The organism is Dietzia lutea (genome assembly GCF_003096075.1).
Lineage (GTDB): Bacteria > Actinomycetota > Actinomycetes > Mycobacteriales > Mycobacteriaceae > Dietzia > Dietzia lutea.
The window spans coordinates 2063557-2983659 of sequence record NZ_CP015449.1 but is presented as its reverse complement, the minus strand read 5'-3'; the positions used below and the strand labels follow the sequence as shown (position 1 = coordinate 2983659).

Here is a 920103-nt window from a genome sequence, read left to right as displayed (position 1 = left end):
CGGGCCAGGGGTTCCACAGCTATCCCGCGCCCCGGGCGATGGCCCGCGCCGCGCGCTGAGATGACCTCGTCGTCGTCGCCCCCGTCGGCCGCGCCGTCGCCCCCGTCACCCTCGGCGGTGACCCCGCCGCCGCACCTGGAACCCACGCGCGCCTCGTCGGTCCTGGGTTACCCACGCATCGGGCCGCGCCGCGAGCTCAAACGCGCGCTCGAGCGGTACTGGCACGGCGACGACACCCGCGCCGAGCTGCTCGCCACCGGCCGCCGCCTCCGAGAGGCAACGTGGCACGACCTGGGCGCCAAGGGCCTCACGCAGATCCCCGGCAACACCTTCAGCTTCTACGATCACATCCTCGACGACGCCCTGCTCGTCGGCGCGATCCCCGCCCGCTTCCGCGACCTCACCCGCGACCTCACGCCCGTCGACACGGTCTTCGCCCTGGCCCGCGGCCGCGCCGACGTCCCCCCGCTCGAACTGGTCCCGCTGCAGGGCACCTCCTACCTGTACCGCCAGCCCGAGTTCGACGAGGCCTCCGAGCTGGGGCTTCGGCCGGGCGAGCTGCTCGCCGAGATCGCCCGCGCGCGCGAAGTGGGGCTGGAGATCCGGCCCGTCATCACCGGCCCGGTCTCGCTCCTGCTGCTCGGCAAGGCCTCGCCCGACGCCGCACCGGGGTTCACGCCGCTCGACCTGCTCGACCGGATGCTCGAGCAGTACGAGGCGCTGCTCGGCGTGCTCGAGGAGGCGGGCGTAACGTGCGTGCAGTTCGACGAGCCGTGCATGACGATGGAGCGCACGCCCGCCGAGATCGACCGGCTGCGCGGGGCCTACGACAGGCTCGCCGCGGTACCGGCGAGGCCGCGGATCCTCGTCACCGGCGAGTACGGCGACCTCGGGGACGCGCTGCCCGCGCTCGCGGCCACGGGCGTCGAGGCGATCGGCCTGGACTTGGTCCACGGGCGGCGGACGGCTGCCGAGCTCGCCGCCGTGCCGGGACTGGCCGCCAAGCGCCTCTACGCCGGTGTGGTGGACGGCCAGAACGTCTGGCGCACCGACAAGTTCGCCACGCTCGACTACCTGCGCGAGCTGCGGGCCGTGTTCGCCGACGTGGTGGTGTCGACCTCGTGCACACTGCTGCACGTGCCGTACGACGTGCACGCCGAGACCGACCTGCCGGCCGAGCTCGTGGAGTCGCTGGCCTTCGCCGAACAGAAGGTCGCCGAGGTGGTGTCGCTGGCGCACGCGCTGGAGGACGGCCCCACGCCGCGCTGGCGTCCGCTGCCCGTGCTGCCCAGTGCGCGCCGCGAGGACGTGCGCGCGAGGACCGCGCGGGTGGACGACGACGACAAGGTCCGCGTCCCGTACGCCGAGCGGGCCCCCCGGCAGGCCGGCAGACTGGGTCTGCCGACGCTCCCGACCGCCACCCTCGGCTCGTTCCCGCAGACCGTGCAGATCCGGCGGGCCCGCCGCGACCTGGCCGAGGGGCGGATCGACTACGCCCGGTACTGCGACTACCTGCGGGCGGAGATCGCCTCGGTGATCCGGCTGCAGGAGGACATCGGGCTCGACGTGCTGGTCCACGGCGAGGTCGAGCGGAACGACATGGTGCAGTACTTCGCCGAGCTGCTCGACGGGTTCGCCGCCACCCGCAACGGCTGGGTGCAGTCGTACGGCTCGCGCTGCGTGCGGCCGCCCATCCTCTACGGGGACGTGGCGCGGCCCGCGCCGATGACCGCCGAGTGGACGGGCTACGCGCAGTCGCTCACGGACCGGCCGGTCAAGGGGATGATCACCGGGCCGGTGACGATGCTCGCGCGGTCGTTCTGCCGCACCGACCTCGCGCTGCCCGAGGTCGCCACGCAGCTCGCGCTGGCGGTGCGCGACGAGGTGGCCGATCTCGAGGCGGCCGGCACGGCCATCATCCAGATCGACGAGCCGGCCATCCGCGAACTGCTGCCGCGGCGCGGTGCCGACCGACGCGCCTACCTCGACTGGGCGGTGGACACCTTCCGCCTGGCCTCCGCCGGCGCGCGGCCCGACACGCAGATCCACACCCACATGACGTACTCGTCGCTGCAGGTGATGACCGAGGCGATCGAGGAGCTCGACGCCGACGTCACCAACATCGTGGCCACCCGCTCGATCGAGTGGGTGCTGGACGCCCTGACCGACCACACCCTGACCCGGCAGGTCGCGCCCGGCGTATACGAGTCGCGGTCCGGGTTCGTGCCGGACATCGACCTGCTGCACGAACGGCTGCTGCGCGCGGTGGACGCCGTGGGGGTGGAGAGGCTGTGGGCGGTGCCCGACGGCGGGCTCAAGAGCCGCTACACGTGGCAGCTGGAGCCCAGCCTGCGGAACCTGGTCACCGCGGCCCGTCGGATCCGACGGGCGGTTGCCCGGCAGGGGCCGGGATCTAATAAGATCGGGGCAGAGCAAGTCCCGGGACACGCGCCCGGGATCGGTAGTTGACGAAAGAGGACGACATCATGGCCGATCAGACGCTCGAGCACACTGGTGCCGCCATCGTCGAAGAGTACTACCCGGACTACGCGACGAAGGTCGCCCCCACCTACCCGCTGTACTCGACCGAGATCTACGCCGGTGCCGCCATCATCCTGCTGAGCATGAGCATGCTGGGTCTGCCCATCACCGCCATCGGCTACTACACGCAGGACGCCGGCGTCTCGCTCGGCATGGCGGTCGCCGCGGTCGTGGCCACCACCGTCGTGTTCCTCATCGGACTGCTCGTCTGCATGCACGGCTTCCGCAAGTACGGCCGCGAGGACTCACACTGACGCTCGACCCGGTGGTCGCCGCCGGGGGACCCGCGCTCAAGGCGGGTGACCCGGCGACCGACGCCGAGCGGAGGTCCGCCCTCCGTCGCATGAAACTGGTCGCGACGGGGTTCCTCGTCGTGGCCGGGGTGATCTACCTCGTCGCCGAATACGCGCTGCACAACGGCGCTCCCTCCTGGGTGGGATACGTGCGCGCCGCCGCCGAGGCCGGGATGATCGGCGGCCTGGCCGACTGGTTCGCCGTCACCGCCCTGTTCCGCCACCCCCTGGGCATCCCCATCCCGCACACCGCGCTCATCCGCCGCAAGAAGGACCAGCTGGGCACCTCGCTCGGCGGGTTCGTGGGGGAGAACTTCCTCGACCCCGAGATGGTGAGCGAGAAGGTCCGCGGCGCCCGCATCCCCGAGCGCGCCGGCGAGTGGCTCGCCGAGCCCGACAACCGCGCACTGGCCTCCGACCAGGCCGCCAAGGCCATCCGCTCGGTCCTGGCGGTGCTGCGCGACGACGACGCCGTCGCGATCATCGAACGCACCATCGTGGCCCGGATCGCCGAGCCCGAGTGGGGCCCGCCCGCCGGACGCATCCTCGCCGAACTCCTCGACGAGGGCCGCCACCTGCCGCTGCTCGACCTCATGGCCGACCGGGCCCACGAATGGGTCGAGGCCCACCCGGAGACGATCGACCGCTGGGTCCGCGAGAAGGCCCCCACCTGGGCCCCGCAGTTCGTCAACGAACTGCTCTCCGACCGCGCCTACCGTGAACTGCGCGAGTGGACGTGGCAGATCAAGGTCGACAAGCAGCACGCCGTGCGCCTGGCACTGATCGGGTTCGTCGAGGACTTCGCCCGCGACCTGCAGCACGACCCGTCCACCATGGCCAAGCTCGAGTCGTTCAAGCACGAGGTCATGAACCGCGAGGAGGTGCGCCGCGCCGCCGGGTCGGCGTGGTCGGCCGCCAAGCGGATGATCGTCGAGGCCACCGAGGACACCTCCTCCACGCTGCGGGTCAAGATCGACGACCTCCTGCGCCGCCTGGCCGGGATGCTCGTGGGGGACGAGCGGATGCGCTCCCGCCTCGACGACTACATGACCCGCACGGCGCGCTTCGTCGCCGAGAACTACGCCGGCGAGGTCACCTCGATCATCTCCGACACCGTCGAACGCTGGGACGCCGACGAGGCCTCCGACAAGATCGAGCTGCTCGCCGGCAAGGACCTGCAGTTCATCCGCATCAACGGCACGGTCGTGGGGGCCCTCGCCGGGCTCGCGATCCACGCCGCCACCGAGCTGCTCTTCTGACCTTCCGTGTGACCCACCCCACGAATTCGTCGTACACATAGCGCTTGCTGGAGTTAGCACGCGTTGCTAGCGTTGGGGGCAGCCGAGGAGAGACGAACGGCTTGGCCGCAACGGCGGAGGGAGGTGACTCCATGGCCGCACACGATGGTGCTGACCGCGGCGGACCCGCGCACGACGTCACGGGATCCGGCGGATCGGCCGACGAGCCGACAGCAGCCACCCTCGCACGCCGGAACAAGCCGACGGGTGAGGTGCCGCGTCACACGGATGTCACCGCACTCGTCGACGGCGACCGGCGTTCCTCCGACTCGCAGGACATCGGGTCGTTCATCCGCGCCCAGCGGGAGGCCGCCCAGGTGTCCATCCGGCAGCTCGCGGAGCGTGCCGGCGTCTCCAACCCGTATCTGAGCCAGATCGAACGCGGGCTGCGCAAGCCGTCCGCCGAGGTACTGGGCCAGATCGCCCGAGGTCTGAGGCTGTCCGCGGAGGTGCTCTACGCCCGCGCCGGGATCCTCGAACTCAAGCAGGGGAGCCCGGTGAGGGACGCGATCCTCACCGCCCCGGACCTCACAGAGCGACAGAGGGAGGTGCTCGTGGAGATCTACGAGTCGTTCCTGGCGAACAATGCGACCGCAGCCGACCAGGTCGTCGACGTCCCCTGACCCGGGGTCTGCCGACGGCGGCCCGCCGGGCCACGTGACACCGCAGATGAGAACACCGCACGACACGAACGAGGAGTCGACATGAGCAAGAAGACGACCGGCAAGAAGTCCACATCCAGGCCCGCGGAGACCCCCGCCGGCGCCTCCCGGGAACCCGCCGTCGGCGGCCCGCTCGGCCAGGCGATCGCCGCCGTCCGGACCCCGGTCTACGCCTACGTCGGGGCCAACGACCTCGCGATCCAGGCGGTCTCCGGGCTCGTGAACGACCTGCGCCGTCGCGCCGAGGACGCCGTCTCCGACGCCCAGTCCAAGGTCACCGAGCGCGTCTCCGACGTGCAGAACCGCATCACCGAACGCGTGACCGGCGCCCAGGAGCGCGTCAGCGAGGTGCCCGACCGCGTCCAGTCGCTGCCCGCGGAGGTCGAGGAGCTGGTCAACCGCTTCCGCCCCGACGAGCTGCGCAAGGTCGCCGACGCCTACGTGCAGGTGGCCGCCGGGATCTACGGCGGGCTCGCCGCCCGGGGCGAGGACGTCGTGAGCCGGCTCCGCGAGGAGAACCCGCAGCTCGAGGCCGGGCTCGCCCGCGTCAACGAGCAGGTCGCCCGCGCCGCCGACGCGGTCGAGGAGCAGCGAGAGCTGGGCGAGGAGGCCCTCGGCACGGTCGCACGCCAGACCCGGACGATCGGTGTGAAGGCCGCCGGCCGCGTCTCCAAGGCCGCCCGCCAGGCCGCCGAGTCCGCCGGCGACGCCGCCGACACGGCCGCCGAGCGCGTCGACGAGGCGGCGGATCGGGTCGATCAGACCGCCGACAAGGCCGCCGACCGTGTCGACGAGGCCGCCTCCACGGTCTCCGCCGAGGTCGCCCGCAGCACCGCCGAGGTCGAGGCCCGCACGACCCCGGCCAAGACGGCGCCCGCCAAGAAGGCGCCCGCCAAGAAGGCCCCGGCCAAGAAGGCGGCGGCGAAGAAGGCGCCCGCCAAGAAGGCCCCGGCCAAGAGCACGACCACCACGGCGGCCACCACCGCCTCGACCACCGACAAGCCGGTGGCCGCCAAGCCGACGGCCGATGAGTCCGCGGCCGCGAAGGCGGCGGCCAAGACCACCGCGAGCAAGTCCACCGCGAGCAAGTCGACGGCGACCAAGTCCACCGGCGGCAAGTCCACCGCCACCAAGTCGTCGGCGGCCAAGCCCACCGGCACCAAGCCGAGCGACTCGAAGCCGGCCAGCTCGGACTCGGACGCGCCCTCGCCGGTCGAGCTCGCCGACAACGACCCGGCGCTGACCACCGCGGACACGCCGTTGCCGCCCGCCGGCACCGATCGCCCCTGACGCCGATAGGCACACGCGCCCGGTCGCGATAGTCATCGCCCGCCCCGGCCCGCTCCCTCGGGAGTCGGCCGGGGCGTCGCTCGTTCGGATGGGCGTGAACATCGCCACGTGGTCGTGTCCGACCCGGCCACTACACTGGGACCCGTGATTGACACGCTTACCGGCACGTGGGGAACTGTCCAGCTCATCATCCAGGGCGCGCTCGTCGTGTGGGCGCTGGTCGGGCTCGTGCTGGCCGCGCTGCCGCCCGCCTCGGCCTACTCCGTCGAGGGGAAGTGGCCGAAGCCGGCCTGGATCGCCATCTGTGCCGTCGCCGCCCTGCTCTTCGCCATCCGGCCGCTCGGCTTCCTCGGCATCATCGCGATGGTCGCCGTGGGCGTGTTCTTCGCCGACGTGCGTCCCGCGGTCGGCGGTCGACGCAGGTGAAGACGCCGGAGGCCGGGCCGCTGCAGCGGATCGAGGAACTGGCCGAGGACTCCGGCACCACCGTGCGCAACATCCGCGTCTACCAGGAGCGCGGTCTGCTGCCCCCGCCCGTTCGCCGCGGACGCACCGCCTTCTACGGGCCGGACCACAAGCGGCGGCTCGCGCAGATCCTACGTCTCCTCGACCGCGGCTACACCTTCGCCACCATCGAGGAGCTGTTCATCGCCGAGCGGCACGGCTTCACGCTCACGGAATTGCTCGAGCTGGAAGCCGTCCGGCCCACACGCCGCTCCAACGGCGGACGCCGGCGCCTGCCGCGAGGGGGAGTGGACGCGGTCGCCGGGTTCGAACTACCGGAGCACCTGCTCGACCGGGGCGAGTCGATCGGCCTGGTCAGCGATTCGGCCGCGGCGGACCACTTCTTCGCCGACCGCTACATGCTGGAGCTGTTCCGCGAGCTGATCGTGCTCGGGGTCGGCCAGGAGGGGATCGACAAGATCGGCCACCAGTTCATGGGCGGGCAGAGCACCGCGGCCGAGGCGATCGATGTGCTCGTGCAGACCATGAGGGACGCCGGGATGGACCAGTCGACCATCGTCAGGCGGGTGACCGGCATCCTGCCGCGCGCCGGCGCGGCCGCCCGACTCATCTTCCTGTCCGCCGCCCAGACGCTTCTCGCCGACAGGCACGGCTTCCCCAGGAGCTGAGCGACACGAGCCCCGATCGGTCGGCCTAGGTGAACACGACGGTCCGGGCACCGTGCACCAGGACCCGGTCCTCCAGGTGCCAGCGCAGGCCGCGGGCCAGCACCAGCTTCTCCGCGTCGCGGCCCTGCCGCACCATGTCCTTCACCGTCGCCGTGTGGTCCACCCGGATGACGTCCTGCTCGATGATCGGCCCCTCGTCGAGGTCGGCCGTCACGTAGTGGCACGTCGCGCCGATGAGCTTCACACCCCGCACGTGCGCCTGGTGGTACGGGCGGGCGCCGACGAAGCTGGGCAGGAAGCTGTGGTGGATGTTGATCGCTCGGCCGGCCCACCGTGTGCACAGGTCGTCCGGCAGGACCTGCATGAAACGGGCCAGGACGATCGCGTGCGGGTCGATGTCGTCGATGAGTCCCGCGACCTGCTCGAACGCCGGGCCCCGCTCGGCGGGGTCGGCCGGGAACGGCACGTGGTGGAACGGCACTCCGTGCGCCTCGGCCATTCCCCGCAGGGTGTCGTGGTTGCCGACCACCGCGCGGATGCGGGCGGGGTAGTCACCGCCCTCGACCCGTCCCAGCAGGTCGTGGAGGCAGTGGCCCTCCTTGGACACGAGGATGACGACGTCCTTCGGCTCGGACGAGTCGGAGATCTGCCAGTCGGCCTCCGGTCCCAGCTCGCCGGCCACCCGCTCGAAGCGACGGCGGAGTTCGTCGATCTCCATGCCGATCGATTCGGCGTCGACGGACTGGCGGGTAAAGAACCAGCCGGTGTCCTCGTCCGCGTGGTACGCCGCCTCCATGATGGTCCCGCCCAGTTCGGCGAGAAAGGTGGCGATCCGGGCGACGATACCGATGCGGTCGGGGCAGCCCAGCGTGAGGACGAAGCGTCGTGACATGGGTGTCCATTGTGCCACCAGGGGCATCGGCCGCTCCCGCTAGGCTGGCCTGCATGGACGCCACTCCGACCGCTCAGCTCACCCGCGCCCGCGTCGCCTCGATGATCGACCACACCCTGCTCTCCCCCGACGCGTCCCGCGAGGACGTACAGGCCTGCCTCGACGAGGCCCGCGAGCTGGGCGTCAAGGCCGTGTGCGTGAGCCCGGCGATGCTGCCGGTGCGGCCCGACCAGCAGATCGTCGCCACGGTCGCGGGTTTCCCGTCCGGCAAGCACCACTCGCTGGTCAAGGCCATGGAGGGCCGGCTCGCGGTGGACCAGGGCGCCCGTGAGGTGGACATGGTGATCGATGTGGGCGCCGCCATCGCGGGCCTCGTCGACGAGGTGATGGCCGACGTGCTGGCGATGCGGGATGCCGTGCCGCCGCCGGTGGTGATCAAGGTGATCCTCGAGACCGCCGCCATCCACAAGGCGCTGGGCGATGAGGCGGGGGACGAGCGGATCGAGGCCCTGTGCCACGCCGTCGCGCGCGCGGGCGCCGACTTCGTCAAGACCTCCACCGGCTTCCACCCCGCCGGCGGCGCGAGCGTGCGCGCGGTCGAGGCGATGCACCGCGCGGTGGGCGGGAAGCTGGGCATCAAGGCGTCCGGCGGGATCCGCGACGCCGACACCGCCCGCGCGATGATCGCCGCCGGCGCCACCCGGCTCGGCCTCAGCGGCAGCCGCGCGGTGCTGGAGGGCTTCTCCGAGTAGCTTCCGGCGGCCGGCCTGCTCTCCCGCTCGAGCAAGCGAGGGACGGGCGGGTCCGGGGTACGAGGAGTACGTGCGGATCCTGTCGTGACCTCCGTATGCGGGGCGGAGCGTCTCCGCGGGCGCCTCTGGTGCGTCCGCTCGTGTGGTTGTAGCCCGGCCCACGCTTACGTAGCCTCGGCCGCAACGAGCGAGATGCCCTGGCGACGGACCGATGCGGGCCGCCAGACCCCGACCCGTACGGAGTGAGTGATGACGAGATCCGACAGAATCGCCACCCGACCGACGCCCTCACTCCGGGCATCACAGTGCTGCGATTCCGGCGGCCGATCCGGTAAAGCCGGATGACGACGTCGACTATGGCCAACCACGCCGCATCCGTCGATCCTGCGGTCCGCCCCGGTCAGAGGAGATGCCGATGCTCCTCGTGATCATGCTGGGCCTCCTGGCCGCCGCCACCGCAGCGCTGCCGTTCCTCGACCGTGTCTGGGGCCGGTCGGCGGGCTGGGCCGTCGCCGCGCTCTTCACCGCGCTGACCGGTGCGGTGCTGGCGGTGAGCCCGGCGATCGTGCGGGGCGAACCCGTGAGCTTCCGCGTGGAGTGGATCCCGGACCTCGGGGTCGACTTCGCGCTGCGCCTCGACGGTCTGGCGCTCATGTTCTCGCTGATGGTCCTGGTGATCGGCGCCCTGGTGAAGATCTACGGTACCAGCTACTTCCCGGAGGGGCGGCAGGGCGGCGTCTATGCGGTGATGACGCTGTTCGCCCTGGGCATGTTGGGCGTGGTGTTGGCCGACGACATCCTGCTGCTGTACCTGTTCTGGGAACTCACCACGATCTGTTCATTCCTGTTGATCGGGCGAGAGGGCAGTTCGGCCGCAGGACCCGCGATGCGAACGGTGATCGTCACGGCCGCCGGCGGGATGTGCCTGCTGGCGGCGGTGGCCGTGCTGTGGTCCGCCACCGGCACGACCGACCTGACGGCGATCCTCACCGACACGTCCTGGGCGAGCGGCGGGACGGGAACCGCCGTGGCGTTGTTGCTCGTCGCGGCGGCGGTGACCAAGTCGGCGCAGTTCCCGTTCCATTTCTGGCTGCCGGACGCGATGGAGGCCAGTACTCCGGTCAGTGCGTACCTCCACGCGGCGACGATGGTCAAGGCCGGGGTCTTCCTGCTGCTGCGCTTCAGCCCCGCGTTCGCCGAGAACCCGTTGTGGCAGATCCTTCTGATCGGATTCGGGCTCGTCACCGCACTGTACGCCGCGGTCATCGCCGTGACCCGCGACGATCTGAAGGAACTCCTCGCCTACTCCACGATCAGCCAGCTCGGGTTGATCATCGCCGCGATCGGAGTCGGCAGCCCGTCGGCGCTCATCGCTGCGGCCGTGCACACGCTCGCGCACTCCCTGTTCAAAGCGGCGCTGTTCATGGTGGTGGGGATCGTCGATCACGAGGCGGGAGCCAAGTCGTTGAGCGAGGTGCGCGGGATGGGCAGGCGGTTGCCGGTCACCGCGGGTGCCGCCGTGCTCGGGGCGACCTCGTTGGCGGGCATCCCGCCGCTGATGGGCTTCGTTTCCAAGGAGAAGATCTTCGCCGCGTTCGCCCACGCCTCGCTCCCCGCACCGTGGATCATCCTGACCGGTGGGGTCGCCGTCCTCACCAGTGCGTTGACCGTCGCCTACGCGTTCCGGTTCACGGCGGCCTTCTACGGGCCGGTCCGGTCGGCGACGGACGAACCCCGCGAGGGTGGCCCCGCCTTCCTGGCCGGGCCGGTACTGCTGGCCGTAGGCGGGCTCGCGCTCGGGGTGGGCGTGAGTTCGTTGACGCCGCTGTTCGAGGAGATCGGTGCCGACACCTCGGGGGAGCGGAAGGACCCGGAGCTGGCGCTGTGGCACGGGTTCAACGCCGAGCTGTGGATGTCAGTGGCGGCGCTCGCGCTCGGCGCGGTGCTGATCCTGCTGCGGCGGTCGGTCCATCACGTGCTCGCGATGCGGCGGGCACCGGTGACCGGCAGCGGCGTCTTCGATGACGCGTACCACGGGCTGATCAGAGCGGGCAAAGCCGTCGGAGGGTGGACGTCCAGCTACCAGCCCACCCGGCATGTGGCGGCCCCGGTGGTCGTACTGGTGGCGCTCGCGGTGGTCGCGACCTGGCTACCGTGGGACGCGGCCGAGCGGGTCGCCACCTCGGAGCCGCGGGACTGGACATTGCTCGCACTCGTCGTCGTCACCGTCGTCGGCAGCGTCCTCGCCCGGGCCCGGCTGGCGGTCCTCGGTCTGATCGGCGTCGCCGGTCTCGTCGTCGCGCTGTGGTTCTTCGTCCTCGGCGCGCCCCAGCTCGCGCTGGCTCAGATCCTGGTCGAGGTGCTCACCACCGTCATCGCGGCGGTGGCGCTGATCCGCATGCCGCGCGATTTCGCCCCCGTCACGCGTCGGCGACGGGTCGGGCTCGGCGCCATCGCCGTCGCGGGCGGTGTGATCGCCGCGCTGGCGGCGTTCTTCCTGACAGGACGCCGGGACCGCTCCGACGTCGGCGAGTGGTTCCTGGAAAACTCCGAGCAGGAGACCGGCGGCACCAACGTGGTCAGCACCATCCTCGTCGACTTCCGTGCGCTGGACACTCTCGGGGAGTTGGTGGTCCTCGCCGTCGCCGGCCTGGCGGTCGCGGTCGTGACCTCGCGCCGCGGCGCGCCCGCCGCGGAGGCGAGCCCGGAGCACGTCCCGGCCCACGAGGTGCCGTTGGACGACAGCGGACCGGCCGATTACAAAGCCGAAGCCACTCTGACCGACCAGGCCGAGGACAACACGCTGATCCCGCGGGTGGTAGGGCTGGCCATCGGCCCGGTGCTGGGCCTGCTCTCCGGTTATCTGCTGCTCCGCGGGCACAGCATGACGGGCGACGGGTTCACCGCCGGGCTGGTGGCCTCGATGGGGGCGGTGCTCGTCTACCTCAGTGCTCCCGAGGCGCGGCACGCGCGTCTGCGTATCGCCTACCCGCTGCTGATCGTCGCGGGCGTGGTGCTGCCGATCATTGCCGGTGCCCTGGGCTTTCTCCGGGGCTCGTTCCTCCACCCGCTGCACACGAAAATCGAGGCGCTCGATTACACCCTGTCCACGGTTCTCGTCTTCGAGGTCGGCATCGTGCTCGTGGTGGTGGGCACAGTGGTCGCCTCGCTCCGCAACCTGGGCATGCCGAATCCCGGCACCGAGGTCCCGGACCCGGGCGAGCAGGTCGACGAGATCGTCCGGGAACAGCAGACGACCGAGAGAGGTGGGTGAGCGATGGCTCTGTCCCTGGCGATCGGCGTCCTGACCGCCGGCGGCCTGTATCTGATGCTCCAGCGCGAGATGGTGCGTATCGTTTTCGGCTTCCTGCTCCTCAGCCACGCCTTCAATCTGATCCTCATCGCCGCCGGGGTCACCGACTACCGCCTGACTCCGATCGTCGGTATCGGTGATCCGGCCGCGACGGCCGATCCACTGCCGCAGGCCTTCGTGCTGACCGCCATCGTCATCGCGGTGGCCACGGCCATCTTCATGCTCGCCCTGGTGGTCGCCGGGCAGCGGGCCGATCCGGTCGACGACGCCGACCGGACGGACACCTCCGATCGGAAGCAGGAGGCGCGCGCGCAGGAGGCGGACGAGGCCGAGGCCGAGATCAAGGGCACGAGCGACAGCGGCACCGAGCTCGACGGCGGGCCTGACGACGAGCGGAGCTCCGAATGACCGGCATCCTGCTCCCGCTGGTCGTCGTCGCGCCGATGCTCAGCGGAGTCACCGGAGTCCTCGTCCGGGACCGACGCATCGTGTCGGCGTGGCTGCTCCTGGTCACCTCGGTGCTCATGCTGGTGGTCGGCATCGGACTGACCGCCGCGGTGGCGCGGCAGGGTGTCATCGTCCATGAGGTCGGCTTGTGGCCGGCGGGCATCGCCATCCCGCTGGTCGCGGACATGTTCAGCTCCCTGATGATCACCACGTCGGCGCTCGTCATCCTGATGTGTGCCGTCTTCGCGGTCGCCTCGGGGGAGAGCGCGCGGCCCATGTTCGCGCCGTTCCTGCTGATCCTGTCCGCCGGCACCTACGGCGCCCTCCTCACGGGGGACATCTTCAACCTGTTCGTCTTCATCGAGGTCATGCTCATGCCCTCGTACGCACTGCTCGCGATGTTCGAGCCACAGCGCGAACCAGCGGCCGGACGACTGTTCCTGATCACCAACCTGCTCGCGTCCATGCTGCTGCTGTGCGGGGTGGCGCTGGTGTACGGATCTGCGGAAACCACGAATCTGGGCGTCCTCGCCGGCGCTGCCCGAGAATCCCCGGACGTCGCGATCGGGGCCGGGGTGATCCTGGTGGCTCTGTCGCTGAAGGCGTCGGTGGTGCCGATGCACGGGTGGCTCGCGCAGACCTACCCGTTCACCTCTCCGGCGATCACCGCGGTGTTCTCCGGACTGCACACGAAGGTCGCGATCTACGCCATCTATCGGATCTACGCCGTGGTGTTCGACGGCGACGAGCGCTTTCTCACGCTCCTCCTCGTGGTCATGACGGCGACCATGGTGATCGGCGTGCTCGCCGCCCTCGGGCAGAACCGCGGGCGCTCGATCCTGTCCTTCCACATGGTCAGCCAGATCGGGTACATCCTGCTCGGGGTTGCTCTGTTCGGCGAGTTGGGGCTGGCCGCCGGGATCTTCTACATGATCCACAACATCGTGGTGAAGACCTCGCTGTTCCTCACCGTCGGAGCGGTCGAGACCCGGTACGGAACGGACGACATCCGGCTCGTCACCGGTCTGGCCCGAACAGAGTCGGCGGCCGCTATCGCCTTCGTCGTGGCGGCGTTGTCGCTGGCCGGACTGCCACCGTCCTCCGGGTTCGTGGCCAAGTTCCTCATCGTCAGCGCCGCCGTGGAGGAGCACCGGTATCTGGTCGCGGGCATCGCCGTGGCGGTCAGCCTCTTCACCCTGCTGTCCATGATGAAGATATGGAACGGCATGTTCTGGCGCTCGGAACGGCACGAGCCCGAGGGGGAGAAGAACGAACCGGTGCGCGTCGAGACCCGTATCAGCGGTGCGCTGGTGGCCCCGGGGCTGACTCTCGCCCTGGTGACCATCGGCCTCGGCCTGGGTGCGCAGTTCCTGCTGTCCCTGAGTGGCACAGCGGCGAGCGGGCTCGTGGACACCGGTGCGTACGTCGGGGCGGTGACGGGTCGATGAGGGGCCTTCTCTTCCGCACGTGGCACACGCTCGTGCTCGTCGGTTTCGTGCTGTGGCGATTGACGGCGGACTCCGTCAAGTTGGTGGCGGCCCTGGTGAACCCGCGGCACCGGTTCGCCCCGTACCTGGTGGAGGTACCGCTGCGGTGTCGAACGGATCGGTCCGTCGCCGTGCTGGCGAGCCTGGTCGCGCTGTCCTCCCCGCGGCAGGTCAGCGTGGGTGTGGAGACCGAGCCGCGACGGATGCTGGTGTACATGCTGGATGCCGCCGACGCCGCCACGGTGCGTCGGGACGCGGCCCGGCTGGAGACGCTGTTCCTGCGGGCGATCGGATCACCCGCTCGTGTCGAGGAACCACCGGAGGTGACGGAGTAATGGAACTGGCCGTGTTGGTGGTGCTGACGATCGTGCTGGTGCTGGCTGTCGTGCGGCTCCTGCTCGTCCGGGACATCGGCTCGCAGGCGATGATTCTCGAGTTCGGCTTCATGACGTTCATCGCGCTGCTCGTGACCCTGGGCAGTGCGCTACGTACCGGCGTTCTGTTCGACCTTCTGCTGGTCGCCTCCGTGGTCGGCTTCCTGTTCACGATCGGCCTGGCGCGTCTGCAGACGAGGGGGCGACGGTGATGGTGACCGACGCGATCGCGTGGCTCTTCCTGATCGCCGCGCTGATCATCTTCCTGTCCTCCGCGATCGGGATCTTCCGGGTGCACTCGCCGTACGAACTCCTCACGATCGTGACGTTGGTGGCCACGGCGGGGCTGGCCTGCGCCATTCTCTCGGCGATCTTCTTCCAGCCCAGCCCGGCCAACATCCTCAAAGGCCTCGCGGCCCTCGTCCTGCAACTCATCACGACGAGTGTGGGCAGCTCTGTCGCGGGGCGCGCTCTGCACCTGCGGGACAGCCCGGTGCGGACGGCGTCGGAGCAGCGGGAGATGGGACCCGGGGCCGATCCGGTCGAGGACTTCTGAGCGCGGCCGCCCGCCGGACGTGTCAGGCGGTGGTGAGCACCATCTTCCCTGTGGTGCGGCCCGTCTCACCCCGACGGTGCGCCTCGGCGGCCTGTTCGAGCGGGAAGACCTCCGAGGTCGTCGCCCGCAGCGATCCCTGCTCGACGAGGTCGGTGATCGAGACGAGGTCGTGGCGCGAGGCGTCGACCAGCATCCGGACCGCCCGCACCCCGAGCTGCTCGGCCTCGCGGTAGAGGTCGTCCGAGCCGACGGGCAGGATCGACACGACGATCCCGCCGGGCCGTAACGTGCGCAGCGACGCCAGCGAGGTGTCGCCGCCGATGGTGTCGAGCACGGCGTCGACGTCCGAGACGGCCTCCGCGATGTCCACCTCGCGGTAGTCGATCGGCTCGTCCACGCCGATCTCCCGCAGGAAGTCGTGTTTCTCCGAGCTGGCGGTGCCGATGACGTGAGCGCCGCGGGCCTTGGCGATCTGCACGGCCACGTGCCCGACGCCGCCGGCGGCCGCGTGGATCACCACACGCTGACCCGGCTGGATATCGGCGTTCTCGACGAGCGCCTGCCACGCGGTGAGCGACACCAGCGGGAGTGCGGCGGCCTGCACGTGGTCGAGCGAGGCCGGCTTGGGTGCGAACCAGGCGGCGGGGGCGGTGACGTACTCGGCGTGGGCGCCGTGGCCGAACGGGTACGAGAGCATGCCGAACACCTCGTCGCCGGGGGAGAACCGCGCGACGCCGATCCCGACCTCCTCGACCACTCCCGAGAGGTCCCAGCCGAGGACGAACGGCGGCTCGCCGATGAACCCGCCGGTGGCGCGGTGCTTCCAGTCGGTGGGGTTGACGCTGGCGGCCTCGACGCGGATGAGGACCTCGTTGGTCCGCGGCGTGGGGCGGGGGAGGTCGACGACGGCGAGGACGTCCGGCTCACCGAGAGTCTGCTGCTGCACGGCACGCATGGTGGCTTCGTTGGTCATGGTCTCCAGGGTGGCAGAACACGGCGTCCGCCGCCCGGCTCGTCCCGCCCGCCGCTCGGCCTGACGGCGAGGGGCCGCGGTCGCTACAGCGTGTGCAACTCGACGTCGCCCAGCGCGCCCTCGGCGATGGTGGCGGTCATGTACGTGTGGTGCGGCTGGCGCCGGCGGTCGGTGGGCGAGCCCGGGTTGAGCAGCCGCAAACCGCCCTCGCCGGACGCGCCCTCACCGGACGAACCCTTTCCGGACACACGCGGCGCGGTGGTGTCCCACGGGATGTGCGAGTGCCCGAAGACCAGGACGTCGGTGTCGGGGAAGGCCTTGGCCATGCGCCTGTCCCGTCCCGCGGAGGCGCCGGCCTCGTGGGTGACGGCCAGGCGCACGCCGTCGAGCGTCGCGCGGGCCACCTCGGGCAGGCGCTCGCGCAGCTCGGGGCCGTCGTTGTTGCCCCAGCAGGCGATGAGCCGCGCGGAGCGTTCCTCGAGTGCGTCGAGGAGGGCGACGTCCATCCAGTCGCCGGCGTGGATCACCACGTCCGCGGCGTCGACCTCGTCCCACACGCGGGCCGGCAGGTCGCGGGCGCGGGTGGGGACGTGGGTGTCGGAGATGATGAGCAGGCGCATGGGCCCAGTCTGCCGCGCGGGAGCGGGCGTCAGCCGCGGGCCGCGCGGCGGACCGCACCTAGCGGGTCGACTCCAGCACGACGTCGCGGCCGGCCAGGTCCACGGTCATCCCGCCGTCGACCACGCGGACGCCGGTGAGCTCGATCCCCTCGGGCAGGTCGGCCAGCGCGGAGTCCATCATCGAGACGGTTCCGCCCAGGATCTCCGAGGGCAGCTGGAACCCGAGGACCGAGGCCTGCTGAGGATCCATCTCGAGGTTTCCGTCGATGAGTCGCGGGGTCACCACCGCCTCGGCGAGCCCGCTGATCGACACGCGCAGGGTGCCGGCGGCGGGGTCGGAGACGATGTCCTGCACCTGGATCAGCCCGCCCAGCAGGCTGTCGCCGGCGCCGCCCGCGCCCTCGGACTGCGCGGCCGCGGCCATGGTCTCGTCGGACACGAACGCGGTGCCGGTGAGCGAGTCGATGCGCGAGGTCTCACCCTCGGACCGCACGCCCTCGGCGGTGATGTCGATCGCCGGGACCGGGCCGGTCGCGCCCTCGGCGGGCGCCCCGTCGGTGGTGATGCGGATCGTGCCGAGCGTGCCGGTGACGTACGACAGCAGGACCGGCTGGGGTCCCAGCTCCACCTCGGGCGTGGAGCCGAGCGTGGTGGTGATCTCCTCGCGGAGGTTGTCCTTGATGGCGCCGCGCATCCCGAACTCCAGGCCCACGGCGCCGGCCACCACCAGCACGATGAGCAGCACGGCGCCGATGACGATCCGGCGGCCCGTCCGACTCCCGCCCCGGGCACCGGCCGGCCCGCCCCCGCCCGGAGGGGGAGCGCCCGCGTCGGCGGGCCGGGCGGCGAACTGCTCGGTGGGAGCGTTCTGCACGCCCGGCTGATCGAAGGCGGGAAGTCGCTGGGTGTCTCTCGGCGGCTGCATCGCTTCCGATTGTCACCGAAAAGGCGTCGGCGTGCAGCACCCACCTCGCCGGGCAGGTGCGTACCGACGGTGGGTCAGCGGGCGGCGGCCCAGCGGTTGAGGTGTCGGTACTCGGCCTCGAACAGCCGGTCCAGGTGCGAGATCACCATCTTCTCGAGCGTGCCGCCGAGCAGCGGCACCGACACCTTGACCTGCCCGGACACCGACTCCTCCGCGGCGCCGTCCCGGTCCACGGCGGTCGCGTCGCCGCTGATGAGCCCGAGCCCGCCCGCCGCCTCGGCGCGCGCGGACCCGGTGAACGTCCGACCGTCGAAGCCCGAGTAGGTGCTGGTGCGCACGATGGTCAGCTCGCCCGGCAGGAACCTGCGGGCCGAGTCGGGGATGTCCTCTTCCGGGATGTGCTGCGTGATGGTCACGCGGATGCTGTCGGCGGAGGAGGCGAAGTCGTCGAGGCTGTCCTTGTCGGTCCCCACCGCCAGGAGTCGCTCGCGCCAGTACTCCTCGCTGCCGTAGGCCGAGTACACGGTCTCGATGGGGGCGTCGATGCGGGCGTTGTGGGAGAAGCGGGTCGCCATGGGGTCCGACCCTACAAGCGCCGGTTACCCTCGGGCGTGTGAACCCGCCCCCGTCCGACCCCGTGCACCCGGCCGCGCAGCGGTCCGCCGGAACCTCCGCGCCGCACCCCGCCGACCCGGTCGTCGCCGAGCTGACCCACATCGCCGGCGTCACCGCGACCACCGGCGCCCGGCTGGCCGACCTGACGACCCTGCGCATCGGCGGCCGCCCGCGTGCCCTGCTCGAGTGCGCGACGGCGGAGGCGGTGGTCGCGGCCGTGCGCGCCCTCGACGCCGCCGAGATCCCGGTGCTGGTGTTGGGCGGCGGGTCCAACCTCGTGGTCGCCGGTGGTGACCTCGACCTGGTGGTGGTGGCCGTGCGCAACCGGGAGGTCGAGTACCTCACCGGCGCCGACGATGACCGCCTCGTCGTGCGCTCCGGCGCCGGCCTGGCGTGGGACGACCTCGTCGCCGACACCGTCGGGCGCGGGTGCGGCGGCCTGGAGTGCCTGTCCGGGATCCCCGGGTCCGTCGGCGCGACACCCGTGCAGAACGTCGGCGCGTACGGCGTGGAGGTCGCCCAGATCCTGCACCGCGTGCGGTGGTACGACCGCGCGACCGGCGTCGACGAGTGGGTCACCCCGGAGGCCCTGGGGCTCGCCTACCGCACGTCGGTGCTCAAGAACACCGACCGCGCCGTGGTGCTCGAGGTGGAGTTCCGGCTCGACCCCGCGGGGCGCAGCGAGCCGATCCGGTACGCCGAGCTCGCCGGCCGCCTCGGCGTGGCGCCGGGCGAGCGAACCGACCCGTCCGTCGTGCGGCGTACCGTGCTGGAGCTGCGGTGTGGCAAGGGGATGGTGCTCGACGACGACGACGAGGACACCTGGTCCGCGGGGTCCTTCTTCACCAACCCGGTGATACGCGAGGACGAACTCCCCACGGTGCGGTCCCGGGTGGCCGCCCGTCTCGGGTCCGCGCCGGCGGAGCAGATGCCCGCCTTCTCCACGCCCGGCGGGATCAAGCTCTCCGCGGGCTGGCTCATAGAGCGGGCCGGTTTCGGCAAGGGACACCCCTCGTCGTCGTCCCCTGCCCGCCTGTCCACCAAGCACACGCTCGCGCTGACCAACAGGGGCGCGGCGACCTCCGACGACATCATCGCGCTGGCGCGCGAGGTGCGCGACGGCGTGCGGGAGGCGTTCGGCGTGGAGCTGCACCCCGAACCCGTGTGGGTGGGCTGCCACATCTGACCGGCCCGCGCCCCGCCACCCGCCGCCCGGCGCCCCGACACCCACCGCCCGCCGCGCGCCACCCGCGCCGCGGGGCTGCACCTGACACCCCGCCGCCCGCCCCACCGGTCGTTCCTGGCACGCTGGACCCAGGCCTTCTAAGCTCGTCACGCCCCCGTGCGCCCGCCCGGCGCCGCCGTTTTCCCTGGAGAATCGCCCGTGGACCTGTTCGCGTATCCGGTGTCACTCGTCATGAAGTTCTGGCACTGGGCGCTGGGCTTCGTGGTGGACCCCGACTCGGGCGTCGCCTGGGTGGGCTCCGTGCTCCTGCTGGTGGTGACCGTGCGCCTGCTGCTCCTGCGGTCCATGTGGCGCCAGCAGTACTCCATGCGCAAGATGGCGCAGCTCGCTCCCAAGATGAAGGAGCTGCAGAACAAGTACAAGGACCGCAAATCCCCCGAGGACCGCCAGGAGCAGGCCAAGGAGATGCAGGCCCTGTACGCCGACGCCGGGGTGAACCCCCTGGCCGGCTGCCTGCCGCTGCTCGTGCAGATCCCCGTGTTCCTGGGCCTGTACTACGTGCTGCTCAACTTCTCGCCTCCCGGAAAGTCCATCGAAGAGGCCTCACAGATGACCAACGGGGCGTTCGGCCCCGAGCAGGTGTCGTCGTTCCTCAACGCCGAGATGTTCGGCGTGCCGCTGGCGTCCTACATCCGCATGCCTCAGGAGGTCATGGACTCCCTGCACCCGGGGCTGGTGCGCGAGGACATTCTCATGCTGGCCGTGCCGCTGTTCGTGCTGGCCGGCATCGCCACGTTCATCAACATGTGGAACTCCTTCCGCCGGCAGAAGGCCGCGAAGGCCGCCGAGCAGGCCGCGCTGGCCCGCGTGGACGCCGAGGAGCGCGCCGGCGGCCCGGTCGTCGAGGGCGAGGTGCTCGAGGTCGATGGCGAGAAGCCCGCCGCCCCCACCCCCGCCACCACGGGTGGCGCGGCCGCGTCGGGTGCGAAGCCGGGCGACAAGCCCCAGGACTTCCAGTCCATGGCCGAGCAGATGACCGAGTCGATGAACCAGTCGATGAAGATCATGATGTACCTGTTCCCGTTCTTCCCGATCGTGGGCGCGTACTTCTTCAACTTCCCCATCGCGATCGGCCTGTACTGGCTCACCAACAACATCTGGACCGCCGTGCAGTCGCACATCTTCATGGAGAAGCTGGAGAAGGAGCTGCCCATGAGCAGCCGCGAGGGCCTTCCCCCCAGCGCCTTCATGTAGTCCGGCCCGCGCCAAGCCACCCCGCGCCGCGCGCCCCGCGATTGGATGTACTCAGCGCGGAAATGGACGTAACCATCTAGGCGATTTCGCCGAGAATCCGAGATGGCTACGACCAGAATCCGCCACGGCGAGGGCGCCAGCCCCGGCGACGCCGAGTGCAGCGCGCCGAAGCCGGTCCGAAGCCGCGCCGACGACGGGTGCGAGGGAGACCGAGGCCGCTCCACGACGCACACGCCTCCGAACCATTGCCGCCGCGGGCCCGCGGGCGTACTCTGCTCGGCGTACGTCGGCAGCTGCACGGCGCGACCCCGAGAGACCGGCGCCGCGAGGGGCACGGCCGAGAGCCCTAGACGAGGAGACCCGAGGACAGTGCTCGACTGCAGGTGAGACCCGGCCCATCCGCCACCTCCCTGGAGCACACATGTCATCCCTCGTCCTGTCGGACGTCGCGTACGCGTTTCCCGACGACACCCCGCTCTTCGACGGCTTCGACCTGAACCTCGGTCCCGGCCTCACCTCACTCGTCGGCCGCAACGGCGCAGGCAAGAGCACTCTGCTGCGGCTCATCGTCGGCGAGCTGCGCCCGTCGCGCGGGTCGGTCAGCATCGGCGGCGAGCCCCCGCGGCCGCCCGCCGTCGCCTACCTCCCACAGTTGCTCGCCGACGCGCCCGCGGAGCGCACCCTCGCCGACGAGCTCGGCGTGGGCGGGAAGCTGGCGGCGTTGGAGCGGATCGAGGCGGGGGAGGGCGACGACGACGACTTCGCCCGCCTCGCCGACGACTGGTCGATCGCCGAGCGGACGGGCGCGCTGCTCGCCGAGTTGGGCTTACCGACGGACCTGGGCAGATCAGTGCTCGACCTGTCCGGCGGGGAACGCACGCTCGCCGCGCTGGCGGGACGGCTTATCGGGCAGCCGCGGGTGCTCCTCCTCGACGAGCCCACCAACAACCTGGACTCGCGGGCGCGGGCGCGACTGTTCGCGTCGATCGACCGGTTCGTCGCCGGCGGGCAGCGCATCGCGCTCGTGGTCAGCCACGACCTTGGCCTGCTCGAGCGGGCCGGGACGACCGTCGAGATGCGGGCCGGCAGGTGTCGCGTGTTCGGCGGGTCGTACTCGCACTATCGCGAGGTGATCGAGTCCGAACAGGCCGCCGCGCTGCAGAGTCTGACCGGGGCCCGCAACGACCTGCGCGCACAGAAGCGGGACAAGGTCGAGGCGCAGGTGGTGCTGGCGCGGCGCGAGCGGTACGGCCGGAAGATGGAGGCGAACAAGCGCGAGCCGAAGATCGTCATGGGGATGCGCAAGCGGCAGGCCCAGGAGTCGGCGGCGCGCTACCGGGCCACGCACGCGAAGGGCGTGGAGCAGGCGCAGGAGCGGATGCGCGAGGCCGACGCCGCGGTGCGTCGTGAGGAGCTGTTGCGGGTCGACCTGCCCGATCCCGGGTTGCCCGCGGGGCGGGTCGTGCTGGACGCGGACGATCCCGTCGCCGGCCGGATCCATCTCGTCGGCCCGGCGCGCGTGCGGCTGGCCGGCCCGAACGGCAGCGGCAAGACCACGCTGCTGCGGCGCCTGTTCGGTGCGGGCGTCGCGGGGCCGGGGTCGCGCGGAACCGGCCGGGACGACGACGACAACGCCGCCCTCGTCCCCTGGGCCCTGCTGCCGCAGGATCTTCGCGTCGAGCATCCGGGGTGGTCGGTCGTCGACGCGATCCGTGCGGTCCGCCCCGAGGCGTCGGCGGAGGAGGCGCATGCCCACGCGGCGCGGCTGCTGTTCATCGGCGACGCGGGTGTGCGCGGGCTCGGGGAGCTCTCCGGCGGCGAGCGCCTTCGTGCGGCGCTCGCGGCGAGGTTGTTCGCGAGGCCGGTCCCGCAGCTGCTGGTGCTGGACGAGCCGACCAACAACCTCGACCTGGAGGGGGTGCAGGTGCTGACCGAGGCCCTCGCGCAGTGGCGGGGTGCGCTGCTGCTGGTGAGCCATGACGACGGCTTCTGCGACCGCGTGGGGGTGGACGACGTGATCACCCTGCGCTGAGTCTCCGAGCTGCCCGGGCCCCGCGCGAGCCGACCGCACGCGCGAGCCGACCGCCCGCGCGAGCCGGCCCCTTCATCGAGAAGACAGTTCCGCGCACCCTCCTCTCGGCGGATGTGTGCGAAACCGTCTTCTCGATGACGCGCGGTGGCGGCAATGGTGCGCAGCGGCGCGATGACGCGCGGTGGCGGCGAACGCGCCTGTCGGCGCGATGGCGCGCGGTGGCGCGGTGCGCCTGCGTCAGACGGCGCCGCCGGCCACCGACGGCGGGGTGCCGGTGTTCGTGGAGGAGTCGTTCTCGCGGGCGAGGTACTCCTCGATGCGGAACCAGTCGTCGGCCGCACGCTCGGCGATCGTGACCAGCGTGTTCATGTTGGCGACCTCCTCGACCTGCTCGCGCAGGAACCACAGCATGAACTGCTCGCCGAGCGGGTCGGACTCGGCGCGGGCGGCCTGGAACATGTCCTCGATCTGCCGCGTCACCTGCTTCTCCTGCTCGAGCGCGAGGCGCAGCGCGTCGGCGGGGCCGCTGAACCGGGCCTCAGGGGCGGGGACGGAGGGGATCGTGACGGGGATATCGCGGTCGAGCATGTACTGGACCATCATCATCGCGTGATTCCGCTCGCCGAGGCTGTGCGAGTAGAAGCGCCCGGCGAGCTGCGGCAGGTCCTGCGCGTCCGCCCACACTGCGATCGCGATGTACTGCTGGCTGGCGGCGAACTCGTGACCGACCTGAGCGGTGAGGAGATCGACGAAGGTGTTCTTGTTCCTGGCCATGGCAGGCCCCTTTCAGTAGGGGGCCAGACTATGGCGATCGCCGACGTTTCACCAGGTCAGAAAGCCTAACCTGCCTTTGGGTTGGACAGGCTCACCTACCGATGTCAGCTCCGGTGCGCGCGCGTCGCGGAGTGCTGATCGCGGGGCTTCACCACGATCTGATCCAGGTTGACGTGCGAGGGCCTGCTGGCCACGAAGCCGACGATCTCCGCCACGTCCTGCGCGACCATCGGGGTCAGCCCACGGTAGACGGCGGCCGCCTTGTCGTCGTCGCCGTCGAACCGCACGCGCGAGAACTCGGTCTCGACCATGCCGGGCGCGATCTCGGTGAACCGCACCGGCTGGCCGAGGTGCTCACCGCGGAGGGTGCGGTGCAGGACGGCCTGCGCGTGCTTGGCGGACGTGTAGCCGGAGCCGTTGTCGTAGGACTCGAACGCGGCGATCGAGGTGATGGTGACGACCAGCCCGTCGCCCGTCTCGACCAGCACCGGCATGAGCCCGCGCACCATGCGCAGCGTGCCGAGGACGTTGGTCTCCCACATCCAGCGCCACTGGTCCTCGTCGGCGTCCATCACGCTGGTCGTGCCCTTGGCGCCGCCGGCGTTGTTGACCAGCACGTGCAGCCGGGGGACGGCCGCGCAGAACGCCTCGCACGAGTCGGCGTCGGTCACGTCGAGCGGCATGGCCGTGCCCCCGATCTCGTCCGCCAGCGCCTGCAGCCGCTCGACGCGCCGCGCGCCGATCACCACGTGGAAGCCCATCCGCGCCAGCTCGCGCGCGGTCGCCTCCCCGATCCCGGACGACGCCCCGGTCACCACGGCGACGCGGGTCTCGGCGGGCAGGGCGGACAGGCGGTCTCGGGCGGCGGAGTGCTCGGTGCTCATGGCGACAAGAGTAGGCGGCGGTTCCGACACCGACCGCGGCATGCGTTCGTCGTGGGTGAAAAACGTGCGACGACGACGAGGACGACGCCCGGGGCCGACCGGTCGTCGAAAAGGATGTTCGGCACGTATCGCCCGAGTAGTTCTGTGCGAAACGCTCTTCTCGACGAGCGCCCGGCGGGCGGGGCCACCGCGAGACGGCGGGGGCCGGCGGGAGAGGTCGCCGGGTGGGAGCCGGCGGGGGTCGGCGGGAGAGGTCGACGACGACGAGGTCTAACGCCCCCGGCCGGTGGCCATCTCGAGGAGCCCGCGCACAGCGCCCTTGGCCATGTCGGCCTTGGAGAAGTAGTCCTGCCAGCCGCACACCCGGCCATCGCGGACCTCGAGGCGCCCGCACACCCAGAACCCGACCCGTAGCGGCCCGACGCCCAGGTAGTCGGTGCGTTCGGTGAGCACCACGACCGGGGCCTGCGGGTTGGTGGGGTCCGCGGGGGCTGACACGGCGAGGTGGTGGATGTCCACGCCGAAGTCGATGCTCCGGTTCATCGCGGAGATGGCGCCGACGACCGCGCGCTTGCCCCGCATGGTCGGCAGGCCGACGTTGGCCCACCAGACGTCGTCGGTGAGCAGGTCCGCGGCGGCCCCGGTCGAGCCGGCCATGAGGGCATCGAAGAACGTCCGGACGACCACGTCGGGATCGGTCCTGGTGCTGGTGACTGCCATCTCCACACGGTAACCGCCGCGGGCGCGGAGCGGGTGCTGATCGTATGCGGATGGCGGCGGCCCCGACCGCGTCGGCGAACTCGCTCGGGGCGGCGGGCCCTGCTCGCATCGCGACCGCCGCCGGGCCACGGCTGGCACGATGTGCCCTATGAGCTCCGACGCGACCCCCGCCACCACCGACGCCCTCTCCGGCCAGCCCGCGCACGGCCAACCCGCCCTGGGCCGGGCGTATGCCGCCGACCGGCCCGGCGCCCCGCACGGCGTCGCGTCGGCGGCGTCGTCCGACGGCACGACCATCGCGTACCGCGTGCTCGGCGACCCGGGCTCCCGGCCCCTCGTCCTGATCCACGGCTGGGCCCAGTCGAGCTCGAGCTGGGGAGCCGAGCTGCTGGGCGAGCTCGCGCAGCGGTTCCATGTGGTGGCAATCGACCTGCGCGGCCACGGCCACTCCGACGTCCCCGCCGCAGGCTACGACTCACCGCAGCAGTGGGCCGACGACGTCGAGGCGGTCCTCGACTCGGTCGGCATCGGCGAGGACGCGGGCGCGATCCTGCTGGGCTGGTCGTACGGTGGGGTCGTCGTGGCCGACTACCTGGCCGCCCGAGGGGAGGGGCGCCTGGCCGGGATCGTGCTGTGCGGGGCCGTGACGTCGCTGTCGCGCTCGGCCGGCGGCGCGATCGGGCCGGCCATGAAGGAGGTCACCTCCGGCGGCGCGTTCGAGGAGAAGCCGGCGCACGCCCTGGAGGCGTTCACGAGCTTCGGCAGGGCGATGATGGTCAACGGCGCCGGCGCCGACGGGCAGCGGATCCTCGGGCTGTCGCTGTCCACGCCGCCGGCGGTCCGGCAGGCGCTGCTCACCCGCCGCGTCGACAACGACGACACCCTGCGCGGCCTGACCCTCCCGGCCTTGGTCGTCCACGGCGCCCATGACGGCGTGGTACTGCCCTCGGCCGGTCAGGCCAACGCCGAGATGATCCCCGGCGGTCGCTACGTCGAATTCGCCGAGTCCGCCCACGCCCCGTTCCTCGAGGAGACGCCTCGCTTCCTCGCCGAGCTCGACGCCTTCGCCGCCGCTCTGTAAGCCCGCCGCCGGGTTCTCGCCCGTGGTGGCGGACGGGCCGGTCCCGCGCACGGGGCGACGGGCGGGCCGGACCGGCGTGGGACATCTCGTCGTCGTCGCCCCTGGACGGGAACCCGCCGCCCACCCGCCGCCTATCCGCCGGGGACCCGCTACCCACCAGCGGCGCACCCGGCGCCGACCCGCCCCCCAGCCGCCACGCACCCAGCCGACGTGCACGCCCGCGCGGGCGAGGGCACAATCGGTCGGGTGACCGTCTCCGAGCTCGACCGCGGCGCCGCGCACCCGCTGCCCCGACGCATCGCGGTGTTGTCCTTCCACACCTCCCCGCTCGCCCAACCGGGCACGGGCGACGCCGGCGGACTCAACGTGTACGTGCTGCAGACCGCCCGCCGGCTGGCCCGCCGCGGCGTGGAGGTCGAGATCTTCACCCGCGCCACCCACTCCTCCCAGCCGCCCGTCGAGGAGGCCGGCGACGGCGTGCTGGTCCGCAACATCGTCGCCGGGCCGTTCGAGGGCCTGCGCAAAGAGGACCTCCCCACGCAGCTGTGCCCGTTCGTCGCGGGCGTCATGCGCGCCGAGGCCGGGCACGCGCCGGGGCACTATGATCTCATCCACTCGCACTACTGGCTGTCCGGCCAGGCCGGGCTGGTGGCGTCCGAGCACTGGGGCGTGCCGCTCGTGCACACCGCCCACACGCTCGCCGAGGTCAAGAACGCGGTCCTCGCCGCCGGTGACACGCCGGAGCCCGAGTCGCGGCGGATAGGGGAGCAGCAGATCGTCGACGCCGCGCACCGCCTGGTCGTCAACACCGTCGGCGAGCGCGACGAACTCGTCCGCTTCTACGACGCCGACCCGGCCGACATCGACGTCGTCTCGCCCGGCGCCGACCTCGACCAGTACACGCCCGGCACGCAGCGCGGCACCGAGCGGGCCCGCCGCGCGCTAGGACTGGCGCAGAAGTCCGAGGTCATCGCGTTTGTCGGCCGCATCCAGCCGCTCAAGGCCCCCGACGTGATCGTCCGCGCGCTCGCCGAGATCGTGCGCACCCAGCCGCACCGCGACGTCCGCCTGCTGGTCGTGGGCGGGCCGAGCGGGTCCGGGCTCGAGCGGCCGCGGTCGCTCATGGAGCTCGCCGACGAGCTGGGCGTGGCCGACCGCGTGAGCTTCCTCGCGCCCCGCCCGCCGTCCGAGCTGGTGGACGTGTACCGGGCCGCGGACATCGTGGCGGTGCCGTCGTACTCGGAGTCGTTCGGGCTCGTCGCGCTCGAGGCGCAGGCGTGCGGGACGCCCGTGGTCGCCGCCGCGGTGGGCGGGCTGCCGACTGCCGTCGCCGACGGCCGCACCGGGCTCACCGTGGACGGGCACGACCCGCGTCGGTGGGCGGACGTGTTGGCGGGACTGCTCGACGACGACGAGCTGCGCCTGTCGATGTCGCGGGCCGCCCCGGTGCACGCCTCCGGGTTCAGCTGGGACTCCACGGCCGACGGACTGCTGGAGTCGTACGCGGGCACGACGGCCGCCTACCGGGCCCGGCGTGCGGAGGCGGCGGCGTCCTGACTGCGCGCGGCGCCATCCGCCGGGGCGCGGGCGTCGAACCCCCGGTGGGCGTCGTTCGAGTAGACAGAAGGTCGAGTAGACAAAGAGGACGACGCGCCCGACCGCCGAAGGAGCCCCACCATGAGCGACGAGACCCGCGAGCCCGACTTCGACCAGCCCACCGTGGACCGGATCCACGACTTCCTCGTGGAGCGGGAGATCGAGTCCACGCTGGCCGACGGCCACACCTTCGTCGTGCAGCTGCCGGGGGAGAAGCGGCTCAAAACGGCCTGCCATCTCACGGTGAACAAGGAGAGCGTGCGCGTCGAGGCGTTCGTGTGCCGCAACCCGGACGAGGACTTCGAGAAGGTCTACAAGTACCTGCTGCGCCGCAATCGTCGGCTGTACCAGGTGGCGTACACGCTGGACAACAACGGCGACATCTACCTCGTCGGCCGGATGCCGCTCATCGCGGTGACCGAGGAGGAGCTCGACCGCGTGCTGGGTCAGGTGCTCGAGGCCGCCGACCACGATTTCAACATCATCCTCGAGACCGGCTTCCACACGTCGATCCGCCGCGAATGGGAGTGGCGGGTCTCGCGGGGTGAGCCGCTGCGCAACCTCGACGCGTTCCGCCACCTCACCGAGGACCTGCCCCAGCCGGAGTAGGCGACCCCGCCCGGTGGGCGCGCCGGTCGACCGCGCCGGCCCCGCCCGCCGAGCCCCGCCCGACGGCCCCCGGCAGCGCGCTCGTCGAGAAGAGCGTTTCGCACATTTCCACTCGGGCGTTCTCAGGTGGCTAGCGCAACACCGGCGATTAGTTCGGTCATCTTCGCATGGGGACTGTGGAAGCCGTGGATGGCTCGGGGGCGGATGTTGAGGAGGCGTTCGGTTTCGGCGAGTTCGTCGTCGCTGATGGTGTTGAAGTCGGTGCCTTTGGGGTAGAAGTCCCGGATCAGTCCGTTGGTGTTCTCGTTGGATCCGCGCTGCCAGGGCGAGTGCGGATCGCAGAAGAAGATCGGGCAGCCGGTCTTGACGGTGAACGCGGCGTGCGCTGCCATCTCGGTGCCCTGGTCCCAGGTGATCGTGGATACCAGCCGGGAGGGCAGCGCCTCGATCATCTGGGCCAGTACATCGGTGACGGTGGCGCTGTCCCGGCAGCCGGGCAGGCGCCCGATCAGTACGTAGCGGGTGTGGCGCTCGACCAGGGTGACGATCCCGGAGTTGTTCGGCCCCACGACCAGATCGCCCTCCCAGTGCCCGGGCACGGCGCGGTCCTCCACCTCGGCCGGCCGGTCGCTAAGGCGAGCTCCTTGCAGCCACGGACGCGAGGTTCGCGGCGGCAGGGCGGACGTGGGCACGCGGCTCTTGCGCCCGGAGCGCAAGGCCTTTTCGACCTTGAGCTCGTGCCGCAGCGCGCCCTTGCCCTGGACGTATAGCGCCTGGTAGATCGTCTCGGGGGACACGTTCATCTCCGGCTGATCGGGGAACATCACCCGCAGCTCCCCGGCGACCTGCTCGGGTGAGAACCGCTGGTTTAACCGGGCGATGACCTCGCCGCGCAGCTGCGTGGCCTCCAGCTTGCCCGGCCGGCAGCGCTTGCGCTTGTCCAGGGCCAGCAGATGGGCCAACCGGGCGTCGTAACGCCGCTTGCCCCAGTGCTCGAACGAGTGGGCAGCCAACTCCCTCGAGATCGTCGAGGCGGCCACCTGCAGACCCCGGGCGATCGCCCGGACCCCGGCCGGGGTCGGCAGGTCGAACATGGCCTGGATGTAGACCCGGTCAAACAGGGTCAACCGGCGATAACTCGCCGACTCCTTCAGCGGCCGCTGGGATACGGCCGTTGCCACACCGGAGCCCACGCCGCCGCGTCGTCCCACCTCAAAGGTCATGCCCGCAAGCTTGGCCCACCTCCACGCCGTGGCCATGCTGACACCCCACAGCGTCGCCGCCTCGATCCCGGTCATGCCCTCCAGCAAGGACCGACACACACCCGCCCGCAGTCTCCAGTCCAGCTGTTTAGCCACCACACACCCCGATCAGTCAGGGTGTTGCGCTAACTCCTAGAGACCACCTCGGCCGATACGGGCGAAACTGTCTTCTCGATGACTGGTCGGCCTGCGGGTCCGGCCCGGCCTGCGGGGCCGGCGCGGGCGGGCGGTCAGGCGGTGATCTGCTCGGCGACCTTCTTGCGCAGGACCTTGCCCATCGGGTTGCGGGCCAGGTCGTCGACCTCGATGAACTCGCGCGGCACCTTGTACCCGGTCAGCGAGGCCCGGCAGTGCGCGCGGACCGCGTTGACGTCGAGCGTCGCCCCCGGCTCGAGCACCACCGCGGCCACGACCTGCTCGCCCCCGTCGCCGGCGGGACGACCCACCACGGCGCAGTCCGCGATGTCCGGGGCCGTGCGCAGGACCGCCTCGACCTCGGAGGGGTAGACGTTGAACCCGCCGGTGACGATCATCTCCTTGATGCGGTCGACCACGCGCAGGAAGCCGTCGGGGTCCTGCACCACGACATCGCCGGTGCGCAGCCAGCCGTCGTGGAACGTCGCGGCGGTGGCCTCCTCGTTGCCCCAGTACCCGCGGAAGACCTGCGGCCCCTTGACCAGTAGCTCACCGGGCTCGCCGCCCGGGACGTCCTCCGACGGATCGTCCTGATCGGCGATCCGGATGTCCGTGTCGGGGAAGGGCACGCCGATCGCGCCGGCCCGCCTCGCCGTCGACATGGGGTTGCCGACGATGATCGGCGAGGTCTCGGTCATCCCGTACCCCTCCACCAACAGGCCGCCGGTGGCGGCCTCCCACTTCTCGATGAGGTCGGCGGGCAGGCTCATGGCGCCGGAGAAGGAGAACCGCACGCCCTGCAGGGAGATCTTGCGCTTGGCCGACTCCTCGAGGATGCGGGTGTAGATCGGCGGCACGGCGGGGATGAAGGTGGGCAGGTTCTTGGCGAAGATCGGCATGACGAGGTCCATGTCGGGCGTCGGCACGAGTTGCAGCCGCGCGCCCTGGGCGATGCCGAACACCACGCACATCGTCACCCCGTAGGCGTGGAACATGGGCAGGGTCGCGAGGAAGCGCTCGCGCCCGGGTTCGAGGCCGGGAACCCAGGCGCGGCCCTGCGTGGCGTTGGCGACGAGGTTGGCGTGGGTGAGCACGGCGCCCTTGGGGGTCCCGGTGGTGCCGGAGGTGTAGAGGATGAGCGCGGCGTCTTCGGCGGCGGGCCGCGGGTGCGAGAAGTCGAGCTCGGGGCCGGTCTCGAGCTCGCCCCAGTCGAGCGTGCCGGGCGCGGACCGGGAGAGCTTGGCGCGGGAGGCGCGCAGCGCGGGCACGGGGAGGTGTCGCAGCGCGAGTCGCTTGGCGGTGGGGAAGGCGTCGAGAAGGTCGACGGCGAGGACGTGCTCGATCCGGGTGCCGGGGCGGTCCGCGAGGTCACGCACGACGTCGGCGACGACGTTCCACGTCACGACGACCTTCGCCCCGTGGTCGGTGAACGGGCCCTCGAGTTCGTCGGCGGTGTAGAGGGGGTTGTGCTCCACGACGATCGCCCCAATGCGCAGGGCCGCGTAGAAGACGGCGACGCCCTGGGGGCAGTTCGGCAGCAGCACCGCGACGCGGTCGCCGGGCCGGACGCCGAGGCGGCGCAGGCCCTCGGCGGCGCGGCGAACCCGGCGGCCGAGGTCGGAGTAGCTGGTCAGGCGGCCGAAGAACTCGGTGGCGGGCCGGTCGGCGTGGGCGGTGACGGCGGCGTCGAACTGGTCTATGAGGGTGGTGGTGCCGTAGTCGAGGTCGTGCGTCGTGCCCGGGGTGTAGTGCACGGTCCACGGCCGGTCGGGGTGTGCGGGGGTGTCGGCTCCGGCGTGTGCGGTCATGTCTGCACCGTAGTCCTCCGGCGGCAGGTCATAATGAGCGTATGGCTTACGGAACACTCGTCCTCCTGCGTCACGGGCAGTCCCAGTGGAACGCGTCCAACCAGTTCACGGGTTGGGTCGACGTCGACCTCACCGATCTGGGGCGAGAGGAGGCGGTTCGCGGTGGCAAGCTCCTCGCGGAGGCGGGGATCCTGCCCGACGTGCTGTACACCTCGCTGCTGCGGCGTGCGATCACCACGGCGAACATCGCGCTGGACGCGTGCGACCGCCACTGGGTGCCGGTCATCCGCCACTGGAAGCTCAACGAGCGGCACTACGGCAAGCTCCAGGGGCTGAACAAGGCGGAGATCAAGGAGGAGTTCGGCGACGAGCAGTTCATGCTGTGGCGCCGCAGCTACGACACGCCGCCGCCGCCGATCGACGCGGACAACCAGTACTCGCAGACGAGCGACGTCCGGTACGCCGATCTGCCGGAGGTGCCGCTGACCGAGTGCCTCAAGGACGTCGTGGACCGGTTCATCCCGTACTACGCCGCCGAGATCGCGCCCAAGCTCGCGGAGGGCAAGACGGTCATGGTCGCCGCGCACGGCAACTCGCTGCGCGCTCTCGTCAAGCACCTCGACGGCATCTCGGACGACGACATCGCGGGCCTGAACATTCCCACCGGCATCCCGCTGGTGTACCGCTTCGACGAGGCCGGTCTGGTCGCCAACCCGGGCGGCACCTACCTCGACCCGGAGGCCGCTGCCGCGGGTGCGGCCGCGGTCGCCAACCAGGGCGGCAAGTAGCGCGCGGCGGCGTCCCCGCACCCGGGGCGGCCGGACGGCCCGTCGCAGGTGAAGGCCCGGTGAACGGGCCGTGAACCCCCGTCCACCTGCGGACTTCCCGCCGGTGGACGGGGGTTCGTCGATTCGGGCGCGGGGGCGGGGCACCGTAGGATCGGGGCCGTGCAGGTCAGTCTGGGGATCTTCCTCGCGATCGTCGCCGGGGTCATCGGCTTCATCGTGGGCGGCTTCGTCGTCCCGCTGATCAACCGGCGCAACGAGCGTCGTCGAGCCGAGCAGACCGGGCCGAGCAGGCTGGAGGTGCTGCAGGGGGTCTACCTGCAGGCGCCGTACGCGCTCGCCGTGGTGGACCGCCACCAGGACGTGGTCCTCTACAACCGTCGCGCGGCGGAGCTGGGGATCGTCGACGACCGCCTCCTCGTGGAGCCGGTGTGGCTGGCCGCCCAGGCGACGTTCACGACCGGGGAGCCCACGCGCTTCGACCTGCCCGCCAAGCTCCTCACCGGCCGCCGGCGCATCCCCTCGGTGAGCGGGCGCAGCGAGATCCTCGGCGAGTACGACGAGCAGTTCGTGGTGGTGTTCGCCGACGACGACTCGGAGCACCGCCGCATGGAGGCCGCCCGCCGCGACTTCGTCGCCAACGTCTCCCACGAGCTCAAGACCCCGGTTGGGGCGATGGCCGTCCTCGCGGAGGCGCTCCTGGAGTCCAAGGACGACCCGGACTCGGTCGAGTACTTCGGCGGACGCGTGGTGAGCGAGGCCCAGCGGCTGGGCAAGATGGTCTCCGAGCTGATCGAACTCTCGCGGCTGCAGGGCGCGGAGCGGATCCGCGACCCCGAGCCGGTGGACGTGGACGACGTGGTGGACGAGGCCCTGCGCCGGTCCGCGTCGACGGCGGAGGCGGCGGGGATCGAGCTCATCACCGACGCCCCGTCCGGACTCGAGGTGAGGGGCGACCGGACCCTGCTGGTCACGGCGCTGACCAACCTCGTCTCCAACGCGGTCAACTACTCGCCGGAACGCACGCCGGTGTCGATCACCCGTGGCATCGACGGGGACACCGTGATGGTGCGCGTCACCGACCGCGGCATCGGCATCGCCCCCGAGCACCAGGCCCGCGTCTTCGAGCGGTTCTTCCGCGTGGACAAGGCACGCTCGCGGGCGACCGGCGGGACCGGCCTGGGTCTGGCGATCGTCAAGCACGTCGCGCAGAACCACAACGGAGCTGTCAGCCTGTGGAGCCGCCCCGGCACGGGGTCGACCTTCACACTCGAACTTCCGGCCCACGTGGAGCCGGGTGGCGACGGGACGACACCCGCCGCCGAGCACGCCACACAAGGAGAGGACCAGGTGCCGTGACCAGGGTGCTGATCGTGGAGGACGAGGATTCGTTGGCGGATCCGCTGGCGTTCCTTCTCCGCAAGGAGGGCTTCGAGGTCGGCGTGGCGGGGGACGGCCCGACCGCGCTGCAGAGCTTCGAGTCCGAGGGCGCGGACATCGTGCTGCTCGACCTCATGCTGCCCGGCATGTCCGGCACCGACGTGTGCAAGCGCCTGCGGATGACGTCGAGCGTGCCCGTGATCATGGTGACCGCGCGGGACAGTGAGATCGACAAGGTCGTGGGCCTGGAGTTGGGCGCCGACGACTACGTGACCAAGCCCTACTCGGCCCGCGAACTCATCGCCCGCATCCGGGCCGTGCTGCGGCGTGGCGCGGAGTCCGAGGCCGAACCGGTCGAGGAGATCGGCGTCCTGGAGTCCGGGCCGGTGCGGATGGACATCGAGCGGCACACGGTGATGGTCCGCGGCGCGGCGGTCACGCTGCCGCTCAAGGAGTTCGACCTGCTCGAGTACCTTCTGCGCAACTCGGGCCGGGTGCTCACGCGCGGGCAGCTCATCGACCGCGTGTGGGGCTCGGACTACGTCGGCGACACCAAGACCCTCGACGTGCACGTCAAGCGCCTGCGCTCGAAGATCGAGACGGACCCCGGCAAGCCCGTGCACCTGGTCACCGTCCGCGGGCTGGGCTACAAGTTCGAGGCCTGACCGCCCTCCCCGCCGGCGGCGCGCTCGGTCGCCGGGTGCACGGCCACGATGCCCAGCTGCCGCCGTCGCCCGCACGCCGCGGCGAGCACCTCGTAGGCCTCGGCGCCGAGGAGCTCGACCAACTCGTCGCGCAGGGAGACGTACACGGGCTCGGTGCCGACGTGCGCCTCGGGCGAGCCGGTGCAGTACCAGTCCAGATCGAGCCCGCCAGGGCCCCAGCCCCGGCGGTCGTACTCGCCGACACGGGTGTGGAGGATCTCCACCTCGTCCGCGCGGGTCTCGGTGTCCTGCGTGAGTCGGATCGGCAGCTGCCAACACACGTCGGGCTTGGATTCGGGGAGGCTACGCCCCGTCCGCGCGGCGAGGTGGTGCAGGGCGCAGCCCGACCCGGTCGGCCATCCGACGTCGTTGAAGAACACGCACCGCCCGTTATGGCGGCGTGTCCTGAGCGCGGGCTCCATCTCGCCGTCGTCGCCGGTCAGTTCGTCCTCCTCGAGCCACGACTCGAGGACGGTTCCCTCCTCGGACGCGGCGCGCTCGGCGGCCTCGCGGTGCTGCCACTCCTCGGGCCGGAGCAGGGCGACGTTGGCCCGCAGGCGGCGCCGGTCGGAGTCGTCGGCGAGGAACGCGCCGTGCGTGCAGCACCCGGAGTCGGGCTGGCCCGCCTCGATGCCGTGGCACGCGGGGGTGCCGAAGACGCACGTCCACGAGGACAGCAGCCAGGTCATGTCGGCGGAGATGAGGTGCTCGTCATTCGCCGGGTCGGGGAAGGTATACCACTCGCGGGGGAAGTCCAGGGGGACCTCGGGCAGAGGGGCACCCGGGTTCGAGGGGCGGTCGGTGGCGGTCACAACCTGCGACCGTAGACCGTTTAGGGTGGTCGTGTGAGATTAGGTGTCCTGGACGTGGGCAGTAACACGGTCCACTTCGTGGTGGTCGATGCCCACCGGGGCGGTCACCCGACCCCGATGAACGACTCCAAGACCCGGTTGCGGCTGATCGAGTACCTGGATGACGACAACAACATCTCCCGCACCGGCATCGCCCGGCTGATCGACGCGGTCAACGAGGCCGCCGAACTCGCGCGCGCCACCAACTGCCGTGAGGTCATGGCACTGGCCACCTCGGCCGTGCGTGACGCGGCCAACTCCGACGAGGTGCTGGAGAAGGTCACGAAGGAGACCGGGATCGAGCTGCGCGTGCTGTCCGGCGAGGACGAGGCACGGATGACGTTCCTCGCCGCCCGCCGCTGGTACGGGTGGAGTGCCGGGCGGATCGTCAACCTCGACATCGGTGGAGGCTCTCTGGAGCTGACCAGCGGGGAGGACGAGCTGCCGGAGCAGGCGTACAGCCTGCAGCTGGGCGCGGGCCGCCTGACGCACGACTGGTTCAAGACCGATCCGCCCGAGCGCAAGCGCATCAACCAGCTGCGTGACTACATCGACGCCGAACTCGATGGCCCCGCGCGGGCCATCCGCGCCGCGGGCGAGCCGGACCTGGCGTGCGCCACCTCCAAGACGTTCCGGACGTTGGCCCGGTTGACGGGTGCGGCGCCGTCGTCGGAGGGGCCGCGCGTGGAGCGGATCCTCACGGCGGCGGGCCTGCGGCAGGTGATCGCGTTCATCTCCCGCATGACGGCCGCGGACAGGGCAGAGTTGGAGGGCATCAGCTCCGATCGCTCGCATCAGGTGGTGGCGGGCGCGCTGGTGGCGGAGGCCGCCATGCGTGCGTTGGGGTTGGAAAGTGTGAAAATCTGTCCGTGGGCTCTGCGAGAGGGGCTCATCCTGCAGCGTCTCGACCGGGACGTGGGCGGCGACGGGAAGGGGAGCTGACGATGGCCGAGGATTCCGACGGTCAGCAGATCACCGTGGCGGAGCTGCTCAAGCGCATGGGCGCAGAGCAGCAGGCCGCGCCGGGCGGGCGTCGACGTCGCCGTGCGGAGGAAGGGGGCGTCAGCGTCTCCGAGCTCACCGGTGAGATCCCGCGCATCACCGACGACACCGTGCTCAGCAGCCGCGCCGCCCGCCGCCGTGCCCGCGAGGCCGAGGAGGCCGACGGTGGTGGCGAGGGAGCCGCGGGTGGCACAGGTGGCACCGAGGGTTCGGCCGGTGGCGCCGCTGGTGGCGGGGGGTCGGCCCCCGAGGCGGGAACCGGTCGGGCCGGCGCGCCGGAGGGCGCGGGCGCTTCGGCGGGCGCGGAGAAGACCCCGGGGGCGACGACGAGCCCCACCTCCACCCGATCCCCGCAGTCCGCGGCACCCGCGTCGGGGCCGTCGTCGGCGAGCGGCGGGACCTCGACGTCCGCGCCCGCCGGGTCGGCTGGTCGGACGGAGCGGGCCGGGCAGGGGCAGGCCGCGCCGTCGGCGTCGCAGCAGCCCACCACGCAGATGCCGGCCGCGACGCGGTCGCAGGGCGCGCAGTCGGCGTCCACCCAGACCCCGCCCGCGCAGCCGGCGTCGGCCCAGGCTCCGTCCGCGCAGACGCCGTCGGCGCCCCCGGCTCCGACCCCGCCGCCGTCCGCCGTCGCCGACGACGCCGACGAGCCCCAGAAGAAGGGCGGCCTGCGCGGGCTGTTCGGCCGCAAACGCAAGGATCCGGAGCAGTCCGAGTTCGATGCCCCGGCCGTCCGCCCGACCCCCGCCGGCCGTTCCGATGGCGATCAGCCCGCAGAGCCGGCCGAGTCCGCCGAGCCGGCCGTTCCCGCTGCCGGCCCGCTCGCCGACTCGGCCCCCGGCGGCACGGTCGGGAGCGCGGGCGTGACGGCAGTGGGCGCCGCCGGCGCGACCGCTGCTCCGGCCGGGTCCGGCTCGACCGGTGCCGACGCGAATGCGGTTACGACGCCGCAGCCCGCAGTGCCCCCAGCCGGCCCGTCCGTGGCCGACAAGACCCCTTCCGCGGGGGCATCCGCGACCGGCAAGACCTCGGCCGCCGGGGCTCCTGCTGCTGCCGCCGCCGCGCCCGCAGCGGGCAAGACCTCTACCGCCGCCGAACCGTCGGCTGACAAGGCCGCTGCCCGCGGTCCCGGCGAGGCAGACGCCGCCGAGGCCGGTACGCCGACGGCCGCACCGGCGGAGAGCCCCGAGTGGGGAGTGCCGTCGGGCAGCGGCTCGACCGCCCACCGCGCCCTCGAGGCTGCCGGCGAGCAGACCGGCGACACCGCCGCGACCGACACCACCGCGACCGGCTCCGAGACGACCGACTCCGATGGGCGTGACGGCGTCCTCGGCGCGGCGACCACTGCCGCGGCCGGCGGTGCGGGCGTGGCCGGGATGGCCGCCGCTGTCATCGGCGCCGGGACCGCCAACGCCCGGCCCGGGACCGACGAGGCGGCCGACGAGCAGTCGACCGCCCGGCAGCAGACCGCGCAGCCGGCAGGACAGTCCGTCGCCGACGACCGCGCGGCCGACCAGACGGACCCGGGATATCGCGACTTCGAGTACACCCCGGGTGGTGCCGACGCGGAGCGGTCGTCGGCGTCGCAGTGGCTGATCCTCGTCGCGCAGGTGCTGGCTTCGGCGGTCGCCGGCGCGGCCCTGTTCATCGGGTTCCAGCTGCTGTGGAACAACCTCACCTGGGTGGCGCTCGCGCTGGCGATCGTGGTGATCGTGGGGCTCGTCGCCATGGTCCGCGTGCTGCGCCGGTCGAACGACACGGTGAGCATCGCGCTGGCGGTGATCGTCGGCCTCGGAGTGACCTGCGGCCCGCTGCTGCTGAGGTTGGTCACCTAGGCCCTCCGCCTGCCCGGCGTGCTGCCCGACTCCGCCCGCACCTGCACCAGGTGCGGGCGGAGTCGTTCCTCGGCGCTCGCCCCTCGCGGGCTCTCCGTGTCCGGCGGTTTCCCGGGGCGCGAGCTCGGGAGTCTTCGGCGGCGCTGCAACTCACCTCTGGGTTTGCGCGCCGCCTATCGGATCACGCGCCACCTATGGGGTCCCACGGGCGCAGCGCAATCAGATAGGTGGCGTGGGTGCTGGGCCGGCCCGGCGCGGTCGGCCCGCCCCTCAGATCGCGGTATGCCCCACGGATTGCGATGTGCCCCTCGATCGGAGGCGAGGGGCCGCCCGGATGGCGTCGACATGCACCTCGGATCGCGACATGCCCCTCCGATTGCGACTCGCGCTGCGAGTTCCTGGGGCGGATCGCAATCCGAGGCGCGGATCGGCATGCGAGGGGCAGATCGCGAGCTGAGCGCACGGGTGGGCCGGCCCCGGGCGCCGCTGCATGCCGGGTGCGGGCCCGGCGCGACTGGATGGCGGGACGGCCCGGGCACGAGTCGACGGGAGGCGCGGCCGGCGCGACTGGATGGCGTCGGCGGCCCGCGCGCGAGTCGACGGGGGAGGAGCAGTCGGCGTACCGCCGGTCGACGGAGCACGCAGCCAGCCACCCGGAGCAGGCGGCCGAGTGTGGCACTGTAATGGGCATGACGAGAATCGCAGTGGTCGGCGGCGGACGCATCGGCGAAGCCCTCATCGCGGGACTTCGCGAATCGGGGACCGAACCGTCGGACATCGTGGTGGTCGAGGCCGTGCAGGCCCGCGCCGACGAGCTGGCCAAGAAGTACAACGTCCTCGCCACCGGCCTCGACATCGGTTGCGAAGGCGCCGATGTGATCGTGGTGGCGGTCAAGCCGCAGGACGTGCCCGCGGTGGTCGACCGGATCGGTGACGCCATCTCCGACAGCGTCCACGAGTCGATCGTCGTCTCACTCGCGGCGGGCGTACCCACGCAGGTTCTCGAGAACAAGCTCAGCGCCGGCTCGCCCGTGCTGCGGGTCATGCCCAATACGGCGATGCTCGTGGGGCACGGCGTCTCCGCAGTCTGCAAGGGCCGCTATGCGCGCGACGAGCACCTCGAGCAGGTGGTCACGATCATGGAGAGCGTGGGCCTCGTCGTCGTCGTCTCCGAAGCCCAGATGGACGCCGTCACCGCCATCTCCGGCTCCGGCCCCGCCTACTTTTTCCTCCTCGCCGAGGCGATGATCGACGCTGGCGTCGAACGGGGGCTGCCGCGCGACGTGGCGGTCAAACTCGCCACCGGCACGGCACTCGGCGCGGGCGCGATGCTCACCGGCGGCGGCGAGGGGCCCGCCGAGCTGCGCTACAACGTGAGCTCGCCGGGCGGCACCACCGCGGCGGCGATCCGCACGCTCGAGGCCAGCGGACTGCGCGCGGCCGTGGCGGACGCGGTGGAGGCGGCGGCGTCCCGATCGCGGTCCCTGGCGCAGGCGGCCACCTCCGACGACGACGACGACGAGAACGGCTGACCCCGCGCGGCGCCGCCCGTCGCCGATGCGGCCGGACGGGCCGCGTGTGCGCCTACCGAACCGACCCGCCGGAGCTGAGATCTCAGCCACCCGGCGGGTCGCGCTTTTAGCACAACCCCAGCTCAGAACGGGTGAGGGCGGGATTCGGCGGCGTGTCGTGGAAGTAATTCGCCCACTCCCGTCGCATTGATCACACCATTCACGCTAGGCTCATACCCAGCACGTGCGTGTCCGTACCGCAGGAGGGGAAGCCTGCGGCACGACGCGTGCCACGAAGGGTTGTGAGATGGCGACTTCCGACAAGACCGATGGCGGCTCGCAGGCGGCGGGGGGTTCTCAGTTCCTCACCGTTGCCGAGGTCGCCGCGCTGATGCGCGTGTCCAAGATGACGGTCTACCGACTCGTCCACTCGGGCGAGCTCCCCGCGGTGCGGGTGGGTCGGTCGTTCCGCGTGCACTCCAAGGCCGTGCACGAGTACCTCGACACCTCGTACTTCTCCGCGGGCTGACGCGCGTGGGGTGTGGGCCGCCGCGTGTGGTGGCCCGGCCCGGCGGGTGGCGCGGCGTATCGCACGGAATGTGCCGCGACATGTGGCCCGGTCCGGCGGGTGGGCCGGTAGATGGCCCGGCGCCCGGCCCGGTTTTCCCGGGGCGGGGCAGGCAGGTAGTCTGGACGGGTTCCGTCCCGGCTCCCGAGCCCCGATCGGACGCCGGAGCGTAGTAAGACCCGTGGCAGTACGGCCCGTGACAACGGCCCCAGACCAGTAGTCGACAGGTAGGTGACCCCCGATATGGGTTCTGTGATCAAGAAGCGCCGCAAGCGTATGTCCAAGAAGAAGCACCGCAAGATGCTCCGCCGGACCCGCGTGCAGCGTCGCAAGCTCGGTAAGTGAGTCTCGCGGCGCCCCGATAGCGCCCGGACTCACGCCTGTAGCGGATGCCCGTCACCAGCAGCGGTGGCGGGCATCGGTGTATTTCGGGAAGGGGTCGGCGGGCCGGGTCGCGCGACACCCGCAGGCGCTCCCGGGCCTGGCGTCTCGCCCCCGCGCATGCACGCGAACTCCCGCAGCCGCTCCCGCGGATGGCGTCTCGCCCCCGCGCATGCACGCGAACTCCCGCAGCCGCCCCTCGCCATGGCGTCTCGCCCTCCCCGCGGTGCGCGCCAGACGCCATCGTCGCGTGCGGCTGTCACCGGGGGCATCGAACCCGGCGGCGTGGCGACTGCGCCCATGGGGGACCGGTCCCGCCGCTAGACTCGGCCGGGTGAACACCGAAGCGCCAGCCAGTCGGCCGGCTCGCGCCGTCGCGGTCGTCGGCGGCAGCCGGTACCTCGGCGCGCACCTGGTGGGCATGCTGCTGCGCAACGACTCCGTCGAACGCGTGCTGGCGATCGACTCGGTCAAACCGTCGCCGCAGCACCGCAGGCGCATGCGCGACGCCGAGTTCGTACGCCTCGACCCCCAGTCGCCGCGTCTGCAGGGCATCCTGCGCGAGGCGAACATCGACACGGTCGTCCACGCCGGCCTGCACCACACCGACTTCGCGCCCGGCGGCCGCGCAGCCGTCAAGGAGTCCAACATCATGGGCTCGATGCACGTGATCGCGGCCTGTCGACGGGCCGCCTCGGTGAAGCGGTTCGTGCTCATCTCCTCGACGTCCGTGTACGGCTCCTCGGGGGTCGACCCGGCGATGTTCAGCGAGGACATGGCCGCGCGTCGCCACTCCAGCGGCGGCATCCCGCTCGACCACCTGTCGGTGGAGGGCTACGTGCGGGGCATGTCCCGCAAGCGCCCCGACATCGACGTCACCATCCTGCGCATCCCCGCGATTCTCGGCCTGCCCGAGCCCACCGTGGTCGGTGAACTGCTGCTGCCGTCGGTGGCGCCCGTGCTGGCCGGGTACGACCCGCGCATCCAGCTGTTGCACCCGCAGGACGCGCTCGACGCGCTGCTGCACGCCACGCTCGGGGCGACGCCCGGCACGTACAACATCGCCGCGGACGGGGTGCTCACGCTGACGCAGGCCATCCGGCGTGCCGGGCACATCCCGCTGCCGGTGATGCCGGCGACGTTCAAGCTCGCGGCGCGGCTGCTGTCGAGCCAGGGGCTGCGGGACATCGGCACGTCGCAGCTGCGCTACCTGCGGTACGGCCGGACGATGGACACCACTCGCATGCGCACCGAGTTCGGTTTCACCCCGCGCTACTCCACCGAGGAGGCGCTGCAGGCCTACCTGGTCGACTCCGGCGCCGAGCCCCTGGTCACCCGCGAGTCGGTCGAACGCAAAGTCGCCAAGGCCGCCGCCCTGCTCCCGGGGCCGGTGGCCGCCCGCCTGCGCGCGGGAGTGGACACCACCCTCGACGAGCTCGAGGCGATCGGCGCTCTGTCAGAACCGCTCGAGCCCGATCGCATCGAGGAGGAGGCGCCGTGAAGGGCCCGGAATTCGACCTGAGCCAACCCCTCGGCGGACCCCGCTGGGGAGAGGGCCGCCGAGACGCCCGCAGTGACCGGATGGTGGGGGAGGGCTTCCTCGGGGACACCACCGGCAGCGACGCCGCCGCCACGGAGATCGGCCGGATCGTCGACCGTTTCCTGACCTCCATGCGGTCGTCGATCGGGCAGATCGTGGACGCCCTGCCGATCGACGCCGAGGTCCTCGCTCCCGTGCGGGACCTCGCCCGCACCGTCGACACGATGCTCGCGACCGGCGATGTCAGCGCACTGAGCGGCCTGGCCGACTCCGTCAACGCCGCCGGTGAACTGCTCGCCACCCGCATCACCGGCGGGTACGAGGTCGACGAGTTCGGCTTCGACGAGCATTTCCACACCCACGTCTGGCTGCCCCTGTGGCGGCCGTTGTTCGAGCACTGGTTCCGCGTCGAGGTGATCGGCGCCGAGAACATCCCCGCCGAGGGCGCCGGCCTGCTCGTCTCCAATCACGCGGGCGTCCTGCCGCTGGACGGGATGATGACCACGGTCGCCGTCCACGACCACGCCGGCCGCGCCCTGCGCCTGCTCGCCGCCGACCTGGCGATGACCCTGCCGGTGTCCGCGCCGCTCGCCCGGCGGGCCGGCGCCACACTCGCCTGCAACGCCGACGCCGAACGACTGCTCGAGGCCGGCCACGTCGTGGCGGTGTGGCCCGAGGGGTTCAAGGGCCTCGGTAAGCCGTTCGCCGACCGGTACCGCCTGCAGCGCTTCGGCCGCGGCGGGTTCGTCGCCACCGCGTTGGCCGCCGGGGCGCCGATCATCCCATGCTCGGTCGTCGGTTCCGAGGAGATCTACCCGAAGATCGGCGAGGTCCCCGCGCTCGCCCGCCTGCTGGGCCTGCCGTACATGCCGGTGACGCCCGCGTTCCCACTGCTGGGCGCCCTCGGCGGGATCCCGCTGCCCACCAAGTGGACGATCGAGTTCGGCGAGCCCATCGAGACCTCCCACCTGGGGCCCGACGCCGCCGATGACCCGATGGTGGTCTTCGAGATCACCGACCAGGTGCGAGAGACCATCCAGAACACGCTGTTCCGCAACCTCGCACGGCGCGGGAGCGTGTTCTTCGGCTGAGACGCCGCCGTCGACTGACCGCGGGGGCGCGAGTCGCGCGGCGGGTCGCGCGGCGAGCTGAGAGGGCCCGGCGGGCTGGGGGCTCAGAACATCCGGCGCAGCGAGCCCGCCGCGCGCACGCCGTACGACGACCGCGCCGCCGCCCGCGCACCCGCCAGCCCGCCGACCGCCAGCACACCCGGCATCGCCTTCTTGGCCGCCTTGCGCACCGTGCGGAAGTCCTTGACATCCCAGCCGTTCTCCGAGGCGTACTTGCGCAGGCGCGAATCCGGGTTGATGGCCACCGGGTTGCCGACCATCGTCAGCATGGGCATGTCGTTGAAGCTGTCCGAGTACGCGTAGCAGCGGGACAGGTCGAACCCCTCGGCCTCGGCGAGCTTGGCGATCGCGTGCGCCTTGCCGGGCCCGTGCAGGATGTCGCCCACCAGGCGGCCCGTGTAGACGCCGTCGTGCTCCTCGGCGACCGTGCCCAGCGCGCCCGTCAGCCCAAGTCGCGTCGCGATCACGCGCGCCAGCATCACGGGCGTCGCGGTGACCAACCAGACCTGCTGCCCGGCGTCGATGTGCATCTGCACGAGCGAGCGGGTCCCGGGCCAGACCCGGTCGAGCATCGACGTGTCCACGACCTCCTCGCTCAGCTCGGTCAGCTCGGCGACGGTGCGCCCCTCGACGAAGCTCAGGGCCTTGTCGCGGCCCGCGGCGACGTCGTCGGCGTTCTCCTCGCCCGAGATCCGGAACTTGGCCTGCGACCACGCGAGCCCGGCGATGTCGCGCGCGGTGAAGAAGCGGTGCTTGGCCAGCCCGCGGGCCAGCAGGATGATCGAGGCGCCCTGGATCAGGGTGTTGTCGACGTCGAAGAACGCGGCGACGTGCGGGTCCGCGACGAACGGCTCGGCATCGGCGGCGGCCTCCGCGGCCGTGTCGGCGGCGGGCGGGGCCGCGGGGGCGGCAGCGGCACCGTCGGCGTCGGCGAGCGGGGGGCCGGGCTCGGCACCCGGCTCGAGCTTGACGGCGTGCTCTGCGGAGGCCTCGCCGGCGACCCGCTGGACCCGCGCGTCGCGGCGCCTCCACACGAGCCTCCCCAGCGCCGAGATCACGTCGGCACGACCGGGCAGTCGCCGGCGGCGTGGGGAGTCGGCGTGCTCGGCCGGTCCCGCGGAGGGGTCGGTGCCCTCGTCGTCGTACCGGTCGTCGCTGTGCTGGTGGTCGCCGTGCTCGTCGCTGGCGTGGTCGTTCTCCGGGTGGGAGTCGTTCACCGGGCGGGACCTCCTCGGGGGCTGCGACCCCATCCTAGGGGAGCCCGGGAGGGGTGGTGCACTATCGAGGCATGGTGCACACGGTGACCCTGTTGACCCGCGAGGGCTGCGGTAGCTGCGTCCGCGTTCACGGCCAGCTGCTGCCCCTGTGCGAGGGTGCCGGCGCGCGCCTCGAGGTCACCGACGTGGACCGCGCCGACGACGCCGACCTCGCCGCCGAGTACGGGGACCGCCTGCCGGTCGTGTTGGTCGACGGTGCGGAGCATTCGTGTTGGGAGGTCGACGACGACGAGCTGCTCGCCACGCTCGCCGGGCCCGACCCGTTCGCGGGATGGGACTAGAGCCGGACGGGCACAGTGAGCGACCGGTGACGGACCCCGCCCGGGGCTCAGGCGTCGGTGCGGAGGGCCCGCAGGATGGTCGCGTGCCGGAGCAGGAAGGCGCCCTCGTCCAGCTTCTTGCGCCGCAGCCACCCGGTGACCTCGCTGTTGTGCTTGCTCGCGTTGCACGAGGCGCAGGCCGGGACCACGTTCTCCAGCGTGTAGCGCCCGCCGCGGGAGATCGGCATGACACAGTCCCGCTGCAGGGCCGGCCCGACGGCGTGGCAGTAGGCGCAGCCGCCCCACGCGTCGAGGTCCGCGCCCACTGCGGGTCGGTGAGGTCGTTGTCGACCCGGGCGAGGCGCCGCTGACGACGCTTGGCGTACCGGGCGCGGGTGGCGGCGGACATCGTGGCGGAGGACCTGCGACGCGGGGGCACGCAGTCACCGTACTCGGGCGGTCGGCCTCCGGTCCGCGCTGTTCACGGGCGGTGTGAGGCGCTGCACGGACATAGCATCCGGTGCGGTGACGGTTTTGTCCCGGGGTGACATGCGGGTTACGGTGGATCCCGTTACGGGTCGTACGCAGGCTTGAGGGCCACGGCCGTCCCGGCAGAGTGTTCCCGATCCGGGAGTGCCCTGTGCACAGCCGTGAACACCGACAGGAGACGACCGACTGTGGACCAGCGTTCCGCGAGTTCGTCCGGCGGGGCTGCGTCCTTCTCCCGAGTGGTTTCTCCCCGAGTTGACGAGCTGGCATCCATTCTGGCATGGGCCCGTCAGGCCCTGACGTCCGGGGGTCGGTTGTGAGCATCCTCCTGGTGGGTGTGTCCCACCACAGCGCGCCGGTGGCGCTGCTCGAGGCCGTGGCCGTGTCCGAGGTCGACCGCGACGCGCTCACCGAAGAACTCATCGCCGGCGAGAACGTCGACGAGGCGATGATCGTCACCACCTGCAACCGCGTCGAGGTGTACTCGGCCGTGGACGCGTTTCACCCGGCGCTTGACGACGTCGTCAACCTCCTGTCGCGCCACTCGGGCCTGTCCGTCGACGAGCTCAGCCGGCACCTGTACATCCGGTACTCCGAGTCCGCCGCCGAGCACCTGTTCTCCGTGGCCTCGGGCCTGGACTCGATGGTGGTGGGCGAGCAGCAGATCATCGGCCAGATCCGCACCGCGTACCAGTCCGCCTCCGAGATCGGAGCGGCCGGCACCACCCTGCACCGCCTCGCCCAGCAGGCCCTGCACGTCGGCAAGCGCGTCCACACCGAGACCGGCATCGACTCCGCCGGCGCGTCCGTCGTCTCCGTGGCGCTCGACCGCGCGGCGGAGATCCTGAACGCGAGCGCCGACGCCGACGCCCCCGACGCCCCGGCCTCGCGCCGCCTCGACGGTCGGCAGGCCGTCGTGCTCGGCGCCGGCGCCATGGGCGGCCTGGCCGTCGCACACCTCGGCCGCGGCGGGATCTCCCGCATCGAGATCACCAACCGCACTCCCGAGCGCGCCGACCGTCTGTCCGAGATCGCCCGCGACTCCGGCACACCCGCCACCGCGTTCCCGCTCGACGAGCTCGCGACCGCCGTCGCCCGCGCCGACATCCTCTTCACCTGCACCGGGGCCGTCGGCACGGTCGTCACGCTCGGCGAGATCCACACCGCGCTGGCCCGCCGCGGCGACCGCGGGCCCCTGGTCATCTGCGACCTCGGAATGCCGCGCGACGTCGACCCCGCCGTCGCCGGCCTGCCCGGCGTGACCCTGCTGGGCATCGAGGCGCTCAAGGCCGACCCTGCCACGTCATCCGCCGCGGCCGACGCGGATGCCGCCCGCACGATCGTCGACGCCGAGCTCACCGCGTACACGCAGGCCGAGCGCATGGCCGGCGTCGGCCCGCTCATCGGCCAGCTGCGGGGCCGCGGCGGGCAGGTCGTGGCCGCCGAGATGCGCCGGCTCGAGTCGCGACTGCCCGACATGGACGACAAGGTGCGCGACGAGGTGGCCAACACCGTCCGTCGCGTGGTCGACAAGCTCCTGCATCCGCCCACCGTGCGGTTCAAGGAACTCGCCGCCCAACCGGACGGGGAGAACTACGCGGCGGTCGTGCGCACCCTGTTCGACCTGGATCGCGACGTGGACGAGGAGGCCTCATGAGCAGCAGGACCCTGAAGGTGGGAACCCGCGGCAGCACCCTGGCCACCACCCAGGCCGGGCACGTACGCGACGCCCTCATCGCCGCCGGGTACCCGGCCGAACTGGTGATCGTGCGCACCCGCGGCGACGTGGTGATGGCCCCCGTCGAGCGCATCGGCGTGGGCGTGTTCACCCTCGAACTGCGCGCCGCCCTCGAACGCGGTGACTGCGACATCGCCGTCCACTCGTACAAGGACCTGCCGACCGCGCGCGACGACCGGTTCGCCCCGATCGCCGTGCCCCCGCGCGTCGACCCGTCGGACGTGCTCATCGCCCGCGACGGGCTCACGATGGACACGCTCCCGCAGGGCGCCCGCGTCGGCACCTCCGCCCCGCGGCGGCGCTCCCAGCTCGCGGCCCTGCGCCCCGACCTGGACCTGCACCCCCTGCGCGGGAACATCGACACGCGGATGGGATACGTCACCAGCGGTGATCTCGACGCGGTCGTCCTCGCGGCCGCCGGACTCGACCGCACCGGGGCCGGAGAGCGCGCCACCCACCGGTTCGGCATCGACGAGATGCTGCCCGCCCCCGCCCAGGGCGCTCTCGCCGTCGAAGCCCGCGCCGACGACACCGAGGCGATCGAGGCCCTCGCCGTCGTCGACCACCTCCCGTCCCGCGTCCGCGTCATCGCCGAGCGTCGCCTGCTCGCCGACCTCGAGGCCGGGTGCACCGCGCCCGTCGGCGCGCGCGCCGAGTTCGACGACGCCGGACTCGACGGCGGCGGCGTGCTGACCCTGCACGCGGTGGCCGCCGCCCACGACGGCTCCACCGTCCTGCGCACCACCGGCACCACGACCCCCGCCGAGCATCCCGACGGGCCGGTCGCCGCCGCCGAGGAGCTGGGACGCCGCCTCGCGGCCGAACTGCTCGAGCGCGGCGCCCGCGACCTCATGACCGTCGAATCCCCCGAGCAACGAGCGCCGCTCGTACCCAAGGAATCCACGACCGCGCCCCCGACCGTCACGGATCCCTGACCCCCGAACTCCCATCTCGCGCGCAGCCAGCGCGCGACACCCACCGCACGGAGAGACGAACAATGACTCGAGCACGCACCACCCGCCCCGGAACCGTCCGCTTCGTCGGCGGCGGTCCAGGCAACGCGGGGATGCTCACCTGCCGGGCCCGCGAGGTCCTCGCCGGCAACGCGCTGGTCTTCGCCGACGCCGACGTGTCGGCCGACGTACTGGCACTGGTCGCCACCGAGGTCCCCGTACCGCAGGAACTGCTCGACGCGCGTCAGGCCGAGATCGACGCCGCCGTGGCCGCCGAGGACAAGGCCGAGGTCAAGCGCCTCAAGGCACTCCCGGCTCCCACCGCCGCCGACGTCCGGCCCGTGCTCGGTGAGCCCGCCGCCGTGGCCAAGCAACTCGTCGCCGAGGCCAAGAAGGGCCGCGACGTCGTCCGCCTCGTGACCGGCGACCCCATGACCACCGACGCCACCGTCGTCGAGATCGCCACCGTCGGCCGCACCGTCGTGCCGTTCGAGGTCGTCCCCGGTGTCGCCGAGGCCACCGCCGTGCCCGCCTTCGCCGGCATCGCGCTCGGCTCCGGCTACGTCTTCGCCGACGGCCGCGGCAAGGTCGACTGGGCGGCCCTCGTCGGCTCGCCGGGGCCCATCGTCCTGCGCACCACGACCCGGCACCTCGCCGAGGCCGCCTCCAACCTCGCCGAGCAGGGCCTCGCCGCCGGCACCCCGGTCACCGTGACCTGCTCCGGCTCTCTCTGTGCCCAGAAATCCGCCGACGGCACCCTCGCGACCATGGCCGAGGTCGGGCGCGACATGGAGGGCGACCTGGTGGTGACCATCGGCAAGTCCGCCGGTGAGCGGCACCGCCACCAGTGGTGGGAGTCGCGTGCCATGTTCGGCTGGAACGTGCTCGTGCCCCGTACCAAGGCCCAGTCCGCCGAGATGAGCGAGCGCATCGCCGAGCACGGCGCCGTGCCCGTCGAGGTGCCGACCATCGCCGTCGAGCCGCCCCGCAGCCCCGCTCAGATGGAGCGCGCCGTCAAGGGCCTCGTCGACGGCCGCTACCAGTGGGTCGTGTTCACCTCCTCCAACGCCGTCCGCGCCGTGTGGGAGAAGTTCGTCGAGTTCGGCCTCGACGCCCGCGCCTTCTCCGGCGTGAAGATCGCCTGTGTCGGCGAGGGCACCGCCGCCCGCGTCCGCGAACTGGGCATCCAGCCCGAGCTGCTGCCCAGCGGCGAGCAGTCCAGCCTCGGCCTGCTCGAGGTGTTCCCGCCGTACGACGACGTCCTGGACCCCGTCAACCGCGTCCTGCTGCCGCGCGCCGACATCGCCACCGAGACCCTCGCCGAGGGCCTCACCGCCCGCGGCTGGGAGATCGAGGACGTCACCGCCTACCGCACCGTCCGCGCCGCCCCGCCGGCCGCCGAGATCCGCGAGATGATCAAGACCGGCGGGTTCGACGCGGTGTGCTTCACCAGCTCCTCGACCGTGCGCAACCTCGTCGGCATCGCCGGCAAGCCGCACGCCCGCACGCTCATCGCCTGCATCGGGCCGCGCACCGCCGAGACCGCCGCCGAGTTCGGCCTGCGCGTGGACGTGCAGCCCGAGAACGCATCGGTGCTGGAACTGGTCGACGCCCTCGCCGCGCACGCCGACCACCTGCGCGCGGCCGGCGAACTGCCGCCCCCGCGTCGACGCGCCCGCCGGCGCTGACCCGGCACGTGTCACCGGCGCTCGGGTGCCCCTCGGAGAGCACCCGGCGCCGGTGACGGCGACTTTCGTACAGTGGGACACGTGATGACACCGCACGACGACACCGCTTCCGTCCCCGCGCCGCTGGTGCGTCCGCGTCGACTGCGCTCGACGCCGGCCATGCGTCGGCTCGTCGCCGAGGCCACGCTCGCGCCCCGTCAGCTGGTGCTTCCGGCGTTCGTCGCCGACGGGATCGATGCGCCGCGCGACATCTCGTCGCTGCCCGGGGTCGTCCAGCACACCGTCGACTCGGTGCGCCGCGAGGCCGTCGCCGCCGCCGAGGCCGGGCTCGGGGGGATCATGCTGTTCGGCGTCCCGCTCGACGCCGACAAGGACGCCACCGGGAGCTGTGGCGCCGACCCCGAGGGCATCCTCAACCGCGGCCTCGCGGCCGTCCGCGCCGAGGTCGGCGACGACCTCGTGATCATGGCCGACACCTGCCTCGACGAGTTCACCGACCACGGGCACTGCGGCGTCCTCGGAACCGACCCGCGCGGCGAACAGATCGTCGACAACGACGCCACCCTCGTCGCCTACAACGACCTCGCCGTGTCCCAGGCCGCCGCCGGTGCCCACGTCGTGGCGCCCAGCGGGATGATGGACGGACAGATCGCCGCCATCCGCGAGGCCCTCGACCGCGAGGGTCACCAGGACGTGGCCCTCCTGGCCTACAGCGCCAAGTACGCCAGCGCCTTCTACGGCCCGTTCCGCGAGGCCGTCGGCTCGTCGCTGCGCGGCGACCGCCGTACCTACCAGCAGGATCCCGCCAACATGCGCGAGTCCCTGCGCGAGGTCCGGCTCGACCTCGACGAGGGCGCCGACATGGTGATGGTCAAGCCCGCCATGTCCTACCTCGACATCCTGCGCCAGACCGCAGAGATCTCCGACGTGCCCGTGGCGGCGTACCAGGTCTCCGGCGAGTACGCGATGATCTCCGCCGCCGCCGAGCGCGGCTGGATCGACCACGACCCGGCCGTCATGGAGTCCCTCACCTCGATCCGACGCGCCGGCGCCGACATCGTCCTGACCTACTGGGCCCTTCACGCCGCCCGCCTGCTCTCCGAAGGCTGGGGCGCGCGGTGACACGCGCCAGCGGTCCCTGGCGACCGCCCGCCCGGCCCGAGCAGTCGGGCGCACCGGCCGGTCCCGTAGAACCCACCGAGCCCACCTCGCCCACCGAGCGCGCGGGGCCCCCGCCGGAGGAGATCCACACGGCGTGGGTGCTCTGGCTCGCCGCCGCCGCGTTCGGGCTCGTCGGCATGCTCCTCAACGCCGCGACCGCGAGCTTCGGCGACCTGCCGGCCGCCACCCGGGACGCGTTCCGCGACGCCGTCGCCGACACCGGAGCCGTCGACATCTCGGTCGAGGACATGTTCTCCATCTCCCTGGCGGTCGGTGCCGTGGTGGCGCTGCTCGCCGCCGCGGTCACCGTGTGGCTGGCCTTCCGCCTGCGGGCCGGGAAAGGTTGGGCCCGCACGATGCTCGACATCGTGGCCGTCTTCCTGATCGTCGACGCGGTGTCCGTGGTCGTCGGCGTGTTCGGCGGGGTCGCGGTCGCGGGGGAGCGGGGTGACGTGGTCAGCTTCATCGTCATCGCCCTGCAGATCCTGGCCGGGCTGTGCGCCGCCACCGCCGTGTGGCGCCAGCACACGGCCGAGGCCATGACGTTCACCACCCCGGGCGGCGGCGCGCGTGCCGGCAAGTGACGCGGCCGCCACACGGCCGGGCATAGAGCCCGAAGGCCCCATCCTGTACGCCGAGGACGGCTGGAGCTGGGCGTGGTTCCTCGCCGCCCCCGTGTTCTGCGCGGCCGCCGCGGCGTTCGAGCTGATCACCGGCGCCCCCGTGCACTGGATGATGCTGACCGTCTGTGCGGTCGCGTCCGCGCTCTGCCACGGCGTGATGATCGCCGCCACCCGCGTCCACGGCCGTGTCCGGCTCACCCCCGAGGTGTACATCCAGGGCACCGAGGAGCTCGGCCTGGACCGGATCGACGCGGTGCTTCCGCTGCCGGCCGCCGGTGCGCCCGAGGCCTCGTGGGAGACCGCCCGCACGCTCGGCGAGCTGCGGGAGGTCCCGCGCCGCCGCGGGGCGGTCGGACTGCGCCTGGACTCCGGCGCCGAGGTCCGCGCCTGGGCCCGCGACCGCGCCGCCCTGCACGCCGCCCTCAGCGGTGCCGTCGCCGCGGCCGAGGGCGGGGCGGGACGCGGCGGGTCGGACCCGGCGTGAGTTCGCGTCGCCTCGCGGTGGCCTCCGTCGTCACCGCCGCACTCGCCGTGCTGCTCTGGTGGCTGTCCCGGGACGTCGTCTTCGTCCAGCCGCCGGTGGTCGACCCGCCGGTCGAGGGGTCCATCGAGCGGGTGCGGACCGACACCCGGCTGCTGTTCGCCGCCACCGTCCTGGCCGGCCTGACCATGGTCCTCGCCACGCTCGCGATGCTCCGAGGCTCCCCCCGTCGCGGGGCGTGACATATCTACTTCTAGCTGGGGCTTTCCCGGTAACCCGGAAGTCCCGGTAACGATCGTGTGACGGTTCCCTGAGTCCGCACGGGGCTCCACCGCGTGGCGGGGGTCACGGGCTACATTTGTCGCGGTTCGGACGCATGTGACACTCGTGAAAACGAGCAGTCGCTGCGTCCGATTCGCCGGAGAGACACCTACAGCACATGGAATCGGGGATCGGTGCAGCCGTCTAGCACTTTTGTTGGCACCACGGCGGTCGTCGGGGCGATCGCACTTCTGGGAACCGGAGTGGCCTCGGCCACGCAGGTCGAATGGCAGGACTGCACCGAGATGCTCGGGATCGAGGCCGAATACGTGCCCGCCGGCCTCGAGTGCGGGACCGTCGAGGTTCCGGTCGACTACAACGCCCCCGACGCCGCCAAGACCAAGGTCGCCCTCACGCGGATCAAGGCCTCCTCCGGGCAGGCGCGCTCCACGGTGTTCGGCAACCCCGGCGGACCCGGCAACTACGCGCTCAACTTCTGGAACCCGGCCCCCGACGGCAGCGGCCCCGAGGGGCTCTACGAGAACCACGATCTCGTGGCCGTCCAGCCGCGTGGGCTGTTCGGCTCCAACCCGATGGTCTGCAACGTCGACTTCGTCGGCCCGAACACCGTCAACGCGCTCCACGACGCCTGCTACGGCACCGACCCCGAGTACATGGCGTCCATGACCACCGAGAACGCCGCCCGCGACATGAACGCGGTCCGCGAGGCGCTCGAGCTGGCCGAGATCGACTACGTGGGCGTCTCGTACGGCACCGCGATCGGCACCGACTTCGCCACCCTGTTCCCGGAGAACACCGGGCGCATGGTGCTGGACTCCAACACGCACCCCGACTGGCGCTGGTCGAAGCAGGCCGAGCAGGGTGCCCTGGCGCAGGAGCGGCGGGTCAACGACATCTTCGCCTGGATCGCCGAGCGTGACGACTACTACGGCCTCGGCGACACCCCGCTGAAGGTGTTCCACTCCTGGAAGTGGGTCACCGACCAGGAAGTGGGCGGCCCCGCCAACCTCACCCCGCCGCCCGCCGAGGCGCGCGACCTGCCCGTCGAGCTGCGCGGCACCCCGGTCGAGCGCCCCGCGCTGGACGTCATCAACGGCACCGCCCCCGCCCGCGCCCGCGTCGAGGGCTTCGCCCGGGCCGTCGCCCTGCAGGGGTTGACCAACAACGCCACCACCGGGCTCTACGACACCACTGTCGGCGCCACCTACTCCGAGCAGGCGTGGCCGATGCTCGCCCACATCCTCAAGTACTACAACGACGGCGGGAACATCGCCCGGGTCGACTACGAGACCGTGGGCCTGATGCTCGCCGCGCAGGAGAACCGCTCGCCCGTCTACCGCACGGACGTCGAGATGAACTCGATCATCACGTGCAACGAGACCGCGGCGCCGTCCGACCAGCTGGGCGTCATGTCCGCCAAGGTCGACAAGTTCACCGGCGGCAACCGACTCACCACCCGCGCCGCCGTCGAGGCCGCCGGGGACGACTGCGTGGGCTGGGAGCCCGTCGCGCGGACCATCAGCCCGAACGGTGACGCGCTCGACGAGAAGCCGCTCGTGCTGCACTCCGAGAACGACGCCATCACCCCCATCGCCGGCGCGCACCGCGTGGTCGAGGCGCTCGGTGGCGCCCTGGTCACCGTCGGCGGCGGCGACCACGGCACCTTCCGGACCGGCAACGAGGCCGTCGACAAGCTGGTGATGGAGTTCCTCCGCACCGGCGCCGCGACCCCGGGCCACGTCGACGGCAAGCCGTCGCCCGAGCCGCTGCCCCGCTGGGGCGAGGCCGAGCGCATCGCCGCCGCCCAGCAGGGCATGTCCGCGCCCGTCGCGGGTGCTGACGACTGGTACGGCACCCACCGCGACGCCGGCGCCGGCGCGGGCGTCACCGACGCTGCGGCTCTCGGCTCCGTCGGCGCCCCGGCGACCGGTTCCGTCGGCACCCCCGCGGACGCGCCCGCCCCGGCGACCGGATCCCTCGGCGCCCCTGCCGCGCCTGCCGCCGCACCCGCTGCGGTGCCGGCCCCCGCGCCGCTGCCCAGTCCGCAGCAGCTGCACCAGCAGGCGGAGAAGGCGGTGCAGGACTTCGCCGGGCAGGTCGACGCCGCCGCGAAGTCGCTGTTCGCGCCCTTCGTGCCGCCCGCCCCGCCCGCGCAGCCGCAGGTCTAACACCACGAGGGGGTACTCGCGGCCGGACTTTGAGACACTGGGGGAGTGACGTCTGCGAGTGATGCCTTCCCGACCCCGTCCGGCATGTCCGGTACCACCCGATCGGCCGAGCTCTTCGCCGAGGCCCGCGAGCTGATCCCCGGCGGAGTGAACTCCCCGGTGCGCGCCTTCAACTCCGTCGGCGGAACCCCGCGCTTCATCCGCGAAGCGCGGGGTTCTCGCATGACGGACGTCGACGGCAACACCTACATCGACCTCGTCTGCTCGTGGGGCCCCATGATCCACGGGCACGCCCACCCCGAGATCGTCGACGCCGTCCGCGACGCCGCCACCCGCGGCCTCAGCTTCGGCACCCCCACCGAGGGCGAGGTCGACCTGGCCCGCGAGATCATCGCCCGCACCTCGGTCGAAGAGGTGCGACTGGTCAACTCCGGCACCGAGGCCACCATGAGCGCCGTGCGCCTGGCCCGCGGGTTCACCGGCCGCTCCAAGGTCATCAAGTTCTCCGGCTGCTACCACGGCCACGTCGACGCCCTCCTCGCCGACGCGGGCTCCGGCCTCGCCACCTTCGCCCTGCCGGACTCGCCCGGCGTGACCGGCGCGACCGCCCACGACACGATCGTGCTGCCGTACAACGACATCGAGGCCGTGCGCGTGGCGTTCGCCAACCACGGGGGCGAGATCGCCTGTGTGATCACCGAGGCCGCCGCCGGCAACATGGGCACCGTCCCGCCGCTGCCCGGGTTCAACGAGGAACTGCGCACTCTGTGCTCCGAGAACGGCGCGCTGCTCGTGATGGATGAGGTCATGACCGGCTTCCGCGCCGGCGACCGCGGCTGGTGGGGCATCGAGGGCGTCGCCGGCGACCTCACCACCTTCGGCAAGGTCATGTCCGGCGGACTGCCCGCCGCCGCGTTCGGCGGCCGTGCCGATGTTATGGCCGCCCTCGCGCCGGCCGGACCCGTCTACCAGGCGGGCACCCTGTCCGGGAACCCCGTCGCGGTGGCCGCGGGCCTCGCCTCGCTGCGTCTGGCGGACCACGCCTGCTACTACACCCTGCAGACCAACGCCGACCGGCTCGAGGCCCTCATCGGTAACGCGCTGCACGGCGCCGGTGTCGCCCACACCATCCAGCGGGCGGGCACGATGCTCAGCGTGTTCTTCACCGAGGAGCAGGTCACCGACTATGCCGGCGCCAAGGCCGCCGAGACCTTTCGGTACGCGCCCTTCTTCAATACCCTGCTGGACCGGGGCATCTACGCCCCTCCGAGCGCCTTCGAGACCTGGTTCGTCTCCACGGCCCTCACCGACGACGACTTCCAGCACATCGCCGACGCCCTGCCCGTCGCCGCCGAGGCGGCCGCCGCCGCGACCGCCCCCGAGGACGGCCGATGAGCCGCAGCGGCCGCGGGCTACGGGGACGTCTCGCCGTCCCGGCGACCGGCCCCACCTCATTGCCGATCCCCCTGCGCGGAGACCATCCCGCCCCCGCCGCGGCGCCGCCGTCGTTGGGCGGGTCCGCGGCCGCCGCGGACCCGGCAGAGGCGCCCGTCGAGACGCAGCCCGAGGGGTCTGCGTCCTATGGCGCCGAGCCGGGGACGATCGCCGCTCCGGGTGAGCCGACCTCGTCGTCGTCGACCCCCCGGGACACCTCGGCCCGCGCAAACGAGACGCAGACGATCGTGCATCTCGTGCGCCACGGCGAGGTCCACAACCCCGAGGGCGTCCTCTACGGGCGGCTGCCAGGGTTCCGGCTGTCCGAGCTGGGACGCAGCCAGGCGGAGACCGTCGCCCGCGTCCTGGGGAAGGGGCACGACATCGTGTCGATCGTCGCCTCCCCGTTGCAGCGCGCCCAGGAGACCGCCGCCCCGCTCGCCGAGACCCTCGGGCTGCCGGTGGGGATCGACGCGGACATCATCGAGGCGGAGAACCGTTTCGAGGGGCGCAAGGTCGGCGGCCCCGGAGGCGCGCTCCGGGACCCGCAGTACTGGCCGATCCTGGTCAACCCGCTGCGGCCGTCGTGGGGCGAGCCGTACCTGCAGATCGCGCACCGCATGATCGGCGCCGTGTACTCGACCCTCGACACCGCCCGCGGGCACGAGGCCGTCCTGGTGAGCCACCAGCTGCCCGTCTACACCACGCGACGCTTCCTCGAGGGGCGGCGCCTGTGGCACGACCCGCGGTCCCGGCAGTGCTCCCTGGCCTCGGTCACCTCGCTGGTGTTCGAGGGCACCACGCTGCGGGACATCGTCTATTCCGAGCCGGCGGGCGAGTCCGACCCGACGCAGACTGGAGCATGACCCATGCGTAAGACCAAGGCCGCGCTCGGCGCGTTGCTGCTCACCGGTGCGCTCGTCTCCGGCTGCGCGACCGGCGACGACGCCGTAGTGGTGGGTCCGGAGACGTTCGAGTTCGTCAGCCCCGACGGCCAGATCGAGATCCACTACGACCCCCCTGCCGAGCGCAAGGCCGTCGCCACGATCGCCGGGCCCGACCTGCTCGACCCCGACCGCACGCTCACCGTGCAGGACGACTTCGCCGGGCAGGTGGTGATCCTCAACCTGTGGGGCCAGTGGTGCGGGCCGTGTCGCGCCGAGTCCGACGACCTGCAGCGCCTGCAGGAGGAGTACGAGCCCCGCGGCGCGACCGTGTTCGGCATCAATCTTCGCGACCCCAACCGGCAGAAGCCCGTCGACTTCGTCCGCGACAACGGCATCACGTACCCGTCGATCTGGGACCCGAGCAACGCGGCCGTCGCCGCCCTCCGAGGCTTCCCGACGTCGGTGGTGCCGGCGACGATAATCCTGGACAAGCAGCACCGGGTGGCCGCCGTGTACCTGGCCGAGATCACCGACGACGAGCTGAGTGAGACCGTCGACAGGATCCTGGCCGAGGAGGTCGAGCAGGTGTGACCCCCGAGGTGATCCTGCTCGCCCAGAGCGTCGGGGAGACCTTCCAGCAGACCGTGGCCAGCGGGCCGATCCTGCTGGCGCTGGGCGCGTGCCTGCTGGCCGGGCTCGTGTCGTTCGCCTCGCCCTGTGTGATCCCGCTGGTGCCCGGGTACCTCGCGTACCTGGCCAGCGTGGTGGGCGCCGAGCGCCCGCCGGTCACCGCGGCCGCCGCAGAACGGCAGCGCGCCGCCACCGCCACCCTGACCGTGGAGGAACGGCGCACCCGCCGCGCTTCCCGGGCCCGCGTGGTGGGCGCGTCCCTGCTGTTCGTGGGTGGGTTCACCGTCGTGTTCGTGCTGCTCAGCGCGATGGTGTTGGGGACCGTGCAGTACCTGGCCCCGCAGCAGGAGCTGCTGCAGCGGCTCGGCGGCGTGGTGACCATCCTCATGGGCCTGGTCTTCATCGGTCTTGTGCCCACCCTGCAGCGGGACACCCGCATGCAGCCCAAGGCGCTCTCGACGTGGCTCGGCGCGCCGATGCTCGGCGCCGTCTTCGCCCTCGGCTGGACCCCGTGCCTGGGTCCCACGCTCGCCGCCGCGCTGTCGGTGGCCGCCGGTACGGGCGTCGACGCGGTCCGAGGCGTCCTGCTGATCGTGGCGTACTGCCTCGGACTCGGGCTGCCGTTCGTAGTGGTGGCGTTCGGGTCCACCTGGGCGATGCGCACTGTCGGGTGGCTGCAGAAGCACACCCGGGCCATCCAGGTGTTCGGCGGCGTCATGCTCATCATCGTGGGCCTGCTGCTGCTCTCCGGCGGCTGGGCGCTGTTCATCGACTGGCTGCGCGACTTCGCCATCTCGGACACCACTCTGCCCATCTGACCCACTCGGGCTGGCCGGCGTCGCTCGCGCGGTCATGCGGCGATCCGGTTGTCGGTGAGGCGCTGCGCGATCGCTGTGTCGAGGTCGTGGAGAAGGGCGAACGGTAGGACTGGCGCGTGCAGCGGCGTCAGTGGTGGTGGGCCGGGTGTGGGTGGCGGTGGGTTGGTCGCGCGTGGGGTTCCGGCTGGTGGGATCCATCGGACGCCTTGGGGTGCGGTGCGGTCGGGGATGGTGGTCCAGCCGGTGTCGTGGATCATGGCGTGGCAGTCGGCGCTGGTCAGGGCCAGTTCGTTGATGTTGGTCAGCCCGCCGGCGGCCCAGAGTTTACCGGCGTGGTGGGCTTGGCAGTGTCGGGCGTCCTGGTCGCAGTCGGGGTGGGTGCAGCCGCCGTAGGCGGCGAACAATGCCAGGCGTTGGTAGTGGGAGGCGGTGCGGCGACTGCGGTAGAGCTTCAGGTCGATCTGCTCATCGCACAGGGCGAGGAACCAGTGGTTGCCGGCCGCCATGGCGATGGCCTGGTCGACGGGGACGCGGATGCCGCCGTCGGTGTGACCGCATCCGGCCAGGGTGGCCAGTTGGTCGAGGTCGATGCGCACGACGATCGCCGCCGCCGCGCCGGTCTTGCTCGCGTCTGTGGCCAGCGCGAGGGTCAGGGCGTGGACGAGGGCGTCGTGCATGCGTTGACCGTCGCTGCGGGTGTCCTTGTCGTCGGGGTCGGGCCACAGGCGTCCGGGTTGTCCCCAGCGGGCGTGGACCTCACGCATCAAGGCCGCCAGTTGGGGGTCCATGGTCATCGACGCCCGGGCCATCAGGTCCAGCCCCTGGCCGGAGCAGGTGACCGATCGACGCCTAGCCCGTTCGCCGGCGCCGCGTTCGGTGCGGCCCGGGTCGATCTGGTCCAGCAGGCGGTGGGCGTTCTCCTGCAGGCGGCGGGTCGTGCACTGTCCGGCGGCCAGGGCGATCAGCTCGGCCTCGAGGCGGCTACGCTCGTCGTCGTCGACCTCGTCCGGTAGCGCGGCCAGGGCGGTGGTGATGATCTTCAGGTGTCCGGCCGAGATCTTCCCGGCCGCGGTGGCGGCCATGCGGGCGGTGTCGGCGATCGCGGAGTCCTCGAGGCGGCCGCGCGCCTCGCCCGGCGCCAGGCCGAGGCCGCCGGTGAGCATCTGACGTTCGTTGATGTAGCCCATCTGCCTGGCGGCCCCGGCTCTCCGCGCGGCGGCCATGACGCGCGCCTGGGTGGCGCGGAGGCGCCGTTGGGCCTGCTCGAGCGCGACGAGCTCGGCGTGCAACTCAGCCGCCGCGGCCTCGGACCAGTCGCGGCGCAGGTGCGCATCGAGCGCGGACAGCACGGCGGCCATCTCACCGCCCGCCGTGGAGGCACTGCCCGCACCACTCACCCTGTCGCTCATGTGTTCGATTAGATCATCCGGGTACGACACGAACCCGTCTCCGCAGGTCACGCCGACTGGCGCGACGTGGCCGCGCGTCGGATGACCCATCCGCCGGCTTCGCTCAGCTGCAAAGATCACTGGCTGTGACCGCGCACCGACTCAATCATGCCCCTCATGACTCGCCGCAACGCCTCCGGTTCGAGAACTCAGGGCGACGGCGGAACCATTCGGCTGGGCGGGGCGTCGTACAGGTTGTGGGGAGAAGTAGAGCTTTGTGCGCCGCGCTGGTGGCGGCCGGCGTGGTGCTGTCCGGGTGTGCGTCGGCGGGCGGAGGAGAAGAGACGCCGACGACGACGAGATCTGCCGCCCCTGAAAAGTCCGGCAATCCGTGGGATCTGCCGGTCGAGCAGAGGCCCGCCCTTTTCGAACCGTGTGGTGAGATCCCGATTGAAGCCATCGAGGAAACTGTAGGTTCGCCCGTCCGGCTGGACGAAGGTCTTCGCAATCACGAGCCAGGCGACTTGTTCACGTGTGGGTGGAAAAACGACGAACTTCTTTTTGGTGTGATCTCCACCTGGAAAACGAAGCGTGCCCTAATTGGCGATCGAGGCTTCGGCTCCGTAGATACTGAATCGACGGTCAGCGGTCGCCCCGGATTCCGGGCGAGTGACGAGGGGCGCGAAGAGGACACCTGTTACCAAGCGTTCTTTACCTCGCGTGGAGCGGTACTGGTCAATGTGAATTTGCGTACGTCGCTCAGAACCTTTCGCGGTGAGCGGCCTTGGACGGCGTGCGACGTGCTTGACGAAGTAATTGAGCCGGTAGTGCCGTACATTCCGGGAGGGGATTACTGATGTCAGTTCATCTCGAACCAAGCTCCGCACAAGACTGCGTAACGGCGTGTGACCGATTCAAAGCTGCCGTGGAATACTTATCAGCGCTTGATCGATACACTGGCTTTTCTGCCTCTGGCGGATCGTTCGAGACCGCGCGGCAGATTGGAACGGTGTATTCGCTCTTCGCGGAAACCGACTTATCGACGCTTCTGGTGGGGTTCGCAAACCAAGCCGAGGCCATGTCTCTGCTCTTCGCCGCCGCGGGCGGGTTGATCGAGGCGCAGGATGAGGCGTTGGCGGGGGCGTTGTCGAAGGCGGCCGAGGAGCCGGCGGGGCTGCAGAGCCTGGGCCTGATTCATGCGAGTGAGGCGGATGGGTTCATCCTCGAGGACTCGTGCGTGATGGGCGGCTATGGGCGGGTGGGTCCGGAGGATGTGTCGGATTCGCCGTTGGAGCGGATCGCCCAGTGCGCGCAGGCGCTTGAGCCCGAGCAGTTCAGCCGGATCCAGCAACGGGCCGGCGAGGTCTCCGAGGCGCTGCACACCGCGGCGACGCAGCTCCAGTCCGATCTGAACAATGTGCTCGGGCATGGGTGGCAGGGCGAGTTCGCGGTGAGTGCGCAGGACTCGGTGCGGGGCCTTGTCGGCTCGGCGGTGAGGCTGTCGGGCGAGTTGGAGAAGGTCGCCGAGAAGGCCGGGCGCGCGCGCCAGGGGTTCGTCACCACGCGCACGAACGTGGCCGAGCAGGCGGCGCAGGCGCAGCTCGCGCAGCTGTCCGGGCGCGAGCTCGGACCGGCGGGACTGTCGGCGGCCGCCGCGTCACGGGCCCAGCAGGCCGCGGCGGAGGAGCAGGCGCGGGCTATCGTCAACACCGAGTACAGCCCCGCGGTGATGGACGCCAATCTCGACGATCTGGACTTCACCGCCGCGTACCGGGTGGTCTCCACGTCGGCGCTGGGTGGCCCGGACGGGATCGACATGGCGCGGGTCTGGAACACCGAGGGCATCGCGCGTCCGGCGCAGCCGGCCGCGCCGAACCCGGGCACGCTCGCCGCGCTCACCGGAGAGGTCGGCGCCACCGCGGGCGGGGCCGGAGGTGGTGTGGGTGTGTCGACGGCGAACCCGCCGGGCGCGGTGAGCGATGCCGCGACCGAGCAGGCGCTTCTGGCCGCGCGGACGGGCGCAGCCGACGGCGGCGGGACGGCCGCGGCGGGAGCGGGCCAGGCGGGCGCTGGGCAGTCGGATGCAAGGCAGCCGGTGGCCGGGCAGCCGGGTGCGGGCGGCGGGGTGAACGCGGCCACCACCGCAGCCGGCGCGCCGGTGACGCCGATGACCGGAGCGACCGGGCAGCAGGGCGCCCCGGCAGGCGCCGGTGCGGGCGGCATCCGGGGGATCCGTGGCGGGGCGAGCGGGAACGGCCGGGGCCGGGATCGCGGGTTCGGCTCGACCAGCGGCCTGCTCGGCGGTGGTGGCGCTGCCGCGGCCGGCGCGGGAGCGGGCGCATCCCGCATAGGCGGCGCCGGGACACTGGCGGGATTCGGTGCCGGCGGCGCGGCAGTCCCGGGCGGAGGCGGACTGTCAGCGGGCGCTCCCGGCGCCGGTCCCGCGCCCGGTGGGCCGGCGGGCCCGGGTGCGGGGGCGCTCTCGTCGTCGTCGACAGGCACGGCCCAGGCCGGGCGCGCCGGCGCGATGCCGATGGGCGGGGTGATGAGCGCGGCCAACGCCGGCCAGAACAGCGACCGTCGCGGCCACACCCCGGCGAGCTACCTGACCAACGCCACCAACACCACCGCCATCATCGGCGAACCCGTCAAGGTCGCCCCGGCGGTGCTCGGCCGCAAGCCGGCCGAGGAACCTGCGCCCACGAACGACGGCGCCGAGCCGTACCGCGGACGCACACTCGGCCGCGACTACACCGGCGGAGGCGCGACACAGGGCTAGTCCGGAACCGGCCTCACCAACAGCCCGCGCGGCGGTGAGCAAAGGGTTACCGATCCACACAACAGAGACACGGTCCGGACACACAGCGCGCCCAGACTCGACGCGGTACGACCACCCACCGCAGCACAGTTGGAGGCACCCGTGTCCTACGTCCAACCACCGGACTTCACCCGCGCGATGATCGACGCCGGGGCCAAGAAGGTCCACATGTCCACCCGCGACACTCTCATCCGCGGATTCATGGCAGGGGCGATCCTGGCGCTCGCGGCGGCCTTCGCCGTCACCGTCACCGTCCAGACCGGCAGCGCGCTACTCGGCGCCGTGCTCTTCCCCGTGGGCTTCATCCTCCTGTACCTGCTGGGATTCGACCTGCTCACCGGCGTGTTCACACTGGTGCCACTGGCCCTGCTCGACAAGCGCCGAGGCGTGACGGTCGGGGGCATGCTGCGCAACTGGGGTCTGGTGTTCGTCGGCAACTTCGCCGGCGCGCTGACCGTGGCATTCCTCATCGCGTTCATCACCACCTTCGGGTTCAACGTGGAACCGGACGAGGTGGGACAGCGGCTCGGAGAAATCGGCGAATCTCGGACGCTGGGTTACAAGGAGTATGGAGCGGCCGGGATGCTCTCCCTGTTCTTCCGCGGCGTGCTGTGCAACTGGATGGTCTCCACCGGCGTCGTGGCGGCGATGATGTCCACCAGCGTTAGCGGTAAGGCACTGACCATGTGGATGCCCGTGATGCTGTTCTTCTACATGGGCTTCGAGCACTCAGTGGTCAACATGTTTCTGTTCCCGACCGGGCTCATGCTGGGCGGCGACTTCTCCCTCGGCGACTACCTGGTGTGGAACGAGATCCCAACTGTCGTAGGCAACCTCGTCGGCGGGCTGCTGTTCGTGGGGCTCACGCTCTACGTCACCCACGCGCGCACGAAGGAGCGGCGGACGTCGGCGTCGGCAAGTGGCGCAGCCGCCACCACCGGGCCCGCCGCCGCTGAGCCCGTCGCCAGCACCGACCGCAGCGCCACCACCGGGCCCGCCGCCGTCCGCGACGAGCCCGCCGCGGTCTGAACCGCCCGCCCCAACCCACAATCCCGACACTCGAGAGGTCCATCAATGATCCCGATCATGTCCAAGAGCGAGGCCGCAGCCCACGTCGAGTCGGCTCGCATCCGCCAGGGCCGCACCTGGGCGGAGCTGGCTGAGCACCTGGGAACCCCGCTCGTGTGGACCACGGCCGCGCTGCTCGGGCAACACCCGATGTCGACCGAGCAGGCGAGGTCGGTGTGCGACCTGCTGGAGCTGGGCGATGACGTGGCGGAAGGCCTCGCCCTGCAGCCGGGGCGCGGCACGCCGGCGGAGGTGATGGCCGATCCGACGATCTACCGGTTCACCGAGGCGTTGTCGGTCTACGGGCCGGCGCTCAAGGCGCTGATCCACGAGGAGTTCGGCGACGGCATCATGAGCGCGATTAACTTCCAGGTGGACATCGCCCGCCGGCCCGACCCGGACGGAGACCGGGTGGTGATCACCCTGGACGGCAAGTTCCTCGACTACCGGTGGTGACGGTGGGGACAGTGGCGACGGTGGGGAAGTCGACGACGACGAGAACGCTCAGCCGGCCCGACCCGCGTACCGCTCGGCGGCCAGGGCGGCGAGTGTGCGCAGGAACCGCCGGAAGAGCAGGTTCATCACTGGCCGGACCACGGTGAGGGACAGGTTCGTCGGCGCGTTCCCGTGCAGCGCGAGCGTCCAGGTGAGGCGGCAGCCGCGGTCGGTGGGCTCGATGTCGTAGGCCTCCGCGAAGGCACGCACGGCGCGGAGCGAGCAGGCGGTGAATCGGAAGGCCATGTGCCGCCCGGTCTCCCAGGCGAGGAACTCCTCGTCGCCGACGAGCCCACCCAGCATGTGGACGGTGCGCGTGGTGCCCACACCGTGCGGGGGATCGCTGGTCCAGACGACCTTGGTGATCACCCCCGCCCACCGCGGCCACGCGTCGGCGTCGAGGAAGATCTCGAACAGCTGCGCCGGGGTGGCGGGAATGTCCACGGAGTTGGAGAACCGGAACCGCGCGGTGGCGGTGTAGTCGAGACCGACGGGCTCGCAGGGGTGCATGGTGGTCGCGCTGCTCCGGGTCATGGCCCGAGGCTAGAACAGCTCCGGGCTTCCGTGGTGGGTCACCGGGAGACCCCCGCCACACCCCGCCTGACCTCCCCGAGGACTGCCGTACGCTCCGCCGTGCCCGGCCCTACCCCGCCCGCACCCTGCCAGGTTCCGCTCAGGATCACAGGGCTAGCCTGGGTGCGACCGGCGCCGAGTCGCCTCGGCGCGCCGCGACCCGCAGATGGACCCCATGCCAGAGCCCAGAACTGCCGCTGCCCGCTCACCGCTGGGCACCGTCACCGCCTACCTCCGCAACGCCTGGCGCACCCTCACCGCCATGCGCACGGCGCTCATCCTGCTCTTCCTGCTGGCCGTCGCGGCCGTCCCGGGCGCGCTGTTGCCGCAGCGCAGCCTCAACGAGGGCAACGTCAACGAGTACATCGCCGAGAACGGCTGGCTCGGCGAGCTCTACGACCGCCTGCAACTGTTCGACGTGTTCTCCAGCTGGTGGTTCACGGCCATCTATGTCCTGCTGTTCATCTCGCTGGTCGGCTGCCTCACCCCCCGCTCGATCGACCTGGTCCGCCAACTGCGCACCCCGCCGCCGCTGACGCCGCGCAACCTGTCGCGCCTGCCGCACCACGCCGCCTACCGCACGACGGCCACCCCCGAGCAGGCCGCCGAGCAGGTCCGCCGCGAGCTCAAGGGTCGGGTCCGCCGCAACGACGGCGACGGCCGCGTCCCCGGCACCATCGAACTGTCCTCCGAGCGCGGTTACATGCGCGAGGTTGGGAACATCGTCTTCCACTTCGGCCTGCTGGCGCTGCTCGTCATGTTCGCGGCGGGCAAGTTCGTCTACGCGGAGGGCATGCGCGTCATCGTCGCGAACGAGGAGTCGCCGGCGTTCTGCAACACCACGCCCAGCGCGTACGACTCGTTCCGCGCCGGCCTGCTCGTCGACGGCACGGACCTCGAGCAGTTCTGCATCAAGGTCGAGGACTTCCGCGCCGACTACCTGCCCAACGGACAGGCCGAGATGTTCACCTCCAACGTGCGCTACAGCGAAGAGGTCACCACCACCGACCCGGACACGTGGGAGCCGTACGAGATGCGGGTCAACCACCCGCTCCGCATCGGCTCGACCCGCGTCTACCTGCAGGGCCACGGTTACGCGCCGACGTTCACGGTGACGTTCCCGAACGGCGAGACCCGCACGGACACGCAGCACTGGCAGCCGACCGAGCTGCAGACCTTCTTGTCGTCGGGCATCATGCGCTTCGACCCGCCCGCAGGCATGTACCCGGACCTGGCCGAGCGGCGCACGCAACAGATCGCGATTCAGGGTCTCTTCGCCCCGACCGCCCAGTTCGACGGCACGCTGCTCAGCTCCCGGTTCCCGCGGATGGACGATCCGGCGGTGGCGATCGACGTCCACCGCGGCGACGCCGGCCTCGACACGGGCCGCCCGCAGTCGATCTTCTCCCTGGACTCGGACCTCATCGAGTCGGGTGTCCTCAACCGCGAGGCGCGCGTCAACCTCAGGCCGGGCGAGTCCACCACGCTCGCCGACGGCACCGAGGTCCGCTTCGACGGCGCCGAGGAGTTCATCAACATCCAGGTCTCCTCCGACCCCACGCAGATCTGGGTGGGGGTGTCCGCCGCGGTCATGATGGGCGGGCTGGTGTTGAGCCTGATGGTGCGGCGCCGGCGGATCTGGGCGCGGGTGAGTGTCGACGACGACGAGGTCACCCGTGTCGATCTGGGAGGCCTCGCCAAGACGGACCGGTCCGGCTGGGGGAGCGAATTCGACGAGCTCCGCGATCGGCTGGTCGCGGCCTCGGCCGTCACACCCGTGTTGCCGGGTGGGGCCGATAAGGACCACACTTCATCTAGTCGCGGCACCGCCGGCGACGACGTGCGGAAGGACGACACCCGGTGATCACTTGGACCCTCGCGCAGGGACTGCCCGTCGACGAGACCCTGTCGACGTACTCGGACCTCGCCTTCCGGACGGCGTTCGGGATCTACGCCCTGGCGCTCGTCGCGTCGCTGATCTACTACGCGGGCTTCCGCGTCCCCAAGGTCTCGCACCAGCAGCTGGTCGCGGCCGGGCAGGGCGCAGCCGCCGGCGGGTCGGGAACAGTCGGTCGCTCGGACGTGGGCCTGACGGAGTCGAGGTCGCTCACCGACACCGGTGACGAGAACCGCGCCTCCGAGGGCAACGTGCGGTGGGCGCGGATCGCGCAGCTGTTCATCGTGGTGGCGTTCCTGTTCCACGCCGGGTCGATGGTCACGCGCGGGCTGGCGACGGACCGGTTCCCGTTCGGCAACATGTACGAGTTCATCCTCGGCACCACCCTGCTCGCCGTGGGCGCCGGGCTGGTGTTACTGCGCAAGCCGGCGCTGCAGACGGCGTGGCCGTTCGTGCTGCTGCCGGTGCTGGTGCTGCTGTTCTTCGGCGGGACCCACCTGTACTCGGAGGCCGCGCCCGTGGTGCCGGCGCTGCGCTCGTACTGGCTGCCGATCCACGTCACGATCATCTCGCTGGGCTCCGGCATCCTGCTCATCCCGGGTGTCGTGTCGATCATGTACCTCATCCGCGTGTGGCAGCCACAGGGCGAGGAGCGGGGCTGGGGTGCGCGCCTGGCGCGTCCGCTGCCCGCCGCGGAGACCCTCGACCGGCTGGCGTACCGCGCCACGGTGATCGGCTTCCCGATCTTCGGCGTGGGCATCCTGCTCGGCGCCGTGTGGGCGGAGAGCGCGTGGGGCCGCTTCTGGGGCTGGGACCCCAAGGAGACGGTGTCCTTCATCTCCTGGGTGCTCTACGCCGGCTACCTCCACGCCCGCGCGACGTCGGGCTGGGGCCCCAAGAAGGCGGCGTGGATCAACATCGCAGGCTTCGCGGTGCTGGTGTTCAACCTGTTCTTCATCAACATCGTGGTCTCGGGCCTGCACTCCTACGCCGGGCTGAACTGAGCGCCAGCAGCAGGCCGGGCTGCGACATGGACTGAGACTCTCCGGTCACGCCGCGGCCGCGCCCTGAGGCACATCGGAGGTCGCCGTGCGGACCAGCGCCTCGATGCGATCCGTGACCTCGAGAGCGTCCACGGCGGCAAGGGTCGCGGTGATGCGCGCGCGGTCGTCGGACACCGGAGTGAACTGCACGTTCTGTTCGCGCCGCGCCTGTTGGGCCCGGGCGTCGGCTCCGCCGCCCTGCGGAGGGTGAGCAGGGCACGGGTCGGGCGGGCCTGTCGACCTCGCTGCCGGCGCTGCAGATCACAGGCTCGTCGTTCCCCTCGGGCACGTACACGCTGCCGCACGTGCTGGAGGGGCTGCGGGAGTCGGGTGCTGTCGGGCCCGCCGGGCTGATGTCCGTGGCCGACGCCGTGCTCGGCATCTTCCGCCACACCGCTCTGACCTGCGGTGCCCTGAAACCCCCCTCCGAGGCAGCCCAGGTAATGGTGGTCCACTGGGTGGAGCGCTCGTCGAGGCACCGGACGGAGCGCCTACTCTGGCCGCGTTCGCGATGAACCGGGAGGGACTGTGCAGGTTGACGTGAGGAACCGAGTGCGCTCGGAATGCGTGTGCGCATGGTGAGTAGCGATGATCTGGAGCCGCAGAGGTTGCAGGCGGGAACTCCGCCGTACCGACGGCTGCTGACAGCGCTCTTCTTCATCGGGGTGGCTACGTTCGCGCAGCTGTACTCGCCCCAGGGACTGCTGCCGCTGATCTCGATTGACCAGCAGGTCAGTCCGGACGGGGCCGCGCTCATGATCTCCGCCGCCACTGCCGGGGTGGCGTTGGGCGTCATCCCGTGGTCCTACGTCGGGGATGCGGTGGGGCGTAAGCAGGCGATGCTCGCGGCGATCACTCTCGCCTGTGTCTGCGCGGTGCTGATGACGGTCATGCCCGGTTTCGCCTCGATGCTGGCCGTACGGTTCGTCGAGGGACTCATGCTCGGCGGGGTGCCGGCCCTGGCCATCGCGTACCTGAGCGAGGAGGTCAGCCCGAAGGTCGGCGCCATCGCCGCGGGCAGTTATGTCTCCGGCACGACCATCGGAGGCCTGTCGGGGCGGATCATCGCGGCGCCCCTGGGGGAGCAGTTCGGCTGGAAAGCCGGGATGCTCGTGGTCACGGGCGTCGCGGTGCTCTGCGTCCTGATCTTCCTGCGTACCGCGCCGAGGGCGCAGAACTTCACTCCGCGGGTCACCCGTTTGTCAGTGGCGATAGCGGCGCTCGTGGGCAACCTGCGGTCCCCGGCCCTGTGGGTGATCTACCTTCAGGGATGCCTGACCATGGGCGGGTTCGTCGCCGTCTACAACTTCCTCGGCTTCCACCTGATCGCTCCGCCCTTCTCGATGCCGGTCTGGTTGGTGTCGCTCATCTTCCTGGCTTACCTGGCCGGCACCTTCTCGGCTCCTCGGGCCGGTGTCCTGGCCTCGCGCTTCGGCCGCAAACCGGTGTTGATCGCCGGCAACCTGACGATGATGGCGGGCACCGCGCTCACCTTGGTTCCCGACGTGTGGGTCATCATCGCCGGGACGGTGGTTCTCACAGTGGGATTTTTCGCGTCCCACGCGGTGGCGTCCGGCTGGGCGGGGGCCTCGGCGGTCGCGGGACGTTCCCAGTCGGCGTCGCTCTACAACCTGGGCTATTACGGAGGCTCCTCGGTGTTCGGGTTCGCGGGCGGCATATTTCTGCACTGGGCGGGATGGCCGGGAACCATCGCGATGGTCGTGATCCTGACCGCCGTGGCGACGCTCTTGGTGGCCGTGGTCCTGCCGAGGAACTAGAGCAGCCGCGCGTCGCGGCAGGTCGCGACGCGCGGGAGGGCGCCGCTCAGACCCCGCGCAACTCCGCCATCCGCAGTGCGAGCCGCAGCTCGAGGGCCCGGTCGCCGCGCCGCCAGCCGGGCCCGAGGATCGTGTCGAGGCGGTCGAGCCGCTGGTAGACGGTGTTGACGTGCACGAACAGCCGGTCGGCGGTCGCAGACGGGCTGCCGTCGGCGGCGAACCAGGCCTGCAGCGTGTCGAGCAGGGAGGTGCCGCGGGCGCGGTCGGCGGCGCGAACCGGCCCGAGGTTGCGCTCGATGAACTGCCCCACGAACTCGCGGTCGGTCTCGCTGAACAGCAGCCCGTACAGCCCGAGTTCCTGGGCGGCGGCACCGGAACCGGCGCGGTCCAGCGCGATGAGGAGCCGCGCGGCCCGGCGGGCGCGTTCGACGTGATCGCCCACATCGGCGAGGCCGGTCACCCCGCCGACCGGCCCGGAGCCGCCGACGGTCGCCTGATGCGCGGCGAGCCGGGCGGCCACGTCGCGGGCGGTGGCCCCGGCGTCTGACCCGGGCAGCAGCATGACGGCGCGGTCGCCGTACGTGGTGACGAGCCCGGCGTCGGCGCGGGCGAGCGCGCGGCACTCGGCCTGCAGCGCGCGCGGCATCCGGTCCTCGGCGGGGGTGATGACCAGCGCGACGAGGTCGGTGTCGACGTCCACGCCGAGCAGCGCGGCACGCCGCCCGATCGCCTCGAGGTCGTGCTCGCCGGGCGCCAGCACCTCGGCCAGCAGCTCGCCGCGCACGCGGTTGTCGGCCTCGTCGCGCGCGCGGTGCCCCAGCAGGATCAGCGCGATCACCGAGGCCACGCGCCCGAGCGCCCGCCCGATCGCGGGGACGGGGCCCCGGCTGCCGAAGGTGACGTACCCGAGGTGGTCGGGCCCGGTGACGACCGGGGTGACGACGACGAGGTGGCCGTCCACCGACCGGGTGACGGGTCCGTCGGTCCGCTCGGTGTCCGCGGCGACGTCGTCGACGACCCGCCGCAGCAGGTCGAGCGGCGGTCCCTCGGGCGGGCACGCCCAGCCGATCTCCCGGTGGGCGAGGTCGAACACGGCGGCGGAGCCTCCGCCGATGTCCACCACGAGGTCGACGATCTCGGGGACGGTGGCCCCGGCCACGACCAGCCGGGTGAGGCGTTCGTGGAGGTCGACGACGCCGGCGAGGCGGGCGGACTCGGCGTGGGCCGCGTCGAGGGCGTCGAGGGTGGCGTCGAGTTCGCGGCGGCGTCGGGTGGCGCGTTCGGCGGCGGTGAGGGCGGCCGAGACCTGGTCGGCGAGCAGGGCGAGGAGGGTGATCTCGTCCTGGGTGAAGTCGCGTTCGGAGCGGTCGGAGGTGAACAACATCCCGGTGAGCCGGCCGAACGTGCGCACCGGGACACCGAGGATGGCTTTGACGCCCTCGTCGATGATGATCGGGTCGATCACGTGGGTGTACTGCTCGTCGGCGAGGTAGTTGCGGGTCCAGCGGGGTGCCATCGCCTCCGCGACCTGCCCACCGAGGCCGAGGCCCATGCCGAGGCGGATGGTGTCGAAGCGGGGGCTGGTCGCGCCCTCGGCCATGCGCATGTAGGTGTCGCCGCGCTCGGGGTCGAGCAGCATGACGTACGCCAGGTCGGTGCCCACGATCTGGCGGGCCCGCCGGATGGCGATGTGCAGGACGGCGTCCTCGTCCTCCGCCGAGGCGAGTTCGGCGGAGGCGTCGAGGACGTCGCGCAGGCCGAGGGCCAGGTCGACCGCCATGTCAGCGGCCGGTGAACTGCGCCTTGCCGGGGCCGTTGTCGATGAACGACTGCATGCCGAGTTCGCGGTCCTCGGTGGCGAACAGGGCGGCGAAGAGGGCGCGTTCAATGGCCAGGCCGGAGTCGAGGTCCACCTCGATACCGCGGTCGACGGCCTCCTTGACGGCCTGCAGGGCGATGCGGGGCCCGCCGACGAACTGGCGGGCCCACTCGAGGGCGCGTTCGGTGGCCCGGCCGTCCTCGACGACCTCCTCGACGGCCCGCAGCTCCAGGGCCTCGCCGGCGGTGAGGGTGCGGCCGGTGAGGCAGATGTCCTTGGCGACGGCCGGGCCGACGAGCCGGGTCAGGCGCTGGGTGCCGCCGGCCCCGGGGATGATGCCGAGGAGGATCTCGGGCTGGCCGAGCTTGGCCTTGGACTCGGCGATCCGGCGGTCGCAGCACAGGGAGAGTTCCATGCCGCCGCCCAGGGCCGCGCCGGTGATCGCGGCGACGGTGGGCTGGGGGATCGCGGCGACGGCCGAGAACGCCGACTGCAGGGAGCGGGCCTCGGTGACCATCTGCGCGTGGGTCATGTCGCGCATCTCCTTGATGTCCGCGCCGGCGGCGAAGACGCGCTCGCTGCCGGTGAACACCACGGCGTCGACGTCGTCGCGGCCCGAGACCTCGGCCGACACCGCGCGCAGTTCCTCCTGCATCGCGCGGGACAGAGCGTTGACCGGCGGGCGGTTCAGGGTGATGAGGGCGATGCCGTCGGTGACGTCGAGGGATAGGAATTCATACATGGTGAGGCTCCGAAGCTAGGGGGAATCTCCATTGTATGTGAACCAGGCCACTTCTACGGTCGAGGTATGCACCCTCAGGTAAGAGAGATCACACAGAGCCAGAAACCCTGGCGTCCGCCGCTGCGGCCCGAGGACTTCCGCTGGGAGATCCCGGAGCGATTCAACATCGGCGCGGCGTGCACGGACGCGCATCCGCCGGAAGCACCCGCGATCGTGGTGGACCGCGGCGACGCCCCGCCGGAGGTGACCACGTTCGGGCAGCTCGGCGAGCGGGCCCGCCGGCTCATCACGTTCCTGCGCGAGCGCGGGGTCGGCGAGGGCGACCGGATCGCCGTGATGTGCGCCCAGTCCGCGGAGACCGCGGTCGCGCACGTCGCCGCGTACCTCATGGGGGCGATCGCGGTGCCGCTGTCGGTGAAGTTCGGGCCAGAGGCCGCGTTGTTCCGCATGGGCGACTCCGGCGCGGTCGCGGCCGTGTTCGACGCCGACTGCTACGCCCGCCTCGCCGGCGAGCTCGCCGACCTGCCCGAGCTGCGCACCGTGCTCGTGACCGGCGACGCCGTGCCGGAGGCGACCTCGTCGGTGGCCGGGGCGATGTTCGCGGCGGGCACGGCGCCGGCGATTGACGAGTCGGGCGCCGGCGCGCTCACCGTGCTGCCGCTGGCGGTGGCCGAGGGGGCGGACCTCGCCGTCGTCACCCCTGACACCGGCCCCGACGACCCCGCGCTGCTCATCTACACCTCCGGTACCACCGGCCAGCCCAAGGGCGCGCTCCACGGACATCGCGTCGTGTTGGGGCACATGCCTGGCGTCGTGCGCGCGCTCGACGGGTTCCCGGGCGGAGCGGCGGGGCAGAGCGCCGCGGCAGGGGACAGCGCCGCGGCAGGGGAGAGCACCGACGTGTTCTGGACCCCCGCCGATTGGGCGTGGGCCGGTGGGCTGCTCGACGTGCTGCTGCCGAGCCTCTACAGCGGCGTGCCCGTGGTGGCCTCCGACCGGCGGCCGAGCCCGGAGAACGTCGAGCACATCCTCCGGCGTCACGGCGTGACCTGCTCGTTCCTGCCGCCGACGATCCTCAAGATGATGCGCACCTCCGACGTCGACTACTCGCGCACCGGCCTGCGCGCGGCGTTCTCCGGCGGCGAGGCGCTCGGCGAGGCCGTGGCCGAATGGGCCCGCGAGGCGCTGCGCGTGCAGGTCAACGAGATCTACGGCCAGACCGAGTGCAACCTCATCGTGGGCACGTGCCACGTCGAGTTCGACACCCCGCCCGGTTCCATGGGCCGCCCGACGCCCGGCTTCGACCTCGAACTGCTCGACGAGCTCGGCCAGACGGTCGGCGCGGGGGAGGTCGGCGAGATCTGCGTGCGCCTGCCCAGCCCGAACGCCTTCCTGCGCTACTGGAACGCGCCCGAGAAGACGGACGAGAAGACCGCCGGCGGTGTGCTGCACACCGGTGATCTGGCGAAGGTCGACGACGAGGGGAACTTCTGGTTCTCCGGCCGCAACGACGACTTGATCTCGTCGGCCGGCTACCGCGTGGGCCCCGGCGAGATCGAGGACCAGATCCTGCGCCATCCGGCCGTCGAGATGGTCGCCGTGATCGGCGTGCCGGACGAGCTGCGCGGAGAGTCGATCGTGGCGTACGTCGTCCCGTCCGCCGATGCCGACGCGGGCGACGAGTTCGCGCGCGAGATCCAGGCGTTCGTCAAGGAACGGCTGGCCTTCTACCAATACCCGCGGGAGGTCGTCTTCCTCGACGAACTGCCCACCACCAACACCGGCAAGATCCGCCGGGCGCAGCTACGTGCCTCGTTCTCCGCCGGCCAGACAAAGGACAAGTCGTGAACAATCCCGTCGTCATAGGCGTGGTGATCGCCTACTTCGTGCTGATGTTCGCCATCGGCGCGTGGGCCAACACCAAGATGAAATCGGCCAAGGAATTCCTCGTCGCCGGACAGTCGCTCGGCTTCTTCGTCATGGCCATCGCCAGCTTCTCCTCCATCCAGTCGGGCTGGGGCATGGTCGGCGGCACCGGGCAGACGTACTCGTGGGGCCTCCAGGCGCTCATCGCCGTCGGCCTCTTCGCGCCGTTCGGCTTCGCCGCGGCCTGGTTCCTCCTGGGCAGCCGGCTCAACTGGATCGGCAAGAAGCACAGCGTCTACTCGGTGCCCGACCTCATCCGGGTCCGCTTCCAGGACCGCACCTCGCACGCCACGATGTCGGTCGCGGTGTTCATCGCGTCGATCGCGTACATGACCGCGCAGGTCACCTCGATCGGCGTCATCATCTCCCTGCTGCTCGGCACCTCCGTGGCGACCAGCGCGTGGATCGGCTCGCTCGTCGTGGCCGCGTACACCATGGCCGGCGGCATGCTCGCCGCCGTGTGGACCGATCTCATCCAGGGCGTCCTCATGGTGGTCATGTCCGTCGGGCTGTTCTTCTTCGCCGTCCAGGTGGCCGGCGGGTGGGTGCCGATGCTCGGCACCATCTCCTCGACCAGTGCCGAACTGCTGGCGATCGACGGGGTGCAGTCGCCGACGTACATCTTCGCGTTCGGCCTGCTCATCTTCGTCGGCGCCGTGGGTCAGCCGCAGCTGCTCACCAAGTTCCTCATGCTGCGCGACATGACCCAGCTCAAGTGGGGCGCCGCGGTCGCCGGCATCGCCTACGCCGTGACCACCCTGTTCTCGGTGGGCATCGGCCTGGCCACCCGCTCCATGACGATCACCGGTGACGCCCCCGAGCTGGAGAACATCGACGACACCGCCATCTGGTTCCTCGACTCGGTGACGCACCCGATCGTCGGCGGCATCGCCCTGACCGGCCTGCTCGCGGCGATCATGTCCTCGGCCTCGAGCTTCATCACCATCGGCGCCTCCTCGATGATGCGCGACCTGCCCGGCGCCTTCGGCATCCGCGTGGTGCGTGAGGTGCTCTGGAGTCGGGTGTCGACCCTGACGCTGGTGGTGCTGTCGGTCCTGCTCACCCTGTTCCTCTCGCAGGTCGTGTTCCTGCTCGGCGCGCTGGGCTGGGCGGCGTTCGCCGCGGCGATCGTGGGCCCGGTGGTCATGTCGATCTACTGGGAGCGCGCGACCGCCACGGCCGCGACGGTCACGGTGGTCTTCGCGATCCTCGGCAACATGATCATCAGCTCGCTGGCCGCCCGCGACGTCATCTCCGTGCCCACCTACATGCAGGTCGGCGGCATCTCGCTGCTCGTGTCGATCGTGCTCTTCTACGTCGTCTCCCTCATGACGAGCAACCGCCACCCCGACGCGACCCTGGCGTTCCTCTACGGCGGCCCCGTCGCCCGGACCGACGGCTCGCTCGCCGCCACCTCGCCCGCCGCCTCCACCGAAAGGCCCGACCATGTCTGATCTCGCCGCCCTCGACCGCGCCGGCGCCCCGATTCCCGAGCACAAGCGCGCCGGCACCCTTATCCACGTGTTCGTCGGCGTGGCCGCGTTCGCACTGGTCGGCATGCTCTTCGACGTCTGGCAGATGGTCTTCCTGGCCGTCCCGCTGTTCGCGGTGGCCATGATGCTGCTCGGCTCGCTGCGCGCGAACGGGACCTGGGACCGCGCCTCGACGATCGGTATCGGCGCCTACTGCGCGGTCCTGGCCGTGCTGGTGGTGTGGTCGGTGATCGCCGAGGCCGGTGATGCGACCTTCTGGGGCCTCCCGATGTCGATGGGCGTGATCGTCTACCTCATCTGGCCGTACACGGCCGTCGGCGCCGGACTGCTGTACGCATTCGTCTTCGACCGCACCATCGACGAGAAGCGGCTGGCGGCCGTGGCTGAGTGACCTGGGGACCTCTGCACGGCCCCGTCAGGGCCCCGCAGGTCAGAGCGCTTTCCTTACAGTCGCGCGCAACCACTGCAGCCGCTCACGAATTGTCGTGAGCGGCTGCAGGTGTACCACGCGGTTGTCGCGCGGCCGGGTGAAGGCGCGCGTCGGAACTGATTGGGCTGGTCGCTCACAGACAATACTCAGCCTGGCAGTAAGTTCTGTTAAGATTAAACGCGTTATCGCACCTCAATTCTGGAGCATCATGGCTTTTCCGTCCCTCCGGCTCCCCGTGGCCGGCGCGCTCGCCCTCGCGCTTGCCCTCGGTGTCGCCTCCCCCGCCGCCGCGCAGCCCGAGCTGGACTTGTCAAGCCTCAGCGAGCAGCAGCTCGGGTCGATCATCGAGGGCGTCGGCTCCGTGCCCGTCGGCTCGACGGCCGACCTCCTGGGCGCTGTGGGTTCCGCCGACCTCCCGCTCACCGGCGAGGGCTCGTCGATGCCCGTCGAGACGCCCCGCCCGGTCGATCCGAGGATCACCACGAGCGAGTTCGTCGAGGTCGAGCGGACCGAAGGCGAATACCAGTACTGGCTGGTCCGCTCCGCGGCGATGCACCGCGAGGTGATCCTCGAGGTCGTGCCGTCGCGCGTGTCCGACAAGGCCCCCGTTCTCTACATGCTCGACGGCGTGGACGCGCCCGAGGGTGACAGTGGCTGGAACCACCGTGCCGACATCGCGTCCCGCATGGCCGACGAGAACGTGCACGTTGTCGCCCCGACCGGGGCCGGCGGTGCCTACTGGACCGACTGGGAGAACGCGGACTCCGCGCTCGGCTACAACAAGTGGGAGACCTTTATCACCGAGGAGTTGCCCGGCATCATCGAGCAGGGACTTGCCAGCATGGGCGAGTCCACCACCGGCAAGGCCGCCATCGGCGGCGCCTCAGCCGGCGCCCAGGCCGCCATGCACCTCGCGGCCACCTACCCCGAGCTCTATGACGGGGTCATGGCCTTCAGTGGCTACTACTCCACCATGGACGGCATCGGGTACCAGAACCTGCGGCTCGCCGTGGAGCTCCGCGGCGGCGACCTGGAGAACATGTGGGGGCCGTACCGCAGTGAGCGGTGGCGCGAGAACGACACGGTCTCGCACGTGGAGGGCCTGGCCGAGATGCCCGTGTACTTCTCCACCGGCAGCGGCGAGATCGGGCCCGACGACCTCGGTTACTACGGGGCCGACATGCTGGGCGTGGTCCTCGGCATCATCATCGAGCGCGGCTCGCTCGAGGGCGCCCAAGCGCTGGAGCGGGCGCTGAACGCCGAGGGCATCGATCACCGGGTCGACTACCTCGACACCGGGCTGCACAACTGGCCGACCTTCCTTGAGAACTTCGACGAGGCCTGGGAGTACATCGAGCCGTCACTGCAGCAGGCCTGAGGCGGTGTCAGCAGGCGCCAACGGCTAACACCTACTGGCGCCTGCTAACTGTGCTGATCGCGGTCAGAGCTGCGCGAGCTGCTCCTTCCACACGGGCCGCCAATAGCCGATGGCCTCGGCCGAGTCGAGCTTGCTGTGCACCAGTCCCACGGTGCACTTGCCGCCGGCCTTGTCGCTGAAGTTCAGGGCCACGCGGGATCCGTCTGCCAGCGGCACCCGCCAGTAGCGCCACTTCTCGGTGCTCGAGGTGGACGGCTCGGCCTCGATCTCGACCCCGCCGAACTCCTCGCGCTCACCGACGAGCGCCACCCACGCCTCGAGCGCCGCGTCCTTGTCGCCGGCCACGGTCTTCGAGGTGGACAGCTGAAAGTCGCCGTCGCAGGACTGCCCGGGGACTCGCAGCTCGGCGTGCTGCTCGTAGGCGACGGCGGCGTGCTGCGCCCACCATTCGCGCTGCTCCACCGACTCGGGCATGTGCTGCAACGTCAGCCGCGCGATGGCGGTGTGCTTGAGCTCGCGGGCGCCCTCGCGGTCGAGCAGCTCGACCCAGTCCTCCCACGAGCGGCCGGTGGCGGCGGCGACGGCGGCGGTACTCGACGACTTGACCATGCCTTCATGCTGCCCGACGCGCGGACCCGCGGTCGCCGTTCGCCTCACCGGGGTGGCCGCGAACCGCGCTGACCTGCGGCGCCCTGAAACCCCCGCCCAGGGCACTGCAGGTCAGCGACCAGGGAGACACGGCCGTCGCCCTGCGAGGGTTAGGGAGCGACGGCCACGACGACGAGCCCGCCCTCCGCCACGCCGGGCCACCGGGGGTGGGCGGCACCGGCGGAGTGGTGACGATTCCCGGCAAAGACCCGCCACCAGCAGGTGGGCCGGGGAACGATAAGGGTTCCGCGGCGAGAGGAGCGGCATGGAGGTCGAGCAACCCCGCGAGCGCGACGAGACCGAGGCCCAGCGGATCGACCGCAACTGGATCGAGCTGCTGCAGGAGTTACGCATCGTCCAGACCGGCGGCCAGGTCCTTACCGGCTTCCTGCTGGTCGTGCCGTTCCAGGAGCGTTTTGCGGAGCTCGGCGGTGGCGCCCGAACCCTTTACCTGGCGGTTCTGACGCTCACCTTGACCTCGTCCGTGATCCTGCTGGCGCCGGTGATGATCCATCGCGCGGTGTTCCGCTCCCACCGTAAGGACCGGGTGCTCTGGGTGTCCGCGAGGTTGGCGCGCGTGGGGCTGACGATCCTCTCTGTCGCGATGGTCGGCCTGGTCGCGCTCATCTTCACCTTGGTGATGGGGACGGTGTGGGGCCTTGCCGCGGCGGCTGTGATGGCCGCGTTCGTGGCCGTCATGCTGTTCGTGGTCCCCGCGAGGATGCGTCGACGTGCCCCGACGAATCCCTACGTCGCCGACTGAGGGGCGTGCGGCGGCGCGGCGACCGGCGATCGCTCTTCCGAACTTTGGTGTAACCATTGCGCTTTCCGGGCCGCTTTTTCGCAGTGGTGCCGACAAGCTTCCGGCCGCAGTCGCGAGGTGGGCGAGCCGCCGCCCGGCGCCGATCTGCCAGCGGTGCCCTGAAACCCCCGTCCAGGGCACTGCAGGTCAGCACCGCTACAAGTCCCCTGGCAGCTTGTCGCGGCGGATGTCGCGCCAGGAGGGTTGGCGCAAGTTGCCGTCGTCGGTGAAGCCCTGGTGGCGGACCTCCACGACGATCTTGGGTAGGACCCAGATGGCATCGCGGCGGGCGTCAGCGGGCAGCTGCTCCACGAAGGGGCTGGTCTTCCGGCGCAGGGGCTCGAGCTCGTCGAGCAGGGCGCGCGCCTGCTTGTCGGTGAACCCGGTGCCGACGCGCCCGATGTAGGCCAGCCCCGTCTCGGCGGGCACGCCCAGCAGCAGGGAGCCCAGCGAGCCGGAGCGTCCGCCCTTGCCGGGCCGCCAGCCGCCGACGACCGCCTCGGTGGTGGTGAGCAGCTTCTGCTTGAGCCACGCCTTCGACCGCCGGCCTGACTCGTACTTCGAGTCGCGACGCTTGGCGACGATGCCCTCCCAGCCGTACTCCTCGGCCTCGGCCAGGGCGCGGTCGCCGGGCCCGTCGAGGACGTCGGGCACGTGCACACGCTCGACCTCGGTCAACGCCGGGGCGAGCAGGTCCAGCACCTCGCGGCGACGCTCCCACGGCTGCGACTGCAGATCCACGCCGTCGACCTCGAGCACGTCAAAGACGAACAGCTCGACCGGCGGAAGAGACGAGTCCTTGCCCTCGGCGGCGGCCTGCTTGGCCAGCGAGGCGAAGTCGGGCACGCCGTTGGAGTCGAGGATGACGAGCTCCGCGTCGATCACGGCGGGCTTCTCGAGTGTCTCGGCCAGTCCGGGGAAGCCGTCGGCGAGCCAGTCCATGGAGTTGCCGTTGCGGCTGACCAGGCGGGTCTGCTCGCCGTTGGTCGCCACGGTCACGCGGTAACCGTCCCACTTGCCCTCGAACGCCCACGTGTCGTCGGGCAGCCCGGTGACCTCGGCGGCCGTGGGGATCATGGGGAGCGGGGGCGTGTCGGGGCGGGCGGCGCTGTCGGATCGGTCGGAGTCGTCGGAGCGGGACGCGCGGCCGGAACCTCCGGAGCCGCTGCCGCCGGAGCGCGACGCGGACTTGTCGCCTTCGGGATACCGCGACTTCGGGTTGTCGCGGCCGCCGTAGAAGGAGTCGGGCGACTGGTCCTTCATGTACTGCACGATCCACTGGTTCTTCTCGGCGCTCGTGCGGACGAGGACGTACCGGCCGGAGACCTTGTCGCCGTCGAGCCACACGATGATCTCGTCCTCGCGCCACTTCTCGCACTCGTAGGTGCCGCGGTCCCAGATGGTCATGTGGCCGGCGCCGTACTCGCCCTTGGGGATGGTGCCCTCGAACGTCTCGTAACCGAGCGGGTGGTCCTCGGTGTTCACCGCGAGCCGGCGGTCCTTGGGCTCGGTGGGCAGGTTCTTGGGCACGGCCCACGAGGCCAGGACCCCGTGGTGTTCGAGCCGCAGATCGTAGTGCAGGCGGCGCGCGTGGTGTTCCTGGATCACGAAGATGGGCCCGTCGCCCTCTGAGCGATCGGTCTCGACCTCGTCCTCGAACGGCTCGGGCGTGCGACGGCGATCCCGCTTGCGCCGGTACTCCGCCAGGCTCGTGACCACCGCGTCCTCGCTGGTGGGGGAGGCGTCGCAGCCCTCGGCCTCGGCGGCGCGGGTGTCCGCGCCGTCCGAGTCGGTGTCGCCGGTGGAGCCGTCGGTGTCGTCAGCGTCGGTGTCCGCGCGGTCGGGGTCCTCGTCATCCGACGACGACGAGCTCTTCTTGCCCCCGGACGACTTCTTGGCCCGCGACGCCGAGCCGGACGAGGACGCCTTCTTCTCGGCCGGGGTCTTCTTGGCGGGGGCCTTCGTGGCGGGCTTCTTCTTGGCGGAGCCGCCCTTCTTGGCCGTGCCCTCGAGGCCGTCGAGGAGGTCGCCGTCGGAGTCCAGTCGCTTGAGGACGTCGTCCCAGTGCAGGTGCGTCAGGCCGCCGTCGCCGAGTTCCTCCCACGAGCGGGGCGCGGCCACCCACGGCTCGGCCCGCCCGCGTAGGGAGTACGGCGCGACGGTGGTCTTGGCGCCGCTGTTCTGGCTCCAGTCGACGAACACCTTGCCGTCGCGGATGGAGCGCTTCATGGTGGCGGTGACCAGGTCCGGGGTCTGCTTGGCGAGGGACTGCGCGATCTCCTTGGCCACCTTGGAGGCGCTGGCGGCGGTGACGGCCTTGTCCAGCCGGGCGTAGAGGTGGATCCCCTTGGAGCCACTGGTGACCGGGAACGACTCGAGTCCCGCCTCGGACAGCAAATCTCGGACGCGCAGGGCGACCTTCGCCGTCGTATCCAGTTCCACGCCCTCACCCGGATCGAGGTCGATGACGATCCGCCGCGTCCTCCCCGGCTCACCGTTCGTGAGAGTCCACTGCGGCACGTGCAGCTCGAGGGCGGCCTGCTGGGCGAACCAGGCCAGGGTCGCGGGGGAGTCGAGCACCGGGTAACGGACGGTGCGCGAGGAGTGCTCGATGGTCACGCTCGGCACCCAGTCGGGCGCGTGCTGGGGCAGGTTCTTCTCGAAGAAGGAGTCGGCGTCAGTGCCGTCGGGCCAGCGCTTGCGGGTGACGGGCCGGTTGCCGGCGTAGGTCATGAGCAGCGGCGCGACGGCCGTGTAGTACTCCAGCACGTCGGCCTTGGTGGTGCCGGTGGCCTCGTAGAGCACCTTGTCGGGGTGGGTGAACCGCACGGTCCGCCCGTCGACCTTCACCGACTCCTTCTGCCCCTTAGTCGCCATGGGACCACTCTCGCATCCGACTCGGACACTGGCGACCGGCTCGGTGGGCGTCCCTGCCGAGGGTGGCTCATGCCTCGGCGGTGGTCACCGACGTCTCGACGCTGGGCTCGCTCGCGTCTGTGGTCGGGCTCGAGGTGGTCGCCGGCGCCGACGGGCTGGTCGTGGCGGTCACCTTAGGCAGCGGCGGCAGGTCGAACATCCACCCGGCGGTGCCGTCGGGTCGGAGCATGGCCTGCTGCGCGGAGTCGTCGAGCGCTATCGCGATGACGATCTCGTACTCCCGGCTCGCCGAGAGCGCTGCGATCCTGGAGTTGGTCGACTGATCACAGTCCGAGGTGACGGTGCCGGCCCTGCGGATCGACCCGCTGGGGCGGACCTCGGCGAAGTCGCCCGGGCCGATGGACGCCCACCGGTCGGGGCCCGCCTCGGCAGAGGTGCGGATGCTCAGGGTTAGCTCCGCTCCGCAGCCGGGCGTGCGGACGATATCGTCGATCCTTGCGGTGCCGAGCTCGAGGCCGTCGCGGGTGACCACTTCGAACTCCCGGCCGACGCGCACCGCCTCTGGGTTCTGCGGACCCTCGGGAACGGTGGTGGGCACGGTCGGCTCAGAAGTCGCCGGCTCCGACGTTGCAGGCTCTGAGTCCACAGTCTCCGGCTCCGCGGCGAGCGGTTCTGAGGACTGGGTCGGTTGCGGCGAGGCGGTCGGGCTCGGGGCCGCCTCGGTCGATTTGCCCTCCTCGTCTGTCGACGACTCGTCGTCCGCGACGTCCTCCAACGAAGGCAACTCCGTCTCGTCGACGTTGCCCGGGGGAGTTTCACTAGCCGGCGCTGCCTGGGTCTCTGTTTGCAAGACTTCGGCAGTCCGCATGGCAGATACCCGACCGAGTTGCTCTGGGAGCGGGCTGGGCCAAGAGGTGCTGGGGCGGGTTGGTGCACCAGTAAAGGAACTAGAAGCGCCACATTCGGCGTGGGCGAGAATTACATGGAAGGTCCAAGGGTCGGAGCCGAGAACGTTTCCTGATGCTTCGACGAAGAGTCGGAGTTGGGACAGGGCATAGCCGTTCTTTTCAACACTGTGATGCTGGAGGACTCCCTTGTACGTATACAGCCCGATGTTCCTGGTGAAGGAGACCTGACGGCCTTCACTGGGTATCGAAATTTGGTCACCAGAGTTCCAAAGAAATCCGCCGATCGTAATTGGAGAACCGGAAATCGAGGCATCGCCGTCCACGCCAGGAGCGCACGAAGCGGTAGCGGTGATCGGCGTGGAAGAAGTACGAACGAGAGGCACCCTCACTAACAGGGCCCAAGCTGTCGCCTCGAGATCCCTGGTCTGGGACACGGCGTAGCTAGTTCCGGGGCCATCCGGGAGATCTTCGAACTGGCACCCGTCAGGCTGCTGGTTTTCACGACGCGCGCACGTCCGAGTGTCAGCACTTGCCCGAACCGAGGTCCAGGCGTCGCCGGCGGACTCATTGCGCCAGTTAGAGGGCACTTCGTTGCGCGCGATCCAATGGGTGGGCGGAGCTACTTCGCGCTGAACCGACCCGAGGTTCCTCGCGCCGGAGAGCCAGGGCTTGAGGGAACCATAAGCCGCGGCGGACCTTGCGAAGTTCTGGCCAGCGATTTCGCTGGTCCCGAATTGGGAGGTCCCCATGACTCGGTCCTGCCACGTCGCCTCTGTAGGGCGAATGGTGATGGCGCTCAGGGCCACCGTGGCCATCAGCGCCAGGACACCGACGAATGCCAGGCTCAGACGAAGGATGCCGCGTGACCTACGCATCTCCGGACCTCTCGCTCGCGTCGTCCCCCTCGTCCTTCTTCGGCCAGAACGCCCACAGCACGCCGAGCGCGGCGATCAGGCTGATCCCGCCCAGGACGTAGGGGTTGCCGAACCACACGATCACCTTGGCGAGCTCGGGCACGGACCAGAGGACCTTGCGGACTGTCTCGACCCGATACATGCCCGGGTCGACGATGGGGTTGGCGTCACCCTTCATCTGCACGAGTGCCTCGCCGGGTGACTGCGTGTGCACTTCCACCACCCGGTGGGTGACGGGGAGTTGGCCCTCTTCGCGATCTACCGTGATGACGTCGCCCACGCGGATCTCGTCGGCGGAGATCTCCTTGACCACTGCGACGGACCCGGTGGGGATCGTCGGCGACATCGAGCCGGTCTTAAACATGATCAGCGAGATGTTCATCGACACCGCGAGGATCACCAGCGCGATGCACACCACGCCGCCGGCCGCGAGCAGGTTGCCGATGCCGCCGCCGATGTACGACCACACTGACCGGCCACGTGGCACTCGATGAGAGGCAACTGCCGAGACGGACGCCTCGGACGGGGAAGGCGCAGTCTGTGCGCTCATGGCGATCTCCTGACGAGGGCGGAGGTGAGGGGGGAGGGGAGGAGGAAATTGAGCGGGTGTCGGCGAGGGCGACGGCGGGTCACCCGCCGTCGCCTACGCGGCGCGGACTACCTGACGTTGGCCGGGCTGGTGGTAGCGGTCGGGGTGGCGGGTGCGTTCTTGGAGGTGGCCGCGAACTCCCAGAGAATCGGCTGGGACACCTTGTTGGAGACCGCCGGGGTGGCCTTGTCATCGAGGGTCGCGGAGAAGCACACCCAGCGGTAGCCATCCGCAGCGATGTCGGTGGTGAGCATCTGGGAGGCAGGCGCCCCGATCGTCACGGGTGCACCGAAGGTGGTGCCGGCTCCACACGCCGGTGCGGTCTCGCCGGTGCCGGCGTCGGCGACAGCGACCTTCACGACGTCCTTCAGCGCACTGGTGTCGGCATTGGTCCGCTTGAGGACGATGTCGGCGCCGAGATTCCCCTCAGCCTCGTGCAGTCCGACCAGCTGGTAAACGGGAACGCCGGGGATGAGGGCGTTGGCGTTCTGGGCGAAAGACATGGCTCCCGGCCCGTTGTCGCCGGTGCCGGTCGAGGAGACGTGCTCCTTCCAATCGGTGCCGCCGTCGAACGAGCCCTGGGTGTTGAAGGCGTTGCCCTCGGTGCCGAACGTGCCCGATCCCCACACGGTGTCCGACCACGCGGCAAGGGTCACGGCGGCGCCGATGCCCAGGACGAGACCGGAGGCCATGATCACGCGGGCCTTCTTCCGACGGTTCTGGTTCTTGGCGGCGGGCTGGGGCTGCGGGGCCTCGGGCGAGGTGCTCATCGGGATGCCTTTCTCGGAGGGGTCCTGCACCAACGCTCGTTGATGCGACACGTTTAGCATTCTTCATCTACTCGTCAGTAGCAACCGGAATGCTCGAAATTGTTGACTTATTCACACATCGATGTTTCTCGGGACAACCGCACTTTAGCAGGCACTATGAGGAAAACCTCGGCTTTTGCGGTGAGTGGCGTACCGGATAGAGCGTTCTGGTCGACTGACTTGGACACTCGATTTAGAAGATTGGAGATCCAAGCAAATGGCGACGACGACAACGTGCCCGCCACCCTCGTTCTGCCCCTGCTGGGGGCGCGGGACTGGCGCACTGGGCGGCGTATACGCACTGGCCACGGTGCGGTGGTGCCGCGAAGACCGTGCCGCGGGGGTGGCAGACCCGGCCTAACAGCGTTCGGGACTCGCGGCCGGTGCCTCAGTTCTCCTGGCCCGCAGGCGACCTCGCGGAGGTTGCTGATCAGTTGATCGAGCGTCCGAGGTGACCGGCGGCCGGGCCGATGGGATCCACCCGCCCGAGTGTCCGGCGCTGACGGGACTCGAAAGCTGCGGCGCCCGACGCGCCGGACAAGCAGTGGACGGCCCGGACGCTGCGCCAGCGTCCGAGCCGTGGTCCGTCTTCAATCGGCGCTGTGGCCAGGGCCTTGTTGTCTCTGTGCGACGCCAGCCATCAGCTGCCGAGACTGCCGAGACTGCCAAGGGCCGAGGAGCCGCCACCGTCCGGGCCGCTGCTGCGCTCCCATCCGGCGTAGACGGTGATGTCCTCGTCGAGGCTGGCGGCGGCGTCGGGATCGAATCGGGTGGCCAGGTCGGGCGAGGTGTACCAGCCGGTGAAGGTGTAGCCCGGCCGCGCTGGGGCGGGCGGCTCGAAGCCCTCGCCGGGCCAGATGGTCACCGGGTCCACGGCAGGACCGTCGCCGGTGTCGAAGAGGACGGTGTACGCGGGGACCGTGGGGTAGCCGTGCCACTCAGGCGTCGTGTAGCCCCCAACGTCCTGCTGATACCGCGCGGCGAACTCGACGATCAGGTCCGGAGATTCTGCGAGTGACGGCCCCGATTCCTCGGCGCCACTGATGCTTGGTGCGGGCCCGGTGAACCGGACGCGGGTCAACCCGGGGTTGTTCCAGAAAGCCAGCGGGCCGATCTCGGCGACCCGGGCGGGGATCTCGACCGTCTCGAGGCGGTTGTCCATGAAAGCGCCCCACTCGATGGCGGTGAGTCCCTCGGGCAGGGTGACCGACGTCAGCCGGTTGTTGGCGAACGCGTATCTGCTCACGGTGGTGAGAGCGTCGGGCAGAGTCACCGAGGTCAGCCTGTTGCTGACGAACGCAGACCGACCGATGCTGCGGACACCGTCGGGCCGCCTGACCGACGTCAACGCGTTGTTGGCGAATGCCCACTCGCCGACGCTGGTGACGGTGTCCGGAAGCGTGACCGACGTCAGCTGATTGTCGATGAACGCCCCGTCGCCGATGGTCGTGAGGCCGTCGGGCAGCGTCACGGCTTTCAAGAGGTTGTTGGCGAACGCATCGCGCCTGACCGCGGTGAGGGAGTCCGGCAGGCTCAGCGAGGTCAGCTTGTTGTTCTTGAATGCGTACTCGCCCAGGTGGGTGAGGTGCCGGGGCAGGGTCACCGTCGCCAGCTGATTGCTGACGAACGCCTCGTCGTCGATGCTCTCGAGAGAGTCCGGCAGGGCGACCGATTCCAGCGGGGCCATGGCGAACGCGCCTCTGCCGAGTAGAGCGAGAGCGAACGACAGTTGGCGGCGGGTCGCGGCGGTAATGGTGGGCAGTTCGGAGGGCATGGGAGAGCGTCCTGATGAGTCGGGCGCGCGCACCGTCCGACAGGGGCCGGCGGGAGACGCGTGGGGCAGGGGGTGCCACGCGGCACCGGGTGACCGGCAGGTATCGAACGACCGCGATGTGGTCACACGATAACTCTCCCATCGGCGGTTATGTGGACCTTCTTAGGAAAAAGCGTCACCGTAGGCGCGGGGTACCGACCCTAAGCGCACCACTCACGCCGGTGCCGCCCCACCCGCCAGCCCCGCCCGCGCATCTCCGCGTGAAGTCGATGACCAGTCGTCCGCGGGTGCCGCCGGCTTCGAGGCGCTCGTGGGCCTGCCACGCGTCCTCGGGCGCATAGCTGTCAGCGACGCGGAGTGTCACCACGCCGTCCTCCGCCAGCTGCCGCAGCTCGTCGAGCTTCTCCTGCTCTTCGGCCATGTCAGCCACGCTCACCGGATGGACCTGCAGGTCGTGCTGGCCGTCGCCCTGGTACCACCGCACCGTCGCGACGCCTCCGCCGGTCTTGACCGCGGGGAGGACGGCGGCTTCCTGCACGGATCCGTCGAAGAGGCCGTCGACGCCGTCGGGGTAGAGCTCGAGGATGCGGTCGGCGACGCCCTCGCCGCGCCGGACGATCTGATCGGCGCCGAGCGACCGGACGAGTTCCTCGTCCGCCTCGGACGCGTCGGCGACCACGACGAGGCCGTCATGCTTGGCCAGCTGGATGACGTATCCACCGGTCGAGCCCGCCGCCCCGGTGACGGCGAGGACCTGACCGGGCTCCAGCCCCAGCAGGTCGAGCGCACGCCGGGCGGTAAGGCCGTTCATCGGGAGCGTCGAGGCGGCGATGTCGTCGGCATCGCGGGGTGCGGCGGTTATCGAGCGTGCAGGCAGGACGATGTCCTCGCGGTACGCACCGTGATCGTCTCGCGGCACCACGATCCCCATCACCCGGTCGCCGACCGACAGGGAGGTGTTCGCGTCCTCGCCGACCTCGACGAGCGTTCCGGCGATGTCCATGCCCGGGACGTCTGCGGCTCCGCGCGGCGTTCCGGTCTTCGAGCGGGAACCGTTGCGCGTGTAGGTGTCGGTGGGGTTGATGGTCGCGGCGGTGACGCGCACGCGGACCTCGGTCGGGCCGAGTTCCTGCTTGGGGACTTCCACGACCTGCAGGGCGTCGGGGCCACCGTAGGTCGTTACTCCGACGGCGCGGACGGAGGCGGTTGAGACGGTCATTGTTCCTCTTTCCCGCGAACCCGGTCAGTGTGGGCCGGTCCGCTGGATTGTTGGCACGATTGACTGCTGTCTCGCAGCGTAACCACGCAGCCGTTCAGAAGATTCCGGCCAGGCCCCCGACGCCCCGCCCGAGCAGACTCAGCCGATCACGCCCGCCAATCCTCGCCCGAGCAGGCTCAGCGCGCCGACGGTGACCACGACGATCGCCACCTTCCGCCCCACGGCCGCGGGCACCCGCCGCGCGACCAGGCCGCCGATGACGATGCCGATCGGCACCATCGCCACGACCAGCGAGACAACGGCCAGCGGCAGTTCGGAGACCGGCGCGGCGCCGAGCCCGACCTTGACCAGGACGGATACCACGCCCATGGTCCCGAAGATCGGCTGCAGGGTCGCGGCGAACGACCGCTGCTGCCAGTTGGTCGCCTGCGCGTAGACCAGCATCGCGGGCGCGGCGACGCCGACGGCGGTGTTGAGGAATCCTCCGGCGGTGCCGGCCGCGGCGGCGGGGAGGCGTCCGCTCATGGGCGGGATCCGCACCAACGCGGTCGTCAGCAGCGTGCCGATCAGGGCGACACCGATGATCACCTCGAGCCAATGGCGGTCCGCGGCGCCGACCAGAAGCGCGCCGGGCACGGACCCCACGACGATCAGGGGAGCGAGGCGGCGGTAGCGCTGCCAGTCGATGTCGTGTCGCAGCGTGATCCCGATGAGCGCGGCGGAGACGACGGTCGTGATGTTGGTCAGCAGTACGCCGGTGACGGGCCCGAGCAGCAGCGCGAGCGTCGGCGAGACCACGAGCCCGACCCCCATCCCGCTGACCCGCTGCAGCACGGTCCCGAGGATGACGGCGGACGCCGCCACGAGCAGGAGCAGAGGCGCGACGTCGGCGGGCATGGGGAACAGCATTCCAGGTGCCTCCGGCGGGGCCGCTGGCCGATCGGTGGGGTGGCACCGCCCGGCACGTAGGTGAGGGTCGCCGTGACTATGTGACGACGACGAGGTGAGCGATCGCGGCCCTGATTCGCCGCCCGGTGGGCCGGTATTGCTGGCCGACAAGCTAGCAAGCTGGAGGAACAGCTGAGCGAGCCGCGCAGAGCACGGAGTAAGACCTCGAGACGGAACTGACAGTGCGCGTTGTGCTCTAGCGGCCCTCGAGTGGCATCTTCGGCTGAGTGTCTGTCGAACTCATGGCATAGGTTCCTCAGCGTCGCCCGATTCGCCTTCTAGTGCATCGACGGGCGAATTATCTGGGGCCTCACGAGAGAGTGTGACTCGAGAATCTCGTTCGTCGGGACTTACCGCACGATTCTCATCGGGGTAGAGCAGGTCGTCGATCGCGCCGCTCTCTCTGAGAGACGCGAATAGGGGCCATTGGAGCGCGTCGACTATTGAGAGTTTTTCTTCCTTGATTAGGGCCCTAACTCCCGCTTCGGCGTGACTAAGGTCGTCGAGAAGTGCCGCCTGGGCGACCTGATACAGGGGCGAAAGTGGGCCAGTATCCCAAGCTCGGACTTCTCCGCGAATCGATTCAACCCCGTGAAGTTCTTTCTCGGCCAGCCATGAATTCACGCGGACCTGCAGTTGGGCCGAAGCTTTGAGCCTATTGTGATCCAAAGCGTCACTTATTGCTTGGGTAACTGACGGATTCTTTGCGTCAAGAAACTCGACTTGCGCTGCGGTGGCCCATTGTCCAAGTTCGTCGTCATTGCTTGCGAGCCTTGACCACATTCGGAGCCCTAGCGTCAATCCGAGTTTAAGTAGAAGATCGAGCGCATTGTCGAGGTATTCTTCATCGACATCCAGTCTGTCGCCAACGGAGAGTTCGCGACTGAACTCGGTCGAGACTTTCGATAGGTACTGCGAACTTACCCTACATGATCGGTGAAGGACAAGGTTTCGGCGCTCGTAAATTTCACGGGCGGCCGCCCAATCTGACGATTTCAGCTTCCTGTCCAGCTCGATGGGGGGCTTGGAAAGCCATTCTCCCCAATCGTCAAAACCCTTCCGAGTAAACTGGTCCACTTCGCGGTCGATGAGGGTTTGCTGTGCCTCGTCAATTGATGAGAACGCTTGGATTTCCTTTAGAGAGAACGACTTCTCGCTTGAGTTAATTATTCCGGGATGCAGTTCGAGGTTTTTGCGATACAAATCTCCAATATATGACTCAAAGGTGCCAACGAGCATTGCCAGGAGTGATCTGCGAAGTAGCGTTTTGTGGGAGGGTCTGATTAGCCTACTCTGGAGTCCGTCGAAAGTGTCCATGACCGATCTGCGCAAATCTCGGTCGGTTCCTCCGATGGACAGCTCACTGCCGTCGAATTCAAAAGAGAGTCGATCGTCGATGGCATCGGCCTGGTCGACGACCCTCTTGACTTCCTCTGGATCTGCCGTGGTTAGGGCCTCCCATATGTCGATCGTGGCTACCACTGCGGAAATCGCTACCTTCTGCTTTTCGCGATCGAACAGTTCTATAGATTGAAGAACTCTTTTCTGGAATGGTGGCTCTTTTCGGAGCCTGTCGAGTTCGGGGGTCAGATTCTTGGAGAGTTCGCCGATGGCTATTACCTGCTCCTTGTAGCGTTCGACGATCGAAGAGAAGGAGGATGGCATTGCGTGTCACTCTGTCTATCTGTGAGAATTCTGGTAGATGTTAAGCAGTCTAAAGCACCCGGTATCATGGCCGTAAATAACGGGTCGGGTTCATGGCAGGTGAAAGATCGGATGCAGGGCACCTCTCGGGCGGGCGCAAGGCTCTAGGAGCATCGATTCCTGAATCGCAGACCCGGTCTCTCGAATATCTGGTGGCGATCGAACTGGTGCATCGCCTCGCGGCGGTCGGGCTTGAAAGCCATGCAACTACGCCCAACCACGCCCCCGCGTCCGGCTGCCGCCGCCCCCGATCTATCGCATACTCCCTATATGCGATCCATCTGGAAGGGCGAGGTCTCGTTCGGTCTGGTCAACGTGCCGGTCAAGGTGTACGCGGCGACGGAGGACCACGACCTGCACGCGCGGCAGGTGGACAAGAAGGACGGCGTCCGCATCCGCTACAAGAAGGTGCGGGACGACAACGGCGAGGAGGTCGAGTTCTCCGACATCGCCAAGGCGTACGAGTCCGAAGAGGGCGAGATGGTCATCCTCACCAAGGAGGACCTCGCCAGCCTGCCGGTGGAGCAGAACCACGAGATCGAGGTGACGGAGTTCGTCCCGGCGGATCAGGTGGACCCGGTGGCGTTCGACAACGCGTACTTCCTGGAGCCGGCGTCGCGATCCAACCGCGCGTATGTGCTGATGCGCGAGGCTCTGCAACAGACGGATCGCCTCGCCATCTGCACGTTCACGCTGCGTAACCGCACTCGCCTCTGCGCCCTCAGGGTCTACAAGGACGTGCTCATGCTGCAGACGCTGCTGTGGCCGGACGAGATCCGCCCGGCGATTCTGGAGGGGCTGGACAAGGAGGCGAAGGTCCGGCCGCAGGAGGTCAAGATGGCGGCGTCGCTCATCGAGACCATGGCCGCGGATTTCGAGCCGGAGAAGTACGAGGACGACTACCAGACTCAGCTCAAGGAGTTGATCGAGGCCAAGGCGGCCGGAGGTGAGGCGTTCACGGTGGAGGAAAAGGACACCTCGGGCGACGATGACGGCGACGACGACGTGGCCGATCTGCTCGCGGCGCTGCGGGCGAGTGTGAAGGACCGGGGCGGTAAGGCGGACGAGGCCGACGACCAGGACGACGACGAGGATTCCGGCTCCGCCAAGAAGGCCACTAGTAAGAAGAGCGGGAGTAGCTCGGCAAAGAAGACCCCGGCCAAGAAGACTGCGGCGAAGAAGGCGCCCGCCAAAAAGGCCGCGGCCAAGAAGTCGACTGCCAAGAAGTCGACAACCTCAAAGTCCACGGCAACTAAGTCGACCGCAAAGAAGACCTCTGCGCGTAAAACTCCGGCCAAAAAGTCGGCCTGACCGGAACGACCCCGGCCTCTGGGGTGATGTCCCGCCCCACCGAGCGCGCTCTGGATAGGTTCGTCTGGTGTTCTTCTTTGCGCTTGCCGTTGTGCTGACGATCGTCTCTGCTATCAGGATCGCATCGGAGCCACGGCGGCTGTCCAACGCTCTGATCGTCCTCGCCGCTCTACTCGCGTGGGTTTTGACCGCAGTGAGCGTGATGAACCTGTTGGAGCCTCGGGTGGAGGCTGCCGTGCTCGCCGTCATCGCGGTGCTTCTCTTCCTGACCGCGATCGGATTGATCGCAGCGGCAGCGGTGAACGGGGTGGTGGTGATCCGTCGCGAAGGATTCCGCCTCGCCACGGTCCTGCCGCTCGCGCTGGCCACGGTGACGATCCTCGGGGCCGGGTTGCTGTTCACGGTGGCCCGGGTGCTCGAGTCGCATCCCCTCCCGCTGTGGTTTCTGGCTCTGTTGTGGACCGGCGTGTTCTTCGCAGTGGGACTGGGCCTCCAGCTCGCAGCGTTCTCGGTGTATGCCGTGATCTACGGGCATCTGCGACCGCCGACGGGCAACGCGGCGGTGCTGGTGTTGGGGTGCGGACTGGGCGCGGGCGGCACTGTCACCCCGCTTTTGGCCAGCCGATTGGATCGTGCGCGCGAGGTGTACGACGCCGAGGTGGAGGCCGGACACAGGCCCGTCCTCGTGGTCTCGGGCGGGCAGGGCGTGGACGAGGCTATGGCCGAGGCCACGGCGATGAAGAACTACCTCAAGGACTACGGAATGTCCGAGGAGAACATTATCGCCGAGACCTCGTCGCGGACCACTCACGAGAACCTGGTGTTCAGCGCGGAGCTGCTGGACTCGATGGGTATCGAGTACCAGCCGATGATCGTCGTCACTAGCAATTTCCACGTCCTGCGAGCAGCCGCTTTCACCCGCGATGTCGGCCTGGACGCCCAGGTGACGGGGGCCCGGACCGCACGCTTCTACGCGCCGACCGCGTTCCTCCGTGAGTTCGTGGCGATCGTGCGCGGCTACTGGAAAGCCAATGTAGCCCTGCTCCTCGGCATCCTCGCGGCGGTCGTGCTGCTGCAGAATGTCGACTGACGGAGGGACGGGGACGGGCCACTCAGTTCACTGCGCGGCTGTGCATTGGAGCGAAAGCCTCCCTGCACGTGGTATCCACGCGGTGCCACAGAGCCCAGAAGGCGAGAGCAGTGAGCCCTGAGAATCCCGCTGCGAGTGCATGCGCACCGAGGTAGGCGGTGTAGTCCTGGGCTGCGTCCGGAATTGACAGATCCGTGCCGCGAAGATGTGGGATTCCCCAGAGGGCCGCCCCGAGGGCTAAGGAAATCGAGGTGAGCGCCGCGACGATCACCACATAGACGACCCTGCCTCGTCGGACGCCGCCCTGGTAATGGCAGAGGCTTCCCCGGCGGGCCAACCACCATGCCGCGAGGCAGCCACAGAGCAACGCGACGGCATCGGCGCCGATGGTGTCACTGAGACGGTGCCACTTCGCGGTTGTGGTGTATGCGCCGATACCGATCGCCCACGTGAGAACCACCAGGGCGGCGATTCCTCGCCAGCGGTGGGGGACAACGATGAAGACCGCGAACAGCACGGTCATAGCGATCGTTGTGTGCCCACTCGGAAAGCTGTTCTGGGTGTAGTTGCTGCTGACCTCGACCAGTTCTGGGCGCGGTAGGACAAATCGTTTGAGTGCTTGCGTGATTACCTGGCCCAACACGATCACGGCCACGCCCGCGATGGCCAGGTCCGGACGTCGCCGCACTAGCCCCACCAGCGCGATCAGAATCACCGCCACCGCCAACGTAGCGATGGTGATGTGGCCCAGGGCCTCCGAGGCTGCCGAGAAGTCCTGTTCACTGACCTGGTCGGCGCCTCTGAGCGCCGCGTTCTCGGTAGCTTGACCGCGGGTCGTCCATACCGCGCTCAAGTAGCTGATCGTCAGCACGAGAACGCTCGCTACCGCAGCGGCGATCCATCGAGTGCTCCGGATCGTAGGCGTGGCAACGGGAGCGCTCCCAGGTCGGTTATTTCCCATAGCTGGACGCTAACAAGGTCACGTGCTGATGCTGCAGACGTTTGTTGTGGCCGGATGAGATTCGCCCGGCGATCCTGGAGGGGCTGGACAAGGACGCCAAGGCCCGGCCGCAGGAGGCTAAGATGGCGGCCTCGTTGATCGAGACGATGGCGGCCGAATTCGAGCCGGAGAAGTACGAGGACGACTACCAGACGCAGTTCAAGGAGTTGATCGAGACCAAGGCGGCCGGCGGTGAGGCGTTCACGGTGGAGGTGAAGGACACCTTGGGCGACGACGAGGACGACGACGAGGACTCCGGCTCCGCCAAGAAGATCGCCAGCAAGAAGGGCGGAAGTAGCTCGGCAAAGAAGTCGACGGCTCGCAAAGCGCCGGCCTGACCGACTTCGCCGTGGGGTCAGATGCGGCCACATTGCCCATGACGCGTCGTCCGAGAAACTGCTCTTGCGACCACTCGGCGAGCCGGCGGCGCTCGACTACCTGAGCACCGGCCTGGTCAGCGGTTGACGAGTTTGAAGAAGGTGCTGCCCTCTCCGCTGGCCTTCTTCTCCTGGTACAGCAGGGCGAGCTTCTGCGAATCGAACTTCTCGAACCACTCGTCCCAGCTGATCTGCTCGAGTGCTTCGTCGCCGGCGCCGCCGGGGAAGTCGAAGCGCAGGACGCCGGGGTCGTCGCCGTCGCCGGTGTCGCGGACGCAGGCGGGCTTGCCGTCGTTGCTCTCGACCCACTGGCGGATCTCGTCGTGGTCGGTCGTGGTGGTGGACTCGGACGCCATGTCGGACACTCCTTCTGCTGTGAAGCGGTGGATCTTTTCGATGGCACCACCCGGGCCCACCACCTACAACCGGTCGGGCCCGGCTGCGGAACCAGCGGACTATGCGGGCGCCGGCACTAGGACCACATTCCGTGGAGCTGTACCGGCCGCAGTTCGTCAGCGACGAGCTGGAGTTCCCGCATGAACTGAGGTGGTGAAGGAGTTGATCAACATAAGGGTGGGCAGGGAGGGGTCGTACTCGGGGCCGAACCGGCAGCCGATGGTGGAGCCGCCGAGGTGCGGGTTGCCGATGGTCTGAGTGGTCATGGCGACCCTGAGGGCGGGGACCGAAAGGGTCTCCGACCATCGGACGGCCGCCGCCCCGCTATACCCCGAATGCCGCCGGATAACGGATGACTCCGCTCGGGACGGCGTAGGCGTCGTCGAGGGCCAGGGACATCATCGCGTCTTCGGGGGTCTCGAAGGGTGCGCGAATGCCGAACGCGGAGGCGCGGCGGAAGCCGAACCGCGGGTAGTAGTCGGCATGGCCCAGGACCACGACGAGCTTTTCGCCCATCGCTCGGGCGCAGGCCAGGGCTGCTCGGACGGCGGCGGAGCCGGCGCCGGTGCGTTGGAACTCGGGCAGGACCGAGCAGGGCGCCAGGGCGAGGGCGGGTTGGTCCCCGACGTGGCAGCGCGTGAGCAGTGCGTGGCCGACGGGGCGGTCGCCGGCGGCCGTGGCGATCACGGACAGCCCGGCGATCCACGCGGCCGGGTCGGCGCGGAGGGCGTCGACGAGGTCGGCCTCTCCGGCGGTGGGGAAGGCGCGCAGGGTGATGTCTCCGATCGCGGGGATGTCGTCGACGGTCTCGGGGCGGGTGGTCCAGGTGGTCATCCGGGTTCCGTTCTGGTGTTGGATGCTCAGCAGGTCGGCTAGTGGAACGCCTAGACGCACTCGACGGCAGCATGAGCAGCGTCGACACGAGTGCAACTAGGCCTCGACGGGAACGAAATGACGGATGTGACGCTACGCGTGCTCGGGTGGTGGGGCACTGCCTACCTGAGCGCCGAGCGCCCGGCCGTACAGGGAACGACGACGGCGATCAGAGCTCCCACTTCACCGGTTGGGAGATGATGTCCGCGAGATGCCGCCGGTAGTACCGGGCCGAGCGTTCCACGAACACTTGCATCGCGGCCTCGGCCGCGTCCGGGTCGCGGCGACGTAGTGACTCGAGAAGGTCGGACTGGAGTTCGGCCGCGTCCAGCCTGGTTGCAAGGGGATGCTCGCTCGGTTCGGCGTCGCGAACCAACAACCAGAGTGTTTCCATGACGATCCTCAGCGCCGGATTCCCGACCGCGTCGTAGATCGTCCGCTGGAACAGCGCGTTGTTGAGCTGGAATGCGTCGTGATCATGGGGGTCATCGACTATTCGGTCGAGTGCTCCCTGCATCACATCGAGCTGATGATCGGTGATGGTTTCTGCGGCGGCGCGGGCGACGATCGGCTCGAGCATGAGACGGACGTCGATGACGTCGCTGATGGTGGCGCCGTTGATCTGGAAGAACAGCTTCATCGTCTGGCCCAGCGACTCGAGTTGCGGCATCTTGGCGATAGGACCGCCACCGATGCCGGCCTTGACGGTGACGAGGTCTCTGCTCTCCAAGAGCCGGAGCGCCTCGCGGACCGTAGTTCGTCCTACGTCGTACTCCTCGATCATCTCTTTCTCTGTCGGGAGTCGGTGCCCTTCGACGAGGCCGCCGGAGAAGATCTTCTCGGCGATGAGATTCCCCACCCGCGCTGACATCTTGCGTCCTCGCGGGCGGGGAGCCTCAGAATCTCGTGCGGTCATTGTTCTCCAGATCAGGGAAAGCGCAGGTGGCTGATTACTCTACTCATCGGCCTTACGCTTGGACCTGGTGATGAGCCGCCGTGGTCAGCGCACGGGCGCGGTCTCGGGTAGCTGCTGAGTCTCCTCGGTAACCGCGGAGCCCTTGTACATCGCGCCGCGAATGGTCGCGAGGGTCAGACCGCCGACAACGCTTGCGCCGATGAGGAAGTAGGCCGGGGAGATCGGGTCGCCCGTTCGGTCGATGAGCCACGTGGCGATATACGCGGCGGTGCCGCCCGCGGCGACGGTAGCGAGGTTGAAGCCGAGCGCCACTCCGGTGAGACGCACCCGGGGATCGAAGAGCTCGGGGAACACCGGGGCGGTGCTGACCTGGATTAGCGGAGTGCACACGGCAAAGAACGCAAACGCGAGGCCAGCGATGAACAACCCGTGCCCGGTCATGAGAGACATCGCGGGGTACGCGAAGACGGCTGCCCACAGGAGGCCGACCGTCACCATGACGCGGCTGCCGAAGCGGTCGACGAGTAGGCCCGCAACCGGCATAAGTAGGGCAACGAAGACAATGACCGCGGCCGCGGTCCAGGTAACCGCAGTCTGGCTGTATCCGCCCTCGCGGACGAGGTGAATGCCGACGTAGGTGAGCACCATGTAGCCGGTGGCGTTCTGGGCGATGCCGAGGCCGAAGACCTGGAGGACCTGCAGCGGCTGGCGCGAGAGCAGCTCACGCACCGGCGACTTGGCGAGGTCCGCGGAGGCGGCCGCGTCCTCGAATTCGGGCGTGTCCTCAATGCGCGAGCGCAGCCAGAGGCACAGGATCAGCAACGGCAGGCCTGCGATGAAGGGGATCCGCCATCCCCAGCTCGACATCTGGACGTCAGAGGTCAGGGCGGATGTCGTCGCCACGACGATGGCGGCGAGCGCGAAGCCGGCGTTGGATCCGAGCGCGACGATCGATCCTCCAAGGCCGCGGCGGCGGGGTCCGACGATCTCGTAGACGTAGGTCAGGGCGCCGCCGAGCTCCCCGCCGGCGGAGAAGCCCTGGGCCAGGCGCGCGATGACCAGCAGGGTCGGGGCGATCACGCCGGCCGCGGCGTAGGTGGGCAGGAACGCCATGAGCAGCGTGGCGAACCCCATGAGGATGACGGAGACGAGCAGCGCGCGCTTGCGTCCGTAGCGGTCGCCGAGGCGGCCGAAGAACAGGCCGCCGATGGGCCGCATGAGGTAGGCGGAGGCGAAGACGGCGAGGCTGGCCAGCAGCGACGCGGTGGGGTCGTCACCCGGGAAGAACAGGGGGCTGACGACCACGGCGAGGTACGCGTAGACCGTCAGGTCGTAGTACTCGACGACCGTGCCGATCCCTGCTGCAGCGACCGACCTGCGCTGCTTGGGCTGGATTTTGTTCACTTCAGTCACCTTCCCGGTGAAGGGGGAGTTAGGGAGTGGACGCCTCTCGAAACATGTGCATATTTAGGGAGACGTGCGTTACTCTAGGTCGCGAGGACGAGGTCCGGCAAGCAATTCGTGAAGGAGTTGGTATGAGGCCCACTCGATTTCCAGACGAGCGCAGGATGGCGGCGTTCCGTGCCGAGGGGCACTGGCAGGACCGACCGTTGGACTACTTCACGGAACGGGCGGCGCGGCTCTGGCCGGACGCGGTCGCGGTGGTGGACGGCGACAGGCGACTGACGTTCGCACAGGTGTACCGGGACGCGCTTCGGTTGGCGGCCGCTCTCGTCGAGCGCGGCGTGCGGTCGGGGGACGTGATCTCGTTCCAGCTGCCGAACTGCGCTGAGGCGGTCATCGTCTATCACGCGCTGCACCGGATCGGCGTGGTCGCGAACCCGATCGTCCCCATCTACCGCGAGCGTGAGGTCCGGTTCATCGCGGCGCAGGCCCGGTCTCGCGCGGTGATCGTTCCGGGCGTGCATCGCGGGTTCGACTTCGTCGAGATGTACCGCTCTATCGCCGCCGACCTGCCCGATCTCGATCTGATCGTCACCACTGACCCGACACCGCACCAGGGGGCGGAGAGTCTCGCCTCGTTGATCGACGACGTGACAGATGAGCAGGTGGAGCGGGTGCGCGCGTTGCCGACGCCCGATCCCGACGATGTCTGCCTGCTGCTCTACACCTCCGGGACCACGGCCGACCCGAAAGGCGCGCTGCACAGCCACAACACGTTGGCGTTCGAGAACCGGTCGATGATCGACACGTTCGAGCTGACCGAGCAGGACGTCATCTTCAACCCCTCTCCGGTCACCCACATCACCGGCGTGAACTGCGCTCTGATGCTGCCGTTCGTCCTGGGCGCGCCGGTGGTGCTGCAGGACGTCTGGGACTCACGAGTGGCACTGCGAGCCATCCGCGAGGAGGGCGCGAGCTTCATGATCTTCGCGACGCCGTTCCTGCGCGGACTGCTGGAGGCTGCACGCGAGACGGGCCTCGAGACCCCGTCGATCCGCTACATCATCTGCGGCGGCGCGGACATCCCCGACGCCCTGGTGACGGAGGCCGATGAGCGGCTGGGCACTGTCACCCGGATGTACGGCGCGACGGAGGGGCCGTCGGTCACCTCGGCGAGCGTGGCGGACGGGCCGGACCTGCGTCAGCACTCGGACGGCCGGGTGCTGTCGCCGACGGAGGTCATCGTCGTGGACGAGTCCGGGCGCCAGGTGGAGACCGGCCAGGTCGGCGAAGCGCTGTGGCGGGGGCCGGACACCTTCCTGGGCTATCTCGACGCGTCGCTCAACGACGAGGCGTTCACGGATTCCGGGTTCTTCCGGACCGGTGATCTCGCGCGCTTCGACGAGCGCGGGGGTATCCACATCGTCGGCCGGATCAAGGACATCATCAATCGCTCCGGCGAGAAGATCAGCGCGTTCGACGTGGAGAACCAGCTCAGCGAGCACCCGGAAGTGGTCGAGGTCGCGGTCGTCGCCGGCCCCGACCCGGAGACGGGCGAGCGGGGCTGCGCGTTCGTCGTGACCCGCGAGCAGGTCGATCTCCCGCTGGAGGAGGTGCGCACGTTCCTCATCGGGCGTGGCGTCGCGATCCAGAAGGTTCCCGAGAGCGTCTTCGTGGTGGACAGCCTGCCCAAAACGGCGAGCGGGAAGATCCAGAAATTCGCGCTGCGGAACTACACGCGCGACCGAACCACCGCGCCCGAGCAGATGGCGACCACCAGCGTTGTGGCCGTCCACGAGAGGTGACACAGAAGATGACAACGACAACGACAACGACAACGGCGACGACGAGGACCGCGAACGCGGCCGACGTGCCACTGACCGTGACCGAAGCCCGCCCGGGCATCGCCGTGGTTGAGTTGGCCCGCGGCAAGGTGAACGCGCTGGACGGTGCTGCCTATCGCGCCATAGCCGAGGCGTTCGACCGGATCTCCGACGACGAGCGATTCCGTGCGGTGATCCTCACCGGCCGGGGGCGGGTCTTCTGCGCGGGGAACGATCTCCACGAGTTCCGGACGATGGACGGGTCCAACGGCGACGCGGCGATGCGGGACGCCCGGCGCGCATTCTTCGCGGTTCTGGAGTGCCGGCTTCCGGTGATCGTCGCGGTGAACGGGCCGGCGTTGGGTAGCGGCATGGGGCTGACCGCGAGTGCAGACCTGGTGGTCGCCTCCGATCGGGCGACGTTCGGGCTCCCCGAGATGCAGGTCGGCGTCTTAGGCGGTGGCCGTTTCGCCGCTCGGATGCTCCCCGAGCAGGCCATGCGACGGATGTTCTTCACCGCCGAGGCCGTCGATGCGGAGACCTTCCGGAGCTGGGGTGCACCGATCGAGATCGTGCCCCATGACGAGCTGATGGACAGGGCGCTGGAGCGCGCCGAGGTGATCGCGAGCAGGAGCAGATACGCGCTGACGCTGGCCAAGCAGTCGTTGAACGGCTGCGAGGGCCTGGACCTGCGTCGGGGCTACGAGCTCGAGCAGACCTTCACCGTCCGGCTGTCGGAGCACCCGGATTCCACGACGGCGGTCGAGCAGCGACTGGCAGCGATCGCCGGCACCGGCCGAGACGGGCGGGCCGACGAACGGAAGGGAACGAACCCATGACGGCAACGCAGGTGCCCGCCCCCCTGAGCAGCGGTGAGGTGGCGGCGTTCGAAGCGAGGTGCCGCGACTGGCTCGACGCCCGATTGCCCCGCAGGGACACGGCGGCGCGGGAGCCCAACTACGCGATCTTCCACAATCTCGGTCACGAGGAGGAGAAGGCGGTCATCGACGCCGGTCGCGCGTGGCAGGCCGAGCGGGTGGACGCCGGATTCGGCGCGATCGCGTGGGCACCGGAATGGGGCGGGCAGGGCCTCACGGCGAGTCACGAACGCGTCTATGCGGGCGTGGAACGCGAGTACCTGGCCCCTGATCGGCACGAGACGATCCTGGTGACGGTCGAACTGGTGGCGCCGACGCTGTTCGAGCTGGGCACCGACTGGCAAAGGGACTGGTTCGTCCGACCGTTCCTGCGGGCGGATGAGCTGTGCTGTCAGCTGTTCTCGGAGCCCGGGGCGGGATCCGACCTGGCGGGGTTGTCCACGAAGGCGGTCCGCGCGGGGGACGGGTGGCAGATCAACGGGCAGAAGGTGTGGAGCTCCGGCGCCCAGTTCTCCGAGTGGGGACTGCTCATCGCTCGGTCGGATCATGCCGCGCCCAAGCACCGCGGCATGACGGCGTTCATGGTCCCCATGGATCTCGACGGTGTCGAGGTGCGCCCTATCCGTCAGATGTCCGGCGGATCGACGTTCAACGAGGTGTTCCTCACCGACGTCGAGCTGCCGGATGAGTACCGGGTGGGCGAGGTGGGCGACGGCTGGAAGGTCGCGCTCACCACCCTGGGATTCGAGCGCCAGTCCAGCGCGGGAATCGTCAGCGCGGGCGGAAACACGACGGATCTTGTTCGACTCGCTCGATCGCTCGGGATCACGGACAGCGCCGAGGTGCGGAGTCGGATCGCCGAGTCGCACATCTACGAACGCGCCCAGGCGCTGATGGTGGCCCGGTACGCCGAGCTCGAGCAGGCCGGGGGAGTTCCGGGAGTCGAGGGGTCGATCGGGAAGCTGGTGTGGACGCAGAACCTCAAGCGCGTGGGGGATGCGGCGGCGTCCTTCCTAGGTCACCGCATCCTCGCGGACACCGGCGAGCCGGACACGTTCGCATGGGCGCAGCATCTCCTCGGCGCCCCGGGCTATCGGATAGCCGGCGGGTCGGATGAGATCCAGCGAAACATCATCGGTGAGCGCGGGCTCGGTCTTCCGCGCGAACCCCGTTAGGAGGACGGTATGCCCATCAACCTGACCGTTGAACAGAAGGACCTCGCGGAGACCCTCGGCGAGATGTGGGCGGGGTTCGTGCCGGGCGAGGACGCCTGGCCGTCGATCCGCGAGCTCGGGCTCACCGAGATCCCGTTCCCGGCCGCCGTGGGCGGTGCGGACGGCACGTTCAGGGACCTCGCCGTCGTGATGACCGGTCTCGGTCGGACGCTGGCGTCGGCGCCCTTCTTCTCGTCCGTGGTGATGGCCGGCCTCGCGGTGTTCGAGGCCGCCGATGACCGTACGCGCCGCGAGGTCCTGCCTGGCCTCGTGTCGGGGGCTCAAACTGCGGCGCTGGTGTGCGGTCCGACCATCGTGGACTCGTCGGTCTCGGCGTCGTCGGTCGATGCCGGGGACGCGGGTGGTCGAGAACTGATCCTGTCCGGCGTGCAGCACGCGGTGGTGGACGGCGCGAGTGCGGACCTCCTCGTCGTCGTCACGCATGGCTCCTCCGGGGTCCAACTCGCCCTCGTCGAGGGCTCGGCTGCCGGGGTGCAACGGACGGTCGGCGAGCAACTGGACGGCACACGCCAGCTCGCCACCATCGCGTTCCGCGGGGCGGTGGCGCAGCCCATCTCCGGGCCGGACGTCGCGGCGCGCCTCGCGGACGTGCGGTCTCGAATCCTCATCGCTCTCGCAGCCGAGCAGGTTGGTGCGGCGAGGACGTGCCTCGAGATGGCGGTGGACTACGCGAGGACTCGTCAGCAGTTCGGGCGGACGATCGGCTCGTTCCAGGGGATCAAGCACAAGCTCGTCGATCTGCTGGTCGCCATCGAGCTCGCCGAGGCCACGGTGCTCGATGCATCAGGGGAGGCAGGGCGTCGCGAGGGAGGGTCAGGCACTGCCGAGCTGGCCGACCGCGCGGCGGCGGCCCGAGTGCTGGCAACCCGGGCGGCGATGACGGCCGCGGAGGAGTCGATCCAGGTTCACGGAGGGATCGGCTTCACCTGGGAGCACCCGCTGCACCACTATTTCCGCCGCGCGAAGGCCAATCAGCTGTTGTTCGGCGACGACGCAGTCCATATGCAGGCGGTCGGACGGTCTCTCACGGCGAGCTGATCCAGGCCCTGACCGTGACAGCGCTCAGGCGTGAGCGTGGTCGGCCATGCCCTCCGGAGCGTCAGCCAGACGTGCCCGGTCCTTCACCGCGCCGATGACTTCTGCTGGTAGCTACCGGGACGCGGTCTCGCGCGGCGCGGTGAGTCGCCAGATTCCGGCCAACCACTCGCCGCACTTCGCGCCGGTGGAGGAGCCGACGCTGCTCACGGCGAGGCGGGCCCACGTGGTGGCGGCGCTGGCCTACCTGGGCGCCGAACGTCAGGCTGTGCAGAGAACGACGACGAGGTTTCGCTCCCTCACTACACCGCAGGCGCAGCGAAGGCGGAACCGGCGAGTGAGCTGCAAGCCGGGCGGAATTGCGACCGCGTCCGACTCCGCCTGCGGGAGTGGCACGCGGTGCGGTCAGGGGCCTACTTGACGCCGAAGAGGACTTTCGTCCCGCCCCTGAACTGAGCCACCATCGCATTCGCGTCGACGCCCTCGAGATGTACCTCTTCGCAACCTGCTCGATTGATCGCTGAACGTCGCGGCCGGAGCGGTTGCTGCTGCGCGCGTAATTCGTACGAGGTCTCGGTTCGCATCCTTCGCCAGCTTCGCGATTCCCTTCGCGAGTTCCTTCTCGTTGAACCTCGCATTCTCACCTCCTCTCATCGTTGCGCGCAGCGTAGAGGTGATCTACGACACAAAAATTCTGCGGTCGCCGGACGGGTCCTGGCCTAAACCGCACAGCGAATGGCGTCGAGACTGTCGAGGTCACGCCGCAGTGCTTCGCGGGCCAGCGCGGTCCTGTTCGGAACGCCGAGTTTCATCAGCGCGGACTCGATATGGGTGCGGACAGTGCGGACCGAGACTCCCAAGTGCTCGGCGATCGTGTCATTGGTCCAGCCACGTGACAGGAGCCCCACGACGTCCAGTTCGCGGACGGTGAGGCGGTCGTCCGGCTCAGTCCGCTCGAGCCGGATGAGGACCCCGTTCGCGGCGGAAGAAGTGTCTACTCGCCACCAGCGGCCGGCGGTATCGCGGTGCCGGAAGTGCAGGTCCCCGTTCGCGCGCCGGTGAAGTCGCTCAATCTGCGTGAGTCGCTTGGCGGGGAACGGGGAGTCAGTGAGCGTGCCGATTCGCGGTTCGATCCGGCTGTCGGACGCCCAGACCACGAGGTCTGCGGGGGAGCGGATTGAGTCAGGTTGCGGGTCGGTGAGCTTGGCGAGGTCGGGGGCGAGCATGGTGAGCGCGAGTCGGGCGTCGTCGGGAAGAGGTCGCCCGTGAAGGGAGCTGAGAGCGAGGAACCCTGGGCTGACCGCGCTCGGTCCGGCCGTGCCCTGTTGGCTCGCACCGAGGTGCAGCGCTCCGAGAGGCACGGTGAGGCCCTCGTGGAAGCCACAGGGTTCGAGCGCCTCCTTGTAGGTGCGCAGCGCGCGGAAGTCGTAGGGCAGGTCTATGAACCGACGCGCCACGCGGTGCTCGACGGCATAGCGGTGCGCGGGACATTGCATGGCGTAAGTGGTGGCGATGAAGTTGAGGGCCTCGCCGGGGTAGTCGATGTTCACCAGTACCGGATGGCCGGTTGCCAGGGGGCCGCCCTGGGAACGTTGCTCGCGCAGCCCGCCATGCCGCGGGCCCACGAGAGTCGCGCAGTCGAACCCCAGCCCGTCACGGATCATTCGGATGGGTTCGTCCACAGGCACGTCCCCGCGTCCGGCCGCGCGAACGCTGTCGGTGAGTCGGATCCACCAGGTCATGTCCATAGTCGTGCACTCCGCGAGCAGTCGCAGTCGTCGCGGCCGACAACGTCCGACCGGCGCGACGGCATCGGCCGATCGGCCGATGTGAGTCAGACCACATGGTGCCACTCTTGGGGCATCGGCGCGATGCGCCGACTGCGTACACCCCCGGAGCCGGTAGTGGCCGGGTACGCCGACCCCTTGGAGGAACCATGAATATCGAGGAGTACTCGTCTCAGGACGCAACCGGTCTGGCGGCGTTGGTCGCGGCCGGTGAGGTCACAGCCGATGAACTGGCCGCGCTGGCCACGGACGGTATCAACGCGGTGAACGAGCACATCAATGCCGTCGCGTCGGGTCCGTTCGATGCCCCGTTGGACTACGCGCAGGACGGCACGTTCGCGGGCGTGCCGTTCGTGATCAAGGACCTGGTCTGTCATGCGGAGGGGGTTCCCACGCGTATGGGCACGCGAATGCTGGCGGACGGCATGACGCCGCCGTCGGACACCCATCTGATGGAACGGTTCCGGGCGGCGGGGCTCGCGACGCTCGCCGCCTCCACGACGCCGGAGTTCGGATACAGCGCCAATACCGAGGCTCTCGTCTACGGTTCCACGCGAAACCCTTGGGACACGACGCGGAGTCCGGGCGGATCGAGCGGCGGGTCCGGGGCTCTGGTGGCAGCCGGGGCGGTTCCGATGGCGCACGCCAACGACGGGGGCGGGTCCATTCGCATTCCCGCCGCGGTCAATGGGCTCGTCGGGCTGAAGCCGAGCCGAGGCCGCGTCCCGCTCGGCCCGGACGTGGACGGGAATGCGCTGAGCGGTATGGCCATCGAATTCGCGGTGACGCGTTCCGTGCGCGACGCGGCGGCGCTGCTCGACGAGGCAGCGGTGAACTACCCGGGTGACCGCTTCATCATCGCTCCGCCCGAGCGGCCGTGGGCACAGGAAGTCGGGGCGGACCCGGGCCGGCTCCGCATCGCCGTGCACACGGAAGCATGGTCGGGGACATCGGTCGATCCGGAGGTAGCGGCCGCGGTGGAGCAGGTGGCCAGGACACTCGAGGAGGCGGGCCATCACGTGGAGTGGGCGACACCCACGTTCGAGTGGGAGCCGTTCCTGGAGGCCACTGCGAAGGCGTGGGCGGCGTTCCTTGCGGAGTCGGTGGCCGGGATCGAAGCGATGACAGGACGGACGGCGGGCCCAGACAACCTGGAGGCCACCACCTGGGCGTGTGTGCAGTACGGCCGAGACCTGTCGGTGTTGGAGATGGCGGCGGCCAACGCGACGTTCAACTCGATCTCCCGCGAGGTCGGCCGCTTCTTCGAGAGCCACGACGTCCTGCTCACGCCCACGACCAACCATCCGGCGATGAGGCTGGGTTACCTGGATGCGAACGCCGATCTGGACGCGTTGGGCTGGACTCGCCGGATCTTCGAGGCGTTCTCCTTCACTCCGCTGTTCAATACCACAGGGACGCCGGCGGTCAGTCTGCCCCTGGCCGAGTCGGGGGAAGGCCTGCCGATTGGGGTGCAGGTGGCGGGACCGATGTGCTCGGAATCGATGCTGCTCCGGCTCGCGTCGCAGCTGGAATCGGCGTTGCCGTGGGCGGAGCGCAGGCCCCGCGTCCACGTCACGAAGGTGTGACCCGGGCACCGCGGTACGTGCCCGCGTGACCGCCGACGCGGGAGGGGTCCGAGGAGGCGGCGGCGAAACGCCGTCGCATCCTCGGGCTTATCAGCCCCTCAGGCGTGCGCGGCGACGAGTTCGTCCATGGGGTCCCCGGTGTGCGCGGCCCAGCGGCTGAAGACCGCGGCTGTCATGGACGCGGCGGCGTAGAGGGCGGACGCCGGCCCGTGATCGCGGACCACGGTGCGGATGCCGGTGGCGGCGTCGCAGTCGAGCAGCACCGCGTCGGACAGCTCGGCCATGCCCTCCGGAGCGTCATCGAGACGCGCCCGGTCCCGGACCGCGCCAATGACCTCTGCCGGTAGCTGCGGCGCCAGCGTCTGGGCGAGCTGGGCGAAGCGCGTCGACACGGTCAACGCGTCGGGGATCGGCGGGGGAGTGGTCTCGGCGGTCAGCTCCAGCTCCTCGAGAAGCGCGCCGGCGGCGGAGATGTCGTCGCGGGCGTGGGCGTCCAGGACAGCGCGGACCCGGGCGACCGCAGCAGCGCGGCGCTGCTTGGCGCGCTCCATCCCGGCGTCGAGGTCGGCGACGGTCGCGGTCCACACATCGACGCCCTCGCGAGCCAGGAGAGGGGCGAGGAGCTCGAACTGTGCGCGCTGTTCCGGGGATGCCATGCACCCATTGTCTCCGGTCGCGCTGCCGGGGCGTGCCCGGCCGCCCCCGCCTGCCCGCTCAGCAGCCGGTGTGCGCGCAGCCGCCTCGCCAGGCCCCCGCGCACGGTCGCCCCGCCGGCGCGCGCCGCGCCGAGCCCGACCACCCAGCTAGCTCACCCCGCGCCGCCTCACATTGGCGAGGATCCGGGCCACACCGGCCAGGAAGTCCCGGCTGCGCCGCGCGGCCTGCTGCTCGAGGAGCAGCAGTTCCAGCGCCCGGATCACCGCGGCCAGATCGGCGCCGGCGGCCAACCGATCTAGAGCCACTGCCGCGGCAACCGCCTGCCCCTCATGGAACGCCAGATCCGGCAGCACCGCCTCGACGGCCCGGGACAGCTCGCCCGCGGGCCGATCGTCGAACGCCGTGCTCACGGAGACACGGTACTGCTCGAACCGGTCCCGGGCGGCGTCGAGCTCCTGGCGGAGGTTCGCGGTCGCAGACATGGTCGTCAAGCCTACGACGACGACGTGGTCACCCCGCCCTCACGGTCCCGCGGTCGCCGCGGCTGCGCGCGCGGTCACACCCCGAACGCCGCGGGATAGCGGATGACGCCGCCCGGGACGGCAGGGGAGTCGTCGAGGGGCAGGGCCATCAACGCCTCGTCGGGGACGTCGAACGACGCTCGGATGCCGAAGCTGGAGGCGCGGCGAAAGCCGAACCGCGGGTAGTAGCCGGCATGGCCAAGCACCACGACGAGTTTCTCGCCCATCGCCCGAGCCGCGGCCAGGGCCGCGCGGGTGGCGGCCGAGCCGGCGCCGGTGCGCTGGAAGTCGGGCAGCACCGAGCACGGCGCCAGCGCGAGGGTGGGCTCGTCCCCGACGTGGCAGCGGGTGAGCAGCGCGTGACCCACCGGACGCCCGCCGGCGGTCGCGGCGATCATCGACAGCCCGTCGATCCACGCGGCCGGGTCAGCGCGGAGCGCATCGACGAGGTCGGCCTCGGCGGCGGTGGGAAAGGCCCGCAGGATGATGTCGCGGATCGCGGGGATGTCCGCGTCGGTCTCGGCGCGGGTGGTCCAGGTGGTCATGCGGTTCCTATCCGGGGCGTGGTGGCGGTGCCGCCGGGGTACAGCTCGCCGTTCAGGGCGTGGGGGACGACGGCGACGTGGTCATACCAATGGATGACCGTCCCGTCCCCGGTCACGTACGAGACGCCGATGAGGGTCGTGGAGCCCAGCTCGTCGCCGACGTAGGTCGCGGTGAGGTCGACCAGGGCCCACTCGCTGCCGGCGGGCGGCGGGTCGCCCGAAGCGGTTGTCCCCATCACCTGCTCGGTGGCATCGCGGTGAAGGAGTTCACGACGATCTCCCAGTCGCCCACGGTGACGGTCTCGCCGGGCACGGCGGGATCCTCACGGCTCTCCGCTGCACCACCGGCCGTGGTGCTGCCGCCGGCCTCGCCCGAGGCGACCACCTCGTCGTCAGTCAGCACCGAGGTGGGGGAGACGCCGGTCGCCACGACAAAGGCGATCGCGGCGACGAGCACCCCGCCCAGGGAGGCGCCGATGCCCGCGATCGCGACGCCCGTGCGCTTGCGGGTGGAGGTGACGGCGACCAGACTCAGGACGAATGCGATCAGCAGCACGACCCAGCCGAGCGGCATGATGCCGGGCACGCACGCCAGGAGGATGCCGAGCCCGGCGAGCCACAACGCGACCATTCCCAGAGTGTTGCGCGGCGTCACCGGCGCCGGCTCGGTCGCGTTCTGCGGCCATCCCTGCGGGGGAGCGGGGTGGCGGTGGGGCGCCGGCCCGGCGTGCTGGTCGTGCGCGGGCGGACGTGCCCAGGGGGAGCGGTGAGGACCCGACATGCCCTCGACGATTTCACGCTCCCGGCGAGAAGAGTCGGGCGAGGTCGGGAACGCTGCGCCCGGGCGACACCGCTGGTCGCTGTCCGCGTCTCGGATCGTCGGAACAGCGGACAATGAAACACTTAGCCTTGCTCCGTATAACTGACGCTTGTGAACTGGCGCGGCCGATCCTATAGTGGGCCTCGTTGGCGAAACATGATCCCCCCTCATCTCGCCGACCCCGCCGCGTCGCGCGGAACACGCGGACCATCCCCGGTCGCGACCCGCGCGTCGTGCGATGGAATCGCCGGCGGTCGCTGACCCCCCTTCCGCGGCCGCTGGCGGTTCACTCCCGTGGAGCGCCGAGCACCGGGCCTAGAGGCTCAGCGATTGACGAGCTTGAAGAAGGTGCTGCCTTCTCCGCTGGACTTTTTCTCCTGGTACAGCAGGGCGAGCTTCTGCGAGTCGAACTTCTCGAACCACTCGTCCCAGCTGATCTGCTCGAGCGATTCGTCGCCAGCGCCGCCGGGGAAGTCGAAGCGCAGGATGCCGGGGTCGTCGCCCTTTCCGGTGTCGCGGACGCAGGCGGGCTTGCCGCGATTGCTCTCGACCCACTTGCGGATCTCGTCGTGGTCGGTCGTGGTGGTGGACTCGGATGCCATGTCGGACACTCCTTCTGACGTGAGGCGGTGTGTCCCTTCCGATGGCACCACCGGGGGCCGCGTTCGATCAACCGGTATGGTCTGACGGCCGAAGGGCGATGGCCAGCTCAGCAGCTCGGTTCAGCAGGCTGGCTTGAGAAACGCCTTGAAGTAGCCTCCAGTCTCGTGGAGGAGCGCATCCTTACGGGACTTCGACAGCGGCCGGGGTGTGTCGGTGACGTAGACGGGCCCGTCAAAGCACTGCTCGAAGTAGATGCGAACTCGCGAGACGTGCCCCCAGTAGGTCACCACCAGGAGCGAGTCGTACCCCCGCTCGCGTGCGATGCGAGTGGCGTCAGTTGCCTCGCCCTCGGTGGTACTGACGTCCGGCTCGAAACACTCGATCTGGATACGTCGACCGTCGCGGGCGACCACCGGACTGTTCGCGCAGTAGGCGTTGATCGAAGCTGAGTAGGATTTGTCGCCGCTGGGTGATGGCTGAGAAACCAGAACTCTGTCGGCGACTCCGGTCTCGGCCAGGTGTCTGGCGTAGACATAACGGTCATCCGCTGCGCCCGCTACCACCACGACGGCGTTGACCTGACCGGGCGAATCTACTTTTGGGTAGAGAACTGCTCGTGCGGCTGTCAGTCCAGCTACGGCGATGGTTACCAGGACGACCAGCACTACAACGAGAACAACTCGGCGACGACGAGAACGGGGCCTCACGGAGTCGACCGTACGGCTGCTCACCGGGATCTAGTGAATCCTGTAAGGAGTGAGGGTGCCCTCGTCTATAGTTCCCACTTCACGCGGCATGACGTCGGCGAGGTAGCGCCTGTAGTGCCGGAATAGGCCGTTCGGCGCACACCTTCATTGCGGCACCCGTGGCAGCGTTATCGCGGTGGCGCGCAACGCCCATATCCACCCTCGGCATCTCCCCGGCCCCGGTCCTCGCCGGCGATCGCTGCCCGCGGACAGTTGACCACTAACGCGGTAGCCAGGTGGGTGGTTGCACACATGGACGACTCTGGCAGCGTGATGATTACCGACGCCACAGTCTCCGACGTGTTGTCATTCGTCGGAGTCTTCGAGACCGAGCGGTTCGGGCACCGCACGCCTCGGTCGCTCAGATGGGGCCATGGATGAGCCACCCTTAAACCGCCTGTCCCGGTAGTGGTCACCGCTTCAGGCAATGAGCACGAACCGATCCAGCAGAGACTTGTCGCGGCGCATGCGCCGCGACTACAAGCGGAGGTGCACGTGTCGATTCGATAGGCCTCAGAGGTCGCGGTCTAAGGAGGAGAGGTCGCCTCGGCCGGGAACAGTGGGTCAAGTGGCAAGGAGGTTGTGTAGCAAGGGAGGACAATTCTGCAGCCGATCCGGTGCCCGGACAAGACTCGGCCGGCGAGTCTGTAGCGGTTGGAGAAGGAGGCGAAGGACCGTCCGCAGGAGGTCGAACTGCTGCGAGCGCAAAGGACCGCGGTGGTGACGCCGGTGCATACGAAGATGGCGAAGACGACGAGACATTTCCACCCCCGGCCGTGGGCTATCCGGGTGTTGGCAGTGAGTTCAACTTCGGTGCTGTCGACCTCGGGAGAAAAGCACTAAATCTCGACGCCCCGCCGATCGAGTGTGAAGCCAGGCCTAGCGGACCAGGAGGACTCGAGAGCAGGGACGGATCGCCCAGAAGACTCGCGCGGCCGGTCGATAAAACTGCGCCCGCCACCCCGTTTCGACCAGGTGGCGAACGGAATCGGTCGGCCATTCCTAGACCCCGCCACCACTACCAATGCGGCGACTCGCTCGGAAAGGCTGCATATGGGGTGGAGCACGGAGTTGGCGGGGGACAAACCCGCGCTCGCCGTACACGCAGGGAGCGGGTTCTAGAAGCGAGTATCAGCCAGTAGCGACGGGTCGGCGGTTGACGCAAACGAGACCGAGTAGCCCAACTACGAATGCGCAGAACCGCAGCGGACCCGCCGGGTGCCGTTTCGGTGAATCCATGTTCATCGTGTGAACGACGAGTGTTGAGGCGGCCCTCAGCAAAGTAGTGTCATCGTTTGACCCGATTCGCGTCCGCTGAACCGGGTCGCTTCCGTGTGACTGGCCTCAAGGAAAGGACCCTGGAGTGGATCTGCGGGATCTGTTGTCCGTACTCCGAGCCCGCTGGATCGTCATCGTGGCTGCAACGCTCATCGGGGGTTTCTTGGCGCTGGGCATGAGCTTGCTCACCCCTCCGAGCTATCAAGCGAAGGTCCAGTTCTACGTGACCGTCGCCGGCGGGGATTCCGCTGCGGCGGCCTACCAGGGTTCGCTCGGCGCTCAGCAGCGGGTGCAGTCCTACGCTGCGCTCGTCGAGAGCACGGACATCACTCAGCGGGTGGTGGACACCGCCGGAGCTGACCTCGCCCCTTCCCAGGTGGCGAGCCAAACTACCGCCACTGCCGATGCGAAGACCGTTCTGCTCAATGTCGCGGTCACGAATTTAGACCCGCAGCGCGCACTTCAGTTGGCGGAGGGCTTCGGTGAGGTCCTCCCCGAGGCCATCAACCGCCTCGAGACCCCGGATGGCGGCGGCCCGGCGTTGGCGAAGCTCACCGTGGTCAACCCGCCCGCGTTGCCGACTTCGCCCATCGCGCCTAAAACCGAGCAGAACGTGGCGATCGGCCTCGTCCTGGGACTTCTCGCCGGCATCGGCATCGCGCTCCTCATTAACGCTTTCGATCGCAGGGTCAAATCATCGGAGCAATTGGAATCAATCGCGGGTAAGCCAGTCGTGGGGTCGATTCCGTTTCGCAAGGCGGAGGACAAAGAACAGGACGCCGAGCATATCGTTCCGTTCCGTGAAGGACACTCTCCGGCGGCGGAGTCCTTTCGGCGGCTGCGGACCAACCTGCAGTTCCTAAACGTCGACAATCCCCCACGCGTCTTTGTGCTGACCTCATCTGTGGCCACTGAGGGCAAGTCTGAAACCGCAATTAATCTCTCCCTTGCCCTCGCCGAGTCCGGTAACCGGGTCCTGTTAATCGAGGCTGATCTCCGCCGCCCCCTAGTGGTCAACTACATGTCCATGCCGGACAAGGTGGGCCTGACCAACATCCTGTCGGGTCAGGCCAAGTTCGCAGAAGTGGTGCAGGAGACCCGACACGACGGAGTGGACCTGCTGGCATGCGGCCCGTTGCCGCCCAACCCCTCCGAGCTCCTCGCCTCCGATATGGCGCGGCACCTCCTCGACGAGCTGCGCAGCAAGTATGACTACGTGATCATCGACTCGCCGCCGCTACTCCCTGTAACGGACGGCGCGTTACTTGCCAGGATCACAGATGGCGCACTGCTCGTGGTCCGCTCACATCGGACTACCGCCGATCAGGTCGCGCAGGCAGTAGACAACCTGGCGAAGGCAGACGCCATCCTCCTGGGCATCGTGACGGTCGCTAACAAGCCCGTCAAGAAGGGCTCAGTTGGATACTACGACTCGTATTACTACTCGTCCAAGAAGACCTCAGCGGCTGGGAAAAGCTAAATGTTCAAGTTCCTTCCGGTAAAGAAGACTTGTAGCCCCAGGGAGGATGTTCTATGACCAGGGATGCTCAAGCCGAACGGCTCAGAGGGCCTTTTCGTCGCCCCATTGATCTCGGCATGTCCCAGTGGATCGTCGTCGATGCCATTTTGTGGGCGGCAATGTTCGTACTTGCCCTGTGGATGCGATTCGATTTTTCGGTGGACCGGCTGGCTCAATCCCTGAGGATTGGGAACGCGTACTTAGTGCTGGCTGCGCTCATCGTGCTGACGTGGATCGTAGGCTTGTTAGTAGGGTTGTATCGTGGTCGGTTCGTTCCTGGCAGCGTTCTGGAGACCAGTGTCGTCACTTTCGTATTTTCGGCGGTCACGTTCACGGTGTTCCTCGGTCATATCATCGGTGGGCGGTACGAGGGGGTCCCACGCTCCACGTCCATCGTGACCGGAGCCTTCACTATCCTCGGCGCGCTTGTCCTCCGACTGCTCGTGCGGCGGAAAAGGCTGTTCGGTGCAGGTGGGGCTAAGGATGCGGAGCGCGCGTTGGTCTTCGGCGCCGGTGACGGCGGTCTCCAACTAGTGCGCCAGCTTCGACGTTCCGAGGTCGCGCACTTCAATCCTGTCGGGATTCTGGACGACGACGCAGGAAAGCGCCACATGGTGATCGAGGGCGTGCGCGTGCATGGTGGACGCGAAAGGCTCGAAGAAGTAGCAAAGAAGACGGGGGCTTCCACTCTCCTGCTCGCAGTGCCGAGCCTGCCCAGCGAGGAGCTTATAGACATTCGCGACCGGGCAGAAGCTGCAGGATTGCATGTCCTGGTGCTGCCGCCGCTCGATTCAATGATGAGGGGCCGGGTCGCTGCGGATGAACTTCGTGAGATCAATGTAAATGATCTGTTGGGGCGCAAACCAGCCCAGCTGAATCAGACGCAGATCGCCGAGTACCTCCGTGGAAAGCGGATCATGGTGACAGGTGCTGGGGGATCCATCGGATCTGAACTCTGCCGCCAGATAAGCAGGTTCCGGCCTGCTGAACTCATGATGCTGGACCGAGATGAATCGGGTCTCCATTCAGTTCAGCTGTCTCTTCACGATCAGGCGATGCTTGACGGTGACGACACCATCCTCGCGTCGATCCGCGACCGAAGTTCGATCCTGGAGATCTTCGCCAATCGGAAACCCCAGATAGTGTTTCATGCGGCGGCCCTCAAGCACATGCCTCTCCTCGAGCACTATCCGCTGGAAGCTCTCAAGACAAACGTTCTTGGGACACTAAACTTGCTCGAGGCAGCCTCGATGAGTGGTGTCGAGACCTTCGTCAACATTTCCACAGACAAAGCAGCCAACCCTAGCTCGGCACTGGGCACCAGTAAACGAATAGCCGAAAGACTCACCGCGGCAGAAGCTGAAAAGAATGAGCGCGCCAAGTTCGTGTCCGTTCGTTTCGGCAATGTGCTCGGTTCTCGCGGCTCAGTATTGACGGTATTCGAGAAGCAGATTAAGGATGGCGGCCCCCTCACGGTGACCGACCCTGAGGTTGACCGCTTCTTCATGACTATCCCAGAAGCCTGCCAGCTGGTACTCCAGGCAGCAGCAGTGGGGTCGAGTGGTGACACGCTCGTCTTGGATATGGGCGAGCCCATCAAGATCGCACAAGTCGCCAAGACGCTCATCGAGCAATCGGGAAAGCCCCTCGAAATTGTCTATACCGGCCTCCGTGACAACGAAAAGCTGTCGGAGGAGCTTTTCGACGACACTGAAGAACCACGGATCAGTTCGAAGCATAAAGCTTTGTCGGAAGTTCAAGTGCCCCCCCTTAGCTTTGACCTTACGGAGGTCGATGCAATAACGAACCACGATCAGGCGAGAATCTGGTTGGAACAGCACGTATACCCGCCACACAAAGTCACATCTTTCTGAGAGCGAGAATCTGCGCAGATGAGAATTACAGTAGTCGGCCTTGGGAAAATCGGTCTCCCGCTGGCCGTGCAGTTCGCCCGATCTGGGCATCAGGTGTACGGCGCGGATGTCAATCAGAATGTCGTGGAGTTGGTCAATAGCGGTGCAGAGCCATTCCCAGGCGAGTCCCATTTGGCCGAGTATCTCGCGGAGGTTGTATCAGCAGGCCATCTTGTTGCTCAGACGGATACTGCCGCCGCCGTATCGAAAAGCGATGCCGTCGTGATCGTGGTGCCGCTATTCGTAGATGAGGAGGCGCGTCCGGATTTCGGATGGATGGATACCGCCACCAGTGACATCGCACGTGGACTGCGTTCGGAAAACTCGACCCTCGTAATCTACGAGACCACCCTGCCAGTAGGCACCACAAGGACCCGGTGGAAGCCGAGACTCGAACGAGAGTCCGGCCTGACCGAGGGAACAGATTTTCATGTCGTCTTCTCCCCGGAGCGGGTGCTCACCGGGCGGGTCTTTGAAGACTTGCGCAAGTACCCCAAGTTGCTCGGTGGGCTCTCCGAGGAGGGTGCGCGCCGTGCGGGAGAGTTCTACGAGCAGGTCCTCCAGTTTGATGACCGCCCGGACCTTGAGCGAGGTAACGGGGTGTGGGATCTGGGTTCGGCGGAAGCCGCTGAAATGACGAAGCTCGCTGAGACTACTTACCGGGACGTCAACATCGGACTGGCCAACCAGTTCGGTGTGTTCGCGGCGAAGAACGGCATTGATGTTTACCAGGTCATCGAAGCGAGTAACTCGCAGCCGTACAGCCACATACACCGACCGGGAATCGCCGTTGGCGGGCATTGCATTCCCGTGTATCCGCGGTTGTACCTGTGGAACGACCCGGATGCCACCGTGGTCCGTGCTGCGCGCGAGGCCAACGCGGCGATGCCGAGCTACTCCGTGGGCCTTGCCGTTGGTGCCGCTGGCGGATCACTTGAGGGTAAGAAGGCGGTTGTTCTCGGCGCCGCTTACCGAGGCGGGGTCAAGGAGACGGCGTTCTCCGGAGTGTTCGCCACAGTGGAGGCCCTTCGGAAGGCCGGCGCCCAGGTGAGCGTCCACGACCCTATGTACTCGGACGATGAGCTACGCGGCTTCGGGTGGGAACCGTACGCCATGGGGAGCTTCGTCGACGTTGCCGTTCTGCAGGCTGATCACGCATCCTACCGAGAGCTCTCCGCTGATGACCTGCCCGGGGTGAGCATCGTCGTGGACGGTAGACGGGTCCTCGACCCCGGCCTTTTCGATTCGGTCACTTTCCTCGTCGTGGGGCGCGCGGCCGACGGAGCTGACGACTGATGGCGGTACGTGTGATGGACTCCGCCGACGTTGCGGAAACGGCAACGATCGGCGACGGATCCTCGGTGTGGCACCTCGCCCAGGTGCGCGAAGAAGCGCGAGTTGGCGAGAACTGCGTCATCGGACGAGGCGCCTACGTAGGCACCGGGGTGACGATGGGAGACAACTGCAAACTGCAGAACTACGCGCTCGTCTATGAACCGGCCGAACTCGAGGATGGTGTGTTCGTCGGACCAGCTGCGGTGTTCACCAATGACCACTACCCGCGGTCGATCTCCCCGGACGGGTCCCTCAAACGGGCAGAAGACTGGGAGCCAGTGGGCGTTACGTGTCGGACTGGTGCCTCGATCGGGGCTCGCGCTGTGTGCATTGCCCCGGTCACCATCGGGCGTTGGGCGATGGTCGCGGCAGGGTCGGTGGTTACTAGAGATGTTCCCGATTTTGCTCTCGTCGCGGGAGTTCCAGCTCGCCGCATCCGTTGGGTCGGCCGGGCAGGGGTGCCGCTTCAGAACGCCGGAAATGGAGCTTGGACGTGTCCGGAGACAGACGACCGGTTCCGTCAGTCCGGAGATACTCTGATCGAGGAGACGCAATAATGGACTTCATTCCCCCCGCTAAACCGCTTATCGGTGATGAGGAACGCGCTGCGGTTGACCGCGTAATGCGTAGCGGCATGATTGCGCAGGGGCCGGAGGTTGGGGCGTTCGAGGAGGAATTCTCAGCCCACTTCGGCTTGGGTCGAGAGTGCGTCGCGGTGAACTCCGGTACCTCGGGCCTTCACCTCGGCCTGCTTTCCAGCGGGATCGGCCCCGGTGACGAGGTCATCGTGCCGTCTTTCACCTTCGCGGCGACCGCCAACTCCGTCGCGCTCACCGGAGCGACGCCGGTGTTCGCGGACATTGATCCCGGCTCTTTCTGCCTTTCTCCGGCAGCGGTCGAGGCCGCGATCACCGATCGTACCCGGGCGATCATGCCGGTCCACCTCTACGGCCATCCGGCAGACATGCCGACCTTCCTTCGCCTTGCAGAGTCCCGCGGCCTTGAGGTTTTCGAGGATGCGGCTCAGGCGCACGGCGCATCTCTTGACGGCACTCCGGTCGGGGCCTTCGGCCGGTTTGGCATGTTCTCGCTCTACCCGACGAAGAACATGACCTCTGGCGAGGGAGGCATGGTCTCGGTCGGGGACGCCGAAACCGGTCGAAAGTTGCGGCTATACCGCAACCAGGGCATGGAGAAGCAGTACCACAATGAGCTAGTTGGTCTGAACAACCGGATGACTGACATTCATGCCGCGATCGGGCGGGTACAGCTCACCAAGGTCGACGCTTGGACGGAGGCCCGTCGGGCGAACGCAGCGTACCTCGACGCAAACCTCGAGGGAGTCGTAGTGCCGCCGGTGGCGGCCGGCGCAAAGCACGTCTATCACCAGTACACGGTGAGAATCTCAGAAGATCGAGACGGTTTCGCTGCCGCGCTCAAGAACGAATTCGGCGTGGGGTCAGGGATGTTCTATCCGGTGCCGAACCACTTGCTCGCCCCGTTTGCTGCAGAGGTTGATCTGCCGGAGACAGCGTTAGCGGCGCGGCAGTGCTTGTCGCTCCCGGTGCACCCGTCGGTTGGCGTGGCGGAACTGGACAGGATCGTCACGGCAGTCAACAAGCTTGCAAAGGCAGGGAGCTGACATGGCGAAACTCAGAGCGGGACTCGTTGGCCTGGGAATGATGGGGCGTCACCACGCGCGTGTGCTCGGTTCGCTCGACGGTGTCGACCTTGTGGCTGTCGCCGATCCAGATGGAGACAAGTTCGGCGCCGCCAACGGGCGGCGGCTAGTTTCTTCAGTCACTGAGCTCATCGAGCAGGGCATCGACTACTGCATGGTTGCTGTGCCGACAGGCCTCCACGAGGAGGTGGCCTTGGAACTCGCAGAGGCGGGAGTCCACGCGATCATCGAGAAGCCGCTGGCGCATGACACCGCATCCTCTGAGCGCATCGTGGCGGCCTTTGAAAAGGCCGGACTTGTGGGCGGAGTCGGGCACATCGAACGGTATAACCCTGCGCTTCAGCAGGCGCGGTCTCGGATCGAGAATGGTGATCTCGGAGAGATTTACCAGGTTGCGACCCGCCGACAGGGTCCCTTCCCCGGTCGGATCGCGGACGTAGGAGTGGTGAAGGACCTTGGGACTCACGACATCGACCTCACTGCATGGGTGACGCAACGGCAGTATCTCAGTATATCTGCCCAGACGGGCTTCAAGTCCGGCCGACAGCACGAAGATCTGGTCGCGGCTGTCGGCAAGTTGACTGGCGGGGCAGTGACGAACCACCTAGTTAACTGGCTGTCTCCGCTTAAAGAGCGCACCACGGTCATCACTGGAGAGAAGGGTGCATTCGTGGCGGATACGCTCACGGCAGATCTTACCTTCTTCGCCAATGGGCAGATCGAGACGACGTGGAATGAAATTTCACAGTTCCGGGGCGTGTCGGAGGGGGACGTCATTAGGTACGCCTTCCCAAAGCCAGAGCCACTACGGACGGAGCACGAGAGCTTTCGAGATGCGATCCAACAAGGGGAGATGCGGAATATAGTCACCTTTGCCCAAGGGTTGGCAACTGTAAGGGTGGCGGAAGCGGCGCTAGAGTCGGCTCTCCGCAACGAGACGGTTGTAGTTGCGTAAGTGGAGAGGTGCTTAAGCAACTGTCGGACACTCGGACTACATCGTGAATAAAGCGAGAGAGCCTCTATCCAAGTCTGCTGGTTCCGTAAGCGACGAACTGAATGGCTTGGGGAAACCTAAGAGCACCGAAATCGCCGCAATGGTCGTTCTTTACCTCGCATTCGTAGCCGGCGATAACAAGCTTTCGTCCATAATTTCTGCTGCGCCCGACATCGAGCTTCGAGCGGTCGGAGTCGTTCTGGTCCTAATCCTCACTTTGGTTAGAGGGAATGGACGCTCCCGAATGGGCGGAGGCTATTGGCTATTCTTTAGTGCCGTGTGGCTGGGATACTTACTGCTCTCTACCCGGTGGGCGCCGATGAATGTTTCGAGCTATCGCAGCGCGACGGCTGAATTGCTCTGGCTGGCCGTAATGGCGTCTTTGGCGGTCCTTACAATTGGCCTCACTAAGTATGGCAGTCAAGTACATCTGTGGTGGAGCGCCTACGGAGTTGGCATTCTTTTTGCGCTTGCTGGTCTAGCTTCGGGAGCGGGCAGCCAAGGGCGTTTTTCGGCATTCGGCGGGGGGCCCAACACGTTTGTTCGGGTAGTCTTTATTGGCTTACTGGCGGCCGTAGTGCTCGCGATATATCGAGGCCAAGCACGGTATCTCATCCCAGTACCACTGCTCGTCGTGGCCGTGCTCTTGTCAGGAAGCCGCGGTGGGTTAGTAGCTTCGGCGCTAGCGACGCTATTTTTGCTTGGCGCGATTTACCGCAGGATCGGATTGCGCGCTATCGTATTATCAATCGCCGGAGTCGGCGCAGCGCTGGGACTGCTTGCCTTTGGCAGCCCACTGGGCAACGAGGTGAGGAAGCTTCTCGCGCAGCGAGTGGTTACCGAGGCAATCGGCGAGGGGAATCTCTCAGGTCGATCGGGGCTCTACGCCGAAGCTATTCGCGTTTTTCTTGAGAATCCGTTATTTGGGGTCGGCGCTTCCGGGTTCGCTCAAGTACAGACCGTCATCAGCGGGGAAAGCCACGCGCACAATCTTATTCTGTCGACTCTCGCCGAGGGCGGGGTTTTGGGAGGCGCCGTTCTCGCTCTCGCTTTTTACGCTTGCTCGCGCCGGCTCCAGTTCGGAGGTAAAGCGTCGATACTGGCGGTTGGCGCCTCGGCAGGGGCCGTATTTATTTTCGTAGCAGCGCAGTTTTCAGGGTATTACTTTGACTTCCGGCTTTTCTTCCTCTTTGTGGCGCTGGCCGGATCGTCGTCGATCGTAGCGAAAAGCGAATCGAGGAATGATGAAGCCGCGTAATCTCAGTGCAGCCGGGGGCCTCGTCGTAGGCTCACTGACCGCAGCGGCGGGCGCTTTCATCGTTAACATACTATCTGCGCGAATGTTAGGTCCCGAGTTGCGGGGCAGCCTAGCTTTGGTCCTGCAGCTCTCATACTTTATTTCGCCATTTCTTCTGCTAGGCGCCGAGAAAAGAATCCTGCGTTCCGGGAAAGACGCTTCACCGAAAGACGCGCCGCCTTACAACTCGATTCTGATCGTAGCGCTCATAGCGACGCCAGCGTGCCTTATTGCGGCCGGTCCGGGCGGCCTCTTGGCGGTCCCAATTTCCATTGTCGCAGTAATGTTCGCTTATGTAAGGGCTTGGAACGTTGCTAGAAGCGCGGTTCGATCTTACGTAATACCCTTTGTTTGCTACCAGGCTTCGGTGGTAATCGGCGCGTTAGCGTTGTTCTTTGGTGGCGTAGATCGTTGGGAAGTGTGGGCGGCTGTCTACATTTTGCCCGGCGTCTTCATTGCTGTTTGGAACGTGCGTAAACTCCTTTGGCGGTCCCGGAAGCCACTTGCCGGGCTATGGAGCACTCTTAGGGGCAATAAAAACTACATGCTTGCTTCAGTTAGCGTGATTGCTACTACTCGCTTCGAGCGACTGTTGCTACCTATTCTCGCTAATCCGCGCGAGCTCGGCCTTTATATTGTGGTAGCTACTGCTTCAGAGCCTCTATTCTGGTTTGCTCAGGCGCTTTCGGATATTCGGGTAGGAGCGGGAAAGGCAAGTGCGTTCTCGCGACGCGCGTTTGCAATAGACATTCTGCTATTCGGCTCGGTAGGTGCGATCGGCGGAGTTGCAATCAACTATTTATTGGTTCCGGTGTTCGGCGAAGCGTACGAAGAGTCTCGGGCGCTAATCGCACCCCTAATCTTGGCAAGTATTATCTTGGCGTTGTATAGACAGTTATCCGGAAAGGTGCTCCTCGGGCGGTCGAGCCGCGCCTTTGCAGCTTCGGAAGTAGTTACAGGCATTCAGGCAGTTATAGTTTATTCTTGTTTCTTGCTAGTCTTCCCGTCTGCGCTTGGTGCCGCTTGGGGAAGCGTCGCCGTATATAGCATAGCCATAGTCGTTCTGGCGATCTTTGGTTTTCGAAAACCGTCGACATAACCGCATTAGAGTGCGGATGTTTTGCGCCCGCCTCAAGGGGGCCGAATTTAAGATTCGGACATTCTGACGTTTAGCAGTTGGGGTGTCACGGCTTTTTATTTACTTGATTTGGAAGAAGTTGTCGCCGGAATAGGAGTACCCACTGGGACTATCTGACAGTCGACGACCACTCACGCCTGACCTACTCGGAAATCCGCCCCGTCGAAAAGCGCGCGACCTGCGCGAACTTCCTGCGCCGGGCCGCCGCCTACTTCGCCGACAAGGGCATCACGCGCATCGAGCGGGTCTTGACCGACAACGCCTTCGCCTACCGCCACTCAGCTGACGTGAAACGCGTCTGCGCTCCGGTACTTCGATTCCGGGGACTCGGTACTGCTCAGGATGGTCTGCTCGAGGTGAGGCGGCGCGACCGCGCCGTCTTTTCCTATTTGAGGAGGCTGAATGGCCGACTACCACGCCATCATGATGTTGGCGCTGGCCGGGCATAGCTACAGCGAAATCGTCGCCGCCGTCGGGTGCTCGCGGCGGGAGATCGCGGCGGTGAAGAAGACGATCACCGCGTACGGCATCACCGCAGGGCAGGCGGCGTCGATGAACCCGGCCGAGATCGCCGGGATGTTTCCCGACGGACGCAAGCGCATCTCGGAGGATTCGCCAAACCAGCTTTTGATCGGGTTCTGGCGTCGATGAAGTTCAACCGGCACTTCGCCATCCAACAGGCCTGGGGCAAGTACCTGGCCGACCCCGCCGGGGCGGGCAAGAAGTACGGGTACTCGCAGTACTGCGCCCTGTTCGCCGCGCATGCCCGCATCAAGGACGTCGTGGCCACGCTGCATCACGCACCCGGCAGAACGATGCTGGTCGACTGGGCCGGCGACACCCTCGACGTTCTCGACGCGGTCACTGGTCAGGTCACCAGGCTGTACTTGTTCGTGGCGGTGCTGCCGTACTCCGGTGCGGTGTTCTGCCGCGGCTTCACGGATATGAATATTCGTCTCACTGGGGGCCATCGCTATTGCCTTCGAGGGCCAGTGGCCGGAAACGTGGATATTGCGCTTGGGGGCCAGCAGTAGCGTCCGTGGGGGCCACCGGTCCTTAGGCTCCTTCCGCCGCGTGTAGAGGGCACGTGGCGGAAGGAGCAATCCGTGACTGTACGGAAGATCAGGGCGAAGCTTGTGTTGCAGCTTCGCTCCGAGGGACTGTCCGGGCGGGCGATCGCCGCCTCGCAGGGCATGTCCCGCAAGAGCATCACGGCGGTGCTGGAGGCCGCCGATGCGACCGAGACGAGCTGGGACGACGTCGCCGAGCTGACTGATGAGCAGGTGTACGCCCGCCTGTTCCCGGGCCGCGGGGAGCACGAGAGCGTGTTCGCCCAGCCGGACTGGGAGCAGGTTCACCGGGAGATGGCGCGGGTCGGGGTCACGCTGAAGCTCCTGCACAGCGAGTACACCGACCAGTGCAGCGCCTCGAAGGCACCGGCGATGGGATATGACCGGTGGTGCAAGACCTACCAGCGGCACGTGATGGTCACCGGCGCCGCTTCGCGGGTTGGCCACAAGGCCGCCCAGACGGTCGAGGTCGACTGGTCCGGTCCGACGATGGAGCTGACCGACCCGGTCACCGGCACGGCGACGAAGGTGTACCTGTTCGTTGGGTGCCTGCCGTTCAGCCGGTACGCGTTCGTCTATCCGGCGACCGATATGCAGCAGGACGCGTGGCTGCGGGCGCACGTGGCGATGTTCGAGAACTTCGGTGGCTCGGTACCGCGGATCGTGTGCGACAACCTCAAAACCGGGGTGGTCAAGCACCCCCGCGACGGGGAGATCGTCTTGAACGACGCGTACCGGGAGATGGCCGCTCACTACTCCGCAGCCGTTTTACCAGGGCGTATCCGGCGCCCCAAGGACAAATCTGGGGCCGAGAACACCGTTTTGCATGTGGCGACGTGGGTGATCGCCGGACTGCGGGACCGGAAGTTCGCCTCGCTGCCCGAGCTGGCTGCGGTGATCGGTGAGCGGATGGATGCCTACAACCGCGAGCCCTTCCAGAAACGCCCCGGCTCAAGACTCGGCGTGTTCACCGCGGAGGAGCAGCCGCTGCTGACGCCGCTGCCGGCGGTGGCGTACGAGATCAGCCGGTGGCTCTACGGCCGCCGCGTGGGCCGCAACGGGCACGTGGTGGTCGAGCGCAACTTCTACTCGGCCCCACTGGCGCATATCGGCACGAAGGTCGACGTTCGGATCACCGCCCGAACGCTGGAGATCTATCGCGGCACCGAGCGCCTCTCCTCCCACCTGCTGCTGCCGGAGAGCGCCTCGGGCCAGTACCGCACCAACGACGCCGACCTGCCAGCTGGCGAGCGGTACCAGCCGTGGGATGCGCCGCGGGTACGCCAGTGGGCCGAGCGGGTGGGGCCGGCGGCGGTGATCGTGGTCAACCGGATCTTCGAAGCCGTCCCGGTCGACGAACAAGGTCTCGACGCCGCCCTGGCGGTACTGCGCCTTTCTCGCCGTTTCTCGGCCGAGCGGGTCGAAGCCGCGTGCGCCCTGGCGCTGACCGGCCCGGTGCGCTCGCCCCGGTACGCGCACATCCAACCGATCCTGGTCACCGGTCAGGACAAGACCGCGGCCCTGCGACCAGCACAAGAAGCACCCGCTGAGGTCGGCGGCTACGTGCGCGGCGCCGACTACTACGCCGGAGGCACGCGATGAGCGCCATCGATATCGAGACCAAACGCAAGCTCCGCGAGATGGGCGCCCAGCCCCTGCTGGAGGCTATCGAGGCCCAACACGAGGACCACGTTCTCGGGATGAGCTTCCATGAGCGGCTGCAGCTGGTCGTCGACCACGCCCACGAGAGCTTCAACCACTCCAAAGTCGACGGCCTGATCCGGCGAGCAGGCCTTCGGTACCCGAGCGCTGACCTGCGGCGAGTGGACCTGATCGGCGAGCGCGGCCTGAACCGGGCCGTGCTCGCCCAGCTGGCCACCTGCTCATTCATCGATCGCCAGCAGAACGTCGTGTTCCAGGGGTTCACCGGCTCGGGCAAGTCCTACCTCGGATGCGCCCTGGCCAAGCAGGCCTGCACCCACCGGTACCGGGCGCACTACATCCGGATGCCCGACCTGGAAGAGGTCTGGGCGCTGGCGAAAGACCGACCGCAGGGGCAGACGAAGTTCCTGAAGAAGTACGCCGCCTTCTCGCTGCTGGTCATCGACGAATGGCTCCTCGACCACCCCGATGAGGCGATGCGCAGCATGCTGCTCGAACTGCTCGAGCGCCGCTACGACACCGGCTCCACCGTCTTCTGCACCCAGTACGCGAAGAAGGACTGGCACCAGCGGCTCGGCTCCGGGGTCCACGCCGACGCGATCATGGACCGCATCGTCCACAGCGCCATCTGGATCGACACCGGCACCCACAACATGCGCGAGCACGCCGCAGCGCACCAGTAGCGAAAACCCCGGCGGGGGGCCGGTGGCCCCGACAGTCGCGATCACCGGCCCCCAACGGCAATACTGCTGGCCCCCGAACGCAATATCCGGTGGCCCCCAACCCTCCAAATACTCAGATATGAAGTCGCCGACCTGGATCGATGCCCACGTGGCGGCTTTCTTGTTCTACGGCGGGGTTCCGCAGATGGTGGTGCCCGACAATCCGACGACCGCCACTCATCGGCAGAAGAAGGGAGAGGCGGCCCGGGCGGTCAACGTCCGCTACCAGCAATTAGCCGATCACTACGGCACGGCGAGCGTGCCGGCTCGGGTGCACAAACCCCGCGACAAGGCGGCCGTGGAATCGGCCGTGGAAGTGATCAACAAGCGCGTCATCGGCTACCTCGCCGAAGAGGTCTGGACCACCTTCGAGGCCCTAAACGCCGCGATTACCGAGCGAGTCGCGGAAATCAACACCGCGATCCGCCGGGCTGACGGGACGACTCGGTGGGAGCTGTTCGAATCCGACGAAGCACCGCTGCTGGGCGCCCTGCCTGACGATGGGTTCGCCACGGTGGAGTGGAAACAGCTCAAGATGGGACGGAACTATAACGTGTCCTGCGATTCGCAGTACTACTCGGTGCCGTACACCTTCGCCGGTCAGCTGCTGCGAGTCCGGTTGACCGCGCAGTCGGTGACGATCTTCGATGGCGATCAGGTCGTCTGCGAGCACCCCAGGCGCCACGGCCGCAAAGGCCAGTACTCCACGGTGCTCGCCCACGCCCCAAAGGCGCATCAGGGCATCGACTGGCTCTGGTCACGGAAGTGGTTCACCGATCGTGCTCGCGGGTTCGGCCCCGCCACCGAGCAGGTGATCGCCCAGATGCTAGATCGTCACGTGATCGAGGCGCAAGGATATCTGGACTGCCAGAACATCCTCGAGACCCTGGGCAAGCGCAGTCGCCAGCGGCTCGAGGCGGCCTGCCAAGTGCTCCTCAACCAGAACGGCGCCGGTAGTTACAGCGTGCTCAAACGCGTCATGGCCACCATCGACTCCGACGGCAAGGCGCCCCGGCCTGTGGTGCCAGCGGCGGCCACACGAAAACCCGCACCACCGGCCGGGGCCCGAAACGACGGCGCGATCCAAGTCCGCTCGGCTGATCACTATGCGCGCGGCCGTGCCGGCGGTGAGGCGTGATGCTCACCGAGATCGATCACCAGAAGTTCCGCAGCCTGCGCATCACGCACGTGGCCACCCGGTTCGAGGAGCTCATTAGCGATGAGGCCAAGGTGTCCGCGTACAGGGTGACGTGTCGTGCGGCGTACAAGCTCACGTGTCGGTGTCCGGCTGGGGTTTATGGTGCCGGTTCTTCGGCGGTGCTGACAAGGTCTGCCCGGTCTTTGAGCCGGTAGGACGGACCGTTGATGGCGATGACCTCGCAGTGGTGCAGGAACCGGTCCAGGATGGCGGTGGCCAGGACCTCGTCTCCCAGGACAGTGCCCCATTCGGCGAAGGTTTTGTTGCTGGTGATGATCGTCGAGCCCTTCTCGTAGCGGCGTGAGACCAGCTGGAAGAACATGTTGGCCTCTGCGCGGTTGAGTGGGAGATAGCCGACTTCGTCAATGACCAGCAGTGACGGTCGGGCCAGGCTGGAGAGTTGCTTGGGCAGGGTGCCGAGGCTGTCGGCCTTGCGCAGCTTGCGGACCAGGTCGTCGAGGGTGGTGTAGTAGATCGAGTGACCGGCCCGGCATGCAGTCACTGCCAGTGCCACGGCGATGTGGGTCTTGCCCACGCCGGGCGGGCCGAGCAGAGCGATGTTGGCTTTGCGTTCGACGAACTCCATCGCCGCGAGATCCTTCAAGCGCCTGGCATCGACGCCAGGTTGGAACGCGAAGTCGAAGTCTTCCAAGGTCTTGTGGTGAGGCAGCCCGGAGAGCTTGAGCGCGTTGCGGAACCGGCCCGACTCCCGGTGGGTGACCTCCTCCTCGAGCAGCTGGTCGAGAAAGTCCAGGTAGCCCAGTTGCGACTGCTCGGCTCGGGTCGCGGCGTCAGCGGCGCTGGCGGCCATGTGCGGCAGCTTGAGCCGCTGCGCGGCGGCAGTGATCCGACTGATGACGAACTCGCTCACGACGCCTCACTCGCCATCAGCTCGTAGGACGCCAACGGCCGCCGGATATCGGGAACCGGGTCCATCGAGGCCAGATAGTGCGCCAGCACCGAGGACGATTCCTCCGGCCTGGCAGATGCCCCGGCCCGGTCGGGCTCGGTGTGACAGACGGCGCGGCCGGCCCCGTCGGGCAGGCCGTCCCAGTGGGTGGGGTCGATGATCCACTCGTGGGACCGGCCGCCACGCCGATGGACCGCCAGCTCCTGGGCGGGGTCCTCCAGGCGGCAGACTGTGATGCGGTTGGCTGTGGCGCGGACCAGGACCTTCTGCCTCGCCGTCACCTGGGAGGCAGGAACCGAGTAGTGGTCGGACTCGAACGAGATCAGACAGTCCTTGCCCACCGTGCGCACGTGCTCATCGAAGATCTCGTACTCCGTAGCCGGAAGCGGGCCCAGTGCGGCGTGATCGGTTGCGGCGGCCTCGGCGATGACTTGCCCGTGCGTGCGATGGACTTGGCCGCGGCGGATCTTCACCCACCGGGCGAACGCGGCATCGGCATCGCCGACCGAGCGGAACCGGCGACCGGCCACGACGTGGTCACGCACGATATCGACCTGCCGCTCCACCCGGCCCTTGCCGGTGGGCCGGTAGGCGGCCAACACATCGATGTCGTACCCGTAGTGGCCGGCGAACGCGGTGGCTGCGGCGGTGACCGGGACTGCCTTGCCCGGGGCCACGTGGCGGCGCACCACGGTCTTGAGGCGGTCGTAGACGATCGCTGCCGGGACTCCGCTGAAGTGGTCGAAGGCCCGCCGGTGGCAGTCGAAGAACGTCGCGGCATCCATCGAGGTCACGAAGCAGCAGAACGGATCTCGCGAGTACGACAGCGTCATGTGGAACGAGTAGACGCGCACGCCGGTGCCCAGCAGGTCCCCCTCATCGCCCCAGTCGACCTGGGCCTGAGCCCCGGGCAGGGTGGCAATGCGCCGGTGCAGACTCCCCGCTCCGGGTTCGTCGAGGCCGAGCTCGGCGCGGATCTGAGGGCGGCGGGAGCGGCAGTAGGTTTTGACCCGCTGATAGTGCACATGCACGTCGTGCTCGTCGGCGAGACGCTCGCAGATCACGGTGGCCTTGAGGTCGATGCAGGCTCGCAGCATCGCATCGATCAGCGCTGCGATTACCTCGGTGATGGCCACCTTCTGCGTGCCCTTGCGCGAGGGCGCCGACGGGGGCGCCGTCGGGGAATCCTCGGCCAGGTACTTGCGTACCGTGCGCCAGTCACAGCCGCACTCGCGACCGATCTCGGCGTACGTCATGCCGGTGGCATGCAGCTGTTTGAAACGTCGGATATTCATCCAGGACTCCTGATCCAGGATCATGGGGGTGGGCCACCCTTCGGAAATCGTCAACTTGCCGGAAGACGACTCCAAGGGTGGCCCACCCACCTCGGCGAACAACTACGGAACACCGAACATCGACCTACATATGAACCTGTCCCCAAACCGACGTATCAAGGTGTACGCGGACAGCCAAGGCGAGCTCACCCCAGAGCAGATCTTCCTCACTGCCGTCGACGACGCCCTAGACCAGCGCCAAGCCCACCGGATCGACAAGCTCATCCGCGCCGCCAAGCTCCCGATCCCGCAGGCCTCGATCGCCGAGATCAACTACCAGGACGGACGCGGGATCACCCTGGTACGGATGAAACGCTACGCCGGACACCACTGGCGGCAACACCCCACCCACCTGCTGGTCCTCTCACCGACCGGCGGCGGGAAAACCTACCTAGCCTGTGCCATCGGCATAGCGGCCTCCCAGAATGGGCGGAGGCACCGGGGCGTCCTCGGGTACCGCGATCACGTTGCCCACAGTCTGCGAGGTGATGAGCCCATCCGGGATCGTGGGCATCTCGTCCTTGAGTAGATAGGACCAACTCCTGACCACAAGCGGGCGCCAGCTTGAGGAGGCCATCGCAGTGAGCGCCAAGACCCAACCAGCGATGACCGCGCCCACTGACGCGGCCGCCGAAGCCGCCATCAGTGCCGCGACCACGAGCCTGAGCCTGCCCGCCCATCCGTGACCAGGCGATCACGATGGCCGAAGCGGCCGCCAAGCAGTGTCTGATGAGTATTTGGAGGCTTGGGGGCCACCGGATAATGCGTTTAAGGGGCAGCGGTATTGCCGTTGTCGCCGGTGATCGCGTCTGTCGGTGCCGCCGACCCCTGCCGGTATCTACTTACTGATTCGCGGCGGCGTGCTCGCGCATGTTGTGCGTGCCGGTGTCGATCCGGAGGGCATCGTGGACCATCGCCGCCAACTGGGAAGAGCCCAACGAACCAGGACGCCGGAACAACGATTTCAATAAGCCGGACCCGAAACATCGACAAGCCCTATCGGGAATCTTGACAAAAGGCGAAATCGTCAGCAGAAGTTTGCTGTCCTTTGGCAAATGACGAGAGCAAAATGAAGTTAAGCCCTGGTCTTAGATAACTCGTTTAGCGCCGCAGCGAGTTTTCTGGCCAACACATCGAACGCGTAATTGCTTTCTAGTTCTTTGCGGCCGTTTGCCGCCATTTCAGCTCGCATTTCATGGGGCAGCCGTGCCATCGATTCAATGCCTCGCGCGATAGCGTTAGGATCTGACGCCTCCACGACAAAACCCGCTTCGCCTTCCGCAATGGGGTTGTTCGGGGCGCTCGAGGCCGAAAGAATAGGCCTGCCGGCAGCCATGTACATGAAGTACTTATTGAGGCTGACTCCGAACCTGTAGACGGGCAGATCCCGGAGGTTTGCGATCAAACAGTCGGCCTGGCGTGCGCGACAAATTACCTCCGAGCCCGGAATTCTGTCTTCGAAAGTTATCCGCTCATTGTGAGCCAGCGAGCGCGCGTGATTCTTGAGTTCGCCTTTTAGAGGGCCATCTCCGACGAGTCGAAGGCGTAGGTCGAGATCCGGAGCATTCGTGCACGCGGTCTCAAAAGCGTCCAAAACTCCTTCGAGGGCGTTGGCGCGGCCGTGCGCGCCAAGGTACATGAACGTGAAAGGTCTGCCGTCTGACCGTGGTAGTTCGCCCGGATCGGTCGTTGAGTCGTACCCATTGGCGATCCAGCAAAAAGGTTTGTTGGGAAAGCCCATCTCGGCCAAGTGCTGATCGACATAAGGTAGAGGGGAAAGGACGAGCGCCGCCCGGCTGATTAGCTTCTTATCCAACGCTGTGAGTAGGCGAGAAATTGGGGACTTCGGTCCGAGTCGACCCAATTCGAAAAGCGTTTCAGGCCAAACGTCCCGGATTTCGTAAACGAACGGCACGTTGTGGCGACGTGATAGTCGGTAACCGGCCCATGCCGCAATGGGGTGCACGGTGCTTCCGATAATTATGTTGGGTTGTTGAATGCCGCGCGTTGCACTCGGGCGAAGCAGGTTGGCCGTGAACGTGAACATGCCCAAAAAGCGCAGGGGGAGGCTTGAACCGTACGCATTACTGCGAATCCACAGGGCACGGACCCCGTTTTCTACCGTCAACTTCCTCGCCCGCCAGCCGCGCAGTGCCTGACTCCCATTAGAATGCCGGGTGCTTGCCACCAACAGCGTGGCTGTCCATCCATATCGTGGTAAAAGCTCGGCAAGCCTCAGGTGGCGAGCCCCACTGCCGTCTTTAGAGGGCAGCACCGCGTGGTGATTGATAACCCACACGTGCTTTGGCGTCGTTCCCGATTCCATATCGCTCCCAAAAACTTGGATCGTTCTAACGCTGCATCGCCGGCTTGTAGTTGCTGACAACACTCTTGCGTTTACCGGATGAGAGAACAAAACTCTCGGTAGTGAGCTCTACTTCGACGTTGGCGGAAGCGCCTACGATTTCCTTAAACCGGTGAATGACGTCAGCTTCGTCGTTGAATCCGGGTGAAACGTTCAGGCGCAGTAGATAGTCGGCGCGCCCCTTCTGTACGAGCTGGTACTGCCTAATCTCAGGGAAGCGCCACCAAAGGTTGTACATCACCATTGAAGTCAGCGGACGGTCGTCGGCGTCATAAACTTGATCAAGTTTACGGCCTTCGACTACTGCGAGTTTGGTGGTATCAAGGCGACCATGCTCGTCAACACGGAATGCCCCTAGATCACCGGTGTCGTACCGGATCAAAGGTTGCGCTCGGTTAATGAGCTCGGTTACTACAATTCGCCCAACCCGGCCAGGGGGGGCTGGCTCTGGGCTCGCATCCTCTAGAATCTCAACTACGACGGAAGAGGAGTTGACCCTGTAGTCGTTGTTTCCGTTTCGGGCTTGCTGACCGACTATCCCAATCTCCTCTAAGCCATACCGGCTTACCGGGTCGACTCCGAGATGCTCACGGAGAAGGCGCCGTGCTTCCGAAGGTAAATGCTCGGACTGCGCCACGATTGAAGCGATTCGCGGGAGAGGAGAACGCCGAGTTCCATTGAAAGTCTCGGACTCCAACGAACGAGCGAGTAGGTCGAGGCTTGAGGCGTACGATATAACCGACAGTGGTCGGTTGCGAGCCGCCGCGGTTAGCGCGGCGAGTATCTCCTCGCCAGTGAGCTTCGTGGTGTCGATGGGAATGATGTTCCGAAATCTGCGAGTCGCCGGCGTGATCCGGTTCCGGTCACTCCATACTTTTAGGTGAGCGAGCGGGAGCCCCAATTCGTAGCCTGCCTGGCGACCCCAGTAGATCGCATCCGCCGATACTCGGCGACGCTTGCGGCGGTCGTGCAAGATAGAAAACGGCGTGCCAGTTGAACCACTCGTTGATGCGGTTGTGCAACTCAGAATGTCAGTCCCGGTTGCAATAAATCGATCACCGGCCTCCTTGATAGTTGCTTTATTGACAACAGGAAACTCTTCCAGCTTGCGAATTCCTCTGAGATGTTCATAGAACGGCACGTTAGAGCCAGCATGTAGAAGCTGCGCCTCTAGCGCATCTTGTTGCTGTTTTGCCGACGGCTGGTTGACAGCAGCTTCTATTTCAAGTATTTCTCGTTTAATGTGGCCGCCGCGAGCGCGATCGAAGGCCCAGAAAACTGTTTCCCTAAGCGTCATCGGCTTCCCTTCCCCTTGCCAATGCTCGAGCGGGAGTCCCTGCCACTGTCGTGGAACTGAGAACGCTCTCGACTACCGTCGCTCCAGCCGCGATTGTGCTGAGCCGTCCTACCTCTATTCTGGGCAGAACAGAGCAGCTGCCTCCCAGGAAGACTGAGTCGCCGACGTTTACCTCCCCCATTATATTTACGGACGGGCTTAGCGTGGAAAACTCGCCTATTGTAGTGTCGTGTCCAACTGAGCAATTGAAATTTATGTGCACGTGTGGGCCAATGTATGCGTCTGCCGAGACTACTGTCCCGGGGCAGACTATTGCGCCTTCGCCCGCATAGACCCCGTGCGCTAAGACGGCTGTGTCGGCCACGAAAGTGTGGAATTTAGCTGCCCGTCGCGCTAGCAATTGGACGACAGTTCGGCGTACTGCTGGAGCGCCAATTGCGCATAGGATTCGGTCGTCCGGACTTGGTTGAAAATCCGATATTCGACCGACGTGCTCCGCATAAAGATGTTCGCGAGGTGGCGCGTCGTCTATGAAAACAATGTCCGTGACACCGCCTTGGGCGAGGTGCCGAGGCGAGCTGATCAGCCACGAATGGACGCCGCGCCCGAACCCGCCGGCGCCGGCGATTACGACACGGGTCACTGGGTGTCCTCGCGCCCTTGGAACGGAGCGCCAACTACGTGGCCAGTGGTAGCGATTCCCTCGCGCTTCAAGACCTTCTGAAAGGTCAGGGCAAGTATCTTCGCATCGAGCCGCCACGACCGATTATCTACATATTCTACGTCAAACTCGAATCGGGATTCCCAATCGAGCTGATTTCGACCGTTGACCTGAGCAAGCCCCGTCAACCCGGGTCTAACTTCATGACGACGGGCTTGTTCTGCGGTGTAAAGCGGTAGGTAGGTAGTTAATAGCGGCCGCGGGCCAACCAACGACATATCCCCAGTAAGAATGTTCCACAGACTCGGCAGTTCGTCTAGGCTCCAGTTCCTTAGCTTAGAGCCGAAGGCGGTCATACGATCTTCGTTTGTCTCGATGCCCCGGCTCGGATCTGGGTTTAACATCGTGCGGAATTTGACGAGTTCGAACACTTCGCCATGTTGACCCGGGCGTGCCTGGCGGAACAAGACGGGGCGGCCGAGTTTCACTGCGATGAGTACGCTGAGGACGATCGTTACCGGTGCCGTGACTATGAGGGCTAGTGAAGAAGCCAACACGTCGAAAGCGCGCTTGCTCCTGTCGAATAATGTTGGAGTCGCGGAAGGTCTTGAAGTCATCTTCAGGCGCTCCTATCGAGTGGCCTGGTCGCTCAGTGGGCTTTCGAAGTTATTCAGGAGTGCGGTTATTACGCGTTCAACCTCTGAATCCGTTAGAGCGGATCCGCTGGGCAAAGTAAGTCCGCGCGCAAATAGATGCTCGGATGCGCCGTTCGTGAACGCCCGCGCGTTGGCAAAGACGGGCTGGAGGTGCATTGGCTTCCACAGACGGCGTACCTCAATGCCTGCTTCACTCAGTGAAGCGACGATGTCGTCAGGTGATCTAGTGATCGAATCACCCAGCACGATTCCCGTGAGCCAGCAGTTTTCGATCTGTTCACCCTCGGTGTCGGCTGTACCGAGGAACCGGACATCTAGGCCGGAAAATGCCCTCATATATTGCTTGCGTATGTCTCGGCGACGGGCGATCATTTCGTCTAATCGGCCAAGCTGTGCACGTCCGATGGCAGCGAGGATATTCGACAGACGGTAGTTGTATCCTATCTCGGTGTGCTCATACCAGGCGACTGGCTGCCGCGCCTGAGTCGACAGATACCGAGCCCGCTCGAGCAGCTGTTCGTCGTTCGAGAGCAGCATTCCGCCGCCGGAAGTAGTCATGATCTTGTTGCCGTTGAACGACAACGCTGCGGCACGTCCGAACGAGCCTGCTGCCCGGCCCGCTATAGATGAGCCCAGCGACTCTGCTGCGTCCTCCAAAAGCGGTACACCTCGCTCCGCGAGTCCCGCCTCTAAGGTGTTGTAGTCGCATGTGCGCCCGATGAGGTCAACCGTCATTGCCGCGACGACTTCGGTCCCTTCGGCGTGGAGAGTGTCGATAGCGTCGAAAAGTAGTTCGGGATCAATGTTGCCATCGGTTTTTTGCGAATCGACAAAGACAGGCTCAGCACCGGTGTACGCGACCGCGTTAGCCGAGGCGGCGAAGGTCATTGAAGATACCACTACAGCTGTGCCCGGTCTCGCGCCAAGTTCGAGGAGCGCCAAGTGAAGTGCGGCAGTTCCTGAGGACAGTGCGAGCGCACCCTTCACTCCGACCCGGTCGGCGACTTCCAGTTCGAACGCGTCGACCTCGGGGCCAAGTGGCGCGACCCATCCGGAGCGGATTGCTCGGCGGACTGCTTCTTCTTCGGCGTCGGTGATATGCGCCTTAGACATAAAGATGCGATCGCTCATAGGACCTTCCGACTCGGTGTCACCCAGTCAGTGTAGGCCGCACCGGCGTTTTTTCTGATCGTCCAGTTGCTAGTAGCCCCGAATGGTCGTGTCCTTAAAGAAAAAATGTCAGATCTGGCTCCGGCCTGCTCGGCGGCGGCGCAGATTTGCTGGGGTGTGCTGGCGGGACCTCGCTGAGACTGGTACGTCTGCTTCAAACCGGAGCGGCGACGCGGTATTCGTCCGCCCTGAATGCGAGTCGAACGGGCTGGTTTCGGCCCAAGAGACGCTTCTCGATGGCGGTATGCGGAGATCTCCGGTTGTGCTCGCGTGCCGGTCCGGCACCATGGGAGACAAAGCCGGTCTGCGCGCAGAAACGCTCTTCGTGCACGTTGAACCGCAGGAGCCGGAAGCGATCCGAGTCTGCGTAGTGGATCCCCTCGCTGGTGGTTACCGCGCTGACGAACCCCGCGTCAGCGACCGCCGCGACGTCTGGGTCCAGTAAGTCCGACGGTCCGCCGTTCGGGTACGCGAAGTGCCTCGGGACCGCACCCACTTCGGCTGTGATCCGCTCCCAAAAGCCCCGGTGCCGCATGGTGTCGGCGTCGGCGGTGTAGACGGGGATGCCGGACTTCACCAGCAGGCGCTCCAGCGCCCGGGCTAGCGCCGCCAGGTCGCCCGGGGGTAGGGGCACGAGCAGCCCCGACTCGCCGTCGCGCACGGCCTCGCCCAGGTCGCCCATGTACGTGCTCACCACCGGACGCACGTGACTGAACGCCAGGTGGACGACCTCAGTCTGACTGGCCCGCAGGTACGGGGCGCCACCACTCGCGCGGTGCGAACGCCCCCGGGCACCTCGGCTGGTGCTGAATCTACTGGTCGGGCGCTGGCTGCTGTCGGCCCGCGTACGGTCGGGCTCATGACGACCCTGGTGTTCCTTCCCGGCCTACACGGCGATGCGCAGACGTGGTCCCCGGTCATCGACGCGCTGCCCGGCGGGCTGTGCGCCACGGCCCTCGACCTTCCGGCCGTGGCCGACCTCGACGCGCTCGTCGACGAGGTGGGCGAGCAGGTCGCGGCCGGCAGCGTGGTGGTCGGGCATTCCCTCGGCGGAGTTGTGGCCATGCACCTGGCCGAACGACACCCGGAGTTGCTGGCCGGGCTCGTGCTGGTCACCGCGCCGGTGGGGGCCGAGGACCCGGAGTCCGCGGCAGCGCGGGCCGCTCGGGCGGCGGGCCTGAGCCAGGAGGAGTATGAGGAGATCGCCCTCGACGGTATGGAGGCCGTCTACTACGGCGACCGCGGACAGGACCCGCAAGTCCGCGCCGAGCGATTGCGCGCTGCTCGGGTGTACGGGCCCGAGCGGTTCGCCGCGCACTCGGTGGCCATCGGGTCCCGGCCCGACCGCTGGGACTTTCCCGCGACGGCGTCGTGCCCGGTGCTGATCGTCGGCGCCTCGGACGATCAGGTGGTGCCCACCGACGAGCAGCGGCAGTGGGCGGAGAAGAACTCGGCGCCGCAGGTGACCTACGTGGAGATCGCGGAGACCGGACATATGCTGCCCGTGGAGGCGCCGGGTCAGCTGGCCGGCGTGCTCAGCGACTGGCTCAGCTCGCTCGAGGGCTGACCCCGCCGGACCCGCGGCCGTGTGGGGTTGCGGGTCGGCCGGGGGAGGTTGAGCTCGTCGTCGTCGCCCCTTCCCGCTGCTCACCCCTCAGACGGCCGCCGTTCGGGCACCCCGGCGAGAAGCGATGTAATAAAGGGGACGCGCGTAGGGGTCAGCGGTACAGGGGCGGTAGGTGCGGCAGGAGCTCCGGACACAGTGAGCGCACCGCCTCGGCGTAGAGACGCCTGAGGTGCTCCACCTGTTCCTCACTCGACAGACCGTCCGCGTCCATCCGCATCGCGACCCACGTCTTGCGGACCCCCATGTAGAAGCCGCCGAACCCGTCATAGTTCGGATCCCGGATGTCCTCGCATGCCCGCTCGCCGTACGCATACGCCTCGTCGATCGTGAAGGTCCACGGCGTCAGGTCTGCTGCCGCCTTCATCGCCACGGCCTGACCCGCCGGGGGAGAGGGGGACGGGGTCGCCTGCGCGCCCTCGCCGCCCATCCGGGCCAGATTAGCAACGGCGACCAGAAGGACGAGGACAGCGCACAGGGCGCCGACCTCGAGGCGGGCGATTCTCTTCAGACAGAAACCGCACAGATCGACGACGTTCCCGGGGCACGAGCCCAAGCCCAGCGACTCCGCGCCGCTGGAATCCGTCTGGCCGTTGACGACTTCGGTACCGGCTTCGGCTCGTTCCTCTACCTCAAGCACATGCTGTTCGACTACGTGAAAATCTACGGCCAGTTCGTCACCACCATGGACACCTCCTCGACCGACTGCACCATCGTCCGGTCGATCGTCGGCCTCGCCGGCCAGCTGCACATGCAGGTCGTCGCCGAGCACGTGGAAAGCGAGACCGTGATGGAGATGGTGCGCGCGGAGGACATCCACCTGGCCCAGGGGTTCGGGATCGTGCGGCCGTGTCCGGAGGGCGAATTCGTGGTCCGGTACCTGGCCGGTGGCGGTGCCGATGCCGGTCCAGGTGCCGGCGCCGGCGGCCGCGAGCCGGGCAGCGTGGTCGGCGACGGGCCCGGCGTCCGCAGGGGTTGACCCTGCCGGACCCGCGGCCGTGGGGGTTGCCGGTCGGTCGGGGGTGATGGGGCTAGTCGTCGTCGCCCCTTCCCGGTGCTTACCCGTCAGAGCGCGGGTGCGATCGGTTCTTTGCGGGTCGGGGTGGCGCTGGGGCGAACGGGACTCGGGGTGGCGATCGCGCCGATCGGCTCGGTCGCCGCAGTGGCGCGGTGATGGGTGGGGCTGGTCATCGTCAGCGCTGCCTCGTTGCAGGTCTGGGGGAGCGTCTCCTCGGCGTGGCCGACGTCCCGCTGGCCGGTGGTGGCCGGTGGCGTGGGCGGAGTGGGCGCGGAAGTAATCGTTGCCGTCCGGGCGGTAGAGCAGCGCCAGCACCGCGGTGCCCACGAGCGCCACCGCGAGGGAAGTGAGCGACATGAACGTGAGATGCACGGCGGCCAGGATGAGCTCGCCGCTGCCCAGCGCCGCAGCCTGAGGGGCCACCGCGCTCCACAGCCCGATGACCGTGCCGCCCGCCAGGAGTGCGGTGAAGACCGCCCGCCCGGCGCGAGCCGGTGAAGGTGCAGATCGCGATCGCCGCGGAGCAGGAGAAGCGTCAGCAACGCTGCCGATAGGGCCAGGACCCGCCATGGCCCGCGGCGGCTCACTTTCGCCGCTAATCGCTTCTTATGCACGTCCGTCAGTTCGAACCAGGAGCTCGACCGACTGTTTCGACCAGTGCTACCCGCCCGACCTGCCCTGTACCTGTGCGGACGCGAGACCGCTAGCAAGAATCTGGGGCGGCAAGTCCCTGCGCAACTCCATCGTAGTCGGTGAGTGCAGGCGGGCAGCGCAACAATCCACGTCGCTTTGTAACGCTGAGGTGTTGAACGGCGACAGAAGGTATGTAACGCTTTCTTCACTCGGCCTTCGGAGTCGCCATGTTCAATCCGTTTCGCTCTCGCGCTGGTCGAGACAGCCCGGAGGCGGCGCCACAGCCGCCCCGCGACGCCACTGACGCCGAGTACGGCCGGGCATGGGCCGACTACGTCGAGTGGTCTGGCCTTGACGAAGCCAAGCTCGACAGTTCGCAGAGCGACGAGCCACACTCCTAGCAGGATCTACCAGCGGTTTTGCCGCGCCACGCGGGTCCCGGGCATCGAGGCGACTCCCTATAGGATCCCCGCAGGCACACCGCGACAGGCCTTCCAGTCAGTCTTCGCAACGCATGCGACCACAGTCAGGCCCGCGGCTACAGCGATGAGAAGCGGCGAGATCTGGGGAGGCAAAACCGGGACCCCTCGCTAGGTTCGGTCGTCTCTCAGGCCGCGAGTTGGACGGCCTTCCATCGGCTCCTGCCGTTCGGGGAGACGATCACGTCGCTCGGGGAGTTGACGCACCAGTTCACGCGGGCGTAGCCGACTCGTCCCGCCGGCAGCTAATGATGCGGTTGTCGACGCCAGCGCAGGAAGAGGCCTTCAACGTGGCCGGTTCCGTTGCTTCAGCGGTACCCAGGTCCGCATCGCCTCCGCGACATCTCCACCGGACCGATCGAGATAGCTGCCGAAGCAATGGCCTCGACTTCTCGGCGATCCACTCTGACTCAACCACCCCATCACCTCTGAACAGACAGGTGTGTCGGTTCCGCGATACGCGTCTGGCGGGCACCTCCGGCACTTCGCCGAATGTGCCCGCCAGGCGGGTGGTGGGGTGAGGTCAGCCGACCAGGTTGCCGAGGCTGCTCAGGTTGTCTGTCCCGATGACGTCCATGGCACTGCCGAGGTCGAGGGAACCGAAGCTCAGGTCGATTTCGTTGGACGGCGGGCCGGGTTCATCGATCTCGATCTCGGAGGGCCTGACCGTCACGACGGTCGCGTCAGCGGTCTCGGACGGGGCGATCACCTCGTCCGTGCCGAATGCGCCTGAGTACTCCGCCGTGATGCGGTACTCGCCGCGCTCGGCGAACCGGTGGGTGAATACCGCGGTGGCCTCACCCGTGGCCGAGTTGATCACGACCGGTGCCGAACCGATTGCGTCGCCGTCCCGGAAGAACCACACGGAGCCGAGATCGTCGGTTCCGGCGTCGGTGAGGTCCCGCCCGTCCAGGCGGGACACCACGGCGGTGATGGTCACCTCGTCGCCGGCGGTGGCCACGGTCTGCAGCTCGATGGTCGTTTCCGAGTCCACCTCCGGCAGTGCCTCGACCGTCAGCCTGGCGGGAGCGGACGTCGCCATCAGGTAATTGGTGCCGTCGATCTGGGCGCCCTCGAACACCGCGACGATGTTCTTGTCCCCTGGGATGTCGAACTCGTGGCCGGCGAGGACGGCGTTGCCGCCGGCGTCAGTGGTGACGGTGCCGATGTCCCGGCCGTTGGCCCGGATGATCAGCTCGGTACCGGCCGGCAACGGACCGCCGTCGGCGGTCACCGTCGCAGTGATGTCGACCGCGCGCCCGATCAGGACGGTGTCACGGTCCACCGCCACTGAGACGGTGGGCGTGATCGCGGGCGCGACCTGCACCTCTACCGGGTCCGACGTGGCACCCCGGTAGATGGTGTCGTACGTTTCCGTCTCGAGGAGCCGGGCGGTGTAGGTGTACGTGGCCACCGTGGAGTAGTCCACGGTGTCGGTGTACGTGGCCGTGACCCCCTCGACGGGAATGGTGTCGACGACGACGCCGTTTCGCAGGATCTCGACCTGGGCGCCCTCCGGCAGGTCGAGGCCGTTGCTCGTGTCGATCTCGACGTCGAGCGCGACCGGGAGTCGGCCGTTCTCGGGCAGGCCGCGGGAGGCGGTGAGGCCGACGGTGCTCGTCACCTCGGACTTCGGTTCAGGATCGACCCGAACGGTGGTGGTCGACGTCGATGCGCCGAACCTCGGAGCGTCACCCGAGTAGCGGGCCGTCACGGTCTGAGTCACCGGATCGCGGTTGTCCAGCAGCGGAACCGTGTACGGCACGCTCGCCCGGCCATTGGCACCGACGGGCGCGGACCCGATGGAGACACCGTCGACCTCGAACACGATGTCGCCAGCGGTCACGACGTTGGTGCCGTGCACGGCGGACACGTCGGCGGTCAGGGTGGTGGTGGTGCCCTCCTGCGCGGTAGCGGGGCTGGCGGTCACCGAAGTAGTCGTTGCCACCGCTCCCAACGTGAATCCGACGACGTTCTCGGCGGTCGGGAACCAGTCACCGTTGGTCTCAAGGTGTGCACGAATCCCGAAGTTGTGTCGACTTCCGCCCTGGGCATCGGCCGGGATGTTGAACGAAAGCCAACCGGAGCGGGAACTGTCTCTCTGAACTGTTCGCATAGCGAAGTTACTGGGGTTTCCACCGAAGTAGCTGTGCTGACCGTGATCTCCGACGTTTGACATATGGTCGCCACCGCTGCCGCGGAGGGTATATCCGGTCGGAACGGTGAAACCATACGTGTTGAGGACGCGATTACTGGCGAGCCACACTCCGGTTCCGTGGGTGTTAGTGGCGGTGAGGTCGATCCGTACGTGCCCACCGGGGCGGAGCTGACTCTGTCCGGTGTTGATGGAGGCATTGAAGGTGAAGTCGCCGATGCGGACCGATCCGGTGTTCTGTGCATGTGCCGCTGGAGCGAGTCCCACCACCAGGGCGAGGGCAGCGAAGACGGCGAGAATTTTACGAATCATGATCTGTGTGTCCTTTTCCTGGCCGTCAGCTGCCGAGGGAGCCGGTCAGGCTCCCTGTATCGAGAGAGCCGGCGCCATCGCCCATGAGCGAGCCGAGGTCCAGCGAGCCGCTGCCGTCGCCGGGGCCGACGATGACGCCGTCGTCGCCGGTCCCTTCGCCAATGACAGTGACGTTGATCCCGCCGGAGACCCGCTCGGTCCCGTCGGCGGTGTGGTAGGTGAACTGGAGGAACTTGGCCTCCGGGTATCCGCTCGTCCAGGTGACGTCAACGTCGGCGACCCCCCGCGTCACGGCGATCCGAAGGGGTTCGCCGTCAGCACCCAGAACCGCCTCGCCGTTGTTGCTCACCGTGAGGTACCCGTTGAGGGTGGCCGGCGAGGTCAACTCGTCCTCGGGGAGTACCTCGACGCGGAACGCGGCGGACTCTCCCGGCGAGAGTGCGACCTCCGGGCCGGCCACCGTCAGGGTCAGAGCACCCACGTTCACCGCCGAGGCGGAGACCCGGATCGTGTGCACCGAACTGTGCGGGCGCACCACCCGGGGATGTGCGGGAGTGAACTCGACCGTGACCTGCCTGTCGGCAGAGATGGCCGGCGGAAAGGTGAGGTGGACTTGCCCCTCGCCGTCGATGATCGCCACATCGGTGGCCACCACGCGGCCGTCGATCCGCACGTCGGCGGTGCCGTCGGCCCCAGCGGGGCTCACGACGATGGTGTAGGGCGTGGCCTGCCCCGGCTCGATCGCGGACGGGCCGACGAGCTCGGAATCGGACGAGACGGCGTCAACGATCTGGAGCGTGCCGGAGTCCGACGCTCGGTTCTGACCCGTACCGGTCGGGTGGTAGGTCGCGGACACCTCCACGCCGCCGGCACGTCCGAAGGTGAACTCTGCGGTCGCCCGTCCGTCAACGACGTCGACGATCTGTGTCTGCGCACCGGCCACGAACTCGACCCTCCCCTGAGGATTCTCCGTCCCCTCGGCCGGGTTGATGACGGCCTCGAGGGTCAGAGGCTCGGCAACATAGCCCGGGGAGTCCAGACCGTTGAGGATCAGCGTGGTGTTGGTGCTCTCCTCGACGACGATCGACGTGGATGCGGTTGCCGACGCGTATGGGGACGCTGGGGACGGAATGAACACCGCCTCGACCTCCGTGGGTCCGACCTGGGTGAACGTGAGGCTCGTCGCGGCTCGCCCGTCACGGACGTCCACGGTGCGTTCCAGACCGCCGCCGGTGAAGGTGACAGTGCCGCGGGCTTCGCTCGGAAGGCTGACCGACAGGCTGGTCCTCGTGTTGGCGTCAGTTGTCTCGGGGGCCTGCAGGGTCATCTCCGTGGCGAGACGCTCGACCGTGATCGGCAGCTCGGAGACCGCCGTCGCGTATCGCGGATCGGTCGGGGTGAAGACGGATCGCACCGGCTCGTCCGGCTGTGCGGTGAATGTCAGCTCGGCCCGGGCCTCTCCGGCGGTCACGGGGACGGTGACCCGCTGGGCGCCGCTGACGAAGGTGACCTCACCGGCGATGTCGGGTTCGACGGACGCGACGAACTCGGCCGGGGTGCGCAGGTACACGGTGTCAGGTCCGGTGAGGGTGGATGAAGTGGGCAGACCGACGATCTGCACGGTCTTCATCGACGCCGCGCCCTGGTCAATGGGCGAGGCAGCCGATCCGCGGGGGCTGCAGTATCCGGGAACCCACTGAGTGCCCAGCAACGGGACACTCGCCGATGCGAGCATGGTGAGGAAGCTGGCGGGGTTGGGCCCGTAGCCGGCCGCTTGGCCCTGGGTACGGACGCCGATCGCGGCAGTGCCTGCACGCTCGGCCTCGAAAGTGAGGGTCACTCGCGGGAACTCGAAGGCCAGCGAGTTGGCGCCGGCAAGGCTCATGCCGAGGCCAGCGTGGCTGTTCTGCGAGGTGTTGCCGCCGTTCCCGATGGTGTTGTGACCCCTATTGGTCAGGCGCAGGACGTTGCCGTTGACGTCAGGGGCGCCGCTCTCGTTCACCGTGATGACCTGGGCGTCGGCGATGGGGATATTGCCGCCACTGAAGTTGTACCCGACCAGTCGGGTACCGGCGGGTCGCTGCAGGTCGAGCTTGAGTCGTGACGCCTCGCGGAGGCTGATTGCCCCGGGGAGGTTATCCAGGGAGACGTTGATCGGGTCGATGTCGAAGGTCACAGTGAACCTGTCGCCGACGTCGACCGCTTCAGGGGCGGTCACGTGGATCTGTACCGGGTTCTGGGGGGTGATGTCCATCGGCCCGCCCATGCCCGCGACACTCGGCGCAGCGATGTAGCAGGTGGTCGTGAAAGAAGCGGTGGACCGGGTCGTCTGAGCCGTGGCCACCGACGGGATGGTAGCCGCGCCGAACGTCACTGCAGCGGCGGACAACCATGCGATTACGCGGCGCATGAGATTCCTCGAAGAAGTTGGGTGGAGCGCCCCGAGAGCTGGACGCATGTCGAGTTAACTGACCCGAACTATATAGGTAATTCTCAGTCGCGCAAGACGCGGAAACGGAACGTTTATCTCGGTTCGTCAGCGGGGTTGGGTCGACTAGCGCTCGTTACCTTTTCCGCAACCTGGCGTATTTGTCCTGTTCACCGCGGCTCGTCCTCAGGTCCACCTTGCGATGTGCCGCCTCGGCGACCCTCTCGGGCCCCTCCGTGCGGCCCGGCTAAGGTCGAGCTAGCCGAACTCCCGGCCTACGAAAATGGGGCTTTACTTAATCTGCATGTTCACTAAGATGTGATGTTGTTCCGTCAACTGAGTCGCCGCATAAGCGCGTCGGCTGGCGGACGGATCCGAGATCCACCGGCCCCCGACACCTCCGTCGCCCAACCCCCGGAGCCTCCCGATGTCTGTTGACGCTCGCCCTGCCCGCCCGAGATCTGCGCTCTCCCCGTCGCGGATCGCTCGGGCCGTGACGGTGTTCCTTTCGGCGATCGCCCTCGTCCTTGGCTTGGCGCCTGCGGCGAGTGCGCAGACGGGAACCGCCCGACTAGGGAACTTTGACTTCACGGCGACGCTCGACACTGCGGCAAACGCCCGGGTACCCGGCGCTACGATCCGGATCAACATGCTCGCGCGAAACCACCAGTCCGGCTTCCCGTACACGCCGTCGGTGTTGAACACCTATGGCGTGACGATGCCCAACGGGTTCGAAGGTGTCGGCGGCGGCGGCAGTAATATGGAGAACGTCGGTGCCCACGGTCGAGCCCAGAACAATTTCTGGGGTGGGCAACCCAGTGTCACGGACAGGCCGGTGGCCCGTGGCAGCACTCGCGACGGCTGGCTCACCATGCGGATTCCCGAGAACGTACAGGGCGGCACCGTCTTCCAGTTCGGGATCATGGCCCACCTGGGCACTGGAGGCAGCTGGAACGGCCCTACCAACAACGTCATGCGATTCACCCTCCCGGCCGTGGCCACCACCACGCAGGCCGTTTCCGTCACCCCGTCGACCGGGCGTGTGGGCGAGGACGTCACGCTGTCCACGCGCGTGAGCGCCAACCACGGCACGAACACCCCGACGGGAACTGTCCGCTTCGACGTCGACGGCCAGACCCTCACGGCGAACGTCGTCAACGGGGTCGCCACCACCACGACGTCCTTCTCGACGACCGGCTCCAAGTCGGTCACTGCCACCTACATCCCCGCCAACTCCAGCCAGTGGAACGGCTCCTCACGCAGCGGGACGGTCACTATCCAGAGCGAGGCGACCCGCACCGACTTGACTCTCGACCCGGTTGAGGTCCTCGCCGGCGGGACCGTCCAGGCCTCCGCCAGCGTCACCCCCGCCGGCGCGGAGGGTGACATCGAATTCGCCGCGGGCGGCGACCCCGTCCGCGTGCCCGTCGGTGCCGACGGCACGGCCACGGCCGAGCTTCCCGCCGATACGACCGGCGAGATGACCGTGACCGCCACCTTCATCCCCGCCGACCCGCAGCGCTACACCGAGAGCAGCGACAGCCAGACCGTCGACGTGTTCGAGCAGACCGCCACGTCGACCGAGGTCACCGCGGATGCGGACCCGGTCCACGCCGGGCAGGAGACCACACTCACCGCCAGCGTCAGCCCGTCGAACGCGGCCGGGAGCGTCGAGTTCACCATCGGCGACCAGACCTACCCCGCGACTGTCACGGGCGGCATCGCCACGCTCGGCCACACCTTCACGTCTGCGGGCGAGCACGTCGTCGTCGTCGACTTCACCCCCACCAACACCGACCGCTTCGCACCCAGCACCGGCCAGGTCACTGTCACCGTCGAGGCCGAAGCCACCCAGACCGGTCTGACGCTCGACCCGGTCGAGGTCAGCGCCGGCGGTGACATCAGCGCAACCGCGCAGATCACCCCGGCCGACGCCGACGGCCGGGTGCGCTTCGACTACGGCAACCAGACCCAGACGGTCGACGTCACCGACGGCCAGGCCACCACCACCTTCACCGCCGGCAACGCCGGAACCGGCACCATCACCGCCACCTTCCTCCCCGCCGATCCGGCTCGCTATACGGGAAGCAGCGATACCCAGACGGTCGAGATCGACGCCGAGGCGACCCAGATCGGCCTCACGCTCGACGCGAACGACGTCATCGAGGGGGACATCATCCGCGCCTCCGCGATCGTCACCCCCGCCGGCGCGGAGGGCGCGGTCGAGTTCACCGCCGGGGACACCACCGTCAGCGTGCCCGTGGGTGCCGACGGCACCGCTACCACTGACCTCGAGGCTTCCGCCCCAGGAGCGATGACGGTGACCGCCACTTTCATCCCGGCCGACCCGGAGCGCTACGCAGGCAGCTCGGACATCCGTACCGTGACCGTGCTGGAGCAGGTCGCCACGGCGACCACGCTCGTCGCCGGAGCCGACCCGGTTCGCGCCGACGAGGAGATGACGCTGACCGCGACGGTCACCCCGGCGAACGTGGCGGGCACCATCACCTTCTCCATCGACGGGCAGGAGTACACCGCGACCGTCGAGGGCGGCGTTGCCACTCTGAATCACACCTTCGCCACCGCGGGCCAATACCCGGTCACCGCCGCGTTCGTCCCGACCGACTCCGACCGCTACATCGCAAGTGCCGGCCAGGCCACGGTCAACGTCGAGGTCGAGGCCACACAGACCGCCCTGACCCTCGACCCCGTCGAGGTCACCGCCGGTGGGGAGGTGACCGCCACCGCGCGCATCACCCCGCCCGAGGCCGCCGGCCGGGTCCGCTTCGACTACGGAAGCCGGGCCGAGACCGTCGACGTCGCCGGCGGTGAGGCAACCGCCACGTTCACCGCTGGCAACGCCGGAACCGACACCATCACCGCCACGTTCATCCCCGCCAACCCGCAGCGCTACACCGGGAGCAGCGACGCCCAGACCGTCGACATCACCGCGGAGGCCACGCGAACGGAACTGACCCTCGCTGCCACCGAGGTGGTCGAGGGCAGTACCTTCCAGGCTTCTGCCAGCGTGTCCCCTGCAGGTGCGGAAGGCGAGGTCCAGTTCACGATCGGCGAGATCACTGTCAGCGCTCCCGTCGACGCCGAGGGCACCGCGACCGCAGACCTGGAGGCCCCCCGCCCGGGCGAGGCGACCGTCACCGCCACGTTCGTCCCCGCAGACGCCACCCGGTACATCGGCAGCACGGACAGCCAGACCATCACCGTGATCGAGCAGATCGCCACGTCCACCTCGGTCACGGTCGGCACCGACCAGGTCCGCGTCGGCGAGCAGACCACGCTGACCGCGGCCGTCACCCCGGCGGACACGGCCGGCATCGTGACGTTCACCGTCGGCGGCGAGGAGTACCCGGTAGTGGTCGCCCAGGGAGTGGCCACGCTGGCCCACACCTTCGCCACCGCCGGCGACCACGGCGTCACCGCCGTGTTCACCCCGACAGCCGCGGCCCGGTACTCATCCAGCGGCGACGAGCTCACCGTGATCGTCGAGGCCGAGACCACCCAGACCGACCTCACCCTCGACGCCGTGGAGGTCACCGCAGGCGGGACGGTGCGAGCCTCCGCCACGGTCACCCCGGCGGGTGCCGCAGGAACCATCAGGTTCAGCGCGGGAGTGTCCAGCGTCAGCGTCAGCGTCCCCGTCGCCGGCGACGGCACCGCCACCGCCGAACTCCCGGTCGGAACGGCCGGGCAGGTGACCGTCACCGCCACGTTCATCCCCACCAACGCGGAGCGGTACACCGAGAGCAGCGACAGCCGGAGCGTCGACGTCGCGGCCGAGACCACGCGGACCGAGGTCACCGTGGACACCGACGTCGTCCGGGTAGGCGAGGAGGCCACCTTCACCGCGTCCGTCGCTCCCACCGGCGCGGCCGGGGCGGTCACCTTCACGATCGGCGACGACGAGTTCACCGCCGAGGTTACCGACGGCTCGGCCAGCCTCACGCACACGTTCGCCACGGCAGGTGAGCACGTCGTCGTCGCGGACTTCACCCCCGCCGACCCCGACCGATACGCCTCCAGCACCGGCCGGCTGACCGTCGACGTGGGAGTCGAGGCGGCCGCCGAACCCACCAGCGTGGAACTCGACGCGGGCACGGTCGAGACCGGCGAGGAGATCACTCTCACCGCCACGATCACCCCGTCCGGCGCCGAGGGGCATGTCCGATTCACCGTCGACGGCGACGAGCGCCTCGTCCCGGTGGTCGACGGCGTGGCCCCCCTGGCGTTCACCGCAGGCGAGCGCGGCACCTACACGGTTCGCGCCGAGTTCGTTCCGGCGGATCCCGACGCCTACGCCCCGAGTGCCGTCACGGAGACACTCACCGTGATCGACGACGACGACCCTGGCACCGACCCGGAGGAGCCGGCCACCGGTTCCCTGGGGCTGGTCGGACTGGTGGCGTCGATCGCCATCGGCCTGGGCAGCTCCGGGTCCCTCGGCTCGCTGGGGAGCTAGTCCCCCCGGCCCGTCCGGGCTACGACATCCATGTAGTACCACCCCACCCTGACAGGAGATCCCATGACCACCATCCGACTCGCCACCCGCGCCGCCGCGACAGTCGCAGCCTCAGCAGCCCTCATCGTCGGTGCCGCCGGAGTCGCCTCCGCTGCCACCGTCAGCCACAACGTGGAGGGCAACACCGTGTCCACCACCTTCAAGATCGGGCTCACCGACCTCACGGTCCCGGTCGACGGCTGCGTCGCAGTCGTCGCCGAGCGCGGAGAGGCCGACGGCGTGATCGACCGCATCAAGAACCTCGTCGACCTCGACAACATCGGCGAGACACTTCGGGGCGAGAACACCACGGTCCTGCGTGCCGCGAACGGCTCCCCGGTCGCCTTCCCCGCCGCGTTCGTCCCGGCGACGGTGTCGGCTGACGGTATCGCGGACGGTGTGCACTCGCTGATCACCTACTGCGCGACTGACCACGTTCCGGTGATGCGGACGATCGTCGTGGGGGACGCCCAGAACACCATGGGCAGCATCGTCAGCGACGGTCCCGCCCTCCTCTCTTCCGGAGTGAATCTCCTCTAGCCTTACACCGAGGCAAGCGCTCGCCTCGCTACCGCCCTCCGAAGTGGGCGCCTCGGACACCCGCTCTTCCCCATCACTCAAGGAAACTGGTGGACCGAAGACGTCGTGCTGGCCGTGACCTACGTGATACTCCAGGGCGAGCCGCTCGCCGAGACGGACCTGACGAACTGCGACCGGTGACGGCCCGGATCGGCCCGGGCCGGTGCCCGCGCGCGTACCGTCGAGTTCATGACCACCCTGGTGTTCCTCCCCGGCCTGCACGGCGACGCCCAGACGTGGGCCCCGGTCATCGCCGCCCTGCCTGACGGACTGAGCGGCACGGCGCTCGACCTCCCGGCCGTGGCCGACCTCGATGCGCTCGTCGACGAGGTGGCCGAGCAAATCGCGCACGGCAGCGTGGTGGTCGGGCATTCGCTCGGCGGAGTGGTGGCCATGCATCTGGCCGAGCGGCGCCCGTCATTGCCCACCGGGCTCGTGCTGGTCACCGCTCCCGTCGGCGCCGAGGGCCCGGAGTCCGCGGCGGCTCGGGCCGATCGGGCGGCGGGCCTGAGCCAAGAGGAGTACGAGGAGATCGCCCTCGACGGCATGGAGGCCGTCTACTACGGCGACTGTGGCCACGACCCGCAGGTCCGCGCCGAGCGCCTGCGGGCCGCGCGGGTTTACGGGCCCGAGCGGTTTGCCGCACACTCGGTGGCTATCGGGTCCCGGCCCGACCGCTGGGACTTCCCCGCGAAGGCCTCGTGCCCGGTGCTGATCGTCGGCGCCTCGGATGACCAGGTGGTGCCCACTGAAGACCAACGGAAGTGGGCTGACGCGAATTCTGCGCCGCATGTGAAGTACGTCGAGATCCCGCAGACCGGACACATGCTGCCCGTGGAGACGCCGGGCCAGCTGGCCAGCGTGCTCAGCGACTGGCTCAGCTCCCTCGAGGGCTGACGCGGCCAGACCCGCGGCCGTGTGAGGTTGCGGGTCGGTCGGGGGTGGTGGAGCTCGTCGTCGTCGCCCTTTTTCGACGCTCACCCGTCAGATCGCGGGTGCGATCGGTTCCTCGCGGGACGGAGTGGCGCTGGTAGGTGCGGGGCTCGTGGTGGCGGTCGTGTCGATCCGCTCGGTCGGGTCGGTGGCTCGAGGCTGAGGGGGATTGCTCATCGTGAGCGGTGCCCCGGTGCGGGTCTGAGGGAGCGTCGGCTCGAGGAGGTCGCGGTCCCGCTGGCCGGTGGTGGCGGGGGAGTGGGCGCGGAAGTAGTCGTTGACGTCGGGGCGGTAGAGCAGCGCCAGGATCGCGATGCCGACGAGCGCCACTGCGAGGGAGGTGAGCGACATGAACGTGGGATGCGCGGCGGCCACGATGAGTTCGCCGCTGCCCAGCGCCGCGGCCTGAGGGGCTACCGCGCTCCACAGCCCGATGACCGTGCTGCCCGCCAGAAGTGCGGTGAATATCGCCCGCCCGGCGCGCGAGCCGGCGAAGGTGCAGATCGCGATCGCCGCCCACGCCGTGGCAACCACGAACGAGGTGTCGATGATCCAGCCGGCCGATGACGCCGCTAGGCCCGCCGCCTCGTCGACCGCCGGCCACGAGTCGGTGAGGAAGCGGTTGATCGCCGTGGCCTGCACGACGCCGCGCAGCACGAGCAGCGCCACCAACGCCGCCGACAGCGCCAGGACCCGCCACAGCTGCCAGGGGCGGGAGGTCGGCGGTCGGGTGGGGACGGAGTTGCGGTCGCCGGGCGCGGGCTCGCGACGGATCGGGCCGCTGCGCGGCGCGGGATGGGTGGGGGAGACGGACGTCGGGCGGCTCATGGGGGACACCTCTCGGGACGGCGGCCGCACATCGAGGGGTGGGTCGCGCGGGGTAGGGACGAGGTGATCGTCCGTCGAGGGGTGGACGCGTCGATTGCGTGTAGCGCACCTGATTCTTGCGGCACTCCGGTCGATACGGATCGCGCTCGCGGTTGTTGGCCGGTCAGCCACAGGACGACGACGTCGGTTGGGAGTCCGCGAATGGGTCCTCGCGAGTAGAGCGGTCGCTCCACGGTGGCATATTCACCAAGGTTCAGAATGTCAGGTGAAGTGGCACGTCGTTTTAGGTCGTTTCGGGCAGGGCCATTCACGAACGCGGCAGCCAGGGAGGCGCCGTCGTTAGCTTGTCTGCTGCGCTGCTCGCAGCCGCAATCGCTTAACCGAGGCGGATTGCTCGCCGAATGGGGGCGCCGGGGACACGGCTGAGCTCCTCGGGTATCAGGTCGACTCGTCGCTCTGGCAGCTGATGCAGTGGATCGTACGACTTGTGGCCAGTCGTAGGCGCGCAGCTAGACGTAGGACGCGAACACCCGCGTGCGGAGTCGAGGGGCGCGATAAGCTGCTAAGGGGCAACCGCTGATGACATCGGTGCTTGCGGTTGGCATTTCAGAAATCCCCGCGACTTTCGAAGCTGGATCTTCTGCACGCTGTTAACAAGTGCTCGACCCGGTATAGGCTGCAATGATGAGCGTTGAGATTCTCGATTATGAAGCTGCATACAAGTGGGTTGACGGCACCCCTGCGAAGACCAAGCCGCATCTCTTGCTGGGAAATGGCTTCAGCGTCGCATACGACAAAGACCGGTTTTCGTACGGTGCGCTGTTGGAACATGCTCGGGATCGCCACCGAGTAAGCTCGATGGCGGAAAGCTTCTTCACGCGGTTCGAAACCTGCGACTTCGAAGTGGTTATTCGAAAGATGATGGACGCGGCGACAACGCTCGAAATGCTCGACGCTAGTCGCTACGCTATCGAGATCAGTGTTCTCCGTAAGGAATCGGACGCTCTGAAAGAGCTATTGGCAACTACGCTGGCAGAACTTCATCCAGAGCGGCCGAATAGAATCTCCGACGAAGCGTATAGCAGAGTGGTGGGCTTCATTAAACCGCACTCGAAGGTCTTCACTGCGAATTACGACCTCCTTCTCTACTGGGCGCTTATGCGCGCTGGCGAAGTGGGAAGTTTCGTGGAGAGCGACGACGGATTTCGCGGCCTGGAGCAGGGTGCTGAGTACGTCATTTGGGACTATTTAAATCCTCATAATCAGACGATCTACTACTTGCACGGGGCGCTGCATCTTTACCGCGACATCGCTAGTGCTCAGCTTCAAAAATTGACGTGGGTTCGTACAGACGTTGCGCTCATTGACCAGATTCGATACCAGCTCAGTCGAAATAATTTTCCGCTAATTGTCACCGAGGGAACTAGTACTGACAAGCTAGCTAAGATTCAGACGAGCGACTACTTGTCTAAGGGGCTTAGGTCGCTGGCTGCGGTCGGCGGCGGCCTGCTGGCCTACGGTCTATCGTTCGGGGAGAATGATGCACATATAACTAGTGCGATCGTGAAGTCTAATATCAAGAGAGTCGCTGTTTCGATCTTTGGGGATCCATCTTCTCCCGCTAACCAGCAGACAGTGAAGGCTGCTAACCGTCTTGTCTCTGATAGGAAGTCCGTTAAGCCGAATGTCTCGCTCGACGTTGCGTTTTACGACGCTGAATCGGCGCAACTATGGAAGTGAATATTTAGCTAGCTAACGCAGCTCAGTTACTCGATGGCCGCTCCGAGGTACTGCTCGTATATCTGCTGGTCAGAGTTACGCCCGACGCGCGCTATACAATTCAAACTGTTTCGAGAGGATTCGCGCTTCCTTGCCCGACACGGCTCCGGGAGACTGAAGAGGCGATCCGCCCGCAGAGTCCCCGTTTCGGTCGTAGCGTGATGCCATGGCTGGCATCAGCGCGCGGCGTGTGGTCGTCGCCCTCGACTGTCCTAACGCGCGTGAGCTCGCCGAGTTCTACGCGTCGATGCTCGGCTGGCGGATAAATGGCGGCGAACAGAACCCGGACTGGGTCGACGTCCTGCCGCCAGAAGGTGAGTCGGGCGCGCTCGCGCTCGCCTGCCAGACCGTCCCCGACTTCCGCGCGCCCACCTGGCCGGACGGCCCGGTCCCCGCGCAGGTGCACCTCGACTTCCACGTGAACTCGATCGTGGACTCGGAGCCATCTGTCCTCGCCGCCGGCGCGCGGCGGCACGATCACCAGCCCAGCCTCGACGGGCGCTTTGTGGTGTACCTCGACCCCGTCGGGCACCCGTTCTGCCTCTGCGAGGAGTGAGACCGCGCGGAGCGCGCCGGGCGACGCGGTGGCCCGGGCAGGCGGCACGTCCGGCGATCGCGGGGCTCCACGTCGATGACCCTCTCAGCACGTCCCGCCTCGGCGAGTGATGCGGGGCGCGGGTGGGGATGGCCTTGTCGTCGTCGTCCCGCGGTCTTCCCCCGCCACCCCACGGTGACCCCTCTCTTATCCGGCGACGCTCCGCCGTCCGCGCGGCGCTGCGTAAACCCGTAGCGCTACGGGTACCCGGGGCCGATCGGCGCCGAGACACTGGGCGGTGGAAGCACCAGTCACCAGGAGGGCACTATGACCAGCAGGATTCGACGGGCACTGGCGGGAGGGCTACTGGCCGCGGCCACGGCCACCGGCATCGCTCTGGCGGGAGCGGGCACGGCCAACGCCTATAACTTGCCGCCCGAGCCGACCCATCAGGGGACCGAGGGCGAGCAGGCCTACTACCAGGGCGGCGGCGACCCCACTATCCACCGCTTCACCTGGACCGGCGGCGCGTGGCGCTACGACGGATGCGTCGGCGTCGGCTACTACGAACAAGTGCGGTAATCGCTACTCCCGCAGCCTGTCCTGGGGTTTCGGCTCAGCGGCGGGGCGGGCGCTGATGCGCGCGGCTATGAGGGTGAACGCCCGTAGAGCCACCAGAGGATCGCGTCAGTGGTCCACTCACTGATGGGTTCTTCTCCGGTGGAGCCGTCGCCCCACCGCGGGAGATCCGCGGAACTCCTCGACCGCGGGCGCGGATTCGTCACGCTAGCAGTGAGGGGCGGCCCTCGGAGGGTGCCTCCGCTCCAGCGCGGGCTGACGCTGCTAGTCCCGCGGGCCCTGGGTTCGCGGGTCGGGTGGGGGTGGTGGCGCTCGTCGTCGTCGTGGTGGACCTCGACCCGGTCGGTCATCCGTCTTGTCTGTGTGAGGAGTGAGGCGCGGGCGCGCCGTAGGCCGCGGCGGGTTGCTAGCCAGTGCGACCCGGAGGCTCGACGGCGCGCTCCCTCGCTGCTGCCGTGAACCTCATCATCCGTCCCTGGAGTCAGAGCCTCCCTCCGACCCGGGGCGATCGGGGCCCCGGCGTCGCGACACCGCTACGTGCTCGAACCGCTCGCGCAGGCCGACGATGAGGTTGTCGAGTGCGAACTCGAAGCTCTCGTGGTCGACTTGTGCGGCACGGTCGGCTAGCTTGTGCGCCGATTCCAGGTGCGGGTAGCGGTCGGCGTACACCTGCGGGTCGTCGGCGAAGCCCAATGCGAACGACCCCATCGCTGCACCGAACACCAGGTACTTGCCCGCAGCGCCGATCATGGTCGCTTCCCGGGGCGGCCAGCCGTTCTCGACCAACCCGCCGTGCACCTCCTCCGCCCGCTGCAAAGAGTCCGCCCGGCGCCCCGGTGACGGAGAGATCACCGACACCAGCCGCGGATGAGCGGCGAGCGCCGCGCGCAACGAGCGCGTCCACGACCGGAGGCCGGCCTCCCATCCCAGCTCGAACCCGGAGGTATCGACGTCGGCGAGCACCTCGGCCGTGACCGCGTCGAGCAACTCGTCCTTGGTCGCGTAGTGGAAATACAACGAGGCCGGCGTGACGTCGAGCGCGGCGGCCAGCCGGCGCATGCTCATACCCTCGAGGCCCTCGGCGTCTACGAGGGCGAGCGCGGCGGCGCGGATACGTGGCTGGTCGAGTTTTGCCACGTGCGGTCGGCCCATCACCCTCTCCTTCGCGAATTTTCAGTGACCCAGCGCACAGTACTGTACCGTCGGCCTTAATCGAACGCCGTTTGGTTTGTGCGCCCGCCCCTCCGCACTGCGCGGGCGCGAAGAGAGGAATCAATGCTCCGCACCGTTTTCGACGACGATCACGAGTCGTTCCGCCAGACCCTCCGAGCCTTCATCGAGGCCGAGGTCGTCCCGAACTTCCAGGAGTGGTTCGACGCCGGCATCGTGCCGCGCGAGTTCTACTACAAGCTCGCCGATCTGGGACTGTTCGGCATCAACGTGCCCGAGGAGTACGGCGGCTCCGGGCTCGAGTCGCACAAGTTCGAGGCCATCCAGTACGAGGAGACCATGCGTGCCGGCGTCTCGTTCGGTGGCTCCGGTGTGCACGTGCTGCTGGCGCTGCCCTACCTCAAGATGCTCGCGACCGACGAGCAGAAGCAGCGCTACCTCCCCAAGTTCGTCGCCGGCGAGGAGATGTGGGCCCTGGCCATGACCGAGCCGGGCACCGGCTCGGACCTGGCGGGCATGAAGAGCTCCGCAAAGCTGTCCGAGGACGGCTCGCACTACGTCCTCAACGGCGCGAAGACCTTCATCACGGGTGGCGTCCACGCCGACCGCGTCATCGTCTGCGCCCGCACCGCGCCGCCGCGAGAAGACGACCGTCGCTTCGGCATCTCGCTGTTCGCCGTGGACACCCACTCGGAGGGCTACGCCGTCGGACGCAAGCTCGACAAGGTGGGTCTGCGCACCTCGGACACCGCCGAACTGTCCTTCACCGACGTCAGGGTCCCTGTCGAGGACCTGCTCGGCGAGGAGAACCAGGGCTTCTCCTACCTCGGCCGCAACCTGCCCTCGGAGCGCTGGGGCATCGCCTACGGCGCCTACGCCCAGGCCGCTGCCGCCGTGCGCTTCGCCACGGAGTACACGCAGCAGCGCGAGGTGTTCGGCAAGTCAGTCGCGTCGTTCCAGAACACCAAGTTCGAGCTCGCCGCGTGCCAGGCGAAGGTCGACGCCGCCCAGGCCGTCGCCGACCGGGCGCTCGAGGCGCTGGACGCCGGTGAGCTGACGGCCGCCGAGGCGGCCTCGGCCAAGCTGTTCTGCACCGAGGTGGCGGGCGAGGTCATCGACCGCTGCCTGCAGCTCCACGGTGGCTACGGCTTCATCAACGAGTACCCCATCGCGCGCCTGTACTCCGACAACCGCGTCAACCGCATCTACGGCGGCACCAGCGAGGTCATGAAGACCATCATCGCCAAGAACATGGGGCTGTGATGACGGCGCTCTCCCTTGTTTCCCTCCTCGCCGAACCGGCCCGTCGCCGACCCGACCACGTCGCGCTCGTCGAGGGGCACACCCGGGTCACGTACGCGGAGCTGTGGCATGACGCCCGAGGCGTCGCGGCGGCCCTCGCGGATCGGGGCGTACGCCCCGGTGACCGCGTGGCGCTGCTCGCCCCGAACGTGGTCGGCTTCGTGCGGGCCTATTTCGGCATCCTGGCCGCTGGCGCGGTCGTGGTGCCGGTGCCGACGCTCCTCACGGAACGTGAAGCCGCCCACCTGGTGCGCGACTCCGGTGCCGCCGCGGTGGTCTACCACGCAGCACTCGCCGCCACCGCGGCCGGCGTCGCCCGGGCTACCGGTGCCGAGGCGTACGACGTCGACGAGCTCGACGGGGCCAGCGAGCCCTTGCCGACCTTCATCACGCGACAGGCCGAGGATCTCGCCGTCGTCTTCTACACCAGCGGGACCACGGGAGCGCCCAAGGGCGCCATGCTCACCCATCTCAACCTGGTGATGAACGCGACCACCAACGCCTTCGACGGCAACGGGCTGTCGCCGGATGACGTCGTCATGGGAGTTCTGCCGCTCTTCCACATCTTCGGGCAGAGCGCCGTGATGGGCGCGACCTTCCGTGTCGGCGGCACGCTGATCCTACAGCCGCGCTTCGACGCCGCCGCGGCGCTGGAGATCATGGTGCGCGAGCGGGTGACCCGTTTCCTCGGCGTCCCGACGATGTTCATCCAGCTGCTCCGGGCTGTCGACGGAACCGCCGAGCTGCCGCGGCTGAGGTCGTGTACCTCGGGCGGCGCAGCGATGCCGGTGGCCGTTCTGGAGGAGGTCGAGAAGGTCTTCGACACCCCCGTCTACGAGGGCTACGGGCTCTCGGAGACGTCGCCGACCTCCGCGTTGAACCAGCAGATCTTCGGTACCCGACCGGGCACGGTGGGGCACGCGATCTGGGGGGTCGAGGTCGAGATCACCGATCCGACCGACCTCGATCGGGTCGAGCCGCTGCCGCCAGGAGAGCTCGGAGAGATCGTCGTCCGCGGGCACAACGTCTTCGCCGGCTACCTCGACCGCCCCGACGCCACCGCCGAGGTCATGGTCGACGGCTGGTTCCGCACCGGCGACATCGGTACCAAGGACCGCGAGGGGTTCGTCACCGTGGTCGACCGGAGTAAAGATCTCATCATCCGTAGCGGCTACAACGTGTACCCGCGAGAGGTCGAAGAGGTGCTCGCCCGGCATCCGAGTGTCGACCAGGTCGCCGTCATCGGCGTCCCCGATCCCGAGCGGGGCGAGGAGGTCTGCGCCGCCATCGTCCCGAAGCCCGGGAGCGACGTCGACTCCGACCAGTTCGTCGCCTGGGCCAGGGAGCACCTGGCCCACCACAAGTACCCCCGAGTGGTCCATCTCCTCCCGGAACTCCCGATGGGGCCTTCCCAGAAGATCCTCAAGCGGGAGTTGCGGGCCCGGCTCGCCCACTGAACTCGTCGTGCGCTGCCGGTGAACCGGGATCCCCGGCAGCGCACCGGGCGTCAGGCCCCACCCCTGCCGGAGGCCACGGCGAGGTCATGGGCGATGATCGCGAGCTCGAGCAACAGCCTGCCGCGCGGCTCCTGCAGGTCGCAGCCGGTCAGCCCCACCAGCTGACGGCTGCGATACATCACGGTGTTGCGGTGGCAGAACAGCTCCCCGGCCGCGGACGTGGCCGAGCCGCCGTGGCGCAGCAACGCCCGGAGGGTCTCCAGCAGCGTCGTGCGCTGGTGATCCGGCAACGCCAGTACCGGGCCGAGCACCTGTTCCTCGATCATCGCCCCGACCTCGGGGCTCGTCTCGAGCAGAAGCTCCGGCAGCCGGGCCGAGGCCCACACGAGACGCTGCTCGCCTGCCGAGAGCGTGGCCGCGGCGCGTGCGGCGAGCCGGAACGCGGCGGCGGTCCCCGCCATACCGTGGCGTGCCAGGGCCACGCCGACTCGGCCTGCGACCGCCGGGCGGAGCACATCAGTCAGCCACGCCTCGTCGACGCCCTGGAGAGTGACCACGCCGTAGAGGGCGCCGTCGCGCACGCCCCACCGGGAGGTCCCGCCCATCCGCTCGACGCGGTCCTCGGGGTGGCGCAGGGGTTCGCTGCGCGTGTCCTCCAGGATCGCGACGACGCACGCGAGGGGAACGTTGGGACGGATGCCCAGTATCTCCTCGGCCTGGGTGGCGAACTCCGGACTCGAGGCCCGGCCTTCGAGCAGGCCGGCGAGGTAGTTCTCCTGCCGACGCAGGTCCCGCAACTCCTGCCTGGCGACCTCACGGCGGTAGGCCTCGCTCATCACCTCGCTCTGGATCCCGAGGTCCCGCCACAGCCGGCGGCCTGCGGCCAACAGCTCCTCGGTGGAGACGTCGGCCCGACCCTCCCGCACACGCTCAGTCATGGCCTCCCACAGGGCCAGGTTTCCGGTGGTGTACGCGGACAGCACCGCCTCCAGGGGTACGCCCTGGCGCGCCCGCTCAATGCCTGTCGCCCGCCACACGTCGGCCACCCTGACCTCGCGCCCCGCGTCGTCGACCTGGCCGCCGAGCCGCTTCAGTCCCCGCCGGACGTGCTCGCGGATGCTACGCCGCAGCACGGCCCGCAACTCCGGGGTCGACCAACCGGAGACCGAGTCCTTGGCGACCATCGTGGCGGAGATCTCGTCCGCGATGCGGTCGGAATCCTCCAACATCTCGGCCCACGCCGCCTTGAGTCGATCCTCGCGTCCCGACTCGGCGAGAGCGTCCGTCGTCATCCCGTCCATTTCTCCAGAATCTCACGCGGCGCACAGGAGAGACCCCCTTTTGGGCCGCTCGCGCACCGGGTGCTCAACCAGATTTGTGCTCGGCGCCCATAGCGCCCGTGTGATCTGCAACACATACTGGGCGCGGCGTCCCTACCGCCGTCGAGAAACGAGCGCTCGGGCGGGCCCCCGGACGAACCACAAACGACCAGGAGTGCCGATTGAACACCGCCAGAATCGTCGAACCGGACATCCCCCGGACCGCAACCCATGACTCGCTCTTCAGCATGAGCGACATCGACGTGCGCTTCGGCGGGATCCGCGCCCTCAGCGGCGTCTCGCTCGACGTGCGACCCCGGACAGTGCAGGGCGTCATCGGCCCCAACGGCGCCGGCAAGACCACCCTGTTCAACGTCGCCTGCGGCTTCATCCAGCCGCAGGAGGGATCGCTGTCCTGGAAGGGGGAGCGGCTCGCCCGCCTCCGCCCACATCAATTGGCAGGGCTCGGTATCTCCCGCACACTGCAGGGCCTGGGCCTGTTCGAGAACATCACCGTGCTCGAGAACGTCATGGTCGGGCTGGACCGGCACGCCCGGTCCGGGTTCTTCGCGGGACTGCTCGGCGTCGGCCGCAGCAGCCGCGAGGAACTGGCCCTGCGCGAACGGGCCATGAGCATTCTCGAGGAACTGGGGATCGACGCCCACGCCGACCGGCTTCCGCCGTCGCTTCCCTATGCCATCTGTAAGCGCGTCGCCCTAGCCCGCGCGGTCGCGGTCGAACCGGAGTTGCTGCTGCTCGACGAACCGGCCTCCGGGTTGTCCAATGCGGAGATGGACGAGCTGGGCGACCTCATCCGCGCCCTCAGCGACCGGATGGCCGTGATGCTCGTCGAGCACCACATGGACCTCGTGATGGCCGTGTGCGACGAGATCGTCGTGCTCGACTTCGGCCGCCGGATCGCCCGCGGCACCCCGGCGGAGGTCCAGAACGACCCGGCCGTCGTCGCCGCCTACCTGGGCGAGACGGTCGGGGACGAGGGAACAGCCGCATCCTCCCCCGAGGACGGTGAGTGATCAGTGCTGACCATCGAGGACCTGACCGTCGATTACGGCCCCGCGACCGCCCTGCGGGATGTCGGCTTCACCGCCGAGAGCGGCCGGATCACCGCCGTGCTCGGCGCCAACGGCGCCGGCAAGACGACGCTTCTGCGCACCATCTCCGGGCTCGTGCGCGCCCGATCCGGACGGATCACCCTGGACGGAGAGGACATCACGAGGCTTCCGGTCGAAGCCATGCCCCCGCGTGGGCTCTCACAGGTTCCCGAGGGCCGCGGTGTCATCACGGAACTGACCGTCGACGAGAACCTCCGGCTGGGCGGGATGGGACGTGCTGACCGGTCGAAGCCCGCGGACATCGAGCGCATCTACCAGATGTTCCCCGTGCTGAGCGAGCGCAGAGACGCCCAGGCGCTCGTCCTCTCCGGAGGCGAGCGACAGATGCTCGTCATCGGACGCGCCCTGATGGCCACCCCGAAGATGCTCCTGCTCGACGAACCATCGCTCGGGCTCGCGCCGCGCATCGTCGCCCAGATCTTCGCGACTCTGCGCCGACTGTCCGTCGAGGAGGGGCTCACCGTCCTGCTGGTCGAGCAGAACGCTCGCTCCGCGCTGTCCATCGCCGACCACGGGGTGGTCCTCAACCTCGGCTCCGTCGTGGTTCAGGACGATGCCTCCGCCCTCGCCGCCGACAGCACACTCCGCCACGCCTACCTCGGTTTCTGACCGAGCGTGCCGGAAGCGACCATGAAAGACAGGAGTCTCACGTGCATCAGTTCGTGAACATCGTGCTGAACGGGTTGTCCCTCGGGATGATCTATGCGGCCTTCGCACTCGCGCTGGTCCTCATCTACCGCGCGACCCGGATCATCAACTTCGCCCAGGCCCCCATGGCCATGGTCTCCACCTTCATCGCCCTGACCGTGATCGAGGCGGGGGGCTCGTACTGGCTCGCCCTGGCGGTGGCCCTGGTCTCCGGCTTCGTGCTGGGGGCCGTCGTGGAGCGCGTGATCGTGCGCCCGGTGGAAGGCAAATCCCCCATCAACGCCGTCATCCTCACCCTTGGCCTCTTCACCGCACTGCATGCTCTCGCGGCCATCGTCTTCGGGTCGGACTTCCGCTCCTTCCCCGCGCCCTTCGGGATGCGGGGCTTCCAGATAGGCGAGCAGACCTATGCGCTGACGGGCTTCGGGATCTTCACGATCCTCTCCGTGCTCACCGTCATGGTTGTGCTCCTGCTGCTCTTCCAGCGCACCACGCTCGGTCTGAAGATGCGCGCCTCCGCCTTCAACCAGGAGATCGCCCGGCTGCTGGGAGTGCGGGTCGGGCGGATGCTCACCCTCGGTTGGGCACTGGCCGGCACGGTCGGCGCGCTCTCGGGAGTGCTCATCGCGGGCGGCAACTTCATCCACCCCGCCTATATGGACGCCGTCGTCGTCTACGGCTTCGCCGCCGCCGTGATCGGCGGACTCGACAGTGCCGTCGGCTCCGTGGTCGGTGGCCTCGCCCTGGGCATCGTCTTCAGCATCGTGGCCGGATACGCGGGCAGTCAGCTGCTACCGCTCACCGCCTTCGCGGTCCTCATCGCCGTCCTGCTGCTCAAGCCGGACGGCATCTTCTCCCGCACGGCCACGAGGAGGGTCTGACACATGTTGAAAGCCCGTACCCCCGCCCTCGCGCCCGTCCTGGGCCGCGCCCGGCATCGGCTGCGCGCCTCCCCCTTGCTGCGACATCTGCTGCTGGCTCTGGTCGGCCTGCTCTTGGTGGTCCTCGTGATCGAGTCCGTCAGCTCATTCCGGCAGGTTCAGCTGGCCACCATGGCCTACACCGGAATCGCCGCCGGCGGGCTGAGCCTGCTCCTCGGACTGTCCGGGCAGCTCTCCCTCGGCCACGGCGCCTTCATGGCGATCGGGGCGTACACCACTGCTCTGCTACTCCAGGACGCCGACCGGGCGCTGCCGCTGCCGGTGGTGCTGCTCATCGCAACCGCCGTCACGCTCGCCGTGGGCGCGGTGATCGGCGTGGCCGCCGCCCGGTTGCACGGTCCGTACGTCGCCGGCGTGACGCTGGCCCTGGCGGTCGCCGTGCCGGGCATCGCCCTCTACTTCTCCGACAGTCTCGGTGGCGACCAAGGCCTCAACGTCCGAGTCCCGGACGTACCGGCCTGGTTCGAGAACGTCATGTTCTTCATCACGGGTCAAGAGATCACAGGTTCCAAGTACGTCGCCTATGTCGGCTGGTTCGCGCTCATCGGGGTGTTCTTCCTGCTGGCCAACCTGGCCGCCAGCCGGACCGGTCGGCGGTGGCGGGCCGGCCGTGACGACGGCGTGGCGGCCGAACTCGCCGGGATCAACGTCGGTCGGGATCGGGTGATCGCCTTCGTGGTCTCGACCGGCTGCGCGGGCCTGGCGGGCGGTGTCATGGCTCTGGTGGTCCGGCTGACGGCACCCGCCGGGTTCGGCCTCACCCTCTCGCTCGCACTCCTGGCCGGCGTGGTCATCGGGGGGTTGGGCTCGCTCACCGGTGCGCTCGTCGGCGCCGCCATCCTGACGTTCCTGCCCCAGCTGACCACCAACGCCGGCCTCGGTCTCGGACTGTCCTCCCTGCAGGCGGCGGAACTGGCCACTCTCACCTACGGCCTGACTCTGATGATCGTGATCCTCATCGCGCCGCGCGGGATCGTCGGGTCGATCCGTGCCCGCCTGCGGTCGGGGCGAGAACGCCGCGCAGCCGCCGGCTGATCCCGGACCTGACCCGGTGATCACGACTCCGTCCGATTCGAACTCCACTTTCCGAACCCCCACACAAGGAGCACAAGTCCGATGAAACGTAGTTCTCGACTCGTCACCGCCATGACGAGCCTCGTCCTGACCGCAGGCATGGTCACCGCGTGCGGGGCCGGCGGACGTTCCGCCGACGGCGCCGGCGACGGCGCGACCGCCGAGACCGGGATCACCGAGGAGTCCGTCAAGATCGGCGGGCACTTCCCTCTCACCGGCGTGGCAGCACCCGGCTACAGCGAAATCCCCGTCGGAGCGACCGCGTACTTCGATTACGTCAACGCCAACGGCGGCGTCCACGGTCGGCAGATCGACTACCTCTACCGGGACGATGCCTACAATCCGACCAACACCAGCTCGGTCGTCAACGAACTCGTCCTCCAGGACGAGGTCTTCGCCATGGTCGGTGGCGTCGGGACCGCGACGCACGGCGCCGTGGTCGACTTCCTCAACGACGAGGAGGTGCCCGATCTCTTCGTCTCCTCGGGCTCCCTGCAGTGGGGCGACGATCCCGAGGACCGTCCCTGGACGTTCGGCTGGCAACCCGACTATGAGGTCGAGGCGAAGATCGCGGCCCAGTGGATCAAGGAGAACCACCCGGACGCCCGCGTGGGCATGCTCGTCCAGGACGACGACATGGGCCGCGACGGTGAGGCCGGAGTCCGGCGACTCATCGACGACCAGATCGTCGCGGTCGAGCGCTACACCTCGGGCAACACCGACATCGTGCCGCAGATGACCAACTTGAAGGCCTCCGGGGCGGACTTCGTCATCGGATTCACCGTGCCGGCCTACAGCGCCCTCAGCCAGCTCGCGGCCCAGCGCCTCAATTACGACCCCGAATGGTTCTACGCGTCCATCGGTGGCGACACCCAGCTCGTGGGCCAGCTGCTGTCCGAGTTCTCCGAGGGCGCGGTCCAGGACGGCTCGACCATGCTCGACGGCGCCTACACCGCCGACTACCTCCCGACGACCGAAGAGCCGGACAACGAGTGGACCCAGTTGTGGCAGAACGTGTGGGCCGAGCACGGCGAGGGCGAGCTGACGAACTACCACATCTACGGGATGTCCTACGCCTACACCTTCGTCCAGGCGCTTCAGGCCGCCGGCCCGGATCCCACCCGCCAGGGCGTCGTCGACGTGCTCAAGGAGCGCGGCAGCGAGTTCGAGGGCCCGCAGCTCGCCCCGTTCCGCTACTCCGAGGACTCCCACCTGGGCATCTCGGGCGTGGCGATCTCGGTGGTCCGCGGTGACGTCGCAGAGCCCATCACACCCACCTACATCACGGACATCGGCGATGCCCCGATCGAGGAGGTGGATGCGCCACACGCCCCGCCGCCGGCCAACGGCATCCCCGAAGCCGCGGAGTGAGACCGAGGTCCGCTGCATCCACGCACCTGACGGAGCGGGTCCCGGTGCGTGGGTGAGCGGGGCCGGTCGGGGAGTGACCGCGGCGATGTCGTCGGTGTGCCCACGGCGTCGCGGACGGCCGGTATTAGGGTGTGACCATGCTCGACGACGACAACGCCGAGTTTGCGGTTCCCGGGCTGGTGGATAGCGAGAAGCTCGGACACCAGCCGCAGACGGCTCGCGGTAAACGGACGAGGGACCGTCTCATTTCGGGTGCCCGTACCGTGTTCGAACGCGACGGATTCGTGGAGTCCAGGCTCGTGGACATCGTCACCGAGGCACAGTGCTCGATCGGCAGCTTCTACACGTGGTTCGACAGTAAAGAAGAGATCTTCGCCGCCGTGCTGCACGAAGCGCAGAACGATATGCTCCACCCGGGAACCGGGAGAATCGAGGAGGCCGACGACCCGGTCGCGATCATCCTCGCCAGCAACAGGGCGTACTTCGAGGCGTATGAACGGAACGCCAAGCTCAACCAGCTGCTCCATCAGGTCGCCGCGGTGGACCCGCGCTTCCGTGCGGTGCGGAAAGCGCGCTCCGACGCTTTCGTGTCGAGGAATGCGAGGGCGATCGCCGATCTGCAGAGGCGCGGATTGGCAGACGTCAAAGTCGATGCCAGGCTCGCCGCCATCTCGCTGTCCGCCATGGTGGGTCGGCTCGCGAGCGAAGCCTTCGTCTTCGGGATCGATCACGATATCGATGTATTGGTCGAGACCGCTACGCGACTGTGGACCAACGCGCTGGGCCTCACCGCTCCCGAGTTCGCGAGGCGGTCGGAGTGAGCGTCGCTTCCTAGCGGGTGATGTTGACCCCGCCGTCGACCACCAGGGCGCTGCCGACGACGTAGTCGCCGGCATCGGAAGCGAGATAGATCGCCGCGCCCGCCATGTCCTCGGGTTTGCCGATGCGACCGGAGGGGATTCCGGTCCTCACCTCGTCGGCGTTGTCCCGGGCGTTCTTGTTCATCTCCGACGCGAACGCGCCGGGCGAGATCGCGCTGACGATGATCCCCTCGGGCGCGAGTCTGACGGCCATACGCTTTGTCAGGTGGATCACCCCGGCCTTGCTCGCCTGGTAGGAGTACGTTTCCCAGGGGTTGAGGGACATTCCGTCGATCGAGGCGATGTTGATGACCTTCGCGAGGTGGCCTCCCCGGCGGTGGGCCTCGAGAAGCAGGTCATGTGCCTTCTGCGTCAGAAAGAAGGGCGCCTTGACGTTGAGGTTCATGACCTTGTCCCACCCGGACTCGGGGAACTCGTCGAACGGCGCACCCCACGCTGCCCCGGCGTTGTTGACCAGGATGTCGAGATGGTCTTCGTGTGATCGGAATGCGGAGAGCAGTCCCTCCATCCCGTCGAGTGTGGAGACGTCGGCCGGGAGGGCGACGCAAGGCCCGAACTCCGACAGTTCGCGCGCGGCGGTCTCCGCGGCCTCGGCCTTCCGTGCCGAGATGTAGACGCGTGCGCCCTGTCCGAGCAATCCCTCGGCGATCATGCGACCGATCCCCCGGGAACCGCCGGTCACCAGAGCGACGCGGCCTTCGAGTGAGAACAGGGACTTCGGATCCATAACCGTCCTTGGAGTCGGGGTGGCAATCGGCTCGCAGACGCGGCGCCGCGCAACACAGGGGACGCTAGCGGAACCTGAAGCCGGATTCAACAATAATGTGAATCCGGGTTCGGGTTGTTTGTTAGCGTCCGTGGAGACAGCCGACAGAGACATTTTCCCGGAGCCCCAGGAGTTGCCATGCCCACGTACTCGAAGGAAGTCCGACTAGCGCAGCGCCCCGAGGGTTATCCGGATAGCAGCACCTGGGACGTTGCCGAGGTGGAGGTGCCCGAGCCCGGACCGGGCGAGTTCGTCGTCCGAGTCGAGCTCATCTCGCTCGATCCGGCGATGCGGGGCTGGCTCAACGACGTTCGTTCGTACGTGCCGCCGGTAGGAATCGGTGAGGTGATGCGCGCCCTTGCCGCCGGAACGGTGACCGCCTCGAAGCATGACGGCTACGCGGTGGGCGACGTCGTCAGTGGCACGTTCGGCGTGCGCGAGTACGCCGTTTCCGACGGGGCCGGGGTGTCGCGGCTCGATCTCGACCGCGCGCCCATGGAGACGTGGCTCGGTGCGCTCGGGATGCCCGGGATGACGGCGTACTTCGGGCTCACCGACGTCGGTGCCGTCGCACCCGGCGACACGGTGTTGGTGTCCGCCGCCGCCGGTGCGGTCGGGAGCATCGTGGCACAGCTCGCCAAGGCCAGGGGGTGCCGGGTCATCGGCGTGGCCGGCGGACAGGAGAAGGCGGAATGGCTGCGCGGTCTCGGCCTCGATGCGGTCATCGACCGCCGCGAGGGAGACCTGCTCAAGCAGGTCCGGACAGCGGCTCCCGATGGCGTGGACATCTATTTCGACAATGTGGGCGGAGAACTCCTCGACGCCGCGCTGGCGAACCTCGCCCGCGGTGCACGCGTGGTCCTGTGTGGCGCGGTCTCCGCGTACAACGAGGAGTCCCTGCCCGAAGGTCCGCGGCGCTATATGTCGCTCCTGGTCTTCCGGGCGCGGATGGAGGGCTTCGTGGTCTTCGACTATCGGGACCGCTACGGGGAAGCCGTCGACGCGATCGCCGGTCTCATCGACGAGGGCCGGTTGGTCGCCGCCGAAACCGTTCTCGACGGGGGTGTCGAGGCCTTTCCCGAGGCCCTGCTCGGCCTGTTCGAGGGCGTCAACACCGGCAAGCTCCTGCTCAAGGTCTGAGCCGGTCCATTAGAAGAGAGGGGAGACCCCATGCGTGCTGTTCAGATCTCGACCCTTGACGGGCCCGACGCGGTCGAGGTGGTCGACCTGCCGGACCCTGGGGCGGACGATCAGATCGCCATCGATGTCAGAGCGGCCGGCGTCGCGTTCCCGGAGCTACTGCAGACCCGGGGGCTCTACCAGATGAAGCCGGACCTCCCGTTCGTCCCGGGGGCCGAGGTCGCCGGAGTCGTCACCCGGGCGCCCGAGGGTTCCGACCTCTCGCCGGGCGACCGCGTGGCGTCACTGTGCATGCTCGGTGGGTTCGCCGAAAAGGTCCTCGCACGGCCGGACCTGACCTTCAGGCTCCCGGACGACGTGGGCTTCGAGGAGGGGGCGGCGTTCCTGTTCAACTACTGCACGGCCTACTTCGCTCTGATCGAGCGCGGTGGCCTGCGGGCAGGGGAGTCCGTCCTGGTGCACGGCGCGGCGGGCGGCATCGGGACGGCGTCGATCCAGGTCGCCAAGGCGTTCGGTGCGGGCCGGGTCGTCGCGGTGGTCTCGACGGAGGCCAAGGGGGAGATCGCCCGACAGGCAGGCGCCGACGAGGTCGTGTTCGTGGACGGGTTCCGCGACGACGTGGGGCGCAGCATCGACGTCGTCGTCGACCCGGTGGGTGGTGACCGCTTCACCGATTCACTGCGGGTGTTGCGCGAGGAGGGCCGGCTCCTCGTCATCGGCTTCACCGCCGGCGACATCCCGGTCGTCAAGGTCAATCGCCTGCTGCTCAACAACGTGTCGGTGGTCGGTGTCGGTTGGGGCGCCTACGCGCTCCGCCGTCCTGGACACATCCGCACTGAATGGGAGGCACTCGAACCTCATCTGCGTAGTGGGGCGCTCACGCCGGTTATCGGCGGCACCTACCCCTTGAGTGAGGCCAGCGCGGCGTTGACGGCACTCGACACCCGGCAGGTGACGGGGAAGGTGATCCTGATCCCATGAGCGAGCCGACTACTCTGCCCGCGGCTGACCAGGTGGTCGCGGATCTCCCGGCCCTCGTCGACGAGGTCGCTCCGCCGGAGTGGGAGGACGGCAACGGCCACGTCAACGTCAGCCACTACTTCACCCTGCATCTTCGCGCGGCCGAAGAGTCGATCCGGTCGCTGGACCTGCACGACGAGTACCGCCGTGACGCCGGCGCCGGCACGTTCAGCATCGAGCAGCACATCCGGTTCCTGGGTGAGGTCCTCGTGGGGGACAGGGTCAGCGTTCATGTGCGGTGGATCGCGCGGGGCAGGAAGGTGGCTCACGCGGTGTCGCTCGTGGTGAACCACCGCACCGGAACCGTTGTCAACGTTCTGGAGATGCTCGAGGCGCACGTGGACCTGACGAACCGGCGCACGTCCGAGTGGGGGGCGGGGGCGGCCGAACGTCTCGATGCGCTCATCCGCGGCCATGGAGCGCTGGCGTGGTCGGCGCCGCTGAGCGGGACGATCCGGGTGAGGAGCTGACCCGGTCGGCATCCTCCGGTGTCCACGGGCGCCCGCGGACACCGGAGCGTGGTCAGTTGCCGAAGCGACTGATCGAGTCGGCGACGAGGATGGGCTTGTCGATGCCCTCGCCCTCGACCGTGAGCTTGATGACGACCTGCACCTGGCCGGGTGCGACCTCGTCCACCGTGGTCAGCTGGGCCCGCAGCCGGAGCCGCGAACCGACCGGCAGCGGGTGGATGAACCGCACACGGTCGTAGCCGTAGTTGAGGGCGTGCGCGAATCCGTTGACGGCCAGCAGTTCCTGCAGAAGGGCGGGCGTCCGCGAGAGGCTGTAGAGGCCGTGGGCGATGGTGGTGCCGAAGGGGCTCTGTGCCGCCTTCTCCCGGTCGACGTGGATCCACTGGTGATCGCCCGTGACGTCGGCGAAGGTGTTGATCGCAGCCTGGTCGACCTCGTGCCAGCCGGTCGGGCCGATCTCCACGTCCACGAGATTCTCAAGGTCCTCAACGGACGACGGACGGTGCTGTGGGCTTGCCATGGCAGAACTCCTCGCGGTCGGGGTCTCCGTTGCGAAGTTACTTGAAACTGAACCCGGATTCAATTATGGTGTGGTCCAGCTCACCCGCACACCCGAGGAGAAGCATGAACCCTGAACAGGGCCGTCGAGTCGCGATCGTCACCGGAGGCGCCAGGGGTATCGGCGCCGGAATCGCCACACGACTGGCGGCGGACGGGATGGCGGTGGCGGTGCTCGACCTGGACGAGGACGCCTGCCGCGCCGTCGCGGAAAGGATCTCTGTCGACGGCGGAGAAGCCCTCGGCGTGGGAGCGGACGTCACCGACCCTGCCCAGGTGGACGCCGCGGTCGAGCGGGTCGCCGAGGAGTTGGGCGCGCCGACCGTCCTCGTCAACAACGCCGGGATCATCCGCGACAACCTCCTGTTCAAAATGGACGTATCGGAATGGGACGCCGTGATGAACGTCCATCTCCGCGGCGCCTTCCTCATGACCAAGGCCTGCCAGGCGTACATGACCCGGGAGAAGTTCGGCCGCATCGTCAATCTCTCGTCGACCTCCGCGCAGGGAAACAGGGGTCAGGTCAATTACTCCGCGGCGAAAGCCGGAATGCAGGGCTTCACCAAGACGCTCGCCATCGAGCTCGGCAAGTTCGGGGTCACCGCCAACGCGATCGCCCCCGGGTTCATCGAAACCGAGATGACGGCAGAGACGGCCGAGCGGATCGGTGTCGAGTTCGAACAGCTGAAGAAGGCGGCCGCGGGTAAGGCCGCCGTGGCCCGGACGGGAAAGCCGGAAGACATCGCCCACACCGCCTCGTTCCTCGCCAGCGAAGGCGCGGGCTTCGTGACGGGGCAGGTCATCTACGTCGCCGGCTCGCCGTGCGATTGAGCCGATCGGCTGACGGGAGGAACTCATGGAGGTCCGGGACAAGGTCGCCATCGTCACCGGTGCCGCAGGGGGCATAGGGGCGGCACTGGCGCATCAGTTTCTGGAGGCCGGTGCCCGCGTACTGGTCTCGGATATCGACGACGACAAGGTGCACGCGACCGCCGGGCGACTGGAGCAGGTCGCCGGCGTCGGAACCGTCGCCGCGGTGGCGGGCGATGCCGCGGACCCCGGGACGATCGCGGAGATGGTGGCGGTCGCCGAGCGTGAGCTCGGGCCGGTGGACATCTTCGTGGCGAACGCGGGTGTGGGTGAAGCGGCGGGTCTGGCAGCCGATGAGGACCAGTGGCGTCTGGGACTCGAGGTCAATCTGTTAGCGCACGTCCGTGCCGCGCGCGTGATGGTGCCGGGCTGGCTCGAGCGCGGCAACGGGTATTTCGTGTCCACCGCCTCCGCGGCGGGTCTGCTCACGCAGATCGGATCGGTTGTGTACTCGGTGACCAAGCATGGCGCCGTGGCGTTCGCCGAGTGGATGGCCGTCACCTATGGCGACAAGGGTATCGGCGTGAGCTGCCTCTGCCCGATGGGAGTGGACACGGACCTGCTCAACGGAGGTCTGCAGGAGGATGCCCCGGGCGGCGGCCAGGCAGCCCGTGCGGTCACCGGCGCAGGCGTCGTCCTCGACCCGCGCACTGTGGCCGAGGACGTGCTGGTCGCGATCTCGGAAGAGAGGTTCCTGATCCTGCCGCACCCCGAGGTCCGCGAGTTCGCCAGACGCAAGACCGAGGACCCGGATCGGTGGATTCGCGGCATGCAGCGGTACGCCCGCACCCTCGCGGAGCACTGACCGTCACCGGGGCGCAGCCCAGCCGAGCGCGGTGCCCCACCGGTGAGTCAGAGAAGTACTGCCCCCGACATCAGGAGAAGCGACATGGACTTCGACTTCGATCCGACCACGCTCGAACTGAGAGAGCGATTGACCACCTTCATGGAGACCCATGTCTATCCGGCGGAGAGGATATTCGAGGAGCAGCTGGACAGCTCGCCGGACAGTTGGAACCCACCGCCGATCATCGAGGACCTCAAAGAGGAGGCCCGACGCCAGGGACTGTGGAACCTCTTTCTTCCGGGGGAGTCCGGTGCCGGACTGACGAATCTCCAGTATGCGCCGCTGTGCGAAATCCTCGGCCGGAGCCCGCACATCGCTCCGCTCGCGACCAACTGCGCGGCACCGGATACGGGCAACATGGAAGTGCTGCACATGTTCGGCACTCCTGAGCAGAAGAAGGAGTGGCTCGATCCGCTGCTCGACGGCTCGATCCGGTCGGCCTTCGCGATGACTGAACCGGCAGTCGCCAGTTCTGATGCGACGAACGTGGAGACCTCGATCGTCCGGGACGCGGACCACTACGTCATCAACGGCCGCAAGTGGTACATCTCCGGCGCGATGGACCCGAATGCCCGACTTCTCATCGTGATGGGGAAGAGCGATCCGGATGCCGACCGGCATCGCCAGCAGTCGATGATCATCGTCCCGCGGGAGACACCAGGCGTGGACATCCGCCGAGGGATGAAGGTCTTCGGCTACGACCACCGGGACCACGGTGGGCACGCCGAGATCGTTTTCACCGACGCCCGCGTGCCGGCGGAGAACATGATCTCCCGGGAAGGTGACGGGTTCGCGATCGCCCAGGCCCGACTCGGCCCCGGGCGCATCCATCACTGCATGCGACTCATCGGTATCGCGGAACGCAGCCTCGAACTGATGGTCACGCGTGCCTCCGGCCGGGAAGCGTTCGGTAAGCCGCTGGCCGATCAGGGCGTCGTCCGTGACTGGATCGCCGAGTCCCGGGTGCGGATCGAACAGATCCGACTGCTCACGCTCAAGGCCGCATGGCTGATGGACACCGTCGGCAACAAGGGTGCACACACGGAGATCCAGGCGATCAAGATCGCCGCACCGGCCACCGTGGAGTGGATCCTCGACAAGGCCGTGCAGATCCACGGTGCCGGAGGCGTGAGCCAGGACTTCCCCGTGGCGGCATGGTTCGCCCAGGTCCGTACTCTGCGCCTGGCCGACGGACCGGACGAAGTCCACAAGAACGCACTCGCCCGGAACGAGATCAGGAAGGTGAGAAGCCATGCCGGAGCTTGACGACAAGGTCCGCGACCTACTGTCCCACTATGACCCGGCCACCACCGACAAGGCCGAGTTCCTCGGGGCCCGGTTCGATGCGGGACTCGCGTGGGTGCACTTCCCCCGCGGCAGGGGCGGCCTGGGGGTATCGCGCGGTGAGCAGGAGCGAGTGGATGCCCTCTTGGCCGCGGCCGGCGCACCCGCACCCGATGTCGGCCGGAACTCCATCGGCATGGGGATGGCGGCTCCGACGCTGCTCGCCTTCGGCGACGCCGACCAGCAGGAGCGGTACCTCCGCCGGATCTACACCTGCGAGGACATCTGGTGCCAGTTGTTCAGCGAGCCCGGCGCGGGTTCGGATCTCGCGGCCGTCGCCACCAGGGCCAGGCTGGACGGCGATACGTGGATCGTCGACGGGCAGAAAGTCTGGACCTCGGGCGCGCACCATGCGCAGCGGGCGATACTCGTCGCGCGCACGGACTCCTCGGTCCCGAAGCACGCCGGACTCACGTACTTCGTCGTGGACATGAGCGACCCGGGTGTCGAGGTCCGACCCCTTCGACAGATCACCGGAGAGGCAGAGTTCAACGAGGTCTTCCTGTCCGGTGTCCGGGTTCCGAACAGTGACAGGATCGGAGACGTCGGCCAGGGGTGGAAGGTCGCGACGGCCACACTGAACAACGAGCGCGTCGCGATCGGCGCCGGTGCCGCGCGCGAAGCCGGCCAGATCGGGGTCGTCGCCGACCGCTGGCGTCGTGATCCCTCGGTCCGCACACCTGGCGCTCAGGCGGAACTGCTCGCCTGGTGGGTTGAGACGGAGGTGACGAGACTCGCCGGGGTTCGGCTCCGCCAGCAGCTCGAGGCGGGGGTTCCCGGACCGGAGAGCTCCGCGATGAAACTCGCGTTCGCCCGACAGGCTCAGGAGATCAGCGGACTCGCGCTCGAGCTCGCGCCCGAAGAAGGCTTGTTGTACGACGACTGGACCATGACCCGCACGGAGCGGCCCTCGTTCCTCGGCCGCGGACCCGGCTTCCGGTATCTGCGAGCGAAAGGCAACTCCATCGAGGGAGGGACGAGCGAGATCATGCGCAACGTCGTCGCCGAGCGTGTGCTCGGGCTCCCCGCTGACCACCGCCCTGACAAGGGCATCCCGTTCAAGGAAGTTCCCCGATGACCGATCTGCTGTACAGCGACGTGGAAGAGGCACTCCGGGACAGTGTCCGCTCGACGCTCGACCGCTTTATCGACGACGACTTCGTGAGCAGGATCTACGACGACCCTGACACGGACACCTCCCCGCTGCGGAGGGCTCTCTCAGATCAGGTGGGGTTGGCTGGCCTCCTCATTCCAGAGGAGCTCGGAGGATCCGGTGCGGGCCCGCGCGAAGCGGCGACAGTGCTCGAGGAGCTGGGGCGCACGGTAGCTCCCGTTCCGTTCCTGACGAGTGCTGTGATCGCGACGACGTGCCTCCTTCGTGTAGGGGACCGCGGGATCCTGTCGGAACTGGCCGAGGGACGGGCGACGGCCGCTCTGCTGGTTCCGTGGACCGCCCGCCGGGGTGCGTGGCCGACCGGGGAGTCCGTGATCGAGCCGGTAGCCGGAGCTATGGAGGCGGACTACTTCCTTCTTCCGGTGGATTCCGGTGACGGGACCGTCTCGCTGAACCTTCTTCGCCGCGTCGATGTGGACGTCGAGCAACTCACGTCACTTGACATGAGCAGGCCGCTCGCCCGCGTGGCTGTACGGGCGGAAGGCCACCCCCTCGCCTCCGGTGACGCCGCGGTGGAGGCCGTCGATGCTGCACTCGCTGCCGGGACCGCGCTGATGGCCTCCGAGCAGGTGGGCCTCGCCAGGGAATGCCTGCAGCGGACCGTCGAGTACACCCGCACCCGCGTGCAGTTCGCGCGGCCTATCGGGTCGTTTCAGTCGATCAAGCACCGCTTGGCCGACCTCTACCTGCAGGTCGTCCAGGCGCAGGCCGCGGCGCGTCACGCCGCCGCAAGCCTCGCAGAAGACGACGATGAGGCGCGCATAGCTCAAGCCGTCGCGGGATCGTGGTGCTCCGACATCGCGGTCCGTGCCGCCGAGGAAGCGCTGCAGTTGCACGGCGGAATCGCCATGACATGGGAGCACTGGGTCCATACCAGGCTCAAGAGGGCGAAATCTGACCAGCTGGCGCTCGGCACTCCGGACGCGCACCGGACGGATCTCGCCCCTCTTGTCGATCTCACCGCGTGACTCCCCTGTGTCGTGAACGGGTGTGACCGCGAGAGTGTGCGCCGTTGCAAGGAGAATGCCGCCACGGCGATCTGCGCCAGCTGCCAGGTCTCGGGGCCTGCAGGGGGTTCGCGATCGAGGGCGGCGAGCTCTACGGCGTCTGGGGTGGCATGAACGAATCGGACCGGCACAAGCTGGCCGGGCGGCGTCGGACGGGGTGAGTCCGCAGGTCCCTCGCCCCAGTGTGGAGTGAACGTCGCGCGCTACGACGGCGAACGCCCGTAGAGCCACCAGAGGATCGCGTCGGTGGTCCACTCGCTGATGGGTTCTTCGCCGGTGGAGCCGTCGCCCCACCGCGGGAGATCCACCCAGATGCGCAGCGGCGGCCCGCCGATCATGGGGATGTCGACATGGGCGAGTGGGCGCATCGTCGCGGCGAGCACGTCCCTCTCCTTGGTCCAGCAGTTGAGCTTGGGGACGAAGCCCGTCAGGCAGATGACCTCGTCGCGGGGATCCACCGGGGTCGCGATCCTGGTGCCGGGGACGGCCGCGTCCCAGAAGGCCGGGTCGGCCGGGCCCAGCACGTCAGTGACGCTCCCGGGCAGGCCGCGGGTCGCGGGAGCAGGCGCGGCGGGTGCGGCGTCGGCCGGGGCGGCGCCGGCAGCAGCGGATCCGAGGACGGTCGACGCGGCGGCGATCGCCAACGCGAGGTTGAACCTCCGCCGAGCAGGGCACATCAGGGGCACGGCGGAACTCCTCGTTCACTTGGGCGAACTCGTCACGCTAGCAGCGAAGGCAGCCCTTGGAGGGTGCCTCCGTTCCAGCACGGCCTGACACGGCCGGTCTCGCGGACTCTGGGTTCGCGGGTTGGTCGGGGGTGGTGGCGCTCGTCGTCGTCGCCCCTTCCCACGTGTGCCCCGTCGCGGCGCGGATGTGACCGGCACGGGGTGGACGGCACGAGCGAGGGGCTCGGTCACGGGCACTGTCCAGGCGGCCGGCGGTGGCTACACGAGCGAGCCAGCCGGCGGTGACTACACGAGCGGGGCGAGCTCCTCGCGGACCCAGCTGCGGAGTCTGGTCGGGGTGGTGGTGACGATCGAGCGGGCCTGTTCGGGTACGAAGTCGTCGCGCAGGCCGGTCGACATGCCGAGGAGTGCGTCCGCCCAGGCCGGCGGCATTCCCGCGCCGAGGTGCCGCTCGCGCATCTGCTCATCGGTGATGCGCTCGACGCGGACCTCGCGACCCAGCTCTTCCGTGACGATTCTCGCGACCTGGGCCCACGACAGGTCCTCGGGGCCGTGGACGCCCTGCACGCGCCGGCCGTGCCACCCGGTGTCGAGCAGGGTGAGCGCCACGACCTCCGCGATGTCGCGCGGGGCGACCCAGCTCATGGGCGCGTCGAGGGGCAGCACGGTCTGAAGCCGGCCGGCCCGCAGCGACTCCACCTCGAACAGCAGGTTGGTGAAGAAGTAGTCGCAGCGCAGGTGCGTGACGGCCGCGTTGGACTGGTCAAGGGCGACTTCGGTGTCCGCGAGACCGTCGATTTCGCCCGCGCCGTGGCGCTTCTCCGCCCCGACGCTGCTCTGGAAGACGACCCGGCCGATCCAGTTCGCCTCTATCGCGGCGACGATGGACTCGGTCGCGCGGCGGTAGTCGGTCAGCGGATCGGGGGACTCGGCGGGCGGGTCGACCCAGTAGAGGGCGTCGACGTCGGCCGTGGCGGCGATGACCTGGCCGGGGTCGCGGGAGTCGGCCTGCCTCGGTTCGGCGTGCTCGGCGACGTCGGCGGGGATCCGGTCCGGGTGGCGGGTGAGCAGCACCGGCCTGACCCCTGCGCGGATGAGCATGCGCGTCAGGTGGCGGCCCACGTTGCCCTGAGGGGTGGTGACGGCGATCTCCATGGGGTCCCTTCTGCCTGGCGCGCTCTTGTGTGCGCGTTTTCCCGTTCGTGGAGTGAGGCTACGAGCCGGTGCGGACCGGTTCTGTCCGCTTGGTGGTGAGTAGCGCCGCACCGAGTGGTCGCAAGTGCAGGTTCTCGGCGGCGGCGACCTGGGAAAACGTGGGCGTTTGCGACCCCTCGGCGTTGCCTGCCGGGGCGCGCTGAGGCCCCGCGGCGGCCAGCGCCCAGCGATAAGCGCCGAGCGCGGAATGGAAAATCGAGCGGGTTCTCATCAAAGTGGCGCGTGAGGTCAACGTCCGCTTCAGGGTGCTAGGCGTCAGTGCCCCCAACTGCGATCCGGTCACCGGCCCCGGTTGAGGGGTTCTGAGATCACGCCGCCTGCGCGGACGGACAGTCGCGGAATGCCAGTAACCGCAGTTCAGTAGCGCTCCCGTGCGATCAGGCGTCCCAAGCGGAAGGCGAAGATGAGGGCACCCTTTGAAGCGTTGGTCATTCGCTGACGGGAGTGCGGAGGAGGGGCCTGTTGTGGTGGATCTCTCGACTTGGGCGCTCCGGCTGTGAAAAGTCTGTGGGCGGCTCCATCCGGACCCTAGCGAGCTCTACCGGTGTAACCCCGCTGCTCACCGGGCCGATACCTAAGCACCTCACTCCGGAGGTCAGGCCTTAGTCGGCCATCGACAGAAAGGCACCATCATGCGCAAGACCATCGCAGCAGCCGCAATCGCCACCGGCCTCGCCCTGGCGCCCGCGACCGCGTTCGCCCAGACCCCCGAGACCGCCCAGACCACCAACACGGTCCAAGAGCAGGAGAGCGACAAGACGGGCCTGTGGGGCCTGGCCGGCCTCCTCGGTCTGCTCGGACTCGCCGGCCTCAAGCGCCGCGAGCCGGACCACACCGCCCACGTTCGACACGACGCCCGCGGGACGGGTCCGAACGCCGGCGGCCCCGCCGGGAACCCGCGCGTCTGATCGCGCTGCACTAGTTCTAGCAGCCCGCCCCCTCGCGAGGGGGCGGGCTGTTCGTTATCGCGGGCAGGGGCTGGGCGGTGCCGCACATGGAGTGACATCTGCGGGCGTGCTCCACGTCGGCGTCGATCGTGCCGACGTGATCGGTGAACGACCAGCTGGCGTGAAGCGCTTCGGCGGGTGGTCACGAACGCAGGTTCTTGTCGACGGCCACCTGAACCCGCCCTGGGGAAACGTGAACGAGTGCGACCACTCGGCGACGCCAGACCGAGGGAGCTGAGGCCCTGCGCCGGCGTTGCGGTCAGCTGCCGGCCACCCCGGCGAGGAGCTGGCCCACGTCGATCTGATTGATGAGGTCGGCGGAGAAGGTCGCGGGGCTGCCGGCGATCCCCTCCAGGGTGGTCGAGCCGGTGGTGAGCGAGCCCAGCCCCAAGCCCTCGAGGCTGCCCGCGACCTGCTCGGTCGCGTTCTTCTCACGAATTGTCACGCACGTGCCGATGGGATTGGCGACCTTGGTGCCGTTCGCCAGCGCGACCGTCATCCCCGCGCCGGTATCGAACACCTCGCCCGGGGTGGCGTCGTCGGGGACCCGGTAGGTGGTCTCCAGAGTCGCGTGCGCGCCGCCGGCCGTGGTCCATCCCGAGCTCTCCCGGTACACGGACGACGTCTCGGCGTTGGTGCGCACGTCATCCGTGACCGTGGTCCAGGTCTGCCCGCCGAAGACCTTCCACACGCTCTCGCGGGCGCTCACCGTGATGAAGCCCTGCGGATGGAAGTCCTCGATGCGGGTGACCAGCGCCCCGGCTCCGCTGACGGTCGTGCGGAACGTCACGGTCCCGCCCGGTGCCGCCGTGCCGTCGCCCACCACCTCCTTGGTGAGGTGGTAGTCGGTGCCCAGGCTGCCCGGCCAGCTGAAGGTCCGCGTCTGGCTGGTCGCGCAGGTGGCGGGGGAGTCGGCGGTCGGGGTGGGGTCGGCCGATGCGATGGCGGCGGTCGCGGGCAGGAGCGCGGCGGCGACCAGGGCGGCGGTGAGGGCCGGGACGGCGCGGGTCGAGGGCTGAGAGCGCATGGGAGTCCCTGGGGGAAGGCGATGGGCGAGGGGGTGACCACCGTTACAGTGGTGTTACTCGGCCAAGTTAACGTTTACGTTGCGAAGTGTCCAGGTTTTGGCGGATGTAGGGGCGTCGAGTCGGGTCGCTCGGGTAACCGCAGCTGTGGATCCGACCCTGTGAACTGGGCAGACGCGGGATGCGGCGATGTCGCAGGTGCGGGTCGGCGCGGTGGTCGGCGGATCCAAGCGGTGGCGGCCCCCTGGTAGACGGTTGTTCAGACTTTCCTTGGTGAGAGGAAGTCGCAGCGGCGATGGACCGGGCGGCATGGTCGGCTGTGGCGGCCGTTGACGAGGGCGTGGCGGGCCGGTCCCGCGCCACCCGGCGGCCGCGGGGCGGTCTGGGTGGGCGGGGCTCGTCGTCGTCGGATGTTCTTTCTTGGGGTCTGTTTGAGACGGGCGCGGCTCAGGCGAGGGCTCTCCGGGGAGGACGCGGAATGAACCGGGAGACCCGCTGCACGACCTGGCGGTAGTCCGGTCGTCGCTCGAGGCTGCGGCGCTCCATCATCGGGATGCTCACCGCCTGGAACATCGCCAGCATGACCGCCGCGCCCGCGAACACCCACCACGCGCCGGGTAGGGCCGCGAAGCCGAACATCGCCATCGACAGCCAGATGCCGCACTCGCCGACGTAGTTCGGGTGCCGCGACCACGACCACACGCCCGACTGCATGACCTCGCCCGGTCGGCGGGTGGCGAGGAAGCGGTGCATCTGCAGGTCAGCGATCGTCTCCAGCGTCAGCGCGGCGATACCGACGGTGAACGCCGCGGCGTCGAGCGGGCCGAGCGGTTCGCCCGGGCGGGTGGCGACGACGTAGACGGGGATGAGGCCCGCGAAGACGACGAGTGTCGGGAAGACGTGGATGCCGAGCAGGTCCGCGGGCAGTTCAAGGCGCCCGGCGCGCTTGCGGACCATCGGGTAGCGCCAGTCCTCGTGGTGCATGCCGGGGAACGTGCGGACCCAGTTGGCGGTCAGGCGTATTGCCCACGCGGCAAGGAGGGCGATCATGAGCCACCAGCGGGGGTCGTCGGTCGGGGCGCCTGTCGCGATCCACCAGTAGAGCGCGAGCAGCGGCGGGACCACCGACCAGTACGGGTCGTAGGTGCTCGAGTTGCCGTACGCCCGGCTGAACGCGAATACGACGAGCGTCGCGATGAGGTCGGCGATCAGGCCGTCCAGCCAGAGGTGGGCGGTGTCGGGGCCTGCGAGCAGCCACACCAGGCCGGCCGCGATGGCGACGACGTACGCGGTCGTGACTCGAAGGAGAGAAGCGCCTCGGCTCATGGCTGGAGGGTAGATCGGTGGGCGCGGAGCGTAAGGGAGAATGGGACGGACAGTTTACTTCGCCGACTCCTATCCCGGCGGAGTGCGGGTCTTCCGTCCGGGTGAGTAGATCGTCGCGGACTCCGGCGAGCCTCTCACCGAATCAGACCTGGCGCGATGCGGCGAATGACACTGTGCCTCACGACCGGAGATCCGGCTTGAGGCCGCTCCTGATGCCCCAGGTGACCGCCTGCGCGCGCGTGGTCACACCCATCTTCCGATAGGCCGAGCGGATGTAGGTCTTGACCGTGTTGGGCGAGAGGTAGCACCACTCGGCGATCTGGTCATTGGACAGGCCCTGCACGATCAGCGCGATCATCTCGGCCTCCCGTGGCGAGAGTCCTGCCTGCTTGGCGGGCCAGCGGTCGGGACGCATCGACTGGTCGGCCGAGTCCGCGTCGGAACCCGTCGCGGTCACCTGGTGCCCGGCGGCGATCTGTTCGATGCCGCTCACCAGATCGGCCGCATCCAGCGACTTCGAGAGGAACCCGCGAGCCCCGGCGTCGAGGCTGTCGCGGATCGCGACCGGGTCGGAGGCGAAGGAGTAGATGGCGACCGAGCCGATCGTCGGATCCTGCAGAAGCGCCTCGAGGCGAGTGCTGCTCCCCAACGGGGAAGCGAACGAGTCGTAGAGGGCCACGTCCACCTCGGTGGCACCGCTCGTGCCCCGTTGCCTGCTCACGATCTCGATCCGATCGGAGTACGGAGCCAGGAAGGCGGTTACCCCGGCGATGACGACGGAATAGTCGTCGACGACTGACACTCTGACCGGCATGGCCAAAGCGTAGTGGTAGACCACGCGGCCGAGACTTATACACCCCTAGGGGTGTGCCGCTCTACGTCTGCGGAGTGAGACGATTCGTCGCTGGCTTTGTGCATTTCCACAGCCAGCACCTCACCCATCGCGACAGGAGCCCGAGTGCCACGGTTCAGAAATCTCAAGCCCACGTCTGAGTTCTGGGGCTGGAGGGACGAAGGGGCGTGCCTCGGGCACAACGACCTTTTCTACAGCGCGGAGGACGAGCCCAAGAGCGTGCGCCGTCGGAAAGAGGACGCCGCCAAAGCGATCTGCGCGGGCTGCCAGGTGCTCGATATCTGTCGACAGTTCGCGATAGACGCGGGAGAGCTCTACGGCGTCTGGGGCGGGATGACCGAATCGGACCGACATCGGCTGGCCGGGCGACACCGGACGGGTTAGGGCGAACACGGCCGGCGCGAGCACGGGACTCAGTACGCGCCGGCCAGGATCTGCTCGGCCTGGCCGCGGCTGACCCCAGTGGTGGCGCCGCAGGCCGTGCACGTCGCCTCGTACGACGAGCCCAGCGGGATGATCGGGATGAAGAACAGTGAGAACGCTCGCTTCCGCCGATCCACCCGCTGCGCCGCCCGATTGCCGCACCGCGGGCAAGTGGCCTGCGCGAGCCCGAGGTTCCGGGACGAGTTCTTGAAGCCGAAGATGACGAGCATGCGTACAGCGTGACAGCGTGGCGGTCGGTCTGCAGCCGGTAGCGGGCGGGCGATCGCCGCGCGGCACTCGAGCCACCGCCTCAGCGCCGGAGCCCGATCTCCCCGCTCAGCCGCACCACGTGCGCGGGGGAGACGGGCAGCCGTCCCGGTAGTCGCACGCACAGGGTATCGCCGCGGTCGCTCACCTCAAGCGATTGCCCCGTCGAGACGAGCTGCGCCCGCGCGCCCGGGCTGGCGGTCAACCCGGGAAGGACCAGCTCAGTCGAGGTGGGCGTACCGAGGGTGATGACGTTGACGTCGCCGCTGGTGCGGGTGAACCGCACGGGAGTGCCGTCGCCGGCCACCGCCGAGGGGATAAGCCACGGGCGGCTACCCCGCACAGCCGAGCCGTTCTCGTGCAGCCAGCCACCGAGCGCGCGCAGCGGCGCCTGCTGCTCGGCCGGCACCGACCCGTCGGGCAGTGGCCCCACTCCGATGAGCAGGTTGCCGTTCTTGCTCACCACGTCCACCAGCATGTGGATCAGCTCGCGGGCGGTGATGATGTCGGCCGGGTCCTCGTTGCGGTTGGCGGCAAAAGAGTGGCCCACCCCGCGGACGGCCTCCCACTTGTCCTCGGCGATCTCGTCGAGGCGCGAGTATTCCGGCGTCGTGAAGTCATGGTGCGGCGAGGGGCGAAAGGCCAGCTCGCGGCTGTCCTTAGGCAGCCACCGCCACGCCAGCTGGACCAGACCACCCAGCCCGCGCAGCACCGCCTCCGACGCGCAGCCGCGCTTGGAATCGGCCCGGGCCCAGCGGTCGTTGACCACCCCGTCGGGTACGGCGGCGTAGTACTCCGCGAACACCGCCGGCAGGTCCGACGACGCCGGCCACCCGATGTCGTTCCACAGCACCGACGGGCGGTACCGCTCGACGAGCTCGCGGACGTGCCCCTCGACGTACCGCACATACGTCGGGTCGTCGGGCATCGCGAGCAGCATGTCGGCCGGGCCGGTGAGCAGCGCGTCGTTGTACGGCCAGTCGTAGCCACCCGAGTAATAGAGGCCCGTGCGCATCCCGCGCGCCCGCACGGCGTCATAAAGGTCACCGATCAGGTCCCGCTCGCTTCCGTAGCGGCCGAGCCGAGGATGCGGGTGCGCGGAGGGCCACAGGGTGTAGCCGTCGTGGTGCTTGGTCGTGAGCACCACGTACCCCGCGCCCGCGGCCGCGGCCAGCTCGGCGATCTGCTCCACATGCGCGTCGGCCGACTCGCGGCCGAACTCCTCGGCAAAGCGCTCGTACGGGTGGTCGGCGCCGTAGGTGCGGGCGTGGTGCTCGGCGGTCGGGCTGCCCGGGATCCGCATGGAGTTGAGGTACCACTCGGAGTACGGGTTCTCGCGCAGCATCCGGCGTGGGCCGCCGTCGCGGATCAGCCGCTGGATGTCGGGAACGCGCGGAGCCCACCGGGGCACCGAGTAGGGCCCCCAGTGGACGAACACGCCCAGTTTGACGTCGTCGTACCAGGTGGGCAGCTCACGCCCGGCGAAGCGCGCCCAACCGGGGGACTGACTCATGCGTGCTGCCGTCGCGTCGTCGTCGTCGATCCCGCCCCGGCCACCGGCACCGACGCCGCGCCCCGCCGCTGCGCGTCCAGGTACGCGGACGCGGACTCGCCGTACGCCAGGACCAGGGCGACGACGTTCGCGGCGACCAGCACCCACGCCGACCAGTCGGTGAGGTCGATCAGGGCGCCGACCAGCGCCAGGGCCGCGGAGATCGTGAGCAGCACGCGCGCCCAGCGCGCACCGTCGCGCAGCTCGACCGCGGCGACGACCTGGATGGCCACCGCGGCCATCGCGATGACGGCGCCGATCACGCCCGCCACGCCGATCACCTGGCTGGCCGCCAACTCCTCCTCGGTGCCACCGGCCCCCACGAAGACGGCGATGAACTCGGTCGCGAGCAGGATGTTGGACACGGCGACCGTGCCGAGCAGGGCGCAGCCGAGCCAGATCCACGAGGCGACGGAGACGGATGTGGGACGTTGCATGAGGACCCCTCCCGGGTCGAGGGCCGCACCCCGGCGGAGCGGTGGTGATCAGGTTTCGCTTGATGTTCATGGGCGCGCCCCGGCGGGCGATAGAGTGCGACACACCTGAGTTTTTTCCGTGACCGTGAGCTGCTGGTGCGAGCCGGCCGGACGGGAGTGAGATCGCGTGACCGCGTGGAGGAAGAGCCGTGCGGTGCTGCGGTCCGACACCGTCGCGCGCGCGGTCGCCCTGAGCGTGGACACCCGGCGCGGCGTGCTCATCGTGGGGCCGCCGGGCGCGGGCGCGAGTCAGTGCGCGGCCGACATCGCCGCCGGTCTGCGCGCCGCGGGCGTCGCGGTGGTGGTGTGGGACGACCTTGACCGCGCGGTGCCCGGCTCGGCGTCGGGCGGGGGTGCCCCACCCGCCGTGCCGGACGGCGCCGTGCTGGTGGCGTCCGCCCGGCTCGGGGCACCGTTACCGCCGGGGTACGACGACGAGGTGGCCGCCCGCACCACCCGCCTGCCACTGCGGAACCTCACGCGCGGCGAGTCCGAGGAGATCGTGTCCTCGGTCGTGGGCATCCCCCTGTCGGCGCGGCTCGTCGAGGCGCTGTGGACCTGCTCGTACGGGAACATGGCCGCGCTCCGCGCCACCTTCGACGACCTCGCCGGCCGCGGGTACATCCGCCGCACCCGCGAACGCATGGAGCTGACCGTGGATCCCGGGACGGCGATCGCCGAGGTCACCGTGGACCCGCGGCTGTGGGTGGGGGCGGACTCCGCGGCGTTCTCCGAGGCGCTGACCACTGCCGCGCTCGCCCGCCGCATCAGCCTGCCCGAACTCACAGACCTCCACGGCGACGACCTCGTCTGCGACCTCATCGCCCGCGGCCTGCTGACCGAGCGGCTCGAGGACGGCGTCGAGATGCTCACCGTGCAGCCGCCCGTCCTCGCCGCCGCGCTCCGGGCCGGTGCGGACCACCGTCGGCGTCGGGAGGTCTACGAGGCGGTCCTCGACCGGGCCGGGATCGCCGCTGGTGCCGGTGCCGGGGCGGGCGCGGAGGCCGGGGCTGCTGCAGGTGCCGGGGCGGCCGCCGCTCGGCCGGACCCGCGGATCGTGCTGTGGGCGCTCGGCCGCGCACGGCCGGTCGATGCCGAGGCGGTGCTGGCCGCAGCACACGCGGCGCTCGACGCCCACGACTACCGCACCGGCGGCAGCCTCCACGACACCGCTCAGCGCGCCGGGCTGGCGATGACGCCGATCCAGCAGGCTGAACTGGGGTTGGTCGCCGGCTCGTGCCTGCGCCTGCTCGAGCGACTGCCCGAGGCTGCGATCCTCTTCGACCAGGCGATGGTCACCCTGCAGCGGGGGAGTCGTGGAGCCGCCGCGGCCGGTTCCGGTGACCCCGCCGACCCGGCCGCCCTCAGCGACCCGGCGTCGGGCGAGTTCATCCGCGTGCTCATGGAGATCGTCACCGCCCGCGCCGACCTCGCGCACTACCGCGATCGCGGGCCCGACGCCGCGCTGCCGATGATCGCCGACGCCCACCGACTGCTCCCGCCGGGCCATCCGGCCCACACGGTGCTGGACGCGCTGACCGTGGTGCATCTGTCCTACTCCGGCCAGTACCGCGAGGCGGCCCGCGCGTACGACGCACTCGACGCGCCGCTGCCCGTCGAGTGGGAGCGGCGCCTCGAAGCGATTCACGCCCTGGCGCTCGACGCGCTCGGCCAATCCGACGCCGCGCTGTCTCTCCTGCGCAGGTTGGCCCGGCGCGCGCGGTCGATGGGGCACGTCGCGTGGGCGTCGGAGGAGTACCTCTCGGCGCTGCTCTGCGTGGTGCTGCACGGGTACGGGATAACCGCGTTGGGCGGCGAACTCTCGTCGTTCAGCGCGGCCGATCACGTGGAGTCGGTGCGCATCGACCACGGACTGCGCCGCGCTGCCGACGCGGAGATCGCGTTGTTCGCCGGCGACCTGCCGTCCGCCACGATCGCCGCAGCCGACGCGATCGACACCATCGAGGTCGACGGCCCGGAGGACTTCCTCCCCCGCGTGCTCTCCCTCCATGCACTCGCGCTGGCACTCTCCGGGCAGGCCGCGGGCGCGAAGGAGCAGTTGCGCCGGATGCGGGCACTGCCGAACCACACGAACTCGCCGGTCGGGCCGGAGACCCGAGCCGCCGAGGCGGGTGCGCTGTTCTGTGTGGGGGACCGCGACGCGGCGGGGCAGGCGGTGTGGGCGCTGGCGGAGGAGGGACTGCACGGTGCCGCGATCCGCGCCTCGATGCCCGGTCTCTTCATGGCCGACCGCGAGACGTGCCGGCTCGTCGGCGAGTTGGAGGTCGCCGGCGACCTGCCTGAGATGCTGCAGGAACTCGCCGCCGCCACCCTGGCGGAGAGCCCGCGGCGACTTCTGGACGTGACCCGCCGGGCCCGCGAGTTCGGTCTCATGGCGATGGCCGCGGCGGCAGCCGACCGCGCTCGTGCCGTCGCCTCGCCCGGCTCCCAGCACCACACCCTCGCCGAGCGGCTGCTCGCGACCACCGAGATCAGTAGCGCCCGCGCCGGGTTCGCGCACCTGAGCGGCGCGGCCACGTCCGGGGTGAAGCTGACCCGCCGCGAGTCGGAGATCGCAGACCTGGTGGGACAGGGGCTGACGAACGCCGAGATCGCCGCCGAGCTGCACCTGTCCAAGCGGACGGTCGAGGGGCACCTCAACCGGATCTACACCAAGACCGGTGCGCGACTGGCGGGCCGCGCCACCTGATCGCGCGCCGCGCGCACCGGCCCGCGCCATGCCGCGCCCGCCTGCGTCCGCCCGCGCCCGCTGTCGGACGCCGAGGCCACAATGGCGGTGACGGGCCAAGCGGCCCTCGGCATCAGAACCGCGAGGGGAAGGCGCCTCCATGACCACGCATCAGCCGCAGAGCCGGCTCACGACCTTTTGTGACGCACCGGCGGACTACATCATCGAGACGTACTTCGTGCTGCGGATCCTCATCGCGGGCGGGGCGCTCGTCCTCCCGCCGGCGCTCGTGGTGTGGGCGCTGGTGGATCCGCGCGTGGAGATGATGGATTCGCTCAGCGCGTTCTACTACACGCCGGCGCGCAGCTTGTTCGTCGGGATCCTGGTGGCGATCGGCGTCGCCCTGGTGGCCTACCGCGGATACACCCGCGGCGAGAACTTGCTGCTCAACCTCGCCGGTGTGCTCGCGGTGGTCGTCGCGCTGTTTCCCACCGCGGATCCTGCCATGCCCGGGGCGGCGCCGACGGCCTCGAGCGTGATCCACGCCGTGGCCGCCGTCGCGTTCTTCGTGTTGGCCTCGCTGTCCATCTTCTTCTACGGCCAGGAGACCCTCGACTCCGTGCGGGACCCGCGGGTGGGGCGGCGATACCGGGTGGCCTATCGCGTGCTGGTGGTGCTGGTGTTGGTCTTTCCGGTGCTGGCGCTCGTCGTGGCGTGGCTGGTGGAGTCGTGGGCGGTGCTGTTCGCGGTGGAGGCGGCGGCCCTGTACGCGTTCGCGGCGTTCTGGTTGGTCAAGACCTACGAGCTCGCCCGGTCGCAGACCCGGCTGCGGGTGGTGTGAGGCCGCAGCCCGCTGCCCACGCCGCGCGGTCACAAACGCTCACGTTTCCCGGGACCGGCGCCGCCCGGAGCGGGCATCTGCGACCACTCGGCGATTCGGGCGCTGCCGATTCGGTCGGCGCCCGTCTGCTCTGCGCGCGCTTGCGCGGCGCCCGTCCCGGAGGCGCGCGGCGCCAACACGAGGATCACCGCCACCGCGCCGACCGCGAGGCCCACGAGTTCTCCGAGGCCCGGCCGCTGGGCGAACATCGCCCACGCCCACACGGTGGTCACCGGTGGAGTGAGGTAGAGCAGGGCGCTGGTCGGCGAGGCGCCCAGTCGCCGGAGGCAGACGATGTACGACGCGTAACCGCCGACCCCGGACAGCAGGACCAGCCACGCCATCGCCCCGGCGACCCGGCCGTCGACCGGGATCATGATGTCGCCGAGTGCGATCGCTACCACCGTGAAGACACCTGCCGAGGCGATGATCTGCACCCCGAGGGCGGTCACCACAGGAGTCCGGGGCCGCCACGCGCGCTCGAGGAGGGCGTTGGCGGACAGCCCCAGCAGGGAGACCACCGCGAGGAGGTTGGCCGCGCCCCCGTCGACGGACGAGCCGCCCACCGACAGCGCCACCGCGACCAGCCCCAGCACCAACCCCACCACCTGGATCGGCCGGAAGGTGTCCTTCCAGACGACTCGGCCTGCGCAGGCGACGACCATCGGCTGCAGCGCGCAGATCAGCGCCGTGACCCCGGCGTTCGCCCCGGCGGCCGCGGCCGCGAAGACGCCGCCGAGGAAGAGCACGTGGCCGAGGATGCCGAGCACGGACTGCTGCCCGACCTCGAGCCGGCTCAGTCGCGGTCGGAGCACGCCGAAGAGGGCGAGGAACAGCGCCGCGGTGATGAGGTACCGCCACGCCAGCAAGCCGGCGGAGGGGAGCTCCTCGACGAACGCCGCGCCCACGAAACCCGAACTCCAGCAGACGACGAACGCCGCCGCCCACGCCACTGATCTCATGCAGACCAGCGAAGCATACCGATCGGTATACTGTCAGGGGTCAGAGGAGCGAAATGCACGGATCACCACCATGGGATGACGTCGACACCACGGCGGTGGGGGAGCGGATCCTCGCCGCCGCCTCGGAGCTGTTCTATCTCCACGGCATCACCGCCACGGGCGTGGAGCTCATCGCGGAGCGGGCACACACCACCAAGCGCACCCTGTACCAGCGGTTCGGCTCCAAGGAGGGCCTCGTGGCCGCCTACCTGCGACGACGAGCGCATCTGTGGCAGGTGGAACTCCACGAGAAGCTGAAGGATGCGGCGTCGGCGTCGGCGTCGGGCCGGCTAGACGTGGTGTTCTCCGCGGCGATCGACCGCGCCGCCTCCGCAACACGGGGCTGCGCCTTCGTCAACGCCTGGGCCGAGTGCGGACCCGCCGATACGGAGAGTGCCCGACTCATCGTGGGCGAGAAGCGGTGGATGGCGGACCTGTTCACCGGCATCGCGGGTGATGCGGGAAAGGGCCGGGTGATCCACATGCTCTACGAGGGGGCGCAGATCCGCTCCACCATCCTCGGTGATGACACCGCCCTGCCGCAGGCCCGCGACCAGGCCGAGGTGGTTCTGGGGCGTGACGACGCGTGAGCCCACTCGGGCGTTCTCACGCCTCGCAGGTCAGCGATTCGGGTTGGTCGCCGCCCCGTCGAGCCACAGTGTGTCGGAGGCGTCGGAATGCGAGCCGTCTGTGCCGACGTGCTTGTCGCTGATCTTCGGGCCCTTGGTGATGACGTGGACCAGCGCCATGCCGTGTCCGCGCCCGAGGTCGTGGTCCTCCTTGAGCCACGCCAGGATCGGGCCGGCCTGTGTTCCGGGGCCGAAGCCCTTCTCGGTGGCCTGATCCACGAGTTGGCGCGGCGTCAGACCGGTCTTCTTCTCGACGGTGTCGAGATACGCCTGGAACGACATGAGCTTCTCCCCGGGGTCGGCGCGACGATGGTGCGCTGATTATCGCCTGGCGCGTTCCGGAGAAACCCGCAAACGAAAGATGTCCCGGGCCATCGACGAACGATGATCCGGGACATCCACTCTGAGCGGATGACGAGATTCGAACTCGCGACCCTCACCTTGGCAAGGTGATGCGCTACCAGCTGCGCCACATCCGCATTGCATTCCGGCCCGCCGGGGCGTGCCGTGCTGCGAGAAAGAACAATAGCGCACGCCGTGGAGCGGTTTCACCCGGGGTCCCCGACCACGCCCTCGCTGCACCCGCATCGCTCCGCATGTCGAAATCCGTCGGACGGTTCCGTCCCCCTCGTGAAGCGGCCACACTGGGGCGCACGACACGAGGAGGAATCATGGCCAAGTACCTGTTGCTCAAGCACTATCGCGGCTCCGCGCCGGAGGAGCCCACCTATCCGCCGCTGGGAGAGTGGGCGCCCGAGGAGGTCTCCGCGCACTTTGAGTACATGGAGGATTTCGCCAACCGGCTCCGCGAGAGCGGGGAGTACGTGGACTCCCACGCGCTGTCGGAGTCGGGGACGTGGGTGCGCTACGACGGCGAGGGCAAGCCCCCGCTGACCGACGGCCCCTTCGCCGAGACCAAGGACCTCATCGCCGGCTGGATGATCATCGACGTGGCCGACTACGACCGCGCGGTCGAGCTGGCCGGCGACCTGTCCGCGGCGCCCGGCCCCGGCGGCGCGCCGCTCCGCGAGTGGCTCGAACTGCGGCCGCTGCTCACGGCGCCCACGGAGATCGAGGACTGACCGACCATGGACGGGCCCGATCCCGCGTCGAGGCCCGGCCCCGCGCCGGGCCCGCCGTCCGGCTCGGACCTGCGGGCGCTCATCCCGCAGGTGATCGGCGTCCTCGTCCGCCGCGGAGCCGACTTCGCCGCGGCCGAGGACGCCGTGCAGGACGCCCTCGTCGAGTCCCTGCGCAGCTGGCCCGCCGACCCGCCGCGCGACCCCCGGGCCTGGCTGATCGCCGTGGGGTGGCGCAAGTTCCTCGACGCCGCCCGCTCGGACTCCGCCCGTCGGCGCCGCGAGGACCTGGCGACGGCGGAGCAGGTGGTGGCCTCGTCGTCGTACTCTCCGCTCCTCCCGGGTGACCGGGGTGACGCGGGTGACCCACGCGCCCAGGGCGACCGACGCGACGTCGACGACACCCTCTGGCTCTACTTCCTGTGCGCGCACCCGGCGCTGCCGATGCCGTCGGCGATCGCGCTGACCCTCCGCGCGGTCGGCGGCCTGACCACGCGGCAGATCGCGCGGGCGTTCCTCGTCCCCGAGGCCACCATGGCGCAGCGCATCAGCCGCGCCAAACGTACGCTCGCCGGCCAGCGGCTCGACCGGCCCGGCGACGTGGCGACCGTCCTGCGGGTGCTCTACCTGGTGTTCAACGAGGGCTACACCGGCGAGGTCGACCTGGCCGCCGAGGCGCTGCGCCTGACCCGGCAGCTGTCGGCGGCCATCGATCACCCCGAGGTGCGCGGGCTGCTGGCGCTGATGATGCTGCACCACGCGCGCCGGGCGGCGCGGTTCGGGGGCGCGGCGCGAGGTGGGGCTGGCGGGCGCGGGTCCGGCCCGGGGAACGGGGGCGACGACGACGAGCTCATCCCCCTCGCCGAGCAGGACAGACGCCTCTGGGACGCGGACGCCATCGCGGAAGGGACCGCGATCCTGCAGGCAGCGCTCGCGCGCGACCAGCTGGGGGAATATCAGGCGCAGGCCGCGATCGCCGCCCTGCATGCCGATGCCCCGTCGACCGCGGAGACGGACTGGCTGCAGATCGTCGAGTGGTACGACGAGCTGCTGGCCCTGCGCGAGAGCCCGGTGGCGCGGCTCGGTCGGGCAGTCGCGGTGGGTCACGCCGACGGCCCGCACGCCGGGTTGGCTGCGTTGGCCGAGGTGCCCGAGACGCTGCCCCGGCACGCGGCGGCCCGGGCCTACCTGCATGAACAGGCGGGGGAGTCGGCGACGGCAGCGCGGCTGTTCGAGCGGGCCGCCGCAGAGGCGACCTCGATGGCCGAGCGCCGGTACCTCGCCCGCAAGGCCGCGGAGCTGGGTGAGCGGCGGTGAGCGGGGGAGCCCCTCCGGCCGCCGGCGCAGTCGCACACACTCTGAGACCCGCGCTGCCGCGAGCCCACTGACGCCCGCGCGCAGCCGCTCCCGGCGATGGCGTCTCGCTCCCGAGCCTGGCGTCTCGCGTGTGCGCCTGCATTCCCGCACGGAAGGCTCATCGCACAGCCGCTCCTGCGGATGGCGTCTCGCTCCCGCGGATGGACGAGATTTCTGCAGCCGCTCCTGAACATGGCGTCTCGCCCACCCCGCGGTGCGCGCGAGACGCCATGGCGAGGGGCGGCTGTGCAGCAGGCTGGAGCCGCCGCGGAATGTCGGTGTGGGCGGTCGCGCCGGGCGCACAGATGGCGACGGCGGCATTCACGCCGAGGGCACAGTGTCCGGCGTGGTTCACACCACGAACCGGTATCCGCGCCCCGGCTCGGTGATCAGATGGCGGGGCGCGGCGGAGTCGTCCTCGAGCTTGCGACGCAGCTGCGCCATGTACACCCGCAGGTAGTGGGTCTCCTTCTGGTAGCCCTCGCCCCACACGGTGCGCAGGATCTCCTGCTGGGTGACCAGCCGGCCAGGGTGACGGGCGAGAATCTCGAGCACTCCCCACTCGGTGGGGGTCAGGTGCAGGGCCCGGCCCTCGCGGGTGACCGTGGAGGCGCGCAGGTCGATCGTGAACCCCGGTGTCTCGATCACCGCCTCGCCCGAGGGTTCCGGGCGACTGCCCCGACGCAACGCCGCGCGGACGCGGGCCGCGAACTCGTCCATGGCGAACGGCTTGGTCACGTAGTCGTCCGCGCCCGCGTCCAGCGCCTCGACCTTGTCCGACGAGTCGGTCCGAGCCGACAGCACCAGGACGGGGGCCCTCGACCAGCCCTGCAGACCGTGCAGCACCTGAACGCCGTCCATGTCCGGCAGTCCCAGATCGAGGATGATGAGGTCTGGCGAGCAGTCCGCGGCGCGGGCCAGGGCGTCGGCGGCGGTCATCGCCGTGACCACGGTCATGCCGCGCGCTCGGAGAGTGATGCGCAGAGCGCGCAGGAGCTGGGGATCGTCGTCCACGACCAGCACCGTCGTCGTCATCGGCTCGCTCCCCGGCTCGGCGCGACTTCCGGGGCGGTCGCTGCGGCCGGTGAGGTCGGGGCGGTCGCTGCGGCGGGGGCGCCCGGGTCGGCCGAGGCGCTGACCAGCGACGTGGCGCACGCCGGGAGATCGACCTCGACGGTCGTTCCGCCGCCGGGTGTCTCGTCGATCGACACGGTCCCGCCCATCGCCTCGGTGAACCCACGCACGACGGACAGGCCCAGCCCGATGCCGGTAGTGGCGTTGGCGTCGCCCTCGCGGTGGAACGAGCGGAACACGGCCTCGCGGGAATGCCCGGGGATGCCGGGGCCGCTGTCGGCGACGGCGATCAGGGTGCGCGCCCGTCTGCTCGCGGCCCCGCCGGGATGTCCCTCCACGGCCTCGCCGGAGCGATCGTCGCGGGGCCCGGCGGAGTGCAGTGTGCGCGCGGTGAGCCGGACCTCCGACCCGGGGGCGTGGCGCAGGGCGTTGTCCAACAGGTTCCCCAGCACGCGTTCGAGCAGGCCGGGGTCGGCCCACACCGTGGCGCCGGCGGTGTCCACGCTGACGCGGGCGCGTTCGTCGGGGGTGCCGACCGTCGCGGCGAGCAGGGCGGTCACCGCGACCTCCTCCACGTCGACCTCGCGGGGCACCGGATGCACCGCCCCGGCCGCGAGACGGGAGGAGTCGAGCAGATTGTCCACCAGCGAGACCAGGTGATCGGCGGACTCCTCGATCGTGGCCAGCAGCTCTGCCGTGTCCTCGGGGCTGAAGTCGACATCGCCCGAGCGCAGCGAGGACACCGAGAGCTTGACCGCGGCCAGCGGCGTCCGCAGGTCGTGGCCGACGGCCGAGAGCAGGGACCGGCGCAGGCGATCGGCCTCCGCCACGGCCTGGGCGTCGGCGGCGATGCGCGTGAGCTCGCCGTGCCGGACGAGCGACGAGGCGTGGCCGGCCACCACGTCCAGGATCTGCAGGTCGTGGCCGGTCAGCTGCGGGCCGGACAGGAGCAGCTGCTCGCCGGCGCCGGTGCTCACGGTGGTGGTCGCCTCCTCCCCGCCGAGCGGAACCCTGGCGCCCGCCGCGGCCAGCACGCGCCCGTCGACGTCGACGAAGGTCACACCGTCCTGGCCGTACACGTCGCGGACCTTCTCGAGCAGGTCGTCCAGCCGGTGGGTGCGCAGCGCCGAGCGGGCGAACAGGGTGAGCAGTTCGGCGTCGCGGGCGGAGAGCGAGGCCTCCCGGTGCCGCCGCGCCGACAGGTCCACCAGCGCCGAGACGGCGATGGCCACCGCGACCATCGCCACCAACGAGACGAGGTTGCCGGCGTCGGCCACGGCCAGGCTCGCGAACGGGGGAGTGTGGAAGAAGTTGAGCACCAGCCCCGAGATCAGCGCGCACACCGCGGCGGGCCACACCCCGCCCAACAGCGACACCGCCAGCACGCCGACCAGGAAGAACCACCCCTGCGAGCTGGCGTCCCAGCGGGGGTCGACGAGCAACGTCAGGCCCAGGATCGCGGCGGGCACCACCACGGCACCCGCCCACGCCAGCACTCGACGGGTGGCCGGACGGGGCGGGGTGAGCGCGCGGCCGCCGGAGGACTCGGCGTGCGTGACCATGTGCACGTCGATCGACCCCGACTCCTGGACGACGGCCGAGCCGATGCCCTCGTCGAACAGCCGCTTCCACCTGCTGCGGCGGGAGGTGCCCAGCACCAGCTGGGTGGCGTTCACGCCGCGTGCGAACTCCAGCAGCGTGGTGCGGACGTCGTCGCCGACCACCACGTGCACGCGCGCCCCGCAGCTGGCGGCGATCTCCTTCACCTGCGGCATGTGGTCGCGCCCGGAGGCCAGCCCGTCGCCGCGCAGGACGTGCACCACCACCAGCTCGGCGGAGGAACGGGAGGCGATGCGGCTCGCGCGGCGTACCAGTACCAGCGACTCGGGGCCGCCGGTCACGGCCACCACCACGCGCTCGCGCGCCTCCCACGTGTCGGTGATGCGCTCGGTGTGCCGGTACCGGGCCAGGGCCTCGTCCACGCGGTCGGCCAGCCACAGCAGGGCCAGCTCGCGCAGGGCGGTGAGGTTGCCCATGCGGAAGTAGTTGCCCAGCGCGGCGTCGACCTGCTCGGCCCGGTACACCTGGCCCGCGGACAGGCGGCCGCGCAGCTGCTCGGGACTGACGTCGATCAGCTCGATCTCGTCGGCCGCCCGCACCACGGCGTCCGGGACGGTCTCCTGCTGTTCGGTGCCGGTGATGGCCGAGACCACGTCGTTCAGGCTCTCCAGGTGCTGGATGTTGAGCGTGGAGTGGACGTCGATCCCGGCGTCGAGCAGGTCGGCGATGTCCTGCCACCGCTTGGCGTGCTCGACGCCGGGCGCGTTGGTGTGGGCCAGCTCGTCGACCAGCGCGATCTGCGGCGCCCGCGACAGGACCGCGGGCAGATCCATCTCGCTCACGGCGGTGCTGCGGTAGTCGATCTCCCGCCGCGGGATCTGCTCGAGCCCGTCCAGCGCCGCGGCCGTGCCCGCGCGCCCGTGTGTCTCGACCAGGCCCACCACCACGTCGCGTCCGTCGGCGGCCAGGCGCTGCGCGCGGAGCAGCATCTCGGTGGTCTTGCCGACGCCCGGCGCCGACCCGAGATAGATGAGAAGCCGCCCGCGCCCCGCGCCCGACGAACCCCGCGCCGCGCCCAACACACCCCGCCCCGCGCCTGTCATGCGAGAAACCTACTCCCGCGCATCCCTACCCCGGTCCTGGCAGCCCGGAGCGATGAGCCCCAGCGCCGCGTTGAGCTCGGTCACGCGCACGCGCGGCTGCCCGAGGAACCCCCACTGCCGGCCGTCGGTGTGAGCCTCGACCAGGTCGCGGACCTCCTGCTCGGGCAGGCCCAGCACCCGGGCGACGCGCGGGGCCTGCAGCTCCGCGTAAGCGGGGGAGATGTGCGGGTCCAGGCCGGAGCCGGAGCCGCTGACCGCGTCCACCGGCACGCGGGCCGGGGTCACGCCCTCGCGCTCGGCGATGAGCGCGCGGCGGATCCCCACCCACTCGGCCAGCTCGGGGTTGGACGGCCCCTTGTTGGAGGGCAGGCCGGCGGCGCCGGGGGTGTCGGAGGCGGAGCCGCCGGGGGCCATGGCGGCGGCAACGCGATCGTCCTCGCTGCCGCCGCCCGCCGCGCTGCTGCCCACGACCCGCGCGTGGAAGAACGGGTCGGGCGCGCCGGGGGAGACCTGCGGGTCCACCGCGAGCAGCGCCGAGCCCACCGGGCAGCCGGCGGCGTCGTGGACGATCGAGCCCTCGGCCGAGGCGGCGTCCACACGGGAGACGGCCCACACGGCGGCCGGGTAGACCAGCCCGCACAGGAGGGTGAACACGGCCACGGCGATCAGCGCGGGCCGGAGTTGTCGGAGGAGCATCTGCACAGTGGTCATGTCAGGCGAGTCCCGGGAGGTGTCGGATGAGGAGGTCGATGAGCCAGATCCCGGCGAACGGGGCCGCGACGCCGCCCAAGCCGTAGATCAGTAGGTTGCGCCGCAACAGCGAGGCGGCCGAGCCCGCGCGGTACCGGACTCCGCGCAGGGCGAGCGGGACCAGCGCCACGATCACGAGCGCGTTGAAGATCACCGCTGAGAGGATGGCCGACTCGGGGCTGGCCAGCCGCATCACGTTGAGCGCCTCGAGCTGCGGGAACACCCCGGCGAACAGGGCGGGCAGGATCGCGAAGTACTTGGCCAGGTCGTTGGCCAGCGAGAACGTGGTGAGCGCGCCGCGCGTGATGAGCAGCTGCTTGCCGATCCCCACCACGGCGATGAGCTTGGTGGGGTCGGAGTCGAGGTCGATCATGTTGCCGGCCTCTTTGGCGGCGGTGGTGCCGGTGTTCATGGCCACGCCCACGTCGGCCTGCGCGAGGGCGGGGGCGTCGTTGGTGCCGTCGCCGGTCATGGCGACCAGCCGCCCGCCGGCCTGCTCGGCGCGGATGCGCTCGAGCTTGTCCTCGGGCGTGGCCTCGGCGAGGTAGTCGTCGACGCCGGCCTCGGCCGCGATCGCGGCCGCCGTCAGCGGGTTGTCGCCGGTGATCATCACCGTGCGGATGCCCATGGCGCGCAGCTCGGCGAACCGCTCCCGCATGCCGGGTTTGACCACGTCCGCCAGCTCGATGACGCCCAGCACCCGCGCCTCGCCGGCCGTGTCAGAGCCGCCGTCGGTGACGGCCGGGGCGTGGGCGTCGGCCTTGCCGTCCGAGCGTGGCGCGGTGGTGATGTCGACGACGACGAGGGGCGTCGCTCCCCGACGCGCCACGGACTCCACGACTTCGCGAAGGCCGTCCGGCTCGTGGCCGCCGAGACGCTGGACCAGCGCGAGGACCGAGTCGGCGGCACCCTTCCGGATGCTCTGACCACGCAGGCCATCGGGTAGGTCGATGCCCGAGACCCGCGTGCGCGCGGAGAAGGGGACCACCTCGGCGCCAGCCGGGAGTGGCGTTCTCGTCGTCGTCGTCCCGTCGGTCTCTCCCCGCGCGGCGGCGGGGTCTGCGGCGGTGGGGTACTCGCGCTCGCACAGCTCCACCACGCTGCGCCCCTCGGGCGTCTCATCGGCGAGGCTCGCCAGCAGCGCGGCGCGCGCGAGGTCCTCGGCGGTCACACCCTCGGCCGGGTGCAGGGCCACGGCGCGGCGCGACCCGAACGTGATGGTGCCGGTCTTGTCGAGCAGGAGGGTGTCGATGTCGCCGGCGGCCTCCACGGCGCGGCCGGAGCGCGCGAGCACGTTGTGCTGGACCAGGCGGTCCATGCCCGCGATGCCGATCGCCGAGAGCAGCGCGCCGATCGTGGTGGGGATGAGGCAGACGAGCAGCGCGATGAGGCGGATGGGGTCGATCTGGCCGCCCGAGTAGGCGGTCAGCGGGCCCAGCGCGACCACCGCGACGAGCAGCACGATCGTGAGCATGGCCAGCAGGATGTCCAGCGCGATCTCGTTTGGCGTCTTGCGGCGCTCGGCGCCCTCCACCAGCGCGATCATGCGATCGACAAAGGACTCGCCGGGGGAGGAGGTGATGCGCACGACGATTCGGTCGGACAGCACCACGGTCCCGCCCGTCACGGCGCTGCGGTCGCCGCCCGACTCGCGGATGACGGGCGCGGACTCGCCGGTGATGGCCGACTCGTCGACGGTGGCGATGCCCTCGACCACGTCGCCGTCGCCGGGGATCGTCTCGCCGGCCGCGACCTCCACCAAGTCGCCCACTTTCAGCTGGGTGGACGGGATGGTCTCGGTGCGCGGCCCGCGCCGCACGCGCGCGGTGGTCTCGCGGGTGACCTTGCGCAGGCTGTCGGCCTGCGCCTTGCCACGACCCTCGGCTACGGACTCGGCCAGGGCGGCGAACAGGACGGTGGCCCACAGCCAGGCGGCCGTGGCCCAGCCGAACACGGTGGGCTGCATGGCCGCGAGCACGGTGGTGAGCGCCGAGCCGACCCACACCACGAAGAGGACCGGGTTGCGCACCTGGTGGCGCGGGTCGAGCTTGCGCACTGCAATGGGCAGGGCGGCCGGCAGCGCGCGGACGAGGGTGGCCAGGCCCGCGCTGCGCGGGGCGGCCGGCAGCGTGTCCGGCGGCGTTGCGGTTGGGTCGGATCGGTCAAGGGTCGTGGTCACTGGAGGGCCTCCGCGATGGGTCCGAGAACGAGGGCGGGAAGGAAGGTCAGGGCCGCCACCAGCACGACCACGCCGGTGAGCAGTCCCGCGAAGAGCGGGCGGTCGGTGGGCAGGGTGCCCGGGCCGGGTGCACTGCGGACCTGGGCGGCAAAGGCGCCGGCCATGGCCAGCACCAGCACGATGGGCAGTAAGCGGCCGAGCAGCATGGCGACGCCCAGCGCGGCCTGGAACCAGTGGTCGGTGACGGTGAGCCCGCCGAACGCCGAGCCGTTGTTGTTGGCGGCGGAGGCGAAGGCGTAGAGGTACTCGCTCAGCCCGTGGGCGGAGTTGGGCGAGCCGGGCTCGCCGCCGTTGCCCTGGGCGGCCAGCGCGGAGGGCAGCAGGGCGGTGATCGCCACACCGGTCAGGACGAGCACCGGCATGACCAGCAGCGACAGGCTGGCGCACGTGATCTCGCGCCGGCCGATCTTCTTGCCCAGGAACTCGGGCGTCCGGCCCACGAGCAGGCCGCCCACGAACACCGCCAGCACGGCCAGCACCAGGATCCCGTAGAGGCCGGTGCCCACGCCGCCGGGCGCGATCTCGCCGAGCAGCATGTTGAGGATCAGCGCGCCGCCGCCCAGGGCCGAGTAACTGTCGTGCGACGAGTTCACCGCGCCCGTGGACGTGCCGGTGGTGGACACGGCGAACAGGGTCGAGCCGGGGATGCCCAGCCGGACCTCCTTGCCCTCCATCTGCCCGCCGGCGGCGGCGGCCGCGACGCCCATCGCGTGGTACTCGGCCCAGGTGACCAGCGCGAGCATGCCGGCCCAGAGCGTGGCCATCACGCCGAGGATCGTCAGCCCGTGCGCGCGCGTCCCGGCGCCCGACTGCGCGAGCATCGTGCCGAACGTGCGGGTGAGCGCCACCGGGAGGAGCAGCAGCGCGAGGATCGACAGCAGGTTGCTCGCCGGTGTGGGGTTGGAGAACGGGTGCGCCGAGTTGGCGCCGAAGACGCCGCCGCCGTTGGTGCCCAGCAGCTTGATGGCCTCCTGCGAGGCGGCCGGCGCGGCGGCGATGGTCTGCGCAGCGCCGTCGAGGGCGGTCACCGCGGTGCCGCTGCTGAACGACTGCACCACGCCCTGGGTGAGGAACAGTGCGGCGAGCACCATGCTCAGCGGCAGCAGGATCCGGACGACGGCGCGGGTGAGGTCCACCCAGAAGTTGCCGAGAGTCTCGCTACGCACGCGGCACAGGCCGCGCACCACCGCGATCGCCACACACATGCCCACGGCCGCGGAGAGGAAGTTCTGCACGGTCAGCCCGGCCATCTGGGTCAGGTTGGTCATCGTGCTCTCGGGCAGGTAGGCCTGCCAGTTGGTGTTGGTCACAAACGACACGGCGGTGTTGAACGCCATCGCCGGCTCTACAGCGGTCTGGTCGTTGCCCGCCGACGGCAGCACGTGCTGGAGTCGCTGCAGCGCGTACAGCGCGAGCAGGCCCGCGGCGGAGAAGACGAGCACGCTCAGCGCGTACACCCGCCACGACTGCTCGCGGCGCGCGTCGACCCGCAGCACGCGATACACGGCCCGCTCGACCCCTAGGTCGCGGTCACTGCTGAACACGTGCGCCATGTAGTCGCCGAGCGGGACGTACAGGCAGGCCAGCAGGCCGATGAGGACGGCGATCTGCAGCCCGGCCGCCACGGCCGGGGTCATGAGAACCGCTCCGGGTCGATGAGTGCGGCCAGGAGGTAGCCGAGGGTGATGACGGCGACGACGACGAGGACAACGGACGTCACGCCTGCGACGCTCACCGCTCGCTCTCCAGGGGTGCGGGGCCGGCAGCCGCGGCGGGTGACGCGGTCGCGGGCACCGGCAGATCGGACCGGGACAGCCGGTCGACGACCCCCGCGCAGGCGGCCACGCAGGCCAGCGTCAACGCGAGGTAGGCGATATCGAGCATCGCGGGCGGATCGCTTTCTCTAGGGTGAGCAGCGCGGCGGCGGCCGACACTGCTCGAGAAGCGTCCTGCGCTCGGGGCCCCGCCGGAAGAGGCGTTTACGGGTTCTTGACGCCGCGGTCGCCGATCTTTACCCGTCCCTGACAGCGTGCGTGGTCGGTGGTCGGCTCATCCGGCCCGGCGTAGCGTGCGGGCATGACCGATTCTCAGCAGACCCCGAGCAGTGACAGCGGATCCCGGAGCAACGATCCCGGTGACGAGACCCTCGGCGCCCCGGTCCCCGAGGGGCGGGCCACCGGCAGTGGGTCGCTGCAGCGTGACCCCGACGACTGGGTCACCGGCGACGAGCCCATGACCGAGGCGCAGAAGAGCTACCTCGACACCCTGGCCCGCGAGGCCGGCGAGGAGCTCCCGGCGACCCTGTCCAAGGCGGAGGCGTCCGAGCACATCGACCGCCTGCAGAAGGGCAACCCGCGCACCGACCAGTCGTAGGCGTCGGGCTCCGCGGGGGGACGCGTCCGCGCGGCACGGTCGCGGCGATTCCCGGAGTTCGACAGTGCGCGAACGGAAGTACCGCTAACATGATCGGTGGCCGTCAGGTGTGTACTCCTTGGCGGCGTCTACGTGGAGAGGATGCGAGGGGCGGAACGGCCCGCGATCAGCGCTCAGCGATCCCCGGGGCCGCGAGCGGGCCGCCCTCGCCGAAGGCGTGCCGGGCGAAGCGGGTGCCGATCACCTCGTGTGTCCCCGTGTCGGGGTGGAGCGCGTCGGGCAGGGGATGCTCTGCCGCGTCCTCCGCTCCGTAGAGCTCCGTGCCGTCGAGGTAGTGCAGGTTCTCATCGTCCCGGTGCGCGAAGACCGAGGACAGGGCGTCGCGGATCACCCGCAGTGTGAGACGTCCCTGGGCGGTGTCGCCGGTCTCGCCGGTGGCCTCGAAGAGGGCGCGCCCGGCGCTGAAGCTCTCCGCCGCGATCGCGCCGGGCCCCGGGGTGTCCTCGTGGATCCCGCAGTAGATCGGCGAGACGAGCAATATCGGCGTGGTGGGGTGCCCGTCGCGGATCGTGTCGAGGAAGCCGTGGACCGCGGGGACGAACGAGCGCAGCCTCATGGAGTCGGAGTTCACCACGTTGATGCCCAGCTTGAGGCTGATGACATCGGCCGGGGTGTCGCGCATGGCGCGGGCCGTGAACGGGTCGACCAGGGCGCTGCCGCCGAAGCCGAGGTTCCGTAGTTCGACCCCGCCGAGCCGGGCGGCCACGGCGGGCCAGATCCGCGCGGGCGTCGTGGCATTGGAGCCGTGGCTGATGGAACTGCCGTGATGGAGCCAGGCCCGCCGCGTGGTCGGCGCCGGGGTCAGCGGGGCGTCCGCGCGGAGCTTGACGATCTCGACCCGCTCATTGTGCGGCAGCCACAGCTCGACGAGCTTCTCGCCCGCGCCGATGTCCTCGAACCGCGTGAGGTGGGGCGGGCCGCTCACGAGCGAGGTGGAGCCGGTCTGGAGGTCGGTCTCGATGGCGTCGCCGCCGGTGAGCAGGTCGCTCGAGACGAGCTGCTGTTCGATCACCAGATCGACGCTGCCGCGGGGGCGCTCGATCCCGCGGTAGTCGATCCGCGTGGTGTGGGTGACGAGCTCGATGCTCTGCGCCTCGGTGACCATCGCCAGTCTCACGCCGGAGGGCTGCGCCTCCATGGAGGACAGCTGCGGGTCGGGGAACTGTGCGCCGACCCAGGCGGGGAGACGGTGCGGCAGCACCCCCCGCGAGGTGGTCTCCACGTGGTCGTGCCCGCGGAGCATCCTTGTGATGTCGGTGACGTGATTCATTCGGCGTCCGTCCTTGTCGTCTGCGCGGTGCGGTGTGACCGGCCAAGCCTGCAGCATACGGAAGACGCGCCGTAGCCCCCGCGCTAATTGAACGCGCGTTCATGTTGACGGACGCGCACGCGCGACGCTGAACAAAGAATGTATGCCACACAGGAAATTTTGAGCGTTCTCTCAGCGCGAACGGTCAATCCTCGCTGATGGAGTTCCCGCGAATTGACCTATCCTTAGGTGGTCTGTCAACATATGACTTGTGAAGGCGCGGGCCGGTTTCCGGCCGACAGACCATCACATTCCCCTCACCCCCTCGGGGTTCCGCTGTGTCGGAATCCACCAACCATCAAGGATGGAAATGAAGAAGACCACCAAGGGCGCACTCGCCGCCGGTGCAGCCGCTGTTCTCCTCGCCGGCGGTGCCGGAACCTTCGCCGCGTGGACCGAGAGCGGCGACGCCACCCCGGGCGCCAGCGTCCAGACCGGCAGCCTGGGTGTCACCCAGGTGGCGAACAGTGCGTCCTGGACCTGGGCCGACGGCACGGCATTCGATCCCAACTCGGACACCCTCGTCCCGGGCGACTCGATCGAGTTCACCGGCCGTTACCTCCTGGACGTCGAGGGGTCGAACCTCCGGGCAGAGCTGGTCGCCACCAGCGGCACCAGCGCCCTCCCGGCCGGACTGGAGTGGACGCCCAACTCGGGTAACACCCTGACCGATCTCTCCGAGGTGCCGGACGACAACACGGAGGTCACCGTCGGCGGCACCCTGACCTTCGCCCCGGGCGCCGACGCCTCGATGAACGAGACCATCACGGTCAACGAGCTGACTGTCACCATCAGCCAGACCGCGCCCGCGTCCGTGCCCGCGCCGACCGGGGACGCGTAAGCACCTCAGATGAAAGCCGGCGTCACGTGGACGCTCGTCGGGGCGTCGGTGGTGCTGCTCGGATTCGCGTCCGTGCAGCTCACCGACGCCGCCTGGCGGGATTCCGAGACGATGGGTGGCTCGAGCATCCGCACCGGCCACCTGAACATCACCGGCGCCGGCCAGGTCGACCTGGACCTGGCGGGCCTGGCGAAGGAGAACATGAACACCGGTGACCAGGTGCAGATCCCGTTGACAGTGGTCAACGACAGCACCGTGACCGTCGACTACCGACTCAGCGGGGTCGCGCCCGCGGCGGGCACCACCCCTCCGGCCCTGGGCCTGCGGGTCGCCCGGGTCGCCGAGGAGGCCGCCTGCCCCGCGTCGGGGTCTGACGGACTCCCGGGGACCCAGCTGTACTCGGGCTCGATCGCCGGAGCGAGCACGGTGAACACCACGCTCGCCGCGGACGCGTCCGACGTCCTGTGCCTCACCGCCACCGCCTCGGCTGTGGCCCCCGAGCAGGACGGGCGTTACGTCTTCACGTTCGAGGCGGCCCAGCAGTGACCGCGTCGGACTTGATGACGACGGCCTCTGACGGGGACGCCTCGAACAGCGGCGCCTCGAACAGGGACGCGGGCCATTCCGAGGAGGCGACCCCGCTCAGCTGGTGGGTGCGCACGATCGGCGGTTGGCTGCTGTTCCTCGTGGTGGCGGGCATGCTGTTGGCCCTGATCGTGGTACCGCGGGTCAGCGGGGCGCAGGCATACACGGTGCTGACCGGGTCGATGGAGCCGACCATCTCGCCGGGCGCGCTCGTCGTCGTCCGGCCCACTCCGGTGGAGGAACTGCAGGTCGGCGACGTCGTCACGGTCCAGCCCTACTCCGGGAATCCGGCGGTGGTCACGCACCGCGTCACCGGCGTCTATTACGACCCGTCGGGTCAGCCGCGCATCACCACGCAGGGCGATGCCAACAACACGCCCGACGACTGGTCGCTCGTGCCCGAGCAGGTGCGCGGCGTCCTGTGGTACTCCGTGCCGCAGCTCGGCCGCGTCAACCTGCTTCTCTCCGGGGACACGCGGGCGCTCGGCGTCGCCGTGGTGTCGGGCGGCCTGCTGCTCTACGCGGTGTGGATGCTCGGAAGCGGCGTCCGCGACCGCGCGCGGGACAGGCGCATCCAGCGGACGTCCGCGCCGGCCGGACGTGGCGGCAGGGTCGCCGCCCGGATCGGTGGGGGAGACGACGACGATGTGGGCCCGTAGCCGTCAGCTGTGGCGGGACTCCCGCTGGCGCGAGTCGGGCTGGACGCGCGCGAGGGCCCTGTTGGCTCTCGGCATGGTCGTCGGACTCGGTGCGGTCGGGACCACTGCGAAGTGGTCCCGCACCGTCACCGCCGAGACCGGCCTGTTCAGCACCGGATCGGTCGATCTGACGGTCAACGGTGCCTCGCCCACCTTCTCGTTCGCCCCGATGACCGATCTCGGCCCGGGGGACGCGTCCTCCCTCTCCGGGTCGATCACGCTCCGCAACACCGGCGAGATCGACCTGGCCTATCTCGTGGACCTGCGAGTCGACGCGCTGTCGACGGCGGAGACCACGCCCGGGTACGAACGCGGTGACGCCGCCGCGCTCGCCGACCATCTCACCCTCACCATGTTCGCCGGCGGGACGAGCACCGGTACCACCTGTTCAGGAGGAACCGAGCTCGCCGCCCCGCGGACCCTCACCGCCGACGGTGCGGACCGCACGCTGCTCACGGACCCGCGTGACATCGACGCGAGCGGTACCGACGACCTGTGCGTCACGATGGCGCTGGACGACGCGGCGCCCCGCGAGACGCGACTGGCGCAGATCGGCGTGACCTTCACCATCAACTCGGAGATCCGATGACAGCGCCCACGCGCACCCCGCCCCGGCGCGCGCGGGAGATCGCCCTCAACCTCGGCGCGGCCCTGGGACTGCTGTGTCTCCTCGCCGCGTCCGCGTCCCTGTTCCTGGGGATCACCCCGCTGGTGTTCCGCTCGGGCTCCATGGCGCCCACTATCCCCACGGGTGCCCTCGGGCTGGCCACCTCCGTGCCGGCCGTTGAGCTGGAGCCGGGCGACATCGTCAGCGTGGACGACGCCACCGGCGACCGGATCACGCACCGCGCGATCGACGTGGAACCACTGGCGGACGGCAGCGCGGCCGTCCGGATGCGCGGCGACGCGAACGATGCGCCGGACCGGGCACCGTACGTCGTCAGCGAGGCCGATCGCGTCTTCTTCCACGTCGACCATCTCGGCTATGCCGTCGCCTGGCTGTCCACCCCGGTGGCGATCTTCCTCGGCGGGATGCTGGCCGGCGGCGCGGCCGTGATCGCCTTCGGGCGCACCCGCAACACACAGGAAGGCGACCCGGCCGATGCGGACTCACCTGCGCTCACGGGAGCCGGCGACAACCGGTTCGCGCGCGACGAGGACGGGATCGGCCGTGGCTGAACCGGCATGGACGACGCGAGCGCTGCGGGCGCGTGCGCTGCCGACACGAGGTGCGCTGCTGGCCCGTCGGGCGCGTGCGTGGCGCGGTGCGGTCGCTGCCGCCGGAGTGGCCGCGGTCGCGGCCAGCATGACCCAGGTGGTCGGCACGATGGCGGCCCCGGCGGCCGTGCGGACGGCCACGGCGCCCATCTCCACGGCGAACTACTTCCCGACTCCGCTGCCGGACCGGATCGCGTGCTCCGACGCCACGTCCGACGCCGGGGACTCCGTGGTGGACATCGCGTGGGCGAGCGCCGGGCCGGGGATGACGTACCTCGTCCGAGTGACCCGCGCCGACACGGGCGACCCGATCACCGCCACCGTCACCGAGGAGACGTCCTTCCGGTACCGCGGGCAGGGCGCGGGCGCGACGGACCGAGTGTCCGTCTCGACCGTGAACACCGCCAGCGGGCCCACCGACGAGACCCGCGTCCGCTCCTCGGGCTCGGTGAGCCACCTGGTCTCTGTCGAGTCGGACGTCGCGACACGGTGCTCGGGCGGTCCGCTGTACGACGACCCGAACCAGCCGTGGGAGAACCAGGCGGAATGGACCCCACCGGCAGCAGCGGGCGCGCCCGCCCCTGAGGCGGAGGCGGCCGCCGACCACTACCCGGAGTCCACGTCCGCGGCGGAGGCGGCCGATGCCGCAGACGCCCCCGCGCCGGGCGACGCGGGAGAGTCGTCGACCACGAGCCCGTCTCCGACGAGCGCCGCGCCGACCCCGGCCTTGCCGACGACGACCGCCGCCCCGGCCCCCAGCACGTCGACCCCGGCCGGATCGCCATCGCCGACCAGCACGGCCTCGGCCGATGACGCGCCCGCGGCCGGGGAACCCGCGACTCGCGCCGTGCTCGGCGGCGACCCGATCACCGTGGGGGAGGTGCAGGTGCGTCTCGACGAGATCAACGGCGAGCCGCACGTCATCGTCGCCGCGGACGGAAGCCGGGTGTGCACTGCGGCGGTCCCCGGGGCCACCGCCATCGAGAACGTCGGCGGCGTCCTCACCGTCACCGGCGGCGGGCCGGACAGGACCGTGGACACCGCGACGTGTGAGGTCACCTGAGGCGTCGGGTCCGCACGAGCCATCAGCTTCTCACGAGCCGCCGGGGTCACGCGAGCCTTCTGGGTCACACAAGTGGGTCTCGCTCCACGGGCTGAACAGGTTGTAAAATTCCGCTCAAAAGGCGGGTGGTCGCGATGACTGTTCAGAATCGGGTGATGTCGCGGAAGGCCGTGTCGGGAGACCGCGCGGAGCGTGCACTGCGAGAGCTCGACGACCCGCTGTTCGCCGACCTCGTCGTGAAGGAACTCCGTCGGCGCAGCTCGTTTACAGGCGTCGCCGGACAGGTCGACGGGACCCTGCAGGCCGCGCGCTCACGGGCCGGGGATCCGCTCCGCGGGCCGGCGGGCGCGCCCGCCACCAGCCGCCGATCCGTCGTCCCCTGCGCACCGCGCAGCGCCGCGTTGCAGGTGCCCCACGTCTGCTCGTACGAGGCGGGCGAGATCCTCGTCCGGCGCGGCGTCCTTCCCGACTCCGCGCCCACCGATGCGCTGCGGACCTTCGCCCGCCAGGGCCGGCTCATCGTGTTGCGCGGCGACCGCAGGTGGGTCTACCCGCGGTTCCAGCTCGCCCACTTCGACCCCCGCCGAGCGGACGACATCGTCGCCGTGGTCAACCGGATGCTCGACGCCGGTCACGCCCCGGAGGCCGCCACCGTGTGGTGGACCACGCCGACCAGCTCGCTGCCCGGGCGGCGCCCGCCCATGGAACTGCTGGGTCAGGACCACGCCGCGCTCCGCGAGCTGGCCGCGGCCTACGTCATCGGCGCGGACCTCTAGCCCGACGCCGGGTGCCGCGCGCCCGTTCAGCGTGGTCGGCCGCTCGACCGGCGCCGGGTCGGCGCGACCTCGCGCCGCAGGTTCGGGTGAGGTCGGTCGCTCGCGGTCACTCCTGCGAGCCGCCGCTCCCTAGACTGCCCACATGATCGTTTCCGCTGCGTCGCCTTCGACCGACCCCTCCGCGGGGTACGACGGATTCATCGGCTGGGTCCTCACCCTCATGGAGACACTCGGCGAGATCGGCGTCGGTATCGCGATCCTGCTGGAGACCTTCCTGCCGCCGATCCCGTCCGAGGCCGTCCTTCCCGGCGCCGGCTTCCTGGCCTACGAAGGTCGGATGAACTTCTGGCTGGCCTGGGCGGCGGCGACCGCGGGCGCGCTGCTCGGCGCGTGGATCTGGTACGTCGTGGGCGCGGCGCTCGGGCGTGACCGCACCCGCCGCCTCGTCGGCCGGATCCCGCTGCTGGACCACGACGACTTCGACAAGTCGGAGGCGTTCTTCCAGCGCTGGGGCGGGGTCGCCGTGCTGGTGGGACGCTGTGTCCCCCTCGTGCGGTCGTTCATCTCCATCCCCGCGGGCATCGAGCGGATGTCGTTCACCCACTTCAGCGCCTACACGCTGCTCGGGTCCGGTGTGTGGAACGCCATCTGGATCGGCGCCGGGTACCTCTTCGGCCCCGCCATCCGGCCCGCGCTTGAGCAGTGGAGCGGAGCGCTGTCCAACGCGGTGGTGGCGGTGATCGCCATCGCGTTCGTGTGGTTCGTGGTCAAGCGCGTGCGCCGACTCGTGCGGTCGTCGGCCGGCGAGAAGAAGTCGGTCGGTAGCGACCACTGAGATGCGACCGCATGTGGGCCGGACCGGCCCACCGTGCGTCCGGCGGCGTGTCGAGCGCGATGGCCCTCGTCGTCGTCGCCTTGTCCATCCGGCCGGGACGGCGCTGTCCATCCGGCCGGGACGGCGCTCCGAAACCCTCGCGGTCGCCGGAACCACCGACGCGGCCCCTGACGCCACCCGCGGGCGCGGCGTACGTTGGGCCACACCCGCACCACACGACCAGAGGAGATCGCCCATGTCCGATGCGCTCTATACCGTCGAAGCCCTGTCGACCGGCGGCGGCCGGGACGGCCACGTGGCCACCGCCGACAAGGCCGTGGACCTGAACATGGCCCCGCCCAAGGAGCTCGGTGGCTCCGGCGAGGGCAACAACCCCGAGCAGTTGTTCGCCGCCGGGTACGCCGCCTGCTTCCACTCCGCCCTGCAGAGCGCGGCCCGGCAGAAGAAGGTGAAAATCGACGGCTCGTCCGTCGGCGCACGGATCTCGCTGGTGCGCTCCGGCGAGGAGAGCATCGACCTGGCCGTGCAGCTCGAGGTGATCATCCCCGGCCTCGAGACCGAGCAGGCCGACGAGCTAGCGAAGCTCGCCCACGAGATGTGCCCCTACTCGCGCGCCGTGGAGGGCAACATCGAGGTCAGCGTCTCGGTCGGCGAGGACTGAGCGTCCTTACCTCAAGGGGGCGTGTCAACAAAGATCTTTTATCCGGCCGTTAGCTGCGCTAGCGTTGCCGCAAGGTCGGCGTCCTCCCGTCGATCCGGGAAGTCACGGGGAGCCTTCCATGCGGAGTACAACGATCAGACGCGGCATCGTCCTGGCGGCCGGGGCTTTCGCGCTGGCCGCCTCGGCCTGCAGTCATGGTGAGGCGGAGTCCTCGGACGAATCGGCGATCGCGCCCCCACCTCCGCCCGCGTCGGCGATCGTCGGCACGCAGCCGGTCCTCGCCGTCGACATCGTGCAGGGGCAGCAGGATCAACCGGTCGACGTGCAGGTCGACGGCGACGAAGGCGTGGCGGTGACGTTCCGCGAGCTCACGATCGTCGCGGGCACCGGCACGGGGAGGCACTGCCACCACGGGCAGCTCATCGCCGTGGTGAAGCAGGGCGAGATCACCCTCTACTCCGACACCTTGCCCGGAGGCACGCGTACCTTCCGGGCGGGGGACTCGATCGTCGAAGGCGCCGGCTACCCGCACGAGGCGCGGAACGAGGGCACCGAGGACGTCGTCCTCATGGTGACGTACGTGACCCCGGTCGGGAAGCCGCTCGTCGAAGAGGATCTCTCGCAGTGTGAGTGATGGCGGGATCAGCGGTGGATCTGGCCGTCGTCGACCTTCACGACCGTCCCGGTGACCGCGTCCGAGGCATCGGAGACCAGGTAGAGCAGGGTCGAGTCCAGCTGATCCTGACGGCCGATGCGCTTGCGCGGGAAACCCGGGGCGATGTCGCCCATCCGCGAGAGCATGCCGTCCATCATCTCCGACTCGAACGCCCCCGGCGCGATGGCGTTGACGTTGATGAAGTTCCGGGCCCACTCCACGGCGAGCGTCTCCGTCATGCGGTTCACCGCCGCCTTCGTGGTGGCGTAGAGCGCGGCGGCCTCACCGGCGTAGTGGAATGAGTTCATCGACGAGATGTTGACGATCCGGCCCGGCGACTCGGCCGCGATCAGTCGACGCGCCACCCCGGTCGCCATGAGCCACGGGCCGCGGATGTTGGTGTCCAGGACCGCGTCCACGAGTTCGAGCGGCATCTTGTGCGCGCGCTGGGCGTCCGGGATGCCCGCGTTGTTGACCAGGATCTGCGGGATGCCGTACTTCTCGGTGACCTCGCTGATGCAGTCCTCGATCGACGCCGCATCCGCCACGTCGAGCCCGACGCCGTGAGCCGTACCGCCGCTCGCGGTGATCGACTCGACGACCTCCGTGGTCCGCTCGGTGCGACGCCCCGTCACGATCACCGTCGCGCCGGCCCCGGCCAGCACGTGGGCGAATCGCGCGCCGAGTCCGGCGGTCGATCCGGTGACGACGGCGACACGTCCGGCGAGGTCGACAGCGCTCATGGTGGGCTCCTTCTGGATGGCGGGCTGGGTGGCGGGCCGGGCGTGGGATGGGCGGCGGGCTGGTTATGGCCCGGCGCGGGTTAAGTGGCGGACTGGGCGTGGGCTGCCGGTCAGGCGAAGAGGTCGGGCAGCCCGTCGGAGACGCGGTCCGGGAAGTCCGGTTCCTCCTTGGCGAGGAACGCGGAGACCCCGGCGCGGATGTCTGCGGACTTGCCGCGGGTGTAGATCCCGATCGACTCCGCGCGGTGGGCGACCTCCGGGTCGGGTGCGCCGAGCATGCGCCACATCAGCTGACGGGTCAGTGCCGCCGACACCGGAGCCGTACCGCGGGTCATTTCGCGCGCGATCTCGATGGCGCGGGGGAGCACCTCGTCGGCGGGGAGCAACTCCCGGACCAGACCCCGCTCGAGGGCTTCGGCCGCCGGGATGGTCCGGCCACCGACCGTCCACTCGACCGCCGCGGAGATGCCCACCACGCGGGGCAGAAACCAGGTCGAACACGCCTCCGGAACGAGCCCGCGGCGGGTGAACACGAAGCCGAACTTGGCGTTCTCCGCCGCGATGCGGACGTCTGTCGGGAGAGTCATGGTGACGCCGACCCCGGCCGCTGAGCCGTTGATGGCCGAGATGATCGGCTTGGTCATCCGGTAGATCCGCAGCGCCACCTGACCGCCCGTGTCCGGCGGCGCTGCGCCCGTGTCGGCATCGGGTTCCGCGACGAACGTGTCTTCGCCACCCGAGAGGTCCGCCCCGGCGCACAACGCCCGACCCGTGCCGGTGAGGACGACCGCGCGGACGTCGTCGTCGGCGTCGCAGGTGTCGAGGGCGGCGATGATGTCCGCCAGGTTCTGCGACGTCACCGCGTTGAGCTTGTGTGGTCGGTTGAGCCGGATGACGGCGATCTCGTCGTGGCGCTCGAGAATGACTTCCGGCTGCGCGGAGTCGGTGTTGGCGGCCTGGTCAGGCGAGGTCTGCATATGTGCGGACGCTACCCGCGGGCGCCGCAGAGGATGGCGGATTCGGCGTCACCGAAGCGGCCCGGCCCGCGGCGTCTGCTCGGGGCGGCGTGGCGCGCGGAGCCCACCGCGAAGAGGAATTCGCACACCTGCTTCTCGGCGTTCTCAGGTGGCTAGCGCAACACCGGCGATTAGTTCGGTCATCTTCGCATGGGGACTGTGGAAGCCGTGGATGGCTCGGGGGCGGATGTTGAGGAGGCGTTCGGTTTCGGCGAGTTCGTCGTCGCTGATGGTGTTGAAGTCGGTGCCTTTGGGGTAGAAGTCCCGGATCAGTCCGTTGGTGTTCTCGTTGGATCCGCGCTGCCAGGGCGAGTGCGGATCGCAGAAGAAGATCGGGCAGCCGGTCTTGACGGTGAACGCGGCGTGCGCTGCCATCTCGGTGCCCTGGTCCCAGGTGATCGTGGATACCAGCCGGGAGGGCAGCGCCTCGATCATCTGGGCCAGTACATCGGTGACGGTGGCGCTGTCCCGGCAGCCGGGCAGGCGCCCGATCAGTACGTAGCGGGTGTGGCGCTCGACCAGGGTGACGATCCCGGAGTTGTTCGGCCCCACGACCAGATCGCCCTCCCAGTGCCCGGGCACGGCGCGGTCCTCCACCTCGGCCGGCCGGTCGCTAAGGCGAGCTCCTTGCAGCCACGGACGCGAGGTTCGCGGCGGCAGGGCGGACGTGGGCACGCGGCTCTTGCGCCCGGAGCGCAAGGCCTTTTCGACCTTGAGCTCGTGCCGCAGCGCGCCCTTGCCCTGGACGTATAGCGCCTGGTAGATCGTCTCGGGGGACACGTTCATCTCCGGCTGATCGGGGAACATCACCCGCAGCTCCCCGGCGACCTGCTCGGGTGAGAACCGCTGGTTTAACCGGGCGATGACCTCGCCGCGCAGCTGCGTGGCCTCCAGCTTGCCCGGCCGGCAGCGCTTGCGCTTGTCCAGGGCCAGCAGATGGGCCAACCGGGCGTCGTAACGCCGCTTGCCCCAGTGCTCGAACGAGTGGGCAGCCAACTCCCTCGAGATCGTCGAGGCGGCCACCTGCAGACCCCGGGCGATCGCCCGGACCCCGGCCGGGGTCGGCAGGTCGAACATGGCCTGGATGTAGACCCGGTCAAACAGGGTCAACCGGCGATAACTCGCCGACTCCTTCAGCGGCCGCTGGGATACGGCCGTTGCCACACCGGAGCCCACGCCGCCGCGTCGTCCCACCTCAAAGGTCATGCCCGCAAGCTTGGCCCACCTCCACGCCGTGGCCATGCTGACACCCCACAGCGTCGCCGCCTCGATCCCGGTCATGCCCTCCAGCAAGGACCGACACACACCCGCCCGCAGTCTCCAGTCCAGCTGTTTAGCCACCACACACCCCGATCAGTCAGGGTGTTGCGCTAACTCCTAGAGACCACCCTCGAGCGATGCGCGTGAATTCCTCTTCTCGGTGACTGGCGGCCGAGTCGGCGACCCGGTGCCGGCGGCGGAGACGGCCGATGGCCGCGCGGGCGGCGCCGGTGCTGACCGGGCCGGCCGCGCGGTTCCTACGGTCAGAGCATCTGCCGCAGCATGTACGGCAGGATGCCGCCGTGCTGGTAGTACGTCTCCTCAGCCGGGGTGTCGATGCGGACCTTCGCGGTGAACTCGATCGCGTCGTCGCTCTCGCCCGCGCGGACCGTGACCTCGCCCGGGACGGAATCCTGGCCGTCGAGTCCGGTGATGGAGAAGACCTCGTCGCCCTTGAGCCCGAGGCTGGAGGCGGATTCGCCCTCGGGGAACTGCAGGGGCAGCACGCCCATCCCGATGAGGTTCGACCGGTGGATCCGCTCGAACGATTCCGCGATCACGGCCCTCACCCCGAGCAGCTTGGTGCCCTTGGCCGCCCAGTCGCGCGACGAGCCGGAGCCGTACTCGGCGCCGGCGATGACGACCAGCGGCACGCCTTCCTCGGCGTAGCGGATCGACGCGTCGTAGATGCTGGTCTGCTCGCCGCTGGGGAAGTGCGTCGTGACGCCGCCCTCGGTGCCGGGCGCCAGCTGGTTGCGCAGACGCACGTTCGCGAAGGTGCCGCGGATCATCACCTCGTGGTTGCCGCGCCGCGACCCGTACGAGTTGAAGTCCGCCGGCTCGACGCCCTGCTCCTGCAGGTACTTCCCGGCGGGCGAGGAGGCCTTGATGGCTCCCGCCGGGGAGATGTGGTCGGTCGTCACCGAGTCGCCGAGAAGAGCCAGCACGCGGGCGTCGGTGATGTCCCCGATGGGCTCCGGCTCCGCGGACATGCCGTCGAAGTACGGTGGCCGCCGGATGTACGTGGAGTCCTCGTTCCAGTCGAACTTGTCGCCCTCCGGCACGCTCATCCCGCGCCAGTTCTCGTCGCCCGTGAAGACGTCGGCGTAGCCCTTGGTGAACATGTCGGCCTCGAGGTTGGCGTCGACGACCTCCTTGATCTCGGCCGAACTGGGCCAGATGTCGCGGAGATAGACCGGCTCGCCGTCGGAACCGGTCCCCAACGGGTCCTCGAGCAGGTTCTTACGCATGGTCCCGGCGAGGGCGTAGGCGATGACCAGCGGCGGGGACGCCAGGAAGTTCATCTTGACCTCGGGGTGGATGCGCCCCTCGAAGTTGCGGTTGCCGGACAGGACGGCCGCGACGTTGAGGTCCTTGTCGCCCACCGCCTTGCTGACGGCCGGCGTCAGCGGCCCCGAGTTGCCGATGCACGTCGTGCAGCCGTACCCGACCAGGTCGAAGCCCAGCTGCTCCAGGTACGGGGTGAGGCCGGACCGCTCGTAGTAGTCGGTCACCACGCGGGATCCGGGGGCCAGAGTCGTCTTGACCCACGGCTTGGGCTCGAGCCCCCTCTCGACCGCCTTCTTGGCGAGCAGCGCCGCGCCGATCATCACCGACGGGTTGGACGTGTTGGTGCACGAGGTGATCGCCGCGATGACGACGTCCGCGTGGTCGACGATCACGGGGGAGTCGCCGCCCAGCAGAACCTCCGCCGGGTCGCTGGGCCATCCGAGCTCGGCGTTGGCGGTCAGCTGCTCCTCCGAGTACTGGCGCGGCGGCTCGTTCTTGGCGGTGCTGGCGCCGGGGGAGACCGGGTCGCTGGCGGGGAACGAGTCCGCCGAGGCGTCGTCGACGCTGCCGTCGTCCGAACCCGAACCCGAGCGCTCGGCTTCCTCCGCCAGATTACTCAGGACGACCGCTGGCGCCTCGCCCAGCTCGATACGGTCCTGCGGGCGCCGGGGACCCGCGATCGACGGCTCCACGCTCGCCAGGGCGAGCTCGATGACCTGGGTGTACTCGGCAGGATTGTCCGGGTCGTGCCAGAGCCCCTGCTCCTTGGCGTAGACCTCGACCAGCTCGATCTGCTCCTCCGACCGGCCGGTCAGCCGCAGGTAGTCGAGCGTCTCCGAGTCGATCGGGAAGATCGCACACGTCGCCCCGTACTCCGGGCTCATGTTGCCGAGCGTGGCCCGGTTGGCCAGCGGCACGCTGGAGACGCCGGGTCCGAAGAACTCGACGAACTTGCCGACCACGCCGGTCTGACGCAGCAACTCCGCGACGTGGAGGACCAGGTCCGTGGCGGTCGTGCCCTCCCGCAGTTCGCCGGTCAGCTTGAGGCCGATGACCTCCGGGATGAGCATGCTCATCGGCTGACCGAGGAGAGCCGCCTCGGCCTCGATGCCGCCGACGCCCCAGCCCAGCACGCCGAGGCCGTTGACCATGGGCGTGTGCGAGTCGGTGCCCACCAGCGTGTCCGGGTAGGCCTGGATCATGCCCTCGGTGCCCTCGCGGGTGAAGACGACCCGGGACAGGTACTCGAGGTTGACCTGGTGGCAGATGCCCGTGTTCGGCGGGACCACGAGGAAATCGGCGAACGACTCCTGCGCCCACCGCAGGAGCTGGTAGCGCTCCTGGTTGCGTCCGAACTCGAGGTCGGCGTTGACCTGGAAGGCGTCCGGGCGGCCGAAGACGTCGGCGATGATCGAGTGGTCGATCACCAGCTCACCGGGGATCAGCGGGTTGATCTTCTTGGCGTCCCCGCCCAGATCGGTGATCGCGTCGCGCATCGCAACCAGGTCGACGACGCACGGCACTCCGGTGAAGTCCTGCATCAGGACTCGGGCGGGCGTGTACTGGATCTCTCGATCCACCTGTTTCCGGGGATTCCACTGCTGGAGCGCCTCCACCTGCTCGGCCGTCACCACGCGGCCGTCCTCGTTGCGCAGAAGATTCTCCAGCAGGATCTTCAGGCTGTAGGGGAGTGGTACCTCGGTGGACACGCGGTCGAGTCGGTAGATCTCGTAGTCGACGCCTCCGACTGCCAGCGCGTCTCGCGAATTGAAACTGTTGACACTCATGATCGGCCCCTTCCTAGGATGGCGCCGATGGAGCCGTGCGAGTGAGGGGCTCACCGGCGTTGAGCCCGACCCTACCCTGGTTCATGGAAAGTCATAGGCCGTCGCGCGAACCAGGGTTCGGGTTGAAACGCCCAGCGACGGGCGGGGTCTCAGGGACCTACGCCGCCAGCTCGCCAGAGCGACGGCTCAGGCGGGAGTCCCCGAGCGCTCGCGGGAGCGTGCGCGGCGCAACAGCGGCTCGAGCTGGGCATCCTCGTCTGGGGTGGCGATGTGGAACGGCGGCTCGGCCGGCGTCGGGAGACTTTGTCGCTCCTGCCCGCGGGTCGCCCGCAGACTCGCTACCACCGACACGGCGAGGATCGTCGCGATGACGGCCAGCGAGAGCGGGGTCGGGATGTAATAGACGTCGATCTTCAGCAGCATTTTCACGCCCACCCACATCAACACCAACGCCAGGCCGATCTTGAGGTACACGAACCGATGGACCAGATCGGCGAGTAGGAAGTACATCGCGCGCAGCCCCAGGATCGCGAACGCGTTGGCGGTGAAGACGAGGAACACCTCGTCGGTGACGGCGAAGATGGCGGGGATGGAGTCGACGGCGAATACGACGTCAGTCGTCTCGACCAGCACGAGCACTGCCAGCAGGGGAGTGGCCATGATCAGTCCGCCCTTGCGGACCAGCAGTCGCTGTCCGTGGAAGGTGTCCGACATGGGCACGACCCGGCGGAAGGCACCCAGCACGCGCGACTGGTCCGGGTTGAGGTGCTCGTCGCGCTGACGGATCATGCGGAAACCCGTGTACAGCAGGAACGCGGCGAAGATGTAGAGGACCCACGAGAAGTTCTGGATGAGTAGCGCGCCGCCCGCGATGAAGATGCCACGGAACACCAGCGCGCCCAGCACACCGAGGAACAAGACCCGGTGCTGGAACTGCGGCGGCACCGCGAAGTGGGCGAAGATGATCGCCCAGACGAAGACGTTGTCCACGGCCAGGGACTTCTCGATGAGGTAGCCGGCGAAGTACTGTTGGCCGAAGTCAGCGCCCCAGACGACCCAGACGATCACGCCGAAGCCGACTCCGAGCGCTATCCAGACCGCCGACCACGCGGCCGCTTCCTTGACGCCGATGACGTGTGCCCGGCGGTGTGCGACGAGGTCGATCGCAAGCATCACGACGATGAAGGCGATGACGGCGAACCAGAGCCAGAGCGGGGTGTCCATAACGGGGACCTTTCGATCAGTGGGTGATCGAAGGTCTCTCCCGGCCTGCTCGGCCCGCGTCGCCGGATCCGTGGACCGTAGTGACGACGACGCGTTGAGGGATACTCCCCTTCTGGTTGGGTCAGATTAGCGGCAGTGGTGAATCGCGCGCAACGGTGGCCGGCGAACGACCGAGGGGCCGCGGTGAACGCACGGCCCCTCGGACTCGATTGGTCGGCGGTCAGTCGACGTCGTCGTCAGACCCCTCCGCGTCGCCGTCGTCCGCGGGCAGCTCCAGGGCCTGCTCCGCGACATCGGCGGGATTCGCTTCCCGGAAGGGGTCGTCGACGGTCACCTCGGGCTCGTACTCCTCGGGAGCGGTGACCGAATCGGGGCCCGGCGTGTACTCGTCCGGGTCGATGGGTTCCTCGGTGATCATCTCGTCCTCCTCGTGGCGTGGGGGCGCGTGGACCTCCACGTCTAGCAGCCTCTCGCTGGCCGCGCCACTGGGCAGCGCGTCGGCCCGTGGACCAAGGGCCGAGGACTCAGCCCTTGTCGCATCCGATTCCACCGCCGTCACGGTCGGCTACCAGCGCCGCACGCAGGACTCGCCGCGCCCCAACCTCCCGCGAGTGGTCACAAATGCGGCGTGGTGGCGAAGCTGACCTGGGAAAACATGAGCAGGTGTGACCGCGCGATGGAGTGAGGGCGTTGCAGCAGGGGCCACGGGCCAGGGCCAGCCCGACGTCGCCGAGCCGCCCATAATCGGCGGTTACCGCCGTCCCGGCCTATAGACGAGGGGACAGAGGTACGGACTTTTAATCCGCAGGTCGTCGATTCGGGCCGCTCGTGGGCAGGCCGTAGCCGGTTGCCGCTCGTATGTGGCATTACGCCCCGCCCCGGTCGGTGGTCTCGGTCCGGGCGGAGACCGGCCACACGGACTCCGAGCTCCTCACCCCTCCAACCGCGTCACCACGCCCCGGTCTCCGTCCACGTGGACGCGGTCGCCGGTGCGCAGCGTCTGCGTGGCGACGATGGTGTTCACCACGCACGGCAGGCCGTACTCGCGCGCGACCACCGCACCGTGTGAGACCGGGCTGCCGATGTCGGTGACCAATGCCGCGATCACCGTGAAGTACGGCGTCCAGCCCACGTCCGTCACCGGCGCGACGAGCACCTCGCCGGGCCGGACCTCGCGGGCGTCGACGATCGAGCGCGCCACCCGCACCACGCCCTCGACCGTTCCGCGGCTCGCCGGTCGGCCCACGATCTCTCCGCCCGCGGCCTCCCGCGGCGGCCGCGCGATGAGCGGCACGGGCCGGCCGACGGAGACGTCCGGGAACTCCAGCGCGTCCTGGTAGGCCAGCGCCTCGCGGCGCTGTTCGGCGCGGGAGATCAGGGCGGCGACCGTCGCCGCGCCGGCCGCGCCCGCGCGGTCGCTGCCGCCGTCGAGCCCACTGCCGCTGCCGCGCCCAGCGCCGGCGCCGAGCTCGCCGAGACCGAGCCCGCCGGTGACGAGGTCGGAGTCACCGAGAACGCACGCCAGCTCGGGTCGGTCGAAGAAGAACACCAGGTCCGCATCGGGCAACCGCCCGTCCGCCGCGAGCACCTCGCCGAGATGTCGATAGCCGCGCTTGAGCGCGTGTGCCATCAGCGCCATCTTCGACTTGGTCTCCTCGCGACCCCGCGCGCCGCCCCGCGCCAGCCGGGCCAGCACCCGGATGGCCCGCGACCCCGGCTCGGGCCCGGCGGCAGTCGCCGAGGTCGCCGCGGTAGCCGCGGTAGCCGCGACCGCCGAGATCTGCCCACCCCGCGCCAGCGTCGACCGCACCATGGCCTGCATGATCGCGCCGAGGCCCTCGGGGTCGTCGGCCCACGAGGCGTCGCGCATGCACAGCTCGCGATACCCGCGGTGGCCGTGCCGGGCCAGGAACCGCCGCAAAGCCACGCCCCACGTGTCGGCCGACGCGAGCACCGCCGCGACCGCCGCCCCCGGGTCCGCGGCGAGGAACCGGTCGGTGGCGGGCTCGTCCGCGGCGAGCGCGCGCACCACCGACTCGAGCTCGGCCAGCATCACGGCGCTCTCCACGTCGTCCGCGCCGGCCATCAGCCGGGACGCCTCGGCGCGACCGTCGTCCTCGCTGCCGCCCGCGGCGACGGCCCGCCGCACCACCGTGCTCTCCAGGACGTTCGCCGCCACGGCCGCCCTCGACGACGACCGCACGTGCGTCAGCGTCACCGCGCAGTACAGGTCGACGCCCGCCTCGAGCTGTCGCCACACCTGTAGTGGGTCGCTGCCGCGGGGGATCCCCCAGCCGCTGATCTGCTCGCCGAGTCGTCGCACGGCGGGCCCGGCGGTGAGCGCGAACGTCGACAGCCGCACGGTGTTGCCGAGCCGCCGAAGGAACGGCTGCGGCGGTTTGGGCACGAGTTCGTCCACCACCCGCCCGCAGATCGAGGTGGAGAACTGCTCGAGCGAGTTGCCCAGCAGTCCGGAGCTCAGTGCCGTCCCCTCGGTGAGGTTGAGGAACATGTGCCCCGAGAAGTACCCGACCTGCAGCCACGATCGCTCGTAGGCCGGTTGCGCACGGGCGACCACCTGCACCATCTGCATCGCGTGGTCGATCGCGTACCCCGAGACCGACTCGGTGAGCGGGCAGAACGCGCCCGGCATCATCTCGCCGATGTTGCAGCGCGTGTACACGTGATCGGCGCCCGCGAGCGTGGAGTCCTTGTCGCCGAGGTCCGCGGGCAGGGTGGTGACGGGCCTCGCCTGCAGCCACCACAGTCGCCCGGCCCGGTCGATCGCCCACTCCAGGTCCATCGGCCGGCCCCAGTGCCGCTCGGCGCGCAGCGCTCCGGCCCGGATTGCGGCGATCTCCGCCTCCGTCACGACCGGCCCCCCGCCGACCTCGCGCACAGCGATCCGGCCGGCGGGATCCAGGACGACGTGGTCGGGGGAGGCGGTGCCGTCGACCAGGGAGTCGCCCAGTCCGGCGACGGCGTCGATCACCATGAGGTCGCGCCGCGCGGTGGTGGGGTCGGCGGTGAACACGACCCCGGCCGCCCGGGCGTCGACCATCTGCTGGACCACCAGGTGCATCGGGGCGGGGGAGCGGGTCTCGCCGCGGTAGGCCGCCGCGCGCCGCGACGCCGCCGACGCCACGCACGTCCGCACCGCGTCGGCCAGTGCCTCGGCCGAGTCCACGCCGAGCACCGTGTCGTACTGGCCGGCGAACGACTGCGCCGCGCCGTCCTCGCCCACCGCCGAGGAACGCACCGCGACCGGGGTGGCGCCGGCGTCGGCCATGCGGTGGAACCACCCGACCGCCGGTGAGGCGGGCGCGGTGGGCGCGGCGGGGACGGTGGTTGCGGTGGGTCCGGTGTCGACGACGACGAGGTCAGCCCCCGCATCCACGATCACGAAGCCCGGTGGGACGTCCAGGCCCAGTCGGATCAGTTCGGCCAGGCCTGCGGCTTTGCCTCCGTAGCGGTCGTCGGTGACCTGCTGGAGCTCGACGGTTTTCATGGCCGACCCGCCAGCTCGTCGACGATCTGCGCCAGCGCGTCGGTGGCGATCGGCCCGGTCTGATAGAGACACACGCGGCCGCCGCCGCCGCCCCCGCCGCCGCCGCTCCCGCCGGCGCTGCTGCCGCCCATCCCGCCGACGCTCTCCACGCGTTCGCGGATGTGCGCGGCGACCTCGGCCGGGGTGCCGCACGCGGCGATCGTGTGCAGGATCTCGTCGGTGATGAGCGACGACATCTCCTGCCATCGCCCCTGCTTGCTCATGGCGTTGAGCTCGGGCTGCAGATCGCCCCACCCGTGCGCGTCCAGCACAGGCTTGTACGCAGGCGTGGAGCCGTAGAACGCCAACAACCTGCGGGTGGACGCGTGCTCGTCGTCGTCCCGCGCGCCGCCACCGCCCCGACCGCCACCGCCCCGACCGCCACCGCCCCGACCGCCGCCGCCGGGCCCGGCGCCGGCGCCGGTGACCGACACGATCACCTCGGGCACCACCTCGAACCCGTCCTCACCGCGGCCGGCGGCCGCCAGGCCCGCCCGGACGTGGGGCATGGTGTGCTCGCGCAGGAACGTCGTCGTCCCGAATGGCATGACGAGCAGGCCGTCGGCGACCTCCGCGGTCGCGCGGGTGAGCCGCGGGCCGAGCGCACCGAGGTAGATCGGCGGCGGGCCGTGCGGCGAGGGCGGCGGGACGAACGTGGGCGTCATGAGGGTGTGTCGGTAGAACTCCCCGCGGAAGTCCAGCCTCTCGCCGGTGGCCCAGGAGTCGAAGATCGCCCGCAGCGCGCCGACGAGTTCGCGCATCCGCTCGACCGGACGGTCGAAGTCGGCGCCGTAGCGCTTCTCGATCTGGGCGCGGATCTGCGTGCCCAGGCCCAGGATGAAGCGGCCCTCGCTGAGCTGTTGCAGGTCGTGGGCCTGGTGCGCGAGCTGGACGGGGTTGCGCGGGAAACCGATCGCCACGTTGGACATCACATCCAGCCCGCGGACCTGCGAGGCCAGTACGAGCGGGGTGAACACGTCGTGCGGTCCCTCGAACGTGAACACCCCGGACGCCCCGGCCTCCTTGAGCTCCTGAGCGCGACGCACCGCGTCGGTGGGTCCGAACAGTGCGGTCATGACCTTCATCGGCGCGTCTCTCTCGCCGCGGCGGCGCCGGTCACGGCGCCACGTCCGTCCAGTCGGAGAAGCCGGACGGGTGATGCGGTCCCAGCACCCCGTGCTCGAACAGGCCCGCACCCTCACGGCGGGTGCCGTCGGCCTCGGTGCACACGGCGTGGCCGACGTGGTCGATGAGGCTGAACGCCGCACCGGCCATGACCTGCGGGTTCGTCAGGTCGAAGCTCATGCGTTCGGCGAAGTTCTCGCCCTTCCAGCTGCCGTGCGACCACGTCGGGTCGCCGCCGTAGCCCGAGCCGAACGCGATCGGCGAGAACAGTCGCGACTCGACCTCCAGCCGGATCCGCTCGCCCGCGCGGTTGAGGAACTCCACCCGCGCGCCGGTCGGGATGCGGGTGCCGGAGCGGTAGTCGATCTCCACCCGCACCCCGTCGAGTTGCTCGACCCGCCCGTCCCTCCACCGCCGCGTGCAGTCGTACAGGCTGCGGTGCCCATCGGGGTCCTCCTGAAGGATGAGGAACAGCTGGAAGTCGTCGAACGCGAGCGGCAGGTACAGCCACCACATCCCCCGGAACGAGTCGTCGGGCCTCCCGGGCGCCTCGGCCTCACCGACCGGACGGATGCCCCACGAGCGGTCCCGGGCGGCGACCGTGCTCCCGTGCGTCAGCTCCACCTTGTCGTCGTCGACCTCTATCCACCCCCCCACGTGCCGACCTGCGCGAACCGGCTCGCCTGGAGCGTCACCCGCCTGTCGGTGACCATCGAGTGCGGCTCCTCGAGCGCGGCGGGGAACAGGCCGCGCCACGTCAGGTCCGCCGCGACGCCCTCGGTGCGCTCGAGCGTCAGGCGCAGCTCGCGCAGCGGCTCGATCACCTGGAGTCGGTAGCCGCCGACGTGCGGGTTGAGGCGGTCGTCGTCGATCGCGTCGCTCAGGCGCAGCGCCGTCTGCGTGTCCCCGCGGCGGATCACGAAGTACGCGTCCTTCACGCCCAGGCGCGGGTAGTAGCCGATGCCGGTGAGCACCATGAAGCGGCCCTGCCGGTCCAGCACGTTGAAGTAGGAGCGGTCGTAGAAGTTGCGGTCCGACGTCGCGGGCCAGGTCAGCGGCGCGGGCGTCTGGTGGATGGGGTACTCGTCGAGCGGGCTCAGCTGCACGGCACACTCCCTCGGTGCGGGTCTCCGGGCGGCGCGCGGTGGACCCGGGCCGGGGCCCGACACGGGGGCCGGGTCGGCGGTCGGGTCGGCGGTGGGTAGATACGATGCGCGTCGCATCGGAACTAGGGTGAGACCATGACAGCAGACGGCGGCACCGCGCGCGGGGAATCGGCGAAGTCCGCGGGCCGACGAGGGCCCGGGGCCGCCGACGGACGAGCACCCGGGCCCGCCGGGGGACGGCCCCGCGACTCCCGGATCGACGCCGCGATCATCGCCGCCACCCGCGAGCTGCTGCTGGAGACCGGCTACCCGGCGCTCACCCTGTCGGCGATCGCCGCCCGCGCCGGGACGACCACCGCCGCGCTCTATCGACGGTGGTCGAGCAAGGCGCAGCTCGTCCACGAGGCCGTGCTGGAGGCGGAGGCGGTTCCCGGCGTCGTGCCGTCGGCCGACTCTAGCGAGCAGTCGGACATCCGCGCGCTGGTCGAGACGATCCGCTCGATGTTCGACCGGCCCGAGCTGCGCGTGGCGCTGCCCGGCCTCATCGCCGACACCGTCGCCGACCCCGAGCTGCACGCACGGATGATCGCGCGGCTGGCCGGCGACCTGCCCGCGTTCGAGTCGCGGTTCGGCCGCTCCCGCCGCGCCGACGACCCGCTGCCGGTACTCGCCGAGGTCGTCGCGGGCGCGGCGATCTTCCGGCTCCTCGTCAGTCAGGACGCCGCGCTGGACGAGCAGTGGGTCGACGAGGTGACCGCGCTCATCACCGAGCGGTGGCCGGGGCGCGTCAGGAGTTGGCGATCGCCAGGATGATCCACACCGGCAGCCAGAGCCCGAACGTCACGATTGTCAGGATCAGGTGCAGGGCGTGGTTGACCCGCTTCGCCGGGGCGCCGTGGACGTAGACCGTTTGCTGCATCGGCGGGTAGCCGAACTGCTGCGGGTACGGGCCCTGCTGGAACTGCGGCGGGGGCACGTGGAGGTGCTGCGGGATGTACGGGTCGCCGTACCCGTAGGGCGAGGGTGCCCCGTACGGCGCGGCCGGCGGCATGCCGTAGGGGAAACCGCCCTCGTGGGCCAGCGGCTCGGCCGGCCGCCCGTAGGGCTGGGGCTCGGCCGGTCGGGCGAACGGCTGCGGCTCGACCGGCCGCGGCCCGGCCGGCCGGGCGTAGGGCTCGGGCTCACGGTGCCCCGAGTAGCGCTCGACGCTCTCGGCGGTCGGCAGGCGCTCGGTCGGGAACTGCTCCGCCGGGTACCGCGCCGTGGGGAACTGCTCGGTGGGGTTCAGGTGGTCCGGCAGCGCCGAGCGGTCCCGGTTGTCGTGGCCGCCCTCGGTCCACGGCCCGTCCTGGCGCCGCGGGTACTGCTCGTTCATGGTGACTCGATTCGAGGCTCGGGGCAGGGTGGGACTCCCACCAACATAACCCCCACCGCCGCATGTTCACGCCGTGCGGACGGAAGATCCGGGTCAGGATCAGGGTCACCCCGACCCCCGGCACGCGCGCCTCGGGGAACATCCCAGGGACGCCCACCCATCCCGACGCGGGCGGACTCCGAATCTCTGGCAGACGCTGAGACGGAAGGCCCCACCATGAGCACCCTGACCACGATCACCACCTCGCTGACCGGCGCCGTAGCCGCAGCGGAACTGGACGCCGGCGCCGCCCTGCTCGCGAACACCACCTGGATGCTGCTCGCTCTCCTCACGCTCATGGTGTTCGTCGGCGTGGTCGTCGCGGTCCAGCTCATCGGCGGACCCGGCGCACGCCCCTTCACCGCCCGCGCCCGCGCTCAGGACCTGGCGCCCACCCCGCTGCCCGCCTCGTATGAACTCCGGGCCCCCGACCGCGCCGTCGCCGAGGCCACACGCGGACTGACCCGCTAGCACGACTTCTGAACCCTCTCCGGGGAGGTTGAGCTCGTCGGCGTCGCCACTACTGCCAACAGAGGCGTGGCGCGCGCCGCACGGGCCCGTCCGCCCCGGTCAGCCTCCGCAGGCGCCGTCGGTGGGCGCGGCCGGGCCGGCGTCGCCGTTCGGGCCCGACGTGGATCTGAGCTCGCCTGGCCCGGCGTCACCGCCCCCTCCGGTCCCGTCGCCGTCGACGGCGGGCAACGAGGCGGTGGCCGTGGGCGACGACGGCGCGCACGACCCGCCCGCCGAGCTGGTCGGCGTGGCCGGCACGGACGTCGACGCGCGGGCGGTCGGCGAGCCGGCGGTGACGGATGCGGAGGCGGTCGGGGCGGTGGCCCCCTGTTCCGCCGGACCGGTTGGAGCGGTCCGAGGCACCCGGATGGTCCACGGCGACGGGCGCTCGCCCGCGGCATCGGTGCCGTCGAGCCCGGCCTCCGGCGCCGCGTCGTCGGCGGGCAACGAGGTGACGACCGTGGACGACAGCACCCAGGTCTGCGGACTCGTCGACTCGAGTGGCGCATCGGGTTTCGTGGACGTGGCCGGATTGATGGCCGACGACGCGCCCCGCGGACCGAACGGGGCCAGCAGGAACATCAGCACCACCGCCGCGACCGCGACCATCGTCCAACCGAGCGCTGCGTGAGACGCCGAATCGGACGACGGGGAGGCGGGCGGCGGGCCGGTCACGCCGTCGCCCCGCGCGGTGTCGGCGGCGAGCGCATCGACGGCATCGCGGCGCACCTCCCCGGCCCGCCGTCTGTCGCCGGACCGCCAGAAACCGATCATCGTGCCCCCTCGCCAGGCACCCGCGCCGGTCGGCGGGGTGCTCATCCGGGAGACATCGAACCGTCCCTCTCCCGCGCTCTACATCGCCGCGCGTGCGGTAAGCGTTACCTCACTATCCGGCTGTGCTCGGGGCTGAACTGGGAGAACGTAAGTCGGCGGCCGTCCAGTACTGGTTAAGGTCGACCTCGTGGACAGGGTGTACGGGAACAGGCTGCCGACGGAGTACCGCTGGGGCGTGACCGCGCTCGCACTGGTCCCGTTGGTGGCGCTCCTGGCGGGGGCGCTGGCCGGACAGGTGGCTCTGCTGCCGGCGTTCGCCCTCTTCGCGCTGGGCGTGGCCGCCGTGTCGGTGTACTGGGCCGGTGGCACGACGATCTCCGCCGACGACGGGCTCGTCCGTATTGCGCTGTTCCCGCTGTGGCGCAGGCGCATCCCGGCCGAACAGATCCGGTCCGTTCGCGTGGAGGCGGTCGCGCCGATCGGCCGCGAATGGGGCACCCGCGGATCGCTGCGCCGCGACGGCGAGATCTTCATCGACGCCGGTCATTCCTCGACCTGCGTCGCGTTCCACCTCCACGACGGCCGCGTGATCCGGGCGGGAGTCGAGTCGCCGGAGCGTGGCCGCCGGATCGTGGAGTCGCTGGCGCGCGCCACGGGGCGCTGAGTCGGAGGGTCGGTCAGCCGATCGCGGCGAGGAGGTCAGCGCACGCCTTCTCGCACCGACGGCACGCCTCGGCGCACAGTCGGCAGTGCTCGTGCATGTCGGCGTGCTGCTCGCAGTCGTCAGCGCAGGCGGCGCAGGCGGTCCGGCACGCGCTGAGCTGCGCCTTGACCACCTCGAGGTTGCTGCCGGTCCGGCGGCTGAGCAGCGCCGCGGTGGCCGCGCAGACGTCCGCGCAGTCTAGATCGGTGCGGATGCAGTCGCGCAAGTCGGAGACCGACTCCTCGGCCAGGCAGGCATCGGCGCAGGACGAGCAGATCGACGCGCACGCCGCGGCCGCGTCCAGGGCCTGGGAGAGCAGCTCGACGTCGAGCCCGTCGGTCGGATTCGGATGGGACCTGATCATCTCGGAAGTGCTCATATGCCCAGGCTACCGTTGTGGGCAGCCGTGGCAAGGCAGAAAATCTCGGCGGAACATCCGCGAGATGAGGAGTGCGAGTGAAGCTGTCGATCGTCGACCTGGGAACCGTCACGCCGGGGAGCACGGAGACCGATGCGTTGGCCGACTCCCTCGAGACCGCGCGTCACGCCGAAGCGGCGGGGTTCCACCGGATCTGGTTCGCCGAACACCACCTGAGCCGATCCGGCTCCTCGCACCATCCCGAGTTGCTCATCGCCGCGGCCCGCCGACGGTCGCACGCACTGCTGGCCGAGGCGTTCGGTTGGCGGAAGCGATGGTGGACGGCCGGCTAGCGGAAGCGATGGTGGATCAGTCCACCTCCGGTGCCCACTGCACGCCGTTGATGTGCGCACCGCCGTCAACGAACAGGGTGTTACCGGTGAGGTAGCGGCTGGCGTCGCCGGCGAGGAAGGCCGCCACCGATCCGATGTCGTCCAGCGGGTCTCCCACGCGGCCCATCGGATTCGCGGCGGCGATGCCCGCCGCCATCTCCGGGTTCGCCTCGGCCACGCGCCGGTAGGCCTCGCTCTGCGCGCCGGGGCAGATGACGTTGCAGCACACCTGGCGCGGCGCCCACTCGCGAGCGGCGGTCCGGGTGAGGGCGCGTAGCGCCTCCTTGGCCGCATTGTACTGCACCGAGTACATGTGTGCGTTGACCCCGTTGAGCGAGCACAGGTTGATGACGCGCCCGGTCCCGTGCTTCTCGAGCTCCGGCAACGCGGCCTGCATGGCCCAGAATGCGGCCATCACGGCCATGTCGAAGCCAGATCGCAGCTTCTCGTCGGTCATGTTCTCCAGCCGGGCGAAACCGGAGCCCTTCCATGCGTTGTTCACCAGGACGTCCAGCCGGCCGAAGCTATCCACCGCGGTCCGGACCATGGCCAGAACCTGGCCCTTGTCGGTGACGTCGGTGCGGACGAACTCGGCCTGCGCGCCCCACTCGTCGCGCAGCCAGGCGGCGGTCTCGGTGCCGGCGGCCTCGTCGATCTCGGCGACCACCACCGAGGCGCCCTCCCGGGCGAGCGCGCCCGCGATCCCGCGACCGATGCCCATCCCGGCCCCGGTCACCACTGCCACGCGTCCGTCGAGAGTTCCCATACCCACCTCTAAGTCGGTTTCTTCATCGGCTAGAACAAGTTCTACTCGATAGCGGGGTGGGGCGTGCGGGGATCGCCGGTCAGGCACCGATTGGGACCCCGGCGACGAGTGAGGGGTAGGCGATCAGTCGAGGTCGGGGCGTCGGCGATTGCGCTTGATCTCGGCGCGTCGACGTTCGTGCTGGAGTCGTCGGTGGCGCGATCCGAGGGTGGGCCTGGTCGGCCTCCGCGGAAGCGGCGGCGCCACGGCGTCGCGCAGCAGGTCGGCGAGTCGCTGCCGTGCCGCCGCGCGGTTGCGCCGCTGGGAGCGGTTCTCCTCCACGGCCACCGTGAGGACGGAGCCCGACACTCTCGCGGCGAGCGACTGAAGGGCCCGGGCGCGCTGGGGCTCGTCCAGGGCCGTCGTCGTGGCGAGGTCGAGGCTGAGCTGCACCCGGGAATCGGCCGTGTTGACGTGCTGCCCGCCCGGGCCCGAGGACCGGGAGAACCGCTCGAGCAACTCTCCGGCCGGGATCACGAGACCGCGGGGAGCGCCGGGCCCCGGAGGTACTCGCAGGTCGTCCATGACGTCAGTGTCCCGCACCGGGGAGGGGGCGGTGGGGCCGCCCCGGTCTCACCGGGCTCCCGGGCAGCCGGCGCGCGGCGAGGCTCAGGAGTCGGGGTGCTCCACGTCCCGCGTGCGGGTTTCGTCGGGCAGCCGCGGTTCGACGCGCCTCTCCGGGTGGAAGCCGGCTTTGTCCGCGTAGAACTCGCGGATGCGGTCCATGTCCGCCGCGACGTTTCCCGTCAGCTCGATCGTCGGGCCCAGCCCGGTCGTCATGGTGGTCCGATCGACGTACCCGAGCGTCACCGGCAGGCCCGTCTCCCGCGCGATCCGGTAGAAGCCGGACTTCCAGTGCGAATGCCCGCTGCGCGTTCCGTCCGGCGTGATGACCAGGCAGAACGTCTCTCCGGCGTGGACCTGCCGGACCATGTTCTCGACGACCCGGGCGGGATTCCCGCGGTCCACCGGGACCCCGCCGAGCGCTCGCATGAGCGGCCCTCGCCAGCCGGAGAACAGGCTGTCCTTGCCCAGCCAGTGAACGTCGATGCCCAGGCGCCACGCGATGCCGAGCATCAGCACGAAGTCCCAGTTGGAGGTGTGTGGGGCACCGAGAAGGATCGTCGGCTGATCCGGGCCGGGGCGGGTGGACAACGTCCAACGGCTGAAGCGCCAGAAGAGGCGAGCGAAAAGGGCACGGATCACACCGCCACCCTAGGTGGCCGAGCGGGTGCGGGCCGAGGGGTGAGCCCCCGAGGTTCCGCACGCCGAACACCGAGCACGGACGAGTAGGGCGCGGCGCAGGGCGGGATGTAACAAAATCGATAACTCGGTACTGGAGAAATAACTATATGGCTATCTGATGTTGATCGCCGGCGTGATGCTCACCGTGATCGGGCTCGCGCTGTCCGCGGCGGGCGCCGTACTGATCGTGGGTCAGGAGTCGCAGCGGGACGGGCGGTTCGTCTTCACCGAGACCGAACGGTTCCGCGCGGTCGGCAACGCCCTCACGACCAGTCCGATAGCCGTCGATCTCGGGGAGGGGGACACGGTCGAACCCGGCGGACTCACGATCGACGACCTGATCACCGTCCGCCTCCGTGCGACCCCGGTCGTCCCGGACCAGCGGATCTTCCTCGGGATCGCCGACGCCAGCGCAGTGGACGAGTACCTGCGCGACGTGCCGCACTCGGTCCTCGGCGCCGACCCGTGGGACCACGGCTTTGGCGACGGGCCCTCGGCGTGGGGGGATGAGCCCCATCCCGACGAGGCGCTCCGCGAAGTTCCCGGAACCCGCACGCCCGCGCCGGCCGTCGAACAGCGGTTCTGGGAACACTCCACCACCGGCGCGGTCCCGCAGACGTTGGACGTGGGCCTGCGGTCGGGAAACTGGGTGGTGGTCGTGATGAACGCGGACGGCAGCCGCCCGCTGTGGGTCGACCTGCAGGTCGGTGCGCACACCGAGCTGTTCGGCCTGGTCGATTTCACCGTCCCGCTCATTGCCGGGCTCGTCGGGTTGGTGCTGGGCGTTCCGCTGGTGCTGTTCGGGGCAGCCGGGCTCGGACGCGACGTCGGGCGCGGCGGCGGAACAGGCCCCGGGGGACCCGGTCGCGGTGGCGGTACGGGGCCCGAGGGTCCCGAATCGAGGGCACGCTGCGTTGGCACTGGAGGGTCGGCTTCTACGCCTACGCCGTGCTCGGCACCGACCGCTACCCGCCGTTCGCACTGGGTCGGGCCGACTATCCCGGCGACCTCGGCGTGGTCTACCCCGAGCGACTGTCGCGCGGCCTGGTGCTGATCAAGTGGTGGCTCCTGATCCTGCCGCACCTGTTCGTCACCGCCCTCATCACCGGCGGCTGGGTGGCACTCGCCACCGCCTCGAGGAACGGCGACGGGGTCTCCTGGAGCTTCACCCTGCTCGGGTTGCTCGTGCTCATCGCCGCGATCGGCCTGCTGTTCACCGGCAGCTACCCGCCGGGTCTGTTCGCGCTCAACGTGGGCCTGAACCGCTGGGTGTACCGGGTGGCGTCGTACAGCCTGCTCCTGCGCGACGAGTACCCGCCGTTCCGCCTCGACCAGGGGCCGGAGGAGCCTGCGCCGGACAGGCTCAGCGCTCGCCGGTGACGACCCTGGCCAGCAGCTCAGCGAGGCGCTCGTCGATTCCGTCGCGCTCGGACTCGGGGATGTCGAGCGCGTCGAGCAGGGCCCCGCGCAACACCGGCCACCCGTAGACGGCCGTGAACACCAGCAGCAGCTCGACGTCACCGGCCGGCGGGGGAGAGGTCATCCGGCGCAACGCGGCGGCCGGTCGCTGCGAGGGGTCGAGCATCGGCGGGAACGCGGCCTCGCGGTCCAACGCCAGCCACGCCAACAGTCGACTGATCTCCGGGTGCGACGAGGCGCCGAGCAGCATCCCGCGCACGGCCTCGCCCGCGTCGTCGAGATTCTCCAGCCGCGCCGCGCCGAACCGGACCGCGTCCTGCATCACCGCCGTGATCAGCGCGTCCTTGCGACCGATGTGCCGGTGGATGAGCCCGAGGTTCACCTGCGCGGCATCCGCGATGTCACGCAGCGGGACGTGCGGCCCGCGCTCCGACAGCAGTCGACGGGCTTCGCGCAGGACCGCCGAGCGGACCTCGTCGCGACCAGTCGGGCGGGCAGCGGCGGCGTTCTTCCCGGTTTCCATTCCCGGACTGTACACAATTGACTACAGTCTGGGCAGAGCGCGCGCTCCGCGCGCCCCCACCCGTGCGAAAGGCCCTCATGACCACCACCGACCGCCGCGACGACATCGACGCCATCAAGGCCCTCAAGTACCGCTACCTGCGCTGCGTCGACCTCCGGCTGTGGGACGAGCTCGCCCAGACCCTCGCGCCCGAGGTCACCGCGTCATACGGCAAGCGCCTGAGCTACACCGGCCGCGACGAGGTCGTGGCCGGGCTGCAGAAGCAGATGACCGACGGTGTCATCACCGAGCACCAGGCCCACCACCCCGAGATCGAGATCGACGGCGACACCGCCGCCGGCCGCTGGTACCTGCAGGACCGCGTGATCGTGCCCGAGTACGACACCTTCATCTTCGGCAGCGCCTTCTACGACGACGCCTACGCCCGCGTCGACGGCCGCTGGGTCATCACCCGCACCGGCTACAAGCGCACCTATGAGGCCATGATCAACCTCAAGGACGTGCCGAGCTTCCGGCTCAACGACAACCACCTGGCCCCCGCCGACGAGAAGTGACGGCGGCGCAGACCGCCCGGATCGACAGCGCAGCCGACGGCCGTGACGGTGACGAGTGGACCTGATCGTCATCGCCGCGCTGTGTGTGGCCGCCGCCTCGGTGATCGGCGGCGCCACCGGGTTCGGCACCTCGCTCATCGCCACGCCGCTCATGCTCACCGTGGGCATCGGCCTCGCGGAGACGGTGGTGGTCAACCTGGTCGTCGCGCTCATCGCCCGCGTGGGCGTCACCGTGCAGTTGCGCGAGCACATCGACTGGCGGCGCGTCGCCGTACTGGGCGCGGCGTCCGTGCCCGGGGCCTGGCTCGGCGTGCAGACCGTCACGCTGCTCCCGGATCAGCACCTCAAGCCGGCCGCCGGCGCGGTCACCATCCTGTGCGGACTCGCCATGGCGCTGCCCACGAGGCACGGGGCCGGGCCGCCGTCGGCGGCGATCACCGCCGCGGTCGGCGCGATCGGCGGGTACTTCTCCACCACCACCTCGCTGAACGGCCCACCCGTCGTCCTGCTGCTGGGCCGCGCGAAGATCCCGCCGATGAGCTTCATCGCGGACCTCGCCGGCTATTTCGTCATCACGAGCATCGTCTCGCTCGCGTTGCTGTGGGCGGGCACGGGGATCGACCTGCCCGGCCTGTGGCCGCTGCTCGCGGCGTGCGTCGTCGCGGGGGTCACGGCCAACCAGCTGGGTATCGCGATCGCCCGACGCCTGCCCACCCACCTGTTCCGCTCGGCCGTGATCGTCCTCGTGGTGATCGCCGGCCTGCTCACCATCGTCACGGCGTGAGCGCCACCCACCCGTCACCGCACCACCCACGGAGGACCCCATGACCGACACCCCCCAGAACCCCGCACCCCAGGACGCCGGCGGCAGCGCGCCCCAGCAGCCCGCGCCGCAGGACACCGCGGCCCGCCTGGCCGGCAAGGTCGCCATCGTCACCGGCGGCGGGCAGGGCGTGGGCCGCGGCATCTCGCTCGGCCTCGCCGAGTCCGGCGCCGCCGTGCTGCTCGTCGGCCGCAAGATGCACAAGCTCGAGCGCGTCGCGGAGGAGATCCGCTCCGCCGGCGGCACCGCCGAATGCCTGGCCGCCGACATCATCGCCGAGGACGCCCCCGAGACCATCATCTCCACGGCGGTGGAGCGTCTCGGCGGCGTCGACATCCTCGTCAACAACGCCAACATGGCCATGCCTCTACCGCTGTCGGACTACCCGGACGACGACTTCCGCACCGCCTTCGAGGGCGGCCCCCGCGTCACGCTGAGCCTCATGAAGCTCGCCCGCCCCGAGATGGCCAAGCGCGGCGGCGGCACCGTCATCAACCTCGTCACCTCCGCCGCCGTGCGCTGGGACGCCGCCAACTACGGCATCTACGCCGCGGTGAAGGAGGCCGTCCGCGCCCTGACCCGCGCCGCCGCCTACGAATGGGCCGCCGACGGCATCCGCGCCCTCAACGTGGCGCCCCACGCCCACAGCCCCGGTCTCGACTGGTGGATGGACAACAACCCGGAGGAGGCCGCCGAGTTCATCGCCGGCATCCCCGCCGGCCGGGTGGGGGACCCCGTCGCCGACATCGGCCGCCCCGTCGCCTGGCTCTGCTCCGGCGAGGCCTCGTATCTGACCGGCGCGACCATCCCGCTCGACGGCGGGCAGTCGCGCTGGGGCTGACCTCGTCGTCGTCGCCGTCGTCCCCGACCCACCGCCGTCGCCTCACGCCCCGCACCGAAAGGCCCCCACCATGACCGACACCCCCGCCGCCACCGGCGGCACCGACACCCCCGTCGCCCCGGGCGGCTCCGATGCAGCCGGCCGCGACGCGCTCGCCCGCGACACCCCCGGCCGCGACGCGCTCGCCCTGGCCGCCGACATCGCCTCCGGCGCCACCTCCGCCGCCGAGGTGCTCGAGGACGCCATCGCCCGCATCGAGGCCCTCGACCCGCAGCTGAACGCGATGGTCGCCACGCGCTTCGACGCCGCGCGCGCCGAGGTCGAGGCCGGGCTCCCCGACGGGCCGTTGCGCGGCGTGCCGATCGTCATCAAGGCCCTCGGCACCGACGTGGCCGGCCTGCCCGCCGCCGACGGCTCGCGGCTGTTCGCCGACGTCGTGGCCGACGTGGACAGCACCGTGGTCCAGCGCTACAAGGCCGCCGGCATGGTGGTGCTCGGCACGACCAACGTGCCCGAGATGGGCAAGACCACCACCACCGAGTCGCTCCTGCACGGCCCGTGCCGCAACCCGTGGGACACCGCGCACTCCACCGGCGGGTCGAGTGGCGGATCGGCGGCGGCCGTGGCCTCGGGCATGGTCCCGGTCGCCCACGGCACCGACGGCGGCGGCTCCATCCGCATCCCCGCCGCCATGTGTGGGCTCGTGGGGCTCAAGCCGAGCCGCGGCCGCGTGCCCACGTGGCCGCACCCCGACGCGCTGTCCTCACCCTTGTCCTACCACCACGCTCTGACAACGAGCGTCCGCGACAGCGCCGCACTGCTCGACGCCGTGGCCGGCCACCGCCCCGGCGACGCCTACGGGGCCCCCACGCCGCCGCGCCCCTTCCTCGACGAGGTCGACGCCGACCCCGGCCGCCTCCGCGTGGGGATGCTGCGTGTCGCGCCCGGACCATTCCCCACCGACCCCGCGTGCACCGCCGCCGTCGACCGCACCGCCGCGCTCCTGGGGGAGCTGGGCCACGAGGTGCGCGAGGCGGAGATCGGCCTGGACGTCATGGAGGTGATGTCGGCGGTGGGTGCCATCATGGGCGCCCAGCTGCGCGCCACCATCGACGCGCGGCTCGCCGCGCTGGGGAGGGAGCTCGACGACGACGACATCGAGCCCTGGACCAAGGTGATCCTCGACAACGCCATGACCCACTCCGCGCCCGACGTCGCGCGGGCCCTGCAGACCGCCCACCGGACCGGCTGGCGCGTGGCCCAGCAGTTCGGGCCGGACGGCGTGGACCTGCTGATGTTGCCGACACTGCCCACGGCCACCCCGGAGTTGGGCTACCTCGACGTGACGGATCCGGAGTCGATGTGGACCCGGTCCTCGGCGTTCTCCGTGTGCACCAGCATGTTCAACCTGTCCGGGCAGCCGGCGATCTCGCTGCCCCTCGGCGCCGACGACCGCGGCCTGCCCGTGGGCGTGCAGCTGGTCGCCGACTACGCGCGCGAGGACCTGCTGCTGAGGCTGGCCGGGCAGCTCGAGGTCGCCGCGCCCTGGCAGCGCGTGGCGCCCGGGTACGCGGGGTGGTGAGTGGGGAGCGGGGTTCGCGGGTGAGCAGGGTGCGCGGGGCGTAGCCCGCGGCTGCGGCTGCGCTTGCGTCTGCGTTTGCGTTCGCGTTTGTGCAGCCGCTCCTGCGGATGGCGTCTCGCTCCCGCGGACGTACGCGATTTCTGCAGCCGCTCCTCAACATGGCGTCTCGCACACCCCGCGGTGCGCGCGAGACGCCATGTTGGCGTGCGGCTGTGGCTGGGTGGCTGAGGCAGGCTCCGCCCGGATAGACCTCGGCCCCGGATCCATGAGACAGAATCCGGGGCCGTCGGTTCTCGGGACTGGGTCAGTCCGCCAGGCGGGCGTCGATCACTCCTCGACGAACGCGCCGTCGAACAGCACCGTGCCGTGCAGGGTCGGCGAGACACCGCGGACGGAGTCGTCGACCACGACGTACTCCTGCGCGTTGGCCAGCACCGCGAACGGCACCACGCGGTTGTAGACCTCCTGCAGCTCGGTCAGCGCGGCCTTCTGCGCGTCGAGGTCGGCGGCCGCCTTGAACGCGGTGACGGCCTCGGTGAGCTCGGAATCGTCGACGCCCGGGATGTTGAGCGAGCCACCGGGGGTCATGGCACTGGCGAACGTCGAGGCCGGGTCGGCGTCCGAGGGGGACAGACCGCCGATGACGGCCTCGAAGTCGCCCGTGAACTGGCGCGCGACGACCTGGGCGACGGGCGCGCTCTGGATGGTGACGTTGAAACCGGCCGCGTCGAGCAGGGCCTTGACGGCCACACCGGACTCCATGTTCTCCGGGCTGTCGGCGACGAGCAGGGTGAGCTCACCGTTCCAGTCCGGGCGGTCCGCCTTGACCTCGTCGAGCAGCGCGGTGGCCTCCTCGACGTTAAACTGCGGCCCCTGCTGGCCGTCGTAGAAGCGCGACGACTCGGCGATGATCGCGGAGGTGGGCTGACCCAGTCCGCCGGTGAGGCGCTGGTCGATGAGCTCGCGGTCCAGCGCCTTGGCGAACGCCTGGCGGGCCCGCTCGTCGGTGAGGACCCCGTCGTAGCCGGCGTTGCCCGCGTTGAGGTTGACGATCGAGCCGGCGCTGGTGATCGTCTCGAAGCCCTTGTCGCCCGCGTCCTGGGCGGCGGTGACGGTCTTGGCGCCGCGCAGGAATCCGACCTGCACCTCGTCGGTCTGGAAGGCCTCGTAGGTGCCCTGCGAGCCGGGGATGCGGATGAACTTCAGAGTCGGGCAGACCGGCCCGCCGTAGTAGTCCGGGTTGGGCTCGAGCACCAGCTCCTGGTCCGGGACGTATTCGGCCACGGTGAACGCGCCCGCGCCGATGGGGTTGCGCGCCCACTCCTGCGGGTCGGCGGCCTCGTACGCGTTCTTCGGGATGACCTCGCCGCCGGCACCGGCCAGCAGGATCGGGAAGCCGGCCCACGGTTCGGCCAGGGTGAACTCCACGGTGAGCGGGTCCACGACACGCGTCTGCTCGACCTGCATCGCGTCGGTCATCGCGTTGGACACCGTCGCGGGGTCCTTGTGCAGGTCGATCGTGAAGGCCACGTCCTCGGCGGTGAGCGGGTCGCCGTTGGAGAAGGTCACCCCGTCGCGCAGCTTGAGCGTCCACACGGTGTTGTCCTCGGCGGACTCCAGCGACTCGGCGAGCTTGGGCTCGAACTCCGCGGTCTCGGGGTTCCACTGCATCAGACGGTCGTAGACGGCCGCCGACTCGGTGGCCCCGCGGACGCCGAACATGCCCTGGCCGGGCGCGAAGGACGGCAGCATCGCGTACTCGCCCATGGTGATCGTGCCGCCGACCCGCTCCTCGGTGCACCGCTCGGACTGGTCCGGGGCAGAGGCGCCGGAGGCGTTCGCGGCGGGGTCGGATCCGCCACCTCCGCAGGCGGTGAGGGCGAGCGTGGTCGCGGCGAGGACGGCCAGAGCGCTGGTGGCGCGGGTCATCTGTTCTCCTGATCGTGAGGTCACGGCGGGCCGGTCGGCACGCCGCGGAGTCGGTGGTGTCGGCAGAGAGGTGCCCCGGGCTCTCACCGGTGGGCGGGAGCCCGGGGCACGTCGGTGTCGTATGGAGGGCGGCGCCGACGGGTTCAGGGCCCGTCAGCGCCGCCGGGGCGGGATCACTCCGTCAGCGCCGCCGGGGAGGGATCACTCCGAGACGAGGACCGCCCGGGGCGGGATCACTCCCGGACGAAGGCCCCGTCGTAGAGGACGGTCGAGGACAGCGTCGGGGTGACGCCGCCGACCGTGTCGGCCACCGCCACGTACTGCTCGGCGTTGGCGATCACCGTGAACGGCTGCACTTCGTTGAACACCTCCTGCAGGCGCGTGAGCGCGGCCTTCTGGGCGTCGAGGTCGCCGGCGGCCTTGAGCTCGGTCACCGCGGCGGTGAGCTCGGGGTCGTCGATGCCCGAGAGGTTGGTCGCGCCGCCCGGGAGCATGCCGCTGGCGAAGGCGGCCGCAGGATCGGCGTCCGTGGTGGCCAGGCCGCCGATCACGATCTCGTAGTCACCCGTGAACTGACGCGCGGTGACCTGCGAGACGGGGGCGTTGTCGATCACGACGTTGAACCCGGCCGCGTCCAGCATCGCCTTGGCGATCACGCCGGCTTCGACGTTCTCGGGGCCGTCGGAGATGAGCATGCGCAGCTCGCCGTTCCAGTCGGGACGGTCGGCCTTGAGCTCGGCCACCAGGGACTTGGCCTTCTCGACGTCGTACGCGGGACCCTCCTGGCCGTCGTACAGGCGGGACGAGTCGGCGACCAGCGCGGAGGTCGGCTGGCCCTCGCCGTCGTAGAGGCGCTGGTTCCACAGGTCCCGGTCGATGGCCGCGGCGACGGCCTGGCGGGCGCGCTCGTCGGTGAGAATGCCGTCGTAGCCGGCCTTGCCGGAGTTCATGTTGAGCACCGAGCCGGAGCTGATGATCTCCTCGAAGCCGCGGACGCCGTCGTTCTGGGCCATGGTGACGAACTTGGCGCCGCGCAGGAAGCCCACCTGGACCTCGCCGGTCTGGAACGCGTCGTACGTGCCCTGTGAACCGGGGATACGGATGAACTCCAGGGTCGGGCAGACGGGCCCGCCGTAGTAGTCCGGGTTGGGCTCGAGCACGGTCCGCTGATCGGGGATGTACTCGCCGACGGTGAACGCGCCGGCGCCGATCGGGTTGCGCGACCACTCCTGCGGGTCGGCGGCCTCGTAGGCGTTCTTGGGGAACACCTCGCCGACGGTGCCGGCGAGGGTCACGGGGAACCCGGCCCACGGGTCGGAGAGCGTGAACTCCGCGGTGAGCGGGTCCACGGCGCGGACATCGGAGATCTGCATCGCCTCGGTCATCGCGACCGATCGGTTGGCGGGGTCCTGGTGCAGGCCGACGGTGAACACGACGTCCTCCGCGGTGAGCGGGTCGCCGTTGGAGAAGGTGACGCCGTCGCGGAGCTTGAGGGTCCACACGGTGTTGTCGTCGTTGGCCTCGAGGGACTCGGCGAGCTTGGGCTCGAACTCTTCGGCCTCGGGGTTCCACACCATCAACCGGTCGTAGACGGCCGCCGACTGGGCGCCGCCACGGACGCCGTACTGGCCCTGGCCGGGCGCGAAGGACGGGAGCATGGAGAACTCGCCGACCGTGATCGTGCCGCCGGCCAAATCCTCGGTGCAGCGCTCGGACTGGTCGGGCGCCTGGCCCTCGGCGCCGCCGGCGGCGGAGGTGGTCTCGTCGCCGCCTCCGCCACACGCGGACAGGGTGAGGGCGGCGGCCGCGAGTACGGCCATTGCGCCGGTGGTGCGCTTCATCGGTTCTCCTGGAGGGGGTGGTGGCACGCGACCTGGTGGCCGGGCGTGATGGTGGTGAGCGGGGGACGTTCGGCGGCGCAGAGCTCGGTGGCCCGGGGGCACCGGGTGCGGAACCTGCAACCGGACGGGGGGTTCAGCGGCGAGGGCAGCTCGGAGCTGGTCGCGGTGATCGAATCCTCGCCCAGCGTGTCGGCGAGCGTGCCGCCGAGCGTGGGGGCCGAGGAGATGAGCAGCATCGTGTACGGGTGGGCCGGGGCCCGGTACAGGGTCTCGGTGTCGGCGACCTCGCACACCATGCCGAGGTACATCACCGCGACGCGGTCGGCGATGTTGTGGACCACCGACAGGTCGTGGGAGATGAACACCATCGTCAGGTGGTAGCGCTCCTTCATCTCCTCGAGCAGATTGAGGATCTGGGCCTGCACGGAGACGTCGAGCGCGGAGACCGGCTCGTCGCACACCAGCACCTCCGGCTCCAGGACGAGCGCGCGGGCGAGGGCGATGCGCTGGCACTGCCCGCCGGAGAACTCCGACGGCCGGCGGTCACCGGCGTGGGCGGGGTCGAGCCCGACCGCCTCGAGGGCGGCGTCGACGCGGCGCCGGATCTCCTCGCGGCCGCCGTCGACGCCCTGGATCTCCAGGCCCTCGGCGACGATGTCGCGCACCCTGCGACGCGGGTTGAGCGAGGAGATGGGGTCCTGGAACACCATCTGGATCCGCTTACGCGCCTCCTTGAGGGAGGAACCGGACAGTGCGCACAGGTCCGTGTCGTCGACCATGACGCGCCCGGACGAGGGGCGGGGCAGCTGCAGCATCGCGCGGCCGAGGCTGGACTTGCCGCAGCCGGACTCGCCGACGAGGGCGAGCGTGGAGCCGCGGGGGACGTCCAGGGAGACGTCGGTGACGGCGTGCACCGTGCCCTTGCGGGTGTGGTACTCGACGGTGACGGCGTCGACGACGAGCTTGGCGTCGGCGGGCCGGTCCGCGGTCTCGGTGGCCGCCGGTCCGGCGAGGTCGGGGGGAGAGACGGTCATGATGCCTCGCTGGTGGTGCGCATGGGGGCGGGAACGGTCGGGTGCAGACAGCCGACGCGGTGGACGGAAAACTCCGGGGTGAGCCCGGGCGTGCGGGTGAGGTCTTCGAGCGGCGGATCCACGGCCAGGCAGTCGTCGGCCACGCGCGGGCAGCGGGGGGCGAACCGGCAGCCCGCGGGCATCTCCCGCAGGTTCGGCGGGCGCCCCTCGATCACCGTGAGCACGGTGTGCGGCGGCTGGTCCGGGCGCGGGATCGAGTCGAGCAGGGCACCGGTGTACGGGTGCGCGGGCTCGTCGAGCAGCGCGCGGGTGTCGCCGACCTCGAGGAACCGGCCGGCGTACATGACGCCGATGCGGTCGGTGTGCTGCGAGACCACGGCCAGGTCGTGGCTGACGAGGATCATCGCCATGTCCGAGTCGGTCTGCAGGCCGTGCAGCAGGTCGAGGATCTCGTGCTGCACGGTGACGTCGAGCGCGGTGGTGGGCTCGTCGGCGATGAGCAGCTTGGGCTCGCAGGACAGCGCGATCGCGATGCCGACGCGCTGACGCATGCCGCCCGAGAGCTGGTGCGGGTACTCGTTCAGCCGGGTCTTCGGCGAGGGGATGCGCACGCGGGTGAGCATCTCGACGGCGCGGTCGGCCGCGTCCTTGCGGCTCAGGCCCAGGTGGTGGCGCAGCGGGTCGATGATCTGCCGACCGATCGTCCGGATGGGGTTGAGCGAGGTCAGCGGGTCCTGGAAGACCATCGCGATCTCGCGACCCCAGAACTTCTGCGCGTCCCGGCGGGTGAGCGACAGGACGTCGCGGCCGTCGAAGCGGACCGTCGAGGACGGATCGACCTGAGCGGCGGACGGGGCGATGCCCATGATCGACCGGACGAGCATCGACTTGCCCGACCCCGATTCGCCCACGATGCCGATCGTCTCGCCGCGACGCAGTGAGATGTCGACCCCGTCCAGGGGCGTGATGCGACCCGCCGGGGTGTCGATGTGGGTGCGCAGGTCCCGGACCTCGAGCAGCAGGTCCGTGGTCCCGGGCCCGCTTGGTGGTGCGGCGGCGATGGCTGCCTCCTGGTGTGAGTACCGGCTCTAAGTCATGTACTTAGAACGTGTTGCTGTGACGAGTATCACGAACTAGTGTGGCTGCGTCAAGATGATTAAGTAACCGCCTCATGCGGTGACTGAACGAAGGGTCCTCCCCACGTGCTCAGGTTCATAGGCGAACGCGCTCTGCACGCGGTCGTCGTCGTCATACTCGCCGCGATCGGCGCGTTCTTCCTGATGGAGGCCGTCCCCGGTGACGCCGCGGCCTCGGCCGTCGGCTCGGGCGCGACCGAGGAGCAGTATCTGGCCGCCAGGGAGGAGCTGGGTCTCGACGATCCGCTGGCGGTCCGCTTCGCCGACTGGGCGGGCAGCATGCTCTCGGCCGACCTCGGCAACTCGCTCATCCAGCCCAACCAGCCCGTCACCGAGATGATCGGCAACGCCCTGCCGGTGACCATCCAGCTCGCGTTCCTGTCGATCATCCTGTCGCTGGCGATCGCCGTGCCGGTCGCGGTGTGGTCGGCCTACCGCCGCGGCGGGGTGTTCGACCAGGTGGCCTCGGTCGTGGCGTTCGCGTTCATCTCGGTGCCCAGCTTCGTGGCCGGTCTGCTGCTCATCTACCTGCTGGTGTTCAACCACTCGTTCGCCCAGCAGCTCATCCTCGGCCTCGCCGCCGTGGTCGGCCTGGCGGTGGCGTTGTCGCCGCTGGGCCGCAGAGGTGGTCCCGGGGCACCCGGCGTCATGTGGGGCAGGGCGCTGATCGCGGGCCTCGCCGTGGGCGGGGTGCTCACGTTGATCGCCACCTTCCTGCCCGAGTTCCCGCGCCAGGGCTACGTGCCGCTGGACGAGGGGCTGGGGGAGAACCTGCGCAGCATCGCGCTGCCGGCGCTCACGCTGGCGCTCATGGAGGTCGCGATCTTCACCCGCGTCCTGCGCACCGACATGATCTCGACGCTGCAGCAGGACTTCGTCCTCTCGGCGCGCGCCAAGGGCATGCCCACCGGGCACGTCCTGGTCAAGGAGGCCCTGCGGCCGTCGACGGTCTCCATCATCACCCTCGCCGGCATCAGCCTCGGTCGCCTCATCGGCGGCACGGTGGTGGTCGAGCGGCTGTTCAACCTGCCCGGGATGGGCACGATGATCGTCGACGCCGTGCAGAACGACAACCTTCCCGTGGTGCTCGGCGGCGTCATCGTCATCGCCGCCTTCTACGTCCTGGTCAACATGACCGTGGACGTCGCCTACGCACTCATCGACCCGAGGATCCGCCGTGGCTGACATCGACACCGCCCGTTCCGCCGCCACCGCCGCCGTGGTCGGCCCCGCGCGCCGCCGTCCGCGGCTGCCCAAGCTCTCCGGCCTCGGCACGTGGGTGGCGCTCGGCTGGACCGTCCTCATCGTGCTGGGCGCCCTGATCGTCGACTTCCTGCCCCTGGCGGAGGCCCGCGACCCCGCGCTCGCGCTCACGACGCCGTCCCTGCTGCCCCCCGACCTGGCCTCGGACTACCCGCTGGGCACCGACCGGCAGGGCCTCGACATCCTCGGCGGCCTGCTCTACGGCGCCCGGGTCTCCATCGTCGTGGGCATCGGCGGTGTGATCATCGGCGGCCTGATCGGCGGCACGCTCGGTCTCATCGCCGGGTACAAGGGCGGCTGGGCCGATCGCGTCGTGTCCATCATCAGCGATGTGCTGCTCGCGTTCCCGTCCCTGATCCTGCTCATCGCGATCATCACGGTCCTCGAGCCGACGCTGCTCAACGTCACGCTCGCGCTGGGCATCATGGTGGTGCCCTCGTACGCGCGACTCGTGCGCGCCAACGCCATGAGCTTCGCTGGCCGCGAGTTCGTCACGGCCGCCCGCTCGCTCGGCGCCGGCGAGATCCGCATCATGCTGCGCGAGGTGGCCCCGAACATCGTCGCGCCCGTGCTGTCCTACAGCTTCATGCTGGTCGCGGTGCTCATCGTGGCCGAGGCGTCGCTGAGCTACCTGGGGCTGAGCATTCCCCGCCCCGAACCGACCTGGGGCAACATGATCAGCGCCGGTCAGCCCGACTTCGAGCGGTATCCCTACCTCGTCGGGATCCCGGCGTTCGTGCTGTTCCTGACCGTCCTGAGCTTCAACCAGCTGGGCGAGGCCGCCGGACGGAAGTGGAGCCCCGGCGCGGCCAAGATCTGATCCGAACGGCCGGCCCGCCGGGGCCGGCCGACGCGGCCGTGACACAGTCGGTCGACCAAGAGGTGTAGAGGAGTGGGCCAGATGGGGCGGACGAACGAAGGCCCGGACGACGCCGGGACGAACGGCACCTCCCAGACCAGGGATGCCAAAGCGGCGATGATCGAGATCGCCGAGAAGTTGATCGGCGAGCGCGGCCTCGACCGCGTGTCGATGCGCGACGTGGCCACGGCTGCCGGGCAGCGCAACAACTCGGCGGTGCAGTACCACTTCGGGAGCAGGGACGGGCTCATCCGCCAGGTGCTACGGCGCAGGCTGACCGCCCTGGACACGGTGCGGCAGCAGCGCCTGGCCGAGATCGACGAGCAGGGCCTCGGCACGGACCTCGCCTCGCTGGTGCGGGTGCTGTTCGAGCCGATCGTCGAGTTGTTGCGGGCGTCGCCGGACGCCACCCACTACGCGCGCTTCCTGCAGCGGGTGGGCCCGGTGATGGGCCCGGAGGCGCCGGAGGTGCGGCTCCGGACCGCCACTGACGACGTGGTGGTGCGTCTCATCGACGTGTGTTCGCACCTGCCCCGGCGGGTCGCGTTCGAGCGGATCGACCTGGCCACGCAGATGTTCACCGGCGCGCTGGCGGTCTACGAGGACCGGCGCGACGCGAGCAGCACCGTGGTCAACACCGACTTCGAGAAGGTCGTGGCCCACCTCTACGACATGGTCGAGGCGGCGCTGCGGGCGGGGATGGGCGACCGCGGCCCGTCCGTGGTCGCCGCGCCCGGGGCGCCCGCCGCGCCCGGGGCGACCGGCGCACCCGCGGCGCCCGCAGCCTCAGACGCGACCGCGTAGGAGCTTGCGGAAGTACACGACGGGTTGGACGAACCGGTCGAACGCGTACGCCGTCCGCCGTGGCACGGTGACGTCGATCCCGCGTACCGAGGGCGCAGGCCGACCGTCGCGGTCGTGCTCGTCGAGCACCAGCCGGTTCCTGCTCACGGCGACGGGGATGACCGTGTAGCCGTCGTACTCCCGTAGCGCTCCACCGTCGCGGGCGGCGCGTAGGTTGTCGGCCACCACCCCGACCTGCGCGCGCAACGCGCCACCCGACGGGCGGGTGCCGACCGTCGCGGCGTCACCCAGGCCCCACACCGTGTCGACGCGCGTGTGCCGCAGGGTGCCCGGGTCGACGTCGACCAGGGCGGCGTCGTCGTCGGTGGCGAGCCCCGAGTCGGCGACGAACCGGGGCGCGCGGGTGTGCGGGGTGACGTAGGCCAGGTGGACGTCCTCCACGGTCGCGGGCACCGGGCCGGCGACCGACACCGTGCGGGCGTGGTGGTCCACGGCGTCGACGCGCGACTGCTCGTGAACGGTGATGCCGTACTGCTCGATGAACGGCCGCAGCCTCCGGTCGGCGTGCTCGAGCCCCAGGAGCCCGCGGAACGGGGTCACCAGGTGCACATCGATACGGTCGAGGACGTCTTCACGCCGCCAGCGGTCGCACGCCAGGAACATCGCCTTGAGCACCGTCCCGCCGCAGGAGGCGGGTTCCGGCGGCACCGAGAACACCACCGTGCCCTCACGGACCCGGACCAGGGCGGCGCACGCCCGGCCAGCGTACTCGGGCACGTGCGCAGACACCGCCCACCCGTCGACGTAGCCCTCCTGCAGTCCCGGGATCGCGTCCCAGTGCGGGGTCAGGCCGGGGCACAGCACGAGGTCGCGGTAGCCGACGGTGGCGCCCGTGTCGAGGGTGACCGTGCGTTCGGCCGGGTCGACGCGGGTCGCCGCCTGGGGGAGGAGTTCCACGCCGTCGGGGACGACGGTCGCCATGAGCCGTTCGTACCGGGACATGCGGGCCTGCCCGGCCGCCGCGTAGTTGAGCATCGGTCGGTACCGGTGCACGGGGCTGGGGTCGATGAGCGCGACGCTGCGCACGCCGTCGCGCCTGAGGCGGGCCGCCAGGGAGACCCCGGCGTTGCCCGCCCCGACGATCACGGTGTCGAAAGCGGCGGGCATGGCGTCAGAACACTTCGAACGCGTAGCCGACGAGGCCGATGACGACGAGGAGGACGACGACGGCGATGACCGCGATCCACACGTAGGCACTCTTGTTGCCCGGCTGGGGTGTCGGGCTCTGCTGTTCCACCGGGCCCTGCTTGTTGGTGGCGCTGTCCGACTGCAACGAGGTGGAGTCGGAGTCCGGCGTGATGCCGGCAGGGGCCGCGCCGTGGCTGTCCACGTCGGGGCTCTCGCTCGGGTCGGGGTCTGACGGTCGGGCGTTGGTCATTTCGCACCTCTCGATCGACTGGAACCCACAGGCTAGGGGCTCGGCTCGGGGCCTTCCACCGGTCGGCCGCCCGCGAGCACGACGACCCCCGGCCCGGCGCCGGACGCTAGGGCGCTGAGGACCTCCGCCACCGACCAGGCGGTGATCGCCGATGTGCGGCCGCCGGAGTCGGGGTCGACGGCGTTCTCGAACTGCAGCTCGTAGCGGCCCACCGGCGACTCCCACTCGACGACGTGGCGGGTGCGCCCGACGTGCGGGTCGGCGACCACGATCACCTCGGTCCGGTCGAGGCCGAGGGTGGCCAGCGCGAGGGCGACGGACGCGTTGGAGGTGCGCGGGAACTCGAGCGCCGCCTGGCGGGCCGAGCCGCGGAAGACCTCGCGGCGATCGGTGAGCTGCTCGTCGACGTCCAGGGCCGCGGGCCGTTTGATGGTGTAGTGGCGGACGCTGGCGTCGGCGGTCCCGGCGCGGGCGGCCGCCGCGAGGACGTCGAGTCCGCCGATCGCCCCGGCGGGCACGAGGACGCGACCGGCGCCCGGCCCACCCGCGAGGCGTTCGCGGGGGTCGTCGTGGCGGGCGAACACGCCGCACGAGCACACGACGACGTCCGTGCCGGTCGCGGTGACGCGCGGGATCAGGTCGTCGGCGGCGTCGACCGTGCTGGCCTCGACCACCACGTCGGCCGCGTCGATCGCCGCTGTGACCTCCTCCGGCGCGCTGCTCGAGCGCAGCACGGCGCCGAGCCTCGCTCCCGGGACCCGTCCCTGCTCCAGGGCCTCGATGACGGCGCCGCCGATCGCGCCGACGCCGACCACGGCGACCCGCAGTGGAGGCCGGTGGCTGACGGCTCCGGCGGTCGTGCCGCCCGAGCCGGCGGCGGGGTCGGAATCGGGGGAGTAACCGGCGGAGGAGGTGAGGGGAGGGGTCATGGTAGGCCCCACCGTAGCCAGCGCGCCGGGAGGGGGCGGGTGTCGCGGCGCCCGGCGTCGGCGTCGTCCGCCGCGGCGCGCGAGTATTGCGCACATCACAGCAAGCGTGTAACCCTGGTCACAACTTGACGCGGAGTCAAGTTTTCTCGACAGGCCGTCCACGCCCCTCGACCACGGGCGGCCTCCCGCTCGGCTAAGGACGCGATATGCCCTTCACCCTCCCCGAATCGAAGATCGACATAGACATCGACTTCGATCCAGCTCACCTCCGCCAGCGCTTCGAGGCCGACAAGCAGGCCCGCGAGCGCAAGGACCAACTGGCTCAGTTCCAAGGGCTCGACGATGTGCTCGAGGTCGGCGACAGCGACCCGTTCTCCGAGCCCATCACCCGTGAACCCGTCACCGAGGAGCTCGACGCCCTCGTGCTGGGTGGGGGCTTCGGGGGCCTGACCGCCGGGGCGTACCTCACGCAGAACGGCGTGGAGAACTTCCGGCTCGTGGAGTACGGCGGCGATTTCGGTGGAACCTGGTACTGGAACCGATACCCGGGCGTGCAGTGCGACATCGAATCGCACATCTACATGCCCTTGCTCGAGGAGACCGACTACGTGCCCAGCCAGCGCTACGCGGACGGTTCCGAGATCTTCGAGCACGCGCAGCGCATCGGCAGGCACTACGGCCTCTATGACAGGACGTACTTCCAGACCCGTGCCACTCACGCGCGCTGGGACGAGCAGGCCCAGCGCTGGGAGGTCACCACCGACCGCGGCGACCGCTTCCTCACCCGGGTGCTCCTGCGGTCCAATGGCGCGCTGACCAAGCCGCAACTGCCCAAGGTTCCGGGGATCGGCGACTTCGAGGGCAAGATCTTCCACACCAGCCGGTGGGACTACGACTACACCGGCGGCTCGGCGGCCGGCGACCTCGCGAATCTCCGGGACAAGCGCGTCGCGGTGGTGGGTACCGGTGCCACCGGCGTGCAGGTCGTGCCGTACCTCGCGCAGGACGCCAAGGAGCTCGTCGTGGTGCAGCGCACGCCGAGCGTGGTCCAGCCGCGCAACAACCGCAAGACCGATCCGGAGTGGGTGGCCTCGCTGAAGCCGGGCTGGCAGTACGAACGGCACGACAACTTCAACGGCATCATATCCGGCCACGAGGTGGAGGGAAACCTGGTCGACGACGGCTGGACGCACCTGTTTCCCGAGCTGACCGGCCAGCACCTGGTGGACGTGCCGGTCGGAGGGCTCCCCGAAGGCGACCAGGCGTTGGTGGCGGAGCTCGCGGACATGAAGCTGCTCATGAGCGCGCACGCGCGGGTCGACTCCATCGTCACCGACCCGGCCACCGCCGACGGCCTCAAGCCGTGGTTCGGGTACATGTGCAAGCGGCCGTGCTTCAACGACGAGTACCTCCAGGCGTTCAACCGCTCCAACGTCACCCTGGCCGCTTCTCCGACGGGCATCGACGGGATCACCTCGACGGGGATCGTCGTCGCGGGCACCCACTACGAGGTCGACTGCATCGTCTTCGCGACCGGCTTCGAGACCGGGTCCGGCCCGGCGGGTATCTATGGCTACGACGTGATCGGACGCGAGGGCCACTCGATGCAGGAGTACTTCTCCGAGGGGGCGAGGACCTTTCACGGGTTCTTCACGCACGGCTTCCCGAACTTCGTGGAGCTCGGGATGTCGCAGACCGCCTACTACGTCAACTTTGTCTACATGCTCGACCGCAAGGCGCGTCACGCGGCTCGGCTCGTGCGACATGCGCTGGACAACGGCATCGGGACCTTCGAGCCCACCGCCGAGGCCGAGGCGGAATGGGTCGCCGAGGTCCGGCGGTCCAATGAGCCGCGCGAGGCGTACTGGGGAGCCTGTACGCCGGGCTACTACAACGGTCAGGGCGAGGTGTCCAAGGCGGTCTTCCGCGACGTGTACAACTCGTCGGAGGTCGACTTCTGGAACATGATCGAGGCCTGGTGGAACTCGGGCCGGTTCGAGGGTCTGGTCTTCGAGCCCGCTCGTGACGCGGTCCCGGTGGCCTGATCACCCGCCGAGCTCCGGTGGCCGCCGTCCGGCACCTCGTCCGGGCGGCGGCCTCGCAGGCGTCACATTCCCGCCCGCCCCGCACGCCTGGCGGACCCCGCGTGCACCGACCCTAGGCTTCCGACCATGCCCCCGAGCCCGACAGCGCCAGCGACCACAGACCCCTCCGGTGGGAGCCGGAGGCGCGTCCCGCGGGGCGAGGTCCAGCGGCAGGCGATCCTCGACGGGTTCGAGCGCCTGCTCGACCGGATGCCGGCGCCGGACATCTCGGTCAAGGACATCACCGAGGCCGCCGGGATCAAACGACCCAACTTCTACTTCTACTTCGAGTCCAAGGCCGCTGTCCTGGGGGAGCTGGTCGGACGGGCGTGGGACGACTGGACGAAGACCGTCGGCAGCTACAACCGACTCGCGGGTGAGTCCCACGCCGCCTACTTCGACAGGCTCTTCGGCCAGTCCTACGCGGCATGGGTGGAACACGACCAGGTGATGGTCGCCGGCGTGCAGGCGACCGGGTACGACGACGAGGTGAGGTCACGCTGGTCGGAACTCGTCTCAGAGTTGAACCGTCACCTCTCGCTGCAGATGAGTCGGGATACCGAGGCCGGGCTGATCGCGCCGCTGTCCGATGACCACGGGGCGATCAGCGAGAGGCTGACCGACATGATCGTCATGGCCTTCCTTCAGGACCGGTCGGTCAGACCCGCCGAGGCCGAGTCCGCGCGGATGCTGGCGGCGCTCAAGGCGATCTGGCTCGGGGCCTGGGGTGTCCGCGATCAGGCGCGGTAGGCGGACCGCGACGAGTCCGACGGGCGGCGGCTCAGACCAGCGAGCGGCGGCTCACACCAGCCGGACCTCGTCGCCCTCCCGGATCGTGCCGGGCGAGAGCGCGCGGAGGTAGACGCCGAACTCCGCGCCGTTGTCGCGCGCGAGTGACCGGAGGACACTGCGGTCGTGGGGCAGATCCGCCTGCGGGAGGGTCACCATTCTGCAGCGGGAGATGCGCATGACGACCTCGCAGGTCACCTCGCCGATCGCCAGCTGGCGGCCGACCCAGTCGAACTCGGGATGCCCGTCGCCGCCGGGCTCGTGCGTGACGATGAGGTTCTTGCGGAACCGGCGCGGATCGATCGCCGCGTCCGGCACCGCGGCCTGCAGTGACGCCATCGCGGTACTGGTCAGGAGCGACAGCGGCATCGCGTCGAAGTAGGTCCCGCGCGGGGTGGCGTAGTAGCCGAGCTCGGTCAGCACGTCCTCGGGCATATCCGAGTATTCGGGGAACGGGTCGTCGGGCCCCAGGCCGAGCTGGGTGCGCAGGTCCGCCTCGTCGACGGCGCGACGGCGGTAGTGCTCGTGATCGTCGACCGGCCGACGCGGCCACAGTGTGACGCGCCGACCCAGCGCGGCCGAGAGCGCCTCGTGGACGGTGTCGTCATCGCTGCGCATCGACGAGCCGTCCGGGAAGTCGATCTCGATGGTCGGCGTCGCGTCGCCCTGCGGCTCCTCGACGTAGCGGGCGTGGAACTGCAACAGCTCCGCCCACTTCTTGGCGCTGCGGAGCTCGCCGGCGTCCTCGTCCCTGATCACCCAGCCCCGGTCGCCGGGCAGGCCCCAGCGCTCGGTCACCGCCGTCTCGGCCACGCGGTCGCCCCGCATCGACTTCACGGGGTAGCGCCACAGCTCCGAGACCGTTCCCACTCGCATGAACGCCACCTTAATTAGTGCGACTTATCGCGGTGACGGATCTGACGTTGTCCGGGGCCACCGGGACTGCCACTCTGGGGATCAGAGCCCCGGCCCGGGGCCTCCGGACGAGGGGCGCCGTACCCGGTGTGCGACAAGACGGCCCGTAGGAGGCTGTCATGGCATGGGTCGTGCTCGTTCTGTGCGGGGTGCTCGAGGCCGTGTGGGCCACCGCGATGGGCCGTTCGGAGGGGTTCACCCGGCTCTGGCCAACGGTGGTGTTCGGCGTCGCCCTGGTCGTGAGCATGGCCGGACTGGCCTACGCGATGCGCGAGCTGCCCGTGGGCACGGCGTACGCGGTGTGGGTCGGCATCGGAGCCTCGCTGACCGTGGTCTACGCCATGGCCACCGGGGCGGAACCCGCCTCGGCGGCGAAGGTGCTGTTCCTGGCCATGATCATCGGCGGTGTGGTCGGGCTCAAGGCCGTCAGCTGACCTGCCGGCCGTACACGAAGCGCCGCACGATGTCGGAGCGCGGTCGTACGGTGGGGTGAACCGCATCCGAGCTCGCCGCCAGGCCGAGTCCAACCGGAAGGTCCCACCTGACCATGACCGCCATCAGCACAATCGACCGCGGACCGCGCGTGGTCGCCCGCAGCGTCACCGTGAACGCGCCCGCCGACGAACTGTTCGCCCTCGTCTACGACCCTCGCAAGCACGGACTCGTCGACGGGTCCGGAACGGTCCGCGACAACGTCCAGGGGCCGGCCACCCTGCACCCCGGCGCCAAGTTCACCACCGCGATGCGCATGTACGGCGTGCCGTACCGCATCACCTGCACAGTCACCGAGCACCGCGACACCGCGACGGAAAAGGTGATCGAGTGGGCGCACCCCGCAGGGCACCGGTGGCGCTGGGAGTTCACCCCGGCCGGTGACGGGAAGACGAAGGTCGTCGAGAGCTTCGACAACCGGCCGTCCAAGCTCGGCAGGTTCTTCGAGAGCGTGGGGGTGTCCAAGCAGAACGCGGCGGGCATCACCGAGACGCTCTCGAAGCTGGCGGCCAGGTACGAGACCGCTGGATGACCACGGGATTGACCACGCACTGAGCGGATCGACGCGGGGAGCCGCCCGCCGTACCGGCCGGTGATCTATAGTGGTCCACGACACGGGGTGCTGCCCATCCGGGCGGCTGAGATCACACCCGTCGAACCTGATCTGGGTAGTTCCAGCGAAGGAATGTCGATACGGCCGCCGCCACCGCAACGGTGGTCCCGGTGCCGTCGCCGATCGGCCGCGCCCTGCGCTGCCGAGTGGCGGAGCCGCATCGTCACCCTCGCCGGGAACACCGGGAAGCGAGTGGCAATGGATATCGGCAACAGCGTGCGGATCGACGAGCAGGTCGTCCTCGTCACCGGCGGCGCCCGCGGGCTCGGCGCGGACATCAGTCGCGCCTTCTCCAGAGAGGGCGCTCTCGTCGTCGTCAACTATCACCGGAGCGAGGTGGCCGCCGCTGACCTCGTCCGTGAGCTCGGCGAGGACCGCGTCGTCGCACTACGCGCCGACGTCACCGACGACGACGAGGTGCACGCCCTCGTCGACGCCGCCCGTCGCCACTTCGGCGCGCCCGTCACCACGGTCGTCAACAACGCGCTCGTCGACTTCGAGTTCAACGGTGACGCCCGCCCGCGACCCGAGACGCTGACCTGGGACGACTTCGACTCGCAACTCCGCGGCGCGGTCAAGGCCACCCTCGCCACGACCCAGGCGACGCTTCCGGGCATGCGCGAGGCCGGCTTCGGACGGATCGTGAACATCGGCACCAACCTGTTCCAGCACCCCGTCGTGCCGTACCACGACTACACCGCCGCCAAGGCCGCCGCGCTGTCGCTGACCCGGACCCTCGCCACCGATCTGGGACCGGACGGCATCACGGTGAACATGGTCTCCGGCGGTCTGCTGCGCACCACCGACGCCAGCGCCGCTACGCCTGCAGAGGTGTTCGACCTCATCGCCTCGGGGACGCCGCTGCGGCGCGCGATCACCCCGGCCGAGCTCGCCGACGCGGTGCTGTTCTTCGCCTCCCCGTGGGCGCGCGCCGTGACCGGGCAGAACCTCATCGTGGACGGGGGACTGGTCAAGGGGTGAGGGCGCGGCGGCGCCGATCGCACCGCGCCCGCGCGCCCGCGCCCGCGCACTCGCGCGCCCGCGCACTCGCGCGCCCGCGCACTCGCGCGCCCGCGCACCCTCACACGTGCGCGGCCTCTTGCCGGTGCCGGTCGGGGTGGGGGAGGCTGGAGCCATGCAGTTCCCCTCGGTGATGTTCTCGCGGACGGCCGAGGGCCGCCGGATCGCCGAGGCCGAGGCCGCTGTCGCCGAACTCGACCAACGCCTCGCCGAATGGGACGAGCAACGAGCCCTCCTCGCCGCCGACGACCTCGGCAGCGATCCGCGCCGACACGTCCCGCGGACCTGGCCCACGGTCGCCGAGTCCGCGGCCTCAGCCGCCGGGCGCCTCGCGGCTCCGCTGTCACCCGCGGCGCTGGAGGCCGAACGCTCCGAACTCCGGTGGTCGGGCGTGGGGAGATTGATCGGGGCCGGCCTCTCGGCGGCGGTGCTCCTGGCTGTCCCGCTGACCCTCGTTCTCAACGCGGTGATGTGACATGCCGCTGATCCTCGCGCTGGTGGTGCTCGCAGTCCTCGCCGGTGTGGTCGCCTGGATCGCGTCGACCGGATGGCTCGTGCGCTCCGGCCTGGAGGATCTCGCCCGACACCGCCGGCTCAGCAGGGGGACCGACACGGCGCAGCTCACCGCCGAGCGCGCCGTCGACACCGCTCGCCGCACCCACGCGCTGGCCTCCGAGGCACTCGCCGCGACCCTCGACCGCTGGTATGAGCTCCGCTCCACGCTCGGCATCGGCACCCCGCTCGAAGCCGAGTACCCCGCCGTTCGAGACGCCCTTGACGGCGACCCCGCGTTCACCCAACTTCTGGAGCGGGCGAACGACGCCCTGGTCGACAGCACCACCAACCGTCCGAGCGGAGTCGCCGATCTCCTCACCGAAGCCGCCCGGCTGGACGCGCTGACGGTGGCCGTGCGCGACCACATCCACCGGGCGAGGCGCGCGCCGGGACGCGGGGATCGGGGTTGAAGGGAGACCGGGGCCGGACACAGAACTACTCCGCCCCGCCGCGCCCTTTCGGGCCGCAGCTGAGGCGGAGTAGCGATCGTGCGGGGTGTCGCCTGACTCGGTGTCGGAACGGCGTGCCCGATCAGGCGCGCAGAACTCGGATCAGGGGGTGCCGGTGCCCTCGTCGGCGGCGGGGGAGGTGTTGGTGCCGCCGTCGTTGATCTCGAATCGGGTCCACTTGCCGTCCATGTCGACCTCCATGGCGTACCCGAGCGCGTCATCGGGAACCTCGACCGTCTTGAACCAGTCGTACGCCTTGGTGTCGTCAGCGAACTCCTTCTCGTCGATCACGTTCTGGTCGGGGTCCACTACGCGGTAACGGGGCATGCTTGCTCCTTCGAATCGATGGAATCCGGTCGTATCCGCAGTGTGGGTGATCCGGCGTCTTCTCGCATCCGGTCACGGCGTCGGGCGGTCACCGCGCGACCGGCGGCGGCGGTGCGGGCGCCGAGGTGAGCGCGGTGTGCCCGGTGCGCAGGTACTCGACCACGGCGTCGTCGACGACCGTGTTGCCCTTCGCGACCTGCCCGTGATCACCGCCGTCGACGGTGACCATGTGTGCGCCCATCCGGTCCGCCAGCGCGCGGGCGCCGTGCAGCGGGGTCTGCGGGTCCGCCACCGAGTTGATCAGCAGCGGCGGAACCTCGAGCGCGTCACCGCTCACCTCGACCGGAGTGGCGACGGCGGGGGCTCCCGCACACGCTGCGCCCGAGCTGAACATCAGGCCGGTGGCGTCGAAGATGTCGCCGGTGACGAACTGGGTCCACAGGAAGCCGGGGTAATCCAGCGGCCGCGGGGCCACGCGGTTCTCGTTGCAGAGGATCGCCGACTGCATGTTCACCGCGATCAGCGCCTCCGCCGGCACGGCCGGCATCTCCGGATCGACCACTCCCAGCGGTGTGCCGTCACGCAGGGCCGCCGCCAACATCGGCCAGCCCTGCGACTGCGGCGCGAGGCTCCGCGTCGCGGCGAGCGTGATCGACTGCGACTGCATCGCGCCGGGGTTGCGCAGTTGCCGCGCGAGGCCCTCGAGCTGCGCCCGCGCCGGCCCGGTGAGCGTCGTACCGTCGATCCACGCCTGCGCCAGGGACTGCCACTCCGCCGGCACATCGCCCACGCGCGCGGGCGGCGGAGCAAGTGTCGGGGTCGTGCCGGCCTCGGCGAGCACCCGCTCCGTCCAGCGCTGATACACCTTCAGCGGGGTGTCGCCCAGGCCGTACGTGGCGTCGTTGGCCGCGATCCAGTCGAACATGTCGTGCACCCGCCGCTTGTGTGGCTCGTTCTGCTCGAGCAGCACCTGGTTCCACATCCAGTCCGGGTGAGCGCCCGAGTCCAGCACGACCTTGTCCGTGTGCTGGGGGAACAACGTCGCGTAGGTGGAGCCGAGCAGGGTGCCGTAGGACAGACCGTGGATTGAAATCTGCTCCTCGCCGAGCGACAGTCGCACCTGCTCCCAGTCGCGGGCGGTGTTCTCGGTGGTCAGGTGCCGCCAGTCGTCGCCGCTGACCGACTCGCACACCGCCCGGTGTGCTCCTCCGACGTTGGTCGCCAACATGAGGACGTCCGCCGGGTTCAGCGGAGCGCACTGCAGTGGCCCGGCGTGGGCGAGTCCCCGGGGCTGTACGCCGATCAGATCCCACTCGTCGCGCAGGGCATCGGGCCAGGTGAAGAGCTCGTTGTCGTCGAAGTAGGTCAGGGAGTCCCCGCCCGGTCCTCCCGCGTTGCCGAACAGCACCCCGCGCCGGGCGTCCGGGTCGCGGGCCGGGAGCTTGGACACGGTGACGTCGATGGTCTCGCCGTCCGGCCGCGAGTAGTCCTGCGGCACGGTCACCGTCGTGCAGACCGCGCCGGGGGTGGACACGGTGTCGGGGCACGTGCCCCAGGTGGGCGCCGCGTGCGCGGCCGGTGCGGTGGTGGCGGCACCCTGGACGACGACGAGTCCCGCTGCCACGAGCACCGAAGCCACTGCCGCGGCGACGTGACGAGCGGCGGACGGGCGGAAGGCTGAACGGCGGCTGTGCATGTCGCCCAGTGTCGCAGTTCGATCGCGGCGTACGGTCGAGTTCCCGACTTCCGAGGAGGCCTGCCGTGACCACCGATCCGAACGCCCAGCCGATCGCCGACCCCACCACCAAGTACGAGGTCGACATCCCGATGCAGTCCCAGCCGGTGCCGGGGCTCGCTTCCGAGCTCCAGCCGCCGGCCGATCACGGTGAGACGTCCTACGTCGGTCACGGCAGGCTCACCGGCCGCCGCGCGCTCATCACCGGCGGCGACTCGGGCATCGGTCGCGCGGTGGCGATCGCGTACGCACGCGAAGGGGCCGACGTGGCGATCGGATACCTGCCCTCCGAGCAGTCCGATGCCGACGAGGTCGCCCGGCTGGTCCGCGAGGCCGGCCGCACCTGCGTCCTGCTGCCCGGAGACGTCGGCGACGAAGAGGTGGCGCGGGGGATCGTCCGTGACGCAGTGGCCGGCCTTGGTGGAATCGATGTGCTGGTGCTCAACGCCGCCCGGCAGACCTATGTCGAGAACCTCGAGGACCTGAGCTCCGAGCAGTGGGCGGAGACCATGAACGTCAACATCTCGGCGCCGTTCTGGATGATGCAGGAGGCGCTCGGGCACCTACAGCCGGGGGCGAGTGTCATCTTCACCTCGTCGGTGCAGGCCTACACGCCGTCGCCGGGTCTGGTGGACTACGCGACCTCGCGGGCCGCGGTCAACACGATGTCCAAGGCTCTCGCGCAGCAGCTCGCGCCGCGGGGGATCCGCGTGAACGCCGTCGCGCCGGGCCCGTTCTGGACCGCGCTGCAGGTGACGGGCGGGCAGAAGCCGGAGAAGCTGCCGTACTTCGGGCAGAAGAACCCGCTCGGCCGGCCGGGGCAGCCGGTCGAGATGGCCGGCGCGTACGTGTACCTGGCCTCGGAGGAGTCGTCGTACACGACCGGCAACACGCTCTCGGTGACCGGCGGCGCGCCCACACCCTGACGCAGCCGCCCGGACCCAGCCGCGCGCGGGCATGGCGTCTCGTGTCACGATGCGCGGGGAGCACAGTCGCCCAGCCATAGCCGCCCGCCAACATGGCGTCTCGCGTGTCACGATGCGCGAGGAGCACAGTCGCCCGGCCACAGCCGCCCGCCAACATGGCGTCTCGCGTCTCACGATGCGCGGGGAGCACAGTCGCCCGGACCCAGCCGCCCGCCAACATGGCGCCTCGCGTCTCACGATGCGCGGGGAGCACAGTCGCCCGGCCCCAGCCGCCCGCCAACATGGCGCCTCGCGCACACCGAAGAGCAGGCGAGACGCCATGGTGAGGGGCGGCTGTGGGCTGGGCGGGCGGCGGCGGGAGCGAGACGCCGTCGGCTGGAGCGAGACGCCATCCGCGGGAGCGAGACGCCATCGGCGGGAGCGGCTGCCGAGCATCGGCGGGAGCGGCTGTGGGCTGGACCGGGAACAGCTGCCGGCTGACGCACCGACGCGCGCCGCCCAGGGGGTGAGGCGACGCGCGTCGGGGGAGGAGCCGATCATCGAGAAGGCGGGGGGCGCCGTCCCGCGGGGTCGACCGGCTCCGGTCTATGGGGGGTCTGCGGGAGATCAGGAGTCGTGGATGATCACGCCGCGCATGATCTTCCCGTCCTGCAGATCCTGGTAACCCTGGTTGACCTCGTCGAGCGTGTACGTGGTGGTGATGAGCTCGTCGAGCTTGAGCTTGCCCTCGTCGTACAGCCGCAGGAGCTTGACGATGTCGTACTGGGGGTTGGCGGAACCGAAGAGCGTGCCCTTGATGGTCTTGCCGAACAGGGCCATCATCGTGCCGTTGACCTGCACCGTCTTGTCGGTCATGCTGCCCATTCCGGTGATCACCACGGTGCCGCCCTTACCGATCACGTCGAAGGCGCTGGAGACGACCTCCTCCTCGAGCGTGCCGACGAGGATCAGCGCCTGATCGGCCATCTGGCCCCAGGTGAGCTTCTCGACCTCGGCGTGGGCCTCGGCCGCACTGGCGAACGCGTGGGTCGCGCCGAACTTCAGCGCCTCGTCGCGCTTGAACTGCACCGGATCCACCACCACGACATGGCGGGCGCCGGAGTGGACGGCGCCCTGGACCGCGTTGATGCCCAGGCCGCCGATGCCGTAGATCACCACGGTGTCGCCCTGACGGACGCCGCCGGCGTAGACCGAGGTACCCCAGCCCGAGGGCACGCCGCAGCCCACGAGCACGGCCTTGTCCAGCGGAAGCCAGTCGTCGACCTTGACCACCGAGTGCTGCGAGATGACCGAACGCTCGGAGAAGGTGCCGAGCATGCACATGGCGCCGAAGTCCTCGCCTCCCGAGTGGAAGCGGAACGTGCCGTCGGGCATGTGGCCGTCGAGGATCGTTGCGCCCATGTCGCACAGGCTCTGCCGGCCGGTCGAGCAGTAGCGGCAGACGCCGCAGTTGGGGATGAACGAGCACACCACGTGGTCGCCGGGCTCGACCTTGGTGACGCCCTCGCCGACGGCTTCGATCACCCCGGCGCCCTCGTGCCCGCCCACGATCGGGAAGCGGGGCGGCAGGGAGCCGTCGGACAGGTGCAGGTCGGAGTGGCACAGACCGGCGGCCGTGTACTTGATGAGCACCTCGCCGGGGCCGGGGTCGTCCAGGTCGAGCTCGATGATCTCGAACGGTTTGTTGGTGTCGAACAGTACGGCTGCCTTGGTCTTCACTGAGGTGGTCCTTTCGGGGTGTGCGGTCGCGACGAGGTGTGAGCGCGGGGGATGCGGGCACCACGCGGTGAGCGCGGGGCGGTGTGAATAAGGGTGGTGCGAATCGAGCGGGCGGGTAGGGAGGGGGAGTCGCCGGCGTCCCCGGAGTGGTCACGGGGACGCCGGGTCCCGGTCCGGGTGGGCCGGTCGTGTCAGAGCTGGATGTTGACCGAGCGGGTCTGCGTGTACAGGTCCAGGGCGCCGGCACCGAGTTCGCGGCCCCAGCCCGACTGCTTGAACCCGCCGAACGGCATGGCGGTGTCGAAGCCGTTGTACTGGTTGACCCACACGGACCCGGCCTGGAGTCGGCTGGCGACGTGGTGCGCCTTGGACAGGTCCTTGGTCCAGATGCCGGCGGCGAGGCCGTACATCGAGTCGTTGGCCTGGCGGACCGCGTCGTCGACGTCGGAGAACCGCAGGGCCGAGACGACGGGGCCGAAGATCTCCTCGCGCACCACGCGGTCCTCGGGCTTGACGTCCACGAACACCGTGGGCTGGATGAAGAAGCCGGTGTCGCCGTGACGGGCGCCGCCGGTGAGGGTGCGACCGCCGTCCTCGATGCCGGCGCGCAGATAGTAGGAGACCTTGTCGAACTGGTCCTGGTCCACGACGGGCCCGAGCACCGTGTCGGGGTCGAGCCCGTGGCCGATGGTGGCCTGCGAGGCGGCGTCGGCGACGGCCTGGGTGAACTCCTCGTAGATCGAGTCCTCGACGTACAGGCGGGTGCCGGCGGTGCACGCCTGACCGTGGTTGAACATCCACGCGGCGACCGAGCCGGCGACCGCGGCGTCCCAGTCGCAGTCGGCGAACACGATGTTGGCGCTCTTGCCGCCCAACTCGAGGGAGACCTTCTTGAGGTTGCCCTTGGCGGCGTCCACGATGAGCCTGCCCACCTCGGTGGAGCCGGTGAAGGCGACCTTGTCCACGTCGTCGTGGGCGGAGATCGCGGCGCCGGCGTCGCCGAACCCGGTGATGATGTTGACCACGCCGTCGGGCACGCCGGCCTCCTGGCAGATCTCGCCGAGCAGGAGGGCCGTGAGCGGGGTCTGCTCGGCGGGCTTGAGCACGAGGGTGTTGCCGGTCGCCAGGGCGGGGCCGAGCTTCCACGCGGCCATGAGCAGCGGGAAGTTCCACGGGATGATCTGACCGCACACGCCCACGGGGACGCGCTGGGTGTAGGCGTGGAACTGCTTGTCGCCGGCGAACGGCATGGATACGTTGACCGTGGAGCCCTCGATCTTGGTGGCCCAGCCGGCGTAGTAGCGGAATACGTCGGCGGCCCACGCCACGTCGACTGCGGTGGCGATCGCGACGGACTTGCCGTTGTCGAGCGCCTCGATCTGCCCGAACAGCTCGGCCTTGGCGTCGAGCAGATCGCCGATGCGCCAGAGGATCTGCTCGCGCTCGCGCGGCTTCATGGTGGCCCAGGCGCCGTCGTCGAACGTGCGGCGGGCGGCGGCCACGGCGCGGTCCACGTCCTCGGGCCCACCGTGGGCGACCCGGGTGATCTCGTTGCCGGTGGCCGGGTCGTGGGTGGCGAAGGTGCGGCCGTCGGCGGCGTCGACCCACTGTCCGCCGATGAGCAGGCGGTGGGGGCGGGCGAGGAACTCGCGGGCCTCGGCGCCCAGCCGCTCGTCGACGTGCGCGGCGGAGCCGGTGTCGCGGGAGAGTGTGCCGGTCATGATTACCTCCGAAAGTCCTACCGCCTCGGGTGTGAGGCCGGTCACAACCCATCCTGGGGGCGAGTCGACCCTCCGGAGTGTTCAGTTTCTGGACACGCGAGTGGACAGCGGTGGACGCGGCTGGACAGCGCTGGACGCGGTTGAACAGCGCCGGACGTGGTGGATGCGGTGGTCCGCGTCAGGACAGTCCGAACTCCCGCATCCGGGCGTACAGCGTCGTCCGGCTGATCCCCAGTCGCCGGGCGGCCCGCGAGCGCACCCCACCGCACTCGGTGAGGGCGGCGACGATCGCGTCGTACTCCCCGCGGGCCAGCTCCCCGGGCCGGGGCGGGCGCGCCGAGCGGGACCGCGACGGCAGCGCGTCCACGTCGAGGGCCACGGACCCCTTCTCCTCGAGCCTGGTCAGGCAGTCGCCGAGGATCGAGCGCATGGTCACCAGGCCGTTGGGCAGGTCGAGCACGCAGGCCGCTTCTACGAACCGCGACGTCACCGTGGGTGGCCGCATCCCGCGCCGCGCGGCCAGGTCGGTGACCATGCGGCGGACGATCTCCTCGCCCTCGGCGCCGCGCTCGTGCAGGGGGCGGACCACCGTCCGCCGGTCGCACAGGTCGAGCACCGCCGTCACCGCGGGGCGCGGGTCGTCGCGACTGGTGACGACGACGAGGTGGTCCCCGGCCGATTCCATGCGCGCGGCCAACCGGCGCAGATCGGCGTCGTCCAACAGGTCGATGTCGTCCAGGATCACCGGCCCGGAACGCTCGCGGAGTGCGGGGGCGACCATCTCCCGCCATGCCGTGGCGGCGTCATCCGCCTCGGCGAGCCGGAGATGGCGGGCCCCGGGGCCGGAGATCGCCCTCGCCGTCGTCGACCTCCCCGACCCCGACGGCCCCCGGACGGCGTGACTCCGCACCACCGTCGGCGCTTCCTCCGACGGCTCCGCATCCGTCGGGCCCGCGGTGCCGAGGGGGATCACCCGCGTCGTGGACGTAGCGGACGCGGACGCGTTGGACGGCCCGGGGAACGTCAGGTCCAGCAGGTGCCCGCGGCGCCCCACGCGGCTGGTGGCCACACCCACGGCGCCCACCGACAGTTCCACGACCTCACCCACCTCGTCGCGCTCGACCAGTCGGCGAAGGGTGACGAGGTCACTGGAGTCCAGTCGCTCGAGGCTCGAGTGCGAGGCCAGCACCACCTCGTCGCCGAACGCGCACGTCGCGGTGTCGGAGGACCGGGTGCGCTCGACGAAGCGGCGCCACAGCTCTCGGTCGTCCGCGCGGGCGGTGTCGACGTACCGGGCTTCGATGTCCGCGACGATCTTGCGGACGAAGGGGGCGAACAGGTGCGAGGCGTCCGCGCTCATTCCCGTGAGGTCGACCGCGCCCACCAGGCGCCGGGTGAGCGGGTCGATGATCGGGTGCCCGTAGCAGACGAAGTCGCGCAGGACCTCCGCGAAGTGCTGCTCGCCGTGGATGAAGACCCCGGCCCGCGTCTCGAGCGCCGTGCCGATCCCGTTGTTCCCCACGGCCTCCTCGGTGAGCGTGGCGCCGTCGTCGACCCCACGCTTGAGCAGCATGCGGGAGATCCGTGCGTTGTCGCGGACCGTCCGTATTACCCGGCCCTCGCGATCGGCCAGCAGGAGCGTGGCACCCGTGTCGAGCAGGACGGTGTCGAGGCCGTCCATCACCGGGCGCGCGGCCTCGGCCAGGCGGTGCGAGCGGGTGGCGCGCGGGTCGGGCGCACCCGGCCTCGCGCTCTTCGGGGTCAGGCCGCTCAGCTCGGACCGACGCCACGCCGTGCCCAGAGGGTCCGCGTCAGACGAGAAGGACGGGTGGGCGATCTGGGGCAAAGGGCACCTCCGGAGGGGCGAGGGGTGTGAGCCACACCATACGTGCGCGGTCACGTCCGCGTGGTCTCCCCGGAGACGGTGACTCCCGGTGCGGTCAGGGACGGCTCGCCGCGTGGGCCGGATGAACCAGGTGGGCGGGGAGCGCGGCCGTCCGCGCCGTGGGCGGGCGCGAGGCGAAGCGGGCGGAGACGGCGTCCGCACACTCGGTCACGGCCTCGACGGCACGGGCGACCGCGCGACCGGTCATCCGGCGGCCCGGCGCGACGGCCACGGATCCGACCGCCCGTCCGTCCGCCCGCAGTATGGGCGCCGCGACCGAGGCCACGGCCAGATCCGCGGCGGCGTCGAGTTCGGCGTCGGTCACGTCGATCTCCGACAGTTCGACGAACAGCTCGGACACCCGGTCGCGGACCAGGGCGCCGATGCCGGAGGTCTCCAGCGAGTCGGCCATCCGCAGCAGCTCGCGGCGGGCCGGGGTGAGCCGCTCGATCGACCAGCCGCGCCGCGCGATCTGGGGGAGCACCACCTCGAGCCGGTCGCGTGCGGCCGCCGTCAGCCCCGCCGAGTCCGCCAGCCACTGACGTTGCTCGCCCAGGGGCAGGCGGGCCGCCAGCTCGCGCGCGAAGGGGGCGCGCACCGGGACCACGTGGCCGACGGGCATCGCCTCGCGCGACGCGGTGCGCATGCCGGCGCCGACCGAGTCGACGACCTCCGCCATCCCGTCGCGGACCTCGAACACCACGGCCGCGATCCCGGTGGCGTCCGCCAGGGCCTCGAGCGGCTGGCGGGCGGCCCGGACCAGATCGACCTCCGCGGCCAACGCCGCCCCGACCTCACGCAGCTCCGGCCCGGCCCGCCATCCGCCCCCCGTCTTCTCCGCCCAACCCTGGGCGTCCATCTCCGCGAGGACCGCGTGGAGGGTGGAGCGGCTGGCCCCGGTCAGTCTCGCGATCTCCGCCAGGGGCAGGGGCGGGCCGTCGGTGGCCAGCGCGCGGAGAACCGAGAGTACGCGGTGGGTCGGTTCGTGTCGCATAGACGGCATTCTATGTCGCATATCCGACGGGTCGGGGGCGATTGGTCTCACCGAGATGGAAATCCGGGCGGGTCGGGCGCAGGATGGTCCGGACGCCCAAAGGTAGACAGATCGGTCTGCCCAGCTGTCCGGTTCGCCGGGCCAGCCCACGACACTGGAGGTCGCATGACGACGAGGTCGGCGGTGACGCTCTCGCATCTCGACGCGCTCGAGGCGGAGTCCGTCCACATCTTCCGCGAGGTAGCCGCGCAGTTCGAACGCCCGGGGATGCTGTTCTCCGGCGGCAAGGACTCGGTGGTGATGTTCCACCTCGCCCGCAAAGCCTTCTGGCCCGCGCCGATGCCGTTCCCGCTCATGCACGTCGACACCGGGCACAACTTCGACGAGGTGATCGAGTACCGCGACCGCGTCGTCGCGGAGACCGGCGTCCAGCTGCTCGTCTCCCACGTCCAGGACGACATCGACGCCGGTCGCGTGGTCGAGGACACCGGGGTGGGCGCGAGCCGCAACCGTCTCCAGACCACGGCACTGCTGCGCGGGATCCAGGAGAACCGCTTCGACGCCGTCTTCGGTGGCGCGCGCCGCGACGAGGAGAAGGCCCGCGCCAAGGAGCGCGTCTTCTCCTTCCGCGACGCGTTCGGCGCCTGGGATCCGCGCGCGCAGCGGCCCGAACTGTGGAAGCTGTACAACGGCAAGCACCGCAAGGGTGAGCACATCCGCGTGTTCCCGCTGTCCAACTGGACCGAGCTGGACATCTGGCAGTACATCGAGCGCGAGGACATCGACCTGCCGCCGATCTACTACGCCCACGAGCGTGAGGTCATCGAGCGGGACGGCATGCTCCTGGCCAAGACCCGATTCCTGGAGACGCTGCCGCACGAGGAGGCGCGCACCGAGCTCGTGCGCTTCCGCACCGTCGGCGACGCCACCTGCACGGGCTGCGTCGAGTCCGACGCCGCCGACAACGCCGCCGTCGTCGCCGAGGTCGCGGGCACCCGCGTCACCGAGCGCGGCGCCACCCGCGCCGATGACCGGATCTCCGAGGCCGGCATGGAAGACCGCAAGAAGGAGGGCTACTTCTGATGAGCACCCCCACCACGGCCACCGCGCCGGCCACCGCCGAGAGCGCCACCGAGCAGCTCCAGACCATGGCCGAGCACGCGCAGCTCCTGCGCATCGCCACCGCCGGCTCCGTCGACGACGGCAAGTCGACCCTCATCGGCCGACTGCTGTTCGACTCCAAGGGCATCTTCGAGGACCAGCTCGCCTCCATCGAGGCCACCTCTGCCAAGCGCGGCGACGAGTACACCGACCTCGCGCTGCTCACCGACGGGCTGCGGTCCGAGCGCGAGCAGGGCATCACGATCGACGTCGCCTACCGCTACTTCTCGACCCCGCGGCGCAAGTTCATCATCGCCGACACCCCGGGCCACGTGCAGTACACCCGCAACATGGTCACCGGCGCCTCGACGGCCGACGTGGCGATCATCCTCGTCGACGCCCGCAAGGGAGTGCTCGAGCAGACCCGCCGCCACGCCTTCCTCTCCGGCCTCCTCGGCATCCCGCGCCTGGTGGTGGCGGTGAACAAGATGGACCTCATCGACTATGACGAGGCCACCTTCGAGGCCATCCGCGCCGAGTTCACCGACTTCGCCGCCAAGCTCGAGGTCCACGACGTCACCTTCGTGCCGCTCTCGGCGCTCAAGGGCGACAACGTCGTGGAGCGGTCGGACGCCATGCCCTGGTACACGGGCCCGGCGCTGCTCGACCACCTCGAGAACGTGCACATCGCCTCGGACCGCAACCTCACCGACGTCCGGTTCCCCGTGCAGTACGTGATCCGCCCCCAGCGCGCCGACGGGTTGGATCACCGGTCCTTCGCCGGAACCGTCGCGGGTGGGATCATCAAGGTCGACGACGACGTGGTGGTCATGCCGTCCGGTCGGCAGTCCACCGTCAAGGCGATCTGGGGCCCGGGCGGAGCGGAGCTGGACGAAGCCGCTGCGCCCGCCGCGGTGACGATCGCGCTGAACGACGAGATCGACATCGTCCGCGGGGAGATGATCGCCCGGCCGGGCAACCGGCCCCACCAGGGCACCGAGCTCGAGGCCATGGTCTGCTGGTTCGCCGACGACACGACCCTCGAGACGAACAAGCGCTACATCGTCAAGCACACGACGCGCGAGACCAAGGCGATCGTGACGGGGATGGAGTACCGACTCGATGTCAACACGCTGCACCGGGACCCCGACTCGACCGAGCTCGAGCTCAACGAGATCGGGCGCATCGGCCTGCGCACGCAGACGCCGCTGATGTACGACCCGTACCGCCGCAACCGCGACACGGGCGCCTTCATCCTCGTGGACGAGACCACCGGCGACACGGTGGGCGCGGGCATGATCATCGGGCCCGCCACCACCGGCTCCAATGTGGTGTGGCACGCCGGGGCCGTCCAGCGCGGCGACCGCGGGCAGGGCCGCACGCTGTGGCTGACGGGCCTGTCCGGCTCGGGCAAGTCGACCATCGCCTCCGAGGTCGAGCGGCTGCTCATCGAGTCCGGGCACCCGGCGTACATCCTCGACGGCGACAACCTGCGCCACGGCCTCAACGCCGACCTCGGGTTCTCGGCCGAGGACCGGGCGGAGAACATCCGCCGCACCGCGGAGGTGGCGGCGCTGTTCGCCGATGCCGGCGTTGTCGTCATCTGTTCCCTCATCTCGCCCATGCGCGCCGACCGCGACGCGGCGCGCCAGGTCCACGCCAAGGCCGACCTGCCGTTCACCGAGGTCTTCGTGGACACCCCGCTGGCCGAGTGCGAGGCCCGCGATCCCAAGGGCCTGTACGCCAAGGCCCGCGCCGGCGAGATCCCCGAGTTCACCGGCGTCTCCGCGCCGTACGAGCCGCCGCTGACCCCCGACCTGCACGTGCGCCCCGAGGACGGGACCGCGGAAGAGGTCGCGCAGCGGATCCTCAGCTCCATCCTGGGAATCTGAGCCGGTGCCCGAGGCCCTGTGGACCTACGACTCGCTCGGCCTGCTGGTCGTCAGCGCCGTCATCGGCGTGGTGATCGGCCTGACGGGGATGGGCGGCGGCGCACTCATGACGCCGGCGCTCATCCTCGTGGGCATCCCGCCGACGGCGGCCGTCGCCAACGACCTGGTGGTCAACGCGGTCAACAAGGTCGTGGGCGCGGGCGTGCACTGGCGGCACGGCAAACCCAATCTCAAGATCGCGTTCTGGCTGATCATCGGCTCGGTGCCCACTGCGTACCTCGGCGCGTGGCTCGTGCACGCGATCGGGGCCGAGGACGTGCAGGGGATGCTCAAGAAGGCCATCGGCGCGACCCTCATCGTGGCGTCGACGGCCTACTTCCTGCGGGCGTTCTTCGAGATGTCCGGGCGTATCCGCGCCGGTGACGACCCGGACCCGCCGGTCAAGCCCGTGCTCACGCTGCTCGTCGGCGTGATCGGCGGTCTGATGGTGGGCATCACCTCGGTGGGCTCGGGGACCGTCATCATGATGTGCATCATGCTGCTCTACCCGACGCTGGCCGCGCTGCGGCTGGTGGGCACCGACCTCGTGCAGGCGGTCCCCCTGGTGATCGCGGCCGCGATCGGGCACGTCATGGTGACCGGCGTCGACTGGAACCTGCTCGTGCCGCTGCTCGTGGGCGGTGCGATCGGCACGTTCTTCGGCTCGAGGTTCGCCGGGCGCGTGCCGGGCGGGCTCATCCGCCGCGGCATCACGATCGTGCTCGCGGTGACGGCGTCGGCCATGCTCGGCGCGTCGCCGCTGCTGATCGGGATCATCACGCTGGTGCTGGTCGTGGGCGGCCCGCTGGTGTGGCGGATGCTCGTGCGCCGGTTCTCGGTGCACCTCGACAAGCCGGTGGAGCAGCGGCCCGGGGCATCGACTCACGCCTGAGTCGGGCGACACCGGGCCAGCCGCCCCGCCCACGCTGCCGCTCGCTGGGCTCAGCCGCACCCGCTACACGCAGCCGCACGCCAAGATGGCGTCTCGCGCGCACCGCGGGGTGGGCGAGACGCCATCGTGAGGAGCGGCTGTGTTGTGGGCGGGCAGGGGCTGGCGCGAGACGCCATCTTGGGGAGCGGCTGCGGCACGACGGCTGCGCGGCGGGCGCGTACTGCGGGGTGGGCGAGACGCCATGGCGAGGAGCGGCTGCGCCTCGGGCCGGTGCCGGCTGTGCTGTGAGCCGCGAGTCGGGCGGTGTCTAGCGGGCTTCCCAGGCGTCGGTGTCGAGGGTGAGCTCGTGGACCTCTCCCGGCAGGTGCCCGGCGGCCAGGTCGGCGATCGTCACCGCGTCCATCACCCGGCGTAGCGCCGCCCGCGACGCGATCCACACATGCTGCAGCACTGCCGCGCGCTCGTTGTAGACCACCGCCTCGGGCCGGACGTCGTAGACGCTGACCAGCGGCCCGTCGACCGCCCGCATGACGTCGGCGACCGTGATCTCGCCGGCGTCCCGGCCGAGGAACCACCCACCGGTCTTCCCCCGCCGGCTGGCGACCAGGCCCGCGCGCCGCAGGTCCGAGAGGATCGCCTGGAGGAAGCCGTGCGGGATGCCCTGCAGCCGGCCCAGTTCCTCCGCGCTGACCGGGCTGTCCCTGGGGTCCCGGGCGCGGTCGTCGCTCCGGGCCGCCGCGAGTTCGACGAGCGCGCGCAACGCGTAGTCGGACTTGGCGGTGACCCTCATGGGACACAGTCTCCCAGAGCGCCCGGCACACCGAGTGGGGGAGTGGCCGGGACCGGCCTGCACCACTTCGCCGTCCGTCCAGATGAACGAGCGACCAAGTGGCAGCGCCAGGGAGGCAGGCGTTGCACCCGCTCACATCTCAGGCGTGGACGGGAGCCGGTCCGGCGCTCGCGGACGGGGCGGGCCGGTCGGAGGTGCTGAACTCGTCGTCGTCGCCCCGGTTTCTCCTCTCGGCGAGCACGGCCCACGCGATCAGGCCGAACCAGACGGCGACCAGGGCGATGAGGACCGGGTTGGTGGCCGCGGCCGGCACCTCGGCCCAGAGCAGCAGGGTGCGCGCGTTGGTCACCACGATCAGGCCGCCGGCCGCGGTGCCGAGCACGCGCGCGGGCAGGTGCTTGACCAGCCACGCGGCGAACGGCGCCACGATCACGCCGCCGATGAGCAGCGCCAGCGCGTAACCCCAGTCGATCCCGGCGGCGCCCAGGCCGAGGAGGAAGCCGAGCGAGCCGCCCACGGCCACCACGAACTCGGAGGTGTCGATCGAGCCCACGACCTTGCGGGGTTCGACCCGGCCCGACGACAGCAGCGAGGTCGTGCCGACCGGGCCCCACCCGCCGCCCCCGAGCGAGTCGAGCGTCCCGCCGACGAGGCCGAGCGGCACGAGGAAGGCCGTCCGGACGCGCCCCTTGAACTCGGGGCGTCGGCCGCCGAGGGCGAGGAATCGGTAGAGGACGTAGAGGCCGAGCGCGAGCAGGATGGCGCCCACGACCGGTTTGGCCACGTCGGCCGGGAGGCTGCTGAGGAGGGTGGCGCCGGCGAACGCGCCGATCGCGCCCGGGACGGCGAGGATGCGCACGATCCGCCAGTCCACGTTGCCGAGCTTGTGATGGGAGAAGCCCGACGCGAGGGTGGTCCCGATCTCGGCGAAGTGCACGGATGCCGACGCGGCCGCGGGCGCGATGCCGGCCGCGACAAGGAGCGTCGTGGAGGTCACCCCGTAGGCCATGCCCAGGGAGCCGTCGATGAGTTGGGCGATGGCGCCGACGACGCCGAGAACGATGAGAGTCTTCACGGGCACCTCTGGGGTAGTGAATTGATTAAGTCGAGTGAGACAGTAGACATGAGAAGGCGGCTTTGTCTAGACCGATCTGTCTGTTCGCCCGACGCTGCCGACGCCCCACGGGCCGGGATCGGTCGGTGCGATGCACACGCACGACACCACTTCCGCCGATAAGAGATTTGTGACAATATAGGCGGACCGCGCTGGCTAGGGGGCCGGCGCCATGCTCGAGGAGACCCATGAACGAGGTCGGAGAGCGCGTGTGCTTTGTCGAGGAGACCGCGGACGGAGCCGTGTGGGGATGCCAGCGCTGCGGTGCTCGAAGTGGCACGCTGCCGTCACGGGGGGCGGCCCGGGTGGCGGCGGATGCGCACCGGTGCCCGGACCAGCCCGCCCGCGTGGTGCGCGAGTACGGACACGGTCGGCGCAGGGGACTCCGGTCGCGCTGGCGGTGAGCCTCCTAGGCTGGAGGCCATGACCTCCGCCACGCGCACCCCGGACCAGCAGCTCGCCGTCGACCTCGCCACGGACGCCGGCCGTCTGCTGGTGGAGCTCCGGTCCTCCGGACCCACGGGGCGCACGCTCGGCGACATCGGCGACCGTCGAGCCAACGAGCTGTTGCTCGAGCGGCTCGCCGACGCGCGTCCCGGCGACGCCGTCCTGTCCGAGGAGTCCAAGGACGATCTCTCCCGCGTGGACGCCGACCGCGTGTGGATCATCGACCCCGTCGACGGAACCCGCGAGTACGGGCTCGGCGACCGCCCCGACTGGGCTGTGCACGTGGCGCTGTGGGAGCGCGACGGGAACCCGGCGTCGTCACGGCTCACCGCCGCCGCGGTTGGACTACCGGCGCTCGGAGTGGTGTGTGGGGTCGACGACGACGAGATCTACGCCGCACCCGTGGGCAACGGCGGGGTCGACGGGGGAGGCCTCCTCCCGCCCCGCGTGGGCTCCCGGCCGCGGATCGTCCTCTCGGCCTCCCGCCCGCCCGCGTTCGCCCGTGCCGTGGCCGGCGCGGTGGACGGGGACCTGGTGCCGCTGGGCTCGGCCGGTGCCAAGGCGGCTGCCGTCGTTCGCGGCGAGGCCGACGCCTACATCCACGCGGGCGGGCAGTACCAGTGGGACTCCGCGGCGCCCGCCGGGGTCGCACTGGCCCGCGGGTTCGTGGCGGTGCGGATCGACGGCTCGCCGCTCGAGTACAACGTGGCGGAGACCTACCTACCGGACCTCGTCGTGTGCCGCGCCGACCTCGCCGACGCGATCCTCGGCGCGATCGCCGACGCCGACCGGGCCTGACCCGCGGACGCGGTCTGGCGCGCGGTCACGATCTGGCCGGCCGCCTCGGTCTGACCCGCAGCGGCTACGGCAGTCGCCGGACGTCGACCGCGCCGCCCCGGCACAGACCCGCCAGCGCGTCGAGCAGGGTCCGTCGGCGCAGTGGTGGTGACGTCCCGGCCCGGCCCGCGACGATCGCGTCGATCACCTCGCGTAGCGCCTCGTCCGCAGCGACCGTGGGGCGCCAGCCGAGCTCCGCGCGGGCGCGGGTGGTGTGCATGAGCGGGGCGCCGAACGCCAGATCGACCCAGCCGATGCTGATCGGCTGGAGGCGCAGCAGCCAGCTGATGTGGACGAGCTGCCGCAGCACGCGGTAGGGCAGGTGCACCGGCCGCGCGCCGAGTTCGCGGGCGAGCATGTCGAGGGTGATGGGCGGTTCGGCGGCGATGTTGAACGCGCCCTCCGCGCCGGACGTCGCGGCGGCCGCCAGGGCCGAGGCCATGTCGTCGCCGTGGACGAGCGGCACGGTGAGTCGGCGGTCCACCGGCAGGATCGGCAGCGCCCGGAGCAGTCGCGCGGGCGTGAGCGCCGGGGTGAAGTAGCGGAGCAGACCCGAGGCGGCCTCGGCGTGGACGATGAAGGCGGGCCGCATGCGGGCGATCGTCGGGGCGCCGGGATGCTTGCGCTCGTGCCGGTCCAGCAGCTGCTCGGCGGCCGTCTTGTGCCGGTTGTAGGCGGCGGTGGGCACTCCGCCGAGTTCGGCGTCCTCGCTGACCCGCCTGTCGACCGAGACCCCGGGTCCGCCGTCGGAGACGGGGGCGTAGGCGCCCACCGAGGACTGGTGCACCAGGTGCGGCACGCCCGCCAGCCGGCACGCCTCCACGACCGCGGCGGTCCCGCCGACGCCCAGCCGGTGATGGTGGTCCACGTCGCGGGTGGGCTGGAAGCCCCAGGCGAGGTGGATGACCGCGTCGGCGCCGCGGAAGATCTCCACCAGGTCGTGGGCGCTCGCGTACGACAGGTCGACGCGGTGCCAGGAGGCGCCGCTATACGGAGGGGTGGCGGGTGGGATGCGGCGACACAGGCCCACCACCTCGTGGCCGTCGGCGAGCAGCCTCCGCAACAGCGGGGTGCCCACGTTGCCGCTCGCGCCGGTGACGACGATCCGCATCCGGCGGGCCGGGGAATCTGGCTCCGGGTTCTGCGTCATCGCCCCATGGTCGGATACGCGCGCGGGCTTCGCATCCGGACCGCGTGGGCGCCCGGTCGCGGGACGGCCACGGCCCGGCGATAAGGGGGAGAACCCGGTCCGGTGGGACGAGCGACGGCCCGGTCCCGCGAAGACGGGGCCGGGCCGTGTACTCAGCGGTCGGGCAGGCGCTCATCACCGCGCCCGCCGGGCCGGAGCTCAGGAGTTGTCGACGACCAGCGCGCCGGCGATGGCGGCCATGAACGCGTCCTTGGCCAGGGACATGCCCTCCTGGCTGGGGCGGATGCCGTCGGACTCGGTCATCTCCGGGTTGCGGAAGTACATCGCCAGTAGGCCCGCCGAGAAGACGCCGAGGGCCGCGCCGGCGATCCGGCGGGGCACCACCGGGGTGAGCAGCGTGGCGCCGATGCCGATCTCCGAGTAGGCGACGAACTTGCCGAAGGTGTCCGGATTCATCTGGTTCACGGCGGGCACGCCCGTGGCGGCGAAACCCTGCAGGCCCTGCGCGGCCTCGGTGGGCATGCCGCGCTTGCTCAGGCCGGAGTTGAGGACGAAAGCGCCGGTGACGCCGCGGAGGATCGCGTTGGACAGGCTCATCGGTTTCTCCTTTGATCGTTGTCGCGTGTGCGTTCGTACACCACTTTGGTGACGTGACACAGAACAGAGTAGCCCAGCCGGGTCCGGACGCCACATCACAGGGGAGCCACCGTATCCCTCCGGGCGTGCGGGCGCACGGACACGCGCGTCCGGAGGGTGCGGGCCCCGGCACGGATGCGGAAGGGCCCCGGTGATGCCAGAGTTCAAGGTATGAGCACGACGAGCCGCGACATCACCGACAAACCCAGTTCGGATGCCGACCCCGATCACGGTAAGCCCGAGTCGCCCACCTCGCTGAAGGGCAGCGCGTGGAAGATCGGTATCAAGCGCGCCCTGTCCGAGTTCTCCAGGGACAAGTGCACCGATCTCGCCGCGAGTCTGACGTACTTCGCGGTGTTGTCCTTGTTCCCCGCCCTGCTCGCGGTGGTCTCGCTCCTCGGCGTGTTCGGCCAGGGCCAGGCCACGGTGGACGCGGTCATGGAACTCCTCGAGGGCGCCGCCCCCGAGGAGACCCTCGCCGCGCTGCGCGGGCCCATCGAGTCGGTCGTCAACACCCCGGCCGCCGGCATCGCCCTCATCACCGGTCTCGCCGGTGCGCTGTGGTCGGCCTCGGGCTACGTCGGCGCGTTCGGCCGGGCGATGAACCGCATCTACGAGGTCGAAGAAGGTCGGCCCTTCTGGAAGCTCAAGCCCGTCACGGTTCTGCTGACCGCGGTCCTGTTGCTCCTGGTCTGTCTCGCCGGGCTCATCCTGGTGGTGAGCGGACCGATCGCCGAATGGGCGGGGAATCTGATCGGTCTGGGGGAGACGGCCGTGACCGTGTGGGGGATCGCCAAGTGGCCGGTGCTCGTCCTCGTCGTCGTCGTCATCCTGGCCGTGCTCTACGGGTTCGCGCCCAACGTCAAGCAACCCAAGTTCCGCTGGATCTCGATCGGCGCCGTCATCGCGCTGCTCGTGTGGGCGGTGGCGACCGGCGGCTTCGTCTTCTACGTGACCAACTTCAGCAGCTACAACGCCACCTACGGCTCCCTCGCCGGCGTCATCATCTTCCTGCTCTGGCTGTGGATCACCAACAACGCGCTGCTGTTCGGGGCGGAGGTCGACGCCGAGGTCGAGCGTGCCCGCGAGCTGCAGGCGGGGATGCATGCGGAGGAGACCATCCAGCTCCCGCCGCGCGACACCACGGCGAGCGACAAGGCGGCCGAGAAGCACCAGCAGACCGTTGACGACGCGGCCGACGTCCGCCGCGAGGCCCAGGCGGAGGAGGCCCGCCGCCGCGACTGACCGCCGGAGACCTCCCAGCCTGGCCCGACGCGGCGCGCGGGTCAGGCCGGCGACGCCGTTATGTCGTGGTGGTACACCACCTGCAACGCCAGGTCCTGGTAGCGGCGCACGAGCTCGTCGACGGGTAGAGGGCCGGCGGGGTCGTACCAATGGGCGATCGCGTTGCACATACCGAGGATGGATCTGTACGAATCCTCGGGATATGGAGTGCGGAAATCTCCGGATGCGACGCCGTCCGCCACCGCTAGACGCAGCGGCTCACTGGATTGCCGTTGACGCTCTCTATACGCGTCGAGGTGCTCCGGCTCGAGATTTCGTGTTTCCGTCTGCACCAGCCGGGACTGTTCCTGTTCGAGTGTTCGGAATCGGACCAGGGAGGCCACGTACCCGAGTAGACGACCGGTGGGGGTGGGATCCTCGGCCTCGAATTCTGCGCGGACCCGCTGTTCGAAGGAGTCCATACCCGCGTTGAGCATTGCCGCGAGGAGTTCTTGCTTGCTGGCGTAGTGGTAGTACATGGCCGACAGGCTCACACCGGTCTTCTGGGCGATCGAGCGGATTGATGCGCCGCCGTAGCCCCGCTCGACGAACTCGCGGCGCGCGACCGCCAACAATTCGTTCTGAATCGTGCCACCAGTCATCGTGCCCCCTCATCCGGCTGCCGACTGCGGCCGACGATTCGCTCTGCCCGCCAGCGCATCTTCGCGGGCGTCTCTCGAGAACAATATCCTCATGAAGTTCTCCCTCTTTTTCTCGGACTACTCCTCTCCGGAGCACCGCGGTGATACAGCGCGCATGGTCGGGGGTTTCAGCGATCGCCCAGCGCAGTGGAAGCTCATTTCGGGGCCATGCGTATCGCGCCGTCGATGCGGATGGTCTCGCCGTTGATCATCGAGTTGTCGAGGATGTGCATCGCGAGCTTGGCGTACTCGTCGGGTCGGCCTAGCCGCGAGGGGTGGGGGATCTGTGCCGCAAGGCTCTCGACCAGCGCCGCCGGGTGCCGGTCAAAAATTGGTGTTTCAAAGATTCCGGGGGCGATGGTGTTGACGCGGATTTGGCGTCGCGCGAGGTCGCGAGCGGCGACGATCGTCATTCCGACGATCTCTGCCTTGGAGGCCGAGTAGGGCATCTGTCCGATCTGCCCCTCCCACGCTGCTACAGAGGCCGTCATCACGACCACACCGCGCTCCCCGTCCACGGGTTGGTTCTTGGCCATCTCGGCCGCGGCGATGCGCAGGACGTTGAACGACCCGAGGAGGTTCACGCGCACCACTGTTTCGAAGTCTTCCATCGAGCCGGGTTCGCCCTCCCTGCCCACAACCCGGACGGTTCGTCCGATGCCCGCGCAATGGATGACCGCTCTCAGCGGGGCTCGCTCTGTGGCCGCCAGCACGACACCGGTGCCTCCCGAACGACTCAGCCACCTGCTTCCCGTCCGAGGACGGGAGGTCCGCCAGGACTGTGGGGACTCCGGCCTCGACGAGCCGGGCCACTGTGGCGCGGCCGAGTCCTGAGGCCCCTCCGGTCACCAGCGCGCTCGCATCTGTGAGGTGCATCGGCACCGCCTTTCTCTGCAAGAGGGGTCAGAGCGCTTCGACGACGGTGGCGTTGGCCCTGCCTCCGGCCTCGCACATCGTCTGGAGGCCGTATCGCCCACCGGTTCGGTGCGGGTGGTGGATCATCGTGATCATGAGGCGGGCGCCCGAGGCGCCCAGGGGGTGCCCGAGTGCGATCGCCCCGCCGACGGGGTTAAGTTTGTCGTCGTCGGCACCCATCTCGTCCCTCCAGGCCAGCGGCACGGATGCGAAGGCCTCATTGACCTCGTAGGCGTCCATCTGCTCGAGAGTCATCCCGGCACGGCTCAGTACCTTGCGTGCGGCCGGGATTGGGCCGGTGAGCATGAGGACCGGATCGTCGGCGACGACGGCAGAGGCCACGATCCTCGCGATCGGGGTCAGTCCGAGGGACTGCGCGACATCCTCGTTCATGACGAGAATCGCAGCGGCGCCATCGGTGATCTGCGAGGAACTGCCGGCTGTGATCATCCATTCCAGCTCGGGGTACCGTCCTCGTGCCGGACTGGAATCGAACGCGGTACGAAAACCGGCCAGACTCTCGGCGGTGGTGTGGGGTCGAATCGATTCGTCGCCGTCGACCACATCCGCCGGCGTGGTGACCGGCACGATCTCGTCGTCGCAACACCCCGCTGAGCGCGCGGCGTCGGCTCGTGCGTGAGAGCGCGCGGCGTCGGCTCGTGCGTGAGAGCGCGCGGCGTCGGCTCGTGCGTGAGAGCGCGCGGCGTACTCGTCGATTCGCTCGCGGGACAGGCTCCATCTCGCCGCCACCAGCTCGGCGGCCACGCCCTGGTTGGTCAGGTCTGGGTACCGCTCGTGTACGGCCGGGCCGTTGGGGTCCATATCGAGCTTGTTGAGTCCCATGTGGATCCGGCTCATGGATTCGAGTCCGGCTGCGATCACGACGTCGTATCCGCCGGCGACCACCCCTTGGACGGCGAAGTCCACCGCCTGCTGGCTGGATCCGCACTTGCGTTCGACCGTTACGCCGGGGACGTGCTCCGGGAATCCGGCGGCGAGGGCGGCCTGACGGCCCACGGTGCCGGACTGCTCGCCGACCTGGCTGACGACCCCGACGATCACGTCCTCGACGGTCCTCGTGTCGAGGCCTGTCCGGTTCGCGAGTCCGGAGAGGACCTGGCCCAACAGATCGACCGGATGCAGGTCAGCGATCGCGCCGCCCGGTTCACCCTTGCCCATCGGGGAGCGGACGGCGTCGACTATGACTGCGTTGGGCACGGGTTCTCCGATTCTCGTGAGGAGTCGGGTGACGACTCGGGTGTCCGACGTCCGGCGGAGGCGTCCAGCCGATGCTTGACCAGCTTCCCGGTCTGGGTGCGGGGGATGAGCTCGGTGAACGCGACGCTCGCGGGGCACTTGTACCGGGCGATCTTGTCGAGGCAGTGCTGCTTGATCCGCTCGGCCACCTCATCGGTCGGAGGGACCCCTGGTGCCAACTGGACCACGGCCTTGACAGCCTGCCCCATCACGTCGTCGGGCACCCCGATCACCGCGACATCGATGACGGCCGGGTGCACGGCGATGCAGTTCTCGATCTCCTGCGGGTAGATGTTCACCCCGCCCGAGATGATCGTGAACTTGGCACGGTCGGTGAGGAACAGATAACCGTCCTCGTCGAGATGGCCGATGTCGCCGATGGTGGTCCAGTTCTCGTGATCAGGGTGCCGCGTATCGGCGGTCTTCTCTGGATCGTTGTGGTACTCGAAGCAATAGTCGTCCCGTTCGAAGTAGATCCACCCGTCCTGCCCGGTGGGGAGTACCTCACCCAGCTCGTCGCAGATGTGGACGATGCCGGAGGACCCCGGGCCGACGCGGCCCACGCTGCCTGGCTTGAGTAGCCACTCCGCTGGGGAGATTGTGGTGGCCCCGTTGGACTCGGTGGATGAGTAGTACTCGTAGATCACGGGACCCCACCAGTCGAGCATGGCCTGCTTGATCTCAACCGGGCAGGGTGCGGCGGCGTGGATCGCGACCTGCATCGAGGACACGTCGTAGGATTCGCGCACGCCCTGCGGCAATCTGAGCATCCGGATGAAGTGGGTGGGAACCCACTGGCTGTGCGTGACGCCGTACTTCTGTATCGCGGCCAGGGACCGCTCCGGGTCGAAGCGGTCCATGAGGATCACTGTCCCGCCGTGGGCCTGCGCACCCGTGGCGTACCGCAGGGGTGCGGCATGGTAGATCGGGGCGGGGGATAGGTAGACGGTGTGCTCGCCGAAGTCGTAGTTGCGCTTCATGCGCGCAGTGAGCGAAGGACCCGGCTCGTCGCCCACCTGAGCGCCGTCGAGTGCGGGCTTGATCCCCTTGGGCCGTCCGGTGGTGCCGGAGGAGTAGAGCATGTCCGCGCCACGTGGTTGGTCTGCCGGCGGTGCGGCGGACATCCCCGCCATGGTGGCCTCGTAGTTGACGTGACCGGGGACCTCGCCCGCGAACGCCAGGCGGTGCTCGACGTCCGGCGTGTGCTCGACGATCGCCGCACCGAGGTCTGCGAGAGGGCCGGAGACGAGCAGAACGCGGGCTCCGCTGTCTCCCACGATGTAGGCGACTTCCTCGGTGGTCAGATGGGTATTGACCATCGTGAAATAGAGGCCGCACCTCATAGCGCCCCAGTAGAGTTCGAAGACGCTTGCGTCGTTGACCGACAGGGCGGCGATGTGATCGCCGGGCTTCAATCCCTGGGCGAGGAGCCAGTTGGCAAACCGCACGGAGCGGGTCTCGAGATCGGAGAAGGTGACTACGCGCCCGGTGGCGTCCTCGATGACGGCCGGTTTGTCGGGGTGGGTCGCGGCGAATCTTCCGGGATACATGTCGTCCTCCTTCGGTGAGTCAGAGCCCGAGGCTCTTGGCGATGATCGACTTCATGACCTCGCTCGTGCCGCCGTAGATCCGGGAGACGCGGGTGTCGGCGTAGAGGCGGGCGATCGGGTACTCGGTGATGTAGCCGTAGCCACCGTGCAACTGCAGGCAGCGGTCGATCACCCGCGCGGCCATCTCCGTGGCGTGGAGTTTGGCTTTGGCGGCATCGGCGACGGTGAGCTCGCCGCGGTCGAGCAGCTCTAGGCACCGGTCGACGTACACGCGGGCCACCTCCACCTCGGTCGCGCATTCGGCTAGTACGAATTTCGTGTTCTGAAAGCTCGAGACGGGCTTGCCGAACACATTCCGGTCACGCGTGTAGTCGGCGGCGAGGCGAAGCGCGGCCTCGGACTGCGAGACAGCGTTGAGCGCGATGCTCAGGCGCTCCTGCGGAAGGTTGTGGGTGAGGTATGCGAATGCCGCGTCCTTCTCGCCTAATAGGTTCTCCGCCGGCACTTTGACGTCGGCAAATGACAATTCGGCGGTATCTTGCTGACGCAGGCCGATCTTTTCGAGCTTCCGTCCCACGGAGAAGCCCTCCGAGTCAGTGGGCACGCACAGGATGGACAACCCGTGGCGTCGGTTCTCGGGGTCGAATGGGGAGGTGCGGCAGATCGTCAGGATCATATCCGCGGTGACGCCGCCGGTGATGAAGGTCTTGGACCCGTTGACGATGTAGTGGCTCCCGTCGTCGCTGAGCTTGGCGGTGGTGGCGATGTTCGCCAGGTCCGACCCGGTGCCGGGCTCTGTCATCGCGATGGCGGTCATCAGCTCCCCGGAGGCGAACCCCGGCAGCCAACGCTCCTTCTGCTTCTGCGTCCCGTACTCGAGGAGGTAGGGGAGGATCAGGCAGCAGTGCACGGTGTACGAGCCGAAGGACACACCGGCGCGGGCGACCTCTTCGAACACGATCGCGCTGTATTTGAAGCTGGTTTCACCACCGCCTCCGAATTCCTCAGGGACCTGGACGCCGAGGATGCCCAGATCGCCGAGCTTTCGAAAGAACTCGCGTGGCGGACGCCCCAGCTCGTCCCACTCCTCACGATGCGGGGCCACCTCTTTGGCGATGAAGTCGCGTACCAGTTTGCGGAACTCGTCCTGCTCGCGGGAGAAGATCGTTCGCTGCATGCTTCACTCCAGTGTTGTGTGACGGTCGGTCGTGGGGCGCAGTTCGGGGGATCGCGACGCGTGGTCGGACGGTGTGGTCACTCTGCGGCGGAGGTCTCGGGTAACCAGAGGGCGATGTCGGGGAAGAAGATCAGGGCCACGAGGATGACCGCGCTGGTGACGACGAACCAGGACACGCCCTTGAACACATCTGACAGGCGGATCGTCGCCCCGCGGTTGACCTCCGGGTGGGACGCAATCCGGTGGATGATGTAGCTGAGCATGCCAATCGGAGGGGTGACCAGTGCGAGCTCGACCAGGATCACCATGAAGACGCCGAACCACAGGAGGCTGATGTCGAAAGTGGAGAGGACCGGCATCAGGATCGGCACGGTGAGCAGAATCATCGCAAGACCGTCCATGAACATTCCGAGGATGAGGAACGCGAAGATCAGGCAGATGAGGAACAGCGTCCGGCTCAAGCCGAGTGAGGAGATCGTCTCGGTGATCCAGTCCGCGACGCCGGACAGCGCGACCACTCTGGTGAGTACGTGCACGCCCATGAGGAGAAGGAAGATCGAGGCGACGCTGGCAGCGGTCTCGCGGAGAGAGGTCAGCACGGTCCGCACCAGGTGTCGGGCGGAACGGTCGTCGCCGAACAGCCAGCCCAGCAGTATCGCGGCGAGGGCACCGAATGCTCCTGCTTCCGTCGGCGTGAATACCCCGGTGTACATCCCGCCGATGATGAGGATCAGAATGAGTGTGACCGGAGTTACGTCCCAGAGGGAACGAAACCGCGCCCGCCAGGTGTAGCGGATGGTCGACCTGGGCCCCAAGGTCGGGTCGAGACTGCACCTGACCACGATGAGGACGCCGTACGCCAGGGCGGTGAGCAGGCCCGGGACGAGCGCGGCGAGAAGCTGGGGGCCGACGGGCGTCTCCGCGACACCCGCGTAGATCACGAGGATCACGCTCGGCGGGATGAGCATCCCCAGGGTGCCGGACATGGCTACAACACCGGTTGCCAGCGACGGCTTGTATCCGGCGCGGAGCATCTCCGGGACGGTGGTGCGACCGAGCGCGTAGGAGATGGCGATCGAACTCCCGCTCGAAGCCGCCAGGCCCGCGCCCGCGAAGTTGGTCGATACCGCGAGCCCTCCGGGAAGTCGGCCGAGCCAGGCCTGGGCCGAGCTGAACAGCTTTCCCGTGAGGTTGAACCGGCCCATCGTCACGCCCATAAGGATGAACAGCGGGATTACCGACAGGCTCCAACTGGCGGCGGCGGTGAATGGAACGTCCTCGAACGTCACTGCGACAGCGCCGGTGCCTGCCAGCTTCCACAGGCCCACGGCGCCGGCTCCCATGATGGCGATCCCGACATGGATTCCGGCGACCATTGCGACGATGGACAGAAGAACGGTCAGTATGCCGACGATCGTGTCGGGAAGGTCCGGAGTGAACAGAATTACCGCCGCGAGGACAAGGGCGAAGACGAAGTTCCCCCAGTAGGCACGGATGAGGTTCCGATTGGGTTCCGGGGCGCTGAGGTCTTCGGCCGTAGCGACGCCGGTGCGGTCGGTGACGAGGGTGGCGTCAGACATTGGACTTCCTCGTGCGGTCGTTGGTCACCAGACTGATGACCGACATCAGGAGCTGGAGTGCGAACAGGGCGAACCCGAGCGCGAGCACGATTTTCACCGGCCAGATCGGGATCGTGATCGCGCCGAGGGCGATCTGCTGGACCTGAACAGCAAAGATCGCCGCCAGGATCGAGTAGTAGGTGAGTGCCGAGACGAACAGAAACATCAGCAGTCTGACGATCAGGTCAGACCACCAGCGGGAGACTGGATCCAGGTACTGGGTGAGGATTGTGGCGTTGATGTGTTCGCCGATTCTCTCCGCGTAACCCATTGCCAACATCACGATCACCACCATCGACCAGTTCTGAGTGATCTCAAGGGTGCCTGGTAGGGGAGCGCCACCAAGATTGCGGAAGCCGACGTCCGCGGCGATGTGAACGCCCATTGCGAGGGTGGCGATACCGGCGATGACTGCACTGGCGTATAGCACCCGGGAGAGGGCCTTCTGGCCCGGGATGCGACGCTCCGCATCAGTAGCGGTGTCCATCGTGTCCTCCAACGGTTCGCGAGGGTTCAGGGCGTGGTGCGGGGAAAGAGCTCGGACCGGACCGTCTGCTGGTACGGAGCCAGGTCGATCTCGACGTTCTCGGGGTCGTCGGGGATCTCGGATAGAGACGGATCGTTGTAGCCCATGTGCTCCAGGCGGGCTTTCCAGTCGGCCATGATCAGGCGGTATCGCTCGACCGTGCCTTCTGGGTCCTCGAGGTCCTCGGGCGCGCGATCGGGGAGAGTGCGCAGCGACTGCTCCTGATGGGCCTCGAGGGTGTCCTTGATCTCGGGATCGGCGTCATAAAAGCTCACGCCCTTGTCGGCGCCCTCGGCGAGCAGCCGCTGGTGTAGAACGATTCCCTCCTCGCGGAGGTAGCCGTCGAACCACGTCAGCCGGGCCTCGTCGATCACCTGGCGAGCATCTTCGGGGAGCCTGTTCCAGACGTCCTCGTTCATGATCACGTACTGCGTGTAGCTGGAGAACGGGATGTCGGCGTAGTGCTTGGCGACCTCCCACAGTCCCAGAGCGATCATGATCTTGCCGTTGGCCAGTGAACAGTCGATCACTCCCCGCTGAAGTCCCTCGTAGATCTCGCCTGTCGGCAGCGTCACCGGGACCATCCCGAGGGCTTCGATCTCGCCGTAGTTGAAGGCACCCCCGCTTCGGACCCTCTTACCCCTCGCATCCGCGAGGCTGTTCACGGGCTCCTTGCACACGAGGTGGTAGTTGGTCGACGGGGTCCAGGTGAAGAGGAGTTTGATGTCCTGATCCGAGAACTGCTCCTCGATCAGCGGGTCCGTGAGGGCAAATTCGCTCCCTCCGGCGAAGGCCTGCAGCATTCCCAGCGGGTACTCCGGCTCGACGACGCTGGCCATCTGAGTTGTCCAGTCGGTCATCGGGAACTCCGACGGGTAGTAACTCGGGGTGAACATGCCCATGTCGACGATTCCCCCACGAACCGCCTGTGCCATCTCGGCACCCTTGACGAGGCTCCCGCCCCAGTATTCGTCAAAGGTGATCTTGCCCCCGGACTCGCGCTCCACCTGCTCGGCGAACGAGCGGAATGGACCCGCCGAGGACACCGTCGTGTAATCGCCGTAGCGGAGGGTGATCGGATCCATCGTCTGGAGGCTGTCGCCGGTGATGCGGTGCCCACCGGAGCAGGAGGTTGCTGCGAGCGCTCCGACCATCGTCAAGGCGAGCGCCGTGCGTCGCACCGCGTGGCCCTTGCTGGTGATGTTCATCGGGCTCCTTCATGACGGAGGTGACAGGTTCGAGCCCGAGGCGAAAGTAATTCACGTCACAGTTCGAACGTTCGTTAAGTTAGCTGCGCCCTGGCGTTGCTGTCAAGAAATGATCGTCATGAATTGGCTACTCCCTGTTTCCGTCGAGGGCGCACGCATCGCCGAGGATGGGACAGCAGATGGCGCGGCGCACGGAGCACTCCTTGTGCGGGGGCGACAATGAGTGGATGGCCAGCTCGCAACCCCTCGCCGCCCGTGCCCGACGCGGACTGCGCACCGTTCGCATGGTGCTCGTCCGTTCGGTGGCGGAGTTCCTCCGTGACCGTGGCCCGGACCTCGCCGGTTCGCTCACCTACTACGGGGTGCTCTCGCTGTTTCCGGCTGTGCTGGTGGTGGTGTCGCTGCTCGGTGTCTTCGGGCAGGGCTCCAGGACGGTGGACGCGGTGATGGACATGCTCTCCGACGTCGCGCCGTCGGAGGTGCTCGACCCGGTGCGCGGACCGGTCGAAGCGCTGGTCACGACTCCCGCCGCGGGTACCGCGCTCCTCGTGGGTACGGCGGTCGCATTGTGGTCGGCGTCGCGATACGTGCGTGCGCTCGGCAGGGCCATGAACGCGATGTTCGGCATCGAGGAAGGGCGGCCGCCGTGGCGACTGCTACCCGCGGGTCTCGCGCTGACGGCGCTGCTGATCGTCCTGGTCGCCGTCGGCGGGGTGGCACTGGCGTTCAGTGGCCCGGTGGCGGAGACGGTGGGCGACTGGATCGGACTCGGCGACACGGCGCTGGCCGTGTGGGGAGTGGCCAAGTGGCCGGCTGCCGTGGTCGCGGTGATCCTGGCGTTGGCGATCCTCTACCGGTTCGCGCCCAACATCTCCGGGCGCCGATTCTCGTGGGTGTCGCTGGGGGCCGCCGCCGCGTTGGCGATCATGGGCGTCGCCACGGCCGGTCTGAGCTTCTTCGTCTCTAACTTCGGCAATTTCAACCGCGTGTACGGCTCGCTGGCCGGCGTGATCGTCTTTCTCCTGTGGCTGTGGCTGGTCAACATGGCCGTGGTCTTCGGGGTGCGTCTCGATGCAGAGGTGCTGAGGGTCCGGCAGCTGCGGTCCGGCATCGCGGCCGAGGAGGTCATCCAGGTGACGCCGCGTGACACCCGGGCCTGCGAGTGGGAGAACCGCCGCCGCGAGAAGATGATCGCGGAGTACCGCACGCTCCGGCGCGAGCGCGATGACGAGACCGGTCGCGACGACGGTACGACTCCCGACGACGAGGCGAGTCGCGATAGCGAGGCCAGCGATCCGACGCCGAGCAGAATCGCCGGGACCGGCGAAGAGCAGCGCCGCGCCGAGTAGGGTGCGGGGCTGAACGCCGACCGAGGAGCCCGCGATGAGCGAGAACCGGCCCGCGCGCGACCGGCCTGCGCCCGACGTCCCCGCCACCGACGGCGCGCCGGAGATCTGGCGCCTCGACCATCCCGAGCACGGGGTCCTCGAGTTCGCGGTGGGTTCGCCGGAAGAACTCCGCACCGTCGACCCCGGATACCCGCTGCGCAAGCCGTCCAGAAAGGGGTCCGCCCCGGCGGCCGTCGCGTCCCCGGGTTGCGCACTGCTGCGTGACGGCGAGGTGATCGCGCGCGCCCGGCAGATCAGTGACCGACGCTTCTCGCTCACTGCGGATCCGCCGAAGCCGGGCGAGCACACCACCGCGCCGCCGATCTCGAGTCCGCGCATCCAGGTGCGCACCAACATGCTCGACACGGCGGTCCGCCAGGTGACGTTCCGCGAGGTTCGCGACGTCGTGTATTTCGACCCACCGCCCGGCTCCGCGGCCGAGGCCAGGCTGGAAGCGATCGCGTCGACGCCGTGGAAGCGTGCGGTCTACCCGGTCGCGGCGGGCATCGGCAGGTCGGGGTGGGCGATCGCGATGATCGTGCTGCTGCCCCTGATCGGCCGCCTTCTCGAACCGGTGCTCGACTGGATCCTCGAGCGCATCCCGGACATCGACATCCCGTGGCCGGAGTTCTCCCTGCCGAGCATCCCCTGGCCGGCCATCACGCTGCCGTCGATCAACCTGCCGGAGATCTCGATCCCGGGGTGGGTGGAGTTCTTGCTCGAGTACAGCAAGGTGTGGGTGCCGTTGCTGGCGGGCGTGGCTCTGGCGGTGGTGGCGGTGCGGCAGTCGCGCAGGTCGCGCGAGACCAAACGTCGATGGGCGGCGGGGCAACCCCGCGGCCACTCCGCCGAGCAGCCCGACGAGCCCGAGCAGCCCGACCACCCGGGCCCGCCCGAGCCGCCTGAGCGCGCCGAGCAGCCGGGGCGCCCTGCGGACCCTTCGCAGGGCGGCGACGAGTCGTCGGGCGGCGGTCCGGCCGGGCGGTAGGGTTGTGCCCATGCGCCTCGTCGTCACCGGGGGAGCCGGGTTCATCGGCGCCAACTTCGTCCGCTCCGTCGTCCGCGAGTACCCGCAGGCCCACGTCACGGTGCTCGACTCCATGACGTATGCCGCCAACCGTGCGAACCTGCACGGGCTTCCCGCTGACCGGGTCCGGCTGGTGGAGGCCGACTGTGCGGACGCCGCGATCACGGACCGGTTGGTCTCCGAGCTGACGGGGCCGCGCGACGCGGTGGTGCATTTCGCGGCGGAGAGTCACAACGACAACTCGCTCGCCACGCCGTGGCCGTTCGTGCACTCGAACATCGTGGGCACGTACACGGTCCTCGAGGCCTGCCGCCGTCACGACGTGCGCCTGCACCACGTCTCGACGGACGAGGTCTACGGGGACCTGGAACTCGACGATCCGGCCAAGTTCACCCCGGCCACGGCGTACAACCCGTCGAGCCCGTACTCGGCGACCAAGGCGGGCGCGGACATGCTGGTGCGCGCGTGGGTCCGCAGCTTCGGGGTGCGCGCCACGATCAGCAACTGCTCGAACAATTACGGGCCCTACCAGCACGTGGAGAAGTTCATCCCGCGGCAGATCACCAACATCCTCGACGGTCGGCGGCCCCGCCTCTACGGCAGTGGAGCCAACGTGCGGGACTGGATCCACGTCGGCGATCACAACTCGGCGGTCCTGCGCATCCTCGAGGCGGGCGAGCCGGGACGGACGTACCTCATCGGCGCCGACGGCGAGCGCTCCAACCTCGAGGTCATGCGGATGATCTGCGAGCTCATGGGCGTGACCGGCTCGGAGGACGGCGCCGTGGCCGGCCCGAACGAGCCCGGCGGTGCCGGCTCGGACCCGGGATTCGACCACGTCACCGACCGCCCGGGCCACGACCTGCGCTACGCGATCGACGCCTCCGCGACCCGCGCCGAGCTGGGCTGGGAGCCGCAGCACCAGGATTTCCGCGAGGGCCTGCGGCAGACCATCGAGTGGTACGCCGACCACCGCGACTGGTGGAAGCCGGTCAAGGAGCGGGTGGAAGCGAAGTACGCCCGGACGGAGAAGGTCCTGTGACGGCGAGGGTGGCGCAGTGAAGGGCATCGTCCTGGCCGGTGGCAGCGGCACCCGGCTGCGGCCGCTGACGTTGGCCACGAGCAAGCAGCTGGTGCCGGTGTACGACAAGCCGATGATCTATTACCCGCTGTCGACGCTCATGCTGGCGGGGATCCGCGACATTCTCGTCATCACCACGCCCGAGGACGCGGGGCAGTTCCGGCGGCTGCTGGGCGACGGCAGCCAGTTCGGGATCGCGCTGAGCTATGTCGAACAGGCCGCTCCGGAGGGGCTGGCGCAGGCGTTCGTGCTGGGCGCGGAGCACATCGGCGGCGAGCCGGTCGCGTTGATCCTGGGCGACAACATCTTCTACGGCCCGGGCATGGGTACGCAGCTGCGCCGGTTCGCCGACCTCGACGGCGGCGCGGTGTTCGCCTACCGGGTGGCCGATCCGAGCCAGTACGGGGTGATCGATTTCGACGCCGACGGCCGGGCGATCAGCCTCGAGGAGAAGCCTCAGAACCCCTCGTCGGACTTCGCCGTGCCGGGGCTCTACTTCTATAGCGCCGACGTGGTGAACGTCGCGCGCGGTCTGGCCAAGTCGGCGCGCGGGGAGTACGAGATCACCGACATCAACCGGCACTACCTCGAGCAGGGCCGCCTCCAGGTCGAGGTGCTGCCGCGGGGCACCGCCTGGCTGGATACGGGCACCCACGACTCGCTGCTGGACGCCGGCAATTACGTCCGCACGATCGAGGACCGGCAGGGCCTGAAGATCGGTTGCCCGGAGGAGGTGGCGTGGCGGATGGGGTATCTCGACGACGACGAGCTCACCGATCGCGCGAACGCCCTGCAGAAGTCGGGGTACGGCCGGTATCTGCTGGATGTTCTGCGCCGGGAGAAGGGGCGGGGACTGTGAACGCCGACGACGAGGGCGCCGCCGCCCGCCCGGACGCGCTGCCGCGCGTGTTGGTGACCGGCGGGCGCGGACAGCTGGGTACGCACGTGCGGCTGGCGCACCCGGGCGAGGTGCTCGCGCCGGGCCGCGACGAACTGGACATCACCCGGGCGGAGTCCGTGGCCGAGTACCGGGACCGGCACCAGCCGGCGGTGGTGATCAACGCGGCCGCGTACACCGACGTCGACGGCGCGGAGACCGACGAGTCCGGGGCGCACCTGGTCAACGTCGAGGGGCCGCGGATCCTCGCCGAGGCCTGCCGGGAGCGCGGGCTGCGGCTGGTTCACGTCAGCACCGACTACGTCTTCTCCGGCGAGGTGCCACGCGGCCACGGGGACGCAGGCCCGGGCGGTGTGGGCTCGGACGGGGCGGGGGAGCCCGATCCCGATCCCGCGACCGCGCCGGCGCTCGAGCCGACCGACGCCACCGACCCGGCCACCGTGTACGGCCGCACCAAGCTGGCCGGCGAGCACGCCGTCCTGGCCGCCCACCCCGAGGCGACGATCCTGCGCACGTCGTGGCTGTACACCGGGCCGGAGCGGGAGCGGTTGGCGATCCCCGGCGGCGACTTCGTGGCGACCATGGCCCGGCTCGAGCGGGAGCGGGACGTGGTCAGCGTGGTCGACGACCAGTGGGGCTCGCCCACGCACGCCCCGACGCTGGCGGCGGCGATCCTCGAGATGCTCGCCCGCGAGGCCGCCACCCGCGAGGCCGCCGTGCACGCGGGCACCGGGCCCGACACCGCCGCCCCCTCTGGCGATACCCCCGCCGTCGACACCCGCGGCCTCGTCCTGCACGCCGCCGGCTCCGGCCGCGCCACCTGGTACGAGGTCGCCCGCCGCACGTTCGCCTACCTCGGCGCCGACCCCGCCCGCGTCCGACCCTGCACCACCGCCGACTTCCCCCGGCCCGCCCCGCGTCCCGCGTTCTCGGTGCTGTCCGGGCGGGCCTGGGAGACCGCCGGCCTGACGCCGCTGCCCGACTGGGACGACAGCCTGCGCGCCGCACTCGGGGGCGGGCCGGGCGCCGGGGGAGGGGACACCTCGTCGTCGTCACCCACACCACGGTGACCCCGCGCCCCCGCCGCCGATCCCCGCGCCCACCCCGACCGCACCAGGCGGCACCGGGATCGCGCGCGCCCCACCGACGCGCCCGCCGCCGCGCCCTCCGCCGGGTCGCGGTCGGCGTCAGCGCGGCCGTGGTCGTCGCCGCGCTCGCCCTCACCGCCTGGGGAGCGTTCCTCCTGCAGCCCCACGGCGACGAGCCGGTGCGCGCCGACGCGGTCGTCATGCTCGCCGGCGCCGACGACGGCCGACACCTGTACGCCCGCGACCTCGTCGAGGCCGGCTACGCCGACACCCTGCTGGTGAGTAACCCCGGCGGCAACTCCGAGACCGTCGCCCGCCGGCTGTGCACGGGCATCGCCCGCCCCCCCGACGCCGAGGTGGTGTGCTTCTCGCCCGAGCCGCGGACCACGTGGGGCGAGGCGCTCGAGGTGGACGCGATCGCGCGGGCCCGCGGGTGGGAGCGCGTCCTCGTCGTCACCAACCGCCCCCACACACTGCGCGCCGGGACGTGGATGCGCAGCGCCACCGACCTGGACGTGCGGATGACGCCCATCGACCGGGTCGACCGCGCGATGCTGCCCGTGCACCTGGTGTGGGAAGTCGCCGGGTGGATCAAAGGCCGCGTCAACGGCCACTGGTGACCCGGGATCAGGCGGGCCGCCGGGCGGGGGCCGCCGAGCGGGGGTGCCCCGCCGGGCCCGGGGTCAGGCGCTCTGGGACCGCATCGACGACGGCACCGCGATCGGCGCGCGCGTGGTGAGCCGCGGCGAGGTCAGCCCCTCGTGCGCCCGGGCGATCCGGCCGAACACGGCGGTGCGGTCCATCGGGCGGTGCGGCAGATCCAACGCGCGCCGCACGTCCGACGGCACGAGGCTCGTGGCCGCGTCCACCACCGTCGTGCACGACCGGTGCGCCGTCACCGAGTTCTCCGACACGCCCCGACACGCCCGGGCGGTCTCCCGCAGCCGACGCGCCGCGCGACGCCCGGCGACCGTGGCGCGGGCACGGCCACGCGCGCCCCGCAGCAGCTGCTCGAGCTCACGCACGGTGGTGGGGAAGGCCCGGGCGCCCTGCAGCCGGGCCAGGCCTGCCCACTGGCACACGTACCGGTCCGACTCGGCCGGGGTGAGCGGCCGACCCGAGAACCGCTGGAACGCCGCGAGCAGCGCCCACGCCAGGGCCGCCTGCGCCCACTCGACCAGCGCCGGGTCCGAACCGTAGTAGTAGTCCCCGTGCTCGGTGGTGCCGTTGAACGAGCTGCGGTCGCGGTGCGCGTGCTCGATCGTCACCATCGCGTCGTCGACGGTGCCGAACGTCGAGATCTCCACCAGGTCGTGCAGGTAGTCGTCCATCGTCCACGGGTTCTCGTCCGCGCCGCACGCCACCATGACGGAGGCGTACGCGGGATCGGCGGACAGCATGAGCAGGCCGGTGGTGATGCCGATCGGCGTGGACGCGTCGCCGTGGACCCGCCAGACGGGGTCGCCGGGCTGGAACCAGCGGGGGCCGGGAATGTCGAGGATCGAGCACACCGGCGAGTCCGCCGTACCGCGTGGATCTAGTGGTGACATGCACACACCCCGGGGTAGTGACGCCGCCTGAGGGGGGGCGGCCGGATGGGACCTGTCGCAGACTCTAGCGTCCAGCCGCGCGCCAGAGAAGAAAAGACGGAGGGATCGCTGAGGAAATCCCATGAACGACCGACACACCGCTTACATCTAGGCTGGGCGGCGCACGCCACACGCTTTCCGACCCCGAGGAGACGGCCGTGACCGCCACCCCCCTTCCCGCCCCCCGCACCGGCCCCGTCGTGCCCGACCGCTTCGCCGGGCGCACCGCCCTCGTGACCGGCGCCAGCCGGGGGATCGGCCTCGGCATCGCCGGGCGGCTCCTCGCCGAGGGCGCGTCCGTGGTCATCACCGCCCGCGGCCAGGAGGGGCTCGACGCCGCCGTCGCCGAGCTCGGTGCGTCCGACCGGGTGCTCGCCGTGGCGGGCAAGAGCGACGACGAGGAGCACCAGCGCGAGGTCGTGGCCCGTGCCGAGCAGACGTTCGGGCCGATCGATCTGCTGATCAACAACACCGGCATCAACCCGGTCTACGGCCGCACCGTCGACATCGACCTCGCCGCGGCCCGCAAGATCACCGAGGTCAACGCCCTCGGCACCCTGTCCTGGACGCAGAAGGTCTACCACTCCGGCCTCGGCGAGCGCGGCGGCGCGGTGGTCAACATCGCCTCCATCGCCGGCCTCGCCCCGTCGCCCGGGATCGGCTGGTACGGCGCGACCAAGGCGCTCGTCATGCGCCTCACCCAGGAACTCGCCGTGGAGGTCGGCCCGTCGGTGCGCGTGAACGCCGTCGCACCGGGCGTGGTCAAGACCCGGTTCGCCGAGGCCCTGTACGAGGGCCGCGAGGAGGCGATGGGCGCCGCCCTGCCCACCGGCCGACTCGGCGTGCCCGACGACATCGCGGGCCCCGTCGCGTTCCTGCTGTCCGACGACGCCCACTGGATCACCGGCCAGACCCTCGTCGTGGACGGCGGCGCCCACATCGTCGGCGCCGGGCTGCAGGGCTGAGGCGGTCCGCACATGACCTCGATCCAGGAGTACTGCGCCTCCACCGGTCGCGCCCTCGAGGCGAGCCCGCCCATGGCCGTCGCCGCCCAGCCGCTGACGTGGGTGGACAGCCCGCCGTGGCAGCGCATCGAGTCGCCCGAGCCGTCCGCGGTGATCTACGTCGACCCGGGCGCCCACCGCGACGGCTTCTCGCCCAACGCCGTGGCGACCTGCGCCCGCGTCGCCCCCGCGATGGACACCGAGCAGGCGGTCGAGATGATCGTCGCCACCGCCGACGCACTCGCCGACTGGACCCCGCTCGAGCAGGTCGCCGGTGAGGGCGACGAGTCCGCCGGCGCCGTCACCAGCATCTACCGCTACCTCCGCGGCACCTACACCGCCGAGCCCGGTGAGATGGCCACCTCGAGCCTGATCGTGGGATGGAGCGACGACGAGGCCACCTACGTCTTCCAGTTCGTCGTCACCGGGTGGCGCGAGGACGCCTCCGTCCACGACGACGCGATGAGCTGCCTGCTGATCGGCGAGTGGACGGCCGGACAGATCGTCGACGCGATGCGCGGCTAGGGTGGTCGGCGCCACGAGTGGGCGCCCACGTCGGGCGGGGCCCGCGCTGGTGGGCGAGGCCTCGAGACGGGTCAGGATCGGCAACGGGAAGGCGGAACGGGCGTGCAGCTGCGCGAGCTCAGTGTGACGGGGGCGTGGGAGATCACCCCGCGCCAGATCTCCGACGATCGCGGGGTCTTCCACGAAGCCTTCACCGACCCCACCTTCCGCGAGATGACCGGCCACCGCTTCGACCTCGCGCAGGTCAACGTGTCCGTCTCCGGAGAGGGCGTGCTGCGCGGACTGCACTACGCCGAGGTCCCGCCCGGGCAGGCCAAGTACGTGATGTGCCCGTCCGGCACCGTCTTCGACGTCGTCGTGGACGTCCGCGTGGGATCACCGACCTTCGGCGAATGGGCCGGCGTCCTCCTCGACTCCGTCGAGCAGCGGGCCGTCTACATCCCCGAGGGCGTCGCCCACGGATTCCTGGCCCTCGAACCGCAGTCCACCGTGATGTACTTCTGCTCAGAGGGCTGGCGGCCCGGCGCCGAGCACGTCATCGACGCCTTCGATCCGAAGATCGCGATCGACTGGCCGCAGATGGCGCTCGACGGCACCGCGATCGAGCACGTCATGAGCGACCGCGACCGCGACGCGCCGAGCCTGCTCGACGTGGCCGCCGCCGGGCGACTGTCGCAGTGGGACGCCTGTCGGTCGCACGTCGAGCGGCTGCGGGAGGCCACCCCCCGCGTCGACGCCGAGTGGCGTCCCGCCGAGGCCTGACCTACCCTCGGCGATCTGCCCCCGCCGACCCGCGCACCGGCGACTCGTGCAGTGTCGACCTGTGCACCGGCGAACCGTGCGCTGGCAGCGCGGTCGGCCGATACCCATCCGACGATCGAGGAGATCCCCATGTGCTACCCCGTCAACTGCCCCGTCTGCGGCAAGACCACCTGGGAGGGCTGCGGTGAGCACGTCGACCAGGTCAAGGCGGCCGTGCCCGCCGAGCAGTGGTGCGACGGACAGCACCGCGCCGCCGCCAACTGACCCGGCGTGGGCTGATCCCCCAGGGGCGGGGCTTAAGCCCGTCCGGCGGGGCCGGGCCCGGCGTGAGTTGATCCCTCAGGGGCGGGACCGGCCGCGCCCCTCTGGCCGATCGCGTCTCTCGGGCCGATCGCGTCTCTCGGGGGAGTCCGCGCGCGGTCTCGGCCCGCGCGCGCCGATCGGACGGTAGAACCAGGGGAGGTACCCCTCACCCCTCACGGAGGCCCCCAGTGAGCACCCCGTACGTCCTCGTCGAGAACACCGGCCCGATCGCCCGCGTCACGCTCGACCGGCCCGAGCGCCGCAACCCGCTGTCCCTGCAGATGATGCGCGAGGCCACCGCGGCGATCCGCGCACTCGGCGATGATCCCGACTGCCGGGTCGTCGTGCTCACCGGTTCCGGGCCGGCGCTCTCGGCCGGGCACGAGATCAGCGAGATGGTCGAGCGCTCCCTCGAGCAGGAGCGCGAGGTCTTCACGGTCTGCGTCGACCTCATGGAGAGCATCCAGGCCATCCGCCAGCCCGTGATCGCCGAGGTCCAGGGCCACGCGGTGGCGGCCGGCTGCCAGCTCGTGGCGACCTGCGATCTGGCCGTCGCCGTCGACACCGCCCGATTCGGCACCCCCGGCGTGAAGATCGGCCTGTTCTGCTCGACGCCCATGGTGGCGGTTTCCCGCAACATCGGCCGCAAGCGCGCCATGCAGATGCTGCTGACCGGCGAGACGATCGACGCGACCACCGCCGTCGAATGGGGGCTGATCAACGAGTCGGTCCCCGCCGACCGGCTACGCGCCCGCGTGGACGAGCTCGCCACGCAGATCGCCGACGCGAGCCCGCTGACACTGGAGATCGGCAAGCAGGCCTTCTACCGACAGATCGACCTGCCGCAGGACGAGGCCTACCGCGAGATGGCCGAGACCATGGCCACCAACGCCGGGACGTGCGATGCGCAGGAGGGGATGAGCGCGTTCCTCGAGAAGCGCACGCCGCAGTGGCGCGGTGAGTGAGGTGCAGCTCGCGCGCGACTGCTGCCACGGGGTCGTGGCTCGCGTGATCGCTCCACCCCGCACCCGCGGGTAGCCGCTCCCGGCGAGGGCGTCTCGCTCTCGCTGATGGCGTCTCGCTCCCGGCGATGCGCGCCAGGGACATCGACGCTCCTGTCCATGGCGTCTCGCCTGCCCGCCGGGCGGGGCGAGACGCCATGTTCGCGCGCGGCTGTGGTGGACCGCTGGGCCAGGCGCCGTCGAGCGGGCGCGGATGCCGGTGGAGTGGAGGCGTCTTCGCCGCCGACTAGGATCGACGCATGGCGCTTTCCGTGATGACGGTCTGTACAGGCAACATGTGTCGTTCACCGTTGACCGAGCGACTGCTGGCCGCACGCGCCGCCGCGGCCGGACTCGACGTGACGGTCGACTCCGCCGGGACCCGCGCCGCCAACGGAGCGGAGATCCACCGCGAGACCCTGCGGGTGCTGCAGGGCTACGGCGGTGAGGCCGACGGGTTCGCGTCACGGCTGCTCACCGCCAAGCTGCTCACCGGGCGGGACCTCGTCCTCACCGCGACCCGCGCGCACCGCGACGCCGTCCAGGAGCTCGCGCCCCTGCTGTGGAAGAGAACCTACACGCTCCTCGAGGCCGCGCGGCTGGCCGACACGGACGCGTCCGTCACGCTGGCGGGCCTGTCGCGCGCGCGGCTGAACATCAACACCGACGATCCAGCGCTCGACGTGGAGGACCCGATCGGGCGGGAGCCCGAGGTGTTCGACCGCACGGGCGCACAGATCAGCGACGCGGTGGACTCCATCGTCCGCCTGCTGGCGCGTAGCTGATCAAGGCGCTCCACGCGGTCTGCGCGATCGGTGGGCCGTCGACCCGCCTGCGCCCGGGGGCGTCAGGGGTCCAGCGGTTTACGACGGTCCAGTTCCCGCAGGAATTCCGGATCGTCGTCGGGAGCTATGACGCGCGGGGGAGCCGGCCGTGAGCCTGGCCCGAAGGCCCGCCACAGCAGGATCGCCACTGTCACCACCCCGATGAGTGCGAAGAGCCAGATCACTCGAACCTCCTTTCCACCACGATACGTATCCTGGGGACCATGAGCGAGCGAGACGAATCAACACACCCCACGGACGGGTCGACAGTGCCGGCCACCACCCCGAAGGGGAGCTCGCCCGGTGCCCGCCTGGCCCGGAACATGGTCTTCTACACGATCGTCCGCCTGCTGCTGGTGCTGGCGCTGACCCTGGTGATCATCGGGCTCGGCAGCCTCGCCGGGGTGCAGATCCCGGTCCTGGTCGCGGCGATCATCGCCGTGGTGATCGCGCTGCCGCTGTCGATGGTGCTGTTCAGCCGGATGCGCGCGCAGATCAACTCCGACATCGCCGAGGTGGACGCCGGGCGTCGCGAGAAGCACGATGACCTGCGTCGGCGCATGAACGAGGCCTGAGCCGACCCCGGAAGGGGCGGCCCCGGCAGGGAGACCTGCAGCGAACGGGAGGCGCGCCGCGGCGTCAGCTGCGCGGGCCCGAGACGGGCGGGGGTGCCAGTGGCGCCGGGCCGAGCCGGCAGGCGGCGTCAGCTGCGCGGGCCCGAGACGGGCGGGGGTGTCAGCTGCCCGGGCCGCCGGGCCAGAACGACCCCGGCCAGCGGAAGCCCGGGATGCGCACGGAACTCGGCGGCTCGCCGGAGGCGTCCGAACCCGCGGACCCCAGCGATCCGGAATCGCGGGTCGGCGGGACGGACGTCTGCGGAGCCGGCGGCTGGTGTCGACTCATATCCGCCTCCGTGGGGACGGAGGTCGGATCGGATGAGCCCGTCGGAGTGGGCTCCGTCCCGTCCGGAGCGGCCGGGTCGGGCAGCCCGGGCTCGCTCTGGCCCGGCTCGGTCCCGCCCGGTTCGGTGCCGCCGGGATCCGTGGTGGGCGACGGCGACGGCGACGTCGGAGTCGTCCCACCGGGTGACGTCCCAGGCGTGGTGCTGCCCGGCTCGTCCGTGCCGGTATTCGGATCGTCGGTGCCGGGCTCGCCTGGCCGATCGGTGGTCGTCTCGTCGTCGAGAGTCTCACGGCTGTCGACGAGCTCGGTCTCGAGCGGATCGATGTCGGTGCGCGGCTGGGCGGGTGTCCACTGCTCGCCGGTCGGCTGAGCTGTCGCCGTCTCGCTCGGAGGCGCGTAGGTGCCGGCCTCCTCGTCCGGGACGTACAACGCCCCAGGCGCCGGCTGGACGCCGATGTAGTAGCGGCTCAGGCAGTGATCGGTGACGTCCTGGGACCCGTCGGTGAAGATGGTCATCCCCGGGGTGCCCCCGTCGGCCTCGGTCGCGCACCGGGCGATGAACTTTCCCGGCTGCTCGTCGCGGTCCGTGGTCGCGGTGGGCGACGTCAGCTCGGTCGCGGACGCGGAGCGTGGCGCCTCCGAGAGCACCTGCGGCTCCGGCTGCGCGCACGACGCCGCCACCAGCGCGATTGCGCCGGCGGAGAGGAGCACCCGATTTCGCATAACGATAGTGTCTCAGTTCTGTCAAAGGATGGCCACCGGATAATCCCGGCGGGATTGAATTCGCAGGTGGCTAGCTCGTCGTGACCCGGGTCCGCACCGCCCCGAGGGCGGCGACACCGGCCGCGAGGAGCGCGCCGAGCACACCGCCGACCCCCACCTTCACCAGATCGGCCACGGGCAGGTTCTCGTTACCGTCCACCCCGGCGGCGCCGGTCAGTCCGCCGAAGACGCCGCCCACGCCGCTGCCAGCACCGGTCAGGGCCTCCGCGCCCGCGGACCCGAAGGCCGAACCCAGCACGACGCCGAGGACGGCCGCGCACGCCGCGACCAGCAGCGTCTCCAGGACCAGCATGAGCCAGACACCGGTACGGGTCACGCCCACGCCGCGCAGCAGTGAGATCTCCCGCGTCCGCTCGCGGACGGCCAGCGTGAGCGTGTTGGCCACGCCGACCAGTGCCAGGGCCACCGCCACCGCCAGCAGCAGCGAACTCGACGTGAGCACGGTACGGACCGACGTGGCGATCTGCTCGCGGGAGGCGAAACTCTCGGTCACGGCCAGGTCGGGCGCGGCGTCCACCACGGCCGAGCGCACGTCCTGCAGGGCGGCGTCGAGCTGCTCGCCCTCGAGGGCGTCGTCCATCCGCAGCCACAGCTCGGTGCGGGGCACGAACTGGTCCGGCACCTCCACGCCCTCGGGCCAGGGCGAGCCGTCGGGCAGTTGCGCCGCGGGCCAGGCCGGCACGCTGTCCGGGGCGGCGAGGGCCCACTGGTCGCTCGTCCTGCGCACCACGAGGTCGCGGCCGTCGTCGTCGGAGAAGAACGTGAACCGCACGGTGTCGCCGTCGCGGGCGTCCGCGGCCACGGGGGAGGACTCGGGCAGCACGATCTCGCCCGGCCCCGGCAGGACCACGTCGCGGCGCATGACCTCGCTGATCCGTTCCGGGTCGGCCACCCGCAGCACCGTGCGCTTACCCTGCGGGTCCTCCGCGTACATGTCCGTCACGACGAGCGACTCGGCCACGCCCCCGGTGTCGGCCAGGGTCTCGGGCAGGCCGGCGGGCAGGAGACCGCCGGGCGCGGTCACGGCCACGTCCAGGGGGACCCTGTCGACGAGGCGGGCCTGGATGGCGGGCCCGAGCAGTGCGATGCCGGTGACCATCGTCGCGGTGAGCGTCACGCCCACCAGGACCGCGGACGAGGTGGCGGCGGTGCGCCGCGGGCTGCGGGCGGTGTTGCGCGCGCCGAGCAGCCCCACCGGGCCGAGCACCACGCCCACCACCGTCCCGAGAGCGCCGAGGAGGGTGGGCAGCGCCCCGGCGGCCACCCCGTGGACGCCGAGGAACGCCAGGACCCCCCACGCGCCGGCGGAGACCACGTCGCGCGCGGCCACCGCGGCCGACATGGAATGCCAGCCGAACGCCGCCACCGCCGCGCCCACCACGACCATCGCGAGTCGCCGCCACCACGGGTCGGGACGCACGTCCGCCGGGCGCATCGCCTCGAGCGGACTACCGGAGGTGGCCCGCCACAACGACGGCAGCGCGGTGAGCACCGTGACGCCCATGCCCACCGCGGCGGCGAGCAGGTACGCGCGGCCGGGCACGGTCACCTCCTGCAACGGGATGGTCACCCCGAGCCGCGGTGCCTCCCGGGACGCCAGCGAGACAGCGAAACGGCCCAGGGCCAGTCCGGCCGCGGTGGCCAGCGCGCCCACCGCCAGCGCCTCGGCGATGCCCGAGACCCGCAGCTGCCACCGGGAGGCGCCCAGGCACCGCAGCAGGGCCGTCTCGCGCACGCGGGCGGCGAACACCACCGCGAAGGTCGTCCCGATCACCAGCGCGGCCACCGCCACCGCCAGCACGGTGAACGCCAGCAGGGCGCGCGTGTAGTCGTCGCGTCCGCCCATGAACGACTCGGCGAGCGCGTCGGCCTCGGCGGCGCCGGTGGACACCTCCACCGCGGACGTGCCGGGCACCTCGGCCAGCCGCCGTTCGATCTCCGCGGCGAGTGCGGCGTCGGGCACGGTGCCTTCGGAGGCCACGCGCACGTCCCCGCCGGCGCCGCTCGGCGCCCACTGCTGCACCTGCTCGTCGGTCGCGTACAGCGGGAACGCCGACTTCATGTCGGGCTGGCCGGCCAGGTCGAACAGGCCCACCACCGTGACGGGGGCGGGGTCGCCGCCGCCGGTCGGCTGCACCTCGAACGTGGCGCCCACCGGCAGATCCGCGTCCGCGCGGATCGCCACCTCGCCCGGAGTGGCGGGAAGCCGCCCGCCCGCCAGCGGCTGCCAGCGCAGGCCGTCATCGGTGGCGAGCGCCGTCGTCGTCGTCATCTGTTGGGCGCGACCCTCCACCCGGACCCGCACGTAGGTCTGCGCGTCCACGGTCACCGCACGCACGCCCGGCGTGGCGGCGATGGTCTCCAGGCCGAGCCGCTGGGACTCGGCGGCCTCCTCCCGTGCGGCCTCGCTGCCCGCGGACGTCCGGTCGCCGAGGTTCTGCACGAGCACCGCGGTGTTCGCGTAGCGCATGCCGAAGGTGGCGTCGGCGCTCGCCGCCATCGTCCGCAGGACGCCCACGGAGGCGAGGACGAACGCCACGGCGACCGCGATCGCCAGCAGCGTGCCCAGGTAGCGGCCCGCGTGGGCGCGCAGCTGACCGAGGACCAGTCGGGCGCTCACGCGGTGGCCGGCCGGCGACCGGCGATCGAGTGCATGGCCGCGTCCACGGCCTCGACGGTGGGGGAGGCCACCTCGTCGGCGATCCGGCCGTCGGCCAGCACCAGCACCGTGTCGGTGTGGGCGGCGGCGTGCGCGTCGTGGGTGACCATGACAACCGTCTGACCGGTCTCGCGCGCACACGCGCCGAGCAGTCCGAGCACGGCCTCGCCGGACTCGGAGTCGAGGTTGCCGGTGGGCTCGTCGGCGAACACCACGTCGGGGCGGGGCAGCAGGGCGCGCGCGATGGCCACCCGCTGCTGCTGACCGCCCGACAGCTCATGGGGTCGACGTCTGAGGAGATCCCCGATCCCCAGCTCACCGACCAGGGCGTCCAGGCGCGCGCGGTCGGGTCGGCGGACCGCCATCCGCACGGGCAGCACGAGGTTCTCCCGCACGGACAGCGCGGGCACGAGGTTGAAGGACTGGAACACGAAGCCCACGCGGGTGCGCCGCAGGCGGGTGCGGCCGGCGTCGCGCAGGCGCGTGACCTCGGTGGAGCCGATCGTCACGGTGCCGGCGTCGGGGGTGTCGAGTCCCGCGAGGCAGTGCATGAGCGTGGACTTCCCGCTGCCGGACGGGCCCATGACCGCGGTCCACCGGCCCTTGTCGATGGCCACGTCGACCCCGTCCAGCGCCCGGACCGTCACCCGCCCGTGGGAGTAGGTCTTGCGCAGGCCCTTGGCCCGGATGGCGATCTCGGGGGGTGGGGTCACGTGGGTCCTTCCGTCGCGGCGTGGCGTCCGAGAGGTGAGTGTAGGGACCGCCGCGACGCGCCGAGAACGGCTCTGGCTCGTGTGACTGGTGTGACGTACGATGCGAGTGTGACTGGGCCGGACCCGGTCGTGCCCAGCTCCCGGACGACAAGGTGACCTCATGTTCCAGCGACGCTCGCACCGCACCGCCCCCCGTTCCCGCACGCTCGCCCTCGGTGGCGCCCTGGCCGCGCTCGCCGTGGTCGGTGGCGGCACGGTCGTGGCCGTGACCGACCCGACCGCCGTCGACGGCGGCGACATCCAGCTCGCGCAGAACGCCACCGATGAGGCCGCGGCGCAGGAGATGCCGCTCGGGACGGCCGTGAACCTCGACCTCGAGCCCGTCGTGGCCCGGGCCGCCGGCGGCACCATCCCGGCCGGCACCACCATCCAGGTCACCGGCCTGCCCGACGGCCTCACCCAGGACGGCTGGGTCATCTCCGGCACGCCCACCCGCGCCGGTGAGTACGAGGTCCTCGTGACCGTGTCCAACGGGGCGCTGTCCCAGTCGCAGAAGGTCGCCATCACCGTCGTCGACGGCGCCGGGGCGGCCGACGGGGCCGGGGCGGACGCGGAGGGCGAGACGGATCCCTCCACCACCGAGCCGTCCACCACCGAGCCGTCCACCGACGACACGCAGCCCGACCCCACCCTCTCGGCGGCCCCCGGTGATCCGAGCCTGGCCGACAGTACCCCGGGGGATGAGGAGGAGGACGGGGACGACGGCGAGGTCGGCACCAGCCCGGACCTGTGTTCGGTCCTCGGGGACGGCGAGCTGGACGGCGCCTCGCTGGCGCAGTTGCTGCCGCTGGCGACCGGCGACGAGGACGGCGCCTCGTCGGGCCTCGTGCTGATGCTGGTCAACGCGGTCGTGGGGCTGCTGCCGTCCGTCCTCGGCGACAGCGGCTCGCTCGAGGGGATCGGCTCGGCGGGCGAGATGCTCTGCACGATCTCGCCCGCGCTGCTCGGAGGCCAGTCCGCCGGCGCCGGAGACGACGCCACCACCGGTGGGGCCGCGGCCACGACCGGCGGGGCGACGACCACCACGGGGCAGGCGGCCGGTGCGGCCGGCCTCGCCGGCGACCCCACCGCCCTGCTGGGGCTCCTCACCGCGGGGGCGGGCAGCCTCGGACAGTGACGCCCGCCGCGTCCGGGGCGATGTCCACCCCGGGCGCCGGTCTCCGCGTTACAGTTCTCCCGTCGATGTCCGGCGCCCTCGTGGGGGACGCGGGGTTCGACCCCGTCCGCCGTCGTCGAAGAGGGTTCATCACACATGTTCACCCGCAAGGTCGTCACCGTCTCCGCCGCCGCGTTCGCGCTGGTCGCCCTCTCCGTCCCCGTCGTCAACGCGCAGGGTGACGCAGCGGCGCCCGACGCGGCGGGCGCGGGCAGCATCCCGCTCGGCAGCCTCGATTCCGCAGGTCTCGGCGCCGGGAGTCTGGCGGACGGCTCCGCCGACCCTGGTGGTGACGACGGCGAGGGCGACGACGACGGCGAGGGCGACGACGGCGGGGAGGACGGCGACCCCCGGGACGACGGGTCCGGCTCATCGGGCAGCGGCTCTCTGGGCAGCCTCGAGGACGTCACGGGCGAGGACTCGAGCGCCGGCGATCTGACGCCGGAGACGGACGCCGTCTGCGAATTGCCCGCGCTGGGCGGTTCGGTGGCCAAGTTCTATCCGCTGTTCGGGATCGACGGCGTGCCCACCGGGGTCCTCGACCTCATCACCACCGCCCTGGACTCCTTCCCCAACCTGCTCGACGTGGTGGCGGGGGAGGGCGGCGGAACGGCGTCACTCGAGCAGACCGGATCGTTCGCCGAGGGACTGTGCGACACCTTCCTCGGGGGCGAGATGGTCCTGCCGCCGGTCACGGTGATCGTCGACGGCGACGGCAACCCGATCAGCACCGTCACCGGGACCACCACTCCCAGCAGTTCGGCCGTCACCTCCACCCTGACGGTCGCCTCGGGGGCGGCCGACGATGCGGACGGCGAGGACTCCGGCACCGCCGCCGTGGCCGGCGCCCGCGCGGCCGTGAGCCCGGGCGCGTCCGCCAACGCGCCGGTCCCGACCTCCGTGCCCGTCCCCTGATGGCCTGACATCCCGAGTTCGCCGCGGCGGCCCGACCCCGATACGGGGCTCGGGCCGCCCGTCATTTGTGGTGCGGCGGTTGGGGAGCGCGCGCGGGATAAGCATCCGCCCATGGCTGAGTAGATACCCCCGGGGGTGTGTTACCGGTGTGAATGTTGTGCTGCTGGTGACTTATGTGACACCAGTAGACAGTTGGTGTGCATGTGGTTAGAGTGGCACGCGTAATGGTCTGCGCTCCCGTTCCGGGGAGTGAGCGATCTGAACCCCTCCGGAAGGAACCAGCCGATGCGTGCTCGCCTCGCCCGTCCTCGTCGTATCGTCCGGGGTCGACTCGTCGCCCCCGTCGCAGCTGCAGCCGCGGTCGCTCTCGTGGGCGGAGTCGTCGTCGCCGCTCCCGACGCCCCGACCGTCAGCGGCGACGTCCAGACCGTCGCCGGCTCGTCGTCCGCCGCGACCCCGCTGACCGTGACCGGCTTCACCGCCGGCGGCGCAGAGTTCTCGGTCGATATCCAGGGACTGGCCAGCGGTGTGCAGGCCGGGATCGAGATCGAGGACGTCGTGGGGCTGCCCGAGGGGCTGACGTACGCCGACGGCACGATCTCGGGTCAGACGGCGGTCGGCGGCACCTACAACCTCACCGTCAACGGCAACGTCAACGGCGCCCCCGTCAGCATCCCCGTCACGCTGGTGGTGAACAACGCCGACGGCTCCGCCCCCGACGGCGTCGAGGGCGGGTCCACGGCAGCGGTCGAGGGCAGCCTCGGCGGTCAGGCAGAGGCCGGCGGTCAGGTCACCACCGGCTCCGACGGCACCGACGCGATCCTCGGGGCCGTCGCGGGCATCGTGTCCGCGCTCGGCGGCGACGCCGGCTCGGTCACCGAACTCGCGGCCGGCTCGTCCGGGCAGGGCGGCGCCACCCCCGTGAACCCGGACGCCCCGGAGGGGCCGACCGGCCCGCTGGGCAGCGCCGCCAACGGTGAGCTCGGCCTCGGCAGCCTGTCGAACGGCGGTCCGGAGACCCCGGAGACCGACACGCCCGATACGGACGCGCCCGCCCCCGGTTCGCTCGGCCTCCCGGGCTCCTCGGCCACCGCCGAGGGCGAGGCGACCGGCGGCATCGACACCTCCAGCCTGGGCCCGCTGGCCCCGCTCGGCTCGCTGATCGACGCCGGCACCGAGACCGGATCGACCACAAACGGCGGCACCCAGCCCACCGGGTCCACGACGACCGGCGGGACCGGAGGCGAGCTGACCACGGCCGCCGAGCTGACCGGCGGCGGCGAGATCGCCATCCCGGGCTCGTCCTTCCCCGCCGACACCGGCTCGCTCGGTGCCCTGGCCCCGGGTCTGGCGCTCACCGGCGCGGCCATGCTCGGTCTGGCGGGTCTGACCCTCGCCCTCAACGGCGGGTCCTCCACCCCGGGCTCCACGGCGATCCTGCCGGCGCTGCCCGGGTCCAGCACCACCACGGGCGCGACCACGAACGGTGGCTCGTCCGGCTCCACGGCCCCGACCGTGGCCGCCGGCGCTCCGCGCACCGTTCAGGCGCCCGGCCCGACGGTCGCTAACGGCCGAGGCTGACCCCGGAACTCCCGGCGGTCGCGCAGGCCGTCGGTGACCACGTCCACCCCGGAAGCCCTCTCACATCGTGAGAAGGCCCCGGGGTGACGTGCTTTGGTGGGTTACCGTGGGTCGGTCGCGAGTCCGCGGCGGTACCCACGAAAGGCCTGTATGCGTATCTCCCGTCCTGTCATCGCTTCCGCCGTCGCACTCGCCGCCATGGCCGCGGTCGGGGCCGCGTCAGGACAGGCGGAGGCACCCGACACCGCGCCCGTCGTCGTCGAGGCCAGCGATGTGGCGCCCGCCGCCCTCCCGTCGCTCACCCTGCGTGTGGGTGAGTACATGGAGCGCCGGGTCAGCGACTACGTCACCCCGCCGCCCGGCGCCTCGATCCAGTTCCAGGGCCTGCCGCCCGGGCTGACCTACGACCCGGCCACCACCGCGATCAAGGGCACGCCCACCACCGCCGGCGTCTACAACCCCATCGCGACCGCGTACATCTTCGGCGTCCCGGTTCGTACCGAGACCACCACTGTCACCGTCGCGGGCGGCGACGGTGGGGGAGGGGGCGCGGCACCTGCCCCCGCCCCGGCACCGGCCCCCGCCCCGGCTCCTGCTCCCGTGCCGGCACCGGCGCCGGGCACGATCAACATCGCCGACATCGACGGGCTGCCCCTGCCCGAGCCCGTCAAGGACGCGCTTCGCGGCGCCGCCCTCGCGATAAACGACGGCATCCAGAACGCCTGGAACGCGGTCCCCGTCGGCTCGCTCGGCAAGTAGACCCGCCGGGCCGGCAGGCCCACGAACGACGGCGGCGGCCGGTCCCCGGTGAACGGGACCGGCCGCCGTTGTTCGCGCGGGGCGCGTCTACAGCGAGGCGATCACGAAGCCCGCGCTGACCAGCACGCTCCACGCGAGCATCGCCAGCCCGGCCGTCGCGAGAGCGGGGATCAGGCCGGCGCCCGTGGACCGCGCCCGCACCGGTCCGTTGGCCTTCCACGCCACCGGCAGCGCCAGGAACCCGAGCAGCGCCCACGGGGTGGCCGCGATGAGTGTGAGGGTCGCCAGCAGCGGGACGAGCAGCTCGAGCACGGCGTGCAGGCCGCGGGTCCGCGAATCGCCCAGGCGCACGGCGAGCGTGATCTTGCCGGCCTCGGTGTCCGAGGGGATGTCCCGCAGGTTGTTGGTGAGGTTCACCGCGCACGAGAAGCTGCCCACCGCCAGGGCCGCCACCACCGCGTACCAGGTCACCGACCCGAGCTGGGTGTACTGCGTACCGATCACCGCGACCAGCCCGAAGAACACGAACACCGCGACCTCGCCGAGTCCGCGGTAGCCGTACGGCGACTTCCCGCCCGTGTAGAACCACGCGGCCAGCACGCACGCCACGCCCACCAGGATCAGCCACGGCTGCGACGTCGCGCTGAGCACGAGCCCGGCCAGACCGCCCAGGCCGAGGAAGCCGAACGCGGCGCGCTTCACCGTCGCGGGCCGGGCCAACCCGGAGCCCACCAGACGCAGGGGGCCGACACGGTCGTCGTCGGTGCCACGGATGCCGTCGGAGTAGTCGTTGGCGTAGTTGACGCCGATGATGAACGACCACGCCACCACCAGAGCGAGCAGTGCCTGCCACCACACGAACCCGCCCGCGAGCGCCGCGGCCGCCGAACCGACGAGCACGGGGGCGAACGCGTTGGGCCAGGTCCGGGGACGCGCGCCCTCCAGCCAGTGGGAGAGCGTGGCACCGCCGGGCCCGGCGGCGGCGTCGGCGGCGGAGGGTGCGGGGTCGGTCTCGCGGCTCATTCCCCGATTGTCCCATCGACGAACCCGGCCGCGACGCCGCGCCGGTCGACCTTGCCGCCCGCCAGCACGGGCAGCGCGTCGAGCACGGCCACCCGAGCGGGGGCCGCGTGCTCGCCGAGGACCCCGGTGACGTGGCGACGCAGCTCGTCGGCCGTGGCGGTGGCGCGCAGGGTCACCGCCGCGACCGGCCGGGTCCCCAGCCGGGCGTCCGGGATCCCGACGACGACGACGTCGACGACCGCGGGATGCCGCCGAAGGGCATCCTCCACGGTCTGCGGGAGGAGCGTCAGCCCGCCCACGCTCAACGCCTCGTCCAACCTGCCCAGGACCCGGAGCCTGCCGTCCGGGCTGACCTGCCCCGCATCGTCGGTGCGGAACCACCCCGCCCTGGCGAACGCCGGATGATCAGGGGCGTTCCGGTATCCCTCTGCGAGCTGCGGGCCCGCCAGCCAGACGCGGCCCTCGTCGTCGTCGACCTCGACCCGTACCCCCGGCAGCGGTGCGCCGTCGTACACACACCCGCCCGCCGTCTCGCTCATCCCGTACGTCCGGACGACGCGGACGCCGGCGTCGGCGGCGCGCGCGAGCAGCTCCGGCGCGGCCGCCGCGCCACCTAGCAGGACGGCGTCCAGCCCGGCGAGGGCGTCGACCGCCGCGGGGGAGCCCTCGTCGAGGACCTTGGCCAGCTGGCCCGGCACGAGCGAGGTGTACGCCCGGTCGGCAGCGCGCCCGGCCCCCGCGCCCGTTCCCGCCCGGCACGCGTCCACCGCGGCGGGCAGCGTCTCGGGGCCGAACCCGCGCGTCACGTCCACCACCACCGGCTCGTGCCCTGCGCGCAGGGACCGCAGGATCACCTGCAGCCCGGCGATGTGATGCGCGGGCAGCGCGAGCAGCCACCGGCCGGGCCCGCCGAGGACGGTGTCGGTCGCGGCGGCCGAGGCGGCCAGCGCCTCCGCCGAGAGCATCGCCCCCTTGGGCGTCCCCGTGGAGCCGGACGTGCTCACCACCAGGGCGACGCGGTCGTCGATCGGCTCGCCCGGCCGCTGACTGTCGACGAGGATCCGGGTGCGCGCGGGGTCGTCGGCGGGCACCGGCAGCAGGGCGGGCCCGCGATCGGCGAGCACGTCCTCGAGCGCACCGAACGCCTCGGCGACCGCCGCGCCGCCTGGGACGGGCAGGGTGCGCAGCTCGCGGGTGGACGCGGAGTCGGCCATGACCGGACGGTCCGCCCGGCTCAGTAGTAGTAGGGGTAGTCGTCCCAGTTGGGCTCGCGCTTCTCGAGGAACGCGTCGCGGCCCTCCACGGCCTCGTCCGTCATGTACGCCAGCCGCGTGGCCTCGCCGGCGAACACCTGCTGGCCCATGAGGCCGTCGTCGGTGAGGTTGAACGCGAACTTCAGCATCCGCTGCGCGGTCGGCGACTTGCCGTTGATCTGCCGCGCCCACTCGATGGCGGTGTTCTCCAGCTCGGCGTGGTCCACGACCCGGTTCACGGCGCCCATCTGAAACATCTCCTCGGCGGTGTACGGCTGACCGAGGAAGAAGATCTCGCGCGCGAACTTCTGGCCCACCTGCTTGGCCAGGTACGCGCTGCCGTAGCCGGCGTCGAACGAGCCCACGTCGGCGTCGGTCTGCTTGAACCGGGCATGCTCCCGCGAGGCCAGGGTCAGGTCGCTCACCACGTGCAGGGAGTGCCCGCCGCCGGCGGCCCAGCCGTTGACCAGGCAGATCACGACCTTGGGCATCGTGCGGATGAGCCGCTGCACCTCGAGGATGTGCAGACGGCCGCCCTCGGCCTTGACCCGCGCCTCGTCGACCTTGTCCGCGGTCGCGCCGGAGACGTCCGAGTCGTGCTCGGTCGAGTACTGATAGCCGGACCGGCCGCGGATGCGCTGGTCGCCGCCCGAGCAGAACGCCCACCCGCCGTCCTTCGGGCTGGGCCCGTTGCCGGTGAACAGCACCGTGCCCACGTCGGGGGAGCGGCGGGCGTGGTCGAACACCCGGTAGAGCTCGTCTACCGTGTGCGGGCGGAACGCGTTGCGCACATCGGGCCGGTCGAACGCGATGCGCACGATCCCGTTGACGCGCCCCTCGCCGACGTGCCGGTGGTAGGTGAGGTCGGTGAGGTCGACGCCGCTGCGGAAGCCCTCGACCTCCCGCCACTGCGACGGATCGAAGGGGTTGGCGGTCTCGTCCTGCGCGGCACTGCCGGAACGGGTGCTGCTCTGCTCAGTCATGGCTTCGACGTTAGCGTGAACCCATGACATCCGTACCGGGCCCCGAGTCGATCGACGATCTGCTCGGGCGCGTCCACGTGGTGGCCCTGCCGATGCGGGTGCGGTTCCGCGGCGTCACCGAGCGCGAGCTCGTCCTGATCGACGGGCCCGCCGGGTGGGGCGAGTTCGGGCCGTTCGGCGAGTACCACGATCCCGAGGCCGCCCACTGGCTCGCCTCGGCGATCGAGATGGCGTGGCAGGGTCCGCCGCCGCCCGTGCGCTCGCGGGTGGCGGTCAACGCCACGGTCCCGGCGGTGGCGGCCGGCGAGGTCGGCGCGATCCTCGACCGCTTCCCGGGGTGCACGACGGTCAAGGTGAAGGTGGCGGAGAAGGGGCAGCAGCTCGTCGACGACGTCGCCCGCGTCGCCGCCGTCCTGCAGGCCCGGCCGGGGGCGCGGGTGCGGGTCGACGCCAACGGGGCGTGGTCGGTGGCCGAGGCCGCCCACGCCGTGCGGGTGCTCGACCAGGCGGTGCGCGCCGCCGATGTCTCCCGCGCCCCGGGCACCGGGCCGGTGTCGTTGGACGGGCCGGGGCTGGAGTACGTCGAGCAGCCGTGCGCGACCGTCGACGAGCTGGTGGAGCTGCGGGAGCGCCTCGCCGCCGACGGTGTATACGTGGACGTGGCCGCCGACGAGTCCATCCGCCGCGCCGAGGACCCCCTGCGGGTCGTGCGCGCCGGCGGCGCCGACCGGGCGGTGGTCAAGGTCGCGCCGCTCGGCGGCCCGCGGCGTCTGCTGGCGGTGGCCGCCGAGCTCGGGGTGCCGGTGACGGTGTCCAGTGCGCTCGACTCGGCGGTGGGGGTCGCCGCGGGCGTCGCGGCGGCCGCCGCTCTTCCGGGTGTCGGCGCGGGTGGCGGATCCGCCGCCGCGGGCGCGGGTGGGGTCGGCGGGTCTGCCGGCGCGGGCGCGGGTGGCGGGTCTGGCGCCGTGGGCGCGGGTGGCGGGTCCGGGGGCGACGACGACGAGATCCCCGCCGCAGGCCTGGGCACCGGCGGGTTCTTCGTCGAGGACATCGTCGACCCGGGCGTCTTCGCCCTGGAGGGCGGGCATCTACCGGTCCGCCAGGTGGCCCCGGACCCGGCGCGCCTGGAGGACCTGCGCATCGGCGGCGAGCGGCGCGACTGGTGGCTGGATCGCATCCGCCGCTGCCACGCCCTTCTCTGAACCAGCCCGTACTGAACGCACCCGCCTGCCGGCTCTTCAGAAGCGCGGGCCGGTCCGCACACAGCCGCTCGCAAGATAACAAGAGGCGCGGTCCCCGGTCCGCACACAGCCGCTCCTCAACATGGCGTCTCGCGCGCACCGCGGGGTGTGCGAGACGCCATGCCCAGGAGCGGCTGCAGAAATCGCGTACTTCCGCGGGAGCGAGACGCCATCCATGGGAGCGGCTGCGGGGCGCAGCCAGGAGCGAGACGCCATGTCGGGGTGCGAGGCGCCATCCCCGGGAGCGGCTGTGGGGTTGTCGGCTCTGCTGCGGGGCGCGGTCTGGGGCGAGACGCCTTGTCGGGGTGCGAGGCGCCAGGGCGGGGAGCGGCTGGGGGGGGGTTGCTGGCTCGGCTGCGGGGTGCTGACTCGAGGGCGCGGCCGTTGACCTGGGATCACGCGACGCGACTCGGGCCCCTGCCGAGGGACTCCTGAATCCTCATCGCCTCGCGGAGGGCGGGCACGATCCGGCCGCACTGATAGTCCTCCCACTGCCACCGCCGAACGATGTTGCCCAACGATTCGATGTCGTTCTGCCGTCTCTTCTCGTCGCGGAGCTTCTTGCGGACGTCCACCTCGCCGTCGTCGATCCCGTACTTCCCCGTCCCATCGGCCTCCCCGACGAGCCCCCACTGCTCCCAGTACATGTCCACGAAGGCCGACGTCCCGTCCGAGAGCATGAACTCCCGTTGGAGCTGGGGCATCGGCAGACCGGCGCGACTGATCGTGACCCTGCTGACCGACTCGAGGACCGACTGCGCGCCCTCATCCGCGAACGCGACCACGGCCCGCGCTCTGGCGATCCCCACCCTGCCGGCGGCGGCCTCGAGTTCGACCGCCAGATCGGCCGGGCTGCACAATTCGCGACGCAACGCCTCGTCCGCCGCACACACCGCGCCGGTGAAGGGACTCGTCCGCGCGACGTCGACGATCGTCCGCGCCGGCGTCGTGACCGGGATCCCGTCGACCGCGATCACGGCGCCCGCGAGATCGACGTTGTGGCAGATCGTGCTCTTTCCGCGCCTGCTCCCGCTGCCGGGTCGATGCCGGGTGGTGGTGACCCGTCGGGTGTCCATGTCGTGGACGGGCAGGCCGTGGAGGACGAGCGCCGACGTATGTGACAGGGCGGTCCCGGTACCGATGCTCTTCGCCGCGGCCCTCGATCTCATCTCGAGCATCGCCTCGGCCTTGTCGGCGCCGGTGGGGAGTTCCGAGGCGAGCGCGTAGATGCCATGGCGGACGCGGTAGAGCTGACCGGTGCGTTCCGCGTGCTCGCGCGCTCGGCGACTGTAGCCGCGGGCGAGGAGCTCGGCCGCGGTGATGACAACTGGACGGGACTGATCAGTGCTCATGGCCAGGCAGTATTGCCGTGATGGGCCGGCCTTTCCCGTCGCGGAGGCCGGTTCTGCGCCCGGCCTGTGGAGAGGGCCGGGGCTGTGAGTTTCCGGGCGGCTGCTCGGCCGCGGCTGCCGCAGGGTAGCCGCACGCAGCCGCTGGTGGGCGTTGGCAGGCGTCGGCAGCTGCCGCTGTTAGCCGTTGGTCGCGCCCGCTGTTAGGCGGTGGCAGCCGCCCCTCAGTTCAGCCGGGACGCCAGCCGCTCGCCAACATGGCGCCTCGCGCGCACCGCGGGGAGGGCGAGACGCCATGGCCGGGAGCGGCTGCCGCCGGGGCGTACTTCGGCGGGAGCGAGACGCCATGGCCGGGAGCGGCTGCTGGGGCGCGGCCGGGGGCGAGACGCCGGATTCGGGAGCGAGGCGCCAGGCAGGGGAGTGGGTGCGCCGTGGGCCGCGGCTGCCTCTGTGGTCCCCGGGCTATCTCCGAGGCCGGCGATAGCTCCGCGGCCCCGGACCTACTTCCGCGGCCGCGGCAACTCCCGGGTGCGCGGCGCGTAACCCCACTGGTGGCGGCCGAGCCGGGAGGGCGGCTGGAGGATGTCGAAGTCGGGGAGCCCGTCGTCGGCCATGATCTCCTCGTCGACGGTCACACTGACCACGCGACCGAGCAGCATCGCGCTGGTGCCCAGGTCGATCACGTCGTGACGCACGCACTCGAACGCAATCGGTGCCTCGGCGACCCGCGGTGGGGAGACGATGTCCGACGGGTCGGCGGTCAGTCCCTGCAGCTCGAACTCGTCGACCTCCGGCCCGACGGGCGCCGACGTGTCGTTCATCGTCTCCATGAGCGACTCGGTGCCGATGTTCACCACGAACTCGCCGGTGTCCATCACGTTGCGGTACGTGTCCTTGCGGCCGACGGAGGTCACGGACAGGATCGCCGGATCCGCGCAGGCGACGGTGAAGAACGAGTACGGCGCCAGGTTGAGGACCCCGTCAGCCGAGACCGTCGATACCCACGCGATCGGCCGCGGCGCGATCGAGGCGGTGAGCAGGGAGTAGAACCCCTTCGCGGGTGGGTCGTCCGGCGTGTGCACTATGCGCATCCGCCCATTGTGCCGCCGGGTGCGGCCATTGCGCGGTGGAGGATGTCATCACTGTTCTAGCGTGAGCCGCGAGGCGCCCCGGGTTCGAGGGGGCGGGCGCCCGGCAAGCGGGAGGAACGGAGCCATGGCGGCGACGGACGGTGCGACGGGCAGTGTGGCGGGCAGTGCGGCAGGCGGTGCGTCGGGCGGTCTGACGGACGGGGTGCGGATTCCGCTGCGCGACCAGCTCTGGCTGCTGATGGACCGACCGGACAACCTCATGTATATCAACTCGCTGATGTGGTTCTCCCGCGTGCCGGACTGGGACGCCGTCACCGAGGCGATCCGCACCCGCATGGTCGAGCCGTACCCGGTGTTCCGTCGGGTGGCCAAGCGCAGGGGTCGTCGGTGGTACTGGGTCGACGACCCCGACTTCGACCTGTCGAACCACCTGATCCGCCGGCGTCTGCCCGAACCCGGCGGACGCGCGGAGGCCGAGGCGCACGTCGCCGAGCAGATGGGCGTGCCGCTCCCCGGCGGCAGTCCGCTGTGGCGGGTCGAGTTCATCGAGGGGTACCACCGGGACAGCGCGGAGGAGGAGGGCGCGCTTATCCTGTTCCGCGTCCAGCACGGGGTGGTCGACGGGGTCCGGCTCACGCAGTTGGTCCTGGACCTGTGCGATCACGAGGACGACACCCCGCTGCCCTCGGTCGGCCGCGACCTGTCGCCGGGGAGGAAGGGCGTGCTCGGCGCGGTGAGCGCCGCCGGAGAGGCCGGCGTCGACGTGGTCAAGGACTCGTTAGGCATCGCCCGCGGCCTGACCGGTGCCGCGCTGAGGCTCCCGGAGACGCTCGGCCGACTGAGCCGTGACGTGCTGGCTCCGGGCCGCAGACTCTCGCGCGTGCCCACCCGCACAGTGGAATCCCTGACCGACGCCATCCGTCCGACCAATCTCATGGCCAACACCTACCGATCGGTGTTCCGGCTGCTGTTCGAGCCGCGATCCGCCGACCTGCCGTGGAGCGGCAAGGTCCACCGCGAGAAGAAGGTGGCGTGGGTCTCCGGTCTGGACCTCGCGGCGATCAAGCGGGTGGCGAAGTCGCACGACAGCACCGTCACCCCGGTGATGATCGCTGCCGTGTCCAAGGCGCTGACCGGGTATCTCGACGCCCATGGAGACCGCCGTGTCTCGGACATCAACCTCATGGTCCCGGTGTCGGTGGGCTCGGGCGACGACGAGGCGGGAGAGCTGGGCAATCACATCACGCTGGTGCTCATGCGGTTGCCGCTGGGGATCGACGACCCGGAGGAACTGCTCGACGCCATCACCACCTCGATGACGCGCGTGCGGTACTCGCTCGAGCCGCACGTGACGTTCGCGACGATCCTCACCGTGGCCGCGGCGCCCGGCCCGGTGGCGCGCGCGGTGATCGACCTGTTCGCCAACAAGACCGTCGGTCAGCTCACCTCGGTGCCGGGGCCGGCCGGTCCGGTCTCGTTGGGCGGGTCGACGGTTGACGGCATCCTCGGCTGGGTGCCGATGAGCGGCGACCAGGCGCTGGGGATCTGCATCTTCAGCTACGACGGCACGGTGACGGTCGGGATCGCCACCGACGCCGAACTCATCCCTGAACCGGGCGAGGTCGCCGGCCGGATCGAGGAGCAGTTCGCGGAGCTCGCGGGCCGAGCCGACGAGTCCCCGCCGGCGTAGACCCCGTCACCACTCCGGCGCGGGCACCTCGGGATGGGCGGCGAACCACTGCCCGATGTAGGACATGTCGATCCCCTGACTCTCGGCGATGAGCTCGTACATCGTCCGGCCGTCGATCGCCTCGCGGAGGATGTCGGCGTGCCCGGAGTGTCGCGCGATCTCGTTGAGCACGTGAAGGGCGGCCCAGCGCCCGTTGAAGGCGGGCATCCCCGGCGGGAACCAGGGCATCTCCTCGGGCACCGGGACGGGTGCGTCGAGGTCGGCCGCGCGAAGGTGGGCGAGCCCGGCCGCGCACCGCCGGTCGTACTCGGCGAGGATTTCCTCGGCGGCGGCGTCGGGGTCGACCCGGTTCACCGCCTCGGCCCAGGCGAACTGCTCGGGCAGGGACCGTCCGGTCTCGGGCGCGTGCGGCGCGGCGGCGGCGCGGCCGAGCCAGCCCTCCGCGACCTCGCCGATGTGCAGGATCAGCCATCCGAGCGTCAGTTCGCTGGAGGGCAGCGGTCGTGCGCGCAGTTGGTCGGCGTCCAGGCCGTGGACGATCGACCGGGCGTTGACCAACGCGACGTCGATCCACTCGAGCAGATTCTCGCGCTCGGTGGGGCAGGTGGCGGGGAACAGTGGCATGACGACTCCTCGGTGAGGCGGGGCGGTGGGTTGGGACGGCGCATTGACGCGGCGGGGCGGGGCGGTGAGGCGGCGAGATGAGATGAATCAGTGGGTGGTGGCGTAGACGTCGCGCAGGAGGCACATCTCGGCGCCGTGGTGGATGACCTCGCGGTTGATGTGCAGGACCAGGGCGGCCATGGGGTACTGGGCCCAGGGCCCCTCGGCCTCGCCGGCGGGTCTGGCGAGCGCCTCCGCGTCGAGGCCCCGGACGCCGTCCATCCAGCCGGCGTAGACGCGGTCGAGCTGGGCGAGGGCGCCGGCGGCGTCGCCGGCGTAGGTGTGGGTCATGTAGTCGTGCGGTGGTCCGCCGAAGTGGGAGTGCCACCGTGCCCCGAGAGCGGCGACGACGACGTGGCCGATCCGCCACGCGATGGTCGTCAGCGGCGCGGGCACGGGCTCCGGGTAGGCGAAGTCGATGGTGTGGTCGCCGACGCCACCCTGCATCGGGGCCCGGCTGGTGCCCCGCGGGCGCACGTCCCAGGTCCGCTCGTCGGGCGCGGGCGAGAAGTGGTACTCGGCGTCGGTCATCCCCTCGAGTCGCGGGCGGAGCTGACTGGTCCAGTGGTGGTCCATCTGGTCGACGAGCTGGCCGGTCCAGTCGAGGGTGTGGGTGGCGGTCATGACTGACTCCTTGTGGGTGATGTGCGGACATCGTGGTGATGGACACGGGGGCGACGTGCGGACAACTGGTGGTGCTGTGCGGACAGCGTCGCAGCCCATCCGGACAGCTTCGGTCCGCTGCGCGTGGAACACTTCGAGCAGAAGCGGAGGACGTCCACGCGGGGTCGTCCCGGGAGCGAACGGGGGCTCGCGATGAGCGAGGACCGGATGCCCACCACCCAGCGCGTGCTGTGTCTGCTGGACCTGCTGCAGCGCCGGTCGGTGTGGACGGGCGAGGAGTTGGCGGCGGAGTTGGGCGTGACGACCCGCTCGGTCCGCCGGGATGTGGACCGCCTGCGGGACCTGGGCTATCCGGTGGAGTCCGAGCGCGGTGCGGGCGGCGGGTACCGGTTGGGTTCGGGTCGTCGCCTGCCGCCGCTGTTGCTCGACGACAGGGAGGCGGTGGCCGTCGCGATCGCCCTGCGTCTGGCGGCCGGCGGCGCGGTGGCTGGGGTCGGGGAGCACGCCTTGCGCGCGCTGACCAAGCTGGACCAGGTGATGCCCGGCCGCCTGCGGGAGCGGGTCGCCGACGTCACCGAGTCGATGGTCGCGGTCGCCGGCGCGGACACCCCGGTGGAGCCGGGTCTGCTGCTCGACCTGGGCCACGCGGTGCGGGGCACGGAGCAGGTGCGGCTGGACTACTGCGACCGCGCGGGGCGGGAGACGGAGCGGCGGGTGGAGCCGTACCGGATCGTCGTGCTGGGCCGGCGCTGGTACCTGCTGTGCTTCGATCTCGATCGCGCGGACTGGCGCACGTTCCGGCTGGACCGGATCCGCGCGGTGCACCGCAGCCGGTGGCGGTTCACCCCGCGCGCCGACGTGCCGGACCCGGCGGCGCACGTCCAGCACGCGGTCACCGCGGCGCCGTACCCGCACGTGGCGCGGGTGACGGTGTTCGCGCCCGCGGAGGAGGTGGTCGAGCTGTTCCCGCCTACCTACGGCACAGTCACCGGGCTGCGCCCCGCGGACCACCCGGGCGGCCCGGCGTGCCGACTGGAGACCGGGGCGGCCGACCTCGAGGCGCTGGCGTGGTTCCTCGCCAGACTGCCGGGGGAGTTCGTGGTGGAGTCGCCGGAGCCGTTGCGCGAGTGTCTGGCGGCGATGGGCGGGCGGCTCACGGATGCGGCGGGGCGGTCGACGTCGCCCGACTAGGCTGGGGCCGATGACTGCCACGCCGAGCAACCCCAGTACCGCGCAGGCCCGTGTCCTGGTGGACGAGATGGTCCGCCACGGGATCACCGACGCGGTCCTGTGCCCGGGTTCGCGCAGTGCCCCACTGGCCCTCGCGCTGGCCGCGGCGGAGCGGGCCGGTCGGATCGCGCTGCACGTGAGGATCGACGAGCGCGGTGCCGGGTTCACGGCGCTCGGACTCGCGCTGGGCTCGAAGCGGCCGGTCCCCGTCGTCGTCACCTCGGGCACCGCGGTCGCCAACCTCCATCCGGCGATGGTCGAGGCGGCCCATTCCGGCGTGCCGGTGCTGGCGCTCACGGCCAACCGCCCGCCGGAGCTGCGGGGGACCGGCGCCAACCAGACCATCGACCAGGTGGGGCTTTTCGGGCCGCACGCACGCGCGGTGATCGAGCTCGGCGCGGCCGGCGATCCCGTCACCGAGCACCGCCACTGGCGCTCCGCGATCGGCCGCGCGATCCTCACGGCCACCGCGGCCGCGGACCCGGGCCCGGTGCAGGTGGACATCGCCTTCCGCGAGCCGCTGGTGCCGGGCGAGGGCGACGAGGAGTTCGTCCTCGAGGGCGGCCCAGGGGGTTACGACGACGACGAGGTGGACCCCGGCGACGGCTCCCGCGGACTGCCGGAGGGGCGCCCGGGCGGTCGTCCGTGGGTGCAGCGGGCGGGCGCGGGGGTCGATTCGGCTCCCGCCGCCTCGGCGGTGGCGGTGGACCTCACTCGGCCCACGTTGGTCGTCTCGGGCGTCGGGGCGGCGCCGGTCTCCGGGCTGGTGGGCGTACCGACGGTCGCCGAGCCCGGCGCGCCGGTCCCGCTGCACCCGGTGCACCCGCTGGCGATCCCGTCGCTGCGGCCCGAGCAGGTGGTGGTCACCGGCCGGCCGACGCTGCACCGGTCCGTGACGCGGTTGCTGGCCGATCCGGGGGTCGACCTGGTGATCCTCGACGCCGGCCCGCGCTCGCCCAATCCCACGGGCAGCGCCGCCGAGCTCGCCGACTCCGTGCTCACCGGCTGGGGGGTCGAGCAGTCGTGGACCGAGAACACCGCCCGCGCCGACGCCCACGCCCGCGCGGCCGTCGACCGGCTGCTCGACGAGCACCTGGACGCGGGCGCCCCGACGGGCCTGCACGTGGCCCGCGCCGTGGCCCGCGGCGTCCGGGCGGGGGACAACCTCGTGGTGGGCGCCTCGAACGCCGTGCGGGACCTGTCCTTCGTGGGGCCGATCGACCCCGACGTGTCCGTGTACGCCAATCGCGGCGCGTCGGGGATCGACGGGACGGTGTCCACGGCGATCGGTGTCGCGCTGTCGGCTCCCGGTCGGACCGTGGCGCTGCTGGGTGACCTGACGTTCCTGCACGACATCTCGGGACTGCTGCTCGGCCCCCGCGAGCGCCACCCGGCGGACCTGCTCATCGTGGTGGCCGACGACGACGGCGGCGGCATCTTCTCCCTGCTCGAGCAGGGAGATCCGCGACTGGCCGCCGACTTCGAGCGGGTCTTCGGCACCCCGCACGGCGCGAACCTCGGTGCGCTCTGCGCGGGAGCCGGGGTGCCGTTCACCGACACCGATCCCGCCGGGCTCGAGGCGATCCTCGCGCAGCCGTCGGTGCCGGTCGCGCACCACGACATCGTCCCCGAGGGCCTGCGTGTGGTGCGGGTGGGCACCGACCGGCAGGGTCTGCGCGAGTTGCACGCGACCCTGCGCTCGGAGGCCGTGGAGCCCGAGGCGGCAGCGTCCGGCACTGCGTCGTCCAGCACCGCAGCGTCCGGAACCGCAGCGTCCAGCACCGCGGCGTCCGGCACGGCGGCGTCCGAGACCTCGGCGCGCGGACTCGCGGGTCCCGGGGCGACCGAGCCCGGGGCCTCGGACCCCGAATGACCGCGGGCACCGTCTCCGCACGTCGGGTCCGTCGCGCGGTGCTCATCCGGCAGGGCGTGCGGGTGGTGGCGGCGGCCGCGGCGGTGTTCTCCGTGCTCACGGCCGTCCTCATCCTGCTGGCGTGCTTCATCGACGACCAGCGCATCGACCGGGACATGGGCAGCGCCACGGCCACCGTCACCGAGGTCACCGACCGGCGGGCCGCGGTGGAGTTCGACGCCGGTGGCGGCCGGACGGCGCGCCCGGTGACCGGCGTGTTCTACCCGACGGGCCTGGTGGAGGGGCAGCGCGTGCAGGTGGAGTTCCGCCGGGCCAACCCCGATCTCGTCCGGGTCTCCGGCCGCAGCTGGACCGTCGCCGTCGTGCCCGCCCTGTCGGTCCCCGCGGTGGTCGTGCCGCTGGCCGCGCTCGCCTACGCCGCCGCGTCACCGGGGGTTCACCGGGCGGTACCACGAATTCCCCGGTCCGTCCCGCGCTGATCACCGGCCCGTGGCCCGGCCGGGCGACAGTGAGGGCGTGCGCGTAGCCATCGTCACCGAATCGTTCCTGCCGAACGTCAACGGCGTCACCAACTCCGTCCTGCGCGTGCTGGAGTACGCGCGCCGACACGGCCACGACTGCCTCGTCGTCGCCCCGTCTGACCAGGTCGGCTTCTGGCAGGGCGCGGCCGGTGCCGTGCAGGCGCACCCGCTGGTCAGCGCCGTCTCGCCCTACCTCGGTCGGCCCGCGTCCGACGGCCCCGACCCCGACCACCACCTCGGCTACCCCGTCCACCGGGTCACGGCCGTGCGGGTACCGGTGGTGTCCTCGCTGCCGGTCGGGGCGCCCAGCCCGAGTGTGTACGCCGTCCTGCGGGACTTCGCACCCGACGTGGTGCACCTCGCGTCCCCGTTCGTGCTCGGCGCGGCCGGCGCCGCCGCGGCCCGAGCACTGGGCGTGCCCTCGGTGGCGGTGTACCAGACCGACGTGGCCGGCTTCGCCGACGCGTACGGGATCGGCGTCCTCGCCGACGCGGCCTGGGCCTGGACCCGGGCGATCCACGCGACCTGCGACCGCACCCTCGCCCCGTCGACCGCGGCGATGGCGGACCTGGCCGCCCACGGCATCCCGCGCCTGTACCGGTGGGGGCGGGGCGTCGACGCCGAGCGGTTCTCGCCCACCCGGCGCAGCGCGGCCCTGCACCGGCTGTGGTCCCCGGACGGGCGGCCCGTCGTCGGATTCGTCGGCAGGCTCGCGCCGGAGAAGCACGTCGAGCGCCTCCGGCCACTGGCCGACCGTTCCGGCCCGGGCGGCGACGTCCAACTCGTCGTCGTCGGCGACGGACCCGACCGCCCCGCACTGCAGGCGGCCATGCCCCACGCCATCTTCACCGGCGAGCTCCACGGCGAGGCCCTCGCCCAGGCCTACGCCACGCTCGACGTGTTCTGCCACGCCGGCGAGTTCGAGACGTTCTGCCAGTCCGTCCAGGAGGCCCACGCCTCGGGCGTGCCCGTGATCGGCCCGGACGCCGGGGGCCCGCGCGATCTCGTGCAGGCCGGAGTCAACGGCGTCCTGCTCGACCCGCGCCGGTACGCCGCCGAGGTCTCCGCGGCCCTCGACGCCGTCCTCGCCGACCGCGATCGGCTGGCCGCCGCCGCCCGCGCCACCGTCGTGGGGCGCACCTGGGAGGCCGTCTGCGGACAGCTGTTCGACCACTACGTCGCCGCCGGCGCCCGCTCGTCCACGGGCCGGGTCCGCGTGGGTGTCGGCCGGGCCGGGTAGCGTCGGGGGCGTGTCCCGCGCCAATCTCGACAAGCAGCCCCGCGACGTCGCGTCGATGTTCGACGGCGTCGCCAAGCGCTACGACCTGACCAACACGATCCTGTCCGGAGGAATGGACCACGTGTGGCGGCGCCGGGCCCGGTCGCTGCTCGCGCCCCGGCCGGGGGAGCGGATCCTCGACCTGGCCGCCGGCACCGCCGTGTCGACCGTCGAGCTGGCCAAGTCCGGCGCGTGGTGCGTGGCCGCCGACTTCTCGCTCGGCATGCTGCACGCGGGCGCCGGGCGGGACGTGCCCAAGGTCGCCGGCGACGCGATGAAGCTGCCGTTCGCCGACGCCTCCTTCGACGCCGCGACCATCAGCTTCGGCCTGCGCAACGTCCAGGACACCGCCGCCGGCCTGCGGGAGATGGCGCGCGTGGTCAAGCCGGGCGGGCGGCTGGCGGTGGTGGAGTTCTCCACGCCCGTCTTCCCGCCGTTCCGCGCGCTCTACATGAACTACCTCATGCGGGCGCTGCCGAAGATCGCCACGAGCGTGTCCTCGAACCCGGACGCGTACGTCTACCTGGCCGAGTCCATCCGCGACTGGCCGGACCAGCAGGCCCTGCTCGAGATGGTCGAGTCCAGCGGCTGGGAGCGCTGCAGCGTCACCAATCTCACCGGCGGCATCGCCGCGATCCATCTGGCCCGCCGCCCAGCCTGACGCCGTCCGCACATTCGGTCCGCCGCCGCCGCCGGCGAGGCCCGCCCGAGCTGAGGCTCGCTGCCAAGGCCGCCCGCCCGAGGTGCGCTGGCTCTTCGTCAGGATCCTGCGGTGCCTGGCATTCCGGCAGCGCACCCCTGGCCAAGCACGCTGCGTCTTCGGCTTGTGATGCGTGTCGGGTCCATTCCGCCAGCGCAACCCGGGGTTTTCCGTACAGAGGGGCAGCGCGGGTCGAAAGGGCAGCGTAAGCGGGCAGGGTCGCGCTGGCTCTCTGCACGGCGCCGGTGTGCGGGCCCGGAGGTTCCGAGGGGAGCGCGGCGCGGGGTCAGTAGGCGAACAGCGGGCGCCGGTCGAGCCTGCGGGCCACCGACCCGGCCGCCCGCCACGCCCGCGCCACCACGTCGCGGTCCGAATCCGCCACAGTGTTGGACATGCAACGCACCGCCGCCGTCATCAACGTCTGTGACCGCATCCCCACCGGCCCGGCCATCGGCAGGAACCGCGGGTACGTGAGCAGCCGGGCGGCGTCCCGGGCGATCGCAAACGCCTCGCCGTACGTCCGCCGCAGCACCTCCGGCCACGCGTGCGTCAGCGGCTCCGTGCGGGCACCCGCGGGGACCGTGCGGGCGCCGGGGGATCCGTCTGGCGACGGGCGGCTCCTGCCCGGGCCGACGCCGCCCGCGCCCGTGCCGTGGCCGGCGAGGATCAGCTCGGCCAGCAGCCGCCCGCCCTCGAGCGCGTAGTCGATGCCCTCACCGTTGAGCGGGTTCACGCACGCCGCCGCATCACCCACCGCCGCCCAGTTGCGGCCCGCCACCCCCGAGACCGCACCGCCCATCGGCAGCAGCGCAGACGTCACCGCCCGCGGCTCAGCCTGCAACGCCCAGTCGTCGCGCACGCTACGGGCGTAGTGCTGCAGCAGCTCCTTGACCGCCACGTTCGCCGGCCGCGCCGACGTCGCCAGCGCACCCACCCCGAGGTTGACCTCGCCGTCGCCGAGCGGGAACACCCACCCGTAGCCGGGCTGGATGGCACCCGCCGCGTCGCGCAGCTCGAGGTCGGACCCGATCCACGGATGGTCATGCCGAGCGGACCCGACATACGACCGCGCCGCCACGGCGTAGACCGTGTCGCGATGCCACGACCGACCCAGCAGACGACCCACCGGCGATCTCACGCCATCGGCCACCACCAACGTCCGGCACTCCACGCGATCGTCCCCGGCCAGGACGGCGGTGACCTCGCCGTCGTCGCCCCTCTCCACGCCCGTCACCCGCACGCCGTCGCGCACCACCGCGCCGGCCTCGACAGCCGCCTGCCGCAGCCGGTCGTCGAACACCGTCCGCCGCACCGCCGACCCCGTGCCGCCGTGCTCACCCGCCGGCCACGGCACCCGGCGCTCGTGGCCGAAGCCCCGCAGCTCGAGGCCGCGGATGGTGATCCGGTCCCGCGCCCACGCGCCCAGGCCCAGCCGGTCCACCTCGAGCATCGCCCGCGGCGTCAGGCCGTCCCCACACGTCTTGTCGCGTGGGAATCCCGCGGCGTCGAGCACCGTGACCTCGCGACCCGCCCGCGCCAACCACGTCGCGGTCGCCGCCCCCGCCGGGCCGCAGCCCACCACGAGGACATCGGTCGAAGAGGGAAGACGCCGCCGGGACTCCATACGCACCATGGTGGCAGGTCGGCGGGCGCGACGGTCGCCGGCACCTCGGGCGGGGTGGGGTGCCGCAGCTGCCGGGCCGGGACCGTAGTCTGTCGGGAAGGGCCGGTCGATGCCGACCCGCACCAGGCGACGAGGACGAGTGGGGATGTCGAGCGATTCAGTGACGACCGGCACCGCGGACACGGCGACCGACCACGTGGTGGCCGGCGTGGACGTCGGTGACGCAGACCTCGCCGCCGCACTGCGAGGGCGACTCGACGAGGTCGAGAAACTGCTGGTCAGCCGACTCGAGAGCGGCGAGGACTTCCTCTCCGAGGTCGCCCTGCACCTCGTCACCGCCGGCGGCAAGCGCTTCCGGCCTATCGTGACCCTCCTCGCCGGCGAGATCGGGCCCGAACCCGATCACGAGCGCCTGGTCAAGGCCGCCGTCGTCTGCGAGATGATCCACCTGGCCACCCTGTACCACGACGACGTCATGGACGAGGCCAGCATGCGCCGCGGCGTCGAGTCCGCCAACAGCAGGTGGGACAACTCCACCGCGATCCTCGCCGGCGACTTCCTCTTCGCCCACTCCTCCATGCTGCTGGCCGACCTCGGGCCCGCCGCCGTCCAGCTCATCGCCCATACCTTCGCCGAACTCGTCACGGGGCAGATGCGCGAGACCGTCGGGCTCGGCGTCGGCGGCCGCGACGAGGACGCAGCCCAGCACTACCTGCGCGTCATCTGGGAGAAGACCGGGTCACTCATCGCCGCCGCCGCCCAGTTCGGAGGCGAGTACTCCGGCGTGACCGGCGAGCAGATCGCGCGGCTGCGCAGGTTCGGTGACGCCGTGGGGATCGCGTTCCAGATCGCCGATGACATCATCGACATCGCCTCCCCGTCCGCCGAATCCGGCAAGACCCCCGGAACCGACCTGCGCGAAGGCGTGCACACCCTGCCGATGATCTACGCGATGGAGGCCGGCTCGCCCGACAGTGCGCGACTGCGCGACCTGCTGGCCCAGCCGCTCACCGACGATGCCGAGGTCGTGGAGGCGCTGGAGCTGCTCCGCGCCTCCGACGGCATGCGGCGCGCGCGGGCGACGCTCGAGAAGTACGTCGCCGACGCCATGGCCGAGCTCGACGCCCTGCCGGCGGGCCCCGCCAACGAGGCACTGCGCCGGCTCGTGCGTTTCACGGTCGACCGCGTCGGCTGACGGACGCTCGTAGCCGCCGGCCGAGCGGCCGCGGCTGGCGCTGACCGGCGCGTGGGCGCTGCGGCGAGACATCCGCTCCTGTGCCTGGCGTCTGGCCTGCCCGCCGGGGCGCGCGAGACGCCATCGCGGGGGGCGGCTGTCGTCTGGGAAGGGCGGGATGGGCGGAGCGCGCCGAATTCGCCGCTGAGCGGGCCAGCGGGCAGTTCGGTGGTGGGAGTTTCGGCAGGTGACGGCCCGAAATGGCGTTGCTACTCGATACGGTCGTAACCATTGCGAGTTAGGTCGTAGCCATCTCGCTCCGAAGGCCGATTCAGCACGATGACTACTACCAAGTCCTGGATGGTGACGACCACACCGCAGGGGCGAGTGAACAGGGGCTGTCGCGGGCCCGGGTGCGGCGGCGGGGCTGGGCCGGGTCAGCCGCGCGGGTAGAGGACCACCTGGGTCGCCTTGACGATCAGCGTGACGGGCACGCCCGGCGCGAGGGCGAGATCGGCGGCCGAACGCGTCGTGATCTCGGCGTCGACCCGCTGGCCGTCCCGGAGCTCGGCGGTCACGCGGGTCAGCGCCCCGGCCGGAGCCAACGACACGACGCGGGCGGGCCACGCGTTGCGCGGGCTCGCGGCGAGTGAACGCGCGGACGCTGGACTGGCGGAAGTGGCCCGGCCGGCAGGGCTGGCGGTAGTGGCGTGCACGGCCACTGCCCGCGGATCGACCGTCGCCACCGCCCGCACCCCGCTCCGCCAGCCCGTAACGGCGCTCGCGCGGATCCCCGCCACGGCATCGCCTCCGGGGGTGCGCACCTCGTCGTCGTCGACTATTCCCTCCACCAGCGAGACGCCGGCCAGTCGCGCGGCGAAGTCCGACGCCGGGCGAGCCAGGACCTCCTCGACCGTGCCGGACTGGGTGGCGCGGCCGGAGAGGACGACGACGACATCGTCGGCCAGCGCCCACAGGTCCAGCGGATCGTGGGTCACCAGGACCACGGCCCGGCCGGTGAGCCGATCGGCGAGGAGGCGCCGGATCGCCGGGGCGACCTCCACGTCCAGCGCGGCCAGCGGCTCGTCGAGCAGCACGAGTTCCGGGTCCACGGCCAGCGCGCGGGCGAGCGCGACACGCTGGGCCTGCCCTCCGGACAGTTCGTGAGGGCGGCGGTCGGCGAGGTCCGCGCAGCCCACGGCGTCGAGTTCGGTGCGGGCGCGGGCGAGGGCCTCGCGTCTGCGCACGCCGCGGGCGCGGGGGCCGTACGCCACGTTGTCGAGCGCCGTGAGGTGCGGCAGCAGGCCGGGACGCTGCTCGAGCGCGACGACGCGGCGGCGGTGCGCCGGTACATGGGCGCGGGGCGAGCTGACGACGCGGCCGTCGAGGCGGACCTCGCCCGAGTCGGGGCGCAGGTGCCCGGCGAGCAGGGACAGCGCCGTGGACTTGCCCGCGCCGTTGGGTCCGACGATCGCCAGGCGGCGGCCGGCGGGAACGGTGAGTCGGAGGTCGACGTCGCGGGCGGTGACCCGGCAGTCGAGCTCGGCGGCGGGGGCGGGGTCGGCGCTCGCGGCGGACGGCGTGGGGCCATCAGCGGGGGCGGAGCCAGGGGAGGGCCGGGGACCGGGGGGCGGGTCAGTCACGGCCCACCACCGCCCGGCGGGCGACCAGCGCCGAGATGACCATGAGCACCGCCGCCACCGCGATGAGCAGGACGGCCAGGGCGAGGGCCGTCTCGGTGTCGGCCTCGCGGCTGAGGTAGATCTCCAGCGGCAGTGTCCGGGTGGTGCCCTGCAGGGAGCCGGCGAAGGTCAGCGTCGCGCCGAACTCGCCGAGCGCGCGGGCGAACGACATCGTCGCACCCGCGACCAGGGCGGGCAGGACGAGCGGCAGCGTCACGGTCGCCAGGACGCGGGACGGGGAGGCGCCCAGCGAGGCCGCCGTGCGCTCGAGCCGCGCGTCCACCGAGCGTAGCGCGCCCTCCAGCGCCACCACGAGGAACGGCATCGCGACGAAGGTCTGCGCGATCACCACCGCCGCGGTCGTGAACCCGACCTCGACACCCAGCACGGACAGGTGCCGGCCCACCACGCCGGTGCGGCCGAACGTGATGAGCAGCGCCAGGCCCGCCACGACCGGGGGCAGGACCATCGGGAGCGCCGTGATCGTGCGGGCCACGGCCGCCAACGGCCCACGACTGCGGGACAGCAGCACGGCCAGCGGGGTCCCCAGCAGGATGCACAGCCCGGTGGAGATCGCACACGTGCGCAGGCTGAGCCACGCGGCGTCGCGGGCGGCCTCGGAGGTCAGCAACTCGGGGACCCGGGTCCACGGCACGCGCACCGCCATCCCGGCCAGCGGCAGGGCGGCCAGCAGCACGGCCACCGCGGCGGCGACGAGCAGCCAGCGGGGAAGCGGTGGCCGGGTCACGGCGGGCCGAACCCGTGCTCGGCCAGCACCGCGCGCCCGGCGGGACCGGTGACGGCGTCAACGAACCGGCGAGCCGGGCCGGAGTCCGCGGCGCGGTCGAGGACGGCGATCGGATAGACGTTGGGCGCGGTGTCGGCGCCGGCGATCGGCACCTGCTCGACCCGGTCGGCAACCGCGAGCGCGTCGGTGACGTAGACGATCCCGGCATCGGCCTCCCCGGAGGCGACCTTGCCGCGCACGTCGGTGACCGCGGACTCCTCACTCACGGGGCGCAACTCGACCCCGGCCGACTCGGCGAGCTCCCGAGTCGCGGACCCGCACGGCACGGCGTCCGCGCAGACGACCAACCGGGCGCCGTCCAGGGACGCGTCGAGCCCGGTGATCCCCGCAGGATTGCCCGGCGGGGTGATGAGCGTGAGCACGTTGGTGGCGAAGGGGGCGGGTTCGCCGGCGACCAGCCCGGCGTCGACGGCGCGGCCCATGGTCGCCACGTCCGCGGAGGCGAACACATCCGCGGGGGCGCCGCCGGCGATCTGATCGACCAGGCCGTTGGACCCGCCGAAGCTCAGCCGGATCGACACACCGGGTTCGGACCTCTCGACCTGCTCCGCGATCTTCGTGAACGCCCCGCTCAACGAGGCGGCGGCGAACACGGTCAGGTCGCCGCCCTCGTCGTCGTCGCCACCGGACGCGCACCCCACGAGCGTGGATAGGCCCACCACGGCGACCATCGCGGCGGCGCGGAGCCGGCGGCCGCTCGCACCGGATGCGCCACGCCCGGCGACACCCACGCGCGCGCGGCGCGGTGCTGAGGTCACCGTCGGAGGATCAGCGGTAGTTGGTGAACTGCAGCGCCACGTCGAAGTCGGCGCCCTTGAGCAGCGCGATGCACTCCTGCAGGTCGTCGCGCTTCTTGGACGACACGCGGATCTCCTCGCCCTGGATCTGCGCCTTGACGCCCTTCGGGCCCTCGTCGCGCAGGAGCTTGGTGATCTTCTTGGCGTTCTCCTTGTCGATGCCCTGCTTGAGCGACCCGACCAGGCGGTAGCCCTTGCCCGACGCCATCGGCTCGCCCACCTCGAGGGCCTTCATGCTCAGCCCGCGGCGCACCAGCTTCTCGATGAACACGTCCTTGGCGGCCAGGACCCGGTCCTCGGAGTTCGCGGTGATCTCGACGGCGTCCTCGCCCTTCCACTCGATGGCGGCGTCGGTGCCCCGGAAGTCGTAGCGGGTGCCCAGCTCCTTGGCGGCCTGGTTGAGGGCGTTGTCGACCTCCTGGCGGTCGAACTCCGAGACGATGTCGAACGAGGACTCCGAGGCCATGGACGCGCTCCTGTCGTTGGGGGGTGGCTCCCGGCCAGGCTACCCGGCGGCGGCCACCGTCGAGGCGGGAGCCGCACTGGGCCCGATCGGCGCCGCGCTGGCCCCGACCGGCGCCGCGAAACACCCGCGACCATCCCGATTTGGCACCCGGGGGCGGGTGCGTTGTATCGTGTCTTAGCGCCCACAAGGGTGCACGCCAGATTGCCCGAGCGGCCAAAGGGAGCGGATTGTAAATCCGTCGGCTTAGCCTACGTTGGTTCGAATCCATCATCTGGCACGCGAGACCCCTGCCACAAGCGGGGGTCTTCGTGCATTTCGGGGCGCGCCACACGCTCATCCGTGAAAATGTGGGCACGCGCGGCTCCGGTGTCACGTCCCGCACCACCTGTCACGCCGCATCTCGTCGACCATAATCGAGGTGAGACGTATCCACGACGGCCCCGGCTCCGAACAACCCGACATGACACTCGTTTCGATGACCGCCGCCCATCGGATCACCGCCCGCGGCCTGCCGCCCGGACTGGGGCAGGGGGTGGACGACTGGCTCGGCGACCTGGGTCGGACCACGCGCGCCGGCAAGGGCATGCGGTCCACCCTGTTCGACGTCGTGTACACCACCGCCGGCGGGTCCGACGAGACCGTGCGCGCCGCCGCGGGCCAAGCCCTCGAGCTGCTGCACGAGGCACTCCTCGTCCATGACGACCTCGCCGACGGGGACGACCACCGTCGCGGCCAGCCCAACCTGCAGGGCCGGACCGCCGCGCGGGCCGCCGAGCGCGGACTGCCGGCCGAGTCAGCAGCGCACCTGGGGATGGTGGGCGGGCTACTCGGCGGGGACCTGCTGCTGGTGGCGGCGATGTCCGAGTTCGCGCGCCTGCCCGTGCCCGCGGCGACGCTGCACCGGGTGCTGGACGAGGTGCACCGGGCGGTCGTCGCGTCGGTGGCGGGCGAGTACGCGGACGTCCACGGCGCCTCGGAGGACGTCCCCGGCGGATGCGAGCGGGCGCTGGCGATCGGCGCGGCCAAGACCTCCGCCTACTCGGTGTGCCTGCCGCTCGTGCTGGGCGCGATCCTCGCCGGCGCGCCCGAGGAGATCGTCGACCCGCTGCGGGAGACCGGCCGCCACCTCGGCACCGCATACCAGGTGGTCGACGACGTGCTGGGCGTGTTCGGCGACCCGGCCGTGACGGGCAAGTCCAACTCCGGCGACCTCGTGCGCCGCGCGCCGACCGTGCTGCTCGCGTACGCCCGCACCACCGAAGCGTGGCCGCGGATCGATGCCGCGCTGAACCGGTCCGACCCCGACCCCGACACCGCGCGCGAGCTGCTGCGCGAATGCGGCGCACGGGAGTACGCCCTGGGGATCGCGGAGGACCTCGTCACCGCCGCCCGCGCCGCCCTGGACTCGCGGGCCGTACCGCCGGCCGTCCGCGAGGCGCTCGAATCGCACCTGGCCACCGCCCTGGAGAGGACCCGATGACCCAGCAGAGCCCGCACGCGGAGTTCACCGAGGCGGCACGCCGCTGCAGCGAGGTGATCCTGCGCCGGTACTCGACGTCGTTCGCGCTGGCGTGCCGTCTGCTCGCGCCCGCGACCCGACCGCACGTCGCGGCGATCTACGCGTGGGCGCGGGTGGGCGACGAGGTGGTCGACGGTGCGATGAACGACCCGGTCGCCGCGCGGGAGCTCATCGCGGAGGCGCGGCGTCGCACGCACCGCGCGATCGACCGGGGCCTGGACCCCGATCCGGTGACGCACGCGTTCGCCGACACCGCGCGCCGGTTCGGGATCGACGCGCGTCTGGTCGACCCGTTCTACGACTCGATGGAGGCCGACCTGGAGGTCGCCGAGCACACCGAGCAGTCGCTGCGTCGGTACATCCACGGGTCGGCGGAGGTGATCGGGGAGATGTGCCTGCGGACGTTCGCCGGAGGGGGACTGGGTGACGACGACGAGATGGCCGCGGGAGCGCGCGCACTCGGTGCGGCGTTCCAGAAGGTGAACTTCCTCCGGGACATCCGGGAGGACTCGCTGGAACTCGGTCGCAACTACCTGCCGGGTCGGGACCCGCGGGCACTGACGGAGGAGGACGTGCGCGAACTGGCCGACGACGTGGACGCGGACCTGCGTATCGCGCGGGCGGCGATCGACCGGATCCCGGGCCGCGACCGCCTGGCGGTGGCGGCAGCGCACGACCTGTTCGCCGAGCTCAACGACCGCATCCGCGCGGCCGGCGCGGTGGGGGTGAGCGCGGGCCGGGTGCGGGTGCCCGATCCGGTGAAGCTCATGGTGTTCGGCCGCGCCGCCGCGGGCCGCGGCCGGGCTGCTGCGGGTCGTGGACGGGCGGTGTCGCGATGAGCGCGCGGTCCCGCGGCGTGCGGGCGACCCGCGCGCTGGCCTCCCGCCTGCCGGGCGCCCACGCGCGCAGGCACGCCCCGGACGGCCCCGTCGTGGTGGTGGGCGGCGGCATCGCCGGCCTGGCCACCGCCGCGCTGCTCGCCCGCGAGGGCCGCGACGTCACCCTGGTCGAGGCCACCGACGAGGTGGGCGGCCGCGCGGGAAGCTGGTCGGCGGGCGGGTTCCGCTTCGACACCGGGCCCTCGTGGTACCTCATGCCCGAGGTGTTCGACCACTTCTTCCGCCTCTGCGGCACCTCCGCCGATGAGCAGCTCGACCTGGTCCGCCTGGACCCCGGGTACCGCGTGTACTTCGAAAACCGCCCCGACCCGGTTGACGTCCGCTCCGACCGCGCGGCCTCCACGGCGCTGTTCGAGTCGCTCGAGGCCGGCGCCGGACGGGTGCTGGGCAAGTACCTCGACTCGGCACGCACGACGTACGACCTGGCGCTCAAGCGGTTCCTCTACACCAACTTCACCTCGTACCCGGCGCTCGTGCGCCCGGACGTCGTGGCCCGCGCCGGCAGCCTGGTCGCGCGGCTCGTCCAGCCGCTGCACTCGTACGTGTCGCGGCGCTTCTCCGACCGGCGCATCCAGCAGATCCTCGGTTACCCGGCCGTGTTCCTGGGCTCCTCGCCGTACCTGGCGCCGTCGATCTACCACCTCATGAGCCACCTCGACCTCACCGACGGCGTCCTCTATCCGCGAGGCGGGTTCACCGAGGTGATCGCCGCCGTGCGCAGGGTGGCCGAGGAGCAGGGGGTGCGCATCCACACGGGCACCGAGGCGATCGAGCTCGTCACCACATCCGAGGACGCCGACGGGCGCGGGTCCGGCCGGGCCCGCCCCCGTGTGCAGGGCCTGAAGGCGCGCGACCGGGAAGAGGCGGAGCGGACGCTGCCGGCCGGCCTCGTCGTCGGCGCCGCCGACCTCCACCACCTCGAGACCCGGTGGCTACCGGAGGGCCTCCGCACCTATCCCCAGACCTACTGGGACGCCAGGACCCCCGGGCCGGGCGCGCTGCTCATCCTGCTCGGCGTGCGCGGCGAGGTGCCCCAGCTCGCGCACCACACGCTGCTGTTCACCGACCGCTGGGAGGAGGGCTTCGACGCGATCTTCGGCGACGACCCGCACGTGCCCGATCCGGCGTCGCTCTACGTCTGTCGACCCAGCGCCACGGACACCGACCCGGCCGGCGGGATCGCGCCGGAGGGCCACGAGAACCTCTTCGTCCTGGTCCCCATCCCCGCCGACCCGTCGCTCGGGCACGGCGGCGTGGACGGGGCCGGCGACGCGGTGATCGAGGCCGCCGCCGACCGCGCGATCGCCCAGATCGCCGAGTGGACCGGCGCCGACGACCTGGCCGAGCGGGTGGTCGTGCGGCGCACCATCGCGCCCGCCGACCTCGAGGCCGACCTCGGCGCGTGGCGCGGCACGGCCCTGGGCCCCGCACACACGCTCGCGCAGAGCGCGTTCTTCCGCACCCGCAACGTGTCCAAGCACGTCGACGGGCTGTACTACGCGGGCGCCTCGACCATCCCCGGCATCGGCCTGCCGATGTGCCTCATCAGCGCCGAGCTGGTGCTCAAGCACGTCCGCGGGGACACGAGCACGGCGCCGGTCGCCGAGCCCGGCGGGGGCACGTTGTTCGATCGGGGCACGGTGTTCGACCGGTGATTGGGCTGGCGTACCTGGCGGTCCAGGCCCTCTCGTTCGCGGGCATCCTCGTCATCGATCACCGCTGGAAGCTTGCCGCGTTCCGCGCCCCGGCGGCCACCGCGCTCGCCGTGACCGCGTCGGTGGCGCTCCTGCTGACGTGGGACGTGCTCGGCGTGCGCAGCGGCGTGTTCTTCCGCGGGCAGACCGACTTCATGACCGGGCTGCTGGTGGCGCCGGAGATCCCGCTCGAGGAGGTCGTGTTCCTCGCGTTCCTGTCTCACCTCGCGCTCGTGTGCGCGACGGGTGTGGTCACGGCCGTCGAGCACGTCTCGGCGCGGCGGGAGGGGGAGCGGCCGTGAGCATCTACTCGACCATCAACTTCACCATGGCCATCCCGGTGGTGGCGGCCGCGCTCATCGCTCTGTGGCGCCTGCGCGGCGACGACCGGCGGCGCTGGCTCATCGGGGTCGGCGGCTCGCTCGTGGTGCTACTCGTCCTCACGGCGATCTTCGACAACATCATGATCTCCGCCGGGCTCGTGGCCTACGACGACGCCCTCACCAGCGGGATCCGCCTCGGCGTGGCGCCGATCGAGGACTTCTCCTACGCGATCGCCGCGGCCGTGTTCGTGCCGTCGGTGTGGTTCACGCTCACCGCCCGGCCGCGCGCGCTGGCGGGGGGCCGGGCCGCTGCCAGCGCCAACCCGACCGTGTCGGGGCGCGGCGACGGGCTGGTGGGTGGCGCCGTGGTGGGTGGTTCCGCGGTGGGTGACGCGCCGGTTGGTGGCGCCGCGGTGGGTGACGCACGGGGTCGAGGGGGCGACGACGACGAGGTCCGCAGCCCCGACCGGCCCGCGCCGCCCGGCCTGCTCACCACCCTCTTCTGGTCGTCCCGCCCGGTGTCGTGGGTGAACACCGCCGCCCCGTTCGCGCTCGCGTACTTCCTGGCCACGAGCGGGTTCGACCTGCTGGGCGTGATCGGGACGGTCTTCTTCCTGGTGCCGTACAACCTCGCGATGTACGGGATCAACGACGTCTTCGACTACGAGTCCGACCTGCGGAACCCGCGTAAGGGCGGCGTCGAGGGCGCGGTGCTCGACCGCGCGCTGCACACGCCCACGCTCGTGGCGTCGGCGGTGACGACGGTGCCGTTCCTCGTCTACCTCGTGGTGGTCGGGACGCTCGAGTCGTCGTTGTGGCTGGCGGCGAGCACGTTCGCGGTGATCGCCTACAGCGCCAAGGGGCTGCGGTTCAAGGAGATCCCGTTCCTCGATTCGGTGACCTCGGCGTTCCACTTCGTCTCCCCGGCGATCGTCGGCTGGACCATCGCCGGGGCCGATCTCAGCGGCGGCGTGTGGGCGTGCCTCATCGCGTTCATGCTGTGGGGCGCGGCCTCGCAGGCGTTCGGGGCGGTCCAGGACGTGCGCTTCGACCGCGAGGCGGGCCTCAAGTCGGTCGCCACCGTGCTCGGTGCGCGGGCCGCGGTGTGGTTCGCGCTGGCCTGCTACGCGGGGGCGGTGCTGGTGCTGTTGGTCGCGGCGCCGTGGCCGGCCTCGGGGGCGGCGTTCGCGATCCTGCCGTACCTCGCGACGGTGGCCGCCTACGGTCGGGTCACCGACGCCACGGCAGAGGCGACCAACGAGGGCTGGAAGCGCTTCCTGGTGCTCAACATGCTGGCGGGATTCTGCGTGACGCAGCTGATTCTCTGGTCGGTCCTCGTCTGGGCCTGAGCCCCGGCGCCGGGCCCGCCGCTGTAGGGGCTCGGCCTGGTCAGCGTCGGACGCGCTCCAGCCACCGCTGCGACGGCGGGCTCGCTCGCCAGTTGCGGAAGATCGTGCGGAACGCCCGCGAGAAGCGACGGCGCATCGCCGCGGGGTCGTCGAACGGTCGCGCCGAGATGCCCACGGCGAGCGAGCGGTCCACCCAGAGGCGGTCGGTCGCACCGAACTGGAACGACAGGTCGATGTCGTCATGCAGCTCCGGGTCGGTACGGTCGACCCCGTCGCGGACCCGCTCCCACGCGCTGCGGCGCATCGCCAGGTTCGAGCCGAACAACACCGGGTGGGCCATGGCGGAGCCGACGGACACGAAGAACGCGTCCATGTAGAGCAGCTTCGCCGCCCGGGCCCGCCAGCCGGTCAGGCCGATGAACTCGCCCGGGCCGGAGACCGCCACGAGCTCGGCGTCGGCGGCGAACGCGGACTCGATCCGTGCCAGCCAGTCGGGGCCGGGGCGGGAGTCGGCGTCGAGGCGGGCGATGACGTCACCCGTCGCCGCGTCGTACCCGGTGGCGGCCGCGGCGGGGATGCCGCGCACGGGCTCGTCGACCACACGGGCGCCGGCGGCCTTCGCCACCGCCACGCTGTCGTCCGAGCAGCCGTTGTCCACCACCACGACCTCGTCGGGGGCCCGCGTCTGTGCGGCGAGCGCGGCCAGGCAGCCCTCGAGCTCGCGGGCGTCGTCGAGCACGGGGATGACCACGGAGATGCGCACCCGCCCATCCTGCCAGCGGCCCGGCCGGACCAGCCCCACAGCTGTGCCGTGGCCGCGCCTCGGCGGCCGCGGATCGGGCCCCCGACCGGGCGATTTGTGCCGGGTTCGGCGGTGTGTGTAATCTGCTAAAGGCTTCAGCGCCGAGCCGTTGGGAGACCAACAGCAGAGCGTAGCCCGCCCCCTTAGCTCAGTCGGCAGAGCGTTTCCATGGTAAGGAAAAGGTCGTCGGTTCGATTCCGACAGGGGGCTCGCACTGTGCGGGGCGGCTCGATCGCCCGACTGGCAGGGCATGCCGGTGTAGCTCAGCTGGTTAGAGCGCACGACTCATAATCGTGAGGTCGGGGGATCGAGTCCCCCCACCGGTACAACTCCCATCGAAGGCCGTCCGCATCGCCGCGGGCGGCCTTCGTCGTTCCGCCCCGAGAGCTGTTGTCACACCCCGAACGTCGAGCGCGGGTACATCGCCTCCACATCGGTCACCACGTTCACCAGATACGTCACGCCGCTCGCGAACGCCCGGTCCAGGGCGGGTCCGATCTGCGCGGGGTCGGTCACCATCTCGCCCGCGCCACCGAGCGCGCGCACGACCTCGTCGTAGCGGGTGCGCGGCGCGAGGTCGGCGATCACGTCGTAGCCGTACAGCATCTGCATGGGTCCCTTCTCCAGGCCCCACGCCCCGTTGTTGCCCATCACCATCACCACGGGCAGCCGGTGCCGCACGAGCGTGTCGACGTCGATGAGCGAGAACCCGGCGGCGCCGTCGCCGAGCAGCAGCACCACCTGGCTCGAGGGACGGGCGATGCGGGCTGCGATCGCCGCACCCAGCCCCGCGCCGAGGCAGCCGAACGGGCCGGGGTCGAGCCAGTTACCGGGCCGGGCGGGCTCGATGAACTTCCCGGCGTAGGACACGAAGTCCCCGCCGTCGCCGATCACCACCGCGTCCTCCGCCAACCGCGGCAGCAGTTCGCCGTAGATCCGCGCGGGATGGATCGGGTCGGCGGCCGCGGAGAACAACTCGAGGTCCGCGGCGTGCGCGGCGTCGGCCTTCTCCCGCAGCGACATCGCCCACCCGCTCCAGTCCGGTCGGCCCGCCCCGGTCCGGGCCTTCCTCTCCACGGACTCGACCAGCGCGTCCAGCACGAGCTCCAGGTCTCCTGCGGTCGCGACGGCGGGTGAGGCGTGATGACTGAGCTGCGCGGGGGAGTCGGCGATGTGCACCACGGTCGCGGGCGTCGCGCCCTCCTTGCCGCCGAACACGCCGTAGCCCAGCCGGAAGTCCAGGGGCGTACCCACCACGATCACCACGTCGGCGCCGCCGAACGCCATGCCGCGGGCCTTGCCCACGAGCAGCCGATGCCCGGCGGGCACGATGCCGCGGCCCATCCCGTTGGGGATCACCGGCAGTCCGAGCGTCTCCACACAGCGCAGCGCCGCGTCCTCGGCGCCGTCCGCCCACACGTCCGACCCCAGCACGAGGACGGGCCGCTCGGCACGCACGAGCAGGTCGGCGATCCGGTCGACGGCGTCGGTGTCGGGGAGGCGGTCGGCGCTGGCGGAGCAGCCTGGCCCGGCCCCCTCCGGGGCACCGGCCGAGTCACCCGCCGCGCCGAGCGACGGGCCTAGAGGCGTGCCGTCGTCGGTGTATCCCGGCCCGGGCCGCGCGGACGCGCATCGGTCGAAGAAGTGGTCCATGTGCACGTCGAGGAACGCCGGCCCGCGGTGGGCGGTGCGGGCGGCGGTGAACGCCCGGTGGGTGGCGGCGGCGATGTCGGCGGTGTCGCGCGCGGTCTCGGCGGACACGGTCACCGGTGCCACGACGGGCACGTGGTCGAACTCCTGGAGGCTGCCGGTGCCCCAGCGCCCGGTCGGCGCGCGCCCGCCCAGCACCACCATCGGCGCGCCGGAGAAGGAGGCCTGGGCCATCGCGGAGACGGCGTTGGTGACGCCCGGCCCGGCGGTGAGCACGGCCAGCCCCGGGGAACGGGTGAGCTTGCCGGTGGCCTCGGCGGCGAACGCGGCGGTCTGCTCGTGTCGGACGTCCAACAGCGCGATGCCGTGGTCCTCCTTCGCCGCGGCGTCGTACATGGGGAACACGTGCGCGCCGGACAGGGTGAACATGGTCCGCACCCCGTGGGCGGCGGCGACCGCCGTGGCGTGCGATCCGCCGTGCCCCTCCACCGGCGTCAGCCTGCCTGTCGACGTGCTCTGATCCATGGTCCGCCTCCGGTCTCGACTGTCTCCACGGTAGGAGTCGGGGCGGCGCGGCACGGGCGATTCACCGGTCCGGTCGCGGAGCCGGCACCGCCGCGCCCCGCCCACGGTGCCTCTCCGGGCGCGGGAAAGTCCCCCGCCCGATTTCGCGGAACCACCAATCCGGCCTCCGGCGCGTCGCGAAGCACGGTAATCCGGCTGGAAGGAATTCCTTTGAACCACAACATCATCGACCGTCTCCACCGCGACGAACGTGTCCAGTTGTTCGAGGCCGTGTCCGCTGCAGGCAAGAGTCCGTACTTCGCGACCATGCGATCCGGCAGCGGCGCGCTCACCGATGTCGCCGGGACCGATCGGGTCATGCTGGGATCCAACAACTACCTCGGGCTCGCCCAGCACCCGGAGGTCATCGAGGCCGCGGCCCGCGCGGTCCGCGACTTCGGGTCGGCGAGCACCGGCAGTCGACTCCTCAACGGCACCATGCACCTGCACGAGGAGTTCGAGGACGAGATCACCCACTGGTTCGGCACGGAGCAGACCCTGAGCTTCTCCACCGGCTACCAGACCAATCTCGGGACGCTCTGGGCCCTCCTGCGGCCCGGCGACGCGGTCGTCGTGGACCAGTTCGCCCACGCCTCCATCCGGGACGGCATCCGGATGTCGGGAGCGACCGCGCACGTGTTCGCCCACAACGACCCCGACTCGCTCGAGGAGACCCTGTCGTCGGCCGCCCGGTCCGGCGCGGAGCAGACGCTGGTCGTCGTCGACTCGCTGTACTCGATGGAGGGCAGTCTCGCGCCGATCCCCGAGATCGCGGCGCTGGCCCGGCGGCACGGCGCCGCTCTCATGGTCGACGAGGCCCACGGTTTGGGCCTCTACGGCCCGACGCGGCGGGGCTGGGCCGAGGAGTGCGGCAGTTCGGGCGACGTCGACGTGTTGATGTCGTCGCTGTCCAAGGCGACCGCCTCGATCGGTGGCTTCATCACCGGTAGCCGCGAGCTGGTCAACAGCCTGCGCGTCACCGCCCGGCCGATGCTCTTCTCCACGGCCGCCGTGCCGTCCTCGGTCGCCGGGGTGCTCGCCGCGGTACGGATCATCCGCGGGGAGGAGGGGGCGCGTCGCGTCGAGAAGCTGCGAGCCAACTCGCGGACGCTGCGCGCCGAACTCGAGCGCCTCGGCCACCCGTGCGGGTCGGGACACACGGGCGACGACTGGTCGCCGATCGTCCCGGTCCCCGTCGGCGACGACCTGCGGGCGATCGAGGCGTGGAACATGCTCATGGAGCGCGGGGTGTACACGGGCACCGCGATCAGCCCGGCCGTGCCGGCGGCGGGGGCGATCCTGCGGGTCTGCGTGACGTCCGAGCACAGCGAGGAGCAGATGCTCCACGCCGCCCGCGCAATCGACGACGTGCTCGGCATCGTCCGGGCCGACGGCTGATGCGGGTCGTCGTCACGGGCGCGTCCGGGGACTTCGGCACCGTGCTCCTGCGCCGCCTCGTCACCGAGCAGTGGGTCCGGTCGATCGTCGCGGTGGCGCGTTCCCCGCTGCGGGTGTCCGACGAGCGGATCGAGACGGTCGCGCTGGACCTCGCCTCGGATCCGGTGGAGCCGGCCCTGGCGGGCGCGGACGTCGTGATCCACTGCGCGTTCGTCGTCGAGGAGCCCCGCGACAAGGCCGCGGCACGCCGCGTGAACGTCGACGGTTCGGCGCGCCTGCTGCGGGCGGCCGACGCCGCCGGGGTGTCCGTGTGCGTGATGACCTCCAGCGTCAACGCCTACGGCCCCCGCGGCGGGCCCGACGTGGTGGACGAGTCCGCCCCGATCGGCGCGGGGCCCGAGCACTACTACCTGCACCACAAGGCCCTCATGGAGGAGGACATCCGCCGGTGGCGGCGCTCCTCCGACGGCCGCATGGCCGTGCCCGTGTTGCGCCCGACCTACATCGTCGGCCCGGACATCGACAACTCCGGGCTGCGCCAGATGCGAGCCCGGGTCGTCGCCTATCCGACGCCGTCCCGCTCCTACTACCAGTTCCTGCACCAGGACGACCTGGCCGAGGCGTACATGCGCGTGATCCGCGACCGCGTCGACGGGGAGTTCAACGTCGGCGCCGAGGACGCGGTGTCGGTAGCCGACCTGTGCCGCTGGAACCGCTCCCTGTGCCTCCCGCTGCCGCTGCGTCTCGCCGGCCGGTTGGCCGACGTCGGCTACCGGCTGCGGCTGCTGTCCTACTCGTCCCACTGGGTCACCCCGGGTGAACCCGTCACGACGTCCCGTCGCCTGCGCGAGGCCACCGGGTGGAGCCCCGGCCGGTCGAGCGCCGACGCCGCCCGATCCATGCTCGCCCCTCGCTGAACCGACCGAGAGGAATCCCATGCTGCTCTCCACGGAGAACTCCGTCCTGGACCACTACGCCCCGGGCCTGCGCGAGAAGCTGCAGGCCACCGGCCTCGTCGCCAACGAGGGGCCGGACTCCACCGCCATCCGCGACTGGGCGGGCAGCGGAGGCACCGGCCTGATCGTCCCCGCAGAACTCGGGGGCCGGGGCGCCACGGCCGTGGAGGCCGTGCGGTTCCAGACCGCGGTGGGCGCCCTGGCCCCGTCCCTGGGGGCGGCGACCACCATGCACCACCTGTCGTGCGCCACGCTGTTCGAGGCCGCGGAGGACGCCTCCGACGACGAGCGTGCCCTCATCCGCGACCTCGTCGAGCAGGGCACGGTCATGGCCTCGGGGTTCTCCGAGGGCAAGCCCGGTGGGTCGGTGTTCCGGCCCACGATGACCGCCCGCCGGGACGGCGACGACTACCTGCTCTCCGGCCGCAAGGCCCCCTGCAGCCTCGCGCGCTCGATGAGCCTGCTCGTGGCCAGCGCGCTCGTCGACCAGCACGAGCGGGCCGTGGTCCTGGTCTTCAACGGATCGGACGGGCTGAGCCGCGAGGAGTTCTGGAAGGCGCCCGTGCTGGCCGCGGCCGAGAGCGACGCGCTCGTGCTGGACGAGGTGCGGGTCAAGGGCGACATGGTCTTCCTCATGTCGGAGAACGACCCGGACAACGTCCACGAGATGACCGGGTACCTGTGGTTCGGGCTGCTCATCAGCGCGTGCTACCTAGGAGTCGCCACGGGGATGGTGGAGACGCTCGCCCGCAGGGACCCGGTCGACGCGAAGCTTCTCACCTCGGCGCTCGCGGAGGTCGAGGCCATGCGCACGTCGCTGCTCGCCGTCGCGCGCGAGTTCGACGACGGCGCCCGTGGCGGTGACGTGTCGGCGCGATTGGCGCTCGTGCGGTGGTCGATGCGCGACGCCCTCGTGCGCGTCCAGTCGCGCGTCCGCGAGGGCGTGGGCGGTTTCGCGTACATGCAGGACCCCGCGCTGGCGTACGCGTTCGAGGCGGCCCAGGTGTTCAGCTATCACCCGCCGTCGCGCCGGGAGACCTCGCACAAGCTCGTGGCGTGGGCACGCGGCGAGGACTTCCGCTACGCCTGAACAGCGGCCGACGGGGCCCGGCGACGCCGCACCGGACCGGCGGGTCGGTGTCCGGGCCCTCGGGTAGCGTCGGGGCTGTGAGCACAGACAACGCTGATGACCTCGTCGTCGTCGCCGATCCCGTCACCGTGACCGACGCGGTGGTGTCACGGTTCGCCGAGGCCGTCGGGGCGCCCGCCGGTCAGGTCCCCGCGACGCTGGCGGCCGCCCTGACCGCCCCGGTCCAACGCGCGGTGATGGAGCACCCCGCGCTGCGCATCGACCTCGCGCGGACCCTCCACACCGCCCAGTCGAGCGAGCACCACCGACCGATCCGGGTGGGCGACGTCCTCACCGCCACCGCGACGGTCACCGGGGTGCGGTCGGCGCGCGGCGGGCGCATGATCGGCTTCGACACGGTGCTGCGCGACGCCGCCGGCGAGCCCGTCCAGACCCTGACCAGTGCGTTGCTCACCGCGGAGGTGGAGGCGTGACCGGGCCGGGGAAGACGACCGGGCCGGAGAAGACGACGAGGGCGACGACGACGAGTCCCGCGGCCGGCGACGCCCTGCCTCCGCGGACACTGCCGGTCCGGCGGGAGGACCTGCGTCGCTACGCCGAGGCGTCGGGGGACCACAACCCCATCCACCTCGATGACGGGGCCGCGCAGGCGCTCGGTCTGCCCGGTGTGGTGGCGCACGGCATGCTGACGTCGGCCCTGGCGATCGGTGTCGTCGCCGAGTGGGTCGGGGGAGCCGATCGCGTCCTGGCCACCTCGTTCCGGTTCGCCGCGCCCGTGGTGGTGCCGGCCGACGCCCCCGCGCTGCTGGAGGTGGCGGGGACGGTGAAGAAGGTCTCCGAGGACGGCTCGAGCGCGGACATCGCGCTGGTCGTCACCAGCGGCGGGGCCAAGGTGTTCGGCAAGGCGATCGTCACGGTCGCGCTCGGGGACTGAGACGTCCCGGCGGGCGTCCGGGGAGCCGATTTCGGGACGCCCGGCCGGTTGTCGTACACTGGGTTACCCGACCGAACGTGGTCGCGACCCGCGCTGCCACCGGGCAGTCGCCGACACTGTAGAGTCGAGGCGTTCGTGCGGTCCGCTACGCGGGTCGGTACGGGTGGTCGGGAAACCGGCCGAAGGGGCGTAGCTCAATTGGCAGAGCAGCGGTCTCCAAAACCGCAGGTTGCAGGTTCAAGTCCTGTCGCCCCTGCACTTCCCCGCAAGCCAGACGACCCGGAGGTAGCCGCGTGAGCCAGGATCGCGACGACGACGTCGACACCCGCGGCGCCCGCGACTCCGAGGCCGCCGTTCCCACGGGTAAGGCCGGTCGTGGCGACACGGCCGTCGCGGGCCGGGTCCGCACGGACGCGGACAAGCCGGAGGACACGCGGACCGCCCGCGCGAATCCCTTCCAGTACCTCAAGCAGGTCGTCGAGGAGCTGCGCAAGGTCATCTGGCCCACGCGCAACCAGATGGTCACCTACACCATCGTGGTGTTCCTGTTCCTCATCTTCATGACCGCGCTCGTCTCGGGCGTCGACTTCGGCGCGGGCAAGCTCGTCGAGCTCGTCTTCGACCGCTAGAGACCTGCCGCTGAAGGTCCGGGGTGAGATCCGGACCGCCGACTTCGAGAGGACCGCATTTCCGTGAGCGACATCGATCAGAGCCCCGGGGCCGAGGACGCCGAGCAGGCCGCTGCCGAGCAGGCCGCGAGCGAGGCCGACGCGGTGCTCGGTGACACGACCGCGGGTCCCGCCGATTCCGTCGTGGCCGAGCCCGCCGATCCCGAGGCCGAGGACGAGACCGTCGCCGCCGGCGCCGAGCTCGACGCCGACGCGGCCACCGACGCCGAGCCCACAGAGATCGACGAGGACGTCGAGGGCGACATCGTCGCGGAGGGCGACGTGGACGTCGCCGAGGCCGAGCTCGACGAGTCGGCCCTCGAGACGGACGACCTGACCGACGAGACCCCGGCGCTGGAGCCGGAGGCCGAGGAGGCGCCGGCCGAGCCGGCCGCGCCCGCGATCGACCCGGTCATCGCGTTCAAGCGTCAGCTGCGCAAGCTGCCCGGCGACTGGTTCGTCATCCACTCCTACGCCGGGTACGAGAACAAGGTGAAGGCCAACCTCGAGACCCGCGCCGTCACCCTGGGCGCCGAGGACAAGATCTTCCAGGTCGAGGTCCCGGTCGAGGAGTACACCGAGGTCAAGAACGGTCAGAAGAAGACCGCCAACCGCAAGGTCCTGCCCGGCTACGTGCTGGTGCGCATGGAGCTCGACGACGAGTCGTGGGGCGTCGTGCGCAACACCCCCGGCGTCACCGGCTTCGTCAGCGCCACCGGCGGCCAGGGCGGCAGCCCCACCCCGCTCTCGCTGAGCGACGTGGCCAAGTTCCTGGCGCCCAAGCCGGAGAAGAAGGCCGCCGCCGCGGGTGCCGCCGACGGCGACGCCGGGCTGGTCCCGCAGAACGTCGAGGTCGAGTTCGAGGTCGGCGAGTCGGTCACCGTGATGGACGGCCCGTTCGCCACCCTGCCCGCGTCGATCTCCGAGGTGGACCCGGCCGCGCAGAAGCTCAAGGTGCTCGTGTCGATCTTCGGCCGCGAGACCCCGGTCGAGCTCGGCTTCAACCAGGTCGAGAAGATCGACTGACCCGCACGATCCTCCGGCGACCCGCCCCGCGCACAGCGTGGGGCGGGTTCGTCGTCTCCGCACCGGAGGCGGACGGCCGGCGAACACCAACGCACGGCCGGCGAACACCGGCCCACGGCCGGCATGCGGGGGAGCGGTCCGCGCCCCGATTAGTCGTTGCGCGCGCGGAACACGTAAACTCTCCTAGGTTGCGCTTGTGTCGCCGCATGCCCGCCTCACGGTGGGGCGGCGGGGACGGGTGCACACGACAGTCGGCCTCCCGCGTGTACAGCGCGGTGCCGAGATCCAGTCGAAGAATCAGGAAGACGATGCCTCCGAAGAAGAAGAAGGTCTCAGGGCTCATCAAGCTCCAGATCCAGGCCGGCGCTGCCAACCCGGCCCCGCCGGTCGGCCCGGCTCTGGGTGCCCATGGTGTCAACATCATGGAGTTCTGCAAGGCCTATAACGCCGCCACCGAGAACCAGCGCGGGAACGTCGTGCCGGTCGAGATCACGGTCTACGAGGACCGGTCGTTCGACTTCAAGCTGAAGACGCCGCCGGCCGCCAAGCTCCTCCTCAAGGCCGCCGGCCTACAGAAGGGCTCCGGCACGCCGCACTCCGCCAAGGTCGGCAAGGTCACCATGGACCAGGTCCGTGAGATCGCGCAGACCAAGCTGGAGGACCTCAACGCCAACGACATCGACCAGGCCGCGAAGATCGTCGCCGGCACCGCCCGTTCCATGGGCATCACGGTCGAGGGCTGACCTCCACCCCCAAGCAATCCGTGGGAGGGCAGCTCAGGCCCGAACCACACCCGACCGCCGCGTGAGTGACGCGGCAGGAATGGATGAGACATGAGCAAGAACAGCAAGGCCTTCAAGGCCGCCGCTGAAAAGGTCGACCGCACCAAGCTGTACTCGCCTCTGGAAGCCCTGGCCCTGGCCAAGGACACCTCCTCGACGAAGATGGATGCCACCGTCGAGGTCGCCATGCGACTTGGCGTCGACTCCCGCAAGGCGGACCAGATGGTCCGTGGCACCGTGAACCTTCCGCACGGTACCGGAAAGACCGCCCGCGTGATCGTCTTCGCCGCGGGCGAGAAGGCCACCGAGGCCGAGGCCGCCGGCGCCGACGCCGTGGGCTCCGAGGACCTCATCGAGCGCATCCAGGGTGGCTGGCTCGACTTCGACGCCGCCATCGCCACCCCGGACCAGATGGCCAAGGTCGGCCGTGTGGCCCGCGTGCTCGGCCCGCGTGGTCTCATGCCCAACCCCAAGACGGGCACCGTCACGATGGACGTGACCAAGGCCGTCAACGACATCAAGGGCGGCAAGATCACCTTCCGCACCGACAAGGCCAACAACCTGCACTTCATCGTGGGCAAGGCGTCCTTCACGCAGGAGCAGCTCACGGAGAACTACCAGGCCGCGATCGACGAGGTCATGCGCCTCAAGCCGTCCGCTTCCAAGGGCCGCTACCTGCAGAAGATCACCATCTCCACCACGACCGGCCCCGGCATCCCGGTCGACACGCAGGCGATCTCGAAGCTCCTCGAGGCCGGCACCGACTCCGAGTGAGTTAGCCAGTTCGGCTGAAGGCCCCGCGACCGGAATCCCTGGCGCGGGGCCTTTCCGCATTTGCGGCTCCCGGTCGCTTGGCCCGACGCCCGACCCCGCCTCCCGCCCACAGCCGCTCCCGCCCACAGCCGCTCCCCGCGATGGCGTCTCGCGCGTGGGCATGCCTGCCTGGCACACAGCCGCTCCCCGCGATGGCGTCTCGCCGTCACTTCGGGGCGTGCGAGACGCCATCGTGGCGAGCGGCTGCGGGGGCGGGTGCCGTCGAGGGGTGCGAGACGCCATGGTGGCGTGCGGCTGTGGGGGCGGGGGCCGTCGGCGCGTGCGGGAACTACCTGCCGCGTTCGCACCCGAGCCGCGGCGGCCCAGAGCAGACTGTGTCCTATGCCGCCCGCGTGACAATTCCCCTGGATATGGTTCGGCCACGCGGGCGGGGAGCGCACTGAGCCGGGCCGGCACGGGGGAGGGGGCGGGAGATGGCGAGTCGGGTGACGACCGCGGTCCGGTCCGTCGGCGACCTCTACGCCTTGTCCGTCGACGCGCTGGTCGGGCTGATCACCGGACCCTGGCGCTGGCGCGAGTTCGTCGAGCAGTACTGGTTCATCGCCCGCGTCTCGCTCGTCCCGACGGTGCTCATGGCGCTGCCCTTCACGGTCCTGGTGGTGTTCACCCTCAACTCGCTGCTCGGCGAGATCGGCGCCAGCGACATGGCAGGAGCCGGCGCCGGACTGGGCGCGGTCACCCAGATCGGCCCGCTGGTCACCGTGCTCGTGGTCGCGGGCACCGGGGCGACAGCGGTGGCCGCCGACCTGGGCTCGCGCACCATCCGCGACGAGATCTCGGCGCTCGAGGTCCTCGGGCTGGACCCGGCCACGCACCTCGTCCTGCCCCGCGCGCTCGCCTCCGCCCTGGTGGCCGCCACGCTCAACGGGGCGGTGTGCGCGATCGGGCTCATCGGCGGGTTCGTCTTCTCCGTCTACCTCAATCACGTCGACCCCGGAGCGTTCGCCGCGGGCGTGACCCTGCTGGTGGGCCCGGCCGAACTCGTGCTGTCCGAGGTCAAGGCGGCCCTGTTCGGACTCATCGCCGGCCTGGTCGCCTGCTACCGCGGGCTCGCCGTGACGGGCGGGCCGAAGAGCGTCGGTGACGCGGTCAACGAGACGGTCGTGTTCTCGTTCGTCGCCCTGTTCCTCGCGAACCTCGTCCTCACGGCGATCGGTATCCAGGTGACGGGCCGATGAGCGCCGGCGGAGAGCACGAGCTCCGCGCGGGCCGGCGGGGTGCGGCGGGCGGCGGAGCGCATGCGCGGGGCGCGGTGCCGGACGCCGGGCGGCGCGGACTGCTCGACGCCGTCGACGACCTCGGCCGCGCGCTGCTCTTCGTCGTCCGCGCCCTGCGCGCCGCCGCGACCGCACCGCTGCGTCAGGGCCGCGAGACCCTGCGCGTGACGACCGAGGTGGGCCTGGGTACCGGCGTGCTCGCGATGTTCGGCGGCAGCCTCGCGATCCTCGGGTTCATCACACTGTTCGCCGGCGCGACCGTAGCCGTCCAGGGCTACAACTCGCTCGGCGACATCGGCGTGGAGGCGCTCACCGGCTTCCTGGCCGCGTACGTCAACATCCGCGTGGTCGCACCGGTCACGGCCGGGGTGGGGCTGGCCGCGACGATCGGCGCCGGCACCACCGCGCAGCTGGGCGCCATGCGGATCAGCGAGGAGATCGACGCGCTCGAGGTGATGGCCGTCGACCCCGTGCGGTACCTCGTGGGCACCCGCATCGTCGCGGGCCTGCTCACGGTCATCCCGCTGTACTCCCTGTCGGTGCTCGCCTCGTTCCTGGCCAGCCGGGTCGCGACGGTGGCGGTGCTGGGCCAGTCGCCGGGCGTGTACGACCACTACTTCTCCACGTTCCTCAACCCGGTGGACGTGGTGTGGTCGTTCGCGCAGGCCATCGCGATGGCCCTGACGGTGATGATCATCCACACCTACTACGGGTTCACGGCCACCGGCGGGCCGGCGGGCGTCGGGATGGCCACGGGCCGCGCCGTCCGGATGTCGCTCACGGCGGTGGTCCTGGTGACGCTGCTCATCTCGCTCGCCCTGTACGGGGACGCGCCGACCGTGAGGCTGGCGGGCTGACGTGGGCGCCCGGGCGAAGGGCCGGCTCGCCGTGCTGGTGGCGGCGCTCCTGGTGGCCGCGGCCCTCGTCGTCGTCACCATCTCCTTCCGGGGCGGGTGGGCCCGCACCATGGACCTCACCCTCCACGCCGACCGGTCGGGGCTGGTGTTGGAGCCGGGCGCGATGGTCCTGCGGCACGGCGTGCAGATCGGCCGCGTGGCGTCGGTGGACCCGGACGGCGACGGCGCACGCATCGAGCTGGATCTGGACCGGGAGTACTCGGCGGCGCTGCCCGCCGACACCACCGCGCACATCACCGCGAGCACCCTGTTCGGCGCCAAGCGCGTGGTGCTCTCCGGGGGCGACGACGACGAGGTCGGCGGCTCCACGGCCGTGCTGACCTCGGGTGACGCGCTCCGGGCGGAGTCGGTGACCACCGAGACGCAGACGGTGTTCCAGTCGCTGACGGAGGTCATGACGGCCGTGCAGCCGGAGAAGGCGGCCGCGGTGACGGGTGCCCTCGCGCACGGCGTGCGTGGGCGCGGCGACGAGATCGGGCGGGCGGCGGTGGCGGTCTCGGAGTTCACAGGGGCGGTCAATCCGGAGCTCGGGGCGCTGCGGCAGGACCTGCGGGCGGGGGCCGCGGCCGCGGACGGGCTGGCGGCGGCGACCCCGGAGCTGATCTCCGCGCTGTCCGGGCTGCGGGTGCCGGCCCGGACGGTGACGGACCAGGCCGCCACCCTCGACGTGCTGCTGCCGGCGATCGCCGGGGTGGCGATCGAGGGCAACGCGCTGCTCGAACCGCACGAGCAGGAGATCGCCGACGCCTTCGGTTACCTGCGGCCCACCGCCGAACTGCTGGAGCACTACTCGCCGGCCATCCCGTGCTTCTTCCAGGGTGCAGACCGGGCGCGGCAGCTGGCCGAGCCGGCGTCCGGGGCCAACGGGTACTCGATGGTCCTCAACTCGACCCTGTTGCTCGGCGTGGACCCGTACCGCTACCCCGACGACCTGCCCGTCGTGCGCGCCGGCGGCGGGCCCCGCTGCGGGGAACTGCCGGTGCGCACACCCGAGGACGGCAACGCCTCCTACCTCGTGGCGGACGTCGGCATGAACCCCTTCGAGCGGGGGAACACCTCGCCGGAGTTCGACGCCGCGCCGCTGTGGGTGCTGCTCACGGAGGGGATGGGATGAGTCGGCACCAGGCCTCCGCCTCCGCACACAGGGCGCCGCGGCGGCACCGGCGGCGGTCGCGCGCGGCCCTGCCGGCGGCGATCTACACCGTCGTCATGGCGCTCGTCCTGGCCGGGCTGTGGGTGGTGTTCGCGCAGGTGCGGTTCGGCGAGTCGGCGACGTACACGGCCGAGTTCACCGACGTCTCGGGGCTCGAGGCCGGCGAGACCGTCCGCGTCCACGGGGTGGAGGTGGGGCGCGTGGACGCGGTCGACTTCCACGTGGCGGGCTCCGACGCCGGTGCCGGCACCGACGGCGACGGCGACGCCGCCTCCGCGAGCGCTCCGACGGTGACCGTGCGGTTCAGTCTGCACGACGACTACCGGCCCCGCGGCACGACGGGCGCGACGGTGCGCTACCTGAACCTCGTCGGCGACCGCTACCTCGAGCTCACCGACGACGCCGACCCCGCGGACCCCGCGGACCCCACCGCGAAGCTGCCGGACGGCGCGACGATCGGGCTCGACCGCACCACCCCGGCCCTCGATCTGGACGCCCTCGTCGGCAGCTTCCAGCCCCTGTTCCGGGTCCTCGAGCCGGGGCAGGTCAACCGGCTCAGCGGGGAGCTCATCGCGGTCCTGCAGGGGCAGCAGGACGATGTCGGGGTGATCGTCCGGGCGGTCGGCGAGGTCACCGGGCACCTGGCCGACCGCGACCGGGTCATCGGCTCGGTCATCACCCACCTGGGCCGGGTCCTCGACACCCTCGAGCGGCAGCAACCGGCGCTCGAGCAGTCGCTCGTCCACGCGCGGGAGCTGACCTCCGCACTCGCGGCCGACGCCGAGACGGTGGCCTCCGCGACCCGTCACCTCGACGACACCGCCGCCGAGCTGGCCACGCTCGCCGGGGACGTCCGGCCCGATCTCCGCGCGGACATGGACGGTGTCGACGCGGTCGCGCGCCAGGTGGACTCGCGTCGCGAGACGCTGGCGCAGTTGCTCACCGAGCTGCCCGAGACGTACCGGTCCCTCACCCGGCTCGGCGCGTACGGCGGGTTCTTCAACTACTACCTGTGCGGGCTACAGATCCGGGTCTCCGACCTGCGGGGCGGATCCACCACGAGCCCGCTGTTCACACAGGAGGGCGGGAGGTGTGCGCCGGCATGAGGAATCCAGTGCGCCTGCGCGAGCGTGCCCGACCGCGCAACCCCGTGCGCCTGCGCGAGCGCAACCCGCTCATCGTGGGCGTCATCGGCTCGGTGGTCATCGCCCTGGTGGTACTGGGCGCGCTCAACCTGCGGTCCCTGCCCGGCGTCGACCGCACGGAGGGCTACACGGCCCGGTTCGTCGACACCGGCGGCCTGGGCGTCGGCGACCCGGTGCGGATCGCCGGCAAGGACGCCGGCCGCGTCACCGACATCCGGATCGACGGCGACGCCGTGCGCATCGAGTTCACGGTGGACGACCGGATCGGTCTCGGCTCGGACACCCGGGCCGAGATCGCGACCGCCACCGCGCTGGGCGCGCGCGAACTGCGCGTGCTGCCCGCCGGGCCCGGTCGACTGGACTCCGGCGCGGTCCTCGACGTCGACCGCACCACCGCGCCGTACGACCTCGCCGAGACCCTGGGCCGACTCGGGCGGACCGGCGAGGAGATCGACATGGAGCAGCTGGCGGTCGCGCTGGAGACCGTCTCGTCGACCCTGGGCGAGGCGCCCGAGCACGTCGACGCCGCGATCGACGGCGTCGGCCGACTGTCCGCGTCGATCGTCGAGCGGGATGCCGCCCTGCGGGAGTTGTTCGCCGATGCCGAGACACTCTCCGCGCTGTTGGCCCGGCGCGGGGAGGAGATCGACACCCTCCTGCGCGACGCCCGCGTTCTGCTGGCCGCGCTGCGCGAGGAGCAGGAGTCGCTCGAGACCCTGGCCGGAACCCTGCGGTCGTTCACCGTCCAGATCCGCGGACTCATCAGCGACCACGACCGGACGCTCGCGCCGACCCTCGAACGGGTGAAAGGGCTGCAGGAGCTGGTGCTCGAGCACCGGGAGGGCCTGGCCCTGGCGATCCAGCGGCTGGGTCCGTACGCCACCGAGCTCGGGGAGGCCGTCGCGTCGGGGCCGTTCTTCAACTCCTACATCCAGAACCTGCTGCCGGTGGAGATCATCGAGCCCGCTCTCAACGACGCCCTGACCCGCGCAGGGGTAGGCGTTCCGCCCGCGCCCGCGGCGCCGCCGGCCGGGGGCCCGCGATGATGCGCCGGGCCCTCGCCGCCGTCGCCCCGTGGGTGGGGGGCGTGCTCGTGCTGCTGCTCGCGGCCGGGCTCGTGGACGTGCGCGTCCCGTGGCGCCCGCACGAGAGCTACACCGCCGAGTTCGTCTCCGCTCGCGGCCTCTACGTGGGCGACGACGTGCGGGTGATGGGCGTGCCGGTGGGGCGGGTGACGGCGGTCGAGCCGCGAGGCGACCGCGTCGTCGTCGACTTCCTCGTCAGCCGCGACCAGGCCCTGCCGGCGGAGGTCGACGCCGTCGTCATGGCGCCGACCCTGGTGGCGGCCCGATTCGTTCAGCTCAGCCCGCCGTACACCGGCGGCCCGGTCACCGAGCCCGGCGCCACGATCGGTCTGGACCACACCGCGGTGCCGGTCGAGTGGAACGATGTCGTCACCCAGCTGCACCGTCTGTCGGGCACGCTCGGTCCGCGCCCCGGTGACGAGGCCGGCCCCGCGGGCCGGGCCGTGGCCGCGGCGGACGACATGCTGACCGGACGCGGTGACGACGTCCGCGACACGGTGCGGCAGCTCCGCTCGGCGTTGCAGACGGTCTCCGACGGTCGCGACGATCTCTTCGCCACCGTGCGCAACCTCGAGGCGTTCACCGCCGCGATGGAGGGCTCCGGCGAGCAGATCACCACGTTCAACGAGGTCATGGCGGCGGTCACCGTCTCGGTTGACCGCGGGCGGGGCGAGATCGGTCCGGCGCTGACCGAGCTCGACGCGGCGGTCGACGAGGTCCGCGACTTCGTCCGCGACAACCGCGAGGTGAGCACCGGGACCGCCCGCACCACCGCCGAGCTCGTCCGGGTGCTGGCGGAGCAGCGCGACGACATCGCGCAGATCCTCCACGTCGCGCCCACGGCCCTGTCCAACCTGCAGGGGATCTACCAGCCATCGCAGAACGCGGTGATCTCCGCGCTCGCGCTGACCAACTTCGCCAACCCGATGCAGTTCATCTGCTCGGCCCTGGCCGCCGCCGAGGAGACCGACGTGCACACCGCCTCCGAGGAGTGTGTGCGGCTCCTCGGCCCGACCCTGAGCACGCTGGCCGTGGACTACCCGCCCGTGGGCATCAACCCCAGCCGCGGGGTCGGCGCGCTGCCGCACCAGCTGGACTACACCCACGACCACCTGCGGCCGGACCGTGCCGGCGTCACCGATCTGCTCACCGAGGGGGTGCGGTGATGCGGCGCCGCGCGGTGGTCACCGCGCTGATCCTGGTGTCGACGACGACGATGTCCGGCTGCGACTGGAAGGGGCTGAACAGTCTCCCGCTCCCCGGGACGGCAGGCGGCGGACCGGACAGCTACTCGGTGACGGTGCAGCTGGCGGACGTCACCACCCTGGATCGGAATTCCCGTGTCCGGGTCGGCGACGTGACCGTCGGCCGGATCGCCGACATCGACCTCGGCCCGGGCCGCGCCGAGGTGACCGTCGATCTCGACGGTGACGTCGCCCTTCCCCGCAACGCCGTCGCGCGGGTGGGGCAGAGCAGCCTGCTGGGTGCCTCCCATCTCGAGCTGGCGGCGCCGGTCGAGGAGCGGGCCGAGGGCACGCTCTCGGATGGCGACCTCATCCCACTCGAGCGCAGTGGCGGGTATCCGACCACCGAGCAGACCCTCGCGACGCTCGCCGCGGCGCTGGGCGGCAGCGGCCTCGCGCAGGCCGCGGAGGTCTTCGGCGAACTCGACACCGCCATGACCGGCCGCACCGACCAGACCCGCGCGGTGGTCGGCCGGATCAGCGAACTGCTCTCGGGGCTCGAGTCCCAGAAGGAGGACATCGTCGTGGCCCTGGAGGCGCTCGAACGGCTGTCGGCGGAGCTCGCGGTCCGCAGCGACGACGTCGAAGGCGGGATCGCCGACCTCGGCCCCGCACTCGAGGTGCTCGCGCGGCGCCGGGAGCGGCTCGTCGAGGCCACCCGCGCCGTGGACACCGTCACCGCGACCGCCGGCCGCGTCGTCGAGGTCTCCGGCGGTGACATCCGCGCGGACCTCGCCGCGCTCGACCCGGTCCTGCAGGGCCTGGCGGCGTCGGGGGACTCGCTCACGGAGTCGCTGCGCTACCTCGCGACGTTCCCGTTCCCGCTGGACACCTACCGCAACGCGGTGCGCGGCGACTACGCCAACGGCACGGTCATCCTCGATCTGCGACTGCCGGTCCTGGACACCGCCCTGCTCATCGGCACGCCGTTCGAGGGATCGCTGGCCTCGCTCGACACGATCCTCGGGGTGCCCGCCCCACCCGTCGAGCCCGCCCGAGCCGGACTCGGCGACGCCCTGGCGCCCCCGGCGCCCGCTGCGCCACTGCCCGCGGACCCCGAGGCGCCCCCGGCCGCAGGAGGCGGCGCATGAGGCGGCGATGGCGGGAGGCGAGCGAGGCCACGCGCGGCATGGCGCTCAGGCTGGCCGCGTTCGTGCTCGTCGGCACCATCGCCTTCGTCCTCGTGGTGTTCTCGTTCGCCCGCATCCCGCAGCACCTGGGCTGGGGGCGCATGGAGGTGGCCCTGGAGATGCGTGACGCCTCGGGGCTCTACCCGCGCGCCAACGTCCTCTACCGCGGGGTCGAGGTCGGACGGGTGCGCGACCTCGAGATGACGCCCGCCGGCGCGCGCGCCACGCTCCTGCTCGACCGCGACGCGCGGATCCCCGCCGACTCGACGGCCTATGTCGGTGCGATGTCGGCGGTGGGGGAGCTGATCGTCGACCTCGTGCCCGAGACGGCCGGCACTTCCTCGGCCTCCGGCATCGCCCCGGCCTCCGGCGCCGCCCCGGCGTCTCCGGCAGCCGAGCCGACCGGGCCCTTCCTCGCCGACGGCGACGTCATCGGCGCCGACCGCGTCCGCCCGCCGGTGCCGGTCGCCGAGACGGTCGACATGCTCGAGGCGGCCCTCGACTCGGTCGGACCCGAGCGCCTGACCTCGCTCGTGGACGAGTCCTCCCGCGCCGTCGGCGGTGCGGGTGACGACCTGTCAGCCACGGTGGACGCGCTCACCCGACTCGGTGACGAGATGGGCCGCGACCGCGAGCAGTGGGCGTCGCTGCTGCGGCGGTCGGCGCCGCTGCTCGAGGCCCAGGCCGCGTCGTCGGGGCACGTGCGCGAGTGGGCGGGGGCCACGAACCGGGTGGCGGGCGAGGTGGCGGCGTCGGACCCGGCGCTGCGCGGGGTCTTCGAGGGCGCGCCGGCGGCGGCGGGCGAGACGATCCTGCTGTTCCGGGAGCTCTCGCCGACCTGGCCCCTGCTGCTGGCGAACCTGGTGACCGTCGAGCAGGTGGCGGCCGTCTACACGCCGTCGCTCGAGCAGATCCTCGTGCTGTTCCCGGCGATCATGGACTCCACGCAGTCGGCGGCCCTGCCCAACGCAGGCGATGCGATGCCCGCGCAGAACACCTTCTTCGTCAACAGCTACAACGATCCGCCGCCGTGCATCACCGGGTTCCTGCCGCCGGAGGAGCGGCGGTCGCCGGCCGAGCTCGACGTCCCCGACACCCCGCCCGACCTGTACTGCAAGGTGCCCGAGGACTCACCCGTGGCGGTACGCGGTGCCCGCAACATGCCGTGCATCGAGTACCCGGGCCTGCGGGCGGCGACGGTGGCGTTGTGCCGCGAGAAGGCCGGCGCCTCCGGGGTCGCGATGGTCGCGGCGCCGCGCACCTACGATCCCGGCACCGGCGCGTACCCGACCGGTCCGCCTGCGGTCGGCGACGCGGGCGTGGCGGTCCTCGACCGCCCGGCCGGCCCGGTCGACGTCGGCGACCTTCTGTCTCCGCCGTAATTCTGAGAATTGCCGAAGTCCCGAGTATCGTCATCCTCTCCAGCGGTCGCCCCCCTCGCGTCCGCGACCACCGGGAGGCGACATGCTCGCGCGGTACCTATCGATACTGTTCCTACTGCTCCTGAGCGCGTCCCCGGCGGCCGCCGGGGCGGCACCGCTGACGGGCCTCTCGGAAGGCTCGCTGGCGTCCGGGAGCGTGTCGCTCTCGTCAGGTTCAGATTCGCTTACCACAGAGCCGAGCTATGATCCGGTCGATCCCGGCAGCGGAAAGCTGATCGCCTCCAGTGGCTTCGACGTGACGCGTGACGGGTTCTCCTTCGACAACTGGGGCCCCGGGAGCGACGAGCACCGGCGCAGCCTGACCCCCGCGGCTATGCAGTCACTGTTCGGCGACGACATCTGCGCGCGGATCGTCAACGGCGAGTGTGTGCTGAGCGCTCCCGGTGCCGCGCTCGAATCGACGGCGAACGAGATGGCCGCCGGCGGCCATTGCTACGGGATGGCCGCTCTGGCGGGGCTCTTCCATACCGGCGGTCTCGACAAGGCCGACTACCTGCCGCCCGGTCAGACCGTGTTCGAGGCCCAGCCCTCCGACGCGCTCGACCGCTTGATCTCCCGCTACTGGGCAGCCCAGATCTCGAGCCCCAGCAGTACCGCGACCACGCAGAACTCGGTCGCCCAGACCGTGCGGAAGCTGATGTCGGCGTGGGCTCGCGGCGACAACTTCATCCTCTCGTTCTTCGACGCCGACGGTGCGGGCGGCCACGCCGTCACCCCTATCGCCCTGCGCGACCTGGGGGCGGGGCGGATCGGAATCGTCGTCTATGACAACAACTTCCCCGGCGTGGAGAAGATCTTCGTCACGAATCCAGTCACCGACTCGTGGTACTACACGACCGCCACCAATCCGTCCGAGCCCGCCTACCTGTACGTCGGATCGCGGGCCAACCGGCTCCACCTCACCCCGCTGCGGGCGACCACGCAGATCCACGAGTGTCCCGTCTGTGCCGATGCCGGCGACGATTCCGTCACGGTGCTGGTCAAGCGGGCGCCGGGCACGGGCGACGAGACGTCGGACGAGCCCGCCATCCGCCTGACGACACCGGCCGGCGGGCCCGTCCCGGGTCTGAAGCCGCTCGGGTTCATCAGCACCATGGACAGTTTCGCGGCCGTGGTTCCCGAGGACGCCGCGTTCGACATCACGATGGGCAACGCGGGCTCCGGGCCCGCGGCCGTCTGGGATGTCACCCTCTTCGGTGACGGCTGGACGAACGAGGTCGACGGCATCTCACTGGGCTCCGGTGACTCGGCGACCGTCTCGGTCTCGGCGGACCAGCGCCATCTCGGCCTGCGGAGCACCGCTCGGTTGGAGCCGGTCCTGGCCATCGCGGAGGAGCAGGCGGACTGGTCGGTGGAAGGTGTGGCCCGAAATCTGTCGCTGGCGCCCGGTACGGGGGCCTCCGTGAAGCGGCAGCTCGACGGGGATTTCGTGTTCGCCCTCGACGGCGAGGGCCCGGACGGGTCGACGGAGATCGTCGTCCTGCGCCGGGATGTCGAGCGCGACTACATCGTCCGCACCCCCGGGCCGGTGACGATCCCTGTCGGTGCGTCGGCCTCGGTCGCGGCGAGCAGCTGGGACGGCACCGCCTCGTTGGTCGCCCGCGTCGAAGGTGTCGGCGTCAGCCGGGAGTATCCGCTCGGGTAGCCCGACCGACGATCGCAGGCTGGTCACCGGGGCGTGAACTCGGCGACCAGCCATCGGTCGTCGTCGCGGACCAGGCCGACCTCGACCACGGTCTGGAGCACGTGCGGGATGTCGTCGGCGCCCACGGTGTGGCGGTCGAGATAGACGACGACGAGGGCCTCGTCCCCGTCCAGCGTCGCCAGTGCCGAGCCGGACGAGCGGGCCGACGACGCCACCTGCCCGGCGGTGCTGCGCGGCACGGTGACCTCCCGACTCTGCTGCCGGAACCGGTCGAGGAACGGAGGCGCGAGGAGCTCCTCCGCGGCCGCCAGGTCCTCGGCCACCGTCTCGGGCCGGTAGTCGAGGACGGCGAGCGCCGCGGTCTCCGCGGCGACCACCGTCTGCGCCGCGAGGCGGTCCCTCTCGTCGGCGCGCCGCTCGAGAATCGTGAGCACCGCCGCGGTCACCGCCAGCAGCACGACGACCAGCAGCAGCCCGGCCCTGAGCCGCCGCGCCCCGGGCCGTGAGCCCGGTGCCGCGTCCATCCGGTGCTCGCCGTCGCCGTCGATGCCGGTCACGCCCGCCCCCTGACAGCGTCCGGATACGGGAGGATGGCCTCATGAGCACACATCCGACGACAGCGCGCCCGACCACGGATCGCCCGGCGGACACTGTCGCCGTCCGCGACGTGGCGCTGCGCGACGGCCTGCAGCTCACCGACGGCCGCCTGTCCACCGCGTCCAAGGTGGCGCTCGTGAGGACGCTGCTCGGGCTCGGCGTGCCGGAACTCGAGGTGGGCTCCATGGCCCGGCCCGACCTCGTCCCGGCGCTCGCGGACACCCTCGACGTCATCGCCGCCCTCGACGAAGACGAGCGGGATCGCTGCTGGGTGTGGGTGGCCACGCCGGGCCACGTCCGTCGCGCCGCCGACGCCGGCGTCCGCCGCTTCCAGTACTGTCTGTCGGTCACCGACGAGCACAACACGGCCAACATCGGCCGCGACACCGAGACGAGCATGGCGGCCCTGCCCGAGGCGGTCGAGGCCGCCGCCGCGGTCGGCGGGACCGTCCAGCTCTGCTTGGCGACCACGTTCACCTGCCCGATGACCGGGCCGGTCGACCCGGAGGCGGTCCTGCGGTTGGTCGCCGACCCGCGCGGCGAGGGCACCGTCGACGTGGTGCTCGCCGACACGCTCGGTCAGGCGCACCCGGGGCAGGTGCGCGACCTCGTCGCCGCCGCCGTCGAGCCGGCGGGGGAGCGACGGATCGTCTTCCACGGCCACGACACGTGGGGGATGGGCGTGGCCAACACGCTCGCCGCCGTCGACGCGGGCGCTCAGGTGGTGGACGCGGCGCTCGGCGGCCTCGGCGGTTGCCCGTTCGCACCGGGCGCCTCGGGCAACACGGCCACCGAGGACGTCCTGTTCGCGCTGCGACCCGAGTGGCTGGATCCCGACCGGTTCCACGAGCTGGTCGCCGCGTCCGACCGGATGCTCGCCGAGCTGGGCGAGGGCTCGCGCTCGCGCGCCTCCGCAGGGGCGCACGGCAACGGCCGCCGCTTCGACTGGACGCTGCCCGCGGGCTGACCGCGCCCCCGCCGACCCGGGCCGATGCGGGCGGGTGTGAGCAGTCGTGTTCACACGGCCACCTCCGCGGAGGACACGAGGGCGCGACCGTCCTCGATCACGGCCTCGAGACGCCAGCGCCACAGCCGCTCGCCCTGGCCACCGCCCCGGTCGGCTCCCGCGCCCGCGCGATCGGGCGGCGGATCGCCGACCCCGGACCTGACCGCGACCAGCAGGCGGGCGCGCGCGGGTCCGTCCCCGAGTCCGCTCGGGAGGTCCTCCTGTTCGACCCCGGAGGCGACCACCCGCGTGCGCGGGCGCACCTCGTCGTCGCCGTCATCACCGCCACCATCACCGACGAGGCGCGACACCTCCTCGCGGCGCGCCTCCACCTCCGCGCGGAACCCGCCCGTGCCCAGCTCCGCGAGGCGGTCCAGGGACGACTCTGCCTCGCCGTCCGACAGGGACGACATCAACACGGCCACCTCCCGTGCGGCGTCGGTCAGCCGCTCGCGATCGGCGGCCGCGGTGTGACGCGCCCACATCGACGACGCCGGCACCACGGCCGCGACGGCGGCCACCACCACCGCCAGCACCAGCGCGACGGTGAGCGCCGCGCCCCGCGCCCCGACCCGCCCCGACGCGTCCGCCCGGGCCGGGCCCGGCGGGTCAGATGACGCCACGATCGGCCAGGTCGGCCAGGCGCTCGGCGTCCAGGCCGAGCAGATCGCGGTAGACGGCGTCGTTGTCGAACCCGGGTTCGGGCGTCCCGCCGCGCCGCACCGTGCCCGGCGTGTCCGCGAGCACGGGCACCACGCCGGGGCCGAGCACGGTGTCGTCGACGCCCGGCACGGTGTGCGGCACGAGCATGTCGCGGGCGAGGAACTGCTCGTCGCGTACCACGTCGGCGACGGTGTTGACCGGGCCCACCACCACGCCCGCGGCGTCGAGGGTCTCGCGGATCTGCTCGGCCGTCCGCTCGGCGGCCCAGTCGGAGATGATCGCGTCGATCTCGTCCTGGTGCACGCCGCGCGCCGAATGGTCGACGAAGCGCGGGTCCCCGGCCAGCTCGGGGCGGCCCATCGCCGCACACAGCCTGCGGAAGACGGTGTCCTGGTTGGCGGCGATGATGACCCACAGGCCGTCGGCGGCCCGGTACAGGTTCGACGGCGCGATGCCCTCCAGTCGGGTGCCCGACGGGCCTCGCACCACCCCCGCGGCGTCGTAATCGGGGATCACCGACTCCTGCACCGCCAGGCACGACTCGGTAAGCGCGACGTCCACCACCTGGCCGCGGCCGGTCGTGGTGCGGGCGAGCAGCGCGGCGAGGATCCCCTGGACGGCGAACATGCCGCCGAGGGTGTCGCCGAGGGACAGGGCCATGCGCGGCGGCGGCATGTCGGGGAAGCCGTTGAGATGGCGCAGCCCCGACACGCCCTCGGCGACGGAGGCGTAACCGGCGCGGGTGGCCTGCGGCCCGGTCTGCCCGTACCCGGAGACCCGCCCGATCACCAAGCCCGGGCTGACCTCGTGCAGCCGGTCGGGGCCCAGGCCCCACTTCTCGAGCGTCCCGGGGCGGAAGTTCTCCACCACGACGTCGGCCCGGGCGACCAGGTCGAGGAAGAGTGCGGCGCCGTCCTCGCTACGTAGGTCGAGCGTGACGGACTCCTTGTTGCGCGCGTGGACCGTCCAGAAGTGGCGGCGGCCGTCCCGCTCGCCCTGACCCCACGTGCGCAGCGGGTCCGGCCGGCCGGGGTCCTCGATCTTGACGACCCGGGCGCCCATGTCGCCGAGGAGGCGGCCGGCGAACGGCCCGGCGATGAGGGTGCCCAGTTCCAGCACGAGCATCCCGGCCAGCGGGCCGGTCCGGTGCTGGTCCTCCGCTGCCTGCTGCCCGCCGCCGTCCGTCACGCCTACGCCTCCTCGCCCGGCCGCGCCCGTCGCGGACCCGCTTCTGGCAAACCCTAGGCGGATGGTCCTCTCCACGGTGCGCGACCGGGGCCCGCGCCCCCGGAGACCGCGGCGGGTCCGGCCGCGGTCACGACAGGGCCACCATCTCGTGCAGCGTCCGTCCGGTGTGCCGCTCCTCGCGGCCGTCGGTGGTGGTGAGTGTGAGCTCGAAGTCGGACCGGAACCGGAAGTACCCCGGGCGGCCCACGATCTTCTTGGCCAGGGTGCTCAGTGGGGGCCGCCCTGCGAGCGGGATCTCGGAGAGCAGATCGTGGGCGTGGACGATATCGCGGACGGTCAGCGTGAGGTCGATGCTGTCTGGGACCTGCAGGCGCAGGAACGCCGGATGCGAGCGGTCTGCGACCGGGTTGAACACCGCCGGTCCCTCGGTGATCTCGACCTCGCCCTCCGACAGCAGGACCTCGCGGCCGCGGGCCACCATGATCGGCTGCGACCAGTGCGAGCCGTAGCGCCCGGTGGTCTGCACCATCGCGTACACGAGCGAGATGTCGTCGGTGTAGAGGCGACCCCAGTACCACTTGGAGATGATGCACGATCGGTGTCGAGCGCATGGAGGCCGAGCCGTCGGGACGGACGATCTTCTCCTGCAGGACCAGCGGGATCTCGAACTCGCCGGCGGGCAGGCCGAGCGGGTTGTCGGCTCGGCCGGTGTCGTACCGGTCGCGGAGCAGGTACCCGCCGGCGAGTCCGCCGTAGACGTTGAGCCGTGTGAGGGCCATGGCGTGGTCGTGGTACCAGAGCCCGGCCGCCTCCTGCCGGTTGTCGAAGTGGTGCACGTGTCCCTGCCCGGGCAGGGACAGCTGTTCCGGGTGTCCGTCGCTCGCCGGCTTGGTGACGCCTCCGTGCAGGTGGAGTGACGTGGGGACCACGGTGCGCACGGATTCCGAGAGCCCGTGCAGGCTCGTGTCGATGTACGCGGCGTGCGGGTGAGCGGAGATCTCGTTGCGGTACGTCAGCGCGGTCCGCACCCCGCCGTGTGCCTCGATCACCGGGCCGAGGTACCCGGCGGTGCCGTACCCCAGGGTGATCGTCGACGGCAGGTCGCGGTGGAAACGGTGCGTGCCCGTGCGCGCGGCCAGGTCGAGGTTCTCGCCACGCAGGACGTCCGGCCGGGGCAGCTCTCGAGGTCGGGGGAGTGGAAGAGGAGCGGGCTGGGGCCGAGCGAGCCGGGGCCGCTCTGCGCGCGCGTGGCGGCGGTGCCCACGAGACCGACGCCCACGACGCCCGCGGCGGCACCCAGGAGCCGTCGCCGGGTGAGCACCGGCCGTCGTCCACTGCCGTCGAACACGTCCATCAGAACCCCCACCCGAGTACGACGCGAGTCACAATACCCAGCGGTATGGTTTACAGGTGGGGGGGAGTTCGTCGATCGTCCGAGGGGCTGCATGGTCCGGAGCGCGTCGCGTACTGAGCGGGTCCCCGGGTCGCGCGGTCTCGGCATGGAGGCGCTCGGCCCGACGTAGGCTGGCGCAGATGATGACACGACACGGCGGGGCGGACGGATGACCCAGGGATCGACCTGGTCGGCCCGCCCGAGCGTGCCCCGGACCGGACGTCTCTCGGCGGACGACTGGGCCCGCGCCGGCCTCGACCTCCTCATGACCGAGGGCAGGTCCGCGGTCAAGATCAGCCGCTTGTGTGCGGACTTCGGCGTCACCAAGGGCAGTTTCTACTGGCATTTCGCCGACTTCGACGCCCTCATGGCCGCAGTGGCCCGGCTCTACTTCTCGCAGGAGATGGACGCCGCCCGCGGGCTGGTCACCATGGAGGAGATGCCCCCGAGCAGCGGTTGGAGACGATGAGCGCGCTGCTGGTCGAATCGCGTGCCTGGGAGGGCGAGGCCGCCGTCCGCGAGTGGGCCCGAGCGGACGAGACCGTCGCCGAGGCGGTGGCCGAGTTAGACAGGCGCATCCTGCGGGTGGTCCACGACGCGTTCGCCGAACTCGGCTTCTCTGAACGGGAGGCGCGGATCCGCGCCGGTGTCCTGGTGTACGCGGGGATCGGGTTCGTCTACGGGCGGTCGGCCCTGCCGGTGCCGACCGTGGAGGAGATCCACGACGTCCTCGCGCTCCTGGTCCGCCGGGACCCCTGACGGGGCGACCGGCGCCCGGGGGTGCGCTCAGTACGCGACGCGCACCGTCAGGCCCCTCCGCTTGATCCGGGCGGAGAACTCGGAGACGTCGCCGCAGTCCTCGCCGTCGATCTGGAACGCGGCCGGCTTCTCGAGGACGCGCGCGGTGACCGCCACGCCCTGCCGGAAATCCACCGGGCGGGTCTCGTGACGCTCGGGCTCGTGGGTCGAGCCGCCGCGGCGACGCAGCGCGCTGAGGCGGTGCCGGACGGTGTGTTGCGCGAGGACCGCACCGGCCTGCGCCCACCCGATCGCCCCCTTCGCACGCAGGGCCATCACGTCGAGTAGACCGTCGTCGATCACCGCGTCGGGCAACAGCACCATCCCCGCCTGCAGCATCCCGCAGTTCGCCACGAGCAGCGTCCGCGCGCGGGTCTGGATCCGCGGGCCGTCGTCGAGGGAGTAGTCCACCCTGATCCGGTGGCCGCGCAGCAGGGTCGAGGCGAAGGCGCCCACGTAGGCGATCCAGCCCACGCGCGCTTTGAGACCGTCGTCGGTGCCGGCGATCATGTCGGCGTCCATCCCGGCACCGAGCATCACCAGGAACACGTCGTCGTGGGAGTCGCCCTCCCCGTCCGTGTAGCGGACCTCGCCGATGTCGATGGCACGGCTGCGGCCGGTCATGGCCACCCGCAGCGCGCGGTCGACGTCGTCCAGGGGGATGTCGAGGTTGCGGGCCAGCAGGTTGCCGGTGCCGAGGGGGACCACGCCCATCGGCACCGTGGTGCCGATCAGTCCCTGTGCGACCGAGCGCACGGTGCCGTCGCCGCCGCACGCGATCACCAGTCCGGCGCCCTGCGCCGCCGCCTCGGCGGCCTGGCCGGTGCCGGGGTCGTCCTCCGTGGTCTCGTAAAAGACGGGGTCGGTCCACCCGTGCCGGGACGCCCGCGCCGTGGCGCGGCGGCGCACCTCGTCGACTCCGACCTTGGTGGGGTTGTAGACGACGGCGAGGCGGGACGAGGCTGGAGACACGGCACCAATCTGTCAGAAAGCCGGACCTGCCGCCATTCGCGCCCCGCCCGGGCGATTTGGTATGCGGGGTCCGCCGCCTATACCCTTGGGTCCGAAGTTTGAATGCCCGGCGGTCCAGGCCCCGGGTGCCTGATCAAGTTTCACCGAAGACCGCAGGTCGCCACTCCCGCCGGGAGTGGTCGAAGGGTCCGGGAGCGCCCGGACGGCCCGCGCAGGAGAACACCGGTCAGCGTAGACGACAGCGCGCCCTCGGGCCCGCCTCCTCCACGCCCCGTGCCGCCTGCGCACGGGGCGTTCGTGTCTCTCCCGGGCGAGATGATGCAGAAAGGAGGCGAAACATGGCAAAGCCCGCAAAGGTCCAGGCCGTCGAGGAGATCAAGCAGCACTTCCAGAACTCCTCCTCCGCCGTGGTCACCGAGTACCGCGGACTCTCCGTTCCCCAGGTGACCGAGCTGCGCAAGACGTTGGGTGACGCGGCCACGTACACCGTGGCCAAGAACACCCTGGTCAAGCGTGCGGCCGAGGAGGCCGGAGTCGAGGGTCTCGACGACCTCCTGTCCGGCCCCACCGCCATCGCGTTCGTCACCGGTGAGGTCGTGGACGCCGCCAAGGCGCTCAAGAACTTCGCCAAGGACAACAAGGCGCTCGTCATCAAGGGCGGCGTCATGGACGGCGCCCCGCTGTCCGCCGACGAGCTCGACAAGATCGCCGAGCTCGAGTCCCGCGAGGTCCTGCTCGCGAAGATGGCCGGTGCCCTCAAGGGCAACCAGGCCAAGGCCGCCGGCCTGTTCAACGCGCCCGCCTCGCAGCTGGCACGTCTGTTCGCAGCGCTCCAGGACAAGAAGAACTGATACACCCCACCTGCTTCCGGGCCGTCTGACGGCACCGGGACCAACAGAAAGGACGCCACCATGGCGAAGCTCAGCAACGACGAGCTGCTCGAGGCCTTCAAGGAGATGACTCTTCTCGAGCTCTCCGAGTTCGTGAAGCTGTTCGAGGACACCTTCGAGGTCACCGCGGCCGCTCCGGTCGCCGTCGCCGCTGCCGGCGCCCCGGCTGCCGGTGGCGAGGCCGCCGCCGAGCAGGACGAGTTCGACGTCGTCCTGGAGTCGGCCGGCGACAAGAAGATCGGCGTGATCAAGGTCGTGCGCGAGATCGTGTCGGGCTTGGGCCTCAAGGAGGCCAAGGACCTCGTCGAGTCCGCCCCCAAGGCGATCATCGAGAAGGCCGACAAGGAGGCCGCCGAGGCCGCCAAGACCAAGCTCGAAGAGGCCGGTGCCACCGTCACCCTCAAGTGACCTGACGCACCACCGTTCCACAGGGGCGGCCCGGCGACATCGCCGGGCTGCCCCTGCGGCGTCTGTACGACCGGCACGTCCCCACGCCCACGAGCCCTCTCGACGATCCGAGCGGAACACTTTTCCGGGGTATGTAACAAAGCACGCCTACGGAGCGGTAGTTTACAGTGACCGTGGCCACAGATGATGGCTGCAGTGAGGAGTGGTTGACGTGGGTGTCGAGGTTTCCGTCGAAGGTCTGACCAAGTCCTTCGGTTCGCAGAAGATCTGGGAGGACGTCACGTTCACCCTCCCCGAGGGTGAGGTCAGCGCGCTCCTCGGCCCGTCGGGCACCGGTAAGTCCGTCTTCCTCAAGTCGCTCATCGGCCTGCTGCGGCCCGAGCGCGGCAAGATCATCATCGACGGCACGGACATCCTGCAGTGCACCGCCAAGGAGCTCTACGAGATCCGCAAGCTGTTCGGCGTCCTCTTCCAGGACGGCGCGCTGTTCGGCTCCATGGACCTCTACGACAACGTGGCGTTCCCCCTGCGCGAGCACACCCGCAAGTCGGAGTCCGAGATCCGCGACATCGTCATGGAGAAGCTGGAGCTCACCGGTCTGACCGGTGCCGAGGGCAAGCTGCCGGGCGAGATCTCCGGCGGTATGCGGAAGCGGGCCGGCCTCGCCCGTGCGCTGGTGCTCGACCCCGAGATCATCCTCGTCGACGAGCCCGACTCGGGCCTGGACCCGGTCCGCACGACCTACCTCGCGCAGCTGTTGATCGACATCAACGCACAGATCGACGCCACGATCCTCATCGTGACGCACAACATCAACCTCGCGCGCACGGTCCCCGACAACCTGGGCATGCTCTACCGCAAGAACCTCGTGATGTTCGGCCCGCGCGAGGTGCTGCTCACCAGCGAGGAGCCGTCGGTCCGCCAGTTCCTGCGCGGGTCCAAGCTCGGGCCCATCGGTATGTCCGAGGAGAAGGACGACGCGCAGATGCGCCAGGAGCAGGCCCACGCCGAGGCCGGCCACAACGACGGCTCCCCGGGCGAGGACGAGGTCAAGGGCGTCCCGCCGCAGATGCAGCCGACCCCCGGCAGCCCGCAGCGTCAGGGCGAGCTGCGCCGCGAGAAGCGGGTCGCCGAGATGCTCGTCACCCTGCCGCCCGAGGCCCAGGAGGCCATCCGGGCGGAATGGGCCGCCCGCGGGCACGGCAACGGACGCTCGACCGCCGCCGCCACCCGGGACTCCGCGCCCGCGGATCCGACCCCCACAGCCTCCGCGACCACCGCCGCGGAGCCCGCCACGACCCCCGCACACGCCGCCACGCCGGGAGGTGCGAGCCCCTCGGGGCTCGACGACCATTACGGTTCTGACCAGAACTGAGGCGGGAGAGGCCGGGGGAGAATAGATGGCGGAGGGTACGACCCAGCAGCCAGAGAGAAGGACCGGGGTGTCGCCGTCGGACGTCGGCGGCGGCGTCCGCACCGCGTTCGGCGAGGCCGGCAAGGTGTTCCGGCTCTTCCTCGAGGTGCTGCGGGGCATTTTCAGGCGACCGTTCCAGTTCCGTGAGTTCATCGGGCAGTCGTGGTTCATCGCGTCGGTGACGATCCTGCCGTCGGCGCTCGTGGCGATCCCGTTCGGCGCGGTCGTCGCGATGCAGACGGGTTCGCTGGTCCAGCAGCTCGGGGCCGAGGCCTACACCGGGGCCACCGGCGTCCTCGCCGTCGTGCAGCAGGGGGCGCCGCTGGTGACCTCACTGCTCATCGCCGGTGCGGCGGGGTCCGCGGTCGCCGCCGACCTCGGTGCCCGCACCATCCGCGAGGAACTCGACGCGATGCGGGTGCTGGGAATCGACCCGGTCCAGCGGCTCGTGGTCCCGCGTGTGCTGGGCATGATGCTGATCGCCGTGCTGCTCAACGGACTCGTCTCGATCGTCGGCATCGCCGGCGGCTACGTGTTCAACATCCTGCTGCAGGGCGGCACGCCCGGCGCGTACCTCATGTCCTTCGGTGCCCTCGCCCAGCTGCCGGACTTCATCATGTCGTCGCTCAAAGCCCTCGTCTTCGGGCTCATCGCCGGGGTCGTCTCGTCCTACTGCGGCATGAACCCCAAGGGCGGTCCCAAGGGGGTCGGCGACGCCGTCAACCTGGGCGTGGTCCTGACCTTCCTCCTGCTGTTCTTCGCCAACCTCATCCTCACGGCGATGTACCTGCAGATCGTCCCGCCGAAGGGGTCGTAGATGGCGATCCACACCGACGTCGGCCCCACCCGGGCCCGACTCCGGGCCATGGTCCGTGGCCCCATATCCTCGTTCGACTCCCTCGGCGACCAGCTCGCCTTCCACCTGCGCGCGATCCGGTGGATCCCGCAGACGATCGTCCACTACCGCAAAGAGGTCCTGAGGCTCATCGCCGAGGTGACCTTCGGTGTGGGTGTGCTCGCCGTCCTCGGCGGGACCATCGGCGTGATCGTCATGATGAGCGGCTTCACCGGCGTGGTCGTGGGACTGCAGGGCTACGCGGCTCTGGATCAGATCGGCAGCTCGGTGCTCACCGGCTTCCTGTCGGCCTACGTCAACACCCGTGAGGTCGCGCCGCTGGTGGCGTCACTCGCGCTGTCCGCCACCGTCGGATGCGGGTTCACCGCCCAGCTCGGGGCCATGCGGATCTCGGAGGAGATCGACGCCCTCGAGGTGATGGCGATCCCCAGCGTGCCGTACCTGGTGACCACCCGGATCATCGCCGGGTTCATCGCGGTCATCCCGCTGTACGTGGTCGGTCTGCTGTCGTCCTACCTCGCCACCCGGGGCGTCAACACAATGGTCCAGGGACAGTCCACGGGCTCGTTCGACCACTACTTCCATCTCTTCCTGCCACCCGAAGACGTGATTTACTCCTTCATCAAGGTCATCATCTTCGCGTTCGTTCTCGTGATGATCCACTGCTACTACGGGTTCACCGCCACCGGCGGGCCGGCCGGCGTGGGCGTCGCGGTCGGTCGCGCGGTGCGCACCACGATCGTCGTGGTCGCCATCCTCAACTTCTTCGTCGGACTCGCCCTGTGGGGCACGACCACGACGGTGCGGGTGGCCGGATGAACGACATGTCATCGACACGCAAGCGACTCCTGGCGACTCTGTTCGTCGTCATCGCCGTGGCGTTCGTCGCGACCACGATCGCGATCTACAACCGCGCGTTCACCGCGTCCGACAGCGTCACCATGGTCACCGACGACATGGCCTACTCACTGCCCGTGGACGCCGATGTCAAGGCCCGCGGAGTCCTGGTCGGACGGGTCTCCGGGGTTGAGCCCGACGGCGACCTGGTGCGCGTGAACATGGAGTTCGAGCCGGACTTCATGGGTCAGCTCCCGGCCAACATCAGCGGCCGGCTCCTGCCCAAGACACTGTTCGGCGAGCGCTACGTGGACCTCGGCTTCCCCGACCAGCCGGCGGGCGCGCTCGAGCCCGGCGCCACCATCGAGCAGGACACGCGCGGCAACGCGGTCGAACTCGGCCGGGTCCTCGACGGGTTGCTGCCCGTGCTCGAGGCCGTGCCCCCGCAGAAGCTCGCGGGCACTCTCGGTGCGCTCAACCAGGCGCTGGCCGGCCGTGGCGACGAGATCGGGGCGAGCCTGGTGGAGATCGGCCAGGTCTTCGAGGGCATCACCGAGGAGATGCCCGCCCTGGAGTCCGGACTGCAGGACCTCGCGACCTTCTCCCAGACGTACTCCGAGGCGCTGCCCGATCTCATCCACGCCCTCGACGCCCTGCGGACCACCGGCGACACGGTCATCCAGCGGCGTACCGACATCGCGGACGGACTCCAGCGCATCAGCACCTCCGCCGATGTGCTCACCGGGTTCCTGGCGAACAACCGCACGGACCTCATCGCCCTGGCGGCCGACTCGCGGACCTCGCTGGAGTACCTCGCCGAATACTCGCCGGCCCTGCCGTGCACGGTGGAGAACTTCATGGTCGCCCTGGACCGCTCCGATGCGATCCTCGGCGTGGGGGACCCGCACCCGGGCATCCGGGTGACCATCGAGGTGGTGAACCCGAAGGGGCGGTACGTGCCCAACCAGGACGAGCCGCGGTTCTTCGACACGCGCGGTCCGCGCTGCTACGAACCGGCCCAGGAGCCCGACATCTTCCCCATGGCACCCGGCGGGGCGATCGCCGACGGCTCCTTCCAGCCGCCGTCGCGTAACCCCGGCCCGCAGAGCATGCCGACGTTGCCCAACCCGCTGGACCTCGACGGTCCGGTCCCGTCCATCCGGAGCCGGGGCTCCGTCCCCGCGGCGCCCGGACGCGCGGTGCCCGAGCAGCCGAATCTGCCGTTCCCGTCGACCGTGACCGCCGGGCGGGACGCGGACGTCATGGCCATGGCCTACGCCGGGTCCCCGCTCGAGACCGACACCGTCCGCACGGTCTACGGCGTCGCCTCCGCCCGTGACGCCGCCGAGATCCCGGGCTGGGTCGGCGCCCTCGGCGCCCCGGCGCTCCGCGGGACGGAGGTGGCCTTCAAGTGAAGACCAGACTCAGAGCGCTGTTCCGCGGGGGCCTGTTGTCCTCGTTCGTCAAGCTCGTCATCTTCATCGTGGTCACCGGTCTGTTGTCCACCATCCTCGCGACGACCATCCGCGGCGGTACGCGCGAGGAGGGCACCGAGTACTCGGCGATCTTCTCCGACGCGACCATGGTCGAGGAGGGCGACGACGTCCGGATCGCGGGCGTGGTGGTGGGTCACGTGACCGACTTCGAGATCCACGAGCGCGACCAGGCCAAGGTGTACTTCACCCTCGCCGGTGACCGCACCCTGCCGGCGAACGTCCACCTCACCCTCCGGTTCCGCAACATGATCGGCCAGCGGTACATGAACATCTCGCGCGAACCGGGGCCGGTCCAGCCGACGCTTCCCGAGGGCACCACCATCCCGATCGAGAAGACGTCGCCCGCCGTCGACCTCACCGCCCTGTTCAACGGCTTCCGGCCGCTGTTCACCACCCTGCAGCCCGAGGACGTCAACGCCCTCGCCGACTCGCTGGTGCGGGTCCTCCAAGGCGAGGGCGGCACGGTGACGAACCTCGTCCGCCAGACCGGCCAGCTCACCAACCACCTCGCCGACCGCGATCAGGTGATCGGGGAGGTCATCGACAACCTCACCAGGGTCCTCGAGACGATCAACGAGCGCGACGTGCAGTTCCAGCAGCTCGTGGTGACCACCAGGCAGCTCGTCGAGGGACTGGCCGCCGAGCGGGACGCCATCGGCGGTTCGCTCGAGTCGATGGCGGATCTCACCTCCTCGGCCGAGAACGTCGTCACCGCGACGCGGCCGGCCGTCACCGAGTCGCTCGACCATCTCAAGCTGGTCACCGACAATCTCTCCGACAACGAGGAGAAGCTCAGCGAGGTCCTGACGAACATGCCGCTCAAGACCGACAATCTCATCCGGATGGGTTCGTTCGGTTCCTGGTTCCAGTTCTATCTGTGTGGCGCCGACATCGTGCACGGCCCGGGCAACAACGTGCCCAACCTGCTACCCAGCGGAGGACCCACGCTCAACCACGTCCTCTACACCAACGTCGCACCGCGATGCCATGAAGGAGGGATCCCGTGAGCAGGCGCAAGCCGGGCGAGCCCCGGTTCGGTAACGCCACCATCGGGGCGATCGGCGTGATCACGATCCTCGTGCTCACGCTCGGCTCCTTCCGGCTGGACGCCCTACCCATCGTCGGGGCGGGCCCCAAGTACGAGGCCTACTTCTCCGAGGCGGCGGGTCTCACCGGCGGCAACGAGGTCCGCGTCGCCGGCATCAAGGTGGGCGTGGTCACCGACGTCGAGCTCGAGGGCGACAAGGTGCTCGTGGGCTTCCGGGCCAAGGACGCGTGGCTCGGCGACGACACCCGGGCGAGCATCCAGGTCAAGACCGTCCTGGGGCAGAAGTTCCTCGCGCTCGACCCCGCGGGGACGGGCGAGCTGGACCGGTCCGAACCGATCCCGCTCGAGCGGACGGTGGCCCCGTACGACGTCGTCACGGCGTTCTCCTCCGCGGCCGAGACGCTCGACGAGATCGACGACGTGAAGCTGGCGGAGAGTCTGGACACCCTCACCGACGCGATGCAGGCCTCGCCCGAGGAGTTCCGCGGCGCGGTCGACGGCGTCGCGCGGCTGTCCCAGACCATCTCGAGCCGGGACGCCGAACTGCGCCAGCTGCTCGAGGCGACCCGGACGAGCTCGCAGATCCTCGCCGAGCGCAACGACGACTTCCGCCGGCTCATCATCGGCACCGGTCAGCTGCTCGGCGAGCTCAACGAGCGCGCGGAGACCCTCAAGCTGGTCCTGGCGTCGACCCGGGGCCTGTCGACCGAGCTGCGGCTGTTCGTGGCGGACAACGAGGCGAAGTTCGGCCCGACCCTCGACAGCCTCGACTCCGCACTGGAGATCCTCACCGACCACGAGGAGGACCTCAAGAAGTCCATCCACAACCTGGCTCCCTTCTACCGGCTGTACGCCAACATGCTGGGCACCGGTCGGTGGTTCGACTCCGTGGTCACCAACCTCATCCCGCCGGGAGCGCCGGAGCCGCCCTTCTACCCGGGCGCCCGGACGCCGGCCCGACAGAGTGGGATCAAGTGATGCACAAGAAGCTGCCGTACTGGCTGGTGGCGCTGCTCCTCGTCGTCGTCGTCGCTGTCGTCGCCGTCACCTACCTCGCGGTGACCCGCCTCGGGCGCACCACCGTCACCGCGACGTTCCCGTCCGCGGTCGGCGTCTCCGAGGGCACCGACGTCCGGATCCTCGGCGTGACGGTCGGATCGGTCGAGGAGGTCACCCCCATGGGAGACACCGTCGAGGTGCGCCTCCACGTGCGCCGCGGCATCGACATCCCCGCCGACGCCAAGGCCGTCCAGGTCACCCCCTCGGTGATCCCGGACCGCAACATCCAGATCGTGCCGGCGTACTCGGGCGGCCCGACAATGGAGTCGGGCGCGCACATCCCGATCGAACGGACGGCGACGCCCGTCGAGGTCGACAAGCTGTACGCGTCGGTCAAGGACCTCACCGAGGCCCTCGGCCCCGACGGTGCGAACCGCGACGGCGCGCTCGACCGGTTCGTCGCCACCTCCGCCGACACCCTCGCCGACAACGGCGCCGCCCTGGGGCGCTCGATCGACGAGCTGTCCAGCGCCGCGACGACGCTGGCCGACTCGAGCCAGGACATCAGCGAGACCGTGGTCAACCTCCAGTCCTTCGTCACCATGCTGGCGGAGAACGACGCGCAGGTGCGCGAGTTCAACTCCCAGATGGCCTCCTTCAACCAGACGGTTGCCGGGCAGCGCGAGGACCTCCAGGGTGCGCTGGGCGAACTGAGCTACGCGTTGGCCGACGTCGCGCGGCTCGTGCGGGACAACCAGGACGTGATCCGCAGCAACGCCGACCGCCTGGTGACGATCAGCCAGATCACCGCCGACCAGCGTGACGACCTAGAGGAGATCCTCAAGACCGCGCCCCTCGCGTTGGCCAACCTCATCAACGCCTACGACGCGGAGTCCGGCACCCTGTCGATGCGCCCGAACATCCCCGAGAAGCAGAACCCGGCCGGAATCCTGTGCCAGATCATGAAGCTGGGCCGGCTCAACCCCGGCAACGAACTGTTCCAGGAGCTGGACAACCTCCGTCGCGCCGACATCCAGGCCTGTGAGGCGCTCGCACCCCAGCGCAACCAGGAACTGCGCACGTCCAACCCCGACCTGCCGCTCGGCATCCTCGCCGGCGAGATGAAGCAGTCCATCCCGGTGCCGGGGACGGTCGAGGGCAACCGCGGGTGGCCCATGACGCCCGCCTCGGAAGGGGGACGGTGATGAGACGACACCTCACCTCGGCGGCCCGCGCGGGCCGCGCGCTGGGCGCGGCCGCCCTCGTCGCGGCCGTGGCCGCCGGCTGTTCGATGAACCTCGAGGACTACACGCTGCCCGGAGGCGCCGACGTCGGCGACGATCCCATGGAGGTCTCCATCAGGTTCGACGACGTGCTCGATCTGGTGCTGCAGTCCACCGTCAAGGTCAACGGACTCGACGCCGGGCGCGTCACCGGGATCTCGCTGGCCGAGGACGGCTGGACCGCGCAGGTCGACATCGTCCTGCGTGACGATCTGGAGCTGCCCGCCAACGCCGAGGCGTCCATCCAGCAGACAAATCTCCTGGGCGAGAAGTTCGTCCAGCTCACCCCGCCGGAGGACGAGCCGCCCAACGGTCAGCTCGCGGACGGGGACGTCATCTCCACGTCCAACACCCGGACCGCCACCGACATCGAGCAGGTCCTCGGCGCCCTGTCCCTGCTGCTCAACGGCGGTGGTGTCGACCAGCTGCAGCCGATCGTCGCCGAACTGCGCAAGGCCACCGACGGTCGCGAGGACGGTCTCACCGAGACGCTCCGATCCGCCGACGAGCTCGTCGCCGGGCTCAACCGGCAGCGCGACAGCATCACCGCCGCGCTCGAGGGCGTCAACCTCATGACCGCCCGGGCCAACGACCAGCGTGAACAGATCCAGGCCGCACTCGACGAGCTCCCCGCCGGCGTCGCGGTCCTCGAGGAGCAGCGGCCGCAGCTGGTGGAGATGCTGCGCCGCATCGACGCCCTGGGCCAGGTGGGATCCGACATCCTGCTCACCAGCCGTGAGGACCTCATCGCCGACCTGCGCGCCCTCCGGCCCGTGCTGCAGTACCTCGGCGAGTCCACGCCGGACCTCATCGAGCTCACCGGCTTCGTGCCCACGTTCCCGTTCCCCGACTCGTCGATCCGCTCGACCATCGGTGGCTCGGCCAACGTGTTCCTGTCGATCGACGCGACGATCTCCGAGACACTCCGCAACCTCGGGGCGAACCAGGGCGACCCGGTTCCGCTGCGTCCGACCACCACCCGCGGGCCCTACAACGTCGACCCCGGCAACCCGTGGGAGGGCGACAACGGCCCGGACCGGAGGACCACTATCGTGCTGCCGCTGTTGCCGGTCCCGCCCGTCATGGAGCGGGCCGTCGAGCCCAGGCCCGCGCCGGGGACCTCGGAGTTCTCCGAGAACTATCTGCCCGAACCAGGGGAGCCCGGATTCCGATGAGCAAGACACTGAGAACCCAGCTCATCGCCTTCTGCGTGATCGCAGCGGTGGGCATCGCCTACGTCGGCGCCAACTACGTCCGACTGCCGTCCCTGCTGGGGATCGGGCAGTACAAGGTCTACCTCGACCTGCCGGACACCGGCGGCGTGTTCACCAATGCGGCCGTCAACTACCGCGGGACCGCCGTCGGGCGCGTGGGGGAGCTGACGCTGACCGACGACGGGGTGCGCGTGGAACTCGACCTCGACTCCAGCGCCCCGGGGATCCCCGCCGACACGGTGGCCGTGGTCGCCAACCGCTCGGCGATCGGCGAGCAGTTCGTGGACCTGAGGCCCAACAGCTACACCGAGCCGCACCTGCAGGACGGCGACGTCATCTCGGCCGGGAGCGAGGCGCTGCCCGTGCGCGTCGAGGATCTGTTGGCCTCGGTCGACGACCTGTCCCGCTCGGTCCCGCTGGACGACCTCGAGGTGATGGTCGATGAACTCGGCGACGCCTTCGAGGGCCGTGGGCCACAGCTCCAGCGGCTGTCGGACTCGCTCATCCGCCTCTCCGAGGAGGGGATCCGGACCATGCCGCAGCTGCAGGCGCTCATCCGGGACGGGGCGACGGTGCTCGACACCCAGGCCGACCAGTCCGGGGAGATCGTCAGCTTCTCGCGGGACCTGCGGACCGTGACCGAGGCGCTGCGGGACTCCGATTCGGACCTCGAGCGGCTCATCACCAGCGCCCCCGAGTTCGCCGACGAGACCCGTGCACTGATCGACAACTCGGGTGAGCCGCTGACCCGGGCGGTGGGCAACCTGTCCACCACCATGAAGACCGTCGACCCCCTGGCGCCGTCGTTCGTGGTGCTGCTGCAGCTGCTGCCCGCGCTGTCCGCGGGTGGTCTGTCCGTGGCACCGGGCGACGGGACGATCCACTTCGGCCTGGTGCTGGAGATGGACAACCCCACACCCTGTACGCAGGGCTACGAAGGGACCTACGAGATCATCGACCAGCTCAAGGCGCAGGACCCGTCCTTCGACCCGCAGGAGCAGAACTTCCCACCCAACTACGAGGCGCGCTGTACGGTGCCGTTCGGCAGCCCCACGGCCGTCCGCGGCGCCGACCGGGTGGAATACGCGCACCCCGACGTCCCGCAGCCCTGGGATAGCACGCCGAAGATCGACCCGGACCGCCTCAACCTGTCCGTGGCGGCCGAGCAGCTCGCGGTCCTCCAGGGGCTGATCCCACGGTGACGCGGCGTCTGGGCGATCACCCGTCAGGACGCCCGTCCGGTACCGTCGCCGCCATGAGTTCGCAGGAGACGAACGAGGACACCACGCCCGCCGCGGCCGACCGCACGCGGGCCGGCGTCCCCGTCTGGATGGCCGTCGTGGCCGTCATCGTGTTGGTGGCCGGGCTCACGGTCCTCGGTGTCGGGGGGACGCGATATCTCCAGGCGCGATCCGCGCACCAGGTGGCGCAGGAGCGCGAGGAGGTCGCCGAGACGGCCGCGCAGGTGATCATCAACGCGTTCAGCTTCGACCACCGCGACGTGGACGAGTCGCTCAAGCAGCTCGCCGCCGCCTCGACGGGGGATTTCCTCGCCGAGCAGGAGCAGTGGGCGCAGGACGTGCGCACGCGCGTGGTGGAGCAGAAGGCGGTCACCACGGCCACCGTCTCCCACACCGCGGTCGAGATCCTCGACCGGGACGCCGGCGACGCCGCCGTGCTGGTCGTGTTCACCGCCCACTCCGAGCGCGAGGGCCAGGACGACATCACGGGCCGCCAGGCCATGCGGGTCGACCTCACCCGCGTGGACGGGCAGTGGAAGGCCGACGCGGTCAACCAGGTCGGCGTGACCGTCCCCGTCGGTCAGTCCAGCCAGTCGGTGCAGGACCTGGCGGTGCCCGAGGAGGGCGCCGGAGAGCAGGGCACCGACGAGCAGGGGAACGGCGAGCAGGAGACCGGCGGGAACGCGGGCGCGGCGGGGGAGACCGACGACGCGCCGGAGGCGGGGGAGACCACCCCGGCGCCGACGACCACCGCCGGCCGATGACGAAGGGCGGGAAGAACTGATGCCACCCATCAAGAGAACCCAGAAGCAGGTCACCCCGCAGGTCCGGCGGCGCCTCGCCGGGCACTCCGGGCCGACACGGGCCGAGTCCACCGTCGGTCCGGCGGACCCGGCCACGGACGAGACGCAGGACGCGGCGACGGGCGGGGACGCGGGGGAGCGCACGCCTCGTCGTCGTCGTCCTACAGGGGTCGTCCTCGCGTCCGCCGCCGTGGCGGTCGGCCTGGTCGCCGGCGCCGCGGGGGCGTTCCTGGCGACCGAACCCGGCGTCTCGGTCGAGAACCGCGCCTTCGTGGACCAGCAGGCCACCGACGAGGTCCTCGCCGCCGCGACGACCAACGTGCAACGGCTCGTGGCGATCGACCACGAGACACTCGACGAGTACCACGCCTCGCTCGGGGAGTTCCTCACCCCGGAGCTCGTGGAGGAGCTCGAGCAGAACTGGCCCGCGCTACGGGACAGCTACGAGCAGACCGCGACCACCGTCGACGCGCTCGTCCGTGAGGCGGGCCTGTCCTACCTGCAGGGCGACAAGGCCGAGGTCCTCCTGGTCCAGGACGTGTCCATGAGCCGCGACGGGGCGGCCGCGAGCAGCACCAGCGGCACGTACCTCGTCGGTCTCGACAGGGTCGACGGCGTGTGGAAGCTCTCCAGGATCCCCGACCTGCCCTCCTGACGGAGCCTGTGCGAGCACCGATCCGGAACCCGACCGAGGCGGATCCTTGACGAACGGGCTTTCACGCGTCACCCTTTAGGAGCGTCGGGCGTGATCCGCACCGCCCGGGCGCGACGTCCCGACCGGGGGCCGATGAGGCGAGAGCCACGAGGGCAACCAGCGCAGAGACGGACGACGCGCCGGGTATATGAGCAGCCTCCGGGGGTTTCCCCGTCGAAGGCTGGACTTCGTCGCCGCCTTCCGCTAGATTAGGTCGTTGCGCTGGCTGCTATTTGCCCACTCGTCCGTCCGTGACGGCTCGTCCCCGGTTCCACCGGGCGATTTCCGAGCCTTCGACACGGCAGCGGACCCGGGGGGATAACCGTCGGCGGACCGCTCGCAGATACATCTGTGGTCACCGCCCGTGGTGATCACGTGAGGTGCTGGAAGGACCCATCTTGGCAGTCTCCCGCCAGACCACGTCAGTCTCCACCGTTCCCGGTGCGCCCCGGAGAGTCTCGTTCGCGAAGCTCTCCGAGCCGCTGCCGGTCCCGGGGCTGCTCGACCTCCAGACGGAGTCGTTCGAGTGGTTCATCGGTTCGGAGGAGTGGCAGCAGAGGGCCGCCTCGCGCGGTACCACGAACCTCGAGGGAGGCCTGGAGTCCATCCTCAAGGAGATCTCCCCGATCGAGGACTTCTCCGGCTCCATGTCCCTCTCGTTCTCGGAGCCGTATTTCGAAGAGGTGAAGGCGTCCCTCGAGGACTGCCGCGAGAAGGACCGCACCTACGAGGCGCCCCTGTTCGTCACCGCGGAGTTCGAGAACACCGAGACCGGTGAGATCAAGTCCCAGACCGTCTTCATGGGCGATTTCCCCATGATGACCGACAAGGGCACGTTCATCATCAACGGCACCGAGCGGGTCGTCGTGTCCCAGCTCGTCCGGTCGCCGGGCGTGTACTTCGACCGTTCACGCGACAAGTCCACGGAGAGGGACGTCCACTCCGTCAAGGTCATCCCGTCGCGCGGCGCGTGGCTCGAGTTCGACGTCGACAAGCGCGACACCGTCGGCGTGCGCATCGACCGCAAGCGTCGCCAGTCGGTCACCGTGCTGCTCAAGGCCCTCGGCTGGACCACCACCGAGATCAAGGATCGCTACGGCTTCTCCGAGATCATGATGTCCACGCTCGAGAAGGACACGGTCGAGGACACCGACCAGGCCCTGCTGGAGATCTACCGCAAGCTGCGTCCGGGCGAGCCGCCGACCCGCGAGTCCGCCGAGGCCCTCCTGGAGAACCTCTTCTTCAAGGAGAAGCGCTACGACCTCGCGCGCGTCGGTCGCTACAAGGTCAACCGCAAGCTCGGCCTGCCGGATCCCGAGGGTGACGCCACCACCACGCTCACGCGTGAGGACATCGCCGCGACCATCGAGTACCTCGTGCGTCTCCACGCGGGGGAGGCGAGCATGCAGGTCGCCGGTGGCCGCGAGGTGCCGGTCGAGGTCGACGACATCGACCACTTCGGCAACCGTCGCCTGCGCACCGTCGGCGAGCTCATCCAGAACCAGGTCCGCGTCGGACTGTCCCGCATGGAGCGCGTCGTCCGCGAGCGCATGACCACGCAGGACTCCGAGGCGATCACCCCGCAGTCGCTGATCAACATCCGGCCCATCACCGCGGCGCTCAAGGAGTTCTTCGGAACCTCCCAGATGTCGCAGTTCATGGACCAGAACAACCCGCTGTCGGGCCTGACGCACAAGCGTCGTCTCTCGGCGCTCGGGCCCGGCGGCCTCTCTCGTGAGCGCGCCGGCCTCGAGGTGCGCGACGTCCACGCCTCGCACTACGGCCGCATGTGCCCGATCGAGACCCCCGAGGGTCCCAACATCGGTCTCATCGGTTCGCTCTCGGTGTACGCCCGCGTCAACCCGTTCGGGTTCATCGAGACCCCGTACCGCCGTGTCATCGACGGTGTCGTCACCGATCAGGTGGACTACCTGACGGCTGACGAGGAGGACCGCTACGTCGTGGCGCAGGCCAACTCGGAGATCGACGCCGAGGGCCGCTTCGTCGACGACCGCATCCTCGTCCGCAAGAAGCACGGCGACGTCGAGGTCGTCGAGGCCAACGACGTCGACTACATGGACGTCTCGCCCCGGCAGATGGTCTCCGTCGCCACCGCGATGATCCCGTTCCTCGAGCACGACGACGCCAACCGTGCCCTCATGGGTGCGAACATGCAGCGTCAGTCCGTCCCGCTCGTGCGTTCCGAGGCGCCGCTCGTCGGCACCGGCATGGAGCTGCGTGCGGCCGTCGACGCCGGCGACGTCGTCGTCAACACCAACCCGGGCATCGTGGAGGAGGTCTCGGCCGACTTCATCACCGTCATGGACGATGACGGCGGTCGCCAGACCTACCGGCTGTCCAAGTTCGCGCGCTCCAACCAGGGCACCTGCTCCAACCAGAAGCCGATCGTCGACGAGGGCGACCGCGTGGAGGCCGGCCAGGTCCTCGCGGACGGTCCCTGCACCGAGAACGGCGAGATGGCGCTCGGCAAGAACCTGCTCGTGGCGATCATGCCGTGGGAGGGCCACAACTACGAGGACGCGATCATCCTCTCGCAGCGCCTGGTGGAGGAGGACGTGCTCACGTCCATCCACATCGAGGAGCACGAGATCGACGCCCGCGACACCAAGCTGGGCGCCGAGGAGATCACCCGCGACATCCCCAACGTCTCCGACGAGGTCCTCGCCGACCTCGACGACCGCGGCATCGTGCGCATCGGCGCCGAGGTCCGCGACGGTGACGTCCTCGTCGGCAAGGTCACCCCGAAGGGCGAGACCGAGCTGACCCCGGAGGAGCGCCTCCTGCGCGCGATCTTCGGTGAGAAGGCGCGCGAGGTGCGCGACACCTCGCTCAAGGTGCCCCACGGTGAGTCCGGCAAGGTCATCGGCGTGCGCGTGTTCTCGCGTGACGACGACGACGATCTGCCCCCCGGCGTCAACGAGCTCGTGCGCGTGTACGTGGCGCAGAAGCGCAAGATCCAGGACGGCGACAAGCTCGCCGGCCGCCACGGCAACAAGGGCGTCATCGGCAAGATCCTCCCCGCCGAGGACATGCCGTTCATGCCCGACGGCACGCCGGTCGACATCATCCTCAACACGCACGGCGTCCCCCGGCGTATGAACATCGGTCAGATCATGGAGACCCACCTCGGCTGGCTGGCCAAGGCCGGCTGGGAGGTCCCCCGTGAGGCGGACGGCTCCCTGCCGGAGTGGGCCGCCAAGCTGCCGGAGGAGATCCACAGCGTCGAGGCAGGCACCAACACGGCCACGCCCGTCTTCGACGGCGCGGCGGACACCGAGATCACCGGCCTGCTCGACTGCACCCTGCCGAACCGTGACGGCGAGCGCATGGTCAAGGGCGACGGCAAGGCCACCCTGTTCGACGGTCGCTCCGGCGAGCCGTTCCCGTACCCGGTCTCGGTGGGCTACATGTACATCCTCAAGCTGCACCACCTGGTGGACGACAAGATCCACGCCCGCTCGACGGGTCCGTACTCGATGATCACCCAGCAGCCGCTCGGCGGTAAGGCCCAGTTCGGTGGCCAGCGCTTCGGTGAGATGGAGTGCTGGGCGATGCAGGCCTACGGCGCGGCGTACACGCTGCAGGAGCTGCTCACGATCAAGTCCGACGACGTCGTGGGCCGCGTGAAGGTGTACGAGGCGATCGTCAAGGGCGAGAACATCCCCGAACCGGGCATCCCCGAGTCCTTCAAGGTCCTCCTCAAGGAGCTGCAGTCGCTGTGCCTCAACGTCGAGGTGCTCTCCAGCGACGGCCAGGCGGTCTCCCTGGGCGAGGGTGACGACGACGACCTCGACCGCACCGCCGCGAACCTCGGGATCAACCTCTCGCGCGACGAGTCCTCGGCGGCCGACGAGCTGGCCCAGTAGGCGGGAGGGCGGCACCCGCCGCCCCGCCCCGCACCCGACAGATTCGAGTTCCACCACGGCGGGCCCCACCGGCCCCACCCCGCGAGGGGCCCGCCATCATCCCACCCGGGAAAGGACGCCTACGTGCAGGACGTCAACTACTTCGACGAGCTGGTCATCAGCCTCGCGACCGCCGAGGACATCCGTAACTGGTCCTACGGCGAGGTCAAGAAGCCGGAGACCATCAACTACCGCACCCTCAAGCCGGAGAAGGAGGGCCTGTTCTGCGAGAAGATCTTCGGCCCCACCCGGGACTGGGAGTGCTACTGCGGCAAGTACAAGCGCGTGCGCTTCAAGGGCATCATCTGTGAGCGCTGCGGCGTCGAGGTGACCCGCGCCAAGGTGCGCCGTGAGCGCATGGGCCACATCGAGCTGGCCGCGCCCGTCACCCACATCTGGTACTTCAAGGGCGTCCCGTCGCGTCTGGGTTACCTCCTGGACCTCGCGCCCAAGGACCTCGACAAGATCATCTACTTCGCCGCCTACGTCATCACGGGCGTCGACACCGAGCTGCGTCACAACGAGCTCAGCACCCTCGAGGCGCAGGTGCTCGAGGAGCGCAAGATCATCGAGGACGAGCGCGACTCCGACATCGAGGCCCGCGCGCGCAAGCTCGAGGCCGACCTCGCCGAGCTCGAGGCCGAGGGCGCCAAGGCCGACCAGCGCCGCAAGGTCAAGGACGGCGGCGAGAAGGAGATGAAGAAGATCCGCGAGTCGGCCCAGCGTGAGCTGGATCGTCTCGAGGAGATCTGGAACACCTTCGTCAAGCTCGACGTCAACCAGATCATCGTCGACGAGGGCATCTACCGCGAGCTCGAGGACCGCTTCGGCGAGTACTTCGAGGGCGGCATGGGTGCCGAGGCGATCCAGGCGCTGCTGCTCAACTTCGACCTCGAGGCCGAGGCCGAGTCGCTGCGCGAGATCATCCGCAACGGCAAGGGTCAGAAGAAGATCCGCGCCCTCAAGCGGCTCAAGGTCGTCTCCGCGTTCCTGCAGTCGGGCAACCACCCGGCCGCGATGGTGCTCGGGGCCGTCCCGGTGATCCCGCCGGAGCTGCGGCCGATGGTCCAGCTCGACGGTGGCCGCTTCGCCACCTCGGACCTCAACGATCTCTACCGTCGCGTGATCAACCGCAACAACCGCCTCAAGCGACTGATGGACCTCGGCGCGCCCGAGATCATCGTCAACAACGAGAAGCGGATGCTGCAGGAGTCCGTCGACGCGCTGTTCGACAACGGCCGCCGCGGCCGGCCCGTCACGGGACCGGGCAACCGCCCGCTCAAGTCCCTGTCGGACCTGCTCAAGGGGAAGCAGGGCCGGTTCCGTCAGAACCTGCTCGGCAAGCGTGTCGACTACTCGGGCCGTTCGGTCATCGTCGTCGGCCCGCAGCTCCAGCTGCACCAGTGTGGTCTGCCCAAGCTCATGGCCCTCGAGCTGTTCAAGCCGTTCGTCATGAAGCGGCTCGTGGACCTCAACCACGCGCAGAACATCAAGTCCGCCAAGCGGATGGTCGAGCGTCAGCGCGACCAGGTGTGGGACGTGCTCGAAGAGGTCATCGCCGAGCACCCGGTGATGCTCAACCGTGCGCCCACCCTGCACCGCCTCGGCATCCAGGCGTTCGAGCCGCAGCTCGTCGAGGGTAAGGCCATCCAGCTGCACCCGCTCGTGTGTGAGGCCTTCAACGCCGACTTCGACGGCGACCAGATGGCCGTGCACCTCCCGCTGTCCGCGGAGGCGCAGGCCGAGGCGCGCATCCTCATGCTCGCCTCGAACAACATCCTGTCGCCGGCGTCGGGTCGTCCGCTCGCCATGCCGCGTCTGGACATGGTCACGGGCCTGTACTACCTGACCCGTCTGGACGAGGGCGCCGAGGGCGCCTACGAGCCCGCCACCGACGACGCGCCGGCGACCGGCGTGTACTCGACCCCCGCCGAGGCCATCATGGCCGTCGACCTGGGTGTGCTCGACATCCACGCCCCGATCCGGGTGCGGATGACGCAGCAGCGCCCCAGCGCCGAGATCGAGGCGGAGCAGTTCCCCGAGGGCTGGACCCCCGGGCAGGAGTGGCTGGCCGAGACCACGCTCGGCCGCGTCATGTTCAACGAGCTGCTCCCGGCGGACTACCCGTTCGTCAACGAGCAGATGCCGAAGAAGCGTCAGGCCGTCATCATCAACGACCTGGCCGAGCGCTACCCGATGATCGTCGTGGCGCAGACGGTGGACAAGCTCAAGGACACCGGTTTCTACTGGGCCACCCGCTCGGGTGTCACCATCGCCATGTCCGACGTGCTCGTCCCGCCGGCCAAGAAGGAGATCCTCGCCTCGTACGACACCAAGGCCGCGCGCCTGGAGTCGCAGTACGACCTCGGCAAGATCACCGACGAGGAGCGCAAGAGCGACCTGGTCAAGCTCTGGCAGGAGGCCACCGACGAGATCGGCCAGGCCATGGAGGCCAACTACCCGGACGACAACCCGATCCCGACGATCGTGAAGTCGGGCGCGGCGGGCAACATGACCCAGATCCGGTCGCTGGCCGGCATGAAGGGCCTGGTGACCCGTCCGAACGGCGAGTTCATTCCGCAGCCCATCAAGTCCTCGTTCCGCGAGGGCCTGACGGTGCTCGAGTACTTCATGAACACGCACGGTGCGCGCAAGGGTCTGGCCGACACCGCCCTGCGTACCGCCGACTCGGGTTACCTCACGCGTCGTCTGGTCGACGTCTCCCAGGACGTCATCGTTCGGGAGACCGACTGTGGCACCAGCAAGGGCGTGGAGACGACCATCGCCCGTCCGATCATGGACGCCCACGGCAACTCCACGGGCGTCCTCGAGCGCGACGAGCACGTCGAGACCTCGACCTTCGCCCGGACGCTCGCCGAGGACGCGGTCGACGCGAACGGCACGGTCATCGTGCCGGCGGGCACCGACCTGGGTGACCCGACCATCGAGGCGCTCATCAGCGCCGGCGTGGAGAAGGTCAAGGTCCGCTCGGTCCTGACCTGCACCACCGGCACCGGCGTGTGCGCGACCTGCTACGGCCGCTCGATGGCTACCGGCCAGCTGGTCGACATCGGCGAGGCCGTCGGCATCGTCGCCGCGCAGTCGATCGGTGAGCCCGGTACCCAGCTCACGATGCGTACCTTCCACCAGGGTGGCGTCGGTGACGACATCACCGGCGGTCTGCCGCGTGTGCAGGAGCTGTTCGAGGCGCGCGTGCCCAAGGGCAAGGCGCCGATCGCCGAGGAGGCGGGCCGGATCCGCCTCGACGAGGAGGAGCGCTTCTACACGATCACGATCGTGCCGGACAACGGTGCGGACGAGATCGTCTACGAGAAGCTCTCCAAGCGTCAGGGCCTCGCCCACATCACCCTCGACGACGGCTCCTCGCGGCCGATCGCCGACGGCGACCATCTCGAGCGCGGTCAGGCCCTCCTCGAGGGCCCGGCCGACCCGCACGAGGTGCTGGCGATCCTCGGCCCGAACGGTGTCCAGAAGCACCTCGTCGACGAGGTGCAGAAGGTCTACCGCTCGCAGGGCGTGTCGATCCACGACAAGCACATCGAGGTCATCGTCCGCCAGATGATGCGTCGCGTCGCGATCAACGAGTCCAACAGCACCGAGTTCCTGCCGGGTGCCCTGGTGGAGCGTGCCGAGCTCACGGCGGAGAACCGCCGCGTGCTCACCGAGGGCGGTTCGCCGGCCTCGGCGCGCCCGGTCCTCATGGGCATCACCAAGGCCTCGCTCGCCACCGACTCGTGGCTCTCGGCGGCCTCCTTCCAGGAGACCACCCGCGTCCTCACCGACGCCGCGATCAACAAGCGGTCGGACCGGCTCGTGGGCCTCAAGGAGAACGTCATCATCGGTAAGCTCATCCCGGCGGGTACCGGTATCAACCGCTACCGGAACTCGACGGTCGAGCCCACCGAGGAGGCCCGCGCCGCCGCGTACTCCATCCCGGACTACGGCGACGGCTTCTACGGTCCCGAGGACGGCTTCGGCGACGCCACCGGCGCGTCCGTCCGCCTCGACGACCTGGGCTACTGATCAGCTCGGCGCGGCGGGTTCGCCGCCGCGCCCAGCCGGCCTCATCGGACCCCCGAGCACCCCGCGTGCCGGGGGTCCGGTGCGTTGACGGGTCGGCTGCCCGGCCGCGTCCTGGCTGCTGGGGAACGTGTTCTAGACTTGCCCGATGTGCCCGTCGCCACTCACGGCTGTCGCCGGCGGCGGGGCCGATGACCGTAGAAGGAGGCGATCGATCGTGCGGATCGCGTTGCTCTCGTACAGGAGCAAACCCCACGGCGGCGGGCAGGGTGTCTACGTACGCCACCTGAGCCGTGAGCTGGCGGCGCTCGGCCACACCGTCGAAGTGTTCTCCGGTCAGCCGTACCCCGAGCTGGACCCGGGGCCCACGTTGACGAAGGTGCCGAGCCTGGACCTGTACAACGACGCGAACCCGTTCCGCACGCCGCGCCCCCGCGAGATACGGGACCTCATCGACGTGCTCGAGGTGGTCACGATGTGGACCGCCGGGTTCCCGGAACCCCGGACGTTCAGCCTGCGGGCCGCGCGCACGCTGAAGGACCGGCTGGACGACTTCGACGTGGTACACGACAACCAGTGCCTCGGCTCCGGTCTGCTGGACCTGGAGGAGGCCGGCTTCCCCGTGGTGGCGACCGTGCACCATCCCATCACGCGAGATCGCGCGCTGGCCATGAAGGAGGCGCCGCTGCGCAAGAAGATCACGACGTGGCGCTGGTTCGGCTTCCTCGGTATGCAGATCCGCGTCTCCCGCCGGCTGCAGGAGATCATCACGGTCTCCGGCAACTCGGCGGAGGACATCGCGGGGGATTTCGGGGTCGACTCGGACCGGATCGTCACGATTCCGCTGGGGGTGGACACCGACCGTTTCCACGACGGGCGGCGGCGCGAACCCGGTCGCCTGGTGTGCGTGGCGAGCGCCGACCAGCCGCTCAAGGGCGTGCCCGTCCTGCTGCGCGCGCTGGCGAAGGTGCGCGAGGAGCACCCGGGCGTCCGCCTGACGTTGATCTCCAAGCTCAAGCCGAAGGGCGAGGCGTCGCGCCTGCTGGACAGGTTGAGGTTGCGCGATGCGGTGGACCTGGTGTCCGGGGTCGACGACGACGAGCTCGCCGAACTCGTGGGGTCCGCCGAGATCGCGGTCGTGCCGAGTATGTATGAGGGGTTCTCCCTCCCGGCGGTGGAGGCGATGTCCAGTGGCTGCGCCCTGGTGGCGACCCGGGCCGGCGCACTGCCGGAGGTGGTCGGGACGGACGATTCGGCGGCCCGCCTCGTCGAGCCCGGGGACGTCGACGCGCTGGCCCGGGAGATCAGTGCGCTGCTGTCCGATCCTGCCGAACGCGACCGGCTGTCGAAGGGTGGCCGCGCGAGGGTGATGGAGCGCTACAGTTGGGCGGCCGTCGCCCGCCGGACCGTCGAGGTCTACGAGGCGGCGATCGCCCGGGTCCGCGGCGAGGCGCTGCCGGACCTGTCGGCGGGGCCGGTCCTCGGGCCGGATCAGACCGAGATCGACGAGCACGTCACCGACGACGCGCCCGAGGTGCTCCCGGAATCCGGTGAGTACGACATCCGTGAGCAGGAGGACGCCGCATGCTGACCGCTGACTTCGACCGTCTGGGGGTTACCCCGGGCATGCGAGCCATCGACGTGGGCGCCGGTCTCGGCCGCCACACCTTCGAGCTCTACAGGCGTGGGGCGGACGTCACCGCGTTCGATCAGAACGCCGACGAGATGCAGCAGGTCTCGGACATGCTGGCGGCCATGGACGCCGAGGGGGAGGGCCTGCCCACCTCGAAGGGCGTGGCCGTCACCGGCGACGCGCTCGACATGCCGTACGAGGACGCGACGTTCGACCTGGTGCTCATCTCCGAGGTGCTCGAGCACGTTCCGGAGGACACCAGGGCGATCGACGAGCTCGTGCGCATCCTCAAGCCCGGCGGGGTCGCCGCGGTGACCGTGCCGCGGGAGTGGCCGGAGAAGCTGTGCTGGAAGCTGTCGGACGCCTACCACTCCAACCCGGGTGGCCACTGCCGGATCTACACGGCCGAGGAGCTGGGCTACAAGCTCCGTGCCGCAGGCCTCGAGGTCACGGGTACCGGTTACGCGCACGCCCTGCACGCGCCGTACTGGTGGCTCAAGTGCGCGGTGGGCACGGAGAACGAGGACCATCCGCTGCCCAAGGCGTACCACAAGCTGCTCGTGTGGGATCTCATGAAGGGCCCGTGGATCACACGCACCGCCGAGAGGGTGCTCAACCCGGTGATGGGTAAGTCCATCGTGTTCTATTTGCGTAAGCCCACGGAGGCCTGATCGTCCGTGCAGACCCGTAGCAACGGCGTGTCCCGCCCCCGGCCGGTGCCGAGCGTGCCGGGCGTCCTCGATGCCGACGCGGTCCGCGCCACCGGCGAGTGGATCGCCTCAGTGCAGAAGTCCAACGGCGAGATCCCCTGGTTCACCGGCGGGCACACCGACCCGTGGGATCACGTCGAGTCGGCGATGGGCCTGTCCGTCGCCGGGCAGTGGGAGGCCGCCGAGCGGGCCTACGGGTTCCTCCGCGACACCCAGCGCCCGGACGGTTCGTGGCCGATCAAGTGGCAGGCCGACCGGATCGTGGACTCGGACGTCGACTCCAACTTCTGCGCCTACGTCGCGGTGGGGGTCTGGCACCACCACCTGGTGAGCGGGGCCCCGGGGTTCCTCGAGTCGATGTGGCCGACCGTGCGCCGCGCGCTCGACCTGGTGCTGACGTTCCAGGGGCCGGACGGGCAGATGTGGTGGGGCGCCGGGCCGGAGGGCTTCTGCGACGAGGCCCTGGTGACCGGGTCGTCGAGCATCCATCATTCGCTGCGGTGCGGCGTCGCGATCGCGGAGGAGCTGGGGGAGACGGCGCCGGACTGGGACGCGGCCGCCGACCGGCTGGGCCACGCGCTGCGCGCGCACCCGGAGCTCTTCACGCCCAAGGACGAGTTCTCCATGGACTGGTACTACCCCGTCCTGGCCGGCGTCATGGTGGGGGAGCAGGCGCAGGCTCGGCTCGATTCCCGCTGGGACGACTTCGTGGTGGACGGCCTCGGCATCCGCTGTGTCGACCACCGTCCGTGGGTCACGGGCGCGGAGACCTGCGAGCTGGTGCTCGCGCTCGAGGCCGCGGGTCGGCACGAGCAGGCGCTGCAGCAGTTCACCAACATGCAGCACCTGCGGGACGACGACGGTTCGTACTGGACCGGCCTCGTCTTCGCGGACGGCAAGCGGTGGCCCGTCGAGCTGAGCACGTGGACCGCCGCGGTGGTGCTGCTGGCCGCCGACGCGCTGTCGCGCACCACGCCGGGTAACGAGATCTTTCGGTACGTCTCGGACCACACCATGCAGCGTCTGCGGTCGCAGCCGGGCGACCCCGCGGAGTGCGCGCCGGGCGAGGCCTGCCCGACCGCCGCCGTCGTGCGCTAGTCTGTCGGCACGCCCGCTGGACACCTGTCTGATCAGGTGTCGGCGCAGGTGGGGGACCAGACGAGGGAGAGCGCATGGAATTCGGACTGACGCTGTTCACGAGCGACCGGGGCATCCGGCCACACGCCGCGGCGCTCGCCGCGGAGCGGGCCGGGTTCTCGGCCTTCTACGTGCCCGAGCACACGCACATCCCCGTGCGACGCGAGGCGGCGCACCCGGGCACCGGGGGCGCCGAGCTGCCCGACGAGCGCTACAGCCGGACCCTCGATCCGTGGGTCGCCCTGGGTGCCGCCGCGGCGGTGACCTCGACCATCCGGCTGGGCACGGCCGTGTCCATCCCGGTGGAGAGCGACCCCATCACGCTGGCCAAGACCATCGCATCCGTCGATCACCTCTCCGACGGCCGGGCCGTCCTGGGCGTGGGCTACGGCTGGAACCTCGACGAGATGGCGGATCACAACGTCCCGCCGGGTCGGCGCCGCACCATGCTGCGGGAGTACCTCGAGGCCATGCGGGAGCTGTGGACGGAGGACGAGGCCGAGTATCACGGCGAGTTCGTCGACTTCGGCCCCAGCTGGGCGTGGCCCAAGACCGCCCGCACGCCCGGCCCGCTCACGCTGGTGGGCGCGGCGGGGAACGAGAAGAACCTCAAGTGGATCTGCCGTAGCGCCGACGGCTGGATGACCACGCCCATCTCCCAGGACATCTCCGGCAGCGTGCGCAGACTGCGCGAACTGTGGGCCGAGGCCGGGCGCGAGGGCGAGCCCTACATCGTCGTCCTCGACGGCAAGCCGGTCCCGGAGAAGATCGAGGCATACCGCGAACTCGGTGTGCACGAGCTCGTCTACGGCACCCCGGACCGGTCCGAGGAGGAGGTGCTGGGCTACATCGACCGACTGGCCGGCAAGCTCGGCCTCGGGGCCACGGTCTGAGCCGCCGTTAGCGGCCCACCCGGGCCGGTTCCGCCGGTACCGTCGTGGTATGGACCACAGTGATTCCGCCGCTCCCGTCGTCGTCATCACCGGGGCGGGCGGCGGCCTCGGTGCCGCCACCGCCGTGCTCTACGCCGGTCGCGGCTGGCGAGTCGTCGCGGTCGACCTGACGGCCCCGGCCGGCGGGCCGGGGATCACGCCCGTCGCCGCGGACGTCACCGATCCCGACTCGCTCTCCACCATGGCCGACCGCGTGCGGGAGGACTTCGGTCGGCTCGACCTCGTCGTCACCTTCGCGGGGGTCCTGGGGATCGGCCCGCTCGCCGAGACCGACCCGCAGCGTGTGCAGCAGGTGCTCGACGTGAACGTCATGGGCACCGTCCGCACCGTCCACGCCCTGTGGGACCTGTTACGTGAGACCGGCGGACGCGTGGTGCTCATCAGCTCCGAGACCGGCCCGCAGCACGGGATGCCGATGAACGGCGCCTACGCGATGAGCAAGCACGCGATAGAGGCCTACGGTGACGCCCTGCGCCGCGAACTGATGTTCCTCGGGATGGACGTCGTCCTCGTCCAGCCGGGCCCGTTCCGCACCGGCATGACCGCCTCCATCCGGCGGCGCTTCCAGGAATCGACCGTGCCCGGCTCGCCGTTCGCGGCCATGGCCGCCGTGATGGGCGAGATGGCCGCCGGGGAGGACGACAAGGCCACCGACCCGTCCGTGCTCGCCGAGGCCGTGTGGCGCGCCGGCACCACCGCCCGGCCGCGTCACCGCTACGCCGTGCGCTGGGAGCTGACCCGCCGGCTGCTGGACCACCTGCCGGTGCCGCTGGTCGACAAGGCGCTCGTCCTGGCGCTGGGCGGGAAGATCAACGCCCGGAAGCTCGAGTTGCGGCGGCAGGAGGCCGACGCCCGTGAGCAGATGCGCGAGGTGGTCGAATGACCAACCTCGACCCCCGGCCCGAGGAGATCGAGTGCGAGGCCGGCGGCGCGCCCGACGGCCCACGGCCCGGCGGCGCCGCCGTGGAGATCATCACGGCCCGCGACGTCCCCCTGGGGGGACCGCGCGCGATGACCGTCCGCCGGACCCTCCCGCAGCGGCAGCGGTCCCTCATCGGCGCCTTCTGCTTTGTCGACCACTACGGGCCCGACGACGTCTCCGTCAGCGGCGGCATGGACGTCCCCTCACACCCGCACACCGGCCTGCAGACCGTGAGCTGGCTGTTCGAGGGCAACATCACCCACCACGACTCCGGCGACAACCACGCCGTCGTGCGGCCCGGGGAGGTCAACCTCATGACCGCCGGGTCGGGCATCTGTCACACCGAGGTGTCGACCCAGGACACCACCATGCTGCACGGAGTGCAGCTCTGGACGGTGCTCCCCGAGTCGCACCGCGACGTGGGTGGCCGCAGGTTCGACCACTTCGTGGCCGACACCACCGCTCTCGAGGGCGGATCGATGCAGGTCTTCATGGGGTCACTGATGGGCTCGTCGTCGTCGGTCCCCACCTACACCCCCCTCGTCGCGGCGGAGATCCGGCTCGACCCCGGCGCCGAGCTGACCCTCGACGTGGACCCGGAATTCGAACACGGCCTGCTCGCGGACAGCGGCGACCTCACGCTCGAGGGCGTGCGGGTGCGGGTCACCGAACTCGCCTACACGGGCGTCGGCGAGACCACGCTGACCATCCGCAACACCGGCACCACCGCCGGCCGCGCGATCCTCATCGGTGGCACACCGTTCTCCGAGGAGATCATCATGTGGTGGAACTTCATCGGGCGGACGCACGACGAGATCGTCCACTACCGCGAGCTGTGGGAGGCCGGCTCCGACCGCTTCGGCCGCGTGGACGGCTACATCGGCCACGACCCCCGGGGTCTGACCCGGCTGCCCGCGCCCACACTGCCCAACACCACCCTCAGGCCGCGGGTCAATCCCGACCCGCGTGCACGGACCACCGAGCAGGGAGAACACCGATGACCGAGTACACCGACAGCAGCGGCACCACCGTGACCGTCGAGCACTCCGACTCGCGCGAGGCGTTCGAGACCCGGGACACCTCCGGCGAGGTCGCCGGCCACGCCGACTTCCGCGAGATCGGCGGGGAGCGCATCTTCCACCACACCGTGGTCGGCGAGGAGTTCGGAGGCCGGGGCCTCGGTACCGCGCTCGTGCGCGGTGCGGTCGAGGCGACCCGCGACGAGGGGGTGACGATCGTCCCCGTGTGCTCGATGGTGGAGGGGTTCCTCGGCGAGAACGCCGACGAGTTCGCGGGGGCGTACCGCGACGCGACCGACGACGACCGCGCCCGGATCGGCGCGGAGGACGGCTGACATGGGGGTCCCGCAGCTGGACCGGACCCAGCGCGAGGTCTACAAGCAGCTCGTCCGTACCGCCGTCGCGTCCCGGCAGGCCTCCCACGAGGCCGGGTTGGAGGAGGCGCTGCTCGAGCTGGTCAACGTGCGCGTGTCGCAGATCAACGGCTGCGCGGCCTGCCTGGCCACCCACGTACCGTCCGCCCGCGAGGCCGGGGTGTCGCAGGGGCGGCTCGACCTGCTGCCCGCATGGCGCGAACTCGACGCCTTCGGCGACACCGAGCGGGCGGCGTTGCGACTGGCCGAGACGTTGACACGCCTGGACGACGCCGACGAACGCGCTGCCGCGACGGCGGCAGCCGCCGACCACTTCTCCGACGAGCAGCTCTCGGCGCTGGAGTGGACGATCGTGCTCATCAACGCCTTCAACCGGGTGTCGATCGCCAGTCACCACCAGCCGGGCGTCGAGGACTGACCCGGCCGGCCGGGGCGGGTGGTCAGCGGGAGGCGACCGGCACCATCGCCGCCCGGTCGGAGCGCACGATCTCCTTGCCGAACGGGAAACACGTCACCGGGATGAGCTTGAGGTTCGCCCACGCCAGCGGCAGGCCGATGATCGTCACCGCCTGGGCGAGCGCCGTGGCGACGTGGCCGATCGCCAGCCACAGTCCCGCCACCAGGAACCAGATGACGTTGCCGACCGTGCTCGCCCCGCCGGGCCGCCCCCGGTCGACGACCTCGCGGCCGAACGGCCACAGGACGTAGGCGGCGATCCGGAAGCTCGCGACCCCGAACGGGATCGTGATGATGAGGATGCACGCGAGGATCCCGGCGAGCACATAACCCAGGAACAGCCACACGCCCGCGGTCAGCAGCCAGATGATGTTGAGGATCACGGTCAGCACGGAACGCATAACCGCCACTGTAGGTCGGAAGCGGAAGTCGCGTCACAGGGTTACGGTGGGCGATGTGAGCGACAAGCCGGACGTCAGGACCCTCGGCGAGCTGCGCGCCGCCGGTTACACCAGCCGCACCCTCCGCGAGGAGCTGCGCGAGAACCTGCTCGCGGCCCTGGCCGCCGGGCGCGACCCGTGGCCCGGGATGCACGGGTTCGACACCACCGTGATCCCGCAGGTCGAACGCGCCCTCATCGCCGGGCACGACATCGTGCTGCTCGGTGAGCGAGGGCAGGGCAAGACCCGACTGCTGCGCACCCTCGTCGGGCTACTCGACGAGTGGTCTCCCGTGGTGGCCGGCTCCGAACTGGGGGAGGACCCGCTCGCCCCTATCACCGACCCGACCCGCGAGCGGATCGCCCGCGAGGGCGACGCGCTGCCCGTCGAGTGGCGCCACCGCACCGAGCGGTACGTGGAGAAGCTCTCCACCCCGGACACGTCTGTGGCCGACATGATCGGCGACGTCGACCCCATGCGCGTGGCGGAGGGGCGCCGCCTGGGCGACCCGGAGACCATCCACTACGGACTCGTGCCCCGCGCCAATCGCGGGATCGTGGCGCTCAACGAGTTGCCCGACCTGGCCGAGCGCATCCAGGTGGCGTTGCTCAACGTCATGGAGGAGCGGGACGTCCAGATCCGCGGCTACGTACTGCGCCTGCCGCTGGACGTGCTGGTCGTGGCGTCGGCGAACCCGGAGGACTACACCAACCGCGGGCGGATCATCACCCCGCTCAAGGACCGGTTCGGCGCGGAGATCCGCACCCACTACCCGCTCGACCTGGCCGACGAGATCGAGGTCGCGAGACAGGAGGCCGAGCTCACCGCCGAGGTGCCCGACGCCCTCATGGAACTGCTCGCCCGGTTCACCCGCGAACTGCGCACCTCCGACTCGATCAACCAGGCATCGGGCGTGTCGGCGCGGTTCGCCATCGCCGGCGCGGAGACCGTCGCCGCGGCGGCCCGCAGGCGGGCCGCCGTCCGCGGGGCCGACGACCCCGGCGAGGCGGTGGCTCGGCTCGTGGACCTCGACGCCGCCGTGGAGGTCCTGCGCGGCAAGATCGAGTTCGAACCCGGCGAAGAGGGGCGCGAATCCGAGATCCTTCGGTACCTGCTGCGCACCGCGACCGTAGACGTGGTGCGCGGGCTGTTCCGCGGCATCGACATGGCCCCGCTGGTCGAGGCGTTCGACGGCTCGGTGACCCTGACCACGGGGGCGAGCGTCACCGCCGCCGAGTTCCTGGCCGCGCTGCCAGAGCTGTCCGCGCCGGGACTGTACGACGAGATCGCCGACCGGGTCGGCGCCACCAACGCCGGCCAGCGGGCCGGCGCGATCGAATTGGCGCTGGAGGGGCTGTACCTCTCGCGGCGCCTGTCCAAGGAGACCGGGGACGGCGCCGCCGTCTACGGCTGACACACCCCGGTGGCCCGCCGGCCGCCGGAGCAGGAGGTGCGCGATGTCGCGACCAGAACCCCGCGCCCGCTACGGACGCTACGTCGGCGGGCCGGACCCGCTCGCGCCCCCGCTCGACCTGTCCGAGGCACTCGACGCGGTGTCCGAGGGCGTCATGGCCGGCTACTCGCCCGAGCAGTCGATGCGCGAGTTCCTGCGCTCCGGCGGCCGCGACCACACCGGACTCGACGAGCTCGCCGGGCGCGTCCAACGCCGGCGCCGTGAACTGCTGAAGCGCAACCGGCTGGGCGGAACCCTCGACGAGGTGTCCAAGCTGCTCGACGAGGCTCTGCTGGCCGAGCGCGGGCAGCTCGCCCGCGACACCGAGATGGACCCCATGGACCGCACGCTGCGGGAGATGACCATCGAGAACCTCCCAGACAGCCCGGCGGCCGCGGTGGGGGAGCTCAAGGACTACGACTGGGCCTCGCCCGACGCCCGCGAGGCGTACAAGCGGATCCAGGACCTGCTGGGGGCCGAGGCCCTCGACGCGCGGTTCGCCGGAATGAAGCAGGCGCTGGAGAACACCACCGACGCCGACCGGGCGGCGGTGTCCGAGATGCTCTCCGACCTCACCGACCTGCTGGACAAGCACGCCCGCGGGGAGGACACCGACGAGGACTTCCGCGAGTTCATGGACAAGCACGGCGACGCCTTCCCCGAGCAGCCGCGGAACGTCGACGAGCTCATCGACACCCTCGCCAAGCGCTCGGCCGCAGCGCAGCGGATGATGCGCTCGATGACCCCGGAGCAGCGGGAGGAGCTCATCGCCCTGTCGCAGCAGGCGTTCGGCTCGCCCGAGCTCTCCGAGCAACTCGGAAGGCTCGACGGGCTGCTGCAGACACTGCGACCCGGTGAGAACTGGGACGGCTCCGAGGACTTCGAGGGCTCCGAGGGCCTGGGAATGTCCGAGGGGACGGCCGCGATGGCCGAACTCGGCGACCTCGACCGCCTGGCCGAGCAGCTGTCCCGCAGTGACCGGTCGCCGCTGTCCGAACTGGACCTGGAGGCCGTCGCCCGGACTCTGGGCCGCGAGGCGGCGGTGTCCGTCCAGACGCTGGCCCGTCTCGAGCAGGCCATGCGGGACTCGTGCTACCTCAGCCGCCGGTCGGACGGCGACCTGCGACTGTCCCCGGCCGCGCTCCGCAAACTGGGCAGGTCGCTGCTGCGGGACGCCGCCCGCCGGCTGTCCGGCCGCTCGGGCGCGCGGGAGACCCGCGCATCGGGGGCGGCGGGCGACCAGACGGGGTCGAGCCGGGCGTGGGAGTTCGGCGACGTCGAGTCGTGGGACGTGCCGCGGACGATCGGCAACGCGATCTCCCGCATCGCCGCCGAGGGCGGTGAACCCGCCGGCGGGGTCCGGCTCCTGCCCGAGGACATCGAGGTCCGCGAGACCGAGGCCCGGACGCAGGCCGCGGTCGCGCTGCTCGTGGACACCTCGTTCTCCATGGCGATGGAGGGCCGGTGGGTGCCGATGAAACGCACCGCGCTCGCCCTGCATCACCTGGTGAGCACCCGCTTCCGGCAGGACCGGCTCCAGCTCATCTCGTTCGGGCGGTTCGCCCAGACCCGCACGATCGAGTCACTGCTGTCACTGGACGCCCAGTACGAGGCCGGGACGAACCTGCACCACGCGCTGCTCCTGGCGGGGCGCTTCTTCCGCGAGCACCCGACCATGCAGCCGGTCCTGCTCATCGTCACCGACGGCGAGCCCACCGCGCACCTGCTCAGCGGCGGCGAACCCTGGTTCGCCTACCCGCCGGACCCGGACACCATCCGCACGACCGTCGACGAACTCGACAGGGTCGCCCGATTCGGCGCGCAGACCACGTTCTTCCGCCTGGGCGTGGACCCCGGCCTCTCGCGGTTCCTCGACGCGCTGGCCCGGCGGGTCGAGGGCACGGTGGTGGCGCCGGACGTCGATGACCTGGGGGCTGCCGTGGTGGGGCGGTTCCTGCACACCCGCCGCGGCCGCCCGGGCTCCGGTGACGCGTGGAGCGCGGGCGGCCGCTGGGCCGTGTGACCCGGCGGCCCCGGTGACTCCGCGGCCCCGGTGACTCCGCGGCCCCGGTGACTCCGCGGCCCCGGTGACTCCGCGGGCGCGGTCGGCCGTGTGACCCCGCTCAGGGCATCGGCGCGCCGACCTCGCCGGAATCCCGGCGCAGGACACGCAGCGAGTCCACGGCGGCCACCTCGGTGAACTGCCCGGACTCGAGGGCGCGGCAGTAGATCTCGTACGGCGGGCGACCGCCGTCCGCGGGGTTCGGGAACACGTCGTGAATGAGCAGCGCTCCGCCGATCTTCACCCAGGGCGCCCAGCCCTCGTAGTCGGCCTGCGCGGCCTCGGAGGAGTGGCCGCCGTCGATGAAGACGAACGACGCGGGCGTGCCCCACACGCGGGCGACCTGCCGGGAGCTGCCCACCGCGGCGGTCACCACCTCGTCCAGACCAGCGTCCCACATGGTGTGGCGGAAGGCGACCAGGGTCTCCAGGCGCCCGGTGTGCGGGTCGACGAGCGAGGTGTCGTGGTACTCCCAGCCCGGCTGGTGCTCCTCGGACCCGCGGTGGTGGTCGACGGTGACGATGCTGCCGCCGGTCACGCGCGCGGCCGCGCCGAGGAACACCGTCGAGCGGCCGCAGTAGGTGCCGATCTCCACGCCCACGCCGTCGCCCAGGTACTCGCAGGCGATCTCGTAGAGTGTCGTGCCCTCCTCCAGTGGCATGAAGCCGGGGGCCGCGAGTGCCACGGCGAGCAGCGAGGGTTCGATCTCGGGTGCGGTCATGACAGTCAACCTAGCGCCCACCCCTCAGCCCTCGGCGCGGCGGGCGGCCTTGCGGGCGCGCGCGACGTGGGGGCCCACCACGTTGCCCAGTTTGGTGCCGTTGGGCCAGCCCGCGTAGTAGCAGAGGAAGAGCACGATCTCCTCGAGCTCCTCCGCGGTCAACTCGCCGTTGCCCAGCGCGGCGCCCACCTGGATGTCGGCGACGTCGGTGTTGCCCTGCGCCGTGAGCGCGCCCAGAAGCAGCAGGCGGCGGTCGCGGTGCGTCAGGCCGGGGCGGGACCAGATCCGGCCGAAGAGATGGTCGGCCGTCTCCGCGAAGTAATCACCCGGCCCGTCGGACATCTCGAAGCCGTACACCTCGGTCATCATGGCCAGTCCGTGCTCGCGTTCCGGGCTCATCCCGGTGTCTGCGGCCTCGCTCATCACAACTCCTCGTCGTCGTCGTCATCGTGCTCCTCGCGCCCTCCGGTGCGGGCACCGGCGGCGGCGCGCGCGATCTCGCCCGGTCCCACGCCCAACCCGGCGCCCAGGTCCCGCAGGGCGATGTCCCCGAGCGGCAGGTCCACGCCCAGGCGGTCACCCAGCGCCAACGCCAGGGACAGGTCCTTCTCGCCCAGGGCCCGGACGTGGGTGAACACGCCGTGCCAGAAGTCGTCGGGGGCGATCGGCGCGGTCGTTTCGCGCAGCATCACGGCACCGGCGCCGCCGGTGATGGCGTCGGTGTGGCGAACCACGCGTCCCAGCTTGGCGATGTCGAGGCCGGCGGCCTCGGCCAGCCGGGATGCCTCGGCGGTCGCGGTGAAGGAGATGAAGTGCAGGAGGTTCCGCGCGAGTTTCATCCGCGTGCCCGCTCCCACCTCGCCGGCGTGCACGGGCATCCCCGCCCACAGCGCGAAGGCCGACTTGCACGCCTCGTAGACCTCCCGCGGTCCGCCGACCATCACCGCCAGCTGACCGGACTCCGCGCCCTGCGCGCCACCCGAGACCGGCGCGTCCACCAGGTGCACGCCGGCCGCCGCGCAGACCTCGGCCAGCTCCACGGCCGTGGAATCGGAGATGGTGGAGTGCACGGCGATCACGGTGCCGGGCGCGGCCGTCCGCAGGATCCCGTCCGGGCCGTCGACGACCTCGCGGACCTGGGCGTCGTCGAGCACCGTCACCGACACCAGCCGCGCCGTACGCGCGACCTCGGCGCCTGTCGCGACCGCGGTGGCGCCCTCGGCGACGAAAGGCTCGGTCGCCTCGGCGCGCACGTCGCACACCACCAGGCCGCCGGGCCAGGCCAGTAGGCGCTTGGCGATGGGCGCGCCCATGTTGCCCAGGCCGATGAAGCCGACCGGGGCGGGGGAGTCGTCGGGCAGGCCGGGGCCGATCGGTGCCGAGTCGGTGTGGGGATGCGCGCTCATGACCGGATGATCTGTCCGCCGTCGACGTTGAAGATCTGGCCGGTGACCCACGACGCCTCGTCCGACAGCAGGAACAGCAGCATGCCCACCAGGTCCTCCGGCTGGCCCATGCGCTTGAGGGGCAACTTGTCGACCATCTCCTTGACCATCGACTGCGGCGTCGACGAGCGGTTGGCCTCGGTGTCGATCGGGCCGGGAGCGATAGCGTTGACGCGGATGTTGGAGCCGCCCAGCTCGGTGGCCAGCTGCTGGGTGAGGCCGTTGACGCCGACCTTGGCCAGACCGTAGAAGCCGGAGTACAGCCACGCCGCGGTGGAGGACTGGTTGACGATCGCGCCGCCACCGGCGGCGGCCATCTTCTCCCAGCACGCGCGGACCATGACGAGTTGCCCGTTGAGATTCACGGACATGAACTTCTCGTAGTAGTCCCACGGGACGGTGATGAGGAAGTCGAGCTTCATCCCGCCGAAGATCGCGGCGTTGTTGACCAGGAGGTCCAGCCGGCCGAACCTCTCGACCGCCGCGTCGGCGCAGGCGTTCGCCGAGTCCGGATCGGAGACGTCGGTGTGCTGGAAGAACGCCTGGCCGCCGGCGGTGGAGATCTCGGCGGCGACGCGCTCGCCGCCGTCGGCCGAGACGTCGGCCACCACCACGTTCGCGCCCTCGGCGGCCAGCGCCTTGGCGTACTCCTCCCCGATGCCGCCGGCGGCCCCGGTCACGATGGCGGTCTTACCGTCGAAACGTCCCATGTCGTCTGTGTCTCTTCCTGTAGGTGGTTGGCGGTGGTGGCCGGTCAGGCCGGGGTGGCGACGGACTTGATCTCGAGGTACTCCTCGAAGCCCTCGCGCCCCATCTCGCGGCCGATGCCGGACTGCTTGTAGCCGCCGAAGGGCACGTCGGCGCCGTACCACTGGCCGCCGTTGACCCCGAGCGTCCCGGTGCGGATGCCGGCGATGACCTTCTCGACACGCTCGGGGTCGGTGCCCCACACCGCGCCGGACAGGCCGTAGGGCGAGTCGTTGGCGATCCGGATCGCGTCGTCGTCCCCGTCGTGGGGAATGACGACCAGGACGGGGCCGAAGATCTCCTCCCGGGCAACGCGCGCGGAGTTGTCGAGGCCGGAGATGAGCGTGGGCTCGACCCAGAAACCGCGGACCTTGTCGGGGTCGGAGGGGCGGCCGCCGCCGGTCTCGATGGTCCCGCCCTCCTGCCGGGCCAGCTCGATGTAGCCCTCGACGCGCTCACGCTGCGCGGCGGAGATGACCGGGCCACAGAAGGCGCCGGGGTCGTTCGGGTCCTTCGGGGCGAACGAGGCCATGGCCCCCTTGGCGGCCTCGATCGCCTCGTCGTACCTGGCGCGCGGCACCACGAGCCGGGTGGTGAGCGCACAGCCCTGGCCGGCGTGGGTGCAGGCGTTGAGGGCGGTCATGAAGCAGGCGGTTCCGAGGTCGGCGTCGTCGAGCACGACCGACGCCGACTTCCCGCCGAGCTCGAGGAAGACCTTCTTCAGCGTCTCGGCGGCGGCCGCCATGATCTTCTTGCCGGTCGCGGTGGAACCGGTGAAGGAGATGAGGTCGACCCTCGGGTCCTCGACCAGCTGCGCGCCGAGCCCGTGGTCGGTGCCGGTGACCACGTTGAGCACGCCGGCGGGGATGTCGGTGCGCTCGGCGGCGATCCGGGCCACCGCGGCCGCGATGAGCGGGGTGTCCGGTGCGGGCTTGAGGACGACCGTGCAGCCGGCGGCCAGGGCGGGGCCGATCTTGGCGAGGTTGATCTGGTTGGGGAAGTTCCACGGCGTGATGGCGCCGACCACGCCGATCGCCTCGCGGCGGGTGGACCGGTACGAGCGCACGCCCATGATCTCGGACTCGCCCAGCTCGGTGACCCACTGGTACGAGTCCACGAGGTCGGCCAGCCAACCCAGGTCCGCCACGGGGCCCTCGAGCTGCGGGCCGGCGGTGAACATCCGGGGCGCGCCGACCTCGGTGATGGTGAGCGTCCGCAGCTCCTCGATCTGGTCCTGCAACGCGTCGCGCAGTTGGCGCAGACACCGCGCGCGGAACGCGTGGTCGGTGGACCAGTCGGTGGTGTCGAAGGCGGTCCGCGCGGCGGAGATGGCCGCGTCCATGTCCTCGCGTCCCGCGTCCGCGGCCCGGCCGATGACCTCCTCGGTGGCCGGGTTGAGCACGTCGAACGTGGCGCCGCTGGTGGCGGGGCGGAGCTCGCCGCCGATGAGGAGGGGGGCGGTGTCGGTGATGCTCGTCGTCACGGTGAGCCTTCCGTCGGGATGGGTGGTCGTCGGTCGGGTGGACAGCTGTCTAGACGGTAGTCCGGCAGTGGTGTATTGTCCAGACACATGTCCAGTGATCTCCGGTTCGAATCGACGCGGCGCAGGCTCAACGGCCAACAGGCCGAGACCGTCGACCGTCTCACCACCGCGGCGGTCGAGGTGCTGCGCGAGAAGGGCCCGGCGGGCCTGGCCGTGCGCGGTGTCGCCGCCAAGGCGGGGGTCGCCCCGGCGACCGCGTACACCTACTTCTCCTCCAAGGGCCATCTCATCGCGGAGGTGTTCTGGCGGCGGCTGAGCGAGCACGTGACCGAGCGGCCCGAGGGCGGCTCCATCGCCGACAGGGTGGTCGCCGTGCTGCGCGACGTGGCGCTGCTCCTGGCCGACGAGCCCGAACTGTCGTCGGCGGTCACCGCTGCGCTGTTGGGTGACGACCCGGAGGTGTCCCACCTGCGCGTCCGGATCGGCGCGGACATCCGCCGCCGCCTCGTGGCGGCGCTGGGGGAGGAGAACGACGACGAGGTCGTCAGTGCGCTGGAGATGGTCTACGCCGGCGCACTCGTCCGGGCGGGGATGGGCTACGGCTCCTACTCGGACATGGCAGACGCGATCGAATCCGCAGCTCGACTGATCCTGAGGTGACACTGGCCATGACCACCAGTACTCCCGCCCCACTCGTGTTCAGCCCGTACGACTACGCGGTCCACGAGGACCCGTACCCGTACTACGCCCGTCTCCGCGCCGAGGCTCCCGTCTACCACAACCCGGAGCTGGGTTTCTGGGCGCTGAGCAGGCACGCCGACGTGCGGGAGGCGTTCCGGGCACCGGACGTGTTCTCCAACGCCATGGGCGTCTCGCTGGACCCCGCGGCCTACGGTCCGCACGCCTACAAGACGATGTCCTTCCTCGCGATGGACGACCCGCGGCACGCCCGGCTGCGCAAGCTCGTGAGCAAGGGGTTCACCTCCCGCCGCGTCGACGCGCTGTCGGATCAGATCGCGGCAATCTCCCGCCAGTACTGGGACGAGTGTCTGGCGCGGTCCCGCGACGGAGAGGCGTTCGACTTCGTGGAGGACTACGCCGGCAAGCTGCCCATGGACGTCATCTCGGACCTCATGGGGGTCCCGGAGGCCGACCGCGCGGAGCTGCGCCGCCTGGCCGATCTGGTCATGCACCGCGAGGAGGGCGTGGAGGACGTCCCGCAGGAGTCGATGGTCGCCGCGCTGGACCTCATCACCTATTACCAGGGCATGGTCGCCGAGCGCCGGCGGGTGCGGACCGAGGACCTCACCTCCGCGTTGCTGGACGCCGAGATCGACGGCGAGAAGCTCGACGAGGACGAGATCCTGTCATTCCTCTTCCTCATGGTGGTCGCCGGGAACGAGACCACCACCAAGCTGCTGGCCAACGCGCTGTTCTGGGGCCACGAGAACCCGGACCAGTCGCGCGCGGTGCTCGACGACCCCGAGCTCGCCCCGGCCTGGGTGGAGGAGACGCTGCGGTTCGACACCTCCAGCCAGCTGGTCCTGCGCACCACGACGCAGGAGACCGCCGTCCGCGGCGTGACGATCCCCGCCGACCAGAAGGTGCTGCTGCTCATCGGTTCCGCCAACCGCGACGAGGAGGTGTTCGAGCGCGGTGACACGTTCGACCTGTCCCGCGACACCTCGGCGAGCCTGAGCTTCGGTCAGGGCCCGCACTTCTGCCTGGGCGCTCACTTGGCCCGGCTCGAGGGACGCATCGCGCTGGACATGATCTCGCGGTCGATCGCCGGGTACGAGCTGCTACCGGGTGCCCAGCGCGTCCACTCCTCCAACGTTCGCGGGTTCGCCCACCTGCCGATGCGTGTCGAGGTGTCCCGGCGATGAGCCTGAGGTTCCCGCCCCATCTCGAGGTCACGGGCCGGCCCGCGCTGGTCACCGGGGCCTCCTCGGGCATCGGCCGCGCGTCGGCCGAGGCCCTCGCGGCACTCGGCCACCCGGTCGTCGTCGGCGCGCGCCGTGCCGACCGTCTCGACGACCTCGTCCGGTCCATCCGCGAGGCCGGCGGTGAGGCCACGGCGCGCGCGGTCGACGTCACCGACGCCGGCTCCGTCGCCGGGTTCGTCACCGCGGCCACCGACGCCTACGGGGCGCCCGAGGTGCTGGTGTCCAGCGCCGGAACCCTCAAGATGGCCCGGGTCTGGGAACTGTCCCCGGACGACTTCGCCGCCCAGGTGGACATCCACCTGCTCGCCGTCCATCGACTGCTGCACGCGGTTCTGCCCGGGATGATCGAGCGCCACCGTGGGGACGTTGTGCTCATCGGCTCCGACGTCGCCTACACCGCCCGGCCTCGTTCGGGCGCGTACGTCGCCGCCAAGGCCGGCCTGGAGACGATGGCCAAGCAGGCCCGCCGGGAACTCGAGGGCACGGGTGTCCGGCTCGGCGTCGTCCGCCCGGGGCCGGTGATGACCGAGATGGGTACCGAGTTCGACCAGGACACCGCCGAGGCCGTCATCAACGAATGGGTCAGGCACGGATTCGGTCGACACCCACGGATGTGCAAGCCCGCCGACCTCGCCAGGGGAGTCGCCGCCATGGTGTCGATGCCCCGAGGCGCCCAGATCACCGAGCTGGAGATCCAGCCGGAAGCCCCCATCGAGGAGGACTACTCGTGACCAGCACAGAAAACCCGGTCGACTTCTCGACCCTGAAAGAGCCGACCCGCGTGTCCGGTGGCGAGGGCGAACTAGGCCACATGGACGAGCTCCGGACCGATCCCATCAGCCTGTTCTGGCGGGTCCGGGAGGAATGTGGCGAGCTGGGGATCTTCCGGATCGCCGACCGCGACATCTGCCTCGCCTCCGGGGCGGCCGCGAACGAGGCGTTCTTCCGCGCGCCGGACGAATCGCTGGACCAGGCCGCCGCCTACCCGTTCATGACGTCCGTGTTCGGGGAGGGCGTCGTGTTCGACGCCAGCCCGGAGCGTCGATCCGAGATGCTGCACAACACCGCCCTTCGCGGGGAGCACATGCGGCAACACGCCGTCACCATCCCGCGCGAGGTCGAGCGGATGGTCGCGGACTGGGGCGACGAGGGCGAGATCGACCTGCTCGAATGGTTCTCCGAGCTCACCATCTACACGTCGTCGGCCTGTCTCATCGGGCCGAAATTCCGCGAACAGCTCGACGCCCGGTTCGCGCATCTGTACCACGACCTCGAGCAGGGGACCGACCCGCACGCGTATATCGACCCGTACGCGGACATCGAGTCCTTCCGTCGACGGGACGCCGCCCGCGAGGGTCTGGTGGAGCTCGTCTCCGCGATCATGGACGAGCGGATCGCCAATCCGCCGGCCGACAAGGAGGACCGGGACCTTCTGGACGTCCTGGTGTCGATCAAGGACGAAGACGGCACCCACCGGTTCACCCCGAACGAGGTGACCGGAATCTTCATCTCGATGATGTTCGCCGGTCACCACACCACGTCGGGTACCAGCGCCTGGATGCTCATCGAGCTCCTGCGGCACCCGGAGTACATGCAGCAGGTCCTCGCCGAACTCGACGAGATCTACGCCGACGGCGCCGAGTACAGCTTCGGCGCCCTTCGTCAGATGCCGAAGGTCGAGAACGCGCTCAAGGAGACCCTGCGGCTGCACCCGCCGCTCATCATCCTCATGCGGGTCGCGCAGGAGGACGTCAAGATCGACGACTTCGTGGTCCGGGCCGGCCAGACCGTCGCCGCCTCACCGGCGGTGTCCAACCGGCTCCCGGAGGACTTCCCGGACGCCGACTCCTTCGACCCGGACCGCTACGCCGAGCCGCGGCAGGAGGACATCGTCAATCGCTGGACGTGGATCCCCTTCGGCGCCGGCCGGCACCGCTGCGTGGGCGCGGCGTTCGCCCAGCTGCAGATCAAGGCCATTTTCTCGGTGCTGCTGCGCGAGTACGAATTCGAGCTCGCGCAGCCGGAGGAGAGCTATCACAACGACCACTCGAAGATGGTCGTCCAGCTGGCCCAGCCCTGCAAGGTCCGCTATCGGAAGCGGGTGCTGTGATGCGGGTGGAGGTCGACTTCGACCTGTGTCAGGGCCACGCCGAATGCCAGGTCGAGGCCCCGGACTGGTTCACCGTCGGCAAGGGCGCCGACGCCAAGGCGCGCGCGAAGCGGGGCGAGATCCCCGAGGACCAGATCGACGCGGTCAGAGACGCCGTGAAGTACTGCCCGACCCAGGCGCTGCGCCTGGTCGACACCGACAGAGCCCAGGAGTGAGTGACGTGACCCGTTTTGACCGCGCCGAGATCGCCGAGTTCGTCGACCGATGGATCGAGGCCAACGCCGAGTGCGAGCGCAACAAGGACTGGCGACCGCTGGCCGAGTTCTACGCCGAGGACGCCACCTACGGATGGAACTACGGCACGAAGGACGACTTCATGGCCGTCGGCCGAGACGAGATCCGCGATATCGCCCTCGGACAGGAGATGGCCGGACTCGACGGCTGGGAGTACCCCTACATCCGGACGATCATCGACCCGGAGACCGGCGACGTGCTGTGTCTGTGGAAGCAGGTCGCGCGCGACACCGTCGATCCCCGGACCGGCGAGCCCTACGAGGTGCACGGCCTGGGTGGGTCGTGGTTCCTCTACAACGGCGATCAGCAGTGGGCCTGGCAGCGCGATTTCTTCGACTTCGGCAACGTCGTGGATCTCATGATGCGCATGTACAACGCGGACGCGCTGACCCCCTCCATGAAGGAGCGTTTCGAGGCTGCCGGGGGCAAGCCCGCCGGCTGGTACCGCATCGAGGACAGCCCGGCCCCGCTGTGGCCGGTCTCGGCCCCGGACGAGGTCTGAGTCCCATGTCGTCGACGCCCACACCGCCGCCGGGGCCCGCGGCGCGTCCCGATCCGCTCGAGTCCCTGTCCCACTCGACGCTCGCCCGGCTCCTGCCGGACCTGCTGCTCATCGGCCAGCTCGTCGACCGCGCGGGTATGCCCGCCCTGCTCGGCGAGTTCGGCGTCGACGGCATGCGCGACGTCGCGATCGAGGAATGGCAGGCCGCCAGCCCGCACTACGCCAAGCGCATGAAGGAGGCGCTGTCCATCACCGGCGACGGGGTCGCCGAGATCTTCAAGGGGTTCCAACTCGACGTGGGCGCCCCGCCCGAGTTCATGGACTTCCGCTATTCCGTGAGTGACCACGACAACGGCGAGTTCTGGCTCGACCACTGCGGCGCACTCATGGACGTCGAGCCGATGGGGGACCGTCTGGTCACGACCATGTGCCACGACATCGAGGATCCGACGTTCCCCGCCACGGCTCTGGCCACCAACCCGTTGGCCGTGGTCGAGCCGATCCACCGCCCGCCCCGCAGTCCCGAGGGCCGGACCCCGCACTGCCACTGGCGGGTGCGGATCGATCCCGACGGAGAACCCTTCCCGTTCCCGGAACCCGCCATCGAGTCGGCGTCGAGCCGCGTGGTCGGGTTCCGGTTCGACCCGCCGGCACCCCGCGACACCACGGGGGAGGGTGACCGCGATGACTACGCCGGGCCGCTGCTCAGCGACCTGGTCTTCACGGAGTTCACCTCCGCGGCACTCATCAGGATCATCCGCGAGGTGTACCTCCAGATGCACCTGCTCGCCGTGGGATTCCACCAGTCGGTCCGGCGTCGCTCGGACGCCGAGGTCGCCGACCGGTTGCTCGCCTACCAGGCCACCGGGATCGCCGGTGTCGCCGCGGGCCGGATCCGGGACGTCCTGGGTGTCGTCGCGGACGCCCCGGGGCTCGCGGCGGTTCTCGACGTGCACCCGCTCGCCGGCCCGACCGCGTACACCGGGTACTCGTCCGAGGTGACCTCCGACGGCACCGGGCTGACCGTCCGGTGGGACACGGCCGCGGACGGGTTCGCCGACGACACCTGGCTACCCCTGCTCGCCCGCGACGGACTCCGGCCGCTCGCCGCCGCGGCCCAGGCGGTGGACCCGCGCTGGACGGTCGAGCGCGTCCCCGCCGACGGCTCGCGTGTCGAGGCCGTCCTGCGGATGGGGGACCGGCCCGCAGAGGAGTCCGAGGAGGTGGCCGTGACCCGCATCAGCACCGGCGCGGCCTTCGACTTCGGACCCAGGCGGAACGCACTGCCCATCACCCCCGTCTGAGCCCGACCCGCCGTCACCCCCGGAGGACCAGTCATGGCACACAACTTCGCAGACCTCTTCGAACACGCGGCGGACGCGTACGGAAGCGACCGGCTGGCGGTGGTCGAGGACGAGCGCCGCCTCACCTACGCCGACCTGGACGCCGAGGCCAACCGGTGGGCCGACGTCCTCGCCTCGCGAGGGGTCGGCGCGGGGGCGCATGTGGCGATCCACCTGCGCAACGGCGTCGACTGCATCGCGCTCTTCCTCGGCGTCCTCAAGCTCCGCGCGGTCCCCATCAGCATCAACTACCGCTACGCGGGATCCGAACTGCGGTACCTCTACGACTACTCGGACGCGTGCGCGCTGGTCTTCCACCGCGAGTTCGCGCCGGCCGTGGCGGCGGCAGCGGACGGTCTGGAGAAGCTGCAGCTCCTCATCGCGGTGGACGACGGCTCCGAAGCCGGAGACCTGCCCGACGGTGCGCTCGACGCCAGGGAGGCCCTCGCGGCGGCCTCCCCGGATCGGGTCCCGGCCGACCGGAGCGCCGACGATCTGTTCCTGGTCTTCACCGGCGGCACAACCGGGAAGCCGAAGGGGGTGATGTGGCGTCAGGAGGACCTGTGGCGCAGTCTGGCCGGCGGCGCGGACTACTACACCGGCGAGCCGGTGCCGGACGAGTACCACCAGTCCCGCTCCGGGCTGGGAGGTGACCCGGCGCGCTACCTCGTGCTGCTGCCGCTCATCCACACCTCCGGGCTCATGCCCAGCTTCACCGCTTTGTTCTCTGGGGGCACGTGTCACTACCTGCCGCACTTCCGGGCCGCGGACGTCCTGGAGGAGATCGTCAGCGAGAAGATCCAGATCGTGATCGTCGCCGGCGACGCGATGGTGCGGCCGATGCTCGCGCACATGCGCGAGACCGGCGTGGACACCTCGAGCGTGTTCATGTTCAGCTCCGGGGCCGCGCTGTTCTCCCCGTCGGTCAAGGCCGAGCTGCTCGAGCTGCGTCCCGATCTCATGATCATGGACGCGTTCGGTTCGTCCGAGAGCGGCTTCGGCGGGCTGGGGGTCGCGACCAAGGCCAACCTGGACGACGGTTCGCTGTTCGCCGACCGCGGTCCCCGCATCCCGCGGGGCGCCAACCTGCAGCTGGTCGACGACTTCGACGAGCCGCTGCCCGACGACTCCACGGAGATCGGGTGGATCGTCAAGTCCGGCTACCAGCCCAGCGGCTACTACAAGGACGTGGCCAAGTCCGCCGAGACGTTCCGCGAGATCGCGGGCAGCCGGCGGGTCTTCACGGGGGACCGGGGCCGGTACGACGGCCCGGACAGCATCATCATGCTCGGCCGCGGCAGCCAGGTCGTCAATTCGGGCGGGGAGAAGATCTTCGCCGAGGAGGTCGAGTCTGCGCTTAAAGCGGTCGACGGCGTGCAGGACGCGGTGGCGCTGGGGGTGCCCGACGAGAGGTTCGGACACCGGGTCGGTGCCGTGATCGAGTGGGCCGAGGGGCACGTGGGGGACTTCGACGCCCTCGAGCAGGCCCTGCGCGCGTCACTGGCGGGTTTCAAGATCCCCGTCGCCTTCTGGGTGGTCGAGAAGATCGAGCGTCACCCCAGCAGCAAGACCGACTACGGCTGGGCCAAGCGGGTCCTCGCCGACCGCGACCCCGACCATGATCGCCGCACCGACACGGTGGGCTCGCGGTCATGACGCGAGAGGGCCGGGATCCGGGACACCGGCTGGACGGCCGGGTCGTCGCCGTCACCGGCTCCTCTCGGGGGATCCGAGCCGCGGTGGCCGAGGACCTCGCCGCCCGCGGCGCGGACGTGGTGCTCAACGGGCGCGACGCGGATGCGCTGGCCGAGCAGGTCGAGGCCCTCGCGGAGCGGTCCGCCGGTCGGATCACCGGGGTGGCCGGGCCCGCGCACGAGCCCGACGTGGCCGAGGAACTGCTCGCCCGGGCCCGCGAGGGGGGCTCCGCCGTGGGCGGTCTCATCACCTGCGCGGGCGTGCCCGAACCCGCGGGCTCCTCGATCCTCACGGTCTCCCACAAGGAGTTCGCCGAACTCATGGACGCCCACCTGGGCACCGTGTTCGCCCCCTGCCGCGTGTTCGCGCCACACCTGGTGGCGGCGGGCTCGGGCGCGATCGTCACCACGTCGTCGTTCGCCTGGAAGGGCGACTACGGCGGCACCGGCTACCCGGCCGGCAAGGGCGCGGTCACATCACTGACCATGGCGATCGCCGCCGAGCTGGCCGAGCACGGGGTCCGCGCCAACGTCGTGTGCCCCGGCGCGCGGACCAGACTGTCGAGCGGGCCCGGCTACGAGGAGCAGATCCGGGAGCTCGGTCGGCGCGGGTTGCTCGACGAGCTCAGCGTCGCGGGCGCGCTGGACCCGGCCGACCCCGGGTACGTCGCCCCGCTCTACACCTATTTGGTGTCCGACCTCGCGGCCGGGATCACCGGGGGCGTCTTCGCCGGCGCCGGCGGGTTCGTCGGCAGGTTTCCCTCGCCCGAGGCGCGGATCCTGGCGTATCGGGACTTCCACGACAGCCCGCCCTGGACCCCCGAGGAGCTGGACGCCCTCATCCGGGCGTGAGCATCGTCGGTCCGTGTCCGTCACGCGCCCGCCGCGAACTGCGCGGCGGGCGCGGCGCTCACCTCGTCGTCGTCCGCTTCGGGCGCCGTCAGCGCAGCGCCTCCTCGCGGAACTCGCCGGGGAAGTCCACCGACGGGCCGTTGTCGACCTCGGCCCTGCGCAGCTCGACGCGCCGGATCTTGCCCGAGATGGTCTTGGGCAGGTCCGTGAACTGCAGCCGACGGATCCGCTTGTAGCCGGCCAGGTGGGTGCGCGAGTACTCGAAGATCTCTCGCGCGGTCTCCTCGGTCGGCTCCCAGTCCCCGGCCAGGACGACGAACGCCTTGGGCACGCTCAACCGCACCGGGTCGGGGGACGGCACCACGGCCGCCTCGGCGACCGCCGGGTGCTCGAGCAGCACCGACTCGAGCTCGAAGGGCGAGATGCGGTAGTCCGAGGACTTGAAGACGTCGTCGGTGCGGCCCACATAGGTGATGTACCCGTCCGCGTCCCGGGATCCGACGTCACCGGTGTGGTAGAAGCCGTCGGCGTACGCGGCGGCGGTCCGCTCGGGGTCGCCGTGGTAGCCGACCATCAGCCCGAGCGGTCGGGGGTCGAGGCGCAGGCAGATCTCGCCCTCGGCCCCGTCGCCGGTGACCTCCTGCCCGGTGGCCGGGTCGACCAACGCGACCTCGAAACCCGGGCACGGCCGTCCCATGGAGCCGTCCTTGATGGGCTGGCCGGGGGTGTTGGCGATCTGCACGGTGGTCTCGGTCTGGCCGAAGCCGTCGCGAATGGTCACGCCCCACGCGTCGCGGACGCGGCCGATCACCTCGGGGTTGAGCGGCTCACCGGCGCCTACCGCGAGACGCGGCGGCACCTGCAGCTGGGTGAGGTCGGCCTGGATGAGCATGCGCCACACGGTCGGCGGGCAGCACAGGCTGGTCACGCCGCAGCGGTCCATCTCGCGCATCATCGCCGTCGCGTCGAAGCGCGAGTAGTTGTAGATGAACACGCACGAGCCGGCGATCCACGGGGTGAAGACGTTGGACCAGGCGTGCTTGGCCCAGCCTGGCGAGGAGACGTTGAGGTGGACGTCGCCGGGCTGCAGGCCGATCCAGTACATGGTTGACAGGTGGCCGGCGGGGTACGAGGCGTGCGTGTGCTCGACGAGCTTGGGCTTGCTGGTGGTGCCGGAGGTGAAGTACAGAAGCAGTGTGTCGTCGGCGTGCGTGGTGTGGCTGGGTTCGAAGTCGGGGGAGGCGTCCATCGCGCCGGCCAGATCGGTCCAGCCCTCGGGTGCGCCGCCGGCGCCGGCCGCGTCCACGCCGCCGACGGAGATGCGCTGGTAGTCGCCGGAGATGGCGGAGAAGCGGTCGGCCAGTTCGGCGCGGGCGATCACGTGCTTGATGCCGCCGCGGGCGATCCGGTCGCGCAGGTCGCCCTCGGCCAGCAGCGTGGTCGCGGGGATGACGACGGCACCGAGCTTGATCACGGCGAGCATGACGTCCCAGAGCTCGACCTGGTTGGCGAGCATGAGCAGGATGCGGTCGCCGGGCGCGACGCCACGGTCGCGGAGCCAGTTGGCGGTGCGGTCGGAGCGCACGCGCATCTCGTCGAATGAGTACTTGGCCTCGGTGGGTGCGCCGCCGCCGTCGTGCTCCTCGACAATCCACAGCGCGGGGTCGTCGTTGCCCTCGGCCTGCACGTCGAACCAGTTCAGCGCCCAGTTCCACTCGTCCAGCTCGGGCCAGGCGAAACCGTCCCGGGCTCCGTCGTAGTCCTGCGCGTGGGCCTGGAGGAAGTCGCGGGCGGCGCGGAACCGGACGGTGGCCTCGGTGGGCAGCGGGGACATGGGTACTCCTGTCGACGGACGTGCCGGTGGTGGTGTGAGTCAGTTCTGTGTAGTGAGTCAGCTCACAGTAGGTCTGTCGTCCGCGGTGGCGGTACACCCGAAAGGGGAGGGTGCGAGGCCGGGCGGGGGCCCGATATGGATTACTAGGAGTTGCAAGTATAGGGTGATGGGCATCACGGGAGAGGGGCGCGCGGCCATCCGGCCGAGGCGACCCCGCTGACGAAGGGACGGTCATGTCGGATCTCAGGCAGGTCGAGCACTACATCAACGGCGCGCGCGTCGCGGCCACGGGCGGCCGCACCCAGGAGGTGCTCAACCCCAGTACGGGTAAGGCGCAGGCGGTCGTGCCGCTGGCCACGACGGCCGAGGTCGACGACGTCATCGCCAAGGCCGCCGCCGCGCAGAAGGCGTGGGCCGCGCAGAACCCGCAGAAGCGCGCCCGAGTGCTCATGCGGTTCGTCGACCTGGTCAACCAGAACATGCAGGAACTCGCGGAGCTGCTGGCGATCGAGCACGGCAAGACGACCCCGGACGCGAAAGGCGACATCCAGCGCGGCCTCGAGGTCATCGAGTTCGCGATCGGCATCCCACACCTGCTCAAGGGCGAGTACACCGAGAACGCCGGTTCGGGCGTGGACGTCTACTCGATGCGGCAGCCGCTCGGCGTGGTCGCCGGCATCACGCCGTTCAACTTCCCGGCCATGATCCCGCTGTGGAAGGCCGGTCCGGCCATCGCCTGTGGCAACGCCTTCGTCCTCAAGCCCTCCGAGCGCGACCCGTCGGTGCCGGTCCGCCTTGCCGAGCTGTTCACCGAGGCGGGCCTGCCGGACGGCATCTTCCAGGTGGTGCACGGCGACAAGGAGGCCGTGGACGCCATCCTGAACAACGACACGATCCAGGCGGTGGGCTTCGTCGGCTCGACCCCGATCGCGCAGTACATCTACGAGAACGCGGCCCGCACGGGCAAGCGCGCGCAGTGCTTCGGTGGCGCCAAGAACCACGCGATCATCATGCCGGACGCCGACATGGACCAGGTCGCGGACGCCCTGGTCGGGGCCGGTTTCGGCTCGGCGGGCGAGCGCTGCATGGCGATCTCGGTGGCCGTGCCGGTCGGAGAGGGCACCGCAGAGAAGCTGATCGAGAAGCTCCTGCCCAAGGTCAAAGAGCTCAAGGTCGGCCACAGCCACGACCCGCAGTCCGACTACGGGCCGCTGGTGACGCCGGAGTCCAAGGAGCGCGTGCTGGACTACATCTCCCAGGGCGAGAAGGCGGGCGCGGACGTGCTCGTCGACGGCCGCGGCGTGGGCGCGTACACCGACTCCTTCAACGACGAGGACATCTCGGGCGGCTACTTCGTGGGGCCGACGCTGCTGGACAAGGTCACCACCGACATGAGCGTGTACACCGACGAGATCTTCGGCCCCGTGCTGTCGATCGTGCACGCGAAGGACTTCGAGGAGGCCCTCGCACTGCCCAGCGACCACGAGTACGGCAACGGCGTGGCCATCTTCACCCGCGACGGTGACGCGGCCCGCGAGTTCGTCTCCCGCGTGGAGGTCGGCATGGTCGGCGTGAACGTGCCGATCCCGGTGCCGATCGCGTACCACACGTTCGGCGGCTGGAAGAAGTCCGGCTTCGGCGACCTCAACCAGCACGGCCCAGAGTCGATCAAGTTCTACTCCAAGGTCAAGACGGTCACGCAGCGGTGGCCCTCGGGGATCAAGGACGGCGCCGAGTTCGTCATCCCCACGATGGACTGACGCCTTCCGGGCGTAGGAGAGGAACCTGATGTTCACGCTTGATGACGACGACAAGGTCATCGTCGACGCCGCACGCGACTTCTCGGACAAGCGGGTCGGTCCCAAGGCGCAGGAGTGGGACGAGACCCACCTCTTCCCCAAGGACGTCCTGCGCGAGGCCGCCGGGATGGGCATGGGCGCGATCTATGTCTCGGAGGACGTCGGGGGCAGCGGGATGCGACGCCTGGACGGTGTCCGCATCTTCGAGCAGCTGGCGCGGGGGTGTCCGTCGGTGGCGGCGTACCTGTCGATCCACAACATGTGCGTGTGGATGGTCGACGAGTTCGGCACGGACGAGCAGCGGCGGGAGTGGATCCCGCGGCTGGCCTCGATGGAGCTGTTCGCGAGCTACTGCCTGACCGAGCCGGGTGCCGGGTCGGACGCGGCGGCGCTGCGGACGAAGGCGGTGCGGGACGGTGACCACTACCTGCTCACCGGTACCAAGCAGTTCATCTCCGGTGGCGGGCAGTCGGACGTCTATCTCGTCATGGCGCGGACCGGGGACGCCGGGGCCAAGGGCATCTCGGCGTTCCTGGTCCCCGCGGACTCCGAGGGGCTGAGCTTCGGCGCGGAGGAGCGGAAGATGGGCTGGAACGCGCAGCCCACCGCGCAGGTGATCATGGAGGGCGTGCGCGTGCCGGCCGCCAACCTCATCGGCGGCGCGGACTCCGGCGGGGAGGGGCTGGGCTTCACCATCGCCATGCGCGGTCTCAACGGCGGCCGCATCAACATCGCGGCCTGTTCGCTGGGTGGCGCGCAGGAGGCCTATGCGCGGGCGGTGGCCCACGTGCGGGACCGCGAGGCGTTCGGTGGGGCGCTCATCGACGAGCCGACCATCCGTTTCACCCTCGCGGAGATGGCCACCGAGCTGGAGGCCAGCCGGCTGATGCTGTGGCGGGCGGCGGCGGCGCTGGACGCCAAGGAGCCCGACCACGTGGAACTGTGCGCCATGGCCAAGCTCTTCGTCACGGACCGCTGCTTCGACATCGCGGACCGGTCGCTGCAGCTGTTCGGCGGCTACGGATATCTATCGGAATACGGAATCGAGAAGATCGTGCGGGATCTGCGGGTCCACCGCATCCTTGAGGGCACGAACGAGATCATGCGTGTCGTCGTCGGCCGGGCCGTCGCCGCTCGCGGACTGGGAGCGTAGTAGATGAGCAACGTGGACACGAGCAAGCCGACCGTGGCGTTCCTCGGGCTGGGCAACATGGGCGGGCCGATGGCCGCCAATCTGGTCGGGGCCGGTCACGAGGTCCGCGGCTTCGATCCCGTCGAGGCCGCACAGCAGGCCGCCCGCGAGGCCGGGGTGACGGTGTGCGGGTCCCCGGTCGAGGCGGTGCGGGGTGCCGCCGTGGTCATCACGATGCTGCCCAACGGTGAGCTGGTGACCTCGACCTACGCCGACGTGCTCGATTCCGCCGAGGCGGGCACGCTGTTCATCGACTCGTCCACCATTTCGGTCGACGATGCCCGCGCGGTCCACGAGCAGGCGGTGGCGGCCGGGATGCTCCAGGTGGACGCCCCCGTCTCGGGCGGGGTCAAGGGCGCCACCGCCGGCACCCTGGCGTTCATGGTCGGTGGCGAGGACGCGGCGTTCGCGGCCGCGCAGCCGGTCCTCGAGCCGATGGCGGGCAAGGTCATCCACTGCGGCGGCGCCGGTGCGGGCCAGGCCGCGAAGGTCTGCAACAACATGGTCCTGGCCGTGCACCAGATCGCGATCGGTGAGGCGTTCGTCCTGGCCGAGCGGCTGGGGCTCGAGCACCAGGCGCTGTTCGACGTCGTCACCGGCGCGACCGGCAACAGCTGGGCGCTGCACACCAACTGCCCGGTGCCCGGCCCGGTCCCGACGTCGCCGGCGAACAACGAGTTCAAGCCCGGCTTCGCCACCGCACTGATGAACAAGGACCTGGGCCTGGCGCTGGCCGCGCTGGAGAGCACCGGGACCGTGGCGCCGCTCGGCGCGGCGGCCGCGGCACTGTACGACGAGTTCGCGCAGGACAACGGCGGCAAGGACTTCAGTGCGATCATCACCAGCATCCGCGACTCCGCGCGGAGCTGACCCGTCAGTACGAGGAGAGTTGTCATGACCACCCTCCGGCCGAGCGATTCGGACGCCGTTCTGGGCGCACTGCGCAGAGCTCGACAGGAATCCGGGCTCCCGATCGTCTTCGCGGGGGAGGGGAACGGCGAGACCGCCCAGCTCAGTCGGTTCATCGGTGCCCGGACCACCTCGATGCAGGGTCTGCAGGTGGCCAAGGGCCGCGGGCTCGGCGGTCACGTCATGGCGTCCGGGCGGCCCGCGACGGTCCGCGATTACGAGGACTGCTCCGGCATCACCCGGCACTACGCCGAGGCGGTGGGGCAGGAGGGCCTGCGGGCCATCATCTCGGTCCCGGTGATGGTCTCCGGCGTCGCGCGCACGATCCTCTACGGCTCGGCGCGCGTGGCCACGCAGCTCGGCGACCACGTGACGAAGACCTTCAACTCGGTGGCCGCCGACCTGGCCTCGGAATTCCGGGTCCGCGACGAGGTCGACCGTCGACTGCGCATGGCCGATGTCGCCGCCGCCGAGCACACCGTCGGCCTGGAGGCCTCGGATCGTGAGCAGCTGCGGGTGCTGCACGGTGAGCTGCGCGCGATCGCCGCGGAGCTGGGCGACCCGGCGCTGCGCGACAGGCTGCTGGCCGCCGGGTCCGCCCTCGCCGGGGTCGGGCGCTCGCCTGACGCCGGCGAGGTGCCGGTGTCCGCGAAGTCGGTGCTCTCGCCCCGGGAGATCGACGTCCTCGCCCAGGTGGCGCTCGGGTTGTCCAACGCGGAGGTGGGCGCACGGTTATCGCTCTCGCCGGAGACGATCAAGGCGTACCTGCGCAATATCGGCACCAAGCTCGGGACGCGGTCGCGGATGGAGTCGGTGGCCCGGGCGCGGCTGCTCGGCCTCCTGCCCTGACCCGCCCCCGCCGTATCACCGTCCCCCGCCCCGCCGTCGCGACGGCGGGGCGGCTCTACGTCGGCGCGGTCTCCCGCTCCTGCCACGTCACCCGCACGCCGGTCGCGGGCCGGGTGAGCATGTGGGTCCACGGGAACGTCATGTCGTCGTGATCCCGACTGATACGCACCTCGGGGCGGCACAGCGCGGCCACGGTGGCGGACAGCGCGGTCACGGCGATCTTCTCGCCGGGACAGCGGTGACCCGTGCGCACCCCGGCCCCGCCGTGGGGGATGAACGCCTCGAGCGCCTCGGCGTCGTCGACGCCCAGGAACCGTCCGGGGTCGAAGGTGGTGGCGTCGTGCCAGTGGTTGGGGTCGGTGTCGGTGCCGAGGAGATCGAGCAGGACCAGCTGATCCTTGCGGACCGGGCAGCCCTGGACCTCGAAATCCCTGGTGGCCAGGGCGGGCAGCATGGGCACGAACGGGTAGATCCGGCGGACCTCCTGGGCGAACGCCACGGCCTCCGGGATGTCCGTGAGCCGACCGGCGGCGGACGCAGCCTCCCGGATCCGGTCCGCCCACTGCGGGTGTTCGGCGAGGGCGACCGCCGCGAACGCGGCGAACCGGGCCACCGCCACGGTGGGTCGGGTCAGGTTCTGTAGCTCCACCGCCGCGGTGCGGTCGTCGACGAGCGCGCCGTCCTCGTCGCGCAGATCCGCCATCGCCGCCAGGACGGAGCCCGGCTCGGCCCGCAGGTCGCCCGAGCGCACCGCGCGGATCAGTCCCGTGGCCCAGCGGTCCAGTCGCACGCGCTCGACCTCCGCGACCGGGTTGGTCGCCACCTTCCCGAACGTGTCGAGCAGCCGGCTCATCTGCCGTGCGCGGCGGTCGGCCTCCGGCGGCGTGAGCGGCAACCCGGCCCACCGGAACGCCGCCCGGCCGAACGCGGTCGAGGTGTCGTCGTAGACGGTGCCCCCGCCGCTGCGCGCCCACCGGTCGAGCATTTCCTCGAGCTCGTCGGCCACCAGCCGGGCGAACCGGGCGACCCGGTCGTCGTCGTAGGCCATGTCCGCGAGCGCGTTCTTCCGGGCGGCGTGCGCGCGGCCGTCGAGCTTGTGGACGGAGCCGGGTCCGAACAGCGGCAGCCGGATGAACGACGGCATCGCCCCGTCGCGCTTGACCTTGTCGGCGTCGTAGAAGGCGCGGACACCGTCGATGCCCCGCAGCAGCACCGTGCTGCGGCCCATCAGCCGGAGGCGGACCGGGGTCTGCGACTCGGGGGAGACGCCCGCCCGCTGACGCACCCGTGAGGCGAACAGATAGCCGGAGCGGAGGAAGTCGAGGGACTGGTCACCCATTACTCGGGCGGTGGGTCGGGGCATCGGGCGCTCTCCTTCGTGCTCGGTGGGAACTCGCGGTAGGCGTCCCGGCCACCCTAGAGCGACTCGCGCCGACGCGCTTCCGGTCGCGACCGTCCCGCCGGCATCCGGCCGCCGCGCGCTCACCGCCTCCGCAGTGCCTCCATCAGTTCGTCGAGCATGCCGTCGGTCGGCCGGTCGTCGGCGAGTCGGCGCGCGGCGGCGCGCCCGTCGGGGGACAGGCACCAGCGCCACCAGTGGTCGAGAACGGTCTCACCTGGGCCGGGGGCGCCCAGGCCGTCGGCGGTGAACGCGTCGGCTCCGGGCGCGCCCGCGCCGAGGTCGTCGGCGCCGATGACCGCCGGCCAGTCCCACGCCGCGGCCTGCGCGGACACCTTGCCGCCACCGCTGATCGGATCGATGGCCAGTGCGGGTACGCCGGTCTGCAGGGCCAGAACGAGTCCGTGCATCCGCATCGTCACCACGGCGTCCAGGCGGGCGATCACCGAGCTCACCTGACCGGGCGTCGAGGGCAGCCGCCAGTCGCGGGGGTCGAGTCGGGTCTCCAGCGGCAGCAGCGCCGCGTCCAGGCCGCCCAGCCAGTCGGTGAGCGCGCCGATCACGGCCTCGTGGCGGCGACGGTCGCCGTACTCGTGTTGGCCGCCGGTCAGGTACACCCCGACGACGGGCACCACCGGTGGCGAGACGTGCGCGGCCAGGTCGGGTCGCGCGGTCGAACCGGGGGAGTCGCGGGCGATCACGGCGTCGAGTCGGTCGAGCAGGGGATCGGCGTGGTCCACGACGCTGACGCCGACCGCGATCCGTCGGCAGCGGGGGAAGCGGTCCAGCATCTCGACCGCGGCATCGCCGCTGGCGGGGCCGCACACGAAGACCACGTGGGTGTAGTGGGCGGGGTCGACGTCGTCGAGGCGGAGGCCGCCGGGCGGGCACATCACCGCGCTCCAGGCAGTGTCGTGACCGATCCCGTCGGCGGTGAGGCGACGGGCCACCGCCTCCATCGCCAGGACGTCGCCGGCCGTGGCCTCGCCGTGCAGGGGACTGGACCAACCGACGATGAGTACGCGCACCCCATCGAGCCTGCCCGACACGGCTCCGCCCCGCCAGCCCCGCCTCGTCGGGCTAGCCTCGGGCCGGTGAACACCAACGTGACCGTCGTGGTGGCCTCGAGGAACCGGCGAGAGGACCTCCGGGCCACCCTGCCCCGCCATGACGCGCCCGTGATCGTCGTGGACAACGCCTCGGACGACGACTCGGTGGAGGTGTGCCGCGCGGCGGGCGACCACGTGAGCGTCATCGCGTCCCCCGAGAACCTCGCCGCGAGGGCCCGCACCGTCGGCGCGCGGGCGGCGCGGACCGAGCTCGTCGCGTTCGCCGACGACGACTCGTGGTGGGAGCCGGACTCCCTCGAGCGGGCGGTGCGGCTCTTCGCCGAGTATCCGCGCCTCGGACTGGCCGCCGGCACCATCCTCGTGGGACCGGCGGACGAGCCGGACCCGATCAACGCGGTCCTCGCCGACTCGCCCCTGGGCACCGCGCCGGACGCCCCGGGCCCGGGCCTCCTGGGTTTCGTCGGGTGCGGTGCGATCGTCCGCCGCGAGGCGTTCCTCGGCGTGGGTGGATTCGACGACGTCATCCGCTTTCCCGGCGAGGAGGAGCGGGTCGCCCTCGACCTGCACGACGCGGGCTGGCAGATCTGCCACGTCCCGGACCTCGTGGCTCACCACCACCCGTCGCCGGTGCGTGACGCGCCGGGGATCCGCCGGGCGGGACTCACCCGCAGCCGCCTCCTCACCGCGGTCCTCCGGTTGCCGGCGGGCGCGGTCGCGGGTGAGGTCGTGGACGGGATGCGCAGCGCGGACGGGCGGAGGGGACTACTCAGCGCGGTTCCGAGGATTCCCGCCGCGCTCGCCGCGCGCCGGGTGGTGGGGGAGCGCACGCTGCGCGCGCGGGAGCGGCTCCGCGCCGCGGACGACGGATAGATGGGTCCGCGCCGCGGACGAGGGGTAGAAGCCCCACAGGGGACAGGTGGAAGCACACGGAAGGAGAGACGGATGAGCAGTGCACCGGGGCCGGAGGGCCGGGATCCCAGGGTGAGCGTGGTGATGATCACCTGGAACCGCCGCGAGGAGGCGCTCGCCGCTCTGGACCGTCTGGCGGGGCTCCCCGAGGTGCCGGAGGTCATCGTCGTCGACAACGGGTCCACCGACGGCACCGCCGACGCCATCACCCGGCAGCACCCCGACGTGCGGCTCATCGCCAGCCCCACGAACCTCGGCGCGGTCGGTCGCAACCTCGGCGTGGACGCGGCGAGCACCCCCTACGTCGCGTTCTGCGACGACGACACGTGGTGGGACCCGGGTTCGCTGCGCGCCGGGGCCGACGCCCTCGACGCGCATCCACGGCTGGGCGTGGTCACCGCGCGGATCGTCGTGGAGCCGGGCGGCGAGGACGACCCGATCGTGCCGGAGCTGGAGAACTCGCCGGTGCGCGGACCGGACTGGCTGCCCGGGCCGGCGCTCGGCAGCTTCCTCGCGGGGGCGAGCATCGTCCGGGCGGAGGCGTACCGGGAGGTCGGCGGCTTCCACGAGCGCCTGTGGCTGGGTGGCGAGGAGGAGCTGCTCGCGGCCGACCTCGCCGCCGCGGGATGGGAGCTGTGCTACCTGCCCGAGATGACCGTGCACCACCGGGCGTCGGTGTTGCGGGATCCGCACCTGCGCCGCCGTCACGGCATCCGCAACACCCTGTGGTTCACGTGGCTCCGCCGACCGTTGCCCGCCGCGCTCCGGCGCACCCGAGACGTCCTCGCGGGCGCGCCGCGGGATCGCGTCACCGCTGCGGGGGTACTCGACGCCCTCCGCGGCGCGGCCTGGGTGGCGAGGGATCGGCGGGTCCTGCCGCCGCACGTCGAGGCCCGTTTCCTGGCCCTCGAGGAGAGCCAGAGGTCCAGCGCGGCACGGCGCTACGACAGTTGAGAGTCGACGCGAGCGGTAGCCACTTCCCCCCGATCGCGCCTAAGTTGGCGCCATGATCGTCTTGGGAGTCAATGCCACCTTCCACGATTCGTCCGCCGCGCTGGTCGTCGACGGACGCGTGGTAGCCGCCGCCGAGGAGGAACGCTTCTCCCGCCGCAAGCACGCCAAGCGGCCGGTGCCGTTCTCGGCGTGGGAGTTACCGGAGCTGTCGATGCGCTGGTGCCTCGAGGAGGCCGGCGTCACCGCGGCCGACCTCGACGCGGTGGGGTACGCCTTCGACGCCGAGCTGGCGGCGCCGCAGCCCGACGACCCCTTCGACCCGGTGCGGATCGACTACGTGCGGCGCGCGCCCGAGTTCCTCGCCGAGGCGCTGCCCGGACTGGACCCCGGCCGGGTGCGGTTCGTCGAGCACCACGTCGCGCACGCCGCCTCCGCCGCCCTGGCCGGGCCGCACCGCACGTGCGCGGTCCTGGTCAACGACGGCCGGGGGGAGCGGCACTCCCAGCTCGCCGGCCACTACCGCGACGGCGAGCTCGAGATCTGTCACCGCCAGGACCTGCCCGATTCGCTGGGCCTGTACTACGAGTCGCTCACCGAGCACCTGGGCTTCCTGCGCTCGAGCGATGAGTTCAAGGTGATGGCGCTGGCCTCCTACGGCGAGCCTCGCTTCCTGCCCGAGCTGCGCGAGAGTCTGCACGCGAACCCGGACGGGGGGTTCACCGCGCGCGCCCCGGAGTGGGAGCGGTTCGCGCCCCGCCGCGTCGACGACGGGACGTGGGGCGGCGTGCACGCCGACCTCGCCGCGTCGGTGCAGGCCGGGGTCGAGGAGGTCTTGGTCGCCAACGCGGAGTGGCTTCACCGGCAGACGCGCGCGACCGTGCTCACCATGGCGGGCGGGACCGCGCTGAACTGCGTGGCCAACACGCGGATCTGGCGCGAGGGCCCCTTCGAGGAGGTGTGGGTCCAGCCGGCGTCCGGCGACTCCGGCACCGCCCTGGGAGCGGCGCTGCACCTGGCGCGCGAGCAGGACGAGCTCGCCCCGGGTGCCGTGGACCCCGCGGCGGGGCGTGGATGGGACGACGACGAGCTGGCGCAGTGGCTCACCGCGGCCCGCGTGCCCTTCACCACCCCGGAGGACCTGGCGGGCGAGGTGGCCGATCTGCTCGCCGACGACGGCGTCATCGCGTGGTTCGACGGGCGTAGTGAGTTCGGCCCCCGGGCGCTGGGCCGCCGGTCCCTGCTGGCCAACCCGACGCGGGCCACGAACGTCGAGCGGCTCAACGACGTCAAGGGTCGCGAGCAGTTCCGGCCCGTCGCCCCCATGATCCTCGCCGAACGCGCCGCCGACATCGTCACCGACGGCCCGCTGCCGAGTCCGTACATGCTGTTCGTGCACACCGTGCGGCCCGAATGGCGGGACAGGCTGCCCGCAGTGGTGCACACCGACGGCACCGCGCGGGTCCAGACCGTCTCCGACACCGACACGCCCAGGGTCGCCGACCTGCTGCGCGCCTTCGAGGCGCGGACCGGCGTCCCGGTGCTGGTCAACACGAGCCTCAACACGGCCGGCCGACCCATGGTCGACGATCCCCGTGACGCCCTCGAGTTGTTCGGGTCGGCGCCGGTCGCCGCGCTGGTGCTCGGCCCGCACCTCGTGCGCCGCGCGGACTTCGTGGCCGGCGGTGACGCATGAGCCGAGCGCCCCGCTGGGCGATCGTCGTGCCCACCATCGGTCGACCGTGCCTGCAGGCGATGCTCGACTCCCTGGCCGCGCAGCGGACCGACGACGCCCACCCGGCACCCGTGGAGGTCGTGCTCGTCGACGACCGGCCGGGGCGCGTCGAGCCGCTGACGGCGAGCCTGCCGGGCGTCGACTGGCCACTGCGAGTCGTCCGCGGCTACGGGCGCGGACCCGCCGCCGCCCGAAACCGCGGCTGGCAGGCCACCCGCGAGTCGGCACCCGAGTGGATCTCCTTCCTCGACGACGACGTGATCCTGCCCGACGGGTGGCTCCCCGGACTCGTGGACGACCTCGCGGCGTGCGGCCCGGACACGGGCGCCACGCAGGCCTCGATCCGCGTGCCGCGTCCGACCGATCGCCCGCCGACGGACTGGGAGCGCAACGTCGCCGCGCTCGAGGGCGCGGACTGGGCGACCGCGGACATGGCGTACCGCCGCGCGGCCCTCGAGCAGGTGGCGGGCTTCGACGAGCGGTTCCCCCGGGCCTTCCGCGAGGACGCCGATCTCGCGCTGCGGATCCGCCGCGCGGGCTGGTCGCTCACCCGCGGTGCGCGGCACATCATCCACCCCGTGCGCCCGGCCGACGACGGGGTGAGCCTGCGCCTGCAGGCAGGCAACGCCGACGACGCCCTCATGCGGAGGTTGCACGGCCCGCGCTGGCGCGAGGTGGCGCAGGCCCCGGGCGGCGGGTTCGGCTACCACGTCGCGACGGTGGCCGCGGCGCTGGTCGCCGCGGGTGGCGCTGCCACGGCGGTGGCCGCGGGCGCGTGGGCGCGCACCACGCCCGCCGCGGGCTACGCGACCGGGGCCGATGCCGGGACGGGCGGCGCGGCCGGCACCGCCCGTGCGGCCGGCGCGGCGGCCGGAGTCGGTGCGCTGGCCTGGGCCGGACTCACCACGCGCTTCCTGGCCATCCGACTCGGCCCCGGGCCCCGGCCCGGCCACCCGGAGTTCCGCGCCGAGGCGCGCCGGATGGTCCCGACCTCGCTCACCATCCCGTTCGCGGCGGTCCGCCACCGGGTCGACGGGTGGCGACGCCACCGTGACGCGACGCCGTGGCCGCCGACGCCCCGCGCGGTGCTGTTCGACCGCGACGGCACCCTCGTGCGGGACGTGCCCTACAACGGGGACCCGGAGAAGGTCGAGCTCATGCCCGGCGCCCGCGAGGCCGTCGACCGGGCCCGCGCCGCGGGCCTGGCGGTGGGTGTGGTCTCCAACCAGTCCGGGATCGCCCGCGGACTGCTCGACGAGGCGGCGGTCCGCGCGGTCAACGCCCGGGTCGACGAGCTCCTCGGCGGGATGGACACCTGGCGCTACTGCCCGCACGGACCGGAGGACGGGTGCGGCTGCCGCAAGCCCGAACCCGGCCTCGTCACCGGCGCCGCCGCCGACCTCGGCGTCGACCCGCGTGAGTGCGTGGTCATCGGGGACATCGGCGCCGACGTCGAGGCCGCCCTGGCCGCACGTGCCCGGCCGGTCCTCGTACCCACCCCGGTCACCCGGCCCGAGGAGGTCCGCGACGCCCCGTGCGTCGCCCCCGACCTGCTCACGGCGGTGGGGGAGGTGCTGCGCTGATGGGACGAACCCTGGCCGTCCGGCTCGACTCCGACGGCGACGTGCTGCTCTGCGGCCCCGCCCTGACCCTGCTGGCGGAGACCGGCGACGTGGTCGACCTGCTGGTCTCCTCCCAGGGCCTGGCGGCCGCCGGGCTCCTCCCGGCGGTCTCCGAGGTGCTGGTCCACGACGCCCCCTGGTCGGGCTTCCGCCCGCCGCCGGTCGACCGCGCCGCCACCGCGGAGCTGGTCGAGCGGATCGCGTCCGGGGGCTACGACCGGGCGGTGGTGTTCACCTCCTTCCACCAGAGCCCCCTGCCGATGGCGCTGCTGCTGCGGCTGGCCAGCGTGCCCTTCATCGCCGCCGCCAGCGTGGACTACCCCGGCTCGCTGCTCGACGTGCGCGTCCGCCGCGACGACCCGCCCGGCGGCGGGCACGAGGTCGAGGCCGCCGTCGAGATCGCCGTCGCGGCCGGCGCCCGGCGACCGGACCGCATCCCCGGCCTCGCCGTGCGGCACCCGCTTCCCGACGTGACCGACCTGCTCCCAGGCGACGGGCGCGACCTCGTCGTCGTCCACCCCGGCGCGTCCGTCCCCGCCCGGTCGCTCACGCCCGCCCACGCCGGCCGCATCGTCGCGGCGCTGCGCGACGTCGGGTACCTCGTCGCGGTCACCGGCGGCCCCGGCGAGCGCGAGCTGGTCGCCCGGACCCTAGCCGCGTGCCCCGGCGGCACCGGCGGCGACGGCCCCCACGACACCCGGGGCGCCGACGGCTCCCACCGCACCGACGGCGGCGTCCTCGACCTCGCCGGACGCACCGACCTGGCGCAGCTGGCCGCGGTGCTCGAGCGGGCGGCCGTCGTCGTCGTCGGCAACACCGGCCCCGCCCACCTGGCCGCCGCCGTCGGCACCCCCGTCGTCTCGCTGTTCTCCCCGGTCGTCCCCGCCGACCGCTGGGCGCCGTGGGGCGTGCCCGTACGCCTCCTCGGCGACCAACACGCGCCGTGCCGGGACACCCGCGCCCGCGAGTGCCCCGTCGACGGGCACCCGTGCCTGACCGGCGTCCCGCCGGACCAGGTGGTCTCCGCCGTCACCGAACTCGCCACGGAGAGGAGAACCCGATGCGCATCCTGATCTGGCACGTCCACGGATCCTGGACCACGTCCTTCGTCCAGGGTGACCACGAGTACCTCGTGCCGGTCCTGCCGGACCGGGGCCCCGACGGCCGCGGCCGCGCGCAGACGTGGGACTGGCCCGCGTCGGTCTCCGAGCTCGACCCCGGGCAGCTGCGCGAACAGGCCACGGGCGGCGGGATCGACGTGGTGGTCCTCCAACGTGCCCACGAGGTCGACCTGCTGCGCGAGTGGACGGGACTGCGGGCCGGCGTCGACGTGCCGGCCGTCTACGTCGAGCACGACACCCCCCGCGAGCACGCGGTCAGCTCCCGGCACCCGATGGCCGACCAGGACCGGGTGCCCGTCATCCACGTCACCCGCTTCAACCGCATGATGTGGGACTGCGGATCCGCGCGCACCGGCGTGGTCGAGCACGGCATCGTCGACCCGGGGCGGGCGTGGACGGGGGAGGACGCCAGCCTCGCCGTCGTCGTCAACGAACCGGTACGCCGTGGCCGCATCGCCGGCACCGACCTCGTCGTGGACCTGGGACGTCAGGTTTCCCTCCACGTCTACGGCATGGGGATGGACGAGCTCGCCGAGCTCGCGCCGCACCTCGCGCCGACGCTGCACGAGAACCCGCCCCAGGCCGAACTGCACCGCACGCTCGGCCGCCACCGCGCCTACTTCCACCCGTACCGGTGGACCAGCCTCGGCCTGGCCCTGCTCGAGGCCATGACGCTCGGCATGCCGGTCCTGGCGCTGAGCACCACCGAGGCGCCCCACGCGGTGCCGCCCGAGGCGGGCCTGCTCAGCAACGACCCTGACGAGCTGCTCGCGCGCGCCCGGGACTGGCTTCACGACCGCGACGCCGCCGCGGCGGCCGGCGCCGCCGCCCGGGACCACGCACTGCGCCACTATGGACTCGGCCGCTTCCTCGCGGACTGGGACACCGTCCTGCAGGAGGTGACGGCATGAGGATCGCACTCGTATCGGAACACGCGAGCCCCCTGGCCGCGCTCGGCGGGGAGGACGCCGGCGGCCAGAACGTGTACGTCGCCGAGCTGGCGACCGGCCTCGGCGCGCGCGGCCACGACGTCACCGTCTACACCCGTAGAGAGTCGGCCTCGGCGCACGAGACGATCCGGCTCGCCGAGCGCGTGCAGCTGGTCCACGTCACCGCCGGGCCTCCGGCCCCGCTGCCCAAGGACGAGCTCGCCCCCTACATGGACGAGTTCGGGCGTGCGCTCGCCCGGCACTGGCTCGCCGACGGGGTCCCCGACGTCGCCCACGCCCACTTCTGGATGTCCGGGTTGGCCGTGCAGCGCGCCCGGCAGACGGTCGACGTGCCCTTCCTCCAGACGTTCCACGCCCTCGGCGTGGTCAAGCGGCGTCACCAGGGCAGTGCGGACACCAGCCCGCCCGGCCGCCTCGCCGACGAGGTCGCGCTCGCCACCGGAGCCGACGCCGTCACCGCCAGCTGTCGCGACGAACGCCGCGAGCTCGTCGATCTCGGCTCCGATCCCGACCGGATCCACGTCATCCCCTGCGGGGTCGACCTCGAACTGTTCCGCCCCGACGCCCACCGGACGCGTGCGGAACACCTGCCGCCGCGCCGCGACGGGTACCGCCGGATCGTCTCGCTCGGCCGGATGGTGCCGCGCAAGGGCATCGACCACGCCATCCGCACGCTCAGCTCGATTCCCGACGCCGACCTCGTCGTGGCCGGCGGGCCCGACCGCACGGAACTCGACCGCGACCCCGAGGCCGTGCGGCTGCAGGCGCTCGCGCGCGAACTCGGTGTCGACGACCGGGTGACCTTCACCGGGCGGCTCGACCGCCCGGACGCCGCCGCCCTGCTCGCCTCCGCCGATGTCGTGGTGGTGACCCCGTGGTACGAACCCTTCGGTATGGTCCCGCTCGAGGCCATGGCGTGCGGCCGCCCCCTCGTCGGCACGGCCGTGGGCGGGCTGCTCGACTCCGTCGACGACGGGGTCACCGGGCTACTCGTGCCACCCGGCGACCAGGCGGCTGTCACCCGGGCGGTGACCGAGCTGCTCGACGACCGCGACCGCGCGGAGGCCATGGGAGTCGCTGCGCGTCGGCGCGTCGAGACCCTCTTCTCCTGGGACGGCGTCGTGGACGCGACCCTCGCCGCCTACGCGGACGCCGCGCGGTCGGCCGCCCCCCGCACGGCAGGGGACGCGACCCCCGCCAGCGGGTGGCTCGAGTCGCACCTCGGGGGACTGCGCGCGGCCCTCGACGACGTCGCCCGACACGGGCCCACCCTCGACCGGTGGGCGGGCCGGCTCACCGCGCGCCTGCTCGCGGGCGGCCGGCTCCTGGCCGCCGGCAACGGCGGCAGCGCGGCCGAGGCCCAGCACTTCACTGCCGAGTTCGTCGGACGGTTCATCGAGGACCGGCGCCCTGTCTCCGCGATCGCCCTGACCTCCGATCTGTCCGGGCTCACCGCGATCGGCAACGACTACGGCTACGCGGAGGTCTTCGCCCGCCAGGTCGAGGCGCACGCCTCGCCGGGTGACATCCTCGTGTTGCTGTCCACGAGCGGCACCAGCGAGAACGTCATCGCCGCCGCCCGCCGGGCGCGCGAACGCGGCGTCACCACATGGGCGCTCACCGGAGGCGGACCCAACCCGCTCGAGGAGGAGTGCGACGAGTCGATCCGGGTCGCCTCCTGCAACACGGCGGTGATCCAGGAGTGCCACCTGGTGCTCCTGCACGCCCTCGCGGCCGCCGTGGACACGCGGCTGCCCCGGAGCCGAGAGGTGGACAATGCACGCTGACCCCGTGGCCGTCGTCGGAGACGTCGTCCTCGACCGTGACCTCGAGGGCACGTCGACCAGACTGTGCCCCGACGCCCCCGTCCCCGTCGTGGACGCCGACCACACGCGCGTGAGTCCCGGCGGCGCCGGGTTGGCGGCGCTCATGTGCGCCCGGATCGACCGCGTGCCCCGAGTCCGGCTCGTCGCGCCCCTGGCCGACGACGCCGCCGGGGAGACACTGCGCTCCGAGCTCGCCGACATCGACGTCCGCGCGCTCGGGCACGAGGGCGGCACCCGCACCAAGACGCGCATCCGGGCCGGCGGCCAGACCCTGCTCCGCGTGGACGACGGCGGGCCGGCCACCCCGCGGGACGTCGACCCCGCCCGGTTGGCCGAGGCGCTTGCCGGGGCGGTCGTGCTCGTCAGCGATTACGGCGCGGGGACCACCCGCGACCCGGCGGTGCGCGCGGGGCTCGAACAGGCCGCGCGGGACGGCGACGTGGTCTGGGACCCGCACCCCCGGGGCGGGCCGCCCGTGCCCGGGTGCGCTGTCGTCACCCCGAATCTGGCCGAGGCCCTCGACGCGGCGGGCGCCCTCGGCCTCGACGCCGACCCGGAACTTCCGGGCGATCTCGCCCGTGCGCTCCGCCGCGCCTGGGAGGCCCGCGCCGTGGTCGTCACCGTCGGCTCCGAGGGCGCCTGGCTCGCAGAGGGGGACGACCTGCGGCAGATTCCGTCCGGTGGGCGCGAGGCCGGCGACCCGTGCGGCGCGGGTGACCGCGTCGCGGCGTCGATCGCCGCGTCGCTGAGCCGGCGGGAGTCGGCGGCCACCGCGGCGGCCCGGGCCGTGGCCGACGCCTCGCGGTGGGTGGCGGAGGGTGGCGCCGCCGGGTTCCGCGGCCGTGGCAACCAGCCCGCCCCGAGCACCCTCGACGGCTTCGCCCACCGCATCGCCCGCACCCGCGAGGCGGGCGGGGTGATCGTCGCGACCGGCGGCTGCTTCGACGTCCTGCACGCCGGTCACGCGCAGTACCTGCGCGCCGCCCGCGAGCTGGGTGACCTGTTGGTGGTCCTGCTCAACTCCGACGCCTCCGTACGCAGGCTCAAGGGCCGCGGTCGTCCGGTCAACCCGGTCGCCGACCGGCGCGCGCTGCTCGAGGCGCTGGCCAGCGTCGACGCCGTGGTGGTGTTCGACGAGGACGACCCGCGTGAGGCGCTGGACGCACTGCGGCCCGACGTCTGGGTCAAGGGCGGCGACTACCGCGTGGCCGACCTGCCGGAGGCACCGCTCGTCCACAGCTGGGGCGGCCGGGTCGAGATCCTCCCGCTCCTGTCCGGTCGGTCCACGACCTCGATCCTCGATCGGATCAGCGATGCCGGTTGAGCCCTACACCGCCGAGGCGCTCCGGGCGGCCGGGGTGCCCACGCACGTCGACGTCGCCCGCGAGGAGACGTGGGCAGCGCGGCCGGAGGACATCGGATCCGGCGACGTACTCGCCCTCCGTGCCCTCGGTATGGGGGACGCCCTCGCCGGCATCGCCCCACTGCGGGGGCTGCGACGACTGGCACCGGGGTCGCGTCTCGTCCTGGCGGCCCCGGCAGGGGTCGGGGGGTGGCTGGCCCGCCTGGGCGTCGTCGACGCGGTCCTGCCGACCCCTGGCCTGGTCCCGCTCGGGCCGATCCGCGGGGGACAGATCGCGGTGGACCTGCACGGTAACGGCCCGGCCAGTCGAGGTCTGCTCACCGCCACGGACCCCGGCCGCCTCATCGGGTTCGACTGCCCGGAGGTGGGGCACGCCGGCCCGCCCTGGCATCGTGACGAACACGAGGTCCACCGGTGGTGCCGCCTGGTGAGCGACGCCGGCGGGCCGTGCGGCCCCGAGGACCTCCGCCTCACCGACCCCGCCGACCGCTCGCCCGGCGGATCATCCGGCGGGGTTCCCGGGGGGCCGGTCGTCGTCCACCCCGGCGCCGCCGCGCCCGCACGCCGCTGGCCTGTCGAGCGGTGGACGGCCGTCGCCCGCGCGCTGGCCGAGGACGGTCACCGCGTGGTGATCACCGGCTCGGCCGACGAGGCGGCGTTGACGGCCGAGGTCGCCGGGTCGACCCCCGGCGCGACCGACGCCGGGGGAGCGCTCGACCTCGACGCCCTGACCGACCTCGTCCGCGGGGCCGCACTCGTCCTCAGCGGGGACACCGGAATCGCGCACCTCGCGACGGCGCTGGCCACCCCGTCGGTGGTCCTCTTCGGTCCCGTCCCGCCCCGGTGGTGGGGCCCGCTCATCGACCCCCACCTGCACCACGTCCTGTGGCACGGCGACCCGGACGCCGACTCGTGGGGCGACCCCCACGGTGACGTCGTCGATCCGCGGCTGGACGCCGTGCGGACCGACGAGGTGCTCGCTTCCGCCTTCGACCTACTCAGCCACGACACGGGGAGGACCACATCATGACCCGAACCATCGCACGGGCCGTCGTCACCGGAGGCGCCGGTTTCCTCGGCAGCCACCTGTGCACCGAGCTCCGCCGCCGCGGCGTCGAGGTCGTCGCCCTGGACAACTTCCTCACCGGCACCCCGGACAACCTCGCGCACCTCGCCGCGGACACCGGGTTCCAGTTGATGGAGCGTGACGTCACCGACTACGTCCACGTCCCGGGCCCGGTCGACCTCGTCCTGCACTTCGCGTCCCCGGCCTCGCCGATCGACTACCTCAAGCTGCCCATCCACACTCTCCGCGTGGGGTCGCAGGGCACACACAACGCCCTGGGCCTCGCCCGCGACAAGGGCGCCCGGTTCGTCCTGGCCTCGACCTCCGAGGTGTACGGCGACCCGCTCGTGCACCCCCAGCCCGAGACGTACTGGGGCAACGTCAACCCGGTCGGTCCCCGCGGGGTGTACGACGAGGCCAAGCGGTACGCGGAGGCGCTCACCGAGGCCTACCGCACCACCCACGGCGTCGACACGGCGATCGTGCGCATCTTCAACACCTTCGGCCCCCGCATGCGTCCGCACGACGGGCGGGCGATCCCGACCTTCATCCGGCAGGCGCTGCGCGGTGAGGAACTCACCGTGGCCGGCGACGGGTCCCAGACCCGGTCGGTGTGCTTCGTCGACGATCTCGTGCGCGGGATCCTCGCGTTGGCCGAGTCGGGCCACGCGGGGCCGATGAACATCGGCAACCCCAACGAGCTCGAGGTGCTGCGTATCGCCCGCGACGTCATCGAGGCGGTCGGCTCGTCCTCGCGGATCCGGTACATCGACCGTCCCGTCGACGACCCGCAGGTCCGGCGCCCGGACACCGCACTGGCGACCGAGGCGCTGGGCTGGGAGCCGGCCGTCCCGTGGGCGGAGGGTCTCGCGCGCACGGTCGAGTGGTTCCGGACCAGGGCTCCGCAGAAGCTCTCCGCGCCCACCGCGTGAGACAGATCACCCACCCTCCACTTTCGGGTGTAGGCGGGTGTGGCAGCCATCACATACCTTGTCCGTCAATCGACGTTCACGCGTCGGGGACCACAGCGCCGGGGCTTCACCCGGCGGCCCCTCACAGGACTTGGAGTTGTCTTGACTGCCACGAACCTCCCCGCGGGCGATTCGGCACCGTCGCCGAACCAGCCCCCGGCCACCCAGAAGACCTCGCTCGCGAAGGTCGCCGCGGCCTCCTCGATCGGCACGACCATCGAGTGGTACGACTTCTTCATCTACGGCACCGCCGCGGCCCTCGTCTTCCCGACCCTGTTCTTCCCGGATCAGAACCCGGCCACGGCGACCCTGTCGTCCTTCGCCACGTTCGCCGTCGCGTTCTTCGCGCGGCCCGTCGGCGCGGCGGTCTTCGGGCACTTCGGCGACCGGATCGGTCGCAAGCGCACCCTGGTCTGGACGCTCATGATCATGGGCGTCGCGACCGTGTTCATCGGCCTGCTGCCCGGCTACGACACCGGGGCCTTCGGGGCGTTCGAGAACGGTATCGGCCTCCTCGCGCCGACTCTCCTCGTGGCGTGCCGCTTCTTCCAGGGCTTCGCCGTCGGCGGTGAATGGGCCGGTGCGACCCTGCTTACCGCGGAGTACGCGCCCAAGGGCAAGCGCGGGCTGATGGGCATGTGGCCCCAGCTCGGCGTGGCCTTCGCCTTCTTCCTCTCCTCGGGCACCTTCCTGCTGTTCTCCCTCATCGCCGGCGACGGCGCGGACGTCAACAGCCCGTTCATGCAGTACGGCTGGCGCATCCCGTTCCTGCTGTCCGCGGTCCTGGTCCTCATCGGCCTGTGGATCCGCATCTCGGTCGAGGAGACCCCGGTCTTCAAGCAGGACCGCGCGCGTGCCGCCACGGAGACCGCTCCCCGGACGCTGCCCTTCGCCGATGCGATCCGCTTCCAGTGGAAGGAAATCCTCATCGCCGGTGGCGCGCTCACCTCGCTGTTCTCGCTCTTCTACATGGGCACGTCGTTCCTGACGAACTACGCCACCAAGAACCTCGAGCACCCGCGACCGTTCGTCCTGGGCATGGGCATGCTCGCCGCACTGATCTTCGGCGCCGCGATCGCGGTCTCGGCCATCTACTCCGACCGGATCGGACGCAAGAAGGTCATCGGCACCTCGGTCGCCCTGGCCGTGGTCTGGACGCTGTTCGTGTTCCCGATCCTCGACACCGGTTCGCCGATCGCGTTCGCCGTGGTCCTGTTCGTCACACTCATCATCTTCGGCATCGCCTACGGCCCGGCCGGCGCACTGCTGCCCGAGCTGTTCCAGGCCCGCTACCGCTACACCGGTGCCGGACTCGGCTACAACCTCGCCGGCATCCTCGGCGGTGCGCTGCCGCCGCTGGCCGCCGCCGCGATGGTCGCCGCCGGCAACACGCTCGGAGTGGGCATCATGCTCTCGCTGCTGTCGGTCATGTCGATGCTGTGCGTGTGGCTCATGACCGAGTCGAGCAAGAACGAGATCCACGCGGACGCCGAGATCACCGAGGACCGCGTCCTCGCTACCGAGGTGCCCTGACCCGCACCCGGTGAACGCGGGATCTCCCCTCCGGGGGCCCCGCCACGACCAGCCGCGCCCGGCCCCACCCGAGAGGGGGCCGGGCGCGGTGTCGTGTGTCCGGCCGTACACGCGGGGCCCGGATGCGTGTGGTGTGTCCCGGCCACCCGCGCGGGCCCGGGGGTCAGAAGTCGCCGGCGGACCGGCGCAGGGAGGAGATCGCGTCGATGAGGGCCACCTGCTCGTCGGGGCTCATCCCCGGGTCGGCGAACACGCCGGCGTTGAGCGCTGCGGTCGCCTCGGCCACTACGCGCCGACCGTCGTCGGTGATCTCGACCAGCGTGGTGCGGCCGTCGGTCGGGTGCGGGCGACGTGCGACGAGGCCCGCGTCGAGCAGGCGCTTCATGGCGCTGGTGACGCTGGTGACGTGCACCTGGAGGCGCTCCGACGCCTTGGTGATGGGCAGCGCCCCGGAACGCGAGAAGGCGAGCAGGCGCAGGAGCTCGTAGCGGGGGAACGACAGGTTCCAGGGCCGGAGGGTCTCCTCGACCCGGGCGAGCAGGATCTGGTGCGCGCGCATCACCGACGTCACGACGGTCATGCCCTGCGCGGCGTCGGCCCATCCCTCGCGTTCCCAGTTGGCGCGTGCCTGGTCGATGCGATCGGGGATCGGGGTGGTCCTGGGGGGCAAGGGCACACTCCTGGAGGGCACGACGGTCGGGGCGGTCAGCAGAGTCTATCCGCCCGACGGGCCGGCGCACGGAGGACCCGGCGCCGCCGCGCCTGCGGGATCCGGCGCACGCGCGCCCCACCATGTTGGGGGGACCGCGGCGATCCGACGACGCGGGTTCGCGGTGTGACCGACGCTACGGTCACCGCATGAGATCTACTGTCCAGCAGTCGGGAACGACATTCGACCCGGCGCGTATCCGTCATCCGCACTTCCGGGACCTCGTCACCGACGCCGCCACGGCGGTCTCCCGCATCGAGGACGGGGACACCGCGCGATCAGCGGGTTCGCCAGTGCGGGCACCCCCAAGGCGTTCGCGCCGGCGCTCGCCGAGCGGATGCGAGCCGTCCGGGCGGCGGGCGGCCGGCTCCGCGTGAACCTGCTCACCGGCGCCTCGGTGAGCAACGAGGCCGAGGCGATGCTCGCGGAGGTCGACGGCGTCGACCTCCGGATGCCGTACCAGAGCGAGCCCACCGCGCGGCGCGCGATCAACGAGGGCCGCGTGGACTACGTGGACATCCACCTGTCGCACGTCGCGCAGCAGGTGTGGGAGGGCTACTACGGGAACGTGGACGTCGCCGTGGTCGAGGTGGCCGCGGTGACGGACGACGGCAAGCTCGTCCCGGCGATGTCCGTCGGCAACAACAAGACCTGGCTCGAGGTCGCGGACAAGGTGATCCTCGAGGTGAACTCGTGGGTCCCGCAGGGCGTCGAGGGCATGCACGACGTCTACTACGGCACCGCGCTGCCGCCCGAGCGTCGGCCGATCATGCTCACCCGTCCCGACGACCGGATCGGACAGGCCCACCTCGAGGTCGACCCGGCCAAGGTGATCGCCGTGGTGCCGACCGACCGGCAGGACTCCGCGAGCGCGCTCACCGAGCCCGACGAGATCAGCCGGGCCATCGCCGGGCACGTCGTGGAGTTCTTCCGTCACGAGGTCGAGCGCGGGCGCATGCCCGCGGGCAGCCTCCTCCCGCTGCAGGCCGGGATCGGCAACGTCGCCAACGCCGTGCTCTCCGGGTTGGAGGCCGGGCCGTTCGAGAACCTGACCTGCTACTCGGAGGTCATCCAGGACTCGATGCTGCGGCTCATCCGCGAGGGCAAGGTCGCGCACGCCTCCGCCACCTCGCTCGCCCTGTCGCAGGCGGGTCTCGAGGAGTTGGTCGACAACATCGACCTCTACCGTGACCACATCACGCTGCGCCCGCAGGAGATCAGCAACCACCCGGAGATCGTCCGGCGTCTGGGCATCATCGGGATGAACGGCATGCTCGAGGCGGACGTGTACGGCAACGTCAACTCGACCCACGTGTGCGGCACCCGGATCATGAACGGGATCGGCGGGTCCGGCGACTTCACCCGCAACGGGTACGTCTCCATGTTCCTGAGCCCGTCCACCGCGAAGGGCGGCGCGGTGTCGGCGATCGTGCCCATGATCCCGCACGTCGACCACACCGAACACGACGTCCAGGTGATCGTCACCGAGCACGGACTGGCCGACCTGCGCGGGCTCAGCCCCCGCAAGCGGGCGCGCCTCGTCGTGGACAACTGCGCCGACCCGGCGTACCGGCCGCTGCTCCACGACTACCTCGACAGGGCGAACGCCCGGCCCGACGCCGGCAACACGCCGCATATGCTCGAGGAGGCGTTCTCCTTCCACACCCGTTTCGCCGCGACGGGAAGCATGCTGGAGTAGAGGAGCACCATCCCGACAGACGCACCCGGAGGATCGATGACGACCAGCCCGAGGCCCCTACGCATCGGCAACGTCTCCGCGTCGCGGACCGATCGGTCCAGCGCCACGGCCGAGTTCCTCGCGGCGGCGTCCCTCGACGTCCTCGCGCTGGACATGCTCTCCGACGAGGCGATGCTCGACCTGGCCGAGCAGCGGGCGACGGGCGGCCCGGGTTACGAGCGCGCCGCCCTCGTGCAGATCGGCGAGTGTCTCGACCGCCTCGGCGCGGGCGGGGCCGGCGAGAACAGTGCCGGTGGGAACCGTGCCGGCGGGGTCCGGATCGTCACCAACGCGGGTGCGCTCGACCCGGCTGGCCTCGTCCGCGACCTGCGGGCCCTGGCCGCGGACAAGGGCGTGGAGCTCGCCGTGGCCCACCTCGATCCCGGTGAGGTGACGGACCGGGCGGCCGCACTCGGACTCGGTGACGTCGACGTGGCCACCGTCCGACACGGTGCGTTCGGGATCGCCCGCGCGCTGGCGGCCGGTGCCGTCGTCGTCGTCACCGGGCGCGTCAGTCGCGAGGCCCTCGTCGCCGGCGCCGCGGCGGCGCACCACGGCTGGACGCCGTCCGCCCTCGACGCCCTCGCCGGCTCCGTCGCGGTGGGGCACGTGCTCTCCGGCGGCCCCGGCGCGACGGGGGTCGTCGACTCCACCACCGACGTCACCCGCACCACCGACCCCGTCACCGGCGGGTACCCGATCGCCGAGATCGCCGACGACGGTTGCTCGGTGATCACGCGGCACCCCTCGGCGTTCGGCTCGGTCACCGTCGGCACCGTCACCGACCAGCTCCTCGACGGCGTCGCCGGCGCGAGGTACGCGGCGCCCGACGTCGTCCTGCGGCTCGACTCCCTCCGCCTGGCGCAGGAGGGCACGGACCGCGTCCGCATCAGCGGGGCCCGCGGCGAGCAGGCACCGCCGGTCGTGGCGGTGGTGGGCATGAGCCGGGGCGGCCAGGGCGGCGCGGACGGCCGGCGCCCCGCCCGGGTGGCCCGCCCGCTGCCGCAGGACGAGTCCGGGCACACGGTCGTGCTGCCCGACGGCGCGCGCGTCCGGGTCCCCGTGCCGCGTGAGACTGCGCCGATCGGCCCGGGGGACCTGCCCGTCCCGTGGTCGGCGGGCGCCGTCCCGGGCGGTGAGCCCGTCACCGCGACCCTGGGGTCGGTGGCCAGCGTCCGCCGCGGCGTCGTCGGGCGCGGGGTCAACATCGCGGTGTGGACGTGGGACGACTCGGCCTTCGCCTGGCTCGCGGGCGCGCTCACCGCGGAGCGCTTCCGCGAGCTCATCCCCGAGCTGGAGGGCATGGACACCAGGCTGTACCTGCTGCCCAACCTCCGCGCGGTCAACCTCGTGGCGCGCCCGCCGCGCGGAGAGGTGCTGCGGCCCGGGCTGGGTGCCGACCTCGCCGCGGCGCGGCTGGAGATCCCGGGTGAGCTGCTCGAGGTCGGACCCTAGGAACCGACGCCGCCCGCGCCGGCCGTCAGGCGAGCGCGCGCAGCTCAACCTTGCGGATCTTGCCGGTCGCGGTGCGGGGGATCGAGTCCACCACCACGACGTCGCGCGGTCGGTGCGAGGAGGGGAGCCGCTCGGCGCCGAACTCCCGCACCGAGGCCTTGAGCTCGTCCTCGCCCGGGGCGCCCTCGGTGGGCACGACCACCGCCACGACCAGCTCGCCCCACGTCGGGTCGGGGCGCCCGACGCAGGCCACCTCCGCGACGTGCGGGTGGTCCATGAGAACGCGCTCGACGTGCAGCGACGAGACGTTCTCGCCGCCGGACTTGACGATGTCCTTGACGCGGTCGGAGAACCACACCACGCCCTCGGCGTCGATGCGCCCCAGATCGCCCGAGTGCAGGCGCCCGCCCACGAACGCCTCCGCGTTGGCCTGCGGGTTGTTCCAGTAGCCCTCCATGACGGTCGGGCCGCGGTAGACGATCTCGCCGTCGGCGCCGGGCGGCAGGAGGTCGTCGGAGCCGGGTTCGGCGATCCGGTTCTCGGCGATCGGGGTGGGGTAGCCCCACGAGTCGGACTTGTCCGGGCACAGTTCGGGCCACTGCATGACGGTGGCCGGCGTGCACTCGCTCATCCCCGAGGCCAGCACCATCCGCGCGTCGGGGAGCGCTGCCTCGAGGCGTCGGCGCATCTCCTCCGACATCGGGGCCATGGCGTAGAGGAGGAACCGGACCGAGGAGAGGTCGAGTCCCCGGTCGGTGCCGTCGGCGAGCGCCTCCAGCATGAGGGGCAGGCCCACGAGGTGCGTGGCGCGGACGCGGGCGACGGTGTCGGCGTACCCGACGGGGTCGAACCCCGGCAGCAGGTGGACCGTCGCGCCCATGGTCACCGCGGACAACAGGACGCCGTTGAGGCCGGCGGTGTGGAACAGGGGGAGGGGGCACACGGTGACCGACGGTTCCGCGCCCCAGTTCAGGCCGAACACCGCGCCGTTGCCCAGGGCGGCGACGGTCACCGCGAGGTGGGACGTGAGGACACCCTTGGGGCGGGAGGTGGTCCCGGACGAGTAGAGGCACTGCACGACCTGGCGGTCCGCGATCACGGTGTCCGGGTTGGAGTCGTCGTCGGCCAGCAGGTCGTCCCAGCCGATAAGCGTGGGTCCGTCGGGCGCGGCCTCGAGTCCGTCCGGGACCCCGCCGACGACGACGAGGGTCTCGACGCCGGGGATGGCGGCGGTCGCTCCGAGGACGAGCTCCACGAGGGAGCCGTGGACGACGACGATGCGCGTCCCCGAGTCGGTCAGGGCGTGTGCGATGTTCTCGAGCCCGGACAGCAGATTGACGGGCAGCGAGACCATCCCGGCCTTGGCGGTCCCGAAGTAGGTGGCGACGAACTCCCTGCAGTTCGGGGAGAGGATCGCGACCGGTTCGGACTCGCGGATGCCGTGCTCGAACAGCCCGTGCGCGAAACGGTTGGCGGCGGACTCGAGCTCGAGATACGTCCACGAACCGGTCTCGTCGGTGAGGGCGGTGCGGTGAGAGAACGTGGCGGCCGCACGGGTGGGGATGTCCCCCACGGAGCAGCGGCGGGCGAGGGCGTGGTCGGTCGGGTCGATGCCGGCGGGGTCGAGTCGCACGTTGTCTCCAGGGGCTCGGGGGAGGGGTGAGGGATAGGCGTGACTGTGACGCTCATCACCGTATGCCAGGCTGGCGGAGGCCCGGCCGAAAAGCAAACAATCACGCTTGCTTTTTTCGTGGAGCGATGTCATCGTGATCACATGACGAACCCCGAGATCTCCGTCACAGAGGATCCGCACGCGGCCCTCGCCGCGCTCAACGCCCGACTGGATGAGCTCGTCGAGGCCGCCGGCGTCGACGGCTGGAACACCGACACCCCGGCCGCGGGCTGGGACGTCGGCATGCAGATCGCCCACCTGGCCTGGACCGACGAGGTCTCGGTCACCGCCATCCGCGACGCGGACGCCTTCCGGTCGGTCGTCGAGAAGGCCGAGGCCGACCCGACCGGGTTCGTCGACGTCGGCGCCGCCGAGATCGCGGCCACCGGCCGCGACGAGGTCCTCGCGCGCTGGCGTCGGGCCCGCGGTGAGCTCGCCGACGCTCTCGAGACCGCGGACCCGGGGGAGAAGATCCCGTGGTTCGGGCCGCCGATGCGTCCCAAGTCGATGACCACCGCGCGGATCATGGAGACCTGGGCCCACGGGGTCGACGTGGCCGACGCGCTCGGCGTCCCGGTCGACTCCGACCCGGCGTTCGTGGGAGCCCTCCCGCACGTCGCCCGGCTGGGATGGAAGACCCGCGCCTTCGCGTACATGATGAACGGCCTCGAGGCCCCCGCCTCCGAGGTGTATGTCGCGCTCACGCAGGCCGACGGCGCCGTCGTCGAGTTCGGTCCCGCCGACGCCGAGCAGCGCGTCACCGGGCCGATCCTCGACTTCTGCCTGCTGGTCACCCAGCGCGTCCACCGCGAGGACACCGCCCTCGAGGCGGTCGGCGCCGACGCCGAGAAGTGGCTGCGCATCGCCCAGGCATTCGCCGGCCTCCCCGGCGGCGGCCGCGAGAAGGGAGAGCGGGCATGACCGGATCCACCACGTCGGCGCCGCTGCGCGTCGGCCCTGAGTCGACGGTGCCTCCGCTCCGCGTCGGTAACATGTCGGGGTTCTACGGCGACCGCATCTCCGCGATGCGCGAGATGCTCGAGGGCGGCGAGCTCGACGTCCTCACCGGCGACTACCTGGCCGAGCTGACCATGCTCATCCTGGGCCGGGACCGGCTGAAGAGCGCCGAGCTCGGCTACGCCAAGACGTTCCTCCGCCAGCTCGAGGACTGCCTCGGGCTCGCGCTCGAGAAGAACGTGAAGATCGTCGCCAACGCGGGCGGCCTCAACCCGGCCGGACTGGCCGAGGCGATCCGCGAGCTGGGTACGCGTCTCGGACTGTCGCCGGTCGTCGCGCACGTCGAGGGTGACGACCTCATGTCCAGGGTCTCCGAGCTCGACATCCCGGCCGTCGCCGGCGTCCCCGTCACCGCCAACGCCTACCTCGGTGCGTTCGGGATCGCGCGCTGCCTCGACGCGGGCGCGGACATCGTCGTCACCGGCCGCGTCACCGACGCCTCGGTCATCGTGGGGCCGGCCATCAGCCACTTCGGTTGGGGCCGCGACGGCCTCGACGCGCTCGCCGGTGCCACGGCGGCGGGCCACGTCATCGAGTGCGGCACCCAGGCCACCGGCGGCAACTACGCCTTCTTCAACCGCGGCGAGATCGCCGACCCGGTGACCCCCGGGTTCCCGATCGCGGAGATCTCCGCCGACGGCACCTCGATCATCACCAAGCACGCCGGCACGGGCGGCGCCGTGACCGTCGGCACCGTCACCTCGCAGCTGCTGTACGAGGTCACGGGGGCGCGCTACGGCGGCCCCGACGTCGTCACCCGCCTGGACACCGCCGTCGTGGAGCAGGAGGGCACCGACCGCGTCCGCATCTCCGGAGTCGTCGGCGAGCCCGCCCCGCCCGCCACCAAGGTGTCCGTCACGTGCCTCGGCGGGTTCCGCAACGAGGTCACCTTCCTGCTCACCGGCCTCGACATCTCCGACAAGGCCGCCCTGGTCGAGCGGCAGTTCCGCGCCGGCCTCGAACGGGAACCCGCCCAGCTCGACTTCCGTCTGCACCGGACCGATCACCCCGACGCCGACACCCAGGCCGCCGCGACCGCCATGATGACCATCGTCGCCTGGGATCCGGACTCCGACGTGGTGGGCCGGGCGTTCTCCGACGCCGCCGTCGCGATGACGCTCTCCAGCTACCCCGGGGCCACCCCGAGCGGGCCGCCCGGCCGCGGCGGACCGTACGGCGTCTACATCCCCGCCTACCTCCCGCAGACCGAGGTGCCGCACGTGGCCGTGCTGCCCGACGGCACCCGCGTCGACATCGAGCCGCCGGCGCGGACCGGGGAGATGGGCGACGGCCACGCCTCCGACGGACTCGGCGCCGACGGGGCCCCGCTCGACGCCTACGTCCCGCCCTCCGGCCCCGTCCGCCGTCGCCCTCTCGGCGACGTCCTCGGCGCCCGCTCGGGTGACAAGGGCGGCACGGCCAATATCGGACTGTGGGCCGGTGACGAGCAGGCCTACCGCTGGATGCTGGCCACGCTCACCGTCGACGAGCTCCGCCGCCTGCTGCCCGAGGCCGCCGACCTGCCGATCGAGCGCTACGAGTTGCCGCGCCTGCACGCGGTGAACTTCGTCATCGACGGTCTCCTCGGCAAGGGCGTCGCCCACGGCTACCGCTGGGACCCGCAGGCCAAGGGCCTGGCCGAGTGGCTGCGCTCCCGACACGTCGACATCCCCGACTCCATCACCGCCCCCGTGCCCACCACCGCCGATGCCGCCCGCGCGGCCGCCGAGGAGAACGCGTGACCATCCCACGCCGTACCGCCCCCACCGTCCCACGCCGTACCGCCCCCACCGTCCCACGCAGTACAGCCCCCACCGTCCCACCCCATGTACCCGGGGACCCCTGGTACACCGACGAACGTCTCGCCCTGCGCGAGACCACGACCCGCTTCGCCGAGCGCGAGATCCTGCCGCACCAGGACGAGTGGGAGGCCGCCGGAGCGATCCCCCGCGACCTGCACCGCGCGGCCGGGGATCTCGGCCTGCTCGGCGTGTCGTTCCCCGAGGAGGTCGGTGGCGGCGGGGGAGACATGCGCGACTCCCTCATCGTGTGCGAGGCCCTCCACGAGGCCGGCGTGTCCGGCGGGGTCTTCGCCTCCCTGTTCACCTGCGGCATCGCCACCCCCCACCTCGCCCAGTCCGGACGCCCCGACCAGATCGACCGGTGGGTCCGCCCCACGCTGGCCGGCGAGATGATCGGCTCCCTGGCCATCACCGAGCCCGGCGGGGGTTCGGACGTCGGGCACCTGACCACCAGTGCCCGGCGGGACGGCGACCACTACGTCGTGAACGGCGCCAAGACGTACATCACCTCAGGAACCCGCGCCGACTTCGTCGTCACCGCGGTCCGCACCGGCGGCGAGGGCCTACCCGATGCGTCCGGCGTCAGCCTCCTGGTGATCCCCACCGACACCCCGGGGTTCCATCGCTCGGCCCCGCTGGAGAAGCTGGGCTGGCGCGCCTCGGACACCGCGGAGCTGACCTTCACCGACTGCCGGGTGCCGGTCGAGAACCTCGTCGGCGCGGAGAACGACGGGTTCGCGCAGATCGCCATCGGCTTCGTGGGCGAGCGGATCGCGCTGGCCGCCCAGGGTTACTCGCACGCCCAGCGCTGCCTCGACCTCACCCTGGCCTGGGTCCGCGAGCGCGAGACCTTCGGGCGCCCGCTGCTGTCGCGCCAGGCCGTGCAGAACACGGTCACCGAGATGGCCCGTCGCGTCGACGTGGCCCGCACGTACACGCACCGCTGCGCCGACCTCGCCGTCGCCGGGCACGACGCCATCGCCGAGGTCTGCTTCGCCAAGAACACCGCCGTCGAGTGTGCCGAATGGGTCGCCAACCAGGCGGTGCAGCTCTTCGGAGGTCTCGGCTTCATGGCCGAGTCCGAGGTGAGCCGCCAGTACCGCGACGTCCGACTCCTCGGCATCGGCGGCGGCACCACCGAGATCCTGACCACCCTCGCCGGACGACGTTTGGGGTACACGGCATGACGATCCTGCGGTCCACACTGGACACCACGAGCGCCGAGTTCGGCGCAGCGAGAGAGGCCATGGAGGGCAAGCTGGACCAGCTCGCCACCGACCTCGAACCGGCGCTGGCCGGCGGCGGCGAGCGCAAGGTCGCCCGCCACCGCGAGCGCGGCAAGTTCACCGCGCGCGAGCGGATCGACATGATCCTCGACCGCGAGTCGCCCTTCCTCGAACTGTGCGCGCTCGCCGCGTGGGGCTCGGACTTCCAGACCGGCGCCTCCGTGGTCGCCGGCATCGGGGTCGTCTCCGGTGTCGAGTGCCTGCTCATCGCCAACGACCCCACGGTCAAGGGCGGCACCTCCAACCCCTGGACGCTGCGCAAGATCCTCCGACTCAACGACGTCGCCATGAAGAACCGGCTCCCGGTCATCAGCCTCGTCGAGTCCGGCGGCGCAGACCTGCCCACGCAGAAGGAGGTCTTCGTCCCGGGCGGTGGCCTCTTCCGCGACCTGACCCGCCTGTCCAAGGCCGGCATCCCCACCATCGCCGTCGTGTACGGCAACTCCACCGCCGGCGGCGCCTACGTGCCCGGCATGAGCGATCACGTCGTCATGATCGAGGAGCGGTCCAAGGTCTTCCTGGCCGGACCCCCACTGGTCAAGGCCGCGACCGGGGAGATCGCCGACGAGGAGACGCTCGGCGGCGCCGACATGCACGCGCGGGTCTCCGGGCTGGCCGACCACCTCGCCGTCGACGAGTCCGACGCCGCGCGCATCACCCGCGGCATCGTCCGCCGCCTCAACTGGTCCAAGGCCGGGCGCGCACCGCGCACCGACGTGATCGAGCCGCTGTATAACGCCGACGAGCTCCTGGGGATCGTGCCCGACGATCTCAAGATCCCCTTCGACCCGCGCGAGATCATCGCCCGCATCGTGGACGGCTCGGACTTCGACGAGTTCAAACCCCTCTACGGCGCGAGCCTGTGCACCGGGTGGGCCGAGATCCACGGCTACCCGATCGGCATCATCGCCAACGCCCGCGGCGTGCTCTTCAGCGAGGAGGCACAGAAGGCCACGCAGTTCATCGAACTGGCCAACCGCTACGACACCCCGCTGCTGTTCATGCACAACACCACCGGCTACATGGTCGGCTCGGAATACGAGCGCGGCGGCATCATCAAGCACGGCGCCATGATGATCAACGCGGTCTCCAACTCCGAGGTCCCGCACCTGTCGCTCATCACGGCCGCGTCCTACGGCGCCGGCCACTACGGGATGTGCGGCCGCGCCTTCGACCCGCGGTTCCTCTACTCCTGGCCCAGCGCCAAGTCCGCGGTCATGGGCGGCCAGCAGCTCGCCGACGTCGTCACGTCGGTGGCGGCCGCCGCGTCGGCCGCCCGTGGGGAGGAGATGGACCCCGAGACCGTCGAGGGGCTCAAGGCGGCCATCGCCGACCAGATCGAGAAGGAGTCGTTGCCGGCGTTCCTGTCCGGGATGCTCTACGACGACGGCGTCATCGACCCCCGCGACACCCGGACGGTGCTGGGCCTCAGCCTGTCCGCGATCCACTCCGGAGAGGTCGCCGGAACCGACCGCTTCGGCGTCTTCCGGATGTGAGGAACGAGACCATGAGCACCACACCCATCACGTCCGTCCTGGTGGCCAACCGCGGCGAGATCGCCCGGCGCGTCCACCACACGGCCCGCGCGCTCGGCATGAGCACCGTCGCCGTCTTCTCGGACGCCGACGCGGACGCTCCCCACACCCGCGAGGCCGACGCCGCCGTCCGCCTGCCGGGCAACACCCCGGGAGAGACCTACCTGCGCGGCGACCTGGTGGTCGAGGCCGCGAAGGCCGCCGGCGCCGACGCCGTCCACCCCGGGTACGGCTTCCTGTCCGAGCACGCCGGGTTCGCCCGCGCCGTCATCGACGCCGGTCTGACCTGGGTCGGTCCGCCCGTCGCCGCCATCGAGGCCATGGGCTCAAAGATCGAGGCTAAGAAGATGATGGCCGACGCGGGCGTGCCGATGCTCACCGACCTCGAACCCGCCGACGTCACCTCCGACATGCTCCCCGTCCTGATCAAGGCCTCCGCCGGTGGCGGTGGTCGGGGCATGCGCGTCGTCCGCACCCTTGACTCTCTGCAGGACGAGATCGCCGCCGCGCAGCGCGAGGCCGGGTCGGCCTTCGGCGACGACGCGGTGTTCTGCGAGCGCTATCTCGAGCGCGGCCGGCACATCGAGGTCCAGGTGATGGCCGACGCCCACGGCACCGTCTGGGCGGTGGGGGAGCGCGAGTGTTCCATCCAGCGCCGACACCAGAAGGTCATCGAGGAGGCCCCCAGCCCGCTCGTCGAGCGCACCCCGGGCATGCGGGAGAAGCTCTACGAGGCGGCGCGGGACGCCGCCGCCGCGATCGGGTACACCGGGGCCGGCACGGTCGAGTTCCTGGCCACCGACGACGGCGAGTTCTTCTTCCTCGAGATGAACACCCGCCTCCAGGTGGAACACCCGGTCACCGAGGCCACCACCGGCCTGGATCTCGTCGCCCTCCAGTTCGACGTGGCCGCTGGCCTGCCGCTGCCGTCGGCCGAGCCCCCGGCCGCCCACGGCTGGTCCCTCGAGGCCCGCCTGTACGCCGAGGACCCCGCGAACGACTACACGCCCGGGTCGGGGACCCTGTGGGCGCTGGACGTCCCCGGCGTCTCGTCGCGGTTCTCCGGGCCGCACCACCCGGGCATCCGCCTCGACAGCGGTGTCGAACCCGGCCCGGACGGCGCGCTGATCGGCGTGCACTACGACCCCATGCTGGCCAAGGTCATCTCGTACGGCCGCACCCGGACCGAGGCCTGCGTATCGCTCGCCGGTGCCCTGTCCCGGGCGAAGGTCCACGGCCTGACCACCAACCGCGCCCAGCTCGTGCGCGTGCTGCGGCACCCCGAGTTCATCGCCGGAAACCTGTCGACCGCGTTCCTCGACGATCACGGTGCCCAGTCGCTGGCCGCGCCGCTCGCCGACGCGGAGGCGGTGCAGATCTCCGCCCTGGCCGCCGCCGTCGTATCCGGCACGGCCGACCACGCGGCGGGCCCCGTCGCCCTGGCGCAGGCCGGCTTCCGCAACGTCGGTCGCACCCTCCAGAAGCGGACGTTCCGGATCGGTGAGGACGAACTGGAGGTGAGCTACCTCCGCGACCGCTCGGGCCCCCGCCCGGACGGTGAGCTCGCCGACGTCGTCAGCATCGAGGACGTGTCCGCCGACTCCGCCGTCCTCGCGGTCCGGGGGGTGCGCCGGGTGTTCACCGTGGCGCGTTACGAGACCCCGGGCGCGGACACCGTCGTCGAGGTCGACTCGCCGCTCGGGCCCGTCTCGCTCGTCGAACCGCCGCGCTATACAGACCCGGCCGCCGAGGTCGCCGCGGGGTCCCTGCTCGCACCCATGCCGGGTTCGGTCATCCGGGTGGCCGTCTCCGTCGGGGACACCGTCACCGCGGGCCAGCCCCTGCTGTGGATGGAGGCCATGAAGATGGAACACACCATCGCGGCCGCCGTCGACGGCATCGTCACCGAGCTCCCCGTGGAGGTCGGCACCCAGGTCGAGTCGGGAACGGTCCTCGCCGTCGTCACCGAACCCGCCACCGACACCCACGGCACCGATACCGACGGCGCCGCCACCGACAGCGTCGGTACCGACACCACCACCGCCCAGGAGTGACCGCGATGACCGACATCTCACCGATCCCCAACCCTGTGATCGACACCGACGAGCAGGCCCAGCTCCGGAAGGTCGCCTACGACCTGGGCTGCCGATACGGGCTCGAGTACATGCGATCCAAGTCCGACGCGGGCGAGACCACCGACGAGCTGTGGACCGAGGCCGGGAAGCTCGGCCTGCTCGGCGTGAACCTGCCCGAGGAGTACGGCGGTGGCGGCGCCGGGATGACCGAGCTCGCGATCGTCGAGGAGGAGCTCTCCGCCGCCGGCGCCGGGCTGCTCATGATGGTGGTCTCGCCCGCGATCAACGGCACCATCATCTCGCGGTTCGGCACCGAGGCGCAGAAGAAGCGCTGGCTGCCCGGCATCGCGTCGGGGGAGACCATCACCTCGTTCGCGATCACCGAGCCCGACGCCGGGTCCAACTCGCACGCCATCACCACGACCGCCCGTCGCGACGGCTCGGACTTCCTCATCTCCGGCCAGAAGACGTACATCTCGGGCGTCGACCAGGCCGACGCGATCCTCGTCGTGGCGCGTCTCGAGGGTTCCACCTCCGGTCGGCTCGAACCGGCGTTGTTCATGGTCCCCACCGACGCGCCCGGCCTCGAGCGGACGCACATCCCCACCGAGGTCCGCACTCCCGAGCGGCAGTTCCAGCTGTACTTCGACGACGTCCGCGTGCCCGCCGAGGCGCTCATCGGCGACGGCGACACCGCCCTGCTCATGCTGTTCGCCGGCCTCAACCCCGAGCGCATCATGGCCTCCGGGATGGCGTGCGGCACCGCGCGCTTCGCCCTGGACCGGGCCACGAAGTACGCCAACGAGCGCGCCGTGTGGAAGACCCCCATCGGCGCACACCAGGGCGTCGCCCATCCACTCGCGCAGTGCAAGATCGAGCTCGAACTCGCGCGGCTGATGATGCGCAAGGCCGCCGCCCTGGTCGACGCCGGCCGCGACGACCTCGCCGGGGAGGCCGCGAACATGGCCAAGTACGCCTCCGGAGAGGTCTCGGCCCGCTCGGTCGACCAGGCCATCCAGACCCTCGGCGGCAACGGACTGTCGGTCGAGTACGGCCTGGCGGGGATGCTCGCCGCGTCCCGGCTGCCCCGCATCGCGCCGGTGAGCCGGGAGATGATCCTCAACTACGTGGCGCAGCACTCGCTCGGGCTGCCGAAGAGCTACTGAGAGGCCGCGACATGAGTGAACGAGCCGTGAGTGATCAGGCCGGGGCCGGTCGGACCCTGGTGCGCTACGAGGTCTCCGGCGGTGCCGCCCGCCTCACCCTCGACTCGCAACACAACCGGAACGCCATCTCCACGGCACTCGTCGAGCAACTCCACGCCGCGCTGGATCGCGCGGCCGGCGAGGACGCCGCGCGGGTGGTGGTGCTCGGGCACGCGGGCGGCACGTTCTGCGCCGGGGCGGACCTGTCCGAGGCGTCATCGGGTCAGGGGAGCCCCGAGGACCGGGCGGCCGAGCGGACCCGGATCTTCCTGGGACTGCTGCGGGCGATCGCGTCCCATCCCAAGCCCGTGATCGCGGCCGTCGACGGTCACGTCCGTGCAGGCGGGATGGGACTGGTGGCGGCATGCGACTTCGCGTTGGCCGCCCCGGCCTCGACGTTCGCACTGACCGAGGTCCGCCTCGGCCTCGCCGCGGCCATGATCTCGGTACCGCTGGCCGCGCGCGTGAACTCGCGTGACCTCACGCGGGCACTGCTGACGGGCGAGAAGTTCGATGCCGACCACGCACGTGCGATCGGGTTGCTCTCCGAGGCCGTGGAGGACCTCGACGCCGCCGTCGACGAGCTCGTCGCGGCGTTCAGGCCCTGCTCCCCGCAGGGCCTCCGGGAGAACAAGGCCCTGCTCAGCGCACCACTGCTCGCCGAGTTGGATGCCCGGGGCGAGGACCTGGCGGGCGTCACGGCCCGCCTGTTCGGCACCCCCGAGGTCGCCGAGGGGATGACGGCGTTCCTGGAACGCAGACAGCCCTCCTGGGCAGCAGAGTCAGAGTAGGTTGAACTGCGACACTGGTCACGTGACCGGTGTCACATCACCCTTTCTCGCTCATCACCCTTTCTCATCCGAGGAGACGCGAATGCGCACCAAGGCCGCCATCATCCGGGAGCCGAAGCAGGACGGCTGGGAGATCGTCGACGTCGACATCGACGATCCCAAAGCCGGGGAGGTCCAGATCAAGCTGGCAGCGTCAGGCCTCTGCCACTCCGACGAGCACCTGCTCACCGGCGACCTGCAGTTCGAGTCCTACCCGATCATGGGCGGCCACGAGGGGGCCGGCGTGATCACGAAGGTGGGGGAGGGGGTGATCGGGCTCGAGGAGGGCGATCACGTCGTCCTGGCCTTCATCCCCGCCTGTGGGACCTGCCCGCCCTGCTCCGAGGGGCTGCAGAACCTCTGCGACAACGGCGCCGGCCTGCTCAGCGGGCGGGCGATCAGCGACGGCGGGTACCGGGTCCACACCGCGGACGGGACCGACGTCGCCACCATGTGCGTCCTCGGCACCTTCGCGCCCCACGTCACGGTGCACCAGTCGTCGGTCATCAAGATCGAGAAGGACATCCCCCTCGACAAGGCGGCCCTGCTCGGGTGTGGCGTGTGCACGGGCTGGGGATCCGCCACGGAGATCGGCGGCGCCAAGGAGGGCGACATCGTCGTGGTCGTCGGCGTGGGCGGCATCGGCATCAACTCCGTGCAGGGCGCGGCGGCCGCGGGCGCCCGCGCGATCGTCGCGGTCGACCCCGTCGAGTTCAAGCGGGAGAAGGCCATGGAGTTCGGCGCGACCCACACCTGTGCCTCGATGGACGAGGCGATGGGGTTGGTGGGGGAGATCAGCTGGGGCCGCATGGCCGACCTCGTCATCCTCACGATGGGCGTGGTCGAGGGCAAGGACCTGCTTCCGGGGTTACTGCTCACGGGTAAGGGTCGACGGTGCGTGGTGGTGGGGCTCGGCGACATGAACGCGGTCGACGCCCAGATCTCGATCCTCGACCTGGCGATGCAGCAGAAGACCCTGCAGGGGGCTATCTTCGGCGGCACCGGTCCGCGCAAGCAGATTCCGCACCTGCTGCACCAGTACCGGGCGGGCAACCTCAAGCTCGACGAACTCATCACCAAGACCTACCGGCTCGAGGAGATCAACCAGGGCTACCAGGACATGCGCGACGGCAAGAACCTCCGCGGTGTGATCATCTACGACGAGCAGGACTGGTAACAGGAGGACCGATGACGGCACCAGAGCAGCGCGTGCCCAAGCAGGACCGCAGCCGCATCACGCGGGAGCGCCTGCTCGGTGCCTCCATCGACCTCCTCGCCACCCAGGGGTGGGCGGCGACCACCGTGGGCGCGGTGGCCGCCGCCGCCGGCGTCTCCCGGGGCGCCGCCCAACACCACTTCCCGACGCGCGAGGATCTCATCACCGCCGCGCTCGGACACATGATCGAACAGCGCATCTCCGACGTCCGCCGTGGCGGGCTCGATCTGCCCGAGCCCGGCCCCGAGCGCACGGTCGCCGTGGTGGGTTTCATCGTCCAGCACTACACATCGGACCTGTTCAAGGCCGCCCTGCACGTCTGGACCGCCGCAGCGAGCGACCCGGCGCTCCGCGACAGGGTCCTGCCCCTCGAGAACCACATGTCGCGCGAGGTCCTCGCGATCGCCGCCGCCGCCCTCGGTCGCGATGCCGGCGACGTCCGCGTGCGCCGCGGACTCCAGACCACCCTCGACCTCGCCCGCGGACTCGGCCTCGCCGACGTCCTGTCCGACGACTCCGAGCGTCGGGATAAGATCGTGCGGTTCTGGGCGCAGACCCTCGACGGCGTCCTCGTCGAGACGCCCGAGTGGTCGACCGGGGATGTCGCGAACGCCTCATTTTGACCGCCACTCCTGTGGACGGTTAGGCTTGACCATCGTGCTCGCAGTACGCGAGCTGGAGGATCGTGCCCTGTAGGCCAGCGAGAGCGGCCGACGAGGTCGTTCGTGCGCGGCGACGGGCGCGCGAGAGTCCGAATACGAGCAATGTCCCAGAGACCGGTGGTTTCCCCTGACGAAGCCGCCAGCTAGAGAAAGTCGGTTCATGCCAACCATCAACCAGCTGGTCCGCAAGGGCCGCCAGGACAAGAAGTCGGCGACGTCGACGGCTGCCCTCAAGGGTTCGCCTCAGCGTCGCGGCGTCTGCACCCGCGTGTACACCACGACCCCCAAAAAGCCGAACTCCGCGCTCCGTAAGGTCGCCCGTGTGCGCCTGACCAGCGGCGTCGAGGTTTCCGCCTACATCCCCGGCGAGGGCCACAACCTGCAGGAGCACTCGATGGTGCTCGTGCGTGGCGGTCGTGTGAAGGACCTCCCGGGTGTCCGTTACAAGATCATCCGCGGCTCGCTCGACACCCAGGGTGTGAAGGACCGCAAGCAGGCCCGCTCCCGCTACGGCGCCAAGAAGGAGAAGTAATGCCTCGTAAGGGTCCCGCCCCGAAGCGCCAGCTCATCAACGACCCGGTCTACGGGTCGCCGCTGGTCACCCAGCTCGTCAACAAGATCCTCCTCGACGGTAAGAAGACCACCGCCGAGCGCATCGTGTACTCGGCGCTGGAGATCTGCCGCGAGAAGACCGGAACCGACCCGGTCATCACCCTCAAGAAGGCCCTGGACAACGTCCGCCCGGCGCTCGAGGTCCGCTCCCGTCGTGTCGGCGGCGCCACCTACCAGGTGCCCGTCGAGGTCCGCCCCGGTCGTTCGACGACCCTGGCGATGCGCTGGCTGGTGACCTTCTCCCGGCAGCGTCGCGAGAACACGATGGTCGAGCGCCTCGCCAACGAGATCCTGGACGCCTCCAACGGCCTCGGTGCCGCGGTCAAGCGTCGTGAGGACACGCACAAGATGGCCGAGGCCAACCGGGCGTTCGCGCACTACCGCTGGTGATCCGGTGGGGCCCTGCCGGGGCGGGCGTCGGCGACGACCCCCCGGCCAGGGTCCCGTGGTCACCCGGCGGGTGGCAGTATTGAACAAGGCCCGTACCGGCCGTACCGAGTGCGGGTACCGGCAGTAACACCGACCCGGTTCGGACGGTCGACACCGACCGCACGGGCCACCGACGACTCACAATCGGGAGAATCCGTGGCACAGGACGTGCTGACCGACCTCAACAAGGTCCGAAATATCGGCATCATGGCGCACATCGACGCCGGTAAGACCACCGCGACCGAGCGCATCCTGTTCTACACGGGTGTTAATCGCAAGGCCGGGGAGACGCACGACGGCGCGTCGACTACCGACTGGATGGAGCAGGAGAAAGAGCGCGGCATCACCATCACCTCCGCCGCGGTGACCTGTTTCTGGAACGACAACCAGATCAATATCATCGACACGCCGGGCCACGTCGACTTCACGGTTGAGGTCGAGCGCTCCCTGCGCGTCCTCGACGGTGCCGTGGCCGTCTTCGACGGCAAGGAGGGCGTCGAGCCCCAGTCCGAGCAGGTGTGGCGTCAGGCCGAGAAGTACGACGTCCCCCGCATCTGCTTCGTCAACAAGATGGACAAGCTGGGCGCGGACTTCTACTACACGGTCCAGACCATCGTCGACCGGCTCGGTGCCAAGCCGTTGGTGCTGCAGCTGCCGATCGGTGCCGAGGACCAGTTCGACGGCATCGTCGACCTTATCGAGATGAAGGCCTACCTCTGGCGCGGCAAGACCGAGATCGGCACCGACGCCTCCGTCGAGGAGATTCCGGCGGACCTGCAGGAAAGGGCGGCGGAGTACCGCGAGAAGCTGCTCGAGACCGTTGCCGAGAGCAGCGAAGAGCTCATGGAGAGGTACTTCGGCGGTGAGGAGCTCAGCGTCGAGGAGATCAAGGCCGCGGTTCGCGAGCTCACCGTCAAGTCCGAGGTCTACCCGGTGCTGTGCGGCAGCGCCTACAAGAACAAGGGCATCCAGCCGATGCTCAACGCGGTGATCGACTTCCTCCCGACCCCACTCGACATCGGAGAGGTCCACGGCCACAAGGTCGGCGACGAGGAGATCGAGCTCTCCCGAAAGCCCGCCAAGGACGAGCCGTTCTCCGCGCTGGCGTTCAAGATCGCCGTCCATCCGTTCTTCGGCAAGCTCACCTTCGTCCGCGTGTACTCGGGTCGGGTCGAGCCGGGTGCCCAGGTCGCGAACTCGACCAAGGGCAGGAAGGAGCGCGTCGGCAAGCTCTTTCAGATGCACGCCAACAAGGAGAACCCGGTCGACGAAGCAGTGGCCGGCAATATCTATGCGTTCATCGGCCTCAAGGACACCACCACCGGTGATACGCTGTGCGACCTCAACGACCAGATCGTGCTCGAGTCGATGTCCTTCCCGGACCCGGTCATCGACGTCTCCATCGAGCCGAAGACCAAGGCTGACCAGGAGAAGCTGTCCACTGCCATCCAGAAGCTCGCCGAGGAGGACCCCACCTTCTCCGTGCGCCTGGACGACGAGACCGGTCAGACGGTTATCGGCGGAATGGGCGAGCTGCACCTGGACGTACTGGTCGATCGTATGAAGCGCGAGTTCAAGGTCGAGGCTAACGTCGGTAAGCCGCAGGTCGCGTACCGCGAGACCATCAAGGGCTCGATCGACAAGTACGACTACACCCACAAGAAGCAGACCGGTGGTTCCGGTCAGTTCGCGAAGGTGCAGATCGCGCTCGGTCCGTTGGACCAGGAGGCCGTGGAAGCGGGCGAGACCTACGAGTTCAGCGACAAGGTCACCGGTGGCCGCGTCCCCAAGGAGTACATCCCCTCCGTGGACGCCGGTATCCAGGACGCCATGCAATACGGCATCCTCGCGGGTTACCCGATGGTCAACGTCAAGGCCACGCTGGTCGACGGTGCCTACCACGAGGTGGACTCCTCAGAGATGGCGTTCAAGGTCGCGGGCTCGATGGCCTTCAAGGAGGCCGCCCGCAAGTGCCAGCCCGTGATCCTGGAGCCCCTCATGGCCGTCGAGGTCGTGACACCCGAGGACTACATGGGCGACGTCATCGGCGACCTCAACTCCCGCCGCGGCCAGGTCAACGCGATGGAGGAGCGCTCCGGCGCCCGCGTCGTGAAGGCCAACGTGCCGCTGTCCGAGATGTTCGGCTACGTCGGCGACCTCCGGTCGAAGACGCAGGGCCGGGCGAACTACTCGATGGTCTTCTCCCACTACGCCGAGGTCCCGGCGAGCGTGGCCAAGGAGATCATCGCCAAGGCGACCGGCGAGTGACCGGTACGGCTCCGGCGCGTCTGTGAAAGCGCGCCGGGGCCGATGCCGGCGGCGCACGGTCGAACCTCCGGGTGGCCGCCGGTTCGTGCCTCACGGCACGATGAGTAAGATCAGACCCCACACAATGCAGTGCCCACCTCGACGGGTGGGGACAGACAAGTCCAGGAGGACAACAAGTGGCGAAGGCGAAGTTCGAGCGGACGAAGCCGCACGTTAACATCGGCACCATCGGTCACGTCGACCACGGTAAGACCACCACCACCGCGGCCATCACCAAGGTTCTGGCGGACACCTACCCCGATCTCAACGACGCCTTCGCGTTCGACGAGATCGACAAGGCGCCGGAGGAGAAGGCTCGTGGTATCACGATCAACATCTCCCACGTCGAGTACCAGACTGAGAAGCGTCACTACGCGCACGTCGACGCCCCCGGTCACGCCGACTACATCAAGAACATGATCACCGGTGCGGCCCAGATGGACGGCGCCATCCTGGTTGTGGCGGCCACCGACGGCCCGATGCCCCAGACCCGTGAGCACGTCCTGCTTGCGCGTCAGGTCGGCGTGCCGTACATCCTCGTCGCCCTGAACAAGTGCGACATGGTCGACGACGAGGAGATCCTCGAGCTCGTTGAGATGGAGGTGCGGGAGCTCCTCGCCTCGCAGGAGTTCGACGAGGACGCCCCCGTCGTCCAGATCTCGGCGCTCAAGGCGCTGGAGGGTGACGAGAAGTGGGTTCAGGCCATCGTCGACCTCATGCAGGCGTGCGACGACTCCATCCCCGACCCCGAGCGTGAGACCGACAAGCCGTTCCTCATGCCCGTCGAGGACGTCTTCACGATCACCGGTCGTGGCACCGTCGTCACCGGTCGTATCGAGCGTGGCCAGATCAACGTGAACGAGGATGTCGAGCTCATCGGCATCAAGGACAAGGCCACCAAGACCACCATCACGGGCATCGAGATGTTCCGTAAGCTCCTCGATTACGGCGAGGCCGGTGACAACGTCGGTCTGCTCGTGCGCGGTCTCAAGCGCGAGGAGGTGGAGCGTGGTCAGGTCGTCATCAAGCCGGGCGCCTACACCCCGCACACCAACTTCGAGGGCCAGGCGTACATCCTGTCCAAGGACGAGGGCGGCCGCCACACGCCGTTCTTCAACAACTACCGTCCGCAGTTCTACTTCCGTACCACGGACGTGACCGGCGTCGTGACCCTCCCCGAGGGCACCGAGATGGTCATGCCGGGCGACAACACCGAGATGAGCGTCGAGCTCATCCAGCCGGTCGCCATGGACGAGGGCCTGCGGTTCGCCATCCGTGAGGGTGGCCGCACCGTCGGCGCCGGCCAGGTCACCAAGATCATCAAGTGATCGAATGATCCCCCGGCGCGGGTGAGCAACTCGCACCACACGTGAAGGGCGTCCCACCGCGAGGTGGGGCGCCCTTCACGCATTCGCGGCAGGCGGTGGAGCCGCGGCGGTCACCGTCGGCGTCCCAGGATGCTCATGGCGACGGAGAGGCCGACCGCGGCGACCCCCGCGAACGCCGTGACCGCGACCGCGGCGACCTGTTCGGCACTGGCGCCGTGATCGCCGCGACCGCTGCCGGCGACGCCGTGCCGCCTGTCGACCTCCTCGAGAGCTCGCAGGAGCGCGTCGGGGTCGCCGCCCTTGTCGGGATGATGGCGGAGGACCGCCTGCCGCCTGTCCCTTCGATAGGCGACCGGGTCGCGGGGTTCACGTCGACTGTTCACGGGCAGCTCTCCTAGGGGGCGGACGCGGTCGTTGATCTCCCCGACGGTACCCAAGTCGGGATGTCCGCCGGGGCGCCGTCCGGTCTGAGACGGCGCGGGCGTCGGGTGCCGGGGCCGCCGATTTTGCCCCCGGCGGCGACGTACTGCATACTGGTCAAGTTGCCCGGATAAGTCGGCGTCCGCGTATGGGTCCTCACGGATCGGTTCGCGGTGTCGGGTTGGTCGGGCGAGCACGACAAGGGCGGGTGAGCGATCATCCGCCGGAAAAGCGGGAGGGCGACACGCCCGACCGCGTGGACGCGTCGTGACACGTCAACAGCGGCAGCGGATCGGTCCGCCGTCATCCTCGCGTCTCGCGAGTGTGCGGCACTCCCGTCCTCTGGAGGCCTCGTAGTCGTGTCACGTGTGTGCACGGGGGAGCCCTCCACGACGGGCACCGATGCACGAGACCGGGCTATCGACGGTCTGACGGTGTCACGTATGACAAGCGAACACAGCAGTGTCCCCGCGCGGCGAGGGCGCTCACGACAGCCGCCTTCACGGGCGGGAGGAGAAGAGGACGAAGTGGCGGGACAAAAGATCCGCATCCGGCTCAAGGCCTATGACCACGAGGCCATCGACGCCTCGGCGCGCAAGATCGTCGAGACGGTGACCCGTACGGGTGCTCGTGTCGTCGGCCCGGTGCCGCTGCCCACCGAGAAGAACGTCTACTGCGTCATCCGCTCGCCGCACAAGTACAAGGATTCGCGTGAGCACTTCGAGATGCGTACCCACAAGCGGTTGATCGACATCCTCGACCCCACGCCGAAGACCGTGGACGCGCTCATGCGCATCGACCTGCCTGCCAGCGTCGACGTCAACATCCAGTGACCTCCGACCGCGTAGCGGTCAGTAAGCAACGTGCAGCGGAGACAGTGAACAGATGAGTAACACCGAGATCAAGGGCATCCTGGGCGCCAAGCTCGGCATGACCCAGGTCTTCGACGAGAACAACCGGGTGGTCCCGGTGACCGTCGTGAAGGCCGGGCCGTGCGTCGTGACCGGGATTCGTACCGAAGAGAACGACGGCTACAACGCCGTCCAGATCGCGTTCGGCGCGGTCGACCCCCGCAAGGTCACCAAGCCGGTCGCGGGTCAGTTCGAGAAGGCCGGGGTCACCCCGCGCCGCCACATCGCCGAGATCCGCCTCGACAACGCCGAGCAGGCCGCCGGTTTCGAGATCGGCCAGGAGATCGGCGCCGACGTGTTCGAGGACGGCGCTTTCGTCGACGTCACCGGCACGTCGAAGGGCAAGGGTTTCGCCGGCACCATGAAGCGCCACGGCTTCGCCGGTCAGGGTGCCTCGCACGGTACCCAGGCCGTGCACCGTAAGCCGGGTTCCATCGGCGGCGCCTCGACGCCCGGCCGTGTCTTCAAGGGCAAGGCCATGGCCGGCCGCATGGGCAACGAGCGCGTGACCACCATGAACCTCAAGGTCCACAAGGTGGACGCCGAGGCCGGCGTCCTCCTCATCAAGGGAGCCATCCCGGGTCGCAACGGCGGCCTCGTGATGGTCCGTTCCGCTGTGAAGGGCGGTGCGCGCGCATGACCACGACGGAGAACACCGTGAACCTCAAGCTGGATGTCCGTACCCCGGCCGGCTCGACCGACGGCTCGGTCGAGCTCCCCGCCGAGATCTTCGGAGCTGAGCCCAACCTGCCCCTGATGCACCAGGTCGTGGTGGCCCAGCTCGCCGCGGCGCGCCAGGGCACGCACTCGACCAAGACCCGCGGCGAGGTCAGCGGCGGCGGTCGTAAGCCGTTCCGCCAGAAGGGCACCGGCCGCGCCCGCCAGGGCTCGACCCGCGCCCCCGCCTACACCGGCGGCGGTACGGTCCACGGCCCCAAGCCGCGCGACTACTCGCAGCGCACACCCAAGAAGATGAAGGCCGCCGCTCTCCGCGGCGCCCTGTCCGACCGGGCCGCCAGCGAGCGCATCCACGTGGTCACCGAGTTCGTCGAGGGTCAGAAGCCGTCGACCTCCGGTGTCCGTGACTTCCTCGGCACCCTGTCCGACCGGAAGAAGTTCCTGATCGTGGTCGGACGTGAGGACCTCGCCGCATGGCGCTCCGCCGCCAACCTCGATCATGTCCACCCGATCGCTCCGGATCAGCTCAACACCTACGACGTCCTGAACGCCGACGACGTCGTGTTCTCGGTCGAGGCTCTGGACGCGTTCGTCACGCAGGCGAGCCGTTCGCTCGCCGGCAAGGCTGCGAAGGAGGCCGACAAGTGAGCACCGTCGCCGATCCCCGGGACGTGATCCTCGCCCCGGTCGTCTCCGAGAAGGCCTACGGCCTGCTCGAGCAGGGCGTGTACACGTTCCTGGTGGCCCCGGACGCCAACAAGACGCAGATCAAGATCGCCATCCAGGAGATCTTCGGCGTCACGGTGGAGTCCGTGAACACCGCTAACCGTCAGGGCAAGCGCAAGCGCACCCGCACCGGGTACGGACAGCGCAAGAGCACCAAGCGCGCCATCGTGACCCTCGCGGCCGACAGCAAGCCCATCGAGATCCCGGGTCTGACCGCCTGACGGCGGGAAGAGTTAAGGACGAGAGAACCTCATGGCTATCCGCAAGTACAAGCCCACGACCCCCGGTCGTCGCGGCTCGAGCGTCTCGGACTTCGCCGAGATCACCCGCTCGACGCCCGAGAAGTCGCTGCTGCGCCCGCTGAGCAAGACCGGCGGCCGTAACGGCCACGGCCGCATCACCACCCGTCACAAGGGCGGTGGGCACAAGCGCCAGTACCGCGTCATCGACTTCCGTCGGAACGACAAGGACGGCGTGCTCGCCACCGTGGCGCACATCGAGTACGACCCGAACCGCACCGCGAACATCGCGCTCCTGCACTACGCGGACGGCGAGAAGCGTTACATCCTCGCCCCCCGCAACCTCAAGCAGGGCATGAAGGTCGAGTCGGGCGCAGGCGCCGACATCAAGACCGGCAACAACCTGCCGCTCCGCAACATCCCCGCCGGCACGGTCGTGCACGCGGTGGAGCTGCGCCCGGGCGGCGGCGCCAAGATGGCCCGCGCCGCCGGCGCCGGTATCCAGCTGCTCGGCAAGGAGGGCACGTACGCGTCCCTGCGTATGCCGTCCGGCGAGATCCGCCGCGTCGACGTGCGCTGCCGCGCCACGATCGGCGAGGTCGGCAACGCCGAGCAGGCCAACATCAACTGGGGTAAGGCCGGCCGCATGCGGTGGAAGGGCGTCCGCCCGACCGTCCGTGGCGTGGTCATGAACCCCGTCGACCACCCGCACGGTGGTGGCGAGGGCAAGACGTCCGGTGGACGTCACCCCGTCAGCCCGTGGGGCCAGCCCGAGGGCCGGACCCGTAAGCCCAACAAGGCGAGCGACAGCCTCATCGTCCGTCGCCGTCGCACCGGTAAGAAGCGCTAAGGAGGGAAACTAGGATGCCTCGTAGTCTCAAGAAGGGTCCGTTCGTCGACGAACACCTCCTCGCGAAGGTGGACGTGCAGAACGACAAGGGCACTCATCAGGTCATCAAGACCTGGTCGCGTCGCTCGACGATCCTGCCCGATTTCATCGGCCACACGTTCGCCGTCCATGACGGCCGCAAGCATGTGCCCGTGTTCGTGTCCGACTCGATGGTGGGTCACAAGCTCGGCGAGTTCGCGCCGACGCGCACGTTCAAGGGGCACATCAAGGACGATCGGAAGAGTAAGCGTCGATGAGCACTGATACGAAGAAGACCGCCGACGGCACGGTGGAGTCCGAGCAGAAGCTCACCGCGCGTGCCACCGCCAAGTTCGTCCGCGTCACGCCCATGAAGGCGCGTCGTGTGATCGACCTGATCCGCGGGAAGGACGCGTCCGACGCGCTGGACATTCTGCGGTTCGCACCGCAGTCCGCCAGCGAGCCGGTCGCCAAGGTCCTCGCCTCCGCGATGGCCAACGCCGAGAACAACCTCGACCTGGATCCCCGGACCCTCGTCGTGACCACGGCCTACGCCGACGAGGGGCCGACCCTCAAGCGGTTCCGCCCGCGCGCCCAGGGCCGGGCCTTCCGCGTGCGGAAGCGCACGAGCCACATCACCGTCGAGGTGACCAGCGTGCCCGAGAAGGCCGGGGCCGGCCGGGGACGTCGTAACCAGGGAGGTGCCCGCTAAATGGGACAGAAGATCCATCCGCACGGCTTCCGTCTGGGCATCACCTCGGACTGGACGTCCAAGTGGTTCGCCGACAAGCAGTACGCCGACTACGTGTCCGAGGACATCAAGATCCGCCAGCTCCTGTCGAAGGGCATGGAGCGGGCCGGCATCTCGGGCGTGGACATCTCGCGTACCCGCGACCGGGTGCACGTGGACATCCACACCGCTCGTCCGGGCATCGTGATCGGTCGCCGGGGTGCCGAGGCCGACCGGCTGCGCGGTGAGCTCGAGAAGCTCACCGGCAAGCAGGTCCACCTCAACATCCTCGAGATCAAGAACACCGAGGCCGACGCGCAGCTCGTGGCCCAGGGGATCGCCGAGCAGCTCTCCAACCGTGTGGCCTTCCGCCGCGCGATGCGTAAGGGCATCCAGTCGGCGATGCGTCAGCCGCAGGTCAAGGGCATCAAGGTCGTCTGCTCGGGTCGTCTCGGCGGTGCCGAGATGTCCCGCTCGGAGCGCTACCACGAGGGACGCGTCCCTCTGCACACCCTGCGTGCCGAGATCGACTACGGCACCTACGAGGCCAAGACGACCTTCGGTCGTATCGGCGTCAAGGTGTGGATCTACAAGGGTGACGTCGTCGGCGGCCGTCGCGAGTCCGACCAGTACGCCCAGTCCAGCAACCGTGGCGGTGCCGACCGCGGTCCCCGCCGCGAGCGCGGCGCCGGTCGTCCGCGTCGTTCGGGCGCCCAGGGCACCACGGCGACCAGCACAGAGACCGGCCGCGCCGGTTCCGGGTCGGCCGCCGAGGCTCCTGCCGAGGCTCCGCAGAACCAGACCAGGGAGGCGTGACAGTGCTTATCCCGAAGCGCGTCAAGCACCGCAAGCAGCATCACCCCGGCCGCAAGGGCGGGGCCAAGGGCGGAACCAAGGTGACCTTCGGTGACTACGGCATCCAGGCTCTCGAGCCGGCCTACGTCACGAACCGTCAGATCGAGTCGGCCCGTATCGCGATCAACCGCCACATCAAGCGTGGCGGCAAGGTGTGGATCAACATCTACCCCGATCGCCCGCTGACCAAGAAGCCCGCCGAGGTCCGAATGGGCTCCGGTAAGGGTTCGGTCGAGTGGTGGGTCGCCAACGTCAAGCCGGGACGCATCCTCTTCGAGATGTCGTACCCGAACGAGGAGACCGCTCGCGAGGCGCTTCGCCGCGCGCAGCACAAGCTCCCCTGTAAGACCCGCATCGTGACCCGGGAGGAGCAGTTCTGATGGCTAGTGGAACCACCGCCCCCGAGCTGCGCGAGCTCGACGCGGAAGCGCTGACCGCGCGTCTGCGTGAGGCCAAGGAAGAGCTTTTCAACCTGCGCTTCCAGATGGCCACCGGTCAGCTGACCAACAACCGTCGCCTGCGTGTCGTCCGTCACGACATCGCTCGCATCTACACCGTCATGCGCGAGCGCGAGCTCGGGCTGTCGGCGGCGCCGGGTGATGCCAAGTGAGTGACAAGGAAGCAGTTGTGACTGAGTCCAACGAGAACACCGAGCGCAACAGCCGCAAGGTGCGGATCGGGTACGTCGTGTCCGACAAGATGGAGAAGACCGTCGTCGTCGAGCTCGAGGACCGCGTGAAGCACCCGCTGTACGGCAAGATCATGCGTCGTACCGAGCGCGTCAAGGCGCACGACGAGACCAACACCGCCGGTGTCGGCGACCGCGTGCGGATCATGGAGACCCGCCCGCTGTCCGCCTCCAAGCGGTACCGCCTCGTCGAGGTCCTCGAGCGGGCCAAGTAGGTCCGTCCCGCTCCACACGAACAACCCGCCCCCGGGATATCCTGGGAGCGGGTTGTTCGCATTTGTCACATGAGTAGACGCTGATACGGCAGGGAACGTACTGTGTCATCGGTCCGGTACGGACCGGATCTCCACACACGTCAGCGACATCGCCCAGGCAGGACAGGACGCCACATGACCGTACGAGTGGACATCGACCAGCGGCGGGGAGTGCGAACCGGGGTCGCCACCGGGCTGCGCGCCCTCGCCGCGTCGGCAGCCGCGGTGGCTCTGACCGTCGGCGGGGTGGTGCCGGCCGCCGCGCAGAGTCCCGACGCCGGCTCGATCGGGCCGGGATCCGTCGACCCGGCGTCGCTGGCGCCGAGCGTCGCGCCCGGGAGCCTGTTGGGGGTCCCGTCGCTGAGCATCGCGGCCTCGACGCAGCTAGGCGCGCCGATCCCGTTGACGGGCGTCCTCGGATCACTCGCGGACGCCGGATCCGGGGACTTCGCGCGGCCCGGCAGCTCGCTGCCGCCCGGGCAGCCGATAGCGGTCCGCGACCGGTCGATCACCCGGTCCGAGGTGCGGAGCATCGCCCCGCTCTTCCCGGCGTCCGCGCACGAGGTCGACGGGCGCGCCGAGGTATGGACGGTCACATCGGCGACGATGCAGCGGGTCGTGCGGGTGGAGGTCTACCGCGCGCCCGCCGGCGTCGACGCCCCCAACGTCTACTTCCTGGACGGTGTGGGTAGTGAGTCACCCTCGGGGTGGAGTGGGGGCATGGGTTGGGGCGATCCCGCGGTGCGAGACCTCGACGTCAACGTGATCGCACCGACGGGTGCTCCGTCATCGATGTGGTCCGACTGGCGGACCGACGATCCGGTCCTCGGCCCCAACAGTTGGGAGACGTTCCTGACCGAGGAGCTGCCGCCACTGCTCGAGCAGGGTCTCGAAGGCACCGCCGACGGGCTCGCGCACAACGGGGACTGGGGCGTGTTGGGTGTCTCGATGGGGGCGGCGTCGGCGCTCCACCTGGCCAACTCCACTCCGGAGATGTTCAGCGGGGCCGGGGGAGTGTCGGGTGCCTATTCGACACTGGACGAGCTCGGGTACCAGTACGCCCGTCTGACCGTGGCCGCCCGCCACGGTGAGGTGGCCAACATGTGGGGACCACGTGGATCGCAGGCGTGGGAGGACCACGACACCGTCGCCGACCCGAGCGGGCTGGCCGGACAGTCCGTGTTCCTCAGCGCTGCCACCGGGCTCGTCGGCTCGACCGAGCTGGGGTACTTCGGGAGCAACGAACTCGTGCTGCTGGACGGGCACGTCCTCGAGAAGGGGTCATACGAGAGCACCCTCGCGCTCGAGGCCGCACTGGGCGGGGTCCCGGACGTCGATCTCGAGGTCGTCTACATGGACGCCGGTATCCACAACTGGCCGGCCTTCGTCCCACAGATGCTTCCGGGCCTGCGGCACATCCTCTCCGGTCTCGATCCCGCCGTTCCCAACTTCCGCGCCACGACCGGGGGGGTGGCGGACCGGGATAACGGACCGCTCGGCTCTCTCGGCTCCACCGGCTCTTCCGGTTCCGCGGGTTCCGCCGGCTCGGTCGACTCATCCGGGCCGCTCCGGGGGGCGGGCGGCGGGTCGGCGGGGTCGGGGGGCAGCTGACCGGGATTTGGGCTGCGCAGGCACCGCACCCTACACTGGAACAGTTGCCCGAGCTGACGCGTACCTCTCGCGTGCCCGGGCTGCATGACCGCGTGTGTCGGGTCGGTATCCGGCACACATCGAACAGACCTGGTCAGGAGAACCATGATCCAGCAGGAGTCGCGGCTGAAGGTCGCCGACAACACGGGTGCCAAGGAGATTCTCTGCATCCGCGTTCTCGGCGGGTCCAAGCGTCGCTACGCGGGCGTGGGCGACATCATCGTCGCCACCGTCAAGGACGCCATCCCCGGCGGCAACGTCAAGAAGGGTGAGGTCGTCAAGGCCGTCATCGTGCGCACCGCCAAGGAGCGTCGTCGCCCCGACGGGTCGTACATCAAGTTCGACGAGAACGCCGCCGTCATCATCAAGAACGACAACGACCCGCGCGGCACGCGCATCTTCGGGCCCGTCGGCCGCGAGCTGCGCGACAAGAAGTTCATGCGCATCGTCTCGCTGGCTCCGGAGGTGCTCTGACATGAAGGTTCACAAGGGCGACACCGTGCTCGTCATCTCGGGCAAGGACAAGGGCGCGAAGGGCAAGGTCATCCAGGCCTACCCCGCGCAGGAGAAGGTCCTCGTCGAGGGCGTCAACCGCATCAAGAAGCACACCTCCAACTCGGCTGCCGAGCGTGGCGCCTCCTCCGGTGGCATCGTCACCCAGGAGGCCCCGATCCACGTGTCCAACGTGATGGTCGTGGACGCCGACGGCACCCCGACCCGGGTGGGAATCCGCACCGACGAGAACGGCAAGCGCGTCCGTGTCTCGCGTAAGACCGGGAAGGACCTGTGACCATGACCGAGACCGCACTTCCCTCCGGCTACACCCCGCGTCTCAAGGCGAAGTACCGCAATGAGATCAAGCCGGCCCTGAACGAGACGTTCGAGTACACGAACGTCATGCAGATCCCGGGCGTCGTCAAGGTCGTCGTCAACATGGGCGTGGGCGACGCCGCTCGCGACGCCAAGCTCATCAACGGCGCGATCAACGACCTCACCCTGATCACCGGTCAGAAGCCCGAGGTCCGCCGGGCCCGCAAGTCCATCGCGCAGTTCAAGCTGCGTGAGGGCATGCCCATCGGTGCGCGCGTCACCCTGCGAGGCGACCGCATGTGGGAGTTCCTGGACCGTCTGACCACGGTCGCCCTGCCGCGTATCCGCGATTTCCGCGGCCTCTCCGGCAAGCAGTTCGACGGCCACGGCAACTACACCTTCGGTCTCAACGAGCAGACGATGTTCTACGAGATCGACGTCGACAAGGTCGATCGTCCGCGTGGTATGGACATCACCGTCGTCACCACCGCGACGAACGACGAAGAGGGCCGGGCGCTGCTCAAGCAGCTCGGGTTCCCCTTCAAGGAGAACTGAGCCTCTCCTGCCAGGCCGGACCGGCCGTCCTCGCCGGGACACCGCATCGCGGATCCCCGGCGACGGGCAGACGGCCCAGTCGTCTGGTCGTGAACAGTGAGAAGAGCACTGTGAACGGCGGGACACCCGCGCGCCCCACGGGGAGCCGGATCCCACACAAGAGAACATTCGCACTCTTCGTGATAGGCCCACGACGTTCGTGGGCGACCCACAGGTCGCCGGACGGACGTGTTGCATGGGAACCGTTACGAGAAAGGAACATGGTCCATCCATGTCGATGACCGATCCCATCGCGGACATGCTGACGCGTGTGCGTAACGCCAACTCGGCGTTCCACGACACCGTGTCGATGCCGCATTCCAAGCTCAAGGGCAACATCGCGGCGATCCTCAAGCAGGAGGGTTACATCGCCGACTACGCCGTCTCCGACGCCGAGGTGGGCAAGAAGCTCACCATCGATCTGAAGTACGGCCCGTCCCGCCAGCGGAGCATCCAGGGCATCAAGCGCATCTCGAAGCCGGGTCTGCGCGTGTACGCCAAGTCCACCGAACTGCCCAAGGTCCTCGGCGGACTGGGCGTCGCGATCATCTCGACGTCCCAGGGTCTGCTCACCGACCGTCAGGCGAACAACAAGAAGGTGGGCGGGGAAGTCCTCGCCTACGTCTGGTAAGGGGGCGACGAAATGTCACGTATCGGCAAGGCTCCTATCACAGTCCCGTCCGGTGTCGACATCAAGGTCGACGGCCAGACCATCACGGTCAAGGGCCCCAAGGGTGAGCTCACCCAGGTGCTGCCCGAGCCCATCTCGGTGACTATCGAGGACAACACCATCACGGTGAACCGTCCCGACGACCACCGGGACAACCGCTCCCTGCACGGCCTCTCCCGCTCGCTGGTCAACAACATGGTCGTGGGCGTGACCGAAGGTTACAAGCAGGACATGGAGATCTTCGGCGTCGGTTACCGCGTCGTAGCCAAGGGCTCGGACCTCGAGTTCGCCCTCGGCTACTCGCATCCGGTGCCGGTCGCCGCTCCGGACGGCATCACGTTCGCCGTGGACGGTGCGACCAAGTTCTCGGTCTCCGGTATCGACAAGCAGCAGGTGGGCCAGATCGCCGCCAACATCAAGCGACTGCGGAAGCACGACCCGTACAAGGGCAAGGGCATCCGCTACGCCGGCGAGCAGGTCCGTCGCAAGGTCGGAAAGACGGGTAAGTGATCATGAGCAGCACCAAGAAGCGTTCCCCGCTGGGAACCGACGCCTCGACCGCACGTCGCGAGGGTCGCGCCCGGCGCCATTACCGCCTCCGCAAGAAGGTCTCCGGCACTTCGGAGCGCCCGCGGTTGGTCGTCAACCGGTCCTCGCGCCACATCCACGCCCAGATCGTCGACGACCAGGCGGGCCGCACGCTCGCCGCCGCGTCGACCATCGAGGCCGATGTGCGCGCCCTCGAGGGCGACAAGAAGGCCCGCAGCGCGAAGGTCGGCCAGCTCCTGGCCGAGCGCGCCAAGGCCGCCGGCATCGACGCCGTCGTGTTCGACCGTGGTGGCAACAAGTACCACGGCCGGATCGCCTCGCTCGCCGACGCCGCCCGCGAGGGTGGGCTGGAGTTCTGATGACCAACACCACTGCACTGACCGCTAATGGAAGGACCGTCTGATGCCGGGACGTCAGCGTCGTGACGGCGGAAGCAACGGGCCCGCCGCAGACAACAAGAACACCAACGACAACGCCCAGGGGCGCGGCGGCGACCGCGGCCGCGGGCGGGGCCGCGACGATCGTCGTGGCCGCCACGACGACGAGAAGTCGCAGTACATCGAGCGCGTCGTCACCATCAACCGTGTCTCCAAGGTCGTGAAGGGCGGTCGTCGCTTCAGCTTCACCGCGCTCGTGATCCTCGGTGACGGCAACGGCATGGTGGGCGTCGGCTACGGCAAGGCCAAGGAGGTGCCGGCCGCGATCCAGAAGGGATCGGAGGAGGCCCGGAAGAACTTCTTCCGCGTCCCGCTCATCGGCTCCACCATCCCGCACCCCATCCAGGGTGAGGCGGCCGCCGGTGTCGTCATGCTCCGTCCGGCCTCCCCGGGTACCGGTGTCATCGCCGGTGGCGCCGCCCGCGCCGTGCTCGAGGCCGCCGGGGTGAACGACATCCTGTGCAAGTCGCTCGGCTCGGACAACGCCATCAACGTCGTTCACGCGACCGTGGCCGCCCTCAAGGGTCTGCACCGTCCCGAGGAGGTCGCGGCACGTCGTGGCCTGCCGATCGAGGACGTCGCGCCCGCGGGCATGCTCCGTGCGCGTGCCGGACAGGGGGCCTAGATCATGGCTAACCTCAAGATCACCCAGGTCCGTGGGACCGTCGGGACCAAGAAGAACCAGCGGGACTCCCTGCGTACGCTCGGCCTCAAGGGCATCCGGAAGTCGGTCGTGCGTGAGGACAACGCGCAGACCCGGGGTCTCATCAACGTCGTGAACCACCTCGTCGTGGTCGAAGAGACGGAGTGAGCATGACCATCAAGTTGCACCATCTGCGCCCGGCGCCCGGCGCCCACACCGACAAGACCCGCGTGGGTCGTGGTGAGGGATCGAAGGGCAAGACCGCCGGCCGCGGTACCAAGGGCACCAAGGCGCGCAAGAACGTCCCCGCGGCGTTCGAGGGCGGCCAGATGCCGATCCACATGCGGCTCCCGAAGCTCAAGGGCTTCAAGAACCGCAACAAGGTCGTCTTCCAGGTCGTCAACGTGTCCGACATCCAGCGGCTGTTCCCGAACGGCGGCGAGGTCGGCGTGACCGAGCTCGTCGGCGCGGGCGCGGTCCGCAAGAACCAGCCGGTCAAGGTGCTCGGTGACGGGGAGATCTCCGTCGCCGTCACCCTGACCGTCGACAAGGTCTCCGCGTCGGCCAAGAGCAAGATCGAGGCCGCGGGCGGAAGCGTGTCGGAGGCCGGGGCCTGATCCCCGGTCGGCCCCCCGCGGGCCGCTGAGGTGCGCAGGGGTCGGGTCCGAGAGTCTCGGATCCGGCCCCTGCCCTCGTCTTGATAGAGTTTTCCCGTTGTGCGCTCCGGGCCCGGCAACCGCCGTGCGGTCCAACCGACCCGCTCCCGGCGCATCTGCTTTCGACGACCGGCGGCCCACAGCCGACCACGACCAGGAGGACATGTGCTCTCCGCACTCGCGTCCGCGATCAAGGACCGGGACCTGAGGAAGAAGATCCTCTTCACCCTCGGGATCATCATCCTCTACCGGATCGGCGCGCAGATCCCGTCGCCCGGCGTCGACTACCCCAAGCTGCGCGGCCTGCTCGACACCGCGATGACCGGGGACAACGCCCAGTTGTACTCCCTGGTCAACCTGTTCTCCGGTGGCGCGCTGCTGCAGCTGTCCGTTTTCGCGATCGGCATCATGCCGTTCATCACGGCGAGCATCATCGTCCAGCTGCTCACCGTGGTCATCCCCTACTTCGAGCAGCTGAAGAAGGAGGGGCAGTCCGGCCAGGCCAAGATGACGCAGTACACGCGTTATCTGACCATCGCGCTGGCCGTGCTCCAGTCCGCCGGCATCGTCGCGCTGGCCGACCGGGGACAGCTCCTCGGTAACGGGCAGTCCGTCCTCATGGACGACGACGTGCTCACGCTCATCACGATCGTCATCGTCATGACCGCCGGCGCGGCCCTCGTGATGTGGTTCGGCGAGCTCATCACCGACCGCGGCGTCGGCAACGGCATGTCGCTGCTCATCTTCGCCGGCATCGCGTCCCGCATCCCCGCCGAGGGCGTGAACATCTACCAGAACTCGTCGACCATGAAGTTCGCCGCGGTCATGTTCGCGGTCGTGCTCATCGTCGTCGCCGTCGTGTTCGTCGAGCAGGGACAGCGCCGGATCCCCGTCCAGTACGCCAAGCGGATGGTCGGTCGCCGCCAATACGGCGGGACCTCGACCTACCTCCCGCTGAAGGTCAACCAGGCCGGCGTCATCCCCGTGATCTTCGCGTCGTCGCTCATGTACGTGCCGATCCTCATCACCCAGCTGGTGCAGGGCCCCGAGCCGTCGGGCGACGGGTTCTGGCAGCGGTACGTGATGCAGTACCTCCAGAACCCGTCGAGCTGGGGCTACATCGTCCTGTACTTCGCCCTCATCATCTTCTTCGCATACTTCTACGTGGCCATCCAGTTCGATCCCATGGAGCAGGCCGAGAACATGAAGAAGTACGGCGGCTTCATCCCGGGGATCCGTCCCGGTCGTCCGACCGCCGAGTACCTGGGCTACGTCCTCAACCGGATCCTGCTCTTCGGCTCGTTGTACCTCGGCCTCATCGCCGTGCTCCCGAACATCTTCCTCGACATGGGCAGCGGGGGTGGCGACATGCAGAACATGCCGTTCGGCGGCACCGCCGTGCTCATCATGGTCTCCGTGGGCCTCGACACCGTGAAGCAGATCGAAGCCCAGTTGATGCAGCGCAACTACGAGGGCTTCCTCAAGTAGCCGCGGCCTCGTCAGAGCAACCCCACTGTAGAAAGGCTGGTCCCCACCATGCGTCTCGTCCTCCTCGGCCCTCCCGGTGCCGGCAAGGGAACCCAGGCGGCTCTGTTGTCGGAGAAGCTCGGCGTCCCCCACATCTCGACCGGTGACCTCTTCCGCGCCAACATCTCGCAGGGCACCGACCTGGGCAAGGAGGCGAAGGGGTACATCGACGCCGGCAACCTGGTGCCCGCCGAGGTGACCAACCGCATGGTCAAGGCCCGCATCGCGGAGCCCGACGCCGACGAGGGCTTCCTGCTCGACGGATACCCCCGCAGCGTCGCGCAGGCCGACGCCCTCAAGGAGATGCTCTCCGAGGCGGGATGCTCCCTCGACGCGGTGCTGGAGTTCAAGGTCGACGACGACACGGTGGTCCAGCGGATGCTGGCCCGTGGTCGCGAGGACGACACCGAGGACGTCATCCGTAACCGCATGTCGGTGTACCGGTCCGAGACCGCCCCGCTGCTCGAGTACTACGGGGGCGACGTCAAGAGCATCGACGCCGTCGGTGAGGTCGAGGAGATCAACGCCCGCGCGCTCGCCGCGCTGGGTCGCTGACGCCCGCCGTGTTCGGCCGGTCGCGCAAGGGCGTCGTCACCGCCCGCACCGCGGGGGAACTGGACGCGATGGAGGCGGCGGGGCGCATCGTCGGCCGCACGCTCATCGCGGTCCGGGACGCCGCCGTCCCGGGTGCGACGACGGGTGATCTCGACGAGGTCGCTGAGCAGTTGATCCGCGAGGCCGGCGCGATACCGTCCTTCAAGGGCTACGAAGGTTTCCCCGGTTCCATCTGTTCCTCGGTCAACGAGGTCGTGGTGCACGGGATCCCCGGGCCGGACACGGTGCTGCGCGATGGCGACCTCGTCTCGATAGACTGCGGCGCCATCCTGGAGGGATGGCACGGGGATTCGGCGTGGTCCTTCGGCGTGGGGTCCCTCGCGCCGGACGTCGCCGCCCTCAACGACGCGACGCGTGAGGTCCTCGAGGAGGGCATGCTCGCGATGCTCCCCGGGAACAGGCTGACCGACGTGTCGCACGCACTCGAGGTGGCCACCCGGCGGGCCGAGGAACGGCACGGCGTCTCTCTCGGGATCGTCGACGGTTTCGGCGGCCACGGCATCGGCCGCGAGATGCACGAATGGCCGTTCCTCGCCAACGAGGGCAAGCCCGGTAGGGGACCGCGCCTCCAGGAGGGCTCCGTGCTGGCGATCGAGCCGATGCTGGTTCTCGGCGGGGAGACCGATACCCGGACCCTGTCGGACGACTGGACGGTCGTCACCGTCGACGGCTCTCCCGCCTCGCACTGGGAACACACCGTCGCCGTGACCGCCGACGGTCCGCGGATCCTCACGCCGCGGCCGTGACGTCGGCGGAATCCGCGAGAAGGGGAGTGTGGAGTGCGCGCCCGGCCTGAGTACCCGGTGCCGCGGTCGGCGGCCCGGGTCCTGTTCGCGTTGATCGTCGGTGTCGCGGTGGCCCTGACGCAGTCCTGGACGCCGTGGGCTCCGCTGGCAGCCGCGCAGTCCGTCATGGACCGCCCCGGGGGACCGGTGATGGAGCCGCCGCAGCCGGCGCCCTTCTACCACGCGGACCCCGGTGTGCTCGCCGCCGCCCGTAACGGGCAGGTCATCAACACACGCGACGTGACGATGCCCGTGTTCCTCGGGTACCGGACCACCGAGATCGCCTATCGGTCGACCGACACCGCCGATCGGCCGCTGCTGGCCACCGCCACCGTCGTCAGGCCCCCGCACGCCCGCCCGAACGGGCCGGTTCTGAGTTACCAGCACTACCTCAACGCGCTCGGTCAACGGTGCGCCCCGACGGAGACGCTGGTCAACCCGACGCTGGAGACGGTCCAGGACAACGTCATGGCGTTCTTGCGGGTGCGGCTCGACCAGGGGTGGACCGTGGTCATCCCCGATCACCTCGGCCCGAAGGTCGCCTATCCGGGCGGTCAGCTGTCCGCGAGGATCGTCCTCGACGGCATGCGTGCGGTGCGGGACGATCCCCGGTTCGACTCCGCCGCGAGCAGGTTCGGAGCGTTGGGCTACTCCGGCGGCGGCATCGCCAGTGCGTGGGTGGCCCTGATGCACGACGAGTACGCGCCCGACGTCGACCTCGTCGGGGTCGCGCAGGGCGGTGTCCCGACGGACATGACCACCATGGCCCGCATGATCGGGAACGCGCCGCATCCGGCGTTCGGTCTGGCCTTCGCGGCCGCGGTGGGCATGGCGCGGGAGTACCCGGAGGCCATCCGTCTCGAGGACAAGCTCACACCGGAGGGGTGGGCGCTCTTCGAGCAGCTGCGCGGTCGGTGTACCGCCACGCTCCTCGCCCTCGGGGCGTTCAAATCGGTACCCATGGTGCTCCACGGGGGCGACCTGATGGCGGAGGAGGGGCTCATGCGCGCCTTCGCGGACAACAGCGTCCGGCTCAGCCCCGACGTCCCCCGCGTCCCGGTGTTCATGTGGCACGCGCGCACGGATCCCCTGGTGCCGTTCTGGGACGCGGAGGAGACCGCCCGCCGCTACTGCGCGGAGGGCACCCCGCTGACCTGGGAACCGGGGATCGCGCCCGAGCACCTCGTGGGCGCCGTGGAGAAGCTGCCGGCCGCGATGACGTGGCTGCAGCAGCGGTTCGACGGTGTGGCCGCCGGGCCGCGCTGTACCGTCTGAGCCTCGATTGGCGCGCAGCCCCGGCCTGCCGTAGGCTTATACGTCGGTGTGCCCACCAGTGCACCACAATCCGGTAGACGTCATCCGGGGAATCGTGGAGGACCGTAACCAGCATGGCAAAGAAAGACGGAGCCATCGAGGTCGAGGGCCGTGTCGTCGAGCCGTTGCCGAACGCAATGTTCCGCATCGAGCTCGAGAACGGGCACAAGGTCCTCGCCCACATCAGCGGGAAGATGCGGCAGCACTACATCCGCATCCTCCCGGAGGACCGCGTCGTCGTGGAGCTCTCGCCCTACGACCTGACGCGTGGTCGGATCGTCTACCGCTACAAGTAAAGACGCTCAACTCCCCGTACCAGCCGCCGCCTCCGCGAAAGGGGTCGGCGGGTTCGTACCCCCGGTTGCGGAGGCCGGGGCCCCGGACGGCTGCTCATCGAGAGATGACCATCCGGATCGGGGGCGGTCGGGGAGCAGACCTACCGCACGACGAAAGAGATACGCCACATGGCACGCCTTGCCGGCGTCGATCTCCCACGCGACAAGCGCATGGAGATCGCGCTCACCTACATTTTCGGCATCGGTCGCACCCGGTCGCTGGAGATCCTGGAGCGTACGGGCATCAGCCCCGACCTGCGCACCAAGGACCTCACCGACGAGCAGCTGACCGTCCTTCGTGACGACATCGAGGGCAACTACAAGGTGGAGGGTGACCTCCGCCGCGAGATCCAGGGCGACATCCGCCGGAAGATCGAGATCGGTAGCTACCAGGGACTGCGTCACCGTCGTGGCCTACCCGTCCGTGGTCAGCGCACCAAGACCAATGCCCGTACCCGTAAGGGTCCGAAGAAGACCGTCGCCGGAAAGAAGAAGTAATGCCCCCCAAGTCACGCGCTGCGGGCCCCAAGAAGACGGGCCGTCGCAAGGATAAGAAGAACGTGCCCCTGGGCCAGGCCCACATCAAGAGCACGTTCAACAACACGATCGTCTCGATCACCGACCCGTCCGGTGGCGTCCTCGCATGGGCGTCCTCCGGCCACGTCGGCTTCAAGGGCTCGCGTAAGTCGACGCCCTTCGCCGCCCAGCTCGCCGCCGAGAACGCGGCCCGCAAGGCGCAGGAGCACGGCGTCAAGAAGGTCGACGTGTTCGTCAAGGGCCCCGGCTCGGGACGTGAGACCGCGATCCGCTCCCTCCAGGCCGCAGGCCTCGAGGTGGGCACGATCTCCGATGTCACCCCCCAGCCCCACAACGGCTGTCGTCCGCCCAAGCGGCGTCGAGTCTGAGCCGGAAGGAACGCACTAGACCATGGCACGTTACACCGGCCCCGTCACCCGCAAGTCCCGCCGCCTCGGCGTGGACCTCGTGGGTGGAGACACCGCATTCGAGCGTCGGCCCTTCCCGCCCGGTCACCACGGCCGTGCGCGGATCAAGGAGTCCGAGTACCGCACCCAGCTCCAGGAGAAGCAGAAGGCCCGCTTCACCTACGGCGTGATGGAGAAGCAGTTCCGTCGCTACTACGAGGAGGCCAACCGCCGCGCCGGTAAGACCGGCGAGAACCTCCTCCAGATCCTCGAGTCGCGACTGGACAACGTCGTGTACCGCGCGGGTCTCGCGCGGACGCGCCGTCAGGCCCGTCAGCTCGTGGCGCACGGCCACTTCCTGGTCAACGACCAGAAGGTGACCATCCCGAGCTACCGCGTCTCGCAGTACGACATCATCGATGTCCGTCCCAAGTCCACCAAGATGGACTGGTTCGAGATCGCCCAGGAGACGCTCGGTGAGCGTCCCGTCCCGGCGTGGCTGCAGGTCGTCCCCACGACCCTGCGGATCCTCGTCCACCAGCTCCCCGAGCGCGCCCAGATCGAGGTGCCGCTGCAGGAGCAGCTGATCGTCGAGCTCTACTCGAAGTGATCTGTCCTCCCTCGTCGCCGGGCGGGCCGCACACCGCGGCCCGCCCGGCGACGGTGGGTTCCCACGGCGTCAAATAGCGGGCGCCGAGAATCGAAAGAGGTAGCACATGCTCATCTCCCAGCGGCCCACCCTCACCGAGGAGGTCGTCTCCGAGAACCGCTCGCGGTTCGTGCTCGAGCCCCTCGAGCCCGGTTTCGGCTACACCATCGGCAACTCGCTGCGGCGCACGCTGCTGTCGTCCATCCCGGGCGCGGCCGTGACCAGCATCCGCATCGAGGGCGTCCTGCACGAGTTCACCACCGTGCCGGGTGTCAAGGAGGATGTCACCGACATCATCCTCAACCTCAAGGGCCTGGTCGTCTCGTCCGTCGAGGACGAGCCGGTCACCATGTACCTCAAGAAGCAGGGCCCGGGCGCCGTCACCGCCGGTGACATCGTCCCGCCCGCCGGCGTCGAGGTGCACAATCCGGACCTGCACATCGCCACTCTCAACGAGAAGGGCCGTCTGGAGATCGAGCTGGTCGTCGAGCGTGGCCGTGGCTACGTGCCCGCCGGGCTCAACAAGGACGCGGGCCACGAGATCGGCCGGATCCCGGTCGACTCGATCTACTCGCCCGTCCTCAAGGTGACCTACAAGGTCGAGGCCACCCGTGTGCACCAGCGCACCGACTTCGACCGCCTGGTCCTGGACGTCGAGACCAAGAACTCGATGACCGCCCGGGACGCCCTGGCGTCCGCCGGTAAGACCCTCGTCGAGCTCTTCGGTCTCGCCCGTGAGCTCAACGAGGAGGCGGAGGGCATCGAGATCGGGCCCAGCCCGGCCGAGGCCGACCACATCGCCGCCTACGGCATGCCCATCGACGACCTGGACCTGTCGGTCCGGTCCTACAACTGCCTCAAGCGCGAGGGCGTCCACACGGTGGGCGAGCTCGTGGCGCGCAGCGAGTCGGACCTGCTCGACATCCGCAACTTCGGCCAGAAGTCGATCGACGAGGTCAAGGTCAAGCTCGTCGAGCTGGGCCTGTCGCTCAAGGACGCGCCCCCCGGATTCGATCCCGCCTCGGTCGCCGGCTACGACGCCGAGACCGGGACGTGGACCGACGAGGGCGGCGAGGATTACGCCGAGACCGAGCAGCTCTGACGAGCGCCCGGAACACCATTCCTAGGAGAATCTGATGCCCAAGCCCAAGAAGGGCGCCCGCCTCGGCGGATCCGCCGCCCACCAGCGGCTCATCCTCTCGAACCTGGCCACCCAGCTGTTCGAGCACGATGCCATCCGCACCACGGAGACCAAGGCGAAGCTGCTGCGCCCCTACGCGGAGAAGCTCATCACCAAGGCCCGCCGCGGCACGCTGGCCGACCGTCGTGAGGCCGCCAAGGTCATCCGCGACAAGGACGTCCTGCACAAGCTGTTCGCCGAGATCGGCCCGCGCGCGGCCAACCGCGACGGCGGCTACACCCGGATCGTCAAGCTCGAGAACCGCAAGGGCGACAACGCGCCCATGGCGATGATCGCGCTCGTCACCGAGGAGCTCGCCTCCGCCGAGGCCTCCCGCGCCACCCGCGCCGCCGCCTCCAAGGCCGCCGCTGCACCCGCCGCCACCGAGTCGACCGATGACGTGACCGCCGAGGCCGAGGCCAACAGCCCGATCGCCGACCAGGTCGAGGCCGCCGACGACGCCCGGGTGGACGCCGCCGAGGAGACCGCCGAGGCCGTGTCCGAGGACGCGACCCACGCGGAGGGTTCGGACGCCGACAAGGCCTGATCCACTCCGGCTCCAGATGCAGGGCCCCGTCACCGCACCCGCGGAGACGGGGCCCTCGTCGTATGCGCCACCGGTCAGAGCACGTCAGCGACAGCCTCGGCCATCGCCCGGTGCCCGGCGGCCGTGGGGTGCATCGGGTGCGAGGCGGTCTCGATGCCGGTGAAGTCGGTGTAGCGCTCCGCCACCGGCGCGCAGGCATTGCGGCTCGCGGCGTCGTCGGGCAGGACCGCCTCGGCGCCGGCGCGGTCTGCCGCGTCCACGACGACCCGGTTGATCCGCTCGGTGACGGACCGGCTCCAGTCCACGTCACCCGGGCTCATCCGCTCCACGAAGTCGCAGCCGCCGTGCTCGGGAACCAGCGGGAGGTACGCGGTGGTGACGATCCGGGCGTCGGGTGAGCGCTCCCGGATGCCGGCGTAGACGGCGTCCAGTCGGCCCGGCAGCCCCGCCAACGCGTCCGAGGTGACCACGTCCAGCCGCTCGCGGCAGGGCGCCCCGTCGGCGACGCGGGGTGCCCGCACCACGCAGCCCACGATGTCGCCGAACCCGATGTCGTTGCCGCCGATCGACAGCGTCACCAGGTCCGTGTCGGCGGTGAGGGCGTCGAACTGCGGCGGGGTCTCGGGGATCTGGGGCGCGGTCATGTCGACCGTCCGCGCGCCGCCGCAGGTGGCGTCGACGAACTCGCCCGGCCCGATGTCGCCGGCGAGCAGGGACGGGTAGTTGCGGGTGGAGCGCAGGCACGCCTCCGGCCCGCTCGTGGGGGCGTCGGTCGGCCCCAGGGCGGCGAACGAGTCGCCGAGGGCCACGTACCGGGTCACGTCGGGACCGGGCCGTTCCGCGGTGTCGGTGGGCGCGGGAGGGGACGCGGCGGGCGGGGCCTCGTCGTCGTCGCCCCCGGAACAGGCCCCCAGCGCGAGGGCGACGGCCACGCCGGCGGCGAGGAGCGCGGCGTTGTGTGGGCGGCCGCGCGCGGCGCGGTGTGAACGGCCACGTGTCGCGCGGTGCGGGGGAGGGACCGACGGGGCGGACGGCCCCGACCCCTGTCGGGACGGGGACGGGGACGACGGTGAGGACGGCGACGACGACATGGGCCCATCGTGCCGGACGGGGCGGCGGCGGGCTGGTGTGGCGGTCGCGCGCGGGCGTGGTCTAGCGTCTGTAGGCCGTGAGCACCCGCCGGATTCGCCTCGACGTCGCCTACGACGGCACCGACTTCTCCGGGTGGGCGCGCCAGCCCGGGCTGCGGACGGTGTGCGGGGTGCTCGAGGGCGAACTCGGCACGGTCCTGCGCCACCCCGTCGTGCTGACCGTCGCCGGACGCACCGACGCCGGGGTGCACGCCCGCGCGCAGGTCTGCCACCTCGACGTGGACCCGGCCTGGCTCGACCAGCGCTCGCTGGACGGGCGCCCCGAGGCGCTGGTCCGCAGGCTCGCACGGCTGCTGCCCGCGGACATCGCGGTGATGGACGCCCGATGGGTGCCGGACGAGTTCGACGCCCGCTTCTCCGCCCTGCGCCGACACTACGAGTACCGCCTCACCACCGCGCCGTGGGGCGCCGAACCCACCCGCGCCCGCGACACGGCGGCGTGGACCCGCACCGCGGACCTCGAGGCGGTGCGCGCGGCCTCGGAGCGACTGCTGGGCTTGCACGACTTCGCCGCGTTCTGCCGCCGCCGGGAGGGCGCCACCACCATCCGGGAGCTGCAGCGCTTCGAGTGGCGCACCGAGCCGGACCCGCGCGGCGCCGACGCGCCCGGTGCGACCGAGGTGTGGACGGCGTCGGTGAGCGCGGACGCGTTCTGCTGGTCGATGGTCCGCAGCCTCGTGGGCGCCGTGATGGCCGTGGGGGAGGGGCGGCGCAGCCTCGAGTGGATCAGCGGTCTGCTGGCCGAGACCGAGCGGTCCTCCGCGGTCCCCGTGGCGCCCGCGTGCGGGTTGTCGCTGATCGGCGTCGACTACCCGGCCGACGACGAGCTCGCCGCGCGCAACCTCGTCACGCGCGAGGTGCGGCCGGGCCCGGGCGGCGGCGCGGCGGGGTGCTGCGGAGGATAGCCGCGCAGGGCGGCGCGGCGGGGTCCTGCGGGGATCAGGCCCGCGCGGCGTCGAGGATCGGGCCGAGCGCGAACAACATCACCATCGACCACGCGACGTGCGTGATCGCCGGCCCCAGGACGCCGCCGGTGGCGCGCCGCTGGAGCGCCGTCACGACACCCACGATGACGGCCGCGAGCGCCAGCAGGGGGATCCCCGCGGTGGCCGTGACAGCGGCGTACACGACGGTGGTGGTGAGGACCGGCCGGACGCGTGAGGCCGCCGAGTACACCGCGCCGCGGTGGAAGCACTCCTCGGCGACCCCGTTGACCGCCGTGAGGACCGCGACGAGCGCGAGGTTCCCCACGGTCGCGTGGGCGAGGAGAGCGTCGACCGGGTCGCGGAGTGATTCGATGCGCGCCACGACGAGGGCCCCCAGGCAGAACACCAGAGCGAGCGCGGCGGCCGTGAGCACCGAGGACAGCACCGGCCGGCGCGGGCGGTACGGTTCGCACCCCACCCGGATCGGCCCCGAGGCGAACGCGCCGGTCAGCCACACCGCGGCGAGGAGGGCGGTGGCGGGGTAGAAGAGGGCGTCCCCGGCGGGGATCCGGAGCGCCCACGCGCCCACCGCCGCGCCGACGACGAGGGTGACGACGACGACGAGGACGCGCCGCCGGGACGGGTGCGACGGCGCGGTGTCCATGTCACCGGTCCGCAGCGCCCGCAGGTAGCGGCCGGCGGGCGTGTCCCGGTCCCGCTGTCCGGACGTCACGGCCGGGAGCGCGTGCGCCCGAGGGTGGGCGGGCGGACCCCGGCCCAGTCGGCGTCGGACGGCAGCAGTCGCGCGGGATCGCCGAGCGGATCCGCGCCCTCCCACAGGGGCGGACGCGCCGGACCGTGCGGGACCCGGAGCGCCTCACGCAGGGCGTCGCGGTAGGTCGTGCGCCCGCCCGGCGGAGGACCGAGCACCTCGTCGGCGTCGTCGACGCCCACCACGGCCTCGCAACGCAGTGACTCGACCAGCGGCCCGGCGAGGCCGCGGTCGAGCGGGGTGACCAGGCCCATCCACAGTGCCGACAGTTCGGGGGTGAGCACGGGCACCGGGACCATGAGGCGACGACGCAGGCCCGCCTCCTCGGCGAAGACCTGCATCATCTCGCCGTAGGTGAGCACGTCGGGTGCGCCCACGTCGATCGCGCGGCCGCCCGCGAGGTCGCCCTCGAGCGGGCACGCCGTGGCGGCGGACAGGTAGCGGACCACGTCGCGCACGGCGATCGGCTGGATACGGTTGTGCACCCACCTGGGCGTGACCATCGCCGGGAGCCGGGTGGAGAGGTGCCGGATCATCTCGAACGACGCCGAGCCCGACCCGATCACCACCCCGGCCCGGATCACGAGCGCCGGCACGGAGGAGGCGAGCATGACGTCCGCCACCTCGGCGCGCGAGCGCAGGTGCGGGGACAGGTCGTCGTCGTCCTCGGGGTGCAGCCCGGACAGGTGCACGATGCGCTCGACGCCCGCCTCCTCGGCGGCGCGGACGAACGCCTCGGTGGTCTCGCGCTCCTCGCGGGCGAAGTCCTCCGAGTCGCCCATCGAGTGCACGAGGTGGCAGGCCACGTCCACCTCGCGCAACGCCGCGAGCAGCGCGTCGGTGTCCCCGAGTCCGCCGGAGCGCACGGTCACCTCGTCCCGCCACGGCACGTCGTCGAGCCTGGCGGGGGTGCGCGCGAGCACCGAGACCTCGGCGCCGCCCGCGACGAGCCGGGGTACGAGCCGCGATCCGATGTACCCGGTCGCGCCGATCACGAGCACCCGCCGGCCGTGCGGCGCTCCGGAGGACAACCCGGCCAGGTCCTGGGAGGAGGTCATGGTCCCGACCCTGCCACCGTCGCCGTCCCGCCGCACCCGCTCCGCGATCAGCCTTCTGACCTGTCCGGGTGTGTCGGCGCGGGCGCGATCGGCGGGTTATCCGGATACTGGGGGAGACACGCACCCACGGACCGCGGCCACGGGAGGAGAACACATGGCGATTCGCGCGGCTCGACCCCGGCAGCTCTCGCGATCGCTGGACTTCTCCGGCGTGCGCATCGAGACGGCCCGCCTGCGATCGGACCGGGCCATCACCACCTTCTGGCGCTGGTGGTCCGCCGACGGCAGGCGCCGGGCCACCGCGGCGATCGACTCCGGCGACACCGGGCGGGTGGTCCCGGAGATCAGTTCGCTCATCGAGGCCATCGACCCGGGCCTGTCGTGGGAGTTCGTCCCGGGCTGCGAGGACGTGCCCCACCGGCTGACCGTCACCGCGGCGGGAGTGCCCGAGTTGCGGGGCGCCGCCCGTCGGTGGTTGGCCGCCGCGCCGCGGGCCGACGAGACGTGGTCGTTCGCCGACCTGCGTGAGCCGGTCAGGGGCTGCGCGATGTACTTCCGCGACCACCGGTTGGGGTTCGACGACGCCGAGGTCGTGGTGGACCTGGGGCTGTCCCGGGCCGACGTCACGGTGCACCACCCGGCGTTCACCGCGCTGACCGGGGCCGATTCGTCGATCGCCGCCTACCTCCTGCTGGACGCCCTGTGCGGCGAGGAGCAGGTGGAGACGTGGGTCGGGCTCATCAGGGCCAACGCCACCGCGCCCGGCGTCGACGCGGTGCCGCTCGCCGACCTGCCCCAGATCCTGCGTGAGCTCGCCGCGGACAACACCGACGAGCTGGGCGAGCCGGCATGGCAGATCCTCCACGGGGACACCGACCGGGGCCCGCTCGTGGCCGTCGTCCGCGTCCCGCTGGTCGCCCTGTCGGCGCCGGAGTTCGACCGCCACGTCGCCGTCCACGTGCCGTACACGGACGTCGAGGACGGGGGACTGCCCGGCTCGCGCTCGCTGCCCGGCCTGCGGGACCTCGAGGACCACCTCGTCGAGCGCCTCGAGGGCAACGGCGAGTGCGTGGGGGCGGAGAGCTGCGACGGGCGCCGTCTGCTGCACTTCTACGTCGACTCCACGACCCCCGCCCACGAGCAGCTGCGGGTGGCGGCGTCGGGCTGGGATCAGGGCGAGGTGACGGTGACCGTCACGGATGACCCGGGCTGGCGGAAGGTGCAGCACCTGCGGGTGTGAGCTCGCCCGGCACGCTGAGGGGGCCGACGAACGCCTCCTCGCCGGGCCCGGCCACCACCGAGACGCGGCGGGACTCGCCCGCGCGCGGCTCGACCGAGATCCACCCGTCGATCCGCCCGTCCAGCACGAGGTCCGGCGGGGCCGCGGTGTCCGCGTACCGCTCGCCCCGCAGCTCCCAGTCGGCGTCGACCCGGATGACGGTGGGCGGGGTGACGTCCGGTCCGCCCGGTCCGGCGAGGGCGTCGATGCGCCCCTCGGTCAACGGGCCGTCCACATCCCACATCACGGCGTCGACCGGGGCTCCCGCGTCGGAGGCGTCGGGGTCGACGATCCGGTAGCGGGACTCGTCGCCGATCGCGGTCAGTGGCCGCCACCGGTCGGGGACGTCGGTGACCACGGCGACCCGGTACCCGGCCGCGACCGCGCGGAAGGCGACCTGTCGGCAGACCGCGGGTCGCGCGGCGAGCAGGACCGACCGCAGGTGCGGGCCGGCCAGCTGGACCGCCGCCGCGCCCCCGGTGCGCGTCGCGCCGAGGATCTGGCCGCAGCCGTGCGCCGGCGGGGCGAGGACGGCGAGGTCGTCGACACGTCGCCGGACCAGCGACCCGGCGACGGCCACGGGCATCTCCTCGCCGGGAACGGGCAGGACGCCCGCCGACGGCAGCCGATGACAGGTGTCTGCGATGAGTGGCGATATACGCTCGGCCACCGCCTCCGCGGCGACCGCCTCCCCGCCCACCGCCCCGACGGCCACGCCGGTCAGGCCCACGGTGGTCGCCACGTCCACCACGTCGTCGCGACCCCCCACGCGCCGCAGGCGGAGCACCTCGGTGACGCGCGCGGCCCGCACGGTGGTGAGCCCGTCGATCACCGCCCTCGGGTCGGCGGACGGGCGCACCACCACCCCGACGCCCGGCCCGGGGTCCCCCTCGGCGTCCAGGTAGAGGTCGGCGAGTTCGGCCGCGTCGAGGACCCGACACGGCACCCCGTGATGCACGAGCGACCGGCGCAGCCGCTCGGTGGCCACCGTGACCACCTGCTCCAGCGAGCCGTCGGCCCGTCCGGCGGGCCCCAGCGCGAGCAGTGCGAGGTCGAACCGCAGCAGCAGGTGGACGCGTCGGTGCGAGATCAGCGCGAGCGGGCCGACGAGCGCGTCGTACACCTCGCCGTCGTCACCCGTCGCGGCGCGGCGACCGTCGACCACCACGTCGATCCCCTCGAGGCGCACCCCGCCCTGCTCGAGCTGGCGCGCCACCACCGCCAACGGGAGGCGGACGCCGCGGTGGTCGGCCGGGTCGTCCCGCCCCACCTCGGTGGTCACGAGCGCGCCGGCCGAGATCTCCACGGCGGTCGTCACCACCCGCTCGCCCTCCACACATCCGACGGGGGAGCGATCCGGGGCGACGAGGTCCACCACGTCGACGGGACGCCGACGCGCGGCCCGCGGGCGCGCCAGCACCGGGCGGCCGCTGCGCCGCGCGGTGATCACGGCGGCGACGAGCACGACCGCCACGAACTGGGCCCACGGCTGCGCCTGCGGCGGGCAGACCACGGTGAGAACGACCGTCGCGACGATCGCGGCGGCGAGCCCGGCCAGGGTGGGAACCGCCGTCATCCACGCGCCCCCTTCACGCCTGTCGCGAGCCCTCGGGCGCGTGCGGACGGCGCCCCCGGATGACCGGCCACGGGGGCCGGATCCTGGCGTACCCTACCCCCGGTGCCCCCGGCTGCGGGGGCGCCACATCCGTGGAAAGGGGGCCGCGCCGGTGCCGCTCAAGCCGACGACCCGGGCGCAGGTGGACGGCCACCGTTTCCTCGCCCGCCGGGCCCGCCACGCCGTGGTCTCCCAGGACGTCCGGATGCTGCACGACCCGCTGAGACGTCAGTCGACGGGGCTGACGGTGGGCGTGGTCGCGGCGGTCCTCGGCGTGGCCGGTGCCGCGGTGCTGGCCCTGCTCGACCCGGCCCCGGACGTCGGGAGCACGACGATCATGGTCGGGCGGGACTCCGGGCAGATGTACGTGCGGGCCGGTCAGACCGTGCACCCCGTGCTCAACCTCGCGTCCGCGCGCCTCGTGCTGGGCGAGCCCGCGGAGCCGCGGACCGTGCGCGACGACGACCTCGCCGGCACCCCGCGCGGCGGCCTGCTCGGCATCCCCGGCGCGCCGTCGGCGCTACCCGGTCACCGGGACGCCGAGGCGGCGGCCGCCGTGTCGTGGACGGTGTGCGACGAGGTCGCCGACGCCGATCGCGGACGCCCGCGCGTGACCGGCACGAGCATCGTCGCGCGGGAGGACGCGGACGTCGGGGCCGCGCCCGGTCGCGAGACGGGCCCGGACGAGATCGTGCTGGCGGACCAGGACGGCACCGGCTGGCTGCTCCGCGACGGCACCCGCGCGCGCATCGACCTCGGCGACGGCGACCTGCTGGAGATCCTCGGCCTCGGCGGGGTCGACCCGCGTCCGGTCACGGCGGCCCTGGTGGACCCGCTGCCGGAGGTTGACCCGGTGCGCCGGCCGGTGATCGAGATGGCGGGCGAGCCGGTCGACTACGGACTCGACGGGCTGCGAATCGGTCAGGTGTTCACCGTGGAGACGGCCACGGGGACGCGGACCCATGTCGCGCTGGCCGACGGCGTGCAGGAGGTCGGTCCGGTGCTCGCCGACGTGATCCGCTCCACCGCGACGGTCGGGGCGGTCGCGCAGGTGCCGCCGGACCGGATGGCCGTACCGCGGTCGGTGGCACTGGATGTGGAGGCCTACCCCGGCGAGCGCCCGACGGTGCTCGAGACGTCCGCCTCCCCGGTGTTGTGCGTGCGCGACGCGGGCGGGCCGGGCCCGGCCGCGCGCCGGGTGTCCCTGGTGGCGGGCGCGCCGGCTCCCGGCCCCGGGGAGGCCCGGGCGGTGGCCGGCGCCGACGGCGGGGGCCCGGCGGTCGACGCGGTGGGCGTGCCGGGCGGCGGGCTGCTCGTCGCGGCGACGGGACGGGGCACGACGACCCGCAGCGCGGTCACGACGATCGTGGCCGACACGGGGGTGCGGTTCGACGTCCCCGACGCGCCGACCGCCGCGGTGCTCGGCCTGGGTGGCGCGCCGGTGCCGGTGGACACCGCGATCCTCGACCGCCTCCCGGCCGGGCCGCGCCTGGACCGCGGATCGGCGCTGGTCGCCCGGGACGGCTCGGATCTGGCGCTGGCGGGACAGGACGACACGACGGGCTGACCCGGGCGTGTGGCGGGCGAAAGCCCGCGACGGGAGGTGGCCGCGACGGGCGGTGGCCCGCGACGGGCGGTGGGGCGAGGTCAGTCGGCGCGGCGCCTGGTGCCGCCCGGCCCGGTGTCGCGGGGCCTGTGACGGTCCGGCCCGGTGTCGCGGGACCCGAGCAGGGTGACGACGACGAGGGCGATCGCCCCCAGGGCCAGCGCGCCCGCCGCCACGCCCGCGCCGGCGCCCGCACCCGGTGGGCCGGAATCGGGCGGGGGAGCGGCGATCGTGGTGGTCGACGGGGCGGGCCGGCCGGCTCTGCGGACGCCGGTCACGGCGGCCACCGGGTCCACCACCCCGTGGCCGATCGCGTGGTCGTGCCCGCCCGCGGCGGGGATCGCGGTGTCCTCGATCCTGGCGATCACCTGGCGCGCGGTGAGCCCGGGGTGGGCCTGACGGACGAGCGCGGCGGTGCCGGCGACGAACGGCGCGGCGAAGCTGGTGCCGCTGATCGGGGTGCGCGAGCCGTCGCCGGCCACGACGAAGTCGGACACGCCCGCGCCGTCGGCGCCCACGGACCGCAGCCCCACGGCGGGCGCGGCGACGTCCACCCACGGGCCGCGCAGCGAGAACTCCGCGGGGGCGCCGTCCGCGTCGACGCCGCCGACGGTGAGCACGTGGTCGTCGTACCAGGCGGGGGAGGCGATCGTGAGGACGTCGTCCCAGCCGTCGGCGCCCGGTGCGGACGGGTCGGTGGCGGGCGGGTTCTGTTCGCCGCACGCCTCGCCGACGTTCCCGGCGGCGGCGACCACCACGACGTCGTGGTCGACGGCGGCGTAGCGGATCGCGCCGCCGAGGGTGGCGTCGGCGAGCACGGTGCCCGCGGGGACGCAGGCGACCTCCGAGATGTTGATGACCCCGGCGCCGGCGTCGACGGCGGCCCGGATCGACCGGGCGAGGGTGGACAGGGTGCCGACCCCGGCGCCGACCGTCGGACCGCCGGGGCCGGGGCTCTCGGCGCGGAGGACGCTGCTGGACTGGCGGATAGAGACGATCTCGACGCCGGGCGCGATGCCCGAGTGCCCGGCGGTGTCCTCGGTGGCCGCGAGCACCCCGGCCACGAGCGTGCCGTGGGCGTCACAGTCCTCCGTGCCGTCCCGGCCGGGCACCACGTCACCGGCCCCGCGGACCCGCGGCAGCCGCGGCCCGGGGTTGACCCCGGTGTCGATGACGGCCACGACCTGGCCCTCCCCGCGGCCGTGGATCCACGCGTCGGCCAGCTCGGCGGCGGTCGCCGAGGCGGGCGGGGCGGTCGGGTCGAGGACGGCGGCGGTGGTGCGGCACGGGCCGTCCAGGCGCAGGGGCCCGGAGTCCAGCCCCGAGCCCTCGGGGACCGGGCCGTCGATTGACGGGCGCTCCACCGCGGACGCGGCGGGCGTCCCCGCCGGGTGGGCGAGCAGCTGACCGGCCACCACCGCGGCCACGGTTGCCGTGGCCGCAATCCGCCGGAAGGCACGGGTGGCACGGTGGCCGAGGGTGGGGCGCGCGGCGGCCGGTCCCGGGTCCGTCATCGCTGGCGGACGAGGGAGTAGACCTCCATGGCGCCCACCGCGAGGGGGACGATCGCGCAGAGGGCGACGGCCTCGACCACCCCCACGGCCCGGAGCGCGCCGGGGGAGAGGTCGACGTGCGGCAGGACCGACGCGGCCACGACGACCGCCGCGGCGACGGCCACCGCGGCCGGGACGACGACCCCCACCGGCGAGTCGACGGTCACGCCCGCGCCCACCAGCACGCCGGCGGTCAGCACGAGCGCCGAGATCAGCAGCACGGCGGTGTGGACCCGGTCGGCGTAGCCCAGTCCGCGCAGCACCAGCACGACGATGAGGACCAGCGCCAGCGGAGCCGACCAGCGGGTGCTGTCGCTGTCGCCGGTCAGAGACGTCAGCGACCCGGCGGTGCAGACCGCCCCCGCCGCGGCCAGCAGGCCGGTGAGCCAGGACCGCGAGGTGAGGAACCGGTGCCGCAACACGTCCGGCGTGGGCAGGGGACCGCGGGCGCGACCACGCACGTCGTGGTCGATGTCCTCGAGGTCGCCGGCCTCGACGTCCTCGCCCGGGGCGGGCACCGGAGGGATGGGGATGCGGGCGGCCCAGACGGCGATCCGCGGGGCCGCGGTGAGCAGGAGGAGCCCGACGAGCACTGCGCCGGCGCCCACCGCGGGGGCCGGCGTGCGGGTCGTCGCCGCCACGAGCGCACCGACCGCGCCCGTCGCGAGCGCCACGCACGCCGCGAGGTACCCGGCGGCGGTGTCGTAGCCGTGGACCGGCCCCGGGCGGAAGACGGTCGACCGCAGCACCCCGGCGAGGACCGCCCCGGCCGTGAGCCCGCCCAGGAGGTGCCCGGCGCCGACGGGAGGGCCACCCACGGTGGACCCCGCGAGCACCGTGAAGCCCACCGCACACGCACCCGCGACGGCGTCCGCGAACCCGTGCACGGAGGCGCGACGCAGGGCGAGGACCGCGGCCAGGCCGAGCAGCGCGAGCAGCAACGACACCAGCGGGGTCGTGAGCCCGCCGTCGAGCCACCACTGCCGGGTCGCCGCCACCGCGGCGGCGACCGCCACGACAGCGGTCGCGGCGGTCGCGGTGGTGACCGCGTCACGACGGTCCCACGAGGCGGAGCGGGCCACGTCCGGCTCGGTCAGTCCCTGCAGGACGTCGTCGAACAGTGGGGCGGGCGTCGGCACCGGGCGGTGGTCCAGCACGAGGATCTCGCCGTCGTGGACGCGCTGCTGGGCGAGGGTCTCCGACACGGCCAGCGGGCCGCCGGCCAGTCGGGACAGCTGCCAGGACCCGCCGGTGCCGCCGCCCATCCGGGCGTCGACGTCCACCCCCGACGCCGGGCCCGCGACCGCGCGGATGTGGTCACGGACGAGGTCCACGACCTCCGGGATCACCGCGACCAGCTCGAGGTGGGCGGGCAGACTCAGGTCCACGCGGGTGGAGCGGCACACCACCGACACCCGGCGCTGGTCCAGGGGTTCGACGCCCGCGGCGACGCCCCTGATCTCACTGTCCGCCGACATCTCGCCGACCTCCCGCTCGCTCCCGGTTGGTGCCCCCGCCAGGACGTGTACTGCCCTAACATCGCCACCCGATACGCCGATCATTGTCGGGGCGGAAGGGCGCTCGTGGGGGGCCCAACTCCCGGCGGCGCGCCGCGCGCCCGGCGGCAGTGGAGGGGACGATCGCTGGTGACGCACACGGGTGCCGCTGATGGGTGACGTCGTGTTCGCGCGCGCCGAGAAGCTCGACGCCCCGCCCACGCCCGGCGGCGAGATCGCACTGCAGGCGCCGCCCGCCCTGCCGCGGCCGACCCCGCGCCCGCTCATCCAGATCGTCCTGCCCATCGTCCTGGTGGTGGCCGTGGGCGGGATGGTCGTGGTGATGATGCGCACGGGGATGATGCGCAACCCCATGTTCATGCTCTTCCCGGTGATGATGGCCGTCTCGGCGGTGGGCATGCTCGCCGGCACGCTGACCGGCGGGAACAAGACCGCCGAGACGGACGAACTGCGCAAGGACTACCTGCGCTACCTCGGCCAGACCCGGGACACCGTCCGCGAGACCGCGGCCGCGCAGCGGGCGGCCGCCCTCTGGCGCCACCCGGACCCCGTCGAGCTGCCCGCGCTCGTCGGTACGTCCCGCATGTGGGAGCGCGACGAGTCGGACCCCGACGACCTCACCATCCGCGTGGGCCCCGGCCGCCAGTCGCTCGCGACCCGGCTCGAGGCCCCGGACACGGGTCCCGTCGACGACCTGGAGCCGGTGTCGGTGGTGAGCATGCGACGCTTCGTCCGCGTGCACTCGGTGGTCGACGAGCTGCCCGTCGCGCTGGAGCTGCGCGCGTTCGCCGCCCTGTCCCTCGACGGCGACGTCGACCGGGTGCGCGCCGCCGTGCGCGCCATGATCGGCGGCCTCGTGGTGGCCCACGGCCCCGGCCGGGTCCGCGTCGCGGTGGCCGCGAGCGAGGGCGACGCCCGCCGGGCCTGGGAGTGGCTCAAGTGGCTCCCGCACCACGAACACCACGTCTACACCGACGGCGGCGGGCGGGTCCGGCTCACCGAGTTCTCGCTCGCCGGGGTCGAGTCGATGCTCGGGACCGACATCTCGGACCGACCCGCCTTCTCCCCGAGCGCGGCCGGTGTCCCGGGGCGGGCGCACCTCGTCGTCGTCGTCGACGGGGTCGGCGTCACCGGCGCCGAGCGTCTCCTGGCCGAGGACGGACTCGACGGCGTCACCGTGCTCGAGGTCTCCGGCAGCCGTGCGGGGCAGCTGCGCGACCTCGCGCTGCGCCGGGGTCTGTGCATCCGCGTCGGCGACGACCGCGTGGCGCGCGTCCGCACCGAGGCGGGCGAGGAGGAGGTCGCGCGGGTCGACGCGATGAGCCCGCCGGAGGCCGAGCGACTGGCCATGGCGCTGTCGCGCTACCGGCCCGCCGACACGGTGACCCACGCCGACGGCTCCACCTCGACCCGCCGCGCGCCCGGCCTGCCCGACCTGCTGGGGATCGGCGTGGCCACCCAGGTCGACCCGGCGGTCGCGTGGCGGCGCCGCGGAGAACGCGACCGGCTGCGCGTGCCCGTGGGGGTCAGTCCCGACGGCGCGCCCGTGGAGCTCGACCTCAAGGAGGCCGCGCACGGCGGCATGGGCCCGCACGGGCTGTGTATCGGCGCGACCGGGTCGGGCAAGTCCGAGTTCCTGCGCACCCTCGTGCTGGGCCTGGTCGCCACCCACGACCCCGATTCGCTCAACCTCGTGCTGGTGGACTTCAAGGGCGGCGCCACGTTCCTCGGGCTGGAGTCGTTGGCACACGTCGCCGCGGTCATCACCAATCTGCAGGCCGAGATCACCATGGTCGACCGCATGCGGGACGCCCTCGAGGGGGAGCTCACCCGGCGCCAGGAGGTGCTCCGCGCGGCCGGCAACTACTCGAACGTGGCGGAGTACGAGGCCGCCCGCGCCAAGGGCGCCCCGCTGGACCCGCTCCCCGCGCTGGTGATCGTGGTCGACGAGTTCTCCGAGCTGCTGTCCTCCAAGCCCGAGTTCGCCGAGCTGTTCCTCACGATCGGGCGCCTCGGGCGCTCCCTGCACATCCACCTGCTGCTCGCGTCCCAGCGCCTCGAGGAAGGACGGCTGCGCGGGCTGGACAGCCACCTGTCCTACCGGATCGCCCTCAAGACGTTCTCGGCGACCGAGTCTCGCACCGTCCTCGGCGTGACCGACGCCTACCACCTGCCCGCCACGCCGGGCGCCGGCTACCTCAAGGTGGACGCCGGTGAGCCGGTGAGGTTCGACGCCGCCTACGTGTCCGGCCCGTACACCGAGGACCGCCGCCTCGACGGCTCGTCGGTGGCCACGGTCGCCGCGCGGGCGGCGGTGCGGCCGTTCACCGCCTGGTACATGCCGGTGCCGACGCCGCCGGTGGTAGTCGGGGCCGACGACGACGAGGACCTCGTTCCCGGCGACGCCGCGGACGCCGACGGCACGGAGGAGTCGGCGAGCCTGCTCGACGTCCTGGTGGGCCGACTCGCCGGGCACGGCCGACCCGCGCACGAAGTGTGGCTGGCCCCGCTGGGGGAGGGCGCTCCGCTGGACTCGGCCGTGGGCACCGAACCGACGGGCACCGCATCGATGGACGCCGCGGCCGCGGGCACCGAACCTACGCGCGCCGAACCGACGGGGACCGCGATCGCGGGCGTCCGGCCGGTCGGGCTGCGGTTCCCGCTCGCCGAGGTGGACCTGCCGTTCGAGCAGCGCCGCGACACCTGGTACGTGGACCTGTCCGGTGCCGACGGCAACGTCGCCGTCGTCGGCGGCACCCGCTCCGGCAAGTCGACGACGCTGTGCACCCTCGTGCTGTCCGCGGCCGCGACCACCGAGCCCGACCGGCTGTCGGTGTACGTCGTGGACCTCGGCGGCGGCCTGCTGCAGTCGGTCTCGGACCTGCCGCACGTGGGCGGGGTCGCCCGCCGCGGCGAGGAGGAGAGGATCCGGCGCACGATCGCCGAGGTGGACGCCGAGCGTCGCCGTCGTGAAGCCGCGTTCCGCGAGGCGGACATCACCTCCGTCGACCAGGCGCGCCGTCGGAAGATCGAGCGGAACGGGCGCCCCGTGACGGAGTACCCCGACGTCCTGCTGGTGCTCGACGGGTGGCAGGCCCTGCGCACCGGGTTCGAGGACCTCGAGGCCGTGGTCCTGGGCCTGGCCGCGGACGGGCTGTCCTACGGCGTCCACGTGGTGCTGTCCGCCTCCCGCTGGGCGGACCTGCGGCCGGCGCTGCGCGACGCCCTCGGCACGAGGGTCGAGTTGCGGCTGGGCGATCCCACCGACTCCATGATCGACCGGCGCGCGGCGATGACGGTCCCTGCCGCCCCGGGGCGGGGACTCACCCGCGCCCGAGACCACATGCTCGTCTACCAACCCCGGCTCGACGGCCGCGTCGACCCGGAGGGCATGGCCGACGCGACCGCCGAGGCCTCGCGTCACCTCGCCCGGCGGTGGCGCGCCCGGGTGGGCGACGTCGGCGCGGCCCCCGTCCGGATGCTGCCCGAGGTCCTGCCCTACGCGCAGGTCGCGAGCCTGGCCCGCCCCGACGCCGACGGTCGTCGCTCCCGCGTCCCGCTCGGCGTCGACGAGGCCGATCTCACGGTGGTCTACGCCGACCTCGAGGGCGACCCGCTCATGCTGGTGCTGGGCGACTCGGAGTGCGGGAAGACCTCCCTCCTGCGGTCGCTGTCCCGCGGCCTGGTCGCGGGGAACACCCCCGAGCACGCCAAGCTCATCGTGGTGGACTACCGGCGCACGATGCTCGGCGAGGTCGAAGGGGACCACCTGGCGGGTTACGCGCCCACCGAGACGGCCCTCGTGCCCATGGTCGAGCACCTGGCGCGCGTCCTCGAGGAGCGCATGCCCGGCGCCGACGTCACGGCCGAGGAGCTGCGCGCGCGGTCGTGGTGGAGCGGACCGAGGATCTACCTGCTCGTCGACGACCTGGACCTCGTCATCACCGGCGGGGGCAACCCGTTGCAGCCCCTGGCCCGCTTCCTGCCCCACGCCCGGGACATCGGCCTGTCGGTCGTCCTGGCGCGGCGCAGCGCCGGCGCCTCGCGCGCGCTGTTCGACCCCTTTGTGGCCCGGATCCGCGACCTGGGCGGCGCCGGGTTCCTCATGTCCGGCAGCCGCGAGGAGGGACCGTTGCTCGGCGGCGTGCGACCCGGCCCGCTGCCGGCCGGGCGGGGGCGGCTCATCACCCGTGACGGCGGCGTGCGGCTGGTCCAGACCGCACTGTCCGAACCGTGACCGACGGGCGGGCGGCGACCCTGGCCGTCGACCTGTCCTGTTCGGGGTTGGCCGTCGCGGCGGCGTCCGCCTCGGCGGTGCTGTCCCCGGCGGTCGCCCCCGCCTCCGTCCTCGCCGGCCTCGACGGATCGGCGCTCCCGCCCGGTGGGGACCGCATCGAGTGCTCGGATCGGGCCGACGCGGCCGCCGCCCGCTTCCCGGGCCGGTGCCTCGCAGACCCCGTCGCCCACGCACACCGCGACCGCGTGGACGTCGCCGGCCTCTCGGTGCCCGTCCCCGAGCTCCTCGCGGCCCCCGTCGCGCGCGCACTTCGCTGGGCCGGGGCCGGGGCCGGGGCCGGGGTCGGTGACAGTGACGGTGATGGCGACACCGCTGTGCTGGTGGTGCCCAGTGACTGGGGCACGAGCCGTACCACCCGGCTCGTGGCCGCCGCCCGGGGCGTGGGGGTCGCCGCCCGCGTGGTCCGCTCAGCCCTGGTCACGGCCGAGGCGCTGCCGTCGTCGTCGGCGCGCTGGGCGGTGTGCGTGGAATCCTCCCGCACGCGCACCACGGTCTCGCTCGTCGAACGTGCGCGCGGCGGACTGACCCTGGTCGACCGCGCCGTGGTGCACCGCCGTGACCCGTTCCGCGACTCCGCCGTCGACGACGAGGTGCCGCGCGTCCTCGACGCGGTCGCCGGACTGCGGCGCCGGCGGCGCGAGGCGGCCACCGGGTCCACGGAGGTCCTCGTGCGCGGCCGGGTCGCCGAGCGGGTCGTGGACGCGTGCGACCGGGCCCGTCTGTTGTCGTTCGTGATACCCGACGTCGCGCCGGTCGAGGCGGCGGCCCGGCTCTACACGACCTCCTGACGATCCCGGCGGAGAATTTCCCGTTCCCGCGGAACCGAACGGCCTCCCGGCCGCGTCGAACACTGTGACGGACCCAGAACGGGAGTCCGCAGCGACCACAGGGGAGGATGAGATGACCGGGTTCAACACCCACATCGGGACCATGGACACGGCGGCCAGGAGGGTCGACGACGTGAACCTCGAGATCGACCGGCTGCTCGGCACCGTGCGGGACTCGGTGTCCCAGCTCGGCGGCTCGGTCTGGCGCGGCGCCGCGCAGGCACGCTTCACCCAGATCATGACCGAGTGGCAGCAGCAGAGCGCCAAGCTCAACAACGCGCTCGCCGGGATCTCCGAGACGATGCGGACCAACAGCTCGTCGTTCGACGCCGCGGACCAGGACTCGGCCGCCCTCATCACCCGGGCTGGCGGCACCGGCCCGCTCAACCTCTGATCGCCGACACCACCACCACCGGAAGGGACCGTCATGACCTCTGGACAGATCACCTACAACCACGGCCCGATCGAGGCCCTCGTCGGCCAGGTCGCGCAGGCGTCCACCAACCTGCGCACCACCCTCGACGACCTCGAGGCCTACCTCGCCCCGCTGGTCGCCGAGTGGGAGGGCGACGCCGCGGTCGCCTACCAGGCGCACCAGAACGACTGGGACCAGGCCGCGGCAGCGCTGCAGGCGATGCTCGCCGAGATCTCCCGCGCCGCCGCCCAGGGCAACCAGGGCATGGCCGACGCGGATCGTCGTGCCGCCCAGGGCTGGGACTGATCCACCGGGCCCGACACCCACATCCGACCTCCCGCGACCCCGCCCCGCCCCACCGCGGTGGCGGGGTCGAGGCGCACCGACCGGATGCACCGGTCCCACCCGCCGCCTACCGTCGCGTGACACGACCGGGTACCACCACCGGCCGCCGCGAGAAGAGGGAGGACCGCATGTACGTCACGCACGACCCGTCCACCGGTCAGACCGACCGCGAGTACGAGCAGATCCGGGACGTCGACGGCGTCCTGGACACCGTCACCGAGGGATTCACCACCTGGCGCGACACCGACGTGGCCGAGCGGGCCCGCATCCTCGTGGCGATCGCCGACGCCTTCGACGAGCACCGCGAGGAACTCGGCAAGGCGATCACCACCGAGATGGGCAAGCTTCCCGACCAGGCGCAGGGCGAGGTGGAGCTCGCGGCGTCGATCTACCGCTGGTACGGCGAGCACGGCCCCGCCCTCCTCGAGCCCGAGTCGCTGGACGTGCCCGAGGCGCGTCTCAACCGGGTCACCTACGAGCCCGTCGGGCCGCTGGTGGGGATCATGCCGTGGAACTACCCCTACTACCAGGTCGCCCGGTTCGCCGCGCCCAACCTGCTGCTCGGCAACACCGTCGTCCTCAAGCACGCGAGCATCTGCGCCCGCTCGTCCGCGGCCATCGAGAAGGTCCAGCGCGCGGCGGGCCTTCCCGACGACGTCTTCGTCAACGTCTACGCCTCGAGCGACACGGTCGCCGAGATGATCGCCGACCCGCGGATCAAGGGCGTCTCCCTCACCGGGAGCGAGGGAGCCGGCGCCGCGGTGGCCACGGTGGCCGCGGAGAACCTCAAGCCGAGCGTGCTCGAACTCGGCGGGTCCGACCCGCTCATCATCCTCGACGCCGACGATCTCGACGAGCTCACCGAGACCGTGGGCCGGGCACGGCTGTCGAACTGCGGGCAGGCGTGCAACTCGCCCAAGCGGATCTTCGTCCCGTCGCAGCTCGAGGAGGACTTCCTCGGCCGGCTGAAGAACCTCTACGAGGAACTGGCCGTCGGGCCCGCCGCCGACGAGGGCACCGAGCTCGGGCCCCTGTCATCCGAGGACGCCCGCGACGGCGTCGTCGAGCAGGTCGAGACGGCCGTCCGGCAGGGCGCGACCCTCGTCACCGGCGGCGCGGCGATCGACCGGCCCGGCGCGTTCATGCAGCCCACCATCCTCACCGGCATCACCGAGGAGATGGACGCCTACCGCGAGGAGATCTTCGGCCCCGTCGCGATGGTGTACACCTACGACTCTGTCGACGAGGCCGTGCGCATCGCCAACGACACCCACTTCGGACTGTCCGGGTCCGTGTGGGGCACCGACACCGAGCGCGCCTCCGAGGTGGCGGAGCGGCTCGAGGTGGGCATGGCCTACGTCAACGAGCACGGCACCACCATGCCGGGGCTGCCGTTCGGCGGCGTCAAGCGCTCCGGGTACGGGCGTGAGCTGGGCCGATGGGGCCTGACCGAGTTCGCCAACGTTCGGCTCCAGCGCGTCAGATGAACAGATCTGTCTATCCTCGAAAGGGCGTACCCCATCGAAAGGACGAGACATGACGACTCCGCTCACCGTGAGCCCCGGGTGGCTGCGCGAGCACCTGGGTGACGCCGACCTCGTCGTCGTCGACGCCACCACTCACCTGACCGCCGACGCGGACGGCACCCCGCGCCCGGTCTCGGGCCTGGAGACGTACCGGCCCGAGCACATCCCCGGCGCCCTGTTCGCCGACCTGCTCGGTGACTTCGCCGACCCGGGCAGCCCCCTGCCCGCCACCGCGCCGGATCACGAGCGCTTCGCGGCCGCCGCGAGCGGGCTCGGCATCGGGGACGGCGCGACCGTGGTGGTCTACGGCCAGCACGAGGGGTTCTGGGCCACCCGCCTCTGGTGGCACCTGCGCTTCGAGGGCTTCGACGACGTCGCCGTCCTCGACGGCGGCCTGCCGGCGTGGAAGGCCGCGGGATACGAGGTCACCGACGAGATCGCGGTGCCCACGCCGCGCACCTTCACCGGCGTCCGACGACCGGAACTGATCCGGTCCACCGAGGACGTGGCCGCGGCCCTCGACGACGAGAACACGATTCTCGTCAACGTCCTCGACGAGGCCACGTACCGCGGTGACGTCGACTCGTACGGTCGTCCCGGCCACATCCCCGGCAGCATCAACCTGCCGGTGGCCCGCCTCCGGGACCCCGAGACCGGCGCGCTGCGTCCTGTCGAGGAACTGCGCGCCGAGTTCGAGGCGGCCGGGCTGCTCGACGAGGACCGCGAGGTCGTCACCTACTGCGGCGGTGGGATCGCGGCCACCGGGGTCGCCCACGCGCTGGCGCTGGCCGGCCGCGGGGACGTGGCGGTGTACGACGGTTCGATGACCGCGTGGGCCGGTGATCCCGACCTGCCGCTGGTCACCGGCGACTCGCCCCGCTGACCGAACCGACCCGCTGACCGACTCGCCCCGCTGAACGACCCGGGAGCGATGACAGGGCCCCGACCGCACACGCGGCCGGGGCCCTGTCATGTCCGCGACGAGCTCGGCGTTCGCGGCTTCCGTCAGCGCGCGACGGCGTACGCCTGCGCGAGCCGGGCGATCTTCTGCGCGCGGGCCAGGCGCGGCAGGTCGGATCCGTCGCGGCAGCGCTCGCCGCCGTTCCCGAGCTCGTCGATGACCGACTCGGCCCACGAGACGTCCGCGGCGGAGGGGGAGAGGACCTCGTTGATGTACGGCGCCTGGTCGACCCGGAGACACAGCTTGCCGGTCATGCCCATCTCGACGGCGTGCTCTGCCGCGTCCATCAGCACCCCCGTGTCGTTGGAGATGGTCGGCCCGTCGATCGGCGGGGCCACGCGCGCGATCCGGCTGGCCACTACGAACTGCGAACGCGTGTAGGCCAGCGCGATCTGAGAGGATCCGATGCCGGTGTCGCGCCGGTAGTCCCCGACGCCGAACGCCAGGCGCACCACCTGCTCGGTCTTGGCGATCTCCGCCGCCTGTGCCAGGCCGTCCGCGGACTCGATCAGGGCGACGATCGGGGTGCCCTCGGCCAGGCGGGCCGCGGTGAGGGCGACGTGCTCGGCGTTCTCGGTCTTGGCCAGCATCACGCCGTCCAGCCCGGGGCAGTGACCCAGAGCCATGAGGTCCTTCTCCCACTCCGGGGAACGGACGTCGTTGATGCGGATCCACGCGTGGTTGCCCGCCTCGAGCCACTGGCGCACCTCACGGCGCGAGCGCTCCTTCTCGGACTGCCGCACCCCGTCCTCCACGTCGAGGACCACCACGTCCATCTCGGAGTTCACGGCGTCATCGAAACGCTCGGACTTGTCCGCGGGCAGCAGGAGCCACGAGCGGGCGATGGTCGGCGGGATGGTCGACTGGGGGCTCACGGGTACCGGTCATCCTTTGGTCGTGGGGCGTCGGAAGGCGCTGGCGGCCTCCCCACGATACGTCGCGGAAGGTGGGCGCGGCCCCGCGGAGCCGGGCCTCAGACGTCCGGGGCGGTGACGAGCTGGACGAGGTTGCCGCAGGTGTCGTCGAGGATCATCGTCCACACCGGACCCATCTCGGTGGGCGGCTGGACGATCCGCGCGCCCCGCTCCTGCAGCTCGGCGTGCGCCCGGTGGATGTCGTCCACCTCGAACTGCGCGGCCGGGATACCGTCGGCGTGCAACGCGGTGACGTAGGCCCGGGCGGCGGGGTGCTGGTCGGGCTCGAGCAGCAGCTGGGTGCCGTTCGGGTCGCCCGGGTCGACCACCGTGAGCCAGCGGAAGTCGCCTGCGGGGAGGTCGTGTTTGAGGACGAACCCCAGGACCTCGGTGTAGAAGGTGAGCGCACGCGACTGGTCGTCGACGTGGACGGAGGTGATGGCGATGCGGGGCATGGCACGACGGTAGGCCGGTCGGGGCCCGCCGGCATCCGATCCGGTGCCGCGGGCCGCATTGCTGACAGTATCTGTCCGCACGGCGCGGCGGGACTGTTGACTACTCCACGGGAGCGGGCCACCCTTTGAGGGTGAGTACCCGAACCACGTCCGCACCGGCGATCGAGGCCGAACACCTCGTCAAGCGATTCGGCGACTTCACCGCCGTCGACGACATCTCGTTCACCGTCCCCACCGGGTCGGTCCTCGGGCTGCTCGGTCCGAACGGTTCCGGCAAGACCACCACGATCCGGATGATGACCACCCTGAGTCCGCCGACCTCGGGAACCGCCCGGGTCGCCGGCCACGACGTCGTCTCCGAGCCCGCGCTGGTGCGCAAGAAGATGGGACTGACGGCCCAGTCGGCCACGGTCGACGAGCTGCTCACCGGGCGGGAGAACCTCCGCCTGATCGGTGACCTGTACGGACTGCCGAAGAAGGCGGTGAAGGCGCGGGCGGACGAACTGCTGGAGAAGTTCTCGCTCACCGAGGCGGCCATCCGAGTCGCCAAGAGCTACTCCGGCGGGATGCGGCGCCGCCTCGACCTGGCGGCCAGTCTCGTCGCGGCCCCGCCGGTGCTGTTCCTCGACGAGCCGACCACCGGCCTGGATCCGCGGTCGCGCAACGAACTGTGGGACGTGCTGCGCGGACTGGTCCGTGACGGGACCACACTGCTGCTCACCACGCAGTACCTCGACGAGGCCGATCAGCTCGCCGACCGGGTGATCGTGATCGACCACGGACGCGTGATCGCCGAGGGCACGCCGCTGCAGCTCAAGGACCGTTCGGGGGCGGCCAGCCTGGTGATCACGGTGTCGCGTCCGGAGGACGTCGACGAGGCCGCGCGGGTGCTGACGACCCGTATCGCCGACTTCCACGTCGACCGGGACGCGCGCCGCCTCACCGCGCCGTCGGAAGGTGTCTCCGCGCTCGCGGGGATCGCCGCGGCGTTCACCGAGGCCGGTATCGAGCTCGACGACATCGGCCTGCAGCGCCCGAGCCTGGACGATGTCTTCCTCTCGCTGACCGGGCGGAAGGCGGAGGACCCCCGACTCGAGTCTGCCGGGGAGGGGGCCGCCGACCGCGAGGACGCCGGGACACGGACCGCCGAACCCGAGACCGCCAGATCCGAGACCGCCGGTCTCGGTACCACCGATCAGGAGCACCGGGTATGAGCACCGTCGCGGACCCCGCCGTGGGGACCACCAGCGCAGACGGCTTCGCCGTCCCGGCCCGCCCGGACGGCCCCTCGTTCGGCCGGCAGGTCTCGGCGCTGGTGCGCCGCAATCTGTTCCACATCCGGCGGCAGCCGGAGAACCTGGCGGACGTCACCATCCAGCCGGTGATGTTCGTGCTGCTGTTCGCGTACGTCTTTGGCGGCGCGATCGCCGTGGCGGGCGGGGTGAATTACCGCGAGTGGCTGCTGCCGGGGATCATGGCGCAGACCATGGCGTTCTCGTCGTTCGTCGTGGCGTCGGGGCTGTGCAACGACCTCAACAAGGGCATCATCGACCGCTTCCGGTCGCTGCCCATCCAGCGGGCGTCCATCCTCATCGCGCGTAGCGCGTCGAGCCTCATCCACTCCTCGATCGGGGTGGTGGTGATGTCGTTGACCGGGCTGATCGTGGGATGGCGGATCCGCTCGAACCTCCTCGACGCCCTGCTGGGCTACGTCGTGCTGGTCGGGTTCGGGTTCGTCATGATCTGGATCGGGATCGTCGTGGGGTCTCGACTGAAGACGATCGAGGCGGTCAACGGCGTCATGTTCACGACCACGTTCCCGATCACCTTCCTGGCCAACACGTTCGCCCCGCCGGAGTCGATGCCGGACTGGCTGCGGGTGTTCGCGGAGTGGAACCCGCTGTCGTCGGTGGTGCAGGCGATGCGGCAGCTGTGGGGCAACGCCCCGGCCGTGGGGCCGGAGGCGGCGCTGCCGTTGCAGTATCCGCTGCTCTCGTCACTGCTGTGGATCGTCGGCCTGACCGTGCTCATCGCCCCGATCGCGATCCGGGCTTTCGACGCCCGCACCCGCGACTGAGGCGCTCCGGGCGAGCGGCTCGCCCTCCGCGGCGGCGGCGAGTTCGCGCAGCGCCTGGAGGTGACCGGCGAACGCCTTGCGTCCGCTGCGGGTCAGGGCCAGCCACGTACGCGCCCGTCCGGTGGGGGCGGCGGCCTTCGAGGTGGTGGCGTAGCCGGCGTCGGTGAGGACCTTGAACTGCTTGGACAGGACCGAGTCGGCGACGCCGAGGTCGTCCCGGACGGTGCCGAACTCCATCGATTCGACCGGGGCGAGCAGGGCACAGATCCGCAGCCGGTGGGGGGCGTGGATGATCTCGTCGAACCGGGCGGCGGCGCGCCTGGCCATCATCGACGCGCCTTCGGGAGGGCGGCGGCGCCGGAGCGGATCTCCTCGCGCATCGCGCTGTCGACGCGGCGGCCCAGGACGATCGTGGCGACCAGGGCGACGGCGGCGAGCAGGACGGCCAGCCAGACGGGGAGTGCCCGGCCCGAGGCGGTGGGGATGAGCGAGGAGCCGGTCACCACCATCACGATCACCGCGTAGGCGAACCACCACCTGCGGGAGGTGGGGCCGAGGTTGCGCATGTCGACCCACAGGCCGGTGGTGCGCTGGTAGGCCCCGACCAGCAGGCCGATGCCGATCGCCCCGCCCAGGGAGACCACGAGGCGGACGACGTCGTGCAGGTCGAGAGCGGCCACCAGCATGATCGCGGCGAGGATCGCGCCGAGGGTGGGGTGGTACCACCACGGGGTGATGAGCCTGTCGGCCACGGATCGGCGGGCCGAGTCGACGTCGGCGAGGGCGGCGGCGGGATCGTACGGGGGCGACGCGTTGTTTTCCATGACGGAAACGGTAGGGGTCTCTTTCCGTTTCCGCAAGGGAAAATCAGAAGTGGTCCCGGCTCACGTCCTCTTCTTGGGCGAGACCCGGATCGTGATGCTGCCGACCACGGGCTCGACCCCCGCGTCGTCGACGAACCGCAGGGGCACCTCGATGTCCTGCCCGGTGGACATGGACGCGAAGTCGGGCAGCTCGGTCCACTCGGCCGTGACGGTCATCCCGCCCGTCGACTTGGCGGGGTAGCGCACGTTCATGCCCACGGGGATCCAGCGGTGGGTCGAGGGCACGGTGGCCTCGGCGAGCATGCCCATCGCCATCTCCGCGAGGTTGCACGCGGCGATCACGTGGAAGGTGCCGATGTGGTTGCGGTTGCCCCACCATCCCGGCCCGCGCACGACGCAGCGCCCGGGCCGGAGCTCGGTGACGTGCGGATGGGCCGTGCGGAAGTAGGGGGCCTTGAGGCTCACCGCGGCGCTGAACAGACGGGATCCGAACGGCAGGCGGGTGGCGGACTTCCACAGGCGGTAGGTGGAGGTGTCGGCGGTGGGGCGGGGCGAGGTGTCGGTCACGACGACGAGGTTACCCCGCGGTAAGTTGCCCCGCGGCCACCCGGAGCGCGCGAGTGCTCACCGCGTCAAGCCAAGATCTGCGTCCCGCGGCGCAGGAGCTCGTGGAGGCGATCCTGGTCCGCCCCGGGCTCGGCCACCCACAGGCGGTAGGCGGACAGCGCTATCCCGAGGGCGGCGTGCGCGGTGGCGGCGGGCACGAGGTCGTCCACCGTCTCGCCCCGCCGGTCGGCGACGAATCCGGCCACGGCCCGCCGCCAGTCGGCGTACACGAGCGTCGAGTGGGCCTGGAGCTCGTCCACGCCCAGGAGTAGGCGCATCCGTAGGCGGTGGACCTCGGTCTGCGACGGCGGGAACGTGTTGAACGCGATGAGGGCGTCCGCCAGCGCGTCGCGCAGCGGGGTGTCCTCCGGGACGCCGGCCAGGTACCCCAGCATGAGCTCGATCTGCTCGTCGAACTCGCCCCACGCGATGGCGGCCTTGCCAGGGAAGTAGCGGAACAGGGTGCGCCGCGAGATGTGGGCTGCCTCGGCGATCTGGTCGACGCTGGTCGCCTCGTAACCCTGGCGCGCGAACAGGTCGAGGGCCACGTCGACGATCGACGCGCGGGTGGTCGACGGGCGACGTCCGGGCGTCCGTCCCGAGGTTATTCCCGTCATTCCCGTCATTCCCATGACACGAGAGCCTAGATCAGTGATCCTTGCCACTGGCACCAAGTGCCAATATGATTCGGGTCTCACCACGCCCGTGGTGGGGTTCCCGCAGTTCCGGAGGGAAGGACGCGAGATGGACAACGCGCAGAACACCGAGGTCGTGCTGGAGGAGGCCCTCATCGAGGAGGTCTCGATCGACGGCATGTGCGGGGTCTACTGAGATGACCTCCGCAGCAGCGCCGGCCGGCGCCGGGCAGACGGCCGCCCCGGCGGCATTCGATCTCGACGCCGGCTGGCGCCTGCACCCGGGCGTCGCCCTGCGGCCCGAGCCGTTCGGGGCCCTTCTCTACCACTTCCACACCCGCAAGCTCAGCTTTCTCAAGTCGCCGACCATCGTCGAGGTCGTGCGCACGCTCGCGGACCATCCCACCGCCCGCGCCGCGTGCGCGGCCGCGGGGGTGCCGATCGACGACCCGGGCACGGCCCGCCTGTACCTGCACGCGCTCGGCCAGCTCGCCGCCTCGCGCATGATCGAGGAGACCTCATGACCAGCATGCTCGACCGCTCGACCACGTCCGGAGCGGCGCCCACCACCGCGGCTCCGGCTCCCGTCGGCCGACTCGTGGACCAGTTCGAGCGCGGGCTCGACGCGCCGATCTGCCTGACCTGGGAGCTCACCTACGCGTGCAACCTCTCGTGCGTGCACTGCCTGAGCTCCTCGGGCAAGCGCGATCCGCGGGAGCTGAGCACCGAGCAGTGCAAGGCGATCATCGACGAACTGCAGAAGATGCAGGTCTTCTACGTCAACATCGGCGGCGGCGAGCCCACGGTCCGCTCGGACTTCTGGGAGCTCGTCGACTACGCCACCAGCCACCAGGTGGGCGTGAAGTTCTCCACCAACGGCGTGCGGATCGACGAGAAGGTCGCCCGGCGCCTGGCGGCGAGTGACTACGTCGACGTGCAGATCTCCCTCGACGGCGCGACCGCCGAGGTCAACGACGCGGTCCGCGGCCCGGGCTCGTTCGACATGGCCGTGCGGGCGCTGCAGAACCTCAAGGACGCCGGCTTCACCGACGCCAAGATCTCGGTCGTCGTCACGCGCGAGAACATCACCCAGCTCGACGAGTTCAAGGCGCTGGCCGATCGCTACGACGCCACCCTGCGCATCACGCGACTGCGTCCGTCCGGCCGCGGCGCCGACGTGTGGGACGACCTGCACCCGCTGCCCGAGCAGCAGAAGGACCTCTACGACTGGCTGGTCGCGCACGGCGAGAACGTGCTCACGGGCGACAGTTTCTTCCACCTGTCCGCGTTCGGCGACGGCCAGGGTTCGCTGCCGGGGCTCAACCTCTGCGGCGCCGGCCGCGTGGTGTGTCTGATCGACCCGATCGGGGACGTCTACGCGTGCCCGTTCGCCATCCACGACAACTTCCTCGCTGGCAACGTCGTCGCCGACGGCGGATTCGAGTCGGTGTGGCAGACGTCGGAGCTGTTCCGCGAGCTGCGCGAGCCCCAGTCCGCGGGCGCGTGCGGGTCCTGCGGGTTCTACGACAGCTGCCGTGGCGGCTGCATGGCCGCGAAGTTCTTCACCGGCCTGCCGATGGACGGCCCGGACCCCGAGTGCGTCCAGGGCCACGGGGAGGGCCTGCTCGCCGCCGAGCGCGCCATCCCGGCGCCGTCGCAGGACCACTCGCGCACCAAGGGCCTGGCGGCGCGCAAGCAGCCCGCCGGCCCGGTGCCGCTCACGCTCATCACCACCCCGCCGCGCCGGCCCACCAGCCTGTGCGACGAGTCCCCGATCTGACCGCGCGTCCCGAGCCGACCCGCGCCCCCGGACCGAATCCCGTAGGAGGAACCCCCACCGTGTCCCGTCTGTCCAAGATCGCCGAGGCCAACCCCTGGCGGCAGAACCCGTGGTTCGAGTCCGTCGCCGAGGCACAGCGTCGAGCGAAGAAGAAGCTGCCCAAGAGCGTGTACATGGCGCTCGTCGGTGGCAGCGAGGCGGGCGTGACGATCCGCGACAACATGGACGCGTTCTCCGAACTCGAGCCCAAGCCGCACGTCATCGGCGCCAAGCAGGACCGCGACATGGCCACCACGGTGATGGGTCAGCCCATCAGTCTGCCGGTGATGATCTCGCCCACCGGCGTGCAGGCGGTCACCCCGGACGGGGAGGTCGACGTCGCCCGTGCGGCGGCCGCCCGCGGCACCGCGATGGGCCTGAGCTCGTTCGCCTCCAAGCCCATCGAGGAGGTCATCGCGGCCAACCCACAGACCTTCTTCCAGGTGTACTGGCTGGGCGGCAAGGAGCAGGTCCTGCGCCGGCTCGAGCGCGCCAAGGCCGCCGGCGCGGCCGGGGTCATCCTCACCACGGACTGGTCGTTCTCGATGGGACGGGACTGGGGGAGCCCGGCCATCCCCGAGACCCTCGACGCCAAGGCGCTGGTCACCCTCGCCCCGCAGATCGCCGTGCGGCCGCGCTGGGCGGCCGAGTGGGCCCGCGACGTGGTGGTCAACAAGCGCTTCCCGGACCTGACGACCCCCAACCTTGTCAACCAGGGCGAGATGGGGCCCTCCTTCTTCGGCGCCTACGGCGAGTGGATGAACACCCCGCCGGCCACGTGGGAGGACATCGCCTGGGTCGTGGAGAACTACGACGGCCCGGTCATGCTCAAGGGCATCACCCGCATCGACGACGCCAAGCGGGCCGTCGACGCCGGGGTCACGGCGATCTCGGTGTCCAACCACGGCGGCAACAACCTCGATGCGACCCCCGCCTCTATCCGCTGCCTCGCGCCGATCGTCGACGAGGTCGGCGACCGGGTGGAGGTGCTGCTCGACGGCGGTATCCGCCGCGGCTCGGACGTGGCCAAGGCGCTCGCGCTCGGCGCCCGCGCGGTGATGATCGGCCGCGCCTACCTCTGGGGCCTGGGCGCCAACGGGCAGGCCGGCGTGGAGAACGTCCTCGACATCATGCGCTCCGGTCTGGACTCCAGCCTCATCGGGCTGAGCAAGTCGTCGATCTCCGAGCTGAGCCGCGACGACTACGTCATCCCCGAGGGCTTCATGCGCCGCCTCGGCGCCTGACCCGTCACCACCCCACGAGAACCCAGAGAAAAGGACACCTCCTCCATGGGAGATTTCGACGGCAAGGTCGTCTACATCACCGGCGTGGCCCGCGGCCAGGGCCGCAAGCACGCCATCCGGTTCGCCCGCGAGGGCGCCAAGATCATCGGCCTCGACCTGTGCGCGGCGCCGTCCGAGTACGTCAAGTACCGGACCGCCACCGAGGACGACCTGGCCGACACCATCGAGCGCGTCGAGGCCGAGGGCGGGGAGATCTGCGCGGAGGTCGGGGACGTGCGGGACCTGGCGTTCCAGCAGGATCTCATCGCGCGCGGCGTGGAGCGCTTCGGCGGGCGTCTGGACGTGGTGATCGCCAACGCCGGCATCTGCAACTGGGGCAAGGTCTGGGAGCTCGACGAGCAGCAGTGGCAGGACACCATCGACATCAACCTCACCGGGTACTGGAAGACCCTCAGGGCCACGATCCCGCACATGCTCGAGGCGGGCAACGGCGGCTCGATCATCCTGGTCAGTTCGGTGGCGGGCCTCAAGGCCATGCCGGTGCAATCCCCGTACTCGGCCTCCAAGTACGGCGTGGTGGGCCTCGCGCAGACCGCCGCGAAGGAACTCGGTGAACACGGCATCCGGGTCAACACGATCCACCCCTACGGCGTGCAGACGCCGATGGGTGCCGAGGACCCCGACGCGCTCGAGGTGTTCAACAACATGCCGCAGTTCCTGCCGCACTTCACCCCGATCCTGGGCATGGGCATGGCCAGCACCGATGACATCTCCGACTCGGTGCTATTCCTCGCGTCGGACGCCTCGCGCACCATCACCGCCTCGACCTTCACCGTCGACATGGGCGCGATCAAGGTCTGACCCGACATGACGGGCGCGATCGACGCGGCCGGACGGCCGGGCGGCGGCGTGCTCGCCGTGCTGCCACTCGGGGCCACCGAGCAGCACGGTCCGCACCTGCCGCCGGAGACCGACACCCTCCTCGCCGAGGCAACGGCCCGCGCCGTCGCCGACGCGGCGGCCGGCGTCACCGCCCGCGTGCTGCCCGCCCTGGCCTACGGCTCGAGCGGGGAGCACCAGTCGTTCGCGGGGACCGTCTCCATCGGGACAGCGGCGCTCGGCGAGGTGATCCTCGAGTTCGGCAGGTCCGTGTCCTCGTGGGCGGACCGACTGCTCGTGGTCAACGGTCACGGCGGCAACGTCGACGCCCTCCGCCGCGCGATCCCGCGATTGCGGCACGAGGGCCGCGACGTCGCGTGGCTGTCATGCCGCACCGCCGAGGACGCCCGCGACACCCACGCAGGGCACGCCGAGACCTCGCTCATGCTGCACCTGCACGCGGACCTCGTGCGCGTCGATCTCGCGGCCCGCGGCTGCGTCCGGCCGCTGCCGCAGATCCTGCCCGCCATGCGCGACGGCGGGGTCGCCGCAGTGAGTCCGTCCGGCGTCCTGGGGGACCCCACCACCGCCACGGCCGCGGACGGCGAGCGGCTGTGGGACCTGCTGGTGGCCGACGCCCGCGCGCGGCTCGCGGGGTGGCGCCCGGGCGACGACGGGATGCTCCGATGAGACCAGCCGGACACCGCACGCCCGCAGCCGCCGCACCCACCGCCGACCGGCCGCACGTGCTGCTCGACCGCCGGACGCGGATCCTGCGACGCGGCGGCCTCGTGCGGGTCCTGGGCGGCGACCCGGTCACGCTCATCACGCCCGCGCCGTCGGTGGCGGGCCTCCTGGACGGGGGCCGGGCTGTCGCGACGGACACGCCCGCTGGGGCCGCGCTCGCCCGTGCACTCACCGACCGGGGGATGGCCCATCCCGCCGGCCCGGTGTCCGCGGACCGCCCGCTGGACGGCGTCGCCGTGGTGGTCCCCGTCCGTGACGACGCGGACGGGGTCGCCGCCCTCGCGCGGGCCCTCGCCCCCGAACTCGCGCGGGGCGCCCACCTCGTCGTCGTCGACGACGGCTCCACCCCGCCGCTGGCGGTGCCCCTCACCGCTGCGCCCGCCACCGTCCTGCGCCACGACCACTCCCGCGGCCCGGCGGCCGCGCGCAACGCCGGCACGTCCGCTGCGGTCGCGGCCGGCGCCGACGTGGTGGTGTACCTCGACGCGGACGTCCTCCCGCTGCCGGGCTGGCTCGACATCCTCCTCGCCCGCCTCGACGACCCGCTGGTCGCGGCGGTCGCGCCGCGCGTCGTCGCCGCCGAGCCCGGCCGGTTCGGGGTGCGCGGCTACGAGACGGCGCGCTCGGCGCTGGACATGGGCCCCGAACCGGCGCGGGTGAGGCCGCGCACGGGCGTGGCGTACGTGCCCAGTGCGGCGCTCGCGGTCCGTCCCGACCTGCTGCCCCCGGTCCCCGTCGGCGGGGGCGAGGGGCCGTTCGACGAGCGCATGCACGTCGCGGAGGACGTGGACCTGTGCTGGCGCATCGACGACGCCGGGGGTCGGATCCGCTACGAGCCCGCCGCCCGCGTCGCACACCGGCACCGCACCGGGGTGCGCGCGCTGCTGACCCGCCGCGCCTACTACGGGCGTGGAGCCGCGCCCCTTGCGGTGCGCCACGGCGCAGACGTCGCGCCCGCCGTCGCCGCGCCATGGTCGCTGGCCGTGGCGGTCGGTGTGTGGAGCGCGAGCCCGCTCGGCACGGTGATAGCGCTCGGTGCCGTGACCAGGGCGTGGTGGCGCACGCGTGCGCTGACCGGCGACGGACGCGCGGCCGCCGAGCTCGTCGCGCGCGGCGCAGGGGCGTCGATCAGGCAGCTGCCGGAGGCGGTCCTACGCCCGTATTGGCCGATCACCGCGGCGGCGCTGGCGCTCACCGCCGGGTCGCGGGGCCGGACCGCGCGGGCGCTGCGCCGACGCCTCGCGGTCGCGATCGCGGCGGAGGGCCTGTGGCACTGGTGGAGCGCACGGGAACCGGGCCGGTGGCCTACCGACGAGCCGGTCGGGCACGTCCTGCTGCACCGCTTGGACGACCTGGCGTACGGCGTGGGGGTCTGGCGCTCGGCGGTGACGGAGCGTTCCCCGGCCGCCCTGCGCCCGGAACTCACGCGATGACCGGCGGCCCGGGCGGGGACGCGGATGTCGTGGTGGTCGGTGCGGGCGCCGCCGGGTGCGTGGTGGCCCGGCGGCTCGCCGACGCGGGCGCGGACGTCCTGCTGCTCGAGGCCGGCACGGCCGCCGCCTCCCCACGCGCGGGCCTGCTCGACATCGGCCCCGACTCCCGCGTGGTCGCACGCCACCCCGCCACGCTCGGGGACGCGGTTCTGGAGCTGCCCCGCGGCCGGACGGTCGGCGGGTCCGGCGCGGTGAACGGGGGATACTGCGCGCCCGCCCGGCCGGCGGATCTCGAGGCGTGGGGACCGGACTGGCCCCGGCGCTACGCGGTGGGGCTGGCGCGGGCGGCCGAGCGCCTGCGCCCCCGCCTGGCGCCGATGGGGCCGGTCGCCGCGTGGGTCGCCGCCGCGTTCCCCGGTCGCGTCGCGGCCGTCGCGCAGGCGCGCAGCGGGGAGCGGAGGGTGACGGCGTTCGACGCGTGGGACCCCGCCGGAGCGGGCGTACGGGTGCGCGCCGGCGCCGCGGTGCGTGAACTGTCGTGGGCGGGTGGAGCCGTCGGCGGAACGGGAGGCGCCCGGCGGTGTGTGGGCGTGGCCCTCGACGACGACGAGGAGATCACCACCCGCCAGGTGGTGCTGTGCGCGGGGACGATCGGGACGACCGTTCTCCTGCTGGGCTCCGGCATCGACCGGGCCGGCGGCCACCCGGTCGGCGACGGGGTGCAGGAGCATCCCGAGCTGTTGCTGGACGTCCCCGCGGGCCTGGCCGCCGCGGCCGCCGGGCTGCCGCCCCTTCTCTCCCACGTGGTCCGACTCGAGCTCCCCGAGCGGGAGCGCGGGTGGGTGCCGGAGATCGAGGTGCGCCCCTACGCGGTCCCGATGCACCGCGTGATCCCCGGCCTCGAGGAGGCGCCGCACCGTGTCGGGGTGGCGCTGATGAACCCCGTCGGCCGGGGGCGGGTCCACGCCGACGGGAGCGTGCACCTCGCGGACGACCCGCGCGACGCGACCGCGTTGGCCGAGGCGACGGCGCTCGTGGCGGAACGCCTGGGCATCGACGGCGCCGTCACCCGCTCGACCTCCCAGCACCTGTCGGGCGCGGCGCGGATCGGGGAGGTGTGCGACGACTCCGGTCGCGTGCACGGGGTGGAGGGGTTGCGGGTGGCCGACGCGTCGGTCCTGCCGGCGCTGCCGCGGTGCGGTCCGTACTACTCGGTCCTCGCGGTGGCCGAGGAGCTCGCCGCGCGGGTGGCCGCCGAGCGGGCGTGGTAGAACGACACGAGAACACGTTCCACCGAGAGGGTGGGCGACGGCCCGGGAGGCGCGCACATGCCGAGTACTGAGACCACCGTCGAGCCACAGCAGTTCGCGGTCGAGCGCGAGGACGGTGTCCGGCTGGTCGGGGAGGTGTGGGAACCGCACGGACCGGACGGCCGGCCCACCGAGGCCGTCGACGAGATCCTCATGCTCCACGGCGGTGCGCAGACCCGCCACGCCTGGAGCCGGGCCTCACGCCGCCTCTCCGGCGAGGGCTACCGCGTCACCGCGATGGACGCGCGCGGACACGGAGACAGCGACTGGGACCCGGAAGGCGACTACGACATCCATCGCCTCGCCGCCGATCTCGAGGCGATCGTCGCGGAGCGGTTCCCCGAGCGGCGTCCGGTCGTCGTCGGCGCGTCGCTCGGCGGGATGACCGCGATGCTCTCGCTGGGCACCGGTAAGGACGTCGCCCGCGCGCTCGTCCTGGTCGACGTCACCCCCAGGCTCGAGGCCAAGGGCGTCGAGAGGGTGGGGGAGTTCATGCGCTCCGGGTTCAACGGGTTCGCGAGCCTCGAGGAGGCCGCGGACGCGATCGCCGCCTACCAGCCCCACCGCAAGCGGCCCCCGAACCCCGAGGGGCTGCGCAAGAACCTGCGTCTGCGCGAGGACGGGCGGTGGCACTGGCACTGGGACCCGCGCTTCGCCGGTAACGCCTCGGCCGACAACACCGAGATCGGCAACGCCTTCTTCGAGGAGCTCGTCCCGAAGATCACCCAGCCCACCCTGCTCATCCGCGGGTCGGCCTCGGACATCGTCAGCGACGACTCCGTGCAGCATCTGCTCGAGCTGCTCCCGCACGCCCACACCACGGAGGTCGCCGACGCCGGTCACATGGTCGCCGGCGACGACAACGCGGTGTTCCTCGACCAGCTCGAGTGGTTCCTGGCCGAGGTGCTCGACTCGCCACCCCTCCGCTGAGTCGCGGACAAGCCACGGCGCGGGGGTGTCCGGGGAATAACCCCACCCCGTGTACGTTGCCCTGGATGAGTGGCCACCGATACCCAGACGGGTATCGGTGGCCGGGGAATCTCGTCGTCGGCCCGCGCGATCCGTAGGCTGGCGACGAGCAGACGGGTCGAGAGTCGCCCCGTACGCGCAAGGAGGGCATTCGTATGAGCACCGTCGACATCACGACCGCCGAGTTCGAGAAGACCGTCACCGAGAACGACATCGTCCTGGTGGACTTCTGGGCCGAGTGGTGTGGCCCGTGCAAGGCCTTCGGCCCGGTCTACGAGAAGGTCTCGGGCAAGAACCCCGAGGTGACCTTCGCCAAGGTCGACACCGACGCCGAGCAGCAGCTCGGCGCGATGCTGCAGATCCAGTCGATCCCGACGCTCATGGCGTTCCGTGAGGGCATCGCCGTGTTCCGTCACTCGGGTGCGATCCCGGAGCAGGCCCTGGACGACCTGGTCGACCAGATCAAGGGACTCGACATGGACGAGGTCCGCAAGGCCGTCGAGGAGGCGCAGGCCCAGCAGGGCGACGCGCAGCCCTGAGGCCGGGTGCCTGGGTTCGGCCGCCTGGGCTCTGACACCGCGCTCCCTCCGAGGCGAGAACACGTTCTTGTAGCCACCCCACAGATGTCAGTACCGGGGTTAGTGTGACGAGAACACGTTCCAGTGACGGGGGTCACCACCGTCGCGCCCGGAGGGAGTCGCAGTGAAGACCAAGGCCGTAATCGCCCGTGAGCTCGGTAAGCCGTTCGAGATCGTCGAGGCCGAGCTCGACGGACCCCACTTCGGTGAGGTGCTGGTCAAGTGGAAGGTCGCCGGCCTGTGCCACTCGGACCTGCACATGCGGACCGGGGACCTGCCCGGTCGGCTCCCGATCGTGCTGGGGCACGAGGGCGCGGGCGTGGTCGAGGCCGTCGGTGAGGGCGTCACGCACGTCCAGCCCGGTGACCATGTGGTGGGCTCGTTCATCCCCGCGTGCGGCAAATGCCCGGCGTGCGCCCGCGGCATGTCCAACCTCTGCGACGGCGGCCTGAACGGCACGTTCGGCGTCATGGCCGACGGTCGTTACCCCTTTGCTCTGGCAGGCGGCGAGACCGCCGGCGCCATGTGCACGCTCGGGACGTTCTCGCAGTACACCGTGGCCAACATGAACTCGGTGGTCAAGATCCAGGACTGGATCCCCTTCGAGGTCGCCGCGCTCGTCGGCTGCGGTGTCACCACGGGGTGGGGATCGGCGGTCTACTCCGCCGACGTCAAGGCCGGCGACACCGTCGTGGTCTTCGGCATCGGCGGCATCGGCATCAACGCGATCCAGGGCGCCAAGCACGCCGGCGCCCGGTTCATCCTCGCGATCGACACCGACGAGACCAAGCTCGCCAAGGCCAAGGAGTTCGGCGCCACCCACGTCTACACGGACGTCGAGCAGGCCAAGGCCGAGCTGCCCGCGATGACCTGGGGCCTCATGGCGGAGAAGGCCATCATCACGATCGGCGTGGCCGACGCCAAGGTCACGGCCGACGCCGTCGACATGGTCGGCAAGCGCGGCGTCGTGGTGCTCACCTCGATGGGCGGCCTCGACAACCAGTCGATCACCCTCACCGGCCTGTTCGTCTCCCAGTACGAGAAGGTCATCAAGGGATCGCTCTTCGGCTCGGCCAACGCGTTCCACGACATCCCCAACATCCTGCGTCTGTGGGACGAGAAGCAGCTCAAGCTCGACGAGCTCGTCACCCACCGCTTCAACCTGGACCAGGTCAACGAGGGCTACGAGATGATGGAGTCGGGCGGCGAGGGCATGGTGCGCGGCATCATCGTTCACGAGGACTGAGCGCGGCGGCCCACGATCCGGGCCCACACCCACCCCGCGGGAACGCCGGCACAGCCGGCGGGCCCGCGGGGTCTCGCGTTCCGGCCCCTCCCGCCGAGAACCCGGTCGCTGGGTAATCTGAGGCCATGGATCCGGAGCAGGACAACGACCCCAGAGCACTGGCCCAACGGCGACTGGAGGCGATGGTGGGGCGCGGTGAGCTCTCGCTCGCCGAGTTCTCCGACCGTGCCGCCAAGATCTGGGCGGCCACCTGCCCCGCCGAACTCGAGGTGGCCCTGAGCGGACTGCCCGCCGGGTCCGACCCGGCCGCCCCGCCCGCCGCGCACCACGCGGGACCGCCGGCCCCCCGACCCGGCGCCGCCATCGTCGTGGACGAGGGCCAGAAGACCACCTCGATCTTCGACACCCTCAAGCGCGAGGGGCGGTGGATGCTGCCGGACGACTACCGGCTCACCTCGTGGATGGGGGAGATCTACCTCGACGCCCGCGAGGCCGTCGTCGACCGGCCCCGCACCCACCTCCAGCTGGACCTGTGGGCCGCCAACGCCCGGGTGTTGCTCCCGCCGGGCGTCTCGGTCACGATCACCGGGAACCGGACGATGACCGATCTCAAGATCGACGAGGGACGCTACGAGGTTCACGGCGGTCCGCACCTGGACATCGAGATCAACGGCTTCATGGCCAGCGCCAAGATCAAGATCCTCGCCGCGGGGGAGAAGATCCCCAAGACCTGGAAGTGGTTCTAGCGCTCCCGGCGACGCCACACGGTGTGCCGGTGCCGCACCTCGTCGTCGTACCCGTCGACGCGACTCCGCGGATCGGTGATCCACTCGCCGACCTCCACCCGCTCCCACGCCCCGTCCAACGTGGGCGCCAGCACCGTCCCGGGGGCGTCGGCGTCGATCTCGGTCACCAGGCACTCGTCGGCCGCGTGCAGCGCGGCGGCGTAGACCTGTCCGCCGCCCATCACCACCGCGTCGTGGCCCGCCGAGGCCAACGCGGCGCCCACCGACCCGGCGCGCTCGGCGCCGTCGGCCGCCCACCCGGCGTCCCGCGTGCACACGATGTTGCGCCGCCCCGGTAGGGGGCGGAACCGCTCCGGCAGGGAGTCCCACGTCGCGCGGCCCATCACCACGGGACGACCGACGGTCGCCTGCTTGAAGAAGGCAAGGTCCTCGGGGATGTGCCACGGCATGTCGCGGCCGTCGCCGATCACGCCGCCGCGGGCCTGCGCCCACACCATGGCGACCACGTCAGACGGCGACCGGGGCCTTGATTCCCGGATGATGCTCGTAGCCGACGACCTCGAAGTCCTCGAAGCGGTAGTCGAAGATCGACTCCGCCTTCCGCAGCCGCAGCTCCGGGTAGGGGTACGGCTCGCGCTCCAGCTGGGTGCGCACCTGCTCGACGTGGTTGTCGTAGATGTGGCAGTCCCCGCCGGTCCAGATGAACTCGCCCACCTCGAGGCCCACCTGCTGGGCGACCATGTGCGTGAGCAGGGAGTACGAGGCGATGTTGAACGGCACGCCCAGGAAGAGGTCGGCGCTGCGCTGGTAGAGCTGGCAGCTGAGCTTGCCGTCGGCCACGTAAAACTGGAACAGCAGGTGACACGGCGGCAGCGCCATATTCGAGAGCTCGCTGACGTTCCACGCGCTGACGATGTTGCGCCGCGAATCCGGGTCCGTACGGAGCAGGTCGACGGCCGCCGCGATCTGGTCGATGTGCCGGCCGTCCGGGGTCGGCCACGACCGCCACTGGACGCCGTAGACGGGGCCGAGCTCGCCGGCCTCGTCCGCCCACTCGTCCCAGATGCTCACGCCGTGGTCCTGCAGCCACCGCACGTTGGAGTCACCGCGCAGGAACCACAGCAGCTCGTAGGCGACCGATTTGAAATGCACGCGCTTGGTGGTGAGGAGCGGGAACCCGGCGGCGAGGTCGTACCTGATCTGGTGACCGAACAGGCTCCGCGTGCCCGTTCCCGTGCGATCCGCCTTCGGGGTGCCCTCTTCCAGGACGAGCCGGAGCAGATCCTCGTACGGGGTGGGGACGGTCATGAGGCGGAGTCTACTGAAAATCCGGGGGCCGACCCATTGAAGCTCACACCGACCCACTAAAGCTCATACCGACCCACTCCGTTCACACCGACCAGCCCGCCGTGGCGGCCAGCACCTTCTCCGTGAGATCCGGTCGGCACACGAGGATGTCCGGGGAGTGGGCGTCGGACTTGTTGAACTCGATCGGCGAGCCGTCGGGTCGGGACGCGTGCAACCCGGACGCCAGCGCCACCGCGACCGGCGCGGCCTGGTCCCACTCGTACTGCCCGCCGGCGTGGAGATAGACGTCGGCGTCGCCGAGCAGCACCGAGAGCATCTTGGCCCCGGCGGAGCCCATCGGACGCACGCGCAGCCCGAGCTCGTCGGCGATATCGTGCACGCCGGCCGGCGGGTTGTTGCGGCTGATCACCATCGTGCCGGAGCTGGGACCGTCGACGTGGTCGACCTGGTCCGACCGGAACACCCTGCCCGAGTCGGGCAGACCCACCGAGGCGAGGGCGGGCCGGCCGTCCACCACGAGCGCCACGTGCACCGACCAGTCCGAGCGGCCGGTCGAGAACTCCTTGGTCCCGTCGATCACGTCGATGATCCACACGCGCGACTTGTCCAGGCGGCTCAGGTCGTCGGTGACGCCCTCCGACAGGGTGCCGTCGTCCGGCCGGTGCACCGCGAGCACCTCGTCGGTCCAGTTCTGGGCGACCTCGTTGGCGACCCGCGCGAGTGACCGCCCGTGCAGCAACCCGCCGGCCCGGGTGCCCCGGACGATGTCCCCGATACCCGTGGCGAGGTGGTGGGCCAGGTCGTGGTCGCTGAGTTCGCGCATGCCCTCACTCTACGGAGCACGCGGCGCGCGGCGGCCTGTGTCGTAGGCCAGCCCGTCGTAGGCCGCCCTGTCGTAGGCGTAGGCCATCATGAGTTCATGCCCGCCGCCCTGGACCGGTTCCACCCGGCCACCGCCTCCTGGTTCCGAGGCGCGTTCGACGCGCCCACCGCCGCCCAGGAGGGGGCGTGGACCGCGCTCGCCGGCGGATCGCACACCCTGGTCGTGGCGCCCACCGGTTCGGGCAAGACCCTGTCGGCGTTCCTCGCCGCGCTCGACGGGTTGCTCCTGGGCGACCGGGACGGCGCGCCGGACCCCGGCCCCGGCACCCGTGTCCTCTACATATCGCCGCTCAAGGCGCTCGCGGTGGACGTCGAGCGCAACCTGCGCGCGCCGCTCGCCGGCATTGCCCGCGAGGCCGCGTCGATGGGGGTGCCGACGCCGGACGTCACCGTCGGGATCCGCACCGGTGACACCCCGCCGGACGAGCGTCGCCGCCAGCGCGCCCGGCCGCCGCACATCCTCGTGACCACCCCGGAGTCGCTGTTTCTGCTCCTCACCTCCGCGGCGCGGGAGACCCTCGCCACGGTGGACACGGTCATCATCGACGAGATCCACGCGGTCGCCGGCAGCAAACGCGGGGCGCATCTCGCCCTGAGCCTCGAGCGGCTGGACGAGCTGCTCGACACGCCCGCGCAGCGGGTCGGGCTGTCGGCGACGGTGCGGCCGCACAGCGAGGTCGCCCGCTTCCTCGCGGGGGAGCGGCCGACCACGATCGTGGCGCCCGGGTCGGACAAGGGCTTCGAGCTCTCGGTGCGCGTGCCGGTGGAGGACATGGCGGACCTGTCCTCGTCGGCCCCGGAGGTCACCGCGCCGCCCGGCACGCCGGGTCAGGGCTCCATCTGGCCGCACGTGGAGCGTCAGGTCGTGGACCTCGTGGCCGCCCACCGCTCGACCATCGTGTTCGTCAACTCCCGGCGCCTGGCCGAGCGGCTCACCGCCCGGCTCAACGAGATCTACGCCGAGGACACTGACCCCGGGTCGCTCCCCGAGCCCCCCGCCCGGCCGCCCGCGCAGCTCATGGTGCCGTCGGAGGTCTCGCGCGGGGCGCCGCCGGAACTGGCCATGGCCCACCACGGGTCGGTGTCCAAGGAACGCCGGGCGATCATCGAGGACGCACTCAAATCGGGCCGGCTCCGCGCGGTGGTGGCGACCTCCTCGCTCGAGCTGGGTATCGACATGGGAGCGGTGGACCTGGTCGTGCAGGTCGAGTCCCCGCCGTCGGTGGCCTCGGGGCTGCAGCGCGTGGGCCGCGCGGGACACCAGGTCGGTGAGGTGTCGCGGGCCGTGGTCTACCCCAAGCACCGCGCTGACCTCGTGCACAGCGCGGTGACGGTCGAGCGGATGCTCGCCGGCGCGATCGAGGGACTCACGGTGATCGCCAACCCGCTCGACGTGCTGGCGCAGCAGACGGTGGCCGCGTGCGCGCTCGAGCCCATCGACGTGGAGGAGTGGTTCTCGGCCGTCCGGCGCACGGCCCCGTACGCCGGGCTGCCGCGGTCGGCGTTCGAGGCCACCCTCGACATGCTCGCCGGCAAGTACCCGTCCGCGGACTTCGCGGAGCTCAAACCGCGGCTGGTGTGGGACCGCGACGCCGGCACCCTCACCGGCCGCCCCGGCGCCCAGCGGCTGGCCGTCACCTCCGGCGGCACGATCCCGGACCGCGGCCTGTTCGGCGTGTTCATGGTGGGGGAGAAGGCCACCCGCGTCGGCGAACTGGACGAGGAGATGGTCTACGAGTCGCGGGTCGGTGACGTCTTCGCGCTCGGGGCCTCCAGCTGGCGCGTCGAGGAGATCACCCACGACCGCGTGCTGGTCTCTCCCGCGCCCGGCGGCACGGGCCGGCTGCCGTTCTGGCTGGGCGACGACCAGGGCCGTCCCGCTGAACTCGGCCGCGCGCTCGGCGGATTCCTGCGCGAGGTGTCGGCCGGGTCGGAGGCGGAGGTCACCGCGCGCCTGGACGCCGCCGGCCTCGACGCCTACGCCGCCGCAAACCTCCGGCGGTACCTGGCCGATCAGCGCGAGGCGACCGGCCACGTGCCCAGCGACACGACCTTGGTCGTGGAGCGGTTCCGCGACGAGGTGGGGGACTGGCGGATCGTGCTGCACTCGCCGTTCGGCGCGCGGGTGCACTGGCCGTGGGCGGAGGCGGTGCGCGCCCGGCTGGCCGCCGCGCACGGCTTCGACGCGGTGCCGGTGGTGTCCGACGACGGCATCATCCTCCGGGTCCCCGACACGGGTGACGACGGCGAGGGGGGCGCGCGCCCGGGAGCCGAGACGTTCGCGATCGGCGCGGAGGAGGCGGTCGATCTGGTGACCCGGCACGTGGGCGGGTCGGCGCTGTTCGCCTCACGCTTCCGCGAGTGTTCCGCGCGCGCCCTGCTGTTCCCCCGACTGGATCCGGGCCGACGGGCCCCGCTGTGGCAGCAGCGTCAGAAGTCCGCGCAGCTGCTCGACGTCGCGCGGAGTTATCCGGACTTCCCAATGATCCTCGAGGCGGTGCGGGAGTGCCTCCAGGACGTCTACGACGTGCCCGCGCTCGAGCGTCTGCTGGGGGAGATCGAGTCGCGCAGCGTGCGGATCGTCGAGGTGGACACGCCCGGCGCCTCGCCGTTCGCCCAGTCGCTCCTCTTCGACTACGTCGGCGCCTTCCTCTACGAGGGCGACTCCCCGCTCGCCGAGAAGCGGGCCGCCGCACTGAGCATCGATCCCGGCCTGCTCGGTCAGCTGCTGGGCCGAGTCGAGCTGCGCGAACTGCTCGACGTAGCGGTGCTCGACTCGATCGAACGACGCCTGCAGCACCTCGAGCCCGAGCGCGCGGCGCGCGACGCCGAGGCGGTGGTCGACCTGCTCCGGCTGCTCGGCCCGCTCACCGTCGACGAGATCACCGAACGGTCCGCCGATCCCGACGCCGTCCCGGGCTGGCTCGACGAGTTGGCCCGGACGTGGCGGATCGTCCCGGTGGAGCACTCCGGCCGCAGCTGGTGGGCCGGGGTCGAGGACGTGGCCCGGCTCCGCGACGGCCTCGGCGTCCCGCCCCCGCCCGGCGTGCCGTCGGCCTTCCTCGGCGACGTCGACGACCCGCTGGGCGAGCTGATCCGCCGCTACGCACGCACCCACGGCCCCTTCTCGGTCGAGGCGGTCGCCGAGCGATTCGGACTCGGCGTGGCGGTCGCTCGCGGCGTGCTCGACAGGCTCACCTCCTCCGGCACTCTGCTGGCCGGTGAGTTCCGCCCCGGCGCGACGGGGCCCGAGTGGTGCGACGCCGAGGTGCTGCGCCACATCCGCCGCCGGTCACTGGCCGCGCTGCGCTCGCAGATCGAGCCGGTATCCCACTCCGCGCTGGGCCGCTTCCTGCCCGGGTGGCAGAGCCTGGGCTCGGGTGGCGCCGAATCCGGCGTCGACGGGTTGCTCGCGGTGATCGAGCAACTCGACGGGCTCGCGCTTCCCGCCTCCGCCCTCGAACCGCTCGTCCTGGCGCCCCGGGTGAGCGACTACTCCCCGGCGATGCTCGACGAACTCCTGGCCGGGGGAGAGGTCATCTGGAGCGGGCGCGGACGTGCCGGATCCCGCGACGGCTGGGTCTCCCTGCACCCGGCCGATTCCGCCGGCGCCACCCTGCCCCTGGAGCGACCGCAGCCGGAGGGGCCGGTCCACCTCGCCGTCGTCGACTCCCTGCGCGGCGGAGCCTTGTTCTTCCGCGACATCGTCACCGCGGTCAAGAACGCACTCACCGCCCCCACCGACCCCGTCCCCACTGACACCGCGCCCACTGACACCGCGCCCACTGACACCGCGCCCACTGACACCGCGCCGACCGTCACCGAGTCCGCGGTGCGCGACGCGCTCTGGGACCTGGTGTGGGACGGCGTCGTCACCAACGACACGCTCGCACCGCTGCGCGCGGTGCTCGCCGGCGGCGGCTCGTCGGGGTCGGGGACCGCGCACCGGTCGCCCCGCGCCTCCGCCCGCCCACGGCGCGCCCGGTTCGGCCGCACCGCGATGGCGCAGCTCAACGGTGCTGTCGCCGCGGGGACGAGGACGCCACCCGTGCTGGCGGGCCGCTGGTCCCTCGTCCCGGAGTCGATCACCGACGCCACGCTGCGGGCGCACGCCTGGGCCGAGACCCTCCTGCTACGCCACGGCGTCGTCACCCGGGGCGCGGTCGAGGCCGAGGAGATACCCGGCGGGTTCGCCGCCGTGTACAAGGTGCTGGCGCAGATGGAGGACTCGGGCCGCTGTCGCCGCGGGTACTTCGTCGACGGCCTCGGCGCCGCGCAGTTCGCGGCCGGCAACACCATCGACCGACTGCGCACGTTCGACGACACCGCCGACGACGCCCACTGGCCCTCCGGCACCGACGAACCCACCGTCCGGGTCCTCGCCGCCACCGACCCCGCCAACCCCTACGGCGCCGCGCTGCCCTGGCCGACCGCCGTCCCCAGCGCTGGCGCCGCGGCGGTCGCGGGCGGCTCGGGTCACCGGCCCGGCCGGAAGGCGGGCGCTCTCGTGGTGCTGGTCGACGGGATCTGCGTGCTGTTCGTGGAACGCGGCGGACGCACCGTCCTCGTCTTCGACGACCGCACCGGTGCGGTGCCTCTCGCCGCGGGTGCGCTCGTCGACGCCGTCCGCGCGGGAGCGGTCGGGCCGTTGACCGTGACCACGCTGGGCGGAGAGCCCGTGCACGGCTCGCCACACGCCGCCGCGTTCGAGGCGGCGGGCTTCGGCATCACGCCTAAGGGGCTCCGTATCCGGCGCTGACGTCCTTGAGACCCCGCGCCCTACTGGTTAGAATATGCGCATTGGTGCATATATCAGAGAGGGTCGTCGGATGGGAGTCGGTCACACGCACGGTGCACACGGCGCACACGGCGGTCACGGCCCGGGACACACACTCGCCCGCCCCGCCGGACATGCCGGTGAACGGCACCGCGCCAGGCTGGCGATCGCGTTCGCGCTGACGGCGGCGTTCTTCGTCGTCGAACTGGTCGCCGGCCTGGTCTCCGGCTCCCTCGCCCTGCTCTCCGACGCCGGCCACATGGGGGCCGACGTCGTCGCGCTCGGCGCGGCTCTTCTCGCGACGATCATCGCGACCCGCCCCGACTCCACCGGCCGCCGGACGTTCGGCCGCTACCGCGTGGAGATCTTCGCCTCCGGCCTCGCCGTGCTCATCATGCTCGGAATGGGCGTCTACGTCCTGGTCGAGGCGCTCGGCCGCCTCGGCTCCGAGGCGGCCGTCGCCACCGGGACGATGCTCCTCGTCGGCGTGCTCGGCCTGGTCGTCAACGTCATCTCCCTCCTGCTGCTCCGTAGCGGATCCGACGAGAGCCTCGCGGTACGCGGCGCCTACCTCGAGGTCCTCGCCGACGCCGCCGGGTCGGTCGGGGTGATCGCGGCCGCGCTGCTGATACGCACCACCGGGTCGACGGTCTGGGATCTCGTGGTGGCCGTGGCGATCGCCGTGTTCATCGTGGTCCGCGCGGTGGCGCTCGGCCGGCAGGTGCTCGCCGTCCTCGCCCAGCACGCCCCGGCCGGTGTCGAGCCCGTCGCGGTCGAGGCCCGGCTCGGCGACCTGCGCGACGTGAGGGAGGTGCACGACCTCCACCTGTGGACCCTTACGTCCGGGATGGACGTGGGGACCGTCCACCTGGTGGTCGCCCCTGAGGCGGACCACGCCGAGGTGCTCGACGACGCCAGGCGTGTCCTGTTCGACGAGCACGGGATCGAGCACGTGACCGTGCAGATCGAGACCGCCGGCGTCGGCGGCTGCCGCGAACTGGGGTGGTGAGCCGTGCCCGAGGGAGACACGGTCCACCGCGCGGCCACGCGGGTACACGCCGCGCTCGCCGGGCGGACCCTGGACCGGGCCGAACTCCGGGTGCCGCGGTTCGCGGCCGTCGACCTGCGCGGTAGGACCGTGAAGGCGGCCCGGTCGCGGGGCAAGCACCTCTTCGTCGACATCGGACCCGACGACCAGGGGCGTGACCCCGTCACCCTCCACCTCCACCTCAAGATGGAGGGCCGGATCCTCGTGCTCCGCGCGGGGGAGAGGTGGCGGTTCCCCGCACACACCGCCCGCCTCGTCCTGCGCGCGGACGACGTCGAGGTGGTGGGCACCGAACTCGGTTTCCTGCGCGCCCTGTCGCCCGCCGAAGCCGACGAGGCCGTGGAGCACCTCGGGCCCGACCTCCTCGGCGCCGACTGGGATCCGGTGGCCAGCGTGGCCGAGGCCGTGCGGCGCATCGAGGAGCGTCCCACCCGCACGATCGGCGAGGCCCTTCTCGACCAGAGCAATCTGGCGGGCATCGGCACCGTCTACCGCGCCGAGTTGTGCTTCGTGCGGGGAGTGGACCCGCGCGATCCCGTCGAGACGGTCCGGGATCTCCCGGCGATAGTGAGGCTCGCACGCAAGATGTTGGTGGCCAACGCCGACCGTGTCGTCCGGGTGACCACGGGCGAGACCCGGCGCGGCCGCGAGTTGTGGGTGTACGGCCGCGACGGCAAGCCGTGCCGACGATGCGGGACCGAGGTGGAGACCTTCCGCCTAGGCGGCCTCGCGAATCCCGATGAGCCGAGTGATTCGCTCGATCGCATCGCGTACCGTTGCCCGTCCTGCCAGCCGCGACGTGCCACACTGGGCGCATCGCCAACGGAGGAGAACTCGTGACCGACCGCAAGACGATCCTGATCACCGGGGCCAGCTCCGGACTCGGCGAGGGAATGGCCCGCCGCTGGGCGGCGCAGGGGAAGAATCTGGCACTGTGCGCGCGGCGTCTCGACCGCCTCGAGGAGCTGCGCGCCGAGCTGGTGGCCGCCAACCCGTCGATCACCGTCGCCGCCCGCGAGCTTGACGTGGCCGACGGGGATGCGGTGGAGCGGGTCTTCGGCGAGCTCGACGCCGAGCTCGGCGGGATCGACAGGTTCGTGCTCAACGCCGGGCTGGGCAAGGGCGCCTCGATCGGCACGGGCAAGGCGCACGCCAATCGCGAGACCGCGATGGTGAACGTGATCGGCACTCTCAACCAGGCCGAGGCGGCGACTCAATTGCTGCTCGCTCGCGGCGAGGGGCACCTGGTGTTCATCTCGTCGGTGAGCTCGCTGCGAGGGATGCCCAAGGCGCAGAACACGTACGGCGCCACCAAGGCGTTCGTCTCGGCCCTGGCTCAGGGGATGTACGCCGAGCTGGACAGCGCCGGAAGCCGCATCAAGGTGACCGACATTCTGCCCGGTTACATCCGCACGGACATCAACCGGTCGGTGAAGACCGCGTTGATGACGGAGTTCGACGAGGGCGTCGATGCGCTGGTCAAGACCATCGATGCGGAGCCTGTCCGCGCGCTCGTCCCGGCCAAGCCGTGGAAGGCGATCGGCCCGCTGCTCACGCTGCTTCCGGAGAAGGTCAGCCGCCGCTTCGTCTGAGGTCGCCGGGGAATCCTCTCGGGCTCGCACTTCCTCCGCCTCAGAAGGGTGGTGGTGGTTGGAGGAGTTCGTCGAGGTGGGCGTGGAGGGCGTGGAGGATGGCTTTTTCCAGGGCGCTGTCGGTGGGTTTGTTGCGTTGCCACCAGCGGCTGGCCGCGGCGGGGGTCATCCGTTCGCGCGTGGCAGAGATCGAGTCCGGGCCTGGGGTGGTGTCGGCGGTGGGCTCGGTTGGTGTGGTGCCGGCGTCGGTGGTGTTGCGGGCCGTGGCGCGGGCGCGTTCGCGGGCCAGGCGCTGGGCGCGGCGGGCGAAGTAGGTCGCCTCGTCGAGGATCCCGGCCCCGAAGACGGGGGCGGGGTTGCGGCGTTGTTGACGCGCCCAGGCGTCGGCTTCGTCGCGTTGGTGCTCGCGCCGGTATTGGGCCAGGGGTCCGTCGGGTCGGGTGAGCATGGTGGTGCCGTCGGGGGTGGTCACGATCAGGGTGCCGTCGGGGTGGAGTTGGTAGGTCCAGTCGGAGAAGGTTTTGAACCGGTGGTGGCGCCGGCACTGGCTCACCAGGTTGGCCTCGACTGTGTGGCCGCCGCCTGCGGGGTCGGCGTGGTTGAACGGCACCACATGATCCAAATCGCAGTCGTCGGCGGGGACCGCGCATCCGGGGTGGCGGCAGGTGCCGTCGCGGAGCCGGACCCGGCGCGCCAACTCGGCGCCGGGCCGGTATTTCAGGGCGGCGCTGGTGTCGTCGGCGGCGCCGATGCGGGGGTCGACCTGCTCGAACGAGGCGCCATCTGAGGTGGCGAGCATTTCCAGCAGGGTCTGCAGGGCGGCCTCGCCGGTGCGGGTGAACTCCACTCGCGCGCCGTGTTCGTCGCGGCCGTTGTTGCCGGTGGCGATGACGGTGACCTTCGGCCGCAGCACCGGAGCCTGACCGCCGCCATTGCCGCTGCGGCCGGTGGGGGCGCTCGGGCCGCCCGGGCGACTCGGCGCGCCCGCGGGACCGCCGTCGGCGTCATCGGTGTCGGTGCCTGGGTGGGTGGGGGTGTCGCCGCAGATCAGGGACATCAGGGCGTCGGCGCGGCGTTCGGCCTTGGAGTAGTGCGGCTCGGGTTCGGCCGGGGCGTCCGGGTCGGTGTCGGGGTCGGCGTCCCGCGCCGCGGCCTGGGCGGCGGCTGCGCCTGCGTCGGCGGCGTCGTGTTCGGCGACCCGCTGATCCAGGGCCTCGGCCAGCACGGCGGCTTCCTCGGTCGCCAACAACGCGGAGACGCTGGACATGCCGTCGACGCCTTTGCCGATGCGCACGCCGCGGGCGCGGCTGGCGTCTTCTTTGCGTAGGCGGATGGCGTCGGGGTCGTGGCGGCCGATGACGGCGTCGATCTCATCGCGCAGGGCTTTGTCGCCCAGACGGATACCGGCGGCGACGCCGCCCAGGTAGTCCTCGACGGCCTGGCGCTGGATCTGCTCGAGAACATCGCCGCGGACGGTGGACATCTGCCGGGCGAGCAGTTCGGCGACGCGTTGTTCCATCAGGCCGGCGGCCATCGCCTCCAGGATCGCCGGGTAGCGGGTGTGCAGCTCCCACGAGAAGGACAGCATCTTCTCCGCGCGCCTAGCGGAGATCGACATCGCCGCCACCACATACCCGGCGGCGGCGACAAGGCCGTCAACAACAGCGTGGCCGGGGCGGGCCTCGTGGCTGCCGTCGATACCGTGCCCGTACTCGCGCCAGCATTCCTGCAGCAGGGCGTAGCAGGCGACCAGGCGCTGCGCGGCGGCGCGGTTCTCTGCCGCCCAGCCCTCACGCGCCGCCGCCGTCAAGCCCGTCAACGCCGAAGCACCGGACGGGCCGGCGGGGCCGGACGAGTCGGCAGAGCCGGATGAGTCAGCAGAGCCGGAAGGGGACGCGGGGCCGCCGGTCGTGCGCCCGGTGTCGCCGTCCATGCCCCACCCCCCGTGGTCGACTGTGCGGCGATGCCGCCGCTCATCTCGAATGTGTGTTCTATTCTACGTGCACGTGTTCGACACCACAAGGAGTACGTATCAGTCGACGGCGACGGCGGCGACAGTGCGTCGAGGGATTGTGGGCGGTGAAAGAGGGCGGCGAACAGGACTTGCTGGTGGCGGGGGAAAGGGTCCGCGGGCCGGCGTGGGCCGCGACGGTGCGAGCTAGGACGGTGCCGGTTGGCTGGGACGGCGGGCCCACGGCGTCGCCGGCTGGGAGGGCCTCAGCGCCGGCCGCGGGCCTCTCGGTAGATCTCGACGAGTGAGTCCGTGGAGGAGTCGAAGCCCGGCTCGCGGTGGGCCTCGGCGGTGAGGGCGGAGAGCAGTTCACCGGCCTGCGCCTTGCCCAGCTCCACGCCCCACTGGTCGAACGCGTTGATGCCGAGGATCGCCGCCTGGGTGAACACGATGTGCTCGTACAGCGCGATGAGTTGGCCCACGACGCTCGGGGACAGGGACGGCGCGAGGATCGTCGTCGAGGGCCGGTTGCCGGGCATGACCTTGTGCGGGGCGAGGGCGGGGTCGACGCCGTCGGCGAGGACCTCCTCCTCGGTCTTGCCGAACGCCAGCACCCGCGACTGGGCGAAGAGGTTGGCCATGAGCATGTCGTGCATCGAGACGGGCTCCGCCGCGCCGGGGACGTCGGCGTCCAGGTCCGCGGCCGGCCGCGCCACGCCGATGAAGTCGACGGGCACGAGCTGCGTGCCCTGGTGGAGCAACTGGAAGAAGGCGTGCTGACCGTTCGTGCCGGGCTCGCCCCAGTAGACCTCGCCGGTGGGGTAGGTGACGTCGGAACCGTCGAGGCGCACGGACTTGCCGAGGGACTCCATGGTGAGCTGCTGCAGATAGGCGGGGAAGCGCAGGAGGTCCTGGGCGTAGGGGATGACGGCCTTGGACTGCGCGCCGAGGAAGCACGTGTACCAGATCCCCAGCAGGGCCATGAGGACCGGCGCGTTGTGCTCGGGCGCCTCGGTGGCGAAGTGCAGATCCATGGTGTGGAAGCCCTCGAGCATCTCGACGAACGCCGGCGGGCCCGCCGTGATCATCACCGACAGCCCGATCGCGGAGGACACCGAGTAGCGGCCGCCGACCCAGTCCCAGAAACCGAACATGTTGTCCGGGGCGATGCCGAAGTCGGAGACCTTGTCCGCGGCGGTCGACACGGCGACGAAGTGCGAGGCGATCGCGTCCTCCGACCCCAGGGCCTCGATGAAGTGCCGCCGCGCCGCGTGCGCGTTGGCCATGGTCTCCTGCGTCGTGAACGTCTTGGAGGCGACCACCACCAGCGTGGTGGCCGGGTCGATCTCGGCGAGGGTGGCGGTGAGGTCCGCGGGGTCGACGTTCGAGACGTAGCGCGCGCGAATCCCGGCGGTCTGGAGCTCGCGCAGCGCGGCGTCCACCATTACCGGGCCGAGGTCCGAGCCGCCGATGCCGATGTTGACCACCGTGTCTATCCGCTCGCCCGTGTGCCCGGTCCACTCGCCCGAGCGGACGCGGTCGGCGAGATCCGTCATGCGCGCCAGGACCGCGTGGACGTCGGCCACCACGTCGGAGCCGTCGACGACGAGCTCGGCATCGGCCGGGAGCCTGAGCGCCGTGTGGAGGACGGACCGGTCCTCGGTCGTGTTGATGCGGTCGCCTCGGAACATGGCCGCCCGCTGCGCCGGCAACCTGGCGGCGTGGGCCAGTTCGGTGAGGGCGTGCAGGACCTCGTCGGTGACCAGGTGCTTGGACAGGTCCACGTGCAGGTCGCCCGCAGTGACCGACATCCGGCGACCGCGTTCTGGATCGGCGTCGAACAACTCGCGCAACGTCACCTCGCCGATCGAGGGGACCAGACCCTCGACCGCTGCCCACTGTTCCGTCGTGCTGATGTCGGTCATGGCTGCGAGATTAGCCGGGAATATGAACGCGCCGCCGACGGTTCAGGGGATGTGACCCGCGTAACTTCACCCGTCTCCACAACGGCATCCTCCGTCGCCTCCTCCGTTGCCGCGCAGGCCGAGCGACTCGTCACACTCGGCGTACCGGAGCTTGCCGGGATCAGTGCCGATCAGCTGCGGGACCACGCCCGCGCGCTGGCCGCCGGACCCGGTGACGGGCGGGACGGTGGCGGAGCCGTGCTGGCCGTCCACCCCGCACTCCTGTCGGCCACGCGACTGGCCGCCCGCATGCGCCGCGACGGGAAGGCGGGCTTCGTCGTCGTCGACATGACCGACCTCGCCGACTTCACACCCACCGACGACATCACCGTCCCCGACGCGCCGCTGTACCTTCTCGACGACGTCACTCGCGGCGACGACATGCTGGACCGGGCTCCCACCGACGCGCACGCCGAGCTCGCGGCGCGGGGCAGGACCCCGCTCACCGTCTCCGAGGGGATCAGCTGGGTCCTGCAGCAGCCCGACGCGCTCGAGCCGGGCGCGTGCTTCATGTGCATCGGCTCGCGCAAGCCCAAGCCGACCGGCGGGCTGGACTCCCGCACGCCCGCGCTGTGGATCAGCGGCGGCACCGGTCGCGACGGCAAGGAGAACAGGGGCGCGCCCAAGGTGGGCTGGTGCTGGGCGGGCAACCACCACACGTGGCTGGGCTTCGCCTCGACGTCCGTCAGGTGGGGACCCGTTCAGTAGGCGGGTCGCCTAGTACCCCAGGCGACCGCGGCCCAGGCGCAGGAGCATCCCGGCGAGCGTCTGACCCTCCTCGCCGAGGGACGCGAAGCGCTCGTAGACCTTGAGTTCGCGCGTGTGCACGAGCTTGGTGCCGCCCGACTGCATACGCGTGCGGCCGATGCGGCGGGAGATCTCGCTGCGGCGGGTGATGGCGTCCAGGATCTCGGCGTCCAGACGGTCGATCTCCAGCCGCAGTTCCTGGATCTCGGCCTCGGACAACGGGTCGTCGGTGCCGGCGGGGTCGGTGCTCATAAGTGAATTATCCCACTGCGCCCCGGAGTGACCGAACAACCGTCTAATGTTTGCGCCCGTGGAAGAATTCAACACGTTTCTCGCCGACATCGGATCGGTGATCTGGGGACCGTTCGTCCTCATCCCGCTGCTGCTGGGCACCGGTCTGTTCCTCACCATCCGGCTGCGGGTGCTGCAGTTCCGCAAGCTCGGCCCGGCGCTGCGGCTCGGCCTGCTCAAGCGGAACGACGACGGCGGCGAGGGCGACATCTCGCAGTACCAGGCGCTCACCACGGCGCTGGCGGCCACGGTCGGCGTCGGCAACATCGTCGGCGTGGCCACCGCGCTCGCCCTGGGCGGGCCGGGCGCGCTGTTCTGGATGTGGGTCACCGCTCTCGTCGGCATGGCGTCCAAGTACTCGGAGGCGTTCCTGGGCGTCCGGTTCCGCGTCACCGACGCCCGCGGCGAGCAGTCCGGCGGCCCGCAGTACTACCTGCACCGCGGTTTCGCCGAGATCTTCGGACGGTCCGGCGCGAGGGTCGGCCTGATCCTGTCGATCGTGTTCGCGGTGTTCGCCGTCCTGGCGAGCTTCGGCATCGGCAACATGACCCAGGGCAACGCCGTGGCGACCCAGCTGGAGAACTCGTTCGACGTCTCGCCGGTGACCACGGGCATCATCCTCTTCGTCCTCACGGGCGCCGTGCTCCTCGGCGGCATCAAGGCCATCGGGCGGGTCACCGCCGGGTTCGTCCCGCTCATGATCCTGCTCTACATCGTCGGCGGGCTCGTGGTGCTGGTCGTCAACGCCGATCAGATCCCGGCGGCGTTCGGCCTGGTCTTCTCCGACGCCTTCACCGGCACCTCCGCGGTCGGCGGCTTCGCCGGCTCCGCGATCCTGTACGCCATCCAGATGGGCGTCGCCCGCGGCATCTTCTCCAACGAGTCCGGCATGGGCTCGGCTGCGATCGCGGCCGCGGCGGCCCGGACCACCCACCCCACCCGGCAGGGCCTGGTCTCGATGACGCAGACGTTCATCGACACCATCATCGTCGTCACCTTCACCGGCCTGGTCCTGGTCACCACCGGCGTGTGGCAGGGGGGCAGCGACAACGCGGGCACGATGACCGCCGACGCCTTCGCCTCCGCGATCCCTGAGGGCGACAAGCTCGTCGCGGTGTCCATCGCGTTCTTCGCCTTCTCCACCATCCTCGGCTGGTCGTACTACGGCGAGCGGTGCATGGAGCGGCTCGTGGGCGCGCGCGGCGTCATCCCGTACCGCATGGTCTTCACCTGCGTGGTGTTCATCGGCGCCGTCACCGAGCTCGAGGTGGTGTGGAACTTCGCCGACGTGATGAACGGCCTCATGGCGATCCCCAACCTCATCGGCCTGCTCGTGCTGTCCGGGCTGATCGTGCGCGAGACGCGTCACTACCTGGACAACGACCCCGGCCTGAACGCCACCTCCTCCCAGGTCGAGGAGTTCATGGGGGCCCGCACGCGCTGACACCGGGCTGTGTCGGACCCGGTGGGTAGATTGGACCCCACGATGACCGACACCGCCTCCGCCCCCGCCCGCCAGCATTCGCCCCACTCGGCCCTCCTGGACGGGCTCAACCCACAGCAGGCCGCCGCGGTCACACACCGCGGCGGCCCGCTGCTTATCGTCGCGGGCGCGGGGTCGGGCAAGACCAGCGTGCTCACCCGGCGGATCGCCTACCTGCTGGCCGAGGGCGGCGCCCACCCGGGCCAGATCCTGGCCATCACGTTCACCAACAAGGCCGCGGCCGAGATGCGGGAGCGGGTCGCGGCGCTGGTCGGCCCGCACGCCGAGCGGATGTGGGTGGCCACCTTCCACTCGATCTGCGTGCGCATCCTGCGGGCCCAGTCGGCACTGCTCGGGACCCGCAACTCGAACTTCACGATCTACGACTCGGACGACTCCCGGCGGCTGCTGGGGATGATCGCCAAGGAGCAGCAGCTCGAGGTCAAGAAGTTCACCCCGCGCATGCTCGCCTCGGCCATCTCCACCCACAAGAACGAGCTGCGCGACCCGGCCGAGGCCATGGACCGGGCGCTCGAGGACTCGGATCGCACCGCGCAGACCGTGGCGGCCGTGTTCACCGAGTACCAGGCGCGGCTGCAGGCGGCCAACGCGTTCGACTTCGACGATCTCATCGGTAAGACCGTCGCCCTGTTGCGCGCGCACCCCGAGGTCGCCGCGTACTACCGGCGGCGGTTCCGTCACGTCATGGTGGACGAGTACCAGGACACCAACCACGCGCAGTACGTCCTGGTCCGCACCCTCGTGGGCGGCACGGCGTCCGACGACGACGAGGTGGGCGTGCCCCCGGCCGAACTCTGTGTGGTGGGTGACGCGGATCAGTCGATCTACGCGTTCCGCGGGGCCACGATCCGGAACATCGAGGACTTCGAGCACGACTACCCGGACGCCCGTTCCATCCTCTTGGAGCAGAACTACCGGTCCACGCAGACCATCCTGTCGGCCGCCAACGCCGTGATCGCGCGTAACGCCGGGCGGCGCGAGAAGAACCTGTGGACCGCCGAGGGCGCCGGCGAGCTGCTGGTGGGGTACGTCGCGGACAACGAACACGACGAGGCGCGGTTCATCGCCGGCGAGATCGACCGGCTGGTGGACTCGGGCGAGGCGTCCTACTCCGACGTCGCGGTGTTCTACCGGACCAACAACTCGTCCCGCGTGATCGAGGACGTGTTCGTCCGGCTCGGCCTGCCGTACAAGGTCGTCGGCGGCACGCGGTTCTACGAGCGCAAGGAGGTGCGCGACGTGGTCGCCTACCTCAAGGTGCTCAACAACCCGGACGACGCGGTGGCGATCCGGCGCATCCTCAACACCCCGAGACGTGGCATCGGCGACCGGGCCGAGGCGTGCGTCGTGGTCCACGCCGAGCAGCGCGGAATCGGTTTCGCGCAGGCCCTGCGCGACGCGGCGGAGGGAAAGGTCTCGCTGCTGCCGACGCGTTCGGTCAAGGCGATCGCCGGGTTCGTCGAGATGCTCGACGACCTGCGCGGGCGCCTCGACGGGGACGACCACGCCGGCGGGCACGACTCCGCGCCCGACGTGGGCGCGCTCGTGGAGGCGGTGCTCGAGCGCACCGGCTACCGCGCCGAGCTGGAGGCGTCCAACGATCCGCAGGACGCGGCGCGCCTCGACAACCTCAACGAGCTGGTGGGCGTGGGCCGGGAGTTCTCGTCGGAGGCCGCGCTGCAGCGCTCCGCGCGCGAGCAGGGCTTCGTGGAGGAGGCCGACGCGGACCCCGACCTGGACGAGGGTCTGGCCGAGCCGGGGTCGGTGGCGGCGTTCCTCGAGCGGGTGTCGCTGGTGGCCGACGCCGACGAGATCCCGGACGACGACCAGGGGCAGGTCACGCTCATGACCCTGCACACCGCCAAGGGCCTGGAGTTCCCGGTGGTGTTCCTCATCGGCATGGAGGACGGACTCTTCCCGCACATGCGGGCGCTGGGCGATCCCGCGGAGCTGTCGGAGGAGCGGCGGCTAGCCTACGTGGGCATCACCCGCGCCCGGCGGCGGCTGTACCTGACGCGGGCGATGATGCGCTCGTCGTGGGGCCAGCCCATGACCAACCCGGGGTCGCGGTTCCTGGAGGAGATCCCCTCCGAGGCGATCGAGTGGCAGCGCGAGGAGCCGGCCGGCGGAGCGGGGTTCGGGGACGACGACTCGTATGCCCCGCGGCGGCGCTTCGGCGGCGGCTCTGGTGGTTACGGCTCCGGTGGTTACGGCTCCGGCGGCGGCTCCGGTGGTTACGGCTCCGGCGGCGGCTCCGGTGGACGGTCGCCCGGGATCCCGCGCGCGAAGCCGTCCGCGCCCGCGCTGGAGCTGGCACCGGGCGACCGGGTCACACACGACAAGTACGGCCTGGGCAAGGTGCTCTCCTGCGACGGCAGCGGGCCGCGCGCCACGGCGACGATCGACTTCGGCGCCTCCGGGAAGGTGCGGCTCATGCTCATCGGGGGCGTCCCCATGCAGAAGCTCTGACACAGGCGGGCCGGCCGGACGATCCCGGCCCGGGCAGGGCCGTCGTCCGGCTCCCAGCCGAATCTACTGATTACACATGTTGTTTCCACACACTATGTAAACTCTCTTATCAACCCGCGGCGGGGGCCGTGAGTGACGGGGGTGGGCCTGGTGGACACTGCGAACGGGCGGGTACGGGTACGCGCAGGCGGGCGCAGTGAGAAGGTGCGTCAGGCGGTGGGGGAGGCGACGCTCGCCTTCCTTGCCGAGGGGCGACTGACCTTCAGCGTCGTCGATGTCGCGGCGCGAGCGGGCGTGGGTCGGCGGACGGTCTACCGGTGGTGGCCGACGCGTCACGATCTGCTCGTCGAGGCCCTGCGGACCCATGTGCGGCGGGCGCCGGTCGTCGATGCCGTCGGCTCGTGGGAGGAGAATCTCCGGGCGCTCGCGCACCGGCTCGCGGAGTTCGCCGCGGGTCCGGTCGAGGTCGCGATCGCCGCGATCATGGCGGGCGGCCAACATCCGGAGTTCAACCAGACGGTGCTGGAGCAGTGGCGGCCGGCGATGGAGTCATGGCATCAATTGGTGCACGTGGCCGCGGAGAATGGCGAGGTCGCCGAGGGTCTCGACCCGCGGACGGTGATCGACACACTCCTCGTGCCGATCGTCTTCACGCCCCTGGCGATGCGGCGTCCGATGGGCACCTCCGAGGTGGACGCGCTGGTCGACCTGCTACTCACCGGGACGCGGGCCCGGTAGGCGGGCTCAACTACCGAGCGAGCCGTGGGCGTGGTCGGGGGAGCCGGCGAGGCTGCCCGTCGCCAGATCGAGACCGTGCTGGGCCAGCCACACAACCGGGTCGATGTGATCCTTGCCGCCGTTGATCAGGACCTCGAAATGTAGGTGGGTGCCCGTCGAGAACCCGAGGTTGCCCATCCCGGCGATCTTCTGGCCGGCGTACACGCGCTGACCCTCCTGGACGTCGAGGCTCTCCATGTGCCCGTACACCGTCATGGTGCCGTCGTCGGACATGATGCGGATCCAGTTGCCGAAGCCCTGCGCGGGCCCGGCGTCGATCACCACGCCGTCGGTCGCGGCGAGGATCGGCGTCCCGTTGACGTTGGCGATGTCGATGCCGGTGTGCATCGTCCCCCAGCGCATTGCGTACGGCGAGGTGAACGCACCGAACGCGGGGAGGGAGATCTTCGGTCGCCGCGCCTGTTCCTCGGCGATCTCGCGTTGCGCGTTGATCTCCGTTCCCGCGTAGAGCATGGCGGAGTGGATGCTCTCGGTGTCGGCGTCGCCGACAGAGGCGGGGACTACGACCGGCTCGGGCGCCGACGGGGTCGCCGGTGCGGAGGTGCCGGGCGCCGCGGGGCTCGTGGTGGCGGGGGCCGGCTCCCCGTTGGCAAGCAGAGCGATGTCGCCGGCCTCGGCCGAGTGGGTGCCGGTAGCGTTGAGTGCAGAGCCCGCCGAGGCGGCGGAGACCGCCGCGCCCGCGGCCACGGCCAGGACGGCGGCGCGACCACGCAGGGCGGTCGGCGGCGCGGGCATCCGGTGGCGGCCGACGCGATGCGCACCGGCCGGAGGGATGACGACGGGAGTCGCTGCTACTTCCTGATGCGACTCTCTCACCGTGGTCGTTTCCCCTCTGTCGTCGCGCCGTGATCTTTTCGTGATGAACGTCGTCCAAGGTAACGGACCGGCAACAGCCCCGCAAGGCAGTGGCCGCCCGCCGGGGGAGGGGTGCATCACATCGGTGTGACTCGTGTGGTTAAAGGGGCTCGACGACGCACGAGGGGGTCCAGTGGCAGCGGGGGCCGCGCACGGGCTGTCGTGCACTGTGATTCAGTGCACATGCATACCCCCGGGGTGCGACGGGCGACACACCGCGCGCCTAGGATGAGGCAGGACTCGGCTTTACAACAGGGCCGGGCGAATCTACCCACGTCAAGATGGTGAGCTGATGGATCTCTTTGAATACCAGGCAAAGGCTCTTTTCGCGAAGCATGACGTGCCCACCACCCCGGGGCGCGTCGCGGACACCGCGGAAGAGGCCGAGAAGGTCGCAGCCGAGATCGGCAAGCCTGTCGTCGTCAAGGCGCAGGTGAAGGTCGGCGGTCGCGGCAAGGCCGGCGGCGTCAAGCTGGCGGAGGATGCCAAGGAGGCTCGAGCCCGGGCCGAGGACATCCTGGGCCTGGACATCAAGGGCCACATCGTCAAGAAGCTGCTGGTCGCCGAGGCCAGTGACATCGCGGAGGAGTACTACATCTCCTTCCTTCTCGATCGTGCGAACCGCAACTACCTGGCCATGTGTTCGGTCGAGGGCGGCGTCGAGATCGAGCAGGTCGCCGAGGAGTCTCCGGACCGCCTCGCCAGGATCAACATCGACCCCACGGTGGGCGTCGACGTGGCCAAGGCCCGCGAGATCGCTAAGGCCGGCCACCTGCCGGAGGAGGTGCTGGACGCCGCCGCGGTGACCATCGCCAAGCTGTACGAGGTGTTCATCAATGAGGACGCCTCGCTGGTTGAGGTCAACCCGCTCGTGCGCACGCCGAACGACGAGATCCTCGCCCTCGACGGCAAGGTCACGCTGGACGAGAACGCCGAGTTCCGCCACAAGGAGGTCTTCGCCGACTTCGCCGACGCGGGCACCACGGACCCGCTCGAGCAGAAGGCCAAGGAGAACGACCTCAACTACGTCAAGCTCGACGGCGAGGTCGGCATCATCGGTAACGGTGCCGGCTTGGTCATGTCGACCCTCGACGTCGTCGCCTACGCGGGCGAGAACCACGGTGGGGTCAAGCCCGCCAACTTCCTCGACATCGGTGGCGGCGCCTCGGCCGAGGTCATGGCCAACGGTCTGGACGTCATCCTCGGTGACGAGCAGGTCAAGAGCGTGTTCGTCAACGTCTTCGGCGGCATCACCGCCTGTGACGCGGTGGCGAACGGCATCGTCAAGGCCCTGGAGATCCTGGGCGACGAGGCCAACAAGCCGCTTGTCGTGCGTCTGGACGGCAACAACGTCGAGGAGGGTCGCAAGATCCTCGCCGAGGCGAACCACCCGCTCGTCACCCTGGCCGACAACATGGACTCCGGCGCCGACAAGGCCGCCGAGTTGGCCGCCAAGTAAGAAACAGAGGACCTTACACACATGTCGATCTTCCTCAACAAGGACAGCAAGGTCATCGTCCAGGGCATCACCGGCGGCGAGGGCACCAAGCACACCGCGCGCATGCTCGCGGCCGGCACCCAGATCGTCGGCGGCGTCAACGCCCGCAAGGCCGGCACGACCGTGTCCCACAAGGACGCCGACGGCAACGACATCGAGCTGCCCGTCTTCGGTTCCGTGAAGGAGGCCATGGAGGCCACCGGTGCCGACACGACGATCCTGTTCGTGCCGCCGCCGTTCACCAAGGACGCCATCATCGAGGCCGTGGACGCGGAGATCCCGCTCGCCGTGGTCATCACCGAGGGCGCCCCGGTCCTGGACACCGCCAGCGCGTGGAACTACAACCTCGCCAAGGGCGGCAAGACCCGCATCATCGGCCCCAACTGCCCGGGCATCATCACGCCGGGTGAGTCGCTGGTCGGCATCACCCCGGCCAACATCGCCGGCAAGGGCCCGGTCGGTCTCGTGTCCAAGTCGGGCACCCTGACCTACCAGATGATGTACGAGCTGGCCGACTACGGCTTCTCGACCGCCATCGGCATCGGCGGCGACCCTATCATCGGCACCACGCACATCGACTGCATCGAGGCCTTCGAGAACGACCCGGAGACCAAGGTCATCGTGATGATCGGCGAGATCGGCGGCGACGCCGAGGAGCGTGCGGCCGACTACATCAAGGCCAACGTCACCAAGCCGGTCGTCGGCTACGTCGCGGGCTTCACCGCCCCCGAGGGCAAGACGATGGGCCACGCCGGCGCGATCGTGTCCGGCTCGGCCGGCACCGCGCAGGCCAAGAAGGAGGCCCTCGAGGCCGCGGGCGTGAAGGTCGGCAAGACGCCGTCCGAGACCGCTCAGCTTGCCAAGGACATCCTCGACGCCATGTGATCCACCCGCGGCGGCCCACGGGGCGGCCGTGTGTGAGCGCTCCCGCGACCCCCGTCATCGAAGAGGATGGCGGGGGTCGCGGCGTGCCGGGGGTGGGCATGTCGGACCGGCTCTCTACGGTGGTCAGCGTGAGTCCCCCACGCGTCATCCGCCCCGCCGCCCGACGGTCTCCCGCGGGCGCCCGTTCGCTGTTGTGGACGGCGGCGGCCGCGGCGCTGCCCGTCATCGTGACCGTGCTCGTGTTGGCCGCGCTGACCCTGGCGGGGCTGGTGTTCACCTCCGACGGGTTCGACTCGTTGTTCGCGGTCGTCGCCGTGGAGTGGCTGGTGCTCAACCGCGTTCCACTGGTGGTGGACACGATCGAGTTGGGGTTCCTCCCGCTGCTGCCGCCGGTGCTCTACGCGGCGGTGCTGGCCCGGCAGACGCGCGCGGTGCTGGCGGACGTGGAGCAGCCGGGCGCGCGCGAGGCCGGAGCGGCGGTGGCCGGCGTGACGGTGGCGGGTCTGCTGCTCACCGGTCTGGCGACTCTGCTCGTGGGCTCCGCGGCGTCGGACTTCGCGGTGCGGGAGTCGTCCCTGCCGTCGGCGCTGCTGTGGACAGCCGCCGTGGCGATCGTCGGGGCGGGTCTGGGGGTGTGGCTGTACTTCCGGCGTGACCTGCGCGAGGTCGTGCCGCTGTGGGTCCGCGGGGGCATCCACCTCGGGGCGGCGTTCGTCGCCGCGACCTGGGCGGTCGCGACGCTGCTGGTCCTGGTCGGTCTGGTGGCCGCGTGGGAGCCCGTCGCGACGGCGCTCGGGATCGGCAAGGATCTCGTGGGGACGGCCGCGCTCACCGCGATCTCGGCGGCGTACCTGCCCAACGTGGTGATCGGCGGTGCGTCCCTGCTCGTGGGCGGGGAAGCGCATCTGGGCGAGGCCTCGTACAGCGTCTTCGCGGTGTCGCGCGGCCCGATGCCGGAGGTCCCGCTGGCGGCCGTGCTGCCCACCACCACCCCGCACTGGGCGGTGCAGGGGCTGTTGCTGGTGACGGTGGTGCTGGCGGCGGCGTTGGCGCGGTCGGTGGCGCACTGGTTCCGGACGACCGGCGACGCGGTGAAGGCGGCGTGGCTGGCCGCCGCCATCGTGGCGCTGGTGATCGCGCTGAGCCCGGTCGTGGCCGGAGGCGAGCTCGGTGTGCTCGGCACGGTGGGCACGGGGTCGCTCATCGCGGCGGGCATGGGGCTGGTGTTGTTCGGCATCATCGGGTCGGCGACCATCGCCCTGTCCCTGGCGGGTCTGACGCGGCGCCGTGAGCGCGCGGAGAGCGAGCTCGAGCGTCGCCGCCGCCGTGCGGGGACAATGACCGACGACGTAACCGCCCCGGCCGGCGTCGACGCGGACGGTCGCCCAGGCGGGTACGACGACGCCCGGAAGGTCGACGACGACGAGATCGATCATCTCGGAGCCGACACCGATCACCCCGAGGACGCGTCGGCCGACCTCGACGGGGCCCCGGACGCCGACACCGCGGTGGACGCGGACCCGCCATCGGGGGCCGCGGCCGAGGACCCGCCCGTCGCGGGCGAGCCGGCCGAGGAGCCTGCGGAGGACGCGGCCGAGGAGTCGGGCCCCGCGGAACGCCCGGCCGGGGACACCGAGGAGGTCGCCGGGGACGCCCGGGAGGCCCCCGAGGAGCCGGCCGAGGAGGCCGCCGAGGACGATTCGGCCGGTCTGCCTGACGAGAACCCGAGACCGGCCGACTAGACTGCCCTGACGAGGCCCGCGCGACCGGCGGGCCGCCGGATCGACGGGCGGGAGCGCAGCAGGTGGCGGATACCGAGTCCTCCGGCGACGGGTCCTGCGGGATCGTGCTGCTGGCCTCCGGCTCCGGCACCCTCGCCCAGAGCGTCCTCGACGCCGCGGCGGCAGGCGACTGCCCGTACCGCGTCGTCGCGCTGGTCTCCGACCGCGACTGCGAGGCCGTGGCCCGCGCCGACCGCGTCGGCATACCCACCGCCGTCATCCGTCCCGGTGACCATCCCGATCGCGCCGCCTGGGACCTCGCCCTCGTCGAGGCCGTGGCACTGTTCGCGCCCGACTGGGTCGTGTCGGCCGGGTTCATGCGCATCCTCGGCGCGGAGTTCCTGGGTCGCTTCGCCGACCGCGTCGTCAACACCCACCCCGCGCTGCTGCCGTCGTTCCCGGGCGCGCACGCCGTCCGCGACGCGCTCGCCTACGGGGTGCGGGTCACCGGCTGCACGGTCCACCTGGTCGACGCCGGGGTCGACACCGGCCCGGTGATCGCCCAGCGCGCCGTCGAGATCCTCCCCGACGACACCGAGCCCACCCTCCACGAACGCATCAAGGTCGTCGAGCGCGAACTGCTCGTCGACGTCCTCGCGGCCGCCGCCCGCGGCCGACTCCACATCGAAGGTCGAAAGGTGCACCTGAAGTGACCGACTCCCGCAGGCCCGTCCGCCGTGCCCTCATCAGCGTCTACGACAAGACCGGGCTGGAAGAACTCGCCCGGGGGCTCGCCGACGCCGGGGTCGAGATCGTCTCCACCGGCTCGACCGCCCAGCGCATCTCCGACGCCGGGATCGCCGTGACGCCCGTCGACGCGCTGACCGGGTTCCCGGAATGCCTCGAGGGTCGGGTCAAAACCCTGCACCCGCGGGTCCACGCCGGCATCCTGGCCGACACCCGCAAGCCCGAGCACCTGGAGCAGATCGCCGACCTCGACGTGCAGCCGTTCGAGCTCGTCGTCGTCAATCTCTATCCCTTCACCGACACCGTCGCCTCCGGCGCCGACTACGACGCCTGCGTCGAGCAGATCGACATCGGCGGCCCCTCCATGGTCCGCGCGGCGGCCAAGAACCATCCCTCCGTCGCGGTCCTGGTGGAACCGGCCGAATACGGCGACGCGCTGGAGGCCGTCGCCGCGGGTGGGTTCACCCTCGACCAGCGCCGCCGCCTCGCCGCCGCCGCCTTCCGCCACACCGGCGCCTACGACGTCGCCGTGGCCACGTGGATGACCGAACAGACGTCCGCCGGCGACGAGGGCTACCCGGTCTGGCAGGGCCAGAGCCTCGACCTCGTGGCCACGCTGCGCTACGGCGAGAACCCGCACCAGAGCGCCGCCCTCTACACCGACGCCGCGGCCGCGCCCGGGCTCGCCCAGGCCCGGCAGCTGCACGGCAAGGAGATGAGCTACAACAACTACGTCGACGGTGACGCCGCCTGGCGCTCGGCCTTCGACCACGCCGAGCCGTGCGTCGCGATCATCAAGCACGCCAACCCGTGCGGCATCGCGATCGACGCCGACATCGCCGCCGCCCATCGCGCCGCCCACGAGTGCGACCCCGTCAGCGCGTTCGGCGGCGTCATCGCGGCGAACCGCGAGGTCACCGTCGAGATGGCCGAGCAGGTCGCCGAGATCTTCACCGAGGTCATCATCGCCCCGTCCTACGCCGACGGCGCCGTGGAGATCCTCCAGCGCAAGAAGAACATCCGCATCCTCGAAGCGCAGCCGCCCGCCGGTGAGGAGGTCGAGCGCAAGCAGATCTCCGGCGGCGTACTCGTGCAGCAGCGCGACGCCCTCGATGCCGACGGCGACGTCGTGGCCGGCTGGACCAAGGCCTGCGGCGACGACGCCGACGAGCAGACCCTCCGCGACCTGCTGTTCGCGTGGCGCGCCTGCCGCGCGGTCAAGTCCAACGCCATCCTGCTCGCCCACTCCGGCGCCACCGTCGGCGTGGGGATGGGGCAGGTCAACCGCGTCGACTCGGCCCGGCTCGCCGTGCAGCGGGCGGGGGAGCGGGTCACCGGGGCGGTCGCCGCCTCCGACGCCTTCTTCCCCTTCGCCGACGGTCTCGAGGTGCTCGCCGAGGCCGGTGTCCGCGCGGTGGTCCAGCCCGGCGGCTCCGTGCGCGACGCCGAGGTGATCGAGGCGGCCGAGAAGGCCGGCATCACCATGTACTTCACCGGTGCCCGGCACTTCTTCCACTGAGATGGCGGGGTCCGGCGCCGGCGGCAGCGGGGTGGACGAAGGCGGGGTAACCGGTGCGGCCCCGCTGACCCCGCGCGCCCGTGCCAAGGCGCGGCGGCGGGGCGAGATCCTCGCGGCCGCCGCCCGGCTCATGGCCCGCCGCGGATTCCACGCCGTGCGCCTCGACGACATCGGTGCCGAGGTGGGAATCTCCGGTCCCGGCATGTACCGCTACTTCTCCTCCAAGGAGGACGTGCTCGCCGAGATGCTGCTCGACATCTCCCGGCGGCTGCGCGACGGCGGTCGCGCAGCGGTGGAGCGCGGCGGCGACCCGGACCGGGTGCTCGACGCCCTGCTCGCCGTCCACGTCGACTTCGTGGCCACCGAGCCCGACCTCATCAGCGTCCAGTTCCGCGACCTCGGATCGCTCCCGGCCGCGCCCAGGCACGAGGTGCGGACCCTGCAGCGCGAGTACGCCGAACTGTGGGTCGACGCCCTCGTGCGCCTGCGGCCCGAGTTGACCTCCACGCAGGCGCGCGCGCACGTCCACGCGGTGTTCGGTCTGCTCAACTCGAGCCCGCGCCTGCCGGCGATGGCCGAGGCCGACCTGCGCGCCGTCCTCACCACGATGGCGTCGGCGGCCCTGCGGTCGTGACCGCGGGGCCGCCGGGCCGCGGACCGACCCGACGCCGAGCCGGCGGGCTGCGGACCGACCCAACGCCGAAATCCGCTACCCTCCGTCCGGATCCGCTGCTCCCATAGGGGTAGCGGATCCGGAGCGGGAGTAGCGGATTTCCGAGCGGGGTGGGGCGCGGCGGCGGGTCGGGCGTCAGCCCAGGGCGGCCCGGAGGCGGGCCAGCTCCTCGCGGTAGCGCTCGACGTTCGCCAGTTTGACCTCCTCGTAGCCGCGGACCATGTCCGGTAGCTCGGCCAGCGCCACCGCGGTGCCGCGCCAGGTCGCGTCCCGGCCCGCGGGGCCGGCTCGCCGCAGGTCGTCCACGAGCTCGTCGACCAGGGTGCGGTACTCGTCCAGCAGCTCCCGCTCGACCCGGCGGACGCCCGCGTAGCCGAAGACGTCCAGCGGGGTGCCGCGCACGCGCTTCATCCGGGCCAGTGCCCGCATCGCCGGCATGGCCTTCGGACCGAGCGAGATCTTCTTCTTCATCCCCAGTGCCCGCAGCGCCGGCGGGTGGAGCTGCAGCCTGGCCACCGCCCCCTCGCCCCAGTCCTCGTCCAGCTGTGCGGCGAATTCCGGATCGATCGCCAGGCGGGCGACCTCGTACTCGTCTTTGAAGGCCATCAGCTTGAACAGGTTCCGCGCCACCGCCAGGGCGAGCGGCTCGGACGCCGAACCGGCCGCGGTGCCGTCCTGCAGTGACCCGTCCTGTAGGGACTCGGCGTCGCGCACCGCCTCCACCCGCCGGACGTAGTCGGCGGCGTACGCCTCGTCCTGGTAGGCGACGAGCTCGTCGACCCGCCGGGTCACCACGGCACGCAGCTCGTCCGAGGCCTCCGCGCCGAGTCCGGCGAGCACCCGCCCGGCCGCGGGGGAGGGCTGGTGCGTCCCGGAGGTGGCCGCGGTCGCCGGGCGGTGGAGCGTGTCGAGCAGCGCGGACAGGGCCTGCGGGTCCGCGACGGCCTGCCGGCCCCGGCGGAACGCCTGGAGGTTCGATTCGACCGCGACGCCGTTGAGCTCGACGGCGCGCTCGATCGACCCGGCCGAGATGGGCAGGGCACCGCTCTGGTACGCCGCGCCCACCATGAACATGTTGGCCGTCTGCGTGGATCCGAAGAGCTTCTCCGTGAGCTCGCCCGGGTTCAGGTAGATGCCGCGTGCGGAGGCCCGGTCGATGGCGGCCTGGATGTCCGACGTGGCGGGGTAGTGCTCGGAGGTGTCGATCACCATCTTCCCGGTGGGGATCCGCGTGGTGGACACGACCGCCGTCGTGCGATCGGGGTGGGCGACCTTGAGGTGCTTGTCGTCGGCACCCACGAGCCCGTCGCAACACAGGTAGAGGTCGCAGTCTCCCGCGCCGATCTTGGGGGGCTGCTCCACGGGCGTCCGCGAGACGCGGACGTCGGAGACGACCGCGCCGCCCTTCTGCGCGAGGCCGGTCATGTCGAGGGTCCTGGCCGAGTTGCCGTCGAGCACGGCCGCGGTGGCCAGCACCGCCGAGACGGTGACGATCCCGGTCCCGCCGATGCCCGTCAGCCGCAGCGAGAATCCGCGCTCCGCGTCGATGTCTGCGCGCTCGGGTTCGGGCAGCTCCGCCGCGTCCAGGGACGGCGCGGTGGCCACCCGCTCGGTGCGGGCCCCGGGCACGACGGTCACGAAGGCGGGACAGTCACCCTGCAGACACGAGAAGTCGAGGTTGCACGTCGACTGGTCGATCTGCGTCTTGCGCCCGAACTCGGTGTCGACCGGGTGCACGGACAGGCAGTTGGACTTCCTGCCGCAGTCGCCGCACCCCTCGCAGATGCGCTCGTTGATCACCACGCGTTGATCCGGCGTGGGGTAGTCGCCGCGCTTGCGGTGGCGGCGCTTCTCCGCGGCGCAGTACTGGTCGTGGACCAGCACCGTCACACCGGGCACGGCGGCGAGCTCCTGCTGGACCTCGAGGGTCTCCGTGCGGTCGCGGACCTCCACGCCGCGCGGCAGGCCGCGGGCCCGGGTCGCCTTGACGTCGTCGGTGGTGACGACGATCTTCGCGACCTTCTCCGCCTGCAGCAGGCGCACGATCTCGGGCAGGCTCATCTCGCCGACCGGGTCCTGGCCGCCGGTCATGGCGACCGTGCCGTTGTAGAGCAGCTTGTAGGTGATGTTGTCCCCGGAGGCCACCGCCGCCCGCAGCGCGAGTGACCCGGAGTGCATGAAGGTGCCATCGCCGACGTTCTGCACCATGTGCCGCTCGTCGAGGAACGGCGCCATCCCCGTCCACTGGATCCCCTCGCCGCCCATCTGGGTGACGCCGGTGACGTGGCCGACCTGCTGCTCGTCCATCATGAGCACCATCGCGTGGCAGCCGATCCCGCCGCCGACGAGAGTCCCGTCCGCGACCTTGGTCGAGCTGTTGTGCGGGCATCCCGAACAGAAGTACGGGGTGCGCGAGGCCGCGAGCGGCAGCGCGATGCGGGTGCGGACGCGCCCCGGGCCGTCGAGCCAGGCGCTGGCGGAGGCGATCCCGTGGACGGTGCCGAGCCGCTGCGCGAGGCCGCGAGTCACCGAGTCCACATCGAGTTCGCCGAAGCGGCTGAACAGCGTCGACCCGTCCTCGTGGGCCTTGCCGACGACGTTGGCCACCCCGGGCTTGCGGAACTGGATGTCACGGATCATGGTCTCGATGAAGTCGCGCTTCTCCTCCACGACGATCACCTCGTCGAGCCCGGACATGAACTCGTCGAGGATCGTGCGTTCGAGCGGGTAGATCATCCCCAGCTTGAGGATCCGGATCCCCTGTCGGCCCAGCTCGTCGTCGCCGATCCCGAGACGGCGAAGCGACTCCCGCACGTCGAGGTACGTCTTGCCGGCCGCGACGATCCCGATCCGGTCGTCGGCGGTCGACTGCACGATCCGGTTGAGCCGGTTGAGGCGGGCGTACTCCAGGGCGCGGGGGAGGCGGATGGTGAGCTGGTTCTGCTCGAGCTCCATGAGGTTCGAGCCGAGGAGGTGCCCGGAGGGCACGTGCGGACTGGTGCCGAGATCGCCGTAGACGGGCAGGATCCGGTCGGGGTCCACGAGCGCGGTCGACGAGGCGTCCGCCACGTGCGCGGAGATCTTCAGCGCCGACCAGAGCCCGGAGACGCGGGAGAGGATCGCCGCGTGCACGCCGAAGTCGAGGACGTCCTGCGAATCGGCCGGGTACAGGGTGGGCATGTAGAGGTCGGCGAGAGCGAGCTCCGACGCGCACGGCACGGTCGAGGACTTGGCCCCGGGGTCGTCGCCCACCATCACCACGGCGCCCCCGTTCGGATCGGTGCCGATAAGGTTGGCGTGCCGTAAGGCGTCGGTGGCGCGGTCCAGGCCCGGCGCCTTGCCGTACCAGTAGCCCACCACGCCCTGCAGCGGGGCGCCGCGGGTGTGGGCGGTCGCGCGCAGGGTGCCGGTGCGGCGTGCCAGTTGCGAGCCCATCACCGCCGTCGCGCCGGCCTCCTCGTTGAGGGCCGGACGGTGCACGATGTCGAACGGGTCGAGGAACTCCGCACGCCGGGCCAGCTCGAGGTCGTAGCCGGCGAGAGGGGATCCCTCGTAGCCGCTCACCAGGCTCGCGGTGAGCAGGTTCTGGCGCCGGTCCAGCCGGGCGCGGTCGCGGACCGTCCGGACGAGCGCCTGGATACCCGTCAGGTAGATGGTGCCGCTCTCGCGCGTGTAGCGGTCGGAGAGGGAGAACGATCCGGCGTCCGCCCGCCCGAACCGGGGGAGGTCGTCGTGGGTGCCGCTCGAGGGGCCGAGAAGAGAGGTCATGATCAACACCTGGCCTGTGTGACGTCGTGGGTCTCCCCCTCAGGCTAGGACGGAATGTGAGGCGCGTCACGCGGTCATCGATCGGGCGCACACTCTGCACAACCGGAAGCGTCGGTTCCTGAACTAACTGGGCCAGTTGCCCTCTCGTCGTCGTCTACCGTGGACACATGGAACACGCACCCCAGTTGGACGATACGGACCGACGCCTCCTCCGGGTGGTCATGGCCGACCCCCGGGTCGGCGTCCGCGAGTTCTCCCGACGGCTCGGGGTGGCCCGGGGCACCGCGCAGGCACGGCTCGACAAGCTGGAGGCCCGCGGCGTCCTCGCCTCCTGGGCGCCCCGGCTGGACCCGGCAGCCCTCGGCTACCCGCTCGGCGCGTTGGTCCACATCCAGCTGGCGCAGGCGGAGCTCGAGGCGACGTGCGCGGGCCTGGCGGAGGTCCGCGAGGTGCTCGAGGTGATGAGCGTGGCGGGGGAGTTCGACCTCGTCTGCCGCGTGGTGGCGCGTGACCACGCGCACCTCGAGGAGGTGTTCAGCGCGATCATCTCCACCCCGGGGGTGCTCCGCACGCGCACCGAGGTGATCCTGCGTCAGCGCGTGGGGCCGCGCGCCACGCAGCTCCTCGGCGACTGAGCGGCATGGCGCGCGGGGCCCGCCCGCCACGCTCAGCCTGCCGGGGTGTCCCGTCGCAGGACGAGGTAGGCCAGAACGCTGGCGAGCACGGCGATGATCGTCAGGTAGGCGCTCCCGCTGAGGGCGGTCTGCGCGCCGAACCACTCGGCGATCCGCGGCCAGCCGACGTTCTGCACGATCAGCAGCAGTGCGACGGCGAGCCCGGCGACGACGGCGATCGCCACGGTCCAGAAACCGATCAGCGACAGACGCCGGAACGCCGCGGCCGCGAGGAAACCCACCAGCATCACGGCGAGGGTCAGCGTCCCGGCCAGCAGGCCCGCCCCCGCCAGGCCGTGACTGCCGGTCATGAACGGCAGGTCGAACTGGTAGGCGTGGATGCCGAACCCGTCCGTGGCCCGCTCGATCGCGGCCCCGGCCATGAAGGCGACGCCGAACGCCGCCGACACCGCCGCGAACGCCAGGTAGGCACCGAGGACGAACGTGCGACGGCTGAAGCTCAACGCCATGGCGAACGGCATGGTCTGGGTGACCGTGTAGGCGGCCATGAATCCCAGCGTCCAGATCGCGGACTGGGCGGCTCCGCTGTACATCGGTTCGCCTGCTGTGCGGCCGTCGGCGATCGCGGCGATCCAGAACGTGATGCCCACGGACACCGCCCACGACAACAGAAACACCATCATGGGCACCACGACGAAGTTGCTGCGCACGATGAACTGGAGTCGGAACGCGGACAGGATCCGCGAGGAGGTCGCGGACGGCGTGGTGGTGCCGGTGGAGGCCGCGGCCTCGGCGGTGGCGGACATCATGACGAGACCTCCGAGCTGGGTCCGGTGGTGGTGACGGCCGGGGCGTCGGGTCCCGGTCCGGTCGGTGGCGGTGGTGACGGTGAAGACGGCGACGAGGACGACGACGACGAGGCGCCCGCCGACGTCAGGTGGACGATCAGCTGCTGGAGCGAGACGGGCAGGACCTCGACGCCGTCAGCCCGCGCGCGCTGTTCCTCGAAGGGGTCCTCGGTCTGGCCCGGGGCGCGCAGGACGGTCGCCCGGAGGGTCCGCCCCATGGACTCGGAGTGGAGCACCCGCCGCGATCCCGCCAGCGAGAGCACGGCGTCGGCGGGGCCGACCAGCGTGACCGCCCGCCCCCGTAGCGACTCGACGGGCTCGTCGAGCAGAATCCGGCCCCGGTCGATCACCACGACGTTCTCGAGCAGGTGGGCGAGCTCGTCGATGAGGTGCGTGGACAGGATGAGCGTGCGGGGATACTCGGTGTAGTCCTGCAGGAGACGGTCGTAGAACAACTGGCGGGCGACCGCGTCGAGGCCCATGTACGGCTCGTCGAAGAAGGTCACGTCCGCGCGCGAGGCGATCCCCAGGATCACCGCCACGGCGGAGCGCTGGCCGCGCGACATCTTCTTGATCCGCGTCCGGGCGGGGACCTGGAAGTCCTCGGCGAGGCGCTCGGCGAGGTCGGCGTCCCAGTGGGGGTAGGCCATCGCCGCGGCCTTGAACGCGTGTCGGGCGAAGGAGTCCTCGATATAGCGCTGGTCCTCGCGGACGAAGCAGATGCGGGGGAGCACCTGCTCGTTCTCGTGGGGACGCAGGCCGAACACCCGGACGTCGCCCGTGCTCGGCCAGTCCTGGCCGGAGGCGATCGACATGAGCGAGGTCTTGCCGGCGCCGTTGCGTCCCAGCAGGCCGTGGATGACTCCCGCCTCGAACGAGACGGTCACGTCGTCGAGGGCTGTGGCGTCGCGGTGGTGGCGCGAGAGATGGGTGATGTCGATGGCGTTGGTCATTGCGCCCTCTCCTTGGGTGGGCTGGGGTGTGCGGCGGAGCGCGGGAACGTGTCGGAGTGCGGGTACGTGTCGGAGCGCGGGTGCGTGGCGGTGCGCGGGTAAGCGGCGCGGACCATGTCGACGATGTCCTCGACGTCCAGCCCGATCGCGCGGCCTTCGGTGACCATCGCGGCCACCACGTCGTCGGTGAACCGCTGTCGTCGTTCCGCGTGCAGGAGTTCGCGGGCCCCGGGCGTGACGAACATGCCGAGTCCGCGGCGCTTGGTCAGGACGCCGCGGTCGACCAGGAGATTGATCCCCTTGGCGGCCGTCGCCGGGTTGATGCGGTGGAAGGCGGCGAGCTCGTTCGTGGACGGCGCACGCTCGCCCTCGGTGAGAGAGCCGTCCAGGATCGACGATTCGATCTGTTCGGCGATCTGCACGAAGAGCGGTCTGCCGTCGTCCACCTGGGCGTCCCCTCGGGTTGGTGGGTTAGTTACTCAACTAGTGGACCATTTGACCTGCGGGGACGTCAATGGTCGCTTTGGCCGTCGGTGCGGGGGGCGGGTGCGGGTATGGCGGGCGCGGCTGCGGCCGCGGAGGCGCGTGTGGCCTCGAGGGTGCGGCTGCGGCCGCGGGGCGGGGCCGTCAGTCCCAGATTCGAGCGAAGGGGTGGGCCGCCTCGTACTCGGAGGCCACTTCGAGGAGGACGCGGTCCTGCCCGCGGCGTGCCGAGAGGTGCACGCCGACCGGCATGCCGTCCGGTGCACGGCCCGCGGGCAGCGACACGGCGGGGGAGCCGGCGACGTTCTGCAGCGGGGTGAAGGTGACCCAGTCGGAGACCCGCTCGAGGTGGGTCTCGAACGGCTGATCGGCGTCGAGGTACCCGACCTCCGGGGTCTCGTGCGCCACCACCGGGTTGAGGTAGATGTCGACATCGCCGAAGTGCGCGTCGAACTGGCGGCGGACTCTGGCCAGCCGCGCGAGCCGGAGGGGCAGGGTCGGCAGGTTCCGTCTGGCCATCCCGGCTAGTCCGAGGGTGAACGGGTCGAGCCGGTCGTGGGCGAAGTGCGGATCAAACAGGCGCTTCCCGCCCGCCGCCGTACTCATCGCGAGCAGTCCCCAGTAGGCGATGAAGTCGTCGCGGAACGACGCGGCGACGGGCGCGGCCACGGGCTTGATCTCGTGCCCGAGTGCGGACAGTCTCTCGGCGGTCTGCCGCAGAACCGCGAGGCCTGCGGCGTCGGTCGGCCCGCCGGCGGGGCTCGTCTCGACCATCCCGATTCGCAGGCGGCGCCGTGGCGCGCGGCGGACGTGGCCGATGGGCGGGACGCCGACCGGGCGATACGCGGATTCGAATGCCGTGAGGAAGGCGACTGTGTCCCGCACCGACCGCGTCACGACCGACTGCGAGATGAGCTTGATGGGCATGGAGGCAGAGAACGACTCGTCGGGGTGCCGGCCCCGGCTCGGTTTGAATCCGACGAGCCCGGTGACCGCGGCGGGGATGCGGATCGATCCGCCGCCGTCGTTGGCGTGGGCGATCGGCAGCGCGCCGGCGGCGACGAGGGCCGAGGACCCGCCCGAGGAGCCGCCGCTGGTCCGGCCGGTGTTCCAGGGGTTCCGGGTGACCAGCCCGCCCTGTCTCTCGGTGGCGGCGGTCCAGCCGAACGGTGGCATCGCGGTGGTCCCGATCGGGTTGAGTCCCGTCGCGCGGAACAGCGGCGCGTAGGGGCCGTCCCGCAGGGCCGGGGTGGCGGGCACCGCGAGCGAGCCCATCCGCATGGGCGAACCGGCCACCCGGACGGCGTCCTTGAACGCGCTCGGGACGCCGGCCAGCGGGGCGGACAACTCCGAGGAATCGTGCCAGGCGGCCCGCGCGCGGGCGCGGTCGAAGTCGGTGTGGACGAGAGCGCCGAGCGCGGGGTCCACCGCTGCGCAGCGATCGATCGCCGCCCCGAGGAGTTCGGTGGGCGAGACCTCGCGCCTGCGCACCCGCTCGGCCAAGGCCGTGGCGTCGTCGTATCCGAGCGCGTCGTCGCGGAAGGCGTGCAGCCGCCGTGGGCCGACGGACGGGTCGGCTGCAGCATCGGCCGTGTCTGTGGCGTCAGTCACGCCCCCACTGTAGGGCGATGCGGACTGGTAAATCGGGTCCACCTCTTGACAGATCCTGCGCGGCCGTGGATCTTAGGAGGAGCTAACTAAGGCAAGGGTCACCTAATGCGGTACTCGCATCAGGATCCGAATCTGGAGGTCTCATCGATGACAGCGCACCCGATCGTGTCGAATCCGGTCACCACGGGCGCGCGTCGTCTTCTCGACGGATCGGGCGTCGCCACCATCGCCGTTCGGGGCACCAAAAATCGCTCGGACGTCATGGTCTCGGCGGGGCACCGCTGGGTCGGCGAGGGGACGATCGTCGTCACCGGGGCCCCGGCGCCCTGGTCCGGCCTGATGGTCGCGCCCGGCGACTCGGTCGAGGTCGTGGTAATGATCGACGAGTTCGCCCCGATCGTCGAGGCCAAGGTCCATGTGGCGAGCCTCTACGGGTTCGGGGTGGCGCGCGCCGCCCGTCAGGGCGAGGGGTGGATTGTCGAGATCGAGATCGAACTCGGGGAGGTCAACGTGCGCCGGCTGGGGCATGAGGGGACGGTCGACGCGACCCATCTGGACGCGGTCCCGTCGGACCCCCTGGCATGCGAGACGCCCGGTCTCGCGGACGAGATCCGGGCGCGCTTCGGCTCCGACCTGGCGGTGCTGGCCGGGTCCGGGGACCCGGCTCAGCCGCCGTATGTGTTGGGCGTCGATGCCGACGGTCTGCATCTGCTGACCGCCCTCGGCACCGATGCCGATGTCATCCACCTGCCGTTCGTGACCCGGGCGGAATGCGTCAACGACGTCGTCCGCGAGATGGGTCAGTACGTGGCCCGCGCCAGCTGAGAGGCGATCTGCCGGCGCGGCATTGCGCCGATCAGGCCGGGGTGTAGGTGAGGCAGTCGGCGGTGTCGGCGCCGGCGCCGATCTTGACCGACTCCGCGGAGCAGAGCAGGTCCTTGTTGTAGGTGCACTCGACCCGCTGGCAGGCGCCCACGTGAGCGCTCGCGGTGGGCAGGCCGCCGCGGACATCCAGCGAGATGAAGGTGCCGCACTCGGCGTGGTCGGGGGCGCCCGCCACGGTGATCGCCCCCGCGTTGCAGCTCTGGTCGCTGTTGAACGAGCACGCGGTGACTGTGCAGGTGCTGATTCCGGTGAGAGTGGCCATGACGATCGCTCCTCGTGTGGCTGTGGCTGGGTGGTATGCCTCAGAGTCAACACCGAACGGCGCGGGCTTGCAAGCAAGTTGAGGCTGTGCTAAGTCAGGCAAGCCTAAACTCTCTACCTGCACGTATGCGCCCGATGGCATGTTTTCACGGCATTCCGCGATCGCTCTGTCCGGGTTCGTCCTGCGGCAGGTCCGCCCCTCTTGGCCCGTCCGGAACTCGCCGCCGCCCGGCCGGGGGCGCCGCCACGGGTGTGTCCGCTCCCGCGCATGGCGTCTCGCCCCTGCGGATGCACGGCCGAGCCATCGCCGCCCCTAGGCATGGCGCCCCGCCCGCGCATCGGGGCGCGCGAGACGTCATGGCCGCGCGCGGCTATATCCGAGCTGGCGGCGCCGCTGGGTCTGTGCCGGCGGCGCGCGGCTGCGTCCGGGTTGGCTGCGCGCGACTGGGTCTGCATCGGCGGCGCGCAGCTGTCCCGGCGGCCGGCCGGGTGTTCCGGAACGGCCGCCGCCGGCTCTGGACATTTGTGAGCCGCGGCACTATCGTCGTTTTCAGTTAATCCGACTTAACTGAAAGGGAGCGGCGCTGATGACTTCCGCGACCACCAATCGCCAGGCCCACGAGGAACTGCTCGCCGACCTCCGCGAGCGCCTCGAGCGGGCCGCGCAGGGCGGCGGGGAGAAGGCCCGCGCGCGCCATCTCGAGCGGGGCAAGCTCCTCGCCCGCCAGCGCGTGGACGTCCTGCTCGACCCGGGCAGCCCGTTCCTCGAGCTCTCGCCGCTGGCCGCCGAGGAGATGTACGGCGGCAAGGCGCCCGCTGCGGGCGTCGTCGCCGGGATCGGGCGGGTCTCGGGCCGTGAGTGCCTGATCATCGCCAACGACGCCACGGTCTCCGGCGGCACCTACTACCCGATGACCGTCAAGAAGCACCTGCGCGGCCAGGAGGTGGCGCTGGCCAACAACCTGCCGTGCATCTACCTCGTCGACTCGGGCGGGGCGATGCTGCTGCAGCAGGACGAGGTCTTCCCGGACCGCGACCACTTCGGCCGGATCTTCTACAACCAGGCGACCATGTCGGCCAAGGGCATCCCGCAGATCGCCGCGGTCATGGGCTCGTGCACCGCGGGTGGCGCCTACGTGCCGGCGATGAGCGACGAGGCCGTCATCGTCCGCAACCAGGGCACGATCTTCCTCGCGGGACCACCGCTGGTGAAGGCCGCGACGGGCGAGGAGGTCACGGCCGAGGAGCTCGGCGGCGGCGACCTGCACGCCAAGACATCGGGCGTCGTGGACCACCTGGCCGACGACGACTACGACGCGCTGATGAAGGTCCGCGAGATCGTCGCCACGTGCCCGCCGGCCCCCGAGCCGGACTGGGAGGTGCTCGAGCCCCGCGAGCCCGCGCGCCCCCAGAGCGACCTCTACGACCTCGTCCCCGTCGACTCCCGCAAGCCGTACGACGTGCGCGACATCATCGGCACGATCGTCGACGGCGGCGAGTACACGGAGTTCAAGGAGAACTACGGCACGTCGATGGTCACCGCGTTCGCCCACATCCACGGGCACCCGGTGGGGATCATCGGCAACAACGGCGTCATCTTCTCCGAGTCCGCGCTCAAGGGCGCGCACTTCATCGAACTGTGCGACCGCCGCAAGATTCCCCTGGTGTTCCTGCAGAACATCACGGGCTTCATGGTGGGCCGACAGTACGAGGCCGGGGGCATCGCCAAGAACGGCGCCAAGATGGTCACCGCGGTCGCGTGTGCCCGGGTGCCCAAGTTCACCGTCGTCGTCGGCGGGTCGTTCGGCGCCGGCAACTACTCGATGTGCGGCCGCGCCTACTCGCCGCGCTTCCTGTGGATGTGGCCCAACGCGCGCATCGCCGTGATGGGCGGCCCGCAGGCGGCGGACACCCTCGCCTCGGTGCGCGCCGCGCAGGTGACCAAGGCGGGAGGGGAGTGGACGGACGAGCAGCAGGCCGAGTTCACGGCCCCGATCCGTGAGCAGTTCGACGAGCAGTCGACGGCGTACTACTCGACGGCCCGCCTGTGGGACGACGGGATCATCGACCCCGCCGACACCCGTACCGTCCTCGGCCTGGCCCTCGCGGCCGCGGCCAACTCCCCCCTCGAGCCGGTCAACAACGGCGTCTTCAGGATGTGAGCAGCGCCATGTCAGAGAAACTGTCACAGAAACTCCACACCGTCATGGTGGCCAACCGGGGTGAGATCGCGTGCCGCGTGATCCGCTCGCTGCGGGCGGCCGGGATCCGTTCGGTCGCCGTCTACTCCGATGCCGACGCCGACGCGCTGCACGTGCGCATGGCCGACGCCGCGGTCCGCCTGGGACCGGCGCAGGCCACACAGTCCTACCTCGACATCGACAAGGTCATCGACGCCTGCCGCCGCACCGGCGCGCAGGCGGTGCACCCGGGGTACGGCTTCCTGTCGGAGAACGCGCGGTTCGCGCGCGCGCTCGACGAGGCGGACCTGATCTTCATCGGGCCGCCGGCGTCGGCGATCGAGACCATGGGTGACAAGATCACCGCCAAGGCGGCGGTGTCCGAGCGTGACGTGCCCACCGTGCCGGGGATCTCCAGGCCCGGACTGACCGACGACGAGCTCATCGCGGGCGCGGAGGAGGTCGGGTACCCGGTCCTCGTCAAGCCCTCTGCGGGTGGAGGCGGTAAGGGGATGCGCCGCGTCGCCGATCCCGCCGAGCTGCCGGCCGCGCTCGAGTCCGCCCGGCGGGAGTCCGCGGGCGCGTTCGGCGACGACACCCTGTTCCTCGAGCGGTTCGTCGACACCCCGCGCCACATCGAGGTGCAGGTCCTTGCGGACACCCACGGCAACGTCATCCACCTGGGTGAGCGCGAGTGCTCGCTGCAGCGCCGCCACCAGAAGGTCATCGAGGAGGCGCCCAGCGCGCTGCTCGACGAGGCGACCCGCGAGCGGATCGGTCAGGCCGCGTGCGACGCCGCCCGGTCGGTGGGCTACGTGGGCGCGGGCACGGTGGAGTTCATCGTCTCGGCCCATGCCCCGGACGAGTTCTTCTTCATGGAGATGAACACCCGCCTCCAGGTCGAGCACCCGGTCACCGAGATGGTCACCGGTGTGGACCTCGTCGACTGGCAGGTGCGCATCGCCGCGGGCGAGGAGCTCACGCTGCGCCAGTCCGACATCACCCTCACCGGCCACGCGATCGAGGCGCGTGTGTACGCCGAGGACCCGGCGAAGGGCTTCCTGCCCACCGGCGGCACGGTGCTCGGCCTCGAGGAGCCGTCCGGGGACGGGATCCGCGTGGACTCCGGACTGAGGGTCGGCACGGTCGTCGGCAGTGACTACGACCCCATGCTCGGGAAGGTCATCGCCCACGGCGCCGACCGGGCCGAGGCGCTGGCCCGGCTCGACGCCGCGCTGGCCGGCACCCACGTGCTGGGCCTGCGGACGAACGTCGATTTCTGCCGCTTCCTGCTCTCCCGCCCCGAGGTGATCGCGGGCGACCTCGACACGGGCCTGCTCGACCGGTCGGTCGACGACTACGTCGCCACCCCGGCGCCCGAGGGAGCGCTGGTCGCCGTGGCGATGCACCGGACCGAGGAGCGGTGGGCCCGGGTCCCCGCGCGACGCCGCGGGCCGTGGGACGTGCCCAACGGCTGGCGGATCGGCGGTCGCGCCGAGGTGTGGACACGGCTCGATCCCGGGGCCGGCTCCGAGGCCGTCACCGTGGGCCTGAAGGGCACGCCTGACGACGCCGAGGTGACCATCACCGACGCGACCATCGGATCCACCGAGGAGCCGACGGTCGCGGCCCGTCATCACGCCCGGGTCGCGCGGGACGGCGCCTCCCTGAGGCTGACGGTCGACGGCACGCAGCAGCGGTGGACCGTCGTGCGCTCGCGCGACCCGAAGGCGTCGGACACGTTCTGGGTGGCCGGCGACGGCGGCACGTGGGACCTGCGGCTGCTGCCGCTCATCGACTCGCGGATCCACGACGGCGGCGCGGCGGACGGCCAGATCCTCAGCCCCATGCCCGGCTCGGTCATTGCCTGCTTCGCCTCCGACGGCGACGAGGTCACGGCCGGGCAGAACATCCTGGCCGTCGAGGCCATGAAGATGGAGCACTCGCTCACCGCGCCGATCGACGGCGTGGTCCGGGTGCATGTCACCACCGGCGAGCAGGTGCCCGCCGACCACCTGCTCGCGACCGTCGAGCCCCACCCCTCCACTGACGAATCCGAAGGAGCAGGCGATGCCTGAGTTGGAAGAGCACTACGCGGACCTCAAGTCGACGGTCGCCGACTTCGCCGACAAGGTGGTCGCCCCGGCCTCCGCCGAACACGACCGCAACCACACCTTCCCGTACGAGGTCGTGACCCAGATGGGCGAGATGGGCCTGTTCGGCCTGCCGTTCCCCGAGGAGTTCGGCGGGATGGGCGGCGACTACTTCGCGCTCGCGCTGGCGCTGGAGGAGCTGGGCCGGGTCGACCAGTCGACCGCCATGACCCTCGAGGCCGGCGTGGGCCTGGGTGCCATGCCCATCTACCACTTCGGCACCGACGAGCAGCGTGAGAAGTGGCTGCCCGACCTGGCCGCCGGCCGGAAGCTGGCCGGCTTCGGCCTCACCGAGCCCGGCGCGGGATCGGACGCCGGTGCCACCAAGACCACCGCCAAGCGGGACGGCGACGAGTGGGTGATCAACGGCAACAAGCAGTTCATCACCAACTCGGGCACCGACATCACGTCGCTGGTCACGGTGACCGCGGTGACCAGCGTCCGCGACAACGGCAAGAAGGCCATCTCGACGATCATCGTCCCGGCCGACACCCCCGGCTTCACCGCCGAGCCGGCCTACGACAAGGTCGGCTGGAACTCCTCGGACACGCACCCGCTGACGTTCGCCGACGCCCGCGTGCCGGTGGAGAACCTGCTGGGCGAGGAGGGGCGCGGGTACGCGAACTTCCTGTCGATCCTCGACGAGGGCCGCATCGCGATCGCCGCCGTGGCCACGGGCGCCGCGCAGGGCTGCGTCGACGAGTCGGTGAAATACGCGCGTGAGCGCGAGTCGATGGGCCGCAAGATCGGCGAGTTCCAGGCCATCTCGTTCAAGATCGCCCGCATGGAGGCCCGCGCCCACACGGCCCGCTGCGCCTACCACGACGCCGCGCGCCTCATGCTGGCCGGCAAGCCCTTCAAGAAGGAGGCCGCCATCGCCAAGATGATCGCCTCGGAGGCGGCCATGGACAACGCGCGCGACGCCACGCAGATTCACGGCGGCTACGGCTTCATGAACGAGTACCCGGTGGCGCGGCACTACCGCGACTCGAAGATCCTCGAGATCGGCGAGGGCACCACCGAGGTGCAGCTCATGCTGATCGCCCGGGGGCTCGGGTTGTGAGCGCGCGGCAGGACGGGGGCGCCGACGCGGCGCAGCGACCGGAGCGCAAGGAAGTCGTCCAGCGCGGCCTGTGGTTCGAGGAGTACGAGGTGGGCACCGCCTATCTGCACCGCCCGGGCCGCACGATGACCGAGGCGGACAACGTCCTGTTCACCACGCTGACGATGAACACGCAGGCCCTGCACCTGGACGCGGCGTGGGCGGCGGAGCAGCCCGGCTTCGGCGGGGAGCGGCTCATGAACTCCATGCACACGCTGTCCACGCTGGTCGGTCTGTCGGTCGCGCAGCTCACGCAGGGCACGATCGTGGCGAACCTCGGTTTCTCCGAGGTGAGCTTCCCCAAGCCGGTGCTGCACGGCGACACGCTGTACGCGGAGACCGTCTGCACGGACAAGCGCGAGTCGAAGTCGCGGCCGGGCGAAGGCATCGTCACGCTCGAGCACATCGGCCGCAATCAGCACGGCGACATCGTGGCGCGCGCGGTCCGCAAGACCCTCGTGCGCAAGCGCCCGGCGGGGGAGGGGACGGCATGACCCCCGCCCCGACCTGGATCCCGCCCGGGCCCGCGCTGCTGTTCTGCCCGGCCGATCGGCCGGAGCGCTACGGCAAGGCCGCCGACCGGGCGGACGTGGTGATCCTCGACCTCGAGGACGCCGTCGCGCCGGCCGACCGCCCCGCGGCCCGGGACGCGCTGCGCGCCTCGTCGCTGGACCCGGAGCGCACGATCGTCCGCGTCAACCCGGTGGGGACCGAGGATCACGCGGCCGACCTCGAGGCCGTCGCGGAGACCGGGTACCGCTGCATCATGCTCGCCAAGAGCGAGTCGGCCGCGCAGGTGACCGACGTCCACACCGCGACCGGGGCGGCGGTCCTCGCGCTCGTGGAGACGCCGCTCGGCGTGGTCCGCGCCGAGGAGATCGCCTCCGCGCCCGGGTGCACCGGGATGATGTGGGGCGCCGAGGACCTGCTCGCCGCGATGGGCGGCTCGACGAGCCGCTTCTCGACCGCCGAGGCGGGCGGCCCCCGCGTGGCGGGCGAGTACCGCGACGTGCCGCGTCACGCCCGCGCGCGGGTAGCGCTCGCCGCGGCCGCGTTCGGTCGGTGGGCGGTGGACTCCGTCCACCTGGACATCGCCGACGAGGCCGGTCAGCGCGCCGAGGCTCTCGACGCCGTGGCGCTGGGGTTCGTGGGTACCGCCTGCATCCATCCGTCCCAGGTGGCGGTGGTGCGGCAGGCCTACGCGCCCGACGACGACGAGGTGGCCTGGGCCCGGAAGGTACTCGCCGCCGCGGAGCACAACCAGGGCGTGTTCCGGCTGGACGGTCGCATGGTCGACGGTCCCGTCTTCCGCCAGGCCGAGGCGACGATGCGTCGGGCCTCGGCCGCCACCTGATACCGCCGCCACCTGATACCGCCGCCACCTGACACCGCAGTTCCCTCTTCGCGGGCCGCCCGGCCCCACCCTCAAGGAGTAGCGAGATGACCACCACCGATCTCGATGCCACCCCCCTCGGCCCCGCGCTGTCGCACACGCGCGGGGAGACCGACGTCCCTCTCCTCACCCAGACGATCCCCGAGAACCTCGCGGCGACCGTCGAGGAGTTCGGTGACCGCGACGCGCTCGTCGACGTGCAGGCCGGCCGGCGCTGGACCTACAGCGAGTTCCTCGCCGACGTGCGCCGGCTCGCCTCGGGCCTGCACCGTCTCGGGATCCGCGCCGGCGACCGGGTGGGGATCTGGTCGCCCAACCGGTGGGAGTGGGTGATGGTCCAGTACGCCACCGCCGAGATCGGCGCCGTGCTGGTCAACATCAACCCGTCCTACCGCGTCCACGAGCTCGAGTTCGTCCTGGGCCAGGCCGCGATCAAGGCGGTCATCGCGGCCCCGCAGTTCAAGGACTCGGACTACACCGGGATGCTCGCGCAGGTGCAGCCGAACTGCCCGGACCTCGAGCTGGTGGTGCTCTTCGGCGACGAGGAGTGGGAGTCGATGGTCTCCGGGCCCACCGACGCCGACGTCCTCGCGGAGATCCGGGCGGGGCTCACGAACCACGACCCGATCAACATCCAGTACACCTCCGGCACCACGGGGTTCCCCAAGGGTGCGACGCTCTCGCACTCGAACATCCTCAACAACGGGTACTTCGTCGGTGAGCTCATCAGCTACTCCGAGGTCGACCGGGTGTGCATCCCGGTGCCCTTCTACCACTGCTTCGGCATGGTGATGGGCAACCTCGCGTGCACCACCCACGGGTCGTGCATGGTCATCCCGGCCCCCGCGTTCGACCCGGTCGCCTCGCTGAAGGCGGTCGAGCAGGAGAAGTGCACGAGCCTGTACGGCGTGCCGACGATGTTCATCGCCGAGCTCGCGCTCGAGGACTTCGACTCCTACGACCTGTCCACACTGCGCACCGGCATCATGGCGGGCTCGCCGTGCCCGGAGGCCACCATGCGCCAGGTGATCGACCGGATGAACATGGACGAGGTGTCGATCTGCTACGGCATGACCGAGACCTCGCCGGTGTCCACGCAGACCCGCGCCGACGACTCGCTCGACCGGCGCGTGTCCACCGTGGGCCGGGTCGGCCCGCACTTGGAGATCAAGATCATCGACCCCTCGACCGGGGAGACCCTGCCGCGCGGGGAGGCCGGCGAGTTCTGCACCCGGGGCTACAGCGTCATGCTCGGGTACTGGGAACAGCCCGACAAGACGGCCGAGGCCATCGACGAGGCGGGGTGGATGCACACCGGCGACATCGGGGAGATGGACGCCGACGGGTACGTGAAGATCACCGGCCGCATCAAGGACATGGTGATCCGGGGCGGCGAGAACATCTACCCGCGTGAGGTGGAGGAGTTCCTCTACACCCACCCGGACATCCTCGACGCCCAGGTGATCGGTGTGCCCGACGCCAAGTACGGCGAGGAACTCATGGCGTGGGTCCGGCTCAAGCCGGGCCGCGACGACCTCACCGCCGACGAGGTCCGCGAGTTCGCCACCGGCAAGCTCGCCCGGCACAAGATCCCGAAGTACGTCCACGTCGTGGACGAGTTCCCGATGACCGTCACCGGCAAGGTCCGCAAGGTCGACATGCGCAAGACCGCCGTCGAGATCCTCGGCATCGCCTGACGGCTCGCCCGCCCGCCAAGACATGGCCCGTCCAACCCAAGGAGTGCGTGAATGTCCAGCAAACTCATGACCGCGGCGGAGGCTGTCGCGGACATCCCCGACGGGGCGTCGATCGCCGCCGGCGGGTTCGGCCTCTGCGGGATCCCGCAGATCGTGATCGAGGCGCTCGCCGCGCGCGACGTGGGGGACTTCGAGGTGTTCTCCAACAATGCCGGCGTCGACGGCAAGGGTCTGGGGATCCTGCTGGAGACCGGCAAACTGCGGCGCATCGTCTCCTCCTACGTGGGGGAGAACAAGGAGTTCGCCCGGCAGTACCTGTCCGGGGAGCTCGAGGTGGAGCTCACCCCGCAGGGCACGTTGGCCGAGCGGATGCGGGCCGGGGGTTCGGGGATCGGGGCGTTCTATACACGCACTGGCGTGGGCACGTTCGTCGCCGACGGCGGCATGCCGTGGAAGTACGACTCGACCGGCGGCGTGGCGGTGGCCTCCCCGCCCAAGGAGACCCGCGAGATCCGCGGCGAGACGTACGTGCTCGAGCAGGCGATCGAGGCGGACTACTCGCTGGTGCGGGCCGCGGTGGCCGATCGCAGCGGCAACCTCCGGTTCAACCTCACCGCCCGCAACTTCTCGCCGCTGGCCGCGATGGCCGGGCGCGTGTGCATCGTCGAGGCCGAGGAGGTCGTCGAGGTCGGCGAGCTCGCGCCCGACGACATCCACCTGCCCGGGATCTTCGTTCACCGGCTGGTCGAGCTGACCACGGAGCAGGTCGCGCAGACCAAGTGGATCGAGAAGATGACCACCAACCCGCCCTCGGAAGGACAGCGCTGATGAGCACCTCCGCCACGCCGGAGTCCACCCCCGCCCGGCTGGGCCGGGACCGCAAGGCCATGGCCGCCCGCGCGGCCCTGGAGCTGGAGGACGGCCAGTACGTCAACCTCGGGATCGGCCTGCCGACCCTGGTGCCCAACTACGTGCCCGAGGGGGTGACCGTGACCCTGCAGTCCGAGAACGGTCTGCTGGGCATCGGGCCGTACCCGCACCCCGACCACGTCGACCCGGATCTCATCAACGCCGGCAAGGAGACCGTGACGACCCTGCCCGGGTCGGCGATCTTCGACTCCGCGACGAGCTTCGGCATGATCCGCTCCGGCAAGATCGACGTCGCGATCCTCGGGGCGATGGAGGTCAACCCGGCCGGAGACATCGCGAACTGGATGGTGCCCGGGGCGATGGTCAAGGGGATGGGTGGCGCGATGGACCTCGTGGTGGGCGCGCGCCGCATCGTCGTGGTCATGGACCAGGTCGCCAAGAACGGCTCGTCGAAGATCGTCTCCGAGATCACCCTCCCGCTCACCGGCTTGGGCTGCGTCGACCGGATCATCACCGAGCTCGGCGTCTTCGACCGCGACGCCGACGGGCTCACGCTCATCGAACTGGTCGACGGCGTGACCCTCGAGCAGATCACCGCCGCCACAGACGCCCCGTTCCGGGTGGCCGACCACCTGAAGTGACGACGCCACCGCACCGGCCACCGCACACAGGGCCCCCGCCCGGACGTGCCCCACGCGGCCACAGCGCCCCCGGACTGTGGACCACACCGGTCCGCGGCCGGGCGGCGCTGTCGGCGTTGGCGTGGGTCCTCGGGTACGTGGTGGCCCTCGTCGTCGTCATCCTCGGACTCCTCGCCGTGCGGACGGCGGGCGCCGGCCGCCCCGAGCCCGCGACCCTCGTGCTTGTCGTCCTGGCCGGAACCGCGGTGGCCGCGCTCGGCGCGGTGTGGGTCCACCTCCTGCGGCGACGCGGCCTCGGCTGGGCGGACGTGGGCCTGCGGCGGCCGGACCGCTCGCCGTGGCACCTGGCGTGGCAGATCCCCGCGGTGATGGCCGCCGGCGTCGCCGCGTCGATGCTCGTACTCCTCCCGCTCGGCGCCGGGCCCGACGAGCCGGATGATCCCGGCGGCGAGGCGATCGCCGACGTCATCGCCGGCGGGCCGGTGTTCGCGGTGCTCGGGCTGCTCACCGTGGCCGTACTGGTGCCCGCCGCGGAGGAGGTCGTGTTCCGCGGCGTCGTGCTGCCCGCCGTGCGCGCGAGGCTGCGGGCCGGCGCCGGCATCACGCTCGCCGGGGCGGTCTTCGCGGTCGTGCACATGGTGCCGCCCGCGCTGCCGTACCTGCTCGTCGTGGGGATCTCCCTGTGCGCGATGGCGGAGTGGTACCGCTCGATCGTGCCCGGGATGGTGCTGCACGGCGTGAACAACGCGATCGTGTTCGCCGGGGTGCTGGCCGCGGCCGGCGCCGGCTGACGCCCGCCTGGTCGCGCATGGTCGAGCGGTTCCGCCTGGTTCCGCTGGCCGCGCCGGAAGCCCCTGGTCGCGGCGGGGGCCGTCAGGCCAGGAGCGCGGAGACCAGCAGCAGGACGGGCAGGGCGCCGAGGGTCGTGAGCACCGCGGAGTCGCGGGCCAGCAGTGTCCCGTGGCCGTAGCGGGTGGCCACCACCAGCACGTTCTGTGCGGTGGGCAGCGCGGCCGCGACGACGACGGTGAGGAGTTCGTGATCGCGCATGCCCAGCATCCAGGCGCCGATCGCGTACGCCAGCACCGGGTGGGCGATGAGCTTGAGCGCGCTCGCGAGGAAGATCTCCCGGCGCGGGGAGGCGCCGGCCTCGAGCACCTTGACGCCGTAGAGCGACATCCCGAACACCAGGAGCGCGCCGGGTACCGAGATCTGGCCGACGAGGTGCACCGGCTCGAGTAGGGAATCGGACGGCGTCCAGGGCAGCGCGGCGACGACGACGCCGGCGAGCGCGGCCAAGACGATGGGCGTCCGCACCGACTGTAGGAGAGAGCCCAGGGCGCCGCCTCCGCTGTCCGCGCCCTCCGCGCGCGCGGCCCGCTCCAGCACCGCGATGGCGACGGGCTGGAGGACCACCACCTGGAAGAGAAGCAGCGGCATGACGAAGCCCAGGTCGCCGAGGACGTACAGGGCGATCGGGATGCCGAGGTTTGCCGAGTTGACGTAGCCGGCGGACAGCGCGCCCACCACCAGGTCGGCGGCCGGGCGTCTCAGCCAGAGCCGGGCGATCGCCATATAGAGGACGGCGATGATGATCGCCGACACCGCGGACACCACGAACACGCCGGTGAAGACCTGGTCGAGAGTGGTGCGGGCGAGGGAGTCGAACAACAGCGCCGGCGTCGCCACGAAGAAGACGAGTCGGTTGAGCACCAGGCGCGCGTCCGTGCCGAGGACGAGGGTCCGGGCGAGCAGCCAGCCCAGCGCGACGAGCGCGACGATGACGGCGAAGCCGTTGAGGACGCCGGCCACTGGCGGACTCCTGGATCAGGGAGAGGGGCGGTAACGCCGATCGGGGTCGTGCACTCCTACTCGAAGAGGAGACACGACCCCGATCGGGTTGCTGTTGTCCGGTCGGCGGCTAGACGCCGCGGGCGGGACGGGCGGTTCGGTTCGACCGCGCCGAGCGGTGACTCAGCGGCTGGTGAACGGCAGCAGGGCCATCTCGCGGGCGTTCTTGACCGCCACGGCGACCTGACGCTGCTGCTGCGGCGTGAGGCCGGTGACGCGGCGCGAACGGATCTTGCCGCGGTCGGAGATGAACGTGCGGAGGGTGTTGACGTCCTTGTAGTCGACCGTCTCGATACCCGCGACCTTCAGCGGGTTCTTCTTGGGTCGACGGCCCTCCTGGGCACGGATCTTCTTGGACGGGGTGCTACGTGCTTTAGCCATGGTTACCTACTCACCAGCTCGACTTCGTGACACCGGGGAGCTCGCCCCGGTGGGCCATCTCGCGCATGCGGACGCGGGAGAGGCCGAACTTGCGGATGTAGCCGCGGGGGCGGCCGTCGGCGACGTCGCGGTTGCGCACCCGCACGGGCGAGGCGTCACGCGGCATCTTGTTGAGAGCGGTCTGGGCCTCGAGACGGGCCTCGTCCGTGGTCTCCGGGTTCTTGATGATTGCCTTGAGCTCGGCGCGGCGCTCGGCGAACCGGGCGACCTTGGCCTTGCGCTGCTCGTTGCGCGCGATCTTGGACTTCTTGGCCACGGGTCAGCGCTCCTCTCGGAATTCGACGTGCTTACGGACGACCGGGTCGAACTTCTTGAGGACGATGCGGTCCGGGTTGTTGCGACGGTTCTTGCGGGTCACGTAGGTGTACCCGGTACCGGCCGTGGACTTCAGCTTGATGATGGGGCGGATGTCGTTACGGGCCATCTCAGATCTTCTCCCCACGGGCACGGATGCGGGCCACGACGGCCTCGATGCCATCGCGGTCGATGGTCTTGATGCCCTTGGTCGAGACGGTCAGCGTGACGCGACGACCCTCCGAGGGCAGGAAGTAGCTACGACGCTGGATGTTCGGGTTCCAGCGACGGTTGGTCCTGCGGTGTGAGTGCGAGACGGACTTGCCGAAACCCGGCTTCCGTCCCGTTACCTGGCAATGCGCCGACATGGCGTGGTTCTCCTTCCGCCCCGTCCATAGGTGGCGCGCGGCGGGGTCCGCGTCCCGACACGGCCTGGACCGTGCGGGGGCGTACCGCCACGTCGCGAACACCGTGAGAGGCGATAGCAAACGTGCAGACAACAGCGATGGTCTAGTTTACGGTCCGACCGCGTGAAACGGTAATCGGCACGTCAGCGCCGCATTCGGCGCTCGCGGACGCCACCGCGGTCCGCTCGAATTGGGTGCCCGGCCATCCTACGGGTACGATCTTTCGATGCGTGTGCTGACACCGGAATCCCCGGTTCGGCCACTGGCACTTGCGCGTCCCCGCCGGGGCGAGCGCCAGACCCACAGACTTCTACCGAGCTAGAGGGATCCAGTATGAAGAACGACATCCACCCCGACTACCACCCGGTGGTCTTCCAGGACTCGGGCACGGGCACCAAGTTCCTCACCCGTTCCACCGCGACGAGCTCCCGCACGGTGGAGTGGGAGGACGGTCAGACGTACCCGCTCATCGTCGTGGACGTGACCAGCGAGTCGCACCCCTTCTGGACCGGTGCGCAGCGAGTCATGGACACCGCCGGCCGCGTCGAGAAGTTCCAGCGCCGCTACGGCAACCGCGCCCGTCGCGCCAAGTGAGACGCGGGGCGTCCGCGCCCCGGTACACCTCCTAGACCCCGAGGACGATAACCATGGCAGTTCCCAAGCGCCGCCTCTCGCGCGCCAACACCCACTCCCGCCGCTCCCAGTGGAAGGCCGACAACGTCGCCCTCCAGGAGACCAAGATCGACGGCCGCCCCGTGGCGCTGCCGCGTCGTCTGGTCAAGGCCGCCAAGCTCGGTCTGATCGACCTCGACCGCTGAGTCGCCCCTGAGCGCTGTCAGTCGAGTACTGCGGCGCTGACAAGCGCCGCACGCACACGCCGGTCGCGAGCCCGGCAGGTCCCCACGGACCTGCCGGGCTCGTCGGCGTAGACCCACCTGCCTGAGGCGTTCCTCAGCCGGGTTTCAGCCGGGTAGGCGAGACTTTCACCTATGAAGATCCTCGTGGTGGACGACGACCAGGCCGTACGCGAATCGCTCCGGCGCTCCCTCACGTTCAACGGGTACGACGTGGAGCTGGCGGGCGACGGGGTCGAGGCGATCGAGAGGGTCGACGCCGACCGGCCCGACGCCGTGATCCTCGACGTCATGATGCCGCGCCGCGACGGCCTCGAGGTCTGCCGCATCCTGCGTAGCCGCGGCGACGATCTGCCAGTACTGATGCTCACCGCGCGGGACGCGGTCTCCGAGCGCGTCGCCGGACTGGACGCCGGTGCCGACGACTACCTGCCCAAGCCGTTCGCGCTCGAGGAGCTCCTGGCCCGCCTCCGCGCGCTGCTGCGTCGTCGCGGCCCCGACGCCGAGGAGGTCGACGAGGTCCTCGAGTTCGAGGACCTGCGCATGGATCTGGCGACCCGTGAGGTGAGCCGGGGGGAGCGACGCATCCAGCTCACCCGCACCGAGTTCTCCCTGCTCGAGTTGCTCATGCACCACCCGCGTCGGGTGCTGACCCGCAGCCACATCCTCGAGGAGGTGTGGGGCTACGACTTCCCGACGTCGGGTAACGCGCTCGAGGTCTACATCGGCTACCTGCGCCGCAAGACGGAAGGTGAGGGCGAGAACCGGTTGATCCACACCGTCCGCGGTGTCGGATACGTGCTGCGCGAGACGCCGTAGTGCCGGCCCGCGCGATGCGGACGGGAACCGCCCCGATCTCACTGCACCAGCGGGTCACGCTGTTGGCAGCGAGCTCGGTGGGGGTCGCGGTGGCCCTGATGGCCGTCGCGGCGTACTTCGTCGTGTCGGGGTCGATGTACAGCGACGTCAACAGTCGGCTGCAGCAGCAGGCCGATCAGTTGGTGAACAGTCAGCTGGCGTCCGAATTCGCGCTGCAGTCCCGCAGCACCCTCATCGCGCTCCGCGCGTTTAACCCGAATCTGGACGCGCAGATCGTGGCGCCCTCGGGCGTACGTACCGCGACCGGCGAGCCGTTCCAGATCGGCGGGCCGGAGATCTCCGTCGTGCGCGGGGAGTCCGAATCGAGTCTTCGGACCTCGAGCGGCAAGCAGATCTATGCGGTCGGCGTCCGGGACGGGTCCACGCTCATCCTCGCTCAGGACCTCGGCCCCACCAGGGCGGCCCTCAACCGTCTGGCGATCGTGCTCACCCTGGTCGGTGCGGCCGGGATCGCGCTGGCCGCGGTGGCGGGCACCGCGGTGGGTCGGACCGGGCTCGCGCCGGTCGCCCGCCTGACCAGGGCGGTGGAGCGCATCGCCCGGACCGACGACCTGCGGCCGATCCCCGTGGCCGGTGACGACGAGATCGCACGCCTCACGAGCAGCTTCAACCAGATGCTCGTCGCGCTGGGCGAGAGCCGCGAACGCCAGGCGCGCCTCGTCGCGGACGCCGGGCACGAACTCAAGACCCCGCTCACGAGTCTCCGGACGAACGTCGAGCTGCTCATCGCCGCCAGCCGCCCGGGGGCGCCGTCGATCCCGGATGCGGACAGGCGCTCCCTCGAGGAGGACGTCGTCGGGCAGATCTCCGAGCTCAGCCAGCTGGTGGGGGATCTCGTCGAGCTCGCGCGCGAGGACTCCGGCGAGGTCGAGTTAGAGCCGGTCGCCGTATCCGAGGCCGTCGAGCGGGCGCTCGAGCGGGTGCGTCGCCGCCGGCACGACGTGGAGTTCGACGTCGAGTTGAGGCCGTGGTATTCGTACGGCGATTCGGCGGGGATCGAGCGTGCGGTGCTCAACGTGTGCGACAACGCGGCCAAATGGAGTCCGGCCGGTGGCACGGTGACCGTGCGGATGCGGCCCGTGTCCGACGCGGTGATGGAGCTGACGGTGTCAGATGAGGGCCCCGGTATCCCCGAAGAGGACAGGGAGCTCGTGTTCGAGAGGTTCCACCGGTCCCGCGAGGCCCGCGGCATGCCGGGGTCCGGTCTCGGTCTCGCGATCGTCCGACAGGTGACGACCCGGCACGGCGGTACCGTCGAGATCGGTGACGCCGAGGGCGGTGGCGCGCAGGTGCGCCTCACCATCCCGGGTAGCGAGCAGTTCCCCAACTGATCGCCGGGTGCCCCCGGGGGTGCCTGGCCAGTTCCGGTCGGGTTTCAGCCGGCACACAGCGCGGTCAGGGACGATGGGGCCATGGAGAACGAGAACGGTCGGGGCCCGGGCGACCGGGGACCCGGAGACGAATGGGCCGCCGGACCGGGCGCGGGCCTCGGCGGATCCCCGCAGCATCCGGCAGGACAGAACCCCTATGGGGGTCGCGACCCGTATGCCGGTCGGTACCCCTACGGTGAGCAGCGTGCGGCCGCGCCCGGCGGACCGGCTGGCCCGGGTGCCCCCGCGGGTCCGGGTCGGCCCGCTCAGGGGTGGGGCGACGACGGCCGCGCCACCACGGCGTTTCCCCCGCAGCAGCACCCGGGCCAGGCCGGCCCCGCGGGACCGGGAGCGACGACGGGCACGCCCTTCCAGGGCGGGCCGGGGCACATCGGAGGCGAGCCCGGGTCGACGTCGCGCAAGACCGGCAAGGGACTTGTCGTGGCCGGCATCGTGGCCGCCATGCTCGTCTCGGGCGGACTGGGCGGGTGGATCGGCGCGACGGTGGCAGGTGGATCGGGTGAGGGCCTGTCCTCACCGATCAGCGCCACCCAGCCGGTGGGGCAGGCGCCGGACGGCACGGTCGAGGCGGTCGCCGACAAGGTGCTGCCGAGCGTCGTCTCGATCGACGTGCGCGCCCAGACCGGGCGAGGCGAGGGGTCCGGGGTCGTGCTCACGGCGGACGGGCTCATCATCACCAACAACCACGTCATCGCGATGGCTACCGTCGGCGGCACTATCCAGGTGCGCTTCGATGACGGCTCCAAGGCACCCGCGAGCATCGTGGGTACCGACCCCGCGACGGACATCGCGGTCATCAGAGCCGAGGCGCCCCGCCCGCTGACGCCGGTCGCGCTCGGCACGTCCGCCAACCTGAACGAGGGCCAGGCCGTGGCCGCCATCGGCTCGCCGCTCGGGCTGTCCGGGACGGTCACGACCGGTATCGTCTCGGCGCTGGAGCGCCCGGTGCGTGCCGGTGGTGCGCAGTCCGATCAGAGCACGGTGATCGACGCGATCCAGACCGACGCCGCGGTGAACCCCGGCAACTCCGGTGGCGCCCTGGTGAACATGAACGGCGAGCTGATCGGCATCAACTCGGCCATCGCGTCGCTGGGCTCGGGCAACTCGGGGTCGATCGGGCTGGGATTCGCGATCCCGGTGGACCAGGCCCGCCGGATCGCCGATCAGATCATCAAGCAGGGGTTCGCCACCCGGGCGGTGCTCGGCGTTACGGTGAGCGACTCCCCGGCCGGAGACGGCGCGCTGGTGCGCTCGGTCGAGCCCGGCGGCCCGGCTGACCGCGCGGGCATCGAGGAGGGCGCCATCGTCACCCGGGTAGGCGAGCGGCTCATCGAGAACGGTGACGCGCTCGTCGCGGCGATCCGGTCCCGCGCTCCGGGGGAGACGGTGTCCGTCACCTATGCTTCTCGTGAGGGCGAACCGCCGAACACCGTCGACGTTGCACTGGGAGAGGCCAGATGAGCACCAGATTCGATCCGAGGGCCCTGCCCGGAGGCCGCAAGCTTCCCACGCACGTGGACTTCGACCCGACGGCCGTAGAGCCGCCGGAGCCGGCGATCGCCGGCCGCGCGATGGTCGTGGTGGTCACGGACCGGATGCCGGAGCGGGAGGACTTCATCGGCCCGCTGGTCACCGAGCTCCTCGAGGAGGAGGGCTTCCTCGTGGGCGGCGTCGTCGGGGTGGCGGCCGACGAGTCGGAGATCCGCAAGGCGCTCGAGACCGCGGTCGTCGGCGGGTTCGACTTCGTCGTCACCATCGGCGGGACCGGCGTCGGCCCCCGCGACATCACGCCGGAGGTCACCGAGGAGATCCTCGACCAGCGACTGCCCGGTATCGCCGAGGCCATCCGCTCGTCCGGCCTCACCGCGGGTGCCGTCGATTCGATCGTCTCCCGCGGGCACGTGGGGGTCTCCGGCAGCACGGTGGTCGCGAACCTCGCGCCGAGCCGGGCCGCCATCCGCGACGGGATGGCCACGCTGTGCCCGCTCGTGTCGTACGTGGTCGCGCAGCTGTCGGGCTTCGACGGTCTGTGATCGGCTCGCGGGACACCGACGACGATCGGCGGACCGGCCCCCGGGGGACCACCCACAACGGGGCCGACCGCCGCGCCGCGGACCGCAAGCGCATCGACGAGGTGTTCGGCGAGACGCTGCCGGAGACCACTTCCGACGAGGCGCGCGGCAGGGACACCCGGCTCGGGGACGACTGGTGGCGCGAGCAACGCCCACCCCACCACGACTGAGCCCACCCCGCCACCATGACTGAGCCCGTCCCGCTGACGGCGCACGTCCGCCCCGGGGAGCTGCCAGCACACCGCCCGAGCGACGCCGTCAGGACTCGCTGGCTGGATTCTCGGGGTCGGAGGGGTGCGCGAGCGGCCGCCCGGCGAGCAGGTCGCGGATCTCCACGAGGAGTTCGTTGTCCGTGGCGGGGGCCTCGATGCCCTTCCGACTGGCGGCGGCTTCCTTCATCTTGTTCATCGGCCCCACCAGCACGAAGTAGATGATGGCGGCGATGAGCAGGAAGTTGATGACCGCCGAGATGAGACTCCCGAAGTCCATCAGCGTCTCGGGGTTGTTCTGCAGGAGCTGGACGGCGAAGCCGATCTCCTTGTCGCCGCCGAGCAGGGCGATGAGCGGGTTGATGATCGCGCTGGTGAACGCGTCGACGATCGATGCGAAGGCGGTGCCGATCACGACGGCCACGGCCAGGTCGATCACGTTGCCCTGCATGATGAAATCCCGGAAACCCTTGAGCATCGCCCGCCCCTGTCAGCTGTAGTCACCGCGCTGCCGAATCGGCACGGACGATATCAGCAGGACACGCCGCCGCGGAATACCCGCGCTCGGCCGCTCAGCCGTGCACGACGACGGCCAGTGGGCTAGTGGCGGCCGTCGCGGCGAGGTGGGCGGCTAGGTCCTCGGGGACCTCGACCAGCACGGATCGGGCACCCGAACGCCCGGCAGGGGTGTCGCGTACCCGGGCTGCACGCGCGACGACGAGATCGCCGGCGGCGCCGTGCCCGGCGGCATCCGCGTCGCCGTGCTCGGAAGCGTCCGCGGCAGGGCGCTGGGCCGCCTGCCCGCCGAAGTCGCTGGTACCCGGGACGGCCCCGGCGTCGATCGTGGAGACGAGGTCGACGAGGTCGCCGGGCTGCAGGAGGTCGGCCACGGCGGGATCGGCGAGGGCGATGGGCACCACCCGCACGGGTCGTGCCGCGCCGCCGTCGGGGGCGGCGGTCACAGAGGCCGCGGCGTCGGGCGGGGGACCGGTGGTCTCCGCGGGATCGGACCGGCCGACGAACGGTGCTGCCACCACGAGCGCGGCCGCAAGCGCCATCCGAGCTGTGCGTCGCCGCCGCCACCGCCCGGGCGTGGTCACCGAGGCGATGGTGCGGCGCATGGGGTCCCCCGTCGGTCGGCGCGCCCGCGGCGCGATCAGCGATGCCGCCGTCGCCCGGCGGTGTCGGTCAGACCGTAGCCGCACGCTCCGGGCGACGGCTGCGCCGCGAGCGCCCACACGAGAGACCTGTGGAGGCGGACGGGGATGTGGAGAGACGCCGAGTCACGGCCGTCGGGCAGGGGGAGCCGCCGGGCCCGGACGTGGGGCCGGGGGCGCGGCGGGGTCCCGGGCGCGGGACATGGTGAACGCAGCCGCTCCCCGCCATGGCGTCTCGCACACCCCGAAGAGCGGGCGAGACGCCATGCCCAGGAGCGGCTGCGTTCCGAGTGCTCAGGCGCGGGAGCGAGGCGCCAGGCGCGGGAGCGACTGCGAGCAGGGGTGGGGAGGTCGACTACGAGGTCGGTTACGACGACGAGGACGACGACGAGCTGGACGAGCCCGAGGACGAGCCGGCACCGGCGGTCGCGCTCGAGCCCGAACCGGACCCTGATCCCGAGGACCCGGTGGACGAGGAACCGCCGCTCGACGAGCCGTTCGAGGAGCTGCCGTTCGAGGAGCCGCCCGAGGAACCGGACCCGGACGAACCCGAGCCGGACGAGCCGCCCTCGCCGGCGCCGCGACTATCCGTGCGGTAGAAGCCGGAGCCCTTGAAGACGACACCGACCGTGTTGAAGAGCTTGCGCAGGCCGCCGTCGCACTGCGGGCAGACCGTCAGCGAGTCCTCGTCGAAGGACTGCTGGATGTCGAAGGCGACGCCACAGTCGCGGCACCGGTAGGAGTAGGTGGGCATCTGGCCTCCCGAGACGTATCGGATTGTGATTGGCACTCTACTCCGGCGAGTGCCAAGTTCCGAAGTCGAGAACCCCGTCCGGCGTGATGGCGCCGTGCACGGGCCGGTCGTGGGCCTCGGCGGGGATGTGCTCGAGGACGTTCTCCGTGTCGGCCAGCGCGAGGAGTCGGGTGCGGGGCCCGACGAGTGCGAGCGAGCGGTCGTAGTAGCCGCCGCCCCGCCCGAGCCGCGTCCCGGAACGGTCGACGGCCACGGCCGGCACCAGTACGAGGTCGGCGTCGGCGATGAGTTCCGGGTCCCCCGGCGGCGCTGACGGCACGAGGATGCCGAACCGGCCCCGAACCAGATCCGCCGGCCCGGCGTACGCAGCCCACTCCACCGGGCCGCGCGCCGGGGAGACGGGCAATAGTACCCGCGCACCGCGGCGCGCCAGCTCCTCCGGCAGACCCCGCCCGCCGGCCTCGTCGTCGTCGGGCACGTACGCACAGACGACCATCCCCGCGGTGACGATCCCCGCCAGGTGGTCGAGGATGGCCCGGTCACGCCGGACGCGCACCGGCGCGGGCACGGCGGCGCGGCGCGCGAGGACCTCCCGGCGCAACCGTGCCTTCACGGCCGCGTCGGCGGTGGGCCCCGCGCCGACGTCGGGCTCGTCCTGCGGCATGAGCCACAGTCTGCCGCGCGTGGCGTCACCCGTGGGTGCCGGGTACGCGGTCTAAGGTGGTCGCCATGACGTCCGACACCTCACCCGCGCCGCAGTTCCGGACCGCCGTCGTCCCGGCGGCCGGTCTCGGGACCCGGTTCCTGCCCGCCACCAAGACGGTGCCCAAGGAGCTCCTGCCCGTCGTGGACACGCCGGGGATCGAGCTCATCGCCGAGGAGGCCACCGAGGCGGGGGCCGGGCGGCTCGCGATCGTCACTTCCGAGCGCAAGGTCGGCGTGATGGCGCACTTCGCCGAGGACTCCGTCCTCGAGGGCACGCTCGAGGACCGCGGCAAGGACGTCCTGCTACACAAGGTCCAGCGCGCGCCCGGGCTCATCGAGGTCGTCGACGTCCGTCAGGACGAGCCCCTGGGCCTGGGGCACGCGATCGCGCAGGTCGAGTCGGTGCTCGGCGCCGAGGAGCAGGCCGTGGCGGTGCTGCTGCCGGACGACCTGGTGCTGCCGTTCGGGATCCTCGGCCAGATGAACGCCGTCCGCGCCGAGCGCGGCGGCAGCGTGCTGTGCGCGTTCGAGGTGGACCCGGACAACGTCTCCTCCTACGGCGTGTTCGAGGTGGAGGACACCGACGACCCGTCGGTGAAGAAGGTGCTCGGCATGGTCGAGAAGCCGGCCGCCGAGGACGCGCCCTCCAACCTCGCCGCGGCCGGGCGGTACGTGCTCGACCGCGCGATCTTCGACGCGCTGCGTCGCACCGAGCCGGGCGCCGGCGGGGAGATCCAGATTACCGACGCGATCGACCTGCTCATCGACGAGGGGCACCCCGTGCACGTGGTGGTCCACGACGGCACCCGCCACGACCTGGGCAACCCGGGCGGCTACATCAAGGCGTGCGTGGACTTCGCGCTGGACAACCCGGCGTACGCGGACGACCTCCGCGAGTGGCTCGCGGGCCGACTGGGGGCGTAACCCCTTTTCCACTGGTGAGGCGGGTCCGCTCGCGCGGGCGGTGACGGGTACGGGAAAGGAGCACCTGGTGCGCTCCGTCGAGGAACAGCTGGCTCTGGTGACGGCGGCCGCGGTCGCCCCGCGTCCCGTGCGCGTGGCGATCTCCGAGGCGCAGGGTCTGCTGTGCGCCGAGGAGGTCGTGGCCGAGCGCCCGCTCCCGTCGTTCGACCAGGCCGCGATCGACGGTTATGCGGTGCGCAGCGTCGACGTCCGGCCCGACGGCCCTGGCGACCGGGGCGGTGACGCGCCGGACGGCCCCGTGGCCCTGCCCGTGGTCGGTCAGATCACCGCCGGCTCCCGCCAGCCCATCCGGCTGCAGCCCGGTCAGACCGTGCGCGTCGACACCGGCGCGCCGCTGCCGACTCTCGCCGACGCGGTCCTGCCGATCGGCTGGGCCACCCCCGACGGCCGGCAGATCGTCCCGACCCGCACCGTCCGCACCGGTGACTACGTCCGCCGCATCGGCGACGACGTCCAACCCGGCGACGTGGCCGTCCGCGCCGGCAGCATCATCGGTCCCGCCCAGGTCGGCCTTCTCGCCTCCGTCGGCCGCGCCAAGGTGCTCGTGCACCCCAAGCCGCGCATGTCGGTCATCTCCGTGGGCGACGAACTCGTGGACGTCGACGGCCGGCCCGGCATCGGGCAGGTCTACGACGTCAACTCCTACGCCCTCACCGCCGCCGGGCGTGACGCCGGTGCCGACGTCCACCGGGTGGGCATCGCCAGCACCGAGCCGTCACGACTGCGCGAGGTGCTGGAGGGTCAGCTCGTCCGCAGTGAACTCGTCGTGGTCTCCGGCGCCGCCGGCGGAGAGGCCACCACCCGGATCCGCCAGGTCATGGCCGAGCTCGGGCAGATCGAGGTGAACCGGGTCGCCATGCACCCCGGGTCGGTGCAGGGCTTCGGCCGGCTCGGTCGCGACGAGGTCCCCACCTTCCTGCTGCCGTCCAACCCGGTGAGCGCGCTGGTGGTGTTCGAGATCATGGTGCGGCCCCTCATCCGCATCGCGCTGGGCAAGCGCCAGCCCATGCGCCGCACCGTCCGCGCCCGCACGGTCGCCCCCATCTCGTCGGTCGAGGGGCGTCGCGGCTACCTGCGCGGGCAGCTCATGCGCGACACGGACACCGGTGAGTACCTGGTCCGCGCACTCGGCGGCGCGCAGGGGGCGTCGACCCACCTGCTCGCGTCGCTCGCGGAGGCCAACTGCCTCGTCGTGATCGATCCGGGCGTCACCGCCGTGAGGGCGGGTGACGAGGTCGACGTGATGTTCCTCGCCCAGCGGGGGTGAACCGGGGCGTGAGCGGCGTGTGGGACGTGTTGACCGCCGACACGGCGGCCCATCCCGGGTGGCCCCTCGAGGCCGGGCCGCTGCGCGTGCCCGCGGGCGTCGTCACCCTGCGGCCGGTCCGCCGACGGGACGCGCGCGCCTGGTCGGCGCTGCGTCTGTTCGAGCGGGATTACCTCGAACCGTGGGAGCCGACCGTCGAGGGCCGGTGGCACGAGAACAACTCGGCGCGCGCCTGGCCGCCCATCCACGCCCAGCTCCGGCGCTACGCCCGCGCCGGGGCGACCCTGCCCGCCGCCATCGAACTCGACGGCCGCTTCTGCGGCCAGCTCACCGTGGGCGGCATCACCCGGGGTGCCCTGCACTCCGGCTGGATCGGGTACTGGGTCGGCCGCCCGTTCGTCGGCGGCGGGGTGGCCACCGCCGCGCTGGCGCTCGGCGTGGACCACGCCCTCGGCCCGGGTGCCCTCCACCGCGTGGAGGCGACCGTCCGGCCGGAGAACACGGCCAGCCGCGTGGTGCTCGAGAGGTGTGGGTTCCGCGAGGAGGGGCTGCTGCGGCGCTACCTCCACGTGGACGGTGCGTGGCGCGATCACCTCCTGGTCGCCCGCACCCGCGAGGAGCACGGTCGGGGCGCGGCGGCGGCGCTCGTCCAGGCCGGCCGGGCCCGGCGCGTCTGAGGATGTCCTGAGCATCGTGACCTGCGGCGCGCCGCCGCTTCACCGGGCTCGCGCGCCGTTACGGTTGGAGCCTCACCACGACGTCCCGAGTCGGGGTAGACGCTCGAGGAGGCCTGATCGATGTCGAGCTCGCTGCTGATCATCCTGCTGGTGGTGGTCTGGCTGTTCGTCCTCGCGCCGATGCTCATCCGGTCGCGCAATCCCATCCGCCGCACCGGTGACGCGCTGGCACAGACGCGCACGCTGTACTCCGGCGGCTCCGGCCGCCTGGTGCCCAGTCGTGGGCGCGCCGCGGCCGATCCCGTGCAGGTCGAGTCCGAGGAGTCGGTCTTCGGGTTGCCCACCGGGGCGGGCGCGACGGACGCCGAGCTGCTCGACACCGAGACGTGGGAGCACCTGCTCGAGCAGACCCTGCGCCGCGAGGCGGCCGGCCGCCGTGGCGAGGCCGTGCGCCGCGCCATGGAGGAGCGGCGCGCCGCCGCGGCCGGGGGCGAGCGTGTCCACGGCGACGAGCAGGCCTCGGAGGAGATCACCTCCGAGATCCCGGCGGTCGTGGTGGCGGACGAGCGCGACTCGGTGCGCGCGGTGGACTCCGTGTCGGAGCGGAGCGCGTCGGCCGTGGCCGCCGAGGTCGGTGACGTGCGTGTGGATGACGCCGGCGTGGACGCGGACGAGGACGCGCGCCGGCCGGTGGTCGTCGACGGCGAGCTGGTCGAACGCTCCGCGGGGGAGCGGTCGGCCGGGCCCACGGGTCATGCCGAGGACGCGGCGGGCATCGACGAGGAGGCCGTGCTCACCCATCGGGGTCGTCGGCGTCCGGCCGAGCCCGAGGTGGAGCTCACCGACGCCGATCTGGACTTCGCCGAGCGGCGTCGTGGGCGCGGGGCCTATGACCCGATGGCGGACCGGCAGGCCGCCGAGCAGCGCGCGCACGCCCGGCAGCGCACGGCCCTCATCCTCGTGGGCCTCTCGGTGGTCGCCGTGGTCCTGGCACTGCTCACCGTCCCGGCCGTGTGGTGGTTCGCCGGCGGTTCGGTCCTGCTGCTCGCGGCGTACCTCACCTACCTGCGTCGCCAGGTGAAGCTGGAGGAGAGCCTGCGCCGCCGTCGCGTCGAGCGCATGCGTCGCGCACGGCTGGGCGTGGAGTCCCGCGAGGACGACGAGCTGTCGATCGTGCCGCCGCGGCTGCGCCGGCCCGGCGCGGTGGTGCTGGAGGTCGACGACGAGGACCCCGCCTTCGACGGGCTCGACACCTACCACGAGGACCTGGACACCGACCCCGGTCGCCACGATCAGCGGCGTCATCATCGCGAGCCGCTGCGGCGCGCGGTGGGCTGATCAGACCCCCGATTTGGTCGGCTGCCCGACCATGCTGGTAAGGTGTTCCACGCTGCTCGAGAGGGCGGCACAGCCTCTCGGAAGAGGGGCGTCGCGGCCCGCGAGGGCGGCGAGGGGCTATAGCGCAGTTGGTAGCGCGTCTCGTTCGCATCGAGAAGGTCAGGGGTTCGATTCCCCTTAGCTCCACCCACGATCCGCAAGGACAGAGGCCGTTTCCGCTCAGGCGGGGACGGCCTTTCCGCTATCCGGGGAGGTGCGGGAGTGGCACGTCGAGATGACAGGGTGACCGCCCGGGCGGCGCCGGTCCGCGCACGGTTCTCGGCGGACCCCGCGGACGTCCTGGCACTCGCCGCAGACCCCGCACGGTGGCGCGAATGGGCGGGCCCGCTCCCGATCTGGCACGTGCACCGGCATCTCGGCCGGGCCACGGTCCGGGCGCTTGCCGACGGCGGCGGAGAACTCGAGTGGAGCCTGCCTGCGCGGCCCGCCTCTGCGCTCCCACGGACGGTTCTACGGGCCGGCCTTTCACTGTTCGCGCGGCGGCTCGTCACCGAGGCCGACCGGCGGATCGCCGTCACCCGCCGGCCCAGCCTGCCGTCACATTTCCAGCGCGCCGGTCTGCAGCTGGTCGTCCGGCCCGTGCTGACCATCGCGCCCTTCGACGAGAAGTGGATCCGGGTGCTGCGGGCGGTCGCGACGACCGCGTCCAGGGCGACGGGGTCGCGCCGGGGGACGAGGCCCGCGCACGGTGCGCCGGTGCCGGGTCTGTGGATCGACGGGGAGGCCGACGCGCCCGGCCTGCTCGTGCTGCACGGGGGCGGTTATGTCGCCGGCTCGTCGGACACGCACGCCACCATGGCGAAGGCGCTGGCGCGCCTCGCCGGGACGACCACGTACGTGCCCGACTATCGGCTGGCGCCCGAGCACCGGTACCCGGCCGCGCTCGACGACGCGGAGGCCGCGTTCAGCCACCTCGCCGAGTACGTCGGCGGCGCCGAGAGGGTCGTGATCGCCGGCGACTCGGCCGGCGGTGGCCTCGCCCTGGGATTGCTCGACCGTCTGCGCCGGCGCGGCGAACGACCGGCGGCCCTGGCCCTGATCAGCCCGTGGGTCGACCTCACCGAGCCCCTCGGCGGGGAGCGATCCGGCGGCGCCCTCGATCCGCTCATGCCCCCGTCCATCGCCGCCGACTGCCGCGACGCCTACGCGGGCGACACCCCTGTCGACGACCCTGGGATCTCCCCGGCCCGCCGACCGCTCGACGCGGCCGCACCGCCGGTCGCGATCGTCTGCGGGGGAGACGACTTCGTGGTCGACGACGTCCGCGCCTTCGTCGACGCGAGCACCGCGCGGGGCGCGACCGTCGACCTGCGGGTGTGGCCCGGGATGGTCCACTGCTTCCCCGTGGTCGCCGGGACGCCCGAGGGCGCGTCGGCGCTCGCGGTGCTGGCCGAACACATCGCGGCCGCCCTGCGGAGTCCCCGAGGGGAGTAGGCCCCGCCGGCCCCACCGAGGGCGACCGGAGCGCGCGGGGGCCGGCCCGTAGACTTCTCGCGGCGACCCGGCCGGGTCGGGGAGGGGAGGCGCGCCGATGCCGGGTACCTCGGGCAGATGGCTGTACCTGGCTGCAGCGATCGTCTGCGAGGTCGCGGGGTCGCTCGCGCTCAAGGGCGCGCTGTACCGGCCCGCGCTCTACGTCGTGGTGGTGATCGGCTACCTCGGGGCCTTCGCGTTCCTCGCCCGCACGCTGAAGGCCGGACTGCCGCTGGGCGTGGCCTACGGCATCTGGGGAGCCACCGGCGTCGCGCTCACCGCGGGCCTGTCCGCGCTGATCTTCGCCGAGCCACTGACCCCGCTGATGGGGGCCGGTATCGCGGTCATCATCGCCGGCGTCCTGTGCGTCGAACTCGGATCCCAGCGCGCTCGCGCCCGAGCGGCAGGGGCCGCGTGATGGCGTGGGGTTACCTCGTCGTCGCCATCTGTTGTGAGCTCGCGGCGACCCTCTCCCTCCGCAAGGCCGTCGACGACGCGCGGTGGTACGCCGCCGTCGTGCCCGGGTACCTGGTGGCCTTCGTGTTCCTGTCCCTCACCCTGGCCGCCGGCATGCCGCTCGGCGTGGCCTACGGCATCTGGACCGCCGCCGGTGTCGCCCTGGCCGCGGTGTTCAGCCGCCTGCTGTTCCGCGAGCCGCTCACGCCGATGATGGGTGCAGGGATCGTCCTCATCGCCTGCGGCGTGCTCCTCGTCGAGCTCGGAGCGGGCGTCTAGCGTCGGTTAGGAGACCCTATACCCCGCAGGTAGGCGGGGTGGGCGCCCGACACCCGCCGAGAAACATGCACACGCTGTGCATAAGCGCAGGCCAACGCCGAGACAGCGCTGCTAGAACGGGTTACAGTTTGCGCATGACTCTCGCGCCCGGAACGCCCGCCCCCGACGTCTTCAGCCCCGGCAGGATCGGCAACGTGACGCTGCGGAACCGCATCGTCAAGGCCGCCACCTTCGAGGGCCGGTGTCCCCGTGGGCGGATCACCGACGAGCTCATCGAGTTCCACACCGAGTACGCCCGCGGCGGGGTCGGCATGACGACCGTGGCGTACCTCGCGACGTCCCCCGAGGGACGCACCGACAAGCACCAGTACCACTGGGGCATGGACGACGGCGGGATGCTGCGCAAGCTCACCGACTCGGTCCACAACGAGGGCGCCGCGATCTCCGCCCAGGTCGGCCACGCCGGCGCCGTCGCCAACGGTGCCTCCAACGGAATGACCCCGCTCGGTCCGTCGCGCATCCCCGCGCCCACCGGCCTGGCCATCACCAAGGCGTGCACCCCGGCCGACATCGACCGGATCGTCGAGGACCACGTCCGTGCCGCGCGTGGCGCCTACGAGGCCGGCTTCGACGCCATCGAGGTGCACTTCGGTCACAATTACCTCGTCAGCGAGTTCCTCAGCCCGAGACTCAACCGCCGCAAGGACTCCTACGGCGGGTCGCTGGAGAACCGCGCCCGCTTTGCCCGCCGTATCGGCCGCGCCATCCGCGACGCCATGGGCGACAAGATCGCCGTGACGATGAAGCTCAACATGGACGACGGTGTGCCCGGCGGCTTCTGGATCGACGAGGCGCGGCAGGTCGCCAGGTGGCTGGAACAGGACGGCTCGGCCGACGCGTTGGTGATGACCGTCGGCAGCTCCCTGCTCAACCCCATCTACCTGTTCAAGGGCGACGCGCCGCTCGAGGAGTTCGCCGCCACCCAGCCCCCCGTGATCAAGATGGGCATGAAGGTCGTCGGACCGAAGATGTTCAAGGAGTACCCCTACACCGACGCGTACATGTTCGACGACGCCCGCCAGATCCGCGAGGCCGTCGACCTGCCGATGATGCTGCTCGGCGGCATCGTCGACCGGCCGTCCATCGACAAGGCGATGAACGCGGGGTTCGAGTTCGTCGCCATGGGCCGCGGCCTGCTGCGCGAGCCCGACTTCCCCAACAAGCTCAGGGAGGACGAGCGTCGTCGCTCGCTGTGTGTCCACTGCAACCGGTGCATGGCCACCATCTACAGCGGGAGCCGATGCGTACTGCGCGAGTACGTGCCTCCGATCCCGCCGCGCGGCGGCCACGACACGCTCCAGGCGACCAGCCTCACGCCGCAGGTCTGAGAGAGCAGGTCCGAGGAAGGGGACGCGCCCGACCGACACCGCCTCGGCGGCACCCGCGGGCCGCTACGGTGAGCACATCAGGCGGTCCGCTGCCGACGACGCGGGCCGGGACAGGGGAGCAGATGTCGAGGCGACGCATCAGGGAGTACCGGAGCAAGGTCTGCGTGGTGACAGGCGCGGCCAGCGGGATCGGCCGGTCGACGGCGATCCGACTCGCCCGTGAGGGGGCCCGGCTCGTCCTCACCGACCGTGACGCCGACGGACTGGCCTCGGCCGAGCAGTCCTGCCGGGACGCGGGTGCGCCCGTCCTGGCCGGCGAGGCGCTCGACATCACCGACCACGACGCCGTCCTCGGCTTCGGCGAACGGGTCATCGCCGCGCACGGGGCCCCCGACGCGGTCTTCCACGTGGCGGGCAACTCGGCCTGGGGGCGACCCGACCTGCTCGAGCACCGCGTGTGGAGGTCGATGGTCGAGGTCAACCTCATGGGCACCGTCCACGTCGTGGAGGCGTTCGTGCCGGCCATGATGACGGCCGGCAAGCCCTCGGCCCTCGCCCTGGTCTCCTCGGCCGCCGGACTGCTCGGCCTGCCGTGGCACGCCGCCTACAGCGCCGCCAAGTTCGGCATCCGCGGGATCGCCGAGGTCCTGCGCTTCGACCTGGCGCCCTACGACATCGGGGTCCACCTGGTCTGCCCCGGCGGCGTCAATACCCCTCTGGTCGAGACTATCGAGATCGCGGGCGTCGACCGCTCGATGCCGGAGGTCGCCAGGACCGTGGACCAGTTCCGGCGTCACGCCGTCACCCCGGACGAGGCCGCCGAGAAGATGCTCGAGGGGGTGCGCAAGGGCCGCTACATCGTCTACACCTCGCCGGACGTCCGCCTGGGATTCGCGGCGCAGAGGCTCGCCCCGCCGCTGTACAACCTGGCGATGACGCTGCTCAACCGCCGGATCACCAAGGTCGGACAGGGCATCCTCCCGTGAGGGGGATGGAGACCCTCCGGGACGTCGCCATCCTGCTGGCCCGCGTGGGTATCGGCGTGGTGTTCGTCGCGCACGGGTGGCAGAAGTTCTTCACCCTCGGTCTGGCGCGGGTGGGGGAGCAGTTCGCGGGCTACGGCATTCCGCAGCCGGAGGTGACCGCCGCGATCGTCGCCGGGGTCGAACTCGTGGCCGGGGTCGCCCTCGTCGCAGGACTGCTCACCCCGCTCGCCGGGATCCTCCTCGGCGTGGACATGGCCGGCGCCCTGTACTTCGTGCACGCCACCCACGGCCCGTTCGTCACGCAGAACGGCTGGGAGCTCGTCGTGGCCCTCGGCGTTGGGGCGCCGCTCATCGCGGCCGTCGGCGCCGGGAGGTTCAGTATCGACAGGGTGCTGGGCGGCTGACACCGGCGGCGGGGCACCCCGCGCCGCCGGCGACGCCGCAGCCGTAGGGGTCGCTCAGCGGCGCCTCACTCGGCCGCCATCGCCCGCATCGCGGAGACCGGCAGGCCCTCCGGGTAGGGCGCGTCGATCCCGGCCTCGTCGAAGGCATTGCGGATCCGGCGGCGCAGCTCCCGCTCGGTGGCCCACTGCGCGTTGGCCTGCGTCACGGCGGTCATCCGCAGCGACCAGAAGTCCGCGTCCAGCGCGTTGACGCCCTGCAGTTCCGGCCCGGAGATGAGGTTCGAGGCGATGGGCTCCTCGGCCGCCGCCTGCTTGGCGGTCTCGATCGCCACGGTGCACGCCCGGTCGACGTCGGCGGTGTAGGACACCGGGATCTCGAGGAACGCCACGCCGAAGTCCTGGCTGTAGTTGCCGACGCGGGCGATGTCGCCGTTGCGGCAGTACCACAGCGTGCCGTGCAGGTCGCGCAGCGAGGTGATGCGCAGGCCGACGTGCTCGACGGTGCCCTCAGCCACGCCGAGGTCCACCCAGTCGCCGACGCCGTACTGGTCCTCGAAGAGCATGAACAGCCCGGACAGGAAGTCGCGGACGAGGGTCTGGGCGCCGAAGCCCAGCGCGACGCCCACGATCCCCGCGGAGGCGATGAACGGCGCGACGTTGACGCCGAGGATGGCCAGGGTCTGCAGGACCACCCAGACGAGCACGACGAACGACACGAGCGACTTGAGCACCGAGCCGATGGTCGCCATCCGCTGGGCCCGCCGCTGCGCGCGGCGCTGTTCGGCGCGCACGTGCTCGGCGTCGCGGCGGCGGTCGTGCTTCTTCAGCCGCGCGGCGGTGAGGCCGCCGCTCTCGTCCGCGCTCACGTCACCGTCGTCGCCGTCCGGGTCGTGCACCGACCCGGACGCCTCGTCGCGCCGGTCGGTCCTCTCCTGGCGGCGTCGCCGCCACGCGGAGACCGACCCGTCCTTGGACGGGGTGGTGACCCGGTCGATGCCGCGGTGCAGCAGCCAGCGCACCACCAGGGCCAGCACGATGTAGATGGCGATCGTGACGGGTTTCTCGACCAGCCACTGCTGGGTCACGTCGCTCATCGGGAGATCGGCGAAGGGAATGGGTAGCTCGTTCACCTCCGCGACGCTACTGACGGCCCGGGGGGCCCGTCACCACGAAACGGGGGCCCGGGCGCGATGCACAGCCGCCGCTCAGGGCGGCCCCGGCGGGTAGAGGCGGCCGGTCAGCGCCAGGACGGCAACCAGAGCTGGTGGTTCCACTCGGCCTGCGTGATCGGCAATCCGGCGAGGATCGGCAACATGTAGATGAAGTTCACGATCACCAGCGCGAGGTACACGCTCACGATCCCGCGCCCGATGAGCCGCCGCCGGCGGGAGTCGGTGGCCTTGCCGGCGATCTCGCCGAGCACCAGCGCGATGAGCATGACGAAGAACGGCACCATGACGGAGGAGTAGAAGAAGTACATCTGCCGGTCGTGCTGGAAGAACCAGGGCAGGTACCCGGCCATGTAGCCGACCAGCGGGAAGGCGTAGCGCCCATCGCGGGAGACGACGGCGCGCCAGAACGCCCACGCCAGCACCGGGATCGCCAGCCACCAGATCGCGGGCGTGCCGATCAGCATGATCGCGCGGACACACGTGGTCTCGCCGCACCCGGCCACGCCCTCGCCCTGCTCGACGTAGTAGAGCATGGGCCGGAGGCTCATGGGCCAGGTCCACGGCTTGGACTCCCAGGGGTGCCGGTTGCCGGCGGAGGTGGTCAGCGAGGAGTGGAAGTCCAGAACCGACGACTGGTAGTACAGCCACGACTGCAGCGCGTCGGGCAGCCAGGTGTCGGCGACCTTCTCGGGGACGGCGTGCCGGTACACGGAGTTCTCGCCGGCGAACCACGGGAGCCACGTGAACAGGTGCAGGATCGCGGGCCAGATCACCAGGGCGAGGAAGGCGGGCACCGCGTCACGCAGCAGCGCGCCGGCGAGCGGGCGGCGGATGCCGTAGCGGCTGCGCAGGGCCCAGTCCCAGGCGACGGTCATGAGGCCGAAGAAGGCAATGAAGTACAGGCCGGACCACTTCACGCCGAGCGCGAGGCCGAGCATTACGCCGGCGGTGAACCGCCACCAGCGGAACCCGAGGCGGGGGCCGAGTTCGGAGAGGTGGAGCCGCCCCTCGAGGACGGCGCGGTGCATGCGGCCGCGCATCTGGTCGCGGTCCACCAGCAGCGCGCCGGCGGCGGCCACGACGAAGAGCACCTGGTAGATGTCCAGCATGCCGATGCGGGAGGTCACGAAGGTGACGCCGTCGAGGCACAGCAGGAGGCCGGCGACGAAGCCGAGCTGGGTCGAGCGGGTCAGCCGCCGGGTGATGCGCATGACCATGAGCACCACCAGCACCCCCGCCAGCGCGGCGGTGAACCGCCAGCCCATGGGGGTGTAGTCGAAGAGCAGTCCGCCGAGGGACTGGATCTGCTTGGCGACTGGCGGGTGGACGACGAGCCCGTAGGCGGGGTTCTCCTCGATGCCCAGCTGGGCGATGTTGTACGACTGCGGCGCGTAGTGCTTCTCGTCGAAGACCGGGGTGCCCTTGTCGGTGGCCGAGGCCAGTCCCCAGAACCGCGAGGCGAATGCCAGAACCAGGATGACGCCGGTGGCGATCCAGTCGCGGGCCGTGTCGACCGGGCCGGTGTCGGGGGCGGGCAGCGGACGTCCGGGGGACCGCACGCCGGGGGTCGAGGTCACGAGCCGAGCATAGTGTGGCCCCCGCGCCGCCAGGGGACACGCCTCACCCTGCGGATAGGGTGGTCGGCATGACGTCCGGACGTGTCGTGTTGGCGGCCACCCCCATCGGGAACCCGGGTGACGCCTCGGATCGCCTGCGTGACGTGCTGGCCACGGCGGACATCGTGGCGGCGGAGGACACCCGCCGCCTGCGGTCGCTGGCGACGGCCCTGGAGGTCACCATCCGGGGCCGGGTGATGAGCTTCTTCGAGCACAACGAGGCGGGCCGCGTGCCCCAGCTGATCGACCGCGTGCGCGCGGGCGACGTGGTGGCGGTGGTGACGGACGCCGGGATGCCGGCGGTGTCGGACCCGGGGTACTCGCTGGTGGTGGCGTGCATCGAGGCGGGCCTTCCGGTGACGTGCCTGCCGGGTCCGTCGGCGGTGACCACGGCGCTGGTGCTCAGCGGACTGCCGGTCGACCGCTTCTGCTTTGACGGGTTCCCGCCGCGGCGGGCCGGCCGGCGCCGGACGTGGTTGGCACGGCTGGCGACGGAGGAGCGCACGTGCGTGTTCTTCGAGTCCCCGCACCGGCTGGCCGACACCCTGGCCGAGGCCGCGCGTTCGCTCGGCCCGGACCGTCGGGCGGCGGTGTGCCGCGAGCTGACCAAGACCTACGAGGAGGTCCTGCGGGGCACGCTCGGTGAGCTCGCCGAGGTCACGGCGTCCGGCGTGCTGGGGGAGATCGTCGTGGTGGTGGCCGGGGCGGACGCGGCCGACTCCGCCGCGACGCTCGAGGACCTGGTGGAGATCGTCGAGGAGCGCGTGGAGGCGGGGGAGCGGCTCAAGGACGCGTGCGCGGCGGTGTCCGAGGGCTCGCCGGTGACCAGGCGGGAGCTGTACCAGGCCGTCCTCGACGCGCGCGGCTGACGGCGCCCCCACGCCACTGAAGGGCTGAGCAGACGGCCAGCGCGAGTCCGCCCGGTCGCGCTGCCTGTTTGTCCTGTGCTGGCCGAATGGACCCGTCGCGCAGCGCACCCCGGCCCCGCGCGTGCATTGTCCCAGCATAGGGCGAAGGCGCAGCGTATCCGGGGGCGGTCGCGCTGGCTCTGTGCTCACCGCGCCGCGGGCGGTCGACGCGGGCGCGACCGCGCGGGGCTGACCCGCTAGCCGCTCAACCGCCGCCGCTCAGAGCCAGGGCGCGTCGCCGCCGCCCCACGTGAACGCGGCCTTGTGGACGCACTCGTCCCACTCGGCGTCGGGGTCGGAGTCGATCGTGATGCCGCCGCCCACCCCGAACTCGCAGCGCCCGTCGGGGCCGATCTCGAGGGTGCGGATGGCCACCGACAGATCCAGCACGCCGGGCCCGGCCAGGCCGATCGCGCCGCAGTGCAGGCCGCGGGCCCGCGGCTCCCACCCGGAGATGAGTTCCCGTGCCCGGAGTTTGGGCGTGCCGGTGACCGAGGCGGGCGGGAACGTCGTCTCCACCAGCTCGTCGTGGGGCACGCCGGTGCGCACGGCGACGGTGGACACGAGGTGCCACACGCCGGGCGCGGGGTGCACGGCGAGTAGTTCGGGCACGGTCACGGTCCCGAGGTCGGCGGTGCGTCCGAGGTCGTGGCGGACGAGGTCGACGATCATGATGTTCTCCGCGACGTCCTTGGTCGACGCGCGCAGCAGAGCCGGGTCGGCGCCCAGCGGCAGGGTGCCCTTGATGGGCGCCGAGCGCACGTCGCGGCCGCGGCGGGTCAGGTACGTCTCCGGCGACAGCGACACGACCGCGCCCCACTCGCCGGCCAGATACGCCGCCCGCCGAGCCCGCGTTCGCCGCCACAGGGCGCTGAACAGCGCGACCGGCTCGCCGTGCAGGTGGCCGTCCAGCCGCGTGGACAGGCAGGCCTGGTAGATCTCGCCGGCCCTGATCGCCTCCAGGCAGGCCGTGACGGCCGCCCGGTGCGCCTCCCGATCCGGTGCGTCCCAGGCGAGGGTGGGGACCTCGTCGTCGTCGCCCCCTCCTCCCGGTCCCGGCGCGAGCTCGCGCGCGTCCGGGACCGTGCCCCGCGCGGTCCACCGGCCGTCGTGGCCCAGGACGAGCACCCCGTCGGCGCGCCCGGAGACCGCCTCGGGCAGGAGGCGTCTGGCGCCGGAGGGGACGTCGGGGTAGGAGCGGAAGCCGAGCGTGAGGCCGGGGTCGGCGTCGGTGCCGGGGGAACCGTCGGCGCGGGGCGCGGTGCCGGGGGCACCGTCGGCGAGGGGGGTGATGTCGGGGGCCCCGTCGGCGCGGGACCCGGCGTCGGGATCGACGACGACGAGGGCATCGGTCGCGAACGCGTCGGCGGGGGCGACGGGCGCCAGCCTTGCCGACGGGGCGATCACCGCGGCCGCGCCCAGCCAGTCCCCGAGGAACGCGGCCGGTGGCGGCAGCCCCTCGCGCTCGGCGCGGCGCGCGCAGGCGTTCAGGACTCTGAGCGGATCCGGCGGCATCTCCGCCCACGTGTGCACCCGTCCAACCTGGCAGATCGCCCGAGGCGGGGTCCAGCCGGGGGCCAGGTGAAAGGGAGTTTAATTCCCTCTCGGGGCGGATCCGTGCTAGGCCTGTCAGGGTGACCACCAACGACCAGAAGACTCCATCGCCCCCGCCCACCGAGCCGCCCGTGGCCGGCGACGCGGCGTTCCCACGAGGCCTCAGCCTGGGAGTGTTCGTCCCCGCGCTGGTCCTGGTCGGCGCAGTGCTCGTCTGGGGCCTGGGCTTCACGGACTCCTTCCAGTCGGTGTCCACGGCCGCGTTCGACTGGACCGCGCGGAGCGTGGACTGGCTGTTCGTGCTGGCGGCGACCGTGTTCGTGGCGTTCGTCCTGTGGCTGGCGTTCAGCAGGTACGGCAACGTGCGCCTGGGCGGTGACGCCGAGCGGCCGCACTTCCGCACCACCAGCTGGATCTCGATGATGTTCGCCGCCGGCATGGGCATCGGCCTGATGTTCTACGGCGTGTCCGAGCCGCTGAGCCATTACATCGACACACCGCCCGGCGCCCGCCCCGGCGTGACCACCGCGATGGCCACCACCACCTTCCACTGGACCGCCCACGCGTGGGCGGTGTACGCGGTGGTCGGGCTGGCCCTGGCGCTGACCGCCTACCGCTACGGCGGGCGACACCTCATCTCCAGCGCCTTCGTCTCGCTGATCGGGCCGAAGCGCGCGCTGGGCTGGCAGGGCAAGGTCCTCGATGTCCTGGCGATCTTCGCCACCGTCTTCGGTACCGCGGCCTCCCTGGGGCTGGGCGCGCTGCAGATCCGCGCGGGTCTGGCCGAGACCGGGACCGTCTCCGCCGAGAGTGCGGCGGCCGCCGTGGGCGTCATCATCGTGCTGGGCCTGTGCTTCGTGGCCTCGGCGGTGTCCGGCATCGACCGAGGCATCCAGTTCCTGTCCAACACCAACATGGTCCTCGCCGTGGCCCTGGCCCTGTTCGTCCTGGTCGCCTCGGGCTCCGCGGTCTTCATGCTCGACCTCGTGCCCACCTCGCTGGGCGGCTACATCGGCACCTTCTTCGACATGGCCTCGCGCACCGGCGCGAGTGTCGACGGCACGGCCGGTGAGTGGCTGTCCGGCTGGACGGTCTTCTACTGGGCGTGGTGGATCTCGTGGTCGCCCTTCGTCGGGATGTTCCTGGCCCGCATCTCGCGCGGCCGTACGATCCGCGAGTTCGTGATCGGCGTGATGGTCGTGCCCAGCGTGCTGAGCATCCTGTGGTTCTCCATCTTCGGCGGCGCCGCCCTGGACCTCGAGCTCAGCGGGCGCAGCATCTACGGCGACGGCGACTCGACCCTGCAGCTGTTCGCCCTGTTCGGCGAGCTGCCGTTCACCACGATCCTGTCGTTCGTCGCGATCGTCCTCATCTCGATCTTCTTCATCACCGGTGCCGACTCGGCCTCGATCGTCATGGCCGGGATGTCCGAGAACGGCGCGGAGGAGCCCAAGCGATGGCTGGTCGTGATGTGGGGCGTGCTCACCGCGGCGGTGGCGATCCTCATGCTCCTGCCCGGCCTGCGGGAGGGTGAGCCGGAGGTGGCCCTGAACAGCCTCCAGAACCTCACGATCATCGCCGCGTCGCCGTTCGTGCTGGTGCTCGCGGCGCTGTGCGTCGCGATCGTCAAGGCGCTGGCGGCCGACCCCTTCATCACCGAGAAGGTCTTCCTGCTGCCGAAGTCGGAACGTCGCCGCCGCGACAAGCGGCTGTTACGTGCCGGTGCGCCGGCCGCGGCGCCGGCCGCCACCGCGGCGGACTCCGGTACCGCTCCCGCGGCGGACGCCAGCACCGCCCCCGCGGCGGACTCCGGTGACGCTCCCGCCGCCGGGGGGACCTCCACCTCCGGTGACGGGTCCGCCACCACCTAGTCTGTAGGTATGGCGAAGACAGTCCTCACCGCGGTCGCATGGCCGTACGCGAACGGCCCCCGACACATCGGACACGTCTCGGGGTTCGGGGTGCCGTCGGACGTCTTCTCGCGCTACCAGCGCATGGCCGGCAACGACGTACTCATGGTCTCCGGCACCGACGAGCACGGCACGCCGCTGCTCGTGCAGGCCGAGAAGGAGGGCGTGCCCGTCCAGGAACTCGCCGATCGCTACAACCGGGTGATCGTCGACGACCTGGCCGGGCTCGGCCTGAGCTACGACCTGTTCACCCGCACCACCACCCGTAACCACTACGCGGTCGTGCAGGAGCTGTTCCGCGGGTTGCACCGTAACGGCTACATGGTCGCCAAGACCACCACGGGCGCGGTGAGCCCGTCGACCGGGCGCACCCTGCCGGACCGCTACATCGAGGGCACCTGCCCGATCTGCGGCGACGACGGCGCGCGCGGCGACCAGTGCGACAACTGCGGCAACCAGCTCGACCCGGCGGACCTGAAGAACCCGCGCTCGCGGATCAACGGCGAGACGCCGAAGTTCATCGAGACCGAGCACTGGTTCCTCGACCTGCCCGCGCTGGCCGACTCGCTGGGGGACTGGCTCAAGGGGCGCAAGGACTGGCGTCCCAACGTGCTCAAGTTCTCCCTCAACCTGCTCGAGGACCTGCGCCCCCGCGCGATGAGCCGCGACATCGACTGGGGTATCCCGATCCCCGTGGACGGCTGGGCCGACCGCGGCGACAAGAAGCTCTACGTGTGGTTCGACGCCGTGGTGGGGTACCTGTCCGCGTCCATCGAGTGGGCGTGGCGCTCCGGTGAGCCCGAGGCGTGGCGACGCTGGTGGACCGACCCCGAGGCCGTGTCCCACTACTTCATGGGCAAGGACAACATCACCTTCCACTCCCAGATCTGGCCGGCCGAGCTCATCGGCTACGACGGCCGGGGCGCCCGCGGCGGCGAGCCGGGGGCGCTGGGCGCGCTGAACCTGCCCACCGAGGTGGTCTCGAGCGAGTTCCTCACGATGTCCGGGTCCAAGTTCTCGTCCTCGCGGGGCGTCGTGATCTACGTGCGGGACTTCCTGGCCGAGTTCGGCCCCGACGCGCTGCGCTACTTCATCGCCGTGGCCGGGCCGGAGAACCAGGACACCGACTTCACGTGGGACGAGTACGTGCGCCGCACCAACGCCGAGCTCGTGGGCGGCTGGGGCAACCTCGTCAACCGCACCGTGTCCATGGCGCACAAGAATTTCGGCGAGATCCCGCGGCCCGGCACCCTCACCGACCTCGACGCCGAGCTGCTGCGCGACGCCGAGTCCGCGTTCGCCACCGTCGGGGCGCACCTCGAGCGGTCCCGGTTCAAGGCCGGCGTCACCGAGGCCATGCGGATCGTGGGCGCGGCCAACCGCTACATCGCCGCCACCGAGCCGTGGAAGCTGGCCAAGGAGCCCGAGCAGCGCGAGCGGCTGGGCACCGTCCTGCACACCGCGCTGCAGGTGGTCTCCGACGCCAACACCCTGCTCACCCCGTACCTGCCGTCGGCCGCCCAGCAGATTTACGGCGCGATCGGGGGCCAGGGCATGTGGGCCGCCGCGCCACAGGTCCACGAGGTCACCGACGACATGCCGGTCGAGCTCGTGGGCGAGGGCCTGCCCGCCGCCGGCCGCACGTACCCCGTGATCATGGGCGATTACGCCGCCGAGCAGGCCCGCTGGGGACGCACCGAGATCGCCCCGGGCACGCCGCTGGCCAAGCCGAGCCCTCTGTTCGCCAAGGTCGATTCCGAGCTGGCCGAGACCGGCCCGACCTGGGCACCCATCCAGCACCCGACCGACGGTGGGGAGGGCTGAACGCCCGCCATGGGTAAGCGTAAGTCCCGCCCGACCCCTGTCCTGCCCGAGCCGCTGCCCGGGCTCGTCGACGCGCACACGCACCTGTACTCCTGCGGACACCGCACCGCCGACGAGGTGCGCGCGGCCGCCGACCGGGCCGCGCTCGCCGGCGTGGCCGCCATGGTGACGGTGGGCGACGACCTCGCCGAGTCCGAGGCCGTCGTGGCCGCCGCCGAGGCCGACGAGCGCGTGTACGCCGCGGTCGCCGTGCACCCCACCCGCGCCCGCGAGGCCACCGACCCCGAGCGCGGCGAGCAGGTCCGCGCCCGCCTGCGCGAGCTCGCCGCCCACCCCCGCGTCGTGGCGGTGGGGGAGACCGGCCTCGACCACTACTGGGTGGGGAAGATGGACGACTGCGCGGACCCGGCCGAGCAGGAGGAGTCCCTGCGCTGGCACGCCGGCCTGGCCGCGGAGCTGGGCAAGTGCCTGATGATCCACAACCGCGAGGCCGACGCCGACCTCATGCGCGTCCTGGGCGAGGTCGCCGGCCCCGGCTCCGGCATCCCGCACGTCATGCTCCACTGCTTCTCCTCGCCGCTCGACGTCGCGGAGGAGGCGCTCGAGCGCGGGTACGTGCTGTCCTTCACCGGCAACGTGACGTTCAAGGCCAACGAGCACCTGCGCGAGGCCGCCCGCCTGGCGCCCGCCGGGCAGCTGCTCGTGGAGACCGACGCCCCCTACATGGCCCCCGAGCCGTTCCGGGGGGCCCGCAACGAGCCCGGGCTGGTGGGCTACACCGCCCGGGCGATCGCGGAGGTCCGCGGGCAGTCGCCGGAGGACCTCGTCGCCGAAGTCGCCTACACGGCCCGCGCCGTGTTCGGCCTCACCGTCTGACCCCCCTTCGAATCCGCTACTCTCCGCCGGGATCCGCTAGTCCCACAGGGGTAGCGGATGTCGAGTCCGGGTAGCAGATCTAGAGGGGGTTGCTCGAGGGGTTGCTCGAGGGGTTGCTCGAAGGGGCCGCTCGGCGGGGCCCGTGTGGCTCGAGGTACGAACGGGGCTCGCGGGGATTGTGTAACGAAACGTGACCTGAAGTCCTTGTCGTCGTCGTCACATCAATGCACGTCAGGGGGTGGCGCGTTGCCGACGCTCCACCGCTTCGTTACGCTACCGTGATGAAACGCGGACGGCCGTACGGCCGTCCACGGGCGACACGAGGAGAGAACCGACCAGTGGCTGACGACGCACGGACCGACACCCCCACGGGCGCCCGACCCGACGGGACCCGGGGCCCGCTCGACCCCATCCACCGCCTCCACGGCTCCCGCTCCACCATGCTGCGGCTGTCCGTGGCCGGGATGCTCACCACCCTCGTGGTGGGCGGCGTCGCGGCGCTGGACCAGCGCACCACATACACCCTCGAGGTCGACGGCTCGCCCGTCGAGCTCGTCACCTTCAGCTCCGACGTCCACACCGCCCTAGAGGAGGCCGGCTACAGCGTCGACGAGCGCGACGTCGTGATCGCGCCCGACGACCGGCTCGGCGACGGTGACACGGTCACCCTCCTGCGCGCCCGCCCCGTCACCCTCGAGGTCGACGGCCGCAGCGAGCGGGTGTGGACCACCGCCACCACCGTGGCCGACCTCGTCGCCGAGCGCGGCGACATCCCGCCGCGCAGCTACGTCACCCCGCGCATCGACACCGACGTCCCGCTCGACGGCGCCACCGTCTCCGTGGTGACCCCTCGCGAGCTGCTCCTGTCCGACCACGGCGGCCCGGCCACGCCGTTCGCCTCGCCGGGCGACACCGTCGGCGAGTTCCTCGAGCGCGCCGGCATCACCCTCGGCCCGCAGGACACCGTCTCCCCGCCCGTCGACGCGCCCGCGGAGCCCGGCACCGCCGTCACCATCACCCGCGTGGCCGTGGCGACCGAGACCGCCGTCGAGCCCTACGATGCGCCCGAGCAGACCGTCGAGGACCCCGAGGCGTTCGAGGGCGAGCGCACCGTGGCCGAGGCCGGCACCCCCGGCGAGCGGGAGGTGCACTACACCGTCACCCGCGTCAACGGCGTCGAGACCCAGCGCGACCGCAGCGCCGAGAACGTCCTCATCGAGGCCCGCCCCGCCGTCGTGCGCGTCGGCACCAAGCCGCGCCCGGCCGTGCCCGAGCCCTCCCGCGGCGGCGTGTGGGACTCGATCGCCGCGTGCGAGTCCGGCGGCGACTGGACCATCAACACCGGCAACGGCTTCTCCGGCGGCCTGCAGTTCCACCCGCAGACGTGGACCGGGCACGGCGGCGGCCAGTACGCACCGAGCGCCCACCTCGCCACCCGCGAGCAGCAGATCGCGATCGCCGAGAAGGTCCAGGCCTCGCAGGGCTGGGGCGCCTGGCCCGCCTGCACCGCGAAGCTGGGACTGCGCTGACCGGCCCGGACGCGACCTTCCGCGGGGAGGCCGAGCTCCTCGGCCCGCAGGAGGTGCGCGCACTCGCCGCGGAACTGGGCATCACGCCCACCAAGACGCTCGGGCAGAACTTCGTCCACGACGCCAACACGGTCCGCAAGATCGTCACCGCGTCCGGCGTGGGCCGCGACGACACCGTGATCGAGGTCGGCCCCGGCCTCGGGTCGCTGACCCTGCCGCTGCTTGACGCCGCCGGGCGCGTGGTGGCCGTGGAGATCGACCCGGTCCTCGCCGCGCGGCTGCCGCGCACGGTCGCCGAGCGGGCGCCGCGGCTGGCCGAGCTGCTCACCGTCGTGGGCGCCGACGCTCTGGCCGTGTTCGCCGCCGACCTGGGCGAGCCGTCGCCCACCGCCCTGGTGGCGAACCTGCCGTACAACGTGTCGGTGCCCGTGCTCCTGCACCTGCTCGCCGAGGTGCCCACGATCCGTACCGCGCTGGTCATGGTGCAGCTCGAGGTGGCCGACCGCCTGGCTGCCGCGCCCGGCTCGCGCGTGTACGGGGTGCCCAGCGTCAAGGCCGGGTTCTTCGGCACCGTCCGTCGCACCGGCGTGGTGGGCCGCAACGTCTTCTGGCCCGTGCCCAACGTCGAGTCCGGCCTCGTGCGCATCGACGCGTACCCCGAGGCGCCGTGGGACCTGGGCGCCGAGCATCGCCGGCGGGTGTTCGCCGTGGTCGACGCCGCGTTCGCGCAGCGGCGCAAGACCCTGCGCGCCGCGCTGTCCGGCTGGGCGGGCTCCGGCGCGGACGCCGAGCTCGCCCTCACCGAGGCCGGGGTCGACCCGCGCGCCCGCGGCGAGCAGCTCACCACCGCCGACTTCGTGCGCGTCGCGGAGGCGGCGGCGCGGCTCGGGATCGGGCCGGTGCGCCGCGAGCCGTAGGCTGATGGTCATGCCCCGCGACGTGTTCACCCCCGACGGCGCGCGCGCCGTGACGGCCGTCGCCCCCGCCAAGATCAACCTCCACCTGGGCGTCGGCGATGCGCGCCCCGACGGCTACCACGACCTGCTGACCGTCTACCGCGCCGTGGACATGTGGGAGCGGGTCACCGTGTCGTTTGTCGGAGACGGTGGTGGCGCGTCCGGCGCCGCAGGGCGCGGTGGCGCGTCCGGCGCCGGGGCGCGCGGTGCGGGACCCGACGACGACGAGATCACCGTCACCGGGCCGGGGGCCCCGCAGGTGCCCACGGACCGGACCAATCTCGCCGCCCGGGCGGTCGATCTGCTCCGCGAGGAGGCGGGGTCGGACGCCCGGATCGCCATCCGGATACACAAGGGCGTCCCCGTGGCCGGCGGGATGGCCGGCGGCAGCGCGGACGCCGCGGCCGCCCTGGTGGCCACGGACCGGCTGCTCGGTCTGGGACTCGGTCGGGCGGCGCTGGAGGAGCGGGCCGCGCGACTGGGCAGTGACGTGCCGTTCTGTGTGCGCGGCGGCACCGCGCTGGGCACCGGGCGCGGCGAGGAGCTCGCGACGCTGCTGCACGCGCGCGCCGAGCAGCACGTCGTGGTGGCACTCGCAGACGACGGACTGTCGACGCCGAGGGTGTTCGCCGAGCTCGACCGGCTGCGCGCGGAGCGCGTCGAGCCTGAGGGCGCTGCTCGTGCGGGCGCTGCCCGGTCGCTGCCGCGCGCGGGCGGCGTCGAGCCGCTCGTCGAGGCCCTCGCCGGCGACGACCCCGCCGCCGTTGCCGCCCTGCTGGCCAACGACCTGGAACCCGCCGCGCTCTCCCTGCGGCCCGCCCTGCGCAAGACGCTGCGCACCGGGCAGGAGGCCGGCGCCCTGCACGGCATGGTCTCCGGCTCCGGCCCCACCTGCCTGTTCTTCTGCTCCGACCGCGACCACGCGATCGCCGTGGCCGCGGAGATCAGCGAGTCCGGCGTCGCCCGGGAGGTGCGGGTCACCCGCGGCCCGGTCGGCGGCGCCCACATCGTCAGCGACGACCCGTCCGGCGGCGCCGGCACCGGCGTCGACCCCACAGGAAAGTAGAGATGGCCCCCACCAACCTCATCAACCTCGAACAGGGATCGATCTCCTTCGGTATCCGCCAAGTCCTCGACAACGTCTCCCTGGGCGTCAACGCCGGCGACCGCATCGGCGTCGTCGGCCTCAACGGCGGAGGTAAGACCACCCTCCTGGAGATCCTCACCGGCGTCGCCGAACCGGACACCGGGCGCGTCTCCCGCGTCTCCGGCCTGCGGATGGCCGTGGTCACGCAGCGCACCGAGCTCGCCGCCGACACCGTCGGGGAAGCCGTGGTCGGCGGACTCGGGCTGGCCGTCCACGAGTGGGCGGGGGACGCCCGCGTCCGCGCGGTCCTCGACGGCATCGGCATCCATGACCTGGGGCTCGAGACCCCCGTGGCGGACCTGTCCGGCGGGGAGCGTCGGCGGGTGTCGCTCGCCGCGGCGCTCGTGCAGGACCTGGACCTGCTGGTCCTCGACGAGCCGACCAACCATCTCGACGTCGAGGGCGTCCAGTGGCTCGCAGACCACCTCGTCGGGCGATCGAGCGCGCTCGTCGTCGTCACTCACGACCGGTGGTTCCTCGACACGGTGGCCACCCGCACCTGGGAGGTCGTCGACGGCCGCGTCGAGCAGTACGAGGGCGGCTACAACGACTGGGTCTTCGCGCGCGCCGAGCGCGACCGCCAGGCCGCCGCCACCGAGTCGCGGCGCCAGAACCTCATGCGCAAGGAGCTCGCCTGGCTGCGCCGCGGCGCCCCCGCGCGCACCTCCAAGCCGCGCTACCGCATCGAGGCCGCCGAGGCCCTCATCAAGGACGTGCCACCGCCGCGCGACTCGCTACAGCTGTCGAGCTTCGCGGCGAGGCGGCTGGGCAAGGTCGTGGTGGAGCTCGAGGACGCGCGCCTCGACGCCCCCGACGGCCGCACCCTCGTCGACGACCTCACCTGGCGGCTCGCGCCCGGCGAGCGCATCGGCCTGGTCGGCGTCAACGGCTCCGGCAAGACCACCCTCCTGCGCGCTCTCGCGGGGGCGGCCCCGCTGGCGGCCGGCCGACGCAAGGAGGGCAAGACCGTCCGCATCGGCTGGCTCAAGCAGGAGCTCGACGACCTGCCACTCGACCAGCGTGTGCTGGAGGCGATCGAGGACGTCGCCACCCGCGTGGCGTTCGGCAAGGACGAGCTCACCGCCTCCCAGCTCGCCGAGCGGCTCGGCTTCTCGCCCGCCCGCCAGCGCACGCCCGTCGGTGACCTGTCCGGCGGCGAGCGGCGGCGGCTGCAGCTCACGCGCGTGCTCATGGACGAGCCGAACGTGCTGCTGCTCGACGAGCCCACCAACGACCTCGACATCGACACTCTGCGGCAGCTCGAGGACCTGCTCGACGGCTGGCCCGGCACGATGGTCGTGATCTCCCACGACCGCTACCTCGTCGAGCGCATCTGTGATTCCGTGTGGGCGCTGTTCGGCGACGGCCGGCTCACCAACCTGCCGCGGGGGATCGACGAGTACCTCGAGCGCCGGCGCGCGGCCGGGGCCGCCGGCGATTCGGGGAAGGTGTCGCGCGGGCCCGCCGGGGGTGCCTCGGCCGACGCGGCGGTTGGCGCTGGTGGCTCGGCGGCCGGCGCGGGCGGCGCGGGCGGCTCCGGTGGCGCGGCGATCGGCGCGGCGGGCGCTGGCGGTTCCGGTGGCGCGGCGGGCGGCGCGGCGGGCTCCGGCTCCGGTTCGGCGGCTGGCGCGGGTGGCGCGGGCTCAGGCCTCAGCTCCGCCGAGGAGCGCGCGCTGACCAAGGAGATGTCCAAGATCGAGCGCCAGATGGGCAAGCTCGACTCCCGCGAGGCCGAGCTCCACCGCGAGATGGCCGCGGTGTCCGAGGGCGCCATGGACACCGAGAAGCTGGCGGCCCTCGATCGCGAGCTCAAGGACGTCTCTGCCGAGAAGGACGCGCTCGAGGAGCGGTGGATGGAGCTGGGCGAGCAGCTCGAGGGCTGAACGCGCCGGCGTATCGGCTCGATCCCGGACCTGCCTCCCGCTTCTGGCCGCGCCCTCTGGCCACGCCCTCCGCCCTGGCCGCAGGCTTTCGGCACGGCGTCGGCTACCGGCACGGTGTCGGCTAGTCCCGTTTGGCAGTAACCACGCACATTTTGGCCGCACCGAGGTCGCGATTCCCGCCGCGATACCGCCCTCACTGCTGCCAAATTCGGTGATCGACGCGCGGGGGGTGCTGGGTGCCCGCGCTGTCGATACTCCGGCGGGGTGTCGGGGTGCCCGCCCTGTGGATACTCGTCCGCTTCATCCCCAGGAGCCCTCTCTCGCGCTGTTCGCAGCAGAGCCGGGACCGATGATCGTTCTCGTGGACAACAGATTCTCAGGCGCGCCGTTCCTGGGTAGCGAGGCTCTGGCCGCGGGCCGGGTGTCACGCCACGAACTGCGTGCCTCCCACCGACGCGTCTTCCCCGGCGTCTACGTCAGCGCGGCAGCGGCTCCCGACCCGGACACTCTCCTCGCGGCGGCGGTATTGTGGGCGCCCGCGGGAGCGGTGGTGTGCGGTATGGCCGCGGCGCGTCTTCATGGCGAGCGGTGGTTCTCGCCCCGGTCGCTGTTGCGCGAGGTGGAGCTGTACACGCGCTCGCCCACGCACGACCCGCCGGGCATTCGTAGCCGGAGACTGCGCGCGCCCCTACCGCCTGAGCAGGTGGTCGTTCGCTCGGGAATCACTGCGACCAACGTCGTGCGTACGGCGGTCGATCTGGCGAGGTGGGAGGACGACGACGACACAGCGATCGCCAAGATCGATGCTGTCTGCAATCGATCGCGAACCGAGGTGGACGAGGTCCGTGCATTCGCGGCGGCATTGAGCGGTCTGCACGGGCTACGACGGGTACGTGGTCTACTCCGCTCGTGCGACCACCTGGCGGATTCTCCGCAGGAAACCAGGCTCCGGCTGATCATCGAGAGATCGCACCTGCCCGCAGCCGTGCCGCAACTGAAAATTTACAACGAGTACGGGGCACACGTGACGATCGCGGACTTCGCCTACCCGGAGGAGCGGGTGGCCATCTTCTATGACGGGAAGCTGCACCGGCGCGGGTCCACCTGGGAGCACGACGCCCGGGTGAACGCCGAGTTGGCGGAGCTCGGATGGCAGGTCATCCGCGTGACGGCGCAGATGCTCAGGGATCCCACTACGGTGCTCCGTCAGATCGAAAGCGCTCTCGCACGGGGCCGATCAGTGCGCTGAAGTCGATGTGGTCTACATATCCTGCCAGCCCGGAAATTGGCAGCAGTCAGGGCGAGGATCAGGCCGATTCGCCTGCGTGACTGCTGCCAGAATTGCCGTCAGTGCTGCCAGATCAGCGGCGGCGGGTGGGCGGCGGTCGGTGGGTGACCTGGCGGGCAGCGGGCGGCGGGGGGTCGGTGAACGGCGGCGGGGTCTGAGCAGCGGTCAGCCGGCGGCGGAGTGGATCGCCGCCAGGAGGGCGTCGGTGTCGGTGAGGTCCGGCAGGACGGCGTGGGCCCCGGCGGCGGAGAGGTCGTCAGCGGTCACCCGACCGGTCGCGACCGCCACGCAGTCGGCGCCCGCGTCGAGCGCGCCCCGGACGTCGTGGACGTGATCGCCGACGACCACCGTGCGGGACGCCGACACGTCGATCCCGCGATCCGCGGCCGCGGCGATCGCCTCCCGCACGAGATGGGCGCGGTCGGCGTGGTGATCACCGAACGCGCCGAGGTCGGGGTCGGGCAGCCCGTCGAACCCGCAGAGCCGCAGCTTGAGCAGCGCGGTCCGGCGCATGTTGCCCGTGACGATCCCCTGGTGCAGCCGCGGGTCCGCGGCCAGCGCGGCGACCGCCTCGTGGGCTCCGGGCAGGGGACCGCCCCCGCCGGCCAGGAGATCGTCCCCGAAGGTCTCGCACCGCCGGGACACGGCGTCCATCAGGGAGGTGACCACCTCGTCGTCGTGCCCGGTCACTCCGTTCAACTCGAGCAGGTCGGTGAGGATCGCGCGGTCGGTCCGCCCCGCGAACGACGCGCCGAGTACCGGCTCGCGACCCAGGAAATCGGCGAGGGTCGGGGTGATCATGCGGGTGCCGAAGCCGGCCGGATCGAGCAGTGTGAGGTCGAGGTCCCACAGGACCAGCACGGCGGTCACGCCTCGCCCGACCCCGCCTTCGTGAACGACTCCATCAGCGGCGCGAGCCAGGTGGTGAGGAAGGCGCGCAGGTCGTCGTCGGAACGGGCGTCGGGCGAGTCCAGGCACAGGACGGACCACCCGACGTGCATGCCGACATCGGCGACGAGGCCCAGCCTCCCGGCCAGCTCGGGGAAGCGCTCGGCGGCGGGGGCGAGGAGCGCCATGCAGTACTCGTGCGTGCGGGCGGCCGCCCCCGGGTCGAACATCGGGTTGGCGCCGCCGCCCAGCGCGAGGACCCGCAGCAGGGGGTCGCCGAGGATGCGGTTGCGGCCCTCCACCGCGATCCCCACGACGAGCTCGAGCGGCGAGTCGGAGTTCTGCAGCAGGTCCGCGAAGGCGCCCGTCAGCATGGTGAGCCGCTCGGCGACGGCCTGGGAGACGAGTTCCTCGCGGGAGCCGAAGATGGAGTAGATGGTCTGGCGGCTGACGTTCGCCTGCTTGGCCACCGCCGCGATCGTGACGCCGCCGAAGCCAGCCCGCCCGATCACTTCTCGGGTGGCCTCGAGGATGGAGTCGCGGGACCGCATCTCCTTACCTTAGAAGACAATCCCGACGTCGCGTCGCACGATGCGATCGAGTGCCCTCTCCGCGACGGCGGCGATCGTCAGGGACGGGTTACAGGCGGCGGTGGTGCCGGGGATGAGCGCGCCGTCGAGGACGTACAGACCGCGCTGGCCGAGTACACGCCCGTCGAGGTCGCAGGTCTGGCCCATCGTGGCGCCGCCGAGGGGGTGCCAGGTGGAGTTGAGCATGCGGTTGGTGTCGGTGAGGTGCCCGGTCGGGCCGACGATCCGGCGGGCGGTGGGGTCGATGTGTCCGTGCAGGATGCCGGCGTCGCCGTGTGCGGGCCAGCGGATGACGCCCCGGTCCTGCGCGGGGTCGTAGACCACCTGCCCGCGGTCGGCGCTGACGCCGTAGCCGACCAGCACGGTGGTGTGCATCTGCGGGCCGAACGGCGGGAGCGAGGCCTGGATGAGGGTGTGGGCGGTGGTGGGGTTGCCCCAGTTGAGGCTGCCGTAGACCACTGGCCCGCCCTGCACGGCGCCGAACCCGGCGGTGGGGTCGGTCCACATGTAGATGCGGTCGGCGTTGGTGCCCCAGCCGGCGCCCACGGTCTCGGGCAGGTCGGTGACGGCGTCGGTGGCGGCGGCGCGGGTGAGGAGTGTGGAGGTGCCGACCGAGCCGGCGGCCAGGACGAGGGCGGGCGCGCGCATGGTGAGGGTGCGCAGAAGGCGGCCGGCGGTGTCGAGGACCTCGACGTCGATCTCCCAGCGCCCGTCGGGCAGGCGCCGCATCGCGCGGACGTCGTGCAGAGGCCGCACGTCGACGCGTCCGGTGGCCTCCGCCTGCGCGAGGTAGGTGACGTCGACGGAGTGCTTGCCGCCGTTGTTGACGCCGAGGGAGCTGTCGCCGTTCGTGTAGGTCGGGCGCATCTCGCCGCGCAACTCGGCGAGCGCGTAGTCCCAGTCGATGGGCATCGGGATCTTGCGCAGGGGCAGGCCGGCGTCGCGGACGCGCTGCGCGAAGACGCGGGACGCGGTGTACTGCGGCGCGGCTATCAGCTCGTCGGGCGCTTCGGACAGCCGCAGCATCCGGGACACGCGGGGGTAGTACTCGCGGTCCATCTCGCGCCAGTCGATCGCGCCGGGGAACCAGGTGTGGAACAGCTCCTCGGTGGGTTGCAGGGCCATGCCCTGGTAGATGAGGGAGCCGCCGCCGACGCCGGTGGCGCACACGGAGGTCATGTTCTCGCCGACGGAGGCCTCGAGCAGGCCGGTGTAGCGGGGGAGGTCCACCGGGCGCCCGAAGACCTCGGGCGCCGAGCGGAACCACAGGGCGCGCTCGTCGGGGCTGGCGGCGCTGGGGAAGGTGCGTGCGTCGGGGCCGGTGGGCCACCGTCGGCCCCGTTCGACGACGACGACGTCGACGCCCGCCTCCGCCAGCCTCAGCGCGGAGATCGCTCCACCGAATCCGCTGCCGACCAGGATGCACCGGTGATCCTGCACCTCGTGGGGGAGCCGCCCGGCGACGGGGGCGGCTCCGGCCGGCCCGGCGGAGTCGGTGGGCTGCGCGGCCGCGGTGGGGTCGGCGGCGAGGGCGGCGATGCCGGCGGCGGCGATGGTGCCGAGGAAGCCCCGGCGGGAGATGTGCGTCATGCGGCCCTCGTTCTCGGCGGTGGGTACCCGTGCGCTCGTGCTCGTGCGGCGGTCGCGACGGCCGTCACGTCCCTGCGGGAAACTAGACAGAATGGTGGAGAACTGTCAAGGCCTTCGTCGGGGTCGTCGAACGCGGCCGGGGCGGGGCGGCGGACCGTAGGATCGTGTCATGGGTGGCAAGAAGAACGGGTCGAAGAGCAGCACCGCGGGCGGGTCAGGCACCAAGCCTGCGGCCAAGAGCGGGTCCAAGGCCGCGGCGAAGAGCGGCTCCGGCGCCAAGACCGCGGCGAAGAGCGGCTCCGGCACCAAGGCCACCGTCAAGAAGAAGGACCGGCTGCCGAGCGGGCTGGAGAAGCTGCCGAAGAAGGCGTACGAGTCCGAGCTGAAGCGGCTGCAGGCCGAGCTGGTCGAGATGCAGGCGTGGCTGCGCGAGACCGGCAACCGGCTGGTGGTCGTGTTCGAGGGCCGCGACGCCGCGGGCAAGGGCTCGGCGATCAAGCGCATCACCCAGTACCTCAATCCCCGGCACGCCCGGGTGGTGGCGTTGCCCGCACCGACGGAGGTGCAGCGGACGCAGTGGTATTTCCAGCGCTATATCGAGCACATGCCGGCGGCCGGGGAGATCGTGATCTTCGACCGGTCCTGGTACAACCGGGCCGGAGTCGAGCGGGTGATGGGCTTCTGCACGACCGACGAGTACCGGCGGTTCCTCCACCAGGCGCCGATCTTCGAGCGGCTGCTGGTCGAGGACGGGATCATGCTGCGCAAGTACTGGTTCTCGGTCTCTGACGAGGAGCATGAGCGCCGCTTCCGCTCGCGCCACGAGGACCCGATGCGCCGCTGGAAGCTCTCGCCGATGGACCTCGAGTCCATCACGCGGTGGGAGGAGTACAGCCGGGCGAAGGACGAGATGTTCATCCACACCGACATCCCCGAGGCGCCGTGGTTCACCGTCGAGTCGGAGGACAAGAAGCGGTCGCGGATCAACGTCATCTCGCACCTGCTGTCCACGGTGCCGTGGGAGCAGCTCGACCCGCCCGAGCTGGAGATCCCCGAGCGGCCGGAGGGTGCGGGATACGAACGCCCGCCGCGCGAGGAGTTCAAGTACGTCCCCGACGTGGCCGCGCGGCTGCTGAAGGGGTGAGGCCGCCGCGGCGTGCGGGGGCGCTGAGGTAGGAGTTCCTAGTATCTCCGGGCCGGCCGGCGCGCGGCCTGACACACTGGGGCCATGAGCGAATACGTCATCTCCCGGCGCGAAGGCCGGATGCAGCACATCGTCCTGGACCGCCCCAAGGCCCTGAACTCGCTGGATCTCCCCATGTGTAGGGCGCTGCACACAGCACTCGACGAGGCCGCACAGGATCCGGGGGTGGAGGCCGTGGTCACCACCAGCACGTCCGAGAAGGCGTTCTGCGCGGGCGGTGACATCCGTGCGCTGCGGGATGCGGCGGCGTCGGGGGATCACGCGACTAACCGGGAGTTCTTCTCGGAGGAGTACGCGATGGATCTGGCGTACCACACGCACCGCGTGCCGACGGTGGCCGTCATCCACGGCGTGGCGATGGGCGGCGGCCTGGGCATCTCGATCAACGGCTCGCACCGCGTGGTCACCAAGAAGGTCATGATGGCCATGCCGGAGACCGCGATCGGCTTCATCCCCGACGTCGGCGCGAGCCACTTCCTGCCGCGCCTGTGCGGCGGCGGCGCGCGCGGCCTGGCGGTGGCGATCTACCTGGGCACGACGGGCGTGCGGATGAACTCCGCCGACGCCCTCTACACCGGTCTGGCGACGGACCTGATCGACGACGACGAGCGCAACGCCTTCGTCGACGCCATCGGTGCGAACGGCCTGCCGGAGGCACTGAGGAGGTTCGGTCTCGAGCGCCATGCAGCGGGGGAGTCGGCTGTCGAGGCGCGGATCGAGCGGATCGAGGACGTCTTCTCCCGCGGGACCGCGCAGGAGATGATCGCGGCCCTGGAGTCCGGTGAGCAGGACGAGTGGGCCACCGAGACGCTCGGCATGCTGCGCTCGCACTGCCCCACGTCGATCGTCGCGACCATCGAGCTGCTGCGTGCGGGCGCCGAGGCCGCGGACCTGCGGGAGTGCCTGGACAATGAGCTGGCGCTGGGCGCGTGGATCACCGCCCGCCCGGACTTCGTCGAGGGTGTGCGCGCCGTGGTGATCGACAAGGACCGCAACCCCACCTGGGATCCCGCGGATCTCGACGCGGTGGACATCGACGGGATCGGCGCGGCGTTGGCCGGGAGCTGACCGGGTTACTCTGGGCGGCGTCCGGCGCGCTGGGCGCCGCCCACGAGGAGGACCATGACCACGACCGGTGACGGCCCCGCGACGTCCACACCTCACGAGGAGCCGAAGGGCTGGGGCATCGCGGGCGTGACCGTCGTGTCGCTCGCCGCCGCGGTCGTGGTCCTCTGGGGGATCTCGGAGCACTCGAGCATCCTCATGCCGGCCTTCCTGGCACTGAACCTGGTGATCGCGGCGCAGCCCCTGCAGCGCCTCCTCGAAAGGTCGGGCGTGCCGCGCTGGGGCGGGATGATCATCGTCCTGCTCGTCCTGTACGTCGTGCTCCTCGCCCTGATCGGCTCGCTCGTGTGGGCGTTGTGGGTCGCCGCGGAGGAGATTCCGCAGTACCAGGACAAGTTCGTCGACCTCTACGAGCAGAGCCTCGAGCTCCTCGGCGGGCTCGGGGTGAGCCAGGACCAGGTCGCGTCGAGCCTGCAGGGCGTCCTGGACCCGGGAACCATCATCGGCACGGTCCAGAACGTCGCCGGCCAACTGTCCGCGGCCGGCGGTCAGCTCACCGTGCTGATCATCGCGCTGACCTTCCTCGTGTTCGATATCCCCGGCATCTTCCGCCGCCGGCCGGCGATCGCCCGCCAGCGGCCCCGGTTGGCCGACGCCCTGGGCTCGTTCACCGACGGGGTGAAGTCGTACTGGATCGTCTCGACCGTCTTCGGGCTCATCGTCGCGGTGATGGACGTGGTCGCCCTGTGGATCCTCGGAGTGCCGCTCGCGCTGGTGTGGGGCGTGCTCGCGTTCGTCACCAACTACATCCCCAACATCGGCTTCGTGTTGGGCCTCGTGCCGCCGGCGCTGTTCGCGCTGCTCACCGGCGGACCGGGCGATGCCATCTGGGTGGTGGTGATCTACAGCGCCATCAACCTCGTCATGCAGAGCTTCATCCAGCCCAAGTTCACCGGCGACGCCGTCGGGCTCACGCCCACCGTGACGTTCCTGTCGCTGGTGTTCTGGTCGGCGGTCGCGGGGCCGCTCGGTGCGATCCTCGCGGTCCCGCTCACGCTGATGGTCAAGGCGTTCCTCGTGGACGCCGACCCGCGGATGGGGTGGTTCTCGACGTTCCTCACGACGCCCGACGCGGACGGCCGGCGGGGGAAGCGCCGCGCTCGGCGGGCGTCGGCTCGCTAGTCGGCGGGTTCGTCGGCGTCGGCGCGTGTGAAGGTGCCCAACCCGTTGGCGTCGAGCAGCTCCACTGTGACGGTGTCGCCCTCGAAGGTCACGCTGCCCCGTGACCCGCGCGGCCAGTTCTCGCCCACCGGGTTCACGGCGAACGTGTCTCCGTCCCAGTGCTCGAGCGGCCAGACCAGCGGCCCCGGGCCCACTTCCAGCGCGAGCTCGGCGCCCGAGGACTGCGCGCCCGAGGACTCGTCGGCCACCGTGGGCCGGACCTCGATCTCCCCGAAGTAGTCGTTGCGGTAGAGGCCCAGCAGTTCCTCGGCGGGCCGGGGCGGCGCCGGCGCGGACGGCTGGCGCGTGGAGACCAGGTCGCCCACCGGGTCCAGCAGCGGGCCGAACTGCTCGGTGTACAACTCGCGCCACTCCAGCGCCGGGTCCCCGTACTGCGCGTAGTCGGCGAACCGGGCGTTGATCGTCTCCGCCACCCCCGTCGGCGCCGCGTTGGTCAGGGTGATGATGCCCAGGTCCAGGGACGGCATCATGAGCATCGCGGTCCCCGCGCCGAGCGCGAACGCCCCCGAATGGCTCCACTGGACGCGGCCCGAGGAACTCGTGCCGATGTTGAAGCCGTAGCCATAGCTCCCGGTGCGGTCCGCCGCGTCCTGCGGGGGCGCCGACACGGACTGCGGGGTCAGGGCCTGCCGGAGTGCCTCGGAGGGGACCACCTGCGCGCCACCGGGGCCCTTGCCGTCGTCAAGGACCATGGACATCCACCGCGCCATGTCCGTCACCGACGAGCTCAGGCCCCCCGCCGGGGCCTGGGCGTCGGGATCACGCGCGGGGTCCGCCGGGATCCACTCGCCGGACGACTCGCCCGACTCGGCGGCCTGCGCGCGCACATGACCCACCGCGCGGTTGCCGCGGTCGAGCAGCTCCTCGTACGAGAACGAGGTGTCCGACATGCCGAGGGGGTCGAAGAGGCGCTCGCGGCCCAGCTCGGCCCACGGCGTGCCCGCCGCCGCGGCGACGGACTCGGCCCCCGCGGTGAGCCCGAAGTTGGTGTACGCGTACGACGTCCGGAACGGCTCCAGGGGCAGGTGGCGCAGGCCGTGCAGGATCGCGGGCCGCTCGTAGCCGAGGTCCTCGAGGTCGTCGCCCGCGTGCTCGGGTAGCCCCGAGCGGTGCGCGAACATGTCGCCCACGGTGACCTCCTCCGTCACCCGGGGGTCGGAGAGCGCGAACCACGGCAGGTGCTCGCGGACGGGGGTGTCCCAGTCGACCGCGCCCGCCGCGCTCTCGGCGGCCACGACCGTCGCGCTGACCGACTTGGAGATCGAGGCCAGCGGGAACACGGTCCGTCCGTCGACCTCCTCCCCGGTCTCGGTGCTGCGCACGCCGAAACCCTCGGCCAACGCGACCTCACCGCCCCGCACCACCGCCACCGCGGCGCCCGGAACGCCCGAGGCCTCGAGCTCCTCCTCGACGATGTCGGTGACCTTGCCGATCGCGTACTCGATGCGGTCTTCGGAGACCTCGAGCCCGGAGTACGCCGCCGGGCTCTGGCCGGGCACGGGGTCCGGAAGGGGGGTTCCGCACGCGGAGGCGGACAGCGTCAGGGCGGCGCCGAGGGCCGCGATCATCAGCGGGCGCCGCGAGGGGAGTGGGACCCGGCGAGAGGCGCGCGGGACCCGACGTGAGGGGGCGCCTCGGCGCGGGCGGGGCGGAACCGAATCCGTGAGCACCCTCTCAGATTAGCCCTGTGACGGCGGCGGATCGTGCGGGCGCGCGGTCATGGGCGCGGGGCGGTGGTCACCGGCTGCTACTGAGGCGCGCCCGCTCCCAGTTGGCCGTCCACGCCTCGGCGCCGCCCATGAGCTGGCGCTCCAGTTCGGCGCGGTCGGGCCCGGCGCGGTGGAGCACGTCCGCGGCCCAGTCGGCGTAGAGCCCGTACTGGGCGACGCCGTCGACGTTGAGGTCGTAGACGCGGTCGCCGAACCGCCAGCGATCCATCACCTCGCCGCTGGGCGCGGTGAACGGGTAGACGAGCGGGTCGGTGGCCGCGCTGGGTCGGGGCTCGGCCAGCGGCGCCAGGCCGTTGACGTCAGAGCCCCAGCCGTACCCGTCGAAGGGCCGGATCGCGCCGGCCGTGTTGGTGCGCCACTGCTCGAGGAAGCCGACCTCGAAGTTCTCGGTGGCGTCCGCGGGCCAGGCGAACGCGGCGACGAACCCGCCCTGCTCGTGCACCCGGCGGGTGTTGCCCTGGGTGGCCCAGGCGTGGTCCACGACCAAGCCGGTGTGTCCGGCCTCGGCGGCCATGTCGAGCGCGCGGTGGGCGGTCTTGACGCCCATGTGGTCGATGTCGATGATCATGCCGCGCGCCATCATCCCGCGTATCGCGTGCTCGCCCAGCGGCGTCAGCCCGCGCACGTTACACAGCGGTTGTTCGGGGTAGACGGGCAGGGCCGCGCCGGCGGGCGCGCCGGAGGACGCCGCGGCGAGTCCATCGGCGACCGGCGTGCTGGCGAGTGGCTGGGCATGGTCGGCGTCGGGGCCGGCGCACGGCTCGGTCTCCCAGAACCGTTGGGTGCCGAGCTTGTTGCCGATGTTCACCGCGAGCCCGGCGAGCTCCTCGTCCATCCGTGCGCCGCCGAGGGCGTTGTCGAACTTGTGCACGGGGAACACCGTGGACACGCCCCACGAGGCGAACTCGTCGAGGCCGCGGTCGATGTCCTCGGGCGTGCACATCGGCACGTCGTCCACGATTCGGCACCCGAACGGCTCGGAGGCCTCCACGCCAAGTGTCACGGCGAGCTTGCCCTCGGCGGCGATCGCCCGGACGTCCTCGGGGGAGCGCGCGATCCGGAACCATCCCCGCCCGGGTCCGCCGTGCTCGGCGTCGATGTGCGCCTCCATGCGGCCCAGGTAGTCGACCTGGCCGCGCAGCTGCTCCATCTCGTCGCACGAGGTACGGGCGGGGACGCCGAGCCCGACGAGCGCCTCGCACAGCACACGGTTGGCGACGAGGTGGTTGTTGAGCACGCGCAGTCCGCCGCGCCACGCCCGTTCTATGCCGCTGTAGTGGGCCTGCTCGTGGAGCTGCGAGTCGTGCGACGGCCACTGCGCGAACGTCGGGAACCCCTGGCCGCCGCCGGGCAGGTCGGTGCCGCCGAGCACCGATTCGAGCAGGGCGAAGTGGCCGGTGCCGGAGTGCGTCGGGCAGTCGGCCAGGGCCTCGGCGATGCCGCCCGGCGCGAACGGCTCGCCGCACCGCAGGCCGCCGCCGAAGGCATGGGAGGCGGTGAGGTGCGCGTGGGCGTCGACCATGCCGCGGATGGGCGAGGCGCCGTTCGGCGCGGCGGCGCGGGCCTGACCGCCGCCGGCGATCCCTGCACCGAGGGAGGTGGTGAGGGCGGTGACGAGGGCGACGACGAGGAGGACGACGACGAGGACCGCCGGCGCCCCCGTCGTTCGCCGGCCGGGATGGGCGGGTCGTGCAGAGAGGTCTGACTGCGCCGTCATGGCCCGACACTAGCCCTGCCGCCCGGTCTGACGAGGGCTTTTCGTCCGCTGGGCGGCTGCCATCCGATCAGAGCTGGCGGGCGACCTCCGAGGCGACGAGGTCGAGGTGGTCGAGGTCGGACATGTCCAGCACCTGCAGGTAGATGCGGCGGGCGCCGATCTCGGAGTAGCGACCGATCTTCTCGACGACCTCTGCCGGGGTGCCGGCCGCTCCGTTGGTGCGCAGTTCGTCGACCTCGCGGCCGATGGCGTCGGCGCGGCGGGCGATGTCGGCCTCATCGCGGCCGCAGCACAGGACGAGTGCCGCGGAGCGGATGATCTCCTCGGGCGCCCGGCCGCGTTCGGCGCAGGCCTCGTCGACGCGCTGGTACTGGGTCGCGACGGTGTCGACGTCGGCGAACGGCACGTTGAACTCGTCGGCGAACCGGGCGGCCAGCGCGGGGGTGCGCTTCCTGCCGTGGCCGCCGACGATCACGGGCGGCGGCGACTGCACGGGCTTGGGCAGGCCGGGGGAGTCGATGAGATCGACCCGCTTGCCACGGACCGTGAGCGCCTCGCCGGCGGGTGCGGACCACAGCTGCTCGAGCGCGCCGAGGGTGTCCTCGAGCAGGTCGAACCGTTCGCCGAGAGGCGGGAACGGGATGCCGTAGGCGGTGTGTTCGTCCTCGTACCAGCCCGCGCCGAGGCCCACGTCGAGTCGGCCGCCGGACATCTCGTCGACCTGGGCGAGGGAGATCGCGAGCGGGCCGAGGTGTCGGAACGTCACCGAGGTCAGCAGCGTGCCGAGCCGGATGTTCGAGGTCTCGCGGGCCAGGCCGGCGAGGGTGAGCCACGCGTCGGTGGGGCCGGGAAGTCCGCTGACGTCGCCCATCTTGAGGTAGTGGTCGGAGCGGAAGAACGCCTCGTAGCCGAGGTCCTCGGCGGCGCGGGCGACGGCGAGCTGGTCGGCGTACGTCGCGCCCTGCTGGGGTTCGACGAAGACGCGGAGGGAGACGCGGGAGTCACTAGGCATGGGTCCAGCTTGCCCGCGGCCCGCGTGTGCGCCAACCGCGAGGGCTAGTTGGTGTCGGCGACGAGCGGCTCGATGGTGAGGTGCTCCATCTCCTTGGTGATGTACTGCAGCCGCCACTTGTCGCCGAACAGGGCCAGCAGCTCGCCGTCGGTACGCTCGAACACCTCGACACCGCGCTGGCGGCCCAGCTCGTCCGCGGAGGCGGCGTCGGTACGGCGCGCGATCGTGTAGGGCAGGTTGTCCACGACCACCTCGACGTTGAACTCCGCCTTCATGCGGGCGGTGACCACCTCGAACTGCATCGGGCCGACCGCCGCCATCACCGGGTTCGCGTCGCCGCGCGTGTCGTTGCGCAGGATCTGCACGACGCCCTCGGCGGCGAGCTGCTCGATCGCCTTGCGGAACTGCTTGTACTTGCCCAGCGACTGCGCACGCACCACCGCGAAGTGCTCCGGCGCGAACTGCGGGATCGGCGGGAACTGCACCTTCTTGCCCGTGTAGAGGGTGTCGCCGGGCGCCAGGGCGGTGGCGTTGACCAGGCCCACCACGTCGCCGGGGTAGGCGCTCTCGACGGTCGAGCGGTCGCGGCCGAAGACGGTCAGCGCGTACTTCGTGGTGAACGGCTTGCCCGTCTGCGCGTGCTGGACCACCATGCCGCGCTCGAACTCGCCCGAGACCACGCGCATGAAGGCCAGGCGGTCGCGGTGCGCGGCGTCCATGCCGGCCTGCACCTTGAACACCATGGCCGAGAACGGGTCGGTGGTCTCCCGCGGCTCCCCGGAGACGGTGGGCCACTTCCGCGGCGGCGGCGCCAGTTCAACCAGAGCGTCGAGGATCTGGTGCACGCCGAAGTTGAGCATCGCGGAGGCGAAGATCACCGGGCTGGTCTCGCCGGCGAGGTACAGCTCCTGATCGTGGTCCTGGCCCATCGCGGACAGCAGCTCGGACTCCTCGACCGCGGTTTCCCACACGTCGCCCTCGCGCTCGGCGGCGGTGTCCGGGTCGTAGTGCTCCTCGGGCGCGATGGTCGAACCGCCGGCGGTGCGGGTGAAGTGGACGTACTCCTCGGGCGCACCGTCCTCACCGCGCCGCAGCAGGCCGCGGTAGTCGCCCGCGATGCCGACCGGCATGTAGAGGGGCGTGGGGACGAGGCCGATCTGCTCGGTGATCTCGTCGAGCAGTTCGAGCGGCGCGCGGCCGGGGCGGTCCCACTTGTTGATCACCGTGATGATCGGCAGGCCGTTGTGCTTACACACCTGAAAGAGCTTGAGCGTCTGCGGCTCGAGGCCCTTGGCCGCGTCGATGAGCATGACCGCCGCGTCGACCGCGGTGAGGACGCGGTAGGTGTCCTCGGAGAAGTCGGCGTGGCCCGGGGTGTCGACCAGGTTGATGACGTACGGCTCGTCGACGTCCGACCCCTCGGGGGCGTACGTGAACTGCAGTGCGGTGGAGCTGACGGAGATGCCGCGGGCCTTCTCCATCTCCATCCAGTCCGAGACCGTGGAGCGGCGGCCGGACTTGCCGTGCACGGCGCCCGCCTCGGTGATCACCCGGGCGTGCAGCGCGAGCGCCTCCGTGAGCGTCGACTTGCCGGCGTCCGGATGGGCGATCACGGCGAACGTCCTGCGGCGCGCGACCTCGGACGCGACGTCCCCGGTGGTGTCCGCACCCGAGGCGTGTCCGCCCGTTCCGGTGTCCTCGGCGGTCTCGGTCACGCGTACTCCTCACAGCAGTCGACGGCCCTCGTCGTCGTCACCCAGGGTACGTCCGCCCTCGTCCGAGCACCGAATCCACCCACGTCACCCCCGTGCGAGGTGTGGCCCGTGAAAGGCGAGGTCAGACGCGGCGCGAAGCGCGGCGGCGGCGTGCCGCGCGGCGCGTCGGCGGTGCGGCTCCTCCGACACGGGTGGCCGGCCCGGTCGCGGCCCCCGGGCACGGCCGTCGAACGAGTGTGGTTGTCGACGTTCACATCTGGAGGCGCTGGCGCGGACCGGTAACGGCGCGTCGCTAAGCGTCCGATTATTTAGGCAGGCGTTGTAACCGGCGGGTGTCGGACCCGGCCGCTACGGTGCGCCGGACAGCCATTGGGGACGAGCCGAAGGGGGACGGGGAGATGGGTGAGGACGACAGTCACCATCCGGTGACCGATGGAGGCCGGGGGCGGTGGGAGGAGCGCAGGGGGGCGCTCCGCCGGTTGCTTCCCGCGGTCGAGCGGCTGCGCGGGCTCCGCGAGGGCGGGCGGCCCGGCGGCGCGTGGGCGGCGCACCGGTCGCTTCTGCGCTATCCGGGTGTCGAGGACGACGCCCGGGCGGTGATGGAGGCGTTCGACGGGGGCGTTCTCACGCGGCGCGGGCACCTCGAGGAGCTCGCGCGGCGGGGCCTGTCACACGGCGGGCTGACCGACCTCGCCGGACTGGCGGAGACGGCGGACGAGGAACTGACGCGGGCGCTCATCACGTGGGTGGCCCGGTCCGAGCGCTTCGAGGGCGGTGGGATGGCCGAAGCGCTGAGGGAGGGCACGCTCGTGGTGCTGCTCGACCGGCTGCGCGAGCTCTACGAGCTGTGACCGACGGGCCGCAGCGCCGCGAGGTAGCGGCGCGTGAGCCGGTCCTGCTCGGCGCGGGCCACGGGTGCGCCGAGCCTGGCGAGCAGGGTGGCGTGCGCGGACTCGGCGGTGATGGTCAGGGAGACGGCGTCCGTGGCGGGATCGCGCCGCACGAGGAAGCGCTCCCATCCGCGTTCGGGGTGGCCGGGCAGGGCGCGGTAGGTGAAGCCGCGCGCGTCGGGCCGGTCGGTGACCTCGGTGACCTCGCACGGTGCGGCGAGCCGGAGCCACGCCCCGGGGCCAGTGCGGGACCGGAGTGTCACCGTCCGGCCGGGGGTGGCGGGTCCGTCGGCGACGACGACGAAGCCGGCACGGCGATGCATCTGCCAGTCCATGAGTTGGTCGCCGGCGCGGTCGAAGAGGGCGGCCCCGGAGCCCAGGTGGGCCTCGCGCTCGAACCGCCGGATCTGGCTCACGCCGAGTGGACCTGGTTCTGGGCGGTGTCGAGTCCGTGCTTGAGGAGCAGTTCGACGGCGTCGGCGGCGTCCTGGACGAGGAACGGCACGTCGGGCTGCTCGAGCTTGGAGAAGCGCTTGAGGACGAAGTCGGCCACCGCCATCCGGCCCGGCGGGCGGCCCACCCCGGCGCGGACCCGGATGTAGTCGCGGGTGCCGAGCGAGCTGGACACCGAGCGCAGGCCGTTGTGGCCACCCTCTCCGCCGCCCCGCTTGAGCCGGACCTGGCCGAAGTCGATGTCGATCTCGTCGTGGATGACGATCACGTCGGTGGGCGCCACGGAGAAGTACTTGGCCACCGCAGCGACCGGGCCGCCGGAGAGGTTCATGTAGCTGCGGGGGCGTGCCAGCACGACGGGCGTGTCGGCGAGGCGCGTCTGGGCGATCTCGCAGTTGGTCTTCTTGTGGGTGGAGAAGCTCGCCGGCATGGGTCGCGCCCGGGAGGCGAGCTCCTGCAGGATGTCCCAGCCGATGTTGTGGCGGGTGCCCACGTAGTCGGGTCCGGGGTTGGCCAGGCCCACCACGAGAGTGGGGCCGGACGGCTGGTCGGCGGTAGTCACGCGCCCCATGATCCCAGACGCCGGGTGAGGGCTCATATCCGCAGCTCGGTGCGCGCGGTGCCGAGCACGGCGGCGGTGAGGGCGTCGAGGTCGGGCGACTGGAGCTTCCAGTGCTGCCAGAACAGGGGCACGTCGAGTGGTCGGTCCGGGGAGACCTCGACGATCTCCCCGGAGACCAGCCACGGCGTGGCCAGCTGCTCGGGGATGAGGCCCCAGCCCAGACCGGCGACGATCGCGCGGACGTGGTCGTGCGAGCTGGGGATGAAGTGCCGGGGCCCGGTCGGCTCGCGGCGGGCCAGCCGGCGATAGTGGTGGTTCTGGTGGCCGTCGCTGCGGTCGAAGTCCACGATGGGGGCCCGCCCGAGCGCGGCGGTCGTCGTGCCCTCCCGCAGGTGCCGGGCGACGAATCCCGGGCTGGCGCAGGCGAGGTAGCGCATCGACCCCAGCGGGAGCGCGCGGCAGCCCTGGACCGGCTGCGACTGGCTGGTCACCGCGGCCATCACCTCGCCGCGACGCAGCAGCTCACTGGACAGGGACTCGTCCTCGCGGCGGATGTCGAACACGACGCGGCCGCCGTCGTGGACCTCGGTCATCGCGTCGAGGAACCAGGTGGACAGGGAGTCGGAGTTGCACGCCACCGCCAGGACGATCGGGTCCTGCCCGGAGCCGAGATCGTCGAGCTCACCGGCCAGCGATTCCTCGAGGTGCAGCATCTGCCGGGCCGTGCGCAGGACCGTCTCGCCGGACCCGGTAGCGGTGACGGGGCGTTCGCGGCGCACGAGGATGCGACCGGCGGACTCCTCGAGGGCGCGGATCCGCTGGGACACCGCGGACTGGGTGATGTGCAGGTGCGCGGCGGCGGCCTCGAACGATCCGAGATCCACCACGGCGACGAGCGTGCGGAGCTGGTCCAGTTGAAGTGCGTTCATAAGTAGAGCTGATGCTACTGCAGAAACTGTAGTCGACCTACTGGTGGACGCTTGCCTAGATTGAGGGCGTGACCGCAACTTCCACACTCTTCATGGGCGCAGGTATCGGCCTCGGACTCATCGCCGCCGTCGGCGCGCAGAACGCGTACGTGCTGCAGCGTTCGATCCGCGGGGACGTGTCGATGGTGCCGATCGTCGTGTTCTGCGTGCTCTCCGAGGCGGCGCTCATCCTGCTCGGGGTGGCCGGGGTGGGCGCGCTCATCGAGACGGCGCCGGGCGCGCTGACCGTGATGACGTGGATCGGGGTGGCGTTCCTCGTGGCCTACGGGACGTTCGCGGCGGTCCGCGCGATCCGCCCGGGGGAGGGGCTGAAGGCCGACGGCACCGGCCGCGTCCCGTCGACGATGGGGGCGGTGGCAGCGTGCGCGGCGTTCACGTGGCTCAACCCACACGCCTATCTCGACTGCGTGGTCTTCCTCGGCACGCTCGCCAACCAGCAGGGCGGGGACCTGCGGTGGGTGTTCGCCGCCGGGGCGTTCCTCGCCGGCACCGTGTGGTTTTCGCTCATCGGCTTCGGCGGCAAGGCGCTGCGCGGGCTGTTCGCCCGGCCGGGGGCGTGGCGGGTGCTCGACGGGGCGATCGCCGTGATGATGTTCGTGCTCGCGGCGGGGCTCGTCCGCGGCTGACCCGCCGCTCGCCCGCCGGCCCGGCCCGGCCATCGCCGCGCGAATCCGCCGGCCCGGCCATCGCCGCGTGAATCCGCCGGCCCGGCCACAGCCGCGCGAGCCCGCCGGTCCCGCCACAGCCGCGCGAGCCCGCCGGTCCCGCCACAGCCGCGCGCGGGCATGGCGTCTCGCGCGCACCGGCGGGCAGGCCAGGCGCCATGCCGGGGAGCGGCGACGGATTTGGCGGGCAGGCGCGGGGGCGAGACGCCAGGCGGGGGAGCGGCTGCACGATGGGGAAATGCGGAACGGGCCCGGGACGACACAATGGTCGCCTCCGGGCCCGTGGCCGTTCGCCGCTGCAGGGCGGCGGTCGGGGATCAGCCCTCTTCGGCGGCCTTCGCGGCGTCCTCGGCGGCCTCGCCCTCGGGGGCGGCCTCCTCGTCGGCCTCGAGGTCGGCGCCCGACGGGGCCTCCATGACGTTGACCAGCAGCGTCTCGGGGTCGGAGACGAGGGTCGCGCCGGCGGGCAGCGTGACGTCGGCGGCGGTGATCTGGGTACCGGCCTCGGCGCCCTCGACCGAGATCTCGAAGTCCTCGGGGATGTTGAGGGCGTCGACCTCGACCTCGATGACGTCGGCGTCAGTGGTGACGAGGGTGCCCGGGGCGGCCTCGCCGGTGACCAGCACGGTGATCTCGACGACGACCTTCTCGCCCTTCTTCACGACGAGGAGGTCGGTGTGCTCGATGACGCGGGTCAGCGGGTGCACGTCGATCTGCTTGGGCAGCGCGAGCTGCTCCTCGCCCTCGATGTCGAGGGTGAGCAGGGCGTTGGTGCCGGCGTGACGCAGGATGGCGGCGAACTCGAGCGCGCCCAGCAGGAGGTGGCGGGGCTCGGTGTTGTGGCCGTACAGGACCGCGGGGACCTTGAAGTCGCGGCGGGCGCGGCGGGAGGCGCCCTTGCCGAACTCGGTGCGGACGGTGGCGGCGAGCTTGTTGGCGTCAGACATGCGATGACCTCTGTGTGAGAATTTCCGGCCCGGCGCGAAGCGCACCAGCGGCGGGAGCCAGAGGTGATCGCGTCGATAACGGAGCGGCCCTTGCGGGTCCTCCCTCGCCGAGATGACCTGACCAGCCTAGCGGCGCCGGGGGTTCGCACCCAAATCGGAGAGCCGAAATGCGCGCGACCCGCCGCCCCTCGGAAGGGGACGGCGGGTCCGGGCGCACGCCACAGCGCCAGCACTCGTCAAGCGCGGCGCCGGCCGCGTGGCGCTAGAGGATCTCCTCGACCTCCGTCGTGGGACGCGCGAGGCGGGTGCCCTTGTCGGTGACGACGAAGGGCCGCTCGATCAACCGCGGGTGGGCGACCATCGCGGCGAGGAGCTCGTCATCCGAGGCGTCGATCAGGCCGAGCTCGGTGAACTCCGCCTCCTTGACGCGGACGGCCTGCCGCACCGTGATCCCGGCGTCGGCGATGAGCGTGCGCAGCTCCTCGACCGTCGGCGGGGTGTCGAGGTACTTGATGATCGTCGGCTCCACGCCCCGCTCCCGCAGCAGCTCGAGAGCCTGCCGCGACTTGGAGCAGCGGGGGTTGTGGTAGATCGTCGCGTCCATGGCCGGCCTACGCGGAACCGTTGAACAGGCTGGTCACCGAGCCGTTCTCGAAGACCTCGTGGATGGTCCGGGCCAGCAGCGGCGCGATGGACAGCACGGTGAGGTTCTCGAAGCGCTTCTCTGGCGGGATCGGCAGCGTGTCGGTGGTGATGACCTCCTTGGCGCCGCAGGAGGCGAGCCGCTCGGCGGCCGGGTCGGAGAAGATGCCGTGCGTGGTGGCGATGATGACGTCACCGGCACCGGCGTCCTTGAGCACCCTGACCGCGCCGGCGATGGTGCCGCCGGTGTCGATCATGTCGTCCATGAGCACGCAGGTCTTGCCCTCGACGTCACCGACGACGCGGTTGGACTTGACCTGGTTGGGCACGTTGGGATCGCGGGTCTTGTGGACGAACGCCAGCGGAGCACCGTCGAGCGCGTCGGCCCACTTCTCGCCCACCTTGACGCGGCCGGCGTCGGGGGAGACCACGACGATGTTGTCGGTCCCGTAGTGCTGACGCACGTAGTCCGACAGCTGACCCTGGGCGTGCATGTGGTCGACGGGGCCGTCGAAGAAGCCCTGGATCTGGTCGGTGTGCAGGTCGACCGTGATGATGCGGTCGGCGCCGGCGGCCTTGAGCAGGTCGGCGATGAGGCGGGCCGAGATCGGCTCACGCCCGCGGTGCTTCTTGTCCTGGCGCGCGTACGGGTAGAACGGCAGGACCGCCGTGATCCGCTTGGCGGAGCCGCGCTTGAGCGCGTCGATCATGATGAGCTGCTCCATGATCCACTTGTTCAGCGGGGCCGGGGCGCTCTGGAGCACGAACGCGTCGCAGCCGCGGACCGACTGTTCGAAGCGGACGAAGATCTCGCCGTTGGCGAAGTCCCGGGCAGTCTGCGGGGTGACCTCGACCCCCAGCTCTGCGGCGACCTGATCGGAGAGCTCGGGGTGCGCGCGCCCCGCGAAAAACATCAGGTTCTTCTGGTTGTCGATCCACTCGCTCACTGCGTGAGTCCGTCCTTCTGGGAGTCGTTCCGGGCACGACGGGCGGCCTCTGCCGAGCCGGAATCCGGCCGGTTTTTGATCACCCAGTCGTCGATGTTCCTCTGCCGTCCTCCGGACACCGCGAGGGCACCCGGCGGGACGTCGTCCTTGATCACGGTACCCGCGCCCGAATAGGCCCCGTCTCCGACGGTCACCGGTGCGACGAACATGGTGTCCGAACCGGTGCGGCAGTGATCGCCGATCACTGTACGGTTCTTGTTCACCCCGTCGTAATTGACGAACACGCTCGACGCCCCGATGTTGGTGTGCTCACCGATGGTCGCGTCACCCACGTAGGTCAGGTGCGGCACCTTGGTGTTGGCGCCGATCGTCGACTTCTTGACCTCGACGAACGTGCCGATCTTGCTGTTCGCACCGAGGTCCGCGGCGGGCCGCAGATACGCGAACGGGCCGACCTCGGCGCCAGCCCCGACTGTGGCGCTCACCGCATGTGAACGCACGACCGCTGCACCCTCGCCGACGGTCGTGTCCTGCAGGGTCGTGTCGGGGCCGATGGTCGCGCCGTCGTGGACGACAGTCGCGCCCGCCAGGTGCGTGCCCGGCAGGATCGTCACGTCCCGCCCGATCTCCACGCCCACGTCGAGCCACGTGCTGGACGGGTCGACGATGGTCGCACCGGCACGCATGGCCGACTCGCACAGACGGCGGTTCATCTCACCGGCCAGCGCGGCCAGCTGCACACGGTCGTTGACGCCCGCCACGAGGTCCGCGTCCTCGACGCGGTGTCCGCGGATGAGCCCGTTGGCCTGCCGGGCCAGCTGGATGACGTCGGTGAGGTACAGCTCGCCCTGCGAGTTGTCGGTGCTCAGCTGCCCGAGCTTGTCCCGCAGGACCTGCGCGTCGAACGCGTAGATGCCCGAGTTGACCTCGTTGATCGACTTCTCGTCCTCCGAGGCGTCCTTGTGCTCGACGATCCTGAGCACCTCGCCGTCGTCGTTCCTCACGATGCGGCCGTACCCCGTGGGGTCGGGTGCCGTCGACGTCAGGACGGTGACCGCCGCCCGTGGCCGCATGTCGTGGCGGCTCACCACCTCGCGCAACGTCTCGGCGTCGAGCAGCGGGATGTCGGAGGTGGTCACGAGGACGGTGCCGGAGAAGTCGGCGGGCAGCCCGGACATGCCGGCCGCGACCGCGTCACCGGTGCCCTTCTGCTCCTCCTGCACGGCCGTGGACACGGGCACCCCGAGGTCGGCCGACAGCTCGGCCACCGCGGCGGAGACCTGCTCGCGTTGGTGACCCACCACCACGACGATCGCGTCCGGCTCGATCCCCGCCGCGGCGTGCAGGGCGTGACCGAGCATGGTCCGCCCGCACACGCGGTGCAGCATCTTGGGGGTGGCGCTCTTCATCCTGGTGCCGGAGCCGGCGGCCAGGACGATGACCGCGGTCTGGGCGCGATCGGTCTGCGGTGTCGTCATCAAGTCTCCTCGGGCGTGGCAGCGCCGTGTGGGGGATGGGCGGCTGCGCAACATCTGCGCAACTGCCGACGGTGTCGGACGTTCGCGTCCGAGGATAGAGGGTCACTCCGACGATCCCGACCGTCTCGCGGCCGAGTAGCCTGCCCCGGGTGTCAGTTCTGAGGCGCCAGCTCGCCGATACCCGGCCGTTGAGGCAGCCGGACTTCCGCAGACTGTGGCTCGCCAACATCGTCACGGTCATCGGCGCGCAACTGTCCATCGTCGCGGTGCCGCAGCAGGTATTCGAGATCACCCGTAACTCCGCGTACGTCGGCCTCACCGGCGTGTTCGCGCTCGTGCCGCTCATCGTGTTCGGCCTGTGGGGCGGGGCGCTGGCCGATGCGTTCGACCGGCGCAGGCTGCTCATGATCACCACGACCGGCCTCGTCGCGACCGCCGCGCTGTTCTGGCTGCAGGCTGCCGCCGGGAACCAGAATGTGTGGCTGGTGATGGGGCTGCTCGCCGTGCAGCAGGCGTTCTTCGCGGTCAACCAGCCCACCCGGTCGGCGATCATCCCGAAACTCGTCCCGTCCGACCAGCTCGCCTCCGCCTCCGCGCTCAACATGACCGTCATGCAGTTCGGCGCGATCGTCGGGCCGCTCTCGGCGGGCATCCTCATCCCGGTGCTCGGGCTGGAGTCGCTGTATCTCCTGGACTCGGTGGCCCTGCTGGCGACGCTCTACGCCGTCTACCGGCTCCCACCCCAACCGGTGTCCGGGGAGCGCCCCTCGGTGGGGCTGCGGTCGGTGATCGACGGTTTCGCCTACCTGGCCACCCGTCGCATCCTGCTGGCCTCGTTCCTCGTGGACATCATCGCCATGGTCTTCGGCATGCCGCGTGCGCTCTTCCCGCAGATCGCCACCGAGTCCTTCGGTGACCCCGCCACCGGCGGGACCGCGCTCGGGCTCCTGTTCGCCGCGATGAGCGTCGGTGCCGTGCTGGGCGGCGTGTTCTCCGGCTGGATCCCGCGCGTGCGACGGCAAGGGTTGGCGGTGCTGGTCTGCGTGGCGCTGTGGGGCCTGGCGATGGTCGCGTTCGGCGTGTTCGTCGGCGCGGCCTCACCCGAGGGTTCGGCCTGGTGGCTGTGGCTGGCGCTGGCGGCCCTCGCGTTCGGCGGAGCCGTGGACATGGTCTCGGCCGCGTTCCGTCAGGCCATCCTGCTCGAGTCGGCCACGGACGAGATGCGTGGGCGCCTGCAGGGCGTGTTCATCGTCGTGGTGGCCGGCGGCCCGCGCATCGGCGACGTCGCCCACGGCGTGGCGGCGGCGTCGGTGGGCACCGCGGTCGCGGCGGCCGGCGGCGGCGTGCTCGTCGTGATCGGCGTCGTGATCTGCGCGGTCGCGTTCCCGGCGTTCCTGCGCTACACCGTGCGCAGCGCGGTCGAACGGGGCGCGAAGGGCTGAGCGGGCGCGCCCGCGGGCTACCCGACCGCCGGGTACTGCGTGCCCTTGAGGAACCTCGCCAGGTGCACCGCGTTGGAGGACAACGTCGTGATGGTCGAGGCCACCGCCGACGGCGTCTCGTCGAGGTCCTTGTAGTCCTTGGGGTTCATCGCCTCGTGGTTCCAGTAGGTGCCGCCCTGGGCGGGAATCGTGAACCCGATGTCGTTGAGCCCCTGGAACGTGTCGGCCACGATCTTGTGCGCGCCGTCCTCGTTGCCCACCACCGAGACCACGGCGACCTTGCCGAACATCGCCGGCCGGCCCTCGTCGTCGGTCGCGGACAGTTGCGCGTCCAGACGCTCCAACACGCGCTGCGCGATGCTCGACATGTGACCGAGCCACGTCGGCGTGGAGAAGACGAGGATGTCGACACCCCGGATCTTCTCGAGGATGGCGGGCCACTGGTCGCCGTCGCCCATGTCGTCGTCGACACCGGGGCGCACGTCGTAGTCGGCGACGCGGACGGTCTCACCGGTCACGCCGTGGCCGGCCAACTCGTCGAGGATCTGCCGGGCGATGAGGTCACTGCTCGACTCGGCGGGAGAGGCCTTGAGCGAGCACACCAGTGCAAGGGCTTTCAGGTCCGTGTCCATGCCGCGCACGGTAGACCCACCCCGCCCGCCGGACAACCGCTGTCGCGGGTCCGCCACCAGACCGGTGGAGCGTGTCGGAGGCGACCCCTACGGTGGGGGCCACTCACGGACCGACGAGTGGAGAGGCACGCGTATGAGCACGGACAGGACGGTGGCCGACCTCGTCGTCGAACGACTGGTGGCCTGGGACGTCGAACGGATCTACGGATACGCCGGGGACGGCAACAACCCCCTGCTCGGCGCGTTGCGCCGCTCCGACATCGCCCCGGCGTTCGGGCGCGCGCGGCACGAGGAGTCCGCGGCGTTCATGGCGGTGGCCGACGCCAAATACTCGGGCGCCGTCGGCGTGGTGACCTCCACGCAGGGGCCCGGCGCGATGCACCTCATCAACGGCCTGTACGACGCCAAACTCGACAGCGTGCCGGTGGTGGCCCTGGTCGCGCAGCAGCACACCAGCGTGCTCGGCTCCGGCTATCAGCAGGAGATCAACCTCGGTGACGTGTTCTCGGACGTCGCCGGGCCGTACCTGCAGACCGTCGCGTCGGCCGAGCAGGTGCCGTTGGTGCTCGACCGGGCGTTCCGGTCCGCGCTCACGCACCGGACGCCGGTGGTGGTGATCCTCCCGCACGACGTGCAGAACGCGCCCGCGCCGGAGTTGGGGGACGACCTCGACCAGGAGCACGGGGTGGTGGTCACCGCTCCCGAGTGGACCCACGGGGTCACCACGCCTCGTGACGACGACGTGGCGCGCGCGGTGGACGTGCTCGACGCGGGGGAGCGGATCGCGATCCTCGCCGGGCGCGGCGCGGCCGGGGCACAGGCCGAGCTCATGGAGCTGGCCGACCGCCTGGGGGCCGGCGTGACGATGAGCCTGTTGGGTAAGCCGTACGTCGACGAATCGTCACCGTTGGTGGGTGGGACCATGGGCCACCTGGGGACGACGGCGAGCGCGCGCATCCTCCAGAACTGCGACACCCTCCTGATCGTCGGATCGAACGACCCCTGGACGGAGTTCTACCCGAAGCCCGGGCAGGCGCGGGCCGTGCAGATCGACCTGGACCCGGTGCACCTGGCGAACCGGTATCCGATCGAGGTGGGACTGGTCGGCGAGGCCGCGCACGCGCTGCGTGAGCTTCTCGGGCGGGTGGCCGAGAAGGACCGCTCCGCCTGGCGGGGCGACGTCGAGAACTGGGTGCGCCAGTGGCGGGAGATCTCCCGCGAGCGCTCCGAGGTGCCGGCGCGAGGGCTCAATCCCGAGCTGGTCGCCCGGCGGCTGGCCGACCACATACCCCACGACGCGCGCCTCGCCGTGGACGTGGGCAGCAGCGTCTACCACTACGTGCGGCAGATGGATCTGCCCACGTCCGTGCCCGCGCACCTGTCGTCGACGCTGGCTTCGATGGGCTGCGGTATTCCGTATGCGATCGCCGCCAAGGCCGGGGCGCCCGCCAAGCCGGTGGCCGTGCTGGCCGGTGACGGCGCGGTGCAGATGCTTGGCATCAACGAGCTGATCACCGTGGCCGAGGCGTGGCCCGCCTGGGAGGACCCGACCATGGTGATCGTGGTGCTCAGCAACCGCGATCTGGCCGAGGTGAGCTGGGAGCAGCGGGAGAGCGAGTCGCAGCCGCGGTTCGCGCGCTCGCAGGAGGTGCCGGAGTTCGACATGGCCGCCTACGCCGAACTTCTCGGCCTGCGGGGGATCCGTGTCGAAGAGTCCGACCAGCTGGTGCCGGCGCTCGAGGAGGCGTTCTCCGCGGACCGGCCCACGGTCATCGACGCGATCACCGATCCGGACGTCCCGCTGCTGCCGCCGTTCCCACACGGCCGCGAGATGCTCGAGTCGATGCGCACCGGCCTGCAGGCGGAGGGCGCCGCGGGCGAGCACGCCCTCGAGCTGCTGGAGACGTACGCACGCATGGAGGAGGAGCGGTTCACGTGACAGGGATGAACGGACCCGGCCGGCCCGGCGACGATCCGGAGTTCCGGCCTGACACCGAGGTGGAGCGCACGCCGCGTCGCTCCCGGCAGCCGGCGCTGACGGTGCTGGCAGTGGTGGCGATCCTGCTGCTCGTGCTGGCGCTGGGGATCTTCGGCGGCATCTTCTAGGCTCGGCGCGGGCGGGCTCGCCCGCGCCCAGGCCTCACCCTGTGAGCTCCCCCGCCAGGACTCGAACCTGAAATGCCTGAACCAAAATCAGGAGTGTTGCCAATTACACCACGGGGGAACGGCCCCTAGCGGGCCGCTACCAGTCTGGCACACGACGTCGGCTCCGCCGATGCATACCCGAGCTCCGAGCGGCACCCGATCCCCGCGGGACCAGAAACGGGGCGCCCGCCCCAACCGTTTAGTCTCGTAAGCAACAGCGAGAGGTGGGCTATGACGGGCGAGACCGCGCCGGCGCCGGTGCCGAGGACGAGGATGTCGGCCGCCAAGCGGCGGCAGCAGCTGGTCGAGGTCGGGCGGCGGATCTTCGCCGAGAACGGCTACGACGCCGCCACAGTCGAAGACATCGCCGCCGCGGCGGGGGTGTCCAAGCCCGTCGTCTACGAGCACTTCGGCGGTAAGGAAGGTCTGTACGCCGTGGTCTGCGACCGCGAGCTGGCCTATCTGGGCGCCGAGATCACCGAGGCGCTGCAGGGGGAGGGCTCTCGCCGCCGGATCGAGCGGGCCGCCATGGCGTTGCTGCGCTACGTCGAGGAGCGGACGGACGGGTTCCGGATCCTGGTGCGCGAGTCCTCGCCGGCGGGCGGGAGCTCGTACTCGACCCTGCTCAACGACGCCACCTCGAGCGTGACGTACATCCTCGAGGAGGAGTTCGCGGCCCGCGGGTTCGATCCCGTCACGACGATCGTCTACGCCCAGGCGCTGGTCGGCATGGTGTCCGGCACAGCGCAGTGGTGGCTGGACGTGCGCACGCCGCCCAAGGAGGAGGTGGCCGCGCACATCGTCAACCTGTGCTTCAACGGCTTGTCGCACCTCGACCCGTCGCCCACGCTGGAGGCCGAGGTGTTGGCCAAGTACTCCGAGGAGAGCCACCCGCGCGGGAACTCGGCCGGCCGCGACCTGCGCCCGGGACCCGGACAGCCTTAGCCCCACAGAGCGGGCCGGAGGCCGCCGGATCGGTCAGAGGTTCGCGAAGAAGTCCGCCCAGTAGAAGTCCCAGAACGCCCACAGGATGACGCCCGCCACGGCGAGGAACCACACGACCACCGGGACGAGGTGCCACTGCTGCAGCGTGCGCACCCAGCGGGCCGCCGTGAGCTTGGCCAACACGTGCAGCAGCGTGTACCAGAACATGGGGATGGTGGTGGCCCACACGACCATGCACCACGGGCACAGGACCTGGATGGAGAAGATCGACTGGAAGGCCAGCCAGTGCACGAACCCGGCGGCGAACGTCAGGCCGAGCAGCACGCCCACCCAGTACCAGCGTGGGAACCGCACGCCGGACAGGGCGGCGACGCCGATCGCGATCACGATGCCGTACCCGACGAGGCCGATGAACGGGTTGGGGAAGCCGAACGCCGCGCCCTGCTCCGAGTTGATGACGCTCTTACAGCTCATGAGGATGGAGAAGTTGCAGGCGGGCGTGTAGTCCGGGTTCTCCAGCAGCCGGATCTTGTCCAGGCTGAGCTGGAACGACGCGACCAGCGCGATGGCCGAGCCGATCGCCAGCAGCACGCCGATCCACCGATCGGTGAACACCCGGGAGCCGACGATCGTCGCGCCGGCGTCCGGCCCGTCGTCGCGGGGGCCGGGGGCGATCGTCACCGGGGCGGCGGGCTCACCGGCGGCGTCCCCGGCGGTGGCGTCTGTGGTCTCGCGCATACGCACAGGCTACCGGGGCCGCCGCGCCGTTAGAGTGGGAGATCTGGCACACCGACCCGCGTGTCGTGCCCCGCCCCGCGCCGCCGGTCCGATCGCGGCCGACCCGCGCGTGTCGTGCGCCCGCGCCCGCCCAGACCGAGTCCGACCACCCCGCCCCGACCCTGAAGGACCCTCACGCGTGACCTCCACCGCCCCTGCCGTCACCTCCACGACCGCCGCGCTGTCCGGTCTGGCCGGTGCGGTCATCTCCAACCCGGCGCTGGCCGACCTGCGCGCGGGCCTGGACCGCGACGCCGCGGTGGTGCGCGCGCCCGAGTCGCTGCGCCCGTTCCTGGTGGGCGCGCTGGCCGAGCGCGCGCCGCTGCTGGTGGTCACCGCCACCGAGCGCGAGTGTGAGGAGCTCGCCGACGAACTGTCGGGGATGTACGACGGCGAGGTGGCGCAGTTCCCGAGCTGGGAGACGTTGCCGCACGAGCGTCTGTCGCCGGCGGCCGACACGATCGGTCGCCGCCTCGAGGTGCTGTCCTCGGTGATGGCCGGGCGGGCGACGAGGATCATCGTCGCGGCGGCGCGATCGGTGGTGCAGCCCATCTCCCCGGCGGCCGCCCGCCGCGAGCCGGTGCGCCTGACCCGGGGCGCCGAGGTCGACCCGACCGAGTTGATGGCCCGCCTGGCCGAGTTCGCCTACACCCGCGAGGACATGGTCGCCCGCCGTGGCGACATCGCCGTGCGCGGCGGCATCGTGGACGTCTTCCCGACCACGGCCGACCACCCGCTGCGCATTGAGTTCGACGGCGACGAGATCGCCGAGATCCGCGAGTTCTCCGTCGCCGACCAGCGTTCGCTGCCCGACGGCGAGGTCGAGCAGGTCGTCCTCTACCCGTGCCGCGAACTGCTGCTCGACGACGACGTCCGCGCCCGGGCTGGCCAGCTGGCCGCCGAGCACCGCGCCAACCCGACCCTGGCCGAGCTGCTGGACTCGCTGGCCGAGGGCATCCCGCGCGACGGCATGGAGGCGCTGACCTCCGTGCTCGTGCCGGGCGAGATGGCCACCCTGCCGATGCTCATGCCGGACGACACCCGCGTCGTGGTGTGCGACCCCGACAAGGTGCGCCGCCGCGCCGCCGACCTCGCCTCGGCGGGCCGCGAGTTCCTCGAGGCCTCGTGGACCGCCGCCACCATGGGCGGCGACGCCCCCGTCGACAGCGAGACCCTCGACCTGTCCGGCTCGGGCTACCGCACGTTCTCCTCCGTGCGCGAGGAGGCCACCGAGGCCGGCCGCGCCTGGTGGCAGCTCGTCCCGCCCGGATTCCTCACCGACCCCGAGGACGGCCTCGTGGTGACCGTCGAGGCGGGCGACCCGCCCGCCCCGCGCGGCAAGGACTCCGAGATGGAGGCCATGTTCGTGCGGCTGCGCGCGCTCGTCGGCTCCGGCGGCCGGGCCGCGATGGTGGTCCCGGGCCACGGCACCGTCGCCCGCATCCTGGAACGCCTGTCCGAGGCCGAGGTTCCCGCCACGGCCGCGGAGGCGGGATCCGAACCCGCCGACGGACTCGTGTCGGTCTACGAGGCGATTCTGCACGCCGGGTTCGCGCTCACCGGGGGCGCCGACGGGGCGTCCGGTGACCTCGTCGTCGTCTCCGAAACCGACCTCACCGGTAACCGCCTCGGTTCCACGGCGCGCCCCAAGGCCCGCCACTCCAAGCGCCGCAACCAGGTCGACCCGCTCGCCCTCAAGACCGGCGACCTGGTCGTGCACGACCAGCACGGCATCGGCCGGTTCGTGGAGATGGTCGAGCGGCAGGTGCGCGGCGGCGACGGCTCCTCGCGGCGCGAGTACCTGGTGATCGAGTACGCGCCCGGCAAGCGCGGCGCGGCCGGTGACCGGCTCTACGTGCCGATGGAGTCGCTGGGCCAGCTCAGCCGCTACGTCGGCGGCGAGGCACCGACGCTGTCCAAGATGGGCGGCGCCGACTGGCAGAACACCAAGCGCAAGGCCCGCAAGGCCGTCCGCGAGATCGCCACCGAGCTGGTGCAGCTGTACGCCAAGCGGCAGTCCGCGCCCGGTCGCGCCTTCGGCCCCGACACCCCGTGGCAGCGGGAGATGGAGGACGCGTTCCCGTTCACCGAGACCGTCGACCAGCTCAGCGCGATCGAGGAGGTCAAGGGGGACATGGAGAAGTCCGCCCCCATGGACCGCGTCGTGGTGGGCGATGTCGGCTACGGCAAGACCGAGGTCGCCGTGCGCGCCGCGTTCAAGGCCGTGCAGGACGGGACGCAGGTCGCCGTGCTCGTGCCCACGACGCTGCTCGCGCAGCAGCACCTCGCGACGTTCACCGAGCGCATGACCGGGTTCCCCGTGACCATCAAGGGGCTGAGCCGGTTCACCTCGGACGCCGAGGCCAAGGAGATCCTCAAGAGCCTGGCCGACGGGACGGTCGACGTGGTGATCGGTACCCACCGCCTGCTCGCGACCGGCGTGCGGTGGAAGAACCTCGGCCTGGTGATCGTGGACGAGGAGCAGCGCTTCGGCGTGGAGCACAAGGAGCACATCACCTCCCTGCGTACTCACGTCGACGTGCTCACCATGTCCGCGACGCCGATCCCGCGCACGCTCGAGATGTCGCTGGCCGGCATCCGCGAGATGAGCCAGATCCTCACCCCGCCCGAGGAGCGCCTGCCCGTCCTCACGTACGTGGGCGCGTATTCGGACAAGCACGTCGCCGCCGCCATCCGGCGCGAGCTGCTGCGCGAGGGGCAGATCTTCTACGTCCACAACCGGGTGCGGACCATCGACTCCACCGCCGCGAGGATTCGTGACCTCGTGCCCGAGGCGCGCGTCGTGGTGGCGCACGGGCAGATGGGGGAGGAGCAGCTCGAGCAGACGGTCAACGGGTTCTGGAACCGCGAGTTCGACGTGCTGGTGTGTACGACCATCGTCGAGACCGGCCTGGACATCTCCAACGCCAACACGCTCATCGTGGACCGCTCCGACCAGCTGGGCCTGTCGCAGATGCACCAGCTGCGCGGCCGCGTGGGCCGGTCCCGCGAGCGCGGGTACGCCTACTTCCTCTACGACCCGGAGAAGCCGCTCACCGAGACCGCGTACGACCGGCTCGCGACCATCGCGCAGAACAACGACCTCGGCGCGGGCATGGCCGTGGCGATGAAGGACCTCGAGCTGCGCGGCGCCGGCAACGTGCTGGGCGCCGAGCAGTCGGGCCACATCGCGGGCGTCGGGTTCGACCTCTACATCCGTCTCGTCGGCGAGGCGGTGGAGGCGTACCGCGCGATCGCCGACGGCGAGAAGGTCGAGGTGGAGGAGGAACTCGGCGAGATCCGCATCGAGCTGCCCGTCGACGCCTTCATCCCGCCCGACTACGTCGACGGCGACCGGCTCCGGCTCGAGGCCTACCGCAAGCTCTCGCAGGCCCGCGAGCCCGGCGACATCGACGCCGTGGTCGAGGAGCTGCTCGACCGCTACGGGCCCCTGCCGGTGGAGGCCCGCCGCGTGGTGTCGGTGGCGCGGCTGCGGCTGGTGGCGCAGAAGTACCGGGTCCGTGAGATCGTGCTGGCCGGCTCGCGCCTGCGCGTGGGCCCGCTCGACCTGCTGGACTCGCAGCAAATGCGGCTCAAGCGCATGTACCCGGCCGCGCAGTACCGGGCCACGCAGAAGACCGTGCTGCTGCCGCTGCCCAAGGCGGCCGGCGCCCGCGCGGGTGCGGGCGGGGAGAAGGCGCGCGACGACGAGATGTTGCAGTACGCCGCCGACTTCCTCACCGCCATGGCCGGCGACCCGGAGGGATCGAACCCGGTGATCCAGCCCGAGACCGCGCCGGCCCGATGAGCTCGCGCGGCGCGGCGGGCTCCGGCGGCGCGGCGGCCGACCGAGCGGACGGGGGAGGCGACCGGCTGTCCGAGGCCGTCGCCGTGATGGCCCGCATCCGGCGCCACGGTCGGTGGGAGTCCGCCCAGACCCACGCCTCGCTCCTGCCGTATCTGCTGGAGGAGTCGTGGGAGCTGGTCGACGCGGTGGCCGACGGCGACCGCGACGAGCTCGTCTCCGAGCTCGGTGACCTGCTGCTCCAGGTGCTGTTCCACGCCGCGATCGGTGCCGAGCGCGGCGACGCGCCCTTCGACATCCAGGACGTCGCGGGCGCGCTCCTGGACAAGCTCCGCCGCCGCGCGCCGTACTGGTTCGACGACGAGACCGCCGCCCCCACCGGGGCAACCGGGGCAACCGGGGCCGCCGGGCCCGATGACGACGACGCCGCCGCCCGTGTCCCGTCGGCAGCGGCCCCGGACGCGGACGAGCAGGACCGGCTGTGGCAGCAGGCCAAGGCCGCCGAGCGCGTGGGCCGTCCGCCTCGTGGCGTGGTCGAGGGCATCTCGTGGGACATGCCGGCGCTGGCGCTGGGGCAGAAGGTGTTGTCGCGTGCTCGCTCCGCCGGCATCCCGGACGATCTCGTGCCCGAGGAGATGCGGACCGCTCGCGTGGACCCCGTCGGCCTCTTCCACGATTCCGGCTCGGCCGAGGTCGCCTATCGGCAGGTGGTGCGCGCCTTCGCCGGGACCGTGAGCGCCGCCGAGTCGCGTTTGTCCGTGCCTGCCGTGGAGGCGACTGCGGGCGACTGGCGCGCCGCCTGGCCCGACCGCGCAGACCAGCACTGAACCATCGCCTGGCCGCCCTATCGGCGCATCCGCTCGCGCGGCCGACCGCGCAGACCAGCACTGAACCATCGCTCGCCCTGTGGGCGCATCCGCTCGCGCGCGCCCGCCCTGTCCGGCGAAGGTCCTCTCGGGCACCTGCCGGTGTGTAACGTCACTCTTAAGTTGACGGCATTCTATTCGCACGGCGCACGCCCCGTCGGCGTCGACCGCTCCCGCACGCTCTGATGTCATCTGCGCAGGCAGGCGCCGCAATATTTGCGGGCTTCTGCAACTTTCTGAGCGCTGCGGGTCCGGCATCGTTTATCCACAACGTTTCCTGAGCATCGGTTCCACGCCGAGGGTCCGTTTGGGGTGTTCCTCCATCCCGGTACCGGATCGTGGGCCGTCACGCGGTGGGGAGCGGGCTCCGTTTTGGACCTCCCGACAATGGCCGTGGCCTCGCCGATTCTCAGTTTTCCGTCAGGCTTCTCTATGCTGGGTCCGTTGTTCTGACAATAGAAGAGAGAAAGGCAGATATGGATTTGCTCGGCTCTCCCGCGCTGAGTGCGACTGCGCTTGTATTGCTACTGCTGCTGTTCTACGGCGGCACCATGGTCATGTCCATGCGGATCGCCCGCAAGGACGAGAATGCTGACAACTACATGACGGCCGGTCATCGGATCGGGTTCGGCATCTCGGCCGCCTCGATGACGGCCACCTGGATCTGGGCCTCGTCGATGTACGCCTCGGTCAACTCCGGCTACCTCTACGGTGTGTCGGGACCGATCCACTACGGGCTCTGGGGTGCCTTGATGATCCTGTTCATCTACCCCTTCGGCCGACGCATCCGAAAGGTCGCGCCCCAGGCTCACACCCTGGCCGAGGTCATGTTCGCCCGCCACGGGCGCTCCTCCCAGCTGATGCTGGCCGGCTCCAACATCCTGGGCTCGGTCATCTCGCTGACGTCGAACTTCATCGCCGGTGGCGCGCTGATCGCCATGCTCAGCCCGTTCAGCTTCATGCAGGGCATCATCGTGATCGCCGCGGGTGTGCTGCTGTACACGCTGTGGTCCGGTTTCCGCGCCTCGGTGCTCACCGATTTCGCCCAGGTGCTGGCCATGCTCGGCGCGGTCATCATCATCGTGCCGTCCATGTTCTTCTTCCTCGGCGGCGTCGAGGTGTTCTCGAGCGGTGCGGCCAACCTCACCACGCAGCAGAGCAACTTCTTCTCCTCCGATGCGTTCCTCAACCAGGGCGCGCCGTACATCGCGGCGGTGCTGGCGTACGCGATCGGTAACCAGACCATCGCCCAGCGCCTGTTCGCGGTGCGCGAAGACCTGATCAAGCCGACGTTCATCACGGCGACCATCGGCTACGGTGCCACGATCATCGGCATCGGCATGGTGGGCGTGCTCGCCCTGTACGCGGGTATCGATCCCGTCGACGGCGACCCCAACAACATCCTGCCGCAGGTGGCCGCCGAGTACCTGCCGGGCCTGCTGGTCGCGGTGTTCTTCATCATGATCATCGGGTCGCTCTCGTCGACCGCCGACTCCGACCTGTCGGCCATGTCGTCGATCGCCATGAGCGACATGTACGGCCAGGGCCTGCGCAGCAAGGGCAAGGTGCCCAACCCGCGCACGATGCTCATCGTGGGCCGGCTCACGATGGTCGTCGCCACCGCCGCGGCGCTGGTGTTCGCCAACATTCGGTTCAACATCCTGGACCTGCTGGTCTTCGTGGGTGCCCTGTGGGGTGCGCTCGTGTTCCCGGTGATCGCGAGCTTCTACTGGAAGAAGGTCACCAACATGGCCTTCACCGTGTCGGTGCTCGCGGCGCTCGCGGTGTTCCTGCCGACCCGTTTCGGCGCGATCCCGGACACCGGCGTGCTGGCGTACGGCATCGAGGCCCTGGCGGTGATCGGCGTGGGTGTGGTGCTCGGGCTGATGGTCTTCGGGTTCTTCGGCCTGCGCCCGGCGCTGGTCGTCGGCGCGATCGCAGCCCTGGGCAGTGCGCCGTTCATCCTCGGGTTCCTGCGTGACTACGACACCCTGACCGCCTCGCTGGTGGCGTACGCGGTGAGCACGATCGTCTGTGCCGCGATGTCGTTCCGTAGCTCGATGGACTTCGACTTCGCCGAGATCGCCGCCCGCACCGCCGACTACGACACCGCGGAGTCTGCGGAGGCCCTCGGGGCCCAGTCCGACGACGACGGCCGCGACCCGAACGTCCGAACTGATGACGACGACGACCTCGTCCGCGTCTAGGAAGGAAGGCAGCTACTCATGACACCGATCCTTCTCACGATCTACGTCCTGATCTGGCCCGTCATCGTGGCCGGCGTCCTCGCCGTCCTCGTCCGTGGCTTCGTCAAGGAGGCCGCTGAGGCCAAGAGAGAGGGCGCCCCGATCATCTAGTCGATGCCCGCGGTGCTCGAGGGCGCACAGCTCTCGAGACCCCCGCATGCGAGGACCAGCCCCCCGGTCGGCAGTTGCCGACGGGGGGCTTTCCTCATGCCAGGAGTGTGGCGTCGACCTGCTCCCACGAGCTGGCGCCGCTGAGTGACATGGTGAGGTCGATCTCGGCGAGCAGGTTGTCGAGCACCTCGCCGACGCCGCGCTCGCCCGCGACGGCCAGGCCGTAGATGTGCGGCCGACCGAGCGTGACCGCGTTCGCTCCGCAGGCCATGGCCTTGACGACGTCGGTGCCGTTGCGGATACCGGAGTCGAGCAGCACGGTCGGTTCGGGGCCGACGGCCTCGCGGATGCGGACGAGGGCGTCGAGGGTGCCGATGGATCCGTCGACCTGGCGGCCCCCGTGGTTGGAGACCATGACCGCGTCGACGCCCGAGTCGAAGGCCTTGCGTGCGTCGTCCGGATGCAGGACGCCCTTGAGCACGATCGGCAGCCGGGTCCGGTCCCGCAGGGTCGCGAGGTGCTCCCAGCTCAGCGCCGGGTTGGAGAAGGTGTCGAGGAAGGTCTGCACGGCGGCGCGCGTCTCGGGCGCGCGCAGGTTGTCGAGCAGGCGGCCGGGGCGGTTGCGCGCCATCTCCAGCAGCGTCAGCGCGGCCCGCGGCGTGACCTTGATGGCGTCGGGGTCCGCGCCGGGGCCGGCCGCGGCCTCGCGTGCGACCCGTTCGGCCACCATCTCGGTGAAGCGCGGGTCGGAGACGTACTGGGCGATGCCGACCCCGCGGGTGAACGGCAGCGATCCGAGGTCGAGGTCCCAGGGCCGCCAGCCGAGGGTGGTGGTGTCGAGGGTGACGACCAGGGCGCCGGCGTCGATCGCCTCGGCGCGGGCGATGAAGCTGTCGACGAGCTGCTCGTCGCTGCTCCAGTAGAGCTGGTACCAGCGCGGACCGCCGGCCATCTCGCGGGCGGTCTCCTCCATCGGCGAGGAGCCCTGCGAGGACAGGATGTACGGGATCCCGCGCGCGGCCGCGGCCCGCCCGACCATGAGGTCGGCCTCGCGGCGGACCAGCCCGGCCGCGCCGATGGGGGCGACCAGCACGGGGGCGGGAAGTCGCTGCCCGAGCACGGTGGTCGCCAGATCCCGCCGGGAGGTGTTGCGCAGCATGCGGGGGACGAGCGGTCGTCGGTCGAAGGCCTCGCGGTTGGCGTCCATGGTCGTCCCGGAGCCGGCGCCGCCGTAGATGTAGGCCCACGCCTTGGCCCCGCCGGGCCGACGCAGCAGCGAGCGTCGCGCGGCGGCTTCGAGTTTCTCGGCGCTGGTCGGCACCGTGGGCGTGATGCCGGAGATGCCGGAGCGGTAGATGACGTTCTGACGCGCCCGGCCGAGGGGATCCGGCGCGGGCGTGTCTGTGGCGGGGGTCACGAAGTCTGCCGTCATAGCGGTGAGCGTACTGCGGGCAGCTCGGCGGCAGAGCGAGAGGAGCTAATCCGCGCTGCTGCCGGGCCTGCGCAGCATGGCGGTCGAGGACTGATTCCCCAGGGTGGCGACCGAGCCGATGGCCTCGAAGCCGAACCGCTCGTAGAGGCGCCGACTCCCAGGCGTGGTGGACTCGAGGAACGCGAGCTGGGTCGGCGAGCGGTCGACGATGGTCAGGCGGTGCTCGAGCAGGGCCGTGCCGACGCCCTTGCCGCGGGCCTCGGGCCCGGCGCCGATGTCGCGCAGGTACCAGTGCGGTGCTGTGGGCCGGTACGCCTCGATCTGGAGGGTATGGCGGGCACCGCGGCCGATGGGCAGCCGACCGAGGACCCAGCGGGTCCCGCCTGCGATCGCCCGTCGGACCGTGGCCAGCGCGCCCGAGTCGGCAGGTGGTTCCCACAGAAGGGCTCCGACCACCTCGCCGTCGTCGACCGCCACGTCCACCCATCCGGGGCGCCGCCGTACGCGACGGCGGTAGTACGCGGCGAGCTTGGCGAGCCGGGTGTCGTCCTCCGGCAGGGTGATCGACCACGCGGGGTCGTCGAGGAACGCCTCGCTGAGGATGCGGGCCACCGCGGGGGCGTCGGCGCGGGTGGCCGTGCGGACTGTCACCATGGGCGCGCTCACACTCCCGAGAGCATGTCGCGCATGGTGGCGATCTCGTCTTGTTGGGTCTCGATGATCGACCGTGCCAGGTCGACGGCCGGCTGGTAGCTGCCCTCGTCAACCTCCTGTCGAGCCATGTCGATGGCACCCTCGTGGTGGGCGATCATCCCCTCGAGGAAGAGGCGCGCGGCGTCGGTTCCCTCCGCGTCGGCCAGCTGCTCCAGCTCGGTCTGCGAGAGCATGCCCTCCATTCCGGCCATGTCGCCGCCGTGACCCCCGTGCTGGCCACCGTGGCCGCCCTCAGGGCTCAGCGGTTCGCCCCACTGCTCGAGCCAGGCGGTCATCTGCTCGATCTCGGGGCCCTGTTCTGCCCTGATCTGTTCGGCCAGGGCGGTGACGTCAGCGGGGATGTCGCTCTTGGTCAGGAGGAGGTCGCTCATCTCGACGGCCTGCTCGTGGTGGGGGAGCATCGTCTGCGCGAACATCACGTCGGCGCGGGAGTGCTCGCCACCCTCGTCAGGGGCGACGGGCTCTGTCCCGCTCGCGGGAGCGGCGGTCTCGGCGGGGGCGCCGGTCGAGGTGGACGGTGCGCTCGCGGTGTCGTCACCGCTCTCCGCGCAGGCGGTCAGAATCAGGGCGGACGCGGTGACGGTAGCGGCCATCAGCAGTGTTGCGCGGGCCATCGGGGTGTCCTCTCCTTGGGGTTCGGGTCCCTGCTCACGTCAGGGTATGCAGGGTCCCCGCTCACGTCAGGGTATGCAGGGCCACGAGTCCGAGCGCTCCGCACCCCGCCGCCACCAGCAGGGAGGCGAGGGTGCCGATGATGAAGCGCTCGCTCACCGCCGGGTTCTCGCGGATCTCCGGGTAGCGGCCGAGCGCCTTGATGGCCACCACGACAGCGGCGAGCTCGAAGCGCCCGGCGAGGATCGCGGCGGTGAGGCCGAGGCGCTCGAGGATCCCGATCCACATGCCGCCGCGCAGCACCTCGCGGACCTGTGGGGCGGGGTCGTCGCGTCGGCGCATCACCGGCTGGCGCGAGTCGCCGCTGCGCTCGACGATCGGCGGCTCTGGGACTTTCGCCGATCGGAGGACGAGTGAGGCGATCGGCGAGCCCAGCCCGGCCGAGGCGAGCAGGCTGACGGCCACCACGATCGCGACGACGATCCAGTCGGGCCAGGTGCTCATCGGTCGGCCTTCCCACGCGAGTCGGTGGCTGCCGGGCGGTCGCCGCGGGTCGGGCTCTCGCCGGCTGCCGGGCTCGGGCGGACGGTCGGGCTCTCGCCGGTGGCCGCCGCGTGGGCGCCCGCGAGCAATCGGTCGAGCGCGGGATAGGCCGCGCGCTCGTCGCGGATCCGCGACGCCCGCAGCGCACCCGTGACGGAGGCGGGCGTGATGCCCAGCTCATCGGCGGCCGCGGCCTGGGTGGTGGAGCGGTCGACGGCGTCCACGACTCGCCACTGCGCCTCCGTGCGGCCGAGAACGAGCGGCGCGACCAGCGCCCACACCGCTTCGCAGTCTGCTGCCCATGCCGCCGCCGCGGAGACGTTCCCTCGCGTCGTGGTCTCGCCCGGGACCCGTATCGCCACCGAGCCGGGGAGCCCCTTGGCGGCGTCGACGGCCTCGCGGGCCGCGATATAGGCGGCTCCGCGACCTGCTCTGGTCCCGGTGGCGAAGGACTCGTCGTCGACGTCTCCCGCGCCCACACCGCAGTGCCAGTCGCCCTTCCGCAGGGCGATGAGCAGCGCCGAGCGCACGGCGGCGGGATCGTCGAGCAGGCCCTGGACCTCGTCGCCGGCCGTGCGCTCGAAGGCCGCCGCGACCGGCACGCCGTCCAGCGCGTCGAGGAGCGCGGGCACCCGGTCGGCGCTGGTGCGGCTGCGGCGCTGGTCGATGGTGACGACGAACATGAGGCGATCGTGCCACATATCGGCGACATTAGGTCGAAAAGCCTAATTGGGACGGATTAGGTGAAAACGGCTCATAGCCCGGGGATTCACCTGAGCGCCGCCTCGTCGAGCAGAGGAATTCGTGCACCCTCTTCTCGGGCGATACAGGCGAAATCCTCTGCCCGGCGCGGCGGGGGCCGGGCTCTCAGGCGGTGGCGGTCGGCGGGGATTCGCGCGGGCGGCGCCTCGGCCCTGCCTTCATCGAGAAGACTGTTTCGCACACCCGCCTCTCGGGCGATGCGGGCCGAACTGACTTCTCGATGGGGCGGTTGGGGATGTGACGGGGTCGGGTGGCCGCGCGGCGGGGGCCGGGGTCAGGCGGTGGCGGGGCGGCCGATGTCGGGGCGGGCGTCGCCGAAGGTCTCCTTGCGCTCGCGGTCGCGGACCCGCTCGCCCCACGCGTCGAGCCGGGCGCGGCCGAACGGCGTGCGGTAGCGCAGCGTGTTGAGCGCGACGAGGTAGGCGTGTGCCCACGGCGGGCGGACGGGCAGGCCGAACTCGCGCATCGACTCGCGGCCCAGCAGCACGGTGAGCATGCTCAGCAGTCGCTCGTGTCCGACGCGGGCGCGCAGGCGGGGGAACGGGCCGGTGCGATGCCGCGTGCGCTGCGCCTCGACCAACGCCTGCGTGAGCTGCGGGCCCGCCTCGGACAGCCCGGCCTGCGCGAGGAGGATGTGGTAGTTGATGCGGTGGCGCTCGCTCTCGCGCTCGACGAGGAAGTCGTCGTCGACCCCGAGCAGCCAGCCCACGTACCGCCACACGTGCATGACGTCCTGCGAGTCCTGTCGGCTCACCGGCACGCCGAGCGTTCGCACGCCCAGCAGGACGACGGCGTCGAACAGGCCCAGGGTGGCGGCGAGGTCGCTCTGGTTGATCGGCAGGCCCCAGCGGCCCGTGTCCCAGCGAGTCTCCATGGCGTGGTTGACCACCGCGTGCATCGCCCGCACGTGGCCGGTGAGCCGCCACGCCTCGCCGCCCGGCCGCAGCCCGTCGGCGATCGACAGAGACATGGTCCAGTGGCTGGTCTCGGCCAGGCGCCGCAGCGTCGTGTTGCCGGTCAGTCCACCGGTCGCCACGAGCAGGTCGGTGGGGCCGCCGAAGCGGTAGCCGCCGATGAGCGAGAGCTGCAGCAGGATGTCGGCGGCGTTCTGCCCCAGCCGCAGGTAGACCTTCTGTCCACGCTCGATCTTGGCCCAGTCGACCCAGTCCGGGGTGCCCTCGAGCCGGGCGATGTACTCCCGCAGGACGGGGGCGGCGTCCTCGGGCAGGCCGGCTGTGCCGGTGGTCAGGGCCTCGTCGAGCTGGCGGCGGCTCACGGCGCCGGGCTCGCCGGAGCGCAGGCGCATCGCGGCGGCCAGCCTGTTGCCGAGCTCGTCGCGCTCGAGGTAGCCGCGGCCGAGGCGGTCCATGAGCTGCTCGTCGACCTCGTCCACGCGCGCGACGGCCTTGAGCGTGCGGCCGATGCGGCGCGAGCGGTCCTCGGCCTCGCGGAAGCGCGTCGGGTACGGCGATGCGGCCGTGGTGGCGGCGGGGTCCGTGGTGTGGCGTTCAGGCGCTGCGGTCATGGCACGACTATGAGGCGAGTTTTTACTCGCATACAATTCGCGTTCATGAGAAGGGTGCCCCAGCAGGCCAGATCCCGCGCGATGGTCGAGCGGATCGTGGAGGCGGCTCGCGTCGTGCTCGTGCGCGACGGCTACGAGTCCTTCACGACGAACCGCGTCGCCGATGAGGCCGAGGTGAGCCCGGGATCGCTGTACCAGTACTTTCCGGACAAGTCGGCGCTGGTCACGGTGGTGATGGACCGCTGGTCGGCCGAGATCTCCGACCGGGTGGCCGCCTCGCTCGCCGCCTCCGGCCCGGTCGACGTGCAGGACCCGGCCGCGGTCCGCGGAATCGCTGACGCGCTGCTGTCCGCTTTGGAGGCGGACGCCGGGCTGCTGCGGATCGTGTGGGAGGAGCTGCCCGCGGTGCGCCACCGGGCCGCGCAGCACGCGCTGGAGACCCGCGTCCGCGAACTGCTGGCCGTGTACCTCTCCGCGGCCGGACTGCGCTCGGCGGACCCGGCGGCCCGGGCCTGGGTGATCGTCATGGCCGTGGAGAACATCGCCGTCCGCTGGGTGCTCGACCGGCCGGCCATCAGCCGCGACGACCTGCTCGACGAGCTCACCGCGCTCGCCGGCGGGTTCGCGTCGGGGAGCGGTGCCGACGCCCGGTCTCCGGAGTGAGGCGCCGGCCGAGGGAGGGGAACGCCACGGCCGAGTGAGGTGAGCATCACGGCCGGCCCGCCGCGAATCGGGGGATACCCTGACGCGCTGCGGAACCGGGCTCCGGCAGGATGGCAGGCGATGCCCACCCTGACCCCCCGCGCCACCGCGAGCCTCGCGGGACTGCTCGCGACCGTCGTCTTGTCGTCGTCGTGCTCCTATGAGGCCACCCGCGAGGCGCCCATCCCCATCCCCCCGGGCATCCCGCCGGCCGCCGGCGCCCCGGTGCCGACCATCGACATCAACGCCCCCGGCCGCACGTCCGACCAGCTGCGCGAGTGGGCGGCCGCGATGAACGAGCCGATGAACATCCCCGTCGCCGCGCTGGCCGCCTACGGCAACGCCGCCGAGACCATGCGCCAGACCCGACCCGAGTGCAACCTCGCCTGGACGACGCTCGCCGGCATCGGGCACGTGGAGACGCGGCACGGCCGGTACCGCGGGGCGATGTTGAACGACGACGGCTACGCGCTCCCTCCGATCATCGGGATCAAACTCGACGGGTCGCCGGGGTTCGCGGACATCCCCGACACCGACGGCGGCCAGTGGGACGGCGACACCGAACACGACCGCGCGGTCGGGCCCATGCAGTTCATCCCCGAGTCGTGGCGCAAATACGGTCGCGACGCCAACGGCGACGGGGTGGCCGACCCCAACCAGATCGACGACGCCGCCGTGGCCGCCGCGCGCCTGCTGTGCGAGACCGGGGGAGACCTCTCGGTGGCCGAGAACTGGCAGCGCGCCGTGCTGGCCTACAACGCCTCGCGCGAGTACGTCATGGACGTGCGCGACGCGGCGGCCGCGTACTCAGTGGGGACGACGGCGCCGTAGCCCGTCACCCAGCGGGGCGGACGGGCCGGTAGCGCAGGGCCACCGACCCGGAGCGGAACCCGGTGCGGTCGATCAGCTCCAGCGGGATCCGCTCCCGCAGCCCGGCCATGAGGGTCGGCCCGCGGCCGGCGAGGACGGGCTGCACGACGAACTCGTACTCGTCGATCAGGCCCAGCTCCGCCAGCGCGAGGGGCAGCGTCACCCCACCCACCCACAGGCCGCGGCCCGGCTGCGCCTTGAGCTCGCGGACGGCGGTCTCGAGGTCGCCCTGGACCAGCTCGGCGTTCCAGTCGACCGCCTCCAGGGTGCTCGACACGACGTGCTTGTGCGTGCGGTCGATGGCCTCCGCGAACGGGAGTTCCCACTTCTCCATCCAGTCCGGCCACCCGCCCAACTCCGGCCGGCGCCACGCCGACTCCATGAGCTCGTAGGTGACCCGGCCGAACAGGAGGGCGTCGGCGCCCTGCATCTCCTCGGTCCAGAACCGCATCGATTCCTCGTCCGGCATGACCCCGGCCTCGTGGTGGACGCACCCGTCGAGGGTGACGTTGATCGAGTAGCGCAGTGGTCTCATCTCGCCGCTCCTCGCGCAGGGCTGAGACGTTGAAATCTAGCACCGCCGTCCGGTGAGGTCGACGACGAAATCGGCCGCTGGCATAGAGTCGTCGGGGCCCCTGGGCCGGCCTCATCTACCCTGGGCCGACCTCACCTACAGCGGGAGTTGCACACCTATGTCAGCACCGACGTCTCCACCGGCTCGGCCGCGCCGCCGCGCCGAGGACACCCCCGGAGGGGACGCCCCGACCACCGCGAACGGGCTCCTGCTCCGCGCGGTCGGCCGCCGGCGGCACCTCTGGGCGCCCGGGCTGGTGCTCATGACGCTGTGGCAGCTGTGCGAGGCGCTGGTGCCCATCGCGATCGGCGTGATCGTGGACGCCGCGATCATCCCGCTCGACCGCTGGGCCATGTTGTGGTCGGTCGTCGGGCTCATCGGCCTGTTCACCGTGCTCAGCCTGGGGTACCGCTTCGGCGCCCGCATGAGCAACCGCGCCCTGCAGGAGGAGGCGCACGACCTGCGCGTGGAGGTCACGCGGGTACCGCTGAGCCGCCGCCGCGCGATGGACGGCGCCAGCTCCGGCGACGTGCTCTCGGTGTGCTCGGCCGACGCCGACGTGGCCGCGTTGGTCTTCCGGCAGATCGCGCTGGGCGGGTCGGCGGTGATCGGGATCGTGGGGATCTCGGTGTACCTGCTGTGGACCGACTGGGTGGTGGGGCTCATCGTGCTCATCGGCGTGCCGCTCAGCCTGGTGCTGGTCGCCCTGCCCAGCCGCGCGATCTCCCGCCACAGCACCGCCCAGCAGGCCGCGATCGGTATGGCGAGCAGCCGTGCGACCGACATCATGGCCGGTCTGCGCGTGCTCAAGGCCGGCGGCGGCGAGCGCTGGGCTGCCGATCAGTACCGCACCGCCTCCGAGGACGCGGCCGCGGCGGGCATCGTCACCGCCGAGCGCTCCGGGCGCGTGCAGGGCATCGGCTCGCTCGGCATGGCCGTGGTCCTGGCGCTGGTCCTGCTGGCCGCCGGGTACCGCGTGATCCAGGGCCAGATGGAGATCGGCACGCTCGTCTCCGTGGTGGGCGTGGCCGTGTTCTTCGAGGAGCCCGTCCGGATGATCACCCAGATGGTCGCCGTCTTCGCTCGTTCCCACGGCGCCGCGCAGCGCCTGGTCGATCTGCTGCAGTCCGCGCCGGTCGACGATTCCGGCTCCGAGGTGCCCGCCGGCGCCGAGCTGCGCGTGGAGGGTCTGGCGCTGCCCGACGGCCGCACGCTCGACCTGGAGGTGGTCGAGGGGGAGGTGGTCGCGCTCGTCGCCGACCAGCCGGCCGCCGCCGACGCCGTCACCCTGGCGGTCGCCGGTCACGGCGACGGGGCCGACGCCGTGCTCGTCGTTGGTCACCGCCGCAGCCAGCTCGCCCCCGCGATCGCCGAGCACCTGGTGGCCGCGCCGCACCGCGTGGATCTGTTCGTGGGTACCGTCCGTTCGAACATCACCATGAGTCACGACGACGACGAGGAGCCCATCCCCGAGGCGGTCCTGCAGGCCTCGGCGGTCGCGGAGATCCTCGAGAACCTCCCCGACGGCCTGGATCACCCTGTCCAGGAGGGCGGCCGGAACCTGTCCGGGGGCCAGCGACAGCGGATCGCGCTCGCCCGGGCCCTGCACGCCGATCCCGACGTCCTGGTCCTGCACGAGCCGACCAGTGCCGTCGACGCCGTCACCGAGTGGGGGATCGCGCAGGCCGTGCGCCGGCTCCGGACGAGTCGGCCGGGCCAGGCCACGCTCGTCGTCACCTCGTCTCCGCCGTTCCTCGCGACCGCCGACCGGGTGGTCCACCTGCCCCGAAGTGGCGACGTGCGCACGGGCACCCACCTGGAGCTGCGCGAGGCGTCAGCCACCTACCGGGCGGCGGTCGACCGATGAGCAGCTCCGAGTCCGGCACCGTCACCTCCGCCTCCACCGACACCGCCGACGCTGCCCAGGTCGGCGGCCCCGACCGGCCCGACGTCACCGCGGCCCTGCCCCTGGCCAGCGGTCGCGAGTCGCTCGCCGTGCTGTGGCCGCTGCTGCGCGAGCGTCGCGGCAACCTGCTGCTGGTGGCCGTGGCCGGCCTGGTCGGAGCGGTCGCCGGGCTCGTGGCGCCGTGGGTGATCGGCCGACTGGTCGACGTCCTGCCCGGCAGTCAGGACTACTCGGCCGTGTGGGCGGCGGCGGGCGCGATCGCCGTGGCCGGTGTGGTCGGCGCCGGTTGCACGTGGGCAGGACAGGCGTGGCTCGCCCGGCTCACCGAACCGACCGTCGCGCGCCTGCGGGAGATGGTCATGGACCGTTCCCTGCGCCTGGGCGCCGCGCAGATGGAGACCACCGAGACCGGTGACCTCGTCTCGCGCGTGGCCGAGGACGCCCGCGAGATCAGCCAGGCCGCCACCGCGGTGATCCCGCTGGTGGTGCAGTCGCTGTTTACGGTGATCGTCTCCGCAGTCGGCCTGGCGACGGTCGACTGGCGGCTCGGGCTGGTGGGCCTGGTGGCGCTGCCCATGTACTGGACGACGCTGCGCTGGTACCTGCCCCGCTCCGGCCCGATCTATGCCGCTGAGCGCGCCGCGTTCGGCACCCGCGCCAGCCGTCTGCTCGGCGGGATCACCGGCTCGCGGACCCTGCACGCGTACGACGCCCAGGACGCCGAGCTGCGCCGCATCACCGCCGCGTCGGCACAGGCGCGGGACCTGTCGATCCGGGTGTTCTACTTCGTTACCCGCGCCTTCTCCCGCAACAACCGGGCCGAGGTCACGGTCCTCGGGCTGCTGCTGGTCGTCGGGTTTTTCCTCGTGGACGCCGACATCATTACCGCCGGCGCCGTGACCACCGCCGCGTTGTTGTTCCACCGGCTGTTCAACCCGATCGGCGCGCTCGTGGGGATAGTCGACCAGGTGCAGTCGGCCGGCGCCTCGCTCGTGCGAATGGTCGGCGTCATCACCATGCCGGTGCCCGAGCGCACCGCCACTCTCGAGCCCGGCCCGCTCGAGCTGACCGGCGTCTCCCACGCCTACGGCGAGGCGTCCCGCGAGGCTTTCTCCGGCGAGGCTCCCGACGGCGATGCTTCTTTCGGCGGGGCCGCCCCTGCCCTCATCGACGTGGACCTCACCCTGGCCCCCGGCGAGGTCGTCGCGGTGGTCGGCTCGACGGGCGCCGGCAAGAGCACCCTGGCATTGGTCGCCGCGGGAACCCTCACGCCGTCGCGCGGCAGCGTCCGCATGGGCGGCGTCTCACTGTCCGACGTCGACCCGGTGGCCCTGCGCCAGCGCATCACGATGGTCTCGCAGGAGGTGCACTCCTTTGCCGCGACCATCGCCGAGAACGTGCGGGCGCCCCGCCCCGAGGCCTCCGAATCCGAGGTCCGCGCCGCCCTGCGTACGGTGGGCGCCGACTGGGTGGACGACCTACCCGACGGCATCCACACGGTCATCGGCGAGGGCGGTCACCCGCTCGACCCCATGCAGAGCCAGATGATCGCCCTGGCCCGCGTCGAGCTGGCCGACCCCGACGTGGTGATCCTCGACGAGGCCACCGCCGAGGCCGGGTCCGCCGGGGCACGCCGCCTCGACGACGCCGCGGCCGCCGTGCTGCGCGACCGCGCTGGCCTGGTGGTCGCGCACCGGCTGAGCCAGGCGGTGTCCGCCGATCGGATCCTGGTGATGGAGCACGGCCGGGTCGTGGAGTCCGGCACGCACGACGAGCTGCTGCGAGCGGACGGCCGCTACGCCGAGCTGGCGCGGGCGTGGTTCGGGGCGTGAGGTAGCGGCGGCCGCGCCCGGCCGCGGGTGGGCGAGGAGCGACGACGACGATAAGGCCTCGCCGCCTTCGGACCGTGGCCAGGTGTCATGATCTGCGAATGACGGCTGAGAATCGGCACAGTGCGGATGACCTGGCGACAGCGTTCACGGTGCTGTCTGAGTTCCTGGGAAGCGCCAATCTGACGACCCAGTTGGCGCAGGCGGAGTCGGAGCTGGTGCAGACCACGGCCGATGATTCCGGCGGAGTTGCCGCTCAATACGGCTTCACTCAAGAGCTGCTGGATGCGACCCTGCTGATCCGCTCGAAAGTCGGGCGTCTCAACGACGTCGTCCACGCGACGACTATCGCCTTGGCGCTGCCGCACATCCTCGAGCCGGACGAACGGGTTGTGAACCGGCCCTCCCTGGGTGCCGGCAACGACCCCACGAGGCCGTACGACCTGGAAACCGATCGGCGCATCGCCGAGTTCAAGGTCGCTCAGTGGAAAGGCGCCGACACGATGCGTAAGCGTGGCGTCGTCGCAGATCTGGTGCACCTGACTCTGGATGACTCCGGCCGACGGGCGCAGCTCTACATCGTCGGCGAGGTGCCGAGCCGGTTCCTGGCCTGTTCCACTTCCACAGTGACTTGGATGCTCGGCCGCTGATCCGTCGGGCTCCGCCGGCGGTTTGCCGACAGGTATGGAGTCGATTCGACGATGACCGTTGCGGAGTTCCGCGCCGGACCCGCTGCCCATATCGACATCATCGATCTGCGGAGCCTGGTGCCAGGGCTGGAGTAAGTACTCACGGCCAGGTCACGTGACTGTAGTTGAGCCGTAGCTTCCCCTAGTCGAGACCCTCCGCTAGCCGCGCGGCGGGGATCCAGTCGATACCGAACACTCGGGCCACCTCGGAGAAGGTCGACGCATCCGCGTCGGTGCTGGTCGCGGAGGCGATCAGACGGGACAGCATGACCGTGCCGGCTCGTTCCTCGATCGTCCCCGCCGCCGCCAGGAGAGACCAGGAACAGACCTGGTGGTTCCGGTGCGCGCGGCCCATCGTCTGCTCGGCCAGGAGACCGCTGTAGCGGGCCTGGTGGAAGAAGCCCCTCCGCGGGGTGTCAGTAGCGAACGATCCGTCGGCGAACTGCTCGCCTGCCTGCAGGTTGATCGCGGTGGGCGTGTTGAACACGACCACCGGCGCCTCGCCACGCTGGAAGCGCATCCGCTCGGCCTCGGCCTCCGGATTGGAGCCGTAGATCCGCGCCACCGGGATGCCGTCCGCCTCGAGCATCTCGGCCACCGGGTGCGCGGCGGTGGACACCATCTCGGTGGCGATGAGCACCTGGTAGCCGCGGCCGAGTTCGGCCTTGGCCGCGGCCACCGTGTGCTCGACGCGGATCATCGACGCCTTCTGCCGCAGTCTCACCAGGGCAGCCAGACCCCGGGCGACGTTACTGCCCGTTCGGGCCAGCTGCATCTCGCGCTGAAAATCGCCCCACTCCAGCTCGTAGGCCCGCCACTGGTCAGGGGTCAGCTCCACCAGGTCCACATCGAAGGGTGGCGGCCCCCACGGCGCGGACCGGGTAAGCATGAGCGGCGGTTCGTGCCGCAGCAGGATGTCGCGGACGTCGCTGATAGCGGCCTGCTGCGTCTGCAGCGACTCCTTGGCCTCCGCGCTCCACGTCCACTTGCCGTAGGAGGGTTCCAAGGGCACGCCCCGATCGGCCAGCGCTCGACCGAAGTCCGCCCACTGGGCCGGCGGGTCTCCGTGTACTTGGGCGTACAGCGACGACATGTAGTTCCATTCGCCCGGGTGATGCCCCGGGGTGGCGGTGATCGTCAGGACGAACGGGGCATTCTCGTGCGGTCCGTCCATGCGAGTCAGTCGCCGCATGTAGCTCGTGCGCTTGCTGTCATGCCGGAACTGGTGGGCCTCGTCGATCACCGCGACATCGACTTTCAGCCGTGGCCGCCCGTTCCGGGCCATGAGCTTGCTCAGGCTGTCGGAGGACATGATGATCCAGCGCAGGTCGTCGTCGCCCAGTGCGGCGATGGTGCGACGCCATGACGGGATGGTGATGCGGGCCGGCCGGTCCACCGTCACGAGGATCGTGCGGGCGCCGCGCATCGTCGCGATGGCCTTCGCCGCGGCCACTGCCACCAGGGTCTTGCCGGTGCCCACGTCGTTCGCCAGATGAACCTGTCGGAACCCGCGCTCGGCGGCTGTGGCGATCGCGGCGACGTCCGCGCGTTGCTCCGGGCGCAGCGTCATCGGCGCGGCGGTCGCACCCGGCCCCGTGCTGCCGTTGAGCTCGTGCTCCCGCCACCGAAGGTAGGAGTACGGCTTGCTGGCGTAGGGCTCCAGGGCGCTCGGCAGGGCGGTGCCGACGTACGCGTGCGCGGTGAGCGACTTGTAGTAGGTGACCCCGGCCGGCATCCCGCCGCCCAGCCCTCCCCACGGGAGCTCCAGCAGCCACACCCGCTGGCCGGGCGGGATTGTCGGGACCGCCGTCGCCGCGCTGGACTTCTTGGCCGACTTGGCCGACTTCGCACGCGTGGAACTCGGCTTTCGCTTCTTCGTCGTCGAGCGCGAGGACCGGGTCGCCATCAGATCTCTGCCCTGGTGTGGGCGGTAACGAGGGCGGGTGAGTCCACGGTGTTCTCCTGGATGGTCCTGGCGCGGCCTGGCCCACTCTATGGGCCGGGTACGACACCGCCGGGGTCAGTCGGAGTTAGGGCGCAGAAGGGGAGGGTAGGTGGTCGGAATCGGCGTGAGGTCGCGAGTCGGGACGGGGCCCGGGTTCGAAGATGATGACGACGACAACGACCCGCCGCGGCCGGAATCGTGGTCATGGCGAGAACGGCGGATTATGCGGCGGCCCAAATGTCGTCGTCGGCGATACCGTGCTTTCGCGCGGAACGACGCATGATCACGAGGCGGCGGCCCACTCCGCTAAGGCCCGTCGGATCGCCTCTGACCTGTTGAGGTGCTCCCGATCCGCGCGGGCCATCACCGCCTCAAGCTCGGCCTCTGTCAGCCGGACCGGAACCACCTGGGCAGCGTGTTCTGCTCGGGCTGGGCGACCCTTTCGCTTTTTCAGCCAGGCGGGGTCGTACCCCTCCTCAGCCTCGGCGACCCAGTTGTCGAGTTGTTCTTCCGAGACGGCCTCGCCCTGAATCTTGCGCTCCCTAACCGGAATCGTAATACGAATAAGCTGTTGCTGGAAGGCGGTACGTCGCAGACCAGCTCAGTAGCTGACGTGCGCCACCGAGCCTCGGCGAATCGCTACTACCGCGGCCTCCGGGTCGTCGACGTGCAACCGCACCACGGACACCTCCCGCAACGTAGGCGCACGCCACCCGAAGTCCGGGACCGACGCCGCAACGGGCTGTGAGAGCGTGAGGCTGAGGTTCGTCCCGTCTGGCCCGGGCAACACGAGCGCGCCACCGCGGTCGTCGTCGCCGGTGATCTCGGCGTTGGTGGGGGAGAGCCGCCGCTCCCGCCGCACGTCCGCCACCGCGTCGAGCGGTATGCGCGCGCAGACGTGCGGCCCACTGCGCAGGGTCAGCACGCCCCGGTCGAGGAGGTGCGGCCGCACGATCCGCCCGGCCAGCCACCCGAGCACCATGAGGAGCCCGTAGATCCCGAGTAGGTCCAGAACGAGCCGGACCACGGGCCACGGGACCAGCAGGTGGACGGCGACGAGTTCGATAGTCGCCGCGGCGGCCAGCGCGATCGGCATGCCGAGGGTGCCGCGCGCGTAGCCGATCGGCACCGCGCCGGCGGGGACGTCGGGACGCCGGGACACCCAGCGCGCGAGGGAGGCGACGGTGCGGGCCTCGGCCGCGGCCAGGCGTAGGTAGGGGTCGTCGGCGGCCAGTGCGCGCAGGGCCTCGCGGCGGGTCTCGGTGCGGGCGCGGTGCGTGCGGTAGCGGCGGACGTAACCGGTGACGGCGAGCGCGCCGAGGGGGATCTCCACGATGAGGAAGAGGGCGAGCGCGACGGCGGGCCCGATCGTGCCGGTCACCAGGAGGGCGGCGTCGGTGGCGACGACGACGAGGGCGATCAGCGGAATCAGTCTACTGTTCATATCTCGACTCCCAGGGCGCTGAACGTGCGGCGCAGCACCTCGCGCTGTGCCGTGTCGGGGAGGAGCTGTTCGAGCGTGGGGCCGGTGAGCGAGTCGTCGATGTCTGCCGAGGCGCCGGTGATGATCGAGCGGATGGTCGGGTCGGCGATCAGGCTCTCGGCGAGCCGGGCGATCTCCGGCTCGACGTCGGCGGGGCGTCGGCCCTCGATGCGATGGAATCCGGCGAGGAGGTCGAGGTAGCTGCGGCGCCGATCCTCGTCGGTCGCGAGGGCGGAGTACGCGGCGGCGAGCTCGTCGGGAAGGTCGCCGCGGAGTGCGGCGAGGTCGAGCATGTCGCGTTCGAGCTCCACAAGGGCTGCGAGGTCCGGATCGTCGCTCGCCTCGGATCGACATAGGTCGAGTGCACGGGCGACGGGTTCGGGCAGGAGGCCCGGGGGCAACCCGGCGGCCGCGCGCTGTGCGATGGCGTCCAGTCGGTCGCGCTGGCGGGCTAGGGCGGTGATCCTCTGGTCGATGCCGTCGCGAATCGCGGCGAGATCTGTCGCGGGGTCTCCGGCCTCCGGTTCGAGGAGGGATGCGATCTCCTTGAGCGGTACGCCGGAGTCGGACAGGAAGGCGATCCGTGCGATGCGGGCGAGGTCGGCGACGTCGTACTCGCGGTACCCGCCGGCGGTCCTAGCGGGCTCGGCGACCACTCCGAGCCGGTGGTAGTGCCGGATGCTGCGTGCGCTGATGCCGACGATCTGGGCGACCTGGCCGATTCTCATGCCTCGATCATCGACCTTGACACTGTGACAGGGTCAAGGGGTTGTCTCGGCGGGGCCAGGTATGCGCCCTTGCGGGTTACTCGACGAGGCACGCTGGGTCCACATGCTTGAACTCCGCAATTGAAGACGCGAGCTATTGAGCCAGCTTTCAGCAGACTCGGGCGCCCATCCAGCGATCAGACCCTGATCTGCCAGTCTGCCTTCGTGAAAAGCGCATAAGGCGGACTGAATCTCGCTAGGCTACTGCCATGAAGGCGCGCGGTTCTGAGATCGAATGGCGAAAGTGCCGTTCATGCAAACAAGCAGTACGGACCTGGGCTAGCACGGGAGTGGCGAAACCGCATCTTAATCCCCAGAAGTCCGAACTGTGCAAAGGAAGCTTGCAACAGCAGCCGGTTCCGCGAAAAGGCCAAGACATTATCCGCGACTTTCCTCGCGCTCAGCCAGCCTCGCTCTCCAAAAAGCGGTTCGTCAAATGCAGTTCTTGCGGAAAGTCGGTTGAATCGATTAAGGGGAAAAGGGAAAAACACCTAGGAAACAATGGATCGACGTGCTTGGGTTCGGGGCAACCCGACACATTTTGCGACACCGTCGCAACCGTGAAAAACGAACCAATAGTGCGAAAGTCCCCGCCCAAAAAGAAGAAGAAGTCGCTGATGGCGGAATACCCCGAAATCTCAGGCAATTCAATTCGAACAACCTCCGGCGGACTCCCAACCTCTAATCGTCGTCGTTTCTGACATGAAGGTGACCCGGACACCACCCAGGCACGCAGCCCAGCCGGTGGCGTCCACAGGCGCCGCGTGATGGGAGGGGACGCGTATGTCGGCCGGCTGAAGTTAGAGGAAAGGCACGAGCAGGCCCCGACCGGCCGCCCCCGGCGCCGCCTCGGCACGCCGCGGAGAGGCTCGTGGAACAATGGGCCGTGGACTGCGCCCGCCGACGCGGCGCCGGCCACGCACACGAACCCACGAACTTCCCCCAAGGAGCACAGATGGCGCTTATCGAGCAGGTCGGAGCCCGGGAGATCCTCGATTCGCGAGGCAACCCCACCGTCGAGGTGGAGGTGCTTCTGGACGACGGCTCGTTCGGCCGCGCCGCCGTGCCTTCCGGCGCGTCGACCGGCGCCCACGAGGCCGTCGAGCTGCGTGACTCCGACGAGCGCTACCTGGGCAAGGGCGTCACCAAGGCCGTCGAGGCCGTACTCGACGTGCTGGCCCCCGCCGTGATCGGTATCCCGGCCGAGGACCAGCGCCTCGTCGACGAGGCCCTGCTCGACGCCGACGGCACGCCCAACAAGTCGACCGTCGGCGCCAACGCCGTGCTGGGCGTCTCGCTGGCCGTGGCCCGCGCCGCAGCCGAGTCCGCCAACCTCGAGCTCTACCGCTTCATCGGCGGCTCCAACGCGCACGTCCTGCCCGTGCCCATGATGAACATCCTCAACGGTGGCGCCCACGCCGACTCGGGCGTCGACGTCCAGGAGTTCATGATCGCCCCCATCGGCGCCCCGACCTTCCGCGAAGCCCTGCGCATGGGCACCGAGGTCTACCACCACCTCAAGACCGTCATCAAGGACCGCGGACTGTCCACCGGCCTGGGCGACGAGGGCGGGTTCGCCCCCTCCGTCGAGTCCACCACCGCGGCGCTCGACCTGATCGTCGAGGCCATCCAGAAGGCCGGCTACGAGCTGGGCACCGACGTGGCCCTGGCGCTCGACGTGGCCGCCACCGAGTTCTTCTCCGACGGCAAGTACCACTTCGAGGGCAAGCAGCTCTCCGCCGCCGAGATGGCCGACGTCTACGCCGAGCTCGTCAACAAGTACGCGCTCGTCTCGATCGAGGACCCGCTCGACGAGGACGACTGGGACGGCTGGAAGACCCTCACCGACATGATCGGCGACAAGGTCCAGCTGGTCGGCGACGACCTGTTCGTCACCAACCCGCAGCGCCTGGCCGACGGCATCGAGAAGGGCCTGGCCAACGCCCTGCTGGTCAAGGTCAACCAGATCGGCACCCTCACCGAGACGCTGGACGCCGTGGACCTGGCCCACCGCAACCGCTACGCCTCGATGATGTCGCACCGCTCGGGCGAGACCGAGGACACGACCATCGCCGACCTCGCCGTGGCCTGCAACTGTGGCCAGATCAAGACCGGCGCCCCGGCCCGCTCGGAGCGCGTGGCCAAGTACAACCAGCTGCTGCGCATCGAGGAGATGCTCGGCGACGCCGCCCGGTACGCCGGCGCCGGCGCCTTTCCGCGCTTCAAGGCCTGAGTAGTCGAGAGGAGGGCTCATGGCCCGCCCACCGCGCCCCTCGGACCGTCGGGGTGACGCACGCGATCGTGCGTTGTCCCGGCGGCCCGGTGAGGCGTCGGGTGCCATCCGACGCCGGGCGACCGGGGCGGGCCGTGGGACCACCGGCGGCCGCGGCACCGGGGCCGACGCCCGCGGCGCCGCTACCGACAGCGGGGTGGGGGCCGGGACCGACCAGCCCGCCGACGGCACTCGTCGGCAGCCGCCCCGCCGGCGGACGCCGAGCCGCGAACGCGACCGGCCCGTCCCGGCGTCCGCCCGCTCCGGCAGGATCGGCACCACCGCGCATCCGGAGGCCCACAGACTCACCACGCGCACGGACCTGTCCGACACCCTGTTGGGCCCGCGGAACTACACACCGCGGCGGATCGGACTCCTCGCCGTCGTCGCCATCATCCTCCTGGTCACGGTCTCGTTCCCGCTGCGCAATCACTACCAGTTCCTGCGAGACGAGAAGGCCGTGGCGCAGGAGCGGGCCGCGCTCGAGGCGACGATCGCCGAGCTGGAGGCCGAGCAGGAGCTGCTGTCCGACCCGGCGTACATCGAGCAGCAGGCCCGCATCCGCTTTGGCGCCGTGAAGCCGGGGGAGACGCCGTACCGGGTGTCCATGGTGGATCCGGTGGAGCAGGCGGCGGCCGAGCAGCGGGCGGCGGAGATCGCGGCGCTGCCGTGGCAGACGCGGGTGTGGCGGTCGATCTCCGAGCCGACCGACCCGATCATGCCGGAGGACTCGGCGCTGCTCGAGGGCACGTCCATCCCCGGCGGCCCCGACACCCCGGCCGTACCGGTCGTCCCCGACGGCGGGCCCGGCGGTGACGACCCCGCCGCCCCCATCCCGGGCGGCGTCCAGGAACAACCACAGGAGAACCCGTAGCGTGAGCGCCGACCAGAGCGTGTCCAGCGAAGACCTCGACGCGATCGCCGCCCAGCTGGGCCGGCCGCCGCGCGGGGTGCTGGAGGTGTCCTACCGCAGCCCCGACGGGCGGCCCGGGGTGGTCAAGACCGCGCCGCGGCTCGAGGACGGCACCCCGTTCCCCACGCTGTACTACCTCACCGATCCGCGGCTCACCGCCGAGGCGAGCCGTCAGGAATCCGCGGGGATCATGAGGGGGATGACGACGAGGTTGGCCAACGAGCCCGAGCTGGCCGCCAACTATCTGCAGGCGCATGAGCGGTACCTGGAGAAGCGGAACGCGATCGAGGACCTGGGCACGGACTTCAGCGGTGGCGGCATGCCCGAGCGCGTCAAGTGCCTGCACGTACTGATGGCGTATGCGCTGGCCGAGGGGCCGGGCGTGGTGTGGCTGGGCGACGAGTCGGTGGCGCTGGCCTGCGAAGCCGGGCTACGCGGGACCGCGCTGCCTTCCGACTGGCCCACTCCCGAGGAGCTGGGCGTGCCCGACTACCTCGCCATGGACGAGCAGTGACCGCTGCTGTGCGCGTCGGGGCGATCGACTGCGGCACCAACTCCATCCGCCTGCTCGTCGCCGAGGGCGTGCCCGGTGAGCCTGGGTTGACCGACGTGGTGCGCGAGATGCGGATCATCCGCCTCGGCGAGGGCGTGGACGCGACCGGGCGGTTGTCCGAGGGCGCGATCTCGCGCTGCCGCACCGCGCTCACCGATTACGTGGCCGCGATGGCCGAGCTCGGCGTGCAGGCGGTGCGGATGGTGGCCACCTCCGCGACCCGCGATGCGGCCAACAAGGACGAGTTCTTCGGCATGACCGCCGAGGTGCTGGGCGCCCACTTCCCGGGCGCTGTCGCCGAGGTGATCTCGGGTCAGACCGAGGCCGAGCTGACCTTCGCCGGAGGCGTCTCCGACCTGTCGCCGGGCGATGGTCCGTTCGTGGTGACCGACCTCGGCGGCGGGTCCACGGAGATCGTGGTGGGCGAGCTCGTCCGCGGTGAGGTGCGCCTGCTGGGCGCCCGGAGCCTGGACATCGGCTGCGTGCGCATCACTGAGCGGGTTCTGCACTCGGACCCGCCCACCGCTGACGAGATCGCCGAGGCCCGCGGGGTGGTGTCGGCAGCGCTGGATGAGGCCGGCGACGTGCCGGTGGGCCGCGCCGCCCGCTGGGTGGGCGTGGCGGGCACCTTCACCACGCTGAGCGCGCTGGCGCAGGACCTGGGGGAGTACGAACCCGAACGGATCCACGGCAGCGTCATCTCGCTGGACCGGATGCGTGAGGTGTGCGACCGGCTCGTGGCCTCATCGGTGAGCGAACGCCGCAGCCTGGGGCCGATGCACCCGGGCCGCGCGGATGTGATCGGCGGGGGCGGTCTCGTGGTGCAGGCGCTGTGTGATGTGATGGCAGAGCGTGCGGGGTTGTCCGACCTCACGGTGAGTGAGAAGGACATCCTGGACGGCATCGCGATGTCGGTGCTGACCCGCGTGGCCACCTAGCCTGGCGCGGCGGCCCGCGCGCCACCCGGTCCCGCTTCGGCGGGACCAGAGAGCCCCTATAGCCCAATTGGCAGAGGCAGACGGCTTAAAACCGTTTCAGTGTCGGTTCGAGTCCGACTGGGGGCACTAATCCAACTCGAAGTACTGGGCGAGGTAGTTCCGAAGTTCTGAATCGCATACGTAAATGTAAGTGCCAAGCATCCCCCTAGTAAGCAACACTGCATAAATGTTCTGTATGTAACTGACGAGTTCGTCGTTCGTGAACTTGCGCTGCTTATTTCTCTGGATGCTCTTGCCGTCGAAGAACTGAGTCCGGTTGAATGTCATCTCTCCCGAATTGGGTGAGTAAGTGAGATCCGGCCCGATGATGACCCCAGCGTAATTCAGATCGTAGCCTTGGATAGTATGAATCGAACCGACCTCGTTAATCGAGTTCGGACTATTCACCCAATCGACGTCAGATTGATTCCACTGGAACTTCAGTCCACCAATTTCGATATCGTAGGCCGACTTGTCGTTCTTTGATTTCCATTTCCATGCGTAACCTGCTAGGAGCCTGGCTAGGCCGACCTCCTCTTCGCGGGTCCGAATCGCAGCAACAAGATCGCCGAAATTCTCGAAGAGTCGAACATCATAGCCGTCAAAGCGCTCAACTGCAGGTTGCTTGTTCGAAAGCACCCTCCTGACGTAACCGACATAGTCCTGATCTGACTTGACACGCATCTGGGACGACAGACGGTACGAGCGGGTCTCGACGTCGATCGATTTCACAAGGTCGTCCAATGATGCCTTGGAAACATCCATCGTTCTGACGCTCTGGGCCGAGTCAAGCAGATAAATCTGGTGGTTACTCTGGCTGTTTATCCAGTCCAATTGGGTGTACTTCGGATCATCTTCTCCGAACAACTTCTCATTGATTTTGCGGTATTCGATGTTCTTCATTGCCGACGGCATGTTTGCGCGTTGGCTGAGTCGATGGGTTTCATCAACAATCAGAAGGTCGTACTTAGTTTCATTTTGTCCGACCTGGAATGGCGTGAGTACATCGAGTGGCGATAGGCCCGGGGTTTTCTTGAAAACTCCCTGAATAGACTTTCGCAGTGATTGCTGGGGTATGACGAGGCCAATGGTGAAGTTCTCAAGGAGCTCGGGGAAGCCAGGGGCGAAGAACTCGCTGAGGAGGGAGTCGCCTTCAGGCGGCTCGGTTTCGTCGGTGCCCTGAATGTCGGCCAAGAGCTTCATGAGGTAGATAGCGACTACAGTCTTCCCAGTCCCGGGCTCGCCGTGAATGAGGATCCGACTACTCTGGCCGTTGGCGAGATCATGAAATAGTCCGCTCAATATGTCTTCAACAGTGATCGCCTGTTCTTGATTAAGCGCCTTGAAGGGGGAAAGCTTAAACAGGTCGGTATTCTCGATCTCGGGTACTGTACGGGTGAAGACGCCCTCCGAGAGGAGGGCCTCAAAAATGAGTTCAAACTTCTCCTGATATTCGGCCCGGCCGTAATAGTCGGCGTTAGTGATACCGTCGTTTCGATTTAGGATGGTGTATTTTCCGTCGCCTGCAGCAAGACGAATCAGGTAGCTTTCTAGATCTAGGCATGCGGACTTATTAAATGTGTCGTCGATGATAACGCGAGCGTGGCTCAGCTGTTGCTTTTTCCCGGAGTCAATGTGCTGGCGTAGGCGCCCGGACCCGTTGATCGACTCTCCAATGTAGATCTCGGACTGGCCGTCCAGTGTGTAGACGACGGGCCAGTTCTTATGGCGTGGATCGGTATCCGCCCAAACGCTGACCGCGTCGGCGTCGAAGGCGAGCTTATCGATTCTAAAGCTGGTCATGCTTGTCGCTACGTCCTCGGAATGTCGCCGACGGGTACTTTCGACGGGTGATGGCAAGTTTTTCAAGAATCAACTGGTCAGGAGATTCGCCGAGACGGTCTGCGAGTAGATAGGCGTATGTGAGAACGTCTGCGAGTTCGAGACGCACGTCCGTTGCATCATAGTCGTCGGACCACTGAAAACACTCTAAAAGCTCGGCCGCCTCGATCGATATCGACTTCGCGAGGTTTGCAGGAGAATGAAACTGCGCCCAGTCTCGTTCCTCCACGAACCGACGTAGTTCGTCTCGCACGTGCTGTCGAGGTAAATCCATGTCACCATCTTGACAGGGCGGCGCTGATGGCGCGCGGTGTCTTCGCGAAACCTCGTGGAACGGGGGCGGTTTCTAGGTTCGCTGGCAAAACGGAACCGGTGGCGGTCCTCATCAGGGTCGTCTGTATGGCCGTCATGCTTCTGAAAGGGCGGGGGACAGTTCGCCGCCGGTATACGCGCCACCAGGCCGCGGTCCGCCGGGCCCGCGAGTTCCTGGGTGGCGCCGGCAGGATGGGCCTCAACGACTGAACCTGCCTTCGGTATGGAACGCCCCAAATTGGGGAAGGGGTCGGTTAGGTTCATGTTGACTCATCCGACGGTGAAAGGGCCGCTTTAGTGTCGAGTAGTTTCGTTGTTTCCATTTCCCCAGGGATGGACGAGAATTGGAAAATTTGCAGGGACAATAAGCTCTGGGGCGTCCGTGGTCGGGGCAGCGCATGGAAAACGGTCGCTTTGCGTGTCGAGAAGGGAGATGAGCTCTTCGTGTGGCGAAGCGGCAGAGCCAATGGATTTATCGCTCGCGTCGTTGCCACAGGTCCAGCAATTTTTGTCGGGCAACCGGGGTTTCGTTCACCGTGGACAGTGACTAGGGACTTTGGCGCTGTTATCCCTTTCAAGCTGAAAAAGGAACTCACCGTTCCGATTAAGGAGAGCTTCGCCACGCCGGGGAGGATCGGCGTCAAGTTCGGCTTTAACAACGCTCTTCTTCAGCACGGTGTCGCTCAGCTGCCTCCTAAAAGCGCAAGCAAAATCAGGGAGGCGATATCTCTCGGCGGCTGATGTTGCTGCGGTCGCGGTATCGGCAGGTTAGTTTGCACCGATGGAAACCCAAGGGCACAGCGCGCCGATCGTGCTTTGGCTGTCCTGAGTCGCCCAAGAGTCGACGCTCGTTTCGGTCACTTCGGTGACCGACCAGGTGATTAGCCTGTGTGGTCGGACGAATTTGACGAGATGGCCTGGCTCGACCGCGGACGCGCACTGGCCGAGCTCCTGGGTGAGCAGTACGTCAGGCCCGGGTTCTGTAGAGGGTGGTTATCAGGCGTCGACGAGGTCGTCGACGGTCTCGGGTGACGGTTCGGCCGCGGCGAGTTGTGCTTCGTGTTCGGCGGGTGGGAGGTAGCCGATCTCGCCGTGGATGCGGCGGTGGTTGAACCAGTCGATGTACTCGGCAACGGCAATTTCGAGGTCGTCGATGTCCCGCCATGGTCCCTTGTGGCGGTTGCGGGTCAGCTCGGCTTTGAACAGAGAGTTGAACGCCTCCGCGAGGGCGTTGTCGTAGGAGTCGCCGCGGGAACCCACCGAGGCGACCAGGTCCTGTTCGTCGAGGCGTTCGGTGTAGCGCAGCGCCCGGTACTGCACGCCGCGGTCGCTGTGGTGGATCAGCCCGCTCAGGTCGTCGCCGGCGTGGGTGCGCTGCCAGATCGCCATGTTCAGCGCATCCAGGGCCAGGTCTGTGTACAAGTTTTTGGACAGTTGCCAGTCGACGACCATCCACGAGTAGACGTCGATGGTGAACGCCGCGTACACCCACCCGGCGTAGGTGCGGACGTAGGTGATGTCGGCGACCCACAGTTGGTTCGGACGCTCGGCGACGAACTTGCGTTCCACCAGGTCAGCCGACCGCTCGGTCTCGGCCTTCGGACGGGTTGTCAGCGGCGACTTGGCCCGTTAGACCCCTTGAGACCTTCAGCGCGCATCAGGCGTTCGACGGTGCAGCGGGCGACCTGGTGGCCTGCGCGTCCAATCTCCTTCCACATCTTCCGAGCGCCGTACACGTGGTAGCTCTCCTTGCACATCGTGGTGATCGCCGCCATGAGCTCGGCATCGCGAAGCGACCGCGCCGACGGTGGACGGGACTCGGCGGCGTAGTAGGACGAAGGCGCGATCGCGGCGCTGGTCTCGGCCAGGGCGTCGCAGATCAGCTGGACACCGTGCTCGTCCTTGTGCCGGTCGATGAAATCGACCTTCATCGCCGTGGACGGTCCAGCTCCGCTGCGAAGGAAGCCGACGCCTGCTTCAAGATCGTGTTCGCCCGCCGCAGCTTGCGGTTCTCCTTCTCCAACTGCGCCAGGCGCGCGTCGCGATCGGCCGACACCGACAAAGCGTCCTGGCCCTCAGCCTGGGATTTGCGCACCCAGGTGCGAAGTGCTTCGCGGTGCACGCCGAGCTGCTCAGCGACCCGCACGATCGCACCATGCGCGCGGTCGGGGTCGGCCAAGGCTTCCAGCGCCATCCGCGTGGCTCGTTCGCGAAGCTCATCCGGATACTTGCGAGGTGCGCCCATAGCTTTGATGACCCCTTCCCGGGTAATCGATGTCTCCATCAAACCCGGGGCGATTCAGTCAGTCATGGCTGCTTCGGCCGTGTCTCGACGCACCGTATAGGTGTGATGTGGACCCCTGCCTGGGGCATGACCATAACGTCGTGGGCCGCAACCCCCTAGAGTGCTGTGAACAGATCTAATTGGGGGTGCGAATGTCGATTGCAGTCGTTGACCCCGCCCGTACAGCGGCGGGCGTGCATTACACCGCCGAAGTTCAACTCGCAGAGCCGGTCCGAGCTTGGTTGAACGCGCAGAAAGACGTCGTCGCTCTTGGAGACGAGGTTGATGCTGGTCGCGGGGTGGCTGACCTTGTTGCGGGCTTCTCAAGCGACGCTAGGCTACCCACCCGGTCGACGTTCTCTAACCCGCTCGCCCTGAGCGTCTTAGACAAGGCGCAAGAACCGATAGCGGAATCGCAGCTTCGCGCATGGGCACCCTATGGGTGGCGTTCGTTGGAGCGGCAGATCGTTGAGCCCCTCATCGCCGGAGGCCACTTGGAAGTTGCTTACTCCCCCGTGGATTCAACGCCGTCGTACCGAGCGACGCTCAATGCCAGCGACCCGTTCAGTAGCTTGGTCGCGGTTGAGTTGAAGCTCAAGGACTGGCGCCGCGCTGTCGCGCAGGCCGGTAGGTATCGGTTGTTCGCAGAGCGCAGCTTTGTAGCGATGCCTGCGCCCGTGATGAGTGCGAAACTGGAGACCGAGGCGCGTCGCAACCGAGTTGGCTTGCTGGCGATCGACTCTGCTGGGGGTGTCGAGGTTGCGCTGGAGGCTCCCGAGAGCGGGCCTCTGCAGCCGGCGCGTCGCCGCTGGGCTGCCGAGCAACTACTGAGCACGGTTCGAGCTCCGAAAAACAGGGTCGCGGGTAGCCCGATTCTATAAAGTGGCTGTGCCCCGCGCCGAGCTCGAGGATGCTCAGCCGAGCGCCGTAGACCAGGCGGAGAGATACGCGGCGGACTCTCCTGGCCCCGCTGGCGCCGGAAGGCTACCGAATGTGCTCTGCGCCGTTAGGACCAGATCCCTCATGTGACTAATCCTCCCGGCAGTATCCTGTCCCGCTAGTTCACTAACCTGATTACGCATGGCGGTGATGTTGTGCTGCAGGAGCAGCACCCGTTGCTCGGTGCTCAGTGAGTCTAGAGTCGGGGTGGCGGAAAGTAAGGTGCGGGCCGCAGCAGTGTCCAGATCGACGAGATCAGGTTCGGCAGAAACGAACTGTACGTAGGTGGATGTGGTGACATACGTCAGAAGTTGAGGTACATAGATGCGATCTTGAGGGGGTCCTCCTCTCTGAGGGGATTCCGGGTGAGAGCTCATGTTCATCTGGACCCCCGAGACGCCCGTCGTCCAGCCGGTTGCGCCTAGCGCGAGACCAAGCAAGCCCTCGGAGGCCCGCCGCCCCAGAACCACAGGCACTTCGAACTCCCGCATCACACTCAGCACGTCAGTCAGCCCGTTGAGAACGCCGCTATCGCCCAACGGGGCGAAAGGTGGCTGGTTCGTGCGCACGAGCAGATGGAGGGTGTCGATGGGCTGGGAGGTCAACATCGTCAGTAGCTGGTCACGGGCGTCGTCTTGAGTCAGCCAGGCCTGTGCCACCGCGACTGTGGTCCACACGCGTTCTAACACGCCTTCGCGATCGGGAGCGCGCCGCTCTAGCAGGTCCACCGTCGTAGAAGCGCACAGCAGACTTTCGGTGATCCAAGAACTTTCACCATTGGCCGCAAAAAAGTAGGGTGCCAGCACAATTGATGGTGCTGCCTCGAGCTGCATGTCGAGTGCCAATGCGCAGTAGGCTTCGCGGTCGATGGGGGAGGCGAATCCGGTCAGATTCGGACCCTTGCCGTAGTCCTGCCTTTGGATGTAGGCAGGCCTGTGATTGATGGGTGAGCGCGACAAGTACGTGCACGGATCGATAATCCGCTCGGTAGCGCCAGCGTCGGTTAAAGCCATAAATTCTGAAACGCGGTCTTTGCTACGCGGTTCGATGACGATGCCGTCGGGACGGAGGGACTTCAAAAACCCCGGCGCAGAGGCGAAGCTCTTCTTATCCCCAATGGCCAGTAAGAACTGGGGAGTGGTCTGTGGGGCATGCTCGGGGATCGATAGTGCTGCTGCGATGCGCTCGATGTCGTCGATGAGCTTGGCGGCCTTGAGAAACCGGCGGTGCGGAGCCTTGGCAAGCATCTTCATGACCAGGTCGGCCAAGGCTGTTGGGATCGCGGGATTGAGGTCGCGGGGATTGCGCGGAGTCTGGCGGTCCGGAGCCATCCATGCTTCATACGGGGTGCGATATGTGAACGGTAGAGAGCCAGTGAGTAGCCAGTAAGCGTTAAGCCCCAGAACGAATTGATCGGAGCGCCAGTCCCCGTGTGTCTGGTTGGCCCCCACTTGCTCCGGCGACATCCATCCGGGCGTGCCCGGCGTGGGCAACGTCGTGATGGTTTTGTCGTCAAGAGCGCGCGCCATCCCTAGGTCGACAATGACGAGGTCACCGGCAGGAGTGATCATTAAGTTGTTGGGGGTGAGGTCGCGGTGAGAAGTCTGTGCGTGCCACAAGGCAGCTGCGCCCTCAACCGCCTGCCGCACAAGATCAACTGCCTCGATCAGGTTGAACTTTTGTCCGCCTTTGATGACGTTGCCCAGCGTGTCTCCGGCTACAAAGTCCATCTTGAGCCATCGGTAGGTCACCCCCTCGAAGACCTGTGTGCCCGTTCCTTGGTAGCCCACGACGTTGGGGTGGGCGACGCGTTCTAGAGCGCTTAACTCACGGTCGGTACGTTCCGCACCAGCCTGGGCGGCGTCCACGATCTTGAGTGCGTAGTCGTCTCCGTCGACGGTTTGAATTCGGAACGTACTGGCGAACCCACCGGTGCCAAGGTGGGTACAACTCGTCGCGGCAGGGGCGACCTCGGCGGCAACTTTCTCAAGTTTCACTCGATTAGCGGACATGTGCCTCTTCCTTGTAGCCGCCGCTACGTCGTGACCTTCTGGTCGGGCGGAATTGTGCGGTCGAGTCATTGTGTCATCGAAGGGAGTTGGAATCTCGGATTCTGATGCGCTGCCTCGAGCCTTCGACGTAGCGAGAAGGCCCTGGAAGTTGCGAGAACAGGATCCTTAGCGAGCCGCCGCCTGGGCGCTCGCTAGATCCAGACGGGCGATTCTCACATGCAGTGGTGGGCGGGCGATTGATGAGGCCAGGTGTGCCCGGTGGGGTGCACCCGTCCGGGACGATATGCCTCCGGCCATCGTTGCTGTGTCACAGGGCTGCGCGCTCAATCCCACACATTTTGCGACGAGGCTGGTGGAACACTGACAGGCGGTTCAGTGTCCCATTGGACGTATTGTGACGTCGGCAGGTTGACGATCGGACGGGGATATGGACAGCATTGAGCGACTCGTGGTGCAGGTTTCGGAATCGAATCGACTGCTGCATCAGGGGGGCGTTTCCCGCTGGCGGATTAGCCTTATGCTTCTTGACAACACGGCCGAATTACTTCTCAAGCGCGAGTGTGACAGAAGACTCTCTCTTAATCATCTAGGCGAAGGCTACTACGAGTCGGTGTGCGCCGCTTTGGAGCGCGGCGAGACCGAAGAGCAGCCGACTCCATTCGATGACGACGATGAACCGCCTCGAAAGCTCGCAGACGTCAAGGTGGAGCTTGAGCGCAAGTTGGCGTTAGACGGAGAACTGGAGAAAATCGAGAGTGAGTTCGCCCCCAAGGTTGCTTATCTTCAACGCAACAATGTGTTCAGCCCCTCTCACGCAGCTGTTCTCAGGCGGCTGCACCTTTACCGCAACGAGGTCTACCATGACGACAAGGTGAGGCCGGCTACGGTCGAGGCGGCAGCGAAGATCTACACGTATGTCGTCTGCGACTTGATGCGGCGAAGTTCGTCGTCTGGCGTGCCGATTGCGATTGACGCGCCCACTCCGGAGCTCGACGCGCTCTTTCCAGAGCATCAGCGCCACCCGCGCGAACTTGGTCGATTCGCAGAAAGGCTGCTTGCTCTCTCCCCGGTCGATACAGCGGAGAAGCTGGCTAAGACGCTCTCGGAACATCTGCTGGACCGGCTCGAAGAACTGGATCTGGACCTCAGCTACGTCCAGACGAGGGGTAGCAACTTCGGAGTAGTCATCGACGAGGAGTTGCGTGCGCATACGCTCGATGAGATTCTCTCGGGGCATTCCCTCGCGAGGAAGATCAGTTACCGCACTGTGCGGCAGTGGAAGGGATCGGCCCGCAAACTCGGCGATAGCACTGACTACGTCAAGGCTTTCGAGAAGTTTGCTACAACGGAGACCGCGCTCGAAGGCGTCGAAGCCCAGGTGCGCAATATAGTAAGCGCCCTTGATTGGCACATCAATGAATTGATTGATTCGCGCAGAGGTAAGTGAAACTGCGCCTGCTGTGTGAGCATTTGCGATCGTCCGAGACGACTAATGGCCGAGCAGATTCGCACAAAATCAGCTGAGTCGGTTTCAGCAACTTCATGACCCGACAGGGCTCCGATACGCGCAAGCGGCGTAGTCGCTCATTCCCATGCTTGGAATATGGCTTTCACCACGCTGCACCGTGTCCGTCCGAGAGGGGGTTTTAATATTTACCAGATTGATCGGGTGCAATACGCAACTCCGCACTTTCCATAACCTCGGGTTGCCGGTGGTACGACTCGGCGGGTAGGGCACTGGTGCGGACGTGAAGGTCGACAGTCGCCGTCTTCGATCGCGGCGTTTTAGGGAACGCTAACGTTGCTGGGAATGTACGGGTCGCGTTGACGGCTGACCGGGTTCACTTCGCGCTTGCCCCCGCGCGGGCTCCTCGCCCCCCACTTCTAGACTGTCCCCTCGGCGCGCGAGCCGCCGTTACCGACAGTCCACCCACCTCGAGGAGCCCCTACGTGGAGTACGCGCAGATCGAGGCGCTGCGCGAGCGGCATCCCGCCTGGCGGATGCTGCGCGCCACCCATGCGCCGCTGCTGCTCACGGTGCTGGGCCGCTTCTTTGTGGAGGAGGGCCGCGGCGCCAGCTCGGAGGGGGAGCTGGTGGCGGCGCCGGACGACCAGCTGTACGCGATCAACACCCAGGACCCGGCCAACCCGCGATTCGTGCGCACGGCCGCCGAGTACCTGGCGGACTGGGCGGGCCCCGAGGCGGGGTTCCTGCGCCGCTTCTACCCACTGGGCGCCGACGAGATCCACTACGACGCCACCCCGGCCCTGGAGAAGGCATACGCCTGGGTGCAGGGCCTGGCCGAGCAGTCGTTCGTCGGCACGGAGTCGCGCCTGCAGACCGCGGTGGACCTCCTGCGACAGATCGCCCAGGGCACCGAGTCCGACCCGGCCAAGCGTCTGGACCAGCTCGAGCGCCGCAAGCATGACATCGAGCGGGAGATCGACCAGCTCCGCCAGGACCCGCAAGCCGGTCTGCTGGACCGCACCGCGGTCCGCGAGCGCTACCAGCAGTTCGCCACCACCGCCCGCGAACTGCTGGCCGACTTCCGGCAGGTGGAGGAGAACTTCCGCGCCCTGGACCGGTCGGCCCGCGAGCGCATCGCTACCCGGCAGGGAAGCAAGGGTGAGCTGCTGGCCGAGCTCGTCCACGGCCGCAGCATGATCGACTCCTCCGACCAGGGCCGCAGCTTCCAGGCCTTCTATGACCTTCTGCTGTCCACCTCCGGCCAGGAGGAGCTGTCGATGCTGCTGGATCGGATGACCGGCATCGAGGAGGTCGGCGCCGATCGCCGCCTGCGCACGGTCCACCACAGCTGGGCCGAGGCCGCCGAGCGCACCCAGCACACGGTCCGCAGCATCTCCGAGCAGCTGCGCCGCTTCACCGACGACCAGGTGTGGCTGGAGAACCGCCGCGTGCTGGATCTGGTGCGCCAGATCGAGACCACCGCCCTGCACCTCCGTGACGGAGAGCTGCCGGATTTCGGTCTGGAGCTGGAGGAGACCAGCATCGACGTCGCCCTGCCCACGGATCGCCCGCTGTTCACCGTGCGGCCGGCCTCGGAGGTCAACAGCGATCTGGAGCCGGTGGAGGCCGAGGAGGTGGACACCTCGGTGCTGGCCAACCAGGTAGTGGTGGACCCCGCGCGCCTGGCCACCCGCATCCGTGCGCTGATCCCGGTGCACGGCACCGCGCGGCTGGAGGACATCATCTCCCTGTACCCGCTCCAGCACGGCGCGGCGGAGATCGTCGGCTACCTGGCGCTGGACGAGGACGATCTCGAGGTGACCACCCACGAGCATGAGGAGACCGTGATCGAGTACCACGAGGCGGGCAGGCACATGCGCGCGACGATGCCGCGGGTGGAGGTCACCCGCCGATGACCGCCTCCGGATCCAGCACCTCCGACCGTGCCGTCGGGGACCGTGTCACCGCCGGCCGTGTCACCCCCGAGCGCGCCGTGGCGGTCAGCGCCATCCGCCTCATGCAGGGCGTCGTGTACCAGGAGTCCGACGCCTGGGACGACCTGGTGCGTCACCAGGGCGCCGTCCGTGACCACTTCGCCGTCGTAGGACTTGAGGTTGTTGTCGACGACGACGAGGGCTACGCCTACCTGCGGACCGCTGACACCCCGGAGGGCGAGAACGCTCTTCCCCGTGTCATCCGGCGACGGACTCTCACGTACGCCGACAGTCTCCTGCTGGTCCTCCTTCGGAAGCGCCTGGCCGAGTTCGAGTCGGCCGGCGATCCGGGTCAGCTGGTGCTCACCCACGACGAGATCGTGGAGATGATCCGGCTCTTCCTGCACCGCAGCACCGACGAGGCGCGCGAGCAGCACCAGATTGACGCCTCCATCAATCGGCTGGTCGGCATGGGTTTCCTGCGCCAGCTCAAGGACCGCAAGGGGGAGTGGGAGGTGCGCCGAATCCTCAAGGCCTACGTGGACGCCGAGACGCTCTCGGATTTCTCGGCCAAGCTCGCCGAGTACGCCGACGCGGGCTCCGCTGATGAGAGCACCGCCGACGAGGGCGTCGGCCACGCGGGCGCCGCGGACGAGAGCACCGCCGACCGCCCGAGCGAGGACATCTGATGACCAGCGGCCTGTTCTCCTCGGTCGAGCTCGGCGGAGGAGAGCGACCCGGTTTCCGCCTGGCCCGCCTGGAGGTCCTCAACTGGGGCACGTTCGACTCCCGGGTGTGGACCCTCGAGCCGGCGGGGGAGACCCTGCTGCTCACCGGCGACATCGGCAGCGGCAAGTCAACCCTGGTGGACGCGGTGAGCACGCTGATGCTGCCCTCGCACCGGATCGACTACAACAAGGCCGCCGGCGCCGCCCGCAAGGAGCGCACCCTGCGGTCCTACGTCGAAGGCCACCACAAGACCGAGCGCAACGAGGCCACCGGCAGCGTCCGCTCGGTCGGGCTGCGCGACGGCCACTCCTACTCGGTGATCCTCGGCGTCTTCCGCAATGAGGGTTACGACGAGGAGGTCACCCTCGCCCAAATCTTCCAGCAGCAGGAGGCCACCGGCCAGCCGTGGCGGCGCTTCATCACCGCTGACCGGGCGCTGTCCATCGACCCCGACTTCACCGGCTTCGGCTCCGACCTCGGCGCCCTCATCACCCGCCTGCGCGACAGTGGCGCCGTGGTGGACAAGGACTTCCCGACCTACGGCCGCGCCATGCGTCGCCTGCTGGGCATCCGCTCCGAGCAGGCCATGGAGCTGTTCCACCAGACCATCTCCATGAAGTCCGTCGGCGACCTCAACGAGTTCGTCCGCACCCACATGCTCGAACCCGTGGACGCCTCCGCCCGCATCGAGGGCATCCTGCGCCACTTCGAGGACCTCACCCGCGCTCACGACGCCGTCACCCGCGCCCGCACCCAGCTCGCGGCCCTCGAGCCGCTGGTCGAGCAGATCCACACCTACGACACCGCGCTCGAGCGCCGCGAACGGCTGCGCGAGGAACGCCTGGCCCTGCGCCCGTACTTCGCCGAGCTCCGCATGGCCCTGCGCCAGGCCGAGATCGACACGCTGACCACCGAGGTTGCTTCCGCCAACACCGAGGTGGTCCGTCTTCGGGAGAAGGCCAGGGAACTGGCCACCGAGCGGGAGGCCCTGGTCACCGCGCGCGCCGAATCCGGGGGCAACCGCATAGGCGACCTCGAGCGAGATGCCGCCGCCGCCCGGGAGCAGCTGGAAGATCGTCGTCGTCGTCGGGATCGGTTCACTGACGCGGTGACCCGCGCCGGCCTGGACGCCGTCACCGACGAGGCGGCCTTCACCCGCCTGCCCGAGGCGATCGCCGCACGTGAGGCCGAGCTGGACTCCCACGGCGTCGACCTGGCCACCCGCCACAACGCGCTGGTTATGGAACACGGCGAGCGCAAACGGCAGCTGCGCGAGGTGCAGCAGGAGCTGACCGGCCTGACCGGGCGGACAAGCAACTTGCCCACCGAACAGCTCCAGGTCCGCGCGCAACTGTGCGCCGAACTCGGCCTGGACGCCGCCGAGCTGCCCTTCGCCGGCGAGCTGTTGGACATCGCCGCCGAGCACGCCCAGTGGCGCGGCGTCGCGGAACGCGTCCTGCGCGGATTCGCACTGTCCCTGCTCGTGCCGCAGGAGCACTACGCCGACGTGGCCGAGTGGGTGGATTCTCGCCGGCTCACCTCCCGCCGCGCCGACGGCCGCGAGGTGGGCGTGCGGCTGGTCTACGAGCGGGTCCCCGAGAAGCACGTGCCGCTGCAGCGGCCCCAGATCGACGGGTTGCTGCTCGCGGACACGGTGGAGATCGCCGACTCGCCCCTGCGCGGGTATCTGGCCAAGGAGCTCTACGCCCGCGCCGACCACCTGTGCGCGCAGACCATGGAGGAGTTCCGCCGCGCCGACCGCGCCGTGACCGTGCAGGGGCAGATCCGCTCCCGTAACCGGCACGTCAAGGACGACCGCAGCTCCACCACCGACGCCCGGAACTGGGTGCTGGGCTGGCGCAACGACGACAAGGTCGACGCCCTGCGGGCGCGGTGCGCCCGGCTCGAGGCCGAGGTCGCCGAGCTGGCCGCCCGCCTGGACGCCGCCACCGCTGAGCAGAACGACGCCGGTCAGGCCCGCACCGCGCTGGTGCGGCTGGCCGAGTATCCGTCCTGGCGCGACCTGGACTGGGCCGAGGCCCAGCAGCGCGCCGACTCCGCCGAGGCCGAGCGGCTGCGGCTGGTCCGCGGCAGCGACGAGCTGTCCGAGATCGATCAGCGGATCGCCGACCTCGACGCCCGCGCCGCCACCGTCGCCGACGACGAGCGGGAGCTGTCCGACCACCGCAGCCGCTGGCAGAGCAGCATCGACCACGAGCAGCGCCAGATGCTCCGGGACCAGCGGGTGATCGACGAGCTGGACGAGGCCCTACTCGAGTCGGCGCGCGAGGTGTACCCGCGGCTGCGCGAGCGGCTCGGCTACGGCGAGGACCCCGGTGCCGAGCTGGCCCAGACCGCTGACGAGGCCCACTCCGCCGAGGCGGCGCTGTCGGATGCGATCGATGCGGACGTCGAGCGCGCGCAGCGCGAACTCAACGGCCTCACCACGCGGATCCACCAGGCCATGGCTGAGATCCGTCGCACCTGGCCGGAGCAGACCAAGGAGATGGACGCGGCCGTGGCCGCCCGCGCGGAGTACGTGCGGTTCCACGCCCGGCTGGCCGACGACGACCTCCCGCGGTTCGTGGACGAGTTCGAGAGCCAGCTGCGCAAGAACACCATCCGCGAGCTCGCCGGCTTCCACAACTGGCTCCTACGCCAGGCCGACGACATCGGGCAGAAGATCGAGAAGACCAACGAGGCGCTGGGCGCGATCGACTTCAACCCCGGGCGGTACGTGCGGCTCGACCGCGAGAACACGGTCAACCAGGAGGTGCGCCAGTTCCGCGCCGACCTGCGCGGGGTCACCGACGACGCCTTCGACGGCGACGGCCAGTACTCCGAGAGCCGTTACGAGCAGGTCCGCGCGATCCTCGAACGGCTCCGCGGCCGGGAGGGCCACAGCGACTCCGACCGCGCCTGGCGCGCGCGGGTGACCGACGTGCGCAACTGGTTCACCTTCTCCGCCTCCGAACGCGACCGCGAGACCGACCGCGAGTTTGAGCACTACCGCGACTCCGACGGCAAGTCCGGCGGACAGAAAGAGAAGCTGGCGTACACGATCCTCGCCGCCTCCTTGGCGTACCAGTTCGGTCTCGAATGGGGAGCGGCCAAGGCGCGCGACTTCCGCTTCGCGGTGATCGACGAGGCCTTCGGCCGCGGCTCGGACGCCTCCACCCGATACGCGCTGGAGCTGTTCGCCAAGCTCGGCATCCAGCTGCTCATCGTCACCCCGCTGCAGAAGGTGCACGTGATCGCGCCGTATGTGCGAACGATCGGCTACGTGGACAACGTGGAGGGCCGCTACTCGCGGCTCGTGCAGATGACGACCGAGGAGTACCAGCGGCAGAACGGGAGTCATTGACGGAATGCCACGACCTCCCCGGCAGCCGGTGGCGGCCGCACGGCTGTCGGTCAGTGTTTTGCTCGCGCCTCCGTTGGGCTCAGGCCCGGTCTCCTCTCGAGGAAACCAGCCTGGCTGCATTCCGCGGGCCCATCGCCAGACGCCTAAACGAATCACCCGGCCGGTACCCGCAGGTCGGCGCAACGCTGACTTTGAACGTCGTGAGCATGGAAACACCCCAGCTAAGGGCCCGCGAGGAGAGGATCAGAGCAGTTAAGGTGACCGCCGGTCACCCGAGACGTACAGAGAGGCCGACGACCAACTTCGGCGCGTTAAGCGACGAACGGATGAGAGCCAAACGATCGCGAGGAACGCGAGCGCAAAAAAAGAGGCAACAACGCGATTGCCCAAGCGGTCGACAGCTTCACATTGCGCATGAACGCGTTCGCGCCATATGGGAACTTCTAAATCTGTTGGAACGGGATTCACCCGAAGCTGCTCGTTCAAATTAGTTGTTCTTGCGCTTGCCTTCGGCTTTGTCTGGGGTCGCGTGGTGCGACGAAAGCGAGATCAAAGGGTCGCCTCGTTCGAACGCTTCCCACACCGTCAGGGCATCGGCAACGGCTCCGCCGTCCAGGGTGACGCCTCGCTCTCCTGCGATCATTTCGACCACCTGCCACCCGAGCTGAACGCAGCGACTCAAGTGGACGTTCTGGTGGGACAGCTGCATGTCCAGGACCATCCTCGTACGTTCTTCGTCGGCGCGTAGTACAGGTTCCACCACTTGTACGCCCGCCGGGGTCGGATGCCCTCCGTGCTCCGAATGGCTCGAGTAGTCGACTCTTCTGAAGTGGTTGGATGGATCTCGATAGATCGCCCGCGCGGACCACTCTTCGTCCCGGTCCTTCCGCTCCGATTTCGCCCAGCGGTCCCAGGATCCTTGCTCCGCAGCGAACCGGTGGAGGATCATTTCCGTCTCCACAATGGACCGATCAAGCACCGAGGCGGGATATGACCAGCCAGAGTCGATGCACGCCAATGCTGCGTGCACAGTTTGGTCAAGGCTGTGTAAGAGGTGGATAGCTGATACCTCGCCGGCGGTTGGTTCCGGCTTCGTCGCCTCGATCGCTTGGGCGACAATGTGACTGATCGCTTCACGGAATCGCAGCGCGACGTCTACACGTCGTTGTCTCAGGCCCTGATCGGAAAATGCCTCTGTTGTGACCTGCTGTACCGCCTCAGGATGGGTTAGCCGCGCCCGGTCGCGATTGCTGTTTATCCACCCACGGTATTCGCCAATAACCCTTGATGCCGGCCATCGATCTGTCGATTCGTTAGCTCTTCGGGCCCGTTCGGCTGCGATCTTATTGACCAGCGCAACAGCCCCCGAGGTGGCGAGTTCCAGAACTTCAGTGTTGAGGTAACCCGTGCCGTTGTCCCGACCCCCGCCCAACGCCGAGAGCATGAAAGCGCGCCACCGGGCGGAATGGGGATCACGCCCAGTACCGATTGCTTCCTCCAGCGTGAACCCCTCAGCTTCCACAGCGTTGACTACCAAAAATTGGAATGCAAACAACACGGTCGTGGTGAGTGCTTCCAAGTCGTCATTACTCATAGCCGACTCTCGACGACTAGAGACCGTATCGCCTAGATGATGCGCTTCTCCCTGGATCAACTTGAGTCCTTCAAGGGTCATGTTGATCATCTGGTGGTTCATGTCCATAGGATAGGGCCGAATTTGTGAACGTGCCCCACATGCGTCTACTCGGGACTCTGGCGTCGGTAATGGAACGGATCCGTCGCCCGTTGGGCTTTGACGTGCAATTTGCGCGGGTCCAACTCCGTACTCGCCACACCGCGCTCAGGCCCGGCCCTCGAGCGAGGACCGGGCCTGAGCGCCTTCGGCGGGCCGCCCCGCCAGACGCCTCGACGACTCACCCAGCTGGTGCCCACGGGCCGGCGCGCGCCGTCTTCGTCGTCGTTATCTCTCCCTCCGTAGCGCCGCGGGCGGGCGGCGCGCCGCCCACAGCGCGGACCTACGACTTGACCGGAACGGCCACGCCCGCGTCCGCGGCGCTGATCTCCACCGGCCCGGCCGCCAGCTCCACGGCGCCCACCGGTGCCGCGCCCGCCCCCGGGGCGCCCACCACCTGGCCGCCCACCGCCGCCGCGCGCTTCCCACGGACATCCGCGGCAGCCACGCCTACATAGACCACCAGCGACACGGCCGCGGCGAGGAAGGTCGTCCAGCCGTCGACGCTCGCCGTCACCACGGTGTTGGGGATGTAGAGCAGCGTGTTCTCCACGCCGTAGATGGTCGGGGTGAGGACGAAGAAGACCAGCCGTGTCCCGAGGCCCAGCACGGTCGAGATCACCAGCGCCCGAGTGCTGGCGAGCCGGGTCCACAAGGAGAGCACGAACGGCGCGACGAGGCTCGCGCACAGCAGGTCAAAGGTCAGAGTCAGCAGGATCCCGGTGTGGTGCACCCGCAGCGCCACCAGGATCCCGATCGCGGCGACGGGGATCATGGCCAGCTGCGACGTCCGCAGCATGCTCACCCGCAGCGTGCGCGTGGGCAGGAGGGTCCCCACGATGATGGTCGAGGTCGCCAGCAGGACCCCGCTCACGGTGGTGAGAGAGGCCGCCAGCAGCCCGGAGATGACGAGCATCGCGATGGGCGCGGGCACCGGGCCGGCGAGGAGCTGGAAGAGGATCGGGGAGTCGGAGGCGCCGTCGCCGAGCAGCCCCGCGCCGGCCACCGCGACCGCGGCGAGGGGGACGCACAGCACCACGGTCCCGGCGGCGGCGATGAGGCTCGCGGTCCGGGCGCCGCGCGCCGACCGAGCGGAGGACACGCGCTGGAACACGTCGATCGCCACGAGGTTGCCCAGTCCGAGCGCGAACATGGTCGCCCAGTTGATCACCGAGCCCGCGGCCGGATCGGTGAGTTGCGCCAGGTCCAGCACGCCGAGGCCTTCGGGCGCCGAGTACCCGGGCCCGAGGAACATCCAGAGCGAGAGCCCCACGAAGCCGACCGTCATGACGCCCATGAGGAACAGCCCCGTGTACACCGACGCGAACATGCCGCCGACCACGGTGCCCGCCAGGATCGCCCCCGTCACCACGAGGATCGCCAACCCGTAGGGCACGCCCACGAAGTAGTCCAGCATGTGCCCCAGCGCCACGAGGTTGCCGGCCATGAGGATGCCGAAGCTCGCGACGGTGAGGACCGCCGACAGGACCTCGCCGGTGCGGCCGAACGTCGTGCGGAAGTACTCGGGCAGCGAGTAGAGCTCGCGCTCGCGCACCTTCCTGGCCACGAAAAGCCCCATGAGGAGGAACGACGCCGCGATGCCCAGCGGCATCGCCGCGCCGGCCCAGAAGCCGAACCCGCCGGCCAGGTCCGCCGCGCCGACTGTCGCGTTGGAGTCGATGACCTGGGACATGAGGAGGACGACGACGAGGGGCACGGTCAGCGTCCGGCCCGCGACGGCGAAGTTATCGCTGCGGCCCCTCACCCGCCTGGACGCCCACAGGCCGAGGGCGACGAGGAGGAGCACTGTTCCTGCGATGGCGGCGTTGATCATCGCGCTCCTCCGACCAGCGAGGTCTCACGGCCGAGCGAGTACAGGGGTCGGGCGCCCTCGGGGAGGGCGAGTTCGCCCGACTCGATCCGCTGGCGGAGATAGGCGAAGCTCTGCGCGGTCTGGGCGAACAGGTGCTCGCCGGCGTGCAGCGGTTCGTACGCCGGGGTCCCATCGGTGAGCGCGGGGAGCGGGGCGACCACCGTGTCGTAGTCCACGTTGAAGAACAGCGGGTAGGAGTAGCGCTCCTCCGAGACCTTGCGCACCCGGTGCGACGTGGCCACGAAGGCACCGTTGGTCCACACCTCGAGCAGGTCGCCGATGTTCACCACGATCGCGTCGTCACGGTAGGGGACCTCGATCCACTCGCCCCGGCCGTTCATCACCTCCAGCCCGGGCGCGGTGGGCTTGAGCAGGGTGAGCGCCTCATAGTCCGTGTGCGCGCCGATCCCGGGACGGTCCTCGGCGTCCGGGTTGTAGGGGTAGTGGATGAGCCGGAGCTGCGACGGCGGCTCGGTCACCGACCCGAGGAACGCGGCCGGCTCCACGCCGAGGTACCGGGCGAACGCGGCGAGGAGCTTTGAACCGAGCCCGAACACCTCGTCGTAGTACGTCATCACCGCCTCCGGGAATCCCTGAAGATCGGGCCACTGGTTGGGGCCCAGCAGCGGGTTGCCGGCCAGGTACCCGGAATGGTCCGCCGGTAGGTCGATGGACAGGTCGTAGGCCTCCTTGAGGTCGGGCGTGGCGCCGGCGAAGACCTCCTCTCCGATGGGTACGTAGCCGCGGTGGTTGGTGGAGTTGCCGATGTAGACCTCCCGCTTGACCGACTCGGGTTGGTCGAAGAACCTCTGCGCGGCGTGATGCATCGACCGGAACGTCTCGTCGGAGACTCCGTGGTTGACCACGAGGAGGAACCCGACCTCCCGCGCCGCCGTGCCGAGGCGCTCGATGCACTCGTCACTGGGGCCGTCGGGTTCGGCGAGGCTGGATACGTCGATGACGGGGATCGACTCGAAGTCGACCGCCGTGCGCTGGGTGTCGGTCATGAACGAGCTCCTTGGAGGATCGGGTGGAAGTGCATGGGTGCGCCGGAGAGATCGCCGGCGCGCCACGAAAGGGCGAAGCCGCCGTCCGGCGTGGGATCGATCGAGAAGTGGAGTGGGTCGTGGAAGGCCCACGAGGAGTGCTCGGCGTGCCATGTCTGTCCTCGGGGGACCGCTGCGTCGCGGGCCGCTGCATCCCGCGAGGGTGCGTCTCGCCAACCGTCGAGCCGCAATCCGATGTGTCGCGAGCCGATGTGCACGGAGGCGGGTCGGCTCCCCGCAGCGTCGGGGCCCAGGGCGAGACCGAATCGGTCGCCGACGCAGACGACGAGGGCCTCCGTGCCGTTCTCGTCGACGCCTCTCGCCTCCCACAAGGGTTCGGCCTCGTCAGAGCACCGTTGCCACAGCTCGACGTAGTCAAAGCCGCGACCGACTTCCAGCAACCCCCAGCCCGGCACCTCGAAGAGTTGCCCGATGTCGGCGCTCCCGAAGGAGGCCCCGGCGGTGATGGCGTGGACCCACTCGAACTCGTCGGCCGCGACGCCCGTGGGCTGGAGCTCGCCGGCGAAACCCATGTGGAACTCGGGGCGCACCGAGGCGTCCGTGGTGAACCGCGCGTCGCAGAAATATCGATCTCCCTGGATCCACCAGACCTCAGCGCAGTTGTCCGGCGGGGCGTCACGGGCATGGAACAGGCGACGACGATAAGCAGCGGGCGCGGGGCTCAGAGCCTGGGTCATGGGACCCCTCCTCAAAAACGATCACTTGAACGGAATCAGTCAAACGGCGCTGCGTTTCCGCGCTGTTTCGTCAAGGTCAAGAGATGAGTCGCGGCCGGGAGCCAGGGAAGCCAGGGAAGCCGGAAGGCCAGGGGGCCGGGAAGCCATGGAACGCAGGCAAGGCAGGGGCGCCTGCGGCTGAGGGGTGGTTGTCGACCACACGAGCCGGCGTCAGGGACGGGCCGGCAGCCAGGAAGCCGACGGGCAGTGGTGGCCCTCGAGCCGAAAACGACGCTGACCAGGCGATTAGGTGTTCTGTCGGCGGCCGTGTAACTTTATCGGAGCCGCCAGGGAGCGGGGCCGGAGCCGAGAGGCGAGGGCCCGGCGAGCAGGTGGCGGGCCAGAGTGGGAAGTGGTCCACCTGGTTTGACTGGGGTGGGTTGGTGACTTACTCTGGAGGAGTTGCCCCGAAAGGGCGACGATCACCCCGCGAGATGGTGGCTGTGGCTGCTGGGGAGCGGTGTGTGGGTGTTGTTTGAGAACTCAACAGTGTGTTTTGTTTGTGATAGTGCCAAATTTTTTTGTTTGGTTGCGACCCTTTCACATCCCTGTCGTGGGGGTCGCGTTTTTTTGGAACAGCCAGTTTTGGGTTGTTTTGTTGCTCGGATTGTGCTTTTCGTAGTGCTGAGAAGCTTTTATGGAGAGTTTGATCCTGGCTCAGGACGAACGCTGGCGGCGTGCTTAACACATGCAAGTCGAACGGTAAGGCCCTTCGGGGTACACGAGTGGCGAACGGGTGAGTAACACGTGGGTAATCTGCCCTGCACTTCGGGATAAGCCTGGGAAACCGGGTCTAATACCGGATATTCAACGCTTGCCGCATGGTGGGTGTTGGAAAGTTTTTCGGTGCAGGATGAGCCCGCGGCCTATCAGCTTGTTGGTGGGGTAATGGCCTACCAAGGCGACGACGGGTAGCCGGCCTGAGAGGGTGATCGGCCACACTGGGACTGAGACACGGCCCAGACTCCTACGGGAGGCAGCAGTGGGGAATATTGCACAATGGGCGAAAGCCTGATGCAGCGACGCCGCGTGGGGGATGACGGTCTTCGGATTGTAAACCCCTTTCAGTAGGGACGAAGCGCAAGTGACGGTACCTGCAGAAGAAGCACCGGCCAACTACGTGCCAGCAGCCGCGGTAATACGTAGGGTGCGAGCGTTGTCCGGAATTACTGGGCGTAAAGAGCTCGTAGGCGGTTTGTCACGTCGTCTGTGAAATCCTCCAGCTTAACTGGGGGCGTGCAGGCGATACGGGCAGACTTGAGTACTACAGGGGAGACTGGAATTCCTGGTGTAGCGGTGAAATGCGCAGATATCAGGAGGAACACCGGTGGCGAAGGCGGGTCTCTGGGTAGTAACTGACGCTGAGGAGCGAAAGCATGGGTAGCGAACAGGATTAGATACCCTGGTAGTCCATGCCGTAAACGGTGGGCGCTAGGTGTGGGGTCCTTCCACGGATTCCGTGCCGTAGCTAACGCATTAAGCGCCCCGCCTGGGGAGTACGGCCGCAAGGCTAAAACTCAAAGGAATTGACGGGGGCCCGCACAAGCGGCGGAGCATGTGGATTAATTCGATGCAACGCGAAGAACCTTACCTAGGCTTGACATATACAGGACGACGGCAGAGATGTCGTTTCCCTTGTGGCTTGTATACAGGTGGTGCATGGTTGTCGTCAGCTCGTGTCGTGAGATGTTGGGTTAAGTCCCGCAACGAGCGCAACCCCTGTCTCATGTTGCCAGCACGTTATGGTGGGGACTCGTGAGAGACTGCCGGGGTCAACTCGGAGGAAGGTGGGGATGACGTCAAATCATCATGCCCCTTATGTCTAGGGCTTCACACATGCTACAATGGCTAGTACAGAGGGCTGCGATACCGTGAGGTGGAGCGAATCCCTTAAAGCTGGTCTCAGTTCGGATTGGGGTCTGCAACTCGACCCCATGAAGTCGGAGTCGCTAGTAATCGCAGATCAGCAACGCTGCGGTGAATACGTTCCCGGGCCTTGTACACACCGCCCGTCACGTCATGAAAGTCGGTAACACCCGAAGCCGGTGGCCTAACCCCCTTGTGGGGAGGGAGCCGTCGAAGGTGGGATCGGCGATTGGGACGAAGTCGTAACAAGGTAGCCGTACCGGAAGGTGCGGCTGGATCACCTCCTTTCTAAGGAGCACTCACCACCACGGTTGTGGTGGTCAGAGTCTGGTGCCGGCCTGCGGTCCCGAATGTGGATCGGGTCGGCCGCTCAATTGGGTGGAACACTATCGCTTAAGGACCCGCCTGGATCCGATCCGGTGAGCTCAGGGCTCACTCGGTGTCGGGGAGTGGGTGTCCGGGACGAAGCACACTGTTGGGTGTCTGAAACAACACCGTCATGCCCTGAGAGGGGTGTGGTTGTTTCTGGTGGCACTGATTCCCGATACACCTGATGTGGTCTATGGGCCGTGGGTGTGGGTGGGGTTGGTGTGTGTTGTTTGAGAACTGCACAGTGGACGCGAGCATCTTTAATTGTTTGTGAATGTAAGTGTGTAAGAGCACACGGTGGATGCCTTGGCACCAAGAGCCGATGAAGGACGTAGTAGGCTGCGATAAGCCTCGGGGAGCTGCCAAACGAGCTGTGATCCGAGGGTGTCCGAATGGGGGAACCCAGCACGCGTGATGGCGTGTTACCCGCATCTGAATACATAGGGTGTGTGGAGGGAACGCGGGGAAGTGAAACATCTCAGTACCCGCAGGAAGAGAAAACAACAGTGATTCCGTCAGTAGCGGCGAGCGAACGCGGAGGAGGCTAAACCGCATGCGTGTGATACCCGGCAGGGGTTGCGTGTGTGGTGTTGTGGGGCGCGATGTCCTTGGTTCTGCCGGACCGGGCGCCGATGACCGTGGGTTAGGGGAACGACTTGGAAGGGTCGACCGGAGAGGGTGAGAGTCCCGTACCTGAAAACCTTGCGGCGGGGCGATTTGTGTACCCAAGTAGCAGCGGGCCCGTGAAATCTGCTGTGAATCTGCCGGGACCACCCGGTAAGCCTGAATACTCCTTGGTGACCGATAGCGGATTAGTACCGTGAGGGAATGGTGAAAAGTACCCCGGGAGGGGAGTGAAATAGTACCTGAAACCGTGTGCTTACAATCCGTCAGAGGCTTTCGGGCTGATGGCGTGCCTTTTGAAGAATGAGCCTGCGAGTTAGTGGTATGTCGCGAGGTTAACCCGTGTGGGGAAGCCGTAGCGAAAGCGAGTCCGAATAGGGCGCTTGAGTGGCATGCTCTAGACCCGAAGCGGAGTGATCTACCCATGGCCAGTGTGAAGCGACGGTAAGACGTCGTGGAGGCGCGAACCCACTTAGGTTGAAAACTGAGGGGATGAGTTGTGGGTAGGGGTGAAAGGCCAATCAAACTCCGTGATAGCTGGTTCTCCCCGAAATGCATTTAGGTGCAGCGTCGCATGTTTCACCTCGGAGGTAGAGCTACTGGATGGCCGATGGGCCCTAGAAGGTTACTGACGTCAGCCAAACTCCGAATGCCGAGGTGTGAGAGTGCGGCAGTGAGACTGTGGGGGATAAGCTTCATAGTCGAGAGGGAAACAGCCCAGATCGCCGGCTAAGGCCCCTAAGCGTGTACTAAGTGGAAAAGGATGTGGGATCGCTGAGACAGCCAGGAGGTTGGCTTAGAAGCAGCCACCCTTGAAAGAGTGCGTAATAGCTCACTGGTCAAGTGGTCCTGCGCCGACAATGTAGCGGGGCTCAAGTACACCGCCGAAGCCGCGGCACTCACACGTTGAACCTCCTCCGGGCAGGTGTGTGGGTGGGTAGGGGAGCGTCGTGTGGCCATAGAAGCGCCGGAGTGATCCAGGTGTGGAGGCCACACGAGTGAGAATGCAGGCATGAGTAGCGAATGACGAGTGAGAAACTCGTCCGCCGGATGACCAAGGGTTCCTGGGTCAAGCTAATCTGCCCAGGGTGAGTCGGGACCTAAGGCGAGGCCGACAGGCGTAGTCGATGGACAACGGGTTGATATTCCCGTACCCGTGTATGCGCGCCCATGGTGAATCAGTGAGACTAACCGCCCAAAGCCACCTAGACGGTCTTCGGACCGCGTGGTGGGGATGCGCGGGACCTGATCTGGTAGTAGCCAAGCGATGGGGTGACGCAGGAAGGTAGCTGGGCCAGTCAGTGGTTGTACTGGTGTAAGAGTGTAGGCCGTGACATAGGCAAATCCGTGTCACATACAAGGCTGAGACTTGATGCGTACCCGTTGTGGGGAATTCAGTGATCCTATGCTGCCGAGAAAAGCCTCTAGTGAGTTCATACACGGCCCGTACCCCAAACCAACACAGGTGGTCAGGTAGAGAATACCAAGGCGATCGAGAGAACTGTGGTTAAGGAACTCGGCAAAATGCCCCCGTAACTTCGGGAGAAGGGGGACCACGCTCGGTGAACACCTTCGCGGTGGGAGCTGGGGGTGGTCGCAGAGACCAGAGAGAAGCGACTGTTTACTAAAAACACAGGTCCGTGCGAAGACGTAAGTCGATGTATACGGACTGACGCCTGCCCGGTGCTGGAAGGTTAAGAGGACCGGTTAGCCGCAAGGCGAAGCTGAGAATTTAAGCCCCAGTAAACGGCGGTGGTAACTATAACCATCCTAAGGTAGCGAAATTCCTTGTCGGGTAAGTTCCGACCTGCACGAATGGCGTAACGACTTCTCTGCTGTCTCGACCACAGACTCGGCGAAATTGCATTACGAGTAAAGATGCTCGTTACGCGCGGCAGGACGAAAAGACCCCGGGACCTTTACTATAGCTTGGTATTGGCGTTCGATTCGGTTTGTGTAGGATAGGTGGGAGACTGTGAAGCATGCACGCCAGTGTGTGTGGAGTCGTTGTTGAAATACCACTCTGATCGTATTGGACGTCTAACCTCGGCCCATGATCTGGGTTAGGGACAGTGCCTGGTGGGTAGTTTAACTGGGGCGGTTGCCTCCCAAAGAGTAACGGAGGCGCCCAAAGGTTCCCTCAGCCTGGATGGCAATCAGGTGTTGAGTGCAAGTGCACAAGGGAGCTTGACTGTGAGACTGACACGTCGAGCAGGGACGAAAGTCGGGACTAGTGATCCGGCACCGGCATGTGGAAGCGGTGTCGCTCAACGGATAAAAGGTACCCCGGGGATAACAGGCTGATCTTCCCCAAGAGTCCATATCGACGGGATGGTTTGGCACCTCGATGTCGGCTCGTCGCATCCTGGGGCTGGAGTAGGTCCCAAGGGTTGGGCTGTTCGCCCATTAAAGCGGCACGCGAGCTGGGTTTAGAACGTCGTGAGACAGTTCGGTCTCTATCCGCCGCGCGCGTAAGAAACTTGCGGAAGGCTGTCCCTAGTACGAGAGGACCGGGACGGACGAACCTCTGGTGTGCCAGTTGTTCCACCAGGAGCATCGCTGGTTAGCTACGTTCGGAAGGGATAACCGCTGAAAGCATCTAAGCGGGAAGCCTGTTCCAAGATGAGGTTTCTCACCACCTTCGCGTGGTTAAGGCCCCCCACAGACCATGGGGTTGATAGGCCGGAACTGGAAGCGCAGCAATGCGTGCAGGTGACCGGTACTAATCGGCCGAGGACTTACACACAAACACCTTTTCAAGAATGAACGCGTCCACTGTGCAGTATCTGAAACAACACACCCGCATCACACCGACAACAGTCGGAAACGATGTGGGCCTTGTTTCGCAGAGTTACGGCGGCCATAGCGGCAGGGAAACGCCCGGTCCCATTCCGAACCCGGAAGCTAAGCCTGCCAGCGCCGATGGTACTGCACTCGCGAGGGTGTGGGAGAGTAGGACACCGCCGAACACAACTACACAAGCCGGAACCCCCGACCCCCACAGGCCGGGGGTTCCCGCCATTTCACCGAATCCGTTCGATTGCTACTTTCTCGGTTGCCCTAAATGTCTCGCTGAGTGAAATTGGTAAAGAACTGAACGCAGCCAGTACGGCGGTGGCCATCGTCGAGGCGGAGTCCCGCCCCGAGGCCTACCCAAGTAGTGGGGAAGAGGCACCGCCCGACGACAGCGGCTTGCTGCTCTACATGGAGCGCGGTCAGCCATTGTCACGTGACACAAACTGGACGCTGGCCCCGTGCCGGCCAGCAGCTTCTTCGAAGTCGGGAAAGTACGACTCCGCGGGTGTCAGGTCATTGCTGCCCTTGCCGTCGTCGCCATGGATCCGCGCGGCCGCGGCCGACGGCGTGTGCGTCTGGCAGGGGGTGGCGCCTACCTCTTGGTCGGGCGGTCGCCCGGGGCCCAGGCCAGCGCTGCCGCGGAGCCGAGCACTCCCATCACCGTCCCGGCTAAGAACCCGCCGAGGTTCGCGCCCGGGAGCGCGACGAGGGAGAAGGCGAATCCCAGAAGGCCGGTCAGGATGCGGGTCGTCGGCTGCGCCCAGATCGACACCCCGCAGGCGATGAGACCGCAGCCGATGAAAAGGGCCATCGGCGTGGATGTGGCAGAGAAGCTGATGGCCAGGCCGTCGAAGGAGGCAACGCCCAGGACGACGGCGAGGACGACGACCCCGGAGGCGATCTGAAGTACGGCAGCGGCGACGGGACGTTCCGCGCCCTCCTCGGGCCGGTCGTTCTCCGGCGCGGGCGCCTCAGCAGCCGGCTTCACCGCGCTCCGCCCGCAGCTCGATGGTCGAAGAGGTGAGCCGGGTGGCGTGGAGGCCGGAGAGCTCCACGTCGAGGTGCCCGGCGGTGAGGCTGCCGGAGGACAGGCCGACCGCTGCGCTTCCGGACCGTGGGGTGGGTTCGGCGGCGCCCGCGCCGATAATCATCTCGTCGAGCGCCATCGGTCCGGACAGCAGTGCGGAGTCGATGGTCAGTTTGTCCGCGTAGATGTCCGCGCCCTCGGGGAGGACGGCCGTCATGGTGACCGTGCCGAGGAACGGAACGTTGACGCTCTTCATCCGCGCGCATACGTAACTCATCCGGACGTCTTCCATGATCACCATCGCGACGGGATCTTCCGCGGCGTCGAGGATTCCGTGTCCGGCCTGGATCGAGGTGTGGCCAGCGCTCAGACCTCTCACCTGGGCACTCGCGACCAGCTCTCCGGCGGAGATGTTGAGGCCGGTCTGCGCCGTGACGACCGCACCGGCGCCGGCCACCAGCAGGCCTGCCGCGGACAGCGCGGCGAACCTCCCGTACCTGATGTGCGCCACCCGGCCCTCGTTCCTTCAGCACCGTCAGTTGTCTATTCGAGCGGACGAGTCCGCGGCTGCATTGAGCGTACTCATACGTTTGTCATACGAGGGGATCCGCACCCCGAGCGCCTGGGCATCCTTCGCGATCTTCCTCTTCGCGGGAGGCGCGGTCTCCTGACCGAGACCGCCGCAGCGGCAGAGCTCGCCCCCGCAGCCACCGCCGACCGACCCGCGTCAGCCCACCTCGCCGTCGTCGCCCATACCGCGTCCCACGCGCCCGGTGGGGTCTCTTTCCGCTTATAACCCCGACTCGTCGCTGACACGCGTCAACTCGGGCGTATTCTCACTAGCGTGACTACCCGCACCTCGTTCCCCCGTCTCACCTCGCCGGGCCGGATCGGCCCCATGGAGACCCCCAACCGCATCGTCCTGCCGGCCATGGACATGAACGTCTCCGAGGACGGTGAGATCGAGCAGTCGGAGATCGACCACTACGTGGCCCGCGCCAAGGGCGGCGCCGGGCTCATCATCACCGGCGCGTGCGCCATCGCGTTCCCCGTCGGCGCGGCCTCCCTCAAGGAGCCGGGCCTGTCCGACGACAAGTACATCCCCGGCCTCAAGGCCCTCGCCGACGCCGTGCACGCCGCCGGCTCCACGCTGTGCGTGCAGTCCACCCACCACGGCAAGGTCGCGCGCGTCGACGTGGCCAACGACCGCCCGGTGATCGCCCCCAACGAGCCGGACTACAGCTACGACATGTCCGCGCTCGCCGACAGCACCCCCGAGGAGCTCGGCAAGATGGGCGCCGCCACCGGCGGCAAGCAGATGGTCTACAAGGAGATGGACCACGAGGACATCGCGTGGCTCATCAACACCTGGGCCGACGCCGCCGAGCGGATCGCCAAGGCCGGCGCCGACGCGATCGAGATCCACGTCGCGCACGGCTACATCCTCGGTGTGTTCCTCAACAAGCGCGACAACCAGCGCACCGATTCCTACGGCGGGTCGCTGGTCAACCGGGCGCGGCTGGCGTGCGAGGTCATCTCGGCCGTCAAGGAGCGCGTGGGGGACTCCCTCGCCGTGCTGGTGCGCGTGTCCGGCGAGGAGTACGGCCAGGAGGGCGGGCTCGAGCTGGACGAGGCGATCCTGGCCTCGCAGCTGTTCGAGAAGGCCGGCGCCGACGCCATCCACGTGACCGGCTGGGGCCGCAACCCCTTCGACAACTTCACCGACGGCCCCCTGCCCGACACCATCGGCGCATACCTGGACAACGCCGCGGCCGTGAAGCAGGCCGTGTCGATCCCGGTCATCGCCGTGGGACGCATGCTGCCCGAGGTGGCGGAGCAGGCGATCGACGACGGCAAGGTGGACTTCGCCGCCATGGGTCGGCAGCTGCTCGCCGATCCGGACCTGCCCAACAAGCTGGCCACCGGACGGCGGGCCGAGGTCCGGCCGTGCATCAACTGCTACCTCTGCGTGGCCGAGAACTTCTTTGACGACACCCCGTTCTGCGCGGTGAACCCGGCGCTGGGTAACGAGAAGCTCCTGCCGCTGACACCCGCGCCCACGCGTGAGCACGTCGTGGTGGTGGGCGCCGGACCCGCCGGGCTCGAGGCCGCGGTGGTCCTCACCGAGCGCGGGCACCGCGTGACCGTGCTGGACAAGGCCGATCGGCTGGGCGGCACCATGTGGTTCTCCACCCTCACCACGCCGGACAACGAGCCGCTCATCACGTTCTTCCAGGCCGAGATCGACCGGCTGGGCATCGACGTGCGACTCAACACCGAGGCCACCGTAGAGACGATCCGTTCGCTCGGCGCCGACCGGGTGATCGTGGCGACCGGCGCCAAGCGGCCCGCCCCGGCGATCCCGGGCGGCGACCTGCCGCACGTGCACACCGGTGACTCGCTGCGCGCGACCATGCTGGGCACCGCCACCGCCGACGAGGCCGGGTTCTTCCTGCGCCTGGTCGGGCGGCTGGGCAAGCTGTCGACCATCACCAAGCGGCCGTCGTGGATCCGCAACCTCACCAAGATCGCGCTGCCGATGGGCAAGAACGTCGTGGTGATCGGCGGGTCGCTGGTGGGCCTGGAGCTGGCCGAGTTCCTGGCCGAGCGCGGCCGCAAGGTCACTCTGCTGCACGAGTCCCAGCAGCTGGGCCTGCCGCTGGCGATGCCGCGCCGGTGGACCGCGGTGCGTCACGCCAAGGAGCACGGCGTGGACATCCAGCGCCGCGTGTCGGTCACCCGCATCACCGAGTCGGGCGTGGAGTGGACCGACGCCAAGGGCAACGCCAAGTCCGCTGCGGCCGACATGGTGATCTACGCCGACGGCACCATGGCCGCCGCGCCGCTGGCCGACGAGCTGCGCGCCGCTGGCATCGACTGCGAGGTCGTGGGCGACGCCGGCGAGGTGGGCTACATCCACGGCGCCATCCACTCGGCGTGGAAGGTGGCGGCGGGCTGACCTACCGGTCCGCCCGTGAGGCGGCCGAAGGCCCTTTCGGGGCTGGGCTGACTACCTCATCCCAGTGATCCTCTGTGTAATCCCAGATCGAAGATGTCATTAGTCGTGACGTCCGCACTGGCTACTTCCTCCGCGCCAGCGCCAGGTAGGTGACTACCAGGCCCAGGGCGGTCCACAGCGACAGGATCAGGAGATCGCCGGATCGGGCGGGGAAGGCGTCCGACGCGATCCCGGCCCGCATGAGGTCGGCGGCCGGCTGGATGGGCAGAACGGCGTGCACGGCGGTGAACCACTCGGGCAGTTGACTCGCGGGGAACGTGATGGGGGAGAACAGCAGCACGAAGAACACCAGGACCTGCGAGAGCAGTTGGGCCAGCATCGCCGGGAAGGTCACGGCGATGGCATAGCCCAACGCGGTGGCCATGGTCGTCACCAGCACCGACGCGAGGATGAGCAGCGGCCAGTCAAAGGAGAAGGTGACGTCGTAGCGCAGCCATGCCACCACGAGCCCGATGGCGACGCCGGGCAGCGCGATGAGCGTCCACACCACCAGGTCCACCAGGAGCAACAACGGCCTCGACACGGGTAGGGCGCGCTGGTAGTCCAACGCCCCCGAGGCCCGGGCACGGGACACTCCCTGGGGCACGATCACCAGGCCGATCGTGAGCAGCAGGATCGTCGGCGCCCCGGAAGCCAGGAAGAGCGCGGTGTCCGGGGTGATGTCGGGTATGACAAACCCGAACCCGATGACGATCCCGGTGGCCAGCAGCGCCTGGACCACCACGATGAGTGGCAGCATCGCGCCGGTCGCGGCCAATGACCAGCGCATCAGGGCGCTGAAGCCGCTCCACGGGCTCACCTGGGCCGGGTCGAGTGGTTCGGCGTCCGTGGGTGGGTGGGGCGTAGGGGCGACGGTAGGTTCACGCATCGGCGGGCTCCTGGTGGGGTGCGGACGGAGTGATGGGGTCGTCAGTGTGGTCGTCCGCGGGATGCGCGGTCAGGGCCAGGTAGGCGTCCTCGATAGTGGCCGGTGCCATGGAGAAGCCGTCGATCCTGCCGTCGGCGTTGTGCGCGACGGCCCACGCCACGGCGGTCGCGGCATCGTCGGCGGACACGGTGAGAACGGTGCGTCGCCCGTGGCGGGCCCGGCGCAGCACCGGGGGGCCGTGATCCTCCGAGGGGTCTGGCCCGCCCGGCGGGAGCTGTAGCTCCACCCGCAGATCAGTGTCCTGCGTGCCGCGCAGCTGCGCGGGCGATCCGCTGGCCACCACCTTTCCCCGGTCGAGGATGACCAGCTCGTCCACGATCCGCTCCGCCTCGGCGACGTTGTGCGTGACCAGCAGGACCCCGCTGCCCAGATCGCCGCGGCGTCGCACGGCCGCCCAGAGTAGACGGCGGCGGGAGGCGTCGATGTCATTGGTGGGCTCGTCCAGGATGAGCAGCGGCGTCGGCACCACTACGGCCATGGCGAAGCCGGTCAGACGCCGGATCCCACCGGATAGACCACCCCCTTCCGGCAGCGCACGCCGGTCCAGCCACGGGCCGATGTCGAGCTCCTCGGCCAGCTTCACCGCCGCTCGGCGCGCGTCGCGGGCCGACAAGCCCCGGATGCGTCCGGCGATCTCGATGGCCGACCGGGGAGTGAGGCCGTCGATCGGGGCCTGGGCCTGCGGCTGGAGCGCGACGTGTCGGCGCGCGATTGCCGGGTTCCGCACCACGTCGGTCTCGCCCAGGTGGATTTCGCCGGCGTCAGGCTTGAACAGCCCCACGATCTGTGAGACCAGCGTGGTCTTGCCGGCGCCGTTGTGACCGAGCATCCCCACCACCTCACCGGGCCGGACGCGGAGCGAGATGCCGTCATTGGCCACGACCGTCCCGTAGCGACGGGTGACGTTGTGGACGCGCAGAACGTCGGTGCCCATGCCTACTCCTCAGATACCATTGGTATTGGGATTCTGACGGTATTCGGATTCCGGTGGTACGTCAAGGCTGGGGTTGGCTTACGATCGAGGAATGGCAGACCGTCCCGTTCCGCTCTCGCGACGAGATCGACAGCAGCAGACCCGCGACGCGCTGATCGCAGCCGCGCGTGCGGTGTTCTCCGAGGACGGTTATCACGCCGCGAGCCTGGATCGCATCGCGCGCGAGGCTGGCTTCTCCAAGGGTGCGGTCTACTCGAACTTCGAGGACAAACCCGCCCTGTTCCTTGCGGTGATGGACCGGAACCTGGAACTCGCGGACGTCGACCTGCGCAACCCGTTCGGTCAGCCCGGCACCTCGTCGAACCCCGTCTCAACGGGAAAGGACACGGCGGAGCGGGAGGGCTACCCGCCTGCGGCCACGCAGGGGTTCGCGCTGGCGACGCTGGAGTTCATCGCCAGCGCGGCCCGGGATGAGCAGCTCGCGCCGCAGTTGCATCAGCGTCTGACCGATGTCCTGGGCCACTACGTTGAGGCAGCACAGGCGGTGCGGGCCGACGACGAGACCTTGTCCGCGGCGGAGATCGGCACTCTGCTCGCCGCTCTCGACCAGGGGGCGGGGCTCATCCTCCTCGCGGGGGACGTGCTGCCTGATCCCGAGGTGTTCAACGCCGGAATGCTCCGCCTGGCGGACCCGGCGCGGGCGGTGGCAGCGCGGCGATCCGGGAACAGATCGGGCGCCCCTTGAGTAGGGGGAACCGAGCCGGCAAGGCCACCCCTCCCCTCGAAGGAGACCGGACCAGCAGGCCGGCGTAGGTGACGGCCTCGCCCGTCGCGCCGTCGATGGGCGCGGTGCGGGTGGGCCGCTCGAGCGCGTGGCGTCGAAAAGGAGCGACGTCACGGCGGGGGCCGAGAGAGCAGACGAGCCGGGATGCACGGGCGCGGTAGTAAAGCCAACCTCCAGGGAAAGCGGGTGTCACGTCAGAGTGACCGCGCCGGGGCTTCGCGTTCGCCGGTGTGCCCCGTTAAGGGCTGAGTCGACGAGTTGCATCCAGGGGCCGACACATATACCCCGGGGGGTATAGTCTATGGTGACTTCTCGCCGTCTACGGGAGGAACAGATGCAGCTAGACACAACCGAATTGACGCCGACACTCAACCGCCTCAAGCGTGCCCAAGGTCAGCTCGCCGCCGTGGTGCGCATGATCGAGGACGGCCGTGACTGCAAGGACGTGGTCACCCAGCTCTCGGCGGTGTCCAAAGCCCTGGATCGGGCGGGTTTCGCGATCATCGCCAGCGGCCTCGAGCAGTGCCTGACGAACCCCGACGAGTCTCTGGATAAGAAGGACCTGGAGAAAATGTTCCTCTCCCTGGCCTGACCCACCGCAGCCCTACACGCCCGAAACTGGGTCGCCCCAACGCCGTCGGAGAAGGATCGAAGGAGTCGGACATGACCTACACCCGCTCCGTCACTGTCGACATGCCCTACGAGCAGGCCATGGAGCGCACGCGTGCCGCCCTGGCAGGGCAGGGGTTTGGCATCCTCACCGAGATCCACGTCAACGCGACGTTCGCGGCCAAACTGGGTGTCGAGGCCGCCGACAAGGTGGGCGCCTACACGATCCTGAGGGCCTGCAACCCCGGCCTGGCCAGCAAGGCCCTGGCCGCCGAACCGCAGCTCGGCGCCCTGTTGCCGTGCAACGTCGTGGTGCGCCGCGGCAAGGATGACGGGCAGACGACTGTGGAGGCCATCGACCCGCAGACCATGGTCCAGCTCAGCGGCAGTCCTCAGGTGCGGGAAGTCGGCGACGATGCCGACGTGCGGCTGCGTGCTGCGCTGTCGGCGATCAGCAACTCCGCCCCCGGCAGCTAGCCCGGACGCGCCGGGCCGACGACGTGTCGGCGGCCGACTGGTACGTCCCAGGGCGAGCCGGGCGGTGGAACGGGAACGCATCGCTCGGTTCGCCAGCGAGCGACGCTGTGGCTTCCTACCGTGAAGGCGTGAACATCGCGGAACTTCTGGAGCTGGAGCATCAAGGGTGGTCCTCGTTGTGTAACCGCACGGGGGCCGACTTCTACGGGCGCCTCATGACGCCTGACGGGGTGATGGTCCTGGCCCACGGTCTGGTGTTGGAGCGTGAGGAGGTGGTCACCTCTCTCAACGACGCGCCGCCGTGGCGGACCTACGAGATCAGCGATGAGCGCCTCGTCGAGCTCAACGACGACGCGGTCGCGCTGGTCTACACAGGGCGGGCGTCCCGCGGCGACGGCGACGACTTCCACGCACTGATGTCCACCGTGTACAGGCGCCGCCACGGGTCGTGGCGGCTGGCGCTCTACCAGCAGACACCGATCCCACCCGCCGGGTGATTCTGCGGTCTCAGCAGTCGACACCTTCCAGCCGCAGGCATGCCGGCGGTAATTCCTGATCAGGTCCGTAGCCATCGGCCGAGTCCGGGTCGAACGTCGGCGTCGGGTGCGTCCGCCAGTACTCTTCGGCGAACTGCTGGTTGTACGCCTCCTGATCGAAGGTCGGGACGGGCGGCGGCGGGACATACGTGGCGAGCATCTGGTCCTGACACGTCTGTGTCCAGCCGGACGTGCCATCGGTGAAGAACGTCGTACCGGTCTGGTGGTTCGCGGTGCCGCACGATGCGATCTGCTTCCCCAGGCAGTGGGGGCTCTCGTGTCCGGGTGCCCCCTGGTACCCGACCGCCCCGCACGTGTCGGCGGCCGGCGCCGCTGCTGTCGGGCTCGGCAGCGGTTCGCTGGAGCTGGCGGTGGTGGACGTCGGTTCAGTGGAGCTGGCTGTCGTCGACGCCTGCACGGTCGTGGTGACGGTGGCCGTCGTGGGCGCCGGATCGTCTGCGCTGCAGGCGGCGAGGAGGAAGACGATCGGGGCCAGAGCGGCGAGTGCCGCAGCGATGCGAGAGTGCATATCGAGCCTTACGAGGAAGCGCGTGTCGCCCTCGAGTGGAGAAGGCCGGCGCGCGGGGTGGTGGGAGAATGTTAAACCCGTTACCACGTGTTGGTCACCGCAATGAGGCACGGAGACACGTCGGACATCGCTACGGCCGGAGCTCGATCAACTGCCGCGTCGCGCGGGTCATCGCCACGTACCGGTCGACGGCCCGGGTGATGCCCGAGTCGGTGTCGCCCGAGCCGAATGACTCGGGATCGACGACGACAACGAGGTCGAACTCCAATCCCTTCGCCTCAGCCGGGGTCAGCGTGCGGACGCGGTCCGAGAAGGCCCGCGCGACGCCGGGGGAACCACCCGCGCGGATCACGCACGCGACGCCCTCGGGATGGGCCGCGAGCCAGTGCTCGAGAACCCGCGGCAGGTCCACCACTCGGCCGTAGGTCACGGGCACCCCGCTGCTGCGCGCGGACTCCGGGACGTTGGCGTCGGGGCGGACCGCCCGGATCACCGGGGCGGCGGCCTCCATGATCTCGCTCGGCGTGCGGTAGTTGATGCTCAGATGCACGGTGGCGATCCGGGCGGACGGCAGGCCGATCCGCTCCAAGCGCTGCTGCCACGTCTCGGCGAAGCCGAGGCGCGACTGCGCCCGGTCGCCGACCACCGTGAGGCTGCCCGACGGGCACCGGCGCAGGATCGTCTGCCATTGCGCGTCCGTGAGCTCCTGCGCCTCGTCCACGATGATGTGGCCGAACGGCCCCGCCAGCCGGGGCGCGCCGGCCGCAAAGTCGTCGTCCGTCAAGGGGTCGAGCAGCGCCTCCTGCAGGTCCGCGTGGCGGAGCATCGGGGCGACGCCCTCGGGGTCGTCGTCGGCGGCGATCACCTCGTCGATCACCTGCCGACGCCGCTCGAGCTCCGCGGCCCGTTCGGTCCGTCGCCGCTGCGATCGGCGCGCGCGGTCGGCATCGCCCAGCCGATGGCGGGCCGCATCCAGCAGCGGCAGGTCGGCGCTGGTCCAGGCGTGAGGATCGGACCGCTGCAGGAGCCGGATCTGCTCGGTGGTGAGCCACTGCGCGCACAGCTGCAGGTACGCCGGTACGGTCCACAGATCGCCGACGAGTTCGCCCGCGTCGATCATCGGCCACGCTCGGGACAGCGCTCGGCCGAGCCCCGGGTCGGCCGCCAGCTCTGCCCGGAGGGACCGCTCGCGAGTGTCGTCCTCAGGGGCGCCGGCGGCTTGATCGACCAGGATGTCCACGAGTGTCTGGTGGATCTGCCCGTGCGCCTCGTTGTGCGGGGTGCCGTCCTCGACGGAGGCGAACGCCTCGGCCCAGTCGGCCGGCGTCAGTCGCAGGTCCGCCCACTCGGTGGGTACCACCATCGACTGCTCGGGCGGCTCCTCGTAGAACCGGACCGCGGCTTCGATCGCGTCGACCATACGCACGTCGGACTTCAGGCGCGCCGCCTCGGGGTCGGGCTCGTCGGGCAGGCCGCCGGCCCAGCCTCCGTGCGCGACACCGGCCGCGACTCCGAGGGGTACACCCTGCGGGCCGCCGAGGCTGCTGCCGAGGGCGGCCTCGGCGAGATCGGCCACCGTCGCCGTCTGCACGCTGTGCTCGCCGAGCGCCGGCAGCACCTCGGCGACGTAGTCCAGGTACGGGCGGTGCGGACCGACCAGCAGCAGGTTCCCGCGTCGCAGCCCGGAGCGGGACTGCTCGTGCAGCAGGTACGCCGCCCGGTGCAGGGCCACCACCGTCTTGCCCGTGCCCGGACCGCCGTCGACCGCGAGCGCGCCTCGGGCGTCGGCGCGGATGATGGCGTCCTGATCGGCCTGGATCGTCGCGAGCACATCCCGCATCCGGCCGGTCCGCGCCCCGGACAGGCTCGTCACGAACGCCGAGGTGTCGTCCGGGCTGACGTGACGGGCGAGCTCGTCGTCGTCGTCAAAAACCTCGTCCCAAAAGTCGACGATGCGCCCGCCCGACCAGCGGTACCGACGTCGATACGCCACGCCCCTCGGGTCGGCGAGCGTCGCGGCGAAGAACGGCTCCGCCGACGGCGTGCGCCAGTCGACGAGCAGGGGAGTACCGGTCGCGTCGGTCAACCCGATCCGCCCGACGTACACCGTCTCGGGTCCGCGGCCGGTCGACTGCTCTCGGGCGGTGGCGTAGTGGCCGATGCACACGTCGAGCCCGAACCTGCGGAGCGTGGTGAGGTCGGCGGCGAGCCGGCGGATGTCGGTGTCACGCTCGATGGTCTGTGCTCCGCGGCCGGCCGGACCGCGGCGGCGGGCGTCGAGGCGGGCGGAGAGGTCGGCGACCTTCTCCGCGAGGCAGTCGGAGACGGCGGCGAAGTGACGCTCGTCGGCCGCGATGAGCGCCGGATCGGACTTGTGCGACAGGCTGTCGGGAAGGGCGAACGTGCTGGTGGCAGGGCGGGGCATCGCGCCAGTGTGCGCCGCCATGGGGGTCTTGCCGCAAGCCCCCCTACCAGCTATAAGTTGAGAGTGGGAAGGGTTTCGAGGGCCGTGAGATCCGCGTCGGTGCACACCCCCTGAGACAATGACTCCGTGCCCTCTCACCGCGCCGCCGACCCCGCCCTGACGACCGTCGAGTGGCGCGAGAACGACACCGACCGCACCGCGGCCTGGCGCTCCGAGAACGGCGCCCCCGCGCCCCGACGCATCGTGGTGATCCACGACGACATCGCCGCGGACAAGGCCCTCAAGCTCATCCGATCGGGTACCGGTCTGCTGTGGCGGGGCGACTTCCACAATGCCCGCCAGCTCATGCGCGCGCTCGACCGACGCCTGGGCAAGCGCGCGTCGCGGGCACCGCAGAGCTCCGACCCCGGCGAGATCTTCCGCGCCAACCGCAGGGCCCGCGCCGAGCGGGCGGCGATCCTGGGCAGGATCCTCGTCCCGCTGGGGCCCGACTACTCGATCAGTCTGCGGCGGGCGCCCGACGTGCGCGACGCCTGCGTGCACGCCTACGGTCCGCCGGCCAGCGGCGTCGACGAGGCGCCGGGCGGGGAGACGCTGGTCTCGCTGCCCGAGGTGCTGGGCGCGATCAGCGCCTACGAGTGGCACCGCGGCGGCATCGAGATCGCCGCCCTGGGCGCGCGCATCCACCCCGCCTACGGCGTCTTCGCCCCGACCCGCGACGAATACATCGACCTGGTCGCCGAGACGCCGTGGCCGGACGGCGTCGACCAGCCGGTCGTCTGGGACATCGGCACCGGCACCGGGGTGCTCGCCGCGGTCCTGGCCCGGCGTGGTGCCCGGGCGGTGGTGGCGTCCGACATCAACCCGCGCGCCGTGGAGTGCGCGCGGGACAACGTGCGGCGGCTCGGGCTGGAGGGCCGGGTCACCGTGACGGGCGGCGACCTGTGGCCAGGGGGTGACGACGACGAGGTGGGCGACCGCTCCGGGCGTGCCGACGTCGTGGTGTGCAATCCACCCTGGATCCCCGGCCGGCCGACCTCGGCCCTGGAGCAGGGAATCTACGACCCGGACTCCGACGTGCTCCACCGCTTCCTGCACGAACTGCCGGAGCACCTCACGCCGCGGGGCGAGGGGTGGCTCATCCTGTCAGACCTCGCCGAGCACCTGGGCCTGCGCACACGCGACGAGCTCCTCGCGCGGATCGCCGACGCGGGCCTGACGGTGGTCGGCACGCATGAGACGACGCCGAGGCACTCACGCGCAACCGACAGCGCGGACCCGCTGCACCCCGCCCGCGCTGAGGAGCGGACGATCCTGTGGCGGCTGGCCGCGCGCTCCCCTGGACGGCCGTGACACCCGGCCGCTGAAGGCGGCTTCCGCCAGAAACCGGTGGCGCCAGCAGCGCGTCGCCCTCACCGACGGATCGGTGTCATCCGCCACCACGTCGCACAGCGCCACAGCCACTCCGCGGGACCCAGGCGGAACCGAGTGAGCCACACGCGACTCGCCACCATCTCGGCCACGATGATCCCGACCACCAACGTGGCGATGGCGGGCCAGTCGTCGAGTCCGTCGATCCCGAGCGCGGGGGAGAGAACGAGGATGAGCACCGTCGCGAGCAGGTAGTTGGTCAGCGCCATGCGGCCCATCGGGGCCAGAGCCCAGCGGAGCACGCGACCCGCGCCGGTCCGCAGGGCGAGAATCACCAGGCAGACGTAGAGCAGGCCAGTCACCACCCCGGCCAGTTGGGATGGGAGCGACGTCGCCCCGAACGACAACCGGGGCAGCTGGATCCCGGCGGCGACCGAGCTCCAGTAGGCGACCGTCACGGTGCCGAGCGCCGCGGCGGCGAGCGCCCACCGCCGAGTGTGGTCGCTGAGCGCGTCGGCGACTCCGAGGCCGGCCAACGCGTAGCCCAGGACGAGGAGCCCGGGTATCACCCCGTATCCGGCCACGGTCTGTGCTCCGACGAGCAGGAGGGCGAGACCGACTGCGAGCGCCCAGCGCGGCCGGAGGTAGGACGCCGGCAGCAGGACGACGAGCCCGAATACCGCGTACGGCAGGAGCACCTCGCCGGGATGGAACAGCTGATGGAGACCGCCGAACACCGCCAGCACGACGAGGCGCCGGGCGAAGACGACGCGGGGGCGGTCGGTCCGGTTGCCGGCGGAGGCGAGGAAGAGCGCGAAGCCCACCCCGAAGAGCACGGTGAAGATGGGCAGGAAGCGTTCGTAGAAGCCGTAGCGGACTACCGCGGGCATCACGGTGATTCCGAGCCCGGGCTGGTCGCCGAAGACCGCGGCGAACACCACCTGCTGGTAGACGTTGACCACGTGGATGCCGCAGAGCGCGAATCCACGGATCACGTCGAGCTCCTCGATCCGCAGACGCCCGGTCGTCGTGGTGTCGGAGTTCACCCTTCCATCGGAATAGTCGCCCACGGTCGGACCGTAACACCGGTGAAGTGCGTGGCGGGAGGCGTCAGCGGCAGTGGCGGTCAGCGCTCTATCGACAGACGCCCGCCCTTCCGGTCGAGTGGTCGCGGGGCATCCCGGGACGGCGGGCAGGCCGGTCAGGCGAGGTCGTCGGATCCGTGTGGGCCCGATGCAGGGCGGCTCGTGCTGAGGGCGCTGCCGACAGCCCGGATGAGGACCTCGGCGGCCAGCAGCGGCGCGATGAGGACCACCGCGCCCCACCCGGTCGCCGCGACCGGCACCCAGTCGTCCCACCACAGGGTCGCGTCGCGGACATAGTCCCCGCGCCGAGGCAGCCTCCATCGCCGCGACGTGGTGAGCGATTCGTCCGGTTCCGGCTCGGGCGCGGTGTGCATGTCCGGGATTCGACGCCGTCGAACCAACGGATGGGCGGGCACAGGTCAGTCGGCGTCGACCCGTGCCGCGGGCCTGTCGGCGTCCTTCCACTTCTGCCACGGCCACCGGCCGGAGATCTCCAGCTCCAGGGACCAGCTGAGGAACGTCCGGATCACGACGATCGCCGCCAGGACCGCCACGCTGTCCAGAGTCGGGGTCACCGCGACGGTCTTGATGATGTCGGCGGCCACGAGGATCTCCAGGCCGAGCAGGATCGAGCGGCCGAGGAAGCGCCGAAACTGGTGATAGACCTCCGGCTGCCGGGTGCCCAGACGCCACGCCGCGATGAGCGTGGCGGTGACGATGCCGATGACGATTGCGGCGACCCCGAGGGCGTCGATCACCTCGCCGACGGACTCGATGGTCTCCTGGAACGCCATATCGTCTCCCTCCGGAGCTCGTGGAAATCGGACCGGCACGTCGCACGGCCGCCCGCACATCTGATATCCCGGAAGGGTAGATCAGCCCCGTTCGTCAGGAGAGATCATGATTACCACCGGCTCCCTCGAGAATCCGCTGCGGTTCGTCTTCGGCCCCGGGCCCGGCGAGGCCACGTGCATGGCACTGACCCCCGAGTGCATGGGGTGGCTGCCCTACCTCGCGGCGAGGTTCGGCATCGGGTCGTAGAAGCCCGGTTGCACCGCAGCGACCCTTGGGTACGTTTGTGGCCCACCGCCCGCCCCGACCGAGGAGGCACCGGCCTTGCAGACGCCCACCGCAGTATCGAACACCGGCGCACCGACGACCGCAGCCTCGACATCCGACTCGCGCGAGACCCGCCCGGACCTGACCCGCGATCCCAACGCGCACCTCCGCAACCAGGACAAGGGCTACGTCGCGCTGCTCGGCTGGGTGCCCAACGCCATCGACGCGCTCGACAAGTTCGACCGGCGCTACGTGGTGGTCGCACCCCCGTGGGCCGAGGATTACTGCCGGGAGCACCAGATCCCGTACGTCCCGTGGGACTTCGAACGGCTCAACGACCGCTCCATGGAGATCGCCGAGACCCTGCGCGACATGGGCGTCGACGTGGCGATCCCGCTGTTCGAGGAGACCGTCGAGTGGGCGGGCGCGATCAACTCCATGCTCATGGACAACCCCACCCTGTACGGCCAGTCGCTGCTGCTGCGCGACAAGGCGCTGATGAAGCGGCGCGCGCAGCTCGGCGGGATCCGGGTGGGGATCTTCGAGGAGGCGCACGAGCGGGACGACGTGATCCGGTTCCTCAAGCGCGTGAACCAGACCTTGCTGAAGCTCGACGGCGACCCCAACGATCCCATCCACCTCAAGGCCTTCGACAAGGCCGGGTGCCTGGGCCACCGCGTCATCCGCACCCCGGACGAGGTAGACACCATCCCGGACGAGGAGTTCCCCGTCCTCATGGAGTCCCACCTCGACGGCTGGGAGTTCGCGGTGGAGGCCTGGGTACACAACGGGAAGATCGTCTTCCTCAACATCTCCGAGTACGTCACCCTCGGGTACTCCGTGTTCGTGCCGGCCTCGCCGGAGCTCGAGCGGTACCGGCCGGAGATCACCCGGCAGATCGAGAAGCTCATCAAGACATTCGACATCAAGTTCGGGTTCGTCCACCCCGAGTACTTCGTCACGAGCGACGGCGAGATGTACTTCGGCGAGGTGGCGTACCGTCCGCCGGGGTTCAAGGTCTTCGAGTTGCTCGAGCGCGTATACGGGTTCAACGCCTATCAGGGCCTCGTCCTGGCCTTCGACCCCAAGACCACCGAGGAGGAGATCTCCGCCTTCTTCCCGCGCGAGGTCGTCGACGCCAAGGGCCACGCCGGCTGCTTCGGCGTGTACCCGCGGCGGCGAGTGGTCTCCGCGTTGGAGATCCCCGAGGAGACCGAGGACCACGAGTACTTCGAATCCCACGAACTGACCGCGCCCCTTGAGGAGACGGTCACCAAGCGCACCGCCTTCGGTACTCACTGGGGTGTCGTCTACTTCGTCGGCGACGACGCCTACGAGATGCGGTCGGTGCTGCGGCGTCAGGAGGACCTCGACTTCTACGTGTGACCGACCGCGCGACGAGGGCGCGGGTACGGTACCGGCGAGAGGCGCGGCCAGACGTAGAGCCAAACAAGGCCGACGCGGCTGGACATGGCCGACCCAGGCCGGATTCGGCTGGCCGCAGTAAGAGACGGAGAGTGGACCTGTGGGTAACGACGAGCCCGGTACGACGCGTGTGCTGGACAAGCGGGTGGCCTCGCTCGTCGAGGCGAGCCGCGCCCTCGCAGAGGCCGGTGACGTCGCCAAGTCCTCCCGGCTGCGGCGCGTCCTGGACGGCGTCCGCCTGGTGCTGCTGCAGGACGGAGGCGCCGCGGCCGTGCAGTCGATGGCGCAGGACCTCGAGGCCGCCGGGATCTTCGCCGGCACCGACTGGGACTCGCCCGCGTCGCTGATCCCCGCGCTCAGCGCGGGCACGCTGCGCAGCGGCGACGTGGACAAGGTCGTCACCGAGATCGTCAGCGACCTCCGGCTCGTCGCGGTGGCGCAGGGGGTGTACGAACACCCGGACGTCACCGCCGAGCAGGCGCGGCAGCACCTCACCGAGGTCCTGGCCAACAACGCCTCCCTGCTGTTCACCGTGGCCACCGAGGCCGAACGCAGCCAGCAGGGCCGCATGGCGACCGTCACCCGCGCGGCGCTGACCCATATCGCCGGCGAGATCGGCCTCGACGGCGTCCTGGACCAATTGGTGGAGGAGATCTGGCGCATCCTGCGGCAGCGCCCCATCCAGGTGGACCAGCTCAAGCAGACGATCACCCAGATCGCGGTGGCGCGCCAGGACCCGGACGTCGACACCAGCGGCGGCGGGCTGGGCATCGACCGGCTGATCAGCAGCATCTACGGCACCACCGAGGCCAGCCGAGAGGACCCCGGGGTGGACGTGTACCTCTCGCGCCTCGAGACGATGGACGAGGGCGCCCTGCAGTACGAGGCCACGGGCTTCGCGCGGTCCATGCACGACACCGGGCTCGTCTCCCCGTACCACCCGGTGCTCATCCGGTTCCTGCGGGAGAAGGGCAGCTTTCTGCTCAGCGAGGCGCTCGGGCTGTCCAGCACCGGGCGCGAGAGCCTGCTGTGCTTCCACGCCCTGGTCGACGCCCTCATCGACGAGGCCGTGCACCCCGAGACCGCGCAGTCCGTATACGGGCTCGCGCTCCTGCTCGAGCGTGGGATCCTCTTTCAGCCGCCCGTCGCGCCCGCACTGTGGCGCCTGCTGGCCCTGCCGCTGTCCGACTACGCGACCGAGCGTCTCCGCCTTGCCTACGGCCCCGCCCGCGCCGGGCGGATCTGGCTGCTGGCCGGAACCCTGTCCATGCTCGGCCAGCCCCTCGGGGTGGGTCAGGGCGACAACCCCACATGCCAGTCCGCGCGGGCACTGTCGATGTGGGCGTACAACGACCCCGACTACCTGCTGCAGATCATCGCCTGGGCGGCCCGGGACGACGAGATCGTCATGCACTTCGAGGGCCGCCCGATCTCCTCCCGCGAACTCGACGCCGGCCTCGCGACGACGCTGCCCGTGGACCTGGATCCCGTGTCGCTGCTCGTCGTGCCGCACCTGGACCGCATCTACGCCGAGATGGGCCGGCTGTGCGCGGACCGCGAGGGCGACCCGCACCGCTGGGTGAACCCGGAGTTCCACGGCTGGTGGTCGGCCCGGGGGTTCCGGATCAACGTGGACGTGGAGACCGGCAGGCTCACCGGGCTCGAGGATTTCCTGCGCCACTTCTACGGCAGTTACCACCCGTTCCACAACGGCAACCAGCCGCTGATCCACCCGCAGCCCGCCGGCGTCGCCGTGACCGACAGCTCCGCGCGGTTCGTCGGCTGGCACGCCATCACGATCCTGCGGGTCGCGCTCGACCCGGACGAGGTCATGCGCGTGTACTTCTTCAACCCCAACAACGACAGCGGTCAGGACTGGGGCAACGGGGTGGTGGTGAGCACCGCCGGGAGCGGGGAGCGGTTCGGCGAGTCGTCGCTGCCGTTCGAGGAGTTCGTCTCGCGGCTGTACATCTTCCACTTCGACACCCTCGAGCCCGGCGAGACCGGCTCGGTCACGGCCGAGGAGATCGCCCGGGTCACCGAACTGATCCACGGCAGCTGGGGCGCCGACCGGCTACCGGAGCTCTGACGGGGCGGACGGGGCTCTGACGGGGCGGACGGAGCTCTGACGGGGCGGACGGAGCTCTGACGGGGCGGATTTCGGTGTAGCTACCGCGATGCAACAGCGGTTTTCTCGCAGTGGTGCCACCAAAGTTCGAGGGGCTCGGCCGGGAGCGGGCATTCCGGCATCACACCACCGCCCGGATACGCTGTCGCTCTGACCTGCGCTGCGGGAATGGTCCATCGTCCCAGCATGAGTCCGGTCGAAACGTGCATAGAGGCAGCGCACGGCAGAGGGGCAGCGTAACCGGCGGCACTCGCGCTGGCTGTCTGCCGAGCCCGCCGACCCGGATGAGACTCGCGCCCGTGGTTCAGGCCTCCCGCGCCGGCACCGCGTCGGCCCGCGCCGGCACCGCGTCGGCCCGCGCCGTCATCGAGTCGACGCCCGCCGCCAGCACGCCGTCCCGGATCCCGTGCCGCCCCAGCGGCAGCATGAGCGGCCGCCCGGAGGTGGGGTCCGCGATCACCACGGCGTCCAGGCCGAACACCGCGCGGACCATCTCCGGCGTGAGCACGTCGTCTGGGGCTCCGCAGCAGTGGACGTCGCCGTCGGCGATCGCCACGAGGTGGTCGGCGTAGCGGGCGGCCAGGTTGAGGTCGTGCAGCACCATGACGATGGTCGTGCCGCGGTCCCGGTTGAGGTCCACGAGCAGGTCCAGCACCTCCACCTGGTGCGCGACGTCGAGGAACGTGGTGGGCTCGTCGAGCAGCAGCAGGTCCGTGCTCTGCGCCAGCGCCATGGCGATCCATACGCGCTGCCGCTGACCGCCGGACAGCTCGTCCACGGCCCGGTCCGCCAACTCGAGGCTGCCGGTCGCCTCGAGGGCGGCTGCCACGGCTTCGTCGTCGTCCCTCGACCACCGCGACATGATCCCCTGGTGCGGGTTCCGGCCGCGCCCCACCAGGTCGGACACGGTGATGCCCTCCGGCGCGACGGGGGACTGGGGCAGCAACCCCAGCGTGCGGGCGAGCTTCTTGGCCGGCATGCGGTGGACCTCCGCGCCGTCGAGGAGCACCTGCCCGCCGCGCGGCTTGAGCAGCCGCGACATCGAGCGCAGTAGCGTGGACTTACCGCACGCGTTGGCGCCGACGATCGCGGTGATGCGCCCGGGCGGCACGACCAGGTCCAGGTCGCGGATGACCGCGCGGTCGCCGTAGGACAGGCTCAGCCCGGTGGCCTCGAGGGTGTGGTCGGCGGTCACAGCGAGCCTCCGGTGCGGTTGGTGCGGGCGATGAGGTAGATGAGGTACGGCGCGCCGAGGGCGCCGGTGATGACGCCCACGGGGTAGCGCGAGCCGAACGCGAACTGGCCGACCAGGTCCGCGGCCAGCACCAGCACGGCGCCCACGAGCGCGGCCGGGACGAGCGGCGAGCCGTGCGGGCCGACGAGGCGGGCGGCGATGGGCCCGGCGAGGAACGCGACGAAGGCGATCGGCCCGGCCGCCGAGGTGGCGAACGCGATGAGGGCCACGGCGGCGATGATGAGCGCGATGCGCGTGCGCTCGGTGCGCACGCCCAGCGCGGAGGCGGTGTCGTCGCCCAGCCGGAGCAGGCCCAGGTCGCGCGCGAGAAGCAGCAGAACCGGGCCGAACACGACGGTCGCCACGAGCACGGGCCGGACCTGCTCCCACGACGCGCCGTTGAGGCTGCCGGTGAGCCAGCGCATGGCCTCCTGCAGCTCCCACTGCGGGGCGGTCTTGAGGACGTAGTCGGTCACCGCGTTGAGGGTGGCGGCGATCCCGATTCCGATGAGCACGAGCCGAGTCCCCGCCACGCCGCCGCGGTATGCCAGGGCGTAGATGATCAGCGCGACGGCGATGCCGGCGACGATCGCGAAGGCCGACACCTGCGCGCCGCCCAGTCCCAGCACGACGATCGCGAACGCGGCCGCCGCGCTCGCGCCGGAGCTGATGCCGATGATGTCCGGGGAGGCCAGCGGGTTGCGCAGCATGGTCTGGAACGTCACGCCGCCGAGGCCGAAGCAGACCCCGGTGAGCACGGCCAGGACCGCGCGCGGCAGCCGGAGCCGGCCCACGGTGAAGGTGGCGCCGTCGACGTCGTGGCCGAGGATCACGCCCCACACCTCGGCGGGGGAGTAGAAGGTCTTGCCCACCATGAGCGTCGCGGCGAACAGCGCCACGGCGACCAGCGCGAGCAGGGCCATCACCAGCCGGCGGCGCCGGCCACGCGCGCGGCGACCGTCCGCCACCACCTCGACGGCGGACGGGCGGGCGGCGGAGAGGGCGGCGCTCACAGCTCACGCACCTTCTGCCGACGCACGATCGCGATGAGGAACGGCGCGCCCACGAGGGCGGTGATGATGCCGACGTCGATCTCGGCGGGCCGGGCCACGATGCGGCCGAGCACGTCGGAGGCGGTCACGAGCACGGCGCCGGTGAGCGCGGAGAACGGCAGCAGCCAGCGGTGATCCACGCCCACGAGCAGGCGGCAGGCGTGGGGGACGATGAGGCCGACGAAGGCGATGGGCCCGGCCACGGCGGTCGCCGCGCCGCACAGCAGGACCGCGCCGAGCGAGGAGATCGCGCGGATGGCCACGACGTGCTCGCCGAGCCCGGCGGCGAGGTCGTCGCCCAGCGCGAGGGAGTTGAGGGGCCGCGCGGTGAGGAAGCAGATCAGCGCGCCCACGAGGAGGAACGGCGCCACCTGCTCGATCGCCTCGGCGCCCGCGCCGCCCACGCCGCCGACCTGCCAGGACCGCACGCCGCCGGCGATGTCGCCGCGCGGCAGCACGACGGCGCTGATGAACGACGACGCCGCCGCGGAGGTCGCCGTGCCGGCCAGCGCGAGCTTGAGGGGGGTCGCCCCGCCGCGGCCGAGCGAGCCCACCACGTAGACGAACACTGCGGTGATCGCCGCGCCGACGATCGCGGCCCAGATGTAGCCGGTGTATGTCCACAGGCCGAACCACGCGATTCCCACCACCACGGCCAGCGACGCGCCCATGGTCACGCCGAGGATCCCCGGGTCGGCGAGCGGGTTGCGGGTCACGCCTTGCATCACCGCGCCGGCCACGCCGAGCGCCGCGCCGACGAGGACGGCGAGGACGGTGCGCCACACGCGCTTGGTCACCGCGGCCTCGCCGAGGCCGTCGGTGGAACCGCCCAGCGCGGCGACGATCTCGTCGAGGGTGACCGCGCGGGAGCCGATGGACACCGAGGCGATGACGACGACGACGAGGACCGCGATCGTCACCAGGAGCCAGGCCACACGAACGCGCGCCGGGCGCCGCACAGCCTGGACAGCAGACTGGGCGACGCCCGACGCGGGGGATGCTGCCGTGGCCGGGTCGGCGGTCACTTGCCGGCGGCCTCCGCCAGCTGCGCGACGTAGTCGTCGAGCACCCACGAGATGGCCAGCGGCGTGGGGTTCGCGGCGGTGCCCATGGGGCCGTTGCCGTCGAGGAACACGATCGCGTCGTTCTTCACCGCCGGCATCTGCGACAGCAGCGGGTCGGCGCGCAGGGTGTCGACGAGCTCCTGGTCGCCGTAGGTGACGATGAGCTCGACGTCGTCGAACATGTCGAGCTGCTCGGCGGACACGCTGCCGGAGAACTTGCCGCCGGCCGACGCCTCGGCGACCGCCTTCGGGGTGGTCAGGCCCAGGTCCTCGAAGAACGCGGCTCGGGTGTCGGCGGCGGTGTAGAAGTTCACCGTCGACAGGTCGGTCGGGTCGATGTGCGTCATGAACATCGTCGCGGTGCCCTCGAGCTCCGGGTACTCGGCGGTCGCCTCGTCGATCTCGCCCTCGATCCGGGAGATGAGCTCGGTGCCCTCGGCCTCGAGGCCCAGGCCCTTGGCGTTGAAGGTGATGACGTCGCGCCACGAGGTGGCCCACGCCTCCTCGGGGTACGCGACGACCGGGGCGATCTCGCTGAGGGTGTCGTAGTCCTCCTGCGTGAGGCCCGAGTAGGCGGCGAGGATGACGTCCGGGTCGGTGTCGGCCACGGCCTCGAAGTCGATGCCGTCGGTCTCGTCGAAGAGCACCGGGGTCTCGCCCCCGAGCTCGGTGAGCTTCTCCTCGACCCACGGCAGCATGCCGTCGCCGTCGTCGTCACCGAAGTTCGCCGCGGCCATGCCGACGGGGACGACGCCCAGCGCGAGTGGCACCTCGTGGTTCGCCCACGCGACGGTGGCGACCCGCTCGGGAGCCTCCTCGATGGTCGTGGTGCCGAGCGCGTGCTCGACGACGACCGGGTACTCCGCCGAACCACTGGCAGCGCTCGCGTCGGCCGCGGACGAGTCGTCGGACGACGACCCGCACGCGGTCAACACCAGGGCGGCGGTGGAGGCGATGACAAAGGACACAACTCCGCGAGAACGCATCGGGGCGGCTCTCTCACTCTCGTAAGGTCGGCAGGACTGCTCTCTCCGGCCGCCCGCGATATGGGTCGGCTTTAGGTGAGGCTCGCCTAAGACGGTACGACGGCGCCGGTCAGCGGCGCAATCGCTTGATCAGGACGCCGGATGTAGCGCTTCGGACACGCCGAGCTCGCGGAACCGCTCCGGCGTCAGTCCGGTGGTCCGGCGGAACGCCGCGCCGAACGCGCTGGCGGAGCTGTACCCGACTCGCGCGGCCACCTCGTCCACGGACATCCCGCGGCCGAGGAGCAGGGCGGCCTGTTGCGCGCGGAAGGCCGCCTGCCAGGCGCCGAAGCTGAGCCCGGTGCCCGCGCGGAAGGCCCGGGTGATGGTCCGCTCGCTCACGCCCAGCCTCGCCGCCCACTCCGTCAGCGAGCGCGGGTCGCCCGGGTCCGCCTCGAGCGCGGCGACGATCGGCCGGAGCAGCTCCGAGTTTGGACGCTGAACGAGCAGGGCGTGCGGGGACGGCTCGAGCAGGTCGAACACCATCTGCTCGGTGAGTTCGCGCGAGTGTGCCTGCAGGGTCTGGTCGACCAGTCGCTCGAGGAGCAGGGTGAGCAGCGGGGTCATCTCCACCGCGACGGGCCCGTCCGGCAGCGGCGACTCGGTGCGCGGGTCGACGTGGGCCGTGCGGTACCACGTGCCCGCCGGTGCGGTCGCCGAGTGCAGGACCCCGGCGGGGATCCACAGCCCGACCGACGGGGTGATGGTCCACGTCCGGGCGCCGATGGTCGCGGTCGAGGCGCCGGCCCGGTTCCACAGCAGCTCGTGCGTGGGATGCGAATGCGGCGCCCACACCGTGTCCCGGTGCACGAGCTCGTCCATGCCGGTGATGACATACGGCATCACGGCCGAACCCGCCTCGTACACCGGCAGCGTCCGCGTCTCCACGGGCTACAGGGTAGACCTGTTCTCCGACGGGACCAGTAGGGCCGACGGCACACCGGCCGGCGAGGGGAGGGGCATGCGCGCGAGCGCGGAGTGGATGGAGCGCCACCAGGTGGCGCTGTATCTCGGAGGTCTCGTGGCCGGTGGGATCGTCGGGTTGGCCGCCCCGTCCGTGGCCGACCCGGCGGAGGTCGCGATCCAGCCGGTCCTGGCGCTGCTGCTGTACGCCACGTTCCTCGCGATCCCGTTCGCCGAGGTCGGCCGGGCCCTGCGCGACCGCCGATTCCTCGCGACCATCGGCGTGGTCAACTTCGTCGTGCTCCCGCCGATCGTCTGGCTGCTCTCGCGCGTCGTGGCCCACGACCGCGTTCTGCTCGTGGGCGTGCTGTTCGTCCTGCTCACCCCGTGCATCGACTACGTCCTCGTCTTCTCCGGCCTCGCGGGGGCCGACACGCGGCGGCTGCTGGCGGCCACGCCGCTGCTCATGCTCGCGCAGATGATCCTGCTGCCGCTGTACCTGTGGGCGTTCCTCGGGGCCGGGTTCGTCGACGCAGTGGAGCCCGGCCCGTTCGTCGAGGCGTTCCTCCTGCTCATCGTGTTGCCGCTGGCCGCCGCGGCGCTCACCCAGCGCGCGGCCCCCGGTCGTGCCGCCGGGCCCGCGGGCCCCGCCGGCCCCGTTGGCCGCGCCGCGGGCCCTCTCGCCCGGGCCGCCGGCGCGGTCGAGCGGGGAGCGGTCGCTGCGATGGTCCCGCTCATGATCGCCACCCTCGCCTTGGTGGTGGCGTCCCAGATCGCCGCGGTCAGCGAGTGGCTCGGCGCGCTGGCGCTGGTCGTGCCTGTGTACGCGGTGTTCGTGGCCGTCATGGTGCCCGTGGGCGTGCTCGCCGGGCGGCTGGCGGGACTCGATGTGCCCGGCAGGCGGGCGATCGCGTTCAGCGGGGCGACCCGCAACTCGTTGGTGGTCCTCCCGCTCGTGCTGGCGCTGCCGGCGGAGTTCGAGATGGCGCCCCTCGTCGTCGTCACCCAGACTCTCGTCGAGCTCGTCGCCATGGTCGTCCTCGTCCGCCTGGTCCCGCGCCTCGTGCCCGAGGTAATCCCCATCACGTGAGGCGCGCGCCGGACGGCTGTTCAAGTAGAGTGCGAAGGTTCCCGTGCGCGGCCCACCGGCGCCGGATTCTTGTCTCTCCCATTTTCGAACACCTCGAGGACGACCGTGACGTCTGAAGTCTCCGCCAACCCCAACGCCGCCGCGCAGGCCCCTGCGCAGGGTTCGCCCCCGCTGCCCGCCGCGACCGTGCGCCTTATCGCCCTGCTCGTCGGCGCCGCGTTCGTGGTGATCCTCAACGAGACCATCATGTCCGTGGCGCTGCCCGAGCTCATGGTCGAGTTCGCGGTCACCGCCGCGACGGCGCAGTGGCTCACCACCGCCTTCATGCTCACGATGGCCGTGGTCATCCCGTTCACCGGCTGGTTGCTCGTCCGGCTGCCGCTGCGGTCGGTGTTCGTGGTCGCGATGAGCACGTTCACGGCCGGGACGCTGTTCGCCTCGCTGGCGGTGGTGTTCCCCATGCTGGTCGCGGGCCGGGTCGTGCAGGCTATCGGTACCGCGATCATGATCCCGCTGCTCATGACGACCGTCCTCAACGTGGTGCCGGCCGACCGGCGCGGCCGCACGATGGGTGTCATCTCCATCGTGATCGCCGTCGCGCCCGCCATCGGCCCCACGGTGGGCGGCCTCGTGCTCGAGGTCCTGAGCTGGCGGTGGATGTTCTGGTCGGTCCTGCCCATCGGGATCGTGGCGCTCGTGGCCGGGGCGGTCCTCATCCGCAACGTGACCGAGCCGCGCTCGATCCCGCTCGACGTCCTCTCCGGCGTGCTCTCCGCCGTCGGCTTCGCCGGCATCATCTTCGGCCTCAGCTCGATCGGCGAGGCCGCCAGCGGCAACGCCCTCATCTCGCCGTGGATCCCCGTCGTGATCGGCGCGGTCGCGCTGGCCGTGTTCGTGTGGCGTCAGCTCGCGCTCAAGGACTACGCGCTGCTCGACGTGCGGGCCTTCACCTTCCCGACCTTCACCGTGAGCCTCGTGCTCATGCTCATCTCCATGATGTCGCTGTTCGGCACCCTCATCCTGCTGCCGCTGTACATGCAGCAGGTGCTGGGCACCAGCACCCTGAACTCCGGGCTCGCCCTCCTGCCGGGCGGCCTGATCATGGGCGTGCTCGGCTGGTTTGTCGGCCGCGCGTTCGACCGGATCGGCCCGCGCCCCCTCATCATTCCCGGCTCGATCCTGGCCTCCGCCGGATTGTGGGGAATGTTCACGACCTTCTCCGACGGCAGTTCGCTGGTCCTCGTCGTGGCGTGGCACATCGTTCTCAGCGTGGGTCTGGCGTTCCTGTTCTCGCCGCTCATGACCTCCGCGCTCGGGTCCCTCCCGCCGCACCTGTATTCGCACGGTTCCGCGCTGCTCAACACGCTGCAGCAGGTCGCGGCAGCCGCCGGCACCGCGCTGTTCATCACCGTGATGACCATCGGAATCGTCTCCGGGGCCGAGACCGGGCTGGGCGGCGTCGCCGCGCAGATGACCGGTGTGCACAACGCGCTGCTGCTCGGTGCGGTCATCTCGCTGGTGCCCATCGTGGGCGTGTTCTTCGTCCGCAACAGCGCACAGACCGAGGGTCCGGCCACCGCTCCCGCCGCGCACTGATCCGGCGGCGCCCCGCCAAGCGCGAACGCGCGGGGGCGCGCCCAGGGGGCGGGCGTCATATCCTCGGAGCATGAAGGTCGATCTGACAGTACTGGCGATCCCGGCGTTCGTGGCGTCGATGGCGGCCGAATACGCGTGGCAGAAGCGCAACCCGGCCCCCGACCGGCGGGCCGGCGACTACGAGTTCGCCGACACCATGGCCAGCCTGTCGATGGGCGTCGGGAGTCTGATCGCCCCGTACATCACGGACCGGCTCCTTGCGCCGCTCACCCCGCGGACCGGCCGCTACGCCAAGGCGCTGATGGGCTTCTCTCTGGCGTCGGCCGCCGTGGCCACCGCCGGGGACGTGCTCCGGCGACATCGCGGGTCGGGCCTGCCGGAGGCGGGGACCTTGTCGTCGTCATCGGCGTCGGCACCCACCGACGGTGAGGGCGGGGGACGCCTTGAGCGCGACGCGGCGATCCCGCCCGCGCTGCGCCGGATCACCGGCGGGTCGGCCGTGTCCGCCGTCGCGTCGACCGTCGTCATGGTCTCCACGTTGTGGAGCGCGCAGACCGCCAGCTCGGTCCTGTTCCGCCGGTCCCCGCTGGACCTGGGCTCGGGGCCGCTCGCTTACGCGGTGGGCATCCTCGGGTGGGACTTCCTCTACTACTGGAACCACCGGCTCGACCACGAGAGCCGCTGGCTGTGGGCCATGCACGTCGTCCACCACTCCAGCGAGCGGTACAACCTCTCGACCGCGCTGCGCCAGCCGGTGGCCGAGGCGCTGACCATCTACGTCCCGTACGGGCTGCTGTCGCTGCTGGGCGTGCGGTCGGCGATCGTGCAGGACGCCCGCGCGGTGAACCTCATCTATCAGTTCTGGGTCCACACCGAGGCCATCCGGTCCATCGGGCCGCTGGAGAAGGTGCTCAACTCGCCCTCGCATCACCGCGTGCACCACGGCAGCAACCGGCGCTACCTCGACCGCAACCACGGCAGCATCCTCATCATCTGGGATCGGCTGTTCGGTACCTACGAGCCCGAGGGCGAGGACGTGGTCTACGGCCTGACCACCAACATCAACACCTTCAACCCGGTGCGGATCGCCACGCACGAGTGGGTCGCGATCGCCCGCGACATCTTCCGCTCGGAGACGTGGAGCGACCGCGTGGGATACCTCGTGCGCGGTCCGGGCTGGGCCGGGGCGCGGCAGGGGTAGGGGACGGCCGGGGGCAGGCCCTGCGCCCCGGATGGGGCGGCCGCGCTGCCCGGCCGCTCAGGCCGCCATGCCCCGCCACACGGTCTCGAACGCCTGGCGGCACCGGTGGCGCGCGTCGGGGTCGTCCATGCCGGAGCCCCGGACGACGGCCTGGTAATAGAAGACCCCCAAGAGCGCGTCGAGGCAGGCGTCGAGATCGAGGTCGGGACGCAGTTCGCCCCGCTCGACGCCCGCCTCCAGCGCCGCGAGCGTGCTCTCGCGGCGCCGACGCGCGTGGGATTCCCAGTAGGCGCGCTGCAGGTCCGGATCCGCCATCACCAACTCGAGGCGTTTGCGGAACCGGCCCAGCGGGTAGTCGACGCCGCGGGCCTCCACCTGCCGGTCGAAGAGCATGGACGTCATAGTGGTCCGGAGGTCGGCGGTGGGGTCGAACTCGGGAACGACGCGGCCGTGGTCGAGCGCGTCGGCGATCAGTCCGGTGAGCGAGGGCCATCGTCGGTACAGGGCCGCGCGGGAGACCCCGCTGCCGGCCACCACCGCGTTGACGGTGACCGGTTCGCCGCGATCGATCAGCCGCAGGGTGGCCTCGATGATCCTCTCGTCGTGGCCCTCCGCCCGCGGCCGGCCCGGACCGGCCCGCCGGACGCCGGCCTCGGCGACGCGGGGGCTCACGCCGACAGTGCTCGCCGACGCAGGCGCTCGCACAGACCGTCCGTCAGGCCGGCGCCGCGCAGCGGCTGGAGCGGATCCGGGTAGGCCGTGTGCAGATGCTCGAGCAGTCCGCGAATCGGAGCCTCGGAGTAGACGGTGCGCGTAGCGGCCCGGGCCGCGGGGTCCAGCCTCACGCCCATTCGCGCCATCACGGGTTCGATCACCGGGCGGACCCGCGCGGAGACCCGATCGATGTTCTCACCTGTCCGGGCGTAGTCGCGCACGATGTGCTCCGTCTCCGCGCCGAGGCACAGCAGCAGGGCCGCGGCGAGGACGCCCGTGCGGTCCTGCCCGGCCGCGCAGTGGAACACCGTTGCGCCGGGGGAGTGGGCGATGACGGCCAGGGCCGTAACGATCTGCGGCGCGGCGTTCTCGAACAGCCCGATGTACATGTCGGCGAACCGCGACTGATCCCACGCGTCCTCGCGGATCGCCGCGTCCTTCATGGCCGTGCCGATGGAGGCCATGAACGGGACGTGGTGGTAGGCCACGGGGAGCGAGCCCAGGACGCCGCGGCCGGTGACCTCGACCTCGGCGACGGAGCGCAGGTCGACGACCGCTGAGAGGCCGTTGCCGACCAGACGCCGAGCCGACGCGTCGTCGGCGAGGGACAGGTCGTCGGCGCGCCAGGCGAAGCCGGGTCGGGTGATGCCCCCGAGGATCGGGATCCCGGCCAGATCGCGCAGGTTGACGGGCGGGGACAGGGGCAGCGCGGGGACCGAGGTGGCGCCCGCTGCGGGGACCGAGGTAGTGGTGGTCATTACTGGATCCTCTTCCGGATGATGGCGCTGGCCTGGTCGATGACCGTGACCAGCACGATGATGCACAGGACCATGGCGCTGAGATGGCCGTACTCGTAGCGGTTCATCGCGGTGGTGAGTTCGAGTCCGATCCCGCCCGCGCCGACGAGCCCGAGGATGGTCGCCCCACGGACGTTGCCCTCGAACATGAGCAGCGTGTAGCTGGTGAGCAGCGGCAGGGCCTGCGGCAGGACGGCGTACTGGATGATCTGGCGCCGGGACGCCCCGACCGCCTCCATCGCGATGACGGGACCGCGGTCCACGGACTCCATGGCCTCGGCGAAGATCTTGCCGATGGAGCCGATCGACCCGAGCGTCATCGCGAGGATGCCCGCGAACGGCCCGAGCCCCACGGCGGACACGAACATCAACGCCAGGACCAGGTCAGGGATCGACCTGATGATGTTCATGGCCCAGCGACAGGGGTAGTACATCCACTTCGGGGCGATGTTCCCGGCGGCACCGAACGCGACGATGAGCGAGAGGCCCGCTCCGAGGACCGTGCCGACGATCGCCATCTGCAGGGTCTCGACCAGCAGCGAGATGATGAGCGGGAACTGCGAGAAGTCGGGCGGGAAGAGGCGGCTGAGGTACTCGCCCATGTTGGCGGTGCCCTCGCCCAGCTCGAGGAAGTTGAACTGGGCGCCGTCGGCGGACCAGAGGAAGAGGACGATCGCCACGCCGACGCCGGCCAGGAACCGCGAGCGCGGGATACGGAACGCGCGGAGCTGTCGATCGATCTCGTCGGCCGAGCGCGTGGGTGACGGTGAGGACGGTGACGACGACGAGAGGGCGGTGGCCCGGGAAGTCTGGCGGGTGCTCACCTGTCGTCACCGACCTCGGCATCGGTCGCGTACACCGGGGCGAGCGCCTCGGCGTCGAGATCCGAGGTGGCGCCCTCCACCACGATCCGTCCACCCCGCAGGCCCACGACCCGGTCGGAGTGCTCCAGGGCCAGCGGCACGACGTGGAGGCTCACGAGGACGGGGATGTTCTCGTCGCGGGCGATGGACTGCAACAGGTCGAGGACGACGTGGCTGGTGCGCGGGTCCAGTGAGGCGACCGGCTCGTCGGCGAGGACGCAGCGCGGCCGCTGCATCAGGGCCCGCGCGATCGCGACCCGCTGCTGCTGACCGCCGGAGAGGCTGCGCGCCTCGTCCAGCGCTTTGTCCGCGATCCCGACACGCTCGAGGAGTTCGTAGGCACGCCGGCGGTCCGCGGCCCGGAAGGTGCCGAGCATGTTGAGGGCTCCGGCGTGGTGCAGCGACCCCAGGAGCACGTTGGTCAGGACCGACAGCCGACCGATGAGGTTGAACTGCTGGAACACCTGCCCGACCTGGGAGCGGAGGTGCCGCAACTGCCGGCCGGTGAGGGCGGAGACGTCGGCGCCGTCCACGGTGACGACGCCGGAGGTGATGGGCGCGAAGCCCGTCAGGGACTTCATGAGTGTCGACTTGCCCGATCCCGACGAGCCGAGCAGGGCGACGGTCTGCCCGGCGTACAGGTCCAGGTCGACCCCGTCGAGCACGAGCGGGGCGTCGGCGGCGTAGCGGACGCTGAGGTCCTGGATGTGGACCCGCGGGTCGCCCGTGGGCACGGGCCGGGCTGGTCGGGCGGGGGCGGGGATCGTGGCCGCGGCGTGGCCGGTCATTCGAGATCCGAGATGTCGACGCCGGCGACGGCCGCGATGTCCACGAGCGTCTGGAAGGTCTCCGGGCCCGGCTCCATCATCGGCTCGCCGTCCTCGGGGATCGCCTCGCCGTAGGTGCCGAGCGCGTCCTTGTTCCCCGGGGCGAACACCACCGGCAGCGCCTCGAGGAGAGCGGCGCGCTTGGACTCGTCCATCTTCTGGTTGCCGAGGACGGCGATCGACACGGGCATCGACGGGCTCTCGCCGATCACTCGCGTCTCGCCCTCCTCGAACGGGAAGTAGGGGCTGCCCTGTCCGGCCATCTCGGTGAACATCGCGGCGGTGCACGACACGTCGGCCTGTCCGTTCTTCAGCGCCAGCTGGCTGCGGTCGTGGCCGCCGGAGAACAGCACCTCGTAGTCCTCGTCACGGGTGAGGCCGGCCCGGTCCAGCATGTACACCGGCATGAAGTAGCCGGAGCTGGAGGCGGGGTCGGCGAAGGCGACGGTGTGATCCGGGGTGATGTCCTCGAGCGACTGGAGCGGCGAATCCGCCAGGACGACGCAGCGCGCAACCGGATCGTCGGAGCCGGTCCACGCGACGAGCGGGTCGACCTCGCCGGTGTTGACGGCCATGGCCGTGGGGAACGCGCTCATGATCCCGAGGTCCTCGTGCCCCGCGCGGATCGCCTCGATGACCGCCGAGTAGTTGGGCACATCGGTGATCTCGACCTTGTAGCCGGTCTCCTGCTCGAGCAGCGCGGCCAGCTCGACCACGGGGGTCTCGGCCGTGGGGTCGTCGCTCACGGGCAGGGTGGCGAAGCGGATAACCCGGTCGTCTTCCGCGGCACCGTCGGCGGTGCCGGTCGCACAACCGGTGAGGAGGAGGGCGCCGGCGAGGGCGGCGCCGATGGCGGGGCGGACACGTGACGTCATGGTGGGTGACCTTCGGTCGATTCGGGCGGCATGAGAGCGGGCGGACGCCGGCTCTCGTGGGAGGACGACGGTCATTCCATCCGGGCAAGATGTCCGAGAATTACGAGACTGCCGGTATTCGAATCGACGCTTCGGTGAACCGATGGTTACGGAACCCGCGGTCTCGGATTCCGTGCTGATCCGTGAATCCGCTCCCTACGGCGACGCGTCTTCCTATGGTCCTGTTATGGACATACGCTCCGAAAAGGTGAGTAATCCGGCGGCGGGCGGGCGGGCGTCGGCGTTCGTGAGGGCGTCGGGGCCCGCCGTGACGGCCGTGTCGGCGATGGCTGCGCTCGCAATGGCCACCGCGCCGCTGCCTCCCGCCGCCACCGCCGCCGCCGTGGACACCGGGCTCGCCGGCGGCGCCGCCGCGCCCGGCTTTCACTGGGGCGTCGCCACGTCGGGCTTCCAGGTGGAGGGTTCGAACCCCGACTCCAACTGGAAGCGGTACTCCGACTCTGCCGCGCCCGCCGGGCAGGCGGACCCCGTGGGCGACGCGGTGGACTTCTGGAACCGCTATCCGGAGGACATCGCGAACGCTGCGGCAATGGGCGTGAACACCTTCCGCCTGTCGGTGGAGTGGGCGCGGATCGAGCCCGCGCCGGGTCGGTACGACGATGCGGCGCTCGCGCACTACGACCGGATCATCGACACGATCCGTGCCCACGGCATGACACCGATGATCACCATGGTCCACTTCGTCTATCCGGGCTGGCTCGCCGACGAGGGCGGCATGCTGGCGCCGGGCGCGGCCGACGCGTTCGGCCGATTCGCCGACCTCATCACCGACCGATGGGCCGGCGACGGGACGCTCTGGGTGACGTTCAACGAACCCCTGGTGTTCTTCAAACACGAGATGACCATCGGGCGGGTGGGTCTGCCCGACTTCTCCCGTTTCCTCGACGCCGTGGTGGCCGCGCACCGGCTCGGCTACGCGGCCGCCCATCGCGCCGACCCGGACGCGATGGTCACGATGAACGAGGCGTATCTGCCACTGGCCACCGAGTTCACCGACACCCTCGTGTCCGACCGGGTCGCCGACGCGGTGGACTACGTGGGGATCGACTACTACTACGGCGTCGCGCTGAACAATTTCACCGCGGCCCACGCGGCGGTCGACGACTTCGCCGCGGTTCGCCCGCAGCCGGACGGGATCTACGAGGCGATTCAGCACTACGCGCGCTCGTACCCCGGGAAGCCGATCTACATCGTGGAGAACGGGATGCCGACCCGTGGCGGCGGCCGGGCGGACGGCATCGAGCGGGGAGACTTCCTGCGCGACACCGTCTTCTGGCTGCAGCGCGCGGTGGCCGACGGATATCCGGTGATCGGCTACAACCATTGGTCGCTCGTCGACAACTACGAGTGGGGCGACTACTCGGCCCGCTTCGGCCTGTACACAGTGGACGCGCTCAGCGACCCGGCGTTGACCCGGCGCCCGACCTCCGGGGTCGAGGCCTATCGCGAAATCATCGCAGCGGGGGGAGTGGAGCCCGGCTATCGCCCGGTGCTCCCGCCGGCGTGGTGCTCACTCGCGACAATTCCCGACAGCTGTCTGAACCCGGCCCGCGCCGACGGGCTGTTGGCGAAACTGCCGGAGTAGGAACTGGCCATACGCGACCGCTCAGGGGCCGTGAGGTGATCCGGGTGGGCGCAACGACGTCGTGCACGGACCCGGTCCCGCATTTGGGCACAGTCTCGGGCGGCCACGTCATTGTCTGTTCAGCCGCGGTTATCGGTCGTCTTCCGGGTCGTCCCAGCCCATCACGGCGATGATCGCGCGGGCGGCGGCAGCAGTGTCGTAGGCGGGGTCCTCCAGGAACTCGCGGACCACTGCGTCGATCATCCCGCCCGCCAGGATCGCCGCCGTCCGAATGTCGGATGGCCCCGGGGCGGGATCGCTGCTGGAGGTGGCCTCGCCGATCAGTTGGGCCAAGGGTTCCCATCGTGAGCGACCGGGAGGCCGGGATGGCTCGCCTGAGGCTGCGGCGGCCAAACCGGCCTGCTCGAGGGTTCGGGCGTGAGCGGGGTGCGCTGACAAGTGAGCGATCATCGCCCGCACGTAGACCGCCGGCGCCCGGGACGGGTCGGCATCCTCCACCTGCGCTGCGACCTGCTCGATGAGCAAGGCCAGAACGTGGTCGTAGGCGGCGTCGAGCACCGCGTCCCTACTCACGAAGTGGTAGATGACCGTTCCTTTGGCCACCCCGGCGGCGGCGGCGATCCGGGAGAGTGACGCCGCCGCATGCCCGCGGGCCGCTACGAGGTCGATCGTGGCGTTGATGATCTGCGCTCGCCGCAGGCGTTCGATGCGCGTCGGTGCATCGGTTCCGGGGGTGTACGCGGCCATGCGGAGATGTTAGCGTCACACTAAAGCTGACCGATCGGTCAGAGTTTGGAGACGTCGTGCAGGACGAGGCACCCACACACGAGGCGCAGCGCGGGGGCTCGGATCGCAGGCGGCCCAGACGCCGGTTCCGGGTCGGAGTCGTGGTCGCAACCGTGGCCGCCGTGGCGGTCGGGGCTGTGGCGCTCCGCGACCCGAGCCCGGTGGGGCACTGGAAATCCCGCGCCGGGTACGAGGAGTTCATGGCCGAGTACAACCGGGCCTGGGGGACGATGCCTGTCCCGGACGAGACGCTGGATGTGCGGACGGGGTTCGGGTTCGTCCGCGTCCACCGGTTCGACGCCACCACCGACTCGCCGGCGCAGGATCCGCTCGTGTTGTTGCCGGGGCGGTCCTCGCCCAGCCCGATCTGGGCGGAGAACATGTCGTCGCTTCGAGAACTGGCCGACGTGTATGTGCTGGACCTGTTAGGGGAGCCGGGGATGAGCGTTCAGGAGGTCCCGATCGAGGACAACGACGACATCGCCGCCTGGCTCGCTCAGACTCTGGACCGACTCCCGGAGGACCAGTTCACCCTCGTCGGTCTGTCGATCGGTGGGTGGACGGCCGTCACCACGGCTGCCCGGCGTCCCGAGAACGTGACCCGCTTGGTCCTGATCGAGCCCGCCCACACGTTCGCGTCCATCCCGTGGGGCACAGCGGTCCGGGCGATCCCCGCGTCGGTCCCGTGGTTGCCCCAGTCGTGGCGCGACTCGTTCTCTTCGTATACGGCAGGCGGCGCGCCGGTCGAGGATGAGCCGGTGGCACGGATGGTCGAGACGGCGATGAGCGGCTACTCGATCAGGCTTCCGCAGCCCGCTCTCATCCCCGAGGACGATCTCCGGGCATTGCCGATGCCGGTGCTGGCGATCCTGGCAGGGAACTCGGTCATGCACGACACCCGGGACGCGGCCTACACCGCCGAGCGCACGCTGCGTGCGGGCACCGTCATCGTGTACCCGGACGCGAGCCATGCGGTGGGTTCCGAGCATGCGGATGAAGTGGCGGAGGACATCGGCCGCTTCCTCGCAGAGCGGCCTTGACCTGGCTCGCGTGCCCGCCGAGCTTCCCGGCCGACCAACGCCGCCGGCCCGCCCGAGGGCGAAGGGATGCATGGCGCCGCCGGCGATCCGTTCTTGTCGATCGCCTCTGGCGATGTTGATCAGTGTGTCGCGGCGGCCGGCCCCTCGCGGAGTGCGGGGTCCGCCGCGTGCGGTCTGCGGGATCCGAGCGGCGAGCCGGTCGAGCCGCCACTGCGTGGGCCCGATGTCTAGTCGTCGTCCTCGCTCCGGATCCCGGTTCCGTCTTGCATCGGCGCTCGCCCGCGTGGCGCCGCCCTCTTGACGCGTCGCCCACGCGAATGTCACTGTATTAAGCACCTAATACAGCAACACGGAAGCGGGGCGACGATGCAGTTCGACACCGCGTCCCCGATCTGGGTGCAGCTCGTCGAGGAGTTCTCGCGACGCATCGTGACCGGGGACTGGGCGGCGGGCACCAAGATGCCCGGCGTCCGCGAGTTGGCGGCCGACCTGGGCGTCAACCCCAACACCGCCCAGCGCGCCCTCGCCGAACTCGAACGCCTCGAGCTGTGCCGGTCCGAACGGGCCACGGGGCGGTTCGTCACCAGCGACGAGGAGCGCATCGACGAGGTCCGCGCCGACCTCGCCACCGACGCCGCCAACGCCTACGTCCGACGCGTCCGCGGCCTGGGCATGACGCGCGACCGGGCCCGAGCACTACTCGAGAAGAGATGGGACAGCCATGACGACCACACCACTACCGATGCAGACACCGGAGATGCCTGACATGAACAAGCCCACACCACTTGTCGAGGTCTCCGGCCTCGCCATGCGCTACGGCCCCGTCACCGCCCTCGACGGGCTCGACCTCACGCTCGCCTCCGGGCAGATCGTCGGCCTGCTGGGCGAGAACGGGTGCGGGAAGACCACGCTGCTCAAGATCCTCGCGGGCGTGATGACCGGCTACACCGGCGACATCCGCATCGCCGGCCACGCCCCCGGCCCCGAGTCCAAGGCGCGCGTGTCCTTCCTGCCCGACACCAGCTTCCTGCCGGACCGCGCGCGGGTCAGCTACTGCCTGGACCTGTACGCGGACTTCTTCGCCGACTTCCGCCCCGAGAAGGCCCGCGACCTCATCGGCTTCTTCGGACTGAGCGAGTCCGCGCGACTCAAGGAGATGTCCAAGGGCATGCGCGAGAAGGTCCAGATCGCGCTGGCCATGTCGCGCGACGCGAGCGTCTACCTGCTCGACGAGCCGATCTCCGGCGTCGACCCGGCCGCGCGGCAACTGATCGTGGACGGCATCGTGCGCACTCTCTCCGAGGACTCGCTGCTGCTCATCGCCACCCACCTCGTGCACGACCTCGAACCCGTCCTCGACGCGGTGGTGATGATGCGCCACGGCCGCGTCGTGCTCTCCGGCGACGCCGACGACCTCCGCGGCGGCCGGGGTGCCAGCCTCGACCAGATCTTCAAGGAGACGTACCGATGACCGCGACCGCCGCGCCCCCCTCACCGTCGACCGGGGCCCCGAGGAGGGCGACGACGACGAGACTCCTCACGCACGAGTGGCTGCGCACGCGCGGTCCGCTCGGGACCCTCTTCGGGTTGATCGTGTTGATCGGGGTGCTGGGCAGCCTGCTCGGTGCCTCGGGATGGCCGGTGCTGTCCGAGTTCGGGCTGGCCGCGGGCATGCTCGCCGCGGTGATCGCCGTCCCGGCCGTCCAGCTGACCCTCGCCGCCGACTACTGGCGCTCGGGCTACGGCCGGACCGGGTACTTCACGCACTCCCTGCCGATACGCGGCTCCCGCATCTACTGGGCCAAGCTCGCCTGGGCGATGCTCGCGTCCCTGGCGGCCATTGTGCTCACCGTGATGCTCGCGCTGCTCGCGTGGTGGGCGAACGCCCAGCGCTCGGGCGGCTCGTCGCCGTCGTGGTCGACACTCACCGCCGCGTGGTCCACCGTCACCGACGTCACGCCGGGGTGGATGGTCGCGGCCGGCATCGCGCTGGTGTTCGGCTCGATCCTGGTGTGGCCGGTGCACTACTACTTCTCGATCTCGATCGGGCACGAGCGACGGTTGGCCGGGCTCGGGGCCGGCGGACCGATCGTCGTGTTCGTCCTCCTCTATGTGGCGACGCAGGCGCTGTCCCTGCTCGGGATGTTCCTGATCCCGCTCGGCGTGGGGGAGGCCGACGGCGAGACGCTGGGGATCGTCCGCTTCGACCTGTTCTCCGAGTTGGCCGCCGGGGCCTCCGCGAGCAACAACGTGATGCCCATAGGCTTCGTGATCGCGCTCGTCGTCCTCGCGGTGTTCTGCCTCTGGCGCACGGCGCGGTCCTGGAACCACAAGGTGGCGCTGGGCTGAGTCGGCCAGGGTGGTGCCGCGGCGCGAATAAGGGATTCTTTGCCGCGGCACCCGGGTCGGAGTAGTGTTCACATCCTCACGGCGAGAAGATCTCCGCCGCGGGTCCCTCCACTCCTTCCCCTCGAAAGACCCCGGACATGCCGATCGTCTCGCCCTCCATAGCCCACCCCACCCTCACCGAGCCGACGTACGTCCGGCCCCCGTTCTGGAAGCCGGTCCTCGCGTGGACCGGCGTGGTGACGGGCGGGCTCATCGCGGTGGCCGCGGTCGCCACGCTCGGCAGCGACGGGCTCACCTCGGTGGCCATGGCGCTGCTCGGTCTGGCAGCGGCGCTGCCGGGCGGCTGGTGGTTGTACTGCGAGCACAAGGACCGCGTCCGTGCCGAGGAGGACTTCCAGCTGGACCGGCAGGCGGTGCTCGCCGGCCAGACGATGGCCGGGTACGTCTCCCCCGACGCGCTCGGGCCGCTGACCTGGGACACCCCGCTGACCCCGTTCCGGCGGCGGTGGCCGTCGGTCGGATCCGGGACCGCCGCGCTGCTCGTCGGGTTCGTGGCGCTCATGGCCGCCGCGGGGCCCACACCGGTCCCGGCGGTCGAGCCGACGTGAGCGGTGCGGCGGCGACGAGCACGGTGACGTCCACCGCCCGGACCGCGGCGCCCACCACGACGGTCACCCAGACGGCCACGACCTCCGAGTCCACGGTGCCGGCCGCGGCCGGCGCCGAGTCGGAAGCCGCCCGCGAGCAGGCGGCCCGTGAGGAGGCCGACCGCGAGCGGGTCGCACGCGAGCAGGCCGCCGCCGCGCAGCGGCCGACCCAGCCCACGTACACGCCCGAGCCCCGGTCGACGTATGTGCCAGCGCCCGCACCGGTGGCCGAGCCGGCGCCGCAGTCGGCGTACTACGAGAACTGCTCGGCGGCCCGGGCGGCGGGCGCCGCACCGCTCTACCGCGGCCAGCCCGGGTACGCCTCGAAGCTCGACCGCGACAACGACGGGGTGGCCTGCGAATAGCGGTGCGAGCCGCCGGTGACGGGTCGGCAACGCTCATCGACGAACTCCGGCGCCCGGACTCCCGTCCAGGACCGCGCCCGCCGGGAACACTCGAGCGACCTCGCGCGTTGTAGAGGTACGAGTGATTCGTCGGTGAGCCGGCGGGGACTCTCGACCAACGACCTTCCCCGACACATTCCGAAGGGACCTCGATGCGCAGCAGCAGCAATCCGGTCTTCAGTTCCCTGTCCACGGACAGCGCCCGTGGCGCCACCCAGTTCGGTGCCGCCGGACGCGGTGCGTTCCAGCAGGGGCAGTACGGCCAGCCGGGCTACGGCGCCCAGGCCGGCTACGGTGCCCCGCAGTCCGCCGCCGACACGCGGCCCATGACCATCGACGACGTCGTCTCGAAGACGGGTATCACCCTCGGCGTGATCGGCGTCGTGGGCCTCATCGCCTACTTCCTGTCCGTCGACATGGGGCTCGCGATGCCGCTCCTGCTGGTCGGCGGCATCGGCGGGTTCGTCACCGTTCTCGTGGCCACCTTCGGCCGCAAGATGGACTCCGCGCCTGTCACCCTGATCTACGCCGCGTTCGAGGGCCTGTTCATCGGCGCGGTCTCCCACATCTTCACCTTCGACATCGCCGGTGCCGACGCCGCGGCGGTCATCGGTCAGGCGATCCTCGGCACCTTCGGCGTCTTCGCCGGCATGCTGTTCGTCTACAAGACCGGCGCCGTGCGCGTGACCCCCAAGTTCACCCGCTTCATGACCGCCGCCATCATCGGCGTGCTCGTCCTGATGGTGGGCAACCTGATCGGTGCGCTGCTGTTCGGCTTCAACCCGCTGCGTGACGGCGGCGTGATGGCCATCATCTTCTCGCTGATCTGCATCGGCCTGGCCGCGTTCAGCTTCCTGCTCGACTTCGACAACGCCGACCGCCTCGTGCGCGCCGGCGCCCCGGCCAAGATGGCGTGGGGCGTCGCGCTCGGCCTCGCCGTGACCCTGGTGTGGCTGTACGTCGAGATCCTGCGGCTGATGAGCTACTTCCGCGAGTGATCCGCACCTGACGCGGACCCGACCCGCGAACCACGACGGCCCCGGCTTCCCTGGGAAGGGAACCGGGGCCGTCGCCATTTCCGCGGCGGGCGGATCAACCCCGGCGGGCTGATCAGCCCCGGAGGGCGGGCTCGACGTACTCCCACCCGGCGTCCAGGTTCCGCGTGAAGGTCGCCCAGTTATGCAGGCCGGTGTCCAGATAGTCCGCGCGGTGCTCGATCCCGGCCCGGTCCAGCGCGCGCTCGAACGCCTTCGTGGCCTCGAGCGACCCTCGCTCGAGCACGATGCCGAACCAGAGGTTGTACACCTGGCCGCCGCAGTTCTCCGGGTCACCGGAGCCGACCACGCCGTTGCCGGCCGCGAGGTACACCGCCGCGCGGCCTGGGCCCCCATCGAGCTCCCCGCGATGGCGGACCTGCCGTTGGTGTCCAGCTCGTCGTCGACGATGGGCGGCAACTCCTCGGTGAGGAAGGTCTCCCACTTGTGGTTACCCAGGGCCGGGTCCTCCTTCTCCCAGTCGGAGTAGTAGGACGCGTACGCGCCCGCCGGGTTGACCAGGTGGACGTTCTCGTCCGCCATCACCTCGTGGATGTCCGCGACGTGGTTCCAGCCCGTGCTGTACTCGGGAGCCCCGACCCCGTCGAGCATGTACAGCACCGGAGCCGCCCACTCGCCACGGGACCGGACGACCTCGACGGTGACGACGCGCTGCATGGCGGCGGACTGGACGAACGTCCATCGCAGCCACGGGCCAGAAGGGTGGGCGTCCGCGCGCCGGGTAAAGCATTGGCCAGGCGCCTGCTCGTGTCGTGCCCTGTGCGCCGTGCCCCGGGGCGGTGCGCCTCGTGCCCGTGCAGCGCGGCAGCGTATCTGCCCCTAGGTGTGCTGCGCGTATGACCCGCGCTGGCGAAATGTCCGGATCTGAGGCGGGTGCGCTGGCGCTGGGGACCAACGAGCCAGCACAGGTCAAGGACGCAGCGTGAGTCCGGGCAGTCGCGCTGCCTCATTGCCCGCTGCTCGTAAGTCCGAGCAGTCGCGCTGCCGCGTTGTCCGCTGCCGACCGCTGGCTACGCGTCGGCGATCGGGCGAGGAAGCCCTGCGCCCGCCGAAGCGAGCCCCGGGCGCCTGCTCAACGAGAAGAGCGTTCCGCCCACGTCCCTCTCGGGAAATGTGGGCGGAACGCTCTGCGCGATGTGCGCGATGCGGGTGACGCGAGAGCGGTGGCCGCCCGCGTGGCCCCGCGTCAGGGGCGCGGGATCAGCTGAGGCGCTCGACGATCATCGCCATGCCCTGGCCGCCGCCGACGCACATGGTCTCCAGACCGAACTGCTTGTCGTGGGTCTGCAGGTTGTTGAGCAGCGTGGCGGTGATGCGGGCGCCGGACATGCCGAACGGGTGGCCCAGCGCGATCGCGCCGCCGGAGACGTTGACCTTGTCCTCCTCGATACCGAGCTGACGGATCGAGCCCAGAACCTGGACGGCGAAGGCCTCATTGAAGTCGACGAGGTCGATGTCGTTGACGCTCATGTTGGCTCGGCCGAGGGCCTGCTTGACGGCCTCGACCGGGCCGAGGCCCATGATCTCGGGGGACAGGCCGGACACGCCGGTGGAGACGATGCGGGCCAGCGGGGTCAGGCCGAGTTCCTTGGCCTTGGTGTCGCTCATGATCACGAGGGCGGCGGCGCCGTCGTTGAGCGGGCAGCAGTTGCCGGCGGTGACGGTGCCGTCGGGACGGAAGACCGGGTTGAGCTGCGAAATCTTTTCGTAGGTCGTGCCGGCGCGCGGGCCGTCGTCCTTGGTGACCACGGTGCCGTCGGGCATGGTGACCGGCGCGATCTCGCGGTCGAAGAAGCCGGACTCGATGGCCTTCTCGGCCAGGTTGTGCGAGCGCACGCCCCACGCGTCCTGATCCTCTCGGGTGATTCCCGTGATCTGCTGGACGTTCTCGGCCGTCTGGCCCATGGCGATGTAGACGTCCGGTACGTCCCCGGCCTCGCGCGGGTCGACCCAGGTATCGGCCCCGCCCTCGGCGCGCTTGGCGGTGCGGTCCATGGCGTCGAAGAACTTGGGGTTCTTGGTGTCCGGGATGTGGTCGGAGGTGCCCTTGGCGAAGTTGGAGACGGTCTCCACGCCAGCGGAGATGAACACGTCGCCCTCACCGGCCTTGATGGCGTGCATGGCCATGCGGGTGGTCTGCAGCGAGGAGGCACAGTAGCGGTTCACGGTGGTGCCGGGCACGGTGTCCAGGCCCGAGAGGACGGACACGACGCGCGCCATGTTGAAGCCCTGCTCGCCGCCCGGCAGGCCACAGCCCAGCATGAGGTCGTCGATCTGGGTGGGGTCGAGCGAGGGGACCTTGTCGAGCGCGGCCTTGACCATCTGGGTGGCCAGGTCGTCGGAGCGGATACCGACGAGGGATCCCTTGTTGGCGCGCCCGATGGGGGAGCGGGCGTACGAGACGATCACGGCTTCCGGCATGGAAGACTCCTTTGTGTCTGGTGGCTGCTTCGTGTGTAGCAGGTGAGAGTCAGGTCTGGTCGGTCGGTTCGTCCGGGCGGGGGTCGTCCCGGGTGAGGCGTGCCAACCGGAGGATCCGGCTCCGTCGCCGGAGGGTGTCCGCGGCCTCGCGGGCATCCCCCGTGCTCTCCGGATCGACGTCCACGTCCTCATTATGCAGGAACGCGTTCTCCTCCTCGTCGTCCGTGTCCTCGTGGGTGCGGACGAAGTCGGTGAGGCGTTTGGTCAGGCGGGCGACCACCGACTCGCGGTGCTCGGCCGCCTCCGCGCGCTCGCCGGCGTCGGTAGGCTCGGCGGCCTCGGCGGCGCCGTCCGCGGCCTCGAGCGACGCGGCGGCCTCGGCGGCATCCTGCGGCAGATGCTCCTCGGGCACCTCGTCCCACACTCCCAGCGCCACACACACCGCGGGCAACAGCAGGCCGGCGGCGAGCTCGTAGCCGGCCGAGTTCGGGTGGAAGCGGTCGGGGGAGAACAGGCTCTCGCCGCGGCGGTGGAACTCGGGAGCCAGGGTCTCGGCCAGAGACACCGGGACGCCCCCGGCCCGGCGGACCTGCACGGCCTGCGCGGCGGCCAGTCGCCGGCTGAGCGTGGCCATGACCGACCGCAGCGGCTGCGGCACCGGCTTGATGATGCCCAGATCGGGGCACGTGCCCACCACGACGTGGGAGCCGCCCTCGCGTAGGGCCTGCACGGCCTCCCCGACGCGGCGGGCCGACGGGCCGATCGCGTTGCGCGAGGTGATGTCGTTGCCGCCGACGAGGATCACGGAGATGTCCGGCCGGCCGTGCGCGACCTGCATCGCCTCGACCTGCCCGGCCAGCCCCTTGGAGGTGGCGCCGACGATCGCCTTGATGCTCAAGCGGACGTCCCAACCGGCCTCCTCGGCGAGGCCTCGGGCCAGCAGAACACCCGGCAGTTCGTCGGGGGAGTCGGCGCCCAACCCGGCGGCCAGCGAGTCGCCGAAGACCATCATGTGGACGTCGCACGTCATCCCCGGCCGCCACGGATCGGGAGACGGCGCCCCTGGGCGGTACAGCCCGTCGCCGTCGTAGGGGCGGGAGGTGGGCTTCGGGATCACCCGACGGGCGATCCTGGCCTGCTGTGCGAGCACCTCGTACGCGCCGCGATACGCGCCGACCGTCCCCACCGCCGCCAGCGCGAGACTCACCATGAGTCGGCGGGCGGGATCATCGGCGTCGCTCATCTGGCGTGTCGTCTCCCTTCCGTGCGGTGGCGGGCGGCGGGCGCACACGCGAGGGTGCGCGCGTGCTCGGCCAACTCGACGATAGCCCGACGGCTGTCGGCCGGGCCGCCGGAGAGGTCGACGGGGTACTCGACGATCGAGATGTCTGTGTGCACGATCCGCCGCGGCTGGGGGAAATCGTCACGCCGCTGGGCGGGGTACACCAGGTACGCGCGGTTTACGCCGAGCGCCGTGCAGGCGGCCAACAGCCGGTAGTGCTCGGCCGCGCGGGTCCGGCGGTCCGTGGGATAGGTCGGTACGAACGTGGTGACCGGCTCGCCGTCGACCTCGTACACCAACCCGGTCCGCACGGAGATGTGGTCACCGTCCCCGGCGGGCGCGCGGTGACGACCGGACGGGGCGTCGCCGTCGGCCTCGGTACCGGAGTCCAGATTGACGACGGGGTTGTGCAGCAACCGCCCGCTCCGCCCGTCGAGGGCGGCGCTCAGCTCGGCCTCCACGTACCGTCCGAACAGCTCCGGCATCTCGGTCACGAACGCCGCCGACGCCGCGTGGCCGTCCTCGACCTCCACCGAGATGCGCCGCACGATGCGGTCCGCCAACGACAGCGCGTCCTGGTACCGGGCGTTGAGCCGGCTCGGCGTCCATGCGGGCACCGGCGCGCCCTGCGGGATGAGCGAGGCGTCGGACAGTCTCGCGTCGACCATGGCGAGCCGTCGGCGGGTCGCGTCGGGCAGCTCGGACAGGAACTGCAGGCGGTGCGCGGCTGTGCGCAGGATGCGATTCTCGGCGATGTCCGGCGTGAACTCCGAGTAGGTCACCTCCAGCGGGATGGTCATGCCCGGGTGGCGGCGGATCTGGTCGCCGAGCCGGATCCTGCCTCGCACGGTGGTCAGCGCCTCGTCGACCCTGCGGTATCCCCGCAGTAGCCCGGCGGCCAACGCCTGGTGCGCGAGCCGGGCCATCGACTCGGCGACGGAGGACCACAGCTCGTCGTCGTCCCGCGCCGGCACGGCCGAGGAGAGGAACGCGTCGTCGGCCGCGTGGTCCAGTAGGAAGAACAACTGCGTCAGCCCGAGGCTCGCAGCGGGCAGGACCCGCACGGACAGGCCCTCGACCCGCACCGACCCCACGGCCCCGCTGGGGATGAGCCGCCACGTGTCGCGACCGGCGGGCAGGACCTCCACCAGTCCGGTCTGCGAGAGGTGCTGCGCGCCCTCCCAGCTGAGGGTGACGAGCCGGCCCCGGCGGTCGAACTCGTCGAACTCCAGGGCCATCAGCTCGGACGCCCCCGGACCCGTCGAGATCGTGGTCACGCCCGCCCGATCTTGCGGCGCAGTGCCGCCAGGCCGAACCGTTCGTGGACCTCGGCCCGGGTGAGTCGCCCGTAGTAGTGCTCTTCGAGTAGCGGTAGCAGGTCGTACCGCCAGATCGCCTCGAGGCCGCCGGGTTCGGTGGCCTGGTCCTTCATGAAGTACGACGGCCCGATCCGCAGGTCGCGGTCGGAGTCGTCGATCTCCGAGTTGAGCGCCTCGAGCAGCTCCGCCGGCTCGGTCGACGCGCCGCGCGCCTCGAGGTGACGGCGCAGCACACCGGCGACCGGCGGGGTGTCGGGATGCAGTTCCATGAACGCGAAGCGGCGCCGGATGGCCGCGTCGACCATGGCGATCGAGCGGTCCGCAGTGTTCATGGTGCCGATGATGAACAGGTTGCGCGGCAGCCGGAACGACGTGTCGGGGGAGTACTGGGGCAGGACGGTGCGGTCGCGGTACTCGAGCAGGAAGTACATTTCGCCGAACACACGCGCGAGGTCGGCGCGGTTCATCTCGTCGATGATGAGGAAGCTCGGGTGCTCACGACCCGACTCGGACGTCGCGCGCGCGGCCTGCCGGCGCAGCGGCCCGGCCTGCAGCGCGAAGCCCGGCTGACCGGACTCGGTGAGGGTGGGGCGGTAGCCCTCGAAGAAGTCCTCGTAGGCGTAGCTCGGGTGGAACTGCACCAGCTGGACGCGGCTCGGGTCGTCGGGACCGGCGAGGAAGCGCGCGAGCTCCTGGGCGAGATACGTCTTGCCTGTACCGGGCGGGCCGTAGAACACGATCTGCTGACGCTGCTGCAGCGTGTCGACGATCTCCTGAAGCTCCTTGCGCGGCATGTGCAGGCCGTCGGCGAGCTCGTCGGTGACCTCGGGCAGCGTGGGCACCGCGCCCGCGGCGGGGGCCTCCGCGACCTGCGACTCGGCGGAATGGCGCCCCGGGTGCATTGCCGACAGCAGCGCGTCGAGCCCGTCGGTGAGGTCGACGACCGTGCCGGGCTCGCCGATCAGCTCGGACAGGGGGCTCGGCAGGGACTCGAGATCCAGGGTGACGGAGCTCCACAGCACGGATCGCTCGAGCTGCTGCCCGCCGTCCTCCACGTAGCCGAGGTCGTCGGTGAGGGTGCCCAGGTGCAGCTTGGCGTCGGCGACGGTGGCCACCACGTCCTGCGGGCTCATCCGGGACAGGAACGTGTGCAGCTCCGCGGTGAGCTGGAAGCGTGCCTGGTAGTCCAGGTGCGGGTAGCCCTGCTCGACGGCCTGGGAGACCTCCAGCCGGCTGGCGTGGGCGGGGATGCGCGGCAGGTGCGAGGCGGGCAGCGCGATGCGGTTCTGCGCGACCCACTGCCCGGACTGGCCGACGCCGCCCCGGCCGGGCCGCACGAGCCACGCGCGGCGGGAGTGGTCGTCGCGGTGCCGCTGCCACTGGTTGGCCACGGAGCCGCGGTACCAGTCGACCGGCTGACCGAGCTGCGCGGACAGCACCTCGGAGATCCGGTGCAGGTCCTGGTCGATGTCGAGCTCGTCGATACCGGACGGCCCGCCGATGAGGTCGGCGAACGCGTCGCGGATCCGCGTCTTGTGCTCGTGCTTGACGACCGGCTGGAAGTGGCCGGGCCACACCATGTACTGGAGGCTGTAGCGGATGGCCCGCCAGTCGCCGGGCGTCGAGCGGGCGGCCCGCTGGAACTCCCACGGGTCGGACAGAGCGGCGTCGCGGACGGAGGCGTCGAGCTCGGCCCAGTGGATGATGAACGAGCACAACCAGCGCAGGTGCTCCCGCATCTGCACGTTGAAGCCGAGGCCGCCGGTCAGCGGGCCCTTCTCGGTGAGGACGTCGTCGAGGTCGGCGGGGATCTCCGGCGCCTCGTCCGTCCAGGACAGCACGTCGCGGACGCGGCCCCGCTTGAGGCGCGCGGTGACGGTACTCAGCGGCAGCTGCTGGATGTACAGCAGCTCGGCGGCCAGCAGCACCACCGGGCGCGGGGCGCCCTCGAGCTGGTCGTGCAGCGCCTGCATGACGGGGGAGCGGGTCGACCCGGGCGCTGCCACCCCGGTCGGGCCCGCCCCGCCGCCCGCGGCGCCGTCCTCGGGGTCGGCGTCCAGGCGGCGGGCGAGCTCCTCCGCGACCTCGGGGGTCCAGGTGTAGAGATCGTCCTCGAAGGGTGACTGGCCGGTCCGGAGTGCCGGACCCAGGACCCTCGCTGCGGCCGCCTCGATCGTCGGGGCAGGGCCGTGGGGCCTGTCCTGGGAACCGTCTGACACGTTGGAACTCCTGCTACGCCGGCGCTGGTTCGGGCGCGTCTGGGCGACCCGACATTCGTGAAGAACCTACCACCGGGGTCGGACGGAGCAGGTCAGCTCTGGTACGGCTCCGCGGTGACGATGGTGACGGAGACCTTCTTGCCGTTGGGGGCGGTGTACTCGCGGGTCTCGCCGTTCTTGGCGCCCAGCACGGACTTGCCGAGTGGCGAGTCGGGCGAGTAGATCTCGAGGTCGTCCTTACCGGAGCCCTCGCCGCGGGTGCCGATGAGGAAGGTCTCCTTGGTGTCCTCGTTGCCGTTGTAGTACGCGCGGACGACGGAGCCGATGAGCGCGACGCCGGACTCGGTGGGCGTCTCGCCGACCTGGGCGTTGGCCAGCAGGTCGTCGATTGTGCGGATCCGCGCCTCCTCCTGGCCCTGCTGCTCGCGCGCGGCGTGGTAGCCGGCGTTCTCCTTGAGGTCGCCCTCCTCGCGCCGTTCGTTGATCTCGGCGGCGATGACCGGACGGTTGGCGATCAGCGCCTCCTTCTCGGCCATGAGGCGGTCGTACGAGTCCTGGGTCAGCCAGTGGACCTGGGTGTCGTTCGCCATGAGCGCACTCCAATCTGTTCGCGTGCGTGATGTAAGAAAAACACGGCCCCGCGAAACCGGGAGCCGTGCTGAAGCGCCAATATTAACACAGACATCGCCCGCGCGAGGGCGGCGGTGGACCGGTCGTCGGGCCGCTCTACCTGCGCAGGTAGTCGGGGACGTCCTCGCCGCAGCCGTAGACGTCGGCGATGAACGCGCGGTCGGTGGTGAACACGGACGCGGTGATCTCGACCGTGCCGTTCTGAGACGGCGGGACGTAGACCTCACGCCGGCCCAGTTCGCCCTTGGACTCCTCCTGGGCCCGGATGATGCAGTACGCGGGCGTGCCCGGCTCCTCGCGAGTGACGGTGAACGTGAGGTCGACCCGGCCGGAGTCCACGACCTCCACGCCGGTCGCCTCGCCCGAGATGTCCGGCGTCTGGTTGAGGCGGTACATGGTCACCACGCCGGCCACCAGGAGGGCGCCCACGAGGAGGACGAGGAGAACGGCGACGACCTTGCCGGCCAGGCCCGAGCCGCGATCGGCGTCGGCGTACCGGTCGGCGGGCGGCCTCGCGGGGCGCTGCGACGGGGCGTGCGACCTCGGCTCACTCATGGGGTCAGGGTATCCGGGCGCGTCGGCAACGGTGGTCGGGGGTCCGCCGGGGCACGGGCCGGGGGCACGGCGCGCGGCGACGCCCATAGAATGGTGCGGTCCTTCACTCCCTCGAGAAGAACGGCAGGTGCTCGCGATGGCCGGTCTGCGGCTGATGGCGGTCCACGCCCACCCCGACGACGAGTCGTCCAAGGGGTCGGCGACCATGGCCAGGTATGTCGCGGAGGGCGTCCACGTGCTGGTCGAGACGTGCACCGGGGGAGAGCGGGGCGACATCCTCAACCCTGCGATGGACCGCCCGGACGTCACCGCGGATCTGCCCGCGGTGCGGGTGCGCGAGATGGCGCGCGCCGCCGACATCCTGGGCGTCGACCACCACTGGCTGGGCTTCGTGGACTCGGGGTTGCCCGAGGGGGACCCGTTGCCGCCCCTGCCGGAGGGGTGCTTCGCCCTGGCCGACGACGACGAGGTCACCGAGGCCCTGGTCCGCAGGATCCGCGAGTTCCGGCCCCACGTGATGATCACCTACGACGAGAACGGTGGTTATCCCCACCCGGATCACCTGAAGGTGCACTCGGCGTCGATGGCCGCCTACGAGGCCGCCGCGGACCCGACCCGGTATCCGGACGCGGGCGAGCCGTGGGCCATCGCGAAGGTCTACTACACGCACGGCTTCCCCCGGCGCCGCCTCGAGCTGCTCGACGAGGAGCTGTTCGCCCGCGACGGCGTACGCCACTTCGACGAGTTCCTGTCCCGCTGGAAGGACCGTCCGGACGTGATGGAGCGGGTCACCACCCGGGTGGAGTGCGCGGACTACTTCGAGCAGCGCAACTCGGCCCTCTTGGCGCACGCCACGCAGATCGACCCCAACGGATGGTTCTTCGCCGCGCCGGTGGAGATGCAGCAGCGGGTGTGGCCGACCGAGGAGTTCGAACTGGCAGCCAGTCGGGTGGGCTTTCCTCAGCTCGGTGAGGGAGAATACGAGACAGACCTCTTCGCGGGAGTCGATCCGTCGGTCGAGCTCCCGGTCGGACCGAGCATGAGTGAGGACCCGAGATGATCACCCTGGGACCGGACGTCCAGATCCTGGCGTACGAGTCGGCGATGATCTTCGCTCAGAACCAGTCGCCCGGCACCCCCGGGTACAACGACAACCCGGTCGGCCCCGAGTTCGGCAAGGCCTCCCCGCTGGGCATCCCGCTGGTGCTGTTGCTCCTCATCGCCACGGTGCTGCTCGTGCGCAACATGAACAAGCACATCAAGAACCTGCCGGAGAGCTTCGACGCCGCGCACCCCGAGCCTGACCAGCTCGCCGACGAGGGCACCGACCGCGCGGGCGTGCCGCCGCTGACGCGGGACGACGGGTTGCCCGACCTCCGCTGACGGTCGCACGGATCGGCGGAACCCGGCCCGGGCCCGACTTCACGCTCTCTTTGCGGGTGTTCACGGGCCCGGAGCGGTAGCGTGACCCCTCGTGTTCTCGCTTCGCGACCTGCGTGTCCCCGCGTCCCTCCTGCTGGCTCTCTCCTTGGCGTTCCCCACGCCCGTGGCCGCCCAGACCGTCGTGGACGGCGTGAGTCTCGGGGTGGCCGAGGTATTGGAGTTCCGCGACCGGAGCGCCGAGGTCGCCGTTCCCATTCCGGTCCCCGCCGGGCTGACTCCTCGGACCCTGTCCACGACGGTGCAGTTTCCCGTGGACCTCGAGCGCGGACACCTCGAGGCGTGGTCGGGCGATCTGCTCCTGGACCGGATCGAGCTGGACGGCGCGGAGGACACGGTCCGGCTGGACATCCCGCTCGTCGGGGCGCGGATCCGCAGCGGTGTGCTGGACCTGACCCTTCGGACGGTTCTGCACTCCCGGGGTGAGGTGTGCCCGGACTGGAGCGACAGATCCCTCGTCCTGCGTGACTCGGAGGTCGACTTCGAGGGCGAACCGGAACCTCCCCGTGTTCTGGCGGACTTCATCCCCTCGGTGGTTGACCGGCTGGAGATCTACCTGCCAGACGAGCCGAGCATCGCCGAGGCCGAGGCCGCCGCCCAGCTGGCCACGACGTCAGCGGCGGCGTTCGGACGGCGCGGAATGGACATCGAGGTCCTCCCGGCATCCGGCCCCAGGGCTCCGACCGCCACGCCGTTCACTCGGCGGGCGGAGATCCGGGAATCCGACCAGACCCGGATCGAGTTGACCGATGAGGAGGTCCCCACCGCGATCATCTCGGGCGACGCCGCCGCCCTCGCCCGGGAGACGAGATCGGTGTCGAGCGACCTCTGGTCCCTGGCGGTGGCGGGTTCGGCGACGCTCAATTCGTCCGCCCCGGCGCCGCGAGCACTCGTGACCGAGGGCACCCTGGACGAGCTTGGAATCGGTTCGCGCTCCGCCCGATCCGTCGGAACCGTCTCGGCCGCGTTCGGACTGGATCAGACCTCCCTGGCCAGGGTGAGTGGAGACGTGACGATCGACCTGGTGGGGACGTACTCGCCTCCCCCCTCGGATCGCAGTGGCCTGATCGTGGTGACCGCGGGACAGACCGTGCTCGATTCCTGGACCGCCGATCAGGCCGGGATCATCGAGCGCACCGTCACCGTTCCCGCCGGGGCGCTGGGCAGGTACACCGACATCTCGGTGTCCCTCCAGACCGCGGGGGCCGGCGCCGCGTGCGGTGTGCTCCAGCCGTTGACGATGATCCTCGACGGATCGTCGCGCGTGCAGATCTCCGAGCCGACCTCTCCCGCCCCCGCCGGGTTCGACTCCCTGCCCCAGGCTCTGATGCCGCGGATGCAGGTGGCCACCGCGAGCGGTTCCCTGGACGACACCGCCCGGGCGGTGACGATCCTCGCCGAACTGCAGGCGCTGTCCGCCTCCCCGCTCCTGCCGGAGTGGGTGCCGATGGACGTCCTCCTCGACGGGAACGTGCCGGGTCTCCTGGTGACCTCGGAATCAGCCCCCTCGCAGCTCGACCTACCACTCACCCTGACCAGCGGACGCACACTCGAGGTGATGGGGGCCCAGGAGGGCGAGCCGGCGACCCTGCGGTTCTACGAGGACATCGACTTCGCGTCGATGCAGGTCGTCGAGGACGGTGACCGGGCGCTGCTGGTGGCCTCCACGAGCTCGGGCTCCGGCGAGCTCGACCGAACCCTTGAGTGGCTCAGCAGGGAGCAGGAACGCTGGTCGATGCTCACCGGGAACGTCCTGTTCACGGCACCCGGCCGCGAGCCGCTCGAGCTCTCGACCGCCGAGGCCGTCGAGGTGGAGGCAGCGGACCCCGCCTCCACCAACGGGGTCAACACGGCCCTGCTCGTCGGCCTGGTGGTCACCGTCGCCGGGGTCGGAATCGCGGGACTCGTGTGGGCGGTCGCCCGTCGCCGCCGTCGGGTCAGCTCCGGGCGGTGAGCCCCGGCTACGACCACGCGGCGCGGTGGGCCCTGCTCACGGCGATGCTCGCGGCCGGGTTCCACGAGACCTGGATACGGGTGGCGCGCGAGCAGGCTACCGGCGCGGGTAGTGCCGTGCTCCTCGCGCCGGTCCTGGGTGCCGCGCTGGCTGCGGTAGCACTCAACGTGCGTCGGCGGCCCGAGCTGCCGATCCACGACCGACAGAGCGACAAGATCGCCGGCACGATCATCCTGACCGTCGCCCTCATGGTCCAGTGGCTGGTCCTCCCACGGTATTCCGGGACATACCCCCTGCTGCACCTGGACGTGCTCGCGGCGTGGGTCTTCCTCCTGGGAGGCTGCGTCTTCCTCTTCGGGCTCCGCCGCACCGGCTCATACTGGCCGGCATGGATCGTGTTGCTCGCGGTTCCGCCCGGGGCGGTCCGTCTGGTCTCGTACGGGCTCGGTGGTGGCGCCGTGGCCCAGGCCGCGGTGGTGCTTCTCGTCGGACTGGCGGTTCCGGCGGCGGTGGCGACGCCGCCGGTGGTCCGGCGGGTGCGCCGACGGGCGGGGGGTGGCGCCGACGGCGCTGCCGACCCGGGTGGTGAGCGGCCTGCCCCCCGGAGCGCTGTGGTCTCTCGGCGGGAGGCGTGGCGAAGCGCGCCCCTGCTCGTCGCGGTCGCCCTGGTACTCGCGCTGGCCCCGCTGCCTCCGGCCATCTCCGAGCGAGTGGCGCAGGGCCCTCCTCCCGTAAACGGGCCGGGCCAGGCGATCCCGTCGGGGTGGCAGGAAACAGAAACCGTGGACTACTCGTGGGCCGGTCGGATGTTCGGCCCGACCGCCACCCTCTCGCGCCAGATGATCCGTGCCACCCGCGTCCGGGCGGACTGGGACAAGCTCCTGCGTCCGCGGGTCGCGGCCGTGCAGTCACTGACCGTGGCCAGCACCGGGGTGCTCGAGTTGTTCCCACTCGAGATGACCTTCGACCTGAGTGCCGCCCGGATCAGTCCATCGCGGACGGTGGACCTGGGTCATGAGGTTTCCGCACGGTACCGCACCGTGATCGACGACGAGAATTTGTTGACCTGGAGTCTCATGACGTTCGCGTGGACGCGCGGGGACGACCGCGTGCAGAGGGTCACGCTGATCACCGTGGACAACCACGAGTACGATGCGCAGTTCCCGCAGACCGTTCCCGGCACCCGGTCCACGTTCTCGCGCCTGGTCAACCTGTTGCTGCGGGGATCCGGGGCCGTGACCGACACCCATCCTCAGGACAAGGACCTCGCCATGCTCACAGAACTCGGGACCGAACTGGTGAGTGCGCAGTGGGCGCGAGCATGAACGCGGATCAGTCGCACGCCGAGATGCCGCCCACGGACCTTCCGCCGACCCCGGAGGAAGCGCGCAGCGCGGCAGCGCTGCACGACGCCGTCCACGGGTTGTTCGAGCGAGACCCGCTGGCCTCCGCGGCGGTACCGTTCATGCCCTGGCAGAAGTGGACCGGGCTCGCCGCGCTCGCCGTGGTGGTCCTCGCGTTGGTCCTGGTAACCACCCCCACGCTCATCGCGCTGACCGCGGTGAGCACTTTCGTTTATCTGATCACGCTGGCGGACCGGTTGTTGCTGCTCAGCAGGGGGTTGGCCAGGGACTCGATCCTGCACGTGGAGGACGATCGCGCCCGCGCCGTGGGCGACGAGGAACTGCCCACCTACACGGTCCTCGTTCCGGCCTACAACGAGCCCGAGGTGATCGCCGACCTCATTGACGCGGTGAGTTCGATCGATTATCCGGCCGACAAGCTGGAGGTCCTGCTGCTACTCGAGGCGGACGACGACGTCACCATCGACGCCGCCGAGGCCGCCGGCCTCGGGCAGGTCTGCCAGATCCTCCGGATCCCCCCGGCCGACCCCCGCACCAAACCCAAGGCCTGCAACTACTCCCTGCACTACGCCACGGGCGAGATCGTCACCATCTTCGACGCCGAGGACCGTCCCGACCCGCTTCAGTTGCGCCGGGTTGCGGTCGCGTTCGCCGAGCTCGACGACGACGTGGCGTGCGTCCAGGCGAAGTTGGCGTTCCACAACGGGTCGCAGAACTTGCTCACGGCGTGGTTCACCGCCGATTACGCACTGTGGTTCAACTTCCTCCTGCCCGGGCTGATGAAGTCCAGCTCGCCGATCCCGCTGGGAGGCACCTCGAACCACATCAAGGCGGACGTCCTGAGAGACATCGGCGCGTGGGATCCGTACAACGTCACCGAGGACGCCGATCTGGGGGTGCGGATCGCCGCCCGCGGGCACCGGACGGCCGTACTCGACTCGACCACCCTCGAGGAGGCCAACCCGGATCCCATCAACTGGATCAGGCAGCGATCCCGCTGGTACAAGGGGTATCTTCAGACCTGGTTGGTGCACATGCGCCGGCCGGTCCAGTTGTGGCGCACCCTCGGCACGGTGAGCATGTTTCGCTTCACCACCCTCCTCGCCGGGACTCCCGTGATCGCCTGTCTCAACATGGTGTTCTGGCTGGTGACGCTGTCCTGGATTCTCGGGCAGCCGGGTGTGATCGAGGAGGTCTTCCCGGCCTACGTGTACTTCCCAGCGCTGATCTGCCTGGTGCTCGGCAACGCCGCGATCCTCTACTCCAACCTCATCGCGTGCCGGGAGACCGGCAACTCCTCGTTGTGGTGGGCCTGCCTGACGGTTCCGCTCTACTGGGTCCTGATGTCGATCGCCGCGATCAAGGGCACCTACCAGCTGTTCGCCAACCCCTCCTACTGGGAGAAAACCGTTCACGGGTTGGCGTCATGAGCAGGCCGGCGTCATGAGAACCCGTCCCGCGATCGTCTTCCTGTCCTTCACCGCGCTGTATATCGCGGCCGGACTATACCTTGCGCTCGGTCCCGGCTACCTGCAGGGAGACTCGCTGAGCCGGGTGGCCGACACGAGGGCGGCTCTGCTGTCTCGCGACCCGCACCTGGCGGCCATCGGTTTCATCTTCACCCCTCTCACCGCGCTCGCGCAGTTCCCGCTCGTGGCCCTGTCAGACTGGTTCCCGGCGTTGACCCGGTGGGGCCTGACCGCGGTGGCCGTGAGTGCCCTGGCGATGGCTGGCGCGGTCGTCCAGATCCATTCGATCGCCCGGGAGCGCGCGTGCCCTGCGTGGTTCACCTGGGGGGTCACACTCGTCTTCGGCTTGCACCCGATGATCGTCTACTACGGGGCCAACGGCATGAGCGAGGCGCTGTTCGTCTTCTTAGTGGTGTGGTCCGTCCGTCGCCTCGCCAGGTGGATGAGTACTGACGACGTCCACGATCTGATGGTCGCCGGGTTCGCGCTGGGGCTAGCGTATCTGGCGCGCTACGACGCACTGGCGGCCTCGGGCACCGCAACCCTTCTCGTCGCCGCGGTGTCCTACAGGCGCACCCGCAAGACGGAGACAGCCATCCTCGACGGCGTGGTCGTGGCCGCGCCGACCGCACTCGCCTTCCTCGCCTGGTCGGCGACGAGTTGGCTGGTGACCGGCAGCGCTCTGGCCCAGTTCTCCTCCCGCTACGGCAACGCGGCGATCCTCGAACAGTCCGGAGGGGGGTCGACCGGGGGGCTTTCCGCAATTGCGTTCTCCCTCGCGGAGATCGTGGTGCTCGCTCCGGCGCTCGGCGTGGTCCTGGTGTGGTGCGCGGTGCTGTCCGTGCGTCGACGGGACCCCGAACCGCTGGCGGTGCTGGCCCTCGCCGCCGTCCTGGTCTTCGCCGTCCTGGCCTATCTCCGGGGCATGACCTTCCCGTTTCTGCGGTTTTACATCAGCGCCGTCCCCCTGGTCGCGGTCTTGGCCGTCTTCTGCGTACCGCGCGGCGGCTGGATGACCACCCGCAGACCCGGACCCCACGCCGTGTCGAGGCCGCAGGACGTACTCGGACGCTCGCGGGCGCTCACGGGGACCGCACTGCTCCTGGTCGTGGCCGGGGTTCCGGTCAGCGGCGTGGCGATGTCCTCGCCGACGTTGTCCCGGGAGCAGCACTCACTCCACGCGGTGGTGCTCCCCGAGGTCGGCGACAGGTCTCCAGAGCTGCGGCTGCGACAGGAGGCGATAGTCGCCTCGTTCGACACCGAGCGCCGGATCGCCGACTACCTCGACTCGCTGGGTCTGCCCGAGGGAGCGGTCATCATGGACACTGTCCATGGATTCCCGATCATCGCCTCCACCGCCCGGCCGGAGCAGTTCGTCATCCCCTCGGACCGCGACTTCGTCGAAGTCCTCAACGACCCGGCCGCGCACGGGGTGCAGTTCCTGCTGACCGTGCCCGCCGAGGGGCGCGGGGTTTCGGACGCGCTCAATCTCCGCTATCCGACCGTGCACGAGAACGGCGCCGAACTCGGCGCCCTGGAGTTCGAGGTGATCAACTCAGGTGACGACCGCCCGACCTGGAGGCTGTGGCGGGTGTTCTCGTAGCGGACGAAGTTCAGTGGTGGCCGTCGATCCGTCGACTATTGTTAGCTCGTGAAATCCCCTCAAATAGTTGCACTACTGGTGCTGGCGCTAACCCTCTCATGCGCTGCGCCACCAGACTCACGCTCACAGGAACCGGTCTCGCGGGCCACTGTCGCCGCCGGCGAACTCCAACTCGACGGCCAACCCTGGTGGCCGACCGGCCTCAACGCCTACCAGCTCGCCACCGACTGGGGCGTCAACGCCGGGTGCGGAGCGATGGTGGACCTCGACTCGTACTTCGGCTCTCTCCCCGATGGGGCCGTGACGAGGTTCAACGCCTTCCAGCAGCTCGCCGTGAACAAGTTCTCCGGGCAACTCGACTTCGCGCCCATCGACGCCGTTTTCGCCGCGGCGGAGCGGCACGACCAGGTGGTGATCCCTGTGCTCGTGGGGCAGGACGGGGCATGCGAGGACGAGCGGTACAAGGATCGTGAGTGGTACCTGCGCGGTTGGGAGGAGCCCACCGCGATGCCGCTGAGTTACCGGGATTGGGTCACCACCGCGGTCGAGCGCTGGTCCGGCTCACCGGCCGTCGCGGCGTGGGAACCCATCGGTGAGCCTGAGACGGCGGTCTGCGGAACCGACGATTGCCATTGGCAATTCCGCACCTGTCCGGCCGACTCTGCAGAGGTGCTACGGGAGTGGACCGACGAGGTCGGTCAGCTGATTCGGCAGCGGGATCCCGGGCGGCTCATCACCGCCGGCCTACTCGGCGGCCCCCAGTGCGGTCTCGTGGGCGACGGGTACAAGCTCATCGCGGACTCGCCGTACGTGGACGTGCTGCAGTACCACGACTACGACGACGCCGGTTTCCTGCCGCTGCGCCTCGCTCAAACCGACAAGCCACTAGTGGTAACGGAGTTGGGGATCGCGGCGGGCTCCTGCCTGCCCCTCGAGGAGCGCGCGACGCGTATCGGCGACCGCATCGAGGCGTACCGCGCCATGGGAGCGGCCGGGGCGATGCTATGGGCCTTCGTCCCCGATCCGAGGCCGTACGAGTGTACGTACGACATCGGACCGGAGGACCCCGTCCGCGAAATCCCTCAGCTGGCACGCGAGTAGCGCCAGCCCGGGCCGCGCCGGCCGGCTGCCCGACGCCGGCTCCGGTTCAGCGTCCCAGGAGATCGCTCATCGGGACGAAATCGCTGAACTCGTCGTCGTCGCCCCGTCGTCCCCGCTTGTCATCCGCGCGCGTCGGCTCGACCGCGCCGGCGGTGACCCCCGCGAACCGCAGCATGTAGTCGCCCAGTTCGGTCCCCACCCGGATGGCGCGCGTCCGTAGCGAGTTCTCGTCGCCGGCCGTGGACACCGCGCCGAAGTCCTCGGCGGCCGCGAACACGGTGGTGGGTACGACGTCGGCCTTGAGGTAGGCGAACATCGGCCGCAGTGCGTAATCGACCGCCAGCGAGTGCCGCGCCGTCCCGCCCGTCGCTCCGAGTGCCACCGGGACGCCGGCGAGGGTGCCCGGCTCGATCACGTCGAACAGCGACTTGAACAGCCCCGAGAACGACTGGTTGTAGATCGGCGTCACCGCGATCAGTCCGTCCGCGCGGCCGATCGCGTCGATCGCCGCGGCCAGCTTCTCGCCGGGGAAGCGGGTGAACGTCGCGTCGACGACCTCGTGGGCCAGCTCGCGCGCCTCGAGGACCGTCACCTCGACGCGCTGCCCTTGGCGGGCGAGGGCCTCGCGGGTGGCGGAGGTGAGTTGGTCGGCGAGCATCCGCGTGCTGGAGGGCACGGAGGTGCCGGCGGCGACGACGACGAGGTTGAGCGGCCGCTCGCCGGGGGTGGTGTGCTCGGTCAGGTGCTCGGAGGTCACTTGGACTCCTTTCCGGCCGGCGCCTCGGCGAGGCGGGCCTGGGTGCGGCGGTTGCGGGCCAGCGACTCCTGCTGTGCCCGCTGCCCGCCCTCTGCGGTGAGGCCCGTCCAGTTGTCGCCGGTGCCGAAGCGGTAGGCGTCGGAGTAGGCGGGCTCGCCGGCGGCTGCCAGCTCGGCGTCGCGGGCGGCGACCAGCGCGGCGTGCGTGGGGCCGTCCGGCACGTGGGCCGGGCGCAGGGCGTCGAGCTCGCGCCGCAGGACGGGGACGATCTCGGTGCCCAGGATCTCGATCTGCTCGAGCACCGTCTTGCGCGGCAGGCCGGCGTGGTCGACGAGGAACAGCTGGCGCTGGTAGTCGCCCACGTGCTCGCGCATCGTCATGTAGCGGTCGATGACCTGCTGCGGCGAGCCCACCGTGAGCGGGGTCTGCGCGGTGAAGTCCTCGAGCGACGGGCCGTGACCATAGACGGGGGCGTTGTCGAAGTAGGGGCGGAACTCGTTGACCGCCTCCTGACTGTTCTTGCGTGCGAAGAACTGGCCGCCGAGGCCGACGATCGCCTGGTCCGCCGAGCCGTGGCCGTAGTGCTCGTAGCGGCGGCGGTACAGCTCCACCATCTGCTTGGTGTGGTGGATGGGCCAGAAGATGTTGTTGTGGAAGAAGCCGTCACCGTAGAAGGCGGCCTGCTCGGCGATCTGCGGCGATCGGATCGAGCCGTGCCACACGAACGGGGCGACGCCGTCCAGCGGGCGGGGCGTCGAGGTGAACTGCTGGAGCGGCGTGCGGAACTTGCCCTCCCAGTCCACCACGTCCTCGTGCCACAGGCGGTGCAGGAGCTCGTAGTTCTCGATGGCCAGCGGCAGGCCCTGCCGGATGTCCTGCCCGAACCACGGGTACACCGGGCCGGTGTTGCCGCGGCCCATCGTCAGGTCGACGCGCCCGCCGGACAGATGCTGCAGCATGGCGTAATCCTCGGCGATCTTCACCGGGTCGTTGGTCGTGATGAGCGTCGTGGCCGTCGACAGGATGATCTCGCTCGTGCGGCCCGCGACGTAACCCAACGTGGTGGTGGGGGAGGACGTGACGAACGGCGGGTTGTGGTGCTCACCCAGCGCGAACACGTCCAGGCCCACCTGCTCGGCCAGCGTGGCGTACTCGACTACCGCCTCGAGTCGCTCGTGCTCGGTGGGTATGCGCCCGGTGGTGGGGTCCGGGGTGATGTCGGCGATGCTGAAGATTCCGAACTGCATGGTGGGGGTCCCTCTCGTCTTGTTGATGCGCCCAGCGTACGTTGCTGACATGTCAAACAAAAGGGGGCCCGGTCGTATTCCCCCTCATCCGGCGGTGCCGTGGCGCCCCGCGCGCTGCGTCCGCCTACGCGCCGAGCGTCCGCACCGCGACTCGCAGCCGCTCTTGCCCCCTGGCGTCTCGCGCGTGGGGATGTTCGCCGGCCTGGCAGCCGCCCCTGCCCCTGGCGTCTCGCTCCCGTGGATGCTCCCGAAAATCACAGCCGCCCCTCGGCATGGCGTCTCGCACCCGCCTCGGTGCGCGCAAGACGCCATGGTGAGGGGCGGCTGTGCACGGGGCCGCAGTTGGCCGCAGGAGGGTCGGGCCGGAAGGGTCAGGCGTGCGAGCAGGAGTTCATCCGCGCGAGCGCACGCCGGACTGGGACGGCGGATTCCGGGGGCGATACGGTCTTTGCTATGGTCTCTGTCATGTCGATCGCTCGCGCATATTGGCGCTTTATGTGGGCTCCGGGTGGAGCCCGCGCCGCGAGCGCACGCGTCCGCTAGACGGATCGTCGACACCCGGAGCCCAGAGGCGGTGACCACCATGGTCGCCGCCTTCCGCCTTTCAACAGCGGCGGATCCGGGTGCGACATGGGCACCGAAGAGGATCACGGCACCCGGCCCGCCACTACCGATTCACCAGGAGCGACCGCCGTGACCATCACCGCCGAGAACCCCACCCAGACCGCGGACAGGCGCGTTCTGTCGTACTCCCCGCTGCCGACCCCGACCGAGGTCCTCGGCGAGCTCCCGCTGGGAGAGGCCCGCGAGGCACTGGTCGAGCGGAGCCGGTCCGAGATCGCCGACGTGCTGGCCGACCGCGACGACCGCCTGCTCGTCGTGGTGGGCCCCTGCTCGGTCCACGACACCGACGCCGCACTCGACTACGCCGGTCGGCTGGCCCGGCTCGCCGAGGAGACGGCCGAGGACCTTCTCATCGTCATGCGCGTGTACTTCGAGAAGCCGCGCACGACCGTCGGGTGGAAGGGTCTCATCAACGACCCCGCGCTCGACGGCAGCTACGACATCCCGCGCGGCCTGCGCACCGCCCGCAAGCTACTGCTGGACGTGCTCGACCTGGGGCTCCCCGTGGGGACCGAGTTCCTCGAGCCGACCAGCCCGCAGTACATCGCCGACGCCGTCTCCTGGGGCGCGATCGGCGCCCGCACCACGGAGAGCCAGGTGCACCGCCAGCTCGTGTCGGGCCTGTCCATGCCGGTCGGCTTCAAGAACGGCACCGACGGCGAGGTGCAGGTCGCCGTGGACGGGTGCCGATCCTCGGCGGCGGGACACGTGTTCTTCGGCACCGACGCCGACGGGCGTGCGGCGGTCGTGGAGACGGCGGGCAACACGGACTGTCACGTGATCCTGCGCGGAGGTACCCGCGGGCCGAATTACGACGCGGAGTCCGTCGCGGCGGCGGTCGCGTCCGTGGGAAAGGTCGGGCTGCCGGGCCTCGTGATGGTCGACGCCAGCCACGCCAACTCGGGCAAGTCGCACGAGCGCCAGGCCGAGGTCGTGGCCGAGCTGGCCGAGCGCATCGGCGGGGGCGAGCAGGGCATCTCCGGGCTGATGATCGAGAGCTTCATCGAGCCCGGCGCCCAGTCGGTCGAGGCCGAGGAGCTCGTCTACGGCCAGTCCGTCACCGACGCCTGCATGGGATGGGACACCACCGCCGACGGGCTGCGCGCCCTCGGCGCGGCGGTGCGCGCCGGCCGACGGAGCTGAGCGCGGAACGGGTCAGGGGCGCCACAGAGGAGGCGGTGCCGCGCGGTACTCTTTCCCGCGTGGCCACCTCCCCCCTGTACAAGTTCTACGAGTCCCGACTGCGGTCGTCGCTCGAGGGCAAGAGGCTGCCGCGGCACGTCGCCGTGATGTGCGACGGCAACCGCCGTTGGGCCAAGGAGGCCGGGTTCACCGACGTCGCGCACGGTCACCGGGCCGGCGCGGTGAAGATCGCCGAGATGCTGGGCTGGTGTGACGAGCTCGGCATCGACGTCGCCACCATCTATCTCCTGTCCACCGAGAACCTCGGCCGCGACGCCGACGAGCTCGGCGAACTGCTGCAGATCATCGCCGACGTCGTGGACGAGATCACCAGGCCGGAGCGCAACTGGGAGGTCCGTATCGTCGGGCGGCTGGAGTTCCTGCCCGAGTGGCTGGCCGACCGTCTGCGCCACGCGGCGCAGGTGAGCACCGGGCGGCCGGGCGTCAAGGTCAACGTGGCGGTGGGCTACGGCGGGCGGCAGGAGATCGCCGACGCGGCCCGTGAGCTGGTCGAGCAGCTGATCGACGAGGGCCGGACGGGTGCGGACCTCGTCGACGGGATCACCGTCGAGGGCATAGGGGAGCACCTGTACACGTCCGGGCAGCCCGACCCCGACCTCGTGATCCGCACCTCCGGCGAGCAGCGACTCTCGGGCTTCCTCCTGTGGCAGAGCGCGTACTCGGAGATCTGGTTCACCGAGGCCTACTGGCCGGCGTTCCGCCGCGTGGACTTCCTGCGCGCCCTCCGCGAGTACAGCGCCCGCAACCGCCGGTTCGGGCAGTGACGGCTGCGGCGGGGTCCTCCGTGCCCGCGTCGTTCACTGTCCGGGCCGTCTGCGTGGTCGATCAGCTGCTCAGCGTGCCCGGCCGGGTCGGCGTGACGGCGATCGACAAGCGTCCCGTCGAGGGCCCGGTCCAGGCTCGCGAGTACGGCCTCCACGGTGACGTGCAGGCCGACCGGAAGCACCACGGCGGGGTGTGGAAGGCCGTCTACCTGCTCTCCGACTCCGACGTCGAGCAGTGGCAATCCGAGTTCGGCGGCCCCATCCCGCCCGGCTTCTTCGGCGAGAACCTCCGCGTGACGGGCGTCGACACCTCGCAGCTGCAGATCGGCAGCGTGCTGGAGGTAGGTGCCACCGGTGCCGCCGGCGGTTCCGGCGGTGGTGCCGGCCGTGGCGCCGACGCGTCCGGCTTGCGCTTGGAGGTCACCACCCCGCGCATCCCGTGTCAGACCTTCGCCCACCGCGTCGGGAAGCCGCGGTGGGTGCGTCGCTTCACCGAGGGCGGGCGGCCGGGCGCGTACGCGCGGGTCCTCGCCCCGGGTCCGGTCGGGGCGGGCGACGAGATCCGGGTGGTCAACGTGCCCACGCACGGTGTCACCATCGGGAGGGTGCTGTCCGGGGTCGACGACGACGAGGTCAGCCGCCTCCTCGCCGAGTACGACCTCTCGGAGCTCGCACCGAGCCTCGTCCGGAAGCTGGAGCCGGCCACGGACGACCGCCCGGTCGACGCGGACTGAGACCACTCGGCGACCGGGGCGGGCGATCAGCCGCGGGGCGTGGCCAGGTGGTCCCACACGTCGCCAGCGGTCGACCACACCTCGTGCGCCTCGGACTCGTCGACATCGGGAAGGCGGAACGCGCTGCTACCCCCGGCCGATGTCGCGAAGAGCGTCACGAGTCCGGCGCGACGCTGGAACGGGGTACGCCGCACGTTCCAGCCGAGGATCCCGTCGCGGATCAACACGTCGGTGCGCCGCAGGACCGACCCCTTGCGGAGAACCACGAGCGTCGGTCCCACGGCGTGGCCGAGTCCGCGGTAGTTGTCGACGGTGGCCCACGCGGCGACCGCCCCACTGATCGCGGTCACCGCGACGGGAATCCACCACAGCCACGGCCACACGAGGACGGGTGTCGCCGCGATCGCGGTGAGTGCGGCGGTGGCGAGGAGGGCGCGGACGGCTCGTCGTCGTCGGGCCACCGGGGGGTGGGTTCGTAGCGCGGTGTCACCGGGTACCGACGTCCCGGCGGGCGCCGCGTGGACGGGACCCGACACGGCCGGTACCACCTCGCCGAGCACCGCCTCCGCGACCCTCACGGGAACCTCGCGCGGCGAGGCCGGGACGAGGGCCGGGCTCTGCTTGGTCTGGCCGTCCTCGTCCTTGCCGATGCCCACGCCGACTGCGACCACATCGAGGCGCGCCGCGCCGACCGCGCGCAGGCCCGGCGGCTCGTACAGCGTCACCCCGCGCACCCGGCGGCCGTCGAACGACGTGTGCCGCCCCACCATCAACCCGCGTCGCAACTCCAACGACCCGTCGCGGTGACGTTCCAGGCGCATGCCCCACCAGGTCTCGACGAAGATCGCGACGGCCGCCACGGTGCCGATGACCAGCGCGATCACCACCAACCCGACGGCGATGACCGGAACCGGCAGCGAGTCGATCCGGTCCCAGACCCACTCGAGCATCGCGGGCACCGCGTTGAACCAGTCCGCCACCTGGAGCACCAGCCCGAACGCGATGAGCCCTGACAACGGCGTGACGAACCCGACCGGCGCATAGCGCAGCCACCGCGGGTCGAGCCGCGCGATCTCATCGGTGTCCGCGGACGCGCGGTCGGCCAGCAGGTCGCGGCGGAGCTGCTCGGCAACCTGCCGGGCCAGTGCGGCGAGCGTCAGGCGCGAGCCGTCCGTCTCACCGCTGGCGAGCTTGAGCGTCGCGATGCCGAGCCGACGCTGGACGAGGTCGGCCGACAGTTCGACGTTGCGCACGCGGTGGATGGACAGGCTCGTGGTGGTGCTGGACAGGAAGCGCACGCGCTTCTCGATGCGCTGGGCGTCGACGCGGTAGTCGGTGACGGCGAGGCGGATCACCTCCGAGATCGCGATGGCCGCGGCGCCGAGGGCAGTGCCGCCGACCGTCCAGAGCAGCACCCAGCCCATCGCGAGGCCGCCGAGCAGCATGCCGATCGCCACCGGCACCGCCGCCGCGGCCAACGCCCCGGTCGCCACGGCGGTCGACGCAGGGATCGTGCGGCGGTCGAGGCGGCGCCATGCCGGCTGCTCTGGCGTGGTCATGTCGCGTCCCGCTGGTCGTCCTCGGCGAGGAGGGTGAGGCGGTCGACCATCTCCTCCGCCCGCGCGGCGTCGAGCGCGCTGATGCGCACCGCGCCCTTCGACGAGGCCGTCGTCACCACGACGGTGGCCAGCCCGAACTGTCGCTGCAGCGGGCCGCGGGTCTTGTCGACGGTCTGGACGCGCGACAGGGGAGCGGCGCGCCACTCCTCCCAGAACAACCCACTACGACTGTAGATCGCGACGTCGGTGGCCTCCCATCGGTGGATCGCCCACCGCACCCGCGGCACCACGACGAGCGCGACCGCCGTCAGCACCGCCCACACCAGCGCCGCGATGATCATCCACGGCCCCAGGAACAACGCCGCGAAGGCCACTGCGATCAGCGGCGCGACCATCCACAGGGCGACCTGCGCCGCCCACCACCGGCGACACCGCGGATCGACGTACTCACGGGGCGGCCGTAGGCCGAGGTTCGTCTCGTTCACGGCTCCACCCTAGATTCGCGGGTTCACACCGGCCCCGATATGGGACGCTGAACGACATGGGACTCCTCCGGCGATACCGGGCGACCGGCGCAGACCTGCCCTTCGGCGATCCGCTCCGCGGGCACGGCGTGGCCATGGAGGGGTACTTCCTCCGGATCACCGACCGCGAACGCGGCCGCGTGGCCATCGCGCTCATCGGGATCAACCGCGGACCCGACGGGCACTGGGCGACGCTCGGCCTGGCCTCCGACGAGGTGACGATCCCGCTCGAGGCCGGTGGCGCCCGCCGGCCCGGTGACGGGGACCCTTCGTCGTCGTCACCCTCCGCCCCGACGTCCGCACCGTCATCGCCCTCCGCGGCGGTCTCCACGCTCCGCCTCGCCGCCGCGCCGCACGGGTGGGCCGACCCGGCGCGCATCGGCGCCCGGTCCGGCGGGCAGTTCGAGTACCGCCGCGACGGCATCCACGTGGACATGGGGGAGGGCGCGCGGCTCCACGTGGACATCACCGACCCCGTGGAGTGGCCGCATCGCGCCGTCGGCGGGTCGAGCATCTTCCAGTCCGTTCCCGCGCTGAACCAGTACTGGCACCCGTGGTTGCTCGGCGGGCGCGCCAGCGGGTGGGCCGAGCTCGACGGCCGGCGCTGGGACTTCGACGACGCCGAGGTGTACGGCGAGAAGAACTGGGGCGCGGAGGGCTTCCCCGACTCGTGGTGGTGGGGCCAGGCGCAGGCGTTCTCCGAGCCCCACACCTGCGTGGCGTTCGCCGGCGGCCAGATCCACTCCGGCCCGCTGCGCACCGAGGTCACCGCGCTCGTCGTGCGGCTCCCCGGCGGGCGCGTCGTGCGGCTCGGCAACCCCGTGGTCTCGCCCGTGCGCGCCGACGTCACCGACGAGCGGTGGGAGCTCGAGGGGCGCGGCTACGGCTGGGAGATCCGCGTCAGCGGCCGCTCGCCGCTCGACCGCGCGCACGTCCTGCCCGTGCCGCTGCCGTCGGAGAACCGCAACTCCGCCGGGTCGATCGAGCACCTCTCCGGAGAGCTGGAGGTGGAGGTACGACGGCGAGGGCGGCTCGTGTGGTCGGACCGCAGCTGGCTGGCCGCGCTCGAACACGGAGGTCTCGACCGGGCCGAGGCCGAGCTGCGGCGACGGGGCGTTCCGGAGGGGGAGACGGGCGCGCCGCCGGTGTAGGCGGGGTGCGGGGAGTGCACGCCGGGGTGCTGGGCTTGCGCGAGGCGCGTGCTTGTGCGGGGCGCGGGTTCAGATCTTGCGCAGGCGCAGCCGCTGGATGGAGTGATCCGAGTTCTTGCGCAGCACCAGCGTGGCGCGCGGCCGGGTGGGCAGGATGTTCTCCACGAGGTTCGGCCGGTTGATCGAGTTCCAGATCTCGCGCGCGGCCAGGCGCGCCGCGTTGTCAGACAGGTCGGCGTAGTGCGCGAAGTGCGAGCCCGGGTTGGAGAACGACGTGCTGCGCAGTTCGAGGAAGCGCTCGATGTACCACTGCTCGATGTCCTCGATCCGCGCGTCCACGTAGAGCGAGAAGTCGAACAGGTCCGAGACCATGAGCCGCGGGCCGGTCTGCAGGACGTTGAGGCCTTCGACGATGAGGATGTCCGGACGCTGCACTTCGATGTGCTCACCCGGCACGATGTCGTACTTGGTGTGTGAGTAGACCGGCGCGCGGACCACAGGCGCGCCGGACTTGACCTCGGTGACGAAGCGCAGCAGCGCCCGACGGTCGTACGACTCCGGGTACCCCTTGCGGTGCATGAGCCCGCGGCGCTGCAGCTCCCGGTTGGGGTGGAGGAAACCGTCGGTGGTGACGAGGTCGACCCGCGGGTGGGAGTCCCAGCGGGTGAGCAGCGCGCGCAGCACACGGGCGGAGGTGGACTTGCCCACCGCCACCGACCCGGCGACACCGATCACGAACGGCATCGGCGCGTCGACGGTCTCGCCGAGGAACAGGTTGGTGGACTGGAACAGCCGCTGACGTGCGGAGACCTGCAGGTGGATGAGGCGGCTGAGCGGGAGGTAGATCTCCGCGATCTCGTCCAGGTCGAGGTGCTCACCCAGGCCGCGGAGCCCTTCGAGATCCTGCTCGGTGAGGACCATGGGCATCGCACGCCGCAGCCGCCGCCAGCTGCGGCGGTCGAACTCCACGTACGGCGTGTAGTCGCCGGCATGTCTGCTCACGGGTTCCGATTGTGGCAGGTGACCACGGGGGAGAGGGTGTCAGGGTGGCGTGGCACTAGACTGACGCCGACGACGAGACGAGCCGTGGCCCACACGATTCGTTCGATGAGTAGAGCCCACGTGCGAGGAGCAACGATGACCGACCCGAACACCGACGTGTTCTCCGCCTCCCTGTCCGAACTGGATCCGGAGGTCGCCGAGGCGATGGCCGGCGAGCTGGCCCGTCAGCGGGACACGCTCGAGATGATCGCGTCGGAGAACTTCGTGCCGCGCTCGGTGCTGCAGGCGCAGGGGTCCGTGCTCACCAACAAGTACGCCGAGGGCTACCCGGGCCGCCGCTACTACGGTGGGTGCGAGCACGTGGACGTCATCGAGAACCTGGCGCGCGACCGCGCCAAGGAGGTCTTCGGCGCCAAGTACGCCAACGTCCAGCCGCACGCCGGCGCCCAGGCCAACGCCGCCGTCCTCATGGCGCTCGCCGCGCCGGGCTCCAAGATCATGGGACTCTCCCTGGCCCACGGTGGGCACCTCACGCACGGCATGAAGCTCAACTTCTCCGGCCAGCTGTACGAGGTCGCCGCCTACGAGGTCGACGCCGAGACGATGCTCGTCGACATGGACGCCGTCCGTGAGATGGCGCTGGCGGAGAAGCCTGACGTCATCATCGCCGGCTGGTCGGCCTACCCGCGGACGCTGGACTTCGCGAAGTTCCGCGAGATCGCCGACGAGGTCGGCGCCAAGCTGTGGGTGGACATGGCGCACTTCGCCGGCCTGGTCGCCGCGGGCCTGCACCCGAGCCCCGTCCCGCACGCCGACGTCGTCTCCACGACCGTGCACAAGACGCTCGGCGGGCCGCGTTCCGGCATGATCCTCACCAACGACCTCGAGCTCTTCAAGAAGCTCAACTCGACGGTGTTCCCCGGCCAGCAGGGTGGGCCGCTCATGCACGCGATCGCCGCCAAGGCCACGGCCATGAAGATCGCCGGGACCGAGCAGTTCCGCGAGCGGCAGCAGCGGACCCTCGAGGGAGCGAAGATCCTCGCCGAGAGGCTCACCGCCGAAGACTGCAAGAACGCCGGTGTCTCCGTCCTCACCGGGGGGACCGACGTCCACCTGGTGCTGGTCGACCTGCGCGACTCGGAGCTGGACGGTCAGCAGGCCGAGGACCTGCTGCACGAGGTCGGCATCACCGTGAACCGCAACGCCGTGCCGTTCGATCCCCGGCCGCCGATGGTCACCTCCGGACTGCGGATCGGCACGCCCGCCCTGGCGACGCGCGGCTTCACCGCGGACGACTTCCGCGAGGTCGCCGACATCATCGGCGCCGCCCTCGCCGCGGGTGAGAACGCCGACGTCGCCGCCCTCCGCGAGCGCGTCACGGCGCTGGCCAAGTCCAAGCCCCTCTACGAGGGCCTCGAGGACTGGACGATCCTGGGCTGAGAACTCCTAGACACACGACGATAGGCGGGGGTCGATGACCGACGGAAGCGCGGGCATCGGCCCCCGCCTGCGCGTGGGATACGTTCCCGGCGTGCAGCCCGACAAATGGCTCACCCGGTGGCGCGAGCGCAACCCGGGCGTGCCGATCACGGCCCGGCGCGTCGGTGACCCGCGACAGGGACTGGCCCGGTCCGCCGGGGACGACGGGTTCGACGTGATATTCCTCCGCGAGGCCGGCGATGCGCCGCGGTCGGCGCCGCCGGGACTCCTGCGGATCCCGCTGTACACCGAGACCATGGCCGTGCTCGCCGAGAAGGACCACGAGCTCGGGGCGTTCGACTCGTTGAGCGCTGAGGACCTCGAGGCCGAGCGCTGGCTCGATCCGGTCGACGCGGTCACGGCGACGCCGGAGGAGGTGTCCACCGCCGTCGACCTGGTCGCGGCCGGGGTCGGGCTGCTCGTCCTGCCGCTGCCGTACGCACGGTCGATGAGCCGACGGGACGTGGTCGCCCGGCCGCTCGATGGCGTCCCGGCCACACGCATGGGCGTCGCGTGGTCGCATGCCAGGGAAGGCGACGAGCTCATCGACGAGTTCGTCGGGATCGTGCGGGGCCGAACCGCATCGACGTCGCGGGGCGCGGGGGAGCCGCCGCGCGAGAAACGCACGGCCCGCGAGAAGACGGCGGCGAAGGCGCGGGCCCGGGCCGAGCGCGGGTCGCGGCCGGCGGGGCGGAACACGTCGCCGGCGCGGGGCAAGCGAAGGCGCTGACCGCCGAGACGGCCGGCGCGAGGATCGCCGGCTGGGGGTGGCGAGACCGCCCAGCGGGATCAGCGGGCGGCCGCGCCGACCAGCCGACGGGCGAACTCGACGTGGCGGCACACGACGTCGTCAGCGCTCAGCGGACCGTCGGGTCGGTACCAGTTGGCGATGGAGACGCACAACGAGGCGATCGCCCGCGCCGCGTCCTCGGGGAACTCGCAGGCGAAGTCGCCGGAGTCGACGCCCGCGCGGATGGCGTCCTCGATCATCTCCTGCTGGGCGTCGCGCTGGCCGACGTGATGGGCGCGCACCTCCGGCTCCATGCTGCGCATCTCGGTGGAGGCGACGAACGCCTGGTCGCGCCGGGCCATGTGGAAGCGGGCAAGACACTCCACCACGTTCTCGAAGCGGGTCACCGGGTCGTCACCGGCGTCGTCGGCTGCAGCGGCGGTGTTCGCGAGCATCTCGGCCATCGCGGTGTCGACCAGGGCGGCGAGGATCGCCTGCTTGGAGCGGTAGTGGTGGTACAGGCCGGGCACCGACAGGCCGGCGGCCTCGGCGATCATCCGGATAGAGGCTCCGTGGTAGCCGTGGCGCGCGAACACGCCCAGCGCGGCGCGTAGGGGAGGGGAGAGCGCGTCGTCTCCGAACTCGCGCCAACCCGCCGTGGTGGCGATCTCCTCGCTCATTTCCATGACCCTATAACCGCCCTCCGCTTGACACCCAATGTGGTGTACGCAACACTATGGCACACCGAGCGATCGCTCGGTCGGCTACGTCGACACCGGCGCTGACGGGAGGAGCGAGATGAGTCAGAGCGACCCGCGACCATGGCGGGAGCTGTACCGTGCAGGGCTCGACGAGAGCGCGGTCGCGCGACGATCGAGCCTGGTCGAGGCGTGGCGCGAGCGCGTCACCGCGGCGCCGGATCGGGTGGCGATCGCCTACTTCGACACAGAGCTGTCCGCGGGCGAGGTCGACGAGATGTCCGACGCGCTCGCCACCGCGCTCCAGGTCCGCGGCGTCGCGCCGGGCGACCGGGTGGGCATCCACCTGCAGAACATCCCCCAGTACGCGCTGGCGATGCTCGCGCTGTGGAAGATCGGTGCCGCAGCCGTGGTGCTCAACCCGATGTACTTCGGACGCGAGCTCCGGCTCCCGGTCGCCGACTCCGGCGCCGTGGGGATCATCGCCACCGACCGGGACGTCCCCGCCATCCGGGACGCCGTCAGCGATACCGACGTGGCGTGGGTCGTCAGCACCAGCGAGCGGGATCTGCAGACGAGGAACGATCCCCGCGCGTTCGGAGACGAGCAGCCGGCGGAGCCCTCGGCGGACGGGGACCTCGTCGACCTCATCCGCCAGTTCGAGGGGCGCGCGCCGGAGCAGGTCACGGTCACGCCGGATGATCTGGCGTTGCTCACGTACACGTCGGGCACGACCGGGCCGCCGAAGGGCGCCATGAACTCGCACGGCAACGTCGTCGCGGTCGCCCGGAGTTTCGCCGACTTCGTCGACATGGCGCCGGGCGACGTCGTCCTGGCCATCGCGCCGCTGTTCCACATCACCGGCGCCGTCATCAACGCCACGCTCGCCCTCATCGGCGACGCGGCGCTCGTCTTCGCGGGCCGGTTCCGACCCGAGGTCGTGCTCGACGCGTTCCGCGAACACGGCGTCACGTTCACGATCGGCTCGATCACCGCGTACAACGCGCTCATGCGCCTGGACGACGCGGGGCCGGAGCACTTCGCCGCGGTCAAGACCCTCTACAGCGGTGGTGCCCCCATCCCGCCGTCGACGGTCGAGCGGTTCGCCGAGCGGTTCGGGCACTACATCCACAACGGCTACGGCATGACGGAGACGACCTCCGGCGTGATCGCCGTGCCGCCGGGCCTGCGGGCGCCGGTCGACGCCGCCAGCGGCACCCTGTCCATCGGCGTGCCGCTGCCGGGGATCGACGCCGAGGTCGTCGACGCGGACGACGCCCCCGTCGCGCCGGGTGAGCAGGGCGAACTCGTGCTGTCCGGACCTCAGATCGTCGCGGGCTACTGGCGCAACGAGGCCGCCACCGAATCGACCATGCCCGGCGGCCGACTGCACACCGGTGACGTCGCCGTCATGGACGCGGCCGGCTGGGTGTACCTCGTCGACCGGCTCAAGGACCAGATCAACGCCTCCGGATACAAGGTGTGGCCGCGCGAGGTCGAGGACGCACTCTACGAACACGACGCCGTGTTCGAGGCCGCCGTCGTCGGCCTGCCCGACGAGTACCGCGGGGAGAAGGTCGTCGCGTTCGTCTCGCTCAAGGCCGGCCGCACCGCCACGGAGGACGAGCTGATCGCGTTCGCCGCCGACCGGCTCGCCGCCTACAAGCGACCGGCCGAGATCCACCTCGTCCCCGAGCTGCCCAAGACCCAGACCGGCAAGATCCGCCGCCGCGAGCTCCGCGACGCGCATGCCCCCGACCAGCCCTGACCACGCGCCCCGAACCACCCCTCACACCGAAGGACACTGACATGGCCGAGGCCACCCTGAACCCCGGCGACGACGGCGGCACCGCCGCCCACGCCGCGCCGCCCGTGCAGACGGCATCGGGTAACCGCAACAGCATCCGCTCCCTGGCCGCCAGCACCACCGGGCAGCTGTTCGAGTGGTACGAGTGGACCGCCTACGCGGTCTTCGCCCCCTACATCGCCGCCGCGATGTTCAACAACGACAACCCGGTGTCCGCGCTGCTGGCCACCCTGGCCGTCTTCGCCGTCGGCTTCCTCATGCGCCCCCTCGGCGGGATCGTCTTCGGCCGGATCGCCGACGTGAAGGGACGCAAGTTCGTCCTCATCACCACCATGCTCATGATGGCCGGCGCGAGCCTGCTCATCGGCCTGCTGCCGACCTACGGAGCGCTCGGGATCGTCGCCTCCGGCCTGCTGCTGCTGTGCCGCATGGTCCAGGGCTTCGCGCACGGCGGTGAGTCGGCGACCGCCTACAGCTACGTGGCCGAAATCGCGCCCCCGCACCGTCGCGGCATGTGGGGCAGCCTCGTGTTCGTCGCCATCATGGGCGGCACCGTGATCGCCTACGGTATCGGCGGCGGCATCACCGCAGTGCTTTCCGAGAGCGCCGTCGGTGAGTGGGGCTGGCGGGTGCCGTTCCTCCTCGGCGCCGTGTTCGCGCTGTTCGTCCTGTACCTGCGCTCCGGCATGGAGGAGTCCGACGTCTTCGACAAGGCTGCCGCTGCCGCCGCCGAGTCCGGTGCCGTCTCCACGTTCTCGCGGCGCAAGCTGGCCGGCGCGATCGCCCTGGTCGTCGCCATGGTCTCGGGTATCACGGTCGCGCACTACACGTGGAGCTCCTACGCGTCGACGTTCGCCATCACGCAGCGCGACATGGACTCCCAGGCCGCGTTCTGGGCGATCTTCGGCAGCCAGCTCATCGCCCTGGGCACCCTGCCGCTGTGGGGGCTGCTCTCGGACCACATCGGACGCCGCCCGGTGATCTTCATCTTCGGTGTCGGCACCATCATCACCACGCCAGTGCTCATGGGGATGATCGACGAGCGCCCGTGGACGCTGTTCGTGGCGTCCCTCATCGCGATGACGCTCGTCGCGGCTGCCGGGTCGATCCTGTCCTCGTTCATGTCCGAGGCGTTCCCCACGAAGATGCGCACCGCCGGCATCGGGTTCGCCTACTCGCTCTCGGTCGCCGTGTTCGGCGGCAGCGCGCCGTACCTCAACGCCCAGTTCATCGAGTGGGACCTGTACTGGATGATCAGCGCGTACATCATCGCCCTGTGCGTCTGCACAATGGTCGCGACCGCCTTCATGAAGGAGACCCGGGGCCACGACCTGCACCGGGTCGGCCAGCACTGACCCGGCATCCCCGACCCGCGCAGCCCGGATCCGCTCCGAACCGTTCACCCGGCCGCCCATCAACAGCGAGGATCGAACTCCATGACCCCATCATCGTCAGAGGCCACGGGCCTGTCGCTCGACCAGCTGCTCCGCCCCGACATCGTGGGTCCGAGGATCGCCGAGGCCACCGGCGACCGGGCGTGGACCGACTTCGACGCCGAGCTCATCGCCGGCGGCAAGTCGAACCTCACGTTCACGCTCCGCTCGGACGCCGGTGAGCTCATCCTGCGGCGGCCGCCCACGGGGGAGCTCCTGCCGAGTGCCCACGACATGGGTCGCGAGGCGCGCATCCAGCTCGGGCTCGCGGACACGGACGTACCGGTCGCGAAGGTGGTGCTCAACGAGACCACCGGTGAGGACCTGGGCGTGCCGTACTACGTGATGGAGAAGGTGGTCGGCCACGTCATCCGTGACGGGCTGCCGCCGGGCTTCGCCGAGTCCGACGACGACAAGGCGGCCATGGCCGACGCCCAGATCGACGCCCTGGTCGCGCTCCATGCGGTCGACCAGGACGCGGTCGGCCTGTCCGATCTCGGGCGCCCGGAGGGCTATCTGGAGCGACAACTCCGACGCTGGCTGGGCCAGTCGGAGAAGTCCAGTGCCTCCGTCCGGGCCGACCGCCTGCCCGACCTGGCGGCGCGTCTCGGCGAGAGCATGCCCACCTCGCCGTCGTCGCGGATCATCCACGGTGACTACCGCCTGGACAACTACGTCGTCGACCCCGACGACCCAGGGCGCATCAAGGCGATCCTCGACTGGGAACTGTCCACGCTCGGTGACCCCGTCGCCGACCTGGCGCAGACCGTCCTGTACTGGGGCGATCCCGACGGGCCGACGGTTCCGCTCATCCCCACCATCACCACCGAACCCGGGTGGCCGGGGCCGCAGCGCCTCCTCGACCGGTACTGCGACGCCACCGGCACCGACCCGTCCCACATGCCGTGGTACCTGGCGTTCGCCACCTTCAAGTTCGCCGCCATCGCCCAGGGCGTGGCCACCCGCTCCGAGGCCGGCGACATGGCCGGACAGAACTTCGGGGACATCGGCCCGCAGATCCGCGAGCTGGTCGACCACGGCCACTCGATCCTCGACTCCCGGAAGGGGACCAAGTGATGACTGATCCCACCCCCGGCGCCGCCGATCCCGGTGCGCCGTCGCCCGTCGATCCGCGCACGGGACCGCGCTCCGCCGTGCCCGTCCTCGACCGCTTCCGCCTGGACGGTCGTGTCGCGGTGATCACCGGATCCTCGTCCGGCCTCGGCGCGGGGTTCGCCCGCGCGCTGTCCTCGGCGGGCGCCACCGTCGTGCTCGCCGCCCGGCGCCGCGACCGGCTCGAGGCACTCGCCGACGACCTGCGTGCGGCCGGAGGCACCGCGATGACCGTGGCCTGCGACGTCGCGGACCCGGAGGCCTGCGCGGCGATGGTCCGCGCGGTGATGGACGCCCACGGGCGCATCGACATACTGGTCAACAACGCCGGTCTCGGCACCGCCGTGCCCGCCCTCAAGGAGACGCCCGAGCAGTTCCGCGGCGTGGTGGACGTAAACCTGAACGGCGCGTACTGGGCGGCCAAGGAGTGCGCGGCCGTCATGGAGCCCGGCTCGAGCATCGTCAACGTCGCAAGCGTGCTGGGCCTGACCGCCGGCTTCGCACCCCAGGCCGCGTACTCCGCGACCAAGGCGGCCGTTCTCGGCCTGACCCGCGACCTGGCCCATCAGTGGGGCAGCCGCCGTGGCATTCGCGTCAACGCGCTCGCCCCCGGGTACTTCGCCTCCGAGATGACCGACGAGATCCCCGAGAAGATGCTCGCCGACATCACCGGCAGCACCATCTTCGGGCGACTCGGACTGCAGCCCGAACTCGACTCCGCGCTGGTCTTCCTCGCCTCCGACGCCTCGTCCTTCATCACCGGCGCGACCCTGGTGGTCGACGGTGGCATGACCCTGCACTGATCCCGCTCTCACAGGAGTAGAAACAATGGAATTCGCTCACAGTCAGCGCAGCCTCGAGCTGCAGGAGAACATGTGGGAGTTCATGCGGGAGCATGTCTTCCCGGCCGAGCCCGTGTGGTCCGCGTACCTGCGGGAGCACGGCGACAACGCCTACCCGCCGATCATGGAGGAGCTCAAGGTCGAGGCCCGCCGCCGCGGCCTGTGGAACCTCTTCCTGCCCGAGTGGTCGGGCATCTCCAACCTCGAGTTCGCGTCGGTCTCGGAGATCTCCGGCTGGTCGCCCGTGATCGCCCCCGAGGCGATCAACTCGCAGGCCCCGGACACCGGGAACATGGAGACCTTCCACCTGTTCGGCACCGACGAGCAGAAGGCGAAGTACCTCGAGCCGCTCAAGGAGGGGCGAATCCGCTCGGCGTACGCGATGACCGAGCCCGACGTCGCCTCCTCCGACGCCACCAACATCCAGACCGTGATTCGCCGCGAGGGCGACGAGTACGTGATCAACGGCCGCAAGTGGTGGATCACCGGAATCGCCGACACCCGCTGCGAGATCCTCATCGTCATGGGCAAGACCGACCCGGACGCCGAGACCCACCGCCAGCAGTCCATGGTCCTCGTCCCGCGCGATACCCCGGGACTGCGGATCGAGCGCAACCTTCCCCTGTTCGGTTACCAGGACCAGCACGGGCACTGTGAGCTCGTCTTCGACAACGTCCGGGTGCCCGTGGAGAACCTCCTCGGCGAGGAGGGAGCCGGCTTCGCGATCGCCCAGGCGCGTCTCGGACCGGGTCGGATTCACCACGCCATGCGCGCGATCGGGATGGCGGAGCGGGCGCTCGCGCTGATGGTGGACCGGGCCAAGTCTCGCCACGCGTTCGGTGGCTCCCTGGCCAGCCAGGGTGTGGTGCAGGAGCACATCGCCAACTCGCGGATCGAGATCGATCAGGCGCGCCTGCAGGTCCAGCACTGCGCGTGGATGATCGACACCGTCGGCGCCAAGGAGGCCCGCTTCGAGATCTCGGCCATCAAGGTCATCGCGCCGCAGGTCGCGTGCGCGGTCATCGACCGGGCCATCGAGGTCTTCGGCGGCGCCGGCGTCTCCGACGACACCCCGCTGGCGTACTTCTACGCCTGGGCGCGCGCCCTGCGGATCGTCGACGGCCCGGACGCGGTCCACCGCCGCACGATCGCTCGAGGCGAACTGAAGAAGACGCCGCCGTACGTCGGTTGACACTAGGATGTCCTACCAGTAGCTGGGTCGACCGGCACCGGGGGACGCACGAGAGAGAAGGAAGAAGCACATGGGTGCAGTGATCGTGGAGGCCGTGCGTAGCGCGGTGGGTAAGCGCAAGGGCGGCCTGGCCGGGGTGCATCCCGCCGACCTGTCCGGCGTGGTGCTCAACGGGCTCGTCGAGCGCGCGGGGATCGACCCGGCGATCGTCGAGGATGTCATCTGGGGCTGTGTGACGCAGGCCGGTGAGCAGGCCGGCGACATCGCCCGGACCGCCGCCCTGTCCGCCGGGTGGCCCGAGACCGTCAACGGTGTGACGATCGACCGGCAGTGTGGGTCGTCTCAGCAGGCGCTGAGCTTCGCCGTCGCGGTGGTCGAGTCCGGGTACCACGACGTGGTCGTGGCCGGCGGCGTGGAGTCGATGACCCGCGTGCCGATGGGCTCACACGTGTCCTCCGACTCGTTCCCCTACGGGCACCAGTTCATGGACCGGTACAACGGCATCGCGCCCAACCAGGGTGTGGGCGCCGAGATGATCGCCGAGCGGTGGGGCTTCTCCCGCACCCAGCTCGACGAGTTCGCCGTGGCCTCTCACGAGAAGGCGGCCGCGGCGCAGGACGCCGGGTTCTTCGCCGGTCACATCGTGCCGGTGACCACCCCGGACGGTGTGTTCGACACCGACCAGGGGATCCGCCGCGGCAGCACCGTCGAGGCGCTGGCCGGGCTCAAGACGCCGTTCAAGGAGGACGGTGTCATCAGCGCCGGCAACGCCTCGCAGATCTCCGACGGCTCGGCGGCGATCCTGGTGATGAGCGAGGAGGCGGCCGCGAAGTACGGCTGCACCCCGATCGCCCGCGTGCACACCGCGACCCTCGCGGGCGACGATCCGGTCATCATGCTCACCGCGCCGATCCCCGCCACGGCCAAGGCGCTGGCCAAGTCCGGCCTGTCGATCGACGACATCGGGGTGTTCGAGGTCAACGAGGCCTTCGCCTCCGTACCTCTGGCGTGGCTGGCCGACACGGGCGCCGACCCGGCCAAGCTCAACCCGAACGGCGGCGCGATCGCCCTCGGGCACCCGCTCGGCGGCTCCGGCGCACGCATCTTCGCCGACCTCGTCCACCACATGAAGGACAAGGGCATCAAGTACGGACTGCAGACGATGTGTGAGGGCGGCGGCCAGGCCAACGCCACCATCATCGAACTGCTCTGACCGACTCGATCTGCGCGCCCCGACCCCCGGTCCCCGCCGTGATGGCGATGGGCCGGGGGTCGGTGTGTGCGGGCGGTCCTGCGCCCGCCCGCCGCCGCCATCGAGAAGACGGTTTCGCCCGTATCGGGCGAGTGGATTCGTGCGAAACGCTCTTCTCGACGAGGACGCTCAGTCGCCGGTGAGGACGATCGCGCGCCCCAGCACCTCGCCGCGGTCGAGCGCCTCGTAGGTCTGCGGCGCCTCGGCCATCGGGACGCGCCGCGAGATGACCTGGCCGAGATCCAACTTTCCGGCGGCCAGCAGGCGGACGAGGGCGGGCACGTCCTGTCGGGCCCGCGCGCCGTACGAGCCCTTGATCTGGATCTTGCGACGGACGATGCGCGCCAGGTCCGCGTCCAGCGACGTCCCGGCCGGCGGGATGCCCACCACCACGACGCGGCCGCCCTCTCTGGCGATCTCGGTGGCCTGACGGGTCGTGACCGCGGAACCGAGCGCCTCGAATGCCGCGTCCACGCCCCGGCCGCCCGTGATCTCCATGACGGCGGCCGTCGCGTCGGTCTGCGCCGAGTTGATGGTGTGGGTGGCGCCCATGCGGCGGGCGAGGGCGAGCTTGTCGTCGTCGACGTCGATCGCGATGACCGATTCCGCGCCGCTCACCGCGGACAGCTGGACGATGTTCTGGCCGACGCCGCCGACCGCGACCACCGCCACCGACTCCCCGGTCCGGACATCGCCGACGTTGCGGACGGCCCCGTAGGCGGTGAACATCGAACACCCGAGGATCGCCGAGTCGGTCAGGTCCAGCTCCTCGGGGAGGGGGAACACTGCCGTGGCCGGGGTGACGCTGTACTCGGCCAGTCCGCCCATGGAGTACATGGACAGCGGTTCCCCGGAGGCCCGGCGGAGCCGGCTCTCGCCGTCGTACAAGGTCCCCCGCAGGCGGTTGTACTCGAAGAACGTGGAGCAGATGTCCTCCATGCCGCGCGCGCAGTTCTCGCAGTAGCCGCACGGCATGATGAACGAGCCCACCACGCGGTCGCCGGGGCGGACGGTGGTGACGCCGCGGCCGACCTCGGCCACGATGCCCGAGATCTCGTGGCCGAGCACTCCGGGTAGCGGGAATCCGACCTCGCCTTTCATGACGTGCAGGTCGGTGTGGCACACCCCGCAGGCGTGGTTGTGCACGAGGACCTCGCCCTCCCGCGGTTCGGGGATCGGAATGTCCTCGATCACCAGCGGGGATCCGGTCTCGACACACACGGCAGCTTTCATGGCGCCGACTGTACTCAGGCGGCGGCGCCCGCCTCAGCAGATCCGGTGGGACTCAGTCGATCCGACCTAGCAGCTCGTCGGAGATGATCCGCATCTGGATCTCGCTCGTCCCCTCGAAGATCCGGGTGAGGCGCGCGTCCCGCCAGTGCCGCTCCACCCGGAAGTCGGTCGTGTACCCGGCCCCGCCGTGGATCTGGATGCCCTGCGAGGTCACGCGTTCCGCCATCTCGGTCGCGACGAGTTTGCACATCGCCGCCTCGAGCGAGCACCGCCGCCCCGAGTCGATGGCGGTGGCCACCGAGTACATGAGCTGGCGGGCGGCTTCGATGTCCGCGGCCATCTTGGCGATCTGGAAGCGCAGGTACTGGAACTCGCCGATGGGCCGCCCGAACTGCTCGCGGGTCTTCACGTAGGCGATCGAGTCCTCGAGCGCGGCGCGGGCGAGGCCGATGGCCCGGGCCGCGGTGTGGGCGCGGCCGACCTCGAGCCCGGAAACGGCCAGGTAGAAGCCCTTTCCCTCCTCGCCGAGCAGGGCTGAGGCCGGGATGCGGAAGTCGTCGAAGGACAGCTCCCAGGTCTGCCAGCCGAAGTACCCGATCTTGCGCACGGGGTTGCCGGTGATGCCCGGCGGGAACACCCCGCGCTCCTTCTCCACGAGGAAGGCGGAGATCCCGCGATGCGGCTTGTCGGGATCGCGGTGGGGGTCGGTCCGTGCGAAGAGCACCAGGTAGTCGGCCTGGTCGGCGTACGTGCACCACATCTTGGTGCCGTTCACGACCCACTCGTCCCCGTCGCGGACCGCCCGGCACGAGATGTTGGCGACGTCGGACCCGGCTTCGGCCTCGGACAGCGCGTAGGCGCCCAGCCACTCGCCGCGCGCGACGCGGGGGAGCAGCCGGGCCTCCTGCTCGTCGGTGAAGCCGCCGCCCATGCCGTTCCCGCGTGCCAGCAGGCCTGAGACGGACAACCATCCGCGGGCCAGCTCCTCGGCGACGAGGCAGTACTCGAACACGCCCAGGCCCAGGCCGCCGTGCTCCTCGCCGATCATGATCCCGAAGAACCCGATGTCGGCCATCTTCTGCCGCAGTCCGTCGGGGATGTCGCCGCGTTCGGGGTCGAGTCGGTCGGCGACGGGGAGGACTTCCTTGGCGGTGAACTCGCGGGCCAGGTCGCGGATGGCCAGACGCTCCGGCGTGAGGTAGACGGGGACGTCGTCGCGCGCGGCGGGCTTGTGGGTCATGCCGGTGATCCTCCGGTCGTGAGGCGGCCGGTGTCCGCTCCGAGTCGGGGAGCGGGCCCGGTGGTCAGGTGCGCGCCGTCGAAGGTGGCCGGGTGGGCGGCGGCCAGGTACGGGCCGATACCGGGTTGGTCGAGGCGGGCGAAAAGCGGATTGGCCACGAGATCGCCGTCGGAGACGACCTCGGCGAAGGTGCGGTATCGCTCGTGGAGGACCACCGACTCCGACAACGCCCGGGCGACCTCCTCGGTCGTGTGGGCCGAGAACCAGCGGGCGAACAGGGCGGCGAGCACCTCACGATAGGAGTAGCGGTCCGACTCGGTGGAGAAGTCGGCCCCGGCCGCGGTCTCGAGCGCGTCGACGGCCTCGCGCGTTCCGGTCAGGCGCGCCAAATCGTGGAAGTGACGGGTCGTCAGGGCGACGATCATGAACCGGCCGCCGTCGCTGGTCGTGAAATCCGTCCCGAACGTCCCGTAGACGTGGTTGCCCACGGCGGGCCGGGAGGTCCCGTCGAGCTGGGGTTCGGTAAGGTACCCGAGCGTGCCCGCGGTGGCCAACGCGACATCGTCGAGCGGCAGGACGATGTGCCGGCCACGACCGGTCCGTTCGCGTTCGCGGACCGCGGCGACCACGGCGAGGGCGGCGTGGAGTCCGGCGGCGACGTCCCAGGCGGGCAGTACGTGATTGACCACCTGTCCCACGCCGTGCCCGCCGCCCTGCTCGTCGACCTGCCCGGTGACGGCGGGGAATCCGAGGGCGGCGTTGACGGTGTAGTCCACCGCCGGTCGGCCGTCGCGTCGGCCGGGTAGTTCCAGGGTGATGACGTCGGGCCGGATCGCGGCCAGTGCGTCGTGGCTCATCCAGTCGCGGCCCGCGGAGTTGGTCACGAGGATCCCGCCGCCCGCACCGGGCGCGGTGACGAGGTCCCGCAGCGCCTGACGGCCCTCGTCGGAGCGCAGGTCGAGGGTCACCGAGGCCTTGCCGCGGTTCAATCCGGTCCAGTAGATGGAGGTCCCGTCCGGAGCGAGGGGCCAGCGGTTGACGTCGGCGGCACCACCCGTCGGATCGACCCGGATGACCTCGGCGCCGAGCTGGGCGAGGGTGAGGCCGCTGAGCGGAGAGGCCACAAAACTCGACAGTTCGACGACGCGGATGCCGTCGAGGGGTCGTCCCGCCGCCGCGGGAGTGGTCGGGTCGGACATCGGTGCCTCCGTCGCCGAGGGGGCGGTTGAGATGCGCCACAAACGATGATAATAGTTGCTAGCATACAGGCGACGCGCTGGAAGCGGCGGAAGGCGGGCGATGAACACGACGGCGGCGGACTCGGAGGTCTCCGGGGAGGATTTCGCGGACATCCTCGCGACGACGCGCGACTACGTCCGCACGGTGGTGCTGCCGCGCGAGCAGGAGATAGCCGACGCCGACGAGGTCCCGGCGGACATCCGTGCGGGGCTGGCGGACATGGGCCTGTTCGGCTACGCGATCCCGCAGCGCTGGGGCGGCCTGGGGTTGGACCTGACCCAGGACGTCGAGTTGGCGATGGAGTTCGGATACACGACCCCCGCGATGCGGTCCCTGTTCGGGACCAACAACGGGATCGCCGGGCAGGTGCTGGTGAACTTCGGCACGGACGAGCAGAAGGCGAGGTGGCTCGGGCCGATTGCCTCCGGGGAAGTGATCGCGTCGTTCGCCCTCACGGAGGACGGGGCCGGGTCGAGCCCGGCGGGGCTGACCACCAAGGCGGTGCGAGACGGCGCTGACTGGGTGATCGACGGAACCAAGCGCTTCATCACCAACGCGCCGCTCGCCGGCCTGTTCGTCGTGTTCGCCCGGACCCGCCCCGCCGACGCCGACGGCACCGGCATCGCCGTCTTCCTCGTCCCCGCGGACACGCCGGGCGTGACGGTGGGGCCGAAGGACAAGAAGATGGGCCAGGAGGGCGCCTGGACCGCCGAGGTGAGCTTCCAGGGCGTCCGCGTCCCTGGCCACGCGCTGGTCGGCGGCGACGAGGACGCGGGCTACCGGGCCGCGATGACCTCGCTCGCGCGGGGCCGCGTGCACATCGCCGCGTTGGCGGTCGGTGCCGCGCAGCGCGCGCTGGACGAGTCGCTCGCGCACGCCTCCACCGCCACCCAGGGCGGGACGGTGATCGGCGAGTTCCAACTGGTACAGGCCATGCTGGCGGATATCCAGGTGGGCGTGATGGCGGGTCGGGCGATGGTCCGCGAGGCCGCCGCGAAGTACCACTCCGGTGAGGATCGCCGGATCGCCCCGTCGGCGGCCAAGCTCTACTGCACCGAGATGGTCGGTCGGGCCGCTGACCTGGCCGTGCAGATCCACGGTGGCAGCGGGTACATCCGCGGCGTCCCCGTCGAGCGGATCTTCCGGGACGTCCGGCTGCTGCGCCTGTACGAGGGGACCAGCGAGATCCAGAGGCTCATCATCGGCGGCGGACTCGTCCGGGCGGCCACGCGGGCGGCGGGTAGCCGGTGACCGCCTTGGAGACCGGTGGCGGCCCGCCGGGCGAGGGCGGCGCCGACGACCCTCTGCCGCTCGCCGGGATCACCGTGGTCGCGGTCGAACAGGCCGTCGCCGCGCCGCTGGCGACCCGGCACCTGGCCGATCTCGGGGCACGCGTGATCAAGATCGAGCGGGAGGGCGAGGGCGATTTCGCCCGTGCCTACGACGACACCGTCCACGGGCAGGCGTCGCACTTCATCTGGCTGAACCGCGGCAAGGAGTCGATCGAACTCGACCTGGCCTCCGGCCGCGGCCGGAGTGTCGCGCACGCACTGATCGACCGGGCGGACGTCGTCATCAGCAACCTGGCCCCCGGGGCGATGGACCGACTCGGCCTCGGGGCGTCCGCGTTGCGCGAGCGCAGAGCGGACCTCGTCGTCGTCACGATCTCCGGCTACGGCGGCGACGGGCCGTATCGGGACCGCAAGGCCTACGACATGCTCGTGCAGGCCGAGTCGGGGCTGTGCTCGATCACCGGCACGCCCGAGACCGCCACCAAGACCGGCGTTCCGGTCTCCGATATCGCCACGGGGCTGTACGCGCTCTCGGCGATCCAGGCGGCACTGTTCCGCCGCGAGCGGACGGGGCTCGGCGCCACGATCGAGGTATCCATGTTCGAGGCCACCGCCGAGTGGATGGGGCACGCCCTGTACATCCGGATGTACGCCGGGCGGCAGGTGGGCCGGATGGGGCTGTCCCACGCCTCGATCTGTCCGTACGACGCGTTCCCGACCCGCGACGGGCAGGTCATGATCGGCGTCCAGAACGACCGGGGGTGGGCCGCGCTGGTGCGCGACGTACTGGGCAGGCCGGATCTCGTCGACGACGAGAGATACGCCACGAACATCGCGCGGGTGGCCCGGAGGGCGGAGGTGGACGCGTTGATCGGATCGCTCACGCAGGAGTTCGACTCGGTGGAACTGGCAGACCGCCTGGACCGGTTCGGTGTGCCCGCGGCGCGGCTCAACGACGTCGCCGGGTTGATCGAGCACCCGCAGCTCGAGGCCCGGAACCGCTGGCGTGAGGTGGAGACCCCGGCCGGCGCAGTCCGCGGGCTGCTGCCGCCGATGACGTTCTCGGACGTCGAACTGCCGATGGGACGCGTGCCGGCACTGGGCGAACATACCGAGGCGATCCTGGCCGAGCTGGCCGGGACACTGGACGAAGGGAATACATGATGGGACTTCTCGAGGGTCGGACCGCGGTCGTCACGGGGGCCGCGCGCGGGATCGGGCTGGAGATCGCCCGGACGTTCATCGCGAACGGCGCCCGGGTGGTGATCGGGGACATCGACGACGAGGCCGGTGCCGCCGCTGTCGCTGAGCTGGGGGGCGAGGACCACGCACGGTACGTGCACTGCGACGTGCGGGACGGCGCCGCCGTCGAGGCGATGATCGACGTCGCCGAGGAGGCGTTCGGACCGCTCGGGGTGTACGTCAACAACGCCGGGGTCACCCGGGACGCCACGATGCGCAAGATGACCGAGGAGCAGTTCGACGACATCATCGCCATCCACCTCAAGGGCACCTGGAACGGCACCCGCGCGGCCGCGGGTCGTATGCGCGGCCATGGGGCGGGGGCGATCGTCAACATCTCCTCGATCTCCGGGAAGGTCGGGCTGGTGGGGCAGACCAACTACTCGGCGGCCAAGGCCGGAATCGTCGGACTGACCAAGGCTGCGGCCAAGGAGGTCGCCTTCGCCGGGGTGCGGGTCAACGCCGTCCAGCCCGGGCTCATCCGGACCGCGATGACGCTCGCGATGCCCGAGCACATCTGGGAGGAGAAGATGGCCGAGATCCCCATGGGGCGGGCGGCCGAACCGAGCGAGGTCGCGCAGGTGGTGCTGTTCCTCGCCAGCGACATGTCGAGCTACATGACCGGCACGGTCCTGGAGATCACCGGCGGTCGGCACATCTGAGACCGCCCGCCGCCCGCCGATCAGCGTCCAGAGGGCGTTGCGAGGCGGGGCGGGCTCGTCACCAGGCGAGGTCCCAGCGGATCGGCTGTTCCAACGCCGCGCGGAACTTCTTCTTCAGATAGTGGTGGTGGTCCGTGATGTGCTGCGCCATGAGGTCGTGGGCCGCCACGGCGTCGCGGTCGGCGATCGCCCGGTAGATGTCCTCGTGGATGGCGCACGTGTGGTCGCGCTGTCGCTTCGGGTAGGCCACGCCCATGGACGCGCCCGCCAGGATCCCGAGCAGCGCGTCGAAGAGATACCCGAACAGGACGTTGCCCGACCCCCACGCGATGAGGGCGTGGAACCGCTCGGAGTCCTCGGTGAAGTACTCACCCCCCTCGGCCCCCTCGCGCGTGGCCTCGACGTTGAGGCGGAGCTCCTCCAGCGCCTCGCGGCTCATCCGCCCGGCGGCGAGTCGCGCGATCGACGGCTCCATCGCCGCCCTCGCCTCCATGATCGTGGAGAACGGGGCGTTCTCGAACTGCATGAGCAGGCTCAACGCGGCGGCGAGCGTCCCGCCGTCGGGCTGCTGGACGATCGGGCCGCCACCTGGCCCGGGCTTCAGGGTGATCGCCCCCTGTAGTTCCAAGTACCGCAGGGACTCCCGCAGCGTGCCCCGGCCGACGCCGTACTCCTCCAGCATGAGGTGCTCGGGCGGCAGCCGGTCACCGACGGTGTTGCCGCGCCGGGCGATGTCCTCGACGATCCGCTTCGCCACCAGCAGCGCCGTCTTCTGCGGACGCGAGATCCCGCCGGGCCCGCGCTGCGTATCGCCTGTCGTATCCATGTGCACCATCATCCTGCATTCACGGCATGAGGACCGTGAAGGCCCAGTCCAGGACGTCCGCGTCGCCGTCGGGTCGGTGAGCACGCACCCGCGCGCGCAGATCGAGTGCGGTGCCGCCGCCCGGCAGCGGCTCGGCGGTGCCCGCCTCCAGCTCGCTGGACAGGGTGTCGCCCTCGCGCACGGGACCGGTGTGATCGCAGGACCGCCACCCGAGCACCGTCAGCATCGCCGGGAATGCCCGCGTGGCCTGGGACAGCGCGAGGCCGATGGTGTGTCCGCCATAGACGAGCCTCTGGCCGCCGGACACCCGCTCGTCGTGGTGGGTCTCGGCGATGTTGAGCGTGAGCCGGGCGAGTTCCGGGGCGCCGGTGACGACGTCCGCGCTCGACTTCAGGACGGTGCCGGGCGCGGGGAGCGGGTCGCCGGCGCCGGGCACCGCGTCGCGATAGGCCGCCACGTCCCACCCGTGGGGCGCGGTCCAGGGGCCGGGGTCGGCGGTGCCGATCACCAACAGGTCGTCGGCGTGGTCGACGCGCTCGGGGTCGGCGTCGGGGGACAGGGGGAGCATGGCGCAGCGGTGGAAGTCCAGGACGGTCCGACCCTCCTGGTCGGTGGTGGTCATCCGCAGCGCCGCCAGCCCGGTGGCCGGGCGGCCCGGCCGCGGGGCGTTGCGCTTGAGGCCGACCACCTCTGTGCGCGTGGCGAGGGTGTCGCCGAGGTGCGGGAGGCGGTGGAAGCGCAGCCCGCGGTAGAACAGGTTGGCCTTGACGCGCTGCGTCACGACGGTCGACTGGCCTATCGCGACGTCGGTGACCAGGCCGGGATGGGCGACGGGGCCACCGGTGACCGCGGTGCCCAGGTGACGGTCGAGGGGGAGGCGGAGGCGGTCACCGAGGACGGCCTGGTGGGCCGCGGCCATGCCGTCGGTGAGGGTGAGCGCCGGCGCGCGGTCGAAGACCATGCCGCGCTGGAGCTCGTCGAAGTACGGCCCGCCCCCGGAATCAATGCGCATGATTATTGACTATAGCGATGTGCGTGGGGAGGATGGCGGGGGAACGCCGCAGCCGGCGGTGGGCGACGTGCGGCGTGGTGGCCGCGGTCACGTGACGACGACGAGGTGTGACAGGTGCCGGAACTGAACGACGAAGAGGCCTACCTCGTTGCCACGGTCCGGCAGTTCATCGACCGTGAGGTCAAGCCGTCGGTGCGCGAGGTGGAGCACGCCGACACCTACCCGGAACGCTGGATCGAGCAGATGAAGCAGATCGGTATCTACGGGCTCGCGGTGCCGGAGGAGTACGGCGGGATGCCGGTCTCCATGCCGTGCTACGTCCGGGTCACCGAGGAGCTGGCCCGCGGGTGGATGTCGTTGGCGGGGGCGATGGGCGGTCACACCGTGGTCGCCACGCTCCTGGCGGAGTTCGGGACCGAGGAACAGAAGCGGACGTACCTCCCTCGCCTGGCGACCGGCGAGATGCGGGCGACGATGGCGCTCACCGAACCGGGCGGCGGGTCCGACCTGCAGAACATGTCGACGGTCGCCCGCGCCGACGGGGACGAGCTGGTCATCACCGGCGCCAAGACGTTTATCACCAACGCCCGTCGCTCGGGTCTCATCGCGCTGCTGTGCAAGACCGATCCGGAGGCGACTCCGCGGCACCGGGGGATGTCGATCGTGCTGGTGGAGCACGGCCCCGGGCTGACGGTCTCTCGCGACCTGCCCAAGCTCGGTTACAAGGGCGTCGAGACCTGCGAGCTGGCGTTCGACGGCTACCGGACCCCCGCGGACCTCGTGCTCGGCGGCGAGACGGGCCGTGGTTTCGGCCAGATGATGAAGGGCCTCGAGACGGGCCGCATCCAGGTCGCGAGCCGGGCGCTGGGCGTCGCGGCGGCAGCGCTCGAGGACTCGCTGGCCTACGCGCAGTCGCGGGAGTCGTTCGGTCAGCCGATCTGGAAGCACCAGGCCGTCGGGCACCATCTGGCGAACATGGCGACGACGCTCACGGCCGCCCGGCAGCTCACCCTGTTCGCCGCGGAGAAGTACGACGCCGGCGAGCGCTGCGACATGGAGGCGGGCATGGCCAAGCTGTTCGCCTCCGAGGCGGCGATGCAGATCGCGTTGGACGCGGTCCGCATCCACGGTGGGTACGGCTACTCCACAGAGTTCGACATCGAGCGGTACTTTCGTGACGCCCCGCTGATGATCGTCGGCGAGGGGACCAACGAGATCCAGCGCAACGTCATCGCCTCGCAGTTGGTGGCGCGGGGCGGACTGGGATGAGGAGAGGACTGATATGACTGATATGAGGGTGTTCGAGGGCCTGGACCAGGTGTCGGCCGCGATCGGCGAGCACGTGGGATACAGCGACTGGATGGAGATCACGCAGGAGCGCGTCGACGCGTTCGCCGACGCGACCGGGGATCACCAGTGGATCCACGTCGACCCCGCCCGGGCGGCGGAGGGGCCCTACGGCACGACCATCGCCCACGGATACCTCACCCTGTCGCTGCTGCCGGTGCTCGGGAACCAGGTCATGGATATCCGCGGGTTCTCGATGATGATCAACTACGGGCTCGGCAAGGTGCGGTTCCCCGCGCCCGTCCCGGTGGGATCCCGTATCCGGGCCGGCGTCGAGCTGACCTCACTCGACCGCAAGCCCTCAGGCGCCCAGCTCACCACGCTCGTCACGGTCGAGATCGAGGGCGGCGACCGGCCGGCGGTGGTCGCCGAGGCCATTCGCCTCATGGTCGAGTGACGTACCGCAGGCGGGAGGAATCGCGGTGAACCCACGGATGACCGAGGCCCTGGCCGACGTCGTGATCTGCGAGCCGGTACGCACGGCGGTCGGGCGCAGGCACGGCGTGTTCGCGCCACTTCAAGCCGCCGACCTGGCCGCGGCCGCGATCACGGGTCTGCTGGAGCGCACGGAACTCGGCGCGGCCGACGTCGACGACGTGATCCTCGGGCAGTGCTACCCCAGCGGCGAGGCCCCCGCGATCGGCCGGGTCGCCGCACTCGACGCCGGCCTCGACATCAGCACGCCGGGGATCCAGATCGACCGCCGCTGCGGTTCGGGCCTGCAGGCCGTGTTGAACGCGGCGATGCAGGTCGCCGTCGGGGTCAGCGACGTGGTCATCGCCGGTGGTGCCGAGTCGATGTCGAACAGCGAGTTCTACTCGCTCGGACTGCGCGGGGGCGTCCGCGGCGACCGGGTCGAGTTCATCGACCGCATCGCCCGCGGCCGCGTGACCTCCGGTGGCCGCGATTACCCCGTCCCCGGCGGGATGTTGGAGACCGCCGAGAACCTCCGCGCCGAGTACGCGATCTCCCGGGAGGAGCAGGACGAGCTGGCCGCCGAGAGTCAACGCCGTGCGATCGCGGCGCAGGATGCAGGGGTCTTCGACGAGGAGATCGTGCCGGTGCGGGTCCCCCGGGGGAAGGAGGACCTCGTCGTCGTCGACACCGACGAGCACCCCCGGCGAGGCGTCACGGCCGAGTCCCTCGCCGCGCTACGGCCCGTCCGGTCGCGCGTCGATCACGAGGCGACGGTGACGGCCGGCAACGCCTCGGGGGAGAACGACGGCGCCTCGGTGTGCGTGGTCACGACCCGGCGGCGCGCGGAAGACCTGGGCCTACGCGCGTTCGTCCGGCCGCTGGGCTGGGCGGTCTCCGGCGTGCACCCCGCGCGGATGGGGATCGGCCCGGTGCCGGCCACGGCCGAGCTGCTCGGAAAGCTCGACCTGAGCCTCGCGGACTTCGACCTCATCGAGCTGAACGAGGCGTTCGCCGCCCAGGTGCTCGCGTGCCTGAGGGAGTGGGAGGCCGACCACGGCTTCACCGCCGCTGACAGGGAGAGGCTCAACGTCCACGGCTCGGGGATCTCGCTGGGACACCCCGTCGGGGCGACAGGCACCCGCATCCTCACCACCCTGGCGCGGGAACTCGCCCGGCGAGACGGACAGCTGGCGCTGGAGACGATGTGTCTCGGAGGGGGCCAGGGCCTCGCGGCGGCGTTCGAACGGGTGTGAGGGCCGCGGAGAATTCACGTCGACTTAACTACAGCGATGTGATTCTCGGCGTAGCGTCGGGGCCAACGGTCGGTGGGGAAGCCGACCGTCGGGAGGTCCCAGCCGATGATCGTTACAGGCGATCGGGAGGGGGCCGGCACCCGGCCCTGTCGTCTCCGGACGACCTGGGCCGACCGGTCCATCCCGACACGACCGCGGGTGCCGCGGTCCAGGAGCGCGCCGTGACCGACACCGTCCGTACCTACGTCCTCGACACCTCGGTTCTGCTGTCCGATCCGTGGGCCGTCACCCGCTTCGCCGAGAACCGGGTGGTCCTGCCCATCGCGGTGATCGGGGAGCTCGAGGCCAAGCGCCACCACCCCGAGCTGGGCTACTTCGCCCGCGAGGCACTGCGGCTGCTCGAGGACCTGCGCCTGCGCCACGGCCGCCTCGACGGCGACCTGCCCGTCACCGACACCGGCGGCACCCTGCGGGTCGAGCTCAACCACACCGACCAGTCGGTCCTGCCCGCCGGGTTCCGCGACACCGGCAACGACTCCCGGATCCTCGCCTGCGCACTCAACCTGCGGGCCGAGGGCGACGACACCGTCCTGGTCTCCAAGGACGTCCCGCTCCGCGTCAAGGCGGGCTCGGTGGGACTGCCCGCGGACGAGTACCACGCGCAGGACGTCGTCCTCACCGGCTACAGCGGCGTCGCGGACCTGCCCGCCACGCAGGAGCTCGTCGACACCCTGTTCTCGACCGGCGGCGTCTCACCGCTCGCCGCCCGCGCGGTCGGCCTCGACGCCGCGACGCCCGTGCACTGCGGGGTGCGGGTGCAGACCGACTCGTCCTCGGCGTTGGCACGCGTCACCGACGACGGCGGGCTCAGGCTGGTCCGCGGCGACGTCGAGGTCTTCGGCCTGCGGGGCCGCTCGGCCGAGCAGCGAATCGCGATCGACTGCCTGCTCGACGAGTCGATCGGCATCGTCTCGCTCGGTGGTCGCGCCGGCACCGGCAAGTCCGCCCTCGCCCTGTGCGCCGGGCTCGAATCAGTGCTCGAGCGGCGTCGACATCGCAAGATCGTCGTCTTCCGGCCCCTGTACGCCGTCGGCGGTCAGGAACTGGGCTACCTGCCGGGCAGCGAGTCGGAGAAGATGTCGCCCTGGTCGCAGGCGGTGTTCGACACCCTCGAGGGACTGGTCAGCGAGAACGTGATCGACGAGGTGATGGATCGCGACATCCTCGAGGTGCTGCCACTGACCCACATCCGTGGCCGCAGCCTCCACGACTCCTTCGTGATCGTCGACGAGGCGCAGTCGCTCGAGCGCAACGTCCTGCTCACCGTGCTGTCCCGACTGGGCACCGGATCGCGGGTCGTGCTCACCCATGACGTGGCGCAGCGCGACAACCTCCGGGTCGGTCGGCACGACGGGATCCAGGCGGTGGTGGAGAAGCTCAAGGGCCACCCGCTGTTCGCCCACATCACCCTCAGCAGGTCCGAGCGCTCGGCCATCGCCGAGCTCGTCACCACGATGCTCGAGGAGTTCCACCCCGGCGCCGCGGCCGGCGAGCTCCGCCGGATCCGGGCCGCCTGAGGCGGGGCGGGGCGTCCGAGCCGCGGCGCAGGGCCGGGCGCGGCGGAAATAGGGGCAGGGCCCGGGCGGTCGCCCGGGCCCTTCCCCTTTGAGCGGTGGGACCGCGGCGGGTCAGCGCTCGCGGTCGAGGCCGGTCATACCGAGGACGTCGAGACGACGGTCGAGCTCCTCCTCGGACAGCGGGTCGGGGACGAAGCCCAGCGCGATGACCGCCTCGCGGATGGTCAGCCCCTCGGCGAGGGCGTGCTTGGCGACACGGGCCGCCTCCTCGTAGCCGATCGCCGAGTTCAGCGGCGTGACGATCGAGGGGGACGACTCGGCCAGACGGCGCATGCGGTCGACGTCCGGCTCGATCCCGTCGATGCAGCGCTCGGCGAACAGCGTGGACGAGTTCGCGAGGATCCGGACCGACTCCAGCACGTTGCGCGCCATCACGGGGATGGCGGTGTTCAACTCGAAGGCGCCGCTCGCGCCGGCCCACGCGACCGCCGCGTCGTTGCCGACGACCTGGGCGGCGACCTGCGCGACCGTCTCGCACAGCACCGGGTTGACCTTGCCGGGCATGATCGACGACCCCGGCTGCAGGTCCGGCAGATGCACCTCGGAGAGCCCGGTCATGGGGCCCGACCCCATCCAGCGGATGTCGTTGGCAATCTTGGTCAGCGAGACCGCGACCGCGCGCAGCGCACCCGACAGCTCGACCAGCCCGTCGCGGGCGGCCTGGGCCTCGAACGGGTCCGCGGCCAGGCGGAGCTCCTCGATCCCGGTGAGGGAACGCAGCTCCTCGACGACGGCGGAGCCGAACCCGTCCGGGGCGTTGAGCCCGGTGCCCGCGGCGGTGCCGCCGATCGGCAGCTCGCCCACGCGGGGCAGGGTGCCGCAGACGCGCTCGATGCCGGCTCGGATCTGGCGTGCATAGCCGCCGAACTCCTGACCGAGCGTGACGGGGACGGCGTCCATGAGGTGCGTGCGGCCGGGCTTGACCACATCCCGCCACTGCTCGGCCTTCGCCTCGAACGACTCCGCGAGCACGCCGAGGGCCGGCACGAGGTCGGCGATCACGACCTCCGTCGCGGCGACGTGCGTGGCCGTGGGGAACGTGTCATTGGACGACTGCGACATGTTCACGTCGTCGTTCGGGTGGACCGTGACGCCCTCGGCCGCGCAGAGCGAGGCGATGACCTCGTTGGTGTTCATGTTCGAGCTCGTGCCCGACCCCGTCTGGAACACGTCGACGGGGAAGTGCCCGTCGACCTCGCCCTCGGCGATACGGCCGGCGGCCGCGACGATCGCGTTCACCTTCTCCCGATCGAGCAGCCCGAGCCGCCCGTTGACGGTCGCGCAGGCGGACTTGAGCAACCCGAGGGCGCGGATCTGCGCCCGCTCGAGGCCGCGACCCGAGACGGGGAAGTTCTCCACGGCGCGCTGGGTCTGGGCCCGCCAGAGGGCGTCGACCGGGACCCGGACCTCGCCCATCGTGTCGTGTTCGATACGGAATTCAGTCTGATCGGCCATGGGGCCAGACTAGGCGCGCCCGCCGGGCCGTGCAGGAACTACGGCGCGGGCCCGGCGGGCGCGGGTGCCGTCAGCGGGCGTCGGCGGCCTGGCCGTAGTCGACGGCCGAGAACTCGCGGAGCTTCTCCATCTTGTGGCGGCCCTCGACGTGGCGGACCGTGCCGGACTTGGACCGCATGACCAGGGACCGGGTGATGGCGCCGTTGGCGCGGTAGCTCACGCCGCGGACCATGTCGCCGTTGGTGATGCCGGTGGCGGCGAAGAAGCAGTTGTCGCCCTTGACGAGGTCGTCGGTGCCGAGGATGGCGTCGACGTCCAGGCCGGCGTCGACGGCCTTCTGACGCTCCGCGTCGTCCTGCGGCCACAGCTGGCCCTGGATCTCGCCACCCATGCACTTCATGGCGCACGCGGTGATGATGCCCTCCGGCGTCCCGCCGATACCCATGAGCATGTCCACCGAGCTGTCGTCGGAGGCCGCCGCCACGCCGCCCGCGACGTCGCCGTCCATGATGAGCCGAACCTTGGCGCCGGCGGCACGGATCTCGGAGATGAGCTCGGCGTGACGAGGCCGGTCGAGCACGCACACCGTCATGTCGCCGACGTCGATGTTCTTGGCCTCGGCCACCGACCGGATGTTCCACTCGGTGGACTTGGACAGGTCGATCCGGCCGACGGCGTCCGGGCCGACCGCGATCTTGCGCATGTAGAACACCGCCGACGGGTCGAACATCGCCCCGCGCTCGGCCACCGCGATCACGGCGATCGAGTTGGGGCGACCCTCCGCCATGAGGCGGGTGCCGTCGATCGGGTCCACGGCCACGTCGACCGCCGGCCCGTCACCGGTACCGACCCTCTCGCCGTTGTAGAGCATGGGCGCCTCGTCCTTCTCGCCCTCACCGATCACCACGGTGCCGTCCATGTCGACGGTCGAGATGAGCTCGCGCATGGCGTCGACCGCGGCACCGTCGCCACCGTTCTTGTCGCCCCGGCCCACCCAGCGCCCGGCGGCGAGAGCGGCGGCCTCGGTCACACGGACCAGCTCCATGGCGAGGTTACGATCGGGGCGCTTGGCGTCTGACATAGGTGGTCTGGCTCCTCGGGGGCGGGCGCGGGCGCGACGAGGTCACGCGCGCGCGGCGGGTTGTCGGCGCTCATTGTTCCACCTCCGCGACCGGGCCGGGGGCCACGCGCCGGAGTCGCCCCGGGTGGGTGGGATACTCACAGGCGTGGCCGAGGCGAAACCGAGAATCCTGCAGGGCAACCGCGACATGTTCTGGTCGGTGGTGGTGCTCATGGTCATCTGCGGACTCTTCGCCGGTGTCGCCGGACTGTGCACCTTCAGCCCGTCCGGCCCGGAGCAGGGGCAGATCCCGCAGTTCGACGCCGACGCGTCCCTGCGCCAGGATGCCCGCAGTCTGGAGTACCCGATCCGTTCGCCCGAGGTCCCCGCGGACTGGACCGCCAACTCCGGCCGCGTCCAGGGCTTCGCCGGCACCACGTCCAGCCACGTCGGCTGGGTGACCGGCGAACGCAGCTACGTCGAGCTCGTCCAGTCCGACGCCCCGGAGGACGCGTTCCGCTCACTGAACGGCGGCCCGCGGCCCGAGCGCACCATGGTGCCGATCGCCGGGCGCGAGTGGACCGTCCTCACCGGCGACGACGTGCGCCCCGTGTGGGTGCTGGACCTCGACGACGTCCGCGTGGCCGTGACCGGCTCGGCGCCCACTGATCAGTTCGAGACGCTCGCCGCCGCCGTCCAGGACGCGGAGCCGCTCCCCACGCAGTGATCGCCCGCGCGGGGAGGTGAGCCCTCCCGCGTGACCGGGCGGCGGGCTCAGCCCCGGGCGGTGCCGCCCTCGTCGTCGTCGCCCAGGACCGCGTCGATGCGCGCACGGGCGCCGTCGAGATGCTCGGTGCACCGCGCGGCGAGTTCCTCGCCCCGCTCCCACAGGGCGAGGGAGGCGTCCAGATCCTGACCGCCGGCCTCGAGGATGCGGACCACCTCGATGAGCTCGTCGCGGGCCTGCTCGTAGCCCAGTTCGGAGACGGGGGTCTGCTCGTCGGACATCAGGACTGCTCCTCGGGGGTGTCGGTCTCGGGTGTGTCGGTGGCGGTCGGCGCGGGGGCGGTGGTGCGGCCGGCGGCGGGCGTCGACCCGAGCACCGCCGCGGAGAGGGCGCCGTCGGAGACGCGGATGCGCAGCTGGGAGCCGGGCGGGGCGTCGGCGATCGACGACACCACCCGACCGTCGTGCACCCCGGCCACCGACTGGACCACCGCGTAGCCGCGGGCGAGGGTGGCCGCCGGGCCGAGGGTGGTCAGGCGCGCCGACAGGTGGCTGAGCGACGTGGACTCCGAGTCGATGATGCGGGTGATGTCCCGCCGCGCCGCCCGCAGCGCCTCGGCGACGACCTCCGCGCGCGAGTCGACGATCCCGTGGGGGTTCGCCATGCACGGCCGGGACCGCACCGCGGCGAGCTGGTTGCGCTCGCGCTCCACCCAGCCGCGCAGGGCCCGGGCGGTGCGGGCGCGCGCCTCGGCGATACGGCGCCGCTCCTCGACCACGTCGGGGACGACGCGCTTGGCGGCGTCGGTGGGGGTGGCGGCGCGCAGGTCGGCGACGAGGTCCGACAGGGGGGAGTCGGGCTCGTGTCCGATCGCCGAGACGACCGGCGTGCGGCACCGCGAGATCGCGCGGATCAACGCCTCGTCGGAGAAGGGGAGGAGGTCCTCGACAGAGCCGCCGCCGCGGGCGAGGATGATGACGTCGACGACGGGGTCCGCGTCCAGCTCGGCCAGCGCGTCGAGGATCTGGGGCACGGCCGACACGCCCTGCACGGCGGTGTTGCGCACGGCGAAGCGCACGTCCGGCCAGCGACCACGAGCCACCTCGACCACGTCGCGCTCGGCGGCGCTCGCCCGGCCCGTGATCAGACCCACGCACGTCGGCAGGAACGGCGGCGGCCTCTTGAGGCGGGGATCGAACAGGCCCTCGGCCGCCAGCGCCTGCTTGAGTCGCTCGATGCGCGCCAGCAGCTCGCCCACGCCGACCGGGCGGATCTCCGAGACCTGAAGCGAGAACGAGCCGCGGCCCGTGTAGAAGCGCGGCGTGCCGCGGACCACGACCCGGCTGCCCTCCGTGACCGGGACGGGTGACTCGGAGATCAGCCGGGGCGGGCACGTCAGCGTCAGCGAGTTGTCGACGGACGGGTCACGCAGCGTGAGGAAGGCCGTGCGGGTGCCCGGTCGCAGACTCAGCTGGGTGATCTGACCCTCGACCCACACCGCGCCCAGGCGGTGGATCCACGCGGCGATCTGGTCCGAGACGACCCGGACCGGCCACGGCGACTCGGGGCTGCTCGGGGTGCCGGGGGAGGAGGCGCTCACTCGTCGCGGGGGGTGACGCGCCCCGTCGGCACGTCCGGATGGTCACCGTCATCACCACCGTCGCGGGGCGCCCGCGACGAGCCGTACACCCGGTAGGACACGTCGAGGACCTCCTCGGTCTCGTCCTCGTCGAACGTCGCCCACTCCGGCTGATCCGACCGGGCGGGAAAGACCGAGGCGAGCACCCTGTCGCCCTTGACGGCCAGGTCGGTGAGGGTCTGCCCCGCGTGCAGGTACGACTGCACCAGGCCGCCGGCGACCCGGACGGGCACGCCGGGCAGCGTGGACACCGCCTCGATCGCGCGGCCGGGCAGGGCCACGACGCGCTCGGCCGCGGTGGCGGCCAGACCGATCGAGGCACGGGTGAGGAACAGTGGTCGGAGCATGCGGACCTCTCTGCCGGGGGGCGTGGAGGGAGGCGTAATGGTCGAAATCCAGTATGAACCGTACCCTGGGGACATGACCGAGCAGACCGACATGATCGCCGAACCGGCAACCAAGCGGGTACTACTCGCGGAACCGCGCGGCTACTGTGCCGGCGTCGACCGAGCCGTCGAGACGGTCGAGAAAGCCCTGGAGAAGCACGGGGCGCCGCTGTACGTCCGCAAGGAGATCGTCCACAACAAGCACGTCGTGGAGTCCTTCACCGACCAGGGCGTGATCTTCGTCGACGAGACCGACGAGGTGCCGCACGGCGCGAACCTCGTGTTCTCCGCCCACGGCGTCTCTCCGGCCGTCCGGGAGAGCGCCCTCAACCTGCAGCTCAACACCTTCGACGCCACCTGCCCGCTCGTGACCAAGGTGCACACCGAGGTCAAGCGCTTCGCCCGAGAGGGCTACCAGATCCTGCTGGTCGGCCACGAGGGCCACGAGGAGGTCGAGGGCACCGCCGGCGAGGCGCCCGACGTGGTGACCCTCGTGGACGGGCCCGAGTCCGTCGACGCCCTCGACATCCCGGTCGACACCGAGAAGCTCATCTGGCTCTCCCAGACCACACTGAGCGTCGACGAGACCATGGAGACGGTGCGTCGACTCAAGCAGAAGTACCCCACGCTGGTCGATCCGCCGTCGGACGACATCTGCTACGCCACCCAGAACCGCCAGACCGCGGTCAAGGCGATGGCGCCCCAGTGCGACCTGGTGATCGTCGTGGGCTCGCAGAACTCGTCCAACTCGGTCCGGCTGGTCGAGGTGGCGCTGCAGGCCGGCGCCCGCGACGCGCACCTCGTGGACTACGCCAAGGAGGTCGACACCTCCTGGTTCGACGGCGTGACCACCGTCGGCGTGACCTCGGGCGCCTCCGTCCCCGAGGTCCTCGTGCGGGGCGTGCTGGACCTGCTCGCCGACCACGGTTACAGCGACGTCTCGCCCGTGCGGACCGCGCAGGAGACCATCACCTTCGCGCTGCCCCGCTCGCTGCGCAGCACCCAGAAGGCCTGACCCGACCGCCCGCTTCGGAGCGGGCGGGACGGCACTCACCGCCCCGGTACGCCCCGCCTCAGCGGCGGGCGTGTGCCGGGGCGGTGCGCTGGATGTAGGGGGCCGCCGGCCGCGTGGACCGGGGCTCCAGCACGAACGCCCGGATCAGCGCGATCGCGACGACGACGACGGTCGTGGCGATCATCAGGGGGAACCGGGTGGCCAACGGCAGGGCGACCGAGACGATCTGTGTCCGCGAGAACACGTCCGCGCCCGCCCCGGAGATGACGTAGACCAGCGGCACCAGCAGCGTCATGATGATCGGCGGCTGGACCCCGGCGACGAACAGCGAGCGCCGCGAGATCGCGAGCACCGACACCACGCACCCGAGGACGAACGCGACGGTGAACCCGGCGCCGAGCTCGCCCGAGACCGAGTCGATGGCCACGCCGGTCAGCGAGATGGCCACCGCCAGCAGGACCGCGGTCCAGGCGGGCAGCCCGCGCATCGAGGAGACCACGGACCTCTCGTCCGCGGGCACCCGGCCACTCCTGCGTCTACTCACGGGAGAAGACTCTAACCGCCCAGCCGACGGGCGAGGAAACGACCGAATCGACGCAGCGGATTGGGCTTGGCCGCCTCCTCCTCCTGCGGGGAGGGCCGGTCGCCGGTGACCGCCTTGGGGTCGACGAAGCCGGGTTCGGGTGGGAGCTGATCCGACAACGGCGGAACGGCGCTGCTGACGTCACCGCCCACCTCGTCGTCGTCACCCGTCACGGCGACCCCCGCACCACCCGGCGCCGACGCGGCGGCGGCCGCCGTGCGCGCTCCGGACGTCCCCGGTCCCGGCGGGGCGATGTCCGGTCGTTCGTCGATCATCCCGGCCATGATCGCGTTGCTGCTCTTGCGGAGCGGAGCGAACCGCGAGCTGGACATCTCCCCGAGCCAGGCCGTCAGGCGGCCCTCGTCGGTCGCGGAGGCCAGATCGGAGGCGGTGACGTCGCCGGTGCGCAGATCGATCTGCTCGTTGATGTACCGGATGACCACGGCGACCACGGCGAGGATCGGCACGGCGAGGAACGCACCGATGATGCCGAAGAGCGTACTGCCCGCGGCCACACCCAGGAGGATGACGCCCGGGTGCAGGTTCATGGCGCGCGACTGCAGGATCGGCTGGAGCACGTTGCCCTCGAGCTGCTGCACCGCGATAATCACGACCAGGACGATGATCGCGGTGGTGAACCCGTTGGCCACGAGCGCGATGAGCACGGCGAGCGCGCCGGCGGTGAACGCACCGACGATGGGGATGAAGCCCGCGATGAACGTGATGACCGCCAGCGCCCACGCCAGCGGCACGCCCAGGATCACGAGCGCCAGGCCGATGAGCACCGCGTCGACGAACGACACGATCGCCTGGGCGCGGATGTACCCGCCCAGGGTGTTCCACGCCCGGGTGAGGACCTCGGTGAGGTGGCGGCCGGCGGTGCGGCCGGTGTTGCGGCGGACGAACGGCAGGAACCGCGGCCCGTCCTTGATGAAGAAGAACGTGAGCACCAACACCAGGACCAGGGTGACGACGAACGATCCCACCGCGCTGACGCCGGTGAACACGCCGGACGCGATCTGGTCGCCCCGGTCCTGCAGCGTCGAGCTGAGCTGGTCCAGCAAGCCGTCCAGCTGCTCGTCACGGATGTTGAGCGGCGGCCCCCGCAGCCAGTCCTGGACCTCGGTGATCGCCTCGGACGTCTGGTCGGCGAGCTGCACGCTCTGCTCCACGATCGACGGGGCGATCAGTGCGATGACGCCTGTCAGCAGCCCCAGGGAGCCGATGATCGACAGCAAGGCGGCCAGGGTCTTGGGCACCTTGTGCCGCACCATCCAGCCCGTCACGGGCCACAGCACCGTCGAGATGATCAGCGCCAACAGGATCGGCAGGATGCCCACCCACAGCGCGCCGCCGATCCGCGAGATGAGCCATCCCGCGACCAACAGGATGGCCAGGCGCAGGGCCCAGTCGGTGACCCATCGCCCACCCATGCCGATGAGTACGGATCGGTCGACGTGCTGTTCCTGATCCTCGACGGGGGGACGCGGCTTCGGCTCGTCGCTCATGGCAGTCATCTTGTCAGAGGCCGCGCCGGTGCGCTCCCTGACGCGGCCCGACGGCCGCGGGGTCGGGCTGCCGTCCGCGGTCCGTAGACTGTGGCCTCGTGAGCCTCACCCTCGGAATCGTCGGACTGCCCAACGTCGGTAAGTCGACCCTGTTCAACGCCCTGACGAACAACGACGCCCTCGCGGCGAACTACCCGTTCGCCACCATCGAGCCCAACATCGGCGTGGTCGACCTGCCCGATCCCCGCCTCAACCGACTCGCGGAGATCTTCGGCTCCGAGCGGATCCTGCCCGCCGTGGTGTCGTTCGTCGACATCGCCGGCATCGTCAAAGGCGCCAGCACCGGCGAGGGCATGGGCAACAAGTTCCTCGCCAACATCCGCGAGGCCGACGCCATCTGCCAGGTCGTGCGCGTCTTCGACGACCCCGACGTCATCCACGTCGACGGCAGGGTCGACCCGATGGCCGACATCGAGGTGATCGCGACCGAGTTGATCCTCGCCGACCTCGAGACCATCGAGAAGGCGCTGCCGCGGATCGAGAAGGACGCCCGCAAGGACAAGTCGCTGGTGGCCCAGCTCGAGGAGATCCGCAAGGCCCAGGCCGTGCTTGAGGACGGGCGCACCCTGTTCAAGGCCCAGGACGAGATCGACCGCGGCGTGCTGCGCGACCTGCACCTCATGACCGCCAAGCCCTTCCTCTACGTCTTCAACGCCGACGAGTCGGTGCTGACGAGCGACGAGCGCAAGGCCGAGCTCAGCGCCGCCGTCGCGCCCGCCGACGCCGTGTTCCTCGACGCCAAGGTCGAGGCCGAGCTCCAGGAGCTCGACGAGGAGGACTCCATGGAGCTGCTCGAGTCGATCGGCCAGACCGAGCCCGGCCTGGCCGCCCTCGCGCGCGCCGGCTTCCACACCCTCGGGCTGCAGACCTACCTCACCGCCGGACCCAAGGAGTCGCGCGCCTGGACGATCCGCAAGGGCGACACCGCCCCCAAGGCCGCCGGCGTCATTCACACCGACTTCGAGAAGGGCTTCATCAAGGCGGAGATCGTCTCGTTCGAGGACCTCGACGCGGCCGGCTCGATGGCCGCGGCCAAGGCGGCCGGCAAGGTGCGCATGGAGGGCAAGGACTACGTCATGGCCGACGGCGACGTGGTGGAGTTCCGCTTCAACGTCTAGGCCCGATTCTGCGACCTGCGAAGACAGGCTAACGACGCTCCAAAACCTGGCTTTGACCAGCCGGTTTCGGTTTCCTTTGAGTCGGTTCCGGTCCGGGGTCGGACGCCTCCGCATCGCCTCCGAACGGGACTAAGACGGGACTAAGCCCGCACGCGAGGAGGGGACCGACTCCGGGAAGAATCAACCCCGCGCCCGCCTCGCGAAGGCCCGAACCGGCGGGGATGTCGTAGCCACGGGCTAACGTCTGAGGCATGGTACGACCGCCGAATTGGACCTATGACGAAATTGCGATTGCTGCGGCTGTCGCCTACCGGGCTGGATGGAAGTATCTGGGTCCTGAAACAGTGGAGGTCCAGGAACTCTCGGCGGTCCTCAACGCCGCTGACATCCATCCGCTAGTGGTTCGGGGTGAGGACTTTCGGAACCCCAATGGGGTTGCCCGAAAGATGTCTGATGTAGCCACGCATCGGCCGGACTACACGGGAAAGCCGACGCGTGGTGGAAAGACTGATCGGCTTGTCCTAGAAGAGCTGCTGGCTGACCCTGAGATTTTTCTCCGGAAGGCGGACTCAATCCGAGCCTCACTTGAGGCGAGGGAGCCAGTGCACTCGGCTTTTCCGATGTCGGACGTGGTTGATGACGTTGACTTCGAACTTGAGGAAGCAAGCGAAGGGAGAGTCTTGCTTGCGAGGCACCTTCGCCGAGAGCGAGACCCGAAACTCCGTCGAGCCAAGATCGCGCACGTTCGCAAGGCGGGAAAGCCGCTGGCTTGTGATGTGTGTGAGTTTGACTTTGAGGCGACGTATGGCGAGCGAGGGCGCGACTACATAGAGGTCCACCACGTGAAGCCGCTCTCGGAATCTGGCGAGACGACGACCAAGCTCTCTGACTTGGCTCTTCTCTGCTCGAACTGCCACCGCATGGTTCATCGGACGCCTTGGACCACTCCGGCTGAGCTCCGAGGTGTCCGCATTGGGTCTATGCCGCAGCGCGAGATTTGACACGAGGAGCGACGTGAGATCTGAATCTAAAGTGGACTAAGCTTGCGCATCAGGTCCGACGTGAGTTAGTGTGTTGGTGCGCTACTCCCAAGAGCCGCTATCCAGGCACATTCCCCCCGGCGCACTTCACAACAGGAGATCGATCATGGCGAAGAGCTATGAGTACAAGCTGCCCGACCACAAGGTTGAGTACGGCGTCAAGGTGCCGACCGACGAACTCAAGATTGACCCCCAGGCGCAGCGCACGCTGAATGAGAAGCGGGCACAGAAGCTTGCTGACACGTTCATTCCGGAAGCGGTCGGCACGATCATCGTCTCCGAGCGCGAGTCGGGCGAGAAATACATTGTCGATGGGCAGCACCGTTGGCGGGCCAGCCAGCTTCTCGAGCGACAGCATGTGATCTGCGAGGTCCATAAGGGACTCACCCAGACCGAGGAAGCAATTCTTTTCCTCATCAAGAACCGCGAGTCAAGCCGTCCCTCCGCCATCGACGAGTATCACATCGGTCTCACTGGTGGAATTCCACTCTTCGTGGACACCGACAAGGTCGTCACGAAGCACAAGCTTTCGATGGGCAGCACCAGTGTCAATGCAATCGGGGCAGTGAATGGAGTGCTCCGGATCACTGATCGCTACGGTGCTGAGACCCTAGACCGAACTTTGGCTGTTGCGGAGGAAGCTTGGGGCAGGACTGCGGAGACGTGGGACGGGATGCTGCTGGGTGGTCTAGGAGAGTTCATTGGCCGGCACGGTGAACAAATCACCAGTGACGATGAGTTGGCAAAGAAGCTTGGAAAGCGCAATCCTGCCTGGAAGTGGAAGGCGGATGTCCATGCTCGAAGCACCAGCGGTGGAACTCAGCACTCAGGAACGGGTGGGCGAGTGATGACCTGTTACCACATGATTGTGGAGACCTGGAATAAGGGACGGCGTTCCGAAACTACAAAGATCGTGCTCTGAGCTGCAAAACCGAGCGTGCTGCCCGCACTGAATGGTGCTGGTAGCGCGCTCGGCTTTTCGCTGTTGTGGCTCGGACTTCGGACAACGCGAGTGCGGAAGCGAGCCGGGTCGGCCCCGGCGGGTGGCTCGTGAACCACGGTGGGGCCGTGCCGGACTCGCCGCCCGAACCAGGACAAGTCGACTGGTCTCGAGTCCGGAGTTCCGGCTTGGGGGCTGCTGTGACATATCGAACAGACCAGCCGCCCTTCGTCGCTCCCCGTAGCTGTAGCAGGCAGTGGCGAGGGTTGCGTGCTCCGGGGAGGCAGGCCCGGAGCGCTCGGCGCGGCAGGAGGAACAAGAGGCCGCCGCGCCGGGAGTCTGCGGGTAGTTAGCTCGTGCGCTTGCGGCGAGGCGCTGCGTTGAGCGTGGCAGAGGCCTCGCGGCCCCGGTAGGGCGCAACGCCCGGAGGAGCCAGCCCCGGCCCCCAGGAGAACTCGCCCGCGCCGGGTTCGAGCGTCCCGGCGGGAGCGCGCTGAGCCTCGGTCGATTGCTTGCGGAAGTCGCCGCCGAGCATCGCGGTCACCACTTCCGGTCCGACGGCGCGGTGTACGTCGCGTCGGGGGTGAGCTGCACGACGGCGGCCGCGCCTCGGCGTCGAACACCGACGCCGAACGACTGGGCGTAGAAGCTCTCCACTAGCGGGTACCGCTGCTGGTTGCCGGGAATGAGCCGCAAGCCTCGATAGGCGGGGTTGGGATGCTCCCGGAGTCCGACGACGTTGCGTTCGGAGTTGGGTCCGCCGCTGGCGACCATCGCCACGTACCCGGAGGGAACGAACATCGACTCGATCACGAGCGCATCCCCGTAGGACCCGATCACTGGCAGCCCGCCGTACTCGACCGGCGGGGCCGCGCCCTCTAGCCGCTCGGTCACGTACCTCGCTGGGGCGGTCCCGGAAGGCACGAAGTCGTACCGGGCGCGGGTGAGGTCGGCGGACTCGACGCCCACGCGGAATGAGGCGATGGTCTCGGACTCGCTCGGGTTCACCAGCAGCAGGAGGCGCTGCCCGGAGGCTGTGTGGCCCTTGAGCTTGACCATCCGAATGAGGCTCTCCACGTCGGAAGGGTCGATGGTCGCGGAGCCGGAAGTGAGGTAGTGGCTCGTGGCCGCCGGGTCCCACGACCGGCCCATAAAGTCCGGAATGTGGGTCCCGTCGGCGTTAAAGAGGCCGTAGACCGCGTTGCCCTCGGGGGACAGGTCCTGGGTCGGGTCGAACAGCCGCGCCAGGATCGAGGTCGTGACGAGACGGTTGCTCGCCTCCAGGATCCCGCGGTGGACCGAATCGACCTGTTCTTGCGTCATATCCCGCAACGCCCGCCAAGTGAGACGAGATGCGCGATCGTAGTCCTGGAAGGTGTAGCCGAGGCGGAGTTCATCGACCGGCACCCCGGCTGCCTTCGGCACGCCGAACTCTGACGCCAGTTCGAACCCCTCCGACAGAGCACCCTGCGGCACGGTGTCGAATGCCCGCGTGGTCGAGAACGACAGTAGCGACACGAGCGCGGACCGTTCGGCGTTGTACAGCTCCAGCGACTCGCGGTACTCGGCGTAGATCGCGTTGAGGCCTACGCCGTCGGCGGTGGAGTTGACGAGGACGTCGCCCTCGGTGACGTAGCCGCCGGGGGCGGTGCCGTCGCTGCCGGTCAGTTGGGGGTAGCGGTAGGTGTTCATAGGTGAGCCTCGAATCAAGATTGGGTAGCCGGGTCGGCTGCAGATTTCGTTGATCCGCCCTGTCTTGGCTGCCCCTGGCTGCGCGGTCGGCGGTAGTTCCTGCGGCGTCCCCGACGCCGACGGGGGGGACGATACGCCTGCGGCGGGAGGGGACGGGCGGTCCCGTTTCTCCAGGCCACAGCCCTAATCTAGAAGCGTCTCACGCGGCGACCGCGACCGGATCGAAGCCGTCGCGAGATCGGGTAGTATCGTTTAAGAAGGGTCGCTTCGGCGACCTTCATCCTAAGAAGAACCCGTCTGTGTAGCCGGTCGCCCGAGCGGACTGCACAGTGGCACGCGAATCGCGCAGTGGTAACCCGAGATAGGTAGTAGTGACTCGCCGTTAGCGGCGGGAGCGAAGTATCCGGACGCTGCGGGGCCTCTTCAGAGGCTTGGGACCACCAGACGTGAAGCCGGACGGGACATCCAATCCACAAACGTGGAGCGGTGTCCTAGTGCGGCTTTTTGCGTTTCTGGGTACTGCTCCAGGAGGAGCGTGAATCATGTCCCGACAGACGAAAGTCCCGCTAGCGCTCGCGGTAGCCGCTGGCGATGTTCCAGAAGAAGTGCGCCGTGACGTACCGACAATGCTGCGCCCCGAGGTAGTGACCTTCTGCGATGGGCTCGGCATCCCTGGCATCACTGAACGGTTCATCAAGCATCAAACCTGGGCCGGCAAGCTCGTCGCCCACCGAATTGGCAACTCAAACGTTTATTCGGAGAATGATGTGCTGGCCTGGGTTGCGTCGTTCCGAGTCGAGGGCGGTACGGGTGGTGACGCCGCATGAGCAACGACCGGATAAATCCTGATGAGCTGGCGCATGAGTACAGCGTGGGCATCGACCACCACTCGAAGCTGGGTGAACCGCTGACGTCTGCGCTCGCGGATCAACTCGCCGCTCCGAGCTATTCGCCGGGATTTCGCCGGATGGAATGGTTCGCGTGGTTCGCGGGTGTGGCCCGCGCGGGCGGGTTGGGTGCGCGTGTCTCTCCTCCTCCGGGAGAGTTCGTGCCCGACTGGAACGCCCGTGACTCGTTGGCGGTCCAAAGTCTGCTCGCGGAATCTGCTGAGGGGACCCGTCGCAGCCTTGCCTGCTGGTTCACCGTCCGTATGTGAAGGCTCGACTGACCGGCTTTGCCGATGGGGACGAGACGCTCGTGGAGGAGTACGGGCGCTCGGACACCGACATTCGCGACGAGATACACCACCTCGTCATCCCACACGGGATGAATTCCTTGAGGTTCGCCCGGTTGGTGGAGCGCGAGACCTGGCGACTGGCACGAGACCGAGGCTGCATCGTGGCGTGTGACCGGTGCGTATCGCCGGGGCCGTTCGAACACGTCGGGGGAGACCATCGGCGACCCGTCGTTCTCGACGCCCCGTTGTTCGTGGTGTCCGTGGGGATGGTCCATATCCCGGTCGTCCTGTGTAACCGGCACGCCGCCATTCTCCGCCACGAGGCCGACGAGGCGGGCGTGGAGCTCACCGAAGTCCCGCCGCTGAGCGAGCTGGACGACGAGTAGCCGCCGCTCCCTTCTGGCGAACTCCGCCACATCCCTCGTAAGACACGCGACCCCGCCGCCCATTGGTCCCGACTTGGCTGGCGGCGGGGTATCGCGCTGCCGAAAGGACTCGCTGTGTCCCCGAATAAACGTAACCGATCCGGCAAGATGCCGGTTCTCGCCGAGTGTCGTCCCGCCACGCAGCTACTAATCCCCGATGTGTCCCGTCTGGGTGTACTAGAAGCCGCACTCGAATACGCCGAGGCGGGGTGGTACGTACTTCCGCTTGCTTCTGGCGAGAAGAATCCCGGTTCGATTGTTGGGAAGTGGACGGAGGAGTCGAGCCGGGACCCGGAGGTGATCTGTGACTGGTTCGCAGATTACCCGGATCGCGGAATCGCGCTCCACGTCGGACGGTCGGGCGCGGTGGCGTTCGACCTAGACCAAGACGAACTGCCCGGGAAGTTCGCCGCAGACCTACGGGTCGGCTCGTTTCAGCACACCCGCAGAGAAGGTTCCCGAGGCCACTACATTTTCGCGACCGATCCGAACGATAGATTCTCCAACAGTGCCGGGGCGTTCAGTCCTTACGGTGAGGTCCGTGGTCAGAATGGCGTCATCGTCGTCGCCCCGACGATCCATAGGGACGCCGAACAGGGAGGTTGCTACTCGTGGGCGCGGTTCGGCGCGGTGCCGCCGCTGCCCACGAAACTTCGAGAGTGCCTCAGTACGCCCAAGGTTCAGAGCGCCACGGCAACTACCGCCGAGGAGCTGGAAACCTTCCTGGACTCCTTCACCACCGCTGATCGGCCTGAGGCTGTCGGGGGTCCACTGGGGTGGTTCGACTCGCACGCACGGCGAGATGGGCAATGCGGCGGAGGAAGCCGCTCTCGCCATGAAGCCGTCGTCGAGGCACTGTGTTGGGGCTTTCGAGAGGCGTACGCCGGGTTGTACCCGGCCCGCCAGGTCTACGACTCCTTGAGAGCAGTGTTTATCGAGCGCTTCGCAGAGGGAGAGGTTGCCGAGGGTCGGGACGTCCCGGAAATCGAGTTCGACCGCGCAGCCCGCTACGCCGCAGCGCAAGCCGTCGCATCGGACTCCGAGGAGACCCGCGCGAAAGTCGGGCGCGACGACCGGCGGCTAGAGGAGGAATTTTGGGCCGCGCGCCCGGAGCTGGAGAAGCTGCGTGACTATGCGCTAGCGAGGATCGCGGAGCCGTGGGCCGTGCTCGGGGCGGTGCTCGCGCGAACACTCGCGATGGTGCCGCCCGATGTGGTGCTACCGCCAACCGTGGGGGGCTACGGCTCGCTCAACCTCTTCGTGAACATCGTCGGTCCGTCCGGCTCCGGCAAGGGAACCGCGATGCGGTCGGCGGACGACTTCCTCCGGACTAACCGACAGACCCACGAGCACGAACTGGGGTCCGGCGAGGGCATCGCTAAGCAGTACGCCTACTACAAAACCGTCGACAAGAAGTTGGTGCTCGTCCCGCAACGGGATCGAGTGCTGTTCTCAGTCGACGAAATCGACAATCTCACCGCCGTGGCCGGGAGGTCGGGTGCGACGCTGATGCCCGAGCTACGCAAAGCGTGGTCCGGTGAGCGGCTCGGAAAGGCCTACGCAGATCGCACCAAAGACATCCCCGTCCAACCTCACCGCTATCGCCTTTGCCTCGTCATGGGCGTACAGGAGGCACGCGCGGAAGCGATGTTCGCGGACGCGGACGGAGGCACCCCACAGAGGTTCCTGTGGATGCCGGCCATGCTCCAGCAGCGCTTCGAATCGGAGGCCGACCTTCCCGAACTACCCGAACCGCTGGACTGCCGGGAATGGCGGTGGGGCAGACGACCGAACGGCGCGATGGGAACCAGCCCGAGCGACGCGGAGTTCGACGTCACGCGACCGATGGGGGAAGGCGACTTTCGCCCCCTCCGCATACCCGAACGGGTACGAAAAGAGATCCGAGACCATCGACTGCGATCTGCACAAGGCCAGCTAGACCCCCTCGACGGCCACCGCTACCAAGTCCAGCTCAAAGTCTCGGCGGGGTTGATGTTTCTGGCGGGCCGGGAGCGCGAGATCACGGAGGAGGACTGGGAGCTCGCCGGGGCGGTGATGGCGAAAAGCGAGGAGACTCGACGCGCGACTCAGGACGCGCTCCGCCAAGCGCAGAAGCAGAGCGACCGCGCGCGAGGCAGGCGCGAGGCAGCACGAGCAGCCGCCACGGACGAGGAGAAGGAACTGCGGGGGAGGGTAGCTAGGAAGCTCCTGGCCAAACTCGCCGAGGAATCAGATAGCGGCGAGGGCTGGATTCAGTGGCGTGCATTAATCAAGCTATTTCACAGTTCGAAGCAGTCTAAGGCGGAGGAGGTGCTCCAATCTCTAATTTCTTCAGGCCAAGTCGAATCCGAAGAGGGGAAAGCGGGAAATGGCAGGTTAGTAAAGCGTTGTCGGATCGTTCGAGACGGCCCGGAGAAATAGCGGGGAGCGGGGAACTCTTCCCCGCTTCTCCCGCGACCGCGCCGTAACTCGATTCTTATAAAACAAGGTAAATCTCAAAATATCAATCGCGGGTATAGGGAGTCGCGAACCGAAAGCGGGGAACGCTCCCCGCTTCCCCGCTGTAGGAGGAGGGGCCTGGTTCATGCGCGTGGGCGCGTCCAGCGTCAGGATCCAGGTGCCCCTGATCGGCTGCGCTGATCTGCGAGGTAGGAGCAGGTCAGGCAGGCAGGTCCGGACGTCCGGTGTGGCGCTAGCGCGGCTGGGAGCGGAAGTGGGGGCGGCGAGCATCCGCCACGGCGCCTGTCGCGCTCGCTCCTTCTCGCGGAACCCTCGGGAGTCGAGCTAGTCGGGAGCGACAATTGTCACCCTCTAGCGCCAACTGTCCCGGCCTGAGGCCCGGGTTCGGAACGACGGCTCAGGAAGGTGAATCCGCAGCCGGAGAATGGCGAATAAGTGGGCGAAAGTGGCCGAACTGTCCGTGCCGCTGAGAAGGTCTGATTTCCCTGTCTGGAATGCAATGTTTAGTCGGATTAGGTAATTAGCGGCGCGTCGAAAAGTCGGGTAGAAAGTTCGTATACGGAAGGTTCCGACGTTTCCGATCTGGGAATGGCGGGAATGCACCGCGGAGGATTCAAGAAAGGCAGGAAAGAAAACATGAGTCGACCACCGGATACTCGACCCGCCCCGGCCATCACGACCCCGGAACCTGGCGCACCGACCACGCGGGCGTTGCGTGTCGTGGGGTACGTCCGGGTGTCTACCGCTCGCCAGGGTGAGAGCGGGTACGGCCTCGACGCTCAGCGCGCGACGCTGGAGCGGTACTGCGAGGCGAACGGGCACGAGCTGCTGACGATCACGACCGACATCGTGTCCGGGGCGAAGACCGAGGCGATGTACGGGCGGGAGGTCGCTATCGCTGCAGTAGAGGCCGGGGTAGCGGATGCACTGTTGGTGCGGTCTCTCGACCGGGCGACCCGAGACCAGGAAGACGCGGCCCGCTTGTTCAAACGAGCCGAGCGCGGGGGCTGGAGACTCATGGACACCGACAAGGCCGACAGCGGCGACCCCTCCCAGCGACTCCTCGCGGACATCCGTCTCGCCGTGGCGGCTGAGGAGAGGCGCAAAATTTCGGAGCGCACGCGGGAAGGGCTGGCGGCTGCGAAAGCTCGCGGTGTTCGGCTGGGTCGTCCGTCGAGCGTGCCGCCCGAGGTCGCGGAACGGATCGTGGCCATGCGGAGGGAAGGGAAGTCGGCGGTCGCCATCGCACAGCGCCTCACGAACGAGGGCGTGCCCACGCCGGGAGGCAGCGAGATCTGGGCGCACTCGACCGTACGGAGGGTGTACCTCAACGCTGAGCGGGCCGAGGCCAAGCGAGAGGCGGTGGCCTGAGATGGACGACGAGAACCCGATGGAGTTGGCGTCCCCATTCGGTGGGCTGACTGAACGTGACCCCAAGTTCCATTGGGTCGCTGAGCTCGAACCTCCGGTTGAGAGTGACCTCCCCACCACTTGTGAGTTTGTCCACTACTTCATGCCGTGGGATGAACCTCGGGCTAAGCGAGGCCAGATCGTCAAGGACTTGCGGAGAGCGGCGCGAGAGCAGATGAAGCTCAACGGGCACCCTAAGGCGACGAGGATCGTCCGCATCACCCACCGAGCCACCGGCCGTGTTGCGTACCCAGGGAGGCATTGAGATGGGAGCGAACCGCTACTCAATCCAGGAGCAGACACCAGGGAGATTCCGGGTGCGGTGGTACGACGACGCCAGCAAACGCCGCTCCAAGACCTTCGGTTCGCGCACCGAGGCGAAGCGGTTTCTCAACGGCGTGAAGGCTGACATCGACCGGGGCGAGTACATCGATCCTGCCGACTCCCGGCGGACCGTGCGGGAGATGGGGGAGCTGTGGCTGGAGTCGCGGAACCTCCGCCCTAAGACCAATCAGGCCTACCGCACAATTCTCGACCAACGCATCTACCCGACGTTCGGGGGCCGTCCCATCGGCGGGATCACGACCCTCGACATCGTCGCATGGATTACCTACCTCTCGACCGAGGGGAAGCGCGTCGGCCACAACAACAAGGGGGACGCCGACCCCGCGAAGTCACGCACGACTCGGGACGCTAGGTATCGCGAGCGCAAGGCTGAGCGCGACGGCGAATCGCCCAAGGGTGGCCTCGCACCCGGCACAGTCCACAACGCCGTTCGGGTCATGAACCAGGTTCTCGGCGCGGCGGTCCGCTCCCGGTACCTCCGGGGCAACCCCTGCGACGGACTTACGCGGGAGGACTTACCCAAACACCGCCGGGAAGAGGTCGCGTTTCTCTCCGCACCACAGGTCGCCCGCCTCGCCTCGGCGGTCGAGGAGGTCGTGGATGGGGTTGAGGGCGATCGCCCGGAGGGGTACCGGCCCAGCGACAGGGCAGCGAGCTTCGGGCGGATGGTCCGGTTCGCGGCACAGACCGGCCTCCGGGCGGGAGAGGTGTGCGGGCTGCGGTGGGAGAACGTCGACCTGCTGCGCGGGCGGGTGAACGTCGCCGAGTCGATCTCAACCCTCAGCGCCGACGAGTTCCACGTCGTCCCGCCAAAGAATGGGCAGTCGCGGTGGGTGTCGATGACGCCAGACATGGCCGAGGAGCTTCGGGCGGTCTTCGAGGCGCGAGGACCGCAGTCGGCGGACTACGTGTGGCCGGGGGACGACGGAGACGAGCTCCCGATGCACTGGGGGAGGGACTTCTACCTGCGGTACTGGAAGCGGGCGGCGGCTCGGGCGGCGCTACCGGACTCCCTCCGGTTCCACGACCTCCGCCACACCTGCGCGGCACTGCTTATCGCGGCGAACGTCCCTGCCAAGGCAATCCAGGCCCACCTAGGCCATTCGTCCTTCAAGATCACGATGGACACCTACGGACATCTGTACTCGGACGCAACCGACCTCGTGTCGGGGGCGATGGCGAACGCCTTCGCCGCCCCGGCGGAACCTACGAACGTGCGACAAATACGTCGTTGATGTCGTAGACCCTGGGTACGCTGCTCGCATGGAGAAATGGGTGCCCCTCTCGCGGCGAACGGCACGGGCCGGACCCGACGGACCGTATGAAGGAGTCCCGGGTCATCTGCAGTCCATATTGGCGAAGTGGTACGAGTCTGCTTTTGACGAGAATCCTCCTCTGGGTTACTACCCGGATGCCCCTCAGCATTATATGGCCCTGAGAATGCGGTTAGAAGTTGGCCACAGATCGAACGGTCGCCAAATCAAAGATCAGCTACTCGCACGTGCGTTTGCGGAGCCTGCGTTCTTCTTGGACTTGATTGACGCAACGCTAGATCAAACTCGGGACCCCGGTTTATCTAGCGGCCTCGATGAGATATTGGGTGCGGGAGCTTCGGTTTGGTGTGTCAACCGAGAAGGCGCTGGTCTGGAGCGTCGAGTGACCGACGAGATGGCGTCCATGCTGGATTCTGCCGTCTTTGTGCCTGATCCAATCTCAGACGAATTGAAGCTTGCATGGGCCCATGCGTATGGGCTTCACGGGAGTCCATCCCACGCCTGGAATCATGCAGTCGTTGCGCTTGAGCACCTATTTATTGATCTCGTCGTTCCTAACAAGCCGAGGTCGAATCTGGGAACTGCGCTGGGTGAACTTAAGGCCAATAGCGGGAACAAGTGGCGGTCAATTTTTCCAGGACGAGAATTAAATAACTCGGTCACCCCCGTGGTGGGCGCGCTCGAAGCGGTCTGGCCCAATTCGAACCGCCACGGCGGCGGCTCGGGAAGGCCCCCGACAGCAGCGGAGGCAAGATCTGTGGTGGCGATAGCTGTGGCGCTGGTGCAAGCACATCGCGAGTCGCCTGTCGTTTACAAGGTTCCTTAGGCGCAAACGGGACTAGAACGGGACTAAGCTGACCGTGGGCAGGGCTATCTCCGCAGGTAGGAGCGGATTTCGAGGTGTAGCCTAGAGTTCCGCTTCAACGTCTAGGCCGGCGCTGCGGCGCAGACGCGACGGCGGCCGGTACGGCCCACGGGCAAATTCCGGCCGGCCGAGCATCGAGCAAGAACGGTCAAGCCGAAGGCGCCCCGCTCCACTGACAATCAAGGCATGACCGCACGGCGCCCGGGACGAGATCGCATCCGCGAGTTGCTCGACGCCGTTCTCGCCGAGCACGAAGGCGGCGCAGTCCTGAACACGCTCGCGGCGGACGCCCACTCGTCGTCGTTCCACTTCAGTCGCCAGGTCAGCCGGGCGGCCGGGGAAGCGCCGGCGGCGATGCGGCGGCGTGTCCTCCTCGAGCGCTCGGCCTGGGAGATCCAAGGGGGACGCAGCGTCACCGACGCGGCGTTCGCGGCGGGGTACGACTCGGTCGAGGGCTTCTCGCGCGCGTTCTCACGGGCGTTCGGGTGTCCTCCTAGCGCGATGCGGCAGCGACACGACCGAGGCCACTGGCTGCCTGCACCGAACGGCATCCATTTCCACTCTCCGACGGTGCTCTACGTCGACGCGGGGCAGGAGATATCGGCCGGCGACGTCGTCGCCCTGATGATCCGGCACGACCTCGAGGACACCGCCGCGGTGCTCGCCGCCGCCGAGGGGGTCGACGACGACGAGTACCGACGCGAGAGGATGCCGGGACACAGGGTGCTCGAGTGGTCGGGTGACGAGACGTCGCTCGCGGACGTCCTGCGCCATCTGGCCCTGGACAAGCTGCCGTGGCTCGCGTGCATCGAGGGAGAGGATGAGCCCGACCTAAGTGTGGAGGACGACGTCGAGAGTCTGCGCCGGCGACACTCCGAGATCGCTGCGCGGTGGCTGGCCATGACGCGCGATGTGGAACGCCGTGGGGCATGGGGCGACCGGGTGATCGACGCGCTCTGTGACCCACCCGAGTCGTTCCTGCTGTCCCAGATCGTCGCCCACGACCTGACGTTCTCGGCCCATCGTCGTCAGCTCGCGCGCTGGATGCTGGCGCAGGCCGGCGCCGACATCAGGCATCTCGATCCCGACCCGATCATGTGGCACCGCCGCGCCTCAGGAGGACTGTCATGACCCGCTACCGCTACTACACCGCCACGACCCTTGACGGATTCCTCGCGGACGACGACCACTCCCTGTCCTGGCTCTTCAAGCAGGACATCGACGAGAACGGGCCGGGCAACACCACCGCCTTCCTCGCGGAGGTGGGAGCCCAGGTCATGGGGTCGTCCACGTACACGTGGGTCCTCGAACACGACCGTGACTGGCTGCCCGAGATCCCCACCTTCGTGTTCACCCACCGCGAGCTGGAGGCCGCGGACGACCACGTCTCCTTTGTCGCGGGCGCCCCGTCCGATCATCGCGCAACGCTCGAGTCCGCCGCTGCCGGCCTCGACGTGTGGGTGATGGGAGGCGGCGGGCTCGCAGCCGAGTTCGCCGGGGCGGGGATGCTCGACGAAGTGGTGGTCTCGATCGCCCCGGTGACCCTGGGGTCGGGTAAACCGCTGTTCGGCGGCGCGTACGACCTCGAGTTGAAGGACTGCGCGCGGAACCGGGACTTCGTGGTAGCCCGGTACGACGTCCGGGGACCTCTGACAGACTCGTGAGGTCGGCTCGGACCACAGGCGGCAGCGAAGGCGGTGGGCGCCGCCGGACCGCACGGTTCCGGTCGTGCCGACGGAGGGGAGAGAGTGTGACAGGACTACGCGACAGGACCGGCGCGATCGCTGCCGGGGTCTCCGGCGCGCTGCTCGCGAACGCCGTACCGCACACGGTCAAGGGGATGACCCGGCAGAGGTTTCCGACCCCCTTCGCCAGCCCTCCGGGTGTCGGGCCGTCCCCGCCCCTGCACAACGTCGCCTGGGGAGTGCTCAACCTCGCGGCGGGGAGTGTGTTGGCACGCGGGCGGTCGGGCTCGCCGGCGAACAGGATCGCGGCGGTCGGCGGAGGTGTGGCGATGGCGTTCTACCTCGCGCATTACTTCGGCGGCCTCGATCTGAACGACGAGCGGGCGAAGCGCTGACGGCCCGGCCCCGGCGCCCCTCGCCGTTAGGTGGGCGCCGCCCCAGACGCGACGAGCTCGCCCGGTTCGCGACGGACGACCCGAACGGGGTCGACGACGTCATACCCGAAGACCCGGGACGGCTTTGTCTGCTCATCGTCGGCGTCAACCCGGGTCTGTGGACCGCTGCCGTCAACGCGCCGTTCGCTCGGCCCGGTAACCGGTTCTGGCCGTCGTTGCACCGGGCGGGGCTCACCGACCACGTCGTGGACGCGGCGGCCGGCTTCTCGCCGGAAGACGAGGAGCAGCTTCTCTCCCGCGGCATCGGGATGACGAACCTCGTCGGGCGGGCCACGGCGCGGGCCGACGAGCTCACGCGCGAGGAGCTGCGAGTTGGCGCGCGGCGTCTGGTGACCATGGCCGACCAGCTCCGTCCGTCGGTCGTCGCCATCGCGGGGATCACCGCCTTCCGCACGGCCTTCGCTCTGCCCAAGGCGGGCATCGGGCAGCAGGATTCCTCGGGGATTCCGGACTGGCCGGACGGAGTCGACCTGTGGGTGGTGCCCCAACCGAGCGGCTTGAACGCGCACGAGACCCTCGACTCCCTGGCCGCGCACTGGCGCCGGGTGTGGAGCGCGGTCGAGGGACGAAACGAGTAGGCCGGGTCCCGCGGGACCCGGCCTACTCGTTCATCGACGTGGTGTTCTCACACCAGATCAGGCATGTGCGCCCACCGGCTCAAGGGTGGCGGCACGCTTGTCGAGGTAACCGGCGATCGCCAGACGGTTGATCGCGGATCGGCTGACGATGCCGACCAGATGTCCGTCAGCGCCGACCACGGGCACCTTCTTGAAATGGGCGTCCGAGAGCGCGGCGACAGCGTCGGCGATCGAGGCGTCGGCGTCGATCGTGATCACATCGTGCGTGGCCAGCCTCATGACGTTCAGGTCCGCCAGGTCGGCCATGGCCTGCTCGAGGTCCTCATCGGCACCGATCGCGTAGGAGTAGATCGACGTCGACGACGGGTGTGCCGCGGACAGGTAGCGCATGACGACCCCGTCCGAGAGGAATCCCGCCAGGGAGCCGTCGGCGTCCAGAACCGGTGCTCCGGAGATGCCTCGGCGCCCGAACATCGTGATCGCGTCGAGGACCGTGTCGTCCGAGGTCAGCGCGTAGACATCGGACTTCATGATCGACTCCACGGTGTTCGCCGGGTGGTCGGCCTGCGCGTTCTGACCATCCGCGACGGATCCGGCCGACCGCTGGGCGCGCACTGCGCGGTACGCGGCGATCGCCAGGGCGATACCGACCAGCGAGGTGACGACCACGATGGCGACGGCGCCGCGGAAGCCGGAGAGCAGCGCGTCGACCTCGCTGTGTCCGGCGCGGACGTTCGCGGTCGACACGGCGCCGTAGACGCCGGCCGCCAGGGAGGTGCCCACGCAGCCCGCGATCTGGAAGCTGGTGGACACCACCGTCACCCCGTGCGGGGCGGACTCGCGATCGAGACTGGACAGCGCGAAGGTCTGCGAGGGCCCGATCACCAGTGCGGTGGCCGACACCGCCGGGACGTAGAGCAGGCCGAAGAGGAGGATCGATGAGTAGCCGGCCGCCACGCCGACGAGCGTGACGAAGATCGCCATGACGAGGAAGCCGAGCGGGATCGACCAGCGGCCGCCGTGCCGGTCGAACAGGCGGCCGGCGACGGGGCCCGCCACCACGGTGAGGAGGATTCCGGGCGCGAGCGTGAGCGACGCGCCCAGCGGCGAGATCTCGCGTGCGGACTGTAGGAACAGCGGGATGACGACGTTCATGGCGAACATGAAGACCAGGCCGAGCATGGTCATCAGGACGCCGAGCACGAAGGCGCGGTTCGTGAACGGCCGCATGTCGATCAGGGGGTGTTCGATGCGACGCTGGCGGATAACGAACAGCCACATCGCGATCAGTCCGACGACGCCGGAGATGCCGGAGTAGAGAGCGGCTCCGCCGAACGCGGCGGACACGCCGTAGAGGATGCCGACCAGACCGACGGCGACGATGAGGAACGACGGGATGTCGAGGACCGGCCTGCCCAGGTCAACGACCGTGCGCAGCACGATCCCACCGGCGATCAGGAGGAAGAGGGTCATGGCGCCGAAGACCCACATGAGGGTGGTCCACGGGGCGACCGTCAGCAGGACGCCGGAGAGCAGGATCGCCAATGACGGCCCCAGCGTGGTCATCGCGGCCATGATGCCCATGGTCAGCCCGAGCTTGTCGCGAGGCGAGACCGCCAGGGTGATGTTCATGCCGATCGGGGTGAGCAGACCCGTCCCGACCTGGGTGATGGACGGCAACTACCGCTCGAAGATCGGCACGCTCGTCTGGGACCGCGCGGACATCGCGGCCCTGGGAAAGAGCAGTCGTAAGCCAGACGAGGACATACGCCGGACGGCTCACACAGCGTCCGCCCACCCCGGCGGCGGGTCGATCTCCGTCGTGCCGCAGCGCCAGCCGGAGTGGAAGTCCTCGAAGGCCGACGGGGGAGCGCCGATCTCCTCAGCACGTTGCCTCATGGCGGTGAACCAGCGGCAGTAGTCGGCATCGTTGAAGTACCGCACCTCTCGCGGGGAGCCGAGGCCGCGCAGGATCTCGTCCGCCACGTCCCGTGCGCTCGTGCGCGTCGAGATGGTGAGGTCCCCGACGCGTGGGAAGGCTCCCTCGGTGGCCCGGAACACCGCGTCGTCGTCCCTGAACGGGAGATGGGCCCCGTTCGGGAGGTTGTCGGCGGTGGTGACCGACAGTCGCCAGTGGCCGACAGGGCCGAAGTGCGGCAGGGCGCGGATACCGGTGAGGCCGCGTTCGTGGAGATCCTCCACGGCGGCGAGCAGGAGTGGCCACACGTGTCGTGGGGCCGAACGGTAGGACACGCTGGTCACCCGATCCTCCGGGAAATGGCGCGCCGCACCCCGGGTCGGGCCCGGGGTGCGGCGCTGGTGCGGTGTGGAACTCAGCCGGAGATGCTCGCGAGGGCGGCGTTGAACGTCTCGCTCGGACGCATCGCCTCCTTTAGCTTGTCGATCGCGGGCTGGTAGTAACCGCCCAGGTCGACCGGCTTGCCCTGCACATCGAGTAGCTCGCCGAGGATGGTGTCCTTCTCGGCGTCGAGCTTGCCCGCCAGCGGCGCGAAGTGCGCTGCCAGGTCGGGGTCGTCGGACTGCGCGGCCAGCTCCTGGGCCCAGTACAGCGAGAGCCAGAACTGGCTGCCCCGGTTGTCGAGCTCACCGGTCTCCCGCGACGGGGACTTCCGGTTCTCGAGCAGCTTGCCGGTGGCGGTGTCGAGCGTCCGGGCCAGGATCTGGGCCTTGGGATTGTCGTTCTTGCGGCCGACGTCCTCGAGGCTGGCCCCGAGGGCGAGGAACTCGCCCAGCGAATCCCAGCGCAGGTGGTTCTCCTCGGCGAGCTGCTGCACGTGCTTGGGCGCGGATCCGCCCGCGCCGGTCTCGTACAGGCCGCCGCCGGCCATCAGCGGCACGATCGACAGCATCTTGGCGCTGGTCCCCAGCTCGAGGATGGGGAACAGGTCGGTGAGGTAGTCACGCAGGATGTTGCCGGTGACCGAGATGGTGTCCAGGCCACGCCAGGCGCGCTCGAGGGTGTACCGCATGGCGCGCACCTGGGACATGATCTGGATGTCCAGGCCCTCGGTGTCGTGCTCGGCGAGGTACTTCTTCACCAGGGTGATGAGGTTGTTCTCGTGCGGCCGGTACGGGTCGAGCCAGAAGACGGCCGGCATGCCCGAGGCACGGGCGCGGTCCACGGCGAGCCGGACCCAGTCGCGGATCGGCGCGTCCTTGACGGTGCACATGCGCCAGATGTCGCCCGCCTCGACGTCCTGGGAGAGCAGGACCTCACCGGTGGAGGCGTCGACGATATTGGCCACACCGGCGTGCTGGACCTCGAAGGTCTTGTCGTGGCTGCCGTACTCCTCGGCCTTCTGCGCCATCAGGCCCACGTTCGGCACGGTGCCCATGGTCCGCGGGTCGAACGCCCCGTTGGTCTTGCAGAAGTTGATGATCTCCTGGTAGATCCGCGCGAACGTGGACTCCGGGATGACGGCCTTGGTGTCCTTCTTGCGGCCGTCGGCGCCGTACATCTTGCCGCCGATGCGGATCATCGCGGGCATGGAGGCGTCGACGATGACGTCGGAGGGGGAGTGGAAGTTGGTGATGCCGCGGGCCGAGTCGACCATCGCCAGCTCCGGGCGCGACTCGTGGCAGCGGTGGATGTCCTCGATGACCTCCTCCTTCTTGGAGGTCGGCAGGTTCTCGATCTTGTCGTAGAGATCGCCCATTCCGTTGTTCACGTTGACGCCCAGCTCGTCGAAGAGCTCGCCGTGCTTGGCGAACGCGTCCTTGTAGAACACGCGGACGGCGTGACCGAAGACGATCGGGTGGCTGACCTTCATCATGGTCGCCTTGACGTGGAGCGAGAACATGACGCCCGTCTCCTTGGCGTCGTTGAGCTGCTCCTCGTAGAAGTCCAGGAGTGCCTTCTTGCTCATGAACATCGAGTCGACGACCTCGCCGGCCTCGAGCGGCACCGTCTTGAGGACGTGGGTCTCGCCGTCCGGGGTCACGATCTCCATGCGGGCGTCACAGGCGCGGTCCAGGATGATGGACTTCTCGCCGGCGTAGAAGTCGCCGTGGGTCATGTGCGCGACGTGGGTCTGCGACGCCATCGACCACTTGCCCATGGAGTGCGGGTTCGCCCGCGCGTACTCCTTGACCGCCTTCGGTGCACGCCGGTCGGAGTTGCCCTGGCGCAGCACGGGGTTCACCGCGCTGCCGAGGCAGGAGCCGTACCGCTCGGCGATCTCCTTCTCCTCGGGCGTCTTGGGGTCGTACGGGTAATCGGGGAGGTCGTAGCCCTTCTCCCGGAGCTCGGCGATCGCGGCGGTGAGCTGCGGCACCGAGGCGCTGATGTTGGGCAGCTTGATGATGTTGGTGGCGGGGTCCTGGGTCAGCCGACCCAGCTCGGCCAGGTTGTCGGGGACGCGCTGCTCCTCGGTGAGCCGCTCCGGGAACGCGGCGAGGATGCGGGCGGCCACCGAGATGTCACTGGTCTCGACGCCGATACCGGCGGGCTCGGCGAAAGTGCGGACGACCGGGAGGAATGCCTCGGTCGCGAGCCGCGGGGCCTCATCGGTGAGGGTGTAGATGATCTTCTGGGGACCTTGGGTCATGGATGTCGACTCTTCTCGTTTCGGGCTGATCGTGTTCTTGTGGAACTGCGCCATCTGGCCGCCCACCATCATCCCCCAGGTCGGACCGACGGTGTCGGAGCCCCCGGCGGGACGATGGGCGCCCCGTTCCGCGCGTACGTCCCGGCGACCGAGGCGGCCTCCCATGCAGTGTGGTCCAACTCGCGCCCGCTCGCCGGGTTTCGCGGCGTCGCCCACCCCGGTCGGGCCCGTCCTAGGCCGGGTCCGGGGCCCCGTCCACGGCGGTCGCCCGCCGGCCGGCGGACCAGGCGGCCCACAGCCGGTGGTAGATCCCGCCGTGGGCGACGAGGTCGTCGTGGGTTCCGCGTTCGACGATACGTCCGGAGTCCATGACGAGGATGATGTCCGCGCGAGAGGCCTGGTCGAGCCGGTGGGCGATCACGAGGGCGGACCTGTCGCGGGTGACCTCGTCGGCCGCACGCTCCAGCGCCTCCGCGCCCGCGGAGCCAGCCTCGGCGGTGGCCTCGTCCATGACGATGACGGCCGGGTCGAGGAGGAGGACGCGGGCCAGGGCCAACTGCTGCGCGGCGACCGGATCCAGTTGGAGCCCGCGCGCCCCGACGACGGTGTCGAGCCCCTCCGGCAGTCGCTCGAACCACGCGGTGGCGTTGACACGGCGCAGCGCGTCGAGCAGCTCGCCGTCGGTGGCCTCCGGTCTGGCCAGGGTGAGATCCTGGCGCAGGGTTCCCGAGAACACGTGGACCTCCTGGCTCACGGTGGCCAGACGGGCGATGCGCTCCCGGTCGGACAGCGACGACACCGGGTGGCCGTCGACGAGGACCTCGCCGGCGTCCGGGACCAGCAGGCCCGCGAGCAGAGCGGCGACCGTCGTCTTGCCGGCTCCGGATGCGCCGACGATCGCGACGGTCCGCCCGGGCGCGATGGTGAAGCTGATGTCGCGCACGGCCCACGAGCCGCCGTAGCTGAAGCTGACGTCGCGCAGCTCGACCCGGCCCTGCGGTGGCTCGACGCCGCTGTCGGGCACCGGCACGGGTGGGTCCACCACCACGCCGACGATCCGGGACAGCGACGCGTAGCCCGACTGGACCACGTCCAGGATGCGCATGAAGGTCATGAGCGGGCCGCGCAGCCGGATGATCATGAGGACCGCCCCGGTCACCGCGCCCACCGTGAGGGCGCCGGTGGCGACCAGGTGGTAACCCACCGTCAGGGCGATCGCGAGCATCAGGAACTCGCCCACCAGCATCCAGACGTTGAGCACGAGCATCGTCGTGCGGGCCCGGATGCCCTTGCGCACCACGTACCAGGAGGCGTTGCCGATCCGGGTGTGCATGCGGCCCTCGAGCGAGAACGCGCGTACGGTCGCCCGGCCGCGGATGGCCTCGAGGACCCGTCGCGCCCGCTCGGCCATCGCCGCGCGCTCCGAGGCGTAGCGGCCCGGGGCCTTGGCGAGGTACCGGCGCGCGGCGACGTAGTAGAGGGGCGCGACGACGAGGGGGACGACGAGGAACTGCCAGTCCAGGGCGAACAGCGCGATCACGGTCGCCACGACCGTCAGGGCGGAGGTGGACAGCGTCGGGACGGTCTCGGTGACCGCCGAGGACAGCTCGGCCACGTCATCGGTGGACCGGCTGACGAGGTCTCCGGAGCCCGCGTCCTCCACCCGGTGGGTCGGCAGTCCGAGCGCGGTGCCGACCATGTCCTGGCGCAGGTTGGCGATCACCCGCTCGGACAACCGGGCCACCAGGTAGAAACCGGATGCGCTGAGTGCCGCGCCGCCAATGGCCGCGGCCAGCAACAACGCGCCGATCTGCCACAGCGACCCCGCGGTCTCGCCGGACACCAGGTCCACGATCCGACCCATCAGCTGGGGGATGAGCACCCCCGCGGTCGCTCCGAGGCTCAGCAGGATCAACGCCACCACCAGCCACCGCCGGGCATGGCGGACCCGGGCGAGCTGCCGGGCCACCTCGCGACGGACCTGGCCTGCAGAGGCGACCGGGAACCGGAGGGCGGTGTCGGTCTTCACGGGTGGTGTCGAGCTCGTCGTCGTCATCCCTCGACCCCCACGAGCAGCCCCTCGGCGGTCTCGCGCAGTCGCCGTGCGGTCAGGCGGGCGTCCGCGACGGCGTTCCACGCCGGCGCCTGATTGACGACGATCGTGGTCTTCCCGGCCCGCTCGCGGGCGATGTTGTCCGCGAGGTTCTGTTCGGTCACCGAGTCGACCGCGGTGGTGGGGTCCTGCAACACGAGCACCTCGGGGTCGAACGCGATCGCGCGTGCGAGAGCGACGCGCTGCCGCTGGCCTCCCGAGAGCATCCGCCCGCTCTCGCCGACCCGCTTGTCCGGGCTGTCGGGGATGTCATCGCAGCAGGCGACCCGCAGGGCGTGCTCGGCCGTCGCGCGATCGGGGTGGACGTTGTCCGCCACGCTGCCGTCGAACAGGTCGGCGGCGTGGGGCACGACCGCCACCCGCGTGCGGGGCAGTGACTCGAGGAGACGGATCAGCTCGGGGTCGGTGCCGTCGACGACCGTCAGGCCTGACGGCAGGGCGCGGATGAACCTCTCCGTGGTGGCGGCGTCGGCCTCGGAGACGCGCTCGAAGTCCGCGCCGAGCACCTCGCGTATCCGCCGGCCGGATGCCTCCGCCGACGCCCATCGGGAGGCGATGTTGCGGCCGAACATGGTCATGGGGACCACGAGGAACTGGGTGAGGCCGACCACCGTGATCAGCTCGCCGATGGTGACGTGCCCGGCGAGCGCCAACGCGCCCGCCGCGAGACCGAGCGTGGAGACGAAGACGGCCCCCGTCGCCTCGGTGGCGCCGTTGAGTCGTGCCTCGGCGGCGTCGGCGTGAACGGTCTTGCGGTAGGCGTCGTCCGACACCTCGTCGTAGCGCCTCCGGACGGTGACGATGGCGCCCAGGCCCTTGAGGATCCGCAACCCCTGCACCACGTCGGTCGCGGTGGCGGCGGCCTGCGCGATGGCCTGCTGGCGCGCCACCGACCGGCGCTGCAGCGGCCGCGCCACCCGGAGCGCCACGATGACCAGCACCGGGCCGCCGACCAGGGTGGCCAGGCTCAGCCACGGGTTGATCGTGAACATCATCGCCGCGCCGTACGTGATGGCCGCCGCCTCGGCGACGGGCATCACGGTCATCATGACGATGTCCCCGACGCGCGTGGTGTCCGACGAGGCGATGGACAGCAGGCCGCCCGCGGTGCGTTCCCGGCCCGCGAACCCGCGCGGGTCCTGTATGCGGTCGGTGACCGCGGTGCGCAGGTCATGGCTGACGAGCTGCTGGCTGCGGACCAACATGAAGCGGGCGGTCCAGTTGGCGACCATCGCCACCAGGAACACGCAGGCAAGCACGCCGATCCAGAGCCAGAGCCGGTTCAGACGGCCGGTGGCGATCGCGTCGTCGACCGCACGGCCCACGACGACCGGGGTGAGCCCGTTGCAGAGGAATCCCACGGCCATGCCGCCAGAGGCGATGAAGCTCCAGGGACGCTGGGACAGCGCCACCTTGAGGGTCCACCGCGGTGAGTCGACGGCGGGCAGCTTCGATCGGCGGCCCCCCGGCCCGGGAAGCGCCGAGTAGTCGACGATGCTGCCCGTTCCCGGGGTCTGTGAGTGGTCGGGCACGAGGGTCGATGTTACCGCCGGGACGCCGGGGTCCCGTCATCCGCGAGCGGTGGTCAGAGGCGGCTCACCCGGCCGCGCCCCGCCCGCTCAGGCGCGGCTGCCGTTGCGCGCGGCGCGGCCGCCGACGATCTCCACGGTGTCCACATCCGCCACCCCCAGCGCCAGGAGCGCCTGTCCCGTGGCGTCCAGCTCATCCTCGATCGTCCGTAGCCAACCCCGCACCACCTTGTCGGGGAGGCGGCGCCTGGCGGACAGTCCGACGACGAACCCGGGCGAGGCGATCGCGGGCAGGACGGCCATCGCGTCGCGGCGCTCGTGCGATGCGCAGAGCCAGTCCATGTCGCTGATGAGGATGGGGGCGGGGAGGCCGACGTCGTGTTCGTCGCACGGGAGGATGAGCATCGTGTTCCGGCCGCGGTCGTGGTGACCGATGACGAGGTCGATCACGCCGGCGGCCAGCGGGGCGTCGTCGAGCGGAAGTGTGTTCCAGTTGTCGGGGAGGTCCTCGAATCTCATGCCTCGAGTCTCGGTAGGCCCGACCTTCGGCGACAGCCCCGCGGGGCGTTCTGTGGAGCCGCCGGAACGCCCTGTGGACAGCGCGATCGGCGGGAACCCGGAGGCGGCCAGAGGCGTCTGGTCAGGACTCGTGGCGGAATCCCACCTTGATGGTCACCTGCCAGTGGGCGACCGCGCCGCCGTCGAGCTTGCCGCGGACGGACTGGACCTCGAACCACTCGAGGTTCCGCAGGGTCTTCGACGCCTCCGCGACCGCGTTGGCGATGGCCTGGTCGGTTCCGTCCGGCGAGGAGCCGACGATCTCGGTGACGCTGTAGACGTGGTTCATGGTGGCCTCCGGGGTACGCGTGCCGTTGTGTGATACGCGTCACTCTACGGTGATCCGCGGGCCGGGCCACCGGCGTAGGGTCGGGAGACGAAAGCCACGCTCTGAGGAGGATCGAGATGCCCGACGTACGCGCACGAGCAACCACGCTGGCCGAGCTCCATCAATCGGGTGAACTGGCCGTCCTGCCGACCGTGTGGGACACCTGGAGCGCGAGGGTCGCCGCCGACGCCGGCTTCAAGGGCCTGACGGTGGGTAGCCACCCTGTCGCCGACGCCATCGGCAGCGCGGACGGGGAGAAGATGGACTTCTCCGAGTACCTGCGCGTGGTCAAGCGCATCACCGACGCGGTGCCCGTCCCCGTCAGCGCGGACGTCGAGTCCGGCTACGGTCTCGACCCGGCCGAGTTGATCGCCCGCCTGCTCGAGGCCGGCGCCGTCGGCGCGAACATCGAGGACGTCGTGCACCGCGAGGGCAAGCGGGTCCGGGACCGTCAGGAGCACGCCGACTACATCGCCGGCGCCCGCCGCGCGGCCGATGACGCCGGGATCCCGTTCGTCATCAACGGACGTACCGATGCCGTCAAGCTGGGGACGGACGTCTTCCCGGACCCGGTGGCGGAGGCCGAGGCCCGCATCACGCTCATGGAGGATGCCGGAGCACGATCGGTGTACCCGGTGGGCGTGACGAGCGCCGACCAGCTGACGCGTCTCGTCCAGGCGGTAACGATCCCCGTCAACGCGACCGCCCATCCGGTGAAGGGACACGGCGCCGGCGACCTGGCGACCCTCAAGAAGCTCGGCGTGCGCCGGGTGTCCTTCGGCCCGCTCTGGCAGATGTGGCTCGCCGAGGTCTCCACCGACCGGTTCGCCGACTGGCTCCCCGCGAACGGCTGACGTCGCAGACCGGGCCGATCCGGCCGCGGGCCCGCCGGGACGGTGAGACGGTGGGTGTATGGACACGCCTCCCGAACCCTCGCTGCCGGACACCAAGGACTGGACGACCGTACTCGAGTCGGGCTGCGACGAGTGCGGCTACCGGCCTCACGATCCGGCCACCACGAGCGACCGCCTGGCCTCCGCCCGCGACCGGTGGCTCGCCGTTCTGGGGCGGCCCGGGGTCGAGCGGCGACCGGCCCCGCGGGTGTGGTCACCGCTGGAGTACGCGGGCCACTGCCGTGACCTCATCGAGGTCCTGGGGGACCGCATAGCGGCGATGCTCGACCGTGCCGAGCCGACGTACGACGATTTCGACGGCGAGGCGGCGGTCGTCGAGCACGCGTACTGGCGTAGCGACCCGGACGACCTCGCCCGCCGTCTCGACGCCGCCACCGCTCGGACGCTGGAGGTTCTCGACCGCGTCGGCCCCGCGGACCAGGACGGGACCGGTCGACGCGGCGACGGCTACGTGTTCACCACGCCTCCTTGTGCCAGTACATCGTGCACGACGTCGAACACCATCTGGGTGACGTCGACGGGTGAGAACAGCCGACGTCGACGGGTGAGAACGCGCGGTTCGGAGTCTCCCGCGCGGGGCCTCGGGATAGTTTCATTACCGGAGGCCGTATACGCCGGTAGAGGTCGGCCCGAGGACGCACCCGAGGAGACAGATCTTGCACGACACGGCCGATAAGCACACCGACCGCGGACGGCGGGTACTCGGCGCCCTTCTGGCCCTGGCGTCCGTCGCCCTGGGCGTGGTGTTGATCCTGGTCCACCTCGGTATGCCGGTGATGGTCACGCTGGCAGGGGCGGGACTCGTCGTCGTCGGACTGGCCACGGTCACCGGCGTCGACGGTGCCGGCCGCTCCGGGCGGTGGACGCGCATCGCGGTCGGACTCGCCGCCGTCGCGGCCGGCGTCGTGGTGCTCGCGTGGCGCACGGCGAGCATCCGCACCCTGCTGTGGGTGATGGTCGCCGCCCTGGTGGCGCACGGGGTCCACACTGTCGTCGGGGCGTGGCGCGGCGGCACCGACCGTCGGGTGGCCGGCCTGTTCAGCGGCGCCGCGGCCATCCTGCTGGGCCTGCTGTGCCTGGTGTGGCCGGTGCTCGCGATCGAACTGATCCGGTACGCGGTGGGTGCGTGGCTGGTGTTCGTCGGCCTGCGCGCGCTGATCGAGCTCGTCGTGGAGCGGCCCCGCGCCCGCATGCGCGCGGGCCGCGAGCGTGTAGGCAGGTGGGCGAGGACGGCGGCGGCGGTCGTGGTGTTCCTGCTCGTGCTCGCGCTGGCGATCGGCAGCGTGGTCCTGCTCAGGGGCGACGACCGGCCCGAGCCCGACGCCTTCTACACGGCGGTAGAGCCGCTGCCCGACGAGCCCGGGGTGCTCCTGCGCGCCGAGACCCTCACCGCGGGCGTGCCGGACGGCGCCGACGCCTGGCGGATCCTCTACACGACCACCCGGCCGGACGACACGGTGACCGTGTCGAGCGGTGTGGCGATCGCGCCGGCCGACCGGGGCGGCGACGAGCTGCCCCTGCTGAGCATCGCCCACGGGACGACGGGCATCGTGCCCCGCTGCGCCCCGTCCCTGAGCCCCACCCCGTTCGCGGACGGCGCCGCCGCCGCCCTCGAGCAGATGGTCACCGAGCACGGGTGGGCAGGCGTCATCTCCGACTACGTGGGCCTGGGCACGGCCGGCATGCACCCGTACCTGGTGGGGCGGGCCGAGGCGCGCAACGTGCTCGACGCCTCCCGCGCCGCGCAGCAGCTCGACGGGCTCGACCTGAGCACCGACACCGTCGTGTGGGGCCACTCGCAGGGCGGCCACGGTGCGCTCTGGACCGGGCAGATCGCCGGCGACTACGCGCCGGAGCTGACGCTGCGCGGTATCGCGGGCATGGCTCCGGCCAGCGACCTGTACCGGCTGGCCGACGAGGACAAGGACAGCGTCGGCGGCAAGACCGTCTCGGCCTACATCGCCACGTCGTGGAACGAGATCTACCCCGACCTCGACCTGTCCGGCCACCTCAACCCGGGCACGGCGCACGGCGTGGAGAAGATCTCCGACCTGTGCTTCAACGAGAAGGACGTCATCGCCGCACTCCTGCGCGGGACGCAGATCCCCGAGCAGGTCTTCCCGGACTCCGTCCTCGAGGGCGGGCTCGGCGACCGACTGCGGGAGAACTCGCCGACCGGCCCGTGGCCGGCGCCCGTCCTCGTCGCGCAGGGCCTGGCCGATCCGCTCGTGACGCCGACGATGCAGGAGAACTGGGTCGCCGGTCGGTGCGCGGCGGGCGATCCGATCGACTTCCGCACCTACCCGGGGCTCGACCACATGGGGCTGGTCGCCGCCGACTCACCGCTCACGCCGCAGTTGGTGCAGTGGACCCTCGACCGCTGGGCCGGCGCGGCGCCCACGCCGACCTGCTGACCGCCCAGCGGCGTCACTCACCTGACGTTCCAGCGGCGCCGCTGACGGGGGCGTGCGCCAGGGCCCGGCGCGTGACGAACCGCCGGGGCCCGCCGGTGACGGGGTCGGTGAACCTGAGCTCGCGGGCGAGGAGCTGCAGCGGCAGGTCGGGGTCGTCGGGGGCCTCCGGCAGCAGGTCGGGGTAGCGCCGGTCGCCGAGGATGGGGATCCCCAGCGCGGCGAGGTGCACGCGCAGTTGGTGGAGCCGCCCCGTGCGGGGCCGCAGGAGCGTGTGGACGACGGGCCGCCCGGACTCGCTGTGCCCGGTCCTGAGCACGTCGACGAGGGTCTCGGAGTTGGGCGGTAGGTCGGGGTGGAGGGTGACGCGCAGCTCGCCGCGCCGCGACCGGATGTGCTCGCCGTGGGTGACGGGCACCGGGCGGCCGCCGAGTGTCGGCGCGGCCGGGTCCCATCCGGGCGGACGCGCGGAGACGGCCTCGTAGACCTTGGTGACCTCTCGCCGCTCGAACATGGACTGGTAGGCGCCGCGGGTGTCGCCGCGGGCGGAGAACATGACCACCCCGGCGGTCTCGCGGTCGAGGCGGTGGATCGGCGTGATGTCGTCGTTGCCCAGGCGGGTGCGCAGCCGGACCAGTGCGGTCTCGCGGAGGAAGTGGCCGGAGGGCGTGGTGGGGAGGAAGTGTGGTTTGTCGACGACGACGAGGTGGTCGTCCCGGTACAGGATCTCCTCCCGGTAGGGCAGAACGAGCTCGTCGGGCAGATCGCGGTGGTACCAGACGAACTCGTGGGTGCCCAGCGGGGTGTCGTGGTCGATCGCCCGGCCCTCGGCGCCGACGATCTCGCCGGCGGAGATCCGGCGCCGCAGCTCGCCCGGGTCGAGGTGGTCGAACCTCGCCTCGATGTACTCGGCGATGCTCGCCCACGGGCCGTCGGCGGGCACGCGCAGGCGGGTGGGGCTGACGCCGTCCCGGACCGGTAGGGGCGGGGGCATGGGCACGGTGACCATTCTCCCACCGCGGTGGCGCCGCCGGGTGCCGCGCGTCGACCGGGCCCCGGCGAGTATCGGGGCCGTCCACTCCGGCTCGCGCGCCGAATAGGGTGGAGGTCGCCCGGCAGTAGCGACGCGGCGGCGAGAACGGCAGGAGCGTGGACATGGCACAGCGTGAGCCCCGACGCGGCTTTGCGTCCGGCTCCGCGTCCGTCGGAGCAGCCGACCCGTCGCCGTGGACCCCGCCCCTCATCGGCCCTGTGCCCGCGCCGGGCCTGCACGTCATGACGTGGAATGTCCGGCGGCCGGTGCCAGCCGCGTTGACCCGCGCGGCGGATCGATGGCGCCACCGGACCCCGCGCGTGCGCGCCCTGCTCGCCTCCGAGCGGCCGACCGTGCTCTGCGCGCAGGAGGTCGTCGCCGAACAGGTCCCCACGGTGCTCGAGGGTCTCGGCCCGGGCTACGACCACGTCGGTCGTGGTCGCTCGGCGGACGGCGGGGGAGAGGCGTGCCCGGTCTTCTTCGACACGACCCGCCTCGAGCTGCTGGGCTGGGAACAGTCCGCCCTGTCGGACACGCCGCACCGCGCGGGATCGGTGTCCTGGGGCAATCTGTTCCCGCGGGTGGTGGTCGAGGTTCGGCTTCGCGACCGGGTCACCGGGCACGAGCTGCTCGTGGTCAACACTCACCTCGACCCGCTCTCGGCCCGGTCCCGCCTGCGCTCCGCCCGTGCCCTTCTGGAGGTGGTGGCCGAACGGGACCTGCCGGCCGTCGTGACCGGGGATCTCAACGCGGGATCGTCGAGCCCGGCCGTGCGGGAACTCCTCTCGGACGGGACACTGGTGGACAGTTGGCGGGTCGCCCGGGCCCGGCGCAGCGAGCAGTGGGGCACCTACGCCGACTATCGGCGGCCGCGCCGGGACGGCGCCCGGATCGACTGGATCCTCACCACGCCCGGTCTCACGGTCATCGACGCCGCGATCAATCCGCTCCGTCACGAGGGCGGGTGGCCGTCGGACCATCTGCCGGTGCACGCCGTGGTGCACCCGGTCGGCCCGGATGGCCCCGCTGGCCCGGATGGCCCGGATGGCCCGGCCGGCCCGGACGATGAGGCGCACAATGGGGTGCGAGGCGAAACGCGAGGAGAGGGAGGAGCCCGGCGGACGTGATCGACAACTTCCTGCGACCCGCCGGGAGCGCAGCCCAGAGGGTGGCGGACGCCCTGCGCGTGCTGGGCGTCCTCACCGTGGTCTCGGCCCTGCTCTTCCACGGACTCACCGACGCCGCCATCATGGCCTTCGCCCTGCCCGGACTCATGCTGCCCCGGTTCCTCGGCATGCGTGCCTGGGCGGACGCCGCCGTGTCGGCCACCCTGCTCGTCGCCGCGTGGAGCAACGTCGTGGACCTCTACCGCACCATCTGGTGGTGGGACATCCTGATCCACTTCCTCCTGGCCGGGGCCCTGTCGGTGGTGGCGTACCTGTTCTGTGCCCACCGCGGGATCGTGCGGGTGCCCGGCTCCCGCCGGTTCACCGTCACCGGCGCCGTCGTGCTCACCACCGCGTTCGGGCTCGCGCTGGGCGCGATGTGGGAAATGGTCGAGTGGTTCGGATACGCCTACCTCACCGACGACATCTACGTGACCTACGAGGACACCGTCGGCGACCTGGCGGCGGGCGGACTCGGCGCACTGCTCGCCGGCGTGCTCATGGCCCGTGGCCCCGGGCTGCTGCTCCCCGCGGCCACGGCGCCCGCCCGGCCGGCGCCCACCTCCCGGCACCGGTAGATCTCGGTCCGCCCGCGCCCGGGGAGACGGGCCCGTCACGCCCGAGGGGTGGCCTCGTCGTCGTCGCCGTATCCGCGCGGGCGCGAGGCCGCTCGCGGAGCTCAGCCCCGGGCGACGCCGCGACGGTCGTCCCCCGCGCGGACCACCTCGGCGAGGACCGGGAAGGCCAGCACGGTGACCGCGCCGGCCGCCACGAGGACCGACGCGATCTCCGCGGTCATCAAGCCGTTGTCCACGGCGACCTGCGTGACCGCCACGATGATGGGCAGGCCCGTGGCGGCGTAGAGCCCCACCCGGGCCCGGTCCCGGGGCGACACGAGGTCGGGATGGGAGTGCAGCACGGCCTCGCCCAGCCACACCCCGCCGCCGCGCAGGACCAGCATGCTCGCCACCGCGGACAGCAGCAGCCACGGCGCGTCGGCCACCGCACCCACGCTGATCCCCATGCCCGACACCACGAAGAACACGGGGATGAACACCGTGTAGCCGACCGTCTCGAGCTGGGACAGCAGGATCTCCGACAGATCGCGGCGGGGGCCGTCGGCCGGGCCGCCGGTCGGGCGCGGCACCCGCACGTCGAACCCGGCGACCAGGCGTCGCAGGATCATCCCCGCCGCGAACGCGCCCAGGACCACGTCGAGCCCGAACACCGTGGCCACCACCATCATCGAGGCCAGCAACAGGATCACCGTCCGCATCGCCAGCTGGCTCGTCGACGTGGTGCCGCGGACCATCGCGCGGCCCAGCGCCGGGATGTGCAGCAGCCGCGCGGGCACGGCCAGGATCATTAGTGCCGCCACCACGAACAGGCCCACGGCCACGGCCGACGACACGACGTCGCGCGTTCCCAGCAGCAACGCCATGACCAGCACCGGTCCCAGCTCGCCGACCGCGCCGTGCGTGAGCACCGCCCGCCCGACCGGGGTGGTGTCGTGGCCGGCGCCCTTGAGGATCGGCAGCAGGGTCCCGATCGCGGTGGAGGTGAGCAGCAGGCCGATCGCCACCGCGGTCTCCCAGCGGCCCGAGACCAGCCAGCCGACCCCTGTCGCCAGGACCACTCCGACCAGCCAGCTGAGCATCGCGCGGCGGCCCGGCCGGCCGGTGAGCGACGACACCTCCAGTTCGAACCCGGCCAGCAGGAACAACAGCCCCAGACCGATCTCCGCGAGCAACGCCACACCGCCGGACTCCACCGCCAGGCCCAGCCCGTCGGGGCCGATGAGCATCCCGCCGACGAGCAGCAGCACCACGCCGGGCACCAGCGAGCGCGTGAGGCCGGACAGCAGGGGCGCGGCCCACACCACCAGGGCGATCCAGAACAGGGAGACCAGTTCGGTCGAGGAGGGTTCCGCGGCCAGGAGGGTGGTGGTCACGATCCGGCCTTTCCGCGTCGACAGATGAGAGGGAGCTTAGTCCAGCCGCCGGGCCGGCGTGCGGTGTCGCCCGGCGTGGGGCGACGGAGGACCGCGGGTGTGCGGGGCGTCGTGCCGCCCGTGCCAGGGTGGAGGCCATGACCTCCTCGCCGTGCACCCGCTCCGACGGTGACCCCCGCGCCCTGCCGGGGTTCCGCCGCACCTACGCGCCCGGCCGCCTCACGCTGGGCCTCGGGTTCCCGCTGCGGAGCCGGGCCGACGGCGACGACGTCCACGACCCGGCGGCCCAGGTGCGGCTGGCCCGGGCCGCCGAGGCCGGCGGGTTCGCGGCCCTCTACGTCCGTGACATCCCGCTGCGGGTGCCGTCCTTCGGCGACGTCGGTCAGGTCTACGACCCGTGGGTCTACCTCACCCACATCGCCGCCCACACCTCGCGGATCGCGCTGGGCACCGCGGGCATGGTCCTGCCGGTGCGGCATCCGCTGCACGTGGCCAAGTCCGCGGCCAGCGTCGACCGGCTCTCGGGCGGCCGGCTCCTGTTGGGACTGGCGTCGGGGGACAGGCCCGAGGAGTTCCGCGCGTTCGGCCTCGAGCAGGGCGAGCGTGGTGAACGGTTCCGCGAGAACCTCCGCGTGATGACGCACGCGCTGACCACCGAGATGCGCGGGATCCGGTGGTCCGGCGGGTGGATGCACAGCGCGGACGTGGTGCCCAAGCCCACCGCCGCGTCGGTTCCGGTGATCATGATCGGGTCGTGTCAGCAGAGCGTGGCCTACCTCGCCGCGTACGGGGACGGGTGGATGACCTACCCGCGCGACTTCGACGCCCAGCGGCGCACCGCCGCGCAGTGGAGGGAGGCGGTGGCCGCCGCCGCGGAAGGCGGCCACAGCGCGGGTGGCGGGGCCGAGGGTGGCGACGCGCAGCGCGGTGCGCGGGACGGCGGCGAGGGGAACGACGGCGAGGTGTTCAAGCCCTTCGCGCAGTCGCTGCAGATCGACCTCGCGGAGGACCCGGACGAGTCCGCCTCCCCGATCACCTTCGGTTTCCGGATCGGCCGGCGCAGGCTGGTCGACCACCTCGAGGACCTGAGGGGGATCGGGGTCAACCACGTGCAGCTGGGTCTGGGGGCCTGCCGCCGCCCGGTCGGCGAGGTGATCGCCGAGCTGGCCGAGCACGTGGTGCCGCACTTCCCGGCCCTCGCGCCCTAGGGTCACCGCACGCCGAAGCGGTCGACGGCGCGGTCGACGGCGCGGCGGGCGGTGCGGCGGGCGGTGCGGTCGACGGTGCGGCAGTTCGACGCCGCGGTTCCGTGAGCGGAGGTGCGCCGTGACCGCGGGGCCCGACGAGGGGCCGCACGTCTGCCGGCCCGACGAGGGACCGCGCTTCTGCCACACTCGGGGTCACGGCGGCGGGTCCCGGTCGATCCGCCGTGATTGCCGACGAGGGAGGCCCCCGTGGGGATCTCGATACTGTGGTTCCGCCGCGACCTGCGCCTGTCCGACCATCCGGCGCTGCTCGAGGCAGTGGGGGCCGGGGACGAGGTGCTGCCCGTCTTCGTCCGCGATCCCGCCCTGCTGTCCCGGGCCGGCGCGCGAGCCGACCGACTGGCGGCCTCGGTCGCGGCGCTGTCGGCCGACACCGGCGGAGCGCTGGTCCTGCGAACCGGCGATCCAACCCACGTCATCCCCGGACTGGCCGCGCTCACCGGTGCTCGCGAGGTGCACGTCAGCCGCGAGTCCACGCACTACGGACGCCGCCGGGACGAACGGGTGCGGGCCGCGCTCGAGGCCGACGGCCGCCGGCTGGTCGAGACGGGCTCGCCGTACGCCGTCGGGCCCGGCCGCGTCCTCAACGGCAGCGGCCGCCCGTACCAGGTGTTCACCCCGTTCTCACGCGCGTGGCGCGAACACGGGTCGCCCGAGCCCGGGCAGCGGCCCCGGGACGTCCCCTGGGCGGCTACGCCCGCCGGGGAGCTCCCCGGAGACGACGGTGACGGCTGGGGACGCGACGCGGCGGGTGCCGCGGTTCGCGGTGCGGCCGGTGACGCGGGGGAGGCCGCGGCCCTCGCCCGGTGGCGGGGCTTCCTCGAGGACGACCTCGAGCACTACGGACAGCAGCGCGACCGCCCCGATCTGGACACCACGAGTCGCCTGTCCGCGCCGCTGAAGTACGGAGAGATCCACCCTCGCACGATTCTGGCCGACCTCGCGGCGCACCCCGCCGCCGACGGCGAGGGGGCCCGCCGCTTCGTCACCGAACTCGCGTGGCGGGAGTTCTACGCCGACGTCCTGTGGCACCAGCCCCGGTCCGCCTGGCGAGACCTGCGCGACGTTCTCGCCGGGATGCCGTACGACCGGGGTCCCGAGGTGGACGACCTCGTCGAGGCCTGGCGACGGGGCCGGACGGGCTTCCCGTTCGTCGACGCGGGCATGCGTCAGCTCCTCGCGCAGGGGTGGATGCACAACCGCGTCCGGATGGTCACCGCGAGTTTCCTGGTCAAGGACCTGCACGTGTGGTGGCCGGTCGGCGCCCGGCACTTCCTCGACCAGCTGCTCGACGGCGACCTCGCCTCCAACAAACACGGATGGCAGTGGGTGGCCGGCACCGGGACGGACGCCTCCCCGTTCTTCCGTGTCTTAACCCGGTCACCCAGGGGCAGCGCTTCGACCCGGACGGGGACTACATCCGCCGGTGGGTCCCGGAACTGCGGCATCTACCCGGGGCGGCCGCGCACGAGCCCTGGCGGTGGCCCGACGGGCACGACCACGGGTACCCCGAGCGGATCGTGGACCACGCCGAGGAGCGGCTCGAGGCGCTGCGCCGGTACGACCTCGTCAGGAACCGCTCCCGCTGAGCGGGCGGGCTGCGGGCGGCGGTCAGTCGTCCGCGAGCCGGAACTCGAAGAACCGGTCGATCCCCAACTCGGCCGCGGCGGAGGTGCCGTCCGACCGGATGTAGCCGACGTACTCGGCGTAGGCCCGCCACTGGCCCTCCAGCTGCGCCACCTTCCCCGGGTAGCGGTCGGCCAGGTCGACCAGTTCGCGCGGATCCTCCGCGGGGTTGAACAGCTGCCATCGGTTGCCCCGCCGTACGGGGGCGCCATCCACAGCAGTTTCCAGTCGCCGCACAGCACCGATCGGCACTCGAGCATCTCGAAGCACAGAGCGTTCAGCCCACCGCGGAGGGGGAAGCGGTGGCGGGGGTCATGCCGCCATCCTGTCGGCTCGTGGAGGACCCCTCGCCGGAATCCCCGCCCCGATCGGCGGACAGTCGGGCCGCGGCGGAGGGTCCGACCGCGCGGTGGGGCGGACAATGCCTAGGCTGTGCGCATGAGTTCCGGAACCGACATGCGTAGCCCAGGACACGCGGCCACCGGCCGCGAGGCCGACGTCAAGCCCCGGAGTCGCGACGTCACCGACGGTCTCGAGAAGACCGCGGCGCGCGGGATGCTCCGGGCGGTGGGGATGGGGGACGACGACTGGGTCAAGCCGCAGATCGGCGTCGCGTCGTCGTGGAACGAGATCACCCCGTGCAACCTCTCGCTGGACCGGCTGGCCAAGAAGGTCAAGGAGGGCACGCACGCGGGGGGCGGGTACCCGCTGGAGTTCGGCACCATCTCGGTGTCGGACGGTATCTCGATGGGTCACGAGGGCATGCACTTCTCGCTGGTCTCCCGCGAGGTGATCGCCGACAGCGTGGAGACGGTCATGAGCGCCGAGCGGCTCGACGGCTCCGTGCTGCTCGCCGGGTGCGACAAGTCCCTGCCGGGGATGCTCATGGCCGCCGCGCGCCTCGATCTGGCGAGCGTGTTCCTCTACGCCGGGTCCACTCTGCCCGGCTTCGCCAAGCTCTCCGACGGAACGGAGAAACAGGTCACCATCATCGACGCCTTCGAGGCCGTCGGAGCCTGCTCGCGCGGTCTCATGAGCCGCGAGGACGTCGACACCATCGAGCGGTCCATCTGCCCGGGCGAGGGCGCCTGCGGCGGGATGTACACCGCCAACACCATGGCGAGCGCGGCCGAGGCCCTGGGGATGTCCCTCCCGGGCAGCGCGTCCCCCCCGGCCCCCGATCGTCGGCGCGACGACTACGCGACGGCGAGCGGTGAGGCCGTGGTCGAACTGCTGCGCCGCGGGATCACCGCCCGCGACATCATGACCAAGGAGGCGTTCGAGAACGCCATCGCCGTGGTCATGGCCTTCGGTGGGTCCACCAATGCCGTGCTGCACCTGCTCGCGATCGCCAGCGAGGCCGAGGTCGAGCTGACCCTCGAGGATTTCGCCCGCATCGGTGCGACGGTGCCGCACCTGGCGGACGTCAAGCCCTTCGGCGCGCACGTGATGACGGACGTCGACCGGATCGGCGGGGTGCCCGTGGTGATGAGGGCCCTGCTCGACGCCGGGCTGCTGCACGGCGACTGCCTCACGGTCACCGGGCGCACCGTCGCCGAGAACCTCGCGGACATCGCCCCGCCGGACCCGGACGGCCTCGTGCTGCGCGCGATGGAGTCCCCGATCCACCCGACCGGCGGCATCACGATCCTGCGCGGGTCACTCGCTCCGGAGGGTGCGGTGGTCAAGTCCGCGGGCTTCGATTCCGATGTCTTCGAAGGCACCGCCCGGGTCTTCGAGCGCGAGCGCGCGGCGATGGACGCCCTCGAGGACGGGACCATCACCGCCGGAGACGTCGTGGTGATCCGCTACGAGGGTCCCAAGGGCGGGCCCGGCATGCGGGAGATGCTCGCCATCACCGGTGCGATCAAGGGCGCGGGCCTGGGCAAGGACGTCCTGCTCATGACCGACGGGCGCTTCTCGGGTGGCACCACCGGTCTGTGTGTGGGGCACATCGCCCCGGAGGCCGTGGACGGGGGACCGATCGCGTTCGTGCGGAACGGCGACCGGATCCGACTGGACGTCTCGCAGGGGACCCTCGAGCTGCTGGTGGACGAGTCGGAGCTGCAGTCCCGGCGCGAGGGGTGGGAGCCCCTGCCGCCGCGCTACACCCGCGGCGTCCTCGCCAAGTACTCGAAGTTGGTGCAGTCCGCCTCGACGGGCGCCATCTGCCGCTGAGGCGGCCCACCCGGCGGACCTCACCGCCTGGTGACGCGCCGTCGGTCAGCCGCCCCTGGCCATGGAGAGCATCCCGGCCAGGGTGAGGCCGGCCCTGTTCCCGCCGTCGCACAGGATGTCGGTCCCGGTGAGGTAGCCGGGCTTCTCGGAAGCACAGAAGGCGAGGAGTTCGGCGATCTCCTCTGGGGTACCGAACCGCTTGAGTGCGGCCAGGCCGACCATGCGCTCCGATCCGCTCTTCGTCTCGAGGCGGCCCATCTCGGTGTCGAAGCTGCCGGGGGAGACCGAGAGGACGCGGGCGTCCTTCTCGCCGAACGTCGCCGCCATGAACTGGGAGTACCAGATGACGAACGCCTTGCTCAGCGTGTAGGCGGCGCCGGGAGCGCCCCGGCCCGGCGCCAGGGTCGCCATGCGGGTCAGGGCCGAAACCATGCGCGTCGGGTCGCTCATCGCCCAGCGGAAGGCGGGCAAGGGCCGCAGGAACGACGGCAACAGGTGCCCGGCGATGGAGGACACGTTGACCAGAGCCGAGCCGGGGGCCGCCACGGACAGTGCCGTCTCCGTGACGTGGACGGTCCCTAGGGCGTTGATCCGGACGATCTTCTCCGCGTCACCCATCAGGGGGCTCACACCGGCCGCGTGCACCACCGCGCGGAGCCGGCCCGACGTCTGCGCACGGGCGAAGGCCGCGTTCACGGACTCGCGGTCGGTGATGTCGCAGACCGCGCCCTCCGCCTCGACCCCCAGGGCGCCCAGGCGGTCCACTGCGTCGGCGAGCCTGGCGTCATCGAGATCCGCGAGGAGGATCCGGTGATCGCGGCCCAGTATCGCGGCGGTCGCCAGGCCCATCCCGCCGGTGCCGCCGGTGATGATCGCGCTCTGATTCACGCGAAGTCTCCTGTCCGTTGGTCCGGCGCGGGCGACGATCGCGACCCGGCGCGAGGCGGTGTGGCTCAGTCGAGGACGGTGCCGTCCTCGAGGTGGGAGAGTGAGCCGCAGTCAGGGCGCTCTCCGGTGGCGAGATAGACGATCCGGTTGGCGATGCTCACCGTGTGGTCGGCGAAGCGCTCGTAGTAGCGGGCCAGCAGTGCCAGGTCGACTGCGCTGACCGATCCGTGCGGCCAGTCCTCCGACGAGATCTCCTTCATGAGGTCGGCGTGGAGTTGGTCGACGGCGTCGTCCTCGTCGTCGAGGGTCCGCGCCTTGTCGGCGTCGTGGTCGGTGAGCAGCGTCGTGAGCTGTCGGGCCATCTCACCGTCGCGGCGGGCCATCTCGCGGATGAGGGAGACGACGGGCTCGGGGACGACCGTGTGCGGGTGCCGACGGCGGGCCACTCGTGCGATGTGGCCGGCGAGCGCGGACATCCGGGTGAAGTGTTCGACGATGTAGATGCCCGAGACGACCCGGCGGAGGTCACCGGCGACGGGAGCCTCGAGGAGGAGGAGTTCGAAGGCGTGCTGCTCGCTCACCTCGCGGAGGTCCTCCAGTTCGGCGGCGCCATCGATCACTTCCGTGGCGGCGACCTCGTCGGCGTCGAGCAGGGCGGCGGTGGCGCGCTCGAGCAGCCGGGTGTTCGTCTCGCAGAAGCGGATCAGCTGGTCCTCGAACTCGTCGAGCTTGGATCGGAAGACAGTACGCATGACATGACTGTAGTGGCGCCGCCGAGGCCCCGGCTCTCCGTTTTCCCAGTGTTCACCGCGCTGCTCTCCGGAAAGGGGGAGCCCGCCGCGGAATAGTTAGACAGAACAGTCTGTTCTCTCTAGCGTGGGGCGAGACGACGAGACGACGCCCCCGGAAAGGAACACCCCCAATGACTCTCTTCCTCTACGAGATCACCCCCTCGACGGAGCAGCAGGCCGACCCGTCCGCTCTGATCGATTCCATCGCCTCGACCCTCGCCGGGTCCGACGCGGAGGTCATCGAGACCCAGGTGACCAAGGGCGCCTCCCGAGTCTTCACCGTCATCGAACTCCCCGACGACGAGAACGGGGCCTGCGCCGTCGAGGCGCCCGCTCTGGACGCGTCCGCGATCGGTGCGGCCGAGGTGACCGAGCCGGCGCAGGTGCGCCTCGTGGGCACCGACCTCGAGACCATCAAGGCGGCCCGTCCCGAGGCCGGCTACCTGGTCGAATGGGACATCCCCGCCGAGATCGACATGGACACCTACCTCACGCGCAAGAAGGAGAAGTCCCCGAAGTACGCGGAGATCCCCGAGGTCTCCTTCCTGCGCACCTACGTCCGTGAGGACACGGACAAGTGCCTGTGCTTCTACAACGCCCCGGACACCGATGCGGTGGTCCGCGCGCGTGAGATCGTGTCCACCCCCATCTCGCGTCTGCACGAGCTGGCATGAGCACACCCGCGACCGACACCATCACCCACGACCTCGGGGCGCCCAGGGCCCGTCTCACCGCCGGTGAGTTCGGCAGCGTCGACGTGGAGGGTCTCGTCGCGGTGATCGACTCCGTCGCCGCACGCGCCTCCGCGCTGGACCGGAACGAGGCGGATCTGCGTCAGGACATCGCCGCACTCGCCGATCTCGGCCTCTTCGACGTGGACCGCACGCCGGTCTCCGTCGCCGCGGCGGTCATCGAGGCGGTGGCCACGGAGAGCCTCGCCGTCGCGTTCGGCGCGTGGGCGCAGCGGATGACCGCCGCCTACCTGCGGCACTCGGCCGACCGCTCCGACGCGGCGGCCCGGACCTACCGGGCCGTCGCGGACGGCGACCGCCCCGGCGTCACCGGGATGGCGGCCGCCCAGCGACAGGTCGTCGGACTGGGCAACGTCCCGATCTCCGCGACGAAGGTCGACGGTGGTTACCGGATCGACGGGCCGATCGCGTGGGCGTCCAACGTCTATCCGGACAGCACGATCGTTCTCGCGGCCAACACCGAGGACGGGCGCAGCCTGGTCGTCGCCTTCGACGCCTCCGCGCCCGGCGTGGAGATCCGCAACGCTCCGGACCTCCTGGCACTCAACGCGACCGCCTCGACGATGATCGGGCTGGACGGCGTGGTCGTCCCCGACGAGCAGGTGCTCGGCGAGGATCTCGCCGACTTCCTTTCCGGCGTGCGCCCCCAGTTCCTGGTCCTCCAGGCCGCGTTCTGCTCGGGCGTCGCCGCACGGTCGCTGACCGAGGCCGAGGGGCGGCTCGAGGGACTCGGAGCCTTCTACTCGGATGAGCACGCCGATCTCGCCGCGCGGCACACGCACATGCATTCCGAACTGCATCGACTCGGTGCGGCACCGCACGAGGCGTCGCTGAAGGATCTACTGCTCCTGCGGCTCGACGGGGCCGAGATCGCGCCGGCGGCGACGCGGCTCGATGCCGTCCTCTGCGGGGGAATGGGGTACGCCCAGGCGTCCCCGGCCAACCGTCGCATGCGGGAGGCGGCGTTCCTTCCCGTGCAGTCGCCCTCCCAGTCCCAGCTGCGGTGGGAGCTCGACCGGCTCGGGGTCGCGCCGTGACGGCCGGAGTGCTCGAGAAGCCCGTGGCCGTCAGCGTCACGGGCCTCCAGCACCGGCTGCCCGGTGGTCGACCGTTGTTCACCGACCTGGAGCTGCAGGTCCGGTCCGGTGAGTCGCTCGTGCTCCTCGGCCCGTCCGGCGTCGGTAAGTCCACTCTCCTCCGGCTCCTGGCGGGGCTGGAGGAACCGGCCGGGGGGGAACTCCGCGTCGGGTCGGGCAGCACCGGCGGCGGGGGCCACTCATACGCCGTGGTCTTCCAGAAGCCGCTGCTGTACCCGTGGCTGACGGTGCGGGAGAACGTGGCGCTGGGCGGCCGGTTCCGCGCGCTGCGCGGCCGCGTCGACGCCCGACACGTCGACGGTCTTCTCGACCATTTCGGCATCGCCGAGCTCGCCGACTCCCGCCCCGATCAGATCTCGGGCGGGCAGGCGCAGCGTGTCGCGGTCGTCCGTGCCGCCGCGACGCGCCCGGAGATCCTGCTCCTGGACGAGCCCTTCAGCGCACTCGACCCGGTCACCCGGGCTGACTCGCAGCGGTGGCTCGTCGGTGTGACGGCCGACCTCGGGGTCACCACGGTGATGGTGACGCACGACGTGGACGAGGCGCTCGTCGTGGGCTCCCGCATCGCCCTGCTCGGCTCGTCGGGCCGCGTGCAGCAGGAATGGACGAACCCCTCTCACGGCACGACCGACTCGGATCCGGCCCTGCGCGAGAGCATTCTCGCCGCCTACCGGACCGCCTGACCACCGCGGCGATGTCTGATTCTCCCGGGGCCCGGGGCCCCCTTCTCGACCGGCGGGCCCTGCTCAGGGCCGGAGGCGCACTCGCCGTCGGAGCGGGGGCAGTCGGCGGTGCCGCCGCGCTCGGCTCGCTGGTCACGTCGGCGACCGCGCCGCGGGGTGCGGCCACCGACGACATCCGGATCGGCTACCTGCCGATCACCGATGCCGCCCCTCTGCTCGTCGCACACGGAGACGGGTACTTCGAGCGGCAGGAACTCCTCGTCGGTCGACCGGTGTTGTTCCGGTCCTGGTCGTCGCTGATGGAGGCGTTCCTCACCCGTCAGGTGGACCTCATCCACCTCCTCATGCCCTCGGCCGTCCAGCTCCGGTACGTGATCGGCGCGGACGTCAAGGTGGTGAGCTGGAACCACACAGGCGGCGGGGCCATCACCGTCGCTCCGGACGTGACCGAGGTCGGTCAACTCGCCGGCACGCAGGTGGCGATCCCCGGGTGGTGGTCGATCCACAACATCCTGCTGCAGCGGGTCCTGCGCGCGAATGGTCTCACTCCCGTGGCGCGACGGGCCCCGAGCCGGTCGGAGGGCACCGTCGAGTTGGTCGTCATGGGGCCGTCGGACATGATCCCGGCGCTGGCCACCGGTTCCATCTCGGCCTTCACCGTCGCCGACCCGTTCAACGCCGGTGCGGTCGCCCAGGGCGTCGGCTCATTGCACATGCTGCTCGATCAGGTATGGCGGGATCATGCCTGCTGCGTCACGGTCGTCCACCAGGAGCTCATCGACAGTCGTCCGGACACCGTCCAGGCTCTCGTCGACGCCGCCGTGGCGGCGCAGCTCGGGATCACCGCGGATCGCTCGGCGGCCGCCGCGATCCTGTCCGGGAAGAACTATCTGCCGCAGCCGCCCAGGGCGGTCGACGTCGCCATGACCGGAACCGTGCCCGACCCGGGCGGCGGGCCACCGCGCAACCGGATCGACTTCCACCCGTATCCGTTCCCCAGTTTCACCGCCGAGCTGGTGAGGCAGATGCGGACGACGGTCGTCGACGGGGAGACCCGCTTCCTCGACGGCCTCGACCCCGCGGGTATTCATCACGAACTCGTCGACGACAGGTTCGTCCGCACCGCGATCGCCCGCCACGGCGGGCCCGCCGCCCTCGGCCTCCCCGCCTCGCTGACCCGACACGAACGGCTGATCTAGATGACGCGCACCGACCCCACCCCGGACCCGGGCACCGACCCGGTGGCGGCCGACCCGATGATCGCCGGGCCCGGTGCCCCCGAGACCGGAGCCACCAGCGCCGCCGCGGACCGGGCATCGGACGAACCGGCGGTCCCGAGCGTTCGCCGGGGCCGCCGGGGTACCGGCGGAGGCGGTCTCGCCGCTCGCTGGGGCGCCGGTCTGGTGGGACTGCTCCTGGGGCTCGCGGTCTGGGCGCTGCTCACCTCCGGCCTCGTCACAGACGACCCGGTGATCGGAGGCATGTCCCCGGCGGAGACATGGTCCGGCTTCGGCGACCTGCTCGACCGCGGGGTGTTGCTCTCGGATGCCGCGGTCAGCCTGTACCGGCTGGTGGCGGGGCTCGCGGTGGCCGCTCTGCTCGGTGTCCCACTCGGGCTGTGGCTCGGTCTGCGTCGGCGCGCCGAGGCGGTCGCGGGTCCGCTCGTACAGTTCCTCCGGATGATCTCGCCGTTGTCGTGGGCGCCTGTCGCGATCGCCGTCTTCGGGATCGGCAATGAGCCGGTGATCTTCCTCGTCGCCGCGGCGGCGATCTGGCCGATCATGCTCTCCACGTCGTCCGGCGTCCACGCGATGGATCCGGGTTATATCGACGTGGCCCGCACGATGGGCGCCAGCGGGTGGGAGCGACTGACGCGGGTGGTCATCCCGGCGGTGCGACCGGCGATCCTCGGGGGTATCCGACTCGCGCTCGGGACGGCCTGGATCGTGTTGGTGCCCGCAGAGATGCTCGGCGTCCGGTCGGGGTTGGGCTATCAGATCCTCAACGCCCGCGATCAGTTGGCCTACGACCAGGTCATGGCGGTCATCCTGGTCATCGGCGTGCTGGGGTTCGCGCTGGATTCTCTGTCCCGGCTCATCCTGCGGGAGCGCACCGCGCGGTGACGCGCGGACCCGTCGATGGACGGTGCAGGTGCAGGTGCGGGCGCGGGGGGTTACAACCGGCGCAGCTCCGCGCGCAGGTGGTGCGTGAGGGGCACGCCCACGGCCGCCATCGCGAATGTCGTCACCAATCGGTCGCCGGCGATCTCGTATCGCCGACGGGTGGTGACGACCTCCTTGGCGGTGGCACTGCCCACGACGCGCGAGTCGAACTCCAACACCACGGTGTCGGCCTCCGCGACGACCGTGCCCTCGCCCAGTTCGGTCTGCCCGGTGGGCTGGGCCAGGACGAACTCGGCCACGCCGTCGCGAGGCGCGCGGAGGTACCCCGTCTCGGTGTGCATGGGCGAGCCGTTCGGTGCCCACGTCCGCTGTATGTAGTGCAGGAAGGGCTTCCCCACATCCGTGAACGTGAGCTCCTCGGTGTAGGAGAAGTCGTCAATCGTCGGGTACGTCCCCGCGCCGTCGCCCTTCCAGGTCCCGAGAAGTGCCGCCAGGGGCGTGAGGTTCGGGGCGAGCGTCGATGCGGGGTCCATGGCCGTGAGACTAGGCCACGGCCGGGGATGCGGCGATCTCCGACGTCGTGCTGGAGCCGCTCCCGGTGCCGGGTGCGCTCGCCGAGCTCCCGGCGCCCGCTGGTCAGCCGTCCCAGACCGGGTCGCCGTCCTCGTCCAGCCGCAGGCCCTCGCTCGGGGTGTGCTCGGTGATCGATCCCGAGTGCATCAGGTGGCCCACCGGCAGCTCGTGGACGGTCGCCGCCACGTCCGCCACGATCCTGCGGTGGCAGCGCCACCACACCGACTCCGAGCACATCACCGCAACCCGCCGCTCGCGCGCGTCCGCGACGATGCGGGCGAGGGCCTCGCGGAAGGCGGGATCGCGGGTCCAGGCGCTGTACGCCCGGAACGCCTCCACGCGCCACCATGTGTCGGGCGACCGGCGTCGTTGTTCGGCGTTGAGATGTCGGCGCCCGCCGAGGTCCTCCTCCCAGCGGTAGTCGATGCCGGCCTCGCCGACGATCTCGGGCACGGCGCCCTTGGCCGCCGCCTCGTTCGCCCGGCTACCGGGGAACCGCCGGATGTCCACGAGGAGCTCGACTCCGGCGCCGCGGAGCAGGCGGACGAGTTCGTCGCGGTCGAGTCGGCCGTGTCCGACGGTGAGCAGCATCAGCGATCGGTCTCCCGGCCCGTCCCCTCGGGCGCCCGCGGGTGGCCGGCGCCAGCAATGCCGCCGCTGCGCGTGGCATCGCCGCCGCCGACGTCGCCGCCACGAGCCGCATCGCCGTGCGCGGAATCGCCGTCGGCTCCCTCGCCGCCGTGTCCGTCTCCGGACCCCCGCCGGGGGATCAGGTGCATGACCGCGACGATGACCGCGCCCACGGCGAGGCCGAAGACGAGGGCGCACGCCGTGTCGACCAGCCATGCGAGCACGGCGCCGACGCCGGCGACGCCGGTCGCGGGTTCCGCCAGGACGTGCACGAGGTGGTACGGCGCGGTCACGCCGAGCTCGTCGAGGCCCACGAGGAGGATGTGTCCGCCGACCCACAGCATCGCGAGCATCCCGACGAACGAGATCACCTCGAGCACGGTCGGCATCGCCTTGACCAGGCCGCGGCCGAACCGCTGGACGCCGGGGGAGTCCCTACCCGCGAGGTGCAGCCCGACGTCGTCCATCTTCACGATCACCGCGACGACGCCGTAGACGAGCGCGGTGATCCCCAGGCCCACCACCACGAGGATGATCGCCCGCGACCAGAACGACTCGGTCGCGACCTCGTTGAGGGCGATCACCATGATCTCGGCGCTGAGGATGAAATCGGTGGTCACCGCGCTGCGCACCATCCGCGCTTCGGCCTCGGGTCCCTTGTCCACGACGGGCGCGGCCTCTTCGTGGTGTCCCGAGACGCGTTCCCACACCTTTTCGGCGCCCTCGTAGCAGAGGTAGAGGCCGCCGAGCATGAGGATCGGGGTGAGAAGCCACGGGACGAACTGGCTGAGCAGGAGCGCGAAGACGATGATGATCGCCTTGTTGCCCAGCGATCCGAGCGCGATCTTCCGGATGATGGGCAGTTCGCGCGACGGGTCGACATCGCGCACGTACTGGGGCGTGACGGCGGTGTCGTCGACCACGACTCCGGCGGCCTTGACGCTGGCCCGTCCCGCGGCGGCCGCGACATCGTCGGCGCTGGCGGCGGCCATTCGTGCGAGTACCGCGACGTCGTCGAGCAGGGCGGCGAGTCCACCGGCCATGGAAGACCTCATTTCGGGTGGGCGGGCGTGACCCCGCGGACGGGTCCGACTGCGTGGTCGGGTCGTCCCAGGGTATCGCCGGACCCGGGCGGGACGCGGCCCGGCGCTCAGTCCAGGGCGTCGAGGACCCAGCGCAGCGTGGACACGCCGGTGCGTCCGGCCGCGAGCCCCAGGTCGCGGGAACCGAGCGGCCCGGCGGGCAGCTCGAGCATCGCGCGCGCCCACCCGGGCAGTGCCGCGACGGCGCCCTCGCGCAGGAGTGCGTACGCGGGCTTGTCGGTCCACGCCATCGGAGGACCGTCGAGCAGGAAGCGGCGGGCGTCGAGCGCGGCGGGGGAGGCCTCCAGCTCGGGACGGTAGGACTCGAGGGCGTCCTCGAGCTCGCGGACGCTCAGGGGCACGTACCTGGCGCCGAGCATGAGGCCGGTCCGCGCGGCCTGGCGCACGTACTCGTCCCGGTCGGAGGCGAACAGCTTCTCGCGCCCGTAGAGGCGGTGGCACTCGAGGAAGCTCCAGATCTCGGCCACGTGCACCCACCGCAGCAGGTGGGGGTCGCGGGCGTCGTAGGGGCGCCCGCGGTGATCGGTGCCCACGACCGTGCGGTGCGCGCCGTTGATGGCGCGGATGAGGGCGGAGGCGTCGGAGATGGTGCCGAAGGTGGTGGTCGCGATGAACTGGGACGTGCGCTGCAGGCGGCCCCACGGGTCACCGCGGTAGTCGCTGTGTTCGGCGACGCCGGCCATGGCGCCGGGGTGCAGGGACTGGAGCAGGAGCGCGGTGAGACCGGCGGCGAACATCGAGGCGTCGCCGTTGACGCGGCTGATGGCGTCGTCGGGGGAGTTCCACCGCTCGCCCTCGGAGAGCCAGATCTGGTGCCGGCGGGCGTCGGCGTCGTCGCCGGCGATCCTCGAGCGGACCACCAGGCCCACCCTGCGTCGGGCGCCGGTCAGGGCGCGGGACGCGGTCGTCGTCACCGTGGTCATGGCGGACACCACCTTGTGCCGGAGCGGTCGTCGTGGGACGAAAGCGGTTGTCCGCGTCACCATACCCCCGGTACGGACCCGGCGCGAGGTATCGTCGCGGGTGATGTCTCCGCACGACCGCGTCCTGTTCGACCGCTCTCGCCTCCGGGAGGTGGCCGGGGTCGTCGGGGTCCTGGGGACGTTGGTGGCCATCAACCTCACCGCGAACCTGGCGGAGCTGCCGTACCGCGAGTGGGTCGTGCCGTTGGCCGTGCTCGCGATGGTCGTGGTCGTCAAGATCCGCGGCATGCACTGGGCCGAGTTGGGCCTGTCCCTGCGACACATGCCGCGCGGACTGGCGTACGGCCTCGCCGCGACCGTGGCCGTGGCCGTGGTGGTGACGGCCGGGTGTCTGATCCCGGCGACCAGCCCGTTCTTCCTCTCCGAGCGCTACTCGGATCTGCGGATGGCGGTGTTCTCCGCGCTCGTGCTCATCCCGTTGATGACCGTCCTGCCGGAGGAATTCGCGTTCCGCGGCGTCCTGCAGGGCGCCCTCGAGCGGTCCTTCGGCACCACAGGGGTCTTCGTGATCGGTTCGCTGGCGTTCGGTCTGTGGCACGTCACGTCGTCGTTGGGCCTGACGGCCGGCAACGCCGGGCTGGCGGAGGTCCTGGGGACGGGGCTGGTCGGTCAGCTCGCCGGGATCGGCCTGGCGGTGGCCGCGACGTCCGTGGCGGGCGCGGGGTTCATCTGGATCCGCCGCCGCAGCCGGAGTCTGCTGGCACCGATCGGCCTGCACTGGGCGTTCAACGCCGTCGGCGCGCTGGCCGCGGCGCTCACGTGGCGCGCACTGGCCGGCTGAGCACCGCCCACGCGGCCACCACGGCGACCGCCGCGCACGTGCCCATCACCGCGAGCATCGGGACGGCCGAGTGCGGTCCGGCGAGGCCGGTCAGCGGCGAGACCAGCGCGGCCAGGCTGAACTGCGCGGCGCCGAGCAGCGCCGACCCGGCGCCGGAGTTACCGCGCGTGGCCTGCATGGCCAGGGCCACCGCGTTGGGCAGGACCGTACCGATCGACAGCGTGAGCAGGATGAACCCGACCGTGACCGGTGCCAGCGCGAGGGTGCCGGCGGGGGAGAGGGCGACGACGACGACGAGGAACACGATCGCCACGACCATGCCCGCCACCCCGGTGCCCATGAGCCTCTCCGGGGCGAACCTGCCCACCAGCCGCGCACCCGCGAGGTTCGACACGAGGATGCCCAGTGCGTTGACGGTGAAGGCGATCGCGTAGGCGGTGGGCGACAGGCCGACCATGTCCTGGTAGATGAACGGGCTGGCCGAGATGTAGGCGAACAGGACGCCGAAGGTGAACACGAACACCGACACGCGTGCGGCGAACGCCCCGCGCGTGGCCACCGCCCGCATGCCGGAGACGGTCGCGCGCACGCCGCCGGGGCGTCGGTCCGCGGCCGGCAGCGACTCGGGCACGGCCACGGCCACGCCGACGGCCGTGACGGCGGCCAGCGCGGCGAGCAACCAGAACACGCCCCGCCAGCCGCCGAACGGCACCACCGCGCCGCCGACGAGCGGGGCGAGCACCGGGGCGACGGACTGGATGGCCATGAGCGTGGCGAACGCCTTGGCCACCCCGGCGCCCCGGCCCACGTCGACGACCACGGCCTTGGCCAGCACGACGCCGGCGGCGCCGAAGAAGCCCTGGGCCACCCGCCCGGCCAGCAGCACCCAGATGGACGGCGCGAGCGCGCAGACGACGGCCGCGAGTGCGGTCCCGATCGCGCCCGCCAGGAGGAGGGCCCGGCGGCCCGTCCGGTCCGAGAGCGGGCCGATCACCAGCTGGCCCAGCGCCAGCGACACCATGAACGCCGTGAGCGTGAGTTGCGCGGTCGAGGCGGTGACCCCGAACTCGTCGACGACCAGCGGCAGCGCCGGCAGGTAGGTGTCGGTGGCGAAGGGGCCGATCGCCCCGGTCAGCGCCAGCGCGACGAGCGTCGTGGCCGGGACGGTGCCGGCGGTCGGAGGCGGTGTCGGGGAGGGGGTGGAGGTCACGACTGGACGATATCGCCGCCGTGACCGCCGGGCCCGGCCGGGTCAGTCGGTCTCCACCTCGGCGACCCCGTCGAGGTAGGTGATGACGCCGCCCTCGAACGTGGAGATCCAGCCGCCATCCGTGGTGGCCTCGTCCGCCGTGGGGAAGCCGAGATCGCCCGCCGGGCCGCCCGCCTCGCGGTAGGCGGCGAGGATCTCGCCCTGGACGACGAACGGGCGACCCCGTGGCGTCAGGACGATCGCGCCCCGCTCGAAATCGACGACCGAACCACCCGCCACCTCCGTCGCGGGCCCCGTCACCCGGCCGAGCGTGCCCTGCTCGCCACCGAGTTCCTCCCAGCGCTGAGCCACCGCCGCCGGGATGTCGACCGGGGAACCGGCGGGCCCGGGTACGGGGGTCGAGCTCGTCGTCGTCGCCGTCTCCGCCGGCGTCACCGCGCTCGGCGACGCCGGCGCGGCGGAGTCCCCCGCGGTGGGGCCGTCGTCGGACGAACAGGCCACCAGGCCGGCACCGGTGAACACGGCCAGGGCGAGAGGGGCGAGGACACGCGTGATCCTGTCCATGGCGCCGATCCTAGTCGCCCGTCGCCGGCGGCGGTCAGAGGCCGGGGCGCTTGCCGATCGTCAGCGTGACCTCACCGGTGTGGGCGAAGAAGTCCTCGCCCTTGTCGTCCACCACGATGAACGCGGGGAAGTCCTCGACCTCGATCTTCCACACCGCCTCCATGCCGAGTTCCTCGTACTCGATGATCTCGACGTGCTTGATGCAGTCCTGCGCCAGGCGAGCGGCCGGGCCGCCGATCGAGCCCAGGTAGAAGCCTCCGTACGTCGCGCACGCGTCGGTGACCTGCTTGGAGCGGTTCCCCTTGGCCAGCATGACCATGGAACCGCCGGCAGCCTGGAACTGCTCGACGTAGGAGTCCATGCGGCCGGCCGTGGTCGGGCCGAACGATCCCGACGGCATGCCCTCCGGTGTCTTGGCCGGGCCCGCGTAGTACACGGGGTGGTCCTTGAGGTACTGCGGCATCTCCTCGCCCGCGTCCAGGCGCTCCTTGATCTTGGAGTGCGCGATGTCGCGCGCCACGACCAGCGGGCCGGACAGCGAGAGCCGCGTCTTGACCGGGTGCTTGCTCAGCTCGGCGAGGATCTCCGGCATCGGCCGGTTGAGGTCTATCTTCACCGCCGCGCCCTTGCCCGTGCCGGAGACGCCGTCGGTCGCGGCGTCGAGCTCCGCGTCCGTGGTGGCCGGCAGGTATCGGCCCGGGTTGACCTCGAGCTGCTCGAGGAACACGCCCTCCGGGGTGATCTTGGCCTTGGCCTGGCGGTCCGCCGAGCACGAGACCGCGATCGCCACGGGCAGGGAGGCGCCGTGGCGGGGCAGGCGCACCACACGCACGTCGTGGCAGAAGTACTTGCCGCCGAACTGCGCGCCGATGCCGATCTCCTGCGTGAGCTCGAAGACCTTCTCCTCGAGCTCCGTGTCGCGGAACCCGCGGCCGGTCATCGCGCCCTCGCGGGGCAGCTCGTCGAGGTAGTGCGCGGAGGCCAGCTTGGCGGTCTTGAGCGCGAACTCCGCCGACGTGCCGCCCACGACGATCGCCAGGTGGTACGGCGGGCACGCGGCGGTGCCCAGGGAGCGGATCTTCTCCTCGATGAACTGCATCATCCGCTCGGGGTTCAGGATCGCCTTGGTCTCCTGGTACAGGAACGACTTGTTGGCCGACCCACCGCCCTTCGCCATGAAGAGGAACTTGTACGCGTTCTCGGACCCGGGTGCGGTGTTGGCGCCGATCTCGATCTGCGCGGGCAGGTTGGAGCCGGTGTTCTTCTCGTCCCACATGGTGATGGGCGCGTTCTGCGAGTAGCGCAGGTTGAGTCGGGTGAACGCGTCGTAGACGCCGCGGGCGACCGCCTCCTCGTCCGGGCCTGGGGTCAGCACGTGCTGGCCGCGCTCGCCCTTGACGATGGCCGTGCCGGTGTCCTGGCACATGGGCAGCACACCGCCGGCGGCGATGTTGGCGTTCTTCAGCAGGTCCAGCGCGACGAACTTGTCGTTGTCGCTGGCCTCGGGATCGTCGAGGATCTTGGCGACCTGCGCGAGGTGGTCACTACGGAGGTAGTGGGATATGTCGTGCATCGCGGTCTCGGTGAGCAGGCGGATGGCCTCGGGGGCCACCTTGAGGAATGTCATGCCGTCGGGGCCCTGCACTGTCGAGACGCCCTCGGTGGTGAGAAGGCGGTACTCGGTGGTGTCCTCCCCGACGGGAAGAAGGTCCTCGTAGAGGAAGTCGGCCATCGACGGCTCCTGGGTCTGCAGGTGGATGAACTGCGCCCCAGGATAGTTGCCGGATCATGCTGGTCAGAATCGGGTGTGGATCAAGGGCACGAACCGGTAGCCGCCGTGCGAGCTGATCTCGAGGTCGGCACCCGACCGCCGGACCCGGTGCATCCGGTCCGCCCACGGCGCGACCATGACCCCGTTCTCGGCGAGTTGGCCGACGAGGTCGTGTGGGAGGTCGTCGGCCATCGCGGAGACGAGGATGCGGTCGAACGGCGCGTGCCCCGGGAGACCGAGGACCCCCGGCTCGGCGTGGTGGACGTGGACCCACGGTTGGTCGATCGCCTCGCGGGAGCGTTCCACAAGCTCCGGGACGAGCTCGACTGCGTGGACTTCCGAGTCGGGCCCGCCGAGCTCGCCGAGGATCGCGGAGGTCCATCCGCTGCCGGAGCCCACGTCGAGCACCCGCATACCGGGGAACGGTTCGAGGAGCGCCAGCATGGCCGCCACGGTGGACGGCTGGGAGTTGGTCTGCCCGTGCCCGATGGGCAGCGGGGCGTCGAGGATGTGGTCCCCGACGACCTCCGGCGGGAGGAAGCGGCGGCGGTCCTGCGCACGCATCGCCTCCGCGATGTCCGGGACGCTCACTGCGACACCTCCTTCCCGCCGGGTCCGGACGAGCCGGTCAGGCCTCGCCTAGGACGCGGCTCTCGCCGTCCGGGTCGAGATCGTCGATCTCGTCGCGGGGCTCGGGGGAGACCCCCTCGTCCTCCGGCTCCGGGCTGTCGACGTCCGGGCGCTCGGCCGCGAGCTTGTCGTCGAGGTCGTCGTTCTCCTCGATCGGCTTCCACGTCTCCGGCGCGTCGACGGTCAGGTCCTCGTTGTCGTTCGTGATGACGTCGGCGTCGAGCCCCTCGCTACCGTCCAGCGTGTTCTCGTCGTAGTCACCGTCGGTGTCCTGGTCGTACTGTCGTTCGGTCATGCCCCCGATTGTCCTGAATCCGGTGCGTTCCCGCATCCGGTCGCCAGGAGTCTCAGTAGTAGCAGGCGAGCTTGCCGTCGGGCCCGTCGATGACCGTCACCGGGGTGTCGAAGACCCTGCTCAGGACCTGGTCGGTCATGATCTCGGCCGGCGGGCCGAACTCGACCACCGCGCCGTTCTTCATGGCGCAGATGTGATCCGCGTAGTGCGAGGCGAAGTTGATGTCGTGCAGCACGATCACGATGGTGCGGCCCAGCTCCTCCGCGGCGTTGCGCAGGTGCTTCATCATCTGGACCGAGTGCCGCATGTCGAGGTTGTTCAGCGGCTCGTCCAGCAGGACGTAGTCGGTCTGCTGGCTCAGGACCATCGCCACGTAGGCGCGCTGGCGCTGCCCGCCCGACAGCTGGTCCAGGTACCGGTTCTCGAGGTCGGCCAGGTCGAGGAAGTCGATCGCCTGGGAGATGATCTCCTCGTCGGCCACCGTGAGCCGGCCCTTGGAGTGGGGGAACCGGCCGAAGCCCACGAGCTGACGCACGGTGAGCCTGGTGATGAAGTGGTTCTCCTGGCGCAGGATCGACACGATCCGCGCCAGGTCCTTGGACCTGGTGGTGCTCACGTCGTAACCGGCGACCTCGATCACGCCCTCGTCGAGTCCCATCAGGCGCCCGATCATGGTGAGCATGGTGGACTTGCCGGCCCCGTTCGGGCCGACGAGCGCCGTGATGCCACCGCGGGGGATCTCGAGGTCGACGGGGCCGATGGTGACCGCGTCGGAGTAGTTCTTGGAGACCTTCTCGAGGGTGATCACAGGCGTCCCTTTCTGAGGATGACGAAGAGGAAGACCGAGCCGCCGATCACCTCGATGATGATCGAGACGACGCCCTGCGCGTAGAAGACGTGCTTCATGATGAAGTACGCGCCGGAGAGGACGACGAAGCCGAGCAGGGCGGCGACGGGGAAGATGTAGCGGTGGTCATAGCTGTCGGCGAACTGGTACGCCAGCGTGGCCACGAGGAAGCCGAGGAACGTCATCGGGCCGACCAGGGCGGTGGACACCGCCATGAGGATCGAGACGAAGAACAGCGTCCGCATCACCTCGCGGCGGTGGTCGAGCCCGAGGTTCTGGGTGATGTCCTTGCCCAGTGAGACCACGTTGAGCCGCTTGGCGCTGAGCACCAGCATGACGGCCGCGAACAGGCACAGCGGGATGGCCACCGGGAAGTAGGACACCTCCGCGTTGGCCATCGAGCCGAACAGCCGGGCGGTGAGGATGTCGAAGTCGCTGGGGGTGAGCAGGCGCTGCATGAACGTCGAGATCGATCCGAGCCCGCCGCCGATCACGATGCCGATGAGCAGCATGACCTGGATGTTGGCGTAGCGACCGGAGAGCAGCCAGCCGTAGAGCGCCACGGACAGCCCCACCATGAGCGCCACCTGCAGGACGAACTGCGGAAGGCCCGTCAGCGCCATGAGGCCGGCGGCGCCGAGGAAGTAGATGGCCGAGGTCTGGACCGCGACGTACAGGGCCTCGAACCCCATGATCGACGGGGTCACGATGCGGTTGTTGGCGACGGTCTGGAAGCTCACCGTGGCGAGGGCCTGGCAGAGTGCGACGATCACCATGACCACGACGGTGGTGGTGCGGAGTTCGGCCACGCGCCAGAAGCCGGTGGAACCGATCGGCATGGGGTTGTCCCAGGCGAGGATGCCGAACCCGAACCCCACCGCCAGCAGGATCAGGGCGGCCAGCACGATCCAGTAGCGACGGCGGGAGCGGGGGGTAGGCAGCGGGCCGCTCTCCCGATGGGATGCGGAGGACGACCCGGGCATCGCCCCGGGGTCCACCGCGGCGTCGCGGCTATCCATTGCTGCGCTGCCTCAGCAGGAGGGAGACGAACACGATCGAGCCGACGATGCCCAGGATGAGCGAGACGGGGACCTCGAACGGCATGATCACGGTCCGCCCGACGAGGTCGCAGACGGTCACGATCCCGATGCCGAGCAGGCACACCCAGGGGAGGTTGGACCGCAGGTCGTCGCCCCGGATGAGGGAGACGATGTTGGGCACGATGAGTCCGAGGAAGGGCAGGTTGCCCACCACGACGGTGACGACGCCGGTGGCGACGGAGATCAGGGCGGTGCCGACGAGCAGGATGCGGTTGTAGTTGAGGCCGACGTTGGTCGAGATCTCCTCGCCGAGGCCGGCCACGGTGAAGCGGTCGGCGACGATGAACACCGCGAGCCCGACGAGGGCGACGATCCACAGGACCTCGTACTGGCCGCGGATGACGGATGTGAAGCTCCCCGCGAACCAGATGCCGAGGCTCTGCAGCATGTCGGTCTGCAGGGCGATGAAGGTGGAGACCGAGCCGACCACGGCGCCGAGCATGATGCCGACGATCGGGACGATGAGCGAGGACCGCAGCGAGACGCGGCGCAGGAACAGGAAGAACACCATCGTCCCGATGAAGGCGGCGATGACGGCCGCGACCATGCGCGTGAGGATGTCCGCCTCGGGGTAGAGGATCAGGACGGCGAGCAGGCCCAGCCCGGCCCACTCGGTGGTCCCGGTGGTGGTCGGTTCGACGAAGCGGTTCTGGGTGAGCAACTGCATCACGAGTCCGGACATGGCCATCGCGGCGCCGGCGAGGACGAGGGCGATGGTGCGGGGGACCCGGGTGATGCCGAACATCTCGCCGCCGTCGTCGGCGCCGAAGACGTCATAGACGCCGGTGAACAGGGAGAGCGCCAGGAGGGCGGCCACCACGAGGAACCCGATCAGGAGTTTCCAGTCGAAGAGCCGGCCCTTCGATCGGGCGCGGGCGGGGGGCGTACCGGCTCCGGGCGGGGGAGCGGTGGAAGAGGTCGTCACGTCGGTCGTCAATCGGTGTCGTCACGGGCAGGGCGGGGTGCCGTCTGTGCCGGGAGCGCCCCGGGAGACGACGACGAGGGTGGGGCCACCGTAGACGGTGGTCCCACCCTCCTCCGACGGGTGTCGGGTGATCAGTTCTTCGCCTCGAGCTTGTCGGCCAGAGTGTTGAGGAACTCGGTGTACGTCTGGATGCTCTCGTTGGTGTAGGTGTCCGCGGGCATGTAGACGATGTTGTCCTCGCGGACGGCGGTGACGCCCTGGAGCGCCTGCGACTCGGCGAGCAGCTCGCTGGCCGGTCGGTAGCCCGGGTCGTCGGCGCCGGTCGCGGTGCCGCCGTCGCGGTCCATGACGATCATGATGTCCGGGTTGGAGTCGGCGATGGCCTCGACCGAGATGTCGTCGCCCTGGTGGTTGTCGGAGCCCTCCTCGACCTCGAGCGACGGGGTGAGTCCGAGGACGTCGAACAGCGGGCCGATGGTGCGGCCGGTGCCCGGGGTGACGTAGTTGATGTTGCCGCCGGAGGTGATGACGCCCATGACGGTGTCGTCGGCGGAGTAGGCGGCCTTCACGCGCTCGATCGCGGCGTCGAGGTCGGCGTTGAGCTGCTCGGCCTCGGCCTCCTTGCCGAAGATCTCACCCAGAGCGGTGGTCTGGCGCTTGAGCTCGGCGTCGAGCGGCTGTCCGTCACGCGGATCGAGGGAGATGATCGTGGCGTCGGGGACCAGGCGGGCGAAGTCGTCGTGGTACTGCGTGAAGCGCTGGCCGTTGATGATCAGGTCCGGCTCGGCGGCGACGACGGCCTCGAGGTCGGGCTCGCGGTGGTTGCCCAGGTCGATGATGCTCTCGTCGGTCTTGTAGGCGATGGTGCCCGGCATCAGGGACACCGCTGCGGCCTTGAGCTCGACGCCCCAGTCGGACAGCGTCTCGAACGTGCGGTTGTCCGTCGCGACCACGGACTGCGGGGGGACGGTGACGGTCTGGATGCCGTTGTTGTCCTCGATCTCGATGGTCGTGGTCTCGCCGCCCTCGGCGGCCGTGTTCTCGACGTCGCCGTCCGAACCACAGGCGGTCAGACCGAGAGCAAGCGCGCTGAGGACAGCGCCGATACGAAGCCGTGTAGAAGTCATGATTCCCTTGCTTTGCTGTGACTGGGGTCAACGCCGCCCCGTTGTGACGGGCACCGCTTAGCCAAACCTAACCTAACCGAATATGTAGCCGCAAACCCGGGCGGGCACGCCGCGCCGGCAGGGCGACCACGGCTACAGTGGGGCGCCTGATGCGCCGTCACCGGCGGTGCGGGAGAGGAGACCTCGCATGGCACCGTTGTCCGTGGTCACGATCGTCCTCGCCGGTGGCGCGGGATCCCGCCTCCGCGCCCTCACCCGGGACAGGGCCAAGCCGGCCGTGCCCTACGGCGGTGGGTACCAGCTCATCGACTTCTCGTTGAGCAACGCGGCCAACTCGGGCCTGAGAGATGTCTGGGTGGTCCAGCAGTTCCACCCGGTGTCACTGGGTTCTCATCTGCGCAGCGGCCGCCCGTGGGATCTCGATCGTCTGGATGGGGGCCTGCTGGTCCTGCACCCGTCGCAGGGGACCGGCCGCGACGGGTTCCACTCGGGGACTGCCGACGCGCTGTGGAAGCAGGTCGAGCCGCTACGTGAGGCCGCCCCGGAGGTGACCGTCGTGCTCAGTGCCGACGCGGTGTACCGCCTCGACTACGACCGTCTGGTCCGCGACCACCTGGAGTCCTCCGCCGAGGTCACGATGGTCACCACCCGCGTCGACCCGGGGGACGCGGGCCGCTACGGGGTGGTCCGCGTGGCCGACGACGGCACGATCACCGACTACGCGTACAAGCCCGACGACCCGGCCACCGACCTCATCTGCGCGGAGATCTTCGTCTTCGACACCGCCGCCCTGATCCGGCACCTCGAGGAGGCGCACGCGGACGTCGCCGCCGACGGGGGTGACGCCGACATGGGCGACATCGGCGACAACGTCCTTCCGGCGATGGTCGGGGCCGGGCGGGCCCGTGAGTGGCGGCACGACGAGTACTGGCGCGATGTGGGCACCGTCGAGTCGTACTGGGCGGGGCACATGGATCTGCTCGGTGAGCCCCCCGTGCACGAGCTCGACGTCCCGGGGTGGACGTTGCGGACCGCGTCGGCGTTCAGCGGACCGGCCAGGACGGGCCCGGACGCCCAGGTGACGGCGTCGCTGGTCGGTCACGGCGCGATCGTGCGTGGAGTCGTGGAGCACTCGGTGATCGGACCCGGAGCCGTCGTCGAGGAGGGGGCGCGGGTCCGCGACAGTGTGATCCTGCCCGGCGCCGTGGTGCGTTCCGGGGCGCGGGTGGAGACCGCCGTCGTCGACGCCGGGGTCGAGGTGCCGGCCGATGCGCGCATCGGGGAACCGCAGCCGGGCGCCGACGAGTCCACGGTGCGGGTGGCGCTGTTGGGCTCCGCGCAGGACGGGGCGCGGCCGTCCGGCTTCACCCTGGAGGCGGGGAAACTGGATCCGCCCGACGACGACGAGGACTCCAGCGTCTGACGTGGGCCGCCCGCCGGGTGGATCGGGACCGGCCGGCTCGATCCCGCCGGGGGCGGCCGGCGCGGCGCTACGCTCGTGCCATGCGATTCGGTCTCTTCCTGCCCCAGGGCTGGCGCCTCGATCTGGTCGACGTGCCGGCCGACCGCCACTGGCCCGTGATCTCCGATCTCGCCGCCCGCGCCGACGCCGGCCCGTGGGAGTCCGTGTGGGTCTACGACCACATGCACACCGCGCCCCTGACCTCGTCCGAGGCGACCCATGAGGCGTGGAGCCTGATGTCGGCGCTCGGCGCGGTGACCTCGCGGGTGCGGCTAGGCCAGATGTGCACGTGTCTCGGGTACCGCAACCCGGCCCTGCTCGCGAAGATCGCCGCGACGGTCGACCACATCTCCGGTGGCCGGGTGGAGATGGGGATCGGCGCGGGGTGGTACGAACACGAGTGGCGCGCGTACGGCTACGGCTTCCCGTCCGCCGGTGAACGTCTGGGGATGCTCGACGAGGGCGTGCGCATCATGCGCGAGGCCTGGTCGCAGGGCGTCGTGTCGCTGGAGGGCGAGCACTACCGGGTGGACGGGGCGATCGTGCAGCCGCAGCCGCTGCAGCCGGGCGGCATCCCCGTCTGGGTCGCGGGCGGGGGAGAGCGCAAGACCCTGCGGATCGCCGCCCGGCACGCCGACTACACGAACTTCGACGGCACCCCCGACGGTTTCGCCCACAAGGCGGAGGTCCTGCGCGGGCACTGCGCGGATCTGGGCCGCGACCCGTCGGAGATCACCATGACGGCCAACTACAACGTGGCCATCGGCGAGACGGAGAAGGAGGTCGCCGATCGGTTGGCGTCACTCCGGGACCGCATGGCCCGTCACGTGGGCGCGGACGAGGCGGAGCGCCAGCTGGGGGCGTACCGGGGCCTGCCCGGGGTCGGGACGCCGGAGCAGATCGTCGAGAAGCTCACCGCGCTGCGGGACCTGGGCATGGACTACGGCATCTTCTACTTCCCGGAGATCACGACCGACACCTCGGGCCTCGAGCTGTTCGAGCGAGAGGTCATCCCGGCGTTGAGCTGAAGCCCGGCGGTGTCGGGGCCCCGGCGCCCGCGTCGACACCGACCACCGAGAGCAGGTGACCGCCATGAGCACGGTCGAGTACGAGGAGCTGCCCGCGGAGGCGGTCCTCGACCACGTGACGCCGGGGATGCACGTCATCTCGCCGATCCAGAACGCCGCGCCCCCGGCGCTCCTGCGGGCCCTGGACGCCGGGGCGGACGGACTGACGGACGTCACGGTGCACTACATGGACCCGTGGGAGTCGCTGCCGTTCATGGAGGGGGCGTATCCCGGCCGGCTGCGCCACGTCGACTACTTCCTGGGGCCGGGCTCGCGGGAGAACTTCCATCGCGGGCACTGCGACCTCGTCCCGGTCGACTTCGCCCAGGTGCCCGCCACGTTGCGCGAGTTCTCGCCGCCCGGACTGGCGATCACGACCGTTTCGGAGATCGACGAGCACGGGTTCTTCTCGATGGGCACCAACGCCGACTACGTGGCGTCGTTCATCGGGCAGGTTCCCTTCTTCGTCGAGGTCAACGCCCACATGCCGCGGACGTTCGGACGCAATCACATCCACATCTCCCAGGTGGTGGGCGTCGCCCGGAACGACACACCGATGATCACCGTGGACGTCCCGCCGCCGGGCGGGGTCGACCACGCGATCGCGGACGTCATCGCCGAGCGCGTGCCGGACGGGGCGTGCCTGCAGCTCGGCGTGGGCAAGTTGCCGAACGCCGTCCTGTCGCGGTTGACCGGTCACCGGCACCTGGGCATCCACACGGAGGCGCTCTCCGACGGCGTCATGGAGCTGGTGGAGGCGGGGGTCATCGATGGCTCGCGGAAGACCGGACGCCCCTTCAAGCACGTCACGACCTTCGCCCTGGGGTCGCAGCGGCTGATGGACTGGCTGCACGACAACCCGTCGGTGGCGATGCTGCCCGTGGACATCGTCAACGACCCGCGGGTGATCGGACAGGAGCACAACCTGTATTCGATCAACGCGACCAGTGAGGTCGACCTGTTCGGACAGGCGGCGTCCGAGACGATCGGCGGTCGGTACTGGTCGGGGGCCGGCGGGCAGGCGGACTTCGCCCGTGGGTGCCGGTTCTCTCCGGGCGGGCACGGGTTCATCGTCACCCCCTCCCAGACATCGAAGGGGGTCAGCCGGATCTCCCTCTCGCTCACCCCGGGGAGCCCGGTGACCACGCACAAGAACATCATCGAGAACGTCGTCACCGAGCACGGCATCGCGTCGCTGCGAGGGAAGTCCGTGGCACAGCGGGCCGCGGCCCTGATCTCGATCGCGCACCCCGACCACCGGGAGCGGCTGAGCCGCGAGGCCAGGGACGCCGGGCTGCTACCACGGGTCCTTCTCTAGGGCTGTCGGCCACCGAGGCTCTAGGTGCTGTCGGCCTCCGGTGGCAGCGGCGCGGCGCCGGGGTTACGTTCCAGGATCATCCGACCCGGCAACGAGGGAGGCAGTCGTGGACCCCATGGTCTGGATCGTCATCGGGGTGATCGCGTTGATCGTCGTCATCGCGCTCATCGCCCTGGCAGCGAGGAACAACAACCGTAGAAAGCTCACCGAGGCCGCGGAACTCCGGCGAGAGGCCCGCGAGCGTGAGCAGCGCCTCGAACAGCAGCACGCCGACGCGAGGGCGCAGGAGCACCGCGCGGGCGCGGCCGAGCAGGAGGCCAGGGCTAAGGCGGCCGAGGCCGACAAGCTGCGGGCCGAGGCCGATCACCAGCGCAGTGCGCTCGACGAACAGCAGCACGACGTCCGGCGGATGGAGCAGACCGCCGAGAAGCTCGACCCACGGCACCGCGCCGATGACCTCGACGGCGGCGGTGACCGGGACCGCGTCCATGGCGGTGACCGCCTCCTCGGCCACGGAGATGACCGCGACCGTGGTAACGGCGACGGTCGCGACCATGGCGTTCGAGGCGACGGAGTGACCACCGGCGGCTCCGCGGACACCGGCGGGCGCCACGCCAGGACCGACGACCCCCTGGGCACCGATCCGCGCGGGTTCACGGATCGGGGGACGGGCATCGCCGGAAATCCCGCCGACCCGGCCGCCGACCCGGCCGTCGGCTCCGCCGACCCGGGCGCCGGCACCGGCGATCGGCCGACGATCGTGGACAAGTTACGGGGCGGTCCGCACCGGGACGAGCCACGGCGTTGACCGGTCCCGCCAACCCGGCGTCAGCGCGTCGCGCTCCGGGCGCGCTCGCCGAACAGCGGGCCGTACAGGGCTCCGGCGACGAGTGCGCCCGCGATCGGGGCCGCCCAGAACAGCCACAGCTGGCCGGGGGCGCCGTCGCCGTTGAAGAATGCCACGGCGGTGGATCGTGCCGGATTCACCGAGGTGTTGGTGACAGGGATCGAGATGAGGTGGATCAGTGTGAGAGTGAGGCCGATGGCCGCGGGCGCGAAGCCGGCGGGAGCCCGGCGATCGGTAGAGCCGAGGATGACCCACACGAATATCGCCGTGAGGACGATTTCGATGAGCAGGGCCGACAGGAGCCCGTAGCCGTCGGGTGAGTTGGCCCCGTAACCGTTGGCGGCCATCCGCCCGGTGGCCTCGAACCCGTCCTTGCCGCTGGCGACCACGAGGATCAGTGCCCCCGCGATCAGGCCGCCGACGACCTGGCTCACGATGTAGACGGGAGCTTTGGTCCAGGGCAGGCGCCCGGCGACCGCGGCGCCCACGGTCACCGCCGGGTTGAAGTGCCCGCCCGAGATGTGGCCGAACGCGTACGCGCCCGTGAGGACGGTAAGTCCGAACGCGATGGCGACGCCGAGGTATCCGACGCCCACGGGAATGTCCCGGGTATCGGCGGTGGCGATCTGCACTGCCGCGAACACGGCGGTGCCGCACCCGCCGAGGACGAGCCAGAAGGTACCGACCAGTTCGGCGGCGATGACGGCGGTGAGCGGACGCGCGACGGGCGGTGTGGACGGCACGGTTGGGGACGGGGCGACTGGGGACGAATCGGACACTGCTGACCTCCTGGTTCCGCGGAGCGGGGACACGGGGCGGCGGGAATGAGGTCCCGATTCGGTCACGCTAGCGCGGTGGCGGCGTCTCGGCGGCGGTTTCACGAGTAGACGAGCGGTGCGGTCCCCGTGGGCCGACGGACGGAGCGATCAGCCGGGCGGGCGGCGTCTGGGCGTCAGCCGTCCAGGAGTGCCGGCAGCGCCTCGCCCGCCGTCGAGCGCACGTGGACCGACACCTCGGGGCCGAGCCCCGACGGCCCGGGGTTCACCTCGACGACCGGGAGCCCGGTGTCGGCGGCGAGACCGGGCAGGGACGCCGCGGGATGGACCAGGCCGGAGGTGCCGACGACGAGGACCGCCGCGGCCGAGGTGACCGCGTCCACCGCGGCCTCCCAGGGGTCGTGGGGGAGCATCTCGCCGAACCACACGACCCCGGGGCGCGCCCGGCCGTCGCAGCGGTCGCAGCCCGGCGGGGTGAGCCGGTCGACCGGGTCGTCCGGCGGGGGACCGACGTCCAGCGGCGCCCCGCAGGTGTCGCACCGGTGGGCGAAGAGGCTCCCGTGGACGTGGTGCACGCGCCGTGAGCCTGCACGCTCGTGCAGATCGTCGACGTTCTGCGTGACCACCGTGACGTCGCGCCGGTCCTGCGCGCGGGACACGGCGAGGTGCCCGGCGTTCGGCTGCGCACGGGAGACGAGGTGCTCGCGCCAGCGGTACCAGGCCCAGACCGTGTCGCGGTCGTGTGCCCACGCCTCCGGGGTGGCCAGGGCGGTGGGGTCGTAGCGCTCCCACAGGCCGGTCTGCGCGTCACGGAACGTGGGCACACCGCTCTCCGCGCTCATGCCGGCGCCCGTGAGCACGACCAGAGGCCCGCCGCCAGAGAGGGCGAGACGGGCCTCGGTCAGTACCTGGTCCGGGTCGTGACCGGGCCGATCGTGCCCGGTACCTCCGCCCGTCACGGGACGAACGCGGTCCCCACGGTGGGGAAGGCGACGCAGTTGGAGGTCCCTCCGTTCTCGAGGTTCGTGGTGACACCGCCCTGCAGGAGCATGAGCACCTGTCCGGGGCCCGTGTCGGCGACCCCGTTGATCGTGGCCGGCCCGCCCTCGTTGATGCCGTTGTATCCCAGCACGGTGGTGCCGCGGCGGCCGTTGTTGATGTTGAACCAGTCCACGGTCATGGGCTGGGCCTGCCGGGCGGCGACGCCCTCGGTGCCAAGGGCGGTGAAGACGAAGCCGAGATGGCCGGGCGCGACGCCGGGCAGCGGGAGGTCCGCGGGGCCGGGGACCGCGGTCGCGGCGCCCACCGCGGTCTGCTCACCGCCGATGCACTGCTGCATGATCGTCGGGTAGGCGAACTGCGCGATGACCGGGCCGTTCTCGGGCAGCGGGGTCCCGGGCTCGCCGGTGCCGCGGAAGAAGCCGACGAGACGGGCGATGGTGCCCCGGGTCTCCTCCGGGATCCACTGCTGCGCGGCGAGGTTCTCGACCGCCTGGAGGACGGGCTCGGTCGGGCGCCCCAGCTCGTCGAGCGACTGGGACCCGGCGGTGGCGGGAGCGGCGAGCCCCAGCACGACGGCGGCGGCGGCGCCGAGGCCGAGGGTCCGGAACGAGGTCCTGAGCGAGTGGCGGGTCACTGGCGAGTCCATTCTTCGGCAGGGGCGGGCGGACCGGTCGGCGGCCGACCGGGCGACCGCTAGATGTTCTCACAGCGCCCCCGTATCGGGGACAGGCGGAGCCGGATTGGCGAGCTGACTGGGGCTGATGTTACAGAAGTTATACGTGATGTAAATAACATCGCAGCTCCCGGTGGTGTCACCGGAGCTCGGGATAGCGGTCCGGAGCCGATCAACGGGTAATGTGGTCACGCAACGCGCGCTCGACCGGACGCGCTTGTGGATCACGCGGGAGACCCCGCCGATTCCCACGCCACGCGCCCGGGCGGTGACCTCAGCCGCCTCGGCGCCGTCAGCCTCCGAGGGAGAACCCAGCGTATGGCCCAGACCGAGTTCCGTAACGTCGCGATCGTCGCGCACGTCGACCACGGGAAGACGACCCTCGTCGACGCGATGCTGCGTCAGTCGGGCGCATTCGACGAACGTGCCGAGCTCGTGGACCGCGTGATGGACTCGGGGGACCTGGAGCGCGAGAAGGGCATCACGATCCTCGCGAAGAACACCGCCGTCCGTCGCCCGGGCGCGGGCTCCGGCGGTGCCGACCTCGTGCTCAACATCATCGACACCCCCGGCCACGCCGACTTCGGCGGCGAGGTGGAGCGCGGCCTGTCGATGGTCGACGGCGTCGTGCTGCTCATCGACTCGTCCGAGGGGCCCCTGCCCCAGACCCGCTTCGTCCTGCGCAAGGCGCTCGCCGCGTCGCTGCCGGTGATCATCGTGGTCAACAAGACCGACCGCCCGGACGCCCGTATCGACGAGGTGGTGGAGGAGGCCCAGGACCTCCTGCTGGACCTCGCCTCGGATCTCGAGGACCCCGACGCCCAGGCCGCCGCCGAGCGCGCCCTCGAGCTGCCGGTCGTGTTCGCCTCCGGGCGCGCGGGCAAGGCCTCGACCACCCAGCCGGCCAACGGCCAGGAGCCGGACGCCGAGAACCTGGACGACTTCTTCACGCTCCTCTACGACGTCATCCCCGCCCCCCGCGGCGACGCCGACGCGCCGCTGCAGGCGCACGTGACCAACCTGGACGCGTCCAACTTCCTCGGCCGTATCGGCCTGGTCCGCATCCACAACGGTCGCCTCCGCAAGGGCCAGCAGGTCGCGTGGATCCACCACCTGCCGGACGGCGAGACGGAGACCAAGTCGGTCCGGATCTCCGAGCTCCTCGCGACCGAGGGCGTCGAGCGGGTCCCCACCGAGGAGGCCGTGGCCGGTGACATCGTCGCGGTCGCCGGCATCAGCGACATCATGATCGGCGACACCCTCGCCGACCCGGAGAACCCGGTCGCGCTGCCCGCCATCACCGTCGACGAGCCCGCCATCTCCATGACCATCGGCGTCAACACGTCCCCGCTCGCCGGCCGCAACGGCGGCACCAAGCTCACCGCACGGATGGTCAAGGCGCGTCTCGACCAGGAGCTCGTGGGCAACGTCTCCCTCAAGGTGCTCGACACCGAGCGCCCCGACGACTGGGAGGTGCAGGGTCGTGGTGAGATGGCGCTGTCCATCCTCGTCGAGACGATGCGCCGCGAGGGGTTCGAGCTCACCGTGGGCAAGCCGCAGGTGGTCACCAAGCGTATCGACGGCAAGGTCCACGAGCCGATGGAACATATGACCATCGACGTGCCCGAGGAGTACCTCGGCGCGGTCACCCAGCTCATGGCCGCCCGCAAGGGCCGTATGGAGCAGATGAGCAACCACGGCACCGGATGGGTCCGGATGGAGTTCCTCGTCCCGGCCCGCGGCCTCATCGGCTTCCGCACGACCTTCATGACCGAGACGCGCGGCTCCGGTATCGCCAACTCCGTCTCCGCCGGCTACGAGCCGTGGGTCGGGGAGATCCGCTCGCGGCACACCGGCTCCCTCGTGGCCGACCGCGCGGGCAAGGCCACCGCGTTCGCGCTGCTCGGCCTCGCCGACCGCGGCGACTTCTTCATCGAGCCCGGCTCCGAGGTGTACGAGGGCGTCGTCGTGGGTGAGAACCCGCGCTCCGAGGACATGGACGTCAACATCACCAAGGAGAAGAAGCTGACCAACATGCGGTCGGCCACCTCCGACGCCACCGAGACGCTGCAGAAGCACCGCAACCTCTCGCTCGAGGAGGCCATGGAGTTCTGCGCCGGCGACGAGTGCGTCGAGGTCGGCCCGGAGGCGATCCGCGTGCGCAAGGTCGCGCTCACCGCGACCGAGCGGGCCAAGGCCCGCAGCAAGGCCAAGTCGCGCGACAAGGCCTCGGCCAACTGACGGGGGACCGGTGACGGCGAAGGGGGCGTCGGCGCGCCGGCGGGCATCTGCCACGCTGGGTGCCGCGCTCGCCCTCGTCGTCGTCGCCGGGTGCGTCGCCGACCCCCCACCCCCGACGGTCGTGGGTGACGACCGCACCGACGGCACCACCGTCAGCCTCACGGACGGCGGCATTCTCCTCGCGCTCGACCGCGTCGAGGAGGGTTTCAACCCCCACCTCCTCGCCGACCAGGGCGTGGACACCGACCTCGTCGCCTCGCTGTTGCTCCCCAGCGCGTTCGTCTCCGGCGTCGACGGCGAGTCCGTCCTCAACCGCGACCTGCTGCTGTCCGCGGCGCCGCTGGCGGACGCCCCGGAGACCATCCGCTACACCATCGACCAGCAGGCCCAGTGGTCCGACGGCGTCCCCGTGGCCGCCGAGGACTTCGAGTACCTGTGGCGGCAGATGACCGGTCAGCCCGGCGTCGTCGACCCCGCCGGCTACGAGCGGATCGTCGACGTACGCTCCGGCGCCGGCGGGAAGGTCGTCGACGTCGTCTTCGAGTCCGTACCCGCGCACTGGCGGTCGCTCTTCCAGCACCTGCTGCCCGCGCACATCCTCAGGGGCGCCCCCGACGGGTTCCAGGGCTCGATGGAGGCGCTGCCGGTGATGAGCGCGGGGCCGTTCATGATCCGTGCCGCGGACATCGGCCGTGGTGAGATCGAGTTCGTCCGCAACGACCGCTACTGGGCCGGGGCGCCGGAGATCGAGCAGATCGTCGTCCGCCGCGCGACCGGCCCCGGCCAGCTCGGAGCGGCCCTGCGTGACGGTCCGGGGTCGATGGCCCTGGTCCCCGCGACGCCGGTTGCCACGGACGTCTCCGAGACCGTCCCCGGGGCGGCGGGCACGCCGCTGGCCGCCACCGCCCAGCTCGAGTTGGCGTTCAACTCCGTCGCCCCGACCGTGACCGACCCCGCGGTCCGTCGCGCCGTCGCCGCGGCGCTCGACCCGCAGGTGGTCGGACGGATCGTCACGGGGGAGGCGCGGCCCGAGGTGACGTCCCATCCGTTCCCGGCCGGGTCCGCCGCCACCACGACCGCCGATCCCGCGCTGACCGAACGCGCGCTGACGGGAGCCGGTTTCGCCCTGACCGGTCCGCGCTGGCAGCGCGACGGTGTCCCGCTCTCCCTCACGCTCGGCGTCGACGCCACCGACGACCGCGCTGTGACCGCCGCGTACACCGTCGCCGATCAGCTGCGCGGCGCCGGGATCGGTACCCGGGTGTGGGAACTCGGGTCAACGGCCCTGCACGCCGACGCGTTGCCGCACGGCCTGGTCGACGCCGTCGTGGGCTGGCAGAGCACCGACGGCGAGCCGGAGCTCGTCGCCGTCTCACGCTTCGCCTGCGCCCCGACCGCGACCCGACCGGGATCGGGGACGTCCGCATCCGCGTCCGGATCGGCGGCGGAGTCGGAGGGGGCGACCACGACACCGGCCCGGCCCCGCACGACCGTGCCGAGCCTGACCCCGCCCGAGCCGGACACCGGTCGGAGCCCCCGGCGCCGCACCACCGACACGAGCGCGAGCGCCGGCGCGACCAGCACCACCCCGACCACCCCGTCCCGGACGATCGGCCGGGACGCCACCGCCCGCGCCTCCGACGTCTCCGGGATCTGCGATCCCGCGCTCGACCGCGCGTTGGGCGTGTCCGGCGGGGGCACGGCGGGTCCGACGCCCGCACCCGATCTGGTCGCGGCGGGGGAACTCGTCGCCGATCTGGCGCTGCGGGTGCCGCTCGTGCGCCCCACCCTGCTGCTGGCCACCGAGGGGGTAGACGTGAGCGGGCCCGGCGCCGACCCCGTCGGCGGCGGGGCTCAGGCCGCGCGGCCGGTCACCGACGTCTTCGACACCGCACCCACCTGGAGGAGGACCGGATGACCCCGACGCCCGCGACCCCGGCCGCGAACGGGCTGCGCGCCCTGTTCGTGCACGCCCATCCCGACGACGAGGCGATCACCACCGGCGGCACGATCGCCGCGCTGGTCGCGGCCGGCGCCGAGGTCCGCGTGATCACCTGCACCCTCGGCGAGGAGGGGGAGGTCATCGGAGACGCGTTGTCCGGGCTCGTCGCCGACCGCGCCGACCAACTGGGCGGGTACCGGATCGGGGAACTCGGGATCGCGCTGCGCGCACTCGGCGTGGACCGCACCCGGTTCCTCGGCGGGGCCGGCCGCTGGCGGGACTCGGGGATGGCGGGCACGCCGTCGGCCGACCACCCGCGCGCGTTCGTCCGGTCCGGTGACGAGGCCGTCGCCGAGCTGGTGGCGGTCCTCGACGACTTCCGGCCCCACCTCGTGGTGACCTACGACCCCCGTGGCGGGTACGGACACCCGGACCACATCCGGGCCCACGAGGTGGTGCACGCCGCGATCGAGGAGTCCGCCCACCGGCCCGACCGCGTGGCGTGGACCGTCACCGCACGCTCCGAGCTCGACCGCACGCACCCCGAGCCGCCCGCCCACCTCCGTCACGCCGAACCGGACGAACTGCCGTCCGTGCCGGACTCGCGCCTCACCCACCGCGTCCCGCTGGACGACGCGGACTACGCCGCCAAGCTGGAGGCCCTCACCGGGCACGCCACCCAGCTCGAGCTCGTGCCCGGGCCGGAGGGGGAGCCGTGGTTCCTCGCCCTGACCAACGGTGTGCTGCAGTCCGTGCCGCAGGTGGAGTGGTACATCGCCCACGATCGGTCCGGTGATGACGGGGCGTACGTCAAGTGCCAGCTGGGCTCCGCCCACCTGTTCGACGGCCTCCGCGGAGACGCGTCGTGACCGCCGCGGCCGGTGCGGCCGGTGCTGTCGCCGTGCCCACGGCCACCGACCCGGCCCGTCCGGCCCGGCCCGCCTCGGCGGTCGAGTTCGGGATCGCCCTGGTGCTCCTGGCGATCGGCGCGGGGGCCAGCTGCGTGCTGGCCTCGGCCTGGCTGACGATGTACCTGGGCCCCGTGCCGATGCCCGTCAGCGTGCTGGCGGCCGGCGCCTGGTCCCTGTTCCTCGTCCGCGTCGCCTCGGCGTGGTCGGACCGGAAGATCGTCGCGGCGTTCCCCGCCCTGGTGTGGATCCTCACGCTCATCGCGCTCGACCTGGGCCCGGGCGGCGACATGCCGGTGCCCGTCGGCCTGCGCGGACTGGCGCTGCTGGTCTTCGGCGGCCTCATCCCGCTGTGGGTGGCCACCCTGGGGGTCTCACCCGCGCCGGACCCCCAGCGACGGTGACACCCGGCCGCCCGGGTCGGCGTCGTGGTGCCAGACGTCGGTGATGCCCGGCGTCAGCGCCTCGGCCAGCGCCCACGCCTCGTCGGCGTCGATGTCCATCACCGAGTAGACGCCGTTGCCGGCCGGGGTCGCCGCCGCCACCGTCGCCACGCCCGCCGAACGCTGGAATACCGACTGGGTGACGGTCCAGCCGATGATCCCGTCGGCCTCGAGGACCGTCCGCTTGGCGGACCACGACCCGTGCGAGCTCACCAGCATCCCCGGCAGCAGCGCGTGCCCGAGCATGCGGATGCGGTCCGCCGCCAGCAGCAGCAAGAACACCAGCGCGGCCGGGATGCCCCACTCCACCCAGATGTCGGCGGACGGACCGGAGTCGATCCGGACGAGCACGATCAGCCCCGCGACGATCCAGAACGGCAGCAGGCCGCGGGTGATGCGCCGCCGGACCGCCTTCCACGGGTGGCGACGCAGCGGGACGGTCACCGGCGTCGAGTCCCCGAGGATGCGGATAGCCACGCGGCGCACGTCCTTGATCGGCGCCTGCGGCAGCAGCGTGGACGCCGTGGCGCCCTTCTTGGTGCCCGTCATGATCGGCTCGAGCCGACCGCCGCCGAGCATCCGCAGGTACACCGGCAGGCGCATCTCCACGCCGCGCAGGCGGGCCTTGTCCAGCGCCTGGTGCTTACGGCGCAGGACGCCGTTCTGCACGTAGAGCAGCTGGCCGTGGTCGGTGAGCGCGTATTTGCCGTAGCGGATCGCGTAGGTGATGATCGCCAGCACCCCGGCCACCGCCCAGATGGCGACGCACTTGCCCACGGACGCCCACGGCTGCCCCAGCGAGTCCAGCCAGGCGATGGTGCCCTCGACCACCGCGAGGTCCATGATCCGGTCGTGCATGTCGCCCATCTGCCACGTGATGAGCCACAGGGAGAACAGGACGCCGAAACCGATGAAGGAGAACGGCGCGAACCGGGCCCAGGTGACCTTCCACCGCGCGATGTCCTCGCCGTACTTCGACCCCCACTGGACCTCGTCCTCCTCGGAGAGGGAGGGGTCCAGCGCACGCCGGTGCTTGAGCAGCTCGTCGCGCAGCGGCTCCACGAGCGCGGTGTCGATCGCGTCGAGGCGGAACCGCTCGGCGTCGGACTTGCCCGAATCCGAACGACCCGTGCCGACCTCCACGATCGAGACCCTCAGGACCCGGTGGAACAGGTCGGACTCGGTGTCCACGCTGCGGATGCGCTGCCGGGCCACCGTGACCACCTGGCGGCTGAAGAAGCCCTTGCGCAGGATGATGTGCGTGCTGCCCACCTGGTAACTGGTCGAGAGCCATCGCAGCACGCCGCCGAGGATCACCATCGAGACGATGACGATCTCGAACCAGTAGTTGCTCCGGTTGGAGCCCAGCCACAGCGAGATGAGGAACAGCGGCAGGAGCCGGGTGAGCATCCCGAGGGGATAGACGAGCAGCATCCGCCACGACAGGCGCTCCCACGGCGCCTCCGGGTCGACCTTCTCCGCCACCGCGGGTTCGTCGGCCGCCAGGACCTCCTCCGCCGGCCCCGCCTCCGGGGCGGTGGCGGTGTCGACGGTGGAGCGGACCTCGTCGTCGTCGCCGTCAGGACGTCCCCCCGCGCCGGGCGCGGTCACCGACCCGCTCACGTCCCGTCCCCCGCGTCCAGGTTGGCGATCGCGATGAGGTGCTGCGCCAACGCCTCGGCGTCCGCGAGGTTCAGGCCGCGGATCTGCACCGTCCCCTGCGCGGAGGCGGTGGACGCGTTGACCGTCGCGAGGCCGAACCACCGCTCGAACAGCGTCCGCGTGGTGTACACGGTCTGCAGACGCGCCAGCGGGGCGATGCGGAACTGGGTGGTCCACCACCCCTGACGCGAGCACACCGCCGTGTCGGACACGTCCCACCGCGCGACCAGGTAGCGCCACCACGGCGCCACGACGATGCCCATGAACGCGAACGGCACCGTCACGCCCAGGGCGACCCAGTTCCAGAAGCCCATGACGTTGTCACCCCAGTAGAACCAGGCGATCTGTAGGCCCGCGAGGACGGCCCACGACCAGATCCCCTCGATGACGAACAGCAACGCGGTGCGCTTCTCGATACGGTGCCGCGGCGCGGTCACCAGCACCCGGTTGGAGGTGAGCAGGGCGTCACCGGCATCCGGCGCGGCGCCGGGGGAGCCACCGTCGCCGGCCGGACGGGGCTCGCGGAGCGCGTGGGCGCCCCCCTGGCCGGGCGCCGCGGAGGAGACGAGGGGGTCCCCGTTCGTGCGGAGGGGCACTGCGTGATCGGGCATGGCGACAACAGTAACGCCAGCCGGGCGCCGGTAAGCCCGTGACCACCGTTGGAGCACCGCTCCGCTCGCGCCGCCGCCGCGGTGGGGCATCATCGCGGGTATGGATCCCGCCGTGCCGCCCGCCGATCCCCAGCCCACGCCGTCGGCCATGCGCCGCGCCCTGCGCCGCGCCTCCGACGGCCTCACGCTCGACGTGACCGAGGCCGCCGTGCTGCTGGCCGCGCGGGGCGAGGACCTGGACCGCCTGATGTCCCTGGCCGCCGCCCGCCGGGACGCGCGCCTCGTCGACGAGGGGCGCCCCGGCGTGGTGACCTATTCGCGCAAGGTCTTCGTCCCGCTCACCCGCCTGTGTCGGGACCGGTGTCACTACTGCACGTTCGTCACCGTGCCGGGCAGGCTCCGCGCGGCCGGCCACGGCATGTTCCTCGACCCCGACGAGGTCGTCGAGTTGTGCCGCCGCGGCGCCGAGGCCGGCTGCAAGGAGGCGCTGTTCACGCTGGGGGACCGGCCCGAGGACCGGTGGCCCGAGGCGCGCGAGTGGCTCGAGTCGCGCGGCTTCTCCTCCACGCTGGACTACGTGCGCGCCATGGCGATCCGCGTGCTTGAGGAGACCGGCCTGCTCCCGCACCTCAACCCGGGCGTCATGAGCTGGGCGGAGCTGTCCCGGCTCAAGCCCGTCGCGCCGTCCATGGGCATGATGCTCGAGACCACCGCGACCCGACTGTTCACCACCCCGGGCGCCGCCCACCACGGCAGCCCCGACAAGGACCCGGCCGTGCGGCTGCGGACCCTCACCGACGCCGGGCGTCTCGCGGTGCCCTTCACCTCGGGAATCCTCGTGGGGATCGGGGAGAACCGCACCGAGCGCGCCGAGAGCCTGCTGGCGCTGGCCGGGCTCGCGCGCGAGTTCGGGCACCTGCAGGAGGTGATCGTCCAGAACTTCCGCGCCAAGCCCGACACGGCCATGCGCTCGGCCGACGACGCCGACCGGGACGAGTTCCTCGCCGCGATCGCCGTCGCGCGTCTCGTGTTGGGGCCGCGCGTGGCCGTGCAGGCGCCGCCCAACCTCGTGGACCGGGACGAGGTGCTGGCGCTCGTCGACGCCGGTGTGGACGACCTGGGGGGCATCTCGCCGCTGACCCCCGACCACGTCAACCCCGAACGGCCGTGGCCTCACCTGGACGAGCTCACCGCCGATCTCGCCGCGCGCGGGTGGACGCTCACCGAGCGCCTCACCGCGCATCCGCGCTACGTCGGCGCGGGCGACGCGTGGATCGACCCGAGGGTGGCGGGCCACGTCCGCGCCCTGGCGGACCCGGTCACGGGGCTGGCCGGGGTGGGGGACGACGACGAGGTGGTGCAACCTCAGGGGCGGCCCTGGCAGGAGCCCGACGACGACTGGGACTCGAGCGGACGGACCGATCTGCACACCGCGATCGACTCCGAGGGCCGCAACACGGACACCCGGTCCGATATCGGCGAGGCCTTCGGCAACTGGGACGTCATCCGGGCCCGCGCCGCGGAGCTGGGGGCGGCGGCCCTGACCCCCGAGCGGGCGGACTCGGAGGTTCTCGCGGCGCTGCGGGCGGCGGAGGCGGACCCGGCCGGTCTCACCGACGAGCAGTACCTCGCGCTGGCCACCGCCACGGGGGACGGCCTCGCGGCGGTGGCCGGGTTGGCCGACCGGATCCGCGCCGACGTGGTGGGGGAGACCGTCACCTACGTGGTCAACCGGAACATCAACTTCTCCAACATCTGCTACACCGGCTGCCGGTTCTGCGCGTTCGCCCAGCGCAAGGGTGACGCGGACGCCTTCTCGCTCTCCGCGGCCGAGGTCGCCGACCGGGCGTACGAGGCGTACGTCACCGGGGCGTCCGAGGTGTGCATGCAGGGCGGGATCGACCCCGACCTGCCCGTGTCCGGCTACGCGGACCTCGTCCGCGCGGTCAAGGAGCGCGTGCCGTCGATGCACGTGCACGCCTTCAGCCCCATGGAGATCTCCAACGGCGCCTCGCGCTCCGGCGTCGGCGTGCGCGAGTGGCTCACCGAGCTGCGGGCCGCCGGACTGGACACCATCCCCGGCACCGCCGCGGAGATCCTGGACGACGAGGTCCGCTGGGTGCTCACCAAGGGCAAGCTGCCCGCCGCCGAGTGGATCGACATCGTCACCACCGCGCACGAGGTGGGCCTGAGGTCGAGCTCGACCATGATGTACGGCCACGTCGACACCCCCCGCCACTGGGTGGCCCACCTGCGCACCCTGCGCGGCATCCAGGAGCGCACCGGCGGGTTCACCGAGTTCGTGCCCCTGCCGTTCGTGCACCGCAGCGCGCCGCTCTACCTGGCCGGGGCCGCCCGACCCGGGCCGACCCGCGAGGAGAACGTGGCGGTGCACGCGCTGGCCCGGATCATGCTGCACGGCGCGATCGACCATGTGCAGACCAGCTGGGTCAAGCTCGGTGTCGCGGGCACGCGGACGATGCTGCGGTCGGGCGCCGACGACCTGGGCGGCACGCTCATGGAGGAGACCATCTCGCGGATGGCGGGGGCGGAGAACGGCTCGGCCAAGTCGCCGGAGGAAATCGAGGAGATCGCCACCGGGATCGGCCGCCCGGCCCGCCGTCGCGACACCGTGTACGGGTCCGCGCCGCACCCCGTCGGAGTGACGGTCGTCACATAGTCGGGAGCGCGTGCGGGGCGGCTTCGGCGTCGGAGTGTGTCGTGGCATACGATGCTGGCCATACCGCTACGAGGAAGGTGGCTGACGTGACCTACACGATCGCAGAGCCGTGCGTCGATGTGATGGACAAGTCCTGCGTCGAGGAGTGTCCGGTCGACTGCATCTACGAGGGTGGACGGATGCTGTACATCCATCCCGACGAGTGTGTCGACTGCGGCGCGTGTGAGCCGGTCTGTCCCGTGGAGGCCATCTTCTACGAGGACGACGTCCCGGACGAGTGGACCGAGTACAACGCCGCCAACGCCGACTTCTTCGTCGAGCTGGGCTCGCCGGGCGGCGCGGCCAAGGTCGGCAAGGTCGACTACGACGTGCCGTTCGTCAAGGCGCTCCCGCCCATGAACCAGGAGTGAACCCGGTGGTGTCGCGCCCGGAGCGTCGACCGCCCGGGCGCGCGCTCCCGGTGTTCCCCTGGGACACCCTCGCCGACGCGCGCTCACGCGCGGCGGCCCACCCCGACGGGCTCGTCGACCTCACGGTCGGCACGCCCGTCGACCCGGTCGCCCCGGTCATCCGCGAGGCACTCGCCGCCGACGCGGCCGAACCCGGGTATCCCACGACCGTCGGCACGCCCGCACTGCGGCAGGCCGCCGTGGGCGCCCTCGCACGGCGCTACGGCGTCACCGCCCTGACGACCGACGCCGTCCTGCCCGCGATCGGCACCAAGGAGCTCATCGCCGGGCTACCCGCACAGCTCGGCCTGGGACCGGGTCACACGGTCGTCGTGCCGGAGGTCGCCTACCCGACCTACGAGGTGGGCGCCCTGCTGGCCGGGGCCACGGTCGTGCGCGCCGACTCGCTCACGCAACTCGGGCCGTCGGCGCCGACGCTGCTGTACCTCAGCTCGCCGTCCAACCCGAGCGGCAAGGTCCTCGGCGTGGACCATCTGCGCAAGGTCGTGGGCTGGGCCCGCGAGCGCGGCGTGATCGTCGCGTCCGACGAGTGCTACCTCGGCCTGGTGTGGGAGGGGGAGGCGCCCTCGATCCTCGACCCGCGCGTGTGCGAGGGCGACCACACCGGCCTGCTGGCGCTGCACTCGCTGTCAAAGACTTCCAACCTGGCGTCCTACCGGGCCGGGTTCGTCGCCGGCGATGCCGCTCTGGTGGCCGAACTGCTCGCGGTGCGCAAGCATTCCGGGCTGATGATGCCGCTGCCGGTGCAGTCCGCGATGGCGGCCGCCCTGACCGACGACGCCCACGAGGCCGAGCAGCGCGAGCGGTACCGGGCGCGTCGGACGCGTCTGCGGCCCGCCGTGGAGGCCGCCGGCTTCCGGATCGACCACTCCGAGGCCGGGCTCTACCTGTGGGCGACCCGCGACGAGCCCGGCCGGGACACGGTGGACTGGTTCGCCGAGCGCGGCGTGCTGGTGGCACCGGGCGAGTTCTACGGTCCCGCCGGTGCGCGGCACGTGCGCATCGCGCTCACCGCCACCGACGCGACCGTCGACGAGGCCGTGCGCCGACTGGCCTGACCCGCCTGGCCCGGCCCCGTCCGCCTGGCCCGGCCCCGTCCGCCTGGCCCGGCCCCGCGTCCATCCACAGCACATCGAGAAGACAGTTCCGCACACATCGCCCGAGTGGGGGTGTGCGGAACTGTCTTCTCGTTGCGGGACGGGCCTCAGTCGTTGGCGTGCAGGTCCGCGTTGAGTTCGACGCCCTCGCGCTTCCACGGCACGGCCTCGACCGCGCCGGAGACGGAGTTGCGGCGGAACAGCAGGTTGTCCATCCCGGACAGCTGCCCGGCCTTGACCGGCTCGCGCTCCGCCCAGGCTCCGGCGCGGACGTCCACCTTGGTGCCGGCGGTGACGTACAGGCCGGCCTCGACCACGCAGTCGTCGCCGAGCGAGATGCCGACGCCCGAGTTGGCGCCGAGGAGGCAACGCTCGCCGATCGAGATGGTCTCCTTGCCGCCCCCGGACAGGGTGCCCATGATGGAGGCCCCGCCGCCGACATCGGAGTCCGCACCGACGACGACGCCCGCGGAGATGCGGCCCTCGACCATCGACGCGCCCAGCGTGCCGGCGTTGAAGTTGACGAACCCCTCGTGCATGACGGTGGTGCCCTCGGCCAGGTGCGCGCCGAGGCGCACGCGGTCGGCGTCGGCGATCCGCACGCCCGACGGGACCACGTAGTCCACCATGCGCGGGAACTTGTCCACTCCGTAGACGGTCACCGGGCCGCGGGCGCGGAGCCTGGCCCGGACCAGCTCGAAGCCCGGGACGGCGCAGGGTCCGAAGTTCGTCCACACGACGTTGGTCAGCTTGCCGAACAGGCCGTCCATGTTGGCGAAGTGCGGCCGGATGAGGCGATGGCTGATCAGGTGCAGGCGCAGGTAGGCGTCGTAGGCGTCCGCCGGCGGCTGCGTGAGATCGGAGATCTCGACCCGCACGGCCACCCGCTCGACGCCGCGGTCCTCGTCCGGCCCGGTCAGAGACGCGAGCTCGGCGGGTACCTCGTCGCCGGACAGGACAGTGTGACCGCTCGAGGAGGCGGCGCCCAGCTCCGGTTCGGGGTACCACACGTCGAGGACGGTGTGGTCGGACGTCAGGGTGGCGATTCCGGTGGCCACGGCTCCATGTGCACTCATGGCCCCGATGCTAGCGGTCCGCCCGGACGCACACCGGTCACGGTCGAGTCGCGCACCGGGCCCGGGCAACTAGGGTGGAGACCGTGACCGCCGCCCTCGATCTGACCGCCGACCCGGTCGACCTCACCCGCGCCCTGGTCGACATCCCCAGCCCCTCGCGGCAGGAGGACTCGATCGCCACGGCCGTGCACGCCGCGCTCGAGTCGACAGTCGCGGCCTACACCGGCCCGGCCGCGGGGCGGACGGAGGTGATCCGCGACGGCAACCGGGTCCTCGCCCGGACCCGACGCGGTCTGCCGACCCGGGTCGTGCTGGCCGGGCACCTCGACACGGTGCCGCTCGCCGACAACGTCCCGTGCCGCGTCACCGGTGAGGCCGACGAGCAGGTCCTGCACGGCTGCGGGACGGTCGACATGAAATCCGGTGACGCAGTGTTCCTCCACCTGTTCGCGCTACTGGCGGACAGCAAGGACCTGGCCTACGACCTCACCCTCGTGCTCTACGACTGCGAGGAGATCGAGGCGACGGCCAACGGCCTCGGTCACCTCGAACGCAGCCACCGTGACTGGCTCGGCGGGGACGTCGCTATCCTCGGTGAGCCCACCGGCGGACTGATCGAGGCCGGGTGTCAGGGGACCCTGCGGATCCGCGTCCACGCCCGCGGCGTGCGCGCGCACTCGGCGCGTAGCTGGCTGGGCGACAACGCGGTGCACCGCCTCGCGCCGGTGCTCTCCGTACTCGCCGCCTACGAAGCCCGGTCGGTGGACATCGACGGCTGCGTCTACCGCGAGGGGTTGCAGGCGGTGCGGATGTCGGCGGGCGTCGCCGGCAACACCGTGCCGGACGAGGCGTGGCTCGACGTCAACTTCCGTTCGGCCCCGGACCGGGACACGGACGCCGCCCTCGCGCACGCGCTCGACGCCCTCGGACTCGCCGGGCTGCCGCAGGTGGAGACCGGCGAGGTCCCGCCGGCCGAGCCGGGACTGTACTGGGAGCTGACCGACCTGTCGCCGGGCGCGCTGCCCGGCCTGAGCGCCCCCGCCGCGGCGGACCTCGTCCGCGCGGCCGGCGGGCGGGTCCGCGCCAAGTACGGCTGGACCGACGTGTCCCGGTTCGCCGCGCTGGGGATCCCGGCGGTCAATCTCGGCCCCGGCGACCCCGGACTGGCGCACAAGCGCGATGAGCACTGTCCCGCCGTCCAGATCACCGAGGTGACCCGGACGCTGCGCGACTACCTCACCACCTCGGGCTGAGACGGCGAGGGGCCCGCCCGAGCCCGGGCCCCCGCGCCCCGCCCGAGACACACCAGACCACAGAAGGAGACACGGCCAATGGCCCCCAACGACCCGGTCCACATGCGCGGACCCGTCCTCGTCCGTCGAGAGAAGGACGGCGGGCGCACGACCACCGACCAGCGACTGCTGGACAAGAACCAGGACACCGACTGGCTACACACCGACCCGTGGCGGGTCCTGCGGATCCAGAGCGAGTTCGTCAACGGCTTCGGCGCCCTGGCGGAGCTGAGGGACGCGGTCAGCGTGTTCGGTTCGGCCCGTACCCGGCCCGGCGACCCCGCCTATGAGCAGGCGGTGGAACTGGGCCGCGCGCTGTCCGAGGCCGGCTACGCGGTGGTGACCGGCGGCGGTCCGGGACAGATGGAGGCGGCCAACAAGGGCGCGTGGGAGGCCGACGGGGAGTCGGTCGGTCTGGGTATCGAGCTGCCCCACGAGCAGGGCATGAACCGGTGGGTCGACCTCGGTCTGCACTTCCGGTACTTCTTCATCCGCAAGACGATGTTCGTCAAGTACACGCAGGCGTTCGTGTGTACGCCGGGTGGGTTCGGCACCCTCGACGAGTTCTTCGAGGCCATCACCCTGGTCCAGACGGACAAGATCACCCGGTTCCCGATCGTGTTGTTGGGCGTGGACTTCTGGTCCCCGCTGGTGGACTGGATCCGCGGCACGCTGGCCGAACAGGGGATGATCTCGGCGTCCGACCTCGAGCTGTTCCTCGTGACCGACTCGGTGCCCGAGGCGGTGGAGTTCATCCGCGAGGCGCACCACCGGGCCGCGCTGACGTCCGAGCAGCGGGAGGACCTCATCGGCGAGGAGCACCGGGGGGTCGCGCGCTGATGGCGCCTGTCCCGAACCGTCGGGTGTGCGTCTACTGCGCGTCCTCGACCTACGACCGGCGTCTGTTGGAGATCGCGACCGAGGTCGGTGAGGCGATCGCCCGTCGGGGTTGGTCGCTGGTCTCGGGCGGCGGCAACGTCTCCATGATGGGCGCGCTGGCCGAGGCGGCTCGCGCGGGCGGCGCCCGGACGGTCGGTGTGATCCCCGAGGGCCTGCGGGTGCGGGAGGTCGCCGACACGGCGGCCGACGAGCTCGTCGTCGTCACCACCATGCGGGAACGCAAGCGGGAGATGGAGGAGCGCTCCGACGCGTTCCTCACCCTGCCCGGGGGGATCGGGACCATGGAGGAGATGTTCGAGATGTGGACCTCGGCCTCGCTGGGGTTCCACTACAAGCCGGTCGTGCTCTACGACCCCATCGGCTTCTACCGTCCGCTGCTCGACTGGGTCGACGGGCTGGCGGAAGCCGGGCTGGTCAAGCCGGAGGCGCTGGAGTGCCTCGTGGTGCGCGAGGATCTCGACGCCGCTCTCGACGCCTGTGGAGGACGCAGGTGACCGCGCCCGGCGCACCGTCCGGTCAAGCGCCCGGAACCCCGCCCGGTGAAGCGCCCGGCCCCGCGCCGCGGCCGGTCGCGGCGCCGACCCTGTGCGGTCGGCCGGTGCCGGTGGACCGTCCCCTGGTCATGGCGATCGTCAACCGCACGCCCGACTCGTTCTACGACCGCGGCGCGACGTTCACCGACTCGGCGGCGATGCGCCGCGTCGACGAGGTCGTGGCGGCGGGCGCCGACGTGCTCGACATCGGCGGCGTCAAGGCCGGGCCGGGGGATCTCGTCGACTCCGAGGAGGAGACCCGCCGGGTCGTGCCGTTCGTCGAGGCGGTGCGCGGACGATACCCGGAGGTGCTCATCTCGGTGGACACGTGGCGCGGTGAGGTGGCGCGGCGTGCGATCGCGTCCGGGGCGGACCTCGTCAACGACACGTGGGCGGGCCACGACCCCGGGGTGCTCATCGCGGCCGGGGAGGCCGGGGCGGGCTTCGTGTGTTCGCACACGGGCGGCGCGGTGCCGCGTACGCGCCCGTTCCGCGTGGGGTACGCCGACGTGGTCCGTGACGTCGTCGAGGAGCTCACGTCCGCGGCCGAGCGCGCGCTGGCCGCCGGGGTGCCGGCGGACGGTGTCCTCATCGACCCGACACACGATTTCGGCAAGAACACCTTCCACGGGCTCGAGCTGCTCAGGCGGATGGACGAGATCGTGGCGGTGGGCCACCCGGTCCTCATGGCGCTGAGCAACAAGGACTTCATCGGCGAGACCCTGGACGCCGGGGTCGACGATCGCGCGGAGGGCACGCTGGCTGCCACCTCGGTCGCCGCCTACCTTGGCGCACGGGTGTTCCGCACGCACGACGTGCCGGGCACGCTGCGCGCGCTGGAGATGGTCGCGTCGATCGTGGGCACCCGCCGACCTGCGCGGACGGTCCGCGGTCTGGCCTGAGCCGTGTGGGAGACTGGGCGCGGCGGTCGTCATTACAGGAGGGGAGCGCGATGCTCACCATCGTTGTCTACGTGGTCGTGACGCTGATCGTGGCCGCGGGCCTGTTCGCGCTGTCGCTGCTGGTGTTCGGACGCTCGGAGCTGCTACCCCCCCTCGAGGCGGGCCACACCGTCACCCGTCTGCCGCGGGGCCCGCTGTCCGGGGACGACATCCGGGCGGTGCGCCTCGGGGTGTCCGCGCGCGGGTACACGATGGCCGAGGTCGACTGGACCCTGGAGCAGGCCGCGCTGGAGATCGACCGGCTGCGGGCGCGGCTCGGGGAGACCGCCGCCGGTGACGGGGCGCCCGTCGGGGCGGACGGCGGCGCGGATGGTGCGCATGGTGCGGACGGTCGTTCTGCTACGACGTCCGAGTCGGGCCGGACGCGCTAGAATCGGTTGTATCCACTGGAGCAGTACCGATCGTGGGCACGGGCGCCCGGCAGGGCGCGCCCCGCGGACTAGGACGAAGGGAATCGACCTGATGGCGGCTATGAAGCCCAGGACCGGTGACGGACCGATGGAGGCGGCCAAGGAGGGCCGCGGGATCGTCATGCGCGTCCCTCTCGAGGGCGGCGGTCGACTGGTCGTCGAACTGACCCCCGATGAGGCCAAGTCGCTCGGCGAGGAGCTGACGCAGGCCACCTCTTGATCGATCGTCCCACCGATGCCGGCGCATCCGACCCTCGTGGCGGGTGCGCCGACTCATGTCACCGGAAGGTTCCGCCGATGTCCGATGTCCCCAGCCGTCCCCTGCCCGCGGTCCGCGTCGCGTCCGGCGAGGTCCCCGCGTCCGCGCAGCCCGTCGTGGTGCGTCGTCCGGAGGCCGGTCGGGTGACGCGCGGCCTGGCCCGGGAGGTCCGTGTGACCGTCCGTGACGGGCGTGCCGCGCTCGAGGTGGAGGTCGACGGGTCCATGCCGCGCGCGGGCTGGTCGGGCGCCGTCGACCACGGGCTGGGGCATCGCCGCGCGGGTGCGGCGTTGGCGCGGCACCTCCGCGAGGCCCGGTCCGTCGAGCCGGTGGCGGTCACGGTGCCCGGGGAGGTCCCGACCGACCGGGTGGCGGACGTGGTCCTGGGCTACCTGTTGGGGGCGCGCGGCCAGGACGTCTTCGCCGCCGACCCCGCGCCGGTGGCGCCGGAACTCGTCGTGGTGGTCGCCGCGGGACCGGGAAGGGGCGACGACGACGAGGAGCGCGTCTCTCGTGAGGTGGCGGCGGCCGTGGAGGCCGCGCGGGCGACGGCCACGGCCCGCGATCTCGCCGGCGCCCCCTCGGACCTGAAGACGCCGGAGTGGCTGGTGGGCCGGATGGCCGGGGCGCTGCGCGCCGCGGGAATGCGCACGGACGTCCTCTCGGGTGACGACCTCGTCGAGGGCGGGTTCGGCGGGGTGCTCGCGGTGGGCGGTGGCTCTGCCAACCCGCCGGCCGTCCTGGTGGCCCGCCGTCCCGGCCCGGGTCCGCGGGTGCTGCTCGTGGGCAAGGGCATCACGTTCGACACGGGTGGGATCTCGGTGAAGCCGGCTGACGGGATGCACCTCATGCGGACCGACATGGCGGGTTCGGCGGCCGTCGTGGCGGCGGCGGAGGCGTTCTGCGCGGACACCGCACCCGCGTACGCGGGGGTGGACCTCACGGTGGTGGTGCCGTCGGCGGAGAACATGATCTCCGGCTCCGCCTACCGACCGGGGGACGTCGTCACCCATGTGGGCGGGACGACCTCCGAGGTCACCAACACCGACGCGGAGGGCCGGATGGTCCTGGCCGACGCGCTGGCTCACGGGATCGCCGAGTGCGACCCCGAGGTGGTGGTCGACGTCGCGACGCTCACCGGTGCGATGAAGGTGGCGTTGGGGATGCGGACGGGTGCGGTCATGGCCACCGACGACGACCTCGCCGACCGCGTCGCCGCAGCGGGGGCGCGGGCGGGGGAGCGGTGGTGGCGGCTGCCGCTGCCCGACGACCTACGCTCGGCGGTCCGCTCCGACATCGCCGACCGTCGCCAGGCGCCGAAGGGACCGGGCGCCATCACCGCGGCGCTCTTCCTCGAGGGCTTCGTCGACGGTCGCCCGTGGGCGCACCTCGACATCGCCGGGCCGGCCCGCTCGCCCGAGGAGATCGACGAGGTCGGGCCCGTCGCGACGGGCTTCGCCACCCGCACGCTGCTCGGGTTGCTCCGCGACCTCGCGGATCGACCGCGCGCGTGATTCCCGGACCCGCCCTCGAACGGATCGTCCCCCTGCTGCGCTGCCCGCTCTGCGGGGAGGCGATGCGGGCGACCGACAAGGGCGTCACGTGTGGGTCCGGGCATCCGTTCGACCGGGCCCGCCAGGGGTACCTCAGCCTCTTCGGCCCCCGGGGCCGGCGCTTCCCCGGGGACACCGCCGACCAGGTCGCGGCCCGCGACCGGGTGCTGTCGACGGGGCTCTTCGACGGGGTCCTCGACGCGCTGGCGGCGGTGGCCCGCGACTCCCTCGGCGCCGGAGTCCCGCAGTCGTCCCCGCACGGGGCGGGTGCGCCCGACCGCGCCCCGCACGGGGCGGGTGCGCCCGACCGCACCGCGCACGGGGCGGGTGCCCCGGCCGAGCCCGTCTCCCGCCGCGTCGTCCTCGAGGCGGGCGCGGGAACCGGCCACTACCTCGCCGGGGTCCTCGACGCCGTCAGCCGGGCCCGGGACGGGGAGGGGGCGGACGTGGTGGGGATCGGCACGGAGATCTCCGCGGCGGCCGCCCGACGGCTGGCCCGGGCGCACCCCGCGGCGGCCGCGTTGGTCGCGGACACGTGGGACGGGTTACCGCTCGCGGACGACAGCGTCGACCTCGTGCAGGTGGTCTTCGCGCCCCGCAATGCGCCGGAGTTCGCGCGGGTGCTGCGCCCGGGCGGGGCACTGGTCGTCGCGGTGCCGGGGGAGGGCCATCTCGAGCCGTTGCGTTCGGCCGGGGGACTGCTCGAGCCGGCACCGGACAAGGCCGCGAGACTGGACTCCGAGCTGGCGGGCGCCTTCGAGTCGGGCCCGGTGCGCGTCGTCGACCAACGCACCGAGGTGCCGGCGTCGGTCGCCGTCGACCTCGCGCTCATGGGACCCAGCGGCGTGCACCTCGACCGGGCGCGGCTGGAGGCCGCCCTCGGCGCCGACGACCAGCCGGTCCGCTTGCACGTCGAGGTGCGTTCCTACCGCGTGCCGCTCGGCGACCGCTGGTCCTGACGACCCCGGCGCGCGGGTGCACGGCGTGGCTCCGGCGCGCGGGCGCACGGCGAGGCCGGCTCGCGGGCGCTACAGCAGCGAGGCGTACATCCGGTGTGTCTGCTCGGCGATCGCCTGCCACGAGAACCGGGACACGGCCCGTTCCTTGCCGGCCCGGCCCATCCGCGCCGCCCGCTCGGGGTCCGCGATCAGCTCGTTGACCGCCTCCGCGAGCCCCCGCTCGAACGCTTCGGTCGCCGACTCGTCGTAGTGGACGAGGACGCCCGTCTCGCCGTCGACGACGACCTCCGGTATCCCACCGACGTCGGAGGCCACGACGGCGGTGTCACACGCCATGGCCTCGAGGTTGACGATGCCCAGCGGCTCGTACACCGACGGGCACGCGAACACCGTCGCGGCGGACAGGATTTCGATGACCTCCTCGCGCGGCAACATGTCCCGCAGCCAGAAGACGCCGTCACGCGCCGCCCTGAGCTCGGCCACCAGTGACTCCATCTCGGCCGCGATCTCCGGGGTGTCCGGCGCGCCCGCGCACAACACCAACTGGGCGTCCGGGCGGAAGTCCCGGGCGGCCCGCACGAGATGGGGCACGCCCTTCTGCCGGGTGATCCGCCCGACGAACGCCACGATCGGCCGGTCCGGGTCGACCCCGTGCCGCCGCAGTACTGAGTCCTCCCCGGAGAACGTCTCGACGGGTGCCCACACCGCGGTGTCGATGCCGTTGAGGATCACGTGGATGCGGTCCGGCTCGACCTCGGGGTAGACACGCAGGATCTCGTCCTTCATCCGGGCGCTCACCGCGACCACCGCGTCGGCGTGGGCGAACGCGTTGCGCTCCGACCACGATGAGACCCGGTAGCCGCCGCCGAGCTGCTCGGCCTTCCACGGCCGGCTCGGTTCGAGCGAGTGCGCCGACACCACGTGGGGGACGCCGTAGAGCTGACCGGCCAGATGCCCCGCGAGCCCGGCGTACCAGGTGTGGGAGTGGACGAGGTCCGCCCCCTCGGCCGCGACGGCCATCCGCAGACCGGCGGACAGGGTCTGGATCGCGGGGTTGGCGTCCGGCCCCAGCTCCGGGTCGGGGCGGAACGCGCGGGCGGTGTCGCGGTCCGCGCCCATGCACAGCACGTCCACGTCGCACAGCGGCCGCAGGCTCGCCACCAGTTCGGTCACGTGCACGCCGGCCCCACCGTAGACCTCCGGCGGGTACTCCCTCGTCATCATTGCTACTCGCACACCGGCCAAGGTAGTCGCTCGGCCCCCCGCCCGAGGCGTGCCCGGTGAACACCGCCCGTCGCCGAGGTGACCACCGGGCGCGCGACGGGGGCCAAAGCGCCCGTTGCCCCGTGACGAGTCGCGCGGAGTCGATACGGTGGGGTCGTGAGGAATCAGCCGCATGTCCTAGCAATCGTCCTCGCCGGCGGCGAGGGCAAGCGACTCTTCCCGCTCACGGCGGACCGCGCGAAGCCGGCCGTGCCGTTCGGCGGGTCCTACCGGCTCATCGACTTCGTGCTGAGCAATCTCGTCAACGCCGGGTTCATGCGCATCTGCGTCCTCACCCAGTACAAGTCCCACTCCCTGGACCGCCACATCGCGCAGGTGTGGCACATGCGGGGCATGGGCGGCGAGTACGTGGCCCCCGTGCCGGCCCAGCAGCGACTCGGGCCCCGCTGGTACACGGGTTCGGCCGACGCGATCCTGCAGTCGCTGAACCTGGTCCACGACGAGAAGCCCGACCACATCGTCGTCTTCGGCGCCGACCACGTGTACCGCATGGACCCGCGCCAGATGCTCGACCACCACATCGCCACCGGCGCCGCGGTGACGGTCGCCGGGATCCGCGTCCCCCGCGAGGAGGCGTTCGCCTTCGGCTGCATCGACGCCGGCGAGGACGACATCATCCGCGGCTGGGTGGAGAAGCCGTCCGACCCGCCCGGCACCCCCGACGACCCGCACGCGACCTTCGCGTCGATGGGCAACTACATCTTCACCACGGACGCGCTCATCGAGGCACTGAGGGCGGACGCCGAGAAGCCCGACTCCTCCCACGACATGGGCGGCGACATCATCCCCGCCCTGGTGGAGCAGGAGCGCGCCTACGTCTACGACTTCGCCCGCAACGACGTGCCCGGCGAGACCGAGCGCGACCGCGGCTACTGGCGTGACGTCGGCACCATCGACGCGTTCTACGACGCCCACATGGACCTCGTCTCGGTCCACCCGGTGTTCAACCTCTACAACGACCGGTGGCCCATCCGCACCCAGCAGGACAATCTGCCGCCGGCGAAGTTCGTCAACGGCGGGATGTCTCAGGAGTCGATGGTCGGGGCGGGCACGATCATCTCCGCGGCCACCGTGCGCAACTCGGTCGTGTCCAACAACGTGGTCGTCGAGGACGGCGCCGTGGTCGAGGGCAGCGTCCTCATGCCGGGCGTCCGCATCGGCCGCGGCGCGGTGGTGCGCAAGGCGATCGTCGACAAGAACTGCCACATCGGCGACGGGGACCTCATCGGTGTCGACCACGAACGCGACCGGAAGCGGTTCCCCATCAGCGCGGGCGGCGTCGTCAGCGTCGCCAAGAACATCGTCACGTCCCTGCCGGGCTGATCGCCGGGCGGCGCGACGGGTCAGAGCGTGACGACGGTGAGCCCGACGCCCACCGGCAGGAGTGTGACGTGGGCGTGCTCCGGTATGACCGTGTCCTCGGGCAGGGGCGCGTGCTCGCCGATGAGCACGAGCGCCCCTCCGGAGCGCAGCAGCTGATGCGAGCGCGAGATGAGGCGCGTCACCGAGTGAGCGGGGACGTCCGCGACCACCAGGTCGTACGCGCCGTCGGCGAGCTTGTCCGCGACCTCCAGCGGGCGGGCCGCGATATAGCGCGCCGCGGAGGAGGGATGCCCCGCCCCGCGGACCGCGGCCCGCGCGGCGTCCAGGTGGTGCGGATCCTCGGTGATGCACGTGACCACGGCCCCGGCACCCTGACCCGCGGCCGCGAGGATCGCGAGTGCGGGAACGCCGGGGGCCGGCGTGATGCACACCGCGGCGCGGGTGCCGTTCAACCGGGCGATCATCCGGATGGTCTCCGCGGTCGCGGCGTCCGGTGAGTGGGCACCCAGTTCGTCGGCCTCGGCGCGGGCCGGGGCGTAGAGCGAGTCGTCGACGAGGGCCGCGCTCCGGTGCGCCAGCCCGTCGGTACCGGAGCGGTCGGTGGCGGGGAGATCAGTGGAATCGGACACCCGAGCAGCGTATCGCCGCGGACGGGCGCAGCGGCGAGCAACGCGCGGTGACCGGATCGGTATAGAACTCTCAGCGCGATCTCAGTACGCGTATACCGGGAAGACAGACCGGTAGGGGACAGTGGTCGGACGTCGCGCCACGAGGGCGCGAACCACCACCGCGCGGGGACATCCCCCGCGCCGGAAGGCGGCGGCAGCGCATGTACTCACGAACCGTGCACGGGACGACGATCGCCCCGGTGGCCCCCGACGAGTCGGCAGGCACCGCACGATTCGACACGACCGGCGACGCGGCGGACATGCCCACGTGGTCCGAACTGGTCGCCCAGCACGGCGACCGGGTCTACCGCCTCGCGTTCCGCCTCTGCGGCAACGCCCATGACGCGGAGGACATCACGCAGGAGGCGTTCATCCGCGTCTTCCGATCCCTCGACCGCTACAAGCCGGGGACCTTCGAGGGATGGATGCACCGGATCGTCACCAACCTCTTCCTCGACATGGCCCGGCGGCGCTCGCGCATCCGCTTCGAGACCCTCCCCGAGGACGCCGAACGGGTCCCCGGACGCGAGCGGAGTCCGGAGCAGGTCCTGTCGGACGAGACATTCGATCCCGTCCTACAGGCGGCGCTCGACAACCTGACCCCGGAGTACCGGGCGGCCGTCGTCCTCAGCGACATCGAGGATCTCAGTTACGAGGAGGTCGGGCGCATCCTCGGAGTGAAGATGGGTACCGTCCGCAGCCGTATCCACCGCGGCCGCGCCGCCCTGCGCGCCGAGCTCGAGGCCGCCGGGGTCACCGGGGCGCACCAGCGTTCCAGCTGACCCGCCGCGTCCGACCGCGGGAACCGCGGAGCCGTGCCGGGCGTTGACGTAGGCAGACCGGGGTGGGTTACCGCCCCGCAGGACGACGGTCGGGAGGGCGTGGCGTGGATCGACATCGTCACGGGCGCGGCTCCGCGCCCGAGTTCAGGTTGTCGCAGACGTCCGCGCGCGAGGTGGTCGGCCGGACCGGGCCGCCGCGGGCGCGGGAGCACTTCCTGTCCACCGACCACCTCTCCATCGAGGCCGCGGCCGCGTACGTCGACGGCCGCCTGCCCGAGGCCGGCCAGTCCCGCGCGGACGCCCACCTCGCCCGCTGCGCCGACTGCCGCCGCGAGGTCGAGGGGCAGCGCGAGGCGCGCCACGCGCTCCGAGGCTCGGGACCCATCCACATGCCCCGCGAGCTCCTCGAGCGACTACGGAACCTGGACGACCTGACTGCGGCCGCTCATGGCCGAACCGACGACCGGGACCGGACGCCCGCTCCCGCGGAGACGTCCGGGACCGCGTGGTCGAGGCTGCTTCGCCGGCTGCGGCGACGCGGCCGTTAGGGTGGGCCGAGTGGAGGACCAGAATGGCGTGCGCGGGTCGACGGGGCGCGACGAGGAGCCGGACCGCCCCCTGCGCGAGCCGGCACCCATCCACCGACCGGCCGTCGACCCGGATGACGTCGCCCTGTTCTCCCGCCCCGACGGCGTCTCCGGTGGATTCGACCCCGCGGCCGCCACCGGCGCCGTGAGCGGCGCGGGCCCGGCGATCGTCCGTGACGCCGATCCCGCCCTGGCGCAGGCCTTCGGCCCCGGCCCGGAGAGCCCCCTGGGAATCGAACGTCATCCGGCCTGGCAGGACGAGGCCGCCGCGCCGCCGCCGCGCACACCAGACCCCTGGCGTGACCCGCAGGCCCCGGTCGGTCTCGGCGCGCCCGCCGTGGCGGCCACACCAGAGCCGCGTCCCGTCGATCTGTCGGGCGCGGACGAGGCCCCGCCGGCCCGGCTCTCGCTGTCCGAGGCACTGTTCGAGCGCCGACTGAGCAGACGGGCGCTGGCCGGGGCGACCGCGGCCGTCGCCGTCGTCGCCCTCGCCGGCGGCGCCATCGGCGCCGTTGTCGCCGACTCCGCCCGCGTCCTCACCACCTCGACCGTCCGCATCGCCGACGCGCCCGACAACGTCCTGCGCCCCGACAATCCCGTCGGCGAGGTCGCACGGCGCGTCCAACCCGCCGTCGTCAACATCCAGGTCTCCACACCGTCGGCCCGCGGCGAAGGCTCCGGCATCGTCATCGACCCCCGGGGCTACATCGTCACCAACAACCACGTCGTCACCATGGACGGTGCCGCCGACCGCGCCGACATCGACGTCATCTTCCCCGACGGCTCCCGCGCCGCGGCGGAGCTGGTCGGCCGCGACCCCGCCACGGACCTCGCGGTCCTCAAGGTCGAGGACGTCCAGAACCTCACCGTCGCCACCCTCGGCGACTCCGAAGACGTCCAGGTGGGGGAGCAGGTCATCGCGATCGGATCCCCGCTCGGGCTCGCGCGGACGGTCACCGAGGGGATCGTCTCCGCGACCCGGCGGCCGATCGCGCTGGGGGAGTCGACCTCCGACGGCGACGTGGTGATCGACGCTATCCAGACCGACGCCGCCATCAACCCCGGCAACTCCGGCGGGCCGCTCATCGACAGCACCGGAGCGGTCATCGGGATCAACACCTCGATCTTCACCCAGTCCGGCGGATCCATCGGCCTCGGCTTCGCGATCCCCGTCAACGACGTCCGCGACATCGCCACCTCCCTCATGACCGAGGGGTCGGTCCGGCACGCGACGATCGGGGTCAACGCCCGCAAGGCGGACAACGGCGCGGTCGAGGGCGCGGAGATCGTCAACGTACGCGAGGGCTCGCCCGCCCAGTCCGGCGGGCTCCGCGAGGGTGACGTCGTCACCCGCGTCGGGGAGCGCCGGGTCCGGTCGTCCGACGAACTCGTGGTGGCCGTCCGCCGCGCCGGTGCGGACGTCGACGTCCCGGTCGAGGTCATCCGCGGCGGATCGCGGGTCGAACTGACCGTCCGCCCCACGCTCGGCTGAGCCCGGGGGTCACCCGGTCAGGTCACACTGCCGCTCGCGCGCGCCACGACGTATCCTGACTGCGATGTTCACAAACGTGGGGTGGTCCGAGCTCCTGGTCCTCGGGGTGATCGCACTGGTCGTCCTGGGGCCCGAGCGCCTTCCCGAGGCCGCCCGCTGGCTGGCGTCCGCGATCCGCAAGGTGCGCGAGTTCGCCAGCAACGCCCAGCAACAGCTCAGGGACGACTACGGGACCGACTTCGAGGAGTTCCGCGAGCCGCTCAAGCAGCTCAACGACCTACGCGGCATGAGCCCCCGAGCCATGGTCACCAAGCACCTGCTGGACGGCGACGACTCTCTGTTCACCGGGGACTTCGGCGCCGCCGCTCCCGCCGGGGGTGCCGCCGTCGCGGGAGGCGCTGGCGCGGGGGGTGCCGCCGCAGCCGGCCCGGTGGGCGCCGGGACCGCGGGCGAGCCGCGTCAGTCGACCCGCCCGCCGGCCGCCAACCCGCCCGCGGCGGTCCGGGACGCGGACGCCCCCGACGGCGCGGCACCGGCCTCCGGTCCGGTCTGGGACCTCGACGCCACCTGAGGGCGGACGCCGGGAGGGCCACCCCGCCGCCCTGAGAGGAGCTCGTCCCTGGCCGGGGTCGGCGGGGGCCGTCACGCCTCGCCGACCACCCGGGCGGCCGATCCGTCAGAGGTGACGCGTGGTGTCGATCCCCAGGTTCATGCCCGCCAGGCCCCGGGGCCGCACGGCCAGGCCGTCGGCGATCTCGCGGTACGCGCGCCCGGACGGTGAGTCGGGCTCGGCCAGCACGATCGGGGTGCCCTCGTCCCCGTGCTCGCGCACGGCCTGCTCGAGCGGCACCTGGCCGAGCAGTGGGACGGGTGCGCCGACCGAGCGGGACAGGTTGGCCGCGACGTCCGCGCCGCCGCCGGTACCGAACACGTCCATGCGGGTGCCGTCGGGCAGCTCCAGCCACGACATGTTCTCGATGACACCGGCGATCCGCTGACGGGTCTGCAGCGCGATCGACCCCGCACGCTCGGCGACCTCCGCGGCCGCCTGCTGCGGAGTGGTGACAACGAGGATCTCGGCCGACGGGATGAGCTGGGCGATCGAGATCGCCACGTCACCGGTACCCGGGGGCAGGTCCATCAGCAGGACGTCGAGGTCGCCCCAGTACACGTCGGCGAGGAACTGCTGCAGCGCCCGGTGGAGCATCGGACCGCGCCAGACGACCGGGGTGTTGCCCTTGGTGAACTGGGCGATCGAGATGACCTTCACGTCGTGGGCCACAGGCGGCAGGATCATCTGCTCGACCTGGGTCGGCCGGGCGTCGGTGCCGAGCATCCGCGGGATCGAGTGACCGTAGATGTCCGCGTCGAGCACGCCCACGGACAGGCCGCGGGAGGCCAGCGCCGTCGCCAGGTTGACCGTCGCGGTGGACTTGCCCACGCCGCCCTTGCCCGAGGCGACCGCGTAGACACGGGTGAGGTTGCCGGGTTGGGCGAACGGGATGACGGGTTCGGCCGCGTCACCACGCAGGTGCTTGCGTAGTTCGGTGCGCTGTTCGTCGCTCATCACGTCGAGTTCGACGGCGACCTCGCCGACGCCCGGGACGTCGGACACCGCCGAGCGGACGCGGTCGCTGATCGTGTCCTGCATGGGACACGAGGCAACTGTCAGATAGATGCCGACATCGACGCGACCGGTCGCGGCGTCCACCTCGACGCCCTTGACCATGCCGAGCTCGGTGAGCGGCTTGCGGATCTCCGGATCATCGACCTTGGCCAGTGCGGCGCGGATCGATTCTTCGCTGGGTGCACTCATGATGCCCCGAGTCTAGGCGTCATGTCACCCGGTGACGATTCAGGCCGGGCGCGGCGGTACGCAGAACGGCGGGATGCAGGGCAACTCGATGACCGGGAGCCCCGGGATGACGGGGGGTGCGGGCGCGGGCGCGGGCACGGCGGCCGGGGACGACTCGGTCGGTGTCGGCGCCGTCGACGGCACCTCGGTCGTGGGGGACGGCGTCGTCGGCGTCGGCGTGATCTCCGTGCAGCCGGGCACAGGCGGTGCCGGTTCTCCCGGCTCCGCGGGCTCGGGCGCAGCGGTCGGCTCGCCCTCCCAGCCCTCGGGGCAGTGCTCCGGCGGCCGCGGGGGCTCGACGGTGGGCTCCGGGCGGTGGATCTCCGGCAGATCGGAGGGCAACGGGAAGGCGTTGACCGCGTACCCGTGCGCCCACGCGTTGACGTTGGCGACGTACGCCAGTGAGTTGTTGTAGGCCAGGATCGCGCGGGTGCGGGCCGCCGGGTCCGCCATGGACCCTCCCTGGTTGCACAGGAGCGTCGCCGCGGACAGGGCCCCGTCGTAGATGTTGTTCGGATCGGCCACGCCGTCGTCGTTGCCGTCACGCCCGAGCGTCGCCCAGGTGGACGGGATGAACTGGACGGGCCCGACGGCACGGTCGAAGTCGGGGTCGCCGTCGAACCTGCCGCCGTCGGTGTCGGTGATGACGGCGGTGCCCGGCAGGGATCCGTCGAGCCGGGGGCCGAGGATGCGGCCGATGGTGTTGCCGTGGACGTCGAAGAGTCCGCGGCCCTGGTTGGACTCGACCTGCCCGATCCCGGCGAGGACGGTCCAGTCCATCTCGCAGGCGGGGCGTTCGGCGTTGAGCCGGTCCGTCGCGCGGTGGTAGGCGTCCAGGGCGATGCCCGGGATCCCGAGCGGGCCGTCGGGGATCGTCGCCGGCTCGATGTGCGCGGCGCCGGGGTCGACCGGCGGCTCCGGGGCCTGCTCCGAGGCGGTGGGGTCGGTGCTGGGCGGAGGCGGCGTCGTCGCGGGTGGCGGCTCCGGCGAGTACTCGGCCAGCGGCGTGATGTCGGGCGCGGCGGGGCGGCTCGTGTCGATCGTCAGACCGACCGCCGCGAGGACCGTGATGGCTCCGACGGTGACGGCCGCGCTGGTCAACACCCGACGGTCTGCAGTGTGCGCGATTCGGCGCAAGATTCTCCCCCTACGACGTACCGGACGGCGCCGCGGCCGTGCACAGCCTCCGCGACGCTTCGTCTGGGGCGAGGTTACCCCCGGCCCTTGACGTCTGGATCGGTTTTCCCGCCATCGGCGTTACCGTCCGAGGCGGAGAAACCGGCCAGCAGCGACTCGATCCGTTCCACGGAGTCCCGAAGGTCGTCGAGCTCACGGCGCAGGTAGTCGCGGGTGACCGTCTCGCCCACCGACAGCCGGACCGACGCGAGTTCACGGGCGAGGAACTCCGTGTCCGCCTTGGTCTGGGTGGCCCGGAGCCGGTCCTCCTTGACGGACTCCTTGTCACGGTCCTCCTGGCGGTTCTGCGCGAGCAGGATGAGCGGCGCGGCGTAGGCGGCCTGGGTCGAGAACGCCAGGTTGAGCAGGATGAACGGGTACGGGTCGAAGCGCAGCGCCACGACCGCGACGTTGATGATGATCCACACGATCACCACGACCGTCTGGATGAGCAGGTACATGCCGGTGCCGAAGAACCGGGCGACGGCCTCGCTGTACCGGCCGACCGCGTCGGAGTCGAAGCTGATCCGGGGTCGGCGGGAGGTCATCGGTGTGGACAGCGACGACCTCACGGTGGGTTCGGTCATCGCGCCGTCTCCGTGTCGTCGTGCAGGTCCATGTCCCGCCAGTCGTCGGGCAGGAGATGATCCAGCAGGTCGTCCACCGCGACCGCTCCGAGGAGGTGCCCCTCGTCGTCGACGACGGGGCCGCACACCAGGTTGTAGGTGGCGAAGAACCGGGTCACCGCGTCCACCGAGTCGGTGGGGCGAAGCGCGGACAGGCTCGTGTCGACAGTCTCGGCGACCATGGCCGAGGGGAGTTCACGCAGTAGCGCCTGGATGTGGACGCAACCCAGGTACTTGCCCGTCGGGGTGGCCGTAGGCGGTCGGACGACGAAGACGAGACTGGCCAGCGCCGGACTGAGGTCGGGATTGCGGCAGTGCGCCAGCGCCTCCGCCACCGTCGTCTGCGGAGAGAGGATGATCGGCTCGGGCGTCATCAGGCCGCCGGCGGTGTCGGCGTCGAACGTCAGCAGGCGCCGGACGTTCGACGAGTCCTCGGGATTCATCCGCTCGAGATACGACTCGGCGTCCTTCTCGGGGAGCTCGCCGAGGAGGTCGGCCACGTCGTCGGGATCCATGGCCTCGAGGACGTCCGCGGCCCGCTCGAGCTCGAGCCGGGTGACGATCTCGGTCTGCTCGTCGTGGGGGAGCTCCTGCAGGATGTCGGCCAGCCGCTCGTCGTCGAGGGTGCGCGCGACCTCCAGACGCCGCACCTCCGGCAGTTCGCGCAGCGCGATGGCGACGTCCGCCGGACGGAGGTCGGCGTACTGCTCCACGAGACTCTCGGCGCCGTGCTCTGGCGTCCCGATGGCGTCGTCCAGGCCCCTGATGCGGTTCCACGGGTGGATCGACACCTCCCCGCGTCGGCCGAGGCGAGAGCGCCCGCGGCGCTCACGGACAGCGAGCCGCGACACGAGCCAGTCCCGCGAGCGTTGGCGTTCGATCTCCACGTCGACGACCTGGTACCGGGTCGGGCGGCCCTGCGAACCGGACGGCTCGCCCGCGGGCTGGTCGCGCTCGACTCCGATGACCGAGTCCACCAGGGCGCCCAGCACGAGGTTCTCCCCGGGCCTGGACTGGAACCTGTGCAGGTTGATGGTCCCCGACACCAGCGACACCGACCGCGGGTCGATCGAGGCGACCCGCAGCATGGGCACGAAGATCCTGCGCCGGGTGGGTAGCTCGACGACCAACCCGATGACCCGCGGGGGTTTGTGCCCGGAGCGCATCGTCACCACGACATCCCGGATGCGTCCGATGTCGTCCCCGTCAGGGCCGATCACGGACAATCCGGCTAGCCTGGCGACGAAGGCCTTGTTGAGGTTCGCCATGCAGACCAACCTAGTCACCGACAGGCGGCGTCCGCCCGCCGTACCGGACGTAAGGGAGTGCCACCCACGATGACCGCAGCCCCCCACGCGACGGCCGCGCCGTCGGACGACGCCGCCTCGGCGATCGCGGACCTGCGCGCCCGGCCGCGGCGCACGGTTCTTGCCGTACCCGGCAGCAGTGTGAAGATGATCGACAAGGCGCGGGGACTGCCTGTGGACGAGGTCTTCCTGGACCTCGAGGACGCGGTCGCCGGCCCGGCCAAGGAGGAGGCCCGCGAGAACCTCGTGGCCGCTCTCGGCCGGGGCGGGTTCGCGGCGCCCACCGTGGTGGTGCGGGTCAACGCCTGGGACACCGAGTACACGGTCCGTGATGTCACGGAGGTCGTCGGTCGGGCGGGTGCGCACGTCGACGCACTGCTGTTGCCCAAGGCGCGGACCGCGGCGGAGGTCGCCGCGCTCGACCTGGTGCTGACTCAGGTGGAGAAGGCCGCGGGTCTGCCGGTCGGGCACATCGGGATCGAGCCGCAGATCGAGGACGCCCTCGGTCTCACCAACATTGACGCGATCGCGACGGCCAGCCCGCGGGTGCTCACGCTCGTGTTCGGTCCCGCCGACTTCATGGCCTCCATCGGGATGCGCACCCTGACGGTGGGGGAGCAGCCGGACGGGTACGCCCCGGGCGACGCCTACCACCATGTCTTCATGACGATCCTGGTCGCCGCCCGCGCGCACGGTCTCCAGGCGATCGACGGCCCGTTCCTCAAGGTCCGCGACGAGGACGGCTTCCGGCGCGCGGCGGCCCGCACCGCGGCTCTCGGTTTCGACGGCAAGTGGGTCCTGCACCCCGCGCAGGTCGACGCGGGTAACGAGGTGTTCAGCCCGCGTCAGGACGAGTTCGACAAGGCCGAGGCGATCCTCGAGGCCTACGCGCGCTCAACCTCGGTGGAGGGCGGGGCCCGCGGTGCGGTGATGTTCGGCGACGAGATGCTCGACGAGGCCAGCCGTAAGATGGCGCTGGTCGTCTCCGCCCGTGGCCGCGCGGCCGGGATGACCGTCTCGGACCGGGACACCGCCGGGGACGACGACGCGGAAGGACGGACCTCATGACCACTCCCGTGAACCCGCGGGGCGCTCGCGCCCGGGGTGCCCAGACGCCGGGCCTGCCCACACCGCCCACCGGGTGGGTGGTCGGCTCGTACCCCACGTACGCGCAGGCCCAGGCGGCGGTCGATCACCTCGCCGACGAGGACTTTCCCGTCCACGAGGTCACGATCGTCGGCGTCGACCTCATGCAGGTCGAGCGGGTCACGGGCCGGCTGACCTGGCCCAAGGTCTTGCTGGGCGGGCTGGCGACCGGTGCGTGGCTCGGCCTGTTCATCGGCCTGCTCCTGGGCATCTTCACGCAGCCCATGTGGGGCGTGGTGCTGACCGGTCTGGTCGGCGGCTCCGTGTTCGGCGTCGTCTCCGCGTCGCTGTCCTACGCCGCGACCCGTGGGAAGCGGGATTTCGCGTCCACCTCCCAGCTGGTCGCGGGCCGCTACGACGTCCTGTGCGAACCCGGCAACGCCGAGCGGGTGCGCGACGAGCTCGCCCGGCTCGGGCTGAAGTAGTGCTGCCGGGAGGCCCTGCGGACGGGTCGACGGTTCTGGCGGCGGTGCGTGCTCATCTGGAGGAGCGGTACGGACCGGATCCGCAGGAGGCGTCGGTGACGTTCCTCGGTGCCGCGCCGATCCGGATCCTGCGGTTCGTGGACGTGGAGACCGGCGTGGTGCGGTACATCTCGCTGGGGTGTTCGGCCGAGCCGATGGGCGATCCGTCGGCGCTCGTGCCCGATCCGACAGCGCCGCGCGCGGAGCTGAGCCTCGTGCTGCAGGGCGGGGTGGACGGCGTGGTGCGCGCCCTGGCGGTGCTCGCGGCCGCGCCCGCGGTCGAGGGACTGGTCCTGTCGGAGGGCGCACTGATCGACCTGGGAGAGCCGCTGTGGCCCGGCGCGGCGTTCACCGCCGTGGTGCTGCGTGCCCCCGAGATCCCGGACGTCGAGCTGCCGGGTGACTCGGCACCCGTCCGGGTGTTCCGGGCCGTGCCGGTCACCCACACGGAAGCGGCGTGGGTCCGCATGAAGGGCGCGGCGGAACTCGAGGAGGCGTGGGCGGAGGCCGGGATCGACGTCACCGATTCCGCCCGGTCCGCTGTGAACCCCGGCCTGACCCGCTGACGGACGGCCCGTCAGCTCCGGACGGCGACCACGCGGGGCCTCGGCGTGACGGCGCCGGGACGGCCCTGGGACACTGTCGGTCGAGATGTCCGCGCTGACGGGTGCGGTCGGTGTGAGGAAGGACGTGATCGGGTGCGGCGGACGGTGGGGCGGCCCGGGAGGGGCGCGGTGGCGCTCGCGGGTGTGGTGGCGATGGCGCTGTCCGGGTGTCAGGCGCAGTCGTCGATCGTGCCCGCGCACCGGGACGATCCGGTGGTGGTGATCGAGACCGCCTCGTTCGGCGAGGCGGAGATCGTGGGCCACATCTACGGCAACGCCCTGGTCCGGTCCGGCTCGCGGGTGACCACGCGACCGCAGTCCGGGAACCGGTCGGAGGTCCTGGAGTCCGTCGTCGCCGGCGACGCGACCTTCACGGTCGGGTTCACCGGTGAGCTCCTGCGGGCGTTCGATCCCGATGCCACGGCGGTCGAGGGGGACGAGGTGTACGCCGCAATGATGGCCGCGCTGCCGGAGGGGGTCACCGCCGCGGACCCGGCGCCGGCCGAGGACGCGCCCGTGTACGTGGTCACCCGCACCACGTCGGAGACCCGGGGACTGCGCACGATGTCCGACCTGGCCGGGCGGTGCGGCGAGTTCGCGCTCGGTGCGAGGCAGGAGGCCCTCGCCGACCGCGAACTGGCCGCTGCCGTGGGGGAGACGTACGACTGCGGTTTCGGTCGTCGTGTGGCGCTGGGCCCGAACCCCCGGGCGGTGTTCGACGCCCTGCGCGCCGGGGAGATCGGCGTGGGGCTGGTCCAGTCGGCCGACCCCGTGGGCCTCCCTGAGGAGATCGTGACGTTGGACGACGACCAGGACGCGGTTCGCGCCCAGAATCTGGTGCCCGTCTTCCGCAAGGGCTCGCTCTCGGAGGACCAGTTGAGTCTGGTCAACCGGATCAGCGGCGAGCTGACCACCGACGACGTGCGTGAGCTGCTGCTGGGGGTGGAGTTCGGTACCGCCACCCCGGTCGCCCTGGCCAACTACTGGTTGGACTCGCACGGGTACTGACCGGTCCGGCGGCGGTGCGCCGCGCATGAGAACGGGGCCCGGCCGCCATCGGCGGCCGGGCCCCGTTCCCGGTCCGGGTGGATCAGCCGAACGCCTCGTCCACCAGAGCCTTCTGCTCGACGGCGTGGACCTTGCTCAGGCCGGTCGAGGTGGCGGCCATCGGGCGACGCGAGACCCGCTTGAGCGGCGGGAAGTCGTCGATCCGCTCCGGCAGCGCGAGCGCGAGGAAGCTCCACGCGCCCTGGTTGGCCGGCTCCTCCTGGACCCAGCGGACCTCGGTGAGGTTCGGGTAGTGGTCCAGCGCCTCGCGCATGCGGCGGTGGGGGACCGGGTAGAGCTGCTCGAGGCGGACGATCGCGATGTCGTCGCGGCCCTCCTTCTCCTGACGGGCGGCCAGCTCGTAGTAGAGCTTGCCGGACACCAGCAGCATGGTCTTGACCTCGCCCGCGTCCTTGGACCCGTCCGCGAACGTCGGATCATCGAGGACCGACCGGAACTTGCCGGAGGTGAAGTCCGCGATCGCGCTGACGGCCTTCTTGTTGCGCAGCATCGACTTGGGCGTGAAGACCACCTGGGGGCGCTTGATGCCGTCGGTGGCGTGGCGGCGCAGGAGATGGAAGTAGTTCGCCGGAGTCGACGGCTGGGCGACGGTCATCGAGCCCTCCGCGCACAGCTGGAGGAACCGCTCGATGCGACCGGACGTGTGGTCCGGGCCCATGCCCTCGTGGCCGTGGGGGAGCAGCAGGGTGACCGAGGACTTCTGTCCCCACTTGGCCTCACCGGACGAGATGTACTCGTCGATGATGGTCTGCGCACCGTTGACGAAGTCGCCGAATTGCGCCTCCCAGAGCACGAGCGCGTCGGGGTCGCCGACGGAGTAGCCGTACTCGAATCCGACGCCCGCGTACTCGGTGAGCGCCGAGTTCCACACCTCGAAGCGGCCCTCGGCGTCCTCGAGGTTCTGCAGCGGGGAGTAGGGCTGGGAGGTGGTCTTGTCGACCACCACCGAGTGCCGCTGCGTGAAGGTGCCACGCTGCGAGTCCTGGCCGGCCATGCGGACGGTCTTGCCCTCACGGACGAGCGAGCCGATCGCGAGGAGTTCGGCGAAGGCCCAGTCGATGTTGCCGTTGTAGGCCATCTTCTGACGGGCCTCGTACACCGGCTTCACGCGCGAGTGGATGTGGAAGTCCTCCGGCAGGTTGCCGAAGGCGTCGCCGATCGCGTGGATGACCGACTCGTCCACCGCCGTCACCAGGCGCTTGGGCAGCGGCTGGTTGGGCAGGATCGACTCGGACGCCTTGACTGGGTGCTTCTCGAGTTCGCGGACCTCGTTGAAGACGCGCTCGAGTTGGCCCTGGAAGTCGCGGAGGGCGTTCTCCGCCTCCTTCTCGGTGATGTCGCCACGACCGACGAGATCCTCGGTGTAGGACTGGCGCACGCTCTTCTTGCCGTCGATCACCTCGTACATCCGCGGCTGGGTCATCGACGGGTCGTCGGCCTCGTTGTGCCCGCGACGGCGGTAGCAGACGAGATCGATCACGACGTCCTTCTTGAACTGCTGACGGAAGTCCATCGCGAGGCGGGCGACCCGCACGCACGCCTCGGGGTCGTCGCCGTTGACGTGGAAGATCGGCGAGCCGATCATCTTGGCGACGTCCGTGGCGTACTGGCTGGAGCGGCCGGCCTCGGGGGCGGTGGTGAACCCGATCTGGTTGTTGACCACGATGTGGATCGTCCCACCGGTGCGGTAGCCGTCGATCTGGGAGAGGTTGAGCGTCTCCGCGACGACACCCTGGCCGGCGAACGCGGCGTCACCGTGCAGCATGAGCGGCACGACGGGGTACTCGGCGCGCCACTCCGGGTCCTCGATGAGGTCCTGCTTGGCGCGGACGATGCCCTCGAGAACCGGGTCGACCGCCTCGAGGTGGGACGGGTTGGCCGTGAGCGAGACCTTGATCTCGTTCTCGCCGAACATCTGGTACTGGATGCCCTCGGCGCCGAGGTGGTACTTCACGTCGCCCGACCCGTGCGCGGCCGAGGGGTCCATGTTGCCCTCGAACTCGGTGAAGATCTGGCGGTAGGGCTTGCCGACGATGTTGGCGAGCACGTTGAGGCGACCGCGGTGCGGCATGCCGATGACGACCTCGTCGAGGCCGAACTCGGCGGCCTCGTCGATGACCGCGTCCATCATGGGGATGACGGACTCGGCGCCCTCGAGGGAGAATCGCTTCTGACCGACGTACTTGGTCTGCAGGAAGGTCTCGAAGGCCTCGGCGGCGTTGACCTTGGACAGGATGTACTTCTGTTCGGCGACGGTCGGCTTGTCGTCGACCCCCTCGATGCGCTCCTGGATCCACTGGCGCTGCTCGTTCTCGAGGATGTGGGTGTACTCGATCCCCATCTTGCGGCAGTAGGCGGCGCGCAGCGCGGCCAGCACGTCCCGCAGACGCATCTTGTCCTTGCCGACGAATCCACCGACGGAGAACTTGCGGTCGAGGTCCCACAGGGTGAGCTCGTGCGAGTTGACGTCGAGATCCGGGTGGAAGGTGCGGCGCCGCTGCGCGTGCTTCCCGTCGAGCGGGTCGATGTCGGCCATGAGGTGGCCGCGATCGCGGTACGCGGCGATGAGCTCGAGGACGCGGGCGTCCTTGTCGACGCGGGGATCGGTGATGTCCTGGCGCCACCGGACGGGCTCGTACGGGATGCCGAGGACGTCGAAGATCTCGTCGTAGAACTCGTCCGCGAGGAGCAGGCGGTGGATCTCACGCAGGAACTCGCCGGACTCTGCGCCCTGGATGATCCGGTGGTCGTAGGTCGAGGTCAACGTGGTGATCTTGCCAACGGCGTTCTTGGCCAGCTGCTCCTCGCTGGCACCCTGGAACTCGGCGGGGTACTCCATGGCGCCCACACCGATGATCGCGCCCTGTCCCACGGTCAGGCGGGGCACCGAGTGCACGGTGCCGATACCGCCCGGGTTGGTCAGCGAGATGGTGACGCCCGAGAAGTCGTCCATCGTCAGCTTGCCCTCGCGGGCGCGGGCGACGATGTCCTCGTAGGCGTCGAGGAAGCCGCGGAAGTCGAGCGCCTCACAGTTGCGGATGGCCGCGACCACGAGCGAGCGACCGGCCTTGGTCTTCATGTCGATGGCCAGTCCGAGGTTGATCCCCGCCGGGGTGACGGCGTGCGGCTTGCCGTCGATCTCCTCGTAGTGGTTGTTCATGTTCGGGTACACCTTGATGGCCTGCACCATCGCGTACCCGATGAGGTGTGTGAAGGAGATTTTCCCACCGTGCGTGCGCTTGAGGTGGTTGTTGATGACCATCCGGTTGTCGATCATCAGCTTGGCCGGGACCGCGCGGACAGAGGTCGCGGTCGGCAGCGAGAGCGACGCGTTCATGTTCTTGACGATCGCGTTGGCCGCCCCGCGCAGCGCCTTGGTCTCCGTCTCCTGAGGGGGCGCGTACTGCGGCCGGGAGGGCTTGCCGACCGCGGGCTTTTCAGACTTCTTACTCGTCTCCGCGGCGCCTCCGGGGGCGGGTACGCCCTCGCCACGCGCCTTGCGACGGGGTGACGCGTCGGCGTCGGGCTTGGCCGCGACGTCTTCGGCGGACGCCGTCGGCATGACGTCGTCGACGGTCAGTTCCGAGGCCTTCTTGCCCGACTTCGCCGAGGACTCGGACTTCGCGGGGGCGGCCGTTTCGTTCGCCTTGTCGGCCTTGCCAGCCTTGTCCGCCTGCTTCGACGTCGCACGTGTCTCACCGCCGGATCGCGCCCGGTCTCCGGCCCCGCCCGATCCGCGCGGGGCGGTGCCGTTGGTGGAGCCGGACCCGGAGGAGGAGGCGGCCTCCGGGTTGGCCTTGAAGAACTCGTGCCAGGACTCGTCCACAGAGGACGGGTCCTTGGCGAACCGCTCGTACATCTCGTCTACGAGCCACTGGTTCTGTCCGAACTGTGAGACGTTGTTGCTCACGATCTTGTGGTGCCTCTCTGGTTCTGTGGTGGGTTTCACACGTCGATGGATCCAGGCTAGACCGTCTGCCCGATCGGGGCTTTCCGATCTCACCTGACAGGGGGATGCCACTCGCCCGTCACCGTGGGTTCATGGGGTGGGCCAGGCCGTCGGTGGCGCGCCGAAGGTCGCGTCGGCGGTGTCCACGACCGTCCGTCCGAGGCGCCGGTTGCCCCAGCCGCCGACCGCCGCCCCGAGCCCTGCGGGCGCGAGCTTGCCCACGGCCAATCCGGCGCGCTTGACGGCGAACTTGCGGACGAAACGACTCAGCATGCGGCGGTTGATCTCCTTGAGGCCGGGCACGTGCAGCGACCTGCTCGCCAGCGAACCCGCGCCGCCGGACGAGCCGACCGCGTTGGCGAGGATCGCGGTCCCCGACGCGCCGAGCATCACGGTCATGACAAGGAGTTCCTCGTGCTCGCCCTCGCGGACGTCGATGCCGTGGACCTCCGCCACCGACAGCGTGTAGAAGGCGGCCGCCTCCAGGAACACGAGGGACTCCGCGCCCACCGCGCCGAAGGCGACGATCGTGCCGATCCCGGGGACGGCGGCCGTGGCCCCCACGGCCGCACCGGAGGCGGTGACGGCGGAGAGGAAGCGGGCGTCGAGGCGCTCGCGGATCCGCGCGGGCGTCTCGTCGGGGTGCGCCCGGCGGAGCTGGCGGACGTGGGCGCGGGCGGCGCCCGCCTGACCTCGGATCGCCCGGCGCAGTGCGGCAGTCACCACCCCCGCGGCGGGTCCGGAGACGTCGGCTTCTGCGGGGACGCGGTCGGGCACTGGTCACTCACTCCTGGGGGTCGTGGTGGGCGGTCGGCTCGGGCCGCTCGTGCCACCACGGTACGCAACCCGGGGCGGGTCGCGCCTAGGGCAGCACACGTTCTGTGTATTCGTTGCCGAAGAGTCGATCGGGGTCGAGTCGGTCGCGCACCGAGACGAAGTCGTCGAAGCGCTCGACCATGGTCGACAGGTCCGCGGCGGTCCGGGTGTGCATCTTCCCCCAGTGCGGTCTCCCGCCCGACGCGAGGAAAATCGACTCGGCCAGTCGGAACAACTCGGTGTGGTCCATCCGATGGTACTGGTGCACGGCGATGTAGCAGACGTCGCGGTGGTGTGCCGTGGACATCCAGACGTCGTCGGCGGCGGCGAACCGCACCTCCACCGGGAACGGCGTGACGACGCCGGACCGGTCGATCGTGTCGCGGAGGTCCCGCAGCACGGCGGAGGCGGCCCCGAGGGGCACCGCGTACTCCATCTCCCGAAACCGCACGCGCCGCGGCGAGGCGAACACGCGGTAGCTGCGATCCGTGAACCCGCGGGCGGACAGCGCCCGCGAGGCGAGGCGGTTGAGCCGGGGCGTCAGCGCCGGCCTGCGCGTCGCGGCGCGGCACAATGCGTCGAACGCCTCGTTGGACAGGAACTCGTCGCTCACCAGCTCGCGGACACGGCCCACGGGGCGGAGCTCCGTGTCGCCGGGCAGGCGGGTGTTGCGTTTGACGGTGATCGCGTCGGTGTGCGGGAACCAGAAGAACTCGGCGTGGTCGGCGGACCGGGCGAACCCCTCCAGATCTTGCAGAGCCGCCGAGAGCGTCCACGGGCGTTCCTCGGCCCGCAGGGCGAAGGCGGGCACGCAACGGATCGTCATCTTGGTGATGATCCCCAGAGCGCCGATCCCGAGACGCGCGGCCTCGAAGACCTCCGGATGCGAGGTCGGCGAGCAGGAGAGGACGGAGCCGTCGGCGGTGACGAGCTGCAGCCCGACGACGGTGGCGGGGAGCCCCTGCGCCCCGCACCCGGTGCCGTGGGTCCCGGTGGACACGGCGCCGGCGAGCGACTGCTCCGCGAAGTCCCCGAGGTTCTGCTGCGCCAACCCGAGGTCCCAGAGCAGCGGGCCGAGGCGGTGCAGGCGGGTCCCGGCCCAGACGGTCACGTCGGCACCGTCGACCCGGCCGGCCGGGTCGCGGGTCGGCACGATCGACTCGATCCCGGTGAGGTCGTCCAGGGACACCAGCACCCCGTCGGTCGTCGCGGCCGGGGTGAAGGAGTGTCCGGCGCCGACACACTTGACCCGGTCGCCACGCTCCGCCGCCGCGGTCACCACGTCGCTCACCTCGGCGACCGTAGTGGGGGCCCGACGCTCCGACGGGGTCGCCAGCACGTTGCCGGCCCAGTTCTGCCAGGGGGCCACCGAGGTCGTCATGGCTGGAGAGAATACCGGCGGGCGGCCGGACCGGGAGCCGTCCTGGACGATCGACCTGAAGATTCGGCGGAGGTCCGGACGGCCGGGGGAGCAGAGGCCTGTTATCGGTGTCTACTCCCTCCTCGCCGTCGTACCATGGACGGGTGACCAGACGACTACCTGCCGATCAGCGCCGGGCGCAGCTCCTCCAGGCCGCGCTGGAGATCGCCGAGCACGACGGCCTGGGGGCGGTGACCGTGCGGGGCGTCGCCGAGCGTGCGGGCGTCTCCCTCGGTGTCGTCCACTACTGCTACACCGACAAGGAGGAACTCCTCCGCGAGGTGATCGGTGCGGTGAACTCCGAGGTCCACCAGGCCGCGCGGGCGTTCGTGAGCGTCGACTTCGATTCGGGCGCTCGCGGGACGGAGGGCCTCCGCCGCCGGCTGTACGAGGCGATCGACCTCGTCTGGGCCGTGATCTCGGCCTCGCCCGACCGACAGCTGCTCACCTACGAGATCGTCTCGTACTCTCTCCGGACCCACGGGCTCCCCGAGGTCGGACTGGCCCGGAACCAGCAGGAGTCCAACGAGGCGATCGTGCGGTCGGTGCTCGAACGCACCGCCGACTCCGCCGGCGTCCGGTGGGGGATGGGCCTCGACGACATGGTGCGGGTGGTGCTCTCGATCATCACCGGCGTCAGCCTGCGCTGGCAGATCTACCGGGACGACGACGAGGCCAACGACCTGTTGCACCGCGCGGTCGACCTCATCGTCCGGGACGCGCGGCCCGCCGACGGTGCGTAGCCCGGCCCGGGCCCACCCGCTCGCGGTCGTCGGCGACCTGGACGCCGCGACGGCCGGCATCGACGCGCCGCTCGCCGCGCTGCACCTGCCGAGTCTGCGGCAGAACCTGCGGGACCTGCGCAGGCGGGCAAAGGGCACCAGGATCCGCATCGCCACCAAATCAGTGCGGTCGCGTGGGGTGCTCCGCGAGGTCCTCGGCGCGGACCTGCTCGGGGACGATGCGGTCCGCGGCGTCATGGCGTACTCGCTCGCCGAGGCGCTGTGGCTCGTCGACTCGGGGTGCGACGACGTCCTCATGGGGTACCCCACCGTCGACCGGGCGACCCTGGGCCGCCTCGGTGCGGACGCGGCGGCTCTCGACTCCGTGACCCTCATGATCGACCACCCACGGCAGCTGGAGATCGCCCGCGAGGCCGGGGCGGGCGGCGCGCGGGTGTGCATCGACGTCGACTCGTCGTTGCGGTTGGGCCCGGTCCACCTCGGGGTCCGGCGATCCCCCCTCCGCGGCCCGGAGGACGTGGCACCCCTGGTGCGTCACGCGACCGGCGAGGGGTTCCGCGTGGTCGGCGCGATGTTCTACGAGGCGCAGGTCGCAGGGGTGCCGGACGACGTCCCCGGGGTCGGCGTGGTCAAGCGTCTGTCGATGCGTCGGCTCCAGAAAGTACGCCGGTCGGTCGCCGAGGTCATCGCGGACATCACCGGCCAGTGGCCGGAGATCGTCAACTCCGGCGGCTCGGGGTCGGTCGCCGAGAGCGCGGCGGCGCCCGCCGTCACCGAGGTCACCGCCGGCTCGGGGCTCTACGTGCCCGCGCTGTTCGACGCCTACCGGTCCTTCACGCCACGGCCGGCCCTGATGTTCGCACTGCCCGCCGTGCGGAGGCCCGGTCCCGGACTGACCGCGTTCCTCTACGGGGGCTACGTCGCCTCGGGCGCACCGGGCGACGATCGCCTGCCCGTGCCCGTCGCTCCGGCGGGGATGAGATACCTCGGCCGGGAGGGCGCCGGAGAGGTCCAGACGCCCGTGCGCGGGGAGGTGGCCATCGGCGGACGTGCCTGGTGGAGGCACGCCAAGGCGGGTGAGCTGTGCGAGCGGTTCGACACGCTGCACGTGGTGGACGAGACTGCTGACGGGCCCGCCCTCGTGGACCGCTGGCCCACCTACCGTGGTGAAGGGAAGTGTTTCGGATGACCGACGCCCACGACATGTCCGACGAGGCCCGGGAGCGGATGCGCGCGGAGGCCGTCTCGATCACGGCCGACCTCGTGGCCATCGACTCGACCAACACCGGCGACCCGGCGACGATCGGCGACGGCGAGACCCGTGTCTGTCGGCGGATCGCCGAGTACCTCCGTGAGGTCGGTATCGACAGCGAGCTCGTGGAGTCGGTGCCCGGCAGAGGCAGCCTGTTCGCACGGGTGGAGGGTGCGGACCCGCAGGCCGGTGGGCTCGTCGTGCACGGTCACGTCGACGTCGTGCCGGCGGTCGCCGAGGACTGGTCCGTCCCGCCCTTCGCGGGGGAGATCCGGGACGGTTGGCTCTACGGCCGCGGGACCGTCGATATGAAGAACATGATCGGCATGATCCTCGCCGTGGTCCGCCACTACCGCCGCGAGGGGATCGTTCCCCGCCGCCCCCTGCTGCTCGCCTTCTTCGCCGACGAGGAGGCGGCCGGCATCATGGGCGCCAAGTGGATCGTCCGCGAGCGCCCCGAGCTCTTCGACGGCATGACCCAGGCGCTCAGCGAGGTCGGCGGATGGTCGGTGCCGGTGGCAGGGCGTCGTCTGTACCCCATCGCGATCGCCGAGAAGGGCGTGGCCTGGGCGAAGGTGACCGCGCACGGTGCCGCCGCACACGCCTCGCGCCCCACGCCCGACAACGCCGTCGCGGCCGTCGCCGGAGCGGTCCACCGCGTCGCCGGCATCGACTTCCCGGTGGAACCCACCGAGGCCAACACCGCGCTCGCCGCGACTGTCGGCCGTATCGCCGGCGGCAGCGGGGACGTCGCGGAGCTACCGGACCGCCTCGAGGTCCTCGGCCACTTCGGCCCGCTCGTCGCCGCCTCCCTGTCGCACACCGCGTCGCCGACCGTCCTCTCCGCCGGGTACAAGACCAACGTCATCCCGACCGAGGCGCACGCCGAGATCGACTGCCGTGTCCTGCCCGGCGGCGAGGAGACATTCCGCGCGGAGGTGGAGCGGGAGCTCGGCCCCGACGTGTCGGTCGAGTGGATCTGGCAGCCGCCCATCGCGGCCCCGGCGGACGCCCCCCTAGTCGACGTGATCGGCGAGGCCGTCCGCGAGTCGGATCCGGACGCACTGGTGGTGCCGTACCTTCTGCCGGCCAGCACCGACAACAAGCATCTCGCCGAGCTGGGGATCGACGGATACGGCTTCGTCCCGCTGCGCGTACCCGACGAGTTCGACGTGTTCGGACACTTCCACGCCGTCGACGAACGGGTGCCCGTCGACGCGCTGCACTTCGGTGCCGACGTGCTCGCGCGCGTCCTCCGGTCGGCGTGAGGGGTACGACGCAGGACCGCCACGCCGCGCGGTCCGCGCCGCGGACCCGCCTTCCCGCGGACATCTGGGTCCTCGTCGTGGCCGCGTTCGCGGTCGCGATCGGGTACGGACTCGTGGCGCCGGTGCTGCCGCAGTTCGCCCGCGACTTCGACGTGTCCGTCGCCGCCGCCTCGGTCGTGGTCAGCGCCTTCGCCTTCTTCCGACTGGTGTTCGCGCCCGCCGGCGGGTTCCTCGTGGACCGGATGGGCGAACGCTGGGTCTACATGACCGGCCTGCTCATCGTCGTTGTCTCCACCCTGGCGACCGGCCTGGCGCAGTCCTACTGGCAGCTTCTGGTCTTCCGCGGCCTCGGCGGCCTCGGATCCACGATGTTCACCATCTCCGCGATGGCGCTGTTGACGAGGCTCTCACCGCCGGGCGAGCGGGGACGGATCGCCGGGCTCTACGCGACCGCGTTCCTCATCGGCAACATCGGCGGGCCCGTGCTGGGCGGACTGCTGGCGGAGTTCGGGATGCGCGTCCCGTTCTTCGTGTACGCCGGAACCCTGCTCGTGGCGACCGGTGTGGTGGCCGTCTTCCTGCGCGGGGGTCGTCGACGCTCACCCGATGACGACACTCCCGAGCAGGAGCCACTGCTCGTCGGCGAGGCGTTGCGTCACAGCGGCTACCGTGCCGCGCTGATCTCCAGTTTCGTCAACGGCTGGACCTCGTTCGGGGTCCGTGTGGCGATCATCCCGCTGTTCGCCGCGGCAAATTTCGATGCCGGCGCCGGCATCGCGGGTACCGCGTTGGCATCCTTCGCCGTCGGCACGGCCTCCGTGGTCTCGGTGGCGGGCAGACTGTCGGACCGTTTCGGGAGACGGCCGATGGTGATCATCGGTCTCGTCGTCTCCGGCGTCACGACCATTGCCCTCGGGTGGTGCGACACCGTTCCGCTCCTCGTCGCGGCGTCGGTGGTCGCGGGCATGGGCGCGGGAATCCTCAACCCGGCGCAGCAGGCGGCGGTGGCCGACGTCATCGGCGCCGACCGCGCCGGCGGCAAGGTGCTGGCCACGTTCCAGATGGCGAGTGACTCCGGGGCGATCCTGGGCCCCGTGGTCGTGGGTCTGGTGGTGGACCGGTTGGGCTACGCGACGGGTTTCGCGGTCTCCGGCGTCCTCCTCCTGGCGGCGGTGGTGCCCTGGGTCGTGGCCAGGGAGCCCCGGCAGGCGGCCGACAGGGTGACCGCGGGGGAGTGACCTGCGCAAGCCGTGTCGCTCAACAGACCTCGCAGGCCGTAGCATGTAAGGCCTCATGGAGAACAACGACGAGGACCGTACCGCCACCGCCGGCGACGAGGTCGACACCGACGCCAGCACGCCCGAAACGCCCGCAGCCGCGCCCGCCGGATCCCGCGACGACGCCCCCCGCGACGAGGCTCCCGCCGAGGACGCCGCGGTCACCTTCGCGGACATGGGTCTCGCGCCCGCCGTCGCGAAGGCGGTCCGGGACGTCGGCTACGAGGTGCCGTCCGCCATCCAGGCGGCCACCATCCCGCTCGTCCTCGAGGGACGGGACGTCGTCGGGCTCGCCCAGACCGGTACCGGTAAGACGGCCGCGTTCGCGCTGCCCATCCTCTCGCTGATCGACCCGGCGGTGAAGAGCCCCCAGGCTCTCATCCTGGCGCCGACCCGCGAGCTCGCGCTCCAGGTCGCCGAGGCGTGCGTCACCTACTCGGCGGGCATGCCCCAGGTGAACGTCCTGCCCATCTACGGCGGTCAGGCCTACGGGATCCAGCTCTCGGGGCTCCGGCGGGGCGCGCAGATCATCGTCGGCACCCCCGGGCGGGTCATCGACCACCTCAAGAAGGGCACGCTCGATCTCTCGGGCCTGCGGCACCTCGTCCTCGACGAGGCGGACGAGATGCTCGCGATGGGTTTCCAGGAGGACGTCGAGCGGATCCTCTCGGACACCCCGGAGAGCACTCAGGTCGCGCTGTTCTCGGCGACGATGCCGTCCGCGATCCGACGGATCTCGCAGAAGTACCTCACCAATCCCACCGAGGTGAAGGTCGCCTCCAAGACGTCGACCGCGCCGACCATCCAGCAGCGCTACGTCCTGGTCAACCACCGTGACAAGCTCGACGCCCTGACCCGCATCCTCGAGGTCGAGGATTTCGACGCGATGATCATGTTCGTCCGGACGAAGTCGGCGACGGAGGAACTCGCCGAGCGGCTGCGCGCACGTGGTTTCTCCGCCGCCCCCATCAACGGCGACATCCCCCAGAACCTCCGCGAGCGCACCATCGAGGCACTCAAGGACGGGCGCACCGACATTCTCGTCGCGACCGACGTCGCCGCCCGCGGCCTCGACGTGCCGCGCATCAGCCACGTCGTCAACTACGACATCCCGCACGACACCGAGTCGTACATCCACCGCATCGGCCGCACGGGCCGCGCCGGCCGGAGCGGGCACGCGCTGCTGTTCGTCACCCCCCGCGAACGTCGACTGCTGTCCCAGATCGAGCGGGCGACCAGGCAGCCGCTGACCGAGGTCCAGCTGCCCAGTGTCGACGACGTCAACGAGATGCGGATGGCCAAGTTCGCACAGTCGATCACCGAGAGTCTCGACGACCCCAACATCGCGCTGTTCCGCCGCCTCGTGGAGGAATACGCGTCCGAGCACTCCGTCTCGATGGCCGACATCGCCGCCGCACTGGCGACCCAGTCCCGCAACTCGGACGAGTTCCTCATGCGTGAGCCGGAGCGTCCCCAGCGGCGTGAGCGGCAGGACGACCGCGGGGGCGACCGACGCGACCGTCCCGCGCGGAACTTCTCCGACGGGCCGCGGCCGTCGCGCTCGGGCAAGGACATGGCCCAGTACCGGATCGCCGTGGGCAAGCGGAACAACGTCAAGCCCGGTTCCATCATGGGCGCGCTGGCCAACGAGGCCGGCCTCAGCGGCGGTGACATCGGGCGCATCTCGATTCGGTTCGACCACTCGATCGTTGAGCTGCCCGCCGGCCTGCCGTCGGATCAGCTCGAGTCGATGAAGGGCATCCGGGTCGGCGGTGCCGAGATCGACATCCGACCCGACAGCGGTGCGCCGGCGGGACGGCCCTCCTCCTTCCGGGACGACCGGGGTGGGAAGCCGCGCGGCGGAGGCCACCGGCGCGACGACCGCGGTGACCGCGGTGGTTACTCCGATCGCCGCAGCGAGCGGCACGGGGATCGCCGGGACCACCGGCGCGACGACCGGGGCGGATTCCGCCGCGGCGACGACGAGCGTCGCGGCGTCGGAGGGTTCCGGGGGCGTTCCGGGGGCGGACAGGACCGCTACTGACGCGGATTCCCGCCGACACCGGCCTCACGCCTCACCGCGCGGCCGGACACCGGCGGGCGGCGTCGGCGAGGGCCTCGTGATCCGATCTCGTCACGGGTAGCCCGTAGACAGTCGCCGCGGTGAGGTACCGCGAGGCGTAGAAGCAGTGGCGGCCCGGATCCGGTGGGAGCCAGTCGGCCGGGGTGGAATCGCTCTTGCCGGTGTTGACCGCGGCGGTGACGGCCAGCAGGTTGTGGTCGACGTCGTTGGCGAAGGCGGCACGCCGGCTCGGGGACCAGGCCCACGCGCCGAGGTCCCACGCCGCCGAGAGCGGGTAGACGTGGTCGACGTGGATCCCGCGGAGCCCGGTGACGCCCACGTCGACGGTCCGCCCGGTGTACGGATCGACGAGGACGCCACCGGCCCGCTCGCACGGCGACCCGGGCGCCGGGGTCCCCCCGCGCAGGTCACGCGCCAGGACGTCGTGGCGGGTCGAGCACCCGTTGCCCGACCCCGGCGCCTCGGTGGTGTCACTCCAGGCGGGCCCGAACACGCAGGCGGATGCGCCGGTGCACTCACGGTCGTATCCGGGCACCGGTTCGCGGGCGTCCACCACGCGCACCGTCTCGAGCAGTGCGAGCACCACCTCCCTCGGTGGGCTGCCGGGCGCCGAGTCGGGCGGCCGACCCAGATGGGTGACGACGATCGCCGCCACGAGGACCGCCGACGCGAGCGCCAGTGCCCGCGGTGCGAGGGGCGGTACCACCCTCGCGCGCGCCGTGGTGCGCCGACGCGGCGGCGACAAGAGACCGACCGCCGCACGCGCCGGCGACCACAGCCGCACTCTCCGGATCACGGACCGATCCTGACACGGGCCCGGGCACCCGCCGCCCGCGCAGGCGGTGGCGGCGGTCGGCCTGTGGAGACGGACGACCCTGTGGAGGATCCGCGTGTCGTCGCGGGGGCGTGCGCACGGAGCCGTGTCGGACCGGCGTGCTTACATATGGGCGTGACCCCGACGCCCGCCCCCCGCCTCCACGCCGTGTGGCAGTCAGGGGTCGTCGGTCTGTGGTGCGAGACGAGCCTGCGCCGGCCCGGTTCGATCGCCCCCGCGGCCTCGGTGACCGCGGTCGGGAGGGCCGGGGCCCCGCCGGAGGTGGTGGAGCTGCTCGACGGTTTCTCGCTCACCCACCGGATCGCGGTACGGGTGCCCCTCGAGGGCCGGGTCCGCGCGGCGACCGTTCCGGGGATCCGCGTCTCGGTGGCCTCGGCGGTGGACCTGTGCGGGATGGCGGACGTCGCCGACCACTGGGTCGGCCCGGGACTGCGGGCGCTCGCGGCGCTCTCTGCCGGTGTGGCGGCCTTCGTCCGCGCCGGACACGTCGTTCCGACGATGGCGCGGTCGGACGGCGCGTGGCACGCCTCGTGGACCCTCGCGGCCTCACCCGTGGTGTCGGCGTGGGCGGCGGAGAGTCTGAGCCGGTGCCACGGTTTGGTGTCGGACCGCGAGGATCTCGACCGGCTGCTCGCGGCGCTGGCGGATCAGCACGCCCGGATGGCCCTCGCGCCGCTGGCCGCCGACCGGCGCAGCGTACTGGGCATGGCCCTGATCGTCGGGGGAGAGGTGACCTCGGGAGGTCACGCGCTGGCCGAGGCGATCGGGGAGTTCGGTCGCGCGGCGGCGGCGCGCGACGTCGAGGTGGTGTTCCGCGTAGTGGAGCCGTCCGGGGAGGCGGACGCCGACCGGGACGGCGTCGGCGATACCGGGCGGGCCGCCGACCTCGGTGCGGGTGCCCACGGGGACGACCCGACCGGTGCCGCCGCCGACGCGGAGGTCCTGTGGCGGCTGGAGGTCCTGGTGCGCACGGGTACGGACACACTGCGCCCGTTCTCCGACCTGCCGGACACGACCGCGGTCGGCGACGCCGTGCGCGATGTCGTCGACCGGGCGGTGCGCTGCTGGCCGCCCCTGGGCCGCGCCGTACCGGCGGCCGGCAGCCCGGACCTCCTGCTGCCGACCGAGCTGGTGGTGCAGCTCGTCGACGAGGGGGTCGAGGCGCTGCGGGGGCGGGGCGTCGAGGTGCTCCTGCCCCGGGCGTGGACAAGGGTGCGCACCGCCGTGCGTGTCACCGTCGCGGAACCCGGCACGGAGAACGTCGACTCCGGTCGCCGCCTGGGACTGGACCAGCTGGCGGACGTCAACTGGGAGATGGTCGTCGACGACGTCCCCCTCGACGCCACCGAGGTCCGGATGCTCCTGGACGCCGCCTCGGACCTCGTCCGGCTCCGCGGTCAGTGGGTCCGTGCGGACCCGGGAGCCCTCCGGCGCGCGGCCCGCTTCCTCGCGGCCAGGCGTGGCGGGCGGGTCACCGCACCGGCCCTCGCCGCCGCGATGATGTCCGAGGAGGCGGAGGGCGTCGAGATCGAGGCGCCCACGACCCTCGACTGGATCCCCTCGTCGTCGTCGATCCCCGTCGACCTCCCGGCGTGGTTCCGCGCCACCCTGCGTCACTACCAGATCGAGGGCGTGCGCTGGCTGACGGCGCTGGCCCGCGCGGACGTCGGCGCCGTCCTGGCCGACGACATGGGGCTCGGCAAGACCATGCAGGTCCTCGCTCTCACCGCCTCCGAGCACGCCCGCGGCGTGCTCGGTCCCACCCTCGTGGTGGCGCCGCTCACCCTGGTCGCCACCTGGACGCGCGAGGCCGCGACCTTCGCCCCGGATCTGACGGTGTACGTACACCACGGCCCCTCCCGTGAGCGGGGCGACGACGCGGCCGGGCTGCTCGGCGCCGCCGACCTCGTCCTCACGTCGTACGGCACCGCCTCGCGTGACGCCGAGCTCCTCGCCGCGGTGCCGTGGCGCCGACTCGTCGCCGACGAGGCCCAGACAATCAAGAACCCCTCCACCTCGGTCGCCCGCGCGATCGTCTCGATCCCGGCGGAGCACCGGATCGCCCTCACGGGCACGCCGGTCGAGAACCGGCTGGACGAGCTGCGGGCGGTACTCGACTTCGCCAACCCGGGTCTGCTCGGGTCGGCGAGCACGTTCCGCGCGCGCTTCGCGGTGCCCATCGAATCGCACCGCGACGAGGCCGCGGCGTCGCGGCTGCGGGCCCTGGCCGCGCCGTTCGTGCTGCGCCGCCTCAAATCGGATCCCAGGGTGGTCGCCGACCTGCCGGACAAGCAGCACATCAGGGTCGACGCCCCACTGACCCGCGAGCAGGCGACCCTGTACCAGGCGGTCGTCGAGGACATGATGGAGCAGGTCAAGGAGTCGGAGGGGACCGCACGCAAGGGGGCGATTCTCGCCGGGCTCACCGCGCTCAAGCAGGTGTGCAACCACCCCGCCCACTACCTCGGCGACGGGTCCGCGCTTCTGCGCGGTGGCCGCCATCGCTCCGGAAAGCTCGCCGCGCTCGACGAGGTCCTCACGGAGATTCTGGACGCGGGCGAGAAGGTCCTCCTGTTCACGCAGTACCGCGCGTTCGGGGACCTCATCCTGCCCCTGCTCGAGCGGCGGGCGGCCAGCTCCGTGCCGTTCCTCCACGGTGGCGTCACGGCGGCCGGTCGAGCGCAGATGGTCGAGGAGTTTCAGAGCGCGCAGGGGCCGCCGGTGATGCTGGCGTCGCTGCGCGCGGGTGGGACGGGCCTGACGCTGACGGAGGCCAATCACGTCGTGCACCTGGACCGGTGGTGGAACCCGGCGGTGGAGAACCAGGCGACCGACCGCGTGCACCGGATCGGTCAGACACGGCAGGTCCAGGTGCGCACCCTCGTCGCCCCGGGGACGGTCGAGGACCGCATCGACGAACTGCTCGAGGCCAAGCGGGACCTCGCCGAGCTCACGTTGGGCCCGCTCGCGGGCGCCCTGACGGAACTCGCCGACGCCGATCTCGCCGCGCTGGTGGAGCTCACCGACGAGGGGCGGGACGAGGAATGAGCGGCGGTAAGGGTATCCGCGCGAGGGCGCGCGCCGGCGCGTTCGGCGGGCACATGTGGGGCCGGCGGTGGACGAGCGACCTCGAGTCCGGGGTCACGCGCGGCGAGGCGTACCTCGCGCGCAAGGCCGCGCGCGCCGACAGGGTGCTCTCGCTGGAGCACGCGGGCAGGTCCGTGCGCTGCGACGTCGACGGCAGCCGACCCGAGCCGTTCACCGTCGAGTTCACCTTCGCCCCCCTCGACGCCGCCGACTCGGACGCCCTCCGCACCGCCCTGAGACGCGAGGAGGGCGGGGTGCTCGGCGCGCTCGCGGGGAACTTCTCCGACACCGTCGGGTTCCTCCTCCTCCCGGCGGTCCACGGCGACACCTCCTACTCCTGCCGGTGTCCCGTCCAGCCGGGGCCGTGCCTGCACGTGTTGGCGGCCGCGTACATCATGGTCGAGTGGTGGGACGCCAGGCCGGACGTCATGTTCGCGCTGCGTGGCCTGAGCGCCGAGCACCTCGGCGCCGTCCTGAGGGGAGGGGACGACGACGAGGTGTCCGTCGACCTCGAGGAGGCGCTGTGGGGGACCGAGCCGGTCCTGCCGACGGTGCCGTCCCCGCAGCCGGCCGGACTCGAGGACCTCCTGGACGCGCCCGTCACCCGCAGACTGGCCGCCGCGACGACGAACGACCCCCTCGAGCAGCTGCGGGTCGTGGCCGATCTGGAGGACTTCCTCGACGCGTTCGGCCGGTACCGACCGCGATGAGCGGGCCCGCGCCGACCGTCGTGTCGGACCCGCGTCCTACGATGCGGCCATGACCACCCCACGGGACGGCGAGACGATCCGATTCCTGCACTCCGCCGACTGGCAGCTCGGCATGACCCGGCGGTTCCTCGGAGACGAGTCGCAGGCCGTCTACACGGCCGACCGGCTGGCCGCCGTGGAGGCGCTCGGCACGCTCGCGACCGAACACGGGGCGCAGTTCATCGTGGTGGCCGGCGACGCCTTCGAGGACAACGCGGTGCCGCGGTCGGTCGTCCTGCGCGCGGTCGAGGCCCTGGCGGCGTTCCCGGTGCCGGTGCTGGTGCTGCCCGGCAACCACGATCCGCTGGACGTGTCGTCGGTGTTCCGGTGCAGGGACTTCGCGCCGGCGGTCGAGGGCGGCGGCGTCGTCGTGCTCGACGGCACCGGGCCGGTCGAGGTCGTGCCCGGCGTCGAGGTCGTGGGCGTCCCGTGGACGTCCAAGCGGCCGGATCCCTCGCGGCTGCCGGCGTTGTTGGACTCCCTGGAGCCGACGGACGGTCTGCGTGTCCTGGTCGCCCACGGGGGGACGGACGAGATCTACGGTGGTCACTCGCCGTCGGTGGAGGCGATCGCGGTCGCCTCGCTGGAAGAGGCCATCGGGTCGGGTCGGCTGGACTACGTCGCGCTCGGCGACCGGCATTCGGTGACCCGGGTGGGCTCCGGGGAGCGGATCTGGTTCTCGGGCAGCCCGGAGACCACCGACTTCGACGATGTGGAGAGCGACTCGGGCCACGCCCTGCTCGTCGAGCTGTCCCGGGCCGCGTCCCCGTCGCAGCGGGGCGCCTGCGCGGTCACGCCGCTGCGGACGGGCCGGTGGTCGTTCCGCGCGATCGACGCCCGGATCGACACGGACGCCGATCTCGACGCCCTCGCGGAGCGGATCGAGGAGGTGGACGACAAGCCGCGGACGGTGCTCAAACTCGGGCTCACGGGCACCGTCGGAGTCGCTCTCCGGGCACGGATCGACGACCAGCTGGAAACGTGGGACGCGCTGTTCGCCGCCGCCTACCTGCGACAATCCCGGACCCATCTGGTCGTGCGGGCCGAGGACGCCGACTTCACGGACCTGGTCGACGGGTACGCGGGCCGCGCGGTCGCGGACCTCGTCGCGATGGCCGGGACCGGTGGGGCCGAGGCCGAGGACGCGGGCCACGCCCTCAGTCTGCTGTATCGACTCGTCGACGGAGGGACGCGATGATCCTGCACCGACTCATGCTCGAGGACTTCCGCGGGGTGGTCCGCGAGGAGGTCGATCTGGAACCGCGCGGCGTCCTGGTGATCGAGGGACCCAACGAATCGGGCAAGACCAGCCTCATGGACGCCCTCGAGATGCTCCTCGAGCACAAGGCCTCGTCCGGCCGTGCGGAGATCAAGGCCGCGAGTCCCGTGGGCAGGGACGTGCCCGTGGTGGTGGAGGCCGAGTTCACGGTCGACGGGCAGCGGATGCGGTACCGCAAGGAGTTCGTCCGCGGCAAGCGGACGTCACTCGAGTTCCCGGGTTCGACGCGGTCGGCGCTGAGCGGCGACGACGCCCATGACCACGTCCGCGACCTGCTGGACCGCCAGGTGGACCGGTCGCTGTGGAAGGCACTGCGGATCGCGCAGGACGAACCGGTGGGTCAAGTGGACGCGGCCAAGGGGATGGGCTCTCTACGCCGCGCCCTGGACGCCGCCGCGGGCGGCGAGGACCCCACCGGTGACGACTCTCTGATGGACCGCGTCGCGGAGGAACGCAACCGCTACCTGACGGCCCGCCGGGGCGAGCCGACGGGCGAGCTCGCGCGCTCGGAGACACGGCTCGCCGAGGCCCGGTCCGCCCTGTCCGAGGCGCGGGCACGCCACGCCGAGCTCGACGCCGCGGTGTCCGACCACGAGGCGCAGGCGTCGGTCCACCGGGCGCGGCAGGAGTCCCTGACCGCGCTCCGCGCGGAGGTCGACAGACTTGAGGCCGCGGGCCGCGTGGCGGACGAGCTGCGCCGTGCCCGCGCGGCCGCCGACGCCGAACTCGACCGCGCCGTGGCCGCACACGACGCCGCATCCGGCGCGCTGCGGGAGCGCCGGGCACTCGTCGCGAGGACCGAGGACGAGCAACGCCGGCACGACGACCTGTCGGCGGCCGCGGCAGCGGCCGCCGAGCGGATGGCGCCGGCGCAGGCCCGGGCCGACCGCACCCGCGCCGAACTGGAGGCCGCCGAGGAACGCGTCTCATCCGCCCGGGCCCGTCTCGACGCCGTCCGGGCGGATGAGGAACGGGCGCGGAGGCGCGCTGATCTGGAGGGGATAGAGCGCCTGCTGCGGACGCTAAAGACGCTCGGCGAGGAATTGCGGGGCAAGGAGGCCGACCTCGCCGCGAACGCGGTTCCCGACGGCGCCGTCGAGGCCTGCCGCCGCGCCGAGGACGCGCTCCGGCAGGCCGTCGCCCGGAGTGCGGCCAGCGCGCCCAGGGTGGAGATCGCCGGTGAGGGCGACGTCCGCGTGGCCGGGGAGCGCCTCGATGCGGGGACGGGGTGGACCCGCGACATCGTCGAGGAGACGGTCTTCGAGGTGGGCACGGTCTCCCTCACGGTCGTCCCCGCGGGCGACACGGAGGCGGTCAGGCGGGAGGAGAACGCCGCACGCGCCGAACGGGACCGGCTCCTCGCCGACCTCGGCGTCGACTCCGTCGAGGAGGCGGATCTGCGGGCACGTCGCGCTGAAGGCCTCCGGGCCGAGGTCGCCGCCCTGAGGCGCCGTCGGGCGGACCTGCTCGGCGCCGACACACCGGAGGATCTCGAGGACCGGCGGGCCGACCTGCGGGCTCTGCTGGCCGACGCGCTGGAGCCGGCGGCCGAGGAGGGCGGCGGGTCGACGGCGGCCGACGCCGACGGGGCCGGGGACCCGGCGGAGGAGGCCGCGGACGCGGAGCAGGCGCTCGCACGATGCCGGGCCGACGACCGCGCCGCGGATGTCGAGGCCGCGACCCTCAAGACCGAGCACGCGACCAAGGCGGCGTTGGCCGCCGAGGCGGCCGGACGCCTGGGTGAGTGCAGGGACGCGCTCAGCGCCGCGAGGGAGGCGGTCTCGGACCGCGACCTGGAGGAGGCCGAGGCGGAGACACGCGCGCACGCACAGGCGGCGCGGGAGAAGGCGCAGCAGGCCAGGGCCGCGCTCGAGGACGCGCTCGCCGATGCGCCGCCGGACCTGCTCGACAACGCGCGGGCCTCACTCGCCACGCTCGCGGCGGAGGAACGCGACTCCGCCGCGGCGGTGGCCACGGCACTCGGTCGGGTCAACGCGATCGGCGACCAGGGACGGCTCGAGGCGGTCGCCACGGCGGAGCGCGAACTCGACTCGGCGGAGCGGGAGAACGCCGCACTGTGGCGTCGCGCCCGCGCGGCGGACCTGCTCCACCGCACACTCGTCGCTCGGCGGTCAGAGGCGTTGCTCGCCTACCAGGAGCCGTTCCACCGCGCAGTCGTCGAACTCGGGTCGCTCGTCTACGGGCGCGACTTCGACGTCCGCCTCGGCGAGGACCTGACGATCCTGTCCCGGCGGATCGGCGACGTCACGGTGGACTACGAGTCCCTGTCAGGGGGTGCGCGGGAGCAGCTTGCGGTCATCGTCCGTATCGCGTGTGCGCGTCTCGTCGGGGACGACGGCGTCCCGGTGTTCCTCGACGACACCATGGGTTACACCGACCCGTCGCGCAGGCTCACCATGGGTGCGGTCATCGCCGCAGCCGCGGCGACCTCGCAGGTGATCGTGCTCACGTGCGACCGGGCGCGCTTCGCCGGCATCGGCGGCGTCCGCACCCACGTGATGCAGCGATCGGGCGCGTCCGCCCGATGACCGCGGACCGATCGAGTGCGGGTTGCGGGGGAGAGCCTGGACACTCGGCGAAGGAATGCCGTGCTGTAATAGTCACATGAGTCAAACACGCTGGTTGAGCGACGACGAGCAGCGCATGTGGCGGCGGTACCGCGACGTCAATCAATTGCTCGAGCTCGCGATGGAACGGCAGCTCCAGCGTGACGCCTCGATGTCCCAGTCCGACTACTCGGTGCTCGTGAGCCTCAGTGAGGGCAGCGAGCAGGGCCTGCGTGCGCGCGAACTGGGCGCGGCGCTGGGCTGGGACCGCAGCCGGGTCTCCCACCAGGTCCGTCGTATGGAGGGGCGCGGCCTGGTCGCCAAGGGCGAGTGCCCCGAGGACGGCCGCGGCACCGTCGTCACCCTGACCGATGCGGGCGCCGAGGCGATCGCCGCCGTGGCCCCCAAGCACGTGGAGAAGGTCCGCGAGCTCTTTATCGACGAGCTCACTCCCGAGGAGGTCGGAATCCTCACCGACATCTTCGAGCGGGTCGTGAACCGCGTCGGGAAGGTCGACGGCATCACCCTGCCGCGGTGACCCCCCGGCTGTGCGCTGACTGACCCGGCCCGCCGCTGACCGCCATCCGACCGGCGCAAGGGCCCGCGCCTGTGCCGACCACCCGCCCGACGAGTGGTCGCACACGCAGAGATTCTGCGCACCCACCTGGGCGAAACGTGAGCGGATGTGACCACGCGATGCACTGCGGGTCGTCTCATGCTGCTCGTGGCCGCACGCTGATCGTCATGCCGCGTTGCTCCCGGTACCCCGCCGTGGACAGAAGAAAGCCCTCTCCCTGCCCTGCGACTCTGCAGGCGGGAGAGGGCTTCTGTCGTGCCCCCGAAGGGAATCGAACCCCTGACCTTTGGTACCGGAAACCAACGCTCTATCCCCTGAGCTACGAGGGCGGGATACCGGCCCGCAGGGGCCGGAGGCTGTGCCGAGGCCCCGCGTGGCGGAACCGGTCGAACAGCGAGACTGATCGTAGCACCGGGCCCGGGCGGACACCGCATCGGGTGCCCGCCGGCACGGGCGGCCGGTGCGCCCGCGGGCTCCGATTCCCGGCTCGACGTGCCGACATCTAGGATGGGAAGACGTGACTCCCGCCGACCTCGCCGCCGTCATCCGCGCCGCCCTCATCGCCGTTCTCACCGAGCGCGGCGCCAACACGTCGGTCGTCCCGGAGACGGTGACCGTCGAGCGGCCGCGCAATCCCGAACACGGCGACTACGCGACCAACGTCGCGCTGCAGCTGGCCAAGAAGATCGGGTCGGCGCCGCGGGACCTCGCACAGGCGCTCGCGGACGCGTTGGCGCAGGACCCGGGCATCGCGTCGGCGGAGATCGCCGGTCCCGGCTTCCTCAACATCCGGCTCGACTCCGGCGCCCAGGGCTCGCTCGTCGCGACCGTGCTCGAGAAGGGGAAGCGGTACGGCTACGGCGACGCGATGGCCGGCCGACGGGTCAATCTCGAGTTCGTCTCCGCGAACCCCACCGGACCCATCCACCTGGGCGGCACCCGGTGGGCGGCAGTCGGTGACGCGCTCGGCCGCGTCCTGGAGGCTTCGGGGGCCGAGGTCACGCGTGAGTACTACTTCAACGACCACGGTGCCCAGATCGACCGGTTCAGCCGCTCACTGGCCGCTGCTGCACGTGGCGAGGAGACCCCGGAGGACGGGTACGCCGGGGCCTACATCCAGGACATCGCCGCACAGGTGATGACCGCGCATCCCGGCGTTCTCGACACGCCGGAGGACGAGGCGCTGGAGACGTTCCGCGCGGCCGGGGTCGACCTGATGTTCTCCCACATCAAAGACTCGCTCGCCGAGTTCGGGACCGTCTTCGACGTCTACACGCACGAGAACTCCATGTTCACCTCGGGCGCCGTTGACCGGGCGATCGAGACGCTCAAGGGAAACGGCAACCTGTACGAGTCCGAGGGTGCGTGGTGGCTGCGTTCCACCGCATTCGGGGACGACAAGGACCGTGTCGTCCTCAAGTCCGACGGCGACGCCGCCTACATCGCCGGCGACATCGCCTACTTCCTCGACAAGCGCGAGCGTGGATTCGACCTGTGCATCTACATGCTCGGCGCCGACCACCACGGGTATATCGCGCGGCTCAAGGCGGCCGCCGCGGCGCTGGGCGACGACCCGGCGAGCATCGAGGTGCTCATCGGCCAGATGGTCAACCTCGTGCGCGACGGCGAGCCGGTGAAGATGAGCAAGCGGGCGGGCACGGTCATCACCCTCGACGACCTCGTGGACGCGATCGGTGTCGACGCCGCGCGCTATGCGCTGATCCGGTCCTCGGTCGACCAGACCATGGACATCGACCTGAAGCTGTGGACGTCGGCGACCAACGACAACCCGGTCTTCTACGTGCAGTACGCACACGCGCGTCTCTGCTCCCTCGCGCGCAACGCGGCCGACCTCGGGGTCACCACGGAGGGCGCGGACCTGGCACTGCTCGTCGAGGACCGCGAGGGTGCCCTCATCCGCACCATCGGCGAGTTCCCCCGGGTCGTCGCCAGCGCCGCGGACCTGCGCGAGCCGCACCGCGTCGCGAGGTACCTCGAGGAACTGGCCGGCGCCTACCACCGCTTCTACGACACCTGCCGGGTCCTGCCGATGGGCGACGAGGAGCCCGGGCCCCTGCACGCGGCCCGGCTCGCGCTGAGCTCGGCGACCCGGCAGACGCTGGCCAACGGCCTCCGCCTCATCGGCGTCACCGCCCCGGAGCGGATGTGAGCGCGCATCCCGCGGGCACCCGGCACGAGGTCCCGCACGCCCCCGGTATCGCCGAGCGGCCCGCCGACGCCGACGACCTCATGGCGCTGGCCCCGTCGGTCTGGCCGCGGGGCGCCCGTCGGCGCGACGACGGCGTCGTCGAGATCGCCGGCGTGCCGGTGACCGCCCTCGCCGCCGAGTTCGGGACGCCGTTGTTCGTGATCGACGAGGACGACTTCCGGTCGCGCTGCCGCGAGATGGCCGACGCGTTCGGGGGAGCGGAGCGCGTGCACTACGCGTCCAAGGCATTCCTCACCACCGAGACGGCCCGCTGGGTCGCCGACGAAGGGCTCAGTCTCGACGTCGCCTCGGGGGGTGAGCTGGCCATCGCCCTGCGGGCGGACTTCCCGCCGGAGCGGATCACCGTGCACGGCAACAACAAGTCGGCCGACGAGCTGCGGTTCGCCGTGCGCAGCGGCGTCGCCCACGTGGTGATCGACGCGATGTCGGAGATCGAGCTGCTGGACCGGATCGCCCGCGAGGAGGGCGTGGTCCAGGACGTGTTCATTCGCGTCACCGTCGGTGTGGAGGCCCACACCCACGAGTTCATCGCCACCGCGCACGAGGACCAGAAGTTCGGTTTCTCTCTCGCCGGTGGCGCGGCGATGGAGGCGGTCCGGGCCGTCTTCGCCGCGTCGCACATCCGGCTCACCGGCCTGCACAGCCACATCGGCTCGCAGATCTTCGACATCGACGGCTTCGAACTCGCGGCCCGCCGGGTCATCGGACTCCTGCGCGACATCGTCGACGAGTTCGGCACGGAACGCACGGCACAGCTCGACCACCTCGACCTCGGTGGCGGGCTGGGCATCAGCTACGTCCCCTCGGACGATCCGCCTCCGGTGGACCGGCTCGCGGCCTCCCTCCGAGAGATCGTCGAGGGCTTCGCGCGTGACGCGGGGCTGACGCCGCCGACCCTGGTCGTCGAGCCCGGCCGCGCCATCGCCGGTCCCGGTACGGTCACCGTGTACGAGGTCGGTGTGGTCAAGGACGTCGATCTCGCCGGGGGCGAGCAGAGGCGGTACATCAGCGTCGACGGCGGCATGAGCGACAACATCCGTACGGCCCTCTACGACGCCGTCTACGACGCCCGGCTCGTGGGACGCGCCTCGGGTGCCGAGCCGGTCGTGTCCCGGCTCGTGGGTAAGCACTGCGAGAGCGGGGACGTGGTGGTCCGCGACCTGTGGATGCCGGAGGACGCCGGCCCCGGCGACCTGGTGGCCGTCGCGGCCACCGGCGCGTACTGCTACTCCATGTCGAGCCGCTACAACCTGATCGGGCGACCCGCGGTGGTCGCGGTGCGCGACGGGCGGGCACGACTGCTGCTGCGCCGTGAGACCCTGGACGATCTGACGAGCCTGGAGGTGGGACAGTGAGCGACGTAACCGCGTCGGGCGTGCGACCCGTGGGAGTGGCGGTGCTCGGGATGGGCACCGTCGGAACCGAGGTCATCCGCTATATGACCGAGAACGCCGAGGCGCTGGCCGCCCGCATCGGGGCGCCCCTGGTCCTGCGCGGCGTCGCCGTCCGCGACCTGACCAGGGACCGCGGGCTGGACCCGGATCTGCTCACCGCCGACCCGGCCGCGCTCGTCTCGCGCGAGGACGTCGACATCGTCGTCGAGCTCATGGGGGGCATCGACCTCCCACGCCCACTCCTGCTCGAGGCGCTGCGTCACGGCAAGGCCGTGGTGACCGCGAACAAGGCGCTGCTCGCCGAGTACACCGACGAGCTGGCCGAGGCGGCGGACTCGACGCACACCGACCTGTACTTCGAGGCGGCCGTCGCCGGCGCGATCCCCGTCATCGGACCCCTGCGTCGGTCGATGGCCGGCGACCAGGTCGAGCGCGTGGTGGGCATCGTCAACGGCACCACCAACTACATCCTGTCGGAGATGGGCTCGACCGGCGCGGACTACTCGGAGACGCTCGCCGAGGCCTCCCGGCTGGGCTACGCGGAGGCCGACCCGACGGCGGACGTCGAGGGCTATGACGCCGCGGCCAAGGCCGCCATCCTCGCCTCGATCGCGTTCCACAGCCGCGTGACCGCCGGCGACGTCTACCGCGAGGGCATCTCGCGCATCTCGCCCGACGACTTCGAGTCCGCGCGTGACATGGACTGCACCATCAAGTTGCTGGCGATCTGCGAGAAGCTGCGTCAGAGCGACGGCTCGGAGGCGGTCTCGGCGCGCGTGTACCCGGCCCTGCTGCCGAACAGCCACCCGCTGGCGGCGGTCAACGGCGCGTTCAACGCGGTCGTGGTGGAGGCCCAGGCGGCCGGCCGCCTCATGTTCTACGGTCAGGGCGCGGGCGGCGCGCCCACGGCCTCCGCCGTGCTCGGTGACATGGTCGCGGCCGCACGCAACAAGGCCGGCGCGGGCCGCGCGCCCGGCGAGTCGACGTACGCCGCCCTGCCGGTGGCGAACATGGACGAGATCTCGACCAGGTACCACGTGCGCATGCGGGTCGCGGACAAGCCGGGGGTGCTCGCCCAGGTGGCCACGGAGTTCTCCACCCACGGCGTCTCGATCGCCCAGGTCCGCCAGACCGAGGTCGAGGTGCCCGACGCCGAGGCCGAGGACGTCGAGCCGACCGCCGAGATCACCGTCCTGACCCACCTGGCCACCGAGCGCGCTCTGGCGGACACCGTCGCCGCGCTGTCGGACCAGGACGCGGTCACCGCCATCACCAGCGTCATCCGTCTCGAGGGAGTGGACACCGAATGAGCAACACCCACCAGCCCGTGCACCGCCGGTGGCCCGGCCTCATCGAGGCATACCGCGATCGCCTGCCGATCGGGTCCGACTGGGAGCCGGTGACGCTGTACGAGGGCGGTACCCCGCTCATCCACGCCACCCATCTGTCCGCGGTGACCGGGTGCGAGGTGTACCTCAAGGTCGAGGGTCTCAACCCGACCGGCTCGTTCAAGGACCGCGGCATGACCATGGCGGTCACGGACGCGAAGGCGCGGGGCCAGAAGGCCGTGCTGTGCGCGTCGACGGGTAACACGTCGGCGTCCGCGGCGGCGTACGCCACCCGGGCCGGCATGGGATGTGCGGTGCTCATCCCGCAGGGCAAGATCGCCGCCGGCAAGCTCGCCCAGGCGGTCATGCACGGCGCGACGATCATCCAGGTCGACGGCAACTTCGACGACTGCCTCGAGCTGGCGCGCAAGACCACCGCGACCTACGCGGAGATCGGGCTCGTCAACTCGGTGAACCCGGTGCGTATCGAGGGGCAGAAGACCGCGGCGTTCGAGATCGTCGACGTCCTCGGCCGCGCGCCCGACCTGCACTTCCTGCCCGTCGGCAACGCGGGCAACATCACCGCGTACTGGAAGGGCTACACCGAGTACCACGCCGACGGCGTCCTCTCGTCCCGGCCGCGGATGATGGGTGTGCAGGCCGCAGGAGCGGCGCCGCTCGTCGACGGCGCACCGGTCAAGGACCCGGAGACGATCGCCACCGCCATCCGGATCGGCGCCCCGGCATCGTGGGACGGGGCCGTGGCGGCGCGGGACGAGTCCGGCGGCACGTTCCGCAAGCGCACGGACGAGCAGATCCTCGAGGCGTACCGCACGGTCGCCGGCAAGGACGGCGTGTACGTCGAGCCCGCGTCGGCCGCGTCCGTGGCGGGCCTGCTCGACGCCCACGCGAACGGCGAGCTTCAGGCCGGCCAGACCATCGTGTGCACGGTGACCGGGAACGGTCTCAAAGACCCGGACACGGCGCTGCTGGGCGTGCCGGAGGTCGAGCCCGTGCCGGTCGATCCCTCCGCGGTGGCCGGCGCCCTCGGTCTGCAGTGAGCGACGTGGACGGTTCCGGCCCGGAGGTCTTCGGCAGCTCGGGCGGGCGCATCCTGCCCGTCGGCCGGACGGTGACGATCGAGGTCCCCGCCTCGAGCGCGAACCTCGGGCCCGGGTTCGACGCGCTCGGTGTCGCGCTCGGCCTGTACGACACCATCTCGGTGACCGTCATCGCCTCGGGTCTCGAGCTCGAGGTCTCGGGGGAGGGTGCGGGCCAGGTGCCCGAGGACGCCTCCCACCTGGTGGCCAAGGCCGTCGAGGCGGGGCTCCGGGCGGGCGGTGTGGGTGCGCCGGGCGTACGGATCTCGTGCACCAACTCGATCCCGCACTCGCGCGGTCTCGGATCGTCGGCCTCGGCCGCGGTCGGGGGACTGGTGGCGGCGAACGGGCTGATGGACGGGGCGCTGTCCACCGACCACCTCGTGCAGCTGGCGAGTGAGTTCGAGGGCCACCCGGACAACGCCGCCGCGAGTGTCCTGGGTGGCGTCGTGGTCTCGTGGACCGAGCGGTCGACCGACGGCGTCCGCTACCGGGCCGTGCGCATGGAGGTCGACCCGTCGATCGTGGCGACCGTGCTGGTGCCGTCGGAGACGTCCTCCACCGCCCAGACCAGAGGTCTGCTGCCGGCGACCGTCCCGCACGAGGACGCGGCGTTCAACGCGAGCCGCGCCGCGCTCATGTCGGTCGCCCTGGCCTCTCATCCCGAACACCTGCTGGCCGCGACCGAGGACCGGCTGCACCAGTCGTACCGCGCACCGGCGCTGGTCGGCACCACCGAGTGGGTCACCCGGCTCCGCGAACGCGGGTTGGCGGCGACAGTCTCCGGTGCGGGCCCGACAGTGTTGGTGCTCGGCACCGGCGCGCTCCCCGCGGATCTGCGGGAGTTGGCGGAACGACAGGGGTGGACGGTCCGGGACCTGGACATCGCGGACGGCGCCCGAGTCGTCGCGACCGGCTGACCGCCGCCTGAGCCGCGCCGACCGGCGCCAGGCACCCCGCCGACCGGCGCGAGGCGCCGCGCCGTCCCGCCGACCAGAGCCTGAGCCGCGCCGCCGTCAGCGCGCCGCGCCGGGCGCGATCGTCGTGACCTGGTAGTCGCCCGCGGCGTGGCGGGCACGGATCCGGATCTTGTCGAACTTCCCGACGGTGGTCTGGGGGATGTGGTCGACGAACGCCCAGTGATCGGGGCGTTTCCACGGTTCGACGTGCCCGTCGAGCCCGTCCCAGAGCGAGCGGGCGGTCGCGGTGGCGCCGGCCTTGAGACGGACCAGCACGAGGGGCCGGTTGCCCCAGCGTTCGTCGGGCACGCCGACGACGGCGACCTCCGCGACCCGGTCGTCCCGCAGGACCGCGTGCTCGAGTTCGACGGTGGAGATCAACTCTCCCCCGGAGGCGATGATGTCGTCGACCCTGTCGACCACGTCGAGGTAGCCCTTCGGCGAGATGGTGCCGACGTCGCCGGTGCGTAGCCACCCGTCGACGAAGCGGTCGGACGCCTGGTCGCCGAGGTATCCGGCCGTGACCCACGGTCCGCGGATCTGGAGTTCGCCGGCGGACCACCCGTCGTTCGACTGGACCCGGTCGCCGTCGACGAGGCGGGCCTGGACGCCGGCGGGGAACCTGCCCTGGCCGAGCATCTGCGCGCGTCGGTAGGTGGCCGACGAGTGCGGGTCCGGGCGGGCGAACGTGGCGATAGGGCTGGATTCGGTGAGGCCGTAGGCCTGCATGATCGTGACGCCGTGGCGCTTGACGAAGGCGTCGAACAGCGCCTCGGGGACGGGGGAGCCGCCGACGAGGACCTCGCTGAGGTGGCCGACCTGTTGGGGGTTCGTCTCGAGGCGCTGGAGAAGACGTTGGAGGGTGGCGGGCGTGGTCGCCATCTTGTTGGGTCGGTAGGTGCCGAGGAGTTCGGCGACGTCGGCGCCGGTGCTCATGGCCTTGCCCGGGCGCGGTCTGGCGGTGATGATGCCCGCGCCGGACATGAACGCCGCGTAGGGAAGTCCCCACGACATGACGTGGTACATGGGGATGGTGGACAGGACGGTGTCGCCGCTGCGCAGTGCCGCGCTCTCGGCCATGCACATCTGCATGGAGTGGAGCCAGATGGACCGGTGGGTGTAGGCGACGCCCTTCGAGGCGCCGGTGGTGCCCGACGTGTAGGCGATGGCCGCCGCGGAGCGTTCGTCGAGTTCGGGCCACGGGTAGGTGGTGGGTTGCCCGTCGAGGAGGGCTTCGAGGGCGTGGACCTCGGCGCGGAGGTCGCCGGGGGCGGGGGTGACGGTGGCGTCGACGACGACGAGGTGGCGCAGCGTCTCGACCTGTGCGGCCACGGCGAACGCCGACGGGAGGAGTTCGGGATCGACCAGGATCACCTCGACCCGGTTGTCCCGCAGGGCGGAGAGGATGAAGTCCTGGGAGCGGAGGATGTTCACGGGGAGTGCGACGGCGCCCATGGCGGGCAGCGCGAACATGAGCTCCACGACCTCCGTGCGGGCGCCGGAGAGGATGCCCACCACGTCGCCGGGACGCACGTCGAGGCCGGCGAGCGCGTGCGCGGTGGCGGCGGCACGGGAGGCGACGACGTCGAAGCGGACGGGCCGTGGCTCCAGGTCGCCGACGAATCCGGTGACGGTGGAACCACCGTGCCGCTCGGCGGCGTGCTCGAGGATGCGGGAGACGAGCAACGGCGTGTCCGCCATGGTTCCGAACACGGTCACCTCCACGTCGTGTGCCCTTCGGTGTGGTGTACGTTACCGGCCCCGGTGACGGCCCCTCGCGCCGGTCGCGACCCGCGCGAGGGGGACGTGCACGCTATCGGCATCCGGGTAGTATGCTTGTCCTCAGTCACGGGCGCCCGGTCGTCCCCGCGTCCCGAGTCATCCCACATCCATTCCCGCCGCAGCAGGTCGGTATGGCGTGGGGCGGTCTCGGTCGGAGCGGCCGATCGGCGAGTGACGTACAGGGATCCCCCGCTTCGGGCGGTTCTCCCCTCGCGTGGATCCCCCTCAGACGAACGATCCGTGCCCGGCCATGGCGCCGGTGCGGAAGGCCCACGTGGCCACCCCGGGACGCCGAGTCCGCTTCCCGGACACCTGCTCGATGCGAGGCGGAACACGCCGCCCCGGCCCCGGGCCCAGAAAGGATCCTTGTGACCTCGACGGACACCACTTCCACCCCGCCCCAGGGTGCCGCGCTGTCGGCGATGCGACTGCCCGAGCTCAAGGCGCTGGCACAGCAGATGGGCCTCAAGGGCCTGTCGGGTAAGCGCAAGGGCGACCTCGTCGCCATGATCGAAGGCGCGCGGGGCGGCCGCCCCGCTCAGTCCGACGCACCGCGCCGTGCCGAGACCCCGCGCCAGGCCGAGACCCCGCGCCAGGCAGAGGCCCCGCGCGAGGCAGAAACGACGAGCCGGGCCGACGCACCGCAGCAGGCGGACGCGCCCCGCCGCGAGGAGGCGCAGGCACAGTCCGAGTCTCCGTCGGCCGCCGGATCGGCACCGTCGACCGGCACGGGGCGCCGGGGACGCGGCAGCCGCGCGGACAACGCGGGGGACAAGCCGCGCAACGGCGCCGACGGCGGCGACGCCGCACCGGCGGGCGACGAGGGCGGCCCCCGGGGCGACGGACGCGCGCAGGGCGAGCGGTCGCGCCGCGAGGACGGTGGTCGCGGTGGTCAGCGGCAGGGACGCGGTCAGCAGAACCGCGACCAGGACACCCGCGACCAGCAGGGCGGGCGCAACGACCAGGGTGACCAGGGCGGCCGCAACGATCAGCGCAACCAGGGCGGCCGCAACGATCAGCGCAACCAGGGCGGCCGGAACAACCAGGGCGGTCGCAACGACCAGGACGGTCAGGGAACCCGAAACGACCAGGGCGGCCAGGACGGTGGCGACAACGGCCCCCGTGGCGACGGCCAGAACCGCGATGACGACGGCGGTGGCCGCGGTCGTCGTGGCCGGCGCCGTCGCGAGCGCAATCGTGGCGGCAACCGCCAGACCGAGGGTGATACCGAGGTGCGGGAGGACGACGTCCTCCAGCCGGTCGCGGGCATCCTCGACGTCCTCGACAACTACGCGTTCGTCCGCACCTCCGGATACCTCGCCGGCAACAACGACGTCTACGTGTCGATGAACATGATCCGTCGCTACGGGCTGCGTCGCGGTGACGCGATCACCGGCGCGGTCAAGATGCCCCGCGACGGGCAGTCCGACGCACAGCACGACGGTCCGGGCGGCGGCCAGGGCGGCGGCCGCGGTGGCGGACAGGGCGGGAAGAACCGGGCGAAGTTCAATCCGCTCGCCCGCATCGACACGGTCAACGGCAGCCCGGCGGACCAGGCCCGCCAGCGCCCGGACTTCTCCAAGCTCACCCCGCTGTACCCCAACCAGCGGCTGCGGCTCGAGACGGAGAAGAACATCATCTCCACCCGCGTGATCGACCTGATCATGCCGATCGGCAAGGGGCAGCGCGCCCTCATCGTGTCGCCGCCGAAGGCCGGTAAGACCACGATCCTGCAGAACATCGCCAACGCGATCGCCACGAACAATCCCGAATGCCACCTCATGGTCGTCCTCGTCGACGAGCGACCGGAGGAGGTCACCGACATGCAGAGGTCGGTCAAGGGCGAGGTCATCGCCTCGACCTTCGACCGTCCGCCGTCAGACCACACGCAGGTCGCCGAGCTGGCGATCGAGCGCGCGAAGCGGCTGGTGGAGCTGGGCCAGGACGTGGTCGTCCTCCTCGACTCGATCACGCGTCTCGGCCGCGCCTACAACAACTCGTCCCCGGCCTCGGGGCGCATCCTGTCCGGTGGTGTCGACTCGACCGCCCTGTACCCGCCCAAGCGGTTCCTCGGCGCGGCACGCAACATCGAGAACGGCGGCTCCCTGACGATCATCGCGACCGCGATGGTCGAGACCGGCTCGGCCGGTGACACCGTGATCTTCGAGGAGTTCAAGGGCACCGGCAACGCCGAGCTCAAGCTGGACCGGCGGATCGCCGAGCGCCGGGTCTTCCCGGCCGTCGACGTCGGCCCCTCGGGCACCCGCAAGGAGGAGCTGCTCATGAGCCCCGAGGAGGCGGGCATCATGCACAAGCTCCGCCGGGTGCTCTCGGGTCTGGACACCCACCAGGCCATCGACCTGCTCATGTCGCAGCTGCGCAAGACCAACACCAACTACGAGTTCCTGTTGCAGGTGGCCAAGACGACGCCCACGCTGCCGCAGGACGAGGAGTGACCCAGGGCGCGGGACGGTCGCCGTCCTCGATCGACGACGTCCTGTCCGAGTACGGGGGCCTCGAGGCGCAGCTGTCCGACCCGGCGCTGCACGAGGACGCGGCCGCCGCGCGCCGGGTCGGCAAGCGGTTCGCCGAGCTGACCCCGATCGTGCAGTGTCACCGCGCGTTGGTCTCGACGCGCGACGACGCCGCCGCGGCCCGCGAACTCGCGGGGGACGACTCGTCGTTCGCCGAGGAGGCCGACCGTCTCGACTCGGAGGCCGCCGCACTCGAGGCCCGCCTGGCGGACCTCCTCGCGCCCCGCGACCCGCACGACGCCGACGATGTGGTCATGGAGATCAAGTCCGGCGAGGGCGGCGAGGAGTCCGCGCTGTTCGCGGCGGACCTGGCGCGCATGTACACGCGGTACGCCGAGAAGCACGGGTGGATCGTCGAGGTGCTCGGCCTCACCGAGTCCGACCTCGGCGGCTACAAGGACGCGTCCTTCTCCATCCGCTCCCGGCAGCCGTCCCGCGACGGGGTCTGGTCGCGGCTGAAATTCGAGGGCGGCGTGCACCGCGTCCAGCGGGTGCCCGTCACCGAGTCGCAGGGTCGCGTCCACACCTCGGCCGCCGGTGTGCTGGTCTTCCCGGAGCCGGAGGACGTCGGACCGGTGGAGATCGACGAGTCGGATCTGCGGATCGACGTCTACCGCTCGTCCGGCAAGGGCGGGCAGGGCGTCAACACCACCGACTCCGCGGTGCGCATCACCCACCTGCCCACCGGCACGGTCGTCACGTGTCAGAACGAGCGCAGTCAGTTGCAGAACAAGCAACGCGCCCTCCAGGTTCTCGCCGCGCGGCTCCAGGCCGCCGCCGAGGAGGCTGCCGGAGCGGAGGCCGCGGAGGGGCGGGCCAGCCAGGTTCGCACCGTCGACCGCTCGGAGCGCATCCGCACCTACAACTACCCGGAGAACCGTATCGCCGACCACCGTGTCGGGTTCAAGGCACACAATCTCGACGCCGTGCTGGACGGCGACCTCGACGCGGTGCTCGACGCCCTCGCCGCCGACGAACGCCGTCGCCGCATGGAACAGGCCTAGCCCGTGGAAGGCGGCTGACGTCGTGGATCCCCGCCCCGCCCCGGCCGCCGAGGTGGTGCGCTCGGCCACCCGGACGCTACAGGCGGCCGGTGTCGACTCCGCGCTCGTCGAGGCCCAGCTCATCTGCGCCCACGTCCTCGGCATCGACCGCGGCCGGCTCATGATCGCCGACGACCTCGACGCCACGGCGGTGGCCGAGGTCGAGCGCATCGCGGCCGCCCGTGCGCGGGACCGCATGCCCCTGCAGTACCTGCTGGGCCGCGCGGCCTCGGGTCGGCTCGACCTGGCCGTCGGGCCCGGCGTGTTCATCCCGCGCCCGGAGACCGAACTGCTCGTCGAGTGGACCCTCGCCGCGCTGCCCGCGCCCGCGCCCGAGCCCGGGCCGGTGGTGGTGGACCTGTGCGCCGGCAGCGGCACGATCGCGTTGGAGATCGCCCACGCCCGGCCGGACGCCCGCGTGCACGCCGTCGAACTGCACGACGCGGCCCTCGAGTGGCTCCGCCGTAACGCGGACGAGCGAGCGGCGGCCGGGGACACCCCGGTCGAGGTCCACCACGCCGACGCCACCGAGATCGGGACCCTCGCGCACCTGCGTGGCCGGGTCGCGGCCGTCGTGTCCAACCCGCCGTACATCCCCGTGACCGACGACCTGCCCGCCGAAATCCTCGCGCACGAGCCGGCCACCGCGCTGTTCGGGGGAGGGGACGGCCTCGTCGTCGTCGTCCCCCTCGTCGACCTCGCCGCCGCGCTTCTCGCGCCCGGCGGCCTCCTCGCCGTCGAACACGACGACACGACCGGCGACGCGGTCGCCGCGGTGGTCTCCGCGCAGGGGGGTTTCGGTACCGTGGAGCAGCACACCGACCTCGCCGGTCGGCCGCGGTTCGTCACCGCGAGGCGACTCGACCCGGGACGCGGCGCCGGCGGCGACCACGGTGGCAACAACGACGACGACGAGGTCGTCACGAGCGCCCGGAAGGGGACCACCCGGTGACCATCACCTACGACTGCACCGAGGACACCGGCCGCGAGGTCGGCCTCAGCTCCGCGGCCGGCGCCCTGCGCGCGGGCAGGCTGGTCGTCACCCCCACCGACACGCTCTACGGCATCGCCGCCGACGCCTTCGACCCGGACGCCGTCAACCTGCTGCTGTCGGCCAAGCACCGGGGCCCCGACATGCCCGTCCCCGTCCTGGTCGGATCGTGGGAGACCATCGACGGCCTCGTCGTGAGCACGCCCGCGCCCGCCCGCGACCTCATCCGCGCCTTCTGGCCCGGCGGGCTGAGCCTCATCGTGCACCAGGCGCCGTCGCTGAACTGGAACCTCGGGCACACCCGCGGCACCGTCATGCTGCGGATGCCGCTGCACCCCGTGGCCATCGAACTCCTCCGCGAGGTCGGTCCGCTGGCGGTGTCCAGCGCCAACGTCTCCGGGCAGCCGCCCGCGACGACCGTCGCCCAGGCGCGCGAGCAGCTCGGCGACTCGGTCGCCGTGTACCTCGACGGCGGTCCCTGCGCGATCGGGGCCCCGTCGACGATCGTCGACCTCACCGGGGCCGCGCCGCGCATCGTGCGAGAGGGCGCGGTGACCGCCGAGCGCGTCGGAGAGGTCCTCGGCATCGACCCCGCGGCCCTGCGCGGCTGAGCCGTGGGCATCGGGATCCCGTTCCGGGAGCTCCTGCTCATCGGCGCCACCGCCGGCCTCGTCACCTTCGTCGTGACCGGGCTGGTCAGGGGAGTGGCACCCGCCATCGGCGGGTTGGCGTACCCCCGTGAGCGCGACGTGCACGTCGTGCCCACCCCCCGGCTCGGCGGGGTGGGCGTCTTCACCGGGATGCTCGTCGCCGTCTACCTCGCCGCGCAGCTGCCGGCCCTGAACCGCGCGTTCCCGCCCTTCGCGCCCGACGTCGAGGCCACCATCATCGCCGGCGGCGTCATCGTCCTGGTGGGGATCGTCGACGACATCCTCGGCCTCGGCGCCGTCACCAAACTCGCCGGTCAAGCCGCGGCCGCCGGCGTCCTGGTCGCCATGGGCGTGTCGTGGACCCTCGTGTACCTGCCGTTCGGCGACGGCAACATCCTCGTCCTTGACCAGCTGCAGGCCGGGCTGCTCACCGTCGTGTTCACGCTGGCGATCGTCAACGCGATGAACTTCGTCGACGGGCTCGACGGGCTCGCCGCCGGCCTCGGCGCGATCGCCGCGCTCGCCATCTGCGTGTTCTCCGTGGGCATCATGCTCGACCAGGGCGGGACGGTGGGCGCCTACCCGCCGGCGCTCGTCACCGCCGTGCTCGCCGGCGCGCTCCTGGGCTTCCTGCCACACAACTTCCAGCCCGCGCGGATCTTCATGGGCGACTCCGGGTCGATGCTCATCGGGCTGGTGCTCGCCGCGGCCTCCACCAGTGCGTCGGGGAAGATTTCGCAGAGCCTGTACGGGCCACAGGAGATGATCGTGCTGCTCTCGCCGGTGATCGTCGTGGCCGCGGCGATGTTCGTCCCCGTCCTCGACCTCGTCATGGCGGTGGTCCGCCGTGTCGGGGCGGGGCGCAGCCCGTTCGCGCCCGACAAGATGCACCTCCACCACCGTCTCCTCGCACTGGGGCACTCCCACCGCCGCGTCGCCCTGGTGATCTACGCGTGGGTCTCGCTCATCGCCTTCGGCGCCGTGGGCGCGACCATGCTGCCCACAGAGGTGATCGTGCCGCTGGTCGCCGCCGGGTTGCTCTCCGTGCTGGCCGCGACCCTGGTGCCGCGCCTCCGCAGCTCCCGGGCGCAACACCACACGGGGGGGGAGACCGCGTCCGGCTAGGCTGCACCCCATGACTGATGCGTCCGCGCCCGACGACCGTCCCGCCGAGAGCCCGCACACCGCCGCGTTGCGCAAGGCGGTCCGGTTCGGCGTCCTGGCCCTGGCCGTACTCGCCGTCGTCAGCGCGATCGTCTGGGCGCTCGTCGACGGTCTGCCCGGACTGTGGGGTGCTCTGATGGGCGCCGGCATCGGCGGGGCGTTCGTCCTCACCACCGCTATCGTCGTCATCGCCACCGCGCGCTCGGCGCCGCAGACCACCGCGGCGGTCGTGCTGGGCACCTGGCTCCTCAAGCTCCTCGTGGCCATGGGCGTGGTCGCCGGGCTCGCACAGTTCGACTTCTATTCGCACACGTCCTTCGGGGTGACGATCATCGCCGCGCTGGTGGTGGTGCTCGCGGGGGAGACGTGGGCCGTGCTCAAGACCCGGACGCCATACGTCGAACCGACCGTCCCCTGACGGGTGCCCCGGGCATCACGTATCGAGACCGGGGTGTTACTCTTTACGACGGTGAGACGAGCACGTCACCGGGCTGCCACGTGGCCTGACGACGTTCGCGCGCTGACCCGATCCGGCCGCGAACTCCGGGCCGCTCATACCGAACGCGCTGGGGCGCCCGTCGCCCGACACGACCAGGGGAGACCACACTGAGTACCACGCTTCTGGCCTTCGAAGGCGAGTTCCATCCCCCGAATATCGACAAGGAGTTCTTCCCTGTCGACAAGTGGCTGACGGACTTCGCAGGCGGTGCCTTCACCCTGGACCGGCTCATGCTGGTGCGTCTTCTCATGGCGGTCGTGCTGCTGGCCTTCTTCGTGATCGCCATGCGCAACCCGAAGCTCGTCCCGCGCGGCGTGCAGAACGTCGCCGAGATCTGCCTCGACTTCGTCCGCGTGCACGTCTCGGAGGAGATCCTCGGCAAGGAGCAGGGACGTCGCTTCCTGCCGATCATCGCGACGATCTTCTTCGCGGTGGTGGCGATGAACCTGCCCGCGATCATTCCGGGATTGAACATCTCGCCGAACGCACGGATCGGCTTCCCGCTGGTCCTCGCCCTCCTGGGGTACATCACCTTCATCTACGCGGGATCCAAGCGCTTCGGCTTCGCGCGCTTCATCAAGGCGAGCGTCGTGATCCCCAACCTGCCGCCGGCGCTGCACCTGCTGGTGGTCCCGATCGAGCTGGTCTCGACGTTCCTCCTGCGGCCCGCCACGCTGACCATCCGACTCATGGCCAACATGCTCGCGGGGCACCTCATCCTGGTCCTGCTGTTCAGCGCGTCGAACTTCTTCTTCTGGCAGCTCAACGGCTGGACCGTCCTGTCCGCCGGCATCTCCCTGCTGTCGATCGCGTTCACGCTGTTCGAGCTCCTGGTGATCTTCCTGCAGGCGTACATCTTCGCGCTGCTGGTCGCCGTCTACATCGACAGCGCGCTCCACGCGGAGAACCACTAGTACCCGGGCCGCCCGGCCTGCCACGACCACCCGTCAACCCGACAACCCACGTCCGACCGGGGCGGAACCGCCCGCCCCGGCCATCTGAAAGGGAAACCCCATGGACATCGTCACTCTCGCCCAGGCCGCCGAGCAGAGCGTCACCGGCTACGGCGCGATCGGCTACGGCCTCGCCGCCATCGGCCCCGGCATCGGCATCGGCATCCTCGTCGGCAAGACCGTCGAGGGAATGGCCCGTCAGCCCGAGATGGCCGGCACCCTCCGTACCACGATGTTCCTCGGCATCGCCTTCACCGAGGCGCTCGCCCTGATCGGTATCGTCGCCGGCTTCCTGTTCTGATCGACGACACACCGACCTCTTAGGGACGCACCATGAACAACGTCATCGCCATCTTGGCGGCCGAGGGGGAAGCACTCCCCCTGGAGGAGAGCCCCAACCCGCTCATTCCTCCGCTGTATGACATCGTCTGGTCGCTCATCCCGCTCGCCGTCATCCTCTGGCTGTTCTGGAAGTTCATCCTTCCGAAGTTCCAGCAGGTTCTCGATGAGCGAGAGGAGCGTATCGAGGGCGGTCTGCGTCGTGCCGAGCAGACCCAGGCCGAGGCGAAGGAGAAGCTGGCCAAGTACAAGGCACAGCTCGCCGAGGCGCGCAGCGAAGCGGCCAAGATCCGCGACGACGCGCGTGCCCAGGGCCAGCAGATCCTCGCGGACATGAAGGCCGAGGCGCAGGCCGAGAGCGACCGGATCGTCGCCGCCGGCAACCAGCAGCTCGCGGCCCAGCGTCAGCAGATCGTCGCGGAACTCCGTTCCGATCTCGGGCGTCAGTCCGTCGATCTGGCCGAGCGGCTCATGGGTGAGCAGCTGTCGGACTCCGTCCGTCGCTCCGGCACCATCGACCGCTTTCTGGCAGACCTCGACCGGGTCCCCGGCGCGGGCAAGAACTAAGGGAAGTGGAGTCCATGCACGCAGCGAGTCGCGACGCGCTCGACCAGACCCGTGAGGCACTGAAGTCCGCCCTGGCCGCCGGCCCGGCCGGCGGGGCGACCGGTGCGAAGGTGGGCCAGGAGCTCTTCCAGGTCGTCGACGTCCTGGAGGACAACCGGTCGCTCCGGGTCGCCGTGGCCGACACGTCCGCCCCGGTGGAGGCCCGCCAGGACCTCGTCCGCGGGGTGTTCGGGTGGAAGGTCGACCAGACCACGCTCGACCTCCTGCTCGCTGCGGTGTCCCGGGACTGGTCCAACCCGCGTGAACTGCGGGCGGGCCTGATCCTGCTGGGCCGCGAGGCGCTCCTGCGCTCCGCGGAGGAGCAGGACCAGCTCCAGACGGTCGAGGACGAGCTGTTCCGGCTCGGCCGCATCGTCGCCGGCGACGCGGAATTCGAGCAGGCCCTCGCCGACAAGACCACGCCGGCGGATGCCAAGCGAGCCCTGCTCGCGCAGGTGCTCTACGGCAAGGTCACCGCGGTCACCGAGGCGCTGGCCTCCCAGGCCGTCGCCCGGCCGGCCGGGATGCCCGCCGACGACTTCATGGAGATCTCCCGGCAGGCCGCGGAACTCCGCGGCCGGTCCGTGGCCGTGGTGACGAGCGCGGAGCCCCTGACCGAGCAGCAGGCCGACGATCTCCGTGGTCGGCTCGCTTCGATCTACGGTCGCGAGCTGGCCATCCACAACGACGTCGATCCCGCCCTGCTGGGCGGGGCGGTGGTCCGCGTGGGTGACGAGATCATCGACGGCAGCGTGGCGGGTCGCCTGGACGCGTTGCGGCGCAGCCTGCGCTGACCGGTCCGACCGGTCGAACGACGAGCTGCGGTCGCCAGTGGTCGAGGCTCGGCACACACCTATAAAGCACATCCCGACTTTGAGAGCAGGAATGACATGGCGGAGTTGACGATCTCCTCCGATGAGATCCGCAGCGCGATTGCGAACTACACCTCGACTGTTTCGACCGACGCGACCAAGGAAGAGGTCGGCGTCGTCGTCGACACCAGTGACGGCATCGCGCACATCAGCGGTCTCCCCTCGGCGATGGCCAACGAGCTGCTGGAGTTCCCGGGCGGCATCCTCGGCGTCGCGCTGAACCTGGAGGACCGCGAGATCGGTGCGGTCATCCTCGGTAACTTCGAGGAGATCGCCCAGGGCCAGGAGGTCCGTCGCACCGGTGACGTCCTCTCCGTGCCCGTCGGCGACGGCTTCCTCGGACGCGTCGTCAACCCGCTCGGTCAGCCGATCGACGGCCTCGGCGACATCGAGTCGGCGGACACCCGCGCCCTCGAGCTGCAGGCGCCCTCCGTGCTCGAGCGCCAGCCGGTCGAGGAGCCCATGCAGACCGGCATCAAGGCGATCGACGCCATGACGCCGATCGGCCGCGGCCAGCGCCAGCTCATCATCGGTGACCGCAAGACGGGCAAGACCGCCGTCTGCATCGACGCCATCCTCAACCAGAAGGCCAACTGGGAGTCGGGCGACAAGACCAAGCAGCTGCGGTGCATCTACGTCGCCATCGGCCAGAAGGGCTCCACCATCGCGGGCGTCAAGGCGACCCTCGAGGAGCACGGCGCGATGGAGTACACCACCATCGTCGCGGCCCCGGCCTCCGACTCCGCCGGCTTCAAGTGGCTCGCCCCGTTCACCGGCTCGGCCATCGGCCAGCACTGGATGTACGAGGGCAACCACGTCCTCGTGGTCTTCGACGACCTGTCGAAGCAGGCCGACGCCTACCGCGCGATCTCGCTGCTGCTGCGTCGCCCGCCGGGCCGCGAGGCCTACCCGGGTGACGTCTTCTACCTCCACTCCCGTCTGCTGGAGCGGTGCGCGAAGCTCTCGGACGAGATGGGCGGCGGCTCGCTGACCGGCCTGCCGATCATCGAGACCAAGGCCAACGACGTCTCGGCGTTCATCCCGACCAACGTCATCTCGATCACCGACGGCCAGGTCTTCCTCGAGTCCGACCTGTTCAACCGCGGTGTGCGGCCGGCCGTCAACGTGGGTATCTCCGTCTCCCGAGTCGGCGGCGCGGCCCAGACCAAGGGCATGAAGAAGGTCTCCGGCTCGCTGCGTCTCGACCTGGCCGCGTACCGCGACCTCGAGTCGTTCGCGACGTTCGCCTCCGACCTCGACGCCGCCTCCAAGGCCCAGCTCGAGCGCGGCCAGCGTCTGGTCGAGATCCTCAAGCAGGACCAGAGCTCGCCGGTGGCCGTCGAGGACCAGATCGTCTCGATCTACCTCGCGGGTGAGGGCTTCTACGACAGCGTCCCCGTCGAGGACGTGCGCCGCTTCGAGAACGAGCTGCTCGAGCACCTGCACCACGCCGCCTCGGACGTCTACGAGCAGATCGCCGGCGGTGCCGCGCTGTCCGACGACTCGATGTCCACCCTCAAGGCCAAGACCGACGAGTTCAAGGAGGGCTTCGTGGCCTCCGACGGCTCGCGGGTCGTCAACGAGCCCGAGGCCGAGGCGCTGTCCGAGGACGAGATCGACCGCGAGACGCTGACGGTCACCAAGAAGAAGAAGGCCTGAGGCCTCGCGATGACAGCCATCCGATACTCGGGCGAGAGGAGCGTGATCTGAGACCATGGCCAACCTGCGCGAACTCCGCGACCGGATCAAGTCGGTCAACTCGACCAAGAAGATCACCAAGGCCCAGGAGCTGATCGCCACCTCGCAGATCTCCAAGTCCCAGGCGCGCGTCGCCGCGGCGAAGCCGTTCGCGGACCAGATCACGGCGATCCTGACCGACCTCGCGAGCGCGTCGTCGATCCAGCACCGCATGCTCAACGAGCCTGAGGATCCCAAGCGGTCCGCGGTGCTCGTGGTGACCTCCGACCGTGGTATGGCCGGCGGCTACAACCACAACGTCCTCAAGGAGGCCGCCGAGCTCATCGCGTACCTCGAGGGCGAGGGGCGCGAGGTGGACATCTACGTGCTCGGCAACAAGGGCATCGTCTACTACACGTTCCGCGAGATCCCCCTCGCCGGTTCGTGGTCGGGACACTCCGAGAAGCCCGACTACCAGGAGGCCCGGCCGGCCTTCCAGCTCCTGTCGAAGGCGTTCGCGGTCGGCGGCGAGGACTCGTTCGACGCCGCGGAGTTCCTCGGTGAGGACCACCAGGGCGACACGACCCGCAAGGGCGTGGACGAGGTCCACATCGTCTACACGCGATTCGTCTCCATGCTGACCCAGACGCCCAAGGCGCGTCGGTTGGCCCCGATCGAGACCCAGGTCGAGATCGAGGAACTGGACCTGGGCGAGGATTACATGGACAACCCGGAGGCCGAATTCAAGCCCGAGGTCACCTTCGAGCCGGACGCCGACACCCTGCTCGACAACCTCCTCCCGAGGTACATGTCGACCCGGGCCTTCGCCGCACTGCTCGAGTCGGCGGCGTCGGAGTCGGCGGCCCGTCGTACGGCCATGAAGTCGGCGACGGACAACGCGACCGACATCGTCGAGGGCCTCAGCCGTGAGGCGAACCAGGCCCGCCAGGCACAGATCACCCAGGAAATCAGCGAGATCGTCGGCGGAGCCGGTGCGCTCGCCGCGAGCGCAGGAAGTGACTAGACAATGACCACAGCTGTAACCGATCAGAGCACGACGGGCACGGCCGGTCTCACCGGCCGGGTCTCCCGCGTCCTGGGCGCGGTCGTCGACGTGGAGTTCCCGCGCGGCGCCCTCCCGGCCCTCTACAACGCCCTCACGGCCGAGATCACCCTCCCGGCCGTCGCCAAGACGGTGACCTTCGAGGTCGCCCAGCACCTCGGCGACAACATGGTGCGCTGCATCTCCATGCAGTCCACCGACGGTCTCGTCCGCGGTGCCGAGGTCGTCGACTCCGGCAAGCCGATCTCGGTGCCGGTCGGCGACGTCGTCAAGGGCCACGTTTTCAACGCTCTCGGCGACTGCCTCGACGCCCCCGGCACGGGACGGGACGGCGAGCAGTGGGGCATCCACCGCGAGCCGCCGGCCTTCGACCAGCTCGAGGGCAAGACCGAGATCCTCGAGACCGGCGTGAAGGTCATCGACCTGCTGACCCCGTACGTCAAGGGCGGCAAGATCGGCCTGTTCGGTGGCGCCGGTGTCGGCAAGACCGTTCTCATCCAGGAGATGATCACCCGTATCGCGCGTGAGTTCTCCGGTACGTCGGTGTTCGCCGGCGTCGGTGAGCGCACCCGTGAGGGCACCGACCTCTTCCTCGAGATGGAGGAGATGGGCGTCCTCCAGGACACCGCCCTGGTGTTCGGTCAGATGGACGAGCCGCCGGGGACGCGTATGCGCGTCGCCCTGTCGGCCCTGACGATGGCCGAGTACTTCCGCGACGTGCAGGGCCAGGACGTCCTGCTGTTCATCGACAACATCTTCCGTTTCACCCAGGCCGGTTCCGAGGTCTCGACGCTGCTCGGCCGTATGCCGTCCGCCGTCGGTTACCAGCCGACCCTGGCGGACGAGATGGGTCAGCTGCAGGAGCGGATCACCTCGACCCGGGGTCGCTCGATCACCTCGCTGCAGGCGATCTACGTCCCCGCGGACGACTACACCGACCCCGCGCCGGCGACCACGTTCGCCCACCTCGACGCCACAACGGAGCTCTCCCGCTCCATCGCGTCGAAGGGCATCTACCCGGCCGTCGACCCGCTCACCTCGACCTCCCGCATCCTCGAGCCCGGCATCGTGGGCGAGGAGCACTACCGCGTCGCGCAGGAAGTCATCCGGATCCTCCAGAAGTACAAGGAGCTCCAGGACATCATCGCGATCCTCGGTATGGACGAGCTGTCCGAGGAGGACAAGGTCACCGTCCAGCGTGCCCGTCGTCTCGAGCGCTTCCTGGGCCAGAACTTCCTCGTCGCCGAGAAGTTCACCGGCCAGGTCGGCTCGGTCGTGCCGCTGTCCGAGACCATCGAGGCCTTCGACAAGCTGTGCAAGGGCGAGCTCGACCACCTGCCCGAGCAGGCGTTCAACGGCATCGGCGGTCTGGACGACGTCGAGAAGGCCGCCAAGAAGCTCTCGGGGAAGTGACCGTAGACAATGGCTGACATCGAAGTCGAGTTCGTCACGGTCGAGCGCCGCTTCTGGTCCGGTACCGCCACGATGGTGGTCGCCAAGACCACCGAGGGCGAGATCGGCATCCAGGCCGGGCACGAGCCGCTGCTCGGCGAACTGGACGCCGGTGGCACCGTGACCGTCTACACCGACGAGGGCAAGAAGGTCGCCGCGGTCCAGGGCGGCTTCCTCTCGGTCACCGCCCACAAGGTCAGTATCCTCGGTGAAGCAGCGGAGTGGTCCGACGCGATCGACCGTTCCGCCGCCGAGAAGGCGCTGTCCGAGGCCGGCGACGACGCCGCGGCCGCCGCAACGGCCCGCGGTCGTCTGCGGGCCATCGAGAAGGCCGGCGCCTAGTCGACCTCCGGCCCGACCGGCACCCCGGCCGCGGCCATCGGAAGGAGTTGAGCAGATTGACGGCTCCCATCGAGATCGTTCTCGGTGTCGTCATTCTGCTCGTCCTGGTTCCGGTGGCCGCGGCCGCGGTCTATCGCCTGGTGGTCGTCCGTCGGAATTCCACCTCCGTTCTCGTACGCAGGGCGGGGGAGGAGTCGTGGCGGTACGGTGCCGTCCGCTATTCCGACACCGACGTCGCCTTCTACCGTCTGGGCAGCGTCCGGTTCGGGGCCGACGTCCGGCTGGACCGTCGGAGTCTGGCACTGGGGGCACGGCGGCAGCCGACAGGCCCCGAACTGGACGTGGCCGAGGAGGGCGAGCTGATCGTGCCCTTCTCCGGGACCGATCCCGGGGGCGCCGTCGTCGAGGGCGAGCTGTGCCTGGCCCCCGCCAAACTGACCGGGATGCTCGCATGGGTCGAGGCATGTTCGACCGAGCAGGTCCGGCCCCGGCGTCCCCACCGCTGACGCCCCGGGACCGCGGTCCCGGTCCGCCGCCCGTCTACAGGAGGAATCTTTGCGTCTCGTCGTCGCCACCTGTCAGGTCGACTACGTGGGCCGTCTCACCGCGCACCTTCCCATGGCACCGCGCCTGTTGCTCGTCAAGGCGGACGGGTCTGTCAGCGTCCACGCCGACGACAGGGCGTACAAGCCGCTCAACTGGATGACGCCGCCCTGCTCACTGACCGAGCAGGCGCACCCGGAGAACCCCGACCACCGCCTCTGGATCGTGGAGAACAAGGCGGGGGAGCAACTGCGGATCACCGTGTCCGAGGTGCACCACGAGTCCCACCACGAGCTCGGCGTGGATCCGGGTCTCGTGAAGGACGGCGTCGAGGCCCACCTGCAGGAACTGCTCGCCGAACACATCGAGACCCTGGGGCCCGGGTACAGCCTCGTGCGCCGCGAGTACATGACCGCCATCGGGCCGGTCGACATCCTCGGCCGTGACGCCGACGGGGTGACCGTGGCGGTGGAGATCAAGCGTCGGGGTGAGATCGACGGCGTGGAGCAGCTCACCCGGTACCTGGAGCTGCTCAACCGTGACCCGCTGCTCGCCCCGGTGACCGGGATCTTCGCCGCCCAGGTCATCAAGCCGCAGGCCCGCACCCTCGCCACGGACCGGGGGATCCGGTGCGTGACCCTGGATTACGACACGCTCCGCGGCATCGAGTCCTCCGACCTACGACTCTTCTGACCGGGGTCGACCGATGCCCAGGAGACACCGGCGCGACGGCGGCGACCGCCCCGCGCCCCGGCGGGACGGCCTCGGGGGCGCGGCGCTCGAGGCCGGCCCCGCCGGCGATCCCGATCAGTACCACGTCCGGAGGATCCCGGCGGCACGGGCCGCGAAGGACTACCGGTGCCCCGGCTGCGATCACCTCGTCACCGCGGGAACACCTCACGTGGTCGCGTGGCCCGACCGGCCGGGCGGCGACGACGAGCGACGGCACTGGCACGCCGGATGCTGGTCCGGCCGCGGCCGTCGCGGCCTCACTCGTCGCTGGAGCTGAGCCCCGGTTCGGGCGGCAGCTCGAACAGCTCGTCGCCCTCGGTGCCGGGGACGGGTTCGAGCCTCGCGCGGATCGCGCTGAGATCACCGATCACTCGCTGGCGGAGCTCTCGTAGTTCCTCGACGTGCGCGCGTGCCCGCGCCGTCATGCTCTCCGCCTCGTCCCGGGCGCGGTCGACGATCCTGCGCGCCTCCTCCTGAGCCTCCCGAAGGGTCGCGTCGGCGGCGGCGAGCGCGGCGTCGTGACGCTCGCGCTCCTCGCGCAGCGATTCGCTGCGGCGCAGATCGGACGCGAGCCGGAGATCCTCGTCGATCTGCTCCCGGCGACGGGCGGCCTCCTCGTCGAGTGCTCTCGCCTCGCGCTGGGCGGCGCGGACGATCTCGTCCGCCCGCGTACGGGCCGCGGCGAGCACGCCGGTGTGTTCGGTGCGGACGGCGGCGGCACGGCCGCGGACCTCCGCCAGTTCGGCGGCTGCGGTCTCGCGGAGTCGCCATGCCTCCTCGTCGGCCTCCGTGCGGACGTGATCGGCAACGGCCAGTGCGGCGTCACGAATGGCCGCGGCCTCGGCGGTGGCGAGCGAGAGCATGGTGGACAGGCGATCCGACATCTGGTCGCTGGTGACCGGTGCCCGCCCCAACTCCGCGACGCGGGCCTCGAGTTCGCTCACGCGGGTACGTGCCCGCTCGGCGTCCGCCGCGGCCCTGTCGGCACGGGCGACGGCGGCGTCGCGGTCAGCCCGCAGGAGCTCCGTCTCGGCCTCGAGTCGGGAGAGGGCGGCCGTCACCTGCTCGCGGTCGAAACCCTTGCGCACCACCGCGAACGGCTCGACGGACGTCGGGGGTGTGTGCATGCTCGACATGCTCCCACCCTAGCCGCGGGCACGGTCGTCGCGCCTAGTGCTGGTCGGCGGCGGGCTCGACCAGTTCGAGCAGCACGCCGCCCGCGTCCTTCGGGTGCACGAAGTTGATGCGGGAGTCCGCCGTGCCCCGCTTGGGCGCGGGGTACAGGACCCGGACGCCGCGGCCGGTGAGGTGCCCGGTGATCGCGTCGATGTCGGTGACACGGACCGCCATCTGCTGGATACCGGGCCCGTTGCGGTCGATGAACTTGGCGATGGTCGACGTCTCGTCGAGCGGTGCGAGGATCTGGAGCAGGGCGCTGCCCTCGGGGCGACCGGGGGAGCCGAGCATCGCCTCGCGCACGCCCTGCTCCTCGTTGACCTCCTCGTGGAGGTTCTCCATGCCCAGGTTGTCGCGGTACCACGTCACCGCGGCGTCGAAGTCGGGTACCGCCACGCCGACATGGTCGATCGCCACGACGAGCTCGGAGGGCAGCAGGGGTTGGCCGATTGGGGTAGTGGTCATACCTGCCACGTTATCCGTTCCCCCTTCCCGGTAGTTTGGCCAGTACAGTCGTTTCCCCTCGATCGGAAGGTGTCCCATGACCGCCGACCCCACCCGCACCGTCATCGTCGCCGGTGCCCGCACCCCGTTCGGCCGCCTGCAGGGAGGTCTGTCATCCCTGTCCGCGCCCGAGCTCGGCGGCATCGCGATCCGCGCCGCCCTCGAGCGCGGGAAAGTCCCCGTGGACGCCGTCGACCAGGTGATCATGGGTCAGGTGCTGTCCGCCGGCAACGGTCAGATGCCCGCGCGGCAGGCGGCGTTGGCCGCCGGGATCCCCAAGCGTGTCGACGCGCTGAGCATCAACAAGATGTGCCTGTCCGGGCTCACCGCCATCGCGCTCGCCGACCAGGCGATCCGCTCGGGCCACTCCGAGGTCGTCGTCGCGGGCGGCCAGGAGTCCATGTCGCAGGCCCCGCACCTGCTGCCCAAGAGCCGCGCCGGCTACAAGTACGGCTCCATCGAGGTCCTCGACCACATGGCCTTCGACGGCCTGCACGACGTGCCGACCGACCAGCCGATGGGCGCGCTCACCGAGGCCCGCAACGTCGAGCTCGAGATCACCCGTGAGCACCAGGACGAGTTCGCCGCGATCTCCCACCAGCGTGCGGCCGCCGCCGCTGCGGAGGGCCGGTTCGCCGACGAGATCGTGCCGGTCACGGTCAAGGGCCGCAAGGGCGAGACCGTCGTGGACACCGACGAGGGGGTGCGCGCCGACTCCACTCCCGAGTCGATGGCCAAGCTCAAGCCGGCGTTCTCCAAGGACGGCACCATCACGGCCGGATCGTCGTCGCAGATCTCCGACGGTGCCTCCGCGGTCATCGTCACCAGCGCCGCGCGTGCCGAGGCCGAGGGCTGGACCGTCCTGGCCGAGATCGTCGGGTACGGGACCGTCGCCGGTCCGGACTCGACGCTGCAGCACCAGCCCGCCGACGCGGTCCTCGACGCCTGCAGGCGTTCGGACATCGACGTCAAGGACATCGAGCTGTTCGAGTTCAACGAGGCCTTCGCCTCCGTCGGTCTGCACTCGACCCGGATGCTCGAGCTGAGCTCGGACAAGGTCAACGTCAACGGCGGCGCCATCTCGATCGGCCACCCGATCGGTGTGTCCGGTAACCGCGTCGTCCTCACCCTGGCGCTCGAGCTCGCCCGGCGGGGCGGCGGGCTCGGCGCGGCCGCGCTGTGTGGCGGCGGCGGCCAGGGCGACGCCCTGCTCATCCGGGTGCCCGCGGCCGGCTGACACCCCCGTCCAGGCATCGTGGCAGGATCGGATACGTGACGAGACCAGGTAACCGACCCCAGTCCGCCGCCGAGCAGAAGCTCGCGGCGTCGCTCGCCGGCGCCGTCGATCTCTCCGGCCTGAAGAAGCGGGCCGAGACCCGCCGGGACGCGGCCACCGCCGGTCGCGCCCCGGGTCAGGGCGGTCCGCCGCAGGCCGGGGGCTCGCCGGTCCGGGTGGAGGTGGACGAGGCCTCCTTCGAGCAGGAGGTCCTCGTCCGCTCCGCGCAGGTGCCGGTGATCCTCGAGTTGGTGTCGCAGCGGGCACCTACGGCTCTGACGGCGACGCTGGCGGCCCTGGCAGAGGAGGCCGGGGGCCAGTGGGTCCACGCGACGGTCGACGTCGACGTGGCCCCGGGCATCGCGCAGGCCCTGCAGGCGCGGGCGGTGCCGACGGTCTACGCCGTGGCGGCCGGGCGGCCGCTCGCGGACTTCGAGGGCGAGCAGCCCGAGGACGCCCTCCGCCAGTGGCTCGCGGCCGTGCTCCGCGCGACCGAGGGCAAGCTCAGCGGCCCCGCCCCGGAGGCCGGGGAGACCGAGCCCGACGAGGCGTCCGATCCCGAGCGGGACGCCGCCGAGGAGGCGTTGGCCGAGGGCGATCTCGCGACCGCCGAGGAGCGCTTCACCGCGCTCGTGGACGCGCGGCCGGGCGAACACACGCTCGTGGAGGCGCTGCGGTACGTCGGGGCTGCGCGGCGCGTGGCGGAGGACGCGGACGCGGGTGAGGGAACGGTGCCCGAGGCGCTGCGGGCCGCGGACGCGGCGCTCGTGGCCGGGGAGTACGAGACCGCGTTCTCCGGCCTGGTCGGCGCTGTCCGCGTCACGGCCGGCGACGACCGTGCCGCACTGCGCGCGAGGCTCCTCGAGCTCCTCGACGCGCTGCCGGCGGATGATCCGCGCGTGCTGGCCGCGCGCCGCGACCTGGCGAGCGCCCTGTACTGACGCGTCACCGGTGGCTCCCGGGCGGGCCACCGGAGATGCGCCGAGCCGTCGGCGGCCCCTACCCGGGAGTCCGCCGACGGCTCTCCGCTATCCGGTGGCGGTGTGGCGGAACCACACGGTCGCGCGGGAGCCGACCGTGATCGCGGCGGAGTACGGCCGCCCGTGGTGGGAGACCTGCTCGGCGTGGACGCCGCCGTAGTTGCCAGCTCCGGACCCCTCGTAGGCCTCGGCATCAGTGTTGAGGATCTCCTCCCAGTACCCGCCCTCGGGGAGGCCGATGCGGTAGTCGCCGAGCGGCGCGCCGGAGAAGTTCACCACACACGCGATGGTGCTGCCGTCGTGGTCGGTGCGCAGGAACGACAGCGTGTTGTGCTCGGAGTCGTTGGCGTCGATCCACGAGAAGCCGGAGGGGTCGTCGTCGAGCGCCCACAGCCCGGGGTTCTCGGCGTAGCGCGCGTTGAGGTCGCGCACGCAGTCGCGGATGCCGCGGTGGTACTCGCCCTCCCAGCCCTCGAGGTCGTCCCACGCGACTCCGCGCTCGGCGTTCCACTCGGTGGTCTGGCCGAACTCGAGGCCCTGGAAGACGAGCTTCTTGCCGGGGTGGGCCCACATGTAGGCGTAGAGACTCCGGATCCCGGCGGCGCGGTCCCACGAGGACCCGGGCATGCGTTCCCACATGGAGCCCTTCCCGTGGACGACCTCGTCGTGGCTGAGGGGGAGGACGAAGCGCTCGCTCCAGGCGTACATGAGCGAGAAGGTGATCTCGCCGTGGTGGTAGCCGCGGTAGATCGGGTCCATGCCCACGTACTGGAGGGTGTCGTTCATCCAGCCCATGTTCCACTTCATGGAGAAGCCGAGGCCGCCGGTGTAGGTGGGGGAGGTGACGCCGCCCCACGAGGTGGACTCCTCGGCGACGGTGAGGACGCCGGGGTGCTTGCGGTGGACGGTGGCGTTGACCTCCTGGAGGAACGAGATGGCCTCGAGGTTCTCGCGGCCGCCGTGGATGTTGGGCGTCCACTGTCCCTCGTCTCGGGAGTAGTCGAGGTAGAGCATCGAGGCGACGGCGTCCACGCGGAGGCCGTCGACGTGGAACTCGTCGGCCCAGTACAGGGCGTTGGCCACGAGGAAGTTGCGGACCTCGCGCCGACCGAAGTCGAACACGTAGGTGCCCCAGTCGGGCTGTTCGCCGCGCCGGGGGTCGCCGTGCTCGTACAGCGGGGTGCCGTCGAACCGGCCGAGGGACCACTCGTCCTTGGGAAAGTGCGCGGGGACCCAGTCCACGAGGACCCCGATGCCGTGTGAGTGCAGGTGGTCGATCACGTAGCGCAGGTCGTCCGGGGAGCCGAACCTGCTGGTGGGGGCGAAATAGCCGGAGACCTGGTAGCCCCACGACCCGCCGAAGGGGTGCTCGGCGACGGGCATCAGCTCCACGTGCGTGAACCCTGTCTCGAGGACGTGCTCGGCGAGCTGGTGCGCGAACTCGCGGTAGTCGAGTCCGGGGCGCCAGGAGCCGACGTGGACCTCGAGGATGGTCATCGGGGAGCGGGAGTGGTCGCGGGTCGCGCGGGCCGCGATCCACTCGTCGTCGTTCCACTCGTAGGCGGAGGTGAACACCTTCGACCCGGTGGCGGGGGGCACCTCGGTCGCGACGGCCATGGGGTCGGCGTGGTCGACGGTCCGCCCGTCGGCGCCACGGACGCGGTACTTGTAGACGGCGCCGTCGCCGACGTCGGGGACGAACAGTTCCCACACGCCGGAGGAGCCGATCGAGCGCATGGGCAGCGCCACGGGGTTCCAGCCGCAGAACTCGCCGACGACGCTGACGCCGCGGGCGTTGGGCGCCCACACGGCGAAGGACGTGCCGGTGACCGGCCCGCCGGGGGAGTCGTAGGTGCGGACGTGCGCACCGAGGACGTCCCAGAGGCGCTCGTGGCGCCCCTCACCGATGAGGTGCAGGTCCACCTCGCCGAGGGTCGGCAGGAACCGGTAGCCGTCGGCGACGGTCCGGGTGTGGCCGTCCGCGTAGGCGACGCGGAAGCGGTAGTCGGGGACCTCGGCCTCGGGCAGGGCGGCATGGAACAGGCCGTCGGAGACGGGCTCCATCGGGACCGTCCGGTCACCGAAGTCGATCTCGACGGACACCGCGCCCGGCTGCATGGTGCGCACGACGGAGCCGTCGCCGTCGCGGTGCGTGCCGTAGACCGAGTGGGGGTCGTGGTGGGTGCCCGCGCGGAGCCGGCCGAGGACCTCGCCGGTGAGGGGCGTGGGCCGCGGCGCCGCGGCCGGTGTGGGCGCCGGGGTCACCGTGGGCGCCGGGGTCGGCGTGGCCGCCGCGGGAGTCGCCGCCGGCGCGGCCGGTTCGGGTGTCGCGGGAGTCGCCGGGGATGACGGCGACGACGACGAGGTCTTCTCCGGCCGGGGCCGGGCGGTCGCGGGGTCCTGCTTCTTGTGCTTTCCCATGGTCGTTCGCCTCAATCCACGGTGTGCGTTCGGTAGGACAGTTCGACCCTACGTGCTTCGGGGCAGGGTGGGATCGAGACGATGTGCGCGACGGCGGACCACGGCTCGAGCCGGACGTAGTTGCTCGACCCCCAGTGGAACTCGTTCCCCGACACCTCGTCGCGCACGCTGAACCGTGCGTCGTCGTCGTAGCCGAGCGCCGCCATGTCCAGGTGCAGGGTTCCCTCCTGGATGCCGAGGGAGTCCAGGGTCACCACCGTCAGGACGGTGTCCCCGGTGGCGGGGTCGACCTTGGAGTAGGCGATGATCTGGTCGTTGTCGACGTCGTGGAAGTGCAGGGTCCGCAGCTGCTGGAGCGCGGGGTGCTCGCGCCGGATCCGGTTGAGCGCGCGCAGCCAGGGCGCCAGCGACTGTCCGGCGGCCTCGGCGGCGGCGAAGTCGCGGGGCCGCAGTTCGTATTTCTCCGAGTCGAGGTATTCCTCGCTGCCGTCGGTGACCGGCTGCCACTCGTAGAGCTCGAAGCCGGAGTACACGCCCCAGGCGGGCGAGAGGGTCGCGGCGAGGGCGGCGCGGATCGCGAACATCGCCGGGCCGCCGCGCTGCAGCGACTCGTGCAGGATGTCCGGCGTGTTGGTGAACATGTTGGGCCGCGCCTCGTCGACGTGGGCCAGCAGCTGCTCGCAGAACTCGACCAGGTCGGCCCTGGTGGTCTTCCACGTGAAGTACGTGTACGACTGCGAGAACCCGCGCTTGGCGAGCCCGAACAGCCGGGCCGGTCGGGTGAACGCCTCGGCGAGGAACAGCACGTCGGGCTCGGTGCGCTTGACCTCGCTGATGAGCCGGTTCCAGAAGTCGGCGGGCTTGGTGTGCGGGTTGTCCACGCGGAAGATCCGCACGCCCAGTGACGTCCAGTGCCTGACCACGCGCAGCACCTCGGCGTAGATGCCCTCGGGGTCGGTGTCGAAGTTGATCGGGTAGATGTCCTGGTACTTCTTGGGCGGGTTCTCGGCGTAGGCGATGTGCCCGTCGGGCAGGACGGTGAACCACTCGGGGTGCTCGGCGGCCCAGGGGTGGTCGGGAGCGCACTGCAGTGCGAGGTCGAGCGCGACCTCGACCCCGCGTTCGCCCGCGTACTCGACGAGACCGCGGAAGTCCTCGGTGGTGCCGAGGTCGGGGTGCACGGCGTCGTGGCCGCCGTCCCGTGAGCCGATGGCCCACGGCGACCCCACGTCGTCCGGGTCGGGGGTCAGCGTGTTGTTGCGGCCCTTGCGGTTGATCTCCCCGATGGGGTGGATGGGCGGCAGGTACACCACGTCGAATCCGAGGTCGGCGGCGTGGTCGACGTACGCCCGCGACGTGGTGAAGGTGCCGTGGACGGGCCGGCCCTCGGCGTCCCAGCCGCCGGTGGAGCGGGGGAAGAACTCGTACCAGGAGCTGAACTGTGCCTCGCGGCGATCGACCCACACGCGGTGCGTCTGCCCGACGGTGACCAGTTCGCGCACCGGGTCGGCGGCGAGGGCAGCGGCGACCTCCGCCGACAGGGCCCGCTCGGTGCGGGTGGCCGCGTCGCCGTCACCGCGCAGCGCATCGGCGGCCCCGGAGAGCAGGTCGGCGCGGTCGGCCTCACCGGCGGTGGTGGCCCGAGTGACAGCGAGGTCGAGCACGCGCGCGCCCACCTCGAACTCGTTGCCCAGCACGTCGGCGTCCTGACCCGCGTCCATCTTCTTGGTGATGCCGCTGCGCCAGGTGGCGAAGGGGTCGGACCAGGCCTCCACGCGGAACGACCACATGCCGGGCACATCGGTGGGGAGCAGGGCGTGCACGGTGTCGGGTTCGGCCCCGGGCTCCATGGTGGTGCGCGAGGAGAGGCCGCCGGGTCGCCGGACCACGAGGCTGGCGGACAGGGCGTCGTGCCCCTCCCTCCAGACGACGGCGGAGATCGGCAGTATCTCGCCGACCACCGATTTCGACGGGAACCTCCCGCAGGAGACGAGGGGACGGACCTCGTCGATGGCAAGACGGTCGTTCACGTCGGTGCTCCTTCCGGCTGCGGGTCGGCGCCGCGAGGTGGCGACGTCCGTCACCGTCGACGCTAGCGAAGTCGGGCCGATCCTTCAGGGCCGTCATCTCCGGTTAACCCGCGCGAGCCGTGTTCCTCACCACCCGGGACCGCGATAACCGGTTAGATGGGCAGCGTGAGCACCGCCATCGACATCGACCCCGACCTCGTTCTCGACCTGCGTGACGTCTCGCTCCGGCGGGACGACAAGACCCTCGTGGGGCCACTGACCTGGCAGGTCGAACTCGACGAGAGGTGGGTGGTACTCGGCCCCAACGGCGCGGGCAAGACCTCGCTGCTGAGGATCGCCTCGGCGTTGGAGTACCCGAGCACCGGCACCGCGGTCGTCCTCGGCGAACAGCTCGGTCGGACGGAGGTGACCGAGCTGCGCAGCCGGGTCGGCCTGTCGTCGGTCGCCGTCGCGGGCCGGATCCCCGGCGACGAGGTGGTGAGCGATCTCGTCATCTCGGCCGGGTACGCGGTCCTGGGTCGGTGGCGGGAGAAGTACGACGAGCAGGACTTCGCCCGCGCCGCCGACACCCTCGAATCGATCGGTGCCGAGCATCTCGCCGACCGGACGTGGGGCACCCTCTCGGAGGGCGAGCGCAAGCGCGTGCTCATCGCGCGAGCCATGATGACCGACCCCGAGCTGCTGCTGCTCGACGAGCCCGGAGCGGGACTGGACGTCGGGGGCCGCGAGGATCTCGTCGCCCGGCTCGGGGACATGGCCATGGACCCGGACGCGCCCGCGACGGTCCTGGTGACCCACCACGTCGAGGAGATCCCCCCGGGATTCACCCACGCCATGCTGCTGGCGGAGGGCGAGGTGACCGCCATGGGGCTCATCGACGACGTGATCACCTCCGAGAACCTCAGCCGGGCCTTCGCGCAGTCGATCACGGTCGACGCGATCGACGGCCGCTACTTCGCCCGCCGTGCCCGCCGATCGGGCCGGCACCGACGGGGATGACCGGGGTGGCGGGTTCGTCCGGGTCGTCGCGCGTGGTGGGCGGCGGCGACGCTCCTGCGGCCTATGAGCCGGGGGCGGTGCCGATCCGTGAGGCGGCGACGGTCGCGCTGATCCGCGACGCCCGGGTCGGCGGGGGAGTCGAGGTGTTCCTGCAGCACCGCGTGTCGACGATGCAGTTCGCTGCCGGAATGTCGGTCTTCCCCGGCGGCGGGGTGGAGCCGCGCGACTACCACGGCACGCGGCCCTGGCGCGGGCCCGCTCCGCAGTGGTGGGCCGAGCGGTTCGGGATCGACGTCGACCGCGCCGCCGCGGCCGTCCGGGGGGTCGCCCGCGAGCTGTTCGAGGAGACCGGCGTCCTGCTCGCCGAGCCGGCGGGCGCCACCCCCTTGTCGACGTCACCGGCACCGCCCCCGCCCCCGGCCCCGCCCGGCGTCGCCGAGCGGCGCGCGCTCGACGCGGGGCACGGCGACCTCGACTCACTCCTGGCCGCGCACGACCTGGTGCTGTCCGCGCACCTGCTGCGGCCGTGGGACCGCTGGACGACCCCGGTCGGGCCGCCGCGGCGCTACGACACGCTGTTCTTCGTGGCCGCGCTGCCGGAGGGGACAGAACCCGACGGCGGGACGAGCGAGGCCCGGGCCGCCGAGTGGATCCGCGCGGACGACGCGGCACAAGCCGGCATCCTCGGCCACCTCGGGATGCTCCGGCCGACCCTCGACGTGCTGTCGGATCTGGCGTCCGCCTCGGATGTCGCGGAGGTCCTCGCCACCCCGCGGGCCATCGCGCCCGGCGGGAACTAACCTTGCGGCGGTGACCCCCGAGGACCTGGACTTCCTGCGCACCGACGCCGGCCGCGACCTGATCGACCTCGCCGCCGGCCTCGACTGGTCGCGTGCGTGCGTCGTGTCCTCGACGGCGACCGTCCGCCGCGCGGACGCCGAGCACGCGGCCGCGGCGATCGACGTCGTCACCGCCCGCGCCCGCGCGCGGGGCCGGATCCGCGGGGCGGGGGCGATGCTCCTCACCGACGAGGCCGTGCAGCAGGCCACGGCCTGGCCCGTCGCGGCCCTCCGTGCCGAGCGCCTGGCGGGTCGGGACGTCCACGACGTGACGTGCTCGGTCGGCGCCGAGCTCACCGAGCTCGTCCGCACGGCCGGCCGGGTGATCGGCTCGGACCTCGACCCGGTGCGCGCGCGGATGGCCGCCCACAACGTGCCCGAGGCGCTGGTGTGCGTCGCCGACGCGCTCGCCCCGCCGAGCCGCGAGGCCGTGCTGGTGGCCGATCCCGCACGCCGCGCCGGGGGTCGCCGCATCCACGACCCGGCGCAACTCAGCCCACCGCTTCCGGACCTCCTCGCCGGGGCCGCGGGCCGCGACCACGTCATCAAGTGCGCACCCGGGCTCGACACGTCCGCCCTCGGCCACGAGGGCGAGGTCGAGCTGGTCTCCCTCGACGGCTCGGTACGCGAGGCCTGCCTGTGGTCGCCGGG

At 70.6% G+C, this 920103-nt stretch carries 846 protein-coding genes, 9 tRNA genes, 3 rRNA genes, 12 pseudogenes and 2 riboswitches (2 of these 872 cut by a window edge); of the genes and pseudogenes, 546 read left to right on the top strand and 324 right to left on the bottom strand.

Translation table 11 applies throughout. The features are described from left to right. From A6035_RS13690 to A6035_RS13655, 8 genes are all read left to right on the top strand, one after another. Positions 1 to 59, top strand: the end of a protein-coding gene (locus A6035_RS13690; RefSeq protein ID WP_108848259.1) for a 3-hydroxybutyryl-CoA dehydrogenase. 862 nt of this gene lie to the left of the window's left edge; 59 of the gene's 921 nt are visible here — the last part of the coding sequence; the start codon falls outside the window, past its left edge; it ends in the stop codon at positions 57 to 59. Between the two features lies 1 nt (position 60). Next, positions 61 to 2469, top strand: coding sequence for a 5-methyltetrahydropteroyltriglutamate--homocysteine S-methyltransferase (metE, locus tag A6035_RS13685; RefSeq protein WP_235026722.1), 2409 nt, complete (start codon positions 61 to 63; stop codon positions 2467 to 2469). Between the two features lie 17 nt (positions 2470 to 2486). Beyond that, complete coding sequence (locus A6035_RS13680) at positions 2487 to 2795, top strand: hypothetical protein (RefSeq protein ID WP_108848257.1); 309 nt, start codon at positions 2487 to 2489, stop codon at positions 2793 to 2795. 11 nt (positions 2796 to 2806) lie between these two features. Continuing rightward, positions 2807 to 4093 carry a DUF445 domain-containing protein gene (locus tag A6035_RS13675; RefSeq protein WP_200836394.1) on the top strand — a complete coding sequence of 429 codons (1287 nt, stop codon included), beginning with the start codon at positions 2807 to 2809 and terminating at the stop codon, positions 4091 to 4093. 131 nt (positions 4094 to 4224) lie between these two features. Further along, positions 4225 to 4755, top strand: a complete 531-nt coding sequence (locus A6035_RS13670) for a helix-turn-helix domain-containing protein (protein ID WP_235026721.1) — start codon at positions 4225 to 4227, stop codon at positions 4753 to 4755. Positions 4756 to 4836: 81 nt separating this feature from the next. After that, on the top strand, positions 4837 to 6084 hold the full coding sequence (locus A6035_RS13665; RefSeq protein WP_108848255.1) for a hypothetical protein: 1248 nt from the start codon (positions 4837 to 4839) through the stop codon (positions 6082 to 6084). 144 nt (positions 6085 to 6228) lie between these two features. Then, positions 6229 to 6510 (top strand): DUF2516 family protein, encoded by a 282-nt coding sequence (locus tag A6035_RS13660; protein WP_108848253.1) that lies wholly within the window; start codon positions 6229 to 6231, stop codon positions 6508 to 6510. Next, positions 6507 to 7217, top strand: a complete 711-nt coding sequence (locus tag A6035_RS13655) for a MerR family transcriptional regulator (RefSeq protein WP_108848251.1) — start codon at positions 6507 to 6509, stop codon at positions 7215 to 7217. Before A6035_RS13660 ends, A6035_RS13655 begins: the two co-directional genes overlap by 4 nt. Positions 7218 to 7242: 25 nt before the next feature. On the opposite strand, the gene purU is transcribed toward A6035_RS13655, so the two are convergent. After that, complete coding sequence (gene purU / locus A6035_RS13650; protein WP_108848249.1) at positions 7243 to 8109, bottom strand: formyltetrahydrofolate deformylase; 867 nt, start codon at positions 8107 to 8109, stop codon at positions 7243 to 7245. 53 nt (positions 8110 to 8162) lie between these two features. Here purU and deoC point away from each other — a divergent pair, with 53 nt between their 5' ends. From deoC to A6035_RS13615, 7 genes are all read left to right on the top strand, one after another. Next, positions 8163 to 8861: a deoxyribose-phosphate aldolase gene (gene deoC / locus A6035_RS13645; protein ID WP_108848247.1), complete on the top strand. Its 699-nt coding sequence runs from the start codon at positions 8163 to 8165 to the stop codon at positions 8859 to 8861. A 415-nt stretch (positions 8862 to 9276) separates the two neighbouring features. Then, the gene (mbhE, locus tag A6035_RS13640) at positions 9277 to 12135 is read left to right on the top strand and encodes a hydrogen gas-evolving membrane-bound hydrogenase subunit E (protein WP_159149587.1); all 2859 of its coding nucleotides are present in this window, start codon (positions 9277 to 9279) and stop codon (positions 12133 to 12135) included. A gap of 3 nt (positions 12136 to 12138) precedes the next feature. Further along, the gene (locus A6035_RS13635) at positions 12139 to 12582 is read left to right on the top strand and encodes a sodium:proton antiporter (RefSeq protein ID WP_108848243.1); all 444 of its coding nucleotides are present in this window, start codon (positions 12139 to 12141) and stop codon (positions 12580 to 12582) included. Then, on the top strand, positions 12579 to 14069 hold the full coding sequence (locus tag A6035_RS13630) for a monovalent cation/H+ antiporter subunit D family protein (RefSeq protein WP_108848241.1): 1491 nt from the start codon (positions 12579 to 12581) through the stop codon (positions 14067 to 14069). Before A6035_RS13635 ends, A6035_RS13630 begins: the two co-directional genes overlap by 4 nt. Further along, a complete protein-coding gene (locus A6035_RS13625; RefSeq protein WP_108848239.1) occupies positions 14066 to 14443 on the top strand; it encodes a Na+/H+ antiporter subunit E in 378 nt (125 codons plus the stop codon). The genes A6035_RS13630 and A6035_RS13625 overlap by 4 nt, the downstream gene beginning before the upstream one ends. Further along, complete coding sequence (locus A6035_RS13620) at positions 14443 to 14694, top strand: monovalent cation/H+ antiporter complex subunit F (protein WP_108848237.1); 252 nt, start codon at positions 14443 to 14445, stop codon at positions 14692 to 14694. The genes A6035_RS13625 and A6035_RS13620 overlap by 1 nt, the downstream gene beginning before the upstream one ends. Beyond that, a complete protein-coding gene (locus A6035_RS13615) occupies positions 14694 to 15038 on the top strand; it encodes a cation:proton antiporter (protein ID WP_159149586.1) in 345 nt (114 codons plus the stop codon). The genes A6035_RS13620 and A6035_RS13615 overlap by 1 nt, the downstream gene beginning before the upstream one ends. A gap of 22 nt (positions 15039 to 15060) precedes the next feature. On the opposite strand, the gene A6035_RS13610 is transcribed toward A6035_RS13615, so the two are convergent. The 4 genes from A6035_RS13610 to A6035_RS13595 all read right to left on the bottom strand — a co-directional run bounded on the left by A6035_RS13610 (position 15061) and on the right by A6035_RS13595 (position 18131). Continuing rightward, complete coding sequence (locus tag A6035_RS13610) at positions 15061 to 16011, bottom strand: NADP-dependent oxidoreductase (protein WP_108848233.1); 951 nt, start codon at positions 16009 to 16011, stop codon at positions 15061 to 15063. 83 nt (positions 16012 to 16094) lie between these two features. Continuing rightward, positions 16095 to 16631 carry a metallophosphoesterase family protein gene (locus tag A6035_RS13605; RefSeq protein WP_108848231.1) on the bottom strand — a complete coding sequence of 179 codons (537 nt, stop codon included), beginning with the start codon at positions 16629 to 16631 and terminating at the stop codon, positions 16095 to 16097. A gap of 58 nt (positions 16632 to 16689) precedes the next feature. Next, positions 16690 to 17556 carry an LmeA family phospholipid-binding protein gene (locus A6035_RS13600; RefSeq protein WP_108848229.1) on the bottom strand — a complete coding sequence of 289 codons (867 nt, stop codon included), beginning with the start codon at positions 17554 to 17556 and terminating at the stop codon, positions 16690 to 16692. A gap of 74 nt (positions 17557 to 17630) precedes the next feature. Continuing rightward, a complete protein-coding gene (locus tag A6035_RS13595) occupies positions 17631 to 18131 on the bottom strand; it encodes a DUF2505 domain-containing protein (RefSeq protein ID WP_108848227.1) in 501 nt (166 codons plus the stop codon). A gap of 140 nt (positions 18132 to 18271) precedes the next feature. Here A6035_RS13595 and A6035_RS13590 point away from each other — a divergent pair, with 140 nt between their 5' ends. From A6035_RS13590 to A6035_RS13580, 3 genes are all read left to right on the top strand, one after another. Continuing rightward, on the top strand, positions 18272 to 19357 hold the full coding sequence (locus A6035_RS13590; protein WP_108849290.1) for a UDP-N-acetylmuramate dehydrogenase: 1086 nt from the start codon (positions 18272 to 18274) through the stop codon (positions 19355 to 19357). A 198-nt stretch (positions 19358 to 19555) separates the two neighbouring features. Beyond that, positions 19556 to 20611 carry a membrane protein insertase YidC gene (yidC, locus tag A6035_RS13585; protein ID WP_108848225.1) on the top strand — a complete coding sequence of 352 codons (1056 nt, stop codon included), beginning with the start codon at positions 19556 to 19558 and terminating at the stop codon, positions 20609 to 20611. Between the two features lie 421 nt (positions 20612 to 21032). Beyond that, positions 21033 to 22643 (top strand): ATP-binding cassette domain-containing protein, encoded by a 1611-nt coding sequence (locus tag A6035_RS13580; protein ID WP_108848223.1) that lies wholly within the window; start codon positions 21033 to 21035, stop codon positions 22641 to 22643. 237 nt (positions 22644 to 22880) lie between these two features. Here the strand turns inward: A6035_RS13580 and A6035_RS13575 are convergent, their stop codons facing one another. From A6035_RS13575 to A6035_RS13565, 3 genes are all read right to left on the bottom strand, one after another. Further along, positions 22881 to 23417, bottom strand: a complete 537-nt coding sequence (locus A6035_RS13575; RefSeq protein ID WP_108848221.1) for a ferritin — start codon at positions 23415 to 23417, stop codon at positions 22881 to 22883. Positions 23418 to 23521: 104 nt separating this feature from the next. After that, positions 23522 to 24301, bottom strand: a complete 780-nt coding sequence (locus A6035_RS13570; protein WP_108848219.1) for an SDR family NAD(P)-dependent oxidoreductase — start codon at positions 24299 to 24301, stop codon at positions 23522 to 23524. A 270-nt stretch (positions 24302 to 24571) separates the two neighbouring features. Continuing rightward, positions 24572 to 25021, bottom strand: coding sequence for a limonene-1,2-epoxide hydrolase family protein (locus A6035_RS13565; RefSeq protein ID WP_167400728.1), 450 nt, complete (start codon positions 25019 to 25021; stop codon positions 24572 to 24574). Positions 25022 to 25169: 148 nt separating this feature from the next. Between A6035_RS13565 and A6035_RS13560 the strand changes: the two genes are divergently transcribed. The 3 genes from A6035_RS13560 to A6035_RS13550 all read left to right on the top strand — a co-directional run bounded on the left by A6035_RS13560 (position 25170) and on the right by A6035_RS13550 (position 28307). After that, positions 25170 to 26102 carry an alpha/beta fold hydrolase gene (locus A6035_RS13560; protein WP_108848217.1) on the top strand — a complete coding sequence of 311 codons (933 nt, stop codon included), beginning with the start codon at positions 25170 to 25172 and terminating at the stop codon, positions 26100 to 26102. A 246-nt stretch (positions 26103 to 26348) separates the two neighbouring features. Further along, a complete protein-coding gene (gene mshA / locus A6035_RS13555) occupies positions 26349 to 27659 on the top strand; it encodes a D-inositol-3-phosphate glycosyltransferase (RefSeq protein WP_108849288.1) in 1311 nt (436 codons plus the stop codon). Positions 27660 to 27779: 120 nt separating this feature from the next. Continuing rightward, a complete protein-coding gene (locus tag A6035_RS13550) occupies positions 27780 to 28307 on the top strand; it encodes a type III secretion system chaperone family protein (RefSeq protein ID WP_244192447.1) in 528 nt (175 codons plus the stop codon). A gap of 122 nt (positions 28308 to 28429) precedes the next feature. Here A6035_RS13550 and A6035_RS13545 read toward each other — a convergent pair whose 3' ends face one another. Next, entirely contained in the window at positions 28430 to 29665 is a 1236-nt protein-coding gene (locus A6035_RS13545) for an IS30 family transposase (RefSeq protein ID WP_425267503.1), read from the bottom strand. Positions 29666 to 29799: 134 nt separating this feature from the next. Then, positions 29800 to 31512: a long-chain-fatty-acid--CoA ligase gene (locus tag A6035_RS13540; RefSeq protein WP_108848215.1), complete on the bottom strand. Its 1713-nt coding sequence runs from the start codon at positions 31510 to 31512 to the stop codon at positions 29800 to 29802. A gap of 41 nt (positions 31513 to 31553) precedes the next feature. On the opposite strand from A6035_RS13540, the gene A6035_RS13535 reads away from it, so the two are divergent. From A6035_RS13535 to A6035_RS13525, 3 genes are all read left to right on the top strand, one after another. Continuing rightward, the gene (locus tag A6035_RS13535) at positions 31554 to 32300 is read left to right on the top strand and encodes a phosphoglyceromutase (protein WP_108848214.1); all 747 of its coding nucleotides are present in this window, start codon (positions 31554 to 31556) and stop codon (positions 32298 to 32300) included. 159 nt (positions 32301 to 32459) lie between these two features. Further along, positions 32460 to 33656, top strand: a complete 1197-nt coding sequence (locus tag A6035_RS13530) for a sensor histidine kinase (protein WP_108848212.1) — start codon at positions 32460 to 32462, stop codon at positions 33654 to 33656. After that, positions 33653 to 34342 (top strand): response regulator transcription factor, encoded by a 690-nt coding sequence (locus A6035_RS13525; RefSeq protein ID WP_108848210.1) that lies wholly within the window; start codon positions 33653 to 33655, stop codon positions 34340 to 34342. The genes A6035_RS13530 and A6035_RS13525 overlap by 4 nt, the downstream gene beginning before the upstream one ends. Here the strand turns inward: A6035_RS13525 and A6035_RS13520 are convergent. Then, entirely contained in the window at positions 34324 to 35193 is an 870-nt protein-coding gene (locus tag A6035_RS13520; protein WP_108848208.1) for a DUF3109 family protein, read from the bottom strand. The genes A6035_RS13525 and A6035_RS13520 overlap by 19 nt on opposite strands. A gap of 33 nt (positions 35194 to 35226) precedes the next feature. Between A6035_RS13520 and A6035_RS13515 the strand changes: the two genes are divergently transcribed. The 7 genes from A6035_RS13515 to A6035_RS13485 all read left to right on the top strand — a co-directional run bounded on the left by A6035_RS13515 (position 35227) and on the right by A6035_RS13485 (position 43160). Continuing rightward, entirely contained in the window at positions 35227 to 36174 is a 948-nt protein-coding gene (locus tag A6035_RS13515; RefSeq protein ID WP_200836475.1) for a Ppx/GppA family phosphatase, read from the top strand. Positions 36175 to 36176: 2 nt separating this feature from the next. Next, positions 36177 to 38069, top strand: a complete 1893-nt coding sequence (locus tag A6035_RS13510) for a hypothetical protein (RefSeq protein ID WP_108848204.1) — start codon at positions 36177 to 36179, stop codon at positions 38067 to 38069. Between the two features lie 689 nt (positions 38070 to 38758). Continuing rightward, complete coding sequence (gene proC, locus A6035_RS13505) at positions 38759 to 39601, top strand: pyrroline-5-carboxylate reductase (protein ID WP_108849287.1); 843 nt, start codon at positions 38759 to 38761, stop codon at positions 39599 to 39601. Positions 39602 to 39887: 286 nt separating this feature from the next. Beyond that, complete coding sequence (locus tag A6035_RS13500) at positions 39888 to 40109, top strand: helix-turn-helix domain-containing protein (protein WP_007630344.1); 222 nt, start codon at positions 39888 to 39890, stop codon at positions 40107 to 40109. Positions 40110 to 40391: 282 nt separating this feature from the next. After that, on the top strand, positions 40392 to 40493 hold the full coding sequence (locus tag A6035_RS13495; protein ID WP_003855542.1) for a 30S ribosomal protein bS22: 102 nt from the start codon (positions 40392 to 40394) through the stop codon (positions 40491 to 40493). Between the two features lie 370 nt (positions 40494 to 40863). Continuing rightward, the gene (locus A6035_RS13490; RefSeq protein ID WP_108848202.1) at positions 40864 to 42030 is read left to right on the top strand and encodes an NAD-dependent epimerase/dehydratase family protein; all 1167 of its coding nucleotides are present in this window, start codon (positions 40864 to 40866) and stop codon (positions 42028 to 42030) included. Further along, positions 42027 to 43160: a lysophospholipid acyltransferase family protein gene (locus tag A6035_RS13485; protein WP_108848200.1), complete on the top strand. Its 1134-nt coding sequence runs from the start codon at positions 42027 to 42029 to the stop codon at positions 43158 to 43160. The genes A6035_RS13490 and A6035_RS13485 overlap by 4 nt, the downstream gene beginning before the upstream one ends. Before the next feature lie 83 nt (positions 43161 to 43243). On the opposite strand, the gene A6035_RS13480 is transcribed toward A6035_RS13485, so the two are convergent. Further along, the gene (locus A6035_RS13480; protein WP_425267504.1) at positions 43244 to 44416 is read right to left on the bottom strand and encodes an HAD family hydrolase; all 1173 of its coding nucleotides are present in this window, start codon (positions 44414 to 44416) and stop codon (positions 43244 to 43246) included. 71 nt (positions 44417 to 44487) lie between these two features. Here A6035_RS13480 and A6035_RS13475 point away from each other — a divergent pair, with 71 nt between their 5' ends. Continuing rightward, positions 44488 to 44757 (top strand): glutaredoxin family protein, encoded by a 270-nt coding sequence (locus A6035_RS13475; RefSeq protein ID WP_108848199.1) that lies wholly within the window; start codon positions 44488 to 44490, stop codon positions 44755 to 44757. Positions 44758 to 44804: 47 nt separating this feature from the next. Here the strand turns inward: A6035_RS13475 and A6035_RS13470 are convergent. Continuing rightward, a pseudogene (locus A6035_RS13470) lies at positions 44805 to 45145 on the bottom strand (HNH endonuclease). 396 nt (positions 45146 to 45541) lie between these two features. Here A6035_RS13470 and A6035_RS13465 point away from each other — a divergent pair. The 12 genes from A6035_RS13465 (at position 45542) to A6035_RS13410 (ending at position 58088) form a co-directional block, all read left to right on the top strand. Then, entirely contained in the window at positions 45542 to 46882 is a 1341-nt protein-coding gene (locus A6035_RS13465) for a glutamyl-tRNA reductase (RefSeq protein WP_208635543.1), read from the top strand. Next, positions 46879 to 47898, top strand: coding sequence for a hydroxymethylbilane synthase (gene hemC, locus A6035_RS13460; protein WP_108848197.1), 1020 nt, complete (start codon positions 46879 to 46881; stop codon positions 47896 to 47898). The genes A6035_RS13465 and hemC overlap by 4 nt, the downstream gene beginning before the upstream one ends. Before the next feature lie 62 nt (positions 47899 to 47960). Further along, complete coding sequence (locus A6035_RS13455) at positions 47961 to 49604, top strand: bifunctional uroporphyrinogen-III C-methyltransferase/uroporphyrinogen-III synthase (RefSeq protein WP_108848196.1); 1644 nt, start codon at positions 47961 to 47963, stop codon at positions 49602 to 49604. Positions 49605 to 49688: 84 nt separating this feature from the next. Further along, entirely contained in the window at positions 49689 to 50726 is a 1038-nt protein-coding gene (gene hemB, locus A6035_RS13450) for a porphobilinogen synthase (RefSeq protein WP_108848195.1), read from the top strand. Next, complete coding sequence (locus tag A6035_RS13445; protein ID WP_108848194.1) at positions 50723 to 51349, top strand: hypothetical protein; 627 nt, start codon at positions 50723 to 50725, stop codon at positions 51347 to 51349. The genes hemB and A6035_RS13445 overlap by 4 nt, the downstream gene beginning before the upstream one ends. Further along, positions 51336 to 51872, top strand: a complete 537-nt coding sequence (locus A6035_RS13440) for a hypothetical protein (protein WP_108848193.1) — start codon at positions 51336 to 51338, stop codon at positions 51870 to 51872. Before A6035_RS13445 ends, A6035_RS13440 begins: the two co-directional genes overlap by 14 nt. Beyond that, positions 51869 to 52111: a hypothetical protein gene (locus A6035_RS13435; protein WP_108848192.1), complete on the top strand. Its 243-nt coding sequence runs from the start codon at positions 51869 to 51871 to the stop codon at positions 52109 to 52111. Before A6035_RS13440 ends, A6035_RS13435 begins: the two co-directional genes overlap by 4 nt. A gap of 282 nt (positions 52112 to 52393) precedes the next feature. Beyond that, positions 52394 to 54319 (top strand): alpha/beta fold hydrolase, encoded by a 1926-nt coding sequence (locus tag A6035_RS13430; RefSeq protein ID WP_244192446.1) that lies wholly within the window; start codon positions 52394 to 52396, stop codon positions 54317 to 54319. A gap of 84 nt (positions 54320 to 54403) precedes the next feature. Next, a complete protein-coding gene (hemL, locus tag A6035_RS13425) occupies positions 54404 to 55714 on the top strand; it encodes a glutamate-1-semialdehyde 2,1-aminomutase (RefSeq protein WP_108848191.1) in 1311 nt (436 codons plus the stop codon). After that, the gene (locus A6035_RS13420; RefSeq protein ID WP_108848190.1) at positions 55711 to 56619 is read left to right on the top strand and encodes a histidine phosphatase family protein; all 909 of its coding nucleotides are present in this window, start codon (positions 55711 to 55713) and stop codon (positions 56617 to 56619) included. The genes hemL and A6035_RS13420 overlap by 4 nt, the downstream gene beginning before the upstream one ends. A gap of 3 nt (positions 56620 to 56622) precedes the next feature. Continuing rightward, positions 56623 to 57231, top strand: a complete 609-nt coding sequence (locus tag A6035_RS13415; RefSeq protein ID WP_108848189.1) for a TlpA family protein disulfide reductase — start codon at positions 56623 to 56625, stop codon at positions 57229 to 57231. After that, positions 57228 to 58088 (top strand): cytochrome c biogenesis CcdA family protein, encoded by an 861-nt coding sequence (locus A6035_RS13410; protein WP_108848188.1) that lies wholly within the window; start codon positions 57228 to 57230, stop codon positions 58086 to 58088. Before A6035_RS13415 ends, A6035_RS13410 begins: the two co-directional genes overlap by 4 nt. Before the next feature lie 32 nt (positions 58089 to 58120). On the opposite strand, the gene A6035_RS13405 is transcribed toward A6035_RS13410, so the two are convergent. Further along, positions 58121 to 59497, bottom strand: coding sequence for a DUF222 domain-containing protein (locus A6035_RS13405; protein WP_244192445.1), 1377 nt, complete (start codon positions 59495 to 59497; stop codon positions 58121 to 58123). Between the two features lie 254 nt (positions 59498 to 59751). Here A6035_RS13405 and A6035_RS13400 point away from each other — a divergent pair, with 254 nt between their 5' ends. The 4 genes from A6035_RS13400 (at position 59752) to cynS (ending at position 63818) form a co-directional block, all read left to right on the top strand. Then, the gene (locus A6035_RS13400) at positions 59752 to 60333 is read left to right on the top strand and encodes a DUF3558 family protein (RefSeq protein WP_162534006.1); all 582 of its coding nucleotides are present in this window, start codon (positions 59752 to 59754) and stop codon (positions 60331 to 60333) included. Between the two features lie 152 nt (positions 60334 to 60485). Continuing rightward, the gene (locus tag A6035_RS19185; RefSeq protein WP_162534005.1) at positions 60486 to 62255 is read left to right on the top strand and encodes a hypothetical protein; all 1770 of its coding nucleotides are present in this window, start codon (positions 60486 to 60488) and stop codon (positions 62253 to 62255) included. Positions 62256 to 62396: 141 nt separating this feature from the next. Further along, positions 62397 to 63323, top strand: coding sequence for a formate/nitrite transporter family protein (locus tag A6035_RS13390; RefSeq protein WP_235026732.1), 927 nt, complete (start codon positions 62397 to 62399; stop codon positions 63321 to 63323). Between the two features lie 45 nt (positions 63324 to 63368). After that, entirely contained in the window at positions 63369 to 63818 is a 450-nt protein-coding gene (gene cynS, locus A6035_RS13385; RefSeq protein ID WP_108848185.1) for a cyanase, read from the top strand. Between the two features lie 48 nt (positions 63819 to 63866). On the opposite strand, the gene A6035_RS13380 is transcribed toward cynS, so the two are convergent. After that, on the bottom strand, positions 63867 to 64367 hold the full coding sequence (locus tag A6035_RS13380; protein ID WP_167400793.1) for an SRPBCC family protein: 501 nt from the start codon (positions 64365 to 64367) through the stop codon (positions 63867 to 63869). A 238-nt stretch (positions 64368 to 64605) separates the two neighbouring features. On the opposite strand from A6035_RS13380, the gene resB reads away from it, so the two are divergent. Together resB and ccsB are read left to right on the top strand one after the other, a co-directional pair. Further along, entirely contained in the window at positions 64606 to 66294 is a 1689-nt protein-coding gene (resB, locus tag A6035_RS13375) for a cytochrome c biogenesis protein ResB (protein ID WP_108848183.1), read from the top strand. Then, positions 66291 to 67331 (top strand): c-type cytochrome biogenesis protein CcsB, encoded by a 1041-nt coding sequence (gene ccsB, locus A6035_RS13370; protein WP_108848182.1) that lies wholly within the window; start codon positions 66291 to 66293, stop codon positions 67329 to 67331. The genes resB and ccsB overlap by 4 nt, the downstream gene beginning before the upstream one ends. A 45-nt stretch (positions 67332 to 67376) precedes the next feature. Here ccsB and A6035_RS19180 read toward each other — a convergent pair whose 3' ends face one another. Next, the gene (locus tag A6035_RS19180; RefSeq protein WP_268817664.1) at positions 67377 to 67505 is read right to left on the bottom strand and encodes a hypothetical protein; all 129 of its coding nucleotides are present in this window, start codon (positions 67503 to 67505) and stop codon (positions 67377 to 67379) included. A gap of 440 nt (positions 67506 to 67945) precedes the next feature. Between A6035_RS19180 and A6035_RS13355 the strand changes: the two genes are divergently transcribed. After that, positions 67946 to 69148 (top strand): MFS transporter, encoded by a 1203-nt coding sequence (locus tag A6035_RS13355; protein WP_108849283.1) that lies wholly within the window; start codon positions 67946 to 67948, stop codon positions 69146 to 69148. A 46-nt stretch (positions 69149 to 69194) separates the two neighbouring features. Here A6035_RS13355 and A6035_RS13350 read toward each other — a convergent pair whose 3' ends face one another. Beyond that, positions 69195 to 70928 carry a helix-turn-helix domain-containing protein gene (locus A6035_RS13350; protein WP_108848181.1) on the bottom strand — a complete coding sequence of 578 codons (1734 nt, stop codon included), beginning with the start codon at positions 70926 to 70928 and terminating at the stop codon, positions 69195 to 69197. A gap of 1 nt (position 70929) precedes the next feature. After that, positions 70930 to 71709: an enoyl-CoA hydratase/isomerase family protein gene (locus A6035_RS13345; RefSeq protein ID WP_108848180.1), complete on the bottom strand. Its 780-nt coding sequence runs from the start codon at positions 71707 to 71709 to the stop codon at positions 70930 to 70932. A gap of 66 nt (positions 71710 to 71775) precedes the next feature. Here A6035_RS13345 and A6035_RS13340 point away from each other — a divergent pair, with 66 nt between their 5' ends. From A6035_RS13340 to A6035_RS13325, 4 genes are all read left to right on the top strand, one after another. Further along, positions 71776 to 73557, top strand: coding sequence for an AMP-binding protein (locus tag A6035_RS13340; RefSeq protein WP_108848179.1), 1782 nt, complete (start codon positions 71776 to 71778; stop codon positions 73555 to 73557). After that, positions 73554 to 75089 (top strand): sodium:solute symporter family protein, encoded by a 1536-nt coding sequence (locus A6035_RS13335; protein WP_108848178.1) that lies wholly within the window; start codon positions 73554 to 73556, stop codon positions 75087 to 75089. The genes A6035_RS13340 and A6035_RS13335 overlap by 4 nt, the downstream gene beginning before the upstream one ends. Continuing rightward, a complete protein-coding gene (locus A6035_RS13330; RefSeq protein WP_108848177.1) occupies positions 75082 to 75519 on the top strand; it encodes a hypothetical protein in 438 nt (145 codons plus the stop codon). The genes A6035_RS13335 and A6035_RS13330 overlap by 8 nt, the downstream gene beginning before the upstream one ends. A gap of 247 nt (positions 75520 to 75766) precedes the next feature. Then, the gene (locus A6035_RS13325) at positions 75767 to 76936 is read left to right on the top strand and encodes an alpha/beta hydrolase (protein WP_108848176.1); all 1170 of its coding nucleotides are present in this window, start codon (positions 75767 to 75769) and stop codon (positions 76934 to 76936) included. Positions 76937 to 76999: 63 nt separating this feature from the next. On the opposite strand, the gene A6035_RS13320 is transcribed toward A6035_RS13325, so the two are convergent. Then, positions 77000 to 77545 carry a hypothetical protein gene (locus tag A6035_RS13320; protein WP_108848175.1) on the bottom strand — a complete coding sequence of 182 codons (546 nt, stop codon included), beginning with the start codon at positions 77543 to 77545 and terminating at the stop codon, positions 77000 to 77002. A 304-nt stretch (positions 77546 to 77849) separates the two neighbouring features. On the opposite strand from A6035_RS13320, the gene A6035_RS13315 reads away from it, so the two are divergent. Next, positions 77850 to 78347 carry a DUF6328 family protein gene (locus A6035_RS13315; protein ID WP_108848174.1) on the top strand — a complete coding sequence of 166 codons (498 nt, stop codon included), beginning with the start codon at positions 77850 to 77852 and terminating at the stop codon, positions 78345 to 78347. 195 nt (positions 78348 to 78542) lie between these two features. Here the strand turns inward: A6035_RS13315 and A6035_RS13310 are convergent, their stop codons facing one another. The 8 genes from A6035_RS13310 to A6035_RS18285 form a co-directional block, all read right to left on the bottom strand. Next, complete coding sequence (locus A6035_RS13310; protein ID WP_108848173.1) at positions 78543 to 81263, bottom strand: ATP-dependent DNA ligase; 2721 nt, start codon at positions 81261 to 81263, stop codon at positions 78543 to 78545. Positions 81264 to 81330: 67 nt separating this feature from the next. Next, a complete protein-coding gene (locus A6035_RS13305) occupies positions 81331 to 81861 on the bottom strand; it encodes a hypothetical protein (RefSeq protein ID WP_159149541.1) in 531 nt (176 codons plus the stop codon). A gap of 1177 nt (positions 81862 to 83038) precedes the next feature. Beyond that, a complete protein-coding gene (locus A6035_RS13300) occupies positions 83039 to 83554 on the bottom strand; it encodes a signal peptidase I (RefSeq protein WP_244192444.1) in 516 nt (171 codons plus the stop codon). A 188-nt stretch (positions 83555 to 83742) separates the two neighbouring features. Then, positions 83743 to 84495 carry a SipW-dependent-type signal peptide-containing protein gene (locus tag A6035_RS13295; RefSeq protein ID WP_162534004.1) on the bottom strand — a complete coding sequence of 251 codons (753 nt, stop codon included), beginning with the start codon at positions 84493 to 84495 and terminating at the stop codon, positions 83743 to 83745. Positions 84496 to 85123: 628 nt separating this feature from the next. After that, positions 85124 to 86257: a leucine-rich repeat protein gene (locus A6035_RS13290; RefSeq protein WP_108848169.1), complete on the bottom strand. Its 1134-nt coding sequence runs from the start codon at positions 86255 to 86257 to the stop codon at positions 85124 to 85126. 175 nt (positions 86258 to 86432) lie between these two features. Next, positions 86433 to 87476 carry an NADP-dependent oxidoreductase gene (locus A6035_RS13285; protein WP_235026704.1) on the bottom strand — a complete coding sequence of 348 codons (1044 nt, stop codon included), beginning with the start codon at positions 87474 to 87476 and terminating at the stop codon, positions 86433 to 86435. 138 nt (positions 87477 to 87614) lie between these two features. Beyond that, positions 87615 to 88373, bottom strand: coding sequence for a sulfite exporter TauE/SafE family protein (locus A6035_RS13280; RefSeq protein ID WP_235026703.1), 759 nt, complete (start codon positions 88371 to 88373; stop codon positions 87615 to 87617). Between the two features lie 291 nt (positions 88374 to 88664). Next, positions 88665 to 90089, bottom strand: a complete 1425-nt coding sequence (locus A6035_RS18285; protein ID WP_159149539.1) for a hypothetical protein — start codon at positions 90087 to 90089, stop codon at positions 88665 to 88667. Positions 90090 to 90398: 309 nt separating this feature from the next. Between A6035_RS18285 and ku the strand changes: the two genes are divergently transcribed. Next, the gene (ku, locus tag A6035_RS13275; protein ID WP_108848167.1) at positions 90399 to 91439 is read left to right on the top strand and encodes a non-homologous end joining protein Ku; all 1041 of its coding nucleotides are present in this window, start codon (positions 90399 to 90401) and stop codon (positions 91437 to 91439) included. Positions 91440 to 91530: 91 nt separating this feature from the next. After that, positions 91531 to 92529: a YdcF family protein gene (locus A6035_RS13270; protein ID WP_162534003.1), complete on the top strand. Its 999-nt coding sequence runs from the start codon at positions 91531 to 91533 to the stop codon at positions 92527 to 92529. Positions 92530 to 92551: 22 nt separating this feature from the next. On the opposite strand, the gene A6035_RS13265 is transcribed toward A6035_RS13270, so the two are convergent. Beyond that, positions 92552 to 93400, bottom strand: a complete 849-nt coding sequence (locus A6035_RS13265; protein ID WP_235026798.1) for a phosphatase PAP2 family protein — start codon at positions 93398 to 93400, stop codon at positions 92552 to 92554. Between the two features lie 212 nt (positions 93401 to 93612). Here A6035_RS13265 and A6035_RS13260 point away from each other — a divergent pair, with 212 nt between their 5' ends. Beyond that, the gene (locus tag A6035_RS13260; protein ID WP_244192443.1) at positions 93613 to 93867 is read left to right on the top strand and encodes a hypothetical protein; all 255 of its coding nucleotides are present in this window, start codon (positions 93613 to 93615) and stop codon (positions 93865 to 93867) included. A gap of 116 nt (positions 93868 to 93983) precedes the next feature. On the opposite strand, the gene A6035_RS13255 is transcribed toward A6035_RS13260, so the two are convergent. The 5 genes from A6035_RS13255 to A6035_RS13235 all read right to left on the bottom strand — a co-directional run bounded on the left by A6035_RS13255 (position 93984) and on the right by A6035_RS13235 (position 97495). Next, on the bottom strand, positions 93984 to 94262 hold the full coding sequence (locus A6035_RS13255) for a hypothetical protein (RefSeq protein ID WP_108848164.1): 279 nt from the start codon (positions 94260 to 94262) through the stop codon (positions 93984 to 93986). 156 nt (positions 94263 to 94418) lie between these two features. Beyond that, on the bottom strand, positions 94419 to 94568 hold the full coding sequence (locus A6035_RS13250) for a hypothetical protein (RefSeq protein ID WP_244192442.1): 150 nt from the start codon (positions 94566 to 94568) through the stop codon (positions 94419 to 94421). A gap of 58 nt (positions 94569 to 94626) precedes the next feature. Continuing rightward, positions 94627 to 95136, bottom strand: a complete 510-nt coding sequence (locus tag A6035_RS13245) for a GNAT family N-acetyltransferase (RefSeq protein ID WP_108848163.1) — start codon at positions 95134 to 95136, stop codon at positions 94627 to 94629. A gap of 208 nt (positions 95137 to 95344) precedes the next feature. Beyond that, positions 95345 to 96046, bottom strand: a complete 702-nt coding sequence (locus A6035_RS13240; protein ID WP_235026658.1) for a FadR/GntR family transcriptional regulator — start codon at positions 96044 to 96046, stop codon at positions 95345 to 95347. A 129-nt stretch (positions 96047 to 96175) separates the two neighbouring features. Next, positions 96176 to 97495, bottom strand: coding sequence for an MFS transporter (locus tag A6035_RS13235; RefSeq protein WP_235026659.1), 1320 nt, complete (start codon positions 97493 to 97495; stop codon positions 96176 to 96178). Between the two features lie 164 nt (positions 97496 to 97659). On the opposite strand from A6035_RS13235, the gene A6035_RS13230 reads away from it, so the two are divergent. From A6035_RS13230 to A6035_RS13215, 4 genes are read left to right on the top strand one after another with little or no spacing between them, the layout of a single operon-like run. Beyond that, positions 97660 to 99300, top strand: a complete 1641-nt coding sequence (locus tag A6035_RS13230) for an AMP-binding protein (RefSeq protein WP_244192441.1) — start codon at positions 97660 to 97662, stop codon at positions 99298 to 99300. An 8-nt stretch (positions 99301 to 99308) separates the two neighbouring features. Beyond that, positions 99309 to 100157, top strand: coding sequence for an enoyl-CoA hydratase-related protein (locus A6035_RS13225; RefSeq protein WP_108849282.1), 849 nt, complete (start codon positions 99309 to 99311; stop codon positions 100155 to 100157). Then, a complete protein-coding gene (locus A6035_RS13220) occupies positions 100154 to 101371 on the top strand; it encodes an acyl-CoA dehydrogenase family protein (RefSeq protein ID WP_108848159.1) in 1218 nt (405 codons plus the stop codon). Before A6035_RS13225 ends, A6035_RS13220 begins: the two co-directional genes overlap by 4 nt. 9 nt (positions 101372 to 101380) lie before the next feature. Next, positions 101381 to 102469, top strand: coding sequence for an acyl-CoA dehydrogenase family protein (locus tag A6035_RS13215; protein WP_108848158.1), 1089 nt, complete (start codon positions 101381 to 101383; stop codon positions 102467 to 102469). 716 nt (positions 102470 to 103185) lie between these two features. Here A6035_RS13215 and A6035_RS18800 read toward each other — a convergent pair. After that, positions 103186 to 104148 (bottom strand): helix-turn-helix transcriptional regulator, encoded by a 963-nt coding sequence (locus tag A6035_RS18800; protein WP_235026661.1) that lies wholly within the window; start codon positions 104146 to 104148, stop codon positions 103186 to 103188. Between the two features lie 254 nt (positions 104149 to 104402). On the opposite strand from A6035_RS18800, the gene A6035_RS13200 reads away from it, so the two are divergent. After that, positions 104403 to 105839, top strand: coding sequence for an amidase (locus A6035_RS13200; protein WP_108848157.1), 1437 nt, complete (start codon positions 104403 to 104405; stop codon positions 105837 to 105839). Positions 105840 to 105937: 98 nt separating this feature from the next. Here A6035_RS13200 and A6035_RS13195 read toward each other — a convergent pair whose 3' ends face one another. From A6035_RS13195 to A6035_RS13165, 7 genes are all read right to left on the bottom strand, one after another. Continuing rightward, complete coding sequence (locus A6035_RS13195) at positions 105938 to 106495, bottom strand: hypothetical protein (RefSeq protein ID WP_108848156.1); 558 nt, start codon at positions 106493 to 106495, stop codon at positions 105938 to 105940. Positions 106496 to 106642: 147 nt separating this feature from the next. Then, complete coding sequence (locus A6035_RS13190) at positions 106643 to 106978, bottom strand: hypothetical protein (protein WP_108848155.1); 336 nt, start codon at positions 106976 to 106978, stop codon at positions 106643 to 106645. 74 nt (positions 106979 to 107052) lie between these two features. Beyond that, positions 107053 to 107562, bottom strand: coding sequence for a GNAT family N-acetyltransferase (locus tag A6035_RS13185; RefSeq protein WP_108848154.1), 510 nt, complete (start codon positions 107560 to 107562; stop codon positions 107053 to 107055). Beyond that, positions 107559 to 107798 carry a hypothetical protein gene (locus A6035_RS13180; RefSeq protein WP_108848153.1) on the bottom strand — a complete coding sequence of 80 codons (240 nt, stop codon included), beginning with the start codon at positions 107796 to 107798 and terminating at the stop codon, positions 107559 to 107561. The genes A6035_RS13185 and A6035_RS13180 overlap by 4 nt, the downstream gene beginning before the upstream one ends. Then, positions 107798 to 108343, bottom strand: coding sequence for a hypothetical protein (locus tag A6035_RS13175; protein WP_159149684.1), 546 nt, complete (start codon positions 108341 to 108343; stop codon positions 107798 to 107800). The genes A6035_RS13180 and A6035_RS13175 overlap by 1 nt, the downstream gene beginning before the upstream one ends. A 362-nt stretch (positions 108344 to 108705) precedes the next feature. Continuing rightward, positions 108706 to 108984 (bottom strand): hypothetical protein, encoded by a 279-nt coding sequence (locus tag A6035_RS13170; protein ID WP_108848151.1) that lies wholly within the window; start codon positions 108982 to 108984, stop codon positions 108706 to 108708. Positions 108985 to 109104: 120 nt separating this feature from the next. Next, positions 109105 to 109650 (bottom strand): ElyC/SanA/YdcF family protein, encoded by a 546-nt coding sequence (locus A6035_RS13165; RefSeq protein WP_235026655.1) that lies wholly within the window; start codon positions 109648 to 109650, stop codon positions 109105 to 109107. Positions 109651 to 111094: 1444 nt separating this feature from the next. Here A6035_RS13165 and A6035_RS13160 point away from each other — a divergent pair. The 14 genes and pseudogenes from A6035_RS13160 to A6035_RS13105 all read left to right on the top strand — a co-directional run bounded on the left by A6035_RS13160 (position 111095) and on the right by A6035_RS13105 (position 125478). Next, entirely contained in the window at positions 111095 to 112489 is a 1395-nt protein-coding gene (locus A6035_RS13160) for a tyrosine-protein kinase domain-containing protein (RefSeq protein ID WP_108848150.1), read from the top strand. A 53-nt stretch (positions 112490 to 112542) separates the two neighbouring features. After that, the gene (locus A6035_RS13155; protein ID WP_108848149.1) at positions 112543 to 114402 is read left to right on the top strand and encodes a polysaccharide biosynthesis protein; all 1860 of its coding nucleotides are present in this window, start codon (positions 112543 to 112545) and stop codon (positions 114400 to 114402) included. 18 nt (positions 114403 to 114420) lie between these two features. Continuing rightward, positions 114421 to 115737 (top strand): nucleotide sugar dehydrogenase, encoded by a 1317-nt coding sequence (locus A6035_RS13150; RefSeq protein ID WP_108848148.1) that lies wholly within the window; start codon positions 114421 to 114423, stop codon positions 115735 to 115737. A gap of 14 nt (positions 115738 to 115751) precedes the next feature. After that, on the top strand, positions 115752 to 116333 hold the full coding sequence (locus A6035_RS13145; RefSeq protein WP_235026656.1) for an acyltransferase: 582 nt from the start codon (positions 115752 to 115754) through the stop codon (positions 116331 to 116333). Beyond that, positions 116333 to 117418 (top strand): DegT/DnrJ/EryC1/StrS family aminotransferase, encoded by a 1086-nt coding sequence (locus tag A6035_RS13140; protein WP_108848146.1) that lies wholly within the window; start codon positions 116333 to 116335, stop codon positions 117416 to 117418. The genes A6035_RS13145 and A6035_RS13140 overlap by 1 nt, the downstream gene beginning before the upstream one ends. 1 nt (position 117419) lies before the next feature. Then, complete coding sequence (locus A6035_RS13135; RefSeq protein WP_108848145.1) at positions 117420 to 118412, top strand: Gfo/Idh/MocA family protein; 993 nt, start codon at positions 117420 to 117422, stop codon at positions 118410 to 118412. Positions 118413 to 118455: 43 nt separating this feature from the next. Then, positions 118456 to 119709: an O-antigen ligase family protein gene (locus A6035_RS13130; RefSeq protein WP_162534002.1), complete on the top strand. Its 1254-nt coding sequence runs from the start codon at positions 118456 to 118458 to the stop codon at positions 119707 to 119709. A gap of 406 nt (positions 119710 to 120115) precedes the next feature. Continuing rightward, positions 120116 to 120847: a polysaccharide biosynthesis protein gene (locus A6035_RS18280; protein ID WP_159149475.1), complete on the top strand. Its 732-nt coding sequence runs from the start codon at positions 120116 to 120118 to the stop codon at positions 120845 to 120847. Positions 120848 to 120957: 110 nt separating this feature from the next. Beyond that, positions 120958 to 121167: pseudogene (locus A6035_RS13125) on the top strand (IS481 family transposase); the annotation flags it as partial. A 121-nt stretch (positions 121168 to 121288) separates the two neighbouring features. Next, positions 121289 to 121537, top strand: a complete 249-nt coding sequence (locus A6035_RS18795) for a helix-turn-helix domain containing protein (RefSeq protein WP_244192440.1) — start codon at positions 121289 to 121291, stop codon at positions 121535 to 121537. Beyond that, the gene (locus tag A6035_RS18790; RefSeq protein ID WP_244192439.1) at positions 121534 to 121920 is read left to right on the top strand and encodes a hypothetical protein; all 387 of its coding nucleotides are present in this window, start codon (positions 121534 to 121536) and stop codon (positions 121918 to 121920) included. The genes A6035_RS18795 and A6035_RS18790 overlap by 4 nt, the downstream gene beginning before the upstream one ends. A 72-nt stretch (positions 121921 to 121992) precedes the next feature. After that, entirely contained in the window at positions 121993 to 123558 is a 1566-nt protein-coding gene (gene istA, locus A6035_RS13115) for an IS21 family transposase (RefSeq protein ID WP_108848143.1), read from the top strand. Continuing rightward, entirely contained in the window at positions 123555 to 124301 is a 747-nt protein-coding gene (locus A6035_RS13110; RefSeq protein ID WP_108848142.1) for an ATP-binding protein, read from the top strand. The genes istA (A6035_RS13115) and A6035_RS13110 overlap by 4 nt, the downstream gene beginning before the upstream one ends. Before the next feature lie 118 nt (positions 124302 to 124419). Next, positions 124420 to 125478, top strand: a complete 1059-nt coding sequence (locus tag A6035_RS13105; protein ID WP_244192438.1) for a Mu transposase domain-containing protein — start codon at positions 124420 to 124422, stop codon at positions 125476 to 125478. A 157-nt stretch (positions 125479 to 125635) separates the two neighbouring features. Here A6035_RS13105 and istB read toward each other — a convergent pair whose 3' ends face one another. Next, positions 125636 to 126409, bottom strand: coding sequence for an IS21-like element helper ATPase IstB (istB, locus tag A6035_RS13095; RefSeq protein ID WP_162533965.1), 774 nt, complete (start codon positions 126407 to 126409; stop codon positions 125636 to 125638). Continuing rightward, positions 126406 to 127743: an IS21 family transposase gene (istA, locus tag A6035_RS13090; protein WP_108846178.1), complete on the bottom strand. Its 1338-nt coding sequence runs from the start codon at positions 127741 to 127743 to the stop codon at positions 126406 to 126408. The genes istB and istA (A6035_RS13090) overlap by 4 nt, the downstream gene beginning before the upstream one ends. Before the next feature lie 28 nt (positions 127744 to 127771). On the opposite strand from istA (A6035_RS13090), the gene A6035_RS18785 reads away from it, so the two are divergent. Then, entirely contained in the window at positions 127772 to 128311 is a 540-nt protein-coding gene (locus A6035_RS18785; protein ID WP_244192437.1) for an ATP-binding protein, read from the top strand. A 546-nt stretch (positions 128312 to 128857) separates the two neighbouring features. On the opposite strand, the gene A6035_RS13080 is transcribed toward A6035_RS18785, so the two are convergent. The 6 genes from A6035_RS13080 to A6035_RS13060 form a co-directional block, all read right to left on the bottom strand. Continuing rightward, entirely contained in the window at positions 128858 to 130108 is a 1251-nt protein-coding gene (locus A6035_RS13080) for a glycosyltransferase family 4 protein (RefSeq protein ID WP_108848141.1), read from the bottom strand. 25 nt (positions 130109 to 130133) lie between these two features. Continuing rightward, a complete protein-coding gene (locus tag A6035_RS18275; protein ID WP_159149299.1) occupies positions 130134 to 131444 on the bottom strand; it encodes a phenylacetate--CoA ligase family protein in 1311 nt (436 codons plus the stop codon). Beyond that, positions 131434 to 132087, bottom strand: coding sequence for an acetyltransferase (locus tag A6035_RS19430; protein ID WP_159149300.1), 654 nt, complete (start codon positions 132085 to 132087; stop codon positions 131434 to 131436). The genes A6035_RS18275 and A6035_RS19430 overlap by 11 nt, the downstream gene beginning before the upstream one ends. Beyond that, positions 132084 to 132722, bottom strand: a complete 639-nt coding sequence (locus A6035_RS13070; RefSeq protein WP_108848139.1) for a sugar transferase — start codon at positions 132720 to 132722, stop codon at positions 132084 to 132086. Before A6035_RS13070 ends, A6035_RS19430 begins: the two co-directional genes overlap by 4 nt. Before the next feature lie 12 nt (positions 132723 to 132734). Then, positions 132735 to 133892 carry a DegT/DnrJ/EryC1/StrS family aminotransferase gene (locus A6035_RS13065; RefSeq protein ID WP_200836317.1) on the bottom strand — a complete coding sequence of 386 codons (1158 nt, stop codon included), beginning with the start codon at positions 133890 to 133892 and terminating at the stop codon, positions 132735 to 132737. Between the two features lie 193 nt (positions 133893 to 134085). Beyond that, positions 134086 to 134682, bottom strand: coding sequence for a glycosyltransferase (locus tag A6035_RS13060; protein WP_412523604.1), 597 nt, complete (start codon positions 134680 to 134682; stop codon positions 134086 to 134088). Between the two features lie 108 nt (positions 134683 to 134790). Between A6035_RS13060 and A6035_RS13055 the strand changes: the two genes are divergently transcribed. Next, entirely contained in the window at positions 134791 to 135498 is a 708-nt protein-coding gene (locus A6035_RS13055; RefSeq protein WP_108848136.1) for an alpha/beta fold hydrolase, read from the top strand. Between the two features lie 151 nt (positions 135499 to 135649). Here the strand turns inward: A6035_RS13055 and A6035_RS18780 are convergent, their stop codons facing one another. Continuing rightward, positions 135650 to 136195, bottom strand: coding sequence for a hypothetical protein (locus A6035_RS18780; RefSeq protein ID WP_235026582.1), 546 nt, complete (start codon positions 136193 to 136195; stop codon positions 135650 to 135652). Here A6035_RS18780 and A6035_RS18775 point away from each other — a divergent pair. Next, entirely contained in the window at positions 136082 to 136534 is a 453-nt protein-coding gene (locus A6035_RS18775) for an EAL domain-containing protein (protein WP_244192602.1), read from the top strand. The two genes, A6035_RS18780 and A6035_RS18775, sit on opposite strands and share 114 nt — an antisense overlap. A 1674-nt stretch (positions 136535 to 138208) precedes the next feature. Here the strand turns inward: A6035_RS18775 and A6035_RS13040 are convergent. Both A6035_RS13040 and A6035_RS13035 read right to left on the bottom strand, forming a co-directional pair. Next, positions 138209 to 140152: an Ig-like domain-containing protein gene (locus tag A6035_RS13040; protein ID WP_108848133.1), complete on the bottom strand. Its 1944-nt coding sequence runs from the start codon at positions 140150 to 140152 to the stop codon at positions 138209 to 138211. Between the two features lie 25 nt (positions 140153 to 140177). Beyond that, positions 140178 to 142496 (bottom strand): hypothetical protein, encoded by a 2319-nt coding sequence (locus A6035_RS13035; protein WP_159149303.1) that lies wholly within the window; start codon positions 142494 to 142496, stop codon positions 140178 to 140180. Positions 142497 to 143229: 733 nt separating this feature from the next. Here A6035_RS13035 and A6035_RS13030 point away from each other — a divergent pair. From A6035_RS13030 to A6035_RS13020, 3 genes are all read left to right on the top strand, one after another. Then, on the top strand, positions 143230 to 147057 hold the full coding sequence (locus A6035_RS13030; RefSeq protein ID WP_159149304.1) for a beta strand repeat-containing protein: 3828 nt from the start codon (positions 143230 to 143232) through the stop codon (positions 147055 to 147057). A gap of 63 nt (positions 147058 to 147120) precedes the next feature. Further along, positions 147121 to 147636, top strand: coding sequence for a hypothetical protein (locus A6035_RS13025; RefSeq protein ID WP_108848130.1), 516 nt, complete (start codon positions 147121 to 147123; stop codon positions 147634 to 147636). Positions 147637 to 147864: 228 nt separating this feature from the next. Beyond that, entirely contained in the window at positions 147865 to 148572 is a 708-nt protein-coding gene (locus A6035_RS13020; protein WP_108848129.1) for an alpha/beta fold hydrolase, read from the top strand. Positions 148573 to 148659: 87 nt separating this feature from the next. Here the strand turns inward: A6035_RS13020 and A6035_RS13015 are convergent, their stop codons facing one another. Further along, the gene (locus tag A6035_RS13015; protein WP_108848128.1) at positions 148660 to 149436 is read right to left on the bottom strand and encodes a hypothetical protein; all 777 of its coding nucleotides are present in this window, start codon (positions 149434 to 149436) and stop codon (positions 148660 to 148662) included. A 684-nt stretch (positions 149437 to 150120) separates the two neighbouring features. Between A6035_RS13015 and A6035_RS13010 the strand changes: the two genes are divergently transcribed. From A6035_RS13010 to A6035_RS13000, 3 genes are all read left to right on the top strand, one after another. Continuing rightward, the gene (locus A6035_RS13010; protein WP_159149305.1) at positions 150121 to 151176 is read left to right on the top strand and encodes a DUF4917 family protein; all 1056 of its coding nucleotides are present in this window, start codon (positions 150121 to 150123) and stop codon (positions 151174 to 151176) included. A 205-nt stretch (positions 151177 to 151381) separates the two neighbouring features. Continuing rightward, entirely contained in the window at positions 151382 to 151771 is a 390-nt protein-coding gene (locus A6035_RS13005; protein WP_108848126.1) for a VOC family protein, read from the top strand. Positions 151772 to 152077: 306 nt separating this feature from the next. Further along, on the top strand, positions 152078 to 152332 hold the full coding sequence (locus A6035_RS13000; protein ID WP_108848125.1) for a hypothetical protein: 255 nt from the start codon (positions 152078 to 152080) through the stop codon (positions 152330 to 152332). Positions 152333 to 152794: 462 nt separating this feature from the next. Here the strand turns inward: A6035_RS13000 and A6035_RS12990 are convergent, their stop codons facing one another. Next, positions 152795 to 153481 carry a TetR/AcrR family transcriptional regulator gene (locus A6035_RS12990; protein ID WP_108848123.1) on the bottom strand — a complete coding sequence of 229 codons (687 nt, stop codon included), beginning with the start codon at positions 153479 to 153481 and terminating at the stop codon, positions 152795 to 152797. A 123-nt stretch (positions 153482 to 153604) separates the two neighbouring features. Between A6035_RS12990 and A6035_RS12985 the strand changes: the two genes are divergently transcribed. Both A6035_RS12985 and A6035_RS12980 read left to right on the top strand, forming a co-directional pair. Next, complete coding sequence (locus A6035_RS12985) at positions 153605 to 154762, top strand: acyl-CoA dehydrogenase family protein (protein WP_108848122.1); 1158 nt, start codon at positions 153605 to 153607, stop codon at positions 154760 to 154762. Further along, positions 154762 to 156258 carry a long-chain-fatty-acid--CoA ligase gene (locus tag A6035_RS12980; RefSeq protein ID WP_108848121.1) on the top strand — a complete coding sequence of 499 codons (1497 nt, stop codon included), beginning with the start codon at positions 154762 to 154764 and terminating at the stop codon, positions 156256 to 156258. The genes A6035_RS12985 and A6035_RS12980 overlap by 1 nt, the downstream gene beginning before the upstream one ends. A 50-nt stretch (positions 156259 to 156308) precedes the next feature. Here A6035_RS12980 and A6035_RS12975 read toward each other — a convergent pair whose 3' ends face one another. Continuing rightward, complete coding sequence (locus A6035_RS12975; protein ID WP_159149306.1) at positions 156309 to 157550, bottom strand: RsbRD N-terminal domain-containing protein; 1242 nt, start codon at positions 157548 to 157550, stop codon at positions 156309 to 156311. A gap of 209 nt (positions 157551 to 157759) precedes the next feature. On the opposite strand from A6035_RS12975, the gene A6035_RS12970 reads away from it, so the two are divergent. The 6 genes from A6035_RS12970 (at position 157760) to A6035_RS12945 (ending at position 163565) form a co-directional block, all read left to right on the top strand. Then, complete coding sequence (locus A6035_RS12970; protein ID WP_235026579.1) at positions 157760 to 158611, top strand: ABC transporter ATP-binding protein; 852 nt, start codon at positions 157760 to 157762, stop codon at positions 158609 to 158611. A 3-nt stretch (positions 158612 to 158614) separates the two neighbouring features. Continuing rightward, positions 158615 to 159319, top strand: a complete 705-nt coding sequence (locus A6035_RS12965) for an ABC transporter ATP-binding protein (RefSeq protein WP_108848119.1) — start codon at positions 158615 to 158617, stop codon at positions 159317 to 159319. A 41-nt stretch (positions 159320 to 159360) separates the two neighbouring features. After that, positions 159361 to 160239, top strand: a complete 879-nt coding sequence (locus A6035_RS12960) for a branched-chain amino acid ABC transporter permease (protein ID WP_108848118.1) — start codon at positions 159361 to 159363, stop codon at positions 160237 to 160239. Between the two features lie 3 nt (positions 160240 to 160242). Next, the gene (locus A6035_RS12955; RefSeq protein WP_108848117.1) at positions 160243 to 161334 is read left to right on the top strand and encodes a branched-chain amino acid ABC transporter permease; all 1092 of its coding nucleotides are present in this window, start codon (positions 160243 to 160245) and stop codon (positions 161332 to 161334) included. A gap of 81 nt (positions 161335 to 161415) precedes the next feature. After that, on the top strand, positions 161416 to 162744 hold the full coding sequence (locus A6035_RS12950) for an ABC transporter substrate-binding protein (protein ID WP_108848116.1): 1329 nt from the start codon (positions 161416 to 161418) through the stop codon (positions 162742 to 162744). 137 nt (positions 162745 to 162881) lie between these two features. Further along, positions 162882 to 163565, top strand: a complete 684-nt coding sequence (locus tag A6035_RS12945; protein WP_108849278.1) for a TetR/AcrR family transcriptional regulator — start codon at positions 162882 to 162884, stop codon at positions 163563 to 163565. Positions 163566 to 163575: 10 nt separating this feature from the next. Here the strand turns inward: A6035_RS12945 and A6035_RS12940 are convergent, their stop codons facing one another. Continuing rightward, a complete protein-coding gene (locus tag A6035_RS12940) occupies positions 163576 to 164352 on the bottom strand; it encodes a glucose 1-dehydrogenase (protein ID WP_108848115.1) in 777 nt (258 codons plus the stop codon). 177 nt (positions 164353 to 164529) lie between these two features. On the opposite strand from A6035_RS12940, the gene A6035_RS12935 reads away from it, so the two are divergent. From A6035_RS12935 to A6035_RS12925, 3 genes are read left to right on the top strand one after another with little or no spacing between them, the layout of a single operon-like run. After that, positions 164530 to 165531, top strand: coding sequence for an NADP-dependent oxidoreductase (locus A6035_RS12935; protein ID WP_108848114.1), 1002 nt, complete (start codon positions 164530 to 164532; stop codon positions 165529 to 165531). A 30-nt stretch (positions 165532 to 165561) separates the two neighbouring features. Then, on the top strand, positions 165562 to 166512 hold the full coding sequence (locus A6035_RS12930; protein ID WP_108848113.1) for an NADPH:quinone oxidoreductase family protein: 951 nt from the start codon (positions 165562 to 165564) through the stop codon (positions 166510 to 166512). Further along, positions 166509 to 167021 carry a thioesterase family protein gene (locus tag A6035_RS12925; RefSeq protein ID WP_108848112.1) on the top strand — a complete coding sequence of 171 codons (513 nt, stop codon included), beginning with the start codon at positions 166509 to 166511 and terminating at the stop codon, positions 167019 to 167021. Before A6035_RS12930 ends, A6035_RS12925 begins: the two co-directional genes overlap by 4 nt. 52 nt (positions 167022 to 167073) lie before the next feature. Here the strand turns inward: A6035_RS12925 and A6035_RS12920 are convergent, their stop codons facing one another. Next, positions 167074 to 167541, bottom strand: coding sequence for a MaoC family dehydratase (locus A6035_RS12920; protein WP_108848111.1), 468 nt, complete (start codon positions 167539 to 167541; stop codon positions 167074 to 167076). Positions 167542 to 167645: 104 nt separating this feature from the next. Between A6035_RS12920 and A6035_RS12915 the strand changes: the two genes are divergently transcribed. From A6035_RS12915 to A6035_RS12890, 6 genes are all read left to right on the top strand, one after another. Next, positions 167646 to 168410: an SDR family oxidoreductase gene (locus A6035_RS12915; protein WP_108848110.1), complete on the top strand. Its 765-nt coding sequence runs from the start codon at positions 167646 to 167648 to the stop codon at positions 168408 to 168410. A 25-nt stretch (positions 168411 to 168435) separates the two neighbouring features. After that, positions 168436 to 169254 carry an SDR family oxidoreductase gene (locus tag A6035_RS12910; protein ID WP_108848109.1) on the top strand — a complete coding sequence of 273 codons (819 nt, stop codon included), beginning with the start codon at positions 168436 to 168438 and terminating at the stop codon, positions 169252 to 169254. 84 nt (positions 169255 to 169338) lie between these two features. Continuing rightward, positions 169339 to 170562, top strand: coding sequence for an acyl-CoA dehydrogenase family protein (locus tag A6035_RS12905; protein WP_108848108.1), 1224 nt, complete (start codon positions 169339 to 169341; stop codon positions 170560 to 170562). After that, the gene (locus tag A6035_RS12900) at positions 170549 to 171718 is read left to right on the top strand and encodes an acyl-CoA dehydrogenase family protein (RefSeq protein WP_108848107.1); all 1170 of its coding nucleotides are present in this window, start codon (positions 170549 to 170551) and stop codon (positions 171716 to 171718) included. The genes A6035_RS12905 and A6035_RS12900 overlap by 14 nt, the downstream gene beginning before the upstream one ends. Continuing rightward, positions 171715 to 172782: an acyl-CoA dehydrogenase family protein gene (locus tag A6035_RS12895; protein WP_108848106.1), complete on the top strand. Its 1068-nt coding sequence runs from the start codon at positions 171715 to 171717 to the stop codon at positions 172780 to 172782. Before A6035_RS12900 ends, A6035_RS12895 begins: the two co-directional genes overlap by 4 nt. A gap of 44 nt (positions 172783 to 172826) precedes the next feature. After that, complete coding sequence (locus A6035_RS12890; protein ID WP_235026580.1) at positions 172827 to 172982, top strand: WhiB family transcriptional regulator; 156 nt, start codon at positions 172827 to 172829, stop codon at positions 172980 to 172982. Positions 172983 to 173024: 42 nt separating this feature from the next. Here the strand turns inward: A6035_RS12890 and A6035_RS12885 are convergent, their stop codons facing one another. Beyond that, the gene (locus tag A6035_RS12885; RefSeq protein WP_108849277.1) at positions 173025 to 173498 is read right to left on the bottom strand and encodes a hypothetical protein; all 474 of its coding nucleotides are present in this window, start codon (positions 173496 to 173498) and stop codon (positions 173025 to 173027) included. A 294-nt stretch (positions 173499 to 173792) separates the two neighbouring features. Next, complete coding sequence (locus A6035_RS12880; RefSeq protein WP_108848105.1) at positions 173793 to 174662, bottom strand: NAD(P)H-binding protein; 870 nt, start codon at positions 174660 to 174662, stop codon at positions 173793 to 173795. A 692-nt stretch (positions 174663 to 175354) separates the two neighbouring features. Here A6035_RS12880 and A6035_RS18770 point away from each other — a divergent pair. Beyond that, a complete protein-coding gene (locus A6035_RS18770; protein ID WP_108848104.1) occupies positions 175355 to 175630 on the top strand; it encodes a WGxxGxxG family protein in 276 nt (91 codons plus the stop codon). A gap of 298 nt (positions 175631 to 175928) precedes the next feature. On the opposite strand, the gene A6035_RS12870 is transcribed toward A6035_RS18770, so the two are convergent. From A6035_RS12870 to A6035_RS12860, 3 genes are all read right to left on the bottom strand, one after another. Then, positions 175929 to 176696 carry a hypothetical protein gene (locus A6035_RS12870; RefSeq protein WP_108848103.1) on the bottom strand — a complete coding sequence of 256 codons (768 nt, stop codon included), beginning with the start codon at positions 176694 to 176696 and terminating at the stop codon, positions 175929 to 175931. Between the two features lie 445 nt (positions 176697 to 177141). Further along, positions 177142 to 178020 (bottom strand): DUF1295 domain-containing protein, encoded by an 879-nt coding sequence (locus A6035_RS12865; protein WP_108848102.1) that lies wholly within the window; start codon positions 178018 to 178020, stop codon positions 177142 to 177144. Positions 178021 to 178198: 178 nt separating this feature from the next. Further along, positions 178199 to 178834 (bottom strand): helix-turn-helix transcriptional regulator, encoded by a 636-nt coding sequence (locus A6035_RS12860; protein WP_108848101.1) that lies wholly within the window; start codon positions 178832 to 178834, stop codon positions 178199 to 178201. Positions 178835 to 178978: 144 nt separating this feature from the next. Between A6035_RS12860 and A6035_RS12855 the strand changes: the two genes are divergently transcribed. Beyond that, on the top strand, positions 178979 to 179257 hold the full coding sequence (locus A6035_RS12855; RefSeq protein WP_108848100.1) for a WhiB family transcriptional regulator: 279 nt from the start codon (positions 178979 to 178981) through the stop codon (positions 179255 to 179257). Positions 179258 to 179286: 29 nt separating this feature from the next. Here A6035_RS12855 and A6035_RS12850 read toward each other — a convergent pair whose 3' ends face one another. The 3 genes from A6035_RS12850 to A6035_RS12840 form a co-directional block, all read right to left on the bottom strand. Next, on the bottom strand, positions 179287 to 179526 hold the full coding sequence (locus tag A6035_RS12850; RefSeq protein WP_108848099.1) for a zinc-ribbon domain-containing protein: 240 nt from the start codon (positions 179524 to 179526) through the stop codon (positions 179287 to 179289). A gap of 80 nt (positions 179527 to 179606) precedes the next feature. Beyond that, positions 179607 to 181076, bottom strand: coding sequence for an alpha-L-fucosidase (locus A6035_RS12845; RefSeq protein ID WP_108848098.1), 1470 nt, complete (start codon positions 181074 to 181076; stop codon positions 179607 to 179609). Beyond that, positions 181073 to 181552, bottom strand: a complete 480-nt coding sequence (locus A6035_RS12840; protein WP_108848097.1) for a hypothetical protein — start codon at positions 181550 to 181552, stop codon at positions 181073 to 181075. The genes A6035_RS12845 and A6035_RS12840 overlap by 4 nt, the downstream gene beginning before the upstream one ends. A 166-nt stretch (positions 181553 to 181718) precedes the next feature. Between A6035_RS12840 and A6035_RS12835 the strand changes: the two genes are divergently transcribed. Both A6035_RS12835 and A6035_RS12830 read left to right on the top strand, forming a co-directional pair. Next, positions 181719 to 184301: a helix-turn-helix transcriptional regulator gene (locus A6035_RS12835; protein ID WP_162534001.1), complete on the top strand. Its 2583-nt coding sequence runs from the start codon at positions 181719 to 181721 to the stop codon at positions 184299 to 184301. 139 nt (positions 184302 to 184440) lie between these two features. Further along, positions 184441 to 185121: a hypothetical protein gene (locus A6035_RS12830; RefSeq protein WP_235026590.1), complete on the top strand. Its 681-nt coding sequence runs from the start codon at positions 184441 to 184443 to the stop codon at positions 185119 to 185121. Between the two features lie 29 nt (positions 185122 to 185150). Here A6035_RS12830 and A6035_RS12825 read toward each other — a convergent pair whose 3' ends face one another. Further along, on the bottom strand, positions 185151 to 186122 hold the full coding sequence (locus A6035_RS12825; protein ID WP_108848095.1) for a DMT family transporter: 972 nt from the start codon (positions 186120 to 186122) through the stop codon (positions 185151 to 185153). A gap of 53 nt (positions 186123 to 186175) precedes the next feature. Between A6035_RS12825 and A6035_RS12820 the strand changes: the two genes are divergently transcribed. Then, on the top strand, positions 186176 to 186751 hold the full coding sequence (locus tag A6035_RS12820) for a TetR/AcrR family transcriptional regulator (RefSeq protein WP_108848094.1): 576 nt from the start codon (positions 186176 to 186178) through the stop codon (positions 186749 to 186751). Positions 186752 to 186781: 30 nt separating this feature from the next. Here A6035_RS12820 and A6035_RS12815 read toward each other — a convergent pair whose 3' ends face one another. Both A6035_RS12815 and A6035_RS12810 read right to left on the bottom strand, forming a co-directional pair. Next, positions 186782 to 187072: a DUF4287 domain-containing protein gene (locus A6035_RS12815; protein ID WP_108848093.1), complete on the bottom strand. Its 291-nt coding sequence runs from the start codon at positions 187070 to 187072 to the stop codon at positions 186782 to 186784. A 124-nt stretch (positions 187073 to 187196) separates the two neighbouring features. Next, a tRNA-Gly gene (locus A6035_RS12810) sits at positions 187197 to 187269 on the bottom strand. A 192-nt stretch (positions 187270 to 187461) separates the two neighbouring features. Between A6035_RS12810 and A6035_RS12805 the strand changes: the two genes are divergently transcribed. Together A6035_RS12805 and A6035_RS12800 are read left to right on the top strand one after the other, a co-directional pair. Then, positions 187462 to 187872 carry a YciI family protein gene (locus tag A6035_RS12805; RefSeq protein ID WP_162534000.1) on the top strand — a complete coding sequence of 137 codons (411 nt, stop codon included), beginning with the start codon at positions 187462 to 187464 and terminating at the stop codon, positions 187870 to 187872. Between the two features lie 6 nt (positions 187873 to 187878). After that, positions 187879 to 189186, top strand: coding sequence for an RNA polymerase sigma factor (locus A6035_RS12800; RefSeq protein WP_108848091.1), 1308 nt, complete (start codon positions 187879 to 187881; stop codon positions 189184 to 189186). Between the two features lie 390 nt (positions 189187 to 189576). Here the strand turns inward: A6035_RS12800 and A6035_RS12795 are convergent, their stop codons facing one another. Genes A6035_RS12795 through A6035_RS18265 form a run of 7 tightly spaced genes read right to left on the bottom strand, consistent with a single transcriptional unit; the run spans position 189577 to position 197835 of the window. Next, positions 189577 to 190260 (bottom strand): response regulator, encoded by a 684-nt coding sequence (locus A6035_RS12795; protein ID WP_108849275.1) that lies wholly within the window; start codon positions 190258 to 190260, stop codon positions 189577 to 189579. Next, complete coding sequence (locus A6035_RS12790; protein ID WP_108848090.1) at positions 190257 to 192962, bottom strand: sensor histidine kinase; 2706 nt, start codon at positions 192960 to 192962, stop codon at positions 190257 to 190259. The genes A6035_RS12795 and A6035_RS12790 overlap by 4 nt, the downstream gene beginning before the upstream one ends. A 9-nt stretch (positions 192963 to 192971) precedes the next feature. Beyond that, positions 192972 to 193673 (bottom strand): potassium-transporting ATPase subunit C, encoded by a 702-nt coding sequence (locus tag A6035_RS12785; protein WP_108848089.1) that lies wholly within the window; start codon positions 193671 to 193673, stop codon positions 192972 to 192974. A 1-nt stretch (position 193674) separates the two neighbouring features. Further along, positions 193675 to 195891, bottom strand: coding sequence for a potassium-transporting ATPase subunit KdpB (kdpB, locus tag A6035_RS12780; RefSeq protein WP_108848088.1), 2217 nt, complete (start codon positions 195889 to 195891; stop codon positions 193675 to 193677). Further along, a complete protein-coding gene (kdpA, locus tag A6035_RS12775; protein WP_108848087.1) occupies positions 195888 to 197588 on the bottom strand; it encodes a potassium-transporting ATPase subunit KdpA in 1701 nt (566 codons plus the stop codon). Before kdpA ends, kdpB begins: the two co-directional genes overlap by 4 nt. Further along, entirely contained in the window at positions 197585 to 197686 is a 102-nt protein-coding gene (gene kdpF, locus A6035_RS12770) for a K(+)-transporting ATPase subunit F (RefSeq protein ID WP_108848086.1), read from the bottom strand. The genes kdpA and kdpF overlap by 4 nt, the downstream gene beginning before the upstream one ends. Next, positions 197683 to 197835 carry a hypothetical protein gene (locus A6035_RS18265; protein ID WP_159149316.1) on the bottom strand — a complete coding sequence of 51 codons (153 nt, stop codon included), beginning with the start codon at positions 197833 to 197835 and terminating at the stop codon, positions 197683 to 197685. The genes kdpF and A6035_RS18265 overlap by 4 nt, the downstream gene beginning before the upstream one ends. Before the next feature lie 192 nt (positions 197836 to 198027). Here A6035_RS18265 and A6035_RS12765 point away from each other — a divergent pair, with 192 nt between their 5' ends. Continuing rightward, positions 198028 to 198324: a DUF3072 domain-containing protein gene (locus A6035_RS12765; RefSeq protein ID WP_108848085.1), complete on the top strand. Its 297-nt coding sequence runs from the start codon at positions 198028 to 198030 to the stop codon at positions 198322 to 198324. A 166-nt stretch (positions 198325 to 198490) separates the two neighbouring features. On the opposite strand, the gene A6035_RS12760 is transcribed toward A6035_RS12765, so the two are convergent. Beyond that, positions 198491 to 199654 (bottom strand): SGNH/GDSL hydrolase family protein, encoded by a 1164-nt coding sequence (locus A6035_RS12760; RefSeq protein ID WP_108848084.1) that lies wholly within the window; start codon positions 199652 to 199654, stop codon positions 198491 to 198493. Between the two features lie 349 nt (positions 199655 to 200003). Here A6035_RS12760 and A6035_RS12755 point away from each other — a divergent pair, with 349 nt between their 5' ends. The 10 genes from A6035_RS12755 (at position 200004) to A6035_RS12710 (ending at position 207004) form a co-directional block, all read left to right on the top strand. Further along, a complete protein-coding gene (locus tag A6035_RS12755) occupies positions 200004 to 200534 on the top strand; it encodes an alternate-type signal peptide domain-containing protein (RefSeq protein ID WP_159149317.1) in 531 nt (176 codons plus the stop codon). 9 nt (positions 200535 to 200543) lie between these two features. Next, entirely contained in the window at positions 200544 to 201080 is a 537-nt protein-coding gene (locus tag A6035_RS12750; RefSeq protein WP_108848082.1) for a hypothetical protein, read from the top strand. A 14-nt stretch (positions 201081 to 201094) separates the two neighbouring features. After that, positions 201095 to 201778 carry a signal peptidase I gene (locus A6035_RS12745; protein WP_108849274.1) on the top strand — a complete coding sequence of 228 codons (684 nt, stop codon included), beginning with the start codon at positions 201095 to 201097 and terminating at the stop codon, positions 201776 to 201778. Next, positions 201765 to 202406 (top strand): hypothetical protein, encoded by a 642-nt coding sequence (locus A6035_RS12740; RefSeq protein ID WP_108848081.1) that lies wholly within the window; start codon positions 201765 to 201767, stop codon positions 202404 to 202406. Before A6035_RS12745 ends, A6035_RS12740 begins: the two co-directional genes overlap by 14 nt. Further along, positions 202403 to 202996, top strand: coding sequence for a S24/S26 family peptidase (locus tag A6035_RS12735; protein WP_108848080.1), 594 nt, complete (start codon positions 202403 to 202405; stop codon positions 202994 to 202996). Before A6035_RS12740 ends, A6035_RS12735 begins: the two co-directional genes overlap by 4 nt. Further along, positions 202989 to 204098 carry a hypothetical protein gene (locus A6035_RS12730; RefSeq protein WP_162533999.1) on the top strand — a complete coding sequence of 370 codons (1110 nt, stop codon included), beginning with the start codon at positions 202989 to 202991 and terminating at the stop codon, positions 204096 to 204098. Before A6035_RS12735 ends, A6035_RS12730 begins: the two co-directional genes overlap by 8 nt. A 134-nt stretch (positions 204099 to 204232) precedes the next feature. Continuing rightward, positions 204233 to 204874, top strand: a complete 642-nt coding sequence (locus A6035_RS12725) for a hypothetical protein (protein WP_162533998.1) — start codon at positions 204233 to 204235, stop codon at positions 204872 to 204874. 142 nt (positions 204875 to 205016) lie between these two features. Further along, positions 205017 to 205709 carry a DedA family protein gene (locus A6035_RS12720; protein ID WP_108848077.1) on the top strand — a complete coding sequence of 231 codons (693 nt, stop codon included), beginning with the start codon at positions 205017 to 205019 and terminating at the stop codon, positions 205707 to 205709. A gap of 235 nt (positions 205710 to 205944) precedes the next feature. Continuing rightward, positions 205945 to 206370 (top strand): organic hydroperoxide resistance protein, encoded by a 426-nt coding sequence (locus A6035_RS12715; RefSeq protein WP_108848076.1) that lies wholly within the window; start codon positions 205945 to 205947, stop codon positions 206368 to 206370. Between the two features lie 118 nt (positions 206371 to 206488). Beyond that, positions 206489 to 207004, top strand: coding sequence for a cupin domain-containing protein (locus A6035_RS12710; RefSeq protein WP_108848075.1), 516 nt, complete (start codon positions 206489 to 206491; stop codon positions 207002 to 207004). Positions 207005 to 207012: 8 nt separating this feature from the next. Here the strand turns inward: A6035_RS12710 and A6035_RS12705 are convergent, their stop codons facing one another. The 9 genes and pseudogenes from A6035_RS12705 to A6035_RS12665 form a co-directional block, all read right to left on the bottom strand. Further along, on the bottom strand, positions 207013 to 207768 hold the full coding sequence (locus A6035_RS12705; protein WP_108848074.1) for an SDR family NAD(P)-dependent oxidoreductase: 756 nt from the start codon (positions 207766 to 207768) through the stop codon (positions 207013 to 207015). 110 nt (positions 207769 to 207878) lie between these two features. Continuing rightward, complete coding sequence (locus tag A6035_RS12700; RefSeq protein ID WP_108848073.1) at positions 207879 to 208745, bottom strand: enoyl-CoA hydratase-related protein; 867 nt, start codon at positions 208743 to 208745, stop codon at positions 207879 to 207881. A gap of 144 nt (positions 208746 to 208889) precedes the next feature. Next, the gene (locus A6035_RS12695) at positions 208890 to 210125 is read right to left on the bottom strand and encodes an IS30 family transposase (RefSeq protein WP_425267503.1); all 1236 of its coding nucleotides are present in this window, start codon (positions 210123 to 210125) and stop codon (positions 208890 to 208892) included. A gap of 182 nt (positions 210126 to 210307) precedes the next feature. Beyond that, a complete protein-coding gene (gene acnA, locus A6035_RS12690) occupies positions 210308 to 213121 on the bottom strand; it encodes an aconitate hydratase (protein ID WP_108848072.1) in 2814 nt (937 codons plus the stop codon). Between the two features lie 186 nt (positions 213122 to 213307). Further along, entirely contained in the window at positions 213308 to 214345 is a 1038-nt protein-coding gene (locus A6035_RS12685; RefSeq protein ID WP_108848071.1) for a TerC family protein, read from the bottom strand. Positions 214346 to 214565: 220 nt separating this feature from the next. After that, positions 214566 to 214802: a hypothetical protein gene (locus tag A6035_RS12680; RefSeq protein ID WP_108848070.1), complete on the bottom strand. Its 237-nt coding sequence runs from the start codon at positions 214800 to 214802 to the stop codon at positions 214566 to 214568. Positions 214803 to 215276: 474 nt separating this feature from the next. Next, the gene (locus A6035_RS12675; RefSeq protein ID WP_244192436.1) at positions 215277 to 217853 is read right to left on the bottom strand and encodes a PEP/pyruvate-binding domain-containing protein; all 2577 of its coding nucleotides are present in this window, start codon (positions 217851 to 217853) and stop codon (positions 215277 to 215279) included. After that, entirely contained in the window at positions 217850 to 218977 is a 1128-nt protein-coding gene (locus A6035_RS12670; protein ID WP_108848069.1) for a TIGR03617 family F420-dependent LLM class oxidoreductase, read from the bottom strand. The genes A6035_RS12675 and A6035_RS12670 overlap by 4 nt, the downstream gene beginning before the upstream one ends. Before the next feature lie 31 nt (positions 218978 to 219008). After that, positions 219009 to 220123, bottom strand: a pseudogene (locus tag A6035_RS12665) (Rv3169 family protein). A gap of 135 nt (positions 220124 to 220258) precedes the next feature. Here A6035_RS12665 and A6035_RS12660 point away from each other — a divergent pair. Continuing rightward, positions 220259 to 220936, top strand: a complete 678-nt coding sequence (locus tag A6035_RS12660; RefSeq protein WP_108848068.1) for a TetR/AcrR family transcriptional regulator — start codon at positions 220259 to 220261, stop codon at positions 220934 to 220936. Here the strand turns inward: A6035_RS12660 and A6035_RS12655 are convergent. Then, positions 220911 to 221498, bottom strand: a complete 588-nt coding sequence (locus A6035_RS12655) for a hypothetical protein (RefSeq protein ID WP_108848067.1) — start codon at positions 221496 to 221498, stop codon at positions 220911 to 220913. The genes A6035_RS12660 and A6035_RS12655 overlap by 26 nt on opposite strands. 216 nt (positions 221499 to 221714) lie before the next feature. Between A6035_RS12655 and A6035_RS12650 the strand changes: the two genes are divergently transcribed. After that, complete coding sequence (locus tag A6035_RS12650; protein WP_108848066.1) at positions 221715 to 222008, top strand: hypothetical protein; 294 nt, start codon at positions 221715 to 221717, stop codon at positions 222006 to 222008. Between the two features lie 99 nt (positions 222009 to 222107). On the opposite strand, the gene A6035_RS12645 is transcribed toward A6035_RS12650, so the two are convergent. Then, the gene (locus A6035_RS12645; protein ID WP_108848065.1) at positions 222108 to 222866 is read right to left on the bottom strand and encodes a hypothetical protein; all 759 of its coding nucleotides are present in this window, start codon (positions 222864 to 222866) and stop codon (positions 222108 to 222110) included. Between the two features lie 142 nt (positions 222867 to 223008). On the opposite strand from A6035_RS12645, the gene A6035_RS12640 reads away from it, so the two are divergent. Next, positions 223009 to 223485 (top strand): hypothetical protein, encoded by a 477-nt coding sequence (locus A6035_RS12640; protein ID WP_108848064.1) that lies wholly within the window; start codon positions 223009 to 223011, stop codon positions 223483 to 223485. Positions 223486 to 223498: 13 nt separating this feature from the next. Here the strand turns inward: A6035_RS12640 and A6035_RS12635 are convergent, their stop codons facing one another. Next, positions 223499 to 223903, bottom strand: a complete 405-nt coding sequence (locus A6035_RS12635; protein WP_108848063.1) for a four-helix bundle copper-binding protein — start codon at positions 223901 to 223903, stop codon at positions 223499 to 223501. Between the two features lie 77 nt (positions 223904 to 223980). Here A6035_RS12635 and A6035_RS12630 point away from each other — a divergent pair, with 77 nt between their 5' ends. Continuing rightward, entirely contained in the window at positions 223981 to 224235 is a 255-nt protein-coding gene (locus A6035_RS12630; RefSeq protein ID WP_108848062.1) for an LLM class flavin-dependent oxidoreductase, read from the top strand. A 16-nt stretch (positions 224236 to 224251) separates the two neighbouring features. Here the strand turns inward: A6035_RS12630 and A6035_RS12625 are convergent, their stop codons facing one another. From A6035_RS12625 to A6035_RS12615, 3 genes are all read right to left on the bottom strand, one after another. Continuing rightward, entirely contained in the window at positions 224252 to 225040 is a 789-nt protein-coding gene (locus A6035_RS12625) for an SDR family NAD(P)-dependent oxidoreductase (RefSeq protein ID WP_108848061.1), read from the bottom strand. 123 nt (positions 225041 to 225163) lie between these two features. Next, positions 225164 to 225604 (bottom strand): alternative ribosome rescue aminoacyl-tRNA hydrolase ArfB, encoded by a 441-nt coding sequence (gene arfB, locus A6035_RS12620; protein ID WP_108848060.1) that lies wholly within the window; start codon positions 225602 to 225604, stop codon positions 225164 to 225166. 84 nt (positions 225605 to 225688) lie between these two features. Continuing rightward, positions 225689 to 226285, bottom strand: a complete 597-nt coding sequence (locus A6035_RS12615; RefSeq protein WP_108848059.1) for a 1-acyl-sn-glycerol-3-phosphate acyltransferase — start codon at positions 226283 to 226285, stop codon at positions 225689 to 225691. A 157-nt stretch (positions 226286 to 226442) separates the two neighbouring features. Here A6035_RS12615 and A6035_RS18765 point away from each other — a divergent pair, with 157 nt between their 5' ends. Continuing rightward, entirely contained in the window at positions 226443 to 227378 is a 936-nt protein-coding gene (locus tag A6035_RS18765) for a hypothetical protein (RefSeq protein ID WP_235026584.1), read from the top strand. Next, positions 227339 to 227704 (top strand): DUF4389 domain-containing protein, encoded by a 366-nt coding sequence (locus tag A6035_RS18760; RefSeq protein WP_235026583.1) that lies wholly within the window; start codon positions 227339 to 227341, stop codon positions 227702 to 227704. Before A6035_RS18765 ends, A6035_RS18760 begins: the two co-directional genes overlap by 40 nt. On the opposite strand, the gene A6035_RS12605 is transcribed toward A6035_RS18760, so the two are convergent. After that, positions 227688 to 228266, bottom strand: coding sequence for a TetR/AcrR family transcriptional regulator (locus tag A6035_RS12605; protein ID WP_108848058.1), 579 nt, complete (start codon positions 228264 to 228266; stop codon positions 227688 to 227690). The genes A6035_RS18760 and A6035_RS12605 overlap by 17 nt on opposite strands. 77 nt (positions 228267 to 228343) lie before the next feature. Between A6035_RS12605 and A6035_RS12600 the strand changes: the two genes are divergently transcribed. The 4 genes from A6035_RS12600 to A6035_RS12585 all read left to right on the top strand — a co-directional run bounded on the left by A6035_RS12600 (position 228344) and on the right by A6035_RS12585 (position 232066). Continuing rightward, positions 228344 to 228820 carry a nuclear transport factor 2 family protein gene (locus A6035_RS12600; protein WP_108848057.1) on the top strand — a complete coding sequence of 159 codons (477 nt, stop codon included), beginning with the start codon at positions 228344 to 228346 and terminating at the stop codon, positions 228818 to 228820. A 55-nt stretch (positions 228821 to 228875) separates the two neighbouring features. Then, positions 228876 to 229604, top strand: coding sequence for a sulfite exporter TauE/SafE family protein (locus A6035_RS12595; RefSeq protein WP_108848056.1), 729 nt, complete (start codon positions 228876 to 228878; stop codon positions 229602 to 229604). Between the two features lie 40 nt (positions 229605 to 229644). Further along, positions 229645 to 230484, top strand: coding sequence for an SDR family NAD(P)-dependent oxidoreductase (locus A6035_RS12590; RefSeq protein ID WP_108848055.1), 840 nt, complete (start codon positions 229645 to 229647; stop codon positions 230482 to 230484). Positions 230485 to 230554: 70 nt separating this feature from the next. Then, complete coding sequence (locus tag A6035_RS12585; RefSeq protein WP_108848054.1) at positions 230555 to 232066, top strand: amidase; 1512 nt, start codon at positions 230555 to 230557, stop codon at positions 232064 to 232066. 327 nt (positions 232067 to 232393) lie between these two features. Here A6035_RS12585 and A6035_RS12580 read toward each other — a convergent pair whose 3' ends face one another. From A6035_RS12580 to A6035_RS12565, 4 genes are all read right to left on the bottom strand, one after another. Further along, positions 232394 to 233995 carry an ABC transporter substrate-binding protein gene (locus A6035_RS12580; protein ID WP_108848053.1) on the bottom strand — a complete coding sequence of 534 codons (1602 nt, stop codon included), beginning with the start codon at positions 233993 to 233995 and terminating at the stop codon, positions 232394 to 232396. A 233-nt stretch (positions 233996 to 234228) separates the two neighbouring features. Then, entirely contained in the window at positions 234229 to 235836 is a 1608-nt protein-coding gene (locus A6035_RS12575) for an ABC transporter substrate-binding protein (RefSeq protein ID WP_108848052.1), read from the bottom strand. Then, complete coding sequence (locus tag A6035_RS12570) at positions 235833 to 236870, bottom strand: ABC transporter ATP-binding protein (RefSeq protein ID WP_108848051.1); 1038 nt, start codon at positions 236868 to 236870, stop codon at positions 235833 to 235835. The genes A6035_RS12575 and A6035_RS12570 overlap by 4 nt, the downstream gene beginning before the upstream one ends. Further along, entirely contained in the window at positions 236867 to 237829 is a 963-nt protein-coding gene (locus A6035_RS12565) for an ABC transporter ATP-binding protein (protein ID WP_108848050.1), read from the bottom strand. The genes A6035_RS12570 and A6035_RS12565 overlap by 4 nt, the downstream gene beginning before the upstream one ends. A 243-nt stretch (positions 237830 to 238072) precedes the next feature. Here A6035_RS12565 and A6035_RS12555 point away from each other — a divergent pair, with 243 nt between their 5' ends. The 3 genes from A6035_RS12555 (at position 238073) to A6035_RS12545 (ending at position 240932) form a co-directional block, all read left to right on the top strand. Then, positions 238073 to 239191, top strand: a complete 1119-nt coding sequence (locus A6035_RS12555; protein WP_108848048.1) for an ABC transporter permease — start codon at positions 238073 to 238075, stop codon at positions 239189 to 239191. Further along, a complete protein-coding gene (locus A6035_RS12550; RefSeq protein ID WP_235026678.1) occupies positions 239184 to 240089 on the top strand; it encodes an ABC transporter permease in 906 nt (301 codons plus the stop codon). The genes A6035_RS12555 and A6035_RS12550 overlap by 8 nt, the downstream gene beginning before the upstream one ends. Before the next feature lie 81 nt (positions 240090 to 240170). After that, positions 240171 to 240932 (top strand): TetR/AcrR family transcriptional regulator, encoded by a 762-nt coding sequence (locus A6035_RS12545; protein ID WP_244192435.1) that lies wholly within the window; start codon positions 240171 to 240173, stop codon positions 240930 to 240932. Here A6035_RS12545 and A6035_RS12540 read toward each other — a convergent pair. From A6035_RS12540 to A6035_RS12530, 3 genes are read right to left on the bottom strand one after another with little or no spacing between them, the layout of a single operon-like run. After that, a complete protein-coding gene (locus A6035_RS12540; protein ID WP_108848047.1) occupies positions 240915 to 242099 on the bottom strand; it encodes an FAD-dependent oxidoreductase in 1185 nt (394 codons plus the stop codon). The two genes, A6035_RS12545 and A6035_RS12540, sit on opposite strands and share 18 nt — an antisense overlap. A gap of 4 nt (positions 242100 to 242103) precedes the next feature. After that, positions 242104 to 242370, bottom strand: coding sequence for a DUF6480 family protein (locus A6035_RS12535; protein WP_108848046.1), 267 nt, complete (start codon positions 242368 to 242370; stop codon positions 242104 to 242106). Between the two features lie 32 nt (positions 242371 to 242402). Next, positions 242403 to 243299 (bottom strand): aspartate dehydrogenase domain-containing protein, encoded by an 897-nt coding sequence (locus tag A6035_RS12530; RefSeq protein WP_244192434.1) that lies wholly within the window; start codon positions 243297 to 243299, stop codon positions 242403 to 242405. A gap of 206 nt (positions 243300 to 243505) precedes the next feature. Between A6035_RS12530 and A6035_RS12525 the strand changes: the two genes are divergently transcribed. Both A6035_RS12525 and A6035_RS12520 read left to right on the top strand, forming a co-directional pair. Continuing rightward, positions 243506 to 245344, top strand: coding sequence for a flavin-containing monooxygenase (locus A6035_RS12525; RefSeq protein ID WP_108848045.1), 1839 nt, complete (start codon positions 243506 to 243508; stop codon positions 245342 to 245344). A 126-nt stretch (positions 245345 to 245470) separates the two neighbouring features. Further along, on the top strand, positions 245471 to 246133 hold the full coding sequence (locus A6035_RS12520) for a TetR/AcrR family transcriptional regulator (protein ID WP_108848044.1): 663 nt from the start codon (positions 245471 to 245473) through the stop codon (positions 246131 to 246133). Between the two features lie 51 nt (positions 246134 to 246184). Here A6035_RS12520 and A6035_RS12515 read toward each other — a convergent pair whose 3' ends face one another. Beyond that, the gene (locus tag A6035_RS12515) at positions 246185 to 247048 is read right to left on the bottom strand and encodes an MOSC domain-containing protein (RefSeq protein WP_108848043.1); all 864 of its coding nucleotides are present in this window, start codon (positions 247046 to 247048) and stop codon (positions 246185 to 246187) included. An 81-nt stretch (positions 247049 to 247129) separates the two neighbouring features. Continuing rightward, positions 247130 to 247196: riboswitch (guanidine-III (ykkC-III) riboswitch) on the top strand. A 10-nt stretch (positions 247197 to 247206) separates the two neighbouring features. Between A6035_RS12515 and A6035_RS12510 the strand changes: the two genes are divergently transcribed. The 5 genes from A6035_RS12510 to A6035_RS12490 all read left to right on the top strand — a co-directional run bounded on the left by A6035_RS12510 (position 247207) and on the right by A6035_RS12490 (position 250177). Beyond that, positions 247207 to 247521 (top strand): DMT family transporter, encoded by a 315-nt coding sequence (locus tag A6035_RS12510; protein WP_108848042.1) that lies wholly within the window; start codon positions 247207 to 247209, stop codon positions 247519 to 247521. 113 nt (positions 247522 to 247634) lie between these two features. After that, a complete protein-coding gene (locus A6035_RS12505) occupies positions 247635 to 248111 on the top strand; it encodes an SRPBCC family protein (protein ID WP_108848041.1) in 477 nt (158 codons plus the stop codon). 73 nt (positions 248112 to 248184) lie between these two features. Continuing rightward, a riboswitch (TPP riboswitch) is annotated at positions 248185 to 248282 on the top strand. A gap of 108 nt (positions 248283 to 248390) precedes the next feature. Continuing rightward, positions 248391 to 249173, top strand: a complete 783-nt coding sequence (locus A6035_RS12500) for a 3-oxoacyl-ACP reductase (RefSeq protein ID WP_108848040.1) — start codon at positions 248391 to 248393, stop codon at positions 249171 to 249173. 154 nt (positions 249174 to 249327) lie between these two features. After that, a complete protein-coding gene (locus tag A6035_RS12495) occupies positions 249328 to 249687 on the top strand; it encodes a hypothetical protein (protein ID WP_108848039.1) in 360 nt (119 codons plus the stop codon). Between the two features lies 1 nt (position 249688). Continuing rightward, on the top strand, positions 249689 to 250177 hold the full coding sequence (locus A6035_RS12490; protein WP_108848038.1) for a hypothetical protein: 489 nt from the start codon (positions 249689 to 249691) through the stop codon (positions 250175 to 250177). Between the two features lie 141 nt (positions 250178 to 250318). On the opposite strand, the gene A6035_RS12485 is transcribed toward A6035_RS12490, so the two are convergent. Together A6035_RS12485 and A6035_RS12480 are read right to left on the bottom strand one after the other, a co-directional pair. Then, the gene (locus A6035_RS12485; RefSeq protein WP_108848037.1) at positions 250319 to 250543 is read right to left on the bottom strand and encodes a hypothetical protein; all 225 of its coding nucleotides are present in this window, start codon (positions 250541 to 250543) and stop codon (positions 250319 to 250321) included. An 88-nt stretch (positions 250544 to 250631) separates the two neighbouring features. Continuing rightward, complete coding sequence (locus A6035_RS12480; protein WP_244192433.1) at positions 250632 to 252239, bottom strand: alpha/beta hydrolase; 1608 nt, start codon at positions 252237 to 252239, stop codon at positions 250632 to 250634. Positions 252240 to 252304: 65 nt separating this feature from the next. Here A6035_RS12480 and A6035_RS12475 point away from each other — a divergent pair, with 65 nt between their 5' ends. Further along, on the top strand, positions 252305 to 253204 hold the full coding sequence (locus A6035_RS12475) for an SDR family oxidoreductase (RefSeq protein WP_108848035.1): 900 nt from the start codon (positions 252305 to 252307) through the stop codon (positions 253202 to 253204). A gap of 606 nt (positions 253205 to 253810) precedes the next feature. Here the strand turns inward: A6035_RS12475 and A6035_RS12470 are convergent. The 4 genes from A6035_RS12470 to A6035_RS12455 all read right to left on the bottom strand — a co-directional run bounded on the left by A6035_RS12470 (position 253811) and on the right by A6035_RS12455 (position 259523). Beyond that, entirely contained in the window at positions 253811 to 254923 is a 1113-nt protein-coding gene (locus A6035_RS12470) for an NDMA-dependent alcohol dehydrogenase (RefSeq protein WP_108848034.1), read from the bottom strand. A gap of 191 nt (positions 254924 to 255114) precedes the next feature. Next, positions 255115 to 256644, bottom strand: a complete 1530-nt coding sequence (locus tag A6035_RS12465) for an aldehyde dehydrogenase family protein (RefSeq protein ID WP_244192432.1) — start codon at positions 256642 to 256644, stop codon at positions 255115 to 255117. A 178-nt stretch (positions 256645 to 256822) separates the two neighbouring features. Continuing rightward, positions 256823 to 258490, bottom strand: coding sequence for a helix-turn-helix domain-containing protein (locus A6035_RS12460; RefSeq protein ID WP_108848033.1), 1668 nt, complete (start codon positions 258488 to 258490; stop codon positions 256823 to 256825). Positions 258491 to 258584: 94 nt separating this feature from the next. After that, complete coding sequence (locus A6035_RS12455; protein WP_108848032.1) at positions 258585 to 259523, bottom strand: helix-turn-helix domain-containing protein; 939 nt, start codon at positions 259521 to 259523, stop codon at positions 258585 to 258587. Between the two features lie 165 nt (positions 259524 to 259688). Between A6035_RS12455 and cysD the strand changes: the two genes are divergently transcribed. From cysD to A6035_RS12440, 3 genes are read left to right on the top strand one after another with little or no spacing between them, the layout of a single operon-like run. Next, the gene (gene cysD / locus A6035_RS12450) at positions 259689 to 260606 is read left to right on the top strand and encodes a sulfate adenylyltransferase subunit CysD (protein ID WP_108848031.1); all 918 of its coding nucleotides are present in this window, start codon (positions 259689 to 259691) and stop codon (positions 260604 to 260606) included. Continuing rightward, positions 260606 to 262516 (top strand): sulfate adenylyltransferase subunit CysN, encoded by a 1911-nt coding sequence (gene cysN / locus A6035_RS12445; RefSeq protein ID WP_108848030.1) that lies wholly within the window; start codon positions 260606 to 260608, stop codon positions 262514 to 262516. Before cysD ends, cysN begins: the two co-directional genes overlap by 1 nt. A gap of 4 nt (positions 262517 to 262520) precedes the next feature. Then, entirely contained in the window at positions 262521 to 263447 is a 927-nt protein-coding gene (locus tag A6035_RS12440) for a sulfite exporter TauE/SafE family protein (protein ID WP_108848029.1), read from the top strand. Positions 263448 to 263754: 307 nt separating this feature from the next. On the opposite strand, the gene A6035_RS12435 is transcribed toward A6035_RS12440, so the two are convergent. Continuing rightward, entirely contained in the window at positions 263755 to 264237 is a 483-nt protein-coding gene (locus A6035_RS12435) for an RrF2 family transcriptional regulator (RefSeq protein ID WP_108848028.1), read from the bottom strand. Positions 264238 to 264376: 139 nt separating this feature from the next. Then, a complete protein-coding gene (locus A6035_RS12430; RefSeq protein ID WP_108848027.1) occupies positions 264377 to 265312 on the bottom strand; it encodes a sulfite exporter TauE/SafE family protein in 936 nt (311 codons plus the stop codon). 227 nt (positions 265313 to 265539) lie between these two features. On the opposite strand from A6035_RS12430, the gene A6035_RS18260 reads away from it, so the two are divergent. Together A6035_RS18260 and A6035_RS12425 are read left to right on the top strand one after the other, a co-directional pair. Further along, on the top strand, positions 265540 to 265755 hold the full coding sequence (locus tag A6035_RS18260) for a hypothetical protein (protein WP_153038728.1): 216 nt from the start codon (positions 265540 to 265542) through the stop codon (positions 265753 to 265755). A gap of 19 nt (positions 265756 to 265774) precedes the next feature. Continuing rightward, positions 265775 to 266596 (top strand): 3'(2'),5'-bisphosphate nucleotidase CysQ, encoded by an 822-nt coding sequence (locus tag A6035_RS12425; RefSeq protein ID WP_108848026.1) that lies wholly within the window; start codon positions 265775 to 265777, stop codon positions 266594 to 266596. Between the two features lie 64 nt (positions 266597 to 266660). Here the strand turns inward: A6035_RS12425 and A6035_RS12420 are convergent, their stop codons facing one another. Together A6035_RS12420 and A6035_RS12415 are read right to left on the bottom strand one after the other, a co-directional pair. After that, positions 266661 to 267785, bottom strand: coding sequence for an NAD-dependent epimerase/dehydratase family protein (locus tag A6035_RS12420; protein WP_244192431.1), 1125 nt, complete (start codon positions 267783 to 267785; stop codon positions 266661 to 266663). A gap of 198 nt (positions 267786 to 267983) precedes the next feature. Next, positions 267984 to 268382 (bottom strand): hypothetical protein, encoded by a 399-nt coding sequence (locus tag A6035_RS12415; protein ID WP_108848024.1) that lies wholly within the window; start codon positions 268380 to 268382, stop codon positions 267984 to 267986. Positions 268383 to 268592: 210 nt separating this feature from the next. Between A6035_RS12415 and A6035_RS12410 the strand changes: the two genes are divergently transcribed. After that, positions 268593 to 269666 (top strand): YihY/virulence factor BrkB family protein, encoded by a 1074-nt coding sequence (locus A6035_RS12410; protein WP_108848023.1) that lies wholly within the window; start codon positions 268593 to 268595, stop codon positions 269664 to 269666. Positions 269667 to 269707: 41 nt separating this feature from the next. Here A6035_RS12410 and A6035_RS12405 read toward each other — a convergent pair whose 3' ends face one another. The 8 genes and pseudogenes from A6035_RS12405 to A6035_RS12370 all read right to left on the bottom strand — a co-directional run bounded on the left by A6035_RS12405 (position 269708) and on the right by A6035_RS12370 (position 278598). Continuing rightward, positions 269708 to 270307 (bottom strand): TetR/AcrR family transcriptional regulator, encoded by a 600-nt coding sequence (locus A6035_RS12405; protein ID WP_108848022.1) that lies wholly within the window; start codon positions 270305 to 270307, stop codon positions 269708 to 269710. Between the two features lie 194 nt (positions 270308 to 270501). Continuing rightward, positions 270502 to 271222 (bottom strand): annotated as a pseudogene (locus A6035_RS12400) (SDR family NAD(P)-dependent oxidoreductase). 27 nt (positions 271223 to 271249) lie between these two features. Then, on the bottom strand, positions 271250 to 272479 hold the full coding sequence (locus tag A6035_RS12395) for a thiolase family protein (protein ID WP_108848021.1): 1230 nt from the start codon (positions 272477 to 272479) through the stop codon (positions 271250 to 271252). Further along, entirely contained in the window at positions 272461 to 274068 is a 1608-nt protein-coding gene (locus A6035_RS12390) for an acyl-CoA synthetase (RefSeq protein ID WP_108848020.1), read from the bottom strand. The genes A6035_RS12395 and A6035_RS12390 overlap by 19 nt, the downstream gene beginning before the upstream one ends. Positions 274069 to 274087: 19 nt before the next feature. After that, complete coding sequence (locus A6035_RS12385) at positions 274088 to 275245, bottom strand: acyl-CoA dehydrogenase family protein (RefSeq protein ID WP_108848019.1); 1158 nt, start codon at positions 275243 to 275245, stop codon at positions 274088 to 274090. Positions 275246 to 275322: 77 nt separating this feature from the next. After that, positions 275323 to 276825 carry a TRAP transporter large permease gene (locus tag A6035_RS12380; RefSeq protein ID WP_108848018.1) on the bottom strand — a complete coding sequence of 501 codons (1503 nt, stop codon included), beginning with the start codon at positions 276823 to 276825 and terminating at the stop codon, positions 275323 to 275325. Continuing rightward, a complete protein-coding gene (locus tag A6035_RS12375) occupies positions 276818 to 277351 on the bottom strand; it encodes a TRAP transporter small permease subunit (protein WP_108848017.1) in 534 nt (177 codons plus the stop codon). The genes A6035_RS12380 and A6035_RS12375 overlap by 8 nt, the downstream gene beginning before the upstream one ends. Before the next feature lie 26 nt (positions 277352 to 277377). After that, on the bottom strand, positions 277378 to 278598 hold the full coding sequence (locus A6035_RS12370) for a C4-dicarboxylate TRAP transporter substrate-binding protein (RefSeq protein WP_108848016.1): 1221 nt from the start codon (positions 278596 to 278598) through the stop codon (positions 277378 to 277380). Between the two features lie 227 nt (positions 278599 to 278825). On the opposite strand from A6035_RS12370, the gene A6035_RS12365 reads away from it, so the two are divergent. From A6035_RS12365 to A6035_RS12340, 6 genes are read left to right on the top strand one after another with little or no spacing between them, the layout of a single operon-like run. Then, positions 278826 to 279947 carry a YihY/virulence factor BrkB family protein gene (locus A6035_RS12365; protein ID WP_235026691.1) on the top strand — a complete coding sequence of 374 codons (1122 nt, stop codon included), beginning with the start codon at positions 278826 to 278828 and terminating at the stop codon, positions 279945 to 279947. 34 nt (positions 279948 to 279981) lie between these two features. Beyond that, a complete protein-coding gene (locus A6035_RS18255) occupies positions 279982 to 280974 on the top strand; it encodes a hypothetical protein (RefSeq protein ID WP_162533997.1) in 993 nt (330 codons plus the stop codon). A 10-nt stretch (positions 280975 to 280984) separates the two neighbouring features. Continuing rightward, positions 280985 to 282055, top strand: coding sequence for a dTDP-glucose 4,6-dehydratase (gene rfbB, locus A6035_RS12355; protein ID WP_108849269.1), 1071 nt, complete (start codon positions 280985 to 280987; stop codon positions 282053 to 282055). A gap of 16 nt (positions 282056 to 282071) precedes the next feature. Further along, entirely contained in the window at positions 282072 to 282953 is an 882-nt protein-coding gene (gene rfbA, locus A6035_RS12350; protein ID WP_108848015.1) for a glucose-1-phosphate thymidylyltransferase RfbA, read from the top strand. Continuing rightward, entirely contained in the window at positions 282950 to 284062 is a 1113-nt protein-coding gene (locus tag A6035_RS12345) for an SDR family oxidoreductase (RefSeq protein ID WP_244192430.1), read from the top strand. The genes rfbA and A6035_RS12345 overlap by 4 nt, the downstream gene beginning before the upstream one ends. Continuing rightward, positions 284059 to 284700 (top strand): YdcF family protein, encoded by a 642-nt coding sequence (locus A6035_RS12340; RefSeq protein WP_244192429.1) that lies wholly within the window; start codon positions 284059 to 284061, stop codon positions 284698 to 284700. The genes A6035_RS12345 and A6035_RS12340 overlap by 4 nt, the downstream gene beginning before the upstream one ends. 63 nt (positions 284701 to 284763) lie before the next feature. On the opposite strand, the gene A6035_RS12335 is transcribed toward A6035_RS12340, so the two are convergent. Then, positions 284764 to 285630 (bottom strand): oxygenase MpaB family protein, encoded by an 867-nt coding sequence (locus A6035_RS12335; protein WP_244192428.1) that lies wholly within the window; start codon positions 285628 to 285630, stop codon positions 284764 to 284766. A 197-nt stretch (positions 285631 to 285827) separates the two neighbouring features. On the opposite strand from A6035_RS12335, the gene A6035_RS12330 reads away from it, so the two are divergent. From A6035_RS12330 to A6035_RS12310, 6 genes are all read left to right on the top strand, one after another. Further along, positions 285828 to 286634 (top strand): SDR family oxidoreductase, encoded by an 807-nt coding sequence (locus tag A6035_RS12330; RefSeq protein WP_200836293.1) that lies wholly within the window; start codon positions 285828 to 285830, stop codon positions 286632 to 286634. Between the two features lie 12 nt (positions 286635 to 286646). Continuing rightward, positions 286647 to 287198 (top strand): LpqN/LpqT family lipoprotein, encoded by a 552-nt coding sequence (locus tag A6035_RS12325; protein WP_108848012.1) that lies wholly within the window; start codon positions 286647 to 286649, stop codon positions 287196 to 287198. 102 nt (positions 287199 to 287300) lie between these two features. Then, positions 287301 to 287960: a dTDP-4-dehydrorhamnose 3,5-epimerase gene (gene rfbC / locus A6035_RS12320; protein ID WP_108848011.1), complete on the top strand. Its 660-nt coding sequence runs from the start codon at positions 287301 to 287303 to the stop codon at positions 287958 to 287960. A 129-nt stretch (positions 287961 to 288089) separates the two neighbouring features. After that, on the top strand, positions 288090 to 288224 hold the full coding sequence (locus A6035_RS19175; RefSeq protein ID WP_268817640.1) for a hypothetical protein: 135 nt from the start codon (positions 288090 to 288092) through the stop codon (positions 288222 to 288224). A gap of 227 nt (positions 288225 to 288451) precedes the next feature. Then, positions 288452 to 289228, top strand: coding sequence for an enoyl-CoA hydratase (locus tag A6035_RS12315; protein WP_108848010.1), 777 nt, complete (start codon positions 288452 to 288454; stop codon positions 289226 to 289228). A 296-nt stretch (positions 289229 to 289524) separates the two neighbouring features. Then, positions 289525 to 290049: an arsenate reductase/protein-tyrosine-phosphatase family protein gene (locus A6035_RS12310; protein ID WP_108848009.1), complete on the top strand. Its 525-nt coding sequence runs from the start codon at positions 289525 to 289527 to the stop codon at positions 290047 to 290049. Between the two features lie 62 nt (positions 290050 to 290111). On the opposite strand, the gene A6035_RS18430 is transcribed toward A6035_RS12310, so the two are convergent. Further along, entirely contained in the window at positions 290112 to 290273 is a 162-nt protein-coding gene (locus A6035_RS18430) for a hypothetical protein (RefSeq protein ID WP_007632330.1), read from the bottom strand. Positions 290274 to 290312: 39 nt separating this feature from the next. Between A6035_RS18430 and A6035_RS12305 the strand changes: the two genes are divergently transcribed. Then, positions 290313 to 290663, top strand: coding sequence for a DUF4229 domain-containing protein (locus A6035_RS12305; protein WP_167400726.1), 351 nt, complete (start codon positions 290313 to 290315; stop codon positions 290661 to 290663). 160 nt (positions 290664 to 290823) lie between these two features. Here the strand turns inward: A6035_RS12305 and A6035_RS12300 are convergent, their stop codons facing one another. The 3 genes from A6035_RS12300 to A6035_RS12290 all read right to left on the bottom strand — a co-directional run bounded on the left by A6035_RS12300 (position 290824) and on the right by A6035_RS12290 (position 295146). Continuing rightward, on the bottom strand, positions 290824 to 291714 hold the full coding sequence (locus A6035_RS12300) for a lysozyme family protein (RefSeq protein WP_235026542.1): 891 nt from the start codon (positions 291712 to 291714) through the stop codon (positions 290824 to 290826). Between the two features lie 70 nt (positions 291715 to 291784). Next, positions 291785 to 294394: an ABC transporter permease gene (locus tag A6035_RS12295; protein WP_108848007.1), complete on the bottom strand. Its 2610-nt coding sequence runs from the start codon at positions 294392 to 294394 to the stop codon at positions 291785 to 291787. Next, positions 294391 to 295146 (bottom strand): ABC transporter ATP-binding protein, encoded by a 756-nt coding sequence (locus A6035_RS12290; protein WP_108848006.1) that lies wholly within the window; start codon positions 295144 to 295146, stop codon positions 294391 to 294393. Before A6035_RS12290 ends, A6035_RS12295 begins: the two co-directional genes overlap by 4 nt. 160 nt (positions 295147 to 295306) lie before the next feature. On the opposite strand from A6035_RS12290, the gene A6035_RS12285 reads away from it, so the two are divergent. From A6035_RS12285 to A6035_RS12270, 4 genes are all read left to right on the top strand, one after another. Then, positions 295307 to 296323 (top strand): hypothetical protein, encoded by a 1017-nt coding sequence (locus A6035_RS12285; RefSeq protein ID WP_108848005.1) that lies wholly within the window; start codon positions 295307 to 295309, stop codon positions 296321 to 296323. 135 nt (positions 296324 to 296458) lie between these two features. Further along, positions 296459 to 297277, top strand: coding sequence for a hypothetical protein (locus A6035_RS12280; RefSeq protein WP_108848004.1), 819 nt, complete (start codon positions 296459 to 296461; stop codon positions 297275 to 297277). Positions 297278 to 297562: 285 nt separating this feature from the next. Beyond that, a complete protein-coding gene (locus A6035_RS12275; protein WP_244192427.1) occupies positions 297563 to 298858 on the top strand; it encodes a hypothetical protein in 1296 nt (431 codons plus the stop codon). A gap of 150 nt (positions 298859 to 299008) precedes the next feature. Beyond that, positions 299009 to 299617, top strand: coding sequence for a hypothetical protein (locus A6035_RS12270; protein WP_108848002.1), 609 nt, complete (start codon positions 299009 to 299011; stop codon positions 299615 to 299617). A gap of 87 nt (positions 299618 to 299704) precedes the next feature. Here A6035_RS12270 and A6035_RS12265 read toward each other — a convergent pair whose 3' ends face one another. The 3 genes from A6035_RS12265 to A6035_RS12255 are packed head-to-tail and all read right to left on the bottom strand — an operon-like array spanning position 299705 to position 302876. Then, entirely contained in the window at positions 299705 to 300640 is a 936-nt protein-coding gene (locus A6035_RS12265) for a 1,4-dihydroxy-2-naphthoate polyprenyltransferase (RefSeq protein ID WP_108848001.1), read from the bottom strand. Next, a complete protein-coding gene (menE, locus tag A6035_RS12260; RefSeq protein ID WP_108848000.1) occupies positions 300637 to 301854 on the bottom strand; it encodes an o-succinylbenzoate--CoA ligase in 1218 nt (405 codons plus the stop codon). Before menE ends, A6035_RS12265 begins: the two co-directional genes overlap by 4 nt. A 20-nt stretch (positions 301855 to 301874) precedes the next feature. After that, on the bottom strand, positions 301875 to 302876 hold the full coding sequence (locus A6035_RS12255) for a 1,4-dihydroxy-2-naphthoyl-CoA synthase (protein WP_108847999.1): 1002 nt from the start codon (positions 302874 to 302876) through the stop codon (positions 301875 to 301877). Between the two features lie 23 nt (positions 302877 to 302899). Between A6035_RS12255 and A6035_RS12250 the strand changes: the two genes are divergently transcribed. Beyond that, positions 302900 to 304078, top strand: coding sequence for an o-succinylbenzoate synthase (locus A6035_RS12250; RefSeq protein ID WP_108847998.1), 1179 nt, complete (start codon positions 302900 to 302902; stop codon positions 304076 to 304078). Between the two features lie 434 nt (positions 304079 to 304512). Here A6035_RS12250 and A6035_RS12245 read toward each other — a convergent pair whose 3' ends face one another. Both A6035_RS12245 and A6035_RS12240 read right to left on the bottom strand, forming a co-directional pair. Further along, on the bottom strand, positions 304513 to 305469 hold the full coding sequence (locus A6035_RS12245) for a type IV toxin-antitoxin system AbiEi family antitoxin domain-containing protein (protein ID WP_108847997.1): 957 nt from the start codon (positions 305467 to 305469) through the stop codon (positions 304513 to 304515). Between the two features lie 497 nt (positions 305470 to 305966). Further along, entirely contained in the window at positions 305967 to 306557 is a 591-nt protein-coding gene (locus A6035_RS12240; protein ID WP_108847996.1) for a flavin reductase family protein, read from the bottom strand. A 124-nt stretch (positions 306558 to 306681) separates the two neighbouring features. Between A6035_RS12240 and A6035_RS12235 the strand changes: the two genes are divergently transcribed. Continuing rightward, a complete protein-coding gene (locus tag A6035_RS12235; RefSeq protein WP_235026827.1) occupies positions 306682 to 308247 on the top strand; it encodes a WS/DGAT domain-containing protein in 1566 nt (521 codons plus the stop codon). Between the two features lie 6 nt (positions 308248 to 308253). Here the strand turns inward: A6035_RS12235 and A6035_RS12230 are convergent, their stop codons facing one another. Together A6035_RS12230 and A6035_RS12225 are read right to left on the bottom strand one after the other, a co-directional pair. Next, the gene (locus A6035_RS12230; protein WP_108847995.1) at positions 308254 to 308871 is read right to left on the bottom strand and encodes a mycothiol transferase; all 618 of its coding nucleotides are present in this window, start codon (positions 308869 to 308871) and stop codon (positions 308254 to 308256) included. Between the two features lie 87 nt (positions 308872 to 308958). After that, positions 308959 to 309534: a DinB family protein gene (locus tag A6035_RS12225; protein ID WP_108847994.1), complete on the bottom strand. Its 576-nt coding sequence runs from the start codon at positions 309532 to 309534 to the stop codon at positions 308959 to 308961. 192 nt (positions 309535 to 309726) lie between these two features. Here A6035_RS12225 and A6035_RS12220 point away from each other — a divergent pair, with 192 nt between their 5' ends. From A6035_RS12220 to A6035_RS12200, 5 genes are read left to right on the top strand one after another with little or no spacing between them, the layout of a single operon-like run. Further along, the gene (locus tag A6035_RS12220; RefSeq protein ID WP_108847993.1) at positions 309727 to 310725 is read left to right on the top strand and encodes a helix-turn-helix transcriptional regulator; all 999 of its coding nucleotides are present in this window, start codon (positions 309727 to 309729) and stop codon (positions 310723 to 310725) included. A 10-nt stretch (positions 310726 to 310735) separates the two neighbouring features. Then, complete coding sequence (gene menD, locus A6035_RS12215; protein ID WP_108847992.1) at positions 310736 to 312637, top strand: 2-succinyl-5-enolpyruvyl-6-hydroxy-3-cyclohexene-1-carboxylic-acid synthase; 1902 nt, start codon at positions 310736 to 310738, stop codon at positions 312635 to 312637. After that, on the top strand, positions 312634 to 313116 hold the full coding sequence (locus tag A6035_RS12210) for a DUF3592 domain-containing protein (RefSeq protein ID WP_108847991.1): 483 nt from the start codon (positions 312634 to 312636) through the stop codon (positions 313114 to 313116). Before menD ends, A6035_RS12210 begins: the two co-directional genes overlap by 4 nt. Positions 313117 to 313153: 37 nt before the next feature. Further along, complete coding sequence (locus tag A6035_RS12205) at positions 313154 to 314398, top strand: glycosyltransferase family 4 protein (RefSeq protein WP_108849264.1); 1245 nt, start codon at positions 313154 to 313156, stop codon at positions 314396 to 314398. Between the two features lie 10 nt (positions 314399 to 314408). After that, positions 314409 to 315098, top strand: a complete 690-nt coding sequence (locus tag A6035_RS12200; RefSeq protein WP_108849263.1) for a demethylmenaquinone methyltransferase — start codon at positions 314409 to 314411, stop codon at positions 315096 to 315098. 325 nt (positions 315099 to 315423) lie between these two features. Here the strand turns inward: A6035_RS12200 and A6035_RS12195 are convergent, their stop codons facing one another. After that, on the bottom strand, positions 315424 to 316761 hold the full coding sequence (locus A6035_RS12195; RefSeq protein WP_244192426.1) for a geranylgeranyl reductase family protein: 1338 nt from the start codon (positions 316759 to 316761) through the stop codon (positions 315424 to 315426). Between the two features lie 145 nt (positions 316762 to 316906). On the opposite strand from A6035_RS12195, the gene A6035_RS12190 reads away from it, so the two are divergent. Continuing rightward, positions 316907 to 317956, top strand: coding sequence for a polyprenyl synthetase family protein (locus A6035_RS12190; RefSeq protein ID WP_108847989.1), 1050 nt, complete (start codon positions 316907 to 316909; stop codon positions 317954 to 317956). Positions 317957 to 318372: 416 nt separating this feature from the next. Here the strand turns inward: A6035_RS12190 and A6035_RS12185 are convergent, their stop codons facing one another. From A6035_RS12185 to A6035_RS12170, 4 genes are all read right to left on the bottom strand, one after another. Continuing rightward, the gene (locus A6035_RS12185) at positions 318373 to 319578 is read right to left on the bottom strand and encodes a sulfate/molybdate ABC transporter ATP-binding protein (protein WP_108847988.1); all 1206 of its coding nucleotides are present in this window, start codon (positions 319576 to 319578) and stop codon (positions 318373 to 318375) included. After that, the gene (locus A6035_RS12180) at positions 319571 to 320365 is read right to left on the bottom strand and encodes an ABC transporter permease (RefSeq protein WP_108847987.1); all 795 of its coding nucleotides are present in this window, start codon (positions 320363 to 320365) and stop codon (positions 319571 to 319573) included. The genes A6035_RS12185 and A6035_RS12180 overlap by 8 nt, the downstream gene beginning before the upstream one ends. Next, the gene (modA, locus tag A6035_RS12175; protein ID WP_108849262.1) at positions 320362 to 321096 is read right to left on the bottom strand and encodes a molybdate ABC transporter substrate-binding protein; all 735 of its coding nucleotides are present in this window, start codon (positions 321094 to 321096) and stop codon (positions 320362 to 320364) included. Before modA ends, A6035_RS12180 begins: the two co-directional genes overlap by 4 nt. A gap of 97 nt (positions 321097 to 321193) precedes the next feature. Continuing rightward, positions 321194 to 321688 (bottom strand): YajQ family cyclic di-GMP-binding protein, encoded by a 495-nt coding sequence (locus tag A6035_RS12170; protein ID WP_007630882.1) that lies wholly within the window; start codon positions 321686 to 321688, stop codon positions 321194 to 321196. A 195-nt stretch (positions 321689 to 321883) separates the two neighbouring features. Here A6035_RS12170 and A6035_RS12165 point away from each other — a divergent pair. From A6035_RS12165 to A6035_RS19345, 6 genes are all read left to right on the top strand, one after another. Then, positions 321884 to 321965: transfer RNA gene (locus A6035_RS12165), tRNA-Tyr, on the top strand. A gap of 198 nt (positions 321966 to 322163) precedes the next feature. Then, the gene (locus tag A6035_RS12160; protein ID WP_244192425.1) at positions 322164 to 323168 is read left to right on the top strand and encodes a polyprenyl synthetase family protein; all 1005 of its coding nucleotides are present in this window, start codon (positions 322164 to 322166) and stop codon (positions 323166 to 323168) included. Beyond that, entirely contained in the window at positions 323165 to 324046 is an 882-nt protein-coding gene (locus tag A6035_RS12155) for a phytoene/squalene synthase family protein (RefSeq protein WP_108847985.1), read from the top strand. The genes A6035_RS12160 and A6035_RS12155 overlap by 4 nt, the downstream gene beginning before the upstream one ends. Further along, positions 324043 to 325761: a phytoene desaturase family protein gene (gene crtI / locus A6035_RS12150; RefSeq protein ID WP_108847984.1), complete on the top strand. Its 1719-nt coding sequence runs from the start codon at positions 324043 to 324045 to the stop codon at positions 325759 to 325761. Before A6035_RS12155 ends, crtI begins: the two co-directional genes overlap by 4 nt. Beyond that, on the top strand, positions 325758 to 326102 hold the full coding sequence (locus A6035_RS12145) for a lycopene cyclase domain-containing protein (RefSeq protein ID WP_108847983.1): 345 nt from the start codon (positions 325758 to 325760) through the stop codon (positions 326100 to 326102). The genes crtI and A6035_RS12145 overlap by 4 nt, the downstream gene beginning before the upstream one ends. Continuing rightward, a complete protein-coding gene (locus A6035_RS19345) occupies positions 326099 to 327472 on the top strand; it encodes a prenyltransferase (protein WP_108847982.1) in 1374 nt (457 codons plus the stop codon). The genes A6035_RS12145 and A6035_RS19345 overlap by 4 nt, the downstream gene beginning before the upstream one ends. Positions 327473 to 327512: 40 nt before the next feature. Here the strand turns inward: A6035_RS19345 and A6035_RS12135 are convergent, their stop codons facing one another. Then, positions 327513 to 328235: a glycosyltransferase family 2 protein gene (locus A6035_RS12135; protein ID WP_108847981.1), complete on the bottom strand. Its 723-nt coding sequence runs from the start codon at positions 328233 to 328235 to the stop codon at positions 327513 to 327515. A gap of 176 nt (positions 328236 to 328411) precedes the next feature. On the opposite strand from A6035_RS12135, the gene A6035_RS12130 reads away from it, so the two are divergent. Beyond that, positions 328412 to 328484: transfer RNA gene (locus A6035_RS12130), tRNA-Thr, on the top strand. A 42-nt stretch (positions 328485 to 328526) separates the two neighbouring features. After that, positions 328527 to 328600, top strand: a tRNA-Met gene (locus A6035_RS12125). Positions 328601 to 328667: 67 nt separating this feature from the next. Here A6035_RS12125 and A6035_RS12120 read toward each other — a convergent pair. After that, on the bottom strand, positions 328668 to 330449 hold the full coding sequence (locus A6035_RS12120; RefSeq protein WP_108849261.1) for a thiamine pyrophosphate-dependent enzyme: 1782 nt from the start codon (positions 330447 to 330449) through the stop codon (positions 328668 to 328670). A 210-nt stretch (positions 330450 to 330659) separates the two neighbouring features. Between A6035_RS12120 and A6035_RS12115 the strand changes: the two genes are divergently transcribed. From A6035_RS12115 to A6035_RS12025, 19 genes and pseudogenes are all read left to right on the top strand, one after another. After that, complete coding sequence (locus tag A6035_RS12115; RefSeq protein ID WP_235026621.1) at positions 330660 to 331886, top strand: aminotransferase class I/II-fold pyridoxal phosphate-dependent enzyme; 1227 nt, start codon at positions 330660 to 330662, stop codon at positions 331884 to 331886. Further along, complete coding sequence (locus A6035_RS12110; RefSeq protein ID WP_108847980.1) at positions 331886 to 332803, top strand: NAD-dependent epimerase/dehydratase family protein; 918 nt, start codon at positions 331886 to 331888, stop codon at positions 332801 to 332803. The genes A6035_RS12115 and A6035_RS12110 overlap by 1 nt, the downstream gene beginning before the upstream one ends. A gap of 19 nt (positions 332804 to 332822) precedes the next feature. Next, on the top strand, positions 332823 to 333932 hold the full coding sequence (locus tag A6035_RS12105; RefSeq protein WP_108847979.1) for an acyl-CoA dehydrogenase family protein: 1110 nt from the start codon (positions 332823 to 332825) through the stop codon (positions 333930 to 333932). Between the two features lie 77 nt (positions 333933 to 334009). Further along, positions 334010 to 334405: a (3R)-hydroxyacyl-ACP dehydratase subunit HadA gene (gene hadA, locus A6035_RS12100; protein WP_108847978.1), complete on the top strand. Its 396-nt coding sequence runs from the start codon at positions 334010 to 334012 to the stop codon at positions 334403 to 334405. Continuing rightward, positions 334402 to 334866, top strand: a complete 465-nt coding sequence (locus A6035_RS12095; protein WP_108847977.1) for a MaoC/PaaZ C-terminal domain-containing protein — start codon at positions 334402 to 334404, stop codon at positions 334864 to 334866. Before hadA ends, A6035_RS12095 begins: the two co-directional genes overlap by 4 nt. Positions 334867 to 335049: 183 nt before the next feature. Further along, positions 335050 to 335122: transfer RNA gene (locus A6035_RS12090), tRNA-Trp, on the top strand. 202 nt (positions 335123 to 335324) lie between these two features. Beyond that, positions 335325 to 335495, top strand: a pseudogene (gene secE / locus A6035_RS18745) (preprotein translocase subunit SecE); the annotation flags it as partial. A gap of 63 nt (positions 335496 to 335558) precedes the next feature. Next, positions 335559 to 336560, top strand: coding sequence for a transcription termination/antitermination protein NusG (gene nusG / locus A6035_RS12080; RefSeq protein WP_200836334.1), 1002 nt, complete (start codon positions 335559 to 335561; stop codon positions 336558 to 336560). Between the two features lie 308 nt (positions 336561 to 336868). Further along, entirely contained in the window at positions 336869 to 337303 is a 435-nt protein-coding gene (gene rplK, locus A6035_RS12075; protein WP_061228429.1) for a 50S ribosomal protein L11, read from the top strand. A 90-nt stretch (positions 337304 to 337393) separates the two neighbouring features. Next, complete coding sequence (gene rplA, locus A6035_RS12070) at positions 337394 to 338116, top strand: 50S ribosomal protein L1 (protein WP_108847975.1); 723 nt, start codon at positions 337394 to 337396, stop codon at positions 338114 to 338116. A gap of 473 nt (positions 338117 to 338589) precedes the next feature. Further along, positions 338590 to 339354 carry an MlaE family ABC transporter permease gene (locus tag A6035_RS12065; protein WP_108847974.1) on the top strand — a complete coding sequence of 255 codons (765 nt, stop codon included), beginning with the start codon at positions 338590 to 338592 and terminating at the stop codon, positions 339352 to 339354. Next, complete coding sequence (locus A6035_RS12060) at positions 339351 to 340250, top strand: MlaE family ABC transporter permease (RefSeq protein ID WP_108847973.1); 900 nt, start codon at positions 339351 to 339353, stop codon at positions 340248 to 340250. The genes A6035_RS12065 and A6035_RS12060 overlap by 4 nt, the downstream gene beginning before the upstream one ends. A 1-nt stretch (position 340251) precedes the next feature. Further along, positions 340252 to 341424: an MCE family protein gene (locus A6035_RS12055; protein WP_108847972.1), complete on the top strand. Its 1173-nt coding sequence runs from the start codon at positions 340252 to 340254 to the stop codon at positions 341422 to 341424. Next, positions 341421 to 342569 carry an MCE family protein gene (locus A6035_RS12050; RefSeq protein ID WP_108847971.1) on the top strand — a complete coding sequence of 383 codons (1149 nt, stop codon included), beginning with the start codon at positions 341421 to 341423 and terminating at the stop codon, positions 342567 to 342569. Before A6035_RS12055 ends, A6035_RS12050 begins: the two co-directional genes overlap by 4 nt. Further along, a complete protein-coding gene (locus A6035_RS12045; protein WP_108849258.1) occupies positions 342566 to 343654 on the top strand; it encodes an MCE family protein in 1089 nt (362 codons plus the stop codon). The genes A6035_RS12050 and A6035_RS12045 overlap by 4 nt, the downstream gene beginning before the upstream one ends. Then, a complete protein-coding gene (locus A6035_RS12040; RefSeq protein WP_108847970.1) occupies positions 343651 to 344859 on the top strand; it encodes an MCE family protein in 1209 nt (402 codons plus the stop codon). Before A6035_RS12045 ends, A6035_RS12040 begins: the two co-directional genes overlap by 4 nt. Then, positions 344859 to 346028, top strand: coding sequence for an MCE family protein (locus A6035_RS12035; RefSeq protein WP_108849257.1), 1170 nt, complete (start codon positions 344859 to 344861; stop codon positions 346026 to 346028). Before A6035_RS12040 ends, A6035_RS12035 begins: the two co-directional genes overlap by 1 nt. Continuing rightward, positions 346025 to 347449, top strand: a complete 1425-nt coding sequence (locus tag A6035_RS12030; protein WP_208635541.1) for an MlaD family protein — start codon at positions 346025 to 346027, stop codon at positions 347447 to 347449. Before A6035_RS12035 ends, A6035_RS12030 begins: the two co-directional genes overlap by 4 nt. A gap of 295 nt (positions 347450 to 347744) precedes the next feature. Continuing rightward, positions 347745 to 349154, top strand: coding sequence for a hypothetical protein (locus A6035_RS12025; protein WP_244192424.1), 1410 nt, complete (start codon positions 347745 to 347747; stop codon positions 349152 to 349154). Positions 349155 to 349177: 23 nt separating this feature from the next. On the opposite strand, the gene A6035_RS12020 is transcribed toward A6035_RS12025, so the two are convergent. Beyond that, positions 349178 to 349711, bottom strand: a complete 534-nt coding sequence (locus A6035_RS12020) for a hypothetical protein (RefSeq protein WP_108847968.1) — start codon at positions 349709 to 349711, stop codon at positions 349178 to 349180. Between the two features lie 41 nt (positions 349712 to 349752). Here A6035_RS12020 and A6035_RS12015 point away from each other — a divergent pair, with 41 nt between their 5' ends. Further along, the gene (locus tag A6035_RS12015) at positions 349753 to 350718 is read left to right on the top strand and encodes a beta/alpha barrel domain-containing protein (protein ID WP_108847967.1); all 966 of its coding nucleotides are present in this window, start codon (positions 349753 to 349755) and stop codon (positions 350716 to 350718) included. Positions 350719 to 350768: 50 nt separating this feature from the next. On the opposite strand, the gene A6035_RS12010 is transcribed toward A6035_RS12015, so the two are convergent. The 4 genes and pseudogenes from A6035_RS12010 to A6035_RS19340 all read right to left on the bottom strand — a co-directional run. Further along, a complete protein-coding gene (locus tag A6035_RS12010; RefSeq protein WP_108847966.1) occupies positions 350769 to 351380 on the bottom strand; it encodes a hypothetical protein in 612 nt (203 codons plus the stop codon). Beyond that, a complete protein-coding gene (locus A6035_RS12005; RefSeq protein ID WP_108849256.1) occupies positions 351367 to 352545 on the bottom strand; it encodes a CaiB/BaiF CoA transferase family protein in 1179 nt (392 codons plus the stop codon). Before A6035_RS12005 ends, A6035_RS12010 begins: the two co-directional genes overlap by 14 nt. A gap of 190 nt (positions 352546 to 352735) precedes the next feature. Next, on the bottom strand, positions 352736 to 353137 hold the full coding sequence (locus A6035_RS18740) for a hypothetical protein (RefSeq protein WP_235026536.1): 402 nt from the start codon (positions 353135 to 353137) through the stop codon (positions 352736 to 352738). 247 nt (positions 353138 to 353384) lie between these two features. Next, positions 353385 to 353537 (bottom strand): annotated as a pseudogene (locus A6035_RS19340) (multicopper oxidase domain-containing protein); the annotation flags it as partial. Between the two features lie 633 nt (positions 353538 to 354170). On the opposite strand from A6035_RS19340, the gene A6035_RS18730 reads away from it, so the two are divergent. Both A6035_RS18730 and A6035_RS18725 read left to right on the top strand, forming a co-directional pair. After that, positions 354171 to 354470, top strand: coding sequence for a TetR/AcrR family transcriptional regulator (locus A6035_RS18730; protein WP_244192423.1), 300 nt, complete (start codon positions 354171 to 354173; stop codon positions 354468 to 354470). After that, the gene (locus A6035_RS18725) at positions 354467 to 354760 is read left to right on the top strand and encodes a hypothetical protein (RefSeq protein ID WP_244192422.1); all 294 of its coding nucleotides are present in this window, start codon (positions 354467 to 354469) and stop codon (positions 354758 to 354760) included. The genes A6035_RS18730 and A6035_RS18725 overlap by 4 nt, the downstream gene beginning before the upstream one ends. A gap of 27 nt (positions 354761 to 354787) precedes the next feature. On the opposite strand, the gene A6035_RS11990 is transcribed toward A6035_RS18725, so the two are convergent. Beyond that, a complete protein-coding gene (locus tag A6035_RS11990) occupies positions 354788 to 355771 on the bottom strand; it encodes a diacylglycerol/lipid kinase family protein (protein WP_108847965.1) in 984 nt (327 codons plus the stop codon). A 338-nt stretch (positions 355772 to 356109) separates the two neighbouring features. Here A6035_RS11990 and rplJ point away from each other — a divergent pair, with 338 nt between their 5' ends. The 23 genes from rplJ (at position 356110) to A6035_RS11875 (ending at position 384087) form a co-directional block, all read left to right on the top strand. Continuing rightward, the gene (rplJ, locus tag A6035_RS11985) at positions 356110 to 356622 is read left to right on the top strand and encodes a 50S ribosomal protein L10 (protein WP_108847964.1); all 513 of its coding nucleotides are present in this window, start codon (positions 356110 to 356112) and stop codon (positions 356620 to 356622) included. Between the two features lie 60 nt (positions 356623 to 356682). Further along, positions 356683 to 357069, top strand: a complete 387-nt coding sequence (gene rplL / locus A6035_RS11980; protein ID WP_061228425.1) for a 50S ribosomal protein L7/L12 — start codon at positions 356683 to 356685, stop codon at positions 357067 to 357069. A gap of 211 nt (positions 357070 to 357280) precedes the next feature. Next, the gene (locus tag A6035_RS11975) at positions 357281 to 358444 is read left to right on the top strand and encodes an ABC transporter ATP-binding protein (RefSeq protein ID WP_108847963.1); all 1164 of its coding nucleotides are present in this window, start codon (positions 357281 to 357283) and stop codon (positions 358442 to 358444) included. Between the two features lie 25 nt (positions 358445 to 358469). After that, positions 358470 to 359300 carry an MlaE family ABC transporter permease gene (locus A6035_RS11970; protein ID WP_061228423.1) on the top strand — a complete coding sequence of 277 codons (831 nt, stop codon included), beginning with the start codon at positions 358470 to 358472 and terminating at the stop codon, positions 359298 to 359300. Positions 359301 to 359348: 48 nt separating this feature from the next. Next, positions 359349 to 360158, top strand: coding sequence for an MlaE family ABC transporter permease (locus A6035_RS11965; protein WP_412523600.1), 810 nt, complete (start codon positions 359349 to 359351; stop codon positions 360156 to 360158). Positions 360159 to 360163: 5 nt separating this feature from the next. Further along, complete coding sequence (locus tag A6035_RS11960; protein WP_244192421.1) at positions 360164 to 361591, top strand: MCE family protein; 1428 nt, start codon at positions 360164 to 360166, stop codon at positions 361589 to 361591. Next, positions 361588 to 362679 carry an MCE family protein gene (locus A6035_RS11955; protein ID WP_108847961.1) on the top strand — a complete coding sequence of 364 codons (1092 nt, stop codon included), beginning with the start codon at positions 361588 to 361590 and terminating at the stop codon, positions 362677 to 362679. Before A6035_RS11960 ends, A6035_RS11955 begins: the two co-directional genes overlap by 4 nt. After that, entirely contained in the window at positions 362676 to 363698 is a 1023-nt protein-coding gene (locus A6035_RS11950; RefSeq protein WP_108847960.1) for an MCE family protein, read from the top strand. Before A6035_RS11955 ends, A6035_RS11950 begins: the two co-directional genes overlap by 4 nt. Then, positions 363698 to 364924, top strand: coding sequence for an MCE family protein (locus A6035_RS11945; RefSeq protein WP_108847959.1), 1227 nt, complete (start codon positions 363698 to 363700; stop codon positions 364922 to 364924). The genes A6035_RS11950 and A6035_RS11945 overlap by 1 nt, the downstream gene beginning before the upstream one ends. Continuing rightward, positions 364924 to 366177 (top strand): MCE family protein, encoded by a 1254-nt coding sequence (locus A6035_RS11940; RefSeq protein ID WP_108847958.1) that lies wholly within the window; start codon positions 364924 to 364926, stop codon positions 366175 to 366177. Before A6035_RS11945 ends, A6035_RS11940 begins: the two co-directional genes overlap by 1 nt. Then, positions 366174 to 367418 carry an MCE family protein gene (locus tag A6035_RS11935; RefSeq protein ID WP_108847957.1) on the top strand — a complete coding sequence of 415 codons (1245 nt, stop codon included), beginning with the start codon at positions 366174 to 366176 and terminating at the stop codon, positions 367416 to 367418. The genes A6035_RS11940 and A6035_RS11935 overlap by 4 nt, the downstream gene beginning before the upstream one ends. A 53-nt stretch (positions 367419 to 367471) precedes the next feature. Then, positions 367472 to 368221, top strand: a complete 750-nt coding sequence (locus A6035_RS11930) for a hypothetical protein (RefSeq protein ID WP_235026535.1) — start codon at positions 367472 to 367474, stop codon at positions 368219 to 368221. Between the two features lie 19 nt (positions 368222 to 368240). Then, complete coding sequence (locus A6035_RS11925) at positions 368241 to 368915, top strand: hypothetical protein (RefSeq protein ID WP_108847956.1); 675 nt, start codon at positions 368241 to 368243, stop codon at positions 368913 to 368915. Positions 368916 to 369334: 419 nt separating this feature from the next. Next, positions 369335 to 372841, top strand: coding sequence for a DNA-directed RNA polymerase subunit beta (gene rpoB, locus A6035_RS11920; RefSeq protein ID WP_108847955.1), 3507 nt, complete (start codon positions 369335 to 369337; stop codon positions 372839 to 372841). 123 nt (positions 372842 to 372964) lie between these two features. Further along, the gene (locus A6035_RS11915) at positions 372965 to 376924 is read left to right on the top strand and encodes a DNA-directed RNA polymerase subunit beta' (protein WP_108847954.1); all 3960 of its coding nucleotides are present in this window, start codon (positions 372965 to 372967) and stop codon (positions 376922 to 376924) included. 214 nt (positions 376925 to 377138) lie between these two features. Next, the gene (locus tag A6035_RS11910; RefSeq protein ID WP_108847953.1) at positions 377139 to 378512 is read left to right on the top strand and encodes a glycosyltransferase family 4 protein; all 1374 of its coding nucleotides are present in this window, start codon (positions 377139 to 377141) and stop codon (positions 378510 to 378512) included. Beyond that, entirely contained in the window at positions 378506 to 379225 is a 720-nt protein-coding gene (locus tag A6035_RS11905) for a class I SAM-dependent methyltransferase (RefSeq protein ID WP_108847952.1), read from the top strand. The genes A6035_RS11910 and A6035_RS11905 overlap by 7 nt, the downstream gene beginning before the upstream one ends. A gap of 6 nt (positions 379226 to 379231) precedes the next feature. Continuing rightward, positions 379232 to 380362, top strand: a complete 1131-nt coding sequence (locus tag A6035_RS11900; protein ID WP_108847951.1) for a prenyltransferase — start codon at positions 379232 to 379234, stop codon at positions 380360 to 380362. Positions 380363 to 380436: 74 nt separating this feature from the next. Further along, positions 380437 to 381294, top strand: a complete 858-nt coding sequence (locus tag A6035_RS11895) for an LLM class F420-dependent oxidoreductase (protein ID WP_108847950.1) — start codon at positions 380437 to 380439, stop codon at positions 381292 to 381294. A gap of 49 nt (positions 381295 to 381343) precedes the next feature. After that, positions 381344 to 382237: an SDR family NAD(P)-dependent oxidoreductase gene (locus A6035_RS11890; protein WP_108847949.1), complete on the top strand. Its 894-nt coding sequence runs from the start codon at positions 381344 to 381346 to the stop codon at positions 382235 to 382237. Continuing rightward, the gene (locus A6035_RS11885) at positions 382234 to 383277 is read left to right on the top strand and encodes a pirin family protein (protein WP_108847948.1); all 1044 of its coding nucleotides are present in this window, start codon (positions 382234 to 382236) and stop codon (positions 383275 to 383277) included. Before A6035_RS11890 ends, A6035_RS11885 begins: the two co-directional genes overlap by 4 nt. Beyond that, positions 383274 to 383630, top strand: a complete 357-nt coding sequence (locus A6035_RS11880) for a GNAT family N-acetyltransferase (protein ID WP_108847947.1) — start codon at positions 383274 to 383276, stop codon at positions 383628 to 383630. The genes A6035_RS11885 and A6035_RS11880 overlap by 4 nt, the downstream gene beginning before the upstream one ends. A gap of 1 nt (position 383631) precedes the next feature. Beyond that, a complete protein-coding gene (locus A6035_RS11875) occupies positions 383632 to 384087 on the top strand; it encodes a carboxymuconolactone decarboxylase family protein (protein ID WP_108847946.1) in 456 nt (151 codons plus the stop codon). 22 nt (positions 384088 to 384109) lie between these two features. On the opposite strand, the gene A6035_RS11870 is transcribed toward A6035_RS11875, so the two are convergent. After that, a complete protein-coding gene (locus A6035_RS11870; protein ID WP_108847945.1) occupies positions 384110 to 384526 on the bottom strand; it encodes a YccF domain-containing protein in 417 nt (138 codons plus the stop codon). A 46-nt stretch (positions 384527 to 384572) separates the two neighbouring features. On the opposite strand from A6035_RS11870, the gene A6035_RS11865 reads away from it, so the two are divergent. Together A6035_RS11865 and A6035_RS11860 are read left to right on the top strand one after the other, a co-directional pair. Continuing rightward, positions 384573 to 385979: a sigma 54-interacting transcriptional regulator gene (locus A6035_RS11865; protein WP_208635540.1), complete on the top strand. Its 1407-nt coding sequence runs from the start codon at positions 384573 to 384575 to the stop codon at positions 385977 to 385979. Between the two features lie 43 nt (positions 385980 to 386022). Then, complete coding sequence (locus A6035_RS11860) at positions 386023 to 388041, top strand: vWA domain-containing protein (RefSeq protein WP_108847943.1); 2019 nt, start codon at positions 386023 to 386025, stop codon at positions 388039 to 388041. Between the two features lie 100 nt (positions 388042 to 388141). On the opposite strand, the gene A6035_RS11855 is transcribed toward A6035_RS11860, so the two are convergent. Genes A6035_RS11855 through A6035_RS11835 form a run of 5 tightly spaced genes read right to left on the bottom strand, consistent with a single transcriptional unit; the run spans position 388142 to position 392476 of the window. Then, on the bottom strand, positions 388142 to 388801 hold the full coding sequence (locus A6035_RS11855) for a class I SAM-dependent methyltransferase (RefSeq protein WP_108847942.1): 660 nt from the start codon (positions 388799 to 388801) through the stop codon (positions 388142 to 388144). A gap of 24 nt (positions 388802 to 388825) precedes the next feature. Further along, positions 388826 to 389224, bottom strand: coding sequence for a carboxymuconolactone decarboxylase family protein (locus A6035_RS11850; protein WP_341867158.1), 399 nt, complete (start codon positions 389222 to 389224; stop codon positions 388826 to 388828). Continuing rightward, positions 389224 to 390207: an NAD(P)-dependent oxidoreductase gene (locus A6035_RS11845; RefSeq protein WP_268817653.1), complete on the bottom strand. Its 984-nt coding sequence runs from the start codon at positions 390205 to 390207 to the stop codon at positions 389224 to 389226. The genes A6035_RS11850 and A6035_RS11845 overlap by 1 nt, the downstream gene beginning before the upstream one ends. Next, the gene (locus tag A6035_RS11840; protein WP_108847941.1) at positions 390204 to 390956 is read right to left on the bottom strand and encodes an SDR family oxidoreductase; all 753 of its coding nucleotides are present in this window, start codon (positions 390954 to 390956) and stop codon (positions 390204 to 390206) included. Before A6035_RS11840 ends, A6035_RS11845 begins: the two co-directional genes overlap by 4 nt. A gap of 44 nt (positions 390957 to 391000) precedes the next feature. Beyond that, the gene (locus A6035_RS11835; protein WP_108847940.1) at positions 391001 to 392476 is read right to left on the bottom strand and encodes an aldehyde dehydrogenase; all 1476 of its coding nucleotides are present in this window, start codon (positions 392474 to 392476) and stop codon (positions 391001 to 391003) included. A gap of 87 nt (positions 392477 to 392563) precedes the next feature. Here A6035_RS11835 and A6035_RS11830 point away from each other — a divergent pair, with 87 nt between their 5' ends. The 9 genes from A6035_RS11830 to A6035_RS11790 all read left to right on the top strand — a co-directional run bounded on the left by A6035_RS11830 (position 392564) and on the right by A6035_RS11790 (position 401217). After that, positions 392564 to 393136 (top strand): TetR/AcrR family transcriptional regulator, encoded by a 573-nt coding sequence (locus A6035_RS11830; protein WP_108847939.1) that lies wholly within the window; start codon positions 392564 to 392566, stop codon positions 393134 to 393136. Positions 393137 to 393144: 8 nt separating this feature from the next. Next, a complete protein-coding gene (locus tag A6035_RS11825) occupies positions 393145 to 394362 on the top strand; it encodes a cytochrome P450 (RefSeq protein WP_108847938.1) in 1218 nt (405 codons plus the stop codon). Continuing rightward, positions 394359 to 395153, top strand: coding sequence for an SDR family oxidoreductase (locus A6035_RS11820; RefSeq protein WP_108847937.1), 795 nt, complete (start codon positions 394359 to 394361; stop codon positions 395151 to 395153). The genes A6035_RS11825 and A6035_RS11820 overlap by 4 nt, the downstream gene beginning before the upstream one ends. Positions 395154 to 395233: 80 nt before the next feature. Beyond that, positions 395234 to 396532: a cytochrome P450 gene (locus tag A6035_RS11815; protein ID WP_108849252.1), complete on the top strand. Its 1299-nt coding sequence runs from the start codon at positions 395234 to 395236 to the stop codon at positions 396530 to 396532. Then, complete coding sequence (locus A6035_RS11810) at positions 396532 to 396747, top strand: ferredoxin (protein ID WP_108847936.1); 216 nt, start codon at positions 396532 to 396534, stop codon at positions 396745 to 396747. The genes A6035_RS11815 and A6035_RS11810 overlap by 1 nt, the downstream gene beginning before the upstream one ends. A gap of 5 nt (positions 396748 to 396752) precedes the next feature. Continuing rightward, positions 396753 to 397328 carry a nuclear transport factor 2-like protein gene (locus tag A6035_RS11805; protein ID WP_108847935.1) on the top strand — a complete coding sequence of 192 codons (576 nt, stop codon included), beginning with the start codon at positions 396753 to 396755 and terminating at the stop codon, positions 397326 to 397328. 5 nt (positions 397329 to 397333) lie between these two features. Next, positions 397334 to 398632, top strand: coding sequence for a hypothetical protein (locus A6035_RS11800; RefSeq protein WP_108847934.1), 1299 nt, complete (start codon positions 397334 to 397336; stop codon positions 398630 to 398632). 33 nt (positions 398633 to 398665) lie between these two features. Beyond that, complete coding sequence (locus tag A6035_RS11795) at positions 398666 to 400327, top strand: AMP-binding protein (RefSeq protein ID WP_108847933.1); 1662 nt, start codon at positions 398666 to 398668, stop codon at positions 400325 to 400327. Next, complete coding sequence (locus A6035_RS11790; protein WP_108847932.1) at positions 400324 to 401217, top strand: SDR family NAD(P)-dependent oxidoreductase; 894 nt, start codon at positions 400324 to 400326, stop codon at positions 401215 to 401217. Before A6035_RS11795 ends, A6035_RS11790 begins: the two co-directional genes overlap by 4 nt. 88 nt (positions 401218 to 401305) lie before the next feature. On the opposite strand, the gene A6035_RS11785 is transcribed toward A6035_RS11790, so the two are convergent. Next, positions 401306 to 403051: an AMP-binding protein gene (locus A6035_RS11785; protein ID WP_108847931.1), complete on the bottom strand. Its 1746-nt coding sequence runs from the start codon at positions 403049 to 403051 to the stop codon at positions 401306 to 401308. Between the two features lie 233 nt (positions 403052 to 403284). On the opposite strand from A6035_RS11785, the gene A6035_RS11780 reads away from it, so the two are divergent. Genes A6035_RS11780 through A6035_RS11765 form a run of 4 tightly spaced genes read left to right on the top strand, consistent with a single transcriptional unit; the run spans position 403285 to position 407800 of the window. Continuing rightward, entirely contained in the window at positions 403285 to 404811 is a 1527-nt protein-coding gene (locus tag A6035_RS11780; RefSeq protein WP_108847930.1) for a CoA-acylating methylmalonate-semialdehyde dehydrogenase, read from the top strand. A gap of 28 nt (positions 404812 to 404839) precedes the next feature. Next, on the top strand, positions 404840 to 406003 hold the full coding sequence (locus A6035_RS11775; protein WP_108847929.1) for an acyl-CoA dehydrogenase family protein: 1164 nt from the start codon (positions 404840 to 404842) through the stop codon (positions 406001 to 406003). 3 nt (positions 406004 to 406006) lie between these two features. Further along, the gene (gene mmsB / locus A6035_RS11770) at positions 406007 to 406912 is read left to right on the top strand and encodes a 3-hydroxyisobutyrate dehydrogenase (RefSeq protein WP_108847928.1); all 906 of its coding nucleotides are present in this window, start codon (positions 406007 to 406009) and stop codon (positions 406910 to 406912) included. Positions 406913 to 406936: 24 nt separating this feature from the next. Continuing rightward, the gene (locus A6035_RS11765; protein WP_108847927.1) at positions 406937 to 407800 is read left to right on the top strand and encodes a LuxR C-terminal-related transcriptional regulator; all 864 of its coding nucleotides are present in this window, start codon (positions 406937 to 406939) and stop codon (positions 407798 to 407800) included. Positions 407801 to 407855: 55 nt separating this feature from the next. Here the strand turns inward: A6035_RS11765 and A6035_RS11760 are convergent, their stop codons facing one another. Further along, positions 407856 to 409163 carry a cytochrome P450 gene (locus A6035_RS11760; protein ID WP_108847926.1) on the bottom strand — a complete coding sequence of 436 codons (1308 nt, stop codon included), beginning with the start codon at positions 409161 to 409163 and terminating at the stop codon, positions 407856 to 407858. Positions 409164 to 409282: 119 nt separating this feature from the next. After that, positions 409283 to 410227 carry a polysaccharide pyruvyl transferase family protein gene (locus A6035_RS11755; RefSeq protein ID WP_108849251.1) on the bottom strand — a complete coding sequence of 315 codons (945 nt, stop codon included), beginning with the start codon at positions 410225 to 410227 and terminating at the stop codon, positions 409283 to 409285. Positions 410228 to 410293: 66 nt separating this feature from the next. On the opposite strand from A6035_RS11755, the gene A6035_RS11750 reads away from it, so the two are divergent. The 11 genes from A6035_RS11750 (at position 410294) to A6035_RS11700 (ending at position 424316) form a co-directional block, all read left to right on the top strand. Beyond that, positions 410294 to 411139: a glycosyltransferase family 2 protein gene (locus tag A6035_RS11750; RefSeq protein WP_108847925.1), complete on the top strand. Its 846-nt coding sequence runs from the start codon at positions 410294 to 410296 to the stop codon at positions 411137 to 411139. Positions 411140 to 411211: 72 nt separating this feature from the next. Then, entirely contained in the window at positions 411212 to 412132 is a 921-nt protein-coding gene (locus A6035_RS11745) for a glycosyltransferase family 2 protein (RefSeq protein WP_108847924.1), read from the top strand. Positions 412133 to 412184: 52 nt separating this feature from the next. After that, positions 412185 to 413825: a carbamoyltransferase family protein gene (locus A6035_RS11740; protein ID WP_108847923.1), complete on the top strand. Its 1641-nt coding sequence runs from the start codon at positions 412185 to 412187 to the stop codon at positions 413823 to 413825. Beyond that, on the top strand, positions 413822 to 415447 hold the full coding sequence (locus A6035_RS11735) for an HAD-IIIA family hydrolase (protein ID WP_108847922.1): 1626 nt from the start codon (positions 413822 to 413824) through the stop codon (positions 415445 to 415447). The genes A6035_RS11740 and A6035_RS11735 overlap by 4 nt, the downstream gene beginning before the upstream one ends. Further along, positions 415447 to 416559, top strand: a complete 1113-nt coding sequence (locus A6035_RS11730) for a glycosyltransferase family 9 protein (RefSeq protein WP_108847921.1) — start codon at positions 415447 to 415449, stop codon at positions 416557 to 416559. The genes A6035_RS11735 and A6035_RS11730 overlap by 1 nt, the downstream gene beginning before the upstream one ends. Beyond that, positions 416547 to 417518, top strand: a complete 972-nt coding sequence (locus A6035_RS11725) for a glycosyltransferase (protein WP_108847920.1) — start codon at positions 416547 to 416549, stop codon at positions 417516 to 417518. Before A6035_RS11730 ends, A6035_RS11725 begins: the two co-directional genes overlap by 13 nt. Continuing rightward, positions 417515 to 419344, top strand: coding sequence for a glycosyltransferase (locus A6035_RS11720; RefSeq protein ID WP_108847919.1), 1830 nt, complete (start codon positions 417515 to 417517; stop codon positions 419342 to 419344). Before A6035_RS11725 ends, A6035_RS11720 begins: the two co-directional genes overlap by 4 nt. Then, positions 419334 to 420707 carry a D-glycero-beta-D-manno-heptose 1-phosphate adenylyltransferase gene (gene rfaE2 / locus A6035_RS11715; RefSeq protein WP_108847918.1) on the top strand — a complete coding sequence of 458 codons (1374 nt, stop codon included), beginning with the start codon at positions 419334 to 419336 and terminating at the stop codon, positions 420705 to 420707. Before A6035_RS11720 ends, rfaE2 begins: the two co-directional genes overlap by 11 nt. Beyond that, positions 420697 to 421776, top strand: coding sequence for a glycosyltransferase family 9 protein (locus A6035_RS11710; protein ID WP_108847917.1), 1080 nt, complete (start codon positions 420697 to 420699; stop codon positions 421774 to 421776). The genes rfaE2 and A6035_RS11710 overlap by 11 nt, the downstream gene beginning before the upstream one ends. Next, complete coding sequence (locus A6035_RS11705) at positions 421773 to 422744, top strand: NAD-dependent epimerase/dehydratase family protein (protein ID WP_108847916.1); 972 nt, start codon at positions 421773 to 421775, stop codon at positions 422742 to 422744. The genes A6035_RS11710 and A6035_RS11705 overlap by 4 nt, the downstream gene beginning before the upstream one ends. A gap of 141 nt (positions 422745 to 422885) precedes the next feature. Then, positions 422886 to 424316 (top strand): MFS transporter, encoded by a 1431-nt coding sequence (locus tag A6035_RS11700; RefSeq protein WP_108847915.1) that lies wholly within the window; start codon positions 422886 to 422888, stop codon positions 424314 to 424316. Between the two features lie 163 nt (positions 424317 to 424479). Here the strand turns inward: A6035_RS11700 and A6035_RS11695 are convergent, their stop codons facing one another. After that, positions 424480 to 424986 carry a MarR family winged helix-turn-helix transcriptional regulator gene (locus A6035_RS11695; RefSeq protein WP_108847914.1) on the bottom strand — a complete coding sequence of 169 codons (507 nt, stop codon included), beginning with the start codon at positions 424984 to 424986 and terminating at the stop codon, positions 424480 to 424482. Between the two features lie 188 nt (positions 424987 to 425174). On the opposite strand from A6035_RS11695, the pseudogene A6035_RS11690 reads away from it, so the two are divergent. Beyond that, a pseudogene (locus A6035_RS11690) lies at positions 425175 to 426724 on the top strand (succinate CoA transferase). 36 nt (positions 426725 to 426760) lie between these two features. Beyond that, a complete protein-coding gene (locus A6035_RS11685) occupies positions 426761 to 428218 on the top strand; it encodes an acyclic terpene utilization AtuA family protein (RefSeq protein WP_108847912.1) in 1458 nt (485 codons plus the stop codon). Positions 428219 to 428243: 25 nt separating this feature from the next. Here the strand turns inward: A6035_RS11685 and A6035_RS11680 are convergent, their stop codons facing one another. Continuing rightward, positions 428244 to 429851 (bottom strand): class I adenylate-forming enzyme family protein, encoded by a 1608-nt coding sequence (locus A6035_RS11680; protein ID WP_108847911.1) that lies wholly within the window; start codon positions 429849 to 429851, stop codon positions 428244 to 428246. A 141-nt stretch (positions 429852 to 429992) separates the two neighbouring features. Between A6035_RS11680 and A6035_RS11675 the strand changes: the two genes are divergently transcribed. The 13 genes from A6035_RS11675 to tuf all read left to right on the top strand — a co-directional run bounded on the left by A6035_RS11675 (position 429993) and on the right by tuf (position 446194). Next, positions 429993 to 430811: a TIGR03084 family metal-binding protein gene (locus A6035_RS11675; protein ID WP_108847910.1), complete on the top strand. Its 819-nt coding sequence runs from the start codon at positions 429993 to 429995 to the stop codon at positions 430809 to 430811. Next, the gene (locus A6035_RS11670) at positions 430808 to 432649 is read left to right on the top strand and encodes an acyclic terpene utilization AtuA family protein (RefSeq protein WP_108847909.1); all 1842 of its coding nucleotides are present in this window, start codon (positions 430808 to 430810) and stop codon (positions 432647 to 432649) included. The genes A6035_RS11675 and A6035_RS11670 overlap by 4 nt, the downstream gene beginning before the upstream one ends. Next, positions 432646 to 433896 (top strand): acyl-CoA dehydrogenase family protein, encoded by a 1251-nt coding sequence (locus A6035_RS11665; protein ID WP_279629895.1) that lies wholly within the window; start codon positions 432646 to 432648, stop codon positions 433894 to 433896. Before A6035_RS11670 ends, A6035_RS11665 begins: the two co-directional genes overlap by 4 nt. Next, on the top strand, positions 433893 to 435491 hold the full coding sequence (locus tag A6035_RS11660) for an acyl-CoA carboxylase subunit beta (RefSeq protein ID WP_108847908.1): 1599 nt from the start codon (positions 433893 to 433895) through the stop codon (positions 435489 to 435491). Before A6035_RS11665 ends, A6035_RS11660 begins: the two co-directional genes overlap by 4 nt. An 11-nt stretch (positions 435492 to 435502) precedes the next feature. Continuing rightward, complete coding sequence (locus tag A6035_RS11655; RefSeq protein ID WP_108847907.1) at positions 435503 to 437584, top strand: acetyl/propionyl/methylcrotonyl-CoA carboxylase subunit alpha; 2082 nt, start codon at positions 435503 to 435505, stop codon at positions 437582 to 437584. Positions 437585 to 437589: 5 nt separating this feature from the next. Next, a complete protein-coding gene (locus tag A6035_RS11650) occupies positions 437590 to 438771 on the top strand; it encodes an acyl-CoA dehydrogenase family protein (RefSeq protein WP_108847906.1) in 1182 nt (393 codons plus the stop codon). 11 nt (positions 438772 to 438782) lie between these two features. Continuing rightward, on the top strand, positions 438783 to 439601 hold the full coding sequence (locus tag A6035_RS11645; protein WP_108847905.1) for an enoyl-CoA hydratase family protein: 819 nt from the start codon (positions 438783 to 438785) through the stop codon (positions 439599 to 439601). An 82-nt stretch (positions 439602 to 439683) separates the two neighbouring features. Next, complete coding sequence (locus tag A6035_RS11640; protein WP_108847904.1) at positions 439684 to 440817, top strand: NDMA-dependent alcohol dehydrogenase; 1134 nt, start codon at positions 439684 to 439686, stop codon at positions 440815 to 440817. An 11-nt stretch (positions 440818 to 440828) separates the two neighbouring features. After that, positions 440829 to 441479, top strand: a complete 651-nt coding sequence (locus A6035_RS11635) for a TetR family transcriptional regulator (protein ID WP_108847903.1) — start codon at positions 440829 to 440831, stop codon at positions 441477 to 441479. A gap of 199 nt (positions 441480 to 441678) precedes the next feature. Continuing rightward, entirely contained in the window at positions 441679 to 442050 is a 372-nt protein-coding gene (gene rpsL / locus A6035_RS11630; protein WP_007628148.1) for a 30S ribosomal protein S12, read from the top strand. Next, positions 442050 to 442520: a 30S ribosomal protein S7 gene (rpsG, locus tag A6035_RS11625; RefSeq protein WP_007628146.1), complete on the top strand. Its 471-nt coding sequence runs from the start codon at positions 442050 to 442052 to the stop codon at positions 442518 to 442520. Before rpsL ends, rpsG begins: the two co-directional genes overlap by 1 nt. Positions 442521 to 442715: 195 nt before the next feature. Next, on the top strand, positions 442716 to 444827 hold the full coding sequence (gene fusA, locus A6035_RS11620) for an elongation factor G (RefSeq protein ID WP_108847902.1): 2112 nt from the start codon (positions 442716 to 442718) through the stop codon (positions 444825 to 444827). Positions 444828 to 445003: 176 nt separating this feature from the next. Continuing rightward, on the top strand, positions 445004 to 446194 hold the full coding sequence (gene tuf / locus A6035_RS11615) for an elongation factor Tu (protein ID WP_108847901.1): 1191 nt from the start codon (positions 445004 to 445006) through the stop codon (positions 446192 to 446194). Between the two features lie 110 nt (positions 446195 to 446304). Here tuf and A6035_RS11610 read toward each other — a convergent pair whose 3' ends face one another. Beyond that, complete coding sequence (locus A6035_RS11610) at positions 446305 to 446577, bottom strand: hypothetical protein (protein WP_108849249.1); 273 nt, start codon at positions 446575 to 446577, stop codon at positions 446305 to 446307. A gap of 564 nt (positions 446578 to 447141) precedes the next feature. Here A6035_RS11610 and rpsJ point away from each other — a divergent pair. From rpsJ to rplQ, 31 genes are all read left to right on the top strand, one after another. After that, a complete protein-coding gene (rpsJ, locus tag A6035_RS11605) occupies positions 447142 to 447447 on the top strand; it encodes a 30S ribosomal protein S10 (protein ID WP_003938093.1) in 306 nt (101 codons plus the stop codon). Positions 447448 to 447499: 52 nt separating this feature from the next. Further along, positions 447500 to 448165 carry a 50S ribosomal protein L3 gene (gene rplC / locus A6035_RS11600; protein ID WP_063971881.1) on the top strand — a complete coding sequence of 222 codons (666 nt, stop codon included), beginning with the start codon at positions 447500 to 447502 and terminating at the stop codon, positions 448163 to 448165. Next, positions 448162 to 448851, top strand: coding sequence for a 50S ribosomal protein L4 (gene rplD / locus A6035_RS11595; protein WP_108847900.1), 690 nt, complete (start codon positions 448162 to 448164; stop codon positions 448849 to 448851). The genes rplC and rplD overlap by 4 nt, the downstream gene beginning before the upstream one ends. Next, positions 448848 to 449150, top strand: coding sequence for a 50S ribosomal protein L23 (gene rplW, locus A6035_RS11590; protein ID WP_007628130.1), 303 nt, complete (start codon positions 448848 to 448850; stop codon positions 449148 to 449150). The genes rplD and rplW overlap by 4 nt, the downstream gene beginning before the upstream one ends. Positions 449151 to 449181: 31 nt before the next feature. Further along, positions 449182 to 450018, top strand: coding sequence for a 50S ribosomal protein L2 (gene rplB, locus A6035_RS11585; RefSeq protein ID WP_108847899.1), 837 nt, complete (start codon positions 449182 to 449184; stop codon positions 450016 to 450018). A gap of 14 nt (positions 450019 to 450032) precedes the next feature. Next, positions 450033 to 450314 (top strand): 30S ribosomal protein S19, encoded by a 282-nt coding sequence (gene rpsS, locus A6035_RS11580; RefSeq protein ID WP_007628126.1) that lies wholly within the window; start codon positions 450033 to 450035, stop codon positions 450312 to 450314. Next, complete coding sequence (rplV, locus tag A6035_RS11575) at positions 450311 to 450748, top strand: 50S ribosomal protein L22 (RefSeq protein ID WP_108847898.1); 438 nt, start codon at positions 450311 to 450313, stop codon at positions 450746 to 450748. The genes rpsS and rplV overlap by 4 nt, the downstream gene beginning before the upstream one ends. Further along, positions 450749 to 451582 (top strand): 30S ribosomal protein S3, encoded by an 834-nt coding sequence (rpsC, locus tag A6035_RS11570; protein WP_108847897.1) that lies wholly within the window; start codon positions 450749 to 450751, stop codon positions 451580 to 451582. A 2-nt stretch (positions 451583 to 451584) separates the two neighbouring features. Further along, on the top strand, positions 451585 to 452001 hold the full coding sequence (rplP, locus tag A6035_RS11565) for a 50S ribosomal protein L16 (protein ID WP_010541175.1): 417 nt from the start codon (positions 451585 to 451587) through the stop codon (positions 451999 to 452001). Then, on the top strand, positions 452001 to 452231 hold the full coding sequence (rpmC, locus tag A6035_RS11560) for a 50S ribosomal protein L29 (RefSeq protein ID WP_007628118.1): 231 nt from the start codon (positions 452001 to 452003) through the stop codon (positions 452229 to 452231). Before rplP ends, rpmC begins: the two co-directional genes overlap by 1 nt. After that, complete coding sequence (gene rpsQ, locus A6035_RS11555) at positions 452228 to 452524, top strand: 30S ribosomal protein S17 (RefSeq protein ID WP_200836305.1); 297 nt, start codon at positions 452228 to 452230, stop codon at positions 452522 to 452524. The genes rpmC and rpsQ overlap by 4 nt, the downstream gene beginning before the upstream one ends. 174 nt (positions 452525 to 452698) lie before the next feature. After that, a complete protein-coding gene (locus A6035_RS11550) occupies positions 452699 to 454174 on the top strand; it encodes an alpha/beta hydrolase (protein WP_244192420.1) in 1476 nt (491 codons plus the stop codon). Positions 454175 to 454318: 144 nt separating this feature from the next. Further along, on the top strand, positions 454319 to 454687 hold the full coding sequence (gene rplN, locus A6035_RS11545; RefSeq protein WP_007628112.1) for a 50S ribosomal protein L14: 369 nt from the start codon (positions 454319 to 454321) through the stop codon (positions 454685 to 454687). A gap of 1 nt (position 454688) precedes the next feature. After that, a complete protein-coding gene (rplX, locus tag A6035_RS11540) occupies positions 454689 to 455003 on the top strand; it encodes a 50S ribosomal protein L24 (RefSeq protein WP_070720656.1) in 315 nt (104 codons plus the stop codon). Between the two features lie 2 nt (positions 455004 to 455005). Continuing rightward, positions 455006 to 455578 carry a 50S ribosomal protein L5 gene (gene rplE, locus A6035_RS11535; protein WP_063971884.1) on the top strand — a complete coding sequence of 191 codons (573 nt, stop codon included), beginning with the start codon at positions 455006 to 455008 and terminating at the stop codon, positions 455576 to 455578. A 271-nt stretch (positions 455579 to 455849) separates the two neighbouring features. Continuing rightward, complete coding sequence (gene rpsH, locus A6035_RS11530) at positions 455850 to 456248, top strand: 30S ribosomal protein S8 (protein ID WP_007628106.1); 399 nt, start codon at positions 455850 to 455852, stop codon at positions 456246 to 456248. 12 nt (positions 456249 to 456260) lie between these two features. Continuing rightward, positions 456261 to 456797 (top strand): 50S ribosomal protein L6, encoded by a 537-nt coding sequence (rplF, locus tag A6035_RS11525; protein WP_108847895.1) that lies wholly within the window; start codon positions 456261 to 456263, stop codon positions 456795 to 456797. A gap of 2 nt (positions 456798 to 456799) precedes the next feature. Beyond that, positions 456800 to 457195: a 50S ribosomal protein L18 gene (gene rplR, locus A6035_RS11520; protein ID WP_108849247.1), complete on the top strand. Its 396-nt coding sequence runs from the start codon at positions 456800 to 456802 to the stop codon at positions 457193 to 457195. A 43-nt stretch (positions 457196 to 457238) separates the two neighbouring features. Further along, positions 457239 to 457898, top strand: a complete 660-nt coding sequence (gene rpsE, locus A6035_RS11515; protein ID WP_063971886.1) for a 30S ribosomal protein S5 — start codon at positions 457239 to 457241, stop codon at positions 457896 to 457898. A gap of 3 nt (positions 457899 to 457901) precedes the next feature. Further along, entirely contained in the window at positions 457902 to 458084 is a 183-nt protein-coding gene (gene rpmD / locus A6035_RS11510) for a 50S ribosomal protein L30 (protein ID WP_007628098.1), read from the top strand. A 2-nt stretch (positions 458085 to 458086) separates the two neighbouring features. After that, positions 458087 to 458533: a 50S ribosomal protein L15 gene (rplO, locus tag A6035_RS11505; protein WP_108847894.1), complete on the top strand. Its 447-nt coding sequence runs from the start codon at positions 458087 to 458089 to the stop codon at positions 458531 to 458533. A 204-nt stretch (positions 458534 to 458737) separates the two neighbouring features. Beyond that, positions 458738 to 460060, top strand: a complete 1323-nt coding sequence (gene secY, locus A6035_RS11500) for a preprotein translocase subunit SecY (RefSeq protein ID WP_061228299.1) — start codon at positions 458738 to 458740, stop codon at positions 460058 to 460060. Between the two features lie 48 nt (positions 460061 to 460108). Further along, positions 460109 to 460654, top strand: coding sequence for an adenylate kinase (locus A6035_RS11495; protein ID WP_108847893.1), 546 nt, complete (start codon positions 460109 to 460111; stop codon positions 460652 to 460654). 8 nt (positions 460655 to 460662) lie between these two features. Continuing rightward, positions 460663 to 461460, top strand: coding sequence for a type I methionyl aminopeptidase (gene map / locus A6035_RS11490; RefSeq protein ID WP_108847892.1), 798 nt, complete (start codon positions 460663 to 460665; stop codon positions 461458 to 461460). 33 nt (positions 461461 to 461493) lie between these two features. Then, positions 461494 to 462774, top strand: coding sequence for a lipase family protein (locus A6035_RS11485; protein WP_108847891.1), 1281 nt, complete (start codon positions 461494 to 461496; stop codon positions 462772 to 462774). A 113-nt stretch (positions 462775 to 462887) separates the two neighbouring features. Beyond that, complete coding sequence (gene infA / locus A6035_RS11480; RefSeq protein WP_005140011.1) at positions 462888 to 463109, top strand: translation initiation factor IF-1; 222 nt, start codon at positions 462888 to 462890, stop codon at positions 463107 to 463109. A gap of 168 nt (positions 463110 to 463277) precedes the next feature. Beyond that, positions 463278 to 463646: a 30S ribosomal protein S13 gene (gene rpsM / locus A6035_RS11475; RefSeq protein ID WP_007628088.1), complete on the top strand. Its 369-nt coding sequence runs from the start codon at positions 463278 to 463280 to the stop codon at positions 463644 to 463646. Further along, complete coding sequence (gene rpsK / locus A6035_RS11470) at positions 463646 to 464053, top strand: 30S ribosomal protein S11 (RefSeq protein ID WP_043566757.1); 408 nt, start codon at positions 463646 to 463648, stop codon at positions 464051 to 464053. The genes rpsM and rpsK overlap by 1 nt, the downstream gene beginning before the upstream one ends. 22 nt (positions 464054 to 464075) lie before the next feature. Then, entirely contained in the window at positions 464076 to 464681 is a 606-nt protein-coding gene (gene rpsD / locus A6035_RS11465; RefSeq protein WP_007628084.1) for a 30S ribosomal protein S4, read from the top strand. 106 nt (positions 464682 to 464787) lie between these two features. Next, positions 464788 to 465822: a DNA-directed RNA polymerase subunit alpha gene (locus tag A6035_RS11460; RefSeq protein ID WP_007628082.1), complete on the top strand. Its 1035-nt coding sequence runs from the start codon at positions 464788 to 464790 to the stop codon at positions 465820 to 465822. A gap of 34 nt (positions 465823 to 465856) precedes the next feature. Further along, positions 465857 to 466447 (top strand): 50S ribosomal protein L17, encoded by a 591-nt coding sequence (gene rplQ, locus A6035_RS11455; protein WP_108847890.1) that lies wholly within the window; start codon positions 465857 to 465859, stop codon positions 466445 to 466447. 74 nt (positions 466448 to 466521) lie between these two features. Here the strand turns inward: rplQ and A6035_RS11450 are convergent, their stop codons facing one another. Continuing rightward, positions 466522 to 467379, bottom strand: coding sequence for an SGNH/GDSL hydrolase family protein (locus A6035_RS11450; RefSeq protein WP_244192419.1), 858 nt, complete (start codon positions 467377 to 467379; stop codon positions 466522 to 466524). A 236-nt stretch (positions 467380 to 467615) separates the two neighbouring features. On the opposite strand from A6035_RS11450, the gene truA reads away from it, so the two are divergent. Then, positions 467616 to 468503 carry a tRNA pseudouridine(38-40) synthase TruA gene (gene truA / locus A6035_RS11445; protein WP_108847888.1) on the top strand — a complete coding sequence of 296 codons (888 nt, stop codon included), beginning with the start codon at positions 467616 to 467618 and terminating at the stop codon, positions 468501 to 468503. 34 nt (positions 468504 to 468537) lie between these two features. On the opposite strand, the gene A6035_RS11440 is transcribed toward truA, so the two are convergent. After that, complete coding sequence (locus tag A6035_RS11440; protein ID WP_244192418.1) at positions 468538 to 469257, bottom strand: CPBP family intramembrane glutamic endopeptidase; 720 nt, start codon at positions 469255 to 469257, stop codon at positions 468538 to 468540. Beyond that, positions 469254 to 470354, bottom strand: a complete 1101-nt coding sequence (locus tag A6035_RS11435; protein WP_167400725.1) for an NAD(P)H-binding protein — start codon at positions 470352 to 470354, stop codon at positions 469254 to 469256. The genes A6035_RS11440 and A6035_RS11435 overlap by 4 nt, the downstream gene beginning before the upstream one ends. A 154-nt stretch (positions 470355 to 470508) precedes the next feature. Here A6035_RS11435 and A6035_RS11430 point away from each other — a divergent pair, with 154 nt between their 5' ends. Further along, positions 470509 to 471594, top strand: a complete 1086-nt coding sequence (locus A6035_RS11430; protein WP_108847885.1) for a DUF695 domain-containing protein — start codon at positions 470509 to 470511, stop codon at positions 471592 to 471594. On the opposite strand, the gene A6035_RS11425 is transcribed toward A6035_RS11430, so the two are convergent. Further along, entirely contained in the window at positions 471548 to 473209 is a 1662-nt protein-coding gene (locus A6035_RS11425) for a type VII secretion protein EccE (protein ID WP_108847884.1), read from the bottom strand. The two genes, A6035_RS11430 and A6035_RS11425, sit on opposite strands and share 47 nt — an antisense overlap. A gap of 151 nt (positions 473210 to 473360) precedes the next feature. On the opposite strand from A6035_RS11425, the gene eccB reads away from it, so the two are divergent. Continuing rightward, positions 473361 to 474815, top strand: coding sequence for a type VII secretion protein EccB (gene eccB, locus A6035_RS11420; RefSeq protein ID WP_108847883.1), 1455 nt, complete (start codon positions 473361 to 473363; stop codon positions 474813 to 474815). Between the two features lie 80 nt (positions 474816 to 474895). On the opposite strand, the gene mycP is transcribed toward eccB, so the two are convergent. Then, on the bottom strand, positions 474896 to 476368 hold the full coding sequence (gene mycP / locus A6035_RS11415; protein ID WP_108847882.1) for a type VII secretion-associated serine protease mycosin: 1473 nt from the start codon (positions 476366 to 476368) through the stop codon (positions 474896 to 474898). After that, positions 476365 to 477885, bottom strand: a complete 1521-nt coding sequence (eccD, locus tag A6035_RS11410) for a type VII secretion integral membrane protein EccD (protein WP_108847881.1) — start codon at positions 477883 to 477885, stop codon at positions 476365 to 476367. Before eccD ends, mycP begins: the two co-directional genes overlap by 4 nt. 190 nt (positions 477886 to 478075) lie before the next feature. On the opposite strand from eccD, the gene eccCa reads away from it, so the two are divergent. From eccCa to A6035_RS11380, 6 genes are all read left to right on the top strand, one after another. Beyond that, positions 478076 to 482161 carry a type VII secretion protein EccCa gene (gene eccCa, locus A6035_RS11405; protein ID WP_108849246.1) on the top strand — a complete coding sequence of 1362 codons (4086 nt, stop codon included), beginning with the start codon at positions 478076 to 478078 and terminating at the stop codon, positions 482159 to 482161. Beyond that, complete coding sequence (locus tag A6035_RS11400; protein ID WP_108847880.1) at positions 482158 to 483009, top strand: hypothetical protein; 852 nt, start codon at positions 482158 to 482160, stop codon at positions 483007 to 483009. Before eccCa ends, A6035_RS11400 begins: the two co-directional genes overlap by 4 nt. A 112-nt stretch (positions 483010 to 483121) precedes the next feature. Next, positions 483122 to 483442, top strand: coding sequence for a WXG100 family type VII secretion target (locus A6035_RS11395; protein ID WP_007628508.1), 321 nt, complete (start codon positions 483122 to 483124; stop codon positions 483440 to 483442). Positions 483443 to 483475: 33 nt separating this feature from the next. Further along, positions 483476 to 483769, top strand: coding sequence for a WXG100 family type VII secretion target (locus A6035_RS11390; protein ID WP_108847879.1), 294 nt, complete (start codon positions 483476 to 483478; stop codon positions 483767 to 483769). 167 nt (positions 483770 to 483936) lie between these two features. Beyond that, positions 483937 to 485295, top strand: a complete 1359-nt coding sequence (locus A6035_RS11385; protein ID WP_108847878.1) for an NAD-dependent succinate-semialdehyde dehydrogenase — start codon at positions 483937 to 483939, stop codon at positions 485293 to 485295. Positions 485296 to 485344: 49 nt separating this feature from the next. After that, the gene (locus A6035_RS11380) at positions 485345 to 486217 is read left to right on the top strand and encodes a sulfurtransferase (protein WP_108847877.1); all 873 of its coding nucleotides are present in this window, start codon (positions 485345 to 485347) and stop codon (positions 486215 to 486217) included. A gap of 122 nt (positions 486218 to 486339) precedes the next feature. Here A6035_RS11380 and A6035_RS11375 read toward each other — a convergent pair whose 3' ends face one another. Continuing rightward, on the bottom strand, positions 486340 to 487170 hold the full coding sequence (locus A6035_RS11375; RefSeq protein ID WP_108847876.1) for an HpcH/HpaI aldolase/citrate lyase family protein: 831 nt from the start codon (positions 487168 to 487170) through the stop codon (positions 486340 to 486342). A 98-nt stretch (positions 487171 to 487268) separates the two neighbouring features. Next, positions 487269 to 487664 (bottom strand): VOC family protein, encoded by a 396-nt coding sequence (locus tag A6035_RS11370; protein ID WP_108847875.1) that lies wholly within the window; start codon positions 487662 to 487664, stop codon positions 487269 to 487271. 131 nt (positions 487665 to 487795) lie between these two features. Here A6035_RS11370 and A6035_RS11365 point away from each other — a divergent pair, with 131 nt between their 5' ends. Next, positions 487796 to 488878 carry an ATP-binding cassette domain-containing protein gene (locus A6035_RS11365; RefSeq protein ID WP_108847874.1) on the top strand — a complete coding sequence of 361 codons (1083 nt, stop codon included), beginning with the start codon at positions 487796 to 487798 and terminating at the stop codon, positions 488876 to 488878. Continuing rightward, positions 488875 to 489741 carry an ABC transporter permease gene (locus A6035_RS11360; protein ID WP_108847873.1) on the top strand — a complete coding sequence of 289 codons (867 nt, stop codon included), beginning with the start codon at positions 488875 to 488877 and terminating at the stop codon, positions 489739 to 489741. The genes A6035_RS11365 and A6035_RS11360 overlap by 4 nt, the downstream gene beginning before the upstream one ends. On the opposite strand, the gene A6035_RS11355 is transcribed toward A6035_RS11360, so the two are convergent. From A6035_RS11355 to mftR, 4 genes are all read right to left on the bottom strand, one after another. Next, positions 489661 to 490071 carry a transcriptional regulator gene (locus tag A6035_RS11355; protein ID WP_235026570.1) on the bottom strand — a complete coding sequence of 137 codons (411 nt, stop codon included), beginning with the start codon at positions 490069 to 490071 and terminating at the stop codon, positions 489661 to 489663. The two genes, A6035_RS11360 and A6035_RS11355, sit on opposite strands and share 81 nt — an antisense overlap. Next, a complete protein-coding gene (locus A6035_RS11350) occupies positions 490068 to 490565 on the bottom strand; it encodes a hypothetical protein (protein WP_108847871.1) in 498 nt (165 codons plus the stop codon). Before A6035_RS11350 ends, A6035_RS11355 begins: the two co-directional genes overlap by 4 nt. Positions 490566 to 490625: 60 nt before the next feature. Further along, complete coding sequence (locus tag A6035_RS11345) at positions 490626 to 491132, bottom strand: hotdog fold domain-containing protein (protein ID WP_200836314.1); 507 nt, start codon at positions 491130 to 491132, stop codon at positions 490626 to 490628. Positions 491133 to 491197: 65 nt separating this feature from the next. Next, positions 491198 to 491803, bottom strand: coding sequence for a mycofactocin system transcriptional regulator (mftR, locus tag A6035_RS11340; protein ID WP_235026571.1), 606 nt, complete (start codon positions 491801 to 491803; stop codon positions 491198 to 491200). A 112-nt stretch (positions 491804 to 491915) separates the two neighbouring features. Between mftR and mftA the strand changes: the two genes are divergently transcribed. The 12 genes from mftA (at position 491916) to A6035_RS11280 (ending at position 502777) form a co-directional block, all read left to right on the top strand. Beyond that, entirely contained in the window at positions 491916 to 492002 is an 87-nt protein-coding gene (mftA, locus tag A6035_RS19335; RefSeq protein WP_063971908.1) for a mycofactocin precursor MftA, read from the top strand. A gap of 1 nt (position 492003) precedes the next feature. Beyond that, positions 492004 to 492330, top strand: coding sequence for a mycofactocin biosynthesis chaperone MftB (mftB, locus tag A6035_RS11330; RefSeq protein ID WP_007633244.1), 327 nt, complete (start codon positions 492004 to 492006; stop codon positions 492328 to 492330). Continuing rightward, on the top strand, positions 492327 to 493586 hold the full coding sequence (gene mftC, locus A6035_RS11325; RefSeq protein ID WP_108847869.1) for a mycofactocin radical SAM maturase: 1260 nt from the start codon (positions 492327 to 492329) through the stop codon (positions 493584 to 493586). The genes mftB and mftC overlap by 4 nt, the downstream gene beginning before the upstream one ends. 59 nt (positions 493587 to 493645) lie before the next feature. Further along, the gene (gene mftD / locus A6035_RS11320; protein WP_108847868.1) at positions 493646 to 494869 is read left to right on the top strand and encodes a pre-mycofactocin synthase MftD; all 1224 of its coding nucleotides are present in this window, start codon (positions 493646 to 493648) and stop codon (positions 494867 to 494869) included. 45 nt (positions 494870 to 494914) lie between these two features. Continuing rightward, on the top strand, positions 494915 to 495730 hold the full coding sequence (locus tag A6035_RS11315; RefSeq protein WP_108847867.1) for a mycofactocin-coupled SDR family oxidoreductase: 816 nt from the start codon (positions 494915 to 494917) through the stop codon (positions 495728 to 495730). A 6-nt stretch (positions 495731 to 495736) separates the two neighbouring features. After that, on the top strand, positions 495737 to 496438 hold the full coding sequence (gene mftE, locus A6035_RS11310; protein WP_108847866.1) for a mycofactocin biosynthesis peptidyl-dipeptidase MftE: 702 nt from the start codon (positions 495737 to 495739) through the stop codon (positions 496436 to 496438). Further along, positions 496435 to 497928, top strand: coding sequence for a mycofactocin biosynthesis glycosyltransferase MftF (mftF, locus tag A6035_RS11305; RefSeq protein ID WP_108847865.1), 1494 nt, complete (start codon positions 496435 to 496437; stop codon positions 497926 to 497928). The genes mftE and mftF overlap by 4 nt, the downstream gene beginning before the upstream one ends. After that, complete coding sequence (gene mftG / locus A6035_RS11300; protein ID WP_108847864.1) at positions 497925 to 499199, top strand: mycofactocin system GMC family oxidoreductase MftG; 1275 nt, start codon at positions 497925 to 497927, stop codon at positions 499197 to 499199. The genes mftF and mftG overlap by 4 nt, the downstream gene beginning before the upstream one ends. Before the next feature lie 57 nt (positions 499200 to 499256). Then, positions 499257 to 500168: an alpha/beta fold hydrolase gene (locus A6035_RS11295; RefSeq protein WP_108849244.1), complete on the top strand. Its 912-nt coding sequence runs from the start codon at positions 499257 to 499259 to the stop codon at positions 500166 to 500168. Between the two features lie 194 nt (positions 500169 to 500362). Further along, positions 500363 to 500746 (top strand): thioredoxin, encoded by a 384-nt coding sequence (gene trxA / locus A6035_RS11290; RefSeq protein WP_108847863.1) that lies wholly within the window; start codon positions 500363 to 500365, stop codon positions 500744 to 500746. A gap of 163 nt (positions 500747 to 500909) precedes the next feature. Next, a complete protein-coding gene (locus A6035_RS11285; protein WP_108847862.1) occupies positions 500910 to 502031 on the top strand; it encodes an NDMA-dependent alcohol dehydrogenase in 1122 nt (373 codons plus the stop codon). A gap of 125 nt (positions 502032 to 502156) precedes the next feature. Then, positions 502157 to 502777 (top strand): DUF1707 domain-containing protein, encoded by a 621-nt coding sequence (locus A6035_RS11280; protein WP_108847861.1) that lies wholly within the window; start codon positions 502157 to 502159, stop codon positions 502775 to 502777. On the opposite strand, the gene A6035_RS11275 is transcribed toward A6035_RS11280, so the two are convergent. From A6035_RS11275 to A6035_RS11265, 3 genes are all read right to left on the bottom strand, one after another. Further along, a complete protein-coding gene (locus A6035_RS11275; protein ID WP_108849243.1) occupies positions 502774 to 503274 on the bottom strand; it encodes a dihydrofolate reductase in 501 nt (166 codons plus the stop codon). The two genes, A6035_RS11280 and A6035_RS11275, sit on opposite strands and share 4 nt — an antisense overlap. 10 nt (positions 503275 to 503284) lie before the next feature. Further along, positions 503285 to 504085 (bottom strand): thymidylate synthase, encoded by an 801-nt coding sequence (locus tag A6035_RS11270; RefSeq protein WP_108847860.1) that lies wholly within the window; start codon positions 504083 to 504085, stop codon positions 503285 to 503287. 82 nt (positions 504086 to 504167) lie between these two features. Further along, positions 504168 to 504908: a 3'(2'),5'-bisphosphate nucleotidase CysQ gene (locus tag A6035_RS11265; protein WP_108847859.1), complete on the bottom strand. Its 741-nt coding sequence runs from the start codon at positions 504906 to 504908 to the stop codon at positions 504168 to 504170. A 96-nt stretch (positions 504909 to 505004) separates the two neighbouring features. Between A6035_RS11265 and A6035_RS11260 the strand changes: the two genes are divergently transcribed. From A6035_RS11260 to A6035_RS11245, 4 genes are all read left to right on the top strand, one after another. Then, positions 505005 to 509726 carry an ATP-dependent helicase gene (locus A6035_RS11260; protein WP_108847858.1) on the top strand — a complete coding sequence of 1574 codons (4722 nt, stop codon included), beginning with the start codon at positions 505005 to 505007 and terminating at the stop codon, positions 509724 to 509726. 70 nt (positions 509727 to 509796) lie between these two features. Continuing rightward, positions 509797 to 510753: a cation diffusion facilitator family transporter gene (locus A6035_RS11255; protein ID WP_108847857.1), complete on the top strand. Its 957-nt coding sequence runs from the start codon at positions 509797 to 509799 to the stop codon at positions 510751 to 510753. 3 nt (positions 510754 to 510756) lie between these two features. After that, the gene (locus A6035_RS11250; protein WP_108847856.1) at positions 510757 to 511632 is read left to right on the top strand and encodes a DNA-formamidopyrimidine glycosylase family protein; all 876 of its coding nucleotides are present in this window, start codon (positions 510757 to 510759) and stop codon (positions 511630 to 511632) included. Beyond that, a complete protein-coding gene (locus A6035_RS11245) occupies positions 511629 to 512384 on the top strand; it encodes an SDR family oxidoreductase (protein WP_108847855.1) in 756 nt (251 codons plus the stop codon). The genes A6035_RS11250 and A6035_RS11245 overlap by 4 nt, the downstream gene beginning before the upstream one ends. A 40-nt stretch (positions 512385 to 512424) precedes the next feature. Here the strand turns inward: A6035_RS11245 and A6035_RS11240 are convergent, their stop codons facing one another. Beyond that, entirely contained in the window at positions 512425 to 514317 is a 1893-nt protein-coding gene (locus A6035_RS11240; RefSeq protein ID WP_244192417.1) for an HNH endonuclease, read from the bottom strand. A 284-nt stretch (positions 514318 to 514601) separates the two neighbouring features. Beyond that, a complete protein-coding gene (gene pgi / locus A6035_RS11235) occupies positions 514602 to 516260 on the bottom strand; it encodes a glucose-6-phosphate isomerase (RefSeq protein WP_108847853.1) in 1659 nt (552 codons plus the stop codon). A gap of 51 nt (positions 516261 to 516311) precedes the next feature. Between pgi and A6035_RS11230 the strand changes: the two genes are divergently transcribed. Continuing rightward, positions 516312 to 517007 (top strand): DUF5701 family protein, encoded by a 696-nt coding sequence (locus A6035_RS11230; RefSeq protein ID WP_108847852.1) that lies wholly within the window; start codon positions 516312 to 516314, stop codon positions 517005 to 517007. Positions 517008 to 517016: 9 nt separating this feature from the next. Here A6035_RS11230 and A6035_RS11225 read toward each other — a convergent pair whose 3' ends face one another. Then, the gene (locus A6035_RS11225; protein ID WP_061229061.1) at positions 517017 to 517298 is read right to left on the bottom strand and encodes a chorismate mutase; all 282 of its coding nucleotides are present in this window, start codon (positions 517296 to 517298) and stop codon (positions 517017 to 517019) included. Positions 517299 to 517356: 58 nt separating this feature from the next. Between A6035_RS11225 and A6035_RS11220 the strand changes: the two genes are divergently transcribed. From A6035_RS11220 to A6035_RS11210, 3 genes are all read left to right on the top strand, one after another. Next, positions 517357 to 518781: an alanine/glycine:cation symporter family protein gene (locus tag A6035_RS11220; RefSeq protein ID WP_459543817.1), complete on the top strand. Its 1425-nt coding sequence runs from the start codon at positions 517357 to 517359 to the stop codon at positions 518779 to 518781. A gap of 42 nt (positions 518782 to 518823) precedes the next feature. Then, on the top strand, positions 518824 to 521310 hold the full coding sequence (locus tag A6035_RS11215; RefSeq protein WP_108847850.1) for a UvrD-helicase domain-containing protein: 2487 nt from the start codon (positions 518824 to 518826) through the stop codon (positions 521308 to 521310). Positions 521311 to 521460: 150 nt separating this feature from the next. Next, positions 521461 to 522048, top strand: a complete 588-nt coding sequence (locus tag A6035_RS11210) for a TetR/AcrR family transcriptional regulator (RefSeq protein WP_108849242.1) — start codon at positions 521461 to 521463, stop codon at positions 522046 to 522048. Positions 522049 to 522054: 6 nt separating this feature from the next. Here A6035_RS11210 and A6035_RS11205 read toward each other — a convergent pair whose 3' ends face one another. Beyond that, on the bottom strand, positions 522055 to 522843 hold the full coding sequence (locus tag A6035_RS11205) for a M23 family metallopeptidase (protein ID WP_108847849.1): 789 nt from the start codon (positions 522841 to 522843) through the stop codon (positions 522055 to 522057). Positions 522844 to 523255: 412 nt separating this feature from the next. Here A6035_RS11205 and sucC point away from each other — a divergent pair, with 412 nt between their 5' ends. The 6 genes from sucC (at position 523256) to A6035_RS11175 (ending at position 529967) form a co-directional block, all read left to right on the top strand. Continuing rightward, the gene (gene sucC / locus A6035_RS11200; protein ID WP_108847848.1) at positions 523256 to 524422 is read left to right on the top strand and encodes an ADP-forming succinate--CoA ligase subunit beta; all 1167 of its coding nucleotides are present in this window, start codon (positions 523256 to 523258) and stop codon (positions 524420 to 524422) included. Positions 524423 to 524443: 21 nt separating this feature from the next. Then, positions 524444 to 525346, top strand: coding sequence for a succinate--CoA ligase subunit alpha (sucD, locus tag A6035_RS11195; protein WP_108847847.1), 903 nt, complete (start codon positions 524444 to 524446; stop codon positions 525344 to 525346). A 128-nt stretch (positions 525347 to 525474) separates the two neighbouring features. Next, the gene (locus A6035_RS11190; RefSeq protein WP_244192416.1) at positions 525475 to 527088 is read left to right on the top strand and encodes a cell division protein PerM; all 1614 of its coding nucleotides are present in this window, start codon (positions 525475 to 525477) and stop codon (positions 527086 to 527088) included. 62 nt (positions 527089 to 527150) lie between these two features. Next, positions 527151 to 527780, top strand: a complete 630-nt coding sequence (purN, locus tag A6035_RS11185) for a phosphoribosylglycinamide formyltransferase (protein WP_200836479.1) — start codon at positions 527151 to 527153, stop codon at positions 527778 to 527780. Then, positions 527777 to 529333, top strand: a complete 1557-nt coding sequence (gene purH / locus A6035_RS11180; RefSeq protein ID WP_108847845.1) for a bifunctional phosphoribosylaminoimidazolecarboxamide formyltransferase/IMP cyclohydrolase — start codon at positions 527777 to 527779, stop codon at positions 529331 to 529333. The genes purN and purH overlap by 4 nt, the downstream gene beginning before the upstream one ends. Before the next feature lies 1 nt (position 529334). Beyond that, positions 529335 to 529967, top strand: coding sequence for a TetR/AcrR family transcriptional regulator (locus A6035_RS11175; RefSeq protein WP_108847844.1), 633 nt, complete (start codon positions 529335 to 529337; stop codon positions 529965 to 529967). Positions 529968 to 530141: 174 nt separating this feature from the next. Here A6035_RS11175 and A6035_RS11170 read toward each other — a convergent pair whose 3' ends face one another. Further along, complete coding sequence (locus A6035_RS11170) at positions 530142 to 533774, bottom strand: indolepyruvate ferredoxin oxidoreductase family protein (protein ID WP_108849240.1); 3633 nt, start codon at positions 533772 to 533774, stop codon at positions 530142 to 530144. 167 nt (positions 533775 to 533941) lie between these two features. On the opposite strand from A6035_RS11170, the gene A6035_RS11165 reads away from it, so the two are divergent. Further along, positions 533942 to 534409 (top strand): Lrp/AsnC family transcriptional regulator, encoded by a 468-nt coding sequence (locus A6035_RS11165; protein ID WP_108847843.1) that lies wholly within the window; start codon positions 533942 to 533944, stop codon positions 534407 to 534409. Positions 534410 to 534441: 32 nt separating this feature from the next. On the opposite strand, the gene A6035_RS11160 is transcribed toward A6035_RS11165, so the two are convergent. The 4 genes from A6035_RS11160 to A6035_RS11145 form a co-directional block, all read right to left on the bottom strand. Continuing rightward, positions 534442 to 535218, bottom strand: a complete 777-nt coding sequence (locus A6035_RS11160) for a hypothetical protein (RefSeq protein WP_108847842.1) — start codon at positions 535216 to 535218, stop codon at positions 534442 to 534444. After that, positions 535215 to 536210, bottom strand: coding sequence for an ATP-binding cassette domain-containing protein (locus A6035_RS11155; protein ID WP_108847841.1), 996 nt, complete (start codon positions 536208 to 536210; stop codon positions 535215 to 535217). The genes A6035_RS11160 and A6035_RS11155 overlap by 4 nt, the downstream gene beginning before the upstream one ends. Then, on the bottom strand, positions 536207 to 536656 hold the full coding sequence (locus tag A6035_RS11150; RefSeq protein WP_108847840.1) for a GntR family transcriptional regulator: 450 nt from the start codon (positions 536654 to 536656) through the stop codon (positions 536207 to 536209). The genes A6035_RS11155 and A6035_RS11150 overlap by 4 nt, the downstream gene beginning before the upstream one ends. A gap of 181 nt (positions 536657 to 536837) precedes the next feature. Next, entirely contained in the window at positions 536838 to 538304 is a 1467-nt protein-coding gene (locus A6035_RS11145) for an amidase (protein WP_108847839.1), read from the bottom strand. A gap of 147 nt (positions 538305 to 538451) precedes the next feature. On the opposite strand from A6035_RS11145, the gene A6035_RS11140 reads away from it, so the two are divergent. After that, positions 538452 to 539129 (top strand): hypothetical protein, encoded by a 678-nt coding sequence (locus A6035_RS11140; protein WP_108849239.1) that lies wholly within the window; start codon positions 538452 to 538454, stop codon positions 539127 to 539129. Positions 539130 to 539160: 31 nt separating this feature from the next. Here A6035_RS11140 and A6035_RS11135 read toward each other — a convergent pair whose 3' ends face one another. Next, positions 539161 to 539451: a DUF1540 domain-containing protein gene (locus A6035_RS11135; RefSeq protein WP_007629396.1), complete on the bottom strand. Its 291-nt coding sequence runs from the start codon at positions 539449 to 539451 to the stop codon at positions 539161 to 539163. Between the two features lie 586 nt (positions 539452 to 540037). Here A6035_RS11135 and A6035_RS11130 point away from each other — a divergent pair. From A6035_RS11130 to A6035_RS11090, 9 genes are all read left to right on the top strand, one after another. Then, a complete protein-coding gene (locus A6035_RS11130) occupies positions 540038 to 541612 on the top strand; it encodes a carboxyl transferase domain-containing protein (RefSeq protein ID WP_108847838.1) in 1575 nt (524 codons plus the stop codon). Between the two features lie 8 nt (positions 541613 to 541620). After that, positions 541621 to 543708, top strand: coding sequence for an acetyl/propionyl/methylcrotonyl-CoA carboxylase subunit alpha (locus A6035_RS11125; protein ID WP_108847837.1), 2088 nt, complete (start codon positions 541621 to 541623; stop codon positions 543706 to 543708). Continuing rightward, positions 543701 to 544846 (top strand): acyl-CoA dehydrogenase family protein, encoded by a 1146-nt coding sequence (locus tag A6035_RS11120; protein WP_108847836.1) that lies wholly within the window; start codon positions 543701 to 543703, stop codon positions 544844 to 544846. The genes A6035_RS11125 and A6035_RS11120 overlap by 8 nt, the downstream gene beginning before the upstream one ends. Further along, positions 544843 to 545379 (top strand): MaoC family dehydratase, encoded by a 537-nt coding sequence (locus A6035_RS11115; RefSeq protein ID WP_200836442.1) that lies wholly within the window; start codon positions 544843 to 544845, stop codon positions 545377 to 545379. Before A6035_RS11120 ends, A6035_RS11115 begins: the two co-directional genes overlap by 4 nt. Beyond that, positions 545376 to 546239: an HpcH/HpaI aldolase/citrate lyase family protein gene (locus tag A6035_RS11110; RefSeq protein ID WP_108847835.1), complete on the top strand. Its 864-nt coding sequence runs from the start codon at positions 545376 to 545378 to the stop codon at positions 546237 to 546239. The genes A6035_RS11115 and A6035_RS11110 overlap by 4 nt, the downstream gene beginning before the upstream one ends. An 86-nt stretch (positions 546240 to 546325) precedes the next feature. Further along, complete coding sequence (locus A6035_RS11105) at positions 546326 to 547975, top strand: AMP-binding protein (RefSeq protein WP_108847834.1); 1650 nt, start codon at positions 546326 to 546328, stop codon at positions 547973 to 547975. A 51-nt stretch (positions 547976 to 548026) separates the two neighbouring features. Further along, positions 548027 to 548803, top strand: coding sequence for a CoA transferase subunit A (locus A6035_RS11100; protein WP_108847833.1), 777 nt, complete (start codon positions 548027 to 548029; stop codon positions 548801 to 548803). Beyond that, on the top strand, positions 548803 to 549486 hold the full coding sequence (locus A6035_RS11095; protein ID WP_108847832.1) for a 3-oxoacid CoA-transferase subunit B: 684 nt from the start codon (positions 548803 to 548805) through the stop codon (positions 549484 to 549486). The genes A6035_RS11100 and A6035_RS11095 overlap by 1 nt, the downstream gene beginning before the upstream one ends. A 116-nt stretch (positions 549487 to 549602) precedes the next feature. Then, positions 549603 to 550277 (top strand): CPBP family intramembrane glutamic endopeptidase, encoded by a 675-nt coding sequence (locus tag A6035_RS11090; protein ID WP_108847831.1) that lies wholly within the window; start codon positions 549603 to 549605, stop codon positions 550275 to 550277. 82 nt (positions 550278 to 550359) lie between these two features. Here the strand turns inward: A6035_RS11090 and A6035_RS11085 are convergent, their stop codons facing one another. The 5 genes from A6035_RS11085 to rpmB all read right to left on the bottom strand — a co-directional run bounded on the left by A6035_RS11085 (position 550360) and on the right by rpmB (position 552440). Continuing rightward, positions 550360 to 551298 (bottom strand): AEC family transporter, encoded by a 939-nt coding sequence (locus A6035_RS11085; RefSeq protein WP_108847830.1) that lies wholly within the window; start codon positions 551296 to 551298, stop codon positions 550360 to 550362. Between the two features lie 162 nt (positions 551299 to 551460). After that, a complete protein-coding gene (gene rpsR / locus A6035_RS11080; RefSeq protein WP_007632792.1) occupies positions 551461 to 551718 on the bottom strand; it encodes a 30S ribosomal protein S18 in 258 nt (85 codons plus the stop codon). Between the two features lie 10 nt (positions 551719 to 551728). Then, positions 551729 to 552034, bottom strand: a complete 306-nt coding sequence (gene rpsN / locus A6035_RS11075; RefSeq protein WP_007632790.1) for a 30S ribosomal protein S14 — start codon at positions 552032 to 552034, stop codon at positions 551729 to 551731. Between the two features lie 3 nt (positions 552035 to 552037). Beyond that, the gene (rpmG, locus tag A6035_RS11070; RefSeq protein ID WP_007632789.1) at positions 552038 to 552202 is read right to left on the bottom strand and encodes a 50S ribosomal protein L33; all 165 of its coding nucleotides are present in this window, start codon (positions 552200 to 552202) and stop codon (positions 552038 to 552040) included. Between the two features lies 1 nt (position 552203). Further along, positions 552204 to 552440, bottom strand: a complete 237-nt coding sequence (gene rpmB / locus A6035_RS11065) for a 50S ribosomal protein L28 (protein WP_007632788.1) — start codon at positions 552438 to 552440, stop codon at positions 552204 to 552206. 372 nt (positions 552441 to 552812) lie between these two features. Between rpmB and A6035_RS11060 the strand changes: the two genes are divergently transcribed. From A6035_RS11060 to A6035_RS11030, 7 genes are all read left to right on the top strand, one after another. After that, positions 552813 to 553073: a type B 50S ribosomal protein L31 gene (locus A6035_RS11060; protein ID WP_007632787.1), complete on the top strand. Its 261-nt coding sequence runs from the start codon at positions 552813 to 552815 to the stop codon at positions 553071 to 553073. Between the two features lie 53 nt (positions 553074 to 553126). Further along, entirely contained in the window at positions 553127 to 553297 is a 171-nt protein-coding gene (rpmF, locus tag A6035_RS11055; protein ID WP_007632786.1) for a 50S ribosomal protein L32, read from the top strand. 171 nt (positions 553298 to 553468) lie between these two features. Beyond that, complete coding sequence (locus A6035_RS11050; protein WP_108847829.1) at positions 553469 to 554152, top strand: response regulator transcription factor; 684 nt, start codon at positions 553469 to 553471, stop codon at positions 554150 to 554152. A 14-nt stretch (positions 554153 to 554166) separates the two neighbouring features. Next, positions 554167 to 555543, top strand: coding sequence for a HAMP domain-containing sensor histidine kinase (locus A6035_RS11045; RefSeq protein WP_235026808.1), 1377 nt, complete (start codon positions 554167 to 554169; stop codon positions 555541 to 555543). An 81-nt stretch (positions 555544 to 555624) separates the two neighbouring features. Then, complete coding sequence (locus tag A6035_RS11040; protein ID WP_108847827.1) at positions 555625 to 557064, top strand: S1C family serine protease; 1440 nt, start codon at positions 555625 to 555627, stop codon at positions 557062 to 557064. Further along, the gene (locus A6035_RS11035) at positions 557061 to 557636 is read left to right on the top strand and encodes a MogA/MoaB family molybdenum cofactor biosynthesis protein (RefSeq protein WP_108847826.1); all 576 of its coding nucleotides are present in this window, start codon (positions 557061 to 557063) and stop codon (positions 557634 to 557636) included. The genes A6035_RS11040 and A6035_RS11035 overlap by 4 nt, the downstream gene beginning before the upstream one ends. Continuing rightward, positions 557633 to 557845: a hypothetical protein gene (locus tag A6035_RS11030; RefSeq protein ID WP_108847825.1), complete on the top strand. Its 213-nt coding sequence runs from the start codon at positions 557633 to 557635 to the stop codon at positions 557843 to 557845. The genes A6035_RS11035 and A6035_RS11030 overlap by 4 nt, the downstream gene beginning before the upstream one ends. Before the next feature lie 88 nt (positions 557846 to 557933). Here A6035_RS11030 and mscL read toward each other — a convergent pair whose 3' ends face one another. The 4 genes from mscL to A6035_RS11010 form a co-directional block, all read right to left on the bottom strand. Beyond that, a complete protein-coding gene (mscL, locus tag A6035_RS11025) occupies positions 557934 to 558362 on the bottom strand; it encodes a large conductance mechanosensitive channel protein MscL (protein ID WP_108847824.1) in 429 nt (142 codons plus the stop codon). A 94-nt stretch (positions 558363 to 558456) separates the two neighbouring features. Beyond that, the gene (locus tag A6035_RS11020) at positions 558457 to 559005 is read right to left on the bottom strand and encodes a hypothetical protein (protein ID WP_108847823.1); all 549 of its coding nucleotides are present in this window, start codon (positions 559003 to 559005) and stop codon (positions 558457 to 558459) included. 403 nt (positions 559006 to 559408) lie between these two features. Beyond that, on the bottom strand, positions 559409 to 559795 hold the full coding sequence (locus A6035_RS11015; protein WP_108847822.1) for an FmdB family zinc ribbon protein: 387 nt from the start codon (positions 559793 to 559795) through the stop codon (positions 559409 to 559411). Positions 559796 to 559832: 37 nt separating this feature from the next. Next, complete coding sequence (locus tag A6035_RS11010) at positions 559833 to 560459, bottom strand: 5-formyltetrahydrofolate cyclo-ligase (RefSeq protein ID WP_108847821.1); 627 nt, start codon at positions 560457 to 560459, stop codon at positions 559833 to 559835. A 65-nt stretch (positions 560460 to 560524) separates the two neighbouring features. Here A6035_RS11010 and A6035_RS11005 point away from each other — a divergent pair, with 65 nt between their 5' ends. From A6035_RS11005 to A6035_RS10955, 11 genes are all read left to right on the top strand, one after another. Further along, on the top strand, positions 560525 to 561424 hold the full coding sequence (locus A6035_RS11005; RefSeq protein ID WP_108847820.1) for a UTP--glucose-1-phosphate uridylyltransferase: 900 nt from the start codon (positions 560525 to 560527) through the stop codon (positions 561422 to 561424). 67 nt (positions 561425 to 561491) lie between these two features. Then, positions 561492 to 562751 (top strand): molybdotransferase-like divisome protein Glp, encoded by a 1260-nt coding sequence (gene glp / locus A6035_RS11000; RefSeq protein ID WP_108847819.1) that lies wholly within the window; start codon positions 561492 to 561494, stop codon positions 562749 to 562751. An 8-nt stretch (positions 562752 to 562759) separates the two neighbouring features. Beyond that, positions 562760 to 563428 (top strand): GNAT family N-acetyltransferase, encoded by a 669-nt coding sequence (locus A6035_RS10995; RefSeq protein WP_425267502.1) that lies wholly within the window; start codon positions 562760 to 562762, stop codon positions 563426 to 563428. Between the two features lie 120 nt (positions 563429 to 563548). Continuing rightward, the gene (gene sepX, locus A6035_RS10990) at positions 563549 to 564766 is read left to right on the top strand and encodes a divisome protein SepX/GlpR (protein ID WP_108847818.1); all 1218 of its coding nucleotides are present in this window, start codon (positions 563549 to 563551) and stop codon (positions 564764 to 564766) included. Between the two features lie 113 nt (positions 564767 to 564879). Continuing rightward, positions 564880 to 564952: transfer RNA gene (locus tag A6035_RS10985), tRNA-Ala, on the top strand. A gap of 75 nt (positions 564953 to 565027) precedes the next feature. Beyond that, positions 565028 to 566260, top strand: a complete 1233-nt coding sequence (locus A6035_RS10980) for an alpha/beta hydrolase fold domain-containing protein (protein ID WP_162533995.1) — start codon at positions 565028 to 565030, stop codon at positions 566258 to 566260. Between the two features lie 97 nt (positions 566261 to 566357). After that, positions 566358 to 566717 (top strand): DMT family transporter, encoded by a 360-nt coding sequence (locus A6035_RS10975; RefSeq protein ID WP_108847816.1) that lies wholly within the window; start codon positions 566358 to 566360, stop codon positions 566715 to 566717. Next, positions 566717 to 567034, top strand: a complete 318-nt coding sequence (locus tag A6035_RS10970) for a DMT family transporter (protein ID WP_108847815.1) — start codon at positions 566717 to 566719, stop codon at positions 567032 to 567034. The genes A6035_RS10975 and A6035_RS10970 overlap by 1 nt, the downstream gene beginning before the upstream one ends. 134 nt (positions 567035 to 567168) lie before the next feature. After that, the gene (locus tag A6035_RS10965; protein WP_108847814.1) at positions 567169 to 568422 is read left to right on the top strand and encodes an NADH:flavin oxidoreductase; all 1254 of its coding nucleotides are present in this window, start codon (positions 567169 to 567171) and stop codon (positions 568420 to 568422) included. Positions 568423 to 568544: 122 nt separating this feature from the next. Continuing rightward, a complete protein-coding gene (locus A6035_RS10960; RefSeq protein ID WP_108847813.1) occupies positions 568545 to 569408 on the top strand; it encodes an SDR family oxidoreductase in 864 nt (287 codons plus the stop codon). Positions 569409 to 569413: 5 nt separating this feature from the next. After that, positions 569414 to 569812 (top strand): DoxX family protein, encoded by a 399-nt coding sequence (locus A6035_RS10955; protein WP_108847812.1) that lies wholly within the window; start codon positions 569414 to 569416, stop codon positions 569810 to 569812. Positions 569813 to 569877: 65 nt separating this feature from the next. Here the strand turns inward: A6035_RS10955 and A6035_RS10950 are convergent, their stop codons facing one another. Beyond that, the gene (locus A6035_RS10950) at positions 569878 to 570906 is read right to left on the bottom strand and encodes a mechanosensitive ion channel family protein (protein ID WP_162534031.1); all 1029 of its coding nucleotides are present in this window, start codon (positions 570904 to 570906) and stop codon (positions 569878 to 569880) included. A gap of 143 nt (positions 570907 to 571049) precedes the next feature. Beyond that, positions 571050 to 572561, bottom strand: coding sequence for a dolichyl-phosphate-mannose--protein mannosyltransferase (locus A6035_RS10945; protein WP_108847810.1), 1512 nt, complete (start codon positions 572559 to 572561; stop codon positions 571050 to 571052). Positions 572562 to 572629: 68 nt separating this feature from the next. Here A6035_RS10945 and rsmI point away from each other — a divergent pair, with 68 nt between their 5' ends. Next, positions 572630 to 573469, top strand: coding sequence for a 16S rRNA (cytidine(1402)-2'-O)-methyltransferase (gene rsmI / locus A6035_RS10940; RefSeq protein ID WP_108849236.1), 840 nt, complete (start codon positions 572630 to 572632; stop codon positions 573467 to 573469). A gap of 258 nt (positions 573470 to 573727) precedes the next feature. On the opposite strand, the gene A6035_RS10935 is transcribed toward rsmI, so the two are convergent. Continuing rightward, complete coding sequence (locus A6035_RS10935; protein WP_108847809.1) at positions 573728 to 575041, bottom strand: aminodeoxychorismate synthase component I; 1314 nt, start codon at positions 575039 to 575041, stop codon at positions 573728 to 573730. 101 nt (positions 575042 to 575142) lie between these two features. On the opposite strand from A6035_RS10935, the gene A6035_RS10930 reads away from it, so the two are divergent. From A6035_RS10930 to A6035_RS10895, 8 genes are all read left to right on the top strand, one after another. Beyond that, positions 575143 to 576933, top strand: coding sequence for a BCCT family transporter (locus A6035_RS10930; RefSeq protein WP_235026733.1), 1791 nt, complete (start codon positions 575143 to 575145; stop codon positions 576931 to 576933). 9 nt (positions 576934 to 576942) lie between these two features. Continuing rightward, positions 576943 to 578796 carry a methionine--tRNA ligase gene (gene metG, locus A6035_RS10925; RefSeq protein WP_108847808.1) on the top strand — a complete coding sequence of 618 codons (1854 nt, stop codon included), beginning with the start codon at positions 576943 to 576945 and terminating at the stop codon, positions 578794 to 578796. 9 nt (positions 578797 to 578805) lie between these two features. Further along, on the top strand, positions 578806 to 579672 hold the full coding sequence (locus tag A6035_RS10920; protein ID WP_108847807.1) for a TatD family hydrolase: 867 nt from the start codon (positions 578806 to 578808) through the stop codon (positions 579670 to 579672). A gap of 338 nt (positions 579673 to 580010) precedes the next feature. After that, positions 580011 to 581201: a resuscitation-promoting factor gene (locus A6035_RS19170; protein WP_108847806.1), complete on the top strand. Its 1191-nt coding sequence runs from the start codon at positions 580011 to 580013 to the stop codon at positions 581199 to 581201. Further along, entirely contained in the window at positions 581198 to 582118 is a 921-nt protein-coding gene (gene rsmA / locus A6035_RS10910; protein ID WP_108849233.1) for a 16S rRNA (adenine(1518)-N(6)/adenine(1519)-N(6))-dimethyltransferase RsmA, read from the top strand. The genes A6035_RS19170 and rsmA overlap by 4 nt, the downstream gene beginning before the upstream one ends. 10 nt (positions 582119 to 582128) lie before the next feature. Then, positions 582129 to 583223: a 4-(cytidine 5'-diphospho)-2-C-methyl-D-erythritol kinase gene (locus tag A6035_RS10905; RefSeq protein WP_108849234.1), complete on the top strand. Its 1095-nt coding sequence runs from the start codon at positions 582129 to 582131 to the stop codon at positions 583221 to 583223. Positions 583224 to 583225: 2 nt separating this feature from the next. Beyond that, on the top strand, positions 583226 to 585187 hold the full coding sequence (locus tag A6035_RS10900) for an ABC-F family ATP-binding cassette domain-containing protein (protein WP_108847805.1): 1962 nt from the start codon (positions 583226 to 583228) through the stop codon (positions 585185 to 585187). A 349-nt stretch (positions 585188 to 585536) separates the two neighbouring features. Beyond that, complete coding sequence (locus tag A6035_RS10895) at positions 585537 to 586436, top strand: DUF559 domain-containing protein (RefSeq protein ID WP_108847804.1); 900 nt, start codon at positions 585537 to 585539, stop codon at positions 586434 to 586436. Between the two features lie 204 nt (positions 586437 to 586640). Here the strand turns inward: A6035_RS10895 and A6035_RS10890 are convergent, their stop codons facing one another. Genes A6035_RS10890 through A6035_RS10880 form a run of 3 tightly spaced genes read right to left on the bottom strand, consistent with a single transcriptional unit; the run spans position 586641 to position 589543 of the window. Continuing rightward, complete coding sequence (locus A6035_RS10890; protein WP_108847803.1) at positions 586641 to 587345, bottom strand: HAD hydrolase-like protein; 705 nt, start codon at positions 587343 to 587345, stop codon at positions 586641 to 586643. Then, positions 587342 to 587914: a TetR/AcrR family transcriptional regulator gene (locus tag A6035_RS10885; protein ID WP_108847802.1), complete on the bottom strand. Its 573-nt coding sequence runs from the start codon at positions 587912 to 587914 to the stop codon at positions 587342 to 587344. Before A6035_RS10885 ends, A6035_RS10890 begins: the two co-directional genes overlap by 4 nt. 9 nt (positions 587915 to 587923) lie before the next feature. Beyond that, positions 587924 to 589543: a GMC oxidoreductase gene (locus tag A6035_RS10880; RefSeq protein WP_108847801.1), complete on the bottom strand. Its 1620-nt coding sequence runs from the start codon at positions 589541 to 589543 to the stop codon at positions 587924 to 587926. 169 nt (positions 589544 to 589712) lie between these two features. Between A6035_RS10880 and ppk2 the strand changes: the two genes are divergently transcribed. The 3 genes from ppk2 to A6035_RS10865 all read left to right on the top strand — a co-directional run bounded on the left by ppk2 (position 589713) and on the right by A6035_RS10865 (position 592994). Then, positions 589713 to 590687 carry a polyphosphate kinase 2 gene (gene ppk2 / locus A6035_RS10875; RefSeq protein ID WP_235026534.1) on the top strand — a complete coding sequence of 325 codons (975 nt, stop codon included), beginning with the start codon at positions 589713 to 589715 and terminating at the stop codon, positions 590685 to 590687. Between the two features lie 84 nt (positions 590688 to 590771). Beyond that, positions 590772 to 591815 carry an enoyl-CoA hydratase/isomerase family protein gene (locus A6035_RS10870; RefSeq protein WP_108847800.1) on the top strand — a complete coding sequence of 348 codons (1044 nt, stop codon included), beginning with the start codon at positions 590772 to 590774 and terminating at the stop codon, positions 591813 to 591815. A gap of 54 nt (positions 591816 to 591869) precedes the next feature. Continuing rightward, positions 591870 to 592994: an AI-2E family transporter gene (locus tag A6035_RS10865; RefSeq protein WP_108847799.1), complete on the top strand. Its 1125-nt coding sequence runs from the start codon at positions 591870 to 591872 to the stop codon at positions 592992 to 592994. On the opposite strand, the gene A6035_RS10860 is transcribed toward A6035_RS10865, so the two are convergent. From A6035_RS10860 to A6035_RS10845, 4 genes are all read right to left on the bottom strand, one after another. Continuing rightward, a complete protein-coding gene (locus A6035_RS10860; RefSeq protein ID WP_108847798.1) occupies positions 592991 to 594622 on the bottom strand; it encodes a serine hydrolase domain-containing protein in 1632 nt (543 codons plus the stop codon). The genes A6035_RS10865 and A6035_RS10860 overlap by 4 nt on opposite strands. Before the next feature lie 169 nt (positions 594623 to 594791). After that, on the bottom strand, positions 594792 to 596501 hold the full coding sequence (locus tag A6035_RS10855; protein WP_244192415.1) for an amidohydrolase family protein: 1710 nt from the start codon (positions 596499 to 596501) through the stop codon (positions 594792 to 594794). 67 nt (positions 596502 to 596568) lie between these two features. Then, entirely contained in the window at positions 596569 to 597513 is a 945-nt protein-coding gene (locus tag A6035_RS10850) for an LLM class F420-dependent oxidoreductase (RefSeq protein ID WP_108847797.1), read from the bottom strand. Between the two features lie 44 nt (positions 597514 to 597557). After that, positions 597558 to 599228: a peptide chain release factor 3 gene (locus tag A6035_RS10845; protein WP_108847796.1), complete on the bottom strand. Its 1671-nt coding sequence runs from the start codon at positions 599226 to 599228 to the stop codon at positions 597558 to 597560. A gap of 398 nt (positions 599229 to 599626) precedes the next feature. On the opposite strand from A6035_RS10845, the gene A6035_RS10840 reads away from it, so the two are divergent. Next, entirely contained in the window at positions 599627 to 600079 is a 453-nt protein-coding gene (locus tag A6035_RS10840) for a DUF6508 domain-containing protein (protein ID WP_108847795.1), read from the top strand. Here the strand turns inward: A6035_RS10840 and A6035_RS10835 are convergent. The 3 genes from A6035_RS10835 to A6035_RS10825 are packed head-to-tail and all read right to left on the bottom strand — an operon-like array spanning position 600067 to position 602062. Next, positions 600067 to 600534, bottom strand: coding sequence for a DUF1990 family protein (locus A6035_RS10835; protein ID WP_108847794.1), 468 nt, complete (start codon positions 600532 to 600534; stop codon positions 600067 to 600069). The two genes, A6035_RS10840 and A6035_RS10835, sit on opposite strands and share 13 nt — an antisense overlap. After that, positions 600531 to 601142, bottom strand: coding sequence for an aminoacyl-tRNA hydrolase (gene pth / locus A6035_RS10830; RefSeq protein ID WP_108847793.1), 612 nt, complete (start codon positions 601140 to 601142; stop codon positions 600531 to 600533). Before pth ends, A6035_RS10835 begins: the two co-directional genes overlap by 4 nt. 23 nt (positions 601143 to 601165) lie before the next feature. Continuing rightward, positions 601166 to 602062, bottom strand: coding sequence for a LysR family transcriptional regulator ArgP (locus A6035_RS10825; RefSeq protein ID WP_108847792.1), 897 nt, complete (start codon positions 602060 to 602062; stop codon positions 601166 to 601168). A 68-nt stretch (positions 602063 to 602130) separates the two neighbouring features. Between A6035_RS10825 and A6035_RS10820 the strand changes: the two genes are divergently transcribed. After that, positions 602131 to 602748 (top strand): LysE/ArgO family amino acid transporter, encoded by a 618-nt coding sequence (locus A6035_RS10820; protein ID WP_108847791.1) that lies wholly within the window; start codon positions 602131 to 602133, stop codon positions 602746 to 602748. Positions 602749 to 603104: 356 nt separating this feature from the next. Here A6035_RS10820 and A6035_RS10815 read toward each other — a convergent pair whose 3' ends face one another. From A6035_RS10815 to glmU, 4 genes are all read right to left on the bottom strand, one after another. Beyond that, complete coding sequence (locus tag A6035_RS10815; protein WP_108847790.1) at positions 603105 to 603734, bottom strand: 50S ribosomal protein L25/general stress protein Ctc; 630 nt, start codon at positions 603732 to 603734, stop codon at positions 603105 to 603107. Between the two features lie 262 nt (positions 603735 to 603996). Further along, positions 603997 to 604338 carry an arsenate reductase (glutaredoxin) gene (arsC, locus tag A6035_RS10810; protein ID WP_108847789.1) on the bottom strand — a complete coding sequence of 114 codons (342 nt, stop codon included), beginning with the start codon at positions 604336 to 604338 and terminating at the stop codon, positions 603997 to 603999. Positions 604339 to 604345: 7 nt separating this feature from the next. Then, a complete protein-coding gene (locus A6035_RS10805; protein ID WP_108847788.1) occupies positions 604346 to 605323 on the bottom strand; it encodes a ribose-phosphate diphosphokinase in 978 nt (325 codons plus the stop codon). Further along, complete coding sequence (glmU, locus tag A6035_RS10800; protein ID WP_108847787.1) at positions 605320 to 606801, bottom strand: bifunctional UDP-N-acetylglucosamine diphosphorylase/glucosamine-1-phosphate N-acetyltransferase GlmU; 1482 nt, start codon at positions 606799 to 606801, stop codon at positions 605320 to 605322. Before glmU ends, A6035_RS10805 begins: the two co-directional genes overlap by 4 nt. A 158-nt stretch (positions 606802 to 606959) precedes the next feature. Between glmU and A6035_RS10795 the strand changes: the two genes are divergently transcribed. Continuing rightward, positions 606960 to 608243 (top strand): MFS transporter, encoded by a 1284-nt coding sequence (locus A6035_RS10795; protein WP_108849230.1) that lies wholly within the window; start codon positions 606960 to 606962, stop codon positions 608241 to 608243. A gap of 17 nt (positions 608244 to 608260) precedes the next feature. On the opposite strand, the gene A6035_RS10790 is transcribed toward A6035_RS10795, so the two are convergent. Further along, positions 608261 to 608875, bottom strand: a complete 615-nt coding sequence (locus A6035_RS10790; protein WP_108847786.1) for a flavodoxin family protein — start codon at positions 608873 to 608875, stop codon at positions 608261 to 608263. A gap of 133 nt (positions 608876 to 609008) precedes the next feature. Here A6035_RS10790 and A6035_RS10785 point away from each other — a divergent pair, with 133 nt between their 5' ends. Continuing rightward, the gene (locus A6035_RS10785; protein ID WP_108847785.1) at positions 609009 to 610814 is read left to right on the top strand and encodes a thiamine pyrophosphate-requiring protein; all 1806 of its coding nucleotides are present in this window, start codon (positions 609009 to 609011) and stop codon (positions 610812 to 610814) included. Beyond that, positions 610811 to 610981, top strand: a complete 171-nt coding sequence (locus A6035_RS18250) for a hypothetical protein (protein ID WP_159149215.1) — start codon at positions 610811 to 610813, stop codon at positions 610979 to 610981. Before A6035_RS10785 ends, A6035_RS18250 begins: the two co-directional genes overlap by 4 nt. Positions 610982 to 611027: 46 nt before the next feature. On the opposite strand, the gene A6035_RS10780 is transcribed toward A6035_RS18250, so the two are convergent. Continuing rightward, positions 611028 to 611099, bottom strand: a tRNA-Gln gene (locus A6035_RS10780). A gap of 194 nt (positions 611100 to 611293) precedes the next feature. Here A6035_RS10780 and A6035_RS10775 point away from each other — a divergent pair. Further along, the gene (locus A6035_RS10775; protein ID WP_235026517.1) at positions 611294 to 611965 is read left to right on the top strand and encodes a TetR/AcrR family transcriptional regulator; all 672 of its coding nucleotides are present in this window, start codon (positions 611294 to 611296) and stop codon (positions 611963 to 611965) included. A gap of 33 nt (positions 611966 to 611998) precedes the next feature. Here the strand turns inward: A6035_RS10775 and A6035_RS10770 are convergent, their stop codons facing one another. Continuing rightward, a complete protein-coding gene (locus A6035_RS10770) occupies positions 611999 to 612703 on the bottom strand; it encodes a vitamin K epoxide reductase family protein (protein ID WP_108847783.1) in 705 nt (234 codons plus the stop codon). Positions 612704 to 612881: 178 nt separating this feature from the next. On the opposite strand from A6035_RS10770, the gene mfd reads away from it, so the two are divergent. From mfd to A6035_RS18695, 4 genes are all read left to right on the top strand, one after another. Then, positions 612882 to 616550 carry a transcription-repair coupling factor gene (gene mfd / locus A6035_RS10765; RefSeq protein ID WP_108847782.1) on the top strand — a complete coding sequence of 1223 codons (3669 nt, stop codon included), beginning with the start codon at positions 612882 to 612884 and terminating at the stop codon, positions 616548 to 616550. Next, positions 616547 to 617374 (top strand): MazG nucleotide pyrophosphohydrolase domain-containing protein, encoded by an 828-nt coding sequence (locus tag A6035_RS10760; RefSeq protein WP_108847781.1) that lies wholly within the window; start codon positions 616547 to 616549, stop codon positions 617372 to 617374. The genes mfd and A6035_RS10760 overlap by 4 nt, the downstream gene beginning before the upstream one ends. A gap of 515 nt (positions 617375 to 617889) precedes the next feature. Next, positions 617890 to 619620 carry a sodium:solute symporter family protein gene (locus A6035_RS10755; protein WP_108847780.1) on the top strand — a complete coding sequence of 577 codons (1731 nt, stop codon included), beginning with the start codon at positions 617890 to 617892 and terminating at the stop codon, positions 619618 to 619620. 18 nt (positions 619621 to 619638) lie between these two features. After that, a complete protein-coding gene (locus A6035_RS18695) occupies positions 619639 to 619770 on the top strand; it encodes a putative transporter small subunit (protein ID WP_235026551.1) in 132 nt (43 codons plus the stop codon). A 94-nt stretch (positions 619771 to 619864) separates the two neighbouring features. Here the strand turns inward: A6035_RS18695 and A6035_RS10750 are convergent, their stop codons facing one another. From A6035_RS10750 to A6035_RS10725, 6 genes are all read right to left on the bottom strand, one after another. Further along, a complete protein-coding gene (locus tag A6035_RS10750) occupies positions 619865 to 621202 on the bottom strand; it encodes an alpha-hydroxy-acid oxidizing protein (protein WP_108847779.1) in 1338 nt (445 codons plus the stop codon). 45 nt (positions 621203 to 621247) lie between these two features. After that, positions 621248 to 621868, bottom strand: a complete 621-nt coding sequence (locus A6035_RS10745; RefSeq protein WP_235026828.1) for a GNAT family N-acetyltransferase — start codon at positions 621866 to 621868, stop codon at positions 621248 to 621250. After that, entirely contained in the window at positions 621865 to 622530 is a 666-nt protein-coding gene (locus A6035_RS10740) for a DUF305 domain-containing protein (protein WP_108847778.1), read from the bottom strand. Before A6035_RS10740 ends, A6035_RS10745 begins: the two co-directional genes overlap by 4 nt. A gap of 61 nt (positions 622531 to 622591) precedes the next feature. Further along, positions 622592 to 623032 (bottom strand): hypothetical protein, encoded by a 441-nt coding sequence (locus A6035_RS10735; RefSeq protein WP_108847777.1) that lies wholly within the window; start codon positions 623030 to 623032, stop codon positions 622592 to 622594. Beyond that, positions 623029 to 623772, bottom strand: a complete 744-nt coding sequence (locus tag A6035_RS10730) for a hypothetical protein (protein ID WP_244192414.1) — start codon at positions 623770 to 623772, stop codon at positions 623029 to 623031. Before A6035_RS10730 ends, A6035_RS10735 begins: the two co-directional genes overlap by 4 nt. A gap of 335 nt (positions 623773 to 624107) precedes the next feature. Further along, complete coding sequence (locus A6035_RS10725) at positions 624108 to 625358, bottom strand: oxygenase MpaB family protein (RefSeq protein ID WP_108847776.1); 1251 nt, start codon at positions 625356 to 625358, stop codon at positions 624108 to 624110. Between the two features lie 45 nt (positions 625359 to 625403). On the opposite strand from A6035_RS10725, the gene A6035_RS10720 reads away from it, so the two are divergent. Continuing rightward, a complete protein-coding gene (locus A6035_RS10720) occupies positions 625404 to 626021 on the top strand; it encodes a TetR/AcrR family transcriptional regulator (protein ID WP_244192413.1) in 618 nt (205 codons plus the stop codon). Positions 626022 to 626141: 120 nt separating this feature from the next. After that, on the top strand, positions 626142 to 626891 hold the full coding sequence (locus tag A6035_RS10715; protein ID WP_108847774.1) for a lytic transglycosylase domain-containing protein: 750 nt from the start codon (positions 626142 to 626144) through the stop codon (positions 626889 to 626891). A 4-nt stretch (positions 626892 to 626895) separates the two neighbouring features. On the opposite strand, the gene A6035_RS10710 is transcribed toward A6035_RS10715, so the two are convergent. Continuing rightward, positions 626896 to 627465, bottom strand: coding sequence for a dihydrofolate reductase family protein (locus tag A6035_RS10710; RefSeq protein ID WP_108847773.1), 570 nt, complete (start codon positions 627463 to 627465; stop codon positions 626896 to 626898). A gap of 157 nt (positions 627466 to 627622) precedes the next feature. On the opposite strand from A6035_RS10710, the gene A6035_RS10705 reads away from it, so the two are divergent. The 3 genes from A6035_RS10705 to A6035_RS10695 all read left to right on the top strand — a co-directional run bounded on the left by A6035_RS10705 (position 627623) and on the right by A6035_RS10695 (position 631889). Beyond that, a complete protein-coding gene (locus A6035_RS10705; RefSeq protein ID WP_108847772.1) occupies positions 627623 to 629371 on the top strand; it encodes an ABC transporter ATP-binding protein in 1749 nt (582 codons plus the stop codon). Beyond that, complete coding sequence (locus A6035_RS10700) at positions 629368 to 631242, top strand: ABC transporter ATP-binding protein (RefSeq protein ID WP_108847771.1); 1875 nt, start codon at positions 629368 to 629370, stop codon at positions 631240 to 631242. The genes A6035_RS10705 and A6035_RS10700 overlap by 4 nt, the downstream gene beginning before the upstream one ends. A gap of 98 nt (positions 631243 to 631340) precedes the next feature. Further along, positions 631341 to 631889: a PE-PGRS family protein gene (locus A6035_RS10695; RefSeq protein ID WP_108847770.1), complete on the top strand. Its 549-nt coding sequence runs from the start codon at positions 631341 to 631343 to the stop codon at positions 631887 to 631889. Positions 631890 to 632070: 181 nt separating this feature from the next. Here the strand turns inward: A6035_RS10695 and A6035_RS10690 are convergent, their stop codons facing one another. The 4 genes from A6035_RS10690 to A6035_RS10675 all read right to left on the bottom strand — a co-directional run bounded on the left by A6035_RS10690 (position 632071) and on the right by A6035_RS10675 (position 636084). Beyond that, positions 632071 to 633834, bottom strand: a complete 1764-nt coding sequence (locus tag A6035_RS10690; RefSeq protein ID WP_108847769.1) for a DEAD/DEAH box helicase family protein — start codon at positions 633832 to 633834, stop codon at positions 632071 to 632073. 322 nt (positions 633835 to 634156) lie between these two features. Then, positions 634157 to 634237, bottom strand: a complete 81-nt coding sequence (locus tag A6035_RS19330; RefSeq protein WP_327512291.1) for a ribbon-helix-helix protein, CopG family — start codon at positions 634235 to 634237, stop codon at positions 634157 to 634159. A 237-nt stretch (positions 634238 to 634474) separates the two neighbouring features. Next, positions 634475 to 635317, bottom strand: a complete 843-nt coding sequence (locus A6035_RS10680) for a hypothetical protein (protein ID WP_108847767.1) — start codon at positions 635315 to 635317, stop codon at positions 634475 to 634477. After that, positions 635314 to 636084, bottom strand: a complete 771-nt coding sequence (locus tag A6035_RS10675) for a MerR family transcriptional regulator (protein ID WP_108847766.1) — start codon at positions 636082 to 636084, stop codon at positions 635314 to 635316. The genes A6035_RS10680 and A6035_RS10675 overlap by 4 nt, the downstream gene beginning before the upstream one ends. 994 nt (positions 636085 to 637078) lie before the next feature. Between A6035_RS10675 and eno the strand changes: the two genes are divergently transcribed. The 5 genes from eno to A6035_RS10650 all read left to right on the top strand — a co-directional run bounded on the left by eno (position 637079) and on the right by A6035_RS10650 (position 640925). Next, entirely contained in the window at positions 637079 to 638356 is a 1278-nt protein-coding gene (gene eno / locus A6035_RS10670) for a phosphopyruvate hydratase (protein ID WP_108847765.1), read from the top strand. Between the two features lie 19 nt (positions 638357 to 638375). Continuing rightward, positions 638376 to 639269: an FtsB family cell division protein gene (locus A6035_RS19165; protein ID WP_108847764.1), complete on the top strand. Its 894-nt coding sequence runs from the start codon at positions 638376 to 638378 to the stop codon at positions 639267 to 639269. A gap of 1 nt (position 639270) precedes the next feature. Then, complete coding sequence (locus tag A6035_RS10660) at positions 639271 to 639822, top strand: DUF501 domain-containing protein (RefSeq protein WP_108847763.1); 552 nt, start codon at positions 639271 to 639273, stop codon at positions 639820 to 639822. Beyond that, positions 639819 to 640799, top strand: coding sequence for a Ppx/GppA phosphatase family protein (locus A6035_RS10655; protein ID WP_108847762.1), 981 nt, complete (start codon positions 639819 to 639821; stop codon positions 640797 to 640799). Before A6035_RS10660 ends, A6035_RS10655 begins: the two co-directional genes overlap by 4 nt. A 52-nt stretch (positions 640800 to 640851) precedes the next feature. Continuing rightward, a tRNA-Leu gene (locus A6035_RS10650) sits at positions 640852 to 640925 on the top strand. Here the strand turns inward: A6035_RS10650 and A6035_RS10645 are convergent. Continuing rightward, a complete protein-coding gene (locus A6035_RS10645; protein ID WP_108847761.1) occupies positions 640926 to 642641 on the bottom strand; it encodes a DUF2075 domain-containing protein in 1716 nt (571 codons plus the stop codon). It lies immediately after the preceding tRNA gene. After that, positions 642628 to 642954, bottom strand: coding sequence for a nucleotide pyrophosphohydrolase (locus tag A6035_RS10640; protein WP_108847760.1), 327 nt, complete (start codon positions 642952 to 642954; stop codon positions 642628 to 642630). The genes A6035_RS10645 and A6035_RS10640 overlap by 14 nt, the downstream gene beginning before the upstream one ends. Before the next feature lie 371 nt (positions 642955 to 643325). Between A6035_RS10640 and A6035_RS18245 the strand changes: the two genes are divergently transcribed. Continuing rightward, the gene (locus tag A6035_RS18245) at positions 643326 to 643733 is read left to right on the top strand and encodes an EVE domain-containing protein (protein WP_159149510.1); all 408 of its coding nucleotides are present in this window, start codon (positions 643326 to 643328) and stop codon (positions 643731 to 643733) included. Between the two features lie 255 nt (positions 643734 to 643988). On the opposite strand, the gene A6035_RS10635 is transcribed toward A6035_RS18245, so the two are convergent. The 4 genes from A6035_RS10635 to A6035_RS10620 all read right to left on the bottom strand — a co-directional run bounded on the left by A6035_RS10635 (position 643989) and on the right by A6035_RS10620 (position 648212). Next, complete coding sequence (locus A6035_RS10635; protein ID WP_244192412.1) at positions 643989 to 644561, bottom strand: IS3 family transposase; 573 nt, start codon at positions 644559 to 644561, stop codon at positions 643989 to 643991. A 41-nt stretch (positions 644562 to 644602) separates the two neighbouring features. Continuing rightward, positions 644603 to 644923 (bottom strand): IS3 family transposase, encoded by a 321-nt coding sequence (locus A6035_RS10630; RefSeq protein WP_108847758.1) that lies wholly within the window; start codon positions 644921 to 644923, stop codon positions 644603 to 644605. Continuing rightward, the gene (locus A6035_RS10625; RefSeq protein ID WP_279629906.1) at positions 644920 to 645237 is read right to left on the bottom strand and encodes a transposase; all 318 of its coding nucleotides are present in this window, start codon (positions 645235 to 645237) and stop codon (positions 644920 to 644922) included. The genes A6035_RS10630 and A6035_RS10625 overlap by 4 nt, the downstream gene beginning before the upstream one ends. A gap of 953 nt (positions 645238 to 646190) precedes the next feature. Then, complete coding sequence (locus tag A6035_RS10620; protein ID WP_159149627.1) at positions 646191 to 648212, bottom strand: serine/threonine-protein kinase; 2022 nt, start codon at positions 648210 to 648212, stop codon at positions 646191 to 646193. 442 nt (positions 648213 to 648654) lie between these two features. On the opposite strand from A6035_RS10620, the gene A6035_RS10615 reads away from it, so the two are divergent. The 4 genes from A6035_RS10615 (at position 648655) to A6035_RS10600 (ending at position 655722) form a co-directional block, all read left to right on the top strand. Then, positions 648655 to 649674: a hypothetical protein gene (locus A6035_RS10615; protein WP_108847755.1), complete on the top strand. Its 1020-nt coding sequence runs from the start codon at positions 648655 to 648657 to the stop codon at positions 649672 to 649674. Between the two features lie 503 nt (positions 649675 to 650177). Then, positions 650178 to 651611, top strand: coding sequence for a DUF3375 domain-containing protein (locus A6035_RS10610; RefSeq protein WP_108847754.1), 1434 nt, complete (start codon positions 650178 to 650180; stop codon positions 651609 to 651611). Continuing rightward, on the top strand, positions 651608 to 652318 hold the full coding sequence (locus A6035_RS10605) for a DUF4194 domain-containing protein (RefSeq protein WP_108847753.1): 711 nt from the start codon (positions 651608 to 651610) through the stop codon (positions 652316 to 652318). The genes A6035_RS10610 and A6035_RS10605 overlap by 4 nt, the downstream gene beginning before the upstream one ends. Then, entirely contained in the window at positions 652318 to 655722 is a 3405-nt protein-coding gene (locus A6035_RS10600; protein ID WP_108847752.1) for an ATP-binding protein, read from the top strand. The genes A6035_RS10605 and A6035_RS10600 overlap by 1 nt, the downstream gene beginning before the upstream one ends. Before the next feature lie 487 nt (positions 655723 to 656209). Here the strand turns inward: A6035_RS10600 and A6035_RS18240 are convergent, their stop codons facing one another. The 4 genes from A6035_RS18240 to A6035_RS10580 all read right to left on the bottom strand — a co-directional run bounded on the left by A6035_RS18240 (position 656210) and on the right by A6035_RS10580 (position 661071). Further along, a complete protein-coding gene (locus A6035_RS18240) occupies positions 656210 to 657418 on the bottom strand; it encodes a hypothetical protein (protein ID WP_159149626.1) in 1209 nt (402 codons plus the stop codon). A 319-nt stretch (positions 657419 to 657737) separates the two neighbouring features. Then, positions 657738 to 659288: a high affinity choline transporter 1 gene (locus A6035_RS10590; RefSeq protein WP_108847750.1), complete on the bottom strand. Its 1551-nt coding sequence runs from the start codon at positions 659286 to 659288 to the stop codon at positions 657738 to 657740. Continuing rightward, positions 659285 to 660334 carry an isopenicillin N synthase family dioxygenase gene (locus A6035_RS10585; protein ID WP_108847749.1) on the bottom strand — a complete coding sequence of 350 codons (1050 nt, stop codon included), beginning with the start codon at positions 660332 to 660334 and terminating at the stop codon, positions 659285 to 659287. Before A6035_RS10585 ends, A6035_RS10590 begins: the two co-directional genes overlap by 4 nt. Continuing rightward, the gene (locus A6035_RS10580) at positions 660331 to 661071 is read right to left on the bottom strand and encodes a hypothetical protein (protein WP_108847748.1); all 741 of its coding nucleotides are present in this window, start codon (positions 661069 to 661071) and stop codon (positions 660331 to 660333) included. The genes A6035_RS10585 and A6035_RS10580 overlap by 4 nt, the downstream gene beginning before the upstream one ends. A gap of 673 nt (positions 661072 to 661744) precedes the next feature. Here A6035_RS10580 and A6035_RS10575 point away from each other — a divergent pair. The 3 genes from A6035_RS10575 (at position 661745) to rrf (ending at position 666938) form a co-directional block, all read left to right on the top strand. Beyond that, positions 661745 to 663264, top strand: a 16S ribosomal RNA gene (locus A6035_RS10575). A 355-nt stretch (positions 663265 to 663619) separates the two neighbouring features. Beyond that, a 23S ribosomal RNA gene (locus tag A6035_RS10570) occupies positions 663620 to 666715 on the top strand. Between the two features lie 106 nt (positions 666716 to 666821). Beyond that, positions 666822 to 666938 (top strand): 5S ribosomal RNA (gene rrf / locus A6035_RS10565). Together the 16S, 23S and 5S rRNA genes form the textbook arrangement of a ribosomal RNA operon. Positions 666939 to 667357: 419 nt before the next feature. Here the strand turns inward: rrf and A6035_RS10560 are convergent. Continuing rightward, positions 667358 to 667753, bottom strand: coding sequence for a DUF6114 domain-containing protein (locus tag A6035_RS10560; RefSeq protein ID WP_108847747.1), 396 nt, complete (start codon positions 667751 to 667753; stop codon positions 667358 to 667360). Continuing rightward, entirely contained in the window at positions 667737 to 668303 is a 567-nt protein-coding gene (locus A6035_RS10555) for a DUF6230 family protein (protein WP_108847746.1), read from the bottom strand. Before A6035_RS10555 ends, A6035_RS10560 begins: the two co-directional genes overlap by 17 nt. A 333-nt stretch (positions 668304 to 668636) precedes the next feature. Here A6035_RS10555 and A6035_RS10550 point away from each other — a divergent pair, with 333 nt between their 5' ends. Further along, entirely contained in the window at positions 668637 to 670751 is a 2115-nt protein-coding gene (locus A6035_RS10550; RefSeq protein WP_108847745.1) for an NAD(P)/FAD-dependent oxidoreductase, read from the top strand. Between the two features lie 121 nt (positions 670752 to 670872). Here the strand turns inward: A6035_RS10550 and A6035_RS10545 are convergent, their stop codons facing one another. Next, on the bottom strand, positions 670873 to 671679 hold the full coding sequence (locus A6035_RS10545; RefSeq protein WP_108847744.1) for an ABC transporter permease: 807 nt from the start codon (positions 671677 to 671679) through the stop codon (positions 670873 to 670875). Further along, on the bottom strand, positions 671672 to 672673 hold the full coding sequence (locus tag A6035_RS10540; protein ID WP_108847743.1) for an ABC transporter ATP-binding protein: 1002 nt from the start codon (positions 672671 to 672673) through the stop codon (positions 671672 to 671674). The genes A6035_RS10545 and A6035_RS10540 overlap by 8 nt, the downstream gene beginning before the upstream one ends. A 91-nt stretch (positions 672674 to 672764) precedes the next feature. On the opposite strand from A6035_RS10540, the gene A6035_RS10535 reads away from it, so the two are divergent. From A6035_RS10535 to A6035_RS10520, 4 genes are all read left to right on the top strand, one after another. Then, a complete protein-coding gene (locus tag A6035_RS10535; RefSeq protein ID WP_108847742.1) occupies positions 672765 to 673418 on the top strand; it encodes a TetR/AcrR family transcriptional regulator in 654 nt (217 codons plus the stop codon). A 373-nt stretch (positions 673419 to 673791) separates the two neighbouring features. After that, positions 673792 to 674049 (top strand): metal-sensitive transcriptional regulator, encoded by a 258-nt coding sequence (locus A6035_RS10530; protein WP_108847741.1) that lies wholly within the window; start codon positions 673792 to 673794, stop codon positions 674047 to 674049. 71 nt (positions 674050 to 674120) lie between these two features. Then, positions 674121 to 674543, top strand: coding sequence for a DUF302 domain-containing protein (locus tag A6035_RS10525; protein WP_108847740.1), 423 nt, complete (start codon positions 674121 to 674123; stop codon positions 674541 to 674543). Between the two features lie 128 nt (positions 674544 to 674671). Further along, entirely contained in the window at positions 674672 to 675040 is a 369-nt protein-coding gene (locus tag A6035_RS10520; RefSeq protein ID WP_108847739.1) for a nuclear transport factor 2 family protein, read from the top strand. 10 nt (positions 675041 to 675050) lie between these two features. On the opposite strand, the gene A6035_RS10515 is transcribed toward A6035_RS10520, so the two are convergent. Beyond that, a complete protein-coding gene (locus A6035_RS10515; RefSeq protein WP_108847738.1) occupies positions 675051 to 675608 on the bottom strand; it encodes a hypothetical protein in 558 nt (185 codons plus the stop codon). Between the two features lie 130 nt (positions 675609 to 675738). Next, a complete protein-coding gene (gene helR / locus A6035_RS10510; RefSeq protein ID WP_108849228.1) occupies positions 675739 to 678033 on the bottom strand; it encodes an RNA polymerase recycling motor ATPase HelR in 2295 nt (764 codons plus the stop codon). A 126-nt stretch (positions 678034 to 678159) separates the two neighbouring features. On the opposite strand from helR, the gene A6035_RS10505 reads away from it, so the two are divergent. Then, a complete protein-coding gene (locus A6035_RS10505) occupies positions 678160 to 679386 on the top strand; it encodes a methyltransferase (RefSeq protein ID WP_108847737.1) in 1227 nt (408 codons plus the stop codon). Between the two features lie 59 nt (positions 679387 to 679445). Here the strand turns inward: A6035_RS10505 and A6035_RS10500 are convergent, their stop codons facing one another. From A6035_RS10500 to A6035_RS10490, 3 genes are all read right to left on the bottom strand, one after another. Further along, positions 679446 to 680450 carry a DUF418 domain-containing protein gene (locus A6035_RS10500; protein WP_108847736.1) on the bottom strand — a complete coding sequence of 335 codons (1005 nt, stop codon included), beginning with the start codon at positions 680448 to 680450 and terminating at the stop codon, positions 679446 to 679448. 155 nt (positions 680451 to 680605) lie between these two features. Continuing rightward, the gene (locus A6035_RS10495; protein WP_108847735.1) at positions 680606 to 680863 is read right to left on the bottom strand and encodes a hypothetical protein; all 258 of its coding nucleotides are present in this window, start codon (positions 680861 to 680863) and stop codon (positions 680606 to 680608) included. Positions 680864 to 680908: 45 nt separating this feature from the next. After that, complete coding sequence (locus A6035_RS10490; protein ID WP_108847734.1) at positions 680909 to 681283, bottom strand: DUF1622 domain-containing protein; 375 nt, start codon at positions 681281 to 681283, stop codon at positions 680909 to 680911. Between the two features lie 106 nt (positions 681284 to 681389). On the opposite strand from A6035_RS10490, the gene A6035_RS18235 reads away from it, so the two are divergent. The 3 genes from A6035_RS18235 (at position 681390) to A6035_RS10480 (ending at position 685062) form a co-directional block, all read left to right on the top strand. Beyond that, positions 681390 to 681530 (top strand): hypothetical protein, encoded by a 141-nt coding sequence (locus tag A6035_RS18235; RefSeq protein ID WP_159149266.1) that lies wholly within the window; start codon positions 681390 to 681392, stop codon positions 681528 to 681530. Positions 681531 to 681800: 270 nt separating this feature from the next. Beyond that, positions 681801 to 682934: an ATP-grasp domain-containing protein gene (locus A6035_RS10485; RefSeq protein ID WP_327511492.1), complete on the top strand. Its 1134-nt coding sequence runs from the start codon at positions 681801 to 681803 to the stop codon at positions 682932 to 682934. A gap of 139 nt (positions 682935 to 683073) precedes the next feature. Continuing rightward, the gene (locus A6035_RS10480) at positions 683074 to 685062 is read left to right on the top strand and encodes a hypothetical protein (protein ID WP_235026543.1); all 1989 of its coding nucleotides are present in this window, start codon (positions 683074 to 683076) and stop codon (positions 685060 to 685062) included. Between the two features lie 343 nt (positions 685063 to 685405). Here the strand turns inward: A6035_RS10480 and A6035_RS10475 are convergent, their stop codons facing one another. The 5 genes from A6035_RS10475 to A6035_RS10455 form a co-directional block, all read right to left on the bottom strand. Continuing rightward, on the bottom strand, positions 685406 to 686296 hold the full coding sequence (locus tag A6035_RS10475) for an ABC transporter ATP-binding protein (protein WP_108847733.1): 891 nt from the start codon (positions 686294 to 686296) through the stop codon (positions 685406 to 685408). Further along, positions 686293 to 687258, bottom strand: coding sequence for a FecCD family ABC transporter permease (locus tag A6035_RS10470; protein ID WP_108849225.1), 966 nt, complete (start codon positions 687256 to 687258; stop codon positions 686293 to 686295). Before A6035_RS10470 ends, A6035_RS10475 begins: the two co-directional genes overlap by 4 nt. Before the next feature lie 86 nt (positions 687259 to 687344). Further along, complete coding sequence (locus tag A6035_RS10465; protein WP_162534029.1) at positions 687345 to 688346, bottom strand: FecCD family ABC transporter permease; 1002 nt, start codon at positions 688344 to 688346, stop codon at positions 687345 to 687347. Between the two features lie 62 nt (positions 688347 to 688408). Further along, on the bottom strand, positions 688409 to 689437 hold the full coding sequence (locus A6035_RS10460) for an iron-siderophore ABC transporter substrate-binding protein (protein ID WP_108847731.1): 1029 nt from the start codon (positions 689435 to 689437) through the stop codon (positions 688409 to 688411). 129 nt (positions 689438 to 689566) lie between these two features. Further along, positions 689567 to 690319, bottom strand: a complete 753-nt coding sequence (locus tag A6035_RS10455; RefSeq protein WP_108849224.1) for an AraC family transcriptional regulator — start codon at positions 690317 to 690319, stop codon at positions 689567 to 689569. Between the two features lie 118 nt (positions 690320 to 690437). Here A6035_RS10455 and A6035_RS10450 point away from each other — a divergent pair, with 118 nt between their 5' ends. From A6035_RS10450 to A6035_RS10440, 3 genes are all read left to right on the top strand, one after another. After that, positions 690438 to 691469 (top strand): arsenic resistance protein, encoded by a 1032-nt coding sequence (locus A6035_RS10450; protein WP_108847730.1) that lies wholly within the window; start codon positions 690438 to 690440, stop codon positions 691467 to 691469. Between the two features lie 105 nt (positions 691470 to 691574). Further along, positions 691575 to 693065 carry an MDR family MFS transporter gene (locus tag A6035_RS10445; protein ID WP_108847729.1) on the top strand — a complete coding sequence of 497 codons (1491 nt, stop codon included), beginning with the start codon at positions 691575 to 691577 and terminating at the stop codon, positions 693063 to 693065. 70 nt (positions 693066 to 693135) lie between these two features. Further along, positions 693136 to 694266 carry a sterol desaturase family protein gene (locus tag A6035_RS10440; RefSeq protein ID WP_108847728.1) on the top strand — a complete coding sequence of 377 codons (1131 nt, stop codon included), beginning with the start codon at positions 693136 to 693138 and terminating at the stop codon, positions 694264 to 694266. A 57-nt stretch (positions 694267 to 694323) separates the two neighbouring features. On the opposite strand, the gene A6035_RS10435 is transcribed toward A6035_RS10440, so the two are convergent. From A6035_RS10435 to phnD, 5 genes are read right to left on the bottom strand one after another with little or no spacing between them, the layout of a single operon-like run. Further along, a complete protein-coding gene (locus tag A6035_RS10435; RefSeq protein ID WP_200836363.1) occupies positions 694324 to 694938 on the bottom strand; it encodes a TetR/AcrR family transcriptional regulator in 615 nt (204 codons plus the stop codon). After that, complete coding sequence (locus A6035_RS10430) at positions 694935 to 695738, bottom strand: tyrosine-protein phosphatase (protein ID WP_108847726.1); 804 nt, start codon at positions 695736 to 695738, stop codon at positions 694935 to 694937. The genes A6035_RS10435 and A6035_RS10430 overlap by 4 nt, the downstream gene beginning before the upstream one ends. Beyond that, positions 695738 to 696601, bottom strand: a complete 864-nt coding sequence (phnE, locus tag A6035_RS10425) for a phosphonate ABC transporter, permease protein PhnE (protein WP_108847725.1) — start codon at positions 696599 to 696601, stop codon at positions 695738 to 695740. The genes A6035_RS10430 and phnE overlap by 1 nt, the downstream gene beginning before the upstream one ends. After that, positions 696598 to 697428, bottom strand: coding sequence for a phosphonate ABC transporter ATP-binding protein (locus tag A6035_RS10420; RefSeq protein ID WP_108847724.1), 831 nt, complete (start codon positions 697426 to 697428; stop codon positions 696598 to 696600). Before A6035_RS10420 ends, phnE begins: the two co-directional genes overlap by 4 nt. Continuing rightward, positions 697425 to 698342, bottom strand: coding sequence for a phosphate/phosphite/phosphonate ABC transporter substrate-binding protein (phnD, locus tag A6035_RS10415; RefSeq protein ID WP_108847723.1), 918 nt, complete (start codon positions 698340 to 698342; stop codon positions 697425 to 697427). The genes A6035_RS10420 and phnD overlap by 4 nt, the downstream gene beginning before the upstream one ends. A 325-nt stretch (positions 698343 to 698667) precedes the next feature. Here phnD and A6035_RS10410 point away from each other — a divergent pair, with 325 nt between their 5' ends. Beyond that, on the top strand, positions 698668 to 699987 hold the full coding sequence (locus A6035_RS10410; protein WP_108849223.1) for a family 1 glycosylhydrolase: 1320 nt from the start codon (positions 698668 to 698670) through the stop codon (positions 699985 to 699987). A 129-nt stretch (positions 699988 to 700116) separates the two neighbouring features. On the opposite strand, the gene A6035_RS10405 is transcribed toward A6035_RS10410, so the two are convergent. Then, positions 700117 to 700734 (bottom strand): TetR/AcrR family transcriptional regulator, encoded by a 618-nt coding sequence (locus A6035_RS10405; RefSeq protein ID WP_108847722.1) that lies wholly within the window; start codon positions 700732 to 700734, stop codon positions 700117 to 700119. A 140-nt stretch (positions 700735 to 700874) separates the two neighbouring features. Here A6035_RS10405 and A6035_RS10400 point away from each other — a divergent pair, with 140 nt between their 5' ends. The 7 genes from A6035_RS10400 to A6035_RS10375 all read left to right on the top strand — a co-directional run bounded on the left by A6035_RS10400 (position 700875) and on the right by A6035_RS10375 (position 706211). Further along, a complete protein-coding gene (locus A6035_RS10400; RefSeq protein WP_108849222.1) occupies positions 700875 to 701813 on the top strand; it encodes an alpha/beta fold hydrolase in 939 nt (312 codons plus the stop codon). 366 nt (positions 701814 to 702179) lie between these two features. Then, positions 702180 to 702578: a GntR family transcriptional regulator gene (locus A6035_RS10395; protein ID WP_108847721.1), complete on the top strand. Its 399-nt coding sequence runs from the start codon at positions 702180 to 702182 to the stop codon at positions 702576 to 702578. 1 nt (position 702579) lies between these two features. Continuing rightward, the gene (locus tag A6035_RS10390; RefSeq protein ID WP_244192409.1) at positions 702580 to 703284 is read left to right on the top strand and encodes an ABC transporter ATP-binding protein; all 705 of its coding nucleotides are present in this window, start codon (positions 702580 to 702582) and stop codon (positions 703282 to 703284) included. Next, the gene (locus A6035_RS10385; RefSeq protein ID WP_108847719.1) at positions 703281 to 704162 is read left to right on the top strand and encodes a hypothetical protein; all 882 of its coding nucleotides are present in this window, start codon (positions 703281 to 703283) and stop codon (positions 704160 to 704162) included. Before A6035_RS10390 ends, A6035_RS10385 begins: the two co-directional genes overlap by 4 nt. A gap of 137 nt (positions 704163 to 704299) precedes the next feature. After that, positions 704300 to 704770 carry a hypothetical protein gene (locus A6035_RS18510; protein WP_159149649.1) on the top strand — a complete coding sequence of 157 codons (471 nt, stop codon included), beginning with the start codon at positions 704300 to 704302 and terminating at the stop codon, positions 704768 to 704770. Positions 704771 to 704793: 23 nt separating this feature from the next. Continuing rightward, complete coding sequence (locus A6035_RS18685; protein WP_244192408.1) at positions 704794 to 705174, top strand: excalibur calcium-binding domain-containing protein; 381 nt, start codon at positions 704794 to 704796, stop codon at positions 705172 to 705174. Positions 705175 to 705365: 191 nt separating this feature from the next. Beyond that, complete coding sequence (locus tag A6035_RS10375; RefSeq protein WP_108847717.1) at positions 705366 to 706211, top strand: Bax inhibitor-1/YccA family protein; 846 nt, start codon at positions 705366 to 705368, stop codon at positions 706209 to 706211. Positions 706212 to 706323: 112 nt separating this feature from the next. On the opposite strand, the gene A6035_RS18680 is transcribed toward A6035_RS10375, so the two are convergent. From A6035_RS18680 to A6035_RS10340, 8 genes and pseudogenes are all read right to left on the bottom strand, one after another. Then, entirely contained in the window at positions 706324 to 706581 is a 258-nt protein-coding gene (locus tag A6035_RS18680) for a hypothetical protein (RefSeq protein ID WP_235026556.1), read from the bottom strand. A gap of 65 nt (positions 706582 to 706646) precedes the next feature. Further along, positions 706647 to 706925 (bottom strand): annotated as a pseudogene (locus A6035_RS18675) (alpha/beta hydrolase-fold protein); the annotation flags it as partial. Between the two features lie 543 nt (positions 706926 to 707468). After that, positions 707469 to 708689 carry an acetyl-CoA C-acetyltransferase gene (locus A6035_RS10365; protein ID WP_108847716.1) on the bottom strand — a complete coding sequence of 407 codons (1221 nt, stop codon included), beginning with the start codon at positions 708687 to 708689 and terminating at the stop codon, positions 707469 to 707471. 49 nt (positions 708690 to 708738) lie between these two features. Next, entirely contained in the window at positions 708739 to 709932 is a 1194-nt protein-coding gene (locus tag A6035_RS10360) for an SGNH/GDSL hydrolase family protein (RefSeq protein WP_108847715.1), read from the bottom strand. After that, positions 709929 to 711248, bottom strand: a complete 1320-nt coding sequence (locus A6035_RS10355) for an McrC family protein (protein ID WP_235026557.1) — start codon at positions 711246 to 711248, stop codon at positions 709929 to 709931. The genes A6035_RS10360 and A6035_RS10355 overlap by 4 nt, the downstream gene beginning before the upstream one ends. Next, entirely contained in the window at positions 711245 to 713509 is a 2265-nt protein-coding gene (locus A6035_RS10350; RefSeq protein WP_108847714.1) for an AAA family ATPase, read from the bottom strand. The genes A6035_RS10355 and A6035_RS10350 overlap by 4 nt, the downstream gene beginning before the upstream one ends. A gap of 92 nt (positions 713510 to 713601) precedes the next feature. Next, a complete protein-coding gene (gene greA / locus A6035_RS10345; RefSeq protein WP_108847713.1) occupies positions 713602 to 714099 on the bottom strand; it encodes a transcription elongation factor GreA in 498 nt (165 codons plus the stop codon). Positions 714100 to 714235: 136 nt separating this feature from the next. After that, positions 714236 to 714694, bottom strand: coding sequence for a DUF4307 domain-containing protein (locus tag A6035_RS10340; RefSeq protein ID WP_108847712.1), 459 nt, complete (start codon positions 714692 to 714694; stop codon positions 714236 to 714238). A gap of 136 nt (positions 714695 to 714830) precedes the next feature. On the opposite strand from A6035_RS10340, the gene mca reads away from it, so the two are divergent. The 7 genes from mca to A6035_RS10305 all read left to right on the top strand — a co-directional run bounded on the left by mca (position 714831) and on the right by A6035_RS10305 (position 723625). Beyond that, positions 714831 to 715754, top strand: coding sequence for a mycothiol conjugate amidase Mca (mca, locus tag A6035_RS10335; protein WP_108849220.1), 924 nt, complete (start codon positions 714831 to 714833; stop codon positions 715752 to 715754). Further along, complete coding sequence (locus A6035_RS10330; protein ID WP_200836302.1) at positions 715751 to 716077, top strand: hypothetical protein; 327 nt, start codon at positions 715751 to 715753, stop codon at positions 716075 to 716077. The genes mca and A6035_RS10330 overlap by 4 nt, the downstream gene beginning before the upstream one ends. 91 nt (positions 716078 to 716168) lie before the next feature. Continuing rightward, complete coding sequence (locus A6035_RS10325) at positions 716169 to 718088, top strand: hypothetical protein (RefSeq protein WP_108847711.1); 1920 nt, start codon at positions 716169 to 716171, stop codon at positions 718086 to 718088. Beyond that, complete coding sequence (locus A6035_RS10320; RefSeq protein ID WP_108849218.1) at positions 718085 to 719413, top strand: hypothetical protein; 1329 nt, start codon at positions 718085 to 718087, stop codon at positions 719411 to 719413. Before A6035_RS10325 ends, A6035_RS10320 begins: the two co-directional genes overlap by 4 nt. A 23-nt stretch (positions 719414 to 719436) precedes the next feature. Then, the gene (locus tag A6035_RS10315) at positions 719437 to 720882 is read left to right on the top strand and encodes a glycosyltransferase (RefSeq protein WP_108849217.1); all 1446 of its coding nucleotides are present in this window, start codon (positions 719437 to 719439) and stop codon (positions 720880 to 720882) included. Positions 720883 to 720895: 13 nt separating this feature from the next. After that, positions 720896 to 722524 carry a glycosyltransferase family 39 protein gene (locus A6035_RS10310; protein WP_108847710.1) on the top strand — a complete coding sequence of 543 codons (1629 nt, stop codon included), beginning with the start codon at positions 720896 to 720898 and terminating at the stop codon, positions 722522 to 722524. Positions 722525 to 722602: 78 nt separating this feature from the next. Then, the gene (locus A6035_RS10305) at positions 722603 to 723625 is read left to right on the top strand and encodes a glycoside hydrolase family 5 protein (RefSeq protein WP_482764224.1); all 1023 of its coding nucleotides are present in this window, start codon (positions 722603 to 722605) and stop codon (positions 723623 to 723625) included. A 46-nt stretch (positions 723626 to 723671) separates the two neighbouring features. Here A6035_RS10305 and A6035_RS10300 read toward each other — a convergent pair whose 3' ends face one another. After that, positions 723672 to 724382, bottom strand: coding sequence for a CE1759 family FMN reductase (locus A6035_RS10300; protein WP_108847708.1), 711 nt, complete (start codon positions 724380 to 724382; stop codon positions 723672 to 723674). After that, a complete protein-coding gene (locus A6035_RS10295; RefSeq protein WP_108847707.1) occupies positions 724379 to 725629 on the bottom strand; it encodes an LLM class flavin-dependent oxidoreductase in 1251 nt (416 codons plus the stop codon). The genes A6035_RS10300 and A6035_RS10295 overlap by 4 nt, the downstream gene beginning before the upstream one ends. Positions 725630 to 726322: 693 nt before the next feature. Between A6035_RS10295 and A6035_RS10290 the strand changes: the two genes are divergently transcribed. The 3 genes from A6035_RS10290 to A6035_RS10280 are packed head-to-tail and all read left to right on the top strand — an operon-like array spanning position 726323 to position 728954. Continuing rightward, a complete protein-coding gene (locus A6035_RS10290) occupies positions 726323 to 727396 on the top strand; it encodes a 3-deoxy-7-phosphoheptulonate synthase (RefSeq protein WP_108847706.1) in 1074 nt (357 codons plus the stop codon). 59 nt (positions 727397 to 727455) lie between these two features. Beyond that, positions 727456 to 728220 (top strand): isoprenyl transferase, encoded by a 765-nt coding sequence (locus A6035_RS10285; protein WP_235026762.1) that lies wholly within the window; start codon positions 727456 to 727458, stop codon positions 728218 to 728220. Then, positions 728217 to 728954, top strand: coding sequence for an MOSC domain-containing protein (locus A6035_RS10280; protein WP_235026763.1), 738 nt, complete (start codon positions 728217 to 728219; stop codon positions 728952 to 728954). The genes A6035_RS10285 and A6035_RS10280 overlap by 4 nt, the downstream gene beginning before the upstream one ends. Positions 728955 to 728980: 26 nt before the next feature. Here the strand turns inward: A6035_RS10280 and A6035_RS10275 are convergent, their stop codons facing one another. Continuing rightward, positions 728981 to 730513 (bottom strand): PH domain-containing protein, encoded by a 1533-nt coding sequence (locus A6035_RS10275; protein ID WP_108847704.1) that lies wholly within the window; start codon positions 730511 to 730513, stop codon positions 728981 to 728983. After that, positions 730510 to 730998: a PH domain-containing protein gene (locus A6035_RS10270; protein ID WP_108847703.1), complete on the bottom strand. Its 489-nt coding sequence runs from the start codon at positions 730996 to 730998 to the stop codon at positions 730510 to 730512. The genes A6035_RS10275 and A6035_RS10270 overlap by 4 nt, the downstream gene beginning before the upstream one ends. Before the next feature lie 56 nt (positions 730999 to 731054). On the opposite strand from A6035_RS10270, the gene A6035_RS10265 reads away from it, so the two are divergent. Further along, positions 731055 to 732188, top strand: coding sequence for a tocopherol cyclase family protein (locus A6035_RS10265; RefSeq protein ID WP_108847702.1), 1134 nt, complete (start codon positions 731055 to 731057; stop codon positions 732186 to 732188). 69 nt (positions 732189 to 732257) lie between these two features. On the opposite strand, the gene coaA is transcribed toward A6035_RS10265, so the two are convergent. Further along, complete coding sequence (coaA, locus tag A6035_RS10260; RefSeq protein WP_108847701.1) at positions 732258 to 733190, bottom strand: type I pantothenate kinase; 933 nt, start codon at positions 733188 to 733190, stop codon at positions 732258 to 732260. Between the two features lie 135 nt (positions 733191 to 733325). Here coaA and glyA point away from each other — a divergent pair, with 135 nt between their 5' ends. Beyond that, the gene (gene glyA / locus A6035_RS10255; RefSeq protein ID WP_108847700.1) at positions 733326 to 734630 is read left to right on the top strand and encodes a serine hydroxymethyltransferase; all 1305 of its coding nucleotides are present in this window, start codon (positions 733326 to 733328) and stop codon (positions 734628 to 734630) included. Between the two features lie 34 nt (positions 734631 to 734664). Beyond that, positions 734665 to 735399 (top strand): LysR substrate-binding domain-containing protein, encoded by a 735-nt coding sequence (locus tag A6035_RS10250; RefSeq protein ID WP_108847699.1) that lies wholly within the window; start codon positions 734665 to 734667, stop codon positions 735397 to 735399. Between the two features lie 59 nt (positions 735400 to 735458). On the opposite strand, the gene A6035_RS10245 is transcribed toward A6035_RS10250, so the two are convergent. Continuing rightward, positions 735459 to 736085, bottom strand: coding sequence for a TetR/AcrR family transcriptional regulator (locus A6035_RS10245; RefSeq protein WP_412523601.1), 627 nt, complete (start codon positions 736083 to 736085; stop codon positions 735459 to 735461). Between the two features lie 112 nt (positions 736086 to 736197). Between A6035_RS10245 and A6035_RS10240 the strand changes: the two genes are divergently transcribed. The 6 genes from A6035_RS10240 to A6035_RS10215 all read left to right on the top strand — a co-directional run bounded on the left by A6035_RS10240 (position 736198) and on the right by A6035_RS10215 (position 743697). Then, the gene (locus A6035_RS10240) at positions 736198 to 737865 is read left to right on the top strand and encodes a class I adenylate-forming enzyme family protein (RefSeq protein ID WP_235026547.1); all 1668 of its coding nucleotides are present in this window, start codon (positions 736198 to 736200) and stop codon (positions 737863 to 737865) included. Positions 737866 to 737906: 41 nt separating this feature from the next. After that, positions 737907 to 739259 carry an MFS transporter gene (locus A6035_RS10235; protein ID WP_200836296.1) on the top strand — a complete coding sequence of 451 codons (1353 nt, stop codon included), beginning with the start codon at positions 737907 to 737909 and terminating at the stop codon, positions 739257 to 739259. Positions 739260 to 739340: 81 nt separating this feature from the next. Next, positions 739341 to 740414, top strand: a complete 1074-nt coding sequence (locus A6035_RS10230; protein ID WP_108847697.1) for a phosphotransferase family protein — start codon at positions 739341 to 739343, stop codon at positions 740412 to 740414. A gap of 77 nt (positions 740415 to 740491) precedes the next feature. Further along, on the top strand, positions 740492 to 741253 hold the full coding sequence (locus tag A6035_RS10225; RefSeq protein WP_108849213.1) for an SDR family NAD(P)-dependent oxidoreductase: 762 nt from the start codon (positions 740492 to 740494) through the stop codon (positions 741251 to 741253). A gap of 25 nt (positions 741254 to 741278) precedes the next feature. Then, positions 741279 to 742484: an acyl-CoA dehydrogenase family protein gene (locus A6035_RS10220; RefSeq protein ID WP_108847696.1), complete on the top strand. Its 1206-nt coding sequence runs from the start codon at positions 741279 to 741281 to the stop codon at positions 742482 to 742484. Positions 742485 to 742554: 70 nt separating this feature from the next. Further along, positions 742555 to 743697 carry a thiolase family protein gene (locus A6035_RS10215; RefSeq protein ID WP_108847695.1) on the top strand — a complete coding sequence of 381 codons (1143 nt, stop codon included), beginning with the start codon at positions 742555 to 742557 and terminating at the stop codon, positions 743695 to 743697. Between the two features lie 168 nt (positions 743698 to 743865). On the opposite strand, the gene A6035_RS10210 is transcribed toward A6035_RS10215, so the two are convergent. Genes A6035_RS10210 through A6035_RS10200 form a run of 3 tightly spaced genes read right to left on the bottom strand, consistent with a single transcriptional unit; the run spans position 743866 to position 747408 of the window. Then, positions 743866 to 744969, bottom strand: coding sequence for a zinc-binding dehydrogenase (locus A6035_RS10210; RefSeq protein WP_108847694.1), 1104 nt, complete (start codon positions 744967 to 744969; stop codon positions 743866 to 743868). A gap of 52 nt (positions 744970 to 745021) precedes the next feature. After that, positions 745022 to 746209 carry an acyl-CoA dehydrogenase family protein gene (locus tag A6035_RS10205; protein ID WP_108847693.1) on the bottom strand — a complete coding sequence of 396 codons (1188 nt, stop codon included), beginning with the start codon at positions 746207 to 746209 and terminating at the stop codon, positions 745022 to 745024. Next, positions 746206 to 747408, bottom strand: coding sequence for a CoA transferase (locus A6035_RS10200; RefSeq protein ID WP_108847692.1), 1203 nt, complete (start codon positions 747406 to 747408; stop codon positions 746206 to 746208). Before A6035_RS10200 ends, A6035_RS10205 begins: the two co-directional genes overlap by 4 nt. Positions 747409 to 747508: 100 nt before the next feature. Here A6035_RS10200 and A6035_RS10195 point away from each other — a divergent pair, with 100 nt between their 5' ends. The 3 genes from A6035_RS10195 to fabG are packed head-to-tail and all read left to right on the top strand — an operon-like array spanning position 747509 to position 750644. Continuing rightward, complete coding sequence (locus tag A6035_RS10195; protein WP_108847691.1) at positions 747509 to 748699, top strand: acyl-CoA dehydrogenase family protein; 1191 nt, start codon at positions 747509 to 747511, stop codon at positions 748697 to 748699. 5 nt (positions 748700 to 748704) lie between these two features. Then, a complete protein-coding gene (locus A6035_RS10190; protein ID WP_108849212.1) occupies positions 748705 to 749904 on the top strand; it encodes a CaiB/BaiF CoA transferase family protein in 1200 nt (399 codons plus the stop codon). Next, positions 749904 to 750644, top strand: a complete 741-nt coding sequence (gene fabG / locus A6035_RS10185) for a 3-oxoacyl-ACP reductase FabG (RefSeq protein ID WP_108849211.1) — start codon at positions 749904 to 749906, stop codon at positions 750642 to 750644. Before A6035_RS10190 ends, fabG begins: the two co-directional genes overlap by 1 nt. Before the next feature lie 58 nt (positions 750645 to 750702). Here fabG and A6035_RS10180 read toward each other — a convergent pair whose 3' ends face one another. Both A6035_RS10180 and A6035_RS10175 read right to left on the bottom strand, forming a co-directional pair. Continuing rightward, the gene (locus A6035_RS10180; protein ID WP_235026622.1) at positions 750703 to 751470 is read right to left on the bottom strand and encodes a FadR/GntR family transcriptional regulator; all 768 of its coding nucleotides are present in this window, start codon (positions 751468 to 751470) and stop codon (positions 750703 to 750705) included. A gap of 19 nt (positions 751471 to 751489) precedes the next feature. Continuing rightward, on the bottom strand, positions 751490 to 752482 hold the full coding sequence (locus A6035_RS10175) for a MaoC family dehydratase (RefSeq protein ID WP_108847690.1): 993 nt from the start codon (positions 752480 to 752482) through the stop codon (positions 751490 to 751492). Positions 752483 to 752596: 114 nt separating this feature from the next. On the opposite strand from A6035_RS10175, the gene A6035_RS10170 reads away from it, so the two are divergent. The 4 genes from A6035_RS10170 (at position 752597) to phoH2 (ending at position 757076) form a co-directional block, all read left to right on the top strand. Further along, positions 752597 to 753751 (top strand): acyl-CoA dehydrogenase family protein, encoded by a 1155-nt coding sequence (locus A6035_RS10170; RefSeq protein WP_108847689.1) that lies wholly within the window; start codon positions 752597 to 752599, stop codon positions 753749 to 753751. A gap of 22 nt (positions 753752 to 753773) precedes the next feature. Continuing rightward, a complete protein-coding gene (locus tag A6035_RS10165; protein WP_108847688.1) occupies positions 753774 to 754226 on the top strand; it encodes a MaoC family dehydratase in 453 nt (150 codons plus the stop codon). Positions 754227 to 754275: 49 nt separating this feature from the next. Next, a complete protein-coding gene (locus A6035_RS10160; protein ID WP_235026623.1) occupies positions 754276 to 755499 on the top strand; it encodes an acetyl-CoA C-acetyltransferase in 1224 nt (407 codons plus the stop codon). A 221-nt stretch (positions 755500 to 755720) separates the two neighbouring features. Then, complete coding sequence (gene phoH2 / locus A6035_RS10155) at positions 755721 to 757076, top strand: RNA 5'-3' helicase PhoH2 (protein WP_108847686.1); 1356 nt, start codon at positions 755721 to 755723, stop codon at positions 757074 to 757076. A gap of 111 nt (positions 757077 to 757187) precedes the next feature. On the opposite strand, the gene A6035_RS10150 is transcribed toward phoH2, so the two are convergent. Continuing rightward, positions 757188 to 758591, bottom strand: coding sequence for a class II fumarate hydratase (locus A6035_RS10150; RefSeq protein ID WP_108847685.1), 1404 nt, complete (start codon positions 758589 to 758591; stop codon positions 757188 to 757190). 70 nt (positions 758592 to 758661) lie between these two features. After that, complete coding sequence (gene glpX, locus A6035_RS10145; RefSeq protein WP_108847684.1) at positions 758662 to 759672, bottom strand: class II fructose-bisphosphatase; 1011 nt, start codon at positions 759670 to 759672, stop codon at positions 758662 to 758664. Between the two features lie 145 nt (positions 759673 to 759817). Here glpX and A6035_RS10140 point away from each other — a divergent pair, with 145 nt between their 5' ends. Continuing rightward, on the top strand, positions 759818 to 760378 hold the full coding sequence (locus tag A6035_RS10140; RefSeq protein ID WP_108847683.1) for a DUF4245 domain-containing protein: 561 nt from the start codon (positions 759818 to 759820) through the stop codon (positions 760376 to 760378). A gap of 47 nt (positions 760379 to 760425) precedes the next feature. Here A6035_RS10140 and A6035_RS10135 read toward each other — a convergent pair whose 3' ends face one another. The 3 genes from A6035_RS10135 to A6035_RS10125 are packed head-to-tail and all read right to left on the bottom strand — an operon-like array spanning position 760426 to position 762364. After that, a complete protein-coding gene (locus A6035_RS10135; RefSeq protein ID WP_007631335.1) occupies positions 760426 to 760659 on the bottom strand; it encodes an exodeoxyribonuclease VII small subunit in 234 nt (77 codons plus the stop codon). Next, positions 760659 to 761978, bottom strand: a complete 1320-nt coding sequence (xseA, locus tag A6035_RS10130) for an exodeoxyribonuclease VII large subunit (protein WP_108847682.1) — start codon at positions 761976 to 761978, stop codon at positions 760659 to 760661. Before xseA ends, A6035_RS10135 begins: the two co-directional genes overlap by 1 nt. Next, positions 761975 to 762364 carry a hypothetical protein gene (locus A6035_RS10125; RefSeq protein ID WP_108847681.1) on the bottom strand — a complete coding sequence of 130 codons (390 nt, stop codon included), beginning with the start codon at positions 762362 to 762364 and terminating at the stop codon, positions 761975 to 761977. The genes xseA and A6035_RS10125 overlap by 4 nt, the downstream gene beginning before the upstream one ends. A 73-nt stretch (positions 762365 to 762437) precedes the next feature. Here A6035_RS10125 and A6035_RS10120 point away from each other — a divergent pair, with 73 nt between their 5' ends. Continuing rightward, positions 762438 to 763418, top strand: coding sequence for a 4-hydroxy-3-methylbut-2-enyl diphosphate reductase (locus A6035_RS10120; protein WP_108847680.1), 981 nt, complete (start codon positions 762438 to 762440; stop codon positions 763416 to 763418). 58 nt (positions 763419 to 763476) lie between these two features. Here the strand turns inward: A6035_RS10120 and A6035_RS10115 are convergent, their stop codons facing one another. Then, a complete protein-coding gene (locus A6035_RS10115) occupies positions 763477 to 763962 on the bottom strand; it encodes a DUF6542 domain-containing protein (protein ID WP_244192407.1) in 486 nt (161 codons plus the stop codon). 11 nt (positions 763963 to 763973) lie between these two features. Then, on the bottom strand, positions 763974 to 765509 hold the full coding sequence (locus A6035_RS10110) for an AI-2E family transporter (protein ID WP_108847678.1): 1536 nt from the start codon (positions 765507 to 765509) through the stop codon (positions 763974 to 763976). Between the two features lie 98 nt (positions 765510 to 765607). On the opposite strand from A6035_RS10110, the gene ychF reads away from it, so the two are divergent. The 3 genes from ychF (at position 765608) to A6035_RS10095 (ending at position 768649) form a co-directional block, all read left to right on the top strand. After that, entirely contained in the window at positions 765608 to 766687 is a 1080-nt protein-coding gene (gene ychF, locus A6035_RS10105) for a redox-regulated ATPase YchF (RefSeq protein ID WP_108847677.1), read from the top strand. 251 nt (positions 766688 to 766938) lie between these two features. Continuing rightward, positions 766939 to 767688, top strand: coding sequence for an HNH endonuclease (locus A6035_RS10100; protein ID WP_108847676.1), 750 nt, complete (start codon positions 766939 to 766941; stop codon positions 767686 to 767688). A 145-nt stretch (positions 767689 to 767833) separates the two neighbouring features. After that, a complete protein-coding gene (locus A6035_RS10095) occupies positions 767834 to 768649 on the top strand; it encodes a ParB/RepB/Spo0J family partition protein (RefSeq protein WP_108847675.1) in 816 nt (271 codons plus the stop codon). Positions 768650 to 769207: 558 nt separating this feature from the next. Here A6035_RS10095 and A6035_RS10090 read toward each other — a convergent pair. Beyond that, positions 769208 to 770359 carry a hypothetical protein gene (locus A6035_RS10090; RefSeq protein ID WP_108847674.1) on the bottom strand — a complete coding sequence of 384 codons (1152 nt, stop codon included), beginning with the start codon at positions 770357 to 770359 and terminating at the stop codon, positions 769208 to 769210. 542 nt (positions 770360 to 770901) lie between these two features. On the opposite strand from A6035_RS10090, the gene A6035_RS18230 reads away from it, so the two are divergent. The 11 genes from A6035_RS18230 to A6035_RS10045 all read left to right on the top strand — a co-directional run bounded on the left by A6035_RS18230 (position 770902) and on the right by A6035_RS10045 (position 781033). Then, entirely contained in the window at positions 770902 to 771186 is a 285-nt protein-coding gene (locus tag A6035_RS18230) for a hypothetical protein (protein WP_159149636.1), read from the top strand. Beyond that, a complete protein-coding gene (locus A6035_RS18225; RefSeq protein ID WP_159149637.1) occupies positions 771183 to 771515 on the top strand; it encodes a hypothetical protein in 333 nt (110 codons plus the stop codon). The genes A6035_RS18230 and A6035_RS18225 overlap by 4 nt, the downstream gene beginning before the upstream one ends. Further along, positions 771512 to 771922 (top strand): hypothetical protein, encoded by a 411-nt coding sequence (locus A6035_RS10085; RefSeq protein WP_108847673.1) that lies wholly within the window; start codon positions 771512 to 771514, stop codon positions 771920 to 771922. Before A6035_RS18225 ends, A6035_RS10085 begins: the two co-directional genes overlap by 4 nt. Positions 771923 to 772069: 147 nt before the next feature. Next, positions 772070 to 774382: a bifunctional DNA primase/polymerase gene (locus A6035_RS10080; RefSeq protein ID WP_108847672.1), complete on the top strand. Its 2313-nt coding sequence runs from the start codon at positions 772070 to 772072 to the stop codon at positions 774380 to 774382. Positions 774383 to 775141: 759 nt separating this feature from the next. Continuing rightward, entirely contained in the window at positions 775142 to 775792 is a 651-nt protein-coding gene (locus A6035_RS10075; protein WP_235026771.1) for a recombinase family protein, read from the top strand. Between the two features lie 305 nt (positions 775793 to 776097). Next, entirely contained in the window at positions 776098 to 777411 is a 1314-nt protein-coding gene (locus tag A6035_RS10065) for a tyrosine-type recombinase/integrase (protein ID WP_108847669.1), read from the top strand. 421 nt (positions 777412 to 777832) lie between these two features. Next, positions 777833 to 778276, top strand: a complete 444-nt coding sequence (locus tag A6035_RS18220; protein WP_159149638.1) for a hypothetical protein — start codon at positions 777833 to 777835, stop codon at positions 778274 to 778276. 225 nt (positions 778277 to 778501) lie between these two features. Next, positions 778502 to 779446: a helix-turn-helix domain-containing protein gene (locus tag A6035_RS10060; RefSeq protein ID WP_108847668.1), complete on the top strand. Its 945-nt coding sequence runs from the start codon at positions 778502 to 778504 to the stop codon at positions 779444 to 779446. Next, positions 779443 to 779979 carry a dihydrofolate reductase family protein gene (locus A6035_RS10055; protein ID WP_108847667.1) on the top strand — a complete coding sequence of 179 codons (537 nt, stop codon included), beginning with the start codon at positions 779443 to 779445 and terminating at the stop codon, positions 779977 to 779979. The genes A6035_RS10060 and A6035_RS10055 overlap by 4 nt, the downstream gene beginning before the upstream one ends. Positions 779980 to 780065: 86 nt before the next feature. Continuing rightward, positions 780066 to 780395, top strand: coding sequence for a hypothetical protein (locus A6035_RS10050; RefSeq protein WP_200836420.1), 330 nt, complete (start codon positions 780066 to 780068; stop codon positions 780393 to 780395). Further along, positions 780392 to 781033 (top strand): mismatch-specific DNA-glycosylase, encoded by a 642-nt coding sequence (locus tag A6035_RS10045; protein ID WP_108849208.1) that lies wholly within the window; start codon positions 780392 to 780394, stop codon positions 781031 to 781033. Before A6035_RS10050 ends, A6035_RS10045 begins: the two co-directional genes overlap by 4 nt. 57 nt (positions 781034 to 781090) lie before the next feature. Here the strand turns inward: A6035_RS10045 and A6035_RS10040 are convergent, their stop codons facing one another. The 7 genes from A6035_RS10040 to A6035_RS10010 form a co-directional block, all read right to left on the bottom strand. After that, complete coding sequence (locus A6035_RS10040) at positions 781091 to 782713, bottom strand: MFS transporter (protein WP_235026601.1); 1623 nt, start codon at positions 782711 to 782713, stop codon at positions 781091 to 781093. 99 nt (positions 782714 to 782812) lie between these two features. Then, positions 782813 to 783295: a hypothetical protein gene (locus tag A6035_RS10035; RefSeq protein WP_159149341.1), complete on the bottom strand. Its 483-nt coding sequence runs from the start codon at positions 783293 to 783295 to the stop codon at positions 782813 to 782815. Positions 783296 to 783366: 71 nt separating this feature from the next. After that, positions 783367 to 785601 carry an NADP-dependent isocitrate dehydrogenase gene (locus tag A6035_RS10030; protein ID WP_108849207.1) on the bottom strand — a complete coding sequence of 745 codons (2235 nt, stop codon included), beginning with the start codon at positions 785599 to 785601 and terminating at the stop codon, positions 783367 to 783369. A 232-nt stretch (positions 785602 to 785833) separates the two neighbouring features. Next, positions 785834 to 787657, bottom strand: coding sequence for an ABC transporter ATP-binding protein (locus A6035_RS10025; RefSeq protein WP_108847665.1), 1824 nt, complete (start codon positions 787655 to 787657; stop codon positions 785834 to 785836). Continuing rightward, positions 787654 to 789246, bottom strand: coding sequence for an ABC transporter transmembrane domain-containing protein (locus tag A6035_RS10020; RefSeq protein WP_108847664.1), 1593 nt, complete (start codon positions 789244 to 789246; stop codon positions 787654 to 787656). Before A6035_RS10020 ends, A6035_RS10025 begins: the two co-directional genes overlap by 4 nt. 87 nt (positions 789247 to 789333) lie before the next feature. Further along, a complete protein-coding gene (locus tag A6035_RS10015) occupies positions 789334 to 789762 on the bottom strand; it encodes a hypothetical protein (protein ID WP_108847663.1) in 429 nt (142 codons plus the stop codon). A gap of 121 nt (positions 789763 to 789883) precedes the next feature. Continuing rightward, on the bottom strand, positions 789884 to 790090 hold the full coding sequence (locus A6035_RS10010) for a dodecin (protein ID WP_007629964.1): 207 nt from the start codon (positions 790088 to 790090) through the stop codon (positions 789884 to 789886). A 116-nt stretch (positions 790091 to 790206) separates the two neighbouring features. Here A6035_RS10010 and A6035_RS10005 point away from each other — a divergent pair, with 116 nt between their 5' ends. From A6035_RS10005 to A6035_RS09995, 3 genes are read left to right on the top strand one after another with little or no spacing between them, the layout of a single operon-like run. Further along, a complete protein-coding gene (locus A6035_RS10005; protein ID WP_108847662.1) occupies positions 790207 to 790983 on the top strand; it encodes an isocitrate lyase/PEP mutase family protein in 777 nt (258 codons plus the stop codon). 58 nt (positions 790984 to 791041) lie between these two features. Continuing rightward, on the top strand, positions 791042 to 791719 hold the full coding sequence (locus tag A6035_RS10000) for a DinB family protein (RefSeq protein ID WP_235026602.1): 678 nt from the start codon (positions 791042 to 791044) through the stop codon (positions 791717 to 791719). Next, a complete protein-coding gene (locus tag A6035_RS09995; RefSeq protein WP_235026603.1) occupies positions 791700 to 793457 on the top strand; it encodes a lipase family protein in 1758 nt (585 codons plus the stop codon). Before A6035_RS10000 ends, A6035_RS09995 begins: the two co-directional genes overlap by 20 nt. A 13-nt stretch (positions 793458 to 793470) precedes the next feature. Here the strand turns inward: A6035_RS09995 and A6035_RS09990 are convergent, their stop codons facing one another. Further along, positions 793471 to 794463, bottom strand: coding sequence for a pseudouridine synthase (locus A6035_RS09990; protein ID WP_108847661.1), 993 nt, complete (start codon positions 794461 to 794463; stop codon positions 793471 to 793473). Positions 794464 to 794609: 146 nt separating this feature from the next. On the opposite strand from A6035_RS09990, the gene A6035_RS09985 reads away from it, so the two are divergent. Both A6035_RS09985 and A6035_RS09980 read left to right on the top strand, forming a co-directional pair. Beyond that, positions 794610 to 795614: an endonuclease/exonuclease/phosphatase family protein gene (locus tag A6035_RS09985; RefSeq protein WP_108847660.1), complete on the top strand. Its 1005-nt coding sequence runs from the start codon at positions 794610 to 794612 to the stop codon at positions 795612 to 795614. Continuing rightward, the gene (locus A6035_RS09980) at positions 795611 to 796231 is read left to right on the top strand and encodes a DUF2238 domain-containing protein (RefSeq protein ID WP_108847659.1); all 621 of its coding nucleotides are present in this window, start codon (positions 795611 to 795613) and stop codon (positions 796229 to 796231) included. The genes A6035_RS09985 and A6035_RS09980 overlap by 4 nt, the downstream gene beginning before the upstream one ends. Before the next feature lie 101 nt (positions 796232 to 796332). Here A6035_RS09980 and A6035_RS09975 read toward each other — a convergent pair whose 3' ends face one another. After that, positions 796333 to 797604, bottom strand: coding sequence for a cation:proton antiporter (locus A6035_RS09975; RefSeq protein ID WP_108847658.1), 1272 nt, complete (start codon positions 797602 to 797604; stop codon positions 796333 to 796335). Between the two features lie 137 nt (positions 797605 to 797741). On the opposite strand from A6035_RS09975, the gene A6035_RS09970 reads away from it, so the two are divergent. Together A6035_RS09970 and A6035_RS09965 are read left to right on the top strand one after the other, a co-directional pair. After that, entirely contained in the window at positions 797742 to 798812 is a 1071-nt protein-coding gene (locus A6035_RS09970) for an LLM class flavin-dependent oxidoreductase (RefSeq protein ID WP_108847657.1), read from the top strand. A gap of 252 nt (positions 798813 to 799064) precedes the next feature. Further along, a pseudogene (locus tag A6035_RS09965) lies at positions 799065 to 800458 on the top strand (cryptochrome/photolyase family protein). A 22-nt stretch (positions 800459 to 800480) separates the two neighbouring features. Here A6035_RS09965 and A6035_RS09960 read toward each other — a convergent pair. After that, positions 800481 to 800711, bottom strand: coding sequence for a hypothetical protein (locus A6035_RS09960; RefSeq protein ID WP_108847656.1), 231 nt, complete (start codon positions 800709 to 800711; stop codon positions 800481 to 800483). A gap of 222 nt (positions 800712 to 800933) precedes the next feature. Here A6035_RS09960 and ilvD point away from each other — a divergent pair, with 222 nt between their 5' ends. After that, entirely contained in the window at positions 800934 to 802673 is a 1740-nt protein-coding gene (ilvD, locus tag A6035_RS09955; protein ID WP_235026760.1) for a dihydroxy-acid dehydratase, read from the top strand. 45 nt (positions 802674 to 802718) lie between these two features. Here ilvD and A6035_RS09950 read toward each other — a convergent pair whose 3' ends face one another. After that, positions 802719 to 803561 (bottom strand): SDR family oxidoreductase, encoded by an 843-nt coding sequence (locus A6035_RS09950; RefSeq protein WP_108847655.1) that lies wholly within the window; start codon positions 803559 to 803561, stop codon positions 802719 to 802721. A gap of 65 nt (positions 803562 to 803626) precedes the next feature. Then, positions 803627 to 804313: a phosphate signaling complex PhoU family protein gene (locus A6035_RS09945; protein WP_108847654.1), complete on the bottom strand. Its 687-nt coding sequence runs from the start codon at positions 804311 to 804313 to the stop codon at positions 803627 to 803629. 170 nt (positions 804314 to 804483) lie between these two features. Here A6035_RS09945 and A6035_RS09940 point away from each other — a divergent pair, with 170 nt between their 5' ends. From A6035_RS09940 to A6035_RS09920, 5 genes are read left to right on the top strand one after another with little or no spacing between them, the layout of a single operon-like run. After that, positions 804484 to 805026: a DUF4242 domain-containing protein gene (locus A6035_RS09940; RefSeq protein ID WP_108847653.1), complete on the top strand. Its 543-nt coding sequence runs from the start codon at positions 804484 to 804486 to the stop codon at positions 805024 to 805026. Continuing rightward, positions 805023 to 806141: an acyl-CoA dehydrogenase family protein gene (locus tag A6035_RS09935; protein WP_108847652.1), complete on the top strand. Its 1119-nt coding sequence runs from the start codon at positions 805023 to 805025 to the stop codon at positions 806139 to 806141. The genes A6035_RS09940 and A6035_RS09935 overlap by 4 nt, the downstream gene beginning before the upstream one ends. A gap of 56 nt (positions 806142 to 806197) precedes the next feature. Further along, a complete protein-coding gene (locus tag A6035_RS09930) occupies positions 806198 to 806884 on the top strand; it encodes an ABC transporter ATP-binding protein (RefSeq protein ID WP_108849204.1) in 687 nt (228 codons plus the stop codon). Between the two features lie 11 nt (positions 806885 to 806895). Beyond that, positions 806896 to 808083 carry an ABC transporter substrate-binding protein gene (locus A6035_RS09925; RefSeq protein WP_108847651.1) on the top strand — a complete coding sequence of 396 codons (1188 nt, stop codon included), beginning with the start codon at positions 806896 to 806898 and terminating at the stop codon, positions 808081 to 808083. Continuing rightward, positions 808084 to 809007, top strand: coding sequence for an ABC transporter permease (locus tag A6035_RS09920; protein ID WP_327512784.1), 924 nt, complete (start codon positions 808084 to 808086; stop codon positions 809005 to 809007). A gap of 50 nt (positions 809008 to 809057) precedes the next feature. Here the strand turns inward: A6035_RS09920 and A6035_RS09915 are convergent, their stop codons facing one another. From A6035_RS09915 to A6035_RS09900, 4 genes and pseudogenes are all read right to left on the bottom strand, one after another. Then, positions 809058 to 809540 carry a heme-binding beta-barrel domain-containing protein gene (locus A6035_RS09915; RefSeq protein ID WP_108847650.1) on the bottom strand — a complete coding sequence of 161 codons (483 nt, stop codon included), beginning with the start codon at positions 809538 to 809540 and terminating at the stop codon, positions 809058 to 809060. Between the two features lie 103 nt (positions 809541 to 809643). Next, a complete protein-coding gene (locus tag A6035_RS09910; RefSeq protein WP_108847649.1) occupies positions 809644 to 810171 on the bottom strand; it encodes a DUF488 domain-containing protein in 528 nt (175 codons plus the stop codon). Positions 810172 to 810320: 149 nt separating this feature from the next. After that, positions 810321 to 811253, bottom strand: a pseudogene (locus A6035_RS09905) (DUF808 domain-containing protein); the annotation flags it as partial. A 107-nt stretch (positions 811254 to 811360) separates the two neighbouring features. Further along, entirely contained in the window at positions 811361 to 812236 is an 876-nt protein-coding gene (locus tag A6035_RS09900) for an oxygenase MpaB family protein (protein ID WP_108847647.1), read from the bottom strand. Between the two features lie 103 nt (positions 812237 to 812339). Here A6035_RS09900 and A6035_RS09895 point away from each other — a divergent pair, with 103 nt between their 5' ends. Beyond that, positions 812340 to 813077 (top strand): CPBP family intramembrane glutamic endopeptidase, encoded by a 738-nt coding sequence (locus A6035_RS09895; protein WP_108847646.1) that lies wholly within the window; start codon positions 812340 to 812342, stop codon positions 813075 to 813077. Here A6035_RS09895 and A6035_RS09890 read toward each other — a convergent pair. The 9 genes and pseudogenes from A6035_RS09890 to A6035_RS09850 form a co-directional block, all read right to left on the bottom strand. Beyond that, positions 813052 to 814287, bottom strand: coding sequence for a multidrug effflux MFS transporter (locus A6035_RS09890; RefSeq protein ID WP_108847645.1), 1236 nt, complete (start codon positions 814285 to 814287; stop codon positions 813052 to 813054). The two genes, A6035_RS09895 and A6035_RS09890, sit on opposite strands and share 26 nt — an antisense overlap. A gap of 42 nt (positions 814288 to 814329) precedes the next feature. After that, positions 814330 to 814851 (bottom strand): LGFP repeat-containing protein, encoded by a 522-nt coding sequence (locus A6035_RS09885; protein ID WP_108847644.1) that lies wholly within the window; start codon positions 814849 to 814851, stop codon positions 814330 to 814332. Positions 814852 to 814885: 34 nt separating this feature from the next. Continuing rightward, complete coding sequence (locus tag A6035_RS09880; protein ID WP_108847643.1) at positions 814886 to 816583, bottom strand: fumarate hydratase; 1698 nt, start codon at positions 816581 to 816583, stop codon at positions 814886 to 814888. 63 nt (positions 816584 to 816646) lie between these two features. Continuing rightward, positions 816647 to 817237, bottom strand: a pseudogene (locus tag A6035_RS09875) (protein-L-isoaspartate O-methyltransferase family protein); the annotation flags it as partial. Between the two features lie 13 nt (positions 817238 to 817250). After that, the gene (locus tag A6035_RS09870; RefSeq protein WP_108847641.1) at positions 817251 to 817547 is read right to left on the bottom strand and encodes a hypothetical protein; all 297 of its coding nucleotides are present in this window, start codon (positions 817545 to 817547) and stop codon (positions 817251 to 817253) included. A 52-nt stretch (positions 817548 to 817599) separates the two neighbouring features. Continuing rightward, positions 817600 to 818355 (bottom strand): iron ABC transporter ATP-binding protein, encoded by a 756-nt coding sequence (locus tag A6035_RS09865; protein ID WP_108847640.1) that lies wholly within the window; start codon positions 818353 to 818355, stop codon positions 817600 to 817602. Further along, entirely contained in the window at positions 818352 to 819377 is a 1026-nt protein-coding gene (locus tag A6035_RS09860; RefSeq protein ID WP_108849202.1) for an iron chelate uptake ABC transporter family permease subunit, read from the bottom strand. Before A6035_RS09860 ends, A6035_RS09865 begins: the two co-directional genes overlap by 4 nt. A gap of 28 nt (positions 819378 to 819405) precedes the next feature. Beyond that, a complete protein-coding gene (locus tag A6035_RS09855; protein WP_108849201.1) occupies positions 819406 to 820419 on the bottom strand; it encodes an ABC transporter permease in 1014 nt (337 codons plus the stop codon). A 131-nt stretch (positions 820420 to 820550) separates the two neighbouring features. Further along, on the bottom strand, positions 820551 to 821546 hold the full coding sequence (locus A6035_RS09850) for a siderophore ABC transporter substrate-binding protein (RefSeq protein ID WP_108847639.1): 996 nt from the start codon (positions 821544 to 821546) through the stop codon (positions 820551 to 820553). Between the two features lie 187 nt (positions 821547 to 821733). On the opposite strand from A6035_RS09850, the gene A6035_RS09845 reads away from it, so the two are divergent. The 4 genes from A6035_RS09845 to A6035_RS09830 all read left to right on the top strand — a co-directional run bounded on the left by A6035_RS09845 (position 821734) and on the right by A6035_RS09830 (position 826201). Then, the gene (locus tag A6035_RS09845; protein ID WP_108847638.1) at positions 821734 to 822969 is read left to right on the top strand and encodes a glucose-1-phosphate adenylyltransferase family protein; all 1236 of its coding nucleotides are present in this window, start codon (positions 821734 to 821736) and stop codon (positions 822967 to 822969) included. Between the two features lie 80 nt (positions 822970 to 823049). After that, a complete protein-coding gene (locus A6035_RS09840) occupies positions 823050 to 824036 on the top strand; it encodes an LLM class F420-dependent oxidoreductase (protein WP_108847637.1) in 987 nt (328 codons plus the stop codon). 64 nt (positions 824037 to 824100) lie between these two features. Further along, entirely contained in the window at positions 824101 to 825393 is a 1293-nt protein-coding gene (locus A6035_RS09835) for an acetyl-CoA hydrolase/transferase family protein (RefSeq protein ID WP_108849200.1), read from the top strand. Between the two features lie 106 nt (positions 825394 to 825499). Beyond that, on the top strand, positions 825500 to 826201 hold the full coding sequence (locus A6035_RS09830; RefSeq protein ID WP_108847636.1) for a hypothetical protein: 702 nt from the start codon (positions 825500 to 825502) through the stop codon (positions 826199 to 826201). 20 nt (positions 826202 to 826221) lie between these two features. Here the strand turns inward: A6035_RS09830 and aqpZ are convergent, their stop codons facing one another. The 3 genes from aqpZ to A6035_RS09815 all read right to left on the bottom strand — a co-directional run bounded on the left by aqpZ (position 826222) and on the right by A6035_RS09815 (position 828652). Then, positions 826222 to 826983 carry an aquaporin Z gene (gene aqpZ, locus A6035_RS09825; RefSeq protein WP_235026527.1) on the bottom strand — a complete coding sequence of 254 codons (762 nt, stop codon included), beginning with the start codon at positions 826981 to 826983 and terminating at the stop codon, positions 826222 to 826224. A gap of 209 nt (positions 826984 to 827192) precedes the next feature. After that, positions 827193 to 827975: an SIR2 family NAD-dependent protein deacylase gene (locus tag A6035_RS09820; RefSeq protein ID WP_425267501.1), complete on the bottom strand. Its 783-nt coding sequence runs from the start codon at positions 827973 to 827975 to the stop codon at positions 827193 to 827195. Further along, positions 827972 to 828652, bottom strand: coding sequence for an Rv1157c family protein (locus A6035_RS09815; RefSeq protein WP_108847635.1), 681 nt, complete (start codon positions 828650 to 828652; stop codon positions 827972 to 827974). The genes A6035_RS09820 and A6035_RS09815 overlap by 4 nt, the downstream gene beginning before the upstream one ends. Positions 828653 to 829009: 357 nt before the next feature. Here A6035_RS09815 and typA point away from each other — a divergent pair, with 357 nt between their 5' ends. The 4 genes from typA to A6035_RS09795 are packed head-to-tail and all read left to right on the top strand — an operon-like array spanning position 829010 to position 834186. Next, entirely contained in the window at positions 829010 to 830932 is a 1923-nt protein-coding gene (gene typA / locus A6035_RS09810) for a translational GTPase TypA (protein WP_108847634.1), read from the top strand. A gap of 10 nt (positions 830933 to 830942) precedes the next feature. Beyond that, on the top strand, positions 830943 to 832850 hold the full coding sequence (locus A6035_RS09805) for an ABC transporter substrate-binding protein (protein WP_108847633.1): 1908 nt from the start codon (positions 830943 to 830945) through the stop codon (positions 832848 to 832850). Then, a complete protein-coding gene (mshB, locus tag A6035_RS09800; RefSeq protein WP_108847632.1) occupies positions 832847 to 833743 on the top strand; it encodes an N-acetyl-1-D-myo-inositol-2-amino-2-deoxy-alpha-D-glucopyranoside deacetylase in 897 nt (298 codons plus the stop codon). The genes A6035_RS09805 and mshB overlap by 4 nt, the downstream gene beginning before the upstream one ends. Next, positions 833740 to 834186, top strand: a complete 447-nt coding sequence (locus tag A6035_RS09795) for a hypothetical protein (RefSeq protein WP_235026728.1) — start codon at positions 833740 to 833742, stop codon at positions 834184 to 834186. Before mshB ends, A6035_RS09795 begins: the two co-directional genes overlap by 4 nt. Here A6035_RS09795 and A6035_RS09790 read toward each other — a convergent pair. Continuing rightward, complete coding sequence (locus A6035_RS09790) at positions 834157 to 835848, bottom strand: PH domain-containing protein (RefSeq protein WP_235026727.1); 1692 nt, start codon at positions 835846 to 835848, stop codon at positions 834157 to 834159. The two genes, A6035_RS09795 and A6035_RS09790, sit on opposite strands and share 30 nt — an antisense overlap. After that, complete coding sequence (locus A6035_RS09785) at positions 835845 to 836498, bottom strand: PH domain-containing protein (protein ID WP_108847631.1); 654 nt, start codon at positions 836496 to 836498, stop codon at positions 835845 to 835847. The genes A6035_RS09790 and A6035_RS09785 overlap by 4 nt, the downstream gene beginning before the upstream one ends. A gap of 100 nt (positions 836499 to 836598) precedes the next feature. Between A6035_RS09785 and A6035_RS09780 the strand changes: the two genes are divergently transcribed. The 3 genes from A6035_RS09780 (at position 836599) to dapC (ending at position 840706) form a co-directional block, all read left to right on the top strand. After that, positions 836599 to 839178 carry a bifunctional FO biosynthesis protein CofGH gene (locus A6035_RS09780; RefSeq protein ID WP_108847630.1) on the top strand — a complete coding sequence of 860 codons (2580 nt, stop codon included), beginning with the start codon at positions 836599 to 836601 and terminating at the stop codon, positions 839176 to 839178. 86 nt (positions 839179 to 839264) lie between these two features. Then, positions 839265 to 839588 carry a ferredoxin gene (gene fdxA / locus A6035_RS09775; RefSeq protein ID WP_063972054.1) on the top strand — a complete coding sequence of 108 codons (324 nt, stop codon included), beginning with the start codon at positions 839265 to 839267 and terminating at the stop codon, positions 839586 to 839588. A 5-nt stretch (positions 839589 to 839593) separates the two neighbouring features. Then, complete coding sequence (dapC, locus tag A6035_RS09770) at positions 839594 to 840706, top strand: succinyldiaminopimelate transaminase (RefSeq protein WP_208635538.1); 1113 nt, start codon at positions 839594 to 839596, stop codon at positions 840704 to 840706. 146 nt (positions 840707 to 840852) lie between these two features. On the opposite strand, the gene dapD is transcribed toward dapC, so the two are convergent. Beyond that, positions 840853 to 841821 (bottom strand): 2,3,4,5-tetrahydropyridine-2,6-dicarboxylate N-succinyltransferase, encoded by a 969-nt coding sequence (gene dapD / locus A6035_RS09765; RefSeq protein ID WP_108847628.1) that lies wholly within the window; start codon positions 841819 to 841821, stop codon positions 840853 to 840855. An 83-nt stretch (positions 841822 to 841904) separates the two neighbouring features. On the opposite strand from dapD, the gene dapE reads away from it, so the two are divergent. The 8 genes from dapE (at position 841905) to A6035_RS19160 (ending at position 848689) form a co-directional block, all read left to right on the top strand. Beyond that, positions 841905 to 843074, top strand: a complete 1170-nt coding sequence (gene dapE, locus A6035_RS09760) for a succinyl-diaminopimelate desuccinylase (RefSeq protein ID WP_108849195.1) — start codon at positions 841905 to 841907, stop codon at positions 843072 to 843074. Between the two features lie 78 nt (positions 843075 to 843152). After that, positions 843153 to 843953, top strand: coding sequence for an LOG family protein (locus A6035_RS09755; protein ID WP_108847627.1), 801 nt, complete (start codon positions 843153 to 843155; stop codon positions 843951 to 843953). Next, on the top strand, positions 843953 to 844507 hold the full coding sequence (locus A6035_RS09750) for an LOG family protein (RefSeq protein WP_108847626.1): 555 nt from the start codon (positions 843953 to 843955) through the stop codon (positions 844505 to 844507). The genes A6035_RS09755 and A6035_RS09750 overlap by 1 nt, the downstream gene beginning before the upstream one ends. A gap of 128 nt (positions 844508 to 844635) precedes the next feature. Next, on the top strand, positions 844636 to 845448 hold the full coding sequence (gene folP / locus A6035_RS09745) for a dihydropteroate synthase (protein WP_108849194.1): 813 nt from the start codon (positions 844636 to 844638) through the stop codon (positions 845446 to 845448). A 50-nt stretch (positions 845449 to 845498) separates the two neighbouring features. Continuing rightward, complete coding sequence (locus A6035_RS09740; RefSeq protein ID WP_108847625.1) at positions 845499 to 845879, top strand: DivIVA domain-containing protein; 381 nt, start codon at positions 845499 to 845501, stop codon at positions 845877 to 845879. A 91-nt stretch (positions 845880 to 845970) separates the two neighbouring features. Continuing rightward, positions 845971 to 846138: a DUF3117 domain-containing protein gene (locus tag A6035_RS09735; protein WP_007629831.1), complete on the top strand. Its 168-nt coding sequence runs from the start codon at positions 845971 to 845973 to the stop codon at positions 846136 to 846138. A 77-nt stretch (positions 846139 to 846215) separates the two neighbouring features. Continuing rightward, positions 846216 to 847691, top strand: a complete 1476-nt coding sequence (locus A6035_RS09730) for a leucyl aminopeptidase family protein (protein ID WP_108847624.1) — start codon at positions 846216 to 846218, stop codon at positions 847689 to 847691. Further along, on the top strand, positions 847688 to 848689 hold the full coding sequence (locus A6035_RS19160) for a putative RNA methyltransferase (protein WP_279629894.1): 1002 nt from the start codon (positions 847688 to 847690) through the stop codon (positions 848687 to 848689). Before A6035_RS09730 ends, A6035_RS19160 begins: the two co-directional genes overlap by 4 nt. A 69-nt stretch (positions 848690 to 848758) precedes the next feature. Here A6035_RS19160 and glgA read toward each other — a convergent pair whose 3' ends face one another. Next, a complete protein-coding gene (glgA, locus tag A6035_RS09720; protein WP_162533994.1) occupies positions 848759 to 849925 on the bottom strand; it encodes a glycogen synthase in 1167 nt (388 codons plus the stop codon). A 144-nt stretch (positions 849926 to 850069) separates the two neighbouring features. Between glgA and glgC the strand changes: the two genes are divergently transcribed. Continuing rightward, positions 850070 to 851296: a glucose-1-phosphate adenylyltransferase gene (gene glgC / locus A6035_RS09715; RefSeq protein ID WP_108847622.1), complete on the top strand. Its 1227-nt coding sequence runs from the start codon at positions 850070 to 850072 to the stop codon at positions 851294 to 851296. A 20-nt stretch (positions 851297 to 851316) separates the two neighbouring features. Here glgC and A6035_RS09710 read toward each other — a convergent pair whose 3' ends face one another. Beyond that, on the bottom strand, positions 851317 to 851925 hold the full coding sequence (locus tag A6035_RS09710) for an O-methyltransferase (RefSeq protein WP_108847621.1): 609 nt from the start codon (positions 851923 to 851925) through the stop codon (positions 851317 to 851319). A gap of 200 nt (positions 851926 to 852125) precedes the next feature. Here A6035_RS09710 and sigE point away from each other — a divergent pair, with 200 nt between their 5' ends. The 4 genes from sigE to tatB all read left to right on the top strand — a co-directional run bounded on the left by sigE (position 852126) and on the right by tatB (position 855396). Then, the gene (gene sigE / locus A6035_RS09705; protein ID WP_108847620.1) at positions 852126 to 852746 is read left to right on the top strand and encodes an RNA polymerase sigma factor SigE; all 621 of its coding nucleotides are present in this window, start codon (positions 852126 to 852128) and stop codon (positions 852744 to 852746) included. Positions 852747 to 852850: 104 nt separating this feature from the next. Continuing rightward, positions 852851 to 853294: an anti-sigma factor family protein gene (locus A6035_RS09700; RefSeq protein WP_108847619.1), complete on the top strand. Its 444-nt coding sequence runs from the start codon at positions 852851 to 852853 to the stop codon at positions 853292 to 853294. A gap of 10 nt (positions 853295 to 853304) precedes the next feature. Further along, positions 853305 to 854825, top strand: a complete 1521-nt coding sequence (locus A6035_RS09695) for a S1C family serine protease (RefSeq protein ID WP_244192405.1) — start codon at positions 853305 to 853307, stop codon at positions 854823 to 854825. 64 nt (positions 854826 to 854889) lie between these two features. After that, positions 854890 to 855396 carry a Sec-independent protein translocase protein TatB gene (tatB, locus tag A6035_RS09690; protein ID WP_108847617.1) on the top strand — a complete coding sequence of 169 codons (507 nt, stop codon included), beginning with the start codon at positions 854890 to 854892 and terminating at the stop codon, positions 855394 to 855396. 105 nt (positions 855397 to 855501) lie between these two features. Here the strand turns inward: tatB and A6035_RS09685 are convergent, their stop codons facing one another. The 4 genes from A6035_RS09685 to A6035_RS09670 all read right to left on the bottom strand — a co-directional run bounded on the left by A6035_RS09685 (position 855502) and on the right by A6035_RS09670 (position 859750). After that, on the bottom strand, positions 855502 to 856641 hold the full coding sequence (locus A6035_RS09685; RefSeq protein ID WP_108847616.1) for an Mrp/NBP35 family ATP-binding protein: 1140 nt from the start codon (positions 856639 to 856641) through the stop codon (positions 855502 to 855504). 39 nt (positions 856642 to 856680) lie between these two features. Further along, positions 856681 to 857784 carry a lytic transglycosylase domain-containing protein gene (locus tag A6035_RS09680; RefSeq protein ID WP_235026812.1) on the bottom strand — a complete coding sequence of 368 codons (1104 nt, stop codon included), beginning with the start codon at positions 857782 to 857784 and terminating at the stop codon, positions 856681 to 856683. Between the two features lie 107 nt (positions 857785 to 857891). After that, on the bottom strand, positions 857892 to 858443 hold the full coding sequence (locus A6035_RS09675; protein ID WP_108847614.1) for a DUF1003 domain-containing protein: 552 nt from the start codon (positions 858441 to 858443) through the stop codon (positions 857892 to 857894). Beyond that, positions 858440 to 859750 carry a magnesium transporter MgtE N-terminal domain-containing protein gene (locus A6035_RS09670; RefSeq protein WP_108847613.1) on the bottom strand — a complete coding sequence of 437 codons (1311 nt, stop codon included), beginning with the start codon at positions 859748 to 859750 and terminating at the stop codon, positions 858440 to 858442. The genes A6035_RS09675 and A6035_RS09670 overlap by 4 nt, the downstream gene beginning before the upstream one ends. Before the next feature lie 18 nt (positions 859751 to 859768). Here A6035_RS09670 and A6035_RS09665 point away from each other — a divergent pair. From A6035_RS09665 to A6035_RS09650, 4 genes and pseudogenes are all read left to right on the top strand, one after another. Continuing rightward, positions 859769 to 860857, top strand: a pseudogene (locus A6035_RS09665) (HpcH/HpaI aldolase/citrate lyase family protein); the annotation flags it as partial. Beyond that, positions 860854 to 861360, top strand: coding sequence for a YflT domain-containing protein (locus tag A6035_RS09660; RefSeq protein ID WP_200836454.1), 507 nt, complete (start codon positions 860854 to 860856; stop codon positions 861358 to 861360). The pseudogene A6035_RS09665 and the gene A6035_RS09660, both read left to right, overlap by 4 nt. Before the next feature lie 44 nt (positions 861361 to 861404). Then, positions 861405 to 861965 (top strand): suppressor of fused domain protein, encoded by a 561-nt coding sequence (locus A6035_RS09655; protein ID WP_235026813.1) that lies wholly within the window; start codon positions 861405 to 861407, stop codon positions 861963 to 861965. Positions 861966 to 862133: 168 nt separating this feature from the next. After that, a complete protein-coding gene (locus A6035_RS09650) occupies positions 862134 to 863012 on the top strand; it encodes a glycine betaine ABC transporter substrate-binding protein (protein WP_108847611.1) in 879 nt (292 codons plus the stop codon). An 82-nt stretch (positions 863013 to 863094) separates the two neighbouring features. Here A6035_RS09650 and A6035_RS09645 read toward each other — a convergent pair whose 3' ends face one another. From A6035_RS09645 to A6035_RS09635, 3 genes are all read right to left on the bottom strand, one after another. Continuing rightward, positions 863095 to 866982 carry a multifunctional oxoglutarate decarboxylase/oxoglutarate dehydrogenase thiamine pyrophosphate-binding subunit/dihydrolipoyllysine-residue succinyltransferase subunit gene (locus tag A6035_RS09645; protein ID WP_108849190.1) on the bottom strand — a complete coding sequence of 1296 codons (3888 nt, stop codon included), beginning with the start codon at positions 866980 to 866982 and terminating at the stop codon, positions 863095 to 863097. Positions 866983 to 867111: 129 nt separating this feature from the next. Further along, positions 867112 to 867798, bottom strand: coding sequence for a hypothetical protein (locus A6035_RS09640; RefSeq protein ID WP_108847610.1), 687 nt, complete (start codon positions 867796 to 867798; stop codon positions 867112 to 867114). Positions 867799 to 867883: 85 nt separating this feature from the next. Further along, positions 867884 to 869218, bottom strand: a complete 1335-nt coding sequence (locus A6035_RS09635) for a D-arabinono-1,4-lactone oxidase (protein WP_200836325.1) — start codon at positions 869216 to 869218, stop codon at positions 867884 to 867886. A gap of 143 nt (positions 869219 to 869361) precedes the next feature. Here A6035_RS09635 and A6035_RS09630 point away from each other — a divergent pair, with 143 nt between their 5' ends. The 5 genes from A6035_RS09630 to A6035_RS09610 are packed head-to-tail and all read left to right on the top strand — an operon-like array spanning position 869362 to position 875841. Next, on the top strand, positions 869362 to 870000 hold the full coding sequence (locus A6035_RS09630; protein WP_108847609.1) for a TetR/AcrR family transcriptional regulator: 639 nt from the start codon (positions 869362 to 869364) through the stop codon (positions 869998 to 870000). Continuing rightward, positions 869993 to 871189, top strand: coding sequence for an alanine racemase (locus A6035_RS09625; protein ID WP_159149338.1), 1197 nt, complete (start codon positions 869993 to 869995; stop codon positions 871187 to 871189). The genes A6035_RS09630 and A6035_RS09625 overlap by 8 nt, the downstream gene beginning before the upstream one ends. Next, the gene (locus A6035_RS09620; protein ID WP_108847608.1) at positions 871186 to 872520 is read left to right on the top strand and encodes a M20/M25/M40 family metallo-hydrolase; all 1335 of its coding nucleotides are present in this window, start codon (positions 871186 to 871188) and stop codon (positions 872518 to 872520) included. Before A6035_RS09625 ends, A6035_RS09620 begins: the two co-directional genes overlap by 4 nt. Further along, positions 872517 to 873758 carry an MFS transporter gene (locus A6035_RS09615; RefSeq protein WP_108847607.1) on the top strand — a complete coding sequence of 414 codons (1242 nt, stop codon included), beginning with the start codon at positions 872517 to 872519 and terminating at the stop codon, positions 873756 to 873758. The genes A6035_RS09620 and A6035_RS09615 overlap by 4 nt, the downstream gene beginning before the upstream one ends. 55 nt (positions 873759 to 873813) lie before the next feature. Next, positions 873814 to 875841: a DEAD/DEAH box helicase gene (locus tag A6035_RS09610; protein ID WP_108847606.1), complete on the top strand. Its 2028-nt coding sequence runs from the start codon at positions 873814 to 873816 to the stop codon at positions 875839 to 875841. Between the two features lie 31 nt (positions 875842 to 875872). Here the strand turns inward: A6035_RS09610 and A6035_RS09605 are convergent, their stop codons facing one another. Continuing rightward, positions 875873 to 876586, bottom strand: a complete 714-nt coding sequence (locus A6035_RS09605; RefSeq protein ID WP_108849187.1) for an HNH endonuclease family protein — start codon at positions 876584 to 876586, stop codon at positions 875873 to 875875. Between the two features lie 243 nt (positions 876587 to 876829). Between A6035_RS09605 and A6035_RS09600 the strand changes: the two genes are divergently transcribed. From A6035_RS09600 to A6035_RS09580, 5 genes are all read left to right on the top strand, one after another. Then, positions 876830 to 879763 carry a DEAD/DEAH box helicase gene (locus tag A6035_RS09600; RefSeq protein ID WP_244192404.1) on the top strand — a complete coding sequence of 978 codons (2934 nt, stop codon included), beginning with the start codon at positions 876830 to 876832 and terminating at the stop codon, positions 879761 to 879763. Beyond that, complete coding sequence (locus tag A6035_RS09595) at positions 879760 to 880512, top strand: hypothetical protein (RefSeq protein ID WP_108847605.1); 753 nt, start codon at positions 879760 to 879762, stop codon at positions 880510 to 880512. Before A6035_RS09600 ends, A6035_RS09595 begins: the two co-directional genes overlap by 4 nt. Positions 880513 to 880561: 49 nt before the next feature. Further along, on the top strand, positions 880562 to 881749 hold the full coding sequence (locus tag A6035_RS09590; RefSeq protein ID WP_108847604.1) for a metallophosphoesterase family protein: 1188 nt from the start codon (positions 880562 to 880564) through the stop codon (positions 881747 to 881749). After that, a complete protein-coding gene (locus tag A6035_RS09585; protein ID WP_108847603.1) occupies positions 881746 to 884379 on the top strand; it encodes an AAA family ATPase in 2634 nt (877 codons plus the stop codon). Before A6035_RS09590 ends, A6035_RS09585 begins: the two co-directional genes overlap by 4 nt. Positions 884380 to 884455: 76 nt before the next feature. Then, entirely contained in the window at positions 884456 to 884935 is a 480-nt protein-coding gene (locus A6035_RS09580; protein ID WP_235026743.1) for a MarR family winged helix-turn-helix transcriptional regulator, read from the top strand. A gap of 295 nt (positions 884936 to 885230) precedes the next feature. On the opposite strand, the gene A6035_RS09575 is transcribed toward A6035_RS09580, so the two are convergent. Then, positions 885231 to 885303, bottom strand: a tRNA-Arg gene (locus A6035_RS09575). Positions 885304 to 885491: 188 nt separating this feature from the next. Between A6035_RS09575 and argS the strand changes: the two genes are divergently transcribed. Genes argS through thrB form a run of 5 tightly spaced genes read left to right on the top strand, consistent with a single transcriptional unit; the run spans position 885492 to position 891946 of the window. Then, complete coding sequence (gene argS / locus A6035_RS09570; protein WP_108847601.1) at positions 885492 to 887144, top strand: arginine--tRNA ligase; 1653 nt, start codon at positions 885492 to 885494, stop codon at positions 887142 to 887144. Then, positions 887141 to 888559, top strand: a complete 1419-nt coding sequence (gene lysA, locus A6035_RS09565; RefSeq protein ID WP_108847600.1) for a diaminopimelate decarboxylase — start codon at positions 887141 to 887143, stop codon at positions 888557 to 888559. Before argS ends, lysA begins: the two co-directional genes overlap by 4 nt. Further along, complete coding sequence (locus tag A6035_RS09560) at positions 888556 to 889908, top strand: homoserine dehydrogenase (RefSeq protein ID WP_108847599.1); 1353 nt, start codon at positions 888556 to 888558, stop codon at positions 889906 to 889908. The genes lysA and A6035_RS09560 overlap by 4 nt, the downstream gene beginning before the upstream one ends. Then, complete coding sequence (thrC, locus tag A6035_RS09555; protein ID WP_108847598.1) at positions 889905 to 890987, top strand: threonine synthase; 1083 nt, start codon at positions 889905 to 889907, stop codon at positions 890985 to 890987. The genes A6035_RS09560 and thrC overlap by 4 nt, the downstream gene beginning before the upstream one ends. Beyond that, positions 890984 to 891946 (top strand): homoserine kinase, encoded by a 963-nt coding sequence (thrB, locus tag A6035_RS09550; RefSeq protein WP_108847597.1) that lies wholly within the window; start codon positions 890984 to 890986, stop codon positions 891944 to 891946. Before thrC ends, thrB begins: the two co-directional genes overlap by 4 nt. Positions 891947 to 892042: 96 nt before the next feature. On the opposite strand, the gene A6035_RS09545 is transcribed toward thrB, so the two are convergent. After that, a complete protein-coding gene (locus A6035_RS09545) occupies positions 892043 to 893710 on the bottom strand; it encodes a long-chain-fatty-acid--CoA ligase (RefSeq protein ID WP_108847596.1) in 1668 nt (555 codons plus the stop codon). A gap of 425 nt (positions 893711 to 894135) precedes the next feature. Between A6035_RS09545 and rho the strand changes: the two genes are divergently transcribed. The 17 genes from rho (at position 894136) to A6035_RS09460 (ending at position 909504) form a co-directional block, all read left to right on the top strand. After that, complete coding sequence (rho, locus tag A6035_RS09540) at positions 894136 to 896223, top strand: transcription termination factor Rho (protein WP_108847595.1); 2088 nt, start codon at positions 894136 to 894138, stop codon at positions 896221 to 896223. Then, on the top strand, positions 896220 to 897305 hold the full coding sequence (prfA, locus tag A6035_RS09535) for a peptide chain release factor 1 (protein ID WP_108847594.1): 1086 nt from the start codon (positions 896220 to 896222) through the stop codon (positions 897303 to 897305). The genes rho and prfA overlap by 4 nt, the downstream gene beginning before the upstream one ends. A 22-nt stretch (positions 897306 to 897327) precedes the next feature. Continuing rightward, positions 897328 to 898296 (top strand): peptide chain release factor N(5)-glutamine methyltransferase, encoded by a 969-nt coding sequence (gene prmC, locus A6035_RS09530; RefSeq protein ID WP_108847593.1) that lies wholly within the window; start codon positions 897328 to 897330, stop codon positions 898294 to 898296. Beyond that, complete coding sequence (locus tag A6035_RS09525) at positions 898293 to 898946, top strand: L-threonylcarbamoyladenylate synthase (protein WP_061227665.1); 654 nt, start codon at positions 898293 to 898295, stop codon at positions 898944 to 898946. Before prmC ends, A6035_RS09525 begins: the two co-directional genes overlap by 4 nt. 3 nt (positions 898947 to 898949) lie before the next feature. Continuing rightward, positions 898950 to 900110: a glycosyltransferase family 4 protein gene (locus A6035_RS09520; RefSeq protein WP_108847592.1), complete on the top strand. Its 1161-nt coding sequence runs from the start codon at positions 898950 to 898952 to the stop codon at positions 900108 to 900110. Positions 900111 to 900120: 10 nt separating this feature from the next. Beyond that, positions 900121 to 900567 carry a Cg1360 family ATP-synthase-associated protein gene (locus A6035_RS09515; RefSeq protein ID WP_108847591.1) on the top strand — a complete coding sequence of 149 codons (447 nt, stop codon included), beginning with the start codon at positions 900121 to 900123 and terminating at the stop codon, positions 900565 to 900567. A 203-nt stretch (positions 900568 to 900770) separates the two neighbouring features. Further along, positions 900771 to 901562, top strand: a complete 792-nt coding sequence (atpB, locus tag A6035_RS09510; RefSeq protein ID WP_108847590.1) for a F0F1 ATP synthase subunit A — start codon at positions 900771 to 900773, stop codon at positions 901560 to 901562. A gap of 100 nt (positions 901563 to 901662) precedes the next feature. Beyond that, entirely contained in the window at positions 901663 to 901902 is a 240-nt protein-coding gene (locus A6035_RS09505; protein WP_108847589.1) for an ATP synthase F0 subunit C, read from the top strand. A gap of 32 nt (positions 901903 to 901934) precedes the next feature. Beyond that, positions 901935 to 902507 carry a F0F1 ATP synthase subunit B gene (locus A6035_RS09500; protein ID WP_108847588.1) on the top strand — a complete coding sequence of 191 codons (573 nt, stop codon included), beginning with the start codon at positions 901935 to 901937 and terminating at the stop codon, positions 902505 to 902507. Positions 902508 to 902521: 14 nt separating this feature from the next. Beyond that, the gene (locus A6035_RS09495) at positions 902522 to 903340 is read left to right on the top strand and encodes a F0F1 ATP synthase subunit delta (RefSeq protein WP_108847587.1); all 819 of its coding nucleotides are present in this window, start codon (positions 902522 to 902524) and stop codon (positions 903338 to 903340) included. Between the two features lie 96 nt (positions 903341 to 903436). Continuing rightward, positions 903437 to 905077 carry a F0F1 ATP synthase subunit alpha gene (gene atpA / locus A6035_RS09490; RefSeq protein ID WP_108847586.1) on the top strand — a complete coding sequence of 547 codons (1641 nt, stop codon included), beginning with the start codon at positions 903437 to 903439 and terminating at the stop codon, positions 905075 to 905077. 55 nt (positions 905078 to 905132) lie between these two features. Next, the gene (locus tag A6035_RS09485) at positions 905133 to 906119 is read left to right on the top strand and encodes a F0F1 ATP synthase subunit gamma (RefSeq protein WP_108847585.1); all 987 of its coding nucleotides are present in this window, start codon (positions 905133 to 905135) and stop codon (positions 906117 to 906119) included. 3 nt (positions 906120 to 906122) lie between these two features. Next, a complete protein-coding gene (atpD, locus tag A6035_RS09480) occupies positions 906123 to 907571 on the top strand; it encodes a F0F1 ATP synthase subunit beta (protein ID WP_007627613.1) in 1449 nt (482 codons plus the stop codon). Positions 907572 to 907580: 9 nt separating this feature from the next. Further along, positions 907581 to 907952, top strand: a complete 372-nt coding sequence (locus A6035_RS09475) for a F0F1 ATP synthase subunit epsilon (protein ID WP_108847584.1) — start codon at positions 907581 to 907583, stop codon at positions 907950 to 907952. Positions 907953 to 908008: 56 nt separating this feature from the next. After that, on the top strand, positions 908009 to 908458 hold the full coding sequence (locus A6035_RS09470; protein ID WP_108847583.1) for a DUF2550 family protein: 450 nt from the start codon (positions 908009 to 908011) through the stop codon (positions 908456 to 908458). Positions 908459 to 908507: 49 nt separating this feature from the next. Beyond that, complete coding sequence (nucS, locus tag A6035_RS09465) at positions 908508 to 909188, top strand: endonuclease NucS (protein ID WP_108847582.1); 681 nt, start codon at positions 908508 to 908510, stop codon at positions 909186 to 909188. Between the two features lie 13 nt (positions 909189 to 909201). Then, on the top strand, positions 909202 to 909504 hold the full coding sequence (locus A6035_RS09460) for an ATP/GTP-binding protein (protein WP_108847581.1): 303 nt from the start codon (positions 909202 to 909204) through the stop codon (positions 909502 to 909504). Here A6035_RS09460 and A6035_RS09455 read toward each other — a convergent pair. After that, complete coding sequence (locus A6035_RS09455) at positions 909485 to 910354, bottom strand: coiled-coil domain-containing protein (RefSeq protein WP_108849185.1); 870 nt, start codon at positions 910352 to 910354, stop codon at positions 909485 to 909487. The two genes, A6035_RS09460 and A6035_RS09455, sit on opposite strands and share 20 nt — an antisense overlap. Before the next feature lie 43 nt (positions 910355 to 910397). Then, complete coding sequence (mce, locus tag A6035_RS09450; RefSeq protein ID WP_108847580.1) at positions 910398 to 910868, bottom strand: methylmalonyl-CoA epimerase; 471 nt, start codon at positions 910866 to 910868, stop codon at positions 910398 to 910400. 76 nt (positions 910869 to 910944) lie between these two features. Between mce and A6035_RS09445 the strand changes: the two genes are divergently transcribed. Together A6035_RS09445 and A6035_RS09440 are read left to right on the top strand one after the other, a co-directional pair. Continuing rightward, positions 910945 to 912144 carry an acetyl-CoA C-acetyltransferase gene (locus tag A6035_RS09445; RefSeq protein ID WP_108847579.1) on the top strand — a complete coding sequence of 400 codons (1200 nt, stop codon included), beginning with the start codon at positions 910945 to 910947 and terminating at the stop codon, positions 912142 to 912144. A gap of 35 nt (positions 912145 to 912179) precedes the next feature. Further along, positions 912180 to 913124, top strand: coding sequence for a tetratricopeptide repeat protein (locus A6035_RS09440; protein ID WP_108847578.1), 945 nt, complete (start codon positions 912180 to 912182; stop codon positions 913122 to 913124). A gap of 87 nt (positions 913125 to 913211) precedes the next feature. Here A6035_RS09440 and glgB read toward each other — a convergent pair whose 3' ends face one another. Continuing rightward, positions 913212 to 915428: a 1,4-alpha-glucan branching protein GlgB gene (gene glgB / locus A6035_RS09435; protein WP_108849184.1), complete on the bottom strand. Its 2217-nt coding sequence runs from the start codon at positions 915426 to 915428 to the stop codon at positions 913212 to 913214. A gap of 167 nt (positions 915429 to 915595) precedes the next feature. Further along, positions 915596 to 917614, bottom strand: a complete 2019-nt coding sequence (locus A6035_RS09430) for a maltotransferase domain-containing protein (RefSeq protein ID WP_108847577.1) — start codon at positions 917612 to 917614, stop codon at positions 915596 to 915598. Positions 917615 to 917770: 156 nt separating this feature from the next. On the opposite strand from A6035_RS09430, the gene A6035_RS09425 reads away from it, so the two are divergent. The 3 genes in view from A6035_RS09425 to A6035_RS09415 are tightly spaced (at most 10 nt apart) and all read left to right on the top strand, a layout consistent with a single transcriptional unit that may run on beyond the window. Next, the gene (locus tag A6035_RS09425) at positions 917771 to 918613 is read left to right on the top strand and encodes an ABC transporter ATP-binding protein (RefSeq protein WP_108847576.1); all 843 of its coding nucleotides are present in this window, start codon (positions 917771 to 917773) and stop codon (positions 918611 to 918613) included. Between the two features lie 5 nt (positions 918614 to 918618). Further along, positions 918619 to 919413, top strand: a complete 795-nt coding sequence (locus A6035_RS09420; RefSeq protein ID WP_244192402.1) for an NUDIX hydrolase — start codon at positions 918619 to 918621, stop codon at positions 919411 to 919413. 10 nt (positions 919414 to 919423) lie between these two features. After that, positions 919424 to 920103, top strand: partial view of a THUMP-like domain-containing protein gene (locus tag A6035_RS09415; RefSeq protein WP_108847575.1) — the 5' portion only. It continues 550 nt past the right edge of the window; the window shows 680 of its 1230 coding nt (coding positions 1-680); its start codon is at positions 919424 to 919426; its stop codon lies off the right edge, out of view.

Coding starts and splice junctions, on each gene's coding strand:
- A6035_RS12755 (WP_159149317.1), top strand. CDS start 200,004: ATGAAGAAGACCACCAAGGGCGCACTCGCCGCCGGTGCAGCCGCTGTT.
- rplL (WP_061228425.1), top strand. CDS start 356,683: ATGGCGAAGCTCAGCAACGACGAGCTGCTCGAGGCCTTCAAGGAGATG.
- A6035_RS09910 (WP_108847649.1), bottom strand. CDS start 810,171: ATGCTGCTCACCGTCGGACACGGCCGACTCGACCGCGACGAACTCGTC.
- A6035_RS10340 (WP_108847712.1), bottom strand. CDS start 714,694: ATGAGTGAGCCGAGGTCGCACGCCCCGTCGCAGCGCCCCGCGAGGCCG.
- A6035_RS10245 (WP_412523601.1), bottom strand. CDS start 736,085: ATGGAAATGAGCGAGGAGATCGCCACCACGGCGGGTTGGCGCGAGTTC.
- A6035_RS10080 (WP_108847672.1), top strand. CDS start 772,070: ATGCCGGTTCTCGCCGAGTGTCGTCCCGCCACGCAGCTACTAATCCCC.
- A6035_RS12305 (WP_167400726.1), top strand. CDS start 290,313: ATGAGCGAGCGAGACGAATCAACACACCCCACGGACGGGTCGACAGTG.
- A6035_RS11280 (WP_108847861.1), top strand. CDS start 502,157: ATGGATCCGGAGCAGGACAACGACCCCAGAGCACTGGCCCAACGGCGA.
- A6035_RS12265 (WP_108848001.1), bottom strand. CDS start 300,640: ATGAGCCGCGAGACCGACCCCGCACCCTCCGCCGCCGACGCCGCCGCC.
- A6035_RS18765 (WP_235026584.1), top strand. CDS start 226,443: ATGTTGATCGCCGGCGTGATGCTCACCGTGATCGGGCTCGCGCTGTCC.
- A6035_RS10880 (WP_108847801.1), bottom strand. CDS start 589,543: ATGACGCACATCTCCCGCCGGGGCTTCCTCGGCACCATCGCCGCCGCC.
- A6035_RS18695 (WP_235026551.1), top strand. CDS start 619,639: ATGACACCGATCCTTCTCACGATCTACGTCCTGATCTGGCCCGTCATC.
- A6035_RS09455 (WP_108849185.1), bottom strand. CDS start 910,354: ATGCACACACCCCCGACGTCCGTCGAGCCGTTCGCGGTGGTGCGCAAG.
- A6035_RS11105 (WP_108847834.1), top strand. CDS start 546,326: ATGACCACCACCGATCTCGATGCCACCCCCCTCGGCCCCGCGCTGTCG.
- A6035_RS11045 (WP_235026808.1), top strand. CDS start 554,167: ATGCGGACGGGAACCGCCCCGATCTCACTGCACCAGCGGGTCACGCTG.
- A6035_RS12415 (WP_108848024.1), bottom strand. CDS start 268,382: ATGAGCCTGTCCAACGCGATCCTCCGCGGCGTCACCGGCGCTTTCGTC.
- A6035_RS13105 (WP_244192438.1), top strand. CDS start 124,420: ATGAAGTCGCCGACCTGGATCGATGCCCACGTGGCGGCTTTCTTGTTC.
- A6035_RS13005 (WP_108848126.1), top strand. CDS start 151,382: ATGGCTGGCATCAGCGCGCGGCGTGTGGTCGTCGCCCTCGACTGTCCT.
- A6035_RS11820 (WP_108847937.1), top strand. CDS start 394,359: ATGAGCCTGAGGTTCCCGCCCCATCTCGAGGTCACGGGCCGGCCCGCG.
- sepX (WP_108847818.1), top strand. CDS start 563,549: ATGTCGAGCTCGCTGCTGATCATCCTGCTGGTGGTGGTCTGGCTGTTC.
- A6035_RS12480 (WP_244192433.1), bottom strand. CDS start 252,239: ATGCACAGCCGCCGTTCAGCCTTCCGCCCGTCCGCCGCTCGTCACGTC.
- A6035_RS12255 (WP_108847999.1), bottom strand. CDS start 302,876: ATGACTGAGCAGAGCAGCACCCGTTCCGGCAGTGCCGCGCAGGACGAG.
- A6035_RS11745 (WP_108847924.1), top strand. CDS start 411,212: ATGAGCAGTGCACCGGGGCCGGAGGGCCGGGATCCCAGGGTGAGCGTG.
- A6035_RS10055 (WP_108847667.1), top strand. CDS start 779,443: ATGACCCGCTACCGCTACTACACCGCCACGACCCTTGACGGATTCCTC.
- A6035_RS12235 (WP_235026827.1), top strand. CDS start 306,682: ATGGCGGCGACGGACGGTGCGACGGGCAGTGTGGCGGGCAGTGCGGCA.
- A6035_RS13575 (WP_108848221.1), bottom strand. CDS start 23,417: ATGGCCAGGAACAAGAACACCTTCGTCGATCTCCTCACCGCTCAGGTC.
- A6035_RS10675 (WP_108847766.1), bottom strand. CDS start 636,084: ATGAGAATCGGCCAGGTCGCCCAGATCGTCGGCATCAGCGCACGCAGC.
- A6035_RS09580 (WP_235026743.1), top strand. CDS start 884,456: ATGAGTCAAACACGCTGGTTGAGCGACGACGAGCAGCGCATGTGGCGG.
- A6035_RS11130 (WP_108847838.1), top strand. CDS start 540,038: ATGACTTCCGCGACCACCAATCGCCAGGCCCACGAGGAACTGCTCGCC.
- A6035_RS12750 (WP_108848082.1), top strand. CDS start 200,544: ATGAAAGCCGGCGTCACGTGGACGCTCGTCGGGGCGTCGGTGGTGCTG.
- A6035_RS11850 (WP_341867158.1), bottom strand. CDS start 389,224: ATGAGCGAGGCCGCAGACACCGGGATGAGCCCGGAACGCGAGCACGGA.
- A6035_RS11165 (WP_108847843.1), top strand. CDS start 533,942: ATGGAACACGCACCCCAGTTGGACGATACGGACCGACGCCTCCTCCGG.
- A6035_RS18235 (WP_159149266.1), top strand. CDS start 681,390: ATGATTACCACCGGCTCCCTCGAGAATCCGCTGCGGTTCGTCTTCGGC.
- A6035_RS11010 (WP_108847821.1), bottom strand. CDS start 560,459: ATGCCGCAGGACGAGCCCGACGTCGGCGCGGGGCCCACCGCCGACGCG.
- A6035_RS11260 (WP_108847858.1), top strand. CDS start 505,005: ATGCCCGCCGCCCTGGACCGGTTCCACCCGGCCACCGCCTCCTGGTTC.
- A6035_RS12900 (WP_108848107.1), top strand. CDS start 170,549: ATGCCGGAGCTTGACGACAAGGTCCGCGACCTACTGTCCCACTATGAC.
- mftB (WP_007633244.1), top strand. CDS start 492,004: ATGACCTCCGCAGCAGCGCCGGCCGGCGCCGGGCAGACGGCCGCCCCG.
- A6035_RS12850 (WP_108848099.1), bottom strand. CDS start 179,526: ATGCTCGTCATCTTCGGCTTCAAGAACTCGTCCCGGAACCTCGGGCTC.
- A6035_RS12820 (WP_108848094.1), top strand. CDS start 186,176: ATGCACGGATCACCACCATGGGATGACGTCGACACCACGGCGGTGGGG.
- A6035_RS10420 (WP_108847724.1), bottom strand. CDS start 697,428: ATGACCGGCCACGCCGCGGCCACGATCCCCGCCCCCGCCCGACCAGCC.
- A6035_RS10740 (WP_108847778.1), bottom strand. CDS start 622,530: ATGGCCCGCGCAACACTGCTGATGGCCGCTACCGTCACCGCGTCCGCC.
- A6035_RS13065 (WP_200836317.1), bottom strand. CDS start 133,892: ATGAGCGATCGCATCTTTATGTCTAAGGCGCATATCACCGACGCCGAA.
- A6035_RS18740 (WP_235026536.1), bottom strand. CDS start 353,137: ATGGTGCAGACCACCGGGCGCTACGGCTCGCACTGGTCGCAGCCGATC.
- A6035_RS13020 (WP_108848129.1), top strand. CDS start 147,865: ATGACCACCCTGGTGTTCCTCCCCGGCCTGCACGGCGACGCCCAGACG.
- A6035_RS12725 (WP_162533998.1), top strand. CDS start 204,233: ATGACTGTTCAGAATCGGGTGATGTCGCGGAAGGCCGTGTCGGGAGAC.
- A6035_RS12120 (WP_108849261.1), bottom strand. CDS start 330,449: ATGGATCAGAGCACGTCGACAGGCAGGCTGACGCCGGTGGAGGGGCAC.
- A6035_RS11635 (WP_108847903.1), top strand. CDS start 440,829: ATGACGGCACCAGAGCAGCGCGTGCCCAAGCAGGACCGCAGCCGCATC.
- A6035_RS11315 (WP_108847867.1), top strand. CDS start 494,915: ATGGGAGATTTCGACGGCAAGGTCGTCTACATCACCGGCGTGGCCCGC.
- A6035_RS13185 (WP_108848154.1), bottom strand. CDS start 107,562: ATGACCACCTGGACCACCCGCGCCGAGACCGACGCGGACATCCCCGCG.
- ilvD (WP_235026760.1), top strand. CDS start 800,934: ATGAGTTCCGGAACCGACATGCGTAGCCCAGGACACGCGGCCACCGGC.
- A6035_RS10090 (WP_108847674.1), bottom strand. CDS start 770,359: ATGAACACCTACCGCTACCCCCAACTGACCGGCAGCGACGGCACCGCC.
- A6035_RS10870 (WP_108847800.1), top strand. CDS start 590,772: ATGAGCGAATACGTCATCTCCCGGCGCGAAGGCCGGATGCAGCACATC.
- A6035_RS10060 (WP_108847668.1), top strand. CDS start 778,502: ATGACCGCACGGCGCCCGGGACGAGATCGCATCCGCGAGTTGCTCGAC.
- A6035_RS11825 (WP_108847938.1), top strand. CDS start 393,145: ATGACCACCAGTACTCCCGCCCCACTCGTGTTCAGCCCGTACGACTAC.
- A6035_RS13415 (WP_108848189.1), top strand. CDS start 56,623: ATGCGTAAGACCAAGGCCGCGCTCGGCGCGTTGCTGCTCACCGGTGCG.
- dapD (WP_108847628.1), bottom strand. CDS start 841,821: ATGAGTGCACATGGAGCCGTGGCCACCGGAATCGCCACCCTGACGTCC.
- A6035_RS11815 (WP_108849252.1), top strand. CDS start 395,234: ATGGACGAGCTCCGGACCGATCCCATCAGCCTGTTCTGGCGGGTCCGG.
- A6035_RS18795 (WP_244192440.1), top strand. CDS start 121,289: ATGGCCGACTACCACGCCATCATGATGTTGGCGCTGGCCGGGCATAGC.
- A6035_RS09610 (WP_108847606.1), top strand. CDS start 873,814: ATGGAGAACAACGACGAGGACCGTACCGCCACCGCCGGCGACGAGGTC.
- A6035_RS12885 (WP_108849277.1), bottom strand. CDS start 173,498: ATGTGCCCTGCTCGGCGGAGGTTCAACCTCGCGTTGGCGATCGCCGCC.
- A6035_RS18260 (WP_153038728.1), top strand. CDS start 265,540: ATGAACGAGGTCGGAGAGCGCGTGTGCTTTGTCGAGGAGACCGCGGAC.
- A6035_RS10030 (WP_108849207.1), bottom strand. CDS start 785,601: ATGACCCAAGGTCCCCAGAAGATCATCTACACCCTCACCGATGAGGCC.
- A6035_RS10065 (WP_108847669.1), top strand. CDS start 776,098: ATGGGAGCGAACCGCTACTCAATCCAGGAGCAGACACCAGGGAGATTC.
- A6035_RS10135 (WP_007631335.1), bottom strand. CDS start 760,659: ATGTCCGACGAGCAGACCCCCGTCTCCGAACTGGGCTACGAGCAGGCC.
- A6035_RS10180 (WP_235026622.1), bottom strand. CDS start 751,470: ATGGATACGACAGGCGATACGCAGCGCGGGCCCGGCGGGATCTCGCGT.
- A6035_RS10975 (WP_108847816.1), top strand. CDS start 566,358: ATGCCGGGTACCTCGGGCAGATGGCTGTACCTGGCTGCAGCGATCGTC.
- mftF (WP_108847865.1), top strand. CDS start 496,435: ATGAGACCAGCCGGACACCGCACGCCCGCAGCCGCCGCACCCACCGCC.
- A6035_RS13190 (WP_108848155.1), bottom strand. CDS start 106,978: ATGTCTGCGACCGCGAACCTCCGCCAGGAGCTCGACGCCGCCCGGGAC.
- A6035_RS11435 (WP_167400725.1), bottom strand. CDS start 470,354: ATGACCTCCTCCCAGGACCTGGCCGGGTTGTCCTCCGGAGCGCCGCAC.
- eccD (WP_108847881.1), bottom strand. CDS start 477,885: ATGTCGGCGGACAGTGAGATCAGGGGCGTCGCCGCGGGCGTCGAACCC.
- A6035_RS10330 (WP_200836302.1), top strand. CDS start 715,751: ATGATCACCCTGGGACCGGACGTCCAGATCCTGGCGTACGAGTCGGCG.
- A6035_RS13605 (WP_108848231.1), bottom strand. CDS start 16,631: ATGCGCCTGCTCATCATCTCCGACACCCACGTCCCCACCCGCGCCCGC.
- A6035_RS09900 (WP_108847647.1), bottom strand. CDS start 812,236: ATGACCACGGTGACGACGACCGCGTCCCGCGCCCTGACCGGCGCCCGA.
- A6035_RS12600 (WP_108848057.1), top strand. CDS start 228,344: ATGACCACCACCGACCGCCGCGACGACATCGACGCCATCAAGGCCCTC.
- A6035_RS11790 (WP_108847932.1), top strand. CDS start 400,324: ATGACGCGAGAGGGCCGGGATCCGGGACACCGGCTGGACGGCCGGGTC.
- A6035_RS12860 (WP_108848101.1), bottom strand. CDS start 178,834: ATGCCGGTCAGAGTGTCAGTCGTCGACGACTATTCCGTCGTCATCGCC.
- A6035_RS12765 (WP_108848085.1), top strand. CDS start 198,028: ATGACCGATTCTCAGCAGACCCCGAGCAGTGACAGCGGATCCCGGAGC.
- A6035_RS11170 (WP_108849240.1), bottom strand. CDS start 533,774: ATGACCTCTCTTCTCGGCCCCTCGAGCGGCACCCACGACGACCTCCCC.
- A6035_RS11395 (WP_007628508.1), top strand. CDS start 483,122: ATGACCGGGTTCAACACCCACATCGGGACCATGGACACGGCGGCCAGG.
- A6035_RS10730 (WP_244192414.1), bottom strand. CDS start 623,772: ATGTGGCACGATCGCCTCATGTTCGTCGTCACCATCGACCAGCGCCGC.
- A6035_RS11035 (WP_108847826.1), top strand. CDS start 557,061: ATGAGCACCAGATTCGATCCGAGGGCCCTGCCCGGAGGCCGCAAGCTT.
- A6035_RS12520 (WP_108848044.1), top strand. CDS start 245,471: ATGCCCCCGAGCCCGACAGCGCCAGCGACCACAGACCCCTCCGGTGGG.
- rpsC (WP_108847897.1), top strand. CDS start 450,749: ATGGGACAGAAGATCCATCCGCACGGCTTCCGTCTGGGCATCACCTCG.
- A6035_RS11350 (WP_108847871.1), bottom strand. CDS start 490,565: ATGGAAAACAACGCGTCGCCCCCGTACGATCCCGCCGCCGCCCTCGCC.
- mca (WP_108849220.1), top strand. CDS start 714,831: ATGGCCGGTCTGCGGCTGATGGCGGTCCACGCCCACCCCGACGACGAG.
- A6035_RS11870 (WP_108847945.1), bottom strand. CDS start 384,526: ATGCGTTCCGTGCTGACCGTGATCCTCAACATCATCTGGCTGCTGACC.
- A6035_RS09970 (WP_108847657.1), top strand. CDS start 797,742: ATGACCTCCTCGCCGTGCACCCGCTCCGACGGTGACCCCCGCGCCCTG.
- A6035_RS11140 (WP_108849239.1), top strand. CDS start 538,452: ATGACAGCGCACCCGATCGTGTCGAATCCGGTCACCACGGGCGCGCGT.
- A6035_RS10405 (WP_108847722.1), bottom strand. CDS start 700,734: ATGGCCGCGTACACCCCCGGAACCGATGCACCGACGCGCATCGAACGC.
- A6035_RS12385 (WP_108848019.1), bottom strand. CDS start 275,245: ATGCAGCGAACGATCTTCTCCCGCGAGCAGGACGAGTTCCGCAAACTG.
- A6035_RS11895 (WP_108847950.1), top strand. CDS start 380,437: ATGGAATTCGGACTGACGCTGTTCACGAGCGACCGGGGCATCCGGCCA.
- A6035_RS12795 (WP_108849275.1), bottom strand. CDS start 190,260: ATGACGACGACGGTGCTGGTCGTGGACGACGATCCCCAGCTCCTGCGC.
- A6035_RS11675 (WP_108847910.1), top strand. CDS start 429,993: ATGACGAACCCCGAGATCTCCGTCACAGAGGATCCGCACGCGGCCCTC.
- A6035_RS13630 (WP_108848241.1), top strand. CDS start 12,579: ATGACCGGCATCCTGCTCCCGCTGGTCGTCGTCGCGCCGATGCTCAGC.
- A6035_RS10750 (WP_108847779.1), bottom strand. CDS start 621,202: ATGACGGCAGACTTCGTGACCCCCGCCACAGACACGCCCGCGCCGGAT.
- rpmB (WP_007632788.1), bottom strand. CDS start 552,440: ATGTCGGCGCATTGCCAGGTAACGGGACGGAAGCCGGGTTTCGGCAAG.
- A6035_RS13230 (WP_244192441.1), top strand. CDS start 97,660: ATGGCGGCGTTCCGTGCCGAGGGGCACTGGCAGGACCGACCGTTGGAC.
- A6035_RS12525 (WP_108848045.1), top strand. CDS start 243,506: ATGCCCTTCACCCTCCCCGAATCGAAGATCGACATAGACATCGACTTC.
- A6035_RS10295 (WP_108847707.1), bottom strand. CDS start 725,629: ATGCAGTTCGGAATCTTCAGCATCGCCGACATCACCCCGGACCCCACC.
- A6035_RS13245 (WP_108848163.1), bottom strand. CDS start 95,136: ATGACCACCTGGACCACCCGCCCCGAGACCGTCGACGACATCCCCGCG.
- A6035_RS12160 (WP_244192425.1), top strand. CDS start 322,164: ATGACCGCCGCCCATCGGATCACCGCCCGCGGCCTGCCGCCCGGACTG.
- A6035_RS12735 (WP_108848080.1), top strand. CDS start 202,403: ATGACAGCGCCCACGCGCACCCCGCCCCGGCGCGCGCGGGAGATCGCC.
- A6035_RS09990 (WP_108847661.1), bottom strand. CDS start 794,463: ATGGTCACCGTGCCCATGCCCCCGCCCCTACCGGTCCGGGACGGCGTC.
- A6035_RS18285 (WP_159149539.1), bottom strand. CDS start 90,089: ATGCCATCCTCCTTCTCTTCGATCGTCGAACGCTACAAGGAGCAGGTA.
- A6035_RS13580 (WP_108848223.1), top strand. CDS start 21,033: ATGTCATCCCTCGTCCTGTCGGACGTCGCGTACGCGTTTCCCGACGAC.
- A6035_RS11020 (WP_108847823.1), bottom strand. CDS start 559,005: ATGCGCCGCACCATCGCCTCGGTGACCACGCCCGGGCGGTGGCGGCGG.
- A6035_RS12310 (WP_108848009.1), top strand. CDS start 289,525: ATGGCGCTTTCCGTGATGACGGTCTGTACAGGCAACATGTGTCGTTCA.
- A6035_RS12065 (WP_108847974.1), top strand. CDS start 338,590: ATGGCGAGTCGGGTGACGACCGCGGTCCGGTCCGTCGGCGACCTCTAC.
- A6035_RS12980 (WP_108848121.1), top strand. CDS start 154,762: ATGACGGCGCTCTCCCTTGTTTCCCTCCTCGCCGAACCGGCCCGTCGC.
- A6035_RS11885 (WP_108847948.1), top strand. CDS start 382,234: ATGACCAACCTCGACCCCCGGCCCGAGGAGATCGAGTGCGAGGCCGGC.
- A6035_RS10010 (WP_007629964.1), bottom strand. CDS start 790,090: ATGAACCACGTCTACAGCGTCACCGAGATCGTCGGCTCCTCGCCGGAC.
- rplC (WP_063971881.1), top strand. CDS start 447,500: ATGAGTAACACCGAGATCAAGGGCATCCTGGGCGCCAAGCTCGGCATG.
- A6035_RS12985 (WP_108848122.1), top strand. CDS start 153,605: ATGCTCCGCACCGTTTTCGACGACGATCACGAGTCGTTCCGCCAGACC.
- A6035_RS12495 (WP_108848039.1), top strand. CDS start 249,328: ATGCAGTTCCCCTCGGTGATGTTCTCGCGGACGGCCGAGGGCCGCCGG.
- A6035_RS12805 (WP_162534000.1), top strand. CDS start 187,462: ATGGCCAAGTACCTGTTGCTCAAGCACTATCGCGGCTCCGCGCCGGAG.
- A6035_RS11155 (WP_108847841.1), bottom strand. CDS start 536,210: ATGACCAACGCCATCGACATCACCCATCTCTCGCGCCACCACCGCGAC.
- A6035_RS10825 (WP_108847792.1), bottom strand. CDS start 602,062: ATGAACGCACTTCAACTGGACCAGCTCCGCACGCTCGTCGCCGTGGTG.
- A6035_RS11795 (WP_108847933.1), top strand. CDS start 398,666: ATGGCACACAACTTCGCAGACCTCTTCGAACACGCGGCGGACGCGTAC.
- ku (WP_108848167.1), top strand. CDS start 90,399: ATGCGATCCATCTGGAAGGGCGAGGTCTCGTTCGGTCTGGTCAACGTG.
- A6035_RS12650 (WP_108848066.1), top strand. CDS start 221,715: ATGAGCACCCTGACCACGATCACCACCTCGCTGACCGGCGCCGTAGCC.
- A6035_RS18240 (WP_159149626.1), bottom strand. CDS start 657,418: ATGAACCACCAGATGATCAACATGACCCTTGAAGGACTCAAGTTGATC.
- A6035_RS10000 (WP_235026602.1), top strand. CDS start 791,042: ATGGACACGCCTCCCGAACCCTCGCTGCCGGACACCAAGGACTGGACG.
- A6035_RS13250 (WP_244192442.1), bottom strand. CDS start 94,568: ATGACCACTCAGACCATCGGCAACCCGCACCTCGGCGGCTCCACCATC.
- A6035_RS11225 (WP_061229061.1), bottom strand. CDS start 517,298: ATGAGCACCGACCCCGCCGGCACCGACGACCCGTTGTCCGAGGCCGAG.
- A6035_RS10855 (WP_244192415.1), bottom strand. CDS start 596,501: ATGACGGCGCAGTCAGACCTCTCTGCACGACCCGCCCATCCCGGCCGG.
- A6035_RS10390 (WP_244192409.1), top strand. CDS start 702,580: ATGAACAAGCCCACACCACTTGTCGAGGTCTCCGGCCTCGCCATGCGC.
- A6035_RS13665 (WP_108848255.1), top strand. CDS start 4,837: ATGAGCAAGAAGACGACCGGCAAGAAGTCCACATCCAGGCCCGCGGAG.
- tatB (WP_108847617.1), top strand. CDS start 854,890: ATGTTCACAAACGTGGGGTGGTCCGAGCTCCTGGTCCTCGGGGTGATC.
- proC (WP_108849287.1), top strand. CDS start 38,759: ATGACGAGAATCGCAGTGGTCGGCGGCGGACGCATCGGCGAAGCCCTC.
- A6035_RS09870 (WP_108847641.1), bottom strand. CDS start 817,547: ATGACCGAACGACAGTACGACCAGGACACCGACGGTGACTACGACGAG.
- A6035_RS10895 (WP_108847804.1), top strand. CDS start 585,537: ATGATCGTTCTCGTGGACAACAGATTCTCAGGCGCGCCGTTCCTGGGT.
- A6035_RS10955 (WP_108847812.1), top strand. CDS start 569,414: ATGGAGACCCTCCGGGACGTCGCCATCCTGCTGGCCCGCGTGGGTATC.
- A6035_RS10700 (WP_108847771.1), top strand. CDS start 629,368: ATGAGCAGCTCCGAGTCCGGCACCGTCACCTCCGCCTCCACCGACACC.
- A6035_RS11640 (WP_108847904.1), top strand. CDS start 439,684: ATGCGCACCAAGGCCGCCATCATCCGGGAGCCGAAGCAGGACGGCTGG.
- A6035_RS12715 (WP_108848076.1), top strand. CDS start 205,945: ATGTCCGATGCGCTCTATACCGTCGAAGCCCTGTCGACCGGCGGCGGC.
- A6035_RS11060 (WP_007632787.1), top strand. CDS start 552,813: ATGAAGAACGACATCCACCCCGACTACCACCCGGTGGTCTTCCAGGAC.
- A6035_RS13565 (WP_167400728.1), bottom strand. CDS start 25,021: ATGGCAGTCACCAGCACCAGGACCGATCCCGACGTGGTCGTCCGGACG.
- A6035_RS11730 (WP_108847921.1), top strand. CDS start 415,447: ATGGGACGAACCCTGGCCGTCCGGCTCGACTCCGACGGCGACGTGCTG.
- mycP (WP_108847882.1), bottom strand. CDS start 476,368: ATGACGGACCCGGGACCGGCCGCCGCGCGCCCCACCCTCGGCCACCGT.
- ppk2 (WP_235026534.1), top strand. CDS start 589,713: ATGGGTGGCAAGAAGAACGGGTCGAAGAGCAGCACCGCGGGCGGGTCA.
- A6035_RS11765 (WP_108847927.1), top strand. CDS start 406,937: ATGACCACCCTCCGGCCGAGCGATTCGGACGCCGTTCTGGGCGCACTG.
- purU (WP_108848249.1), bottom strand. CDS start 8,109: ATGTCACGACGCTTCGTCCTCACGCTGGGCTGCCCCGACCGCATCGGT.
- rpsK (WP_043566757.1), top strand. CDS start 463,646: ATGCCCCCCAAGTCACGCGCTGCGGGCCCCAAGAAGACGGGCCGTCGC.
- A6035_RS12030 (WP_208635541.1), top strand. CDS start 346,025: ATGAGGCGGCGATGGCGGGAGGCGAGCGAGGCCACGCGCGGCATGGCG.
- A6035_RS09445 (WP_108847579.1), top strand. CDS start 910,945: ATGACCGCCGACCCCACCCGCACCGTCATCGTCGCCGGTGCCCGCACC.
- mce (WP_108847580.1), bottom strand. CDS start 910,868: ATGACCACTACCCCAATCGGCCAACCCCTGCTGCCCTCCGAGCTCGTC.
- rplD (WP_108847900.1), top strand. CDS start 448,162: ATGACCACGACGGAGAACACCGTGAACCTCAAGCTGGATGTCCGTACC.
- A6035_RS09850 (WP_108847639.1), bottom strand. CDS start 821,546: ATGACTTCTACACGGCTTCGTATCGGCGCTGTCCTCAGCGCGCTTGCT.
- A6035_RS12865 (WP_108848102.1), bottom strand. CDS start 178,020: ATGAGCCGAGGCGCTTCTCTCCTTCGAGTCACGACCGCGTACGTCGTC.
- A6035_RS12800 (WP_108848091.1), top strand. CDS start 187,879: ATGGACGGGCCCGATCCCGCGTCGAGGCCCGGCCCCGCGCCGGGCCCG.
- A6035_RS13170 (WP_108848151.1), bottom strand. CDS start 108,984: ATGGCATCCGAGTCCACCACCACGACCGACCACGACGAGATCCGCAAG.
- A6035_RS12435 (WP_108848028.1), bottom strand. CDS start 264,237: ATGAGGGTCACCGCCAAGTCCGACTACGCGTTGCGCGCGCTCGTCGAA.
- mftC (WP_108847869.1), top strand. CDS start 492,327: ATGACCAGCATGCTCGACCGCTCGACCACGTCCGGAGCGGCGCCCACC.
- A6035_RS12455 (WP_108848032.1), bottom strand. CDS start 259,523: ATGCGACACGAACCGACCCACCGCGTACTCTCGGTTCTCCGCGCGCTG.
- A6035_RS10905 (WP_108849234.1), top strand. CDS start 582,129: ATGCCCCGCGACGTGTTCACCCCCGACGGCGCGCGCGCCGTGACGGCC.
- rsmI (WP_108849236.1), top strand. CDS start 572,630: ATGACGTCCGGACGTGTCGTGTTGGCGGCCACCCCCATCGGGAACCCG.
- A6035_RS11650 (WP_108847906.1), top strand. CDS start 437,590: ATGACCGACATCTCACCGATCCCCAACCCTGTGATCGACACCGACGAG.
- A6035_RS10200 (WP_108847692.1), bottom strand. CDS start 747,408: ATGTCCGACCCGACCACTCCCGCGGCGGCGGGACGACCCCTCGACGGC.
- A6035_RS12510 (WP_108848042.1), top strand. CDS start 247,207: ATGGCATGGGTCGTGCTCGTTCTGTGCGGGGTGCTCGAGGCCGTGTGG.
- cysN (WP_108848030.1), top strand. CDS start 260,606: ATGAGCACCCCCACCACGGCCACCGCGCCGGCCACCGCCGAGAGCGCC.
- A6035_RS12785 (WP_108848089.1), bottom strand. CDS start 193,673: ATGACCACTGTGCAGATGCTCCTCCGACAACTCCGGCCCGCGCTGATC.
- A6035_RS12830 (WP_235026590.1), top strand. CDS start 184,441: ATGACCACGCATCAGCCGCAGAGCCGGCTCACGACCTTTTGTGACGCA.
- A6035_RS18245 (WP_159149510.1), top strand. CDS start 643,326: ATGGACGAGAATTGGAAAATTTGCAGGGACAATAAGCTCTGGGGCGTC.
- A6035_RS13600 (WP_108848229.1), bottom strand. CDS start 17,556: ATGCAGCCGCCGAGAGACACCCAGCGACTTCCCGCCTTCGATCAGCCG.
- eccCa (WP_108849246.1), top strand. CDS start 478,076: ATGGGTGACGTCGTGTTCGCGCGCGCCGAGAAGCTCGACGCCCCGCCC.
- A6035_RS11050 (WP_108847829.1), top strand. CDS start 553,469: ATGAAGATCCTCGTGGTGGACGACGACCAGGCCGTACGCGAATCGCTC.
- A6035_RS13670 (WP_235026721.1), top strand. CDS start 4,225: ATGGCCGCACACGATGGTGCTGACCGCGGCGGACCCGCGCACGACGTC.
- A6035_RS12500 (WP_108848040.1), top strand. CDS start 248,391: ATGGATATCGGCAACAGCGTGCGGATCGACGAGCAGGTCGTCCTCGTC.
- rplV (WP_108847898.1), top strand. CDS start 450,311: ATGAGCACTGATACGAAGAAGACCGCCGACGGCACGGTGGAGTCCGAG.
- A6035_RS11940 (WP_108847958.1), top strand. CDS start 364,924: ATGAGACGACACCTCACCTCGGCGGCCCGCGCGGGCCGCGCGCTGGGC.
- A6035_RS13135 (WP_108848145.1), top strand. CDS start 117,420: ATGGCGAAACTCAGAGCGGGACTCGTTGGCCTGGGAATGATGGGGCGT.
- metG (WP_108847808.1), top strand. CDS start 576,943: ATGGCGAAGACAGTCCTCACCGCGGTCGCATGGCCGTACGCGAACGGC.
- A6035_RS11945 (WP_108847959.1), top strand. CDS start 363,698: ATGCACAAGAAGCTGCCGTACTGGCTGGTGGCGCTGCTCCTCGTCGTC.
- A6035_RS11120 (WP_108847836.1), top strand. CDS start 543,701: ATGCCTGAGTTGGAAGAGCACTACGCGGACCTCAAGTCGACGGTCGCC.
- crtI (WP_108847984.1), top strand. CDS start 324,043: ATGAGCGCGCGGTCCCGCGGCGTGCGGGCGACCCGCGCGCTGGCCTCC.
- A6035_RS11670 (WP_108847909.1), top strand. CDS start 430,808: ATGACCGGATCCACCACGTCGGCGCCGCTGCGCGTCGGCCCTGAGTCG.
- A6035_RS10110 (WP_108847678.1), bottom strand. CDS start 765,509: ATGAGCGACGAGCCGAAGCCGCGTCCCCCCGTCGAGGATCAGGAACAG.
- A6035_RS12505 (WP_108848041.1), top strand. CDS start 247,635: ATGACCGCCATCAGCACAATCGACCGCGGACCGCGCGTGGTCGCCCGC.
- A6035_RS12955 (WP_108848117.1), top strand. CDS start 160,243: ATGTTGAAAGCCCGTACCCCCGCCCTCGCGCCCGTCCTGGGCCGCGCC.
- mftR (WP_235026571.1), bottom strand. CDS start 491,803: ATGGGAATGACGGGAATGACGGGAATAACCTCGGGACGGACGCCCGGA.
- rplB (WP_108847899.1), top strand. CDS start 449,182: ATGGCTATCCGCAAGTACAAGCCCACGACCCCCGGTCGTCGCGGCTCG.
- A6035_RS10545 (WP_108847744.1), bottom strand. CDS start 671,679: ATGCGTGAACCTACCGTCGCCCCTACGCCCCACCCACCCACGGACGCC.
- A6035_RS12745 (WP_108849274.1), top strand. CDS start 201,095: ATGACGACGGCCTCTGACGGGGACGCCTCGAACAGCGGCGCCTCGAAC.
- A6035_RS12590 (WP_108848055.1), top strand. CDS start 229,645: ATGACCGACACCCCCCAGAACCCCGCACCCCAGGACGCCGGCGGCAGC.
- A6035_RS12825 (WP_108848095.1), bottom strand. CDS start 186,122: ATGAGATCAGTGGCGTGGGCGGCGGCGTTCGTCGTCTGCTGGAGTTCG.
- A6035_RS11760 (WP_108847926.1), bottom strand. CDS start 409,163: ATGCCCCGACCCACCGCCCGAGTAATGGGTGACCAGTCCCTCGACTTC.
- rplK (WP_061228429.1), top strand. CDS start 336,869: ATGCCTCCGAAGAAGAAGAAGGTCTCAGGGCTCATCAAGCTCCAGATC.
- A6035_RS10785 (WP_108847785.1), top strand. CDS start 609,009: ATGAGCACGGACAGGACGGTGGCCGACCTCGTCGTCGAACGACTGGTG.
- A6035_RS13680 (WP_108848257.1), top strand. CDS start 2,487: ATGGCCGATCAGACGCTCGAGCACACTGGTGCCGCCATCGTCGAAGAG.
- hemL (WP_108848191.1), top strand. CDS start 54,404: ATGTCCGGTACCACCCGATCGGCCGAGCTCTTCGCCGAGGCCCGCGAG.
- A6035_RS11960 (WP_244192421.1), top strand. CDS start 360,164: ATGTCATCGACACGCAAGCGACTCCTGGCGACTCTGTTCGTCGTCATC.
- A6035_RS11295 (WP_108849244.1), top strand. CDS start 499,257: ATGCCGAGTACTGAGACCACCGTCGAGCCACAGCAGTTCGCGGTCGAG.
- A6035_RS13325 (WP_108848176.1), top strand. CDS start 75,767: ATGGCTTTTCCGTCCCTCCGGCTCCCCGTGGCCGGCGCGCTCGCCCTC.
- A6035_RS18225 (WP_159149637.1), top strand. CDS start 771,183: ATGAGCAACGACCGGATAAATCCTGATGAGCTGGCGCATGAGTACAGC.
- A6035_RS11135 (WP_007629396.1), bottom strand. CDS start 539,451: ATGGCCACTCTCACCGGAATCAGCACCTGCACAGTCACCGCGTGCTCG.
- A6035_RS10495 (WP_108847735.1), bottom strand. CDS start 680,863: ATGCACACCGCGCCCGAGCCGGAACCGGACGAATCGCTCACCACGTCG.
- A6035_RS12390 (WP_108848020.1), bottom strand. CDS start 274,068: ATGTATCCCGGAAGATTCGCCGCGACCCACCCCGACAAACCGGCCGTC.
- A6035_RS13215 (WP_108848158.1), top strand. CDS start 101,381: ATGCCCATCAACCTGACCGTTGAACAGAAGGACCTCGCGGAGACCCTC.
- A6035_RS10720 (WP_244192413.1), top strand. CDS start 625,404: ATGAGAAGGGTGCCCCAGCAGGCCAGATCCCGCGCGATGGTCGAGCGG.
- A6035_RS10950 (WP_162534031.1), bottom strand. CDS start 570,906: ATGAGCGACGTGACCCAGCAGTGGCTGGTCGAGAAACCCGTCACGATC.
- A6035_RS13510 (WP_108848204.1), top strand. CDS start 36,177: ATGGCCGAGGATTCCGACGGTCAGCAGATCACCGTGGCGGAGCTGCTC.
- A6035_RS12035 (WP_108849257.1), top strand. CDS start 344,859: ATGCGGCGCCGCGCGGTGGTCACCGCGCTGATCCTGGTGTCGACGACG.
- A6035_RS10540 (WP_108847743.1), bottom strand. CDS start 672,673: ATGGGCACCGACGTTCTGCGCGTCCACAACGTCACCCGTCGCTACGGG.
- A6035_RS13350 (WP_108848181.1), bottom strand. CDS start 70,928: ATGGCGGTCGACCTGGCCCTCGGCCTGCGCGACGTCCTCGACGCCTCC.
- fabG (WP_108849211.1), top strand. CDS start 749,904: ATGGGACTTCTCGAGGGTCGGACCGCGGTCGTCACGGGGGCCGCGCGC.
- A6035_RS12935 (WP_108848114.1), top strand. CDS start 164,530: ATGCCCACGTACTCGAAGGAAGTCCGACTAGCGCAGCGCCCCGAGGGT.
- A6035_RS13610 (WP_108848233.1), bottom strand. CDS start 16,011: ATGACCAACGAAGCCACCATGCGTGCCGTGCAGCAGCAGACTCTCGGT.
- A6035_RS09985 (WP_108847660.1), top strand. CDS start 794,610: ATGGCACAGCGTGAGCCCCGACGCGGCTTTGCGTCCGGCTCCGCGTCC.
- A6035_RS12210 (WP_108847991.1), top strand. CDS start 312,634: ATGACCGCGGGCACCGTCTCCGCACGTCGGGTCCGTCGCGCGGTGCTC.
- A6035_RS09585 (WP_108847603.1), top strand. CDS start 881,746: ATGATCCTGCACCGACTCATGCTCGAGGACTTCCGCGGGGTGGTCCGC.
- mscL (WP_108847824.1), bottom strand. CDS start 558,362: ATGCTCAAGGGTTTCCGGGATTTCATCATGCAGGGCAACGTGATCGAC.
- A6035_RS18510 (WP_159149649.1), top strand. CDS start 704,300: ATGCCGATCGTCTCGCCCTCCATAGCCCACCCCACCCTCACCGAGCCG.
- A6035_RS09670 (WP_108847613.1), bottom strand. CDS start 859,750: ATGGCGAACCTCAACAAGGCCTTCGTCGCCAGGCTAGCCGGATTGTCC.
- A6035_RS12300 (WP_235026542.1), bottom strand. CDS start 291,714: ATGCGAAATCGGGTGCTCCTCTCCGCCGGCGCAATCGCGCTGGTGGCG.
- A6035_RS10310 (WP_108847710.1), top strand. CDS start 720,896: ATGAGAACCCGTCCCGCGATCGTCTTCCTGTCCTTCACCGCGCTGTAT.
- A6035_RS10885 (WP_108847802.1), bottom strand. CDS start 587,914: ATGCGGTCCCGCGACTCCATCCTCGAGGCCACCCGAGAAGTGATCGGG.
- A6035_RS11775 (WP_108847929.1), top strand. CDS start 404,840: ATGTTCACGCTTGATGACGACGACAAGGTCATCGTCGACGCCGCACGC.
- A6035_RS09635 (WP_200836325.1), bottom strand. CDS start 869,218: ATGACGACCTCGGTGGCCCCCTGGCAGAACTGGGCCGGCAACGTGCTG.
- A6035_RS11460 (WP_007628082.1), top strand. CDS start 464,788: ATGCTCATCTCCCAGCGGCCCACCCTCACCGAGGAGGTCGTCTCCGAG.
- A6035_RS11890 (WP_108847949.1), top strand. CDS start 381,344: ATGGACCACAGTGATTCCGCCGCTCCCGTCGTCGTCATCACCGGGGCG.
- A6035_RS12660 (WP_108848068.1), top strand. CDS start 220,259: ATGACAGCAGACGGCGGCACCGCGCGCGGGGAATCGGCGAAGTCCGCG.
- A6035_RS09780 (WP_108847630.1), top strand. CDS start 836,599: ATGGATCCCGCCGTGCCGCCCGCCGATCCCCAGCCCACGCCGTCGGCC.
- A6035_RS19165 (WP_108847764.1), top strand. CDS start 638,376: ATGGCCCGCCCACCGCGCCCCTCGGACCGTCGGGGTGACGCACGCGAT.
- A6035_RS13345 (WP_108848180.1), bottom strand. CDS start 71,709: ATGTATGAATTCCTATCCCTCGACGTCACCGACGGCATCGCCCTCATC.
- A6035_RS18265 (WP_159149316.1), bottom strand. CDS start 197,835: ATGCTCGATATCGCCTACCTCGCGTTGACGCTGGCCTGCGTGGCCGCC.
- A6035_RS12170 (WP_007630882.1), bottom strand. CDS start 321,688: ATGGCCTCGGAGTCCTCGTTCGACATCGTCTCGGAGTTCGACCGCCAG.
- A6035_RS11215 (WP_108847850.1), top strand. CDS start 518,824: ATGACCGACACCGCCTCCGCCCCCGCCCGCCAGCATTCGCCCCACTCG.
- A6035_RS10375 (WP_108847717.1), top strand. CDS start 705,366: ATGCGCAGCAGCAGCAATCCGGTCTTCAGTTCCCTGTCCACGGACAGC.
- thrC (WP_108847598.1), top strand. CDS start 889,905: ATGAGCAACACCCACCAGCCCGTGCACCGCCGGTGGCCCGGCCTCATC.
- A6035_RS09920 (WP_327512784.1), top strand. CDS start 808,084: ATGACGCGCACCGACCCCACCCCGGACCCGGGCACCGACCCGGTGGCG.
- A6035_RS13500 (WP_007630344.1), top strand. CDS start 39,888: ATGGCGACTTCCGACAAGACCGATGGCGGCTCGCAGGCGGCGGGGGGT.
- hemC (WP_108848197.1), top strand. CDS start 46,879: ATGAGCAGCAGGACCCTGAAGGTGGGAACCCGCGGCAGCACCCTGGCC.
- A6035_RS10600 (WP_108847752.1), top strand. CDS start 652,318: ATGACCAGCGGCCTGTTCTCCTCGGTCGAGCTCGGCGGAGGAGAGCGA.
- A6035_RS12420 (WP_244192431.1), bottom strand. CDS start 267,785: ATGACGCAGAACCCGGAGCCAGATTCCCCGGCCCGCCGGATGCGGATC.
- A6035_RS13180 (WP_108848153.1), bottom strand. CDS start 107,798: ATGGGGACAACCGCTTCGGGCGACCCGCCGCCCGCCGGCAGCGAGTGG.
- A6035_RS11355 (WP_235026570.1), bottom strand. CDS start 490,071: ATGATGGCCAGGCGCGCCGCCGCCCGGTTCGACGAGATCATCCACGCC.
- glpX (WP_108847684.1), bottom strand. CDS start 759,672: ATGTCAGACGCCAAGCGCCCCGATCGTAACCTCGCCATGGAGCTGGTC.
- A6035_RS12530 (WP_244192434.1), bottom strand. CDS start 243,299: ATGACCCCTCCCCTCACCTCCTCCGCCGGTTACTCCCCCGATTCCGAC.
- A6035_RS12580 (WP_108848053.1), bottom strand. CDS start 233,995: ATGACCCGCGCCACCAGCGCTCTGGCCGTCCTCGCCGCGACCACGCTC.
- A6035_RS10970 (WP_108847815.1), top strand. CDS start 566,717: ATGGCGTGGGGTTACCTCGTCGTCGCCATCTGTTGTGAGCTCGCGGCG.
- A6035_RS13175 (WP_159149684.1), bottom strand. CDS start 108,343: ATGTCGGGTCCTCACCGCTCCCCCTGGGCACGTCCGCCCGCGCACGAC.
- modA (WP_108849262.1), bottom strand. CDS start 321,096: ATGGTCGCCGTGGTGGGCCTATCCACGCTCGTGGGGTGCGCGTCCGGT.
- rplO (WP_108847894.1), top strand. CDS start 458,087: ATGACCATCAAGTTGCACCATCTGCGCCCGGCGCCCGGCGCCCACACC.
- A6035_RS09840 (WP_108847637.1), top strand. CDS start 823,050: ATGCGATTCGGTCTCTTCCTGCCCCAGGGCTGGCGCCTCGATCTGGTC.
- A6035_RS09935 (WP_108847652.1), top strand. CDS start 805,023: ATGAGCACACCCGCGACCGACACCATCACCCACGACCTCGGGGCGCCC.
- mftE (WP_108847866.1), top strand. CDS start 495,737: ATGACGGGCGCGATCGACGCGGCCGGACGGCCGGGCGGCGGCGTGCTC.
- A6035_RS12545 (WP_244192435.1), top strand. CDS start 240,171: ATGGGGCGGACGAACGAAGGCCCGGACGACGCCGGGACGAACGGCACC.
- A6035_RS09500 (WP_108847588.1), top strand. CDS start 901,935: ATGAACAACGTCATCGCCATCTTGGCGGCCGAGGGGGAAGCACTCCCC.
- rplA (WP_108847975.1), top strand. CDS start 337,394: ATGAGCAAGAACAGCAAGGCCTTCAAGGCCGCCGCTGAAAAGGTCGAC.
- A6035_RS18730 (WP_244192423.1), top strand. CDS start 354,171: ATGACCCAGGGATCGACCTGGTCGGCCCGCCCGAGCGTGCCCCGGACC.
- A6035_RS13025 (WP_108848130.1), top strand. CDS start 147,121: ATGACCACCATCCGACTCGCCACCCGCGCCGCCGCGACAGTCGCAGCC.
- A6035_RS12760 (WP_108848084.1), bottom strand. CDS start 199,654: ATGAATCACGTCACCGACATCACAAGGATGCTCCGCGGGCACGACCAC.
- A6035_RS10640 (WP_108847760.1), bottom strand. CDS start 642,954: ATGGATTTACCTCGACAGCACGTGCGAGACGAACTACGTCGGTTCGTG.
- A6035_RS09835 (WP_108849200.1), top strand. CDS start 824,101: ATGAGCACGGTCGAGTACGAGGAGCTGCCCGCGGAGGCGGTCCTCGAC.
- A6035_RS13495 (WP_003855542.1), top strand. CDS start 40,392: ATGGGTTCTGTGATCAAGAAGCGCCGCAAGCGTATGTCCAAGAAGAAG.
- A6035_RS12325 (WP_108848012.1), top strand. CDS start 286,647: ATGACCTCGATCCAGGAGTACTGCGCCTCCACCGGTCGCGCCCTCGAG.
- rplR (WP_108849247.1), top strand. CDS start 456,800: ATGAGCAGCACCAAGAAGCGTTCCCCGCTGGGAACCGACGCCTCGACC.
- A6035_RS09945 (WP_108847654.1), bottom strand. CDS start 804,313: ATGCGTACTGTCTTCCGATCCAAGCTCGACGAGTTCGAGGACCAGCTG.
- A6035_RS12655 (WP_108848067.1), bottom strand. CDS start 221,498: ATGAACGAGCAGTACCCGCGGCGCCAGGACGGGCCGTGGACCGAGGGC.
- A6035_RS11205 (WP_108847849.1), bottom strand. CDS start 522,843: ATGCCCGCGCCGCCGACCGCCCTGCGTGGTCGCGCCGCCGTCCTGGCC.
- A6035_RS12540 (WP_108848047.1), bottom strand. CDS start 242,099: ATGCCCGCCGCTTTCGACACCGTGATCGTCGGGGCGGGCAACGCCGGG.
- A6035_RS13145 (WP_235026656.1), top strand. CDS start 115,752: ATGGACTCCGCCGACGTTGCGGAAACGGCAACGATCGGCGACGGATCC.
- A6035_RS11860 (WP_108847943.1), top strand. CDS start 386,023: ATGTCGCGACCAGAACCCCGCGCCCGCTACGGACGCTACGTCGGCGGG.
- arfB (WP_108848060.1), bottom strand. CDS start 225,604: ATGGACGACCTGCGAGTACCTCCGGGGCCCGGCGCTCCCCGCGGTCTC.
- rpmC (WP_007628118.1), top strand. CDS start 452,001: ATGGCTAGTGGAACCACCGCCCCCGAGCTGCGCGAGCTCGACGCGGAA.
- A6035_RS13040 (WP_108848133.1), bottom strand. CDS start 140,152: ATGATTCGTAAAATTCTCGCCGTCTTCGCTGCCCTCGCCCTGGTGGTG.
- trxA (WP_108847863.1), top strand. CDS start 500,363: ATGAGCACCGTCGACATCACGACCGCCGAGTTCGAGAAGACCGTCACC.
- A6035_RS13535 (WP_108848214.1), top strand. CDS start 31,554: ATGGCTTACGGAACACTCGTCCTCCTGCGTCACGGGCAGTCCCAGTGG.
- A6035_RS11800 (WP_108847934.1), top strand. CDS start 397,334: ATGTCGTCGACGCCCACACCGCCGCCGGGGCCCGCGGCGCGTCCCGAT.
- A6035_RS12575 (WP_108848052.1), bottom strand. CDS start 235,836: ATGAAGCGCACCACCGGCGCAATGGCCGTACTCGCGGCCGCCGCCCTC.
- sucC (WP_108847848.1), top strand. CDS start 523,256: ATGGATCTCTTTGAATACCAGGCAAAGGCTCTTTTCGCGAAGCATGAC.
- A6035_RS13635 (WP_108848243.1), top strand. CDS start 12,139: ATGGCTCTGTCCCTGGCGATCGGCGTCCTGACCGCCGGCGGCCTGTAT.
- deoC (WP_108848247.1), top strand. CDS start 8,163: ATGGACGCCACTCCGACCGCTCAGCTCACCCGCGCCCGCGTCGCCTCG.
- A6035_RS13280 (WP_235026703.1), bottom strand. CDS start 88,373: ATGCCCGCCGACGTCGCGCCTCTGCTCCTGCTCGTGGCGGCGTCCGCC.
- A6035_RS11735 (WP_108847922.1), top strand. CDS start 413,822: ATGAGCCGAGCGCCCCGCTGGGCGATCGTCGTGCCCACCATCGGTCGA.
- A6035_RS10760 (WP_108847781.1), top strand. CDS start 616,547: ATGAGCTCGCGCGGCGCGGCGGGCTCCGGCGGCGCGGCGGCCGACCGA.
- eno (WP_108847765.1), top strand. CDS start 637,079: ATGGCGCTTATCGAGCAGGTCGGAGCCCGGGAGATCCTCGATTCGCGA.
- A6035_RS10430 (WP_108847726.1), bottom strand. CDS start 695,738: ATGACCACCACTACCTCGGTCCCCGCAGCGGGCGCCACCTCGGTCCCC.
- A6035_RS12920 (WP_108848111.1), bottom strand. CDS start 167,541: ATGGCAAGCCCACAGCACCGTCCGTCGTCCGTTGAGGACCTTGAGAAT.
- A6035_RS12895 (WP_108848106.1), top strand. CDS start 171,715: ATGACCGATCTGCTGTACAGCGACGTGGAAGAGGCACTCCGGGACAGT.
- A6035_RS10585 (WP_108847749.1), bottom strand. CDS start 660,334: ATGACCGACACCCAGCGCACGGCGGTCGACTTCGAGTCGATCCCCGTC.
- A6035_RS12905 (WP_108848108.1), top strand. CDS start 169,339: ATGGACTTCGACTTCGATCCGACCACGCTCGAACTGAGAGAGCGATTG.
- A6035_RS10450 (WP_108847730.1), top strand. CDS start 690,438: ATGCGCGCGAGCGCGGAGTGGATGGAGCGCCACCAGGTGGCGCTGTAT.
- istA (WP_108846178.1), bottom strand. CDS start 127,743: ATGAATATCCGACGTTTCAAACAGCTGCATGCCACCGGCATGACGTAC.
- A6035_RS12880 (WP_108848105.1), bottom strand. CDS start 174,662: ATGGAGATCGCCGTCACCACCCCTCAGGGCAACGTGGGCCGCCACCTG.
- A6035_RS12425 (WP_108848026.1), top strand. CDS start 265,775: ATGACCTCCGCCACGCGCACCCCGGACCAGCAGCTCGCCGTCGACCTC.
- A6035_RS10125 (WP_108847681.1), bottom strand. CDS start 762,364: ATGCTCCGACCACTGTTCCTCACCCGTGCCTCGATCGGTCTGGCCGCC.
- A6035_RS11930 (WP_235026535.1), top strand. CDS start 367,472: ATGAGTTCGCAGGAGACGAACGAGGACACCACGCCCGCCGCGGCCGAC.
- A6035_RS12015 (WP_108847967.1), top strand. CDS start 349,753: ATGAGCACACATCCGACGACAGCGCGCCCGACCACGGATCGCCCGGCG.
- A6035_RS09880 (WP_108847643.1), bottom strand. CDS start 816,583: ATGGCCGACTTCCTCTACGAGGACCTTCTTCCCGTCGGGGAGGACACC.
- A6035_RS12740 (WP_108848081.1), top strand. CDS start 201,765: ATGTGGGCCCGTAGCCGTCAGCTGTGGCGGGACTCCCGCTGGCGCGAG.
- A6035_RS13285 (WP_235026704.1), bottom strand. CDS start 87,476: ATGACCGTCTCAACCGCCTCCGTCCGCGCCGTCGGAGTAACGACCTAC.
- A6035_RS18725 (WP_244192422.1), top strand. CDS start 354,467: ATGAGCGCGCTGCTGGTCGAATCGCGTGCCTGGGAGGGCGAGGCCGCC.
- A6035_RS10385 (WP_108847719.1), top strand. CDS start 703,281: ATGACCGCGACCGCCGCGCCCCCCTCACCGTCGACCGGGGCCCCGAGG.
- A6035_RS09590 (WP_108847604.1), top strand. CDS start 880,562: ATGACCACCCCACGGGACGGCGAGACGATCCGATTCCTGCACTCCGCC.
- A6035_RS11830 (WP_108847939.1), top strand. CDS start 392,564: ATGTCCAGTGATCTCCGGTTCGAATCGACGCGGCGCAGGCTCAACGGC.
- A6035_RS12625 (WP_108848061.1), bottom strand. CDS start 225,040: ATGGGAACTCTCGACGGACGCGTGGCAGTGGTGACCGGGGCCGGGATG.
- A6035_RS10460 (WP_108847731.1), bottom strand. CDS start 689,437: ATGCGTTCTCGCGGAGTTGTGTCCTTTGTCATCGCCTCCACCGCCGCC.
- A6035_RS18230 (WP_159149636.1), top strand. CDS start 770,902: ATGTCCCGACAGACGAAAGTCCCGCTAGCGCTCGCGGTAGCCGCTGGC.
- A6035_RS13340 (WP_108848179.1), top strand. CDS start 71,776: ATGCACCCTCAGGTAAGAGAGATCACACAGAGCCAGAAACCCTGGCGT.
- A6035_RS13570 (WP_108848219.1), bottom strand. CDS start 24,301: ATGAGCACCGAGCACTCCGCCGCCCGAGACCGCCTGTCCGCCCTGCCC.
- A6035_RS12670 (WP_108848069.1), bottom strand. CDS start 218,977: ATGAAGGTCATGACCGCACTGTTCGGACCCACCGACGCGGTGCGTCGC.
- A6035_RS10455 (WP_108849224.1), bottom strand. CDS start 690,319: ATGCCGTATGTCATCACCGGCATGGACGAGCTCGTGCACCGGGACACG.
- A6035_RS13015 (WP_108848128.1), bottom strand. CDS start 149,436: ATGAGCCGCCCGACGTCCGTCTCCCCCACCCATCCCGCGCCGCGCAGC.
- A6035_RS13150 (WP_108848148.1), top strand. CDS start 114,421: ATGAGAATTACAGTAGTCGGCCTTGGGAAAATCGGTCTCCCGCTGGCC.
- atpA (WP_108847586.1), top strand. CDS start 903,437: ATGGCGGAGTTGACGATCTCCTCCGATGAGATCCGCAGCGCGATTGCG.
- A6035_RS10790 (WP_108847786.1), bottom strand. CDS start 608,875: ATGGACACGGACCTGAAAGCCCTTGCACTGGTGTGCTCGCTCAAGGCC.
- greA (WP_108847713.1), bottom strand. CDS start 714,099: ATGGCGAACGACACCCAGGTCCACTGGCTGACCCAGGACTCGTACGAC.
- A6035_RS12195 (WP_244192426.1), bottom strand. CDS start 316,761: ATGGAGTCCCGGCGGCGTCTTCCCTCTTCGACCGATGTCCTCGTGGTG.
- A6035_RS10530 (WP_108847741.1), top strand. CDS start 673,792: ATGCAGCTAGACACAACCGAATTGACGCCGACACTCAACCGCCTCAAG.
- A6035_RS13110 (WP_108848142.1), top strand. CDS start 123,555: ATGAGCGCCATCGATATCGAGACCAAACGCAAGCTCCGCGAGATGGGC.
- A6035_RS12060 (WP_108847973.1), top strand. CDS start 339,351: ATGAGCGCCGGCGGAGAGCACGAGCTCCGCGCGGGCCGGCGGGGTGCG.
- A6035_RS13455 (WP_108848196.1), top strand. CDS start 47,961: ATGACTCGAGCACGCACCACCCGCCCCGGAACCGTCCGCTTCGTCGGC.
- A6035_RS13615 (WP_159149586.1), top strand. CDS start 14,694: ATGGTGACCGACGCGATCGCGTGGCTCTTCCTGATCGCCGCGCTGATC.
- resB (WP_108848183.1), top strand. CDS start 64,606: ATGCCAGAGCCCAGAACTGCCGCTGCCCGCTCACCGCTGGGCACCGTC.
- A6035_RS12790 (WP_108848090.1), bottom strand. CDS start 192,962: ATGACAGGCGCGGGGCGGGGTGTGTTGGGCGCGGCGCGGGGTTCGTCG.
- A6035_RS11725 (WP_108847920.1), top strand. CDS start 416,547: ATGCGCATCCTGATCTGGCACGTCCACGGATCCTGGACCACGTCCTTC.
- A6035_RS19175 (WP_268817640.1), top strand. CDS start 288,090: ATGTGCTACCCCGTCAACTGCCCCGTCTGCGGCAAGACCACCTGGGAG.
- A6035_RS11740 (WP_108847923.1), top strand. CDS start 412,185: ATGATCGTCTTGGGAGTCAATGCCACCTTCCACGATTCGTCCGCCGCG.
- typA (WP_108847634.1), top strand. CDS start 829,010: ATGGCCCAGACCGAGTTCCGTAACGTCGCGATCGTCGCGCACGTCGAC.
- A6035_RS10695 (WP_108847770.1), top strand. CDS start 631,341: ATGACGGCTGAGAATCGGCACAGTGCGGATGACCTGGCGACAGCGTTC.
- A6035_RS18275 (WP_159149299.1), bottom strand. CDS start 131,444: ATGACGCTTAGGGAAACAGTTTTCTGGGCCTTCGATCGCGCTCGCGGC.
- A6035_RS11390 (WP_108847879.1), top strand. CDS start 483,476: ATGACCTCTGGACAGATCACCTACAACCACGGCCCGATCGAGGCCCTC.
- A6035_RS11705 (WP_108847916.1), top strand. CDS start 421,773: ATGACCCGAACCATCGCACGGGCCGTCGTCACCGGAGGCGCCGGTTTC.
- A6035_RS10680 (WP_108847767.1), bottom strand. CDS start 635,317: ATGAACAGTAGACTGATTCCGCTGATCGCCCTCGTCGTCGTCGCCACC.
- A6035_RS12190 (WP_108847989.1), top strand. CDS start 316,907: ATGTCGAGCGATTCAGTGACGACCGGCACCGCGGACACGGCGACCGAC.
- folP (WP_108849194.1), top strand. CDS start 844,636: ATGGCGATCGTCAACCGCACGCCCGACTCGTTCTACGACCGCGGCGCG.
- rplF (WP_108847895.1), top strand. CDS start 456,261: ATGTCACGTATCGGCAAGGCTCCTATCACAGTCCCGTCCGGTGTCGAC.
- A6035_RS10900 (WP_108847805.1), top strand. CDS start 583,226: ATGGCCCCCACCAACCTCATCAACCTCGAACAGGGATCGATCTCCTTC.
- A6035_RS09785 (WP_108847631.1), bottom strand. CDS start 836,498: ATGCCCGATCACGCAGTGCCCCTCCGCACGAACGGGGACCCCCTCGTC.
- A6035_RS10240 (WP_235026547.1), top strand. CDS start 736,198: ATGAGTCAGAGCGACCCGCGACCATGGCGGGAGCTGTACCGTGCAGGG.
- rplX (WP_070720656.1), top strand. CDS start 454,689: ATGAAGGTTCACAAGGGCGACACCGTGCTCGTCATCTCGGGCAAGGAC.
- A6035_RS13255 (WP_108848164.1), bottom strand. CDS start 94,262: ATGGCGTCCGAGTCCACCACCACGACCGACCACGACGAGATCCGCCAG.
- A6035_RS12845 (WP_108848098.1), bottom strand. CDS start 181,076: ATGAGTCAGTCCCCCGGTTGGGCGCGCTTCGCCGGGCGTGAGCTGCCC.
- A6035_RS13225 (WP_108849282.1), top strand. CDS start 99,309: ATGACAACGACAACGACAACGACAACGGCGACGACGAGGACCGCGAAC.
- A6035_RS12925 (WP_108848112.1), top strand. CDS start 166,509: ATGAGCGAGCCGACTACTCTGCCCGCGGCTGACCAGGTGGTCGCGGAT.
- acnA (WP_108848072.1), bottom strand. CDS start 213,121: ATGAGTGTCAACAGTTTCAATTCGCGAGACGCGCTGGCAGTCGGAGGC.
- A6035_RS13030 (WP_159149304.1), top strand. CDS start 143,230: ATGCTCGCGCGAAACCACCAGTCCGGCTTCCCGTACACGCCGTCGGTG.
- A6035_RS12245 (WP_108847997.1), bottom strand. CDS start 305,469: ATGAGCACTGATCAGTCCCGTCCAGTTGTCATCACCGCGGCCGAGCTC.
- A6035_RS13070 (WP_108848139.1), bottom strand. CDS start 132,722: ATGACTTCAAGACCTTCCGCGACTCCAACATTATTCGACAGGAGCAAG.
- A6035_RS09595 (WP_108847605.1), top strand. CDS start 879,760: ATGAGCGGCGGTAAGGGTATCCGCGCGAGGGCGCGCGCCGGCGCGTTC.
- A6035_RS13220 (WP_108848159.1), top strand. CDS start 100,154: ATGACGGCAACGCAGGTGCCCGCCCCCCTGAGCAGCGGTGAGGTGGCG.
- A6035_RS11780 (WP_108847930.1), top strand. CDS start 403,285: ATGTCGGATCTCAGGCAGGTCGAGCACTACATCAACGGCGCGCGCGTC.
- A6035_RS19330 (WP_327512291.1), bottom strand. CDS start 634,237: ATGGCCCGCGCGGATCGGGAGCACCTCAACAGGTCAGAGGCGATCCGA.
- A6035_RS11005 (WP_108847820.1), top strand. CDS start 560,525: ATGACGTCCGACACCTCACCCGCGCCGCAGTTCCGGACCGCCGTCGTC.
- A6035_RS11550 (WP_244192420.1), top strand. CDS start 452,699: ATGACCGTACGAGTGGACATCGACCAGCGGCGGGGAGTGCGAACCGGG.
- A6035_RS13080 (WP_108848141.1), bottom strand. CDS start 130,108: ATGGAATCGGGAACGACGCCAAAGCACGTGTGGGTTATCAATCACCAC.
- A6035_RS10360 (WP_108847715.1), bottom strand. CDS start 709,932: ATGAGCGACGCCGATGATCCCGCCCGCCGACTCATGGTGAGTCTCGCG.
- A6035_RS13405 (WP_244192445.1), bottom strand. CDS start 59,497: ATGAGCGACAGGGTGAGTGGTGCGGGCAGTGCCTCCACGGCGGGCGGT.
- A6035_RS09860 (WP_108849202.1), bottom strand. CDS start 819,377: ATGCCCGGGTCGTCCTCCGCATCCCATCGGGAGAGCGGCCCGCTGCCT.
- mshB (WP_108847632.1), top strand. CDS start 832,847: ATGACCCCGACGCCCGCGACCCCGGCCGCGAACGGGCTGCGCGCCCTG.
- A6035_RS13200 (WP_108848157.1), top strand. CDS start 104,403: ATGAATATCGAGGAGTACTCGTCTCAGGACGCAACCGGTCTGGCGGCG.
- A6035_RS12870 (WP_108848103.1), bottom strand. CDS start 176,696: ATGCGCTCTCAGCCCTCGACCCGCGCCGTCCCGGCCCTCACCGCCGCC.
- A6035_RS09750 (WP_108847626.1), top strand. CDS start 843,953: ATGGCGCCTGTCCCGAACCGTCGGGTGTGCGTCTACTGCGCGTCCTCG.
- A6035_RS11110 (WP_108847835.1), top strand. CDS start 545,376: ATGACCCCCGCCCCGACCTGGATCCCGCCCGGGCCCGCGCTGCTGTTC.
- A6035_RS10840 (WP_108847795.1), top strand. CDS start 599,627: ATGGGTGAGGACGACAGTCACCATCCGGTGACCGATGGAGGCCGGGGG.
- A6035_RS11175 (WP_108847844.1), top strand. CDS start 529,335: ATGGCGGGGTCCGGCGCCGGCGGCAGCGGGGTGGACGAAGGCGGGGTA.
- mftA (WP_063971908.1), top strand. CDS start 491,916: ATGGACAACGCGCAGAACACCGAGGTCGTGCTGGAGGAGGCCCTCATC.
- A6035_RS11785 (WP_108847931.1), bottom strand. CDS start 403,051: ATGTCCCCGCTGCCCACCGAGGCCACCGTCCGGTTCCGCGCCGCCCGC.
- rpsH (WP_007628106.1), top strand. CDS start 455,850: ATGTCGATGACCGATCCCATCGCGGACATGCTGACGCGTGTGCGTAAC.
- rpsG (WP_007628146.1), top strand. CDS start 442,050: ATGCCTCGTAAGGGTCCCGCCCCGAAGCGCCAGCTCATCAACGACCCG.
- A6035_RS10175 (WP_108847690.1), bottom strand. CDS start 752,482: ATGCGCATTGATTCCGGGGGCGGGCCGTACTTCGACGAGCTCCAGCGC.
- A6035_RS12045 (WP_108849258.1), top strand. CDS start 342,566: ATGAGGAATCCAGTGCGCCTGCGCGAGCGTGCCCGACCGCGCAACCCC.
- rpsR (WP_007632792.1), bottom strand. CDS start 551,718: ATGGCTAAAGCACGTAGCACCCCGTCCAAGAAGATCCGTGCCCAGGAG.
- A6035_RS12105 (WP_108847979.1), top strand. CDS start 332,823: ATGCTGCTCTCCACGGAGAACTCCGTCCTGGACCACTACGCCCCGGGC.
- A6035_RS12405 (WP_108848022.1), bottom strand. CDS start 270,307: ATGACTGGTGGCACGATTCAGAACGAATTGTTGGCGGTCGCGCGCCGC.
- A6035_RS13595 (WP_108848227.1), bottom strand. CDS start 18,131: ATGGCGACCCGCTTCTCCCACAACGCCCGCATCGACGCCCCCATCGAG.
- A6035_RS11125 (WP_108847837.1), top strand. CDS start 541,621: ATGTCAGAGAAACTGTCACAGAAACTCCACACCGTCATGGTGGCCAAC.
- A6035_RS09730 (WP_108847624.1), top strand. CDS start 846,216: ATGTCCGATGTCCCCAGCCGTCCCCTGCCCGCGGTCCGCGTCGCGTCC.
- A6035_RS10395 (WP_108847721.1), top strand. CDS start 702,180: ATGCAGTTCGACACCGCGTCCCCGATCTGGGTGCAGCTCGTCGAGGAG.
- A6035_RS10860 (WP_108847798.1), bottom strand. CDS start 594,622: ATGATCGCGGCCCTCGGCGCCGCCCTGACGCTGTCCGCCTCCGCGTGC.
- A6035_RS12040 (WP_108847970.1), top strand. CDS start 343,651: ATGATGCGCCGGGCCCTCGCCGCCGTCGCCCCGTGGGTGGGGGGCGTG.
- A6035_RS12465 (WP_244192432.1), bottom strand. CDS start 256,644: ATGACCGGCACACTCTCCCGCGACACCGGCTCCGCCGCGCACGTCGAC.
- A6035_RS11255 (WP_108847857.1), top strand. CDS start 509,797: ATGGGAGTCGGTCACACGCACGGTGCACACGGCGCACACGGCGGTCAC.
- rpsS (WP_007628126.1), top strand. CDS start 450,033: ATGCCTCGTAGTCTCAAGAAGGGTCCGTTCGTCGACGAACACCTCCTC.
- A6035_RS09620 (WP_108847608.1), top strand. CDS start 871,186: ATGACCGACGCCCACGACATGTCCGACGAGGCCCGGGAGCGGATGCGC.
- sucD (WP_108847847.1), top strand. CDS start 524,444: ATGTCGATCTTCCTCAACAAGGACAGCAAGGTCATCGTCCAGGGCATC.
- A6035_RS09915 (WP_108847650.1), bottom strand. CDS start 809,540: ATGGACCCCGCATCGACGCTCGCCCCGAACCTCACGCCCCTGGCGGCA.
- A6035_RS11965 (WP_412523600.1), top strand. CDS start 359,349: ATGGTCCGTGGCCCCATATCCTCGTTCGACTCCCTCGGCGACCAGCTC.
- hemB (WP_108848195.1), top strand. CDS start 49,689: ATGACACCGCACGACGACACCGCTTCCGTCCCCGCGCCGCTGGTGCGT.
- rpmD (WP_007628098.1), top strand. CDS start 457,902: ATGGCTAACCTCAAGATCACCCAGGTCCGTGGGACCGTCGGGACCAAG.
- A6035_RS12940 (WP_108848115.1), bottom strand. CDS start 164,352: ATGGATCCGAAGTCCCTGTTCTCACTCGAAGGCCGCGTCGCTCTGGTG.
- rpmF (WP_007632786.1), top strand. CDS start 553,127: ATGGCAGTTCCCAAGCGCCGCCTCTCGCGCGCCAACACCCACTCCCGC.
- A6035_RS12645 (WP_108848065.1), bottom strand. CDS start 222,866: ATGAGCACCCCGCCGACCGGCGCGGGTGCCTGGCGAGGGGGCACGATG.
- A6035_RS10735 (WP_108847777.1), bottom strand. CDS start 623,032: ATGAGCACCTGGCCCGACTGGATCGTCGTCGCGATCGTGGTGGCCGTC.
- A6035_RS12365 (WP_235026691.1), top strand. CDS start 278,826: ATGGCCAGCTCGCAACCCCTCGCCGCCCGTGCCCGACGCGGACTGCGC.
- A6035_RS11380 (WP_108847877.1), top strand. CDS start 485,345: ATGACGACTCCGCTCACCGTGAGCCCCGGGTGGCTGCGCGAGCACCTG.
- A6035_RS12375 (WP_108848017.1), bottom strand. CDS start 277,351: ATGGACACCGCTACTGATGCGGAGCGTCGCATCCCGGGCCAGAAGGCC.
- A6035_RS12285 (WP_108848005.1), top strand. CDS start 295,307: ATGTTCCAGCGACGCTCGCACCGCACCGCCCCCCGTTCCCGCACGCTC.
- A6035_RS13195 (WP_108848156.1), bottom strand. CDS start 106,495: ATGGCATCCCCGGAACAGCGCGCACAGTTCGAGCTCCTCGCCCCTCTC.
- A6035_RS10215 (WP_108847695.1), top strand. CDS start 742,555: ATGGGTGCAGTGATCGTGGAGGCCGTGCGTAGCGCGGTGGGTAAGCGC.
- A6035_RS13055 (WP_108848136.1), top strand. CDS start 134,791: ATGACGACCCTGGTGTTCCTTCCCGGCCTACACGGCGATGCGCAGACG.
- A6035_RS12335 (WP_244192428.1), bottom strand. CDS start 285,630: ATGTCACCACTAGATCCACGCGGTACGGCGGACTCGCCGGTGTGCTCG.
- A6035_RS10815 (WP_108847790.1), bottom strand. CDS start 603,734: ATGTCTGACGCCAACAAGCTCGCCGCCACCGTCCGCACCGAGTTCGGC.
- A6035_RS13240 (WP_235026658.1), bottom strand. CDS start 96,046: ATGTCAGCGCGGGTGGGGAATCTCATCGCCGAGAAGATCTTCTCCGGC.
- A6035_RS11430 (WP_108847885.1), top strand. CDS start 470,509: ATGGCGATTCGCGCGGCTCGACCCCGGCAGCTCTCGCGATCGCTGGAC.
- A6035_RS12380 (WP_108848018.1), bottom strand. CDS start 276,825: ATGTCTGACGCCACCCTCGTCACCGACCGCACCGGCGTCGCTACGGCC.
- A6035_RS13315 (WP_108848174.1), top strand. CDS start 77,850: ATGGAGGTCGAGCAACCCCGCGAGCGCGACGAGACCGAGGCCCAGCGG.
- cysD (WP_108848031.1), top strand. CDS start 259,689: ATGACGACGAGGTCGGCGGTGACGCTCTCGCATCTCGACGCGCTCGAG.
- A6035_RS13290 (WP_108848169.1), bottom strand. CDS start 86,257: ATGCCCTCCGAACTGCCCACCATTACCGCCGCGACCCGCCGCCAACTG.
- A6035_RS09675 (WP_108847614.1), bottom strand. CDS start 858,443: ATGACCGAACCCACCGTGAGGTCGTCGCTGTCCACACCGATGACCTCC.
- mmsB (WP_108847928.1), top strand. CDS start 406,007: ATGAGCAACGTGGACACGAGCAAGCCGACCGTGGCGTTCCTCGGGCTG.
- A6035_RS12275 (WP_244192427.1), top strand. CDS start 297,563: ATGCGTGCTCGCCTCGCCCGTCCTCGTCGTATCGTCCGGGGTCGACTC.
- A6035_RS10220 (WP_108847696.1), top strand. CDS start 741,279: ATGGAATTCGCTCACAGTCAGCGCAGCCTCGAGCTGCAGGAGAACATG.
- A6035_RS12705 (WP_108848074.1), bottom strand. CDS start 207,768: ATGAGCGCTGTCGACCTCGCCGGACGTGTCGCCGTCGTCACCGGATCG.
- A6035_RS10690 (WP_108847769.1), bottom strand. CDS start 633,834: ATGGCGACCCGGTCCTCGCGCTCGACGACGAAGAAGCGAAAGCCGAGT.
- A6035_RS09495 (WP_108847587.1), top strand. CDS start 902,522: ATGCACGCAGCGAGTCGCGACGCGCTCGACCAGACCCGTGAGGCACTG.
- pth (WP_108847793.1), bottom strand. CDS start 601,142: ATGGGGCGCGTGACTACCGCCGACCAGCCGTCCGGCCCCACTCTCGTG.
- A6035_RS10920 (WP_108847807.1), top strand. CDS start 578,806: ATGGGTAAGCGTAAGTCCCGCCCGACCCCTGTCCTGCCCGAGCCGCTG.
- A6035_RS13380 (WP_167400793.1), bottom strand. CDS start 64,367: ATGCACCCCTGCGAGCCCGTCGGTCTCGACTACACCGCCACCGCGCGG.
- glyA (WP_108847700.1), top strand. CDS start 733,326: ATGACCGACCCGAACACCGACGTGTTCTCCGCCTCCCTGTCCGAACTG.
- rpsE (WP_063971886.1), top strand. CDS start 457,239: ATGCCGGGACGTCAGCGTCGTGACGGCGGAAGCAACGGGCCCGCCGCA.
- A6035_RS13310 (WP_108848173.1), bottom strand. CDS start 81,263: ATGGCGACTAAGGGGCAGAAGGAGTCGGTGAAGGTCGACGGGCGGACC.
- A6035_RS10440 (WP_108847728.1), top strand. CDS start 693,136: ATGAAGGTCGATCTGACAGTACTGGCGATCCCGGCGTTCGTGGCGTCG.
- A6035_RS10580 (WP_108847748.1), bottom strand. CDS start 661,071: ATGACCCAGGCTCTGAGCCCCGCGCCCGCTGCTTATCGTCGTCGCCTG.
- cynS (WP_108848185.1), top strand. CDS start 63,369: ATGATCCCGATCATGTCCAAGAGCGAGGCCGCAGCCCACGTCGAGTCG.
- metE (WP_235026722.1), top strand. CDS start 61: ATGACCTCGTCGTCGTCGCCCCCGTCGGCCGCGCCGTCGCCCCCGTCA.
- A6035_RS13475 (WP_108848199.1), top strand. CDS start 44,488: ATGGTGCACACGGTGACCCTGTTGACCCGCGAGGGCTGCGGTAGCTGC.
- A6035_RS10490 (WP_108847734.1), bottom strand. CDS start 681,283: ATGGCGTTCCAGGAGACCATCGAGTCCGTCGGCGAGGTGATCGACGCC.
- A6035_RS10205 (WP_108847693.1), bottom strand. CDS start 746,209: ATGACCCACAAGCCCGCCGCGCGCGACGACGTCCCCGTCTACCTCACG.
- A6035_RS12370 (WP_108848016.1), bottom strand. CDS start 278,598: ATGAACATCACCAGCAAGGGCCACGCGGTGCGACGCACGGCGCTCGCC.
- A6035_RS13320 (WP_108848175.1), bottom strand. CDS start 77,545: ATGGTCAAGTCGTCGAGTACCGCCGCCGTCGCCGCCGCCACCGGCCGC.
- A6035_RS12910 (WP_108848109.1), top strand. CDS start 168,436: ATGGAGGTCCGGGACAAGGTCGCCATCGTCACCGGTGCCGCAGGGGGC.
- menE (WP_108848000.1), bottom strand. CDS start 301,854: ATGGCCGACTCCGCGTCCACCCGCGAGCTGCGCACCCTGCCCGTCCCA.
- A6035_RS10365 (WP_108847716.1), bottom strand. CDS start 708,689: ATGCCGGAAGCCGTGATCGTCTCGTACGCCCGCTCCCCCATCGGGCGC.
- A6035_RS18255 (WP_162533997.1), top strand. CDS start 279,982: ATGAGCGAGAACCGGCCCGCGCGCGACCGGCCTGCGCCCGACGTCCCC.
- pgi (WP_108847853.1), bottom strand. CDS start 516,260: ATGACCGACATCAGCACGACGGAACAGTGGGCAGCGGTCGAGGGTCTG.
- A6035_RS09475 (WP_108847584.1), top strand. CDS start 907,581: ATGGCTGACATCGAAGTCGAGTTCGTCACGGTCGAGCGCCGCTTCTGG.
- A6035_RS09740 (WP_108847625.1), top strand. CDS start 845,499: ATGCTCACCATCGTTGTCTACGTGGTCGTGACGCTGATCGTGGCCGCG.
- A6035_RS12155 (WP_108847985.1), top strand. CDS start 323,165: ATGACCCAGCAGAGCCCGCACGCGGAGTTCACCGAGGCGGCACGCCGC.
- A6035_RS11685 (WP_108847912.1), top strand. CDS start 426,761: ATGACGACCAGCCCGAGGCCCCTACGCATCGGCAACGTCTCCGCGTCG.
- A6035_RS11385 (WP_108847878.1), top strand. CDS start 483,937: ATGTACGTCACGCACGACCCGTCCACCGGTCAGACCGACCGCGAGTAC.
- glmU (WP_108847787.1), bottom strand. CDS start 606,801: ATGACGACACCGCAGACCGATCGCGCCCAGACCGCGGTCATCGTCCTG.
- rplQ (WP_108847890.1), top strand. CDS start 465,857: ATGCCCAAGCCCAAGAAGGGCGCCCGCCTCGGCGGATCCGCCGCCCAC.
- A6035_RS13330 (WP_108848177.1), top strand. CDS start 75,082: ATGTCTGATCTCGCCGCCCTCGACCGCGCCGGCGCCCCGATTCCCGAG.
- A6035_RS10165 (WP_108847688.1), top strand. CDS start 753,774: ATGAGGGTGTTCGAGGGCCTGGACCAGGTGTCGGCCGCGATCGGCGAG.
- A6035_RS10230 (WP_108847697.1), top strand. CDS start 739,341: ATGACCCCATCATCGTCAGAGGCCACGGGCCTGTCGCTCGACCAGCTG.
- kdpA (WP_108848087.1), bottom strand. CDS start 197,588: ATGACCCCGGCCGTGGCGGCCGGGCTGCAGATCGCCGTCCTCATCGGC.
- helR (WP_108849228.1), bottom strand. CDS start 678,033: ATGCCCCGCCCTGCCACCAGCACGTTCGCCCTTCCCGACAGCCTGTCG.
- A6035_RS10210 (WP_108847694.1), bottom strand. CDS start 744,969: ATGAAAGCTGCCGTGTGTGTCGAGACCGGATCCCCGCTGGTGATCGAG.
- sigE (WP_108847620.1), top strand. CDS start 852,126: ATGTACTCACGAACCGTGCACGGGACGACGATCGCCCCGGTGGCCCCC.
- rplN (WP_007628112.1), top strand. CDS start 454,319: ATGATCCAGCAGGAGTCGCGGCTGAAGGTCGCCGACAACACGGGTGCC.
- A6035_RS10150 (WP_108847685.1), bottom strand. CDS start 758,591: ATGGCCGATCAGACTGAATTCCGTATCGAACACGACACGATGGGCGAG.
- A6035_RS09485 (WP_108847585.1), top strand. CDS start 905,133: ATGGCCAACCTGCGCGAACTCCGCGACCGGATCAAGTCGGTCAACTCG.
- A6035_RS10120 (WP_108847680.1), top strand. CDS start 762,438: ATGACCGAGCAGACCGACATGATCGCCGAACCGGCAACCAAGCGGGTA.
- A6035_RS11810 (WP_108847936.1), top strand. CDS start 396,532: ATGCGGGTGGAGGTCGACTTCGACCTGTGTCAGGGCCACGCCGAATGC.
- A6035_RS10965 (WP_108847814.1), top strand. CDS start 567,169: ATGACTCTCGCGCCCGGAACGCCCGCCCCCGACGTCTTCAGCCCCGGC.
- A6035_RS12515 (WP_108848043.1), bottom strand. CDS start 247,048: ATGCGAGTGGGAACGGTCTCGGAGCTGTGGCGCTACCCCGTGAAGTCG.
- A6035_RS09845 (WP_108847638.1), top strand. CDS start 821,734: ATGGCACCGTTGTCCGTGGTCACGATCGTCCTCGCCGGTGGCGCGGGA.
- rfbB (WP_108849269.1), top strand. CDS start 280,985: ATGCGCCTCGTCGTCACCGGGGGAGCCGGGTTCATCGGCGCCAACTTC.
- mftG (WP_108847864.1), top strand. CDS start 497,925: ATGACCGGCGGCCCGGGCGGGGACGCGGATGTCGTGGTGGTCGGTGCG.
- A6035_RS11645 (WP_108847905.1), top strand. CDS start 438,783: ATGAGTGAACGAGCCGTGAGTGATCAGGCCGGGGCCGGTCGGACCCTG.
- A6035_RS10515 (WP_108847738.1), bottom strand. CDS start 675,608: ATGCACTCTCGCATCGCTGCGGCACTCGCCGCTCTGGCCCCGATCGTC.
- A6035_RS11925 (WP_108847956.1), top strand. CDS start 368,241: ATGCCACCCATCAAGAGAACCCAGAAGCAGGTCACCCCGCAGGTCCGG.
- A6035_RS10770 (WP_108847783.1), bottom strand. CDS start 612,703: ATGCGCGAGACCACAGACGCCACCGCCGGGGACGCCGCCGGTGAGCCC.
- A6035_RS13420 (WP_108848190.1), top strand. CDS start 55,711: ATGAGCCGCAGCGGCCGCGGGCTACGGGGACGTCTCGCCGTCCCGGCG.
- A6035_RS13620 (WP_108848237.1), top strand. CDS start 14,443: ATGGAACTGGCCGTGTTGGTGGTGCTGACGATCGTGCTGGTGCTGGCT.
- rpsM (WP_007628088.1), top strand. CDS start 463,278: ATGGCACGCCTTGCCGGCGTCGATCTCCCACGCGACAAGCGCATGGAG.
- A6035_RS13560 (WP_108848217.1), top strand. CDS start 25,170: ATGAGCTCCGACGCGACCCCCGCCACCACCGACGCCCTCTCCGGCCAG.
- A6035_RS10195 (WP_108847691.1), top strand. CDS start 747,509: ATGAACACGACGGCGGCGGACTCGGAGGTCTCCGGGGAGGATTTCGCG.
- A6035_RS18790 (WP_244192439.1), top strand. CDS start 121,534: ATGAAGTTCAACCGGCACTTCGCCATCCAACAGGCCTGGGGCAAGTAC.
- A6035_RS12840 (WP_108848097.1), bottom strand. CDS start 181,552: ATGCAACGTCCCACATCCGTCTCCGTCGCCTCGTGGATCTGGCTCGGC.
- A6035_RS10625 (WP_279629906.1), bottom strand. CDS start 645,237: ATGGGCGCACCTCGCAAGTATCCGGATGAGCTTCGCGAACGAGCCACG.
- A6035_RS11095 (WP_108847832.1), top strand. CDS start 548,803: ATGAGCACCTCCGCCACGCCGGAGTCCACCCCCGCCCGGCTGGGCCGG.
- A6035_RS13355 (WP_108849283.1), top strand. CDS start 67,946: ATGGTGAGTAGCGATGATCTGGAGCCGCAGAGGTTGCAGGCGGGAACT.
- A6035_RS09660 (WP_200836454.1), top strand. CDS start 860,854: ATGACCACTCCCGTGAACCCGCGGGGCGCTCGCGCCCGGGGTGCCCAG.
- A6035_RS09515 (WP_108847591.1), top strand. CDS start 900,121: ATGACTGATGCGTCCGCGCCCGACGACCGTCCCGCCGAGAGCCCGCAC.
- A6035_RS10250 (WP_108847699.1), top strand. CDS start 734,665: ATGACCGACGGAAGCGCGGGCATCGGCCCCCGCCTGCGCGTGGGATAC.
- A6035_RS12410 (WP_108848023.1), top strand. CDS start 268,593: ATGAGCACGACGAGCCGCGACATCACCGACAAACCCAGTTCGGATGCC.
- A6035_RS13550 (WP_244192447.1), top strand. CDS start 27,780: ATGAGCGACGAGACCCGCGAGCCCGACTTCGACCAGCCCACCGTGGAC.
- A6035_RS11275 (WP_108849243.1), bottom strand. CDS start 503,274: ATGGTGTGGGCGCAGGCCCGCGGCGGCGTGATCGGCGACGGCCGCGAC.
- A6035_RS10605 (WP_108847753.1), top strand. CDS start 651,608: ATGACCGCCTCCGGATCCAGCACCTCCGACCGTGCCGTCGGGGACCGT.
- A6035_RS10710 (WP_108847773.1), bottom strand. CDS start 627,465: ATGAGACCACTGCGCTACTCGATCAACGTCACCCTCGACGGGTGCGTC.
- A6035_RS13000 (WP_108848125.1), top strand. CDS start 152,078: ATGACCAGCAGGATTCGACGGGCACTGGCGGGAGGGCTACTGGCCGCG.
- A6035_RS11720 (WP_108847919.1), top strand. CDS start 417,515: ATGAGGATCGCACTCGTATCGGAACACGCGAGCCCCCTGGCCGCGCTC.
- A6035_RS12975 (WP_159149306.1), bottom strand. CDS start 157,550: ATGACGACGGACGCTCTCGCCGAGTCGGGACGCGAGGATCGACTCAAG.
- rpsL (WP_007628148.1), top strand. CDS start 441,679: ATGCCAACCATCAACCAGCTGGTCCGCAAGGGCCGCCAGGACAAGAAG.
- A6035_RS10865 (WP_108847799.1), top strand. CDS start 591,870: ATGACCACGACCGGTGACGGCCCCGCGACGTCCACACCTCACGAGGAG.
- A6035_RS11840 (WP_108847941.1), bottom strand. CDS start 390,956: ATGGGACGTTTCGACGGTAAGACCGCCATCGTGACCGGGGCCGCCGGC.
- A6035_RS10960 (WP_108847813.1), top strand. CDS start 568,545: ATGTCGAGGCGACGCATCAGGGAGTACCGGAGCAAGGTCTGCGTGGTG.
- A6035_RS10705 (WP_108847772.1), top strand. CDS start 627,623: ATGTCAGCACCGACGTCTCCACCGGCTCGGCCGCGCCGCCGCGCCGAG.
- A6035_RS12270 (WP_108848002.1), top strand. CDS start 299,009: ATGCGTATCTCCCGTCCTGTCATCGCTTCCGCCGTCGCACTCGCCGCC.
- A6035_RS09925 (WP_108847651.1), top strand. CDS start 806,896: ATGTCTGATTCTCCCGGGGCCCGGGGCCCCCTTCTCGACCGGCGGGCC.
- A6035_RS12250 (WP_108847998.1), top strand. CDS start 302,900: ATGACATCCGTACCGGGCCCCGAGTCGATCGACGATCTGCTCGGGCGC.
- A6035_RS12225 (WP_108847994.1), bottom strand. CDS start 309,534: ATGACCGCCACCCACACCCTCGACTGGACCGGCCAGCTCGTCGACCAG.
- A6035_RS11495 (WP_108847893.1), top strand. CDS start 460,109: ATGCGTCTCGTCCTCCTCGGCCCTCCCGGTGCCGGCAAGGGAACCCAG.
- A6035_RS12485 (WP_108848037.1), bottom strand. CDS start 250,543: ATGCCCCGTTACCGCGTAGTGGACCCCGACCAGAACGTGATCGACGAG.
- A6035_RS12930 (WP_108848113.1), top strand. CDS start 165,562: ATGCGTGCTGTTCAGATCTCGACCCTTGACGGGCCCGACGCGGTCGAG.
- A6035_RS11270 (WP_108847860.1), bottom strand. CDS start 504,085: ATGACCGTCCCCACCCCGTACGAGGATCTGCTCCGGCTCGTCCTGGAA.
- A6035_RS12605 (WP_108848058.1), bottom strand. CDS start 228,266: ATGGAAACCGGGAAGAACGCCGCCGCTGCCCGCCCGACTGGTCGCGAC.
- A6035_RS09885 (WP_108847644.1), bottom strand. CDS start 814,851: ATGGACAGGATCACGCGTGTCCTCGCCCCTCTCGCCCTGGCCGTGTTC.
- A6035_RS10100 (WP_108847676.1), top strand. CDS start 766,939: ATGGTACGACCGCCGAATTGGACCTATGACGAAATTGCGATTGCTGCG.
- mbhE (WP_159149587.1), top strand. CDS start 9,277: ATGCTCCTCGTGATCATGCTGGGCCTCCTGGCCGCCGCCACCGCAGCG.
- A6035_RS11660 (WP_108847908.1), top strand. CDS start 433,893: ATGACGATCCTGCGGTCCACACTGGACACCACGAGCGCCGAGTTCGGC.
- A6035_RS12685 (WP_108848071.1), bottom strand. CDS start 214,345: ATGGACACCCCGCTCTGGCTCTGGTTCGCCGTCATCGCCTTCATCGTC.
- A6035_RS11970 (WP_061228423.1), top strand. CDS start 358,470: ATGGCGGAGGGTACGACCCAGCAGCCAGAGAGAAGGACCGGGGTGTCG.
- A6035_RS12240 (WP_108847996.1), bottom strand. CDS start 306,557: ATGCGCATAGTGCACACGCCGGACGACCCACCCGCGAAGGGGTTCTAC.
- arsC (WP_108847789.1), bottom strand. CDS start 604,338: ATGGACGCGACGATCTACCACAACCCCCGCTGCTCCAAGTCGCGGCAG.
- A6035_RS10775 (WP_235026517.1), top strand. CDS start 611,294: ATGTCGGCCGCCAAGCGGCGGCAGCAGCTGGTCGAGGTCGGGCGGCGG.
- A6035_RS12535 (WP_108848046.1), bottom strand. CDS start 242,370: ATGACCAACGCCCGACCGTCAGACCCCGACCCGAGCGAGAGCCCCGAC.
- rpsD (WP_007628084.1), top strand. CDS start 464,076: ATGGCACGTTACACCGGCCCCGTCACCCGCAAGTCCCGCCGCCTCGGC.
- A6035_RS11040 (WP_108847827.1), top strand. CDS start 555,625: ATGGAGAACGAGAACGGTCGGGGCCCGGGCGACCGGGGACCCGGAGAC.
- A6035_RS13010 (WP_159149305.1), top strand. CDS start 150,121: ATGAGCGTTGAGATTCTCGATTATGAAGCTGCATACAAGTGGGTTGAC.
- A6035_RS13260 (WP_244192443.1), top strand. CDS start 93,613: ATGGCGGCCTCGTTGATCGAGACGATGGCGGCCGAATTCGAGCCGGAG.
- menD (WP_108847992.1), top strand. CDS start 310,736: ATGACTGCCACGCCGAGCAACCCCAGTACCGCGCAGGCCCGTGTCCTG.
- A6035_RS11855 (WP_108847942.1), bottom strand. CDS start 388,801: ATGACCGCACCCGAGATCGAACCCTCGCTGCTCGCCGTGGCACTCGCG.
- A6035_RS12990 (WP_108848123.1), bottom strand. CDS start 153,481: ATGGGCCGACCGCACGTGGCAAAACTCGACCAGCCACGTATCCGCGCC.
- A6035_RS12815 (WP_108848093.1), bottom strand. CDS start 187,072: ATGTCGTTCCAGGCGTATCTCGACACCGTCGAGAAGAAGACCGGTCTG.
- A6035_RS12280 (WP_108848004.1), top strand. CDS start 296,459: ATGTTCACCCGCAAGGTCGTCACCGTCTCCGCCGCCGCGTTCGCGCTG.
- A6035_RS12945 (WP_108849278.1), top strand. CDS start 162,882: ATGCTCGACGACGACAACGCCGAGTTTGCGGTTCCCGGGCTGGTGGAT.
- A6035_RS11655 (WP_108847907.1), top strand. CDS start 435,503: ATGAGCACCACACCCATCACGTCCGTCCTGGTGGCCAACCGCGGCGAG.
- A6035_RS10725 (WP_108847776.1), bottom strand. CDS start 625,358: ATGACCGCAGCGCCTGAACGCCACACCACGGACCCCGCCGCCACCACG.
- A6035_RS13625 (WP_108848239.1), top strand. CDS start 14,066: ATGAGGGGCCTTCTCTTCCGCACGTGGCACACGCTCGTGCTCGTCGGT.
- A6035_RS11360 (WP_108847873.1), top strand. CDS start 488,875: ATGAGCACCGTCGCGGACCCCGCCGTGGGGACCACCAGCGCAGACGGC.
- A6035_RS11100 (WP_108847833.1), top strand. CDS start 548,027: ATGTCCAGCAAACTCATGACCGCGGCGGAGGCTGTCGCGGACATCCCC.
- A6035_RS12110 (WP_108847980.1), top strand. CDS start 331,886: ATGCGGGTCGTCGTCACGGGCGCGTCCGGGGACTTCGGCACCGTGCTC.
- A6035_RS10535 (WP_108847742.1), top strand. CDS start 672,765: ATGGCAGACCGTCCCGTTCCGCTCTCGCGACGAGATCGACAGCAGCAG.
- A6035_RS09755 (WP_108847627.1), top strand. CDS start 843,153: ATGGCCCCCAACGACCCGGTCCACATGCGCGGACCCGTCCTCGTCCGT.
- A6035_RS09735 (WP_007629831.1), top strand. CDS start 845,971: ATGGCGGCTATGAAGCCCAGGACCGGTGACGGACCGATGGAGGCGGCC.
- A6035_RS11875 (WP_108847946.1), top strand. CDS start 383,632: ATGGGGGTCCCGCAGCTGGACCGGACCCAGCGCGAGGTCTACAAGCAG.
- A6035_RS10275 (WP_108847704.1), bottom strand. CDS start 730,513: ATGACCACGCCAGAGCAGCCGGCATGGCGCCGCCTCGACCGCCGCACG.
- infA (WP_005140011.1), top strand. CDS start 462,888: ATGGCAAAGAAAGACGGAGCCATCGAGGTCGAGGGCCGTGTCGTCGAG.
- A6035_RS09940 (WP_108847653.1), top strand. CDS start 804,484: ATGACTCTCTTCCTCTACGAGATCACCCCCTCGACGGAGCAGCAGGCC.
- A6035_RS11160 (WP_108847842.1), bottom strand. CDS start 535,218: ATGATGTCCGCCACCGCCGAGGCCGCGGCCTCCACCGGCACCACCACG.
- A6035_RS10590 (WP_108847750.1), bottom strand. CDS start 659,288: ATGATCAACGCCGCCATCGCAGGAACAGTGCTCCTCCTCGTCGCCCTC.
- A6035_RS12720 (WP_108848077.1), top strand. CDS start 205,017: ATGATCGTTTCCGCTGCGTCGCCTTCGACCGACCCCTCCGCGGGGTAC.
- A6035_RS10005 (WP_108847662.1), top strand. CDS start 790,207: ATGCCCGACGTACGCGCACGAGCAACCACGCTGGCCGAGCTCCATCAA.
- A6035_RS10755 (WP_108847780.1), top strand. CDS start 617,890: ATGGATTTGCTCGGCTCTCCCGCGCTGAGTGCGACTGCGCTTGTATTG.
- rplE (WP_063971884.1), top strand. CDS start 455,006: ATGACCGAGACCGCACTTCCCTCCGGCTACACCCCGCGTCTCAAGGCG.
- A6035_RS12635 (WP_108848063.1), bottom strand. CDS start 223,903: ATGAGCACTTCCGAGATGATCAGGTCCCATCCGAATCCGACCGACGGG.
- A6035_RS12230 (WP_108847995.1), bottom strand. CDS start 308,871: ATGCCACTGTTCCCCGCCACCTGCCCCACCGAGCGCGAGAATCTGCTC.
- rplJ (WP_108847964.1), top strand. CDS start 356,110: ATGGCAAAGCCCGCAAAGGTCCAGGCCGTCGAGGAGATCAAGCAGCAC.
- A6035_RS09505 (WP_108847589.1), top strand. CDS start 901,663: ATGGACATCGTCACTCTCGCCCAGGCCGCCGAGCAGAGCGTCACCGGC.
- A6035_RS13540 (WP_108848215.1), bottom strand. CDS start 31,512: ATGACCGCACACGCCGGAGCCGACACCCCCGCACACCCCGACCGGCCG.
- A6035_RS10235 (WP_200836296.1), top strand. CDS start 737,907: ATGGCCGAGGCCACCCTGAACCCCGGCGACGACGGCGGCACCGCCGCC.
- A6035_RS12915 (WP_108848110.1), top strand. CDS start 167,646: ATGAACCCTGAACAGGGCCGTCGAGTCGCGATCGTCACCGGAGGCGCC.
- A6035_RS10315 (WP_108849217.1), top strand. CDS start 719,437: ATGCCGCCCACGGACCTTCCGCCGACCCCGGAGGAAGCGCGCAGCGCG.
- A6035_RS10615 (WP_108847755.1), top strand. CDS start 648,655: ATGGACAGCATTGAGCGACTCGTGGTGCAGGTTTCGGAATCGAATCGA.
- A6035_RS11425 (WP_108847884.1), bottom strand. CDS start 473,209: ATGACGGCGGTTCCCACCCTGGCCGGGCTCGCCGCCGCGATCGTCGCG.
- A6035_RS10410 (WP_108849223.1), top strand. CDS start 698,668: ATGGCTGCGCTCGCAATGGCCACCGCGCCGCTGCCTCCCGCCGCCACC.
- A6035_RS10470 (WP_108849225.1), bottom strand. CDS start 687,258: ATGGCCCTGCTCGCGCTGGTCGCCGTGGCGCTGTTCGCCGCGACGCTC.
- A6035_RS12585 (WP_108848054.1), top strand. CDS start 230,555: ATGACCGACACCCCCGCCGCCACCGGCGGCACCGACACCCCCGTCGCC.
- A6035_RS13155 (WP_108848149.1), top strand. CDS start 112,543: ATGACCAGGGATGCTCAAGCCGAACGGCTCAGAGGGCCTTTTCGTCGC.
- A6035_RS11935 (WP_108847957.1), top strand. CDS start 366,174: ATGAGCAAGACACTGAGAACCCAGCTCATCGCCTTCTGCGTGATCGCA.
- A6035_RS11710 (WP_108847917.1), top strand. CDS start 420,697: ATGCCGGTTGAGCCCTACACCGCCGAGGCGCTCCGGGCGGCCGGGGTG.
- A6035_RS10095 (WP_108847675.1), top strand. CDS start 767,834: ATGGCGAAGAGCTATGAGTACAAGCTGCCCGACCACAAGGTTGAGTAC.
- A6035_RS10715 (WP_108847774.1), top strand. CDS start 626,142: ATGCCCACCCTGACCCCCCGCGCCACCGCGAGCCTCGCGGGACTGCTC.
- A6035_RS09425 (WP_108847576.1), top strand. CDS start 917,771: ATGGGCAGCGTGAGCACCGCCATCGACATCGACCCCGACCTCGTTCTC.
- A6035_RS12220 (WP_108847993.1), top strand. CDS start 309,727: ATGAGCGAGGACCGGATGCCCACCACCCAGCGCGTGCTGTGTCTGCTG.
- atpD (WP_007627613.1), top strand. CDS start 906,123: ATGACCACAGCTGTAACCGATCAGAGCACGACGGGCACGGCCGGTCTC.
- A6035_RS09685 (WP_108847616.1), bottom strand. CDS start 856,641: ATGAGTGCACCCAGCGAAGAATCGATCCGCGCCGCACTGGCCAAGGTC.
- A6035_RS12050 (WP_108847971.1), top strand. CDS start 341,421: ATGAGTCGGCACCAGGCCTCCGCCTCCGCACACAGGGCGCCGCGGCGG.
- A6035_RS10265 (WP_108847702.1), top strand. CDS start 731,055: ATGGGACTCCTCCGGCGATACCGGGCGACCGGCGCAGACCTGCCCTTC.
- A6035_RS12005 (WP_108849256.1), bottom strand. CDS start 352,545: ATGCTCGTGCTGGAACTGGGCACCCTCATCGCCGGGCCGTTCGCCGGC.
- A6035_RS12490 (WP_108848038.1), top strand. CDS start 249,689: ATGCCGCTGATCCTCGCGCTGGTGGTGCTCGCAGTCCTCGCCGGTGTG.
- A6035_RS18770 (WP_108848104.1), top strand. CDS start 175,355: ATGCGCAAGACCATCGCAGCAGCCGCAATCGCCACCGGCCTCGCCCTG.
- rpmG (WP_007632789.1), bottom strand. CDS start 552,202: ATGGCCCGTAACGACATCCGCCCCATCATCAAGCTGAAGTCCACGGCC.
- phnD (WP_108847723.1), bottom strand. CDS start 698,342: ATGACGTCACGTGTCCGCCCCGCCATCGGCGCCGCCCTCGCCGGCGCC.
- A6035_RS11880 (WP_108847947.1), top strand. CDS start 383,274: ATGACCGAGTACACCGACAGCAGCGGCACCACCGTGACCGTCGAGCAC.
- A6035_RS09895 (WP_108847646.1), top strand. CDS start 812,340: ATGTCTCCGCACGACCGCGTCCTGTTCGACCGCTCTCGCCTCCGGGAG.
- A6035_RS12700 (WP_108848073.1), bottom strand. CDS start 208,745: ATGCAGACCTCGCCTGACCAGGCCGCCAACACCGACTCCGCGCAGCCG.
- A6035_RS12675 (WP_244192436.1), bottom strand. CDS start 217,853: ATGAAAACCGTCGAGCTCCAGCAGGTCACCGACGACCGCTACGGAGGC.
- A6035_RS10015 (WP_108847663.1), bottom strand. CDS start 789,762: ATGAGATTCGAGGACCTCCCCGACAACTGGAACACACTTCCGCTCGAC.
- A6035_RS13140 (WP_108848146.1), top strand. CDS start 116,333: ATGGACTTCATTCCCCCCGCTAAACCGCTTATCGGTGATGAGGAACGC.
- rfaE2 (WP_108847918.1), top strand. CDS start 419,334: ATGCACGCTGACCCCGTGGCCGTCGTCGGAGACGTCGTCCTCGACCGT.
- A6035_RS12710 (WP_108848075.1), top strand. CDS start 206,489: ATGCGGAGTACAACGATCAGACGCGGCATCGTCCTGGCGGCCGGGGCT.
- A6035_RS12950 (WP_108848116.1), top strand. CDS start 161,416: ATGAAACGTAGTTCTCGACTCGTCACCGCCATGACGAGCCTCGTCCTG.
- A6035_RS12570 (WP_108848051.1), bottom strand. CDS start 236,870: ATGACCGTCTCTCCCCCCGACCTCGCCGGACCGGCGGCCACCGAGACC.
- A6035_RS10525 (WP_108847740.1), top strand. CDS start 674,121: ATGACCTACACCCGCTCCGTCACTGTCGACATGCCCTACGAGCAGGCC.
- A6035_RS10025 (WP_108847665.1), bottom strand. CDS start 787,657: ATGACGACGACGAGCTCGACACCACCCGTGAAGACCGACACCGCCCTC.
- A6035_RS11265 (WP_108847859.1), bottom strand. CDS start 504,908: ATGCGCGAACTCAGCGACCACGACCTGGCCCACCACCTCGCCACGGGT.
- A6035_RS10850 (WP_108847797.1), bottom strand. CDS start 597,513: ATGCCTAGTGACTCCCGCGTCTCCCTCCGCGTCTTCGTCGAACCCCAG.
- A6035_RS10645 (WP_108847761.1), bottom strand. CDS start 642,641: ATGACCAGCTTTAGAATCGATAAGCTCGCCTTCGACGCCGACGCGGTC.
- A6035_RS11370 (WP_108847875.1), bottom strand. CDS start 487,664: ATGCCCCGCATCGCCATCACCTCCGTCCACGTCGACGACCAGTCGCGT.
- A6035_RS11845 (WP_268817653.1), bottom strand. CDS start 390,207: ATGAGCGCGCATCCCCACACCGACTCGGCACCGATCGGCCCCGGCCTG.
- A6035_RS11905 (WP_108847952.1), top strand. CDS start 378,506: ATGCTGACCGCTGACTTCGACCGTCTGGGGGTTACCCCGGGCATGCGA.
- A6035_RS11015 (WP_108847822.1), bottom strand. CDS start 559,795: ATGCCCACCTACTCCTACCGGTGCCGCGACTGTGGCGTCGCCTTCGAC.
- A6035_RS10630 (WP_108847758.1), bottom strand. CDS start 644,923: ATGAAGGTCGATTTCATCGACCGGCACAAGGACGAGCACGGTGTCCAG.
- A6035_RS11240 (WP_244192417.1), bottom strand. CDS start 514,317: ATGGACGGCGACACCGGGCGCACGACCGGCGGCCCCGCGTCCCCTTCC.
- A6035_RS09460 (WP_108847581.1), top strand. CDS start 909,202: ATGCCCAGGAGACACCGGCGCGACGGCGGCGACCGCCCCGCGCCCCGG.